Consider the following 922,746-nt stretch of genomic DNA (forward strand, 5'->3'; position numbering starts at 1 on the left):
CTTAAAAGCGGAAGGACTGATCGACTAGAAAGCGAGGAATTTGGATGATTCGATTTGAAAACGTCACGAAACAGTATGAGGACGGCTTTGTCGCCTTAAAAAATATCAATCTTGAAATTCGCAAAGGCGAGCTTGTCGCCCTCATCGGGCCGAGCGGCTGCGGGAAAACGACGACAATGCGGATGATCAACCGCTTGATCGAGCCGACATCAGGCAAAGTGTACATCGATGGGCAAGACATTTCCCAGCTTGACCCGGTTGAGCTGCGGCGCAACATCGGCTACGTCATCCAGCAAATCGGGCTGTTTCCGCATATGACGATCGCAGAAAACATCGCACTTGTGCCGAAACTAAAAAAGTGGGAAAAACACGCCTATGAAAAACGGGTTGACGAATTGCTTGAGCTCGTCGGATTGGATCCAGCGACATTCAAGCATCGCTATCCGTCGGAGCTCAGCGGCGGGCAACAGCAGCGCGTCGGCGTCGTTCGCGCGTTGGCCGCAGAACCGGATATCATTTTGATGGATGAGCCGTTCAGCGCTCTTGACCCGATCAGCCGCGAACAGCTGCAAGATGACATCGTCCGCTTGCAAGAGGAGATTCACAAAACGATCGTCTTTGTCACCCATGATATGGATGAAGCCATTAAAATCGCCGATCGGATTGCGCTCATGAAAGACGGGGAAATCGTCCAGTTTGCGACGCCGGACCAAATGCTTCGGCGGCCGGCGAACTCCTTTGTCCGCGAGTTTATTGGTGAAGACCGGCTGCGGATCCGCCATACGGCCGTGCCGACGGCGGAGGATTTAATGTCGGCTGACGTCGCGACGATCTCGCCGCGGCGCGGCTTGGCCGAAGCGTTCCGATTGATGAAAGCGAAAAAGGTCGACAGTTTGGTCGTCGTCGATAAAAAGCAGGTCTTTCTCGGCATCGTCACCTTAAAACAAATCGAACAGCGCTACCAAGAAGAACATTTATTAGTCGCCGACATCGCCGACTACGATGTGACGACGTTGTCGAAAGAAGCGGACGTCACCAACGTCGCCGCCCTGTTCCAAGACCCGGATGTGCGCATCATTCCGGTGTTGGACGGCGACCGGCTCGTCGGCGGGATCACGCGCTCGAGCATGATGCGCGCACTCGCGGAGTGGACGTTCCAGCAACATGCCTAATGCCAACGAAGACGGGCGAATGGGGGCTTGAAAAAACGATGCCGCCCCGTTTCTTGTCATCTAGCCAGAAACGTTGCCGCGGCCGTCGCCCCGCCTGAATCACACGTCTCATTTTGAAAAGACAAGGCCGCTCCAAGCGGGCTTGCCGATGGGATTCGTTCCGCTAGTGAACCAAAACCTTTTCAAGTTTTCGGTCTCAGCCCATGACCAAGCGGCAGCCACCCGCTGCCGCTTTTCCGCCAAGGAGGGATACGATGGAATTATTGCAGACGTTTATCGAACGAAAGAATGATATTTGGATCGCCTTTCAAGAACATGTGCTCTTATCCGCCATCGCTATGAGCATTGCGATCGTCATAGCCGTGCCGCTCGGTGTGGTGTTGACGCGGTATCGCAAACTCGCCGAGCCGATTATCGGCATTGCCGCCATCATCCAAACGATTCCGAGCTTGGCGTTGCTTGGGTTTATGCTGCCGATTTTCGGCATCGGCAAACTGCCGGCGATTATCGCCTTGACGCTTTATGCCCTATTGCCGATTTTGCGTAACACGTACACGGGCATTCTCGGCGTTGACCCGACGCTCGTTGACGCCGGACGAGGGATGGGGATGACATCGCGGCAAATTTTATGGATGGTCGAGCTTCCCCTCTCGCTTCCCGTCATTATGGCCGGCGTGCGCACCGCGACGGTGCTGACGATCGGCGTCGCCGCCTTAGCGACGTTTATCGGCGCCGGCGGGCTTGGCGACTTGATCGACCGCGGTCTGCGCATCGCCGACAAAAACTTAATTTTAGCCGGCGCCATCCCAGCCGCCATGTTGGCGATTGTGTTTGACTGGCTGCTGCGCAAAGTGGAAAAGAAAGTGACGCCCAAGGGGCTGTAATCAGCCCTTTGGCGCCACCCCAACAAGAATTTGAACACCACTCTCCCCTGCTTACTCGCCCCGGAGCGGGCGAGAATATTTATATAGATATAACCCCTGACGTTCGTATTAATCAAAATGAATGCTTGTCAATGATTATTTGAGTAAGGATACAAAACGGAGGAAGTTCAGTCCAGTTTTTGCTGCCATAAATAAGATTTGAAAATCATTGTGGGTTGGGTGATTCCCACCCCACAAATGATATGTTTTGTTCATTAGTCAACCGCCTCCCACTCCCTATGTACGAACTACAACATCCCCCTTGACCATTCTGTTTCCTCACCACATGTGACATCAGCTTAACCGCTCAAATCCATCGATATTTCCAATCATTTTCATTCACTGATCAATGAAGAACGCTGATCACGGCAACAGCAAACGATAAACCAAGGTACGAAGCCCAATCTGTAAAAAACATCATCCATGTGCTCATTTTCTTATAAAAACATTACATTGAGCCATTAATATGAAACACAGCACGGATATCGCCATCGCTCCTTTCGCTAATGCCAGCTAAAAGCAACATCACCACCCAATTTTCTATATATAGGAGGAGAATGAACATGGGAGAGTATATGTTAGAGACCCATCATGTAACTCACATTTCGCACCCTCTCGACGAAAATCGGGAGGATTTTTTCGTTCCGATGTCGAATGAATCCTTGACACACAAGGAACGTAAAGGAGTTTTTCTCTTATGAACGTTCAAGTCAAAAAGGTCTATCGCAATCATTATTTGAATATAATAAGTGCCCTATTCAAGAAACTGGGCCTGCCCCAATTGATTGACCATCTCGTTCCCGTTGATCCACAGTGCCAGACTCGAGTCAGCGATGCCGTTCAGGCCATCATCTACAATATGTTTGACGGCCGGCAAGCCCTCGTTCACGTGGAACGATGGGCTCAGGAGATCGATCTAGAGAAACTCATCCGTCCCGGTCTCCATCCTTCCTGGTTGAACGACGATGCCTTGGCTCGTCATCTCGACCGCTTGTATGAGGCCGATATTCACAAGGTGATCAGCACTTGCTTGATTCACATTTATCGCAAAGAAGGCCTTTCCCTCCGAGCCTTTCACGCCGATACGACGGACAAGACGGTTTACGGCGCGTATGAATCGGCCTCATTAGAGGCTTTGCAGATCACACATGGCTACAACCGCCATCATCGTTGGCAAAAACAGATCGGTTTCGGACTGGTCGGCAACGAGGACGGCATCCCGTTTTACGGCGATGTGCACGATGGCAACCTGCCCGATAAAACATGGAATCCCGAGGTGCTGTCTCGTGTCCATGAACAGCTGAAGCAGGCCAAAATCGAAGACGAATGGATTTACGTGGCCGATTCCGCCGCGATGACGAAAGAGACCCTGGCGCAAACCAAAGCGGCCAACGCCTTTTTGATCACCAGAGGCCCTTCGTCGCTCCGGATCGTGAAAACCGCGCTGGCCGAAGCGGATGCTGAGGACACGACGTGGAGCGATCCCTTTACGTTGGCGGAGAGAAACGGCGCCACGTACCGGGTATGGGAAACGGCCTCGACGTATGAAGGCCACCCCGTTCGGCTGATCGTTGTTGAATCGAGCGCGCTCGACCAGCGAAAAGGAAAGACGCTTGAAAAAGAACGAACCAAAGAAGCGGAGCTTCTTCGCGAGGAACAAGCCCGTTGGGAGCGTCACCCCTTCTCCTGCCGGGAAGATGCCGAACAAGCCTTGGCGTCCCTCAAGGCGTCCCTTCGCCCCCGGTTTCATCGGGTTGAGGCCGCGGTCGAAGAGATCGTACGCCTGAAAAAACGGCGCGGACGGCCGAAAAAAGGGGCGGAACCCGAGGTGGAGACGCTGTATTTCTTGCACCTTGACGTCGAATTCGACCAAGACGCGTGGGAACAGGCGAGACGGAAAGCGTCCCGGTTTGTCCTCGTCACGACCGTTCCGAAGGAATGGAAGGGCCAACCCATGGATGCCCAAGAGATCTTGAAGCTGTATAAAGGGCAGATCTCGGTGGAAATGAACTTCGCTTTTTTGAAAGATCCGTTTTTCACGGATGAGATTTACGTCAAAAAACCAGAACGGGTCGCAGTATTAGGCTATTTGTTTCTGTTGGCCTTGGCGATTTACCGCGTTTTTCAGCGCCGAGTGCGTCAGTTTATTACTCCAGAACACCCGTTGAAGGGTCCTGGAGGCCGCAAGCTGACCCGGCCGACGGGACAGGCGATTTTTCAGCTGTTTCAATATGTGAACGTCGTCCTGTTCAAGCTGCCGGATGGGCGCATCCAACGCTCACTGGATCGCTCCCTTACCCCTGATCAGCGAAGGATTCTGCAGGGATTGGGCATGGATGAGAGCATCTACGTGTAACGTGATACGGAACGACCAGCGATGGTAAAAAAAGGATTGCCATCGCTCGTTGTGTTGGTCAAAAAGTTATTCTGAAAAACTAAATAAAAAATCCTTTGTTTTGACCTTGTTAGGGTGCGAAATGTGAGATGTAAGCAAAGCGTTTGGGAAACAACTCGTCGTAGATGATGTATCCATTAAAGTCAAGAAACAGACGGTTTATGGATTGCTCGGACCAAATGGAGCCGGAAAGTCAACCCTTTTAAAAATGCTGACAGGGCTTTTGCGTCCTACGAAAGGGGAAATCATGATCAACGGCCATCCTTGGAGCAGAAAAGACTTAAAAGATATCGGTGTGCTGATCGAATCCCCTGCTCTTTACGGCAATCTAACGGCTCATGAAAACTTGCTTGTTCACGCTAAATTGCTTCATTTGCCTGAGTCGCGGATCCAAGAAGTTTTGAACATCGTCGGCTTAGAAAATACAGGGAAAAAGAAAGCATCTCAATTTTCCCTCGGAATGAAACAGCGATTAGGAATTGCCAAAGCGCTTTTAAACCATCCAAAGCTGCTCATTCTCGACGAACCAACAAACGGCTTGGACCCATTAGGCATACAGGACTTGCGAAAACTCATTCAATCGTTTACCGAAAACGGGATCACCGTCATTCTATCGAGCCATATTTTGTCCGAAGTTAAGCAATTAGCCGATTATATTGGCATTATCCAAAACGGAAAACTCAGGTACGAAGGGAAAATAGACGAAAGCCAAGATCTCGAAAAACTCTTTGTCGATGTAGTGAACGAGTAATGAAGGAGGATGGAAATCATGCTCAATATGTTCGAGTCAGAACGTTTAAAATATAAGCGGACGTTTGCGAAAAAACTTGTATTCATCGCTCCGCTTTTCTTTGTCCTGTACGCCATCATCACCATGCCAACTATAAATTCCACACACAATTATTTTGAATATGCCGTATTTAATTGGTGGCCATTGATTTTTGTTCCGATTGGAACAGCCTTGATCGCTTCCTTGTCAACGGTAAGGGAGAAAAAGTCAGGAAACGATAAAGTGTTGCGTTGTCACGACATTAGCATCGTGCGTCTATGGTGGAGCAAAATCACCGTCATCGCCTATTACATGTTGCTCTCAACAATAGAGCTGATCATCTTACTTGTTTTATTGAAATGGCTTTTTCCCAACAGCCTCTCATCAGCTACGGTCGCCGTATTCGCCAGCTTGGTCATTTGGTTGACCTCTTTAGCCTATATCCCGATCGGATTATTTGTGGCCGAGCGGTTCGGGATGGTAGTCTCGATCATTGTCAGTGTCATTGGCCTCGCCTTAGGGGTAGTCATGGCCGCACAACCGTATTGGCTGTTCATCCCATGGAGCTGGGGAATGAGGATGATGTGCCCGATCGTCGGGGTTCATCCGAACGGTGTTCCTTTGGAAAAAGGGAGTCCGCTATTGGATCCTTCTGTCATTCCAATAGGCCTGGCGATCGCCCTTGTCATGTTTCTATTGTTATCTTTTTTAACCGCCGTTTGGTTTGCGCGAAAGGAAGTGTATTGACATGTCGTTTCTTCGCCTTCTGTCATCCGAATGGATAAAAACAAAACGCACAGCGATTCGGATGATGGTCATCATCACGCCAATCATTTATTCTCTCTTTATGGTATGGTATTTTTCGCACTACCGTACCTCTACGTTTTGGCAGATGAAAATCTATCAAGGATTTTTTGAAGTAATGGCCGTTTCCTTACCGATCATTATCTCCCTACTGACTGGGCTGATGTCCTATCAAGAAGAAAAAGCAGGAAGTTTCATGAACATCTTGACCGGTCCTGTATCCAAAGTTCAATGGTATGTTGGCAAACTCACGCTGCTCATCTTTATTGCATGCGCGGACATCTTGCTAGCGACGATTCTCATGCTCTTTGGAATGAAATACGTACTCAAAGTGGCGCACATTCATTATCAGTTATTTTTGCAAGGAGCCATGCTCTCCATCGTGGGCTCACTCATCCTTTTTTCTTTGCATCTGTTCATCAGCTTTGCCTTTGGAATGGGAGCCTCGATCGCAGTAGGAAGCGGCGGATTTCTCATTTCTGCCCTGATTGGCGCAACTTCCTTAGGTGATCACGTATGGAGCTATATTCCTTGGGCTTGGGCTGTTCGTCTCTCACAATTTCCGATTCTTATGATGCCCGAAGTAAAGCAAACCTTGGGGGCGCAGTTATTAAGTTCCTTTTCGCTATCATTATGGGAAGGAATAGCCTATGCCCTTCTAAGCTTCATCATCGTCACCATCATCGGTTCGATCTGGTTTCATCGTTGGGAAGGAAATCAACCACATGAATGAAAGTTCACTGCTCCCTCTCAATGGGATGGTAAAAAAGGAGGTTTCAGAGTAACGATGAAAAACTCTATCTTACTCCTCATGTTGATTGGAATCCTCTTTATAGCAGGTTGTTCACTTGTCAGTAACTTAAAAAAGACAGCCACACAAAATATGGAGATCGATCGGAAATTACCAAAATACGAGTTGAACAAAGAAAATTTGCAAGAAATTCACTATCAAGGCCGAACGTACATGATTCAAGCAGCAAAAGTCGATCGGAATCAATTGAACAAACCGATCGGGAAAGTAGCGGAGACGATTACCATCAATGAGCATCATCAAATCTTGAGTAAAAAAGAGCTGCGAAAGATCGAAGTCATTCCCGATCAAACGGATGAAAAACGAACTCACTTGAACTTTGGCTGGGTATACAGCATCAAAGGCGTAAACCCAGATGAAGAAGTAGCTGTTACGGTGAACCACCAATTTTTGATTGCTAAAAGAAAATAAAGGCTTAGAGACTGTCAGCTAGGGAAAGAGAAATTCCTCCCTAGCTGCATTCTCCACTCTCGATAACGGCGGAAAGCCCATAAGATTGGATGATTAATCAGATAGCTCCTTAATATAAAATTCAACCGTCGCTCCACCTTTTTCATTGTTGTAGGCCCAAATTTCACCGCCATGATGATTCACAATTCTTTTAGCAATATACAGTCCTAATCCAACATGATTTTTATACTGCTTATCCTGGTAAAAAGGCTGGAACAACAAAGACGTATCGTTTTCTTTAAATCCCGTTCCTGTATCTGAACAGCGAAAATAGATTTTACACTCATTCCCCTCTTTTTCATCATGTACTTCCAACTTAATTTCTCCGCTTTTTGTAAACCTCAGGCTGTTGTATAAAATATTGTCCAACACTCTCATTAACATCGCTTCATCAAGTATGTAAGATGATTTTTGCAAATTCACATCAAAGCAAATGTTTATCGATTTTTGATGGTAAACCATTGTTGAGATCTCTAGTTTTTTCTCCTCAAGGATTTGCCTTACATCCACTTCTTTTCCATTCAATGAGAAGTGGTCATTCTCCACTTTATAGAGCAACGACAAATTATCTGTCAACATGGTCATCTTCCCACAGTTTTTGCGAATAATCTCTAAATGGGGAGTGACATCAAAGTGGTCCAACTTTCTCAAATCTTGAATCAAATCAATTTGTCCTTGGATGACCGTTAACGGGGTTCTGATATCATGTGCGATCGATGATACCATCATTTTTCGTTCGTCATCGGTCTTTGCTAAACGTTCCACCATTTCTTTCAGTGCACTGATCATGGTATTAAAGGAATCCTGGATCTTGATAAACTCTTTTCTTTTCAACCCCGAGACTTGAAAATCAAAATTCCCGCTTGCAATGTGATCAGAAGCCTGGAGCAACAATTTGACATTATGAAACAATGATTTGTACAGCCTAGATGTAAAGAAAATCAAATAGACAATAAAAAAGATCAACGGAGAAATAAACATCACAGCATAAATCAACACGGCTTCCAAGCGATTTTGATTGTTAATGATGAACCCAAAAGGCGCTTTCAACACATATACCGCCTGAATGGCGTTATCATGCTTCAGGGGAATGAACCGATACACATAGCTTCCTTTTACAATCTCACGGTTGATCGATTGACTAATATCTACTTGATCGTCTATAATTTCTCGATCACCATACAGATGCTTACCGCTGATGTCTACAACTTCTCCCTGTATCTTTTCACTGTAACGATGAATGGGAATTAATCTCCCCTTGAAAATCGCCTCTTCGTTTTCTTTCACCTTTTTTTCAATCAAATCCAAATCCTTCACGAAATAATTGGTCGGTTTCACCACATCGTTCGTGGTTAATGTCATAATCAAATAGATTACGCATAAATAGGTAACGGCCGAAGAGATCACTGTTGCCAACACTACCTTCACAACCAACAAGTAAAAATCTCGTTTGATTGTTTTATCGTTTTTCATTGCTCACATCCCATTTATAGCCGAGCCCATATAATGTTTGAATATAAGAGGTTTCTGGATCGACGTCCTTGATTTTTTTTCGAATATTTTTGATGCTTTCTGTAACCGTGTCTAACTGGCTGTCGGAGTCAATCCCCCATACTCGTTCAAAGATTCTTTCTTTGGAGAAAACGACCTTTTTATTGAGCATCAACAACTTCACAATCTCATATTCTTTTTTTGTTAACGGTAATTTCTTTCCTTTACAAAAGACTTCATTAGCCAAAAGATCAATCGTAATATTTTTAGAACTCAAAAGATATCTCTCGTTTGAACGAATCCGTTCTTCCCTTCTTAAATGAGAATCAATTCTCGCCTTTAACTCCTTTAAGCTGAACGGCTTGGTGATGTAGTCATCCCCACCGATCGCCAGAGCTTGAACCTTATCTTCCTCCAGCGTTTTAGCACTAACAAATACAATAGGGTAATCAACCCGATCACGAATGATTGTACACAGCTCCATTCCGTCAATTCCTTCCATCATGATATCCAACACAATCAAATCAAAATCGTCGTTTATCATCTTCAACGCTTCTACACCGCTGTGGACCGTTTCTACCTGATAATGATGAAGCTCCAAATATTGTTTAATGGTGCAGCAAATATCTTCATCATCATCAACGACCAAAATTTTCTTGTTATTCATCTTTTGATCCCCCATACAGTTGAATCGCATTTTAACCTATTCCATCCCCATATCATGGGGTAATCTCATAACACCGTTGCGTTGTTCATAGGTGCAATGTGAAGCTTTACTCTTTGTTGCTTTTTACTAAAAAATGCGCACGTCTTGAGTGACGCCCGGGTGAAAGACACCTCTTGTCTATGAACCTTTTCCAACATATTTGATCGATGACCGGTTGATCGAACAACACCCTTTTTAGGGAGTTGTTCGACCGATCGGTACGCCAAGGTATGATGGAGCCCCCTCTGCGGCTTGCCTCTAACCATCGATCAGTCGGCTTTTCCATTGTATATAAACAACATTTAAACTTCAGATAATAAAAATGCACAATCCCAAGGCGTTTTTTTCGAGTTTTGTATAGCTAATATCGTCAATAAAATTCCCGCTGTTCCATCGATTAGTCCCACATAATCATAATATTTCGTGCTTCCTTCGCTCTCCTCAATATTTTTAAAGCCAAAAGGGAATTCCTCATTATAAAATTTTATTATATCATCGACTAATTTGCAGGCGGCTTCCTTAAAATCGCTGATATTCGTTTCTTCATAAAATCTGTTGCATATATACGCAACTCCCGATAAACCATGACAGAAGGAAGGAGAAAAAATGTTGTAAAGCCGTTTGCTTGCCAGTTTCATTCCGCTGACAGCACAATCAATGTATGATTGATTATTTAGAGTTTTACCTGCTATAAGTAACGAATAAGCAACACCAGGCGTGCCATAACACCAGGCATCCCTTGTATCTTTGTTTAGGACAGAGCCATTTTTGTATTCCTCTAGAGAAACATGAGTCCCCCAATAAGAGCCATTTTCATCTTTAATTTGAAACTTCATAAGAAAATCAGCTATTCTTTGAATGCATTCATCTTGCCCATCTACGTAAATATTCAGTTTTTTAGCATTGCACAAGACAATGAGTAAAGCAGGTATACCGTGAGACAACCCAATGTTAAAGAAACCCGATGGCCATTTTCTCCTTTCAGTGTCTGAAAAAGCATTCTTTGGGGGAATATACCAGCCAGGAACGTTGATATCCTCCATTTGTTTATCTTGAGATAAATCTATAATGTATTTTAAGATTAACGTAATACTTTTTTTCATCTCTTGCGGAAATAATAGGCAGTAGCTCGCTATACCCGCTACTCCCGAAATAGCATCGTAATCGTCCATATTCGGATACGGTTTCTGTTTCAAATACTCGATCATTTCTCCGATTCTTTCTTCGATGGCTTGATTAATCGTTGAGATAAAGTTTTGATACCTTTTTCCTCCCTTGGATAAACATACTGCAGCAAGGCCGATCCCTGCCAATCCGGTAAACATGGATAAAGAAGGGAAGCCGTGTTGATTCATTTGTTCACCGATTTTTTTGATGTATTGATGCCCTAATAAATCCCAACCTTCATCCGGATATTGTTCGCCCAATTCGCCGTACAGCGCACATAAGGCTGGTAACCCATGGCTTAAACTTAACTCATTAAACGGATTTATCGTCTTGTTTCCAATTTTAATATAATTACTTGGGTGATTGACGATTCGCTTCATATTCTCATAATCCGACAATTTTTTCGCAAGATTACAAACCAGCGCTTTCATTGAGATGCTCATACTCCTCCTCGTTTTTCAAAGCTTCCAATTCATACATTCTTCTGTATAACTCATTCGTAGCTAACAATTCCCAATGCGTACCTATACCGACAATTTCACCATCATTCATTACTACGATTTTATCGGCAAGCTTAGCTGTTGATAGACGATGTGAGATAAAGATACCAATTTTATCTTTTGTCATATTGATAAACATATCAATGACTTCTTTCTCGGAAATGGGATCCAGTGCCGAGCTAGGTTCATCCAATATATATACGGATGCATCCCGAAATAACGCCCTAGCAATCGCTACTTTTTGCCACTGTCCTCCCGAAAGCTGAACACCGTCGACAAACCATAAACCAAGCTGAGTATCTAAATCCTCGATAAAATTTACTCTCGCCCTCTCCATGGCTTGTTTTAATTCTCCGTCACGATCAATGCGCGTAATATCGCCAAACCCCACGTTTTCCCTTAATTTCAATTCATACTTCACAAAATCTTGGAACAACACGGCAATGTTTTTTCTCAATTGTTCCGTATCCAAATCATTGATGGACACACCATTATAAAAAATGCTATCCTCATCGTGTTCATACAATTTCAATAAAAGTTTTATAAGGGTGCTTTTTCCTGATCCATTTGCACCGACGATGGCTATTCTTTCCCCTTTGTTGATGTCGAGGTTAATATTTTTCAATACTACTTTTGGTTTCGTTGGATAACGAAACGTTAAATTTCTTATCTTAATATTTTCGATTTTGTCTATCCCTGATACGAATCGATCTCCTTTGTCCAATACTTCTTCGTCTAACCCCAAAAATTCAAACAGTTGGTTGATATATAAATTGTTTTTATACAGGGAATGGATGATATTCAATATTTTCTTAGAGTTGCTAGAAATTAAGTTCAAGGCCTGAATAAGCCCTACGACGTGACCTATAAGGATTTCACCTGCCAACGCCGAAATGATGATGATAACAAGTACGGTATTGATACATATTTGTTCAACGAGCTCAAAAATAAATGTAAAAACCGTTCTTCTTTTAAAAAGATGGATATCCTGCTCGACGAACGTTTTGTTGATTTCTTTAAATTTGTTCAAAATATAGCCTGCCAAGTTATATATTTTGACTTCTTTGAACGTGTTGTCTCTTGTCATTAGGTAAGACAAATACCATGATTTCCTTTTTTCCGGTGCACGCAACCAACTAACATTAAACTCTCTTTGGCCAATCTTGAAAAAATAAAAAGAAAAAACGAGTGGTATGAAGATTAATATAATCAACACCCACGGTTTCCAATGGATCAGAATCATCATCGATGAAAAAAAGGTTACAATCGCCGATATTGCACCTAATATGGATAAAAACACTTCAAATGGTTTATACGGCGTTTCATTCTGTACTCTTTGCAACATATCATAAACTTCGGCATCCTCAAAATGCTGTAAAGACAATCTTGTACACTTGTCCATGATTTGCAAATTAAGTTTGTAGTTGATGAGAGTTTGAAACTTATTTTGGTAATATTCCATGAAACTGCTGATGATCTCGCTGAGTAAAACAGCAGAAATATAAAAGATCAATGCCGATATAATAATATGAATATTTTGGGACCCGATTGCATTCAACAAGTTTTGCGAACCGAGCAATGTAACAATCGGTGCGCCTCCCATTAATAAGCTTAAGAAAATAATGATAAAAAAACTTTGTTTGTCGACGTTCTTTATAAGAACAAGCGTCTTGGGAACTATCCTTATTGATTTCACAATATCTTTGATAGTAACGTGATCATCATACTCTTTTATATTCATAACATTTTCAATCCCCGCATGCTAAAATGAGATCTTCTTCCCGTCATAAAAGTTTTTTCACCTGAATACACAAAAGAGAGCTTGTCGAGCTTTTGTTGAAAAAAGTCCAAGTCGTGGGTCCATTATATATCGTCTCCCCAATGCTTGGACAAATGGATAACATCTTTAATTTTTTAACACTAATCCATGAGCTTTAATATACTTTAATGCATATAACGTATGGGCAACTAATGTACGGATTTTCTTTTCAAATTCTCGATCAATGCCGAATAGCCTGTTACAGTGTAAATGAATCACACTGTCTAAAATAGATAATTCAGAAGAAGCTTCGAGACCGTCCTGGATCTTGCTTGCATACTCTTTTATGCTTCTGTTTCTTTGGTTCAAAACGTTTAATAATAACATCCCCTCATCAGTGTCTCTTAACCCTTGCCAATCATTATCCGTATTACAAACTTTCATGTAAACAGATCGATTCTTTTGAAAATCTTCACGATAGTCTTGTTTGTTGACTTGCTGTTGCAAGAAATCCAATTGACTTTCATAATTTAGGCCGAACTGTTCCATATAATGAATGATGGAAACCATTCCGATCACTTCATCGCTAAATTGAATATGTTTCAAACGTTTTAACTTTAATATGTCCTCTACTACTATGCTATCGAAGAAAAATAAGTTTTCTGCAAGATCGATCAATTCTGTTCCACCATAACGCTCAATTTCTCTTTCATAGCAGTCGATGGAAAAACGACTCACCACTCTTTTGTCGATTAACGTTCGCAGCCATTGTTTCATATCCGGATAAATCTGCAGAAGTTTCTCTTCACTGGCATTCAGCCTTAATCTTATATGTTGCTCCGGGTCGGCATACCGTATAAAGAAATACTTTTCAATTTCTCCTTTAGCCAATTTTTCGCGACAATATTCTGAAAGATAAAAGGCGATGAAATCATCCGCTCTAGAATGGACCCCGTACAATTTTAAATAAAGCCAATTTTCAAAAGGCAACTTGACTCTTATATCTGAAAAACTTGGGATATGATTTGATTTTTTCGCTTTGGCATACCATTGACGATTTTCTTGTTTTACTTTCACTAGCGGAATGACCAATTCACAAACATACTCTTTTTCGGCATCATCTTTAACTAAATGAAGATCAGCCTCTTCATAAGAACTTAGAATAATGTTTCCGTATCTATTGTTAAATTCGTGATGAAGAATTCTTAAACAATTTTCATCCTCTGTATTCAACAAAATCCGATTATCTGCAAAAGTCAAATAAACATATTTCGGCACATCGTAATCAGAACAAAATTTTTTAAAGCGTTTTTCAAATTCCGTAAAACTAATTTTGTCGTTTGTTTTAATAATCTTATTGATCACCCATTTTCGCGGTGCTATGACGAAATTTTTGTATTCAATTGCCGGTATGTAAGCATAGTCTTGAAAGATTGTATCCCAAGGGAAATTACACCAAATTTTTTTGCCATCTAAGCTTATATCATACAAAAAACGAATCGCATTCGGGGCATTTTGGGTATTCAACATATTATTCATAGTAATAATCAACTTTTTATTTAGTGTTTTGCTTTTGGCATAAAACATATCGTTCTCTATGCCGATCAAAATATCATTTAAGCTCAATCGATGATATTCATCTTTGCTGTTGTTAGTAAACAACGCAAGTTCGTATTCGCTGTTATGAATATTTCTTGTCACATTGGCATGTCTCGTTTCATTTGGCAAATAAACAAGCTCACAAGTTACATACTCGCCACTATCATTATTCAAGTTCAACATTTCTTTATTTAACGTTTCGAAGAGTTTCTCTTCCCCTTCCATCATATAAGAAAACCTTCCAAAACTTTTCCCCGCATGGGTCGATCCTAAATTAGGACCAATATAGTATTTGAAATGATTGTGCTCAAGATCTTGTTCCGAGTCACATTTTATAATGACGTTAATGTCTAATGAATCCGGGATGCTTTGGTAATCATAATCATCTAGACCCAATTCTTTTATCTCGTCTTCTGTTATTGTTATACTTTTTTTGTCTTTAACCGCCTCGATATATTTATGAAGAAAATATTCTCTTAACTGCTCATCAATCAATTGATGGGGTACACCTACAGCGAGTCTTGCGTTTTTCGGGTTTGTATAATCCATAGGTGCTCCTATACCAAGATCATTATCAAGCATTTCTAGTAAAGGAACTTCTCTGTCCACCCCATATTTTTCGATAAATTCTTGCTTGTACCTCGAAAGTGGAGAATCTGTTTGTTGATAGGTCATCGAAAAAGGTAGAAGTATGTGCATTAGTTCATTTACATCTTTTATCACTTGCTTGTTCAGTTTCTTTTCTTGTAAGTTTAACTTCATATCAACTTGTAACACATTTTTGGTATCGGCTAACTTTTTCATTTTTTTATGTAACTCTTTATATATTTGCTCCCCTTCTCCTAACGGAGTCATGGTATATGTGCGAATCTTTTGTTGAATATCAATTAATTCGTTACTCCACTCTTCTATATGGCTTTCTTTCAATCGCTTTATCAGATAATCAAGCTGATCCATTACTGTTAATGGTGGGCGGAGATTGGAAATTAAAAATTCGTTTTCTATTAGTTGCTTGAGAAAACGTTCAATTTTTTCCTCACTCGTATTTGGAAATTGTTTTATTAATTCTTTTTTTAATGTTTGGTAATGGATCAAGTGACGAGCTAATTCACACGTGATTTTAAAAGGAAGGGTGACTCTGACGCTGATTTCATTGACTCGCTTGTCATCGTCTTTTCGTGTCGAATGTAGTAAATATGCCCGTTCTCCTTTTAAAAATATACTGTCATTCACCGTGAACCATAATTGCTCATATTGTTCTTGTTCCAATTTCTTTACAATCTTCATCAGCCATTCTAAATCTGGCCTAGCAAATTTCTTATATTTATTCGTTCCATATCTTATTGATGTATTTTCATCCGTGTATTCACCAAAGTCTACTCCTGCAAAAAGACCAAATGGCGTTGGTCTCGTGCTAATTCTTATCAAATACTTATAAATGGCTTTGATAAAATAATCGTATTTTTTTATTTCCTTGCCGTTGCAAAAATCAATCATTTTATTATATAAACTTTTACTCGCTACTAAGATACTCTCTCTAAATACAGGGTTATGACAAATTTCCAACAGACGCTCTTTCATTTCTCCCTCAGTCAATTTTTGATCAAAAAATCTTAAATAGTTGTCTACTGATAAAACCGGTGTTCGAATCATAAACGTATCGATGTTTTTAAAGATAAGATCTTTCATAAATCAAGCCTCCAACTCAATGATTCTCAATCTTCCGTAAATTGCGTGACTCTTTTTACAAGATCTGCACCCAATTACAGTGCTGAATTTGTCCTGAACCACGTTGCAAAGTAGGTATGGAGGGACCTGTATTCATGATTTGAGTGATTTCTTCCGAATGTTAACTGTCCTACAGCCGGATAAAATGTTTCTCGATTTTTTGACATTGACTGAATTCGTATTCTTTAGTTGATGATGTTGCGCTCACCTCAACACTTATTAGGTTGCTAGTAGTAATTATGATATTTATTACAATTTCTTCATTTATATAGTGGGTTCTTAAGCACAAGCTTCACTTGATATTCTAGAGAGCCGGTGTTTTAACTGAAAATACCGCTTTCCAGCGATATTTTTTAAATTGAGAAACATGCAAAAACGGCTTGGGCGATATCGTTTCGATCTTTGTGAAACACATTGGCAATGACAGTATCTTTCAGCCATTTCCACAAGCGTTCGATCGGGTTCCGTTGCGGTGAATACGGAGGAAAGTAAATGAAGTGAAAACACTATCCTTCTTCCCGCAAAAATTCTCTCACCATTTTGGTGTGATGAATTCGAGCGTTATCCAGCACCAAGACGACGAGTCGGTCCGAGTAACGCTCTTTGAGAACTCGCAGGAAATCTAAAAACGTTGTGGCATTGGCTGCCCCTGCTTGATGAAGAACCGTTTCGCCATCGTGGACGTTGACCGCGCCAAACAGCGATATGTGAGCATGATGGCCGAACGTAGGCACTTGCTTTTGACGGCCAACCTCTGACAATGTCGTACGCAACACATGATACGACCGGATATGCGTTTCATTCGATGTACAACAGGATGAAATCCGAATCCATTAAGTTTTTTTATCAGGTCCATTTGTTTCTCGAAGTTTTTTTGCCGGTCCGGATCTCCTTTCGCCAACGTGTAGGTCGTCCGGGTCCAAGAAAGCCCTTTTCGATGCAAGAGCTTTCGTAATGCTTCGCGGGAAATGGATATGCTGTAATGGTGGTACACATAGAAGGCCGGTGAATTAATGAAAAAGGCAACTCATCCCAACTCTTTTTCAATTAGAGAAACTTTGTCAGATCTGTTCTCCTTGCTGATCAAATACCGCTGGTTTGAGCAAAAAACTTGTTTTTCACCAGCCTTATAGGATTGAAGGATGTTCGTATTCCACGCCGAAGCGATGTCCCAGCCCAGCTCCACAGGTGTCGTGGTCAACACGAGGTGTGTTTGATCTCTTCCTGCTGTTCTTCGGTGAGAAACGGCTACCAGGGGCAAAATCCCGATGAAGCAGGAGTTCAAGGCCGCCTTCGTTAAAAAGCGACACATAATGGGAAACGGTTGGGCGGCACACATTGACCATGGAAGCAACCTCTCTGCCCAAATAGCCTTCCATGACAAGGCGGACTGCCATCACACGTTGGCGGAGATGAGCGTTTTTGATCTTCCGTTCCTGCTTGCGGAGTTTCCGAGGCGTCCATCCGTGATCATGGGTGATTTTCAGCCGTTTCATGTCTGATTCCGCTCCTTTTCCATGCTTTTCCTTAGGAGCAGTATAACCGGAGTGGGCACCACTTATGCGAAGGTTAACTTTTCAATGAGCATGTATATAGCATTTTCAGCTTGTGGTGTATTTCAACTTCCTGCACATGCACAGCGCACTCAAGGGCTGGGTTCCGGCGTCATCCTAAAACTCGCCGATCTTCCGCATATGATGGTCCGACGGACAAATCCCCGTCCCTTTGACGCAAGAGTTTCTCCAACAAGAAGCGGCTTAGCTTTTTTGTCCTCCCAAGCTCGCTGAGCTAAAGACCTGCCAAATTCGGCGAAGCGAATAATGGACAAGGGCTTCTTCCCGCCCTTGCCCTTATACTGACTCCTTTTCTCCCTTGACGAGTGTCGATCAAGGGTGAATCCAAGCGTTAAATCCCCTTTATTTTCTTTGGAAAGTTGTCTTGTGATCAATTCTCTTGGAATTTTCCAACTCTTCCATGGTTCAATATGGATGTTGAGAATTATAAGTTATTAGCATCGAATGCAAGAGTTACAAGATACACAAGAATTTTGCGTTAAGCACATTAAGATGCCTGTGATGCAACCCGGGGTACAAAAGAGATTTACTTGTAATATTAGGTTGTACAATGTTGTCCTGTTTTTTGACAACAATGTCCAAATCGAAATCATCCAACTTCGCCATTCTTCATTCCCTCCTTTCCATATGTTGATATTTATCATTAACTACTTGATGAAAGATGTATAAAGACATCATAGATTCCATCTTTTTTCACCAAGCAGTTAATGTAAAGCTAAAAAGCTCCTTTTTCACATTTAGAATAGATCGAAATTCTAAGATTTTTCTAATGTATTGGTATATATTTTTTATAATTTTCTTTAATTTATTGTGATTATAATATGGGATTGCCTCCATAGCCATCAAGTTAAGAAAACAGGAATAAATATATGCCTCATTGGACCATCCTTTTGAAGACCTCATAATGTCTTAGAAAGGGTGGTTTTTTTGAAGACGTCCTTATCTCTCCAAGAAGAATGGCATTGTTTTTTAGACGGATTAAGAAGCGTGTTATCGTGCGAAGAACTTGAACATATGGCCCGAGATCATCAATTTATTCAACGAAAGGGGAAGTTACGCGCCCATGATTTCGTGGCACTTTGCACATTTCTCCAGGAAGGAGGCGGTCAAAAATCATTGGTGCAGCTTTGCAGTGCTCTAGCTCTCAAGCAAAACACCTCTCTGAGTGCGGAAGGGCTCAATCAACGGTTTCATGAAAAAGCGGTGAGTTTCCTCAAAGCGGTGTTTGAAAAACTGCTCATTCATCAGACTCAGGAGGCCCGTCGCTTATGTCCAAGACATTCGCTGTTTCTCCGGATTCGCATTCTCGATTCCACGTCGTTTCAACTGCCTCCTGAAATCCAGGGGATTTACGAGGGATGTACGGGGCCTGGGGTGAAAATTCAGCTAGAATATGAATGGCTAGAAGGGAAGGTTCTCCATGTGGACGTCGAAGATGCCCGTCATCACGACGCCGCCTACGGAGCGTCCCTTCTATCGACCATCCAAGAGGGAGACCTTTGTTTGAAAGACTTAGGCTATTTTTCGCTTGAGGGATTGCAAGCCATTCATGACGCCGGGGCCTTTTATATTTCACGGCTCAAACACAATGTAGGGATTTACCAAAAAGAAGGGGACCGATTTCGAAAATGGGAACCAGAGGATTTCCTTGCGGTGCTGCAACCGGGAGAAACCATGGAACTGGAACATGCGTATGTCAGTGGAAAGAAAGTTCATCAACCGCGGCTCATTGTGTATCGGCTGACAGAAGAACAGGAGCGACAGAAGGAAGGACAATGGAAACAGAAGGCGAAACAAAAAGGGGCCGCGTACGTGACGCGACGCCCCCACCCAATATATGTATATATCACCAATATTCCAGCGATTTATACCTCTTTGCACGAAATTCATACGCTGTATTCTCTTCGCTGGCAGATTGAGGTGGTATTTAAGACATGGAAATCCCTGTTTCACATTCATCGATTCAAACCGATGAAAGGGGCTCGCTTTCAGTGCCACCTGTATGGAACATTGATTGCCTTATTGATCAGCTCCACTGTCATGTTTAAAATGCGGGAATGGCTCTATCGAAAACAGAAAAAGGAATTGAGCGAATATAAGGCGATGAGTATGATCAAGGAGTTCGGTATGGATTTATTTCAAGCCTTATGGTGTTCGGAGGCGTTAGCTGTCCAACTTCTTTTAAAACTGTGTGACATCATCGCTCAACACGGAAAAAAATCAAGGCGTTATACAAAAAAGAGCGCTTTAGACATTATCGAGAGTTTGGTCATCATGCCGGTGTCGTAAGAAATTCCCGCCTCATACCATGAAAAAAACCTTCTATCGGGAAGGTGTATTTGGCATGCCTATCTTTATATATTCTCACGGTCACAGCCTCCAAAGATGAAGAGTGAAGCCTTGGAGCTACTCGCTCCAAGGCTTCACTTGATGGCTATGGGGATTGCCTCAAAGAGTTGTTGACCCAAGCAAAACACACAACATCTTGGCATTTCCATGGCGGCTCTCCTGTTCAAGAGTAGGATGGGGGAGTGGCGCAACGAAGAAGAGCTGCTGCACTGAAGCTCCCAGCATCCTCCTCAGATGCAGGAAGCTATTGGTTCACTTTTGATTGTCCCATGAACACGGAAGCGGCACCTTCGCACAGTTGGTTGTTCAAGATGGCCACCCCCTCGCGAATTTCGACATTACACACATGACAGTCATTCTGCCGTAATATGGGTCATACCCGTAATCACCCCTTCATTCATCGAATATACTTCATGGCATAATGACTGAATGTCCACCTTGTTGTGAGACGTCAACAAAATGGTGCAGCCTCTTTTGTTTTCCTCCCGAATAATTTGGTACACTTGGTCCACCGATTTTTCATCCAAAGCATTCATCGGTTCATCGAGCAACATCAGCTGCGGTTTCTCCATGATGCATTGTGCGATGGCCAGTCTTTGTCTCATTCCAAGAGAGTACGCTTTCACCGGCCTTTTATCATGCGGATTCAACCCCACTCGCTCGATCGCCTCTTTTACCTCACGTTCGCCGATTTTGTTCTGAATCATGGCTAAAAAATGCAAATTATCGAATCCTGAGTATTGTTCAAGGAAACCTGGTTTTTCCAACAAAACAGAAATATCGCTCGGAAATGATACATCTTGGTGCAACGTCTGGCCAAATACCGCCACCGTGCCGCTGGACGGCTTCACAAGTCCGCTGATGACTCGGAATAACATCGTTTTTCCCGACCCGTTCGGCCCGACAAATCCATAAATCTTTCCTCTTTCCAACTCTAAGTTGATATTGCGCAAAACTTCCCTTGCTTTTATCGTTTTGGAAACATTGGATAAGACGATCGCCTTCATAATTGAAAACCTCCTACATATAATCCGCGTTCTTCACTCTCTTGATCGTCCAATACCCGAACGCAACGATCGACAAGAGCTCCACCATCAACGCCGACCAGAACATCGAGCTGCTCCGCACGAGATCCGCCATGCTGTAGTACAAAGGAATAAAAGGCGTTGGCATCTTGACACCCACAAAAAACAAAGCGAGAATGACAACATTCGCCAAGTGATGGGTTGCATACACGTTCAACAACATCCACACGCTGGCGTGCCAATACAAATTCACGGCGATGCCCACGAACATGAGCACGAGCGAACGGTCAAACGAAAACGCCATATGCGACACAAAGAGACCGAAGCCGCCAGCGATCAAAAACACCGACAAGACATACACCAATGTAAATAGAACACCTGCCAGCAGCCTAGCCATCGTGTACGACGTCGTATCCCTCAACAAAATGAACAGTTTATGTTCAAAATATTTATCCCGCTTTTTCCAAACGATTTGGAGCAACACCACATAGCCGAAGCAAATCATCAGCCAATACATCCAATTCGAGATCGTCACCGCTCCGAATAAGCGGGAGAACAACTCCGATAGGCATTGGGAAGAAAACGCCTCTGACCAGCTGGACATCAAAGTGCCCAACAGTGGGAACAGGAGGCAGGTGATGACAATTCTTTTGACATCCATTTTGATCAGGGTAAACTCCAAATGCATCGGTTTCATAAAAGATCATCCTGAACATAGTAGTTTTTTTGGCTTGACGAAAGGCAAATGGTATAGACCAGCACCAGCATCATCGCAATGAGAACTAAGATTGTCCAAACGGGAGCCGTCTGTTCACTTATGTAAAACAAATAAGGGAGCATGTGCACAGTGAACATATCCAATACAGCCAGTATGATGACGGCAGCGAAGGCGAAAAAGCGGTTCCCCCCAAAATCAATGAATGCGACAAACAACAATCCGTATATCGCGGTGACGAAAAAGTACATGACAAGAAAATAGAGAAACGAGCTTTTATCCCCACTATGCGGCACGTACAAAAAAGCCGCATGGGCGTTTGGCATATTAGGATAGATGACGTATTTCACAAACATTGTACATAATCCGCCTACTGCGGCAACCCAAAGAGACACGCCCCCCGCCAGAACGACGACCAGCAACGCTTTATGAAGACCGATTTGCCTCCGCGTGCGGTATCTTCTTAGCACCACCCACGCATTGGTTTGAAGCGCGGAACCTAAAAGAAACAAAAAAGCAGGGAGATGAAAAAATTCATACCGATAAAGCAAGATAAAATCTTTGAGGCTGTGCCACTTCCCCACCACCACCATTCCTAGCGGCAAGATGCCCGCCACCATCAACAAAGCCATGACGCCCAAAATCATTTTGATGACGGTTCGATGCAACAGCAAATCTTGCCAAACAAAAAAAACGTTCTGTCTAGAGAACATCTTCACTTTTCTTCACTCCATATGAAAATACCGCTACCGCAATCAACAATTGGAGGACAAACACGATGACGATTTTCCAATAGGACAATCCTTCCACTGGTTGTGAAGGGATTAAGAAATTAAACGGATCCCAAGCCAATTGGTTGGTGATAGTCAGCGCCGCCCAACAAACCATATAAATGATTTGTGGCATCAAAGTAATCAAATACCGATTTTTCAACAACAAGGAAAATCCTAACCCAAGGCAGACGTAGCCGCTGGCAAACAATCCGCCAATGATATAATACGCGAGAACATACCAATAAGGGGAGATCTCCAATAAAGGAGAAAAAAGGCTTTTCTTTTCCCCTTCAAACGAATTGTCCGGCAACGGCAACGTGCCATTGACCAATTGCCGATATGCCTGGGAAAAGCTCGAATAATCCCAATGGTTGGTCAAAAGGTTGACGAGCACGACGCCAAAAAGAAGAGGAAGGAGAAACAAGAAAAACGCGCTGATATAAGAAAACAAAAATTTCCCCCAGTAATAAGCGCTTCTTCCCATCCGTGTCAATTGATAATGAACATTTCCGCTCTTTCGCTCACGATCAATCGAATCCACCAATGGAATCGACAACAATAATGGAAAAAGGAAGTAATATAGAGATGAAAATACGTTAAAGCGGAAGCCTCCTAGACCAACCCATTCAAGGTGAGGCGATGCCAAGGCGAAAACATTTGGATTGTCGTGGTAAATTCGTTCAAGCAACTGCACATTTTCACGATAATCTTTCACCCCCAACACGACGGCGCCGATGACAAGCAGCAACAGGCAGGCTGCGCTGATGTAAAAGTTCCTATTTTTCAAAAGTTTGATCAATTCTATATACATACTATCATCTCCTAATTCTTCTGTTAAGGACGGTCTTCTTTGTGATATTGAAGAAGACCGCCCCGACCAAGAAAACCTCTTTCTTGTCCAAGTTGACTGAACATACCTATAAATCGATCAATTGTCGGGATAAAATTTGCCTGCGATGTCAACTGTAACGTAAGTGAAGGATGCATTTTCCGCCATTAATGAAACTTTTTTGCCAACAGCACTTTGGTCGACAGTGAAATAACGCGTGTCATTATCGGTTACATTCAGCGCGGTTGGCGACACTTTCGTGGAACCTTGCTGAATCCACATGTTTGCTTTATAATCGGCGCCCACAACCGAATTTTCCACTTTACTTTTACTGTTTGTCGCTTTATTGGCGCTTGCTAATTCCGTATCGCCTTGAAAACGAGGGAGAACCCCAGCATACGTAACATAAGATGCGGCGCTGACTCCCCCTACCACAATGAATGAGATAAAAGCAAGCAAAGTAGTAACCATTTTAAGTTTTTCCTTCATGATTCGATCCCCTCTCCCCTAATAAATTTTGAAAACGCAGGATCGTCCTCCCTCTAGAAATGTTGATTTATCAAGGCTTTTCGGCCTCTCAGGGGTGTCCAAAAAATATTTTTCGACAAAATCCCTTACATCCTTTTTCAGTTTTGTGGATATCTTACAGACCTAGGGTGCGCTTCGCGGCCACGGCTGGTTATATTTTCCTGCCGCGGGGGGGAAGCATATTCGATGCACCCTTTGGATCTCCGCGTCGCTGATGAGGACGAACCCTCCCATGTCTCCGGGCGTCTTCGCGCCAACATTCCCTCGTTCGGTCTCGTCATCAGGCGGAGGCCGGCCAAGCTCCTTTAGGGACTCAAGGTCGAATGGATGAAATCACGCCAGCTTCTCCGGTGTCATCTCGTTGTCCAACGATTCTTCCGTTCGCAGGGGGAGGCCTTAGGCCGCCCGTTGCACCTGGGACAAGACGTCCTGTTTCATTCGCTCCGCGTCAAACGCTTGTTTCTTCGTACAAATCGCAAACAGCACATTCAACAGCTTCCGGCACAAGGCGACGATGGACTGCTTTCCGGTCAGCGGATTGACGGATCGGGTCGTATAATACTCATGCAGCTCGCGAAACGCCTCGTTGTGCCGGATCAGCGGAATCATCGCCCGAAACAGCACCGAGCGCAGCCGTTTCCGTCCCCGTTTGGAGATGTGCTTTTGCCCTTTGCGCTGGCCGGAGGAGTTCTCCTTGAGCGTCAGGCCCGCCAACTTCACCAATTGGCGCGGGTCCCGATAATGGGCGAAGCTGCCGATCTCCGCCAGAAGATCGATGATCATGGCGTCTCCCAACCCGTCGACCGTTTTCAACCATTGGTACTCCATCGTCGTTTGAACCAATGCCTTCAACTCGGCGTCCAGTGCAGCGATCTCCGCCTCCAATTGGCGGTATCGGCGGACGAGCGCGGCGATCTCAAACCGGGCCATCGCTGTCCCTTCCGTCACCCCAATCGAGTCCTTCGCGGTGTTGATCAACGCCTGAATTTTGGCCTTCTGCGGGCATTTCATCCCTTCGCTTTGCCGGTACACCTCAAGAAGCTCCTCCACCGTCCGGCCGGCCATATCAGCCGGAAGCGGCGTCCACTCCAACACCGAAAGCGCCGTTTTCCCCAAGTCACGAAACACGGTCCAAAACTCTGGAAAATACCGATCCGTCCAGCGGACGATCGCGTTTTTCACCGCCGTCTGTTCCTTGCGGAGCTTCTCTTTGAGCGTGCTCCCCACGCGCAAATCGGCTTCAATCTCGTGCAGCAGCCGGGGGACGAGGAATCGTCCGTCTTTCGCCAGTCTGGCAATGACCAGGGCGTCTTTGGCGTCGTGTTTCGTCGGCAGGTTGTCATCGAGTTCTTTCGACCGGCACACATGCGCCGGGTTGACCATGACCAACGGGATCCCGTGCTCCTCGAGGAAGTAGGCCAGGTTCAACCAGTAGTGCCCGGTCGGCTCCACCGCGACGATCACCTCTGACTTCCCAAACGCTTGCATCGCCTCCTGAATCGCTTTATACAGCTGCTGAAACCCCTCTTTCGACTGGAAGATCGGGAACGACTTGCGAAGCACGCGCCCCCGGTCATCCACGAAGCAGGCGTAGTGGGCTCGTTTCGCGATATCGATGCCCACGACAAGCGTTTGTTCCGTAACTTGATCAATTTTATAGTTTTGTGTACAATTCATCTGAAGTCCTCCTTGGTATGGTGAGAGATGTGGTTGACACCCCTGCATCATACCAAGAGGGCTTTTTTTGATCAAGTCCCCGGAAAAGCTCCTAACGGGAATGCTCCTTTCCATATGTTGATATCTATCATTAACTACTTGATGAAAGATGTATAAAGACATCATAGATTCCATCTTTTTTCACCAAGCAGTTAATGAGCAAGCTGAAAAACTCCTTTTTCACATTTAGAATAGATTGAAATTCTAAGGTTTTTCTAATGTGCCGGTATATATTTGGTTCATCACCAAAAGATGTACTTGCACCTGTCATGAAAGTATGTTAGCTGTTTCTAGCCGAACCCGCAGTGCAAAACGCTGGATATTTCGGTATCCGTATCCCCGACGTTTCATCAGCTTGATCTTGTTATTCGTTCCCTCCATCTTCCCATTCGAATAAGGAGACAATATGCATGAAATGATTTCATCTGTTCGTTTGACAAGTGCTTTTGCGATGGCACGAACAGCGGAACAAGGACAAAACAAGTATCGATGAATCCAAGCGTTCTGCCACTTCTGCACCGTTTGGCGTTCCTCCTCGGTGAGTTTCTCGGGGCACTGGGTCAAGAAGCGGCAAACATACCGAACATGCCCATGTTTCTTGCCCTCTTTTCCTAAGGATTTGCGGCATCGATCCAACGCTTCTGTAAACAACTGAATCACATGAAAATCATCGACCACATGCTTCGCTTCCGGACACATCCCTTGAATGGCTTTTTTCATCGCTGGAGCCAAATCGCTCACGACATACTGAACAGAATCAGACACATGAGCCAACGCACGTCCAATGGCTTCCTCGTTCTTTCCTGCTTCAATGGCATACACTTCTCCCGTTTCGGCATCCATGACCGCCACTCCGTAGTCATGTCCTTTTCGAAACGCAAACTCATCGACACAAACTGCCTTTGGTTGGATGTCATTCGATAGGAAGGAAGGGGCATGGGTATAAAACCAACGTTCAACGGTCGTGTAAGGAAGCTGGAGCATTCGAGCCACCGCCTGAATGGAGGTTCCGATGCAACATTGCGCTGCCCATTGCTGAAACGCATCCGTCGCTACACTTCGAGGGGAAATTCCGGGATAAGAAGTGCTGAATGTCATGCCACACGTGCCACAACGTCTACGCTCCACAGGGAGTTCCACCCAAAAGATGCCGATCCGTTGAGCATACCCATGCATCCATTGCTTCTTTTTGCCTGTCATTTTGATCGTACGCTTCAAGCAGACAGGACATAACGGGCATTGTTCGGTGGGAGAAAGTTCGAAAATCCAACGTTCTTCTTCTTTTCGCACCTTTTGAATCAAAACATCTGGTAAATCGATGAGTTCTTTGATAAACTGAGCGTACATGCGAATTTTCCTCCAATGGGTTGGCTTGGTCACCTTTACCATACAGGAAAATTCGCATTTTTTGTACCCTCTATTTTCTCTATGCATACCTATCTTAAAATCTCAAGTACAACTTGTGGTGAAGAGCCAAAAATTTCGAACAGAAGATTTTATCCATGCTTATACAAAATCATTGACCCGTGATGCTAGTGGAACGCTGCGTTCAACTAGCATCACTATATGCAACTTAAATGCTATCATACGCGTAAGAAAGATCTCGGGCCAAGGCGATGCGGTTTCTATCAAGGAAGCGGGGGTGATGCCCGCTGCCCGTCGTGTATTCGCTGGCCTCCGCACGATCGTTGCCAGCCAGCTCTCAGGATGCTGCTTTGCGTGCCGGAATTGCGCAAAAGTGAAAGCCGTGAACAATGGGAAGGAGAAGAACGGTTTGCTCCGCAAATCAAAAAAGAGCGCCCTGTTTTTTCGCTTAGGACACTCTTTATATTTTCTAAATGTTTCCTATATCCGCTTCGCTACTTCTACTTCACCCCCACCGTCTGGCTTTGGCGAATGGCTTGGCGCAAGTCGTCCAAAATATCGTCGATCGCTTCGGTGCCGACAGACAGACGCACAAGGCCTGGGGTGACGCCGGCGGACAGCTGTTCTTCCGGGGTCAGCTGCTCATGCGTCGTGCTGGCTGGGTGGATGATGAGCGATTTCGAATCGCCGATGTTGGCCAAATGCGAGAACAGCTTCACCGAGTCGATCAATTTTTTCCCGGCTTCGACGCCGCCTTTGATTTCAAACGTGACGATCGCGCCCTGCCCATTCGGCAAATACTTTTTCGCCAGTTCATGCGACGGATGGCTCGGAAGCCCTGGGTAGTTGACCGATTCGACGGCTTCTTCCTCTTCTAAAAACTTAGCAACAGCGAGCGCATTTTCGCTATGACGCTGCATCCGCAAGTGAAGCGTCTCTAATCCTTGCAAAAGCAAAAACGCATTAAACGGCGACAGTGCCGCTCCTAAGTCGCGCAAGAGCTGAATGCGTGCTTTCGTGATGTACGCCGCTTCGCCGACGGCGTCCACATACACCAACCCGTGGTAGCTTGGGTCTGGCTCGGTGAACTCCGGAAACTTGCCGCTCCCTTTCCAGTCGAACTTGCCGCTGTCCACAATCACACCGCCGATCGAATTGCCGTGCCCGCCGATGAACTTCGTCGCTGAGTGGACGACGATATCGGCGCCGAATTCAATCGGCCGCAATAAGTATGGACTGGCCACCGTGTTGTCGACGATGAGCGGAATGGCATGGCGATGGGCGATGTCGGCCACCGCTTCGATGTCGAGCACATCGTTTTTCGGGTTGCCGATCGTTTCCGCAAACAACGCTTTCGTTTTGTCGGTGATCGCCCGCTCAAAGTTTTCCGGATCGGACGGATCGACAAACTTCACCGTAATGCCGAACTTGCGCAGCGTATGGGCGAACAAGTTGTACGTTCCGCCGTAAATGGACGACGACGAGACGATTTCATCGCCCGCCGAGGCGATGTTGATGATCGAATAAAACACCGCCGCCTGCCCCGATGACAGCGCAAGCGCTCCAATGCCGCCTTCAAGCGCCGCGATCCGTTTTTCCAAGACATCGTTTGTCGGGTTCATAATGCGCGTGTAAATAAACCCTTCCTCTTTCAAGCCAAACAAATTGGCCGCATGCTCGCTGTCGCGGAATACATACGAGCTTGTTTGGTAAATCGGCACCGCCCGCGCGCCCGTTTCCGCATCCGGTTTTTGCCCGGCGTGGATGGCGAGCGTCTCCGGGCGGAAAGTTTGTTCATTGCTCATCGTTTCCTCTCCCCTCTTTGACCCTTCGAGATTTCATATCCTACTAAATCAATTGGTTTTTTCTTATAAAAAATCTATCATTCGATCACAACGTTTGTCAATTGTATTTTTTTAATAGTGCAAAAATTTTTATTGAAAACAGAGCCTGCCGGTGGGCAGGCCTCCTATTGTTTCATTATCGTTTTCCAATTTCCTCTACTAACAGCTTATTGACAAGCGGCGGATTCGCTTGTCCTTTCGTCGCTTTCATCACTTGGCCGACAAGGAAGCCGAGCGCGCGGTCTTTGCCGTTTTTATAGTCTTCGACCGACTGCGGGTTGGCGTCGAGCACTTCGAGCACAATTTTGCGCAACGCTCCTTCGTCGGAAATTTGCACGAGCCCTTTTTCTTTGACGATTTTCTCTGGGTCGCCGCCGTGTTCGACGAGTTCTTTGAACACTTTTTTCGCGATTTTCGACGAAATCGTGCCGTTTTGGATGAGTTTGATCATCCCAGCCAAACTTTCCGGCGTCAACGCGATGTCATGGAGCTCTTTTTGCTCGGCGTTTAAGTACCCGGATACTTCGACCATGAGCCAGTTCGACGCCAGTTTCGGATCGGCGCCGTTTGCGACCGTTGCTTCGAAGAAATCCGCCATTTCTTTGGTCAGCGTCAGCACTTTGGCGTCGTATTCCGGCAAGCCCCACTCCTCGATATACCGCTTCCGGCGGGCGTCAGGCAGCTCCGGAATCGAGGCGCGGACACGCTCTTTCCATTCGTCGTCAATATAGAGCATGACCAAGTCCGGCTCCGGGAAGTAGCGGTAGTCTTCCGATCCTTCTTTGACGCGCATGAGGACGGTCGTTTTCGTCGCTTCGTCAAAGCGCCGCGTTTCTTGGCGGATGACGCCGCCTGAAAGCAAAATTTTCTCCTGCCGCTTCGCTTCGTATTCCAACCCCATGCGGACGAAGTTGAACGAGTTGAGGTTTTTCAATTCCGTTTTTGTGCCGAACTTGTCCGAACCGAGCGGGCGAAGCGAAATATTGGCGTCGCAGCGAAGCGACCCTTCTTCCATTTTGCAGTCGGAAACGCCGGTATATTGGATGATCGCTTTTAATTTTTCCAAGTAGGCGTACGCTTCTTCCGGCGAGCGGATGTCTGGCTCGGAGACGATCTCAATGAGCGGCGTCCCTTGACGGTTAAAATCCACGAGCGAATAGCCGTCGCCCGTATGCGTCAGCTTGCCGGCGTCTTCTTCGAGATGGATGCGGGTGATGCCGATTTTTTTCTTTTTTCCGTTTACTTCAATTTCAATCCAGCCATTTCGGCCAAGCGGCTGATCGTATTGCGAAATTTGGTACGCTTTCGGGTTGTCCGGATAAAAGTAGTTTTTGCGGTCGAATTTCGTCTCGGTCGCGATTTCGCAGTTTAACGCCATCGCCGCTTTCATCGCAAACTCGACCGCCTGTCGGTTCAACACCGGCAGCACGCCTGGATACCCTAAGTCAATGACGTTCGTTTGCGTGTTCGGGGGCGCGCCGAACGCGTTCGGGCTGCTGGAGAAAATTTTCGATTTCGTTTTCAGCTCGACGTGCACCTCAAGTCCGATGACCGTTTCAAAGTTCATCACCTAACCTCCCTTACAACACCGGTTTTTGCTTATGGTAGTCGGTCGCTTGTTCAAAAGCGTGGGCGACGCGGTAGACGGTGCTTTCATCAAAGTGCTTGCCGATAATTTGCAAGCCGACCGGCAAGCCATCAACAAAGCCGCACGGCACAGAAATCGCCGGTACACCCGCAAGGTTGACTGGAATCGTTAAAATGTCGTTCATGTACATCGTCAGCGGATCACTCGTTTTCTCGCCGATTTTAAACGCCGGCGTCGGCGTTGTCGGGCCGATGATGACGTCATATCGTTCAAATACGTTTTCGAAGTCGCGCTTGATCAACGTCCGAACTTTTTGCGCTTTTTTGTAATACGCATCGTAATAGCCCGAGCTTAACGCGAACGTCCCGAGCATAATGCGGCGCTTGACCTCCGCCCCAAACCCTTCGCTTCGCGTCAGTTTATACATATCGATCAAGTTTTTCGCGTTGTCCGTCCGATAGCCGTAGCGGACGCCGTCAAAGCGAGCCAAGTTCGCTGATGCCTCGGACGAAGCGAGCAAATAGTACGTCGCCAAGGCGTATTTTGAATGCGGCAGCGACACTTCTTCCCACGCCGCGCCAAGCTTCTCAAGCACGGCAAGCGCCGCAAGCACTGACTGGCGCACGCCTTCATCGACGCCTTCACCTAAATATTCTTTCGGCACAGCGATTTTCAACCCTTTGATATCGCCCGTTAACGCCTCCACATAGTTCGGCACTGGAATGTTCGCTGAAGTCGAATCCATCGGGTCGACGCCCGCGATCGCTTGCAATACATACGCGTTGTCTTCGACCGTGCGCGTAATCGGGCCGATTTGGTCAAGCGACGAGGCAAACGCGACGAGGCCAAAGCGCGAGACGCGTCCGTACGTCGGCTTCAAGCCAACAACCCCGCAAAACGCTGCCGGCTGGCGGATCGAACCGCCCGTATCAGAACCTAAAGCAAACGGCACTTCGCCGGCCGCCACCGCCGCCGCCGAACCGCCGCTCGAGCCGCCCGGAACGCGCTCTAAGTCCCACGGGTTGCGCGTCAGCTGAAACCCGGAGTTTTCCGTCGACGAGCCCATGGCGAACTCGTCCATGTTCAACTTCCCGATCGTGATCGTCCCTGCGGCATTCAACCGCTCCATGACAGTGGCGTCGTAAATCGGGTCAAAGTTGTACAAAATTTTGCTGGCGCATGTCGTACGCAGCCCTTTTGTGACGATGTTGTCTTTAATGCCGATCGGCAAGCCGAACAGCGGGTTCGTTTCTTCGCCTTTGGCGAGCTGGTTATCCAACTCTTTCGCTTTCGCCCGCGCCTGTTCTTCATTTAATGTTAAAAACGCTTGCACTTTCTCTTCCACTTCATCGATGCGGCGGTACGATTCGTCGACTAAATCGGAAATCGACACTTCTTTTTTCTTCAGCAACGTATGTAATTCTGACACGGAATGGTCAAAAAGCGACATAAATCCCCCTCCTTACTCTAAAATGGCCGGCACACGGAACTGGCCGTCTTGCTGATCTGGCGCGTTTTTCAACACTTCTTCGCGCGGCAGCCCCGGTTCTGGAATATCCTCGCGCATCACGTTTCTCATATCAAGCACGTGCGAAGTCGGCGGAACGTTCTCCGTATCCAATTCATTCAGCTGCTCAGCAAACGTAATAATCGCATCGAGCTGTTTCGTAAACATCTCGGCCTCTTCATCCGTAATCGCCAACCGCGCCAAATCGGCGACATGTTTCACTTGGTCAATGGAAATTCGCGACATAGTTTCACCTCCAACGAGTTCGACCTATCACAATACCATGATGATACCAAACTTTTATCCAATGAAGCAACCGTTGCCACGTGTTCTGGGCGAGAATCAATCTATATATTCACGATGCAAATGAATACAACGTTCCATAACATCTCCCAATAGCGAAGGCAGGCGTGAAACCGGGGGGATTTGATGTTTGATGTAGGAATATTTCGTTTTCCTGAACAGCGCACGATGGGATGGCACACGCATGAGTAAACGGTTGATGGGAGGAAAAGGACGAGCTCCTATTTTAGACACAGGAAGGAATCGCTCGTGACGCCTTTTTTTATTCAAAGAAATACGATAAAATGAAAGCACAAGGAGGGAAATTGCATGTCGCTGCCAAATCAAAATCATCCATGGACATATGCAGATTACGTAATCTTCATCGCATTGCCAAAAGTATTCGCTTCCATGGGAGAACCCTCCTGACAAAAATCGGGAGGATTTTTTTGCACCGATATGGAATAAATCCTTGACAAACAAGGAATGTGAAGGAGTTTGTCCGCCATGGATGTTCAAATTTTCTTGATTGACAATCCCGAACATATGTACTATAATGGCTGTAACGGACGAAAAAGGGGGAATCATGACGATGAGTGACGCTTTGCTCGCCCAAGTGCTCGACCGCTTGAACGCGATGGACGGCACGCTCCGCCTGCTTGTCGAAGGGCAAGAGCGGCTCGAGCGTGAACAAATCGCCATTCGCCAGGAACAAGAAGAAATCCGAAAAGAACAACAAGAAATTCGGAGAGAACAACAAGAAATCCGAAAAGAACAACAAGAGATTCGAAAAGAGCAGCAGGAAATCCGCCTGGAACAACAGCGTCTGCGTCAAGAACAAGATTCGCTTCGCGCTGGGCAAACGGAATTGAACGGCATCGTAGCTGCTCTCCTCCACCGCCAAGACGAAACAGACGCCAAACTGGAAGCTCTCGCCGCCGACGTCCACCAGCTTCACCAGGAATTTGCCTCATTGAAACAAACGGTGGACCGCCTCGAACAAAAAATAGACTCCCGTTACGAACAATTGACTGCCCAAATCGAAGACATCAAGCTGGACTTGAATTTTATCGCCCACCGCACCGTCGACAACGAACGAATCATTTACAAGCTGAAAGAAATGTTGTTCCGCTGATCGATTCCATCTAGGAGGAGGTCGCCGCCATGAATGTCGCGTTTGACCATCTCGTCCACTTAACCGAACGACCGGAGCAAGCGAAAACGGCGTTTGAACAATGGGGGTTTACAGCCATCCACGGCGGCCGCCATCCGTCATGGGGAACGTACAACGCCTTATGTTACTTTGAGCATTTGCGCTACATTGAATGGATCGGCATTGCTGATAGACAGACGGCGAGAACGTGCGGAAATCCGCTCATCGCCCAGCTTGTCGCCGACCGCCAAGAAGGAAACGGCTTCTCCCAATTTGCCTTCCGCACGAACAACATCGAAGCGGTGGCGGCACATCTCAAACGAAACGGGTTTACCCCAATCGGTCCGCTCCCCGGCAGCCGCGAGCGCGATGACGGCAAGCGGCTGACATGGTCGATGCTGTTTATCGAAGACGACACAGACGGTGCATTTCGCTATCCGTTTTTCATCCAATGGGGCGACGGCGATGACGTGCGGATGAACGAGCTGGCGCCGCTCATGAGACACCCGATTGGCTCTGTTTCGCTGTCGTCAATTAGCATCTACACCCTCGGTCTCCAGCGGGCAGTCAACGGCTACCGCCGGCTGTTTGACTTGCCCAAACCCGATGTCGGGCGCGATGAGGCGGGAGCGTATGCGAAGCTCGCTGTCGGCGGCATTGCGATTCGGTTCTATGAGGCTGACCGACGTCATCCATCAACGCGCCCGTTTTCGTGCCGGATTGTGGGGGTGCAGGAACAGCGCTCCATCGAAATCGATGGCGCGACGTATATCGTTTCCAGGCCGTGACGGGCATTCCTATTCTCACATACTCCCCTTTGCCGCGGAATAAGATGGAATAACCGCACCTTCATCCTCGCGCGGTGAAAACGGCAAAGGGGGAGTCCAACCGTGTCCCACCCGTATGTTTCTCCAAAACTCTCAATGGAAACGATGATCTCGATTATTCGCCACGGCTTAAAGAAAACGACGGCGCCTCAACATATCGTCATCATCGGCGCCGGAATGGCCGGACTTGTCGCAGCGTCATTGCTGAAGCAGGCGGGTCATCGCGTCACCATCTTAGAAGCATCCGAGCGGGTCGGCGGCCGCATCTACACGCTCCGCTCCCACTTTCGCGACGACCAGTATCTCGAAGCCGGCGCGATGCGCATTCCTCACACCCATGCTTTGACGCTGGAATACATCCAAAAATTCAACTTGCCGCTTCACCCGTCCACGGTCAAGAGTGGCGGCGACGGCAAAATGTGTTCATCTGTCCATACAGCGTCGGAACGTCTTCGGCGCTGACAATCAGCTCAAGGTCTTCCGGCGCGGCGAATCCGCTGTCAACTGTATGCCGAAGCAAATGAAGAAGAGGATCGAAAAACCCTTCCACGTTAAGCAGGCCAATCGGTTTTTGGTGGAGGCCGACGCGCGACCACGAGAGCACTTCAAACAGCTCCTCGTACGTTCCATAACCCCCTGGCATGGCGATAAATCCGTCGGCCGCCTCGTACATTTTCGCTTTGCGGGTGTGCATTGTATCGACGACCAACAGTTCGCTCAACCGATTATGCGCCACTTCCCGGTCCTTCAAAAATTGCGGAATGATCCCAACCACGCGCCCTTGATGACGGAGCGCCGCCTCAGCAACCTCTCCCATCAAGCCCCGTGTCCCTCCGCCGTAAATGAGCGTAATGCCGCTTCGGGCTAAAAACGTTCCGAGCGCTTTCGCCGCTTCCTTGTATTTTACGCTTTGTCCATAACTTGATCCGCAAAACACACAGATGGCTTTCATGATCGCGACACACCTTTACTCGCATCTAGGTCTTCATTATTTTATCTTAATTAGGCGAGAAGACTCCCACTTCAACAAAGCGAAGCGGAGTAAGTGGGAGATGAATCGCCTTAACTATATTTTGCTGAAAATAGGATAGATTCAGTAAAATATAGTATAATATAGTTAGATGGGAGGTGAAAACATGTATTTTTGTATCAAACAACAGCTAAATGGTTTGACCAAAGAAGAATACTTGACTCTTCGAGAACTGTGCCATATTGCCAAGAACATGTACAACGTCGGATTGTACAATGTCAGACAATACTATTTTGAACACAAGGAATTTCTTAATTATGAGAAAAACGATCATCTTGCAAAAACTAACGAAAACTATAAGCTGTTAAACAGCAACATGGCACAGCAAATTTTAAAAAAGGTCAATGAAGCCTTTAAATCTTTCTTTGGTTTGATCAGTCTTGCCAAACAAGGAAAATATGACCACAAGGCTATCAGTATTCCAAAATATCTTAAAAAAGATGGCTTTCATTCACTGATCATTGGCCAGATTCGTATAGACGGCAACAAATTCACGATACCGTATTCTCGCCTATTTAAAAAGACTCACAAGCCTATCACGATAACGATTCCGCCTGTGTTACTGGACAAAAAGATTAAGCAGATTGAAATCATTCCTAAGCATCATGCCAGGTTCTTTGAGATTCAGTACAAATATGAAATGCCTGAAGATCAAAGAGAATTAAATGACCAAAAAGCACTGGCAATTGATTTAGGATTAAACAATTTTGCCACTTGTGTCACATCAGACGGCAGATCATTCATCATTGATGGGCGGAGATTAAAAAGTATAAATCAATGGTTTAACAAAGAAAATGCCAGACTTCAAAGCATGAAAGATAAGCAAAAAATCAAAGGCACCACTCGTAAACAGGATGTCAATGGCGCATTAAACATCTTAAAGAAAAGTAAAGCTGTAGACCTGAGTGTCTTATGCTCTAGCGGCGAAGTGGACACGCCTCAAAGAATAAGGATTGCTTGAAGCAGTCAAACTTCTTTGGAAGCCCCCACTTCAAATTTTCGCTAGAAAATTAAGTGGGGGTAGTTCACCAGTCTGTCCCCCATCCGGCAAATCACACCGACAGGGGCTGCCACCGAATCCGTTTACACCAGCCTTTTCGAACCGCAACGTCGCAAAAAACACATCCCCTCTGGCTCGTCCAGAGAGGATGCGGCACGTTGTCATTGATAAATATGCACAAACGGCTCGTCTGCTTTCGCCTGGCGCACGATGAGGCTTTCCGGCTGGCCGGCCGAGGCGATGTAGACATTAACGGTGATGTAGTCCGGGAATTTTTCCATCACCAAGCCGGTCACGTATTGGGTAAAGCCGATCACTTCCGCTTTGCCGTAAAACGGCATCGTAATGTTGATCGTTAACTTCTGAAGCTGGTCGTTGACGTACAACCCTCTGCCGACGATGCCCGTGTAGTTCGGGAAAAAGTCTTCAACATCTGATTTAAAATTGTTGAATTTGAGCCAGTCATCACGATGGTTCTCTTCCGCCTCATCGGACGGGAATAAATAATATTCCTCGTTTACCGCCTCCCAATCATCGATGGTGCTGCTTCCTTCATCGACATGGGCGACGGCGAAAAAGTGGCCTGGAACAACAGATGAACGGGGCGCTTGTTTGTACAGGGCGATCGTAATCGGCACGTTCCCAAGCCCTTTCATGCTCCGCAGCCGCTTCAGCACCTCGGCGGCGATCCGCTTTCCTTCCCGTTCGATGACATCGTCTTTGATTTTGACCTCCCGCGGATAGCCTTGCTCGGTCGAATAATAGTGGACGGAGTTTAACGCCAGGCCGATAGCGATGCCGCCGAGCTTCACTTTGTCGTTGTCGATCTTCACCAAATAATCATGTTCCAAAATGCTTGCCAAATAAATCGGGCTTTGTTTGTTTTTTTGTTCGTTTGTTCCCGTGTCGCTGATCGGTGGGTTTAAGCCGATGTTGTCTTCCGGCTTCATTTTCTCTTCCTTCAGCTGGCGAGTCGTCTTCTTGCGAGCGAGCCATTTTCCAACCGTCTCGCTGTCTAAATATTGCCCCTCTTGGAACAAGTACTCATCCGACGGAAACTGCTCAGTGGCCAAGCGCATGAGCCCCGTCTCAAATTCGTCGACATCAAGGCGCGTATTTAAATCATTGACGACCTCCCCACGGGCCCCGGACGGTTTGAACGGAAGGATGACGCGGTAATACGAGTCGGCAATGTTGTATTTCGGGATGACGGCTTCTTGCTGTTTGCTGCCTTTGTCTTGCACGACTTCCTCACCTTTGTCAAACTTCGGCGCACACGCAGACAACAAACAAATCGAAGCGAGGCCGACAGCGGCCAACCGCTTTCGGGCCCGATTCGTCCAACGGCAGGCAACCAAACTGTGAAGTGGTGAGATTCGTTTCATCGTTTCCCCCTGCTGATCTCTTGCAAAAATCGTGATTCGTCCCAAATCTCAATGCCAAGCTGCTGGGCTTTCTCCAGCTTCGATCCGGCGTCCTCACCGGCGATGACGATGTCGGTGCTGCGGCTGACGCTGCCGGTGACGCGCCCGCCGAGCCGTTCAATCTCTTCTTTTGCCTCATTGCGCGACATCGACGCGAGTTTGCCGGTCAAGACGACCGTTTTGCCGGCGAAGGCGGAGTCAGCAGGCGCTTCAGCCGCCCGCTTCAGCCCTTTGTATGCCATGTTGACGCCGTAAAGCCGCAGCTCATGGAGCAGCTCGGCCGCTTCTGGCTGGGAAAAGAAGGCGATGATCGAGTCCGCCATTTTCTCGCCAATTTCCGGCACGGCCATCAATTCCTCTTTCGTCGCTTTTTCCAGCCGCTCCATCGTTTCAAAATGCTCAGCCAAAAGTTGGGCGGCTTTCGCTCCGACGTAGCGGATGCCAAGACCGAACAGCAACCGCTCGAGCGAGTTTTGCTTCGATGCCTCAATCGCTGCAAGCAAGTTGGTTGCTGACTTTTCGCCCATCCGTTCCAAACCGATGAGCTGTTCTTTCGTCAGCCGGTACAAATCGGCGACATCGTGGACGAGGCCAGCGTTAAACAGTTGGGTGACGACTTTTTCGCCCAACCCTTCAATGTTCATCGCTGCTCTTGAGGCAAAATGGATGAGCCGTTCGCGCAGCTGGGCCGGGCATTTCGGGTTTAAGCAACGGAGCGCCACTTCTCCATCTAGGCGGACGAGCTCGCTTTCGCATTCCGGACAATGCGTCGGCATCACAAACGGCGTTTCATCCCCGTCGCGCCGGTCGACGACGACGCCGACCACTTCCGGGATGATGTCGCCCGCTTTTTTAATGATGACCGCATCGCCGATGCGAATGTCTTTTTCCCGTATAAAATCTTCATTATGAAGAGTGGCGCGCTGCACGGTCGTGCCGGCGACGCGGACCGGCTCTAAGATCGCTGTCGGAGTGACGACGCCCGTGCGGCCGACGTTCACCTCAATGCCGATGAGCGTCGTCACCACTTCCTCGGCTGGGAATTTGTAGGCGATCGCCCAGCGCGGGCTTTTTGCCGTCGCACCAAGCTCCCGCTGTTGGGCGAACGAGTCGACTTTAATGACGATGCCGTCGATCTCGTACGGCAGCTGCGGCCGTTTTTCGTGCCACTCGTTGACGAAGGCGATCACCTCATCGATGTTGGCGCAGCGCCGCCGCTCGGGATTCACTTTAAACCCAAGCGCCTGTAAGTAGTCGAGCGCCTCGCTGTGCGACTCAATGCCAAGCTCTTCAGCATTGGCCAAACCATAAACGAACAAATCGAGCTGGCGCGACGCCGCCACTTTCGGATCGAGCTGGCGGAGCGAGCCAGCCGCAGCGTTGCGCGGGTTGGCAAACAGCTCCTCGCCTCGGGCTTTTCGCTCCTCATTCAAGCGCAAAAACGACGCTTTCGGCATGAACGCCTCGCCGCGCGCCTCCAGCGACACCGGCTCCTTCAGCCGAAGCGGCAGTGAACGGATCGTTCTCAAATTTTCCGTAATGTCCTCGCCGGTCGTTCCGTCGCCGCGCGTCGCCCCTTGGACGAAATAACCATCTTCATAGCGGACGGAGACAGCGAGACCATCGATTTTCAACTCGCACACGTACGCTGCTTCGCCGACCTCTTGGCGGACGCGGCGGTCAAAATCGCGCAAATCCCCTTCGTCAAACGCGTTCGCGAGACTCATCATGGGAACAACATGCGTCACTTTGCGAAACGCCTCAAGCGGAGGGCCGCCGATGCGCTGGGTCGGCGAGTCGCTCGTTTTCAATTCCGGATACTGTTCCTCGATGGCCATCAACTCTTGCATGAGCCGGTCATACTCGGCGTCCGGGACGGACGGCCGGTCGAGCACATAATATTCGTAGCCATAGCGGTGCAGCAGTTCGCGCAGCTCGGCCGCGCGCCGTTCGGCTTGTTGGCGGTCCATACGTTCACCCGTTCTCCTTTCTATACTTTCTCAATCGGCGCAAATTTAGCGAGCAGACGTTTAATGCCGATCGGGCTCGGGAAGGCGATATCGAGTTCTTGGTCGTCACCTTCGCCACGGACACTGACAACCGTACCGATTCCCCATTTCCGATGGTTCGCCCGGTCTCCGACTTTCCACACCCTGATGGCGCCGCCTGCCTGCAAGCGAGCGGACGCTGAACGGGAAACAGACGGTTTCCCACGCGAGACCGTCTCCAGCAAATGCGCGGGAATCTCATCTAAAAAGCGCGACGGCCGGTTCATTTGGATGTTGCCAAACAGCGTCCGCATTTGCGCGTTCGTCAATACGAGCTCTTCCTCGGCCCGAGTGATGCCGACATACGCCAGCCGCCGCTCTTCTTCCATTTCATCCTCATTCTCCAGTGAACGAAGATGCGGAAAAATGCCTTCTTCCATGCCAATCAAAAACACGACCGGAAACTCAAGCCCTTTGGCGGCGTGCAGCGTCATGAAGACGACGGCATCGCCCTCGGCCGCCTGATCTGTCCCATTCAGCTCGTCCAAATCAGAAATGAGCGCCAAGTCGGTTAAAAAGGCGACGAGCGATTTATCGTCGCTTACATTTTCGAAATGCTTCGTCACCGACAAAAACTCGTCCAAGTTCTCAAGCCGGCTTTGCGCTTCAATCGCCCGTTCCGCCTTGAGCATCTCGCGGTAGCCCGATTGGTCGAGCACTTCCTCCACAAGTTCCGTCACCGGAACGTATTCTTGCAGCTGCGTCCATTGCTCAAGCTGTCCGCGAAACGCGGCGAGCGCCCCGGCCGTCTTCGCGCTGAAGCCGATCATCTCCAGCTCGCCGAGCGCTTCAAACAAGGACAGCTCATGCTCGGCCGCATAGCGGACAAGTTTGTCGATCGTAGAGGCGCCGATGCCACGCTTTGGCACGTTGATGATGCGAAGCAAGCTCAAATCGTCATCGGGGTTGGCGATGACGCGCAAGTAAGCGAGAATGTCTTTAATTTCTTTCCGGTCATAGAACTTTAAGCCGCCGACGATTTGGTACGGAATGTTCGCTTTTAAAAACATTTCCTCGATGACGCGTGACTGGGCGTTCGTCCGATAAAGCACGGCAAAATCGCGGTAGCGGCGCTCCCCGCTCTCAACCGCCTCTTGAATGCGGCGGGCGACAAATTGCGCTTCGTCCACTTCGTTCATCGCTTCATAATAGACGATTGGCTTCCCTTCCGGGTTTTCCGTCCACAACCGCTTTGGTTTTCGATTGACGTTATGCGCAATGACTTCATTTGCCGCCTGCAAAATGCGTTTCGTCGAGCGGTAGTTTTGTTCAAGCAAAATGACTTTCGCGTTCGGGTAGTCGCGCTCAAACGATAAAATATTGCGAATGTCCGCCCCGCGCCACCGGTAAATCGACTGGTCGGCATCGCCGACGGCGCAAATATTTTGAAACCGGTCTGCGAGCTTTTTCACCAGCGTATATTGAGCGCGGTTCGTATCCTGGTACTCATCGATATGGATGTACTGGAACTTATACTGGTAATATTGAAGCACATCCGGCACGCGGTCAAACAAGTGGATCGTCGTCATGATCAAATCGTCGAAATCGAGTGAATGATTGCGGAGAAGGCGCTGTTGATACTCTTGATACACGTCGCCGACGATCTTTTCGTAGTACGTCGATGCCCGCTTTGCGAATTGCTCGGGCGTGAGCAAATCGTTTTTCGCCCCGCTGATCGTCGCTAAAATCGTCCGCGGCTCAAATTTTTTCGGATCGATATTTTTGTCTTTCAAAATCGCTTTGATGACCGAAAGCTGATCCGTCGGGTCAAGGATGGAAAAATTGCGATTGATGCCGATGCGGTCAATGTCGCGGCGCAACATGCGGACGCACATCGAATGGAACGTCGAAATCCACACGTCTTCCGCCGCCCCGCCTAAGAGCGCCTGCACCCGCTCCTTCATTTCACGCGCCGCTTTGTTCGTAAACGTAATGGCTAAAATATTCCACGGCGCCACCTGTTTTTCCGCCATCAAATAGGCGATCCGGTGCGTCAGCACGCGCGTTTTTCCGCTGCCCGCTCCCGCCATGATGAGCAATGGGCCTTCTGTCGTTTTAACGGCTTCTTGCTGTTCTTTGTTTAAATGCGCAAGCAGCTTTTCCGATAAAAAATTCATCATGTCCACCACCAACAAAACATATGTTCTATTTTCCATCATCGCCGCTGCGTTGACCAGCCATCTGCTTCACCGCCGCCACCGTCGCCAACGCCTGTTCGAACGCGTCGTAAATCGCGTTGCCGACGACCACCGTATCGGCATAGCGCGCCATATGCTCCGCCTGCTCAGGAGTTGTGATGCCGCCGCCGTAAAACAGCTGCGTCTGATCAAGCGCTTGTTTCACTTTTTCCACGACAGACGGATCTCCATAAACTCCGCTATACTCAAGGTAAAAAATCGGCAGCTTGTACAAATGCTCAGCCAAACGGGCATAGGCCACAATATCGTCGACGTCAAGCTCCGTATCGGCTCTCGTCAGCTTGGCGGCCTTGCATTCCGGATTTAAAATGCAATAGCCCTCTGCGGCAATCTCATCCCAGTTCATCATATCACCGTATTGTTTCACCGCCTCGTGATGACGGCCGATGATCCACTCCGCCTGCCGGCTGTTTAACACGATCGGAACCAAATATACGTCAAATCCCGGCGTCAGCGCTTCGACGTCGGTGACTTCGAGCGCGCATGGCACCGAAAAACGGCGGATGCGAGCCAATAAATCAAGCACGTTGTCGATGGTCACCCCGTCGGTTCCGCCGACGATGACGGCATCCGTTCCCGACTCGCAAAGGCGCTCAAGGCGCTCGTCATCAATCGGTTTATTCGGGTCGAGTTTAAACACATGGCGCCAAGCGCGAATCTCCTCCATAGCGGCAACCCTCCACTCCGTCTCCATTGTTCCATTATAACAAATCCGCAAAAAGAAAAGGAGTTCCTTTGCAAATGGAAGGAATCTCCTTGCCGCGTCAGTCTGTGACCGCTTCGTCGGCTTCTTTCTCTTCTTGCTGTTGCTCCTCTTTAATGCGATCGAGCGCCATGGCGTAAGCATCATTGCCGTAGTTGAGGCAGCGCTTGACGCGCGAAATCGTCGCCGTGCTCGCTCCGGTTTCCGTTTCGATTTTGTGATACGTATATCCTTCGCGCAGCATGCGGGCGACCTCGAGCCGCTGGGCGAGCGCCTGGATTTCATTCACGGTGCATAAATCATCAAAAAAACGGTAACACTCTTCTAAATCGCGCAGCGATAAAATCGCTTTAAACAGTTGATCCAACTCTCTGCCGCGCAGTTTGTCAATTTGCATAGTTGCTTCCTCCTTGCGTTTTGGCGGGAAAAATGTTGTAGCCAACCAATCTGCGAATCCACCGCCCCTTTGCCTTGCAACAGACAAGGCGGTTATGATTTCCACTGGACGATCGCCAGTTCCGGCACGATATTGATCCACGTTTTTCCCGGCACGAATCCGATCGGAGCCCCGTTATGGTACGGCAGCAGCCGGCCGTCGACGTTTTTCCATTCGATCAGCTGCATGACGCCGCCCTGCAGCAAGTACCCCTTGCCACCAGAGGCGAGGTCGATGTCGCGCCGTCCGTGGCTATCGATGACTCGATGCCGGGCAGCGATAATCATGACGTTTTGCACGACAACCGGCTTATGCGTATCATAATCGATCGTTTGCTCGCCGCCGCTGTACCGGTAATACCCCTTTTGTTCCGAAACATATTGGTATTCAACCTGGGCATAGGCGCGATGCGAATAGGCGATGTGAACCGTCTCGACCTTTTGGCCGCTCGGCTCATCGGTGCGAAACGATAGCGGGGCAACGTGGTCCGTCCAAGCATACCCGTTTTGTTTCGCTCCTTTTTCGATGTTGGCGAATGAAATGTATGAGTTGTGCGGCGCCTTGCGGAACGGGACGCGCTGAAACAATGTGCCGTCGTAAAACAATCCGTTCAAATAGTCGATTCCGCCTCCCTCAAGACGCGCTTTCGCCTCCGGACTCCAGCCGTGACATACATACAGTGCATGGTAGCCTTCACTCAAGTCAATATAGTAATCACGCGCGCTTCGCACCGGTCCGACCCGCTCCGGCAATTCGCTTTGGTACAACGCCAATAAACGGGTGATATCGCCCTCGGCAAGCACCTCATACACGATGTCCGCCGCACGAAGCCCCGATTGCGGCCGCGCCTTCGGGTGGTTGTTGATCATCACGCCGACGACCCGCTGATGGATGTTCCCTTTCGCCGGCAGCCCCGTCAGCGGGAACGTTTGTTGTTCCTCCGCCCGAGGCTTGGACGGCTGCTCCTGCCGAGGAGCCGGTTTGGCTGGTTCAGCCTGCTTCGGCTCGCTTTTGGTCGTGCAGCCCCCTAACAACAATGCCGCGCAGCTGATGACGAACAGCCAATGTTTCAATGGACACACAACCTTTTCTTTTTTATTTTACCGCATTATCGAAGGAAAGAGTACCGTTTTGTGCATCACATCATAAATGCCGCGTTGGGTGACGCGCACATACGGCAGGTGGGTCGATTGCAAAAAGAGCAACGAATACACCGGGTCTTCGAACGGATATCCACGCTCGCGCAACAAACGGACGAACGTTTTTTCTTCGTTGATCAATTCATCCACCTCCAAGGAGGACATCATGCCGCCTAAAGGAAGCGAGAGCTCAAACAAAATCTCTCCGTCCTCAGCGAGCACAATGCCGCCGCCGATCTCCTTCATCCGCCGGAAGGCGAGCATCATATCTTCCTTATGCTTGCCGATCAAAATCAAATCCCCGGTGTTCGAGTAAGAACTCGCCAGCCCGCCAAGCACCGATGAAAAACCTTTTAACATCGTATTGACGCGCCAGCGGCCGTTTCGGTCAAACAAGGCCAGAAAACACTCATCATGGTCATGCCCTAAACGATCGCGCGACGTATCGATCGACACGGAATACGGTTTTAAAATGACGGCGTTTTCCATGCGCAGCCCCATCGGCATGGAAAATTGCAAATCATCCCATTCAAGCTCCCATGACAACGAAAGCGGCCGAATGCCAAACCGAGACCATTCCGGCGCCGGCCAGAGAGGCGGCGCTTCTCCATCGCGCTTCACCCATTCGCCTTTGGCGAGCACTTGCGCCGGCGTCGGATCGTGAGCCGAGCGCAAAAAGTTGATATGAGCGATGCGGCCGGTGGCAATGCTGCCGTGAAGATGCTCGATGCCGTAGTGGCGGGCGGCGTTGATCGTCGCCATCGCATAGGCATCGATCACCGGCACGCCATGCTCGATCGCGATGCGGATCAGCCAATCGATCACCCCATTCTCATAAAACGCCGGCGGCGAGCCATCCGTCGTCAACAAGCATTTATCATAATGCCGGATGCCAAGCGCTTTCATCTCTTCAAGCAGCACCGGCAAATCGGGGCGAATCGAGGAATGCCGAAGCGCGACGGTATAGCCGTGCCAAAGGCGCATGCGCACTTCCTTTCCCGTCATTGCCTCATGATCGCCATCTGCGCCAAAGAGCGCCATTTTGACAAGCGTCTTTTCCGACGCCCCCGGAAAATGCCCTTCAATTTTGCGGCGTCGCCGATGCGCTTCTTGCATCCAGTACAAGATGATGTCATCGCCGCTCGCCACTTTTGGCCATGAGGTCAACTCACCGCCTTGAAGCACCGCCTCTTGGTCAAGCCAGCGCTTGATCCGAGCATTGGACACTTGTTCCTCTTCGCGCTCGAGCTCCGTTTGCCCATCAAACCGGCACCACCAATACATCGACGTTGGAAGCGCATTCATTTCTTGTAAAAAGAAAAGCGCTTCTTCATCATCGAGCTGCAAAAGCAAAAACAAGTTATCGTTGAGGAGTGTTGTTGTTCCGTGCGCCGCTGCATAACGGGCAAACGAATGGGGATTATATAATTGAAATGGATGAACATGCGGCTCAATGTAGCCGGGAACGAGCACGTACCCACGGCAGTCGACGATCTCACACGCCTCGTCGACACGATCGGGAAGACGCTCTCCGGCATACACGATGCGGTCGCCATGGATCCATATGTTTCCTTTTACCCATTCACGAAAATACGAATGCAAATATGTGGCGTTCACCAATACTTTCGTCGGCGATTGTTTGCCATCAATCACCGCTGCTTGTGCACGCAGTTCGCTGCCTTTCCATCGGTAACGTTGTTCGCCCATTGACACCCCGTCCCTTGTTTCCTAATCGTTCCATACAACCATTTTAACGCACAAAAGCGACTTTCACAATAAAAATATAAGGAGGGGACAGACCGATGGCGAATATCGGCATTGTGAACGCATTCATTCGCATCACGGTTGGCCTGACTGTCATCGCCTGGGCCACCGCCCGCCTCGCCCGGCGGCCATGGTGCACATCCTATTTGTGGGCCGCTTTGCTTGGGGCGATGAAAGTCGGAGAAGGGATCACCCGTTTTTGTCCGATGACCGCCCTGTTTGACAATATGCAGCGCCGGCAGCTGTTTGAAGAGGAAAAGGAAGCGGTCGTCAATCCGACATGAGGGAGGACATCCGTCCGACGTTGCGCACCGCTTTTGCCGATGTCTTCCATTCCACCGTCATTCGGCAACATTTTTCGCATCGTGAGCGATACGTGCTGCTATGTATCGAAACGGCCAATGAAGAGTGCCAACTGTCAACGAAAGAGAAGAAAGCAACATGATTCGCGGCTTGGCATTGTGGACTAGCCAAACATCATCAAAAAAGGTGTCCCATACTTGGGACACCTTCGACTACAAAGGAGTGAACCACCATGCTGCTCGAGTATATGACCGATATGTCGTTCGTATTGGCCGCGTTAATCGGCGGCATTATCGCCCTTTCATACGTGTATATGCGGCGGAGGCGCGTTCGATAGCGCGCCGGCCGATGTCGCGCCGGTAAAATAAGCCGTCGCAGTCGATCGCCGCCAACTGCTCGTACGCTTTTTCCTTCGCTTTTGCGAGCGTCTCCCCCTTTGGCCGCTAACAGGAGAACGCGTCCGCCATTGGTGTACCATGCGCCGCCTTCTCGTTTGGTGCCAGCATGGAACAACAACGCATCAGGGGAAATTCGGTCCAACCCGCAGATTTCGGCCCCGCGCTCGTAAGCCCCGGGGTAACCTTTAGCTGCCAGCACGACGCCAAGCACCGCCTCATCCGTCCATTCAAGCTCCAACTCTTTTCCATCCATCACCGCTAGTACCGCTTCCACCAAATCGGTCTTCAGACGCGGCAGCACGACTTGCGCTTCCGGATCGCCGAAGCGGGCGTTGAATTCGATCACTTTCGGCCCATTTGCCGTGGCCATCAATCCAGCGTACAGCACGCCAAGAAACGGCCGTCCTTCCGCCGCCAACGCTTTCGCCGCCGGCCGCAAAATGGCCTCTAGCGCGGCATCCATCATCTCATCCGAAATTTGCGGCACCGGCGAGTAGGCTCCCATGCCGCCGGTGTTCGGTCCTTCGTCTCCGTCATACGCCCGCTTATGGTCTTGGGCGATGGCGAGCGGATACACCTTCTCGCCGTTAACGAACGCCATAAACGAAAATTCTTCCCCTTCTAAATACTCCTCAATGACAACTTGACTGCCGGCTGTGCCGAATTGTCCGTCGACAAGCGCTGCCTTCGCCGCGGCAAGCGCTTCTTCCACCGTTTGGGCGACGGTGACGCCTTTTCCGGCGGCCAATCCGTCCGCTTTAATGACGATCGGCGCGCCTTTTTGTTCAATATAAGCTTTCGCCTCTTCGTACGACGTAAAGGCCGCATGGTCCGCCGTTGGGATGCCGTATTTCTTCATCAGCTCTTTGGCAAACGCCTTGCTTCCTTCGATGAGCGCCGCCCTCTGGCTTGGGCCGAAAATGCGAAGCCCCTCGGCCATAAAACGGTCAACAATGCCGGAAGCAAGCGGCGCTTCCGGCCCGACGATCGTCAAATCGATCGCCTGTTGTTTCGCAAACTGCACCAATGCCTCAATATCGAGCTCATCAATATGGACCAGTTCCGCCACGTCCGCGATGCCCGGGTTTCCCGGCGCTACATACAGCTTGCCAACAAGCGGGCTTTGCGCCGCTTTCCAGGCGATGGCGTGCTCGCGCCCGCCTCGTCCGATGACCAGTACATTCATCGTCTCCCTCTCCTTTGCCACGCTTAATGTTTAAAGTGGCGCACGCCGGTGAAGACCATGGCGATGCCGTATTCATCCGCTTTGCGGATCGAATCCGCGTCGCGAATCGAGCCGCCCGGCTGAATGATCGCGGTAATGCCGGCTTTTGCTGCTGCTTCAACCGTATCGTCCATCGGGAAGAACGCATCGGACGCCAACACGGCGCCAACCGCCTGTTCCCCGGCTTGTTCGATCGCAATTTTGGCCGCGCCGACCCGGTTCATTTGCCCGGCGCCAACGCCGACTGTCATCCCGTTTTTGGCCAGTACAATCGCATTCGATTTCACATGTTTGACAACCTTCCAAGCAAACCGAAGCTGTTCGCGCTCCGCCTCGGTCGGCTCGCGCTTCGTAACGACGTTCCATTCAGCGTCTTCGAGCGTGAACGTATCGGCCTCTTGGACGAGCAAGCCGCCATTGACGGAAACGAGCATTTTTTCCTTGACGTCCGGCGCGGCAAAATCAAGCGTCAACAAGCGGATGTTTTTCTTTTTCGTCAAAATGGCGAGCGCCTCGTCGCTGAACGATGGGGCGATGACGATTTCCAAAAAGATGTCGTGCATCCGTTCGGCTGTTTCTTTGTCCACTTCCCGGTTGACGGCGACAATGCCGCCGAAAATCGAGACCGGATCGGCCTCGTACGCTTTCGTAAATGCCTCAAGAAGCGTGGCACCGACCCCGACGCCGCACGGGTTCATATGTTTGATGGCGGCCACAGCCGGCTCTTGAAATTCGCGAATGAGGTTGATCGCCGCATTGGCGTCGTTAATGTTGTTGTACGACAACTCTTTGCCGTGCAGCTGTGCCGCTTTGGCAATCGAGAACGCCGCGCCGAGCGGTTTGGCGTAAAACGCCGCCGATTGATGCGGATTTTCGCCATAGCGCAACGACTGTTTTTTCGTGTAGGTGACGGTGAGCGTTTCCGGATACTCTTCGCCGGTGAGACCGGTCAAATATTCGGCGATCATCGCGTCATACGCCGCCGTATGGCGGAACGCTTTCGCCGCCAGTTGTTGCCGCGTTTTTGCTTGGATCGAACCGGTCGTTTTCAGTTCTTCAATCACCATCGGATAGTCGGCTGGATCGACGACAATCGCGACATCAGCATAGTTTTTCGCCGCCGCACGCACCATCGTCGGGCCGCCGATATCGATGTTTTCAATCGCCTCCGCGAGCGTCACATCCGGTTTGGCGATCGTTTGTTGGAACGGATACAAGTTGACGACGACCAAATCGATCGGGCGAATGCCATGCTCTGCGAGCGCTGCTTGGTGGCGCTCATCGCTGCGCACCGCCAAAATGCCGCCGTGAATGGCCGGATGCAATGTTTTGACGCGCCCGTCCAAAATTTCCGGAAAGCCGGTGACATCGGAAATCGAAATGACGGGAACGCCGGCGTCTTCAAGCGCTCGTTTCGTCCCACCGGTCGAAATGATATCAATGCCAAGTTCAGCCAGCTGCTTCGCAAACGGAATGACGCCTTCCTTATTGGACACGCTGATCAATGCTCGTTTCACTGCCATCGTTCTCGATCCTTTCTTCCTGTTGTTCCTTTTCCCCTAGCAGCATGCGCAACACCGTCGGGTACAGCTCGTGTTCGACTTGATGGATGCGCTCCTCAAGCGCCTCGATCGGCTCGCCCGGCACGATCGGAACAACGCGCTGGGCGATGACCGGCCCGGTATCCATTCCCTCATCGACGTAATGAACGGTAACGCCCGTTTCCGATACACCAGCCCGATACGCTTGGCCGATCGCATCTTTGCCCGGAAACGCGGGCAACAGCGACGGATGGATGTTGACGATCTTCCCCTCATAAGCCGAAAGCAGCGTCGGCCCGATCAAGCGCATATAGCCGGCCAACGCAATCCAGTCGATTTGGCGCCCCTTTAGCTCACGCAAAATCTCGCTCTCAAACGCCGCTTTGGACGGGTAGTCTTTTGGGGAAAACACAAACGCCGGCACGTTTTCGCGCGCCGCTCGTTCAATGACTTTCGCACCAGGGCGGTCGCAGACCAAAAGCGCCACACGAGCCGGCAAATCGCCGCGTTTGGCCGCGTCCACGATCGCTTGAAAGTTCGTGCCGCTTCCTGAAGCGAACACCGCCAGCCGCTTCATGCCCAGCCCCCTCCAGCAAACGACACGCCCGCTCCTTCGGCCACTTCGCCGATGATGTACGCCGGTTCGCCTCGTTCCGAAAGCCACTCAACAAGAGGAGCCGCCGTTTCCGGACTGACAGCGAGCACAAGGCCGATGCCCATATTAAAGACGGAAAACATTTCTTCTTCCTCAAGGCTGCCCTTTTCACGCAAAAAGTCAAAAATCGGCAAAATCGGCCATGAACCGAGCTGAATGCGCGCGCCGATTCCCGGCGGCAGCATGCGCGGAATGTTTTCGATCAACCCGCCGCCGGTAATATGCGCCATCCCTTTGATCGTAAACCGCTCGCGCACGGAGCGCAACAGTTTCGCATAAATGCGCGTCGGCTTCAATAACTCCTCGCCGAGTGGAACATCAAGCGGCTCGTAAATCTCATCAAGCGACAATTTCGCTTGTTCAAACACGATGCGGCGCACAAGCGAATAGCCGTTGCTGTGAAGGCCGCTTGATGGCAGGCCGACAAGCGCATCGCCCGCTTGGATCGTCTCTCCGGTTATGAGTCGCTCTTTTTCCGCAACGCCGACCGCAAACCCAGCCAAATCATACTCATCTTCATCATACATTCCTGGCATTTCCGCGGTCTCCCCGCCGATCAAGGCGCAGCCGGCTTCGACGCAGCCGTCGGCCACCCCTTTGACGATGGCGGCGATTTTCTCCGGCACCGCCTTGCCGCAAGCGATATAGTCGAGGAAAAAGAGCGGCTCCGCCCCTTGGACAAGAATATCGTTGACACACATAGCGACACAGTCGATGCCGATCGTATCATGCCGGTCAAGCAAAAACGCTAGTTTCAACTTCGTTCCGACACCGTCCGTGCCGGAGATGAGCACCGGCTGGCGGTAACCAAGCGCGGATAGATCAAACAAGCCGCCAAACCCGCCGATCCCGCCCAGCACTTCGGGACGCATCGTTTTTTGCACGTGCTCTTTCATGAGGGCGACGGCCTGATAACCAGCCTCGATGTCGACCCCTGCTTGTTTGTATGCCTTTGCCACGTCAACTCCTCCTTTTCGCCGCCCATCACGCTCAGGACGCCAGGCGACGCTCTTGTTGCGCAGCGTTTCTCTCGCGGAAACGCGCCACCACATTCGTCAGCTGCACCGGTTATACTTCCTCCATCATTTCATCGTCAGACATGGCCGCGCCGCTTGACCGAGGCGGGTCGGATATTGGCCAGTGAAACACGCCAAACATTGCCCACGCTGCGGCGAGACGTCCGGACGCCCGATGGCCTCAAGCATCCCTTCCTGGCTGATAAAGGCGAGGGAATCAGCGCCAATCAAGCGCCGAATCTCTTCAACAGTGCGATTCGCCGCGATCAATTCTTCCTTTGACGACGTATCAATGCCGTAAAAGCAAGGATGGGTGATCGGCGGCGCGCTGATGCGCACGTGCACTTCAACCGCCCCGGCTTCACGGAGCATCGCGACGATGCGCCGGCTCGTCGTCCCGCGCACGATCGAATCATCCACCATCACAACCCGTTTGCCGGCCACAACCCCGCGCACCGGCGACAGCTTCATTTTCACTCCTTGCTCGCGCAACGCCTGCGACGGCTGGATGAACGTCCGCCCGACATATCGGTTTTTAATCAACCCCAATTCGTATGGAATGCCGCTCGCCTCAGCGTAGCCGATGGCAACAGAGATGCTTGAGTCCGGCACGCCGGTGACGATGTCGGCCTCTGCCGGCGCTTCCAAGGCCAGCCGCTTTCCTAAGTTTTTTCGGGCCTTATGGACATTGATGCCGTCGACATGGCTGTCCGGACGAGCGAAATAAATGTACTCCATGCTGCAAATCGACCGCGGCTGCCTAGGAGCGAACCGTTCTGAACGCACCCCTTCGCGGCTGATGATGAGCAATTCCCCAGGCGCCACTTCCCGCTCGTATGTGGCGCCGATGACGTCAAACGCGCACGTTTCCGACGCCACGACATACGCCGAACCGAGCCGGCCGAGCGACAGCGGCCGAAACCCGTGCGGATCAAGCGCCGCATAGAGCGCCTTTTCCGTCAGCAGCAAAAACGCAAACGCCCCTTCGATCTGACTGAGCGCCTCTTTCATTTGCTCGACAAACGTCGGCGCTTGGCTGCGGCGGATGAGATGGGCGAACACTTCCGTATCCGATGTCGTCTGAAAAATGCTTCCTTGCCCTTCAAGCGCGAGCTTCAACTCGATGGCGTTTGTCAAGTTGCCGTTATGGGCGAGCGCCATCGCGCCGGTTTGCGAGCGGAACAAGAGCGGCTGAACGTTTTCATAGCCGCCCCCGCCCGCCGTCGAATAGCGGACATGACCGATGGCCGCCGCCCCTTTGAGCGCATCGAGCGTACCGCTTTGAAACACATCGGTCACCAGCCCCAGCCCTTTATGACTGGATAAGCTCCCGTTATGCGCGACAACGATGCCGGCCCCTTCCTGCCCACGGTGCTGCAGGCTGTGAAGCCCGTAGTATGTGAGCCGGGCGGCGTCTTCATGCCCCCAAATGCCGAAAATGCCGCACTCCTCGTTCAATCCTTTGATTTCAGCAAGCATGGAATAGCCCCTTTCCAGACGTTTCGCATCTTGGCAACGGAAAGGTGAATGAGCGTCTCACCGTGCTCCCCGTTCACCACGAATGCGCCGTCGTCTGTCACTTCGCCGATTTGTTTCGCTTCAACCAGTTGCTCAAACGCCTCTTTTTGCTCTTTTTTCACCGAGACAACAAAGCGTGATTGCGTTTCGCTGAACAGTTCACTGACGAGGTCACCGCCGATCGTCACCTTGGCGCCAAGCCCCGAGGCACCCATGACACACTCAGCAAGCGCAACGGCTAATCCTCCTTCGGCAATATCATGCGCTGACGCCACCACCCCCGCGCGGATCGCCGCAAGCAGCTGGCGCTGGCGGCTTGCTTCCACCTCTAAGTCAATCTCCGGTGCTTTTCCAAAAATGCGGCCTTCCAGCCATTTTTGCAACTCGCTGCCGCCAAACTCCGGCTTCGCCTCGCCGATCACGTAAATGAGGTCGCCCGCTTGTTTAAACGACTGAGTCGTAATATGGGAAAGATCGTCAATGAGACCGACCATGCCAACGACCGGGGTTGGGTACACGGCCTCGCCGTTCGTTTCATTGTACAGCGAGACGTTGCCGCTCACCACCGGCGTCCCGAGCGCCCGGCACGCTTCGCTCATCCCGTCGACCGCTTTTTCGAGCTGCCAGAAAATCTCCGGCTTTTCCGGGCTGCCAAAGTTGAGGCAGTCCGTAATGGCGAGCGGCTTTGCTCCGGAGCAGATGACATTGCGCGCCGCCTCGGCGACCGCGATTTTCCCGCCCGTTTCCGGATCCAAATACAAGTAGCGCGAGTTGCAATCCGTCGTCAGCGCGAGCGCCTTGTTCATGCCGCGGATGCGCACGACCGCCGCGTCCGATCCCGGGGCGACGACCGTATTCGTCCGCACCATATAGTCGTACTGGTCGTACACCCATTCTTTGCTCGCAATCGTCGGCTGGGCGAGCAGCCCGAGCAATGTTTGATTGTAGTCTTCGATGTGCGGAGTATACGGCGGCATCGCTTGAAACTCGCGGTAATAAGCCGGCTCGGCAGACGGTTTATGATACACCGGCGCGTCTTTCGCCAAGGCGTCCACCGGAATTTCCGCCGCCACCTCGCCTCGGAACAAGAGGCGGAGCATTTTGTCATCGGTCACTTTGCCGATTGCTTTGGCCTCGAGGCCGTATTTGGCAAAAATCGCGGCGATTTCGTCTTCACAACCTTGCTTGACAACAAGCAGCATCCGTTCCTGCGATTCGGACAGCATCATTTCGTACGGCGTCATGCCTGCCTCACGCTGCGGGACGAGATCCAAATTCATTTCAATGCCAAATCCGCCTTTGCTTGCCATCTCGGCGGATGAACTCGTGAGTCCTGCCGCCCCCATATCTTGAATGCCGACTAACGCATCGGACTTGACTGCTTCAAGACACGCCTCAAGCAGCAGTTTTTCCATAAACGGGTCGCCGACTTGCACGGCGGGACGCTTTGCTTCCGACTGTTCGCTCAACTCTTCCGAAGCAAACGTCGCCCCGTGGATGCCGTCGCGGCCCGTTTTCGCCCCGACGTACATGACCGTGTTGCCGACCCCGGTCGCCACGCCGCGCTGAATGTCCTCATGGCGGATGATCCCGACGCACATGGCGTTGACCAATGGGTTGCCTTCATACGCCGGGTCGAACTGCACCTCGCCGCCGACGGTCGGGATGCCGACGCAGTTGCCGTACCCGGCAATGCCGGCGACGACCTGCTCGAACAAATATTTGACGCGCGGCGACGTCAATTCGCCAAATCGAAGCGAGTTCAGCAGCGCAATCGGCCGCGCTCCCATTGAAAAGACGTCGCGGATGATGCCGCCGACCCCGGTCGCCGCTCCTTGGTACGGCTCGATCGCTGACGGGTGATTATGGCTTTCGATTTTAAACGCCACCGCCAGCCCGTCGCCAATATCGACAATGCCCGCACCCTCACCCGGCCCTTGCAGCACGTGCGGACCATCAGTCGGGAATTTTTTCAGCACCGGCTTCGAGTTTTTGTAGCTGCAATGCTCCGACCACATGACGGCAAAAATGCCGGTTTCCGTGTAGTTCGGCAGTCTCCCCAAAATCGCTTCAATGCGCGCAAACTCTTCATCTGTTAACCCCATCTCACGGTACAACTTTTGTTCTTTGATCATCGCCGCGCTCGGCTCAAGCAGTAACGACATGCGTCTCCCTCCAATAGTTGACGATCGATCGGAATAGTTTCAATCCGTCCGCGCTGCCGAGCAAGGCGTCGACCGCCCGCTCCGGATGCGGCATCATGCCGAGCACATTGCCCTGTTCATTGACGATGCCGGCAATATCCGCCAAGCTGCCGTTCGGATTTTCTCCATGGTAACGGAACACGATTTGCCGGTTCTCGACAAGGCGCTCGAGCGTCTGTTCATCGCAATAATAATTCCCTTCACCATGGGCGATTGGAATTGTAATGACTTCGCCTTTTTCGTAGGCAGACGTAAACATCGTTTCATGATTTTCCACCGTCAGCTGGACCGGCCGGCAGATGAATTTCAACCCTTGATTGCGGCGCATCGCCCCAGGAAGCAAGCCGGCTTCGAGCAAAATTTGAAACCCGTTGCACACCCCAAGCACCGGTTTTCCCGCTTCGGCGGCTTTTTTTACGGCAGCCATCACCTTGGAGAAACGGGCAATGGCTCCGGAACGCAAGTAATCGCCGTACGAAAACCCGCCTGGAAGCAAAATGGCGTCAAAACGGTCTAGATCGTCCTCGTCATGCCAAACGTATTCGACCTCTTCGCCAAGTTCATCGGCGATCGCATGATACATATCGACATCGCAATTCGATCCCGGAAACACAACGACGGCAAACTTCATCGGGCGACGGCCTCCTCGATTTCATAGCGGTAGTCTTCAATCACCGGGTTGGCAAGCAGTTTTTCACACATCTCGCGAACGAGCTCGTTGATGTCGCGGTCGCTCTCTTCAATCACGAGCTCCATAAACTTCCCGATTCGTACATCTTTCACTTCCGTATACGATAAGCTGTGCAGCGCCCCTTTTACAGCGGTCCCTTGCGGATCCAACACACTCTCTCGCAACGTGACATACACTTTTACTTTGTACATGCCGATTCTCCCCCTAACCGTTGTAAAATGACTTCGTATGCGTCCGTCAAACTGCCCAAGTCGCGGCGGAACACGTCTTTGTCGAGCTTTTCGTTCGTCTTTGCGTCCCATAACCGGCACGTGTCCGGTGAAATCTCATCCGCCAAGAGGATGGCTCCGTCTGCTGTACGGCCGAACTCAAGCTTAAAATCAATCAACCGCACGTTCCGCTCGGCAAAATGGAGGCGCAGCACGTCATTCACCGCAAGCGCGGCCTGCTTCAGCGCGGCGACTTCCTCGCGGCTGGCGAGTTTTAAAATGAAGATATGATCTTCCAACAACAACGGGTCGCCAAGGTCGTCGTTTTTGTAATAAAACTCAACAAGCGGCGCCTCAAGCGGCGTCCCTTCCTCTAGACCGATCCGCTTGGCTAAACTTCCCGCTACCACATTGCGGACAACGACTTCAAGCGGGATGATCGTCACGCGCCGGACCAATTGTTCCGTTGGCGACAGCTTTTCAATAAAATGATTGGCAATGCCTGCTTCGCGCAGCTTCAAAAACAACAAGCTGGAAATCTCGTTATTGAGCCGCCCTTTGCCGGCGATCGTCGCCTTTTTTTCGCCGTTAAACGCCGTTGCGCTGTCTTTGTACTCGACCCAAAGCACATCTGGCTCGTCAGTCGCGTAAATTTTTTTCGCTTTCCCTTCATATAACAGCTGTTGTTTCGTCGGCACGATCAACGCCTCCATTTGTCCAGAAGATTGAAAATCTTTTGTATAGCCGGCCGGCTTCGACCAGCCGGCGGCCGCTCACTCCAACCCTAAGCGGGCAAAAATCGTATCGACATGTTTCAAGTGATGGCGATAATCAAAACAATCATCGAGCTCCTCTTTCGTCAGCCGGCTCATGATCCGCTCATCCGCTTCAAGAAGCGAGCGGAACGGCACTTGTCTCTCCCACGCTTCCATCGCTTTCGGCTGCACCAAATCGTACGCCTCCTCGCGCGTCATCCCCTTGTCGATCAAAGCAAGCAAGACTCGCTGTGAATAAATGAGCCCGAACGTGCGCTCCATATTTTTTTTCATGTTTTCCGGGTACACAAGCAAATGTTTCACGATATTCGCGAATCGGTTCAACATATAATTCAACGCAATCGTCGCATCCGGCAAAATGATGCGCTCGGCCGACGAATGGGAAATGTCGCGTTCATGCCAAAGCGGCACGTTTTCGTACGCTGTCACCATATAGCCGCGAATGACGCGCGCCATGCCGGTCATGTTTTCCGAACCGATCGGATTGCGCTTATGCGGCATCGCTGATGAGCCTTTTTGTCCTTTGGCAAAAAACTCTTCGACTTCGCGGACTTCGCTTTTTTGCAAGCCGCGAATCTCGACGGCAAATTTTTCAATCGATGTCGCAATTAAGGCCAATGTCGCCATATAGTAAGCGTGGCGGTCGCGCTGCAGCGTCTGCGTCGAAATCGGCGCCGGCGTCAAGCCGAGTTTTTCACACACATACTGCTCCACAAACGGATCCACGTTGGCGTACGTGCCGACTGCGCCGGAAATTTTCCCTACTTCCACCATCTTGGCAGCTTGTTCAAACCGCTCCAAATTTCGCACCATCTCGGCATACCAAAGCGCCAGCTTCAGCCCGAACGTCGTCGGTTCGGCATGAACGCCGTGCGTGCGCCCCATCATGACCGTGTATTTATGTTCGCGCGCTTTCTCTTTCAGCACTTGAATGAAGTTTTCCAAATCACGCCGCAAAATCGCGTTCGCCTGCTTTAACAAGTAGCCGAGCGCCGTATCGACGACATCGGTCGACGTGAGACCATAATGCACCCATTTTCGTTCTTCCCCAAGCGTCTCAGAAACGGCGCGGGTGAAGGCGACGACATCGTGGCGCGTTTCTTCTTCGATTTCCTTAATGCGGTTGACGTCAAACGACGCGTTTTCACGCAGGCGGCGGACATCTTCTTTTGGGATGACGCCAAGCTCGGCCCACGCCTCGCACGCGAGCAGTTCCACCTCAAGCCATGCTTTAAAGCGGTTTTCCTCGGTCCAAATCGCTCCCATTTCCGGTCTTGTGTAACGTTCAATCATCCTCGTTCCAGCCTCCGATCATGCCAAATTTGCCACGATTCGATTCTCGCCAACGCCGCCTCGACATCGTCTGCCAGCACCGTCACATGCCCCATTTTCCGCTTCGGCTTCGCTTCGTGTTTGCCGTACAGATGGACGTAGGTCCCCCCGTCGAACGCACCGATATGCCGAATGACCGGCTCGACGTGCTCGCCTAAAATATTGACCATCACCGCCGGCTTCAACAATTCGGTCGATCCGAGCGGCCAGTTGCAGACGGCGCGGATGTGCTGGGCAAACTGCGACGTCGCGCATGCATTGATTGTATAATGTCCGGAGTTGTGCGGTCTAGGGGCCAGCTCATTAATATAAATATCCCCGTCCGCAGTCAAAAACATTTCCACCGCCAGCGTCCCAACGAGCGAAAACGATGCGGCCAACACTTCCGCGTAGCGAATGGCCCGCTCTTGCACGCTTTCCGGAATTCGAGCCGGAACGATCGTTTGATGCAAAATGTTCTCGATATGAATATTTTCCGCCACTGGAAAAACAGCCGTCTCACCATCGAGGTTGCGGGCGACAATGACCGACATTTCCTTCACAAACGGCACCCAGCCTTCCAAAATGCATGGGCCAAGCCCAAGCAAATCAGCCGCTTTGGCTAGATCGCCTTCGCCGCGCAGCACATATTGTCCTTTGCCGTCGTAGCCGCCGCGCCGCGTTTTCAAGACGCACGGGAAACCGATCGTCTGAACGGCCTGTTCAAGTTCCTCCGCTCCATTCACTTCGACATAGGGCGCCACCGGCAAGCTGGCATCAACGATCGCCGCTTTCTCCAGCGCCCGGTCTTGCGTCACCGCAAGCAGTCGGCTTCCTTGCGGGACATAGGCGTTTGCCTCCAGCCACTCAAGCGCTCGCGCATCGATATTTTCAAATTCGTACGTAATGACATCGCTCACGCGGGCCAGTTCAGCGATGGCGTCCAAATCATGATAAGGCGCCGTAATCTCCACATCGGCCACTTGCCCGCACGGGGAGTCAGGCGTTGGGTCGAGCACGGCGATGCGAAAACCCATCTCGCGCGCCGCCAAAGCCATCATCCGCCCGAGCTGCCCCCCGCCGATGATGCCGATCGTCTGCCCAGGAACGATCCGTTGCTTAGTCAAATTGATCACTGCTTTCTACGATTTGTTTGCGAATCGCTTCCCGCCGCGCTTTGAGCGCCTCCATATAGCGTGGCTCAAGCAGTCCAAGAATCGATGCGGCGAGCAGTCCGGCGTTGGTCGCCCCCGCCTTGCCGATCGCCACCGTCGCCACCGGCACCCCGCCTGGCATTTGCACAATCGACAATAACGAATCAAGTCCATTCAATGCTTTTGACTGCACGGGCACCCCAATCACCGGCAGCGTCGTTTTCGCCGCGATCATCCCCGGCAAGTGAGCCGCTCCGCCAGCGCCGGCAATGATCACGCGGATGCCGCGCTCCTCGGCTGTCTCCGCATACCGAAACATCTCATCCGGCGTCCGGTGCGCCGATACGACTTTTTTCTCAAACGGAACACCCAATTCCGCCAAAATGGCGCAAGCATGTTTCATCGTTTCCCAATCCGAATGGCTTCCCATGATCACCCCAACGAGCGGGCTCATACCGTTTCACTCCTTTTGCTAGCACAACAAAACCCAGAACATGCGTTCCCGTTCATAAACGAGGGAAAGCATCGTTCTGGGCTTTGACAGTTGCTGATCGAAAAAAAGCCAAAACCGATCCTTTCCCTCATAGTCCAATCATTTACGGTGATTGGGTAGAAACTTTTGGGCCATATTCCCAAAATTATATGAGGGATCTTCTCATACACTATGAAGTTACCTTTATAGTAGCAGGTTTTTTTTCGGCGTGTCAAGGAAAAAATCGAACATTTAGTATTTCACCAAAGCAAATGTTCGTGTTTTTTGAATCACCAAACGAAGAAGACGGCATATGATGAAGGAGCGGAGGAGGGAGACGTTATGACCAACGAAAATCCATTTATGCCGTTTTCCGATTGGACAAAACATTGGCAGCAATTTTTCCAAAATGATTTTTGGGGAAGCATCCAGCCGTTGCTGCCGTCATCAAACTCAAACAAACCATCATCCGGCATGAACATTTACAAAAAAGACAACGAGCTACTCGTTGTCATCAGCCTCCCGGGGCTCGAAAAAATCGAAGATGCAGAAGTGTATGTATCATACAAAACGTTGGAAGTGAAGGCAACCATTAATCTAAACTTCAAAGGGTTTGAGCTAGTAGAAGAAGGCCTTTTCCAAGGCCAATTCCAAAAAACAATCCCACTGCCGTTCGCCGTCAAAGAGGACCGCATCGAAGCAACATACCATAACGGCCTGTTGTTCATCCACCTGCATCGACTTATCCCTGACGAGCCGAAAAAGAAAATTGTCATCAAAAAAAGCGAATAATCTCCCCACGAGTGCAAAAAAAGAAGATACCTGCCTTTCCAAAAAAAGTAAAAAAAGAGGGTGTCCATGCCGTACAGGACACCCTTACGCGAGTTTCCGTTTCCTATCGCTTTTATGAAAAAGGGGGTCTAGGAAACGATGATCACGCTTTACATTTTGGGGGAGAGGATTGAAAATGGCGTCATTCAAAATGACTCATTTCCCATTAGGCAAAAATAATGAGAGAACCATTCAGCTCCCTCATTTTTTTGCCTGCCTAGCAGCGACCTACTCTTGCAGGGGCGCTGGCCCCAACTACCATCGGCGCTGGAGGGCTTAACTTCCGTGTTCGGGATGGGAACGGGTGTTTCCCCTCCGCCATAGCCACTAGGCAAGCATTTGGATTTTGACATCATTTATTATACTTGAAAAACAAACAATGTCAAGAAGGAAGTTCATTCCCTCAAAACTAGATAACCGTGCTCAGGAAGAAGCCGCTCGCCTGCGCTTTTCGCTGTCTAGTTCCGGCCGCCATCGGCTCGCGACGCTTCGGTCCTGCTGCGGCGGCGACACATTGCATACGCTCCTGTGGCACCACCCACGCAGAACCAAGCTTCGCTTGGTTCGAGCCTCCTCGCAGGCCCTCCAGCGCACCTCGCCGATAAGCGGGCGGCCTCCACTTTTCTTGCTAGGTTAAGCCCTCGATCGATTAGTATCCGTCAGCTCCACGTGTCGCCACGCTTCCACCTCGGACCTATCGACCTCGTCATCTTCGAGGGATCTTACCCGCTTTGCGCGGTGGGAAATCTCATCTTGAGGGGGGCTTCACGCTTAGATGCTTTCAGCGCTTATCCCGTCCGCACATAGCTACCCAGCGGTGCCCCTGGCGGGACAACTGGTACACCAGCGGTGCGTCCATCCCGGTCCTCTCGTACTAAGGACAGCTCCTCTCAAATTTCCTCCGCCCGCGACGGATAGGGACCGAACTGTCTCACGACGTTCTGAACCCAGCTCGCGTACCGCTTTAATGGGCGAACAGCCCAACCCTTGGGACCGACTACAGCCCCAGGATGCGATGAGCCGACATCGAGGTGCCAAACCTCCCCGTCGATGTGGACTCTTGGGGGAGATCAGCCTGTTATCCCCGGGGTAGCTTTTATCCGTTGAGCGATGGCCCTTCCATGCGGAACCACCGGATCACTAAGCCCGACTTTCGTCCCTGCTCGACCTGTCCGTCTCGCAGTCAAGCTCCCTTGTGCCTTTGCACTCTCCGAATGATTTCCAACCATTCTGAGGGAACCTTTGGGCGCCTCCGTTACCTTTTGGGAGGCGACCGCCCCAGTCAAACTGCCCACCTGACACTGTCTCCCACCCCGCTAAGGGGTGCGGGTTAGAATTTCAATACCGCCAGGGTGGTATCCCACCGTCGCCTCCACCGAAGCTGGCGCTCCGGCTTCCCAGGCTCCCACCTATCCTGTACAAGCGATACCAAAATTCCATATCAGGCTGCAGTAAAGCTCCACGGGGTCTTTCCGTCCTGTCGCGGGTAACCTGCATCTTCACAGGTAGTATAATTTCACCGGGTCTCTCGTTGAGACAGCGCCCAAGTCGTTACACCTTTCGTGCGGGTCGGAACTTACCCGACAAGGAATTTCGCTACCTTAGGACCGTTATAGTTACGGCCGCCGTTTACTGGGGCTTCGGTTCGCACCTTCGCTTCCGCTAAGCGCTCCCCTTAACCTTCCAGCACCGGGCAGGTGTCAGCCCCTATACGTCGCCTTTCGGCTTCGCAGAGACCTGTGTTTTTGATAAACAGTCGCTTGGGCCTTTTCACTGCGGCTCTTCAGGGCTCTTCACCCCAAAGAGCACCCCTTCTCCCGAAGTTACGGGGTCATTTTGCCGAGTTCCTTAACGAGAGTTCTCCCGCGCGCCTTAGGATTCTCTCCTCGCCTACCTGTGTCGGTTTGCGGTACGGGCACCTCTTCCCTCGCTAGAGGCTTTTCTTGGCAGTGTGAAATCGGGGACTTCCGGATTACTCCGTCGCCGTCACCGCTTGGCCTTATGATCCGCGGATTTGCCTGCGGATCAGCCTCACGGCTTGGACAGGCTCTTCCAGCCGCCTGCTCGCCCTATCCTCCTGCGTCCCCCCATCGCTCAAACGGGAAGAAGGTGGTACAGGAATCTCAACCTGTTGTCCATCACCTACGCCTTTCGGCCTCGGCTTAGGTCCCGACTAACCCTGAGCGGACGAACCTTCCTCAGGAACCCTTAGGCTTTCGGCGCAGAGGATTCTCACCTCTGTTTTCGCTACTCATACCGGCATTCTCACTTCTAAGCGCTCCACCAGTCCTTCCGGTCTGGCTTCTCTGCCCTTAGAACGCTCCCCTACCGATGACCAACGGTCATCCCGCAGCTTCGGCGGCACGTTTAGCCCCGGTACATTTTCGGCGCAGAGTCACTCGACCAGTGAGCTATTACGCACTCTTTAAATGGTGGCTGCTTCTAAGCCAACATCCTGGTTGTCTCGGCAACTCCACATCCTTTTCCACTGAACGTGCACTTCGGGGCCTTAGCTGGCGGTCTGGGCTGTTCCCCTCTCGACCACGGATCTTATCACTCGCAGTCTGACTCCCGGGCATAAGTCGTTGGCATTCGGAGTTTGACTGGGTTCGGTAACCCGTTTGGGGCCCCTAGCCCAATCAGTGCTCTACCTCCAAGACTCTCAAACCCGAGGCTAGCCCTAAAGCTATTTCGGGGAGAACCAGCTATCTCCAAGTTCGATTGGCATTTCACCCCTACCCACACCTCATCCCCGCACTTTTCAACGTGCGTGGGTTCGGGCCTCCAGCCGGTGTTACCCGGCCTTCACCCTGGACATGGGTAGATCACCTGGTTTCGGGTCGACGACGACGTACTCACACGCCCTGTTCAGACTCGCTTTCGCTGCGGCTCCGCCTCTTCGGCTTAACCTCGCACGCCATCGTCACTCGCCGGTTCATTCTACAAAAGGCACGCCATCACCCATCAACGGGCTCTGACTACTTGTAGGCACACGGTTTCAGGTTCTCTTTCACTCCCCTCCCGGGGTGCTTTTCACCTTTCCCTCACGGTACTGGTGCACTATCGGTCACTAGGGAGTATTTAGCCTTGGGAGATGGTCCTCCCTGCTTCCGACGGGATTCCTCGTGTCCCGCCGTACTCAGGATCCGCTCGGGAGGGAACGAAGTTTCGACTACAGGGCTCTCACCTTCTCTGGCCGGCCGTTCCAGACCGGTTCGTCTACCCCGTCCCTTTCTCACTCCCATCGTGAGCGGTCCTACAACCCCAAGAGGACATGCCTCTTGGTTTGGGCTGTTCCCGTTTCGCTCGCCGCTACTCAGGGAATCGCGGTTGCTTTCTTCTCCTCCGGGTACTAAGATGTTTCAGTTCCCCGGGTGTGCCCTCCATGCCCTATGGATTCAGGCATGGATACTGCCCCATTACGGACAGTGGGTTCCCCCATTCGGACATCTCCGGATCAACGCTTGCTTACAGCTCCCCGAAGCGTTTCGGCGTTTGCCCCGTCCTTCATCGGCTCCTAGTGCCAAGGCATCCACCGTGCGCCCTTTCCAGCTTAACCTATTGCGCTCTCGGCTTCTTCCTTTGCTTTTCCGGTTATCTAGTTTTCAAGGAACGAGACTGCTTCTTGAATTTGCTTCTCTGCAGTCTTGCATCGAGGAATCCCACTTCCTCGAATCTGCTAGAAGACGCAGATGCAAAGTTGCTGCCTTGAACCTGCTTCTTCGCTGGTTTGCGTCGAGGAATTCGGCTTCTCCGAATCCGCTTGTAGACGCAGACGCAAACGAGACTATTTCTTGAATTCACTTCTCTGCAGTCTTGTGCCGAGGAATCTTGCTTCCCCGAACCTGCTAGCAGACGCAGGCACAGACGCAAAGCAACTACGTTGAAACAGCTTCCTTGCAGCTTTGCGCCGAGGAATCCAGCTTCTCTGAATTCACTTGTAGACGCAGACGCAAAGCAACTGAAGGAATTTCTCATTCCTTCAAAACTGAACGAAACAGAAGCGCGTTTTGCTTTGAATAACGACTGATGTCTAGCTCCAGCGCCTGGCTCTCTTCTGCCAAATAACCTTCCCCCTCGGGGTGCAAGCACCCCTGCGGGTGAAGAACATTTGGCTTCGAGATCGCCAGGATGGCGATATTTCGCCGTTGCCCGCAGGACGCGGGCTGCCTTTAGGCGAAATTACGGCGCTTCCGCTTTTCTTCGTCCTTAGAAAGGAGGTGATCCAGCCGCACCTTCCGGTACGGCTACCTTGTTACGACTTCACCCCAATCACTTGCCCCACCTTCGGCGGCTGGCTCCCTTGCGGGTTACCTCACCGACTTCGGGTGTTGCAAGCTCTCGTGGTGTGACGGGCGGTGTGTACAAGGCCCGGGAACGTATTCACCGCGGCATGCTGATCCGCGATTACTAGCGATTCCGGCTTCATGCAGGCGAGTTGCAGCCTGCAATCCGAACTGAGAGCGGCTTTTTGGGATTCGCTCCCCCTCGCGGGTTCGCAGCCCTTTGTACCGCCCATTGTAGCACGTGTGTAGCCCAGGTCATAAGGGGCATGATGATTTGACGTCATCCCCACCTTCCTCCGACTTGTCGCCGGCAGTCCCTCTAGAGTGCCCAACTGAATGCTGGCAACTAGAGGCGAGGGTTGCGCTCGTTGCGGGACTTAACCCAACATCTCACGACACGAGCTGACGACAACCATGCACCACCTGTCACCCTGTCCCCCCGAAGGGGGAACGCCCAATCTCTTGGGTTGTCAGGGGATGTCAAGACCTGGTAAGGTTCTTCGCGTTGCTTCGAATTAAACCACATGCTCCACCGCTTGTGCGGGCCCCCGTCAATTCCTTTGAGTTTCAGCCTTGCGGCCGTACTCCCCAGGCGGAGTGCTTATCGCGTTAGCTGCAGCACTAAAGGGTGTGACCCCTCTAACACTTAGCACTCATCGTTTACGGCGTGGACTACCAGGGTATCTAATCCTGTTTGCTCCCCACGCTTTCGCGCCTCAGCGTCAGTTGCAGGCCAGAGAGCCGCCTTCGCCACTGGTGTTCCTCCACATCTCTACGCATTTCACCGCTACACGTGGAATTCCGCTCTCCTCTCCTGCACTCAAGTCCCCCAGTTTCCAATGACCCTCCACGGTTGAGCCGTGGGCTTTCACATCAGACTTAAGGAACCGCCTGCGCGCGCTTTACGCCCAATAATTCCGGACAACGCTCGCCCCCTACGTATTACCGCGGCTGCTGGCACGTAGTTAGCCGGGGCTTCCTCGTGAGGTACCGTCACCGCGCCGCCCTCTTCGAACGGCGCTCCTTCGTCCCTCACAACAGAGCTTTACGACCCGAAGGCCTTCTTCGCTCACGCGGCGTCGCTCCGTCAGGCTTTCGCCCATTGCGGAAGATTCCCTACTGCTGCCTCCCGTAGGAGTCTGGGCCGTGTCTCAGTCCCAGTGTGGCCGGTCACCCTCTCAGGCCGGCTACGCATCGTCGCCTTGGTGAGCCGTTACCTCACCAACTAGCTAATGCGCCGCGGGCCCATCCGCAAGTGACAGCCAAAGGCCGCCTTTCAACCAAAGACCATGCGGTCTTCGGTGTTATCCGGTATTAGCTCCGGTTTCCCGGAGTTATCCCGGTCTTGCGGGCAGGTTGCCCACGTGTTACTCACCCGTCCGCCGCTGACCAAATCAGAGCAAGCTCCGATCCGGTCCGCTCGACTTGCATGTATTAGGCACGCCGCCAGCGTTCGTCCTGAGCCAGGATCAAACTCTCCAAAAGAAAGTTGATTGGCTTTTGCTTTGGCCAATGCGGCCTCAGCTTTTCGTTGCGCTTTGTTTCGTTCAGTTTTCAAGGAACGAGCTATTCTTTCTTTGTTCGAGGAATTCGCCTCCTCGAAAGCGACTCTTATAATATATCACCTTTTTTTGTTTTTGTCAACACATTTTTTGCTTTTTTTCGCCGCACCGAAACGGCTTTATTAATATAGCACCTCTGTTTTGATGTGTCAACTGTTCATTCAAGATTTTTTCTTTCAAATCAAAACCGCTTTGTTCTTATCTCTTCCACTCTCTTGCTAACATCCCGTACACAACATGGTCAACAAAATGATCGTAAAGCCACTCCGCATCTCGAATCGTCCCTTCATTCGTAAATCCCAGCCGTTCAGGAATCGCTCTGCTCCGTTGATTTTCTACCGCACAGCGGATTTCGACACGATTCATCCCCTGCTCAACCAACAAATAGTCAATGCACGCCTTGCATGCTTTCGTCATCAATCCCATTCCTTGAAACGATTCGCCAAGCCAGTAGCCAATGCTCGTTTTTCGATTCACTCGATCAATATAATGAATTCCAATGACACCGGCCAATTGGCCACGATGCCAAATCCCTGCCTCAAAACCATTGCCAGCAGCAAATTTCTGCAATCCTTGACCGACCTTTTAAGACATACAAAAAAGACTGCTCCGAAAGGCTATCCAAACTGCCTTTTGGAACAGTCTTGCGTCTCCGTTACTATTCCCGCAAAAAGACGAAGTAGCAGATAAAGACGACAAATAGCACATACAACAGCGGATGAACATCTTTGCCGCGGCCTTTTAAAATCATCGTGATCGGGTAGAAGATGAATCCAACGGCAATCCCAGTGGCGATGCTGTAGGAAAGTGGCATCGTGATGAGCGTGAAGAACGCCGGCACGGCGACTTCGAACTTTTTCCAGTCAATTTCGCCGATCGACGAAGCCATCAACACCCCGACGATGATGAGCGCTGGTGCGGTGACCGGTGCGGTAATGACGCTCAGGAGCGGGGAGAAGAACAGCGCCAGCAAGAACAAAATCCCCGTCACAACGGCCGAAAACCCAGAGCGTCCTCCGGCGGCGACGCCGGCTGACGATTCGATGTACGATGTCGTCGTCGATGTGCCAAACACCGCCCCCACCATCACTGCTGTCGCATCGACAAGCAGCGCTTTGCCGGCGCGCGGCAGTTTGTTGTTTTTCAGCAGTCCGGCTTGGTTGGCCACTGCCAAAAGGGTGCCGGTCGCATCGAAAAAGTCGACAATAAAGAATGTCAAGACGACGCCAAGCATTTTCAGCGAAAGAATATCTGGCAAGTGTTCAATCGCGACGCCGAACGTCGGGGAAATGTCCGGGATCGCGCCGACAATTTGTTTCGGCACTTCAATCAGTCCGAAAATCATGCCAACGACAGCCGTAATGACCATGCCGTAAAAGACGCCGCCGTTTACCTTTTTCACCATTAAAACAACGGTGATGAACAATCCGAAAATGGCGAGCAGCGTATTGCCATCCTTCAAATCGCTCAATCCGACCAGGGTGGCGTCGTTATTCACAATAATGCCGGCGTTTTGCAGGCCGATGAACGTGATGAACAGCCCAATTCCGGCGCTGACTGCATATTTCAGTTCAACGGGAATGGCATCGATGATTTTTTCTCGAATGCCGGTGAGCGATAAAATCGTAAAAATGATGCCGGAAACAAACACTCCCGCCAAGGCCGTTTGCCACGGAATGCCCATATGCAAGACAACCGTGAAGGCGAAGAAAGCGTTCAGCCCCATCCCAGGCGCCAAGGCGATTGGATAGCGGGCCAGCACTCCCATTAAAATCGACCCGTATGCCGCCGCCAAAGCCGTGGCGACAAAGACGGCTCCTTGGTCAATGCGCAGTTCGTCAGGAAAATCTTTCACAGCCCCTAACGACAAGGTAAATGGGTTGACGAACAAAATGTACGCCATCGACAAAAACGTCGTCAGCCCGGCGATAATCTCCGTTCGATAGTTCGTGCCGAGCTCATCAAACTGGAAGTACTTTCTCACGTCTGCCCCCTCCTATACATAAAATAAAAAACGCTTCTAGCAGCTACCAGAAGCGTTGACTAGGAAGGAATGACGAACAGAGAGAGGACAAACAAGCACTCTCCGATCCCGCATCCCTCGTAGTCAAGCTATTTACGGTAGCTTGGTAGAAACTCCCGAGCCATATTCCCGGGATTATACGACGGAATTCAACAATATTCATGATTCCACGGCTATTGTATCAGCCTGAAGATGACCTGTCAAGAAAAAAAGACGAACATTTCTTTGGAAATGTTCGTCTTTTGTTCGTTTTTATTCCCACTCGATCGTTGCCGGAGGCTTGCTTGTAATGTCGTAGACGACGCGGTTGACATGCGGCACCTCATTGACGATGCGCGTTGAAATCCGCTCGAGCACATCCCACGGGATGCGCGCCCAATCGGCGGTCATCCCGTCAATCGAGGTCACCGCGCGGATGGCCACCGTATAATCGTACGTGCGGGCATCCCCCATCACCCCAACGCTGCGAATGTCGGGAAGGACGGTAAAGTATTGCCAAATTTCGCGGTCCAACCCCGCTTTTTTCACTTCTTCGCGCAAAATGGCGTCTGATTCGCGAACGATTTCCAATTTTTCTTCCGTCACTTCTCCAAGAACACGGATGCCAAGCCCTGGCCCCGGGAACGGCTGCCGCCAGACGATTTCGTCTGGGATTCCTAGTTGCGTGCCGAGTGCACGCACTTCGTCTTTAAACAGCGTATTGAGCGGTTCGATCAGTTCGAATTTCATATCTTCCGGCAAACCGCCGACATTATGATGCGATTTGATCGTTTGCGCCGTCGCCGTGCCGCTTTCGATAATGTCGGTATAGAGCGTCCCTTGCACCAAAAATTCAATGCCTTCAAGCTTGGCCGCCTCGTCGTCAAATACGTAAATAAACTCGTTGCCGATGATTTTCCGCTTTTGTTCCGGGTCCGTAACCCCTTTGAGTTTCGCCAAAAAGCGGTCTTTCGCATCGACTTTGATGACGTTCATCTGGAATTGCTCACGGAACGTCTTCATGACGCTTTCGGCTTCACCTTTGCGCAAAAGGCCATGGTCGACGAAAATACAAGTAAGTTGATCGCCAATGGCGCGGTGCACCAAAACGGCAGCAACCGACGAATCGACTCCGCCGCTTAAGGCGCACAGCACTTTTTTTCCGCCCACTTGTTCACGGATGCGGCGCACCTGCTCATCAATAAAGTTTTCCATCGTCCAGTCGCCCCGGCAGCCGCACACCTCAAAGACAAATTTCTTCAATAGATCATTGCCGTAGACCGAGTGGCGCACTTCGGGATGAAACTGCACTCCATACCACTTCCGCCGTTCATCGCTCATCGCAGCAATCGGGCACGAAGGGCTCGTCGCATCGACAGCGAAACCAGCCGGCGGAGCGGTCACCAAATCGCCGTGGCTCATCCAAACGACTTGCTCGTCCGGCAAACCATGAAAAAGCAAAGAATCGTTTTTCACTTGGATGAGCGCTTTGCCGTATTCACGGTGCGTCGCTTTTTCCACCTTACCTCCTAAATGGTGCGCCATCAGCTGCATCCCGTAGCAAATCCCTAAAATCGGCAGCCCCAGCTCAAAAATCGCTGGGTCGCATGTAAACGCTCGTTCATCATACACGCTGTTTGGACCGCCCGAGAAAATGATTCCTTTGGCGTTCAGCGCACGAATTTCCTCAGCACGGATCGTGTGCGGATGCAGTTCGCTGTAGACACCAAACTCTCGGATGCGGCGGGTAATCAGCTGGTTATATTGACTGCCAAAGTCCAAGACGACGATCATTTCTTGGTTCATGTTTTCCACCCCGTCAAAAAAATAACGCTGCCATTGCCCAAAACATGGATGAAGGCAGAATAGCAGCGTCTTCTGCCTTCATAGTCGGGCCGTTTACGGCGGCCCGGTAGAGACGCGCAAGCCATATTCTTGCGCTTATATGAAGGGCTTTCGTCTATCCGTATGCAAATTTGAGTTCATTCTATCAACTTGCCAGCATACGGTCAAGAGATCGTCCTTTTTATTAAATTTTCCCACAATTCCACCGCTTCACGGACATTGGCTTCCTTGATTCCCGTTCCGTATACGGCGCGTTCATATAGTTTCGTCAACCGATTCATTTCATCTGTTTCAAACAGGCGATCCACTTCGGCGGCGTATTGACGCAGCGTTTCATGCGGCCGACGCTTAAGTCCATAATCTTGCAAATGGCGAAGAAGCGCCCCGTACGCAGAAATGAGCCAGGCGGCCCCATCGAGTTTCCGGCGGCGGAACCGAAACAGCGTAAAGCGCGGCCACCATTTCCGCCTTGTCGCATAGGCCGCTCCGCCCAACACGGCCAACACGACCAGCGTGGTCAACCCCATTTTCCACGACCAAACATCCGCCAGCTTCTCCCACCAATGCTCCCCCTGTGCCGTCGAAGGTTGCTCAAGTAATTGATCGAGCGGCACACGCGGCGTTTCCCGTTCTTCCGGCTGCAGCTGTGGTTCTGGCTCCTCTGGATTCGAAGCGGCAAGCGAGAACGCATATGGATTGACAAACCCTTGCGTCGGTTCAAATGGCACCCAGCCGATGCCTTCAAAATACACTTCGACCCATGAATGGGCGTCGTTGTTGCGCACTTCATAAACCGATTGCCCGTCTTGTTCCCCAACCAACCGTCCGGATGTGTACCCTTTCACCCAGCGCGCTGGAATGCCCAGTGTGCGGACGAGCACCGCCATCGAGGTGGAAAAATTGTCGCAATACCCTTGCTTCGTCTCAAATAAAAACTGGTCGACGTAATCTTGATCAGGCCCGGGAACAGCGACGTCCGTCGTTTCGTACGTGTATCCGTTCAGATGGAAGTATTGCTCGATCGCTTTTACCTTGTCGTACACGGTTTCTTTTCCATCAGTAATTTGCTTCGCCAACTCGCGAACCCGCTGCGGAAGCGTCTCTGGCAATTGCGTATAACGTTTCAAAAAGGGCGGGTCTTGGACAGGAGGCGCGGCGCGCAATGCCTCAATCGGAAAATCTGGCTCCATATACGTCAGCATATACTGACGGATCGGAAGCGCGTTGGCGTTTTGATCGCTCGTATAAATTTTTTCCGTCGCCATATGCATGCGGTAGACGATATGGTCAGACGTTTGCACCTGTTGCAAGCCGAGCGGATAGACGAGATGAAACGCCTGGTCTTGGCGGGTGATTTCCGCCGTCTGCTCGACCGTCTTGACTTTGTCGCTCCACCATTCATACCTAATCAGCTCACCGTTTCCAAACGACTGGACTTGTTCGCTTTGAAACGCTTCCCACCCTTTTCCCGTGTAAATGTCTTTCGTTTCGACGCGCCAATAATGACGGCCTTGGTCTTTGGCAATGAAAACGACGGCATCATCAGCAATAAACGGCCCGCCGAGGCGGGAATCATTTTGCCCATATCCCACTTTTGCCACACCAGGAGAAGGTGAGTCATCGTTCGTTTCTTCCGGCTGGGCGTGATAGCTGCGGATAAACGCCACCGGATCCGGCCATTGCGGCGGCAGCTTCGGACCCGCATACCCAACCGCAAGAGCGACGGCAGGAATGAATAGAGCGGCCGCCCGCCACTTTCCGATGCGAAAAGACGGCGCTTTTGCCTGCAGCTCTTCGCCCTGGAGCCAAACGAAGGCAAAAAAGCCGAGCGCAACAAGACGAAGGATCGCCCCGTTGCCGCTATATGGCAGAAACGTATCAAGCACAGCGATATACCCAACTGTCAACGCGTATGGGACAAACCACCGATTCCGCCGTACAATAAGCCAATGCAACAGGAACGAAACGGCCCATAACAGCAGAAAAAAGACAAAGGTGCGCAGCGCATCACCCGGCATAGAAGACCGGTCGCCCAACAACCAGACGGTGCTATCCCGCCAAAGTGCATGAGGCAAAGCGGCGATCGAAGCAAAAGAAAATAGACGAGAAAGCGCCCACCATATATAAACCATTTTCCCGAGCGCGGAAAGCCATATGGGAACACGGAGCAAATGAAGTCCGAAACAAAGGGCGACAAATGATACAAACACGCCTATATGCGCTGTATCGGTGACGGCCTCTAACGGCCAAAGCCATTCCGTGAGCAGCCAAGCGGCTAGGGCGTTAGACAGCACGGTAGATAACATGTTTGCCCCTAACGGTCTCATCCGTCTCCTCCTCCTTGCCGGACGGTTTGCAACGCCTGCGGGTCAATGCGCGATACGTACACTCCGCTGCGGCGAAGCCTGTCCGCCCAATTCCGCTCATCCTCTCCCCATTCACGGTTGACAACATACAGAACAATATGGCGTTTTGGCGCCATTGCTCGCAGCTGCCCGGCCAACTGGGCGGACAACGCGGACGTCACAATGATGCAACCAGCAGCCGTCCTCCAGTTCGCCTCCTCAGCTAAAACATGCGCGAGCGGCTCTTGGCCGCCGACGTCCACTTCCGCCAACCGGAGAAGAATCGACTGCCACTGTCCGTCATGGCGGCGCGGCGCTAAGAAAGAACGCTCTTTTCCAGCAACGAGCATCCCGACCGGCACCCCTTCATCTATCAACGCCTTCGATACGGAAGCCGCTAACGTGACAAGCTCCTCAAACCATGGAGACGCGGCGCCGTCGAGCACAACGATCCAATCGTCATTGCGCTGTTCATCAAACTCTTTGGTCATCAGTTCCTGTCTGCGCGCTGACGCCTTCCAATGCACCCACGACATTTTGTCCCCAGGCACGTATTCACGGGCGCCGGCCGCCACGGCCATATCGCGGCGATAGGCAAGCGTGCGCGCAGCTTTTCCTTGGGCAAACCATTCGCGCACCATCTCAGGCGGCCATTCGATATAACGTGGATAGACGATGACCGTGCACGGGGCATAAAACGATGCCGTTTTGTTCACCCAGCCAAAGACATCGCGCGCTTCCAAGCGAACAGCTTCCAATTGATGACGGCCGCGCGGCAAGGAAAGCGGCCATGTACAAGAAAGATGGCGGCGAAACGGCCAAGCAATCGCAATCATCTCTCCTCCGTGCTTCCACCCTTCCTCAGCAACAGCAAGCGCCGCCAGCGGAACCGCCCACGGCAACTCGATACGAACCATCACCGGAATCGATTCACCCGCATGGTAGCGCCGCGCCGGCACCGTCCGGCTTACCGCGGCGCGTCGAAGCGGATACATCGCGACCAAGAACGCATACAAACCGAACGGCAAAAAGCTGTAAAACAAAAACCAGCTGACAAATCCACCTTGAAACATGGCGTAGGAAAACAAGATTGCGGTCAACAGCAACAATCCAATAAGCGGGAGCCAACGCCTCCCCTTCTTCATTCGCTTCGCGTTCATCGCTTTTATCTCCGCCCTTGCACCGGCACCGGCGTACGGGAAACAAGCTGACTGACGACCATTTCAGCATCAAGCTTGTCCCATTTCGCTTCCGGGCGAATAAGCAGGCGATGAGCCAGCACATAGGGAGCAAGGTGCTGCACATCATCGGGGATGACAAAATCGCGGCCATGGATGAACGCGTACGCTTGCGCCGCCTTCATCAAAGCGACGGACCCGCGCGGGCTGACGCCTAAATAGACCGCTTCATGCTGACGGCTTTGCTGGATAAGATCGACGATATATCGTTTCACGGTATCGCTCACATGCACGTCGGCTACCTTTCGTTGCAACGCAAGCAATTCATCAAGCGACATCACCGGGCCGATCTCCGCCAGCGGTGCCGTCTTTTCTAGACGGTTTAACATTTCGATTTCCTCGTCAGGGGACGGATAGCCCATGTGCAATTTCAACAAAAACCGGTCAAGCTGGGCCTCGGGGAGCGGGTACGTTCCTTCATACTCAATCGGATTTTGCGTCGCCATCACCAAAAACGGCTGCGGCAACACCCGGGTGACACCATCCACCGTCACACTTCCTTCTTCCATCGCCTCAAGCAGCGCCGACTGCGTTTTCGGCGACGTCCGGTTAATCTCATCAGCCAACACAATATGAGCGACAATCGGGCCGGGCTTGTACTCAAACTGCCGTTCTTTTGGATTATAGACGGAAACGCCGATCACATCGCTCGGCAGCAAATCCGGCGTAAACTGAATGCGCTTGAGCTCCACGTTGAATGATTTCGCCAGCGCGCGCACAAGCATCGTCTTGCCGACGCCCGGCACATCTTCAAGCAACACATGGCCCTTGGCCAACAGCGCCGTTAAACTGAGCACAATGACATTGCGTTTTCCGACAATGACTTGTTCAATATTGCGGACAACTTGCTCAAGCGGGGAAAGCAACGGTTCGTTGATCGTCATGACATCAAACTCCTTTTATGGTGATCAATGGGACTTTTAGGAGTAGGCACTATCTAGTTTCTACTATTAATATAATATCGAATATACACAACTTTTGGAATGGATTTGCAACAAAGGGGAGAAGGAGAAAAAAAGGGAGAAGTCAAAAATGAAAACGCCCATCCCACGGAAGCGGGATGAGCGCTTTTCCCTTAAATCATTTTCTCCGGCCTCACCCATTCTTCGTACTGCTCAGCTGTCACATACCCGGTTTTCAATGCCGCTTCCTTGAGCGTCAACCCTTCGCGATGGGCGAGCTTCGCGATTTCCGCCGCCCGGTCGTAGCCGATACGCGGGCTCAACGCCGTCACGAGCATGAGTGAGCGGTCCACGTATTCTTTCATTTTCGCTTCGTTCGCCTCCAGCCCTTGGGCGCACCGTTCATCAAACGAGCGGATCACATCGCCGAGTAGCTGCACGGACTGAATGGCGTTATAGGCGATGACCGGCTTGAACACATTTAATTGGAAGTTGCCTTGGCTCGCCGCAAAGCCGATCGTGGCGTCATTGCCGAACACTTGCACAGCGACCATCGTCATCGCTTCGCTTTGCGTTGGATTCACTTTCCCCGGCATGATCGAGCTTCCGGGTTCATTGGCTGGAATCGTGATCTCCCCGAGCCCGGAGCGCGGCCCGCTCGCCAGCCAGCGGATATCGTTGGCGATTTTCATCAAATCGGCGGCGAGCGCTTTCAACGCTCCGTGGACATACACGATCTCATCATGGCTTGTCAGCGCATGGAATTTATTGGTTGACGAACGGAACGGATAGCCCGTCTGCGTTTTTAGCTGCTCGGCCACTTGCTCGCCAAATCCCGGCGGCGCATTGATTCCGGTGCCAACCGCCGTGCCGCCGATCGCCAAATCAAGCAGCTTCTCACTCGCCTCCATGATCATCGCCTTGCTTTTCTCAAGCATCGCCCGCCAACCGGAAATCTCCTGCCCAAATGTGAGCGGCGTCGCGTCTTGCAAGTGGGTGCGCCCGATTTTGATCGTCTTCCCATATTGGCGTTCTTTGGTCGCGAATGTCCCGATCAAGCCATCAAGCGCTGGCAGGAGGTGCGTTTGGATCTTCGTGAAGATCGCGATATGCATCACAGTTGGGAATGTGTCGTTCGAGCTTTGCGACATGTTCACATCATCGTTCGGGTGAATGCGCCCTTCCCCCTCATCCAGCAGCTCGCTCGCCCGTCTCGCCACGACTTCATTGACGTTCATGTTCGTCTGCGTCCCGCTTCCCGTCTGCCAGACGACGAGCGGGAAATGCTCATCCCATTGGCCCGCCAAAATTTCCTCGCACGCGGCGACAATTGCCCGCTGCTTCGCTTCGCTCAACTTCCCGGCTCGGTGGTTGACGATGGCCGCCGCTTTTTTCAGCTCGGCATACGCATAGATCAATTCCAACGGCATTGTTTCCGTGCCGATGTGAAAGTTTTGCCGGCTTCGCTCCGTCTGCGCCCCCCAGTACTTATCAGCCGGCACCTGCACCTCACCGAGCGAATCGCGTTCAATCCGCACGTTCATTCCATTCTCCTCCTTTGGATATCGCCTTTCCATTTCTAATTTTACCCAAAATCACAATCGACAATGAAACAAATGAGCAGGCAAAACGTCTAACTGAGAAAGGGGGAAACGACATGAAAAATAGATGGCTATGGCTCCTCATCGCTGTATGGCTGTCCGGTTGCCAATCGGGCGACATCCAACCGCCTGACTTACGATTGGCCGTCGACGGAGAGACAATCGACCACCGCCTCGGAACATATACATGGTCAACAGGCGGCCGCGGAGTCGTGGCCGACGCTGCCGCCCCGCCGCTGCTCGTGAAAAACATGAATCCCTATCCGGTTGCCCCTGGGGCAAAATTACACCTCCAATTTGACGACCGCCCGTTGACGATCGAAGCGGGTGTATGGAACGGCGGAGATGCCGACTGGCGCCCGGTGCAAAACGGAATCATTACTCTTCCGGAAAAGAAAGGGGCATACATTTATGCCATTCACGCCTCTTGGAAAAAAGGGGATGCGATTTATGCGTTTTTCATTGAGGTGCGATAACTAGCACAGCGGAGGAAAAGGTGCAATAGAATAGCGATATGAGGGAGAAACAACAGCTGCCCTTCACCCGATCAGCGGCTGTAAGAACACCTGGCTGAGGCATATATAGTCAAAAAGAAAAAGAACACCGGGGAAACCCCCAGTGTTCCAAGGCTTTTGCGGCGAGATTACATCATGCCGCCCATATCCGGCATGTTGTTGTTGCCTTTGTTTTCTTCCGGTTTGTCGGCAACGACCGCTTCTGTCGTCAAGACCATGGCGGCGACAGAGGCAGCGTTTTGCAGCGCCGAACGAGTGACTTTCGTCGGGTCCACGATGCCAGCTTCGATCATGTCGACCCATTCACCTGTTGCCGCGTTGAAGCCGATGCCCGGTTTTTCGTTTTTCAGGCGCTCAACGATGATCGAGCCTTCCAGACCAGCGTTTTGCGCGATTTGACGAACCGGTTCTTCGATTGCGCGCAAGACGATTTTCACGCCGGTTGCTTCATCGCCTTCCGCTTCGATGGCCGCGACTTTGCTGTAGACATTCATCAATGCCGTACCGCCGCCAGCGACAATGCCTTCTTCAACAGCCGCACGAGTCGAGTTGAGCGCGTCTTCGATGCGCAGTTTGCGTTCTTTCAATTCCGTTTCTGTCGCTGCGCCCACTTTGATGACCGCTACGCCGCCAGCGAGTTTCGCCAAGCGTTCTTGCAGTTTTTCGCGGTCGAATTCCGAAGTCGTTTCTTCAAGCTGCGCACGGATTTGGTTGATGCGCGCTTTGATGCGCTCCGAATCGCCAGCGCCTTCGACGATCGTCGTCGTTTCTTTCGTAACAACAACTTTCGACGCACGGCCGAGCGAAGCGATCGTTGTCGATTTCAGTTCGCGGCCGAGCTCTTCGGAGATGACTTCACCGCCCGTTAAAATCGCGATGTCTTCGAGCATCGCTTTGCGGCGGTCACCGAAGCCAGGCGCTTTGACAGCTACCGCATTGAACGTGCCGCGCAGTTTGTTGACAACAAGCGTCGCCAATGCTTCGCCTTCAACATCTTCCGCAATGATCAAGAGCGGACGGCCTTGTTGCACGACTTGCTCAAGAACAGGCAACAGTTCTTGAATGCTCGATACTTTTTTGTCCGTGATGAGGATGTACGGATTTTCAAGGACAGCTTCCATTTTTTCCGTATCCGTAATCATGTACGGTGAAACGTAACCGCGGTCGAATTGCATCCCTTCGACAACGTCGAGTTCCGTCGTGAAGCCTTTCGACTCTTCAAGCGTGATAACGCCATCATTGCCAACGCGTTCCATCGCTTCAGCGATCAATTGGCCGACTTCTTCGTCAGCAGCCGAGATCGCAGCAACTTGGGCGATCGACTCTTTTCCTTTAATCGGTTTGGAGATGGCTTTCAATTCTTCAACCGCAACAGCAACCGCTTTTTCGATACCGCGACGGATGCCCATCGGGTTGGCACCAGCTGCTACGTTTTTCAAGCCTTCGCGGATCATCGCTTGAGCCAATACCGTAGCGGTTGTTGTACCGTCCCCAGCGATGTCGTTCGTTTTGCTGGCGACTTCAGCGACCAATTTCGCGCCCATGTTTTCAAACGGATCTTCGAGCTCGATTTCTTTCGCGATCGTTACCCCGTCATTCGTGATGAGCGGCGAACCGAATTTTTTCTCCAATACGACGTTGCGGCCTTTCGGACCTAATGTGACTTTCACTGCGTCTGCAAGTTTGTCCACCCCGCGCAACATCGCACGGCGCGCTTCTTCACTGAACTTGATTTGTTTTGCCATACCCCGTTACCTCCTTATGAAATTGTTGGACTGCGTGCCACAAGTTAAGTATCCGATTAAGTACCCAGTATGTTTTCGGAATGTTTATGTGATGAACGCATATATTAGCGGATGACAGCCAAAATATCGCTTTCGCGCAAAATTAAGTATTCTTTGCCGTCGTATTTCACTTCTGTGCCCGCATATTTCGAGAAGATAATGCGGTCGCCAACTTCGACTTCCGGCGCGATGCGTTGGCCGTTATCGAGCACGCGGCCTGCACCGACAGCAACAACGCGGCCTTCTTGCGGTTTTTCTTTCGCCGTATCCGGCAGAACGATACCGCTAGCCGTTTTTTCTTCTGTTTCCACGACTTCAATGACAATACGATCGCCTAATGGCTTCAACACGGGGAACAACCTCCTTAACGATAGTTTTCGCCGTTCTTATTAGCACTCATCACTATTGAGTGCTAACACACTTATAATATTAATGAACTTCTTTCAGTTTTGCAAGTAGGAAATGCAAAAAAATAACTGTTTTTCTCTCCTAAAGAAGAAAGAGCAAAAGGAGCCGGTTGTTTTGCCTCTACTCCCCATCCGCGCGGAGCCCGTTTTCATTATTTCACATTCCTCGGACTGATAAACGGCTCCGGTTAATTTTTTTTACGGCGGTGAGGTGGGATGCGAGGATGCAGTTTTCTTACTATTTTCGCCATACATGTGCTACAATACGGATATAATTTGAAATAAAAGGGGTAGAGGGTTTGAAACGCAACCACTGGTACGTCATCATCACGTATATCGTCATGCAGCTGTCCGCCTTTGTCGGCGTGCCGCTTCTTCGCGCCCTCGGCGTCGGCCAAGGAACGGAAAGCCGCCTCGAAGCCGCCAAACTGGCTTCCGGGTATTGGGCGATCATTAGTTTCCTGCTCGCTTTTGTCATTATCCTATGGCTGCTCCGCGGTGACCGCAACGAACGAATGATGCGGCGGCTGCCGCTTGCTTCCTCGTGGATGTGGGCGGTCTTGGGCGTCTTTTTGGCGCTCGCGGCCCAAAGCATCGCCGCCAACATCGAATGGCGGCTGCTCGGCATCAAACCAGGGTCGGAAAATACAAGGCAAATCATCGATATCATCCGCCTGACGCCGCTGCTTATCGTCGTCACCTCCGTCATCGGCCCGATTTTGGAAGAGCTCATCTTCCGCAAAATCATTTTCGGCTCGCTTTATGAAAAATACAACTTTTGGCTTGCTGCGCTTGTCAGTTCGCTTTTGTTTGCCATTGTCCATATGGAGCCGGAACATTTGCTTCTGTACACATCCATGGGGATGGTATTCGCGTTTTTATACGCAAAAACCGGACGCATTTTCGTACCGATTTTCGCCCATGTCGCCATGAATACGTTCGTCGTCGTCATGCAGACGCTATTGGCCGACGAGATTGAGAAAATGATGCGCCAGTCCGAGCTGCCGCTCGCCGTTTGGAGGGTTTGGCTATGATGCGAAACCCTCGGCTGTTTTCGCTTCTGTATTTCGTCTTAGGCTCAATGTTTACGTATTTGGCCATCGAAAGTGCTCATGAAACGGTTTGGAACGTCTCCACCATCGCTTTAGCGGCGCTCGCTGCCTTTGATTTCGGCACCGCCCTTCGCCTTCTTTTCGCCTCAAAACGCTGACCCCCTTCCCGTGATTCGCGCGGGAAGGGACCAGAACATCAATCCCATGACGGCGATCATATCGTGAAAATGGAAACAAAAAAACAAGAGGCCGGCCTCAAAACCCTGTTTTGCGGCTTTTGAGACAGCCCCTTCGTTTGGCCCGGCCTTGCTCGCTTTCCTCTCAATGTTTTTCGTCCCGCCTCACTCATTGCCTTCCTGCTCGACTGCTCGCTGCGCTTTCCGATAGCCGATGCGCGCCACCCAAATGCTTCCTTCATACAAAATGGTGAGCGGAATCATGACGATCACTTGCGACAACACATCCGGCGGCGTAATGACCGCCGCTAAAATAAGCAGCGCTAAATACGCATACTTGCGGATGCGAACAAGAAGCTGCGGCGTAATAAGCCCTAAGCGGGTAAAAAACAGCACAACAATCGGAAGCTGAAATACGATGCCAAACGGCAGCACGAGCTGAAGCAAAAACTGAAAATATTCATTAATGCCGATCATTTGTTGAACCCCTAGTTGGTCAGCCAGCTGGCTCATAAATCGAACGACAAACGGAAACAAGACGAAATAAGCGAAGCTGACGCCTGCTAAAAAAAGAACGATCGACGCCGGGATATAGCTTAACGTCACTTTCCGCTCTTTTTCATACAGACCGGGGCTGACAAACGCCCAAATTTGATACAACAGCACCGGAGCCGACAGCACAGCTGCGATGACAAAGGCAAACTGAAAATACACTTTAATCGGATCGGTGAGGCGGAAGGCGTTCATGGTCAAATGCTTCGCCTCGGCCGTTCGCTGCAAATACAAAATGACATCATCGACAAAAAAGAAACTAACGACAAGCGCCGCAGCAAAAAAGATGAGCACGATGATGAGCCGTTTTCGCAGTTCACCCAGATGCTCATACACCGACATTTCTTTGTCATTCATTGTTTCTCCATCCTGCCTTGTCATCGGTCGGTTTTCGTTTCTTCGTCATCAGCGAGCCCTTTTGTGGCGTCTTTAAACTCGCGAAGCGACTGGCCGAACGACCGCCCTAATTCTGGCAGCTTTTTCGTGCCAAACAGCAACAAAATCACAGCAACGAGCAACAAATATTTCATGTGTTGTTCTCTCCTTTTACGATGGCGATGGATAGTTTTTCAAAAAATAGACGAGCGACTGCAGCTCAATGGCTAAATCGATATGATGGACGCGAATATGGTTCGGCACGTTCAACCGCGCCGGAGTAAAGTTTAAAATGCCTTTAATTCCTTGGGCGACAAGGCGGTCGGTCAGCGCTTGAGCCGCGGCGGCCGGCACGGTTAAAATGGCGACCGGGATGTTTTCGTGAAGCCGCTCCTCCAACTCATCGAGATGATAGACCGGCACCCCGCCGACTGTCGTTCCTACTTTCCGCTCATCGACATCAAACGCCATCACGATTTTCGTATTGTTGTTTTTCGAAAAATTATAGTTTAAAAAGGCGGTGCCTAAATTGCCGACGCCAAACAAGGCGACTTCGGTCACCTCATCCTCTTCAAGCGTCCGGCGGAAAAACGACAACAAATAATTGACATTATACCCGTATCCCTTTTTACCAAGCGCGCCAAAATAGGAGAAATCGCGGCGGATCGTCGCCGGATCGACTTTCACCGCCTCGCTCAACTCGGCAGAGGAGACGCGTTGCTTGCCGGAAGCGTGCAAGTTTTTCAAAAACCGATAGTAAAGCGGCAGCCGTTTGGCGGTTGCCTGCGGAATTTTCGGTTGTTCGTTGCTCATGATCTCATCCCCTAGCTAATCGGTTTTCCGTCGGTAATGGCCAGACTTCCCGCCCGTTTTTTCGACCAAATACGTCGGACCGATGACCATTCCTTTATCAAGCGCCTTGCACATATCGTACACTGTCAACGCACAGACCGAAGCGGCCGTCAGCGCTTCCATTTCCACTCCTGTGCTCCCTTTCGTTTTCACCGTTGCCGTGATGACGAGCTTATGCGCTTCTCCATCGTTTTCCCAAGCAAAAGCAATGTCCACACCCTTTAACATAAGCGGGTGACACATTGGAATAAGGTCAGCTGTCTTCTTCGCCGCCATCACCCCCGCCACTTGAGCGACGGCGAGCACATCCCCTTTCTCGATCGCATTGCTCGTCATTTTTTCGTAAATTTCCCGGCTGACAGTCACGCTCGTTTGCGCCACAGCCACTCGCACAGTATCTTCTTTGTGCGTAATATCAACCATTTTCGCGCGCCCTTGTTCATTGAAATGAGTGAACGATGACAATACAATCTCCTCCATTTATACACTATACACGATTTTTCATCATTCGTCTTTGACCGTTTTCGCGACTTGCGTTAAACTATTCGCGAGGTGACGGACATGATCATTTTGCAAGTGCACGGGCTCACGAAATATTTCGGCGCTGACCTTATTTTATCGAATATAAAACTAGAAATACAGTCCCGCGACCGAATCGCCCTTGTCGGCCGCAACGGAGCGGGAAAATCGACATTGTTGAAAATCATCGCCGGTGAACTCTCTTTCGACAGCGGCAAAATCATCAAACCAAACCATATCAAAATCGGCTATTTGGCGCAAAACAGCGGGCTCGACTCGCCGCGTTCCATTTGGGACGAAATGCTTGAGGTATTCACCCCGCTTCTAGGACTCGAAAAACAGCTCGCCGAACTCAGCATGCAACTCGGCGACCCGGACGTACTCGCCGATCCCGCTCGCTATGAAAAAACGCTGAAAATGTATGACGAGCTGCAAGAACAATACAAAGAACAAGGCGGCTACCAATACGAAGCCGACATCCGCTCCGTTTTGCACGGGCTGCAGTTTTCCTCATATGATTATAAAACTACGCCGGTCTCGTCGTTAAGCGGCGGACAGCGGACGCGGCTTGCCCTTGGGAAATTGCTGTTGTCCAAGCCGGATTTATTGATTTTGGACGAGCCGACGAACCATTTGGATCTTGAGACGCTTGCCTGGCTGGAGCAGTACTTGCAAGCCTATCCCGGTGCCGTCCTGGTTGTTTCCCACGACCGCTACTTTTTAGACAAAATCGTCACCGACGTATACGAACTGTCGAATGCCACGCTCAAACACTATGCCGGCAACTACAGCCGCTATTTGGAGTTGCGGGCCGAGCAATACGAACAAGAGTTAAGACGGTACGAGAAACAGCAAGAAGAAATCGCCCGACTCCAAGACTTCATCCAGCGCAACATCGCACGTGCCTCGACGGCCAAACGGGCGCAAAGCCGGCGAAAGCAACTGGAAAAAATAGAACGGCTCGAACGGCCTGTCGGCGATGAAAAATCAGCCTCCTTTTCGTTCTCGATCGATCGACCGAGCGGCTATGAAGTGCTCACCGCTGAAGACATAGCCGTTGGCTATGACGACGGTGCACCCATCATCCGCCAAATCAGCTTCCGCATCACGCGCGGCGAAAGCGTCGCCCTAGTCGGGCCGAACGGCATCGGCAAGTCGACATTGCTGAAGGCGATCGCCCGAAAACTCCCTATCCAAACAGGAGAGCTCCGCTACGGCGCAAACGTCCAAATCGGCTATTACGATCAAGACCAAGCTGATTTGTCATCGAACAAACGGGTGCTTGACGAGCTGTGGGACGCCTACCCCGAAAAGACGGAAAAAGAAATTCGCACCGTGCTCGGCAACTTCCTGTTTTCCGGCGATGACGTTTTAAAACCGGTCTCCGCTTTAAGCGGCGGGGAGAAAGCACGCCTTTCGCTCGCCAAGCTGATGCTGCAAAAAGCAAATGTCCTTCTTTTGGACGAACCGACAAACCATCTCGACCTTGACAGCAAAGAAGTGCTCGAGCAAGCGCTCATCGACTACCCGGGAACGATTTTGTTCGTTTCCCACGACCGCTATTTCATCAACCGAATCGCAACAAAGGTGTTTGAACTTTCCAGCGGAGGCCTAACGGAATACTTAGGCGACTATGATTACTACATCGCCAAAAAAGAAGAAATGCGCGAATTGGCGCTCCTGAACGTCCGCCCGACAGAAACGGCAAGTGATTCTGCCAAAACGACATACGAGCAAGAAAAAGAGGAAAAAAAACGACGGCGCCAGCGCCAACGCCGCTTGGATGAAATCGAAGCCGAGATTGCAGCGCTTGAAGCACAAATCGCTGAGATCGAGCAAAAACTTTGTGATCCATCCGTTTACGGCGACTATGAGACGATGCAACGATTGACGCAAGAAAACGACGAGCGGAAGCAGCGAGTCGAAACGTTATTGGCCGAATGGGAACAGCTTTATACTTCACTATAACCGACAACCCGCCTCTAGTTTCGGCGGGTTGTTCTTTAGTTAGTCACATTATCCACAAAAGAATCCACAATTTCCACCATGGAATATAAGTTATTCACCAACTTTTCCACATTATCCACAAAAAACATCTTCCTTTTGCACAAAAATCGCTGTGTATTGTTTTTCTTATGTTGATCATGTTTTACCGCTTTTTCCACATTGTCCACAGATTTGTGGATAAAAATATACACAAACTTTTTTCACATGAAAACAAAAAGGACGATCCGTTTGCCTGCCGCAAACGGATCGCCCTTCGGTGTCTTTCGCGTTTCAGCCAACTGCCTAGACAAGCGGCAAGCTTGGATTGGCGTTGAGCGCCAAATCAGCCCGCTTTCCTTGTTGATATAACACTGTTCCCGCAACGGCAATCATCGCAGCATTATCGGTGCATAGCGATAACGGCGGGATGACAAGCTCCACATCGGGGAGCTCTTTCATTTTATCCTGCAGTGCAGCCCGCAGCCCGCGGTTGGCCGCCACCCCCCCGGCGAGCAGCACTTGCCGTACGCGGTATTCTTTGGCGGCCTGCACCGTTTTCGTCACCAGCACATCGACGACGCTGGCCTGAAAGCTCGCGGCCATCTGTCTCGGATCGATCTCCTCGCCGCGCTGCTTCGCGTTGTGGAGCGCATTGAGAACCGCCGATTTTAAGCCGCTGAAGCTGAAATCATACGAACCTTCCTCAAGCCACGCTCGCGGCAAATCAATCACTGGCTCTCCCTCATGAGCCAGCCGGTCGATGTGCGGTCCTCCTGGGTACGGAAGGCCTAAAGCCCGCGCCACCTTGTCATACGCCTCACCGGCAGCGTCATCGCGCGTTTCACCGATCACCGCAAAATTCCCATGCTCCTTCATGAACACGAGTTCCGTATGACCACCGGAAACGACGAGCGCCAACAGCGGAAACTTCATTTCAGCCACTAATTGATTGGCGTAAATATGACCGGCGATATGATGCACCCCAATAAGCGGCAATCCATGGGCAAACGCTAACGCTTTCGCCGCGTTGACCCCGACAAGAAGCGCTCCGACAAGCCCCGGTCCGGCCGTCACCGCCACCGCATCAAGGCCCGCAAACGATACGCCGGCCTGCTGCATCGCTTCTTCAATAACGAGCGTAATTTGCTCCACATGATGGCGGGAAGCAATTTCCGGCACGACGCCGCCAAACCGCCGATGGCTTTCCATTTGCGACGCCACTACATTCGATAAAACCTCTCTTCCGTTTTTCACGACTGCTGCCGCCGTTTCATCGCAGCTCGTTTCAATGCCTAATACATATACGTCCTCATTCATCTCAGCTTCACCCACATGACTAACGCGTCTTCAAAGTTATCCGGATAATACCGTTTGCGAATGCCTCCGTTGCGAAACCCTAGCTTTCGGTACAGCGACTGGGCAACATGATTGGACACGCGCACCTCAAGCGTCATCGTCGCCGCCCCGTGCTGCCTGGCCATGTCCATCAAGCGCCGCATGAGCGCTTCACCAAGCTTTTGCCCACGAAACTGCGGCAACACGGCTACATTCGTCACATGCGCCTCATCGATGACAAGCCACATCCCACCATACCCGATGATCCGCCCGTTGTACACCATGACGATATATTTGGCGTAGCGGTTGTACATGAGCTCGTTGTAAAACGATTCACGGCTCCAAGGCGAAGTAAACGATGCCCGCTCGACTTGCACGACTTCATCAATGTCATGAATGGTCATTGGCCGAAATTGAACATTGATCCCCATCGTTCTGTTCCCCTTTTTGTTTCGCGAGCCATTTCGCCTCCGCCTCGGCAAGGCGGAGGTAGTTCGGCACAAACACATGGGCGTTCTCGCGCTCTTTTTGTTTGCCTAGCATCACCAACTCGCTCGGACGCGGCAACGCCAAAGACGGCGGGGCCACGTGAACCCGTTCGCCTAAATGACTTCGAAACAAATCACGATATAGCGGTGCATCCGCACCAATGAACAATACATCCTCTTCCCGCTCGCTCAACCGACGCGCCCACTCATCCGCCGCCACAATCCGGTCCTCCTCAAGACAGCGGAGCGCACCGCCTTCGTAGCGATAAAGCCCGGTGTAAATTTGTCCGCGCCGTGCGTCAAACAGCGGAACGATCACCCCAGGAAAATAACGGCCATTGGCGGCGAGCACCTCAAGGCTCGACACTCCGGCGATCGGAATACCGAGCGACCAGGCAAGCGTTTTCGCAATCGTCACGCCGATCCGCACCCCGGTATACGACCCCGGCCCTTTCGCTACAACGATTAAATCGAGATCTTTTGGAGCAACGTCACATCGTCGAAGCAACAACTCAATGGCTGGCATCGCCCGGGATGAATGGTCTTTTTTCACATTGGTGATGAATTCCCCTTTCACGACATCACCATCTACCAACGCAATGCCAAGCGGCATATTCGATGTATCAATTCCCAATACTTTCATGACGGAAAAATCTCCTTGCACAACTGTTCATAACGCTCCCCCGACGGCTCAAAGTGAAGCAACCGCTCATCGCCGCCACGATGAAACAAGAAAACGGTCAGCCGTTCCTCAGGCAACTGGCCGGCGATCAAATGCGCCCATTCAACAACCGTGACGCCATCGCCAGCAAAATATTCGTCAAATCCAAGATCTTCCCATTCATCTTCAAGTCGGTATACATCCATATGATAAAGCGGAAGCCGACCATCATATTGCTTAATAATGGTAAACGTCGGGCTATTGACCGTTTGCGTAATGCCCAGCCCTTCAGCAAGACCTTTCGTAAACGTCGTCTTTCCCGCCCCGAGATCACCTTCTAATGCGATGACCATTCCCGGCTCAAGATGTTCCGCCAGCCGGCGGGCCACCGACTTCGTTTCTTCCGGAGAATGCACCAAAATTTCAATTTTTTTCATTTTGTTCTACCTTATCCCCTTTTATCATCTTCACTCTTGCTTTTGAAATTGTATCATATCCGAACATCTTGCCGCCACTTCCAAAACGAAAAATAGGCATAGGAGAAAAGGAAAAACAAAAAGGACGATCCCGCGCAGCCTTTTGGCTCGCTGACAGATCGCCCTGTTGCGCAATCGCCCCTAAAAAGAAAAAGGGAATGAGGCGTGTCGAAACTCCCTGGTGAATGAAGCTGCCTAGCAGCGACCTACTCTTGCAGGGGCGCTGGCCCCAACTACCATCGGCGCTGGAGGGCTTAACTTCCGTGTTCGGGATGGGAACGGGTGTTTCCCCTCCGCCATAGCCACTAGGCAAGCGGTTGGATTTTGACATCATTTATTATACTTGAAAAACAAACAATGTCAAGAAGGAAATTCATTCCTTCAAAACTAGATAACCGTCGGAAGAAGCCGCTCGCCTGCGCTTTTCGCATTGTCCAGCTCCGGCTCGCCGCCGCTCGCCTGCGCTTTTCGCTGTCTAGTTCCGGCCGCCATCGGCTCGCGACGCTTCGGTCCTGCTGCGGCGGCGACAGCCTCCTCGCAGGCCCTCCAGCGCACCTCGCCGATAAGCGGGCGGCCTCCACTTTTCTTGCTGTCCAGTTCCAGCGCCTAGCTCTCTTCTGCCAAATAACCTTCCCCCCCTCGGGGTGCAAGCACCCCTGCGGGTGAAGAACATTTGGCTTCGAGAGCTAATCGCGGCGCTTCCACTTTTCTAGGTTAAGCCCTCGATCGATTAGTATCCGTCAGCTCCACGTGTCGCCACGCTTCCACCTCGGACCTATCGACCTCGTCATCTTCGAGGGATCTTACCCGCCTGACGCGGTGGGAAATCTCATCTTGAGGGGGGCTTCACGCTTAGATGCTTTCAGCGCTTATCCCGTCCGCACATAGCTACCCAGCGGTGCCCCTGGCGGGACAACTGGTACACCAGCGGTGCGTCCATCCCGGTCCTCTCGTACTAAGGACAGCTCCTCTCAAATTTCCTCCGCCCGCGACGGATAGGGACCGAACTGTCTCACGACGTTCTGAACCCAGCTCGCGTACCGCTTTAATGGGCGAACAGCCCAACCCTTGGGACCGACTACAGCCCCAGGATGCGATGAGCCGACATCGAGGTGCCAAACCTCCCCGTCGATGTGGACTCTTGGGGGAGATCAGCCTGTTATCCCCGGGGTAGCTTTTATCCGTTGAGCGATGGCCCTTCCATGCGGAACCACCGGATCACTAAGCCCGACTTTCGTCCCTGCTCGACCTGTCCGTCTCGCAGTCAAGCTCCCTTGTGCCTTTGCACTCTCCGAATGATTTCCAACCATTCTGAGGGAACCTTTGGGCGCCTCCGTTACCTTTTGGGAGGCGACCGCCCCAGTCAAACTGCCCACCTGACACTGTCTCCCACCCCGTTAAGGGGTGCGGGTTAGAATTTCAATACCGCCAGGGTGGTATCCCACCGCCGCCTCCACCGAAGCTGGCGCTCCGGCTTCCCAGGCTCCCACCTATCCTGTACAAGCGATACCAAAATTCCATATCAGGCTGCAGTAAAGCTCCACGGGGTCTTTCCGTCCTGTCGCGGGTAACCTGCATCTTCACAGGTAGTATAATTTCACCGGGTCTCTCGTTGAGACAGCGCCCAAGTCGTTACACCTTTCGTGCGGGTCGGAACTTACCCGACAAGGAATTTCGCTACCTTAGGACCGTTATAGTTACGGCCGCCGTTTACTGGGGCTTCGGTTCGCACCTTCGCTTCCGCTAAGCGCTCCCCTTAACCTTCCAGCACCGGGCAGGTGTCAGCCCCTATACGTCGCCTTTCGGCTTCGCAGAGACCTGTGTTTTTGATAAACAGTCGCTTGGGCCTTTTCACTGCGGCTCTTCAGGGCTCTTCACCCCAAAGAGCACCCCTTCTCCCGAAGTTACGGGGTCATTTTGCCGAGTTCCTTAACGAGAGTTCTCCCGCGCGCCTTAGGATTCTCTCCTCGCCTACCTGTGTCGGTTTGCGGTACGGGCACCTCTTCCCTCGCTAGAGGCTTTTCTTGGCAGTGTGAAATCGGGGACTTCCGGATCACTCCGTCGCCGTCACCGCTTGGCCTTATGATCCGCGGATTTGCCTGCGGATCAGCCTTGCGGCTTGGACAGGCTCTTCCAGCCGCCTGCTCGCCCTATCCTCCTGCGTCCCCCCCATCGCTCAAACGGGAAGAAGGTGGTACAGGAATCTCAACCTGTTGTCCATCACCTACGCCTTTCGGCCTCGGCTTAGGTCCCGACTAACCCTGAGCGGACGAACCTTCCTCAGGAACCCTTAGGCTTTCGGCGCAGAGGATTCTCACCTCTGTTTTCGCTACTCATACCGGCATTCTCACTTCTAAGCGCTCCACCAGTCCTTCCGGTCTGGCTTCTCTGCCCTTAGAACGCTCCCCTACCGATGACCAACGGTCATCCCGCAGCTTCGGCGGCACGTTTAGCCCCGGTACATTTTCGGCGCAGAGTCACTCGACCAGTGAGCTATTACGCACTCTTTAAATGGTGGCTGCTTCTAAGCCAACATCCTGGTTGTCTTTGCAACTCCACATCCTTTTCCACTGAACGTGCACTTCGGGGCCTTAGCTGGCGGTCTGGGCTGTTCCCCTCTCGACCACGGATCTTATCACTCGCAGTCTGACTCCCGGGCATAAGTCATTGGCATTCGGAGTTTGACTGGGTTCGGTAACCCGGTTTGGGCCCCTAGCCCAATCAGTGCTCTACCTCCAAGACTCCTAAACCCGAGGCTAGCCCTAAAGCTATTTCGGGGAGAACCAGCTATCTCCAAGTTCGATTGGCATTTCACCCCTACCCACACCTCATCCCCGCACTTTTCAACGTGCGTGGGTTCGGGCCTCCAGCCGGTGTTACCCGGCCTTCACCCTGGACATGGGTAGATCACCTGGTTTCGGGTCGACGACGACGTACTCACACGCCCTGTTCAGACTCGCTTTCGCTGCGGCTCCGCCTCTTCGGCTTAACCTCGCACGCCATCGTCACTCGCCGGTTCATTCTACAAAAGGCACGCCATCACCCATCAACGGGCTCTGACTACTTGTAGGCACACGGTTTCAGGTTCTCTTTCACTCCCCTCCCGGGGTGCTTTTCACCTTTCCCTCACGGTACTGGTGCACTATCGGTCACTAGGGAGTATTTAGCCTTGGGAGATGGTCCTCCCTGCTTCCGACGGGATTCCTCGTGTCCCGCCGTACTCAGGATCCGCTCGGGAGGGAACGAAGTTTCGACTACAGGGCTCTCACCTTCTCTGGCCGGCCGTTCCAGACCGGTTCGTCTACCCCGTTCCTTTCTCACTCCCATCGTGAGCGGTCCTACAACCCCAAGAGGACATGCCTCTTGGTTTGGGCTGTTCCCGTTTCGCTCGCCGCTACTTAGGGAATCGCGGTTGCTTTCTTCTCCTCCGGGTACTAAGATGTTTCAGTTCCCCGGGTGTGCCCTCCATGCCCTATGGATTCAGGCATGGATACTGCCCCATTACGGACAGTGGGTTCCCCCATTCGGACATCTCCGGATCAACGCTTGCTTACAGCTCCCCGAAGCGTTTCGGCGTTTGCCCCGTCCTTCATCGGCTCCTAGTGCCAAGGCATCCACCGTGCGCCCTTTCTAGCTTAACCTACAGCGCTCTCGGCTTCTTCCTTATGTTAATCGGTTATCTAGTTTTCAAGGAACGAGACTGCTTCTTGAATTTGCTTCTCTGCAGTCTTGCATCGAGGAATCCCACTTCCTCGAATCTGCTAGAAGACGCAGATGCAAAGTAGCTCCTTTGAATTCGCTTCTTTGCAGCTTTGCGCCGAGGAATCCATCTTCCTTGAACCTGCTGGAAGACGAAGGCGCAAAGTAGCTCCTTTGAATTCGCTTCTTCGCTGGTTTGCGTCGAGGAATTCGGCTTCTCCGAATCCGCTTGTAGACGCAAAGCGACTTCTTTGAACAAACTTCCTTGCGGCTTTGTGCCGAGGAATCTTGCTTCCCTGAACCTGCTAGCAGACGCAGGCACAGGCGCTTTTGAAGGAATTTCTCATTCCCTCAAAACCGAACGAAACGAAAGCGCTGTGTATCGACAGTTGGCCATTGCGGCCTCCGCTTTTCGGATTGTCTAGCTCCGGCCGCCATCGGCTCGCGACGCTTCGGTCCTGCTGCGGCGGGCTAAGCCCGCTCGCAGGCCCTCCAGCGCACCTCGCCGATAGGCGGGCGACCTCCGCTTTTCTCCTTAGAAAGGAGGTGATCCAGCCGCACCTTCCGGTACGGCTACCTTGTTACGACTTCACCCCAATCACTTGCCCCACCTTCGGCGGCTGGCTCCCTTGCGGGTTGCCTCACCGACTTCGGGTGTTGCAAGCTCTCGTGGTGTGACGGGCGGTGTGTACAAGGCCCGGGAACGTATTCACCGCGGCATGCTGATCCGCGATTACTAGCGATTCCGGCTTCATGCAGGCGAGTTGCAGCCTGCAATCCGAACTGAGAGCGGCTTTTTGGGATTCGCTCCCCCTCGCGGGTTCGCAGCCCTTTGTACCGCCCATTGTAGCACGTGTGTAGCCCAGGTCATAAGGGGCATGATGATTTGACGTCATCCCCACCTTCCTCCGACTTGTCGCCGGCAGTCCCTCTAGAGTGCCCAACTGAATGCTGGCAACTAGAGGCGAGGGTTGCGCTCGTTGCGGGACTTAACCCAACATCTCACGACACGAGCTGACGACAACCATGCACCACCTGTCACCCTGTCCCCCCGAAGGGGGAACGCCCAATCTCTTGGGTTGTCAGGGGATGTCAAGACCTGGTAAGGTTCTTCGCGTTGCTTCGAATTAAACCACATGCTCCACCGCTTGTGCGGGCCCCCGTCAATTCCTTTGAGTTTCAGCCTTGCGGCCGTACTCCCCAGGCGGAGTGCTTATCGCGTTAGCTGCAGCACTAAAGGGTGTGACCCCTCTAACACTTAGCACTCATCGTTTACGGCGTGGACTACCAGGGTATCTAATCCTGTTTGCTCCCCACGCTTTCGCGCCTCAGCGTCAGTTGCAGGCCAGAGAGCCGCCTTCGCCACTGGTGTTCCTCCACATCTCTACGCATTTCACCGCTACACGTGGAATTCCGCTCTCCTCTCCTGCCCTCAAGTCCCCCAGTTTCCAATGACCCTCCACGGTTGAGCCGTGGGCTTTCACATCAGACTTAAGGGACCGCCTGCGCGCGCTTTACGCCCAATAATTCCGGACAACGCTCGCCCCCTACGTATTACCGCGGCTGCTGGCACGTAGTTAGCCGGGGCTTTCTCGTGAGGTACCGTCACCGCGCCGCCCTCTTCGAACGGCGCCCCTTCGTCCCTCACAACAGAGCTTTACGACCCGAAGGCCTTCTTCGCTCACGCGGCGTCGCTCCGTCAGGCTTTCGCCCATTGCGGAAGATTCCCTACTGCTGCCTCCCGTAGGAGTCTGGGCCGTGTCTCAGTCCCAGTGTGGCCGGTCACCCTCTCAGGCCGGCTACGCATCGTCGCCTTGGTGAGCCGTTACCTCACCAACTAGCTAATGCGCCGCGGGCCCATCCGCAAGTGACAGCCAAAAGGCCGCCTTTCAACCAAAGACCATGCGGTCTTCGGTGTTATCCGGTATTAGCTCCGGTTTCCCGGAGTTATCCCGGTCTTGCGGGCAGGTTGCCCACGTGTTACTCACCCGTCCGCCGCTGACCAAACCAGAGCAAGCTCCGATTTGGTCCGCTCGACTTGCATGTATTAGGCACGCCGCCAGCGTTCGTCCTGAGCCAGGATCAAACTCTCCAAAAGAAAGTTGATTGGCTTTTTGCTTCAGCCGCAGCACCAAAGGCGCTAAGCGGCCTCCGCTTTTCGAATTGTCTAGCTTCGGTCCGCCGCCGCTCGGGGTCAAATAACCTTCCCCCTAGGGGTGCAAGCACCCCTACGGGTGAAGAACATTTGCCCGTCGCGGCGACCCGCGGACCTCCGCTTTTCGTTGCGCTTCGTTTCGTTCAGTTTTCAAGGAACAAAATAATCCTATGGACTCTTCATGGAGCGGGTGATGGGAATCGAACCCACGACATCAGCTTGGAAGGCTGAGGTTTTACCACTAAACTACACCCGCATATTTTTTGATGAAACACCCATCACAATTTTTCATGCCCCTTCCTCTGCCAGCTGATTCAAAGAAGCTGGATGCGTCGGGGCAACTCGAAGCGTATTCGGCGAAGTGAAGGCTCGTGGCTGAGGTTTTACCACTAAACTACACCCGCATAATATTTAGTTTAACAAAATCGGGAAGACAGGATTTGAACCTGCGACCCCATGGTCCCAAACCATGTGCTCTACCAAGCTGAGCTACTTCCCGATGATGGCGCGCTCGAGAGGATTCGAACCCCTAACCTTCTGATCCGTAGTCAGATGCTCTATCCAATTGAGCTACGAGCGCAATAGATTATTGCACCAAAGAGACGGATTACATTTTAGCAACTCACTGTGTTGCTGTCAATAGTTTATCTAAAAAATGCGGTCGAGAGGACTTGAACCTCCACGGGGTCGCCCCCACTAGGCCCTCAACCTAGCGCGTCTGCCATTCCGCCACGACCGCATATTGACTAATCAGTGCGGGTGGAGGGACTTGAACCCCCACGCCGTGAGGCGCCAGATCCTAAGTCTGGTGCGTCTGCCAATTCCGCCACACCCGCTAATATGGTGAGCCATGGAGGACTCGAACCTCCGACCCTCTGATTAAAAGTCAGATGCTCTACCTACTGAGCTAATGGCTCATGGTTAGGTATACACTCACAGTGAACGATGTCCCTTCCTCTACTAGCATATTCAAAGATGCAGGATGCGTCGGGACAACTCGAAGCAAACTCGATGATGCATCGCTCGTTGCTCTACCTACTGAGCTAATGGCTCATGGTTGGGTATACACTCCAGGTACTACCTAGCTTACCTGCCTCTTCCTCTGCCAGCCTATTCAAAGAAGCTAGGCGCGTCGAGGCAACTCGAAGCAAACTCGAAGATGCAGCGCTCGTTACTGAGCGAATGGCTCATGTATTTAACACATAAAAATGGCTGGGCCAGCTGGATTCGAACCAGCGCATCACGGAGTCAAAGTCCGTTGCCTTACCGCTTGGCTATGGCCCAGCGATTTAGTGCAATGGCGGTCCCGACGGGACTCGAACCCGCGATCTCCTGCGTGACAGGCAGGCATGTTAACCACTACACTACGGGACCACAAATCGCGGGGATCACCCCGCGCTATTCAGTGACCCGTACGGGATTCGAACCCGTGTTACCGCCGTGAAAGGGCGGTGTCTTAACCACTTGACCAACGGGCCACGCATATACGTATTGGAGTGGCGGAGAAGGCGGGATTTGAACCCGCGCGCCGTAAAGCCACGACCTAACGGTTTAGCAAACCGTCCCCTTCAGCCACTTGGGTACTTCTCCAAAGAAATGGCTCCGCAAGTAGGATTCGAACCTACGACCTACCGGTTAACAGCCGGTTGCTCTACCGCTGAGCTATTGCGGAATGATGAAAAAATTATATGTCATGCATATCTTTACGATGTGCTCGTTGCCTCTTCCTCTGCCAGCTAATTCAAGGAAGCGAGATGCGTCGAGGCAACTCGCAGCCAATTCGAAGATGTGAGGCTCGTCGCTGAGCTATTGCGGAATGATGTTTGACAATCGACATTGTTTATTATATTGAGCAACTTGTCGTTTGTCAATACGTTTTCCCGCAACTTCCTCTGCTGTTTTCCGCCGTTTAGCGACGGCTTTTATAATTTAGCACACGATCATCCTGATTGTCAACCTTTTTTCGCAAAATGTTTTGTTTGATTATGGGCGTTGACTGGACATTATAGTTTAACAATTCTTGACGAAAAGGTAGCTTGTCTATTTTCTCGACTGACGAACACCAAGGCGTGACGGAAGACCGAACAACCACCCGCTTCACAGACCCATGCATGGGTCTGAAAGCGGCGTTGTTCAGTCGCCCGACAGTCGATCGGGCTATGTAAAAGCTACAAATGTTAAAGTTTCAAATTGCATCTACTCTGAAAATACCTGAGCTTCAAAATGTGTAAAACTGTAATATTCGACATAGAGATATTTTCATCCTTCCGATGGCAACCAAATTTTTCTGTCATGGGAGTCTAGGATCGTTTGAGCTTGCTTCGGCAGCGGCCGCAAACATAACGGTCTATGTTGATCCGTCTTTTGCGGCGGTAGGTGAGGCCGCATGACGTGCAAATGTATGTGTAGATCGTTTTCGGCGCTTTTGTATTTCGAGCAAGCGGACGACAATAGCGAGGCGCCCCCACTTTTTGCAGCAGTTCGCGGAAGTCGCGGTCGCGGTGGCGGTAGCCTTTTCCCTCAAGGTGCAAGTGGTAATGGCAAAGCTCGTGTTTGATGATGGCGATCAATTCTTCCTCGCCGAACTGCTCGTAATGTTTTTTATTGAGCTCAATGTTGTGCGTTTGCAACATGTAGCGCCCGCCGGTGGTGCGCAAACGAGGGTTGAAGAAAGCGGTATGGCGGAACGGCTTGCCGAACACGCGAATGGAAATTTGTTCGACAAGGGCTTGCAGCTGCTTTTGGTCCATGGCGGGTCTCTCCTTCATCTTTTGGCACAGGACAATTCACCATTACATACACATATATTACCTTTCCACTGTCAGGGAGGTGACTGATTTTGCCTACATGGCTGAAAAATCAGATGAGACGAGCCTACTATGAGAAAAACCGTGAGCAAATTAAACTGTTGAACCAATGCTGGTTTTTTTATCGGAGAAAACACTGCTCCTAAGGCAGTGCTTTCTCCATTTCACTCTTTCGGCGGCACCATCGACAGCGATATTCTTCCCTTCGCCACATCGACATGCTCGACCCATACTTTGACGACGTCGCCGACCGAAACGACATCGAGCGGATGGCGCACGTATTGTTTGCTTAGTTTGGAAATGTGCACGAGCCCGTCCTGTTTGACCCCAATGTCGACAAAGGCGCCGAAGTCAACGACGTTGCGCACGGTTCCTTCCAGCTCCATGCCTGGCTTCAAATCTTCCATCTTCAACACATCTTTGCGTAATAGCGGCTTGGGCAGCTCGTCGCGCGGGTCGCGCTCTGGGCGGCGCAAGGCATCGATGATGTCGCGGAGCGTCAGTTCCCCGATGCCGAGTTCAGCTGCTGTCGCTTCGATATCAATGGCTTGCAGCGCCTGGCGCAGTTCATCACTGCCAATGGCGGCGGTCGTAAATCCTAACTTACGCAACAGTTGCTTCACTTCCGCGTACCGCTCAGGGTGAATCGGCGTGCGGTCAAGCGGTTCGTCGCCATCAACGATGCGCAAAAAACCGATGCACTGCTCGTACGTTTTCGCTCCGAGCCGAGGAATCGTTTTCAGCTCTTCACGGTTGCGGAATTTCCCTTGCTCTTCGCGACGCTTGACGATGTTTTCTGCAACGGTTTTCGTGAGCCCGGACACGTACTGAAGCAGGGAGACGGAGGCGGTGTTGACGTTGACACCGACTTGATTGACGACCGTCTCGACGACGAAACGAAGCGACTCGGCAAGCTTTTTTTGCGACACATCGTGCTGGTATTGGCCGACGCCGACCGATTTTGGATCGATTTTGACAAGCTCGGCGAGCGGGTCTTGGACGCGGCGGGCGATCGAGACGGCGCTCCGCTCTTCGACTTGCAGGTCGGGAAACTCAGCGCGTGCAAGGTCGGAAGCAGAGTAGACGCTCGCTCCTGCTTCATTGACAATCAAATAAAAAATATCGCGTTGCACATGCTTCAGCGTGTCGGCGACAAACTGTTCGGTTTCCCGAGATGCTGTTCCGTTGCCAATCGCAATCATATCAACGTGATCGTCATCAAGCAGGCGAAGAAGTTTCGCGCGCGCCTCTTCTTTTCGCTCTTGCGGCGGATGCGGATAGATCACATCAATGCGAAGCAGTTTCCCCGTTTCGTCGACAACGGCGAGCTTGCACCCAGTCCGATAGGCTGGGTCGATGCCGAGCACCGTTTTTCCTTTGAGCGGCGGCTGGAGAAGCAGTTTGCGCAAGTTTTCAGCGAAAATATGGATGGCCCGCTCCTCCGCTTTCTCCGTCAACTCGTTGCGGATGTCGCGTTCAATGGCAGGCTCCATCAGCCGCTTGTATCCGTCCTCGATCGCTTCTGCCACGATGGGAGCGGCCGGGGACGATTCATCAGCGACTGTTTTTCGCCGCAAATAGCGAATGATGTCCTCAACAGGCGCCTTGATCGAGACGCGCAGCACCTCTTCCTTTTCACCACGGTTTAACGCCAACACGCGGTGCGGAACGATTTTAGCCAGGGGCTCCTCGTAGTCGTAGTACATTTCGTACACACTCTTTTCGTCCTTTTCCGGCGCTTTGGCAACCGAAGCAATCGTTCCTTTCCGCCGCGTCTCGTCGCGCACCCATTGACGAAGAGCAGCGTCATCTGCCACTTTCTCGGCGATGATGTCTTTCGCACCTTGAAGCGCCTCTTCAACGGTTGCGACTCCTTTATCTTCGTTGACGAACATTTCGGCCTGTTGTTCCGGAGTTGGGGCCGGTGGACACGAAAGGAGCCATTCGGCAAGAGGTTCAAGCCCTCTCTCTTTTGCGATGGTTGCTTTCGTGCGCCGCTTTTGCCGATACGGGCGGTATAAATCTTCGACTTGTTGCAACTTCGTGGCCTCAAGAATGTCGCGCTTTAACTCTTCCGTCAACTTCCCTTGCTCGTCAATGAGGCGGAGCACTTCCTCTTTCCGTTGTTCTAAATGCTGCAAATACTCCCATCTCTCCAGTACTTCACGAATTTGCACTTCATCGAGCGCCCCAGTCATTTCTTTCCGGTAGCGGGCGATAAACGGGATCGTGTTTCCTTCTCGATGGAGCGCAATGACGTTTTCGACTTGCTTCGCTGCCAGCTGCTGCTCGACGGCAATGACTTCAATGAGCCGCTGTTCGTTAGCCAAGCGATTCCCTCCTTAATGACATGGAAAATAAAAAAGCGCTACCTGTACGCAGCTGCTTTGTGAAACAGTATACATAGATGAAAATGGAAGGACAGACCGTTCCGGGAAGACCGATCTGCCCGTCTCACCAACGTGAACACTCGATAATCAAGACCGATGCCGCACGTCAACGCCGCTTTCCCCATCCGCTCGGCCGCCCGTTGGCAACCGAAAACGCCGTTTCTCCTGTTCGCTGTTATGCCAAAAGCAAAGGTTTTTCGCTCTATCAAAAGTCGATCAGTCCTAAGCTAATTTGCAGCGCCTCATCGACTTTATCCATCATTTCATCGTCCAAATGAGTGATTTTATCGGTCAGCCGTTGCTTGTCGATCGTGCGAATTTGCTCAAGCAAAATGACCGAATCGCGTTCAAACCCGTAGCGTTTCGCGTCAATCTCGACATGCGTCGGCAGCTTCGCTTTTTGGATTTGCGCCGTAATCGCCGCGACAATCACCGTCGGGCTAAAACGATTGCCGATATCGTTTTGGATCACCAACACGGGGCGCACGCCGCCCTGCTCCGAGCCAACAACCGGGGAAAGGTCCGCAAAATACACGTCGCCACGTTTGACAATCAAAGCATTACCCCCCGCTAACTAAGCGTTCAACGGTGTGGTCGGCCTCGTATTCAGCATGAAACGCTTCAGAAGCGATAGATAAATTGATTTTCGCCATTTCCATGTAGCCTCGTCTCATCGCCTCGCGAATTTGCCGTTTCTTCCGCTCGCGAATGTACATTTTCGTCGCTTGATAAATGAGTTCATTGCGGTTGCCGTTTTCCTGCTTTACGAGCACGTCCAGTTCTGTCAGCAGCGACTGCGGCAAACGAACGACGATTTCCGCTGTTGCGCCAGATTCCGACACAAATATACACCTCCACGAACTGCAGCCATTGATTGCTTCCACTTCATGATACCATTAAACAACGGCGCTGCAAAGTCATTTCTCCATTTTCTATCCTTTGTCTTCCGAAGCAGATTATGCATCGCTTCATCCGCGACCAACGGCGTTTCTCACTTCCATTATACGCTTATTTCGGAAAAAAATACGGGGCACCCGGTAGCCGATCGTGCACGGCACTTCATAATTGATTGTGTCCAAATGGCGGGCGACATCATCGATGGAAATGACTTCGTCCCCTTGGCGGCCAATTAATGTCACCTTCGTCCCGACAGGCAGCGGCTCCGGCAGGCGGATCATGCATTGATCCATGCAGATACGGCCGACGATCGGCGCCCGCCGCCCGCCAACAAGCACATGAAAGTGCTGCAACCTTCGCAGCCAGCCGTCCGCATAACCGATTGGAATCGTGCCGATCCACTCTTCCGTCTGCGCGGTGTACGTCGCACCGTAGCTCACCTTTTCGCCTGGTTGCAGTTTTTTGACGTGTACAAGGCGGCTATGGAGCGAAAACGCCTCTTTCAATTCGTATGGGAGGAGCGGCTTGATGTCCGGCGATGGGGCGAGCCCGTACATCGAAATGCCAAAGCGAACCATGTTGAACGCTCGATCGGAAAAACGAAGGGCCGCCGCGCTGTTGGCGCAATGAACGAGCGACGGCCGCGACGGCAGCCAGTCAAGCATATGCAAAAAGCGGGCGTATTGATAAGAAAAGTAATCCGTATTCACTTCATCAGCGGTCGCAAAATGCGTATACACCCCTTCAAGCACAAAGGGCGGATGGCGATCGATCAAGGCCGCTATTCGCTTTGTCTCCTCTTCGTCTTTCACCCCAAGCCGTCCCATTCCCGTGTCCATCTTTAAATGGAAATGAATCGGGGTCGAACCGTTATACAGCGATGACGCCTTCTCGAGCCAATCAGAGCGAAACACGGTTAAGGCGATGCGGTGTTCGGCGGCCAACGCCACATCCTCGGGACGAGACGCCCCAAGCACTAAAATCGGGGCATCGATGCCTTTTTTTCGTAAGGCAAGCGCCTCGTCCAAAAAGGCGACGGCCAAGCGGGAAGCGCCCGCTTCGAGCGCCGTTGCCGCCACTTGGGCATCGCCGTGCCCGTAGGCGTTCGCCTTGACAACGGCCATAATTTGCGTACCCTCCGGCAAAAAGCGGCGCAAATTCGCGACGTTGTCGTAAATGGCGTCCAAATCAATTTCCACCCACGTATCGCGGTGAAACTCGTCCATCCTCTCTCGCTGCCTTTCTAGTCATAGCCAGTTTGAAAGCGCTTGAATCGATTGGATTCCTTTTTTAGTTTACCATGTTCCTAGGGAAGAAGGAATAGGATGAGCGGCGGAAAAATGAGAAAAACGGCGGAAAACATTGGAGATCGCAACGATTCGTCCACTGGCCTGCCTTCACTGCTTCTGCACAAAAACAAAAAGCAGCTTCTCCGCTTCAACGCGGAGAGCCGCCTGTTTGCAAATCCGCACTGTCATTTTGCCGCTTTTTCTTGCACGGAGCTGGCGACCATCACCATTTCTTCCGGCGTCAAATCGTCCGAGGCGAGCGTAAACTCCGCCCCGTTGTACCACCATGTCAACGTTCGGTCGGTGAGGGCGCCAATGGTGAATCCTAAATCAACCGGGTCGCCGTTGACAAGAACTGGCATGCTTGTCGCCGGAAGCACATCCGCTTTTTCTTGCACGAGCGTAAACGATTTTTTGCCGCCGAATGTCATAATGACGCGCGTGCCGTTTTCACCTTTCACTTCTTTTTCCTCAAGCGCTTGAACCCCTTTCGGAAGCTGACTCGGGTACATGACGGCCATCACTTGCTCTTTTCCTTCGGCCATCGTTGGCACCTCAAGACGGGCGCCAGTCATGTTTTTCTTTGTATCAAACGCGTCATCATCAAACTTTTTGTTAAACTCGACGTTGGAAAATTCGACCGTCAACAGCGCTTTCCGGTCCGTATCCATCACTTTGACCGAGACGGGCGCCAAATCTTTTTTGCGCAGTGTAATCTCTTGGGTTGGAACGACTTGGCTGTTCGGGTAGTTCGTTTTCGTCTCAAACACATAGTAATCGTCCGTCGCCTTAAACTTCGCCTTCGAATCGCTCAAAATGTCTTTGACGAGCGATTCGTACAAATACGCTTGGCTGCTGTTTTTCGGCCAATCGCTCACAAACTTGAAGGTTTTGTTGAGCGCCGGCGTGAAGACGAACACCCCTTCGTCATTGCGCAAAATCATTTGGCTTTGTCCTTTGTCGGCGTTTTTCAAGCTGACGCGGTAGTAGGACGGCTGCTTGTGCCACACTTCGACATGATACACTTGCGGCTTTTCCCCGGTGCGGAACGTCATTTTCGCCTCAGCCTGATAACCCGTCATCTCATCGACCTTTTCATCAAGCGCCTTCAGCACCTCTTCCTGCGATTTCGACCCGCAGCCAGCCAAAGCAAACAGAAAAATGATGCCGACCAACGCCATCAGCACGTTTCTGCCCATCGCTTCAACCCCTTTGCCTCATATATCGATTTCTACCCATGCACTACAATATATGAGACAACTTTCGGGAATATGCAGACTAGCCATGGCAAGCATCAGCCGGCGTCATCGGTCAAGACGCTCAATGACGACTTGGGCGACGGCGTAATCGCGGCTATGGGAAATGGACAGATGAACCGTCTCGCCATCGCGGCGGGCAGCAATGCTCGGCTTTCCGTGCTCATCGGAAACGATCTCGATGTCTTGAAACGATAGATGCCGCCCGATCCCCGTTCCGAGCGCTTTGGCGTACGCTTCTTTAGCCGCAAATCGCCCGGCGAGAAACTCTGCCTGTCTTGCGGGCGGCAACTCGCCAAACTGCGCTTTTTCACGCGGCGTCAAAATTCGCTCTGGAAATTTGCGGCTCCGCTCAAGAAGGGAGCGGATCCGTTCCAACTCTACAATATCAATGCCAATGCCGACGATCACTGCTTCCTCACCTATCCTATCCGCCCTGATGGTCGGACAAATTTTTTATGAGAGACCCGCATAAGATGGCTTATAAAAAACGCCCCATTTCCGCGAAGAAGGGAGACCAACCCGTGTTTCAACATGCAAGCGATGTCCGCTCATTTGTCCGCCTTTATCCCGTCGTTGCCGCCTTATTATTGGTCCATATCGCCGCATGGCTGTTGTTTTCTCTTCCCTTGACAGCGCTTGAACCCATTTGGCAATACGCCGTCGGGACGAACGGCGCGATCCGCCATGGAGAGTGCTGGCGGCTTGTCAGCCCAATCGTGCTGCATCGCGATTTCCACCATATGGCCGCCAACAGTTTGTCCTTATGGCTGTTTGGCCCCTGGCTGGAGCGCGCACTTGGGAAAAGAAAGTTTTTGTTTCTGTATATCGGAGGCGGAATCGGCGCCAATGTCGCCACTTTATTCCTTCTGCCGCCGCTGTACACCCATGTCGGGGCGTCGGGCGCCATTTTCGCCTTGTTTGGCATGTACAGCTACCTCGCCCTATTCCGCCGCGACTTAGTCGCCCCCCGCCACGCCCAGCTGCTGCTTTCGGTCATGGCGGTTCATTTGCTGCTTGGCATCATGACACCACATGGGAATTTATTGGCCCATCTATTTGGCTTCGCCGTCGGCGGCCTGCTTGCCCCCTTTTTGTCCATCCGCCCCAAGCGGCCGTCGTTTTACATGCCTCGGCTATGAAAAAACGGCGCTTAATGCGCCGTAATCCGCCGTTTCTTCGTCCGGCTGCGGGCTGAGCCGTCCGGGCGGCCGCCCCGTTTTTTCTCCCGCTTGACCGCTAAAGGCGGCTCTTCCGTCAATTGCACCGGCGTCGTATCCGGCTCGCGCGTCAACATTTTCAAGCAGGCAGCGACAATCGTTACCGAATCGTGCTCTTCAAGCAATTCTTCCGCTGCCCGTTTGTAAAATGACAGGTTTTCGGTCTCCACGACGTTGAGAAGCTTTTCGATCGCGATACGCTGTTGGCCTTCGAGCGCCTCATCAAGTGTCGGCGGCTTCATCCGCTCCATTTTCCGCTTCGTCGTCCGCTCAATATGGTGAAGCTGGCCGATCTCCCTTGGAGTGACAAACGTCATCGCCACCCCTGTCTTGCCGGCGCGCCCGGTGCGCCCAATCCGGTGGACATAGCTTTCCGGGTCTTGCGGAATATCAAAGTTGTACACGTGCGTTACGCCGGAAATATCCAAGCCGCGCGCCGCAACATCCGTCGCCACTAAAATTTCAATCGCACCTTCCTTAAACTTGCGCAGCACCGACAGCCGTTTCGCTTGGCTTAAATCGCCATGAATGCCTTCCGCTGCATAGCCTCGCAAGTTGAGCGCCTCTGCCAGCTCATCGACACGACGCTTCGTGCGGCCGAACACGATCGCGAGCTCCGGCGCCTGAATATCAAGAAGCCGCGTCAAAATGTCAAATTTCTTTTTCTCGTGCACTTCTAAGTAGTACTGTTGAATGTTCGGCACGGTCATTTCCTTTGCCTTCACTTTGACAAGTTCCGGCTCGTTCATGAAGCGCTCGGCAATGCGGCGAATCGGATCCGGCATCGTCGCCGAGAACAGCAACGTCTGCCGCTCGGCCGGCACATGGCTTAAAATCGCCTCAATATCTTCGATAAAGCCCATATTGAGCATTTCATCCGCCTCATCGAGAACGACCGTATGCACATGCTCAAGGCGGAGCGTCCCGCGGTTGATATGGTCGATAATACGGCCCGGCGTCCCGACGATCACGTGCGGATGTTTTTTCAAAGCGCGGATTTGCCGGTCGATATCTTGACCGCCGTAAATCGGCAAGACGCGCACGCGCTTGACGGCGCCGATTTTGTACAGCTCTTCTGATACTTGGATGGCGAGCTCACGCGTCGGCGCGACAACGAGCGCTTGAACAGCGCTGTTTTTCACATTCACTTTCTCAACGATCGGAATGCCAAACGCCGCCGTTTTCCCCGTTCCGGTTTGCGCTTGACCGATTACGTCTTTATTTTGCAGACTGAGCGGAATCGTCTTCGCTTGAATCGGAGTCGTCTCTTCAAACCCCATCCGCTCGATCGCTTTCATCACTTCTTGGCTTAATCCTAATTCTTGAAATGTCGTCAATGTTATCCAAACTCCTTATAAAAAATCGTCCCTTTATCCGAGAGAAAGGTTTGACAGTTATCATACCATGTTATGCGGTGATTTGCAATGATGGGCATGGGCAGCGCGCAAAAATGTTTCCACCTCAGCAAACAGAACGTGCCGATCGATGCTATGACAAACATGATGGAACGAATTGGGCAAAAGCAACAGCTTTTTTTCTGAAGACCCCATGCGTTCATATAAATAGCAGGCGCTTTTTAACGGCACGATCCCATCTTTTTCTCCTTGCACAATGAGCGCGGGTGCCGCGACGCGCGGAAGTCGGGGACGCACATCGCGAACGAGTTTGCGAAACTCCCTGACAGCTGAAAACGGCGTCGCCATCATTTTGTTTCGATAGCGGAGAAACAGTGGGTGCTCCCGCGCTCCTTTCCATCCATTGGCAAACATCTCGCGGATGTCGCGCCATAATTGGCGCGGGTTGACATAGTAAAACGCAGCGCTTAGCAGCACGAGTTTGGCGACCGGGTATTTTTCCGCCAAGTAGACGGCGATCACTCCACCCATTGAAAACCCAATGACATACACCACACTGCAACGGTGATGGAGCGCTAAAAACGCTTGTTCCGCCGCCGCGATCCATTGGTCGTATGTAATTCCTTTCAACCGCAGTTCGCTTCCGTGGCCCGGCAAGGTCGGCGTTTCGATCATCCAATCGGTCCGCTCCCGCAAATAATCGGCCAGCGGCGCCACTTCTTCTGGACTTCCCGTAAACCCGTGAATACATAAACAGCCGATCATCATTTCCACCCCCGCCCGAATGAGAAGCGGCGCCTGTGACGCCGCTTTTAGTTTCTCTCGGGTTGCTTGATGTTACACCCAATATCGAAGCAACTCTTCCAATTTCATGCCGCGCGATGCTTTCAATAAAACAATGTCATCCGAAGTCGCGACGGAACGCACAGCCTCGGCCAACGCTGCTTTATCGTCAAACTCCCTCACCCGTCCATCATCAAAAAATGGGGCGGCCGCCGCGGCGATATGGTGCGAAAGCGGCCCGTAAGTGAACACATAGTCCACCATTCCCGGCCGCAGCACCTCCCCGATCTCTCGATGAAACGCCACTTCTTCGTCACCAAGCTCCAACATATCGCCCAATACGGCGATTTTTTGCCGATAACCGCTCAATTCTTGAAGAAGCATCAAGGCGGCGCGCATCGATGTCGGGCTGGCATTGTAGGCGTCATTAATGACGGTAAAGCCATATTTCGTCTTGACGACTTCCGTACGCATGCGCGTCACTTGCAGGCGGGAGAGAGACGCATCAATACCTTCCCAATCGATGCCGAAAAAGCGGGCGACCGCAATGGCGGCGAGCGCGTTGTATACATGATGTTTGCCTAATACCGGCATAAACAGCGTCCGGCCGGGGAGCGCATTGATGACAAACGATGTTCCTCCCGCTTCAATGCGCACATCGGTCGGATAATAATCGTTCTGTTCGCCCGCCCCGAACGTCACGACATGGCGGGGAAGCGGCAGCTTCGGCACGCGCTCCGTCAAGAGCGGCTCATCGCCATGGTAGACGAATAAACCATCATGGTGCAAACCCGCCAAAATTTCCAACTTCGCCTTGGCGATGCCTTCCCGCGACCCGAGCTCTTGCAGGTGCGACTCCCCAATATTCGTAATCACAGCCGCGTCCGGCTTAGCGATCATCGTCAGCCGCTCGATTTCGCCAAACCCGCTCATCCCCATTTCGACAACGGCCATCTCCGTCCCTTCGTCAAGCGAAAGAAGCGTCAGCGGCACGCCGATGTGATTGTTCAAGTTCCCTTCGGTCTTTTGCACTCGATAGTGGGTTGAAAGCAGCGCGGCAATCATATCTTTCGTCGTCGTTTTGCCGTTGCTGCCAGTGACGCCGATCACCTTCATTCCAAGCTGCTCGCGGTAGCGGGCGGCGAGCCGCTGCAATGCCAAAAGCGTATCATCCACAACGACCACTGGCACACCTTCCGGCGGCGTTCCTTCCCTTTCCGCCCACAGTACGGCGGCGGCTCCTTTTTGCGCCGCTTCTTGCACGAAATCGTGGCCGTTAAAGGTCGCACCGCGCAACGGAACGTACAAGCTGCCGGCTTGGATCGTCCTTGTGTCGGTTGACACACCGCTTACGACCATATTCTCCCATTCCGGCTTTAAACACTGTCCGTCAGCCATTTCGGCGATTTGCCGCACTGTCCGTTTGATCATCGGCTCTCACCTCTTTTCTTTTTTGAACGTGTACGTAATCGTCTGCTTTTCTTGATGTCGTTCCAATGCGAGCGCGATAAGCCGTTCAATCAGCTCCGGGTACGGCACACCGCTGTGCTGCCAAAGAAGCGGGAACATGCTGTATGGCGTAAAGCCTGGCATCGTGTTCACTTCGTTGATATAAACAGCGCCATCTTCGGCGAGGAAAAAATCGACGCGCGCAAGTCCAGACAAATCCAGCGCCTGAAACGCCGTAATGGCCATTTGTTTGATCGTCTCATACTGTTCTTTCGTTACGTCCGCTGGGATGATCAATTCGGTTTGCCCGTCTTCGTATTTCGCCTCATAGTCGTAAAATTCCTTTTTGGGGACAATTTCGCCAACGACCGAACAAATCGGCTCATCATTTCCGATCACGCCGATTTCAATTTCGCGGCCGACAATCGCCTCTTCAATAATAATTTTTCGGTCATACTGAAATGCCTCGATAAATGCGGCTTTTAAATCGCCGCGCTGCTTGCATTTGGAAATGCCGACGCTCGAACCGGCGTTGGCTGGCTTGACAAAGCACGGGTAGCCAAGCTCTCGTTCGATCCGGTCATACACCGTCTCGCCGCTTTTTTGCCAATCGTACTTCGTCACGGCGATATATTTTGCTTGGCGCAACCCGGCCTGCGCAAACAAGTTTTTCATCATCACCTTATCCATGCCGACCGCGGAAGCAAGCACCCCGTTGCCGACATACGGAATGTTCAATATCTCAAGCAGCCCTTGCACCGTTCCGTCTTCACCGTTCGGCCCATGCAAAAGCGGGAAAATGACATCGATCGTTTCCTCGTTTCCTCCCGCAGCCGAATCGGCAGCCGGAACTTGGTTCAAGGAAACCGGAATCAAGGCGGTCGCCGCCGAAGTGAATTGCAGCTGCTTGATTTCCTCGATCGGTCCGGTCAGTTGTTTGCCCTTGATCCATTGACCTTCCGGTGTAATATAAATCGGAATGACATCGAATTTATGAGGATCAATGGCGTTCATCACCGCCATCGCCGTCGACAACGATACTTGGTGCTCCGGTGATTTGCCGCCGTATAACACGCCAACTCTCGTTTTCATCATCGTTCCTCCTCTTTCCTTGGCCATCGTTCCTATTGTAACACGTTTCGCGCCCAACGGTCTGATATTTTATATGTACGATGCAGGTTGTTTCGCCACCCCCCATAAGCGATAAGGAACAAAAAAGTGAGGGTGTCTAAAAAAGTGGTTCTTCTTTCAGCAAAGCACAACATATCGTTTTCCAGCATTTGTTTTACACGTATATACAGGAATAAGAAAAGGTGCCCCGACCGTTTTGGGACACCTTCTGTCGCTACGGATGCAACGCGCGCCAAGCCATGCGTTGCGGCATGGCCGCTACCACTTCGGCGAGCGCTTCTTGCCCCGTTTTTTCCACGCCAGCAAAATAATCGGACACACGGCGGAAAAACCGGTTTTTCTCCACATCATCCATCAACAAGCGAAGCATGTGCTGCTCGCCGCTTTCTGGCCCGACCAAATGATAAATGAGACCATTTTGCTGTAAATATTGCAAATTGATGCGCTCCTGGCCAGGCAAGCAATCAATCGTAAAAATCGGAATGCGCTTATGAAGCAACTCGCTGACCGTCACCCCGCCTGGTTTCGTAATGACGGCATCCGCCTCTTCATACAGCCGATTCATCTCTTCCGGGTCAGCGATGTATGGAAGCGGCCGGATATGAGGCAGCTGCCAGCTGGCGATTTCCTCGTACAGCTGGCGATTGGCGCCGCACAGCACCGAATAGCGGAACAACGTTGACGTGCGGGCCGCCCGCAAAAACGCCAGCATATTGCCAAGCCCTTGGTTTCCACCGGCGACAAGCACATGAGCGAGGTCCCGCTTGCGTCTCGCTTCCGACCGATTCATAAACACATCGTGCACTGGGATGCCAGTGACGATGATGCGTCCTTTGTCAACCCCGTACTTCGTGATCAGCTCCCATTTCGCCTCTTGATGGGGAACAAAATGATAGTCAATAAACCGTTTCCCCCAGATGCTGTTCATAAAAAAGTCGGTGTAGACATTGACAACTGGAACCGTCAGCACCCGTTTTCGCTTCAGCCGCTGCAAAATGCGCGACGGAAACGAATGGGTGCAGACGATTAAATCCGGCTGTTCTTCTTCCACCATCTTTTTCATTTTGCTTTCAAAATAAGGCAGCCATGGCTCAAACGAAATGAACTCAAACCGGGGCGGCTCTTGGTACATCAGCGTTTTGTACACACGGTGGTACGAAGCAGGATGCGAGCGAATCCAGCGCAAGTAGGCCTCTGACACCATTTTTTCCATCAGTTCATTGCAATAGCTCAAAAAATCGATCTTTTTGCTTTCGACCGCCGGAAACTGGCGGCGCAAAAAATCCATCAACGTATCGGCTACTTTATGGTGTCCCGTATTCATTTGAAACAGCGGCAAAAACAATACTTTCATCATCGATCGCACCCTTTAGCTTTCGAAAGATTTTTTGCGCCTCCGCTGCCCAACCCATGCCGCAAGCAAAAAAAGCAAAAACAACGCCAAACCGGCAAGCGGAAAAGAAATCAGGGGGATATGGATGCGCTGGCCGAGCCAAAGCCCCGCCGCGGTCAACGGAACGGCCCAACCTGCCGTTCCAAGCGCCGACAGCAACAAAAACGGCCCGAACGGAAACCGGCTCACTCCCGCCATATACGGGCAAATTTGCCGCACCCCGGGAGCATAGCAGCCGAACAAAATCCCCCATTTGCCATAGCGGCCAAACCAGCGGCGAGCCCGCTCCCAACGTTCAGCCGTAATTCCGACGCACTTGCCGTACTTTTGCACAAACGGCGCCCCCCACCACCGGCCGGCGCCGTATGCCGTCACCATGCCGGCCATCGCCCCGCCCCAGCATGAAGCGAGCGACGGTCCAAGCAGCAACTGCTCCTTGGCCACCATCACGCCGACCAAAAAGAGCAAGCTTTCCTCCGGCGCCGGAATGCCGACAATGCCGCAAAACAAAAAGAAAAACAGCATCACATATCCATATGACTGGACATACGGCAACCATACGCTTGTATCCATAGCTCCCCCGCTACATCGCCGAGATTTGTGTATTAGTTTGCACATTTCGCAGTTCCGTAATCGTCACCCAACGCATCTTTTTCGCTGCTTCATCCTTAAACAGCAGCTCGAGCGCTGACAACATTTGCTCTGGCGCGCGTTTGTCAGCACCCAGCGCATCCCCATTGTCATGAAGCACAATCACCGCCCCGCCGCGGATGGACGAACGCAAGCGGTGGAACAATTCCATTGTACCAATTTTTTCGTTCCAATCGCCAAGAATATGCGACCATAGCACCGTTGTATACCGCTTTTGCACGATCGGCGTCCAAGCGTTAAAATGCCCCCACGGCGGGCGGTAATACACCGGGCGTTGGCCCGTCGCCCGCTCAATCGCCTTAGCGGCGCGGCGCACCCCCCAATCCAACCAAAGCGGCGGCAACAGCCAATTGCTGATGTGGCGGTAATTATGAATCCCAATTTCATGGCCTTCTTCGGCCATCCGCCGCACAATATCCGGATAGCGCTCGACTTTGCGGCCGACAACGAAAAACGTCGCCTTCACGCCATATTTCTTTAATAAATCAAGCAACTTTGGCGTATAATACGGGTCGGGGCCATCATCAAACGTCAGCGCCAGACAATCGGATGCCGTTCCCTCCCGAAACAAACGCACCCGCTTTTTGCGAATGATGATCGTCGGTACAATCCCATAAATGGCAATTCCCACAATGAAACAAACGAACAACCAAGCCCACATGGCATTCACCTCTTGATTGTACTTTACCAATATTTCTTCTCTCTGAAAATAGAAAAATGAATTTTCTATATTCGAGATCATCACGATGTAGGTGTTTTATCATATAACAAACAAATGAGAAATCGAAAAGAAAATCATGAAAATTTCATGCAGACCGTCCAGTCTTCTTATTTCCTATACGAAAACCGCCATCGCTTGGTTTCCTCCCGAAGCTCGGTGGAATTTGCTATAATACATAACGATACACGAGCGATTAAAAAAAGACAGGTGATCCGCATTGCGAAAAAAAATCATTTTAACCGGCGGCGGCACAGCCGGCCACGTGATGGTCAACGTCGCCCTCATCCCGAAATTGAAAGAGCTTGGATGGGATATCGTTTACATCGGATCTCATCAAGGGATTGAACGGGAGATTATCGGCCGCATCGACGGCGTCCCGTACTATTCGGTTTCGACTGGAAAACTGCGCCGCTATTTTGACTGGAAAAACTTTAAAGATCCATTCAACGTGCTGAAAGGCGTTTGGCAGGCGTACCTCCTGATCCAAAAAGAAAAACCGGACGTCGTCTTCTCAAAAGGCGGATTCGTCTCCGTTCCCGTCATTCTCGGCGCTTGGCTGAACGGTGTGCCGTCGGTGATCCATGAATCTGACTTAACCCCGGGGCTTGCGAATAAAATTGCCATGCCGTTTGCGACAAAAATCTGCCTCACCTTCCCGGAAACGAAGCAATATGTCAATGCCGATAAAGCTGTCTACGTGGGCGCCGTCGTCCGCGAAGAGTTGAAGGATGGCAGAGCCGAACAAGGGAGGAAGATGTGCCAGTTCGACGGAAAAAAACCGGTCTTGCTGGCGATGGGCGGCAGCTTAGGCTCGAAAAAATTAACGACGCCTTGCGCGCCAACCTATCGACGCTTCTTGCCGAATTTGACATCATCCACATTTGCGGCAAAGGGAACATCGACCGAAGCCTCGCAGGCCAAAAAGGATACAAACAGTTCGAATACGTCAACGAAGAGCTGCCCCACTTACTCGCCTTAGCCGACATCGTCGTCTCCCGCGCCGGGGCGAACGCCATTTTCGAACTGCTCTCCTTGCGCAAGCCGATGCTGCTCATCCCGCTCTCGAAAGCGGCAAGCCGCGGCGACCAAATCCTTAACGCCCGTTCGTTTGAAAAAGCCGGCTATGCGGAAGTGCTGATGGAAGAGGACTTGACGAACGAATCGCTGCAAGCCGCCATTCACCGCCTATACGAAAACAAAGACCGCTACCGAAAAAACATGGAGAAAGCCGGCGCAAGCGATCCGCTGCAAACGTTGCTTGCAATCATTCAAGACACCGCCCGCCGGTAAAAACAGGCGATGCCCGATGCGGCCAACCACGGCCGTTTTTCGGCATCGCCTTGTTTTGCATGGAAATGACTAATAAACGTGAACTACTTATCTGTATTATAACTCATAGTACAGATAAGCAACAACCATTTTTTCTACTCTTCTCAACAACCTTCCCAATCTAAGCATATTTTTACTTGCAATCCATCCGTTATCTTTTATCCTCTTAGGCGGAATGTACACCATCCAAGTGAAGATAAGCAACCCGCCCGGCGGAACACCCCGCCAGGCGGCACGACTAGAAGTATAAGAAATAAATGACAATGGCCAGCACGATCCGATACACGGCAAACGGCACGAGGCGGATGCGGTTGATGAGCTCAAGGAAAAAGCGAATCGCGAGCAAGGCGAAGACAAAGGCGCTCAAAAAGCCGGCGATGAAAAACGGAATATCGGCGGTGGTGACGTATTGCCAGTTTTTCAACAGCGACAGCCCGCTCGCCCCAGCCATGATCGGAACAGCCATAATGAACGTGAAATCGGCGGCGGCGCGATGGCTCATGCCGACAAGCACCCCGCCAGAAATCGTCGAGCCGGAGCGGGAAAAGCCGGGCCACAAGGATAAACATTGCATCAAACCAACAAAAAACGCCTGCTTGTACGTAATTTGGTCGACCGTCTGCGTCCGCGCGGCTTTTTTGGCGAATTGGTCGGCGGCAATCATGAGCAACGCGCCGAGCACAAGGCCGATCAGCACCGTTTTGGTCGAAAACAAATGTTCATCGATGTAATCTTCAAACAAGACGCCGAGCACCCCAGCCGGCAGCAGACCAATGATGACGTGAATGAGGTTAAGGCGCGGATGTCCGCCCGGATGACGGCCGCGAACGCCAAGCAAGTCGAGAAATCGGTCTTTAAACACGACCACAGCGGCTAGAATCGAGCCGAGCTGGATGACGACTTTAAACGTATTCGCCGCGTACTTGCCTAAAAACTCTGTGGATTTCAGCCAAAGATCGTCGACCATAATCATATGGCCGGTCGAGGAAACCGGGGCAAACTCGGTCAGCCCTTCGACCATTCCTAAAATGATCGCCTTCCATAATTCCATCCAGTGCATGTCCTTCCATCCTTTCTGCGCGGGGTCGTCCTTTCTATACATATGGGCCAAGCGGGTGGAATAACACTCCGCTTTTGGCCGCGCCTGCTCTATTGTACTACAAATCTTTGTCTTGTACTACCCGCGCTTTTTCTAGTCAGCGACCTTGTTTTCAAGACAGAACAGTCGACTTCCTGTTGCTGCCTAATGGGACGGGCCGGACGCTTCCCCTAATTCCCCGCGCCGCTCTAAGTAATGATACAAAGCGCCGAGCAAGTTCGCATCGTTTTTGAATTGGCACGTCTCCACCACTGGCTGGACTTTGGCAATGGGAACGAGCGACAATAACACCGAAAGCCGCTTGTTGATTTCGTCGACGAAATCGGGGCGGCTGCTAATGGCCCCGCCCAAAATGATTTTTTCCGGGTCATATGCGTACTGCAAGTTAAAAATCCCTTGGGCCAATGAAAAATAAAACCGGTCAATGGCCTTTTGCGCGGCTTCATCGCCGCTCTCGGCCAACGCAAATACTTTTTCTCCGTCCAGCTCCCTCTCCGGCATCCCCTTTTCCTCAGCCGCCATCCGGATCAACGCGCTTGTCGCCGCCAGTTCGCTCCATGTTTTGCATTCGATCCTTCCGTTCTCATAGCGGACATCCATCAACATATAGCCAAATTCCCCGCCGTGCAAATGCGCCCCTTTATGGATGCGTCCGTCTTTCACGATCGCCCCGCCAATGCCGGTGCCGACAATGACAAAGGCGATGTCGCGGCAGTGCCGCCCCGCTCCTTTCCATAATTCACCGAGCGCTGCGCAGTTCGCGTCATTTTCCAGTTCCACCGGCAGGCCCGTCGCCCCGCCGAATACTTCTTTAAAGTTTGGGCCGTGAATACAAGGCAAGGCGCTGCTTCCGCCGATGACGCCGATGTCGCTATCCACGCTTCCTGCGGAACTGATCGCAATGCCGGAAAGTGGATAGTTGGCCTGCGCCTGGCGGACGACGTTAAGCAAGTCATCGCGAAATTGATGAAAGTCATGCCGCTCCGAACGGTAACGCCCCTTTTCGAAAAAGTCGCCATGCTCGTTCATGACGGCATGTTTGACATATGTGCCGCCAATATCAAAAACGATATAGTAACGCACCGATGACGCCTCCTTCGTTTTTTATCTTTCCTCTCTTCTAGCTCCATTCGGCTTAGCTGTTTCTCCGCTTTTATGTATTCGCCGTCGGTCCATCCGCTCCTCCCTGCCGCAATGAAAGAGGCCGCTCCACTTGGGGGAGCGGCTCGTTTCTGTTATCGTTCATATCCTAATCGACAACGCTTTTTGCGCGTTGCGGACGTCGTTGTGAAGGAGCTGGACGAGATCGTACGCTGGATAATCACTTCGTTCATACATATAGTTGAACGCTTTTTCGTGCGTGTCAATGGCTTTAAGCAGATGTTTGACAAACGTTTTGCGCAGCACCGGCGTCGCCGCCTCGGTAATGGCAGCAGCATAATTACGCACTGCCGTTTTTGAAAAGCCAAGCAAGTCGCCAGCGTGCAAGGCGCGGTCGCCATCATCATGGTCACGGCTTTCTTCCATCATCGGTGCGGCCGGGATGAAGGCAAGCAACTCGCGCAAATTCGTTTCCAGCCCTTGAATCGTCTCAAGGTACAATCTTTTTAATTCAGGACAGTCGATTTTGCCGACCGCCTTTTTCATTTTTATGAGACCGTTTGCTTGAAAAGCGATCAGTTCATGCAACTCCAACGTTTCATGCCAAGCCAAATGGCGATGACCGTACGTATCATTCATTTTGTTTCCTCCTTGTTTTATTTTTCCATTTATTGTATATGCCCACTAAGGAGAAACGGTCACCGTTGTACAAGACATCCGCATCAGCAAAAAAGCGCTTCGCGAAATGCGAAGCACCTTCCATATCATCATTACAGCCAATCCCCGCCATCAAATCCATCGCCGCCATCAAACCAATCATCCACGTCCAACCCGTCAGCGACATCATCGATCACATCGTCAAGCAACTCTTCCGCCACCATTCCCGCCAACATCCCGGCCGCAAATCCTCCAATGGCGCCAGCCCACCCATGTCCGCCATGATGCGAATGATGGACGGGTGGATAATGGCCAACTGGATGGCTATAAATAGGCGAATGCGGCGTTGCCAACGGATGCCCGCTCAGCTGGCCGAACGCCCCGGCCGCCCACACCGCCTCTTCGATGGCTTCCCGAAGCAGACGGGCTGCCGTCGCCGAATCGCGAAGCTGTTCGTGAGTGATCAACAGCTCCCGTTTCATTTCGCGTTCCCCGCCAAAGCCGTGGCGGACGTCGATCTCCATATACAAACGCACCCCTTCTCCCTCGACAAGGGCAAAAAACTCGACTTCTTGGACGATCCCTTGAAATTCGCTCGTCGGGAAGAACGAAAATTCCTGGCCATGCGGCGTAATGCTTCCGGATGTCGCTTTCTCCCGGAATCCCAGGGCGGCCAAAGCGGAAAACACTTGCTCCAAGGCCGTCGGCGGCAAAATGTGAATGGCGTCTTGGTCATATGCATCCGCCCCATCGGCAATATCGAGCCGGGTGACGAACGTATAACGGACCGTGGGGCGGCTGATCGGCAAATGGAGCGGCAATGCGTACGAAAACGGGAGCACTTTCCGCTCACCGGGCTGAATCGTAAACGAGGAAGCGACCGGGATCACCGCTGCGGTTCGGCGATATGCCTTTCCTTCCGCGTGCACCTCCAATTGCAATACGACATCTAGGTTCCGAATGTGTTGGGCGACCGAACCACCTTCCAGCAAAAATTCCCCTTCCAACGTTTCACCAAGGCGCACATGAGGGCGATGCAGCACGAGATCCACTTTGGCAGCGCCAATGCCGAATTTCGATAAAAACTTTTTCCACATCGGACCTCTCTCCTTTTTCATCAACCTATTTTCACATTTGAATTACGAACGAGCCGCCAAAATGGTGTCACCGAAATAATTTGATCAACCCTAGGACAATCAACACAACCCCAGGCAGCATTGTCGCCTTTTTCATGATTCCCGTTTTCGACACCATGTACCCCAACGATAAGCCGACTCGGATGAACATGAGAGTAAATACGCCAACCAACAGGGAAAACGAAAGCGGCGGGAAATGCAAAAGCGACGAACTGATCCCGGCGCCAAATGAATCCATCGACAAAGCGATCCCGATCAACAACGCTTCTTTTTGGCTGATCGTGCCTGAACGATCAAGATCCCCAAGTTCAGGCCGTTTCAATACTTGAACAGCGCCGCTGAATCGGTTAGCCTCCCCTGTTCCATCACATTCCATAGAGGAATCGCTTCCGTCTCCCTTTGGCTTATAGACGTTATAAATCGCCCAACCGCCAAGCGCCATGAGAATGACTGAAGCAAGCCCTCTCTCGACTTGCAACGGCAAAACAAGCGCCAACAGACGGCCGATGTTCATGGACACAAACACCATCATTCCAGACATGCATGCAATAAGCGCCAACGAAAAGCAGGAAAAACGGACACCACCCATTCCATACGTAATGCCTACGCTCAAGCTGTCCATGCTCACGCTGAAAGCGAGCAAAATCATGGACACCCATAACCACATATGAATCCCCCCTGCCGTACAATATGCAATTCCGTACGGAGAGGGGACTTTCTTGCCATTCGACACGCATCGATTTCCGGGGAAATGTTTCCCCTTTTCTCGACATTATTCCCGCAAATGATACGGCAGCGTCGCAATGACAACATCTTTTTTCATGATCAAGAAAAAGCGCAAGATGATGGCTGTTTGGTTATGCAAAAATGTATGCCACCATTTTTTCACGATAAATTGCGGCAAGAGCACCGTCACCGGCGCGCGGTCTGCTTCTTTTTCCGCTTTCGTGATGTATTCTAATAATGGCGACAAAATGGTTCGGTACGGTGAATAGATGACTTCCAACGGAATGTCCGGATAAAACTTCTCCCACTTTTGCCGCAGCTTTTGTTCGTCTTTTTCGTCGAAAATAATCGACAGTGCCGTAATGTCGTCGGAAATGCTGCGAGCGTACTGAACGGATTGGGCGACCACTTTGCTGACGCCGGAAATGGGAATAATGACTTTTGGTTTCAACAGTTTCTCGCGCTGTTGCCACTCCCGTTCGTCAAGCCGCAATTGCTCGCCAAGTTTTTTGTAATGCTCGTGAATTCGGATGAACATCCAGACAAACAACGGAATCGCCACGATAACGATCCACGCTCCTTGCGTAAATTTAGCGACCATCGTGACGAGCGTGACGATCCCGGTGACCACCGCTCCCGTTCCGACGGTGAGCAGCACGCCGAACTTCCGTCCTTCTTCCCGTTTCCATAATTTTTTAATCAACCCGCTCTGACCGATGGTAAAGGAAAGAAAGACGCCAACCGCATAAAGCGGGATGAGCGAATGAGTTTTGGCATGAAACGCGATGATCAATACGATCGCCAGCACGCTCAACAACATGATGCCATTGGAAAACACGAGGCGATCGCCCCGGGCCGCCAAGCTTCTCGGCAAAAAACCGTCCTTCGCCATAATCGACGTCAGCTGCGGAAATCCGGCAAAACTCGTATTCGCCGCGAGCACTAAAATGACCATCGTGGCCAGCTGAAACAAGTAAAACACAAGACCATTCCCAAATACATGACGCCCGATTTGCGAAATGACCGTTTGATGCTCGGTCGGAGTAACGCCGAATCCCGCCGCCAACACGGTGATGCCTAAAAACATCACGCCAAGCAATGCGGACATCCATCCCATCGTAATGGCAGCGTTTTTTGAACTGTCCGGCCGGAACGCCGGCACGCCGTTGCTGATGGCTTCGACCCCGGTCATCGCCGAACATCCCGACGAAAAGGCGCGCAGCAAAATAAACAAACTGTAACCGGACGCAAACATGTGAGCTGAGGAAGCATGCTCATGCATCGTAAACCCATGCCATCCTTCATGCCACAACTGCCACCCGCCGACAGCGATCATCACGAGAACGAAGCCAATGAACACATACGTCGGGTAGGCGAAAACTGTTGCGGATTCGGTAATGCCACGCAAATTGAGCACCATCAAAAACAAGACAAGGGCGACAGCGAGCTCCACTTTCCACGGCAGCAACCCCGGAAACGCCGATGTCAGCGCGGCGACGCCGGAACTGATGCTGACAGCGACCGTCAAAATATAATCGATCATGAGCGCCGCCCCGGCCACTAAACTAATTTTCGTCCCCAAGTGGTCGCGGGCAACGACATACGCTCCGCCGCCAGATGGAAACGCATAAATGATTTGCCGATACGACAACGTTACTAACAACAGCAGTACTAAAATCGCCACCGCGATCGGCAGCGAATAGAAAAAGACGCTTGTCCCTAATAAAGCAAGCACAAGCAGAATTTCTTCCGTCGCGTAAGCCACCGATGACAGGGCATCGGAAGAAAAAACGGCCAATGCCTTCCATTTGGGTAATTTTTCATGCTTCAACCGTTTCGTTTCCATCGGTTTCCCAATCAACAAACGTTTTAACGAAGCCATGCTTCCGTTCCTCCCAAAAGCATAAGAGTTGACTCATCGATTCAAAAGAAAAAACCGCTGAGGACGCACTCAACGGCTACAAATGTTCTAAAGCCATACTCGTCCCTCCCCAAAGCGCTTGCGAGGTTAGCTGTCGGGTTCGGGCTTGGAGAGATGCCCGTCCTTTCGGATTCACCCCTAGCAACGAGCGTTGCAACGATTGGGTCCCCCGCTCCATGCCGGATTCAGCGCATCGAATCAAGTGATTGTTGCTTCCATATGTTACCCCTTTTCTTGTCCCTCCGCCAACCTTGAAAAAGGAGGAAAACAGCGAGTTTTTAGGCTTTTGGGCTTATTTTTTCTTTATTATTTCCCCTTCGCTCACGCTCCCGACATTTTTCTGTTTTTCACTCATCCAATCATCATTTTCCCTTTCGGATAGCGGAACGGATCGGGCTGACGGCGCAGCGTGACCGCGTACGCGATCGTCAACGGGCCGACGCGGCCGGCAAACATCGTCAAGGCAATGATCACCTTTCCGAGCGGAGACAACTCCGGAGTCAGTCCCATCGACAGCCCGACGGTTCCAAACGCCGACGTCGCTTCGAATAAAATCATGAGAAAGTCTTTTCCGCGCTCGGTGATCGTCAGCACCATCGTCACAAACATGACGATAAACAGCCCGCTCATTGTCACGGTCAGCGACTTGTACACCGTATCGTACACGATCCGTTTCCGAAATAAAATGACATCCTCTTTCCCGCGGATTTGCGACCAAACCGCGCCGAGCAACGTCGTAAAGGTCGTTGTTTTGATTCCTCCGCCCGTCGAACCCGGGGAAGCGCCGACAAACATGAGAAACACGATCAAAAACAGCGTCGGTTGCGTCAAATCCGGGATGTTAAGCGTATTCGAGCCCGCCGTTCTCGGAGTGACCGCTTGGTAAAACGCGGACAAAAACTTGCCTGAGAGCGACAGCGGCCCCATCGTCTTCGGATTGTTCCACTCCAGCAGCAATATCAGCGCCATGCTGGCCAACACCAGCCATGCCGTCGTGATCACCACCACCTTCGTATGAAGAGACAGCCGCCGTGTTTGCCGGTACTCATACACTTCATTCATGACAATAAATCCGATGCCGCCCAGTATAATTAAAATCGGCACGACAAGGCTCACGACCGGATCTTCCACATAGCCGGTCAAACTGCGAAACTCGCCCATCAAGTCAAAGCCGGCGTTGTTAAAGTTGGAAATCGCATGAAAGAACCCAAAGTACACGGCTTTCCAAAACGGCATATCGAACGAGAAACGAATCGCCAACAGCAATCCGCCGATGCCCTCAATGACGACGGTAAAAACGAGAATGCGTTTCACGAGCCGAACAATCCCTTCGATGCTCAGCTGATTGAGCGCCTCTTGCAGCAACAACCGCTCTTTCAAGGAAATCCGCTTGCCGAGCAAAAAGGCAAACAACGTAGCAAATGTCATAAATCCAAGCCCGCCCACTTGGATCAGCGCTAAAATGACCAGCTGGCCGAACAACGTGAACGTCGTCCCCGTATCAACCACAACAAGTCCGGTCACGCACGTAGCAGATGTCGCCGTAAACAAGGCGTCTAAAAACGGAAGTCCTTTTCCGTCAACGGTCGCCGTCGGCAGCATCAACAAGAAAGCTCCAACCAAAATAATCAAGGCAAAGCCGGACACTAATACTTTCGGCGGATCGAAAAATTTACGGTTCGTATTCAAAGCCCCATCCCTTCCCCCTCGCTCACATAATCGCCTCTTTATAGTTGTGGATGATGCATAGAAAAAATATACCAAAAACAAGCTTGTTCGGGTACTCTAAACCATTTTCATCATAACATTCTTTCTGCATAATAAAATGGATAAAGGGCATGGCCACCGACTTCAAGAATGTGGATGCATTGAAACCTTTTCCGTCTCCGTTCGTCTATATGAATGGCAAATGGCAGTCCGACTGGGACCACACAGGCATTGAAGCGCGGAAGGGGGCTTGCACCAGTCCCATAAAAACATTCCATTGACTTTTGGCAACAGACGTATTATGCTACTTGACATGGAGACGTTCCGATGTAAAATCATGTAAGAATAAAACGTTTGTTGCTGTGGGCAACGGCTGTTGATATAAACATAGAAGCATCGTTAAGAATACGAGGCAAAGGAGGAGAAGAGGACGTGAAGGCAATTTGGGAAAAATGGTTGAAAAAATGTCGTTCTCTCCCTAACCAATACATTGGCTTTTTTATTTTTGCCGTGCTCTTATTTTGGTTGAAGACGTACGCCGCCTATTTAGCGGAATTTAACCTTGGCATCAGCAACTCCATGCAGGAGTTTTTATTGTTCATCAACCCGATCAGCTCGGCGGTATTCTTCCTTGGGTTGGCGCTGTTGGCCAAGGAAACGCGTGTGTACAAATGGCTCATTATTATTAATTTCGTTTTATCGTTCATTCTATACGCCAATATCGTTTATTATCGTTTTTTCAGCGATTTTATTACATTCCCGACGTTGACGCAAACGAAAAACTTCGGCGATCTCGGCAGAAGCATTTGGGAGTTGCTCCGCTGGTATGACGTGTTCTATTTCTTGGATACGATCATTTTGGCGGTGATCGTTTTCTCGAAGCGATTCTCGCTCCCGGAAGTGCAGGCCGGCCGATTCAAAAAAGGCGCCATTTTCGCTTCGGCCATTCTGATGTTCAGCATCAACTTGGCGCTCGCTGAGACCGACCGCCCGCAGCTCTTGACAAGAACGTTCGACCGTAACTATATCGTCAAATATTTAGGCGTGTACAACTATTTGATTTACGATGCATTCCAAAGCATGAAATCATCGACGCAGCGGGCGTTCGCAAACAAAAGCGACATCACGACTGTGCTGAACTATGTGCAGGCGACGTATGCCAAACCGAACCCGAAATATTTCGGCGTGGCGAAAGGGAAAAACGTCATTTACATTCATTTAGAGTCGCTGCAAAACTTTGTGATTAACTATAAGTTGAACGGTGAAGAAGTCACCCCGTTCTTAAACTCGCTCACCCGCGATCCGAACACATTCTATTTCGATAACTTCTTCCATCAAACGGGTCAAGGGAAAACATCGGACGCAGAGTTTATGCTCGAAAACTCGCTCTATGGCCTGCCGCAAGGGGCTGTCTTCACGACGAAAGGGCAAAATACGTACCATGCGGCTCCTGCCATTTTGCGCCAATACGGTTACACAAGCGCGGTTTTCCACGGCAACTACAAATCGTTCTGGAACCGCGATGAAATTTACAAATCGTTCGGGTTCGATCATTTCTTTGACGCCAGCTACTATGATATGAACGACGAGGACGTCTTGAACTACGGGTTGAAAGACAAACCGTTCTTCCGGGAGTCGATCCCGCTGTTGGAAACGTTGAAAGAGCCGTTCTATGTGAAATTTATTACACTGTCGAACCACTTCCCGTACCCGATCAGCGAGGAAGATGCCACAATCCCGCCGGCAACGACGGGAGACGACTCGGTCGACCGTTACTTCCAAACGGCCCGCTACTTGGATGAGGCCGTCAAAGAGTTCTTTGATTACTTGAAAAAATCCGGTCTGTACGACCGCTCGGTCATCATTTTGTACGGCGACCATTACGGCATTTCGGAAAATCATAACAAAGCCATGGCGCAAATTTTAGGAAAAGAAATTACGCCGTATGAACATGCGCAATTGCAGCGGGTGCCGCTGTTCATCCACGTGCCGGGCATAAAAGGCGGCGTCATTCACGAGTTTGGCGGCCAAATCGATTTGTTGCCGACTTTGCTGCATTTGCTTGGCATCGACACGAAAAATTACGTCCACTTCGGAACGGACTTGTTGTCGCCGGACCATCAAGAAATCATCCCGTTCCGCAACGGTGACTTCGTAACGCCAACCGTGACAGCGGTCAACGGCAAGTACTATGATACGAAAACGGGCGAGCCGCTTGAAGAAACGCCGGAGATTCAACGTCTCGAACAAATCATCCGCACGAAGCTCGACCTGTCGGATAAGGTTGTTTACGGCGATTTGCTCCGGTTCTATACACCGAAAGGCTTCAAGCCGGTCGATCCGTCAAAATATGATTACAATAACCGTGAAGAGGGAAGCGATCAATGATCGCCTCCCTCTTTTTTCTAGCGCTGCAGCAGTTGCTCAATGGCCCGCTTCGCATTCACGTAACCCGCCCCATATACGTTCGGGTCGCGCCCTTTCCACAAATCGGCGCCGTCTTTTAACGCCTGCTTGATTTCATCCGGCGTTGCATTTGGTTTGGCCTGAAGCATCAACGCGACAATGCCGGCGCAAATCGGCGTCGCCATCGATGTACCGGACATCGATATATAATGGTCACCGACCCGGCTTTGCTTATTCATCTTGTCAAGAAATGAACGCGGGGCGCGAAGCGATATAATGTTGACCCCGGGAACGACGAGATCCGGTTTTGTCACCCCATACTCGGTCGGCCCTCGGCTCGAAAACGACGCCACCTCATCGTCGGCGCGCGTTGCCGCCGTATCATGATCGTCAAGAGCACCGACGGTAATGATGCGGTCGCTAATGCCCGGGCTTGAAATCGTCCCATAATTCGGCCCTTCATTCCCTGCCGCCGCACAGACGACAATGCCCTGCTCCCACGCCCGCTCCGCGACTTGCACGAGCGGATCATCATTTTCTATCGGAAACGGCTGCGGCTCCCCTCCAAGCGATAAGGAAATAATATGGATTCGCTTGGTCGAGTTTTTCTTATTGTAATCCATGCACCATTCAATGCCGCGCATAATCGTTTCCAACGTCCCGCTCCCTGAACGATTAAGCACTTTAACGCCGATGAGGTTTGCCTCATACGCCGGGCCGGCATACAGTCCAGCGGACATGCGCCCATTTCCCGCCGCATCGCCGGCGCAATGCGTACCGTGGCCGTTGTCATCATACGGGGTTGTGCGCCCATTGACAAAATCGACAAAGGCGGCAATCCTCCCCTCCAAGTCCGGGTGCGGGTAAATGCCTGTGTCGACAATGGCGATCGTCACTCCTTTTCCGCTTAACTCCGTTCCGTTGACAGCCACATGTTTAGCATTGGCCGATGGGACTGCATTGTTTAACAGCGCCTTGACCTGCCGATTGAGGTACACTTTTTTCACTTTCGGATGCTCGAGCAGCTGCTCAATCGCTGCCGGAGTCACCCGCGCGCTCCATAGCGGGACATGGCGGAAATGGTGATGCAGTTTCATGCGGAAATGATCCCGCTCCGCTTTGGCCAGCGCCTCAATGCCCTCTGTGCCTTCAACCTCGATCAAAACAGAAACGGTCCTCCATTTTCGCAACCACTGCTCCATCCAGCGGTGAAAAATGCACGGCATTCGTGTCATCGGCTTATACATATTCACAAGCGCATGACGAAGCGGACGGTCAAGCCGTCCCGCATGGCGGCGGACGAGCTGCACGATCGAATAGGTGAACACATTCTTTCCCCCCTTGCGTGTTTCGCTATACTCATATGAAGGAAAGACGGCGAAAGAAGCGGCGAACTCACTAAGACAAACAGACAAAAAGCTTGCCCAGCGAAAACTAGGCAAGCCTTTCTTATTTACATTCCAATCCGCTCCAACACAATGTATTTTGCTTTTCCTAAATAACGCTCCACTTGGCGCAGCACATTTTCCTTCTCCGCAAATGCCCCGACTTGCGTTCCATCCACGATGACGCGCGTCAAATCACTCCCACTTGGCGCCTGTCCCCCTCCTTCGTCCGGCCTGCTTGGCGGAGGATCGTTCGGAGCATTCGGTTTCTTCCGCAGCCCAAGCGCCCGCTCCAACCCGTTCACATGCCCGCGGGCGACCATGCGCAAAAAACGGGTGTCATTCAGTTTTTCTGCATCCTCTTCCCGGTCAATAAACCCGTTCTCCGTGAGCACGGCTGGCATCGCGGTCTCCCGCAGCACATGAAAATTCGCTTTCTTTTTCCCGCGGTCGCGAAATCCTGTAGCTTTGACGACTTCTTCGTGAATGGCATCACGGATGCGGGCTGTTGCCAAATCGTCATCGAGCCGATCATAAATATAATCTTCATACCCCGTGCCGCCACCGGCATTCACGTGAATCGCGACGTATACATCCGCCCCCCCATTGATTGGCCCGGTCCGTCCGCTCATCAAGTGACACCGTTTCATCTTTTGTTCGGCTTAGCTGCACGGAAACTCCTTCATACTCATTTTGCAGCAGACGATTGATTTCGAGAGCGATAAACAACGTAATGTCTTTTTCCAACAACCCGTTGCCGACCGCGCCGGCATCGTTCCCACCGTGACCTGGATCGAGAAAAATTTTAACCATTTTTCTTCTCCTTTCACATCCTTCGTCGTTTCGGAATATGGCACTGTTAGCATAAGCGTGGCACTCCAAAATGCCATAGATACTTCCCCAAGGCCAACAAATAAGGCGCAGTCAAAAAAACGACTGCACCTGACATTCCCGCTGATCGACTTGTTCGATATGATGAAAGCCCCCCACACAGCCATACAAGAAAACATAGACCGCTAGGCATTATACAAACTGTCCACTCTGTTGGCTTCGACTGAACTTGTAAACAGCCAGAAGGAAAAAGGTCAGCGCAAAGGCGAGAAGAATCAACAGATGCCAATACAAACTTCCGAAAGAGCGCCCCTCCTGCAGCTTTACCAAACAATCGAGCGCCCACCGCTGCGGTATAAAATACGCCGCTTTTTGCAAAAATTCCGGCATCAGCTCGACCGGCCAAAAACAGCCGGCCAGCATACATGTCGGCACGGTAATCAATGGCTGCAGCGCCCCGGCGGAAGCAGAGCTGTTCGCAAACATCACTGTAATCAAAGACAAGCCGATCGCGGATAAAGAGAAAAGCAGGAGCACCAGGGCCATTTGCCACATCGGAATATGAGGATCAATATGAAAGATGTTCTTCATGGCCACGAGTGTCACGATGATTTGTGCCGTCATCATCAACAAATTCACCACGATATTCGATAACACATACGTTCTCGCTTGAATCGGCGTCGTCAATAAGCGGGAATAGGTGCGCTCTTCTTTTTCTTTGATGATGATCTCCGTCAAATTTCCCGCTGACATCAACATAATCATGACCAAATAACCGATCGTTTGATACGTGACCCCTTTTTGTTTGGCTGTGTCGGACAGCGAGTGAACGGACAGGCGGAACGGCGCTTGTTGATACCGTTCATACATCTTCCAAAAGAGATCGCGATCCCCATTGGCCAATCGCCCCAATGTCGCCAAATGATCGATGTATTCATGCAAGTACGACTTGATGAACATCGTGATTTCCGCTCCCTTGAGCGAGACAAGTTCTATCGGCCGGGGCTGGCCGTGCTGAACGCTTTCGGAAAACCCTTGGGGGAAAATCAGCACGCCATCCACCTTTTGCGAGGTGATTTGGTCGTCCACCGCTGATAACTTCACGCTTTTCACGGAGAGATGATCAAGGCTTTTCAGAAAACGGATCGTATCATCGGAAATCCGCCCATGATCCTCATTGACCACCCCGATGCGCACATCCTTGGCCGGGGAGCTTCCGTAAGCAAACAAGGACAACAGAATCGCGGCCAAAGGGGTGCCGAAATAGAGCAAAAAATTGATTTTCCAACGAAACGTTCGCTTTAACGTATATCTCACCAACCAGATGACGTCATTCACCTTATAATCCCTCCCGTCTCGCCATCGACACGACAGCGATCATCAAAAACAACGCCGCTATACCGATATTCAGCAGCATAGTAGGAACGACGCTTGACAAATCGTTCGCATACACGATTTTGAAAATCGTGTCATTCATCCAAGAAAGCGGAGACAAATGGGCATACCATGCTGTTTCATCGATCGGAAAATAAGCGCCGCCGAAAAAGGAAGACAGCTGAATGATGACCATCGCAATCGTTCGCGCCGCTCCTTCCGTCCTTGCCATATAGCTCATCCCTAGACCAAAGCTGATGGCTAAGACCACCTCGGTCAACAGAAGCAGCCATACGAGGCTGACGTGATGCCCCCAATCGGCATGAAACACCCATTGGCTGAACAACATGACGACCGCAACACAAAGAAAATTCGCCGCCACGTTCCCGGTCAGCTTTCCAATAAAAATCTCGCTTTTGCGAACAGGAGCAGCCAAAAGGCGATCAGCCGTCTTCCGCGTCCGCTCCCCCCGCAGCAACGAACTGCCCGGCAATGCGCTGTATAAAGCAATCATCGTTGTCATCGCCACCGCATAATAATCCATCGCTCCCGGTTTGCGCTTGGAATGCAGCGACCGTTCTTGAATATACTCATCATGCACATGTTTATTGGATGGAACAAAACCAGGCTTCACCTCTGAAACGGCCATCGCCAGCTGGCATCGGCCGACAAACGCGGCCATCACCCCCTCTACAATGCTTCCTTTGATCTTGTTGCGCTCATTGGTGTACAACTCCACTCCATGCGGGCGGATCTCAATGTATCCATCCGCTTTTCCTTCCTGCACCGCTTTCGTTCCTTTTATCCGGTCGGATGCCTTTTGAAAATCGATGTGGGCTTTCTTCCCTGCTTGGATCATCGTTTGAATATACGGCGACAACGGCCCTGCTTTTTGATCGTTGTACAAGACGTGTACATCACCGACGGAAATCGTCCAGTGAAACGTGTTGGAAAGGGCTGTTCCTAAGATGAACATCAGTACGATCGGAAACAGCAGCATAAAAAATAGCGTCCGGACATCACGAAAATCGCTTTTGATTTCCTTGGCTGCAATGCGAAAAATATTCAAAAGAAGCACCTCCCTCGCATGATGGCACTCCAAACAGCTAATCCCGCAAATTTCTCCCCGTCAGCGCCAGAAAGACCGTTTCCAAGTTCGGTGATTTGTCTTCAAGCGAACGGATTTCGACACCGTCATTGATCAGGCATTGCACAATTTCGTTTAAATTATTGACACTGATATCCGAACTGATTTTGATCATATTTTCTTCACATTGCACCGCCTTGACCCCGGGAATGTCTTGAAGATGCTGCTTGTTGAGCCGATCCATCCCCCTGATTTCCAGCCAAATATCTTTTGTATCGGTGATAATCGCTTCCAGCTGCTCCTTTGTCCCCTCTGCGATGATCTTTCCATGATCAATGATGGCGATCCGTGTGCAAATCTCCTCCACTTCCTCCATATAGTGGCTTGTATAAATGATCGTGCATCCCATCTCATTGAGCTTTTTCACCGAAGCCAAAATATAATTTCGCGACTGCGGATCGATGCCGACTGTTGGTTCGTCCATAATGATGAGCTTCGGCCGATGGGCAAGAGCGCAGGCGATATTGAGCCTCCGTTTCATTCCCCCTGAGAAATGTTTCGGATAAATTTTGCGCTTATCGCTTAAACCGACAAACTCGAGCGCCTCTTCAACCCGCTGGCGCAACTCCGCGCCGCGCAGTCCATACAACCCGGCAAAAAATTCAACATTCTCATACGCCGTCAAATGTTCATAGATGGCGATTTCTTGAGGCACGATGCCGATCTGTCGTTTGGCAAACTGGCGATGCTTGGCGATGTCCTTGCCGAGAATCTTGATTTCTCCTGCATTCGGGCGCAGCAACCCAGCAATCATATTGATGGTTGTGCTTTTTCCCGCGCCATTGGCTCCGAGGAAGCCAAAAATTTCTCCTTCGGCAACCGTAAGAGACATATGATCGACAGCGATGAAGTCACCAAATTTTTTGGTCACTTGTTTGATCTCTAAAATGTTCATCGTTCCACCTTCTTTCCATGCTTGGTGTTATTGATTATAGAAAAAAAGATGAACTCCTGTAAGTGCAGGAATTCATCTCGTTGACATGAGAAAATTCACGATTTACTCATGAATCGGAAGCAACGTCGTGACAGAGAAACCGTTCGTTCCATCGACAATGACCGTGCCATGAACAGAGGCCGCCCGTTCCTCCATGCCGATGATCCCGAGTCCTTTCTTGATCTTGGCCGCACCTTTCCCGTTATCTTTCACTTCCACCTTGATGACTCGATTCAACACGTGAATTTCAACGGCAATGGCCGTGGCCTCAGCGTATTTGCTCGCATTCGTCAACGCTTCGGCAATGTTCTCATAAATCACTTTCCATTGGATTGGTGTAATCACATCCAAATCCCCTTTGCATACGAGCGGAACCGGGAGATGATGTTGGGCGGAAAATTCCTCAATGAATAATTTCACCCGATTCAGCCCGATTTGCTCGAGCGGTGGCTTGATCTGTTTTAATGTCATCCGGATTTGTTCCATGCCTTCTTTGGAAATATGGATGGCGTTTTCCAACAGTTGTTTCGCCTTGTCGCGGTCCCCATCCATCAACCGTTTGGCCGCCTCCATCTGAATGAGCGCTCCAGCGAGCGAGTGGCCGATTTGGTCATGGATGCGCTGCGACAGACGGTTCCGTTCTTCCAACTGCAACGTATATTCCGACTGCTTGATGTATTGATGATATTCGCTGATCCTTCTTGTCAGCCGATGCAAATCGTTGCGCATTTGATCCAAACGATCTTCTTGTTGTTCCATCCGCTCGATGTGCCGCTTGACTGCCGTCACGCTGACAAAACTGAACAATGCCACAAAGCCGTATAATTTCCCCGCCGATGGATCAAGCCAAATCATCGGCGTCAACAACACCGCCCCGATCCCCCAAACTCGGTGGATATACACGGAGGCCAGCTCATACCCATTGAGAGGCAGCAACAACGCCCATAACGGCTCCACAAAGGCGGCGGCTAGAACGAGAAGAGCAACGGAACCAAACGCCGCTCCCCTTTTCCAACTCATATGGCGAACGATCAGGGCAAACAGCTGAAGACAAAAATAGATCAGAGAGACTAGAACAAAGCCCGCTCCCGTTCTCTGTTTCGATGAAATGTAATCGAATGCCGCATAGCCCCATACAATCAGCTTGTAAATGATCAGCAGCGATTCCATAACATCCCCTCAGCCGACTTTTCCCGTCAGATAATAAACGGCAATTTGCGTTCGATGTTGCAGTCCGGTTTTGTCCAAAATCGATGTGATGTAATTGGCCACCGTTCCCTCGGAGAGAAATAGCTGTTTGGCAATCTCTTTATTCGAAAGCCCCTTCGCAATGAGCGCCATAATGTCCAACTCTCGTTCCGTAAACAGGCTTTTATCGATTTTCGGGGCTGCTTCTGTTTCTTCTTTTAAGTTGGACTTAATTTTGTCCATCACAATCTCCTGCATCACCACTTGGCCGTGATAAACCGCTTTGATCGCTTCGCGGATTCGTTCCGGGTCCGTATTTTTTAAAAAATATCCTTTTGCACCGTATTGAATGGCGTCTAGAATGTATTCATCATCATCAAACGTCGTCAAGATGAGCGGCTTTGTCTTCGTCTGCTCGCATAGAAGCTTTGTCGCTTCCACTCCATTCATGTTCGGCATGCGCACATCCAATAACGCGACATCAACTTCATGATGTCGACAATATTCCACTGCCTCTTTCCCATCGCCTACAGTCGCGGCGACATCAAACTCGTCATACGTGCTTAAGATGATCCGCAGCCCTTCGCGGACAAAGGGATTGTCATCGGCGATGAGCACTTTTATGCGCGGAACATGGGACGAAGAGTGATGTTCCATCTTTACCCACCCCTTTTCATCATGACGCCTGTCCACTACCTCGCGTGCATGATTTTCATGGTTTACTTTCATCTTTCCAAAACCGGAGGAACTATTCTTTCAACGTGGACCATTCGTGCACACAAACATATGCCTTCAAGGCGGCCTTCTGTCCAGCGAGTGAGAAAATGATTGTACACAAATCGGCAACATCCTATGATGCTCCGGATATACGGTTCCTGTTCTTTTGTCGGATAGAGACGGACGGAACAGGCTTGGCGCATTCCAATCGTCAAGAAAATTATACCATATTGCGCTTCCTCCCACTCCTTTAAGGGGGAGAGGAGCACAAGATTTCTGTAATGAATAAGGGCGATTTTTTCCGTTGCCACAGAGGAAATGAACCAAAGCAAGAGCAGGCCGAACCGAGTCGACGCTGGGATGCGTCCGGTGTTGCCAAGAGTAGCTGTCGGATCAAGACATGGGAACAGAGCCAAGCTCGATCGAATAGGCAAAACGGAAGGCAGGTCGAGGTGCCCATTCACCAACGGAGCGATCATCCTGTACCGAAACAGTGCGATGTCGTGTCTCATCGACTTATCCATCTGGATCTCCTCCTCGTCTTTCCCACCATCCATATACATTTGAATGTCAATGACAAAGTCGTGAAACTTGATCAAATTTCCTCCCCATCTTTGAAACAAATGGAAATTTCCGCCCGAAACGGCTCCTCACCACAACATGTACTTGACAAGCAATACAGCTTCCTGCACAAAGATTTGAAAAAATCACTGATTTGTTGATTTTCCCTTACAAGCGTAAATGGGGTATGTTCAGAAAAAATCATGTACAACTTTTGGTGAAGAGCCTCCGAAACAATTCACAAAAAATTTAGCACACTCTTCAGAAAAGAGGGAAAAGGCTTTCTGAAAGAATGTACAAGAAACGGTGTTTTGTTTTCGCAGAAAAATTCCATGGGCAGCGCACTTTGCCCTCCACCCGGGGATGAAAATCACACGTCAGTCCTGCATTTTCACAAAAAACATATTTTTACATAAAATACTAATATTAACTCAAAAAATATCCCTGCTTACTATGCCGTTATGCCTCTTAAAACCCCTTCACAAAAACATTTCGGTTGAAAAAAACAAAAAATTCTTTTATTCTAAATTTTATACAACCAAATAATCAGTTCACGCAACAGGTGGTTCACACATGTGGTGAACCTTAAAAGGGAAGTTTGGTGAAAATCCAACACGGTCGCGCCACTGTGATGCAGAGCTGTTTATCACAATCCACTGTTTCATTTGAAATGGGAAGGAGATAAACAGCGATGAAGCTAAGTCAGGAGACCTGCCTGTTGTATGCACTTTCGACCTACGCGTCATAGGGAGGAGTGAGGACATATGATATTGAGGCACTTCACGTATCTCAATACAAGCTAGTTATACCCTCCTTCCGTTGGAAGAGGGTTTTTTGCTTGATTGGGATCAAATAACTGGAGGTGCTTCCACATGTTCATCCGCAGTTCAAATGTAGGGTATCCACGCATTGGGGAGAAAAGAGAATGGAAAAAGACGTTAGAATCGTTTTGGAATGGGCAGATCACCAAAGAACAATGCACCAAAATGATGGAAGCGATTCGACTTGATTCGATTCGTAAACAGATGGAGAAAGGAATCGATCTCATTCCAATTGGAGATTTTTCTTTATACGATCACGTATTAGATACAGCATTCATGTTTGGATATATTCCAGAGCAATTTCAACAAATAGACGATACACTTGAGCAATATTTTGCGATGGCACGCGGGACAAATGGGCAACATGCGCTTGAAATGACGAAATGGTTTAATACAAATTACCATTACATCGTGCCTGAAATTGGACAAACAAAGCCAAGATTAGTGGAGAATCGCCTATTGAAAGAATACAACCTTGTAAAAGAAACATTCGATTTAGAAACAAAACCTGTGTTGCTTGGACCGATTACGTTTCTTTTGCTTTCTAAGCAATACGATCGACACGAGTGGCGCAAACATCTCGCACGATTAGTTCCTGTTTATGTAGAATTATTCAAACAACTAAGCGAAGCGGGCGTGTCATTCGTCCAAATCGATGAACCGATTCTCGTCCAAGATATAGACGATGACATCGTCGATGCATTTCGTGATGTATATGAAGTTTTTCATCGCGGTGTACCAAATATAAACCTTATTTTACAAACATATTTTGATAGCGTGTCGCATTATCGTGAAATCGTTGCTTTACCTGTCGCAGGCATTGGGCTTGACTTTGTACATGATAATGGCGAAAACATGAAAAACATAAACACCTATGGATTTCCGAAAGATAAAATATTAGTTGCTGGGATTGTAGATGGCCGCAATGTATGGAAAAGTTCGCTTGCCCAAAAAGCGACGCTCCTTCACCATCTAGCAAACGTTGCTGAACAACTGATCATTCAACCGTCTTGCAGCTTACTGCACGTCCCTGTCACGACAAAACACGAACATTCACTGCCGCCGGAGCTCGCTGGGGCTTTATCATTTGCCGATGAAAAATTAGATGAAATACGTATGCTGACAGAATATATGAAAGGAAACACAACAATCGACAAGCTAATCCAATACGACGAACAAACAAACAGTAATTTAGCCAAGTTCCGCAAACAACAAGAACAAATAAACGAGATCACAGCCGTTCCGGTAAGCCGAACACCTTACAGCAAACGACGAAAGATACAACAATCACATTTGCAACTCCCGCTGTTGCCGACAACGACAATCGGCAGCTTCCCGCAGACGAGCGACGTGCGTCAAGCTCGGATGAAGTGGAAAAAAGGGGAATGGAACGATCATCAATATAAGTCCTTTATAAAGAAAGAAATCGCAAAATGGATCGACATTCAAGAGCAACTGCAGCTCGACGTGCTTGTCCATGGGGAATTTGAGCGCACAGATATGGTAGAATTTTTCGGTGAAAAGCTGCAAGGCATGGCATGCACGACAAACGGCTGGGTACAATCGTATGGATCACGTTGTGTTCGCCCGCCCATTATTTTTAGCCATGTGTCCTACCAACAACCGATGACCGTAGAAGAAACGGTATATGCCCAGTCGCTGACCCATAAACCTGTCAAAGGCATGCTGACAGGCCCTGTAACCATGTTAAACTGGTCGTTCGTTCGCGACGACATTCCACGAAAACATGTGCTGACACAGCTCGCCTTGGCCATTCGTGAAGAAGTGTTGCGCTTGGAAGCGAAAGGCATACGCATCATTCAAGTCGATGAACCAGCATTGCGGGAAGGATTGCCATTGAAAAAGGAAAAACACGCATCCTATTGGGAAGATGCCGTTATGGCGTTTCGTCTTGCTACCTCATCAGTGAAAGAGGAAACGCAAATTCATACCCATATGTGCTATTCACAGTTTGAACAGATGATGCATGTCATCGATAAACTTGATGCCGACGTCATTTCCATTGAATCATCGCGAAGCCATGGTGAGCTTATTGCTGCATTTGAAACATATGAGTACAAAAAAGAAATCGGCTTAGGGGTTTATGACATTCACAGCCCACGCATTCCGACAAAAAAAGAAATAAGCGAACAAATCGAGCGAGCGCTTCGCGTCCTTCGTCCAGAACAATTTTGGGTCAATCCCGATTGCGGATTAAAAACGCGAAAAGAAAAGGAAGCAATTGCCGCACTCAAAGCGATGGTGGAAGCCGCGCGCGAATACCGGGAGCGACTTTTGGCTTGCGGAGGGAAACCGTCATGGAAGTAAACGTCGAGCAATCAAAAACGATTCAAATGCGGCTCGTTTTGCCTTCTGATACGAACCATCTTGGCACGATTTTTGGCGGCACCGTTTTAGCGTATATTGATGAAATTGCAGCAATATCCGCCATGCGCCATGCACGAAAAGCGGTCGTCACCGTTTCGATCGACAAAGTTGATTTCATTTCGTCCGCGAAAGTAGGCGATATTTTAAAACTTGAAGCATTCGTCTACTCGACTGGACGCACATCCATGAAGGTATTCGTCAAAGTCGAAACAGAAGATTTATTTACAGGCGAACATCACTTGACCACTACATGCTTTTTGACGATGGTCGCCATCGATCAAAACAAAAAACCGACGCCTGTTCCAAAAGTCATCATTAGCGAACAGGAGGAACAAATCGTACAACTGTATCAGCAAAACAATAAGGTATAAATATTTATACCCCAGACTGTTGAAAAACGATTTTGTCAAGGACAAAATCGTTTTTTTTTTTGGCTCTTCACCACAACATGTACTTGACAAGCAATACGGTTTCCTGCACAAAGATGTGCAAAAATCACGGATTTGTTGATTTTCCCTCACAAGCGTAAATAGGGTATGTTCAGAAAAAATCAAGTACAACTTTTGGTGAAGAGCCTTTATGGTAAAATAGAAAATAGAAGTCCATAACCAAAGGGAGGAATGGCCATGTCCCGCGCACAACAATGGGTGCAATATTTCCTTTCGCACCGCCGTGTCACGCTGGAACTGATCCACAAAATCGACGAAGCGCATTATGATTACAAACCGACGCCGACCTCGATGACAGCGAAGCAGCTGGCGACGCATATGCTGTTCAGCTTCTACAATTTCGCTAATACGGCAAAACACGGCGATCCATCGCTGTTCCGGCAAAAAATCGAGGAGCCGGAGACGAATTTGGCCAAGCTGGCGGAAACATATACGGAAAAAACGAGGCAGCTCATCGAATCGATGAGCGATGACGACTTCGACCGGACGCTCGATTTAACATCGATTTTCGGCATTCAAATTCCAGCCAAGCAGTTGTTGCAAATGGCAATGGATCACGAAATTCATCATAAAGGCCAGCTGTTCGTCTACGTCCGCGGCATGGGGCATACGGACTTACCGCTGTTTGTGAAACGCGGTTAATCTTCCCCATTTTTGTTTCATCTAACTAAACGAGAAGCTTCTCCGTGAAAATAACAAAAAAGCCGGCTAAGAAACCCCTAGCCGGCTTTTCCTTTTTGGTTGAGGCGATTTAGTCAATCGAGCAGCTTCCGTCTGCGCACATTCCGCCTTCACCCGCCAACGACCGCAACGGGGAAGCTTGTTGTTCTTCCTCCCATACTTTCTCTAGCGCCCGCCGGAACACGTCAACCGGCTGGGCCCCCGAAATCGCATACTTCCCATTCAGCACGAAAAACGGCACGCCGCGGACGCCCAACGCCGCTGCTTCTTCCTCATCGCGGCGCACCTCTTTCGTATAACGACCACTTGCCAACACCTCCTCAGCTTCCGCCCGGTCAAGCCCGGTTGCTTCGGCGATCGCAAGCAGCACATCGCGGTCGCTGATTCGCTTTGACTCCGTGAAATATGCATAAAACAGCCGTTCCACCATTTCATTCAGCTTCCCTTTTTCCTTGGCATAATGAGCCAAACGGTGGGCGTCAAACGTATTCGTCGGCTTCATCGTCTCAAAGCGGAATGTCAATCCGACCGCTTCCGCCTGCCTGCCGATATCGGCATTGGCCCGCTTCGCTTCCTCGATTGAAATGCCGTATTTGTTAGCAATGATTTCGTGAATCGTCAATGGCGTTTCTTTTTTCGCATTCGGATCCAATTCAAAGCTGCGAAATACAACCTCAACATCTTCTCGGTGCGGAAACTGTTCAAGCGCCTGTTCCAAGCGACGTTTGCCGATATAGCAAAACGGGCAGACAAAATCGGACCATACTTCAATTTTCACGGCCATATCCTCCTCTACTTTTGACGCGCTTCCCCTCCATTGTAGCCCATTGCCGGTCGAATGGCTAACGAAAGGCATGGGGACGGACCCGCCCGCATACATTGTACTACCATGCTGTTGGGACAAGGAGGACAAAAACCGATGCATTCTCACGAACTAGGCGCCTTTCTATTGCGGATTGTCACCGGATTCATCTTTTTCGCCCATGGGTGGGTGAAATGGCAACGGGGGCTTGAGGCGGCAGCGGATTCGTTTGTTGCTATGGGCCTTCCCGGCTGGCTCGCCTACATCGTGACGATCATAGAGCTTGCTGGCGGCTGGGCGATGATGCTTGGCCTTGGCACACGCCCGATCGCCGCGGCATTTGCCGTCATCATGGTCGGGGCCATCGCCACGGCGAAAGTCGACGCCGGTTTGCTCGGCAACGGCCGGGAAACGGGCTATGAATTCAATCTCGCCTTGCTCGCTATGTCCGTATATTTGTGGCTGAACGGCAGCCGGCTTTGGTCGTTAGACACGGTTATCGGGCGGCCGCGGGGCTAAGTAGGCACAAAAACGGGTGTCCCTCACAGCGGGACACCTTTTTCTTGCTTAATAAGGCTGAATAAGACTGGACAAATCTTGTCCTTGCTTGTCGGTACGCTGCTTCATCCTTTTTCCACTGTCAGCTTGACGACGCGCTCGCCGATGGCCCGAATCAACTCCGGCGGCATCGGGAAACTGATCGCAGCCGGGTCAGATGCCACCGCTGGAATCGTCGCCGCGAATTGTTCTTCCGTCATCGGATAGTCGGCAAAATCAGCCGGCAGCCCGATGTCATCGCGCAATTGGCGAATTCGCTCAATGGACTTTACCAACAGCGCTTCATTGCCTTGACCGTGATCATAAATGCCAAGCGCTTGAGCCAACAGCTTCGCTTTCGGCAAATACAATTCCGGAATCGCTTCCATCACGACTGGCAAAAAGACGGCGTTCGCCAAGCCATGTGGAATGCGAAACATCGCTCCGTACGCATGGGCGAAATTGTGCACCGGAATGGCGTTTAACGCAAAGCTGAACGCGGTGATGCCAAGCAAGCTCGCATGCAGCATCTCCAAGCGGGCGCGGATGTCCCCGCCGTCACGAACCGCCTCCGGCAAGTAGTCACGAATCAAACGGATCGCCTGCAAGGCGCATGCATCGGTGAGCGCGGTCGCCATCGGCGAGGCGAGCGCTTCAATGGCATGGGTGAGCGCGTCCATGCCGGTAAACGCCGTCACCTTCGGGGGAAGCCCTACCGTTAAATCAGGATCCAAAACGGCCACATCAGCATTGATAAACGGATTGATGATGTTCGTTTTCAAGCGCAGCTCTTCATTATAAATGACTGCGATCGGCGATACTTCCGACCCCGTGCCGGCCGTCGTCGGGATGGCGATGTGCGGAATCGGCATGAATTGCGCCTGCGGGAACGACTCGTACCGCAGCCCGCCTGGAATCGCCTCTTTAATGTCACGCAACCCTTTAAACAGGGCGTATTTCACCCCTTTGGCCGTATCGAGCACGCTGCCGCCGCCGACCGCCAACAAGGCGTCAGCTCCGATCTCGCGCGCATAGCGCACCGCTTCATTGACGCATTCGCTCTCCGCATCTTGGCGAATATCTAAAAAGATGCCGGCCAGCTCCGGTCCAACGCCGCGCGTTGTCAGCCGAAACAGATCGGCCACTTTCTCCACGACCCCAGCCTGCTCGAGTCCTCGGTCGGAAAGCAATAGCACCCGCTTAGCACCCAGCCCGCGGAACAAGTCCGGCACGAGCGCGCGGGCGTTCGATCCGGTGTAAATGGCGGTGCGCAGCCAAAAGTTCGCTAACGTCGTCATGTTCCTTCGTCCCCCTTTACTTTTTCATCATAGCGTGCAGGCGGGAAAACAGCACTTGATACCATTTCCGCTTTTCAAGCTCCGGCACCATTGATGTGTGCACATGCTTCAGCTGCGTGTAAGCATCAAGCGAATATTTGCCCATCTCGCGCCCGATGCCGCTTTGCTTGTAGCCGCCAAACGGCGCGTCATTGCGCAGCATATGCCAGTCATTGATCCAGACGACCCCAGCCTGCAGACGCCCGGCGATGGCGTACGCCTTGTTGACGTCGCGCGTCCAGACGCCGGCCGCCAGCCCGTAGATCGTATCGTTGGCCATCGCCACTGCCTCTTCCACGTCATGATAGCGGATGATCGACAACACTGGACCGAAAATCTCTTCTTGGGCGATTTTCATGTCATTCGTGACATTCGAAAAAATCGTCGGCGCGACAAAATGGCCGCCTTCACAGCCGGGCACTTCGACTTCATGACCTCCGCATACAATGGTCGCACCTTCTTGCTTGCCGGCTTCAATATAGGAGAGCACTGTCTCTTTTTGCCGCTTGGAGATAACCGGCCCGACGTCGGTCGCCGGATCGAGCGGATGGCCGATTTGCAGCGTCTTCGTCAGGGCGACAAGCCGCTCGACCACTTCATCATGGAGCCGTTCAGGCACAAACAGCCTTGTTCCCGATTCGCACAACTGACCAGAGTGCAAAAAGACGCCAAACAAACTGCCGGGAACGGCAAGGTCCAAATCCGCATCTTCGAGCAAAATGTTCGGCGACTTGCCGCCAAGCTCAAGCGTAACGTTTTTCACCGTTTCCGCCGCAACGCCATAATGCGGCGGCCGACTTCCGTCGAACCGGTGAACGCCACCTTGTCAACTTGCGGATGGCGGACAAGCGCCTCCCCGACATCGGCGCCGGGACCAGCCACCACGTTGATGACCCCCGGCGGCACGAAGGACGAAATGATTTCCGCCAGCTTCAGTGTCGACAGCGGTGTGTAGCTCGCCGGTTTCACGACGATCGTATTGCCCGCTGCCAGCGCCGGGGCGATTTTCCACGACGCGATCATGAGCGGCAAGTTCCATGGTGTGATCGCCGCGCAAACCCCGATCGGCTCGCGCCAAACAAAGTTATGCGCCGGTCCGGGAAACGGCGGAATCGGCAGTGTTTCCGAAAACGGGTACTCTTGGACGATGTTTGCCATCGTTTGGAATAGATCGACCGTCTGCAAAATATCGATCGAGCTGATGCGCCGGATCGTCCCTCCGCTTGAGATTGCTTCCAAATAGGCGAGCTCTTGAGCGTTGGCGGCAATGGCTTGGGCGATCGCATTCAGCACGCGCGCCCGTTCTTTCGGTTTCATCGCCTTCCATCGGTCTCGTCAAACGCCTTGCGCGCCGCCTTCACCGCCCGGTCAACATCATCCGCTGTCGCCTTCGCGACAGTCGCCACCACCTCTCCGGTCGCCGGATTGTATACGTGAAACGTTTCCCCGCTCGTTGCCGGCTGCCATTGGCCGTCAATGAAGAGTGGAAAATGATGCACTTGCACATGAGTGGTCATGACGATTTCTCCCTTCCTTGTTTTCGACTCTCAACCTCTAGCCAACGTTTTCGCTTTCCTCAAGACCGAACAGCTCGTCAAACGGTTTCTCCTGCGCTTTTTTCAACACTTCCATCCTCGCTGCCAGTTGGCGGGCGGTGAAATTCATGATGTCGGCATGGTGATCGGGGCCGAACATCGAATCGTGGGCCGCCGCTTCCAACCGCTTGGCCTTTTGGTAAAGCCGAAATGGGAACGAATCTTCCTGCAGCCCGCGGCTGCCTGTTGTAACCAACGGCTCGGCCCGCCGCACGGTCACCACTCCTTTTCCATTTTTCTTGAAATGTCGGCTGGTGTTGTACTTCTGGATAGATGAACGCGGGGACAACCAATCAATGTAAAGGCTTACAAATAGGCTGTTGCGACAATAGGCGGGTTGCTGGCAAAAAGGCAGGTTGTAAAAATGACCAAAATGTTATGAATAGTCAATCATTTCCCCTCATTCTAGCAACCTTCCCTTTCTTTCGTCAACAAAAAGCGAATGACATTTTCCGACAATAACGGTGAAAAAACACCGCCTGCTGTCAGCAGACGGCGTTTCGGTCAGACCCGCACTTTTCCGTATTCTCTCCGCAGTTCGCTCGCAATGATGTTGCGCTGGATTTCCGAGGTGCCTTCGTAAATTTTCGTAATGCGGGCATCGCGGAAGTAACGTTCGATCGGGTAATCTTTCATGTAGCCGAGGCCGCCGTGGATTTGCACGGCCATGTCAGCGATTTTGTTGTACACTTCCGAGCCGAACAGTTTGGCGATGGCCGCTTCTTTGACGACGCGCATCTTTTGGTCGACCATCCAGGCGACGCGGTAGACGGTCGAACGCAGCACTTCGATCAACATGCTCATTTCCGCCAGCATATGCTGGATCGCTTGCTGCTCGATAATCGGCTTGCCGAACTGTTCACGCTGTTCGGCGTATTCCATGCAGTATTCCAAGAGGCGGATGCACGAGCCGAGGTTGCGCGCGGCAAGACCAGCACGGCCGTTCGCTAAAATCTTCAAGGCGTTGACATACCCTTCGCCTTCTCTCCCGAGCACGTTTTCGGCCGGCACTTCCAAGTTGTCAAAAAACAGCTCAGCCGAATGCGATCCGCGCAGCCCCATTTTCCGCTCGACTTTTCCGACGATAAAGCCGGGAAAATCTTTTTCTACGATAAAGGACGTGATGCCTTTCGGGCCTTTCGACGGATGGGTGACGGCCATCACCGTAAACACGTGGGCGTCAATGGCGTTTGTAATGTAATGCTTCGAACCGTTGATGATGTAGCGGTCGCCTTTGCGGACGGCGGTCGTTTTGATCGCAGCGGCGTTTGATCCGGCGCTGGGCTCAGTGAGAGCAAAAGCGCCGATCCATTCGCCCGTCGCCATCTTTGGCAAATAGCGCTGCTTTTGTTCTTCCGTGCCGAGCTCAACGATGCCGACGGTGCCGATGCCGGTATGGGCGCCGATTAACGTCGTATAGCCGTTATGCGTTTTGCCGAGCTCTTCGTAAATGGCGCATTTGCCGACCATTGACAAACCGAGGCCTCCGTACTCTTCCGGAATGCTTAATCCAAACAGCCCCATTTCTTTCGACTTTTCAATGATATCTTGCGGAATCTGGTCATTTTCCTCAATATCCATCGCCACCGGTTCGACAACTTCTCTCACAAATTTGCGGACGTTTTCTTTTAAAAATTCAATCTCGGCTGGCAGCGTGAAATCCATCTTCTTCCCCTCCCCATGATTGAATTCCATATTTTTGCGCCTTGCGCACGAGTGTCGACGCATCGACACCAAGCAGTTTCGCAGCCCGCCGATACGTCTTCGCCTTGTGAAGCGCCTTGATGATCAGCTGGCGCTCGACCTCAGCCGTTGCCTGTTTGAGCGGGATGATCTCTCCGACCGCCACCGGGCTCGCAGCTGGCTCCGGTTCAAGGTGGAGCCATTTCGCCACTTGGTGTTCGTCAATGACTGGGGAAACGGCGGTCACAAACATACGTTCTACAGCATTAACGAGCTCTCGAACGTTGCCGGGCCAGTGATAGTCCATCATCGCCGCCAGCGCCCCATCGGTAAACACGAGCGGCTTTTGATACTTTTCCGCAAACCGCTTTCGGTAATGGTCAACCAAGAGCGGGATGTCTTCTTTCCGGTCGCGCAGCGGCGGAATGGCAATCGGCATCACGTTCAGCCGGTAAAACAAATCAGCGCGAAACCGCCCAGCGGCAACAAGCTCCTCAAGCGGCTTGTTCGTCGCGGCGATGACACGCACATCGATCCGCTTCGGCGCCTCCGCCCCCAACCTCATGATTTCCATCGACTGCAACACGCGAAGGAGCTTCACTTGCAAGTGAAGCGGAATTTCACTGATTTCATCCAGAAAAATCGTCCCGCCATCCGCCTGCTCGAAATAGCCTTTTTTCCCTTTCTTCGCCGCTCCGGTGAACGCCCCCGGCTCGTAGCCGAACAGTTCAGACTCCATCAACGTCTCGGGGATCGCCCCGCAATTCACTTTCACAAACGGTCGGGCGCGGCGGGCGCTTTGTTTCCAAATGTAGTTCGCCAATTCCTCTTTCCCGGTGCCCGACTCTCCGGTCAACAACAACGTCACATCGACAGCCGCCGCTTGGCGGGCGATATTGACAACATGCGCCATCGCTGGAGCGCGATAAATGAGATGATCTTCTTCCTGACGGTCCAACATATGAAGGAGCCGTTTCGTCTCCTCCAGTTCCGAGCGCAGCTGTTCCATCTCGGTCATATCTTTGACGTAGAGAACAACCCGCTCTGCCCGCCCATCTTCCTCGATGATCGGCACCGCGGAAACGATCCAAATATTTCCTGTTTCCGTCCCCTGATGAAGCATCGAACAGGGCTGACGTCCATCAAGCGCCTGTCGAACGACCCGGTCAAGCGAGGCAGTCACCCGCTCTTGCTCCGTTCCTAGAAACAGCGCATCCCATTTTTTGTTTCGCCGCGTGATCATTCCACTGCGGTCCGTGATAGCGATGCCGTCGCTGGATGCCTCCATCACCGTTTGCAATTCATTGACGATGCGCTTGACGGTCTCAAGTTCGTTGGAGATAAATTCAATCTCGGAAATGTCTTGAAACACCCCGACCGCCCCAACGACCTTCCCCTCGTCGATAATTGGCGAGCGGTTTGTAATATAGACACGCTTGCCGACGCGGTATTTTTCCGTATGCCCTTTGCCGGTGCGCACGACCTCGAGCAAGCCAGACGGGATCACGACATCGGTCAAAAACTTGCCGATGGCTTCTTCTTTCGTCGTCCGCGCCATTTTCTCAGCCGGTGGATTGATCGATGTAATCCGCCCTTTTGCGTCGATCGATAAAATGCCGTTATGGGCGGCGTTGAAAATGGCATCCAAATGTTTTAAGCGGAGTTGTGCCACCTTCGCATATGCCGTCAAATGCTGCTCTTTCGTCAACACACCGACAAGGCGTCCGCTCTCATCGACAACGGGCCGGAGCGGACCGCCGCCAAACTCGATCGCTTCCACACGGTCGTGAATGGAAAGCGGCGGCAGCGACGGGCGCATCACCTCACGCACAGTTGTTTTCCCTTGGGCAAGACCGAACAACACGTCTTTGACCGCCACCACGCCGACGATTTCCTCACTGCAACGGCATACGACCATCCCATCAAGTCCATATTCAACGAATGTCCGAGCCGCTTCATCAAGGGAATCGCTTTCAAAAATTACTGCCTTTGTCTTCACCATGATGTCTCCGACCATCATTGCCATTTCCTCTCCCACCGTTCCGCCTTATTTTCTACTCAAGCAATTTTTGTGCCAAAAAAGTTCCCGCTATTCAGAAAAAACAAACCCCTAGAAGGCTGGTGAAAAACAACGGATTCGCTCGGTTTGTGAGAAATCGTAAGGAAGGAGGTTATGGTGTTGCAAGGTTTTTCAATTTGAGAAACACTGTTGGAGAGCAGCATTTCCCCTTAAATCACCAACCTTCTAAAATTCATCTTACTTGATCGCTTGTTGCCAAACAACAACATATTGTTGTAAGTTTGCAACAAACAGAACGAATTTGTTGCAGTTCTACCGTTATTCAGCTAAAAATGTTGTTATTTCGCAACACTCATTAGTCACTTCTTTGCAACTAAAATTGATTCCCATTTTCAAAAAATCATTGTTTTTTTCATTGGATGCGCTATAATAATATTGATATTGATTCTCATTTTCTTGATCCGGAAGGAGGTGGCCTCATGGTCCGCCTATACGCCGAGGAGTTGACCGTCCGCTACGATGACCGGACGATTTTCGAACGCTTATCCGTCCGCATTCCCGACCGACAAATCACAGCCATTATTGGACCAAACGGATGCGGAAAATCGACGCTGCTCAAGACGTTGACGCGCATCATTTCCCCGCAGTCCGGCGCCGTCATTTTGGACGGCCGGGCCATTTCGCAACAGCCAACGAAAGAACTGGCGAAAAAAATAGCTATTTTGCCGCAGACGCCGGAAGCGACAAGCGGATTGACCGTCGCTGAGCTCGTCTCGTACGGCCGCTTCCCTTATCAAAGAGGATGGGGCCGCCTAACGAAACAAGATTACGAAGCAATCGACTGGGCGCTTGCCGTAACGAAAACAGCCGATTTGAAACACCGGCCGGTTGACGCCCTCTCCGGCGGACAGCGGCAGCGCGTCTGGATCGCCATGGCGCTCGCTCAAGAGACGGACATCATCTTTTTGGACGAACCGACGACGTATTTGGACATCGCCCACCAGCTCGAGGTGCTCGAGCTGCTTGAACGGCTGAACAAAGAAGAAGGGCGGACAATTGTGATGGTGCTCCATGACATTAACCAAGCGGCGCGGTTTTCCGACTATGTGATCGCCATGAAGGCGGGCACGATCGTCAAAGCCGGGCCGAGCGAAGACGTCATTTGCCGCGATGTGCTTCGCGACGTGTTTGGCATTGACGCTGACATCGGCCGCGACCCGCGGACGAACAAACCGATTTGCTTCACTTATCAACTGCTTAGGGAGGCTTGATTCGTCATGAGGAAAACATGGCTTTCCTTGTTGCTTCTTTTTATTCTTGTGTTAAGCGCGTGCGGCAACACAGCGGACGACAACAAGAACAACAGCGCTTCACCAAAAGAAAAAAAGCCGGAAATGATTACATACCAATCGGAAAACGGACCGGTGGAAGTACCGGCTGATCCGAAACGCGTCGTCGTCTTATCGACGTTTGCCGGCCATGTGCTTGCCTTAGGCGTTCCCGTCGTCGGTGTGGATTCGTGGTCAAAAATGAGCCCGCTCTTTCAGGACAAACTGAAAGACGCACAAGTGGTGACAGACGAAGACATTGAAAAAATTATGGCGTTAAAACCGGACTTAATTATCGGATTATCCAATACGAAAAACGTCGATAAATTAAGCAAAATCGCCCCGACCGTCACGTTTACATACGGAAAGGTCGATTATTTAACACAGTTTCTAGAGATTGGTAAACTATTAAATAAAGAAAAAGAAGCGAAAGCATGGATTGACGACTTCAAACAACGGGCGCAACAAGCCGGGGAAGAAATCCGGGCGAAAATTGGCGAAAACGCAACGGTCACCGTAGCCGAAAACTTTGATAAGCAGCTGTATGTGTTCGGCAACAATTGGGCGCGCGGCACAGAAATTTTGTATCAAGAAATGAAGCTGAAAATGCCAAAAGCGGTCGAAGAGCAGGCGCTCAAACCGGGCTACTATGCCGTTTCCCTTGAAGCGCTGCCGCAGTTTGTCGGCGATTACCTCATCTTAAGCAAAAACGGCGACGGCGATACATCGTTTATGGAAACGAACACGTTTAAAAACATCCCTGCTGTCAAAAACGGCCGTATGTTCGTCGCTGATGCCAAGGCGTTTTATTTCAATGACCCGATTACGTTAGACTACCAGCTCGATTTCTTTAAAAAGCATTTTTTAGGCCAATAATGACGAGACGGGGCGTTCACGGACAGTGAATGTCCCGTCCTTTCTTGTGAAAAGGAGGAAACCGCCGATGGAAGCAAACCGCCGGCTATGGCCATTTCGTTATACGTTTCTCTTCTCTCTTATCCTGCTGATGGCCATCTGGTTCGGATCCATGGCCATCGGCGTCGCTGATACGACATGGAGTGACGTATGGCGCGCGCTCTTTTCCGATGAACAAGGTAAACAACTGGACTTGATTCGCGAGCTCCGTTTGCCTCGGGAAACCGCGGCGGCCTTTGTCGGCGCCGGACTCGCCGTCGCTGGGGCGATCATGCAAGGAATGACACGCAACCCGCTTGCTGACCCAGGACTGCTCGGCTTAACCGCTGGAGCGAACGCAGCGTTGGCCATAACGATGGCCTTTTTTCCTTCCGCCCATTATCTCGCAATCACCATCGCCTGTTTGCTTGGGGCGGCGGCCGGAGCAGGGATGGTCTTTGGCATCGGCGCCGCCCGCAAAGGCGGCTTTTCGCCATTGCGCATCGTCCTAGCCGGCTCGGCGGTCTCAGCGCTTTTGTTTGCCGTCGCTGAAGGAGTTGGCCTTTATTTTCATATTTCCAAAGACGTTTCGATGTGGACATCGGGCGGGGTATCCGGAACGTCGTGGAAACAGCTGTCAGTCATCATTCCGCTCATCGTGATCGGGCTCGCCATTGCCGTATGGTATTCGCGGCAGCTGACGATTCTTAGCTTGAGCGAAGACGTCGCCGTTGGCGTCGGACAAAAAACAACAGCCGTCAAAACGTGGCTGTTTTCCGCTGTGTTTTTATTAACAGGAGCATCGGTCGCCATCGCCGGCAACATCACCTTCATCGGCTTGATGATCCCTCATCTTGTGCGCGCAATCGCCGGCGCCGATTACCGATTCATCATCCCGCTGTCGGCCACGGTCGGCGCGACCGGCATGATCGTCGCTGATACGGCGGCCCGCACGGTCAATGCCCCATTTGAAACGCCAGTGGCAGCCATCGTTGCGGTGATCGGCTTGCCGTTTTTCCTGTTTGTCGTGCGGAAAAAAGGGAGGGGCTTTGAATGAGAATGCGCATCACAGCAGTGTTAGGCATGCTTTTGTTGCTTATTGCCGCAACAGCCGCCATCGCGTTGGGCACCGGCGAAGCGCCGCTCTCGTACGGACGCATCGCGCCGACACTGTTCGGCTACGGTTCGATGCAAGAAGCGTTTATTTTGTTTTCTCTCCGCCTGCCGCGCATCGTGATTACGTTGCTCGCCGGGATGGCGCTCGCCTTGTCGGGAGCGATGCTGCAAGGCACCACCCGAAATGAGCTCGCCGATCCGGGCATATTGGGCATCAACGCCGGTGCCGGCGCAGGCGTCGCTATATTCTTTTTATTTTTCCCTATTGAAGCCGGGACGTTCCTTTATGCTCTGCCGCTCGTCGCCTTAGTGGGAGCACTGTTGACGGCGGCGGCCATGTACGCCGTTTCCTACCATCAAACAACCGGGCTGCAGCCGGTATCGTTCGTCCTGACCGGGGTCGGGTTTTCGATGGCGCTCTCCGGGCTCATGATCATCCTCATTTCCGCCGCGGACCGAACGAAAGTCGACTTTATCGCCAGATGGCTTTCCGGAAACATTTGGGGCGATGATTGGCCGTTTATTTGGGCGATGCTGCCGTGGCTTGTCATCGGTGCATTGATCGGTCTATATCGGGCGAAACGGCTAAACCTTTTGTATTTAGGCGATCCGGTCGCCATCGGCGTCGGCGTTCATGTTCGCCGCGAGCGGCTCGTACTGATGGCCACAGCGGTCGCCGTCGCTGCAGCGGCCGTCGCTGTAACCGGGGGCATCTCTTTTATCGGCTTAATGGCGCCGCACATCGCCAAAATGATCGTCGGCCCGCGCCATGAGCGAGCCATTCCGGCAGCGATGCTCATCGGCGGCTGGCTGCTGCTTGCCGCTGACACGATCGGGCGCAACGTTCTCGCCGAACCGCTTCCGGCCGGAGTTGTTGTGTCATTCATCGGTGCACCATACTTCATTTATTTGTTATTGAAGCGTTGAACCTTTTGATGGCCATGAGACGGATCAAGGATGGCGGATAAGCTCATTCAACTGCCTTCATCTTCATCTCTACTCCCGTTTCACTTTGAAACGGGAATTTTTCCGTTTGCGATGTGAAAAGGGCTGGCTCCAAGACCGAAAAACAGCCTTGGGCGCGCAGCCCTTTTTGGCAAAACCATTCCTTAAAATGCCGGAATTAAGAAGCCCGGCACCGCTTCCAAAAGCGGACAGCTCCAATCAAAATGATGGCAGCAATAATGACATACACCACTTCGGCGTACATCCCAATCACCTCGGACACTTTCCCCCACGACTCACCGAGCGCCGCCCCGATCGAGATTAAAATCGTATTCCAAATGAGCGTGCCCAGCACCGACAGCCAGACAAACAGCCCTATATTCATCTTCGCCATGCCCGCCGGGATGGAAATCAAGCTGCGCACCAACGGAATCATGCGGCCAAGAAAGACGGCCCATACCCCATAACGGTGAAACGTCCGGTTCGCCTTGGCGATGTCTTCCGGCTTCACCCGCAGCCATCTCCCCCAACGGTCGACGATCCGCTCGAGCCGTTCAATCGACAACAGCCGGCCAATTCCGTACAGCACCAATGCCCCGGCAACCGAACCGGCGGTCGCCGCCGCAATGACGCCGGGCACCGTCAAAGACGTGTACGTCGTCATAAACCCGCCAAACGGCAAAATGACTTCCGACGGAATCGGTGGAAAAATGTTTTCCAGCGCGATGATCAGAAAAATGCCGATATAGCCGAATTGTTCCATTACATTCGTGATCCACGCCTGCATGGCGCCATTCTCTCCCTTCCGCCCGGCTCATTGTATGTATGCATGTCTCTTTCCTCATTAATGTATGTATATGATATGGTAGTACAAAAAAAGATCCTTTGCAAAAAAGAAAAGCAGCTTGCTTTCGCTCTCCCTTCGATATCACCGGCTTCATCGGCGTCTCGCAAACGAAAGGCCGCCCACCCCCAAGCAGATGAGGATGGACGGCACGTCCCCCTAGCAACAACCTTTCCATGATTATACCCAACCGCGGTAGCGAGCTGCTTCTGCTGTTTGGCGCAGCCCGATCATGTACGCCGCCATGCGCATATCCACACGGCGCGATTCCGCCAATTCATAGACGCGATGAAACGCGCTCGTCAATTTCTCTTTCAACTTCTCGACGACTTCCTCTTCCGTCCAATAATAGCCTTGGTTGTTTTGCACCCATTCAAAATAGGAAACCGTCACCCCGCCAGCGCTCGCCAGCACATCAGGCACCAATAGCACGCCCCGCTCCGTCAAGATTTTGGTCGCTTCCAGCGTCGTCGGGCCGTTGGCCGCCTCGACCACAATTTTAGCGCGAATATTCGCGGCATTGTCACGCGTAATTTGATTCGCTACCGCGGCCGGAACTAAAATATCACACTCTTTTTCCAGCAGCTCTTGATTGGTGATGACATTCTCAAACAGCGTTGTCACCGTGCCAAAACTGTCGCGGCGATCCAACAAATACGGAATATCCAGTCCGTTCGGGTCATACAACGCGCCATACGCATCGGAAATGCCAATGACGCGAGCTCCAGCTTCATGCAAAAACTTGGCCAAAAAGCTGCCTGCATTGCCGAATCCTTGAATAATGACCCGCGCCCCCTGCAACTCAATTCCCGCTTTTTTCGCTGCTTCTTCGATGCAAATCGTGACACCGAGCGCCGTCGCTTTTTCCCGACCTTGGGAGCCGCCGAGCACAAGCGGCTTGCCAGTGATAAAGCCAGGCGAATCAAATTCGCGGATGCGGCTATACTCATCCATCATCCACGCCATAATTTGCGAGTTGGTAAACACGTCCGGCGCCGGGATATCTTTGGATGGCCCCACGATCTGGCTGATCGCCCGCACATAGCCGCGGCTGAGCCGCTCCAGCTCACCCATCGACATGTTCCGCGGGTCGCAGACGATGCCACCTTTGCCGCCGCCATACGGCAAACCGACAATTCCGGCTTTGATCGTCATCCACATCGACAGCGCCTTCACTTCTTCCTCGGTGACATCCGGATGAAAACGAATGCCTCCCTTGGTCGGCCCTACGGCATCGCTATGCTGGGCGCGGTAGCCGGTAAACACTTTCACCGTTCCGTCATCCATACGGACGGGAATGCGTACGGTAAGGACGCGCAATGGTTCTTTGAGCAGCTCATACATCTCCTCACCGTAGCCGAGTTTGGCCAGCGCCGCTTTGATCACACGCTGGGTGGAGAGAAACATATTTTCTTCCATCGTCTCATTCGCCTCTTTGACTCGATTTATGGACGGGACAAGACATTCGCAATCCGTTCAAACGCCCAATCCAATTCCTCTTTCGTAATGATGAGCGGCGGTGCGAAACGAATGACCGTCTCATGCGTTTCCTTGCAAAGCAATCCTTGCTCTTTCAGCGCCTCACAGTACGGACGCGCCGGCACATGCAGCTCGACGCCGATAAATAAGCCGCGGCCGCGGATTTCTTTCATATCGGCGTTTCGGATTTGTTTTAGTTTCGAAAGGAAGTATTCGCCAAGCTCAAGCGACCGCTCCGCCAGCCGCTCTTCTTCGATCACCTCAAGCGCCGCGATCGACACCGCGCAGGCGAGCGGATTGCCGCCAAACGTCGATCCGTGCGAGCCGGGTTCAAACACCGACAAAATGTCGCGGTTGGCGACGACGCACGAAATCGGGAACACCCCGCCGCCCAATGCTTTCCCTAAAATATACATGTCAGGCACAACATCTTCCCAGTCGCAAGCAAATAACTTTCCAGTGCGCCCCAAACCTGTTTGAATTTCATCCGCAATGAACAACACGTTGTTTTCTTTGCACACGTCATAAGCCGCTTTTAAAAAGCCTTGCGGTGGGATGCGGATGCCGGCTTCTCCTTGGATCGGTTCGACAAGAAACGCCGCCGTATTCGGTGTAATCGCCGCTTTCAACGCTTCGATGTCGCCGTACGGGATGATTTTCACCCCGGGCAACAGCGGACCAAAACCCCGTTTATAGGCCGGTTCGGACGACAACGACACCGCGGCGAGCGTCCGGCCGTGGAAATTGCCTTCACAAACGATGATTTCCGCTTTGTTGTCCGGAACGCCTTTTACATCATACGCCCAGCGGCGCGCCGCCTTGAGCGCCGTTTCCACCGCCTCGGCGCCGGTGTTCATCGGCAGCACCATGTCCTTTTTCGTCAGCTGGCACACTTTTTCATACCACGGGCCAAGCTGGTCGTTATGGAAGGCGCGCGATGTGAGCGTGACGCGATCAGCTTGCCGCTTTAACGCCTCCACAATTTTCGGATGCCGATGTCCTTGGTTGACGGCCGAATAAGCGCTTAACATGTCCATATAACGGTTGCCCTCTGGATCTTTCACCCATACCCCTTCCGCTTCCGAAATGACAATCGGCAATGGATGATAATTTCGCGCTCCATATCGTTCCGTTTGTTCGATCAGCTGTTCGGACTTCGTAGCCATCATCAACCGCTCCTTTCCTTATCTGCGTTTCTTCGCTATAAAAGGGCGGACGCCGCCGCCCTTTTTTGGTTTAAAACATTTCCGACACCGTTTTCGCTTGCATATGGAGGATCAAATAGTCCGGGCCGCCCGCTTTCGAGTCAGTACCTGACATGTTGAAGCCGCCAAACGGCTGATACCCGACGATCGCCCCTGTGCAGCCGCGGTTGAAGTACAAATTGCCAACATGGAACTCGTGCCGCGCTTTTTCAAGATTCGCCCGATTGCGCGAGATGACGGCGCCCGTCAAGCCGTATTCCGTGTTGTTCGCGATCTCAAGCGCATGATCGAAATCGCGCGCTTTCGCAAACGCCACGACCGGTCCGAAAATTTCCTCCTGCATGATGCGCGCGTTCGGGTCGACATCCGCAAACACGGTCGGCTGGATGAAGAACCCTTTCGAGTCGTCTCCTTCCCCGCCGGTCATGAGACGGCCTTCCTGCTTGCCGATTTCGATATACTCCATAATTTTGTTGTACGCCCCTTGGTCGATGACAGGCCCCATAAACGTCGCTTGCTCCGCCGGATCGCCGACGTTGAGCTGCTTCGTCAGCTCGACAACGCGATTCAACACTTGGTCATACACATCTTCGACGATAATGGCGCGCGAGCACGCCGAACATTTTTGCCCAGAGTAGCCAAACGCCGACGCCACGATCGATTGCGCCGCCAGTTCGAGGTCCGCTTCTTTATCGACAATGATGCCGTCTTTGCCGCCCATTTCCGCGATGACGCGTTTCAGCCAAATTTGCCCCGGATGCACTTTCGCTGCCCGCTCATAAATGCGGATGCCGACATCGCGCGATCCGGTGAAGCTGATAAATCGTGTGCGCGGATGGTCGACGAGATAATCCCCGACTTCGGCTCCGCTGCCCGGAATATAGTTCAACACACCAGCCGGAAGCCCCGCTTCTTCCAACACTTCCACAAATTTATACGCCACGACCGGCGTTGCGCTTGCCGGTTTCAACAGCACCGTATTGCCGGTCACAAGCGAAGCGACGGTTGTTCCCGCCATAATGGCAAACGGGAAGTTCCACGGCGAAATGACAACCCCGACGCCAAGCGGAATGTAGAAGAACCGGTTCGTTTCCCCCGGACGGCTCTCAACCGGAATGCCGTCTTTCAACTTCAACATTTGCCGGCCGTAATATTCCATAAAGTCGATCGCTTCCGCGGTATCGGCGTCCGCTTCGCGCCACGGTTTGCCTGCTTCTTTCACCAGCCAAGCGGAAAACTCGTGCTTGCGCCGGCGCACGATCGCCGCCGCCCGGAACAAAATATCGGCCCGCGCTTCCGGGCTCGTCCGGCTCCAAGTGCGAAACGCCTCATCAGCGGATTTCATCGCCCGCTCCGCCAGCTCTTTGGTCGCTTTCGCCACCCGGCCGACCACTTCCGTTTTGTTCGCCGGATTGATCGAAATGATTTTGTCTTCCGTCATCACCCGTTCGCCGCCGATCACAAGCGGATAATCGCGCCCAAGCTCCGATTCCACTTTTTTGAGCGCTGCTAAAAACGCCTCACGGTTTGCTTCTACGGTAAAGTCGGTGAGCGGTTCGTGTCTGTACGGCTGCACCATTTCGTCATCCTCCTTTTTAAAGGCAAAAAAATTTTTCGTTATAAAACGGTTTCATAGTTATATTATGCAAATGATTATGGCTTTTTTCAATGATTTTTACTTGGCGGCCTTGAGCTCCCCTTTTTCTGCGGCTAGGAGCTGAACCCGTTTTTTCGCCACAAGGTGGTAGTACCCATAACACGCAAGGAGAAACGGAATGCCGCAGTAAAGAGCGATCCGTTGATCTGGAATAAACGCCAGTCCGATGATCGTCGCCATATTCAGCGCAAACGCCGCGAGCGGCACGAACGGATACAACGGCGTCCGGTATTTCAGATCGCGCACATCGCCGCCTTCGCGCAAAAACGCTTTCCGGCCGAAATAGCTTGACAGCGCGATGGAAGCCCACACCGTGACGGCGCCAAAACCGGCGATCGCCGTCAGCCAGACGTACACCGTATCTTCCGCATACACGCTGCACAACAGAGACAAGCAGCCGATGGCAATGCTGGCAATAAGCGCATTGATGGGCACGCCGCGTTTCGATAGCTTGCTGAAAAACGGACTGACCATGCCTTGGCGCGACATCGACCAGAGGACGCGCGATGTCGCATATAAGCCCGAGTTGGCCACCGACAGCACCGCCGTAATGATGACAAAATTCATGATATCGGCCGCATACGGAATGCCAATGTTGTCAAACACCTCAACAAACGGGCTTTCCACAACGCCGGCTTTCTCCCACGGAAACAAGCCAGCCAGCACAAAAATGGCCAAAATAAAGAAGATCAAAATGCGCCATATGGTGTTGCGCAACGCAACCGGCACTGTTTTTTCCGGCTCGCGGCTTTCCCCTGCCGCCACGCCGACCAATTCCGTCCCTTGGAACGAAAAGTTCACGAGGATCATCGTCGTAAAGATGGCCCAAAACCCGTTTGGAAACAATCCGCCATGATCAGTAAAATTCGAGAAAAACGGAGCGGGCTGTCCATTTTTCATCTGAATGACGCCAAACATGGCCGCCAGACCGAGAACAATAAAGGCGATGACCGTCAACACCTTAATGCTCGAAAACCAAAACTCCACCTCGCCAAATCCTTTGACAGACAACGCATTGATCAAAAACAAGAGCAAAGCGAAGACCGCACAAAACACCCATGTCGGCACATCAGGAAACCATCGCTTCATCAAAATGCTGACCGTGAGCAGCTCGATGCCGACCGTCACCGACCAGTTCAGCCATGACAGCCAACCGATGCAATACCCCACTGCCGGCGAGATGAATTTCGTCGCATACGTCTGATACGACCCGGCATCAGGAATTCTCACGGCCAATTCTCCTAACGAAAGCATGGTCAAATACATAACCAATCCGCCAAAAAGATAAGCAACGACGGCCCCTCCTGGCCCCGCCTCATGAATCGTATAACCCGATCCTAAAAACAAACCGGTGCCGATCACTCCGCCTAGCGCGATCATAAATAAATGCCTGCTTTTTAGCTCTCGTTTCAGTTCTTGCACTGGTTGCATCCGAAAACTCTCCCCTCTCTATGATAGATTCCGCAATCGCTTACATTTTTATCAAACGAATAGCAACCTCCTTTTATGCAAAATTATTTTTCAATTTATAATGTATTACAACTTTATTATGAAATTATTTTTTTCTATTTTCAATATATTTAGCAAAAAATTTTTTCACATCTTTCTTTCCCTTCCTGTCTCCCGTCCACCTTATGCTATAATACAAAAAAGAGAGGTGCTGATCGTGAACCGGGATATGGAAACGCTTTTATCAATGTATGAGCAAATTCTCGAAATGATCGACCTTGGCGTCCATGCCGTCGATCAACATGGGAAAACCGTCATTTACAACCGGAAAATGCGGGACATCGAGGGTATGAACATCGAGGACGTGCTCGATAAAAACATTTTGGACGTCTTCCGCTTCAACCCGGAGCAGCCGAGCACGCTGCTAGAAGCGCTGCGCACCGGCAAGAGCATTCTGAATCAACAGCAAACGTATTTCAATAACAAAGGGCAAGCCGTGACAACGGTCAATCAAACGCACCCGCTGCAAAAAGACGGGCGCATCATCGGCGCCGTGGAAATCGCCAAAGACATCACGAAGTTCCGCAAACTGATCCAAGAACACCACCAACGCAAGGAAGCCAGTCGCACGTTTGCCGATATCATCAGCCAAAGCGAAGCCATGCAAAAGGCCATCCGCCTTGCTCGTCATGCCGCCCGCTCCGAGGCGTCTGTGCTGCTCATTGGGGAGAAAGGGACAGGAAAAGACTTGCTCGCTTCCTGCATTCACCACGAAAGCGAACGGCGAGCTAAGCCGTTTTTTGCGCAAACGTGTTTGTCGCTTCCGGACGATTGGATGGAAACGATGCTGTTTGGCAGCGAAGAAGACGGCGAGATCCAGCCCGGCTTGTTTGAACAAGCGGACGGCGGCACCGTCCTGCTTGACGATATTGACTCGTTAAGCCTGCCGCTTCAACAAAAACTTGCCCGTTTCCTGCAAGAAAAACAGTTTGTCCGCGCCCATGGCCAAGAACCGGTTCGTGCGGACGTTCGCCTCATCGCCTCGACAAGCGGCGACCCGATTGACGCGGTCCAAAACGGAGAATTGATCAAATCGCTTTACTACCAAATTGCCGTCCACTGCATCGTCCTGCCGCCGTTGCGCGAACGGAAAGAGGACATTTTGCCGCTCGCCATCCATTTCATCCGTCAAGGCAACGAGCGCTATGGCCTACATGTCGAAGGACTCAGCGATGACGTGCAAGAGGCGTTTCTTGCTTACAGCTGGCCCGGCAACGTGCGCGAACTGGAGGCCGTCATGTTGGAAACGATGGCGACGATGGAACAAGAACAAACCATCACCCTCGCCCATCTGCCTGCCCCTTTTCGAGCCAAGCTTGCGCCCGACGAAACGAAAACGGACTTTTTATTTGATACGGAAGACATTTTGCCTCTTGACAAATACATGGAAGAAGTCGAAATTTACTACATCCGCAAGGCGCTGCAGCATCACGGCTTCAACATCACAAAAACGGCCAAAGCGCTCGGCTTAAGCCGACAAAACTTGCAATACCGCATCCGCAAGTACCAGATTGATAAGGAATGGGGATAAGCTGCAGTTGGCGATCGTACGGCCAAAAGGACAGGGGAGGTCGCTGTGGATGATCGACGCTCATATTCATCTCGATCAGTACACGGACATCGAGGAACAAATCAACCGTTGGCAAGAAGCGGGCATCATCGGCGTCGTCGCCGTATCCACCGATTTGCGCTCAAGCCACCGAACGCTCGAGTTGAAACAGCGATTCCCTTCCTTCGTCTACGCCGCCATCGGTTTTCATCCCGAGCAACCGCTGCCAAGCGCAGCCGATTGGAACGAATGGACAGAGCTTGTCAAACAAGAGCGGCCGCTGCTCGCCGCCATCGGCGAAGTCGGGCTGCCATACTATTCAGCGGAAGCATGCGCCAAGCTGCCCGCGTATCAAGAACGATTAACCGAAATCGCGGCCATCGCCGCGGATGCCTCCTTGCCGCTCGTTCTTCACGCCGTCTACGACCGCGCTGAAACCGCCTTGGCCATCTTGCAGCAAGCTGGCGTCCGACAAGCCCATTTCCACTGGCTGAAGGCCGAGCCTGCCGTGGTCAAACAAATCATCGAGTACGGCTGCTACATTTCCGTCACTCCAGAAGTGTGCTACCGCGAGCGCGACAAGCAGCTGTTATCCCTCGTTCCCATCGAGCAGCTGCTCCTTGAAACCGATGGCCCATGGCCGTTTGCAGGCCCGTTTGCCGGAAAACTGACAACGCCGTTATGGCTATTGGACTCCGCGCGAGCCGTGGCGGCACACTATGGCCGAGATATCGAACAAGTCAAAACCATGATCACGGCGAACACAAAACGGCTTTACGGTTGATCTTCCTTATCGTACGATGAAACCAAATCTACATCGAAATGAGGGAAACATGATGGATCATAATGAGCGAGTGCGCCAACAGCTGATCAAAAGCGTTTCCGGGCTGTCGGACGAACAGCTGAACACCCGGGCGGCGAAAGGGAGTTGGACCATCGCCCAAGTGCTCGAACACCTGTACTTAATTGAAACATCGATCGCAGCTATGATCGCCCATACATTAAAGCATGGCGAGAGCCAGCCGGTTGAGGAAAAACCGATCCACTTGACCGTTGACCGTTCTAAAAAAGTGGAGGCGCCTGATTTCGCCCGCCCGGGCAACCGCTTTTTCACTCGACACGAACTGGAAGAAAAATTGCATCAATCGCGGCAGCGGTTGCGCCAAATCACGGAGCAAGCCAATCCGGCTGACTTGGAAGCCAAATCGTTCCCGCATCCCATTTTTGGGCCACTGAATTTGAAGCAATGGGTGGAATTTGTCGGCTACCATGAACAGCGCCACCTCGCGCAAATTGAAGAAATCAAGGCACAGCTTCCGTGAGGAGCGGGCGGCTCATCAAGGAAAAAGCCGAGCAACGACCAGCCAAATCCCGCCCTGCTCGGCTTACAACGATTTTCCATCTTCATGTGAACGCTCCACTGCCCCTGTCACAGCCATTGTTTTCACTTGCTTTAACGTCGCCACGATGAGAAAACTGACAATAACGAGCAAACACCACGAACTCACCTTCCCAAGATGAACAAGGCTCCACGCCTTCGCCTGGTTTGGATATTGCCAAGCGCCAAAAAAGGTGGCGATGTTTTCCGCGATCCAGATGAAAAACCCGATCAGCAAAAACGACAAAACAAGCGGCATCCGGTAGCGGATTCCCCCGACCTCATACGTCACCCATGACCGCCAAAAGACAAGCATGACGAGGCTTGAGAGCCACCAACGAACGTCCACCCAATAATGGTGGGTGAAAAAATTCAAGTAAATCGCCGAAGCGAGAGGAACGACCATCCAAAACGGCGGCCATTGCACCAACTCCACCTTCAGCCTTCGCCACGCCTGGCAAAGATAGCTGGCGACGCTCGCATACATAAAGCCGCTGTACAAGGGCACGCCAAAGATTTTCGTATACCCCTCTTCCGGATACGACCACGAACCCATGCGCACTTTAAACAGCTCGAGCGCAAGTCCAATGACGTGGAACAAGGTGATCACTTTGAGTTCATCCCGCGTTTCCATCCCTGACCGCACCATCCACCATTGCATGAGCAGGCAAATAACAAGCAGCCAATCATACCGCGGCAATAGCGGAAGCGGCGCGATCTTCGTCAGCGCCAATGAGGCAAAAATGACAACCGGAAACACGCAAGATTGCGCCCGCACCCAACCGAAGCGAACAAGCTGCACAAACGCTTTGATGAGCCGCGACGTTCTGCCAAACGAACCCCTAAATGTTGCAGGCGGCACCCCTCGTTTGAAAGCAAAAACCGCAGAACACCCCTGACGAAGGGCTCTGCGGCTACTTTTTCCCATAATCAATTGAAAACCTGACATAACTCTGGTTTCCAACGAAACTGCCAAATCAGTCACCGATAAGCGGCCATGGCCTCGGCTTTCGTCCTGTGAACCGTGCCAAACGGATGCTCGGGCGGAGCATAAATGGAATATAGCTTCAAGGGAACATGCCCTATATTGGTCACATTATGCCACGTCCCAGCTGGAATCATGATCGCGTCACCTTCGGACACTCTTCTTTCAAAATCCAGACGGTCTTTTCGTTCCCCCATCTGCACAAGACCCTGTCCTTGTTCAATACGAATAAACTGGTCCACATTCGGATGAACTTCCAGTCCAATATCTCCTCCTACCTCAATGCTCATCAACGTCACTTGCAAATGTTTTCCTGTCCATAATGCGGTTCGGAAATTTTGATTTTGCTCGGCGGCTCTCTCAATATTGACAACGAACGGTTTTCCGCCGTAATCTCTCAATTTGATGGGAGGAAACCTGTCGTTCCTTGCATGTTGTAGCATACCATAAGCATACGGTGACCAGCTCCACCAGTCATAATGAGGGGGGCAGTAACTGGACATCGGGTAAGGCCACTGAGTGCTAATATACGGATGGGCGTAATTCGGATTCAATTGCCTGTTCACTCTCCTCACACTTGGAATCTGCTACTATCTTATGCAATGGCCCAGTCTGGCGTGACAAGAGCACACGGGCGAAGCATCGCGAGGAAAAGAAACCCTCAAAAAGCGGTGGCCATTCGCCGCCATGAAACCCGAACAGGTTAGACTCTTCCCGCCTGTCTAACCAACTCAGCCAAATGATCTCCATTTTTCAAGTGTCAATTCGTGACAGGAAAGCTAAAGAGGGTGCTAGGTATGACAGACCAATCTTTAGGTTTTATCATAGGCACTCGCTGACATTGCCTTGTTCATCGATAAATAATGCCGTGATTCCTGTTCTCTTCTTCGCTAACAGAGGTAGCCTGTCCCAAAGATTTCGAAACTGTTTCACATCTGGTAATGCGATGCTGTATTTGGCATTGGGATCCTCCATTCTTTGCAAAGTTTCCGCCAATACCCCTAAGAAATAATTCACGTTCATTGGATTTGATGTTCCTAGACCCTTCACCTCAATAATCCAACGCTCATTACCTCGGATTGCGTTTATATCAATTCCAGGTGTTTTTCCCCACGCAATTTGTGTTTCCCATCCTTCTGAATGCAGGTATGCCTGCAAGACCTCTTTAATATAGTCTTCTTTCAACTTCGAATCTGTATTCTCTGTTATCTTGGAATCGTTTCCTTGAGCCGAATTCACTACTAATCCGTCATCGGTTAAAAAATTACCTATTAAACCATCCTTACGGACAACCCGCCTAAGCAAACCTCTATTCGCCAAATTTCTACAGGCTTGATTCACTGATTGTTGCGGATTATTTTTACCCAATAAGATATCAGTAATTTCCCGATCTGTTAACCCATCCTTCTCTGTTAATAAAGTTATAATCCTATCTGTTAGGGTCATTTTTCCCATCCTTTCATGAACACTGTTCGCATCTATGTAAAATCATTGATTTGCAAATAAATCAGGAAACTCGCTTCGAATTAAATTATAACATTCGTCGCATACCACATAATTCCTATCCCCTGTCCCTACGAACTTCACCCTTATCTGGTAGTTCACATTCGGTTTTAACTCCGCAGGCAAAAAACTGGTACTGCAAGAGCCGCAACAACCACGAAATTTCAAGTAGCATTCCATACAAAGGCTTCAAGAAATGCTCGTACCTCTCCTGGTGCTCTGGAATCAAAAACATAGAAGTTCCCTCCTGTTTTTTTGAAGAACTTCTATGTCATATGCGGATGGGCAGGTGCTGATAATTGTGCAGGTCGATGATTGGTTAAAAGATGGTTGGATAAGCGTGCAACCGATCCATGTTCAACAGGTCAGTTCCCGTTCACCTGTCGAATATAAATTCCGCCACGTTCCCCATGCAACAAGCCCCCTGGGGGTTGTTCACTTCACAACCGCATCGCCCTGCCTGGACATGGGCTTTGATTTCCTGAAGCGGCTCTCCGCCGTTCCGCACAGCTCGCTCAATGCGTTCCCGCGTCCAGTCAAAACAGTAACAAACAGGAACATCCATGTCCGAATCCTTTTGAAACACGGGCACTTTCAAGTCTCCTACGGCAAAAGTCAGCGAACCGTCCCACGCAAAATAGACCGTTTCGCAGGACGGGTTCGGGCAAAAGGCGTAATCACGGTCAGGTTCAAGCGTCGCCAAAGCCGCAGGTTTCAACAACGACTTGAGCGTGATCAGCGGCACCCGTCGTCCGTTTTGCCCGCAGTTCGGGCAATTCGTTTTCATCGTTCCCACACGGTTTGTCGGAGCACAACAGTCCATATTTCCATCCCTTTCATGCAGTGTTATTGCAAGTATCCAAGGTTATACCGACTTTCTATCTTTTCAATATTGTATCACATGCCAGGTGTGGCAATATTAAAAAACGACCTTCCCCTTGCCTACTTTGGCAAACCAACCGCAGGATCCTGATCAACCCATTTTAAATTCCCTACTATGTCAAGAGAAAATAATTCATGTCCATCCCACTCAAGCCCCACCAAAGCCTCCAATCCCTTGCCGCACAAAGGGTTTCAGGTTTTGAGGAGCTAGTTGGTACAAAATACCAAGAAAATAAAAAGTGGGCTCTTCACCAAAAGTTGTACTTGATTTTTTCTGAACATACCCTATTTACGCTTGTGAGGGAAAATGTAAACTAGCACATTATTTCAGAATCCCTTTTTCAAATTATTTCAGGCGGATTCGGAAATAATGTGCAAAATTTTTGCGGATTGTTCCGGATTTTGCACATTCTTTCGGAACGTTTGCACGCTCTTTCAGATGAAGATTTCCAGCGCGCCTGATGGACCTATGGAAAAGAGAAAGCACAAAAGAGGCCGATTCGGCCCCTTTCGTGCTAATACCCCATTTCCTCTGCGGCCATGCGCACCATTTCTTCGTCAATGGCGTCCTTTTTCAGCTGATACCCGTATAACAGGCACGTCGTGGCCAACGTGTTGATCACCCGAGGCCATCCCCGCGACTGCAGGGCAATCGCCTCTAACGCCGATGGGGTGAAGATCGGATGCTTCGCCCCGGCCTGTTTCATCCGATGTTCGATGTAGCCCGCCACCTCTTCCTTCTCCAGCGGCCCCATCCGGTATCGCATGATGATCCGCTGGTCGAGAGGGCGGTGCTGATTGAGCCGCAGCTTCCCCTGTAAATGGGGCAGCCCGGCCAAAATCAAGACAAATGGGTTGGTCGAATCCATCTCAAAGTTGAATAAGATCGCGATGTCCTGTAAAAATGCATCCTTCGCTAAATGCATCTCATCCAAAATGAACACCGGCGTGATCCGCCGTTCATGATACAATCGCTCGATCGCCTGCTGGATTTGGCTGAAGAGGTCTACCTTGCGGTACTTCGGTTCCTCTCCTAATCCCAAGGCCAGTCCACGGTAAAAATCCATCACGCCTCCGGTGGATAACGGAAAGTAGACGACATGATACAATGATGGATTCAATGACTCTTTCAGCGCCCGAAGGGCGAACGTCTTGCCCGCCCCCGGCTCTCCGATCAACAGCCCGATCCCCCGGGTTCGTTTCACGTACTCCAGCGCCCGCAACGCTTCCTGAAATGACGCCCCTTGATACGCCTCGGACGGGTCTGTTTCTTTCGCAAACGGCTCCCGCGAAAGGGAGTAAAACGATTTATACACCGTATTCTCCCTCCTTCGCCGGAATCGCCGCAAACGGGGACCGATGGCGTTTTACATAGGCATTGTCCTCCAAACGCACCCGAATGGCTTCCGCCACCCGTTTGCCATCTTCGTACACATAGACGCCTCGTTCGTCATAGCGGAGCTCAATCGATTGCCCAATGAACCGAGGCGGCACTTCGTATAGCTGTTTATTCAGGGTGATCGTGCCATCGGCTTTCACCTTGCGGTGCTCCCGTTTCAGAAAAATCGCATCCAGCCAATCGCCATCTTCGATGAACGACACGAGATGCACTTGCGATTGAAACACCTCATGCGGCGTTTTTCCGTCCAGTGAGGCGTGCGGTTTTCGATGATACTCCTCTTCAAGCCACTTCCAAAAACGCTCGTTCAACTCGTCAAGCGACTTCGGCGGATTCAGCTCCAACAGTGGATAAAACCGTGTCTGTACGGTGCGGAAGAACCGTTCGATTTTTCCCTTGCTTTGCGGGTCATACGGCTGGGTGTGGATGAGTGTAATCCCCATCTCGGCGCACGCATACTGCAGCACCTCGGACCGATAAATTTTCCCGTTGTCCGAGTAAATGCGTTTCGGCTTCCCGCAACGAAGCACCGCTTCCTTCGTGACGATCCGCAGCCCGTCAAACTTCTCCGAAGGGAAAAATTGGGCATATGGCACTAACCGCGAGCAGTCATCGATATACGCGATCAAAAACGTTTTCTGGGCTTTCCCATGGACGCGAATCGTGGGTCCATGGGATAAGTCCCCTTGCCATAGCTCATTGATCTGGTCATACGCAAAACGCTTTCGCTCCGGCATCGGCAAGATTTCTTTTCCCACCAGGTTGTGTTTTTTCAACAATCGGTATATAGTAAAGTAAGAGGTATGATTTTCTGGGATTTCCCCCTGCTCGATCAGGTGTTCGTAGAACACCGTCACGGGCATGGTGGGATGTTCTTTTCTTAGGGCTAAAATATGATCCTCATCATCGGGCGACAGACGCCTTGAGTGGCCGCGGTCCGAACGGCGCTTCGGCTTTAAGGCGTCAAAGCCCCCTTTTTTGTATCGGGTGCACCAATCGAGGATCGTCTTGGCTGCGATTCGTTTGTCGCCCTGGTGGGGAACATGGTGCACTCGCTCGCTCACCTCTTTCAGATACGTCTTCGGTTCCACCTGCCCATTCACCAACGGAGCGATTAGCCCGTACCGAAACAGGGCAATGTCGTGTCTCATCGACTCATCCATTCGAATCTCCTCCTTGTCTCACTTGGAATCAGGACCGTTCCGGTCCGTCTGCCCTTATCGTACCGAATTGCTTTTTCTCCGTCGATAGGAAAGGTTTGTGGGAACCTCAACTATTTCCAATTTAGGGCATGTATGTAAAATCAGGATCCCATTTGATTCGCAAAAGGGTGTCGGAATCCGTCCTCCCACATGTCTCTGATGACCGAATCAAGACCGTGTTTCTCCAACGTCCGGATCCACCAGGAAGCCCGTTCCTTTTCTTTTTTCACGATAGGGCCTATGATCCTCCACCGCCTCGCAAAAAAGCTATGAAGGCTTGATAGGTTTCGATAGAACCGTCGGACATAAAAGATGATGCCGTCCTTTGTCAGGAGGAACGGAGCCCGGTTCGTCCCCTCGATCAATCCCAACTGCTCTTTCACGACTTGCCATATGGCGGACAACGTATACTGAAAATACGGGAGGAGAAAGGAAGGCAGCACACTCACCGTCTTCAAGCATTCCCGACAGCGATACCGGACAATCCAAATGCGATAATCACCATGTGGGGTCAATGCGTTTCGCTCATAGTAACCGTGGCGGTGCAACGGGCGCTTGGCCCGGCAATGCGGACACTTTTTCAGAAGAGGGAAGTCGTTTTCTTTTCCACGCTCTGCATACGTTTGGACGTCAATGCCAAAGTCATGAAATTGAATCACGTCCTCCTCCCCCTCCTATGAACCGATGGATTTTCTCTTCCGAAATAATTCACAAAAAATTTAGCACATTCTTTCAGAAAAGGGGAGAGGGCTTTCTGAAGGAATGTGCAAAAAAATGTCTCTTTTGTTCCGAAATAAAGTGATAATTTACAGTACGGGATTTGGCGATTTTCCATCAACCGGTGTACTTGTTCGTAAAGGTAAAGCGCTATCGATGCTGGAATTGTTCCCAAGTGTTTTCCGCCACTTTGGAGTCGATTCAACCAAACCGGCATGACACCAATCGATTTTATGAGTACTTGTATGAACTGTGTGAAGGCTCCACCATTCAAGAGGTCAGTCGAAAGCACCGCATCCCATATACGACATTGGAGCGCATTTATTACTCCATCGCGTCAAAAAAAGCAAAAGAACGCCAAACAGCAACGGAGGCATCTTTTCAGGAAGGGATGGCGCTTAGCTTAGATGAAATCGCTGTAAAAAAGGGACATCAGTACGAAACCGTGTTGATGGATGCCAAAGCCGGATCAGTCATGGGAATGCACGCCGATCGCCAATATGACTCTGCCATAAACTTGTTGAGCCGAAACGTCCTGTCAAAAGAAATGGTCCAAACGGTGATTCTTGACATGTGGGAACCCTATCACAAGGAGGTTCGCGCTCTGTTTCCATCTGCTTCGATTGTTATCGATAAGTACCATGTGGTTCAAAAGGTGACACAAGCCTTGGATCAGGCGCGAAAAGAGTTCCCGCGATTGAAAAAGGCTAGATTCCTTCTGTTAAAAGGGTATGAAAAACTTCGTAAGAATCAGCAGTTTCGATTGAACGATATCTTGGAGGAATATCCCGCACTTTCGATTGCTTATTATCTCAAGGAGCTATTTCGAGATTTCTACCGAACCGATCATTATGACCAAGCAAAAGAATGCTTGGAATAATGGATTTGGTTAGCAAAGAAAAGCCCTTTTGTCTCTTTTCAACAAGCAGCTAACACTTTTGAAAGGTGGAAGGAGCCTATTCTTCAATACTTTTTGTACCCGTATACGAATGCACGAATGGAAGGCAGCAATCACAAGATCAAAAATATCAAACGCCGGGCATATGGCTATCGAAATCTAGAACGGTTTCGTTTACGTGTATTTCTGGAGTGTACAGGGAACACTACAGGTAGTCAGGCTGCCTAAGCACTCCCTTCTTCCGCTATCGGTATGATAGTTGGTAGAATGGAACCCGTCAAGGAAAGCACTTGACTGTTTCCATTCTACCAACTTCGTGGTCTGTATGCGGAAGAAGGATCCTGACTGATGAACCTATTTCATCCAGCTAACATGTATCTAGGATTGAGTAGAAATCACAGAAAATGGTGAAGACCCAAAAAATGATTAAATTATGAATTGACATTAAAAACCAATAATGGTTTAATATACTTGAAAACAGAATCTAAAAGATTAGAGGGGGAATGCTATGATTCTGTCAAGAAGAACGAAAAATTTAGGTGTATTATTTGTAGGTGTATTATTGTTTTTTTCTCTTATTGCAATATCTGTTAAATCATTTACTTATGCTAAGGAAAAAGACTTAACTCTTAATGGACAAGTTACATTTGGAATTTCTTTGGATGATGCACCAAAAGACTTAATCGACAATATGAAACAAGATGGAGTACATTTTATTGGTAAAGATAAAAAAGAAGGAATAGTCTTAAACCCACAAGGACTAACGATAAATATAAATGATTCCAATGGAAATACAGTATCAACATTACATCCTGATGTAAATGGTTTATTCGAATCACCACAACTGGATCCAGGTAAATACGAAATTAATGTTTTATATGGAGAGAAAACCATTTATACAGATAAAGTAAAAGTCGGCAATAAAAAAACATATCAATTTAAGGCTCTCATTCCTCTTAAAGATTTTTTGGATGAAATGCATCCTGCTATAGATGAAAACGACAATCATAACGATAATAGCATGGATAACACGGGGACGATAACTATTCAGAGCCATAAATCCCCTCATATTCCTTGTAATGATTATAATGGCGTAGATTCAGATGGCAGACATGTGCATGACTGGACCCACTTCAAAGGAAGCGATTGCTATTGGGTATTTGCGGTTTGGATGCGTACACCTCAATGCGCTTTAGATAAATGGGACAGCACAGAATATTGTGATGGTACGAGAAATTGCTCACCAGCTATGGGACATCCTACAAAATTCCACTGGCACGATAATTTCGAAGGAACTAAATGGCATTACTAATATAAAAAAATAAAGGGGCTTGCCGAAAAGCATTCAGCCCCTTTATTTTTTGCTTGGTATGTGATCTGCATAAGGATCATATATTCCTGTTACAAGTAAAAATACAATAATAATTAAAATACCAATAAAAGTTAGCCCCATTTTGAATAAATTAGGTTTAATTTTTTTTAAAGGAATTAAAAACATTGATAAGAGAATAATAATTATAATTAATAAAATGGCTAATCCGATATTCATTGTTTCACCTTCTTGTTTTTGATTTATAATCAAAAAACACACTTAAAAATGTTTGTGTTGTAAATCGTATATGAGTAGATTGCAATTATAAAAAACTTAGTACCATAAGAACAAATCAAGGAAATATAACCAATAATTACAAAAACAATTTCGAATTTATTCTAACATTAAAAATAATTTTGATCAACAAAAATATTAAATTGGGGACAGAGAGGTTTATCAAAAAACAAAAGCTCAAATTTACCCGACTAAAATTCCAGCATAATACCAAATTATTTCCATTAATGAAAGCTCTTTACCTGTTCTCACACAACGGCTTATTTAAAAAAGCAATAAGTAAAATTGGCATGGAAATTAAGTAATATCTCACATTTCGCACCCTAACAAGGTCAAAACAAAGGATTTTTTATTTAGTTTTTCAGAATAACTTTTTGACCAACACAACGAGCGATGGCAATCCTTTTTTTACCATCGCTGGTCGTTCCGTATCACGTTACACGTAGATGCTCTCATCCATGCCCAATCCCTGCAGAATCCTTCGCTGATCAGGGGTAAGGGAGCGATCCAGTGAGCGTTGGATGCGCCCATCCGGCAGCTTGAACAGGACGACGTTCACATATTGAAACAGCTGAAAAATCGCCTGTCCCGTCGGCCGGGTCAGCTTGCGGCCTCCAGGACCCTTCAACGGGTGTTCTGGAGTAATAAACTGACGCACTCGGCGCTGAAAAACGCGGTAAATCGCCAAGGCCAACAGAAACAAATAGCCTAATACTGCGACCCGTTCTGGTTTTTTGACGTAAATCTCATCCGTGAAAAACGGATCTTTCAAAAAAGCGAAGTTCATTTCCACCGAGATCTGCCCTTTATACAGCTTCAAGATCTCTTGGGCATCCATGGGTTGGCCCTTCCATTCCTTCGGAACGGTCGTGACGAGGACAAACCGGGACGCTTTCCGTCTCGCCTGTTCCCACGCGTCTTGGTCGAATTCGACGTCAAGGTGCAAGAAATACAGCGTCTCCACCTCGGGTTCCGCCCCTTTTTTCGGCCGTCCGCGCCGTTTTTTCAGGCGTACGATCTCTTCGACCGCGGCCTCAACCCGATGAAACCGGGGGCGAAGGGACGCCTTGAGGGACGCCAAGGCTTGTTCGGCATCTTCCCGGCAGGAGAAGGGGTGACGCTCCCAACGGGCTTGTTCCTCGCGAAGAAGCTCCGCTTCTTTGGTTCGTTCTTTTTCAAGCGTCTTTCCTTTTCGCTGGTCGAGCGCGCTCGATTCAACAACGATCAGCCGAACGGGGTGGCCTTCATACGTCGAGGCCGTTTCCCATACCCGGTACGTGGCGCCGTTTCTCTCCGCCAACGTAAAGGGATCGCTCCACGTCGTGTCCTCAGCATCCGCTTCGGCCAGCGCGGTTTTCACGATCCGGAGCGACGAAGGGCCTCTGGTGATCAAAAAGGCGTTGGCCGCTTTGGTTTGCGCCAGGGTCTCTTTCGTCATCGCGGCGGAATCGGCCACGTAAATCCATTCGTCTTCGATTTTGGCCTGCTTCAGCTGTTCATGGACACGAGACAGCACCTCGGGATTCCATGTTTTATCGGGCAGGTTGCCATCGTGCACATCGCCGTAAAACGGGATGCCGTCCTCGTTGCCGACCAGTCCGAAACCGATCTGTTTTTGCCAACGATGATGGCGGTTGTAGCCATGTGTGATCTGCAAAGCCTCTAATGAGGCCGATTCATACGCGCCGTAAACCGTCTTGTCCGTCGTATCGGCGTGAAAGGCTCGGAGGGAAAGGCCTTCTTTGCGATAAATGTGAATCAAGCAAGTGCTGATCACCTTGTGAATATCGGCCTCATACAAGCGGTCGAGATGACGAGCCAAGGCATCGTCGTTCAACCAGGAAGGATGGAGACCGGGACGGATGAGTTTCTCTAGATCGATCTCCTGAGCCCATCGTTCCACGTGAACGAGGGCTTGCCGGCCGTCAAACATATTGTAGATGATGGCCTGAACGGCATCGCTGACTCGAGTCTGGCACTGTGGATCAACGGGAACGAGATGGTCAATCAATTGGGGCAGGCCCAGTTTCTTGAATAGGGCACTTATTATATTCAAATAATGATTGCGATAGACCTTTTTGACTTGAACGTTCATAAGAGAAAAACTCCTTTACGTTCCTTGTGTGTCAAGGATTCATTCGACATCGGAACGAAAAAATCCTCCCGATTTTCGTCGAGAGGGTGCGAAATGTGAGTAATATCTTCAAAAAAGAAAAAGTAAGTGAAAAACAAATCATTCACTTACTTTTTCCCCATTACTATGGATGTCGTTATTCTCTTTTCTATTATAGAAGAAAGCAACAATGAACGAAATGACAATAGGAGTAAAATCAAAATAATCAGATGTCGTTCCAACGCTTGTTTGATGTTTGTAAAATTTAAAGAAATCAACCCCAAAGCCATATCCGATAATTGCATAGACGGTATATACAATAATAGAGAGAATAATTGCATGAACCATCAACTTAAAAAATTCCTTTTTTGTCATAATACCCAATCACCTCCCTGTATAGGTTGATATACACTATAATTTAGTGTATAATTCCTTCTTCTTATAACTCACATTTCGCACCCTCTCGACGAAAATCGGGAGGATTTTTTCGTTCCGATGTCGAATGAATCCTTGACACACAAGGAACGTAAAGGAGTTTTTCTCTTATGAACGTTCAAGTCAAAAAGGTCTATCGCAATTCTTATTTGAATATAATAAGTGCCCTATTCAAGAAACTGGGTCTGCCTCAATTGATTGACCATCTCGTGCCCGTCGATCCGCAGTGCCAAACGCGAGTCAGCGATGCCGTTCAGGCCATCCTCTACAATGTGTTTGACGGCCGGCAAGCCCTTGTTCACTTGGAACATTGGGCTCAGGAGGTCGATTGTGAGAAACTCATCCGTCCCGATCTCCATCCTTCCTGGTTGAACGACGATGCGTTGGCCCGTCATCTCGATCGCCTGTATGAGGCTGGCATTCACAACGTCATCAGCACTTGCTTGATTCATATTTATCGAAAAGAAGGCCTTTCCCTCCGAGCCTTCCACGCCGATACGACGGACAAGACCGTTTACGGCGCGTATGAATCGGCCTCGTTAGAGGCCTTACAAATCACACATGGCTACAACCGCCATCATCGTTGGCAAAAACAGATCGGTTTCGGACTGGTCGGCAACGAGGACGGCATCCCGTTTTACGGCGATGTGCACGATGGCAATCGATCGGATAAGGCGTGGAATCCTGAGGTGCTGTCGCGGATCCACGAACAGTTCAAACAAGCCAAGATCGACGATGAATGGATTTACGTGGCCGATTCCGCCGCGATGACGAAAGAGACCCTGGCGCAAACCAAAGCGGCCAACGCCTTTTTGATCACCAGAGGCCCTTCGTCGCTCCGGATCGTGAAAACCGCGCTGGCCGAAGCGGATGCTGAGGACACGACGTGGAGCGATCCCTTTACGTTGGCGGAGAGAAACGGCGCCACGTACCGGGTATGGGAAACGGCCTCGACGTATGAAGGCCACCCCGTTCGGCTGATCGTTGTTGAATCGAGCGCGCTCGACCAGCGAAAAGGAAAGACGCTTGAAAAAGAACGAACCAAAGAAGCGGAGCTTCTTCGCGAGGAACAAGCCCGTTGGGAGCGTCACCCCTTCTCCTGCCGGGAAGATGCCGAACAAGCCTTGGCGTCCCTCAAGGCGTCCCTTCGCCCCCGGTTTCATCGGGTTGAGGCCGCGGTCGAAGAGATCGTACGCCTGAAAAAACGGCGCGGACGGCCGAAAAAAGGGGCGGAACCCGAGGTGGAGACGCTGTATTTCTTGCACCTTGACGTCGAATTCGACCAAGACGCGTGGGAACAGGCGAGACGGAAAGCGTCCCGGTTTGTCCTTGTCACGACCGTTCCGAAGGAATGGAAAGGCCAACCCATGGATGCCCAAGAGATCTTGAAGCTGTATAAAGGGCAGATCTCGGTGGAAATGAACTTCGCTTTTTTGAAAGATCCGTTTTTCACGGATGAGATTTACGTCAAAAAACCAGAACGGGTCGCAGTATTAGGCTATTTGTTTCTGTTGGCCTTGGCTATTTACCGCGTTTTTCAGCGCCGAGTGCGTCAGTTTATTACTCCAGAACACCCGTTGAAGGGTCCTGGAGGCCGCAAGCTGACCCGGCCGACGGGACGGGCGATTTTTCAGCTGTTTCAATATGTGAACGTCGTCCTGTTCAAGCTGCCGGATGGGCGCATCCAACGCTCACTGGATCGCTCCCTTACCCCTGATCAGCGAAGGATTCTGCAGGGATTGGGCATGGATGAGAGCATCTACGTGTAACGTGATACGGAACGACCAGCGATGGTAAAAAAAGGATTGCCATCGCTCGTTGTGTTGGTCAAAAAGTTATTCTGAAAAACGAAATAAAAAATCCTTTGTTTTGACCTTGTTAGGGTGCGAAATGTGAGTTATAAAGTACAAATTCAAAATCGCCCTGCTGCGGCGGAAAAGAAGCGGTTTTTCCCCATGAACTCCGCTGTTTTTTCCGCTGCTTCCGTTTTCCTTTTCCAGCGATCACTTGCTCTAACCCTTTTCCCATTAATTTGAAGGCAAAAATGGCAACGATAAAGGCAACACACGGCCCGACAACAATCCATTGGTCAAGCATCATTTCCCGATAGGAAAGACCGATCAAGCCGGACCATTCATTCGAAAGGGAGAACGCCACCTTCTCGGGAGGGCCCAACCCATCGGAATCGTATATAACTTTTACGCCTCCTAGCAATATTTGAAACGCCCCGAGATGCACAAGCAGCAAGAGCGACTGCACAGTCTGCTGGGTAAACAGCAAAAACAGCCGCGGCCGCATATACGGGAGAACGTGCTTGCGGATGAGCCAAACGTTATCAGCTCCCATCAGCCGGGAAGAAACGACAAATTCATTTTGCAAAAAGACAGCGATATCATTGCCGATGACCAGCATTAACGGCGGAAGCGCAACAGCCGCAAGCACCAATAGTTGTTTTATCAACACTCCCATTCCAGCTCCTTGCTCCTCCAATGGAATGAAAGCAAAAAAGAGCATCGTTAAAAATATCGCCGGCACAAACCGAAAGGCGCGGACGATGGACTCGGCAATAAAACGAAATTTCTGTAAATAAAAAGCATACATGATTCCGCCGACCGTCCCGAACGCCAGCCGCAGCAAACTGACCGCCAATGCGGTGAAAATCGTATATTTCGCCCCATCGATGACCTTCCAAAACACATCTTCGCCTTGGCGATCGACGCCAAACGGATGGGCCCAGCTCGGCGGGTACGGAGGAACGTCAACGAGCCGACCAGCCTCATTGTAGATCTGCTTCGGCGGCTGTGGAATGATGTCTTTCAGCCAATAAGAATATAAAAAACTGGCCAGCAATAGACCGGCCGCGATGATAAACCCTATCGTAAAATAAACGTTGCGGAATGCGCGCATCACGCTACCCCCCTCTCGATTCCCGTCAAATAAGCAATCACTCGTTTCCCGGCCACATCAATGATGTAAAACGGCAAAAACAGCATGGCAAGACCGATAGCCACTACTTCCGGCGTATGGAGCTGCTCATACAAAAACCGGAACAATCCGTGCATATTAAACAAATATTCCGCCACTAACAAGTTCGACAGCATAAACCAAAACAAATATTGGACGTTAGAAAACACGGTGATCAGCGCGTTGCGGAACATATGGCGCCATAGCACTGCCGTTTTTGACAATCCTTTCGCTAGCGCATATTCGACGTATGGCTTGTCTTTTTCCTCCGTAAACGCAAGAAATGTCATTTGGAACAGCAGAATGGAAGGCAAAATGGAAATCATGACAATCGGCAGCACGTATACATTGTCAAAACCGGCAACAGGATTGACAATAAGCAAATCTGTCTTTTTAAACACCCAGATGACAAACAGTTGCGTAGAAAAAATAAAAATAACATCGGGGATCGACTCAAGAAAAAACGCGATTCCTTTAACCATTTTTTGCAGCCGACGCGGAAGCAAAAAGCAGATGTAGGCTCCCGTAACGGCTATAAGGAAGGAAACAGCCAGCGCCCCCCATAAAATAATAAGGGAATAGGCATACGGCTCCATCATCGTTGAGAGCAGGGGAGCATTGTGCCATTGCGAGAGCGAAACCGTTATATCACGAATAGAAAAAAAGCTCCAAAACAGCTGCTGAAATTGCTGCCAAAATACCGTGACCATTTGCGGGCTCGGAAACAAGGAATAGCTTTGCGCAAACGCGATAATCGCCATAATCGTGAAAATGGTAAGCAACAAATCCGCCAGCACCGTCAAGGCGAGTTTCCATTTCTTCATAAGGCTGATCCCCCTCCTTCGGAGCATGGGCAACCGATTGCTTGATGTTCCTTTCGGCTGTAAGCTGCCAGTGCTTGCATTTTAATAAGATGGTGCCGGGGGAGGCAATGTTTCTGCTAACATGGATTGCTGTCCTCCCATTCCATCGCCTATTTTCAAGATGCGGTCATACATTTTAATTCCTACATAGGTTTGTCCGTCTGTTTGATATTCTACTCTGCCCGACGAGTCTTTTTTGATAAGCTCTCCCTTTTCACCATACTTCTCTTTTACGTGCTTCGGCTGCAATTCTGGCAAAAACATCACATCCAGCTCATATTCCTTAGCTCGCTCCGGTCTTTTCGCGCTCCATGAATAACTTCCGTCTTCCCCAACGTTTACTTTTTCCTCGAGTACCTGTTTGCCCCCCTCGATTTCTTTCATCACAATTTGCACGACGGCGCCTTTTGGCAGATTGCTGTTTCCGCTTAGCACCACTAGGTCACCGATTGTTTTGACCGCACCACCTAATTTTACCGTTTGCTCCACTTTCGGTTTGGCACAGCCAACTAGCACCAATAGCAACAACAACGTAAGGACCACCGTCATTCGGATATCCTTCATAAAAACCCTCCTTATATTGTATGTATAAGCATCTTTCAATAAAGAGGTTCATCACCGAAAGATGTACTTGACTTTTAGGAAGAAGCATGGTAGTGTCCCTTCCAACTGAACAAAAATAACCAAAAATGGAAACCCATCTTTTTTACATCTTCATCATGAAAAACTTTTTTGTCAAGTACATTTTGTGGTGGAGATCCATTTTCTATAAATCATACCATATTTTTATCTTGATAAACTCCTTATATTATGAAATTTTTGTTACTATTCCAATTTATCCCTTTGCGAAGCCTTGCTTTATCAACTGTATAGGGTTCCTAATTTTTTCTGGTAAATGATGACCTATCATGAACTGCACTCCAATTGTTAGACACCACTAACCAATGGAGGCGCAGTTTTTATATGACTAAATAAGTTTAGAAACTCAATTAGCTGCAGTAGGGCTTATCTTGAAGGTGGAATTTTATTCCCGCTATATTTGGATTTTATCCGGCTTTAGCAGATTCCTTCTTCTATGACTAGTTTGGCGACATGAAGGTCTCCTCTTTTAGTTCCAAATAAAAAATCGAGAAAAGCACCTTTAGGTGCCTTTCTCGATTCCCTTCAATCCTATTTCCTTCTCCCTAATTGGAATCCCATCCTCGTTGCCAATCAAACTGAATTGAATTTATTTCGCTTCGATACGATCGCGAGTATAAGGCTTTTTTTGTCACTTAACAACAGCCTTTCCGACCAACGAACCGCTCACTCCACCGTCACGCTCTTCGCCAAGTTGCGCGGTTTGTCGACGTCGCAGCCGCGGTGCAAGGCGGCATAGTAGGCGATCAGCTGCAACGGCACGACGGACACAAGCGGCGTAAGATCCGGATGGACGGATGGGATGATAAAGCGGTCGCCGTCGCCTTCCAGGCCGCGCATCGAGATGACGCACGGGTTCGCGCCGCGGGCGACGACTTCTTTTACGTTGCCGCGAATGCTCAAATTCACGTGCTCCTGAGTGGCAAGCGCAATCACTGGCGTGCCGTCCTCAATCAAGGCGATCGTGCCGTGTTTCAGCTCGCCGCCGGCGAACCCTTCCGCTTGAATGTACGAGATCTCCTTCAGCTTCAGCGCGCCTTCTAGGCAGACATAGTAGTCAACGGCGCGGCCGATGAAAAAGCAGTTGCGCGTCAGGGTCAAGTAGTCGCTCGCGATGTTCTCCATTTCCTCTTTCGCATCGCACAGCATTTCCATCACATTGGCGACGATGGCGAGCTCTTTCGTCAAGTCAAAGTCCAGCTCAAAGCCTTTCGCTTTTGCCGCGGCCGCCGCCAAAATTGCCAACACGGCAATTTGCGCCGTATAGGCTTTTGTCGAGGCAACGGCGATTTCCGGACCGGCGTGCAAAAGCAACGTATAGTTCGCTTCCCGCGACAGCGTCGAACCTGGGACGTTCGTGATCGTAATCGCTTTATGGCCGAGTTTGTTCGTTTGCACGAGCACGGCGCGGCTGTCGGCCGTTTCGCCGCTTTGCGAGATAAAGATGAAGAGCGGCTTTTCCGACAACAGCGGCATGTTGTACGAAAATTCGCTGGCGATATGCACTTCCACCGGAATTTTCGCCCACGATTCGATCAACTGCTTGCCGACGAGACCTGCGTGGTAGCTCGTTCCGCACGCGACAATGTACAGGCGGTCGGCGTTCAGCACTTCGTTGATGATCGCTTGGTCAATCGTCAATCCGCCGTTTTCGTCTTGGTATTTTTGAATGATGCGGCGGATGACGAACGGCTGCTCGTCAATTTCTTTCAACATGTAATGCGGATACGTTCCTTTTTCAATGTCGCTTGCATCGAGCTCGGCCGTAAACGGCTTCCGTTCGACTGTCTCGCCGTTGAGCGTTTGAATCGTGACGTTCTCGCTCGTGACGATAACGAGCTCCCCATCCATCAGTTCGACGAATTGATTCGTCACTTGAAGCATCGCCATCGCGTCGCTCGCCACGACGTTAAACCCATCGCCCAAGCCGACGAGAAGCGGGCTTTTGTTTTTCGCCGCATAGATGGTGTTTTCGTCTTGCGCATCGATCATGGCGATGGCGTACGATCCTTTTAGCAGCGAGAGCGTTTTTCGGAACGCCTCTTCCGTTGCCAGTCCGTCGTTGACGAACTTCTCCACGAGCTGAACGATCACTTCCGTGTCCGTGTCGCTTTGGAATGTGACATCGGCCAAGTAGTCGCGCTTGACCATTTCATAGTTCTCAATGACGCCGTTATGCACGAGCGTAAAACGGCCTGAAGCGCTTTGATGCGGGTGGGCGTTCACTCGGCTTGGCGCCCCGTGTGTCGCCCAGCGTGTATGGCCAATGCCGACCGTCGCGTTGACGTTCGGGTCGACGATGCGGCGCAAATCAGCAATCCGTCCTTTTTCCTTAAACACATGCACGCCGCTTTCGTTCAACACAGCGATCCCCGCCGAATCGTAGCCGCGATACTCGAGTTTTTCCAATCCGCGCAATAAAATTTCCTTCACATCTTGATAACCGATATAGCCAACAATGCCGCACATGGCAAATGTTCCTCCTTTTCATCTTGGAGGCTGCCGCTAACGAGAACCGTCTTTCCTGTTCAGTTGTCAAAGAACATGTTCGGGGTCTCGCCGATCCACGGGCGGCAGACTCCCTTCTTCGTTTCGCGCGATGACATCCTCCCCTTTGTGCAAAGGGTCGCCCCTTTGTTTTAAGAGAGGACTTGCGGCTGTCATCGCCCCAGCCGGGAGGCATCCGCCGAAAACCTCGATAAACCTCCTCCTCGTCAACTAAGCGTTCTTCCGTCCAACGCTTAGTCCAGGCGCTTTTGTCGTCAAAACGATTGCAACAACCAACCGGTTTTTCTTTTTGAAACGTTCCATCCGCTGGAACAACTGCTGTTCCTGATCTCCTTGTTCCGCCCTGCCATCGCCTCCTTTCAAAAAAAGGCAACAACGTTAATATTACAGGACATTCCCAGCGGCGTCAACTATTTATATAAATACCCTATGCATAAACGAAAGGGAACGTTCCGTTTATGCATAGGGTGGTTGTCCAGACGGTCGATTATTCCGTCCCCATTTCACGGCGGACGACATCGGCGATCCGCTCCACGTAGGCGCGGCACGCTTCTTCGGTCGGGGCCTCCGCCATAATGCGCACAAGCGGCTCAGTCCCCGATGGGCGGACAAGAACGCGGCCGTTGCCGTTCATCTCTGCCTCCACTTCCTGGATCACTTTTTTCACTTGTTCGTTTTCCATTGCTTTTTCCTTATCGGCCACCCGGACGTTCACAAGCAGCTGCGGGTATTTTTTCATTTCCCCCGCCAATTCGGAAAGCGGCTTGCCTTTGATTTTCATGATGTTGACAAGCTGGAGCGCCGTCAACATTCCGTCCCCCGTCGTGTTGTAGTCAAGGAAGATGATATGTCCGGACTGCTCGCCGCCGAGATTATAGCCGTTCTTCTTCATTTCCTCGACGACATAGCGGTCGCCGACCGCCGTTTGTACACTTTTGATTCCCTGCGCCTCAAGCGCCTTGTAAAACCCAAGGTTGCTCATGACGGTTGAGACGACGGTTTGGTGCTTGAGGCGGCCGGTTTCTTTTAAATATTTGGCGCAAATGTACATAATTTGGTCGCCATCGACGATGTTGCCGTTCTCATCGACGGCAATGAGACGGTCGCCGTCGCCGTCAAAGGCGAGCCCGACATCCGCTCCTTTTTCTTTGACAAATGCGGCGAGCGCTTCCGGATGGGTGGACCCGACCCCTTCGTTAATGTTGAGCCCATTGGGCGACGCCCCCATCGTCACGACATCCGCATCCAAATCGGCAAATAAGTACGTCGCCAGCGATGACGTCGCCCCGTGCGCGCAGTCGAGGGCGATTTTCATCCCGGAAAAATCTTCTTCATCAATCGTTTGTTTTAAATACTGCAAGTACTTTTGCCCGCCTTCGAAATAGTCGTTGACTTGCCCAAGCCCAGCCCCGATCGGCCGCGGCAGCATATCCTCCGCGCTGTCGATCAGCGCCTCAATTTCCGCTTCCTGCTCATCCGACAGCTTGAACCCGTCCGGACCGAAAAATTTAATGCCGTTATCTTGCACCGGGTTGTGGGAGGCGGAAATCATAATGCCGGCCTGTGCTCCAAGCGCCTTCGTCAAATAGGCGACGCCTGGCGTGGAAATAACGCCAAGGCGCATCACTTCCGCCCCGATCGACAAAAGCCCGGCGACAAGGGCGCCTTCAAGCATATGGCCGGAAATGCGGGTGTCGCGCCCAATCAGCACTTTCGGGCGCTCAGCGCTTTTGGTCAGCACGTATCCGCCGCAGCGGCCGATTTGAAACGCCAACTCTGGCGTCAATTCACGATTTGCGACTCCTCGTACACCATCAGTGCCAAAATATTTGCCCATTCGTTCACTCTCTCCTTACTATGCAGTTTATTGTGCAGCCGCTTTTTCGCTAATCTGGACCATCGCCGTTTCCACCGACGGCTGCCATTGGACTTGTTCAGGGTGGTTCCATTGAATGGGAACTTGATGTTCGCCGGTGTCAAGTCCACCGACATCGACATACAAACGAATATCGTCTTTTGTCAACCCGCGGACGACATCGGGCGGACCGACAAGGCGGACCGTAATTTTGCCTTCAAGCGGTTTGACAAATTCGGCTTTGTATGAATCCGGCAAGCCGATGACAGCGATCGGCACGTCTTTCCACGTTTGCGTGACGTCTTTTTCCACATCAATATGGACCTTGATTTTGTCTGGGTTGACGCTTTTTGCTCCATCAGGGAGCGGAGCGTCAAGTTCTACCGTCGCATCGTCGGTAATGTCGTCCAAATCAACTGTCAATCCTTCCAGCTTGTCAATATGGTTCAACACTTCCTTCGGTCCATAAATCGTGACCCGATCCGGCTCCGGCGTGACGCTGACAAGATGCACACCATCCGGCAGCTCTCCGGTTGTCTGCACTTGAACCGGCACCGTCTTGCTCGGGCTTTTCACCGGCACGGTTACTTCCACCGACGATGGCTCTGGCTCAATATCCAACTCATTTCCCCGTCGATCGTACACTCGAACGCGCGCTTCTCTCGTCAGCGTTTCCGTCGCCCCATCTAAGTCGACGATGGCTTTGACAAAGGCAATCTCGTCGATTCGTTCCTTCGCCCCGGTAATCGTCACGGCATCTGGTTTCACCGTCGGTTCTCCAACGGAATAGCCATCCGGCATTTTGTTTCGATTGAAAAATTCAACACCGACCGGAAACTGTTTCGACACTTTTTCACGAATCGTCACTTTGGCCGAGGAAGGCTGAATCGTCACTTTCAACTTGTCGGAGATGTCCCTGTATTTGATCGGCACCGTGTATGTCCCTAATGGCAATTCCGTTAAATCGACATACACCTCGAAATTTCGTTGTAGAGCCGTCGGCTTGACAATGCTGGCGGGTCCTTGGAGCGTAACGTTCACGTATTTCGGGACACCCGATACGACCAAGTTGTTTTCATCATAGTAAGCGACCACCGGAATATCGACCAACGTTTCCGTATCTTCCTGGCCAAACGTGTTGCGCGTCTCACCAGTTTTCGCCCCGACATTGGCCGACATATACAGCATAATCGCCAGCAATAAGGAGACAACGCGAATAAACCAAGGATGGTCCATCAACTTATCCATGTTTCTTCCCCCTCCACTGCCAACGGGAAGAAGCAGGCGCCTTCGTCGCTGGAGCAAGTTCGCCGGTCAACAGCTCCCGAAACTCATCGATCGTTAAATCGCGGTACAGCTCGCCGTTTTTCGTCAACGATACTGCTCCCGTCTCTTCCGACACGACGACGGTGACGCTGTCCGTCACTTCGCTGATGCCGAGCGCCGCCCGATGGCGTGTTCCGAGCTCTTTCGAAATAAACGGACTTTCCGATAATGGCAAATAACAGGCCGCCGCAGCGATTTGGTTTTTTTGAATAATGACCGCCCCATCATGAAGCGGCGTGTTCGGAATGAAAATATTAATGAGCAGTTCCGGCGATACATGAGCGTTTAACATAATGCCGGTTTCGACATAATCGTTCATTCCGGTTTCCCGCTCAATGGAAATCAGCGCGCCGATGCGTCGCTTCGCCATATACTCGGTCGCTTTGACAATGGCTTCCACCATTCGCATCCGCTCTTCCTCTTCATTGACCGTATTGCGGGTGAACAGCCGTCCGCGGCCGAGCTGCTCAAGGGCGCGCCGCAATTCTGGTTGAAAAATGATGATGATCGCGAGAAATCCCCAAATGATCGCCTGATCCATCAGCCATTGCAACGTCGTCAATCCGAGGTAATTGCTCACGAAACGAACCAAAATAATTAAAAAAATGCCTTTTAACAACTGAATGGCCTTCGTCCCGCGAATCATCATGATCAACTTGTAAATCACATACCAAACGACAAGGATATCAACCACTTTTAACAAATATGACACGATGGGGAGCTCTCCGAAGGACATCTTCACACTTCCTTTATCTCTAATTCCAATCTGTTGATGGCCACGGAAAAAGCCATCGAACGATGGCTGCCATCATTCAATCGATTGGAGCGCACGATTGAACCTTTCTTTAATATTATACCAAATCCATTCAAACACTTGATTAATTTCCTCCACTTCCCCTGTCACTTGCCCGGCGGACGCCATATATTTCTTTCCATGGATCACAGTCACGTCCCCATCAACCGTTCCTTCAATCCGAATCGAGCCATTGCGGACGACAATATCTCCTTTGACCGTTTCTCCTTTCGGCACGATGACAGTATGATCGCGGATGATGACATGTTCATCAGCTGAGACGGAAAACGCGCCTCTTTCCCCCCATGAAGAGGCTAAGCTGCCGAAAGTAAGCGCGAAAAACAACGAGGCAGCCGTAAGCAGCGGATGACGATGCAGAAAACGGCGCAGCCGCGCGGTCTTTCTCTCTTTCGGCATCGCCTCCATAACCTTGGCTGCAAACGACGGCGGCGCCGCAACGTGGGCGGCATATTGGAGGAAAGCAACCGTCTTTTTCAGCTCGTGAAAATGGGCAGCGCACGCAGCGCACGAACGCAAATGTTCTTTCAGCTGCTGCTCTCCTTCTGGCTGGAGATCTCCATCAAAATAGCTGTGCATGAGCAACACGATTTCTTTCGGACATTCCATAGTCTCCCACCCTCTTATAAATGACCCAATTGCCTGCGCAACGCTTCACGGCCGCGATGCAGCCGCGTTTTCACCGTGCCGACCGGCAACCCTAAAATCTCGCTGATTTCTTGCAAGGACAAATCTTCCATATATTTCAACACGATCACGCTTCGATACTTTTCTGGCAACTGCTCAATCGCTCGCTGCACCGTCTCTTGCAGCTCCAGGCTTTCCACTGCCTCCTCCGGGGATGCTTCGCGGGAAGGAAGCTGAGCCTGCATCGTCAACCCGTCCGTGCCTCCGACCTCTTCATCTAAATACACGTCCGGCTTCCGTTTCCGCAATTTATCGATCGTCAAGTTCGTCGCGATCCGGTACAGCCAAGTGGAAAACTTCATTTCTGGATTGTACGTATCAATATGGATGTAGGCGCGGATGAACGCCTCCTGCGCCGCATCTTCCGCCTCATGCCGATTGCCAAGCATTCGATAGCAAAGACGGTAAATCTTGTCCTTATACAAATCGACAAGATCCGCGTATGCGTTTTGATCCCCTTTTTGGATCGCCTTAATTCTCTTTTTAATAAATAGATCCATAAAATACAATACCCCCGCCTCACGGCTTACCGTATATTACGGCGCTCGATCAAGAAAAGTTTCATGCAACATATTTATTGTATCATACAACGGAAAAAGAGGGGACGCCAAACAAATGGCAGCCCCTCTTTCACAAACAGCGGGAACAAATCATCATCATATCCGTGAATCCCGCAACCAACCCTCTTTGCCCACATGCATTAAATGAGTTTTTCACCAAACAACGACCCCATCAGCGCTACAGCCACTGATGCTGTTTTGTTCCGCTCATCCAAGATCGGGTTCACTTCGACAAATTCCGCTGAAGTGATGATTTGTGCCTCGGCCAGCATCTCCATCGCCAAATGGCTTTCGCGGTATGTCAATCCTCCAATGACAGGCGTTCCGACTCCCGGTGCGTCGCTTGGGTCAAGGCCATCCAAGTCAAGCGACAAATGAACGCCATCCGTTCGTTCTTTTAAATAGGCGATCGTTTCTTCCATCACCCTTGTCATTCCGAGCCGATCAACCTCATGCATCGTGTAAATTTTGATTCCTTTTTCGCGAATAAACTTCTTCTCCCCTTCATCAAGGGAACGGACGCCGATCAACACGACATGTTCCGGCTTGATTTTGGGGCTGTATCCGCCGATTTGCGTCAGCGCCGGATGGCCAAACCCGAGGCTCGCCGCCAGCGGCATGCCATGAATGTTTCCAGACGGCGACGTTTCCGCGGTGTTGACGTCGCCATGCGCGTCATACCAGATCACTCCAAGCCGCTCATAATGTTTCGCCACCCCGGCGAGCGTGCCAATGGCGATGCTATGGTCGCCGCCCAGCACAAGTGGGAAGCGCCCCCGCTGAACGACTTGGTCAACCGCCGCCGCGAGTTTCTCATTCGCCTCCGCAACCGCTTTCAAATTGCGCAACCGTGAATCTCCTTGCTCGTGCAACCGCTCTGCTTTTCCAATCGGAATATCTCCCAAATCTTCAATATCGTAATGAAGACGTTCCAGACGTTCGATGACGCCTGCATAACGCATTGCGCTCGGCCCCATATCAACGCCGCGGCGTGTCTGCCCTAAATCCATCGGAACCCCGATAATTGAAATTGGCTTCATGCTGTCTCCCACTCCTTTCCGGTTCCTGTTACGTCTTTATTGTAGAGGAAAGAAAGGGGATGACTCAACTTGACAAAATTTTGAATATTTATACCGATATAACAAAAAAGAGCAGGCTGCTTTTGGTTGTCAAGCAGTCTGCTCTTGATGGAGCCTATCGGGATCGAACCGATGACCTCCTGCGTGCAAAGCAGGCGCTCTCCCAGCTGAGCTAAGGCCCCGCCCCAAGCGGAAGACGGGACTCGAACCCGCGACCCCCACCTTGGCAAGGTGGTGTTCTACCACTGAACTACTTCCGCGCTATGGTGAGCCATGGAGGACTCGAACCTCCGACCCTCTGATTAAAAGTCAGATGCTCTACCTACTGAGCTAATGGCTCATGGTTGAGTATACACTCACAGTGAACGATGTCCCTTCCTCTACAAGCATATTCAAGGAAGCAAGATGCGTCGGGACAACTCGAAGCAAATCCGAAGATGCTTTGCTCGTTGCTCTACCTACTGAGCTAATGGCTCATGGTTGGGTATACACTCTAGGTACTACCTAGCTCTACCTGCCTCTTCCTCTCCCAGCCGATTCAAAGATGCCAAGTGCGTCGAGGCAACTCGAAGCAAACTCGAAGATGTAGCGCTCGTTACTGAGCTAATGGCTCATGACCATTTTTATGTACAAAAAAATAATGGCTGGGCTAGCTGGATTCGAACCAGCGCATCACGGAGTCAAAGTCCGTTGCCTTACCGCTTGGCTATAGCCCAACGCGATGAGAAAGAAACGCTGTATTCAATTGCTATTATATCTCAGCAATCAGGGAAGTATACACTTTTCATTTCGGCCAATCATCCTTGAAAGGACGACTGGCCGAAATGGAGTGACCCGTACGGGATTCGAACCCGTGTTACCGCCGTGAAAGGGCGGTGTCTTAACCACTTGACCAACGGGCCGGAAAATAAATGGAGCTTCCAACCGGGCTCGAACCGGTGACCTCTTCCTTACCATGGAAGTGCTCTACCTACTGAGCTATGGAAGCGTAAAAATGGCTCCGCAAGTAGGATTCGAACCTACGACCTACCGGTTAACAGCCGGTTGCTCTACCGCTGAGCTATTGCGGAATGATGAATAACTATATGTCATGCACATTTTCCCAATGTGCTCGTTGCCTCTTCCTCTGCCAGCTAATTCAAGGGAGCGAGATGCGTCGAGGCAACTCGTAGCGAATTCGAAGATGTGAAGCTCGTCGCTGAACTATTGCAGAATAATGAAACATTGCCTAGCAGCGACCTACTCTTGCAGGGGCGCTGGCCCCAACTACCATCGGCGCTGGAGGGCTTAACTTCCGTGTTCGGGATGGGAACGGGTGTTTCCCCTCCGCCATAGCCACTAGGCAACAATGGACAAGTCTTATTATAAGGAAAGTTGACCTGTTGTCAAGACTTTTTCATTCCCTCAAAACTAGATAACCGTGCTCAGGAAGAAGCCGCTCATAGGTCAAGCCCTCGATCGATTAGTATCCGTCAGCTCCACGTGTCGCCACGCTTCCACCTCGGACCTATCGACCTCGTCATCTTCGAGGGATCTTACCCGCTTTGCGCGGTGGGAAATCTCATCTTGAGGGGGGCTTCACGCTTAGATGCTTTCAGCGCTTATCCCGTCCGCACATAGCTACCCAGCGGTGCCCCTGGCGGGACAACTGGTACACCAGCGGTGCGTCCATCCCGGTCCTCTCGTACTAAGGACAGCTCCTCTCAAATTTCCTCCGCCCGCGACGGATAGGGACCGAACTGTCTCACGACGTTCTGAACCCAGCTCGCGTACCGCTTTAATGGGCGAACAGCCCAACCCTTGGGACCGACTACAGCCCCAGGATGCGATGAGCCGACATCGAGGTGCCAAACCTCCCCGTCGATGTGGACTCTTGGGGGAGATCAGCCTGTTATCCCCGGGGTAGCTTTTATCCGTTGAGCGATGGCCCTTCCATGCGGAACCACCGGATCACTAAGCCCGACTTTCGTCCCTGCTCGACCTGTCCGTCTCGCAGTCAAGCTCCCTTGTGCCTTTGCACTCTCCGAATGATTTCCAACCATTCTGAGGGAACCTTTGGGCGCCTCCGTTACCTTTTGGGAGGCGACCGCCCCAGTCAAACTGCCCACCTGACACTGTCTCCCACCCCGCTAAGGGGTGCGGGTTAGAATTTCAATACCGCCAGGGTGGTATCCCACCGCCGCCTCCACCGAAGCTGGCGCTCCGGCTTCCCAGGCTCCCACCTATCCTGTACAAGCGATACCAAAATTCCATATCAGGCTGCAGTAAAGCTCCACGGGGTCTTTCCGTCCTGTCGCGGGTAACCTGCATCTTCACAGGTAGTATAATTTCACCGGGTCTCTCGTTGAGACAGCGCCCAAGTCGTTACACCTTTCGTGCGGGTCGGAACTTACCCGACAAGGAATTTCGCTACCTTAGGACCGTTATAGTTACGGCCGCCGTTTACTGGGGCTTCGGTTCGCACCTTCGCTTCCGCTAAGCGCTCCCCTTAACCTTCCAGCACCGGGCAGGTGTCAGCCCCTATACGTCGCCTTTCGGCTTCGCAGAGACCTGTGTTTTTGATAAACAGTCGCTTGGGCCTTTTCACTGCGGCTCTTCAGGGCTCTTCACCCCAAAGAGCACCCCTTCTCCCGAAGTTACGGGGTCATTTTGCCGAGTTCCTTAACGAGAGTTCTCCCGCGCGCCTTAGGATTCTCTCCTCGCCTACCTGTGTCGGTTTGCGGTACGGGCACCTCTTCCCTCGCTAGAGGCTTTTCTTGGCAGTGTGAAATCGGGGACTTCCGGATTACTCCGTCGCCGTCACCGCTTGGCCTTATGATCCGCGGATTTGCCTGCGGATCAGCCTCACGGCTTGGACAGGCTCTTCCAGCCGCCTGCTCGCCCTATCCTCCTGCGTCCCCCCATCGCTCAAACGGGAAGAAGGTGGTACAGGAATCTCAACCTGTTGTCCATCACCTACGCCTTTCGGCCTCGGCTTAGGTCCCGACTAACCCTGAGCGGACGAACCTTCCTCAGGAACCCTTAGGCTTTCGGCGCAGAGGATTCTCACCTCTGTTTTCGCTACTCATACCGGCATTCTCACTTCTAAGCGCTCCACCAGTCCTTCCGGTCTGGCTTCTCTGCCCTTAGAACGCTCCCCTACCGATGACCAACGGTCATCCCGCAGCTTCGGCGGCACGTTTAGCCCCGGTACATTTTCGGCGCAGAGTCACTCGACCAGTGAGCTATTACGCACTCTTTAAATGGTGGCTGCTTCTAAGCCAACATCCTGGTTGTCTTTGCAACTCCACATCCTTTTCCACTGAACGTGCACTTCGGGGCCTTAGCTGGCGGTCTGGGCTGTTCCCCTCTCGACCACGGATCTTATCACTCGCAGTCTGACTCCCGGGCATAAGTCGTTGGCATTCGGAGTTTGACTGGGTTCGGTAACCCGTTTGGGGCCCCTAGCCCAATCAGTGCTCTACCTCCAAGACTCTCAAACCCGAGGCTAGCCCTAAAGCTATTTCGGGGAGAACCAGCTATCTCCAAGTTCGATTGGCATTTCACCCCTACCCACACCTCATCCCCGCACTTTTCAACGTGCGTGGGTTCGGGCCTCCAGCCGGTGTTACCCGGCCTTCACCCTGGACATGGGTAGATCACCTGGTTTCGGGTCGACGACGACGTACTCACACGCCCTGTTCAGACTCGCTTTCGCTGCGGCTCCGCCTCTTCGGCTTAACCTCGCACGCCATCGTCACTCGCCGGTTCATTCTACAAAAGGCACGCCATCACCCATCAACGGGCTCTGACTACTTGTAGGCACACGGTTTCAGGTTCTCTTTCACTCCCCTCCCGGGGTGCTTTTCACCTTTCCCTCACGGTACTGGTGCACTATCGGTCACTAGGGAGTATTTAGCCTTGGGAGATGGTCCTCCCTGCTTCCGACGGGATTCCTCGTGTCCCGCCGTACTCAGGATCCGCTCGGGAGGGAACGAAGTTTCGACTACAGGGCTCTCACCTTCTCTGGCCGGCCGTTCCAGACCGGTTCGTCTACCCCGTCCCTTTCTCACTCCCATCGTGAGCGGTCCTACAACCCCAAGAGGACTCGCCTCTTGGTTTGGGCTGTTCCCGTTTCGCTCGCCGCTACTCAGGGAATCGCGGTTGCTTTCTTCTCCTCCGGGTACTAAGATGTTTCAGTTCCCCGGGTGTGCCCTCCATGCCCTATGGATTCAGGCATGGATACTGCCCCATTACGGACAGTGGGTTCCCCCATTCGGACATCTCCGGATCAACGCTTGCTTACAGCTCCCCGAAGCGTTTCGGCGTTTGCCCCGTCCTTCATCGGCTCCTAGTGCCAAGGCATCCACCGTGCGCCCTTTCCAGCTTAACCTATTGCGCTCTCGGCTTCTTCCTTATGTTAATCGGTTATCTAGTTTTCAAGGAACGAGACTGCTTCTTGAATTTGCTTCTCTGCAGTCTTGCGCCGAGGAATCTTGCTTCCCTGAACCTGCTAGCACACGCAGGCACAGGCGCTTTTGAAGGAACTTTTCATTCCTTCAAAACTGAACGAAGCGACTGCCTTGAGTCTGCTTCCTTGCAGCTTTGCGCCGAGGAATCCATCTTCCTTGAATCTGCTAGAAGACGCAGGCGCAAAACAAGTGAAGGAATTTCTCATTCCTTCAAAACTGAACGAAACAGAAGCGCGATGGATTGGTAGGTTGGCCATTGCGGCCTCCGCTTTTCTCCTTAGAAAGGAGGTGATCCAGCCGCACCTTCCGGTACGGCTACCTTGTTACGACTTCACCCCAATCACTTGCCCCACCTTCGGCGGCTGGCTCCCTTGCGGGTTACCTCACCGACTTCGGGTGTTGCAAGCTCTCGTGGTGTGACGGGCGGTGTGTACAAGGCCCGGGAACGTATTCACCGCGGCATGCTGATCCGCGATTACTAGCGATTCCGGCTTCATGCAGGCGAGTTGCAGCCTGCAATCCGAACTGAGAGCGGCTTTTTGGGATTCGCTCCCCCTCGCGGGTTCGCAGCCCTTTGTACCGCCCATTGTAGCACGTGTGTAGCCCAGGTCATAAGGGGCATGATGATTTGACGTCATCCCCACCTTCCTCCGACTTGTCGCCGGCAGTCCCTCTAGAGTGCCCACCTTCGTGCTGGCAACTAGAGGCGAGGGTTGCGCTCGTTGCGGGACTTAACCCAACATCTCACGACACGAGCTGACGACAACCATGCACCACCTGTCACCCTGTCCCCCCCGAAGGGGGAACGCCCAATCTCTTGGGTTGTCAGGGGATGTCAAGACCTGGTAAGGTTCTTCGCGTTGCTTCGAATTAAACCACATGCTCCACCGCTTGTGCGGGCCCCCGTCAATTCCTTTGAGTTTCAGCCTTGCGGCCGTACTCCCCAGGCGGAGTGCTTATCGCGTTAGCTGCAGCACTAAAGGGTGTGACCCCTCTAACACTTAGCACTCATCGTTTACGGCGTGGACTACCAGGGTATCTAATCCTGTTTGCTCCCCACGCTTTCGCGCCTCAGCGTCAGTTGCAGGCCAGAGAGCCGCCTTCGCCACTGGTGTTCCTCCACATCTCTACGCATTTCACCGCTACACGTGGAATTCCGCTCTCCTCTCCTGCACTCAAGTCCCCCAGTTTCCAATGACCCTCCACGGTTGAGCCGTGGGCTTTCACATCAGACTTAAGGGACCGCCTGCGCGCGCTTTACGCCCAATAATTCCGGACAACGCTCGCCCCCTACGTATTACCGCGGCTGCTGGCACGTAGTTAGCCGGGGCTTTCTCGTGAGGTACCGTCACCGCGCCGCCCTCTTCGAACGGCGCCCCTTCGTCCCTCACAACAGAGCTTTACGACCCGAAGGCCTTCTTCGCTCACGCGGCGTCGCTCCGTCAGGCTTTCGCCCATTGCGGAAGATTCCCTACTGCTGCCTCCCGTAGGAGTCTGGGCCGTGTCTCAGTCCCAGTGTGGCCGGTCACCCTCTCAGGCCGGCTACGCATCGTCGCCTTGGTGAGCCGTTACCTCACCAACTAGCTAATGCGCCGCGGGCCCATCCGCAAGTGACAGCCAAAAGGCCGCCTTTCAACCAAAGACCATGCGGTCTTCGGTGTTATCCGGTATTAGCTCCGGTTTCCCGGAGTTATCCCGGTCTTGCGGGCAGGTTGCCCACGTGTTACTCACCCGTCCGCCGCTGACCAAATCAGAGCAAGCTCCGATCCGGTCCGCTCGACTTGCATGTATTAGGCACGCCGCCAGCGTTCGTCCTGAGCCAGGATCAAACTCTCCAAAAGAAAGTTGATTGGCTTTTCGCATTGTCCAACTTCGGCCAAAGCGGCCTCCGCTTTTCGTATTGTCCAGCTTCGGCCCGCCGCCGCTCGGGGTCAAATCACCTTCGCCTTCGGGATTGTAAATCCCTGCAGGCGAAGAACATTTGCCCATCGCGGCGACCCGCGGGCCTCAGCTTTTCTTTCGCGCTTCGTTTCGTTCAGTTTTCAAGGAACGAGACCTCTTCTTGAACTTGCTTCGTTGCAGTCTTGCGTCGAGGAACCCAATTCCCCCGAATTCACTAGAAGACACAGACGCAAAGTTGCTGCATTGAAACAACTTCTCTGCTGATTTGCAGTCTTGAACTGAAGAATAGTTGAAGCTTCCTATTGCAAACAGCTCTTTTATACTAACATGCCTCTTTTTTCTTGTCAAGATCTTTTCCGTTGCTTTTCGTCACTCACCGCTATCGAACACTCTGTCGGATTAGCGACGATTTTTAATATACCACTTACCAATCAAAAATGCAATATCTTTTTTAAGGGAATTTCAAGAACCGACGCCAGACCGTTCCTTTAGGCTTCCTCCATCTCTTCGACGGTAAGAGGACTGGCAAATAAGTTTCATAACCGCCATGGCTGTCCGCATAAGATGTTATTAGGACAACGATTTTACAATGCAAAAAAGGGGGCCGATGTCATGTTTTACGCGTTGAACGGACGGACGCTGAAAAAAGCTCTCATTATTATCTGCTCCGCCTTTTTCACCGCCGTTGTCTTGTACGCTTATGAAATGAACCGTCCCGTTTTTTCGCTTCCTTCTGGGCCGAAGGCGGTATATAAAGTGGACAACGCCCGCAATGAGGTGGCGTTGACGTTCGATATCAGCTGGGGAGATGAGAATGCAGACAAAATTTTGGATGTCTTGAAGCAGCATGGGATTCAAAACGCGACCTTTTTCTTATCCGCCTCATGGGCCGAACGCCATCCAGCCGTGGTGAAGCGGATCAAAGAGGAGGGGCATGAGATTGGCAGTATGGGATATAACTTTGTCAACTATACGGAACTTGAGAACGCCAAAATCCGTCAAGATTTAATCATGGCGAAAAAAGTGTTTGACATGTTGGGAATTAAACAGGTTGAGCTGCTGCGCCCCCTGGGGGGAACTTCAACAAAAATGTGTTAAAAGTTGCTCAGTCCCTCGGCTACACTGTCGTCCATTGGAGCATTGACTCGAAAGACTGGCTCAACCCTGGGACAGACCAAATTGTTGAGAACGTCACGAGGGACCTGGAACCGGGCGATATCGTGCTCCTTCACGCATCTGATTCGGCAAAACAGACAGCCAAAGCGCTGCCGAAAATTATCGCTTCCATGAAAGAAAACGGCTACAAAAACGTCAACCTCTCCGAGCTGTTGGCGAATGGCGAAGCCGAAAGCCGCGGGATCGAGTGACACGTTCCGACAGCGGCCTGCGCCGGTGCGGCTGGATTGCGGCGGCAGACAAGCCGCCAATTGGAATGATTGGCTTTTGGCGAACAGCCGTTTTTTCGCGGCTGCCATAAGAAAACAGGCGGCGCCTTGCTTTCTTTATTGTTTCGCGCTGCCTGTCAATTTATGCAGTATAAGAAGCTGGTATGCATTGCATACTAATAAAGGAATCAACATCAAATACAGCCAATCACGGTCGTTGATGCGCAACACGGGAAACCATTCAATGACCGTAACGACGACCATAAAGAACAAAGCCGGAACGAACGCCCCTTTGTTCGTCTGTGCGCTCTTGACGTAGGCAACAACGAGACCAACCACCAAAATGAACAATGCGGTCAATAGATACGGAATGATTGAATCGCCCTTGTCCGCAAACGCCATGTAGCGGAAATACACTAAATCGAACAGCACGAACATGATCAAAACAACCTGCACAGCGTTCCATAGCGAACGGAAGATGCCAAGCCCGAACCGGTGGACGGTTAAATAAGCAAAAAACCCCGCCTGACTGATGACGCTGAAAATAAAGCCAACACCGATATGCCATAACAAAACAGCCATAAATTCGACCATTTCCAGGCGCAACAGCAAGCGCCCGAATTCTTCCCAGTTGAACACAATGCCGACGGCCGCCGTGGCGATGCCGCCGATCAGCAGCGTCGATAAAAATAAACGCACCCATTTGCGGCTGTTCACAGCTTCATCCTCCATCATTTCAGCATAACCCGCTTACCATTTTACCAGCGCCCTTGTGAAAAAGCCAGCTCCGATCTCCCCCATGTATATTTTTTTCGCCAACATTCATATTAAGGGTGAGGGATTTTTGCAGAAAGGAGCTCACTTTCATGAACAAATGCCTACCGCTCCTCTTGCTCAGTTTTCTCGTTCTTGGTTCCTGTGCCCCTCAAGAAATCAGCCCCCCTCCCCCGGATTATGACGAAACGAAAAAGATGGTTGTTGACATTTTAAAAACCGACGAGGGGAAAAAGGCGATTCAAGATATTATGTCGGAAGATCAGATGAAGCAGCAACTAGTCATAGATCAAAAAGCTGTAAAAGAAACGCTGCAACAAATGCTGACATCCGATCAAGGAAAAAAGTTCTGGGAAAGTGCGTTAAAAGACCCGAAATTCGCTGAAAGTTTTGCCAAAGGGCTGCAAGCAGAACATGAAAAAATGATGAAGGCGCTCATGAAAGATCCCGATTACCAGGCGCTGATGATCGATATTTTAAAAGATCCAGAAATGGAAAAAGCCATGGTCGATGTCTTAAAAAGCAAAGAGTTCCGCCAGCATTTGCAAAAGGTGATCACGGAAACGTTGAACAGCCCGCTGTATCAGGCGAAAATTCAAGATATGTTGATGAAAGCAGCTGAAAAGGTTCAGCAAGGCGGAGAAAAACAAGAAGAAGGCGGAGGGGAAGGGGGAGAGGGAGAAGAAAGCACCGGCAACCAACAAGGCGGAGGAGGTTAATCAAGCAAAAAAAGCGTCCGTGCGCTGAAAACCGCCAACGCTCTAATCGGCGGTTTCTCGCCATCGGACGCTTTTTGTGAAACCGATTAATATTTTGCAACGATTTTGCGGGCGATATCCATATAAATTTTCCCGATCGGATGATCTTCTGCGTAAACGGACGGAGCGAAGTCGTCGTCGTTCCAATCCGGCTGCTGAAGCGGCAGCTGCCCTAACAGCTCGGTTTGCAGCTCTTTGGCCAGCTTTTCTCCGCCACCCTTGCCGAAGACATACTCCCGCTCCCCTGTTTTCCGGCTCTCGTAGTACGACATATTTTCGATCACGCCGATAATTTCATGTTCGGTGCGCAACGCCATTGCCCCAGCGCGGGCAGCGACAAACGCAGCGGTCGGATGCGGAGTCGTGACGATAATTTCTTTGCACGACGGCAAGAGCGTATGGACGTCCAAGGCGACGTCGCCCGTACCAGGCGGCAAGTCAAGCAGCAAGTAATCCAAGTCTCCCCATTCGACCTCTTTGAAAAAGTTGTTCAACATTTTCCCAAGCATCGGGCCGCGCCAAATGACCGGGGCGTTGTCCTCGACGAAAAAGGCCATCGAAATGACTTTTACGCCAAACCGTTCGACCGGGATGATTTTGTCGCCCCTCACCGTCGGGCGCTCGGTGATTCCCATCATGTCCGGAACACTGAACCCGTAAATGTCCGCGTCAATCAACCCGACTTTTTTGCCGAGCCGGGCGAGCGCCACCGCCAAATTGACGGAAACGGTCGACTTGCCGACACCACCTTTGCCGCTGGCAATGGCGATATACGTCGTTTTTTGCTTGTTTTCGCTATATTTCTCCACCACATCGCGCGGCAGTTCGGCGAACCGCAGCCCGACCGTCGCAGCGCCCGCGTCTTTCAGCTGCTCGACGATCGCCGTTTGCACGCGAAGCTGCTCGGGCGTTCCGGTTTTGGCGAGCGCGATTTTCACGCTGACATGGTTTTTCTCTTCCTTAATTTTGATTTCTTGGATGGCATTCGTCTCTTTAAACGTTTTGTTTAAAAAGGGATCTTTCATCTTTTCAAGAATGGCGCGCACTTCAGTTTCCGTCAACATCGTATTCACCAACCCTTTTGCAAATCAATGGTCATTTCTACGTGTTATCATACCATAAATCGGCAGACGGCCGCCATGTTTGACTTGCTCCCGCACGTCCCCGCGGTTGAAAAAGGGGAATTTCGAATTCCTTTTGGCGAAACAAGGCCGGTCGGCTATCTGTCTCCTCTGTTCCGACCTTAAAAAATCCCCGCTACTCGCGAGGCGTATGTTCATTGGAAAAGTAGCGGAGCACTCCTTTATAAATCGAGGCGGCCAGCTTCGTTTGGTAGCCATCAGACACAAGCAGCTCTCGCTCATCGGGATTCGACAAAAACCCAACCTCGACAAGCGCGCCGGGGATTTTTGCATGCTTGAGCAAATAGACGGTATCAATCATTTTTGCCAGTCGATGGGTGTTCTCCAAATTGCGCCGCAATTCCGCTTGGATAAATCTCGCCAGCCGCTCGTTTTCGATGAAAGACCCGTAATAAAACGTCTGCGCCCCTCGCCAACGCGGCGACGGGATGGCGTTGAGATGGATGCTGATGAAAAGATCGGCATTCGATCGATTGACGAAAGCCGTTCGTTCGAGCAAATCCTCCGTTTTCCGTCGGCTGTAGCCGCGTGTGGACGGGCTGGCCAAGTCCCGATCCGTCTCGCGCGTCATCAGGACGAGCGCCCCTTGCTGCTGCAGATAATCGCGCAGCTTTTTCGCCACGTTGAGCGCGATGTCCTTTTCCACCGCCTCACCACCGACGGCGCCGCCGTCCGGCCCACCATGGCCGGGGTCCAATACGATGATTCTCCCCGATAATGGGAGATTCCATGGTTTTGTTGATGTCAAATCGGAAAATAAAGACGGAAATAGCAAAGTGCTCATAAGGGCGACGGCAGCAAAAGCGACCAGCCACTTCCATTTTTCTTTCATTGTTTCTCCTCCCGCACGTTTCCCTTCTCTATCTTATATGGGACAAGGCGCGGGAATAGAACTCATTCAGCGAAGTTTTAGACGATGCCGTTTTTTGCCCCGCTCAAATCCTTCCGTCCACCAGTTGCCGATATATTGTTCACACGCGTCATACAGCGACTGGCTGAGGAAATCGTTGTCGATATTGCCCCAAAAGCAAAGAAAATCAAACAGCGTATCGATCAAATATTTTTCTTCTTGAGCACATCGACAGCGTACGCTGGCCGCAGGCTCCCCATAATAGCCGAATCGGCTGTAGCGAGCGCCGAGCAAATACGCTTCAATGGCCAGATCAATGCAGCCTTCCTCCACAACGGATGGGAACATCCGATACGCCGTATAAAACGGAACAAAGTGCTCAAGCGCTTTGGTCCGTAATTTCTCAAGCGACAGTTCGCGCAACATGTTCCGTTCATAGCGAAGCTGCTTTTCCTGCCTTTTTTCCGCCAATGAAGTGATGACTGTCATCGTCTTTCACGCTCCTTTACGATGTAGTGTCTAACGATCGCTCACAATCATACGCGCGGGCGAAAAGCAGAAATAAGCAAAAAACCCAGCCAAATCGGCTGGGTTGGAACATCGCGCGATTAACGTTTCGAGAATTGCGGAGCACGGCGGGCGCCTTTGAGCCCGTATTTTTTGCGTTCTTTAACGCGAGCATCGCGCGTCAGCAAACCGGCCCGTTTCAGCACCGTGCGGAACTCCGGATCGACTTCAAGCAACGCACGGGCGATGCCATGGCGAATCGCACCGGCTTGGCCGGCAAATCCGCCGCCTTGGACGTTCACCAAAACGTCGTAGCTGCCAAGCGTTTCGGTCAGTACGAGCGGCTGTTTGACCATTTCGATGAGCGCTTCCGACGGAATGTACTCGCGAATGTCACGTTTATTCACAATGATGCGGCCATCGCCCGGGACAAGGCGGACACGGGCGACCGAGCTTTTGCGACGACCTGTGCCGTAATATTGTACTTGTGCCAAAATCATACCCTCCCTTATGATTATCCGCGAAGTTCATACACTTCTGGTTTTTGTGCTTGATGCGGATGTTCGCTTCCACGGTAAACGTGCAACTTTTTGAACATTTGCCGGCCGAGGCTGCCTTTTGGAAGCATGCCGCGCACCGCACGTTCGATCATTTGTTCCGGGTAGTTCGTACGCATTTCCAGCGCTGTTCTTACTTTTAAGCCACCCGGATATAAGCTGTGGCGATAGTACAGTTTTTTCGTCAACTTTTTCCCAGTCAGTTCAACTTTGTCCGCATTGATGACGATGACGTGATCTCCGCAGTCAACATGCGGAGTGAACGTCGGTTTATGTTTGCCGCGCAACAGCGCCGCTACTTCGCTGGCTAAGCGGCCTAACGTTTTGCCAGCTGCGTCGACAACGTACCATTTACGCTCTACTTCATTCGGTTTCGCCATATAAGTCGTACGCAATGCAGTTCCCTCCTAAAATAAAAAAATGAACAAACAAAATGGTCGTTTATTTCAACACGATTATGGTCCGGGGCTAATCGTGGAAAATACATGCCATATGATATAATAGCTTGCCGGCGCGCCAATGTCAAGAAGATGTTACACAAGGAGTCAGTCAAGACTTTGTGGAGAACATTTTTTCGGTTCACTACGGGCGTTGTCAATCACTAGTTAGCGAACCATTTTCAGGAATTAATATCGTAAGCGCTTTCGGACTCTCATCCCTCATCTTGAGGCGATGATACGATATTCCATTTTTTTATACCCAACCACCATCCCGGAGCGCCGACAACGCTTGATGGATCGGTGTCCCGGATGACCGCTGCAGACACGGTAGATTCTGACGCACCACATCTGCCCATAACCGTCCGGCCTTCCGTTTGGCCTGTTCGATCCGCTTGGACTTTGTTGAGGCCGAGGCCGCCGTTCGGGTCTCTTCTTCCTCCACCAACTGCCCATTTCTCCGCCAAATCCCGTCGATTCGGGCCGCCATCGCCCTCAGAAACGCCCGAAGCCCTTGGTCTTTCCAGCTGCGGCGGGATTTCACCCGATGCGCGAACCGGCTCATCACGCTCTCGGCGTGGCCCATCGGACGCATGCCGGTCGTCTCCACCCCTTGCTCCGACAGCCACTCCCGGTAGTCCCGGATGCATCCCGGCATCGACTCGATCCGGCGAATCAAGGCGGCCAGCTGTTGTTCTTTGCCTTCGTCCCCCAACGTGCCGACCGCGCTGTTCAGCTCCACGAGAAGCCCCTCTTCGTCTTGTTTCGCCAGCTTCTTCCGCACCTCCCGCCAACGCGGATGGCCGGACAGACACTGACGCAGCTCCCGCGCCACATGAAATCGATCCAGCTGAAAGCACGCCCGCTTCCCAAAATACTCCCGGCAGGCCGTGATCCACGACGCCGCGTCGCCGTTGATGATCAACAGGTCCCGGCACGGATCATAGGCATATTCGTTCATCAGCCACTCTTCGAACCGTTCCCACACGTCTCCCTCCCCTTCATGGAGGTAGTGGCGCCGGTTCACGAGCTCGAGCTGCGAACCGTTTCGTTTCCATCCCTCGTAAACCGCCAGGATTTTCTCTTCTTTCGCCCGTTTCCCTTTCCCCTGGCGGGAAATAAACAGTCCATCCGCCTCCACAAACAGCACCCGGCCGTGCCGTTGGGAAACAGGGCGGTGCAGCGAGACAGGGGCCTCCAGCACCAGTTGGCGAATCGCCTCGTGGCTCATGACCGCATACCCCACGATCGACTCCAACGTACGGGCCGCTTTGCGGTAGGAAGAGCACTCTACGGCCAACTCGACCGCCGTTTCCTCGAGGCAAGGACTGATCGATCGGGCCCCATCAAAGCCTAATTCGGCATCCAGCAAGAAGGTATAGTTCCCCGTTTGCCGGTCATAGTAGTAGTTCCGTCGAAACGTCACTTCTCCAAACAGCGTTTGGATCGTAGTCGGCCGTTTGTCTTTCAGCTGATACCGGCGCTTGTCCCGCGCTTCCGCCAGTTGTTGATCAATCTCCTCCAAAAGGGCCGCCAACAAGACAGCGAACACCTTTTGAAGAGTTCTGACTAATTGTTCCTCCAGCTCTTTTAATAAAGGCCATTCTGTGGTAAGATGTTTCATGGACTCTCTCCCTCCTGTTTTCGGTTGATGTTGACAATCACCATCATAGCAGGGAGAGAGTCCTTTTTGCATGACATTTGCTTTTTTCTACCGCGCTTCGCTTGGTGGCCCCGACGAGCGTCGCGAACAAAAGTTCGCAACCCTCGTCGGGGATCATTTCGGAATGTCACCCACAAATATTTTACTCACACCTATACCTAACCGAAATTCATCTCCCACTTTCACTTCGTTTCGAAGTGAGGGACTTCTTTCGGAAAGATGTTAAAAAGCCGGGGAAAACCATCAGCCATCCGCCAATGAGTGGTCCAAACATTCATCCTCATAGTATACGCGCCATAAATACAGCCCTTCGGCCGGCGCGGTTGGACCAGCGAGGCGCCGATCTTTCGCCGCAAGCAGCATCGAAATGTCGGCGGGAGAACGCTTCCCTTGGCCGATCTCCAACACCGTGCCAACGATAATGCGCACCATGTTGTACAAAAAGCCGCTGCCGACAAACCGAAACTCGAGCATCGGGCCGTCGGCCTTCACTTCAGCCCGATACATGGTGCGCACCCGGTCTTCGATCGACGTTTTGGCGGAACAAAAGCTTGTAAAATCGTGCGTTCCATGAAGCAAACCAAGCGCCTCGTTCATCGCGCTGATATGAAGCGAATATGGATGCCATGCGCAATAATGGCGGCGAAACACGTCGCGCTCGGCAGCCGTCCATACTTTATAGCGGTATTCTTTCGCTTTCGCCGAAAAACGGGCGTGGAAGTCTGCATCGGCCTCCTGTACAAAGCGAACGACGATATCATCCGGCAGCTGGGCGTTCAACGCCTTTTTCCACTGCTCCGAGGAAAGGGAAAGCGGCGTATCAAAGTGGATCACTTGGCCATAGGCATGAACGCCGGCATCCGTCCTTCCGGAAGCCGCCACACGCACTTTTGTCCCTTTATGCATCCGCCGAAGCACTTCCTCAAACTCGCCTTGCACCGTCCGCTTTCCCGGCTGGATTTGGTAGCCGGAAAAGTGGGTGCCATCATAGGCAATGATGCATTTGATCCGTGTTGTCATGGCCTTCCTCCGCTATGATCGTAATAGACAAAGCAATGCAAAAAGCAACGCCACGGCCGCTAAAAACACGGTGTCCACCGGCTTCCAAGCGAGCTGGCGGAATTTCGTCCGCCCTTCCCCGCCGCGGTAGCCGCGCGCCTCCATGGCTGTCGCCAGCTCATCGGCTCGTTTGAACGAGCTGATAAACAGAGGCACAAGCAGTGAGACAATGGCTTTCATCCGTTCGGAAAAACGGCCGCCAGAAAAATCAACGCCGCGGGCCGCCTGTGCTTTCATAATTTTTTCCGTCTCTTCCATCAACGTTGGAATGAATCGAAGCGAAATGGCCATCATCAAGGCGAGCTCATGGACAGGAACGCGCATCTTTTTGAGCGGCCCAAGCAAACTTTCGACGCCATCGGTCACTTCAATCGGCGTCGTCGTCAACGTCAACATCGTCGTCATCCATACAAGGAGCAAAAACCTTAGGGAAATAAAGGCCCCTTGCTTGATGCCGCCTTCATATACAGAGAGCGGACCGATTTGGCAGATGACGTCTCCTTCCTTCGTCATGAAGAGATGCAACAGCAATGTAAACAACACAACCCATAAAATCGGTTTCAAGCCGCGGGCAATGAACGAAAACGGGATGCGAGACAGCGCGGCAAAGGCAAACGCAAACAGCGACAGCAGTGCATAGGTCACCGCATTGTTTGCCAAAAAGACGATCAGGACGTAAGCAAACACGATCAATAGTTTGGCGCGCGGGTCTAAGCGATGAATGACGGAATGACCAGGCACATATTGGCCGATAATCAAATGATTCGTCATGGACGCTCACCTTTGGCGAACAATTGCTCGATGGCTTCCGCTGTCTGTTCCAACGTCAAGCATGGCGACGGAATGACAACGCCGAACCGCTTTTCGAGCTGCTGTTTCAATTTGACCGTTTCCGGCACACTCAAACCGATGGCAGCCAGTTTGTCAGCGTTTCGAAAGATCTCTTCCGGCGTTCCGTGGCCCCATACCGTTCCTTCATGCATGACGATGATTTCATCGGCGTACCGGGCGGCGTCCTCCATGCTGTGGGTGACGAGGACCGTCGTCAACTGCTTTTCCCGATGGAGGCGATAAAACATCTCCATCATCTCTTTGCGCCCGCGCGGATCAAGGCCTGCGGTCGGTTCATCGAGCACGAGCACTTCCGGCTCGAGCGCGAGCACGCCGGCGATGGCGACGCGCCGCATTTGCCCTCCGCTCAAATCAAACGGCGATCTCACCAATACGTCTTCACTCAATCCGACGAGCTTAATGAGCTCCCGCGCCTTCCGCTTCGCCTCGTCTTCCGGCACGCCAAAATTGAGCGGGCCAAAACAAATATCTTTCTCCACCGTTTCTTCAAACAACTGGTGCTCCGGGAACTGGAAGACGACCCCGACCTTTTTGCGCAGCGGTTTCAGCTGGTTTGGCCGCTTATGGCTCGTGATCGTCTCTTCGCCGATCTTCACCGCTCCGCTTGTCGGCTGCAGCAGCCCGTTTAAATGCTGAAGGAGGGTCGATTTTCCTGAGCCCGTATGCCCAACCACGGCGACGTACGCCCCGCTTCGGATGGCGACATTGACATCATAGAGCGCCCGACGGGCAAGCGGTGAACGGGCGTTGTACACATGCTCTACTTTTTCGAATACAATGTCCATAGCTCCTCGACCAACTCCTCTGTCGTAAAATACCCAATCCGAAGCGGAATGCCTCGTTCCCGCAAGCGGCTGCCCATTTTCACGGCAAACGGCAAATCAAGACCGATGCGCTCGAGCTTGCTTCCGAGCCGAAAGATTTGCTCCGGCGTCCCTTCTGCCATCACTTCGCCTTTGTTCATCACAATGAGGCGGTCCGCCTTCGCTGCCTCTTCCAAATCATGGGTAATTGACAAGACGGTAATGCGCTGCTGGCGGTTCAGGCGGCGCACCGTCTCAAGCACTTCTTCCCTTCCACGCGGGTCAAGCATCGATGTCGCTTCATCCAAAATGATCATATCGGGGCGGAGCGCCAAAATGCCAGCGATGGCGACGCGCTGTTTTTGCCCCCCAGACAACCGGTGCGGCTCATAATGGAGAAACGGCTCCATATGGACTTGGCGAATGGCCTCGCGAATGCGCTCGACCATTTCCAAGCGCGGAATGCCGTTGTTTTCAAGGGCAAAAGCGATGTCGTCTTCCACGGTCGCACCGACAAACTGGTTGTCCGGGTTCTGGAACACAAGGCCGACGCGGCGGCGCACCTCCCAAACGGTTGCGTCGTTCAAAAGGCGTCCAAACAAGCGAATGGCGCCCCGCTCCGGCCGAAGCAAGCCGATCAGCATCCGAGCGATGGTCGATTTGCCGGATCCGTTATGGCCGACGATCGCTAACCACTCCCCGCGCTCGGCCGTGAAGCTGACGTTTTGCACCGCATAGTCGGATTGATTTGGATAGCGAAAGGACACTCCCTCGATCGACAAGATTGGTTCGGCCATGATCGTTTCCCCTTGCTTCGCCGCGTTGCAAACGCAGCCTGCTAAATGATGGTAAACAAAAAAAGGGCATAGATCCAGTTCAAACGAAACTGTCTCGCCCTTGTTGAAATGAAACCGTTACACGAGTTCAATAATGACCATCGGCGCCCCGTCACCGCGGCGAGGACCAAGTTTCATAATGCGCGTATAGCCGCCTTGGCGATCTTGGTAGCGCGGCGCAATGTCGCTGAACAGCTTTTGCAACGCATCCTGGCCGGTTTCGCTGTTGGCGACCTCCTTGCGGATGAATGCCGCTGCTTGGCGGCGGGCATGCAAATCGCCGCGTTTGCCGAGCGTAATCATTTTTTCCATGACCGAGCGCAGTTCTTTCGCCCGCGCTTCCGTCGTTTCAATGCGTTCGTTGATGATTAAGTCTGTTGCCAAGTCGCGAAGCAGTGCTTTTCGTTGCGAAGTCGTGCGTCCTAATTTTCTGTACGACATCAAATGTCCCTCCCTTTTAAAGTGATGTGTTCCTCATGGTGGCCATCATCAAAGCAATATGGTGAAAGTGTGTTTCCGGCTTGCCGGCGGAGGCCGGCACTTAGTCGTCTTTGCGCAGGCTGAGGCCAAGCTCAGCCAGTTTCGCTTTTACTTCCTCAAGCGACTTGCGGCCGAGGTTGCGCACTTTCATCATATCTTCTTCCGTTTTTTGCGTCAGTTCTTGAACAGTGTTGATGCCGGCCCGCTTCAAGCAATTGTAGGAACGAACCGAAAGATCGAGTTCCTCGATCGTCATTTCGAGCACTTTTTCTTTTTGATCGTCCTCTTTCTCCACCATGATCTCCGCATTTTGCGCCTCATCCGTCAAGCCGACAAAAATGTTCAGATGCTCCGTTAAAATTTTCGCTCCAAGGGAAATGGCCTCTTTCGGCCCGATGCTTCCATCCGTCCACACATCAATGGTCAGCTTGTCATAGTCCGTCACTTGGCCGACCCTTGTATTCTCGACTTGATAGGAAACTCGGGAGACCGGCGTATAAATGGAATCGATCGGAATGACGCCGATGGGCTGGTCTTCGCGCTTATTCGCCTCAGCAGGAACATATCCGCGCCCCCGCTTGGCGGTCATGCGCATGCGCAGGCGGCCGCCTTCCGCCAGCGTCGCGATATGAAGGTCCGGGTTTAAAATTTCTACATCGCTGTCGTGAGTGATATCGGCAGCCGTGACAACTCCTTCACCCTGCACATCAATCTCCAACGTTTTCTCTTCGTCTGAATAAATTTTCAACGCTAGTTTTTTGATATTCAAAATGATAGCTGTCACATCTTCAACAACGCCGTCAATCGTTGAAAACTCATGCAAGACGCCGTCGATTTGCACCGATGTTACAGCTGCACCAGGGAGTGAAGACAATAGGATACGACGCAAGGAGTTCCCTAAGGTTGTACCATATCCACGCTCAAGCGGTTCGACGACGAATTTGCCATATTTGGCATCTTCGCTCAGTTCGACCGTTTCAATTTTCGGCTTTTCAATTTCAATCATCGATTATTATACCCTCCTTCAAAACGTCGAGACCCCGATCAAACGGTACACGCCTAACAACATTCCCCCATGAATCTCTCTTTACGCTTGCCTGCCATGGTCTTTATCATATCCCATTATTGACAATGGTGCAAATTCTATACAGGGGCGTTACACGCGGCGACGTTTTGGCGGACGGCATCCATTGTGCGGGATTGGAGTGACGTCTTTGATCGCCGTAATTTCCAACCCGGCTGCTTGCAATGCACGGATCGCTGCCTCGCGGCCAGCCCCCGGACCTTTGACGTTCACTTCGACCGTTTTCATGCCATGCTCCATCGACGCTTTCGCTGCTGCTTCAGCCGCCATTTGCGCCGCAAACGGCGTTGATTTGCGCGAACCTTTGAACCCCAGCGAACCAGCGCTCGCCCAAGCAATGGCGTTGCCATGAACATCCGTAATCGTCACGATCGTGTTGTTGAACGTTGAACGGATATGGGCGATGCCTGTATCAATATTTTTTCTTACCCGGCGTTTACGAGTGTTTGTTCTGCGTGCCATTCGTCAAATGACCTCCTTTGCGTAATTATTTTTTCTTGTTCGCTACCGTGCGGCGCGGACCTTTGCGCGTGCGGGCATTGTTTTTCGTGTTTTGGCCGCGAACCGGCAATCCGCGGCGATGGCGAAGACCACGATAGCAGCCGATCTCCATCAACCGTTTAATATTTAACGATACTTCACGCCGCAAATCGCCTTCCACTTTTAAGCGGCCGACGATTTCACGAATGCGGCCAAGCTCTTCTTCCGTTAAGTCGCGAACGCGTGTGTCTTCCGATACGCCGGCTTCTTTTAAGATTTTTTGTGCTGTCGGTTTGCCGATCCCATAAATGTATGTTAACGAAATGACTACCCGTTTATCACGCGGAATATCGACACCTGCAATGCGTGCCATATGATACACCTCCTTGAAAATTACCCTTGGCGTTGTTTATGCTTCGGATTTTCACAAATGATCATAACTTTGCCGCGTCTGCGAATAACTTTGCACTTTTCGCAAATCGGTTTGACAGATGGTCTTACTTTCATGTTGTTTACCTCCCTAATTGAACGGAGTGCATTCCTTTATTTATATCGATACGTGATCCGTCCACGCGTCAAATCATACGGCGACAGCTCCACCGTCACCCGGTCGCCAGGCAAAATGCGAATGAAATGCATGCGGATCTTGCCGGATACATGAGCCAACACCGTGTGCCCATTTTCTAATTCTACACGAAACATCGCATTTGGCAATGTTTCGATGACGGTGCCTTCCACTTCAATTACATCATCTTTCGCCATCGAGCGGCTCTCCCTCCTTCGAATGAGTAACATTGTGTTACGCAAAACCGAACGTGATATCCATGATGATCGAGAAGACGTTTACCCCTTCCCACTTATGAAGTGGGAGACTCATTTCCACAATGTGTTAAAATTTCGCAGCCATCTTCTGTAATGACAATCGTATGTTCGAAATGGGCGCACCGTTTTCCATCGGCCGTGACGACGGTCCAATCGTCGGCCAACGTTTTCACGTAACGGCTGCCGGCATTGACCATCGGTTCGATGCACAGCGCCATCCCTGGCCGCAAAATCGGGCCTTTGTTCGGCGGCCCATAATGTGGGATTTGTGGGTCTTCATGTAAGTGTTGACCAATTCCATGCCCGACATACTCGCGAACAACGGAAAAGTGATGCGCTTCGACATACGTTTGAATCGCATGGGAGATGTTCGTTAAACGAGCGCCCGGTTTTGCCTCGGCGAGCCCGACGTACAGCGATTGCTCTGTCACGTCAAGCAACCGTTTCGTCTCGGCGTCGATCTCCCCGACCGGATACGTCCAGGCCGAGTCGGCGTGATAGCCTTCATACTGCGCGCCGACATCGATCGTAATAATATCGCCTTCCCGCAATGCGCGGCTGCTGGGAATCCCGTGCACAAGCTCTTCATTCACCGAGGCGCAAATGCTCCCTGGAAACCCTTGATACCCTTTAAACGACGGAATGGCGCCATGGGAACGAATCACTTCCTCCGCGATGGCGTCCAGTTCCTTTGTTGTGATCCCGGGACGAATGTGCTTTTGCAATTCTTTCAATGTAAGGGAAACGATTTTTCCCGCCTCGCGCATCAAAGCAATTTCCTGCGCGGTTTTGCAACGAATCATCGAGCAAGTCCCCCGAGCACTTCACAAATATCAGCAAACACCTTTTCCATTTCCTGTTCGCCGTTAATGTGGCGCAAATAGCCTTTTTGCTCGTAAAAATCGAGGAGCGGCTTCATTTGTTTCATATTCACCTCAAGCCGATTGGCCACCGTTGCTTCATTATCATCGGGGCGCTGGTACAGATCGCCACCGCATTTATCGCATACGCCCGGTTTCGCCGGCGGATGAAAAACGAGATGGTACGTTGCTCCGCAGTTGCGGCAAATACGTCTGCCGGTCAGGCGCTCCATTAAGACCTCTTGGCGAACGTCGATATGGATGACATAGTCAAGCTTGCGCCCGATTTCCGAAAGCAACCTCTCAAGCGCTTCTGCTTGGGCGACCGTGCGCGGGAATCCATCGAGCAAAAAACCATTTTGGCAATCCTCTTTGCTCAGCCGTTCGCGGACGATGCCGATCGTCACCTCATCCGGCACAAGATCACCGCGGTCCATATACTGCTTTGCCTGCAACCCTAACGGCGTCCCTTCTTTGATCGCCGCTCGAAACATATCTCCCGTTGAAATATGCGGAATTCCGTAAGCCTCGACAATTTTCCCGGCCTGCGTGCCTTTGCCGGCACCCGGCAGCCCCATCAGCACTAAATTCATCCTAACTCCCCCTATCGGCAAGGGACGTCCGTTCTTGCCTTCTTTATTTGATGAATCCACGGTAATGGCGTTTCACCAGCTGGCTCTCAAGCTGCTTCATCGTCTCAAGCGCCACGCCGACGACAATAAGCAAGCTCGTACCGCCGATTCGTGCGGAAGACGGCAAGTTGGCAAAGTTCACAAAGAACACCGGCAGCACAGCGACAACCGCCAAAAAGATTGATCCGACCAGCGTCAGCCGGTATAAAATTCTCGTCACGTACTCTTGTGTGTTTTTCCCAGGGCGAATACCTGGGATGTAGCCGCCTTGTTTTTTCAAGTTGTCCGCCATCTGCTCCGGATTGACTTGAACAAACGCATAAAAGTACGTAAACGCGATGATGAGCACGACGTAAATGATCATCCCAACCGGGTGCGTATAATCAAACGTTCGGCGAATCCACAATGTTACATCATTCGTGCCAAAAAACGATGCAATGGTCGGTGGTGCAATCAAAAACGATACAGCGAAAATGACCGGAATGACTCCCGCTGGGTTCACTTTGAGCGGCAAATGAGTCGAGTGGCCGCCCACCGGGCTTCGGCCCTCAAGCCGCTTTGCGTATTGAATCGGAATTTTCCGGAACGCCTGCTGGATGTAAATGACACCAACGATGACGGCAACGACCGCCAACGCCACAAGCAGGAGCCGGACGATGCGCAAAAACACATCTTCCCCGACATTTTCAAACTGTTGGGCGTAAATTTGGTTCAAGACCGTCGGAATGCCTGAGACAATCCCGGCGAAAATAATGATCGAAATGCCATTGCCCACGCCTTTCGCGGTGATCTGTTCGCCGAGCCACATTAAAAATGCGGTGCCGGCGGTCAAGACAACCGCGATCAACAAATACGTGCCGATGCCCGGATTTCGAATGAGCATCCCGCCAGCCAAGTTGTTAAAGCCGTACGACATGCCGATGGCTTGGATAAACCCGAGCACGACCGTGAAATAGCGGGTAAACTGAGCTAATTTACGCCGGCCTACCTCGCCTTGCTTCGACCACTCCGTAAATTTGGGAACAACGTCCATTTGCAGCAGCTGGACGATAATCGATGCCGTAATATAGGGCATAACCCCCATGGCAAAAATCGAAAAGTTTTGCAGCGCCCCGCCGCCGAAAATGTTCAGGACGCCGAATGCATTCAATTCATCTTGCAGTTTTAACACATCCGCGTTCACGCCCGGAACAGGGATGAACGTTCCAATGCGGAACACGATCAACATAAGAAGAGTGAAAATAATTTTGTTTCGAATATCACTGACGCGCATAAAATTGGAGATTGTCCGAAACATTAAATCACCTCAGTTTTACCGCCAGCCGCCTCAATGGCCTCTTTCGCCGATGCCGAGAACTTATGCGCTTTGACCGTCAGCTTTTTCTCGATTTGGCCTTTGCCCAAAATTTTCACACCCGATTTCAACTTGCTGATGACGCCCGTCTCAAGAAGCAATTCCGGCGTCACTTCCGTTCCGTCTTCAAAACGATTCAGTTTTTCCAGATTCACAACCGCATACTCTTTCCGATTGATGTTCGTAAATCCTCGTTTCGGCAAACGGCGGAACAGCGGAGTTTGACCGCCTTCAAACCCAAGACGAACTCCTCCACCTGAGCGGGCATTTTGACCTTTTTGACCGCGGCCGGACGTTTTGCCGTTGCCCGAACCGATCCCGCGGCCGACGCGCACAGCTTTCTTTCGGGATCCCGGCGCTGGTTTTAGTTCATGAAGTTTCATGGCAAAGCACCTCCTTATGATTCATTATTCTTCAATTTCTTTGACTTTGACAAGGTGGGCCACTTTGTTGATCATCCCGCGGATTGCAGGATTGTCATTGTGGACGACCGTTTGGTGCATTTTTCGCAGGCCGAGCGTTCTGACGGTAACGCGTTGGTCTTCCGGACGGCCAATCACGCTGCGCGTGAGGGTAATCGCCAGTTTTTTTGCCATGATCGTTCCCTCCTTATCCTAACAGTTCCTCGACTGTTTTGCCGCGCAATCTCGCTACGTCTTCGGCGCGTTTTAATTGTTTCAGCCCATCAAACGTTGCGCGCACCATGTTGATTGGCGTGTTTGAACCGATCGATTTCGACAAGATGTCGCTGATGCCCGCCAGCTCTAATACAGCACGCGCCGGACCCCCAGCGATGACCCCGGTACCTTCGGAAGCGGGTTTCAAAATGATTTCCCCGGCACCGAAATGGCCGATGACTTCATGCGGAATCGTTGTGCCGACGATCGGCACTTCAATTAAGTTTTTCTTCGCATCTTCAATCGCTTTGCGGATCGCTTCTGGAACCTCTTGTGCTTTTCCGGTGCCAAATCCGACATGGCCGTTTTTATCGCCGACGACGACGAGAGCTGAAAAGCGCAGGCGACGTCCGCCTTTTACGACTTTTGCTACACGGTTGACCGCGACTACACGCTCTTCCAATTCAAGTTTGTTTGGATCGATACGACGCATCGTTGTCCCTCCTTTGTAATTAGAATTCCAAGCCGGCTTCGCGGGCGGCGTCTGCCAATGCTTTTACCCGTCCGTGATATAAATACCCGCCACGGTCGAACACGACTTTTTTAATGCCTTTTTCCAATGCACGTTTGGCGACAAGTTCGCCGACTTTTTTCGCTGCCTCAATGTTGTTCGTCGAATCTAAGCCAAACTCTTTGTCCAACGTCGAGGCGCTGACGATCGTTGACGATTTTGTATCATCGATAATTTGCGCGTAAATATGTTTATTGGAACGGAACACGCTCAACCGCGGACGTTCAGCCGTGCCGAAGATTTTTTTGCGGATGCGCGCGTGTCTTTTTCTTCCGAACCGCGTTTCGGTCCACTTTCGTGATCATCGAATGTCACTCCTTTCGCTTCGCTATGCCGCGTTATTTACCAGTTTTGCCTTCTTTCAGGCGCACAAGCTCACCTTCGTAGCGGATGCCTTTGCCTTTATACGGCTCTGGCGGACGAACCGCGCGAATGTTGGCGGCCAGTTCGCCGACGCGCTGTTTGTCTGCCCCTTTGACGATGATTTTCGTTTGGGATGGCACTTCAATTTCAAGCCCTTCTTCCGGCTCAATTTCTACCGGATGAGAATAACCGACGCTCAATACAAGCTTTTTCCCTTGTTTCGACGCCCGGTACCCGACACCAACGAGTTCGAGCGCTTTTTCATAACCTTTCGAAACGCCTTCGACCATGTTGGCAAGCAAGCTGCGCGTTGTGCCATGGAGCGCGCGATGATGTTTTTCATCGCTTGGACGCGTAACCGTGATGACATTGCCCTCAACCGTGATCGTCATATCTGGATGGAACGTGCGGGTCAGCTCCCCTTTCGGCCCTTTGACCGTAACCGTGTTGCCGTTGACCGTAACGGTGACACCGGCAGGAATTTCAATTGGTTTTTTGCCGACACGTGACATGTCAAAAACACCTCCATTCTTGAGCAGATAGATTACCAAACGTAGGCGATTACTTCGCCGCCCGTGCCTTTTTGCCGTGCTTCTTTGTCTGTTAAGATGCCCTGCGATGTCGAAAGAATCGCGATCCCTAAGCCGTTCAGGACGCGCGGCACTTCATGGGCTTTGACGTAAACGCGCAACCCCGGTTTGCTGATGCGTTTCAGCCCGGTAATGACACGTTCGTTGTTCGGACCGTATTTCAAGAAGATGCGGAGAATGCCTTGTTTGTTGTCTTCGATATATTCATAATCACGAATAAACCCTTCGCGCTTTAAAATTTCCGCGATTTCCCGCTTGATTTTCGAAGCCGGGACTTCGAGCTTTTCGTGACGCACCATATTCGCATTGCGGATGCGAGTCAGCATATCAGCAATTGGATCTGTCATCACCATTATGTTTTACCTCCTTCCCAATCAATGGGTTGATTACCAGCTGGCTTTTTTGATGCCTGGAAGTTGACCTTTGTATGCGAGCTCACGGAAACAAATACGGCACAATTTGAATTTTCGATAGACCGAGTGCGGGCGGCCGCAGCGCTCGCAACGGGTGTACGCTCTCACTTTAAACTTCGGTGTCCGTTTTTGTTTCGCGATCATCGATTTTTTAGCCACGATTTCGCCTCCCTTGCGTTATGGGATCATTATTTTTGGAATGGCATGCCGAGCAACGTCAGCAGTTCACGAGCTTCTTCATCCGTGTTGGCCGTTGTGACGATCACGATGTCCATGCCGCGCACTTTGTTCACTTTATCGTAGTCAATCTCAGGGAAAATGAGCTGTTCTTTAATGCCGAGCGTATAGTTGCCGCGGCCGTCAAACGACTTTTTCGATACGCCGCGGAAGTCGCGCACGCGCGGAAGCGAGACCGAAATCAACTTATCGAGAAACTCATACATCCGTTCGCCGCGCAGCGTCACTTTCGCACCAATCGGCATCCCTTGGCGAAGACGGAAGCCGGCGATCGATTTTTTCGCACGCGTTACCACCGGACGCTGACCGGCGATCAGCGTCAGCTCTTCAACGGCGCTGTCTAATGCTTTCGGGTTTTGCACCGCATCGCCGACACCCATGTTGATGACGATTTTTTCGATTTTTGGCACTTGCATGATCGATTTATAGTTGAACTTGCTCATGAGAGCAGGTACGACTTCGTTTACATACTTCTCTTTCAGGCGGTTCATAAAAGTACCTCCCTTCCTGCGTCACGGTTATTTATCCAAAATCTCGCCGGATTTTTTCGCATAGCGCACTTTTTTGCCATCGACAATTTTATAGCCGATGCGCGTCGGTTCACCCGTTTTCGGGTCGAGCGGCATGACTTTCGAAACGTGGATCGGCGCTTCCTTCTCAATGATGCCGCCTTGCGGGTTCGCTTGCGACGGTTTCGCATGCTTTTTCACAATATTGACGCCCTCGACGATGACGCGGTTTTTCTTCGGAAACGCCGCTAGAATGACGCCTTGCTTGCCTTTGTCTTTGCCGGAGATTACTTGCACTTTATCGCCTTTTTTTACATGCATCGCATTCGCACCTCCTTGAAACGCTGTTCCGTTCCATTAAATAACTTCCGGAGCTAAAGAAATGATTTTCATGAAGTCTTTATCGCGCAATTCACGGGCAACCGGTCCGAAAATCCGCGTGCCGCGCGGGCTTTTGTCATCACGGATGATGACGCAGGCGTTTTCGTCAAAGCGGATGTACGAGCCGTCCGGACGGCGCACCCCGCGTTTCGTACGAACAACAACTGCTTTCACGACTTGACCTTTTTTAACAACGCCACCTGGTGTCGCATCTTTGACCGTCGCCACAACGACGTCGCCGATGTTCGCATAGCGGCGACCCGAGCCTCCGAGCACTTTAATGACAAGCACTTCGCGTGCACCAGAGTTATCAGCTACTTTCAAGCGAGATTCTTGTTGAATCATCGACGAAACCTCCTTTCGGAATTATCTCTCCGAACTAAGTGAAGAACGATTACAGAACAACCGCTTTTTCAATGACTTCCACTAAGCGGAAGCGTTTTGTGGCCGACAGCGGGCGAGTTTCCATAATTTTCACGATATCGCCGACTTTCGCGATGTTATGTTCATCATGCGCCTTATATTTTTTCGAATATTTCACGCGTTTGCCGTACAGCGGATGTTTTTTGTACGTTTCGACCAACACGGTGATCGTTTTGTCCATTTTGTCCGATACAACCCGCCCGACGTACACTTTGCGTTGATTGCGTTGGCTCATTCCACAAACCTCCTCTCAAACACATTATTTATTGGCAGCGAGCTCACGTTCGCGAATAATCGTTTTCATGCGGGCGATGTCTTTGCGCACTTGGCGGATGCGCGCCGTGTTTTCCAATTGACCTGTGGCCAGTTGGAAGCGAAGGTTGAACAATTCTTCCTTCAACGCTTTAATTTTTTGTTCGATCTCGGCAGTGGTCAACTCACGGATTTCTTTCGCTTTCATTACGCTTCACCACCAGTTTCTTCACGTTTTACAAATTTGCATTTGATCGGAAGTTTGTGAGAAGCGAGACGCAATGCTTCACGTGCCACTTCCTCAGAAACACCGCCCACTTCAAACATCACTTTGCCTGGTTTGACAACGGCGACCCAGCCTTCCGGCGCCCCTTTACCAGAACCCATCCGCACTTCAAGCGGTTTTGCCGTATACGGTTTGGATGGGAAAATGCGGATCCATACCTTCCCGCCCCGTCTCATGTAACGGGTCATCGCCCGACGGGCTGCTTCGATTTGCCGGTTCGTAATCCAAGCTGATTCTAATGCTTGCAACCCAAATTCACCGAAATGAACTTCCGTGCCGCCTTTCGCCCGGCCTTTCATCCGTCCGCGATGTTCACGGCGATATTTGACGCGTTTTGGCATTAACATGATTATTTTCCTCCTTCCTCAGCTTTTTTCTTGGTCGGAAGGACTTCTCCACGATAAATCCATACTTTCACGCCGATTTTTCCGTACGTCGTATCGGCTTCTGCTGTTCCATAGTCAATGTCAGCGCGCAGCGTATGGAGTGGAACCGTCCCTTCGCTGTAATGCTCCGAACGAGCGATGTCAGCCCCGCCCAAACGGCCGGATACCATCGTTTTGATCCCTTTCGCCCCAGCGCGCATCGCACGTTGGATCGCTTGTTTTTGCGCCCGGCGGAACGATACGCGGTTTTCAAGCTGACGAGCGATATTTTCAGCAACAAGACGTGCATCCAAGTCCGGTTTTTTGATTTCTACAATGTTGATATGGACGCGTTTACCGGTCAATTGCGCGAGCGCTTTACGGAGCGCTTCCACTTCCGAACCGCCTTTCCCGATGACCATGCCCGGTTTGGCGGTATGGATCGTTACGTTGACCCGGTTGGCTGCCCGTTCAATCTCCACGCGGGAGACGGCCGCGTCTTGCAGGCGTTTGCTAATGTATTCACGGATTTTCAAGTCTTCGTGCAACAGATCTGCATAGTCTTTTTCCGCATACCATCTCGATTCCCAGTCACGAATGATGCCGATGCGCAGACCGATCGGGTTGACCTTTTGACCCACGGATTATCCCTCCTTCTTTTCTGAAACGACGATCGTAATATGGCTTGTGCGTTTGTTAATGGCGCTTGCCCGTCCCATGGCGCGCGGACGGAACCGTTTCAGCGTCGGGCCTTCGTCGACATACGCTTGAGTAATGACCAAGTTGTTGACGTCCATGTCATAGTTGTGTTCAGCGTTGGCGACTGCTGATTTCAACACTTTCTCAATGATCGGGGAAGCTGCTTTTGGTGTATGGCGCAAAATAGCGAACGCTTCGCCCACTTCTTTCCCGCGAATCAAGTCAATGACTAAGCGCGCTTTACGAGGAGCGATGCGAACGGTTCTTGCAACAGCTTTGGCTTGCATATCTAGAACCTCCTCTCATTACCGTTTCGTTTTCTTGTCATCGCCAGCATGGCCGCGGAACGTGCGCGTCGGCGCAAATTCGCCGAGTTTGTGCCCGACCATGTCTTCCGTGATGTAGACCGGAACATGTTTGCGGCCATCGTACACCGCGATCGTATGCCCAACAAACTGCGGGAAGATCGTCGAACGGCGAGACCACGTTTTGATCACTTGTTTTTGCCCTGTTGCATTCAGTTTTTCGATTTTTTTCATCAAATGCTCATCGCAAAACGGACCTTTTTTCAAGCTGCGACCCATAAGTGAACCTCCCTTCTGAATTGCGCTCGTTCATTATTTCTTGCGGCGACGGATGATGAATTTATCCGATTTGTTTTTCTTTTTGCGTGTTTTGTATCCAAGCGTCGGTTTGCCCCATGGCGTCATCGGCGATTTGCGTCCGATTGGCGCTTTCCCTTCACCACCGCCGTGCGGATGGTCAACCGGGTTCATAACCGAACCGCGAACTGTCGGGCGAATTCCCAACCAGCGGGCGCGTCCTGCTTTCCCGATGTTGACAAGTTCGTGTTGCTCGTTGCCGACTTCACCAACCGTTGCACGGCATTTGCCTAAAATCATGCGCACTTCGCCGGAAGCCAAACGAACGATGACGTATTTTCCTTCTTTCCCGAGCACTTGCGCCGACGTACCAGCTGCACGCACCAATTGTCCGCCGCGGCCCGGTTTCAGCTCAATATTGTGGACGAGCGTACCGACTGGGATGTTCTCAAGCGGAAGCGCATTGCCGATTTTAATGTCCGCATCCGGACCGGACATGATTTCCATGCCGACTTTCAAGTTTTTCGGCGCGATAATGTAGCGTTTTTCACCGTCTGCATAGTTGATGAGCGCGATATTGGCAGAACGGTTCGGATCGTATTCAATCGTAGCAACGCGTCCTGGAATTCCGTCTTTGTCGCGTTTAAAGTCGATAATCCGATATTGGCGTTTATGGCCGCCGCCTTGATGGCGCACCGTAATTTTCCCTTGATTGTTGCGGCCCGCCTTTTTCTTTAACGGAGCAAGCAGCGATTTTTCCGGCTGATCTGTCGTAATTTCCGAGAAATCAAGCACCGTCATGCCGCGACGGCCGTTCGATGTCGGTTTGTACTTCTTGATCGCCATCGGAATGTCCCTCCTTCATCGTTTATGTTACACTTCAAACAGTTCGATCTCTTTGCTGTCCGGCGTCAGCGTGACGATCGCTTTGCGGCGGCGGTTCGTATAGCCGCTGTAGCGGCCGACGCGTTTAAATTTCCCTTTATAGTTCATGATGTTCACTTTGGCTACTTTAACGCCAAAAATTTTCTCGACGGCGTCTTTCACTTCCGTCTTGTTCGCTTTGACGTCGACCTCAAACGTATATTTTTTTTGCCCGATCAAATTCATTGTATTTTCCGTGATGATGGGGCGCTTAATAATGTCGCGGGGGTCTTTCATTATGCAAGCACCTCCTCTACTTTCTCCACGGCCGCCTTCGTAATGACGAGTTTGTCATGGTTGAGCACATCGAGCACATTGATGCCGTTGGCTGCCACCACTTTGACGCCTGGAATGTTGCGCGCCGACAGATATACATTCTCATTCAGCTCGTCGGTCACAATGAGTGCTTTCCGATCCACTGAGAGATTGTTTAAAATTTTGACCATTTCCTTCGTCTTCGGTGCTTCAAGCGACAATTGATCCAATACAACGATGTCGTTTTCGAGCACTTTCGAAGACAATGCCGATTTGATGGCTAAACGGCGAACTTTTTTCGGAAGTTTGTAGCTGTAGCTGCGCGGAACTGGACCAAAGACCGTACCGCCGCCGCGCCATTGCGGAGCGCGAATCGAACCTTGACGGGCGCGTCCTGTCCCTTTTTGGCGCCATGGCTTGCGGCCGCCGCCGCTCACTTCAGCGCGGTTTTTCGTTTTATGCGTTCCTTGACGCATCGAGGCGCGTTGCATAATCACTGCTTCAAACAACACATGCTTATTCGGTTCAATCCCAAAAACGGCGTCGTTCAACTCGATTTCGCCGACCGTCTGACCGTTTTGGTTGTATAATGCTACTTTTGGCATTACGTAGTTCCTCCTTTCTTGGCCGGATGTTATTTCGCCTTCTTCGCCGCTTTCACGGCGCTTTTGACGATGACTAAGCCTTTTCTCGGACCCGGCACATTGCCTTTAATGAGCAGCAAGTTGCGCTCCGGATCCACTTTCACGATTTTCAAGTTTTGGATCGTCACGCGCTCACCGCCCATGCGGCCCGGCAAGTTTTTCGTTTTGAAAACGCGGTTTGGCGCGATGGACCCCATCGAACCCGGACGGCGATGATAACGGGAACCGTGAGCCATTGGTCCACGTGATTGACCGTGGCGTTTGATCGCCCCTTGGAAACCTTTCCCTTTCGAAATGCCCGTGACATCGACAATTTCGCCTTCGCTGAAAATGTCAACTTTCACTTCTTGGCCAACTTCATATTCATCGATGTTGGCGCCGCGGATTTCACGAATGAAGCGCTTAGGTGCCGTGTTAGCTTTGGCAGCATGGCCAATTTGCGGTTTATTGGCGCGTTTTTCGCTAATATCTTCAAAACCTAATTGGATCGCTTCGTAACCGTCGTTTTCGATCGTTTTCTTTTGCAGGACGACATTCGGCGTCGCATGGATGACGGTTACCGGAATCAAATCGCCATTTTCCGCAAATATTTGCGTCATACCGATCTTTCTTCCTAAGATTCCTTTCGTCATGTGTCACACCTCCCAGTCGATCAAAGTTTAATTTCAATATCAACGCCCGACGGCAAATCGAGACGCATTAACGAATCAACCGTTTGCGGAGTCGGGTTGATGATGTCGATCAAACGTTTATGCGTCCGCATTTCGAATTGTTCACGGGAGTCTTTGTACTTATGAACGGCGCGCAAGATCGTATACACCGTTCTTTCCGTCGGCAGCGGGATCGGCCCCGACACTTTTGCCCCGGAACGTTTTGCGGTTTCCACAATTTTCTCCGCCGATTGGTCTAAAATTCGATGATCGTAAGCTTTTAAACGAATGCGAATTTTTTCTTTTGCCATTTGGTTTCCCTCCTTCTTCGCCTATTTTGAAAATAGACTTCTCCACGGAAATTTCCTGCACACCGCCGTGGCAAAGCGGCCGGGTGTGTCAGCAACCTTCCGCTTCATCGCAGTCAAAGACCAACATTTGATATTATACTGGTATGTAAGCAAGATTGCAAGTGATTTCTTTGCTTTTCCCACACTTCTTCTATTATACATAGCCGCCATCCCGTTTTCAACACAGCCGCCAATCTGACGGTCAAGATGGCATCAAAAAAAGGATGTCCATTGCTGGACACCCTTTTTTGCCGTGATTACTCGATGATTTCCGATACAGAGCCAGCGCCGACCGTACGGCCGCCTTCGCGGATTGAGAATTTCGTACCTTCTTCGATCGCGATCGGGGCGATCAGTTCCACCGTCATTTCAACGTTGTCGCCAGGCATAACCATTTCGACGCCTTCCGGAAGCGTGATAATGCCCGTTACGTCCGTCGTACGGAAGTAGAATTGCGGACGGTAGTTCGAGAAGAACGGAGTATGGCGTCCGCCTTCTTCTTTCGTCAGGACGTATACTTGCGCTTTGAATTTCGTGTGCGGCGTGATCGAACCAGGTTTCGCCAATACTTGGCCGCGCTCGACTTCATCACGAGATACGCCGCGGAGAAGCGCACCGATGTTGTCGCCAGCTTCCGCTTGATCGAGAAGTTTGCGGAACATTTCTACACCCGTAACGGTCGTCGTTTTCGGCTCATCCGACAAACCGATGATTTCAACCGGGTCGCCAACTTTCAACGTACCGCGTTCAACACGGCCTGTTGCAACCGTACCGCGGCCCGTGATCGAGAAGACGTCCTCGATTGGCATCATGAACGGTTTGTCCACTTCACGTTGCGGCGTCGGGATGTATTCGTCAACCGCATTCATCAGTTCAATGATTTTTTCTTCCCATTGCGGGTCGCCTTCAAGCGCTTTTAATGCCGAACCTTTGATGACCGGCACTTCATCGCCTGGGAAGTCGTATTCAGAGAGAAGATCGCGAACTTCCATTTCAACAAGTTCAAGCAATTCTTCGTCGTCCACCATGTCGCATTTGTTCAAGAATACAACGATGTACGGAACACCGACTTGGCGGGAGAGAAGAATGTGTTCGCGCGTTTGCGGCATCGGACCGTCAGCCGCCGAGACAACAAGGATCGCGCCGTCCATTTGCGCCGCGCCCGTGATCATGTTTTTGACGTAGTCAGCGTGGCCCGGGCAGTCAACGTGCGCATAGTGGCGAGCATCTGTTTCATACTCGACGTGCGCCGTCGAAATCGTAATCCCGCGTTCACGCTCTTCCGGAGCAGCGTCGATTTGGTCGTACGCTTTTGCTTCGGCTTTCCCTTGTTTCGCCAAAACCGTCGTGATCGCAGCTGTCAACGTCGTTTTCCCGTGGTCAACGTGGCCGATCGTGCCAATGTTGACGTGCGGTTTCGTGCGCTCAAATTTCGCTTTAGCCATGAGAGATATCCTCCTTAAAAGTAAGATATGAATTTATATGGTTGGGTAAGTATAGGATGCTTGGGAACAAAACGTTCCCAAGTCTTACTTACATAAGTATTTATAGCGAAACTAGCAAGAGAAATCAATTATTCGCCTTTATTTTTTTTGATAATTTCATCGGCGATGTTTTTCGGAACTTCTTCATAGTGGTCAAACACCATCGAGAACGTTCCGCGTCCTTGCGTGTTCGAACGGAGCGATGTCGCATAACCGAACATTTCAGCCAACGGCACCATCGCCCGGACGACTTGGGCGTTGCCGCGCGCTTCCATCCCCTCGATGCGGCCGCGACGGGACGTGATGTCGCCCATGATGTCACCGAGGTACTCTTCAGGGATGACGACTTCGACTTTCATGATCGGTTCCAAAAGAACCGGATCGCACTTCGTCGCGGCGTTTTTCAATGCCAAGGAAGCAGCGATTTTGAATGCCATTTCGCTCGAGTCGACATCGTGGTACGATCCGTCAAACAGTTTCGCTTTAATGTCGACAACCGGATAGCCGGCTAAGACGCCGTTTTGCATCGCTTCTTCCAATCCAGCTTGGACGGCCGGCACATACTCTTTCGGAACAACCCCACCGACGATGGCGTTCTCGAATTCGAAGCCTTTGCCGCGCTCGTTCGGCGAGAATTCGATCCAAACGTGGCCGTATTGACCGCGGCCGCCGGATTGACGGATGAATTTGCCTTCGACTTGCGCCGATTTGCGGAACGTTTCGCGGTAGGCAACTTGCGGCGCCCCGACGTTCGCTTCGACTTTGAACTCGCGGCGCATCCGGTCGACGATGATGTCAAGATGCAACTCGCCCATTCCGGAGATGATCGTTTGTCCCGTTTCCGGGTCGGTGTGAGCGCGGAAAGTCGGGTCTTCTTCTTGCAATTTTTGCAGCGCTTGGCTCATTTTGTCTTGATCGGCTTTCGACTTCGGCTCGATTGCCACCGAAATGACCGGTTCTGGGAATTGCATCGACTCTAAAATGACAGGATGCTTCTCATCACATAGAGTATCACCGGTCGTCGTATCTTTTAAACCTACCGCTGCGGCAATATCACCGGCATAGACTTTCGAAATTTCTTGACGGTGGTTCGCGTGCATTTGCAACAAGCGGCCGATCCGTTCGCGCTTCCCTTTCGTCGTGTTCATCACATATGAACCGGAATCAAGCGTTCCAGAGTAGACGCGAATAAACGTCAATTTCCCGACATACGGGTCAGTCATGATTTTAAATGCCAAAGCGGCAAACGGAGCGTCATCGCTTGCTTCACGTGTCACTTCTTCTTCGGTATCCGGAACGACGCCGCGAATCGCCGGGATGTCAACCGGAGACGGCAAGTAGTCGACAACGCCGTCAAGAAGCAGCTGAACACCTTTGTTTTTGAATGCCGAACCGCAGAAGACCGGGAAGAATTCAACGCTGATCGTCGCTTTGCGGATCGCGGCCTTCAGCTCTTCCGTCGTGATTTCTTCCCCTTCCAAATATTTCATCATTAATTCTTCGTCCAGCTCAGCGACCGCCTCAATCAGCTTGTTATGGTACTCTTCTGCCATATCGCGGTATTCTTCCGGAATGTCAATGCGCTCAATGTTTTTGCCAAGCTCATCATGGTAATGGTACGCGCACATTTCAACCAAGTCGATAATGCCGGAGAATTGATCTTCAGCGCCGATCGGCAGTTGCACCGGATGGGCGTTCGCTTGCAGGCGGTCATGGAGCGTTTTCACCGAATACAAGAAATCGGCGCCGATTTTATCCATTTTGTTGACGAACACGATCCGTGGGACGCCATATGTCGTCGCTTGGCGCCAAACGGTTTCCGTTTGCGGTTCAACACCCGATTGCGCGTCTAAGACTGTGATGGCCCCGTCCAATACGCGCAACGAACGCTCAACCTCGACCGTAAAGTCGACGTGCCCCGGCGTGTCGATGATGTTGATGCGATGGCCTTTCCATTGCGCCGTTGTCGCCGCCGACGTGATCGTAATTCCGCGCTCTTGTTCTTGTTCCATCCAGTCCATCGTTGCCGCACCTTCATGCACTTCCCCGATTTTATGAACGCGGCCGGTATAGAACAAGATCCGTTCAGTCGTCGTCGTTTTCCCGGCGTCAATGTGCGCCATAATCCCTATGTTGCGAGTCTTTTCCAAGGAGAACTCTCTTGCCATAGTGGTTATTTTCTCCTTCCTTCAAATATGAAATATAAGTAGATGGCGCCGCCATCGATGGCGCAATCCCCTTGTCTTTGAAGTTGTCCCACGCGCGACCGGAAAGGCCGCAATATATAGGAAGATAGGTGAATAGGCAACCGCAGTGCCTCCTCACCTATTTCCTTTAGGCGACGCTCCTTACCAGCGGTAATGGGCAAACGCGCGGTTCGCTTCAGCCATTTTATGTGTATCTTCGCGTTTTTTCACCGCTGCACCCGTGTTGTTGGCAGCGTCCATAATTTCATTTGCCAAGCGCTCTTCCATCGTTTTTTCGTTGCGAAGACGTGCATATTGCACGAGCCAGCGCAAACCGAGAGAAACGCGGCGGTCCGGACGAACCTCGACCGGAACTTGGTAGTTCGCCCCACCAACGCGGCGAGCGCGCACTTCCAACACCGGCATAACGTTTTTCAACGCTTGCTCAAACACTTCCATTGGATCTTTACCCGTGCGCTCACGGATAATATCAAACGCGGTGTAAAGAATTTTTTGCGCTTTTGATTTTTTGCCGTCGATCATAATTTTATTGATCAAACGGGTAACAAGCTTCGAATTGTAAATTGGATCTGGCAGTACGTCACGTTTAGCAACAGGGCCTCTACGTGGCATAGTGTTTCCTCCCTTCAGGAAAACATTCTCTTCATTTCATTATTTTTTCGCTGCTTTTGGTTTTTTCGCGCCGTATTTCGAACGACCTTGCATCCGGTTCGCTACGCCTGCAGCATCCAGCGCCCCACGGATGATATGGTAGCGTACCCCCGGCAAGTCTTTGACACGTCCGCCGCGGATGAGCACAACGCTGTGTTCTTGCAAGTTATGGCCGATCCCCGGAATGTACGCCGTAACTTCAATCCCATTTGTCAAGCGGACACGGGCGTATTTCCGCAACGCCGAGTTCGGTTTTTTCGGCGTCATCGTGCCGACACGCGTGCAAACGCCGCGTTTTTGCGGAGACGACACATTCGTTTGCTCTTTTTTGAAGCTGTTATACCCTTTGTTCAACGCAGGGGATTTCGATTTAACGACTTTTTTCTCGCGTCCTTTGCGGACCAATTGGTTGATTGTAGGCATGAAAAGATCCTCCTTTCGCATGCATCGTTTAAGCCCACATATCCAGGTGGTTCATCGTTTATGCAAATAAAGGTTTTAGGGGAGAAAGGCAAAACGTTACCGAAGGATCGCCACCGCGGCCGCACCGACTTGGATTTTGCACGCCTTGCCAAGCTTTTTCATCGAATCGACTTTTGTGACCGGCACGTTTGCCTCATTGGCGGCGGCGGTCACTTTTTCGATGATCGGCAAGTCGGCATCCTCCGCCACGATCACTTCCGCTGCTTTCCCTTCCTTTAAAGCCCTTATCGTTTGTTTGGTTCCAATGACAATTTTTCCAGCCTGTAATACTTTTTCATAAGACATGTAACATATCCTCCAAAGTACCAGGTTGTTGGAACACCTTTATTAGACTACCATTTTCTTTGTCGATTGTCAACTGGATTTTTCATTAGATGATGGCCGGCCAAGGAGCGCCTTAGCCGGCCACTTGGTTCGCGTTATTTGGAAGACACCGTGTCGCTAGCCGTTTCCTTTTTGACGGCCGGCTTCACTTTCCGGTAGCGGGCCATACCGGTTCCAGCCGGGACGAGTTTGCCGATAATGACGTTTTCCTTCAAGCCAAGCAGTTCATCACGTTTTCCTTTGATGGCCGCATCCGTCAAGACGCGCGTCGTTTCTTGGAACGAAGCAGCCGACAAGAACGAATCCGTCTCAAGCGACGCTTTCGTGATGCCGAGCAACACCTGGCGGGCCGTCGCCGGCCGTTTCCCTTCGCGAAGAGCTTTGGCGTTGACATCCGTAAACTGGTGGACATCCAACAGCGTGCCCGGCAGCACATCGGTGTCGCCGGCATCGATGACGCGCACTTTGCGCAGCATTTGCCGCACCATGACCTCGATATGCTTATCGCTGATTTCCACCCCTTGCATCCGGTACACTTTTTGCACTTCACGAAGCAAGTACTCTTGAACGGATGTAATATCGCGCACGCGCAACAACTGTTTCGGGTCGACCGAGCCTTCTGTCAGCTCTTGGCCGCGTTCGACGCGCTGACCTTCTTCGACTTTCAGCCGCGCGTTGTACGGCGCTACATATGTCCGCGTTTCAACCTCACCTTGCACGACAACTTCATATTGGTTGTCACGCGTTTTGTTAATCGAGATGACCGTGCCGTCAATTTCCGAAATGACCGCTTGCCCTTTCGGGTTGCGCGCTTCAAACAGCTCTTGCACCCGCGGCAAACCTTGAGTGATATCGTCGCCGGCGACGCCGCCTGTATGGAACGTCCGCATTGTCAGCTGCGTGCCCGGCTCGCCGATCGACTGAGCGGCGATAATGCCGACGGCTTCGCCAACTTCGACGTCCATGCCGGTCGCCATGTTGCGGCCGTAACATTTTTTGCAGACGCCATGGCGCGTGTTGCAGGCGAATACGGAGCGAATCCATACTTCCGTAATGCCGGCTTTCATGATCTCATTGGCGATATCTTCGGTGATCATCTCGTCTTTGCGGACGATCACTTCGCCCGTTTCCGGATGGCGCACCGTTTTGTGCGCATAGCGGCCGACAAGCCGCTCTTCAAGCTTGACGACAACTTCCGTGCCATCCGTCAGCGCCCGCGCCAAAATGCCGCGGTCGGTGCCGCAATCTTCTTCGCGGACGATGACGTCTTGGGCCACGTCGACAAGGCGGCGCGTGAGATAGCCTGAGTCGGCCGTTTTGAGCGCCGTATCCGCCAATCCTTTTCGCGCGCCGTGCGTCGAGATAAAGTATTCCAACACCGTCAAGCCTTCGCGGAACGACGACTTGATCGGCAGCTCAATGATCCGGCCGGCCGGGTTGGCCATCAAACCGCGCATCCCCGCAAGCTGCGTAAAGTTCGACGCGTTCCCGCGCGCTCCGGAATCGCTCATCATAAAGATCGGGTTGCGTTTATCAAGCGACTTCATCAACCGGTCTTGAATTTTGTCTTTCGCCGCGCTCCAGATGGAGATGACGCGCTCGTACCGCTCTTCGTCGGTAATCAACCCGCGGCGGAACTGCTTCAAAACCGTATCGACTTTCGCTTGCGCTTCATCCAAAATTTCTTGTTTTTCCGGCAGGACGACGATATCGGCCACGCCGATCGTGATGCCGGCCTTCGTCGAATATTGGAAGCCAAGGTCTTTCATGCGGTCGAGCATCTTCGATGTTTCGGTGATTTTGAACCGTTTGAACACTTCAGCGATAATTTGCCCGAGCACTTTTTTCTTAAACGGCGGCACGAGTTCGCGCTTGCGAATTTCTTCGCGCACGTTGACCCCTTTGTCAAGGAAGTACTTGTCCGGCGTCCGCCCTTCAATGTTTTCCGTCGTCGGCTCGTTGATGTACGGGAACGAATTCGGCAAAATTTCGTTGAAAATGAGCTTGCCGACGGTCGTTAAGAGCAACTTGTTGTTTTGCTCTTCGGTAAACGTTTCGTTTTTCAGCGAACCGGCATGAATGGCAATGCGCGAATGGAGATGGACGTAGCCGTTATGGTAAGCAAGCAGCGCCTCGTCCGTGTCTTTGAACACCATGCCTTCGCCGATGGCTCCCTCGCGCTCCATCGTCAAGTAGTAGTTGCCCAACACCATGTCTTGTGATGGTGTCACGACCGGCTTCCCATCTTTCGGGTTCAAAATGTTTTGCGCCGCCAACATCAACAAGCGCGCTTCGGCTTGCGCCTCAGCTGACAGCGGCACGTGCACCGCCATTTGGTCGCCGTCAAAGTCAGCGTTGTACGCCGTGCAAACAAGCGGATGAAGACGGATCGCCCGCCCTTCCACAAGCGTTGGTTCAAACGCCTGAATGCCGAGACGGTGCAGCGTCGGGGCGCGGTTTAACAGCACCGGATGTTCTTTAATGACATCTTCCAGCACATCCCATACTTCCGGATGGACGCGCTCGATTTTCCGTTTCGCGCTTTTAATGTTGTGCGCCAAGCCCCGCTCGACAAGCTCCTTCATAACAAACGGCTTGAACAACTCTAGCGCCATTTCTTTCGGCAAGCCGCATTGATACATTTTCAAGTTCGGGCCGACGACGATGACGGAACGGCCGGAATAGTCCACGCGCTTGCCGAGCAAGTTTTGCCGAAAGCGGCCTTGCTTCCCTTTCAGCATATGAGAAAGCGATTTTAACGGACGGTTCCCCGGACCGGTCACCGGACGGCCGCGGCGGCCGTTATCGATCAAAGCATCAACCGCCTCTTGCAGCATCCGCTTCTCATTTTGGACGATAATGTTCGGCGCACCGAGATCAAGCAGCCGTTTCAGCCGGTTGTTGCGGTTGATGACGCGGCGGTACAAATCGTTCAAATCCGATGTTGCAAACCGCCCGCCGTCAAGCTGAACCATCGGGCGCAACTCCGGCGGAATGACCGGCAGTACATCAAGCACCATCCATGCCGGATCGTTCCCTGAACTGCGGAACGCTTCAAGCACTTCAAGCCGCTTAATGATGCGGGCGCGCCGTTGCCCTTGCGCCGTTTTCAGCTCTTCTTTCAGCGCGGCCACCTCTTTATCCAAATCAATGTCTTGGAGCAGCTTTTTGATCGCCTCCGCCCCCATCGACGCTTGGAACGATTGACCGTACTTCTCGCGATAGGCGCGGTATTCCTTTTCCGACAACAGCTGCTTTTTCTCAAGCGGCGTATCACCCGGGTCGGTGACGACATAGGATGCAAAATAAATGACCTCTTCGAGCGCCCGCGGCGACATGTCAAGAACCAATCCCATCCGGCTCGGGATGCCTTTGAAATACCAGATGTGCGAAACCGGGGCGGCGAGCTCAATATGGCCCATCCGTTCGCGGCGGACTTTCGAGCGCGTCACTTCGACGCCGCAGCGGTCGCAGACGACGCCTTTGTAGCGAACGCGTTTATATTTGCCGCAATGGCATTCCCAGTCTTTCGTCGGACCGAAAATGCGCTCGCAAAACAAGCCGTCTTTTTCCGGCTTTAACGTCCGATAGTTGATTGTCTCCGGCTTTTTGACTTCGCCATACGACCAAGAACGAATTTTCTCCGGGGAAGCGAGCCCAATTTTCATGTACTCAAACTTATTGACATCTAGCAAGGGGTATACCTCCCTTTTTGATCCGTCGGTTTTCCGTTCGCTCAAGCGGCCAATGGCGGGGAACAGCTCCCCGCCTGGCCGTTATGGCCGGTTTATTCTTTCGTCACCGCATCTTTCTCTTCGCCGGCTTCTTCCCGTTCGGCCGGTTTGACGTCCACCATGATGGCATCCGGTGCATGGTCATCATCATCATCAAAGTTTTCCATGTTCACTTCTTGTTCATCGCTCGTCAAAATCGTGACGTCCATGCCCAAGCTTTGCAGCTCTTTGATCAACACTTTAAACGACTCCGGCACACCCGGCTCCGGAATGTTTTCTCCTTTGACGATCGCCTCGTACGTTTTGACACGGCCGACGACATCGTCGGACTTGACGGTCAAAATTTCTTGCAGCGTGTATGCCGCCCCATACGCCTCAAGCGCCCATACTTCCATCTCACCAAAGCGCTGGCCGCCGAACTGCGCCTTGCCGCCGAGCGGCTGTTGAGTGACGAGTGAGTACGGGCCGGTGGAACGGGCATGAAGCTTGTCGTCGACCATGTGGGCGAGCTTGATCATGTACATGATCCCAACCGACACGCGGTTATCAAACGGTTCACCCGTCCGTCCGTCATACAGCACCGTTTTTGCATCGCGCGCTAGACCTGCCTCTTCGAGGATGTTCCAAACGTCTTCCTCCGTCGCCCCGTCAAAGACCGGGGAGGCGATGTGCAGGCCGAGTTTTTTCGCCGCCATGCCAAGGTGCAGCTCAAATACTTGCCCGATGTTCATCCGCGACGGAACGCCGAGTGGGTTTAACATGATGTCAATCGGCGTGCCATCCGGCAAGAAGGGCATATCTTCCTCCGGCAAAATGCGGGAAATAACCCCTTTGTTTCCGTGGCGGCCTGCCATTTTGTCGCCCTCGGAAATTTTCCGCTTTTGCACAATATAGACGCGCACTAGTTGATTGACACCCGGCGGAAGCTCGTCGCCGTCTTCGCGGTTGAACACTTTCACGTCAAGGACGATGCCGCCGCCGCCGTGCGGGACGCGCAACGACGTATCACGCACCTCGCGCGCTTTTTCGCCGAAGATCGCGTGCAAAAGCCGCTCTTCCGCCGTCAACTCGGTCATTCCTTTTGGCGTCACTTTGCCGACGAGCAAGTCGCCGTCTTTGACTTCTGCGCCGATGCGGACGATGCCGCGTTCATCCAAGTTTTTCAGCGCATCCTCGCCGACGTTTGGAATGTCGCGCGTAATTTCTTCCGGACCGAGTTTCGTATCGCGCGATTCGGCTTCATACTCTTCAATATGAATTGATGTATACACGTCTTCTTTGACGAGCCGTTCGCTCATGATGATCGCGTCTTCGTAGTTGTAACCGTCCCATGTCATAAAAGCGACAAGCACATTGCGGCCAAGCGCCAATTCGCCCTTATCCATCGACGGGCCATCGGCCAAAATTTCGCCCTTCTCAACGATATCGCCTTTTTTCACGATCGGCCGCTGGTTGTAGCACGTGCCTTGGTTCGAACGAACGAATTTCAGCAACCGATATTTATCTAGATCACCCTTGACTTCTTTGCCGTCCACTTCAATCAGCCGACGCACCCAAATTTCCTTTGCTTCGACGCGCTCGACGATGCCGCGGTGCTTGCAAATGACCGCTGCGCCCGAGTCTTTCGCCGAAACATACTCCATCCCCGTGCCAACGATCGGCGCTTCGGGTTCCAACAGCGGCACGGCTTGCCGCTGCATGTTCGCTCCCATCAGCGCGCGGTTCGAGTCGTCGTTTTCCAAAAATGGGATGCACGCCGTCGCTGCCGAGACGACTTGCTTCGGCGAAACGTCCATGTAGTCGACGCGATCGCGCTTGACGACGATGTTCTCGCCGCGGAAACGGGCGACAACGTTTTCTTCAAGGAACGTGCCGTCCTCCGCAAGCGGTACGTTCGCCTGCGCTACAACGTAATTGTCCTCTTCATCGGCTGTCAAATAATCGATTTGGTCCGTCACCCGCCCTGTTTCCGGATCGACGCGCCGGTATGGCGTTTCAATAAAGCCGAACTTGTTCACTTTCGCGTAAGTGGACAGCGAGTTGATGAGTCCGATGTTCGGACCTTCCGGCGTTTCAATCGGACACATCCGCCCGTAGTGCGAATAGTGAACGTCGCGCACCTCAAACCCAGCGCGCTCACGTGTCAATCCGCCAGGGCCAAGCGCGGACAGACGCCGCTTGTGCGTCAGTTCGGCCAATGGGTTCGTTTGATCCATGAACTGTGACAGCTGCGAGCTGCCGAAAAACTCTTTGATCGCCGCGATCACTGGGCGGATGTTGATCAGCTGCTGCGGCGTAATCGTGTTCGTATCTTGGATCGACATGCGCTCGCGCACGACGCGCTCCATGCGCGACAGGCCGATGCGGAATTGGTTTTGCAATAGTTCGCCGACCGAACGGAGGCGGCGGTTGCCTAAATGGTCGATGTCATCCGTATCGCCGACGCCGTGGAGCAAGTTGAAGAAATAGCTGATCGACGCAATGATGTCAGCCGGTGTAATATGTTTGACATCCTCGGCGATGAAGCCGTTGCCGATGACGTTGATCACTTTTTCGCCATCCGGGTCATTCGGGGCATAAATTTTGATCGTTTGCACCGAAATGTCCCCGTCCACCACCCCTTCGGCCGGGCGGTATGTCTGTAAGCCGACCCCTTTTTCCAAATACGGGAGCAGGCGATTCAGCGTTCGGCGGTCGATCATCGCTCCAGCTTCGGCGATGACTTCCTTGGTTTCGGGATCAATGATCGTTTCCGCGAGCCGCTGATTGAACAGGCGGTTTTTAATATGAAGTTTTTTATTGATTTTATAACGGCCTACGCTCGCCAAGTCATAGCGCTTCGGATCAAAAAAGCGCGACGCCAGCAAATTTTTCGCATTCTCAAGCGTCGGCGGCTCTCCCGGACGAAGACGCTCGTAAATTTCAATCAACGCTTTTTCCGTGCTGTCGGTATTATCTTTTTCAAGCGTATTGCGCAAGTATTCGTTGTCGCCGAGCAGATCGATGATTTCTTGGTCGGAGCTGAACCCAAGCGCACGGAGAAGCACCGTAACGGGCAGTTTACGGGTGCGGTCGATGCGAACGTAAACGACGTCTTTCGCATCGGTTTCATATTCAAGCCATGCGCCGCGGTTCGGAATCACTGTCGCCGAGTAGCCGCGTTTGCCGTTTTTATCAACTTTGTCGCTGTAATAGACGCTTGGCGAACGGACGAGCTGGGAAACAATGACGCGTTCCGCCCCATTGATAATAAACGTTCCGGTTTCCGTCATGAGCGGAAAATCGCCCATAAACACGTCTTGTTCTTTCACTTCGCCCGTTTCTTTATTAATCAAGCGAACTTTGACGCGAAGCGGCGCCGCATATGTAACGTCGCGTTCTTTCGCCTCTTCGACCGTATATTTCGGTTCTCCTAAACTATAGTCGATAAATTCAAGCGAGAGATTGCCGGAAAAGTCTTCAATCGGGGAAATTTCCCTAAACATTTCCCGCAGCCCTTCATCGAGAAACCATTGGTAGGAGGACGTTTGAATTTCGATCAAGTTCGGCAATTCCAGCACTTCGCTGATGCGTGCATAGCTTCTGCGTTGGCGGTGTCGCCCGTATTGAACTAGTCGGCCTGTCAAGAGTGATTCACCCCTCAAATGTAGACATTAGTGAAAACCGGAACCGGAACAGCTCCATCATCCGCTCTGCTCAGCAATCAATGCCTTCAAGGCGGACTGGCCGCTCCGTCATTCCGGGGCAAAGCACTAGGCATGCATGCGGCCGGCCCCCGCCATCCGGGCGGAAACGGCTTCGTTGCGTGCACCGCCGTTTCATTTAGGGGATTTAACACGCTCCCGGCGCGAGGAAACCAGGCGTTGAGTTGAATGGAGAAAAAAAGAAAATGGTTTCTATTCCAATAGAAAACCATATGGTTCGTTGTTTATTGATTTTATCATTGTTTCCATTACGTCCAAAATTATACGTCATCCCCTCTGCACGGGAAATGTGCATATTTAGCATTTTATAATGCTACCACAATAAAAAAACGGTGTCAACATTTTTTCGCCTTTATGATATAATATCCTTTTTTCTTCGCGACGACTTCTACAGCAGGAAAGCATTCGTTCAGCTTTTGCAAGGCCGATGGGGCGCCTTGCTTTTTTTGAATGACGACCCATAGCTCGCCATGATCGAGCAGATAATCGCGGCTTTGTTCAAAAATCGCGTAAACGACCCGTTTGCCAGCCCGGATCGGCGGATTGGTGACGACCGCTGCAAATCGCTGTTCTCCGACTTCCGAAAAAAGATCGCTTTTGTAAATCACCGCATTGTCAATCCCGTTTGCCTGCTTGTTTTCCTGCGCCAGTTCGAGCGCCCGCTCGTTGACATCAATCATGTGAACGCGCCGGTTTGGAAACGATTTGGCCAAGGCAAGCCCGATCGGCCCATATCCGCAGCCGACATCCAACAAATCCCCAGCCACTCCCGGCTCCTCGAACGTTTCAATTAACAGGCGTGTGCCAAAGTCGACTTCGCGCTTTGAAAACACTCCGCTGTCGGTCGTAAAGCGGAATTCATGCCCCCGCAACACGTACGTCCACGTTTGCGGGTTTCGCTCCGACGTCGGATTGACTGAGTAATAATGCTCGCTCATCATCATCCCCTCCTCCTTGTCGACAGGCTGCACTGCCTTCCGTATATATAGTGTAACAAAAAAGAGGCCGTCCCTTGCTTCGGGCAAGCCTCTTTTTTCAATGGCGCAGCCATTACTTGATTTCGACTTTCGCGCCAGCTTCTTCGAGTTTTGCTTTGATTTCTTCTGCTTCTTCTTTCGCAATGCCTTCTTTGATCGGCTTCGGGGTGTTGTCGACCAAGTCTTTCGCTTCTTTCAGGCCGAGGCCAGTGATTTCGCGAACGACTTTGATGACTTTGATTTTTTGCGCGCCGGCGTCGGCAAGAATGACGTCGAATTCCGTTTTTTCTGCCGCTGCTTCAGCGCCAGCTGCTGCGCCGCCCGCGACAACAACCGGAGCCGCAGCTGTTACGCCGAATTCTTCCTCGATCGCTTTCACCAATTCGTTTAATTCCAATACGGTCATATTTTTCACTGCTTCAATGATTTGTTCTTTCGTCATCACAACTTCCTCCTTTGTTTTCTGAATGATTGTTAAGCACATATCGATGCGCCATTACGCGCCTTGTTCCTCTTGCTTGTCAGCCACCGCTTTAATCGCAAGCGCAAAGTTGCGGATCGGGGCTTGAAGAACGCTAAGCAACATCGAAAGCAACCCTTCGCGGGACGGGAGTTTCGCCAACGCATCGATTTCTTCTTTGCTGGCGATGTTCCCTTCGATGACGCCGCCTTTGATTTCCAATGCTTCATGCGTTTTCGCAAACTCGCTTAAAATTTTTGCCGGCGCCACGACATCTTCATTGCTGAAGGCGATGGCATTTGGACCGGTGAACACTTCATCCAGTCCTTCCAAGCCGACTTCCGCGAGCGCCCGGCGGGTCAAGGTGTTTTTGTACACTTTAAACTCGACGCCTGCCTCGCGCAGCTGTTTGCGCAACTCGGTCATTTCCGCCACGTTCAAGCCGCGGTAATCAACGATGACGGTTGCCTTGCTGGCCCGGAATTTGTCTGCGATTTCCGCGACCACTTGTTTTTTCAGTTCAATCGCGCTCGACACGTCCTGCACCTCCTGTAAGGAAAATGAGAGAATACCACTTATACCGTCTGCTCAATAAAAAACCTCCATGCCGCGTAGACATGGAGGTGTCGTTCAACGCACCGCCGCTCGTCCCCGACGCAGGGCGCGCTGTTCTATCGTCCACATACCTCGGTAGGAAATTAAGCCTCAAACAGGCACCTACTGTCTACGGTACAAATGATATTCATTTGTTCAGCCAAATGGCATTTTAACAGACGGACAAACAAAAGTCAACGGTTATTGTGCAACAGCAACCGTGGACGGGTCAACCTTGATGCCAGGGCCCATTGTCGATGTAATCGTGACGTTTTTCACGTACGTCCCTTTTGCCGCCGCCGGTTTGGCTTTCAAAATTGCTTCATAGACGGCCGCGAAGTTTTCAGCCAATTTCTCGTTGTCAAACGACACTTTGCCGATCGGAACGTGGATGTTGCCCGCTTTGTCGACGCGGTATTCCACTTTACCAGCCTTGATTTCCTGCACCGCTTTTGCTACGTCAAACGTGACTGTTCCGGTTTTCGGGTTTGGCATCAACCCTTTCGGCCCTAAAATGCGGCCGAGTTTCCCGACTTCACCCATCATGTCCGGCGTAGCAACAACGACATCAAAGTCAAACCAACCTTGCTGGATTTTGTTGATATATTCTGTATCGCCGACATAGTCAGCGCCAGCCGCTTCTGCTTCTTTCGCTTTTTCCCCTTTCGCGAACACCAACACGCGCGCCACTTTCCCTGTGCCGTGCGGCAGGACGACGGCGCCGCGAATTTGTTGGTCCGCTTTTTTCGGGTCGACGCCCAAACGGAACGCCACTTCCACCGTGGCATCGAATTTCGCGATGTTCGTTTTTTTCACGAGCTCGATTGCTTCAGCAATCGGGTATGCTTTGGAGCGGTCGACGAGCTTCAATGCTTCTAAGTATTTCTTTCCTCTTTTCGGCATGTGAAAAATCCTCCTCGATTGTGGTTTTAGCGGAAAAACCTCCCACATTGAACGTTCTTCGCTTCTTTCGAAAACGAAGAAGCGGACGGATGCCCATTCATCGGGCCCGTCTTGCTGTTTTTGTTCATGGAGAGAGAGGTTGCCCAATGACGCAACCTCCCCTACAAACGACGCACCGGCTTTAGTCTTCAATCACAATGCCCATGCTGCGGGCCGTGCCTTCGATCATGCGCATGGCCGCCTCAATGCTCGCCGCATTCAAATCCGGCATTTTCAGCTCAGCGATCTCACGTACTTTGTCGCGTTTAATTGTCGCCACTTTGTTGCGGTTCGGTTCGCCGGAGCCCGATTCAATGCCCGCCGCTTTTTTCAGCAATACAGCGGCTGGCGGCGTTTTCGTGATGAATGTAAATGAACGGTCTTCAAAAACCGTAATTTCAACCGGAATGATCAACCCTGCTTGGTCCGCCGTGCGGGCATTAAACTCTTTGCAAAACGCCATAATATTGACACCGGCTTGACCCAACGCAGGACCTACTGGCGGCGCCGGATTCGCTTTCCCTGCAGGAATTTGCAGTTTGACGACCTTGATTACTTTTTTCGCCACGAGACACACCTCCTTAAGTCCGTGATGTGGTATTAGGGATTGCCCCTCCCACTCATCCGGCTCCGGTCTACTGAGCCGTTTTCCTATCTCCCGTTCAGTTGAGAGGATCAGCGTAAAAACAAAACGGCTCCCTTATACAAGTGTATAAGTTCACCGCCATATGTCTCCGTTTAAGAGACATACTGACTTTAAAATAGTATCACTTTTCCCTATCAATTGCAAGTTCTTTATCCATTAGATTTTTTCTATTTGCGAAAACTCAAGCTCCACCCGTGTTTCACGCCCAAACATATCGACAAGCAGCTTCACTTTATGTTTATCCGGGTCAATCGCTTCAATTTTCCCTGTAAAGTTCGCAAACGGACCTTCTTTGATCCGCACCGTTTCATTTACCTCATAGTCTACGTCAACCTCGGCAAGCGGCATGCCCATCCGCTTCAAGATCATTTTTACTTCTTCCTCCATAAGCGGCGTCGGTTTCGAACCAGCTCCGCTTGAGCCGACAAATCCAGTGACGCCCGGCGTGTTGCGCACGACATACCATGAGTCATCCGTCATGACCATCTCAACGAGCACATAGCCAGGGAACACTTTCTTTTTCGTCGTTTTCCGTTTTCCGTTTTTGACGTCCGTCTCCGTCTCTTCCGGAACGACGACGCGAAAAATTTTATCTTGCATTCCCATCGATTCGACGCGTTTTTCCAAATTGGCTTTCACTTTGTTTTCATATCCCGAATATGTATGGACAACATACCAGTTTTTCTCCATCAACAAGCCTCCCCAAGGCGGTTTTCGTTTTGTTTTTTGCGCAAAACAAAAACCCGTTGCCGGGTTCCATACGCGCACGATTATCTTTCATTATAACATATCCTTCGTCCGCTTATTCAAACACGAGGCGAATCAACTCAGAAATGCCGAGGTCCACAACGGCAAAAAAGACGGTGAAAAACGCCACCGTGGCCAACACGACCGCCGTGTAGTTCACTAACTCCTTCCGGTTTGGCCAACTCACTTTTTTCAGCTCGCGTACGACTTCTTTTAAAAAGTTGATTACTCGCTGCATCACTCGTACCTCCATCATCGTTCAAAACTATCTCCACCGTCTATTTCGTTTCACGATGGATTGTATGTTTGTTGCATGTTGAGCAAAACTTGTTGGCCATAAGGCGCTCACCAAGGCGACGTATCTGTTTTGCTGCCGTATAGTTTCGGCTTCCGCACTGCACGCAAGCCAGCGTCACTTTTTGGCGCATCAGCATTCCACCGTTCCTGCGAGATGTCCATAAAAATTTATCATATTGGCTGTTTCGCTGTCAATGACATCTTTTGATGCGGCGTTGCGATGCTATAAACTGATCTCGCGGTATTCCAAATATTTCTCGAGCTTCCGCTTGACGCGTTGCAACGCGTTGTCGATCGACTTGACATGGCGGTTCAGCTCTTCGGAAATTTCCTGGTATGAGCGTCCATCCAAATACAAAGCGAGCACTTTCCGCTCGAGGTCGCTGAGCAGTTCCGCCATCTTTAGTTCAATATCATCGACTTCCTCGCGGTTGACAATCAATTGTTCCGGGTCCGTCACCTGCGTGCCGGACAACACATCCATCAGCGTCCGGTCAGATTCATCGTCATAAATCGGCTTATCCAAGGAAACGTAAGAGTTGAGCGGAATATGCTTTTGGCGGGTCGCCGTTTTAATCGCGGTAATCATTTGCCTTGTGATGCAAAGTTCTGCAAACGCTTTAAATGAGGAAAGCTTGTCCCCCTTAAAATCACGGACGGCCTTATACAGACCGATCATTCCTTCCTGCACGATATCTTCCCGATCAGCTCCGACTAAAAAATAGGAGCGAGCTTTGGCGCGCACAAAGTTTTGATATTTATGGATTAAAAAATCAAGTGCTTCCCCATCCCCTTCGTGAACGAGCGCAACAAGCTGCTCATCGTCCAGCTGATGATAACCTTTCCCTTTCATTGCTTTCAAGCATTCCCCCACGCTGATCCCCCCGACCGCATCAATCGCTAACATGTATTATACAGGACAAATTTTTACAGCGTCAACCGCTCATTTTTCTCCTCTTCGCCATTTTTCAAAAATTTCAGCAATTCTATCATTTAGCGGAACTTTGGAGATCGGAGTGCGCTGCCGCATCGCTTTTACTTTTTGGGAAATGTCCCGCTCAACCGTCTCGACTTCATCCAATAGCTCGCGCGCCGACTTGCGCAGGGCGCCTTGGCCGAACACCGTCCATTGTTCGGTGTAGTCGGAGGTAGCGACATACACTTTTGTGCGCGCATTCATCAATGTTTTCGCCAACCGTTCAATTCGCTCATCGGCCGTCTCATGTTCCTTTGTAAAAATGACATCGACGTCGTAATGTTTATACTTTTTCTCGTTTCCTTGCACGAGGTGGGCATCGAATACGATCACGACATGGTCCCCGGTGAATCCTTTGTAGTCAGCCATTTTTTCAATCAATAAATCCCTTGCCGCTGCCAGATCGCCCTCTTCTTTCAGCCGGCGCAGCTCCGGCCAAGCACCGATGATGTTATAGCCGTCGACAATCAAAATGTTCATTCGCTATTCTCCCAACGGATACCGCTTCCGGTACACCTCGTACATGAGCAGGCTGGCGGCGACAGAGGCATTGAGTGAGGTGACATGGCCGCGCATCGGCAACCGGAACAAGAAATCGCACTTTTCAAGCACTAGGCGGCTGATCCCTTTTCCTTCGCTCCCGATGACGAGCGCCAACGGCATCGTGCCATCGAGCGAGCGGTAGTCGTCTTGAGCCGATGCATCCGTTCCGGCTACCCACACTCCGCGCTCTTTCAGCTCGTCAATCGTCCGCGCCAAGTTTGTCACACGCGCGACCGGAACGTGCTCAATCGCCCCGGTCGACGCCTTCGCCACCGTTTGGGTCAGCCCGACCGAACGCCGCTTCGGAATAATGAGGCCGTGCGCCCCGACCGCATCAGCGGTGCGCATGATGGCCCCTAAATTATGCGGATCCTCAAGCTCGTCCAAGATGAGAAAAAACGGCGCCTCGCCCCGCTCGGCGGCGCGAGCGAACAAGTCATCGATTTCATAGTAGCGGTAAGCCGCCGCCTGAGCGATCACCCCTTGATGAGCTCCTTCAGCCATCTGATCAAGCTTGCGCTTCGGGACATATTGGACGAGCACGCCCCGCCGCTTTGCCCATTCAAGCACAGGTTCGACGGTATGGCGCTGCGCCCCTTCCGCGATCCAAATTTTATTGATGTCGCGCCCGGCTTTGAGCGCTTCAATGACCGGATTTTTGCCGATAATGTAGTCCATCATTCCAACGCCCTTTCTTCCCTTTCAATAATGGCAAACGAACGGCCGATCAGCTCATCAACCCGCTTTTCATTATTAACCAAAAAATGATAACCGATGAGCGCCTCAAAGGCCGTGCTATGCCGGTATGTTTGTACATCCGTATTTTTCGGGATTGTGCCTGATTTGGCATTGCGGCCGCGGCGGACGATGTCCTTTTCCTCCTCGGTCAGGACGCCCTCGTCAAGCAACGCCAAAATCACTTGCGCTTGCGCCCGCGCCGACACATAGCGGACCGCCCGCCGATGCAGCTCATGCGGCCGCACGCTGCCGCCAGCAAGCAAATGGCGTCGCACATACACCTCGTACACGGCGTCGCCAATATAGGCAAGCGCCAGTCCATTTAACTGCTTCACATCGTTGACCGTTTCAAACTCCGCCATCATCGCGTGCTATCCCCGTTTCCATCTCGTTCCTTGCGGCGTGTCTTCCAAAATAATGTTTTTCGCTCTCAACTCGTCGCGAATGCGGTCGGCCAGCGCAAAATCGCGGTTTTTCCGCGCTTCATTGCGCTTTTGGATCAACGCCTCGATTTCCTCATCAAGCAGCTCATCCTGCTTCAAGGTGAGTCCAAGTACGTCCGCCAGCTGTTCGAACTCGCGCAAAAACGCGTGAATGACCTTCTCGGATGTCGTTTTTTCCTGCAAGTACAAGTTGGCCTGCTTCGCCAGTTCAAACAATACGGCAATGCCGTTCGCCGTGTTGAAATCGTCGTCCATTTCACGGATGAACGAGGCGCGGATGTCGGCAATGCGCGAAACCCATTCCTCGTCATTGTCCGTTAAGTTCGTGCTTGCCTGCAGGCGATGCTGCAAATTGCCATACGCCGTCTTCAGGCGCTCGAGTCCGCGCCGCGCACTCTCAAGCAGTTCCTCGCTGTAGTTGATCGGATGGCGGTAATGCACCGACAGCATGAAAAAACGCAGCACTTGCGGGTCGATCTCCCGGATGATATCGTGAACGAGCACGAAATTGCCAAGCGACTTCGACATTTTTTCGTTGTTAATATTTAAATACCCATTGTGCAGCCAATATTTCGCGAACGGTTTGCCGGTCAGCGCCTCCGACTGGGCGATTTCGTTTTCATGGTGCGGGAATGTCAAGTCCTGGCCGCCGGCGTGGATATCGATCGTATCGCCCAAATATTTGCGCGCCATCGCCGAGCATTCGATATGCCAACCAGGCCGCCCTTTCCCCCATGGACTGTCCCAACAAATTTCTCCTTCCTTCGCTGCTTTCCAAAGGGCGAAATCAAGTGGATCGTCTTTTTTCTCCCCAATTTCGATGCGCGCCCCAGCTTGCAGCTCATCGATCGATTGATGAGACAGCTTGCCGTATTCACGGAACTTGCGCGTCCGGTAATACACGTCGCCGTCGACTTCGTAGGCATATCCTTTGTCAATGAGCGCCTGAATGAATTCGATAATCGTATCAATGTTTTCGGTCACCCGCGGATGGATGTCCGCTTTTTTGCAGCCAAGCGCCTGAATGTCTTCAAAATACGCCTCAATAAACCGCTCAGCGATCGCCGGCACGCTCTCGCCGAGCTCGCGGGCCGCTTTGATCAGCTTGTCATCGACGTCGGTAAAGTTCGATACATACGTCACATCATAGCCGCGGAACTCCAAATAGCGGCGGATCGTGTCAAAAACGATGGCGGCCCGAGCATTGCCGATGTGAATATAATTATAGACGGTCGGGCCGCACACATACATTTTCACTTTATTCGGTTCCAGCGGCTCAAACGGTTCTTTTTTTCGCGTCAGCGTATTATAAAGCCGGATGCTGCTCATACTCGTTCTTCCTTTCTTGTTGTTTCAATGCCTCAAGCTCGCTTTTCAGCCGGGCGATTTCCTCTTCAAGCTCCCGAAACCGGTCGGCGATCGGGTCAGGAAGGTCGGTATGGTTTAAATCTTTCTTCACTTTCACCCCGTCGCGCACAACGACGCGGCCCGGAATGCCAACGACGGTCGAATTGGGCGGTACGTCTTTTAACACGACCGACCCAGCGCCGATTTTCGAGTTTTCCCCGATCGTAATCGAACCGAGCACTTTTGCGCCGGCAGCGATCAAACAGTTGTCTTTGATCGTCGGGTGCCGCTTCCCTTTTTCTTTCCCTGTCCCGCCTAATGTGACCCCTTGATAGACGGTGACATTGTCGCCGATTTCGCACGTTTCGCCGATCACCACGCCCATGCCGTGGTCGATGAAAAAGCGGCGGCCGATTTTCGCGCCCGGATGGATTTCAATGCCAGTGAAAAAGCGGCTGATTTGCGAAATCAAGCGGGCAAGAAAGTAAAATTTCCGCTTGTAAAGCGCATGGGCGATCCGATGCGCCCAGATGGCATGCAGGCCGGAATATGTTAAAATGACTTCCAAATAGCTTCTCGCCGCCGGGTCTTGCTCAAAAATGACCTCAATATCCTCTTTTAACGTTTTAAACATAATGTCCTCCCTCCACCCTCTAAGTTGTCTTGAATAAAAAAGCGTCCCTGTGCCGAAGACACAGAGACGCTTTTGGCGCGGTTCCACTCTGTTTAGCGAAACGGGGCGCCGTTTCGCTCACTCGATTCCGATAACGGAGATGCTCCGCTCCCCTCTACTGCAGAACGTCTCTGTTCCGGTTCGAAAGGAGACTCCGAGGCGCACTTCAGACAGCACCGAACATAAGCCGCTTCCAGCCAAGGCGGCTCTCTCTGGGATGCCGATGCTTCCTACTTCTCCTCGTCAACGCTTTTTCTTTATGCACTTGTTCCATCGAAACTTTATATTATTATACCACATCCATCATGCAAACGTGCATAGAGGCCGATTAAAATTTTTCTTGCAACGCCCGCTCCAGCCGCTCGATCACTTTTTCTTTGCCGAGCAACTGAATGGCAAACGGCAGCTCCGGTCCGTGCGTTTGTCCCGTCACCGCCGCGCGGATCGGCATAAACAACTTTTTCCCTTTTTGCCCGGTCGCCTTTTGCACCGCTTTAATGGCCGCTTTAATCTCGTCTGCCGTAAACGGCTCAAGCTCACGCACGCTCTCAAGGAAGGTGGAAAGCACAGCCGGCACTTGCTCTTCAGCAAGCACTTGACGCGCCTCGTCCTCGTAGTCGATTTCTTCTTTAAAGAACAGCTCAGACAGCGGGACGATCTCCGCCCCGTAGCTCATTTGCTCTTGATACAAAGCAATTAAATCGCGCGCCCATTGCCGCTGTTCGTCCGTCATATCCGCCGGCAGGCGCCCGGCTTTCACTAAATGCGGCAAGGCCAGCTCGACAAGCCGGTCAAGATCAAGCTTTTTGATATATTGGTTGTTCATCCATGTCAGCTTTTTCGTATCAAACATGGACGGCGATTTTGACAGCCGGGAGACATCGAACATGCGGATCAGTTCGTCTTTCGTAAAAATTTCTTCCTCTCCTTCCGGCGACCAGCCAAGCAAAGCGAAAAAGTTGAACATCGCTTCCGGCAAATAGCCAAGTTCTTTGTATTGCGAGACGAACTGAATGATGGATTCATCGCGCTTCGACAGCTTTTTCCGCTGCTCGTTGACGATCAACGTCAAGTGCGCGAACTGCGGCGGCTCCCAGCCGAAATACTCGTATACCATGAGCTGCTTCGGCGTATTGGACAAATGTTCCTCACCGCGAAACACATGGCTGATTTCCATTAAATGGTCGTCGATGACAACAGCGAAATTGTATGTCGGAATGCCATTCGCCTTGACAATCACCCAATCGCCGCCGACATCTTTCGATTCAAACACCACTTTGCCGCGCACTAAATCGTAAAATTCGTACGTTTTCCCTTCCGGCACCTTCAGGCGGATCGTATACGGCTTCCCTTGCGCCTCGAGCTCCGCGACCTGCTCCGGCGTCAAATGGCGGCATTTGCCGCTGTACTGCGGAGCGGCGATGCCGGCCGCCCGCTGCGCCTCCCGCTCGCGCTCGAGCTCTTCCGGCGTGCAAAAACATTTGTACGCATGCCCTTGCTCAAGCAATTCATTCACATATTTTCGGTAAATATCGAGCCGCTCCGTTTGCCGGTACGGCCCGTAGCCGCCATCTTGATCAATCGATTCATCATAATCAATGCCGAGCCATTTTAAGTTTTCGAGCTGCGACTTTTCGCCGCCTTCGACGTTCCGTTCAATATCCGTATCCTCGATGCGGACGATCATTTTTCCACCGTGATGGCGGGCAAACAAATAGTTAAACAGCGCTGTCCGCGCCCCGCCGATATGCAAATGGCCGGTTGGGCTCGGCGCATAGCGCACGCGCACCTCTTTTGCCATCATCCAAACCCTCCACTTCCATCAAAGCTTGTGCTATTATTGTACCGTTTATCGCGGCAAAGTTCAAAACAGACAGCTCTCGCCTAAGCCGCACCACGCCGCCGACGCCCCCCCTTTACACCTCCTAGCCAGGACGGCGAACAAAGCGCTTATGTATTAAAGAACGAGGCCTTCCCAAATGATGCTGCCAAAGGCCGCTCCATTAGCTTTTTTGCAGCAAGACGACCGCCTGGGCGGCAATGCCTTCCCCCCGCCCAGTGAATCCAAGCTTCTCCGTCGTCGTTGCCTTCACATTGACTTGCGAGCGCTCGGCTTCCAGCAACCGAGCGATCACCGCCCTCATTTCTTCAATATATGGCGCCAGCTTCGGCTTTTGTGCGATGATCGTGCAGTCGGCGTTCACGAGCCTATACCCTTCCTGCCGAGCGAGCGCCCATACGTGCGCCAACAGCTCAGCCGAGTCGGCATCTTTAAAGCGCGGATCTGTGTCTGGAAAATGCCGGCCGATATCGCCGGCGCCGATCGCCCCAAGGCATGCGTCCGCCACCGCATGAAGCAGCACGTCGGCATCTGAGTGGCCGAGCAGCCCCTTTTCATACGGAATAGTAACGCCGCCAATGATCAGCGGACGCCCTTCAACAAGCTGATGGACGTCAAACCCTTGTCCAATGCGAAACATCTCTCCACCCCCATCTATTCGGCCATCCGGCTTGCCAAAATCGCTTCAGCAAACAAAAGGTCCTCCGGCGTCGTCAGCTTAATATTGCGATAATCCCCCTCAATGATCTTCACCGGCTTGCCGATTCGCTCCACAAGGCTGGCGTCATCCGTGCCGAGATAGCCAGCCTGTTTCGCCGCTTCGTGCGCTTCCATGATCAAAGACAGACGAAAAGCTTGTGGCGTCTGCACCGCCCACAAGCTGGAACGATCAATCGTCTGTTCGACAAACAAACCGTTCGCTTTTTTGATCGTATCTTTCACCCGCACTGCCGGGATCGCCGCCCCGTACTGAACAGCGGCGTTCACTAGCTCGTGCAAATGATGGACGCGGACAAACGGGCGGGCGCCGTCATGGATGAGAACAATCTCCTCCCCCGCGAGCGCCTGCAATCCGTTATAGACGCTATGCTGCCGCTCCTCGCCGCCGTCGGTAAGCGCGGCGACTTTTTGAATGCGAAAGCGGGCGAGCAGCTGCTCAAATCGGCTTCGCTCGGCTGGGTTGACGACGAGCACGATGCGGGTGCACCGCTCATCGCGCTCAAACACGTTCAGCGTCCGAACGATGAGCGGCTCACCGCCAAGCTCAAGGAATTGCTTGTTCATGCCGGCGTTCATCCGCTTTCCTCGCCCGGCCGCCAAGACAATCGCTTCGTAATTCATTGGCCGTTTCCCCTATTCGTTTTACAACGCTTTTTGCAGCAGTTTCAATTTGGCAAAAATCATTCTCCCTGCAGATGTTTGTAACACGCTGGTGACTAAAACGTCAACCCGTTTGCCGATATATTCTTTGCCATCTTCAACGACGATCATCGTCCCGTCGTCCAAATAGGCCACGCCTTGGTTATGCTCCTTCCCATCTTTAATGACGTGTACGTTCAGCTCCTCGCCTGGCAACACGACCGGTTTGACGGCATTCGCTAAATCGTTGATATTCAAAACACGCACGTTTTGCAGCTCACATACTTTGTTTAAATTGAAATCGTTCGTCACGACAACGCCTTGAAGCTGCTTCGCCAGCTTGACGAGTTTGCTGTCGACTTCCTGGACGTCGCTGAAATCCGCTTCATGGATTTCCACTTTCATCGCCATTTCTTTTTGGATGCGGTTCAAAATATCCAAGCCGCGGCGGCCGCGGTTCCGCTTCAGCACATCGGACGAATCGGCGATATGCTGCAATTCTTCGAGCACAAACCGCGGAATGACAAGCGGCCCTTCCAAAAACCCGGTTTGGCAAATGTCTGCGATCCGCCCGTCGATGATGACGCTCGTATCCAAAATTTTCACAGCACCGCCCTTTGACGGTTCGTTTTCCGCTTCTCCACCTTTTTTCTTCGCCATGCGATTGGACAAGGAAAATAAGTTCATCAACTCATTCCGTTTCTTTAAACCGACGCGAAACCCTAAGTAGCCAAGCAACACCGTCAAAAAAATCGGCAACACCGTATTCAACACTTGAATGTGAAACGACTGCAACGGCATGACAACGAAAAACGCGATAATAAGACCGAAAATCAGCCCGAGACTGCCAAACAGCACGTCGGCGGCCGGCGCCTTCACGAGCGTTTCCTCCACCCAGCGAATCATGTCGACCACATAATCGACAAGCCAAAACGTCAACAAAAAGAAAACGACTGCCCCCAGCACCGCCAGCGTATAAGAATTATTGAGAAGCGGCATGCCGCTCACATTCATCACCTTAAGCAAGTCAGGAAAAAACATGGCGCCTAACGTTCCGCCCACGGCGAGGAAAAATAATTGCACAATGCGTTTGACCATCAGCCCATCTTCACCTCCCTATTTAACATTATAAACAGTTTCCAATGTTTGAAACCAATTGGAAGGCAATTTTTAATCGTTTTTGAACATTCGACATCTGCTTGTAACAATAGCGGAAAACGCCGGCCAAACGCCGTAGTTGTTTCGGATCTCCCTACTATATTTTTACGTACATCAGAGCGAAAAGGTTCAATCCTTTTAGGCTGTTTATGCCTCTGCTTGAGCACTTAAGAATGAAGAGGCGATGAATTTTTGATCGCTCATATCCCCTTGGACACGAAGAAGCGGGCCGCGCAGGCGAAAGAGCGATTAACACATTGTATGCTCAAGCGCCTCGGCCACATGCGAAACACCGATCACTTGCACACCTTTTGGCGGCTGCCAGCCGGCTAAATTGTTTTTTGGCACAATGATGCGGGAAAAGCCTAATTTTACCGCCTCCTGCACGCGCTGTTCGATGCGCGAGACGCGGCGCACCTCTCCAGTTAAGCCGACTTCGCCGATAATGACATCCGCCGGATTCGTCGGCCGATCGCGAAAGCTCGAGGCGATGCTGACAGCGACCGCCAAGTCAATTGCCGGCTCATCAAGCTTCACGCCGCCCGCCACTTTCAAATAAGCATCTTGGTTTTGCAACAGCAGCCCAACCCGCTTTTCGAGCACGGCCATCAAAAGCGACACACGGTTATGGTCAAGGCCGGTCGCCATCCGTCTCGGGTTGCCGAAGCTCGTCGGCGAGACGAGCGCCTGGATTTCCACGAGCACCGGCCGCGTCCCTTCCATCGCCGCCACGACCGTCGAGCCAGCCGCTCCGCGCGACCGTTCTTCTAAAAACACTTCTGATGGGTTTTCCACTTCCTTCAGCCCAATGTCGCGCATCTCAAAAATGCCGATTTCGTTCGTTGAGCCAAAACGGTTTTTCACCGCTCGCAAAATGCGATACGTATGGTGTCGCTCCCCTTCAAAATAGAGAACGGTGTCCACCATATGTTCGAGCAGGCGCGGCCCGGCGATCGCCCCTTCCTTCGTCACATGACCGACGATAAAAATGGCAATGCCTTTTGTTTTCGCCAGCTTCATCAGCTCGGCCGTGCATTCGCGCACTTGGGCGACGCTGCCCGGTGCAGAGGAAATATCGGTGCGATACACCGTCTGAATCGAATCAATGATGACACAAGCAGGTTGAACCGTTTCAACCGCTGCCACAATGTATTCCAAATCTGCTTCCGCCAACACGTACAGCTGATCGCACTCCGCACGAAGGCGTCCAGCGCGCAGCTTTACTTGTTTGACCGATTCCTCACCGGAGACATACAGCACTTGATGCCCAGCGGCGGCCAGCTGCGCCGATGTTTGCAAAAGCAACGTTGATTTGCCAATGCCAGGGTCGCCGCCGATCAAAACGAGCGAACCTTTGACGATTCCACCGCCCAGCACGCGATCGAGCTCCGCGCTGTTCGTTTTCATGCGCGGCTCTTGCACCGCCTCCACGGCTGTAATCGGGACCGGTTTGGCCGAACCCGCCCGCTCCGAATGAAGAAATGCGCCGCGCACAGTCGGTTTCTCCTGCTCAATTTCCTCAACAAACGAATTCCATGTTTGGCATCCCGGACAGCGTCCAAGCCATTTGGCCGACTCATATCCACACTCTTGGCAAACGAACTTCGTTTTCTTCTTCGCCATCGATCTTAACCCTTTCTGTAACGTTTTCCAACGAAAAAAAGGCATGGGCAGGAAGCTGCCGCATGCCTTTTCTTCCCTCACACGACCGCTTGTTTCGACAATACGACAAACTCCCCGTCTTTGACATCCACGACGACTTTTTGCCCTTTGGCGATCGTGCCTTTTAACAATTCTTCGGACAAACGGTCTTCAACATGCTTTTGCAAGGCGCGGCGCAGCGGGCGGGCACCGTATTCTGGATCGAACCCTTCGGCGGCGATTTTCTCAATGGCGGCCTCCGTCAGCTCAAGATCAATGTCTTGCTCTTTCAGCCGCTTCACGAGCGTATCGGCCATCAATCGGACGATTTGTTTCAGATGGTCTTTTTCGAGCGAATGGAAGACGATGATTTCGTCGATCCGGTTTAAAAACTCTGGACGGAATGCTTTTTTCAGCTCATCCATCACTTTGCTTTTCATATCTTTGTATTGCTGGTTCCCGTCTTGAATGTTGAAGCCAACGTACTTATTCCGTTTCAGCGCATCGGCGCCGACGTTGGACGTCATGATGATGATCGTGTTGCGGAAGTCGACCGTCCGCCCTTTCGAGTCAGTCAGCCGCCCATCTTCCAACACTTGCAGCAAAATATTGAACACGTCCGGATGCGCTTTTTCCATCTCATCTAACAGGACAACCGAATACGGCTTGCGGCGCACTTTTTCCGTCAGCTGGCCGCCTTCTTCATAACCGACATACCCCGGCGGCGACCCGATGAGCCGCGATGTCGAGTGTTTTTCCATATACTCGGACATATCGATGCGAATGAGGGCGTCTTCATCGCCAAACATCGCTTCTGCCAAGGCTCGAGCCAACTCCGTTTTCCCAACCCCGGTCGGACCAAGGAAAATGAACGAACCGATCGGGCGTTTCGGGTCTTTCAGGCCAGCACGGGCGCGGCGCACCGCTTTGGCGACCGCTTTGACCGCCTCGTCTTGGCCGACGACACGCGAATGCAAAATTTCTTCCAGCTTGAGCAGCCGCTCCGTTTCCGTCTCAGCGAGCTTCGATACCGGAATGCCGGTCCAACTCGAGACGACCGCGGCGATGTCTTCGACCGTCACTTCCAAATTTTCTTGGCCTTGTTTTTCTTTCCACGCACGTTTCGTTTCCTCCAGTTCTTCGCGCAGCCGCTGTTCCATATCGCGCAGCGACGCCGCTTTCTCAAACTCTTGGCTTTGCACGGCCGCGTCTTTTTCTTTCCGCACTTCCTCGAGCTTTTGTTCAAGTTCTTTCAATTTCGGCGGTGCGGTGAACGAACGAAGGCGCACTTTCGAGCAAGCCTCGTCGATCAAATCGATCGCCTTATCCGGCAAGAAACGGTCGGTAATGTAGCGGTCGGACAACTTGACGGCTTGCACGATCGCCTCGTCGGAAATCGAAACGCGGTGATGCGCTTCATACCGATCGCGCAACCCTTTTAAAATTTGGATCGATTCTTCCACTGTCGGTTCATCAACGTAAATCGGCTGAAAGCGGCGTTCAAGCGCGGCGTCTTTTTCAATATATTTCCGGTATTCATCGAGCGTTGTCGCGCCGATGCATTGAAGCTCCCCGCGCGCCAACGCCGGTTTCAAAATGTTCGACGCGTCGATCGCTCCTTCCGCCCCACCGGCGCCAATTAATGTATGCAGCTCATCGATAAACAAGATGATGTTGCCCGCTTGACGAATTTCATCCATCACTTTTTTCAGTCGGTCTTCAAATTCTCCACGGTATTTCGTTCCGGCGACGACTGTCCCCATATCGAGCGTCATGACCCGCTTGTCGCGCAGCGTTTCCGGCACTTCGTTATTGACGATTTGTTGGGCTAACCCTTCAGCAATGGCCGTTTTCCCAACGCCCGGCTCGCCGATCAACACAGGATTATTTTTCGTCCGCCGGCTTAATACTTCAATGACGCGCTGAATTTCTTTACTGCGGCCGATGACCGGGTCCAGCCGCCCTTCGCGGGCAATCGCTGTCAAATCGCGGGCGAGGCTGTCAAGCGTCGGAGTGCTCACGTGCGAAGCACCGCCGCCATGGCCTGACATCGACTCATTGCTGCCAAGCAGCTGCAACACTTGCTGGCGCGCTTTGTTCAAGCTTACTCCCAAGTTGTTCAGCACGCGGGCGGCCACCCCTTCGCCTTCGCGGATCAACCCAAGCAAAATATGTTCTGTGCCGACGTATGAATGGCCGAGCTTCCGCGCTTCATCCATCGACAGCTCAATTACTTTTTTCGCCCGCGGCGTATAGTGGATCGTATGCGACACTTCACTGCCACGGCCGATGAGCGATTCGACTTCTTTTTGAATTTTATCTGGGCCGAGCCCAAGCGCCATGAGCGCCTTAGCCGCGATCCCCTCGCCCTCGCGGATGAGGCCGAGCAAAATATGTTCTGTGCCGATATTGTTATGGCCGAGGCGAATGGCTTCTTCCTGCGCCAGCGCCAGCACTTTTTGCGCCCGTTCCGTAAATCTGCCAAACATCATCGTTCATCACCCTCCATCTTTCTTCGTTCCTCCATCTTTAAACGCTCCCGGATCAGCGCCGCGCGGCGGACGTCCCGTTCTTCAGGGCGAAGCGCCCCGCCGGCATATTGCTGCAAAAATCCCGGCTGCGTCAAAATCATCAGCTCATTTAAAATGTTGCGCGAGATGTTCTTGATATATCCTAGATCAATCCCTAAGCGAACATCGGACAGACATTGCGCCGCTTCTTTCGATTCGATGACGCGGCAGTTGGCCAGTATGCCGTATGAACGGAACACCTTGTCTTCTAATTGTATGCCCAAAGTTTTCACTAATGCCTGACGAGCCGCTCTTTCTTGGGCGATCAGCTGCTGAACGATCGTATGCAAATCAGCAACAATGTCTTCCTCCGATTTCCCAAGCGTGATCTGGTTGGAAATTTGGAATATATTCCCCAACGCTTCACTCCCTTCACCGTATGTTCCACGGACAACAAGCCCAAGCTGGTTGATGGCAGGAATAATACGGTTAATTTGCTGCGTCAGCACAAGCGCCGGAAGATGCATCATCACCGAAGCCCGCAATCCCGTCCCGACATTGGTCGGGCAGCTCGTTAAATAACCAAGCCGCTCGTCAAAGGCATAGTTGACATACCCTTCAATCCAATCGTCCAATTCGCTCGCCGCCTCGAGAGCCTCAGCAAGCTGCAACCCCGGGAATAGGCATTGGATGCGGATATGATCCTCCTCGTTGATCATGATGCTGATTTCTTCATTTTCCGAAAGCAGACAAGCGCCAAACGGCGAATCCTCAGCCAGATGCGGACTAATTAAGTGTTTTTCTACCAATACCCGTTTTTCAATCGGCTGAAGCTCCGACATTTTCAACAACTCGAAGCGGCCTGCCCCTCCGTAAGAACGATGGGCGAACGTCCGTTCAAACAACGCGACGATTTGCATCGCTTCTTCACTGCTAAACAGCGTTGGAAAACGAAAGTCAACGATGTTGCGCGCCAGTCGGATGCGACTGCTTAAGACGATGTCCGAATCCGGCCCCTCTTGGCTCATCCACGCGCTGACCGCCGTATTGAAAAACTTCTCGAACGACATACCGCTTACATATCCCCCTCTCCGCGTCGACGCAGTTCATCCTCCAACGAGCGGATTTGGTCGCGCACCTCGGCCGCCCGCTCGAATTCCTCACGAGCAACGAGCTCCTGAAGCTTTTGTTTCAACATAGCAAGTTGCTTGCGCAAATGGAGAACGCCGCCTTTTCGCTTCGGAATTTTTCCTGAATGAGCGGTATTGCCGCTATGGAGCCGTTTCAAAATCGGCGGCAAGTAGCGTGCAAACGTCCGGTAGCAGTTAGCGCAGCCGAACCGCCCGATTTGTGTGAATTGATGGTATGTCATTTGGCACGTCTCACATTGAAGTACATCCGGGTTCGGAAACGCGTTCGCCGTCATCTCTTTCATCGGCGCTTGAAAGTTAAGAAGCCCCGCCAACAAGTTGTTGAGTGAAAAATCATCATTGCCGTAGAACGTAAACATATGGCCATGCTCTCTGGCACATTGCTCGCAAAGATGGAACTCCGTTTTCTCTCCGTTTACAATTTTTGTAAAGTGCATCGTGGCCGGCCGCTGCTTGCATTCTTGGCAAATCAATGCCTCCCCCTCCCCCTATTTGTATTTCAGCGACGTCAGCATCGCTTTTAACATGCGGGCCCGCAGTTCGTCCCGCTCGGGCAAATCGATATATAAAACAGAACGATCCATAGCGCTTAACATAATTTTCGCTTCCCGCTCCGAAATTACCTTTTCTTCAACGAGACGTTTTACCACATCTTCGGCATTCGATTGGCTGATGCGGTGGCCGACAAGCTCGAGCAGCTGGTCAATAAGCTGTGCTTCACTCTTTGTCTTCACTTTCATAATGCGGATATACCCACCGCCACCGCGCTTGCTTTCGACGATGTACCCTCTTTCAAGGGTAAACCTCGTATTGATGACATAGTTGATCTGCGACGGAACACATTGGAATTTATTAGCGATTTCGCTTCGTTTAATTTCAACGATATCTTGGTCGCTCATATTGAGCACTTGCTTTAAATATTGCTCAATGATGTCGGAAATGTTCGGCACTCTACCTACCACCTTCCTTACAACCAAGCTGCCTGGCGATGGGCCGTCCGCTGACCAGGACACCCCACTGCCTATTTGTTGACTTTGACTATATTTGACCTTACTCTTACTATACAATGTATTACGGAAAATTTCAAGAGTGACCAAAGAAGGAAAACTAACTATAGAATATCCGTTTTTTTGGACAATAAAACGTCAAGCAGCCGAATAAATGAAAAAGCACGCCTTTTCTTCCAAGGAAAGAAAAGACGTGCTTTCCATTTTGCCTAGCAGCGACCTACTCTTGCAGGGGCGCTGGCCCCAACTACCATCGGCGCTGGAGGGCTTAACTTCCGTGTTCGGGATGGGAACGGGTGTTTCCCCTCCGCCATAGCCACTAGGCAATGATGATCATCTTGGACAGTAATTATTATATCCATCCTGTTGGATTTGTCAACAGGATGTTCATTCCCTCAAAACTAGATAACCGTTGGAAGAAGCCGCTCGCCTGCGCTTTTCGCATTGTCCAGCTCCGGCTCGCCGCCGCTCGGGGTCAAATAACCTTCGCCTTCGGGATCGGAAATCCCTGCAGGCGAAGAACATTTGCCCGTCGCGGCGACCCGCTCGCCTGCGCTTTTCTTGGTTAAGCCCTCGATCGATTAGTATCCGTCAGCTCCACGTGTCGCCACGCTTCCACCTCGGACCTATCGACCTCGTCATCTTCGAGGGATCTTACCCGCTTTGCGCGGTGGGAAATCTCATCTTGAGGGGGGCTTCACGCTTAGATGCTTTCAGCGCTTATCCCGTCCGCACATAGCTACCCAGCGGTGCCCCTGGCGGGACAACTGGTACACCAGCGGTGCGTCCATCCCGGTCCTCTCGTACTAAGGACAGCTCCTCTCAAATTTCCTCCGCCCGCGACGGATAGGGACCGAACTGTCTCACGACGTTCTGAACCCAGCTCGCGTACCGCTTTAATGGGCGAACAGCCCAACCCTTGGGACCGACTACAGCCCCAGGATGCGATGAGCCGACATCGAGGTGCCAAACCTCCCCGTCGATGTGGACTCTTGGGGGAGATCAGCCTGTTATCCCCGGGGTAGCTTTTATCCGTTGAGCGATGGCCCTTCCATGCGGAACCACCGGATCACTAAGCCCGACTTTCGTCCCTGCTCGACCTGTCCGTCTCGCAGTCAAGCTCCCTTGTGCCTTTGCACTCTCCGAATGATTTCCAACCATTCTGAGGGAACCTTTGGGCGCCTCCGTTACCTTTTGGGAGGCGACCGCCCCAGTCAAACTGCCCACCTGACACTGTCTCCCACCCCGCTAAGGGGTGCGGGTTAGAATTTCAATACCGCCAGGGTGGTATCCCACCGTCGCCTCCACCGAAGCTGGCGCTCCGGCTTCCCAGGCTCCCACCTATCCTGTACAAGCGATACCAAAATTCCATATCAGGCTGCAGTAAAGCTCCACGGGGTCTTTCCGTCCTGTCGCGGGTAACCTGCATCTTCACAGGTAGTATAATTTCACCGGGTCTCTCGTTGAGACAGCGCCCAAGTCGTTACACCTTTCGTGCGGGTCGGAACTTACCCGACAAGGAATTTCGCTACCTTAGGACCGTTATAGTTACGGCCGCCGTTTACTGGGGCTTCGGTTCGCACCTTCGCTTCCGCTAAGCGCTCCCCTTAACCTTCCAGCACCGGGCAGGTGTCAGCCCCTATACGTCGCCTTTCGGCTTCGCAGAGACCTGTGTTTTTGATAAACAGTCGCTTGGGCCTTTTCACTGCGGCTCTTCAGGGCTCTTCACCCCAAAGAGCACCCCTTCTCCCGAAGTTACGGGGTCATTTTGCCGAGTTCCTTAACGAGAGTTCTCCCGCGCGCCTTAGGATTCTCTCCTCGCCTACCTGTGTCGGTTTGCGGTACGGGCACCTCTTCCCTCGCTAGAGGCTTTTCTTGGCAGTGTGAAATCGGGGACTTCCGGATTACTCCGTCGCCGTCACCGCTTAGCCTTATGATCCGCGGATTTGCCTGCGGATCAGCCTCACGGCTTGGACAGGCTCTTCCAGCCGCCTGCTCGCCCTATCCTCCTGCGTCCCCCCATCGCTCAAACGGGAAGAAGGTGGTACAGGAATCTCAACCTGTTGTCCATCACCTACGCCTTTCGGCCTCGGCTTAGGTCCCGACTAACCCTGAGCGGACGAACCTTCCTCAGGAACCCTTAGGCTTTCGGCGCAGAGGATTCTCACCTCTGTTTTCGCTACTCATACCGGCATTCTCACTTCTAAGCGCTCCACCAGTCCTTCCGGTCTGGCTTCTCTGCCCTTAGAACGCTCCCCTACCGATGACCAACGGTCATCCCGCAGCTTCGGCGGCACGTTTAGCCCCGGTACATTTTCGGCGCAGAGTCACTCGACCAGTGAGCTATTACGCACTCTTTAAATGGTGGCTGCTTCTAAGCCAACATCCTGGTTGTCTCGGCAACTCCACATCCTTTTCCACTGAACGTGCACTTCGGGGCCTTAGCTGGCGGTCTGGGCTGTTCCCCTCTCGACCACGGATCTTATCACTCGCAGTCTGACTCCCGGGCATAAGTCATTGGCATTCGGAGTTTGACTGGGTTCGGTAACCCGTTTGGGGCCCCTAGCCCAATCAGTGCTCTACCTCCAACACTCTCAAACCCGAGGCTAGCCCTAAAGCTATTTCGGGGAGAACCAGCTATCTCCAAGTTCGATTGGCATTTCACCCCTACCCACACCTCATCCCCGCACTTTTCAACGTGCGTGGGTTCGGGCCTCCAGCCGGTGTTACCCGGCCTTCACCCTGGACATGGGTAGATCACCTGGTTTCGGGTCGACGACGACGTACTCACACGCCCTGTTCAGACTCGCTTTCGCTGCGGCTCCGCCTCTTCGGCTTAACCTCGCACGCCATCGTCACTCGCCGGTTCATTCTACAAAAGGCACGCCATCACCCATCAACGGGCTCTGACTACTTGTAGGCACACGGTTTCAGGTTCTCTTTCACTCCCCTCCCGGGGTGCTTTTCACCTTTCCCTCACGGTACTGGTGCACTATCGGTCACTAGGGAGTATTTAGCCTTGGGAGATGGTCCTCCCTGCTTCCGACGGGATTCCTCGTGTCCCGCCGTACTCAGGATCCGCTCGGGAGGGAACGAAGTTTCGACTACAGGGCTCTCACCTTCTCTGGCCGGCCGTTCCAGACCGGTTCGTCTACCCCGTCCCTTTCTCACTCCCATCGTGAGCGGTCCTACAACCCCAAGAGGACATGCCTCTTGGTTTGGGCTGTTCCCGTTTCGCTCGCCGCTACTTGGGGAATCGCGGTTGCTTTCTTCTCCTCCGGGTACTAAGATGTTTCAGTTCCCCGGGTGTGCCCTCCATGCCCTATGGATTCAGGCATGGATACTGCCCCATTACGGACAGTGGGTTCCCCCATTCGGACATCTCCGGATCAACGCTTGCTTACAGCTCCCCGAAGCGTTTCGGCGTTTGCCCCGTCCTTCATCGGCTCCTAGTGCCAAGGCATCCACCGTGCGCCCTTTCTAGCTTAACCTATCGCGCTCTCGGCTTCTTCCTTTGCTTTTCCGGTTATCTAGTTTTCAAGGAACAAAATTGATTCTTGAGAGAACATGACTCGTTCCCTCAAAACTGAACGAAGCGACTGCCTTGAGTCTGCTTCTTTGCAGCTTTGCGCCGAGGAATCCATCTTCCTTGAACCTGCAAGAAGACGAAGGCGCAAAACACTTGAAGGAATCCTCATTCCTTCAAAACTGAACGAAACAGAAGCGCGTTTTGCTTTGAATAACGACTGATGTCTAGCTCCAGCGCCTGGCTCTCTTCTGCCAAATAACCTTCCCCCTCGGGGTGCAAGCACCCCTGCGGGTGAAGAACATTTGGCTTCGAGAGCCAAACGCGGCGCTTCTGCTTTTCTTCGTCCTTAGAAAGGAGGTGATCCAGCCGCACCTTCCGGTACGGCTACCTTGTTACGACTTCACCCCAATCACTTGCCCCACCTTCGGCGGCTGGCTCCCGTAAGGGTTACCGCACCGACTTCGGGTGTTGCAAGCTCTCGTGGTGTGACGGGCGGTGTGTACAAGGCCCGGGAACGTATTCACCGCGGCATGCTGATCCGCGATTACTAGCGATTCCGGCTTCATGCAGGCGAGTTGCAGCCTGCAATCCGAACTGAGAGCGGCTTTTTGGGATTCGCTCCCCCTCGCGGGTTCGCAGCCCTTTGTACCGCCCATTGTAGCACGTGTGTAGCCCAGGTCATAAGGGGCATGATGATTTGACGTCATCCCCACCTTCCTCCGACTTGTCGCCGGCAGTCCCTCTAGAGTGCCCACCTTCGTGCTGGCAACTAGAGGCGAGGGTTGCGCTCGTTGCGGGACTTAACCCAACATCTCACGACACGAGCTGACGACAACCATGCACCACCTGTCACCCTGTCCCCCCGAAGGGGGAACGCCCAATCTCTTGGGTTGTCAGGGGATGTCAAGACCTGGTAAGGTTCTTCGCGTTGCTTCGAATTAAACCACATGCTCCACCGCTTGTGCGGGCCCCCGTCAATTCCTTTGAGTTTCAGCCTTGCGGCCGTACTCCCCAGGCGGAGTGCTTATCGCGTTAGCTGCAGCACTAAAGGGTGTGACCCCTCTAACACTTAGCACTCATCGTTTACGGCGTGGACTACCAGGGTATCTAATCCTGTTTGCTCCCCACGCTTTCGCGCCTCAGCGTCAGTTGCAGGCCAGAGAGCCGCCTTCGCCACTGGTGTTCCTCCACATCTCTACGCATTTCACCGCTACACGTGGAATTCCGCTCTCCTCTCCTGCACTCAAGTCCCCCAGTTTCCAATGACCCTCCACGGTTGAGCCGTGGGCTTTCACATCAGACTTAAGGAACCGCCTGCGCGCGCTTTACGCCCAATAATTCCGGACAACGCTCGCCCCCTACGTATTACCGCGGCTGCTGGCACGTAGTTAGCCGGGGCTTCCTCGTGAGGTACCGTCACCGCGCCGCCCTCTTCGAACGGCGCTCCTTCGTCCCTCACAACAGAGCTTTACGACCCGAAGGCCTTCTTCGCTCACGCGGCGTCGCTCCGTCAGGCTTTCGCCCATTGCGGAAGATTCCCTACTGCTGCCTCCCGTAGGAGTCTGGGCCGTGTCTCAGTCCCAGTGTGGCCGGTCACCCTCTCAGGCCGGCTACGCATCGTCGCCTTGGTGAGCCGTTACCTCACCAACTAGCTAATGCGCCGCGGGCCCATCCGCAAGTGACAGCCAAAGGCCGCCTTTCAACCAAAGACCATGCGGTCTTCGGTGTTATCCGGTATTAGCTCCGGTTTCCCGGAGTTATCCCGGTCTTGCGGGCAGGTTGCCCACGTGTTACTCACCCGTCCGCCGCTGACCAAATCAGAGCAAGCTCCGATCCGGTCCGCTCGACTTGCATGTATTAGGCACGCCGCCAGCGTTCGTCCTGAGCCAGGATCAAACTCTCCAAAAGAAAGTTGATTGGCTTTTTGCTTCAGCCGCAGCACCAAAGGCGCTAAACGACCTCCGCTTTTCGTCGCGCTTCGTTTCGTTCAGTTTTCAAGGAACGAGACCTCTTCTTGAACTTGCTTCGTTACAGTCTTGCGCCGAGGAACCCAATTCCCCCGAATTCACTAGAAGACACAGGCGCAAAGTTGCTGCATTGAAACAACTTCTCTGCTGGTTTTCGTCGAAGAATCCCGCTTCTCTCCATTCACTTGCAGGACACAAGGTTGCTACTTTAGTTTGCTTCTCTGTAATCCTACCGAGGAACCTCACGTCTTCAAATTCCCTTGCAAGCGGCAGGCACAGACATAAAGCAACAGTGGAGCCTATCGGGATCGAACCGATGACCTCCTGCGTGCAAAGCAGGCGCTCTCCCAGCTGAGCTAAGGCCCCATATATCCGCTATCGGGAAGACAGGATTTGAACCTGCGACCCCATGGTCCCAAACCATGTGCTCTGCCAAACTGAGCTACTTCCCGCCAACGCGCTCGAGAGGATTCGAACCCCTAACCTTCTGATCCGTAGTCAGATGCTCTATCCAATTGAGCTACGAGCGCAAGTGCCGAGGGCCGGACTCGAACCGGCACGGTAGTGACCTACCCCAGGATTTTAAGTCCTGTGCGTCTGCCAATTCCGCCACCCCGGCTAAATGGGCAAATAAATGGAGCGGAAGACGGGACTCGAACCCGCGACCCCCACCTTGGCAAGGTGGTGTTCTACCGCTGAACTACTTCCGCTCGAATCAACATGCGGGTGAAGGGACTCGAACCCCCACGCCCGTAAAGGGCACTAGACCCTGAATCTAGCGCGTCTGCCAATTCCGCCACACCCGCAAATCAATTGTGGTGAGCCATGGAGGACTCGAACCTCCGACCCTCTGATTAAAAGTCAGATGCTCTACCTACTGAGCTAATGGCTCATAGTCAAGTATACACTCACAATGAACGATGTCCCTTCCTCTGCTAGCATATTCGAAGATGTCGGATGCGTCGGGACAACTCGAAGCAAATCCGAAGATGCTTCGCTCGTTGCTCTACCTACTGAGCTAATGGCTCATGGTTAGGATAACACTCTACAGCTTCGTTTCACTTTACCTGCCTCTTCCTCTCCCAGCCGATTCAAAGATGCCAAGTGCGTCGAGGCAACTCGAAGCAAACTCGAAGATGCAGCGCTCGTTACTGAGCTAATGGCTCATAGTCAAGTATACACTCACAATGAACGATGCCCCTTCCTCTGCTAGCATATTCGAAGATGTTGGATGCGTCGGGACAACTCGAAGCAAATCCGAAGATGCTTCGCTCGTTGCTCTACCTACTGAGCTAATGGCTCATGGTTAGGATAACACTCTACAGCTTCGTTTCACTCTACCTGCCTCTTCCTCTCCCAGCTGTTTCACAGATGCCTAGTGCGTCGAGGCAACTCGAAGCAAACTCGAAGATGCAGCGCTCGTTACTGAGCTAATGGCTCATAGTCAAGTATACACTCACAATGAACGATGTCCCTTCCTCTGCTAGCATATTCGAAGATGTTGGATGCGTCGGGACAACTCGAAGTAGATTCAAAGATGTAATACTCGTCACTGAACTAATGGCTCATAATAGGTGATGGTGGAGGATGACGGGATCGAACCGCCGACCCCTTGCTTGTAAGGCAAGTGCTCTCCCAGCTGAGCTAATCCTCCACAGGATTGCCTAGCGACGACCTACTCTTGCAGGGGCGCTGGCCCCAACTACCATCGGCGCTGGAGGGCTTAACTTCCGTGTTCGGGATGGGAACGGGTGTTTCCCCTCCGCTATCATCACTAGACAATCAACAGACAAGTTATATTATAATTAAATTTATTTATTTGTCAACTAGATCCTTGTTTTTGATTAGTGCTGTCATTTCAACGTGCTATCATAATATAACACGTTGGGAGTGGTTTGTCAACTCGACTTCCTGTGTTTGTTTTTCAACAAAACAACGACAACTATTTTTACATAAATGAAAAGCCCCCTGCTGCTTGTCTTTGCAGGGAGCGATCAAATTTATTTATGACGCATTTGCGGGAAAAGCAACACGTCGCGGATCGACGGTGAGTTCGTCAGCAGCATGACCAGACGGTCGACCCCGATGCCAAGCCCGCCTGTTGGCGGCATGCCGTACTCGAGCGCTTCAAGGAAGTCTTCGTCCATTTCATGTGCTTCATCGTTTCCTTGTTCACGCTCTTTCAGCTGCGCCTCAAAGCGTTGGCGCTGATCGATCGGATCATTCAATTCGGTAAAGGCGTTGGCATGTTCGCGCCCGACGATAAACAGCTCAAATCGGTCGGTAAAACGCGGGTCGTCCGGATTTTTCTTGGCCAACGGTGAAATTTCAACCGGATGGCCATAAATGAACGTCGGCTGAATGAGGTGAGACTCGACTTTTTGTTCAAAAAATTCGTTGACAATATGGCCAAACGTCATATGTGGAGCAACTTCCACTCCGTGTTCTTTCGCCAGCTCCCGCGCCTCTTCGTCGCTCATCTGCCGCCAGAAGTCGACGCCGACATATTCCTTGATCGCATCGACCATATGGAGGCGCCGCCACTCGGGCGTTAAGTCGACGACATGCTCGCCGTATTGAATTTTCGTCGTTCCAAGCACTTCAGTGGCAATGTGGGCGATCAAGTTTTCCGTTAGTTCCATAATGTCGCGGAAATCGGCGTACGCCTCGTACAATTCGAGCATCGTAAACTCCGGGTTATGGCGGGTGGAAATGCCCTCGTTCCGGAAAACGCGGCCGATCTCGTACACTTTTTCCAAACCGCCGACGATAAGCCGTTTTAAATGGAGCTCGATAGCGATTCGCATATAAAGCGTCATATCCAATGCGTTATGATGCGTAATGAACGGGCGCGCCGCAGCGCCTCCAGCCACAGCGTGCATCATCGGCGTTTCAACTTCCAAATAGCCACGGCTGTCAAGATACCGCCGCATCGATTGAATGATCAAACTGCGGGTGATGAACGTCTTTTTGCTCTCCGGATTCATAATTAAATCGAGATAACGCTGGCGATAGCGTTGCTCTATGTCTTTCAAACCATGGTATTTTTCCGGCAGCGGACGCAGCGCTTTCGTCAAAAATTCGTACGACGACACCTTGATGGAAAGTTCACCAACTTTTGTTTTAAACATTGTGCCGCGCACGCCGACGATATCGCCAAGGTCAGAGATTTTAAACAGTTCGTACTGCTGTTCGCCAACATCGTCTTGACGGACGTAAATTTGAATCTGCCCGGTGACATCCTGGATATGGGCGAACCCGGCTTTTCCTTTGCCGCGCTTTGTCATGATGCGGCCGGCGACGGCGACTTCAATTTGCTTTTCTTCAAGTTCCTCTTTCGACAAATCACCGTACAGTTCGAACAGTTCTTGCGCTTTATGAGTGCGCTCGAACCGTTTGCCAAACGGGTCGACACCCAATTCCTCAATTTTTTTCAGCTTTTCCCTGCGGACGCGCAGTTGGTCGTTCAATTCTTCATGACTCATACCTCATTCACTCCATTTAGCGATTTTTTACGAAAAATACTGCCAGCGCTCGCTGGCAGTCCTCCGCTGCATGAACGTCATCTCCGTTGTTTAAACGGCTTCGGCGTTCGCCGCTGCTTGGACTTCCGCTTCCTCCGCCACGCGAAGCAACAGTGCGGCCAGTTCGTCCCGCGTTTCACATTCATTGATGGCGTTGCGGATTTTCGCTGCGCCGCGAATGCCTTTTAAATACCAAGCAGCGTGTTTACGCATTTCTTTGACGGCGATATATTCGCCTTTTAAGGCAATTAATCGGTCTAAATGCAGCAGGCAGACATCGATTTTTTCCCTCGGCGTCGGTTCCGGGATGAGCTCTCCAGTTTCTAAATAACGGACAGTGCGATAGATCATCCAAGGGTTTCCAAGCGCCGCCCGTCCGATCATGACGCCGTCGACCCCTGTTTCTTCAAGCATCCGCTTTGCATCTTGAGGCGTTTTGACATCTCCGTTGCCGATAACCGGGATGTTGACGGCTTCTTTCACTTGCTTGATGATGTTCCAGTCCGCTTTTCCTTCATACATTTGCACCCTTGTCCGTCCGTGGACGGCGACGGCCTTCCCGCCGGCGCGCTCAACGGCTTGAGCGTTTTCGACGGCGTAAATGTGCTTTTCATCCCAACCGATCCGCATTTTCACCGTGACCGGTTTTTCAACGGCATCGACGATCGCGGCAACGACATCATAAATTTTATTCGGGTCAAGCAGCCATTTCGCTCCAGCGTCGCAATTCGTAATTTTCGGCACTGGGCAACCCATGTTGATGTCGATGATATCTGCATTCGTATTTTTATCGACAAATTTCGCCGCTTTGACGAGCGTTTCTTTCTCGCCGCCGAAAATTTGCAAGCTGATCGGCTTTTCCCGTTCATCAATATATAACATGTTTAACGTCTTTTCGTTGTTGTATACGATTCCTTTGTCGCTTACCATCTCGGCGCATACAAGCCCGGCGCCGAATTCTTTGACGGTCAGGCGGAACGCGGAGTTGCATACGCCTGCCATCGGAGCGAGCACGACGCGGTTTTTAATTTCGACATCGCCAATGCGAAACATCGCAGATGCCTCCTTTCTACTTGTTCGATTCGAGTTTCGGCGGCGCCAGTTCTTCCACCGATATATTCAGCCGTTCGGCGATTTGTCCAACGAGCGAATCGGACGGCATCCGGTTCCCCCGTTCAATTTCACCAAGGATCGATACGGAAATGCCTAGTTCTTTCGCCAGTCTTTCTTGCGTATATCCTTTCAACTTTCGAAAAGCGCGAATACGTCTTCCCCATCTTTCCGCTTCCATACATGAACTCCTTTTTTGTCAGGTAGTCGGCCAATGATGTCGATTAACGGCTCGGAAAGGTTCGGTATTGCCACGTGGGAGTTGACTTCAAACAACGGGATGAGCACGAACGCCCGCTCCGCCATGCGCGGATGCGGGATCGTCAGCTGCTCTGTTTCAATATTTTCATGATTATACAGCAAAATGTCAAGGTCTAACGTCCGTGGTCCCCAGCGAATTTCCCTTTTTCTTCCAAGTTGTCGTTCGATTTGCTGGGTCACGTCAAGCAAGGCAAACGGCGACAACGTGGTCGCCACCTCGATCACCATGTTTAAAAACTTGCCTTGGTTGACATAGCCGACCGGATCGGTTTCATAAATCGATGAGCTCGATGTGATAAAAATTTCCTGATGATGATGGAGCGCTTCAATGGCAGAACGCAAATAGGAAACACGATCTCCGAGGTTGGAGCCTAAAGCGAGATATGCGATGTTTTCCATTTAACGACCCCTATCAATTTCGACTGCGACATGTTGATAATGGCCGCGAATCGGCGGATTCGGCTTCGTCACTTTGACAATGCAGCGCTCGACAACAGGAAAGGCAGCGAGCAAGTCGGCGGCGATCGCTTCAGCGACCGCCTCGATCAAGGCGAACGTCCGCTCCTCAACGATCGCCCGGCAGCGCTCGTACACATCGGCGTAGTTGACGGTATACTCAAGACAATCGCTCCGCCCGGCAGGCTGCAAGTCGAGCTCCAACGTCACATCGACCAAAAATCGCTGGCCGAGGATGTTTTCTTCGCGAAACACCCCGTGGTAGCCGTAAAACTCCATGCCTTGCACATAAATTTTATCGATGACCGCTCTCTCCCTTCCCAAGCATAGCATCCATCATTTTGGCCATGCGGGCAATCGGCAATACATCATGGACTCGGACGATGTGCACCCCTTTCATGATGCCGAGACAAACGGTCGCTCCTGTTCCTTCGACCCGCTCCTCGACAGGCACGCCGAGCACATGGCCGATAAATCGTTTGCGCGACGTGCCAAGCAAAAGCGGATAGCCGAGAGCGGCAAATTCATCAAGGCGCCGCATCACCTCCAAGTTATGCTCGACCGTCTTGGCGAAGCCGATCCCCGGATCTAAAATAATGTTCTCATCTTTCACACCCGCCTCTTTGACAATGCGAATGCTTTCTTTCAAATCGGCGATCATGTCGGAAATCAAATCGCGATAGGCCATATCGCGGCGGTTGTGCATTAAAATGATCGGCGCGCCGTACGTGGCGGCGACGCGGGCCATATCAGGGTCCGCCTTGGCTCCCCAAACGTCGTTGATGATGTGCGCCCCGGCTTCCATGGCTTGCCGCGCCACTTCCGCTTTGTACGTGTCAATTGAGATCGGTACACTCACCGCCTTAGCAATCGCTTTTACCGCCGGAATGACGCGGCGCAATTCTTCATCAAGCGGCACTGGATCCGCCCCCGGACGAGTTGATTCACCGCCGATGTCAATGATGTCTGCTCCTTCCGCCACGAGCCGCTTCGCGTGCTTGACCGCGTTTTCCACGTCGTAAAACCGGCCGCCGTCGGAAAACGAATCGGGCGTGACGTTGACAATGCCCATGATCAACGTTTTTTTGTTTAAGTCAAGCTCATGCCCGCGGCATTGAAGCCGAAGAGGGCGCATCGATGTTGTCATCAGTCGTTCATCCTTTCCGCCAATTCGTTCCTCGTCCATAACCGATGGGTCAAGCGTCGGTAATGGTGCTGCAAGGCCCGGACCACCGGACCATTTTTTCCTTGGTAAACGCAATGGCCAATGCGGCAAAGGGGTACAATTTCCTGCACAGAGTTGGTGATAAATGCTTCATCAGCCTGCAACAAATGGGACAGCGGATATACCCCTTCTTCAACTGGGATGCGCAACTGCTTGAGCAAAGCAATGATGAATTGTCTTGTGATGCCGTTTAATATGCCGACAGCCGGCGCTGGCGTGTAGACGATGCCGTCTTTCACCCAAAAAATATTGGAAACGATCCCCTCCGCTACCGCACCATCTGAATTCAAAAAAATTCCTTCCGCATGAGGTCGATGTCCGAGCTCCCATTTCCCAATCATATTGTTTAAATAATGGTGCGACTTTAGTCGCTCATTGCCTTCCGGGCTGTTTCGCCTTGCCGCGAGCACCACCCCTTCTTTTCCTTCCGGAGGGACGGGCGGCGGAAGCGGCTTCATATAGACGATGACGGTCGGGTTTCGGTAACGTTCGATCGGCAAGCCGAGATCGCCGACCCCGGCCGATACATTGAAGCGCACATAAGCGTCGCGCAAGCCATTGGCCTCGAGCAACTGCTCGATGATCGCCACCGCTTCGGCGCGGCCGAACTGCCTTTCGATGTGAAGCTCAGACAGCCCTTTGTTCAATCGGGCCAAATGATCGTCAAGCAAAAAAGGGTGGCCGCTATACGTGCGGAATGTTTCAAATAAGCCAAGCCCATATAAAAAGCCGTGATCAAACGCTGATAACTGCGCTTCTTCGCGCGGAACGACCGCGCCGTTGATATACACGTACATGACTGTCACGCCTTTTTATACGTGTTGATAAAGTTTTTCAACAGTTGCATCCCATGGCTTGTCATAATCGATTCCGGGTGAAACTGCACGCCTTCCACCGGCAGCGTTTTATGGCGAATCGCCATCACTTCATCCTCTTTCGTCCAAGCCGACACGACGAAACAGTCCGGAAGCGTCTCTTTCTCGACGATAAGGGAATGGTAGCGCGTTGCCGTAAACGGGTTCGGCACGCCGCGGAAAATCGTTTCCCCGTCATGGTAAACGGACGACGTTTTCCCGTGCATCAGCCTTGGAGCGCGGACAACGCGGCCGCCAAACGCCTGGGCGATCGCCTGATGGCCGAGGCAGACGCCAAAAATCGGGATGCGGCCGGCGAAGCGATCGATGACTTCCAGGCTGACCCCTGCCTCATTCGGTGTGCATGGACCGGGGGAAATCATAATAAAATCAGGGCGGAGTCGTTCGATTTCAGCCACCGTAATTTCATCATTCCGTTTGACAATCAGCTCTTCTCCCAACACGCCCAAATATTGCACCAAATTGTACGTAAATGAATCGTAGTTATCAATCATGACGATCATCATTCTCACCTCATGCTCGGAAATAATGCCTCTGCTTCGCTCAGCTCTTTCGCTTTCCAAAGGGCAGCCGCTTTCTTTACACATTCCTTGTACTCATGCTCTGGGTTGGAATCGATGACGATGCCCGCTCCTGCTTGTACATGCGCCAATCCGTCTTTGACGACCATCGTTCGAATGGCGATGTTTAGCTCCATATTCCCTTGAAAATCGATCCAGCCGATCGAACCGGTGTACAAACCGCGGCGAACCGGCTCCAATTCTTCGATGATTTCCATCGTCCGCACTTTCGGAGCGCCGGTGATCGTTCCGCCGGGAAACATCGCACGAATAACAGAAAACGCATCATGTTCCGGAGCCATGATGCCGGATACGTGGGAAACAATATGCATCACATGCGAATACTTTTCCACCGTCATCCACTCATCGACACGCACCGTCCCATAGACACAGACACGCCCAAGGTCATTCCGCTCAAGATCAACGAGCATGGCGTGCTCGGCCCGCTCTTTTTCGCTGGCTAGCAGTTTGCGGGCGATTTGCCCGTCTTCCGCTTCCGTGCGTCCGCGCGAGCGGGTTCCGGCTATCGGGCGTGTTTCCAGCCGTTCTCCCTGCTTGCGGACGAGCAGCTCCGGCGAGCCGCTGACGACTTGAAATTCCGGGGTATGCAAATACGCCATGTAAGGGGACGGATTCAGCATCCGCAACTGCTTGTAGACGGCAAATGGATGCGTCACCAGCGGCTGCGACTGACGCACCGATAAGTTGACTTGAAACACATCGCCCGCCGCAATATAGCGTTGTACGCGGCGAACCGCATCCATAAACCTCTCTTTTGTCATTGAAACAGACGGCGCAGCTGTCGAGGCAGCAAGCGGCCAGACCAGCGCTTCATTCCGATCCTCGAGCCACATCCGTGCATGCCGCGCAAGCCGCCGGTTTGCTTCGCTTTCCTCCCCTTCATTCGCGTAGGCAAGCAAATGAAGCTGTTCAGTTTGGTGATCATAAATCGCTACGTCGTCAAAGAGGAAAAAATACATGAGCGGCAGCCGCAAATCATCTTGCGCGAGCACCGGGAGCCGTTCCATATAGCGAACCGCATCATAGCTAATGAAACCGATCAGCCCGCCTTGGCAAGGCAACGACTCCCCCTCATCCGGCACGGCGAAACACCGAAGCCATTGCCGGAGCCCTTCGAGCGGCGAGCCATCCAGCACCGTTTCAACCCCGCGCTGCTTGATGATGAGCCGCCGCTCGTCAGCGCGGATCACTCCGATCGGGTCAAGGCCGATAATGCTGTACCTTCCCCCTTGGCCGCTCTCAAGCAACACATGATGAGGCCGGCTATAGGCCAGCTGTTCGTACTGGCGGAACCAATCCCGTCCGCGATAATCGATAGTTCGTTTCAGTCGCCTGCGCCGCTGTTCCATCCTCGTCAGCTCCTTACGATGTCCATAGTTACTTTATATTGTACAATGATTGTCCGTCTGGGTCACCATCCTCGTAAAAAAATTCGACAGGGTTGCCCCTGCCGAAAAAGTCTGCTTAGTCTTCAAATTGGTAAAGAGGCGTGCTCAAATAACGTTCGCCGTTGCTCGGGATGATGGCGAGCACTTTTTTCCCTTTGCCGAGCTCTTTCGCCACTTTCAATGCCGCATGAATCGCAGCACCGGACGAAATGCCGCCGAGAATGCCTTCCTCGCGAGCCGCGCGGCGGGCCGCCGCAAACGCTTCTTCCGTCGTTACCGTAATAACCCCATCGTAAATGCTCGTATCCAAAATATCTGGAACAAAGCCAGCGCCGATCCCTTGGATTTTGTGCGGGCCCGGTTTTCCTCCCGACAAGACTGGGGAATCGGCCGGTTCAACGGCGTAAATTTTAATGTTTGGGTAAGCTTCGCGCAACACTTTGCCTGCTCCGGTGATCGTTCCGCCCGTGCCAACGCCGGCAACAAACGCATCAAGCTGGTCGCCCATTTGCTCCACGATCTCTTTCCCGGTCGTCAAGCGATGGATTTCCGGGTTCGCCTCGTTTTTAAATTGCTGTGGCATAAAGTAGCCGTGCTCGCGGACGAGCTCTTCCGCCTTTGCGATTGCTCCGCGCATCCCTTGTGCACCCGGTGTGAGCACAAGCTCGGCTCCATACGCCCGCAGCAGGTTGCGGCGCTCCAAGCTCATCGTATCCGGCATGACTAATACCGCCTTATATCCTTTCGCCGCCGCGACCATCGCCAATCCGATCCCAGTGTTGCCGCTTGTCGGCTCAACGATCGTGTCGCCCGGCTTCAGCTTGCCCGCTTTTTCCGCCGCTTCAATCATCGCCAACGCAATCCGGTCTTTGACGCTGCTGCCCGGGTTCATAAATTCCAGTTTCAAATACACATCCGCGCTGTCTTCATCAACGATGCGGTTCAGTTTCACGGCCGGCGTATCGCCGATCAATTCGGTTATCGAGTTGACTGTGCGTGCCATTGTTCCACCTCTAATCCCCATTAATTTTATCGACTTTGTCTCCAATGTATCAACTATTGGCGTAATTGTCAATCATTTTACTGTTTTCATTCTTTTTTTGCGAGTTGTTTCAACTGTTCCAGCTCCGCTTTGTCGAAATGGTACGTTTCATTGCAAAAATGGCACGAAGCTTCCGCCTGCCCTTCTTTGTCGATGATGTCTTGGATTTCCTCGGGCCCTAGGCTGATAAGGGCATCAGCGATCCGCTCGCGCGAACAACGGCAGACGAATGACACCGGCATCGTCTCGAGCACACGGACGCCTCCATCTCCCAACAGTTGTTCGAGCAGCTGTTCCGGGCTGAGCCCTCTTTCGATCATGCGCGACACGGGCGGAATTTGTTTCAGCCGCTCTTCAATGCGAGTGATCGTGTTCTCCTCCGTCCCGGGCATCAACTGGATAATAAATCCTCCGGCGGCTCGGATGGTATGGTCGGGATTGACGAGCACCCCGACGCCAACCGATGACGGAATTTGTTCGGACGAAGCAAAATAATACGTAAAATCATCGCCAAGCTCCCCGGAGATAAGCGGCACTTGTCCGGTGAAAAAGTCGCGCAGCCCAAGATCCTTCACAACCGTCAACATCCCATTTTTGCCGACCGCCCGTGCCACATCAAGTTTCCCATGCTCGTTCAGCTCAAAATGTACATGTGGATTCGTTACATAGCCACGCACTTCCCCTCTGGCGTTGCTGTCAACTAAAATGACGCCGATCGGGCCGCCGCCGTCAATTTTAATCGTCAACGTTTCCTCGCCTTTCAGCATCGCTCCCATCATAACACCGGCGGTCAACGCCCGGCCGAGAGCCGCTGAGGCGGTCGGCCATGTTTGGTGGCGGCGTTGCGCCTCGGCGACAGTTTCCGTCGTTCTTGCGGCATACGCTCTCACTTGTCCATTGTAAGCGAGTGCTTTGACTAAGTAGTCTCCCATCTTCATCAAGCCTTTCATCCTTTTTTCTCGGTGTTTTTCTCGTACAACAATTTTAAGCCAGTCAGCGTCAAAAACGGATCAACGACATCGATGATGTCCGATTCGCTGGCAATGAGCGGAGCCAAACCGCCAGTAGCAATCACCTTCGGCGGGATTTTGCTTTTCGCCTTCATTCGCGACACGATGCCTTCCACTTGTCCGACATAACCGTATAAAATGCCGGCTTGCATGGCGCTGACCGTATTTTTGCCGATGATATCATCCGGGCGGGCGATTTCAATGCGCGGCAATTTCGCCGCCCGCGCGAACAGAGCCTCTGTCGAGATCATAATTCCCGGGGCAATGGCCCCTCCCATATATTGTTTATGTTCATTAATATAACAATACGTCGTCGCCGTGCCAAAATCGACGATAATCAGCGGACTGCCGTACAAATGGATGCCGGCGACCGCGTTGACAATCCGGTCGGCGCCCACCTCACGCGGATTGTCATATTTGATGTCGAGCCCGGTTTTAATGCCCGGACCGACGATGAGCGGTTTGATATGGAAATATTTTAGACACATGCGTTCAAGAGCAAACATAATCGGCGGCACGACCGAGGAAATGATGATGCCTCGAATGTCGGAAAACTGCAAGCCGACATGGTTCAAGAGCGCTTTGATCATCATGCCGTATTCGTCTTCCGTTTTCGAGCGGCTTGTTTCAATGCGCCAATGATGTTTCAGTTCGTCCCCGTCATACACCCCTAACACCGTGTTTGTATTGCCGACGTCCAATACAAAAATCATCGCTTCATTCCTCGCTTTTCCTCGATAAATTCCCATTCTTTATCATATCATACTTACGGGAAAAAAACTGTCCTTCTTTCCCTGGGCCGCCGGCAAAAAAAAAAGATGCCTCCGAACAGAGACATCGATTACTCCTCTTTCTTTTGGATGTTGATTTTCACATCGCCGTCGCTTTTGCCGGACTCCTCGCGCCCGTTCCGGTCTTTGGGCAGCGTGCCATGTTCGAACAAATGTTTAATTTGCTCCGCATCGAGCGTCTCGACTTCCAACAGCGTGTTGGCGATCAAATCCAATTTGTCCCGATGTTGGGTCAAAATTTGTTTCGCTTTTTCATAGCACTCTTTAATGATGCGCTGAATCTCTAAGTCAATTTCATAGGCGATTTTGTCGCTGTAGTTTTGCTCGTTGTGTAAGTCACGTCCTAAAAACACTTGCCCGCTCGGTTGGCCGAATTGAAGCGGACCAAGCTTTTCGCTCATACCAAACTCCGTCACCATCCGGCGCGCGATGTTTGTCGCCCGTTGAAAATCGTTGTGGGCCCCTGTACTCACTTCATTGAACACGATTTCCTCGGCAACGCGCCCGCCGAGCAGTCCGGTGATTTTATCCATCAGTTCGGCTTTCGTCATAAAGTAGCGGTCTTCTTTCGGCAGCATGACCGCATAGCCTCCGGCTTGGCCGCGCGGCACAATCGTCACTTTATGCACCATTTCCGCATCGGCGAGCACCATGCCGATGACCGTATGCCCAGCTTCGTGAAACGCGACGATGCGCCGTTCTTTTTCCGAAATGACGCGGCTTTTTTTCGCCGGTCCGGCAATCACCCGGTCCGTCGCCTCGTCGATGTCGCTCATATCAATTTTCTTTTTGTTGCGGCGCGCTGCAACGAGCGCCGCCTCATTCAGCAAGTTTTCCAAGTCGGCGCCGGAAAATCCAGGCGTCCGCATCGCGATCGTCTTCAAGTCAACGGATTCATCGAGCGGCTTGTTGCGGGCATGCACGCGCAGCACCGCTTCGCGCCCTTTGACGTCCGGGCGGTCGACGGTAATCTGCCGGTCGAAGCGACCCGGGCGCAACAGCGCCGGGTCTAAAATGTCCGGCCGGTTGGTGGCCGCGATAATAATGATCCCTTCGTTGCCGTTAAAGCCGTCCATTTCGACAAGCAGTTGGTTGAGCGTCTGCTCACGCTCGTCATGGCCGCCGCCAAGGCCGGCGCCGCGCTGGCGGCCGACGGCGTCGATCTCATCAATGAAGATGATGCACGGGGCATTTTTTTTCGCCGTCTCAAACAAGTCGCGCACCCGCGATGCCCCGACCCCGACGAACATTTCCACGAAATCCGACCCGCTGATCGAGAAAAACGGCACGCCCGCTTCTCCGGCAACCGCGCGCGCCAACAGCGTTTTCCCGGTTCCGGGCGGCCCAACGAGCAATACCCCTTTCGGAATGCGGGCGCCAAGTTCCGCAAACTTGCGCGGATCTTTTAAAAACTCGACGATTTCCACCAACTCTTCCTTTTCCTCATCTGCCCCAGCCACATCGCGGAAGCGGACTTTCCGCTTGTCATCCGTATACAGCCGCGCCCGGCTTTTGCCGAAATTCATCACCCGGCTGCCGCCGCCCTGTGCCTGGTTCAAAAGGAAGAAGAACAAAATAAAAATAATAACAAATGGGATGATGGAAGTGAAAAACGTCACCCATCCGCTCGTTTCGTCCGCTGGCACGACTTCCACCCGCGTCCGCGCCGCCGCCGCATCGATGCGGTCAAGCACTTTGTCACTGTTCATGACGTAGGTGGAAAAGTACTGCCCTTCGCTATATGTTTTCAACTGGCCTTTGATTTCATATACGCCGCGCTCCGGCTTAATGGAAAACGACTTGACATCCCCGTTTTCCAGATGAGTGATGAACGCATCGTACGTCATCGGCTCCGTTCGCTGGTTCGTGCCGTTAAAAAAGCTGACGACGCCGATCACGACGAGGAAAATCAGCAAATAAAAGATGGTATTGCGGAAAATCCGGTTCATTTCTTGCCTCCTCCCATATGAAACACACTATACTCAATACTATCATAGAAATTTGTTTCAATACAAACAATTCGGCCGTCGCCCAGCAACCGTTCTACTTTTGGTACACTTCCGGCTTTAAGACGCCGATAAACGGGAGGTTGCGGTATTTTTCCGCGTAATCGAGCCCATAGCCGACGACGAATTCATCCGGGACGGTAAATCCGGTGTAATCGGCTTGAATGTCCGCCTTCCGTCCAGACGGCTTGTCAAGAAGCGTGACGATTTTGATCGAATTCGCCTTCCGGTAGCGAAACAAGTCGACCAAATAGCTGAGCGTCAGCCCACTGTCAATAATATCCTCAATGATCAAAATATCCCGTCCTTCGACGGAGGTGTTCAAGTCTTTGACGATTTTCACTTCGCCGGATGAAACGGTCGCATTGCCATAGCTTGATACGTCCATAAAATCCATTTCTAAATATGTATCAATATGTTTGAGCAAATCGGCCATAAACGGCATCGCCCCTTTGAGAACGCCGACAGCGAGCGGAAAACGGCCTTCATATTCTTTCGTTAACAAACCGCCGAGTTCTTTGACTTTTGCCTGAATTTCCTCTTCAGTGATCAACACTTTTTGAATATCGTCTTTCATCCCCATCTTATTTTTCCTCCTAGCTGTTCATCGCCTGATATTGCAGCAAAATATAGCGAGCTTGCCCACGGTTTTGCGCTTCGAAAGCCGATTTTTTCAAGCCAGGCACCCAAAGGATGCGACCGTCGGCATCTTCGACAATCGGCCAGCGATCCCTTTCCATCCGCGGAATTTTTGCTTCAATGAAAATTTCTTTCAATTTTTTCGTGCCTCCCGTCCCCTTGAGCACCATCCGGTCGCCGCGCCGACGCGTCCGCACGCGGAGCGGCAAGGAGACGGAAGCAGGATCCACGACGAACCAATCATTCCCGGCCTGCTTTCTTGGATAGTGTTCCCCAAATTCACTGATGATTGCATAGCCGTTTGGGAGGGGCAATAGCGCCGGAACCGGCAGTTCAAACCAATAGCCTTTCTCGCCGCTTTCTGCGTCAAAAGTAAACAAACAGCGGTCGTACGAGCGAATCACTTTGAGCCCTTTTGGCAAATCGATCATTCCGGAAGGGCGGCCGCGCTCACAAAGCATCAGTATATGGCCGATATGTACGGAAGTCAATGTCGGCGGAACGCCGCCATAAAGACGGAGAAGCAACAGCTGCAGCACCCGGCGCTGCAGCGGTCGCGGCAGCTCCAAAAATGGTCCGATGGAAAGCGCCGCATCGCGATGTTGTTTTTCCATTACTTTATTCAGCGCGTCCGCGGCTAATTCCTCCAAAAATTGCTCATCTTCCGCCATCATTTCGCTGTATTGCTGAAACCGCTCGTGCAGGCGCGGATTTTCCTGCCGCAGCAACGGGACAATATGATGGCGGAACCGGTTGCGCGTATAATCGTCTTTTTCATTGCTCGGATCGCAGCGTGGAGACAGCCCCATCTGCCGGCAATACGCTTCAATCTCCGCCCGGCTGACAGCCAAAAACGGACGGATGAGATAGCCGCCGTGAAACGGCCGTTTGACGGGGATACCAGCGTATCCTTTGCTTGTGCTGCCGCGCACAAGCCGCATTAAAATCGTCTCGACTTGATCGTCGCCATGATGGCCTACGGCGACGTACCCCGCTTGATGCTTTTCCATCAGTTCGGCAAAAAAGCGGTAGCGGCAGATCCGCGCCGCCTCTTGGGCGCCGAGACCTGCGCTGCGCTGAAAGGCCGGGACGTCGATTTGCGCAGTCTCACATAAAATACGGCGCTCCACGCAAAAACGTTTCACAAACTCCATCTCTTCTTCTGACTCCCGCCCACGAAACATATGGTCAACATGGGCCGCTATGACCTGAAGCTTCCATTCGTCGCGCAGCGACAAAAAAACGTGCAGCAACGCAAGCGAATCCGGGCCTCCGGAGACGCCAACGATGACGGCCGCTCCTTCTGAAAGCAGTTGATGCCTGTGGATAAAGGCGCGCACTTTGTCGATCATCCGAGCCAACCTCTTTGCGTTTCTTTCAGCTTCATCGTAACACGTCCGCCCTGTTTTCTCAAAAAAAATTACATCGCCAGCTGCCAATATATATAAAAGGCATAGGCGCCCAGCAATGCGGCGGCGATGACCACCGTTTCGACAATCCCTCTCGCTTGGCGGCGCCGTTTCACCTGCCGCCCCGACCGACGGCTTGGCACTGCCTTTCTTTCGTTTTCCGCCGATGTATGGCGGGAAGAGGCGGCCAATAAGTCGCGACGCATATCGGCCGCCTTTCGATATCGGCCGTCAAGCGCCTTTTGCAGCACCTCCTTGTATCGGGTTAAAAAGCGGTCCGTTTCGATGATGGACAACAGCTGCGCCCGACCGTCACCCTTTTTCTCAATCGGCCCCGGGCAGCAAGAAGAAATCATCACCATCGCCGCCGCAAACAAGTCGTAAGATGGCTCCGCTTTGCGCGATCCAAGCCCCCAATAGCCGCGGTCATACAGCTCAGTAAACTCTTTTACCGCCCTTCCTTGCAGCGTCGTCCCGCCCACATCAAGCAACCGAACCGACGGCGGCGACCCGGTAACGATCAAATTATCCGGCTTTAAATCCCCAAATACCCATCCTTCTTGATGAAGCCGATCAAGCACCGACAACAGCTGCATCACGAGCACGGGCGCCCATTCTTTTCCACGGCGGCGGATGAAAGCAGCGAAATTCTCCCCTTCAATATACTCCATCACATAAAACGGGATCGTCTCCCGCGCAAACGGGCTTTGCCAGTCATCGGCTTCCAGCAAAGAAGGCCCGAGGGCGGCTCCCTGGACCTTAGCAAAACGGCGCAATATATTCATTTCCGATGCCAATGACGCATAGTCATCGCTCAACTTGACGGCGACGCGAGTCCGGCCGTTCTCCGCCAAATAGACGACGCCGTTCGCCCCGCTGCCAAGCCGCCGCAGCAGCCGGTAGGAACGGCCGTGCCATTTCCCAGTGATGACCGTACCAGGCGGCAAATTACAAAGACGATTCTTCGATGTATGGCTCATCGCCATCGCCGATCCAGCTCCTTAACGACCGTTTACGCTCAAAATAGGCGATTGCCTCACGCAGCGCCGGTCCGGTCGGCGTCAGCCCGCCCGACGCCAATTTCGGAAAGATAGTGGACAACTCTTCAATCCTTGGCGTCCAGTCGATCATTTTTTCGGCGTGCGCCCGTTTTCCCGGGAAGATGAACACCGAAAAGCGGTTTTCGCCCATGCGCGCATTTAAGCTGAGCGATAAATCGATGAGCGCCTCTTTGACGGTCGGCAGTTTTGTTTTCATGCTCCCGCTCGTATCGATCAAAATGAGCACATCAAGGGCAACCGTTTCCCCGAGTTCATCGACGACTTCCATCACTTGGCCGCGCTTGTCCGGCGGCAAGTCCTCAAGCGAAACGTCAGAACCAAAGATTTGTTTCAACTCGCGATTGACGAGCCCTTGCAACGTCTGAGTCATCGCTTGGCGCGTCACCATTTGCACGGTTTGCGACAGCTGTTTCGCGTACACGACTTGGCTCATCCCGCCGCCAGCCGCGGCGATCGCTTCAATTTCCCGCCGTCCGTTTTCATCCATCGCACCTTGGTCCAAGATGCCGATCACGTTCACCGTAATGCCTTGCTCACGGGCTAGCGCCGCCATGGCGGCTGGGTCCTCACCATGGTTGGAGCAGCCATCGGTAATGAGCAAAATTTGCCGCAACGTTCCCTTTCGCACGTTCGTTCCCCTCCTTGGCGAATGTATTACCATCATCGCCGCAGGGGAACGTTTTTATACGCTAGCTATTGCGCCTTTTTCATATACATGTATGCCGGAATCGTCGCCCATTTCGGCGTATTGTGCCGAACTTTGGCGACAACGACGGTCATATCGTCTTCAATCTCGCCGCCGCATTGGCGGATCACTTCTTCCATGATCAAATCGGCGACTTCCTGCGGGTCGTTCGTCTTTAATTCTTGAATTTTCCGCTTCATCCAAACATCATGGTTTTCGACGTTCATCGGCCCTTCAAACACACCATCGCTCATCATAATGAGCAAGTCGCCCGATTTCAGCTGCTCGGTGACAACGTCAAATTCCACTTCTTTAATGATGCCCATCGGCAAGTTGCTCGCTTCCACTTTCATCACCTTGTCACCGCGCTTAATAAAGCTTGGCGTCGATCCGATTTTCAAAAACTTCGTCGCCGCGTTTTGCAAGTCGATGATGGCCAAATCCAGCGTCGCATACATGTCTTCTGTCGTCCGCAATGCCAAAATCGAATTGATCGATTTGATGGCAATCGACTCGTCCATTCCCGTCTGCAAAATCTTTTGCAACAGGCGCAGCGTCTCGCGGCTTTCGTCATGCGCCCGCTCCCCATTGCCCATGCCATCGCTGATGGCAACGGCGTACTTGCCGGTAGCAAGTTCAATCGTTGCATAACTGTCGCCAGAAATGAACCCCCCTCCTTTGGCGGCAAACGCGACGCCCGTTTCGACGACGAACGCTTTCGTCGAGCCGAAGGCGACGCGGCAGTAGCCGTTCGGGTAGGCGGCGCACTCTTCGCGCTTGACGACGATCGTCTCTCCCAAAATATCTGACAGCATCGGCGCAATCAGTTTTTCGCACTCACCCCGCCCTTCGCAGTAAGGAATGCTCATTTCAATATCGATATTTCCTTTTTCCAAACTGTAAATGTCGACATGGCCCACTTCGATGCCAAACTCTTGCAGCGCATGGTAAATTTGTTCTTCCTGCAAATAATGGTTTTCCTGTTCTTTCTGCATTTCTTTGGCGAAATCGTCCATCACTTGCGAAACGCCCAACAGCTGTTCAGCGACAAGCTTCCGGCTTTCGTGGATTTGCCGTTTGAGCTTGCGGTTTGCTTGATAAGCAACCATCTCTTTTTCAATCGCGTCGACGACTTTGCCGGCCTTGACGCAATACCGCTCCCACTCGCGCAGCAACTGATGGTTTTGCGACAATGTTTTTTCGTCCGCCTCGCCCATCATTTGCTTCATGTACGCATAGGTTGTACGAAAGTTGTCCGCCCAGCATTGCGTCTTCTTAAAGCACGTTTGGCACGTTTTTTCCGTGATGTCGCTCAAAAAATAGTCGACTTCACGGTCGCTGTATTCATTAGCATCCGGAAGCGGTTCGGGCGAAAAGCTTTCCGCCAGCGCCTGAAAGACGTTGGAAAACTGCGAGACGCGTTGCACCGTCATATCGCGGATTTTCCGGACGTATTGTTGTTGCTCATTTATATATTCTGCCGTGCCGGGAATGTATTTGGCGATTTTCTCCGTCAGTGAACGGGATGTACCAAAAAACAGCATAATTGCGATGCCGGATTCAAACAGCGTCGGCACAAGCTCACTCTTCCCTTCGCCGTATAAACCAAGCAACAGCGTCGCGACGAGGAGGCCGAACGCCACCCCAAGTTTTTTCCCTTCCCTCAGCAACCCGCCAAGCAGCCCGGCGAAAGCAAGCAAACTCATTTCCGACAAGTTGCCGACATTTGCCAAGCTCAGTACAAGCCCGGTGACAACGCCGACGGTGGAGCCGGTCGCCGCTCCGGCGACAAACGCGAACAACAAAACGAGGTAGCGCGACATCACATGCTCAAGCGACAAACCGTACACAGCCCAACCGATCATCCCGGTCAACATCGAGGCGAGCAAAATGATCAACGAAATGATCTCTTCCGCTCGCAACGCATGTTTATGCTTCTGCACTGTCAACAACGGGATGCTTTGCATAAAAATCAAGGTCAATACAAGCGACAGCCCGGCTTCGACGACCGCCATGGCGGCGCCGTAGACCGATCGCTCTCCGAGCCAATAATAGGAGATCAGCCATTTGGCGGAAAGAGACAGCACAAACACAACAAATGGAACGATTTTCAGTGACTCACTGATCACCCTCCGCACCCATCCGTAAATAAAGAGAAAGCCAAAAATGGAAACGCCGACAAACAGCGCCACATCAAGCGACAGCGTCAAAGCACCGGCCAACAGCGAGATCAACGCAAAAGCGGCCTTGTCGCGGCGCAGCATATAGACCGAAACGAAAAATGGCAAAGCGAACGGGGTCAGCTTCGATAAAATCAATGCTCGTCCAAGCAAAAAGCCGACAAGAAGAAGCAAAAAGCCTTGATGGATGAACAGATGACCGAGGCGCAGCTTCACATGGCGCATCCAGCGCGACACCGTTGCTTGCGTGTCATGAATCGGCACTTCCGAAATGCTGCGGCGCACCGTCCCTCTTTCTACTCTTTCCATTCCCGATCCTCTCCTTTACCTTTCTATTACCCCCTATTATATCGCTTGAATTGTCAGAAATTTGTCAAAACCACAGAGAAAAATAAAAAATCGTTCGACGTTTTCCACGGCAAAACGCGGTCAACAGGCTTGTTCCGACAGAAAGAGGCAAAAAAGAAAAACGAGCATGTCGCTTGATGGCGCATGCTCGTTTGCGATGACCCGTACGGGATTCGAACCCGTGTTACCGCCGTGAAAGGGCGGTGTCTTAACCACTTGACCAACGGGCCATTTTGGATTGTTGGTGGCGGTGGAGGGGATCGAACCCCCGACCTCACGGGTATGAACCGTACGCTCTAGCCAGCTGAGCTACACCGCCGTGTGACAACAGTTTATATCATAACGGAGGAGATGACGATTGTCAATACATATAGGCGGAAAATGCAGAGGGGAAATATATCCTCTTATTCCATACAGAAACAAAAAAGCATCCATAGCGACGGATGCTTGTTTCCGAATTTGTCATCCTTCAAACAATCTTTCAGCAGCAAGTTACCCTCGTCTCGCTCCACGACCTCCCCGCTTCGACTCCGTATGACGGCGCAGCGATGCCAATCGGTCTTCACTCTCTTTTAAGAATCGGCTGATTTTTTGTTCTAAGCTGTCCGCCGCGGAGCGGTCGTTTGTCCGATGGCGCGGCCGCTGCGAAGAAGGCGTGTCTTTTGCTTTGCGAATGGACAGGCCGATTTTTCCATCTTGACCGACGTTGATGACTTTGACATACACCATATCGCCGACTTTCAGATGATCGTTGATGTCTTTGACATAGTTATCGGCTACCTCGCTAATGTGAACGAGTCCTGTGACCCCCTCCGGCAGCTCCACAAACGCCCCAAATTTCGTAATGCCCGTGACCTTGCCTTGTAACTTGCTGCCTACTTCAATCGACATAAAAAAAGTGCTCCTCCTTAAAACGCTTTAAAGATGGTGTTTTTTTTATTATAGCGAATGAAAAAAATGCGTGTCAATATGACGAATGCCCATAGAAAACGGGCATTCGCAGGCAAAATTATTTTTCCGGCAAGACGAAAATAATTTCTCCATCTTTCGATAAGTAATATTTTTTCCGCGCCAGCTCGGCGATATAGTCATCATCATGCAACTTTTTCATTTCCTCTTTCAGTTGCTTTTCCTTCCGTTCAAGCTCCGCAAGCTGCTCTTTCAGCTTTTGCTGTTCCGCCGTTTTTGCATCGATCGCCTTCGCTTGCGAGTGCAAGGTGTAGACAAGAGCGGAGGCGAATATCGCAAACAACAACGACCAGACAACCAAACGGACAGCGACAACCCGCCGTCTTCTCGCCGCCTTCTGCTTTTTCTCCTCATGCTCAGCTATGTACGTCGACGACAGCTTCGTCACATTCGTTCTCCGGGGCACGTTCATCGCGTTTACACCTCTTTTACTCGCGCCATTTCGCAAACCACATGCTTATTTTCTCTTTTGTATTCTTGATTTGTCCAGCAAATCCTTTTAAACGTCGAAAAAATTTTTCCACCCCGGCTCGTCTTTGCGGCGGCACCCGCCGCCAAATCATGATGCCCGTCCAACGCAGCGGAGCAAGCAAAAGGCGGATCATCTTCCAAACAGCCAGCAGCACAAACCGAACGATCCACAACAAAAGCCGCCAAGCGAACAATAGAAGTGCCAGCGCCATTTGCCCAAGGAGGATGAGCGGGCGCATGACCATGAGGCGGAACAGCTGAACGAGCGTCTGTCCGAGTCTTACCGCCAGCCCAATGAACCACTCGAGCACCCGAACATAAAAGGAGCGGAGCAAGCTTTGATAAGCGGCATATCCGCATAAAAGCGCGAGAAACAAATAAAAGCGAAGCTCGCCTTCATTGACGAAAAGAAGCACATAAAACACGATGAGCGCCTGCACCGCCCAAAACAGCACGTCATTCACAAAGACGAGCCAGTGCGCCCGCTCATGCCGTTTCAACATCCGGCTGTACGTATCCCACGCCAGGCCAAGCCAGCCGCCCATGCCAATCATCGCCAGCATGGTGTACAGCTGTATGCTGACATTCATTTGAACAACTTGCTAAAGAATCCTTTAGCCTTCTCCTGATGGTCATCTAAATAAACGAGGTCGAAAATGCGCCCTTTAATCGAAACAACGCCTTTGTCGACATCTAAGTTTTTCATCTGCAAGTTTTGCCCGCGGATGGCCAAAAAGCCCATGACCGTCTCAAGCAAAAACTCCTCGTTGTCAAAGCTCTCGACTTGTTTCACCCCGGTGATGTCAAGAAGGCGCCGGCCGCGCATGATCACATCATGTTCCTGGACCGGACCTTTGTTCGTGCTTCCGCCAAATTCATCGTGTCGACTCATGTTCATCCCCCGCATTTCCATTTAGTATAGAAAGCCGGCAAGGCCAACCGCCTTTTCTCATCCGTTGTTTGTACCATATGTATGTCAGCGGGGGATGGTTTAGAACAAGCCTGCAGGACAAATTAGACGTCGTCTTGTTCCGGCGCCGGGGTGGTCCGTTCTTCGCGGATCAATTCGTACAGCCCGGTTGCCTCCTCTTTTTTCGTTGTTTCTTTTAGATCCGTCACTTTTACCGTTACCCGCTTTTGCCCAAATTGAATCGTCAATTCATCGCCGACTTTCACATCGGAGCTCGCTTTGGCGACATGGCCGTTGATCCATACTCTCCCTTGATCGGCGATTTCCTTCGCCAACGTGCGGCGTTTGATGAGGCGGGACACTTTTAAAAATTTATCAAGGCGCATTGCATGATCCCCCTTACCGTTCGTTTTCTTTGGCTTCTTCCCAAAAACGATCGAGTTCGGCAAGCGAAAACGAGGTGATCGACCGGCCGCTTTTTCGCACTTGTTCCTCGATATAAGCGAAACGGCGGGCAAATTTGTCGTTGGCCATTTGCAACGCTTCTTCCGGTTGAATCCCGTAATAACGGGCAAGGTTGATGAGCGCGAACAATAGATCGCCAAACTCGCCGACAAGCCGATCGCGACGGCCGCCGGACGTTTCGGCTCGAAACTCGGCCATTTCTTCTTCGACTTTTTGCCATATCGGCGCGGCATCATCCCAGTCAAACCCGACTTTCGCCGCTCGTTTCTGCAGCTCGTACGCCCGCATCGTCCCCGGCAGACTTTTCGGAATGTCGGCAAGAATCGATTCCGAAAGCCCGCCTCCTTTTTCTTTCTCCTTGATCTTCTCCCAGTTGGCAACGACTTGTTCGGCCGTCTCGGCCGTGACATCGCCAAACACATGCGGGTGGCGTCGGATCATTTTCGCCGTCAGCGTGCGGATGACGTCGTCGATCGAAAACAACCCTCGGTCGGCGCCGATTTGCGCATGGAGCATTACTTGCAGCAATACGTCGCCGAGCTCCTCGACCATATGATCATCGTCACCCTCGTCAATCGCCTCGAGCAGCTCATACGCCTCCTCAAGCAAATAGCGCTTCAGCGACGCATGCGTCTGCTTCCGATCCCATGGACAGCCGTTCGGCCCTCTCAGCGTGGCGATGACGCGGCGCAGCGTCTCAAACCGGTGGTAAAGCAACGGCTCGTCCTTCACCGGCGGCACGTAGACGCTTGTCAAGTTGTCAAGCCCCGTCTCGCGGTCCAACTCATAAAGCGGCACGCGCTTTACTTGCTCGTCCTTCGTGCCTGCCGCGGTGACAATGTAGATCGGGTAATCGTCGGGAAGCTGCTCCATCAAAGAAAGCTTCACGTTCGAGGCCACAAACGAATCGTACACTTGACAAAAAACAGCATGCAGTGAGGGCGACCATTCTTCTCCTCGAAAAGTCGTCGCATCAAGCAACTGAAACCCTTCAATTGGATCGATGCGCACCGCCGTAAACAGCGCATCCAAAAAGCTTTGACCACCTTCGATCACGATTCGGCAGACGCCGCGCCGCTCAGCTTCGAAAAGAAGCTGCACCGTCCGCTCGGCAACAAGCGGATGGCCGGGAACAGCGTAAAACACATCGCCGCGCTTCGCCTGTTCCGTCAATCGATCGACGATGTCAGCGTACACATCCGCAAACTGCTCGTGTTTTTCATACACTTCATCAAATGACGTAAACGCAATCCCTTCCTCCGTAAGCCATTTGACCACCGGGTGTTCTTTCGTCCGCAAAAAGAGCGGATGCGCCCGCTTTAGCTTTCGGTACACACCGATCGGCAGCTGTTTTACATCTCCGGCGCCGAGGCCGAACACATAAATCGTATTCATCGCCGATCACCTGCCTCCTAATCGTAGACGGAATTTATTAGCCAATGGGAAAGCTGCCAACTCCTGTTCAGAAAAAACATGTCCTTTCACAATACACGCAAGGTAAACGACAGCACCGATGGCAACGCCGCCAAGCGCCTCGGCAGCCGCCCATAGCCGCCCCTCGCTCGAGCTGTCCATCAGCCACCTATACCCATGCAAGACGACGGCCATCATAGCGGCCGCTTTCACGGTTGGGTACATGTATTTCCGGCCCGCCGTCCGATATTCACGCGGCAAAAAGGCGCATAAAAAGCCTGCCATGAGCGCATAAGCACCCGTCGTCGCCGCGGCGGCGCCAAGCGCTCCAAACCGCGGAGCAAGCCAATGCATAAGCGCGGCCTTCCCCGCCACTGCCAACGCCACGCCGGCAGCGGCCGTCCATTCCCTCCCCATTCCTTGCAATAATGCAGAGGCGGTCAACGCGATCGTAGTAAAAAAGACAGAGGAGGACAAGACGGCGAGAACCGACGAACCGTAGTCATTCTCGAACAACATCGCATTGATCGGTCGAATGAGGCAAATGAGCCCTAACGAAGCACCAAGCCCAATGACAACGGCAAGCCGGATGGACAGCGCTCCATAGGCGAAAACGGCACCTTGGCGGCGCGCTCCGGAAAGAAGTGGAACAAGCGCCAATGAAAACGACGTGCCGACGACCGTGCCGAGCTGAATGAGCGGCTGACCGCGGTCGTACACTCCTTTTAGCCGCTGCACCTCATCGAGCCTTGCCCCCGCTTCCTGTAGAAGCGGAACGAATAAAAATGAATCGACGAGTGGAATCAGCGTCAACGCCATATTCGTCAAGCAAATGACCGTCCCCGCCGTCAATAAACGCCGGCCCACCTGTCGATCCCAAGCTGGCGGCGTGCGGCCCGACGTTTTTAGCCGCCGACGCCGGGACAGGAAGAAAAGCAAAATGAAAAGCGCCGCCGCCATGCCTACTAGCGTCCCTGCGACCGCTGCCATGCCGCAAGCATAGACGTCGGCGCCGCGCTGCACCGCTCCATACGACAGCCCTAAAATCGCCGTCACCCGGACGAATTGCTCGCCAACTTGGGACGCCGCTGTCGGCGTCATATCATGCCGCCCTTGGAAATAGCCACGCAACAATGCGATGGGCGGAAACAGCAAAAACGAAAATGAAAGCAAGCGCACGAGCGGCGTAAGCCGTCCATCGCCCATCGCCGAGGCAATCACCCCCGCCCCTAGATACAGCGAAGCAAACAGGATGACGCCAAGGACGCTTAACACCAACAAGGCGACGCGCACACTAGCGGCAGCGCCCGCTTCATCCTGTCCCGCCAACCGCTCGGCGACAAGCTTCGAGACGGCAACCGGGTAGCCGGTCAGCGAGAGTGCGACGACGATGCCATAAATCGGGTACACTTGTTGGTAAATATAAAAACCAATGTCCCCGACCATATTTTGATACGGAACACGGTACAAAGCGCTTAATAGTTTCGCGGCCAAAGCGGCGGCCGTTAAGATCGCCGCCCCTTTCCATACGTTTCCCATCCAGTTTCTCCCCTCGCATAGACAACCCACTCAACCTAGACGCCGGAGGGCGATAGAAGCCGCCAAGCGCCATTATGGCTACGCTCGATATTATAGCGCAACTTCCGCCTGTTGGACAAAGGTGATGGTCAACTCGCACGGCTTCATGCGCTGTTCCGCAAGCCAAGCGGACGAAAAAGCAGGATGTGGAAGCGATTCCGGGATTCAAGGCATCTCGCCCCCATTTGCCGGGCGGAAAAAAAGGCAGCCTGTGAAGCTGCCTTGTTGTTTCGCCTATTGTTCCATTTGTCGAGCCAAAAAGCTGGCGGCTGTTTCTACTGCTTTATGCTCCACTTCACCAAGCGTTTTCTCGCGCGATAAAATGATGACTGCTCCGATCGGATCGCCGTTGGCGACAATCGGGCCGATCGTATACGACTTCAACGTTTCCGTCATCCCGTCAACGAGCTCGACTTCCCCTTCCTCCGTATGGAGGATGGAATTGCGGTCTTCCATGGCTTTTTCCACCAACGGGCTGACGCTTTTGTTCATATACTCTTTTTTCGAAACGCCGGCGACAGCGATGTATACATCGCGGTCGCAAATGAGCACAGGCTGGCCGAGGCTGTCAAACAGCGCTTCGGCGTACTCTTTGGCAAAGTCGCCTAATTCACTGATCGGCGAATATTTTTTCAAAATGACTTCTCCATCGCGGTCAACAAATATTTCGAGCGGATCTCCTTCGCGAATGCGCAACGTTCTGCGAATTTCCTTCGGAATGACAACTCTCCCTAAATCATCAATGCGACGAACAATACCGGTTGCTTTCATGCCTTGTATACCCTCACTTTCATCTAGGATTTGAAGGATACTCCGATGAACCCTTTCAATGGGGAATTCACCATTGTTGTCATTAGTATCCTTCACAATCCACGTTCTATACGTGATGAAAGTGATTTTGGCCATTTTAGATAAAATTGCCCATCCTTCATTATCGCCACATGCAGGAAACGATAAACATCATAAAACTTTTTCTTGATTATGCCGTCACCGACTTCTCATTTTCCACCCCAGACAGCCGCCGCAGCGTCTCCTCTAAAATCATCAGCCACTCGTGCGGCTTCATTTCCTTGATATAGAGCACAATTTTCAGCTTCGCTCCGTCCATGCCAAACCCGAATAAGCGGCCATGCCGGCGTCCGATGTCAGATAGACGCTGGATTTCCACCGTTTTCGATGCCTGTTCAGTAAACAAGATGTCAATTTGCTGCTTATGTTGCTTCATCGATTCGACGCCAAGCTGCTTGGCCAACACCTTCAACTCAGCAATTTGGAACAAATACGCAACTTCATCTGGATAATCGCCGAAGCGGTCGACCATTTCCTCACGCAGCGCCTCAACGTCTTCGAGCGTCTCCACTGCCTTAAATCGCTTGTACATCTCGATCTTTTGCAACTCGTCTGCAATGTATGTGCTCGGAATATAGGCGTCGACTTCGACATCGATGACGACATCCGGCCGCTCGTCTTCTCGCTTGATGCCGCGCCGTTTCTCGATCGCTTCTTTCAACATTTGCGAATACAAATCGAATCCGACCGAGTCGATAAAGCCGTGCTGTTCGGCGCCGAGAATGTTGCCCGCGCCGCGGATCGACAAATCGCGCATGGCAATTTTAAAACCAGAGCCGAGCTCGGTAAACTCTTTAATGGCTTGCAGCCGCTTTTCTGCCGCTTCATTGAGCACTTTATCTTTCCGATAGGTGAAATACGCATAAGCGACGCGGTTGGAGCGGCCGACGCGCCCGCGCAGCTGATACAGCTGCGACAATCCCATCCGGTCGGCGTCATAGACGATAAGCGTGTTGACATTCGGAATATCGATGCCCGTTTCAATGATCGTCGTCGTCACCAGCACATCGTATTGCCCTTCCAAAAACGCCAAAATCGTCGATTCGAGCTCCGTTTCCGACATGCGGCCATGCACGTAAGTGACGCGCGCTTCCGGGACAAGCTGTGCGATTTCTTCCGCTTTCAAGTCGATATCTTCAATATGGTTGTAAAGGAAAAACACCTGCCCGTCGCGGGCGAGCTCACGTTCAATCGCCTCTTTGACGAGTTCGGGCGTATATTCCATGACATACGTTTGCACCGGGAATCGGTTTTCAGGCGGCGTCTCGATGATCGACAAATCGCGCACGCCGATCATCGACATATGCAACGTACGCGGAATCGGCGTCGCCGTTAAGGTGAGCACGTCGATGTTCGCCTTCAGCTGCTTAATTTTTTCTTTATGCGCCACGCCAAACCGTTGCTCCTCGTCGATAATGAGCAAGCCTAAATCTTTAAACTTCACGTCTTTCGACAGCAGCCGATGCGTTCCAATGACCATATCGATCGTCCCATCTTTTAGCCCTTTGATGATCTCGGCTTGTTGCTTTTTCGTCCGGAAGCGGTTCAACAGTCCGACGTTGATTGGGAACCCTTGAAACCGTTCGCGCACCGTTTCGTAATGCTGTTGGGCCAAAATCGTGGTCGGCACAAGAAAGGCCACTTGTTTGCCGTCCATAATGGCTTTAAACGCCGCCCGCAACGCCACTTCCGTCTTCCCGTAGCCGACGTCGCCGCAAAGGAGGCGGTCCATCGGTTTGTCGCTCTCCATATCACGCTTAATTTCCTCAATCGACCGAAGCTGATCTTCCGTCTCTTGATACGGAAACGCCGCTTCAAATTCGCGCTGCATCTCGGTGTCCGGCGAAAACGCATATCCTTTGCTTGCCTCACGCTCGGCGTACAGCTTGATTAAATCTTCAGCAATATCCTGGACGGATGATTCCACTTTCTTTTTGACCTTTTTCCATTCCGAACCGCCTAGTTTGTAAATTTTTGGTTCTTTTCCTTCCGAGCCGACGTATTTTTGCACTTGATCCATTTGGTCGACCGGAACATACAGCGTATCGCCGCCTTGGTACTGGATATGAATATAGTCTTTATGCACCCCGTTGATTTCTAACGTCTCGATGCCTAAATATTTCCCGATGCCATGGTTGACATGGACGACGTAGTCGCCGACTTGCAATTCGGCGTAGCTTTTGATCCGCTCGGCGTTGGACAGCTTTTGCCGGCGCACCGGGCGTTTGACCCGTTTTTTGAACAACTCTTCTTCTGTGATGACGGCAATTTTTTGCAACGGCAATTCAAACCCGGTATTTAAATCTCCTTCAAGGAGCTGGCATTTGCCATGCAGCAAAGCCGCATCGCGCGCGAGCGGCAGCGCGTCAATCTCATAATCTTGAAGCAATGATTGCAGCTTTTTCACCCGCTCTGCATTCGGCGCCAAAAAGACGACCGCATAGTTTGCCTTTTTCCACCGCTCGACTTCGGATTGAAGAAGCGCCATTTGCCCATGGAAGTTTTGCATTTGTTTGCACGTAATATTGACGACGTTTTGTGGGTGGGCATACGGAACATGGCGCAAAAACAACGATAAGTATACCCGCTGGAATCGATGTTTTTGCAATAATTCAGAAAACGAATGCGAAAGCGGCACGCCATGAATCATTTTCCCACTGTCAAGCAAACTCGTATACCATTCCGCCTCTTCGCGGTCCAACCGTTCCGCCGCCTCTTGCAGCCGGCTCATTTCATCCATGAGCAGCACGCCGTCTTCTGGCAGGTAATCTAGCAAACTCGCAACCTTTTCATAAAAAAGGGACATATATTTATATTGTTGCTCGATTTCCTGCCCCTCGCGCAATTGCTCAAGCTCAGCGTGAATATGTTCATACATCCGCTGTTTGGCGGCCTCATCTTTCATCGTCTCCAAACTCGACGCAAGTCCCGCTTCAATCCGCTCGATTCCTCGGCGCCGCGTCTCATCATCGAGAATGATTTCATCGGCCGGCCCGATCATGATGCGCTCGATTTGCCCTTGCGAACGTTGGTCGTCAGGGGTGAACGTCCGAATCGATTCGATTTCCGTATCAAACAGCTCGATGCGGTACGGAAGCTCAGCGGTCAATGGATAAATGTCGATGATGCCGCCGCGGACGCTGAACTCTCCGGGGGCGGAAACGGTGCCGACCCGTTTGTACCCCATTTGCACAAACTTCTGTTTACAACGTTCTACATCGAACTCTTGTCCAACGGAGAAGGTGAACAAATACTGCTTCCAAAGCGACGGCGGCGGCAACAAACGCCGCAAGCCGGCGACCGGGCAGACGACGACTCCTTTTCCGCCTTGCGCCCAATGGTTCATAATCTCTAGGCGCTGTGCCTTCAGCTCCGGGCTGGCGACCGCCATCTCAGCGGCGATCACTTCGTTCACTGAATAAAGGAACACGTCTTCCGGCCCGAGCAACGAAACGAGATCGTCATACATTTTTTGCGCCTGAAACAAATTGTGAGAGACGACTAACAGCGGCCGGCCTGTCTCCTTGTAAAGCGTGGAAATAAAAACAGACCGGGCCGATCCGGACAGCCCGGCGACAAGCTGTTCCTTCAAACGGACATGGAGCCCTTCAATGATCGTACGGACATCTTGGTTTTCAGCTAAATAGCGATGCAACGAAAGCACCCCTATTCTCCCTCCTCTCAACGCCAGTTTCTTTCCGTCTCACTATTCTTTCGCAAACGCAAAAACGCTTTGGTCACCCAAAGCCGCCCTTAATGGATGAATTTTTCGTATTGATGCCATTCCGGGTTTCGCGCCAACGCCTCTTGACAGTCTTCGCAAATCGTTTTCACATGAATGTCACCGTTCGGTTCATACGAAATCATCTCGAGCCGTTCCTCTTCCGTTAAGTGGTGGAATCCCAGTTTCTCGCTGTATATCGGCATTTGCTCAATCGTTCCGACTTTTGCACCGCAATGGCGGCAATAGTAATGTAGCGCCATTCAAGCCAACCTCCTCACTGGGCACCTGCTGTTCCGTCCACAAGGCAGGAAAAGCCGACGCTTCGGCCGCCTCCCGTACTCACATTGTGCACCAGTTCAGAGGAAAATATTCACTCGTTAAAATCATTCATCACTTGAATAAATGGCGCCTTCACCGCCTGTTCACACGCATCGGCCGCCCGCAGCACCGCTTTGTCCACCGCCGGTTTCTCCTCTTCTGTAAATCGGCCTAGCACGTAGTCCGTGACCGGCTGACCGCCGGCCGGCCGGCCGATGCCGATGCGGATGCGCTTAAACTGCTCGGTGCCAAGGTGGTGAATGAGCGATTTGACGCCGTTATGGCCGCCGGAACTCCCTTTTAAGCGAAGGCGGATTTTCCCTGGCGGGAGATCGAGGTCATCGTAAATGACGATGACATCATCGATGGCAATGTCGTAGTAATCCATAAGTGGGCGAACACATTCTCCTGATAAATTCATATATGTCAACGGCTTGCATAATGCTACTTTTTCGCCAGAAACGGACGCCGTTCCAAACAAGCCGCGAAATTTAGCGGTTTTTAACGATACATTCCAGCGCTTCGCCAGTTCGTCGATGACGAAAAAGCCGACATTGTGCCTTGTTTGCTCATACTCCTTGCCCGGATTGCCGAGCCCGACAAACAGCTTCAATCCTCGCGCTCCTCTCTTTGCATGATACTACAAAAGACGTAACCGAAACGGTTACGTCTGTCACTCTTCTGGCGTCGTTTCTCTTCCTTCCGCAGCGTCAGGCTGTCCTGCCTCTTGCTGTTCGCCGCTATCGATTTCTTCCTCTTGTTGCGGCGGCAAGATCGTGGCGATCACCTCGGAAGGTTCATGATTGATTTCAAATTTGCCGTCCGTTTTCACATCGCCCACGGTGACGGTATCGCCCACTTGCAGGCCGGAAATGTCCACTTCAATCACTGGCGGGATGTTCGCCGGCAAGACGCGGATCGACAGCTCATGCAAGTTTTGCTGCAGCACACCGCCGTCTTTCACGCCAGGCGCTTCACCCACCAAGCGGACTTCCACATCAATATCGACCTCCGTTGACATGTCAACCGCTTGAAAATCAGCGTGAAGAAGATGACCGCGCAACGGGTCGCGCTGCAGTTCGCGCAACAACACGGAATGTTCCTCACCGCCGACTTTCAGCGTCAGCAAGCTTGTGCGCCCGCCTTCACGAAGCGCTTTCTCCAGCTCTGCAGTGCTGACGAAAATCATTTTGTTTTCGACTTTTTTGCCGTACAAAATCGCTGGAATGCCGCCTTGTGAACGAATGCGGTGCAATGTTGAACGTTTTTTGTCTGCGCGTTCCTTCGCTTCCAACACAATCGCCATGTTTCCTCACCTTCCTGAATTAGAATCTATTGTCTACTTTATCCTAAAACAAGAAGGGCTAAACATGTTTTCCTGCGTTAGTCGAACAGGACGCTGACAGACTTCATTTCATACACGCGGCTAATGGCCTCGGCAATGAGCGGCGCCACCGACAGCTCTACAATTTTATCAATTTTTTTCTCTTCTGGCAAGGCAATTGAATTGGTGACGACAAGCTCCTTGATTCTGGAATTTTGGATGCGCTCAATCGCCGGACCGGACAGCACCGGATGGGTGCAACATGCATACACTTCTTTCGCCCCATTCTCGGCGAGGGCGTTGGCTGCAAGGGTAATCGTGCCGGCCGTATCGATAATGTCATCAATCAAAATAGCCGTTTTCCCCGCCACTTGCCCGACAATGTTCATCACTTCCGCCACGTTCGGCTTCGGCCGGCGCTTATCAATAATGGCGATCGGTGCTTTCAAACGGTCAGCGAGCTTGCGCGCCCTTGTGACACCGCCATGGTCCGGAGAGACGACGACAATATCCTCCAATTGTTTGCTTTTGAAATAATCCGCCAAAATGGGCACACCCATCAAATGATCGATTGGAATATCGAAAAATCCTTGAATTTGAGGGGCATGCAAATCAAGCGTGATGACGCGCGACGCCCCGGCCGTCTCGAGCAAGTTGGCGACCAGCTTCGCTGTAATCGGTTCGCGCGAACGCGCTTTCCGGTCTTGACGGGCATAGCCGTAATACGGCATCACGATATTGATCGTGCGGGCCGAGGCGCGCTTTAACGCGTCGATCATGATAAGCAGCTCCATCAAATGCTCATTGACCGGCACGCTCGTCGATTGAATGACGAACACATCGTCGCCGCGGATGCTTTCTTCAATGTTGATTTGAATTTCCCCGTCGCTGAAACGGGAAACGGAACATTTGCCGAGCTCGATTCCCATGACTTCTGCAATTTCCTTCGCCAACTTCATGTTCGAGTTCAGAGCGAACAATTTTAATTGATGCTGACAGTCAGACATGATAGACCTCCGCTAAGATTTTTTCTTGCCTGGCAGGCGATCAACATAATGTTCTTTATTGACTTGCCGGGCGCGGGCAATGGCAAGTGCGCGGCCGGGAACGTCGTCTGTAATCGTCGATCCCGCGGCGACGTAAGCGCCTTGACCGACCGTAACAGGGGCGATCAAATTGACGTTGCAACCGATAAACGCCCCATTTTCGATTTTGGTCATATGCTTATTCACGCCGTCGTAGTTGACCGTAATCGACCCGCAGCCAAGATTGACATCGGCGCCGACTTCAGCATCGCCGATATAACTCAAATGCGGCGCCTTGCTTCCTTTGCCGAACGTCGATTTTTTCACCTCGACGAAATTGCCGATCCGCACCTCATCGTCGATTTTTGACAGCGGTCGAATATGGGCGAACGGGCCGATCGTCACATCCGAACCAATCTCGCTGTCATGGGCGACCGAATGGCGAATCGATGTGCGATGGCCGATATAGCAATTTTTAATTTCCGAATTTGGTCCAATGACGCAGTCTTCACCGATCACCGTCTCGCCTTCAATCACCGTGCCGGGGTAAATGACCGTGTCGCGTCCGATCATCGCCTCGGCGGAAATATAAGTGGAAGCCGGATCGATGATCGTGACCCCGTTTTTCATATGCTGACGGCAAATTCGAGCACGCATGATCCGCTCCGCTTCGGCGAGGGCGATGCGGTCGTTTACGCCGATCGTTTCCTCAAACGACGGCGCCTGATAGGCGGATACAACGCCGCCGTCGGCTTTGATAATTTCAATCACATCCGTTAAATAATATTCACCTTGAGCGTTGTCGTTGGTCACTTTTGTAAGCGCTTGAAACAATGTCTGGTTGTCAAAGCAATAGATTCCCGTGTTAATCTCGCGAATGTTCCGCTCTTGCTCGCTCGCATCCTTATGTTCGACAATTTTCTCGACATGGCCAGCCTGGTTGCGGACAATGCGGCCATATCCGGACGGATCATCAGCGATGGCCGTCAATACGGTCGCCTTCGCCTTGGCGGCCATATGATGCTCGACGAGCGTCTCCATCGTCTCAGCGGTGATGAGCGGCGTATCCCCACAGACGACAATCGTCACTCCTTCAAGGCCGCGCAAATGCGGAGCCGCCTGCATTACTGCATGCGCCGTCCCGAGTTGCTCCTCCTGCAGGGCATATTCACACTGAGAGCCGAGCTGTTCTTTCACTTGTTCCGCCCCAAATCCCACTACCGCAATCGTTTTTTCCACCCCAAGCTTCGACACTTGGTCGATGACGTGCTGAACCATTGGCTTGCCGCAAACGGGATGAAGCACTTTATACCACTTTGATTTCATCCTCGTCCCTTGTCCGGCCGCCAAAATGACCGCATATCGCTTCATGTGAAAGGCCTCCAATTACCCTTTTATCCATAATTGAATATATATGAATCAGTGGCACTTTTCAAGGAAACAATGCGGTTGCCAAAAAAATAGAGAGCTTGGTGAATTTCACCTAAGCTCCCTTTCATATGTTTACGAAGCGCCAGCTTCTTCAAGTTCTTCTTCCAACTTCCCGAGGCGGTGATATTCAGCGAGGATCGCCTCCTGGATTTTCCCGCGCGTGGCGGAATTGATCGGATGAGCGATATCACGGAACTCCCCATCTGGTGTGCGCTTGCTCGGCATCGCGACGAACAGCCCATTGTTTCCGTCGATGACGCGGATGTCATGGACGACGAACTCGTTGTCCAACGTAATGGAGGCGATCGCTTTCATCCGTCCTTCGGTATTGACGCGGCGTAATCTTACGTCTGTCACTTCCATTTTGCTCACCACCTTTTCCCCTATATGAGACTCGATGTAATTAATTCCACGTGCTCGAGTCATTTCCTTCTTTTTTCGAAAAATTTTTTATAAATTTTTATGTAGGGAAAAAGTGGGGCTAATCATTACGGAACGAGGGCAACGACTTCAATTTCGACAAGGACATCTTTCGGCAGCCGGGCTACTTCCACGCACGAGCGCGCCGGCTTATGGTTCGGGAAGTATTGGCTGTACACTTCATTCATGGCCGCGAAATCATCCATATTTTTCAGAAATACGGTCGTTTTCACCACCGTATCGAGCGAAGCGCCGGCCGCTTCCAATACGGCCTTCAAGTTTTGGAACACTTGATGCGTCTGCGCTTGAATGTCGCCTTTCACCAATTCCCCTTCTGGAGTGAGCGGGATTTGCCCCGAGCTGTAAAACATGTTGTTGACGATGATCCCTTGCGAATATGGGCCGATCGCTTGCGGCGCCTTCGTTGTCTCTACCTTTCTCATGAGCCAGTCTCCTTTCTTGATTTTTATGTCAAGCAGCGAGTGCTATAAAAACGCTTTGTAATTGCCTTCTTTGACAGCGATCCGCTTTTCTTTTACGTCGACCTCGGACAGTTTGACGAGTGAAATGTATTCGTCGACCAACCGTTCTTTCGCCTCCTCCGACTCGACGAGCACGCCAATGCCGGAGACATTGCCGTTAAACTCCTGCAGCAAACTGATCATGCCGTTGATTGTACCCCCCGCCTTCATAAAATCGTCGACGATGAGCACATTGGCTCCTTCCGCTAAGCTGCGCTTCGATAGGACCATCGTTTGGATGCGTTTGGACGAGCCGGATACGTAATTGATGCTCACCATCGGTCCTTCTGTCACTTTATTGTCATGGCGGACGATGACAACGGGCACATACAAAAAGTTGGCGATGGCATACGCGAACGGAATCCCATTGGTGGCGATCGTCATGACGACATCCACCGGACGGTCGGCAAACATCGACGCATAAAGGCGGCCGATTTTGTTCATAATACGGGGATCGCCAAGAATGTCGGTCATATACAAATATCCGCCGGGAAGAAGCCGATCCGGACGCGACAGTTGTTCACACAAATACGCAACCACTTCTTCCGCTTCCTCAGCAGCCATTTTTGGAATGTATTGCACGCCACCGGCAGCGCCGGGCAGCGTCCGAACGGTTCCGATTCCTTGCTGCTCGAACGTCTGCTTAATGATGGCCAAATCTTCGCTGATCGACGATTTGGCCGATTCGTACCGCTCGGCAAAAAATGTAAGCGGAATGAGCTGATGTGGCCGTTCAAGAAGATAATGCGTCATATCAACTAAACGGCCGCTTCGCCTTAGCTTCATAGCCGACCTCCTGAAACCGAATATTATAAATATATTTTAACAAAAATGTACGTGTTTAATCAAGAGAATGTCGTTCTCCTAACATTCTCACCGCAAACACTTGGTCACAAAAGCCGCGCAACCCATTGTATACCCGCTGCATTCTCGAATCGTGCTCGATCAGTCCAAACACGGTCGGCCCGCTGCCGCTCATCAGCACCGCATCAGCGCCAAACCGCTTCATTTGTTCTTTAATATGCGCGACTTCCGGATATTTTTTCAACGTCACTTCCTCAAGAACATTGCCGACCAACCGGCAGATCGCCGCATAATCTTGCCGCTCGATCGCTCTCACCATCGCATCGACGTCTGGATGGCTGACACGCTCAAGTTCCAAGTTTCGGTACACTTCCGCCGTCGATACACCGATCGGGGGCTTGGCCAGCACAACCCAGCACGGCGGCGGCGAAGCGATCGGAGTGATGATTTCCCCGCGCCCCGTCGCCAAGGCGGTTCCGCCGTAGACGCAAAAAGCGACATCTGATCCGATTTTCGCCCCGAGCTCTGCCAGTTCATCCATCGTTAATCCAAGTTGCCAAAGCTTGTTCAACCCACGCAGCGTCGCCGCCGCATCGCTGCTTCCTCCCGCCAATCCGGCGGCCACCGGAATATGCTTCGTAATCGAAATGGCCACCCCTTGGCGGATCGAAAACGTCTCTTTAAGAAGCTTAGCCGCCTGATACGCCAAGTTGCGGCAATCATCCGGCACAAAGCGGTTTTGCGAAACGATGCGGATCGCATCTTCCTCCGGCAACGCGACAAGCTCAATGCGATCGGCCAAATCGATCGTCGTCATCACCATTTTCACTTCATGGTAACCATCCGGGCGCTTATAAAGAACGTCGAGTGACAAATTGATTTTCGCCGGCGCTTTTATCGACAACCTCACTCATCCTCACCTGCTTCCACGCGCAATCATGAATAAGCGGATTGGCATCCATCGGCTGCTTTCCGTCTCCGCCGTCTTTGCCCCGTCTCATCCGCCTTTCTTTCGTCAACCCATTTTATCATATTACCATGTTCTGGCGACGACGCCAAACAATATATGTATGCAAAAAAGGGCGCCCCGTTCCGGGACACCCTCGCCGCAACACGCCCCGCTGCCGGCGCTATTCCGTTGTTCCGGCCAGCTGCCGCTCCGCCCGTTCAATCGCCAATCTGACCATGTTTCCTGCGTCTTTCGCGCGGATGGCGCCCCACCCCTCACGTTGCACGACATCGTAAAAGCCCAACTCTTTCGCCAGCTCTTCTTTCAAGCGTTGCGACATAATCCCGCGGCGTCGACCCAATGTCAGCAACCCCTTTCCATGTTCATTGGCGCTTATGGCATGAAACGTTTGGCAACCCGCCGGCGCATCAACAAGCCGGCTTTGCATTTGGCCGGGCAAAAGGCGGCTGCGGCAGTTTTAGTATGAAATAAAGAGGGCGGTTTTATCATAGTTCCGAAAGAAAACTCCCGCTTCAAACAAAACGAAGTGGGAGTAGTTCACGTCACCTATTTATGACAAAACAAAAAACAAAAAGCAGCAAACAAATCTGTCTACTGCCCCCCTGCTTGCTCATCATCCCAAAACGTCAACTTTACTGTCTCTGTCAATACGTCGGCGTAGCTGAACGATACGCGTTCAAACGAATTCTCTTTTTGATCCAGCTCAATGACAAATACGGATGGATATGTTTCCGCCAAAATACCACAACGCTCAATCATTTTTCTGCGTCCGCCGTTGGCCCGCAGCGTCAACCGTTTCCCGATATTGGAATCCAGCGTTTTTTTAATATCGGATAAAGTCTTTGGCATTCATCATCCACCTCACTATTTGTAATTATAACAAAGATGGTGTCTAAAGTCAAAAAATAAAGATTATATCAAGGCATTTTTATTTCTGTCAATGTATATTTTTCTACAATATCCTTCTTTTTATGTGTGATGTGGAACTTTTTTGTAAAAAAATGCGACGGACGTATAGAAAAAACCGCCCATCAACTGCGGCGGTTTTCCTCTCGATTCTCAATGAGGCGAAACGGCATCCCGGTGCGGAGCACGCCTTTCGTTTCCACCCCACCAAGCCCCTTTTCCCCAGTTAACGTGTTGCGCAACACATCCCATACGTCGACCGTTTCGGTGAACGGGGTGAAGCTGAGGCGCGAAACGATATAGACGGGGTCCAGAGCATGAATGTTCACCCGCGCTGGTGAACTGGCAAAATTCGCCCCAGCGCGGATGAGAGACTCAAAGTGCGACTGGCAGGCGCCGGCGAAAATGATCAGTTGGTCCAAATGGGGCACTTTTTTGCGCGCCTCTTTCACCGTTTGCACAAAATGGCGCGAATGGCGGTACGCTTTTAACTCATGCACCTTTCCTTTTGACTTCGAATACGAATCATGCCCGGTGATGACTAAAATATCAGGGCGAAACTGCTCGATCCAGTAGCCAACTTTTTCCGGCATTTCGCTTTCCTCGCAGTAAATGCCGTGCACCGGCACGCCGATCCGCTCATACAAATCCATACATTTGCGCAAATATAACGGGTCGCCATCCAAATGAAGAACGCGCCCCGGAATTTGAAAAAAATCTTTCTCCACCCGGTATCCGCCGGTCGCCCGATATTCGACTTTTTGCTTGATCGCCTGATAATCTTGGCGAAAAAGCCGATACGATTGTTCGATCAGCTCGATTTCCCGCTTTTTCCGTTCCTGTTGCTCCTGCTCATCGATGACGACTAAATCGCTGCACGGAGCGTCCGCGACGAGGCGCACGTCTTCACCATACAAAATCGCTTCCCACTCGCCGTTTTTTTCTTTAATATCAATCACTCGGAACAATAAATCACATTGGTAAGACTTGCGGGCGACAATATCGCCGATTTTAATGACGTCCATCACCGCTCACTCCATTGCATAATCGTTGTCATCCATACGATATGCACGTGCGGACAATAGGTGATAGACGCCTGTTTGGACGGCTTTGGTTGACGAAAAGACCGCTGCCCCCTAGAGGAGCGCTTTCTTTACGACTCCTTCATTTGCCGAAAAGCGGTGCCAACGCGTTGCTTAATGAAGCAAACTCAGCGATGTCAAGCGTCTCTCCGCGGCGGCGCGGGTCAATGCCCAAAGCAACGAGCACTCGTTCAATTTTCTCTTTGTTCTCTTTTCCTCCCGGCAAATTGTTTGTTAAGTTGTTGAACAGCGTTTTGCGGCGCTGGGCGAAGCTTGCCCGCACTACTTGGAAAAACACGCCCTCATCGTCGACAACAACAGGCGGATGCTGCCGCTTTACGAGCCGGATGACAGCAGAATCAACGTTCGGCTGCGGCATAAAGACGGTGCGCGGCACCGTCATGACGACTTCCGCTTCGGTATAATACTGCACAGCGATCGTCAGCGAGCCGTAATCTTTTGTCCCTGGCTTAGCGGCAAGACGGTCGGCGACTTCTTTTTGCAGCATGACGACCATGCCTCGGATCGGCAACCGCTCGGTAAGCAGCTTCATAATGATCGGTGTCGTCACATAATAAGGTAAGTTGGCGACGACCATCCGGTCGCTTACATCAGCCAGTTCCTCGGCGATGACGGCATGCAAGTCGGCCTTTAATACATCTTGGTGAAAGATGCGCACATTGTCATAAGCAGACAGCGTGTCGGCCAAAATGGGCAACAGTCGGCCGTCGATTTCGAAAGCGACGACTTTTTTCGCCCGTCGCGCCAATTGTTCCGTCAACGCTCCGATGCCCGGTCCGATTTCAATCGCTCCTGTATCAGGGGAGATGTCGGCAACATCCACGATTTTCCGCAAAATGTTCGCATCGATCAAAAAGTTTTGCCCAAGGCTCTTTTTAAACGAAAAGCCATATCGCTCCAAAATTTCTTTCGTCCGCCGCGGTGTTGCAATATCTTTATACATCGTCTGCCTCCTCCTGCATCACGTGCGCTAACGCGGCATAAAAAGCATCACGGGAAATGCGGAACACTTGCAGCCGCTTATGAAACTGCCGACCGTTCGCATAGCCGATTTTCAGCTCCTCGCCGAGACGCTGCCGCCGCCGGCGCGCCATCGCACCGCCGATCAACCCAGCCTCGATCAGTTCAGCAAACGTAATTTCTTCCTTCCAATCCGACGCCTCTTCATACACGTTGGCGAGCGCCCGACGGATTTCGTCAGGGGACGCGTGCTCAACCCCGATGCCCTTGCCGTTTTTCGCTTTGGCTGCCTCGCGCGGCAAAAAGGCATGCTTGCACCCCGGCACCTGTTCGGCAATCGTGCGGCGAATTTTTTCGCCGGGAAAATCGGGATCGGTAAAAATGATCACGCCGCGGCGCTCTTTCGCCAGCTTGATCCGCTCAATGACATCCGCGCCCACTGCTGCTCCGTTTGTCTCGATTGTATCGGCATCGACGGCGCGCCGGATCGCCGCCGTATCATCTTTTCCTTCCACAACGATCACTTCTTTGATCTTCATCCTCCCATTGCAGAAACAACGGAATCGTCTCTTTTTCCTATTTCTGCAATGCCTCCTTTCCGGTAAAATCAAAAGTAAGGCGAATCATCGCCGAAAGCCGCTTCATTCCCTTATTATTTTTTGAATTTCGCTGAAACTTTTTTTCCGTTTGCATCGTCTAATTTAGCAGAAACGGCGCGCATTGTCGCGGCACAATGCCATTATAGCGAAAAAAAGCAGAGGGAAAAAACCCTCCGCTTCGTTCTCCCATCGCATCTCTATGGCAATACCCGTATTTTCACGCGCTTTCTGCCCCAACGAAACGCATCCGACCGTTCCGGGAAAAACACATCAATTTTATATCCGCGGATGCCTGAGCCGGTGTCAGCGGCAATGGCATATCCGTATCCTTCCACATACACTTTCGACCCAAGGGGGATGATGGACGGGTCGACCGCAATCACTTTAGCGGAAGGATTTTTGCGCAAGTTGATGCCCGTGCTTGTTATGCCTGAACAGCCTGCACAATAGGCAGTGTAGGCGGTGGCGGTGACGTAAAATTCCTTCGCGGCATGGTCCGAGCCGCGCGAGGACGGGCGGTCGGGCGCGGCAGCTGAGCGCACAGTTTTCGTGCCGATGGCGACAATGCGCGCCTTGCTTTCTTTTAGCGTTTTCGCAGCGATTAGTTTGCGCGCCGTTTCTTTGCCGTTTTCCAATGTCACCTCATACGTTTTTTGAACCATCCCTTTTTCTCCAGGCTGAATGACGCGCCGCTCTCCTTTCGGCAATGAGTCGTCCCGTTTTGTCACCACGGCAAAGTCGACGGGTTCTTCCACTACATCGGTGACTTTTTTTACTCGGACCACACAAATGGTCATCTGTTCTTTGACCATTTCGTGCAAGGAGGGCTCTATCCGATCGAGTTGACCTAGCTGAATCCCTTGCTGCTTCAAAAAGTCAGCGACCGTAGTCGAAGTTGTCCATACCTGCTGTTGTTTACCGCCGACATTGACGTGGACTGGAAACGCCTTTTCAACGCCGATGTCCATGCCTTTTTGAATTTTCGCCGAAAGCGCCGGCGCCACTTTGTCATACGGCCCGACTGCCACGTGCTGCGAACGGAGCAGCTCCGCGACTGTATCGGCTGTCGTCCATATCTTTTTCTTTTTTCCATTGACCGTCAGCGTCACTTCTTTGCTTGCTTCCCAAACGATATGGAGATCGTCGGTGATCGGTGAGTGGAGAGACGGATAAACATAATCTTCTTTGCGCGGTTGAATGTTTTGCTCCGCAAGCAGCTCTTTCACCGTTTTCGCATGAGTGCGAATTTCTTGTTTGTTTCCGTTTTTGATCAGCGTCACATCGTCTTTGGCCATCTCATATCCAGCAACCCCTGTCGTCGCGGAGATGGCGAGAAACCCGCCCGCTGTGACGGTCACGTTTTTCCTCCATAAGTCCAGCCATTTCCTCCCATTCGGCAACATCAGATGAACGCCTCCTTTTTCTACGGAATTCCCCTCTCCCTTTAACATGTACGCACGAGCATACTCTATTATGCAGAAAATTCAGTGAAAAAGGAAGGAAGACTTGTCGACACGCGGTTGGCTCATATCGGCTGAATTTGTAGAATTTTATCGTCTTCGCCGCACCTTCGACAAGCTTCCCCGCTGTTCGACGCCTAATTTTAGCGGTCGATGGCGAACAATTTTTTGGCATTTTCCGCCGTTGTTTCCGCTACTTCGGCAAAAGAAATGTTTTTGATCTGTGCGATCGCTTCGGCAACGTATTTGACATAGCTCGGCTCGTTTCGTTTGCCGCGGAAAGGGTGAGGCGTTAAATATGGACAATCGGTTTCGATCAATAAATGGCTCAGTGGAATCTCCTTCGCCACTTCCTTCGGTTTTTTCGCATTTTTAAACGTGACCGGTCCGCCAAGGGAAATGAGAAAATTCATGTCCATGCACTGTTTGGCCACCTCGACGCTGCCGCTGAAACAATGCATAATCCCGCCGACTTCGGCGGCGTTTTCCTCTTGCAAAATTTTTAAAATATCTGCCGTCGCCTCACGGTTATGAATAATGATCGGCAACTTCACCTTTTTAGCCAGCCGGATTTGCTGCCGGAACACCTCTTGTTGCACGTCTTTCGGCGATTTATCCCAATGGTAGTCAAGCCCCATCTCGCCGAGCGCCACGACTTTCGGGTGAGCGGCGAGCTGTTCAATCATCTGCAAATCATCGTCCGTCATCTCGATCGCATCAACCGGATGCCAGCCAACCGCCGCATAAATAAACGGATACCGCTCGGCCAGCTCGATCGCCCGATCGATCGTCGGACGGTCAAACCCGACGACGACAATGTGTGAAACCCCTTCATCGCGGGCGCGTTCAATGACTTGTTCCAAATCTTCTTCGTATTGGACTGCATTCAAATGTGCGTGCGTATCAAACAGCATACTAATGCCCTCTTTTCCACCTTGATGTTAAGTGTAGCATAGAAATTGGTTACATACGTCACATTTCGTTAACATTTCCATTACAAAATAGCGACAAGGAGGTGTCAAGCGCAACACCCCCCTGCCAAGCAAACCGTTATTTGATTTTCGTTCCATTCGGCACGTGTTGATCAACCGTCGCCAGCGAAAATTCCCCGCCGCTGCCTCCGGCTAGAATCATGCCTTCCGACCATTCGCCGCGAAGCTTGGCTGGTTTTAAATTGGCGACGCAAATGACTTTTTTGCCGACTAGTTCTTCTGGTTTGTAAAACTCAGCAATGCCGGAGATCACTTGCCGCTTCTCGCCGCCAAGGTCAAGCTGAAGCTTCAACAGCTTATCGGCGTTTTTTATCCGTTCGGCATGGATGACTTCAGCGACGCGCAAATCGATTTTGGCGAACTCGTCAATCGAAATTTCCGCCGCCTCCGCTGCTTTTTTTCCTCTTTTACCGGTTCAGCGGCCGGTTTGCCCCCTTGCATATGCGCCTTAATGTACTCCACTTCCGCTTCGATGTCGAGGCGCGGGAAGAGCGGTTCTCCCTTTTGCACTTTTGTCCCTTCCGGAATGAGGCCGAAATCGTACAAGCTGTCCCATTCTTTTAATGAATGATCAGTGATGCCGAGCTGAGCGAACATGCGCTCCGGCGTGCGCGTCAAAAACGGCTGGAGCAGCACCGCCGTATGGCGAAGCGATTCAGCCAAGTGGGTCATGACGGCGGCAAGCTCATCCCGTTTCTGTTCGTCTTTCGCCAATACCCATGGCTGCGTTTCATCGATGTATTTGTTCGTCCGGCTAATCAACTGCCAAACAGCGGCGAGCGCAACGGAAAACTCCATTCCCTCCATCGCTTCTTCATATTGACGCACCACTTCGCGCGCCGTTTGCGCCAACTCTTGGTCAAACGGTGTTTTCGGCCCGCGGTATGGCGGAATAACGCCGTCGAAATATTTCTCGATCATCGCCACAGTACGGTGCAACAAGTTGCCTAAGTCGTTGGCCAAGTCATAGTTGATGCGCTCAATAAATCCTTCCGGCGTAAACACGCCATCAGCGCCGAACGGCACTTCCCGCAGCAAATAATAGCGGAGCGCATCAAGCCCATACCGGTCGATGAGCGTCACCGGGTCGACGACATTTCCTTTCGATTTGGACATTTTTCCATCCTTCATCAGCAACCAGCCATGGCCGAATACTTTTTTCGGCAACGGCAAGCCGAGCGCCATCAACATAATCGGCCAATAAATCGTATGGAAACGGACGATTTCTTTGCCGACCAAATGGACGTCCGCCGGCCAATATTTGCGGAACTTTTCATCGTTGTCCGTGCCGTAGCCGAGCGCTGTGATATAGTTGGCAAGCGCGTCGATCCAGACATAGATGACATGCTTCGGATTGCCTGGCACTTTAATGCCCCAATCGAACGTCGTCCGGGACACAGCCAAATCCTCAAGCCCCGGCTTAATGAAGTTGTTGATCATCTCATTTTTCCGCGATTCCGGTTGGATAAAATCGGGATTTTCTTCGTAATATTGCAACAAGCGGTCGACATATTTGCTCATCCGGAAGAAATAGGACTCTTCTTTCACTTTCTCAACAGGCCGGCCGCAGTCCGGACAGTTGCCGTCCACAAGCTGCCGCTCAGTGTAAAACGATTCGCACGGCGTACAATACCAGCCTTCATATTCGCCCAAATAAATATCGCCTTGTTCGACAAGACGGGTGAAAATTTGTTCGACGACTTTTTTATGCCGCTCCTGCGTTGTGCGAATAAAATCGTCGTAGGAAATGTCGAGCTTCTTCCATAGCTCCTGAATGCCAGCGACGATCTCATCGACGTATTGCTGCGGCGTTACTCCTTTTTCTTCCGCCTTGCGCTGAATTTTTTGCCCATGCTCATCGGTGCCGGTCAAATACATGACATCGTAGCCGCGCATCCGTTTATAGCGAGCCATGGCGTCCCCCGCCACCGTTGTGTAAGCATGACCGATATGCAGGCGGTCGCTCGGGTAATAAATCGGCGTCGTCAAATAAAACGTTTTTTTCTCCATCGGTTAGGCCCTCCCTCGTACTGTTGAGCACAAAAGCCCCCGTCCGGCGACGAGAGCGGCGTTACTTCTATTTTACATAATTTTTTCATTCTACAAAAACATCTATTTCTCGTGGGCTGAAAAAATATACCCAAACCGGCAAAAATACGGCCGCGTTTTCAGCCATCGCTGCGAATTTGTTATACAAGGATAGAGTTTAGATGGGCAAATTCATTCGTTTTCTCCTTTCTTTCTAAACAAACTTTTTTTGAAATAACAATATACATTTTTTTTAAATTTTACATATTAAAGGATTGACGCTTAATGGAAACACTGATATGATTAGGTTGTAGGAAATTTGTCGAATATTGACGAATAAACGACAAAAAACTTTTTTGCGGAGAGGAGAATCGACGATGAAATCGACAGGGATCGTGCGTAAAGTCGATGAGTTAGGCCGCGTCGTCATTCCAATTGAGCTGCGACGTACGTTGGATATTAACGAAAAAGATGCGTTGGAAATTTATGTTGACGATGACCGCATCATTTTGAAAAAGTATAAGCCGAACATGACGTGTGTTGTCACCGGCGAAGTGTCGGACGACAACTTCAAACTGGCCGGCGGCAAAATCATTTTAAGCCGCGAAGGCGCAGAAATTTTGCTGCAGGAGATCCAACAGCATCTAGAAGCAGCAACAGACAAAGAAAAAGAATAAAAAAGTTTCTCTGGCTTCAGAGAAACTCTTTTTTTTCTTCTTCTTGCTGTTGATGATACTGCCGATAAACGTCGCGTTTCGACATATTTCGATCACTGGCCGCCTGTTTCACCGCCTCCTTGACGGAAAGGCTGTGCTCGCGAATATAATAATCGACATGTTCGACAAGCGAAAGCGGCTGCCACCATTCCTCTCCCTCTTGCTCTTGTTTATTCCCGTCTCGCGCCCCTTCGACAATGAGGCAAAATTCACCGCGGGTGTCATGTTCTTCCGCCCAGGCGACCGCATCGCTTAAATCGCCGCGGATGAACTCCTCAAACCGTTTCGTCAACTCGCGGCCAAGAGCGATGCGCCGATTGCCGAATATATCATACATAAGAGCGAGCGTTTCTTTCAAGCGGTGGGGCGCCTCATAAAAAATTAACGTCTCCGCCGCTGTTTTTAATGACAGCAGCTGCTCTTTTTTCTCTTTTTTCGCCCGTTCCAAAAAGCCGACAAACAAAAAGCGGTCCGTGGGCAGCCCGGAGGCGACAAGCGCTGTCAATGCCGCGTTCGCTCCAGGAAGAGGGACGACGCGGCAGCGCTCGGCAAGCGCCGCAACAATAAGCTCATAACCCGGATCGGAAATGCCGGGCATCCCGGCGTCGCTCACCAATGCCACCGTTTTTCCTTCCTTCAGCCATTCGACAAGCTGCCGGCCGCTCGCGTATTTATTATGCTCATGGTAGCTGACGAGCGGCGTATGAATGCCGAAATGGGCGAGCAGCTTTTTCGTCTGCCTTGTGTCCTCGGCGGCGATGACGTCAGCTTCCTGAAGCGTCCTAACCGCACGAAACGTCATATCCTCCAAATTGCCGATCGGCGTCGGCACGATGTACAGTGTCCCTTGCTCCGTTTGTTCGGTAAAACTTTTTTGCTGCCAAAGCATCCTTGTTCCGCCCCTTTAAGATGAAATAATGCCATATAAGATCCGCTTCGTCTCCTCAGTATATTCGTTATTCTCATTATACACGACAAGCGGAGGCAACACTTTTAAGTCCGGGCTTGCGTCTTTTGTCCCTTCAATTAAAATCATGTTCGCCTCTTTGCCCTCTTTCGGGTACACAAAGCGGAGCCGTTTCGGCTCAAGACGGTATTGGCGCATGAGCGTCACAAGATCAAGCAGCCGCCCGGGCCGGTGGACGAACGCCGCCTTCCCTCCTTGCTTCAACAGCTGGCTGCTGACTCGAATCACATCCTCTAGGGTGCAATAAATTTCATGGCGGGCGATGGCGATATGTTCATTTTTGCTCAGTTCGTCTTTGCCGACTGCCGGAAAATACGGGGGGTTGCACGTGACGACATCGTACCGGCTGTAACCGATCCGTTGCGGCGCTTCTTTAATGTCGCCGTGTATGATCTCGATTTGTCCTTCAAGCCCGTTGTATTGCACGCTTCGCCTCGCCATGTCGCAAAGCCGTTCTTGAATTTCGATGCCGATGATCGTCCCTTTTGTTCGCCGGCTCAACAAGAGGGGAATCACCCCGTTGCCCGTGCACAAATCAACAATCTGCCCCTTTTGAATCGGCATATAGGCAAAATGAGCAAGGAGCACGGCATCAAGGGAAAACGAAAATACAGATGGACTTTGAATGATGCGGAGCTCTTCGTTAAACAAATAATCGAGCCGTTCATCCTCGTACAATTCCACCATGACGCACGATCCTCCATTGAAAAAAATAACCTTTCCGAAACGGAAAGGGTGGCGCTGCCTTTAGTTTTTGTTCAAAAACGACAAGCAAAACAAACAATCGCCCTCGGTGCGAATGCTTCCGTAATGGATGTGACAAATATGAAACCCTTCTTGGTAAAGGCGGGCTAAATTGTCATACCCTTCGCCAATGTCGATGAGTTTTTTGCCATGTTTGTCCCCTTTTCGTTTGCCTTCTTCCCATGCTTCTGACAATTGTTCAAGCCGACGGCGCAAATGAGCATTTTCGATTTGCAGCTGGTGATTCTCTTCTAACAGCTCCGTTACGCGCTGTTTCAGCTGCACCAGCTCGCGGTAAAAATAACTAAGTTGCTCTTCCATATTGGCCACTGATCGAAACACTTCTTTTTTATCTACTTTTTCCACTGGCCCCACCCCAAATTAATCCGCGACGCGAATGGACAACGTCCCGTTTTTCATCAGCTCATCGAGTGTATATTCGACGACCCGTCCGAATTCTGGAAGCTCGATTTGCAGCACCCGCTCTAAAATGTTCAAGCCGACGACTTTGCCGAAGCCGTGCGGTGTTTCGACATATTCCCCTAAATCCGGGAGTTGTTCTTTCGCCGTCTCATACTCTTCGTTTTCATATTTCAGGCAACACATCAGCCGGCCGCACAGCCCGGAAATTTTCGTTGGATTGAGCGACAAGTTTTGATCTTTCGCCATTTTGATCGACACCGGTTCAAAATCGCCTAAAAACGTCGAACAGCAAAGCATGCGGCCGCACGGCCCGATGCCGCCAAGCATTTTCGCCTCATCGCGCACCCCGATTTGCCGCAGCTCGATGCGCGTGCGGAAAATCGACGCTAAGTCTTTCACAAGCTCGCGGAAATCGACGCGCCCATCGGCAGTGAAATAAAAGATCACTTTATTGCGGTCAAACGTATATTCCACATCGACGAGCTTCATTTCCAGCCCGTGCTCCTCCACTTTGCGCAAGCAAATGTCATACGCCTCGCGCGCCGCCTTTTTGTTTTCTTCTACAATCCATTTATCTTTCTCATTCGCCACGCGGATCACTTTTTTGAGCGGCAACACGATGTCGTTTTCGTCGACTTGTTTATTGGCGATGACGACTTTTCCGTACTCAATGCCTCGGACCGTCTCGACAATGACGAATTCGCCGACGGGAATAACGGCATCGCCAGGGTCAAAATAATAAATTTTCCCTGCTTTTTTAAAACGGACGCCGACTACCGTATACAACGGCTCTCCCTCCTTTACCGCTTTAATTGAAGAACGAGCTGCTCAACAAGCAACGCTGTGCTCATATTTGTTGTATTTAAACGCGTTTTCGCTTGTAAAATCGCTTCCATGCCAGCCAAAATCCGCCGCTGCGGGCAAGCAAGCGCCCATCGTTGCAGGCGGCCCAGCTGATCGCGGTATAACACGCCGTCCATCTGCCCGGCTTGAATATGCAATAAATCGCGGTATAAATATAAAAGCAAATCAAGTCCAAGGTCAAGCTGATGGTTTTCCAAAAAATGCGGAAACAAGCGGTCGTGGATGAAAAACAAAAGCTGCAGCTCCGGCTTGCCCAGCATCTCATACCATTGTAGCACTAATGTTCGCGCCTCGGCAAACCAACTATCTTGGGCAAGCGCCAGTGCTTCCTCGAAGCTGTTTGTCAAATGGGCAGCCAACAGCGCCAACGGCAACGGCACGTGCTCCTCGACAAGTCCCTGAGCGAGCTCTGCCGGCGGCAACGGCCGGAACGAAAGCACTTGACAGCGGGAAACGATCGTCCCTAGCAGGCGGTGGTATTGCTCAGTCAGCAATACCGCCACCGTCCCCGGATGCGGCTCTTCCAAAAATTTCAGAAGGCTGTTGGCAGCGCTTGTCGTCATTTGATCGGCGTGCTCAACGATGTACATTTTTTTATCCGACTCGACCGCTGTTTTCGAGAACTCTTGCTGCAGCCATTCGATTTGTTCCTTTTTGATTGATCCTCCGTCTGGGCTGATCACCCGGACGTCAGGGTGGTTGCCGGAGTCGATGCGCCGGCAGTTGCGGCACTCCAGACACGGGGAAACTCCGATTGGGGACAGACAAAACAAACGTTTCGCCAACAACAAACTGGCCGCTTTTTTGCCCGTCCCCCGCTGCCCCTCAAACAAGTACGCATGAGAAATCCGCCCTTTTTCCAAGCCGCTTTGCAGCATTTTCGCCACCACCGGCTGGCGTTTCGCTAGCTGTTCCCATCGCATCGCCATCACTCTTCCTTGATTTCTTATTTCTATTCTATCATGTCCACTAGGAATCATCACGGTCGGATTCATGGAAATGGCGCTGTCATCTTCCTTTCAAACGGGAAAGCACCGCGGCCGTTGTTTCAGCGAATACATCATCAAGCGGGCGGTTCGCGTCGATGACGACAATGCGGTCGGCAAACCGTCTGGCGAGTTCCCGATACCCTTCTCGCACCTTCTCATGAAAAGACAACGTTTCAAGGTCAAGCCGATTCACTTCCCGGCTGCGGTTTCGTCGGATTCGTTCAAGCCCAATTTGCGGATCGATATCAAAATAAATCGTCAGCGACGGCATATACCCATCAATAGCGAACTCATTAATTTTCCATACTTCCTCAATGCCAAGCCCGCGGGCAAATCCCTGGTAGGCGAGGGAACTGTCAACAAACCGGTCGCAAAGGACGACGCACCCAGCCTCAAGCGCCGGCACGATTTTCTCAAGCAAATGCTGCCGGCGCGCCGCCGCATACAAAAGCGCCTCCGTCCGCCCGTCCATTTCCGTATAATCACGGTTTAAAATGATTGAGCGAATCGCCTCGGCAATGCGCACCCCGCCCGGTTCCCTCGTCGCCACGACGTCAATCCCCCGCTCACGCAACAACGACTCCAATTTGCTGATCATCGTCGTTTTGCCGGCTCCTTCCGGTCCTTCAAACGAAAAAAAGCATCCGTTCATCACTCGCGGCATCCTTTCCATCCTTCCTATTCGTATACAACCAGCTGACCATCTTTCAGCCGGCTTCCGCCTTGTATGTGCGCCCGCTGACAAAGAAGCTGGCGGATCTGTTCAATATGGCCGCGGCCGATCCGTTCTCCGACCCACACGAGCGGCACCCCAGGCGGATATGGAATGACCGTTTCCGCCGCTATATGTCCTTCAGCTTCCTCGAGCGCCACAGCTTTTGTCCGCAAATGGCGCAGTTCATTATACGGGACTAAAACCGATAGAAGCGGTCCGAGAAAAGGCGAAGCGTCACACACCGGCGCCTCGCCATCTGGCAAATCGCGCCACGCTCGTTTGATTTTCTCCGCTGCTTCCTGAAGCCGCCCGGTTACCGCCAGCGGGCAAACGAAAAGCACGTTCATTCGATCAGCAAGCTCGACAAACACCCCTTCGCGCTCAAGCCAACGTTGCAGTTCATACCCGGTCAAGGAACAGCGCGTCTGCACCGTTACTTTCAGCGGGTCGGTCTGTACGCCAAAATGGCGGGAACAAACGACTGCCACCCCGTCAATATCGGCCAAGGCTGCTTTAAACTTCTCAATTTCTGCCACGATCGCCGCCGCATCGCTTTTTGAAAGCTGGGCGACATAACTCCGCGCCAAATCGAGCGACGCCATAATCGGGTAAGACGGGCTGCTTGACTGAAACAACTGCAAAAAATATTTCAACCGCTCAAGATCAACCCGCTCGCTGTTTACATGCAAAAACGCTCCCATCGTCATCGCCGGCAACGTTTTATGCGCCGACTGCACGACAACATCGGCGCCATAGCGAAGCGCCGATGTCGGAAAAGGGGGGCCGACAACGAAATGGGCGCCATGCGCCTCATCAACCAGCACCGGAATGCCATGTTCATGAACTAGACGGACGATTTCTGTCAAATCGGCGGCCATTCCATAATAATTTGGGTTCGTCAATACAACCGCAGCAACATCATCATGAAGCGCCAACGCCTCTTTGACCGCTTTAGGACGAATGTGCGAAGCGACACACACATCACGATCAAACTCGGGAGCAAGTAGAACAGGAGTGGCTTCCATGAGTTGCAATGCATGCATCACCGATTTATGGCAATTGCGTTGTACAATCACTTTCTTCCTCTTTCCATCACACACGGCGGCGATCATTGCCAAATTCCCTGCCGTCGAACCGTTCACAAGGAAAAACGTCTCCCTAACGCCATACAGCTCCGCCGCCAGCGCCTGCGCCTCGGCAATCACCGACTCAGGATGATGCAAGTCATCCAAGCCGGAAATTTCCGTCGCATCCAACGCCAACAGCGGCGCAAACATATCTCTCCCTCGTTTCGAAAACAAAGCGCCGTATTTATGTCCCGGCACGTGAAACGAAACCGGGCGGCGCGCCCAATGGTGCACGAGAGCGTCATATAAAGGAGTTTTCGTTTGATCCATCATCATCCTCTTTCCTTGCTGTCTGTCCCAGAACGGCCATCATCCGGGCAGACTGCCGAAATGCATGGGATATGCAGGAGAAACATCAAACATATAGTATCACAAACGCCCGAAAAAACGCACGAGTCGCGTCAATCGCAAATAAAAACAGGCCCAAATGCAGGACCTGATTACGAGTGAATTTTCGATGTAAACATTTTGCGCAGCTGCCGCACATAAAACGAGTAGTTCGGGTCGTCCGTATTCGTTTGCACAATCGCCCGGTTGCAGTCCAAACAAAGAAAATGGCCAAAAAGGAAAATCCCTTCCTTTTTTTTCCTGTTCACAAACGATGCATACATGTTCGCGTTGATTCCGGTCTGCTATTGATGTCCTCACGCTCTCCACCTCCCATCCTCTATGTTTCCCACATTGCTAACATTCTATACTAGTAGATGAAAGGAAGAGAGACATTGAGCGGGTCCTTATCGTTTTTTCCTCAAAAAACGAAAACAGCCAATTGCACCAATGCAACTGGCTGCTCGTTTATTGCCTAGCAGCGACCTACTCTTGCAGGGGCGCTGGCCCCAACTACCATCGGCGCTGGAGGGCTTAACTTCCGTGTTCGGGATGGGAACGGGTGTTTCCCCTCCGCCATAGCCACTAGGCAATGATGATCATCTTGGACAGTAATTATTATATCCATCCTGTTGGATTTGTCAACAGGATGTTCATTCCCTCAAAACTAGATAACCGTTGGAAGAAGCCGCTCGCCTGCGCTTTTCGCATTGTCCAGCTCCGGCTCGCCGCCGCTCGGGGTCAAATAACCTTCGCCTTCGGGATCGGAAATCCCTGCAGGCGAAGAACATTTGCCCGTCGCGGCGACCCGCTCGCCTGCGCTTTTCTTGGTTAAGCCCTCGATCGATTAGTATCCGTCAGCTCCACGTGTCGCCACGCTTCCACCTCGGACCTATCGACCTCGTCATCTTCGAGGGATCTTACCCGCTTTGCGCGGTGGGAAATCTCATCTTGAGGGGGGCTTCACGCTTAGATGCTTTCAGCGCTTATCCCGTCCGCACATAGCTACCCAGCGGTGCCCCTGGCGGGACAACTGGTACACCAGCGGTGCGTCCATCCCGGTCCTCTCGTACTAAGGACAGCTCCTCTCAAATTTCCTCCGCCCGCGACGGATAGGGACCGAACTGTCTCACGACGTTCTGAACCCAGCTCGCGTACCGCTTTAATGGGCGAACAGCCCAACCCTTGGGACCGACTACAGCCCCAGGATGCGATGAGCCGACATCGAGGTGCCAAACCTCCCCGTCGATGTGGACTCTTGGGGGAGATCAGCCTGTTATCCCCGGGGTAGCTTTTATCCGTTGAGCGATGGCCCTTCCATGCGGAACCACCGGATCACTAAGCCCGACTTTCGTCCCTGCTCGACCTGTCCGTCTCGCAGTCAAGCTCCCTTGTGCCTTTGCACTCTCCGAATGATTTCCAACCATTCTGAGGGAACCTTTGGGCGCCTCCGTTACCTTTTGGGAGGCGACCGCCCCAGTCAAACTGCCCACCTGACACTGTCTCCCACCCCGCTAAGGGGTGCGGGTTAGAATTTCAATACCGCCAGGGTGGTATCCCACCGTCGCCTCCACCGAAGCTGGCGCTCCGGCTTCCCAGGCTCCCACCTATCCTGTACAAGCGATACCAAAATTCCATATCAGGCTGCAGTAAAGCTCCACGGGGTCTTTCCGTCCTGTCGCGGGTAACCTGCATCTTCACAGGTAGTATAATTTCACCGGGTCTCTCGTTGAGACAGCGCCCAAGTCGTTACACCTTTCGTGCGGGTCGGAACTTACCCGACAAGGAATTTCGCTACCTTAGGACCGTTATAGTTACGGCCGCCGTTTACTGGGGCTTCGGTTCGCACCTTCGCTTCCGCTAAGCGCTCCCCTTAACCTTCCAGCACCGGGCAGGTGTCAGCCCCTATACGTCGCCTTTCGGCTTCGCAGAGACCTGTGTTTTTGATAAACAGTCGCTTGGGCCTTTTCACTGCGGCTCTTCAGGGCTCTTCACCCCAAAGAGCACCCCTTCTCCCGAAGTTACGGGGTCATTTTGCCGAGTTCCTTAACGAGAGTTCTCCCGCGCGCCTTAGGATTCTCTCCTCGCCTACCTGTGTCGGTTTGCGGTACGGGCACCTCTTCCCTCGCTAGAGGCTTTTCTTGGCAGTGTGAAATCGGGGACTTCCGGATCAATCCGTCGCCGTCACCGCTTGGCCTTATGATCCGCGGATTTGCCTGCGGATCAGCCTCACGGCTTGGACAGGCTCTTCCAGCCGCCTGCTCGCCCTATCCTCCTGCGTCCCCCCATCGCTCAAACGGGAAGAAGGTGGTACAGGAATCTCAACCTGTTGTCCATCACCTACGCCTTTCGGCCTCGGCTTAGGTCCCGACTAACCCTGAGCGGACGAACCTTCCTCAGGAACCCTTAGGCTTTCGGCGCAGAGGATTCTCACCTCTGTTTTCGCTACTCATACCGGCATTCTCACTTCTAAGCGCTCCACCAGTCCTTCCGGTCTGGCTTCTCTGCCCTTAGAACGCTCCCCTACCGATGACCAACGGTCATCCCGCAGCTTCGGCGGCACGTTTAGCCCCGGTACATTTTCGGCGCAGAGTCACTCGACCAGTGAGCTATTACGCACTCTTTAAATGGTGGCTGCTTCTAAGCCAACATCCTGGTTGTCTCGGCAACTCCACATCCTTTTCCACTGAACGTGCACTTCGGGGCCTTAGCTGGCGGTCTGGGCTGTTCCCCTCTCGACCACGGATCTTATCACTCGCGGTCTGACTCCCGGGCATAAGTCGTTGGCATTCGGAGTTTGACTGGGTTCGGTAACCCGTTTTGGGCCCCTAGCCCAATCAGTGCTCTACCTCCAAGACTCTCAAACCCGAGGCTAGCCCTAAAGCTATTTCGGGGAGAACCAGCTATCTCCAAGTTCGATTGGCATTTCACCCCTACCCACACCTCATCCCCGCACTTTTCAACGTGCGTGGGTTCGGGCCTCCAGCCGGTGTTACCCGGCCTTCACCCTGGACATGGGTAGATCACCTGGTTTCGGGTCGACGACGACGTACTCACACGCCCTGTTCAGACTCGCTTTCGCTGCGGCTCCGCCTCTTCGGCTTAACCTCGCACGCCATCGTCACTCGCCGGTTCATTCTACAAAAGGCACGCCATCACCCATCAACGGGCTCTGACTACTTGTAGGCACACGGTTTCAGGTTCTCTTTCACTCCCCTCCCGGGGTGCTTTTCACCTTTCCCTCACGGTACTGGTGCACTATCGGTCACTAGGGAGTATTTAGCCTTGGGAGATGGTCCTCCCTGCTTCCGACGGGATTCCTCGTGTCCCGCCGTACTCAGGATCCGCTCGGGAGGGAACGAAGTTTCGACTACAGGGCTCTCACCTTCTCTGGCCGGCCGTTCCAGACCGGTTCGTCTACCCCGTCCCTTTCTCACTCCCATCGTGAGCGGTCCTACAACCCCAAGAGGACATGCCTCTTGGTTTGGGCTGTTCCCGTTTCGCTCGCCGCTACTCAGGGAATCGCGGTTGCTTTCTTCTCCTCCGGGTACTAAGATGTTTCAGTTCCCCGGGTGTGCCCTCCATGCCCTATGGATTCAGGCATGGATACTGCCCCATTACGGACAGTGGGTTCCCCCATTCGGACATCTCCGGATCAACGCTTGCTTACAGCTCCCCGAAGCGTTTCGGCGTTTGCCCCGTCCTTCATCGGCTCCTAGTGCCAAGGCATCCACCGTGCGCCCTTTCCAGCTTAACCTATTGCGCTCTCGGCTTCTTCCTTACTGTCTAGCTTCGGCTCGCCGCCGCTCGGGGTCAAATAACCTTCGCCTTCGGGATTGTAAATCCCTCCAGGCGAAGAACATTTGCCCATCGCGATCGCCACGATGGCGATATTTCGCCGTTGCCCGCAGGACGCGGGCTGCCTTTAGGCGAAATTACGAGCCTCCGCTTTTCCGGTTATCTAGTTTTCAAGGAACGAGACTGCTTCTTGAATTTGCTTCTCTGCAGTCTTGCATCGAGGAATCCCACTTCCTCGAATCTGCTAGAAGACGCAGGCACAGACGCAAAGCAACTCCTTTGAATTCGCTTCTTCGCTGGTTTGCGTCGAGGAATTCAGCTTCTCCGAATCCGCTTGTAGACGCAGACGCAAAGCAACTACGTTGAAACCTCTTACCTTGATATGGTGGAGCCTATCGGGATCGAACCGATGACCTCCTGCTTGCAAAGCAGGCGCTCTCCCAGCTGAGCTAAGGCCCCATCCAATGGGCCTAAGTGGACTTGAACCACCGACCTCACGCTTATCAGGCGTGCGCTCTGACCAGCTGAGCTATAGGCCCATATACACATTGCAAGGAACGATCAGTTCCCTCAAAACGAAACAAGGCTGCTGCCTTGAGTCAGCTTCTTTGCGGCCTTGCGCCGAGGAATCCAGCTCCGCTGAATCACTCGCAGACGCAGGCGCAAAACAACCGAGAGAATAACCAATTCCCTCAAAACCAAACAAAACAGCAAGCGTCATTATAATCAAACCATTCGATTTTGTCAATAACATCCTTAGAAAGGAGGTGATCCAGCCGCACCTTCCGGTACGGCTACCTTGTTACGACTTCACCCCAATCACTTGCCCCACCTTCGGCGGCTGGCTCCCGTAAGGGTTACCGCACCGACTTCGGGTGTTGCAAGCTCTCGTGGTGTGACGGGCGGTGTGTACAAGGCCCGGGAACGTATTCACCGCGGCATGCTGATCCGCGATTACTAGCGATTCCGGCTTCATGCAGGCGAGTTGCAGCCTGCAATCCGAACTGAGAGCGGCTTTTTGGGATTCGCTCCCCCTCGCGGGTTCGCAGCCCTTTGTACCGCCCATTGTAGCACGTGTGTAGCCCAGGTCATAAGGGGCATGATGATTTGACGTCATCCCCACCTTCCTCCGACTTGTCGCCGGCAGTCCCTCTAGAGTGCCCACCTTCGTGCTGGCAACTAGAGGCGAGGGTTGCGCTCGTTGCGGGACTTAACCCAACATCTCACGACACGAGCTGACGACAACCATGCACCACCTGTCACCCTGTCCCCCCGAAGGGGGAACGCCCAATCTCTTGGGTTGTCAGGGGATGTCAAGACCTGGTAAGGTTCTTCGCGTTGCTTCGAATTAAACCACATGCTCCACCGCTTGTGCGGGCCCCCGTCAATTCCTTTGAGTTTCAGCCTTGCGGCCGTACTCCCCAGGCGGAGTGCTTATCGCGTTAGCTGCAGCACTAAAGGGTGTGACCCCTCTAACACTTAGCACTCATCGTTTACGGCGTGGACTACCAGGGTATCTAATCCTGTTTGCTCCCCACGCTTTCGCGCCTCAGCGTCAGTTGCAGGCCAGAGAGCCGCCTTCGCCACTGGTGTTCCTCCACATCTCTACGCATTTCACCGCTACACGTGGAATTCCGCTCTCCTCTCCTGCACTCAAGTCCCCCAGTTTCCAATGACCCTCCACGGTTGAGCCGTGGGCTTTCACATCAGACTTAAGGAACCGCCTGCGCGCGCTTTACGCCCAATAATTCCGGACAACGCTCGCCCCCTACGTATTACCGCGGCTGCTGGCACGTAGTTAGCCGGGGCTTCCTCGTGAGGTACCGTCACCGCGCCGCCCTCTTCGAACGGCGCTCCTTCGTCCCTCACAACAGAGCTTTACGACCCGAAGGCCTTCTTCGCTCACGCGGCGTCGCTCCGTCAGGCTTTCGCCCATTGCGGAAGATTCCCTACTGCTGCCTCCCGTAGGAGTCTGGGCCGTGTCTCAGTCCCAGTGTGGCCGGTCACCCTCTCAGGCCGGCTACGCATCGTCGCCTTGGTGAGCCGTTACCTCACCAACTAGCTAATGCGCCGCGGGCCCATCCGCAAGTGACAGCCAAAGGCCGCCTTTCAACCAAAGACCATGCGGTCTTCGGTGTTATCCGGTATTAGCTCCGGTTTCCCGGAGTTATCCCGGTCTTGCGGGCAGGTTGCCCACGTGTTACTCACCCGTCCGCCGCTGACCAAACCAGAGCAAGCTCCGATTTGGCCCGCTCGACTTGCATGTATTAGGCACGCCGCCAGCGTTCGTCCTGAGCCAGGATCAAACTCTCCAAAGAAAGTTGATTGGCTTTTCGGATTGTCCAGCTTCGGCCAAAGCGGCCTCCGCTTTTCTTATGACGCTTGCGTTTTGTTTAGTTTTCAAGGAACTTGTTTATCTTGCACACTTTTATCATTATACATATCATTTAATTTGCTGTCAACATATCTTTCATGAACAGCGACATTAGTTAATATAATGCATTATCATATAAAAGTCAATAACTTTTAAACAAAAAAATAAAAGGCATCTTGAATAATGATGCCTACAAAATATATCGGTCAATCACGATTAACGCTGCCGCTCCAGGGAGGCCAAGAAATCCGCAAACGATTGAGGTGACGAGGTTAATCGGAATATGGATGTTAAAATGCCCGCCGATGGCGTTGATGACAAACAGCGCGAGCGCCCCAACGATCAGGCGGATAGCAGCGTAGCCGATCAGGCGAAGCGCTTTGAGACGGGCGCCGACGATAAGCAAAACGGCGATAAGCGCTAGCAACACGGTAATGACGACTTTCGGCTCCAACGTTTGAACCCCCTTTTTGCACGCTTGTACTACCAACGTATGAGAAACAGGGGAAAAAAGAACAAAAAAATAAGGAAGTTAACGCACTTCCTTAAGTGTGATGCGGCGGTGCTTCGCTTCGCGGAGGAGGAAAAAATATTTGGCCTCAGCGAGTTGCAATGCGCTCAGCACCTCCGGAGACGGATCGACGCTTTTTTCGATGAGTTGTTTCTGCTCAAGCCATTCAGTTCTAGCCTTTTGTAGTTCAGCCATTAACTTCTCATCAAATTGTCTCTTTAGTTTCCCCTTTCGCCGCCATAACAAACCGATCCCCACCTTCTTTCTCTCTATAGCTCACGGCGCCCTTCCAACGCCTTTGATAACGTCACTTCGTCCGCATACTCCAAGTCGCCGCCGACCGGCAAGCCATGGGCGATGCGGGTGACTTTGATTCCTGTCGGCTTCAACAGGCGGGAGATGTACATCGCCGTTGCCTCTCCCTCGATGTTCGGGTCGGTCGCTAAAATCACCTCTTGGACCGTCTCATCCTGCAATCGCGTGAGCAGCTCGGCGATTTTAATATCTTCCGGTCCGATGCCTTCCATCGGCGAGATGGCCCCGTGCAACACGTGGTACAGGCCATTGTATTCTTTCATCCTCTCCATGGCGATGACATCTTTCGGATCCTGAACAACGCAAATCGTCGTCCGGTCGCGCCGCTCGTCTTTGCAGATATAGCAAGGGTCTGTATCTGTAATATGTCCGCAAATCGTGCAATAATGAATATGCCGCTTGACATCAACGAGCGCTTTGGCAAACTCAAGCACGGTGTCTTCTTTCATCGCCAGCACATGAAATGCAAGGCGGGCAGCCGTTTTCGGGCCGATGCCGGGCAGTTTCATAAAACTGTCAATCAACTTCGATAGCGGTTCTGGATAATGCATACGCCCCCCTAGAACAACCCTGGAATGTTAAGTCCTTTCGTAAACTGCCCCATCATTTCATTAGCCAACTCATCCGCTTTTTTCAACGCATCGTTTGTCGCTGCCAAAATCAAATCTTGCAGCATTTCAATATCGTCTGGGTCGACGACTTCCTCTTTAATTTTTACTTCCAAAATTTGTTTATGACCGTTAGCGACAACGGTCACCATGCCTCCGCCCGCCGTGCCTTCCACCGTTTTTTCCGCCAACTCTTCCTGCGCTTTTTGCATTTCTTTTTGCATTTTTTGCATTTGTTTTAACATTTTTTGCATATTGCCCATTCCGCCACGCATCATCTTGGCATCCTCCTTTAAACGGTTTATTCTTTAATTTCGATCAGCTCTTCGCCAAACAGCCGCTTCGCTTCGGCGATTAACGGATCTTCTTCGCTTTTTTCCACCATGGCGTCCTTATTGCGGATGAACTCTTCTCTTATTTTTCCCCATTCTCCCTCCGGAATGGCTACCATTTCAAAGCGGCGGTTTGTCAGCTCAAACAAAATCGCTTCGACGTTTTCTTTGACCGAACTTGTGGGATCGGTCGCCATTTTGCAGTGGATTTCGTATTTGAATTTTAATACAAACGCTGAGGCGCTCGCTGCAACCGGCTCGCTCTCTTGCAGCAAGGCAGCGTGCGACACTTTATGCTGCCGTTTCAACGTGTCGAGCACATCCGCCCAGCATCCTTTCACCAAAGCTAAATCTTCATGCGTCGCCTGTTTCAACAGCTCGTAAATGCGGCCAACCGGGGCTTTATATCCCCCCGTTTTCATCGGTTTGGACAGTTTTTTCACCGGCGCGGCGGTCGACGGAGGGGCAGCAGGCGGTTGTTCCTTCAGGCGCCGCAATTCCGCCTCCAGCGTTTCAATCCGCTTTATCAACGGTTCCAACTCGGAAGCCGACAGCGACGGGGCGGCGGCTGATGGATGGCAAAGTTTCACAAGCGCCACTTCCAACAGAAGGCGCGGGTGGTTTGTCCACTTCATCTCTTGCTGGCTTTTGTTCAGCAACTCGATGGCCTCGTATAAATTGGAAACCGGAATCATTTCCGACAGTGAAGTGAACGCTTCGTCAACGACAGCAATTTGAATCGCTCCCTCCACATAGGGAGCGGTTTTGTACAGCAATAAATCGCGATAGTACAAAATCAAGTCTTCAACCAAACGATGCGGATCTTTCCCTTGCGCCATCATCGTTTCCAACTGCTGAAGAACCGCCGCTGTATCTTTGCGGTGGATGGCTTCGATGAAGCTCGATAAGGCGGCAAATGATGCAGCCCCGGTCATCGCCAGCACGTCGTCGAGCCGAAGTTTCCCGTCGCTGAACGAAATGGCTTGATCAAGCAAGCTGAGCGCATCGCGCATCCCCCCGTCTGCAGCACGGGCGATGGCGGACAATGCCTCATCGGACGCCTCGACACCTTGGGCGCTTGCGACATACTTTAGCCGTGAAACGATCGCCGGAAGCGGGATGCGGCGAAAATCGAACCGTTGGCAGCGGGAAATGATCGTCGTCGGAATTTTGTGCGGCTCGGTCGTGGCCAAAATGAAAATGACGTGTTTCGGCGGCTCCTCCAACGTTTTCAACAGCGCGTTAAACGCACCGATCGACAGCATATGCACCTCGTCGATGATATACACTTTGTAGCGGGCCGACGTCGGCGCAAATTTCACCTTCTCACGGATATCACGAATTTCATCGACGCGGTTGTTGGAAGCAGCGTCAATTTCCAGCACATCGGGAACCGTTCCATTCGTAATGCCGAGGCAAGCTGGACACTCATTGCATGGCTCCGCCGCTGGCGCCTGTTCACAGTTGACCGCCTTGGCGAAAATTTTCGCTGCGCTCGTTTTTCCTGTACCGCGCGGGCCGGAAAATAAGTAAGCGTGCGATATTTTATGTTGAAGCAGGGCGCTTTGCAACGTCTTGGTCACGTGTTCTTGGCCGACCATGTCCGCAAAGCGCTGCGGCCGAAACACGCGATATAACGCTTGGTATGCCACGGAAAACGGCCCTCCTCTTTCTCTCGTCCTATCTATTATATAACTTCCTATTGCAATTTGAAATAACAAAAAACCCACTCGCCATGAGTGGGTTTTGTTCCCTATCGCTATGTAAGGCCGTGCACCTTCTGTCGATTAGCTGCCCCGAGCGTTGCTCAAGCAGTTAGCTCAGCCCAGGCGTCCCCGCGGCACATGGGAGCATCCGCTTACTGCTGCTTCCTTCCGGACCTGACAGGGTTCACGGAATCCCATTGCGCGGGACCCAGACGTCAACACCACTTGCTTGAGACAGGCCTCGCAACAGACTAACCTCGAGAAGGAATTCAGCCTCGCTAGAGCGGATTGCGAGTACAGGGCACCGCTACCTCCCCGCTTAGCACGGCACTATCAGTATAGCTCGTTAGCGGAAAAAATGCAATGTCAATCGACGGAATTTTCGTTGGCACTCCCGCCAACATTTCTCTTTTGTTCGCGCAATCGTCGAAAAAATTGGCTCAACAGCGAACCGCACTCGTCAGCAAGCACCCCGCTTACCACCTTAACCTGATGGTTAAATCGGCTTTCCTGCAATAAGTTCATCAATGTCCCAGCGCACCCTCCCTTTGGGTCAAACGCGCCAAATACAACCCGTTCGATGCGGGAAAGAACAATGGCGCCTGCGCACATGGCGCACGGCTCAAGCGTTACGTACAACGTCGCCCGCTCAAGCCGCCATGAACCGGTTGCCCGGCATGCTTCATCGATTGCCAAAATTTCTGCATGAGCGATGGCGCGTTGTTCGGTTTCCCGCAAATTATGAGCGCGGGCGATGACGCGGCCGTCTTGAACGATGACAGCGCCGATCGGCACTTCGCCGATCTGCTCCGCTTTTTTTGCTTCTTCCATTGCCAATCGCATGTAGTACTCGTCGGTGTTCATCGTATACCCCTTCACACAAACGGTCATTTCTCCTTTCTTTTCATCATAGAATATGGAGAATAAAGACGCAACTAGGAGGTCAAGTATGCAAATCCACGTAGTGCAGAGTGGACAAACGTTAAGTGGAATTGCTGAGGCATACGGGACCACGGCGGAAGACATTGTCCGGGCCAACAAGCTTCCAAACCCTGATAAACTCGTTGTCGGCCAGGCGCTCGTGATCCCGATCGTCGGTCGTTTTTACTGGGTGCAGCGCGGCGACACGTTATGGTCGATTGCACGCCGATTTTCGATTCCGATGCAGCGGCTTGCCGAAGTGAATCGCCTCTCCTTAAACGCTCCGCTTAAGGTCGGGCAGCGGCTTTATATACCGCCCGGCGCCAAGCGAAGAGCGGAGTTTAACGCCTATATTGAACCGCGCGGCGCGACTGTCAGCCCAGCGCTGGAGGCGAGCGCTCGCGAAGCCGCTCCGTATTTGACTTATTTGAGTCCTTTTTATTTTGCGATCCGACGCGACGCGACATTGCAAGAGCCGCCGCTTGACGACTTTCCGGATATTGCCCGCGCCAACCGCGTCACGCTCGTTATGGTTGTCGCCAACATTGAAAACGGGCAGTTCAGCGACGAGCTCGGCGCGCTTATGTTAACAAACGAAACGCTGCAAAATCGTCTGCTCGACAACATTGTCGCGACCGCTAGACGGTATGGCTTCCGCGACATCCATTTTGATTTTGAATATTTGCGCCCGGAAGACCGTGAGGCGTATAATGCGTTTTTGCGCAAAGCGAAACGGCGGTTTGCACGAGAAGGGTGGATGATGTCGACCGCCTTGGCGCCGAAAACGAGCGCGACCCAGCGCGGACGTTGGTACGAAGCACACGACTACCGCGCCCATGGACAAATTGTCGACTTTGTCGTGATCATGACGTATGAATGGGGCTACAGCGGCGGGCCGCCGATGCCGGTGTCCCCGATCGGTCCGGTCCGCCGCGTTCTCGAGTACGCCATCTCTGAAATGCCAGCCGGAAAAATTTTGATGGGGCAAAACTTGTATGGCTACGACTGGACGCTGCCATATGTACCCGGCGGCCCGTACGCCCAGGCCATCAGCCCGCAGCAAGCCATCGCCCTCGCCGCAAAGTATAACGTTGCCATCGAATACGATACGGAGGCGCAGGCACCGCATTTTCGCTATCGCGACGAAAACGGACGCGAGCATGAAGTATGGTTTGAGGACGCCCGCTCCATTCAAGCAAAATTTAATCTCGTGAAGGAACTTGGTTTGCGCGGGGTCAGCTATTGGAAACTTGGCATTGATTTTCCACAAAACTGGCTGCTGATCGCTGATCAATTTACTGTTGTAAAAAAATAAAGGCATAAAAAACCCGCCGGTCAACGGCGGGTTTTTTTATGATGGGAAACGGCTTTCGGCGGTCAGCCGTTTCAGATGACAATCTCCTCTTATGCGCGTCAGTCCTCTTCATCATCGTCTTGGCCAAGAACAAGACTTCTTGTTCCTCATTGCCAACGTCATTCACTATAACACGGCAGTCGGGAAAAGTCAACCAACGATTTGCCTCAAGCACCTTTTTTTCAGCGAATGACGTCCCGATTCCCCATGTAAGGACGAAGCGCTTCCGGAACGATGACCGAGCCGTCTTCTTGCTGGTAGTTTTCCAAAATGGCGGCGACCGTCCGCCCAATGGCTAGCCCCGAACCGTTTAATGTATGCACGTACTCCGGTTTCGCTTTTGGATCCCGACGGAAGCGGATGTTGGCACGGCGCGCTTGAAACGCCTCAAAGTTGCTGCACGACGAAATTTCCCGGTACGTTCCGTAACTTGGCAGCCAAACTTCAATATCGTACGTTTTCGCCGCCGAGAATCCAAGGTCTCCGGTGCACAAGGCGACAACGCGGTACGGAAGCCCGAGCCGTTGCAAAATCGTCTCTGCCTGGCGCGTCAGCTTTTCCAATTCATCGTACGAGTCCTCCGGCTTTACGAACTTTACCAGCTCGACTTTATTGAACTGATGCTGACGGATCAGCCCTCTCGTGTCACGGCCGGCCGACCCGGCTTCCGCGCGGAAGCAGGCGCTGTAGGCCGCATAGTAAATCGGCAAATCATCTGCGGCCAAAATTTCGTCGCGGTGCAGGTTCGTCACCGGCACCTCAGCGGTCGGAATGAGGAAATAATCTTCGCTGTCCAAATGGAACGCATCCTCGGCAAATTTCGGCAACTGTCCGGTTCCGATCATGCTCGCCCGGTTCACTAAATATGGCGGCAACACTTCTTCGTAACCGAATTCGTCGAGATGGATGTCAAGCATAAAGTTGATGAGCGCCCGCTCAAGCCGCGCTCCTAACCCTTTATAAAAGACAAATCGGCTTCCCGCCACTTTGGCGGCTCGCTCAAAGTCGAGCAAACCGAGCCGATCGGCGATTTCCCAATGCGGCTTCGGCTCAAAGGAAAACGAACGCGGCTCTCCCCATCTCCGCACTTCCACATTGTCCTCTTCTGATTGGCCGATCGGCACTGATTCGTGCGGCACGTTTGGAATTGACAACAACAAGTCGTCGAGTTCCGCCTCAAGCTGGCGAATTTGTTCATCCATCCGTTTAATGCGGTCACCGACTTCGCGCATTTGGGCAATCAGCGGCTCGGCGTCCTTTTTCTCGCGCTTTAGGACAGCGATTTGCTGCGACACATCGTTGCGCTTGCTTTTCAGCTCTTCGACTTCCGCGATCAAGCGGCGGCGGTCTTTGTCCAATTGTTCAAAGCGGTCGATGTTCGTCAAATCCCCGCCGCGCTGCATTAGTTTTTCTTTCACTTCTTCAAACTGGGTGCGCAATATTTTCACATCCAGCATGGCTTTTACCTCCTTTTCCATTCAATATTATACATAAAAAAGCCCCCGTCCCAAAAAAGGGACGGGAGCCATCCCGCGGTGCCACCCTTATTGAAGGCTTGCTATGCCTTCCCCTTTTGCCGTTAACGGCGGCGGCCGAAAACGCCTACTGGCCCTTTGGGCGTTCAACGTTTTGCTCGAGGATGGATTCACAGGAGCTCCCTGCCGGTTCGCACCGCCCACCGGCTCTCTGATAAGGAAGGCATCCCGCTACTCGTTCCTCTCATCGCTTTCGCTTGATCACTTTACTTGAGGCTTGACGCCATTTTCGCTTCTTTGACCATGTTGAGGAAGTATTGCATCAATCGATGATCGTCGGTCAGCTCTGGGTGGAACGAGCAGCCAAGAAACTGTCCTTGTCGAGCGGCGACAATGCGGTCATTGTATGTCGCCAAGACATCGACCCCGTCCCCGGCCTCCACGATATGCGGAGCGCGGATGAAGACGCCGACAAAGCCATCGCCGACGCCTTTAATCGACAGCTCCGCCTCAAAGCTTTCCCGCTGCCGACCGAACGAGTTCCGCTCCACCGTAATGTCCATCAAACCTAAGTGCGGCTCGTCGTAACCGACGATTCGTTTCGCCAGCAAAATGAGTCCGGCGCACGTGCCGAACATCGGCTTGCCGGCAGCGGCAAATTGCTTGAGCGGCTCCATCAGCCCATAGCGGTCGATGAGCCGCCGCATCGTCGTGCTTTCGCCGCCCGGCAGCACAAGACCGTCCAACCCTTCAAGCTGCTCCGGCTTTTTCACGATGACCGCCTCGGCGCCGCACGCCTCAATGGCGCGAACATGCTCCCGCACAGCTCCTTGCAGTCCAAGTACACCTATTTTCATCGTTGCTTTGCTCCTTTATTTAGCTTACCAGCCGCGTTCTTGCATCCGGTGCTCCGGCAACAATGTCGCGATATCGATGCCGCGCATCGCGCCGCCCAATCCTTTCGACAAGTGTGCGATCAATTCATAGTCTTCGTAATGAGTCGTCGCCTCTACGATCGCGCGCGCGTATTTTTCCGGATTTTCCGATTTGAAAATGCCAGACCCAACAAAGACACCGTCCGCACCCAAGTGCATCATCAAGGCAGCGTCAGCCGGTGTCGCGACACCGCCGGCGGCAAAGTTGACGACCGGCAGGCGGCCAAGCCGCTTGATCTCGCGCAGCACCTCAACCGGAGCCCCGAGCTGTTTCGCCTCAGCGACAAGCTCATCTTCGCTCATGTTGACGACTTTGCGAATTTGCGCGTTCACTTTGCGCATATGGCGCACGGCCTCAACGATGTTGCCTGTCCCCGGCTCTCCTTTCGTCCGCAACATCGATGCCCCTTCTGCAATGCGGCGCGCCGCTTCCCCTAAATCGCGGCAACCGCACACAAATGGAACGGTAAACTGCCGTTTGTCAATATGGAACTCCTCATCAGCCGGCGTTAATACTTCGCTTTCGTCAATGTAGTCGACACCAAGCGCCTCTAAGACACGCGCCTCAACATAGTGACCGATCCGCACTTTCGCCATGACTGGGATCGAAACGGCGTTCATCACTTCTTCGATCACCGTCGGGTCGGCCATGCGCGCGACACCGCCAGCGGCGCGAATGTCCGCCGGGACGCGCTCGAGCGCCATAACCGCGACAGCCCCTGCCGCTTCAGCGATTTTCGCCTGTTCTGCGTTCACGACGTCCATGATGACGCCGCCTTTTTGCATTTCCGCCATGCCGCGTTTGACGCGGTCCGTACCTGTCAATGCCAACGTTGATTCCCCCTATTCCTAATCCTTATGCTTTGCGAGGCATGCAAAAGGACGATTCCACTGTTTTATTTTACCTCAATTTTTACAAAAATCACAATGGAAAAAAGCTCCCCATCAAGGGGAGTCGATTTTACAGCCAGCCTTTCACTGTTTTGGCGACGCTTGTCCATAAATCAACAAACAGTCCGCCGACCGCGCGCATCGAAAGAACAAACCAATTGGCTTTTTCGACTTCAGCTGTTGTGACAAGCGGCACACGGATGTTTTTTTGCATGTCTGGGCTTAAGAAGGCAAGGGAGTCGTCCCCTTTATATTCGAGCGTCATATATCCAACCGTTTCCCCTTTTTTCAAAGGGGCGACTAGCTTTCCTTCTTTTGTCATTTTTTTCTTGTCCAACACATATACAGGTTTGTATTGTTTTTCCTCGCCGTTTTTCACAAGCAGATCCAGATTCTTTCCTGTCGCGACACGAACCTCTTTTTCTTTCCCTTTCACGACCGGAAGTGTTTCTTTTCCTTTCAGCTGGTACCCTTTTGGATAAAGCGTCTCGAGGGAGTATTGGTTGAATCCGTAGTTAAATAGTTTTTCTGTCTCTTTAAAGCGCGCCTCTTTTGTTGTTTTCCCACTCGCATCTTTCGCGTTCATGACAACCGAAATCAAGCGGACGCCGTTTCGTTTCGCCGTCCCGGTGAAACAGTTGCCGGCAAATTCCGTATAGCCGGTTTTCAACCCGTCTACACCTTCGTATCCGTACACAAGCCCAGGCAGCATCCAATTCCAGTTGTCCATTTTGATTTCATCTTTTGTTCCTTCCCGGAATACTTTATGAGGAATGCTCGCTGTTTTCAGCACTTCGGGATGATCTTTCAGCAACCGGTAGGCAAGCATCGCCATCGCACGTGCGGACATGACGTTTTCCTCATTTGTGCTTGTCCCTTCCGGATGGAATCCTTTTAAATCCTTATTGCTCAACCCTGTGGCATTGACAAACTTATAATCTTTCAGCCCAAGCTCTTTCGCTTTGTCGTTCATCATTTTCACAAAATTTTTCTCCGATCCAGCGATGATCTCAGCAATCGCGACCGTTGCCCCGTTCGCCGAATAAATGGCCATTGCCTCGTACAGCTCACGCACCGTATACTTGCCATCTTTTCGCAACGGGACATTGGACAGCGCCCGGTCTTGCGACAGCCGGTACACGTAATCGCTTGGCGTGTACATTTGATCCCATTTGACGCGCTTCGCCTTAATGGCGTCAAGAAGCAAATACTCGGTCATCATTTTCGTCATGCTGGCAATCCCAAGCACCGTATCGATATTTTTTTCATACAAAATTCTTCCCGTTTGTGCATCCACTAAAATCGCAGCGTCCGCCCGGATGTCAAGCGGGGCGCTTTCCGCCTTCACCGTCTGTTGAAACGGACCAAACGTTAAACAAAGGCAAATCGACAGCAACCAAAACAACCAGTTTTGTTTTCTCCTCCTCACAATGACACCCTCCTCACACAACCGTTATTGTAACATACCGTCGGCCAAAAAAATAGACGGAGGACATGTCTCCGTCAAAGTTGAGCCGATCGGCGCAACTCCGATCAAAAAGCAGAGTAGTTCGGCGCTTCTTTCGTAATTTGCACGTCATGCGGATGGCTTTCACGAAGCCCCGCGCTCGTCATGCGGATAAACTGCGTTTTTTCGCGCAGCTCTTCCAAATTGCGGGTTCCACAATAGCCCATGCCGGCGCGCAACCCACCGACAAGCTGATAAATCGTGTCGGCAAGCGGCCCTTTGTATGGAACGCGTCCCTCGATGCCTTCCGGGACAAACTTTTTCGCATCTTCTTGAAAATAGCGGTCTTTGCTGCCGCGCTCCATGGCTGCGACCGATCCCATGCCCCGGTACACCTTAAAGCGGCGGCCTTGGTAAATTTCCGTCTCACCCGGGCTTTCGGAAACACCAGCAAGCAAGCTGCCGAGCATAACCGCATGCGCCCCAGCCGCGATCGCCTTCACAATGTCGCCGGAATATTTGATCCCGCCGTCAGCGATGATCGGGACGCCATGTTTGCGCGCCTCAGTCGCACAGTCGTAGATCGCCGTAATTTGCGGCACACCAACCCCGGCGACAACCCGGGTCGTGCAGATTGACCCCGGACCGATTCCGACTTTAATAATGTTCGCCCCAGCCTCAATCAAGTCGCGCGTCCCTTCAGCTGTCGCGACATTGCCGGCGATGATGTTCAAGTCCGGGTATTGGCGTCGGATGTTGGCCACCGTCTCTAGGACGCCTTTCGAATGGCCGTGCGCCGTGTCAACGACAATGACATCAACCCCTGCCTCAACAAGCTTTTTGACGCGAATCATCGTGTCCGCCGTCACCCCGACGGCCGCCCCGACAATCAGCCTCCCTTTCGCATCTTTCGCCGAATTCGGGAACTCAATGACCTTTTCAATATCCTTGATCGTAATTAATCCCTTCAGCACACCGTTTTCATCAACAAGAGGCAGTTTTTCGACCTTGTGTCGCTGCAAAATTTTCTCTGCTTCCTCCAACGTTGTCCCCACCGGAGCAGTGATCAAGTTTTCCTTCGTCATTACCTCGGAAATTTTAATCGAATAGTCTTGAATGAAACGCAAGTCACGGTTCGTAATAATGCCGACCAATTTTTGCTCCTCGGGGTTGTTGACGATCGGCACCCCCGAGATCCGATATTTACTCATTAAGTGTTCTGCATCATACACTTGATGATCCGGCGTTAGGAAAAACGGGTCCGTAATGACGCCTCGTTCCGACCGTTTCACCTTGTCGACCTGCTCGGCCTGCTGTTCGATCGACATATTTTTGTGAATGATGCCAAGGCCTCCCTGACGCGCCATCGCAATTGCCATCTCCGCTTCGGTGACCGTATCCATCCCAGCGCTGAGAATCGGGATGTTCAACTGCAGCGTATCGCTCAACTTCGTGGTTACATCAACATCGCGCGGCAATACGTCCGACTTCGCTGGGATGAGAAGAACGTCATCAAACGTCAATCCTTCCTTGGCGAATTTCGCTTCCCACATGTTTTCTCCCCCTTGTCCGGAAATATTATTAGTAGCTTAACAACTGGTTAAACTACTGTCAAGGAATCAAGAAAATGTCCAACTTTTCAGTTATTTCAAGACAATTCTATGTAAGGGGGTAAAAATGTTCGGAAATCACGGTCAACTGTTTCGCCTTTCTGTTTTCCGCTCGGCCGATACTGCGCAGCAATTTTTGCGGCAATGCTATCAACAGCTGCAGCGGGATGACGCCGTCCAACGCAGTTATGCAAACTGTTACCCATTTTTATATTATCTGGAACACGGGCAAAACTTTTACGCCGCTGCCCAGCAGGCGCCGCTGTCCATCAAGCCAGTTCTCTTGTTTTACGGCATGGTGCAGCTCTTAAAAGCATGCCTGCTCACTGTCGACCCCGACTACCCGGAATCAACATCGGTCTTGGCCCATGGTGTATCAGCAAGAAAACGAAAAAAACAGGGCTACGAATTTTTAGATGATGAAGTGAAAATACAAAAAAACGGTTTATTCGCACATTTTTCTGAAAAAATGTTTCATGTGAAACAAGAAGCTGGGGAAAAATTTCGCATGGGCACGCTGTTGCAACGAATTAGCGAGTTGCATGAAACGTTTTTTCTTCTAAGCGGGCGAAAAAAACCGTTATCCTTGCCTGTTGTACATACTGCTTCGCCGCCGATGCTCGCCATCCCAAAAGTGATTTTGGACCACTACCATATGTCGTTGTCCCGCTTTGTCCAATATCTCTGTGAAGAAGGACAAGGAAAGCGGCTTTCGTTCGCCAAAGAAGAAGGAGAATTTCTGTATTTTCATATAGAATCGCCGCTGTCGCCGGCCGGAGAAGGTCCGTTTTTATTCCATCTTGACGGTACACTCCGAATTCCAGTCAAGAAAGAGAAAACATTCTCGCTTCCAGAAATACACGCCCATTACTTGTTGCTGTATAACTTGAGCATGATTTCGCGCTATGAGACGGAATGGTGGAGCGAGCTTCTCCATTCTTACCCAAGCAAGGCATACACTTTTATTCTTGAGTTTCTCTCCGTGTCGGCGGAAAAAGTGCCGTTGCTGCTTCATGAATACTTAATGCGGAAATTTTTGGGTTGAATCAAATCAAAAATCCCCTGCTGTATATACAGCAGGGGATTTTCGCCTAGCAACGACCTACTCTTGCAGGGGCGCTGGCCCCAACTACCATCGGCGCTGGAGGGCTTAACTTCCGTGTTCGGGATGGGAACGGGTGTTTCCCCTCCGCCATAGCCACTAGGCAATGATGATCATCTTGGACAGTAATTATTATATCCATCCTGTTGGATTTGTCAACAGGATGTTCATTCCCTCAAAACTAGATAACCGTTGGAAGAAGCCGCTCGCCTGCGCTTTTCGCATTGTCCAGCTCCGGCTCGCCGCCGCTCGGGGTCAAATAACCTTCGCCTTCGGGATCGGAAATCCCTGCAGGCGAAGAACATTTGCCCGTCGCGGCGACCCGCTCGCCTGCGCTTTTCTTGGTTAAGCCCTCGATCGATTAGTATCCGTCAGCTCCACGTGTCGCCACGCTTCCACCTCGGACCTATCGACCTCGTCATCTTCGAGGGATCTTACCCGCTTTGCGCGGTGGGAAATCTCATCTTGAGGGGGGCTTCACGCTTAGATGCTTTCAGCGCTTATCCCGTCCGCACATAGCTACCCAGCGGTGCCCCTGGCGGGACAACTGGTACACCAGCGGTGCGTCCATCCCGGTCCTCTCGTACTAAGGACAGCTCCTCTCAAATTTCCTCCGCCCGCGACGGATAGGGACCGAACTGTCTCACGACGTTCTGAACCCAGCTCGCGTACCGCTTTAATGGGCGAACAGCCCAACCCTTGGGACCGACTACAGCCCCAGGATGCGATGAGCCGACATCGAGGTGCCAAACCTCCCCGTCGATGTGGACTCTTGGGGGAGATCAGCCTGTTATCCCCGGGGTAGCTTTTATCCGTTGAGCGATGGCCCTTCCATGCGGAACCACCGGATCACTAAGCCCGACTTTCGTCCCTGCTCGACCTGTCCGTCTCGCAGTCAAGCTCCCTTGTGCCTTTGCACTCTCCGAATGATTTCCAACCATTCTGAGGGAACCTTTGGGCGCCTCCGTTACCTTTTGGGAGGCGACCGCCCCAGTCAAACTGCCCACCTGACACTGTCTCCCACCCCGCTAAGGGGTGCGGGTTAGAATTTCAATACCGCCAGGGTGGTATCCCACCGTCGCCTCCACCGAAGCTGGCGCTCCGGCTTCCCAGGCTCCCACCTATCCTGTACAAGCGATACCAAAATTCCATATCAGGCTGCAGTAAAGCTCCACGGGGTCTTTCCGTCCTGTCGCGGGTAACCTGCATCTTCACAGGTAGTATAATTTCACCGGGTCTCTCGTTGAGACAGCGCCCAAGTCGTTACACCTTTCGTGCGGGTCGGAACTTACCCGACAAGGAATTTCGCTACCTTAGGACCGTTATAGTTACGGCCGCCGTTTACTGGGGCTTCGGTTCGCACCTTCGCTTCCGCTAAGCGCTCCCCTTAACCTTCCAGCACCGGGCAGGTGTCAGCCCCTATACGTCGCCTTTCGGCTTCGCAGAGACCTGTGTTTTTGATAAACAGTCGCTTGGGCCTTTTCACTGCGGCTCTTCAGGGCTCTTCACCCCAAAGAGCACCCCTTCTCCCGAAGTTACGGGGTCATTTTGCCGAGTTCCTTAACGAGAGTTCTCCCGCGCGCCTTAGGATTCTCTCCTCGCCTACCTGTGTCGGTTTGCGGTACGGGCACCTCTTCCCTCGCTAGAGGCTTTTCTTGGCAGTGTGAAATCGGGGACTTCCGGATTACTCCGTCGCCGTCACCGCTTAGCCTTATGATCCGCGGATTTGCCTGCGGATCAGCCTCACGGCTTGGACAGGCTCTTCCAGCCGCCTGCTCGCCCTATCCTCCTGCGTCCCCCCATCGCTCAAACGGGAAGAAGGTGGTACAGGAATCTCAACCTGTTGTCCATCACCTACGCCTTTCGGCCTCGGCTTAGGTCCCGACTAACCCTGAGCGGACGAACCTTCCTCAGGAACCCTTAGGCTTTCGGCGCAGAGGATTCTCACCTCTGTTTTCGCTACTCATACCGGCATTCTCACTTCTAAGCGCTCCACCAGTCCTTCCGGTCTGGCTTCTCTGCCCTTAGAACGCTCCCCTACCGATGACCAACGGTCATCCCGCAGCTTCGGCGGCACGTTTAGCCCCGGTACATTTTCGGCGCAGAGTCACTCGACCAGTGAGCTATTACGCACTCTTTAAATGGTGGCTGCTTCTAAGCCAACATCCTGGTTGTCTCGGCAACTCCACATCCTTTTCCACTGAACGTGCACTTCGGGGCCTTAGCTGGCGGTCTGGGCTGTTCCCCTCTCGACCACGGATCTTATCACTCGCAGTCTGACTCCCGGGCATAAGTCATTGGCATTCGGAGTTTGACTGGGTTCGGTAACCCGTTTGGGGCCCCTAGCCCAATCAGTGCTCTACCTCCAAGACTCTCAAACCCGAGGCTAGCCCTAAAGCTATTTCGGGGAGAACCAGCTATCTCCAAGTTCGATTGGCATTTCACCCCTACCCACACCTCATCCCCGCACTTTTCAACGTGCGTGGGTTCGGGCCTCCAGCCGGTGTTACCCGGCCTTCACCCTGGACATGGGTAGATCACCTGGTTTCGGGTCGACGACGACGTACTCACACGCCCTGTTCAGACTCGCTTTCGCTGCGGCTCCGCCTCTTCGGCTTAACCTCGCACGCCATCGTCACTCGCCGGTTCATTCTACAAAAGGCACGCCATCACCCATCAACGGGCTCTGACTACTTGTAGGCACACGGTTTCAGGTTCTCTTTCACTCCCCTCCCGGGGTGCTTTTCACCTTTCCCTCACGGTACTGGTGCACTATCGGTCACTAGGGAGTATTTAGCCTTGGGAGATGGTCCTCCCTGCTTCCGACGGGATTCCTCGTGTCCCGCCGTACTCAGGATCCGCTCGGGAGGGAACGAAGTTTCGACTACAGGGCTCTCACCTTCTCTGGCCGGCCGTTCCAGACCGGTTCGTCTACCCCGTCCCTTTCTCACTCCCATCGTGAGCGGTCCTACAACCCCAAGAGGACACGCCTCTTGGTTTGGGCTGTTCCCGTTTCGCTCGCCGCTACTCAGGGAATCGCGGTTGCTTTCTTCTCCTCCGGGTACTAAGATGTTTCAGTTCCCCGGGTGTGCCCTCCATGCCCTATGGATTCAGGCATGGATACTGCCCCATTACGGACAGTGGGTTCCCCCATTCGGACATCTCCGGATCAACGCTTGCTTACAGCTCCCCGAAGCGTTTCGGCGTTTGCCCCGTCCTTCATCGGCTCCTAGTGCCAAGGCATCCACCGTGCGCCCTTTCCAGCTTAACCTATTGCGCTCTGGCTTCTTCCTTTGCTTTATCGGTTATCTAGTTTTCAAGGAACGAGACTGCTTCTTGAATTTGCTTCTCTGCAGTCTTGTGCCGAGGAATCCATCTTCCTTGAACCTGCTAGAAGACGAAGGCGCAAAGTAGCTCCTTTGAATTCGCTTCTTCGCTGGTTTGCGTCGAGGAATTCAGCTTCTCCGAATCCGCTTGTAGACGCAAAGCGACTTCTTTGAACAAACTTCCTTGCGGCTTTGTGCCGAGGAATCTTGCTTCCCTGAACCTGCTAGCAGACGCAGGCACAGACGCAAAGCAGCTCCTTTGAATTCGCTTCTTCGCTGGTTTGCGTCGAGGAATTCGGCTTCTCCGAATCCGCTTGTAGACGCAGACGCAAAGCAACTACGTTGAAACCTCTTACCTTGATATGGTGGAGCCTATCGGGATCGAACCGATGACCTCCTGCTTGCAAAGCAGGCGCTCTCCCAGCTGAGCTAAGGCCCCATCCAATGGGCCTAAGTGGACTTGAACCACCGACCTCACGCTTATCAGGCGTGCGCTCTGACCAGCTGAGCTATAGGCCCATATACACATTGCAAGGAACAATAAGTTCCCTCAAAACTAAACAAAACAGCAAGCGTCATTATAATCAAACCATTCGATTTTGTCAATAACATCCTTAGAAAGGAGGTGATCCAGCCGCACCTTCCGGTACGGCTACCTTGTTACGACTTCACCCCAATCACTTGCCCCACCTTCGGCGGCTGGCTCCCTTGCGGGTTGCCTCACCGACTTCGGGTGTTGCAAGCTCTCGTGGTGTGACGGGCGGTGTGTACAAGGCCCGGGAACGTATTCACCGCGGCATGCTGATCCGCGATTACTAGCGATTCCGGCTTCATGCAGGCGAGTTGCAGCCTGCAATCCGAACTGAGAGCGGCTTTTTGGGATTCGCTCCCCCTCGCGGGTTCGCAGCCCTTTGTACCGCCCATTGTAGCACGTGTGTAGCCCAGGTCATAAGGGGCATGATGATTTGACGTCATCCCCACCTTCCTCCGACTTGTCGCCGGCAGTCCCTCTAGAGTGCCCACCTTCGTGCTGGCAACTAGAGGCGAGGGTTGCGCTCGTTGCGGGACTTAACCCAACATCTCACGACACGAGCTGACGACAACCATGCACCACCTGTCACCCTGTCCCCCCGAAGGGGGAACGCCCAATCTCTTGGGTTGTCAGGGGATGTCAAGACCTGGTAAGGTTCTTCGCGTTGCTTCGAATTAAACCACATGCTCCACCGCTTGTGCGGGCCCCCGTCAATTCCTTTGAGTTTCAGCCTTGCGGCCGTACTCCCCAGGCGGAGTGCTTATCGCGTTAGCTGCAGCACTAAAGGGTGTGACCCCTCTAACACTTAGCACTCATCGTTTACGGCGTGGACTACCAGGGTATCTAATCCTGTTTGCTCCCCACGCTTTCGCGCCTCAGCGTCAGTTGCAGGCCAGAGAGCCGCCTTCGCCACTGGTGTTCCTCCACATCTCTACGCATTTCACCGCTACACGTGGAATTCCGCTCTCCTCTCCTGCACTCAAGTCCCCCAGTTTCCAATGACCCTCCACGGTTGAGCCGTGGGCTTTCACATCAGACTTAAGGAACCGCCTGCGCGCGCTTTACGCCCAATAATTCCGGACAACGCTCGCCCCCTACGTATTACCGCGGCTGCTGGCACGTAGTTAGCCGGGGCTTCCTCGTGAGGTACCGTCACCGCGCCGCCCTCTTCGAACGGCGCTCCTTCGTCCCTCACAACAGAGCTTTACGACCCGAAGGCCTTCTTCGCTCACGCGGCGTCGCTCCGTCAGGCTTTCGCCCATTGCGGAAGATTCCCTACTGCTGCCTCCCGTAGGAGTCTGGGCCGTGTCTCAGTCCCAGTGTGGCCGGTCACCCTCTCAGGCCGGCTACGCATCGTCGCCTTGGTGAGCCGTTACCTCACCAACTAGCTAATGCGCCGCGGGCCCATCCGCAAGTGACAGCCAAAGGCCGCCTTTCAACCAAAGACCATGCGGTCTTCGGTGTTATCCGGTATTAGCTCCGGTTTCCCGGAGTTATCCCGGTCTTGCGGGCAGGTTGCCCACGTGTTACTCACCCGTCCGCCGCTGACCAAATCAGAGCAAGCTCCGATTTGGTCCGCTCGACTTGCATGTATTAGGCACGCCGCCAGCGTTCGTCCTGAGCCAGGATCAAACTCTCCAAAGAAAGTTGATTGGCTTTTCGCATTGTCCAGCTTCGGCCCGCCGCCTCTCGGGGTCAAATAACCTTCGCCTTCGGGATTGTAAATCCCTGCAGGCGAAGAACATTTGCCCATCGCGGCGACCCGCGAGCCTCAGCTTTTCTTATGACGCTTGCGTTTTGTTTAGTTTTCAAGGAGCTTTTTCGCTGTCCCTTAATGATGACAGCTATTAAATAATAACCCATGGACAACGAAAAGTCAACAACTTTTTTATTTCTTTACCGTCACAAGCAATGTTGATTGTATCATGTGGATGTTGTTTAGGCAATAGTATTTTTTGGAACTGACACTGATCAACCTTGCACCATTTCCTCGATATATATGTCCCGCTGAACGCTTAGTGACAGCAACTGTCCGGTTTCGATGATCTTGACGATTGGCCGGGCTGGCTCGTCCGAAGGAATAAACATAACTTCAGCCATTTCGCCGTTGGAGAGTTTGACGACGGCTCCTGTTTGTAGGCCGATGAGATTGTTCACCAGCGCGGCGACAGCTTCTGTACTCAGTTTGCCGAACTGCTCCCTTTGCATCGTTTCAATGGCCCGAAACGGCGACTGTTTGCGACGGTATAACCGTTCTGAAGTCATGGCATGGTAGACATCAGCGACGGCAACGATCTGGCTGTAAGGGTGAATTCTTTCTGCTTTTACTCCGAGCGGGTAGCCGCTGCCGTCATTTCGTTCATGATGTTGCAACACAGCAAGTTTTGCCCCATGGTTTAGCGCAGGGATTTTTTGCACCATGCGGTAGCTGAAGACAGGGTGCTGCTTTACTTCATTGAACTCGGCTTCAGTGAGCGCTGACGGATTTGTCAAAATTCTCTTACTTACTTTCGCCATGCCACAGTCTGCTAGCACACCGGCAAGGGCGATTTGGTGGCATTCCCCTTCGCTGTATCCAAGCTGCATGGCCAAAAAGCCCGCGAGCAGCCCGACGCTGACGGCATGATGGTGCAAATATTCGTCCTTTGTTGCGTAATGATGCAACATAAGCAACTCCCGTTTTTGGCCCGCCATTCGTTCAAAAAGCGAAATGATGACCCCTCTGATTTCGCCGATATCAACCGGCAAACCGGCTTGCCACGATTGAAACCATGTTTTGTATCGTTGGACCGCCTCTAAGTAGAAGGCCATCGGCTGTTTGGCAACCGCCGTTGATGCGGAATCGACGTTGGGAAATGGTTCACCGTTAGCAAGCAATGGTTCAACGTCCACTTCCTCAACGAGGAATTTTTCAAGTACGAGTAGCAACGGTTTCGTGATCACGGTGTTTTTCGGTATAATTGGACGTTTCGTCTTGCCGAGCACATCTTCAGCGAGCACGCATCCTTCGCGAAGCTGGGAGCGTTTCACACGGACCATCGATTAGTGCCCCCTTTGTCTTTTTTTCTCTGTATTTCTATCGTAACATGATTTTGGCCGCGATGGCAGGCTTTTGAAACAGAAAAACGACGCCCCGCGCCTATAGGCGAAGCGCCGTTTCCGTTAGGCTGAATGATCTTCTTCTTTATTCCTCGTCCCTTTCTTCCTCAGGCACTTTCGCCACCGTAGCGACGCACTCATGCCCATCTTCGCCAGAGAGGCGAATGAGCTTAACGCCTTGGGCGATTCTTCCCGTCCGAGAAATATCGCTGACGGCAATGCGAATGAGCACGCCGCCGGTCGTGATCACCATGACGTCTTCATTGCCGACGACGGTTGTCACCGCAACGACAGGACCGTTTTTATCCGTGACGTTGCACGTTTTCAATCCTTTGCCCCCGCGGCTTTGCACGCGGTATTCCGAGGCCGGAGTGCGCTTGCCGAACCCTTTTTTCGTGACGACAAGCACATCATGATGGTCTTCTAAAATTTCCATGCCAACTACTTCATCCCCGTCATCAAGCGTGATCGCTTTGACTCCAGTCGCGCTGCGGCCCATCGCCCGCACGTCGGTTTCCGGAAAACGGATGAGCATGCCGTTTTTCGTACCGATGATCAAATGCTTTTTGCCATCCGTCAGCCGGACAGAAATCAGTTCATCCCCTTCGCGCAAATGGATGGCGATAAGCCCGTTGTTGCGAATATGGGCGAACGCTGAAAGCGGGGAACGTTTGGCAATTCCTTGCTTTGTCGCAAACACGAGGTAGCGTTCATCGCTAAACTCGCTTTCAATCGGAATCATGGCGTTGATCCACTCATCTTTATCGAGCTCAAGCAAGTTGATGATCGGCAGCCCTTTGGCTGTGCGGCCGAATTCCGGAATCTCGTAGCCTTTTGCCTGATATACTTTCCCTTTATTCGTGAAAAACAGCACGGTGTCATGAGTCGACGTAATGAGCAAATGTTCGACAAAATCGTCTTCCGCCGTATGCATGCCTTGCACGCCCCGTCCGCCGCGTTTTTGGCTCCGGTACGTCGATAAAGGCAAGCGCTTGATGTAGCCTTTATGAGTAAGCGTGATGACGACATGCTCTTGCGGAATTAAATCCTCGTCATCGAACTGCTCAACGGCTCCTGAAACGATTTCCGTGCGCCGCTCATCGTTGAACCGCTCCTTAATTTCGCTCAGTTCATCGCGAATGATTTGCAATACTTTCTCTTCGTCGGCCAATACGCCTCTCAGTTCTGCGATCAGACGGACAAGGTCTTGGTATTCTTGTTCGATTTTTTCCCGCTCAAGGCCGGTTAACCGTTGCAGGCGCATATCCAAAATCGCCTGCGCTTGCCGTTCACTGAGTGAGAACCGCGCCATCAGCCCTTCGCGCGCCGCCTCCGTTGTCTGTGAGCGGCGGATGAGGTCGATCACTTCATCCAAATGGTCAAGGGCGATGCGCAACCCTTCCAGAATGTGAGCACGCGCCTCGGCTTTTTTCAGCTCAAACGCCGTCCGCCGGCGGATGACGGTTTTTTGATGGTTTAAATAATGCTCCAAACACTCTTTTAAGTTCAGCACTTTCGGCTCGCCGTTTACCAAAGCAAGCATGTTGATGCCAAAACTCGTTTGCAATGCCGTATGTTTGTACAAATTGTTCAACACAACCTTCGCGTTGGCATCGCGCCGCACTTCGATAACGATGCGCATGCCGCTCCGATCCGACTCGTCGCGCAAGTCGGTGATGCCGTCAATTTTTTTGTCGCGCACAAGTTCGGCGATCCGCTCGATCAGTTTCGCCTTGTTTACTTGGTAAGGTAGCTCGGTCACAATGATCGTTTCCTTGCCGTTTGGCTGCTGCTCGATTTCGGCCTTGGCGCGCAATGTAATGGAGCCGCGACCCGTTTCGTACGCCTTGCGGATGCCGCTGCGGCCGATAATTTGTCCAGCGGTTGGAAAGTCAGGTCCTGGGATGTATTCCATCAAATCGGCAACCGTCATCTCCGGATTTTGGCTTAATGCCAACAAGGCATCAATCACTTCGCCAAGCTGGTGCGGCGGAATGTTCGTCGCCATTCCGACAGCGATGCCGGATGAACCGTTGACAAGCAAATTAGGAAACCGGGACGGCAGCACGACCGGTTCTTTTTCCGAACCGTCATAGTTGTCTTGATAGTCAATCGTGTCTTTGTTGATATCACGCAAAAGCTCCATGGCGATTTTCGACATGCGCGCTTCCGTGTAGCGCATCGCTGCTGCCGCGTCGCCGTCAATCGATCCGAAGTTGCCATGTCCGTCGACAAGCATGTAGCGGTAGTTGAAATCTTGCGCCATGCGCACCATCGTGTCATACACGGCGGCATCCCCGTGCGGATGATATTTCCCGATCACTTCGCCGACGATGCGAGCCGACTTTTTATACGGTTTATCGGCAGTCATGCCGAGGTCGTGCATGGCATATAAAATGCGGCGATGCACCGGCTTCAGCCCGTCGCGCACGTCCGGCAGGGCGCGCGAAACGATGACGCTCATCGCATAGTCAAGAAACGAAGAACGCATTTCCTGGCTGATGTTCACTTCGCGGATGCGCGGTTGTTCGTGTTCTGCCATTCGTTCAAACCTCCCTTTGAAACCTCCTCCAGTCCGGACCGCCTGGCCAGGCGGACGCGGACGGACGGCGGGCGCCGCTTCGCTCGCGCGCCGGGTGTCCCCGTCGGCAAGGTGAAGCGAGGAGGGCGGCTGATTCCCTCTTTTTTTATCCTAAATGTCCAAGTTTTTCACATAACGGGCATTTTCTTCGATGAACTGGCGGCGCGGCTCAACTTTATCGCCCATTAAAATTTCAAACGTTTCATCTGCGTCAATGGCGTCTTGCAAGCTCACTTGCAGCAACGTTCTCGTTTCCGGATTCATCGTCGTTTCCCAAAGTTGCTCCGGATTCATTTCGCCCAGTCCTTTATAGCGTTGAATCGTCGGTTTTGGCTGGTCCGGCAGCTCAGCAAGGATTTTCTCAAGCTGGCGGTCGTTGTAAGCATAACGCACCTGTTTTCCCTGCTCGATTTTATACAGCGGCGGCTGAGCGATATAAATGTAGCCGTGTTCAATCAATTCCCGCATATAACGGTAAAAAAATGTTAAAAGAAGCGTGCGAATATGGGCCCCGTCAACATCGGCGTCGGTCATAATGATGACCTTATGGTAACGCGCCTTTGAGATGTCAAACTCTTCGCCAATGCCCGTGCCAAGGGCGGTAATAATCGCCCGCACCTCATTGTTCGACAAAATTTTGTCCAAGCGCGCTTTTTCCACGTTAAGGATTTTCCCGCGCAGCGGCAAAATCGCTTGGAAATGGCGGTCGCGCCCTTGTTTCGCGGAGCCGCCGGCCGAATCGCCCTCGACGACATACAGCTCGCTGATCGACGGGTCTCTTGACGAACAGTCAGCCAGTTTGCCCGGCAAATTGGAAATTTCAAGCGCACTTTTGCGCCGCGTCAGTTCGCGCGCTTTTTTCGCCGCCAGCCGCGCCCGCGCCGCCATCATGCCTTTTTCGACGATTTTTCGGGCAATCGTCGGATTTTCAAGCAAAAACGTTTCAAATTGTTCGGAAAAGACAGCGTCGGTCACCGTGCGCGCATCGCTGTTGCCGAGCTTCGTTTTCGTTTGCCCTTCAAACTGCGGCGATGGATGCTTGATCGACACGATGGCCGTCAGCCCTTCGCGCACATCTTCGCCAGTCAAATTCGTGTCGTTTTCTTTAAAAATTTGCTGCTTGCGAGCGTAATCATTGATAATGCGCGTCAGCGCCATTTTAAAGCCAGATTCATGTGTGCCGCCTTCATGCGTATGAATGTTGTTGACAAACGAATAAATATTGCTCGTATAGCCGTCGTTGTACTGCAAGGCGATTTCTACGGCAATGCCGTCACGCTCGCCAGCGATATAAATTGGCTCTTCGTGCAGCACTTCTCGTGTTCGGTTCAAATGACGGACGTATGAACGAATGCCGCCTTCGTAAACATATTCGTTTTTTCGGCTGTCAACCCGTTCGTCCGTCAGCGTGATTTTTAAGCCGCGATTTAGAAAGGCGAGCTCACGCAACCGAGTGGCCAGCGTTTCATAGTCAAATTCGGTCGTCTCAGTGAAAATTTCCGGGTCCGGCTTAAAACGGGTCGTCGTTCCGGTCCGGTCTGTCTCGCCGATGACTTGCAAGTCGGTGCACGGTTCTCCGCGCTCGTACCGCTGGTAATGGATTTTTCCATCCCGATAGACGTAAACTTCGAGCCATTCCGATAAGGCGTTGACGACCGAAGCGCCAACGCCGTGCAAGCCGCCGGACACTTTATAGCCCCCTCCGCCAAATTTCCCACCGGCATGAAGGACGGTCATAATGACTTCGACGGCGGGACGCCCGGTCGCCTCGTGAATGTCAACCGGAATGCCACGCCCGTTGTCGGCGACGGTGATGCTGTTGTCTTTGCCGATCGTCACATCGATGTTTGTGCAATAGCCCGCCAACGCCTCGTCGATGCTGTTGTCGACGATTTCCCAAACGAGATGGTGCAGTCCTTTCGGCCCCGTCGAGCCGATGTACATCCCCGGGCGCTTGCGGACCGCTTCAAGGCCTTCAAGCACTTGGATTTGGCTTGCATCGTACGTCTGCTCAACCCGTTGTTCCATTGTCATGCCTGATCACCTACGCTTTCTTTGCAAACGTTCAACGGTCTCGCGGTCAAGAAGGAGCGGTTACCGAACCAGAATGGACTCGATAAATAGCCGCTTCTTGAATGATATCGTGCTTAATGCCGTCAATGCTTGTTGTTGTGACAAAAGTTTGCACTTTTTTCCGGATGGCATCAAGGAGGTGGGTTTGCCGAAAGTCATCAAGTTCTGACAACACATCATCCAGCAATAAAATGGGGTAATCGCCTAACTCGGAAAAGATGAGCTCAAGTTCTGCCAGCTTGACCGCTAGCGCGGTTGTACGTTGTTGCCCCTGGGAACCGAAAGTTTGCACGTTTTTTCCATTCACGAAAAACGCGATGTCATCACGATGCGGGCCGACCAGCGTTGTTCCCCGCTGAACTTCCCGTTCCCTCATGGCGGCGAACGTTTCACTGTATGCTTCTACTATTCTCGACAATTCCGCCTTTTCTGATACGTCGACCGACGGTTCGTATCGGATGCAAAGCTGTTCGGCGCCGCGGCTGATTTCATAGTGGATTGGCATCGCCCATTGCTCAAGCAGCGACAAAAACTGGCGGCGCCGCAGCGTAATTTTGGCCGCCAGCAATACAAGCTGCTCAGTTAACACATCAAGAACCGCCTCATCGCTCCGCTCGCGCGCCTGCATCATTTTTAAGTAATGATTGCGTTGTTGCAGCAGCTTTTGGTATTGGCTCAAATCATGTATATACACAGGCGACACTTGCCCGATTTCCATATCGACAAATCGGCGCCGCACTTGCGGACTTCCCTTGACTAAATTCAAGTCTTCGGGAGCAAACATGACGACATTCAAATGGCCGACGTATTGGCTGAGCCGCTGCTGTTCAATATGGTTGCATCTTGCTTTTTTTCCTTTTTTTGAAATAAGCAACTCAAGCGTTAACGACCCGCTTCGTTTTTCCGCTCTTCCTTCTATTTTAGCATACTCTTCATTCCAACGGATAAGGTCTTTATCGTTGGACGTGCGGTGCGACTTCGCCATAGCCAAAACATAAATGGCCTCCATCATGTTCGTCTTTCCTTGGGCATTTTCTCCTAAGATGACGTTCACGCCCTCACCAAAATTCAGCGTTTCATACTCATAATTCCGGTAATTCGTCAACGTTAAGTTGGTCAAAAACACCGAACCTTCACCTACTCCGCTTTTACGACGACGAACGTGCCAAACGGTTCAATGTCGATCCGGTCGCCGTCTCTCAGCTTTCGCCCGCGCCGGTTTTCCCGTTCTCCATTGACAAGCACGTGATGTTCCTGCAAAAACCATTTGGCCGCACCGCCAGTATCGATCAATCGCACAAGTTTCAAAAGCTGCCCCAGCGTAATCGTTTCCGTTGTAATCGTCACCCGTTGTTCCATCCGTGTCATCGCTCGCTTTCCTTCAAACTGCCTATTCTTTTATTTTACCGAAAAATCCGCCCACTCGCAAAGAAAGCCGATGGGAAGGATGGGCATAGATGTTGCCCGCCTTCTCATCGGACTTGAGAAAAAGCAGCGTTGTCGGGCGGCTTTTGCCCTTGAAGCTGAATGGTTTTCGCCAATAGGAGGGCGGTGGGTCAATATGTTCTCACCGGCAAAATGAGCTGAAGCATCGAATCGGTATGAAGCGGGCGCAACAGGAACGGCCGCATGGCCCCAGTGAAGCTGATTTGAATGTCTGTTCCATCAAGCGCCCGCAACGCGTCCATCATATATTTCGCGCTGAACGAAATGTTCAACTCTTCCCCTTCAAGAGACTCCGTTTGCAGCTGCTCCGTCACTTTCCCGATCTCCGGAGAAATCGAAGAAATTTCGAGCATTCCTCCAGGAAGCGTCGTTAGTTTCACAACGTTGTTCCTTCCTTCTCGAGCAAGCAAGGACGCTCGGTCGATTGCCTGCAGAAACTCTTTTGTATTGACGATCATGGTCGTTTTGCTTTCTGTTGGAATCAAGCGGGCCGTCTCCGGATAGTTGCCGTCAAGCAGCCGGGAAAAGAAGAGAAGGTGCTCGGCCTTAAATAGCACTTGATTGGCTGTCATGACGATGTCCACCGGGTGGTTGCCGTCATCCAAAATTTTGCTGAGCTCATTAAGACTTTTTCCAGGGATGACGACGTTGTATGATACTTCATTTTCCGACTCAATTTTCACTTTGCGCATGGCTAAGCGATGACTGTCGGTCGCTGTGCAGACAAGCTCGCCATGTTCAACTTTCCAGTTGACACCTGTCAAGATTGGGCGCGTTTCCGATGTAGAAACGGCGAACACCGTTTGCCGAATCACGGTTTTCAATAAATCAGCCGGGATTTGAAACACGTTTTCTTCTTCAATTTGCGGCAGGCGCGGATATTCGTCGGCGTTTAGCCCATTGAGGCGGAATTCTGAGTGCCCCGAGCGGATGATCGTCAAAAAGTTGTCTTCCGTTTCGATTTCCACCGTTTGTTGCGGCAGTTTTTTCACGATTTCAGAGAAAAAGCGCGCCTGCAGTACGATGCTCCCCGGTCTTTTCACGTCAACGAGCAACTTGCCTTCTTTTTCAAGCGGAATAAACGATTCAATTGAAATGTCGGAATCGCTTCCGGTCAGCGTTACTCCCGAGGCGGTTGCTGTTAGTTTGATTCCGGTCAAAATCGGAATCGTCGTTCTTGTCGATACGGCTTTCATCACGTCTTGGACGCTCTTGGCCAACGCTTCGCGGTCAATGGAAATGTTCACGTTGCTGTTCCTCCCCGTTTCTTTAGATCGTCGGAAATAAATTATAAAAATATAAAAACAAAAACCGTAGTACTAGTCGTATGGCTTGTTAGTATGTGGATAAACAAAAAAAGCGAAGCAAGCACAGCCTGTCCACATGTGGATAAGCTGTGCATAAAACCGAGACAGTTGTTCACAGTTGCTTCAGCTTTTCTTGAATCTCTTGTATATGCCTTTGCAGCTGCGTATCGGTTTGCAAAAGCTTTGATATTTTTTCATGGGCGTGGATGACGGTTGTATGATCGCGTCCCCCAAATTCATCGCCGATTTTCGGCAACGAACAGTCGGTCAGTTCGCGGGAGAGATACATGGCAATTTGCCGAGGGAACGCGACCGATTTTGTTCGCTTTTTCGCTTTAAAATCTTCCATCTTGATGTTGAAATGCTGTCCAACAACGCGCTGAATGTCTTGAATCGTGATTACCTTCGGCTTTGCGCTCGGGATGATGTCTTTCAATGCCTCTGCTGCCAAGTCAGCGGTGATCTCTTTGTTGATGAGCGACGAATAAGCGACGACGCGAATGAGAGCGCCCTCAAGCTCGCGGATGTTCGAGTCAATTTGATTGGCGATATAAAGCATTACCTCGTTTGGAATGTCAAACCCCTCCGCCTTCGCCTTTTTGCGGAGGATAGCGATCCGCGTCTCCAAATCAGGCGGCGTAATGTCGGTGATGAGCCCCCACTCAAAGCGCGAACGCAAGCGGTCTTCGAGTGTTGGGATTTCTTTCGGCGGTCGATCGCTTGAGATGACGATTTGCTTGCTCTCCTCGTGCAGCGTATTAAACGTATGGAAAAATTCTTCTTGCGTTTGTTCTTTTCCGGCCAAAAACTGAATATCATCGATCAGTAGGACGTCAACGTTCCGATACTTGTTGCGAAAGTCGTCAGGGCGGTTGTCTCGGATGGCGTTAATAAACTCATTCGTAAATTTCTCTGAAGATAAATAGACCACTTTCGCCGATGGGTTATGTTCAATCACGTAATGGCCGATCGCGTGCATTAAGTGTGTTTTTCCAAGTCCGACGCCGCCATAGATAAACAAGGGGTTGTATGCTTTGGCCGGAGCCTCAGCGACCGCCAGTGAAGCGGCATGGGCGAACCGGTTGCCGGAGCCGATGACAAACGTATCGAACGTGTATTTCGGATTTAACATGCTTTGTGGGAAATCGTTTGTCTCTTCATACGGTTTCCGTTGCTTTTTCTTAGATGACTGGAACTCTAGTTCTTCATCATCCTGATTTGGCGGAATGATAAACTTGACGGCCAATTCTTCGCCCGTGATGGTGTAGATCGTTTCCGCAATCAAATGAGAGTAGCGAGAATCAAGCCAATCTCTAGCAAACTCGTTCGGGGCTACGATGACGAGCGTGTCACCTCGTAAAGAGTGGGCTTTTGTTGACTTGAGCCAAGTTTCAAAGCTCGGCTTGCTGATTTTTTGTTCAATCTCCGCGAGCACGCGATCCCATAAGTCATGGATATTTTCCACCCGTTGCCCCTCCCTTAAGTCAGAGGATGATCGTTTGTTTAAAAAAATAAGTTTGTGGAAAAAGCATATTAAGGAAATAAAGAAGCTTTTCGACAAAATCCACCATCTGTGGGTAACATTATTAACGCGTTGTGAAAAAACTATCCACAATCTATCCACAAAATGTGGATAGACTCCTCTTATCCACATAATTATCCATAGTGAAAACACAATAATAATAGCAAATAAAGCGGCTTGTTGCAACGGGATTTTTTTGATTATCCACAAAATGGACGGGATGTGAAAAAATCATTATCCACACCATTGAACATGTGAAAAAAATGTCGATAAATGTTGTGGATTGTTGATAGGGAGAAAAAATTTATCCACAGCGCTGATCAGAGTTGGAAAAACGAAGAGGCGGTTGACATTTGCTAAGATTGTTCAATATAATGAGAAAGACTGCCCGTAACTGTTATTCCCTAGGGAGGTGTCATAGATGAAACGGACGTATCAACCGAATAGACGGAAACGAAGCAAAGTGCACGGATTCCGCGCGCGCATGAGCACGAGAAACGGCAGAAAAGTGTTGGCGCGCCGCCGCCGCAAAGGAAGAAAAGTTTTGTCTGCATAATAGGCCACTGAAGTTTCAGTGGTCTTTTTTCTCAATATTTTGCCGCCGGGAAATTAGGCAAATGGAGTGTTTGGGGAGAATGAAAAAAAAGTATCGGATCAAGAAAAACGAAGAGTTCCAGGAAGTGTTTCAGAGGGGCGCTTCAACGGCCAACCGCCAGTTTGTCATCTACACGCTTGACCGCCCGGAGCAGCCTTATTTTCGCATCGGGCTGTCTGTCAGCAAAAAACTTGGCAAGGCTGTCGTCCGAAATCGAATCAAGCGCTACATCCGCCAATGCTTCCTCGAATTGAAAGAGGAGATTGCCCCTGGCAAAGACTATGTCGTTATCGCTAGGCAGCCGGTGGCGGAGATGAATTATGCGGAAGTAAAAAAAAGTTTAATCCATGTGCTCCGGAAATCCGGAGGGCTGAAAAAAGGAGGCCAACCGTCGCATTCGGCTTGAAAAAATGCTCCACGCGGCAAAAAAAATGGTAAAATACATACGTGAACTTGTATATGTGGGAGGAAAAAGAAGGTGAAAAGGCGAATCAGATTCATCATTTTGTTCGGTGCGTTAGCGGCTGTGCTGGCCGGATGCACGGAAATTCACAAACCGATCACCCCGGAAAGCAAGGGGTTTTGGAACGAGTATATCGTTTATCCGCTTTCTTGGCTGATCAAATATGTCGCCGGGCTGCTCGGCGGAAGCTTTGGGTTGTCCATCATTGTCGTCACCATTTTGATCCGCTTATTGATTTTGCCGCTGATGATTCAACAGACGCGCAACGCGAAGGCGATGCAAGCGCTTCAGCCGGAAATTGAAGCGCTCCGCAAAAAATACAGCTCAAAAGACGCGCAAACTCAACAAAAGCTCCAGCAAGAGATGATGCTCTTATTCCAAAAGCACGGCGTCAACCCAATGGCCGGCTGCTTCCCGATTTTGATCCAGATGCCGATTTTAATTGGATTTTACCATGCCATCATGCGGACGAGAGAAATTGCCCAACATAATTTTTTATGGTTTGACCTTGGCGAAAAAGACCCGTACTACATTTTGCCGGTCATTGCCGGCGTGACGACGTTCATCCAGCAGAAAATCATGATGGCCGGCTCCGCTCAGCAAAATCCACAAATGGCGATGATGCTTTGGATGATGCCGATTATGATCGTCATTTTCGCGATCAACTTCCCAGCTGCTTTGTCGCTTTACTGGGTCGTCGGAAATATTTTCTCCATTGTGCAAACGTATCTCATTAAAGGGCCGGAGATTGCCGCCCATTCAGGAGGAGCGAAAAAGTGAAAGAAGTGACCGCGACTGCCCGGACAGTCGAAGAGGCGGTGCAGTTGGCGCTCGCGCAGCTTGGCGTGCCTCGAGAGCGTGCGGTTATTGTTGTGCTCGATGAAGGGAAAAGAGGTTGGTTTGGCTTGTTTGGCGGCCGGCCGGCGGTTGTGAAAGCCGTGCTGAAAATCGACCCGGTTGAGGAGACGGTTCGCTTTTTGCAGCAAGTCATCGCGCAAATGGGGGCGGAAGGGGCAAGCATCGAAGCCGTCCGCCGCGGCAAGCAGGTGACGCTTCATGTGCACGGGGGGCCGGTCGGTCTATTGATCGGCAAGCACGGGCAAACGTTAAACGCTCTTCAGTTTTTGGCGCAGCTCGTCGCCAACCGCCATGCTGACGAATACGTGTCGATTGCCGTCGATGTCGAAAATTACCGCGAACGAAGGGAAAAGGCGCTGATCGAACTGGCGCACAAGCTGGCCGCCCGGGCGGTGAAGACGGGAAAAGAAGTAAGGTTGGAGCCGTTGCCGGCGCATGAACGGAAGATCATCCATGCAGCGCTGGCTGACAACAAGCACGTCTTGACCTATTCCGTTGGCGTTGATCCGCACCGTTCGATTGTCGTCGCTCCGAAAACAGGCAAAATGTCGCCGAAAAAAGAGGCGCCTCGCTAAACTGTAGAGAGGCGGCCTCTTTTTTTACGGTATTGGCGCCGCCTGGAAGATTGGCGATGGAAATGGGGGAACGCTCCAGCAAGAGCTTCTTCAAATGGGGAAACAGCGCAGCAACGGTCTTTTTTGCCTATCCGTCCAGATGATTGTGAAGCAATCACTAGTTTCCACCAACTTTTTTTTTGACGGCCGCCGCTTATATTTTTCAACAACCGCGTTGAGCGCGCCGTATTGTTATTCACATGTGGATAAGTTAAAATTGAACTAAGTGAATATGCACAAGGAAAAAAAGCGGCCAAAACGGGCTGTGGATATAGAGAAAGCGGAGCAAAGAGAGGTGAACAGCTTTGACGGAATTTGATACGATCGCCGCCATTTCGACGCCGATGGGCGAAGGGGCGATTGCCATCGTTCGGTTGAGCGGAGATCAAGCGGTTGAGATCGCTGACCGGCTTTTCCGCAGCCCGAGCGGAAAGCGGCTCAAAGACGTTCCATCACACACGATCCACTACGGGCATATCATCGATCCGAAAAGCGGACGGGTCGTTGAAGAAGTAATGGTATCAGTTATGCGCGCACCGAAGACGTTTACGCGCGAGGACGTGGTCGAGATCAACTGCCATGGCGGGTTTGTTTCCGTCAATCGGGTGCTGCAGCTCGTGCTGGCAAACGGGGCGCGGCTCGCCGAGCCGGGGGAGTTTACGAAGCGGGCGTTTTTAAATGGGCGCATCGATTTATCTCAAGCTGAGGCAGTCATCGACCTGATCCGCGCCAAAACCGACCGAGCGATGAACGTCGCCCTACAGCAAATGGAAGGGCGCCTGTCAAAATTGATTCGCGAGTTGCGGCAGACGATTTTGGAGACGCTGGCACATGTTGAAGTCAATATCGATTATCCGGAATACGATGATGTCGAAGAAATGACGCCGCGCCTTTTGCGGGAAAAGGCGGAATATGTGCGCGGGCAAATTGAAAAGCTGCTGTCGACCGCCGCGCAAGGAAAAATATTGCGCGAAGGGCTGGCAACGGTCATCATCGGGCGGCCGAACGTCGGCAAATCGTCGCTTTTGAATGCGCTCGCCCATGAAAATCGGGCGATCGTCACCGATATTCCGGGGACGACGCGCGACGTCATCGAGGAATATGTCAACGTCCGGGGCGTACCGCTTCGCTTGATCGATACGGCTGGCATCCGCGAAACCGAAGATGTCGTCGAACGGATCGGCGTCGAGCGCTCGCAGCAAATGTTGAAGCGGGCCGACTTAATTTTGCTCGTTTTGAATTATCATGAACCGCTGACGGAAGAGGACGAGCGGCTGTTTGCCATGATCGAGGGAATGGACGCCATCGTCATTGTGAATAAAACCGATTTGCCCCGGCGGATCGATATGGAGCGGGTCAAGGAGCTGGCGGCCGGCCGGCCGGTCGTGGGGACATCCCTGTTGCATGAACAAGGAATTGATGAACTGGAGAAGGCGATTGCTGACCTGTTTTTTGGGGGTGAGCTGGAAGCCGGCGATTTGACGTACGTTTCAAACTCTCGCCATATCGCCTTGCTCGAGCAGGCGAAAACAGCGATCGAGGATGCCTTGGCCGGCATTGACGCCGGCATGCCGATTGATCTCGTCCAAATCGATTTGCGCCGGGCATGGGAGTTGCTTGGCGAAATCATTGGTGATACGGTCCATGAAAGCTTGATTGATCAGCTGTTTGCTCAGTTTTGTTTAGGAAAATAAGCGAGGAGGAAATGCCATATGGATTACCATGGAGGAACGTATGACGTCATTGTCGTTGGCGCTGGCCATGCCGGCTGCGAAGCGGCATTAGCTTCGGCGCGCATCGGGGCGAAGACGCTTGTCATTACGCTCAACCTCGATATGATCGCGTTCATGCCGTGCAACCCGTCGATCGGCGGCCCGGCGAAAGGAATCGTCGTGCGCGAAATCGACGCTCTCGGCGGGGAAATGGCAAAAAACATTGACAAAACATACATTCAAATGCGGATGCTAAACACCGGCAAAGGGCCAGCCGTCCGCGCGCTTCGGGCGCAAGCCGATAAAGTGCTGTACCAGCGGGAAATGAAAAAAACACTCGAAAATCAAGAAAATTTGACGCTTCTGCAAGGAAAAGTCGAGCGGCTGATCGTCGAAGACGGCGTTTGCAAAGGTGTCATCACTCACACGGGGGCGCATTATTACGCCAAGGCGGTCGTCATTACGACCGGGACGTTTTTGCGCGGGGAAATCATCATCGGAGACATTAAATATTCGAGCGGCCCGAACAACCAGCAACCGTCGATTAAGCTGTCCGAGCATTTAGAAGAGCTTGGGTTTGAGCTTGTTCGCTTCAAAACGGGCACGCCGCCGCGCGTCAACAGCCGGACGATCGACTACAGCAAAACGGAAATTCAGCCGGGAGACAAGGAGCCGCGCGCGTTTTCGTACGAGACGACAAAATACATCACTGATCAGCTGCCGTGCTGGCTGACGTACACGACGGAGGAAACACACCGCATCATCGATGAAAACTTGCACTTGTCGCCGATGTACTCCGGCATGATCAAAGGAACCGGGCCGCGCTATTGCCCATCGATCGAGGATAAAGTCGTCCGGTTCCACGATAAGCCGCGCCATCAAATTTTCCTCGAGCCGGAAGGGCGGGAAACAGAAGAAGTGTACGTGCAAGGGTTGTCAACAAGTTTGCCGGAACATATCCAGCGCAAGCTGCTCGAGACGATCCCGGGACTTGAGAAGGCGCAGCTCATGCGGGCTGGCTATGCGATCGAGTATGATGCCATCGTGCCGACGCAGCTATGGCCGACGCTCGAGACGAAGCTTGTGAAAAACTTGTATACCGCAGGGCAAATCAACGGCACGTCCGGCTATGAAGAAGCGGCGGGCCAAGGCATTATGGCCGGCATTAACGCCGCCCACCGTGCGCTCGGCCGCGAAGAAATCATTTTAAGCCGTTCGGATGCCTATATCGGCGTTTTAATCGACGACTTGGTGACGAAAGGGACGAATGAGCCGTACCGCCTGCTGACGTCGCGTGCCGAGTACCGGCTTTTGCTTCGCCATGACAACGCCGATTTGCGCCTGACCGAGCTCGGCTATCGGATCGGTCTCATTTCCGAAGAGCGGTATCAAAAATTTTTGGCGAAAAAAGAGGCGATCGAACGAGAGAAAAAGCGGCTGCAAACGGTGATCATCAAACCGACGCCAAAAGTGCAGGAAGTCATCCGTGAAGCGGGTGGAAGCGAGCTGAAAGACGGCATTCGCGCCGCCGATTTGCTCCGACGCCCGGAGATGACGTACGAGCACATCCGAAAACTGGCGCCGGCTGACGAGGAGATCGCTCCGGAAGTGGCTGAGCAAGTCGAAATTCAAATCAAGTACGAGGGCTACATCCAAAAATCGTTGCAAGAAGTCGAACGGCTCAAAAAAATGGAAAACAAAAAAATCCCGGAAGATATCGATTACGACGCCATCCAAGGGCTTGCAACCGAGGCGCGGCAAAAGCTCAAACAAGTGCGCCCGCTTTCGATCGCCCAGGCGTCGCGCATTTCCGGCGTCAATCCGGCCGATATTTCGATATTATTAGTGTATTTGGAACAAGGAAGAATCGCGCGCGTGTCGAATGAATAAACAATGAGGGAAAGGATTGGCTTATGGAGGCGACACAATTTCAAACCATGCTCGAAGAGAGGGGAATTCTCCTCTCTTCCCGGGCGCTTGCGCAGTTTGAGCGCTATTACGAACTGCTCGTTGAGTGGAACGAGAAAATGAATTTGACCGCTATTACGGACAAGCCCGGCGTCTATGTGAAGCACTTTTTCGACTCGGTGTCCCCGGCTTTTTACTACGACTTTTCAGCGCCGCTTGCGCTTTGCGACGTCGGATCCGGGGCGGGATTTCCGAGCCTTCCGCTCAAAATTTGTTTTCCGCATTTGCGCGTTTCCATCGTTGATTCGCTGCAAAAACGCATCCGTTTTTTAGAGCATCTGATCACCGAGCTCGGGCTTGCGGACGTGGCGCTTTACCACGAACGCGCTGAGACGTTCGCCCGTCAAAAGGGGATGCGCGAATCATTTGACGTCGTCACGGCCAGAGCGGTGGCGCGCATGCCAGTGCTTGTCGAACTTTGCCTTCCGCTCGTGAAAATGGGCGGGACATTCATTGCGATGAAAGCTGCTTCGGCGCTCGAGGAGCTGAAAGAGGGAAACAAGGCGATTTCTGTGCTTGGCGGAGAAGTGACGGCGACGGAAACGTTCACGTTGCCGTTTGACGAAGGCGAACGAACGATCATTTTCATCCAAAAAATGAGAAAAACGCCGAACCAATACCCGCGCAAACCGGGAACGCCGAACAAACAACCGATTCAGTAGCGTCTTTGCGGGCGGGGGAGGGCTTTGCCGGCTGAAAGAGAGAAACAAGCTGTTTCGCTCCCCGCCTTCGTCCCGCGCCAAAAAACCGACCGTAAGGCGGCGTATGCCGGGCGAGACAGAGACATTTTGGCCAAGTATGTCCAAAGGTGGTGTAGGGGGATGAAGCATCCATTTTCGCGCTTGTTCAGCTTTGGAGAAAAAGAACAGGAAGAAATGGAGGAAAAGCAAGAGCGGGAGGAAGTTCGCCACATTCCGGTCAAAAGCATTATTCCGAACCGCTTTCAGCCGCGCACGATGTTTGATGAAGAGAAGATCGACGAGTTGGCGCTGACGATCCGCACGCACGGCATCATCCAGCCGATCGTCGTCCGCGAATGCGGGAACGGCCGGTTTGAAATCATCGCGGGCGAGCGGAGATGGAGAGCGGTGCAAAAGCTTGGCTGGACGGAAATCCCCGCGATCATCAAAAACTTAAATGACAAAGAAACCGCCTCCGTCGCCCTCATTGAAAACTTACAGCGCGAAGAGTTGACGCCGATTGAAGAGGCGATGGCGTACGCCAAATTGATCGAGCTCCATGATTTGACGCAAGAAGCGCTCGCTCAGCGGCTCGGCAAAGGACAGTCGACGATCGCCAATAAGCTGCGTCTGCTGAAACTCCCGCAAGAGGTGCAAGAGGCGCTCTTGCAACGGGCGATTACGGAACGTCATGCGCGCGCGTTGATTGCCTTGAAAGATAAAGAAAAACAGCTGAAACTGCTGCAAGAAATCATCGACAAACAGTTGAATGTCAAGCAGACGGAAGATCGGGTGTTAAAGCTGCTCGAGGCGGGGGAACGGAAGCCAAAACCGAAGCGAAAGGCGTTCAGCCGCGATATGCGCATCGCCGTCAACACGATCCGCCAGTCGCTTTCCATGGTCGAAAGCAGCGGGGTGTCCGTTCAATCGGAAGAAGAAGAATTCGATGACTACTATCAAATTACGATTCGAATCGCGAAAAAATAACGAAAGTCACCTTTTGCCTCATCAAGCACTGCTGATGGGGTTTTTTCTTTCAGAAAACAAAGTCATTTTCCTGTTTTCGTGCTAAAATAAAATGGATTGAGGAAGAGATAGAGGTAGGTGGCATCGTGGGAAAAGTCATTGCTATTGCAAACCAAAAAGGCGGAGTTGGAAAAACGACGACGGCGGTCAATTTATCGGCATGTTTGGCGCATCTTGGAAAAAAAGTGCTGCTTGTTGACGCCGATCCGCAAGGAAATGCGACGAGCGGCATCGGCATTGAGCGAGGCGATGTGGACGAATGCATTTACAATGTCATCATTGGCGACATGAAAGCAAAAGATGTCATTCGACCGACGGACATCGAAAATTTATACGTCATTCCAGCGACGATCCAGCTCGCCGGCGCAGAAATTGAGCTCGTCTCGGTCGTTTCCCGCGAAATCCGGCTGAGAAACGCGATCGAGCCGCTGAAAGACAAATACGACTTCATTATTATCGATTGTCCTCCTTCGCTCGGCTTGCTGACGCTCAACGCGTTGACAGCGGCCAATTCTGTGCTCATCCCTGTCCAATGCGAATATTATGCGTTAGAAGGGCTCAGCCAGCTGCTTAACACGATCCGGCTTGTGCAGCGGCACTTAAACTATGATTTGCGCCTCGAAGGCGTTCTGTTGACGATGCTTGATGCAAGGACGAATCTAGGCTTGCAGGTCATTCAAGAAGTCAAAAAGTATTTCCGCGAAAAGGTGTACCAGACGATCATCCCGCGAAACGTGCGGCTGAGTGAGGCGCCAAGCCATGGCAAGCCGATCATTTTGTACGATGTGAAATCGCGGGGGGCGGAAGTGTATTTGGAACTGGCGAAGGAGGTGCTTGAACGTGGCTAAAGGTCTCGGCAAAGGCATCAGTGCGCTGTTTGACAACCTTTCTCTCAATGAACTTAATGGGAAAGAGGAAACGGTGCGGGAAGTAAGCATTCACGACCTTCATCCAAACCCGTACCAGCCGCGGAAAACGTTTCAGCCTGAGGCGATTGAGGAGTTGAAGCAATCGATTTTGCAGCACGGCATTTTGCAGCCGCTCATCGTCCGCCGTGTACCGAACGGATTTGAAATCGTCGTTGGTGAACGGCGCTATCGGGCGGCCAAAGAGGCGAATTTGCCGTCAGTGCCGGTCGTGGTGCGCGAGTTGACTGATGAGCAAATGATGGAGTTCGCCCTTCTTGAAAACTTGCAGCGCGAGGATTTGAACCCGATCGAGGAAGCGATGGCGTACAAAATGTTGATGGACAAGCTGCACTTAACCCAGGAGGAAGTCGCGAGCCGTGTTGGGAAGAGCCGTCCGCACATCGCTAATCATTTGCGTTTGTTGTCCCTCCCTTCAGATGTGCAAAAGCTGCTCATTGATGGCACACTTTCGATGGGACATGGCCGCGCGCTTTTAGGGCTGAAACAAAAAAGCAAAATGAAATCGATCGTGGAACGGACGATTCGCGAAGGGTTGAACGTCCGCCAGCTTGAAAAACTGATCCAACAAGCGAACGAAAATGTTTCACGTGAAACATCGAAGCGGAAACCGCCGGAAAAAAGCGTGTTTATTCGGGAAAGCGAATCGTTGCTGCGCGAAAAATTCGGGACGAACGTCACGATTAAACAAACGAGGAAAAGAGGAAAAATTGAAATTGAGTTTTTTTTCTCCGGAAGATTTAGAGAGAATATTAGAACTGCTCGATGTGCGGTTCGACGAGTAAGTCGGCCCTTTGATCAAGGCCGGTTTATTTTTTTGCAAGAGAGGGTTGGACATCATGGTGTTGTTAGGAACGATTGTCAACGGAGTGAGCATTATCGCCGGGGCGTTGATTGGAAAATGGCTTCATCGCATCCCCGAGCGAGTGAAGGAAACGGTGATGGGGGGGATTGGGCTTGCGGTGGCGCTGCTTGGCATACAAATGGGAATGAAAAGCGAACAGTTTCTCGTTGTTATTTTCAGCCTTGTTTTCGGCGGCATTCTCGGGGAGTGGTGGAACTGGGAGGAAAAGCTGAACCGGCTCGGTCAATGGCTCGAGGTGAAAGTGAGCGGAAACGGGCAAGGAAGCATCGCTAAAGGGTTTGTCAGCGCAACGTTGTTGTTTGTCATCGGGGCGATGGCCATCGTCGGAGCGCTTGACAGCGGGCTGCGCGGCGACCATAGCGTCTTGTATACGAAATCGATTTTAGACGGCTTTGCCAGTGTCATTTTGACGACGACGCTCGGCATCGGCGTCATCTTCTCCGCCTTGCCGGTCGTTGTTTATGAGGGGAGCATCGCGCTGTTGGCGACGCAAATCGAACGGTTTGTGCCGAAGGAAGTGCTCGATTCGTTCATCGCCGAATCAACGGCGACCGGAGGCATTTTAATTATGGCCATTGGACTCAATATGCTCGGTTTGACGAACATTCGCGTGGCCAATTTGCTGCCGAGCATTCTCATTACGGCAGCCGCCGTTTTCATTCTTTCACTCGTTTAACGACCGGTTGTTTTGGCCGGACAGAAAAGAAATCCCCTCCTTGAACAGCTGACCAAGAGGGGGATTTGCTGCCTACCATAATGAATGCCGGTCTGTTGAGAGCGGAGGGGCAGCGAGCCGCTCTTTTCGGAGGATGAACCGCTCCGCTTCGTAAATGCCATTGGCGATCGTTTTCGCCATATTCATGACAAGATGGAGGCGCGTATTTTGCAGGACGAAAAACTCCATAAACCCGCTGACATTGACAACCCCAGTAATATGGGCGTCGCCGACGGGAAGGAGCTGTTTGTTGACCCCAGCCCCAGGGCGGACGGGTCCTTTGGCAATCGTGATGGCGCCGACGCTTTTCAGCCGCCCGAGGCAGGCATCGACCGCGATCATGAACGGATCGTTATGAATGAGTCGAATGGCTTCTACCTTTTCTTCCAAATTAACGGCATGGATTGGTTCTTCGAGTGTTCCGTACACGTGGAAGCGAGCCAACGGCTTCTCTTTGAGCATCGTGCCGACGAGCGGTCCAAGCGAATCGCCGGTCGAGCGGTCTGTGCCGATGCAAACGATAGCGACCGGCTGAGCGAGCGGGTCGGGAAGCAGTGAGGCGACCCGCCAAGCGATCGACGACACCGCCCCTTGCTCATCGTAAAACACGCGGTCCCTTTCCTCCTTGGATGAGTAAAATATCGATGGTATGCTCATTCGCTTCACTCCTACTTTCGTTTCAAAAGTATTAACAGTATACGGAAAATAAAAGAATGATATACATTTCATTGTTCGTTTTCTTGCCTTTTCTTCGCGATAACGGGATATCGGGCTACAAATCAGCGGCCGGTCTTGTTAAAATAAAAGCGCAGAACAAGAAAAAAGATTGAGGTGTCGCCAACGTTGAACACGATGGAAAAAACGATGAGCCGATTGTTCGCATTTTTGATAGATGAGAAATTGTGGCTCCAGATCGGAAAAGGGACGCTGAAGATTGTTCTTATCCTACTCATATGCGCCATTGCGGTGAAAGTGTTGAAAATTGCCGTTCATAACATGTTCAAAGTGCGACAGAAGGCGCCGATCCGCATTTCCGAACGGCGGGAGGCGACGCTCGTTCGGCTGCTCGACAACGTCATTACGTACGTACTATATTTTATTGCGCTCTTGATGATTTTAGATACGTTTGGCGTTCCCGTCAAAGCGCTGCTCGCCGGGGCTGGGGTCGTCGGGCTGGCCGTGGGTTTTGGCGCACAAAGCTTAGTGAAAGACATCATCACTGGATTTTTCATCATTTTTGAAGACCAGTTTGCGGTCGGCGATTATGTGCGCATTGGCAATTTTGAAGGGTATGTTGAAACGATTGGGCTTCGGGTGACGAAAATTAAAAGTTGGACCGGGGAAGTGCACATTTTGCCAAACGGCAGCATCACTCAAGTGACGAACTATTCACTGCACAACAGCCTCGCTGTCGTTGACGTCAGCATCGCCTATGAAGAAGACATTGAAGAGGCGGAGGAAGCCATCCGCGAGCTTCTTCCGCAGCTGCCGGCGAAGTATGAAGACATGGTCGCCCCGCCGGAATTGCTTGGCGTGCAAAATTTAGCCAGCTCGGAAGTCATATTGCGCATCACGTGCGAAACGAAGCCGATGCGCCATCTGGCGGTCGCTCGGGCGATCCGCAAGGAAGTAAAGCTGCTGTTGGACGAACGGGGAATCGAAATCCCATACCCACGGCTTGTGCTGCATCGCCGCGACGAACAAGAGCAGCCCGAGGCAAAGCCGCAACGGGAGCAATCGTTGTCATAGGGAGGTGGATCGATGGAAGAGAAACAGTTCGGCCTATACGATATCGTCGAAATGAAAAAGCCGCACCCATGTGGAACGAATCGTTGGAAAGTGATTCGCTTGGGCGCTGACATCCGCATTAAATGCGAAGGGTGCGCCCATAGCGTTTTGTTGCCGCGCAAAGAGTTTATCCGCAAAATGAAAAAAGTGCTCGTCAAGCATGAAGAATAAGCAAATGAATCATGGTGGCGAGGCCATGCTCTTTTGTTGCGAAGGGGAGGGAGAAAATGACGGAAACGACGCATGTAACATCATGTCCGCTCAACTGCTGGGACGTATGCGGGCTGAAGGTGACGGTGAACGAGGGAAAAGTCGTACGGGTTGACGGCGACGAACACCATCCCATCACGAAAGGGAACATTTGCGGACGCGGGCGGATGTTGAAAGAGCGGGTAAACGCCAAAGAACGCCTTCTCTATCCGTTGAAAAAAGTAAACGGGCAGTTCGTTCGCATTTCTTGGGAAGAGGCGCTTGATGACATCGCTGGGAAAATGCGGAAGTTGAAAGAACAATTTGGGCCGACAGCCGTGCTTCACAGCCATGATTACGCCAACAACGGGCTGCTGAAAAACCTGGACCGCCGTTTTTTTAATTGTTATGGTGGGGCAACAGAGCTTATCGGCAGCCTTTGCTGGGGCGCGGGCATTGAGGCGCAGACATGGGATTTTGGCAACGCCTACAGCCATGCGCCAGAAGATATCGACAACAGCCGCCACATCGTCATTTGGGGGCGAAACGTCGCCCGCACGAACATGCATTTATTCGAGCGGTTGCTTGCCGCGAAAAAACGCGGGGCGACAATTGTGGTCATTGATCCGCTGTTTGGCCCGACGGCGCGCATCGCCGATCAGTACGTATGCATCAAGCCGGGAATGGACGCTTTTTTGGCGATGGGCATTATGAAAGAGCTGCTTCGACTCGGGTTGGAGGACCGGGCCTTTATCAAGCAACACACAATTGGGTTTGATGATGTCAAACAACTATTGCAGACAATTTCGTTGGCGGAGATTGAGCGGCATACCGGTGTTAGCCGCGATCAAATGACGAAGCTGGCCCGGCTTTACGGGGACCGGCCGACCGCAACGTATCTTGGCCTTGGCATGCAACGCTATGCGAACGGCGGCAATACAATCCGATGGATCGATGCCCTTGTCGCCGCAAGCGGCAACGTTGGCATTCCGGGTGGAGGGGCGAATTTTGGCAACTTGCAGGTGGGCGAGTGTTTTGATAAAGCCGCATTGACGCTCCCAGAGCGGAAAACGGCATCGCGCACATGGACGATGATGAAGCAGGGAGAAGAGATATTGCGGGCGGATGATCCACCGATCGGCATGGTGATCGTCACGTGCGGCAACCCGCTCGCTCAAGTGCCGAACACGAACTTGATGAAAAAAGCGTTCGCTTCCATTGAAACGGTGGTTGTGTTTGAGCAGTTCATGACCGATACGGCTGCAATGGCTGATTATGTTTTGCCAGTAGCGGCTTCGTTTGAAGAGGAAGACGTCTATTGTTCATCGATGTACCATGCGTATTTGAACTACGGGCCGAAGCTTGTCGACCCGCCGGGTGAGGCGAAGCCGGACTTGTGGATTTGGACGGAGCTGGCAAAAAGGCTCGGGTTTGGGGATGATTTTGCCTATACGCGTGAGCAGTTTCTTGCAATGGCGCTCCGGCCGTTGGAGCATCACGGCATTACGCTGAAGCGATTGAAAACAGAACACCGCGTCCTTTTGCCTGTCGAACCGGTGCCATGGCGCGACCGCCGGTTTCAAACGCCAAGCGGAAAATACGAATTTACGTCAACCATCGCCAAGAAAAAAGGGATGGATGGCCGGCTGCAAATCATGTATCCGGCCGAATCGGAGGAGTCCAATCCGGCACTAGCCGCCAAATATCCGTATCGGCTGTTGACGATCCATCCGCTCCGTTCGAATCATTCGCAACATTATCCGCTCATCCCAGCGCTTCAGACAGTCCGCATTGAGGTAGCGGCTGATGTTGCTGCGGCAAAGGGTCTTGCCGATGGCGACCGGGCGCGTGTTTACAACGACCGTGGATCGCTCGTGGGAACGGTCAAGGTGCTTGATGGCGCCTATCCAGGCACGATCAACATTGACGAAGGACAATGGGGAGTGTTCGGCGGGCCGGTCAACGTCCTCACGTCCGATTTGGAGTCGGATAACGGCTGCGGCAGCACGCTGTATGACTGTTTGGTCAATATTGAAAAAGTCACGTCGGAAGCAAAGTAAGCGGTTCACAGTTGCTTCGGATCAGTAGAAAAAAGATATTGTCGATGACAAAATGCGGTTTGAGGCTGTTGATCCGAAAAGATGATTTTGTCATCCAAGTGTTGGGAAAAGGGCGCAAACTTCCGCCTTTTTTGAAGCGGGTGGGAGAGGAAACATTCCCCGCTTGCGGCGCGCTTGTCATTTTCTGCGCCAGCCCATATAATGAGGAAAGATGTGAACGGGAAAGAGGAGTGGAACGAATGGGATTGACAGCAGGAATCGTCGGATTGCCGAACGTCGGCAAATCGACGCTGTTTAACGCCATTACAAAAGCAGGTGCTGAGTCAGCCAACTATCCGTTTTGCACAATTGAGCCGAACGTCGGTGTCGTCGAAGTGCCCGATGAGCGGCTCGATGTATTGACGGAAATGTTTCGGCCGAAGCGGACGGTGCCGACTGTTTTTGAATTTACCGATATCGCGGGCATCGTCAAAGGGGCGAGCAAAGGAGAGGGGCTTGGCAACAAGTTTTTGTCTCACATCCGGCAAGTCGATGCAATTTGCCAAGTCGTCCGCTGCTTCAGTGATGAAAACATCACCCACGTGGCGGGCAAAGTCGACCCGCTCGCCGATATCGAAACGATCAATTTGGAGCTCGTGTTGGCTGATTTAGAAACGATTGACAAACGAATCGAGCGGGTCGGCAAAATCGCCAAGCAAAAGGATAAAGAGGCGGCGTTTGAATACGACATTTTGCGGCGGTTGAAGGAGACGCTCGAAGACGGCAAGCCGGCGCGCACACTCGAGTTCACTGATGAAGAGATGAAAGTCGTCAAGCAGCTGCATTTGTTGACGATAAAGCCGATGCTTTACGTCGCCAATGTCGGCGAGGAAGATATCGCTGACCCTAGCGGCAATCCGTTTGTCAAGGACGTGCGCGAGTTTGCGAAGCGCGACAACGCTGAAGTCATTGTTGTCTGCGCCAAAATCGAAGAGGAAATCGCTGAGTTCAGCGATGAGGAAAAACGGCAATTTTTACAGGAGCTCGGCATCGAGCAGTCTGGCCTTGACCAGCTTATCCGCGCCGCTTACAGCTTGCTCGGATTGGCGACGTTTTTCACCGCCGGCGAGCAGGAGGTGCGGGCGTGGACGTTCCGCAAAGGGATGAAAGCGCCGCAATGCGCCGGCATCATCCATTCCGACTTTGAGCGAGGGTTTATTCGCGCGGAAACGGTGTCGTACGATGACCTTGTCGCGGCTGGATCGATGGCGGCGGCGCGCGAAGCCGGAAAAGTGCGCTTGGAGGGAAAAGACTACGAAGTGCAAGACGGCGACATTATGCATTTCCGGTTCAACGTGTAACCATCGGTTCGAGGGCAGGGCGGATGCAGCAGGTCACGGCATGGGGCCGTTTTTGGCTTGGTCATACGGATGGAAGATGTTTGCGCCGACGGAATGCGGCAAACTGCCTTGCTTATCGTTGTCGGTCATGGTATAATCAACAAATGTGAGTAATGGTGATTGCTCCTTGCTCTTCGAATGGAAGGGCCGCTTAGACCAAAAGGAGGTGACGAGCGTGAGAAAGTACGAAATCATGTACATCATCCGCCCGAACATGGACGATGAAGCGAGACAAGCTCTCGTGGAACGGTTCAACAACGTGTTGAAAGAAAACGGCGCGGAGATTACGAACGTGACGGATTGGGGCAAGCGCCGCTTAGCCTATGAAATTCAAAAATACCGCGACGGCTATTACATGATCGTCAATGTCGTATCGGAGCCGAAAGCGGTGCAAGAATTCGACCGCTTAGCGCGCATCAGTGAAGACATCATCCGTCATATCGTCGTCAAAGAAGAAGAATAATCTTTTCGACATGATTAAGAGGTGGTTCTGATGATTAACCGCGTCATTTTGGTCGGCAGGTTAACGAGAGATCCGGAGTTGCGTTACACTCCAAGCGGAGTGGCTGTTGCCACGTTTACGCTCGCGGTCAACCGTCCGTTTACAAATCAGCAGGGCGAGCGGGAAACGGATTTTATTCAATGTGTCGTTTGGCGCCGCCAGGCGGAAAACGTCGCCAACTTTTTGAAAAAGGGGAGCTTGGCTGGTGTCGATGGCCGACTGCAAACCCGCAGCTATGAAAATCAAGAAGGTCGGCGCGTGTACGTGACGGAAGTGGTGGCTGATAGCGTCCAATTTCTTGAGCCGAAAGGAACGAGCGAGCAGCGAGGGGCAACAGCAGGCGGCTACTATGGGGATCCATTCCCATTCGGGCAAGATCAGAACCACCAATATCCGAACGAAAAAGGGTTTGGCCGCATCGATGACGATCCTTTCGCCAATGACGGCCAGCCGATCGATATTTCTGATGATGATTTGCCGTTTTAATAAACAAGTCGCTTGAAGCCCCTGTCTCTAAACAACGCGCAGGCAGCGGGCCATTCCACCGATGAGGAAACGATGGCAACGGAAAGGAGGAAATAGCATGGCAGGACGGAAAGGCGGCCGCGGCAAACGCCGCAAAGTATGTTACTTCACGGCGAACAACATTACGCATATCGACTACAAAGATGTCGATTTGCTGAAAAAGTTCATTTCTGAACGCGGTAAAATTTTGCCGCGCCGTGTAACGGGAACGAGCGCGAAATATCAGCGCAAATTGACGGTCGCGATCAAACGCGCGCGCCAAATGGCGCTTCTGCCGTACGTTGCGGACGAGTGAGCCGAAAGCAAGCAGTAAGGGGGGATCCTTACTGCTTTTTTTATCTCCTCTGACTGAGCGGACTCCCACTCCCAAGCAGAGTGAAAGTGGGGAAGGAGGTCAAATCACCAAAAAACAAAGAAAGGGGAACGTCCATTGCGAAAAACGCACGCCCTCACCGAAGCGGCGATTGAGCTCGCACTGTTTGCTGTTTTGTTTTTGCTTGCGCTGTACGCGCCGGTCATTGGGATTGTCGCCGCTTTGTTTTTAGCGCTTCCGTTTATGGTGTTTACGATGCGCCATGGGTGGATTCCAGCTATGTTGCTGCTGGCGGCGGCCCTTGTCATCTCCGGTTTGATCGGCTCGCTTTTGTCGCTGCCGATGGCGCTTATGTTCGGCACCGTCGGCATGGCAGTCGGCGCGATGCTTTCGAAACAGAAAAACCGTTATCTTGTTCTTCTTGTCGGCGCGCTTGTATTTTTGGCGAATATCGTGCTTGATTACATCATCTCGATTCAATTTTTGCACGTCGATATGATCCAAGATACGCTTGCGCTCGTGCGAGAATCGTTTGACACGGCAATGAATCTAATGAAGGGAATGGGACAAGCGCCGCCTTTGGAGATGCAAAGGCAGTTCGAACAAGGGCTGAAGCTGATCGGCTATATGGTTCCGACGCTGTTTGTCATCGCTTCGTTTGCGCTGGCGTACGCGACGATCATCGTCTCGCTGCCGGTGATGAAGAGGCTGAAGCTGCCGGTCGGTTCATGGCCGCCGTTTCGCGAGCTTATGTGGCCGAAAACTGTATTGTGGTTGTATGTCTTTGTGCTCCTTCTCTCCTTGTTCCCGTTCAAAGAAGGATCGTTTGCCTATATCGCCGTGTTGAACTTATCGTATGTGTTGCAGCTGGCGATGATTGTGCAAGGATTTTCGTTTCTTTACTACGCCGCTTACAAAAAAGGGGTTGGCAAAGGTGTGGTGGCGGCAGGGACGGTCGTTTGCTTATTCCTGCCTTTTCTACTTTATCTTGTGGCGATATTCGGTATAATTGATTTAGGATTTGATTTGCGCCGCCGCATATGATAATTGGATAAGGCGAGTCATTTCTTCAGTGTAGGAGCTGACTTGAATGTCCCATTTTTATGAAAGGAAAGCGTATCGCTATCCGTTATATGCGTTAGCCGCCCTGGCGGTGCTTATGGCGATTGGCTTGTTTTACTTCCAATGGCTGCTTGGCCTCGTCGCCCTTCTTGGCGTCGGGTTTGTGCTTTATTATGTCATTGGGGCGCAACGCTCCTTGCATAAAGAGTTGGAGCACTATATTTCCAATTTGTCGCACCGGGTGAAAAAAGTAGGCGAGGAAGCGTTGATGCAAATGCCGATCGGCATTATGCTCATCGATGAAGGGGGAGAAATCGAGTGGTCGAACCGTTTTTTGGCCGCCTGCTTTAAGGAACAGACGCTTGTCGGCCGCTCTCTCGCCGAGCTTTCCGAATCGTTGGCCGCTTTTGTGAAAAGGGGAAAAACGGACGAAGAGATCGTCGAATTGAACGGAAAGCAGCTGAAAGTGGTCATTCGCCGCCCTGAACGGCTTCTTTACTTTTTTGATGTTACTGAGCATTTGGAATTGAAGCGGCAGTACGAAGCGGAACGGCTGGTGCTCGCCATTATTTTTCTTGACAATTATGATGAAATTACGCAAGGGATGGACGATCAGGCAAAAAGCCAACTAAACAGCCTCGTCACTTCCGTGTTGAACCGGTGGGCGAACGACTATGGCATTTTTTTGAAGCGGACGTCATCCGACCGATTTATTGCCGTATTGAACGAACATATTCTTGGGCGGCTCGAGAAAAGCAAATTTTCCATTCTCGACGAAGTGCGAGAGCAGACGGCAAAACATCATGCCCAGCTGACGCTGAGCATCGGCATCGGCGCCGGCGTGTCCCAGCTCCCGGAGCTCGGGGCGCTCGCTCAATCAAGCTTGGACTTAGCGTTGGGGCGCGGGGGCGATCAAGTCGCGATTAAGCAAGGAAATGGAAAAGTGAAGTTTTACGGCGGCAAAACGAACCCGATGGAAAAGCGGACGCGCGTCCGCGCCCGCGTTATTTCCCATGCGCTTCGCGAACTGATTGCAGGAAGCGACAAAGTGCTCATCATGGGCCATAAATATCCCGATATGGACGCCATGGGAGCGGCGATCGGCGTTTTAAAAGTCGTCCAATCGAACCAAAAGGAAGGGTTTATCGTCGTCGATCCGGCCAAAACGGATGCCGGGGCGCAACGGTTGCTTGAGGAAATGAAAAAACATGCTGAATTATGGTCAAGATGCCTAAAGCCGGAGCAGGCGCTTGAGCTCGTCACCGAGGATACGCTTTTGATCGTCGTCGATACGCATCGTCCGTCGCTCGTCATTGAAGAGCGGCTATTGTATCGCACCGACCATATCGTCGTCATTGATCACCATCGCCGCGGCGAAGAGTTCATTGAGGCGCCGATTCTCGTCTATATGGAGCCTTATGCTTCTTCGACATCGGAACTCGTCACCGAGCTGTTAGAGTACCAACCGAAACGGATGAAGCTGACGATGCTCGAAGCGACCGCCCTGCTTGCCGGCATCGTCGTCGACACGAAAAGCTTTACGCTCCGCACCGGCTCGCGGACGTTCGACGCCGCGTCATACTTGCGCGCCCAAGGAGCGGATACGGTGCTTGTGCAAAAATTGCTGCGGGAAAGCATCGCCAACTACATCAAACGGGCGAAATTGATCGAACGGGCGGTGATCGATGAGCATGGCATCGCCATCGCCAAAGGGGGCGAGAACGAGGTGCACGACCAAGTGTTGATTGCGCAAACGGCCGATACGCTTCTCACTTTAAGCAGCGTCGTTGCTTCGTTCGTCATTTCCAAGCGGTCCGACGGGACGGTCGGCATCAGCGCCCGCTCGCTCGGCGATGTCAACGTGCAAGTCATTATGGAACGGCTTGGTGGAGGCGGACATTTGACAAACGCCGCTGCCCAATTGTCCGAAGTGACGGTGGAAGAGGCGGAGCGGCAGCTGCGTGAAGCCATTCATGACTATTTCGAGGGGGGGAAGCCATCATGAAAGTCATTTTTTTAAAAGATGTGAAAGGAAAAGGGAAAAAAGGGGAAATCAAAGACGTCGCCGACGGTTACGCAAACAACTTTTTGTTCAAACAAGGGCTCGCCATTGAAGCGACGCCGGCGAACATCAAAGCGCTCGAGGCGCAAAAACAAAAAGAGCAGCGCCAAGCGGCGGAAGAACTGGCCAATGCGAAAAAACTGAAAGAAGAGCTCGAGAAGCTGACGGTGGAAATTCCGGCGAAAGCGGGCGAGGGAGGCCGTTTGTTTGGTTCAATCACGAGCAAGCAAATCGCTGAGGCGCTTCAGGCCCAGCACGGCTTGAAGCTTGACAAACGGAAAATCGAGCTTGCTGATGCCATTCGCTCCCTCGGATATACGAATGTGCCGGTGAAGCTCCATCCGGAAGTGACAGCGACCTTAAAAGTGCACGTCAAGGAACAAAAATAACGGCAGCAATGATGCCCCCGCCCGCTATGGCGGGGGCATTATCGACGGAGATGAAACGGGGGAAAGGCGGTGAGACGATGAGCGAACTTTTTTCAGAACGAATTCCTCCGCAAAGCATTGAAGCCGAGCAGGCCGTGCTTGGCGCTGTGTTTTTGGATCCCACTGCGCTGACGCTCGCCTCGGAACGATTAATTCCCGAAGACTTCTACCGCGCGGCCCATCAAAAAATTTTCCACGCCATGCTTCGCGTCGCTGATAAAGGCGAGCCGGTCGATTTAGTGACGGTGACGGCGGAACTGGCCGCTTTGGAGCAGCTGGAGGAAGTGGGCGGTGTCTCCTACTTAAGCGAGCTTGCCGATTCTGTGCCGACAGCGGCCAACGTCGAATACTACGCCCGCATTGTTGAAGAAAAATCATTGCTTCGCCGCCTCATTCGCACGGCGACATCGATTGCCCAAGATGGCTATACAAGGGAAGATGAAATTGACGTTTTGCTCGATGAAGCGGAACGGAAAATTATGGAGGTTTCCCAACGGAAACATTCAGGCGCCTTTAAAAATATTAAAGATGTTCTCGTACAGACGTATGACAACATTGAAATGCTCCATAACCGGAACGGGGACATCACCGGCATCCCGACCGGATTCACTGAACTCGACCGGATGACGTCCGGATTTCAGCGCAGCGACTTGATTATCGTCGCCGCCCGGCCATCGGTCGGGAAGACGGCATTCGCATTAAACATCGCCCAAAATGTGGCGACGAAGACGAACGAAAATGTCGCGATTTTCAGCTTGGAAATGAGCGCCCAGCAGCTTGTGATGCGGATGCTTTGCGCCGAAGGCAACATCAACGCCCAAAACTTGCGCACTGGCAAGCTGACGCCGGAAGATTGGGGCAAGCTGACGATGGCGATGGGCAGTTTGTCAAACGCCGGCATTTATATTGACGATACGCCGAGCATCCGCGTCAGCGACATTCGCGCCAAATGCCGCCGCTTGAAACAGGAAAGCGGCCTCGGCATGGTGGTGATCGATTATTTGCAGCTCATTCAAGGAAGTGGGCGCAACCGGGAAAACCGCCAGCAGGAAGTGTCGGAAATCTCCCGTTCGTTAAAGGCGCTCGCCCGCGAGCTCGAAGTGCCGGTCATCGCTTTGTCACAGCTGTCGCGCAGCGTTGAGCAGCGCCAGGACAAGCGGCCGATGATGTCCGATCTTCGCGAATCGGGGAGCATTGAGCAAGACGCTGATATCGTTGCCTTTTTGTATCGCGACGACTACTACAACAAAGATTCCGAGAACAAAAACATCATCGAAATCATTATCGCCAAACAGCGGAACGGCCCGGTCGGGACGGTGCAGCTCGCCTTTATTAAAGAGTACAATAAATTCGTCAACTTAGAGCGCCGTTTCGATGAGGCGCAAATTCCACCGGGGGCGTAAGACGGACCGCGCTGCCGGCGGCGGGCGCCTTTTTGTTCTTTTGGCCTTTGACTATTTCCTCGTTTACACCCGCGGCGTTAAAGAGGGAGCCTTCCTGATCATTGATAAACGAATAAAAAAGACGATATTTTCTTTTAATGTTCGTGTTTCATTGACTTTATGGCTGAAAACTGGTACACTGACAATGTTTAGACCGAGGAAACTGGAGGTGCTCGCCATGTCGTCAGTCGTTGTTGTCGGCACGCAATGGGGCGATGAAGGGAAAGGGAAAATTACGGACTTTTTATCGGAAAATGCGGAAGTGATTGCCCGGTATCAAGGGGGAAACAATGCCGGACACACGATCGTGTTCAACGGGGAAAAGTATAAGCTGCACTTGATCCCGTCGGGCATTTTTTATAAAGATAAAATTTGCGTCATCGGCAATGGGATGGTCGTCGATCCGAAGGCGCTCGTTGCGGAGCTTTCGTATTTGCACGAGCGCGGCATTTCGACTGATAATTTGCGCATCAGCAACCGCGCTCATGTCATTTTGCCGTATCATTTGAAATTGGACGAGCTTGAGGAAGAGCGGAAAGGGGCAAACAAAATCGGCACGACAAAAAAAGGAATTGGGCCGGCGTACATGGACAAGGCGGCGCGCATCGGCATCCGCATTGTTGATTTGCTTGACCGCGACGTGTTTGCCGAAAAGCTGGAGCGCAACTTGAGGGAGAAAAATACGCTGCTTGAAAAAGTGTACGGGGTCGAAGGCTTCCGGTTGGAGGACATTTTTGAGGAGTATTACGAGTACGGCCAGCACATCGCCAAATACGTCTGCGACACATCGGTCGTATTGAACAATGCGCTCGATGAAGGGCGCCGCGTCTTGTTCGAAGGAGCGCAAGGCGTCATGCTTGACATTGACCAAGGAACGTATCCGTTTGTCACGTCGTCGAATCCAGTCGCTGGCGGGGTAACGATCGGCGCCGGTGTCGGGCCGACGAAAATCAAGCATGTCGTCGGGGTGGCGAAAGCCTATACGACGCGCGTCGGCGACGGGCCGTTCCCGACAGAGCTGCACGATGAAATCGGCGACCGCATTCGCGAAGTCGGCCGCGAGTATGGGACGACGACCGGCCGTCCGCGCCGCGTCGGTTGGTTTGACAGTGTTGTTGTCCGTCATGCCCGCCGGGTGAGCGGCATTACGGACTTGTCGCTTAACTCGATCGATGTGTTGACCGGCATTGAAACGTTGAAAATTTGCGTCGCCTATCGCTACCGCGGCCAAGTGCTCGAAGAATTTCCAGCCAGCTTAAAAGTGTTGGCCGAATGCGAGCCGATTTATGAAGAACTTCCTGGCTGGACGGAAGATATCACCGGGGTGAAAAGTCTAGACGAGCTGCCGGCGAACGCCCGCCATTACGTCGAGCGCATTTCCCAGCTCACCGGCATCCCTCTTTCGATTTTCTCCGTCGGACCGGACCGTTCGCAAACGAACGTCGTCCGCAGCGTCTACGCGTAAGCGGCAACAGTGGACGGTGGCAGGCAGCGTATAAACAAGGCAAACGACAGGCATAGATGCGCGCGCGTCTATGCTTTTTTCTTTGATAGGCTCCTCAAAATGGCAATCGGCAAAGGATGATTTCATGTTCATAACATGGTAAATTAGTAATGATAGGATTCCATCGCAAAAGGAAGGATGTGAGCGAGATGGAAAAACGCATTTTAGTCGTTGATGATGAAAAACCGATTGCCGATATTTTGCAATTTAATTTGCAAAAAGAAGGATATGAAGTCATTTGCGCCTACGACGGCGAAGAAGCGCTGCAAAAAGTTGAAGAAACGATGCCGGACTTGATTTTATTGGATATTATGTTGCCGTTAAAAGATGGCATGGAAGTATGCCGTGAAGTGCGGAAAAAGTATGATATGCCGATCATTATGCTGACAGCGAAAGATTCCGAGATTGATAAAGTGCTTGGGTTGGAGCTTGGTGCGGACGATTATGTGACAAAGCCGTTCAGCACGCGCGAGCTCCTGGCGCGGGTGAAGGCAAACTTGCGCCGCCATGCGCAAACGGCCAACCAAGAAGAAGGAGAAAACGAAACAAATGAAATCGTCATTGGCCCGCTCGTCATCCGTCCGGACGCGTATGTCGTGCAAAAGCGGGGGGAAACAATTGAACTGACCCACCGCGAATTTGAACTGCTTCATTACTTAGCGAAGCATATCGGCCAAGTGATGACGCGCGAGCATTTGCTGCAAACCGTCTGGGGCTACGATTACTATGGCGATGTGCGCACCGTGGACGTGACGGTAAGACGTCTGCGTGAAAAAATTGAGGACAACCCTTCCCACCCGAATTGGATCGTCACAAGACGGGGAGTCGGCTATTACTTGCGCAATCCGGAACAGGAGTCATGAGCCAGCATGAAAAAAGTAGGTCCATTCCGTTCGATTCATTTTAAGTTTGTCATCATTTATGTATTACTGATTCTCGTCGCCATGCAAATCATCGGCGTGTACTTCGTTCGCAAGCTGGAAACGGAGCTTGTGCAGAACTTTAAAAACTCATTAAACGAACGGGTGACCTTGCTCGCCTATAACGTCGAGCAGGCGATGAATCGGGAGCGCGATGAAAAAAGCCCGACATTGGAAGAAGACATCCGTTCGCTTCTTCATGATTTCGTTTCCCAAGACATTTCCGAAGTGCGCGTCATCGATGAGAAAGGGAAAGTGCTTGCGACATCCAATCCGTATATGCAAAACATCGTCGGAAAGCGGACGACCGAGATTTATGTAAAACGTTCCCTCGTCACCGGCGAAATCGTCGACCGGATGCTGCTCGATTCGAAAACAGGTCATCGCATGTACATTTCGTCGACTCCGATCAAAACGAGCGGCGAAATCAAAGGTGTCATTTACGTCATCGCCTCGATGGAAAACGTCTTTTCGCAAATGCGGCAAATCAATATGATTTTGGCGACCGGGACGGGGATCGCTCTCGCCATTACCGCCGTGCTCGGCATTTTTTTGTCCCGCACGATCACCCGGCCGATTTCCGATATGCGCCGGCAAGCGCTGGCGATGACGAGGGGAGATTTCTCCCGCAAGGTTAAAGTGTACGGCTATGATGAAATCGGCCAATTGGCGATGACGTTCAATAATCTGACCAAAAAACTGCAGGAAGCGCAGGCGACGACGGAAGGGGAACGGCGCAAGCTCGAGTCCGTCTTGACGCATATGACTGATGGCGTCATTGCGACCGACCGTCGCGGGCGCGTCATTCTCATTAACGATGCAGCGTTAAACATTTTGAATGTTTCACGTGAAACAGTGCTGTCGAGTTCGATCGTCGACGTGCTTGGCATTGCCGACCAGTATACGTTTGAAACGCTGCTTGAGGAGCGCGATTCGCTCATTTTAGATTTCAGCACGGATGAGGAACTGTATATTTTGCGCGCGTCGTTGTCGGTGATTCAAAAAGAGGGAGGATTTGTCAACGGGTTGATCGTCGTTTTGCACGACATTACCGAACAGGAAAAAATCGACCGCGAGCGGCGGCAGTTTGTCGCCAATGTGTCGCATGAATTGCGCACGCCGCTCACCACGATGAAAAGCTACTTAGAAGCGCTCGCTGACGGCGCTTGGCAAGATAAAGACATCGCGCCGAGGTTCATTCAAGTCGTGCAAAATGAAACGGAACGGATGATTCGGCTTGTCAACGACTTGCTCCATCTGTCCAAGCTCGACAGCAAAGACTACAAGCTGAAGAAAACGTGGATCAATTTTTCAGCCTATTTCCATAAAGTCATTGACCGATTTGAGTTGACGAAAAGCGACAACATCCGGTTCGTTCGCAAAATTCCGCGCGAGGCGATTTTTATTGAAGTTGATGAAGATAAAATTACGCAAGTGTTAGACAACATTATTTCGAACGCTTTGAAGTACTCTCCGCAAGGAGGGACGATTACATTTCGCGTCCGCAAACTTGCTGATGAAATTATTGTCAGCGTCAGCGACGAAGGAGTCGGCATTCCGAAAGCCGACTTGGCAAAAATTTTCGAACGGTTTTACCGGGTCGACAAGGCCAGGTCGCGCAAATTGGGCGGTACGGGGCTTGGGCTGGCCATTGCCAAAGAAGTCGTTCTTGCCCATGGCGGGACGATTTGGGCAGAAAGCAAGGAGCATAAAGGAACGACGATTTATTTTACGCTGCCGCTAGAACGCGAGCAAAAGGATGACTGGTGCGATGTATGAAACGATCAAAACCATCGTGTTGACGTTGCTTGTGCTCATCAGCATTACCTTAACGTTTGCCTTATGGACATATCATCCGAAATACGACGTGCTGCAAAACGACGAATACATTCAACACGTCTCCGTGAGCAATACGCAAGTGGATACAGCGATGGTCGTGCAGCCAAAGCAGATTCTCATTCATAAAAACGGCGTCCCCTATGCTGTGACGAAAGACGAAGAGAAAAATGAAGTGCTGAAAGAAATGAGAAGATGGACGCTTGATGATTTCGAAGATGTTTCGTCTTCTGTTCCGCAAGGGAAGTTTTTATCGTTTTTAAACGGCAAAGAGCGGCTTGAGATCATTTACCCCGATGAGGTGCCGATCGACATATACCGATTGATTTTCACGATCGATGACAGGGGGCTCGACGGCTTGGCGTTTGACCGCCTGCTCGTCCCGCTCGGCGGGAAGGACGAGTTCCCCATCTACTTCATCGCGACCGACAAGCGCAAAATTTACAAGGCGATTGCCAGCGATGCCTCCTTATCGGCGATCGGCCGGCTGGCGAAAGAAGCGAGCCATTTTCCGCGTTATTTCGCTTATCCGGTCAGCGAAACGAAGCAGTTGTATTTGCCGGAAAAAGAAGTGGTGCTCAGCAGTCTGCAATATTATACCGACGAGCTGGACGCAGACAAGTTTAAAGAAGCGCTCTTTAGCGATCCAAGCTTTGTCAAAAAAGATTTGATTCCGTTTGGCGAAGAATATACAGACGGTTCGCGGCTGATGGACGTCGATTTTCTTCAACGGATGCTGCTGTATGTGAATCCAGCGGCGCGCGTCTCGAATATGGGACAAACGGAGCAAGAAACCCATATCATCCAAAAAAGCATTGATTTCGTCAATGAGCATGGCGGTTGGACGGATCTGTATCATTTCGCCCGCTGGAGCGAGGAGGATCGAAAAGTCACGTTCCGGCTTGTCGTCAACGGCTATCCAGTCTTTAATGAATACGGCATGTCAGAAATCGTGGAGACGTGGGGAGCGTCCGATTTGATGAAATACCAGCGTCCGCTCTTCCGCCTTGAAATCGCGGATCGCAACCGCACACCAAAAACGCTGCCGTCCGGCCATGAGGTCGTCAACTGGTTCGAACAGACGAAAGGCGTTCGCAAATCGCTCATCAAAGATATCGCCATCGGCTATGAGCTCATCAAAGATCCGGAGCGGGAAAAAGTCATCCGCCTTGAACCGGCATGGTTCTACTTGTACGGACAAACGTGGAAAAAGGTAAACATGGGCGATGAGGCGGGAGGAGGGGGAACAAATGGACTGGAGTAAAACGAAGACGATTTTTATTATCGTGTTCCTCATCCTCGACTGCTTTTTAGGCTATCAGTTTATGGAAAAACGAAACAGCAGCCAGCTCGATGTCATTTTGGAAACGACGATTGAAGAGCAGCTTGAGGCGAACGGCATTACGTATGTGGATCTGCCTAAAGAAGTGACGAAAGCGGCGTATGTCAGCGGCAAAAGCCGCTCATTCACCATGGCGGATGTAAAAAAGCTGCCCGGGCAAAAAGTGAAAATCGAAGGAGAAACGAAAGTCAAAGGGACGTTCATCGATCCGGTTGCGCTGCCGATTGACGATCCATACCAGCTGCGTGAGTTTTTGCAGCGCTACATCATCGGCGGCGGGCAATATGCCTTTTGGTCGTTTGATGAAAAACAAGGAATCTTGACCTGCTACCAAATGTATGACGGCAAGATGATTTACGGCAATGAAAACAGCAAGCTCGTCATCCATGTCAACGGGAGACGGGAAGCGCTGTCGTATGAACAGACGATGCTCAGCGACTTGGAAAAGTACGAGCGGAAGCAAGATATCGTCCCGGCGATTAAAGCCATTGAGACGTTGTACCGAAAAGGGCATTTGCAGCCGGGCGACCGCGTCACGAAAGTGGAGCTTGGCTATTACGGGCTTGTTCAATTTACTGCATCCCAAGTGTTGACTCCAACTTGGCATATTGTTGTCAATCGGAAGGAAGACTATTTCGTCAATGCGTTTGAAGGGCAAGTGATCAATGATCAAGGAAATGTGCTGGAGTGAAAGAACATGACGATGCGATTTAGTGTGCTGGCCAGCGGCAGCACCGGCAACGCCTTTTACATTGAGACAGACCGCCAGCGCCTGCTTGTTGACGCCGGTTTGAGCGGCAAGCAGCTTGAGGAGTTGTTTGCTGAGATCGGCCGCCATCCAAAGCAGCTTGATGCGCTGCTTGTCACCCATGAACATAGCGACCATATTAAAGGGCTCGGGGTGCTTGCCCGCAAGTATCGGCTGCCGGTGTATGCCAATGAAAAAACGTGGCGGGCGATGGAACAAACGGTCGGCGACATTCCGCCCGAGCAAAAATTTGTCTTTCCGCTCGGCGCGGTAAGGACGTTCGGCGATGTTGACGTCGAATCGTTCGGCGTCTCTCACGACGCCGCCGAGCCGATGTTTTACGTTTTCCACTATGAAGGGAAAAAGCTTGCGTTGCTCACCGATACCGGCTATGTGAGCGAGCGGATCAAAAAGACGATTGAAAACGCGGATGTGTTCGTGTTTGAAAGCAATCATGACGTCGGCATGCTGCGGATGGGGAGATATCCATGGAGCGTCAAGCGCCGCATTTTAAGCGATGTCGGCCATATTTCGAATGAGGAAGCGGGTTTGGCGCTTGCTGACGTGATCGGCGACCGGACAAAGCAAATTTATTTGGCCCATTTGAGCCAAGATAACAATATGAAAGAGCTGGCGCGCATGACCGTGACGCAAGTGTTGGAACAGAAAGGCTTAGCGGTCGGCGCCCGCTTTCGTTTGTATGATACCGATCCGCGTCGGGCGACGGCACTAGCGTATGTATAAAGCCCGTTTTGCCGAAACTGAGGGAGACACATTTGTTGGATTTTTTCTCCTGTTCATGATTATAATGAGGGATGGAGACGAATGTGGAAAGGAGGGTGAGCATGGGATACTACGACGACCATTATGAGCCGTACGAACAAACGAGGAGGAAGCGGCGCAGCGGATCGTTTGTTTCCGCGCTTGTCGGCGCCGTGTTAGGAGGGCTGCTCGTCCTCATGTCCATTCCGGCGCTTTCCCGTTGGGATATCCTCCCGTATGATGTTGTGCCGAATCAAAGAGCAGAGGAAGAGCCAAAAACAGAGGAAAATGGAACTCCACCGATTCGGCAGAGTGTTTCCGTAGATGTGACGACGGCGGTGACAAAGGCGATCGACCAAGTGTCGGATGCGGTTGTCGGCGTTGTCAACATTCAAGAAGCCAGCTTCTGGTCGCAAGGAGGCGAGGCTGGCGTCGGATCGGGCGTCATTTACAAGAAAGCGGGAGGCCGGGCGTTTATCGTCACGAACCATCATGTTGTTGAAAACGCCAGTCAGCTCGAAGTGAGCCTCAAAGATGGGACGAGAGTGCCGGCGAAGCTGCTCGGCAGTGATGTGCTTATGGATTTAGCCGTCTTGGAAATTGACGCGAAGCATGTGAAAAAAGTCGCCCAGTTCGGCAACTCCGATACGGTGAAGCCAGGCGAGCCAGTCATTGCCATCGGCAACCCGCTCGGTTTGCAGTTTGCCGGCTCGGTGACACAAGGCATTATTTCCGGAACGAACCGGACGGTCGAAGTCGATTTGGACCAAGACGGCGCTCCAGACTGGAACGCAGAAGTATTGCAGACAGATGCGGCGATCAACCCGGGCAACAGCGGCGGCGCTCTTGTCAATATCAAAGGGCAAGTCATCGGCATCAACTCGATGAAAATCGCCCAAGAGGCGGTTGAAGGCATCGGGTTCGCGATCCCGATCAACACGGCCATTCCGATCATTTCGGACTTGGAAAAATACGGACAAGTGCGCCGTCCGTACATGGGCGTTGAACTTCGCTCGCTGAGCGACATCCCATCGTACCATTTGCAGGCGACGCTCCATTTGCCGCCGAACGTAACGGAAGGAGCGGCGGTCATTCAAGTCGTGCCGATGTCGCCGGCCGCACAGGCGGGCTTAAAACAGTTTGATGTCATCGTGGCGCTTGACGGCGAAAAAATCCGCAACGTGCTTGATTTGCGCAAATATTTGTATACGAAAAAATCGATCGGCGACCGGATGGAAGTCACGTTTTATCGTGATGGGAAAAAACGCACGGTCACGATGAAGCTGGCGCGTGAGTCGTATTAAACGAATGGAGGGAGCGAAAACGCTCCTTCTTTTTTCCACAAGGAGAGGGGCGAGAATGATGATATTCACATGTGAAGAACATGTCGACATCGCCATTGATCAATATGTAGATGAAACGGAACAGGCGCCGGATCTCCTGCCTGTGGACAACAGCGAAAAACAGTGCTATTTTTGCTCGAAACAAGCTGTATATGTCGTAGGAGGATAACAGTTTTTTCACAACATGTGGATATGTGTTGTGTATATGTGGATAAATCTTGTTGATAAGCTGTTTATAAGGCAGGGGTTGTTTGTGCATATTTCCATTGTCGCTGTGGGTAAATTGAAGGAAAAATATTTAATCGCTGGAATTAATGAATATACAAAGCGTCTGTCCGCATACGCCAAAATCGACATCATCGAAGTCGCTGATGAAAAAACGCCGGAGCGGGCGAGCGAACTTGAGGAGGAACAAATCAAAGAGCGCGAGGGAGGACGGCTGCTGGCGAAAATTCCGCATGACGCTCACGTCATCGCGCTCGCGATTGAAGGGAAGATGCAATCGTCCGAGCAATTCGCCGCCCGTCTCGATGAGCTCGCCACCTACGGCAAAAGCAAAGTGGTGTTCGTCATCGGCGGCTCGCTTGGCTTAAGCAAACAAGTGATGGCGCGCGCCGATGAGACCCTGTCGTTTTCGAAAATGACGTTTCCACACCAGCTGATGCGCCTCATTTTGCTCGAGCAAATTTACCGCGCATTTCGCATTAACCGCGGGGAACCGTATCATAAGTAAATGGGGTTTTTCCATTTCTTAGTTTCATGATGGGATGAAGACGTTCTATCGCAGATTTATCCATTACGGTTGAATATGGGGGATAAAGTATGAGACATTTGATTCAAATAGCCGTTGCCGCCAATGCAGCACAACGGCTATCCTTCATCAATCACCGTTTGTGTAATGATGAAGCGGTCTCATTATTTTATGGAAATCTTTTTCAATTAAGGAATTTTTAGGTTATTCACTCAAGGGGCGCCGCATTGGTTTGACAGATCGCGAATCTTGATTAAGGTGTTATGCCAAATGACGTTTAGGGAAATATAGCAGGAAAAGAGGGTTGCGCTAAGGAAAAGTCAGGGGAGAGCCGCCTAATTTATGCAACTCCCCCGCATTGGGCTGATACTTTATTTTTGCCGCTTTCTTTCGAACGGAGCAATAAATGGTCGGCATAAATGTACGCTTTTTCAATTGACATCGTTCCTTCTGCTTGACAAAAGTAAAGACCGAACGACGACGTATAGGCAATGGGACGTTTTGCCGCCATATAATCGACCAACACAGTGCTATGGCGCACTGCTTCTCGAATCTCCTCGACAAGCCGGACGCTCTCTTCAAATGTGCGATTACGCAAAAACATCGTAAATTCTTCACCGCCGCTGCGGAACAAAAAATCGCCCTCTTTGAGAAACTGTTTCAAGGTTGAGGCGAAATGGCGGATCACCTCGTCGCCGACGGCATGGTTATACGTGTCGTTGATCGTTTTAAAATTGTCGATATCGGCGACGACGACGCCAATCCATTCACCGGATCCGTTTAGCTTGGCGATCGTTTGATCCATGTAGGCGCGGTTATGGATGCCGGTCAAAAAGTCGGTGTAGGCCATTTTTTCGAAGTGGTCGCGTTCTAGTTTATGCTGGATGCTTTGCGATTTGGAAAAGAACGAGCGGCTGACGAAGTAATTCAGCAAAAATAAGCTCAAAAGCATATCCCACCGCTGTTCTTGCAAAAAGAGAAATAACAGACCGTTTGTCAGCGCCGTTTTTCCCATGTCCATCCAGCTTCTCGTCTTAATAAAATCCAACGCCTCGCGCTGTGTCTGAATGTCGCCGGTTATATAAAAAATGATGATCAGGCAACAGTCAGTCAAAAAGGAAACGACGATGACGAGCAGGAATAAAAGCAGCCAGAAGCCAATGAACGGAATAGACTGAAACAGCGGACCAAGGAGATTGTATAAGGCAAACGCGAGCGAATTGAACGTCACAAACGAGCCGATGTTGTACAATGTGTGCAGCCATTCATCGGGTTCCGCTGTTTTCAAATATTTTTTTGCTATATGTTCAGTCAAGCGAAACAACGCTTCAAAGATAAACAGCCCGAACGGGCCGGCAAATAAGGAGAAGGATAAACTGTAGTTAATGCCGTAATCAACGGGAATATTGTTTTTCGTTTTGTCTATGACGCGCAAGTGTGAATACAAGCTGGAAAACAGCCAATAAAACAGCAAAGCGATGACATAGGTGCGATCGAAGGAAGGCGGTTCTGACACAAAAACAACAACAATGGATGCGGAAAAAACAGCAAAAATCATCGGTCGTGCTCGGAGTAACATCACAGCTCTCTCTCCTATAAATCTGACCTCTGACAACTTCGGCGTTGATGAAGTGATTCCAAAAAGAGGAAGGCCGCTCACATGCCAGTGGCTTTCAGCAAAAATACGGATTATAGCCGGCGATGGCGAACGGTGAATTTGGAAACCGTCTTTTTTATAGAATCAAGATGTTCCCAATTGGAACAAACGAACATATGGTTACATCTATTATAGTACTATATACACAATTGTGAAAATAGACGAAATGGCATTGTTTTTCGCCTTTTTTCCACAAAATTTGACACATATTGAGTGAAAGTTGGTTCCAATCGATGCCGATTCTTTCGTGAACCATACAGCTGGATCGTGCTTGTTTCGCTGAATGAAAAGGGAAGCAGATAAAGCATAGGTGGTTCTTCCAGTACAGCTAGCGCGATTGCGGCGTTGTCGGCGACGGAAAGGACGGAAATATCATATCGCCGAATCCGAATACGATTGCGGCGGCCGAGGTGTTTGGCGCTTCTCTTTTCCCGCTTATGGCGGCTACGAGCAGCCATGACTTGTTCGTGGCGTAAGTATGTTGGCGATTTGTTTGCGCTCAAAGGAAGCAGCGCTTCGGTTGGCGAACAACTTATAGTGGAGGCTATTGTCATCGTTTGTGCCAAGACAGCCGTTTCCGATGACTTTTCGTTTCCAAGGTTTGGATGGAGACAAAAGAGGAGGGAAAAAGAATGAAAATCGTTATTGCCCCTGATTCATTTAAAGAAAGTCTTTCTGCGCTCAAAGTCGCCGAGGCGGTCGAGCGTGGGTTTCGCACGGTGTTTCCGGAGGCGGAATACGTTAAGGTGCCGATGGCCGACGGCGGGGAAGGGACGGTGCAGTCGCTCGTTGATGCGACCGGCGGCCGCATCGTCGAAACGGAAGTGACCGGGCCGCTCGGCGAGCCGGTGCGGGCGTTTTTTGGTTTGCTTGGCGATGGGAAGACGGCGGTGATTGAGATGGCCGCCGCCTCAGGGCTGCACCTTGTCCCGCGCGACCGGCGCAACCCATTGGTGACGACGACGCGAGGGACAGGGGAGTTGATCCTTGCAGCGCTGGATGCCGGCGCCACCCACCTCATCATCGGCATTGGCGGCAGCGCGACGAACGACGGTGGGGCCGGCATGGTGCAGGCGCTCGGGGGAAGGCTTTTGGACGAAGACGGCTGCGACATCGGTCCGGGCGGCGGCGCGCTGGCCGATTTGCATGCGATTGACCTTTCCGGTCTCGACCCGCGTCTTGGGGGAGTCCGCATTGACGTGGCGTGCGACGTCGACAACCCGCTTACCGGTCCGAACGGAGCGTCGGCCATTTTCGGTCCGCAAAAGGGGGCGACACCGGACATGGTCGCCGTTCTCGACCGGAATTTGGCGCATTACGCAGATGTCATCCGACGCGATCTCGGCAAACAAGTCGGCGACATCCCGGGAGCGGGTGCGGCCGGCGGGTTGGGGGCGGGACTGCTCGCGTTTCTCCCGGCCGAGCTAAAGCGCGGCGTAGAGATTGTGATCGAGACGGTTCAGCTCGCGGAGCGCGTCAAAGACGCTGACTTGGTCATCACCGGCGAAGGGCGGATTGACGGACAGACGGTGTTCGGCAAAACGCCGATCGGCGTCGCCAAGACAGCGAAACAGTTCGGCGTCCCCGTCATCGGCATCGCCGGGTCGTTGGGCGACGACAGCGCCGTCGTGTTGGATCATGGCATCGACGCGCTGTTTACGATCGTGCCCGGCGTCGTGCCGCTTGAAAAAGCGTTGGAGCAGGCAGAACATTATGTGACACAAACGGCGCGGCATATTGCCTCTGTGTATCGTCTCGGTCAAATGAAAGGGACATCTTTCTCCTAAGCGGGGAAGATGATGGGATTTCTTCATGGGTGAAATCCTATTGTTGAACGGCATGTTCTGTTCAGCCGTCCCCTTCTCGGGTGGACAATAGAAAAAGGTGTCCCAAAGGCAAGAGGACACCTTTTTTGTATGTTGCAACCCATTGGTTGAGGAAGTCAGTCGTTTATTTGCCTGCCCGCGGCCATGAGGCGATCGCCTCAAGCATCCCACGGATCGTGAACCGGCCAAATTGGTGCGGCAAAATAAAGTGGCCGCCTTGGCGGATCGCGTATATCCGCTCATTATGAACGAGCTCACCTTCACCTTTTAGGATGCTGACGATGAGAAACGGTTTCGTCTGTTCTGACGCGAACGCGTCATGGACGTCCCATTTTTGGACGCCGAAGTAGTCTCCTTCCACGAAGGTCGTCACCGTCGCGCCGGGAAATTCGGCGACATGGGGGCGGATGTCGATGTCGCGGTGCGGGACAGTCGTGACATCTATTGCTTTGTCAAGATGAAGCTCCCGCCTGCGCCCTTGGCTGTCGACACGGTCGTAGTCGTAGACGCGGTAGGTTGTATCTGAGCTTTGCTGCGTCTCAAGGACGAGCGTCCCTTCGCAAAGGGCGTGGATCGTGCCGCTTGGGACATAGAAGAAGTCGCCGGGGCGGATCGGCACTTTCCGAAGTAAACGATCCCATTCCCCCGCTTCCATCATCGCGCGCAGCTGCTCCTTCGTCTCGGCGTAATGGCCGTAAATGAGCTCAGCGCCCGGCTTGCAGTCGATGATGTACCAACACTCCGTTTTGCCGAGTTCTCCGCCTTCATGCGTTTTGGCGTATTCATCGTCCGGGTGGACTTGGACTGACAAGTCGGCGTTGGCGTCCAAAATTTTCGTCAACAGCGGGAAGCGGTCAGACGGGAAGTGGCCGAACAAATCGCGGCGTTCCTCCCATAATTGTCCGAGCGTCATCCCGGCAAACGGTCCGCGGGCGACGACCGTCTGCCCGTGCGGATGGGCGGACACCGCCCAGCATTCCCCTGTTTGCGAAGACGGAATGTCGTAGCCGAATCGTTCGGCGAGCTTCGTGCCGCCCCAAATCCGTTCTTGGAAGACAGGGGTGAGAAAAATCGGTTCAAGGTCCATGCGTCATCCCTCCCGAAAACATCATACAACATGCAGTCCACTCTAATTTTCATCTTATCATGAAATGCGCTATCGGCAAATGAAAACGATAAGGGGGTTAGGAACATACGCTCCCAACCCCCATTGGAACTCAAGGTCGACATGCCGATTGCGACGATGTTCTGCACGCGCCGCCGTCCTGCGTCAGCGCGTCACTTCGCGTCATCAAGTTCAATGCGCGCGAGCGGCTGTTTCGCCGGTCCTTCGATCACATCGCCATCGATCGAGAAGCGCGAGCCATGACATGGGCAGTCCCATGTCCGGTCGCCGCTGTTCCACTCCAGCTCGCAACCCATATGGGTGCACGTCGTGTCGACGACATGGAGCACCCCGGCTTCGTCCTTATAGGCGCCAGCCCGCTTTCCGTTGACCGAGACAACCGCCCCTTCTCCGCGCGCCAAATCTTGCGGCCGGCGGACAACCGGTTCGATCTTTCCCTCCAGCAAATGTTTGGCGACGTCAAGGTTTGTCGTGAAAAACTGCTTCATGCTTGGATCAGCGTAAAAGCGCGACGGGGAGTACAAGTCGCGGTATCGGTTGTCGCGGTCGAGGATGAGGTCAGACAAAAGCATCCCGGCGACCGTCCCGTTCGTCATCCCCCACTTCCGGTACCCTGTCGCGACATAAATGTTTGGCGTCCCTGCCGTCATCGGGCCGATATATGGCAATTTATCAAGCGTCGTCAAGTCTTGGGCGGACCAACGGTAACGGATGTCGTTCACCGTAAACAGCTGCGAAGCGAACGAGGACAGCGCCTCGTAATGACGCATCGTCGGCACGCCTTGGCCGGTTTTATGGTTTTCGCCGCCAATTAGGATAAGCGTCTCGCTGCCTGCCGCTGCGGAGCGGATCGAGCGTTTCGGTTCATCGGCGCTTAAATACATGCCGCCCGGGTACGGTTCAGTGATCGTCACTCCCAATACGTACGACCGTTCAGCGTACATGCGCGAAAAGTAAAACCCGCCGTCGTAAAACGGAAAGTGAGAACAGACGGCGACATGGTCGCACTCAACCCGTTTTTTGTCTCGCGTAATGACTGTCATCCTTTTTCCTTGTTCAATATCCGCCGCTGGTGTGTGTTCGTAAATGGCGCTGCCAGCCTGTGTGATCGAATCGACGAGTTTGGCCAAATATTTGAGCGGATGAAATTGCGCCTGCCTCTTCATCACGACCGCTGCCGCCACCGGCAGCGGGAGCGGGATCGACTCAACGAAGGCGCCGTCAATGCCGAGCCGTTCGTACGCTTCCCATTCTTTCACTAGTTTTTGGAAAGAAGAGGAAGACATCGTATAAATATAGGCATCTTGCTCGCAAAAGTCGCAGTCTATTTGTTGTTCTTCGATCGTGCGGCGGATAAACTGGAGTGCGTCCATGCAGGCGTCATAATAGAGTCGCGCCTTTTCTGCACCGAAATGGTTGAGAAATTCATCATAGACGAGATCGTGCTGGGCGGTGATTTTCGCTGTCGTATGGCCGGTCGTGCCGTTCAGGAGCCGGTCGGCTTCCAGAAGGGCGACGCGCGCCCCTTGCGCCGACAACAAATACGCTGTTGTAATCCCGGAAATGCCGCCGCCGATGACTGCGACGTCGGCGGAAATGTCCGCATCGAGCTTCGGAAACGACGGAAGCGAAACGGAGTCGCGCCAGTAAGGCTCTACGGTGGAAGGAAGGGACGACATGATTACCTCCTCCTTGCATGTCAATGTTGTCTTCTGTAGTTTTCCTTTTATCGGGCGAACTATTCCACATATCCACAACCGTTTTCTTTTTTTGGCAACTATCCGCAAGGAGAAGGAAAGATGGTACAATAGAAAAAGAGAATCAAACTGTTTTGCAAAAATAACGTCAAAGGAAGATCGGGAGTGAATAAATATACAAATTCGTTTCATGAACGCCCCCATGCGCTGGCAGACAGCCTGATTTTAGAGCATTACAGCTTAAGTGAGCTCAATTTCGAGACCGTCAGCCATTACCGCGAGCGGTTTGCTCGGGTGAAACCGGGCCATCCGTGGAACGGGCTCGAGACAAAAGAATTTTTATACAAAATCGGCGCGTGGGGCAAGCTGCGCGACAGCAGCAAAGAAGGGCTGACGCTCGCGGGATTGTTGATGTTCAGTGAGGAGCGGATCATCACCGAGGTGCTGCCGCAATACTTTTTGGAATATCGAGAGCACACTGACGGTGAAGCGGCAGGATGGACGAAGCGGTTCACATCACAAGACGGCACATGGTCGGGCAACATTTACGATTTTTATTTTCGCGTGTTGGCTGAGCTGGAGCGTCACGTTTGGTCGGATGAAGGGCGCGCTCTGCTTGGCGAGGCGCTCGTCAATGCGCTCGTTCATGCCGATTATGGGGAGGAAGGCGGCATCACCGTCGAAAAAGAGGATCGTTCATTTCGCTTTGCCAACCCGGGACGGTTTCGCATCCCGATTGAAGCGGCAATGGCGGGGCATACGAGCAATTTGCGCAACCCGAATATTTTTAAAATGTTTTTGCTGATCGACGTATGCAAACGCGCGGGATCGGGCCTCAAGCGAATGTGCGATATGCAGGAACAGGCGCTTGCTTGCCCGATCGATATCTCGCAGCAAACGAATCCAGACCGTACAATCGTTGTGTTGTGTCCGCTGCAATTTCCAGCTGAAATTAGCGCAACAATGGAAACAGAACCGGCTGGACAGCTGGAACAGCCGGAACCCGAATGGCTGGATGCGGGCAGCGGACAGGAAACCGAGAGCTTTATAACTAACGAACTAAACTTCGTAAGTATAGACACAAACTCCGTTAACAATGAAGAAAACTCCGTAAATATAACCAAAAACTCCGTAAACAGCGGGTCGAACTCCATAAAAAACGAGTCTGACTCCGTAAATATAACGTTGAACTCTATAAATAATGGACTGGAGTTCGTAAATAGCTTGCTTAGCTCCGTAAACAACGACATCAGTATGCATGACAGCAACGAAAAAGGGGAAACGATCGACGAACGGCTATGGAAGATGGCAGAATTGGCACGGCGAAAAAAACGGTTGGCTCCAGCGGTCATGGAACAATTGATCGTTCGGTTATGCCGCGAGCGGCCGCTGCGTCTGAAAGAGCTGGCAGAGCTGCTCGAACGGACGCCGGATGGATTGCGCAACAATTATTTAGGAAAGCTGTTGGAGGAAGGGAAAATCCGCTTAAAATACCCGGATCAGCCGAATCATCCGCGCCAAGCCTACATAGCGGTTGATGAATGAAAGGATTGGAGGGTGAAAGCGAGTCATGATCCAAACGGAAATAGACCGATCGGAAGGATGGGGTCTGCGATTGCACATTTCCTGCTTTTTGTTTTAGAAAGAGGGTGTCCCGCAAGGATGGGGACACCCTCTCTTTTGATCGGACTTGTCATCCAGCTTGCTTTTCTTCGGCTTGGCCATGCTGGCGACGATGCATTCCTTTGGCGAAGTATACTGCCGTCAAAAGCAGCAGCCAGGCTGGGCCGATGATCAAAGCGATGCGCGTATCCGGGAAATACGCCATTAGGGCGGCAACGCCGATCAAAAAGGCAAGCGACACGTATGAGCTGTACGGATAAAGCGGAAGTTTGAACGTGAGACGTTGTGCTTGTTCCGCGCTCAACTGTTTGCGGAATTTCAGCTGGGACAGCAAAATTACCGCCCACGTCCAAATGGCGCCGAATGTGGCGATGCTTGTCACCCATTGGAACACTTTTTCCGATACGTAGTTCAAATATACGCCGACAAGCATGACAAGCGCAGTGGCGATCAAGGCCGCGCCCGGAATGCCGCGCTTTGTCAGCCGGCCGAATGCGCTCGGCGCTTCTTGCTGTTCAGCAAGGTTAAACAGCTTGATAATAAATAATATTTTTTGAAAAAGTATTTTTGAAGCGCTTACATTATAATACTAACCGATAGATAAAGAGGTTGTAAATGAGCAATGTTTTCAAGTTATTATATATTTAATAATCTGAATAGTATTTAAAAATACATGAATTGCCTTGGCATCCTGTCATTTTGTACAATGGGAAACACAGAATACGCTAGGCTTGGAAAGGGGGATGCGTTGTGGAAGAACGGGAAGCGACATCATTTTTGGAACAGCTGCGGCAAGAAGGGCTGATCACCGAATCGACGCGTCCGGTTTGGGAAATGATTTTGCCAAGGCGGCTTCGGCGGATGTATGAGGTTTTGAATGAGCGCACCCGCTATATTACTGTCTTGATCGAAGCGGTCGATGACCCGCATAACCAAGCGGCGGTGCTGCGGACGGCTGAAGCGTTTGGCGTTCAAGACGTTCATATCGTGACGGGAAAGGCGCCGTTTTCGCCGAACCGGCTTGTGACGCGCTATGCCGATCAGTGGCTGACGCTCCACCATAAGCCAGATATCAAAACGGCCATTGCCGATTTGAAAAGTCAAGGGTATCAAGTGTATGCAAGCTATCTTGGTGAGGAGACGATTCCGGTTTCCGACATCGATCTGTCCCAACCGACAGCGCTGTTGTTTGGCAACGAGCATAGCGGCGTGTCGGAAGAGGCGCTCCGCTTGGCGGACGGAACGTTTGTCATTCCGATGTACGGCTTTGTGCAAAGCTTTAACATTTCCGTCGCCGCTGCGTTAGCGCTCTATGATGTCACCGAGCGGGCGCGCCGCCAGGCCGGCCGACACTACTATTTATTGCCTGAAGAGAAAAAGGCGTTGTATGAACAATGGATGTGGCAAACGTTAAACCCACGCATTCGCAAACAGTTGCAGCAACAAGGATATGCCATTCAAACGAACGAAGGACAGCTGGGTTCTTTTTCATAAAGAATTCAGCTGTCTTGTTTTATGGCGGGCTTTTCCGCAACTCTCCTTTCTCATCAATATTTCCCTAAACGAGGAAAACAAGTGGCGATTTGTTGAACAATGATTGAACAGTTTGTGACAAATGTTTTGCTGATTTATGAACTTTTTCGCTCATTCGTTTCAAACATTTTCAATTTTGATATGGTAGAGACAAAAGAAAATGCATGGAAGGCCCCGAAATGGTTGGGGCAGAAGAGGGAGGACCGATAGCGATGAAACGGGCGAGATGGCGCGCGGTGCTGGTTTTGCCGTTTTTGTTTTTGCTTGGGGGCTGCGTGGAGCGCACGGCCGTGCTCAATCCGCAAGGGCCGGTGGCGCGCATGCAGTATGATTTGATCATGTGGTCTGTCGGCTTTATGTTGTTCATTATTGTTGTTGTATTTACGTTATTTGCCGTTTTTCTCATTCGTTATCGCGAGAAGCCGGAAAATGCCGGCTATGAGCCGCCGGATGAGGAAGGGAACACGTTGCTTGAAGTCGTCTGGACGGCCATTCCAATTTTGATTGTCGCTGCGCTCGCTGTTCCAACAGTGAAGGCGACGTTTGCGTTGGAAAAGCCGCCGACCGAGAAAGTGAAACCGATCACGATCCATGTGACGGCGGCGAACTGGAAATGGATTTTCAGCTATCCGGAAGAAAACATTGAAACGGTCAACTACGTCCATATTCCAGCCGGTGTGCCGGTCAAGTTTAAGCTGACTTCGGTCGGGCCGATGAACTCGTTTTGGGTGCCGGAATTAGGTGGGCAAAAATATGCGATGGACGGCATGGAGACAGAGCTGATTTTGCAAGCCGATAAGCCCGGTTCCTACATGGGGCGGAGCGCCAACTTTTCCGGGGAAAAGTTCGCCCATATGGAGTTTGAGGTCGTCGCACAAACGGGAACGGACTTCCGCAAATGGGTAAATGAAGTGAAACAAACCGCCCCGAAGCTCGATGAGAAAAAATATACACAAATTTTAAAACCGGGGCTTGTTGGGCGAATGACGTTTTCGAACACCCACTTACAATGGATTGACCATGCGAAACAAAACAGCCATCATGCAGATGGAAAGCCAATGAAAAACGACGATCAAAGCGATGAAGCGATGACAAACAGTCACCATCATGGGGAGTAGGAAAGGAGGAGCGAAAGATGAAATGGAGCGAGTTTTTTGTCACGGGTGAGCCGCTCATTTATGCCGCCGATGTCGCCATCGTCTTGACGATGGTCGGCATTGTGTTTGTGTTGACATATTTTAAAAAATGGAAATGGCTGTGGAACGAATGGCTCACGACGGTGGATCATAAAAAGATTGGCGTCATGTACATTATTTGCGCAGTTTTGATGCTCTTCCGCGGCGGCGTCGATGCGCTTTTGATGAGGGCGCAGCTGACCGCGCCGAACATGAAGTTTCTTGACGCGCAACATTACAATGAAATATTTACGACGCACGGGACGATTATGATCTTGTTTATGGCGATGCCGTTCATCATCGGTTTGATGAACATTGTCGTTCCGCTGCAAATCGGGGCGCGCGACGTCGCGTTTCCATATTTGAATGCGTTAAGCTTTTGGCTCTTTTTCTTCGGTGCGTTGCTGTTTAACATTTCGTTCGTCATCGGCGGATCGCCGGATGCCGGTTGGACGGCGTACTTCCCGCTTGCCGGCAACGAATTCAGCCATGGCGTCGGCAACAACTATTACGCTGTCGCTTTACAAATTTCCGGGATCGGAACATTGATGACCGGGATCAACTTCCTTGTCACGATTTTAAAAATGCGCGCGCCGGGCATGACATTGATGCGCATGCCGATGTTTACGTGGACGATTCTCATTACGTGCGTGCTCATTATTTTCGCCTTCCCGGTATTGACCGTCGCCTTGGCATTAATGACGTTCGACCGCGTATTTGGCACGCAATTTTTCACGATGGCCAATGGCGGCATGTCAATGTTGTGGGCGAACTTGTTCTGGATTTGGGGTCACCCGGAAGTGTATATCGTCATTTTGCCTTCGTTCGGCATTTTCTCGGAGGTCGTTAGCACGTTTGCCCAAAAACGTTTGTTCGGTTATAAGGCCATGGTCGGTTCGATCGTCGGCATTGCGTTCCTGAGCTTTATCGTTTGGGTGCACCACTTCTTTACGATGGGCGCAGGGCCGGCAGTGAACTCTGCCTTCTCGATCACGACGATGGCGATCGCGATCCCGACCGGGGTGAAAATTTTCAACTGGCTGTTTACGATCCGAAAAGGGAAAATTCGTTTTACAACCGCGATGCTTTGGTCGCTGGCGTTTATTCCGAACTTTGTCATCGGTGGCGTGACAGGCGTGATGCTGGCAATGGCCGCGGCCGATTATCAATACCATAACAGCTATTTTCTCATCGCCCACTTCCATTACGTGTTGATCGCGGGTACGGTGTTCGCCTGCTTTGCCGGCTTGCATTACTGGTATCCGAAAATGTTTGGCCATATTTTAAACGAGCGGCTCGGCAAATGGACGTTTTGGCTGTTTATGATCGGGTTTAACGTCTGCTTCTTCCCGATGTATTTCCTCGGGTTGATGGGGATGACGCGCCGCATGTACACGTACTCGGCTGGTCTCGGCTGGACGCCGCTCAACGTCGTCGCGACGGTAGGGGCGGCTTTGATGGGCATCGGGTTCATTGTGCTTTGCTATAACATTTATTACAGCGCGCGCTACGGCGAGCGCGACATGACCGGCGACCCGTGGAACGGGCGGACGCTCGAGTGGGCGACCGCGTCGCCGCCGGTGCATTACAACTTCCCGGTGACGCCGGTTGTCGAAGATGTGGATGCATATTGGGTGATGAAGAAAAAATATGGCGGCTTCCAAGTGAAAGAAGAAGACTTGAAGCCGATCCATATGCCAAGCAACTCAGGACGCCCGTTTTGGATGTCGGTAGCGTTTTTCGTCGCCGGGTTCGGCCTCGTGTTCAAATGGTTTGCGTTGGCCATTGTTGGCGCGTTGTTCATTGTGCTTGGATTGATTCTCCGCTCATTTGAAGACGATGATGGCTACTATATTCCGGTTGATGAGATTAAACGAATGGAGCAGGCGGCGCGAAAGGGGGCGTAACGAATGGGAGAAGCTGCACATCGCTATGATGAAACGCTGCCGTTGGAGTATCGGACACAAGAGAGTCGGTTGAACATATTGGGCTTTTGGATTTTCCTCGGGGCGGAAGTCGCGTTGTTTGCGACGCTGTTTGCGACGTATCTCGTCTTGTTCCAACGGACCGGCTCGGGGCCGACGGCAGGGGAGCTGTTTGAGGTAAAAGACGTTCTGATTGAAACGCTGTTGCTTTTAACGAGCAGCTTTACGTGCGGGTTGGCCATTTTTGAAATGCGCCGCGGCCGCATAAGCGGGCTCATCGCTTGGCTGCTAGTCACGTTGCTGCTTGGTGTAGGGTTCATCACATTTGAAATTCGCGAGTTCATTCATTATGTCCATGAAGGAGCGACGATGCAGACGAGCGCATTTTTATCAAGCTTTTTCGTGCTCGTCGGCACGCACGGCGCCCACGTCAGTTTAGGAATTGGCTGGATGATTTTGATCATCATCCAGCTCCTCCAGCGCGGCTTTACGCCGAAAACAGCGCGGAAAGTGTTTATTGTCAGCTTGTACTGGCACTTTTTGGACGTCGTTTGGATTTTCATCTTCACGCTCGTCTATTTGTTAGGGATGGTGATCTAACCATGGGCACGAACGGCCATCACGAATCATTTCCGTGGAAACATATCATTGGGTTTTTGTTGTCGCTCGTCTTGACGTTTGCCGCCCTTTGGGTGGCGCTCTCATCCGGACTGCCGCTCAAAGCGGTCATTGTCATCATTGTTGTGTTTGCGGTGATTCAAGCAAGTTTGCAGCTGTTTATGTTCATGCATGTCAACGAAAGCGACAGCGGCCGCATTCAAACATTCAACATGGCGTACAGCTTCTTTATCGCCATTGTCGTTGTCGCCGGTTCGATTTGGGTGATGCAGTTTGTGTTGTAAAGCGGGCTGGCCGGGGATTCGGCCGGCTTTTTTCCGTCTCTGAAGGCCAGCGGCATTTCCGCCATCAAAAAGGCTTCTGAAAGCCCGCGGTTTCAATCGTGGGATGAAAGACGGCGTTGCTCAGTAATCCTTTAATGGGATTGCTTAGAGCAACCATTTTTATCTTTAGATGTTGCAGTATAACCATTAAACTGATACAATTAATAATATGGAACAAGAATATCGAAGAACGAAAACAACTGTATCTTTAATTAACTATCATTTTGTTTTCTGTCCGCGTTATCGAAGAAAAGTGTTAGTAGGCAGAGTGGAAGAGCGATTCAAGCAGTTAGTAGAAGAAATTTGCCAAGAGAATGATTGGGTCATCCTTGCTATGGAAGTGATGCCTGATCATTGCCATTTGTTCTTGAATTGTCTCCCTTCTGATTCTCCATCAAATATTATGGCAAGAGTGAAAGGAGTGACTTCCAGACGATTAAGACAAGAATTTCAACACTTGTCTCATTTGCCTAGTCTTTGGACACGCTCTTTCTTCGTTAGTACAGCAGGGAATGTATCAAGTGAAACAATAAAACGCTATGTGGAATCTCAAAAGAAAAGGGGGTGAAGCCATGCCCACGATCACACTCAGGCTGGAACTGCACAACCCAACGAAAGTCAAACAAGACATGTATGAACGGATGACAGAAGTGAATACCGCGTTTGCGAATTGGCTGTTGAATCATCCCGAGCTGAATCAAGCGACGAGCAAAATTTTTAAGGAGTTTTCGCTGCAGCGGTTTCCTTCCGCCGTCGTGAATCAAACGATTCGAGAAGTGAAGTCTCAAAAGAAAAACCAGAAAACAAAGAAGTTCCGAACATTATGGTGTTGCTTTAACAACCAAAACGTAAAGGTGGAAAAGAAAGGAGAGTTCTACACGGTTTCATTCCCCACACTGGAGAAACGAATTGGCGTACCGGTCGTCGCGCGTTCCTATCAGGAAACGTGGCTGAATCGGCTTATCAATGGAACCGCCAAACAAGGGGCCGCCAAGCTCTACAAAAAGAGAAAGAAATGGTATTTGGCGATCGCCATCACCTTTGAAGTGGAGCCGCGACACGAAACAAAGGTGATGGGCGTTGATTTGGGACTTCGCTATATCGCCGTTGCCAGCGTAGGCACGAAATCGTTGTTTTTCAAAGGGAACCAATGCGCCTTTATTCGCCGGCGGTATGCCGCCCTTCGGCGCACATTGCAAAGAAATAAGAAACTCCATGCAGTGCGAAAAATCGGAAACAAAGAGTCCCGCTGGATGAAGGAGATGAACCATAAAATCAGTCGTGAAATTGCCAATTTTGCCTTCGCCAACGGTGTTGGCGTGATTCGCATGGAAGAGTTGACGGGGATTCGGAAACGAGCCGCTTCGGTAAAAGAAGCAGGACGAAGCCTTCATTCTTGGGCCTTTCACCAACTGCAAACGATGATTGCCTACAAAGCCGAAAAGGCAGGCATTCGGGTGGAGTGGGTGAATCCGACCTATACGAGCCAAACGTGCAAGTGTGGTCATCGAGAGAAAGCGAACCGAAACGGCACCCGCTTCCGATGTCAAAAATGCGGATACACCCTCCACGCCGACTTGAATGGCGCGATCAACATCGCCAAAGCGATTTCGGGCCTTGCCCCCTAACCTAGCGCATTGGTCAAAGGTGCGTCGCCCATCGGGGTACATCTTAACCCGATGGGACGGGGTGATGGCACACCCCTGAACTTGGGCGTTGTCCGAACCAGAAATGGATGAGGACGCCAACGACCCAAGAATCCCACGGTTTTAGCCGTGTGGAGTGTCAAAATACTTTTGACAAAAACGCTTTCGTCCGCTCGTGCTGCGGGCGGTCGAATAAATCTCCCGGCTTGCCTTCTTCGATAATGTAGCCGCCGTCCATAAACAGGACGCGGTCGCCAACTTCGCGGGCAAAGCCCATTTCATGGGTGACGACAACCATCGTCATCCCTTCATTGGCCAGCTGCTTCATGACCGAGAGCACTTCCCCGACCATTTCCGGGTCGAGCGCTGATGTCGGCTCGTCAAACAGCATGATTTTTGGTTCCATGGCGAGCGCCCGGGCGATGGCAACGCGTTGCGCCTGTCCGCCGGAGAGGGAGTCCGGGTAGGCATGCGCTTTGTCTTTCAGCCCGACTTTGGCGAGCAGCTCCATCGCCTTCGCTTCCGCTTTTTCACGCGGCCATTTGCGCACTTTCATCGGTGCCAGCATGATATTGTTCAGCACCGTCATATGCGGAAACAAGTTAAAGCGCTGGAACACCATGCCCACTTCTTCACGCACTTTGTTTAAGTTCGTGTCTTTCGCTTTTAAGTTGATGCCGTCAATGATAATTTCTCCTTCATCGAAATCTTCAAGCAAGTTTAAGCAGCGCAAAAACGTCGATTTCCCCGAGCCGGACGGCCCGATGACAACGACCACTTCCCCTTCGCGAATATGGACATTGATCCCTTTCAGCACTTCAAGCGATCCAAACGATTTTTTCAACTGGCGTACGTCGATCATTGGGTCGAATACTTCCTTTCAAGATAGTGTGACAGTTTGCTTAACGAAAGCGTTAAGAGCAAATAGATGAACGCCACTGTTAAATACGGCTCCCAAACGCGGTAATACTCACCCGCGGCCGCTTTCCCCCAATACATGATTTCCGGGGCGGCGATGACCATCCCAAGCGACGAATCTTTAATTAAGACGATAAACTCGTTCGCAAACGGCGGAATCATTCGCTTTAACGCCTGCGGCAAAATAATGTAGCGCATCGCCTGCGCATGCGTCATCCCAAGCGAGCGGGCCGCTTCCATTTGCCCTTTGTCGATCGACTGGATGCCGGCGCGGAAAATCTCGGCCACATACGCGGCCGAGTTGAGCGACAGCGAGACGGCCAGGGAAGCGACGGCATTTGGCTGGGCGAAAAAGAGCGGCATGGCGCCGAAATGGACGAGCAAAATTTGCACGACAAGCGGCGTACCGCGGAAAAAGTTAATGTACCACGAAAACGGCAAACGAATAATCGGGTTGGACGACATTTTGCCAAGGCCGATGAACAGGCCGAGAATGAGGCCGAACACGATGCCGGCTAATGATACGCCGATCGTTACGAGCAGCCCTTGCCAAAAGTAAGGGGCGTATTCAACAATAATATCAAAACGAAAATCCATCGATCTCACCTTTCTCTAAGAAAAATGCGTAACTTGCTAGTAGTTACGCATTTTTCTATGTTCGTGCGCTTATTGTTGTTGTTTTAAGCCTTCCATATTCGGTTCTTTGCCAAACCATTTTTTGTAAATCTCTGCATATTTGCCGCTGTCGATCACTTTTTGCAATGCTTCGTCCACTTTGGCTTTCAATTCGCTGTCTTTCGGGAAGATCATGCCGTAGTATTCCGAAGCGAAGTTTTGTGGATCTTCAATGACTTGCAATTTTTTGTCCGGATTGTTTTTCACGTATTCGTTTGCCACCGCGTTGTCCGTGATGACAGCATCAACACCGCCGTTTAGCAGTTCCATAATGGCAACAACACTCGTTTCGAATTTTTTAATATGATCGCCTTTGCCAAATAGCTTCTCCGCAGCTTCTTGACCGGTTGTCGCGTTTTGAACGCCGATCGTTTTCCCTTTTAAGTCAAGGGCGTTTTTCACCGGGCTGCCTTGTTTGACTAAGATGACTTGTGTTGCTTCAAAGTACGGAGCTGAGAAATCATAAGATTGTTTCCGCTCGTCCGTAATCGTAATGCCGGAAATGCCCATGTCGATTTCTTTGCTTTGCAGCGAAGCGAACAGCGGATCCCAGCCGATGTTTTTTAATTCATAATCCAAGCCGGCTTCTTTCATCACCGCATCCAAAAGGTCGGCGTCAAACCCAACAATTTTTCCTTTTTGCATATATTCAAATGGCGCAAACGCCGCGTCCGTCCCGACGGTGATTTTTTGCTTCCCTTCTTTTTCAGCGCCTGACGGAGAGCTTGTTTCTGTCGACTTGCCACAAGCGGCGAGCGCCATAAACAACGCAGCAACGACCGCTACGATCAAACCTTTCTTCATTTTTAACATCCTATAAAATCCCCCTTTGGAATCATTGTCGATGAACGATTATCATACTATCAATATTTTTGTTATTATGCAATAGGTTTTATAAAAATAATTGTTTGAACATTTTGGTGCTGCCGTATAAATGGGGAAAAGGCGCATTTTTCAATGTTTTTCGCCACATTAACTGAAGGGCATATGGCTAATATCATTTCGTGTGCATTTTTATAAAATAATTTTTTATGTATAAAAAGACATAAACGATTGATTTTGAATTTACAGAATATTATACCAGAAAGAGGGTAGAGTTGGCAAAGGTTTTGTCAATTTGTTTATTATAGCGGTATGGAAAAATAAATACTATTGTGTAAATACTATCAATTTCGTTATGATGAAAGTGGTGACAAGACAGTAGAGGAAGGAGAGTCCATATGGTTTTATTTTCCGTCATTGTGTATTTAGTCGGCATGCTTTGGATTGGCTATTGGGCGTATAAACGGACGTCGAATTTGTCCGATTATATGCTTGGCGGCCGGACGCTCGGGCCGGCGGTGACCGCGCTTAGCGCCGGGGCTTCCGACATGAGCGGTTGGTTGCTCATGGGGCTGCCGGGGGCGATGTATATCGATGGAGTGAGCGCCGCCTGGATCGTCATCGGCTTGACGCTTGGCGCTTATGCAAACTGGCTGTTCGTTGCGCCGCGCTTGCGCGTCTATACAGAAGTGGCGAACGATTCGATTACGATTCCAGAGTTTTTAGAAAACCGATTCGGGGATGCCACGAAATTGTTGCGCATGGTGTCTGGCATTGTCATTATGGTCTTTTTTACGTTTTATGTATCGTCCGGTCTTGTTTCGGGCGGCGTGTTGTTTGAAAACTCGTTTGGTGTCAGCTACCATACGGGCTTGTGGATCGTTGGCGGCGTTGTCGTCGCTTACACGCTGTTTGGCGGCTTTTTGGCCGTCAGCTGGACGGACTTTGTGCAAGGGACGATTATGTTCATTGCGTTGATTCTGGTGCCGGTGGTGACGCTGTTCCATACAGGCGGGCCAGTAGATACGATTGAGACGATCCGCGACATCGATCCCAACTTGTTGAACTTATGGAAAGGAACGAGTGTTCTTGGCATCATTTCGTTATTCGCCTGGGGGCTCGGCTATTTTGGCCAGCCGCACATTATCGTCCGCTTTATGGCGATCAAGTCGGTCAAAGAAATGAAAAGCGCCCGGCGCATCGGCATGGGTTGGATGATTTTCTCGGTTGTCGGAGCGATGTTGACGGGTCTTTTTGGAATCGCTTACTTTTCGCAGCGCGGCATGAAGCTCGACGACCCGGAAACCGTGTTTATTCAGCTCGGTCAAATTTTGTTCCATCCGATTATTACCGGGTTTTTGCTGGCGGCGATTTTAGCCGCGATTATGAGCACCATTTCATCCCAGCTGCTCGTCACCTCGAGCTCGCTGACCGAAGACTTGTATAAAGTCGTGTTCCGCCGCGCGGCTTCGGATAAGGAGCTTGTCTTCGTCGGGCGTTTGTCGGTGCTCCTTGTCGCCATTGTCGCAACGGCGCTGGCGTACACGAAAAACGACACGATTTTAAACTTGGTCGGCTATGCGTGGGCTGGATTTGGCGCATCGTTTGGCCCAGTTATTCTGTTGAGCTTATGCTGGCGGCGGATGACGAAATGGGGGGCGCTCGCCGGCATGGTCGCCGGGGCGGCAACGGTCATTTTGTGGACGCAGTCGGAGTATTTGAAAGGGCTGTTGTATGAGATGATTCCGGGCTTCGCCGCGAGCCTCGCCGCTATTGTCGTCGTGAGCCTGTTGACAAAAGCGCCGGAAGGGAAAGTGGCGGAACAGTTTGATCAGTTTAAGAAGTCGCTGTCATAAGCGAAATGAACAGGGTGTTCCTCGGTGGGGACACCCTGTTGTCATGATCGGCATTTTGTCCTTCATCATATAGGCGTTGTTGCGGCCTCGCAATTCGCCCGACCGCCTTACCGTGTCGCCGCGTCGCTATGCTGTTTCGGCTGGGCGATGGCAGTGTTGAGGCGGTGTCGCCATGATCAGCTTTAAGACGAGGCAAAGGGGTGCCGCACCCTGCTTTGGTTCGGATGCCAACACATGTCGCGGCGCCGCACCCTTTTAGTCCGGCCGCAGCCCCCCCTTGGCACCTCCGCCCGGAGGCGGGGCGAAGGGCCGCCGCTGTTACGCCATCGTGTTCCAGTCTGGATACAGATCAGTGCGCCGGTCGCGCCATGTCGCGACCGATCCTTTTTCCCGCACTTTGCGAAGGAGCGACAAGTCAAGGTCAGCGGTAATGACCATGTCGCTGTTGATCTCGCCCGCCGCAAGGACGCCGCTCTGCGGGAACGGGATGTCGTTTGGCGTGATGACGGCCGCTTGGCCGAAATTGGCGCGCATAAAGTCGACCGTCGGAAGCGACCCGACCGTGCCGGTCGTGACGACATACACTTCGTTTTCGATGGCCCGCGCGTGGCAGCAATACCGTACACGGTAAAACCCGTGCCGGTCATCGGTGCACGACGGACAGAAGATGACATCTGCCCCTTTGGCGCGCGCCATACGAACGATTTCCGGAAACTCGATGTCATAGCACGTCAAAATGGCGATCGTCGCTTTGTCCGTTTCAAACACATGCACGCCGTCGCCTGGAGCGATATTCCACTCGTTCACTTCCGTCGGGGTGATGTGCAATTTCGCCTGCTGATGGATGTGCCCATCCGGCGTGAATAAATGAGCGACATTGTACAGCTTGCCGTTTTGGCGGATGACATGCGTGCCGCCGATCAAATACATGCCGGTGTCTTTGGCGAGCGACACAAACAGTTCAGTGTATTTTTCGGTATAATTCGGCAAGTCATCAATCGTCGCTTGCCGTCCGTCATCAAGTGGAATGGAAAGCAATTGGGTCGTGAAAAATTCTGGGAACAAGACGAACTCGGCGTCAAACTCTTGCGCCGTTTTGACGTAATGCGTCACTTGCGCGGCAAACTCGTCAAACGAACGGATGGTGTGAAGATGATATTGGACAGCCGAGACGCGCAATGGCGGCACCTTCCTTTCTATTTCCATATGGCATCTATCTTAGCACCATGCAAACCGTTTCGAGGCATTTGATTTTTCAATATGCGCAGGCCCCGCTCCCTTCCTATTTCAAGGAGGGGAGTTGCGGAAAAAGACAAGGACGAGGTCTTGTCTATTATTGTTCGCCGTAGCGGCGGTACGCACCGTGATGTGTGGGCCCGACGTATTCGTTGAGCGGGAACGAGTGGCGGATGGCGGCGGTGATGAACGCTTTTGCCGTCGCAATGGCGTCTTTCACCGGCCGGCCTTTCGCCAGTTCGGCGGCGATGGCCGCCGAGAACGTGCAGCCTGCTCCGTGCGTATACGTCGTGTCAATCCGCTCCGATTCGAGGAGTTCAAACGTTTTGCCGTCGTAAAGGACGTCAACCGCATAGTCATGCGGAATTTTCCGACCGCCTTTGACGATGACATATTGGGCCCCGAGTTCATGAATGCGCCCGGCCGCTTCCTTCATGTCCTGGATCGTTTCAATGCGCGGCAAGCCGGAAAGCTGCGCTGCTTCGAACAAGTTTGGCGTCACGACCATCGCTTTTGGCACGAGCGTTTCCCGGTAGCACACCGTATTTTCCGGGTGGAGCGGCTCATCCGCCCCTTTGCACACCATAACTGGATCGACGACCGCATTTTTCAAACCATGCTTTTCAATCGTCCGCGCCGCTAATTCAATGATATCAGTTGTCGGAAGCATGCCTGTTTTTAAGGCATCAATCCCGACGCCGACGATGATCGTCTCAAGCTGGGCTTCGATCGTTGCTAGGTCAACGGGGAACACTTGGTGCGCCCACCGGTTGTGCGGGTCCATGGCGACGATGGTCGTGATCGCCGTCATGCCGTAAACGCCAAGCTCTTGGAACGTTTTTAAGTCCGCCTGCAGCCCGGCGCCGCCGCTGCTGTCCGACCCGGCGATCGTTAATGCTTTTGGCATTGTCATCGTCATCACTCCTTTGTTCTACAAGATTATACCATGAAGCCGCCCTCAAGGACGAAATAGTTGTTCTACATCAACAGAAAAACCGTCAAGCGCGCGCGAACATGCCATGCCGGTTTCTTTCCAGACGCCGGCTTGTTCATATTGTCCGTCGTCATTGAGCGAGTAGATTTGCACAACAGAGTGCATAGGGTTCACGATCCAGTATTCATAGACTCCGTATTGCATATACAAATTCAATTTGAACACGAGATCGTACGCCTGGTTGGAAGGGCTTAAAATCTCGATGATCAGCGTTGGGACGCCGACAAATTTTGTATCCGTTAATCCACTTCGATCACAGATCACGGTTAAATCAGGGACGACAATTTTCTTGCCTTCGATTCGTTCGTTCTTTAGTTCGATATCAAACGGGGCATGAAACACTTCATACGGCTTTCCTTCTAAAAAATGGAACAGTTGGACGTGCAGCCGTCCCGATATGCGTTGGTGCTGGGTCGAAGGGGAGGGAGACATCAACACAGCGCCATCAATGTATTCTAAAACGCGGTCGGTTGTTTCCCGCATGCGATAAAATTCTTCAAGCGATACCGCCTGTTTTCCCGGAACGTTCACGAAATCACCTTCTTTCCAGCTTTCTATTTTCATTATACACTGGCCGCTTTGCTGAACGAAAATGATTTGGCATAACGCAACAGGGGGCATACTCCCACCGCCTGCGCTCACTTGCCGAAATGGCGGCCTTGTCGGGTTAGGACGATAAAAAAAGCCGCCCGCTATGAGTGGGCGGTCATGGGAATGGACAATGATGAACAGGCGGCCGGCAGCGCGCGTTGTCGGCCGCGTCCATCATGGTTAGTTGGCGGCCAACGTTTTCCCGAGCGCTTCGCGGGCCGGGACGTAGCGATAGCCGAGGTCGCGGGCGACGGCTTCGTACGTGATTTCGCCGTTGGCGACGTTGACGCCAAGCTCGAGCGCCGGGTTGTCCGTAATGGCTTGCATGACGCCTTTATTGGCGATTTGCAAGGCGTATGGGATCGTGACGTTCGTCAAGGCGATCGTCGAGGTGCGCGGGACAGCACCCGGCATGTTGGCGACCGCATAATGGACGACGCCGTGTTTGACGTACGTCGGGTCGTCGTGCGTCGTGACGTGGTCGCTTGTCTCAACGATGCCACCTTGGTCGATGGCGACATCGACGATGACCGACCCCGGTTTCATCGCTTTCACCATGTCCTCGGTGACGAGCTTCGGCGCCCGCGCTCCCGGGATGAGGACGGCGCCGATGACAAGGTCGGCCTCTGCGACCGCTTCGGCGATGTTCATCGGGTTGGACATGAGCGTCGTAATTTGGTTGCCGAAAATGTCGTCAAGCTCGCGCAGGCGATCCGCGTTCAAGTCGATGATCGTGACATCTGCCCCGAGGCCGACCGCGACTTTTGCCGCATTCGTGCCGACGACCCCGCCGCCGATGATGACTACTTTGCCGCGGGCGACGCCAGGGACGCCGCCAAGCAAAATGCCTTTGCCGCCGTACGGCTTTTCCAAAAATTGCGCCCCGATTTGCGCCGCCATCCGCCCGGCGACTTCGCTCATCGGCGTCAACAGCGGCAGCGTGCGGCCGACTTGCACAGTTTCATAGGCGATGGCGATAACGCCGCTTTCTTTTAACGCGCGCGTCAACTCTGGGTCGGCGGCCAAATGCAAGTAGGTGAACAGCACAAGCCCCGGACGGAAGAAGCGGTATTCGCTTGGCAGCGGCTCTTTCACTTTCATCACCATATCTGCTTGCGCCCACACATCTTCCGCTCGCTCGATGATTTGTGCTCCGGCACGGGCGTAATCATTGTCGCTGAAACCGCTTCCAACCCCTGCCTCTTTCTCAATGAGCACCGTATGTCCTGCCTGAACGAACGACAATACGCCAGCCGGCGTAATGGCGACACGGTTTTCGTTATTTTTAATTTCCTTTGGCACTCCAATAATCATGAATATGGTTCCTCCTCATCAAAAGTGGCCTTACTTATAGTATAAAAGAGACGGAACGGGCCGGGCATTGTTCAAAAAAGAGAAAGAAGCGCGTGGGTTTTGTGGATTTCCACAAATTCAACCGCGCGCTTCGTATTTCGCTAATTTAATATCGATGTATAATTTGATTTTTTGATTCATGTCATTGAGATCAAGCTCGGCGATGTCGGCAATCCGCTTGAGCCGATAAGCAAGCGTGTTCGGGTGAACGTTGAGGACGTCGGCGGTTTCTTGCACATTTTCGTTATGGTCAAAAAATGTTTCAAACGTTTTCACCAAGTCGCTGTGATGTTTGCGGTCATAGACTTGCAATTTCTCAAGCGCCGGGTTGGTCCAGCCTCCTTGCCGTTTTTTTTCAAGCAAAAAGTCAAAAAATTGGTAAATACCGAGTTGGGCGTAGCCGTAGACGCCGTTGATGTCATCCCCAAGCTTCTCCTTCAGCGCTAGCACGGCGAGCGCTTCGCGGTAGCTTTTTTCAATGAGGCGATAGACGCTGTACACGCCGCCAAATCCGCACTGCACATCGTGGATGTGAAATCGTTCTTTCATTTTGGCGGCGAACGATTCGATGAATGCACTCAGCTCTTTCAGCGGCTGGTCAGTTTTGGGCGCCCCAAGCAAAATCACATCGCGGCCGTCGGTCGTATAAAGAAGGAGCGGGAGTTGCTGGGTTGTTTGCAATAAGTAGGAAATTTGCCGCTCCATTTCGGCGGTCAAATCGGCGGCAAAGCGGAAAACGACAATGGCAAACTGCGGTGCGGTCGGGATTTGCATCGCGGCGAGATGAGCGCGGATGTCATCTTCACGCGCAATGTGGCCGGTGAGCAGCTTCCAAAACAGCTCTTGCACCCGCTCTTCTTTTTTGTTTTTGCGCATATACAGCTGCAGCACTTTGTTTTTCGCCGCTTTTGCCGCCAGCTTCAGCCATTCCATCTCCTCGGGCGAAAGCGTCCGGTTTGTTTCGAGCACCCAGATGAAGCCGATCACCTCATCGTTTTTCCAGATCGAGACAGCGACGCGGCTGCCGAGGCCCACGTCTGGAATCGGCGGCACGCGCACCGGTTCGCGGCTTTTGAGCAGCGCCGGGATGGCGCCTTGTTTCCATAAGCTGTTGATCACTTTTTCCGGAACGCGCCGGCTGATGATCGTCGCCGTCCGCGCCGGGTCGGTGTAATCATCATGGGCGCTGTAGGCGATGAGCCGATGGCTCGCGTCTTCGATCGTCACCGGGCATTTCAGCACGTCGCTGACGCGGTCGGCAAACTCTTCAAGGCTGTCAAATTCGCCGCGGAACGGGTCGGTATCATAAGACATATTGACTCCCTCGCATCGTCCATATGATTTGTAGTTTCATTTTATCATAAATGTGAATCCACCACCGTTATTGTATGATGAAAGAAAGGAATGGCTGCGCTTTCTGTCCAAGGAAGGAAAGAAGGAATTCTCCCAAGAATGAAAAAATGGGACATTGCCGTCATTCCCAGCGACGGAATTGGCAAGAAAGCCGTTCCCGTGGCGAACACGAACGTCAACGGCAAATATCCGTCGATGTTTGAACCGGTGCACGGTTCGGCGCCGGATATTTACGGCAAAGGTATCGCCGATCCGATCGGGTAAATTTAGACGGCGAAGTTGATGTCTGACCATTTCGTTGAAGAAGAGCTCGGCGCCCTCTTGTTGCAAGAGATCGAGGATGTCACCTCTGACGGCATCAAAACGCCGGATCTTGGCGGCACGGCGACGACGAAGGAAGTGGTGGAAGAAATTTGCCGGCGTCTGCGTGAGCAAGCCTGACCTGTTCAAAAGGGCAAGCGGCACCGTTTGCAGTTTCCTTCTGTTCAGGTATACTTGTTGTCAGACGAACTGAACAGAAAGGATGACGCCCATTGTTCAAAAAATGGTTTGGCAAGCAACAGCCGAAGGAAGAGACGATCACCGCGCCGCTTGACGGGACGATCATGCGGCTTGAAGACGTGCCGGATCCGGTGTTTGCGCAAAACATGATGGGCGATGGTGAAATCATCCAGCTCTTTCCGACGAAACACGCCATCGGCTTGCGTTCGGAAGCGGGTGTGGAGCTGCTCATCCATGTCGGCATCGACACCGTGTCAATGAACGGGGAAGGATTCACTGCCTATGTCAGAGCCGGCGACCGAGTGAAACGGGGCGATCGGCTTCTTTCTGTCGACTTGCCGCTTGTGCGCGAGAAAGCGAAAAGCGCGGTGACGCCGATCATCATCACGAACGGCGACGCCCTCGAAAGCCTCGAGAGAGAGGCCGAGGCATCAGCCAAAAAAGGCGAGACGGTCTTATTTCATGTCAACATGAAATAAGGGCGGTGAGGGGGATGTATGTTTACAAAACGACAAAAAGAGATCTTATCATTTTTAGCTCACAGCAAGGATCTCATTCCAGATGAGTGGATGGCAAAGCAATTAGGAATAAGCGATCGGACAGTTCGTCATGATGGTGGTGAAAAAAATCTCTCTGTTAAAAAATACGGATGTTTTAAATCATAACATATTACCTATATATTTAAGGAGATCATTAATGAAGAGGGTGTCCCAAAAGGATCGAGACACCCCCTTTCGTTTCTATATATGCACGATGACTATTTCTTCCACACTATATTTTGTGTCTATCCTGAAAACACCATTTAAGACAAAAAACGGAGCCCACCTAGCCTTCGGAATCGGATTCCAAAGGAAGGTATTTCAGTATATATATGGTTAATAAGTGCTATGCACTCGTTTTTTCTAGTTTCACTTCGTACCCTAACCCCTCTAATCGTTTCACCGTTTGACGCACGATGCGCGCTTCTTGCTGCCGATCCCAGTAGTCGGCTCCCAACTCTCTATACGGTTCCTTTCGAGTTAAGATATAATAGATCATTTCTAAAATCGTTCTCCCGACCGCGACACTCGCTCGATTCGCTCCTCTTCGTTTGGCGATCCGATGATACTTGGCCGATAGGTACGTGTTCTTCGTTCGGGCGGCGGCACGGGCGCATTCCACGAGGCACGACCTCAGCTTCTTGTTCCCTTTCCTCGTTCGACCTGACAACCGTTTCCCTGCACTCTCATGATTCCCGGGAGCCATTCCGGCCCATGAGGCCAAGTGCGCGGCGGTAGGGAACCGGCTCATATCCGTCCCGATTTCCGCTGCAATTTGTTCCGCGCTTTGCCGCCCCACTCCCGGGATCGTATCGATGAGCTCCAGCGCTTCATGAAAAGGGCTCGTTCGTTCCTCGATTTCCCGATCCAACCGGGCAATCGCTTCATCTAAATACTCCACATGACGCCATTGCTCGGCCAGCATCATGCGTTGATGCGGCCCCATCACTCCTTTCAATGCGCGCCGGAGCTCTTCCGTTTTTTGTTTCAGCCGCCCTTTGGCGAGTTGGGCGAGGGCCGCCGGATCGTCCTTTCCTTCGATAAGGGCGCGAATGATGAGCCGGGCCGACATCCCGTTGATGTCGGATACGACCGAAGAAAGCTTGATATTGGCTCCTTCCAGCACTTTTTGGATGCGGTTGAGCTCCCGTGCCCGTTCCTCGATCAAACTGCGCCGATAACGGACCAGTTCCCGGAGCTCCCGCTGAGCCCGATGAGGGATGTAACTCCCTTTTAGCAATCCATGGCGAAGCAAGTCCGCGATCCATTCAGCATCTTTGACATCGGTCTTTCGCCCGGGAACCGCTTTGATGTGTTGGGCATTGACGACAAGCACTTCGATCGGCTCTGCTTCGAGGAGATTATACACCGGCTTCCAATATACGCCCGTCGACTCCATGGCAACGTGCGTCACCTTTTTTTCTTTCAGCCAATCCACCAACTCCTCGAGATCGTCGGTCAGCGTACCAAACGTGCGAATCTCTTTTCCTTCAGGGGTAAGGGCGCAAGCCGTAATCGATTGCTTATGCACGTCCAATCCGCAACAGCGTTCATACAAGACGCGCATCGGTCTTCCTCCCTGCTTCGTTCTCAAAAACAGCTGGTGCAGCAGCCTTTGTTCAAGCATTCTATCCTGCGTGCTTCCCTCAAGGGAGCGACATTCCGTGGTGCACCAGACTACTGGGGTCTGTCTATCCTTCGGACTTTTACGTACCATAGATACAACGACCTCATGACCCCAGCTGCAAGGAGACCATTCGACAGAAGGTTGTTTTCATCCTTCCGATGGTGACGAAATTTTTTTGTCATGGGAGTCTATCCTCAAAATACCCGAACTCCAAAATGCGTAAAGTGGCAGCGTTCAACATAGGGATATTTTCATCCCTCCGATGGTGACGAAATTTTGGGTCAAGGGAGTCTATCCTGAAGACAGACGGCCTTTTGGGTCAGCCCCTTCATTATCGCTTTTTCCGCTGGCTAAGCCATAGCGGAAAACGAATGATAAAGCTAAGGAACAGCACTAGCAACACAAGGAGGGCGGATGTTTTTTGGGCAATTTGCTGCGCATCGGCCACAAGCGCTTCAGATTGAATGTACCACAAATGGACCGGAAGAGTCGCGCCTTCGGAAAGGAGATGGAAATCCCACATCTCGCCAGATGACGATGTCCCACCGACTAGCAAAATGATGGCGGATTCGCCAAATGCTCGGCATGCGACAAGGCTGATGCCGGTCAAGATGCCTTTCATGGCGGCAGGGAGCACCGTTTTGACAATGGTCTGTGCTTTGGTTGCGCCTAAAGCGAAGGAGGCTTCCCTCCAAGCGGAGGGAACCGCCGTGATCGCTTCTTCGGAGACGCGGGCTAAAACTGGTAGATTGAGCAATGCTAATGTGATGGATGCTCCTAAAATGGTCACGCCGATTTGAAAGTATTCCACAAACAAGGCGTAACCGAATAGACCAAACACAATCGACGGGACAGATGCCAAGCTTTCAATGGCCGCCCTCACCCATTCCATGATTCGGTTGTTTGGGGCGTATTCCGCTAAAAAAATACCGGCTCCAATTCCGATGGGCAACGACAAAAGCAATGATAACACGAGAATGTAAATCGAGTTCCATAAGAACGGTCCAACTCCTCCTCCAGCGTCGATTTCTTCGGGCAGTCCAATGAGGAAATGGATGTCAATGTCCGACAACCCTTTTCGCACGATTATATAAAGAAGGGATAAGATGATAAAAAAGACGGTTGCGGAAATGATGCTGATCATACCCAGTACGAGTCGATTCATGAGACGACGGATACGGAGCCGACTCATTTTTCCATGAAGGCCAAGGGCTTGATTGTTCATGATGACGGTCCTCCTTTCAGCCGCAAGCGGCGAATAATCATAATTAAAGAAATTGAGATGAAAAGCAGCAAAAGCGCCATCATATAAAGGGCATGGTTGGTTGTTGATTGAAAATCGACGTTTAAAATTTGCATCACGATATGGCTGGTCAATACACTTGATGGAGTGACCAAATCAAATCCCCATTGCGCCACGTTGCCGATGACCATCACCACGGCCATTGTTTCGCCAATGGCGCGTGCCATACCGAGGATGACAGCAGCCGCAATCCCAGATTTGGCGGCAGGAAGCAACACTTTTGCAATCATTTCTATTTTGGTTCCTCCAAGGGCATAGTTGGCCTCCCGCCATTCGTTGGGAACCGCGCAAAGCGCATCGTCGGTGATGCGGGTGATGGTAGGCAAGATCATCATCGATAGCACGATCGCTGCCGCAAGAATTCCATCTCCCACTGGAGCACCCGTAAGCTTACGAATCCATGGAACGAGCAGGGTGGCTCCCAAATACCCGTAAACAATGGATGGAATGCCGACCAATAAATCAAGCAACGTCCGAAGCCATTGTTGAAGCCGGGGAGGGGCCATCTCCGCAATAAATATGGCTGTCAAAATGGAAATCGGTGTGGCCATCAACAGCGTCACGAACATTAAATATAGCGTTCCGGTGATAAAGACGGCAGCGCCGTATCGATGATGTTCCGGATCCCATCGGGAGGAAAAGAAAAATTCCGACGGAGATATATCTCGAAACACGAGAAGGCCTGTTTTGCTGACGAATAGAACGATGGCGCCCAATACGACAATCAGAAATACGATGCTCGTTAAGCAAAAAAAACGAAACAGGCGGTCGGACCTATATTTTGTGATCCAGCGTTGACGTTGAGCAGTCAACAAGTGGGTGGCCTCAGTCCAATCAGGAGACAGCTTTTCCATTTTCCTTTCCCCTTTCTTTCATCGAACGGAAAATCAGCCTCTCCGCCAATATAAGGAGAGGCTGAAAAGAGGTCGTTATTTCACGGGAATGAATTTTAATTTTTTCAAAGAGCCATTTTGGAACTTTTTGCTTAAAATATAATCGATAAAAGCTTTGTCCGCGCCTTTGGCTTCCCCTTTGGTCAGTAAGTATCCATAGCCGTAAAAGATGTATTTGCCGCTGGCGGCATTAGCTGTGGTTGCTTTGACACCGTTGATGCTGACGGCTTTAATTCCGCCTTTCACATACGCCAAATCAACAAATCCAATGGCGTTTGGATTCGACGCAACGGCATTCACCATATCCCCTGATTTTTGCACTTCTTTATAGTTATCTCCTGTCGTTTTGATAGTATGGCCGTCCATGATTTTGTCTTCAAAATTGACGCGTGTTCCAGATCCTTTGGCTCGGTTGATGACGACGATTTCTTCATCTTTTCCGCCTAATTGTTTCCAATTTTTGATTTTTCCTTCATAAATGTCTTGGATTTGTTCGACGGACAGGTTGCTGATGGGATTGTCTTTGTTGACAATGACAGCGAACGGAATTTTGGCAATTTTGTATGCTTTTAATCCTTTATAAGCGGGGAACCCTCCGACCGCTTTGGTGGCATCCCAGTCGCATGCTCCGATGGTGGCGACTCCTTTTGTGACAGACTGCGGACCGGCGATGGAAGAAGAGCCGGAAACCACAATTTTGACTTTTGGATGGCTCTTTTTAAATTCTTTTGCCGCTTGTTGAGTTAACGGCAACAAAGCTGTGGAGCCGGCGATCACAATTTTTCCAGATACTTCAGCGGCATCGGCGCGATGCTCGGTGGCGAAGGCTGCTCCGAGCAACAACGTGGATGAAAGAACAGCAGAAATGACTCTTTTCCATAATGTGCTGCGTTTCATAAATCTCCCTCCATCATCATGTTTAATTGTCATTTTGTAAGATTAATCCATGCACCATGGCGAAGAAGCGATACTTTTTCTCCACCGTCGGTCGCCATCGTTACCGCAATTTGATCGTCATATGGTGATGGCGCAATCGAGGTGATTTCATTTTTCGTACTTCCCATTGTTGTCCACGATTTGGTAGATGGATCGAAGCAGCGGATTGTGTAAAGGTCATTTGCTTCAACAACAACGTAAATGCGGCTTTTGACAACCGCCATGTCAATGATGTTCTGCTTATCAAGCAATGTTTGTTCTACTCCGTTTCGAATCACTTTCAATGATGGCGGACTCATTTCATCATCCGTTGCGCTTACATATACGATGTCATGGTTTGATAGAAACGCGCTGTCAACCTTATTGTCTGGCGACGAAGTTAATGGTGTCGGCTGTTTTGTTGGTGAAGACAGGTCGACAAGAATCAGCTGCGGATCGGTTCCGCTTGTATCAATGGAATCGACATCGGTTTTTTGATCGTCCGTGTAATTCGTTTTCCCTTCATTCGCTACTGTGTATAATAACTTTGTTCCATCGGAAGAAAGACGAAGATCTGTTTTGTACTTCACTTTGTCATCAATGAGCTTGGTGACGGTTCCATTGTCTAAGGCAACGACCGCGACCGCCTCATTGTTGCTGCCGTAAATGCAATAGAGTGAGCGGCCATCGCTGGACCAAACGAGATCGGTTTTGACCTCATCGTCTTCTCCGATTTGTTGGACCGTGTTGGAAACGAAGTCTATGACAAACAAATGACCGTTTTCATCGACGTAAGCAGCTTTTTTTCCATCATGTGATAACGTAAGATCCATTTCATTGATGGAACGGATGGCCGTTCGCGAGCGAATGTCCAAAAGCAGTGAAGAGGCTTCATCCGGCCGGCTGATGAGCAATGTATTTTGATCGATCCATTGTGGATTGATGCTCGTTCCTTTGATGAAACCAGACGTGGCGATAAATCGATCTTCCTCCTCGATATCTCCCCCTAGTGCATAGACGATGGCGGACAGATTGATGTACGGCACCCCGTTTTGAATGAATGGCGCGGTTGGCAAGGAGGTTTTTTTGCCGCCGGCGTTCAATACATAACTAAACGGGTGGAAGAGAATTGTCCGGTTGCCTTTTTCCACCTTAACCATGCTCGTTTTTTTGTCAACGTGCACAGTAGCGCCAAAAGCAGCGGCAACATCATTGACGGAATAAAAAGATGTTTGTCCTAACACGAGACCGTGAATCGTGGCTGTGGAGCCGTTCACTTGCCATGTCTCGCGAAATGGGCGCAAGCTGCCGGATGTCGACACGATGGAGACGCCAGCTTCTGCTTTCCATTGTCCACCTAAGAGAGCGGCGATTTGCTTGGCATCGACATACAGTTCTTGACCAAAACGCTGTGGGGCGACAGACAATGAAACGGATTTGCCGTTCACCAATGCCGCTTTTTTCCCTATCTGAAGCACGATCCGTACGTTGGGAGATGTGCGTCGAATTTCATAATATTGGTGTTTTTGATCATACCGATAATCGGCTGAAAACAGCTTGGCCATATCGCTCCCCGCCAATAAAACAGTTCCCGAACGATGGAGCGAACGGACCGTCATCAATTTGCCGTTGACATTGACAATATAGTGAGATGCGGATGTATTCTTCTCCACTGCGGCATAGGCATGTCCATCGAGCGTTGTCCATGATGAGGTGGAAGCCGCTAGCAAAGCTGTTGCCATGACAGTTCCGGCAATGATTTTTTTCACGAGAGCCTCTCCTTTCTATTTTTCCTTTTGCATGAGAAGTTGGTTTCATTGTTCGATGGAAGGCGATCCTCCTTTCCATTCAAAGGATTTAAGAAATTTTTCCTAAGCATAAACGATTATATGAGAAAAGTGTAAAATGAATATTTTGTTTTATTTAAAGTGTATTAATATTTTGTGCCTTTTGTGTTAATTTCGCTATGCAACGCATTTCTAGTTCCAATATGATGAGGAATGAATGGAAGCTCCAGCCCTTTTAAGCAAAGCGATTGTTATAGGCTAAAATGAACAACATCACGGAAAAGTTCCATGGGCAACACGATCTGCCCTCCACCCGGGGATGAAAATCACCGCTGGCTGACGGGATTTTCACGGAAAAGGAAAGAAGAACAGATTTGAGGTTGGCCAAAAGATGCACTAGCGCCTGTCAAACAAAGTGCGGCTGTTGTGTGTTTGGTTGTACTCGTCATGCTGCTACTGGAGCCGGATCAACCGGAAAAAATGTAGTCATTTTTTCATCTCGACAATTTTTTCAGCCTCGCGCACAACTTATGCTGCCACCCAACGTCGCCGGTCATGCCGGCCAGCAGCGACAGTTTTTTGAGTTTCGCGATCTCCCCATACTCTCTTGACATTGACAGAATCGTTTGGTGAAGATTTGGATGTTTTGAAGAAAAATAAACCCGCCTTCGTGATATTATCCCTCTAGTGTAGACAGTTGGGAAAAAGCCCATACTGTAAACAAAAACACTGGAGGGATTATTTTTATGTTCGAAATGAAAAAAACACGAAAAGGAAAAACCACGTATTCACCGGAATTTAAGCTAAAGGCTGTCAAGATGTACATAGAAGAGGGATACGGATATAAGCGTGTATGCAAAGAATTAGGAATTCCTAGCACCAAAACTATCAGGCTTTGGGTGAAAAATTACGATGAGACAGGTCTTGACGGACTGGAAGAACGGCGCGGAAAATCCAAGTCCCCGCTAAAGGGAGGACCAAGAAAAAAGAAGTTACGTCTGGAAGAAGAAAATCGGAGACTGAAAGCAGAGAATGAATATTTAAAAAAGTTGCGATCCCTCGCAAGGAGGTGAAACCGGAAGAACGATTTCAGATCATCCAAGAGTTATCCGTGACATACCCCATTTCCTTACTATGTGAAATGGCAGGAGTCACAAGGGGTGGTTACTATAAATGGTTAAACCGACGGGGAATGATGACGGAGAAGCAAAAAGAAGATGAGATGGTAAAGCGAATGATCTTGGAATGCCATCAAGAGGTCAACGGGATCTACGGGTATTATCGTGTGAAAGCGTGGCTTCAACGGAAATATGGGAAGGTAGTGAATCATAAAAGAGTCTACCGACTAATGAAAGAATTGGGGATTAGAGCAAAAATCCGGCAAAAAAAGAGAAAGTATAAAAAAGCACGGAGAATATCGTTGTTTCGAACGTGTTGAACCGCGATTTTACAGTGACCGAGGCCAATCAAAAATGGGTGACGGATATTACGTATTTGCCGTTTCAAGGAAAATATTTATATCTTTCGGCCATTAAAGATTTGTACAACAATGAAATCATTGCGTATCGCATCAGTCATTCTAATAATTTGGAATTAGTGATTGATACCGTAAAAGAGGCCATAAAAAAACGAGATGTGCGAGGAGTCATTCTCCACAGTGACCAAGGCTCGCCATACACATCTCGTCAATACCATAAACTGCTTAAGGATCATCCACATTATCCCTAGTATGTCCAGAAAAGGGAATTGTTTAGACAATGCTGCATGGAAAACTTTTTTGGACATTTGAAATCTGAAGTGATGGACCTTCGCACCTTTCGAACGGACGAGGAAGTGATTCTGGCCATAGACCGGTATATGCATTTTTATAATCATGAGCGTTTTCAAAAAAATTAGGCTACCTCAGTCCTGTCGAATATCGAACCACCAAGGTAGCTTAGCAGACGAACGGATGATATGGACTCCTTCTTCAGCTTACCAACCGTTAAAGTTGAATGAAGGGGAAGTTGTCAAGTGCTTTCCTTGACAGCTTCCCCTCATTCAACTATCCTGCAAGCAGCTGAAGAAGGTGGGCGTTTTTCATACTGTCTACTTGACAGGGATATGTTCATCGACATGGGCGGGTTTTTTCTGTCAATCCAAATACTTCTCGCATAACGATACGAACTTTCCATCTGACTTTAGCCCTTCCAAAATGCTTCTCAACATTGCACTTCTTTTGGGAAGCTGCTTCTCGAACTCTGCGACAAATGTGTCCTTGTCCCACTGTGATTTGCCAGCGTGATAAAACAGCTTTTCCAGGCGTTCCAACTCGTCGGCAGTAAAGCCAGTGGCTAAGGCCAGAATCGCAAAGCTTTTGTGCTCCTTGTTCACCATATCTAAGAGTAACGTAATTGCGTCGGTGGCTATATAGGTGCAATTTGAATCTTTAACATTTGTAGTTTTTACAGAGCGATTGGATCGACTGTCGGGCGAGCGAACAATGCCGCTTCCGGAACCATGCATGGGGCTGCGAAGCGGGTGATTGTTCGGTCACCGCCAGTCGAAAAGTGGATAAGCGACTTTTCCGTCAATGATATGTTAAACTTTTTCGTTGCATGTATATAGACTCAATTTTGCTTCAAGATCCTTGATTCTTTCCTCGTTCATAGCACCCTCCTTGTACTATAGTAATACCCAGTCTACGAATTTTGAAATGACCCAACCAACCTGTCTCGCTGTACTCAGTGGTACTCCCAGATCATATAACGCCCGCTAACTTGATCTTGAATGATTTGGATAGAAAGGTCTTTCCAAGAAGCTATAGTCCGCAAGGTATCAGTAATATTATCGGTATATTCCCTGATAGTATCTGCTACCTTTTTACTGCCGTAGTCCTCAACAAAGTCGAGCAATTTTTTAATGGCTTGCGATTCCAGCATGTCTGCTAACGTCAATACCGCTTTCTTGAGAGCTGCAGTTTTGATACCCTGTGTTTCTACCTTTGGCGACACTGTGTTGACCTTCGCCACAGAAGGGGTGAGTTGTGACACCGTGTTTGTCTCTGCGGCAAAAACAGAAGGTAGGTACTGCTACCGCCAAAACAGACAGAGCTAAAACAGGAGATAAAATTCTTTTGAACAACTTCATAGACAGCTTCATAAATTCCCCCTCCCTTTTATCGGCGAATCCGGCCCTCCGCATGCCCCACGATGCTCAATGGGATGATCTGTGTGGAGTTTTCATAGAACTTTTGACGCTACCTTTATCGGTTTATTTATTTCAATGAATACTATAAAAGGTTAAAAAAGTAAAAGTATGTCGCAATTTGTCGTTCACAAAAAGTTCATATAACCTATATTAGTACTCACATTTCGTACCCTAACAGGGTTGAAAGAAAGGATTTTTTGTTTCGTTTTTTAGAACAACTTTCCGACCAACACAACGAGTGATGAAAATCTTTTTTTACAATCTATGGTCATTTCGTATCACGTTATACGTAAATGCTCTCATCCATGCTCAATCCCTGCAGAATACTTCCTTGTGTGTCAAGGATTTATTCGACATTTGAACGAAAAAATCCTCCCGATTTTTGTCGGAAGGGTGCGAAATGTGAGGTCGAAATCAACATCATGAATAAGGGAACGAAGAAAGGATTTGATGCTTTATCAAAAGGTTGTACTGGCGTCTATCATGAAAAGCATGGCAGCTGATTTTAGCCGAACTTTTTGTTCCAGCCATGGAACGATGGCTGGATCGCGATGTTGGTGTTTGATCCTGTTATTCAAGGCTTCGAGCTGATTTTTCGCAAAAATTATCAACCGTATAGTGCACAGGCCAACGGTTTTCTTTTATAATGAATATGTCTTGACATTAATAATGACAGGAGGATACACATGAACGAACCGACGATTTCCCAGCGCAAGCTGTTAAGCATTGCCGGTCTCGGTTGGCTGTTTGACGCGATGGATGTCGGCATGTTGTCGTTTTTGATGGCCGCCTTGCAAAAAGATTGGAACTTGACGGCCGGGCAAGTCGGCTGGATCGGCAGCGTCAACTCGATCGGCATGGCGGTCGGGGCGCTCGTGTTCGGGCTGCTCGCCGACCGGATCGGCCGGAAAAACGTTTTTATTTTCACATTGTTGCTGTTCTCGCTTGGCAGCGGGCTGTCGGCGCTCACGACGACGTTGGCGGCGTTTTTGGCGTTCCGCTTTTTGATCGGCATGGGGCTTGGCGGTGAGCTGCCGGTCGCGTCGACGCTCGTTTCGGAGGCGGTGCCGGCTAAAGACCGCGGACGGGTTGTCGTGCTGCTCGAGAGCTTTTGGGCGGGCGGCTGGCTGTTGGCGGCGCTCATCTCGTATTTCGTCATACCGGCTTACGGCTGGCGGACGGCGTTATGGCTGGCGGCGATCCCGGCGCTGTATGCGATCTATTTGCGCCTCCGTCTGCCTGATTCGCCGCGGTTTGCGGCCGCGCAAAAAGAGGAGACGGTGTGGAGCAATATCGTCAAAGTATGGTCCGCTCCCCATCGGAAAGAGACGGTTATGCTTTGGTTGCTTTGGTTTTGCGTCGTCTTTTCGTATTACGGCATGTTTTTATGGCTGCCGAGCGTTATGGTGATGAAAGGGTTTAGTTTAATTAAAAGCTTTGAATATGTGCTCATCATGACGCTGGCGCAATTGCCCGGCTATTTCAGCGCCGCATGGCTGATCGAGCGGGCGGGGCGGAAATTTGTCTTGGTGACGTACTTGCTTGGCACAGCATTGAGCGCTTACTTTTTCGGCACGGCCGAGTCGCTCGTCGGGCTGATGGCATCCGGCATTTTCTTGTCGTTTTTCAACCTCGGCGCTTGGGGAGCGCTGTATGCGTATACGCCGGAGCAGTATCCGACGTCGATTCGTGCGACCGGCGCCGGCATGGCGGCGGCGTTTGGCCGCATCGGCGGCATTTTTGGCCCACTGTTGGTCGGCTCGCTTGTCGCCCAAGGGGTGTCGGTGACGGCCATTTTCACGCTGTTTTGTCTATCGGTCCTTGTCGCCGTTTTGGCGGTCGCGGTGTTGGGCAGCGAGACGAAGCAGCAGGAGCTTGCATGAGGAAAATCGTTGTAAGGGACATTCTCTAAGACAGATCTCTCATGAGAGTTGCGGGCTTTGGTTCGTGGCGCTCGTTAGGGGAGGCACGCCGAAATTGACAAACAAACGGCAGGGGCGGTACCTTAAGGGTAAGCCCCTTTTTTGATTGGCCAAGCTTTTGGTGGGTGTGCGCATCGACGCCCGCGGACGCCAAGGGGGAAAGCCAGTGCGAGAGGCGGTGAATCAATCTTGCGTCCGTCCGTGTCTGTCGTTATTCCGACGTACAATCGCCCGTATCCGCTTGCCGAGCTGCTCGAGTCGTTAAGCCGGCAGACGTACAAGCCGTTTGAGGTCATCATTGTCAATGACGGCGGCGTTCCGGTTCATGATGTCGTCGTCTTGTACCCGGAGCTTGACATCCGTCTCATCGACCGCCGCGACAACGAAGGACATGTCGCGGCCCGCAACGCAGGCGTCCAAGCGGCGCGCGGCGAATTCATCATGCTTTGCGACGACGATGACTTAGTGTTGCCGTGCCATCTCGAGCGGATGGTCGCAGCGCTCGAGCATGCGGACTTCGCCTATGCCGATGCGGAAATTGTCCAGTATCGGGTGGAAAACGATCAGCGCGTCCCATCCGCCCGTTTTTTATTTGCCTATGAGTATGATTTGGAAGCGATGCGGACGTTTTCGACGTACGTCCCGTCTGGAAGCGTGTATCGAAAATCGCTCCATGACGAGATCGGCTGCTTTGACCCGTCTGTCCACCATTATTGGGATTGGGACTTCTTTTTGCGCGCGGCGGTCGTCTGTCGCGTCGCCCGTGTCGCGGCGGCGACGGTCTTGTATGCATTCAGCCCGGACGGCGACAACGTGTCGCGACAGGTAGGCGGCAAGCGGCGCCAATATTTGCGGCGGCTTTGCGAGAAGCATGGGCTCGGCGACTTGCCGGTGAAAAACTTTTGGCTCTTGCTTGACGAGCCGGAAGTCGCGAAGCGCCGGGCGGACACCGAAGTCATTTGGAACGGTCAGCCGATCGTGTCGCGGTTTTGGATGCAAAAAAAGGCAGGATGGCGTTGACAAAAGGTTTTGGGGTTTGTTATGATAGTGGACAAAATCATATATGGATCGCGATGACGGATCAATAGTAGTTAACCCTCTCTTCCCAAGCGAGCCGGGGACGGTGGAAGCCCGGCGAAGATGGTTAATGAAACGGCAGTCCGGAGCGGAAATGGCAAAAAGGGGATGCGTGATTTGCGCATCAACTAGGGTGGAACCGCGGGAGCTACGCTCTCGTCCCTAGGCGTCAGGCCTAGGGGCGAGGGCGTTTTTGATTGGTGGACATCACATTGAAGGAGGATGAACACGATGGCTGTCACAATGGAAGAAATCGTCGCACATGCCAAGCATCGCGGCTTCGTTTTTCCGGGGTCGGAAATTTACGGAGGGCTGGCGAACACATGGGATTACGGCCCGCTTGGCGTTGAGCTGAAAAACAACATTAAACGGGCGTGGTGGAAAAAATTCGTTCAAGAGTCGCCGTACAACGTCGGGCTCGACGCCGCCATTTTAATGAACCCGAGAACGTGGGAAGCGTCCGGCCACTTAGGCAACTTCAACGATCCGATGGTCGACTGCAAACAGTGCAAAGCGCGTCATCGCGCCGATAAGTTGATTGAGAAGGCGCTCGAGGAAAAAGGGATCGAGATGATCGTCGACGGTTTGCCGCTTGCCAAGATGGATGAACTCATCAAGGAATACGACATCGCCTGTCCGGAATGCGGCAGCCGCGATTTCACGAACGTTCGCCAGTTCAACTTAATGTTCAAAACGTACCAAGGCGTCACCGAGTCGAGCGCCAACGAAATTTATTTGCGCCCAGAGACAGCGCAAGGCATTTTCGTCAACTTCAAAAACGTCCAGCGCACGATGCGCAAAAAATTGCCGTTTGGCATCGCGCAAATCGGCAAAAGTTTTCGCAATGAAATTACGCCGGGCAACTTTACGTTCCGCACGCGCGAATTTGAACAGATGGAGCTCGAGTTTTTCTGCAAACCGGGCGAAGAGCTGCAATGGCTTGAGTATTGGAAGCAGTTTTGCAAGGAGTGGCTGCTGTCGCTTGGCATGAAGGAGGACAACATCCGCCTGCGCGACCATGCGAAGGAAGAATTGTCCCACTACAGCAACGCCACGACTGACATCGAGTACCATTTCCCGTTCGGCTGGGGCGAGCTGTGGGGCATCGCGTCGCGCACGGATTACGACTTAAAGCGGCATATGGAATACTCGGGCGAGGACTTCCATTATCTCGACCAAGAAACGAATGAACGCTACATCCCGTACTGCATTGAGCCGTCGCTTGGCGCTGACCGCGTCACGTTGGCGTTTATGATCGACGCCTATGACGAAGAAGAGCTGGAAGACGGCACGACCCGGACGGTGATGCATTTGCATCCGGCGCTTGCACCGTACAAAGCGGCTGTCTTGCCGTTGTCGAAAAAGCTCGCTGATGGGGCGCGCCGCATTTACGAAGAGCTGGCGAAACATTTCATGGTCGACTATGATGAAACCGGCTCGATCGGCAAGCGGTATCGCCGCCAAGATGAAATCGGCACGCCGTTTTGCATCACATACGATTTCGAGTCTGAACAAGACGGCCAAGTGACCGTGCGCGACCGCGACACGATGGAACAAGTGCGGTTGCCGATTGGGGAGCTCAAAGCCTTTTTGGATGAAAAAATCGCTTTTTGATGACGGGAACGCCGGGGCATTCGTGAGGCCCCGGTTTTTTATCGGCTTTTTTGCCAAACAAGGAAGCAGGCGATTGAAAAAAGTCTGGAAACGGAACCGCTTTTATAGTTAAAATTTCAAAAAACCATCGAATTTCCGCCGCATAAATGGTAAAATAGAAGCATAGACTAGTTCCTGCATCCTGCACGAATCAAGGGGGTTAGCCATCATGGAAGGAAAACCGATCTATTACGATGGCAGTGGCCATCAGCCTAGTGACGCCGGCGAAAACGCCGCGAAAAACGAACCGTTTACGTTGACGGATGAAATAAGAAAACAAATTAGCGGCAATCCGTTTGCTGTTGAACAAAGCGAATAACCGATCCGCACGCCAATTGCCTCAAGGGCAATTTTTTTTTGGGCAAATGATTTGCCAAATTCGCATCATCTTTCTATAATTATCTCTTGTTCGAGATATTTGAAGTAGAGGTAAAATGCATGTCATGTTTAAAAATGGCAAACACTAAAATGCTCAGATCATCAAGAAAGGGAGTATGCATCATGACGAAAGTATTGTACATCACCGCCCATCCTCACGACGACACGCAATCGTACAGCATGGCGGTTGGAAAGGCGTTCATTGAGACGTACAAACAAGTGCATCCGGACCATGAGGTGATCCATCTCGATTTATATAAAGAATACATTCCGGAAATCGATGTTGACGTATTCAGCGGTTGGGGCAAACTTCGCTCCGGGAAATCGTTTGAAGAGCTGTCTGATGAAGAAAAAGCGAAAGTCGGGCGGATGAACGAACTGTGCGAACAGTTTATTTCCGCCGATAAATATGTCTTTGTGACGCCAATGTGGAACTTTTCTTTCCCGCCCGTATTGAAAGCGTACATTGACGCCGTGGCGGTGGCCGGAAAAACGTTCAAGTATACAGAACAAGGGCCGATCGGGCTGCTCACCGATAAAAAAGCGCTCCATATTCAGGCGCGCGGCGGATTTTATTCGGAAGGCCCGGCGGCACAAATGGAGATGGGACATCGGTATTTAAGTGTCATTATGCAGTTTTTCGGCGTGCCGTCGTTTGAAGGACTGTTTGTCGAAGGGCATGCGGCGATGCCGGAAAAGGCGGAAGAAATAAAAGCGAACGCCATCGCCCGAGCGAAAGACTTGGCTCACACGTTCTAATGAGACGCTTTGAATAGGTTGGCGATTTCGAAATGTCATGAGAAATGACGCTTCACCGTCTCCGCCGGCGCGGCCGGCCTCATGATGTCGATTTCAAAATTGCATGGGAAATGACCGCGGTTGAGGACGCTCTCTGTTTAGAGAGCGTTCTTTTTGTTGTTCCGGCGGCGGAAGCGAAAATGAGGAGGCGGCGACGTTCGTATGCGATTGATGTCCAACGTATGGTATAATAAGCCATATAGCCGTGAGGAGTGGAGGTTCACCATTTGTGAACAAGGATCAACGATATCAGCCAGCGCGTTGGCACGGCATGGCGGCAACGCTGGCGGCCGGGCTGTTTGGCGTGCTTCTGTTCGCTGGCGGTCAGCTGCTGCTTTTACCCGAATTCTATCATCCTATTCATCTTTCTTTAGGGTTTGCCGCTGTCGTCGTCTGTTGGCTTGTCGCCTTGCAAGGATGGGCTGTATTTCCGCATACGCTGTCAACCGAGCGGCTCATGATGGGGGCGTTGTTTTTTTCTGCGGGGGCGCTCTTTTCTGTTCATTTTGTCCTTTCCTTCACAGAGGATGACGTTTTGGCGGCGCTATTTTCGCTCGCTGCCCGCTTTACGCTTGCTTGGGGGCTGCTCTTTCTCTTTTCACGGCCCGATGAGGTGATGGAACGGCAAAGCGGGCAACGCTGGCAGGCGTTTTTGGCCGCGTTTTTGTATACGGCGGCTGTTAGTTTGTTCATCCATATCACGTCCCTGTTTTGGCCGGCGCATGGGACGAGCCGCTGGCCGTTTTGGTGGCGCGCAGGGGAAGGAGCGGTCGGTTTGCTTGATGCAGCGGCGGCCGTGTTCGCATGGCGGCGTTTTCGGCAAGGGAGGGCTCCCGCTTCCCTATACTGGTCTATGGCGCTTCTATTATTTGCCCTCGGTCAATGGTTGCTCATGCTTGGCAGCGGGTACGGGCTATGGGGGCAGCTTTATGAAATGGCTGGATTTTTGTATGTCGTGCGTGCCATGTATATGGAAACGGTGGAAAAGCCGTACGTGGAGCTGAAGCACCGTGAACAACAGCTCGAGATGATGGCGAATGCCCTTGGAGAAGGATTGCTGATGGTGAATCGCGACGGGCAAATCGTTTGGATGAATCCGGAGGCGAGCCGGTTGATCGGCGCCACTTTGGAAGAGGCGAAAGGCAAGCCACTGTTTTCGTTTGTCTCGCTCGCGGGGCCAGACGGCGACAAGTGGGATTGGAAGCAGCTGCGCCGCGTCGTCAAACGGCTGAAAAGCGGCGAGGTGATTCGCGTCGAGGAGGAGCCGTTTCGCCGCCGCGACGGCGTCTGCCTGCCAGTCGGTTATACGCTGGCGCCGGTGTTGGAAAACGGTGCGCTGGCGGGGCTTGTCGCCGTCTTGCGCGACATGACGGAGAAAAAAGAGAAAGAGCGGCTTGAGCGTGAACGCGAACAACTCGACTTTGAACTGTCGCTTGCCGCAAATATGCAGCGGTCGCTTTTGCAGACATCTTCGAAAGTGAACTTGCCTTCGTACATCGACATCGGTGTCCTCAGCGTCCCTGCCCGAGTGTTGAGCGGCGATTTTTATCACTTTGCTGTCCATCAAACATCGGTGTCCGTCGGCATTGCCGATGTATCGGGAAAAGGCATTCCAGCGGCGATGCTCATGACGCTGATGAAATTTATTCTGGACCGGACCGTCCATTACGGAACACAGCCGCACGTATATCTTGACCTGCTGAACCGATTCGCCTACGACTACACGGAGCCGTCGATGTTTGTCACGATGTTTGTCGGCAATTACAACGAAAAAACACATACGTTCTCGTACGCGTGCGCTGGACACGAACCGGCGCTTTGGTATCGGGCGAAAACGAAGCAATGCGTGCCGCTAGGCGCCAAAGGCTGCGCGCTCGGCTTGTTTCCGCAATTTTCATTTGAGACCAAATCGGTTGTGCTCGAACCAGGCGATTTTGTGCTGCTGTACACCGACGGGGTGACGGAAAAGCGTACCGAAGAGGCGGACGATGACTTTTCCGTTCTCGCCGCGATGGTCGCCCGCGTCAACCTTGATCAGCCGGCGCCGGAGATCGTGCGCGAGTTGTACGAGCATATTCAAGCGTATCATCAATACGAACAAAAAGATGACCAGACGTTGTTGCTGCTGCGCCGCCGCTAGCATGGGCAGTTCGACTGCTTGATGCGTAAGGCGGCGCGATGTTTGACCGTTATGGCGAATAGGCGGCGAGCTGCCGCTTCAATTTCGCGATGGCCCGCTTTTGAATGCGGCTGATTGTCATTTGCGAGACGCCGAGCCTCTCGGCTAACGAGCGCTGCGTTTCCCCGCGCCGGAAGATGGCGTCGATGACGATTTGTTCTTGCTCGCTCAGTTTGCCGATCGCCTGCTCTAAATCCATTCGCTCGATCAGTGACTCGATTTCGTTCGCTTCATCAGCGACGAATTCACCGATCGTCGTCGCATCCTTTTCCCCATCTTGCACCGGGGCATCGAGCGAAACGGCTTGGTAATGGTCCCGTCCGGCCAAAATTTCGATCGTTTCTTCGACCGATAAGCCTAAGTGGCCGGCGATCTCATCGAGCGTCGGCGAACGCTCGAGCTTGACGGTCAGCTCATCGATCGCCTGCTGCACTTTGCTTCCTTTTTCTTTCACCTTGCGCGGTACTTGGATGTACCATGCTTTGTCGCGCAAATAGTTTTTCATATAGCCGATCAAGCTTTTCATGGCGTATGACTCAAAGCTTGCACCTTGGCTCGGGTCATAATGATCGAGGAGGCGCAAAAACGACAGCCGTCCGATCTGAAACAAGTCTTCGTAAAAGTCAGGGCGGCTGCGCGCCATTTTTTTCGCTGCGGCCGCAATGAGCGGCTCGAAGCGCACGAGCAAGGCGGTCGCCGCTTCTTCCGTTTTTGTTTGTTGATAGGCGGAAATGAGGGCGTCAAGCTTGCTCTTGGACAGAGGAGGGGGATATACAGTCATGGGCATGCTCTCCTTCGCCGCGATGGCGGAATTTCGTCAGGCGGACTTCCGTTCCGCCCTTTGTGGTGACGGTGACATCGTCCATGAGCGCTTCCATCAAAAACAGGCCGAGGCCGCCAGCTTTGACGTCTTCAAGCGGCTTCGCGGACAGGGGCGCTGCTTGCTTGGCCACCCGTTTGTAATCAAACCCTTTGCCCTCGTCTTTAATGATGATTGAAAGTGCATCGGCGCGCATCTCAAAGCGAAGATGAATGACGCCGCCCCTTCCGTTGTACGCATGCAAAACAGCGTTGTTGCACGCTTCTGAGATGGCCACTTTCATATCTTCAATCTCTTCATAGGAAAATCCCATCTTGGCGGCCAGCCCGTATAGCGTCAAACGAGCGACATCGATAAACTGCGCATCAGCAGGAATCGACAGCTGTACGACGGTTTCATGCTCTTTCATGATTGCCCCTCGATCCTTTCTGTCGTGTCATTCATTGTCGAAAACAAGTAGGATACGCCGGTTAAATCAAACAAGCGTTGGACTTTCGGCGGCACGTTCTCAATCATAAACGGCGCTTCTTGTTTTTTGCGTGTTTTCAGCAGTGCGACAAACATCCCGATGCCGGTGCTGTCGATATACGACAACTCTTCAAGGCGGATGACGAGCGGCTTCGACGCATCGCCAGCGAGCGGCTCGACGGCGCGTTGAAACTGTTCGGCCGTCGCTAGATCAAGCTCCCCTTTTATGTATACAACATGCCGATCCGGCTGTTCATCATGCACGATATGAAATCGTTTCCTGTCCATAGCCGTTCACCTCACATAATCAATGAGTTAGCTGGATGATGGTGCGGGAAGGTTGTCCACCTTGCAATGTTTACACTCCTATACCCATATTTTATACTATATGAAACAGGAAAGGGCAGGGGAACGCGATGTTCACAAAGTGGAAAGAATGGGCAAGGGCGCTGAAACGGGAAATTTTTGTCTTGTATTCGGCCAGCCGCGATCGGCGCATCTCTGTCTGGCTGCGGCTCTTTATGCTTGGCGTTGCGGCGTATGCGTTCAGCCCGATCGATTTGATTCCCGATTTCGTTCCGGTTCTTGGGTATATCGATGATTTGTTGCTTGTGCCGCTAGGCATTTACTTGGCGCTGAAATGGCTGCCGAAAGACATCGTCGCCGAACACCGGGCGCGGGCGGAAGAGCTCGCCAAGCAAGGCAAACCGACGAATTGGGCCGCTGGGGCGCTGATCATTTTTTTATACGTGTTGCTTGGCGTCTGGCTGCTCCGCTGGTTGATTTCGTGGATATTTTGATCTTTCCCTCAATTTTTGATGGCTGAGGCAGGGGATTGGCGCATTTCCTGTTGGGGAAACAGGTTTCGCTGTGGTTGCCTCAATCTGAACATTCACTTCGCTTTGACGCTGGGGTCTTTTTGGTTACAATGATAAAAGGAAAAAGCCGATGGCAAAGGAGTTGCTCGCAATGCCGATTCTCAAAAACGACTGGGCTCCGCTGCTTGAAGAGGAGTTTCAAAAACCATACTACTTGAAGCTGCGCGAATTTTTAAAAGTGGAGTACCGAACGCGGACGATTTATCCGGATATGCACGATATTTTCAACGCCCTTCATTATACACCGTATGCAAACGTCAAAGTCGTGCTGCTCGGGCAAGATCCGTACCACGGCCCGGGGCAGGCGCACGGGTTGAGTTTTTCCGTCAAGCCCGGCGTACCGGTGCCGCCGTCATTAGTCAACATCTTCAAAGAGCTGCATGATGACCTTGGCTGCTACATACCAGATAACGGCTATCTCGTGAAATGGGCCGAGCAAGGGGTGTTATTGTTAAACACGGTGCTGACCGTCCGCCGCGGCCAGGCGAACTCCCACCGCGGCAAAGGGTGGGAACAATTCACCGACCGCGTCATTGAACTCGTCAATGAAAAAGACGATCCGGTCGTCTTTTTGCTTTGGGGCCGGAACGCTCAGGAGAAAAAAGAACGGATTACGAATCCGCGCCATCTGATTATTGAAGCGCCGCACCCGAGCCCGTTTTCCGCCGCGCGCGGCTTTTTCGGCCATCGCCCGTTTTCGCGGACGAACGCGTTTTTGATGAAATGCGGACGCGAACCGATCGACTGGCAAATCGAAAACATCGGCGTCCGTGCTGAATAAGGAGGAGAGAATGATGTCCATCTCGTTTGCGGCCGTTATCGCCAAGATGGAAGATGAGCTGCGGAAAGCGAGGTCCACGAACGACCTGCAGCGGGTGCGTGAACACGTCGCCGCCATTCGCGTTTTATGCGATTTGATGTTGGAGGCAACAAGCCATCCGCAGCCGTCCGCTTCGTCTGCCGCAGCCGGGCCGCTTGTCGTCGGCGGGCCGATTTCGGTTGCTGGCGGGCTTTCGCTTGGAGCCGTTTCTGTCGGGGGACGCTCCCCTGACATTGACGATGAGGCGAACGGAGAGTCGTTGCTGGATTTCTGAGAGTGGGACAGCGAATCCCCGTGGAACGGCCTTCTCCACAGGGATTCTTGATCAACAGAACTCCTTTAAACCGCTTGTCCTTGTTTGCGCCAAAGAACAAGAAGCGGTTCTCCGGCTTGGATGCGGGTCTTGTCGGTAGCGCTCCCCATTGACCGGTTCTGTCGAGTGAAGTGGCTGACATACATTAGTAATTTGTTGTCGGGGAACATTCCCATTATTATTAATGAATGAGGGAAAACAATCTTTCATTAGAAAGGCGGAACAGCTATGAAAACATTCATCCTTCTCGGCGCGCTCAATGCGTTTTTAGCCGTCGCATTGGGAGCGTTTGGCGCGCACGGGCTGGAAGGGAAGATTCCGGATCGTTATTTGGAGATTTGGAAAACGGCGGTCCAATACCAGATGTTCCACGCATTAGGGCTGCTTGTTGTCGGATTGCTCGCTGGCAAGGCGCCGAATGTCGGGCTGATCGGTGCGGCGGGCTGGGTGATGCTGGCGGGGATTGTGCTGTTTTCCGGCAGTTTGTACGTATTAAGTGTTACGCAAATCAAGCCGCTTGGCGCCATCACCCCGTTTGGCGGCGTCGCCTTTTTAATCGCTTGGGTGATGATCGGATATGCGGCATTAAAATGGTTGTAAACGGAGCGCAGGAGCGGAGCGCTCCGTTTTTTTGCCGCCGTCCCTCTCCGCTCTATAGCGAAAGCCATAGACTCAACGTCAACAACAGTCCAACGGCCCAATGATGGCGGGCGGCCCATTTCATGCCGCTTCTTTCCTCGGTTCGACTAGCGCCGGGGCGGAAACAGAGACGAAGCCGGATGGCAAGCGGCATCGCGAGCCCTGTGACCGCGGCAAGCAAAGGAACGATATGCCAAACGATCAAAGCAGCAATGGACAAGTAGGCGGAGACGAGAAGAAGCCCGAGAAGGCGCACGGCGTTGTTCCGTCCGAGCCGGATGGCTAATGTGCGGCGAAACGGCCGGTCTTTTTCGATGTCGCGGATGTTGTTTGTCAAAATCATCGAGGCGATCAGCAAGGCGAACGGGATGGACAAGGCAAACAGAGCGGTGTCTGGAACATGCCCTTGTACGGCATAAGCGAGTGCGGTCACGACCGGCCCCATGCAAACGGCGGCGGTCAACTCACCTAAACCGAGCGAGGCGAGCGGACGCGGCCCGGCTGAGTAGGCGATCCCGCAGATGATCGCTGCGGCGCCGATCCACGCGATGGCTGGATCGCTTTGCCACGCCAAGTACGCGCCTAACGCAACCGCGACGGCCAGCATGGCGCCAGCAACGGCAGGGATCGAGCGATGGGCAGGTCCATGGCCATGCCCGTTCGTCCATTTGTCATCGTCTTGGCCGCGCAACCGATCAAAATAGTCATTCAGCTCACATTTCGCACCCTCCCAACGAAAATCGGGAGGATTTTTTGTGTCCATCGTCGAATGAATCCTTGACATACAAGGAAAGTGAAGGAGTTTTTCTCTCATGAACGTTCAAGTCAAAAAGGTCTATCGCAATTATTATTTGAATATAATAAGTGCCCTATTCAAGAAACTGGGCCTGCCCCAATTGATTGACCATCTCGTTCCCGTTGATCCACAGTGCCAGACTCGAGTCAGCGATGCCGTTCAGGCCATCATCTACAATATGTTTGACGGCCGGCAAGCCCTCGTTCACGTGGAACGATGGGCTCAGGAGATCGATCTAGAGAAACTCATCCGTCCCGGTCTCCATCCTTCCTGGTTGAACGACGATGCCTTGGCTCGTCATCTCGACCGCTTGTATGAGGCCGATATTCACAAGGTGATCAGCACTTGCTTGATTCACATTTATCGCAAAGAAGGCCTTTCCCTCCGAGCCTTTCACGCCGATACGACGGACAAGACGGTTTACGGCGCGTATGAATCGGCCTCATTAGAGGCTTTGCAGATCACACATGGCTATAACCGCCATCATCGTTGGCAAAAACAGATCGGCTTCGGACTGGTCGGCAACGAGGACGGCATCCCGTTTTACGGCGATGTGCACGACGGCAACCTGCCTGACAAAACGTGGAATCCGGAGGTGCTGTCCCGTGTCCACGAACAGCTCAAACAAGCCAAGATTGAAGACGAATGGATTTATGTGGCCGATTCCGCCGCGATGACAAAAGACACTCTGGCGCAAACCAAAGCGGTCAACGCCTTTTTGATCACCCGAGGCCCTTCGTCGCTCCGCATCGTCAAACGGGCATTCGCGGAGGCCGATTCGGCCCACATCCCGTGGAGCGACCCCTTTACGCTGGCGGAGAGAAACGGCGCCACGTACCGGGTATGGGAAACATCCTCCACCTATGAAGGCCACCCCGTTCGGCTGATCGTCGTCGAATCGAGTGCGCTCGACCAGCGAAAAGGAAAGACGCTCGAAAAAGAACGAACCAAAGAAGCGGAGCTTCTTCGCGAGGAACAAGCCCATTGGGAGCGCCACCCTTTCTCGTGCCGGGAAGACGCTGAACAAGCCTTGGCGTCCCTCAAGACGTCCCTTCGCCCACGGTTTCATCAGGTCAAGGCCGCGGTCGAAGAGATCGTACGCCCGAAAAAACGGCGCGGACGGCCGAAAAAAGGGGCGGAACCCGAGATGGAGACGCGGTATCTCTTGCGCCTTGACGTCGAATTCGACCCAAACGCGTGGGAACAGGCAAGACGGAAAGCGTCCCGGTTTGTCCTCGTCACGACCGTTCCGGAGGAATGGAAGGGCCAACAAATGGATGCCCAAGAGATCTTGAAGCTATATAAAGGGCAGATCTCGGTGGAAATGAACTTCGCTTTTTTGAAAGACCCTTTTTTCACGGATGAGATCTATGTCAAAAAGCCAGAACGAGTTGCGGTATTGGGCTATTTGTTTCTCTTGGCCTTGGCCATTTACCGCGTCTTTCAGCGCCGGGTGCGCCAGTTCATCACACCCGAACACCCATTAAAGGGCGCCGGAGGCCGCAAGCTGACCCGACCGACGGGGCAGGCGATTTTCCAGCTGTTTCAATATGTGAACGTCGTCCTCCTGGAGCTGCCGGATGGACGCATCCAACGCTCACTGGATCGCTCCCTCACCCCTGAACAACGAAGGATTCTGCAGGGGTTGGGGCTGGATGAGAGCATTTACGTGTAACGTCATACGGAACGACCAGCGATGGTAAAAAAAGGATAGCCATCGCTCGTCGTGTTGGTCAAAAAGTTATTCTGAAAAACTAAATAAAAAATCCTTTGTTTTGACCTTGTTAGGGTGCGAAATGTGAGATTCAGCATGTTGACGGCTGACTGAATCAGCACAGAGGCGGCTAACATCGCCAGCAGCACCTCGATCCGAACGGCGCCCTTTTTCGCCGCCAGCGCGGTGGCGGCCAGCACAGGGCTGATCGTTCCGCTCCATGTCGGCGGGCGCATTAAGTGAAGCCATGAAAAACGGTAAACCCAATGCCGATCTTCTTCACGATGTTCATATCGCAATGCGAACCCCTCGTTTCCGTTAGGAGAGTAAAAGCATGCATACGATGAGCACGACAAATCCGGCCGCTTCGACCGACTGAACGGCAATGATCGAGGTCATCGCTTTTTTTAACGGCGCATCGTCACCGCCATTGGCTTGGCGCCAAAGGTCTTCATTGGAAAACACCGTCATCGCCTTGCGGTAGCCGACGAACATCCCCCAAGCGAGCGTTGCGATGCCTGTGAGAAGGGCGGTCAGCCATACACGGCCATAGGCGGTCTGCCATACATCTGCCCAACGGTTGATCGGTCCGGCGGCTGTGCCAAGCCATATGCCAGTGGCGATGACGACGGCACTTGCCGCGGCGAGCGGCCGATGCGACCACTGCATGAGCGAGCGGAAAAATTGCCGGCGCTCAAGAGGCGGCATGAATTGGGAGGCTGGATACACTGCCCAGCCGATGAATGCCACGCCCCCCACCCACATGATCGCCGCGATAAGATGTACCCCCAGCAGGAAATCACGCGACGTCCAAACCATCAGTAGACACCTCTTTTGTGTCATTTACCACCATTATATAAGGCCGTGTAGTAGCAGCTTGTGATGGCCATCACGTCAACCAAAAAAAGAAGGTTGCCATCGGCAACCTTCTTGTCAAAAGACAGTTTTTCCGTTTAGCGTGGAGAATACGTAGCAAGCGGTGTTGCGGCTGTAGCGCCGGCAAACGGATATTCGTAGGCGATTTCTCCTTCAAACGTGACATAATCGAGGTAAATCATCGGGATCAAATAGCGTGTGCCTGTTTGTGGGTCGCTTAAAATGACATGGTCACGTCCAGCCGCTTCAATGACGCCGCGAAACACCTTGGCATTCCACTCACGGTTGTTTTCAAACGTCGCATAGATGGTAGCGACTTTCCCTTTGTTTAACCGCAAAATGTTTTCAATGTACGACTCTTCGAGCGGCAGCATCCCCGGGATCGCCGCTCCTGCCGCCGCAGGCGCAGCGGCGGTGGTCGGCGTCGGTGTCGGGGCCGTGAACGTCGGCGCCTGCAAACCGAACGTCGGAGCGGCGGCTGTCGCCGGCGTCACGGTTGGAGCGGCAGCCGCTTGCGGATAGTAATAATACGGGTACGCCGCCGGATAGTACGGCTGCGGATACGGATAGCCGTATGGATAGGATGCATACGGTTGTTGCCGTTCTTGACCGAACGGCGAATAATAAAATGATTGTTGCTCCTCATCAGGTGGATAAAATTGATTTTCTGGATTGTTCGGCATAAAGAACCCTCCTCAATATTAAGAATAGACGCGTGGGCAGTCGGATGGAGTCGGTGCAAAAAAGCAATGCGATTTGTAGCGGCCGACGTTCCACTGGCCAAACCATTGCGGTGGGCACGGTTGGCCTTCAGGTGGTTTAAAAAACCAAAGGGCGTTTGTCGCTGGGTGGTAGCGCCAACCGCGGAGCACTTGGCGGGCTAGGCCGATGTCCACTTCGCGCGCCCGTTGGTAAAAGTACCCTTTTTGCACCGCCTCAAAACCGCCCGGGCTTTGAAACACCATTTGCCGGATAGAGCGGATGCCGCGGAAGTCAAGGCAGTCGGCGATGACGCGGTTGACGCCGACGTTGCCGACCATGAGCATCCCAAGCCGCCCGTCTCCTTCCGCTTCAGCTCGCATGAGCCGAGCCAACAACTTTACTTCCTCTTCTGTGTGGGCTACAATGGAGGGAGCGATCTGACCCATATCGTCACCTCAGTCGTTGTGAATTTCGACAGTAATAGGCTATTGGTGGAACAAGAAAATGGTGACACACGAATAGAATGTTTCTGAAGAGATTTTCTGTTTTTATGTGTATGGAGCGGTCAGGCCGCATATGACAGAAAAGCGGGATGATTGTCCAAAAAGCAGCGAAAACGAAGCAAAGCCCCGTATCGTTCGGGGCTTTGCTTCATACATGGAGGAAAGAAGGCACCTTTTCCACCGGCAGCCGGGTGCCGACGAAAAATGAGCCAAATTCGCCAAAGCGGGCGCTCACTTCGTCAAAGCGCATTTCATATACGAGCTTTTTGAACTGGAGTGCATCATCCGAAAACAAGGTGACGCCCCATTCAAAATCATCCAAGCCGACGGAGCCGGTGATGATTTGCGTCACTTTGCCGGCGTACTTTCGGCCGGTCATGCCGTGGGCGCGCATGAGTTCGCGCCGCTGTTCCATCGATAACATGTACCAGTTGTCGTTGCCTTGGCGCCGCTTGTCCATCGGGTAGAAGCAAATGTAGTTCGTTTTCGGCAAAATCGGATACAAACGGCGGCGCACCTCTGGAATTTGGTACGGATCTTCGCTGCCGGACGCCAAGTAGTTGCTCAACTCCACGACCGAAACGTACGAATACGCAGGTAATAAATAGTCGGCGAGTTTCGTTTTGTTAAGCGCTGTTTCGATTTCATGCAGCTCATCCAGCGTCGGCCGCAAAATCATGAACAAAATATCGGCTTTTTGCCCGACGATCGTGTAGACGGCATGGCTTCCTTGCTTCTCGCTTTCAGTCGTCTCCCATTGGTCGACAAGCGCTAAAAACTCACTGATCGCTGCCTCGCGCTCTTCGTTCGGCAGTGTTTTCCACGCGCTCCAGTCGATCGTGCGGAAATCGTGCAAACAATACCAACCGTCCAACGTTTGGGCCGCTTCGCTCATCATCGTCACTCCTTATCAACAAATTGTACAGTATCACTATATCACAGTTTGCCCAAAAAAGCGGCTATCAGCGTATCAAAGTGGAAGTAGACTGAATTGTGGCAAAAGGTGAATTATTTGTTGTAAAGGCTTACCTGCGTTGCGTTTCTGGCGAGAAGCGGTATGCTTAATAGTGGAAATGGCTTGTGGATGCCGAAATGAGCCGGGTGCGCTTTAACCGGGGCAGGCTGGCCTAGCATAAGGAGGATTGGATCGTGACAACCGATTTATTTACGGCATTAAAAGCGAAAGTAACCGGTACGGGTCGAAAAATCGTGTTTCCCGAGGGAACCGATGACCGCATCTTAACGGCGGCGAGCCGTTTGGCGACGGAGCAAGTGCTGCAGCCGATCGTCCTTGGCGATGAGCAAGCTGTGCGGGTGAAAGCCGCGGCGCTTGGCTTGCCGCTTGAAGGGGTGGAGATTGTCACCCCGCGCCGCTATGGCGGGTTTGATGAGCTGGTTTCGGCGTTTGTGGAGCGGCGCAAAGGGAAAGTGACAGAAGAAACGGCGCGCGAGTTGCTTTTCGATGAAAACTATTTCGGTACGATGCTCGTTTATACGGGAGCGGCCGACGGCCTCGTCAGCGGGGCGGCACATTCGACGGCGGATACGGTCCGACCAGCCTTGCAAATCATTAAAACGAAGCCAGGCGTTCGCAAAACGTCCGGCGTGTTCATCATGGTGCGCGGCGACGAAAAATATGTGTTTGCCGATTGCGCCATCAACATTGCTCCTAACAGCCAAGATTTGGCTGAAATTGCGGTCGAGAGCGCGCAGACGGCGAAAATGTTCGGCCTTAAGCCGCGCGTGGCGCTGTTAAGCTTTTCCACGAAAGGGTCGGCCTCGTCGCCGGAGACGGAAAAAGTCGTTGAGGCGGTGCGGTTGGCGAAGGAAATGGCGCCGGATCTGATCCTAGACGGTGAGTTTCAATTTGACGCCGCGTTTGTGCCAGAGGTGGCGAAAAAGAAAGCGCCGGACTCGGTCATTCAAGGGGACGCAAATGTCTTTATTTTCCCGAGCCTTGAGGCAGGCAACATCGGCTACAAAATCGCCCAGCGCCTCGGCGGTTTTGAAGCGGTCGGCCCGATTTTGCAAGGGCTGAACAAACCGGTGAACGACCTATCGCGCGGCTGCAGCGCCGAAGACGCCTACAAGCTCGCGCTCATCACCGCTGCCCAGTCGCTTGGGGAGTGACGGGGCTGCCGCTCGATAAAAACGAGGGAGGCATGCGCCCCTTGTCCTTTTTGCGCCATTTGCTAATGGCGATTATGTTATAATGAATAGAGTTGGAATGATCTATGCAAGGGGTTGCTCGCGATGGGCCATGAATTGCTGCGGCAGCCGAAATGGCGGGTCATCGACCAGTCGCATTTCGGTCCGCTGTTTGATGCGAAACAATCGTTTGCCATCGATGATGCATTATGCACCGCGGTTGGTGCGGGACAGTCGGATGCGGTCGTCCGCACGTGGATGCATGAGAATACCGTCGTCTTAGGCGCCGCTGATACGAAGCTTCCGTACATCGATGAGGCCATTTCGTTTTTGCGCCAGGAAGGGTATCGCGTCGTCGTCCGCAATTCCGGCGGGTTGGCCGTTGTCCTTGACAGCGGGGTGTTGAATATTTCGCTCATTTTTCCGGAAACGAAAAACACGATTGCCATCGAGCAAGGGTATGAGGCGATGTACGCGCTCATGGCCGCCATGCTTGCCTCATACGGCGCCCGCGTTGAGGCGGGGGAAATCGTCGGTTCGTATTGCCCGGGGAGCTATGACTTGAGCATTGGCGGCAAAAAATTTGCCGGCATTTCGCAACGTCGGGTGCGCGGCGGCGTTGCCGTGCAAATCTACCTTTGCGTCAACGGGAGCGGAGCCGCGCGGGCTGAGCTGATTCGCCGCTTTTATGAGCTCGGCCGCCAAGGAGAGAAAACGAAATTCGCCTACCCCGATGTTGTCCCAGCTGTCATGGCGTCGCTGTCTGAGCTTCTCGGCTGCGAGTTGTCGATCGATGAGCTGCTTGTCGCCCTTTGGCGCACGCTGCAGTCGTTTGGCGGCGAGCTATATTCGTCTGCCCTCGAGAACGGCGAATGGAATTGGTATGAGCAGTATTGGGCGCGCATCGTCGAACGAAATGCCAACGTATCTTCAGGAGAGCCGATGAGAGAAGTCGAGCCGTAAAGCCCTTTTCGCTTCGATAAGGCGCTTCGTCGCTGCTGACCGCGACCCATGCCCTGCCCAACCTTGGCGCGAATGATGGACGTTCGCCAACAAAAAAGGGGCTGATCCCAAAACGCGAGTGCGTTTTGGGATCAGCCCGGCTTTTCACCCGGCATCCTTTTTCGTTACTCGGCGATTTTCTCTAAGTTTCCGTTCGGGTCCATACGGAAGGTCAGCCCCCGCTCTTCTTCCTCTTTTAACACCATTTTGCGCGCTCGGTTGATGATTTTCACGAGCGTCTCAAAATCTTCTTGGACGGTCGACGAATTTTCTTCTAATTTAGCAACCTTTTCTTCAAGTTCTTTATTTTTTTGCTTTAGTTCGTCAATTTCGCGGCGCAGCCGCTCGTTTTCTTTGATCAGCGCCTCCCGTTTCCGCTCATGGGATTGGAACGTTTTTAAAAAAGCGATCACTTGATCAAGCGTCACTTGTTGCGGCGGAGAGGATGGGACGACAGCTGGCAGCTGCATCACATCGCCCAACTCCTCCAATGACGGCATCGGTGGTTCATACAGGCGCCGCTTTTTCGCGCCGCCTTGTTTGGCCAGCAGCCGCAGCCGCTCTTTTCGCTGCTTTTTCGCCAGCTGCAGCGCTTCTTCGTACTGATGGCGGACGACGGCATTCCAGCGAAAGCCACAGGCGGCCGATGTCCGATTTAGCTTGTCGCCGACTTCTTCAAACGCGTTCAGCTGGGTGCTCCCTTCACGCACATGGCGCAATACGGTCTCTGCCAACAATAAATCGTCTTCTTCCGTCCAAGCGTCTTGCCGTTGTTTCATTGTTCTCCACTCCTTTTTCCCATGCTAGTAAAAGGGTGGACCAAAAGGAAAAAAATTATACGTTGCAAGTTTATGGGATTGGCAAATTACAAGGGTGAAAGCATGCCAACTTGCAATTTTCTCACGAAAGCGGTAGAATACACAAAGCAAACGCTGCGGAAAGGGATGACGAGTGATGGCGAATGAGTTTCGCGTTTGCGACGACTGCAAGGCGCCGAATTTAAAAACATTGATTCCGCGCCTCAAAAAGCTGGATCCGGATGCGGTCATCAAAATCGGCTGCCAGTCGTATTGCGGCCCAGGGCGGAAAAAGACGTTTGCTTTCGTCAACAACCGTCCGGTGGCGGCGCTGACGGAAGACGAACTGATTGATAAAATTGCTGAAAGGTTGAAAAAGCGATAACCGATCACCTTCTTTGCCGAAAGAAGGTGATTTTTTGTTTTTTCCGTCAATAATGGAGAAAGACGGAGAAAAAAGTCAACTATTTCTTTGCCAAAAGAAACGGCGTATAATAGATGTATGTTGGAGACGGAAGAGGAGGATGCGATGTATTCCGGCGGGCAGCTTGACGAAGAAAAAGTGTTTAAAGATCCGGTGCACCGATACATACATGTTCGCGACAAAGTGATTTGGGATTTGATCGGCACAAAAGAATTTCAGCGCCTGCGCCGCATCAAGCAGCTCGGCACGACATATTTGACGTTTCACGGCGCCGAGCACAGCCGGTTTAACCATTCGCTCGGCGTTTACGAAATCATCCGCCGCATCATTGACGACGTGTTTGTCGGCCGCGATCATTGGGATCATAGCGAGCGCCTTCTTTGCCTATGCGCGGCGCTCTTGCACGATTTAGGGCACGGCCCGTTTTCCCATTCATTTGAAAAAGTGTTTCGCCTTGACCACGAAGATTTTACACAGGCCATCATTTTAGGCGATACAGAAGTGAACGCCGCACTTCGCCAAGTGGATGACGATTTTCCGCGAAGGGTCGCTGAAGTGATCGCCAAAACGTACCCGAACAAGCTTGTTGTGAGCCTCATTTCGAGCCAAATTGACGCCGACCGGATGGATTATTTGTTGCGCGATGCCTACTACACCGGCGTCAGCTACGGCTATTTTGACATGGAGCGCATTTTGCGCGTCATGCGCCCGCGCGAAGACCAAGTCGTCATCAAACGAAGCGGCATGCATGCGGTCGAGGATTACATCATGAGCCGCTACCAAATGTATTGGCAAGTGTACTTTCATCCCGTGACGCGCAGTGCGGAAGTCATTTTGACGAAAATTTTGCATCGGGCGAAAAAGCTGTATGAAGAGGGGTATCGTTTTCAGACGAAGCCGGTTCACTTTTTGTCGTTTTTTGCGGGAAACGCGCCGCTTGGCGATTACTTGGCGCTGGATGAGGCAGTCATCTTGTTTTACTTCCAGCAATGGCAATACGAACGGGATCCGATTTTAAGCGATCTGTGCCAGCGGTTTGTCCGCCGCCGCCTGTTCAAATATACGGAGTTCCATCCGACGAACGAGCAAATGGCGAAGCTCATTGAGCTGACCGGTTTGTTTCAAAAAGCAGGGATTGACCCGGACTACTACTTGGTCGTCGATTCGTCGTCCGATTTGCCGTATGACTTTTACCGGCCGGGCGAGGAAGGAGAGCGCCTGCCGATTTATTTGTTGATGCCAAACGGGGAGCTTCGCGAGCTGTCGCGCGAATCGGTGCTCGTTGACGCCATTTCCGGGAAACGGCGCACCGACCATAAGCTGTATTTCCCAGCTGATTTCCTGGAAGACTTGTCGACGAAGCGGACAGTGAAGAAAAAGATTATGGAAATTTTAAAGGGTTAGGAGATGACGGAGAGTGCTCACAGAGCATGCGAAAGTAATGAAGGCGTTGGCGGCCGCCGGGGAAATTGCCGGCCGCAAAAAGCTGCAAAAAATGATCTACATCGCGAAAAAGCTCGACTTTCCGTTTTACGAGAAATTCGATTTCCACTTTTACGGCCCGTATTCGGAAGAGCTGACATGCCGCATCGAAGAGCTGTGCGCGCTCGGCTTTTTGCATGAAGTGAAAGAGAAAAAGAGCGGTTATATGCAATATCGCTATACATTGACCGAAGCGGGCGAACAGTTTTTGCGCCATTATGACTGGGACATGCCGGGTCTTGCCGAATGCATGCAAGCGATGAACGAACAAAATGCCCGTTTTTTGGAACTTGTGTCCACCGTACTTTATTTTGAACATTTGCCGAAAGACGAAGTGAAAGAGAAAATTGCGGTGTTAAAAAGCAAGCAGCGCTATACGGAAGAAGAAATCGAGGAGGCGTACGCGTACATTGAGGCGCTGCGCAGCCGATGCCACAACAAAACTCGCGTGTAGGCGGGCGGAAAAAGCTGCTTCAACGTATCATCAGTTGGCCATAGACGAAAAGGGGCTGACCCAAAAAGCCGTCTGTCTTCAGGATAGACACAAAATATAGTGCGAAAGAAGCGGTTAGTGCGTATATATAGAGACGAAAGAGGGTGTCCCGATCCTTTTGGGACACCTCCTTCTTCTTTTTGGTTAATGCGGCAAAAACGCCAGCTGCAAAAAGAACAGCACCGCCAGCACGTACAGCAGCAACGGCACATCGCGCCAGCGGCCGCGGGCGATTTTTAAGAGCGGGTACGAGATGAAGCCGAGCGCGATGCCGGTCGCGATGCTGGAGGTGAGCGGCATGCTTAAGATGATGAGAAAGGCCGGGAACGCCTCGTCGAGCTGATGCCACGAAATATGGGCGATATTGCTGATCATCAAGCTCCCGACGATGATGAGCGCCGGGGCGGTGATGGCCGATAACCCGGCGACCGCGCCGACCAGCGGGCTGAAAAAGGCCGCGATGACAAACAGGACAGCGACGGCGAGCGCCGTCCAGCCGGTGCGTCCGCCAGCGGCGACGCCGGTTGATGACTCGATGTACGCTGATGTCGGGCTTGTGCCAAACATGGCGCCGATGGTCGTCGCGACCGAGTCTGCCAACAGCGCCTCGCGGGCGCGCGGCAGCGTGTTCCCTTTCATCAGTCCGGCTTGCTGGGCGACGCCGATCATTGTGCCGGTCGTATCAAAGAGTGTGACGAGCAAAAAGGAGAAGACGACCGCGTACAAACTATGGCCGATGACGTCCCCGATGGCCGCGAATGGATTGGTAATGATCAGCCCTTCTGGCAGCGACGGCAGCGAGACGATGCCTTTGTCAAAGTGAAGTTGCCCGGTCGCATAGGCGATGATGCCGGTGACGACCATGCCGTAAAACAGGGCGCCGTTGACGCCGCGCATCATCAGAATGAGCGTCACCGCCAGGCCGATGAGCGTCAACACGGCCGACGGGGCATGCAAGTCGCCAAGCGCGACCAAATTTTGCGGATGGGCTTGGATGATTCCGGTCAGCCGCAGGCCGATAAAGGCGATAAACAGCCCGATGCCAGCGGTGATGCCGTGTTTTAAGCTGTCGGGGATCACTTCGATCAGCTTGCTGCGGAGCGGGGTGAGCGACAGCAGCAAAAACAACATTCCTGCCACAAACACGGCGGAAAACGCGGTTTCGTACGAAATGCCGCCGTGCGAGCCGACGACGGAATAGGCGAAATAGGCGTTCAGCCCCATGCCGGGCGCGATGGCGATCGGATAGTTGGCAAAGATGGCCATCCATAGCGTGCCGACGACGGTCGCGATGACGGTGGCGGTGAACGCCTGTTCAAACGGGACGCCGGCATCTGATAAGATGACCGGATTGACGACGATGATGTACACCATGGTGAAAAAAGTCGTCAGGCCAGCGAGAAATTCCGTTTTGCGGTCAGTCTGTTTCTCTGCGAAACGAATCATGGGCCACCTCCTAAAAAACGAACAATGTCAGAAACCATTATAAATAATATTCGTTTTTTCCTAAAAATGCAACGGGAGCGCTTCATGCGCCCCCGCTCTTGTGTCACTCTGTGTCGCTCAGCCGTTTTCCGGCGATCGCATAATGGTCTTTCGTCATTTCTTCAATGAATACGACAACGCTCTCCCGTTTCGCCCCTGTCGTCTCGACGACGGCGTCCGTCACTTTTTCAACAAGCGCTTTCTTCTGTTCATCCGTGCGGCCGGCGAGCATTTTGATCGTTACGTACGGCACGGTTGTCCCCCCATTTCATTGTCGAGTGCTGTCGCGCTTATTATACCACGGGATGAGGAAGTTCAGTCCACTTTTTTCTGCTAATCATGTATACTAAAGATAGTGAATATAGGGAAAAGGAGTTTATGAAGTGGATCGAATTTTGCCGTATTCGTTAAGTGAAATTCCGTACGTGCTCTTGACGCTGGCGTTAGCATTTTCCGTGCATGAGTTCGCCCATGCCTACGTTGCTTACAAGTTCGGCGATCCGACGGCGAAAAATCAAGGGCGGCTGACGTTATCACCGTTTGCCCATTTGGATTTGCTTGGCACCCTGCTTATCTTTCTCGCAGGGTTTGGCTGGGCGCGCCCGGTGCCAGTCAATCGCTTTTATTTCAAAAATCCGCGCCTTGCCGGCATTCTCGTGTCGGTTGCCGGACCGCTGAGCAACCTCGTGCTTGCCGCGCTTGGATTTGTCATTTGGTACGCGATGATCGATTTCGGCCTCATGCGGGCGCTGCCAGATTGGTTTGCGGCCGGGTTTGATCTGTTTTTCCAAATTTTTATCAGCTTGAACGCTGTCTTGTTTTTGTTTAATTTATTGCCGTTTCCGCCGCTTGATGGGTATCGTATTATTGAAGACTTGGCCCCGGATGGGCTGCGGGCGAAAATGACGCAATGGGAAAGCTACGGGGCGCTCATTTTTCTCATCCTTGTGCTCACGCCGCTTGACCGCTATACGATTGAGCCGGTGTTTCAAGTGGCGCTGCCGTTTGTATTGGAAAACTTGCAGTCGTTGGTCGCCAATTTGTTTATGTAAGGAAGGAGGAACAAGCGGAATGGAGCAAAAAAAGAAAAAAAACATCGGCTTTAATATCATCAAAGACGATCCGACCGACGGGCACCGCGGCTTTGGCGCCGGGGCGTTGAGCTTAGAAAACGTTTCGCCGGTCATCATTGACGTCGAAGCGGGCGAAGCGTTCGTCGATATGGGGGCGATGCATGCGCGCAGCGCCGTCGAGCGCGGCATCAAGTTTTTGCCCGACCGTTCCGCCGTGCCAAACGGCAAGCCGTATTGGATCGTCTGGGTGACGATTGAACGACGCGAGGACGGCCCGTATTACGCCGGGGTGACGGCGTGCGAAATGACGATCGACCGTGAGGCGCGCCGCGGCTATAAGTTATTGCCGGAACATGTGAATCGGCTTGATAAATCGCTAAAGCGGCACATTATTGTCGATCATATGGACGCGAAATCAAAACGGGTGCTCGCCGACTTTTTGAAAGGGCATGACATCGGGATGTGGAACCGTTCGAGCGACAAGCTGAAACAAGATTTGGAAGTGGAAATGTGACGGTTTTGTGAAAAGATATGGGCAAGGGCTTGTTCTTGTTTGAAAAAAAGGATAAACTAAATCTACATGTATAACACAGGAAAACTAGGACAAGAAAATCCCCTGCGTATGCACGCAGGGGATTTTCTTGTTTAAAACCATGGGAACCATTTCTCGAACCAGCTTTGATTGTCTTCTTTTTTCTTCTTTTTCTTTTCCAAATGGTCGGTGCAATAGTCGGTCGGTTCTGTACCGATGAGATAGTACGTTTTTCGTTTCACCGGACAGGAGTCGGTGGCCAGCTTGCCGTTTTGCGGGTCGATGTAGACGCCGATGACGCCTTTGGTCGGTTTGAACGATTTTTTCGGTTCGCCAGCGAGGCTTTGTTCCATAAAGTGAACCCATATTTGTTTGGCATATTGCCTTTCCGCAGGACGATCCATCGTTTCTCCGCGATCGTAGCCGGTCCAGACGCCGGCGACTAGTTGCGGGGCGAACCCGATCATCCAACTGTCCGTTTTCGTCGTTCCCGACTTGCCGGCGTACGGACGCGTGATGTCATCGATGATTGACTGCCCGGTGACGGTTGTATAGCCGTTTAACTTCGGGTCGAACATCCCGGTCATTAAATGGGTCGTCACAAACGCCGCGTCGCGGTCGAGCACTTGCCGGCTCTCCGGCTTATGTTCATATAGCACGTTTCCGTTTGCATCCACGACTTTTTGAATAAACACCGGTTCGGTTTGTTTGCCGTAGTTGGCCAGCGTGCTGTACGCGGCCACCATGTCGATCACTTTCACGGGCGAGGTGCCGAGCGCCAACGACGGCACTGCTTTCAATCTGCTTGTGATGCCGAGCGCTTTCGCTGTGTCGACGAGTTTGTCGGCGCCGATGAACTGGAGCGTTTTCACCGCAAAGACGTTGTCGGATACGGCGAGCGCCTCGGCGAGCGTGATCGGGCCGTTGGCATAGTAGTCATTGTAATTATGGGGGGTGTACGACGATCGGCCGCCGTTAAACGTAAATGTCGTCAGCTCGCTGCGCAGTTGGGTCGATGGGGTGAATCCTTGCTCGATCGCCGCGTAATACAAAAACGGCTTAAATGTCGACCCTGGCTGGCGTTCCGCCTGCACGGCCCGGTTGAATGGGCTCTCTTCGTAGTTGCGTCCGCCGACGAGCGCCTTTACTTCCCCGGTGCGTGGATCCATCGACACAAGCGCCGCTTGAATGGCGGAGTGCGGGTCGATGATGCGACGGATTTGCTCTTCGGCAATCCGTTGCAGACGCGGATCCAGCGTCGTATAGACGCGCAGCCCCCCAAGCTCGATCGTCCGCTCATCCAGGCCGAGTTTCGTGCGCAACTGCTGTTTGACGACATCTTGAAAATACGGAGCGATCGGCTGCTCTTGTTTGTGGTGCCGGGCGTAGACGAGTTTGTCGCGGTACGCCTGCTCCGCTTCTTGGCGGCTGATGTAGCCGGCTTCCACCATGGAGGTGAGCACGATTTTTTGCCGCGCTTTCGCCCGCTGTTCATTGACAAACGGCGAGTAGTAATACGGCCCTTTCGGAATGCCGGCGAGCATGGCTGCCTCGCTGAGCGTCAGCTCGCTCGCGTGCTTGCCGAAATAGTAGCGGGCTGCCGCCTCAATCCCGTAGGCGCCATGGCCGTAGTAAATCGTATTCAAATAGCCTTCCAAAATTTGATCTTTGCTGTAGTTGGCTTCAAGCCGGATGGTGTACAACGCTTCCTGGATTTTTCGCGACCACGTTTTTTCATGCGTCAAAAACAAGTTGCGCGCATACTGCTGGGTGATCGTGCTCGCCCCTTCGACTTTTGCCATCGCCTCGACATTCGCAATGATGGCGGCGGCGATTCGCTTCAAATCAAACCCGTGATGTTCGTAAAACTTCCGGTCTTCAACGGCGATCGTCGCTTCGATGATGTGCGGGGACATGTCTTTGAGCCGAACCCAATAGCGTTTTTGACCATGGTCGCTTTCCCCGATTTTGCTGCCGTCAGCGGCATAAAAAATCGTCGTCTGCGGCACGGCGACCGGCGGGGCGCCTTCGATTTTCGCGAACAACACAAAGCTCCCGAGAGCGGCGAAGGCAAAGATGACGAGAAAAAAGCCGATAAAGACGGCGGCGCGCACATATTTCCACGTGCCGCGAAAACGGCTGCCCGGGATCGGTTCCATTGCGCATCACCTCAACGGTTTTGGCGTTGTTTTAGACATGCGGGCGGACGCCCGGCTGAATGCGCCGCCTTGCTTTTGTCAAGGCTTCGCCAGCGAGGTTTTCCGCTTTTTCTTACCAGTATGAAAAAAAATTTTTTATTTTAAACTTGTTCCTCTTGCATTTTTGCTAGATTGCTCTATACTTTTTCATGTTTAGTTTTTCGTTGGCTAAGGAAAACTTGTATAGTAAGCAACGCTCGGAGAAAGGATGTTACCGATGGAACTTTGGTTTACCGAAAAGCAAACGGAGCATTTTGGCATCACCGCACGCATCATCCGCACTTTACATACAGAACAGACGCCGTTCCAAAAGCTCGATATGGTCGAAACGGCGGAGTTTGGCAACATGCTCATTCTAGACGGCATGGTCATGACAACACAAAAAGACGAGTTCGTCTATCATGAAATGGTCGCCCATGTGCCGCTGTTCACCCACCCCAATCCGGAAAACGTGCTTGTCGTCGGCGGCGGCGACGGCGGCGTCATTCGTGAAGTGCTGAAGCACCCAAGCGTCAAAAAAGCGACGCTTGTCGAAATTGACGGCAAAGTGATCGAGTGCTCGAAAACCTACTTGCCGGAGATTGCCGGCAAACTCGATGATCCGCGCGTCGAAGTGAAAGTCGATGACGGGTTTATGCATATCGCCAAAAGCGAAAACGAGTATGACGTCATTATGGTTGACTCAACCGAACCGGTCGGCCCAGCGGTCAACTTGTTCACAAAAGGGTTTTACGCCGGCATCGCCAACGCGTTGAAGGAAGACGGCATTTTCGTCGCCCAAACGGACAATCCGTGGTTTAAGGCCGATTTGATTCGCAACGTATACCGCGATGTGAAAGAAATTTTCCCGATCACCCGTTTGTATACGGCGAACATTCCGACGTATCCGAGCGGGCTCTGGACGTTTACGCTCGGCTCGAAAAAATACGACCCGCTCGCTGTGAGCGACGACCGATTCCATGACATTGAGACGAAATATTACACGAAAGAGCTGCATAAAGCGTGTTTTGTCTTGCCGAAATTTGTCGCGGATTTAACGAAGTAAGGGGGCGCAGGCAATGCGATTTGATGAAGCCTATTCGGGCAACGTGTTTATCGGCAGCCATCCGAATTTTGAAGAAAGCGAAGCCGTCATTTACGGGATGCCGATGGACTGGACGGTCAGCTACCGGCCTGGCTCACGGTTTGGCCCGGCCCGCATCCGCGAAGTGTCGATCGGGCTTGAGGAGTACAGCCCATATTTGGACCGCGAACTCAAAGACATCCGCTACTTTGACGCTGGGGACATTCCGCTGCCATTTGGCAATGCGGCCCGCAGTTTGGAGCTGATTGAACAGTTCGTGAAAAAGGTGCTTGACGCCGGCAAATTTCCGCTCGGCCTTGGCGGCGAGCATCTTGTCTCCTGGCCGGTCATGAAAGCGGTGTATGAATACTACCCGGATTTGGCCGTCATTCATATGGATGCGCACACGGACTTGCGCGAACATTACGAAGGCGAGCCGCTGTCGCATGCGACGCCGATCCGCAAGGTCGCTGACCTGATCGGCCCGACGAATGTCTTTTCGTTCGGCATCCGCTCCGGCATGAAGGAAGAGTTCGAATGGGCGAAAGAAAACGGCATGTACATCGCCAAGTTTGAGGTGCTTGAACCGCTCCGCTCCGTGTTGCCGAAGCTCGCTGGCCGTCCGGTGTATGTGACGATTGACATCGATGTGCTTGATCCCGCTCATGCCCCAGGCACTGGGACGGTCGATGCCGGCGGCATTACGTCAAAAGAGCTGCTTTCGGCCATTCACGAGATCGCCCGCTCCGACGTGCGAGTCGTTGGCGCCGATTTGGTGGAAGTCGCACCGATTTACGACCATTCCGAACAAACGGCCAATACGGCGAGCAAGCTTGTGAGAGAAATGCTGCTTGGCTGGGTGGCGAAGTGAAAAATGAGAAAAAGCGCCTAAATCGCAAGTTTGCGAGGGCGCTTTTTTCTTTGGTGGGACAAAAGATGCAGGAATATGAGCGTACGGAGCGTAATAATATGTAATGTATTTACAGAAAAAGGAGAGGGGGAATGAAGATGGGCGTGAAGCTGATCAAAATTTCCGTTGTGTACTTTGTCATTGGCGTCTGTATGGGGCTTGGCATGTCGATGACCCATTCGTTTGCGCTGACCCCGGTCCATGTCCATATCAACTTGCTTGGCTGGACGGCCTTGACGCTTGCTGGCATCATCTATCATTTATTTCCACAAGCGGCGGCGACGAAATGGGCGAAAGTGCATTTCTGGCTGCACAATATCGGCCTGCCGGTCATGATGATCGGTCTCATTTTCGTCGTTTACGGCAACGAAGCGTTCGTGCCGGTGACAGCGATTGGCGGGGTGCTCGTCGTGATAGGTGTCATTCTTTTTGCTATTAACGTGTTAAAAAATGTTCGGGCGTCATCATAAAATACCGATGGAACAAAGAGGGTGTCCCAAAAGGATCGGGACACCTTTTCTTATTACCGTATGTAGGTATAAAACAATCATTAAGAAACGATATGTTGTGTTTTGTTTAAGGAAAAACAACCTTTTGGGTCAGCCCCTTTTTTTGCCCACTGGAGCGGAAATCTGCCATCGGGTTTGTCCCCTCTTGAATGGAGCGAAACAGTTCATTATACTATAAATTATGACTGTTTGTTCGCAAAGGTGTGTTCATCGATATGAAGGAAACAAACGGCATCCCGGCGCGCCTCCGCCAAGTGGCTGTCATTCGCGACGGTCCGCGCCAAGAGACGGTTGTGCTTGAGGCGGATGGCACGTATTACATAAAAGGGGAAACCGTTTATTTGCAGTTTGCCGAAGAAAACGAACTCGGGCGGGTGAACAACATTGTGAAAATCGCGCCTGACGAGGTGACCATCCTTCGCTCCGGAGCGGTCGAGATGCGGCAAACGTTCCGCCGCCGGCAAGAAACGCCGGGCCATTATGGGACAGCGTTTGGACGATGGGCGCTGGCGGCCAAAACGAGCTCCATGGAGTTTCACTATGATGAGCAGCGGAAAAAGGGGCGGCTTTTTCTTTCCTATGAACTGATGCTAGGCGATGAGCGAAGCGGGCGCCATACGTTGACGTTGACATTTAAGGGGGTATAAGCGGTGAACATTGTCGGACAAATCAAGGAAAAGATGAAAGAAGAAATCCGCCAGGCGGCGGTAAGAGCAGGGCTGGCTTCGGCCGACGAGCTGCCGGATGTGCTGCTTGAGGTGCCGCGCGACAAGGCGCATGGCGACTACTCGACGAACATCGCCATGCAGCTCGCCCGCATCGCGAAAAAACCGCCGCGGGCGATCGCCGAAGCCATCGTCGGGCAGCTTGACCGCGAACGCATGTCGGTCGCCCGCATCGAGATCGCCGGGCCGGGGTTTATTAACTTTTACATGGACAACCGCTATTTGACGGCGGTCGTGCCGGCGATTTTGCAGGCGGGACAAGCGTATGGCGAATCGAACGTCGGCAACGGGGAAAAAGTGCAAGTCGAGTTCGTCTCGGCCAATCCAACCGGAGACCTGCATTTAGGTCATGCCCGCGGCGCGGCGGTCGGCGATTCGCTTTGCAACATTTTGGCGAAAGCCGGGTTTGACGTGACGCGTGAATACTATATTAATGACGCCGGCAAGCAAATTTACAATTTAGCGAAATCGGTCGAAGCCCGTTATTTTCAGGCGCTCGGTGTCGATATGCCGTTGCCGGAGGACGGCTATTACGGCGACGATATCGTCGAAATCGGCAAAAAGCTTGCCGAAGAGTACGGCGACCGGTTTGTCGAAATGGAGGAAGAAGAAAGGCTTGCCTTTTTCCGCGACTATGGGCTCCGCTATGAGCTTGAAAAAATCAAAAAAGACTTGGCCGACTTCCGTGTGCCGTTTGACGTCTGGTATTCGGAAACATCGCTCTATGAAAGCGGAAAAATCGACGAAGCGCTTTCCACTTTGCGCGAGCGCGGCTATATTTACGAGCAGGACGGGGCGACATGGTTCCGTTCGACGGCGTTTGGGGACGACAAAGACCGCGTCTTAATTAAGCAGGACGGCACATATACGTACTTGCTTCCGGACATCGCCTACCATCAAGACAAGCTGCGGCGCGGGTTCAAAAAGCTCATCAACATTTGGGGGGCGGACCACCACGGCTACATTCCGCGCATGAAGGCGGCGATCGCTGCGCTCGGTTATGATCCGGAGGCGCTTGAAGTGGAAATCATTCAAATGGTGAACCTATACCAAAACGGTGAGCGCGTCAAAATGAGCAAGCGCACCGGCAAGGCGGTGACGATGCGCGAGCTCATGGAAGAAGTCGGCGTCGATGCCGTCCGCTATTTCTTTGCGATGCGCTCGGGCGATACGCATTTGGATTTTGACATGGACTTGGCCGTGTCGCAGTCGAATGAAAACCCGGTTTACTACGTCCAATACGCGCACGCCCGCGTTTCGAGCATTCTTCGCCAAGCGGAGGAACAACACATTTCCTATGACGGCGACTTAGCGCTTCACCATCTTGTGGAAACGGAAAAGGAAATCGAGCTGCTCAAAGTGCTCGGCGATTTCCCCGATGTCGTCGCCGAGGCGGCGCTCAAGCGGATGCCGCATCGCGTCACCGCCTATGCATTCGATTTGGCTTCCGCGCTCCATAGCTTTTATAACGCGGAAAAAGTGCTTGATCTGGACAACATCGAAAAAACAAAAGCCCGCCTCGCGCTTGTCAAGGCGGTGCAAATTACGCTGCAAAATGCGTTAGCGCTCATTGGCGTTTCAGCGCCGGAACAAATGTAAACGAACGAGGGGGAGCGACTGCTCCCTCTTTTGTTTGGGCATTCTAAAGAAAAACAGTGGTGGAGGATCAACAAATGAAAGAAGTTGTACTATCGCTCATCACCGGCATCGTTGTCGGCTTTTTGTTCACCTTGCTTCGGTTGCCGATTCCCGCTCCCCCGGCGTTGGCCGGCATCGCCGGCATCGTCGGGGTGTATCTCGGCATGCGGTTGTTTCAATGGTTCACGGTGTTTTGGAAGTAAGCACTTGCATGATCAAACGGGGAACAAAACCCGGTTGGCGCAATTTTGGCAGCATCAAGCCGCCGGAAGCGCCGGCCGGGTTTTTTTGCTTCTTCTGTTGCTTGGGAGGGAAATGGAACTTCAGACCGGTCAAAGCCAGGCGGAGATGAGCTGGGAAATCGACTGTTTGCCGCGGTCAAGAAGCGAACGTTTTTGCCAAAAGTCGACCGTCAGCGGCTCGGCGCGCAACAAATCGCGCTCGATCGCCCGTTTGACGAGGCGGGTAAACGCGCGGTCAAACACATAGCAGTTGATTTCGCTGTTTAAAAACAAGCTGCGCCGATCGAAATTTGCTGTGCCGACGTCGCACCACTCCTCATCGATGACGAGCGTTTTTGCATGGTAAAATCCTTGGTAAAAGCGGTAAATGCGCGCGCCGGCTTTCAAGAGTCGATAAAAGTACGGATAGGCAGCCTCTTTGACAAATAAATGGTCCGCCTTCAGCGGCACAAGGACGGTCACACGCACCCCGCGCCGAAGCGCTTGCATGAGCTCGTTAAACAGCGGCCGGCTTGGGATGAAGTATGGGCTGCCGATCATAATTTCTTTTTTCGCCTGGCGGATGACCTCGATAAACTGTTCTTCAAGGGCAGCGCCGTTGGTGGCGACGAGCTGATGGCGAATGGCGCCGGCCGAAAGCGGCGGGAAGTAGCGATGTTTGTCAGGCACCGTCCGGCCCGTTGCTTCTTCCCAGTCGTGCAAAAACTGTTCTTGCAAGTCGTGAACCCCTTCGCCGTTCACTTTTAAGTGGTAATCGCGCCATTCGCCGAAGTTGGCGTCTTTTCCGTTGTATTCACGGCCGATGTTAAAGCCGCCGATGTAGCCGACCCGACCGTCGATGACCGTAATTTTCCGATGGTTGCGGCGGTTGAGGCGGTAAATGAAAAACGGAAAGCGCGGCTTTCGGGCATAGGCGAACTCCACCCCGCTTTCCTCGAGCGAACGGATGAGCGCTTTCGGCAGTCCAAAGCTGCCGATCCAATCGGTCAACACTCGCACTTTCACGCCGGCAGCTGCTTTTTCCTTTAAAATCTGGAAAAATGGCGCGCTCGTTTCGTCATTTTTTATAATGTAAAACAAGACGTGAATATGATCGCGGGCGCGGCCTAGTTCAGCGAAGTAATCAGAAAATAAATGCCTGCCGTTGATATAGAGGGAAATATCGCTTCTCCGCTCCGGGTAGACGACTTTTTTGCGCCCATTGCGGAAGATGAACTGTCCAAGCTTGTCATCAAGATAAACGAGCAGCAATACGATGGCAATGACGGAAATGACGACCATATCTTCTCCTCCTATGTCGATTCGGTATTTATTAATGTGCCCGAGAACGCGCAAAACGTTTCAAATTGCATCTACCGTGAACATACCCAAACTCCAAATGAATAAAATTTCCATATTGATGAATTTTTTTCGTCATGGGAGTCTATAGAGGGCTGAACAAATCGATGATTCCCCCGCGACCGCTCCGTTGCAAAGGGAAAGTTTTCGCGGCTGGGATGAAAAAAAGGCTATTGACTGAATGCTCATTCATTTGTACAATAGACATAAAGCGAATTCTGAAAATTTCTTTTGTTATGGCAACACATTCGCTCGAAAAACGGGGGAAGGGGAGAGAAGATGAATGCCTTGTTGGTGGTGAACTGGCTCGCGTTTTTGCTTGTAACCGCTTACGCAATTTACTTGTTTGCATATGTCGTAAAAACGCGGGCGATGTACATCAAACTCGGCAAAAAATTCGAGTTTGACCACAAAGTAAAAGAGCGGCTGCGAAACATCTGGGTCAACGTGTTCGGCCAGAAAAAGCTGCTCAAGGACAAAAAAAGCGGACTGATCCACGTCGTCTTTTTCTATGGCTTTATTCTCGTCCAATTTGGCGCGATTGATTTCATCATCAAAGGGCTTGCGCCGGGGGCGCATTTGCCGCTTGGGCCGCTGTATGCGGGATTTACGTTTTTCCAAGAAATCGTCACCTTGCTTATTTTGATCGCGGTGCTCGCCGCCTTTTACCGCCGTTACATTGAAAAGCTCGTCCGTTTAAAGCGCGACTTGAAAGCTGGGCTTGTCCTCATCTTCATCGCCGGGCTCATGCTGTCGGTGTTGTTCGGCAACGGGATGAGCATCATTTGGCACGGCGAAGAAGCGACATGGAGCGAGCCGGTCGCCTCGCTTATTGCTGCCGCGTTTTCCTGGGTCGGCGAAACGGGGGCTGCGGTGCTCTTCTTTATCGCCTGGTGGGTGCATCTGTTGATTTTGCTCACGTTCCTCGTGTACGTGCCGCAATCAAAGCACGCCCATTTGATCGCTGCGCCGATCAACGTCTTTTTCAGCCGGCTGACGCGGCCGAAGCTTGCGCCGATCCATTTTGAAGACGAAAGCCAAGAATCGTTTGGCGTCGGCAAAATTGAGGATTTCACGCAAAAGCAATTGATCGACTTGTATGCCTGTGTCGAATGCGGCCGCTGCACAAGCATGTGTCCGGCGACCGGCACGGGGAAAATGTTGTCGCCAATGGATTTGATTTTAAAATTGCGCGACCATTTGACGGAGAAAGGGGCGGTCGTCACGTCACGCACGCCGTGGGTGCCCGCGTTCGCTTTCAAACATACAAGGGGCAATCAGCTCGCGTTCGCCGCGGCGTCGGAGCAGGCGGCGACGATCGAAATGCCAAGCTTAATCGGCGATGTCATCACCGAAGAAGAGATTTGGGCCTGTACGACGTGCCGCAACTGTGAGGACCAATGCCCGGTCATGAATGAGCATGTCGATAAAATCATCGACTTGCGCCGCTATCTTGTCCTGACGGAAGGACGGATGAACCCGGACGCGCAGCGGGCGATGACGAACATCGAACGCCAAGGCAATCCGTGGGGCTTGAACCGAAAAGAGCGGGAGAACTGGCGCGAGCTGCGCGATGATGTGCATGTGCCGACCGTCAAAGAGGCAGCGAAAGCGGGAGAGGAAATCGAGTACTTGTTCTGGGTCGGCTCGATGGGGTCGTATGACAGCCGGAGCCAAAAAATCGCCCTTGCGTTTGCCAAACTGCTGAACGAAGCGGGCGTCAAGTTTGCGATTTTAGGCAACAAGGAGAAAAACTCGGGCGATACGCCGCGCCGGTTAGGAAATGAGTTTTTGTTCCAAGAATTAGCGACGAACAACATCGCGGAATTTGAAAAAGCGGGCGTCAAGAAAATCGTGACGATCGACCCGCACGCTTACAATACGTTCAAAAATGAATACCCGGATTTTGGGTTCGAGGCCGAAGTGTATCATCATACCGAGCTGCTCGCCAAGCTCATCGAAGAAGGGCGGCTCGTGCCGAAACATCCAGTGAATGAACGCATTACGTTCCATGACTCGTGCTATTTAGGACGCTACAATGACGTCTATGACGCGCCGCGGAAAATTTTGCGCGCTATCCCGGGCGTCGAGCTTGTCGAAATGGAGCGCAACCGCGAACGCGCCATGTGTTGCGGCGCCGGCGGCGGCCTCATGTGGATGGAGGAGACGACCGGCAACCGGATCAACGTCGCCCGCACTGAGCAAGCGCTCGCTGTCAATCCGACGGTCATCAGCTCCGGCTGTCCGTACTGTCTGACCATGTTGTCAGACGGCACGAAGGCCAAGGAAGTGGAAGACCGCGTCTTTACGTACGATGTCGCCGAGATTTTGGCAAAATCAGTATTTGGTGAAGAAAAAGAAGAAGCGGCGTCGTAAAAATAGTTGCGAAGACAATTTCTATTTTTTAAAATAATAAGTATAATGAAAGAGAAGGTGTATGATCGTACACCTTCTCTTTCGCACCACGACCGAGCGAGCGTTCAGTCTGTGTTTTGTAATCGCTTTCTTATCCGATGAAAAGGGGAGAGGAATATGGGAAAAACAGTGATTGTCAGCGGGGCGCGCACCCCGTTCGGAAAACTCGGCGGTTCTTTGCAAGCGCTGTCAGCGTCAGAACTCGGCGGCATTGCCGTGAAAGAAGCGCTTGCCCGCGCGGATGTGAGCGTGGAACAAGTCGATCATGTCATTTTAGGCACCGTCTTGCAAGGCGGACAAGGACAGCTCCCATCACGGCAGGCGATGCGCCATGCCGGCATTCCGTGGCATGTTCGCACCGAGACGGTCAATAAAGTATGCGCATCGGGCATGCGCGCCGTGACGCTCGCGGATCAGCTCATCCGCTTAGGCGACGCCGATGTCGTTGTCGCGGGCGGGATGGAATCGATGAGCAACGCCCCGTACGTGCTGCCGAAAGCGCGCTGGGGGTTGCGAATGGGCGACAGCACGGTGAAGGATTTAATGGTGTATGATGGCTTGACATGCAGTTTTACCGGCGTCCATATGGGCGTTTATGGCGGGAATACAGCGCGTGAACTTGGCATTACACGCGAGGCGCAGGATGAGTGGGCGTACCGCAGCCATATGCGAGCCATTGCCGCCATCGAAGCCGGTCGGCTCGCGGAAGAGATCGTTCCGGTGACGATTCCGCAGCGCAAAGGAGAGCCGCTTGTCGTCGAACACGACGAGGCGCCGCGCAAAGACACGTCGCTTGAAGCGTTGGCGAAACTGCCGCCGGTGTTTGACCCGGAAGGAACGATCACTGCCGGCAACGCCCCGGGCGTCAACGACGGCGCCGCGGCGCTCGTCTTGATGAGCGAGGAGCGCGCCGCCCGCGAGGGGCTTGAGCCGCTCGCGACTGTTGTCGCCCACACCGCCATCGCCGTTGAGGCGAAAGATTTCCCAAAAACGCCGGGACTTGTCATCAACGAGCTGCTCCGCAAAACGGGAAAAACGGTCGACGACATTGCCTTGTTCGAAATAAACGAAGCGTTTGCCGCTGTTGCTCTTGCTGCGATCCAAATCGCCGGCCTTGACCCGGAAAAAGTGAACGTCAACGGCGGCGCTGTCGCCCTCGGCCACCCGATCGGCGCGAGCGGCGCACGCATCATCCTCACGCTCATTTATGAGCTGAAACGCCGCGGCGGCGGCCTCGGCATCGCCGCCATCTGCAGCGGCGGCGGCCAAGGCGACGCCATCTTGGTCGAGGTATAACGAGCGGGGCGCGGCGGGCAAGCGGCATGCCGCCGTCGCCTTCCAGTGTTGCGCCAAGGCATAGGATGCGGCGTGTGACCGTCTGCCCCAAGCGTTGCGTCATGAGGCATCGCGCCATATGGTGCGGCATGCCGCCGCTGTCTCTGCCGCAACGTGCGGCACGTTGCTCATTGCCGCAACAGCCGCGGTATCAACGGTTGACAGCAGGGGTTGTTGTGATGACGATGCAAAGACCGGTTGCCGTTGGCTGCTGGCGGCAGTGAGGCATATGAGTTTGAGCGCGGAACAGGAAACGCAAAGCGGACGATAGGGGGAACAGAAGATGGATGTGAAAACAATCATGGTCGTCGGCGCCGGACAGATGGGGTCAGGAATCGCTCAAGTGTGCGCCGTCGCCGGCTATCAAGTGTTTTTGTACGACATTAGCGAAGCGCAGTTGGACAAAGGAATCGCCAACATCGAAAAAGGGCTCGCCCGCCAAGTGGAAAAAGGGAAAATGACAGCGGTGGACAAAGACGCAGCGCTCGCGCGGCTTGCCCGCTCGACCGACTTGCATGCCGCCGCTGAAGCGGATCTTGTCATTGAAGCGGTCGTCGAAAACATGGACGTGAAAACAAAGCTGTTCGCCGAGCTCGATGCGCTCGCCCGCCCGGAGACGATTTTAGCGTCGAACACGTCGTCGCTGCCGATTACGGAAATTGCCGCCGCGACGAAACGGCCAGAGAAAGTGATCGGCATGCACTTTATGAACCCGGTGCCGGTGATGAAGCTCGTCGAAATTATCCGCGGATTGGCGACGGCTGATGACGTGTATGAAACGATCGAAGCCGTTGCCCGCAAGCTCGGCAAAGTGCCGGTCGAAGTGAACGACTTTCCGGGCTTTATTTCGAACCGCGTCCTCATGCCGATGATCAACGAAGCGATTTACGCCTTATACGAAGGGGTGGCGACCAAAGAAGCCATCGATGAAGTGATGAAGCTCGGCATGAACCATCCGATGGGTCCGCTGACGCTCGCTGATTTTATCGGGCTCGATACGTGCTTATACATTATGGAAACGCTTCATGAGGGGTTCGGCGATGACAAATACCGCCCATGCCCGCTCTTGCGCAAATATGTGAAAGCCGGCTGGCTCGGCCGCAAGACGGGCCGCGGATTTTACACGTATGAATAAACCGCTTGGCGTCGCTCCAGGACAACGCCGAAGCGTGCCGCAATGTGCGTGGGGCGGCGCCCGCTATGCTGTCTGCCGACCGTAACGCCGCACGTTAGGTGCATGCGGGAACGCTGTTTTACAGCCTATAAGGCAAATCTATAGAATCGTTCAGCTGCCTGCTGGCTACCCCATGGAGCGGAGGAGTGCCTGAAAACACCATTGTGTCAGCGACATCGGAAGGAGGCCATTTCATGGAATTTCGCTTCACCGAAGAGCAGGAAATGATGCGGCAAATGGTGCGCGAGTTCGCCGCGGCGGAGATCGCCCCATTTGTCGAGCGCATGGAACAAGGGGAGTTTCCGCGCCCGATTTTAGCGAAAATGGCCGAACTCGGCCTAATGGGCATCACTGTCCCGGAGCAATATGGCGGCGCGGGTATGGACTTTGTGTCGTACATCATCGCCATTCATGAAATTTCGAAAGTGAGCCCGACCGTCGGTGTCATCTTATCCGTGCACACGTCGGTCGGCACGAATCCGATCTTGTATTTCGGCACCGAAGAGCAGAAACAAAAATACGTGACAAAGCTCGCCCGAGGTGAGTACTTGGGGGCGTTTTGCCTTACTGAACCGAGCGCCGGCTCGGATGCGAAAAGCTTGAAGACGAAAGCGGTGCGCCGTGGAGATCGTTATGTGCTAAACGGCTCAAAAATATTCATCACCAACGGCGGGGAGGCAGATACGTACATCGTCTTCGCCCGCACGAATCCGGAAGAAGCCGGAAGCCGCGGCATTTCCGCGTTCATTGTGGAAAAAGGGACGCCAGGGATGTCGATTGGCAAAGATGAGAAGAAGATGGGGCTGCACGGGTCGCGGACGGTGACCATTACGTTTGAAGACGCCGAAGTGCCGGCGGAAAACTTGCTCGGTCAGGAAGGGGAAGGATTTAAAATCGCGATGGCCAACCTTGACGTCGGTCGGATCGGCATCGCCGCCCAAGCGCTCGGCATCGCGGAGGCGGCAGTCGAACATGCCGTCGCCTACGCGAAAGAGCGGGTGCAGTTTGGCAAACCGATCATCGAGCAGCAAGGCGTCGCTTTCAAGCTTGCCGATATGGCGACGGCGGCGGAAGCGGCGAAATGGCTCGTCTATCGCGCCGCTTGGCTGCGCGCGCAAGGGCTGCCGTGCGGAAAAGAGGCGTCGATGGCGAAGCTCTTCGCTTCACAAACAGCGATGGACAATGCCATCGAGGCGGTGCAAATTTTCGGCGGCAACGGCTACACGAAAGACTACCCGGTCGAGCGGCTGTTCCGTGACGCGAAAATTACGCAAATTTACGAAGGAACGAGCGAAATTCAGCGCATCGTCATCAGCAAACATTTGTGCCAGGCATGCTGATGAACCAATCCGAACCAGATGAGAAGGCTCTGTTCCTAGCTTTTCTGCCGTAGTCGGCAAGCCGTTCGCTTGCCGACTGGGCATGCGACAGCATGCCCTCCTCGAACAATGAACGTTTTGCGGGCAAATGGCATTTGCCCGTCGGCGTTCTTGTTCGAGGGAAGAGGCAGAAAAGCTTGTGTTCAGTCAGCTCATGATTGGCAACCGAATGAAATGGTGGAATGAGCCGCAAACCGTCGGGTCTTCGGAAGGCTGAACAACGCCGCTTTCAGGGATGGAGGCATAAACACGGGGCTCTGTCATTTGCTGCGTTTTGTTGTGCAGCCGGAGCGATCCTATTCTCTTTTCCCAACAACGATTCGTTGTCTGTCTTTGGAAAACCCGGAATGGGCGGCGAACTGGATGGCAACGTCGCGGCACAACGATTCGTTGTCTGTTTTTGGAAAACGGTGATCACGCTGGCACGGGGGACGAGGATTTCGGATATATAGGAAAACGGGGGAATGAAACGATGAACTTTCGATTGAGCGAAGAACATGAAATGCTGCGAAAAATGGTGCGCGAATTTGCCGAAAATGAGGTAGCGCCGACTGCCGCTGAGCGCGACGAAGAAGAGCGGTTTGACCGCGGCATTTTCAACAAAATGGCTGAACTCGGTTTAACAGGCATTCCGTGGCCGGAAGAATACGGCGGCATTGGCAGCGATTATTTGGCCTATGTCATTGCCGTTGAGGAGCTGTCGCGTGTCTGCGCCTCGACCGGGGTGACGCTTTCCGCGCATATATCGCTCGCCAGCTGGCCGATTTACAAGTTCGGCAACGAAGAACAAAAGCAAAAGTATTTGCGCGCCTTAGCGACTGGGGAAAAACTGGGGGCATACGCTCTGTCCGAGCCGGGGGCGGGGTCGGATGTCGCCTCGATGAAAACGCGTGCGGTAAAAGACGGGGACCACTACATTTTAAACGGCTCGAAAGTATGGATCACCAACGGCGGCGAAGCGGAAATTTACGTCGTATTTGCCGTCACCGATCCGGAAAAGCGGCATAAAGGGATCAGCGCCTTTATCGTGGAAAAAGGAACGCCGGGCTTTTCGTTCGGCAAAAAGGAAAAGAAACTCGGCATTCGTTCGTCGCCGACGACGGAGCTCATTTTTGAAGACTGCCGCATTCCGAAAGAAAACTTGCTCGGTCAAGAAGGAGAAGGGTTTAAAATCGCCATGATGACGCTCGATGGCGGCCGCAACGGCATCGCCGCCCAAGCGGTCGGCATTGCCCAGGGCGCGCTGGATGCGGCGGTGGACTATGCGAAACAGCGCGTCCAGTTCGGCAAACCGATCATCGAGCAGCAAGGGGTCGCTTTCAAGCTCGCTGACATGGCGACTGCCATTGAAGCGGCGCGGCTCTTGACCTATCAAGCGGCATGGTTGGAGTCGAATGGCTTGCCGTACGGCAAAGCATCCGCCATGGCGAAACTGTTTGCCGGCGACACGGCGATGAAAGTGACGGTCGAGGCGGTGCAAATTTTCGGCGGCAACGGCTACACGAAGGACTACCCGGTCGAGCGGTTTATGCGCGACGCGAAGATTACGCAAATTTACGAAGGAACGCAAGAAATCCAACGCCTTGTCATTTCGCGCATGTTGACACGCAATTAAACATTGCGTGTCCACTCATTCGTGTTGACACACAATTAAACACTGCGCGTCCACTCATTCGTGTTGGCGCGCGATTGAAACATTGTGCGTCATTTCAATGGTTTTGGATCTGAACGGCGGCTTGGCGCTTTGGGGAAGGGCGCACGGATAGGCATGGGGCGGGGCGGCGCCCCGCCGTCAAATGGGAATGGGGGAGAGACAACGAACATGAAAAAACGGGAAGTGATTGCATCGGTCAAAGACGAAAAGCTCGTGAAAAAACGGCGCAATGAGATGATCAAAGGCGCGATTTCCTTGTTTAAACAAAAAGGTTTCCACCAAACGACGACAAGGGAGATCGCCAAAGCGTCCGGCTTCAGCATCGGCACGTTGTACGAGTACATCCGCAAGAAAGAAGACGTCCTCTATCTCGTGTGCGACCGCATTTACGACGAAGTGCGGGAGCGGACGGAACAAGACCTCGGTGCCCACCATGGCACGATCGAAGGGTTAAGGCGCGCCATTGCCCACTATTTCCGCGTTGTTGATGAACTCGATGATGAAGTGCTCGTCATGTATCAAGAAGTGAAAGCGCTAAGCAAAGAATCGCTGCCGTATGTGTTGAATAAAGAACTCGATATGGCGGCGATTTTCGAACATATTTTGCGCGCATGCGTTGAGAGCGGGGCGCTGCAGCTTTCTGAAAGCGAGATCCGCCTGTTCGCCCACAACATCGTCGTTCTTGGGCAAATGTGGGCGTTCCGCCGTTGGGTGCTGCGGAAAATGTATACACTCGATGAATATATCGAACTGCAAACCGAGTTTTTATTAAAGGGGATTATGGAGAAACAGCGAGTCTAAAAGGGGGAGAAGAAACGATGGCGCACATTTACCGTCCGAAGCATCACGTCCGCTTTGTGACTGCATCGAGCTTGTTTGACGGCCATGACGCCTCAATCAACATTATGCGCCGCATTTTGCAGGCGAGCGGCGCCGAGGTCATCCATTTAGGCCATAACCGATCGGTGGAGGAAATCGTCAATGCCGCCATTCAGGAAGATGTGCAAGGCATTGCCGTCTCCTCGTATCAAGGCGGGCATATGGAATTTTTTAAATATATGTACGACCTGCTCCAAGAGCGGGGGGCGTCCCATATCCGCATTTACGGCGGCGGGGGCGGCGTCATCATCCCGCGGGAAATCAAAGAGCTGCACGAATATGGCATCGCCCGCATTTTCTCGCCGGAAGACGGCCGACGCCTCGGCTTGCAAGGGATGATCAACGTCATGCTTGAAGAGTGCGATTTTCCGACCGTGACGACGGTGACCGATGAACTGGAGCGGCTTCCGTCCGGCGATGTGCAGGCGATCGCCCGGCTCATCACGCTGTGCGAATATCGCGCCGAGGGGGAAAACAGAGAGGCGGCCGCGGCGGCGGAAGCCGCCATTGAACAAGTGAAGGCGCTCGAGAAGCGCGTGCCGGTGCTCGGCATCACCGGCACAGGCGGAGCTGGGAAAAGCTCGCTCACCGATGAGCTCGTCCGCCGCTTTTTAAACGAAATTCCTGATATCAAAATCGCGATCTTGTCAGTCGACCCGACGAAGCAAAAAACGGGCGGGGCGCTGTTGGGCGACCGCATCCGGATGAACTCGATCAACTCGCCGCGCGTTTACATGAGAAGCTTGGCGACGCGCCATTCCCGCACGGAACTGTCGCCGGCAATTCGCGACGCCATTTCGGTTGTCAAAGCGGCCGGATTTGATCTTGTCATCATTGAAACGAGCGGGATCGGCCAAGGCGACGCCGCCATTACCGAAGTGTGCGACGTGTCGATGTACGTCATGACAAGCGAGTTCGGCGCGCCGACGCAGCTTGAGAAAATCGACATGATCGATTATGCCGATTTGATTGTCATTAATAAATTCGAGCGCAAAGGGTCAGAAGACGCAAAACGGCAAGTGCAAAAACAATATCAGCGCAGCCACCAGCTGTTTGACCGCGATGTTTCGGAAATGCCGGTGTACGGCACGATCGCCAGCCAGTTTAACGACCCAGGCACGAATACGCTCTTTGTCGCGCTTGTGGATACGATCAATAAAAAAGCAGGAACGAATTGGAAAACAAGCTTAAAAACGGTCGCCAATGTCGAAAAGCATAATGTCATCATCCCGAACGAGCGCCGCTACTATTTGCGTGAAATCGCGGAAACGGTCCGCTCGTACCACCGCCGCGCCGAGCAGCAAGTCGAGGTGGCCCGACGCCTCTTCCAAATCGAAGGGGCCATCGAAGCGGCGAAGGAACGGGGCGAAGCGGAAGACGTGATCCGCGCGCTCGAGACGCTCAAAGCGGATTATGAGGCGAAATTGACGCCGGAATCGAAGCGCATTTTGGCGACATGGGAAGAAACGAAAGCGAAATATGCGGCAAAACAATTTGTCACGAAAGTGCGCGATAAAGAAATCGTTACCGAACTGACGACGAAAACGTTGTCCGGTTTGGACATTCCGAAAGTCGTCTTGCCGAAATTCAAAGACTACGGAGAGATTTTGCGCTGGGTGTATAAAGAAAACGTCCCTGGCTCGTTCCCGTATACGGCCGGCGTCTTCCCGTTCAAGCGCCAAGGCGAAGACCCGAAACGGCAGTTTGCCGGCGAAGGGACGCCGGAGCGCACGAACCGCCGCTTCCATTACTTGTGCAAAGAAGACAAGGCGAAGCGGCTCAGCACCGCGTTCGACTCCGTGACGCTCTATGGCGAAGACCCGGACTACCGGCCGGACATTTTCGGCAAAGTCGGGGAAAGCGGTGTCAGCGTCTGTACACTTGATGATATGAAAAAGCTGTACAAAGGGTTTGACTTGTGCGACCCGCTCACATCCGTGTCGATGACGATCAACGGTCCGGCTCCGATTTTGCTGGCGATGTTTATGAATACGGCGATTGACCAGCAAGTCGAGAAAAAGGAAGCCGAGCTTGGCCGCCCGCTCACGCCGGAAGAGTACGAACAAGTGAAGGAATGGACGCTGCAAACGGTGCGCGGCACGGTTCAAGCCGATATTTTGAAGGAAGACCAAGGGCAAAACACGTGCATTTTCTCGACCGATTTCGCCTTAAAAATGATGGGCGACATTCAAGAGTATTTCATCAAGCACCGCGTCCGCAACTACTACTCGGTGTCGATCTCCGGCTACCATATCGCCGAGGCGGGGGCGAACCCGATCACGCAGCTGGCGTTTACGCTTGCGAACGGCTTTACGTATGTCGAGTATTACTTGAGCCGCGGCATGCACATTGACGATTTTGCGCCGAACTTGTCGTTTTTCTTCAGCAACGGCCTCGATCCGGAGTATTCGGTCATCGGCCGCGTCGCCCGCCGCATTTGGGCGATCGTCATGCGCGAAAAATACGGCGCCAACGAACGGAGCCAGAAACTGAAATACCATATCCAAACGTCCGGCCGTTCATTGCACGCGCAGGAGATCGATTTCAACGACATCCGCACGACGCTGCAGGCGCTTCTGGCGATTTATGACAACTGCAACTCGCTGCATACGAATGCCTATGACGAAGCGATCACGACACCGACCGAAGAGTCGGTCCGTCGGGCGATGGCGATCCAACTCATTATCACGAAAGAGTTTGGCCTGACCAAAAACGAAAACCCGCTCCAAGGGTCGTTCATCATTGAAGAGCTGACCGATTTGGTTGAAGAAGCGGTGTTGCAAGAGTTTGAACGGCTCAACGACCGCGGCGGCGTGCTCGGGGCGATGGAGATGCAATACCAGCGCGGCAAAATTCAAGACGAATCACTTTACTATGAAACGAAAAAACATACCGGCGAACTGCCGATCATCGGCGTCAACACGTTCTTGAACCCGAATCCGCCGTCAGAGGACGAACTGAACAACATCCAGCTCGCCCGGGCGACGTATGAAGAAAAAGAGACGCAAATCCGCAACTTGCGCGAATTCCAAGAGCGGAACAAAGACAAAGCCGGCCCGGCGCTCGAACGGCTGAAGCAAGTGGCGACAAGCGGCGGCAACATTTTCGAAGAATTGATGGAAACGGTGAAAGTCGCCAGCCTTGGACAAATCACCCGCGCCTTGTACGAAGTCGGCGGACAATACCGGCGGAATATGTAATTCGAGGGAGTTTCGTTGTTTTCTGCTTTCGATGGGCGCCCTTGATCACAATGGACAACGGCCCGTTGAACTTTAGCAGATCGGTAGAATGATGGGCAGCGGCTGTTGGCGTACTGGCCCGCCGGAGGCGAAACGAACGGAACGCGGATTGGGCCAAAAGATCAAGACGAATGGGCTTCGTAAGGAAAAAGTGGAGCGGTGTGAACAAAGGTGATTGTGACAACGGATATGTCGGAATCGGAAGGAGGGCCGCCCTCGCCGCAGGGCTGCCCTCCTTTGCTTTTTTCGGCAAATGGGTAGCATAAACCCCGACAATTTGTTTATAATGAATGGTATGTATTCCACTTGCATTCATTTGTTTCATTAATATAGAAGGGGAGTGCTGAACTTGAGCCTGCAGCAACAATACTCGCCGGAGGAATTGCAGGAGATGTCGTTCGTCGAGCTGGCGAACCTCATTTTGCTTGACAAGCGGGAGGCGCTGCCGTTTGATCAACTCGTTCGTGAAGCAGCAGCGCTGGCCGGCATATCGGAAGAAGAGATGGAGGCGCGGCTGGCCCAATATTACACCGATTTAAACATCGACGGCCGGTTTATTTGCGTTGGGGAAAACGTCTGGGGATTGCGCGCATGGTATCCGTTTGACCAGACAGAAGACGAAACGGTGACGATCGTCAAGCCGAAGAAGAAGAAAAAAGCGCTTGACGATGAATACGATGAATACGATGAGTTGCTTGAAGATGAAGATCTCGATTACGACGATTTGGATGAATATGATGGGGAAGAGCTCGAGCTTGATGAAGACGAGCTCTTGGAAGATGAAGAATTCGATCTGGACGAAGACGTCGCGTTTGACGATGACATTCTCGGCGATGAAGAGTTTGAGCTGGACGATGCGCCGCTTGATGAAGAGCTTGATCTCGAAGAGCCGGACGAAGACGAATAACCGCTTGACTTTGCCAGGGGAACCCGGTACAATGTGTGTTGGGCTCTTGAAAACGAACAAATCGATCGCTCCCTTACGTACGGTAAGCGGAGCGTTTTTTATTTGCGCCTTTCGCAAACACTGAAACTGTTACCGCAATTTCGGCAAGGGGGAAGACAAAATGACGAAATACATTTTTGTGACGGGCGGCGTTGTTTCCTCACTCGGGAAAGGGATTACGGCGGCTTCGCTTGGACGTTTGTTGAAAAACCGCGGGTTGAACGTGACGATCCAAAAGTTTGACCCGTACATTAACGTCGACCCAGGGACGATGAGCCCGTATCAGCACGGCGAGGTGTTCGTCACGGACGACGGTGCAGAGACGGATTTGGATTTAGGGCATTATGAACGGTTCATCGATATTAATTTAAACAAATACAGCAACGTGACGACAGGAAAAATTTATTCCGCCGTCATCCGCAAAGAGCGCCGCGGCGATTACCTAGGCGGCACGGTGCAAGTCATTCCGCACATTACCAACGAAATTAAAGAGCGCGTCTTCCGGGCCGGAAGAGAGACGAACGCCGATGTCGTCATTACGGAGATCGGCGGCACGGTCGGCGATATTGAATCGCTTCCGTTTTTAGAAGCGATCCGCCAAATCAAAAGCGATGTTGGACGCGAAAACGTCATGTACATCCACTGCACGCTCGTACCGTACATCAAGGCGGCTGGGGAAATGAAAACGAAGCCGACGCAGCACAGCGTGAAAGAATTGCGCAGCCTCGGCATTCAGCCAAACGTCATCGTCGTGCGCACGGAAATGCCGATGCCGCAGGAAATGAAAGAGAAAATCGCCCTCTTTTGCGACATCGATCCGAAAGCGGTCATCGAGGCGCGCGATGCCGACACGCTGTATGCGGTCCCGCTTATGCTTCAAGAACAAAAACTGGACCAAATCGTGTGCGAACATTTGCGCCTCAACTGCCGCGAAGCGGATATGACCGAATGGAAGGCGCTCGTCGAGAAAGTGCGCAACTTATCGAAAACGACGAAAATCGCTTTGGTTGGCAAATACGTCGAGCTTCCGGACGCCTATATTTCTGTTGTTGAGGCGCTCCGTCATGCGGGGTATGCGTTTGACACCGACATTGATATTCAGTGGATCAATGCTGAGCATGTGACGCGTGACAATGTAGCCGACCTGTTGAAAGATGCGGACGGCATTTTGGTTCCGGGCGGGTTCGGCGACCGCGGGGTCGAAGGGAAGATTGAGGCGATCCGCTACGCCCGCGAGCAGCGCGTGCCGTTTTTGGGCATTTGCTTAGGAATGCAGCTCGCCTCGATTGAATTTGCTCGCCATGTTGTCGGGTTGTCCGGCGCCCATTCGTCCGAGTTTGACCCGAACACGCCGCATCCGATCATCGACTTGCTTCCGGAGCAGAAGGATGTCGAAGATTTAGGCGGCACGCTCCGCCTCGGCTTGTATCCGTGCAAGCTGCAGGAAGGGACGCTTGCCTACGCCGCCTACGGCGATGAAGTCATTTACGAGCGCCATCGCCATCGGTACGAATTCAACAACCAATACCGGCCGATCATGGAAGAGCACGGCTTCGTCTTTTCCGGCACGAGTCCGGACGGACGGTTGGTTGAAGTGATCGAACTCAAGGATCATCCGTGGTTCGTCGCCGCGCAATTCCATCCGGAATTCACCTCGCGCCCGACGCGGCCGCAGCCGCTGTTCCGCGAGTTTGTCAGAGCGTCGCTGAAAGAGTGACGAAAAAGGGGCTGTCCCAAAAAAGCCGTAGAACGGCCTTTTGGGTTCAGCCCCCTTTCTTTTTTGGATATTTTTCATCTTGTCAAGCACGATGCCCATTGATCAGGCGCCGTTTTTTGGGCGGTTTCTATACCTCTTTGCCTTTGGCCGGTCGGAGAGCGCTCGCTTTCATGGCGGCTGTTATTCATATTCCGCCAAAATTTCATCGAGCAAAACGCGCAGTCCGTAGTAGATGAATGAAGCGGTGATGATCGTCGGCATGCCGATGCGGCGGCCGTCTTCGGTCGGCACGAGCGGGCGGGAAAGTTTGCTGTCGATAAAGACGGTGGCCATATCGGCCAGTCCGGGTTCATCCTTGACGAGCGCCGCGACGGCCACTGCATCAACGCCGTGCGCCTGCAGCTGTTCGACGAGGCGAATGGCCTCAGGATCGGCGGAAAAGCGGGCAAATAGAAGCGCTCGGTCCGTTTCCTGCCAGTCATCGGTTGCTGTCGGCTCAAGCCGTTTGGCTTTCGGCAGCGGATCGGGGCCAAGAAGCGCGGCGGTGACGACCGCATCGAGTTCACCTATGCCATACAGCCAAATGCGCCCATCACCGATGGCGGCCTGAGCGAGCAGACGCGCCCCGTCTTCGAGCGCCAGCTCTTCATCCGCGGCGATTTTTTGCAACAATCCGATCGTTTGCGTCGTTAAAATTTTCACGGTTCGGCCTCCCTTCGCCGCTATTATACAAAATCGGCAAACAACAAGAAAAGCAAGCAGGAAATGGGTTTGCCAAATGCGAAACATTAATAGGGAGAAAACAGGGAATAGAGGTGCATAACTGTGGGAAACAAAATTTTGATTGTCGACGACCAGTATGGCATCCGCATTTTGCTCAACGAAGTGTTTCAGCGGGAGGGGTATGTAACGTATCAGGCCGCCAACGGCATGCAGGCGCTCGAAATCGCCCGCAAACATCACCCCGATCTTGTGCTTCTTGATATGAAAATTCCTGGCATGGACGGCATTGAAATTTTAAAACGGTTGAAAGAGATTGATCCGGATATTAAGGTGATCATCATGACCGCCTACGGGGAGCTCGATATGATTCAAGAAACGAAAGAGCTCGGGGCGCTGATGCATTTTGCCAAGCCGTTTGATATTGACGATTTGCGCGTTGCCGTCAAAAAATACATTACCGCCTAGACAGCGCCATCGACGAGCGGCTTTCCTTTGGCAAAGAAAGCGCATCGATGGACATTGATGACGCTGTCGTCTTTAGGAGAATAAAGGGTGGAAATGTTGCCGTTTTGCCGGCAAGTTGGTATGCTTATAACGTAGATGGATTTTGCGCCTGTGGACCCAGTCACCGCCAGGGCGACAAAGACGACGATCAGCTAAGGAGGATGGAACCATGCCGTTAGTATCGATGAAAGAGATGCTCAACGAGGCGCTGCGCGGCAAATACGCGGTCGGTCAATTTAACATTAACAACTTGGAATGGACACAAGCCATTTTAGCGGCGGCCGAAGAGGAAAAATCGCCGGTCATTCTCGGCGTCTCCGAAGGGGCGGCCCGCTATATGAGCGGATTCAAAACGGTCGTCAATATGGTCAAAGGGTTAATGGAAGACATGAACATCACCGTTCCGGTCGCCATCCATCTCGACCATGGATCGAGCTTTGAAAAATGCAAAGCGGCGATTGACGCCGGGTTCACCTCGGTTATGATTGACGCCTCCCACCATCCATTTGAAGAAAACGTCCGCATCACCTCGCAAGTCGTTGAATATGCTCATGCGCGCGGCGTTTCGGTCGAAGCGGAGCTCGGCATCGTCGGCGGGCAGGAAGACGACGTCGTCGGAGAAGGGATCATTTACGCCGACCCGAAAGAGTGCGAAGAGCTTGTCAAACGGACAGGCGTCGACTGTCTCGCCCCGGCGCTCGGTTCTGTGCACGGCCCGTACAAAGGAGAGCCGAAGCTCGGATTTGCCGAAATGGAGCAAATCCGCGATTTAACCGGCGTTCCGCTTGTGCTCCACGGCGGCACCGGCATTCCGACCGAACAAATTCAACGCGCGATCTCCCTTGGCACATCGAAAATCAACGTCAATACCGAAAACCAAATGGCGTTTACCAAAGTCGTCCGCGAACTGCTCGCGAAAGACCCGAACGTCTATGATCCGCGCAAAATCATCGGCCCGGGCCGCGACGCCATCAAAGCGACGGTCATCGGCAAAATGCGCGAGTTTGGCTCGTCCGGAAAAGCGGCGCGATGAATCGGCTTCGCGGGCGGCGTTTGGCCGCCGCGCGGCTGCCTTTGCATGTGCAACGAATAACAAGGAGGGTTCAGCATGAAATTTTTTATCGACACTGCCAACTTGGAAGAAATCAAACACGCCCATGAACTCGGCATTTTGGCCGGCGTCACGACCAACCCAAGCCTCGTGGCGAAGGAGAACGTATCGTTCCATGATCGGTTGCGCGAAATTACATCGATCGTTTCTGGTTCGGTGAGCGCTGAAGTCATTTCGACCGACGCCGCTGGCATGATCGCGGAAGGCGAAGAGCTGGCGAAAATCGCCCCGAACATTACGATCAAAGTGCCGATGACGCCGGAAGGCTTAAAAGCAGTCAAGGCGTTCAGCGAAAAAGGGATTCAAACGAATGTGACGCTTGTGTTCACCGCCAACCAGGCGCTCTTGGCCGCACGCGCCGGCGCGACGTACGTCTCTCCGTTCCTCGGCCGCCTCGATGACATCGGCCATAACGGTTTAGAGCTCATTTCCACCATCGCTGAGATTTTCAACATTCATGGCATTGAAACGGAAATCATCGCCGCTTCGATCCGCCATCCGCACCATGTGACAGAAGCGGCGTTGCGCGGGGCGCATATTGCCACGGTTCCGTACAAGGTGCTTATGCAATTGTTCAACCATCCGCTGACTGATCAAGGAATTGAGAAGTTTCTCGCCGACTGGAATCGGCAAAAATGAAAGTAAGCCGTTTGCCTCTTGGGTGAAGCGGGCTCGCTCTGCCGCGTTCAGGCCGGACGTGATGAGCCCGCCCGGCTTTGCTTTTTCGTCCCAGGGGTGAAGCCAACTTCCGAGCAAAGAAGGGAGACGACGATGGATAAAATGAAAATTATCGGCGGAGATCGGCTGCGGGGAACGATCAAAGTGAGCGGTGCGAAAAACAGCGCGGTCGCTTTGATTCCTGCAGCGATTTTGGCCGATTCGCCGGTGACGATCGAGGGGTTGCCGGACATTTCCGACGTGCACATTTTAGGAAGCTTGATCGAAGAAATCGGCGGCTCGTTTTCGTTTGACGGCAAAGAGGCGGTCATCGACCCAACGAATATGGTGTCCATGCCGCTTCCAAATGGGAAGGTGAAAAAGCTGCGCGCCTCCTACTATTTGATGGGGGCGATGCTTGGCCGCTTCAAAAGAGCGGTTGTCGGCTTGCCGGGCGGATGTCATCTCGGTCCGCGCCCGATTGACCAGCATATCAAAGGGTTTGAGGCGCTAGGAGCCACCGTAACGAACGAGCAGGGCGCCATTTACTTGCGCGCGGAGGAACTGCGCGGAGCCCGCATTTTTTTGGACGTCGTCAGCGTCGGCGCGACGATCAACATCATGCTGGCGGCGGTGCGCGCCAAAGGGCGGACGATTATCGAAAATGCGGCGAAAGAGCCGGAAATCATCGATGTAGCGACATTGCTTTCGAATATGGGCGCGAAAATCAAAGGAGCCGGCACCGATGTGATCCGCATTGACGGCGTCGAAAAATTATCGGGCTGCCGCCATGCCATCATCCCGGATCGGATCGAAGCCGGGACGTACATGATCGCCGCCGCGGCCACCAATGGCGAAGTCGTCGTCGACAACGTCATCCCGCAGCACGTTGAATCGCTGACGGCCAAATTGCGCGAAATGGGGGTGCGCGTGGAGACGGGGGAAGATCAAATTCTCGTCTGCGGCACCGACGTTTTGAAAGCGGTTGACGTCAAGACGCTCGTCTATCCGGGCTTCCCAACTGATCTGCAGCAGCCGTTTACCGCGCTGCTGACAAAAGCCAACGGCACAAGCGTCGTCACCGACACGATTTACAGCGCCCGCTTCAAGCATGTCGATGAATTGCGGCGCATGAACGCCAATGTAAAAGTCGAAGGCCGCTCAGCCATCGTCACCGGCCCCGTCAAACTGCAAGGGGCGAAAGTGAAGGCGAGCGATTTGCGCGCCGGGGCGGCGCTTGTCATTGCCGGGCTGATGGCTGAAGGAGTGACGGAGATCACCGGCGTCGAGCATATCGACCGCGGCTACAGCAACCTCGTCGAAAAACTGTCTGACATCGGCGCCACCATTTGGCGCGAAAAAATGACCGATGAAGAAATCGAGCAAGTGAAAAACGCGTAACGTCCAGTCGACAAAGGGGAAGGGGAGAACGACGATGGAACGAAGCTTATCGATGGAACTCGTGCGCGTCACCGAAGCGGCGGCGCTTGCCGCCGCCCGCTGGATGGGGCGCGGGAAAAAGAATGAGGCTGATGACGCCGCGACGTCGGCGATGCGCGACGTGTTTGACACCGTGCCGATGAAAGGCACTGTCGTCATTGGAGAAGGAGAAATGGACGAAGCGCCGATGCTGTATATCGGGGAAAAGCTCGGCAACGGCTATGGCCCGCGCGTCGATGTCGCTGTCGACCCGCTTGAAGGGACGAACATCGTCGCTTCCGGGGGATGGAACGCCTTGGCTGTCGTCGCTGTCGCTGACCACGGCCATCTGCTTCACGCGCCGGACATGTACATGGAGAAAATCGCCGTCGGGCCGGAAGCGGTCGGGATGATTGACATTGAGGCGCCGATCATCGACAATTTAAAGGCGGTGGCGAAGGCGAAAAACAAAGATATTGAAGACGTCGTCGCGGTTGTTCTCAACCGTCCGCGCCATGAGCGTCTCATTCATGAGCTGCGTGAAGCCGGCGCCCGCATTAAGCTCATCAATGACGGCGATGTCGCCGCCGCCATTAACACGGCGTTTGACCATACCGGCGTTGACATTTTGTTCGGCTCGGGCGGCGCGCCGGAAGGAGTGCTCGCGGCGGTCGCGTTGAAATGCCTTGGCGGCGAACTGCAAGGGAAGCTGCTGCCGCAAAACGACGATGAAGTCGAGCGGTGCAAACAAATGGGCATTGACGTCAACAAAGTGCTGCGCATGGACGATTTGGTGAAAGGAGACGACGCGATTTTTGCCGCCACCGGCGTCACCGACGGCGAACTGTTGCGCGGCGTGCGGCTGAAAGGGGCGTACGGCCTCACCCACTCCGTCGTCATGCGGGCCAAGTCCGGCACGGTCCGCTTCATCGAAGGGCGGCACAGTTTGAAGAAAAAACCGAACTTAGTCATCAAATGATATCCTACCATCCGGCCGGGCGCCGGAGCCGCGCCTGGCTCGGAAAAACAAAAAAATATTGATTAAAAAGAAGAAAAAAGGGTAAAATAGTCGTGTTGCTTATGCAAAAATAAGCTCTGCCATTCTACTTCTTTATTTCATTTCAGCCTTCATCATCTTCGAAATGAATCCCTTCGCCTGTCGAATTGATGACCAATACGTCCGAACACGAACGATGGGAGAATAGGAAAATTTGCAAAGTGTGGTGTCAAGATGGAATTAACGTTAGCAGCACTAGAAAACATGAAATTGAAGGAGCTGTATGAGCTCGCCAAGCAATACAAAATTTCATACTACAGCAAGTTGACGAAAAAGGAGCTTATTTTTGCGATTTTGAAAGCGCGTGCCGAACAAGACGGCCTCTTTTTCATGGAAGGCATCCTCGAAATCATTCCGTCGGAAGGATTCGGCTTTTTGCGCCCGATCAACTATTCCCCGAGCTCGGAAGACATTTACATTTCCGCTTCCCAAATCCGCCGTTTTGATTTGCGCAACGGGGATAAAGTATCCGGCAAAGTGCGGCCGCCGAAAGAAAATGAACGCTACTTCGGCTTGCTTCATGTCGAAGCGGTCAACGGCGAAGACCCGGAAGTCGCCAAGGAGCGCGTTCACTTTCCAGCGTTGACGCCGCTTTACCCGAATCGGCAAATGAAGCTGGAGACAACGCCGGACAAGCTGTCGACCCGCATCATCGACTTGATCGCTCCCGTCGGCTTTGGCCAGCGCGGGTTGATCGTCGCGCCGCCGAAAGCTGGCAAGACGATGCTGCTGAAGGAAATTGCCAACAGCATCACCACAAACCACCCGGATGTCGAGTTGATCGTCTTGCTCATTGACGAACGGCCGGAAGAAGTGACCGACATCGAGCGGTCGGTGCAAGGCGATGTCGTCAGCTCGACGTTTGATGAGGTGCCGGAAAACCATATTAAAGTGGCCGAGCTTGTCTTAGAACGGGCGATGCGATTAGTTGAGCATAAGCGTGACGTCGTCATTTTAATGGACAGCATCACCCGCCTCGCCCGGGCGTACAACTTGGTCATTCCGCCGAGCGGACGCACGCTCTCGGGCGGGATCGACCCAGCGGCGTTTCATCGCCCGAAGCGGTTTTTCGGCGCGGCGCGCAACATCGAAGAAGGCGGCAGCTTGACGATTTTGGCGACCGCCCTCATTGACACCGGGTCGCGCATGGATGACGTCATTTACGAGGAATTTAAAGGCACCGGCAACATGGAGCTCCATCTTGACCGCTCGCTCGCCGAGCGCCGCATTTTTCCGGCGATTGACATTCGCCGCTCGGGAACGCGCAAAGAGGAGCTGCTCATCCCGAAAGAACATTTGGAAAAGCTGTGGGCGATCCGCAAAACGATGGCCGATTCGCCCGACTTTATCGAGCGGTTTTTGAACAAATTGCGCCGGACGAAGTCAAACGAAGAGTTTTTCGCCTTGCTCGATCAGGAGTGGAAACAGGGCGGCCCGCCCCGTCTGTAGGCAGTTGGCGGAATTTGCCGCGAATCGCCCGTTGCAAACTGACAGAAAAGCTGTTATAATCTTAACATGTGTGTTTTGGCTATCGCCTTTTGGTTTGTGCGATCCGTGATTTGCACCGGCTGGGTTCGCTTCGGTGGAGTCCCAGCTGTTCCATGCGCTGCGCCTTGCCAAACGGGCGGGCGCGCATAAGCATGAAGCGTTCCATGCTACGAATCACTCTGTTTCGATAAGATACAGGGCGGAAGGAGATGAAAACGATGAAACAAGGCATCCATCCAGAGTACAAAAAAGTCATCGTCCGTTGCGCATGCGGCAACGAATTCGAAAGCGGTTCGGTCAAAGACGAGCTGCGCGTGGAGATTTGCTCGGAATGCCATCCGTTCTTCACGGGCAAACAAAAATTTGTTACGGCAGCGGGCCGCGTGGATAAATTCAATAAAAAATACGGCCTTAAGTAACAAGGACGTGACGAAAGCAGGCAAGCGAAACTTGCCTGCTTTTTCGTGAGAGCAGATGGAAGGCCGGTTGCTTATCAAGCTGATCCCGCTGATCGTTGCGATGGCAGACGGCAAGGAGCGGCCGATGGTTTGAGGACAGTGTTGTGTGAAAGGAGAGGCCCCGATGTACGTGATGACGCAGTCCGGCTGGCTTGAGCTCATTTGTGGATGCATGTTTTCCGGCAAATCAGAAGAATTGATTCGCCGCGTCCGCCGCGCTCAGTTTGCCAAGCAGGAAGTGAAAGTGTTCAAACCGACGATCGACAATCGTTATAGCGAAGACGCAGTCGTGTCGCACAACGGCAATTCGGTGATCGCCATTCCGGTCGCGACGCCGGCGGAAATGTTCCGTTACATTTCCGCCGCCACCGACGTCGTCGCCATCGATGAAATACAGTTTTTTTCCGACGACATCATCGATGTGGTGCAAACGCTCGCTGATTGCGGCTACCGCGTCATCGCCGCGGGGCTCGACCAAGATTTTCGCGGCGAACCGTTTGGCCCCGTGCCGGCGCTGATGGCGATCGCTGAGTCGGTGACGAAGCTGCAGGCGGTTTGCACGGTATGCGGTTCCCCGGCCAGCCGGACGCAGCGGCTCATTAACGGTGCGCCCGCCTCTTATGACGATCCGGTGATTCTCGTCGGCGCCAGCGAGGCGTACGAGCCTCGCTGCCGCCATCACCATGAAGTGCCTGGCAAACCGAAAAAGCGATACAACCGCCCGCTTGCTGGACATACGGGTGAGTGATGGTGAGGCGGTCACTGATGTTGTTTGGCCGCTTTCATCGACCAAGTGGCGAAGCGCAGCCATCGTTGATGGAAACGGTGCATATTCGTATGTTTCGCCGACCGAGAAGGGCGGAAGCGGCGCCATCATTCTCGCCCGTCTCGTGCGTCCATTCGCTATGGGAGGAAAAAGCGTTTGGCATGCGGCTCGTTCATCATTGATCGTTCGCTTGACTAGGCTGCCCCTTTTGTTCGTTCGCCGCAAAATAGACGAATGATGGCAGAAAGATTTATGGCTTGCCGTGTATCATTGACGGGCGATCATGGACATCCTAACAGCTAAGGAGGCGAAAAAGGATGAGACGCATCTGGCTGTTAGGAATGATCTTCCTGCTTTCGGCCTGTTCGCTCGCTCCGGATCATCCGTCCTACCGCCAGCAAAGCGAGGACAAAAACGGCGCGCGGCTGATGACGGACGGGCGGCCGAAGATCGACGCTGACAGAGACTTGTACAACAACTTCGACGATCCGGAAAACGTGCGGCAAAACCCGAATTTTATCAGCTTGACCGAAGGAAGCGAAAACCAGCGCGCCGATACGCGCAAGGCAGCACAACTCATCGAGCGGTACACCGATTACCACGCCGACTCCATCTGGTTTCACGGCGGCAATATGTATGTGACCGTTGATGCACCGGAAGAGCTGTCTGACGAGGAGCGGCAGCGCGAGGCGCAACGCATTGACAAGCTGCTGACAAAAGCGATCCCGACATACGAGATCATCGTGCGCGTCAACTGAGAGCTCCCGCTTGCCAAAAGCGGGGGTTTTTGTTTGGCTTCATTTCATGCTATAATCTAAAATTAGACTGTGTGGGAAAAACAGAGGTGAATGATGTGTTTGATCGGTTGGAAGCTGTGGAGCAACGGTATGAAAAGCTCAATGAACTGTTGATGGATCCCGACGTCATCAACGATCCGAAAAAGCTGCGCGATTATTCGAAAGAGCAGGCGGATTTGGAAGAAACGGTGCAAACGTACCGCGAATACAAATCGGTTCGCGAGCAGCTGGCCGAAGCGAAAGCGATGCTCGAAGAAAAGCTGGAGCCGGAGCTGCGCGAGATGGTGAAAGAGGAAATCGGCGAGCTGGAAGAACGGGAAGAGGCGCTCGTTGAAAAGCTGAAAGTGTTGCTTTTGCCGAAAGATCCGAACGATGAGAAAAACGTCATTATGGAAATCCGCGCGGCCGCCGGCGGCGAAGAGGCGGCGCTGTTTGCCGGCGACTTGTACCGGATGTATACGCGCTATGCGGAATCGCAAGGGTGGAAGACGGAAGTGATCGAAGCGAGCCCGACCGGCCTCGGCGGCTATAAAGAAATCATTTTTATGATCAACGGCAAAGGGGCGTATTCAAAGCTGAAGTTTGAAAACGGCGCGCACCGCGTCCAGCGCGTCCCGGAAACGGAGTCAGGCGGGCGCATCCATACGTCGACGGCGACGGTCGCCTGCCTGCCGGAGATGGAAGAAATCGAAGTCGAAATCAATGAAAAAGACATTCGCGTCGACACGTTCGCCTCAAGCGGACCGGGTGGGCAAAGCGTCAACACGACGATGTCGGCCGTGCGCCTCACCCATATTCCGACCGGCATTGTCGTCACGTGCCAAGACGAAAAATCGCAAATCAAAAACAAAGAAAAAGCGATGAAAGTATTGCGCGCCCGCATTTACGACAAATACCAGCAAGAAGCGCGCGCTGAATACGACCAAACGCGCAAGCAAGCTGTCGGCACCGGCGATCGTTCTGAACGCATTCGCACGTACAACTTCCCGCAAAACCGCGTCACCGACCACCGCATCGGACTGACGATCCAAAAGCTCGATCAAGTGCTCGATGGGCATTTGGATGAAATCATCGAGGCGCTCATTTTGGACGACCAAGCGAAAAAATTGGAGCAAGCGAACGATGCGTCGTAACGTACATGAAGTCCTCGCCTGGGCTTCTTCTTTTTTTGCGCGCCCACGGAAAAGAGGAGCGGGCGGCGGAGTGGCTATTGTGCCACCATTTGCGCACCGATCGGGCCGGGCTGTTCGCCCGTTGGCGCGAGCCGGTCGACGAAGCGGTATATGAACGATTTGCGGCCGATGTGCGCCGCCATGCGGTGGACCATGTGCCGATTCAATATTTGATCGGCTATGAATCGTTTTACGGCCGGTTGTTTCTTGTCAATCGCCATGTGTTAATCCCGCGCCCGGAAACGGAAGAACTGGTGCTTGGCGTCCTAAAGCGGGTGCCGCGTCTATTTGCTGGTCGGAAGCGGATCGATGTCGTTGACGTCGGCACTGGCAGCGGGGCGATCGCCGTGACATTGGCGCTGGAGAACAAAGCGTTGTCGGTGACCGCAACCGATATTTCCGAAGCGGCGCTCGCGGTCGCCCGTGAAAACGCCCGGCGGCTCGGGGCGAACGTTTCATTTTTGTGCGGCGATTTGCTGCAGCCGATCATGGCCATGGGGTGGACGGTCGATGTCGTCGTTTCCAATCCGCCGTACATTCCAGAGACGGACGCCGCTATGCTTTCCCCGGTCGTCAAAAACTATGAGCCGCACACGGCGCTCTTTGGCGGCCGCGATGGGCTCGATTTTTACCGCCGCTTCGCCCGCGAGCTGCCGCTTGTGCTCGGCGCGCCGGCGCTTGCCGCTTTTGAAGTCGGCGCCGGGCAAGGGGGAAGCAGTGGCGGCGCTCTTGGCCGCAGCGTTTCCAGAAGCCGCAGTGGAAGTCGATTTTGACCTCAACGGCAAAGACCGAATGGTGTACATGACGAGGCCGAAAAACGGGAAAACGTGTTAGATTGATAGGTTTAAAAACGAGCGGCGCCGTCCACAATGAAAGGTGAAAGGACGGTGCCGATGATGACCATCAAAGGAAATGCCATTGCCATATGTTTATATATCATTCTATTAACGATAGGCGTACTCGTCGAGCTGTACGGCCACAAGACGGACGCCGGGGCGAACGCGGCGGTCGCCATCCCTGATGAGGCAATCCGCTTGCGCATTTTAGCCAACAGCGACGCCGATGAAGACCAACAATTGAAGCGAAAAGTGCGTGATGCGGTCAATGCGCAAATCAACGGCTGGGTGGCCGAACTCACTTCGTTTGAGGAAGCAAAGCGCGTCATCCGCTCTCACCTGCCGGACATCGAGCGGACGGTCGCCCGCGTGTTGCGCGATGAACAAAGCAATCAAACGTACAAAGTGGAGTTTGGCCCGGTTCATTTTCCGACGAAAGTGTACGGCAACTACGTATATCCGGCTGGCATCTATGATGCCGTGCTGATCACACTTGGGGAAGGAAAAGGAGCAAACTGGTGGTGCGTTCTGTTCCCGCCGCTTTGTTTTCTCGATTTTTCCAACAGCGATGCCGTCATGATGGAGGCGAACCGATCGCCTGCAGGAACGAATGAACCGGTGTCGGCTGAGAGCGTCCGGTCAATGGAAGCCGGGTCGAAGCAAAACAGCGAGTCGGCCGAAGCGGAAGCTGAGGCGATGCGAAGCGGCGAGCAGGCCATCGAGCGGGACGAACCGAAAGAGGAGAGGGGTGCGATGGCGGAAACCGAAGATCGCGCCGCTTCGTCCATCCATGCGGATGGCGAGAAAGACAAAGGGCACACTGATGATCAAGACTCGTCCTTCGTCGTCATGGCCGAGCCGGAACAGCCGGTGGAAGTAAAATTTTTCTTCAAAGAGTGGCTCAGCCATCTCATTCCATAAGCATCTATCCACAAAGTTATCCACAAAAATAACAAGTTTATTCACAATTTGTGTATAACTGTGGAAAGGCATCGGGCGGCGATCTGACGCTTGTAAAAAAAGCCGCCATTTTCAAGGCGAATCACGGCGATGGAGAAGGTGAAACGATTGAAAACGCGTGTTTGGGTTGTGGATAATATTGTGGATAAACAGCAAGTTTATCCACAAATACGAGAGGCGGTTGAATGGCTGCGGGCCGGGGAAGTCATCGCATTCCCGACGGAAACGGTGTACGGGTTGGGGGCCGATGCGGCCAATACAGCCGCGGTGGAAAAAATTTTCGCCGCCAAAGGGCGGCCGAGCGACAATCCGCTCATCGTTCATGTCGCCAGCATGGCCCAAGCGGAGGCGGTAGCCGCCTCGATCCCGCCGATGGCGAAAACGTTGATGGAGCGGTTTTGGCCGGGGCCGCTCACGTTAGTATTGCCAAAACGGGCCAAAGCGGTGTCTGAACGGGTGACGGCTGGGCTGCCGACGGTGGCGGTGCGCATGCCGGATCACCCGCTGGCGCTGGCGTTGATCGAGGCGAGCGGCTTGGCGTTGGCCGCCCCGAGCGCGAATCGGTCAGGAAGGCCGAGTCCGACGACGGCGGCGCACGTGCTTGCCGATTTAGACGGGCGGATCGCCGGGGTGATCGACGGCGGGCCGACCGGCGTGGGCGTTGAATCGACGGTGCTCGATTGCAGTGGGGGCGTGCCGACGATTTTGCGCCCGGGAGGAGTGACGAAAGAGGCGCTTATTGAAGCGATCGGCCGCGTTGAAGAGGCCGCTGCTGTGGATGACGAGGCGGCGCCGAAAGCGCCGGGGATGAAATATACGCATTATGCGCCGAAAGCGCCGCTTTGGATCGTCGCCGGCCCGCCCGCGTTTTTGCAGCGGCTTGTCGATGAAAGCCGGGCGGAAGGGAAAACGGTCGGCGTGTTGACGACCGAGGAGAACCGGGATCAGTATGCGGCCGATGTCGTGCTGCCGTGCGGAACGCGCCAGGCGCTTGAGACGGTCGCGAGCCGGCTGTACGACACGCTGCGCCGATTTGATGAAACGAACGTCGATCTCATTTACAGCGAGGCGTTTCCGGAAGAAGGAATCGGCGCGGCGATCATGAACCGGCTCCGCAAAGCAGCCGGCGGACGCGCCATCAGCGAACAGCGGAAATGAAAGGACGGCCGTCTGTATAGATGCAGTGAACAAGTTTCACGTATCCTGGTCGAAAAAGCAGCTTGTCTATTTTTTGACGGTCGGAGGCAAGCCGCAGGCTTCTTCGTCGCGCCTTGGCGTGACGGAAGACCGAACGGAAACGCGCTTCACAGATCCATGTATGGGTTTGGAAGCGGCGTTGTTCGGTCGTGCGATAGTCGAGAAAACGGCTCTGCAAACGGTAAGGTTCAAATGGCAACTAGAGGATTTGGGGGATGCCGTTTCCAAGCGCGAAACCGGTCTGTTGTGGACCGGTTTTTTCTTTTCCGTCCGCCCGTCAATCAGGCGGCGCCCATTGGCTGCCCGCTCTGCTTCTAAACTGCCCTGGACGTGCATATGTTTAGCAATAAGGCCGGTCCGGGAGGGAAGAAACATGGGCGCATTCATCGGCGAAATCATCGCGCTGTCAATGATGGCGCTGGCGCTGGGCATGGACGCGTTTTCAGTCGCTTTAGGAATGGGGCTGTTGCGCCTCCGGCTGCGGCAAATGTTTTATATCGGGTTGACGATCGGCTTGTTTCATATTCTCATGCCGCTTGCTGGCATGGCGGTCGGCCGCCTGCTGTCGCGCGAGTTCGGAAGTGTCGCGACATACGCGGGCGGGGCGCTGCTGTTATGGCTTGGCGGGCAAATGATCATCGCCTCGTTCCGGAGGGACGATGGCTCACCGCTGTTTCCTCGTGGGGTGGGGTTGCTTTTTTTTGCGTTCAGCGTCAGCCTAGACAGCTTTTCCGTCGGGCTGAGCCTCGGCATTTTCGGAGCGCGGACGATGGTGACGATTTTGCTGTTTGGTCTGTTCAGCATGGTGCTGACATGGGTTGGGCTTTTTGTCGGCCGCCATTTTCAGCAATGGCTCGGTTCTTACAGCGAAGCGCTCGGCGGCAGCATTTTGCTGGCGTTCGGGCTCAAGCTGCTTTTTCTATAAACGGCGGCAGGCGGTTTTCCTTCAGTGGAAAAAAGCGGACTGCCTGCTTTTTTTGCGGCTCTTCACCAAAAGTTGTACTTGATTTTTTCTGAACATACCCTATTTACGCTTGTGAGGGAAAATCAGCACTTTTTGCCTATCCTTACGCAGGAAACCGCATTGCTTGTCAAGTACATGTTGTGGTGAAGAGCCTTTTTTTGCTCTTTTCCCTATGGTATATTGATGGTAAGTCATTGATGTGAAGAGGTGGTTGTATGCCATACCGCATTTTGTTCGTCTGCACGGGCAATACGTGCCGAAGCCCGATGGCCGCTGCATTGTTGGAGAATAAGCAGCTGCCAGGCGTCGAGGTGAAATCGGCCGGCGTGTTTGCGGCGGAAGGGAGCGAGGCGTCGGTTCACGCCAAGACGGTGTTGAAGGAAAAAGGAATCGAAGCGGCCCACCGCTCCTCGCAGCTGAAAAAAGAGCATATCGACTGGGCGACGCACGTGCTGGCGATGACATCCGGCCATAAAGAAATGATCGTCGAGCGTTTCCCAGAAGCGAAGGACAAAACGTTTACGTTGAAGCAGTTCGTCTCGGGAACAGACGGCGACATCGCCGATCCGTTCGGCGGGCCGATTGAAGTGTACCGGGCGGCGCGCGATGAGCTGGAGACGCTCATTGACCGCTTGGCGGAAAAGTTGCAAACAGAACAATGAGGTAAAGAAGTGAGGGGGAACACAAATGGGGGGGACAAGTCATCGGTTCGGTTTGCGCCTGAAGCTCGTCGTCTTTACGACAGCGTTGGCGCTGATCACGTATTCAACGAGCGCCTTTTTCTTGTACGTTTTGTATGATCAGTGGTTCGCCTCATGGAACAAAAGCGTGTTCACGATGATCGTGTTGCTCCTTGGCATCTTTTGGTCCGGAGTGCTTGCCTATTTGGCCGCTGGCTGGATTACAAGGCCGCTGCAACGGCTCGAGGAAGCGGCGGCAAAGGCGACGGAAGGGCATATCGATGAGGATGTTCCGCTGCCCTCTTCCCATGACGAAATTCGCTCGCTGGCTGTCGCGTTCAACCGGATGCTCGGCCATTTGCGCGCAGTCGTCGCCAATGTGGAAGAGAGCGCAGCGCGCACGACTGAAAAGACGGCGGAAATGAGGCAGGCGTCCGAAACAGCGTCAAACCGTGCACGCGATATTGCAGCGACCATTGACGACATTTCCAAAGGGGCGGCGTCTTCGGCCGAGGCGATTCAAGAGGCGGCTGCGGCGGCCGAGGATGTGCTCGCCATCGCAGTACAAGTAAAAGAAACAGCCGAGCGTGCGGAACAGTCGGTATATGGGATGGCCGAAACGCTGAAGGCAAGCCGCGATATCATCCATTCGCTTGTCAGCGGCATCGATCAGCTGGCTGACGATCAAGAACTGTCGCGGGCGGCTGTCAAGCAGCTCGAAGCACACGCCAATCAAATCGGCAACATTACGTTGCTTGTCGCGGACATCGCTGAACAGACGAACTTGCTTGCGCTCAATGCTTCCATTGAGGCAGCCCGCGCCGGCGAGCACGGCCGGGGGTTTGCCGTCGTCGCTGAGGAAGTGCGCAAGCTGGCTGATGAGAGCGCCAAGGCGGTCAAGAAAATCGCGGAACTGGTCGGCAACATTCAAAATGAAGTCGCCCGTGTGGTGGCGCAAATGGACAAGCAGGTGGCTGCTGCCAACGCTGAGGCGGCGAAAGGGGAGCGCACGAATGAGGCCATTGCGGCCATGGCGGCCTCAGCTGATGAAGTGATCCGCGCCGTCCATGACATCGCTGAGCTGGCGAAGCGTCAAATGGGGCATATGGAGCGGGCCGCGGCGCAGACGCAAGAAGTGGCGGCGATTGCTGAGCAGACGTCCGCCGGCGCGCTCGAAGTTGCGGCGGCGACCGAGGAGCAGGCCGCATCGATCAACGATGTGCATAAACTGGCTGGCGAGTTGGTTGAACAGGCCGAACAATTGCAGGCGGCTGTCGCCCGGTTCCGCACCCGTTGATGCACATGCAAATATGATTCATCGAAAGGAGGAAGGGCGATTCCTCCCTGGCTTTCGCTATCACTGCGAAGCCTAGGGCTCCCCGCCCGAACGTGATGAAAGTCGCTATTGCTTCTGACCATGGTGGAATTCGCATTCGTGAGGAAATTAAAGCACTGTTGGATGAAATGGGAATCGAGTACACCGATTTTGGCTGCGATTGTGAAACATCGGTCGATTACCCGGATTACGCGCTTCCCGTCGCTGAAAAAGTGGCGCGCGGCGAATTTGATCGCGGCATTTTGATCTGCGGCACCGGCATCGGCATGACGATCGCCGCCAACAAAGTGAAAGGGGTGCGCTGCGCCCTTTGCCACGACGTCTACAGCGCCAAGCTGACGCGCATGCATAACGACAGCAACATTCTCGCGATGGGGGAGCGCGTCATCGGCCCCGGCCTGGCGCGCGAAATCGCCAAGGCATGGCTTGAGACCGAATTTGAAGGCGGACGCCATGCGCGGCGAATCGGCAAAATCGCCGAGTATGAAAATAAGCATTTGTAGGAGGAACCAGGGCCGCATCGGAGCGGATGCGGCCTGTGGGCCATAAGCGGGAGACGCCGTGCAGCCCCATGCCGGCCGTGGGCGTCTTGCTTCATGAGAATGGCGGCAGCAAGGGAGTGTATAGAGATGCAACGAAATCGTTTAACATATTCTTGACGGAAAAGTGGCTCATCCATTTTTGACTGTCGAAGGCAAGCCATAGGCTTGCCTCTGTCACGCTAAGGCGTGACGAAAGACCGAACAACGACTCGCTTCACAGACCCATTCATGGGTCTTTAAGCGGTGTTGTTCGGTCACTCGACAGTCGGATGAAATGATCGGTAAAAACGAAGAATGTAAAAGCTTTCAATTGCATTTATATAATTTTGCTGTTTTGGTAAGACAGCTGAACCGTGGGACGCACGGGGATGGCTTGGTGAACAGCCTGCCGCAGGGCGGGTGTTCCCAAGAATCTCCCACCTCTAAGCGTGAGCGTAGGTGGGAGAGCGTTCAAAAAGTCAGGCGTGTTGATTAATCAATAAAAACCTGTTGAGAAGGCTCTGTTCCCAGCTTTTCTGCTGTAGTCGGCAAGCGTTTCGTTCTCTTCACTTGAGAACTGTCGATTCAGGGGAAACGGTTGTTTTTTCATCAGCCTTCTAGGAAAACTCCATATTCGTGAGTATCGCAGGCATCCCCGGAGCCGGACCCGGTTTTGACGAATCACCGTCGAAAGTGCCAGTGTTCGTCAACGGCAGCGTGGATAAAAACGAACGAAGGAGGGGAAGAGGACATGGACGCACGATTGACCGAATGGCGGCAGCAATGGCAAGCCATCTTGCATGAGTTTCGCAAACAGGCTCCGCTTGGCCGCGGCGATGTCGTTGTGATCGGCTGCAGTACGAGCGAGGTGCTTGGCGAGCGGATCGGCACGGCTGGATCGATGGACGTTGCCGCCATGCTGTTTGCCGAGCTTGACGCGTGGCGGCGCGAAACCGGCATTGCGCTCGCGTTTCAATGTTGTGAACATTTAAATCGGGCGCTTGTTGTCGAACGGGAAACCGCCAAAACTCACGGGCTGGAGATCGTTTCGGTCGTTCCGGTGCCGAAAGCGGGTGGGGCGATGGCCGCCTACGCCTATCGAAAGTTCGCTGACCCGGTCGTTGTCGAGGCGATTCGCGCCGATGCCGGCATTGACATCGGCCATACGCTCATCGGTATGCATTTGAAGCCGGTTGCCGTTCCCGTGCGCGTTTCGGTGAAGCACATTGGATCGGCGTGCGTGACGCTGGCGAAAACGCGGCCGAAGCTGATCGGCGGCGCCCGAGCGGTCTACTCGTTGGAAAATCCGAATGATTCCTGTTCTTTCTAGCGGTTTCATTCATTTTTTCTTTGAATTTGCCTAGCTGAAGCTGATAAAATAAAAACGAATATTCACTGATTTCGCATAAGGGGGAGCTATTGATGAATTACTTGCCACAACAAGATCCGCAAGTGTTCGCCGCTATTGAGCAAGAGCGGAAGCGGCAACATGCGAAAATTGAACTGATCGCCTCGGAAAACTTTGTCAGCCGCGCGGTCATGGAAGCGCAAGGGTCGGTGCTGACGAACAAATATGCGGAAGGCTATCCGGGACGCCGCTACTACGGCGGTTGTGAATATGTCGACATCGTCGAAGAGTTGGCGCGCGAGCGAGCGAAGCAGTTGTTTGGAGCGGAGCATGTGAACGTCCAGCCGCACTCCGGGGCGCAGGCGAACATGGCCGTTTATTTCACCGTTCTTGAGCACGGCGACACGGTGCTTGGCATGAACTTGTCGCACGGCGGCCATTTGACGCACGGCAGCCCGGTCAATTTCAGCGGCATTCAGTACAATTTTGTCGAATACGGCGTCGATCCGGAAACGCATGTCATTGACTATGACGACGTGCGCGAAAAAGCGCGCCTTCACCGGCCGAAGTTGATCGTCGCCGGCGCGAGCGCCTATCCGCGCATCATCGACTTCGCCAAGTTCCGCGAGATTGCCGATGAAGTCGGCGCCTATTTAATGGTTGACATGGCCCATATTGCCGGTCTTGTTGCGGCAGGTGTTCATCCGAATCCAGTGCCGTACGCCCATTTCGTTACGACGACGACGCACAAAACGCTGCGCGGTCCGCGCGGCGGGATGATTTTATGCCAGGAGCAGTTCGCCAAACAGATCGACAAAGCCATTTTCCCTGGCATTCAAGGCGGCCCGCTCATGCATGTCATTGCCGCCAAAGCCGTCGCGCTCGGCGAAGCGTTGCAAGACGACTTTAAAGTCTACGCGAAGCGCGTCGTGGAGAATGCCAAACGGCTCGCAGCCGCCTTGCAAAACGAAGGATTCACCCTCATTTCCGGCGGCACGGACAACCATTTGCTGCTTGTCGATTTGCGCCCGCAGCAGCTGACCGGGAAAACGGCGGAGAAAGTGCTCGATGAGGTCGGGATTACGGTCAACAAAAACACGATTCCGTACGATCCGGAAAGCCCGTTTGTCACAAGCGGCATCCGCATCGGCACGGCCGCGGTCACGACGCGCGGCTTCGGATTGGAAGAGATGGACGAAATCGCCGCCATCATCGGCCTTGTGCTGAAAAACGTCGGCAGCGAACAAGCGCTTGAGGAAGCGCGCCAACGCGTCGCCGCTTTGACGGAAAAGTTTCCGCTCTATCAAGACTAAGCGCCGCCGCTTCGTCCGAAACCGTACGGTGCACCGCCTCCGGATTTGGCGGTGCGCCTTTTTTCCGTTCGTTCGGCAGTTGAATAGGCGCTCGTTTTCCAGTAGAATGTATAGAAGTGCAGCGCATACATACGGAAGAGGAGAGTTGACCCATGGGAAAAGTGTACGTCTTTGATCATCCGCTCATCCAGCATAAATTGACCTACATTCGCGACAAGAATACGGGCACGAAAGAATTTCGCGAGCTTGTCGACGAAGTGGCGACGTTGATGGCGTTTGAAATTACACGCGATCTGCCGCTTGAGGAAGTCGAGATCGAAACCCCCGTCAGTAAAGCTAGAGCGAAAGTGATCGCCGGCAAAAAACTGGGCGTCATTCCGATTTTGCGCGCCGGCATCGGCATGGTTGACGGCATCCTGAAGCTCATCCCGGCGGCGAAAGTCGGCCATATCGGCTTGTACCGCGATCCCCAAACATTAAAGCCGGTCGAATATTACGTCAAGCTGCCGAGCGATGTCGAAGAGCGCGATTTTATCATCGTCGACCCGATGCTCGCAACCGGCGGATCAGCGGTGGCGGCGATCGATGCGCTGAAAAAGCGGGGAGCGAAAAGCATTAAATTTATGTGCCTGATCGCGGCGCCGGAAGGAGTCAAAGCGGTGGAAACGGCCCACCCGGATGTGGACATTTACATCGCTGCCCTTGATGAGCGGTTGAACGACCACGGCTATATTGTCCCTGGTCTCGGCGACGCCGGCGACCGGCTGTTTGGCACAAAATAACAGTTGCAAGGCGCTCCGCGCCGCGCGGGGTTCGCATTCCATCGAGCGGCGGAGAGGGTGCCTTGCCCATGCGTCAGTTAAGCGCTTGCATCGAATAGGCCGCGGCAGAAAGATGGCGCTGAGAAACCGCTCCGTTTGCAAAGCCAAGTATATATATAGATGCAACGAAGAAGTTTAACATATCCTTGACGGAAAAGCGGTTTGCCCCTTTTCGACTGTCGGAGGAAAGCCACAGGCTTCTCCGTCACGCCTTGGCGTGACGGAGGACCGAACAACCGCCTGCTTCACAGACCCATATATGGGTCTGGAAGCGGCGTTGTTCGGTCGCCCGACAGTCGATCAAATACTCGGTAAAAACTGCAAATGGTAAAGCTTCAAATTGCATCTATATAGAATCATGAAAAGGAAAATAGGCTAAAAATAAAATATATCATTATACATCATCATTGTGAGAAGAAAATGAGAAATTGTCACAAATTATTAATATTTGCCCTATGTGAATGAGGTTTTACGTGGAAACACATTGACATTGACCAGGCCGTATTGTATCCTTTACAAGGGGTAGATTGAGAAGGTTTTCATTATGTTAAAGGGTGTGTTGGCATGTCCCCAAAACAGCGCCACCCGTTTCAAGCCATGGCGTTGATGTCCGCCATCGTCTCCCAACTTGTCGGTTCGATTTTGGTCGGCGTTTTCGGCGGGAGATGGATCGATGATCGATTTGGCACCGAGCCGATCTTTTTGATCGTCGGCCTTTTGCTCGGACTGGCGGCCGGCGTGTATGCCATGTTGCGCTTGATCCGCCAATATTTCTCTGAGGAGTAATAAAATGGGAAGTCTTCAAACGGTGTTTTTGCGGCAAGTTAGGTACATATTGTATTTGCTCGCCATCTATACGCTCGGCTTTGGATTTACGCCGTATAAAACCGTTTTTCTCAGCTTGATTCTCGGCACATCGATCAGCCTCCTCATGGTTTGGAACTTAACCTGGAAAATCGAAAAATTCGGACAAGCGGTGGCGGCGCGCAAAAAAGTGCGCACATTAGGCACCTTATCGCGTTTGGCGCTTGCCGCGTTGGCTGCTGTCATTGTTCTGACGTATCCGCAATATTTCCATATCGCGCCAACCGTTTTGGGATTAATGACATCCTACATTGTCATTATAATAGATTTCTTCTTTCACAAATGGAAAAACGACAAGCTGCAGGTATGAAAGCGAGGTGAGAGAGGATGGAGCATAAAGCGCCGCTTGTCGAATTTTTAGGCCTTACGTTTAATTTATCTGATATGTTGATGATTACGATCACGAGCTTGATCGTTTTCATCATTGCTGTTGCGGCTACTCGCTCGCTTCAGCTGCGCCCGACGGGGATGCAAAACTTTATGGAGTGGGTCTTTGACTTTGTCAGAGGCATCATTAACAGCACGATGGATTGGCAAACGGGCGGCCGCTTTTTGACGCTGGGCGTCACGCTCATCATGTATGTGTTTGTGGCCAATATGCTTGGACTGCCGTTTTCCGTCCACGTAAACGGTGAACTTTGGTGGAAATCGCCGACCGCGGATGCGACCGTTACGTTGACGCTGGCGGTGATGGTCGTCGGCCTCACCCACTACTATGGCGTCAAAATGAAAGGGGCGTCCGACTATTTGCGCGATTACACCCGTCCAGTCGCCTGGTTGTTCCCGCTTAAAATCATCGAAGAGTTTGCCAACACGCTGACGCTCGGTTTGCGTCTTTTCGGGAACATTTACGCTGGGGAAATTTTGCTTGGCTTGCTCGCCAGCCTTGGCACGCATTACGGTGTGCTTGGCGCTGTTGGCGCAGCCATCCCGATGATGGTGTGGCAAGCGTTCAGTATTTTTGTCGGAACGATTCAGGCGTTCATTTTTACGATGTTAACAATGGTTTATATGGCTCATAAGGTCAGTCATGACCATTGAGCATTCCTTTTCATTAGAGCAAGACTTGAATGAAACATTACTTTAAACATTGCGAAGGAGGATCTATCAACATGAGTTTGGGTGTACTTGCAGCTGCGATTGCGGTAGGTTTGGGGGCGTTAGGCGCCGGCATCGGCAACGGGTTGATCGTCAGCCGTACCATCGAAGGGATTGCTCGTCAACCAGAATTGCGTCCGGTTTTGCAAACGACGATGTTCATCGGGGTCGCGTTGGTTGAGGCGCTTCCGATCATCGGTGTCGTCTTCTCGTTCATTTACTTAGGTCGATAAGAAATCGATATGGAAAGTGATGGCGAAGTTCGTGTCAACGACCACCTTCGCCATTCCTTTATGTGCGGTTTTGCGAGATCGCGTCGGTGCGATAGCTGTCGAAAGGAGTGAAACGCGGTGTTGTGGAAGGCAAACGTATGGGTGCTCGGCGAAGCGGCGCATGGCATCAGCGGCGGCACGATTATTTACCAATTGCTGATGTTCATCATTTTGCTGGCCTTGTTGCGCAAATTCGCTTGGCAGCCGTTAATGAATATCATGAAACAACGTGAAGAACATATCGCGAACGAAATCGACCAGGCGGAAAAACGCCGTCAAGAAGCAGAAAAACTTCTTGAAGAACAGCGCGAACTGATGAAGCAGTCGCGCCAAGAAGCGCAAGCGCTCATTGAAAACGCGCGCAAGCTGGCTGAAGAGCAGAAAGAACAAATTGTCGCCTCGGCCCGTGCGGAAGCGGAACGGGTGAAAGAAGTAGCGAAAAAAGAAATCGAGCGTGAAAAAGAACAGGCGATGGCCGCGCTCCGCGAACAAGTGGCCTCGTTGTCTGTCTTGATCGCCTCAAAAGTGATTGAAAAAGAGCTGACCGAGCAAGATCAACGCAAGCTGATCGAAGCGTACATCAAAGACGTTCAAGAGGCAGGAGGAGCGCGATGAACCAAGAAGTGATCGCCAAACGGTACGCGTCCGCTTTGTTCCAAATCGCGCTCGAACAAGGACAGCTTGATCGAATCGAAGAAGATGTTCGCGCCGTGCGCCAGGCGTTGGCGGAAAACGGCGAGTTTTTATCGCTTCTTTCGTATCCGAAACTTTCCTTGGATCAGAAAAAAGCGCTCATCCGCGAAGCGTTCGCCGGTGTGTCCACCCCGGTGCAAAACACGCTTCTCCTTCTTCTGGAGCGCCATCGCTTCGGCCTTGTGCCCGAGCTGGCGGAACAGTTTCTCGCCCTAGTCGACGATGCGCGTGGCATCGCCAAGGCGGTCGCCTATTCGGCGCGGCCGTTGACGGACGAAGAACTGCGGGCGCTTTCCGACGTCTTTGCCCAAAAAGTCGGCAAACAGACGCTTGAGATTGAAAATATCATTGATCCGGAACTCATCGGCGGCGTGAAGCTGCGCATCGGCAACCGCATTTACGACGGCAGCGTCAGCGGGCAGCTTGAACGGATTCGGCGGCAGCTGATCGGCTAACATTTGAAGACAGGGGTGAAAGGCATGAGCATTCGAGCGGAAGAAATCAGCGCGCTCATTAAGCAGCAGATTGAAAACTATGAATCGCAAATCCAAGTGAGCGACGTCGGCACCGTCATCCAAGTCGGCGACGGGATCGCGCGCGCTCATGGGCTCGATAACGTCATGTCCGGCGAGCTCGTCGAGTTTGCCAACGGCGTGATGGGCATGGCGTTGAACTTGGAAGAAAACAACGTCGGTATCGTTATTTTAGGACCGTACACCGGCATTAAAGAAGGGGACGAAGTGCGCCGTACGGGCCGGATCATGGAAGTGCCCGTTGGGGAAGCGCTCATCGGCCGCGTCGTCAACCCACTCGGTCAGCCTGTTGACGGATTAGGGCCGGTGGAAACGACGGAAACGCGCCCGATCGAGAGCCCGGCGCCGGGCGTTATGGACCGGAGATCGGTGCATGAGCCGCTGCAAACCGGGATTAAAGCGATCGACGCGCTCGTGCCGATCGGCCGCGGCCAGCGCGAACTCATCATCGGCGACCGGCAAACGGGGAAAACGTCCGTCGCCATTGACACGATCATCAACCAAAAAGACCAAAACATGATTTGTATTTATGTCGCCATCGGGCAAAAAGAATCGACGGTCCGCACCGTTGTCGAAACGCTCCGCAAACACGGCGCGCTCGACTATACGATCGTCGTCACCGCTTCGGCGTCGCAGCCGGCTCCGCTTTTGTTCTTGGCGCCGTATGCCGGTGTGGCGATGGGCGAGTATTTCATGTATAAAGGCCAACACGTGTTAGTGGTCTATGACGATTTATCGAAACAAGCCGCGGCATACCGTGAATTGTCGCTCTTGCTTCGCCGTCCGCCGGGCCGTGAAGCGTATCCGGGGGATATTTTCTACTTGCACTCCCGCCTGCTTGAGCGCGCAGCGAAATTGAGCGATGCCAAAGGCGGCGGTTCGTTGACTGCGCTTCCGTTCGTCGAAACGCAAGCGGGCGACATTTCCGCGTACATTCCGACGAACGTCATCTCGATTACGGACGGGCAAATTTTCTTGCAATCGGACTTGTTCTTCTCCGGCGTCCGCCCAGCGATCAACGCAGGGTTGTCCGTTTCGCGCGTCGGTGGGGCAGCGCAAATCAAAGCGATGAAAAAAGTAGCCGGGACGCTTCGTTTGGACTTGGCCGCTTACCGTGAGCTCGAAGCGTTCGCCCAATTCGGCTCCGACCTCGATAAAGCGACGCAGGCGAAGCTCGCCCGCGGGGCGCGCACGGTCGAAGTGCTGAAGCAAGATTTGCATCAGCCGATTCCGGTCGAAAAACAAGTGTTGATCATCTATGCATTGACGCGCGGCTTTTTGGACGACATTCCGGTTGAAGATGTGCGCCGTTTCGAGAAAGAGTTTTACTTGTGGCTCGACCAAAACGGCCAACACTTGCTTGAGCACATCCGCACGACGAAAGATCTTCCGAACGAAGACGATCTCAATAAAGCGATCGAAGCGTTCAAGAAAACGTTTGTCGTTTCACAATAAGACCGGCGGGGGCATATCGCCCCCTCACGCCTGTTAGAACCCGTGCAGCAAAAAGGTGGTGAAACCTTTGGCATCGTTACGCGATATTAAAACGCGCATCAATGCGACGAAGAAGACAAGCCAAATTACAAAAGCGATGGAAATGGTCTCGACGTCGAAGCTGAACCGAGCGGAGCAAAACGCGAAATCGTTCGTTCCATATATGGAGAAAATTCAAGAAGTCGTGGCTAATGTGGCGCTTGGCGCCGGGGGGCTTCGCATCCGATGCTCGTTTCGCGCCCGGTGAAAAAGACCGGGTATCTCGTGATCACGTCGGATCGCGGTCTGGCTGGCGCGTACAACAGCAACGTGCTGCGCCTCGTGTACCAAACGATCCAAAAACGCCATGCTTCTCCGGACGAATATGCGATCATCGTCATCGGCCGCGTCGGGTTGAGCTTTTTCCGCAAGCGGAACATGCCGGTCATTCTCGACATCACCCGCTTGCCGGACCAGCCGTCGTTTGCCGATATTAAAGAAATCGCCCGCAAAACGGTTGGGTTATTCGCCGACGGTACGTTTGACGAGCTGTATATGTATTACAACCATTACGTGAGCGCGATCCAGCAAGAGGTGACGGAACGGAAGCTTCTGCCGCTCACTGACTTGGCGGAGAATAAGCAGCGCACGGTGTACGAATTTGAACCGTCGCAAGAAGAAATTTTGGACGTCTTATTGCCGCAGTATGCGGAAAGCCTCATTTACGGCGCATTGCTCGATGCAAAAGCAAGCGAACACGCCGCCCGCATGACGGCGATGAAGAACGCAACGGACAATGCGAACGAGCTCATTCGCACATTGACGCTTTCCTACAACCGCGCTCGCCAAGCGGCGATTACGCAAGAAATTACGGAAATTGTCGCCGGAGCAAACGCCTTGCAATAGCGGACTAGCAAGTTAGGAGGGAAAACGATGACAAGAGGACGCGTTATCCAAGTCATGGGTCCGGTTGTAGACGTCAAGTTTGAGAACGGCCACTTGCCGGCGATCTACAACGCCCTGAAAATTCAACATAAAGCGCGCAACGAAAACGAAGTCGACATCGACTTGACATTGGAAGTCGCCTTGCACCTTGGCGATGATACAGTACGGACGATCGCGATGGCGTCCACAGACGGCCTCATCCGCGGCATGGAAGTCATCGATACCGGTGCACCGATTTCGGTGCCGGTCGGCGAAGTCACGCTTGGCCGCGTGTTCAACGTCTTGGGCGAGCCGATCGACTTGGAAGGCGACATTCCGGCTGACGCCCGCCGCGACCCGATTCACCGTCCGGCGCCAAAATTCGAGGAATTGGCGACGGAAGTCGAAATTTTGGAAACGGGGATTAAAGTCGTTGACTTGCTTGCCCCGTATATTAAAGGCGGAAAAATCGGTTTGTTCGGCGGCGCTGGCGTAGGAAAAACGGTCTTGATTCAAGAGCTGATCCACAACATCGCCCAAGAGCACGGCGGGATTTCCGTCTTTGCTGGCGTCGGCGAACGGACGCGCGAAGGAAACGACTTGTACCATGAGATGAAAGATTCCGGCGTCATCAGCAAAACGGCCATGGTGTTCGGACAAATGAATGAGCCGCCGGGGGCGCGGATGCGCGTCGCCTTGACCGGCTTGACGATGGCCGAATACTTCCGTGATGAACAAGGCCAAGACGTGTTGCTCTTTATCGATAACATCTTCCGTTTCACGCAGGCCGGTTCGGAAGTGTCGGCGCTGTTAGGCCGCATGCCGTCGGCCGTTGGTTACCAACCGACATTGGCGACGGAGATGGGTCAATTGCAAGAGCGGATCACGTCGACGGCGAAAGGATCGATCACCTCGATTCAAGCGATTTACGTCCCGGCCGACGACTATACGGACCCGGCTCCGGCCACGACGTTCTCGCACTTGGATGCGACGACGAACCTGGAGCGGAAGCTCGCGGAGATGGGGATTTATCCGGCCGTTGACCCGCTCGCTTCGACATCGCGTGCGTTGGCGCCGGAAATCGTCGGCGAGGAGCACTACCAAGTCGCCCGCAAAGTGCAGCAAACGCTGCAACGTTATAAAGAATTGCAAGACATCATCGCCATCTTGGGGATGGATGAACTGTCGGATGAAGACAAACTCGTCGTTCATCGCGCCCGCCGCATCCAGTTCTTCTTGTCGCAAAACTTCCACGTGGCGGAGCAGTTCACGGGCCAACCGGGCTCCTACGTGCCGGTGAAAGAAACAGTGCGCGGCTTTAAAGAAATTTTGGAAGGCAAATACGACCATCTTCCGGAAGATGCGTTCCGCTTAGTCGGCCGCATTGAAGAAGTCGTTGAAAAAGCGAAAGCGATGGGTGTCGAAGTGTGACCCGGGATAGGGGGATTGGACAATGAAAACGATCCACGTGAGCGTCGTTACTCCTGATGGCCCGGTGTACGAAGACGATGTTGAGATGGTCAGCGTCAAAGCGAAAAGCGGCGAGCTCGGCATTTTGCCGGGGCACATTCCGCTTGTCGCCCCGCTCGAGATCAGCGCGGCCCGGCTGAAAAAAGGCGGCAAAACGCAATACATTGCCGTCAGCGGCGGCTTTTTGGAAGTCCGCCCGGACAAAGTGACGATTTTGGCTCAAGCTGCTGAACGGGCGGAGGACATTGACGTCCTCCGCGCCAAAGCGGCGAAAGAGCGGGCGGAGCGCCGCCTGCAAAGCCAGCAGGATGACATCGACTTCAAGCGGGCTGAACTGGCGTTAAAACGCGCCATGAACCGTTTGAGTGTTGCGGAAATGAAGTAAAAAGCAGGGGAAAACTCCCCTGCTTTTTTTGATGAAAACAGAAGAATCGTCCGTCAAGGAGAGAGGCAAACGCTCTCTCTTTTTTCGTTCCTCGCATTCCGTCGTTTCAACAAAGATGAAGCGCTTACATGAATGGATACAGTGTTGACAGTGTTAACTTGAAGTTTTGCTGACACGGCTGGATATAAATGTTATAATGAAATCGAAGGAATTATTGAAAAATTTCATCATTAACACCATACGTATGTAGTAAACCGGAAGGGGGCGAGCTGGTTGAGCAACATCTATGCAAACAGTTATTTGATCATCTTCGTCTTCCTTTGCCTCGGTGTGTTGCTGCCGATCGGGGCGCTCACGGCCGGGCGGTGGCTGCGGCCGCACGTGCCGAGTGATGCAAAGGCGACAACGTATGAAAGCGGTAACAATCCCTTTCACGACTCGCGCGTTCAGTTCCAAGTTCGGTACTACCTATTTGCCTTGCTGTTTGTCATTTTCGATATCGAGACGGTGTTTTTGTACCCGTGGGCTGTTGTCTATGACCAACTCGGTTTGTTCGCGTTGGTGGAAATGATCATTTTCATCGTTTTGCTTGCCATTGGCCTTATCTATGCTTGGAAAAAGAAGGTGTTACGATGGATGTGAAATGGGAGGGTTTTTCTGGCGTCGAAATGGAAGAAGTGAAGCGAAACGTCTTTTTGACGACGTTGGAACAGTTGAAAGGATGGGCCCGAAGCAGTTCGCTTTGGCCGTTGACGTTCGGCCTTGCCTGTTGCGCTATCGAGATGATGGCGGTCGGCGGCGCCCATTACGACCTCGACCGGTTCGGTTCGTTTTTCCGCGCCTCGCCGCGGCAGGCGGACGTCATGATTGTCTCGGGCACGGTGACGAAAAAAATGGCGCCGCTCTTGCGCCGGTTGTATGACCAAATGCCCGAACCGAAATGGGTCATCGCCATGGGTTCGTGTGCGACAGCCGGCGGCCCGTACGTCAAATCGTACAGCGTCGTCAAAGGCGTCGACCAAATTGTCCCGGTGGACGTGTACATACCAGGCTGTCCGCCGAACCCGGCAGCGCTCATCTACGGTATTCATAAATTAAAAGAAAAAATCCGACTGGAAGCCAAAACGGGGAAGAAGGTGCTGTAACCGATGGATGAAGAAAAAGATTTGGCCCAGCGAAAAAAAGAAGCCGCTGAGCGGGCAAAACAGCTGGCGCGCGAACGGCTCGCGGCTAGGCAGGCAGATGAACAGGCCAAGTCAGCCGCCGAAACGGGCAGTTTGAAAACGCCCCCGAATTCGAATGGCAGCCAGCTCGAAACAACGAAGGGAGAGGCAACGGAACCGGCATCGGCCGACGATCTTGCATTGGCGAAAAAACGAGCAGCCGAGGAAGCGCGGGCGAGGGCCACCGAACTGCGAAGACAGCGCGAGGCCGCTGCGTCTGGTGCGGCGACCGAAGGCGACCTCGAGGCGGCGAAGAGAAAGGCGGCGGAGGAAGCGCGGGCGAGGGCGGCGGAACTGCGGAGACAGCGGGAAGCAGCCGCGACAGGCGGCGCGACCGAAGGCGACCTCGAGGCGGCGAAGAGAAAGGCGGCGGAGGAAGCGCGGGCGAGGGCGGCGGAGCTGCGAAGACAGCGCGAGGCCGCTGCGTCTGGTGCGGCGACCGAAGGCGACCTCGAGGCGGCGAAGAGAAAGGCGGCAGAGGAAGCGCGGGCGAGGGCGGCGGAGCTGCGGAGACAGCGCGAGGCCGCTGCGTCTGGTGCGGCGACCGAAGGCGACCTCGAGGCGGCGAAGAGAAAGGCGGCAGAGGAAGCGCGGGCGAGGGCGGCGGAACTGCGGAGACAGCGCGAGGCGGCGGAAAGCGGTGCGGAGGATGATCTTGAGTTGGCGAAGAAAAAGGCAGCTGCGGCCGCGAAGGCGAGAGCTGCTGCATTAGCCAAACAAAAAGCCGCTGAAGCGTCGGGCGACGATGACGAGCTAGCCAAGCAAAAAGCGGCCGCCGCGGCGAAAGCGAAAGCTGCGGCCGCGGCAAAAGCGCGGGCGGCGGCCTTGGCGAAGCAACAAGGCAGCGCTGGCGATGAGGGGGCGAAACAAAAAGCGGCAGCGGCCGCCCGGACAAAGGCCGAAGAAACTGACGGAGGAACCGGACGGTATGCCGCTCCGTCGCCGAACGATCCGCTGCTTGAGAAATATGTCCGCATCATTCATGAGCATCTCGGTTCGGACGTGCTCGAGGATGCATACATCAACCGGCTGGCGAAAGATGTGCCGACGCTTGTCGTGAAAAAAGAGGCGTACTACAAAGTCGCCGAGTTGTTGAAAGGCCATGAACAGCTTCGGTTTGATTATTTATCCGAGCTGCACGGCACCGATTTTCAAACGCATATGGAAGTGTACGTCCATTTGTATTCCTATCCAAACCGGCAGCCGGTGGCGCTGAAAGTCAAAATCGAGCGCGACAACCCGGAAGTCGATTCGCTCGTTCCGCTTTGGCCGGGGGCGAACTGGCCGGAGTGCGAAGCGTACGATTTGCTTGGCATCCGTTTCCGCGGCCACCCGAACTTAATCCGCATCTTCCTAGGGGAGCAATGGGTCGGGCATCCGTTGCGCAAAGATTACGAGCCGTATGATGCGGAGGTGTAGATGATGCTGCGCACAGAAGAAATGATTTTAAACGTCGGCCCTCAACACCCGAGCACGCACGGGGTGTTCCGCCTCATTTTAAAAATTGACGGCGAGATCATTCAAGAAGCGACACCGGTCATCGGCTATTTGCATCGCGGAACGGAGAAAATTGCCGAAGGGCTGCAATATACGCAAATCATCCCGTACACCGACCGGATGGACTATTTATCAGCGATGACGAACAACTATGTGCTTTGCCATGCGGTCGAAACGATGATGGGCATTGAAGTGCCGGAGCGGGCCGAATATTTGCGCGTTCTCGCCATGGAGCTTGGGCGGATCGCCAGCCACCTTGTCTGGTGGGGGACGTACTTGCTTGACCTTGGCGCGACGAGCCCGTTTTTGTACGCGTTCCGCGAACGCGAAATGATTATTAATCTATTAAATGAGCTGTCTGGAGCGCGGTTGACGTTCAACTATATGCGCATCGGCGGGGTCAAATGGGATGCGCCGGACGGTTGGATTGACAAAGTGAAGCAGTTCGTTCCGTACATGCGGGAGAAACTTCACGGCTATCATGAGCTTGTCACCGGCAATGAAATTTTCCGCCAGCGCGTCACCGGCGTCGGGCGGTATACGAAAGAAGAGGCGATCAGCTATTCGCTGAGCGGCGTCAACTTGCGGTCGACCGGCGTCAAATGGGATTTGCGCAAAGATGAACCGTATTCGATCTATGACCGCTTTGATTTTGACGTGCCGGTGCGCGAGGGCGGCGATTGCCTCGCCCGCTATGAATGCCGGATGGCGGAAATCGAACAGTCGCTCCGCATCATCGAGCAGGCGTGCGAGCAATTTCCGCCTGAGGGGCCGATCATGGGAAAAGTGCCCCGCATCATTAAAGCGCCGCCGGGTGAGACATTTGTCCGCATCGAAGCGCCGCGCGGCGAGATCGGCTGCTATATTGCGAGCGACGGCAAAAAAGAGCCGTACCGCCTCAAATTCCGGCGCCCATCGTTTTACAACTTGCAAATACTCCCGAAGCTGCTCAAAGGGGAAAACTTGGCCAATGTCATCGCCATTCTTGGGTCGATTGACATTGTGCTTGGGGAGGTCGACGGATGATGGAACAATGGCTTGAATCCACGCCTGGCTGGTCGAACATCGCCCTGTTTTTCGGGCTTGGGGCGCTGCTTTTGGCGGTTGTGCTCGCCTTTGTCACATACGGCATTTTGGCCGAACGGAAAGTGATGGGGTTTATGCAAGGGCGCATCGGCCCGAACCAAGTCGGCGGCCGCTTCGGACTGCTGCAAACCGTTGCCGATGTGTTGAAGCTGCTTTTGAAAGAGGATACGATCCCGAAAGCGGCCGACCGTCCGCTCTACGTGCTGGCGCCGATCATCGCCTTTGTGCCGTCGTTTATGGTGTTGGCGGTATTGCCGTTTACCGATGCGTTCCGGTTCGCCGATATTGGCGTCGGCCTTCTGTATTATATCGCTGTCTCCGGCTTGACGACCGTCGGCGTTGTCGCCGGCGGCTGGGCGTCAAACAACAAATACGCTCTGCTTGGCGGCATGCGGGCAGCCGCGCAAATGATTTCCTATGAGATTCCGCTCGTCATGTCAGCGCTTGGCGTCGTGCTTTTGGCTGGAAGCATGAATTTAGTCGACATCGTTGCGGCGCAAAAAGACGTCTGGTTCATTTTCGCCCAGCCGTTGGCGTTTTTGATTTTCCTCATTGCCGCGGTGGCCGAGTTGAACCGGACGCCGTTTGACTTGCCGGAGGCGGAGTCCGAGTTGGTCGCCGGCTTTCATGTCGAATATTCCGGATTCCGTTGGGCGTTCTTTATGCTCGCCGAGTATGTGTATTTGTTCGCCATGGCGGCGCTTGTGACGATTTTGTTTCTCGGCGGCTGGCATCCGGTCGCCTTTCTCGGCTGGATTCCTGGCGCGGTCTGGTTTGCGCTGAAGTTTTGTGCGGTTGTTTTCGTCCTCATTTGGTTTCGCGCCACATTTCCGCGCGTGCGCGCCGACCAGCTGATGGAGTTCGCCTGGAAAGTGCTGCTTCCGCTTTCGCTCGTCAACATTGTGCTGACGGCGGTCGTTAAAGCGTGGTTTTTCTAAAAAAGCCGGTGATTTAGTGAAAAGTCGCGAAAAACGGACTTTTCTCAAATTGAGAAGTCCTGTAAAATCAACGTCTCTCTTTCAACCAAAAGCAACGGATTCGGCGAAATCGGTCGTTTTTCGCCAGTCCTCTAAAGAAACAAAGCAACTTGTCTTGCCAGGAAGGGGGCAGCCGCCCATGAGCATGGCCTCCTTCTTCGGGCAGAGGTCGTGTCGGAACGCCACTTTTCCCATGAGAGGGGTAGACGGATGATAGGGTTGATGAAAGGATTGGCGTATACGTTAAAAGAGTTGACGCGCGAAAAAGTGACGTACGATTACCCGCACGAACCGCTCCCGCTCCCGGATCGGTTTCGGGGCATCCAGAAATTTTATCCCGAAAAATGCATCGTGTGCAACCAGTGTGTCAACATTTGCCCGACCGAATGCATCCAGCTGACCGGGAAAAAACATCCCGATCCGACGAAAAAAGGGAAAGTGATTGAGACGTACAACATCAACTTTGAAATTTGCATTTTATGTGATTTGTGCACGGAAGTATGCCCAACGGAAGCGATTGTCATGACGAACAACTTTGAGCTCGCGGAATACAGCCGCGACGCTCTGTATAAAGATTTGGCCTGGCTTGATGAAAACGATACGAACATAAGAAGGGAGAATAAGCCGTGAGCGGAACGGACATCGCCTTTTTCTTGCTCGCCCTCGCGGCGATTGCCGGGGGAGTGACGATGCTCCAGCTGACGAACGTCGTCCATATGGTCATCGCCCTCGTCATGACATTTTTGGGCATTGCCGGGCTGTACGTGCTGTTGTCCGCCGAATTTGTCGCTGTTGTGCAAGTGCTCATCTATTCCGGAGCCATCACGATCATCATGCTGTTTGCGATCATGCTGACGCGCCATCACACAGACGAAAGGGAGCGCCAAACCACCGGCGGCGTCTGGCATAAAGCGGTTGCCGCCCTCTCCGTCATCGCCTTCGGCCTTGCCGTCTACTTCGGCATCCGCCAGCTCGACTTCGGCGCTGACGGCAGCGCGCTGGCGGGCGACAACGCTAAGGCGATCGGCAAGTTGCTTTACTCGTATTATACGATTCCGTTTGAAATCGTGTCTGTCATTTTGCTTGTCGCCTTAATTGGCGCGATCGTGTTGGCGAAAAAAGACGGCAAGGGGGCGGAAGACGAATGACATTATCGGCCTATTTAGCGTTGGCGCTGATCTTGTTTTGCATCGGGCTGTACGGGGCGCTCACGAAGAGGAATACGGTCATTGTGCTCATCTGCATTGAGCTGATGTTAAATGCGGTTAACATCAATTTCGTCGCGTTTGCCAAATACGGCGCCCATCCCAGCGTTCACGGGCATGTGTTCGCGCTGTTTGCGATCGCCGTGGCGGCGGCGGAAGCAGCCGTCGGCTTAGCTGCGCTCATCGCTTTTTACCGCAGCCGGAAGACGGTTCAAGTCGATGAAGCCAATTCGTTGAAACATTAGAGAAGGGGATGGGAACGATGATGAACCTAGCTTGGGTCGTGCCGCTGTTCCCGCTTGGTTCGTTCATTCTGTTGCTGCTGTTCGGACGGAGATGGAAACAAGCAAGCGCCTATGTCGGCATCGCCGCGGCGTTCTTGTCGCTGCTTTTGGCGCTCGCGGTGCTTGTGGACCGCCTCGGCGGGTCGACGTATGAGGCAAACTGGACATGGATGACGATAGGCGGCGTGACGTTGACGGTCGGGATTTCCGCCACCGCCCTAAACGCTTGGATGCTCGTCGTCGTCGCACTCGTCAGCTGGCTCGTCCATGTGTATTCGCAAGGGTACATGGCTGGCGATGAACGGTTTTCCACCTTTTACGCGTATTTGGGCCTGTTTACGTTTGCGATGCTCGGTCTTGTGCTGTCGCCGAATTTGCTGCAGGCGTACATCTTTTGGGAGCTCGTCGGGCTTGGATCGTTTTTGCTGATCGGTTTTTACTTCTATAAGGAAGAAGCAAAAGCGGCGGCGAAAAAAGCGTTCATCATGACGCGCATCGGCGACGTTGGCTTTTTCATCGGCATGATGTTGCTCTTTTGGCAAACGCACAGCTTTGATTACGACGACATTTTCCGCGCCGTCGGCGACGGGACGCTGTCGCCGGGGATGACGACGCTCGCGGCGATCTTGATTTTCATCGGCGCCATCGGCAAATCGGGGCAATTTCCGCTCCATACATGGCTTCCAGACGCGATGGAAGGCCCGACGCCGGTGTCGGCGCTCATCCACGCTGCGACGATGGTGGCGGCCGGTGTGTACCTTGTGGCGGCATTGTTTCCGCTGTATGAGGCAAGCCATGCAGCCATGATGACTGTGGCGACGATCGGCGGGGTGACGGCGATTTTCGCCGCGACGATCGGCTTGGTGCAGACGGACATTAAGCGCGTCCTCGCGTATTCGACGATCAGCCAGCTCGGTTATATGATGTTGGCGCTTGGCGCCGGCAGCTATGTCGCGGCCATCTTCCATTTGACGACGCATGCGTTCTTTAAAGCGCTCCTCTTTTTGGCCGCCGGGAGCGTCATTCATGCCGTCCGTACGCAAAACATCGAGGAAATGGGCGGGCTTTGGCGGCGGCTGCCATGGACCGCGCCGCTATTCCTCATTGGGGCGCTGTCGATCAGCGGGGTTCCGCTATTCGCCGGCTTTTTCAGCAAGGACGAAATTTTGGCCGCCGCCTGGACGAACGGGCCGCGCCTCCTCTTTTGGCTCGCGGTCGCTGCCGCGCTGTTGACGTCGTTTTATATGTTCCGGCTCTTTTTCCTCGTCTTTGCCGGCAAAGCGCGGCATCATGAGGATGCTCATGATGCGCCAGCCTCGATGGTGGCGCCAATGCTTGTGCTCGGCGTGCTGTCGATTGCATCCGGATACATGCAAACGCCATGGTTTGGCTCGTTCCTTGGCGAATGGTTGACGGATGGAGCGTATCGTCATGAAGCGGCGCCGGGATGGATCGCTGTTTTGGCGACGATCGTGTCGTTTGCAGGGATTTTTCTCGCTTGGCTGATGTACGGGGCGCAGAAAATGCCGCGCGATTGGCTGTCCGCGCGTGTTCCGTATGTTGATGAGCTGCTGCGCCGTCATTACTACATCGATGACATTTACCGTTTGACGGTCGTGTCGCTTGTGTCATGGATCAGCCGCCTGTTGACGTATGTCGACCGCTTCCTTGTTGAAGGGCTCGCCCGGCTTGCCGCCGGCATTGTCGGCGCGGCCGCCTCGGCTGGGTCGCGCGGGCAAAACGGGCAGGCGCAGACGTATGGGGCGGTGACGGTGGCCGGATTGGCGATTTTGGTCGTCATTTTCGCCTTAACAGGGGGGTACTGGCTATGATGTTTTTATCGCTGCTCGTCTTTTCGCCGCTGTTAGGCATCGTGTTGCTGATGTTTGTCCGCAAAACGGATGAACGAATGATTCAATGGCTCGGAACGGCTGCCACCGTACCGCCGCTCATTTTGGCGTTGTTTGCTTTCATTCAGTCCGGGCGCGGGTTTCGCCTCGAGCGGCTCGACGAAGCGCGGGACTGGGTGCGGCTTGCTGACCTGCCATTTTTGACGGACGCGGCGTATGTGATCCGCTATGAGCTCGGCATCGATGGGCTGTCGCTTGTCTTTATCGTTCTGACCGCGGTGTTGGCGACGTTGGCCGCTTTGGCGTCGATGCTTGTCAAAACGGAGAAAAAAGGGTATTTTCTCTGGCTGCTGGCGCTTGAGATTGGCATGCTCGGCGTATTTTCCGCCGCCAATTTCGTTTGGTTTTTCCTCTTCTTAGAAGTGACGTTGGTCGCTATGTTTTTGCTTGTCGGCAAGTGGGGCGGGTTTGAGCGCGAGCGGGCGGCGTACAGCTACTTGTTGTACAACGGGCTCGGCTCGGCTTTGTTGCTTGTTGTGATCGCGGTGCTGCTTGCCCGAACTGGAACAGCGAACTTTGCCTTGCTTCATGAAATGTTACATAATCCAGCGGCGGAAGGGCAACTGATTGCGCCGTTGACGGAGGAAGGGCGTCGCTGGCTGCTCGGCGGGCTGTTGTTGGCATTTGCCGTCAAGCTGCCGGCTGTTCCGTTCCACTGCTGGCTCATCCGCGTCCACGTCGAAGCGCCGCCGCCGGTGGTGATGCTTCATGCCGGGGTGTTGCTGAAAATCGCAGCGTATGGGATGATTCGCTTCGGGGTCGGCTTGTTTCCGGATGAGTTCCGCTCGTTTGCCGGCGTTCTCGCTCTATTTGGCGTCATCAACGTGCTGTACGGCGCGCTGTTGGCGCTTCGCCAGCGCGAATTGAAGCGCGTGCTCGCCTACTCAAGCGTGTCGCATATGGGGGTCGTGCTCATCGGACTCGGTGCGTTGAATGAGGCCGGCATTCAAGGAGCGGTCTTTCAATCGGTGGCTCACGGACTCATCTCGGCCTTGTCGTTTTTGCTTGTCGGCGTGCTCGCTCATCGAATGGGAACAACGGACATCAACCGGCTTGGTGGACTGACGAAAGCGATGCCGCTCTTTTCCGGGTATTTGCTCACAGCGGCGCTCGCCTTGCTCGGTCTGCCGGGGCTGGCGGGATTTGTCGGTGAATTCACGTCGTTTCTCGGGCTGTTTCAAACGAAGCCGGCCCTTGCCGCCGTGGGTGCGCTTGGATTGATCTTCGCCGCTGTCTATTCGCTGAAAGCCGTCCTTGATATCACGTTCGGCCGCCCCCGCGACCGGCGGGAAGCGGTCATGGGCTGGCGTGAGCCGCAAGCATCTGCGGCAAGCCTAGGTGAACCGCAAGGGGGCGTCGTTGACTTGCAAGGAAAAGAAGCTGTGCCGGCGTTCATCCTCGTCGCGTTGATCGTGGCCGTCGGCGTCTATCCACAGCTATTGGCCGCGCCGCTTACGGCCGTCGTCAAGACGATGATGAACGGGCTAGGGGGTTGATCACATGAACGATGTATGGCAATCCGATTGGAGCATGATGGCGCCCGAATGGATCGTCCTCGCGGCCGCCATAGCGCTGTTGGTGATTGACTTGGCGCTGCCGAGTGATCGAAGCCGCCGGCCGCTTGCTTGGGGCGCCGCGGCGGCGGCGGCGCTCGCCATGATCGCGACAGCGGCGATGATCCCGGCCGGGTCGGCATCGATTTTGCATGATACGTTCCGGCTCGATGCGTTCGCCAAAGCGTTCAAGTTCATTTTGCTGGCTGGCGGAGCGCTCGCTCTGCTTTTAGTGGCCGAATGGGCGCCGAAAGAAGGCAGTCCGCACCGCGGCGAATTTGTCTATATGATGTTGTTTGCGCTGCTTGGGGCGATGATGATGGCGTCTAGCGGCGATTTGCTTACATTATTTGTCAGCCTTGAGCTGCTTTCGGTGTCGTCCTACATTTTGGCCGGTTTGCGCAAAACGGCGCCGGCATCGAACGAGGCGGCGCTCAAATACGTCATCAATGGCGGCATCGCCACCGCCATCATGCTGTTTGGCATGAGTTATGTGTTCGGCTTGACCGGAACGACGAATCTCGGCGGCATCGCGCGCCGCTTGCAGGAGACGAACGAGCCGTACATGCTTGCTTTGGCGTTTCTGCTTTTGCTCATCGGCGTTTCGTTTAAGCTGGCGACTGTTCCGTTTCATATGTGGGCGCCGGACGTGTACGAAGGAGCGCCCGTTCCAGCGACCGCGTTTTTTGCCGTCGTGTCGAAAACGGCCGGCTTTGCCCTTCTTCTCCGTTTGCTGGTGACGATCTTTGCCGCGGCGCCGTCTGAAGGGCGTGACCCATCATCGCTTCTTTTGTCGATGCAGCCGATCATCACCGTGTTAGCTGGATTGACGATGATCATCGGCAGCGTCGTGGCGCTTCGGCAGCGGAGTTTAAAGCGGCTGCTCGCCTACTCAGGCATCGCCCACGCCGGCTACTTGCTCGCGGGGTTTGCCGCGATGTCATGGGCGATGATCGATTCGCTCTGGATGTATTTGCTCGTCTATACGTTGATGAACATCGGGGCGTTTGCCATTATTGCCCATATTGTCAATGAAACCGGATCCGATGATTTGGATGGGCTCGCCGGCTTATATCGGCACCGCCCATTTCTGGCTGCGGCGTTCGGGCTGTTTTTGCTCTCGCTCGCCGGCATCCCAGGAACAGCTGGCTTTATCGCCAAGCTGCATATTTTCATCGGCCTTGTCGTCACAGAGCCGGGCCATTATGTGCTCGCCGCCGTGATGGCGATCACGACCGTCATCTCGTACGTGTATTATTTCAATTTGATCGTCCAGCTCTTTTTCCGCCCGACGTTCACCGCGCCGCTTGGCCGGCTGCCGGCCGGGCTGTCGACCGCCGTCGTTCTTTGCGCGCTTGGAACGTTGGCGATCGGCTGGGCGCCGGGGCTTGCTTACGATATGCTTGCCCAGTTTGGGCATTTTGGCGATTTTTTGCCGTAACGGTAGAATAAAGGGAGAGGGAGAATGCCTCTCCTCTTTTTTTGCGCCGCCGGCTTCGTTTGGAAAGGAGGGGATGCGCTGCGTGCTTTGCGCAGGAAAGCTCCATCGAGCAATGTTTGCTTTCCACCTAGCATGAAAGTTTCAAGGCCTGCGCATTTTCATAGAAAGAGGGGAATGCTCATCCCGCTGGCTTTGTTTCGGGTCGAGGAGCACCTTGGATGTGCGGCCGGTGCTGTTTCGGGGGAGAAGAGCTTGTCATGCGACGCTTAATCTGTTTTCGAAACGCATGAAGTGCTTTGGCTGCACGCCGCGTTCCGAAAAAGAGGAAATGCTTCGTATGCGCCGTTTCACATATGCTTGAGAAAGAGGTGAAACTTGATGATGCTGGTCATCGGCCAACAAGCGTTGATTTCGATTATCGTTCATTTGGCGTTTCTAGCGGTGACGTGGTGGACGCTGCAGGCGGTGCGGCTCGAGGTGCTGCTTCGGCCGAACCGCGTCGTCCAAGGGCGGCTGCTGTACATTTTATTGACGATTGCCATCGGCTCGACGGTGGCGAACTTTTTCCTTGACTATTGGGCTTGGTCAACCGATTTGCCGTATTTGTTCCGCGAATAGGGAGGCCCGGGGCGCCGTGGTGCTTCGGCTCCCCCTCCAACTGTCCGCTTGCCCCGCCCTCTGTCCGGCCGATCCGTTCTTGCCGCCGCCTCTTTGCTCCCCGTCCCGTCCCCTTCTTCCATGGATTCTCGGCTGTTTGCCCTCCGCTTTGATGTTTATTTATGAAAGCGATTTCAAAAATCGCCGGTTGTCGATTTTTTTGACGTATGTTCCCTTGCCCGGTGGCAACAATAACAAGTAAGGAGAGGAAGGGAACGAAGATGAGAAAAAATCCAATCTGTTGGCTGATGGCGCTGGCCGCCGCGGTCTTGTTGTTGGCCGCAGGGCAATACCGGACGGAAGGCGCGCGGGGGAACGAATGGTCCGAACCGTTGGAAATGATGGCGCACACATTGGCGCAACACGGTGCCTCGCTCGGCCGCTGGGTCGTGTACACAAGAGAGTATGCCCACGATATTCAAAATGATGCGGACTTTTTCAAAAAAATGGCGGAGTTCAAACAAACATACCGCTCCTTCCGCTGGACGTTCCACCAAACTAGCCATTGGCAAAAAGTGATCGGCACGAATGAACATTCCTTTTTTCGTGAACAAATCCAGCTCGTGATGACCGTCACAAATGGAACGCCGCAAACGTATATCCTCTATGAAGCGACCGGCCCAACGTGGAGCCAAGCTGGGTGGAAAGAAGCAGCACAGCACATTCAAAAAACGACGAACGGACTATTTGTGAATCACTCTACATTTTTCGCTTGTATTGAAGGCGAGTTCAGTGGTAATATGGAAGGTGGTTTGTTCGATCAAGCTTCTCAATTGCTTCGCGATTTTCAAGCGACGCCTGTCGAGTGGCTGCGGGAAGAGTCACTCGTTTCCCTGTCTGCATATACTGGGCAGTGGAAGAACGTTCTCCCGGCCGCCAATCATCAGCCGATCAACCTGCAACTCGCCTTGAGAGAAAAATTGGGCGGCAAGACGCGCGTCGTTGCTGGAACCCCAATCATTACCATTGAATACTAATATAGAGAAATTGGACGCGGAGGGGAATACCTTGGAAAAGATCATCGTCCGTGGCGGAAACCGGTTGAGCGGCACCGTCAAAGTGGAAGGCGCAAAAAATGCCGTTTTGCCTGTCATCGCTGCCACTTTATTGGCTACGAAAGGAACAAGTACGATTCATGATGTGCCTGCTCTTTCCGATGTATATACAATCAGTGAAGTGCTCCGCTATTTAGGCGCCGATGTGCACATTGCCGACGAGACGGTCACCGTCGATGCCACCGGTCCGTTGACGGTGGAAGCGCCGTTTGAATATGTGCGAAAAATGCGCGCGTCGGTGCTTGTCATGGGGCCGCTGTTGGCGCGCAACGGCCGAGCCCGCGTGGCGCTGCCGGGCGGCTGTGCCATTGGCTCGCGCCCGATCGATCAACATTTAAAAGGATTTGAAGCGATGGGCGCGTCTGTGAAAGTCGGCAATGGCTTTATCGATGCGGAAGTGAACGGACGGCTCCGCGGCGCCAAAATTTATTTGGACTTTCCAAGCGTCGGGGCGACGGAAAACATTATGATGGCCGCCGTGCTCGCGGAAGGCACGACTGTGATCGAAAACTGTGCGAAAGAGCCGGAAATCGTCGATTTGGCGAACTTTTTGAACGCGATGGGCGCCAAAGTGCGCGGCGCCGGCACCGGAACGATTCGAATCGAGGGAGTTGACGAGCTCGTCGGCACAACGCATACGGTCATTCCGGACCGCATCGAAGCCGGCACGTTTATGGTGGCGGCGGCAATCACCGGCGGCAATGTCCTCGTGCAAGGAGCCGTTCCGGAACATTTAGGCTCGCTGATCGCTAAACTCGAAGAAATGGGCGTGACCGTCATTGAAGAGGAAAGCGGCTTGCGTGTCATCGGTCCGGAAAAGCTGAAAGCCGTCGACATTAAAACGATGCCATATCCGGGCTTTCCGACCGACATGCAGTCGCAAATGATGGCTCTCTTGTTGAAAGCGGAAGGCACGAGCATGATCACCGAGACGGTGTTTGAAAATCGCTTTATGCATGTGGAGGAATTCCGGCGCATGAACGCCGATATTAAAATTGAAGGGCGTTCCGTCATTATCAATGGCCCGTGCCAGCTGCAAGGCGCCGAAGTGGCGGCCACCGATTTGCGCGCAGCGGCGGCGTTGATTTTGGCTGGACTCGCGGCGGACGGCTACACGCGCGTGACCGAGCTTCGTCATCTCGACCGCGGGTATGTCCGCTTCCACGAAAAGTTGGCTGCGCTTGGGGCCGACATTGAACGCGTCCGCGAAGAAACAGAACAATTCGACCAAATTCAAACGATCCAATGGAACGGATAAAGAGCGAAAAACGACCGTGAACTGCCTTCGAGCAGGGAATGGTCGTTTTTTCTTGGAACACGGGCGACCGTCGAAGGACGGTAAAAAACAACCGTTCGTTCCTAACGGTCTGTTTTGAAGCTCAGAGAAAGACCGTCTGTATGAAATTTCACCATAAGCTTGATCGCATCGCGCGAAGCAAGTCGCGACGGTGGTGAAACATGTGCTTTCGAGAACCCCCTTGTTCCATCGCCCCCTATTCAGTCACCGACTTTTTTCAACGGCTTCATGTTTAGCAGGATGGCGATTTAAGGGGAAATGCTGTTCTCCAACAGTGTTTCTCAAATGGAAAAACCTTGCAACACCATAGCGTCATTCCTTGCGATTTCTCACAAACTGAGCGAATCCGTTGTTTTTCACCAGCCTTTTAGGCGGAGTGCGAAACGCGCTCATGGAGGTTTTGGCTGGAAAGAAAACTGTCATATATACTTGTCCGAGCCCATAACTATAGTAACGAACCGAAGCCAACGCAGGCATTCATTCGCGATGTCCGCTTGTGCTTGGAAAATGCATATTGGGGGCTCGGCTATGGTGAAACGACTGAAACCGGTGATGGCGCTCGCTCTCTCGCTGTTTGTCGCCATCCTCGTCATTCCGACGGCGCTCGTTCTTCCATTTTATGACGGGAAGGTGGCCAAATTGGCCGAACAACTGCACAAGCAAGAACAAGTCCAACGGTCGCAGGCAGCCGAAGGACCGTCCATCGACGTGGCGGTCTATCGAAGCAAAGAACAACGCGTCGAACATATTCCCCTCGAGCAATACGTCATCGGCGTCGTTGCGGCGGAAATGCCGGCCGAATTTGAACTCGAGGCATTAAAGGCGCAAGCGTTGACGGCAAGAACGTACATCGTGAAGCAATTGCTCGCCAACCAGCCGTTTCGCCTGCCAAAAGGAGCGAATGTGACCGACACGGTGGCTCATCAAGTCTATTACAGCGATGACGAACTGCGAAAACTATGGGGCAGCGACTACGATTGGAAAATGAAAAAAGTGACAAAAGCGGTGATGGACACGCAAGGGCAAATTTTGACATACAACAATGAGCCGATCGAGGCGCTGTTTTTTTCGACAAGCAACGGCTATACGGAAAATTCGGAAGCCTATTGGCAAAGCGATTTTCCGTATTTAAAAAGCGTCGCCAGCCCATGGGACAAACAATCCCCGAAGTTTTACCAGCGAAAAACGATGCCAGTGGCGGAATTCGAGCGAAGACTGGGGGTCGAACTGCCCGCTGACGGCTCAGTCGGCGTCATTGTATCGCGCACTCCCGGCCGCCGCGTCGGCGAAGTGAAGATTGGCGGCAAGACGTTTACGGGCCGCGATGTGCGCGAACGGCTCGGATTGCCGTCGAGTGATTTCACCTGGGTGCGCAACGGAGATGACATCATCATTACGACAAAAGGCTACGGCCATGGCGTCGGCATGAGCCAATACGGAGCCAACTTTATGGCCAAAGAAGGGAAAACGTACGCTGACATCGTCAAATATTATTACCGCGGCGTTCATATTTCGTCGGCGACGGCGTTTTTAAACAAATTGACCGCGAAAAATGGATGAACCGGGGTTCTGCCGCCCCGGTTTTCTGTCAAATGTTCGGGGCAAACGGCAGGGAGACGCCCCTCGCCATGCGCCCCTCATTTTTTTGCATAAAATCTAGTCGAATGTCAAAAAATAAGTGAAAAAATTATTTTCTATGTGTATATCTTTTCCTCTTTCTGTTCAAAATGGTTGCTGAGGTGATGAACATGAGAGAGGAACAAAAACAATCGTCGCTGAAGCGTCTGTTCCGCAAACGTTGGGTATTTCCGGCGATCTATTTATCGTCTGCCGCATTGATCGTCGCTGGTGCGCTTTGGTTCCAATTGGGCAAAGAGGAGAATACGGGCAGAGACAACGTGGCGAAAAACGGCACCGCCCAGCAAGAAAATCCGGCTGTTCCGGTCAATGAAACGGTCGAAACGATTGCGATGCCGGTGCTTGATCCAAATGCGGTGCAAGTGAAAACGCCATTCTACGATGACAAAGCATCGGAAGCAGAACAGGAAGCAGCCCTCGTCTTTTATGATCATACGTACCACCCGAACCAAGGCATCGATCTTGTGCGCCAAGACGGCAAAACGTTTGATGTCACCGCTTCCTTAAGCGGCACGGTGACGAAAGCGGAAAAAGACCCGATTTTGGGCTATGTTGTCGAAATCAATCATGAACAAGGGGTCACGACCGTCTATCAATCGCTCGCTGATGTGAAAGTCGAAGCCGGCGACACGGTGAAACAAGGTGAAGTGATCGGCAAGGCAGGGCAAAGCGAATTCAACAAAGAAGCCGGCATCCACGTCCATTTTGAAATTCGCAAAGACGGCCGGGCGGTCAACCCGATCGACTATGTCGACAAACCGTTGACGGCTTTGACCGACAAAGCGGCAGACAAAACGGGAACCGATCGCGCCGCCACGAGCAAAGAAAAAGAATTGATGCCAAGTGACGAAACAGCGCCGACAGACGAAAACCCAGCGAATGAACAACCATCGGCTGACGACCATTCGACGACGCCAAGCGACAACAATCAAGACGAAAACAACGACGCTTCATCCTACAAAACGCCAGACGCCTCGATCGGCATGGCAAGAGCGTAATCGACAAGGCGTCGAGCAAGAGGAAACGAAAAACGCGACGAAAAGGCCTGTCCGTTTGCCAAGACAAGCGGGCGGGTCTTTTTGCTTTGCCGCTTCTAAAGTCAGACGTGGGAAAAACGGCGGCCAAAAAAGCTCTTCACCATAAGATAAAAAACGTTTTTCATGATAGGTGCCCAAAAAGTCATGGCTATTTTTTGTTCGATCGGGAGGGACGATGTTATGTTTGTGTCTAAAAGTCAAGTACATCTTTCGGTGATGAACCGCCAAAAATTATGATTTGAATATTCTTTCATTTTTTGGGAACAAGGATGGAAATAACCCCCTCTTTCCTTTAAAATAAATGAAAACGGAAACAGTTTCGTTTGTGAAATGTTTTATTCTTCACTTAACGAAAGAAAGGGGATCGTGGCCATGGACTACCTATACCACCCATACCCATCGCAGCGGATGACGGTGTTCGCCAAAAACGGCGTTGTGGCGACATCGCAGCCGCTCGCGGCGCAGGCGGGGCTTGATGTGTTGAAAAAAGGCGGCAATGCCATCGATGCGGCGATCGCTGCGGCTGCTTGCTTAACGGTTGTCGAACCGACGTCGAACGGCATCGGCGGCGATGCGTTCGCCCTTGTTTGGACGGACGGGAAGCTGTACGGATTAAACGCGAGCGGCTATGCGCCAAAAGCGATCTCGATTGAAGCGCTGAAAGAGCGCGGCTATACGGAGATGCCGAAATACGGCTTTGCTCCGGTGACCGTTCCGGGGGCGCCGGCGGCGTGGGCGGCGCTGTCAAAGCGCTTCGGCCGCCTGCCGCTTGCCGAAACGCTCGCACCAGCGATCGCCTATGCGGAAAACGGCTATCCGGTTTCGCCAGTGCTCGGAAAGTATTGGGCTGCGGCGTTTCGTACATACAAAGAAGCGCTTCGCGGGCCGGAGTTCGCCTCGTGGTTTGCGACGTTTGCGCCGGGCGGCCGCGCGCCGAAGATCGGGGAAGTGTGGGCGTCTCCGGACCATGCGGCGACGCTCCGCTCCATTGCCGAAACGGAAGCGGAAAGCTTTTACCGCGGCGAGCTGGCGGAAAAAATCGCCGCCTTCTCGAAGCAATACGGCGGCTTTTTGGCGGCGGACGACCTCGCCGAGTATGAACCGGAATGGGTCGAGCCGATCTCCGTCTCCTACCGCGGCTATGAGGTGTGGGAAATTCCGCCGAACGGCCAAGGGATTGTCGCGTTGATGGCCATCAACATCATGAGCGGGTTTGACGTGCCGAGCGTGCCGGATGTCGAGACGCACCACCGGCAAATCGAGGCGATGAAGCTGGCCTTTGCCGATGGGAAAGCGTACATCGCCGACTGCCGCTATATGAACTGCAGCCCAGACGAGCTGTTGTCGGAATCGTTTGCCGCGATGCGCCGGGCGCAAATCGGCGAGGAGGCGCTGACGCCGGAGCCGGGGACGCCGCCAAAAGGCGGAACGGTCTATTTGGCCGCCGCGGACGGCGAAGGGAATATGGTGTCCTATATTCAAAGCAACTACATGGGCTTCGGCTCGGGCCTCGTCGTCCCAGGAACGGGCATTGCCTTGCACAATCGCGGCCATAACTTCGCCTTTGATGAAGGCCATCCGAACGGGTTGGCGCCGCGGAAAAAGCCGTACCATACGATCATCCCCGGCTTTTTGACCAAAGGCGGCGCGCCGGTCGGCCCGTTCGGCGTCATGGGTGGATTTATGCAGCCGCAAGGGCATTTGCAAGTGATCATGAACACGATCGATTTTGACTTGAACCCGCAAGCGGCGCTCGATGCTCCCCGCTGGCAGTGGATGGAAGGAAAAACGGTGCTCGTCGAGCCGCACTTCCCGCGCCATATCGCTGAAGCGCTCGCCCGCAAAGGGCATGACATCCGCTTGGCGTTGGACAGCGGACTGTTCGGCCGCGGGCAAATCATTTGGCGCGATCCTGACACCGGTGTGCTTGCCGCCGGGACGGAGCCGCGCACGGACGGTGCGGTGGCCGCTTGGTGAGACTCACGATAAAGGGATGATTTCGATGAACCAGTGGCATTTGTTTCTCGCTTTTTTCCGCGTCGGCATGCTTGGATATGGGGGCGGCCCGTCTTCGATCCCGCTTGTGCGCGCTGAAGTGGTGGCGAAATACCGCTGGATGGCGGATGAAGAATTCGCTGAAATTCTGGCCATCGCCAATGCTTTGCCCGGCCCGATCGCCACGAAGCTTGCCGGCTATATCGGCTACCGTGTCGGCGGCGCGCTCGGTTTAGTGAACGCCGTGTTGGCGACGACCGCCCCGACGGTCGTGTTGATGATCGTGCTGTTGGCCGCCTTATCCTCGTTTAAAGACACACCATGGGTCGCTGGGATGACCAAAGCGGTCGTGCCGGTCGTGGCCGTCATGCTTGCCGAGATGACGTGGCAGTTCGCCAAACAGGCGCGCGCCGCCCTCGGCTGGCGGCCGGCCGCCCTGCTCCTTCTTGCCTGCTTTTTGGCCTTGCAGTGGCTCGGCCTTCATCCGGCGCTTGTGGTCGCAGTGTTGCTTGCGGCCGCGTTTGTCGGCCGAAGCAAGCCCAAGGCGGCGGATAGAGACAAAGGCGGAGAAAGGAGGGCGTCGTCATGATCTACTGGCAGCTGTTTCTCGCCTTTTTTTGGCCCGGCATTCTCGGCTACGGCGGCGGCCCGGCTTCCATCCCACTCATCGAGCACGAGGTCGTTGACCGCTACGGCTGGATGACGGTCAACGAATTCAGCGAGGTGCTGGCGCTTGGCAACTCTCTTCCCGGCCCCATTGCGACGAAAATGGCAGGTTATATCGGATACGAACAAGCCGGCGTCCTTGGCGCTGCCATCGGAGTGTTTGCCAGCGTCGCTCCGTCGCTCGTTTTGCTGTTGGCGCTGCTTGGGCTCTTGTACAAATGGAAAGACGCGCCGCAAGTGAAGCGGCTCACCGCCTACATCCGCCCAGCGATCGCCGTGATGCTCGGGATTATGGCGATCGACCTTTTCCGCGAATCGTACGAAGGGGCCGGGCTCGGCCAAACGGCGTTTCTCACCGCCGCGAGCGCTTTTTTGCTGCTGGGCAAATGGCGCATCCACCCAGCGTACGTCATCGTCTTGGCGCTTGTGTATGGGGCTTTCTTTTTGTCGTAATGCAGGGAAAATCTTTTCAGCGCTGCAACGGGATGCTTCATCCATGGGTGAGCATCCCTCTTTTTGTGGCAGCGCGGGCAAAAAAGAACATCGATGCAGAAATTCCTGTTGGAAAAGGCCGCAAAAAGCGCTCGGGACAGGAGCGTTTTCCTAATTTAGACGCCGGATGGCGAGCGCGGCAACAGCCGCGAAGGCAAACCGGCAGCGCCTTCACTCGACCGTAAATGTCGCCTTCGCCCGCGCGTTCGGCCAGTTTGGATCAGCGAGCCACCACTCAAGCGTATACGTCCCCGGCTCTAGGCCGCGGAACGTTTCCTGAAACGACAGCTCTTCCCCCTGTTTTAACGGCCGTTCCTCATAAATTTGCGCAAACATCTTCCCTTCGCTGAACTGCTTCATCTTTTGTCCATCGCGGTATAAAACGTAGTCATACTTTTTCGAGCTCGTAAACGTCACCGTTTGCACGCGTTCGGTTTGGTTTTTCACCGTGAAGGTAAACACGTATGCCCCGTTTTGTTTTTCATATGTCAGCGATGGCTCAAGCGTCCCGGCGATGATGCCTTTTCCGCCCGCGGGCGCCGGTTTGCCTGATGGAGCGGGGCCAAGCAAATCATCTTTCGCCTGCGGGCGCTCGTTGCCGCTATTATACATAAACAGCGCACTCGCCGCCGCCACCCCGGCCAACACGGCTGCGACGCCGATCATTTTTCCTTTGCCCATGCCAGCTCCTCCTTTTTTCCTCTCTATACATATAGTCGTTTCCCATTTCGCTTCCGTTACAAACCGCAAAAAAATTGTGAAAAAACCGTTGTCCGCCTTGATATTTCTGGTATATATGCCCGATTTGTCTAATAAAATGTTACAAATTGAACAGCAATGAGAGTGGTTGAGGTGGGGATCGTTCACAACCGGCAAGCGACGCGGCGAAGACGCTTCTAAGACATCCAACGAAAGCGGCGCCCATCATTGGCAAGACGAGTCTCATTTCACACTTCTCACTTCTCACATCCAACCTAGGGAGGGCGAGTGGTGTGCACGATTACATCAAAGAGCGTACGATCAAGATTGGCAAGTATATCGTGGAGACAAGGAAAACCGTTCGCGTCATTGCGAAAGAATTTGGCGTATCCAAAAGCACCGTGCATAAAGACTTGACCGAGCGGCTGCCGGAAATCAACCCGGAACTGGCCCAAGAAGTGAAGCAAATCCTCGATTACCATAAATCGATCCGCCATTTGCGCGGCGGGGAAGCAACGAAGAAAAAGTATAAAAAGCAAGCAGTGAAAAACAACTGACTTTTTCCTTGCCATCTGCCGTTTGCAGTATCATTCCGGGAGGCAAATATGGTAGAATGAACAATTAGGAATGATTTTAGGGCAGAGGCAAGGAGGAGCAAGTCATATGTTTTCACGAGACATCGGCATCGACCTAGGCACGGCGAACGTCCTCATTTTCGTCAAAGGCAAAGGCATCGTGCTCAATGAGCCGTCCGTCGTGGCGATTGATAAACACACGAACAAAGTGCTCGCAGTCGGCGAAGAAGCACGACGAATGGTCGGACGTACTCCTGGGAATATTGTTGCCATTCGGCCGCTCAAAGACGGCGTCATCGCGGATTTTGACATTACCGAAGCCATGCTGAAGCATTTCTTAAGCAAGCTCGACCTAAAAGGCTTTTTCGCCAAACCGCGCATTTTGATTTGTTGCCCGACGAACACAACATCCGTGGAACGGAAAGCGATCAAAGAGGCAGCAGAAAAAAGCGGCGGCAAAAAAGTGTACTTGGAGGAAGAGCCGAAAGTCGCAGCCATTGGCGCCGGAATGGACATTTTTCAGCCGTGCGGAAACATGGTCGTTGATATTGGCGGTGGCACGACTGACGTCGCGGTTCTCTCGATGGGAGACATCGTCACCGCCTCTTCCATTAAAATGGCCGGGGACAAGTTCGATATGGAGATTTTAAACTACATCAAGCGCGAATATAAGCTGCTCATCGGGGAACGAACGGCCGAGGAAATCAAGATTAAGGTCGCAACGGTATTCCCAGGCGCACGGTCCGAAGAAATCGACGTCCGCGGCCGCGATCTCGTCACCGGACTGCCGCGCACGATCACCGTTCGATCGGAGGAGATCGAACAGGCGCTTCGCGAGCCGGTGTCCTTGATTGTACAAGCCGCCAAAAGCGTGCTCGAGCGCACCCCGCCGGAACTGTCGGCGGATATTATCGACCGCGGCGTCATTTTAACGGGTGGCGGTGCATTGCTTCATGGCATCGATTTATTGCTGTCAGAAGAGCTGAAGCTTCCGGTGTTCGTCGCGGAGAATCCGATGGACTGCGTCGCCCTTGGCACCGGGATTATGCTGGAAAACATCGATCGGGCGCCAAAATCGCAATTGATTTAAAAAGCCGTCATGCCCTTTGGCCAAGAGATGGTTCATCTGGATCAACCTTATAGAGTCAACCTTTTGCGTCATTCAGGCGCAGACCGCTTTGGAAGGACGTTTTTCTCATGGCTTGATCAAAATGGATACAACCGCCGCCGGGACAAGCGAGGCGGGCAAAAAAGGAATGGCGGGGGATGCCGCGGCTGCCCTTGCCCGCTTATAATGAAAGATGGAATGGAAAGGAGCGGAGCGGCAGGGCAACGCGCCGCCCGCTTGACCATAGGGAACACCCCATCCGCCGCTGCCCAAAGAGCGGCCGCGGCTTTTTCTGATCGATCGGACAAGCGAGGTGCTGGTCATGTTGAGAGGGTTGTACACCGCCGCGAGCGGCATGCTCGCCCAGGAGCGGCGCGTTGAGATGCTGACCAACAACTTGGCGAACGCCGAAACGCCGGGATACAAAGCTGATGCAGGAGCGATGAGAGCGTTTCCGGAACTGTTGATGAGCCGCCTCGAGGACGAGCCGATCCCGACCGCCTCAAGGCGCGCCATCCCGACGCAAACCGTCATTGGGCCGCTCGTTACGGGCGTCTATATGCAAGAACTCATCCCGAACTTCCGCCAAGGGGATGTGAAAGAAACCGGCTTGGCGACCGATATCGCCCTTGTGGACGGACAAGTCCCCGTCGACCGGGCGAGCGGCCAGCGAGGCGCGCTGTTTTTTGCCGTCGCCAACGGTCAAGGGGAGGTCCGCTACACAAGAAACGGTCATTTCACCTTGAGCCCGGACGGCTACTTGACGACGCAAGAGGGCTGGTATGTGCTTGATGCCAATGGCGAGCGCATTCCGCTCTCAAGCGAGCGGTTTGCCGTCCGCGACGATGGAACGATCATCGATGAGAATGGGACGGCCACCCGTCTCGGCGTTGCATTCGCCGCCAATCCGCAAACGTTGATCAAGGAAGGAAACGGCTTATTCCGCAGCACGACAGGGCCGTTGCCGCAGGCGCCCGGCAATGTGACGTATACGGTGAAACAGCGTTTTCTCGAGCGGTCGAACGTCGACATTGAGCGGACGATGACCGATTTGCTCGCTGCCTACCGCGCATTTGAAGCAAACCAAAAAATCATCCAAGCGTACGACCGCAGCTTGGACAAGGCCGTCAACGAAGTCGGCCGCCTGAAATGATGAAAGGGGGACAAGCCCGTGCTCCGTTCGATGCTCACCGCCGCCAACACGATGAACGCCTTGCAAGAGCGGCTCGATACGATCAGCCACAACATCGCCAACAGCAACACCGTCGGCTTTAAACGGCGCGAAGCGAGCTTTGCCGAGCTCTTGACCCAACAAATCGACCGCCTGCCGAACGACGAAGCGCCCCGGCAAACGCCAGAGGGCGTGCGCTACGGCAACGGGGCGCGTCTCGCTTCGACGATGCTCATCACCAAGCAAGGTGCGCTGGTGGAAACCGGCCGCCGCCTGGATTTTGCCTTGACGGACGAAAACCAATGGTTCCGCGTCCGTCTGGCCGATCAAAACGGTGCGGAAACGATCGGCTACACCCGCGCCGGCAACTTTTCGCTTGCGCCCATGAACGGCCAGCTTGCTTTGACGACAAGCGACGGCCTGTTTGTGCTTGATGAAAGGAACGCGCCGATTGTGCTTCCCGCCGATGCGCATGACGTACAGATGTCCCCGACTGGGACGTTGACGGCAACCAATACCGACGGCCGCGTTGTCGCCCGCGTCAATTTGGGCGTCACCATGATCCGCCGTCCGCAGCTTCTGGAAGCCCGCGGCGGCAATGTCTATGCGCTTCCCAACGTCCCAGGCGCGGCCGAAGAACTGAACGGCAGCTTGCGCGGCCAAATCAGCGTCAAGCAAGGCGCGCTCGAACAAGCGAACGTCGACCTTGGCGAGGAAATGGTCGGCCTGATGGCGACAAGCCGAGCGTATCAGCTCAACGCCCGCGCCGTTTCCATCTCCGAACAAATGCTCGGGCTGATTAACGGCATGCGCTCCTCATAAGGAGGATCGCGATGAGTGACGAGAGGCATCAAGAACCTATGCGCTCGCCGTCTTCCCGGATGGCGAGGCGGAAAGGCCGAGTAAGAAAGAGCCCGCCGACTCCCGCCGAACCGGAAGCCAAAGCCCTTCCGCCGGAAGGGGAGGCGGCCGCGCCGCGCCGGTTCGTCCGCACCCGGCTCATCCCGATCTGGCTTCGGCTGATCATCGTGATCGTCTTGATGGCCGCAAGCCTCGCCGCCGGCGCGGTCGTCGGCTACAGCGCCATCGGCGATGGGAAGCCGCTCGATGTATTCCGCCCGTCCACGTGGAAGCACATCATCGATATCGTCGAGAAAGGAACGGATCGCGGCTGATGAAGCCGCCAAACGAGAGAAAGGAGTTTGTCCATGCTTGACATCCAGCAAATCCAGTCCATCATCCCGCACCGCTATCCGTTTTTGCTTGTCGACCGCATTCTGGAAATCGAAGAAGGCAAGCGCGCCGTCGGCATCAAAAACGTCAGCGCCAACGAATCATTTTTCGCCGGCCATTTCCCGGAATACCCGGTCATGCCCGGCGTGTTGATCGTCGAGGCGCTCGCCCAAGTCGGCGCCGTCGTCCTCCTGCAAAGCGAGGAAAACCGCGGCCGCCTCGCCTTCTTCGCCGGCATCGACAACTGCCGTTTTAAAAAGCAAGTCAAGCCGGGCGACCAGCTCCGCTTGGAAGTCGAAATCCTCCGCGCCCGCGGCGCCATCGGCAAAGGCAAAGGCATCGCCACCGTCGACGGCGAGCTTGTCTGCGAAACGGAGTTGATGTTCGCTCTTGGCGACAAACGAGCTGACTGAACAAAACGCGTTCCTTCGGGGAGCGCGTTTTTTTGTCGGCTGCGCTATATAGCGTGCGAATGAAAAGTTTCTTTCTGGGAAAGATAAACAAGGACCGGCCTTACATAAGGTCACCACAACCAATAGAAAGGAGCAGATAGGATGAAGAAAAAAGCGTTGCTGATCCGGCTGTTCAGCGCCCTTGTCGCCCTCTTTTTAGCGGCTGGATGCAATATGAACCGCGACAACAACAATCCTCCGCCGCCAAACAACCAAAACGATGTCAACGACCAAGACGTAAACCCGGCTGATGACATCAACCAAAACGATAACGTCGACAACGACAAAGACAATGACGGCATCCCGGACAACCGCGATACCGATTTGAACGACAACCAAAACAATCAACTCCCGCCGGGAGACGACACGAACAACGGACCGGGCGACGATGAGCGCGATACGGTTCCGGACCGCGAAGACCCGATTGAAGATCCGCGGGATGCGAATGACAAAGACAATAAAGACGAATAGCGCAAACAAAGGCTGCCTGTCGGGCGGCCTTTTCATTTGGCCAAAATTAGTACCGATTTCGGCTAGATATGTCTGTTGATATCCGCTATAATGGGGATGTCCATCGATTGTCGAAAAATGCGGACAGGAGAATCATAGGGGGGGACACAATGGAAGAAACAATCAGCCTGCGCGAGCTGTTCGATACATTGCGCAAACGGCTTTGGCTCATCGTCCTGATCACCGCGCTTGCTACCGTTGTAAGCGGTGTGGTCAGCTACTTTATATTGACGCCGATTTACGAGGCGTCGACGCAAATTCTCGTCAACCAGGCGAAATCCGAGCAGCAGCTCTACAACTTCAACGAAATCCAAACGAACGTGCAGCTCATTAACACGTACAGCGTCATCATTAAAAGCCCGACGATTTTGGAAAAAGTGAAAGACGAGCTCCACCTTGACCGGACGCTTGACGAACTGAACGAACAAATTCAAGTCTCAAGCGAAAAAGACTCACAAGTGTTCTCTGTCACCGTCCAAGACCCAGATCCAGCTATGGCGGCCAAGATCGCCAACAAAACGGCGGAAGTGTTCAAAAACGAAATCGTCAAAATCATGAACATCGACAACGTCACCATTCTCTCGAAAGCGGAAGTGAAAGAACATCAAGCCCCGGTCAAGCCGAAGCCGCTTCTCAATATGGCCATCGCCTTCGTCGTCGGCCTCATGACTGGCGTCGGACTTGCCTTCCTGCTTGAGTATTTGGACAACACGATCAAAACGGAAGAAGACGTCGAAAAACATCTCGGCCTGCCGGTGCTCGGCGCGGTCAGTTTAATCACGGCGGAAGGCGGCCAAAAAGCGAGACGCGAATCCGCCATTCCACAAACAAGAGGTGAAACCATTGGCTCGTAAACCAGCAACATCGATCCGCAAAGCGGAGCGGAGACTGATCACGGTCGACAACCCAAAATCCCCCATCGCGGAGCAATACCGAACGATCCGAACGAATATCCAATTTTCATTCATTGATGCGCCGCTCCGCTCCCTAATTGTCACGTCAACCGGCCCTGGCGAGGGAAAATCGACCACCGCGGCGAACTTGGCTGTCGTCTTCGCTCAACAAGGGAAAAAGACATTGCTCATTGATGCCGACTTGCGCAAGCCGACCGTCCATTACACGTTCCGCTTAAACAACTACAAGGGATTGACCAACGTCTTGACGGGCTCGGCGCCGCTTTTGCCGACGTGTCAAGCGACCGAAATCGACCACTTATCAATCTTAACGTCTGGCCCGATTCCGCCGAACCCTGCCGAGCTCCTCAGCTCGAACGCGATGGCGCAATGCCTCGAACAGTTGTATGAGACGTTTGATCTTGTCATCTTCGATACCCCGCCCGTCCTCGCCGTGACGGATGCACAAATTTTAGCCAACCAATGCGACGGCACGGTGCTGGTCATCGAAAGCGGCGGCACCGAAATCGAAGCGGCGGTCAAGGCGAAAGAACTGCTCGAAGCGGCCAACGCCAAACTGCTCGGCGTTGTCTTGAACAAGCGGAAGCACCGTGACGGCGGGTACTATTACTACTATCAATACAAGTAACCACAAACGGCTTCCCGACCGCGGGAAGCCGTTCTGATAGAGAAAAGGGGAGAGAACCGTTGAGAAACTTCGTCTTCATCCTTTTGCTCACCGCCGCTTGCCTTGCCTTTCTGATCACCGGTCACTTGTACTGGGAGCGAAAAATCGAAGCCACGGTGCAAGCGGCGCGGGCGAAAGTCGAAACATCCGCCAAGCAAGAAACGGAGACGAGCCAAACGGAAGTGATCCTCGCCCGCGCCAAGCAGCTGCCAGCGGCCGCGCAAGCTGCCATCAAGCGGGCGGTGGAGGAACACCGTCCGATCCGCCTCGTCATCGCCGGCTCCGAATCAACGCCAGAGAACGGCGGCTGGCCTGAGCGGTTGAAACAAGCGCTCGATGACGCCTACGGGAAAGGCGTGTTTCACATCACCGTCCACGAATACGACGGCTTGACCACCGCCGACGCCGACCGACAGCGCATCGCCGCCGACTGGGCCAAGGACAAGCCGGATCTTGTCCTGCTTGAACCGTTTTTGTTAAACGACAACGGTGTCGTGACGATCGACGACACTCTTGCCCATATCAAATCGATCATCGACGAGCTCAAATCGGCGGCCCCGAATGCGGTCGTGATCTTGCAGCCGCCGAACCCGATTTACAACGCGACCTACTACCCGCGCCAAGTCCAACAGCTCGAAGCGTTTGCCAAAGAGAACGGCTATCCTTACCTCAACCATTGGCCCGCCTGGCCTGACGATCAAAGCGAAGAGCTGAACCGCTACGTCGACCCGCAAACCGACTTGCCGACCGAGGAAGGAGCCGCGCTTTGGGCCGATGCGCTCGCCAAGCGCTTCATCGCCCAATGAAAACGCGCACCTCTTAAGGTGCGCGTCTCATTTACTTCGCCGCCGTCGCTTTCAGCTCCAGATGCTCTTTCAACTCATTCGAAATCGCCAGCCGTTCGCTCTCTGGCACGATCAAGTAATAAATGCCATTGATTTTCGTCCCTTGTCCCGTAATATGCAGCTGCTTAATTTGCTTGCGGGCGTCTTTGTAATTCGCTTGAATTTCTTTCATTTCCTCAAACGTCAAGTTCGTTTTCACGTTTTTCCCGATCGCTGCGAGCACATCGCTGTAATTCGTGAGCGACGAGAAGCTGGCGCCTTTCTCAATAATCGCTTGAATGATCTGCTTTTGCCGGTCCTGGCGCCCGAAATCGCCGCGCGGGTCCTCTTTCCGCATGCGGGAGTATTTCAGCGCTTCGTCCCCGTTTAACGTAATCTCGCCTTTCGGGAAGTGCGTTCCTTCATACGTAAAAGCGAACGGGTTGTTCACCGTCACTCCGCCGACCGCATCGACGATGTCGCGGAAGCTTTCCATGTTGACCTTAATGTAGTAGTCAATGGGAATATCTAAAAAGTGTTCCACCGTCGCCATCGTCATCTCCACTCCGCCAAAGGCGTACGAGTGGTTGATTTTATCTTTCGTCCCTTTTCCGATAATCTCCGTTCTCGTATCGCGCGGCACGCTCACCATGTCAATCGACTGCTTGTTCGGATTCACCGTCATCACAATCAGCGTATCCGCGCGCCCGCGATCCCCTTTGCGTTCATCAACGCCGATCAACAAAATGGAAATCGGCGTCTTCCGTTCAAACGAAACGTTTTCTTTCCGCTTCTCCGACTTCCAGTTGACGTTCTCGTGCATTTGGTTCGCCGTCTGTTTCACATGATGATAAATGGAATAGGCGAATATTCCTGCTCCAGCGAATAACACGACGAGCAATCCCGTCACCCAGCGGAGCCATGTTTTCTTCTTTTTTCGACGTTCTGCTCTCATGGGCACTCTTCCTTTTCTATTCAGAAATTTTCGTGCATACCATTTCGATTATAGACCGTTTTCGAAAAGAAGACAACTGACAGCCGCATTGGCGGGCGTTCCAGCTTGCCCCCTAATCAGTGGAATTTGCCTTCCATTTCGACAATGTTCGACAAACCTCACCCATTGATAGCCTGTTTTTCCTATGTTACCATAATAGGGGTTTAGTAGAGCGAAAAAAGGAGGAGTGGACGATGATCGACATTCATAGCCATATTTTGCCTGGCGTTGACGACGGAGCGGCGGCGATGGAGAACGCCATCGCCATGGCGCAAGCCGCAGCCAAGGAGGGGATTACAACGATCATTGCCACTCCCCATCATCAAAATGGAACGTATGACAACCCAAGACCAGCCGTCCTTTCCTTGGCGGCGGAACTAAATGACGAATTGAAACGGCGCGGCATCGCCTTGAACGTGTTTCCAGGCCAAGAAGTGCGCATCCACGGCGACTTGCTTGACGGCCTTGCCCGAGGCGAGGTGATGACGCTTGCCGATACATCATACATGTTGATCGAATTTCCGCCCGATCATGTGCCGAAATATGCGGAGCAACTCCTCTTTGATGCCCAAGTGAAAGGGTTTATCCCGATCATCGCCCATCCGGAGCGAAACGCCGAGATCATCGAAACCCCCGAGCGGCTCTACCAGCTCGTCAAACGCGGCGCCTTGTCCCAGCTGACGACATCAAGCATTACGGGCCATTTCGGCAAGAAAATCAAAACGTTCTCGTTTCAGCTGATCGAAGCGAACTTGGCCCATTTCATCGCCTCGGACGCCCACAACACGAAAACGCGGCCGTTTCGCCTCCGCGAGGCGTACGAGGTGATCCGGAAAGAATACGGGACAGACATGGTGTACTACTTCCAAGAGAACGCCGAGCTGCTCGTTCGCGGCCAAGCCGTGTTCCGCGACGAACCACAGCGGGTGAAAAAGAAAAAGTTCCTTGGCCTCTTTTAGAAATAGTTGGCAGTATGATATAAAATAATTTAGAAATACTTCTTTTCTTTTGCCCGTTCGTTGTCGAAACATGGCTTGTTTCTTGTAGAACGATTCAGAATGATGTCGACCGACATCCAATAGCGGCGGCTCTTTCTTTAAGACAGTTTGGCTCGCGCAGCAAGAGATTCATAGCGGCGGCTTCTTTGTCTTAAAGACAGGCCGTTTTCTTCGTTGATGCCGTTTCGTTCGGTGATGTCTCCTTACCGTTATCAATGGAGGCACTCGGCCATGCCGTGGGTGGGGACGATGACGGTCCTGGCACCTTAGACGCCCGTCGTCGAGGGTGTGGCGTGAGGGCGGGTTAGATGCCCGATCTAACTTAACCCGTGGTGCTAGTTGAGCGTCAGCGCTCAACCAGCCCTAGTGTGACCAAGGAATAAGCCAACAAGATGCCATCGAGTGCCACTTCAAACCCGGCAATGGAATTCGCTCGAATGTCGGTGATCCGGTATTGGTCTACGAGAATCGAAAACACCGTCTCGATGACTTTGCGTTTTTTTTGGATCCATTCTTCCCATGCCTTGGATGGGCCGTGCTTTTGATGGTGTCGAGACGGTGTCCAGAACGCGGCTTGGTGTTCTTCGTACAGCTTTTCTCGAAGAGCGTGGCTGATGTACCCTTTGTCCCCAAAGTTGTAGGGATGAGGGATTTGAGTCATCACCGTTTCAGCGGCTTTGACGTCGTGGCAGGACGCTTCCGTCACGACATAGCCCATGGCCAGCCCTTGATTGGTCACTTGAAGATGCAGCTTGAAACCGTAGTACCATTGCTTTTTGGAAGCACAATACCCCATATCCGCGATCCCTCGAAATCGCTTGACGCGCTGCATTCTTGCGGGATGGCACAACGGAAGAGGCAAGCTGTCGACGACCGCATAAGCATGGTGTTGGCCACGTTTCGCCAGCTCATGACGGATCCATTTGATGGCGAAACCAAGCGCCCGGCAGCGGCGGTTGTATCGGGAGCGTTCAAGAAACGAGCCGTTTGTGAACAAATTTCCCGTGACAAAACGATGCCAGGCTCGTTCGGAAGAAAAGCCCAGCAGCTTCCCCAAAAGGTGAACCGCCATGACCACTTCGTCTTCTTGCTTGACCAAGTGACGGTTGCGGCGATGAAGATACATTTGAATCAACGACAGTTGGGCAGAAACAAAACAGAAAATAGCGGCATATTGTTTTTGAAGTTTGGCTGGATCTGTAGTAAAATGAAAGTGCTCTTGCATGGGGGATCTCTCCTTTCGAATGTTGGGTGACACTTTCATTCTACTGGAGATCCGCCAGCAAGGGCTATTTTTATGCTTGTCTGAGTTTTATCTAGCACCACGGGTTAACTTATTTTGTTTCTATGTGCTTCACTGGCCATGCTATAATCAGAGCAAGGAGGTGAAGCCATGAGCCAAGAGCTGAAAGAATTGCTTCGTTCCGTCTTGCAAGAAGAACTGAAACCAGTCCACGACAGGCTTGAGCGGTTGGAAGGCACAGTCGGACACATTCGCCAAGACGTATCCCAGCTTCAGAAGGAAGTCACCCAACTGCAAGAAGGTCAACGGACATTAGAAACCACGGTTTCCCAAATTCAAAAGGATGTTGCCCAGCTCCAAGAAGGGCAGAAGGCGTTGCAGCGTGATGTCGCCCAACTGCAAGAAGGTCAACGAACATTGGAAACGACGGTTTCCCAAATCCAAAAAGACATCACTCAGCTGCAACAAGGCCAACAAAAATTAGAAAACGAGATGGCCGGCATGAAGCAGACGCAAGAACGAATCCTCGAAGAGCTGCGCGTTTCCAAACACAATCAAGCACTCATTTTAAACGATGTCACCAGCATAAGAAAATCCGTCGATGTCACCGTCTCGTACTTGCAGCGCCGATCCGATGTGATGTTCGACAAACTGATCGATCATGAAAAAGAGATTTTAAATCTGAAATCAAAAATGCCAAACTAAGTCCCAAAAAGGGGCTGTTTTTTATGCCCATATGCATCGGCGCATCGGCGCAGCCAGCGTTGCACCGATGCGCGGGGGCATATGGGCCAAAATACATAGGGGGTTCCATCAATTGAAAAAAGTGCGCAAAGCGATGGTCTCGGCGGCGAAATCCAGCTCACCGACGCGATTCAAAAATTAAACGAAATCCAGCGAGTCTTTGCTTACGAATTCGAAGGCAAGCGCTACGACGTCGGAGAAAAGATCGGATTTATCCAAACGACGATTGAGTTTGCGTTGCAGAATGAGGAGTTAAGAGACGATTTACTCGCATTTATGGAGAAAATCGTTGCGGAAACAAAACAAAATACGAATGCATCATAACGAGCCATCGCGAACATGGCTCGTTATCTATTATACGAAGGGAGACGCAGTGCGTTGGCATATCGAAAACGATTGACGTTTTTAATAATATTGGATTCATTAATCGTGCTAATGGCGATTTACGTCAGCTTGTTTACGCTTCATCCAGGAATACAAATATGGAAGTATGAATCCGTTCTTTTATCGGCGCTGACGCTGCTTGTCAGCCATCATTTCTTTGCGTTTATATACCGTTTGTATCAAAAAGCGTGGGAGTACGCGAGCATTGGCGAATTAACGGCGATTATCAAGGCGGTTACCTTTTCGATTATTACAACGGCTATCGTGCAGTTTGCTGTCTTTCAAGATATTTACGTTCGCGCGTTGATGATTACATGGATGATCCATATTATTCTCATCGGCGGATCGCGGTTTGTCTGGAGAGTGTTCCGCGACCGTTACATAAAACCAAACGCGAATAAACGGCGGACGCTGATTATCGGAGCGGGATCCGCAGGAATGATGGTAGCGCGGCAGTTAGTGAACAATCCGGATGCGGAGCTGAGACCGATTGCCTTTATTGACGATGATCTGAACAAGCAAAAACTGCAGTTTTTCAACATTCCGGTTGTCGGAACGACAAAAGACATTGAAGATGTTGTGCGCGCGTTACGCATTGAGCACATTATTATCGCGATTCCATCGTTAACGAAAAAACAGCTGAACCGGATTTTTGAACAGTGCGCGAAAACAAACGCGAAAACACAAATCGTCCCAAAACTTGAAGATATCGTGACAGGGAAAGTGTCTGTCAGCCAATTCCGTGATGTGCAAGTGGAAGACTTGCTCGGCCGCGAACCGGTCGAACTCGATATCGAAAGCATTTCCAGCTACATCGAAAACAAAGTCATTTTAGTCACCGGAGCCGGCGGTTCGATCGGCTCGGAAATCTGCCGGCAAGTATGCCGATTTAACCCGAAAAAAATCGTCCTGCTCGGCCACGGCGAAAACAGCATTTATCAAATCGACATGGAACTGCGCAATCAATATAAAGACCAAATCGACATTGTCCCAGTCATTGGCGACATTCAAGACCGCGAGCGCATGTTTGAAGTGATGGAAGAACATAAGCCGGATGTCGTCTATCACGCAGCGGCGCACAAACACGTTCCGTTAATGGAATACAACCCGAAAGAAGCGGTCAAAAACAACATTTTCGGCACGAAAAACGTCGCCGAAGCAGCCGATACGTTTGGTGTCCAAACCTTTGTATTAATTTCTACTGACAAAGCAGTTAATCCTACAAATGTGATGGGAGCGACAAAACGCTTCGCGGAAATGATTATTCAACAATTGGACAAGCAGAGTAAAACAAAATTTGTCGCCGTCCGTTTCGGAAACGTCTTGGGAAGCCGCGGCAGTGTGATTCCGCTATTTAAAAAGCAAATCCAAGCCGGCGGTCCTGTCACCGTCACCCATCCGGATATGACGCGCTATTTTATGACGATTCCGGAAGCATCCCGCCTCGTCATCCAAGCCGGTGCACTTGCCAAAGGCGGCGAAATCTTTGTTTTGGACATGGGCGAACCTGTGAAAATCGTCGATCTCGCGAAAAACTTGATTAAACTATCCGGATACACCGTCGAAGAAATCGGCATCGAATTTACCGGAATCCGTCCGGGTGAGAAGATGTTCGAGGAATTGCTGAATGAAAATGAGGTTCATCCGGAACAGGTGTTTCCGAAAATTCATATTGGGAAGGCAACGGCGGTGGATGAAGCGATCCTCCGCGATTTTATGGAGCGGTTTGAAGGGATGAGCGAGGACGAAGTGCGGGCGACGGTGGTGGGGATTGCGAATGGGCGGGTTGTGCCTGAAAAAGTGAATTGAAAAGGAAAGAAGAATAGATGTTTATCAAACACGTTTTCAGTTATTTTGTCTCCAGGGGACTAACAGGCTTTATTAACTTCCTTGCTCTTGCTTGGTATACTCGAATGTTGAGTGCGGAAGATTATGGAGAATATGCACTAATTGTTGCCACAGCAGGGTTGGCAAATGCTATATTTTTTCAATGGATTAGGCTAGTCCTGCTCCGCTTTTTGTCAAAATATAGGGATGAAAAGAATGAATATGTATTGTTGAGCACTCTTTTTATCGGTTATCTCCTCACATTAGCAGCACTTATTTTTGTTACTTTTCTATCTTTATTTTTAGGTTTTGAAACTTTTTCTATCACGATAGGCGTCTTATTACTCGCTATTTCCCAATCCATTTTTGATATTATTTCAGAGTTGTTGCGAGCGTCTTTGCAAACGAAAGCCTACGGGTTGCTTTCTGTTTTAAAAGCAGCCATATCTTTAGGGCTGAGTCTACTGCTTATTCAATGGGGGCTAGGGTCAAACGGTGTTGTTTTTGGATTGATCCTCGGCCCGTTGCTATCCTTATGGATTCTATATGCTTTTCAAGAAAAGAAGCAAGACATCCGATTTCTCTTGCGAAAAGAAAATTTTCGTTTTGCTTTACTGAAAGAGTGCCTGAGTTACGGTCTTCCTTTAACCGCTACACTTTCATTATCATTTGTTATGAATCAGTCGGATCGATTATTATTGGGGTGGATGGCGGGGAAAAGTGAAGCTGGAATTTATTCTGCAGCCTACGATTTAACCCAGCAAACAATTATTATGTTAATGATGATTGTGAATTTAGCTTCGTACCCTTTGTGTGTAAGGGCTTTGGAAACCGAAGGATATGAAGCTGCACAAAAACAAATAAGAAGCAGCGCTGTTGGCTTATTTTTAATTGCCGCTCCGGCAACAATAGGCATGGTGACATTGAACAACAGCATTTCTTCAAGTATATTGGGTGAGGAATTTAGAGAAAAGGCCGCGATGATCATCCCCGTCGTAGCAATTAGTGTGCTATTGCAAGGAATGAAATCTTATTATCTTGATTTATCATTCCAACTGGGCAAAAAAACCACTTTGCAAATATGGCCTGTCCTTGTGGGTGGGGTGATCAATATCGTCCTAAATTTCGCTTTCATCCCTGTCTATGGAATTCAGGGAGCGGTATATGCTACTTTCATTGCTTATATCGCGGCTTTTGTTTTAAGCGGAATGATAGGTAGAGCAGTCTTTCCATTGACAATTCCATTAAGGGATTTTGCAAAAATCGTTGTCTGTGCCATGGTTATGTCCATTCCTCTTTATGTTTTGGATAGTGCGGATGATAATTTATATCGTCTAATAGCAAAGATTGGTTTAGGATTTTTTGTGTATTTTGCGATGGTGTATATTTTAAACGTCTGGCAGATACGTGAACATGTAAGTGGCTGGGCGGCTAAATTAAAAATGGAGAGGAAGTAAAAAACAACGATGAACAAACATATTGCGCTTTTCCTCCCCTCCCTCCGCGGCGGGGGAGCCGAGAGGGTGATGGTGAACTTAGCGAAAGCATTCGCTAAGAATAACTTTCAAGTTGATCTTGTCTTAGCTAAAGCAGAAGGGCCTTATTTGTCTCAAATTTCTAGTGATATTCGTATTGTCGACTTAAATGCATCCCGTGTTGCCCTAAGTTTGTTCCCATTAGCCAAATATTTGCGCAAGAACAAGCCGTTTGCTTTAATATCTGCATTAAATCACGCCAACATTATCGCGATTTTGGCAGCTGAAATCTCTTTGACAAAAACAAAAATTATAGTAACAGAACATAATACATTAAGTCGAACCTTGTTGCATCCCGCAAATGTTCGCACGAAACTCATGCCTTTTTTGATGAAGCTTTTCTATCCAATGGCTGACCATGTCATTGCGGTGTCTAACGGTGTAGCGGATGATTTATCGAAAACATTAAATCTTCCCCGATCAAAAATTAAAGTCATTTATAATCCGGTCGTCACCGATGATCTATTTGAAAAAGCGGATGAGGAAGTGGATCATCGTTGGTTTCAAGATAAGCAACATCCCGTCATTTTAGCCGTGGGGCGCCTGACAGAGCAAAAAGATTATCCTACACTGATTAAAGCTTTTTATCATGTGCGGCAACAAAGGAAAGCGAAATTAGTGATTTTGGGCGATGGCGAAAAGCGGGAAGAGTTGTTAAATTTAATAAAGGATATGGGATTAGAGCAGGATGTGGACATCATAGGGTTTGTGCAGAATCCGTATGCATATATGAAACGTTGTTCCGTATTTGTTCTTTCTTCTAAATGGGAAGGGTTGCCTACTGTTTTAGTAGAAGCCTTAGCCTGCGGTGCAAATATAGTGGCTACAGATTGTCCGAGCGGACCAAGGGAAATATTAGAGGATGGGACGTATGGGATGCTAGTGCCGGTTGGGGATGTAGAGGGGGTAGCGGGAGCGGTATTGAAATGTTTATTGAAAAATGATCTAGATAAAGATAAGTTGATAGCAAGATCAAATGATTTTCATGTGGAAAAGATAGCTAGGGAGTATATCGATTTGTTTCACTTGCTGTAAATGTATAAAATTTGCAACCAAACTAAAGAGGAGTCATGATCTGAACTCTTAGGATGGAATAGATGTACTTATAAAATGCATCTTGAAAAGCTACCGTTTTGATTACGCAGCACATCCCAAGCACCGCAACACGTCTTCGGGCGTTCTTGAATGTAATAAACAAATCGCTGAACCGCTTGCAGGATCTCATAGCGGTCTTTGTGAGAGGCGTTCGCGATCACCGTATCCTTCAGCTTTTATAGACTCCCATGACAAAAACTTTCGTCACCATCGGAAGGATGAAAACAACCTTCTGCCGAATGGTCTCCTTGCAGCTGGGGTCATGAGGTCGTTGTATCTATGGTACGGAAAAGTCCGAAGGATAGACGGACCCCAGCAGCCTGGTGCACCACGGAATGTCGCTCTCTTTTGGGAAGCACGCAGGATAGTTACAACTAGTTCATAATTTCGAGAGGTAATTTCCATGGGGATTTTTGTCTTAGGGGCAAAGACAGAGCCCTTATTTAAAAGAAAAAACATGTACATCTTAATAACCTTGTTCTCATCGGTGTTTTTGGCATTACGACCTATTCCATGGGCAAAGGATGACCTGAACTATCTAGACTATGCCATGTACGGAGGAGAGCTCCTTCAATACACACTTGAAAGGTCTGTCACTAATCCTTTGTTCTTTTTTGTTAATGAACCATTATGGCTACTTATTAATAGTTTTGCGGGGGAATTTTTGCAACCCGAAATGGTTGTTAGGTTGGTTATTTTCTTTTCAACTTTTATGGTCTTATTGTCCATGGGCAGAATTACCAATTACTCTTTTTTTACTATTCTATTCTTTTTCGTCATTGTGCAGCTACTAAAAAATCATGTAACTCATTTGAGGCAGGGACTAGCTTTGGGGGTGTATTTGACCGGAATAGCTTTGAATGGGAGAAAAGGGTTACTTGTACGTCTTTTATCTCCTTTTGTGCATACATCCCTCTGGTTTACTGTGCTGGTGGAGTTTTATGAACATGTAACTAGTAAGTTACGATTATCTTTCTTTATTAAGGCTGCATTGTTCGCTGCACTAATATTGGCAGGAATCTTTTTTTTACCTACTATCATTCAAATGACTGGAGATAGGCGTTTCACTGAGTATCAGTTTGATATGGCACAATCAAGTTCGTTTTTGGGGTTTATGTGGTGGTTTATTTTAGGGACGCTGTTCTTTATAGGAAGAAAAAGAAACAATATTTCTGATTTAGGAACCTATGGAATATTATTCTATCTAGCGTCATACTTTTTTTTAGATTTTGGAGCGAGAGTATTTGAAAATTTTGTCCCTTTGATACTAGTATCCATGTTAAATTCAACAAAAGATTTTAAAGTTTTATTTGGTTGTTTGATGTTTTTTTATGGTTTGGTAGCATGGTATTTCAGAGGTGGATTAGTATTTTAGGGAAAACTTTGATGGAGATGAAAAAAATGAAGTGCAAATACAAACTCATTCACCTCATCACCGGCCTCAACACGGGCGGAGCAGAGATGATGCTGTACCGGTTGTTGTCCAAAATCGATCGTAACAAGTTCGAGGTTTCCGTGATTTCGTTGACTGATGTCGGTCCGGTGGGGGAAAAGATTAAAGAATTAGATATTCCAGTCATTGGGTTGGGGATGAAACGAGGAGTCCCGAACCCGATTTTTTTGTTGAAATTGGCCAGCATCTTAAAAAAAGAAAAGCCCGATGTATTGCAAACATGGATGTATCATGCCAACTTGTTGGGCCTTTTGGCTGGGAGATTGGCAGGCGTTAAGAATATTATCTGGGGCATTCACCACAGCAACTTGGATCCCAAAATCGAGAAAAGACAAACGATTGCCGTGGCGAAATGGTGCGGTGTATTGTCTCGTTTCTCTAGCAAAATCATCTGTTGTTCCCATGCCTCACTCCAATGTCACGAACAATTAGGGTATAGCAGGGACAAAATGATGGTCATCCCCAACGGCTTCGATATAGGATTGTTTCAACCGAACCGTCATTCCAAATCCTTATTGAAGGAGCTTTTCTTGGCGGATGATTGTTTGTTGGTCGGCCATGCGGCGCGTTGGCATGGTCAAAAAGACCATCCTACTTTAATCAAAGCAGCGAGAATGGTAGTGGACAAGTTGCCGAATGTCCATTTTGTGTTATGTGGAGATGGGGTCACGCACGAAAATGAAACATTGTCAGCTCTTATCAGACAGGAAGGAATCGAAAAACATGTCCATTTGCTGGGGAGAAGAAATGACATTCATACGTTAATGCCCCAGTTTGACGTGTATGTTTCTTCTTCAAAAGCAGGAGAGGCGTTTCCAATCGTATTGGGCGAAGCTATGGCTTGCGAAGTTCCTTGCGTCACGACAGACGTTGGGGATTCAGCTTATATTGTCGGTGATACGGGTTTTGTTGTGCCTCCTGAACATCCGCAAGTGCTGGCGGATGCGATTGTACGATGCCTCAGCCTTCCAACTGAAGAGCGCAAACAGTTGGGCAAGAAGGCAAGGCAACGGGTGGAGGAGCATTTTGCGTTGGATTTAGTAGTAGAGAAGTATGAGAATGTTTATCAATCCTTGTTGTAAAATTCAGTGAAAAGGTGCGTCAGCGATGATCAAAGTCGCCCATGTTTGTACGTCGAGTTACAGTCATAAAATATTGGTTGACAAATTAGCGTTATTAAAGCAAAAAGGGTATGAGATTCACCTTGTTTCTTCCGAGGAAGGGTACAACGAAGCATTGATGCAGAACTACGATTTCAAACTGCATTTTATTCCGATGAATCGCCAAATTCATGTGTTCGATGATATGGTGTCTATTTTTCGAATGACCCAATTGTTCCGTAAAGAGAAGTATCAAATTGTTCACACTCATACAGCGAAGGCGGGGATCATCGGGCGTATGGCAGGGAGGTTGGCTGGCGTCCCTGTCGTGGTTCATACAAGCCATGGGTTGCCTTTTTATGAGGGGCAGAGCAAGCTTAAGTATTATACGTATCGCTTTCTTGAGAAAATCGGCGCTTGGTTTTGTGACGCGATCGCCTCGCAAAATCGGGAAGATATGAAAAAAATTGAGCAATATGCTCCGCGCCAACGTGTGTATTATGAGGGGAACGGGGTGGATTTATCTAAGCTGGATGACCGAAATAACCATATAAGCTGTGAGCAGCTTACGGCCTTGAAAAATCGGTTAGGCATCCCAAATGATCAAAAAGTCATTTTGGTCGGGGCACGATTTGAACCTGTAAAGGATCACTTTTTTTTACTAGAAGGGATCAAGAGGGTCAAAGAACAGCACAGATCCGATTTTGTTTGCCTTTTGGCAGGAGACGGACCGTTGAGAGAGCAAATTCAGCAGCAAATCAAAGACGATCACCTTTCAGATGTAGTCAAAATCATAGGATTTCAAACCGATATTTATCCTTATATCAAGATGGCGGATCTCATTGTGTTAACTTCTGAAAAGGAGGGCGTTCCCCGAATCATCATGGAAGCGATGGCTTTTTCCAAACCCGTTGTGGCTACGGATGTATTGGGTACTAGAGAATTGGTTGTGGATGGAGAAACAGGTGTGTTAGTGGAATACAAGAATGTGGAACAATTGGCTTCAAGCATCCATGTGATGTTAAGTGATGAAAGAAAGAGAAAAGAGTTTGGAAATAACGGCCGGAGAAGGATTGAAGAAAGTTTTACGGAGGAAATCGTTGTGGAACGGATCGTGAACATGTATCAACAGTTATGGCAAGTAAAGAAAACGGAGGCATCGATATGACCATTCTTGTCACGGGTGCAGCGGGGTTCATTGGAATGCATTTTTCGAAACGGCTTTTAGAAGAAGGATATGAAGTGGTCGGGATCGATAATTTGAACGATTATTACGATCCTAAGTTGAAAGAGGATCGTTTATTGGAATTAAAGAAGTATAGCCGTTTTACGTTTGTTCAGCTTGATTTGGCGGATCGGGAGGGGCTTTTTGCGCTCTTTAACAACTATGCGTTTACGCATGTCGTCAACCTTGCCGCGCAGGCAGGGGTACGGTACAGCTTGCAAAATCCTTACGCTTATGTCGACTCGAATCTCGTCGGGTTTGTCAACATCTTAGAGGCATGCCGCCATAATCCCGTCAAACATTTGATCTATGCTTCTTCAAGTTCGGTGTACGGAGCGAATGCGAAAATGCCGTTTTCGACAAGCGACAATGTTGATCATCCCGTGAGTTTATATGCGGCGACGAAAAAGGCGAATGAGCTCATGGCGCATACATACAGCCATTTGTACGGCATCCCGACTACCGGACTTCGTTTCTTTACGGTGTACGGACCATGGGGGCGCCCGGATATGGCGTATTTTTCGTTTACCAAAAGCATTCTAGAAGGAAAGCCCATCAAAGTATTCAACTATGGAAATATGAAGCGCGATTTTACGTATATCGATGATATTGTTGAGGGAATGGTGCGTTTGCTTGATCGGCCCCCGCTTCCGAATAAACAATGGGATCGTTTTCATCCCGACCCGAGCTCGAGTTATGCCCCGTATAAGATTTATAATATCGGCCATAACCAACCTGTTAAACTGCTTGATTTTATTCAAACATTAGAATCGCTGCTTGGCATGGAGGCGAAAAAAGAGTTTTTGCCAATGCAGCTAGGCGACGTGGAAGCAACGTATGCGGATATTGATGACTTGCATCAGGCCGTCGGCTTCCAGCCTTCCACGTCGATTCGGGATGGGCTCAAGAAGTTTGTCGATTGGTATAAAGCGTACTATCAATAAACGCCAGTGCTTTTTCGAGGTGCTGGTTCTTTTGATTTGGAAGGGGAGCAAAAGTGAAAAAAATCGCTGTCGTGGGAACTGGGTATGTAGGACTCGTCACTGGCGTTTGCCTTTCCGATATCGGCCATCATGTGACATGCGTCGATATTGACGAACGAAAAGTGGAAAAGATGAAACAAGGGATTTCCCCGATTTACGAGCCTGGGTTGGACGAGTTGATGAAGAGGAACATTGAACGAGGCCGCCTGCATTTTACGACCAGCCATGAAGAAGCGTTCCGTGATGCCGAGGTGATTTACATTGCCGTCGGTACGCCGCAAAAGGAAGACGGTTCGGCGGATTTGCGGTTTGTCGAGCAGGCGGCTAGAGATATTGGGGCGCATATCGAACGGGATGGCGTGGTGATCGCTACGAAAAGCACCGTTCCTGTCGGGACGAATGAAAAAATCCGAGCGTGGATTCAGCAGCATCTCCAACGCCCCGTTCGTTTTGATATCGTATCCAATCCCGAGTTTTTGCGGGAAGGCTCAGCGATTTACGATATGTTCCACGGAGATCGCATCGTGATCGGGGCGGGCAATGAGCGGGCGGCGGCGGTGATAGAGGAAGTGAACAAGCCGTTTGGCATTCCAATTTTTAAAACGGATATTTATAGCGCGGAAATGATCAAGTACGCTTCAAACGCCTTTTTGGCGACGAGGATCAGCTTTATCAATGAGATTGCGAACATTTGCGAAAAGGTCGGCGCCAATGTCGAGGATGTCGCATACGGCATGGGGCTTGATACGCGGATCGGGCCGCAGTTTTTGCGGGCGGGAATCGGCTATGGCGGCTCGTGTTTTCCAAAAGATACAAAAGCGTTGGTGCAAATTGCGGGGGATGTCGATCATCAATTTGAATTGTTAGAAGCGGTCATTAAGGTGAACAACAAGCAGCAGCTCAAGCTGGTGGAAAAGGCGCGCAGCCGCTTCGGAAGTTTGCGAGGGAAGAGAGTGGCGTTGCTCGGGTTGGCATTTAAGCCGAATACCGATGATATGCGCCAGGCGGCTTCGATTGTCATTGCGCGGGAACTGCTGCAAGACGGCGCCTCAGTTGCGGCGTATGACCCCGTGGCGACAGAAAATGCCAAACGGATCATCGGCGATGAGGTGGTGTATGCTTCATCGGTGGAAGAAGCGTTAACAGATGCAGACCTAGCCATGATTGTGACGGAGTGGGAGGAGATTAAACAGCTGCCGCTTGATTTGTATGCAAAATACATGAAAACGCCAATTGTGTTTGATGGGCGGAATTGTTATCCGTTGGAAGAAGTGAAAAAGCATGCGATTGAGTACCACTCGATTGGCCGCCAAAGTGTGTTAACCAACGTTGTCAGCATTTAACATCCCAGCGAAACGTATTGAGGAATTCATCGTGTAACACGCAGAACAGGGTGAAAGCAATTGACGTTGCATAAAAGAAAAGTTTTATTTTCTGCGACTGTGTATGCTCACTTGGCCGCCTTCCACAAACCGTTCATCAAACTACTGCAAGACAAAGGCTGTGAAGTCTATGCAGCTGCGAATCCAGATCACGGGCGCAAAGAGGAAATCGAGGAATTAGGGGTCATTTGTTGGGACATTCCGTTTTCCCGCTCGCCGTATGATCGGGCAAATATTCAGGCTGTAAAGGAACTGAAGCGGTTATTTCAAACGCATCGTTTCGATCTCATTCATGTCCATACGCCAGTGGCGTCGTTTTTGGTGCGGTACATGGCAAAGAAATGCGGCCAAGGACCTGTGCTGTATACCGCTCATGGCTTTCATTTCTATCAAGGGGCTTCGATCCAAAATTGGCTCGTATATTATACAGCCGAAAAACTAGCGGCGAGATGGACGGATGGGTTGGTGGTGATGAATCGGGAAGATTATCAAAATGGGAAAAGGTTGGGATTCAAGGAGGATGAATCCCTCTTTTTTGTTCACGGAGTTGGCGTCTCGATTGATCAGTACGGCGTGCGTGGAGATGCAAATATTCGCGGCCAGCTGGGCATTAAAAATAGTGATGTAGTGATAACTTATATTGCAGAATTAAATCGCAATAAAAACCATTTATTCCTGCTAAGAAATTGGAAGGGAATTTTGCAACATGCCTCTAATGTGCATTGTTTGATTGTAGGCAAAGGAGAAAACGAGGAAGAGCTGAAACAGTATGTAGAACAAAACGAGTTAAACCATATTCATTTTTTAGGATTTCGCCATGATATCCCGATGATTTTATCGCACTCGGATATCGTGACGTTGCTATCGTTTCGGGAAGGGTTGCCGCGATGTGTCATGGAAGCCATGGCTTCGCAAAAGCCTTTAGTTGTGACGAATATCAGAGGTTCAAGGGATTTGGTTCAGCATGGGATCAATGGATTTGTCGTCGATTTAGAGGATGATCACGCTTTAACCGAGTCCTTCATCAAGTTAATCCGTGATCCAAAACTGCGGGAAGAAATGGGACAGGCTTCGTTTGAACGCATTCAACCTTATCGTTTGGAAAATGTCCTCTTGGAAATGGAAGATGTGTACATGCGATATTTGTCCTCGGCAAGGGACTAATTTTCATATAACGGGGGAACCGATATGGCGATTTTGATCACCGGCGGCGCGGGTTATATCGGCAGTCATACTTGCGTGGAATTGTTGAACGCAGGGTATGATATTGTCGTTATTGATTCATTCGCCAACAGCAAGCCCGAAGCGCTGCGGCGGGTTCAGGAGATTGCGCAAAGGGATTTTCCGTATTACCAGGCTGATTTGTTGGAACGGGATGCGCTGGAAGCCGTCTTCGCCAAGCATTCGATTGAGGCGGTCATCCATTTCGCCGGGTTGAAAGCGGTGGGGGAATCGGTGGCGGTGCCCCTTCTTTATTATCACAATAATATTACGGGAACATTGGTGTTGCTTGATGTCATGCGCCAATACGGGGTGAAGAACATCGTGTTCAGCTCGTCCGCGACGGTGTACGGCATGCCCGATCGGGTGCCGATTACGGAGGATTTCCCGTTGCGTCCGATGAATCCGTATGGGCGGACGAAGTGGATGATTGAAGAAATATTGCGTGATCTCTATGTATCCGATCCCTCTTGGAGCATCGCCCTTCTTCGCTATTTCAATCCAATCGGCGCCCATCCGAGCGGGCGGATCGGGGAAGACCCGAACGGCATTCCGAACAACTTGATGCCGTACATCACCCAAGTGGCGGTTGGAAAGTTGAAGGAGCTGCGCGTGTTTGGCAACGATTACCCGACCATTGACGGCACAGGGGTGCGCGATTACATTCATGTCGTCGATTTGGCGATCGGGCATGTGAAGGCGTTGGAGAAGGTGCTGGCGGCAACGGGGGTGGAGGCGTACAATCTCGGCACGGGGCGGGGATACAGCGTCCTTGAGGTCGTGTCAGCGTTTGAACGAGCGACAGGGGTGAACATCCCGTACAAAATTGTGGATCGCCGCCCAGGGGATGTGGCAGTGTGCTACGCCGATCCGACGAAGGCAAAGAGGGAGCTTGGCTGGATCGCGGCACGGGGAATCGAAGACATGTGCCGCGATGCTTGGCGGTGGCAGTCGCAAAATCCGAATGGATATGAACGTGTCACGGAATAGACCTTGCCATTGCAATGACAGAGGGGGGGGATCGTCTATTCTAAAGCGAGGGTTTGACTTTATCGTTGCGCTGATGGCGCTCATTGTGCTGTCGCCGATTATGGCGGCAACAGCCGTCCTTGTGCGTTGGAAGCTTGGCTCTCCAGTGTTGTTCAAACAACAGCGCCCTGGTTTGCACGGGAAGCCGTTTTACTTGTACAAGTTCCGCACGATGACCGATGAGAGGGATGAGAAGGGGGAGCTGCTTCCGGATCATATGCGATTGACTCCGTTTGGGCGGTTTTTGCGGAAGTATAGTTTGGATGAGTTGCCGCAGCTGTTGAATGTGTTGAAAGGGGATCTCAGCCTCGTTGGCCCGCGGCCGTTGCTGATGGAATATTTGGAGTTGTACACGCCCGAACAAGCCCGCCGCCATGAAGTAAAACCTGGGATCACGGGCTGGGCGCAGGTGAACGGGCGCAATGCGATTTCGTGGGAAGAGAAGTTTCAGTTGGATGTTTGGTATGTGGATCATCAGTCGTTTTGGCTGGATGTGAAAATTCTTTTTTTGACCGTATGGAAAGTGCTGAAGTCTGAAGGGATTAACCATCAAGGACATGTGACGATGGAAAAGTTCACGGGTGTGAAAGAACAAAAGAGTGGATGATGACGATGAATCCAATTGTTGTGATTGGCGAAGGCGGCCATAGCAAAGTCGTTCAAGATATGATTGCCGCTGATGGACGATATCAAATTGTTGCGATTTTAGATGACAAATATCAAGCAATGCATGAGCGGGACGGGATGGTGTACGGCCCCGTTTCCGTCGTTTCGGATCTAATTAGCGAAAATCCGGATATGAAGCTAATCATCGCGATTGGTAACAACCGGGTGCGGGCTGATATCGTTGAGCGTATTCAAGCCGATCATGAACGATTTGCGACGGTCATTCATCCTTCTGCTGTCATAAGCCCATCCGCCCGAATCGGAGCGGGTACAGTTGTGATGCCGAATTGTGTAATCAATGCCCATGCGGAAATCGGGAAGCATGTCATTATCAATACAGGAGCGATTGTAGAGCATGACAACCGCATCGGGGATTACGCCCATATTTCCCCTAATGCAACGTTGACTGGGAATGTGGTGATTGGAGAAGGCGCTCATGTCGGAGCGGCCGCCACGGTGATACCAGGAATCAGGATAGGGAGTTGGAGCGTGGTTGGCGCGGGTTCGGTGGTGATCCGGGATATCCCTGATGGGAAGAAAGCAGTCGGATGCCCCGCGCGGTTGCTGGAATAGTTCATCGAAAGATTGATTTTGGATAAAAGGATGAGAGAGAATGTCAAACAAACCACGAATCTACCTTTCCCCTCCCCACATGAGCGGGAATGAACAAACGTATATCCAAGAAGCGTTTGAAACGAACTGGATCGCCCCGCTTGGGCCAAATGTTGATGCGTTTGAGAAAGAGCTGGCGGCGTATGTCGGGGCGAAAGGGGCGGCAGCGGTCAGTTCGGGGACAGCGGCGATTCATTTGGCGCTGCGGCTGCTTGGCGTTGGGCGGGAAGATGTGGTGTTTTGTTCCTCGCTGACGTTTGTGGCCAGCGCGAATCCGATTTTGTATCAAGGTGCCGAGCCTGTTTTCATTGATTCCGAACCAGAGACGTGGAATATGTCCCCACAGGCGCTAGAGCGGGCAATGGAAGAGGCGAAGCGGGAAGGGAAGCTTCCGAAGGCTGTGATTGTCGTAAATTTATACGGCCAAAGTGCGAAGATGGATGAGATTTTGGCGATTTGCGATCGCTACGGCGTGCCTGTTGTGGAAGATGCGGCGGAGTCGCTTGGTTCTACATATAAAGGGAAGAAAAGTGGTACGTTTGGGAAGTTCGGCATTTATTCGTTTAACGGAAACAAGATTATTACGACCTCTGGCGGGGGGATGTTGGTTTCTGATGATGTCGATGCACTGCAACGAGCCCGCTTCTTGGCGACGCAGGCGCGCGATCCGGCTCCGCATTATCAGCACAGCGAGATGGGGTACAATTATCGCATGAGCAACATCGTCGCGGGGATCGGTCGAGCGCAGCTTCAGGTGCTGGACGAGCGGGTGAAAGCGAGACGAGCGATTTTTGACCGTTACGTACAAGCGTTAGGGGATATCGAAGGCGTTCAGTTTATGCCTGAACTGGAAGGCACGATGTCCAACCGCTGGCTGACGACGTTGACGATCGATCAGCAAGCGCTTGGCGTGACGCCAATGGATATTATCAACGCGCTTGCGGAGGAAAATATTGAAGCGCGTCCTGTATGGAAGCCGCTTCATCTGCAGCCTGTGTTTAACGGGGTAACGTATTACCCGCATCGGGAAGGTTGGAGCGTTTCCGATGAATTGTTTGCCAACGGCATTTGTTTGCCGTCTGGGTCCAGCATGACCATCGACGAACAAAACCGGGTCATTGACGTCATTGTCAAAACAATTAAACGATAAATAACCGCTTGCAAGCCTCCTGCTGAAGCCTTTCAGCGGGAGGTTTATTTAATTTTTACGATTTGAGGGTGACTGTTGTGACTGGGAAAAAGCCTCTGCAACCAGAAACCGAGCGTTTCAAACATATATTGATCCAAGCGTATCAACGAGGGGAATTGTCCGACAATATGACCGCGAAAGACATGGTTCAAGAACTTGCTAATCAGTTAAAACAAATGTTGAAAAGAAATCATAAGTAGTATTGGGAGGTATGTATGTCATCGTTTCAACAGCTGCCAAAGTCGATAAAAAACGATCCGCTACATTCTTCAAGATGTCCAGTCGCTGGAGGAGTTGGAGTGGATGGAAAAATGATTTATATTCAAAAACGGAAGAAGGAACTGAATCGTTTCAACCGGGGAGGATGGCGCTTTTGGCGAATGTGGTTATTGACGCATGTGGGGGATTGCTTTATTCGTTTGTGCGAATTTATTTACGACGGATATGTTCTGAAATGTAAAATTACGAATTCCCTCTATGTTTTGCATCATGGTTATAGAGATCCTCTGCTTCCTCTTCTAGCTATACCCGCAGCATCCATTTCATTGGTGAACTTCTCCATAACTACCCCATAGATGCTTCAAGATTGCTTTTTGTTATCTTCGCTTACGAGGAATCCTTTTTTACATAAAATTTCTTCCTCAATCATTACAAAACTATGATATGGATTGGTTTTTGAGAAGAAATCATTAATACGGTTGGGGTCAACATGTGTGAATAAGGGGAGAGTTGTAAAAACGTAAAATCTGTATTATAGATGTATGTGTAAAAGTAAATCTGGCCACTGGGGGAGATGATGCTAAATGGAGGCAAGTGAAAAAAAGATCAACGAGATACTGACGGAAAACAAAATTTATGAAATTCCTCCTTATCAACGGCCGTATTCTTGGGAGAAAAGCCATGCGCGCGAGTTGATAGAAGATATTTGCCAAGCTTATCAGCGTAATGACCCTGAATACTTTATCGGATCGATTATTACGATTGAAAAAGAACGCAACCGCCGTTATGAAGTCGTAGACGGCCAGCAGCGGTTAACGACTTTAAATATTATTTTTGCGGTTATGAAGCAGTTGATCACGCATCCTTCTAGTGTAGAGGATATTCAAAAACGAATTATGCCGGTAAACCCTTATACGGATGAACCGGAGCAGCCTCGCCTGATAGTCAGAAAGCAAGATCAAGCATTTTTTCAGAAGTATATCCTCATGGGAGAAGATATAAGCTCTGCACAAGAAATGAGTGAAACTCAAGCGAAGTTTTATGACAATATGCTTGAAATCAAACAAGTAGTTTCAGAATTAAGCGAAGTCGAGTTGCGGCGGTTGGTCAATTATATTTTAGAACATGTATATGTTGTCTTTGTGGTCACCGATAACTTTACCTCCGCCTATCGGCTTTTTAATGTCTTAAATGCGAGAGGAATGTCTCTTTCCAACGGGGATTTATTAAAAAACCGGCTGTTTGAATATTGTGAAAGCAAGCCTCTTGAGAGAAGCCGAGTGGAAGAATGTTGGAATGAACTGGAGAATATCGTTGGCATTCGGCAGCTGGATAATTTCTTAAGCCATTTGCGGACTTCGATCAAAGGGAACAAGCAGCAGGAAATTCTTTATCAAGAGTTTGATGAGATCCTTGAAGAATATAAAGAAGCTCCCGCTCGTTTCGCTGAATTTCTCCTGCGCTCGGCTCATCATTATGAAAAAATTATGGAAAACGATTTCGATAATCATCTTAAGACGCAAAAACTCATCTCTTCCCTCCATCGGGTTGCTCATGATGAGTGGATACCTCCTGTGCTTGCGTTTCTAAATAAACCGGTGCCGGATATGGAATTCGCTGATTTTGTTGAATTAATGGAAAAAATCACGTACCAAAACTGGGTTCGCCGGCTTGGCAAAACAAAGCGAAATACGGTTTATTATCAAGTGATTAATTTGATCAATAAAGGATGTTCAGCGGATGAACTGATTGAAACGGTTAAAAAATATGCGGATAATAAAGAATTTGAACAATTGATACGTGCGGATATTTACCATTCTCCTGCTGTAAAAGCAATACTCCTTCGCTTGGAACAAGAAAGCCAAGATCAGAGCGTGGTAAAACAATTCCATGGACGAATTACGGTGGAGCACATCCTTCCGCAAAAGCTAAAAGATGAATATTGGATCCAACGTTTCACGCCTGATGTTCATCAAGAATTGGTTCATAAGCTTGGGAATTTGACTTTATTAAGCGGTACGAAAAATTCAGCTGCGCAATACTATTCGTTTGATCGTAAAAAGGAAATTTATGAGGTTCATCACCAAATTTTGTGATTTAGTGACAAAAAAGAGAAAGCACTGACGAGATCCTGGCAATAATGTTAGCGGTGAAATCAACATTAAGGAGGTCTCGTAAGTGCTTTCGATACCACTAGGATTGCCAGAATTTAAAGTGATTAAACAAGAACTTCTTTCCTATGGTTATGCGATTCATGTAGAGAAAACAGAGACACAGGAACGCTGCCCTCATTGTGGGTTTGCCACTTCCTCTGTCCACGACAGACGGACAAGAAAAGTACGGGATTTGGCGATTTTCCATCAACCGGTGTACTTGTTCGTAAAGGTAAAGCGCTATCGGTGCTGGAATTGTTCCCAAGTGTTTTCCGCCTCTTTGGAATCGATTCAACCCAATCAACACTACACCAATCGATTTTGTGAGTACTTGTATGAACTTTGTGAAGGCTCCACCATTCAAGAGGTTAGCCGAAAGCACCGCATCCCATATACGACATTGGAGCGCATCTATTACTTCATTGCATCGAAAAAAGCAAAAGAGCGTCAAACAGCGATAGAAGCATCTTCTCAAGAAGAGATGGTGCTTAGCTTAGATGAAATCGCGGTAAAAAAGGGACATCAGTATGAAACCGTATTGATGGATGCCAAAGCCGGATCGGTCATGGGAATGCATGCCGATCGCCAATGTGACTCCGCCCTCCACTTGTTGAGCCAAAATGTCCTGTCGAAAGAAAGGGTCCAAACGGTGATTCTTGACATGTGGGAACCTTATCATAAGGCGGTTCGCGCCCTGTTTCCATCTGCTTCGATTGTCATCGATAAGTACCATGTGATTCAAAAAGTGACACAAGCCTTGGATCAAGCAAGAAAGGAATTTCCTCCATTGAAAAAGGCTCGATATCTTCTCTTAAAAGGCTGTGAAAAGCTTCGTAAGGACCAACGGCTTCGATTGGACGATATCTTGGAGGAGTATCCGGTACTTTCCATTGCTTATTATCTGAAAGAGTTGTTTCGGGATTTTTACCGAACCGATGGATATAACGAAGCAAAGGAACGCTTGGAAGAATGGATTCAGTTAGCCAAACAGAGCCCTTTTGCTTCTTTTCAGGAAGCAGCCAACACGCTTGAAAGGTGGAAGGAGCCGATTCTTTCCTACTTTTTGTGCCCATATACCAATGCCCGAATCGAGGGGACGAATCACAAGATCAAAAACATCAAACGCCGGGCATATGGCTATCGAAATCGAGAACGGTTTCGTTTGCGTGTATTTCTGGAGTGTACAGGGAACACTACAGGTAGTCAGGCTGCTTAAGCGCTCTCTTCTTCCGCTATCGGTATGATAGTTGGTAGAATGGAACCCGTCAAGGAAAGCACTTGACTGTTTCCATTCTACCAACTTCGTGGTCTGTATGCGGAAGAAGGATCCTGACTGATGAACCGATTTCATCCAGCTAACATATTTCTGGGGTTGAGTGGAAATCACAGAAAATGGTGAAGACCCATTTATGAAAAGCGAAACAAAAAAGTGTCGTTTGATCTTACGAAAGAAATATTAGAGGAAAAGGAATGGACAAAGAATCAGATTCTCTCAAGACAAGAAAAACTGGTGAAAAAGGCGATGGAAATTTGGGGAATTCAATAGGGATTATGCCTGTTGTTTCTTGAATGTAGCTACTGTTGTCTATGAAGTTCCGACTGTTAATTGGTTGTCGTAAATACAAATTTTTATAATCGATTCTGAATATAAAGTGATGGTGTTGGGTTACAGTTCCAATTTGTAGATTGTTCGTAATCATATCTCTATTGCCATACAAAAATCAAATTCAGATGTTGATACGATAGGGTGATCAACAATGGTTTATAAAGCTTTGCTTATAGCAGTAGACCAATATTTAAATACTTCCCCTCTTCCTAATACAGTTAATGATGTTAGTGAAATAAAAAGATTGTTGTTAGAACCTCCGTCGTTTTTTAAAAAAGAAAATGTAGAGGTGTTTCAAGGGAACATTGCAAAGCGGGATATATTACACTCCGCTTTAACGTCCTTTTTTGAAGATGCTTCTCCAAATGATATATTATTTCTTTTTTGGGCAGGTCATGGCTTTTTGCATAATAATGAAGGTTATTTTGTTCCTTTCGATGGCGATGCTTATAATCCAGAAGATTCCATGATTAAAATGACAGATGTAAGAGATTTGATTGATCATACTATTGCTAGTACTGTACTGGCGTTTTTTGATACTTGTCATAGTGGTGCCATTGCAAGAAATATACAACATGAAATGGTAAGAGGCCTAGAGGTAAAAGGGTCGGGGAAAGTATTGATCGCTGCATGTACGTCAAATCAATGGGCGTGGGACAGAAATGGCCACGGTGCTTTTACGGATTATCTCATTAGAGGGTTGGAAGGCGAAGCTGCTGATGCAAACGGTGAGATTGATGTATATAATTTGTACTCCTATGTAAGCAAAAAAGTTGCTGAAGAGTTTAAGGATCAAACACCTGTAATGAAAAGCACCCTCACAGGGAAACCGTTATTATTAAAAAGAGTAGTGAAAAGAGAAGGTCAAAGTTTCGGAACGAGTCCAGCTATTGAAACGAAAATCGTAAATTCTTCAGGAGCGTATTTTTGGTTAGGTGATTTAACTTGCGAATATGACGAATACCGTGAACCAAAAGCAGGCACATATGAATTGGTATTGAAGAATCCTGATAGCAAAACGGAAAGAACGTTAAAATTGATGCAACAAAATAGCGGTCAATATGCTCTTTCAGTCCGAAATTTTGCTGATATGGTTACGATTGAAAATATTCGTGTTGAATCCCAAAAGGAGGATACAACAGTTACTATAACCCTAGTAAGTTTGGGGGACTATAGTTCATTTACCTTTCCTGAAATGTCTATCAATTTGATGGGAAAAAGATTATCAGCGGATGATATTGCTATGTTGCGAGTAAGGAGAATATTATTTGGTGAAGAATTACCTCGGTATGATCATTCTTCCGTATTGTTAGAAAGTATGATTATAAACCCCTCTAATGCAAAGATACAAGTGATTTCAAACCTTTTGCGTATCTTGAAAGAAAAAGGTTACACTATGGAACAGATCCGAGGAAAAGTGGTAGAACAACTCATTTTAACTGGGACACTACAGGAAATTGAGGATTTAACATTTGTTGTTGAGAATGGGGTAATCAAAAAAGTGTGCCTCCAAGGTTATCGTCCAAAATATTACGCAAATGTGGAACCAACAAAAATAGAAATCAATGAATCAGTAAATATTTAAAAAATAGTTTCCAATCATATTGTCCTTTTTTGGTTTTTGATGACCGAAATTTTAAATCGTTACGCCGTAATTTTATGATGAATGATAAATTTGCATCATTTAGTGTTAAAATACATAGTAAGATTGTACGAAAAAGGAACGATTAGCATTGTTGAGAGATGTCAGTAAGTGGGAACGAGTCGGGTATGGTAGAAAAAGTACACTGGAGAAAGAGGAATTGATATCTCCAGAGAAAATACATTATCTTATAAAATACCCGCGGCAGTTTAAAGAAGGAGTTTCTTGGGAGGATATTACAGAACTAATTGCCGCTGAAATTGGAGCTATATTTGGTTTAGAAATGATGAGTGTTGAGATTGTAACCAGAAACGGTAGAAGAGGATGTCTTCTACGAAATTTTGTAAAGGAATATGATGCAAAAATGACTGAAGAAGGTGGAGTTTTATTATCAGCGCTAGTCGACGATTATAAGGAGCTCCAAGAATCCTCGTTGAAGGACATGGAACTCATTGATGCTGGATTCAAAATAATGAAGAAATTTGTGTATTGGGAGACCATAAAATCAGAGTTTATAGATATGCAATTGTTTGATATTCTTATTGGCAATCAAGATAGGCACCCATTTAATTGGCAATTGCTATTTCTTGAAACAGGAGCAAAATTCTCTCCCATTTATGATAACGGTGCTTCTTTAGGGTTTCGATTTGAAGATGAAAAGCTGATACAAATGGTCTCGAATCCCCAAGAAATGAACAAATATACGGAAAAAACAAGGGTTAAGGCGGGTATATTTGAAAAGAAAAAGGTCAAAGCTAAAGACTTGTTAACATATATTAGTAAAAACTTTACAGATGAGTTTAATCAAAGTATCCAAAAGTTAGTTGAATTTGATTTAATAAGGTATTCTGATTTTATTCAATCATTAGATATTTTAAGCGAGGCACAAAAAGACTGGTTATTGAATATAGTGCCTTTTCGAAGAAAGAAAATATTGGAGTGGATTGGAAGGGATGATCAATAACATGAAAAAAGTTCATACACTTTTAGTGGTTTGGCAAAATCCTAAAACCCGTTCTTTTTATCATATAGGAACTCTTTCTCATTATGATGGCTATTATGAGTTCACTTACACCTATAATGCCTCTGGTCACGGAAAACTGAAAGATGCATTGAATAACGGGTATATGTTGCATCCGGCTTTCCCAGACCCAACTAAAATATATCGATCAAAGGAGCTGTTTCCGGCGTTTGAACGCCGATTGCCGTCACCAGATCGTGCGGATTTTAAAGCCATTTTGTCCGATTTAGGTCTGGATGAGAATTCCACTAAGATGGACTTGCTTCAACAAACACGTGGGCGGTTAGCCAGCGACACTTATTCTTTTGAGCAACCGCTGCGTCTTGAAGACGATGGAAAGCTGTGTGTCAGCTTTTTTGTTCATGGCATGCGCTATCAAAATCTTCCTCAAAATTGGGCAACATGGCTAGCCATTAACGAAACGTTGAAATTAGTACAAGAACCAACAAACACTTATGATCCCCATGCTGTTGCTATCTATACTCACGGAGGGAAGAAGCTTGGATATGTTCCAGCCTTTTATAGTAAGGCCGTCTTTTCCTTGTTAGAAAATGGAGCGAACCCTTCTGTTCGTGTTGTGTATATGAATGAAAAATCAACTCCTCATTGGTGGCTGAAAGTAGCCTTTGAGTGCGAGATTCCTTCTTTCCAAGGTGCAACATTGGATGAATTAGCCCCTGTTATGGGATAATACCTGCCGTGCTTCGAAGTTTGTCAAAGATTTAACATTAGCAGGGATGGCTTGATCCATTGCCATGGCTATTTATAACCCTCGGCAACGGCTTAGGCTATTCCGCCAACGAAGTCGTTGAAACAGATGAAAAAGGGACCAGTCGCAAAGCCGTCATGGAATCCAACGACTGACTGAGCGCTCCGACGTGCTTTGTCGCCTCATCGGAGAAGATGGATAAGGAAACTGGACTGAGAAGCGGAATATTCGCTTGAAGAAATTATTGCAAGCGCATAGAAATGGCATAGTGGAAAGGTGAAGGAAATACAAAGGCCTCCTGCTGAATGAGTGTTGTCAGCGGGAGGCTGAATTGCCCGTCTTCATCAATCAATCATTGTTAAAATCTAATCTTTTAGATCAATAATGCGCAAATGTTTTGGGGACGAATCGGTGCCAGTTATAATCATCGGCACTAGCGAATCTTGTTTATGAAGCCCCCCGTGGCTTGCTCCTCCAACATGAGTTGGAGAGCCTTCACCGATAAATTCAAATCCCGGTTTAGCACTTGCAACAAGATAATTTCCTCCATGAGAAGTCAGCGAGCTGTACAATCGGGCCAGTGCATCCGGATATTCATCATAAAAAATCTTATTGTTCTTTACCGTAAGATTCAAAACGCCTGCATCTCCTGCTAGATCCCACGATTGTTCATACTCATCCACCAATGGCCCATTCGGTTTAAAAATGAGTCTTCCCGGCCGAACTCCAGATATGACGTGCACGGATTCTTTTTCCATCCAGGCAATGACATCCACTCTGTCGTCTTTTTGCAGCGTTTTCGCGATATCCGGAAGTGGCGCTCACCACCCGAAATTTGTCGAAATATTGGTAATTGAAAGATAAAGGGGAGGGTATTACAATGATGGGTGAGAACTAATGTTCTGTGATTGGGAGGGATGGATGAGTGACGGTGAAGATTTTAAGCATTGGGTTGAGGGGGTTAGAAGGGTATCGGGTGCAGGTGGAGGTGCAGGAGGTGCCTGGGATTGCGGCGATGGTGATTGTTGGGTTGCCGGATGCGTCGGTGAAAGAGGCAAAGGAACGTGTTCTTGCTTCGCTTTATGCTTTCGGATGCGACTTTTTTGATAAAAGGCTTGTTGTTCATTTGTCTCCGCCGGAGCGGAAAAAGCATAGCCCGATGTTTGATTTGGCGATGGCGATTGGGATTTTGAAGGCAATGGGCAAGCTGACAGCGCCGGTTTCCCCGGATGCAGCGTTTTTAGGTTCGTTATCGTTGGATGGAGCGATTCAGCCGGTGGATGGCATGCTTCCAGCGATATTGGCAGCAAAGAAGCTCGGTTTTCAAAAAGTATACCTTCCGTATGATCCCGCACTTCCGCTTCATCATTTGAAAGATCTCGATTGTATCTTTGTTCAGACATTGGAAGAAGCGGTGCAATATCTGCAAGGACAACGTGTTCTTTCGTTACCCCCAGCTTTTCGCACTCCTGAAATCATAGACTCCCCGCGAAAGCATCATCGGGATTTTCAATCGATTATTGGCCATCATCAAGCAAAGCGAGCATTGGAGATCGCAGCGGCAGGCGGACATCACGTGTTAATGGTTGGACCGCCTGGGTGCGGGAAAAGTTTGTTGGCGGAAACGTTTCCGACGATTTTGCCGAGCCTTACTCATGATGCACAGTTAGAGGTGATCAGTTTGTACCAGCTGGCAGGGGAAAAAATCGAGAGTGGCCATCCGCCTTTTCGTCATCCGCATCATTCCGCTTCATCGGTTTCTTTAATTGGCGGGGGAACGCACCCAAAGCCTGGCGAGGTGTCGCTGGCACATCGCGGTGTTTTGTTTCTCGATGAAATGGCGGAATTTGCGAAAAAGACGCTGGATATGCTTCGCCAGCCGTTAGAGACGGGGAAAGTGACGATTAGCCGTATTTCGTCGACGGTGACATATCCCGCGGACTTTATTTTGCTTGGAGCGATGAATCCGTGTCCGTGTGGATATTTAGGCTCAAGAACGCACTATTGCACATGTAGTCCGAAACAAATTCAAGCGTATCGAAATCGTGTTTCCGGGCCGATTTATGACCGGATGGATGTTTTATTGTCATTGGAAGTCATTGATTTCACCAAAGAAACGAGGGTTTCGGAATCTTCGGAAACCATAAGGAAAAGAGTAGAAGAAGCAAGAAGAAAGCAATATGAACGTTACGGAAAAGAAATAACGAATGGGCGTGTTCCTTTTGAGTTATTAATGGAAAAAAGCCCGCTTGCCAAAAGGCAGCAACTTCTGTTGCAGCAATGGGCATCCCAACATCAATGGAGCAATCGTGTACAAACGAAAATCATTCGGTTGGCAAGGACCATTTCCGATTTAAAGGGAACCGAAAAGATAGCGGATGAATCGCTTTGGGAAGCGATGACGCTGAGATGGATGAAAACATATACGAAGCAACAGGCAACAGCGAGGTAAAAAGAATGGGACGGCAAAAGCGGATCTGGGTGCCCCATCGGTTTTATCATATCGTTTGCCGCGGCAATCGGCGTGATCCCCTATTCAAGGAAACAAATGATTTTCTCGCTTTTCTTCATATCCTCCACCAGCTTCACGAAAAAATCCCATTTGAAGTAGCCGCATATTGCCTTATGACGAATCACTTTCACCTGCAGCTGCGCTCAAAACAGGAGCCGATTTCGAAAGTCATGGCGCTCATGAACAAACGGTATGCGAATTATTATAATACTCGCTATCGTTTGACGGGACATGTATTTGAAAAACGTTATTATGGTAAATGGATTGACAATGACAGTGGAATGTTGGAAGTGAGTCGATATATTCATCTCAATCCTGTAGAAGCTCATATTGTAAATTAGCACATTATTTCAGAATCCCTTTTTCAAATTATTTCAGATGGATTCTGAAATAATGTGCAAAATTTTTGCGGATTGTTCCGGATTTTGCACATTCTTTCGGAACGTTTGCACGCTCTTTCAGATGAAGATTTCCAGCGCGCCTGATGGACCGATGGAAAAGAGAAAGCACAAAAGAGGCCGATTCGGCCCCTTTCGTGCTAATACCCCATTTCCTCTGCGGCCATGCGCACCACTTCTTCGTCAATGGCGTCCTTTTTCAGCTGATACCCGTATAACAGGCACGTCGTGGCCAACGTGTTGATGACACGAGGCCAACCACGTGATTGCAGGGCAATCGCCTCTAACGCCGATGGGGTGAAGATCGGATGCTTCGCCCCGGCCTGTTTCATCCGATGCTCGATGTAGCCCGCCACCTCCTCCTTCTCGAGCGGCCCCATCCGGCATCGCATGATGATCCGTTGGTCAAGCGGGCGGTGCTGATTGAGCCGCAGCTTCCCCTGTAAATGGGGCAGCCCGGCCAAAATCAAGACAAATGGGTTGGTCGAATCCATCTCAAAGTTGAACAAGATGGCGATGTCCTGTAAAAATGCATCCTTTGCTAAATGCATCTCGTCCAAAATGAACACCGGCGTGATCCGTCGTTCATGATGCAATCGCTCGATCGCCTGCTGGATTTGGCGGAAGAGGTCTACCTTGCGGTACTTCGGTTCCTCTCCTAATCCCAAGGCCAGTCCACGGTAAAAATCCATCACGCCTCCGGTCGATAACGGGAAGTAGACCACATGATACAACGAAGGGGACAACGATTCCTTCCACGCCCGAAGGGCGAACGTCTTGCCCGCCCCCGGCTCCCCAATCAACAGCCCGATTCCCCGCGTTCGTTTCACGTACTCCAGCGCCCGCAGCGCTTCTTGAAACGCCGCCCCTTGATACGCCTCGGACGGATCTGTTTCTTTCGCAAACGGCTCCCGCGAGAGGGAATAAAACGTTTTATACATCCTGTTCGCCCTCCTTCGCCGAAACCGCCGCAAACGGCGACCGGTGACGCTTCACATAGGCATTGTCCTCCAAACGCACCCGAATGGCTTCCGCCACCCGTTTGCCATCTTCGTACACATAGACGCCTCGTTCGTCATAGCGGAGCTCAATCGATTGCCCAATGAACCGAGGCGGCACTTCGTATAGCTGTTTATTCAAGGTGATCGTGCCATCGGCTTTCACCTTGCGGTGCTCCCGTTTCAGAAAAATCGCATCCAGCCAATCGATGTCTTCGATCCACACCACTCGTTCCACTTGGGACTGAAACACCTCATGCGGTGTTTTCCCTTCCAGCGAGGCGTGAGGCTTTCGATGATACTCTTCTTCAAGCCACTTCCAAAAACGCTCGTTCAACTCATCAAGCGATTTCGGTGGATTCAGCTCCAACAGTGGATAAAACCGTGTCTGTACGGTGCGGAAGAACCGTTCGATTTTTCCCTTGCTTTGCGGGTCATACGGCTGAGTGTGGATGAGTGTAATCCCCATCTCGGCGCACGCATACTGCAGCACCTCGGACCGATAAATTTTCCCGTTGTCCGAGTAAATGCGTTTTGGCTTCCCACAACGAAGCACCGCTTCCTTTGTGACGATCCGCAGCCCGTCAAATTTCTCCGAAGGGAAAAACTGCGCGTACGGCACAAACCGCGAGCAGTCATCGATATAGGCGATCAAAAACGTTTTCTGGGCTTTCCCATTGACTCGAATCGTTGGTCCATGGGATAAGTCCCCTTGCCAAAGCTCATTGATCTGGTCATACGCAAAGCGCTTTCGCTCCGGCATGGGCAAGATTTCTTTCCCGACAAGGTTGTGTTTTTTCAACAATCGGTATATAGTAAAGTAAGAGGTATGATTTTCTGGGATTTCCCCCTGCTCGATCAGGTGTTCGTAGAACACCGTCACGGGCATGGTGGGATGTTCTTTTCTTAGGGCTAAAATATGATCCTCATCATCGGGCGACAGACGCCTTGAGTGGCCGCGGTCCGAACGGCGCTTCGGCTTTAAGGCGTCAAAGCCCCCTTTTTTGTATCGGGTGCACCAATCGAGGATCGTCTTGGCTGCGATTCGTTTGTCGCCCTGGTGGGGAACATGGTGCACTCGCTCGCTCACCTCTTTCAGATACGTCTTCGGTTCCACCTGCCCATTCACCAACGGAGCGATTAGCCCGTACCGAAACAGGGCAATGTCGTGTCTCATCGACTCATCCATTCGAATCTCCTCCTTGTCTCACTTGGAATCAGGACCGTTCCGGTCCGTCTGCCCTTATCGTACCGGATCGCTTTTTCTCCGTCGATAGGAAAGGTTTGTGGGAACCTCAACTATTTCCAATTTAGGGCATGTATGTAAAATCAGGATCCCATTTGATTCGCAAAAGGGTGTCGGAATCCGTCCTCCCACATGTCTCTGATGACCGAATAGAGACCGTGTTTCTCCAACGTCCGGATCCACCAGGAAGCCCGTTCCTTTTCTTTTTTCACGATAGGGCCTATGATCCTCCACCGCCTCGCAAAAAAGCTATGAAGGCTTGATAGGTTTCGATAGAACCGTCGGACATAAAAGATGATGCCGTCCTTTGTCAGGAGGAACGGAGCCCGGTTCGTCCCCTCGATCAATCCCAACTGCTCTTTCACGACTTGCCATATGGCGGACAACGTATACTGAAAATACGGGAGGAGAAAGGAAGGCAGCACACTCACCGTCTTCAAGCATTCCCGACAGCGATACCGGACAATCCAAATGCGATAATCACCATGTGGGGTCAATGCGTTTCGCTCATAGTAACCGTGGCGGTGCAACGGGCGCTTGGCCCGGCAATGCGGACACTTTTTCAGAAGAGGGAAGTCGTTTTCTTTTCCACGCTCTGCATACGTTTGGACGTCAATGCCAAAGTCATGAAATTGAATCACGTCCTCCTCCCCCTCCTATGAACCGATGGATTTTCTCTTCCGAAATAATTCACAAAAAATTTAGCACATTCTTTCAGAAAAGGGGAGAGGGCTTTCTGAAGGAATGTGCAAAAAAATGGCTCTTTTGTTCCGAAATAAAGTGATAATTTACACTCATATGGTGCATGCGCCGGAACATTACCGATGGAGAGTTTATTTGTATATGCATCCAAAATCGCTGCCCCCGAAATTTATGAATATGGATGCATGATTAGATTACTTTTCAGGCACAAAAACAGAGCGGAAGAAAAAATATGCTGAATTTGTGAGGGGGTGAGGGTGCCTGTCACTTGTCAGCCATCGAAAGCGCGTGGAAATGGCATCAGCGGAAAGGACGATGATTAGGCCGCCCCTTGGTGGGGCGGTTTATTTATAGGCATTTTCTATATACAGCGGTTTCCCTAATGAAATGAGTGCAAGAAAATTCTTTAAGGTATAAAATATAATTACAATACCGTTTTAAAAGGGAGAGGAAAGGTATATGGAAGGGAATATGGAAAAGAGGCCCTTCAATGTTTATTGTAATTCCATTAGTTTAAGTATGAGTCTTCATGATATCATCCTTAATCTTCAACAGCAATCGCCCGATGAGAATATATACCTCGGAAAGGTTACTATGAGCCCACAACACGCCAAACAATTTGCCTATTTGTTATTGAATTACATTAAGCAGTATGAAGAGATATTCGGCGAAATCCCTTCCCCGCCAAGCGAGGAAAAGATTCAGGAACTTTCGCAATTAGGTATTATTGGTGTGAAGAGTGAGCAATAATGGAAGGTAACAAGATCAATACAGACTACATATTTATAACTGAGGACCCTCTAGGCAGAGAGGTGCGGCTTAAAAGCACAACGTGGAATTATCATATTGTTGGTGGGGATCATACAAGGGAAGAGTTTATAGGCCAAGAAGATATGGTCAAGAGCGTCATTCAAGATCCTTGTGTTATATTACCAAATAATCCGGACGATCAGCATGATACAAGACAAAAATATATAGATCTTGTGCAATTGCCTAAGTTTAAGTCGCTAAAGGCATTGGTCGTTATTGTCGACCATAAAGACGAAGCGTATGGTGACGTTGTTACCGTCATCGCCAAAAGCAGGTTAAACCAAGAGACAGGAGGTGCGATTTATGTTCGTCCAAAATTTACAGGAAAACGTTAAATACTCCTATGACTATGATCACGATGTTCTTTATATTTATTTGGGCGAACCAAAAGTGTCGTACGATGACGAAGCAGCTCCTGGTGTGTTTATCCGGTTTTCTGAAGAGGATGAGGTCATTACTGGCATTGTGATTATGGACTACAAGAAGCGGGATATTGAGAGTATAAAGAAGTTTATACCGGTGAATATTAATTTTCATATGATTAACGAACAAATCCATTAGTTTTGGCCGATTTTGCCTCTGGCATGGACTCAACTATATCATCCTTCGCTACTTTAATGCGGATGGGGCGCACGAGTCGGGGGCAAAGCGGTTTTATTTTCTAGAGGGCTGGTGAAAAACGACCGATTTCGCCGAACCCGTTGCTTTCGGCTGAAAGAGAAGCGTTGATTTTACAGGACTTCTCAATTTGAGAAGAGATTCCGTTTTCCGCGATTTTTCACGAAATCACCAGCCTTCCAGTTTCGAACATACTCGTTTTTAGTTAAGGGTATAGAGAGCGAAACAGCGGAGGAAAAAAGGTTTTTCCAAGGGCTCTCCCTCCTTTCCCGCCATGCGGGTGGGAGGAGGATCAAATGTATTTCATCATGGCCGTTTCATCGCAACAGTCCAGTTTCGGGCAGTTGACACAGTCAATCCACACTTTTTCCGGCAGCGTTGATTTGTCTACGATCTCAAACCCGCATTTTCGAAAAAACTCGACTTGGTAAGTAAAGGATATTAACCGCTTCACCCCGAGTCTGGCCGCCTCGTCGGCAATATGGTGGACGAGCAGGCGGCCGATTCCTTTCCCCATATGGTCAGGAGATACGACGAGCGAACGCACTTCCCCGAGATCGTGCCCCAGGATATGCAACCCAGCGGTGCCGACGATTTGGCCGTTCTCCCTGGCGACATACATGCATTGCAAGTGCTGATAGATGGATAGCAGCGAGCGGGGCAACACGAGTCCTTTTTTTGCATAGTGTTGGATGAGCGCGTGCATGTCTTTGACATCGCTCGTGACGGCATGGTCGATTTGCATTGGGATCCCTCGCGATCAATCGTCATTGTATATTTATAAATATACAATATTTTGTTTTTATATTCAACTACGGATTTTCGTTGGCTGGGGGATGTTTCTGCCAAACGCTTCGCGGCAGGAAGAGGAAAAAGAATGCCATTGTCGAAAGAATAAAGTGTTTTTTGGAAAGCAACAGGAATATGCATTGGATGATGGAATATTGGTCGATTGAATCGTATGGAAGTGTAGGGTTTTTCATGAAACGAGGGGGAAGGATATGAGCACGATTACCACGTTTGACAGTACGGTCGAAAGTTTGCTTGATTTGCTTGAAAGCATTCAGGAATGTCGAACACAGCTTCCTGATTTTCAGAGAGGCTGGGTTTGGGATGACGAGCGGATTCGGAATTTGTTGATCAGTGTTTCTCTCTCTTATCCGATCGGTGCGGTGATGATGCTCCAGACGGGAAATCCGAATGTTCGTTTTGCCTCAAGGCCGATCGAAGGGGTCGATAACGTGAACCAAGTGGAACCGGAACGGCTGATTCTTGACGGTCAACAGCGGCTGACGGCGTTGTTTCAATCATTGAAATTGAAAGCGCCTGTAGCGACAAGAGACAAGAGAGACAAGGCAATCAAACGGTTCTACTATATTGACATTGACAAAATGTTAGATCCGAACGTCGACCGAGAAGAGACGATCGTCAGTGTTCCGGAAGACCGGATCATTCGCGGACCGGGAGGGAGGGTTGTTCTTGATTGTTCTGACTTGGAGAAAGAATGCGAAGCGGGAATGCTTCCGGTGAATTTGCTTTTCGATCCTGCGGGGTTGTTGGCGTGGCAGACGCGCTATTTTTCGGATTCAACGAAAATTGCGGAACGGTCATTGAAGTGGCAAAAGTTGATGACGGACGTATTTCCCCGTTTTCAGCAATATCAAGTGCCTGTTATTATGCTTCGGAAGCCGACTCCGAAAGAGGCGGTTTGCCAAGTTTTTGAGAATGTAAACACGGGGGGCGTCTCTCTGACCGTCTTCGAGCTTCTTACCGCCACATTTGCGGCGGAAGATTTCAAGCTGAGGGATGATTGGGAAGAGAAGGAAGCAAAATTAAAGAGATCTGGAGAAATTTACAACAAAGTGTTGGCCGATATCAGCAGCACCGACTTCCTGCAGGCAGTTGCGTTGTTGGCCACGTACAATCGACGAAAAGCGGGGGACGGCGTGGCGGTCAGCTGCAAGCGGCGCGACATCTTGCAGTTGACGTTGGCGGATTACCAAAGATGGGCGGATCGGGTGACGGAAGGGTTTATTCAGGCGGCTCAATTTTTGCATGAGCAACATGTGTTTTCCGCGCGCGACTTGCCGTACGGCACCCAGTTGATCCCGCTGGCGGCCATTTTTGTCGAGCTGGGAAAAGAGGCGCACAATGTTTGTGTCCGTGACCGAATCGCCCGTTGGTATTGGTGCGGTGTATTGGGTGAATTGTATGGAGGAGCGACGGAGACGCGGATTGCCCGTGACGTGGTGGAAGTCGTCGAATGGATTCGCGGCGGTGCGGAGCCGACGACGGTGTGGGATGCCCATTTCGCCGCTGATCGCCTCTTCACGCTGCGCACGCGAAACAGCGCCGCTTATAAAGGGTTGCACGCATTGCTCATGAGGGAAGGGGCGCGGGATTTCTTATCTGGGGTGCCGATCGATATTCAGACGTATTACGGCGAATCGATTGATATTCACCATATTTTCCCTCGTGACTATTGCGAAAAACGGGGGATTGAGAAAGCGAAGTACGATTGCATTATGAATAAAACCCCATTGTCCTATAAAACGAATCGGATGATTGGCCGTGATGCTCCAAGTGTATATTTGAAGAAACTAGAGGAGAGGAAAGGCGTTTCGGCAGCGGTGTTGGATGACATCCTGCAAACGCATGTCATTGATGTGGCATCGATAAGAGCGGATGATTTTGACCAGTTTTTTGAAAAAAGAAGGCTGGCTCTGCTTGCGATGATCGAGCGGGTGATGGGTAAGAAAGTGGAGTGAGCGGGACGGGAGGATGTTGTAGGGGAGAGGTTTTGGTTTATATTTCAAGTTTCAAGGAAAAGGAACAAATGCCTTGGAACGACGTATTCGCAGGGAGATCAAAGGGGGAAAACTTGGTGGAAAAACCGGAACAGATACATTGGCTGCTGGACAGCAGACAAATGGAAATAGAATATTTATGAATTGGAAAAACTGGCGGTGCAACTGGCCGATATGCGAAGTTCGTTTGGATCGGAAGCTGTGCAGGGGTAGGGGGACGGAAAAAGGCACTTGTTATCGTTGGGGAGAGGGCATGAACCAACAGCTATTTGCGGAGGAAATGTGGAAGTCGTTGCTGGATAAGCTTTACGAAGGAAAAATGGTATCGACGTTCAAAGGGAAGGAAGCGTTTCGCGTTGTTTCGTTTTCCGATGAGGGGGTTATTGTGCGATTGAGTTCGAAGGAGAAGGAGGTGTTTCTAAGCAAGAGGGCGATGCTTAACGTGATTGAGAAGCTCATCGCCCATGAAGATGGCGTGCGGAAAAAAATGGTGGACCCGGAATTCCGTCTAAAGTTAGGGCTGTTTTTGCTTCACCCGTGGACGGAGAAAGTGGTGCGCCAGGAGGAGGGGAAACGCCGTCCGTATTTGTTGTTAACGGATGAAGCCCGTCAGCGATTGGCAAGCGGCGAGTAGAGGGATTGACACACTGGGAAGTGCGCTCGCTTTGGCGGCCAAAGGCCAAGGGAAAAGTCCGACTGTTGCTTGTTCCACACGCCAAGAGCCATAGGGAAAAGACCAGTGATAAGAGCCGCGCGGTTGCGGCTCTTTTGTGCTGCCTATTTGTCCATTTCCTTTGCAAGGTCGGCGACTTCGGCGACGGTCAGGCCGGTTCGTTTGGCGATCTCGTGAATGGGAAGAACATCAAGCAAATTTTTGGCGATTTCGATGGCCTTCCGTTTTTCCGTTTGCTTGATCGCCTGCTCCTTTTCTTGCATGACTCTTTGCACTGCTTGTTCTTTTTCTTGTATCACTCTTTGCACTGCTTGTTCTTTTTCTTGTATCGCTCTTTGCACTGCTTGTTCTTTTTCCTGCATCACTTTCTTCAACATTTCTTCTTTTTCTTGTTCAAGTTCTTCGACTAACAGGCGAAACACTTTGTTCATTTTGATCCACTCCTTTACTTTTTCGGCGTATGACCGGTCGATGAATTTGTCTGTGGCGGTCAGAACGCCAGCGATGATGTGCAGCTGTTTCGGTTCGTCGCCGATCGCTTTCGCCAGCTCGATCGTTTTTTCGATCATCGTTTGCCGGTCGAAGCGGGTGTGCATGAGCGGCACGAGGATGAGTTTCATCGTTTCTTCCGGAGTGAGCGGTTCGCCGTTGTGGACTTTTTCTTCAATGGCATGGAAAATCGCATCGCCGTTGAATTCGCCAAGCAACACCGCTTTGGATGAAAGAAACACATCGCCGGCGTCAAGCCGTTCGCGGGCGGTCGTGACATCGCTTGTGTAGATCACAACGATGCGAATCGGGCGTATTCGTTTTTCCTGTTGATAGTATGTGTGAAGGATGCGGCAGGCATAATCAAGATACTTTAAATGGTTGTCGAGAAATCGTTCATTGCTTTCGTACTCCAGAAGCAAAATGGAATCGTCTTCGAGAAGAAACACGGTGTCGGCGCGCCGTTCATCCGCCCGTACAGACGGAAATTCGTTTGGAAGCAGTGCTTTGATCCGTGGGAGTCCGTGAAGTCCGTATACATCGAGGGCTTGGTTTTGGTACAATGCGCTCAGCGACTTGAACAAAATGTCTTTGGCGTGATGCGAGATCCCGCCTGGCATCGTCTTCACTCCATTCGCTTTTGACCTAATTATACTACTTGCCCGATCGATTGTCAGCTGCCATCGTGAGCGGAAACACGGTGTTCGTTCGGTGGGAGTGAATGACATCTTCTTGAAAAATAAAACGGGTTGCGACCCGGAACAGACGGATGAATGACGCTGTTTTGCCCTCACGGCCGGATAAACACTTCCGTTCCGTTCGGAACGATGGAGGCGAGTTCGAGCACGTCTTTGTTGTGCATGCGGATGCAGCCTTTGGATACGTATTTGCCGATCGAGGACGGGTCGTTCGTGCCGTGGATGCCGTAATGGACTTTGGATAAGCTGAGCCACATGGCGCCGAACGGACCGCCCGGGTTCGGCTGGCGGTTGACGATGACAAAATCGCCGACAGGCGTGGCGGTGACCATTTTGCCGACGCCGATCGGATACGTGCGGATCGTTCGTCCCCGGTGTTTTAACGTCAGCTGGCGGCGGCTGATCGAGATGTGGATCGTGTAGGGAATCGATCCTTTCGGCGGAAGGTGGGGGATGACGATCTCCTGCCCGGGAAAGATGACGGACGCGGCGGTCAAACCATTGGCGCGAAGGAGCGCCTCAACAGATGTGCGGTAGTCGCGGGCGATGGAGGCGATCGTTTCCCCGTGTTTGACGATATGTTTGTACATGGCATTTCGCTCCTTTTTTTCGCTGGATGGAGAAAATAGCTCCGATTGATGATACATTAGTGTATGAGAAGATTCGAATAAGGTTGCTCAAATGGGAAGAGAGTCTCATGCGCATGGCATGCGGCCGCCAATGCCGTATGAACGCGCTGTGCGTTAGTCTATACTTGATAGGGAGCGTTGCCTAACGGGTGTTTCTTGTCAAAACGTGTAGGTGAAAAAGGAGGATGGCGCGAATGAGAACGTTTGTCCTAAAACCGGAAGGACAGAAGGTTGATTATGAGCTGTATGCCGAGCTCTCCCCTGTCCCGCTTGAGATCATTGACGGCGATCTCTTTTTTACGAAAGAGGAGCGGGAAAACTTGCTTAAGCTGTTGATATACAATGTCGGCATTAATCGGACGCTTGAGATCATCGAGGAATGGAAGGAGCGGTGAAAGCGGCGCCCGGTCGATATCGGGGCCGCATCGATGTTGGGGGTTACGGGCGGTAAGGGAACAAAATGTTCTTTTCCCCTTTTTCTTTGGCGACGAAGACGTCTTGATGGATTTCGAACACGCCAAAAGCGCTATGGAACGTCTGAATGACGCGGACGCGATACACGTCGTGAAGCGGTTTGTTCTCATCAGACATCGACCATGACGACAGTTTTTCCACCTCATCGATGCGGTAGTCGAACGTCTCGACGCCGAAGTCTTGCATAAAGACGTGGGCGCGGCGCTGGATGTAGACGTCTTTTGGGAATTTCTTTTTCATAAGCGGGTGAAACAGCTCCCAAGAGCTGCCAAAATCCCCTGCCTGCTCGTAGCGGTAAAACGTGTCAACGATTTCCTTTGCCTCGTTCCGTTCGTTCGAAAGAAACAGAGACAAGATCGCCACCAACACGGCGACGGCAGTGAGAACCGCCACCCCAGTCCTGGCTCGGATCGTCTTTTGGCGGTAGCGTGGGAACATGGGGTCTCCTCTCCTCTCTGTTATACCATATGCACGATGGGCGGCGGATATGGGCAGGGAAAGGGCGGAAGCGCCGTGGCATGTGTCACAGGATAGACATACGGCCGCATTTTTTAGTCAAAAAATTCATCAGAGTGTAGTAAAATGGATGGCAGAAGTTGTTGGAAATGATGCACTAGCGTGAGAAACGGTGGTTTGTCCTATTTGGAGGCGGGTGAAAAGGCGGAGCGTTTAGGGCTCCGTTTTTCCTTTGCCGTTCCGCTGAAAACAGAGATGCAGGAGAGGTAGAGAGCGATGCGGAAATCATTTATTTATTTGGTTTGATCAGTCTTGCCAAACAAGGAAAATATGACCACAAGGCTATCAGTATTCCAAAATATCTTAAAAAAGATGGCTTTCATTCACTGATCATTGGCCAGATTCGTATAGACGGCAACAAATTCACGATACCGTATTCTCGCCTATTTAAAAAGACTCACAAGCCTATCACGATAACGATTCCGCCTGTGTTACTGGACAAAAAGATTAAGCAGATTGAATCATTCCTAAGCATCATGCCAGGTTCTTTGAGATTCAGTACAAATATGAAATGCCTGAACTAATTAATGCTGATGTCAATGGCGCATTAAACATCTTAAAGAAAAGTAAAGCTGTAGACCTGAGTGTCTTATGCTCTAGCGGCGAAGTGGACACGCCTCAAAGAATAAGGATTGCTTGAAGCAGTCAAACTTCTTTGGAAGCCCCCACTTCAAATTTTCGCTAGAAAATTAAGTGGGGGTAGTTCACAACCAGGCTGTTCAACATCTTGGCCCCGCTGAGTCGGCGGTGTTCATCAATCTCAATCCGTTTTTTTCGCTTCTTGGGGCGCATTGGCTGCTGGGCGAGCCGATTTCGCCGATGCAGCTGGCTGGTTTTCTTTTCATCGTCGTGGGCGTGATGTTCGGCAGCGGGGGGATGGATGACGTGATCGCCCGTTTCCGCCGGGCGAAGGCGGTGGAGGGCGGAAGGAAGGCGGGGATGTAGCCGCCTTGGCATCCCCTGCTTTTCGGCCTTGCGTGCAAGTGGCGGAACATTTATAGTTCCAGGAATAAGGGATTCACATTGCGGTTGGCGTCTTGGCTGTCTCTTCTCGAAAAGGGACAGCCATTTTTGTGCCATCGGCAGGATTTTGCTTGATGATGTCGAAAAAGAGAATACGAAACGTATTCGTGTGAGGTGAATGTATGGCGATCGATCACGACCGGTTGTTCAAGGAGTTGTTGCAGACGTTTTTTGAGGAATTTGTGCTTCTCTTCTTTCCGGATATGCACGAGCATATTGATTTCAACCATTTGTCGTTTTTGTCCGAAGAGCTGTTTACGGACGTAACGGCTGGGGAGAAGTACCGCGTTGACCTGCTCGTCGAGACGAAGTTCAAAGGAAAAGACGGATTGATCATTGTTCACGTAGAAAACCAAGCGTACGTTCAATCGTCATTTCCAGAAAGAATGTTTCTTTACTTCAGCCGCTTGTTTGAAAAATACCGCACTCCGATCATTCCGATTGCCATCTTCAGCTATGATGCCATCCGAGATGAACCCTCTTCGTTCACGCTCTCCTTTCCGTTTGGCGATGTGCTTGACTTTCGCTTTTTCCATGTGGAGTTGCGCAAGCAAAACTGGCGCCAATTCATCCGCACCGACAACCCGGTGGCGGCTGCGCTGCTTAGCAAAATGGGTTATACTGAAAGTGAACGAGTGGAACTGAAAAAGCAATTTTTGCGCATGTTGGTGCGTCTCGAGCTAGATGAGGCAAGACAGCGTTTGTTGATGGGCTTTTTTGAAACGTATGTGAAGCTGTCCGATGAAGAAGAACAACAGCTTCGAAGCGAGGTGGAACAAATGGAGACGAAAGAAAAAGAACGCGTGCTGGAATTGATCATTTCGTACGAGCAAAAGGGAAAAATTCAAGGCCGAAAGGAAGGACGGGAGGAAGGGCGCAAAGAGGGAGCGGAACAAGAAAAACGGCACATTGCGAAACGGATGTTGATGAAAGGGTTTGATGCGCAGACGATTCACGAACTGACCGGATTGCCTGTGACGGAGATTGAGGAAATGAAACAAAGCGGCTTCAAGTGAATGGAAATCAAACAGGCGGGGCAAAAGGCCAGCCCCGCCCTAGCGCGTTGGTTTTGCTGCTGTGGATTCCCGTTTGATCAGTTTCGTAGACAATAGCACTTCCTGAAAAGGTTCGTTCGGGTTGTCCCACCGCCATCGCAACAATTCCACCGCTCGTTTGCCGTAGCGCTTCAGGTCGATGTCGACGGTCGTGATTTTCGGCGTCGCGATTTGCGACAGCTGCCCGTTGTCAAAGCTGCAGACGGAAACGTCATCGGGCACTTTTAGCCCGTACTGCTGCAGGCTGGTGCTGACGAAAAAGCCAAGCCCGTCATTGACGCAAAACCAGGCGGTCGGCTGCCGCTTCAGCTCGCGGATGTAGCCTGCGATGACCGTTTCGTCCTCTTGCGCCTGGCAGAACATCCACTCCTCGTTCGGTTTCACTCCATAGTCTTTCAGCGCCAATAAGTACCCTTCATACCGCTCTTGATAGCTCGGCGAATAGTTGACGTCGCCGACAAACGCGATGTCAGTATGGTTGAGCTCCAACAAATGCTGGACGGCCACATACGCCCCGAACCGATTGTTTGTCAGCACCGCATCGGCTGGAATGTTCGGATGGTGATGGTCGACCAGGACGGTCGGGATGCCGGTGGCGACGATTTGTTGGATGTACTCGGTGCTGATGTGGGAAAGGACGATCACGCCGTCGACTTGTTTTTCCTCGATGAACGAAGGCAAAAGAAGCCGTTCTTTTTGTTCTTTGTTCACCGATTGGATGTGCAGCTTCATGCCGTGTGACAGCGCTTCCTGTTCAATGCTTAAGTAGATTTCGCCAAAAAATTTCAGCGAAAACGTGCGGTCGGAGGCGATGAGGGCGAATTGCCTCGGCGGTTTGCCGCGCGACTTCGCGCGGGAGGCGGGATATTCATACCCCATTTCTTTGGCTACACGCTTCACAAGCTCCCTCGTTTCTTCGCTGACCCCTTCTTTGCCGCGCAGCGCTTGAGAGACCGAGTTTTTGGAAATGTTCAGTCGATCGGCGATGTCTTGCATGGTGATGCGTTTTTTCATGTAGTCTACACCTACTATTCGATTTGCTTATCATTATTGTCATAAAAAGTTTAATTGGATTGAAAGTGCTCTTCGATTTCCATAAATAGATGACTTGTGATATACATAACAGCAAAGCAAAAAGGTCCAACAACAAGATACCAAGGTATTTTAGGAAAATGGTACAATAATAAATATAATAATGCAATAAGAGCTGATAAAATGATTGTCGTTTTCCACTTTGTCGTGAAGCACCAAATGGCTAATTTTATGGCAGCCCAACTTTTCATTTGAAAATAAGAAAGTAAAGGATATAAGTATATTCCTACACATACGTTTAACAATAATAAGATATATAAAAATGGTATGACATATAAACCGAGCGCATGTTGTTTCATAAATAAGATATCGACTGCCAAAATGATAGTAAGGATTGCTTGGAAGAGCCCCAGCATAGAACATTGGATAAAGTTGGTTTTGACTCCGTAAAAAAATGATTTTGTGAGTTCTACCTGCTTTTCCCTGATGATTTTTCCCATTACATGATACGAGGCTGTTAAAGCAGGTGGAATCGGAATAAAGGAAACCAATGTGAGTAACAACGTGATAGTGTTCGGGTGATTCCAAAACCAAAATAAAGATAATAAAAATGGGATGCAAAATAAAAAGAAATAACAATTACAGACAGTGAGCCAATAAATATGTAAAATCAGCCGATAAAACAAATTGTTTTGCATATCCATTGTTGACATGACCCTCTATTCCTCCTAATTAGTCGAGGCAGGGGAATTCTGCTTTTCTTCCCCCATTTATCCTTTAATGCCGGTAATGGAAATGCCTTCGACAAAGTATTTCTGCAAGGAAAAGAATAAAACTAATGTTGGAAGCAACACAAGCAAGGAAGCTGCCATCAGAGGGCCCCACTCGACTTTTGTCATTCCATTAAACATGGCAAGTCCGAGTTGGAGAGTAAATTTATTCGAGTCGTTCAGGTACATTAAGGGTCCGAGCAAGTCATTCCATGAACCCTGGAACGAGAACAGAGCGATTGTTACTAAGGCAGGTTTTGATAAAGGTAAGAAAATCTTATAAAATATTTGCCATCGTGACGCGCCATCCATAAGTGCCGCTTCTTCTAACTCGCGCGGAATGGTGAGAAAAAACTGGCGCAACAAAAATACGAATACAGCTTGTCCCCCGAAGAAGGCAGGAACAATCAGCGGTTTGAAGGTGTTGATCCATCCTAATTTGCTGAACATGATGAATACAGGAATCATTGTGATTTCTCCCGGCAACATAATCGTTGATAATAAAATCATAAACCAAATATTTTTTCCGGGGAAGTCAAAACGGGCAAATCCATAAGCTACTAAAGCAGAAACAAACACCTCAGCAATCATACGAAAAAATGTAATAATGACAGTGTTCTTTAAGTATAAGAAAAATGGAATATCCGTAATGGCGCGTTGATAATTTTCCCAATGAAGAGAATCAGGAAACCACTGAGGAGGGATTTGGAAAATAACACTTCCAGATTTTAATGATGTTGAAATCATCCATAGTAAAGGCAACACTGTAGCTGTTGAAGAGACGATCAAGAACAGATAGACAAAAATGGTTTGGATGCGTTTCCGTTGAGTGATCGTCAATGATGGCATGGTTAACTCACCTACTTTTATTTTTTGTTTTTTTCTTTTTGCCATTCTCTAATTCCCCTGAATAGAAGACCCAGAGGGGAGAGGTTTTGAACACGAGTAAAGTCAACAATAAAATAATGATAAATAAAATCCAAGCCATCGCTGTGGCATATCCCATTTTGTAAAAATTAAAGGCGTTCTCATATAGATAAACCATGTAAAATTGTGCTTGATTACCTGCGCCTCCAATGATGTAGGCATCATTGAATTTACGAAATGCTCCGATGATGCCCATGACAAGATTATAAAAAATCACGGGGCTAAGCATCGGAAGGGTAATGTGACGAAATTTAGTCCACCAACCGGCTCCGTCAATTTCAGCCGATTCGTATAAACTTCGAGGAATATCTTGTAAGCCGGCAAGGTAAGTCAACATTCCACCCCCCGCTCCCCAAATGGCCATCATCACGTACGAAGGCAATACCCAAGCCGGGTCACCGAGCCAATTAGGCCCTGAAATCCCTATATAAGAAAGAAGAAAATTGATCAAACCGTAGTCGGGGTCTAAAATCCATCTCCACAGTAGGGCAATCGATACGCCCGAAACGACAGCTGGGAGATAAAGGGCAGTACGAAAAAGGTAGATTCCTTTCACTTTTACATTAACAATTACAGCAATTAAGAGAGAAGATACGATACCTAAAGGGATAGCGAATGCAGCATAGATAACGGTAACTTTTAAAGAATTTAAGAAATTTGGGTCTTTGAAAAGGGAAATATAGTTATCTAGACCAATAAATTTAGGTTCAGTAAACGAATTCCAATCAGTAAAACCGATATAGAAGGCGAATCCAATGGGGAAAATAGTAAAAATAAAAAATCCTAAGATCCATGGTAGGATAAATATATACCCTTCATATTTCTTAATGTTCTTTTTCACGAGTCCCACCTTCATATTGTTTAGGATAAAAACCATTCAATGAATCATCAAAAAATACAGAAATGAAGAGGCCGTCTTGAAATCGCGAGGTAGACAGCCTCTTCTTTAATTTTCATTGACCTAAAATTTTGCGAAGAGCATTCCCAGCATCTTTTGCAGCCTGTTCAGGCGATTTTTTGCCTAAAAGGATTGGTTCATACAACTGTTGCCAAATCGCTGTATCCAATTCATTTTGTTTATCTTGGTTATTGAAGCCACGCGAAATGGTCGAGCTTTCTTTGATTACATCAATAGCATATGCTTTGTCAGGGCGAATTTTCGCTACATTTGTTAAATCTGATTTTGTTGGGGGAAGTATTTTCCACTCGTGAATCGCGTTCGTTAGATCGATCAGCGCTTCTGCTGCTACTTCTTTGTTTTTCGTTGTACTTGACATAACGGTGGCAGCGATCCAACTGAATGTCGCTTCTTTCGTTGCATGAGGTACTTTTGTCATACCGACTTTGAATGCGTCCCCGATTTGTTTTTCCAAATCGTCACCAGCCCCACCGAAGAACATAGCTACTTTTCCAGTTTTGAACATTTCAGGTCCACCGGTATTTTGGGCCTGTGTTTTAGACGGGGTTACTTTATCTTTGTTGATTAGTTGATCAAACATTTTAATGCCTTCGATTGCTTCAGGCTCATCGATGCGCACTTTCCCATCTTTGTCGACAATTTCTCCACCATATGTCCAAATCCAGAGTGCGATTGGCGGCCATCCATCAACAACAGTTCCAAACTGGTCAACTTTCCCATCGTTATTTGTATCCTTTGTCAGCTTGATGGCTGCTTTTCTAAAATCCTCCCATGTCCAGTTCGGTTTCGGAAGTTCCACTCCATACTTTTCAAAGAGTGTTTGGTTATAATAGAGCATTACTGGTTGGTTAATCCAAGGAAGGCCATACAATTTTCCATCTACTTCCCCAATTTTCAATGGCCCTTCAAAGTAATCATCAAGGTTTACTTCTGGGTGATCCTTTACATATTCATCAATTGGTGAGATTACTCCTAACTTCGCGTACATAGGTATGTACTCCTGGGATAGCCAAAATAAATCAGGGGCTTGCTTAGCAGCAGCCATCGTTTGAATTTTCTTGTAATAATCAGCTGGAATGCTTTGGATTGTTAGATGATAGTCCTTTGCTTGTTGATTTAATTTGTCGACGATTGCTTGGAATTCTTTTAATTCCTGAGCACCTGCCCAGGTTCCAACCTTTAATTCTACTTTTTTGTTGCTAGACGAAGAGGAGCCCTCTTTCGCTGTGTTTGAACTGTCAGAGCATCCAATCATTCCAGTTAACATGAAAGCAACGGCGACTCCAGATATGACTTTTCGCCAAAAGTTTCTTTTCACATTGTTCTCCCCCTTTTTGTTAACTGTTTTGGTAGCGCTAACAATAGCAGTTAAAAAATAAAGTATTTTGTAACCTGATTATTACATTATTTTTCGATTTTGTCAATTAACAAAACTTAAATTACATAGTTTGGAGGGGTCGTTTTCATTTTTGCTTACAAGACATCGTTTTGCGTTATTTATTTGATACTGTAGGTATGAACCTAACATGGTGCGTGTAATATTGAGTAAAAATATCGAAAAGATATTGACTTGATAGTTTATCGTTTTGTAATGTGAAAATGCATATTGTTAATTACTATATTGTAACTTGATTATTCGTGTGATAAATGAGAGAGTTAGGGGGATATGGATGCTATTGAGGACGCCGACGATGAAAACATGCCAGACACTGCTTGAGGAATTTCAGCGTGCTCCTCAGCCGCTTCGGGTGGAGAAGCTCGTGTTTGCCGGTGTCGGTGAGCGGGATGTGTACAACATTTCCGCGCCGTTTGAAGACGATGGCGAGTGGGTCATTGCCGGAAGGGTGGAGGCAAGAGACAGCGAGCAATCAGAAGTATACTTTTTCGTCGAGCGTGAAGGGACATGGGTGCCGCGGGAAGGGGCGCCGGTGTTTGCCTTGCAGGATCCGTTTGTTTCGCGGGTGCACGGGCATCTCGTGTTTGGCGGCGTGGAGACGTTTCCGCATCCCGTGCTTCACGGGAAGTTGTATTGGCGGACGGTGTTTTACCGCGGAAAAACGATCAATGAATTGGCGCATTTTTTCACCGGTCCCGACGGGATGAAAGACATTCGTCTTGTCGAGCTGCGGGATGGGTCGGTTGGGGTCTTCACCCGTCCGCAAGGGGAAAAAGGCGGACGCGGAAAAATCGGCTTCACCCGCATCGGTACGCTCGATGAGTTGACGGTGGAGGCGATTGAGAATGCCCCATTGATTGACGGCCAATTTGCCGATGAAGAATGGGGAGGCGCCAACGAAGTGCATTTGCTTGGCAATGGGCTCGTCGGCGTCTTGGGCCATATCGCTTGTTTCGATCAGGAGCGGAACCGTCATTATTATCCGATGGTGTTTGCGTTCAATCCAGATACGGGGGAAGCGTCGGACATGGAGTTGATCGCCACAAGAGCCCATTTCCTCGATGGCCCGGCGAAGCGTCCGGATTTGGCGGATGTCGTGTTTAGCGGCGGATTGATTCGCAACGGGGACGGCACGGCCGATTTTTACGCTGGAACAAGTGACGCAGAAGCGCAAAAACTAACAATCGTTGATCCATTTACGAAATACGAAAGGCAGGGGTGACGATGCACCTTTACCGCTACGAAGAAAACCCGCTGATTACACCGAACGATGTGCCGCCGCACCACGACGGGTTTGAAGTGATCGGGGCGTTTAACGCTGGGGTGGCGAAATTTCAAGGGGAAGTGTTGCTGCTTCTTCGGGTGGCGGAGCGGCCGATGTCGGATGACCCGAACATCGTGAAAGCACCGGTATGGAACCCAGAGACGGGGAAGGTCGATGTTTACGAATTTCGCAAAGACGATCCGCGCTATGATTTTTCCGATCCTCGGGTGATCAAAGAGGCGGGGGCGGAGCGGTTTTTGTATTTGACGTCGCTCTCCTATTTGCGCCTCGCCCGGAGTCAAGACGGGCGGCGGTTTACGATCGACGACCGCCCGTTCGTCTATCCATCGAATGAACTCGAGACATTTGGTATTGAAGATCCGCGCATTACGTACATTGACGGCACGTATTACATTTATTTCAGCGCCGTCTCACCAAAAGGAGTCGGCGAGGCGATGGTGTCCACAACGGATTTCCGGACGGTGACGCACCACGGCATGATTTTCGCTCCGGAAAATAAAGATGTGCTCATTTTTCCGGAGAAGATCAACGGCAAATATTACGCTCTTCATCGCCCAGTGCCGCGAAGCAACGGCCGCCCCGAGGTGTGGATCGCGGAGTCGGAGAATCTGCTTCATTGGGGGAATCACCGCTTTTTGTTCGGTCTGCGCGAAGGAAAGTGGGACAGCGCCCGCATCGGCGGCGGGGCGGTGCCGATCAAAACGGAGCACGGCTGGCTCGAGTTGTACCATGGGGCGTCGGATGACCACCGCTATTGCATGGGGGCGGTGCTGCTCGATTTGAACGACCCGGCAAAAGTTATCGCCCGCTCGGAGCGGCCGCTTGTTGAGCCGGAAGCGGATTATGAGGTGAACGGCTTTTTCGGCCGCGTCGTGTTCTCATGCGGGGCGCTTGTTGACGGCGATGTTGTGAAAATGTATTACGGCGCCGCCGATACGTCGATGGCGTGCGTCGAGCTGAAGCTGGACGAGATTTTGGATTCGCTTGTGAAAGTATGAAAGCGAAGTTGCCCGCACGTTGCGGTGTAAGAACGGAAACGCCTGGATGGCCGGGCGTTTCTTTTTTGGTTTGCCGCGAACATACCGTGAGCGCAGGTGGGAGAGCGTTCAACGCTCATTGCGTCGTTTCGTTTCTTTTCCGTTCAACAGGATTTGGTATAATAAAAACAACGCCGATTCATCGGTCAGGTCGGCAGAGCGGTTTGCGGCTGGGCAATGAAAGACACTGGCCATGACTCGAAAGAACAGATGATCATCGGATAGAGGAGGAACCATCGGAGATGAAAAAAGTACGCAAAGCGATCATTCCGGCGGCCGGGCTTGGGACGCGGTTTCTGCCGGCGACGAAGGCAATGCCGAAGGAGATGCTTCCGATCGTTGATAAGCCGACGATTCAATATATTGTCGAAGAAGCCATCGCCTCAGGCATTGAGGACATTATTATCGTCACCGGGAAAGGGAAGCGGGCGATTGAGGATCATTTTGACTACGCGTTTGAGCTGGAACAGATGCTCAAGCAAAAAGGGAAGCTGGATCTGCTTGAGAAAGTGAAAGAGCCGTCGAAGGTGGACATCCACTACATTCGCCAAAAAGAGCCGAAAGGGCTCGGGCATGCGGTTTGGTGCGCGCGCAATTTCATTGGAGACGAGCCGTTTGCGGTGTTGTTGGGCGATGATATCGTCCAGGCGGAAAAGCCTTGTTTAAAACAGCTCATTGAGCAGTATGAACAAACGTTCAGCTCGGTGATTGGTGTCAAGCGCGTGCCGGAGGAAGAAACGCATCGCTACGGGATCATCGACCCGCTCGAGCAGCAAGGCCGGCGCTACCAAGTGCGCCGCTTCGTGGAAAAACCAGCTCCGGGCACAGCGCCGTCGAACTTGGCGATCGTCGGCCGCTACGTGTTGACGCCGGAAATTTTCTTGTTTTTAGAGAAACAGGAAGCCGGCGCAGGCGGGGAGATTCAGCTCACCGATGCGATCGGGCGGTTGAATGAAATTCAGCGCGTGTTTGCCTATGAATTTGAAGGAAAGCGGTACGATGTCGGCGAAAAGCTCGGCTTTATCGAAACGACGATTGAGTTTGCCTTGCAAAACGAGGAGCTGCGGGATGACTTGCTTTCGTTTTTGGAGCGGGTGGTGGCAGAGGCGAAGGGATCGAAGAACAACTAATCAAATTTTTCAGAAGATGAAGACAAAAAAGGAGGGTAGGATGTGGCGCGCATACGGATTGAACATTTTGGTCCTGTGAAGCTGTTTGATGAGGAGATCACGGATGTTACCGTTTTGATTGGCCCCCAAGCGAGCGGAAAAAGTACGATCAGCAAATTGATTTTTTTCTTTCAATCGATTCCTGATGAATGGGTAAACTATTTGCTTTCAGTACGTCAAACGGAAGAAAACAACCCATTTTTTGAGTTCAATAAACGTCTTCGGAGAAAATTTGTTGGGTACTTTGGCACAACCAAACATATGAAACCGTTTCATATTCGTTATGAGTATGATGTTGAAAAGTTTGTCCGTCTTGATTTAAAGGACGGTTATGTACAAATCCATTTCAGCGATCCGCTAAAACGGGAGATTCAGGAAAATTTTAAACATGTTGTGCAGATGAAAAAGGAAATGCAATATGAAGAACAACAGTTGGATGATTTTTGGAATGTCTCCTCGTGGAAAGTGCGTCAACAAAATGTGTTAGAAAAGGTCAAAGCAGCGATCACTGAGGTATTCGGCGATTCCAAAACACCCATTTTTATCCCTGCAGGGAGGAGTTTAGTTGCCACATTGTCGGATCAGCTTCAGGATATTAACCCGCAGCAACTCGATGTGTTGACAGAACAGTTTATCGAGCGAATTAATCTACTAAAGAAGATGTTTTCGCATTCGTTTGAGGAAATCATCGAAGATCGAAAAAAATTCTCGACAGAAAAAATTGACTTTGAGGCAATCCGACTGGCCATCAAGATGATCGAAGGCGTGATGAAAGGGAAATACATGTTCTCTGATTATGGGGAAAGGATTTTTTTTAATGAAAGAGAGTATACAAAACTGAAATTTTCATCTTCTGGACAACAGGAAGTCGTTTGGATTTTGCTGCTGATATTTACAATCATTCTGGAACGGCAGCGAGTGTTTATGGTGATTGAAGAACCCGAGGCACACTTATATCCGAACGCACAAAAAGAAATGGTTGCCTTATTTGCGTTGTTGCTGAATGTGACGAATAGTACGCTCGTGATTACGACTCATAGCCCGTACATTTTGTCTGCTTTTAATATTTATTTGTACGCTGCCAAAATCGGAAACAAACTGGATCAACGTGTGCATCCAATTGTGGACCGAAAGCTGCGCCTTTCTCCAGAGCGGTTAAAGGCCTACATGCTAGAGAGTGAAGGAGGGAAATTCCATTATCGAAGCATTATTGATAATGAATTACAGTTCATACAGGCCGAAGCGATCGATGAAGCATCATCTGCGATCAACCGCGTACTTGATGAACTCATGGAGGCAGAGGAAGCGGGGGAGTAAACATGGCGGTTGTAGGTTGGGAAAGTTGTTTACACTATTGCGACCGTCGAAAACTAGCAGTTGTTGAGGAAAACGGGAGAGGGGTTCGTTTTGTCAATGAGAGGGAAAAGAGGGTGGCCCTGTACCGTGTAGACGGTTGTTTGATTAAAGAGGGGGTAAAATGCGACTTTTTATTTTTAGTGATCGAAGGAGATCGGGCATTTTTCATCGAACTAAAAGGGTCTGACCTTAAGCAAGCTGTACACCAGATCGCCCGAACAATCGAACAGTTAGGGAAATGGCTGCCTGGATATCGATTCGAAGGGAGAATCGTGACTACCCGTGTGAGAACGCCTGCTTTGAAATCGACTTATTTGATGAAGCTGGAAAAAATGTTGAGGAGAACGGGTGGGACATTAGTGGTAAAAGCCAAGTGGGACGAGGTAAACGTATAGGGCAGGAAAGAGGCGACCGGTATGGGTTATTACAGGCTAAAACGGAGTCATATCCCAATCGGACAGGATGACGGCATCCGCATTCTCGTCGACCGCCTTTGGCCGCGCGGGGTGTCAAAGGCCGAGTCGCGCATCGACCGCTGGATGAAAGAGATTGCCCCGAGTCCAGCGCTGCGGCAATGGTTTGGCCATCGGCCAGAGCGGTTTGCCGAGTTTGCGCGGGCATATGAGCGGGAGTTGGAAACAGAGGAAACGAAGCAGGAGCTTGTGGATGAGCTGTTGTCGCTTTCCGGAGTGGTGACGCTGTTGTATGCAGCAAAAAATGAACGACATAACCATGCCGTTGTCCTTTGTGATTTTTTGCGCAAAATAGCCGAGAGGCGAAGCCAGGAGGGATGAACGGTGATTTCTGCGATGGTCGGCGATTTGACGAAGGTTGAAGGGGTCGAGTACATTTGCAATGCCGCCAACGGCATCGGACCGATGGGCGGCGGGGTGGCAGCGGCGATCTGTCGGGCAGGCGGGCGCGTGATTGAAGAGGAAGCGATCCGCGTCTGTCAAGCGCAAGATCCACAGCCGGGCGATTTGTACGTGACAGGGGCAGGCTCGTTGCCGTTTCGGGGTGTGATTCATCTTGTGACGATGAAGCAGCCGGCTGGGGCAACGTCGTATGAGATCGTCCGGTCGTGTCTTGAGCGGCTTGTCGCGCACTGTCGGGAGCACGGGATCAAGAAGGTGGCGCTGCCGGCCTTGGGAACCGGAGTCGGCCGGCTTGACAAAGCGAGAGTGGCTAGGTTATTTCGCGAGGTGCTCGCGCCGGTTGAGGATGTGGAATTTGTGGTCGTTGATATCGACGAGTCATTTATCCAAATGGTTGATTCATATTAAATAAAAATTAAGAAAAAAAGGGCCTTGACAGACGCTTGGCCCTTCTTTTTTTGGCAAAGAATAACGTGTTTCACAATCCTTCATATCATATTATAATATAACACACAAACCAGTTTCATTGACTTCCTTGCCTAGCCTAGGAGGTGGCGCAGCCATCCATGTCCGATTGATTGGACTGGCATGAAAGGAAGTTGGAGAGCGTTTCCTGTTCGAACCTGTTCAGGGAAAATGGCCAAAAGCGATGCATACGGCGTTTTTGGCAACGCCTGGGGGGATGATCATGTTATTCCAATCGCCAACATTGAAGACATGTCAAGTATTAGTCGATGAATTCCGCCTGGCCCCACAGCCGTTTGAGCCGGAAAAACTCCGCTTTGCGGGTGTTGGGGACCGAGACGTTTATAATATTTCCGCACCGTTTGTGGATGAAGGAGAATGGGTGATCGCTGGGCGCGTCGAGGCGCGCGACAGCGAGCAGTCGGAAGTGTACTTTTTCGTCGAGCGTGACGGCGTTTGGGTCCCTCGTGAAGGGGCGCCGGTGTTCGCCTTGCAAGACCCGTTCGTGTCGCGCATTCACGGTCAGCTTGTGTTTGGCGGCGTGGAGACGTTTCCGCATCCGGTGTTTGTTGGCGAGCATAGCTGGCGGACGGTCTTTTACCGTGGACCGAACATTCGCCGCTTAGAAAAGTTCGCCGAAGGGCCGGATGGGATGAAAGACATTCGCCTCGTCGAGTTGAAAGATGGCTCGATCGGCGTGTTTACCCGACCGCAAGGGGAAAAAGGCGGCCGCGGGAAAATCGGTTTCACCCGCATTTTCTCGCTCGATGAGTTGACGCCGGACGTGATCGAGGCTGCGCCGATTCTTGATGCCCAATTTACGGATGAAGAATGGGGCGGCGTGAACGAGGCGCATTTGCTTGCAAACGGGCTTGTTGGGGCGCTCGGCCATATCGCTTGCTTTGACGAGCAAGGCAACCGCCATTACTACCCGATGGTGTTCGTGTTGAACCCCGAGACGATGGAGCGTTCGGAGCTGGAATTGCTTGCGCTTCGCTCCCACTTTTTAGACGGGCCGGCGAAACGGCCGGATTTGGCGAACGTTGTCTTCAGCGGCGGGCTCATCCGCAAAGGCGACGGCACCGCCGAGCTGTACGCCGGCGTCGGCGATGCGGAAGCGCAAAAAATTTCGCTCATCGACCCGTTTGCGAAATACGAAGCGCAAGAGCTCGATCGGATGTATGCTTCCGTTTAGCGAAAGGATCGGTGCGACAGACCTTCTCTTGATGAGGAAGGTTGGCGGCCGGTCCTTTTTTGCATTTGGCCGGTTTCTTGCCTTGTGCGAAGGACTTCGGTTTGACATAAACGTGACTTGTTCGGTGACGGTGTATGTGCTCAATGAGGAACGGCTATATGAGCAGGCGGATGTTCAACCTTGTTTGTTTGCATTATCGTGATGAAAGAGGAAATGTTGCTTCCTCACAGCGTTTCTTCAGTTCAAAACTTTGCAACACCGTCGCGTGACCCCTTTCGGCTTCTCCCAAATCGAACAAATCCGTCGTTTTTCAACGGTCTTCGAAAGGACTGCTTAAAAGCGAACAGCGTGGGATTCTTCCCACGCTGTTTCCGTGAAAATGCACGCGTCTTGATGGGGCATTTTCATGCCCAGGTGAAGGGCAAAGGTTGCTCATGGATCTTTTCTGTGTCCAACGGGATCGGGGCGACGTTCATCGCCCGCGTGATGCTCCTTTACGGTTGTTTTTGCCGCTTTTCCCGCTCCTTCATTTTCTCTTCCATCCGCTTCAGCAGCTTTTCCCACGGGTTTTCCGCCGTTTTTTTCTTGCGCTTTCGTTTTTCTTCCGCCATGCTCAAGCGCCTCCTTTCGCTGCGGCCGATAAGGCGAGCAAGTCGCGCAGTTCGTCATCGGACAGTTCGGTGATCCATGCCTCGCCTTCGGTGATGATGTCGGCGAGCGCTTGTTTTTGTTCGAGCATCTCGTCGATTTTTTCTTCGATTGTCCCGACGGTGATCAATTTATGGACGTGGACGAATTTCGTCTGTCCGATGCGGTAGGCGCGGTCGGTCGCCTGGTTTTCCACCGCCGGGTTCCACCAACGGTCGAAATGGATGACGTGGTTGGCAGCTGTTAAGTTGAGCCCGGTGCCGCCTGCTTTGAGCGACAAAAGGAAAATCGGCGCTTTTTTCGCTTGGAACTCATCCACCATCCGGTCGCGCGTTTGTTTTGGGACGCCTCCGTGCAAAAACAACACCGGCTCATCAAACAAGTCGGAAAGCAGCTGTTGGATCATCTCGCCCATTCGCACGTATTGCGTGAAGATGAGGCACGATTCGTCGTTGGCGCGGATTTGCTCGATCAGTTCGATGAGCTTTTCGAGCTTGTGCGACCGTTCAACGAGCTGGCGGGGGCGGCGTTCTTTCAAATACAGCGCCGGATGGTCGCAAATTTGCTTCACACCGTTTAGCATTTGCAAAATCAAGCCGCGCCGCGCAAACGGACTGGCTTCCTTTGCCCGTTCGAGTGTGTCGTTGACGAGCTGCTCGTACAAGGCAGCCTGTTCGGCCGTGAGCGGGCAATATTCTTTTTGTTCAAGCTTATCCGGCAAGTTGAGCGCAACCGCTTCATCCGTTTTCGTCCGCCGCAAGAGAAATGGGCGGATGAGCGCCTGCAGCGCCGCTTTTTTGCGGGCATCTCCTTCTTTTTCAATCGGCCCGGCAAAGCGCCGCTCAAACTCCGCACGGCTGCCGAGATAGCCGGGGTTGAGGAAATGGAAGATGCTCCAAAGTTCGCCGAGACGGTTTTCAACCGGCGTGCCGGATAAGGCGATTTTATGTTTTCCGCTCAAGCGGCGGATGGCGCGCGCTTGTTTTGTTTGCGCGTTTTTAATGTTTTGCGCTTCATCAAGGCAAATCGCATGCCAATGAATCTGTTTTAAATCGTCTTGGTCCAAATGAGCAAGGTTGTAAGACGTAATGACGAGATCGGCCTCGCCTGCCGTTTGCACGAACGCATCGTTTTTCGCCCGGTTCGGTCCATGGTGCACGTAGACGCGCAAGTCTGGGGTGAAGCGGGCGCATTCCTTTTGCCAGTTGCCGATCACGCTTGTCGGGCAGATGAGCAACGCCGGCGTGTCCGGGCGTTCGATTTCTTTGACGTGCGCCAAATAAGCAAGCAGCTGCACCGTTTTGCCTAGCCCCATGTCATCGGCCAAGCAGGCGCCAAAGCCGAATCGGCGCAAAAAGACGAGCCAGTCGACGCCGCGCTGCTGGTACGGGCGGAGCGTGCCGCGAAACGACGGCGGCACATTCGCTTTCGGCAATCCATCCAGCTGCTGGAGCTGGCGGATGAACGCGCGGAACTGATCATGGACGTCAATGTGGATCGGGATCGATTCGTCCGTTGCCTCTTCGCGCTCCTCTGCTTCTGAAAGCAGCGTTTGCGCCACGATATCGTGGATCGGCACGCCTTCTTTTTTCGCCTTTTCCATGAGCGCCTGGGCGCGGCGGACAAGGGCGGGGTCAAGGATGAGCCATTGGCCGCGCAGGCGAATGAGGCGCCGCTTTTGTTCCGCCAAAGCGGCAAACTCCTCTTCCGTCAGCTCAATCCCGTTGGTCGCGACGCGCCAATCGAAATCAGCGAGCCGCTCAAGGCCGAACAGTGATTCGGCGTTGACGGAAGGCGACAGTTTCGCTTTGATCGACAGCTGCGCCTGGCGGATGTCGTGCCACCAGTCGGGAAGCAAGAGGCGTACGCCCGCTTCGGTGAGCTTTAAGCTGTCTTCGGACAAAAAACGCCACGCTTCTTCATTAGACAGTTCCGTCCGCAGACCCTCCCCGGCGTCAAGCCACGGCACGATCGCGCAAATGCGGCGAATGGCGCGCTGGATCGATGATTCATATGGGCGCCAGGCGCGCGGAATATCACGGGCAGAGGCGATGACGCTGTCGTCGATGGCGATGAACACCGCTTCCAGCGTCCATGCGTCGCCGTCCTCAGGCGGCTCGACGAGGCGAAGCCCGACCGTAAACGGCGGCCGGTCGCCGAGCCAGCCGATTTGTTCCAGCCAATCGTCTTCCGTTCCGGTCCATTGGCCGCTGGGGGAGGCGATCAATGGATAAGTGCGAACGATTTCGCCCCAAATGCCGCGAAGTTCCGGGTCGCGTGAGAGCCAGTCGGCGACCGCAAGCGACCGCCATGTGGCGACGAACGGATCGGGATCGTCATCCGCGCCGCGCCAGCGGGTGCGTCCTGCTTCGCTCCATGCGCCGCCTGTGCTTTTCCACAAGGAAGCATCTGGAAGGAAGCGGCGTTCCCCCAACCCATTCCAAATGTGTCTCGCCCACTCTTCCAATCGGGCGGTGAATTCATCCGCCCATTCGATGACGGAAAAGCGCGAGTGCGGACGCAACGCGAACAGAGTGAGCGCTTGCCACGGCGACAGCCGCACGATGTCGTCTTCGATATCAATCATGGTCCCGTAAAAGGTTTCTTCGTGCCAAGCCAATAAAGGCGAAACCCATGATGAGGGATGGGTGGAACCAGAGAGCTCGAAACATCGAATCTCTTCATTCCATCTGCAGGAAATCTGAATCGTCTCCAATGCCTTCATGGAAGCAGTTTTCCTTTCTTTAATTCTTCATGAAACGCGCGCAGGCGCGCCGTTTTGGCGAGCAGCTGTTCAAGATACGCTTCCCATTGATCGAATCGCTTCATCGAGCGGTAATGAGCCCGCATCGTTTTCAAGTGGCGGACCGCCCTTTGGTAGCTTGACCGGTTTTTCTCGTTGAGCAGCTTGATCACGGTCCGATGATATAACGGCATGACAAGATCCGTCCCGCGCGCTTGCAATGTTTTGAGCAGCTGCGGATGCAGCTCATCAGCGGTGATGTTCGCCCATAAGAATAGGTCCACGACTTCCCGGTAGCGTCCTTGCCGATACAAAAAGTTGGTGTACTCGTTGACGCTGTACGGAAGGCTTCGCTGCAAAAAATCTTCCCATGCGTCCGAGCGGTTTCGTTGCCGGGCGTACATTTCAAACCAGTGCGCCGCTTCGTCCAAAAAACGGCTTCGGATGGGAGCGGGTATATGCGAAAGATAAAGCGGCCAATCGTCCTTCGCTTTTTCCCAAACGGATTCAAACCGCTTGACGAGGCCGTTGGTGATGAATCGCCCGATCCATTCAATCAAAAACAAGCCTGCCTGATCGGGGAACGCGCGGTAAAGCGCCATCGCTTCGTCGTCTTCGCCAAGCAAAAAGGAAAGATGAGCCGCCGCCATAGCGGCGCGGATGTCGTCTCGGTCTTTGGCGAGCCGAAGGAGTTCGGCTCGTTCCTCTTGCCGCCATGTGGGCTTGGTGAACAGCGATTCCCACGCGGTTGTGTAAAAGTCATAGCCGAATGATGACAGCCCTCCGTCCAAAAACAGTACATCACGAACATACGGAATCGTCTGTTCAATCAACGCGTTGAGCGACCGCGGCAGCGATTGAGTAGACAATTTTTCCAAGGCGTCAAAGGCGCGGTCGGCGACATAGTTGACGTCCTGCTGCCAGGAAAACTGTCCGTAAGAGGCGAATACGACGTCGTTCCACCCTTGCGCCTCCCCGTACTGCCGAAGCTTTTCCAACAAAAAGAGGGCGGCATGAAGCTCCCGCAACGGACGGGCGCCAGCTTGCTTCCCTTCGTTTTTGCCAAGTTTCGGGAGCAGCTGGAAGGCTAAACGGTACGGCCAGTTTTGGCCGTTTTGATGGCGGGAGAAAAAGTCTTCATACTGTTTCTCGAACTGGCCCCGCCAATCTTCAACCGTTTCATTGGCTGTGATCGAAAGGCCTGCCGTTTTCCCCGCGCGTTTTGGAGCAGGCGTTTTTGGTTCATGGACAGCGGATTCTTTCCACAACGCGCCGATTTGCCCTTTTTTCCAAAGGCGGAACAGCTCGCCAACGTCGAACACGTTGCCGTATATATAAAAGAACAGCGCCAAAACGTGTGGACACAGCCCTTCCGTCCCGCACGGGCAGCGATGGCGGCGGGTGACGTTGGACAAATCAAGCATGACATCATGGGGGGTGATGTCGGAAACGACCCCTTCCACTTCGTGGCTGTTGATCACCATGACGTTATAGACCAACCCGTTTCTTGATAAGTCGCGCCCTTTTTGAATGAGATTGTGGAAAATAGGAAACGGCAATTCTTTCACCAATTCTTCTGCCGCTTGCCGCAAAAGCGGTTTGGAGATCGTGGTCTGCAACATGTCGGTCCGTCCTTTCCGATCCATTCCTTATCATCCTATTATAGCATGTGACAGCGTGTCGAAAAAAGAGGGGCAATGTGACAAAACGCGTCTGTTCTCGAGCCGGCATGAAAGGACATTGCGAGCTTTTGAACGTGTACGCGTTTTGATAGAAAGAAAGCTGGTGATGGTTGAACGTCTATCGATGATGGTATAATAGGAATAGAAAAAGTCCAAATGGAAAAGAAAGCAGGTGCATCGAATATGGCGGAAACGCCGCGGAACGCGTTATGCCCGTGCGGAAGCGGGAAAAAGTACAAGCATTGTTGCGGAAAAAAAGAGGCGGTTTCGATTTCGTCATTGATTGACCGCGAGTTGATCGAATGCATGAATGATATGCGTCAGTTTGTTTTGCAGCGGTATGAGAGGGAGGCGGAAGAGCTTTTAGACCAGTTCCCGCTTGATGAGATGCCGGAGGAACTCGAGCTTGGCGTGCAGATCATGGCGGTGAACTGGATGTTGTTTTGTTGGCCGCTTGATGAAACAGGACAAACGATCTTTTCTGCTTACCGGAAAAGCCGTCATTGGGAGCGGTGGCGCCCGTCCGTTCAGGCTCACATCGAGAGGTGGGAAGGAGCCGTTCCGTCGCTTGGCGAGTTCATCGGCTATGAGGACGACAATCGCCCCGTTGTCCGGGATTTGTTGACGGGAGGGGAAAAGATCGTTCATTTATTGGCTTCCCATCAATGGCCGAGCGTGATCGAAACAGGAGATGTGGTGTTCGGCTTCCTTGTGCCGTACCAAGACGTGTTCACGTGTTTCACAGCGGTGTTTCCGCTCCCGGCGTCAGGGAAAGATCGATTGCTTCGGGCGATTCAACAAGAAGGGGAGTGGAGCGGTCAGCCATCGGCTTTATGGATGCGCGATCGGTTCGTCGCTGTGCTTTCCGATGTGCTCTTGGAGTGGCTTTGGCAGTTCGCCAAACAGTTCAAATGGGATGATCCGAAACAAGCGGCCGTCATTCGCGAGCTCGATGAAAACGAGCTGGAGGCGCCAGCGGCGCTGCTCAATCAAGCGTTCGCCATATGGGCGATCTATTGCGGAAAAACATCCCGCCTCCCTTATTCGGTCCCCGTCTACGCGGCGGCGCTCCGCTATGTGGCTGGGCATTTGATGAAGGCGGAAGGATCGGAGGTGGAAGACATCGCCGATCGGTATGACGTGATGCCAGAAGATGTGCGATCGGCGGCGTTGGATTTTTTCCTGATGGCTGTTGATGATGAAGACGACGAGGAATGGCTCGATGACTGGGAGGAAGACTGGTTCGAAGAGGAAGGGGATGAGCTTGATGCGCGCATCAATGAATGGATCGATGACATCGATCTGATGTTGATGCGTGAAGGATGGGACGAGAAGCGAGTCAACCGTCATATTGACCGCGCCATCCGTTCGTGGCGGAATGAGGGCCTGCTCGAGGAAGTGAATGAAAAAGAATTGCGTAAAGAACTCCGCGATGTAGCGTGGGAGATCTTCACCGATCGGGGATTCATCTAGAAGCTGGCAGAAAAACGGGCGCTGCGCGCAAGTCAGCGGCATTTCGTCAGAAAGGAAAGCCGGTTCCATAAGGGCTCTCTCATTCAAACATCATTGGGCTCAACCCAAGCCCTCTATAAGTAGAAACAGGGAATGGAATGCGTTCCATTCGTGAAACTCCAAAAAAAGCGGCGGGGAACGATCGGTTTTGACCGAATCCATAATGGATTGGGAAAAATGGCTTTGTGCGCGATTCCGACCGTTTTTAATATCTTGGTCGCCGTTTTGGAAAGGAATGATTAGAAGGGAGGATTTTGCATGGCAATCGGCCGAAATGACCCGTGCCCGTGCGGAAGCGGGAAAAAGTATAAGAAGTGCTGCATGAACAAACAGCAGGAGCGTGAAATCAAGCGGGTGCGGCAGCGCCGCTTTTTTGACCAAAAATATGAGCTGTCGCAAATGGTGCAGCGGTTTTTGGATGAATCGCTGTCTTATGATGAACGCGAAGCGGTCAACCGTACATTTCGCCGAATGATCGAACAAAAGGATCATCGTGAAGAGTTGAAGGTGTTTGAGACGCTTTGGCGTTTTTTCCTCCATCGTTATCCGAATGGATTGCGCGGCGTTGAATGGTTTCAACAGGAAAAAGGGCGTCGTCTGTCTCCGGAGCTCAAGGAAATGTTGGACCGCTGGGTTCGGCTTGTGCCGCGCCTTGTGCAATTTGTCGATTTGGATGATGAAGGAGGAGTGGCGGTTGACCGGTTGACGGGCGAGAAACTTCTCATGCCGTATTGCGAGACATTGGAGGTTGTGCGCCCTTGGGGCGGCATGTTTGCCTTTTTGGAGCCATTTGACGGCGGCTATTACGTTTGCGGTGTATCATCGATTGTGGATCCGAAGGGCGTGGAACGGGCGGAAGAGAACATTCGCGTCTTGTTGACGCAAACCGATTGGCCGTATGACAAGGTAGCCGTTGAACATTTTCTCGATATCGTCGATGCAGGCTATCCTCCGAGGGCGGACGATGTGCAAGAGGAGCGCACGCGATGGACGTATGAATACGAATGCCAGGAAGCCGCTGAGGCGATGAGGAAGCTTGCTTCGATCGGACGCGCTCACATTGATCATGACGATGGGGAGAAAGTGGAAGGTTCATGGTGCACCAATGTGTACCATTATGTCGGAGTGATTTCCCCCAAGCCGATTCATGTGTTTGAATTAGGCGGGTCATTATCCGCTCATCGGTCGCGTCTCGTGTTGTCTACCGAGGAGGAAGGGACGGCCGAACAGCTCGTGTCGCTGCTGCAGGCGTTTGGGTATTCCCCAAAAGAACGAAAACGGGGGACAGAAGCCGTTTTGCGCCGAAAAGGGATCGAAAACGTTTCGCTTCATATTGATTCAGACCCAGACTCTCCCCCTTGGGTGGCAACGATGGCCGGATTGGATGTTCAAATGGAAAAAGCCCTTCACACCCCGCTTGAGAAATGGAATGGAAAAACCCCTCACGAAATGGCGCGCGAGGGGCGTGTGCAGGAAGTGGATGAGTGGCTGAAAGAGTATGAATTCCATTTGTTTAACATGCAAGAACGAGCCAATTTGCCGGTGCTCATCGGAGTGAATCCCATTCGCTCCCGTTATGGATTGCCCCCATCTCCGTTTAGCTCATCACATCGTCTTTCGGACTTATGGAAAATGAAATGGATGGGGCCGGAAAGAACCGAGACATTGTTGATCCGCGCGGAATGGGAAGGGATGTATTTTACCGATGACGCATTGGCGTTTTATAACGAAGTCATCGTGAGCGGAGAAAAAGAGGCCAAAGAGGCGTGTTGGGCCGTGGTTTTGCTCGTGTGTGAATATATGACCGGGCGGACGTTTTCATCGTGGGAGGACGTAGGAGAAGAAGACTGGAAACAATGCATCGTCGATCAAATCCCGTCAAGATGGAGTTCGTTTTCATGGGAAGTGGTGAGCCGAGCGCTCGATATGTTGCTTGAGTGGGCCGATTGGCTGGACCGCCGTTATGGAACGAATCATCGAACTGTTATTGGTGCCGTGCTGGAAGAGGTCAGAAGCGAATTGGAACATTGCTTTGCTTTGCTGGATGAATGGAGGGGCGAGAACGGAAAGGGGGATGAGGAACTGATGGCTTGGCAGCTTGCTCGTTTGTTTGGTTTGCCTATTTCCCTTTCCGTCGGTTTCTCGTTTTTCCGCGTCAAGCGTGTGGAACAGGGGAAGGCGGTGCTGGATTGGCTTGCCCATAACCGAACGGTGACATGGGACATTCCGAAGCGGGCAGAGCCGCATCTGTTGCCGGGCATGTATATCGTCGCCGCGACCGATCGCAACGGCAAGCTGGACGATCTTGCCCGCGTATATCCGCCGTCTTTCTCACCGTACGTAGAGCCGTGGCTTCAGGCGCTGCAAGAGTGGCCAGACAAGGTGGAGAAAGAACGGGCTGCGTTTCAAGAGCGCCTGCTTGCCTCGTTGTCCCGTTTGCTTCGCCGGCCGTAGGCGTCCCGATGAATGACGGGGCGCTTGTTTCTCTCGGCTCGGCCTCTATGATTCTCCATTATGCAGGCAAGCCCAATGGTAAGAGTCATTCATATTCTTAGGATTTTGGTCCATCACCATAACGTGTGCTTGAGAAGCAGGGTTTTTCTCGTTTTACCGAGAAACGGATGAGGACGCGAATGATCCAAGAATCCTACACCTTTAGGAGTGCGGAGTGTCAACCGGCATGAAAATCATGGATTGGCTGATTTCTCCTTGGAGAAGGAAATATGGCATGTTTTGAAAAAGCCAAGGGCACCTTTTGATAAAAATGGAATGCGAATCGATGTTCTCGACATGAGCGGCGGAAGTCCCAAAGTGCTTGCGATATGTGTTGCTGAAAGCAGTTCCATCACACGTTGATCGTGAATGTCTCCCCAAAGTGTTTAGCTGGCCCGAGCGTTAGCGTAGAGGGGGAGAACGTTCAATGACTATGATACAAAGAAAGTAGGTAGCTATATGGTGAAGGCATCGCGAAACAATCTTTGTCCATGCGGCAGTGGGAAAACGTACAAGCATTGTTGTGGGAAGAAAGAAGCAGTATCGATAGAATCTCTAATTGACCGTGAAGTGGCCAAATGTATGCAAGATGTGTTTTCGTTTGCGTTAGAGCGATATGAGGAAGAGCTTGCTTTCATGATGTCTGGTTCTCCATTTCAAGGGCTTCCTAACGAGCTGGAGACCAGCGCCAATTTATTGCTGACGAACTGGGCGATTTTTCACAGACACGTTGATGACAAAGGGATGACAATTTTTTCAGCCTATATGAGAAGCCGGCGCCGCACGCGGTGGCGTCCAGCAGTGCAAACTCATTTGAAGCGATGGGACGAGGCGGTTCCGTCGTTTGACGAGATCATTCATATCGAGGATGAGCGGCGTTTCCTTGTACGCGATCTGTTGACCAGAAAAGAAAAGTACGTCCGTTTTTTGACGCCGGAGGAGCTTCCGTCTGCTAGGGAGGGGGACGTGTTAGTAGGATGCCTCGTTCCACATGGGGACGAGTGGGCGTACTTCATGAAGGTGCTGCCGATTCCAAAGAGCGGGAAGGATCGGCTTGCGCGGGCGCTTCAAGCGGAATGGAATCCGGATACGAAAACGTGTGAAGTGTTTTTGCGCGAGTCGTTTCCGGAATTGCTTGAAATAGCGGTCCATGAGCTGTTGTGGCAGCTGCTGAGCGAAAAGGACTGGGGGGATCGAGATCAAGATGATGTTTTTCGCGAATTAAAGAAAAAGGAAGAAACAACCTCCTCCTTAGTGCTCAGCGAGGCTGCGTTCCTTTGGCGCGCATATTGCGAAATGGATGAACCGGTCATCAAGAATCCTGCTGTGTATGCGGCTGCACTCCGTTATTTGGCGAGTGAAATGGCTGGAAGAGAATTTGTCAATATGGAAAAGGTTGCGGAACACTACGGCGTTCCTGTAGAGGAAGTGGAAGCCGCTGTGATGGAATTGTTTTTATTTCGCACAGAGTTGCTCGATGATGGAGATGATGAGGGCGAGAATGATGATGAGTGGCTCTTTGACGATGGGGATGACGGTGATGAGATCTGGTTCGACGACGGTGGGATGGAGGATGGCGATGAGCTGGACCGTGCGATTGAGGAATGGCTTGACCAAGTTGAGGAGTTGTTTGATTGCGAGGGCTGGGACGTTGATCAAGTCCATCGCTTGATCGACAAAGCGATCCGAACATGGAAAAAGGACGGGTTGCTTGAAGGAGTCGATGCAGCTGAGTTGCGCAAGGAGCTCGAGGAGCTCGTCTGGGAGACGTTTGCCGAACGGGGATTTTTGTAAGGCGATGGACAAAGCAGGCAACAAAGGACAGATGGGTGCGAAAGAAGGTGCCCTTGAGAGATGACGGATACCTTCTTTCGCATGCGTTACAATCGGATATAGGCCAGCCGCTCGTTCGCTTCCTCGACGTCAAAGGCATCAGGGTCAAAATCTTCGCCTTTCATGTCGTACATCCAGTCTACCAGCTCGCGCAATTCGGGATCGGCAAGAGAGTCTTTTTGCGCCGCCGCTTCCAGCAGCTCCAGGTAGCCATAGACGCCGCCGCAATCCTCGGGAGGGCACGCCCGTTTTCCTTTCAGGCAAGCGGCGCGTTCCAACGGTTTTGGGAGTGTTTCAATCTTTTCAACAGTGACGGTATGGCGCCAGTAGTCGCCAAAATCGTAAATATATAGAAACTTTTGTTTTTCTTCCGTCAGCCATTGCTGTAATGGGATGCGGCGGGCGTCCATCAGTTCTTTTTCCAGCTGAAACGAATCCCAGCCGTCAGGGATGCCGATGAGAACGCTTCCGAAATCGAATTCGTATAAATGGGCTTGTTCCCATCCCATCGCTTCTTGGATGATGAGATGAAGCTCGTGAAATGTCGCATGTCCGGGAACAAGGACGCGCCGCCAAATCGGCGGGCGGATGCCGTTTAATGTGATTTTCAGCTGGTAGGCTGTTTTGGACCGCCGCCGTTTGGAGGGGGGTGCGCTCTTTGGCGCCTCAACCCATCTGCCGTGTGGACGGTCCCGCTCTGTCGGATGGAACATGGCAGACAATTCGTCGATCAGTTTAGCAAGATTGTCGGGGTTCATAGCCCTCGTCTCCTTTCGGATAAACGTTTTGTATAATAGTAGTTTATCCTGTCCATAGTAGAATTTAAACATTATTGATGGAAATATTGAAATAAAGAAAGATGGGAGAGGAGGATGACGCATGTCGATCGGCTGGAATGACCCATGCCCGTGTGGAAGTAGGAAAAAGTATAAGAAGTGCTGCATGAACAAACAGCAGAATCATGAAATCAAACGGGTGCGCCAGCGCCGCTTTTTTGGCCAAAAATATGAGCTGTCGCAAATGGTGCAGCGATTTTTGGATGAATCGCTGTCTTACAACGAACAAGCAGTGGCGAGACGGACGTTTTACCAAAAAATAGAGGGTATGAAGTATTTGTAATATTTTGGATTTTTTGAAACACTTTGGTGCTTGTTCATTCACCGTTTTCCCAATGGAATGCGCGTCATTGAATGGTTCCAGCGCGACAAAGGACACCGTCTCCCGTTGGAGCACGGAGCGCTTTTGGCGCTTCTGCGTGTTTCTTCATGGGGACGGCTTATCCATTCGGACATCGGTTAGAGAAGCGATGGTGGTATGTCGGCCGTAGCTGGATGGTTCGACTGGGTTGCGCGTTGTGGCTGCTGTCGTGTGAAGAGGCATCATGCAGAAAAAGGAGAGCTATTGTCGGTTGATGGATGCCGCCCCGCTAGTTTTGTCGAGCGGTTTTCCCAAGTGACAGACAGGAAATTCCCCGTTGTGCGCGAACGATATAGTAGACAAATTGGAGACAACGGGGGAGGGAATGCGCATGAGGCGAGGAATATGGCTCGCCCTGTTGTTTTGTTTGCTATGGCTGGCTGCGGCTGCTTGGCCGGTGGGGGCGAAAGGGGAGAGTGGGAAAACCGCTCAGTTGGCGGTGGTGACGGCGGATCAGGTGAACGTCCGCCAAGGGCCGGGGGTGCCATACCGTCCATTGGCGAACGTTCACCGCGGCGAGGCGTATCGGCTGATCGAGGTCAAGGATGGATGGGTGAACATCGAGTGGAAACCGAATCGAACCGGGTGGATCGCCGCGCGGTACGTCGCGTTGGCAAAAGAGACGGCCGTCGTGCAAGAAAACCGACTCCGCCTTCGACAAGAGCCGAGCCGAGATGGGCGAATTATCGGGCATTTGGCGCGGGGAGAAACGGTATGGGTCATCAAGGAAGATGGGGAATGGACGGAAGTGATCGCAGACGGTGCGATCGGCTGGGTGTCTTCAGCATACCTCACTGCGGCTCGGGAGTCATCGATTTCGCATCAAACCGGAATCGTCAACGCCAGTTCGCTCAACGTTCGGGCTGAGCCGTTATTGAAGGCAGCGCGCGTCGGACGCCTTGTCCGTGGTGAAGAGGTCGAGATTGTGGAAAAGAAACCGGGATGGTACAAAATTGCCTCCCAAACAGGGCTTGATGGGTGGGTGTCATCCGCATATGTGCAGGTAAAGGGTGGACAAGCTAATGAAAAGGAAGCGGAAGCGCCCCAGTCGGCTGACCGCTCGCTGCTTTCAGCCATCGCGCCTAGCGACTCCCGCCTTTATGTAGACAGCTGGACGCGCGGTCCTGTTCAGGCGCTGGCCGGAAAAACGATCGTTCTTGACGCTGGCCACGGAGGCAAAGACGGCGGGGCCCAAAGTGTCGATGGCATCAAGGAAAAGGAGTTGACGTTGGAAACCGCCAAGCTTCTGAAAAACAAGTTGCAATCTTACGGCGCCCGCGTCGTGCTGACGCGCTCTAGCGATGAGTATGTGCCGCTGTCCGCGCGCGTGGCGATGGCGCGCCTGTATCAAGCGGATGCGTTTATCAGCCTGCATTATGACAGCGCAGATGACCAACAGGCGAGCGGCATCACCGTTTATTATTACGACCGTTTTGCCGATTACGGCTTAGCGCAATCATTCGAAGACCCGCTTTCCCGATTGGCCGCACTGCCTTTCCGCGGCGTTGCGTTTGGCGACTATTACGTGCTGCGGGAAAACGACAGACCGTCTGTATTGCTTGAGCTCGGCTATGTAAGCAACCGCACAGATGCGGCGACGGTGGCGACAGACGACTATCAGGAAGCAGTGACGGCCGCGATCGCGGATGCGGTTCGGCATTATTTTGAATAAGAAATGATCGTGGAGAAATCGTTGATCGGCGGTCTGTTCGTTTTTGTGATCAATCGGCCGTCATCAAGCAAACGGAAACACGCCGTGCAACCGGGGGGGTGGCTCCTCCCGGTTTTCTTTTGGCCGCAGAGCACAACCGGTGAACTCAGCGGCTAGGCGAAAACAATGAAAATCCCCAGGCGATTCGATATAATGAGAACAAGCGACAATAGCCGCAATGGATCAAAAAGGTGTGAGGAACGATGAAAATCACGATCGCCGGGGCGGGGTATGTTGGGCTTGTGACCGCCGCCTGCCTGGCTGATAAAGGTCATGATGTCATATGCGTGGATGTCAATGAGGAAAAAATTCGGCGGTTGAATGAAGGAATCGTCCCCATTTATGAACCGGGGCTCGAACCGCTCATCCAACGGAACAGCGCCCGCCTTCGCTTTACCACAGACGATGCGGAAGCGTATCGATGGGCGGAAGTGATCATGGTCGCGGTCGGCACCCCGCCGCTGCCGGACGGATCGGTCAAGCTCGATGACGTATGGGAAACGCTGCGCCGCATCGCCGCGTCGGCCGAACGCGACTGCCTTGTGGCCATCAAATCGACCGTGCCAGTCGGTACGGGAGACGAAGCGGCTCGCTTTTTGGCGGAACACGGACGCGGGGGGTGCGTATCGATGTCGTTTCCAATCCGGAGTTTTTGTCACAAGGAACGGCGGTGCGCGATACGTTGCAGGCGCCGCGCATTGTGTTAGGCGTCGAATCGGAGAGAGCTGAGCGGATAATGAAGGACCTCTACGCCCCGTTTGCGCTCCCGTACGTTGTCACCGACCGCAAAAGCGCAGAGATGATCAAGTACGCTGCCAATGTGTTTTTGGCGCTGAAAATTTCGTACATCAACGAGATCGCCAACGTATGCGAGTTGGTAGGGGCCGACATTCAGGCGGTGGCGGAAGGAATCGGCATGGATCCGCGCATTGGCCGCCGCTTTTTGCGCGCCGGCGTCGGCTACGGCGGCTCTTGCCTGCCGAAAGATACGAAGGCGCTTTATGCGTTGGCTGCCTCCCATGGCTATTCGCTCAAAACCGTGTGGGCGGCGATGGACGTCAATGAGAAACAAAAATGGAAGCTTCTTGACAAAGCGCGTCCGCACATCGGAGATTTTCGCAACCGGACTGTTGCTGTGCTTGGCGCCGCATTCAAGCCCGGCACTGACGATGTGCGCGAATCGCCGGCATTGGCGAACATCGAACGGCTCATTGCCGAAGGAGCCGACGTGCGCGTCTGGGACCCGGCCGCCCTCGGTCATGTCTCGCGCCGTTTTGGCGATGCGGTTGTTTGTTGCGAGACAATGGAGGAAGCCATTCGCGGCGCGGATGTTTGTTTCATTTTCACCGAATGGCCGGCTGTGCTGCAATTTGACCTTCACCGTTACAAGACGCTGATGAATCGGCCAATTGTGCTTGACGGGCGCAACTGCTACGACCCGAAACAAGCCGACGCCGCCGGCCTCATCTACGAGTCGATCGGTCGGCCGGTGGGGCATAGGCAGCTGAAAGTGGATCGGGCTGTTGACGTTCTCCAGTGCGCCTCAGCTGCCTTTTTCCACAAACAAAGTGAATAGGGATGCCGCTTAATTGTCCCGTTCGCATCGCCACGACGGCTTTTTTGTAAAAAAGGGAATAAGGCGGTCTGTCCGTTCGATGGAAGTGGGATAGTAGACATGCCGGCGGGCGCGGGGCATCAATCGCCGTTTCAAAGAAAGAGAAGGTTATGTTTCCAGTGGTTTTATGGGAAAACGTGGGGTCGTGGCCCGCCACTTTGAAAGCGGAGACAGGCGGGGAAGAGAGCGGCTGAAGAAGCCGTCTTTTCCCACCGCTATGGGCAGGCGGCAAAAGGAGGGATGTATCATCCGCATTCGCTTAGGTCTGTTTGGTGCGGACGATTCGCTGTCAATTATTCAGGCGGTGGCGCAAGAGTACAAAGAGCTTGTTTGCGTTCCCGTTGTGTATTGGGATGAAAGTGAAGTGATCGATTTGATCCGCCCGCTCGCGTCAGAAGTTGATATGTGGCTGTTTTCCGGACAAGTGCCGTATTCGATCGTCAAGCAGTCCAGTGAGGTCGATGCGCCGCTGTTTTATGTGCCACATATTGGTGCCAGCTTGTACCGCACACTGCTGCAGGCGCACTATACGGAGCAGATTCCGGTCAGCCGGCTTAGTTTTGACACGTACGAGCGCCGCGAAATCGAACGGCTGCTCGAAGAGGCGGGCATCGAGGAGCCGATTCCATACGTCAAGCATTACGAGGGAGGCATTTCGGCCCAGGAACTGTCCGACTATCATTACACCCTTTGGAAACAAGGGAAAACGGAAGCAGCGGTCACCTGTTTGCGGACAGCCCATCTCGAACTGGAGAAACTCGGAATGCCGGTGTATCGGGTATTGCCTGCCCGCTCGGCGGTGGAAGCGGTCATCCAAACCATCATTCGCACCGGACAGATGCTGCAGGTGCAAGATGCGCAAATCGCCGTGCAAATGATTGAAGTCGATGCGATGCAGGCGGCCTCCCCAGAGACATTTTCGACCGATGACATATATCGTCTGGAGATGAAGACAACGGAAAAATTGCTACGGTATGCAAAAAAAGTCCAAGGGTCGCTGAAAAGCGCCGGGCCGGGCCGCTATGTCATTTTTACGACAAGGGGCGCATTAAAAGAGATCACCGATGGCTATAAAACGGTCCCCTCGGCGGAGGAGACGGAGCTCTTGTACAGCGAGGTCATCGCGTGCGGAATCGGCATCGGCCGAACGGCGTATGAGGCCGAAATTCAGGCTGGGAAGGCGTTTTTGCATGCGAAACAAAGCGGACGGGGTGCGTGGATGGTGGTGTTTGATGACGGAACGATCTCGGGTCCGTTAGGAAAAAGTGTGCACCTCCGCTATTCGCTCGGCGGCGGAGAACTGCGGCAGCTGGCGGAGCGGACGGGATTAAGCGCCGCGACGCTCTGCAAATTGAAAGCAATATTGCAAAAACGAGGAACCAACGAGATCGAAGCGCATGAGTTGGCCTCTTACATGGGGATTGTGCCGCGCAGCGCCCGCCGGATTTTAAACCAATTGGAGACCGTGGGCCTTGCCGAAGTGGCCGGGGAAACAAACCCGTATCCGCGCGGGCGTCCGCGCAAAGTATACCGCATTTTCTTATAATTGCTCGATCAGCTTCTGCCTTTAGCGACAGGCAGAAGTTTTTTGTTGTCTTGAAGGCGTTTGTATTATTTGTATTATTTGAAAATTTCATCTGTTTCCATTATAATTAAGGACATATCCGAAAATTATCCGTAATTGGCGTGAGGGGAGGATAGCTTGATTCAAGGGGAACGTCTTTGGCAACGGCTCATGGAACTAGGGGAGGTCGGCAAGCAACCAAGCGGCGGCGTCACGCGCCTCTCGTTCACTGCTGAAGAGCGGCGGGCCAAAGATCTCGTCGCTTCCTACATGCGCGAAGCCGGGCTTTTCGTATATGAAGACGCGGCTGGCAACTTGATCGGACGGAAAGAAGGGACGAATCCGGATGCCACGGTCGTCCTTGTTGGATCTCATCTCGATTCGGTTTACAACGGCGGCTGCTTTGATGGACCGCTCGGGGTGTTGGCCGGCGTGGAAGTCGTTCAGACGATGAACGAGCACGGTGTTGTGACGCACCACCCAATTGAAGTAGTGGCGTTCACTGACGAAGAGGGAGCGCGCTTTCGTTTCGGCATGATCGGCAGCCGCGCCATGGCCGGAACACTGCCGCCGGAAGCGCTCGAGTGCCGCGACGCGGAAGGGATTTCCCTCGCTGAAGCGATGAAACAGGCGGGGCTTGACCCGGACCGCTTGCCGCAGGCAGCGCGAAAACCAGGAACGGTGAAAGCCTATGTCGAATTGCATATCGAACAAGGACGGGTGCTTGAGGAGACAGGACTTCCAGTTGGCATCGTCACTGGCATCGCCGGTCTGATTTGGGTGAAATTTACCATCGAAGGAAAGGCGGAACATGCCGGCGCCACGCCGATGTCATTGCGGCGCGACCCGATGGCGGCGGCCGCCCAGATCATCATAGTGATCGAAGAGGAAGCAAGACGAACAGGGACAACGGTCGGTACTGTAGGACAGTTGCATGTATATCCGGGCGGTATTAATGTCATTCCGGAACGGGTCGAATTTGTGCTCGATTTGCGCGACTTGAAGGCTGAGGTGCGCGATCAAGTATGGAAAGCCATAGCCGTGCGGGCAGAGACGATCGCCAAGGAGCGGAACGTCCGCGTCACGACCGAGCGGCTGCAAGAAATGCCGCCGGTGCTATGTTCCGATGAGGTGAAGCGCGCGGCGGAGGCGGCGTGCCAAAAGCTTGGCTACCCGTCGTTTTGGCTGCCGAGCGGCGCAGCCCATGACAGCGTACAGTTGGCTCCGATTTGCCCAATCGGGATGATTTTTGTCCGCTCCCAAGACGGAGTGAGTCATAGTCCGGCGGAATGGAGTACTAAAGAAGACTGCGCCGCTGGAGCAGAGGTGCTTTATCATACAGTGTGGCAACTGGCCCAAGGGGAATAACGAAAAAGACAAACGAACAGGGGGAGACCATGGATGACAAGTGAAGAAATCAAACGACTCGTCGATGAAGTGAAAACGGACGTCATCGCCTGGCGCCGTCATTTGCATGCCCATCCGGAATTGTCGTTCCAAGAAGAGAAAACAGCGCAGTTTGTCTATGAGACGCTGCAATCATTCGGTCATCTTGAACTTTCGCGGCCGACGAAAACGAGCGTCATGGCGCGGCTCATTGGCCAACAGCCAGGCCGGGTCGTCGCCATTCGCGCTGATATGGACGCATTGCCGATTCAAGAGGAAAACACGTTTGAGTTTGCCTCAAAAAACCCAGGCGTGATGCATGCGTGCGGACATGACGGCCATACGGCGATGCTTCTCGGGACGGCGAAAATTTTCTCCCAGCTGCGCGATGACATTCGCGGTGAAATCCGCTTTTTGTTCCAACACGCGGAAGAATTGTTCCCCGGCGGGGCGGAGGAGATGGTGCAAGCTGGTGTCATGGACGGGGTGGACGTCGTCATCGGCACTCACCTTTGGTCGCCGCTCGAGCGCGGAAAAATCGGCATTGTGTATGGGCCGATGATGGCCGCACCCGACCGCTTTTTCATCCGCATCATCGGCAAAGGCGGCCACGGGGCGATGCCGCACCAAACGATCGATGCGATCGCCATCGGAGCGCAAGTCGTGACGAACTTGCAGCACATTGTCTCGCGCTATGTCGACCCGCTCGAGCCGCTTGTTCTGTCCGTGACGCAATTTGTGGCGGGTACGGCGCATAATGTCCTGCCTGGGGAGGTCGAAATCCAAGGGACAGTGCGCACGTTCGATGAGACGCTGCGGCGCACGGTGCCGCAATGGATGGAGCGCATTGTCAAAGGGATCACCGAAGCGCACGGCGCCTCGTATGAGTTTCGATTTGACTACGGCTACCGCCCGGTCATCAACTACGATGAAGTGACCCGCGTCATGGAGGAAACGGCGTGCGAGCTGTTCGGCGAAGAGGCAGTGGCCCGCTTGAAACCGAACATGGGCGGCGAAGATTTCTCCGCCTTTTTGCAAAAAGCGCCCGGCAGCTTTTTCTACGTCGGCGCGGGCAATGTAGAAAAAGGCATCGTTTACCCGCACCACCACCCGCGCTTTACGATTGACGAAGACGCGCTTGAGATTGGCGTGCAAATGTTTGTCGCGGCGACGTTGAAACTGTTGGCGGGGGCGGAATAGCTGTTTTCGCTTGACATATCCAAGATTGTCAGTTCAAACGTTTGATCCTTGGGTGGCGGGATTGATTGGCGCCGCTGGGTTGCTCACTGCCATGGTGCCAGGGTCGATGATTTTAGTGACAGCATCAACGTTGTGGTGAGTTGGATTCCGTTTGGCCCAGTTACGGTGAAAGAAGGAAAGCGGGCGATGTAGGAGGAAAAGTTGGCGATTGGACATCGTGCTTATCAATGGACGGGGAAAGCAAAGAAGGCATGGAATGCATCCGTGCCTTCTTACATGCTTTATGGTTGTCTAACGTGCATTGAATCGCAACTTTTCATTTAATGTAACATGAGCTTCATCCAAAGTTCGCTTGTTTGGTGAATAAATGATAAATAGCATTTCATCATGATGAATCGGACAGTCGCCGCTGGCTTGACAAAATTTTATCAAGCTGAAGGCAGCCTGCATACGAATGTCCTCTTGAAAATCCGTGTGAATCCCTTCCTCCAGTCCGAATGGATCTTGAAAGTTCGTCATGTTGTTCGACCCCTTTTTCCAATTAGTAGATGGATCACGCTACGTTTACGATGATCGGTCAGCATTGGCCGCTGTTGTGTTTGACTGCGCGGAATAGTTTGCTGCAAGGTGCATTGCATGAACCTTTTTAAATGGCATATGCAATCGATAAGAAAATTAACCAAGGCACCCCAAATTGTTTTACACGATGTAACCCATGTCGTCCAACGCCTGAAACAGCGGATTCGACAACTGACGAATCCCAACTAGATCCTCTCCATGCAGGAGCACATCCAGCGAGTAAATCAATACATCATGGGATGGATCGGATATTTTCAACTCATAAACACCCAATGCTCCGTCTCTTATTGCATCGAGGGTCGAGAGGCATTTTGTTTGCCTAGTCACTGTCGAACTCGGGTGCTTGAAAATAGATGAAAAATAAAGAATAAATTAGTTAGCTTATGAAAAAATAAATGTAAAACGCTTTCTTGATGATTTTTCCGTTTATTTTCAAAAAAATAGCTAATTTTAGCTGTTTGACGGTATGGTGGACCAAGAGTATAATGAGCCTCAAATTAAATAACCATTCATTCCCTAAAGATCGCTGAATCCGAATAGGAGCGGGGGAACCAACCGTGGCTTTGTGCGCCACATGGGGTGAATCCTGTTCAGGACGCCTGTTCTGAACGGGTAGGGTGACTCTCATCACCCGAATCCGTCAGCTAACCTCGTAAGCGTGTTGAGAGAAGGGGGGTATTTCCTATGGCTTGACATAGGCAGCCAGATACCCTCTGGCTGTCTTTTTTTGTTCTTTTTTATAAAAAATATGTAATTTATGTAAAAAATAATAAATTTGGTTTGTTGAGAAATCTTCGTGTATGTATAAGTCAATGTTTCCGAACTTTAAGCGGAAAGATGACAAAAGGCGGAGGGATCACTGATGTGGGATGTGATGATGGTTGTTTTGCTTGTCGTGAGCTTTATTCTCTTTTATGAATTTTCTGTTTGGTGTGATTCCGTGGTGAATGGAGGAGAAGAACAATGATCTGGATAGTAGGGATGGTGATATTGGGGGTATTTTGCTATCTCGTATACGCACTTATTTACCCGGAAAAATTTTGAACTGACGGTCAGATAAATTCAGTTATGAATTGGAATATGAGTGATCACGCGTGAGGGGGAAGAAACATGTGGCATGTCTTTTCGCAATATACACTTATTTTCTTGTTGTTGATCGTTATCGCGGTGCCATTGGGAAAATATTTATATGTGGCTTTCTTTGAAAAAGGAAAGATCGATCGTTTCTTTTCGCCCATTGAAGCGGTGATTTATCGATTATCAGGTATTCGCTCACTAGAAGAGATGACTTGGAAGTCGTATTGTACAGCATTGTTGATCGTGAATGCGGCATTGTTAGGTATATCCTATGGGCTTTTGCGTATTCAACATTATTTGCCGCTTAATGGGGCCAAAGTGGAAAATATGGAGCCGACTCTTACGTTTAACACTGTGGTTAGTTTTATGACAAATACAAACCTGCAGCATTATAGCGGAGAATCTGGATTATCCATTTTATCACAGATGTTATTTGTGACGATGATGATGTTCACGTCAGCCGCCACGGGACTGACTGTTGCTACTGCTTTAATTCGCGCGTTGTCTAAAAAAGGAAAAACGATAGGGAATTTTTATCAAGATTTTGTGCGCGCGAATGTGCGTGTATTGCTCCCGCTATCTGTCATCGTAACGATCTTGTTAGTGGCCTTTGGGGTTCCGCAAACCTTCTTGGCCCGCATGGCTGTATCAACATTAGAGGGAGGCACACAAACGTTAGCGCTGGGACCTGTCGCTTCGCTTGAGTCCATCAAACACCTCGGGACAAACGGAGGGGGATTTTTCGGAGCGAACTCGTCTCATCCGTTTGAAAATCCTCATCCGTTTACGAACGTAATCGAGATGTTATCGATGTGGTGCATTCCAGCGGCTCTGCCTTTTACGTATGGTCATGCTGTAAAAAATCGCAAACAGGGGTGGGTATTGTTTGCGACAATGTTCGTTTTGTTCGTCATGATGCTTGGGGTTGTGTACAATGCGGAACAATCTGGGAATCCCCTTGTGGGCAAATCAGGATTTGCAGCTGACCAAGGAAATATGGAAGGCAAGGAAGTACGTTTCGGCATTCCGCTGTCCAGTTTATTTACGGCGATCACGACAGCGGCCACAACCGGGTCAGTCAACAATATGCACGATAGTTTGACTCCGATTGGGGGGCTCGTTCCGCTGGCATTAATGATGTTAAATAACGTGTTTGGCGGCGATGGGGTAGGGTTTGTGAACATCATGATGTATGCGATGATTGCCGTTTTTTTATCAGGCTTGATGGTCGGGCGTACACCTGAATTTTTAGGGCGCAAGATCGAGCCAAAGGAAATGAAGCTGATCGTCATCGCGTTGTTGCTTCATCCTCTCATTATTTTGGCGCCGTCAGCCATAGCGTTAATGACGCACATGGGGACCGAGGCAATCAGCAATCCTGGCTTCCACGGCATTTCGCAAGTGGTGTATGAATATACATCTTCGGCGGCGAACAATGGGTCAGGATTTGAGGGATTGAAGGATAATACGGCATTTTGGAACATTTCGACTGGTGTTGTCATGCTTTTGGGGAGATATGTTTCCATTATTGCGATGCTTGCGGTCGCTGGGTCTTTGGTCGGAAAACAGCCAGTGCCCGAAACCATTGGAACATTCCGTACCGATACAGCCACATTCGGCGTCATTTTATTTGGGACAGTGTTCATTATCGGAGCACTTACCTTTTTCCCTGTTCTGATCCTGGGTCCGGTGGCGGAATATTTAACCATTCGCTAAGGAGGAAACGTCGAGATGAGAGGGAATGACAATCGCCAATCACTGTTTCAGCCAGAGCTTGTGCGGCAAGCGGCAATAGAGAGCGTCAAAAAGTTAAATCCTCTTGTGATGATGCGCAACCCAGTAATGTTTGTCGTCGAGATTGGAACATTGATCGTGTTGCTTATGCTTTTGTTTCCTCGCTTTTTTAGAATAGAGGATTGGAAATATGAATTAGCGGTATTCGTCATTCTTTTGCTCACGATTTTATTCGCTAATTTTGCTGAGGCTTTGGCGGAAGGACGAGGAAAGGCACAAGCGGAATCGCTCAAGAAAACGAAAGCGGATACGATCGCCAAGCGGATCAGCGCAAAAGGGGAAATAGAACTGGTTGCGTCCACACAGTTGCGAAAAGGGGATATTGTTCTCGTCGAAGCCGGTGATCTCATTCCAGGTGACGGCGAAATCATAGAAGGGTTGGCGTCCATTGATGAATCGGCCATTACTGGGGAATCCGCCCCTGTTATTAAGGAGGCAGGGGGAGATTTCAGTTCGGTGACAGGCGGCACAAAAGTCGTCAGCGATTGGATTAAAGTAAAAATCACAGCCGACCCCGGCGAGTCTTTTTTGGATAAAATGATCTCTCTTGTTGAAGGAGCAACGAGGCAAAAAACGCCGAACGAGTTGGCGCTGAACATTTTGCTTGTGACTCTCACGCTCATCTTTTTGATTGTCGTTGTCACATTAGTTCCGATTGCCCGTTATGTCGGCATCCATTTGTCGATAACAACCTTGATCATCTTGCTTGTTTGTTTGATTCCGACGACCATTGGCGGCTTATTATCGGCCATTGGAATCGCCGGGATGAACCGCTTGACACAATTCAACGTGTTGGCGATGTCCGGAAAAGCGGTGGAAGCGGCAGGGGACGTTACAACTATCGTGCTTGATAAGACGGGAACGATTACGTTTGGAAATCGAATGGCCGCCCAGTTTATTCCTGTTGGCGGGACTACAGAGGAGCAAGTACGGGAAGCAGCCGTTTTGTCTTCGATTAAGGATGAGACACCTGAGGGGCGTTCTGTTCTTGAATTGGCGAAACAGCAAGGATGGAAAGCAGATGTTGCTGAGTATGAACACGAGGAGTTTGTCCCGTTTACTGCCGAGACAAGAATGAGCGGCATGAACGTTCAAGGCATTCCGTATCGCAAGGGAGCGGTGGATGCCATTTCCCGTCATGTCAAACAGCTGGGCGGCCGCATTCCAAGCGATTTGAAAGAAAAAAGCGAACAAATCGCTAAACAGGGGGGCACGCCGTTGGCTGTCTCCGTTGGAGCAGACATCGTGGGCATCATCTATTTGAAAGATACCGTAAAACCGGGAATGCGCCAACGATTTGATGAATTGAGAAAAATGGGGATCAAAACGATCATGTGCACAGGAGACAACCCACTGACCGCTGCAACGATTGCCAACGAGGCAGGAGTGGATGAGTTTATTGCGGAAAGCAAGCCGGAAGACAAGATTCGTGTTATTCGGGAAGAACAAGCGAAAGGGAATTTGGTTGCTATGACGGGGGATGGTACGAATGACGCGCCGGCTTTGGCGCAGGCGGATGTCGGATTGGCCATGAATAGCGGTACGATGGCGGCAAAAGAAGCGGCGAATATGATTGATTTAGACTCCGATCCGACGAAAATTATTGAAGTGATATCCATCGGGAAGCAACTGCTGATGACCCGGGGGGCATTGACCACATTTAGCATTGCCAATGATATTGCCAAATATTTTGCTATTTTGCCGGCTGTGTTTGTGGCCAGCATTCCGCAGATGAAATCGATCGATATTTTGCATCTGCATTCGCCAGCGAGCGCCATTTTATCCGCGTTAATTTTCAATGCGGTGATCATCCCTCTGTTGATTCCGTTGGCGATGAGAGGGGTGCGCTATCAACCGATGTCATCGGAAAAACTTTTGCGTAGAAATATGTTGATTTATGGAGGCGGAGGAGTCATTGCTCCATTCATTGGCATAAAGGTCATTGATCTTGCCCTAGGCCTGTTTATGTAAAAGAGAGGAGGATTTGGCATGAGAAATATTCGCCTTGCTTTGCTCATGATCGTTTTGCTTGGGCTCGGGTATCCGGCAGCGATGACGGGCCTTGCCCAGTTGTTATTTCCTCATCAAGCGAAAGGAAGCATTATTTATGAGAAGGGAAGAGCCATCGGTTCGGAATTGATTGGACAATCATTTCAGGGGGACTCCTATTTTCACGGCCGCCCTTCGTCGATTCAATATGATGCAAGTGCATCAGGTTCACCAAATTATGGGCCTTCCAGCAAAGAAATGATGGAACGGATGGAGAAAGATGCAGAGCAATGGTTGAAAAAAGTTCCTGGAAAGACGAAAAAAGATATCCCTATCGATTTAATCACCAATTCAGGATCTGGACTCGACCCTCATATTAGCCCGGCTGCCGCATTGTTCCAAGTGCCGATGGTAGCAAAGGCAACGGGATTATCGGAGCAACAATTGACCCGTTTGGTCAAGCAGCACATTGAAGGAAGAGCGATGGGCGTTTTTGGTGAACCGCGGGTCAACGTTGTGCGCTTAAATATGGCTGTTCAAAAATTAGTGGAGGAGCGTTCCAAACGGAATGAATCATAAATATAGACGAATGACTCCGGAAGAGATATTGAAGAAAATCGAAAATATGAAGAAAGGCCGCCTCAAAATTTATATTGGGGCGGCCCCTGGTGTCGGGAAAACATTTCATATGTTGAGGGATGCTCACGATGTGAGAGAAAAAGGGATCGATATCGTCATCGGAATTGTTGAAACACACGGACGGGCTGAGACAGAGGCAGAAATCAAAGACTTGGAAATCATTCCTCGCAAGAAAATCCATTATAAAGGAAAAGAATTTGCGGAATTGGATGTCGACGCGGTGATTCGACGCAACCCGGATGTGGTGATTGTGGACGAATTGGCCCATACCAACGCCCCGGGCAGTAAAAACAAAAAGCGCTATCAGGATGTACAAGAAATTTTGCAGGCGGGAATTCATGTTTGGACGGCAATGAATATTCAACATCTAGAAAGTGTTCATGATATCGTTGAGCAAGTAACAGGGGTCCAAGTGAATGAACGCGTGCCAGATTTTATGCTTAGGGAAGCCGATGAAATCGAAGTGATTGATATCACGCCGGAAGCGTTGCGCGAGCGCATTAAAGAAGGGAAAGTATATGGGAAAGAAAAAATTGATCAGGCGCTCAATCATTTTTTTCGCAAGGGCAATCTCGTTGCCTTGCGGGAGTTGACGTTAAGAGAAGTGGCCGATGATATTGAGATGCGTTTGGAGAAAGAGAGAGAAGAACAGGGAATTGAAGAACCGACCGGCATTCATGAAAAAATTCTAGTGTGTGTCAACTATCGGCCAAACGCTGAAAAATTGATTCGACGTGGATGGCGGATCGCTCAACGATTAAACGCCGAGTTATACATTTTGCACATTAAGCAGAAAAGACAATCGCCAGAAAGGACGATAGCAGAATGGGAGAAAATGGCTAAGCAATTTGGCGCCACTTTTCTCGTTCGAGAGGCTGCCTCGCGCCGTGTTGCCCATCAAATCGTGGATGTATGTCGAGAATATAAAATCACCCAGATTGTGATGGGGATGTCTGCTCGGACGAGATGGGAGGAAATATGGAAAGGATCGCTCATTAATGTAATTATGCAGCAACTTAAACATGTTGATGTGCTTGTTGTATCTGACAGATAGAGAAGAGGGGCATCTTTGATCATAGTTCCAAAAGAAGACTCCCGTTCGCAATTCAAGCAATAAGCGGAAGATGAATGTCGGCTGGCGCCAGCCAAAACGTATGATAAAATCAATGTGCATTGCGTACAGGCTGTTGACGGACTTAAGCGGCTAAGCAGCGCACGAGACGAGAGGAAATTCAAAGTGCACGCTGTGCATAGCATTGTCGTCGACCTCCAATCGTGCAAAAACCCCGGGGGATCGACGACAATCTTTTTACACACTTCAAGCCTACAGCCATCGTACATGAACACGATTGACAGAATTTTTGGATTATGGTATTCTGAAAATAACTTTGGAGCAAAAAGATTGATATATCAAGTGCTTTCTGGGGTTTTTATCGTACCTATGAGGGATTGAAACAAGGCTTCCGGGGCGATTTCTTCAAAAGCGCCCGGGTTTTTATCGTACCTATGAGGGATTGAAACTCCGGGTACTTGTGCATGAGCTTCCGAACCTTCGCGTTTTTATCGTACCTATGAGGGATTGAAACATGTCCGCGAATTTGTGGAGACGCTGACGCCGGACGAGTTTTTATCGTACCTATGAGGGATTGAAACGCCAAGAAACACAATTGGCAATCGCAGCTCGGGCAGCGTTTTTATCGTACCTATGAGGGATTGAAACGTAGGTGGAGGATGAGAGGATGCAGACTCCGGCTGTCCAGTTTTTATCGTACCTATGAGGGATTGAAACTCAACCCCACAGTCTGTCTAAAAAGTCATCGGTCGGTTTTTATCGTACCTATGAGGGATTGAAACTATTCTCTCGCTGTCTTGGCGATTGGCTGGCTTCCGTTTTTATCGTACCTATGAGGGATTGAAACGCTACATTTGAAAGCTCTTGAGTAATTTTCAACTTGTTTGTTTTTATCGTACCTATGAGGGATTGAAACTATCCGCTCATTGATGACCCACATTCCGGACATTTGAGTTTTTATCGTACCTGTGAGAGATTGAAACCTTCGTGTTTTGTGCGAACGATCGTCGCAATAAACGCTTTTCATCACACCGTAAGCAACTCCATGGAGCGCACATAGGTTTAAATCTGTGCGGTGGAGAGAGGTTAAGAGTTGGCGAAGATGACTGAAAGAGATGAATCAGCATTCGCGGGCTATGTCTGTGCGATACCGGCGATCCGCTTCTGCCGTTTGTTTTAGGCAGGAGTTTTTTATTGTTATACAGCCGCTTTATGTCCATCCCGAATTGTCGTTCCAGGAAGAGAAAACGGCGCAATTTGTGTACGAGACGCTGCAATCATTCGGCCATCTTGAGTTGTCGCGGCCGACGAAAACGAGCGTCATGGCGCGGCTCATTGGCCAACAGCCAGGCCGGGTCGTCGCCATTCGCGCTGATATGGACGCATTGCCGATTCAAGAGGAAAACACGTTTGAGTTTGCCTCAAAAAACCCAGGCGTGATGCATGCGTGCGGACATGACGGCCATACGGCGATGCTTCTCGGGACGGCGAAAATTTTCTCCCAGCTGCGCGATGACATTCGCGGTGAAATCCGCTTTTTGTTCCAACACGCGGAAGAATTGTTCCCCGGCGGGGCGGAGGAGATGGTGCAAGCCGGCGTCATGGACGGGGTGGACGTCGTCATCGGCACTCACCTTTGGTCGCCGCTTGAGCGCGGAAAAATCGGCATTGTGTATGGGCCGATGATGGCCGCACCCGACCGCTTTTTCATCCGCATCATCGGCAAAGGCGGCCATGGAGCGATGCCGCACCAAACGATCGATGCGATCGCCATCGGAGCGCAAGTCGTGACGAACTTGCAGCACATCGTCTCGCGCTATGTCGACCCGCTCGAGCCGCTTGTTCTGTCCGTGACGCAATTTGTGGCGGGTACGGCGCATAATGTCCTGCCTGGGGAGGTCGAAATCCAAGGGACAGTGCGCACGTTTGATGAGACGCTGCGGCGCACGGTGCCGCAATGGATGGAGCGCATTGTCAAAGGAATCACCGAAGCGCACGGCGCCTCGTATGAGTTTCAATTTGACTACGGCTACCGCCCGGTCATCAACTACGATGAAGTGACCCACGTCATTGAGGAAACAGCGCGTGAACTATTGGGCGAAGAAGCCGTCGCCCGCTTGAAACCGAACATGGGCGGCGAAGATTTCTCCGCCTTTTTGCAAAAAGCGCCGGGCAGCTTCTTTTACGTCGGCGCCCGAAACGAAGAAAAGGGGATCGTGTACCCGCATCACCATCCGCGCTTTACGATCGACGAAGACGCGCTTGAGATTGGCGTGCAAATGTTTGTCGCCGCGACGTTGAAACTGTTGGCGGGGGCGGAATAGCTGTTTTCGCTTGACATATCCAAGGAGGGAGAGAAGATGAAAAGCATCCGTTGGTTAATGATTGTCCCATTTATCGGCATGCTCGGCGGCGTTCCTTTTGTGAATCAAGTGACTCCGTACGTGTTTGGCATGCCGTTGCTTCTCTTTTGGCTGGTCGCTTGGGTGATCGCCACTTCGGTTATCATGGCCATCGTGTATCGTTTTGACCCTGCGGTGAAGGAGGATGAGCAGACATGAACTCGGCCTTAGTGATGATTTTTGCTTTCTTGTTGCTGTCTCTTTATCTAGGGGTGCAGGCGCGAAAAGGAAAAGACATGAATTTGGAGCAATGGACCGTCGGTGGCCGCGGGTTCGGAACGATTTTTGTGTTTCTCTTGATGGCCGGCGAGATTTATACAACGTTTACCTTCCTTGGTGGGAGCGGTTGGGCCTATGGAAAAGGGGGGCCGACGTTTTACATCATTGCCTACGGCTGCCTGGCCTATGTGTTATCGTATTGGATGCTTCCCCCGAGTTCGACAGTTTTGAGGTCATTTTAGGCAAATGGAAATGACCAAAATGCTGTTATATCAAGGGTTTCGTGATGCGGATCCTAGGAAAAAATACCGAATTTCATAGGCACACGATTTATTAATTTTTTCTTTTAAAAATAAATTTTATACGTTATAACTCACATTTCGCACCCTAACAAGGTCAAAACAAAGGATTTTTTATTTAGTTTTTCAGAATAACTTTTTGACCAACACAACGAGCGATGGCAATCCTTTTTTTACCATCGCTGGTCGTTCCGTATCACGTTACACGTAGATGCTCTCATCCATGCCCAATCCCTGCAGAATCCTTCGCTGATCAGGGGTAAGGGAGCGATCCAGTGAGCGTTGGATGCGCCCATCCGGCAGCTTGAACAGGACGACGTTCACATATTGAAACAGCTGAAAAATCGCCTGTCCCGTCGGCCGGGTCAGCTTGCGGCCTCCAGGACCCTTCAACGGGTGTTCTGGAGTAATAAACTGACGCACTCGGCGCTGAAAAACGCGGTAAATAGCCAAGGCCAACAGAAACAAATAGCCTAATACTGCGACCCGTTCTGGTTTTTTGACGTAAATCTCATCCGTGAAAAACGGATCTTTCAAAAAAGCGAAGTTCATTTCCACCGAGATCTGCCCTTTATACAGCTTCAAGATCTCTTGGGCATCCATGGGTTGGCCCTTCCATTCCTTCGGAACGGTCGTGACAAGGACAAACCGGGACGCTTTCCGTCTCGCCTGTTCCCACGCGTCTTGGTCGAATTCGACGTCAAGGTGCAAGAAATACAGCGTCTCCACCTCGGGTTCCGCCCCTTTTTTCGGCCGTCCGCGCCGTTTTTTCGGGCGTACGATCTCTTCGACCGCGGCCTCAACCCGATGAAACCGGGGGCGAAGGGACGCCTTGAGGGACGCCAAGGCTTGTTCGGCATCTTCCCGGCAGGAGAAGGGGTGACGCTCCCAACGGGCTTGTTCCTCGCGAAGAAGCTCCGCTTCTTTGGTTCGTTCTTTTTCAAGCGTCTTTCCTTTTCGCTGGTCGAGCGCGCTCGATTCAACAACGATCAGCCGAACGGGGTGGCCTTCATACGTCGAGGCCGTTTCCCATACCCGGTACGTGGCGCCGTTTCTCTCCGCCAACGTAAAGGGATCGCTCCACGTCGTGTCCTCAGCATCCGCTTCGGCCAGCGCGGTTTTCACGATCCGGAGCGACGAAGGGCCTCTGGTGATCAAAAAGGCGTTGGCCGCTTTGGTTTGCGCCAGGGTCTCTTTCGTCATCGCGGCGGAATCGGCCACGTAAATCCATTCGTCTTCGATTTTGGCCTGCTTCAGCTGTTCATGGACACGAGACAGCACCTCGGGATTCCATGTTTTATCGGGCAGGTTGCCATCGTGCACATCGCCGTAAAACGGGATGCCGTCCTCGTTGCCGACCAGTCCGAAACCGATCTGTTTTTGCCAACGATGATGGCGGTTGTAGCCATGTGTGATTTGTAAGGCCTCTAACGAGGCCGATTCATACGCGCCGTAAACGGTCTTGTCCGTCGTATCGGCGTGGAAGGCTCGGAGGGAAAGGCCTTCTTTGAGATAAATATGAATCAAGCAAGTGCTGATGACGTTGTGAATGCCAGCCTCATACAGGCGATCGAGATGACGGGCCAACGCATCGTCGTTCAACCAGGAAGGATGGAGATCGGGACGGATGAGTTTCTCACAATCGACCTCCTGAGCCCAATGTTCCAAGTGAACAAGGGCTTGCCGGCCGTCAAACACATTGTAGAGGATGGCCTGAACGGCATCGCTGACTCGCGTTTGGCACTGCGGATCGACGGGCACGAGATGGTGTTTATTGCAAAATTAAAGTGCAGAGATGTGCAAAATTTCTATGCAAATGGTTATGCAGAGGGGCTTTACATGGAGGGGTAGCCATGATAACCTGTTTGGGTTTGCCAAATCTGTTACAGCTGGCCGCTTGGCAAAAGAATCATGGCTGCAGAGGCTCCATGTCAAGCCCTTAATAGCGAGAATTCAGATTGAATTTTTATGCGGTATAAACGAATTTATATACTGCAATACTCTGCACTTTTTTCTTGCAAAAAACAGATGGTCAATCAATTGAGGCAGACCCAGTTTCTTGAATAGGGCACTTATTATATTCAAATAAGAATTGCGATAGACCTTTTTGACTTGAACGTTCATAAGAGAAAAACTCCTTTACGTTCCTTGTGTGTCAAGGATTCATTCGACATCGGAACGAAAAAATCCTCCCGATTTTCGTCGAGAGGGTGCGAAATGTGAGTTAGCATCTAGTTTTTCTCTAAAAACTCGTAAATACATAGGTAGTTCAACAACTCCTGAAGAACCTGTAACGCCAACTAATATATTCAAGCTTAACACCTCCTTTACATTACAGTTTCTCTTGGCGTACCTTTTCTCACATTAATTAATAACGAAGATAAACTAGTAACTATACCCAAAGCACCTGCAATGAAGAAAAGATATTTTATATTGAAATAATCAACACTGACCCCAAAAATAAACTGGGCTACTGGCGTTGAAAGCATTGAAATCGCCATCATAATACTATTAACTCTTCCTAATAAATGAATAGGCACAGAACGTTGAACAAAAGTAGGTATAAGGACTCCTATAAAACCAGTAATTAAGCCAATTACAAAAACGAAAATTAGAATAATCAAAAAATTTTGGGTGAAACATAGTGCGGCAATACCAGTAGCTTGTAAAAGAAAAGATAAATAAATAATCTTCAATTCAACCTTGTGAATGCTTTTAACTGAAAAGATTAAACCAGTTAACAAACTTCCCATTGACATCGATGAATATATATATCCTAAATACTTAGCATCATCACTAACATTTTTAGCTAAAAAAGGGAACAATACATTAACCCCGTTTGCTCCAATATTTACAAAAAACATAGTTATAACCAAATAAAAAATCATTTTTTGTCTATTCAAAAAACTAAAACCAAGTCTTAAATCCGAAAAGTAAGAAGTTTTATCATTATTATCGTTTATATTTTCAAGATGACTATTTTTAGAGTCAATAAACAAAATTAAAAAAGTTGAAAATGCATATAAGATAGAAATGGCTATCAAGGAATGTTCTATTGAGATTGATTCAACCATCCAAGCGGCTATTAAAGGGCCCAAAATGATCGTTGTTCTTACAACAGTGAAGTATTGACTATTGAGACGACTCAAATATTCAGTAGCGACTAATCTTGGCTTTATTGATTCTGAGGCTGACCAATAAAAAGCATCAATCGCTCCAAACAAAACGGAGACCATTATGAGAATTACAAAAGAGATAGTATGATCCCATAACAGAATAGCCAAAACTAACACAATGATTGTCCTTATCATGTCTGACAACCACAGAAACAACTTTGCCCCTATTCGATCAATAACCGGTCCGCAAAGAAGCCCAGCAATAAATCTCGACAAACCTAGGGAAAATAAAACTGCTCCCATCAAAAAACCTGATTGTAAAACGTCAGCAATATACCAAGCTATAACAACACTGTATATGACGTCCCCCAAGTTTGAAAGAAACGTTGCTATACAAAATTTTGTAGCGTTCAAAATGATCACCCTTAGAAAGATTGAGACTAGGCATGTAACGCACTTGTGAAACAGAACAAAATCAAAACATAGGATAAGGGGTGGTTTTAATATAACTAAATATTCATTATATTACAGTTATTACAATAATTATTTTATCGGGAAAATACGGTAATGTAAAGAGTTTTTTGTAATACCTCGTCTCGTTTTGTCGGATATCGTTGAATGCAACATATCTTATGTTATGTTGAATAAAAAACACCACCCATAGAAGGTGGTATTTAGCTGATAGTTTCATTAAAATGTTTAGACAACTGTAGATAACCGGTCAAACTTACTTCCGGTAATTCCTTGGATTGATCCCATTCAAAATATCTTATATTTTGTATTAAAGAACTGTAGATGAGCAAATTTGCTAACATAAATTGACAATCAAACAAAAAAGGAGACATGAACGGGACTCCTTGAGTAAAATAGATGTGCTCACAACTACCCACAAGGAGGTTCATGTCTCATGAATAGATTAGCACATCACCAAGGAATCCACAAGTTTTTCCTAGTGTTAGAGTCAGTCAAGACTTTGTGGAGAACATTTTTTCGGTTCACTACGGGCGTTGTCAATCACTAGTTAGTGAACCATTTTCAGGAATTGATATCGTAAGTGCTTTCGGACCCTCATCCCTCATCTTGAGGTGATCATATTGTATTCCATTTTTTACATCCAACCACCATCCCGGAGCGCCGACAACGCTTGATGGATCGGCGTCCCGGATGATCGTTGCAGACACGGTATATTCTGACGCACCACATCCACCCACAACCGTCCTGCCTTCCGTTTGGCCTGTTCGATCCGCTTGGACTTCGTCGAGGCCGAGGCTGCCCTCCGGGGCTCTTCCTCCTCCAACTGCCCCTTTCTCCACCCGATCCCGTCGATTCGGGCCACCATCGCTTTTAGAAACGCCCGAAGCCCTTGGTCTTTCCAGCTGCGGCGGGATTTCACCCGATGCGCAAACCGGCTCATCACGCTCTCGGCGTGGCCCATCGGACGCATGCCGGTCGTCTCCACCCCTTGCTCGGACAGCCACTCCCGATCGTCCTGGATGCATCCCGGCATCGACTCGATCCGGCGGATCATGGCAGCCAGCTGTTGTTCTTTCGCTTCGTCCTCCAACGTGCCGACCGTGCTGTTCAGCTCCACGAGAATCCCTTCTTCGTCTTGTTTTGCCAGCTTCTTTCGCACGTGTAAATTAGCACATTCTTTCAGAATCCCTTTTTCAAATTATTTCAGATGGATTCCGAAATAATGTGCAAAATTTTTGCCGATTATTCCGGACTTTGCACATTCTTTCGGAACGTTTGCACGCTCTTTCAAATGAAGATTTCCAGCGCGCCTGATGGAATGATGGAAAAGAGAAAGCACAAAAGAGGCCGATTCGGCTCCTTTCGTGCTAATACCCCCATTTCCTCTAAGGCCATGCGCACCACTTCCTCGTCAATGACGGTATTGTCAAAAGTTTATCCTCCACACTCACGGTTTTCCCTTGAGTTTCAACGGTTGGAAGAAAAAAAGCTTGCCACCCCCGTTGTTTTCGGCCATCATTGAGGTAACCACACACTCAACAGCCAAAACAAAGGAGTGACAAGCTTTGTTACCTCAATGATTAGCCTATTTGCTTCAAATCATCAAGACCCAATATCAAATCATTGTGTATCTCATGGGTGTGATCGTGGGAAAATCCCTGAATCGTAAGGACTTGGACGAACCCGTCCAAAAACCGTACCGAAAACTTCAGATCGATGACCTTCCGATCATCGATGTACCGGAAACCCTTGATTACCGGAAGTTGTTGGCGGACTACGAAGCCCAGCACGGACGTCCTTTGCGGCCCATCCAGCGCCGCGCGAAGGCGAAACACCGTGTTCCGGATTCGTTGACCTGCCCTCGCTGCCAGGCTCCCTCTTCTTACCTGTACGCCAATAACGGCGGAAAAGGGCAATACCAATGCAAAGTGTGCCAGTGCCGGTTCAACCACCGAAATCGGTTCACCAAGCAAGCGGTCTTTCGCTGCCCGCACTGCAAAAAGACGCTGGAAAAAATCAAGGAACGCAAAGAATACAACATCTATAAGTGCAAGAACAACGCTTGCCCGTTTTACCAGGCCAACCTTCGCCGGATGACGAAGAAGGAGCGCCAACAGTTTCAACAGGATCCTCAAGCCTTCAAGGTGCGGTATTTGTTTCGAGAGTTCTTGTTTGACTTTCTCCCGTTGGCTTCCTCGTCGCTCATCAAGCCGAAGGTCGATTTGTCCCGGCTGGCTGCGTCGCCGCACGTGTTGGGGCTCGTGTTGACGTACTACGTCAACTTTGGGATGTCCTCGAGGGAGACCGCCGCCGCCATGAAGGACATCCATGGCGTCTCGATCTCCCATCAGACGGTGCTCAACTACGCCAACAGCGTCGCGCTTTGGATCAAGCCCTTTGTCGACCGGTTCCCGTATGAGCTGTCCGGTTCGTTTTGCGGGGACGAGACGTATATTCGCGTCAAAGGGCGCTGGCATTACCTGTTCTTTATGTTTGACGCCGTCAAAAAGATCGTGCTGTCGTATCGCGTCTCGCCCAACCGGGACACGCTCTCGGCCATCAAGGCCATCGATGATGTCCTCAGGAAGCTAGCGTCCCTCCCAGACGACTTGTCGTTCGTCGTGGATGGCAACCCGATTTACCTGCTGGCGCAACACTTCTTCGCCCAACACGGGATTTCATTTGACGTCCGCCAAGTGATCGGGCTGACCAATGAGGATCCGGTCTCGGAAGAGTTTCGCCCTCTCAAGCAGATCATCGAGCGATTCAACCGGACCTTTAAAGGCAACTACCGCCCGACCCATGGGTTTGGTGCGGAAGAAGGCTCGGTGTCCTTTGTGACGCTGTTTGTGGCGTATTTCAACTTTCTGCGCCCACACAGCGCGCTCGAAGGCCGGGTGCCGGTCGTCATCCCGGAACTGGCGGATCTTCCGCATATGCCGGCCCGGTGGACGAAGCTGATCGCCATGGCACAAGCGTTTCTCCAACAAGAGGCGGCCTGACTTTTTTGTCCGCCGGAGCCCGTTGAACAGAACTCCTGCCGGATTCGGCGAAGCGAACCCTTGACCAACCGAACACCGCCAAAGGTAAAATTCGGTCATGGCAAGGGCGGCTTTCTTATTGCCTTCTTTTTTGTCCCCGTCGCCCTTGACGACTCTTCCGCACCTTTGGCGGGTGTTGGTCAAGGGCGAATCCGGCCCTCCGCATGCCCCACGATGCTCAATGGGATGATCTGTGTGGAGTTTTCATAGAACTTTTGACGCTACCTCAATGACGTCCTTTTTCAGCTGATGCCCGTACAACAGGCACATCGTGGCCAATGCGTTGATCACACGGGGACAGCCTCGCGATTGCAGAACGATCGCCTCCAACGACGATGGGGTGAAGATCGGATGCTTTTTCTACGTCGGCGCGGGCAATGTAGAAAAAGGCATCGTTTACCCGCACCACCACCCGCGCTTTACGATTGACGAAGACGCGCTTGAGATCGGCGTGCAAATGTTTGTCGCGGCGACGTTGAAACTGTTGGCGGAAGTAGAGTAGGATGCTTCCGCTTTTTTGTACATCATAAAGGCGGATCGATATATTGCATCTCATATTTCGCAACCTTTGCATAATATACAAAAAATAACCAGAATATTCGCATAAAAATAATTTTTTATAAAAAATGTAAAATAATTAATTTTTATTCGGTCAAATCGGGCTTATTTCGAATTTTTATTCAGGGTGCGAAATGTGAGTTGCATGCTCTTTCTCTGTCGCTAATTCACATGGTTGAACTTGGTGTAGCTCACATGAGTGGATAAAGGAAATAAAGAGAGCATGGGGACTCTTTGCCTTCCTTAATGTTTGTTTTGGACTTCGATTCGATCAAGACGACAAGGCTAGGCGATTTTGACAATTTTTGTGATCGGTGCTAGGTCGAGGTCTTGGTTGTAAAGAGCGTGGACAAAATCGCCGTCAAGCGTAGCGAAGTAGTCATAATGATGATATGTTGCAATGGCGTAGTGCAAGGCATCATAGGCTTCGAGCTGAAGGAGCCGCATTTGAGCCAAGGCTAAATCTTGAATGTTGGCATCTGTTGTTAGGAATTCGATGCGGAAATGTTGCCTTATGGCAGATAAAAATTCATTATATCGATCAATGGAACTGTTGTAGAAGATTTGCAACTTGTTTCTTTGTGAGGGATAATTCATTTTCACGAATTTGATTAATTCTGAAATATTAATAGAAACGTTCTTCTTGTAGAATTTTGGAATATGTTTTTTCCAAACGTTATATAGGAAGGGTACGCTTTCTTCTAATTCTCCAAGGGGATGATTTTGGCGAGACTTTGAATGTAAATTGGATTGATTTTTATGGTAGATTTCTAATGGTAATAGAATTTCTTGAATGAATAAGTTATGTACCACTTCCCCAAATACATGTGTACTTATCCCTAATTTCGTTACACCTTCGTTATGCCATTTTTGAAGGATTTCACATACCTTATCTCCCCTTGGATCATCGGAGTCCATATAGGCCAAAATAAAACAAGCATCGATGTATATAGACGCTTGTCCAAAATGTTCATCTATGGCATCTTCATATGTCATCACAAACGACATAATCGGCTACCGTCCTTGTTTGTAGATGTCTACTAATTTTTTGCCAAAGGGAGAAGGTTTGGCTATTTTTTTTCGTAATTCGGCAAATGAAAGATCCTTATTCGGTTTGTTGGCCTGTTCCGTGCAAGATAGTGTCACCCTCATTTTCGTTTCCAAAGCGGAGGGCATATTGATCACCTCATTGATTCTCCTTTCTAAAAATTATAATGCTGGCCAGAAAAAATGTACAGATTTTTCTTTTACTACTATACCCTTGTTCATGAAAACATAAACACGGAGAGAATCTCCCTTAAAAGGGGAATGGGTGAAAGAAAAGGGGAACGGAAAAGAAGTCTTCTTTCCAGCCTGTGAGCGAACGATTTTAAAACAACGGTGAAGAAGCTTTCAAAAAAGAAAATGGAAAAATATCACCATCCCTGTTATGATGGTAAAGGGTTTAGCGAACAAGGTGTCTACTTTCGTTTGTTGTTTAGGTACCTTGTTTTGTTGGTAAAAAGGTGTTGGCAGGTGAAACGATGAGAGATTTCCTTTCCCGCTGGCTTCCTGTCATTCTCTGGTGTGTCGTCATTTACACGTTCAGCGAGTCTTCCTGGTTCACTGGGGCGAATACGGCGCATGTGCTGCAGATGATTTTATCGTACTTGCCGTTTGGCGGCGGGGATGAAGAGGGGCCGCCATTTTTGAACTTTTTGATTCGCAAAGCGGCGCATTTGACGGAGTTTGGCATTTTGGCCGCGCTTGTGTGGCGGGCGCTGTTGCCCAAGCGGTTTGCGTATGCAGGCGCTTGGCTGTTTGCGACCGCCTACGCGGCGACCGATGAGTGGCACCAATCGTTTGAACCAGGGCGGACGGCGACGCCAAAAGACGTGGCGATTGATTCGTGCGGGGCGCTGATTGCGCTTTTGATCGTCTTTGTTTGCCGCCATTGGTTAAGGACAAAGCATTGTGCGGTCAAACGCGGCGTATAATAGAATGAGCTCTCCCGATGTATCGGCTTAGATGTAAAAGGAAAGAATGGCAAATAACAAGTTTGCGAGAAAAGGGAGAGAGAGCCATGGTCGCGTTTATCGCGGGAATGTTTGTCGGCTCGTTCGTGATGCTCGTCATCATGAGCATGATGGTGGCCGCGAAACGGGCGGATGAAGCGAGCGAACGGTGGAGGGAAAAGTGAGAAGTCCCTTGCGGCAGGCAAGGGATTTTTTTTGAAAATGCTGTGCGATCATGTTTACGTCAGCTTGCAAAAAAGGCCGCACATTGTTTGAGAACCGCCGTGAAAGACCGACGAAGTACAACGGATTCGAAAAGTTGAAGGGGATAAAATTATGTTTTTTTGTAAGGTTTTTTAGTTTGAGAAACGTTGCTGGGGAGCAACATTTCCCCTTAAATCACTAGTATTTAAAAAAAGCTTGATGGCGCACAAAAAATAGGATATACTATGTGTAACCGGTTACACATAGACAGAAAAGAAGGAAGCGAACATGGCAACGATTCGTGATGTGGCAAAGCGTGCAGGTGTCTCCGTCGCCACCGTTTCGCGGGTGTTAAATCAAAATGGATATGTTAATGAGGAAACGGAAAGACGGGTTAGACAGGCGATGAAAGAGCTCAATTATAAACCGAATGAAGTGGCGAGAGCTCTGTTTAAAAAGACATCGAAAACAGTCGGACTCATTGTCCCTGATATTACCAATCCGTTCTTTCCCGAACTCGTTCGCGCGGTGGAAGATGTGATGAATATTTATGACTATACGGTCATTCTATGCAATTCCGATGAGAAAGTAGAAAAAGAACGAGAATACATCGAAGTGTTAAAGCAAAAATATGTGGACGGCGTCATTTTGACCACGAATCAGTTCGCGCCGGAAGAAGTCGAGGAATGGGATGTTCCGATTGTCGTGCTCGACCGTCCGTTGCATGAGCGTTATCCGTCGGTGGTCGCGGATAATTACGAGGGAGCTCGTTTAGCGACGCGGCATTTGTATGAAGTGGGCTGCCGGCGGATTGCCCATATTCAAGGGCCCAACCACGTGGTGAACGCCATGGAGCGTTTCCGCGGCTATCAAGATGAAATGAGGGCGTTAGGGTTGGGAGATCGTCAGCTCGTCATTCAAGGGAATTACCAGTTGAAGCAGGCGAAAGAAGCGGTGATGGCCGCGTTGGCTGAACATGATATGGACGGGATCTTTGCCGGCAACGACGCGATGGCGGTCGGTGCTTTGAAAGCGGTTCAGCAATGCGGGCTGCGGGTTCCGGATGATATTGCCATTATTGGCTACGACGGCATCCCGCTGACGGAAATGACAACACCCGAACTATCGACCGTGTCTCAGCCTATTTACGAAATGGGGGCCATGGCGGCAAGAATTTTAATTAAACAAATTGAGGGAAAGCCCCTTGAAAAGCTCCATTATCAACTTCCGGTTCAACTTGTGGTGCGGCAGTCGACGTCAAGGAGGGGATTGACTTGAACAAACCAACCATTACGGTGATCGGCAGCCTCAACATGGACTTAGTCACTGTGGCGGCGCGATTTCCAAACCAAGGAGAGACGATTTTAGGCGAACAGTTTCTCACCACTCCCGGCGGCAAAGGGGCGAATCAGGCGGTGGCAGCCGCCCGCCTCGGCGCCAACATTCGGATGATTGGCGCAGTGGGGGATGATGCGTTTGGTCAAGAGCTCATCCGTTCGTTACAAAATGAGGGCATTTCCGTCGATTATGTGAAACCGGTTACACATGGGAGTACAGGCATTGCTTCCATTACGATTTCTGAGCGGGACAATCGGATCATCGTCGTTCCTGGGGCGAATCATGCGCTTACGCCGGAAGATCTCGATTCATGTGAATCCGTGATCGCCGAAAGCGATGTTTGCTTATTGCAGCTCGAGATTCCGCTTCCCGTTGTGGAACGGGCGGTTTCGATCGCTCATCGCCATGGCGTGCGCGTCATCGTCAACCCCGCTCCGGCCCAGCCGCTGCCGCCGTCGGTGCTTGAGCAGGCGAGTTTCTTGACGCCCAATGAACATGAACGGACGATTTTGTTCGACAAGATGGACGAAGAAGCGTTTGCCGATAAGCTGATTGTCACCGAAGGGGCAAAAGGGGTGCGCATTTGGCAAGATGGACAAGAACGGCTCATTCCAAGTTTCCAAGTTCCCGTCGTGGATACGACGGGCGCGGGCGATACGTTTAACGGTGCGCTTGCCGTGGCGTTGGCAGAAGGGAAGCCGCTTGATGAAGCGTGTCGGTTTGCCAATGCGGCGGCGGCCTTGTCGGTGACGAAACTTGGGGCGCAAGCTGGGATGCCGAGACGGCAAGAGGTCGAATCATTTTTGTCCAGACAGAAGGAGAGTCACTGATGAAAAAAAGCGGGATTTTGAATAAAGAATTGAACACGCTGCTTGCCTCGCTCGGGCACACCGATACGATCGTGATTGCCGATTGCGGGTTGCCGATTCCGAACGAACAGGCGCGCATCGACTTGTCTCTCGTCAAAGGGTTTCCGCCCTTTTTATCCGTGTTGGATGCGGTTGTTGATGAATTGGAAATTGAAGCAATCGTACTAGCCGAGGAGATCAAAGACCAGAATCCGGATTTATACGAAAGCATCAGGGCAAGAATGGGTGGTGTGCCTGTGCAGTTTGTTCCCCACGAACAATTCAAAGCGATGACGAAGCAGGCGAAAGCGGTGATTCGCACAGGAGAGGCAACCCCCTATGCCAATATCATTCTGCGTTCCGGTGTAAGTTTTTCATCGAAAGATTTCTGAAGGAAAAGGAGGGCAGAAACGATGAGGCCCTTGATTGACATGCGGTCGATTCAAAAATCGTTTGGCGCCAATATCGTTCTGAATGGCGTTGATTTTGAAGTGCTTCCTGGAGAAGTGCATGCGTTGATGGGAGAGAACGGAGCGGGGAAATCGACGCTCATCAAGGTGTTGACCGGCATTTATGAGCGGGATGGGGGAACGATTGTTGTCAACGGGCGCGAAGTGCATTACCGTCATCCGAAAGAGGCGGAACGCGACGGGATTGTCGTGATTCATCAAGAGTTGAATGTCATTCCAACATTGACGGTGGCCGAAAACATTTTTCTTGGCCGCGAGCCGAAAATCGGGAGAACGGGTGTCATTCGTTATAAAGAAATGGAGCAACAGGCCGCTTCCTATTTGCGGAGATTAGGGATGGACCTTGACCCACGAGAACTCGCCGGTCGGTTGTCTGTCGGAAAACAGCAAATGATCGAAATTGCCAGGGCCATTTCGACGAATGCGAAGTGCCTTATTATGGATGAACCGACAGCGGCGCTGACGGAACGGGAAATTCAGGCTTTATTTTCTGTTATTCGCACCTTGAAACAGCAAGGCGTCGCGGTTGTTTACATTTCACATCGGATGGAAGAGATTTTTACCATTTGCGACCGGATTTCGGTTCTCCGCGATGGCCAGTTCATCGGAACGAAACGAGTAAAGGAAACGAACTTCGATGAAATTGTTCAAATGATGGTCGGCAGGCAAATTGGGGAACGCTTTCCAAAACGGCGCGTCACCATTGGAGAAGAACGGCTGCGCGTAGAGCGGCTCACGAAAAAAGGGTTGTTTGAGAATGTATCGTTTTCTGTGCGAGCCGGTGAAGTGCTTGGTGTGGCGGGACTGATGGGATCGGGGCGAACCGAGATCATGGAAGCGATTTTCGGAGCCAGACCATTCGATGAAGGAGACATCTATATCGACGGGCGTCCTGTGCGCATCCGTTCTCCGCGCCAAGCCGTCGAACATGGCATCGCCATGATTACCGAAGACCGAAAGCAAAAAGGGCTCATTCTCGAGATGAGCGTCCATGAGAATTTGACCTTGCCGAAGTTGGAACAATTAGCAACAGCGGGATTCATCCAGTCATCGAAAGAACGGGACGTGGTGTTGACATACATTCATCTGTTGAATATTAAAGCCTCTTCCCCAGATTTACCCGTGAAAGCATTGAGCGGCGGGAATCAACAAAAAGTCGTATTCGGCAAATGGCTGGCGATGAACCCGCGCATCCTCATTTTGGATGAACCGACTCGCGGCGTGGATGTTGGGGCAAAGAAAGAGATTTATGAAGTGATCAATGAATTGGCTGCCCAAGGCGCCGCGATCATTATGATCTCTTCTGAACTGCCGGAAGTATTGGGCATGAGCGACCGCGTCATGGTCGTCCATGAAGGGAAAGTGCAAGCGATCTTGGAAAACGACGGGTTGGATCAAGAAACCATCATGCGGGCGGCGACAGGGGGGAATCGATGATGGGAGCAAAGCGAAAATGGGATGTGAAAAAACTAGGGCCTTTGATCGGGCTGTTTCTGCTATGCATCGTGCTTTCCATATTGAGCGATGACTTTTTGACGATGGACAACTGGCTCAATCTCCTGCGGCAAGTATCGATTAACGCGCTCATCGCCTTTGGCATGACGTTTGTCATTTTAACGGGAGGCATTGATTTATCGGTCGGTTCGGTGTTGGCGTTATCAAGCGCGATCACAGCAGGAATGATGGCGCAAGGGGTCAATGGATTTGTTGCGATATTCGTCGGCTTATTAGCAGGCGCGGCCATGGGCGTCTTGAACGGAGTCTTGGTCACCAAAGGAAAAGTGGCTCCTTTTATTGCCACGCTGGCGACCATGACGGCGTTTCGCGGCTTGACTCTCGTTTACACGGACGGTCGCCCGATTACAGGGTTTGCGTCTGATGACATCCTGTTTCAGATGATGGGGCGCGGTTATTTCTTCGGCATTCCCGTACCTATTATATTGATGCTCACGGTCTATATCGCTTTGTATGTAGTATTGAAAAAGACTACATTTGGCCGCCATACGTACGCGATTGGCGGGAACGAAGAAGCGAGCCGTCTATCGGGACTTCGCGTTGATCGACTCAAAATATATGTGTATGCCCTAACAGGGGCGTTATCTGCTTTGGCGGGGCTCATTTTAACTTCCCGTTTGAATTCCGCGCAGCCGACAGCGGGAACGGCGTACGAGTTGGATGCCATTGCGGCCGTTGTTTTAGGCGGCACCAGTTTGTCAGGAGGAAGAGGCTGGATTTTCGGCACGTTAGTCGGCGCCTTGATTATCGGTGTATTGAACAATGGATTGAACTTGCTCAATGTGTCGTCGTTTTACCAGCAAGTCATCAAAGGAGCGGTCATTCTTCTTGCGGTGCTGTTAGACCGCCGCAAAGAAGTATGATAGATGTTATCAAAAAATAAGGGGGAGTATGAAAATGCGAAAAGCAGTTGGTTTGTTAGCCACATTGTTGCTTGCAGGCGGCGTGTTGGGTGGATGTTCGCTCGACCAGAACAACGCATCGAGCGACAAAGGGAAAACGAAACAGGATGGGGAAGTGAAAATCGGTTTGTCCATTTCCACCTTGAACAACCCGTTCTTTGTCACATTAAAAGAAGGGGCTGAAAAAGCCGCCAAGGATGAAGGGGCAGAGCTGATTGTGGTTGATGCCCAAAATGATTCGGCGAAACAAATTAACGATATTGAAGACTTGATCCAGCAGAAGGTCGATGTGCTTTTGGTCAACCCGACGGACTCGAGCGCCGTGGCTTCTGCGATTGAATCCGCCAACAGCGCCAACATCCCGGTCATTACGGTCGACCGCAGCGCGGACGGCGGGAAAGTGGTCACCCATATCGCTTCTGACAATGTGGCTGGTGGGAAAATGGCGGCCCAATTTCTTGTCGATCACTTGAAAAACGGTGGAAACATTGTGGAATTGGAAGGGATTCCTGGTTCCTCGGCCGCTCGTGAACGTGGAGAAGGATTTCACCAAGTCATTGACAAAGCAGCCAATATGAAAGTTGTGGCCAAACAAGCGGCAGATTTTGACCGGGCGAAAGGACTGGCGGTCATGGAAAACATTTTGCAAAGCCATAAAGACATTCAAGCGGTTTTTGCGCATAATGATGAAATGGCCTTAGGAGCTTTAGAGGCGTTGCAAGCACATGGAATGAACAACGTCCTTGTGGTCGGATTCGATGCGACAGATGACGCAGTCAAAGCCGTGAAAGAAGGCAAAATGGCAGCCACGGTCGCACAAAAACCGGCATTAATTGGCGAAAAGGCGGTAGAAGCCGCCATTCGCGTTCACAAAGGGGAGAAAGTGGAAAAATTTATTCCGGTTCCGCTCGAATTGGTTCAAGGGCAATAACGCGTAATATTCTTTCGCGTGAACGAGATGTGCGCCGCAGAGGGAGCTCCCGTTGAGGCGACTGTTTGCACATCTCGTTTTTTTGTGGTTGTTTCAACGTTTGGAATCGTCAAGTGACATTTTAAGTTCGACAGGTTAAAGGACATTGCAGGCACATGAAAAAGGTCAAAATGCTGTTTGCCGAGTCACGCCAAACTTGGGGTGAAGAAGATAAGTTATACCAGAAAATGATTGTGCCCAAGAAGAAAAACAAAGAGGAGGGTTTCATGCGGACGTTTTGTGGCTGCGCAAAAAGGTGGACAGCTGGCTTTGTTCCTCCTGGTATTGTGGCGGTCATGTGATAATGAAACGACTTTTGGTCCATAATACAAGGGACGAAATGTAAAAAGAAAGGGACTCGCCATGCTTCGCGAACTCGACTGGATGACGTACATCATGATCATTTTGGCCAGCTATCGGTTTACCCATTTGATTGTGTTCGACAAAATTACCGAGTTTCTGCGCAATCCGTTTATGAAGAAAGAAAAAGTCAAAAGTGAGGACGGGCATACGGAAATCAAGAAAGTGCCGACCTCCAAATTTGGCTACTTGTTGAATTGTTATTGGTGCGCGGGGGTGTGGAGCGCGATGTTGATCGCGCTTGGCTATTTTTTCATTCCGACTATCGCTATGCCGCTGATTTTCATTTTTTCGATTGCAGGGGCGCAAGCGATTTTGGAAACATTCGTCGGGGTGGGGACGAAGGCAATCGATCTTCTGTCAGCGGTGAAAAAGCGGATGGACTAAGGTGTGTCGGCGGCAGAGGGCGGGAAACATTTGCGGGCGTACGGCGGAAACATGCGGCACGCCCGCTTTTCTTGCTTTTGTCGATACATCATGGTTGACTTATATAAGTACTTAATTATATAATGATTGGCGGAAACCATTTCATTGGTTGGCGTGGCCGTTTCATGATGGTTGTTCGTTTTTATATAAGCAAATCATGATATGATGATGAACGGAGGGGTGATATGCCGCAACTCGCGATGGAGATGGAAGCGACAGCCCGGGTATTAAAGCTGCTTGGTGATCCGACGCGGCTGACGATTTTGGCGATTTTGAATAAGCGGGAATGCTGTGTGTGCGAGCTGCTGGAGGTGTTTTCGACCAGCCAGCCGGCGATCAGCCAGCATTTGCGTAAGTTAAAAGATGCCGGGCTGATCAAAGAAGAGCGGAGAGGGCAATGGGTGTATTATTCGCTCCGGCCGCAAAGTGAATACTACTCGCTGTTGCAAGCGGTGTTGTCGTACGTTCCGGACCAAGGCGAAAACATTCGCAAAATCGAGACAGCGAATCCGACGGCCCGCTGCGGGTGCTGATGTTGAATGACGAGGTGAATGATGGTGGATTGTTGCGAACCGAAGCGGTTGTCGTTTTTAGACCGCTTTTTGACGGTATGGATTTTTCTTGCGATGGCGGTCGGGATCGCAGTCGGAATTTGGGCTCCTGGGTTGGTGGATGGATTGAACCGCCTGCAAGTGGGGACAACGTCGATTCCGATTGCGATCGGCTTGATTTTGATGATGTATCCGCCGCTCGCGAAAGTGCGCTACGAAGAGATGGGGCGCGTGTTCAAAGATGTGAAGGTACTCGTCTTATCCCTCGTGCAAAACTGGGTGATCGGTCCCATTCTCATGTTTTTGTTGGCGGTCGTCTTTTTGCCTGACAAGCCGGAGTATATGATTGGTTTGATTTTAATCGGGCTCGCCCGCTGTATCGCCATGGTCATCGTCTGGAATGACTTGGCGCGCGGTGACACAGAGTACGCAGCGGGACTTGTCGCCTTCAATTCACTGTTTCAAGTATTGTTTTTCTCGCTATATGCGTACGTGTTTGTGACAGTCATTCCGGAATGGCTCGGGCTTAAGGGGGCGATTGTTGAGATCACGATGGCGGAAGTGGCGAAATCGGTGTTTATTTATTTGGGAATTCCGTTTTTCGCCGGCATGGCGACAAGGTTTACGCTTGTGAAAGTGAAAGGCCGGTCATGGTATGACACGGTATTCGTTCCGAAAATCAGCCCGCTGACGCTCGTTGCGCTTTTGTTCACGATCATCGTAATGTTTTCGCTCAAAGGCGATATGATCGTCAACTTGCCGTTTGATGTCGTCCGGATTGCCATTCCGTTGCTTCTTTATTTTGTTATCATGTTTTTTGTGTCGTTCTTTTTGGCGAGAAAATGGGGGGCTGGTTATCCGGTGTCGACGACGCTCGCGTTTACGGCGGGAAGCAACAACTTTGAGCTGGCCATTGCCGTCGCCATTGGGGTGTTTGGCATTCATTCGGGCGCGGCGTTTGCGGCGGTCATCGGTCCGCTTATTGAAGTGCCGGTGATGCTCGCGCTTGTCAACGTCGCTTTAGCGTTTCAGCGAAAGTATTTTTCCTCTGCTGCTCCAGAATCAAAATAAAGGTGGGAATCAACGATGAAGAAAAAAATCATTTATTTCTTATGCACAGGCAACTCATGCCGCAGCCAAATGGCGGAAGGCTGGGCCAAACAACTGTTAGGCGATGAATGGGATGTGTACAGCGCCGGGATTGAAGCGCACGGGCTCAATCCGAATGCGGTCAAGGTGATGAAAGAAGTCGGCATCGATATTTCGAAGCAAACGTCTGATGTCATCGACCCGGACTTGCTGAACCGTGCTGATTTGGTCGTGACGCTGTGCGGCCATGCGGCCGACCATTGTCCGGTCACTCCGCCGCACGTGAAGCGCGTCCATTGGGGCTTTGACGATCCAGCGAAAGCGGAAGGGACAGAAGAGGAGAAGCTGGCGGTGTTCCGCCGCGTCCGCGATGAAATTGGCGCGCGCATCCGCCGGTTTGCCGAGACGGGTGAATAGGGACGGGGCGGCAAGGCGCAAAGAGCGGGGAAACTGTCTTGCATAGGGTGCGCAGCAGCTGCTCGTCGAAGTGCGGCCGGAAACGGGGAAGTGGCTGGGCGGACGAAAACCGCTCGGCGTGACAAAGATGGTGAGAAGCCATCTTGTCGATCCATCGAACGTTTTGACAGACGAAATGAGCACATCGATGAAGGCGGTGCCACGTCAGGTCACTGGGGGAGAAACGAAATGGAGTTATTTCATCAGTTAGCTCGCCGAAACATCAAAATCCGCAAACAGTCCGGTTTCGGAGCGCAATGGCGACAACAGTGGGAAAAGGTGTTTGCCGGCCATTTGACTGTGGAAGAAAAACAACACATCCACCTTCATAATCGGAATGGAGTCAACGGCTACTTATGGCATGTGTTCAGCTATGGGATGAGAGGCTGTTTCACAGGAGAAGAAGCGGAAATGGCGTTTGATCAAGAAGAGAAAACGTGCTGCTATCTTTTCTTTCAACATGGCGACGATGCGTTCACCGTGGAGGATGCGTCCGGATTGAAAGCCGCCGATCTGGCAGCGGAAAACGACAAAATCGATCTATATGTGGTGGACAGCGAGTTCAACTGGACGTTTGTCATGACGCATGAAAGCGGATGGCTTGGCCCGTATTTTAGCAGAAGGTAACAGCCATGGCTTATCGGCGGCCAAGGAAATCCAATGAGACAGAAAGAAAAAGAGTTCCAACCGAGCCCCAGGAAGACTAGGTTGGAACCTTTTTATTATCGCTCGTCGGCCGGGAACACGATGCCGGTTTGTTTTCGCGCTTCGTCCATGATTTCCATCGTCCAAAGCGAATGGCGGTGTGAGTTGATGGACGACTCCCGTTCCCCGCTTTCGATGAGACGGATAAACTCTTCCGCCTCGTAATACATCGGCGGTTTGTCTTGCGGGACGGTGATGTCCTCGACGCGCCCGTCGCGGTAGCGGATTTCCGCTTTGGTCGGCGTATGGATGGCGTCAATGATCATACTTCCTTCTTCTCCTTGGATTTCCGCCGGCAAGTAGGAATTGGCGATTTTCGAATAAAAGACGATCCCATCCATCCCCCCGTAGTCGAAGACGATTGTTCCTTCGCCGTCTACCCCCGATTCAAGCTTGAGGCTTTGTGCTTTGAGGCTCTTCGGCTTGCCAAACAGCACCACCATCGGGTACAGGCAGTAGACGCCGATATCCATCAATGCTCCGTTCGAAAAAGCCGGATTGAAGGCGTTGAGCACCGTTCCTTGCTTATAGGCGTCATAGCGCGATGAATATTGGCAGTAGCTCGCCACATAACGGCGGATGCGGCCGAGTTTCGGCAAGTGCTCGCGGATGGACCGGAATGTGGGGAGCAGTGTCGCTTTCATCGCTTCCATCAACACGACGCCGTTTCGCTCGGCCGCTTCGATCATCGCCTTTACTTCTTTGGCGTTCGAGGCGAGCGGTTTTTCGCATAAGACGTGTTTGCCGTGGTTCATGAGCAAGATCGCCTGCTCGGCATGAAGTGCGTTCGGGCTCGCGATGTAGACCGCATCAATGTCAGGGCTGCTCGCCAGTTCGTGTAAATCAGTGAACGTGCGCGGCGCTCCGACTTTCTCGGCAAAACGCTTCGCTGTTTCCTCCGTCCGCGAGTAGACGGCGGCGAGTTCAATGGAATCGACGAGCTGCGCGGCGCCAATAAACGCTTCGGTGATCCAGTTTGTGCCGATTGTCGCGAATCGCACCATATTGTTTCCCTCCTTGATCGTATCGACCCTCATTGTACCATAAATTAACGGAGGGGCTTCGTTTTGTCATCGTCATTGAGCAAGTGCGCTTTTCTCTCTAGTTTTCATACAGCTCGATCGGCAGCGCGTCCGGGTCTTGGAAGAAGGTGAACCGTTTTCCGGTCGCTTCATCAACGCGGACGGGTTCGGCATCGATGCCATGTTGGCGCAAGTAGGCAATGGCTTCATCGAGGTTGTCCACCGCCAAAGCAAGATGGCGCAGTCCGCACGCTTCTGGGCAACTTGGGCGCTTTGGCGGGTGTTCGAAGGAGAATAACTCAATCTGAATGCCGCCGTCCGCTTCTAAATCGAGTTTGTACGAGCGGCGCTCGGCGCGGTATTGCTCACGGATGGGGCGAAATCCGAGAATTTCAGTGTAAAATCGTTTCGACCGCTCATAGTCCGAGCAAATAATGGCGATATGGTGAATCGTGGCAAGACGCATGTCGACTCCTCCTATATAAGACGGGTGATGTATTGCAAAATACCGTTGAACTTATCCGTTTTTCAATTAGAGAAACCTTGTAGAACCAACTTTTTTTAAAAAATGCCGCTGATTTGCGCGTGACAGCCATTTTTCATTGGCCTTCTAGAAGGCTGGTGATTTAGTGAAAAGTCGCGGAAAACGGAATCTCTTCTCAAATTGAGAAATCCTGTAAAATCAACGCTTCTCTTTCAGCCGAAAGCAACGGGTTCGGCGAAATCGGTCGTTTTTCACCAGCCCTCTAGGATGTCGTTAAAAAGTGGCCTCCCACCGATGAAACCTGCATCGTTTTTACCAGCTTTCGATGCTTGGGGCGAATCGAACCGACAGTTATTATTTTGCGATAATGGAAACGCCTGTCGATGATTGTCGAAGCAGGCGAAAAATGTCCGCTCTCCTTATATTGACAGCCTGACAATCTATATACTATCATAAATCTTGTAGGTTAGAAAATTTGAAATATTCATTTGATATTTTGGCAGAAAAAGCGAATGTTCACCACGTTTTTTGTAAGCGCTTAACCGTTGTACTGCCTCATGATCGCCACACCATCGATGCTGCACCATTGTTTTTGTTTCCAATCACAACATGAGAACAAGGGGAAGGGGATATCACATGATCTATGAATTTAAATTGCCCGACATCGGTGAAGGGCTGCATGAAGCGGAAATCATTCGCTGGCTTGTCCGGGAAGGGGATGTGGTCAAGGCGGATCAGCCGATTGCCGAAATTCAAACCGATAAGGCGATGGTCGAAATGACGACGCCGGTCGCTGGCAAAGTCGTGGCGCTTGCCGGACCGGAAGGGGCGACGGTGAAGGTTGGAGAGCCGTTGATTGTCGTGGAAACCGAGGCGTCGGTCGCGGGGGAAGCCGCGCCCATCGAAGATTCGGTTCGGGAGCCCGTGCCTGTTCTGCATGGAGAAACGCCTCGTCCTGCGCGCAAACGGGCGATTGCCGCGCCGTCTGTGCGCAAGCGGGCGCGGGAGATGGGTGTTCCGATCGATGAAGTGGAAGGAACGGGCGAAGGCGGTCGGGTGACGCTCGCCGATTTGGAGCGGTATGTCAGGGAGCGCGAGGCGGCCGCTTCGGTGGCGGAGGCGGCAAGAAGGGAAGCGAACGAAGCCGGCGTTCTGCCGACCGGCAGCGCGAGTGCGGCCGGAGGACGGCAGGAGAGTATAGCCTCATGGACATCCATCGCGAGTTTGGATGCGGTGTTTGAAGAAGAAGAGCGAATCCCGCTTCGAGGCTTGCGCAAAAAAATCGCCGAAAAAATGGTGAAATCGATGTACACGGCGCCGCATGTGACCGGCATGGACGAGGTGGACGTCACGAAGTTGGTGGAAATCCGCAAGCACCTTGCCAATCAATTGGCGGAAGAACGTATCAAACTGACGTATTTGCCGTTTATTATTAAAGCGGTGACAAGGGCGCTGAAGCAATATCCGATGTTTAACGCTTCGCTCGATGAAGAGACGAATGAAATCGTCTTGAAAAAGCGCTATCACATCGGCATCGCGACGGCGACGAAAGCCGGTCTCGTCGTCCCCGTCATCCGTGACGCCGATCAAAAATCGATCCGCGAGCTCGCCATCGAAATCGCGGAACTGTCAGAAAAAGCGCACCGCCAGGCGCTTCGCCTTGAGGAGCTGCAAGGAAGCACGTTTACGATCACGAGCACCGGGGCGGGCGGGGGCTGGTTTGCGACGCCGATCATCAACTATCCGGAAGTGGCGATTTTCGGGGCTCATGCGATCAAACGGCGCCCGGTTGTCGTCGGCGATGAAATCGTCATCCGCGATATGATGGGGATGTCGCTCACCTTTGACCACCGCGTCATTGACGGCGAGCCGGCCGGGCGGTTTATGCGGACGGTGGCGCACTATTTGGAAAATCCGGAAGTGTTGCTCTTGGACGTGCGGTAGGCGGCGCTCGGTTAGGAGGACATGTCTTCGTGCTGGAAGAGAGCGAGCGCCAAAGAGAAGCAGCTGGGCCGTGATGAAAAAATGATGAGGAGGGAAGCCCATGTTTGACCCGGACAAATTGCCGGTCGAGATCGTGCGAATTCTCGATGAAAACGGAAATGGCGATGAGGAGAAGTTAGCGGCGTTTTCCGATGAGTGGCTGCTTCGTGCCTACCGGGAAATGCGGCGGGCGCGCGTCATTGATGAGCGGCTTTTGCGCATGCAGCGGCAAGGGCGGATCGGGACGTATGCCCCGTTTAGCGGTCAAGAGGCGGCGCAAATCGGCAGCGCCCTTGCGCTTCGAAAAGACGACTGGATTTTCCCGAGCTACCGCGAAGTGGCGGTCTGCTTGATGCACGGCATGCCGCTTGAGCAGTTTTTCCATTATGTGCAGGGCCGCCTGTCGGGAAAGCGGATGCCGGAAGGATTGAACATTTTCCCAACGCAAATCATTATCGCGGCGCAGACGTTGCATGCGGTCGGCTGCGCGTGGGCGTCGAAATTGAAAGGCGAATCGCAAGTATCGGTTGCGTATTTTGGCGATGGCGCGACGTCAGAGGGCGATTTTCATGAAGCGATGAATTTTGCCGCGGTGTACAACGTGCCGGTCATCTTTTTCTGCCAAAACAACCAGTACGCCATTAGCGTCCCGTACCGGAAACAGACGGCAAGCCGGACGATCGCGCAAAAAGCGCTCGCTTACGGAATGAAAGGGGTGCTCGTTGACGGCAACGATGTGCTGGCGGTTTATGAAACGATGAAACAGGCGGTCGAAGCCGCCCGCCGCGGCGAGGGTCCTATGTTGATCGAGGCGCTCACCTATCGGCTTGGGCCGCACACGACGGCGGACGACCCGACGAAATACCGCCGGCCGGAAGAGGTGGAAGCATGGCGGACGAAAGATCCGCTTTACCGTCTGCGCGTGCTGCTTAAACGGCGCGGATTATGGACGGAAGCGCAAGAAGAAGCACTTGTCGCCCAAGTGAATGACGAAGTGACGGCGGCGTACGAGGCGGCCATCGCCAGCAAGTCCGGTTCGATTGTCGATGTATTCGATTACGTGTACAGCGAAGCGCCAACATTGCTTGCCGAGCAAAAAGAAGAAGTGATGCGGCGCAAACAACGGAGCGGGGTGAGATAAATGGCCGAGCTGACGATGATTGAAGCGATCAATGAAGCGATGCGCCAGGAGATGGAGCGCGATTCGCGCATCATCGTGCTTGGCGAGGATGTCGGCGAAAACGGCGGCGTTTTCCGGGCGACGGACGGGCTGCTTGAGCAATTTGGCGAGGGGCGTGTGTTTGATACGCCGCTTGCGGAATCGGGCATTATCGGCACGTCAATCGGTTTGGCGATCAATGGCATGCGGCCGATTGCCGAAATTCAGTTTCTCGGGTTTGTGTACCAGGCGATGGACCAGCTGGCGGCCCAGGCGGCGCGCATCCGCTTCCGCTCCGCCGGGAGGTTTTCGTGCCCCATCGTTGTGCGCAGCCCGTACGGCGGCGGGGTGCGGACGCCCGAATTGCATTCGGATGCGCTCGAGGCGCTGTTTGCCCATTCCCCAGGCTTAAAAGTGGTCATGCCGTCCAATCCTTACGATGCGAAAGGGCTATTGATTTCCGCCATTCGCGATGAAGACCCGGTTTTGTTTTTGGAGCCGATGAAGCTGTACCGGGCGTTTCGGATGGAGGTGCCGGAAGAACCGTACACGATTCCGCTCGGCCAAGCGCGGGTCGTCAAAGAAGGAGAAGATGTGACGATCCTCACGTGGGGGCCGACCGTACCGCTTGTCGCCAAACTGGCCGATGAGATGCGGACGAAAGGGATTGACGCGGAAGTGATCGATCTGCGCTGCCTGCAGCCGCTTGATATCGACACCATCATCACTTCGGTGGAAAAAACAGGACGGGTGATGATCGTCCATGAAGCGGTGAAAACAGGCGGGTTTGGCGCGGAAGTGGCGGCCTTGATCAGCGAACGGGCGCTGTTTTCTCTATCAGCTCCAATCGTGCGTATCGCCGGCTACGACACGCCGTATCCGGTGCCGTCGGTGGAGGATGATTGGCTGCCGAACGCCGAGCGGATTGCGGAAGGAATTGAAACGTTGCTCCGTTACTAAACGAACCATGCCATCCGGGTCGATCGATCCACCATCAGAGTGCGTCAAGAGAAAAGGCGGCGCATCGATGGGTGGCGCCGCTTGATCCGATCGGGTGAGGAGGAGAACGATGAACGTATACGAATCACTGCTTGAATTGATCGGCGACCGCGAGCGGGTGAGCATCAATGAAACGGTGCTCGAACACCACAGCAAAGGCATCGCCTACCATGCGCCGCATGCGCCAGATGTCGTCGTGTTTCCGAAAACGGCGGAGGAAGTGAGCCGGGTGATGGCGTTTGCCAACGAGCACCGCATCCCTGTGACGCCGTTTGGCGCCGGCACGAGCTTGGAAGGGCATGTCATTCCAGTTGCGGGCGGCATCAGTTTGGATTTGACGTTGATGAACAACATCATCGACATTCGCCCGGACGATTTTCTCGCCATCGTCGAGCCGGGAGTGACGCGGTTGCAACTGAATGAGGCGCTGAAGCGATATGGGTTGTTTTTCCCGGTCGATCCGGGTGCGGACGCGACGATCGGCGGCATGGCGGCGACGAACGCGAGCGGCACGAACTGCGTGAAATACGGCGTCATGCGCGATCAAGTGCTCGGATTAGAGGTGGTGCTCGCTGACGGTTCGGTCATGCAAACGGGCAGCTTGGCGGTGAAATCGTCGGCCGGCTATGACTTGACCGGCTTGTTCGTTGGATCGGAAGGGACGCTTGGCGTGTTCACCCGTCTTATTGTCCGCCTGCATGGCATTCCGGAGGCGACAACGGCCATCAAAGTGTGCTTTCCGTCGCTTGAGGCGGCAGCGCAAGCGGCGTTTGCCGTGCTGAAAGCGGGCGTCGGTCCGGGGAAAATCGAGCTCGTTGACGAGGCGACGATCGCGGCGGTCAATGCGTACAAAAAAACCGATTATCCAGTGAAACCGACGCTGTTTATTGAACTGAGCGGCAGCCCGTCAAGCGTCGAGGACGGAACAAAGCTTGTCAACGAATTGTGCGAAGGGGAGGGCGCCGTTTCGTTTGTGGTCGAGACCGACTCGCTCGCCCGCGCGAAGCTTTGGGAAGCGCGCCACCATGCGGCGTTCGCCATTCAAGCCGCCTATCCAGGCAAGGCGATGCTCTCAACTGATGTGTGCGTGCCGCTGTCCGAGCTGCCGGGGGCGATCGCCGATACGCGCCGGCTTGTCAACGAGCAGAACATGACCGCCGCGATTTTCGGCCATGTCGGCGACGGCAATTACCATACGGTGCTTGCCTTTGACCCGAACGATGCGGATGAGATGGCGCGGATCGAACGCGTGCACGCCCATATCGTCCGCTATGCCTTATCGCGCGGCGGCACGTGCACGGGAGAGCACGGCATCGGCATTGGCAAACGGGCGTTTTTGCGTGAAGAAAAAGGAGACGCCGTGCTTTGGATGAAACGGTTGAAACAGCTGTTTGACCCGAACGGCATTCTCAATCCGGGAAAAATCTTTTTGCCGTAACGCTTCATCTGTATGGCGGCTCGATGGATTAGGTTGAATATTTCTCCCAAACATAAATGGGCTGAAGACGGGCCTTTATGGGGAAAAGGGTGCTCTCAATGGAACGGAGCACCTTTTTCTTCTTGTGTTTCTCTACAAGGATGGAGAGTGCCGTTGCTCGCATTTCATGAAACGTCCTCACGGTTGCTTTTTGCATACTGCGCGCTTGCTTTTCTTATCCTTTTTGTAACAGTTTGTTACTCCGAAGAAACAATTGTTTTTCACGTTCGTCTCGTTACAAAAAGCCGCCGCGCCCTTTACTTTTTTCGCCAAACACGGTTTATTGGTGATAGAATGATTCATCGACGTTGTTGCGAGAAAGGAGACGATCTGAATGGAGCATCGCCATCTGAAACCGTTTCCGCCCGGGTTTTTATGGGGCGCAGCATCAGCTGCGTATCAAGTCGAAGGGGCGTGGAACGAAGATGGAAAAGGATTATCGGTATGGGATGTGTTTGCCAAACAGCCGGGCCGAACGTTTAAGGGAACAAATGGTATCAGCGTGTGATTGAGACGAACGGTGCCGAGCTGTAGCCTTGTCACCGCCCGCTCGGCCCGCGGTCAGTTTGCGCCGGCAGCAGCCGATACATTTCCTTCGCCAGCCGCTCAAGCAAGTAGACGACCGGAAGCTGAGTGGTGACATCCGTCTGTCCGATCCGCTCCGGCGTGGTATAGTATGTCAAGTTGTAGTCCGAGATGTTCGCGAGTGTGCAATGTTTCCGGTTGGTGATGCTGATGATCGTGCTGCCGTTTTCCTTGAAGCGGTGCACTTGGGCGAGCGTATAGGACGTCTCTCCCGACACCGACAAGGCGATCACGGCGCAGTTGTGGAAATAATGGCCGTAAATCGGAAAAAACGGATCCTTGATGTAGACGGAAAACTTTTGAAACGCGGAAAAATAACGCGAGCCGTATTCGGCCAAAATGCCCGAGCTGCCCGATCCGACGAAAATGACGTGATCCGCCCGGGCGATCACAGCTGCCGCATCCAGAATGGTCCGCTCGTAATCGGTCGTCAGCGTCCGTTCGAAAAATTCCTTAAGCACCTCTTGACTGCTGATGATCGCGGTTCGCTTTGTCTCGCGTAAATACAGCTTCCATTTCGTTTTAAATTCACTGAACCCTTCGCAGCCGACCTTTTTGCAAAAGCGGAGCACAGTCGGCGGCGAGACATGGACGGCTTCGGCGAGCTCGCGGATGCGCATGTACGCGACTTCATGCGGATGTTTCATCACATAGTCGTAAATGGCGTAGTCGAGTTCGGAGAACTGAGCGATTTGTTCGGGAGTGAACATCGGGATACCTCGCTTTCATGGGACAGAACATGCGATAGCCGGAAAAGGATGGCGCTTTCAAGCCCACTGGTTGATTCCTACATTGATTATACCATGCCCAACTGGGCGAAAGGGGAAGAGGAGTATGGGGAAACGATTGAAAATGGCGACGATCGGCGGCGGGTCAAGCTACACGCCGGAATTGGTCGAAGGGTTGATCAAGCGTTATCATGAATTGCCGGTCGGGGAACTGTGGCTTGTCGATATTCCGGAAGGCAAAGAAAAACTCGAAATCGTCGGCGCCCTTGCCAAACGGATGGTCGAAAAAGCCGGTGTGCCGATCGAGATTCATTTGACTTTGGATCGCCGTCGGGCGCTAGAAGGAGCTGATTTTGTCACGACGCAGTTTCGCGTCGGCGGTCTTGAGGCGCGGGCGAAAGACGAGCGCATCCCGCTCCAATACGGGGTGATCGGCCAAGAGACAAACGGTCCGGGTGGATTGTTTAAAGGGCTGCGCACCATTCCGGTCATTTTGGACATCATTCGCGATATGGAAGAGCTTTGCCCCGATGCATGGCTGATCAACTTCACAAACCCGGCTGGAATGGTGACGGAAGCCGTCTTGCGCTACACGAAGCAGGAAAAAGTCGTCGGTTTGTGCAACGTGCCGATCGGCATGCGCATGGGCGTCGCCAAGCTGCTTGGCGTTGATGCCGACCGCGTGCACATTGATTTTGCCGGCTTGAACCATATGGTGTTTGGCTTGCACGTCTATCTGGACGGCGTCCGGGTGACGGAAAAGGTGATCGACCTCCTTGCCCATCCGGATCGTTCCGGTGTGACGATGAAAAATATCGTCGACCTTGGCTGGGAGCCGGATTTCCTAAAAGGGCTGAAAGTGCTGCCATGCCCGTACCACCGGTATTACTACCAAACAGACAAAATGCTCGCCGAGGAACTGGAAGCGGCGAAAACGAAAGGAACCCGCGCCGAAGTCGTCCAACAGCTCGAAAAAGAGCTGTTTGAGCTGTACAAAGACCCGAACTTGGCCATCAAGCCGCCGCAGCTCGAACAGCGCGGCGGGGCGTACTACAGCGACGCCGCCTGCAGCTTGATCAGCTCCATCTACAACGACAAGCGCGACATTCAGCCGGTCAACACGAGAAACAACGGCGCCATTGCCAGCATTCCACCAGAATCAGCCGTTGAGGTCAACTGCGTCATCACAAAAGATGGGCCGAAACCGATCGCCGTCGGCGACTTGCCGGTCGCGGTGCGCGGGCTCGTCCAGCAAATCAAGTCGTTCGAGCGCGTCGCTGCCGAGGCCGCGGTCACCGGCGACTACCAAACCGCGCTCGTCGCCATGACGATCAACCCGCTTGTCCCGTCTGACACCATCGCCAAACAAATGTTGGACGAAATGCTTGAAGCGCATAAAGAACATTTGCCGCAGTTTTTTAAACAGGCCAAAACAGTAGCTGGAAACTAAATCGTTTGGAAAAGCGATTGACAAAGCCGCCTGTCGCCGGGGCGGCTTTGTCATTTCATCGTGAAAAGCCGCACAACACAAGGGCTTTCTTCCCATTCACATTCCCCTTATTTTAGACAAAATCAATGCTTTTCACCAGCCTTTTCGGCAGGATTTTGCCCAAGGCGCGGCGAAGAAAATAAAGAAAGTTCAAATATCACAAGGAGGGAGACCGTGTCCGAAACGCGAATCGATCACGACCGGTTGTTTAAGGAGTTGCTGTCGACGTTTTTTGAAGAGTTTTTGCTTCTGTTTTTTCCGCACGTGTATGAACAAGTCGACTTCCGCCACGTCTCCTTTTTGTCCGAAGAGGTGTTTACGGATGTGGCGGCCGGCGAAAAGCACCGTGTGGATCTATTGGTGGAAACAAAATTGAAAGGGGAAGATGGGCTGATCATCGTCCATATCGAACACCAAAGTTACACGCAGCCGACGTTTCCCGAGCGCATGTTCATTTATGTCAGCCGTTTGTTTCAAAAATACCGCCGTCGCATTCTTCCCATTGCCATCTTCAGCTATGACGAACACCGCGATGAACCGTCCTCGTTCACCATCAAGTTTCCGTTCCTAACCGTTGTCGATTTCCGCTTTCTTACTGTTGAACTGCGCAAACAGCCATGGCGTGAGTACATTCGCCGCGACAACCCGGTCGCGGCCGCCTTGTTAAGCAAAATGGGGTATAATGAAAGTGAGAGAGTGGCAGTGAAAAGAGAATTTTTGCGCATGCTCGTCCGCTTGGAGCTTGACGAAGCGAAACAGCGGCTGTTGTTTGGATTTTTCGAGACGTATTTGACGCTGTCCGAACAAGAGGAAATCCAATTGCGAAACGAGGTGAACCAAATGGGAGCGAAGGAAGCGAAAAAAGTGACGGATCTCATCGTGTCGTATGAGCAACGGGGGATGGAAAAGGGAATCGAAAAAGGAATCGAAAAAGGAATCGAAAAAGGCAAGATGGACATCGCGAAACGGATGCTAGGGAAAGGATATGATGTGCCAACGATTTGTGAATTGACTGGACTGTCGGTTGAGGCAGTGGAAAAGTTGAAAGGATAAACGAGTGGAGAGACCCCGTTCCGATGCAGCGAGCTTGTTTCGGAACGGGGTTTTTTTGCTCGCTCTGCACTTGATGATGGGCATGGCCATCGCCGTATGGCGAATGATGCCGGCCGGACTGACCCCTATTTGGATTTCATATAGATGCAATTCATCCATTTTCTTTTGTCTAGGCTAGCGCCCCGACGTTCGTGTACAATGGCGGTAGGAGGGATCAAGATGCGCGATTGGTGGAAACGGCTGTTTTACGGGGGCGGCATCGCCGCGCTGATTGGAAGCGCTTCCTTCACCGCCTATTGCGCTTGGAACGTGTATGCGTATCCGAAATCAGAAAAGGAACGGGTTCCGGAAACAACAAAAGAGGCCTATCATTTCGTGCTTGTGCCGGAGGAACTCGATAATGATTACTGGCGGCTCGTGGAAAAAGGAGCGAAAGCGGCGGCGAAAGAACTGGGGGTTGACCTCGAGTATATCGGCCCGCGGCAGGCGAATATTGATGAGCATTTGCGCATTTTGAAAAAAGCCGCGGCAGCGAAAGTCGATGGGATCATCACCCAAGGGTTGACGGAAGCGGAATTTGTCCCAGTGATTAACGAAATCACGGACAAGAATATTCCTGTGGTGACGATCGATACGGATGCTCCAACGAGCCGACGCGTCGCCTATGTGGGAACGGATAATTATTATGCCGGTTTTCTCGCGGGACGGGCGTTGGCTGAGGATACAAAGGGCAAGGCGACGGTCGCGATTATTACCGGCAGTTTGACGGCGGCGCACCAACAGCTGCGAGTGCGCGGATTTGAGGATGCAGTGAGACAGGAAAAAGGAATCCGCATCGTTGCCATCGAAGAGTCGCACATTACGCGTGTGCAAGCCGCGGAAAAGGCGTATACGATTTTGAAAAAGCACCCGGATGTGAATGCGTTTTACGGCACGAGCGCGCTTGATGCGATTGGCGTTGCCAAGGTGGTCGAGCAGTTTCATCGGGAGCAAAAGACGTATATTATTGGCTTTGACACGCTGCCGGAGACGATCCGCTATTTGCAAAAAGGAACGATTGCGGCGACGGTGGTGCAGGAGCCGTATGAAATGGGATACAAGGCTGTCAAAATGATGGCCGAGATCGTCGCCGGGAAAGACGTGCCGGTGGTGACGAATACGGAGACGAAAGTCATTCGGAAAAAAGACTTGCCGCTGCGCCCGGCGCGCAATTATGAGGTCAACACGCCATGAAGGGGCCTGCCAGGCCTCCGTAGGGAGGGGGCTGAAAGCGGAGAAGGGTTGGCGAGCGCTAAAGCATGAGAGATGGCCGCCTTGACGTTCGAACACGTTCGACTTGAAGCGGCAGGACGATGCAGGCAACAAAGCGCCGGTGACAGCGGGGTGGAATTCAGATGAACATTCGGACGAAGATGCTGCTTTGCTTTACCGTTTTTTTGCTTTTGCTGAACGGAGCGGTGTTTCTTTTGTATCAGACGAGCGAAGAGATGATGAGCGATTATGATCAACGGATGCGCCGATTGTTGTTGCTCAATGAGGTGTCGCAGCGGGCAAACCGAATGATGGAACAGCTCAATGCGTACGTCTCGGAAAAAGAAGGACGGTATGCACGCGCTTATGAGCGGGAGTTCCGCTGGCTGCAGCAACGCCGCCGGCAGCTCGGCGCCATCTTGCCAGTGCTGTCCGACCGGCTGGCGGCGGAAAACTATGAACATATGATTGAAAGTTTGCTGGAGGAGGCGGCGCTGACGGTCTATCATTTTCAAGCTGGAAATATTGGCTTGTACTCATCCCACTTGCATGAAACGATGAACATTGCGTCCTTTTTGCAAGAGGAAACGTTAAACTTGATTGACGATGAGCTGACGGCCTACCAACGGCGGTACGATGAAGTGGAGCGGCGCAACCGCTATTTCCGCTATATGGGAATGGGATTGTTTGTCACGACGTTGTTGCTTGGCGCCTTGCTGGCGGTGTTCTTTTCCGGCCACTTAACGAAGCCGATCATTCTTCTCTCGCGCGCTGCCCGATCCATCGCTGACGGGCGGCTGGACGGGCCGGATATTGAGCCGATGACCAACGATGAGCTGCGGCTGTTGACGATCACGTTTAATGACATGCGCCGCAATTTAAAGCAGCTGATTGCGGAGATGAAACAAAAGGCTGAGCTCGACCGGCTGGTGAAGGAGCTGGAACTCAAAAGCTTGCAAAGCCAAATCAATCCGCATTTTTTATTCAATACGCTGAACACGGTTGCGAAGATGGCGTACTTGGAGGACGCCCAGCAAACGTCGCGGCTGATTGAAGCGGTGGCGGCCATTTTGCGCTACAACTTGGGTGATTTGCAGCGGACGGTGACGCTTGCCGATGAGGTGCGCATCGCCCGTGAATATTTCTTCATCCAGCAGACGCGGTTTTTTGATCGGATCAAGTTTTCGTTAGAGGCGGAACCATCTTGCCTCGATCAACCGATTCCGCCGCTCACGTTGCAGCCGCTGATTGAAAATGCGTTCATCCATGGCATTGAGACGTACGAGCAGGGAGCCGAGCTGTCCGTGTCCGTTTTCGCCGAAAACGGGCGGGTCGTTGTGGAAGTGCGCGACAATGGCGTTGGCATGGATGAGCAGGTGAAAGCGGAGCTTGAAGCGTTGATCCGCGGCGAAGAACCGCGGACGCGCCGTGAGCAAGGGCGCGGCCATTCAACCGGCATCGGCTTGCACAATGTCATTCGCCGACTGCAGCTGTTTTACGGAGTGATGGATGTGGCCGAAATCGAGTCTGCACTAGGAAAAGGAACGACGGTGCGGTTATGGCTGCCAAGATGGCAAGGGGGGATGAACGGTGAAAGTGGCGATCGTCGATGATGAGGCGTTGGAGCGAAGAGCGCTTTGCAAAATGATTAGCGACCACCTTCCGGATATCGAGGTGGTCGCCGAGGGCGCCAACGGGCGCGAGGCGGTCGAGATCGCCAAGCGTTATCGTCCGGATATCATGCTGATTGACATCAAAATGCCCGGCCTTGACGGGCTGCAAGCGATCGAAGCGATTCGCCAAGACGGCCTCGATCTGGAGTTCATTATTGTGTCGGCGTTTGATTTGTTCGACTATGCGAAACAAGCGATGCGGTTTGGCGTCAAGGAATATTTATTGAAACCGAGCCGGAAGGAGGAGGTCATTTCGGCTTTGGAACGGGTCAGCCAAGAAGTGGCGGCCAAGCGGCGACACGAGGAGAGCAGCCGCCAGCTCGAGGAGCAGATTCGCCGGTTGCAGACGCTTGTGGAAAGCGAATGGCTGTCCGTCCTCATGACAGAAGACGTATCGGCTGATGAGTGGGAGCGATGGAAGGAACTGCTGCCGTTTTCGATTGCGTCGGGGATGTTCCTCGTCATTCAGTTCCCGGATGCAGGGGTGGCTGACGAATGGAAATCATGGCTGGACAAGCAGCTTAGCGGGAAGGCGCCAACGCGCTATTGGATCGGGCGGATGGCGAACCGGCGCCTGCCGGTCTTGTTTTTCCGCAGCCCAAACGATGGCGAGCCAGCCTGGAAGCCCGTCATCCAGGCATTGGCGCTCGATTTGGCGCGGCAGTTTTCGGCCCGGTACGGCGCCGCGCTGTATATCGGGCTCGGCTCCCCGTTTTCCCGCCTTGACCAACTTCGTTCCTCGTACTATGAGGCGCTGTCGGCCGCTCATTATTACGCCGACCGGCAAAAAGCACAAGTGGGGTTTCTGCCGGCGGAAGCGACGCGCGCCGGCGGGGAAGCGGAACGGGATAAACAGCTGTTTGAAGCGCTGCGCCTTGGCGACATCGAGCAAGCCCGGATGATTTGTCTGACGTATATAGAGGAACTGGCCTCTTCTCATTCACTGCCGGCCGCCGGCCGCAAAGCGGAAGAGACCTTTGTGTGGCTCGGGCGTCTTCTATCGGAGCTGGGCATTCGTTATGAGCGGCTCGCTTCCTTTGCTTCCTGCCGGTCGGCGGCAGAATTGAAGCGAGCGGCGCTTGATGAACTGGACCGCATCGCCGCTGATCTCGAGGTTTGGCGCCAGCAGCAAGCTCACGGCAAAATCGGCAAGGCGAAAGAGTACATTGACCGCCATTATGCCGAGCCGCTGACGCTTGAGGAGGTGGCGGAACAAGCCGGGATGAGCCCATACTACTTCAGCAAACTGTTCAAAGAGCAGTTTGGCATCACCTTTATCGACTACGTGACGAACGTGCGCATCGAACGGGCGAAAGAAGCGCTGGCTGAGACGGATCAAAGCTTAAAAGAAATTTGTTTTTCAGTCGGCTACAACGACCCCAACTATTTTAGCCGCGTCTTTAAAAAGCAAACCGGCCTGTCGCCGAGCGAATACCGGAAAAAAGTACAGGCGCGCTGACAAGGGGAGTGCTGTCTCCAACAAGGAAGGTGCATGGCAAGTCAAAAGGTAAGTCCCGCGGACAAAGCAGGCTCCGCCCTTCTTCCGGCGTCCGAAGCGAAGCCCGCCCCCCTGATGGGGAGACGGGCTTTTTTCGCGCCATGGAAGCGAACCGGCCGTTAGCTGTACCAGCGAGCCTTCCGTTTGCCCAACAGGAGAAAGGAAAACAAAAAAGTGAAGAAAAACGCAAAAAAGTGAAGAAATCAAGCCGCCGATTGATAAGCGGCCCATGGTACACTCAACATTGAAAGGGGTTTCAAAAACAAACGGAAAAGGGGGAGGAACATGAGAAAGAAAGCATCCGCATGGCTGGCGTTGGCGCTTGGCGTCGGTATGGCGCTGTCGGGCTGCAGCAGCTCGAACTCTTCTTCGTCCGATGACGCCAAACAAGGCAGCCAAAAAGCGGGAGAGAAGCTCGAGATTTTCAGCTGGTGGACCGGAGCCGGTGAGGAAGACGGCTTAAAAGCGCTCATCAAACTGTTCCAAGAAAAATATCCGGATATTGAAGTCGAAAACGCGGCGGTGGCCGGCGGGGCGGGAACGAACGCCAAGGCGGTGTTGGCGAGCCGCATGCAAGGAAACGATCCGCCATCGACGTTCCAAGTACACGGCGGAGCGGAGCTGAATGAAGGCTGGGTGGCCGCCGGCAAAATGGAGCCGCTCAACGATTTATATGAAAAAGAAGGCTGGATGGACAAATTCCCGAAAGCGTTGATTGACATGGTGAGCAAAGACGGCAACATTTACTCCGTGCCTGTCAACATTCACCGCGGCAACGTGCTTTGGTACAACAAAAAAGTATTTGCCGACAACGGGCTTCAGCCGCCGAAAACATTCGACGAGTTTTTCCAAGTGGCCGACAAGCTGAAAGCAAAGGGCATTACGCCGCTCGCCTTAGGCGACAAAGAGCCGTGGGCAGCGACGCACCTGTTTGAAAACGTGCTGCTTGGCACGCTCGGAACGGAAAACTACAAGAAACTTTGGACGGGAGAATTATCGTTTAACGACCCACAAGTGAAACAAGCCGTTGAGACGTTTAAGAAAATGCTTGGCTATATTAACGAAGACCATAGCTCGCGCAACTGGCAAGACGCCGCCCAGCTCGTCGCCGAAGGAAAGGCGGCCATGTACGTGATGGGCGACTGGGTGAAGGGCTATTTTGTCAACGATTTGAAATTGAAGGTGAACCAAGACTTCGGTTATGTGCCGGTGCCGAATACGGAAGGCAAGTTTATGGTCATTACCGATACGTTCGGCCTGCCGAAAGGCGTGAAAAACCCGGACGATGTGAAGAAGTTCTTATCGGTGCTTGGTTCGGTGGAAGGGCAAGATGCGTTTAACCCGCTGAAAGGCTCCATCCCGGCCCGCATCGACGCGGATCCGTCCAAGTACGATGAATACGGCAAACAAACGATGCAAGACTTCAAGACGGCGGAGCTGGCGCCGAGCTTAGCGCACGGTTCAGCAGCGCCGGAAGGGTTTGTCACGAAGGTCAATCAGGCCGTCAACATTTTCGTGACGCAAAAAGATGTGAAGACGTTCATCGACACGTTGGCATCGGCCGCCGCAGAACTGAAGAAGTAATCGGGAAAAGGGGACGGGAGCCATTCTCTTCCCCTTTTCGTCATCATGAGGAGGGATCTTAGTGGAAACGGTCAACATCACGCCAGCCGAGAAGACAGCGGCTGTCCCCGCGGTGCGGAAAAAGCGGAAATGGACGGCCGATCATTGGCTGGCAGCGGCGTTTTTGGCACCGTCGGTCGTACTGATTTTCTTATTTGTGTACGGGTTTATCGGCTGGACGGGGTATGTGTCCTTGAGCAACTGGAATTCGCTCGTGCCGGATTGGTCGTTTGCCGGGTTGAAAAACTATCTGTATTTGTTTCATGATTTCCGCTTCCAGGCCGACTTGCGCAATACACTTGTGTTTACGGTGTTGTTTATCGCCGCCGTCATTGTGCTCGGCCAACTGCTTGCCATTTTGCTTGACCAAAAACTGCGCGGCGAGTCGCTGTTCCGCAACATTTTCTTCTTCCCGATGGCCTTGTCATTTGTCGTCACCGGAGTCGTGTGGCAATGGCTGTTCAACCCGTCAACGGGCGTCAACTTGTTTTTAAAACCGCTTGGCTTGGATGGAAAATGGTATACGGATACGAACATTCTGTTCGGATTTCATTGGGGCAAGATTGAGTTTGGCATCCCGGTCGCCATCATTGCGGTGGTCGTGGCGGCTGTTTGGCAAATGACTGGCTTTGCCGTCGCGATGTATCTCGCCGGCCTGCGCGCCATTCCAGATGAAGTGCGGGAAGCGGCGCGGATGGACGGAGCGACCGAGTTTCAATTGTATTGGAAAATCATTTTGCCGCTGTTGCGGCCGATCACTGTCAGCGTCATCATCATCATGGCTCATATTTCGCTCAAAATTTTCGATTTGATTTACGCCATGACCGGGCCGGGGGCGAACTTTGTCACCGATGTGCCGGGCGTGTACATGTTTGAAACGACGTTCCGCGGCAACTATTACGCCAACGGCGCGGCGATTGCGATCGTGATGCTGCTGTCGGTCGCCATCTTTATTGTTCCGTACCTCATTTCGAGCCGCAAGGGGGGATCGTGATGGCGAGATCCGTATGGGCCCGACCGTTTTTGTATGCGCTGGCCGTTGCCATGAGCGTGTTTTTTCTCATGCCGGTGTATGTCATGGTCATCACGAGCTTGAAGCCGCTTCATGAAGTGACATTGGCCGATATGTGGAAGCTCCCATCGACCATCGATTGGAGCAGCTACGCCACAGCGTTTGACAAACTCGCCCCAAACTTTTGGAATTCGCTGCTGCTCGTCGTGCCGGCGACGTTGTTATCCGCGCTGCTGGGGGCGCTCAACGGCTACGTGCTTTCGAAATGGAAATTCAAGGGGGCAGATACGCTTTTTACGCTTATTTTGTTCGGAATGTTCATTCCGTATCAAAGCATTCTCATTCCGCTGATCCAATTTTTGCGCGAAATCGGGCTGTACAACACGATTCCAGGACTTGTGTTCGTTCATGTCGTCTACGGCATTCCGATCACCACGCTGATGTTTCGGAATTTCTACGCGGCGATTCCCGATGAAATGATTGAGTCGGCGAAAATCGACGGTGCTGGGTTTGTCCGCATTTTTCGTTATATTATGCTCCCTTTGTCCATCACTGGATTTGTCGTCGTGGCGATCTGGCAGTTTACAAACATTTGGAACGAGTTTTTGTTCGCGGTGACGATCACGACATCCGACAAACAGCCGATCATGGTCGCCTTGCAAAATCTATCCGGCAGCCAAATCGTCCAATGGAACGTGCAAATGGCGGGAGCCCTGTTGGCGGCGCTGCCGACCTTGCTTGTGTACATCTTCCTTGGCAAATATTTTGTCCGTGGGTTGTTGGCTGGTTCGGTGAAGGGGTGAACGGGCGAAAAACGGAAAACGTCTCCGTCAAGCCGCCATCATGGCGGCTTTTCTATTTTGTCTTGTAGAATAGTTGAGCCTTGAGGGAGGCGATCGCTTCGCAGCGCTACACGCAGCCGGCGTTTCCCGAGCGCATGTTCCTTTATGTCAGCCGGTCATCTTCAGCTATGACGCCATCCGCGATGAACCGTCCTCGTTCACCATCCAGTTTTCGTTCCTAACCGTTGTTGATTTCCGCTTTCTGACCGTTGAATTGCGCAAGTTGCCATGGCGTGAGTACATTCGCCGCGACAACCCGGTCGCGGCCGCTCTGGTAAGCAAAATGGGGGATGATGAAAGTGAAAGAGTGGCCGCGGTGTCTTTGTTCCGGCCCTTGCGCGTATTGCATTGAGAATGCTTGGTATTGCAGTCGGGGGTGTGATCTTTTCTCTTCCATGCATCCTGCTTGCCAGCTGATTGATGGGTTAGGGCAGCGATGGGGAACGTTGACGGTCATGCAAAAGCGTGGTAAGATAACATAAAAACATACTATTCATATTTATCTACTATGAATTAAAGGATGGCTGAAAGGGGAGAGAGCAGTTGATTCGATTCCAGTATATTGAGAGCGGAGGGGAACGTTTGGCGGTTTCGATTCATGATCCAGCTGTGTCGGTTGATCGTGATGATGTGCCTGTTGTTGTCATTTGTCATGGGTTTATCGGTACGAGGATTGGTGTGGATCGGTTGTTTGTCCAAGCAGCGGAAAGATTTGCTTCGGCCGGAGTCGGAGTCGTCCGTTTTGATTATGCTGGTTGTGGGGAGAGCAGTGGAGAATATGGAAAAAACCGATTTGATGATTTCATTCGACAAACGAGAGATGTCATTCGTACAGTGGAACAATTTCCGTCGTTTCAGCGTCGGCCGCTTGTGCTTCTCGGCCATAGTTTGGGAGGGGCGGTGGCGACGGTCACAGCTGCATTGGATCGGCGAGTCGAACGATTGGTGCTTTGGGCGCCTGTTGCGTATCCACATGCAGATATTGTCCGCATTGCCACAGATGGGTATGGCCGCTCGGATGGTGAAACGATTGAGTACCGCGGATATCGATTGTCCCCTTCCTTTTTCACTTCGCTCGTTGATATCGACCCGTTGCAGGCGGCGAAACAGTTTCCGGGTGATGTCCTCCTTGTCCATGGAATAGCCGATCAAGAAATTCCTGTCATGTATGCAGATGTCTATGGGGAAGCATTCGGGCAACGAGCCGATTCACGATTTGCCAAACATGTCATCTCTAAAGCGGATCACACGTTTTCTTCCGTCTCCGCGCGAGAACAGTTGCTGCAGATCACGACGGCTTGGCTTTTCCAACGTGCGGTGGTCGTCTAGCAAGGGAAGGTGCCCACGAAGGAGCGGGCACCTTATCATTTCGAATGTCTTTGGTGTCGTTATTCTGATGTTCTCGTTGAAGCGGCGGACTTGTTCGGTGATCGCGAAAGAAGACGGCTGTCCTAGGGCTAGCCATCTGTTCGTGAGCCGATCGGGCGGAACGCGGCAGCGGGATGATCATGCGACAGGCGCGGGCCGTTCCCGAATAGCTTCTCCCGCATGGTTCCAGGGGTGTAGGCGGTTTTGTATAGACCGCGTCGTTGCAGGATGGGAACGACATATTCAATGAAATCGTCCAAATCTTTGGGCGTGATCAGATGGGTTAAATTGAATCCATCCACCCCCGAGCGCCGAGCTCGCTCTTCGATGGCGTCGGCGACCTGTATCGGGTTGCCGATTATGACGGATTCCCGTGTGAGCGTTCCGGCTTTTTGAAGCGCCTCACCGATCGTTAGCGGTTTTGTGGCGTCTTTTGTTAATGAAGCGGCTTTGTAGTGTCCATGATCCGTGGCGCGGAACAAGAACGGTTCATCGGCTGGCTTTGCTTCATATTCAGCCAAGTCATAGCCGCTCGCCCCGCTGAATTGGGCTTTGGCGGCGTCCATGCTCCATAGGCGGCGCAATTGTTCATATTTTGCTTCCGCTTGCTCCGTCGTTTTGGCGACAATGACCGTCAAAAAGGTGAAAAATTTCAGTTGTTGCGGATCTCTTCCGTATCGCTCGGCTCGTTGGCGAATGTCTTGAATGTAGAATGACAGCCGTTCGGGGGACGGAGCGCCGACGAAAACACATTCCGCATGTTTGGCCGCGAACGCCCTCCCGCGTTCGGATGAACCAGCTTGGTACAACACTGGTGTGCGTTGCGGGGAAGGCTCGCATAAATGCGGACCTTCGACAGAGAAAAAGGCGCCGTGATGGTTGATCGGATGAATTTTGGCAGGATCAATCAACACGCCTGTCTCTCGATCTTCGAGGAAGGCACCTTCTTCCCAGCTTCCCTCCCACAACTTATAAGTCACTTCCAAACACTCATCCGCGATCTCATATCTCTGATCATGGGTGATCATTCTCTCCAATCCAAAGTTTTTGGCCGCATTAGGCAAATAAGAGGTGACAATATTCCACGCGATGCGGCCGTTTGTCAGATGGTCAAGCGTGGAAAATCGTCTTGCGATATGGAACGGGTGCTCATAAGTGGTGCTTGCCGTTAACACGAATGAAAGATGGGTCGTGACGCTCGCCATGACTGGAATGATTAAGGAAGCGTCGTTTAGTGGAAACTGCATCCCGTCGCGAATCGATGGATCTTTGCTTTGTCGATACGTGTCGTACACCCCGAGCACATCAGCAAAGAAAACAGCGTCAAACAGCCCTGCTTCGAGGCGCTTAGCCATTTCGATCCAGTAATGGAGCTCTTTGTAGCGGCGGTGGCGCTCGCTGTCGGGATGCTTCCATAAACCGTGGGCATTATGCATCGCGCTTGCCATCTCAAAGGCATTGAATAATAGGGGTTGATCCATGAATTTGCCCTCCCTTCAAGACTGGCGGCTCTCATGATGACGAGCCGCCGGCTGTTATGGGTCATTGTTTTTGGAACCAATCGGGCCATACGTATCCTTTGTACTTCGGATCTTCTTTGATCAATTTAGCGAATTCTTTCGATTTATAAGCGGCGATCAAATCTTTGACAAAAGGTTTGTCTTTGTCCTCCGGACGGATGGTGACGACAATCAAATAGTAATCAGGCGTTTTTTCTAAGGCGACGGCTTCGGTTAATTTTAACCCAGACGATAAGGCGAAGTTGCCGTTGATCAAGGCGTAGTCCACATCGCCCAACGCCCGCGGCAGTTGAGCGGGATCCAATGGTTTGAGAATGATGTTTTTGTGAAATTTGGCAATATCTTTTTCCGATGCTTTTGTCGGTTCGACATCTTTCTTTAGTTCTAAGAGGCCGAGCTGCTGCAGCATTGTCAGCGCCCGCGCTTGATTGACCGGTTCGTTCGGCAAGGCGATGGTCGTTCCGTCCCGAATGTCATCGAGGGACGTATGTTTTTTTGAATATAAACCGATTGGAACAGTCGGAATCGAGATCAGCGGATGCAATTTCATTTGATGTGTTTTGGCGAAGTTTTCAAGATACATTTGGTTTTGAAACACGTTGGCGTCAATTTCTTTCTGATCTAGTGCGATATTGGGCTGCACGTAATCATTGAATTCAATTAATTTCACTTTGTATCCTTTCTTTTCTAGATAAGGCTGAATGGCTTCGCGGATTTGATCGCTGTATGGACCGGCGGTGGCGCCGATCGTGATCGTTTTCTTTTCCTCTTGTGCCGAGGAAGAGGATGATGAGCAGCCTGTTGCTCCGAAGATCAATACAATAAGGGCGAATAGAAAAGAAAAACGCTTCATGAACGATTCCTCCTCATAAAAAAGGTTGGTCAATGCCTCAAAAAGGCAGCCCATTATCGGTTGAAAGCGAGGCTAGTGTTGCTTGACGGAACAGGCGCTTCGCTCATGCGAAACGTTTATCGCTTATCGATCCAGCGGGCGATCGAGTCGCCGACAAACTGGACGACCTGCACTAAGCAGAGAAGAATGATAATCGTTGTGATCATCACCGTGTTGTCGTATCGATAATAACCAAAACGAATGGCTAGATCCCCCACACCGCCGCCTCCGACAATGCCGGCCATCGCTGAGTAGCCGATCAAGCTGATCGCCGTAATGGTGAGTCCATGGATGATGCCGGGAAGAGCATCGGACAGCAGAACATCTTTGATAATCATCCACGGAGTGGCTCCTACGGCGGTAGCAGCTTCAATCACGCCTTTATCGACTTCCCGCAAAGCGGTTTCCACAATGCGGGCGAAAAATGGCGTGGCGGCCACGGACAGCGAGACGGCCGCTGCTGTTGGACCAATGGTGGTGCCAACGAGCAGTTTCGTCAACGGCAGCAAGGCGACTAGCAAAATGATAAATGGGATCGAGCGGACGATGTTGATTAGAAAACCGAGAATGGTTTGCAGTGGTTTGTTTTCCCAAAACAAACCGCGATCTGTCACAAATAAGAGCACACCAAGCGGAAGCCCGGCGATGACGGCGGCTAACAGAGAAATGCCCACCATGTACAACGTATCCCAGAACGCTTTTAATAGTTCTGGAGCCAGCGCTTCAAGCGGCACGATCGATCACCTCGACTCCTTTTGTCCGTTCGGCCATGTAGCGAATGGCGCGCTCGACTTCCTCTTCATCTCCGCTCAATTCTAACAGTAGCACCCCAAGCGGTGTGTCGTTGATGTACTCAATTTTTCCGTGCAAAATGTTCCCGCGCACACGGAATGTTTGCAGCGTGTCGGATAGGATGGCTTGTTCAGCGGCAGGCCCTTGGAACAAAATTCGCACTAACGTTCCGGTTCGCGCTTGAAGCAGACGTTCTGGAACATCTAGGCGCAGCACATGCTCAACGAACGAGCGGGTCAACGGCTGCTGCGGTTGGGTAAACAGATCGTATACGTGGCCGATTTCGACAATGCGGCCGTTTTGCATCACAGCGACACGGTCGCAAATTTCTTTAATGACTTCCATTTCATGCGTAATGACGACAATGGTAATGCCGAGTTCGCGATTAATTTGCTTGAGCAACTGCAAAATAGAAGACGTTGTCGCTGGATCGAGGGCGGATGTCGCCTCGTCGCACAACAGGACGGTCGGATTGTTGGCTAAGGCGCGGGCGATGCCGACGCGCTGTTTTTGCCCTCCGCTTAATTGAGACGGATAAGCGTCACGTTTATCCAAAAGTCCAACCATTTCTAGCAGCTCGTGGACGCGAGTTTCGATTTCGGTTTTTGTCTTGCCTGCCGCCCGCAAGGCAAAGGCGATGTTTTCAAACACCGTTTTGGAACGAATTAAGCAAAATTGTTGAAAAATCATACCGATCTTCAATCGCGCTTCGCGCAATGCGGCTCCAGACAAGGCGGTGATGTCGGTGTCATCGACGATGATGCGGCCGGATGTCGGTCGTTCTAATAAATTGATGCATCGGAGCAAGGTGCTTTTTCCAGCGCCGCTATGTCCAATGATGCCAAAGATTTCTCCGCTTTGGATGGAAAGGGAAACATGGTCGACGCCGACCACTTCTTTCCGATGGACGTTGTAGATTTTCGTCAACTGTTCAATGTCAATCATGTCGTTCCTCCTTTCAAATGGTCGGAGAAGGATGTGGATTTGTGTTTGCTTTTTTGGCGGTTGTCGTTCCATTGGAAATGGCTTGGGACGCAAACAATTCCAAGACAGCGTCTTCCATCGGCGGATTATGCAATCCCGCCCGAACGTCGCGGTAATATTGTTGCAACGGGTTGGAAAGCTGCAAGCTTTTGGCGCCGACGATGCGCATGGCCAAATCGACGACTCGGTTGGCGCTGTTTAAGGCGATATATTTGGCGGCTGCCAATTCCCGATCCATGAATGGGCGTTTTTCTGGAAGCGTATCCCATCGTTCGGCCACAAAATAAAGAAAATGTCGAGCTTGAAACAATTCCATGTCCATTTGCGCGATTTTTTGCCGAACGTGCGATAGATGGATGATCGGTTCGGATACGCTGTTCGGTTGATAGTGTAAGGCAAACGAAATGGCGTAATTTCTTGCCGCGATGGCCGTCCCTAAATAGCAGGCTGGAATATGCAAAAGCCACGCTCGGCTTCCTCCTCCTTTGACGAATTCCAATTGATCGAGTTCGACTAAAGCATCTTGAGGCAGTTCGACATGGTCGAAAATGACGTCATCGCTTCTTGTCCCGCGCATGGCGATCATGTTCCACGTTTGTTCAATGCGAATGCCGTCGAGTCGATGATCGACGAGGAAAAATCCGACTTTTCCCGTATCGGCGATCGTTGCGGTCACCAATGAGTAGTCCAAGGCTTCTGCCATTGAAGCAAATGATTTTCTTCCGGTGAGAATCCATTTTCCATCGCGTTTCACTGCCGTCGTGACCGGCTTTCCTCCGCGCGTCGGGCTTCCGGTTGCTTCTTCGGTGGCGAGCCGGTTGATGACCGCTTTTCGTTCGACAATTTCGCGGCAAAGCCATTCAAAGGTGCGCCGATTCCATGTGTTGCGTTCGCGAATGTCGTAGACAAGTCCCAAATGCCAACCGGCGCACAACCCGGTGGAAGCATCCCCTTGGCTAAGCCGTTCTTGAATGAGAATCAATTCATATAAGGACAACTCTTGCCCGCCGAATTGGTTGGGCACGGTCAACGACAAATAGTTCGTTTCTTTCAAACGGTTGAAATGCTCAAACGGAAACATCGCTTCTTCATCGATTTGCCGCATGTTCTGGCGAAATTGTTCTGCAAGCAGGGCCGCCTGGTGCAACAGTTGTTCGTGACGTTCCGTTTTCACAAACAGTTGTGATAAATCATTGGCTAATTGTGGGATGACATCGGGAAACGACAATGGAATCTCTCCTTTTCGATCGATGTTCGACGATTGGTCTTGATTTTTCGATTCCTCACACGCGGATCGACTTTGGCACCGGCAATCCTAAGTGGTCTCTCAATGTTGTTCCTTCATAGTTGCGACGGAATAACCCGCGTTTTTGCAAAATTGGGATCACATGCTCAACGAATGACTGCAGTCCATTTGGATAATATGGGAACATGAGATTAAACCCGTCCGCTGCCCCTTGGAGAAACCAGTATTCGAGTTGGTCCGCGACTTGTTCGGGAGTGCCAATGATCGTAAAGTGCCCTCGCGCCCCGGCGATTCGTTGGTACAATTGGCGAATCGTCAATCGTTCGCGGCGCGCTAGATCAATGATGAGTTGACGCCGGCTTTGGTTTCCATTTGTTTCTGGAATGTCGTCGGGAAGCGGATCATCCAGTGAGTAACCCGAAAAGTCGATGCCGCCTAAGTAGTCGGATAAAAACGCCAGCCCGACCTCTGGCACGATCAGCTCCTGCAATTGTTCATATTGCTCCCTTGCTTCCTGTTCGGTTCGGCCAATGTAAGGTGCTACGCCAGGCATGATCAAAATATGGTCAGGGTTGCGTCCGGCGCGTGCGGCTTCCTGTTTCACAGTTTGGTAAAACCGCTGGGCGTCAGTCAACGTCGATTGGGCGGTAAACACCACTTCTGCAACATGGGCGGCGAAACGGATGCCGTCTTGTGATGAGCCGGCTTGAATCAAGACGGGTTTTCCTTGCGGCGGACGCGAAGAGTTCAGCGGTCCGCGCACAGAAAAATGTGTTCCATGATGGTTCAATGGCCGCCACTTTTCTGCATGAAAGTAGATTCCGGATGATTGATCGCGAATAAGTGCCTCTTCGTCCCAACTTTCCCACAGACCGTTGACGACATCGACAAATTCACGCGCACGCTCGTAGCGCAGCCGATGTTCCAAATGAGCCGTTTGGCTGAAGTTGTACGCTTCTTCCTCATAGTAAGACGTTACGATGTTCCAAGCTGCTCGCCCGCGGCTAATATGATCGAGCGAGGAAAATTTTCGCGCGATGTGAAATGGTTCATTGTATGTGGTTGAAGCAGTGCCAGCCAACCCGATGCGATTGGTCACAGCTGCTAAAGCGGCGAGCAGTGTGAACGGCTCGAGCCGGACGATCTCGGCAGGGTGAGACAACGGCTCAATAGCGAGCCCGTCGCTGACAAACAGCATGTCCAGCTTCCCTTGTTCCGCTATTTCAGCAATGCGGCGAAAAAATGTGAAATCTTCGCACCATTCCGGCCGCACATCGGGGTGTCGCCATGCGGCGATATGATGGCCGACGCCCATGAGAAACAGCCCGAATTTCATTTGCCGCACACTCATGCCATTGACTCTCCTTTCGTAGATGACGGTGTCCAGACGTGGTTTGCAATAGGAACCTCTTTGTTGATCAAGCCGATAGCGCGCAAATCACCGGCTTGTTGTTGCAAATCACGATTAGATCCATACTTCCGTTTGTCGAAGGCGCTCGCGAACAAGAGGGATCACGGAAGTTCCTACTTGCTCGATCGTCTCTAAGTGAGGAAAGCCGCGCAACAATACGTAATCAAAGCCGAGGCTGATGAATTCAATCAGCCGATCAGCCACCTGCTCGGGAGTACCGACGAGTGCAATCGAGTTGCCCGACAGCACTTGAGTGAGCCCGGCCCATAAGTTCGGACCGATTTGGAAACGCCGCTCGGCGCTCGTTTTCATCAATTCGTGCAATCGTTTCGCACCAACCGAATCTCCCTTTTGAATCAGCTCGTCCTTTTTTCGTTTCGCTGACTCCGACAGATGGCTGACCAACGCATCGGCCTGCTCCCATGCTTCTTTTTCCGTTTCTCCCAACACGACTTGAAACGAGATGCTGTAACGCAGCGTCCGGCCATAATGCGCTGCTTTTTGCTTCATTTCCTGGATTCGTTCTTTCATCCGTTCGAACGTCTCGCCCCACATCATGTACACGTCCGCTTCTTTCGCCGCCACTTCTTTGGCAATGTCCGAGGCGCCTCCGAAATAAATGGGTGGGCGCTGTGCAGGTTTGGGGAACAGCGAGGCGTTTTCGAGACGGTAAAACCGTCCTTCATACGTGACGGAAGGGAGAGTAAACAGTTGCTTCAACAGATGGATGTATTCCCTCGTCCGTTCATATCGCGTATCATGGTCAAGAAAGTCCCCCTCAGCCGCTAATTCTTCTGGTGAACCGCCTGTCACGATATTGGGCAATGCCCGCCCATTTGTCCAACAATTGATCGTCGCCAATTGTTTGGCAAAAATAGCAGGTGAAGTGGCGCCAGGACGGGCGGCGAACAGAAGGTGCAATTTAGTCGTCCGCGCTGCCAGATAAGCAGCGACGGCCAACGAATCGAGGCAACCTGCGCCTGTCGGCAACAGCAGCGTGGAAAAGCCATGGGCTTCCGCTGCTTTCGCAATCGCCTCAATGTACTCGACTGTCGGTGGACGCTCTGGATTCTCGTCCGTTCCGGTCCAACTGTTCAAGTTCGTCGAATTGCTGCCAAGACCGACGAATGTGCTGTCTCCAGATGTCGGGGCCATCGTAATAAATTCAACCATGTTTCCTCCTCCTTGTGGTCGGGATGGATCATCATCACGGGATCGTCTTCAAAAAGAGAAAAGAGAACAGAGCGCTTTTCGCTTTGACCGTTGTTCGTGAACGGTCCTTGTCAGCTGGCGACAATCATTTCCGCCGGCAGCCGATCACTTGATGAAAGCAGACCATTCCGCCACCGCTTTTCGAATTCTCGGAACGGAATCGGCTGTTCCAACAAATAAAATTTGACTTGTTGCTCGACTGCTTGAGCGTAGGAGCGTTCACAAAACATATTTGGCGGGGAAGCGAAGGCGTCGGCTCCTTTTTCTTTGGCGAAACGGAGAACCGCGCTTCGGCGTCCCCCTTGCAACTGCTTGGCGATATTCGGATAGTCTTCGTACGTTTGCGAACTCGTGTGATAAAGGCGAATGGTCGCTCCTTCAATGATGGGGACAACGTTTTCCTGCTCATCGAGAACAAGGGCAATGATCATCAATGTTCCCTCCATATCATTTCCGAGTAATTTTATATGTTTAATAAAAATATAAAGGAGCTGCTTCCATTTGTAAAATTGAAAAAATAGAAGTGATCGTTCAAAAAATGTGAAGATCAGTAGAGCATCTGCCAGCACATTGATCAAGCAAAAAGCGAATCCATTTTTCCGTTGCGGGGTGGCTCGCTTCACTCGTAAACATCCGTAAGATGCCAACAGTCAGTCCATCGCGAAAATCGGCGATCGGTTGTGCCACCGTTCCTGCTGGAGGAGGAGTGACAGCAATCTTCGGCACGACAGCGATGCCAAGCGAAGCATGGACATAATATTTCAGCGCCAACATGTTGCTAATCTCGGTTTTGTATAAAGGTTGAATGCCTAACTCCACCAGGCGTTTTTCCAAATTGCGTCGAAATGGGCAGGCGGCGCTCGTTACAAGCAGCGGCTCATCGGCCAAATCGCGAAGATAAACGACAGATCGTTTCGCTAATGGGTGAGAGGCGGGAGAAAGCAGCACCACTTCTTCGGAAAACAACGGTTCAAAGCTCGCTCCTGCCATGGTTTCCGGTGTTGCACAAATGGCTGCATCGATGTCTCCCCGCTCTACCATGTCCACAAGCATTTGGTTGCTATGAATTTGGATTGTAAACAGAATGTTCGGATGCTTGTCCCGAAAGGCGCTGAGCCATGCAGGAAGACGGTGACTGGCTGTCGGCTCCATCACCCCGATGCGGACGAGTCCTCTTTCGCCATCAATGCATTCTTTCAATGTTTTTTGTAAATGGTCGAAGCTTTTGAGCAAAAATTCCCCTTTCTCGCTTAACAATTTGCCTGCCTCGGTCAATTGGAACGGTTTTCCTCGCTTAATGAGCGTGATGCCAAGCTCTGCTTCTAAGTTTTTGATATGAGTCGTCACAGTCGATTGCGCGTAGTTCAACTCTTCAGCAGCTCGCTGGAAGCTTTTGTGTTTGACAACCGTTTGGAACGTTTTAATGGTGCGTAAATCCATAGGGTTTCCTTCCCTTCTTGTTCCATCTTGATGAACAGTCTTTTTCTTGTCCGATCACAAAAAAGGCAGATTGTCCTTCAGCTGAAGTCAATCTGCTTTCATCATGACAGGAAGAGTAGGTGGGATGGGGTTAGTTTGTGAAACTTGGAATAGCAAGGCGCCGAATGGCAGAACCCAACTCTGATATGCTTTCATCGAGCCGACGCGTCAGTTCTTCGGGCAACGAGTATCCGCCTTCATGGAGGCGTTTCACCCATTGATCGACAGCGTACACGCCGCTCAAAATATAGCGTGCACCCAAGGCGGACAGAACAGGTTTCAATCCGTAGTCTATCGCGAGCAAATGGGCAAGGGAGCCGCCGATGAACAACGGAAGGACGACTTTGTGCTGCAATCCCTTTTGCGGCAGCAAATCCAAGTACGCTTTCAATATTCCTGTGTAGGAGGCTTTGAAAACGGGACTGGCAATGATGATGCCATGAGACTTCTCTACTTTTTGGTTGGCGGCTGCAATGGCGGGGCTGTCAAAGCGAGCCCGCACCAAATCATCGGCCGGCAAGTCGGCTACGCGAATTTGTTCGATGGCGAATCCCTTCTGCCGCAAAGCCTGTTCGGCATACTCAATGAGTCCATTGAGGCGGGACGTGGACGATGGGTTTCCGTTGAGAATAACGATATCAGGCATGGCAACACACTCCTCTATAATTCATATAGGAATACTTGGTTTTTCGATATCGTATCACGCAACAGATGATGTGTCAATCGCCTTTTTGCAAATTTCTCCATCTTGTGTGCAAAACGGTGATGGACATCTGTTCGCTAGAATGCGGCACCCGTTTTTCCCCTTCCGTTTGGCGTGCGGCGACTTTGCTGTGAAAGGGATTCCAAATAGTCATGCTTCAAGGTAAACTAAAAAAGGAATGATCAAAAAGGAAGGGGACGCATAGGATGCTTGGAGCCATTGAAGCCGGAGGCACAAAATTTGTCTGCGCCATCGGCGATGAACAAGGGAACATTCATGAGCGGGCGGTGTTTCCGACGACGGCGCCGGAAGAGACGATGGCGCACGTTATCGATTTTTTCCGCCCCCACAACGTGGAGGCGATCGGGATCGGGTCATTCGGCCCGGTTGATTTGCGCCCGGACAGCCCGACGTATGGGTACATTACGAGCACGCCGAAACAGGCGTGGCGAAACTTCGATTTTGTCGGCGCGATAAAGCAACATTTTCCCGTGCCGATCGGCTTTGACACGGATGTCAACGCGGCGGCGCTCGGCGAGCAGCGCTGGGGGGCGGCGCGAGGGCTTGACAGCTGCCTGTACATGACGGTCGGAACGGGTATCGGCGTTGGGGCAATCGTCGAGGGCCGCCTGTTGCATGGGCTGCTTCACCCGGAGATGGGCCACATGTTGGTCCGCCGCCATCCAGATGACACGTTTGCCGGCGTCTGCCCGTACCATGGCGACTGCTTGGAAGGGATGGCGTCCGGCCCGGCGATTGAGCGGCGTTGGGGGAAAAAGGGGGCGGAATTGGCGGACCGCCATGAAGTATGGGAGTTGGAAGCCTTTTATCTTGCCCAGGCGATCACCAACTACATCCTCATTTTATCGCCGAAAAAGGTGATCACGGGCGGAGGCGTCATGAAGCAGACGCACGTGCTGCCGCTTGTGCGCCGTCATGTGCAGGAATTGCTTGGCGGCTATATTCAGCACGAAGCGATTCTCGAGAAGATCGATGAGTACATCGTCCTCCCAGGGCTTGGCGACAACGCCGGCGTGGCGGGCGCGTTGGCGCTTGCGGCGAGGGCGATCGAATAGCAAGAACGGCCGTCCACCGTCTTCAATCAGGCGGTGGGGCCGTTTTTTTTTGTTTGAAGGCAGGGATGTTGACTGATTGTTCAACAAATTTAGTCTGAAAAAATGACTATTTGGTCAAAAAATATCGTTTTTGAGTTGCATACCTTTATAACAGTAGTTTATAATCGTTTTGACCAAATGGTCATATGGGATATGGAGGCGAGGACAATGACCGATGTTCGACGGTTGGTGGAATGGCTGCAACAACAAGGTGTGCGCGCCGATTTAGTGAAACCGCGCGCGGTGTTGCCGTCGTATCGGCAATGGATGACAGCGAATGGGAAAGGAATGAGTGGCTGCCATGGATGAACGGCGCGTCCAATTTATTGAGGCGGCAATGAAATTGTTTGCCGAAAAAGGGTATCATGAGACGTCGATTCAAGATTTGGTCGAGGCATGGGGGATTTCCAAAGGAGCGTTTTATCACCATTTCGCCTCGAAGGAAGATTTGTTGCTGGCGGTGCTCCGCTACTACAGCGAAAAAATGGTCGCTGATTTCATGGCGGGCGGCGGGGAAGGGACGGAAAAAGAACGGTTTACTCGCCAGCTGGCCGCCCATTTTTCTCACATTCGCGAGTACAAAGACTTTTTGCGTATGATGATGTCGGAGCAATTGCCGAAAGTCAATCCGGAAGTGGAACGGTATATGTTCCGCCAGCATGGGCGCCTTTTTTTATGGTATTGCACCCGTCTGGCGGAGGTGTACGGAGAGGAAGTCGGTCCGTATGTGTATGATGTCGCCATGATGACCAACGGCATCATCCGACAATATTTGTTTTACTTCTTTTTTCGCGAGGAGGCGTTTGATGCGGACGCAGCGGCTCGTTTTCTCGTGCGCCGCATTGATGCCATTGTTGCTAGCTTTGCGGCCGGCGAGCGCCCGTTGTTGACCGAGGAGGCGCTCGTGCCATGGATAGAACTCGAAGAGCGCGAGCGCAAGCGCCAGCGGGAGCGGCTGGTTTCGGCGTTCGCCGCCGTCCGGGAGGCCGCCAACGGGCTCGATCCGAAGCAGGCGAACGATGTGCTTGAAGCCGTAGCGGCGCTGGAGGAGGAAGTGCTTGGGCGCAATGAGCCGCCGCGCGCCTATATCGTTGAAGCGCTGCTTTTGTATTTGCGCCATCAACAGGCGCCTCGACTTGCGTCGGCTTTGGACGCACTGAGCCAAGAAATGGAAGCGTATCAACGACTCAATGGATGGGAGAGAGAACCATGGAAAAAGCGTTAACAGTGCCAGCGAGCACCATTCGTCATCGTCCGTTGCTCATTACCGGGTTGATCATTGCCATGCTGTTTGCGGCATTAGACGGGACGATCGTCGGCACGGCGATGCCGCGCATCGTCGGGGAGCTTCACGGATTGGGGATTATGACGTGGCTGACGACAGCGTATATGTTGACGTCGACGACGGTCGTGCCGATCGCCGGCAAGCTCGCCGACTTATTGGGCCGTCGGATTGTCTATGTGAGCGGGTTGGTCATTTTTATGGCTGGTTCAGCGCTTTGCGGCATGGCGAACGATATGACCGAGCTCATCATTTACCGCGGCATTCAAGGACTGGGCGGCGGGATTATGATGCCGATGGCGATGATTGTCATCGGTGACGTGTTCACCGGCAAGGAGCGGGCGAAATGGCAAGGGGTGTTCGGCGGTTTGTACGGTCTCGCTTCAGTGCTGGGCCCGCAAATCGGCGGCTTTATCGTCGACCATTTGAACTGGCGCTGGGTGTTTTACATCAACTTGCCGGTCGGCATTCTCGCCACGGTGCTGATTGCGATGGGGTTAAGCAAATATAAAGCCGAAGGGCCGGTGAAATTTGACATCGCCGGGATGGCGACGTTGACGGCGGGCGTCGTCAGCTTGTTGTTGGGGTTGACGTTTGGCGGCGACCGATATCCGTGGGGGTCGTGGCAAATCGTTTCGTTGTTTGCGGCCGCGGTTGTCTTTTTCGCTTTGTTTGTTTGGGCGGAAAAACGGGCGGAGGAGCCGATCATTCCGCTTCGGTTGTTCCGCAATCGGACGTTTACGCTGCTCAATGGCATCGGCTTTTTCATGAGCGTCGGCATGTTTGGCGCGATTATGTTTGTGCCGTTTTTTATGCAAGGCATTGTCGGTGTGAGCGCCACCCAATCCGGGACGATTATGACGCCGATGATGATCACGATGATCATCGGCAGCGTCCTTGGCGGTCGACTGGTATACCGGATCGGGGTGAAGCCGCAGCTGATCATCGGCATGGCCGTTATGGCGTCCGCATTCGGGCTGCTTGGCACGATGGATGTCGAGACGTCGAAATGGACGGCGACGATGTATATGATCATTCTCGGTCTTGGCACAGGGCTCGTGATGCCGATTTTGACGCTCGCCCTGCAAGAAAGCTTTCCAAAATCGGAGCTTGGCGTCGTGACGTCTTCAAGCCAATTTTTCCGCTCGATCGGCGGGACGTTTGGGATGACGGTGCTTGGCGCCATCATGAACCACCGGTCGAGCGCCTTGCTTGACGAGCGGCTCATGCCAAAGCTCGAAGCGCTGCCGGCGCAGGCGAAAGGGCTTGTCGACCGCTTTGCCGGCATGATCCATGATGATCCGCAAGGGCTGTATTCCGTTCTGCTCAGTCCGGAAGCGATGGCCAAGATTCCAGCGCTGCTGCGCGACATGTTCGTGCCGGTGCTGAAGCAGTCGCTTGTCGACTCGCTGCAATCCGTCTTTTTGTTCGGGCTCGTGTTTATCGCTGTGGGCTTGTTGTTGGTGTTCGGTTTGAAAAGGATCACCTTGTCTGATCGGACCGAGGCGATGAAGCAGTTGAAGCAGGCAGAGGAGAAGGCCTAGCGGCATGCGAATGAAGAAAAGAAAACGGCGGACCGCGCCTCATTCGCTCAGGCGGCGGGCCGCCTTTCTTTTTGGCGGCGACGAACAAAACTCCCCCGGAGCGATGAGGCATCCGGGGGTGAGGTGCCAATGGAAGCCGGCGGCTCGCTCCGTGCGGCCCATTTCGCCAGGCGGTTTCGCATCGACGTGATGCCCGGCGCATGGCGGTTTCACGGTGACGATTCGCGATGGCTGGTTACGTTGCGCCCGCATCCGCGCTTTGGCCGAAGACGCGCGAGCGGGTGAGAAAGCGGACGCCTTCCGGGCCTTCGAGCGAAAACATGCCGCCGCGCCCGGGGACGACGTCAATGATGAGCTGCGTATGCTTCCAATATTCGTATTGCGCCTTAGAGATGTAAAACGGGCAGCCGCCGATTTCGCCAAGCAAAACATCGGAATCGCCGACGATCAACTCGCCGAGCGGGTAGCACATCGGCGAGCTGCCGTCGCAGCAGCCGCCGGATTGGTGGAACATGAGCGGACCGTATTTCGCCTTTAATTTTTCAATCAATTCTAACGCTGCTTCGGTGGCGATGACTTTCGGTTCATCAGGCATCGGATGCACCTCCTTTCGCATCATGGCCAAAGACAGGCTCCTAGAGCAGCTTTGCTGGATTCGTCGAATGGAACGGTTGTTGCGTCGTTTTCCATTCCATCATCAAAAGGAGTTTGCGTGGTTTTGGCGGTGACGGATGCAACAGTGGGCAAAAGGCAGCGCGTCGGCGCTGCCTTTTGCCGTGGAAGAGCAGGTGGGCCAATGTTAGAACAAGCCAAGTTTTTTCGGCGAATAGCTGACGAGCAAGTTTTTCGTTTGTTGGTAATGGTCGAGCATCATTTTGTGCGTTTCGCGGCCGATGCCGGACATTTTGTAGCCGCCAAACGCCGCGTGGGCCGGATAGACGTGATAGCAGTTCGTCCAGACGCGGCCGGCTTGGATGCCGCGGCCGAAGCGGTACGCGGTGTTGATGTCGCGCGTCCAGACGCCGGCGCCAAGGCCGTACAGCGTTTCATTGGCGATTGAAAGCGCTTCGTCGTGATCTTTAAACGTTGTGACCGCGAGCACTGGGCCGAAAATTTCTTCTTGGAAAATGCGCATTTTGTTATGCCCTTTGAAAACGGTCGGCTTGACGTAATAGCCGCCGGCGAGTTCTCCTTCGAGCATGTTCCGCTCGCCGCCGATCAAGAGCTCAGCGCCTTCCTGTTTGCCGATGTCGATGTATGACAAAATTTTCTCGAGCTGTTCGGAGGAGGCTTGGGCGCCGATCATCGTTTCCGTATCGAGCGGATTGCCTTGCTTGATTTGCTTGACGCGCTCAAGCGCCCGTTCCATAAAGGCGTCGTAAATCGACTCATGGATGAGGGCGCGCGACGGGCATGTGCACACTTCGCCTTGGTTTAAGGCGAACATCGTAAAGCCTTCGAGCGCTTTATCGAGAAACTCGTCGTCTTTGTCCATCACATCAGCGAAGAAAATGTTCGGGGACTTGCCGCCAAGCTCAAGCGTAACCGGCACGATGTTTTGCGAGGCGTACTGCATGATGAGCCGTCCGGTCGTCGTTTCACCGGTGAACGCCACTTTCGCCACGCGCGGGTTCGAGGCGAGCGGCTTGCCGGCTTCTAAGCCAAAGCCGTTGACGATGTTGACGACGCCAGGTGGAAGCAAATCCTCGATGAGTTCGATGAGAACGAGGATCGACGTCGGCGTTTGCTCCGCCGGTTTCAAGACGACGCAGTTGCCGGCCGCGAGCGCTGGAGCGAGTTTCCAGGCCGCCATTAAAATCGGGAAGTTCCACGGGATGATTTGCCCGACGACGCCGAGCGGTTCTTTGAAATGATAGGCGACCGTGTCGTGATCGATTTCCGAAATCGTGCCTTCTTGCGCGCGAATGCAGCTGGCGAAGTAGCGGAAATGGTCGATGGCAAGCGGGATGTCAGCCGCCAACGTTTCGCGGATCGGCTTGCCGTTTTCCCATGTTTCCGCAACGGCGAGCATTTCCAAGTTTTCTTCCATCCGGTCGGCGATTTTGTTCAACAAACGGGCGCGCTCCGCTGGAGACGTGCGTCCCCATGCGTCTTTTGCCGCATGGGCGGCGTCAAGCGCCAGTTCGATGTCCGCCGCTTTTGAGCGCGGCACTTCGCAATACGGCTGTCCGGTGATTGGCGTGATATTTTCGAAATACTCGCCGTCGACCGGCGGCACCCATTTGCCGCCAATGAAGTTTTCGTAGCGCTTTTTAAATGTGACAAGCGCGCCTGGCTGGCCTGGTTGTGCGTAGATCATCCCCGATTCCTCCTTCATTTGAGTTTTTTTGTATTCGCTTACAAACGAAAGAATATTATAAAAATTCTTTCCAATGAATACAATATCATGGCTGGACAATACTGTCAAATCGAAAATGCCAATGCGGCAGTATAGATGGTGATGAGAAAAGGCGCCCCGCCGCTTTTGGGGCACCTTTGGTTGGCTTCAAGGACTTGAATCGACGGTTTGTCCATCAATCGACTTCCAGGCCTTCCAGCCAGCGGCTCGCGTAGACGCTGCAAAGATGATGGAACACTTCGATCGCCTCGTTCGGGTCGGCGGCGAAAAAGACGCTCGCTGCCGTTTCGTTTTCTTCGCGGACGAACTCAAGCAAAAAGTCGGTGGCGATCCGGTTGAACAAAAGAAGCGCACCGTAGGAGCGCTCAAGCTGGCGTTTCCGCTCGAGCGGGTCGTCGATGGACAAAAACGGACGCTCATAGCGGGCCGTCATCTCTGACAGCCGGCGCTGGATCTTGCGCTGGGCGTCAGTGAGCATCGCCTCGATCGTCTGTGGCGATAGAAAGGTTTGCTCGCGCAGCATATAGCCCCAAATTTGCTTGAGCGCATGAGCCGATTCGCTCGCAAACGCGATGTTGCCGAGCAGATCGGCAACGTATTGGTCGTCGTCATCGGTTTGAATGCGCAGTTTCATAATGATTTCGAGCACATCGGAATGAATTTTTTCTTTCCGCCATGATTTCGTCAGCTCATGAAGCAAGACGGAAAGCGAGCGTGCCAATTCTTCTTTCGTCATGATCAGCCAGTCCTTTCCCAGCAACATCGTTCCCTTTCTCATTGTATCATGACGGCTGTCTATTTGAACGCTCTCCCACTTACGCAAACGCTGAGAGGTGAGAGATTCTTGGGAACACCTGTCCCACGGCAGGTTGTTGACCAAGCCATCCCCATGCGTCCCACGGTTCTGCTGTTCTCACTTGCGCTGATCGCGTGGAAGTGGGGGTCTTCTCGGTTAGAGATGATAAATACAAGCAGGAACGTTTTGCATAGCGTTGGTCCAAAAGTGTGTCATCTATTTTTTTCTCTTCGGAGGTAAGCCAAGGCGTGAAACCAATCGCTTTACAGACGTGCATGGGCCTAAAAGCGGTGTTGTTCGCTCTCTCGATGGTCGAAAAAATGTGGCAGTTTATGTTTCGATTGCTGAATGACAGGAGTTGACGTATGATGGAGGCAAAGACGATCGAAACGATGGAGGCGGGGCGGCATATGCTTGAAGAGAAAAAAGAAAGGGGAGAGAAGATGAAACCGGTTCGTTTGCGCGGCCATCATTTGCTTTGTGTGCACGGATTTCGCGGCATGGGCTACAGCCCGTCGTTCGTGGAAAAAATGTGGGAGATCGTAGCCCGCATTCGCGATGAACACGACGATTTCCCGATTGAAGTCGTCGCGGCGCTCGATGAGGCGTGCCTCGCCTGCCCGCATCATGGGGAGACAACGTGTGAAGCCGGCCCGAATTCCGATGCCCACGTCCGTTCGCTTGACGGAAACGTCATTCGCCATTTAGGCTTGGAGCCGGGCAATGTGTATTGGAAGTCTGAACTGATCCGGCGGACGGCGGAACGGGTCAAGCCGGATGATTTGGACGAGTTATGCCGCAACTGCTCGTGGCTGCCGTACGGCGTCTGCAAAGAAGGGATCGCCAACGTCCGCCGCGGCAATGTGGCGCAAACGTGAGGCAGAGCGGCCGTTTTCGGAAAAAATCGAGGAGGAACGATGGAAAAACGGCGCTGTGCTGAACCATCATCCGTTTGTCAAGGCGGGGAGCCTGTTGCAGCGGCATCTGTATATATAGATGCAACGAAGAAGTTTAACATATCCTTGACGGAAAAGCGGTTTGTCCATTTTCGACTGTCGAGGCAAGCCTGTAGCTTGGAAGACCGAACAACCATCCGCTTCACAGACCCATACTGGGGCTGAAAGCGGCGTTGTTCGGTCGCTCGACAGTCGACCCAATGCTCGGTAAAAGCGGCAAATGGTAAAGCTTCAAATGGCATCTATATGTTTTGAAAAGAGTCATGGCCGGCGATGGCGGCAGTTTTGGACGTTGGCGGAAATTTCTAAAAAATGAATAGTTCCATGGGCGGAAAAATGTGATATGATAAACAATTATAGAGACTTTCGACAGAAAGGGTCATGAACGATGAAAGTAGCCAAATTCGGTGGAAGTTCGGTGGCGAGCGCCGCGCAATTCCGCAAAGTGGCTGATATCATCAGCTCGGATATCGAGCGCCGCATCGTCGTCGTGTCGGCGCCGGGGAAACGGTACAAAGACGATGTGAAAGTGACCGATATGCTCATCCAGCTGGCCGAACAAATTGTGGCTGGCGAGCCGCATGAGGAAACAATGGAAGCGATCGTGAAGCGGTATGCTGACATTGCCAATGAGCTGGGGCTGGAAGCCGACGGCTTTTTGGCCGAGCTTGTCGATGACTTGCAGTCGAAAATCAGCGCCTATCGAAGCGAGCCGCCTCGGTTGTTTGACGCCATTAAAGCGAGCGGCGAAGACCATAACGCAAGGCTCATGGCGCTCTATCTGCAAGATTGCGGGCTTGAGGCGAGCTACGTCAGCCCACTTGAAGCCGGCATTATCGTCACCGATGAGCCGGGCAACGCCCAAGTGCTGCCGGAGTCGTACGACAAACTGAAGCAGCTGCGCGAACGTCGCGGCGTTTTGGTCATCCCGGGATTTTTCGGCTATTCTCGGTCGGGCCATATCGTCACGTTCCCGCGCGGCGGGTCGGATATCACGGGCTCGATCGTCGCCGCGGGCGTCAAAGCGGACGTGTATGAAAACTTTACCGACGTCGACTCGATTTATTGCGTCAATCCGTCGATCGTCGCTGATGCCCGCAAGTTGAAAGAAATCACGTACCGCGAGATGCGTGAGCTGTCGTATTCCGGATTTTCCGTCTTTCATGACGAGGCGCTTGAGCCGGTCTATCGCGCCGGCATCCCCGTTTGCGTAAAAAACACAAACAACCCGGCCGCTCCAGGCACGTGGATCGTCGCCAAGCGCAATCATATCGACGAACCAGTCGCCGGCATTGCGAGCGACACTGGCTTTTGCAGCATCAACATCAGCAAATACTTAATGAACCGTGAGATAGGCTTTGGCCGGCGTGTGCTGCAAATTTTAGAAGACGAAGGCATCTCCTACGAACATACGCCGTCCGGCATCGACAACATGTCGATCATTTTGCGGGCAGATCAGCTCGTGGATGGAAAAGATGAGCGCATCCTCGCCCGCATCCGCGAGGAGCTTGCCGTCGATGAGGTGACGATTGAGTACGGCTTGGCGCTCATTATGGTCGTCGGCGAAGGGATGGAAAAAACGATCGGGATGGCGGCGAAAGCCACGACTGCGCTCGCCAACGCCAACATCAACTTGGAGATGATCAACCAAGGTTCGTCCGAAGTGAGCATGATGTTCGGCGTCAAAGAAGAAGTCGTCAACGAGGCGGTTCGCGCCTTGTACAACGCCTACTTCCAACAGGCAACCGTAAGCCCCCTTTCCTAACGCGAAACAGGCGTCCGAAACTCGGGCGCCTGTTCTTATGTACCGAGAAGCCCCCGCTTTCACGCGATCAGCCGAAGGGGGGAATGAATCAGCGTCTTCCATCATGGATGTCCCCCAACGCCGCTCAAAATATCTTGAAAGAAGGACTTCGTTGGAACAGCCAAGTCACAGGGACAGACGGGAATGGTCTGGCTGGCAGTCTGCCTTATGGCAGGTGTCCCCGAGAATCTCCCATCTCTAAGCGTTTGCGTAGGTGGGAGAACGTTCAAGCGCTCTAAGCCGAGCTTTCTTCTTTTTTCGCTGGTTGGCGTACATAAGAGCGGCATGTTCGGAAAATACTACCAATGTACGTCAAAGAAAGCGGAAGGGAGGAAGAACGAATGCGGCAATGGCTAGGAATGGCTGTGCTTGTCGCCGTTTTCGCTTCGTTTCCGGCTGGGGCGGCGGCCATCAGCCGAAGCGAGCTTGAGCAGTACGCTGAGAGCGTCGGCTGGACAGTGAGCGACCTGTTGGCTTATTTGGATCAATACGGCTTGACAGCCGCCGATTTTCGCACCATGGATGAGATGAAACAATGGCTCGGCACACCCATCACTGACGAGCGGCTTCATGCCGTTCTGCGCCGGCACGGGCTGACGGTTGAGGAGCTCGAGGCGCTGCTTGGCCAGTTTGGCGAAACGGTGCAAGACTACACATTTGTCGAAGACTTGGACCGGGCCATCCGTTTTTACTCGCAGCACAACGCCGCCATGCAGCAAATCAACGACTTGCTTGGGGCGCTCGGGATGACGGAACAAGAAGTGCGCGCCCTCACCCGCCATATTGCCTCGCTTGACGACCCGCAGTTAGCTGGGCGGCTGGCGGCGCTTCGTGAACGGCTGCGTCCGTTTGCGGAGATGGAAGGGCCGTGGACGGAAACAGAGCGCCGCAAACTGCGGGCGATGTGGGAAGAGGGGCTTCGCTTGCTTAAACTTGAGGCGGACGAGCCGGACATAAAGGCGGCCGGAGCGGAGCCGATCCGCATTCGATTGTACAACCGCCAAGGCGAGGAGGTCGCCGATATCGCCATAACGCGGGAGATGTTGACATCGGGCTACATCGTCCGCGCGGGGGAGAAAGGCATTGACGCGGGGCTGCTCGCTGTAGAGATGAAAGGAAAGATGTATGGGGAAAAACTGCCGGAGACGGCGTCACCGTATTTGACCTATACGTTGGCCGGACTGATGCTCGCTTCCGCCGGGTTCCTTCTTTACCGGCGGGTCAGGCGGCTGAAAGGGTGAAGGAACGTGAACGGCAAGCCCGCGCGGGTTTCGTGGGGGCGCCGGGCCGCCCAATGGGCGGCGCTGGCGGCGATCGTCATCGGAGCGGCGATGGCCGGTTGGAACGGCTATTGGTACACCGTCGGCTGGATGGCGGTCAAGCGGGATGCTCCTGCGCCTTCCTCACCGCCGGCCGCAAGCCTTCCAGCGGAACGTTCGGCGCAAAAAGACGCACCGCTTGGCGTCTACCTTGGTGAACTCGCCATCCCAAAGCTCGGGGCGGCGATTCCCGTGTATGAAGGCGTCCGCGAACAAGAATTGCGCCGAGGTGTCGGCCATTATCCAGCGAGCGATTGGCCGGGGGGACGAGGGCATGTCGTGCTATCCGGGCACCGCGATACTGTGTTCCGCCGCTTTGGCGAGCTTGAGATCGGCGATGCGCTTATCATTCGGACGGATCGCGCCGCCATCCATTACCGCATCGTCAACATCCGCATCGTCGATGACGACGACCGGACCGTTTTGGTCGAGAAAGCGCGCCCAACGCTGACGGTGACAACGTGCTACCCGTTTCGCCTCATCGGCCGCGCTCCGAAGCGCTGCATCGTCACCGCCCGCCCGGTTCGGGTTGATGCCCTGGCGTTTCCAAGAGGATGATCCACTTGCCCGCAGGAAGGCAAACAAAAAGGCTGGAAAGTGCGCTCTCCAGCCTTTTACCTTTTCCGTTCCTGCGGCGCCTTGGCATCGATTCGCTCATGCATTTGCTGGCGAAACTCTTGAAGCAGCGCCTCGCCTTGCAGCCCTTTCTTGACAAGGCCGGCCAGCACGACTTCCGCCAAATGGGTGCGCCGCGGGATCATCAGCCCTTCCATCAAGACGCTAATGTGGCCGTTCATTTTCGTGATCGAACGGACGGCGACGAGCATGTTGGCCGGGTCGTTGCTCGTGTGGGTGATCGTCACTTGCAGTTGAAACTCTGGACGCCGCTGCAAGTTCACAAACATTGGCTCATAGTCGTCATCCAAATACGCCTCCACGAGCCAGCGGTTTTGCCCGTCTTCTTTGTTGATGATCAACCCGTCAATAAACGGGATGTCTTGGCGGTGCATGTCGTCGTCGATGACCGAGAGCCCGACAAGCTTGAACGTTTTCATCTCGTCCACCTCGTTACCGTTGTCTTATCCAAGATTATAGCACAGGCGGACGAGGGAAGAAAAACGGGATGCCGCCCCTCCTGCTGAAAAACGATCTGCATATTTTCCGTCGGATGGCAAAAACGCCATTTTGCCCCGCCATTGTCGACGAAGATTTCGCCTTTTTCGCTGAATTGTATCCATAGAGTGCGCAAAAAAATGCAAAAATCGCGATTTTACGACCCAAAACGAGATTCGTTATCATAAAGGTGCGGTGGAGGAAAGGGGGGATGCGCCAACACATGATCAACCAAGTCGTGTTGGTCGGCCGGTTGACGAAAGATCCCGAGCTTCGCTACACGGCCGAAGGGGCTGCCGTCGCGACTGTCACGCTGGCGGTGGCGAGAAATTTCCGCAACGCGGAAGGGGGGATTGACGCCGATTTCGTTCCATGCGTTTTATGGCGGAAAACAGCGGAACATACCGCCAATTATTGCCGAAAAGGATCGATGGTGGCGGTGACGGGGAGAATCCAAACGCGCCGCTACGATAAAAAAGACGGTCAACGCGTCTATGTCACCGAAGTCGTCGCGGAGTCCGTCCAATTTCTCCACTCCGGAAAGAAACCAGAATGGCCGGAGCACGTATAGTCGTTTCCCCATACATGCCTTTCAAAGCGAATCCCCAAGAGAAAGAACGTGTCCCCAAACACTCCCCAACGGATGGCGCTAGCACGTCGTTGTTAGCGCTTTTTTTCAGCATGAGGGGAGCTACATGAGCTCGGAGCACTCTTTTACGATCGTCACGATCATCGTTTCGACATGTTTTCGCTTTTTATCCGGCAGCTTCGCGAGCGTGTACACCGCTTCGCTCATCTCTTGGTTATGAAGCAAGTAGTCCAACGCCGCGAGCACCGTTTCGTGCACGTCCGCCGTTCCGTATATGTCTGTCACTTCGCGCAACAGCTCGCGTTGGCGCGTTTCGCCGCCAAGCAAAAAATCGGCGCTGACATCAAACAGCTGGCATAGCTTCTCAAGCGACTGCACATCTGGAAGCAAGCTGCCGTTTTCCCATTTGCTGATTTGCGAACGCGACACGTTCAGCTGCTCGGCCAGCTCTTCCTGTGTCCAGCGCCGTTGTTTTCGCAGTTGTTTGAGCGTCTCCCCCAAGTTTGTCATCGTTCGTCACCACGCTTTTCATCATTACTCTTTAAAGATAGAAAAGCATGGAGCCAATGGTTGTTCCTTTTTCGCTCATTTCTATCTTTGTTTCTAAATCAGAACAGATTTGTCCGTGATTTCGTCGTTCGGCATCTTTTTTGTCCAGGAAGGACATAGTACAATTAGTTAAAAATGGGAAATTACGAACCAAAAAGAGGGGGTCAAGGTGAACATCTATCTTGCCGATTTTGTCATTTGTGAACGAAACGGGGAGAAACACGCCCAAAAAATGTACCACATCTATATTAAGGAAATGAAAAATCCGTTTTCCGTGCGGCTGAAAACGATCGCCCCGGCCAGTTTCACCGATTCGCTGCGCTCGCTGAAAAACGAAGGTGGACGGATGCGTTTTGCATCGGAAGGCGAGGCGCTGTTCCGCACGATCACCTGCTCAAAGGAAGCCCAGCTCTATTTTGTATTTAAATGCACGAGCCAGCTTTACATGTTTATCGTCAAGCTCGATCTTCGCCAAAAAAAGTTTACCGTCGCCCTTTATGAGTGGAACGAACCGAGGCAAAAATACATCCCGATCCGCGCAGATGAATGGCTGGCGATGGAAAAACAGCTCATTTATGAAGTGCTGCAGTCGATTTACCTTGTCGACGATCGACGCGTGTCGTATTTGTTCACGTATCCGTCGCCTCCGAAGCGAAGCATGCCCCGTTCCGGCGCATAAACTTCTTCCTTCTTCCAATAAAAAAAATCGTTTCCTTTCATGGCTTTCGTCCGTTATACTGAAAATATAGAACATTACTATTTTTGGCTGCGGGATGTCAAGCCGGCCTGAGGAACTATCCCGCATGAGGCCTCGATGAAAGATGAAAAACGAAACAGACGGCGAAGGGAGAGGGCGCATCCGTGAAACCGAATCACGTTGTTTTCGCCGCTGCCATGGCTTCTGCCTTTTTTCTCGCGCCGGACGAGAGCCAAGCGGCGGAATGGAAGAAAGGCATGAGTTCTCCTGAAATCAAACAGCTCCAGCAGCGCTTGAAAGAAAAAGGCTTTTTCACGTATCCGCAAGCGACCGGCTACTTTGGCGCCATTACCGAAGAAGCGGTCAAAGCGTTCCAACGGGCGATGAACTTGCCAGCCACCGGCATCGTCGATGACCCCACCTACGCGAAGCTCAAAAGCGCGCCTGCGTCAAACGACACGCTCGCCATCGGTTCCCGCGGCGCGGCCGTCAGTGATTTGCAACGCCGGCTGAAACAGCTCGGCTATTTTCGCTATCCGCAAATCACCGGCTACTATGGCGCGGTGACGGCCGATGCCGTGAAGCAGTTTCAACGGGCGAACGGGCTTCCCGCCACCGGGCGGGCGGACCGGGCGACGCTTGAGCGGCTGAAGCAAAAAGAAGAAGGTTCCTCGCCCTCACCGTCTGCGGCGCTGACCGTTGGGGCGCGCGGCGACGAAGTCCGCGAGCTGCAGCAACAGCTCAAACAACTCGGCTACTTTACGTATTCGGACATCACCGGCTACTATGGGGTGCTGACCGCCGACGCGGTCTGCCGCTTTCAACGCGACAACGGCCTGCCAGTGACCGGCGCGGTCGACAACCAAACCGCTGCCCTCCTTGCGAGCGCAGTAAAAGCGAAAACACCCCCGCCTGCACCGATCGAGCGCGAGCGCCTGGCGGTTCGCCTCTCAATCGGCGCGCTCGGCGAAGACGTCAAGCGCATTCAGACAAAGCTGAAAGAGCTCGGCTACTTCTACACGGCCATCACCGGCTACTACGGCACTGCCACCGCCGATGCCGTCCGCCGTTTCCAACAAGCGGCCAAACTCCCAGCGACCGGCATTGTTGACGGCGAAACATACGAGCGCCTGATCGGACAAGCCCCTGCGGCGAAGCTGGACGTCATCGAACTCGTCGCCGATGCGGCTGAGTTGCTCGGAACCCCATACGTTTGGGGCGGCGATGCGCCGGAAGAGGGATTTGACTGCAGCGGCTTCATTTTCTACCTGTTCCAGCAACAAGGCGTCCCCATCCCGCGCACCGTCGCCTTGATGTGGAATGCAGGCGTATCGGTTTCCGCCCCGGAAGTCGGCGACATCGTCTTTTTCGCCACGACCACCAACGGCCCATCGCATGCCGGCATCTATATCGGCAACGGCCAGTTCATCCATAGCGGCGCTTCGACCGGCGTGACGACGAGCCGCCTCGACCAATCGTATTGGAAACAGCGGTACTTGGGGGCGAAGCGGTTCTTTTAGCATGCTGGAACGACAACGATGACCAAAATGAGGAGGAAAACGAAGATGAAACATGCATCCCAAATGGCAGCCGCCATCTGCCTCGCCGCCGCCATCGCCCTCGGAGGAAATGGACAAACAGTTGACGCCGCCGTCCAATGGGGGCAAGTCCAATGGAAACAAGGCATGATCGGCAAAGTCGTCATTTTGCGCGACACGCCTCTATACCGCCTGAACGGAGCGGCATGGCAGACCGCCATGACGGTGAAACAAGGGCGCGAGTATCGCGTCTACAGCCAAAAACGGGCAGGCGGCGCCGTCTATTACAGCCTCGGCGGTGGACTGTATGCCAAACAAGGGGACGCCATCCAATACGTGCCGTTCACAAAAGACGAACTTCTCGCCCTTGTCGCCCGCTCATTGAAAGGGCAATACATTCTTCAGGCAGGAAATGAATCCGTTCCGTTCGTCATTGAGCGGCAAAAAGGAAATCGTCTGTTCGGCTGGTACTTATACGGCCAAAATATGTCATTGCCGCTTGAAGGCCGCATCGACGGCGCAACGGTGACGCTCTCCATTTTCTTCAACGACAACGCCGAAGCGATCGCCGACTCGATCTCTTACTTAAAAGCGTACAACGTGCCGAAGGAAGAGATCGAAAAAATCGCCGAACAGCTCGCCAACAGCGGCGATTACGCCATGCAGCTGCAATTTTCCATCACGAACAGCCCGGAACAATTCGCAGGACAGTTCCGCTTTCTCGATTTGTACTTGAATGACCGCTATGACGTCGTCAAAATGACGCTTGGCCAACCGATGGACGTCACGGTGAAGAAAAACGATTGATGTTTTTGCACAAAATGTTTGCCAACCAAAACCATCAAACTGCCAAAATATCGTTCTAAATTTCTGTTACAGGCATATTCATATCAATGTCGCCATCGATGGCAATAATTTCAAAGGCATATTCTCTAAAAAATTTGTATTTAGGACTAGAATTTAGAAGAAAAATGTATTATTATAGGAGACGTGGAGCATTGAGGAATTATGCTCAAGTGCTAGCAACAGATGCTAGGCTTTCTAATCAGCCCAGCATCTAGCCGTCAAGGATGATATTGGTTGATGTTAGCACCTTTTAGGCAATGAATCTACTAAACGGAAACGTTTAGTACCCATTGCTCTAAAGTTTCATAAAAACGAAGGGGGATTTTGGGCTTTATGGACAAAAAGAAAGCAGTCAAACTCGCCACAGCCAGCGCTGTAGCAGCGAGCGCTTTCGTCGCAGCCAACCCGCATGCTTCCCAAGCAGCCACGGACGTTGCGACGGTCGTCAGCCAAGCGAAAGCGCAAATGAAGCAAGCGTACTATACGTACAGCCACACGGTAACGGAAACGGGCCAATTCCCGGACATTAACGATGTATACGCAGCCTACAACAAAGCAAAACAAGCGTATGCGAACGCTGTCGCTGTTGTGAACAAAGCCGGCGGCGCGAAAAAAGACGCGTATTTGGCTGACTTGCAAGCTACATACGAAACGTATGTATTCAAAGCCAACCCGAAATCGGGCGAAGCGCGCGTGGCTACGTACATCGACGCTTACAACTATGCGACAAAATTAGACGCGATGCGTCAAGAACTCAAAGCAGCCGTCGATGCGAAAGATCTGAAAAAAGCAGAAGAGCTCTACCACAAAATTTCGTACGAGCTCAAAACGCGCACGGTCATCCTTGATCGCGTATACGGCCAAACGACGCGCGAACTCCTCCGTTCGACGTTCAAAGCCGATGCTCAAGCATTGCGCGACAGCTTGATCTACGACATCACCGTTGCCATGAAAGCTCGTGAAGCGCAAGACGCCGTCAAAGCCGGCAACTTGGACAAAGCGAAAGCTGCGCTTGACCAAGTCAACCAATACGTATCGAAAGTAACCGATGCGTTCAAAGCTGAACTGCAAAAAGCAGCACAAGACGCCAATGCGGCGTATGAAGCGGCGTTGCCTCCAAAAGTGGAAAGCGTAACAGCTGTTAACGCAAAAACATTGGAAATCAAGTTTAACAAAGCGGTTGATGCCGCAACAGTAATCGACAACAAAGGCACAAGCGACACGTCCGATGACGTCGTGAAAACAACCGCCATCACGCTCACGGCGATTGATGGCCAAGGAACGGTTTCCACCGTGAAGGCATCGTTGAGCGATGATAAGAAAACGTTAAAATTAGTGGCTGATGGCGCTCAATTTTTCACGAAACGCTATGTTGTCGACATTAAAAACGTCAAGACATTGGACGGCAAAGATGTGCCTGCCTACACGACGACGATTGACACGACTGATTCGGTAAGACCGAGCGTTCTGTCGTCTTCTTACGCGGATAACGGCTTGACGCTGAAAGTGAAATTCTCTGAACCGCTTGCCAGCGTAGGAACAGTTAAACTGTACGACGGAACAACCGAAATCTCGGTTTCTCCGAAATTCACGGCTGGCGACGATGAAATGACAATCAATCTCGCTTCCTCGTCTGTGCCGGTGAATAAAGACTTGACGCTGAAAATCTTTGGCGCCGTTGACTACAACGGAAATGTCATCAATCCGAACCCGGCTGAACTGACTGTCAAGAAGACAACGGTGGATACAACGAAGCCGACCGTTCAAAGCATCGAAGCGGTCAACACGAAAACCGTCAAAGTGACGTTTAGCGAAAAACTGTTGAGCAACCCGACCATCAAAATTGGCGGCCAAACTGCATCTGTTTCGGTTGACTCAACAGGCTTAGTCTATACAGCAACATTGAGCAGCGCTCTGTCGAAAGGTGTGTACGCAGTTGAAGTAAGCGATTATAAGGACTTGGCGGGCAATAGCGGGGATGCGTACACGAAAGTCGTTCAATTGAAAGCTGATACTACAGCACCGAAATTCGTCAGTAGCCAAGTCGTGAAAATTGACGGTGTTGAGCACCTTGTGTTGACATTTGACGAAGAGGTCACGACTGGCAGCAACATTACAGTCGTTCAATCGAGCGATAAGTATATTGACGAAAACAATGTACTTAAGGCTGTCGGCGCAGATTTGAAAACAACTAGCGACAATTTCAAATTATATCTGCCGACAGACGGAAAATCGAAATCGGTTGCTTTGAACATTTCTTCCTTGCCAAAAGGCACATACACCGTGACATTGCCGAACGGTTTAGTAAGCGACTTGGCTGACAATGCATATGCAGAGCGTAAACAGATTACATTCGTTCGCGGCTCTGACAGCTTAACGACGAAGCCAGCTCTTGATAAAGCCTACGATGGTAATGGTGTGAAAGCGGACAACAACAACGAATTAGTATTTGCGTTCACACAAAACTTGGACGCTTCTGCATTGAACCTGTCCAACTTCAACATCAACGGTTTGACCGTCACGAAAGCAGTCTTTGATGGAGATACGAAACATATCCGCGTGACGCTCGCACCCGGGGCAAATACGTGGACAGGCACGCACGTCATTACGATCAGCAACATTAAGAATACGTCTGGGCTCGTTATGGATACCGTGACCGTAAATGAATACATGAAAGAAAACGTGGCTCCGACGTTCACAGCGACCTTAACCAGCGCAGACGTCATCCGTGTCGACTTCAGCGAACCGGTGGCAAATGCGACGATCAGCAATCCGCTTTCTGTTAACAACTTTACCGTAAAAGTTGATGGACAATCAGCTACTGTATTAGGGGTCTATGAAGATAGTGGCGCTCAAAATGCGGTTGGTCCATCAAAAGGATATAAAACTATTTATCTCAAACTGCAAAACCCAGTAACAGATCTGTCTAAGCCAATCACCTTGTCGGCGACAGGCATTGTAGATGTAGATCAAACGGGTGGTATTAGTTCGAATAATGTAGTTGGCAACCCAGTTTCTGATGCTGTTGTAAACGTGGCAAAATAAGGCTGGAGATATAGCAAGGCGATCACCCTCCCATGAAGCGGCGCCCTCCCTTTCATGGGAGGGTCCTTTTATGAGTGCTTTTGCAACTGATTCATCATTAGAAAAACACCCTTTTCCAGTGTCTCACCCATTGTATTTCGCTGGACTATTGCTTTATGAGGCGAAATGCACTAAAATTTACAAGTAGAAGGTTGTCGATTTTTGTGAAACGAGGAGAATTTACTCATGGTTGGGCGATGGAACCGATACGTGTTTCTTAGTCTGCTCGTCTTGGTGTTATCAGGGATCGGTTATGTTCATTGGAAGGGACAACAGCAAGACGAAATGTTTCGAAACGACTACATCGAATACCAAAAAGCGATTCAAGCTATGCAACAAGGACGAGTAGAAGAAGCTTTGCCGCAGTTGCAATCATTGTTGGACAAGTATCCTGATCGTTACAACATCATGCGCACACTGGGACTAGCGTACGCGATGAAAAATGATTTTCAAAAAGCCGCTTTCTATTATGATCGAGCCATTCAAAAAAGACCGTTTCTGCAGCAGGATCCGATCTTTACCTTGCAATTTGGCGAGATTCTGTATTACAACGGTGAGTATGCGAAAGCAAAAGCATACTTGGAACAAAGCAGGCGGCTTCCTGGATCAGAAGCCTACCATACGACCATCGATCACTTGTTATCAGAAATTCAATATCAAACATCTTCATAAGGTGAGAAACGAACATGTCGGATTGGTACAAGTACTTACAAATTGAACGCGATGCCCAAGAAGATCGATATGAGTATCGTTGGTCCGCGGCCTGAACGTCCTTTTTTTGTCGAAAAGTTTAAGAAAGAAATTCCAAAATATATGATTAAACATCATGTCCGCCCAGGAATCACCGGATGGGCTCAAGTGTGTGGATTACGGGGGGATACCTCGATTCAAGAAAGGATTGAACATGATCTTTTTTACATAGAGAACTGGAGCTTGTGGCTAGACATAAAAATCATTTTGCTTACAATTACCAATGGTTTGGTAAATAAAAATGCATATTAGGTTCTTCTGTCATTTGATATTTGATTGGGTAAGTGGGAATTTTTGTAGTGTCACCATTTTATAAAAGAGTGTATGGTATATAAGTTGCAATAAAGATTTTCCGATTGTTCGATTCTGTTTTCCTTCATAACAAGTCATTTTGACAGAATGCAGCGGGCGTTCTACTGGATGTAAAACAAAGTTTCAACTTATATAGATAACATTTTGATAATACTTTTGTTGATGAGGAGGAGAATTTATGCTGATTTGCACTTTATATAACCATAAAGGAGGAGTTTCAAAAACCACAAGTACTTTTAATCTTGGTTATGCATTGGCAGAATCAGGTTATAGAGTGTTGCTAATTGATGCTGATCCACAATGTAATCTTACAGAACTTTTTATGGGTCCTTTATTAAAGAGATTGGATAATGATAACACAGAAGAAATGATAGATCTGCCCGGTACCTCAATTTTACAAGCTCTGCGACCAAGAATTGAAGGAAGTAGATCAAATGTAGATGTTGACTCAATTGAGTTGATAGACTCCCCCTTTAACGAGAATATTATGCTATTAAAAGGGGATGTGGGGCTCAGTACTGCTGAAGATGATTTGTCTCAGGCTCATACTTTCAGAACGTCTTCACAGATTCATTTTAAGTTTCTGTATGTTGCCCTGCATGATATGATAAAGAGGTTAGGAAAAAAGATTAAAGCGGACTTTGTATTCATTGACGTTGGTCCAAGCGCAGGCTCTCTTACTAGAACGTGTTTTTTGGCTTGTGACGCATTTTTTGTTCCTGTTTCTCCAGATCGATTTAATGTGCAAGCAATTAGTTCTCTTTCTCAAATAATAAAAAAATGGATTCAAGAACATAGACTCATTATTGATGATTTTAAAGCCATTGGGTTGCCTATATCAGAAGGTAGACCACTATTTTTAGGAACAATTGTACAGAATTACAAAACAGCAAGGGGAAGTAAAGCAAGAACGGGTTTTGAAATGTGGATGAGAAGATTGCCTGGTAGAATAGAAAAGGAACTTTTGCCTGTACTAAAACAGTTTGGTGATAGTGAAATCAATTTACTACAAATTTGCGAAGAGTTTGGAAGTACAGAGGCAGTTAAAATTCCGGATTTCAGTAGTCTCGTTACTCTAATGCAAGAATGTTCAAAGCCTATTTTTTCATTAAGTAAAGAGGATACTGCACTTATTAGTTCAAATGGTTATCCATATGCAGGCGCATTATGGCAAGATACAGAAAAACGAATGCAAGAATGGAGGAAGCTGTTTGCAGAACTAGAGAAGAGGGTTATTCGTGCTAAAGAAATTATAGAGGAGAAAGAGAAAGTATGATTATACATCAAGGGATTGTTTGTTTTTTAGATCTTCTTGGATATAAAGAGATGGTGAAAAGAGATTCTGGGCCGTTTGAACCCATATACTTACCAAAAATTGAAGATTTATTGACATCTTTAAAACCTTCTTTTGATAAAACAGGCCTAGAAATAAGACAATTTTCAGATTCGATTGTGCTTTCAAGTAAATACTCCATTGATAATGCGGTAAAAATAATAGAGGCTGCAGCACAAGTTCAATATTCTATGATCATTAACGGCATTTTGGTGAGAGGTGGTATAGCCATTGGAAGGCACTACACCAATGGAGATATAGTATATAGCCAAGCTTTAGTTGAAGCCTACTACATAGAATCAAAATATGCCCGTTTTCCGAGAATTGTTATAGACCAAAATCTAATTGAATTAATGTTAGGAACGTCGGAAGACCCTAAGCAACTTGAACTCAAGCTCTCCCATATACTATTAAAAGATAGCGATTCTTTATCGTTTATTAACTATCTATACAATCAAGATGATGATTTACATGGACGGGTTATTATGGATTTATTGAAACAGACGAATCTAAATCACCCGAGTTTATATGAAAAGTATAGATGGCTAACCGAATATCATAATTATATAGTCTCAAAAAAAGGAAAAAAAACATTGCAATTTCCACTACCTAGTTTCTCATCCTGGAATTATACTTGACTGTAGGTGAGTATTTTTTATTACAATAACAGGCGTGTTGATTATCCAATAAAATCCAAAGGGTATAGAAAAAAGAGCACCTTTCCTGTAGAATGTGAGTAGCGACACAAACAAACCCAGGAGGTGCTCTCTATGAACAAGCATACCACACTCCCGAATTTGATGCAAAAACTTGTTTCGGATGGAGTCAGTCAAGACTTTGTGGAGAACATTTTTTCGGTTCACTACGGGCGTTGTCAATCACTAGTTAGCGAACCATTTTCAGGAATTAATATCGTAAGCGCTTTCGGACTCTCATCCCTCATCTTGAGGCGATGATACGATATTCCATTTTTTTACACCCAACCACCATCCCGGAGCGCCGACAACGCTTGATGGATCGGTGTCCCGGATGACCGCTGCAGACACGGTAGATTCTGACGCACCACATCTGCCCATAACCGTCCGGCCTTCCGTTTGGCCTGTTCGATCCGCTTGGACTTTGTTGAGGCCGAGGCCGCCGTTCGGGTCTCTTCTTCCTCCACCAACTGCCCATTTCTCCGCCAAATCCCGTCGATTCGGGCCGCCATCGCCCTCAGAAACGCCCGAAGCCCTTGGTCTTTCCAGCTGCGGCGGGATTTCACCCGATGCGCAAACCGGCTCATCACGCTCTCGGCGTGGCCCATCGGACGCATGCCGGTCGTCTCCACCCCTTGCTCCGACAGCCACTCCCGGTAGTCCCGGATGCATCCCGGCATCGACTCGATCCGGCGAATCAAGGCGGCCAGCTGTTGTTCTTTGCCTTCGTCCCCCAACGTGCCGACCGCGCTGTTCAGCTCGACCAAAAGTCCTTCTTCGTCTTGTTTCGCCAGCTTCCTCCGCACCTCCCGCCAACGCGGATGGCCGGACAGACACTGACGCAGCTCCCGCGCCACATGAAATCGATCCAGCTGAAAGCACGCCCGCTTCCCAAAATACTCCCGGCAGGCCGTGATCCACGACGCCGCGTCGCCGTTGATGATCAAAAGGTCCCGGCACGGATCATAGGCATATTCGTTCATCAGCCACTCTTCAAACCGTTCCCACACGTCTCCCGCCCCTTCATGGAGGTAGTGGCGCCGGTTCACGAGCTCGAGCTGCGAACCGTTTCGTTTCCATCCCTCGTGAATCGCCAGGATTTTCTCTTCTTTCGCCCGTTTCCCTTTCTGTAAATTATCACTTTATTTCGGAACAAAAGAGCCATTTTTTTGCACATTCCTTCAGAAAGCCCTCTCCCCTTTTCTGAAAGAATGTGCTAAATTTTTTGTGAATTATTTCGGAAGAGAAAATCCATCGATTCAGAGGAGGGGGAGGAGGACGTGATTCAATTTCATGACTTTGGCATTGACGTCCAAACGTATGCAGAGCGTGGAAAAGAAAACGACTTCCCTCTTCTGAAAAAGTGTCCGCATTGCCGGGCCAAGCGCCCGTTGCACCGCCACGGTTACGATGAGCGAAACGCATTGACCCCACATGGTGATGATCGCATTTGGATTGTCCGGTATCGCTGTCGGGAATGCTTGAAGACGGTGAGTGTGCTGCCTTCCTTTCTCCTCCCGTATTTTCAGTATACGTTGTCCGCCATATGGCAAGTCGTGAAAGAGCAGTTGGGATTGACCGAGGGGACGAACCGGGCTCCGTTCCTCCTGACAAAGGACGGCATCATCTTTTATGTCCGACGGTTCTATCGAAACCTATCAAGCCTTCATAGCTTTTTTGCGAGGCGGTGGAGGATCATAGGCCCTATCGTGAAAAAAGAAAAGGAACGGGCTTCCTGGTGGATCCGGACGTTGGAGAAACACGGTCTCTATTCGGTCATCAGAGACATGTGGGAGGACGGATTCCGACACCCTTTTGCGAATCAAATGGGATCCTGATTTTACATACATATCCTAAATTGGAAATAGTTGAGGTTCCCACAAACCTTTCCTATCGACGGAGAAAAAGCGATCCGGTACGATAAGGGCAGACGGACCGGAACGGTCCTGATTCCAAGTGAGACAAGGAGGAGATTCGAATGGATGAGTCGATGAGACACGACATTGCCCTGTTTCGGTACGGGCTAATCGCTCCGTTGGTGAATGGGCAGGTGGAACCGAAGACGTATCTGAAAGAGGTGAGCGAGCGAGTGCACCATGTTCCCCACCAGGGCGACAAACGAATCGCAGCCAAGACGATCCTCGATTGGTGCACCCGATACAAAAAAGGGGGCTTTGACGCCTTAAAGCCGAAGCGCCGTTCGGACCGCGGCCACTCAAGGCGTCTGTCGCCCGATGATGAGGATCATATTTGTAACTATTCACTCCGATAGTAGTATGTAAAGAAGCGCAACACAAATAGGGCATCCCCGTAATAGAAAATGCCCTAAGTGGTAGAAAGAACGCGATCAAGCGTGTCACCCGTCAACAGAAGACATAACGAATCCCACACGTTTTTTTCGTGTTTCGTCAGTGTGGAAACGATGCTTCTTGTGATACAAAAAGACTGGGCGAATGTTTCTTCGCGAAACGTACCCGAAATGTTCTCTTTGACTTTAACCATGCGAAGATCGCGTTCGGCTTGGTTGTTGTCAAAGGGAACATGTACTTCACGTAAGAAACGCAGCGCTTCTTCCTTTCGTTTTTGAAGGCGTCGAACAAAAGCGAGTGCTTTTTTCGGAAGAGGCGTCATCGTTTCTAATCGGTGTTGTGCTCTTTCTAGGATGCGATCATACACTCGTTCCCACCGTCTCGCTTCTTCTTCGGAAAGTGCACCGTGATGGGCTTCGACGGCTTGCTTGGCGGCTAACAGAAACGTGGTCATGCGCATCGCCCACGTATGCCCCTGTTCGATGAATCCTTTTAACTCACGCAAATGGTGGGCATGACAAAGGGCATGGGTGGCATGTGTGTATTTCGGATACGTACCGTGTTTATTGCAAAATAAAAATACAGAGTTCTGCAACGAAAAGTGCAGAGCTGAAGGCAAAGAAAAAAAGGTTTGCCAGCCTCTAACATTTCCTCTACTGTGGAAGTTGTGAACACATAACCAAACAGTGGAGGAGCGAAAGGATGCTGGCAATGCCCGAAATTAATCGTATCAGAAAACTGCGTGAAAAGAAAGGGTTATCGATTGCGGAAATTTCCCGTGAAACGGGATATAACTGGAGAACGGTCAAGAAATACGCAGATGAAGACATTTCTGTCCAACCAACCATCAAACGCAAAAAGGGGATGATGGAGGAAGAAGGGTACGGGCAAATCATTGATGACTGGTTGGAGGAGGATGCCAAGCTGCCGAGAAAACAACGGCGAACGAACAAGACGATGTTTGAAGCGCTTTGTCGTGACCATGGATTTCAAGGCTCGTATCGCACCGTTTGCGCGTACGTGCAAAAACGAAGACCGCAGCTCAAGCTCGAGAAAGAACAGCGCTATGAACGACTGGAGCACCCGCCAGGCGAGGCGCAGGTGGATTTCGGGAAGATGACGGTGGTGACGAAGGAGGGGAAGGAAGAAGAGCGATCGGTTTTGATCATGAGCTTTCCCTATAGCAACGCTGCGTTTGCTTATCCGCTGCCGGCGGAAAACAGTGAATGCTTCCTCCACGGGTTGACGCAGCTGTTTCGTCAGGCTGGGGGAGTGCCAAAGGCATTGCGCATTGACAATTTGTCCGCGGCCATTGTGTCGATTCGAAAAGGGGGAGAACGCCGATTTACCGAGGCTTTTGAGAAATTCCAACTCTACTATCGGTTTGATGTACAAGTGTGCAATCCATACAGCGGACATGAGAAAGGAAATGCGGAGCGAAAAGTCTATTACACTCGCAACCTTTGTTTCATCCCCGCTCCATTGATGGAGTCGGATCCGGAGCTGGTGGAGTGGCTGCATCGCAAGATGGTCGAGGACCGAAACCGTCCTCATTATGAAAAGGGGCGGTGGATCGAGGAACTATGGCAGGAAGAGCAACCAGAGCTGTTGGCGTTGCCGGAACAAGATCTTCCGATCTTCTCCCTCGATCACGCTTACGTGAATAAATACGGAGAAGTAATGGTGGATGGGAAGGCGTTCGTCGTCCATGGCCTGTCCGTCCCCAACCGGGTGTTGGTGAAGAAAGAATGGAATCGTTTCGTTGTGTTCTCTTCCGATGGAGACGTCCATCTTGAAGCGCCAAGGCCGTATACGAACGTGAAACGCGAAATCCCTTGGAAAGAGATTTTCGCTGAGTGGGAGACCAAACCCCGGGTTGTCGGACATTCCCGCTACCGGACGTACTTGCCGGAGGCGATCCGAATGTATCTGGCTGGCCCCCCGCCCCAGGTGGTGGCCCGTTTAAAAGGACTGCGAGCGCTGTTGGATCGGCACACGCTTTACGAAATCGCCCAGTGGCTCGAGGAGAGTCAGCGATGGGACTTGACTCCTCATGAAATCGGCGTGTTGATGGAAGCGAAGCACTCCTATTACCCGGACAAGTGGGAAGAATCATACACCCCTTCCGTTTTAGTCGACTATGAAACCGATTTACATGTGTATGATCAACGTCTTTGTCCGTCAAGGGAAGGGGGAAGCCGGGCATGAAGATGGATTTAAAAGAGATTTGTAAAGCCCTGCATTTGGCGTACATCGCGGATCGATTCGAGGAGGTGGCCTACGAGACCAAGGAACAGTTTTTGCGTGATGTGTTGGCGTTGGAGCTGTCGTTCCGTCAGAAAGCAAAACAGGCTCGATTGATCAAGAAGGCGAAGTTCCGGGAGTTGAAATGGCTCAAAGATTACGAATGGTCGGATCAGATTCATTGGCCGACCACGACCTCGAAGGAAGAACTTTGCGACCTTCGCTTTTTGGAGCAAAAACAGAACGTCCTGCTTTTCGGTTCGCCGGGAACAGGAAAAACCCATCTCGCCACCGCATTAGGATTAAAAGCGTGTGAACGGGGCCATGAAGTTCGGTTTTTCCGTGTCGCCGATCTTGTCGCCCAGCTCGAAGAAGCGTTAAAAGACGGCACCCTCGGACGGCTCAAACGGCAAATCGACACATGCGAGCTGTTGATTTTGGACGAACTCGGCTATGTACCTTTTCAAAAGCAGGGATCGGAACTGCTGTTTCACATCATTGCCGATTGTTATGAACGAAAAAGTGTCATCGTGACATCGAATTTAGAGTTTGGACAGTGGAATCGAGTGTTTGGGGACAACCGCCTGACGGCAGCGCTGGTGGATCGTTTGGTCCATCACGCCCACATTCTCGCGTTTACGGGAGAGAGCTACCGCTTGCGGCACGCGCTTTCTGCCGTTCAGTCGCTCCCTTCTCGCTCGGTTGAAAGGTAAATTCATTGAGCCGGCAAGCCTATGTATTTTTTCTTGCAATTCTCTGCACTTTTTGCTTGCAAAAAACACCCGGCCGACGGGGCAGGCGATTTTCCAGCTGTTTCAATATGTGAACGTCGTCCTCCTGGAGCTGCCGGATGGACGCATCCAACGCTCACTGGATCGCTCCCTTACCCCTGATCAGCGAAGGATTCTGCAGGGGTTGGGGCTGGATGAGAGCATTTACGTGTAACGTCATACGGAACGACCAGTGATGGTAAAAAAAGGATAGCCATCGCTCGTCGTGTTGGTCAAAAAGTTATTCTGAAAAACTAAATAAAAAATCCTTTGTTTTGACCTTGTTAGGGTGCGAAATGTGAGATACAATATGAAGGATCCAACGATTACACAGCGAAAGAGCCCCACATCGTCAGTTGGAGGTTCGAGCGAGCGCTGCTTCCGGATGGCCTCAAACGAGACTTGGAGGCGATCACAGCGTTTCGCAGAGATCGAAACGCAGGCCCGTCCATCAATCCAAACGCTCAGTCGATTGCCTTTAAATTTGAAGCGTTGACGGATGCCGCCAAAGAAACGATTGAGGCGATTACCGCCGTTCTTAAGAAGCATGCAAGAAGTTGAAGTGGTTACGCGCCTGTCGCTTTTTGATGGATGGGACGGTGTGGCTAAGGCGGAGGTTGAAAGGGAAACGGGGGATTGGAAATGGCGCATGTATTTCAAATGAAAACGAAACCGCATGGGTTTCAGCGGTACGACGAATTCATTCGCGATCAAGTCATAGGGATTGGCTGGCCGCTGATCGGCAATTTAGACGGCATAAGCAAAGATGAACTGAGAGAGCGATTGCGCAACGTGTACCATTATTCGGGGGCGAAGCTTGGCAACGCTCTTGGCGCAATCTGGGCGTTTGTCCATACGATGGAACAAGGGGATATCGTGTTGGTTCGCAATGGAGCGTGGCTCAGCATCGGGATCATTGGCCCCTATCGCTATGTGAAACATCTCGACAATGATATCGATGGGTTTTGCCATCAACGGTCGGTTGAGTGGAAGGTCATGAATGAAAACGTTCGCTTGTATAATGAGAAAGTGCATGAAACATTGCGGCACCGGGGAGTTGTGACAAAAAGCAAATATACTGTACACGAACTTCAACTAGGGATTTAACGGTGAAGCAGGAATGTTTGAGATATATATGAAATGGTTCAAAGGTCGAAAATAGTCATTTCGTCTCACTTCCTCGCGAAGAAAATCATGGTACAATGATGATGAAAGGTACAGCTAAGGAAACTTAGCGTCACAAAGCTACAGGGGCTAAGGGGAAACCTATGCCAGCCAGCTGCCATTACCAAAAAATAAAGGAGGAATTGGTAATGTTGAAGAAAGGATGGCCGATTTTGGTGGCGTCGATGCTCGTCGCCTCTCCGGCGTGGGCGGCCGCCAAGCCTGCGGGCAAAGCGCATGAGCGCGAAACGATGGTGAAGAAAGTGGAAGTCGTCGTCAAGAAGAAGACGGAACAAAAGGAAACAGAGGCGAAGAAAAAACAGGAATCGTCCAAGCAACAAAAATGGCTTGCGCAAAAGTTGGCGCAGTTACATAAAAAAGTAGGCCAAATTGAAGAGCGGCTAGACAAAGTGACCGCTCGCATTCAAGCATTGAGCGAAGCGGAATCGGCAACGGACACGCAAACGACGCCTGCTGATTCGTTGCCAACGGGCGAGCCGTCTGCTTCTCAACCGACAGAAGTCACAGCGGCAACTGACGCTCCGAGTGGACAAGCCATAGCGGCCAATGACGCTGCCGCTCCAGCTTCCAGCGGGCAAACGGTAACGGAGGCGCCGTCTCCGACTTCTCCACAACCTGTTGGTGAAGACCAAGAGGAACTCGATGAAGAAAAACAAGAGCAAATTGATGGCCTCATCGGCCAGCTCATCGCGCTGTCCAACCAGCTGCGGGCGGTGACGAATGAAATTCGCGCCCTTGAAAAGAAAGTCGGCGCCAACAACGCAGACATTCAGAAGTTAAAAGAAAAAGTCAAGGCGTTGAACGACCAAGTGCAAGCGAACAAAAAGGCGTTGCTCAATTTGCTATAGAAATGAGGAAGGGCGCCAGTGGAGGGCGCTCTTCGTTGTGTTGCAATGGTGACCTTCTATTTTTGCTTGGGTTGCTTCTTTTCCTGCTCTTTTAGAAAAGACATTCCTTCAAGGCATATTCTCTCTGCGAATAATGGATTATTTGAACAGCTTTTCTGCTTCCTTATCTACTCCTCTTTTTGTATATTCAAAGACGAGTGACCAGTATAGAGCAACTTTTGCTGTGGACCACATTTTTTCATTTTTGATAGTATATAATACGTCCCTAATTTTAAACGGAATGAAGAGTATTTGTTCCATTTCCCATTTCCCTGGGATTCCTCTGCTGCGTTGTTTCATAATTTCTTCGGCTTTTTCTTTACAGTGCGCAATGCCGATGATATTCCATTGATAGTATTGTTCATCTACACCGAACCCAAGAAATTTTATATTTTCCCTAGGGATGACAACGCCTAGCTCCTCTTCTGCGCCACGTACAGCAGTATTAAATAGGTCCGGCCCTTGTCCTACCGCTTTACGGTCGTGGGAAGGATGGATTGCTTCGACAACGCTAATATCCAACTCGTTTGGCCGCACCCCGCTTTCAGGCGATCGTTTGGTTAAAATGACGTAATTGTCTGAAGTAATGACAGTGATGGCTACGCCAACGCCGTTTGCTAGCGCTGGGATTGGTTGCCTAACTGTGTTTCCGGCCAAGTATTTCTCTCGGATTGTATAACCGGAAGGAAGTTGTTTATCTAGATTCATATTTAACGCTTTAAATGTATAATAATCTGAAGGAACGAACGAAAAAATGACTTTCATATCCTCATTCACTTTTGTTCGTAGAATTGAATATTTTTCGAGAGAGAGCAAAGGTCCATTCCAACTGTAGCTTTCCCCCCGTTGTTTCTTTGCATCTTCCGCTTTTTCTATTTCTCTCCTCAAAATTTTTAAATCACTGGGAAGCTCAACTGCATGGTTGTTTACTCTTGTTTCAATATTTTCAGGAGAGTAGGTCATAACGCCATCTCCGTCACAAACAATAAACGAAGTAGTTTCATTCCCAATGGTAAAATATGAGGGATCTTTAATAGTTTTTGGCTTTGCAAGGAGGCGCTTCATGTATTTGACAAATTTCCCCCAAGCCTCCTTTAGAGGGTCTCCTAAAATGACCCCGATGATCACACCGAGAACAGCATTGATGATGTCCCGCAACATTGCATACTCCCCTTGCAAATAAAAGCTCCAAGTTTTTATTTAATCATAACATTGATGAACGATGCGTGTCACTCCTTTAATGTCGGCTGTCATTCCTTCTTTTTCTATCTTCCAACGGTTTTTTGATGTGTTCTGCTAATGTTGAGCTGTCAATCGCTCGTCGGACGGCGGTTTCAATGATAATATACAGCATGAATGTAAAAAAGAAGATTGAAAAGATCAACCATCCCCAAGAATAGGACATTGTGCTTTCCTCTATCTCTTTCGATATTGTCTGTTTATTTCCTCTATTCTCTTTCGATATTGTCTGTTTATTTCCTCTATTTTTCTGTGAAAATAATGAATCCATGAGCGGTTATTTTCATGCTTGGGTGGCGAGTAAAAGCTTACTCATGGATGTTTTTTGTTTGTTTTTTCTATCAAAATTTTGTTGCTTTTATGGTAATATGTATAGAGATGACAATGATTTGATCTGAGTGAGGGGGATGGACATTGAAAAAACGGAAGAAATACGCGGCGGCGAGCGTGGTGTTGGCGTTGGGGCTGCTTGCTCCGGCTGTGTTGCCGACCGCAGCGGGCGCGGAAGACCGAGATGTCGTCAAGCTGCGCATTTTAGAGACGACGGACGTACATATGAATCTCGTCAACTACGATTATTTCAAAGATAGTCCGACGAATGAGTTTGGGTTGTCGAAGACGGCGCGTTTGATCGAGCAGGCGCGCGCTGAGCAGCCGAATACGCTTCTGTTTGACAACGGGGATTTGATTCAAGGAACGCCGCTTGGCGACTATGTGGCGAAAGTGAAGCCGCTGCAAGACGGCGAAGTGCATCCAGCGGTGAAACTGTTGCATTTGTTGAAGTACGATGCGGCGACGGTTGGGAACCATGAGTTCAACTATGGCTTGGATTTCCTCAATGAAGTGTATGACGATGCCAAGCTGCCGATCGTGAATGCGAACGTGTACCGTGACGATCATGACCAAAATCCGGATAACGATGTCAACTATTTCACGCCGTATCAAATTTTAGCGAAAGAAGTCGTTGATGAAGACGGGGAGAAGCATACGCTGAAGATCGGCGTCATCGGCTTTGTGCCGCCGCAAATTATGGATTGGGACAAAGCGAATTTGCAAGGGAAAGTGATTGCGAAAGACATTGTGCAGTCGGCGCAAAAGTATATTCCAAAAATGAAAGCGGAAGGGGCCGATTTGATCGTTGTGCTATCGCACTCGGGCATTGAGACCGGCGGAAACAGCCCGAATATGGAAAACGCATCGTATTATTTGACGCAAATTCCGGGGGTCGACGCCGTGTTGGCCGGCCACCAGCATAAAAAATTCCCGGCCCTTCCAGGCACGACACCAGATTTTCCAGACGGAAACGGAATCAACAATGAAACCGGCACGATCAACGGTGTTCCGGTGACGATGCCGGGTTCATGGGGCGATACGCTCGGCGTGATCGACTTGACGGTCGAGCAAATCGACGGAAAATGGAAAGTGACGCAAGCGAAAGCCCAACTCCGTCCAGTGTATGACAAGGCGACGAAAACGCCGCTTGTCGACAGCGACCTGGACGTGGAGCAGGCGATCCAAGCGGAACATGAAGCGACGATTCAGTACGTCCGCAGCCCGGTTGGAAAAACAACGAGCCCGATCAACAGCTATTTTGCGCTTATCAAAGACGATCCGTCCGTGCAAATCGTCACGAATGCGCAAAAATGGTATGTCGAAAAGATGTTGAAAGGGACGAAATATGAAGGCCTTCCGGTGCTGTCGGCCGGCGCTCCGTTCAAAGCCGGCGGACGCGGCGGGGCGAGCTATTATACCGACATCCCGGCAGGGGAAATCGCCATTAAAAACGTCGCCGATTTGTACTTGTATCCGAACACGGTGTATGCGTTGAAAATTACGGGAGCCGAGTTGAAAGAATGGCTTGAGTGGTCGGCGGGGCAATTCAACCAAATCGACCCGAACAAGACAGACGTTCAGCCGCTTGTGAACAACGACTTCCCGACGTACAACTTCGACATTATTGATGGAGTGACGTACGAGATCGATGTGACCGAGCCGGCGAAATACGACAAAAACCAAAATGTGATCAATCCGAACGCGAATCGGATTAAAAACTTGAAATTCGAAGGCAAGCCAGTGACGCCGAACATGGAATTTATCGTCGCAACGAACAACTATCGGGCGACGACAAACCGGATCATCAATCCGGGCGGGAAAAACACGATTTTGGCTGCGCCGGATGAAAACCGGCAAGTGATCATCGACTATATTCGGGAAAACGGAACGATCAACCCGTCAGCGGATGGCAACTGGCGGTTTGCGCCAGTGAAAGGGAAAGCGCCGGTGACCGTCACGTTTGAATCGTCGCCGGAAGCGCAAAAATACTTGCCGCAAGACGGCAGCATCCGCTATGTCACCGCCTTGCCGAGCGGATTTGCCCAATATGAATTTGCCTTGCCGCTTTGGAAGGAAGAAAAGCCCAACCCGCCAAAGCAGCCGGAGAAGCCAACCACTCCTCCAGGCCAAGTGAAAAAAGTGTACTGGGATGGCGTGGAGCTGAAAAAAGGGCAAATCGGCCGCTTGACGGTGCAAAAGCCGATCAATCTATGGAAACGGACGAAGGATGGGCGCCTTGTGTTCGTCCGCATCTTACAGCCTGGGGAAGTGTACCGCGTCTACGGGTATGATGCGCGCTTCGGCGGGCAGTACGCGGTCGGCGGCGGGTATTACGTAACAGACATTGACACGCACATCCGCTACGAAACGCCGTCAAAGGAGAAGTTGAAGCAAGCAAATGGATGGTAACATCAAACACGGCCTTGTGCCGCCATTCATGGCGGGCAAGGCCGTGTTTTTTGTCTCAATGATAGAGCGGAATATCTTTACAACGCGATCGCAGGCATCAAGGCCATGCCACCAACCGTGGTTCGGTCCAACGGACGAATTCACCAGTCCACGGTCGGGTTGTGATCGGCCGAGCGATGGTAGAAACGGTCGTTTTTCTAGGAACCCAAACCGAAACCGAACCGCCATTGACTTTGAATTCCCCCCATCCATCACTGTTGATGGTGACGGTGTCACTCCGGTTGCCGGTAAGGTCATAGAACACTTTTCCAGCGTGTTGTTTGCCAACGTACATCCATTTGCTTCCTCCCGGCCCATCGGTGATCAGTGCGGCCAGCCCGGATCCTGGTTTTTCAGTGCCCCCTTCCCTTGTCCACCCGATGATGTCGGAGTGATCAAGATAATCATGTTGCGTTCCGTAAGCATAATCCCTGCGCGCGATGAGGAGCGGATCGATTTTGCTTTTCAGCGAAGGAATGTTATATTGTGGAATGCCATAATAGTCACCATAAAAGACGCACGGGTATCCTTCCTGCCGAGTTAGAATAAAGGCGTAAGCCAACGGTTTGAACCATGGGTCGACCCATGACTGCAGCGCTTGGCCGGGTTCGGTGTCATGATTATCAACGAAGGTGACGGCCAATGTCGGTTGATCTTTCATGAGAGTATTGGTCATTAACGTGCGCATATCAAATGCGCCCCCTGATTTGGAAGCGGTATAAAATTTGTTGTGTAACGGGGCATCAAACAAAGACATCGTTCCGTCTGTTTTCGTAATGTAATTGTGCAACTTGTTGATGTCATAGCTCCAATATTCCCCGACGGTAAATAGCGGCTTGCCAGTCTGAGAACGCACATACGACAACCAATCAGGAAAAAAACTGAACTTAATATGCTTGACGGCATCAAGCCGGAACCCATCAATGTTCGTTGTGTTGACATACCATTTCCCCCAGTTTTTCAGCTCGGTCACGACTTCGGGATGATCCATATCAAGGTCGGCATACATTAAGTAGTCATAGTTTCCGTTTTCCGTGTCTACTTCCCAATCCCACGCTTTGCCGATGCCGCGGAATTTGTAAATGCGGCTCAATTTTCGGCTTTCGTCCCAATCAACGCCGTCAAAATGGTACCAGCGCCACTTAAAGCTGGAGTAGGTGTTGCCCCGCCCGGGAAAATCAAATTTCGTCCATGCTTGGATTTGATAGGTGCCCGAGATTTCTTGGTTGCGGTCGGACGGATTGACTTCGACGGCGTCCACCCATTCCGTGCCGTCAGCGCCGCCTTTATGGTCGAACACGACATCGGCGTACACTTGCATTCCAGCGGCGTGGGCGGCTTGAATGGCTTGAAGATATTGAGCTTTTGTTCCGTATTTTGTGCGGACGGTCCCTTTTTGATTGAATTCGCCGAGGTCATACAAGTCGTATACTCCGTACCCTACGTCGCTGCGGCTTGTTCCTTTGTAAGCGGGCGGCAGCCAAAGAGCGGTGATGCCAAGGCTGGATAAGTTGTTGGCTTCATTGGCCACTTTGGTCCATAACGTGCCATCATCCGGCAAGTACCATTCAAAATACTGCATCATGGTGCCGTTAAACGGTGCGGCAGCCTTGGCGGGCTGTCCTGTTGGGCAGAACAGCGAGACAGTGAGCAAAAACGCGAGCAGGAACATCCATCCTTTTCGAATGATGCGGTGAAACGTTAGCACAATGCCCTTCCCCCTTAATCAAATGTTACATTCGACGGTTTGGCTTCCAAAAAATTAAGGGAAACGATTGCATAAAAAGAGTAAAAAGGGAGCAAACCCTCGAACGTTTACGTCTATTATAATTTTTATTTGTAATCGTTTTCAATATCGAATTTAAACAATTTTGAGTTTGACATGAATCGAAAATAGAACAACGGAACGATTCGTTTTTCAACATGGGGAAAATATAGTTGAAATATTCTGTTTATTCGTATAAGATAAAGATTGATGAAATCGTTTGCATCAACCATTTTGTGCAAACGATTGCACAAAGAATATAAAAAGGAAAGGAGAGAAGGAAGTTGGCCAAACAAAGGAGAAGGGAGCGGGGGATGATCAAGAGGGCAAGGAGAATGCTATCATTGGTTTTGGCATCGGTGTTGTTGCTGGCATTGACTCCTTTCCAGGCGGTTGCCGCTGCGAACGAGGCAGGAAGTTCTAGCGCTCTAGGGAATGGAGCGCATCGGTGGACGGCCGAATCCACGGCCTCGCAACCACGGACGATCACGCTAGTCGGCAATTTGCAAGATGAGTTGGGCCATACGGCGGAATGGGATCCGGGGGCATTGGCGACGAGGATGCATGATGAAGGGAATGGGCTTTATACATTCACCGGGACGCTGCCAGCCGGGACCTATGAGTACAAAATTGCGGTCAACGGCAGCTGGGATGAAAATTACGGCGCCGGCGGCCGCAATGGCGCAAATCTGGTGTTGAAGCTGGATCGGCAAACCGAGGTGACGTTTTATTACAATGACCGGACGCATGCGATCGCGGATTCGACATGGTATACGGCGATTGCGAAGGAGAAACAGCCGCGTCTTGTCGGGACGGTGCTGCCGGCCATCGGCTATGAGGGGGAGAGCAACGGATGGACTCCGGGGACATCGACGGCGCTGTTGACCGATGATGATTTTGACTCGGTGTACACGTTTACGGCGCAGGTGCCGAAAGGATCGTATGAATATAAAATTGTCCTCGGAAACAATTGGAATGAGAGCTACCCACAAGAGAATGCACGCTTAAATGTTTTGGAAACGACGATCATTACATTCTTCTTCAATGCGAAAACAAAAGAGGTGTACACCGACTACAACCCCAATGGCTCTGACGGTGTTGTTCAGAAAGACCGATTAAAACACAATACATGGGATACGCTGTACCGCCAGCCGTTTGGTGCGGTGAAAGCGGGAACGAAGGTGACGCTTCGTCTGGCGGCGAAAAAAGGCGATTTGACGAAGGCGGATGTGTATGTGAAAAATGCGACGACCGGAACCGCCAAAGTCTACACGATGGAAAAAGTCGGCGTGCTCGGGGATGATGAATATTGGGAGGCTGCGTTTACCCCTTCTGCGCCGGGGGTATACGGTTATAAATTTATCGCTGTCGATGCCGGGATGAAGGCGGAATATGGTGAAGATACGAAAGAAGGACAATGGGGGAGGGCGGTCGACAAAAATGCGGGGCTGTTTCAGCTGACCGTCTATGATCCGAATTACAAAACACCAGATTGGATGAAAGAAGCGGTTGTGTATCAAATTTTCCCGGATCGGTTCTTTAATGGCAACCCTTCAAATGATAACAGCAAGCAGCAGGCACGCGGGGCGCAACCGATTGAGCATCGCGATTGGTCGGATTTGCCCGATAATCCGCGCCTGAAAGGGACGAGCGGCTACGATGGCGACGGTGAATGGTCGAATGACTTTTTCGGCGGAGACATCGCCGGAATTGAACAAAAGTTGGATTATTTGCAGTCGCTTGGAGTGAACACGATTTACTTAAATCCGATCGCCAATGCGCCATCGAACCATAAATATGATGCGAGCAATTACAAAGAATTGGATCCGATGTTCGGTTCCCCGGAAGAATTCCAATCGTTTGTGCAGGCGCTTGCGAACCGGGGGATGCATCTCATCTTAGACGGGGTGTTCAACCACGTATCCGACGATTCGATTTACTTTGACCGCTACCACCGCTATCCGACCGTCGGTGCGTATGAATATTGGGAAGCGGTTTACGATTTGATGAATGAAAAAGGATTGAGCGAGGAAGAAGCGCGGAAACAAGTGGAAGAGAAGTTCAAACAAGAGGGACAGACGTTCAGCCCGTATGGGTTTCACCTTTGGTTCAATATTGAAAACAAAAAAGTCGATGGCCATTATCAATACCAATCATGGTGGGGCTATGACAGTCTGCCGGAGTTTAAGTCGGTGACGGGGGAAAAAGTGCCGAATCCGAGTGAATTGAACAACGATGCGCTCGCGAATTACATTTTCCGTGAATCGGATTCGGTGGCGAAAAGCTGGATTGCCCTCGGCGCCTCCGGCTGGCGGTTGGATGTGGCCAATGAGGTGGATCCGGCGTTTTGGCGCGAGTTTCGCCAAGAATTGCTTCAAGGGTCGTACGGTCGTGGTCCGACGTTAAAAGAGGGGGAGCAGCCGCTCATTTTAGGGGAAATTTGGGATGACGCATCGAAATATTTTCTAGGCGACCAGTACGATTCCGTGATGAACTACCGGTTCCGCGGGGCGGTGCTTGACTTTTTGAAAAACGGAAATGCAGAAGAGGCGGACAAGCGACTGACGGCCATAAGGGAAGACTACCCAAGTGAAGCGTTTTATGCGCTGATGAACTTAATCGGTTCGCATGACACGGCGCGGGCGGTCTTTCTGCTTGGGAACGGAACGGATTCATCCGAGCGGGCGGAGCTTGATCCGAATTATAATGAGGAACTTGGGAAAAAGCGGCTCAAGCTGGCGGTGATTTTGCAGATGGGATACCCGGGAGCGCCGACGATTTATTACGGCGATGAAGCGGGAGTAACAGGCTCAAGAGACCCAGACAACCGCCGCACGTATCCGTGGGGCAAAGAAGATCAAAATCTGTTGTCCCATTATCAGAAAGTGGGGCACATTCGCCAGCACCATCAATCGTTGTTGGCCCATGGCGACATCAAGACGGTGTATGCGCAAGGGGATGTATACGTATTTGCCCGCCAATACGGGCGTGAAGTGGCGCTCATTGCCGTCAACCGCGGCAATGAGGACAAGACGGTGGCGCTTGACGTCGCTTCGTTGCTTCCGAACGGCACCGTGCTTACGGATGAGTTGCATGATGGCGGGGAAGCTACGGTCGCTGGCGGAACGTTGACGGTCACGATTCCGGCCCTGGATGGACGGATGATGTTTGGGACGGTGACGGCGGAAATGCCGGCAGCAGTCAGCAATTTGCAGGCGAGCGCTTCGGATGGCTGCGTGACGTTAACGTGGGAAGGAAATGCGTCGAGATACCGAATTTACGAGTCCACGTTAAAAGGTGCCAGTTATACGATGGTGCAAGAGACGGAAACAACTTCGGCCACGATCGGTTCGTTGACGAACGGAACAGCCTATTACTTTGCCGTTGCGGCGGTCGATGAAAACGGGAATGAATCACCGAAGGTCGAAACGAATCGCGTCGTTCCTCATTACCCGCTGACGAGCGACAATGTCCAGTTCGTGACAACGTTAAGCGATGCCACACTGGATTTGTCAAAGCCGCAGCAAGTGGATGTCCATGTCAACATCGACAATGTGACAAGCAAAGGAGCAGCTGATGGGTTGCAAGCGGTGTTGCAAGTGAAAGGCCCGCATGACGAAACATGGAAAGAATACAGAGCGGCTTACCAAGGACAAGACGGCGACGCCAACGTGTTCCGAGCTGCCTTCACTCCGCTCGCCGCAGGGACGTATACGTATCGTTATGCGCTGACGACCAACCTCGGCGAGGAGTGGGTGTATACAGAAGAGAAGCAAGTGACGTTTGCGGCAGACAACAGCGACCAAATAGCGCCAGCAGACGCCATCGAGCTGCGGCAGCCTGCGGTTGAATCGGGACAAGTGAATTTATCATGGACGTTTGTTGGGAAAAAAGATGGGGATGCTTATTTGTTAGCCATCGAGCGCAACGGTGATATCGTGCATACAACCACTTCGATCGGCGATTCATTTACAGACTACGATGTCGAAAACGGCACCGAGTACACGTATGTTGTCAAGTTGTATGACCGCGCCGGCAATGTTGTGGCGTCAAACACGGTCAAGGTGACGCCGGACATTGTGATGGTGAAAGTGATTTTTAAAGTGAGGGCGCCGGATTACACACCGTTGGATGCCCGAATTACGATTCCGAACAGCTTGAACGGCTGGAACACAGGGGCCTGGGAGATGTCGCGCAACGGTGCGGTGACGCCCGATTGGCAATTTACCGTCGAGGTGCAGGAAGGGGAAACGATCACCTATAAGTATGTGAAAGGCGGATCGTGGGATCAAGAGGGGTTGGCCGACCATACGCGTGAGGACGACAACGATGATGACGTGAGCTACTACGGCTATGGGACGATTGGCACCGACTTGAAAGTGACGGTCCACAATGAAGGAAACAATACGATGATTGTGCAAGACCGCATTTTGCGCTGGATCGATATGCCGGTCGTCATCGAAGAGGTGCAAAAACAAGGAAGTCAAGTGACGATCAAGGGCAATGCCATTAAAAACGGTGTTTTGACGATCAATGGCGAGCGGGTGCCGATTGATGGCCGGATGGCATTCTCGTACACGTTTGCGCCGGCCAGCCATCAAAAAGAAGTGTTGATCCATATCGAACCATCGGCCGAAAGCAAAACAGCCATTTTCAACAACGACGGCGGAGCGATTGCGAAAAACACAAAAGATTACGTGCTGAATTTAGAAACGAAGCAATTGCGCGAAGGGAAGTTGACAACGCCGCCAAGCAACGGCGATTCTCCAGGAAGCGGTTGGCCGGGCAGCGAAACGCCGTCCCATGACGGAGGGACAACACCAGGCAACGGCACCTCTCCGGGCAACGGTGGTCCATCGGATGGCACATCCCCTGGGGGGAGCGTTCCGCCGGGCGGCACAGCTCCGCCGGGAAACGGAGAACCTCCATCAGCACCGCCGCAAAAACCGTCTCCATCGAAACCAAAAGAGAAACCGAGAAAGCCAACCACTCCTCCAGGCCAAGTGAAAAAAGTGTACTGGGATGGCGTGGAGCTGAAAAAAGGGCAAATCGGCCGCTTGACGGTGCAAAAGCCGATCAATCTATGGAAACGGACGAAGGATGGGCGCCTTGTGTTCGTCCGCATCTTACAGCCTGGGGAAGTGTACCGCGTCTACGGGTATGATGCGCGCTTCGGCGGGCAGTACGCGGTCGGCGGCGGGTATTACGTAACAGACATTGACACGCACATCCGCTATGAAACGCCGTCAAAGGAGAAGTTGAAGTTGGTGAATGGGGAGTAAGCAAGAAAGCAAGGCTGTCCGAATGAATGGGGCAGCCTCGCTTTTTGCACGTTATTGTTCACTCGTGACCGTAACCGCCAACCCGTCCGCATCATAGGAAAGGGCAATCACAAGGCCGTCTTTGTGAAATGCGAGTGCAGGCGGGTAGCCTTGGCCAGAATCGGACTGTTCATACTGGTTTCCAAATAGCGTGATGAGCTGTTGTTTCAAATTGTTATAAATCGCTGTGAGCTGATCGTTTGTATACTCCTGGCCGGCATCGAACGAGTAGCCGTAGAAGGCAAGCTTTCCGTTCTCAAATCCATAGACGAGCAGCGTATGATATCCGAAAAGAGAAGTCGAATAGACCCAGGCTTGGCCGCCGTCTATATTTTCTTGTAGGATAAATTTTGCGGTTTCCAACTTCTTGACTTGAGAAGTGGACATGCCGAGTTTTACTCCACGGAACAGCTGTTCCATTTTAACTTGATTGAGTTTTGCTTTGGAAGGAGTTTCGTATTTTACCCGGGCATCGCGATCGACATAATATCCGCCGCCTAAACCTAACATGCCAGGTTTAAACGTGTAAATGCGATAGACTCCGCCGGCTTTTAACGTTTTTATGTAAACTTTCTTCTCTCCTTGTAACTTATAAAGCTCGGTATCTTTCAAAACAGTTAATTTGCCGATCTGTCCCTGCACCAATTCCATGCCATTCCACCAAACTTTTGCTTGCGCATCGTGGGCGTGAAATGGCGACAGAAGGATTCCGGCGCTTAGCGCTGAGACTGCTAGAAATTTTTTCATGATCTTCATAAAGTATGCTCCTCTCTCACGAAAATGGAAGAATAATATGATCCATTTTAACCTATATTTCGCCCCTTAGCCAAGTGGGTGCGAAGCTTGTTTGACGAAATTTCGACATTTGCACAGCCAAAGCGGCCTCTTTTTCGTTGAAATCATTCTTTTTTCTCTTTTCTTTTGATGGAAAGACCTCTATGATGAAAGAAAAAGAGAAAGGAAGGAGCGGGCGGAAGTGAGGAAATGGGTGCAGGCGGTGGCAATCGGAATGCTGTTGGCTGCGGCCGGATGGCTTTGGATGCCGAGTTCATCAATGGTCAAGGCGGAGGATTGCGAGGAGCTTGTCGGAACGGAAAAAGTGTGGTGGGACGGCGCTGAACTGAAGCCCGGACAAATCGGCCGGTTGACGGTGATGGCGCCGACAGAGCTATGGTTGTCGAACAAAGCAGTGAAGACGCTGCCAAGCGGTGCGGTGTATCGCGTGTACGCGCTAGGCGGCGGCTATTTTGATGTCGGCCGAGGATATGGGATCAAGAACGATGCCCGCGTCCGCTATGAAACGCCGTCAAGAGAGAAGTTGGCCGCTGCTTTATGCGTGCAGCAGGCGAAGGCAAACATGGCGGATGTCACGATGAACGGGGTGGCGATCGGCGACTCGCGCGCCAAGGTCGAAGCGATGTACGGCACGGCGAAGCGCAAGACGAAAAACGCCTACGGCCTATATTGGGAGGCGTATGATCAAGGCGGTTACAAAAACTTTTTGATGGTGAGCTATGACCGTGATCGGGTGGCGGCGATGTACACGAACCAACCGATCGTCCAAACGAAAAAAGGAACGGGCATCGGAACGGCGAAAACGGTGGTGGAAGCGCGCTACGGCCGGCCGCTCGCCTTCATCCAAAAAAAGGATGCCGTCTACGACATTCAAAATGACGAATACGGGACCTATCTTGTCAACGGCCGCTACGTCACCTTCTTTTATGACCGGTACAACAACAACCGGGTGGATGGCGTGCTTGTCGTCAATCGGGCGCTCGAGGATGAAAAGCCCGGGTTTTACGGAACGACGACGGAGGAGCTGCGCACAGCGTATGAATATCAAATTTTTGATTTAGCAAACGCGGCGCGCCGCTTGCACGGGCTTCCGGCGCTCGCGTGGGATGCGAAGGCGGCGGCGGCCGCCCGTGAACATAGCGAAGATATGGCGGTCCATCACTACTTCTCTCATACGAACTTGCAAGGATTGTCGCCGTTTGACCGTCTGAAGCGCCATGGCATCGCTTATCGCGTGGCGGGCGAGAACATCGCCTACGGACAATACGATGCGATTTTTGTCCATGAAGCGTGGATGCACTCGCTCGGGCATCGGCAAAATCTTTTATACCCGGACTTTACCCGCCTCGGCGTTGGGGTGGCGTTCAATTCATTCCATCAACCCTACTACTCTCAAGAGTTTTATACTCCGTGACCGCGGATGATCCTTTCGCTTCTCAAGAGTGTCCCAGCAGTGCTGGGACATTTTTTTGACCAGATAAATGGGAAAAGATCCCCCTTTTTGTAGAAGTTTGTCGTATAATAGAATCGATTGCAACAAAATATAGAAAGAGAGGAAAAGGGGACCAGTGAGAAAAGCGAAGAACATCATCCGCATTGGGGTCGGGGCGGTGTTGGCCGCATGGACGGCGCTGCAAGCGACAGAAGCGGATGCCGGGGCGAATGTCGTCTACTGGGAAGGCATGCGCCTTGTGCAGGGGCAAATTGGGAAATTGGAGATTGTGAAACCTATTAATCTATGGAAACGGGAAAACGGGGCGCTGACGTTTGTCCGCGTGTTGCAGCCTGGAGAACAGTACCGGGTGTATTCGTATGACGAGGCGTTTGGCGGCCAATACGGGGTTGGCGGTGGATATTACGTCACCAATATCAAAGGGCATGTTGTGTATAAAACGCCGTCGAGGGAGAAGCTGAAGCTTGTCAATCCGGGGAAGTATGGGGCAAGGCAGCTGGCGGTCGGCACAGTGGTAAAGGAAGTGTCGACGCGCATTGCCTCTGGGGTGGAAAAAGAGGAAATGGAAATCGTCGGCGCGCGCGGCAAGCAGCATGTGTACAAGCTTGACATCGATACGTCGAATGAGAGGCTGGTCATTGAGACGGCGCTGTCCAATGATCAAGTGCTTGGCATTGAACCGGTGCTTGAGCAGGCAAAACGGTACGATGGCCGCGACGGAACCGTGCTGGCGGCGGTGAACGGCGATTATTTCAAACAGGATGGTTCGCCGACCGATTTGATGGTGCACCGTGGGGAAATTGTGATGACAAATACGACGCCGGCGGCGGAACGGACGATTTTTGGCATCAGCGCTGATGGGAAGCCGATGATTGGAAACCCAGATGTTCAAATTCGTGTTCGAATTGGACAAGGAGGCCCATACCCCGTCGATGGCATCAACAAGCCGCGGCGCGCTCATCAATTGATTTTATACACCCCGTATTTCGCTGCCTCCACGAAAACGAACGCTCTTGGGACGGAAGTCGTGCTGACGAATGTACAAGGGGTGTTGAACGGGAATGGAACGATCACCGGAACGGTGAAGAAAGTTGTAGTCGGTCAAGGCAATGAACCGCTCCAGCCTGGAGAGCTCGTGTTGTCGGGCCATGGCCGGGCGAGTGACTATTTGCGGCAGGCGAAAGAAGGGGATGCTGTGGAAATTTCCCTTCAGTATGACCAGCCCGAATGGAGTGGGGTGAAAGAAGCGCTCGGCGGCCGATACCGGTTGGTGGCGGATGAAAAAGCGCAGTCGTTTTCGATTGAAGGAGTCCATCCGCGTACAGCCGTCGGCATTGACAAGAACGGAAATGTCATGCTCGTCGTTGTCGATGGCCGCCAGCCTGCCTATAGCCAAGGAATGACATTGAATGAGCTGGCCAAACTGATGCATGAGCTTGGCGCGGTCGATGCGATGACGCTCGATGGCGGTGGTTCTTCGACATTTGTCGTCCGCCAGCCAAACGGGCAGCTCAAAGTCGAAAACAAACCGTCTGATGGATTCGCACGGCCAGTGGCGAATGCGCTTCTTGTTGTGTACAAAGAGACGCAAGAGAACGGGGAAAGCGAAGAAGTGCTTGATGACTTTGAAACGGAGTCGAAGTGGAATGCATCGGGCGTCAACTATGTGGGGGCGGCGGTCGAACGGACGACAGAAAAGGTGAGAGAAGGAAAGCAGGCGCTGAAAATTTCATACGATTTCCGCGGGATGCCAGGGACATCCGGCGTCTATGCTAGTCGGGAGGAAGCGATTTGGATTTCGAAACGGCCGCAAGCGATTGGCATGTGGGTGTATGGAGACGGAAGCGGCCATTGGCTGCGCGCCCAGCTGCGGGATGGAAGCGGGCGCCGCATCTGGATCGATTTTGCCCGCCATGTCGATTGGATCGGTTGGAAATATGTGCAGGCCGCTGTGCCTAGCGATGTCGCGCTTCCGCTCATGCTGGAGATGCCGGTGCGTTATATGGAAACGGAAGCGGGACGGAAAAACGCCGGAGCGATTTATATCGACGGCCTTCGCGCCATCTTCCGCTGATGCGCTCGCCTCCCCTGCTTGCCTAGAAGGATGGTGAATGAACAAGGGATGTTGCTCATCGATAGGGGTTCCGAAATCGAGAAAGTCCTTGCATGCTGCTCTTCTAGGCATTTGCATTTCTCTGAAAAGTATTGTATATATTATAAAATGGGCGGATAGGCAAACCACAAGGGAGGCAAAAGTTTGACGATGGACGAGCAAACGTTGTTGGAGCAGTTGCGGAAAAATCCGCCGAAGCTGGTCGGAGGATATAAAAAACAAGGATGGGCGATCAAAGTGTTGGAGCGAATCGCCAATCCGGATGTGGAAGACGAAGGGGACGGCCGGGTGACGGCCAAAGCGGTGCTGCGGGCGCAAGACGGCACGTATTACCCGGCTTTTTTGACAATTGACCTCAATCAACAAGGAAGAGTCGTCGGCGTCTATTTTATCGCTGAAAACAAGGAGCAGTTCGATTTGATTCCGTTCGAATGGGCGAAAGAGTTTCTTGGCAAGCCAGAGCAGGAAATCGTTCCGTTTCGCTACCGGACGCTGAGCAAAATCGACGGCGACAAGCAGCAAACCCATTGGCCGGACTTTAGTTGATCAAGGCTGGCTCTGACAGTCAAAAAGGTGGCTGAAGAGTCGGCCTTATTTTATGCTTTGAAGGGCTTAAGTTCGATTTTTTTCAGAACATATTTTCATTTTGTGTCTTTTCCAGTAAAATTGAAATACATGTTTACTATTTTCATAGATAGCAGGTGAAAGTGTGAGGAGAAAACGGAGAAAAGCATTTTCCATCATCGGATGGCTGGCGGTGTTTTGGTTGTCGTTTTCGCTGTTGACTGTTCAGGCGGAAGCGGCCTCGTTCCCGAATGTGGAGAGGCTTGAACAGCATGCCGTCCAGCTTGAGCGGGCGATGAAAGCGGATCAATGGTCCAAGCCGTACCGTCTCTTGAACCAAGTCAAACGCGATTATGAGGCGGCGAAAAAAGAAGTGGCGCGCGTGCGTCCGCAAACGGCAAGGGCGCAGTTGGAAAAACGGATCGCGGCCGGAGAACAGACGATGAAAAAGGCTTCCGCCTACATCAGCGCTGTCGAAAGCGGGGAGCGATTGCGCGCCTTGACGGCCAACGTCGACCGGGCGCTGCGGATGGGGGATGTGGATGTCGTGTATGATTCCTATGCCCCGTTGCAATACCAAATTCGCAAAACGGCGATTCTCATTGGCCGCGTTCCGGGAGTGTCGCTTCGCGAAAAGATGGAAGGATGGTTTCAACGCCCGGCTTTGGCTGTCAAGCAGCGCGCGTATTATGCCATCAATATTATGCAAGCCATGGACAAGCTGCTTGATGCGTATGATGAAGGGGATATCGCGCGGGCGGAGCGGTTGCTGTCGCTTTGCGACCGGTGGCTGCCAAACGTGGTGGATGCGGCGACGCGCAAGCAGCTGGCGGTGTATATCGATGATTTTAAAGCGCCGGTTGTCTTAGATGTCGATATCGAATAAATCGGCGCATGTCGGGAGAGGAGAGACGGATATGAATGTGATTCAGCGATGGGCGGCGGCTCTTATGTTGCTTGCGGCTTCATTTTCGGTTTGGAGTCCGCCGGCGGAGGCGGCGGCGGCTTCGGCGTCAACGAAGGTGCTCGAAGAAGTGCGGGAAATTGTCCGCCAGTATTATGTGGAACCGGTGAGCGATCAAGTGCTGAAGGCGAGCACCCCGCAAGATATTGTCAAACAGCTTGACCCGTATTCTGCCTATATGACAAAGGAAGAATACGAGGAATTTTTGAAGTGGATTGATATGGAGTCTGTCGGCATCGGCGTGATGGTTGAGGAAGATGAGGACGGCGTCCACATCATGTCTGTCTTGGACAATGGGCCAGCCGCCCGCGCCGGACTGCAGCCGGGCGATGTGATTCAGGCTGTTGACGGGCAGCCGGTAACGAATGAGACAATGGAAAAAGTATTGAGCTTGATCGCAGGAGAAGAAGGAACGACGGTGGCCGTAACCGTTTGGCGGCCGTCGACCGAGGAAACCGTCAGCGTCACCATCAAGCGGGAAAAAATCGACTGGCCGAACGTTGAGTTCAAACGGCTGGCAGGGAATATCGGCTATATTCAGCTATATAGTTTTGATGAGACAGCGCCCGGTGAGATCGAACGCGCCATCCGCTCGTTAAGCGGGGTGAAAGGGTGGATTTTTGACCTCCGCGACAATCCGGGGGGATATGTGGAAACGGCGCAGAAAATCGCTGGCTTTTTCCCGAATGTGAAACAGGCGTTTCAGTTGCGCGACCGTTCGAATCACCCAGAAGTGTATGCCGCTGTCAAACAGCCGGTGCAAATGACGGGACCGATCCGGCTGCTTGTCAACGCGTCGAGCGCGAGTGCGTCGGAAATGTTGGCGGCGGCGGTGAAGGAGCAAAAGGCGGCCGTTTTGTATGGGCAACGGACGTTTGGCAAAGGATCGATGCAGGAAATGTTTGAGCTGTCGGACGGCAGCATGTTGAAGTTGACCGTCGCCCACTTTTTCTCGCCAAAAGGGACGCCGATTCATAACGTTGGGGTGAAGCCGGATGTGCCGACGGTCGTTGGGAAAGAGCTGTATGCCGCTCACCGCGATTTGCTGATTGGGCAGCTGAAAGGGTATCAGTCGCTCGGCAAGCTGCGCAATGCGCCGGTCGATAAGACGTTTGTCGTCCGTTTCTCTCGTCCGCTCGCCAATACCGCGGTAAGCGGAGTAAAATTGTATCAATTAGGTGGACAGGAAGTAGCGGTGACGGCGCAAATCCGCCGGGGGACGGAGCTTTTGATCAAACCGGCAGCGAAGCTGGCCAAAGGGCAGAGCTATTTGTTGGTCATTCCGCCGGTGTTAAAAAGCAAAGACGGCGTAGCGATGAAAAAAGGCGCTTACATGGAGATTCAAACCGCTGCTTCTACGAAATAAGGCTCTCCCATCGAGATGCGTTGGATAGCCGTCTGCTCTTGATGGTGCAAAGTTCGGCTGCTTCGACTAAGGCGCGGCCGACAGCGGGAGCGCGGTCGTTTTGAACGGAACGATGCAAAGAAAGCTGGCCTCCATCGGTCGTTTGGCGACCATGGGGGCCAGCTTTTTGCAGGTTACTCGTCGCTTGACGGCGTTTCTTGCTTTTCGCTCTGTGCCGGGGAGGATGGGATTGTCACCTTCCAGGACGTCCAATCCGGTTCTGCTTTGTGCAGCAATTCCGGTGGGAAGAGGAACGTCCATGGTTTGCTGGTGTGGGCTTTCACTTCCAGATGGCAGGGAAATAATCCGCGGGCGACGATGTCGCCAGCATGATCCCGCACTTCAAGCGGGATTTGTTCAAAATGGATATGTTTGTCGCTGCCGTTGCGAATGAGCAACGTGACGCCTAGTTCACCGGAAGGCAGCTGTTTCGCTTCAATGCCCATGAAGTTCACCTCTCCGGGAGCGGGAGGCGGAACCGAGTCAACGAGGGCTTGCAGATGTTGGCGCTGCTTGGCCGACAGCGCCTGCTCCCAGCTTTCCTCTAGGTCGAGCCGATGCCGCGGTGTCAGTTCAAAGGCGATCTTCCATCCATCTGCGGGCAACTGATCGACGAGCTTGTCCTCGGCGGCGAACAAAAACCGCCACGGGCGGGCCGTCATCGGCGGCAGTTCGCCGAAAGGGCTCATATCAAACTCTTTGCGGGCGATCGCCGTGCCATCCTCGTCAAGCAGCAACAGGCGGATTCGTTCAAAGCGAACCGGCTTCGGCAGCGTGTTGCGCAAAATGGCGACAGCGACAAACCCATCGTTGTATTCGACCAGCTTGACGCCGGAAATGGAAATTTGGTTTGGCTGAAGCGGCGGCAGCTGTTCGTGGTAAAAGCGATAGACGTACGTTTCTTCCGGAGACAGCTGCCAGTCCGGATGAAACGACAGCGTCGTTTTCGTTCCGACCTCCGGCTGTTTGACATGTTGCGCCGGCAGCTCGGCTTCCGGTTGCGTGCGTTGTTTTCGTCGGAAAATCATAGGGAACCTCCTTTACGAGGCGGCGTGCTGCGCCGCGGTTATGGTTTGTTCGCGGCGGCGGCCGCTTCGTCATCGATGACAAACTGGCTTTTCAAATAGTTCATGGCTGTCGTGCAAATGCCGGCGTCGATCGCTTGCTGCAGCGCGACGAATTCGCGGTAGGCGTCCATTTCAAAGGCGCGGTACGGATCCTCTTGGCCGTAGCTGCGCAAATGAATCCCCTCTTTTAATAAATTCAGTTGATTTAAGTGGCGAATCCAGTGGGCGTCGATTGTTTCAACCATCAAATGCTTAAGCCGCGTGGTTTGTTCTTCGTCGCACGGAAGATCGGCGAGCGCCGCTTCAAGCGATTTGTATTCGTCCCAAACAAGCTGGGCGATTTCTTCTTTTTGCTTATGGCGAAGATCATCAATCGGATAGGCAAACCGGAAAAAGGCACGGCGCAGCTCGTTGTGCAGTCCTTCGATGTTCCACTCTTCAAAAAAGACGTTTTCCGGACAATAACGGTCGATTGTTTGCGTGATATGGCGATGGATGTGCCGAAGGAGCTCGGACAGCACCTCTGCTTGCTTCAGCGCCAAGACGCGATCGCGCATATGGTAGATGACTTTGCTTTGTTGGTCGATCACGGTGTCCAATTTCAATAAATGCAATCGCGCCGAATAATGGGCGTTTTCGATCGTTGTTTGCACTTTTTGGACGAACTTGATCGGGTCGGGCGACACGATGCGCCCGGTTTCATCCGTCTCGACTTTGCTTTTCCATTTTTTCAATTCATCTTGATCATACAAGCGGAATAAATCGTCGTCGAGCGAAATGATAAACTGGGAAGACCCCGGATCCCCTTGGCGTCCTGCCCGGCCGCGCAGCTGCATATCAATGCGATGGCTTTCATGGCGCTCTGTGCCAATGATGTGCAGCCCGCCCAGTTCCTTGACGCCTTCCCCAAGCAAAATATCGGTCCCGCGCCCGGCCATATTGGTGGCGATCATCACTTGCCCTTTTTGCCCGGCGGTCGCGATGATGCGCGCCTCTTCTTCCTCCGTTTTGGCATTGAGCAGGTGGTGAGGGATGCCTGCTTTCGAAAACGCTGCTGACAACCGTTCCGACTGAGCGACCGATGTCGTGCCGATGAGAACAGGGCGGCCGATGGCATTCATTTTTTTCACTTCGTCAATAATTTTCCGTACTTTCGCCTCGTACGTCTGGTAGACGAGGTCGTCCCAGTCGGTGCGTCGGGATGGCCGGTTTGTCGGAATCGTAATAACGCGCAGCCGGTACGTTTGCCAAAATTCTTCTTTCGACGGCGTAGCGCTGCCGGTCATCCCGGCCAGCTTCTCATACATGCGAAAATAGTTTTGGATCGTAATCGTTGCTTGGATGTCGTTTTCTTCGGTGATTTCCACACCTTCTTTCGCTTCAATCGCTTGATGCAGGCCGTCGCTGAACGAGCGTCCTTCCATCACCCGGCCGGTGAACGGGTCAACGATCATCACTTTGCCGTTTTTGACGATGTAATCGACATCCCGCCGCATGATAAACCAAGCGCGCAGCGACTGCATCGCATGATGGAGCAGCACGTGATGCTCCCAGTCGTATAGGTTATCGATGCCAAACGCCCGCTCGATTTTTTGCGCCCCTTCTTCGGTGAGGAAAATTTGTTTCGTCTCCGGAGACCGTTCATACTCTTTTCCTTCTTCGAAGGTGCGGACGATGCGTGCCATAATCGGGAACAATTCGGCTCCGATTCCCGATTTATTGGCGATGATGAGCGGGGTGCGCGCTTCGTCGATTAAAATGCTGTCGATTTCATCGATGATGGCGTAATACAGCGGGCGCTGCACTTTATCTTCGAGGCGGTACACCATGTTGTCGCGCAAATAATCAAAGCCGAACTCGGTGCCGGTGCCGTACGTGATGTCGGCCGCGTACGCTTCTTTTTTCTCGCTGGCCGTCATTTGCGACACATTCAGGCCGACGGTTAAGCCGAGAAAGCGGAACACACGGCCCATTTGTTCGCAGTCCCGGCGCGCCAAATATTCGTTGGCCGTAATAATGTGGACGCCTTTTCCAAGGAGGGCGTGCAAGTAGCTTGGCAAAGTGGCCGCCAACGTCTTTCCTTCCCCGGTCTGCATTTCAGCGATGTTTCCTTCATGCATCGCCAATCCGCCCATCAGTTGCACGTCGTAATGGCGCAGACCGAGCACGCGCCGCGCTGCCTCCCGGACGACGGCAAACGCCTCGGTTTTTATGTCATCGAGCGTCTCACCGCGTTCGAGCCGTTCTTTGAAGGCAACCGTTTTTTGGCGCAGTTGTTCATCGCTCAGCGAAGAAATGGTTGGTTCCCATTCATTGATTTGCGCCGCCAGCTTGGCAAGACGCTGCACTTCTCGCGCGCTTTCGTCAAATAGTTGCTTTACTTTTGCAAACATATGTCCATTCCTCTCCTAGACAGGCGTGATTCACATCAAGTGCTCTAAAACCTAATTATAGCACAAGATGTTTCCTGTGGAGGGAGGATGTAAAATGTGGAATCGTTCGCCGGATTGGCGCTCGAGCTTCTCGCGGCAAGGGAAAAAGAAATTTTCCATCCTTGGGGACAAAAAAGGGGTGTAAAAAAAGATTGATTTACTCATCGTATATGGTAACATAAAGATGATGTGTGTTTCCGCGATTTTATAAGGCCAAGGTGATTGCACATGAATATGGAAGCATTTGCCGCATGTTTGGCTTCGTTTATTACAGTATTGGTCATCACCCCGTTCGTGATCAAGCTCGCCATCAAAATTGGGGCGGTCGATCGGCCGAACGGGAGAAAAGTGCATACAAAAGTCATGCCAAGGCTTGGCGGATTGGCCATTTTTATCGGTGTCGCCGTCGGCTATTTTGTCGGCGGGGTGTATAAAGAGCAAGTGACGGGGATGACGGTCGGCGCCATCATCATCGTGCTCGTCGGGATGCTCGACGATTTGTACGAGCTGTCGCCAAAAGTGAAGCTGGCCGGCCAGCTGCTGGCGGCGTTCGTCGTTGTCGCTTCCGGGCTGAAGGTCGATCTTTTGACTGTCCCGTTTGTCGGCACGTTTGAGTTGGGGCTGTGGAGCTACCCGATCACCATATTTTGGATTATCGCGATTACGAACGCCATCAACTTGATCGACGGGTTGGACGGATTGTCCGCAGGCATTTCCGCCATTGGAATTGCGGCCATTGCCGTCATGGCGGGCATGGCGGGCAAAATGCTCATTTTCACGCTCTGCTTGATCATCTTGGGCAGCGTCATCGCTTTCTTGTTTTACAACTTCCACCCGGCGAAAATTTTCATGGGGGATACCGGCGCGTTGTTTTTAGGTTATGCCATTTCCGTCCTGTCGGTGCTAGGGCTTTACAAAAGCGTGACGCTCTTCAGCTTCGTCGTTCCGGTGATCATTTTGGGCGTGCCGATTTTCGATACGACATTTGCCATTATTCGCCGCATTGTGAATAAAAGGCCGATCTCGGCGCCGGATAAGTCGCATCTTCATCATCGACTGCTGGCTCTCGGCTTTTCGCATCGCAACACGGTCTTGCTCATTTATGCGTTTGGCCTGATGTTTGCCATCAGCGCGATTTTGTTCTCCGCCTCGACGTTATGGCAGTCCATTCTCATCGTCTTTGCCTTGATCGTCTTCGGGGAACTGCTTGCTGAACTGATCGGCTTGGTCAATGATCAGTACAAGCCGTTTATGACCTTTATTCGCAAGCTGCTTCGGGGAAGCCGAAAAGTATACGGAAATGACCGATAAATAGCAAATGGGCCGTTTGTGTCATGAAAGGGACAAACGGCTTTTTTCAGGAATTGCCCTTCTTTGGAAAATTATACCCTTCTTTTTCGTTGTTTATGCAGCTTCTGCCGTTCCTTCGCTGATTTTTTTTGCGGCAAGGCCAAGATTGCCACAAAACTGTCATTATATATTGACGCAAATGTGATAAACTAAACATGTTTATTCTACATATTTTTTGGATTTGGAGGAACTTGCGATGAACGTGCCAATGTTGGATTTAAGCGAACAGTATGAACAATTGAAGCCGGAGATCATGCGCGTATTGGATGAAGTGATGCGCTCCTCTCGCTTTATTTTAGGAGATTATGTCAAAAAGCTAGAAGCAGATATTGCCGCCTACAGCCGGGCTAGACATGGGATCGGCTGCGGCAACGGAAGCGATGCGATACATATTGCTTTGCAAGCGGCCGGCGTCGGGCCGGGCGATGAAGTCATCACGACGGCGTTCACCTTTTTCGCGACGGCAGGATCGATTGCGCGGGCCGGCGCCAAACCGGTGTTTGTCGATATCGATCCGGTGACGTTCAACATCGATCCAGCGAAAATTGAAGCGGCGGTGACGGAGAAGACGAAAGCCATCATCCCGGTGCATTTGTACGGGCAAATGGCGGATATGGAGGCGATTGCCGCGATTGCCAAGCGGCATGGATTGGTTGTCATCGAGGACGCCGCCCAGGCGATCGGCGCGAAATACAACGGGAAATGCGTTGGCGAGCTGGGGACGGCGGCGACGTACAGCTTCTTCCCGACGAAAAACTTGGGCGCCTACGGGGATGGCGGCATGATCATTACGAATGATGACGAACTGGCCGAAAAATGCCGGGTCATCCGCGTTCATGGCAGCAAGCCGAAATATTACCATCATGTACTTGGCTACAACAGCCGCCTCGATGAGATGCAAGCGGCGATTTTAAGCGTCAAATTCCCGCATCTGGATCGGTGGACGGAACAGCGGCGCAAGCATGCGGCGACGTATACGCGCCTGCTCGAGGAGGCGGTCGGCGACCTTGTTGTGACGCCGAAAGAAGTCGACGGGCGCTATCATGTGTTCCATCAATACACGATTCGAGCGCCGAAGCGCGACGAGCTGCAAGCGTTTTTGAAAGAACAGGGGATCGCGACGATGGTGTACTATCCGCTGCCGCTGCATTTGCAGCCGGTGTTTGCTTCGCTCGGATACAAGGAAGGGCAGCTGCCGGAGGCGGAAAAAGCGGCGAAAGAAGCGCTGTCGCTGCCGATGTTCCCAGAGCTGAAAGAGGAGCAGCAACAGTACGTCGTCGAGAAAATCGCAGAGTTTTACCGTCATTTCGCTTGATCGTCCAACCGGCCAAAGGAAACGTCACTTGCGCACAGCAATGGCGTTTTCTTTGGCGTTGGATCATTTGTTTTGTTCACAACACTTTGTTATTTTATGATAAGGGATGGTGGCCGGATTGACGGCGGAAAAACGACCGTTTGTGCTATACGAATATTTGCGCTTTTTTTGGCAGCGAAAATGGTGGTTTCTTGTCGTTCCGCTTGCGACGATCGTGTTGACCGTCATCGCAGGGCGGCTTTTGCTGCAGGGGGAGAAGTATACGGGGAAAGCTGTCATATTTACGGGATCAATTGACGTAAAAGAGTTGACGGATCCGAAAAATATAGAAGCGAAGTTTCCAGATGTGAAAAACTTGGATGTCGTCGTTCCTGAAGAACAGTACGTGCAAATCACGGTCAAAGGCGACGATGAACAAGACGTGAGTCGAGAATTGAAGCTTGTTGTGTCGGAATACAGCCAGGGGCTCAAGCGCCATTCGCAAGAGCGGATTGATGTCACCACGAAATACTTGCATGCGCTGGAAGAACGGGAGCGCGCCTTGCAGCAAAAAGTCGATTATTATAGCGAACAAATACAGTCGGGCCGCTTGAATCCGGAACAGCTCCATGACATCAGCGACTTGTTGGTTGAGTCGGAAAACAACTTGACTGAAGTGATGGAGCGTGTCAATCGCATCCGCGGCAATCTTGTCTTTTACGAAAAACCGGCCGTATTGTCGGAAACGGTGGCGAAATCGAAAACGTATACGGGGCAGCTGATGGCCGTCGGCCTTGTCCTCGGCCTGTTTTTGACGGTCGTTTGGCTCGTGCTTTGGAAGTATATATTGGACGCGAGGAGGTACTATTCTTCATGATCCGTTTTGCCATTGTCGGCATGGGGCATATCGCCAAAAAACATATCGATGCCATTGAAAAGGCGGACGGCGCCGAGCTGGCGGCAGTGTGCGACACGAACCCGGAACGGTTGCGCGACGTGTCGGACGTTCCTGTTTACACTGATATGGAGACGATGTTGAAGGAGAACGAACAGATCGATGTCGTCAACATTTGTGTTCCGTCTGGATTGCACGCGCGGCTGGCCAAGCTGGCGGCCCGCTATCGCCGTCATATCATTGTGGAAAAACCGATGGCGCTCCGTGTGAGCGACGCCGAAGAGATGATCCGCGCGGCGAAAGAAAGCGGCGTGAAGCTCGCGGTCGTTCATCCGAACCGCTTCCGTCCAGCGATTCGGAAGCTGAAAGAGGCGATGGAGCGCGGGATGTTCGGAAAACTGAGCCATGCGAACGCCACGGTGCGCTGGAATCGAAATCAAGCCTATTATGACCAGGCGGCGTGGCGGGGGACGAAAGAGTTTGACGGCGGCGTCTTGATGAATCAAGCCATTCACAATTTGGATTTGCTGCTTTGGCTGATGGGGCCGGTCAAGGCGGTGCAAGCGATGGCGGCGACAAGGCTGCGCAAGATTGAGACGGAAGACGTCGCGGCGGCGGTCGTCGAGTTTGAAAGCGGGGCGCTTGGCGTCATTGAGGCAGCGACGACGATTTATCCGCAAAACTTGGAGGAATCGATCGCCATTTTCGGTGAAACGGCATCGGTGAAAATCGGCGGCCGGACGGCCAACTTTATCGAAACGTGGGAAGCGGAAGGCGTCAGCGAGGAAGAACGGGCAAAGCTCATCGATGAGATCAACGCCGACCCGTTTGGCAAGCCGGGGCACCAATGGATCATTGAAGATATGGTGCAAGCGATTCGCGAAGACCGCGAGCCGATCGTCACGGGTTTGGACGGATTGGCTCCTGTTCGGCTGATCGAAGCGATTTTGCGTTCGGCGGAAACGGGGACAAGAGTGCAACTATCTGAGTAGAAAGGAATGAGAGGAATGAACTACGCGGAACGGCTGTTGCAAAAATTTGAGAAACGCGACGCGGTCATCGGCGTGGTCGGGCTTGGCTACGTCGGGTTGCCGCTGGCAGTCGAAAAAGCAAAAGCAGGGTTTCATGTCATTGGCTTTGACATCCAACAAAGCCGCGTCGATCAAGTGAACAATGGGATCAACTACATCGGCGATGTCGTCGATGAAGATTTGCATGAGATGGTCAAACAAGGGCGGCTTGTGGCGACGACCGATTACGCCCGGATCGCGGAAGTCGATGCCGTGGCGATCGCGGTGCCGACCCCGCTCGATGAGCATCATCAGCCGGATACGTCCTACGTCGAAAACTCGGCGAAGGAAATCGCTAAATACGCCCATGAAGGGATGCTTGTCGTTTTGGAATCGACCACCTATCCAGGCACGACGGAAGAAATCGTGAAACCGGCGCTGGAGAAAAAGGGGCTCGTCGTCGGGGAAACGGTGTTCGTTGCCTATTCGCCGGAGCGGGTTGACCCGGGCAACAAGCAGTTTAAGACGAAAAATACGCCGAAAGTCGTCGGCGGCGTGACAAAGACGTGCACGAAAGTGGCAGCGGCCATGTATCGAGCTGTGCTTGAAGGCGATGTGCACGAAGTGTCGAGTCCGGCGGTGGCGGAAATGGAGAAAATTTTTGAAAACACGTTTCGCCATATCAACATTGCGTTAGCGAACGAAATGGCCATTTTGTGCGAACGGATGGGCATTGATGTCTGGGAAGTCATCGATGCAGCGAAAACGAAGCCGTACGGATTTATGGCGTTTTATCCGGGGCCGGGGCTTGGCGGCCATTGCATTCCAATCGACCCGTTTTATTTGACATGGAAGGCGCGCGAATACAACTACCATACGCGCTTGATCGAGCTGGCCGGAGAAATCAACAACGCCATGCCGGAATATGTCGTCAACCGCGCGATGCTCATTTTGAACGAAGAAGGGAAGGCGCTGCGCGGTTCGAAAGTGACGGTACTCGGCGTCGCCTACAAAAAAGACATTGATGATGTGCGCGAATCGCCAGTGTTGAAAATCGTCGAGCTGCTCGAGCAATACGGAGCGGAATTTGCGGTCGTCGACCCGTATGTTCCGTCGTTCCGGGCGTGCAACCGGGTGATTGAGACGGTCGAGCTGACGCCGGAACTGCTTGCACAGTCAGATCTTGTCTTGATTACGACGGATCATTCCAACATCGACTATGAAATGGTCGCTCGTCACAGCCGGGTCGTGTTTGACACACGCAATGCTATGAAAGATGTGTCGAAACCGGCAAAATACGTCAAATTGTAAGCGAAGGAGACGAAACCATGAACGTTGTCGATCCCTCTGTTGTTTGCGGTGAACGTGTCGAAATGGGCCATTTCACTGTCATCGAGGCGAATGTAAAAATCGGAAACGACGTTAAAATCGGACATCGCGTCACGATTCACGAAGGAACCGTCATCGGCGACGGCGTGACGATCGCCGACGGAGCGGTGCTCGGCAAACCGCCGAAGCCGGCGAAAACGAGCACCGTCAAGCTGTCGGGCGAGCTGCCGCCGCTTGTCATCGGCGACCATTGCACGATCGGCGCCAACGCCGTCATCTATCGAGGCGCGACGATCGGCGCCTACACATTGATCGCTGATTTGGCGAGCGTGCGCGAAAACGTGCACATCGGCCAATATGTGATCGTCGGGCGCGGGGTGTGCGTCGAAAACCACGTCCAAATCGGCGATCGGACGAAAATCCAGTCGAACTCCTACATCACGGCCTACACGACGCTCGAAGACCATGTGTTCATCGCCCCGTGCGTCACGACGACCAATGACAACTACATGGGGCGGACGGAAGAACGGTTCGCCAAAATCAAAGGGGCGACCGTCAAGCGCGGGGCGCGCGTCGGAGGCGGAGCGATTTTGCTGCCGGGCGTGACGGTGGCGGAAGAGACGTTTGTCGCCGCTGGGGCGCTCGTCACAAAAGATACGGAACCGAGGACGGTCGTGAAAGGATTCCCGGCGCGCTTCAGCAAAATGGTCGACGAGCGGGAGTTGTTATAAATTGTTCTCGGCATTCAAGCGTTTAGGAGCGGATTCGCTCCTTTACGCGTTTATGAACGTCGGCACGAAGCTGATTGCCTTTTTGATGCTGCCGATTTATACAAGCTATTTGTCAAAGGCGCAGTACGGGGCGGTCTACTTGATCGACCAATGGACGTCGATGCTGACATTTCTCGTCATTTTCGGTACGGATTCGGCGCTCTCTTTTTACTATTACGACACGGACGACAAAGAGAAGCGCCTTTTGTATGTGCGCAACGTCATGTACTTCCGGCTGTTTGTCGTCGCCATCTTATTTTTGGCTGTCGTTTTGGCCGGTCCGTGGATCGCAGGCGCGCTGTTTCAAGAACCTCGCTATGTCGATTTGCTGTACATCAGTATCGCGACGTTGCTGCTCGATACGATTTTCGTCATGGCGACGACGGTGCTGCGGTTTGAATTTCAGACGAAAAAAGTCGTGATTTGGACGCTCGTGAAAATGCTGCTTGTCTCTGTGCTGTCGTATGCGGCGCTCCGGTGGTTCGCGGCGACGCCGGAAGGGCTGCTCATCGGCCGGCTCGTGAGCAGCGCGCTCGTGTTTTTGTTGATGCTGCATTTGACCGTCAAGTATATGGTGTGGCGCGTGCGCTTTGACGTGTTAAAGGAGCTGCTTGCCTACGCCGCCCCGCTCGTGCCGACTTCGCTCGCCTTTTGGGTGATCGCCAACGTCAGCACGTTTTTCATCCAACGGTTTGCGTCGTTGGAGGAAGTCGGGGTGTTTGGGGTTGCCTTGCGTCTCGCGACCGTGATCACGCTCATCACGAGCGGCGTGCAGATGGCGTGGCGTCCGTATTCGATGTCGATGAAAGACCGGCCGGAAAGCCGTGCGCTGTTTGCGAAAGTGTATATGGCGCTTTTGCTCATTGGAGCGTTTGGGCTGCTTTTGATCGCCACGGCGAGCCCGTGGCTTGTGGAAACCTTTTTCAAACAGGAATATCGCGATGCAGCGTCCTATATCCCGTTTTTATCGGCCGTCACGTTTTTGAACTTTTATTATCTAATTGTTTCCACCGGCTTGTTTTTGACAAAGGAAACCGGCTATATTTCACGGGTGTTCACGCTAGCGGCGCTTCTTCATCTTGCGTTGAACGCCGTTTTGGTGCCGCTTTGGCTCAGCTGGGGGGCGGTCGCGGCCAGCCTCATGACGTATATGGTCGCTGTGGCTTTCATTTTTCGCAAAAGCCAGCAAGTGTATCCTGTGCCAGTGTCATGGAAAAAGATGGCTTTGGTTTTGGTCGGCACATTGCTCGCCCTCATCGTCATCGTCTACGTTCAGCAGGCGCCGCTTGCTGACGGCTGGGTGCTCGCTGGTTGGGGCTTGTTTGCCGCCACGCTCTTTGCCAGCCGGGTTGATCGTGATTTGCGCCGTCCGGTGCGCACGATCGAGGATGAAAATGCGCAAAATACTTGATAACCGCTCATCTGATCTAGGAGGTGTTTCGGATGAAAATCGCCACCGTGTTAGGCGCCAGACCGCAGTTTATCAAGGCTGCCCCCGTCTCGCGCGTCTTGCGAAAACAATATACCGAAGTGCTGATCCATACCGGGCAGCACTATGACCCGAATATGTCGGCCATTTTTTTTGAGGAGTTGAATATTCCGACGCCTGACTACTATCTTGGGGTGGGTTCAGGCAGCCATGGAAAGCAAACGGGCGAAATGCTGATGAAAATTGAAGAAATTGTCATGCAAGAAAAACCGGATTATGTGCTCGTCTATGGCGATACGAACTCGACGCTCGCGGGCGCTCTTGTCGCAGCGAAGCTCCATATTCCCGTCATCCACGTCGAAGCCGGACTGCGCAGCTTCAACAAGCAGATGCCGGAAGAAATCAACCGCATCATGACCGATCATGTCTCCGAGCTCTTATTTTGTCCAACGGAGACGGCCGTGGAAAATTTACGAAAAGAAAATATTACGCGAAACGTCTGGAATGTCGGCGACGTCATGTATGACGCCATTTTGTACAACAAGGAGCTCGCACAGCGCCAATCGACGATTTTGGCTGATTTGTCGCTGGCGGAACAATCCTACTACTTGATTACCATTCACCGAGCGGAAAATACCGATGACCCCGACAAATTGAAAGCCATTTTGGCTGCTTTTGCGGACATCGACGGGACGAAAGTGTGGCCGATTCATCCGCGGACGCGGCATAAGCTTGAAGAGTACGGCTTGGACGCTTCGGCGATTCCAGGGCTTCGGCTGATCGATCCGGTCGGTTATTTGGACATGCTTCGGCTAGAGAGCGGCGCGAAAAAAATCATCACCGATTCAGGCGGCGTGCAAAAGGAGGCGTATTTCTTGCGCGTGCCTTGCGTGACGGTGCGCGAACAAACCGAATGGGTGGAAACGCTCAAAGGCGGGGCGAACATCTTAACCGGCACGGACCGCGAGAAGATCGTCGCGGCGGTCCACAAGGAAGTCGCCCCTGTTTATGCGGACGTCTTTGGCGATGGGCATGCGGCGGAGAAAATCGTGGCGGCGATCGGACAGCGATAAGGGTGCGTCGGCATGTTGGACGTGTTGATCTGGTTGATTGTTCTTGTCGCCTCCACCTTGATGTTTCGCTATGCAGCGGGGACGCTTTCATGGACGGCGCCGAATCTCGTGTCGATTGTGTACTATTACTCGTTCCTTCTGTCGAGCTTCATCGGCGCGCTGCTGATCGCCTTGGGGATGGACGATTACTACATGATTCGCAAGCTGTTTCGGCCTGAGGAATACCGGCAGATTGGATTTGCTGTCGTATGCTTTGTCATGATCGTGTTCCCGCTGTCGATGGTGGTCGTTTCAAGGCTGTGCGGATTTGAAGCGAGGCAGGAGTTTCGCGCCTATTTGCAAAAGCCGCTTTCTCCGTTGGCTGGAGCGACGGGCAGCCAAGTGTTTTATGCGTTTTTGGCGCTGTCGCTGCTCAGTTTTGTCGCCATTGCGTATATGATTTGGAAAACGCCGACGATTCCGGTGTTTGCGCTCTTGACAGGGACGGATGAGAGCTTGGCTGCGTTGCGTGTTGAGGCGTCGCGCCATTTTGCCGGAAACGTGCTCGTTCGCAATATTTTTGCCATTACGCTCACGCCGCTTTTGTCGTTTATCGCTTATTTGTTTGCCGAGCTGACGCACGAGTGGCGGTGGAAGCTGCTGTTTATCTGTCTGTTTGTCGGGGCGGTGTTCGTCAATGTGTATGATTTGGCCAAATCGCCGATTTTCTTTTACGTGATGATGTTTTTGCTGATTCGCATCTACATTGGAAAAACAAGGCTGTCGGCGGCGAAATTGGCGCTGTATGGGGGAGTGGGGGCGGCGGTGCTCGTCGGCATGTACATCGTCATTCAAGGGGTGCAAGATGCCACGACCTTTTTGTCTTACAACAAGGGCCCGATCGGCCGCATGATTTTGGCGCAAATCGCGCCGACGTTTCTTCATTTGAATTTGTTCGGCGAAGCGCTGCCATTTCTTTATGGAAAAAGCTTGCCCTCGATTTTAACAGGGTTGTTTGACGTCGAGAACGTCCGCTCCGCCCGCCTCGTGATGGCGCACGTGTTCCCAGAGCGGATTGAAGACGGGACAGGGGGAGTGTTGAACACCCTTTTTGTCGCTGAGGCGTATGCCAATTTCGGTTATGTGGGGATCGTCATCGGCACGCTGTATGTCGGTGTCGTGACGCAGCTGTTGTACATTGGGTTTCTACGGTTGCCAAAAAATCCTTTGTTTTTAAGTTTGTTCGTTTATTTTTCCATTAACATCCCCCGCACGCTCGTCGGTGGGTTCACCGATTTTTTGTTCAATCCGACCTGGGTGCTGCTCGTGGCGTTGTTTGGCGGAATGGCGTTATGGCTGCGGGTGCAGGGGGATTTACGGGCATGGTTTGCAACGAAAAGGCGAATCACTGATGAGGGATGAATGATGAAAACCGTATTGATTTATTACCCGTTTTCACTCGCCGCGGAACGAAACAGCGGGTCAAAGCTGCGGCCGTATGAAATGCATCAGGCGTTTTTGCGCTGGGGAGCGAAAGAGGGAGTGGACGTTCTTCTGATCGCCGGCACGTCAGCCGAGCGGGAGAAGCAATTTCAAGAGCTCCGCAGCCAAGGCAAGCTCGATGATGTCTGGTTTTGCTATATGGAAAACCAGACGATTCCGCTTTGGCTCACGGACCCAGGACACCGGCCGCAACGTCCGTTCGTCGACCGGGACGTTCTCCGCTACTTGAAAGCCCGCAACGTTCCGATCGGCGTCTTTTACCGCGACGTCTATTGGAAGTTTCCTGATTTGTATCCGCTCCGCGGTTGGAAAAAAGCGGCCATGCAAATGATGTACCGTTGGGAAGAACGGTTTTACGAGCGGTACTGCGATGTCATCTTTTTGCCGAGCCTCGAAATGGGAACATATGTCGCGATCCGCCGCCCGATGGTCGATTTGCCGCCGGGTGGGAAGCAAAAGCCGTTTCAGCGGTTCGGGACGGCGAAACAGCCGCTGAATGCCATTTATGTTGGCGGCATCAACAATGCCGACTATGGGCTTTTGCTCCTGCTTGAGGCGATTCGCTTGGCAAACCGCCGCAAGCCGCTTGTTTCGCTCACCGTCGTCTGCCGAAAAGACGAGTACGAGCGGCAGCCGCTTGCGGTGAAAGAAGAGCTTGCCGCCTTGCAAGTGCGCGTCGAGCACGTCAGCGGCGAAGCGCTCGACCGTTTGTATGCGGAGATGGATTTCGCCTTCATCCCGCGGCGGCGGAGCGAGTACAATGATTTTTCCGTTCCCGTCAAACTGGTCGACTATCTGTCGAGCGGCCTGCCGATTGTCGCCACCGCTTGCTCAGCGCAAAAGCGATTGATTGAAGCGGATGGGTATGGCGTCATTTGCGACGACAACCCGTCGTCGATGGCAGAAGCGATCGCCAAGATGGCGGACATGCTCGAGGAGTGCCGCTTGCGCATTGCGCGGACGTTTATGGCGAAACATTCATGGGAAGCGAGAGTGGAAAAGGTGAAAGAAACGTTGGTGGGGGGCCTCCGATGAAAGTCGCCTTATTGGCTCCAAGCAAATCGATCCATACGCATAAGTGGGCCCGCTTTTACCAAACGCAAGGCATCGATGTGAAAGTCGTGACGTTTAAAGACCATTACGGGCCGGAGCAAGCGAAAGAAGTCGAGACAGTCGTGCTGCCGAAATGGCTGCCGGGGAAGTTGTCGTATTTTTCCACTGTCTTTTCATTAAAGCGGCTGCTCGCTTCGTTTCGACCAGATATTTTGCACGCCCATTATGCCTCCAGCTACGGGTTGATCGGGGCGCTTGCGGGGTATCATCCGTTTTACGTCTCCGTCTGGGGACGCGACGTGTATCAGTTTCCGAATGCCAATCGCTGGAACCGACGGATGCTTGAATATACATTGCAGCGAGCGGATGTCATTTGTTCGACAAGTCATGTGATGGCGAAAGAAACCGGAAAGTATACGGACAAACCGATCGAGGTGACGCCGTTTGGGGTGGATGTCGCCCGCTTCAAACCATTGCCGAAACAGCCGAAACGGACCGTGACGATCGGCACAGTGAAAGCTCTTTCGGACAAGTACGGGATCGCTGATTTGATTCGAGCGTTTGCCGTTGTGCACGAGCGGCATCCACAAACGGAGCTGTTGATCGTCGGCGATGGGCCGCAGCGAAGTGAATACGAGGAGCTGTGCGCCCGCCTCGGCATCCAATCCGTGACGACGTTTGTCGGCAAAGTTCCGAACGAACAAGTGCCACTGTACATCAATCAAATGGATATTTTCGCCGTGCCTTCGACTGAAGACAGCGAAAGTTTTGGCGTTGCCGCCGTCGAGGCGATGGCGTGCGGCGTTCCCGTTGTCGTCTCCAACGTCGGCGGGCTGCCGGAAGTCGTCCGTGAGGGAACAACGGGGTTGATTGTGCCGAAAAACAGTCCGGAAAAGCTAGCGGAGGCGTTCGAACGGCTGTTGCTTGATGAGAGGCTGCGGCAACGAATGGGGGAAAACGGCGTCAACCATGTTCATGAACATTACGATTGGACGGAAAATGCGATGCGCATGATCCGATTGTATGAACAAACGTTGAAAGGCGGTGGAGGGAGTCGATGAGGAACAAAGCCGTCATATCAGCCGCCGCGGTTGGTGCTCGTTTGTTGCCGAAAGCGGAGGCTAAGTCGCGAAGCCGGCGGCTTTCCGTTGGCAAGCTCATGATGACCGTCGGTTCGCGGCAACGATTATACATCCAAGGACAGCGGAACGATGCCAGGGGGGCGTTGCCCTTTTTCCACGCCTCGTTTGCGCTCACCTCTTGGCGCTCGAAATGGAACGTTTGTTTGCGATTTTGGGGGAAAGTGGTGTGGAGCGGACGATGAGGATCATTTACCTATGCCAACACTTCCCGCCGGAAACGGGCGCACCGCAAATTCGTGTGTATGAGGTGAGCAAAGAGCTGATCAAACGGGGGCATCAAGTGGAAGTGCTCACGGCATTCCCGCATCATCCGCACGGCGTCATCCCGGAGCCATACCGCGGCCTGTTTTATTTGTTTGAACAATGGGACGGCATTCCCGTTCATCGGACATGGATTTATCCGTCGCCAAAGGGGAGCTTTTGGAAGCGACTCGCTTCGTATTTTTCATTTACGTTCAGCTCGTTTTATTCATTGCTTGTGAAAGCGAAGCCGACGGATGTGATCATTTGCAATTCCCCGCCGTTGTTTTTAGGGATCACCGGGTACGTGGGCGCGAAGTTGAAACGGGCGAAGTTTGTTTTCAACGTCGCTGACATTTGGCCGGAATCGGCCGTTGAGCTCGGCATTTTGAAAAATCGGCTGTTCATCCGAATGGCGAGATGGCTCGAGCTGTTTTTATACCGGAAGGCTTGGAAAATCGCTGCCGCGACAGAAGGCATTCGCGATTATATGATTGAACAAGGAAAGGCGCCCGAGGATGTCTTTTTATTGCCGAACGGCGTCAACACGGATGTGTTTCGCCCGCTGCCGAAAAACAAAGAGTTGCTTGCGGAATTAGGGCTCGAAGGAAAAGTGGTGTTTACGTACGCCGGAACGATGGGATACGCCCAAGGGCTCGATTCGGTATTGCGGGCGGCGGCCATCGTCAAAGCAAAAGATGAACGGGCGCATTTCCTGTTTGTCGGCGACGGCCAAGAGCGAGAAAAGTTGATGGCGTTAAAAGAAGAGCTTGGCCTTGACAACGTGACGTTTTACGGATCCGTTCCGGTTGAGAAGATGCCAGCGATTTTCTCCATCACCGATTACAGCATCGTTTCGTTGCGCAATATCGATTTGTTTAAAGGAGCAAGGCCGTCGAAAATTTTCCCGGCGATCGCCACCGGAACCCCGGTGCTGTATTGCGGCGAAGGGGAGAGCGCAGAGATTTTAGAAACATACCATTGCGGAAAAATCGCTCCTCCAGAAAATCCTGAACAGATCGCTGCCGCGGTTCTCGAGTTGCTTTGTCTTCCGAGCGAGGAATACGAAAAGATGGCGGAAAATGGGCGCAAGTTGGCGGTGGAGCAATATTCTTGGAAGCGAATTGTTGATGATTTGCTTCACGCCCTTAGCGATGAAACAAATCGCGAATCCGTTTGGCCGGCAGAACAATAAAAAAGGAAAGGGCGTCAGCTTATAAGCAGGATGCCCTTTCTTTTCTTTTAGGGGAAAAGTGGCTATGTTTCCATTTGGATAGATGCAACGAAGACGTGGAACAGATTCTTGACGGAAAAGCGGTTGGTCCATGTTCGACTGTCGAAAGCAAGCCAAGGCGTGACGGAAGACCGAACAACCGCCTGCTTCACAGACTCCTCGATGGGCCTGGAAGCGGCGTGGTTCGGTCGCTCGACAGTCGATCCCATCCTCGGTAAAAGCTGCAAATGGGAAAGCTTCAAACATGGCCTCTATATGGAATGATCGTTTTCTTTATACAATGGCCATGCGATCACTCGAACGAGACTTCCGCCCCACGGAAGTAATGCTCTAAAATTTGCTCCGCCGTCCATCCGCGCTCGGCGAATGCTTTTGCTCCGTATTGGCTCATGCCGACCCGGTGCCCCCATCCTTTTCCAGTGACAGTGATCGAGCTGACCCCTGACGGCGAGGCGGAAAGCGGCATGATGCCATCCGTTGTTTGTACTTTGATTCCTTCGACGCCGGCGAGCGAAACCGTTCCGTTCTCTGTTTGGACAGAATAAGATGACAAGGAAGAGGCGGCGATGCTGCCGTTCGTCGTTTGAATCGACACGGATGGACCGCTTTTTTGCACTTGAATGTCAAACCAGTTGGACGGCAAGATGCCGTAAAATTGATTGCCGTCTAGCGGGAACAGTTTGCGGATGGTCGTTTCATTGCCTTTTACCGTTTTTTCGCCTGCCGAGGTTTCAATCGTGACGGCCCCCACTTCCCCGTTCGCGCCGGTTTTGGCGATCGAGACGTCGTATAAAACAACCGATGGATCGGTGAGCCCGAACGAACGCAGCAGCACAGACGGGGAGAAGGTGAACGACCAACGGCTGTACGGCGATGATTCATACGGGTCATCGACGCTCGCCAAATATGGGTAGGCGGTTTGCGACGAGTTCCAGACGTCGCTTACGTTGGCGGTTCTGCCGCCGCTTGTCGAGTGGTAATACGTTTCAATGACACTGCCATTATATTTCAGATACAATCCTCTTGTCGCATCCACTGCCTCGTTCGATCGGGGAGATTCTCCATCATATCCTTTATACGTCTGTGTGTTTGGATTGGTCGTCAAACTTGTTTTATGTTTATAGGCATAGTTTCGGGCTGCAATGGCTTGCGCCTTCAGCGCCTCAAGCGGCCAAGAGGCAGGCATCTCGCTCGGCACGACTCCTTTTAAATAATCTTCCATATCTAAAATATTGACAGCATACAAGACGTTGCTTTGCCGGCGAATGTCGACGCTGCCGCGATAACGGGTTTGATTCACTTTCACAAGCGACAACGGCGCAGCGCCGATCGTTTCTTGAATGGTAAATCCGGTGCTTGAAAAATCCGTCTTTCCATTGTACGTGACAAACACGGTCGAAGAGGAAGACTGAAATGTCAGATTTGTCCCGCTTGGCAACGGGGTGATCGTCAACGTCTCTTTATTGACGATTTGATAGTTTCCTTCGACGGCGGCTGTCACCGATGCCCCTTTATATAAAAGGACTTGCACGGGATTGTTGTACGTTTTCACCCCAGCGGCGTTCGAGGCGGAAGGAGAGGTGATGAGCCAAAACAGGACGACAGCCAACCACGCTAGTTTTTTCATCGTCTACTTCACCTCACCAAATTCAGCGGCCATCCAACCCCGCCGCCCGTCAGACAGCTGCACGTTGTACCATTTCTCTCCTTTGCTGTTGGTAAACGGCTGGATATAGACCATCTCTGTCCCTTTTGGAACGGTCGCAATAATCGGATAAGAAGTCGTCGCTCCTTTTCGAATATTGACCGCGGCCGTGGCGATGACGTGCTTGGTGCTGTCGCTGCTGACAGCGGATGTCGAGACATCGCCTGAATGGATCCATCCTTTCAGCGATGAAGATAGGACGACGTTGTACCAAAGTCCTTGGGAAGTAAGGTGCGCCCCGACGACTTGCAGTGAAGCCCCTGCCTGTTTATAAGTGATGACGCGGTAGCTCGTTGACGCTCCGCTGCGGACGGCCGCATTGTTTTTCGCTACATAGACGACAGAAGGCAAAGAAGGCGAAGCGGGTTTGCTGGCAAGTTGTTGTTGAAGCTGTTGAATTTGTTGTTGCTGGGCGGCCAGTTGTGCTTTCAGGTTGGCAATGTCGTTTTTCATCGGGTTGAGCTGGGACGTCACCCAGTCGACGCTCGCTAACACGACTTCTTCCGATGCTTTCATCGCCGATGGCGTAAACAAGAGGGCGCCTGCCGTCATTCCGACCGCCAGGCTGGCAGCAACGGCCCATTTGGCTTTTCGTTTCATCATGTTCATCTCCCCCGTTTTTGGATATGGAAAGAAAGGAGAATAATAGCTTTCCTAAAAGGCCGGTGAAACACAACGGATTCGCTTGGTTCATGAGGAATCGCAAGGAATGAAAACGCGATGTTGCCATGTTTCTCCAGCTTGAGAAACACCGTTGCCAAAGCTTTATATCCGTTGCATCATCGGCCTTCTCATGCTATTATTCTCCGAATACGAACAAACTAGAATTGACTGAAATACTCTTCCAATCCTTCGCGAATGCCGACGGCCGCTTTTTGGCGGAACGCTTTCGTTTTGAGCAGCGCCTCTTCATTTGGATTGGAGATGAAGGCGAGCTCAACGAGAATGCTCGGCAGCTCGTTTTTTCGGTTGACGTAAAAGTCTTGCGTTTTATGGCCGCGGTCATATGTTCCGAGCTGTTGGACAAGATGTTTTTGCACGATGGCGGCCAACTGCTCGCTTTTTGGCCCATTGAAGTTGCTCGATACGTTGTAGTACGTTGTCGTTCCGCGAGATGTCCGCGAGTACGAGTCGGCGTGAATGCTGATAAAGGCGTCGTAGTCGGAACTGTTGGCGATCCATGTCCGTTCAGACAGCTCCAAAAAGATGTCGGTGCTTCGCGTCAATTTCACGATCGCTCCGGCCCGCTCCAATTCTTCTTTTAGCAATAAGGCGGTGTCGAGAGTAATATCTTTTTCCCGCGTGCCGCCAGGGCCGATCGCCCCGGTGTCGTGCGCCCCATGCCCTGCGTCAATAATGATTTTTTTGCCCTTGAGTCCGGTCTCGAGAATTTTCAGCGCCAATCGGTCGCTGTAATGGCGAAGGGTGAACGTGTACCCCGGTTCAAAGGTGATGAGCAGGCTGCTGCCCGTCCACTCCACCGTTTGGATGCCTGGAATGTCGGTCGACGGGACTTCAGCGTAGGAAAACGAGCCGGTGATTTTCAGACGATTGCCCGGCAACAACGAATAGGAGACGCGGAAATTAGACGTTTTTTTCCACGTCAAATAGGCATTGTCGTTGATGGTCGAAAACGTCGGTTCAACGAGACTATTTAAGGCGACGGTAGAGGTGCTTGATTCCTCCACCCATCCGCGGACGCCATTGGATGTTTCGACATTCAGCCATCTATGATATTCGTAAAGGACAGCAAGCCGCTCATTCGCTGCCAACGCCTTCAACGATTGATAGTTCGAAGATGCACCTCGGCGCAGCGGAGTGCCCGCCTGTTTGACGTATACGTAGGATGGGGCTTTTACTTCAAACACCGGCATCCATCCCGTTTTCCCCGATGCAGAGGTGACTTGCACCCAGTCGAACGGAGATGCTTCTGTCGTCTTCAAAACCGTGACCGTTCGGTTTTTCGCAATCCGCTCGATGACGGCGGCGCTCAACGAAGGTTCGGCAAACAGCGCCGCATTAGCGGTTGTCACCTGCTTTTGCATCCCCTGGCTGGCTGGTGGGGAAAGGTAGGATTTGGTTACGACCGTCTCGTGCACCCAGCCGAGCGTTTTTCCATTGAGGGACACTTTGTACCAAAGCGCTCCCGACGCATCTTTGGCGCTTGACAGGCTGTTCAGTTTGGTTCCTTTTTTCAGTTGGGTGACGACTTTTGCTTTTAAAGATGGAGCTTGCCGCACATTGGCGACCGACACGCTGACCGTCAGCGGCTGGCCTGAGATGCTGGACGTATCCGAGACACCGCTTGGAACCGAAATGGTTGATGACATCGTCAACACTTTTTCCGACACCCATCCCCGGACATGTCCGAGATCAACGCGGTACCAAAGTTCCTGACCATTTGTGACGAACAAATCGATCACTTTGACAGATTGACCGCGTGACACTGTGGCGACGGCGCGGTAATGGACGCTCGCCCCGCGGCGAACCGGGGAGGACTGCACAACGTTCATGAATGTCGGCAAAAGTGTCGGAAGCTGTTTGGGTATGTAGATCTGTTCCGTTTTCACCCATCCTTTGACTCCCGCCCACTCCACACGCACATACTGTTCCCCGAGCGAATTGGTGAACTCGGCAATGATGGAGACGACATCGCCGTTAGACAGTGTTTTGACGACCGGATAGTAAGGGGATGCCCCCTTGCGCATCGCGATGTCGTTGGCGGCGATCACCGCACGCTTTCCGACGAGCATGGAAGGCGGTTGGTTAGAAAAGCTGTCCGCACGCGTCCAGCCGGTGACGCCTCCGTACTCGATGCGGTACCACGTTTCACCATAGGCATTTTGAAACTCGTCTATGACTTTCACTTGTTGGCCAGCGGGAATCGAACCAACGGACCGATATGAATCGGTTGCCCCTCTTCTCAGCAACGAGTCTTGCTTGGCGAACATCACGTTAGGGAAGGCGGAAGAGACATGCGCTTCAGAAAAGTCGTCTGCCCGCGCCCAGCCCGTGATGCCCTTATATTCGATGCGATACCACGTTTCGCCAGCAGCGTTTTGGAACTTGTCGATGACCTTTACTTGTTGGCCAGCGGAAATGGATTCGACGATTTGATAGGAATCCGTCGCTCCTCTCCTCAGCAAAGCGTTATGCTCAGCGACCATGAGTGTCGGTGAGGATGAGGACGGACTTCCATCGGCGGCCAAGGCGGCCGACGGCCACAGCGGGCAAGTCGCCAACAAGACGGAAAGAAGCGTTTTTTTCAAGGATTCGATCCCCCCTTTTTTCTCAAGTTTGCGTTTTCTATACTATCATAGCGAATTTTGCCGTTTTATCCAACCCGAATTCAGTCCTATTATGAGAAAAAATGAAAAGTTTTGTTGAAAAAGAGAGAAAAAAAGCAGAGGACATGAAAAGTTGTGCTCTTTCATCATCATTGCGGCATGATATACGCTGTAAATGGAAAAAGGCGCCCCATTGCTTTTGGGAGCACCTTCTTTGTGATCGTTAATTTTGGTTTTGTGTGGATGGTGAATCGCTGCGCGTGAGGGAGGCGTTGGACGTCTCGAGCGCTTGCCGCAGCGTTTCATTGATTGAGCTGACCGATTGCTCGTCGGGGATGTAGTAGTACACGCCGTTGATCGTTTCGTCGTATCCTTTCAAATGCAAATTTTCTACATCCGCGTTTTTCATTTTTTGATAGACATAGATGAACGACAACAAATCGGCCGGAGGGATGTTCGTCCGCACGTGATCCCCTAAATCGGCGATGATGTCATCCAGCTTCGGCAGCGAGGTGATGGATGTGCTTTTGTCAATAATGGCACGAATGACTTGTTTTTGCCGCTCGTTTCGGCCAAAATCGCCGCGGGGGTCCGATTTTCTCATGCGCACATAGGCGAGCGCTTCATTGCCGTTCAACTCTTGTTTGCCTTTATGGAACGTATGCCATTTGAGCGAACCTGTCAGTTGGGCTTTGAATGTAAACGGAACATCTACCGTGACGCCGCCGAGGGAATCGACAATTTTTTCGAACCCTTCAAAATCAGTCGTCACGTAATAGTCGATCGGAACATCGATCAGCTCATTGACGGCTGCAATCGTCGATTGAATGCCTCCATGACTGTAGGAGTGGGTGATTTTGTCTTTCCGCCCTTCGCTCGGGATGTAAACGCGCGTGTCGCGCGGAATGCTCAACAAATACACTTTGTTCGTCTTCGGATTGACGGTCAAAAGCATGACGACATCAGACCGCCCCTCCTCGTCGTGGTACTGGTTTTCCACTCCAACCAACAGCACGGTAAACGGATCTTTGCGCATTTCAATATTTCTTGCAGGCTTGCTTGATGGATCAAGCGCTTGATAAATTTTGCTTGACGCCTGTTTCGTCTCGGAGTAAATATTGTAGCCAAAGGCGCCGACACCCCCGAGCAAAAGAAGAAACACGAGCAAAAATAATCGGCGGAGCCGCTTTTTTTTCTTTCGCTTTTTCACCGTTTTTCTTGTATGATTCATCGTTTAACCCTTCTTTCCTTTACGGTGTCGTTTTAGGAAGACGGAAGCAACCGTTCGGCATACTCCATCGCTCCCGCCTGAATGTCCGCCCTTCCGTTTGTCAGTTCGGTCATCCACTCGCCGAACGAAGACTGGCCGTCCTCGGGAACGAGAACATCAAACGTGACGCGGTCGGCATATTGGATATTTTTAATAGTATATACGGAAGAGCGCAGCTCATTTTCCACCTTCCCAAGCCACGGGTAGTCGATCGTAACATGCATGACGCGCATGAGCCGACGCTCGACGATGCCGGCGGCGTTCAGCCCCTCGGAGACGGCGCGGCTGTAAGCGCGCACCAACCCGCCCGCGCCGAGCTTGATGCCGCCAAAGTAGCGGGTGACAACGGCGACGGTGTCTTTCACCCCTTTTTTCTTCAGCACCTCAAGCATGGGCACCCCTGCGGTGCCGCTCGGCTCGCCGTCATCGTTCGCTTTTTGGATTTGGTCATGCTCGCCGATCAAATAGGCGGAGCAGTTGTGGGTGGCATCCCAATGCTTCTTCTTGATTTGTTGAATAAAGGCGACGGCCTCTTCCTCGGTTTCAGCGCGATTGATATAGCAGATGAACCGTGATTTTTCGATCACGATCTCGCGTTCGCCGTATCCTTTGACCGTGTAATATGTTTGCAACAAAGCAAAACACCTCAACATACAAAAAACGCGAAAACGGTTTAATTTTGTTCATTTTTTTGCATGAATGGCTAGCGCTCTACTCTAATTATGGTAAACTGAAAATAAAAGAGCAATAGATAGGGCATGCTTTTATTATTATAAATCGACAACTTTTTTCCTTCAAACAAATTTTGCTGGCGCCCATGCGCACCGCTTGGCAGCGCTGTTGGAGGTTGGCAAATTGGCTGAGGCAAAACAGTGGGACGTGAAGCAATTAGATCGGATTGTCGAAAAAATGATCGACACCGTTCAACACAGCAAAGACGAAATTTTCCGCATCGGGGAGCAGTCGCGTCAAGAGCACGACCATTTGCTTCGCGAACTCGAGGAGGTGAAGCAGCTGACCGTGCAGGCGATCGAAGAAGCGGATCAGCTGGAAATGAAGGCGCGTCAGGCGCGCCGCCGCCTGTCGGAAGTGAGTCAAAACTTTTCCACCCACTCGGAGCAAGATATTCGCGAGGCGTATGAAGCGGCGCATGAGTTGCATATGAAGCTGACGATGGTGCGCGAGCGGGAGAAACAGCTGCGGCTGCGCCGCGACGAGCTCGAGCGGAGATTGGCGAGCCTTGCGCAAATTATCGAACGCGCCGATTATTTAGTTGGACAAATTACGGTCGTGCTCCACTACTTAAACAGCGATTTCCGCCAGGTCGGCGAGCTTATTGAAGGAGCGAAGCAAAAGCAGGAATTTGGGCTGAAAATCATCGAAGCCCAGGAAGAAGAGCGGCGGCGGCTGTCGCGGGAAATCCATGACGGCCCGGCGCAGCTGCTCGCTCACGTCCTTCTTCGGTCTGATTTGGTCGAAAAGGTGATCAAAGAGCGAGGGACAGAGGCGGCGATCGCCGAGATTCGTGATTTTCGCAAAATGGTGCGTTCGGCTTTGTCCGAAGTGCGCCGCATCATTTACGATTTGCGGCCGATGGCGCTTGATGATTTAGGATTGGTTCCGACGCTAAAAAAATACTTGCAAACGACCGAAGAATATAACAAGGGAGTCCACATTTCCTTTGTACATATCGGCGAAGAAATTCGGCTGCCGTCGCGGATGGAGGCGGCCGTGTTTCGGCTTGTCCAAGAATCGGTGCAAAACGCCTTGAAGCATGCCGAAGCGCGCCATATCGACGTCAAAATGGAAGTGACGTGCCACCATCTGCTTGTCAGTGTCAAAGACGATGGCAAAGGATTTGATCCATTGGTCAAAAAAGAAAATGCGTTCGGCTTGATTGGAATGCGGGAGCGGGTGGAGCTGCTCGGCGGCACGCTCGACATCCGCTCAAAGATTGGCAGCGGAACGACCGTGTTCATTCGCGTTCCGCTCGACCGTTCGACTGACAAAACGAACAAGGAGGAAAGGAAACGATGAAAACACGCATCGCGATTATCGACGATCACCAGCTGTTTCGCGAGGGCATCAAGCGCATTTTGGAATTTGAGGGCGATTTTGAAGTCGTGGCGGAAGGAAGCGACGGAAGCGAAGCGCTTTCAATCGTCGAAACATACCGACCCGATTTGGTGCTGATGGACATTAACATGCCGGACATCAACGGCGTTGAGGCGACGAAACAGCTGATTGAAGCTTACCCTGATACGAAAGTCGTCGTGCTGTCGATTCATGACGATGAAAACTATGTCATGCGCGCCTTGCAGACGGGAGCGACCGGGTATTTGTTGAAGGAGATGGACGCCGATACACTCATTGAGGCGGTGAGAATCGTCGCGGAAGGCGGTTCGTACTTGCATCCGAAAGTGACGCACAACTTGATTCGCGAATACCGCCGATTGACGACGGAAAAAGGCGGCGCAGTGGTTAAGCAGGAGGTGCGCCGCCCGCTTCATTTGCTGACGCGGCGCGAGTGCGAAGTGCTGCAGCTGTTGGCTGACGGCAAAAGCAACCGCGCCATCGGCGAGGCGCTTTACATTAGCGAAAAAACGGTGAAAAACCATGTCAGCAGCATCCTGCAAAAGTTAAACGTCAACGACCGGACGCAAGCCGTTGTGGTCGCGATCAAAAACGGCTGGGTCGAGGTGCGCTGAACGGAATGGGGGCTCTGGCCAGTCTTTGCAGCGGTGCATTGACGATCGAAGTGGCTTCCTGTGGCATCGATGCGCCGTTTGGCGGCGAAGGAGCGGCTTGGGCAAAGCGTTGCATGAGGATCAACGATTTTCCGCTTCACGGCTTGCCCGCGTTCTTTGCCTCCTCATGCATTGAGCGGTGGTGGACAGCCAGTCTTTTTGGTATAATGGCAGAAAAGGCTGAATCAGGAAGGAATGGCGCCCGTGAAAATTGCGATTGTCACCGATAGCACGGCTTATTTGCCAAAAGACGTGCGCGAGCGGCTCGGCATCCGGATGATTCCGCTCAGCGTCATTTTTGGGGACGAAACATATCGCGAAGAGATCGATATGACGGCCGATGAATTTTTCGCCAAAATCAAGCAGCACCCGAAGCTGCCGACGACATCGCAGCCCTCAGTCGGCGAATTTGTCGACTTGTTCACTGCCATTCGTGAGGAAGGGTACGACGCTGCCATCAGCATCCACCTCTCAAGCGGCATCAGCGGCACGTACCAAGGGGCGGTCACGGCAGGGACGATGGTGGATGGCCTGCGCGTTTACGCCTACGATTCGGAAATCAGCTGCATGGCGCAAGGGTTTTACGCCATCGAAGCCGCCGAGATGGCGCAAGCGGGGAAAGCGCCGGACGAGATTCTCGCCCGCCTCGATGAGATGAAGCGAACGCTGCGCGCCTACTTTATGGTCGACGACTTGGCCCATCTGCAGCGGGGCGGACGGCTGACCGGGGCGCAGGCGTTCATCGGCGGCCTCTTGCAAATCAAGCCGCTTCTTCGCTTTGAAAACAAAGTGATCGTGCCGTTTGAAAAAATTCGCACGCGCAAAAAAGCGATCCACCGCATCGAAGAGCTGTTCGCCGAAGATGCGGAAAAGGGTGTGCCGCTCAAAGCCGCCATCATCCACGCCAACCAGCCGGATGAAGCGGGCCGCTGGCGCGATGAGCTGTCCGCCCGCTATCCGCACGTCGAATTTTCGATCAGCTATTTTGGTCCCGTCATCGCCACGCATGTCGGCGAAGGCGCGCTCGGGTTGACGTGGTATCAGCCTTAAGCCGGGGCTGCAAAGCGCCGTCTCGAGGCGCTGCAGCCAAGCGCAAGGCGGAACGGTGCGCTCCGCCTTGCGCGGCGGCGAATTTGTTGTACAGTAGGTTTCTCTCTGCTTTATGAAACGGACCGAAGATGCGGGGCTGGCCGAACTTGTCGAACCGTTTTCCTTTCCTGAAAAACTTGTCGCTATTTCCCTGGGAATGTTGTCGAAACACGTTATCGATCGGCTCCATGACTCTCCTGTGAATCTTCGCTGGCATCAGGTTTCGCCACATCCATTTCTTTCGAAGGCCGATATGTCGTGAAAAAGACGGTCAAACCACATCCTGATTCCATTTGGAAAGGCCTTTTCATCTCCACTTTCTTTTCTGATCGAATGTTGTTGTTTTGTGCATGACACCCGTCTTTTATTACCAGCCTTCTAAAGAATGCCGTGAGATCGCTCTTCCTGTACCTTTATGCGCTTCAAGTCTCTCAACTTGGGGAGAGGGTGGTTTTCCATGGCGTTTTTGCCGCGTCATCCGCTCTTTTTGGCTCCCGACTAGGAGACATGCTTTTCCTAAATGACAAAAGGAGTGATGCTCATTGTACATTCCCCCATCAGCCGCTGCTTCCCCGCTCGTCGCTTGGCTCAATGGCCAGCGCCTACCCCGAGAGCAGCTGCCGTTTCCTGATGGAGAAGTCGCTGCCGCCATCCAGACCGGTTCGCTATGCGAACAGCCCGGGCTCATCAAAACAGCGCGCGGCTGGCGCTGCGGCCGTTGCGGAAATGATGATCGCCATCTGTTCGCCTCGTTTCCATGCGCCCGCTGTGGATCGGATTGCGCGTATTGCCGCAAGTGTCTCGTGATGGGGCGCATCAGCTCCTGCACTCACCTTGTGCACGTGACGATGCCGCTTCCGTCCGAGCGGCACGAGGCGCCGCTTGTTTGGGATGGGACGCTGTCCGCCGCTCAGGAGGATGCCGCTATGGCTGTCAAACAGGCCGTGCTCGATCGAAGCGAACTGCTCGTTTGGGCCGTATGCGGGGCAGGGAAAACCGAGATTTTGTTTCCCGCCATCGCCGCCGCGCTCGAGAAGGGCTGGCGCGTTGGCCTCGCCACGCCACGGACCGATGTTGTCCGCGAGCTTGCTCCCCGCTTTCGCCAAGCGTTCCCGCGCGTTTCGCTCGCCGTATGGCACGGCGGAAGCGATGAGCGCGGGCGGATCGCTTCTTTGGTCCTCTCCACCACCCACCAGTTGCTGCGGGCTTACCGCGTCTTTGACGTTATGATCGTGGATGAAGTCGATGCCTTCCCATATTCTGTTGAGCCGATGCTCCAATACGCCGTCAGTCAAGCGCGGAAAGAACAGTCGAGCCTCATTTATTTAACCGCCACCCCATCCCGCGATTGGCAGCTTGACATCACAAGAGGCAAACGGAACGCCGCCGTCATCCCCGCCCGCTACCACGGCCGTCCGCTTCCCGTCCCCGTGTTCGAATGGTGCGGCAATTGGCGCAAACGGTTAGAGCGCGGCCGCTTGCCCGAAAACGTCCTTGCGTGGGTTCTCCATCGTTTGGCGCAGGGAAAACAAGCGTTTTTGTTCGTTCCCCATATCGATGAGCTTGAAGCGGTCACCCGCCTCTTGCAGCGCGTCGATCCCCGCATCGTCGGCGTTCATGCCGAAGCCCCAGACAGAGCTGAGCACGTTCAGGCGTTTCGCGATGGGCGCGTGCCGCTGCTCGTCACAACAACGATCCTTGAGCGCGGCGTGACCGTGCCGAACATCGATGTCGCCGTCCTTGGCGCCGAAGACCGCATTTTCACGGAAAGCGCCCTCGTGCAAATCGCCGGCCGCGTCGGCCGCCACGCCGCGTTCCCTGACGGCGATGTCCGCTTTTTCCATCACGGGAAAACGAACGAGATGGTGCGGGCGCGCCGCCACATTGTCCGCATGAATGAGACAGCAAAGAAAAGGGGGTTGCTGCATCGATGAACTGCCTTCTTTGCCATTCTCCATATAACCCGATTAACAGCTGGCGCCAGCTTCTTTTCCTCGAAGACCTTGACGTCCTTTGCCCGCGCTGCCGCGGGTCGTTCGCCGTCATTCGCGGCCGCCTTTGCGAGATGTGCGGCCGTCCGCTTGAGGAAGCCAAGCCATCGCTGTGCGCCGACTGTCTAAGGTGGCAGGAAGATGAACAATGGGGGAGGGTGCTCGTGAAAAACCGATCTGTCTATCTATACAACGACTGGATGAAAGACGTCGTCGCCTTATGGAAATTCCGCGGCGACTATGTCATCGTCGAGGCGTTCCGCCGACCGTTTTCCCAAGCGTTTCGCCGCCATTTCGGCCGCGGCTGGCACGTCGTCCCGATCCCGTTAAGCCGCGAGCGCCTCGATGAGCGCGGCTTCAACCAAGCGGAAGCGCTCGCCCGCTTGCTTCCATCCCCGTATTTCCCTTGGCTGGCCCGCCGGCATTCCGAGAAGCAGTCGAAAAAATCGCGCCGCGAACGGCTGAAGACCGACAACCCATTTTTCCTTGCCGATCATCCCCCGCTTGACGGAAAACGAATCGTGCTGATCGACGACATTTACACAACGGGCATCACCATCCGCCACGCGGCCCGCGTGCTGCTTGAGGCGGGGGCGGCGGAGGTGTGGGCGTTGACGTTGGTGCGGGCGTGAGCAGGCTAAACATTTGCCTGCAGGATGCCGATATAAACAGTAGCAACCGAATGGAGCGGAAGGTGAACGGGGATGGAAATTCGCAACGTTTTTACCAGACAACCGATAACGTCGCCAAATCAAACGCTGGTGGTGCAAAAAGGGGAAACATACGATGCCGTCATCAAAGAAAGCCAAGGCGGCGCCGCCGTTGTCGTGATCAAAGGGATCGAAGTGCAGGTGCGAACGGAAGGGGAATGGCCGCAGGAAGGGCGTGTGGCCATCAAGATCGTCGGGGAACAAGACGGAGTTCCAGTGGCGCGAATCGTTCCCCGTCCCCCCCAAGAGACGGACAAACAAGCGGTTCATTTTTCTGCTTCTGAACCGTTATCGCCTGAGCTGAGACAGGTCGGGGCTTGGCTGCAAAAACATGGACAATCGCTCACAAAAGAGATCGTTTCCACCTTGCGTACCTTTTTCACCGAAGCCCCAGGCACCGCAGAGCAAAAACTCGATACCGTCCGCGCGGTCATCAATAAGCATTTAGAACTGACGGGCGTTCATCTTGCGACCGTCCATGAGGCGCTGCATGGGAAGCCGCTCGGAGAGAGGCTCGTAGATATGGTAGAGGAGCTTAAGGTGAATGAACAAAAGAAGTTCCGCGTTTCCATGGAAGGAAAATTGGACGACAGTGCGTCAACTTCTATGTCCCGTGTTGGTTCTCCACAAGAATTCGTTCAACAATTGCTGCAACGATTAACAGCTCTTTTGTCCGAACCGCATCAAAAGGCAAATGGCACAGAGATGATGCAAGCGATCAATTTATTGCGCGACAAGGTTCTTCATGCCATCGAGCAACTGAAAAAAGAGCCGCATCTTGAACAAGCGCTTGACTTGATTCAAAAGGAGATTGGAGAAGGAGTTCAGATTCATCCTGCCTGGAGGCAGGCGTTCAACGAAGCATTGACAGAAGCGCGCCAGTCGATGGAAAGCGGAAGAGAGCTTGCTGCCCGGAAAGCGTTGTTCGATATGTTGAGTGACATGGAACAAACCCTTTCTTCGGGATCATTGGACCATGTTCCGCTTAATGGAACATGGATGCAAGTGAGTGTGCCGATGCAAACGAAAGACTTTCTCGTGCAAACGGTCACAGCCAAAATGGCACAGGCGTCCCGTGACTTTCAGATTGTGAAGCGCAATGTGATGCGCCATTTGGAGACGGTGCTGCACTGGGCGGAACAAAGAGGACAAGCCGCCCGCTTGCAGGCAAAACAGTACTTGGAAAGCGCAATTAAGCAGTTGGACAACGTCATTTTAAAAAGTGATTTGATGCTGTTTACGGACATGGCGACGGAAAAGCAGCTGATGAAGGCGAGCTCCCAGCTGGCTGAAGCGAAAAAGCGGCTTCGTCAAGGGGATGAGCAAGGCGCTCGAAAATTGGTCAATGGGGTAAAAGAGACCCTTGCGAATATGGAACTGAAACTTTCCGAAGCAAAAGTGAAGCATTTTGTGGTTGGGTTGGGCGAACCGCAGGAAGATGCGTCCAAAGCATTTCTCCGGCACATAAACGAAGCGACGCAGCCGTTCGTTGACGGCCCATCAGCACGGCAACTGTTTGAAGCATTCCGACGGTTTGGTTTTACCCACGAGTATGAGGCGGCTGAATCGTTCGTGCAAAAAGGTGCGGACGAGGAAGGAACACTGCAAAATATGAAGGCGGCGCTCTTGCAGCTTGTGCAAAGCGAAAATGAACCCATCGCGCGCCAGTCGGTGCAAGCGCTGGCCAATTTGACTGGCCAACAGCTGTTGAACCGCTGGGACGCAGGAGTGGGCATGCAAAGCCTGTTCTTCTCCTTGCCGTTGCGATGGCAAAATGAAGTGCGGAACGTCAACGTCTATGTCAACGCCCGCCAAGATGGCGAGCGAATCGATTGGGAAAACTGTCAGCTGTATTTCTTGCTGGAGACGAAAAAACTGGGAGACCTCGGCATTTTGCTTCAAGCCAATGAGCGAAGCTTGTCCGTCACCCTTCGCAACGACCGCGATGACTTTGCCCAAAAAGCCGCGCCGTTCATCGATATGGCGAAAAAGCGATTGGAGGAGATCGGCTACCACGTCAAAATGGTCAACATCACAAAGCTGACGAATGAAACGAAGCGGCAGGAAGAAGAAAAACGGGTGCCATCCGTTCGCCTGTACGGACCGTTTACGGAAAGAGGGTACGATTTCACGATATGATGGCGCAATATTTCAATCAAAAAAAACGAAAGCAAATGACTGGTCCGACGGCGGCCGTCATCCGGTATGACGAATCGTCGGGCCAGTCGCCGACTGTCGTCGCCCAAGGAAGCGGACATGTGGCGCAGAAAATCATTGAACTGGCGAAACAGCATCACATCCCGATTCAAGAGGATCCATTGCTCGTGCAAAACTTGCTTCAGCTTGATCTTGGCGACCGCATCCCGCCGCAATTGTATGCGGTCATCGCTGAAATACTCATTTTAATTCAGGAATTTGAAAAAAATCACTAAACATGCCTGAAATAACGACCGATATAAAAATGGGGGTAATACATAGTGGATTTTTTTACAGAAGAATGGATTTACCAAAAAAACTCGCAACAGCTGACGGCATTGTTATATGAAGGATTGATGGAATGTTTGGAAGAGGCCATCACGGCCCTTGAACAAAAAGACTATTGGAAAGCGAACAAACAGCTGCAAAAAGGAAACGACATCCTTCGCCGCCTCGGCGTTGGATTGCGCTATGACGCGGGCATCATCGCCCATCAGTTGGATGCGCTCTACAACTATATGGCTGAGCGCCTCATCGAGGCGAATATGAAAAAAGACGTGAAGATTGTTCAGGAAGTGTGGCAATTAACGACTACGATCGCCACCGCGTGGAACGAGGCGCTGAAGAGCGGCGCCTCCCCCGCGCAAACGGTGCGAAAGCCCAAAACAGCAGAGTATGAGCAGTTCATCGCCTATGAGCAATCTTAAGCAAAGGAGTCGGTTTCGATGCGAATCAACCATAACATTCAGGCGCTCAACGCCTACCGCAATTTGGCGGCCAATCAATCGAGCATTTCGAAAAACTTGGAGCGCCTCTCCTCCGGCTTGCGCATTAACCGTGCGGCTGACGACGCGGCGGGGCTTGCCATTTCGGAAAAAATGCGCTCGCAAATTCGCGGCCTGCAGATGGCGGAACGGAACGCGCTCGATGCGATTTCGCTCATTCAAACGGCGGAAGGGGCGTTAAACGAAGTCCACAGCATCCTGCAACGGATGCGCGAGCTGGCTGTGCAGGCGGCGAATGGGACGAACCAAGATACGGATCGCGAAGCGCTTGACAGCGAGTTTCAGCAGTTGATTGAAGAAATTGACCGTATTGGGCAAGATACGCAATTTAACAAAATGAATATTCTTGCTACTGATCAAAATATCGATATCCAACTTGGAGCCAACAATGGGCAAACGTTGACATTATCTTGGAAACAGCAATTGAAAAACTCTCTTGGCGAGGATGCTACAGACATTAGCAATTTAAATATTAAAACGATTACTGATGCCCAGAATGCGATCACAACATTGGATAATGCCATCATCTCCGTATCCAAATCCCGTTCTAAGATGGGGGCTTACCAAAACCGCCTCGAGCATACCATTAACAACTTGACAACCGCGAACGAAAACTTGACCGCCGCCGAATCCCGCATCCGCGATACGGATATGGCGATGGAGATGGCCGAGTTTACGAAAAACAACATTTTGACGCAGGCGGCGCAGGCGATGCTCGCGCAGTCGAATCAGCTGCCGCAAGGGATTTTGCAGCTGTTGAAAAGTTAATTGAATCCGCGTTGGGCGGGGCATAAACGCCTCGCCCTTTTGCTATGATTGTGCGATAATGGGGGTAGCGAGAGGTGATGACGATGGAAGTGCAAAAAGTAACGCGCGCTGGGCTGGCGAACGTGAGCCGCAAGGATGACGTCCCGATGGAATCGGTGTCCTTCACCGAAGTCATGGCGAAAACGCGCCACAACGTCGTATGGGAGCGGATCAACGAACAAGTCCGGCAAATCGAGGAGCAAGGGAAAAAGCTTGCCGAGTCGCGGACGGTTGAGGATTTGCGCAAATATAAGCAGCTCGTCAAGTCGTTTTTGGACGATGCGGTGAAAAACGGCCTGCAGCTGGAAGAACAGCGCGGCTTCAGCCGCGGCGGGCGGGCGCGCATTTATAAGCTCGTGAAGGAAGTCGATCAAAAGCTCGTTGAACTGACGAATGAAGTGCTGCAAAAAGAACAGCGTGGACTCGAGATTTTGCGGCTTGTCGGCGAGATTCAAGGGCTGATCATTAATATTTACACATGACGGAATCGTTTAAGAGTACAAGATCGATTCCGCAATGTTGCGTTGGTCATCAATATTGACAGATTATCGATCTGCTTGCGGCTGTGGAATATGTTCAACGGCGCCGCATGCAGGGACGCGTCACTGACAGGAGGGGCGGTGTTGGCGACGAGTTGGTGACCACCAGGCGGGCGCCATTATTCAACCTAATAAGTTTTTATACAGCGGCTTCATAGGCAATGATCGGGAGGGATCCACGATGGCGGAACTATCCAATTGCTCGAAGTGCGGGCGGTTGTTTGTCAAATTATCGACGCGTGATGTATGCGAATCGTGCCACCAAGAGGAAGAGCGGCAGTTTGAGCGTGTCTACGCGTTTTTGCGCAAACGGGAAAACCGCACGGCGACGATGGCGCAAGTTGTTGAGGCGACAGGGGTGGAGGAGAAGCTGATCATCAAATGGATTCGCGCGGGGCGGCTGCAGCTCGTCCATTTTCCAAATCTCGGCTACCCTTGCGACTCGTGCGGAGCGATGATCCGTGAAGGGCGGCTGTGCGCCAAGTGCCTTGGCCAGCTGCAAGCCGACTTGCGACGGGCGGAGGGGGAAAAGGAAAAAGAAGCTCGTTCCCGCCGCGCCACTTATTACACCCAAGACTATCAAGAACGCTAAACATTTCCGTCAACGTTCCGATATAAACAATAGCCAAATGCAAACAAGCGCCGGTCAAGCGAGGTGAATGTGATGAAAATCCACCATATTGGACCGATGGGCGTCAACCCGTACCAGCGTCAGCTCGCCAAAACGGAGCGGCTGGCGACGGAGAAGGCGTCTAGAGATCAAGTGGAAATTTCGAAAGAAGCAAAAGAGCTGCAAGAAGCGGCGAGCTGGGAACAGGCGCGGCAGGCGAAATTGGATGAGCTGCGCCAACAAATTGAAAACGGCACATACCAAGTCGACCCGCGGGCGGTCGCCAAGCGGATGATCGAGTATTATCGAAACCATCGATAAAGGAAGCGGATCGTGATGACGTTTGCGGCACTCATCCATCTTTTGCGGGCGCATATCGAGCTGCATGAAAGCTTGCTGGCGCTTTCGCGGCGGAAAACGGAAGCGTTGAAAAAAAACGATATCGAGGCGCTGTCGGCTTTGCTTACGGATGAACAAAAGCATATTTTGGCCATCCGTCAACTCGAAGAACGGCGGCGGCGCTGGCTGAAAGAGGTGCTCGGCGATGAAACGGTGACAATCGCCCAATGCGAGGCGATGGCGAAAGGCAAGGAGCGCGAGGAATTGCGTGAATGCCGTGAGCGGCTGAAACAGGCGGTGAACGCGGTGGCGGAAGCGAATGAGTTGAACCGCCAGCTCATTGAGCAGTCGCTCCAGTTTGTCACCGCCATGATCGAGACGTTCACCCCAACGCCGTCCACTTACAGCCGCACGCAAGGGTACGCGCCATCGCCAGACCGCCCGCTGTTTGAATCGAAAGCGTAAGGGGGAGAACGATGCTCTCGACATTCCACGGATTAGAAGCCGCTCGGCGCGCCATGATGGCCCAGCAAGCGGCGTTGTATACGACAGGACATAACATCGCCAACGCCAATACGGAAGGGTATACACGGCAACGCGTCCAACTCAAGGCGACGCCGCCGTTTCCGACGCCCGGGCTCAACCGCCCGAACATCCCAGGGCAAATGGGGACAGGGGTGGAAGCGTCGTCGGTCGAACGGGTGCGTGAATATTTCCTCGACATCCAATACCGCGGCGAAAACAGCAAACTCGGCTATTGGGAAGCGCGCGCGGATGCGGTGTCGAAGATGGAAGACATTATGAATGAGCCGTCCGACAGCGGACTGGCGAAAACGATGGACCAGTTTTGGCAGGCGCTTCAAGATTTGAGCACCCACCCGGAGAACGAAGGAGCGCGCTCCGTCGTCCGCCAGCGCGGGTTAGCGGTCGTCGAGACGTTCCATTACTTGTCAAATTCCTTGGCGCAAATCCGCACGGATCTTGGCACGCAAATCGGTACGACGGTGACGGAAATCAATTCCCTTCTCAACCAAATCAGCGCATTGAATGAACGGATCGCCGAAATCGAGCCGAACGGCTATTTGCCCAACGACTTGTACGATGAGCGCGATCGGTTGATCGACCAGCTGTCGCAATATATGGAGATCGGTGTGGAAAAGCATCCAACTGGCGGAAACGCCTTGCCCATGGCGGAAGGAACGTACGATGTTTACGTGATGAACGGGAGCGCGAAAGTGTATCTCGTTCAAGGCCGAACGGCGTCTGTCGTGTCGTTTTCCGATGGCAGCGATGTCGACGGCGACGGGGTGAAGGAGATGCCTCCCGATCTAGGCATCAATACGCTCGATGTCAGCGGGACGACCGTTTCCTTTTCCTCTCTTCCGAACGGCAAATTGCGCGGGCTGATCGAAGGATACGGCTATCAAACAGGAACCGACGCCAGCGGCCAGCCGATCGTCAAAGGGCTGTACCCAGACATGCTGGCGAATTTGGACAAGCTCACCTACACGTTCGGCAAGGTGTTCAACGACGTTCATCAACAAGGCTACGGGCTAAACGGGAGCACGAATCACCCGTTTTTTGACGGGATCGGCGCAGTGAGCGGCGCGGCGAAAACGATCAAACTCGCCGCCGACATCGACGATTTGGCGAACATCGCGGCGTCAACGAAAAGCGGGGAAACAGGGAATGGCAACAACGCCATCAACCTCGCCAACGTCCGCAGCCTGCTTCTGTCCAATGCGACCGTTTCGCTGCAAGACGGCATCTCCGTCAACTTGGCGTCCCTTAATTTGCCGCTTTCCTCAGGCACGGTCGAAACGAACTACCAAGGCTGGATCGGACAGCTTGGCGTCGACGGTGAGCAGGCGAACCGGATGAAAAGCAATAGTGAAATTCTGCGCCAGTCGGTGGAGGAAAAACGGCAGTCGGTCAGCTCCGTGTCGCTGGATGAAGAGATGATGAACATGATCAAATTCCAGCACGCCTACAACGCCGCGGCGCGTCAAATTACGGTGATTGACGAGATGCTCGATAAACTCATCAACGGCATGGGCGTCGTTGGAAGGTAGGTGAACGGTGATGCGTATTACGCAAAGCATGTTGGCGAATAATATGTTGAAACAAATCACCCGCAGCTACGAAAAGTTAGATCAATATCAAACCCAGCTTTCGACGGGGAAAAAAATCACCCGCCCGTCCGACGATCCTGTTGTGGCGATGAAAGGAATCGCCTACCGTTCGAATTTAGCCGAAGTCGAGCAGTTCAAACGCAATTTCTCGGAAGCGTACAACTGGGTCGAAAACTCTGATTCGGCGCTTGACAAGGCGACGCAGGCGCTGCAGCGCATCCGCGAGCTCGTCGTGCAGGCGAGCAACGACACATACGAAGAAACCCAGCGCCAGTCGATCGCCAAAGAAGTGCGCCAGCTCACCGAACATTTGGTCACGATCGCCAATACGAAAGTCGGCGACAAATACATCTTTAACGGCGCGAAAACGACGGAGCCACCTGTTACTGTGAACCCGGACGGCACGATTTCCGTGTCGACGAACAGCCAACAGCTGAACATTGAGCTCGCCAAAGGCATTTACATTCCGGTCAACATTCCGCCGAGCACAGCGTTCGGGGCGGGCAGCGGATTGTTTTCCGACTTGCAAAACTTGGCCGCTTCCCTCGAAAATCCGAGTACGACCGGTAATGATTTAACGGGCTATTTAGACAAACTCGACAGCCATTTGACAAATTTGCTCGGCGTCCGCGCCGAACTCGGCGCGCGCATGAACCGGATCGAGCTGATGGAAGACCGCATCGACAGCCAGCAGGTGATCGCGGAAAAAATGTTGTCGGACAACGAAGACGTTGATCTTGAAAAAGTCATCACCGACTTGAAAACGCAAGAAAGCGTCCACCGAGCCGCTTTGGCCGTCGGCGCGCGCGTCATTCAGCCGACGCTGGTTGACTTTTTGCGCTAAGCCAGCTTCCTGCTGGCTTTTTTCACCGAACAGTCCCGCGCTGTTTTGGTATCCATCCCAACCATTGAAAGGGGGAAGGGCATGCGCATTCCGCAGCTTAGGATGGAAGCGACGTACGCCAAGCTGGCGATCTCAAGCGAACCCGCGCGGCTCGAGATTGCCCAGCCCCATGCCGACATGGCGATCGAGCAGCCGTCCGCCGACATGCGCATCGCTTCCATCCCCGCCCGCCTGACGATCGACCAGACCGAGGCGTGGGCGGCGGTGAACAACAAGCACGTGTTTCGGCTCATTCGGGATGCGGCCGCTGACGGGCGGCAAGCGGTGCTCGATTTCATCGAGCGCGCTGCGGTCCAAGGCGATGAACTGATGCGCATCGAGGACGGCGGCAACCCGCTCGCCGACCAAGCCGTTGTAAACAGTGAAGACCCGCCGCTCGAGTTCAACATCGCCCTCGTCCCGCCGCCGTTTAGCGTCAAGGTCGACTATGAACCAGGACGGCTGGCGATCGACTGGAACACCCACGCGCCGCGCATTGATGTGAAGGCGCATGCGCCGATCATCCGCTACCAGCAAGGAACGGTCAAGATCGCCCTCGCCCAGCGCCCGTCGCTTCACATTGACGTCGTCATTTGAGAAAACAGGAGGAACGATTCATGAATATCGACACGAAATACCACGGAACCGTGGCGGTGAAGGAAGAAGACATTATCCATTTCCCACATGGCTTGCCCGGATTCGCCGACGAAAAGCGGTTCGTCCTTCTTCCGCTCGCCGACACGCCGTTTGTCATCTTGCAGTCGGTCGAGACCCCTGCGCTCGGGTTTGTCTTGATCGAACCGTTTTCGTACTTTCCAACATACGAATTTGAACTGGATGAAGCGACGGTCGAACAACTTAACATTGAAAGCGAACGCGACGTCGCGGTGTACGTGATCCTCACCGTCGCCGACCCGTTTCACGAGACGACGGCGAACTTGCAGGCGCCCGTGGTCATCAACGCCCGCAAGCGGCTTGGCAAGCAAGTGATCTTAACGAACCCCCCGTACCAAACGAAACATCGCCTTTTCCCGGACAAAGTGGCGACGTAAAGGAGGCGGCCTGATGCTTGTTCTAACGCGCAAAATCAAAGAAGCGATCCAAATCGGCGACGACATCGAAATCACCGTCCTCGCCATCCAAGGCGATCAAGTGAAACTCGGCATCAACGCGCCCAAACACGTCGACATTCATCGCAAAGAAGTGTACCTCGCCATCCAAGCGGAAAACAGCGCCGCCTCTCACGCCTCCAAATCATCGCTCGAACAGTTGAACGAGCAGTTGAAGCACTGGAAAGGGGGGAAACAAGCATGAGCGTCAGCATCGGCGGAGTGCCAGTCCAAGGCGTCGTCGCACGCATTGTGCAAGATAATAAGGCCATTGCCGAACAAGCCTTAAACGAAATGATTAACAAACATAAAGACGATCCAGCTCATAACATTAAAGAAATCCAACAGCCTTCGCCATTTTCCCAATTTCTCGACATCAAAATCTAAAAAATTTTTCTCCAATCTATTAAACTTCTAAAAAACAAACCGATATAAAAAGTGAACGCGGCATAGCGAAGAAAGGCGGCCGACTTTCTTCCTATCCGCGAATCTATCATTCCACAAGGACGTGGAACAAAAAATTTCAAGGAGGAAAGAACGATGAGAATTAACCACAACATTGCGGCGTTAAACACGTATCGTCAATTAACGATCGGTCAAGGCGCCGCAGCGAAAAACATGGAAAAACTGTCTTCCGGTCTGCGCATCAACCGCGCGGGCGATGACGCTGCTGGTCTTTCCATCTCTGAAAAAATGCGTGGACAAATTCGTGGGCTAGAGCAAGCAGCTCGCAATGCACAGGATGGTATCTCTCTCATCCAAACAGCCGAAGGAGGTTTAAATGAGGCGCATGCAATTTTGCAACGCATGAGAGAGTTAGCAGTTCAAGCAGCTAATGATACCAATACTACGGAAGACCGACAAGCTATCCAAGATGAGGCAAACCAATTGGCTAAAGACTTAAACCGAATCGCTAATAATACAGAGTTTAACACTCAAAAACTGCTAAACGGGACTGGTGGTCCAAATAGCGATGGTTCTTTCGTGTTTCAAGTGGGTGCAAACCAAGACCAAACAATCACTTTGACGATTGGTAATATGACAGCTGGAACAGGGCTATCCGTAGCAACAGGCGATGACGAAACTGCTAATGCAATTGATATTAGTAGTGACTCTGCAACAGCAACGGCGGCTATCACTACTATTGATCAAGCTATAAAAAAGGTTTCAGCTGAGCGTTCTAAATTAGGGGCTTATCAAAACCGTCTCGAATACTCGATTAACAATTTAAATACTTCTGCGGAAAACTTAACTGCCGCAGAATCCCGCATCCGTGACGTTGATTATGCCTTAGCCGCTTAGCGGCAACAGGCACAGTCGTCCTGGCTGGAAACGGCTAGGATCATCACCGGGTGAATTGCTGGGAAGCCCTGAGAGCCTTTAGCGCCACAACGGAGCCGGAAACGGCAGACGTGACGGCAGAAAAAGCTGAAGGATTGGGCAATCAGCAGCCAAGCTCCTGTCCCGAAAGGGTGGAGAAGGTTCAACGACTAGGGCATACCGCCTACGGCTTGTGCTATGGCGATGAAGCCCGTAGGGTGAAGAGGATTTCCATCGTCCTCGCTCATCCGAAGCGCCCGGCCCCTAACAGGTGAAGCTGAGGGTGAAGATGTAGTCTTGTCCCGCACCGAAAGGGCGGGTGGCACGATGGCCAAAGAAATGATGGAATTCACGAAAAACAACATCTTGGCGCAAGCGGCGCAAGCGATGTTGGCTCAATCAAACCAACTGCCGCAGGCGGTGTTGCAGCTGCTTCGGTAGGCTGGTTTGGCGGGCGTCTTAGCTGGAAACGGCTAAGAGGATGACTGGGTGAATTGCTGGGAAGCCCTAAAGCTTTCCTTGCCACAACGTAGCTGGAAACGGCCGGCGTGACGGCTTGAAAAAAGGAAAGATGCAACAATGGGCAATCAGCAGCCAAGCTCCTGTCCCGAAAGGGTGGAGAAGGTTCAACGACTAGGGCATACCACCTACGGCATGTGCTATGGTGATGAAGCCCGTAGGGAAGGCGGACGCCGACCCGAAGCGCCCAGCCCCTAACAGGTGAAGCTGAGGGTGAAGAGGTAGTCTACACAACGGTCGAAAGACGTTGAGGCATGGCAAGCCAACCAACAACCGCAAGGAGTTTTACAGCTTCTGCGTTAATTTTGAATGGTTTAGGAGGAACCCTAGCTTTGCTTTGCTAGGGTTCCTCGGTATTTTGTGGAATGTAAATATTTTATTTTGGTTTCACATTCGGGAGTGAGGATGAGCATTGAGCAAATGATTCAGAAAAGTTGTTTGTACCATATCACTCATTATCGCAATCTTCCGTCTATCTTTGCCCAAGGCGGGCTCGTAGCAAATAATCTTGCCAAATCGAAAAAAATTTCTTATGTCGATATTGCACACGCCAGCATACAAGATCGGCGGTTGACCACATGGGTTCCATTGCCCCCATTTGGCACTTTGCATGATTACGTCCCCTTTTATTTTGCACCCCGTTCCCCGATGTTATATGCTATAAACAAAGGACGTGTAGAAGGGTACAAAGGCGGACAAGATGAAATCGTCTATCTTTTGACCCGAACGGATCTCATTCATTCAAGCGGTTTGTCATATGTGTTTACGGATGGTCATCCGGTGATGAAAGTCACGGATTTTTACCAAGACCTTTATGAGTTGAGTCAAATTGATTGGGATATTATGCGCTCAACGTATTGGCATGATACCGAAGAGGACCCTGACCGCAAACGAAGAAGGCAAGCTGAGTTTCTGGTTTATCAGTTTGTCCCCATTCATCTTCTTGCCGCCATTGCTGTAAAAAGCAGAGAATGGGAGCTGATCGTCAGGAAAATCGCGGCCCAGCACCGTTACCGAGGTTCCATTATCGTCCGCCCAGAGTGGTATTTTTAAAGGGGTGAAGGTGATGATCATCCAAAAAAAGGGAAATCTTTTGGAAGATGAGTCCGAGGCGTTAGTTAATACAGTCAATTGCGTCGGCGTTATGGGCAAGGGAATCGCTTTGCAGTTTAAACAGGCGTATCCGGAAATGTTTTCGGAATATGAAAAAGCGTGTCGGCGCGGGGAAGTGCAAATTGGAAAGATGCATGTCTTTTCGACAGGAACATTGCTTCCTCCGAAGTATATTATTAACTTTCCAACTAAACGTCATTGGAGACATCGTTCACGCCTCGAAGATATTGAGCAGGGGCTTGCGGATTTGGTGAATGTTGTTAAGGAATTAAACATTCATTCGATTGCTCTTCCTCCCCTTGGCTGCGGTAATGGCGGTCTTCGCTGGGAAGTGGTGCGTCCGAAAATTGAAGCCGCGTTTGCTTCGTTGCAAGATGTGACTGTTCATTTATATGAACCAGCTGGCAGCCCACAACCGGACCGAATGAACATCCGGACGAGCCGACCGAGGATGACAAGGGCGCGCGCCTTGTTGCTTTTGCTGATGAATGATTATTTGCTTCCAGGGTATCACTTGTCGTTATTGGAAGTGCAAAAACTCGCTTATTTTCTCCAAGAGGTAGGGGAGCCATTAAAGCTGCGGTTTGTGAAGGGGGAATATGGTCCGTATGCAGACAATTTGAATCATGTGTTGCTGCGGATCAACGGCCATTTTCTCTCGGGGGTTGGTGATCGCAGCGGCAGGGCGGAAATTCGCGTGTTGCCTCATGCGGTTCAGGAAGCGGAAGAGCAGCTGCACGAAGATGTTGAGGCGAAGAATCATTTGAAACGTGTGCGTATGATCATCCGTGGATTTGAAACGCCATACGGCTTGGAGCTGTTGGCTACGGTGCACTGGGTGGTCAAAGAACACCCTCACATAAAAAACGACCTTGATGCGGTCGCCGATGCCGTGGGCAGTTGGAATGAGCGGAAAAGAAAACTGTTTCCTAAGCGGCATATTGCTAAGGCGTTGACCCATTTGTGCCAAGTTTGTGCGTTTGATTAAGTTACTTTGGCTGTTTTGGAAATACCTTCAAAGAAAAAATGGCAGATAAGGTTTTCCTTTATGAACAAGCTGGAGAGAAGGTGATGATGCCGCCAAGCCCAGGAAGGCGGTTTGTTTGCCTTAGCCTTTCTCAAACGGATTGCCGCCCATTGGCTTTCCCGTTATGCGTCAGTCAGCGGGTGTCATCGTTTTTCACCGGTCTTTTCAAGGGGCTGGTGAAAAACGATCTCTTCCCGCTCTGACAGCAGGTTTCACGAACAGTACAGGCCGCTATTCGTTGAGAAGTTTTCTTTTGCAAGGGTTCTCCGTTAAACCGACGCTTAAAAGAGGCGGTCATCCGTCCAAAACATCTTCGCCCTCGTTCGTTTTGAGGTTGTCTCTATTCCGTTCTTTGTTTTCAGCCACCTTTCCCCCAAATGAAATTCCCCTTCCCCCTTTACATCTCCCGCTTCCTATCCGATATAAATCATAGAAAGCGTCCAAACCAAAGGAGCGGATCCGGATGACGATTGAACGGTTGTCTTCTTCGTTTCCTTCTTATGAACCGATGCGAAATGACCAGGCGAAGACGAATGCTGGGCTGTCGGCGGTGCGGCCGCCGGAAGGGGAGGAGTCTGTTTCTTCTCCTGCGCGGCTGTTTTCGCACGATGAGCTCGAGAATGTAGTCAATGGGTTGAATGAGTTGCTGCAGCCAAGCCATACATCAATTCGGTTTGAGCTGCATAAGGAGCTGAATGAGTATTACGTGCAAGTAATCGATGAAAAGACGCATGAGGTGATCCGCGAAATTCCGCCGAAAAAGCTGTTGGATATGTACGCGGCGATGATGGAGTTTGTCGGGCTTTTGGTGGATAAAAAAATTTAACGGTGGTGAGTCGAAATGGCGAATACGTTGCGCATCAGCGGCCTCGCGAGCGGGATGGACATTGACAAAATCGTGAGCGATTTGATGAAAGCGGAGCGGATGCCGCTTGATAAATTGAAGCAGAAAAAGCAGCTGCTCGAGTGGCAGCGTGATGATTATCGAGAGATGAATAAGCTGCTCAGCGAGTTAGATACATCGATCTTTGATGGAATCTATCGGCAGGCGACGTTTACGAAGCAGACGGTTATCAGTTCGAATGAAGCGGCTGTTTCTGTTCGAAACATTAGCTCTACTTCCCAATTGACATCAACTATCAAAGTGACACAACTGGCAGAGAATGCTTATATGTATGGAGCTGTTGCCGTAGGCAATGCCAATTTCGATCCATCCCAAACGTTGCTTAGTCAAGATAGCAACATCACGAAAAATAACGGCTACACGTTGAGCAGCGGGACAAAGGAGATTCGCATTAAGGCGATTAAGAGCGATGGCACGATGCCGACCGAGTGGACAACGATTCAATTTGATCCGAGTGTTGATTCATTAAACTCGTTGATTAATAAAATAAATAGCTCTCAGGCCGGGGTAGTGGCTTTTTACGATAGCCGAACGGGCAGAGTGTCATTGACGGCGAAAAATACAGGCGATGCGTCAGAAGGTGCTGAAATTGTAATTGATGGTACAGCTGACAGGTTTTTGATTGACGTGTTAAAGCTACCTCAAGACAGTGATATTGCTGCTGCGACACAGGATCCGAGCAATAATACGATCATGTTGGGGAGAAAAGGAAAGAACGCTCAGTTTACAATTAACGGTTTACCAACGGAACGTCCAACGAATGTGTTTCAGATTAACGGGTATGAGTACACATTAAAGCAAACAACCGCAAGCGAAGTAACCGTGACTGCCTCGACGGACGTTGATGCCATTTTCAATTCGATCAAGTCATTCGTCGACAAATACAACGACACAATCGCCAAAATCAACGCCGAGCTGAAAGAAGAGCGCTATCGCGACTATCCGCCGCTGACGGATGAACAGAAGGAAGCGATGACGGAAAAGCAAATTGAGCTGTGGGAAGAAAAAGGCAAAAAGCGGCATGCTTCGCGGCGATTCGATTTTGTCAAGCGCCCTCAGCAAAATGCGGATGAATGTGTACACGAAAGTCGAAGGAGCGAACATTCCAAGCGGGTTCTCGCAGCTCGCGCAAATCGGGATTACGACGTCGTCGAATTACCTTGACGGTGGGAAGCTGATCATTGACGAGACGAAGCTGCGGGAGAAAATCAAGGAAAACCCGGATGCCGTCTATCAGTTGTTTAACCAAGACGGGGCGACGGATGCGGAAAAAGGGATCGCCCGCCGCCTGCGTGATACGATCAAGGAAACGATCGGGAAAATCGAGCAAAAGGCGGGGAAAACCGTTTGGACAAACCAACAGTTTGCGATCGGGCGCGATTTAATCCAGATCAATGACCAAATTGACCGGTTTCAAGATCGGCTGAAACAGATTGAAGACCGCTACTACCGCCAATTCACAGCGATGGAAGAGGCGATTCAGCGCGCCAACCAACAAAGCATGTATTTGATGAATGCCTTTGGCGGCATGCAAAGATAACGATCAGCGGCTGTGGCATGCAGGCGTCCGTTGGCGCTTGGCCATCATCGGAAAGCGATCCGCTTCCTGATGATGGAGGTTTTAGGCTGAGACAACTGAAAAGGCGCGACGCCTCTTGAAAGGGGCGGTTTGGCTGAAAAAAACGTTCTTGCTTCAATCTTGAAACGTGTGCAGCACTTGACGTGGAAGAGGAGTGATCGGGATGGCAACGAACAATCCGTATCAACACTACCAAGCGAACGCTGTGCAGACGGCGTCGCCTGGGGAGTTGACATTGATGCTGTATAACGGCTGCTTGAAGTTTATCAAGCTCGCGCGCCAGGCGATGGAGACGGGCGATATCGCGGCGCGTAATGAAAACTTGTTGAAGGCGCAAAAGATCATTTTGGAATTGATGGCGACGCTGAAAATGGAATATGACGTCGCGAAATCGATGATGACCATGTATGACTACATCTACCGCCGCCTAGTCGAGGCGAATGTGAAAAACGATGCGGCGATTTTGGACGAGGTGGAAGGGTATGTCATCGAGTTTCGCGATACGTGGAAGCAAGTGATTCAGCTGAACCGGCAGCGCCAATACGCGGAAGGCGGGCAGGCGTAATGGGCGTGGTGCATGATGTATGGCGGGTGACGAAGGAGCTGCTGGAGGCGACGGCGCTGCCGTGGCCGTCCGAGGAGCGGGAAGAGCGGCTTCGGACGGTTGATCGATTGCTTCGGGAGCGCGAGGAGCTGCTTCGGAAGCTGCGGCCGCCATACAGCGAGGAAGAACAAGAGCTTGGCCGTGAGATCATCGTTTGGAATCAAGAGATTGAGGCACGGCTGCTTCGGGTGTGCGAAGAAATTCGCCGCGACTTGCGGATGACAGGGGCGAAGCGGCAGGCGAACGTCCGCTACGTTCACCCGTATGAGCAGCCGCTTTCGTTTGATGGGATGTTTTACGACAAACGGCGATAAAGAAAAGGACAGCACGCGCTGTCCTTTTCGCTTCAGACGGCTTTCACGATCGTGATGTTCATCTCTTTCCGCAAGTCAATCTCATACGGGCTTTTCAGCTCCTCGCCCGCGGGATTTTTGATGACGCGGACGATGGGGCGGAGCGGGAAGCCCGGAAACACTTGCGAGACGATGCCGACTTCTCCGGTGTTGAGTTTGACGGTCGTGGCGACCGGGTAGACGGCGATGTAGGAAAGAAAGAGCTTAATGAGTTCGTAGTCCAGCATGCCGCCCGCCGCGGATAGGTATTCGGCTGCCTCGTGCGGGGAGTATTGTCTTCGGTGGTAGCGCGCCGACGTCAAGGCGTCAAAGACGTCGGCGATGGCGACGATGCGGGCGTATTCGTGAATTTCCTTGCCCGATAAGGCGCGCGGGTAGCCGCTGCCGTCGCACCGCTCGTGGTGCTGCAAGGCGCAGTGGGCGGAAAAGAGCGAGATGTTGCGCTGGCGACGCAGCAGTTCGAAGCCGAGATATGTATGGCGGCGGACGATTTCCTTTTCCTCTTCCGTCAAGGCTCCTTTTTTCCGCCAAAGACCGTCAGGCAGCTGGGTCATGCCGATGTCAAACAGCAGCGCGCCGATGCCGAGGTCAAGCAGCTGCTGGGGGCGATACCCTTTGGCGATGCCGATGACGCCGGCGATCGTGGCGACGTTGACCGAATGGTGGAAAAAGTAGCCGTTTGAGATGACCAAATCCGACAAGTTGATGAGCAAATCTTCTTGTTTGAGCAAATAGTCCAAAATGTCTTTGAACACTTTTTCGTACTCTTTTCCTAAATCGAGGGAAGACACGCGGCTGAGCAGCTTTTTTTGCTCGATCAAGGCCGTCATCGTCTCGTACACTTTTTTCACCGCCTGCTGGCGCACGGTCGGGCTGATGAGCGGGCGCGGGCGGATGTCATAGGTTTGTTTGTCGTTAATATAAATGTATTGAACCCCTTTTTGCGCCAACGAGCGGATGTAGCCGCTTGTCAGCCGTACGCCGCGCGACAAAAGGACGCTGCCGTTGGCGGCGAACAAGTCGACAGCGAGCACGTCGCCGCTTTTTGCATGAGAAATATGGATCTTTCGCATTGTTCACACACTCCGTACTTTCCACACCGATTAAGAAAAAACGCCCATGCCTATTTTACCATATTTTCCTATGATTTTCACAAAATCTTCGAAAATATTTTTGATTGAAGCAGGGGTTTGATGGGTAATGAAAAAATGTAGGGATCTATAGTTTGAAAATAAGGAGTGGTCAGCCATGATGTATCACATTCGCGGGGAAAACATCGAAGTCACGCCTGCGCTGCGCGAGTACGTGGAGAAAAAAATCGGCAAGTTGGAGCGCTATTTCGACCGCACCGATGACGTGAATGTCCATGTCAATTTAAAAGTCTACAACGATGGACAAGGGAAAATCGAAGTGACCATTCCGATGCCGCATTTGTTGCTTCGGGCGGAAGAGCGCCATAACGATATGTATGCGGCGATCGATTTAGTGACGGATAAACTGGAGCGGCAAATCCGCAAACATAAAACGAAAGTCAATCGGAAGCTGCGCGACCGCGAGAAAGAAGCGAAGCTGGCCGCCCCTGTGCCAAGCGGCGCTTCTGCGGCAGAGAGCGAAGACGAGTTTGAAATCGTGCGCACGAAACACTTCAGCTTGAAGCCGATGGACAGCGAAGAAGCGATTTTGCAAATGAATTTGTTGGGGCACAACTTCTTCATTTTTACGAATGCCGAGACGAACCGGACGAACATCGTCTACCGCCGCAAAGACGGAAAATACGGATTGATCGAGGCGAATTAAACGGTTGCCTCTTGTGCGCATCCCCTGCTTTTTTGGGCAGGGGATGTTATAATATGCATGAGAAAAATCAAAATGGGGGAGAGCGATGGAGGAATTGTTGCGTCAAATTTTGTCCAAGTTGGACAACATGGAAAAAGGGTTTTTGGTGTTCCAAGAAGAAACTCGCCAACGGTTTGAGCAGATGGATGGCCGTTTGACGGAGATGAACGGACGCCTCGTCGGCCTCGAACAGGAAATGGGCGCAGTGAAAGAGCGGTTAGACCGTGTGGAAACGCGGTTGGGCGGCGTAGAGACCCGGTTGGACGGCGTGGAAACGCGGTTGAATGGTGTAGAGACCCGGTTGGACGGCGTGGAAACGCGGTTGAATGGCGTAGAGACCCGGTTGGACGGCGTGGAAACGCGGTTGGACGGCGTAGAGACCCGATTGGACGGCGTGGAAACGCGGTTGAATGGTGTGGAAACTGAATTGGAGGAAGTGAAAGAGACGCTTCATCGGGTCGAAACGCAGCTTGTGGATGATGTGCAAATATTGCTTCGCAAAATTCATGAAAAAGTTGAGGAGAAAAGTTTTGAAATTTATGCGCTGAACCGGCGGCTTCACCATGCGGAAGCGGCGATTGAGCAGCTTCCGTCCAAGGCGTGATCCCCTCTCTTGGACATGCCCCTCTCCCAGCCTGTACAACAGTTGTCACTGATCCCTGTATAATGATATGATGAATAAGTGAGTCCATGAAAAATAAGGAGCGTTTCCTATGCTTGGAGTCTTAAAAAAAGTATTTGACCCGAACAAGCGTCAGTTGGCAAGACTGGAGAAAATTGCGGATCAAGTGGATGCGCTCGGTCCGGAGATGGCCCGACTGTCCGATGAACAGCTGCGGCAAAAAACCGAGGAGTTTAAAGCCCGCTATCAGCAAGGCGAATCGCTCGATGACTTGCTTGTTGAGGCGTTTGCTGTTGTGCGCGAAGGAGCGAAGCGCGTCCTCGGTTTGTACCCATATAAAGTGCAAATTATGGGCGGCGTCGTCTTGCATGAAGGCGACATCGCCGAGATGAAAACCGGGGAAGGGAAAACGTTGACGGCGACGATGCCTGTCTATTTGAATGCCTTGACGGGGCGCGGCGTGCATGTCGTGACAGTCAACGAATACTTGGCGACGCGCGATGCGACGGAAATGGGCAAATTGTATGAGTTTTTAGGCATGACCGTCGGCTTGAACTTAAGCGGCATGTCGCGCGAGGAGAAGCAGGCGGCGTACAACGCCGACATTACGTACGGGACGAACAACGAGTTTGGCTTTGACTATTTGCGCGACAACATGGTGCTCTATAAAGAGCACATTGTGCAGCGGCCGCTCTATTATGCGATCATCGACGAGGTTGACTCGATTTTGATCGATGAAGCGCGGACGCCGCTCATCATTTCCGGCACGGCGCAGAAGTCGACCAAGCTGTATGTGCAGGCGAATGCGTTTGTCCGCACGTTGCGCAAAGATGTCGATTACACATACGATGAAAAGACGAAAAGCGTCCAGCTGACGGAAGAAGGGATCAACAAAGCGGAGCGCGCGTTTGGCATCGACAACTTGTTCGATTTGAAACACGTCACGCTCAACCACCATATTCAGCTGGCGCTGCGGGCGCACGTGACGATGCAGCGCGATGTCGACTACGTCGTGCAAGACGGAAAAGTGATCATCGTCGACCCGTTCACCGGGCGCTTGATGCACGGCCGCCGCTACAGCGATGGGCTTCATCAAGCCATTGAGGCGAAAGAGGGGCTCGAGATTCAAAACGAGTCGATGACCTTAGCCACGATTACGTTCCAAAACTACTTCCGCATGTATGAAAAGTTGGCGGGGATGACGGGGACGGCGAAGACGGAAGAGGAAGAGTTCCGCAACATTTACAATATGCGCGTCGTCGTCATTCCGACGAATCGGCCGGTCATTCGTGAAGACCGTCCGGATTTGATTTATCGGACGATGGAAGGGAAGTTCCGCGCCGTGGTTGAGGACATCGCCGCCCGCCATGCGAAAGGGCAGCCGGTGCTCGTCGGCACGGTGGCGATCGAAACGTCCGAGATGTTGTCGGAGATGCTCAAAAAACGGGGCATCCCACACAACGTCTTAAACGCGAAAAACCATGCGAAAGAGGCGGAGATCATTGCCCAAGCGGGGCAAAAAGGCGCGGTGACGATTGCGACGAACATGGCCGGGCGCGGGACGGACATTAAGCTCGGCGAAGGGGTCAAAGAGCTCGGCGGATTGGCCGTCATTGGCACGGAGCGTCACGAAAGCCGGAGGATCGATAACCAGCTGCGCGGCCGCTCGGGACGCCAAGGCGATCCGGGGGTGTCGCAGTTTTACTTGTCGCTTGAGGATGAGTTGATGCGCCGCTTTGGTTCCGAGAGCCTCATGGCCATGATGGACCGCCTTGGGATGGACGACTCGCAGCCGATTCAAAGCAAAATGGTGACGAAAGCGGTCGAGTCGGCGCAAAAACGGGTGGAAGGCAACAACTTCGACGCCCGCAAACAGCTGCTTCAATATGACGATGTCCTGCGCGAACAGCGGGAAATCATTTACCGCCAGCGCTATGAAGTGCTCGATTCCGACAACTTGCGCGGCATTATCGAAAAGATGATCCAATCGGTGATCGAGCGCGTCGTCAACGCTCATACGCCGAAAGAAGAGGTTCCCGAAGAATGGAATTTGAAAGGGCTCGTTGAGTATCTCAACGCCCATCTGCTTCCGGAAGGGGATGTAACGGAAGCTGACTTGCGTGGCAAAGAGCCCGAAGAGATGATCGAGCTCATTTGGGCGAAAGTGAAGGCGCGCTATGATGAGAAAGAAGCGCAAATCCCGCCTGAACAGATGCGCGAGTTTGAACGCGTCGTCGTCTTGCGCGCTGTCGATATGAAATGGATGAACCATATCGACGCGATGGAGCAGCTTCGCCAAGGCATCCATTTGCGCGCCTACGGGCAAGTCGACCCGCTGCGCGAATATCAGATGGAAGGCTACGCCATGTTTGAGGAGATGATTGCGGCGATTGAAGAGGAAGTCGCCACCTATATTATGAAGGCGGAAATTCACCATAACCTTGAGCGCCAAGAGGTGGCCAAAGGCGAAGCGGTTCACCCGAAAGAAGACGGCGAAGAACCGAAGAGAAAACCGGTCCGCAAGGCGGTGCGCGTCGGCCGAAACGACCCGTGCCCGTGCGGGAGCGGGAAAAAATATAAACATTGTTGCGGAAGAGTGGTATAACCGTTTATAAATAATAAAGGGAGGCTCGGCCTCCCTTTTGAATGGCAGACATTCATCGTTGGCATACTATATTGATGATGAGGTGAGGACAACATGATCGATTTGGTGGAAATCAAGCAAGAGCTTGAGAAAATGGCTAAGCGATTAGCGGAAATCAGGGGGTCTCTTTGACCTCGAAGCGAAGCAGGCGCGCATTCGCGAATTAGAAGAGCAAATGGCGGCGCCCAACTTTTGGGATGATCAAAAGGCGGCGCAGGCGGTCATTTCCGAAGTGAATGCGCTCAAAGATCTCGTCGAGGAATTTTCCTCGCTTGAAGAACGGTTTGACAACTTGGAAGTGACGTACGAACTGCTCAAGGAAGAGCCGGATGACGAGCTCCAAGCTGAGCTCGTCGAGGAAGCGAAAAAGCTGATGAAAGACTTCAGCGAGTTTGAGTTGCAGTTGCTGCTCAATGAGCCGTACGATCAAAACAACGCTATTTTGGAGCTCCACCCGGGTGCGGGCGGCACGGAGTCGCAAGACTGGGCGTCGATGCTGTTGCGCATGTACACGCGCTGGGCGGAGAAAAAAGGGTTTAAAGTCGAGACGCTCGATTACCTCCCGGGCGAGGAAGCCGGGATTAAAAGCGTCACGCTGCTCATTAAAGGGCACAACGCCTACGGCTACTTAAAAGCGGAAAAAGGGGTGCATCGGCTGGTTCGCATCTCGCCGTTTGACGCCTCAGGCCGCCGCCATACGTCGTTCGTGTCGTGCGAGGTTGTGCCGGAGATGGATGATAACATTGAAATTGAGATCCGGCCGGAAGAGCTGAAAATCGACACGTACCGCTCAAGCGGCGCGGGCGGGCAGCACGTCAACACGACCGACTCGGCCGTGCGCATCACCCACTTGCCGACCGGGATTGTCGTCACGTGCCAATCGGAGCGGTCGCAAATCAAAAACCGCGAAAAAGCGATGAATATGTTGAAGGCGAAATTGTACCAAAAGAAACTCGAGGAGCAACAAGCCGAACTCGCTGAGCTGCGCGGCGAGCAAAAAGAAATCGGCTGGGGCAACCAAATTCGTTCGTACGTCTTCCATCCGTATTCGCTTGTCAAAGACCATCGGACGAACGTCGAGGTCGGCAATGTGCAAGCGGTGATGGATGGGGAAATTGATGTGTTCATCGACGCGTATTTGCGTGCGAAGTTGAAGTAAAGGGCGATCATCGGATCGTCCTTTTTTGTTTCAAAAATCATTTTTCTGATTTTGACGCATCTGCATCCCGGTGGTATGCTGAAGGTAACGAAAGGCAAAAGGAGGGCGATGGCTTTGGCTGTGCGCAAACAATTGCTTTACGAACTGATTGACCGGTTGGATGAAACGGATCATCAAACAGTGTACGATTTTTTGATGTACTTGCTTGATCGGTCCAGAAAGGAACGAATGGTATGGGAGCGGATTGACGAAACAGATGAAGAAGAAGCGTTGACGGAAGAAGAGCGCCAGCAGCTGCAAAGCGATGAAGGATATATCACCGGGGGAGAAGCCAAGCGTGAATTCGGGCTACAAGTTGATTTACCGTAAGGCTGCAGTCAAATTCATCGCTCGTCAAGACAAAGATGTTCAAGAACGATTCGCTTTCGGGCTGCAAGGTCTGCTTGCGATCCCGCCGCAGGGGGATATTAAAAAGTTGAAGGGGCAGGATGGATTATATCGGCTGCGGGTCGGAACATATCGTGTTTTGTTTCGCATCGATCATGAAGAACGAATCATCTATATTGAGGCGATCGGCAACCGCGGGGATGTGTATTGAGGCTTGTATTTTTTGGCTAGGGCGATCATCGGATCGTCCTTTTTTCCTTTAGCATAGCAGACCATTATCGCGTTAATCGGCTGTCATTTACTTGCCAAAACGGGCATGCTATACTCACAGAGGAAGGTGGGGAAGCATGCGGAAGCGAAGAGAGAAGACCATGCCTCCGGCGGTGGAGGCGGCTTTGGAGTATGCGTATGTTCTGATCGGCGCGGCGATCGTCGCTGTGGCGTTTAACGTGTTTTTGCTGCCGAACCGGATCGCTTCGGGCGGAGTTAGCGGCATCAGCACGATTATGCACTCGTTGTTTGGCATTGAGCCTGCCTACGTCCAATGGGCGCTCAACATTCCGCTCTTTATCGCTGGCGTTGTGCTTTTGGGCCGGCAGTTTGGCGTGAAAACGTTTGTCGGGACGGTGTTTTTGCCGCTTGTCGTCTATTTGACGAAAGAGATGGAGCCGGCGACGACGAATCCGCTTCTTGGCGCGATCTTTGGCGGCATCGGCGTGGGGCTTGGCCTCGGCGTCGTCTTCCGCGGACGGGCGTCGACCGGCGGCACCGATTTGGCCGCGCAAATCATCCATAAATATACCGGGCTGTCGCTTGGCATGTGCGTCATTTTGATCGATGGCTTGATCGTGTTGACCGCGGCGTTTGTGTTTGATATTGAACGGGCGCTCTATGCGTTGATCGCGTTGTATGTGACGAGCAAAACGATCGACCTCGTCCAAGTCGGGCTTGGGTATTCGAAAATCGCTCTTATTATTACGAATGAAGAAGAAAAAGTGCGCCGCGCCATTTTGCACGAAATCGACCGCGGAGTGACACGCTTGCCCGCGTATGGCGGTTACACGGAACATGAGCGGCCGGTGTTGATGTGCGTCGTCGCGCAATCGGAGTTCACGAAATTGAAACAATTGGTCCGAACCATTGATCCGACAGCGTTTGTCATCGTTGCGAACGCCGCTGAGGTGCTCGGCGAAGGATTTCAACGTACGTAAAGCGGAAGAAATCGGTTATAATAAAGGAGAATGAAATTTTTGTTTTCTGGGGGGAGTTCGCCATGAAATGGAAATTGGCTGCGATGTTCCTTGGCGTTTCGCTCGCGCTTGCCGCGTGCGGCGGTGGCGGGGACAATGCCGGGGAGAAAAACGGCGGCAGCAACGGCGGAGGGGATACAGCAGCGGCTGCCGAGCAAATTTTTAAACAAAACTGTGCGTCCTGTCATGGACAAGACCTGTCGGGCGGGGTCGGCCCGAACTTGCAAAAGGTTGGAAGCAAGTATTCCAAAGATGAAATTAAAAACATTATCGCCAACGGCCGCGGCGCGATGCCGGCAGGAATCATTAAAGGGGAAGACGCCGACAAAGTGGCGGAATGGCTGGCTGCGAAAAAATAATGGACGGATGTTTCTGACTCTTTGAAAGGAAAAGATCGCTTCATTCAAGGAAGGTGCACCGCCTTGTTCGCTTAAGAACGGGGCGGTGTTTTCTGTTTTTGCATCTTTTGTCCTAGTTTCTCCATTGTTCCCCATTTGAAATATAAATGTAAAATTCGACAATAGAAAATCGTGTTATAATAATCCTTGCGGAATTTTGCAAGATTCATTCGAAACAGCTCGAGAAATGGCAACAGGGAAGTCGAAAATAGGTGATGATGATGATTGAAATGCAAGATGTATACAAAACGTATCCAAACGGCGTTGTGGCGTTAAACGGCATCAACGTCCGCATCAAGCAAGGAGAATTCGTCTATGTCGTTGGACCCAGCGGAGCTGGGAAGTCGACGTTTATTAAGATGATGTACCGCGAGGAAAAGCCGACGAGCGGGACCATTATGGTCAACGGCGTCAACCTTGCCAAACTCAAAGACAGCAAAGTCCCTCTTTTGCGCCGCCATATCGGTGTTGTGTTCCAAGATTTCAAGTTGCTTCCGAAGCTCAACGTTTACGAAAACGTTGCCTTTGCCTTGGAAGTCATTGAAGAATCGCCGAAAGTGATCCGCAAAAAAGTGATGGAAGTACTCGACTTAGTCGGCCTCAAGCATAAAATCCGCTCTTATCCGAACGAACTGTCCGGGGGCGAACAGCAGCGCGTCTCCATTGCCCGCTCAATCGTCAACTCCCCGAAGATCGTGATTGCCGACGAACCAACAGGAAACTTGGACCCGGAAACCTCATGGGGCATTGTGGAGCTGTTTGAAAAAATCAACGACCGGGGAACGACGATTGTGATGGCGACCCACAACAAAGAGATCGTCAACGCGACCCGGCGGCGCGTCATCGCCATCGAAAACGGGAAAATCGTCCGCGACGAGGCGAAGGGGGAATACGGCTATGACGCTTCATACGTTTAAGCGCCACGTCCGGGAAAGCATCAAAAGCCTTGGCCGCAACGGTTGGATGACGTTTGCCTCCGCGAGCGCCGTCACGGTGACGCTGTTGCTTGTCGGCGTCTTTTTTGTCGTCATGTTCAACATCAACCATTTTGCCCAAAAAGTCGAAAACGATGTCGAAATTCGCGTCCATATCGAGCTGACGGCCGACAACCAGCAAAAAAACGCTTTGCGCCGGCAAATTGAAGCTATTCCAAACGTCAAGGAAGTGCGCTATTCATCAAAGGACGAAGAGCTGAAGCGGCTGATCAAAAGCATGGGGGAGGAAGGCTCGTCGTTCCGCTTATTTGAACAGGACAACCCACTAAGCGATGTATACGTCGTGAAAGCGGCCCATCCGCAAGATACAGTGAAAATCGCCAAACAAATCGAAACATTGCCGTTCGTCCATAAAGTCAATTATGGCCAAGGGACGGTCGAGAAGCTGTTTGACGCACTGAAAGTGGCGCGCAACGTCGGGCTCGTGCTCATTCTCGGATTGTTGTTTACGGCAATGTTTCTCATCTCCAACACGATCAAAATTACGATTTTCGCCCGCCGTCGCGAAATCGAAATTATGCGGCTCGTGGGTGCGACGAACGGATTTATCCGCTGGCCGTTCTTTTTGGAAGGGTTATGGCTTGGAATGCTCGGCGCTCTCTTCCCGATCGCGGCGCTTTCGATCGTGTACTACAACGTGTATCAAGTGTATGAACAGCGGGTTTCCTTGCCGTTTTTTGAACTTCTTCCGTTTTCGCCGTTTATGTGGCAGTTGAGCGCACTGCTGCTGGCGATTGGCGCGGGCATCGGCATTTGGGGAAGCGTCATGTCCGTGCGCAAGTTTTTGAAAGTGTAAAAAAGAATCATACATAGGGAGAGGGGAAAGCGATGAAGAAGAAAAATATGATGGCGCTCGCCGTCGCCGCGGCGCTCGGTCTTGGCGTTCTGCCGCCGGCGGCGGATGCCGTCAGCACTCGTGATATCGAACAAAAGCGAGGGGAGATCGACGCGCTTCGTTCGAAGCGGTCAGAGGTGCAGGAACAAATCAGCGAGGCGCAAAAAAACATCGAAGCCCTTCAATCGCAGCAAAAACAAGTCGCCAACGATATTGAAAAGCTGAACATGGCCATTGAGGAAACGAGCGGCAAAATCCGCAACGTCAGCGTCGACATTGACCAAACGGAGCAAGCCATTGACGAATTAAAACAAGAAATTGCCGAAATTCAAGAACGCATTGAAAAGCGAAATGAAATTTTGAAAGAGCGGCTCCGTTCCTTGCAGGAAAGCGGCGGGACGATCAGCTACTTGCAAGTATTGCTTGGCGCGCAAAGCTTCAGCGACTTCATTGACCGGATGAGCGCCGTGACGACGATCATGGAAGCGGACCAACAAATCATCCGCGAGCAGGAAGCCGATAAAGCGTTAAAAGAGAAAAAGGAAGCCGAATTGACGGAGAAGCGGAACAAGTTGCAAGCGGATTTGCAAGAATTGAAGCAGCTGCAATCGAAACTCGCGGGCCAGCTGGAGCAAAAAAATCGCCTGATGGCCGATTTGAAGCAAAGAGAGGAAGAAGAGCATGATCATAAGATGGCGCTCGAAGAGGAAAAAGAGCTGATCGCCAAACAAGAAGCGGCAGTGAAACAACAGCTTGCCGAACTTGAGCGGCAAAAACGGGCGGAAGAAGCAGCGAAACAACGGGCGCGTACGTACACTTGGTCTGACAGTGGTGAAGCATCGTCAGGGGAAACGCCATCCGGCGGCAGCACGCCGCCTGTATCGAGCGGAGCGTTTACCCGGCCGGCCAACGGGCCGATCACCTCGGGCTTTGGCTACCGGTTTGGCGGCACGGACTTCCATCCGGGAGTCGACATCGGCAAGCGGGCTGCTGTCGTTCCCGTTGTGGCGGCCGCAGATGGCATCGTGTTCCGGTCCTATTATTCTAGCAGCTATGGCAACGTCATTTTCATCAGTCATGTGATTAATGGGCAAACCTATACGACCGTGTACGCCCATTTGGAAGCGCGTCTTGTTGGCGAAGGGCAGCACGTCCGCAAAGGGCAAGTGATTGGCTACATGGGCAATACCGGTCATTCGACCGGTCCGCATCTTCATTTTGAACTGCACCGCGGCGGCTGGAACGAGGCGAAAACGAATGCGGTCAATCCGCTTGACTATATTCCTTTCTAATTTCGAACGGTAGGTGGCATTGCGCAACTTGTCTGTCTTTTGGCAGGACAAGTTGCGTATTTTTTTGATTGATTTGACATCATCGGCAGGCAAATTCCCTGCCATTCCGCTTTGATGCTATTTTGGTTTTGGCGGTGATGAATGTGGGACATCCTCCTCAACCCGCTGGGAATGAAAAAAGATTGTGGCCATCGCTTGCCTGTGATACGATTAATGTAAACTTTTATTTATTATTGGTTTACAAATAGCAGTGAAAGGGGGACAGATGCGATTTACGGGATGAGAAGATCAAGGTGAAGGACCGAAGCTTGGGGGAAACCAACTAGCGCCCCAAGTGGATTTTGTACATGACGGCGCAAAGTGAGGGGGGATCCGATGAATATCGTCTGCATTCCGGGATGGGGAATGAAAGCGGGGATTTTTGCCCCGCTGCTCGATTCGTTATCACTAAGCGGAAACGTGACAGCCGTCGAATGGAAGGGAATTGAAACGATCCATTGCTTTCGAAAACGAGCGGAACAGGCGCTTCAGGAACGCGCAGCAGTCATCGGCTGGTCGCTCGGTTCGCTTGTGGCGCTGGAGTTGGCCCATGCTTACCCCGAGCGGGTCTCCCGCCTTATTTTGATCGGCGGCACGAGCCGTTTTGTTGCCGAAGACGGTTATGAAGCCGGATGGCATCCGCGGATCGTCAAGAGGATGAAAACACAGCTGCAAGCACGGCCGGCTGACACGATCGCGGCGTTTCTTGCTTCATTATGGTCCAAAAGCGAAGAGGGCGATATTTCCGCATTTTTTTACTGCGATCGGGTTGATGAACTGCTGATCGGGCTTGATTATTTGGTCGAGGCCGATGCACGTCCGTTTTTGCCGGATATCTCCGCCCCAATGCTGGTCGTCCACGGCGAGCAAGATGTGATTTGTCCACCCGCTGCTGCGCGCTATATCGTTGAACGCGCTCCCAACGCCACCATGGCGTTGTTGCCCGATACAGGGCACGTTCCATTTTGGACCCAAACCGAGACATGTGTTCATCTTATTCAAACATGGGTTGGTGAGACCGATGATTGACAAGCAGCTCATGCGAAAGCGGTTTAGCGAGCGTGCGAAAACGTATGACCAGTTTGCTAATGTCCAAAAAACAATGGCCGATCTCTTGGCTGACTGCATTGGCATACGCCCCCACAACATTTTAGAAGTTGGCTGCGGCACAGGCTATCTCACTGAAAAACTGTGCCGTATGTTCCCGCACGCGCGCATGACCGCAGTCGACATTGCGCCAGGCATGATCACCGTTGCGCAGGAACGGGTTTGCGGCGAAGATGTGACATGGATATGCGCGGATATCGAGGATATGACATGGAATGAGCCGTATGATTTAATCATTTCCAATGCAACGTTTCAATGGCTGAATGACCCCGTCAACACGATCGCCCGCCTCTACCGAGCGTTAAGTGAGGGAGGGTGTCTTGTGTTTTCCACTTTCGGCGCCCGTACGTTCCACGAATTGCATACTTCCTTTTCGTTGGCGCTGAAAGCGGAGAACATCCATGAACCGTTTCGCATCGGCCCGGCTTTTCCAACCCTGGCGGAATGGATCGACCGCTGCCAGCAAGCTGCCCCTGCTGCCCACATTGATGGGTTTGAATGGATGGAAACGGAGCGATTTCCATCTGTCCGTGACTTTTTTCTATCGCTGCGCCATATCGGTGCCACAAATAGCATGGTTGGCCGCTATTGCCAACGTCCGTCTGTCTTCAAAGCCATGATGCGCGAATACGAACAGCGCTTTTTGGTGCACGGGGAGATCACGGCTACTTACCATTGCCTATTGATTCGCATGACCCGCTGTTAGACATTTGTTGATAAGGAGTGTTTTTTACCATGAAAACATATCGAATGACCGTCCAAGGCATGACATGCACCGGTTGTGAACAACATGTCGCCAGAGCGCTGAGCGCGGTTGGGGCTAAGCTGATGGATGTCAGCTTCCGGCGCGGTGAAGCAGTATTCGCGCTGCCCGAGGACGCCGACGTTGACATGGCGAGACAAGCGGTCAAAAACGCTCATTACGAGCCGGGGGATATCGAGGAGGTCGCCGCACCAGCCAGCCCTGCCACTGCTGGCGAAAGAGAGTATGACTACATCATCATTGGTTCCGGCGCGGCCGCGTTTTCTTCAGCGATTGAAGCCGTGAAATATGGAGCGAAAGTCGCCATGGTCGAACGCGGCACAGTCGGGGGGACATGCGTCAATATCGGCTGCGTACCATCCAAGACATTGCTTCGGGCCGGTGAAATCCAGGCGTTGGCACAGAATCATCCATTTCTTGGACTCCATACATCGGCCGGTCCGGTGGACTTGGCGCTGTTAGTGAAGCAAAAAAATGAACTGGTCGAGCAGCTTCGCCAAGCGAAATATGCAGACTTGATCAGAGAGTACGGGTTCGATTTCATCCGAGGGGAAGCACGATTTGTCGATGGTCAAACGATTGAAGTCAACGGCCAAACGCTGTCGGCGAAACGGTTTTTGATCGCGACAGGCGCTTCCCCGGCCGTGCCGGATATTCCGGGACTTCATGATGTCGACTACTTGACCAGCACGACCTTGCTTGAACTGGAAAAAGTGCCGAAGCGGCTCGCCGTCATCGGCGCCGGCTACATCGGGATGGAGTTGGGACAGCTGTTCCACCATCTCGGCTCGGAGGTGACGTTGATGCAGCGAAGCTCGCGCCTGCTGAAAGAGTATGACCCGGAAATTTCCGAAGCGATGACGCGGGCGCTCACAGAACAAGGCATCCGCGTCATCACCGGTGCTTCATTTGAACGGGTCGAACAAGATGGGAATACGAAAAAAGTGTATGTGAACGTGGACGGACGCACCCGGGTCATCGAAGCGGACGAATTGCTCGTGGCTGCCGGGAGAACGCCGAATACGGCGGCGTTGAACTTGCCGGCAGCCGGTGTGGAAGTCGGGGCGCGCGGGGAAATTTTGATCGACGAATACACACGGACGACGAACCCGTCGATTTATGCGGCAGGCGATGTCACGCTCGGCCCGCAGTTCGTCTATGTCGCGGCCTATCAGGGAGCCGTTGCCGCGGCCAATGCCGTCGGCGGGCTGAACAAGCGCTGGGATACGGCCGTCGTTCCGGCGGTGACGTTCACCCATCCGGCCATCGCCACTGTCGGTTTGACCGAACAGCGGGCGAAAGAAAACGGGTATGACGTGAAAACGTCCGTCCTGCCGCTTGAGGCGGTGCCGCGCGCCATCGTCAACCGGGAAACGACGGGGGTGTTTAAACTTGTCGCTGAGGCCCGTACGGGCAAGCTGCTGGGCGCCCACATCGTCGCTGACCATGCCGGCGAGGTCATTTACGCCGCAGCGTTGGCGATTCAATTCGGATTAACGATCGACGACCTTCGCCGAACGTTGGCCCCGTATTTAACGATGGCGGAAGGGCTGAAGCTGGCGGCGCTGACGTTTGACCAAGATGTCTCGAAACTGTCGTGCTGTGCGGGGTAAAGCCTTCGAACGGGGGCTGTCGTTTCGATGATTGACCTGTTGCTGAAAGGGACAGATGACCGATGAAAAGCATTCGACGATGGGGAAGGATCGAGGCCTGTTTGTTCCAGTCATTGACAGGTCTCTTCTTCTTTTTGTATAATTATCTCGAATTCGAGATTTTTAAAAAAACGACCATCTATTTAAGGAGTGAAGAAGGAATGATCCGCATCGACCGGGCGTCGTCCCGATATCATGCCGATTACGGCTGGCTGAAAACATACCATAGCTTCTCATTTGGCGAGTATTATGATCCGAACAACATCCAGTTTGGCCCGCTAAGGGTGTTAAACGACGATTTCGTTGCGCCGCTTGCTGGTTTTGGCGCTCACCCACACCGGGAGATGGAAATTGTGTCAATCGTGTTAAAGGGGTACTTGCAACATGAAGACAGCACGGGGCATAAAGCGGTGACGACGTTTGGCGGCGTGCAGCGGATGTCGGCCGGCACCGGCATCGTCCATTCGGAAGTGAATCCGTCGGCGACAGAAGAAGTGAATTTTTTGCAACTTTGGTTTTTGCCGGAGCAATACGGATTGCCGCCGTCATACGAGCGAACCGAGTTTCCGGTCGACAAGATGAAAAACGCCTTGTTGCCGATTGTCACGAAACACCCGTCTTCCCCGGGGATTGCTCACATTCATCAAGATTTGACGATTTATCTTTCCGATTTGGAAGCCGGGCATGAGCTGACGTTTACTCAGCCAGAAGGGCGGAACATCTTTGTCTTTGTCATTGAGGGAGATTTGACGTTAAACGGCGAGGCCCATCTCGAACGGCGCGATGCGGCCCGCATCACGGAAACGCCGGTTCTTGGCCTCGCAACGAACAAAGGATCGCGGTTGATGCTCATCGACTTGCCAAAAGAGGGGTGAAAGCGTTTCGTTTTTGTGCGGTTCATTGGTTTGGCTTCCATTCTAGGAGGCTGGTGATTTAATCGTGAATACGGCTTTACCATGTCATTTCTCAATTAGAAAAACCTTGTTGCATCGATCCTGCTTTTCGCCCATTCCCCCCATTGAGTAAGGGAATCAGCCGTTTTTCACCGCCCTCCTAGATCGTGCCAAGAAGACGAATCAAGAAGAGGCATCGTTCGCCGCCAAGGGCGAGGGGTGCCTCTTTTTTCCGTTCTGTATGAGTTGAGAAATCAACAAGGAGCGTGTAAACTAGTAAAGGATAGACAACGAATGAGCATACTCGGTACAAGCCTAACATATGATGGAGATAAAGGCATGGCACGGCGTGAGGCGGTGCTTTTCCTTTTCTCATTGGCGGAAGCCGCCGCCGTCTAGGCGGCAGAGGCGTCCGCTTGCTTCACCGAAGGAGAACGAGAAGAGACCCCCTTTCCCTTCTGTTGCAGGCAATGGAAAGGGCAGGTTTAGGGTGAGGAGGAAGCAACGTGAAAAAATCGACGACGGCCGCATTGATGGCCATATCGATGCTCATTGGGGCGGGAGGGACGTACGCTGGCCTTCAGTTGGCGGACCGCCCGATGGAAGGCTCGCTTTCGACGATTGTTTCGAATGAGCCGTCCAAGTCGACGAACGACAGCGAAGAGATGAAAAAAATCCGGCAAGCTTATGAGCTCATTAAGAATCGGTACGTGGAGAAAGTGGATGAAGAAAAACTGACGGAAGGCGCCATTCAAGGGATGATCAACACGCTCCATGACCCGTATTCCGTCTACATGGATGCGGAAACGACGGAGCAGTTCAACGAGTCGCTCGACTCGTCGTTTGAGGGGATCGGCGCCGAAGTGAGCATGATCGACGGCAAGGTGACGATCGTTGCTCCGATCAAAAACTCGCCGGCGGAAAAAGCGGGTCTGAAGCCGAACGATCAAATTTTGCGCGTCAACGGAGAAAGCCTGGAAGGGCTTGATTTATATGAAGCGGTATTGAAAATCCGCGGCAAGAAAGGAACAACGGTGGAGCTTGACATTTTGCGCCCCGGCGTCAAAAACGTGATGAAAGTCAAAGTCGTCCGCGACGAAATTCCGATTCAGACGGTGTATGACTCGATCAAAACATACAACGGCAAAAAGGCGGGCTATTTGCAAATTACGTCGTTTTCGGAAAACACAGCCGCCGATTTTAAAAAGAAATTGGCGAAGCTTGAGGCCGAACATATTGATGGCTTGATCATCGATGTGCGCGGCAATCCGGGCGGCTATTTGCAAAGCGTTGAGGAAATTTTGAAACAGCTCATCCCGAAAGGCAAACCATATGTGCAAATTGAAGAACGCGATGGCGATCGGCAAAAGTTTTATTCCGATTTAACGGCGAAAAAGCCATACCCGATCGTTGTGCTCATCGACAAAGGAAGCGCATCCGCGTCGGAAATTTTGGCGGGAGCGATGAAGGAAGCGGGCGGCTACAAGCTGGTCGGCGAGGCAACGTTCGGCAAAGGGACGGTGCAGCAGGCGATTCCGATGGGCGACGGCAGCAACATCAAATTGACGCTGTACAAATGGCTGACGCCGGACGGGCATTGGATCCATAAAAAAGGGATCAAGCCGGATGTCGCGGTGGCGCAGCCGGATTATTTCCACGTCGCTCCGCTTCATGTGGAAAAACCGCTTCGGTATGACATGAACGACGAGCAAATCGCCAATGCGCAAAAAATGCTCAAAGGGCTTGGGTTCGACCCGGGCCGCACGGACGGCTACTTCAGCAAAGAAACCGAACAAGCCGTTCAAGCGTTCCAAAAAGCGAATCAGCTGCCGGTTACGGGACGAATCGATGAGACGACGGCGGATGTGCTGCAAACGAAAATCATGGAAGCCGTCCGCGATCCGAAGCATGATGTGCAGCTGAAAAAAGCGCTTGGCGTGTTGTTTCCGTCGTAAGCGAGCCGAGGACGATTGATGCTATATACGGTAATAAGAAAGGGTGTCCCGATCCTTTTGGGACACCCTTTCTTTTTATCATCTCTATAGATGCAATTTAAAGCTTTAACATTTTTCGTTTTTACCAGTGATTGCATCCGACTGTCGAGTGACCGAACAACGCCGCTTCCAGACCCATGAATGGGTCTGTGAAGCGAGTCGTTGTTCGGTCTTCCATCACGCTTTAGCGTGACCGACGAAAATGGACAAACCACTTTTCCGTCAAGGATATGTTAAACTTCTTTGTTGCATCTATATCGAATCGAAGGAGGATGCTGCTGCCAGGCCGCAAGTGAAAGCAGGAGATGTTCAAGCGGATCCGATGGATCCGTCCGACCTTTTCGATTTTGGATCACCTATGCCTTCCTACAGGCGGGCTGGTGTTTTCTCCCTTTCTGATGGAAGCGGCAGCTGCACGGTTTTTTCGATCGCAAACCGCGGCCGCCGTTTCACCTCTTGATAAATTTTGCCGATGTATTCCCCGATGAGGCCGAGGCTCATGAGCACCAGCCCGCCGATGAACCAAACGGAAATCATGAGCGACGTCCAGCCCGATTCGGCGTGTCCAAGCCATTTGACGATCAGGGCGTACAGCCCGGCCGCACCGCTCGTGAGAAAGGCCAAAAACCCGATGAGCGTAATGGCGCGAATCGGTGCGACGCTCAAGGACGTGATGCCGTCAAAGGCGAAGGCGAGCATCTTTTTGAGCGGGTATTTCGACTGTCCAGCCCACCGCTCATGCCGGTCGTAAAAGACGCACGTCGAGCGGAAGCCGACGAGCGGAACCAACCCGCGCAAAAAGAGATTGACTTCCGTGTAACGGCTCAGTTCATCGAGCGCCCGCTTGCTCATCAGACGGAAATCGGCGTGGTTGTAAATCAGCTCGATTCCGATGGCCCTCATGAACCGATAAAAGGCTTGGGCGGTCGTACGCTTGAACCACGTGTCTGTCTTTCGGCTCCGCCGCACGCCATACACGATGTCATACCCTTCGCGGTATTTTTGCACAAATTCGCGGATCGCCTCCACATCGTCTTGCAAATCGGCGTCAATGGACACGGCACAATCGGCGTACGCGCGAACGGTTTCGAGCCCAGCGAGCAGCGCCCGCTGATGGCCGACGTTGCGAGCGAGTTTCACACCGGAGACAAACGGGTTGCGCTCGCTTTCTTCTTCAATGAGCGCCCATGTCCGGTCGCGGCTGCCGTCGTCGACAAAAACGATATGGCTGTCGATGGCGACCGCTCCTTCTTCGAGCAGCTGCTCAAGCAAAGCGGTCAGCCGCCGGGCCGTTTCCGGCAACACTTCTTCTTCGTTGTAGCATGGGACGACGATGGCTAACAATGGTTTGTCCACCATGTTTCTTGCCTCCCTTTCACTCCACTTCGTATACATAAATTTTCCAGACTGACTGTCGATCGGTGAACGCCCGCAAGAAGCGGAGATGGATGTCGCGGGCGTTCATGATCGGGACGGAGGAAAAAATGTACTTGCCGCCAAGCTGTTTGAACGCCTTTGTGTCGATCTCGAAATGACGAATCACTTTATGCGAGCGTTTCGTGAACATGTAATGTTTCCCGAGCTCTGCCGAAAACAAATAGACGCGGTTGCCCCAATGGTCGAAATAGTCTTTCAGCACTGGGCTTTTGTCCAATTCTTTGGCAATGATGCGGCGAAACTTCCGCTTATACGACAACGGGTAAAAATTGTTGTACGTATCGAGCGTATAAAACCCGTTGTATTGAGCGATGGCCGGGTGAAGCCCAACGCTGGCAACGCGGTAGGACGATACCGGCTTGCCGATGTATTGCTTGATTTTGGTAAATAAATGTTCGGAATAAAACTGCTCGAACGACGGCGTGCCAGCGAGGCGATAGCGGATTTCCTCGTTAAACCCGCCAAGCAAAAGCAGCTGCAGCGCCAAGGCGATCGGCACGAGGCGCCGCCATGCGGTCCGTTCCTTGGCTAAGATTTGCAAGGCCAAGGCAAAATCGACGTAAATGACCATCGGCCGCAAAAAATGGAAGCGGGCGAAATTGAACGTATTCAAAAGTGAAATCCGTTCTTTCAGCGGCTGCCACCCTTTGTAAAACCAAAACGCATACCAAGCCGATAAGGCGATGTTCAACCAAAACAGCAAAAGGAAGCGCCGCTCCAATGACCCGCGCTGACGGCGGCGCAAAACGAGAAGAAACGCCGCCCAAAGCACCGGCAAGATGATCGGCCCATGGACGGTCATCACATGCGTATGGCCGAGCACATAGTTTTTCAACGTTAAACGAAGGCAGTGGACGAAGCTGAGCCGCGAGGAGAGGAACTCGTTCCGGCTCGTCGGTTCGCCGCTGAAGACAAGCGAGTACACGAGGCGGTACTCGATGGCCAAAAACAAGCTTGTCATCAGGGCGATCGCGGCGAAAAACCGCTTGTTCCACTGCTTGCGGACAACGCCGTCAAACAGCCACACCGCCGCCATCGCGGCGAGGAAAAAGAAAAATCCGAGCACAAAGCTGGCGTAAAACGGAAGCAAGATGATCGCAAGCCATTCTTTCCATGTCGCTTCTCCGTTGCGGATCGACAGAAACGCCCAAAGCGCCAGCGGCATGCCGAGCGTGCTTAACATGCCGGACGGCCAAAACGGTGTCAGCGCAAAAGCAAGCGCCGCCCCGACGCGAATGAGCCATGATTCCGGTGAAGGCAAAAAGTGGCGCCTGAGCAGCCAATACATACCCAAAAAGGCGAATACCCTCGTGATCGTCTGGCTGAGCGCGTACGCCGCCATGGAGGGAAACAAAGCATGCAGCCACACGATGCCGCTGAATTCTGTGCCGAAGGCGTTGCGCGGCAACCCGTTGATCACTTGCGGGATGACGGCATCGATTGGGCCAAATAGTTGGCCGCTGCGAACGAGCACGCGATACCAGGCGATGTTCGAATCCATATTGTCGTGCACGCGAATATGGGCGTGTTCGCCTAACATGTACAGCGGAGAAAGGTAGAGAGCCAATACGATGAACGCGATGGCGACCGCTTTTCGTTCTCTTTGTTCCATCTCGCGCGCCCTCCTTTCCCATACGGGAAGATTGCACAACATGGTCCATTATAAACCGCTGCGATTAAAAAAGCATAAAAAAATTGTAAAGAAGTAGTGAAGGGGGAGAAAAAGGGGAAAGAAGCAACCAAAAAAACACCCTGCGTCAAGCAGGGAGGATGGAACCATTAGGCAAACAACCCCATCACCCGCCCAAGGCCGCGCCGTTTCTGCTTTGGTTCGTCCGATGTTTCATGGGAGGAAGGCGGCCGATTGTTCAGCTGCTGTTCAAGGCGGGCGACAAGCTGCTCCAACGCAGTGAGGCGGGCGACGATTTCTTCCATTTCTTGGCGGTGATGCAACAGTTGAATGGAGACGACGTCATCTGCTTTTTGCTCCAGTTGCCGTTCAAGCTGGTCCAAGCGCGAGGAGACGCGGGCGATTTCGGGTTCGATCGATTCATGTAAGGCGTCAATAGGAATGTTGTTCCGCAGCGGCGTCGGAGGGCGTTTCGGGGTCGGCGGCGCTTCCATGGCGGCGCCTTGTTCAAATTTGACCCGTTCGAGCAAGGCGACTGTTTTTTCATCAAACAAGTAGTGGCCGGCCTCGTTTCTCCGCAACGGAATGTTGTATTTGCGCACCCAGCGCTGGATCGTTTTCGGCGATACACCAAGGCGAATAGCGACGTCGGACGTTTTCAATTCCATCGTTTCACTCCTCCTTGTTTCGTCTTGTTTATCCTTTTTCCTCTGCATCTTTGAAAATCCTTCCCAGCCGACAAAACTAGTGTTGATTCGGCAAAGAAAGTGGAAAACAGCGAAGATTCGCCATTGGCGAAAAAAGATGGCTGTGGGCATGGGAATTGGCCATGCCATTTGGTAGAATAGAAGATAAAGAATGATGAACGACGCAAGGGGTGAAGCGGATGGCAACATGGTGGCTGGAATGGCTTGAGGGCGTCGCGTCGGTTTGGCGGCAGCCGCTTCTTTATTATGGCGCCGCGCTCGCTTTGGCCGTCGGTTGGCGGCGGGTGAAGCGGGAGCGCCGCGATTTTCATGTGCGCGTCTACAGCCTATGGCAAGAGTGGCGCGGGCTTTGGACGAAGGGATGGATGGCTGGAGCGATGTTGTCGGCGGCGGCCGTCGGCATCGGGATCGCGGTGCCGCAGGAAGCGGTTTGGACGGTGACGGTGCTGACGGTGCTCTTTAGTTTGACGATGGAAGCGCGGTTGCTGTCGCCTGCTTATACGGTTGGCGGCGCGCTTCTCGTGCTCGGTTTGGCGGAGCGAAGCAGCGCGTTGTCCCGATGGCTTCCCGATGGCATGGCGGCCGCGCCCGCTTTGGCGGTGTGGCTTGCGTTGCTTTTGCTTTCGGAAGGATGGCTCATCATTCGCACGCGAAACGAGGCGGCCTCGCCGCAGCTTGCGAAAAGCAAGCGAGGGATGACGGTCGGCCTGCAATGGACGCAGCGTCTTTGGTTTGTGCCGGTTGTGCTGCCCGTATCAGGCGGCGCGCTGCCTCCGGCTTCCTGGTGGCCGCTCGTTTCGACGGGAGACAGCTATTCATTTTGGCTCGTGCCGTTTCTTCTCGGCTTTTCCCAGCGCCGCCAGCACATGCTGCCGGCGGAAGCGGCGCGCGCGGAGGGGCGGCTTGTTGTTCGGCTGGCGTTCGTTGTCGCCCTGTTGGCCGCTTCGGGTATATGGTATCCACCGCTCACGGTGGCGGCGGGGGCTATGGCCATCATCGGCCGCGAATGGATTGCGTTTTCCGGGCATCGCGCCGACCGCGCCCGCCCGCCCCGCTTTGCCCGCCATCCGCACGGCTTGGTGATTGTCGGCGTGCTTCCCGGCTCGAAAGCGGAAAAAATGGGGCTTTCGATCGGAGAAGTCATCATCAAAACAAACGGCGCCCCGGTGCGGAGTGAAACCGAGTTTTACGAGGCGCTCCAACGCAACCGCGCGTTCTGCAAGTTGGATGTCGTCGGACATAACGGCGAAGTCCGTTTCGTCCAAGGGGCGCTCTATGAGGATGAGCATCATGAACTCGGGCTGCTGTTCGTCCGTGATCGGAACGCATCAGCGTCTGAAGCTGTTTCGTAAAGGAGAATGGATCATGTGGTTTTTGGCGGCACTCATCATTCCGTGCTTATTGGTGCTGTTGTTTGCGCGGGTGACGTACAATCGGTACATTGCTGTGCTGTTGACGACGGCGCTGCTTGTCGCTTCCTACTTGAAAGGCTATACGGATGAGCTGCATGAAATCGTCGCTGACATTGCATCGACGATCGCCGGCTTTCTTTGGGCCGGCCGCATGCTCGACTATCTGAAGCAAAAATGAAGCGGCGTTGTCGGTTCAACCGTCTGTTTTTGGAAAAAGGCATCGTCGGCTGAACCTCGGATTGTCGAAACGGAACGGAGCGAAGACGCGGACCTTGGGCATGAATGGGTCCGCTTTTTCGCGTTTTTCGGTGCGAAGCGATGGAAAACGCTGAGTGGATTGGTACGAATATGAGTTCGCATTTTTGATGCATGGATCATCACGATGTGATACAATGGGGAAAGATGGTACGAAGGAGGAGGCGAAACGGTGGAGGGCCGTTTTCAATTAGTGGCGCCATACGAACCGCAAGGCGATCAGCCGCAGGCGATCGCCAAGCTCGTTGACGGCCTGCGCCGCGGGGTGAAGCATCAAACGCTGCTTGGGGCGACGGGGACGGGCAAAACGTTTACGATCTCGAACGTGATCGCCCAAGTCAACAAACCGACGCTTGTCATCGCCCACAACAAAACGCTCGCTGGCCAATTGTACAGCGAGCTGAAAGAGTTTTTCCCGCACAACGCCGTCGAATATTTTGTCAGCTATTACGATTACTATCAGCCGGAAGCGTATGTGCCGCAGACGGATACGTACATTGAAAAAGACGCGAAAATCAACGATGAAATCGACAAATTGCGGCACTCGGCGACATCAGCCTTGTTTGAGCGCCGGGACGTGATTATCGTTGCGAGCGTGTCGTGCATTTACGGTTTAGGGTCGCCGGAAGAGTACCGCGAACTGGTCGTATCGCTGCGCGTTGGGATGGAGATCGAGCGCAACGCGTTGCTTCGGCGGCTTGTCGACATCCAATACGACCGCAATGACATCGATTTTCGCCGCGGCACGTTCCGCGTCCGCGGCGATGTTGTCGAAATTTTCCCCGCGTCGCGCGATGAACATTGCATCCGCGTCGAATTTTTCGGCGATGAAATCGAGCGCATCCGCGAGGTGGACGCCTTAACCGGCGAGGTGCTCGGCGAGCGCGAGCATGTCGCCATTTTCCCGGCGTCGCACTTCGTGACGCGCGAGGAGAAAATGCGGCTCGCCATTCAAAACATCGAACAAGAGCTTGAGGAGCGGCTTGCCGAACTGCGCGCGCAAGGGAAGCTCTTAGAGGCGCAGCGGCTTGAGCAGCGGACGCGCTATGACCTTGAAATGATGCGCGAGATGGGCTTTTGTTCCGGCATCGAAAACTACTCGCGCCATTTGGCGCTGCGGCCGCCGGGCTCAACGCCGTATACATTGCTTGACTATTTTCCGGACGATTTTTTGATCATCGTTGATGAGTCGCACGTCACCTTGCCGCAGCTGCGCGGCATGTACAACGGCGACCGGGCGCGCAAGCAAGTGCTTGTCGACCACGGCTTCCGTCTGCCGTCGGCGCTTGACAACCGGCCGCTCACGTTTGAAGAGTTCGAGCAAAAAATCAATCAAATTATTTACGTCTCAGCGACGCCGGGGCCGTATGAGCTTGAACACAGCCCGGGCGTTGTCGAACAAATCATCCGCCCGACCGGGCTTCTCGACCCAACGATCGACGTCCGCCCGACGAAAGGGCAAATCGACGATTTGATCGGCGAAATTCGCGAGCGCGTCGAGCGGAACGAGCGGACGTTGGTGACGACGCTGACGAAAAAGATGGCGGAAGATTTGACCGATTATTTGAAAGAAGCGGGGATCAAGGTGGCGTATTTGCATTCGGAAATTAAGACGCTCGAGCGCATTGAAATCATCCGCGATTTGCGGCTCGGCAAATACGATGTATTGGTCGGCATCAACTTGCTTCGCGAAGGGCTCGACATCCCAGAAGTGTCGCTTGTCGCCATTTTGGACGCCGACAAAGAAGGGTTTTTGCGCTCGGAGCGCTCGCTCATCCAGACGATCGGCCGGGCGGCGCGCAACGCGAACGGCCATGTGATCATGTACGCCGATACGATCACGAAATCGATGGAAGTCGCCATTCAAGAGACGAAGCGGCGCCGCGCGATTCAAGAAGAGTACAACCGAAAGCACGGCATCGTGCCGCGCACGGTGAAAAAGGAGATTCGCGACGTCATCCGCGCGACGTATGCGGCGGAAGAGACGGAGATGTACGAGGCAAAGCCGGCGGCAGCGATGACGAAACAAGAGCGGGAAGAGCTGATTCGAACGCTCGAAGCGGAAATGAAAGAGGCGGCCAAAGCGCTCGACTTCGAGCGGGCCGCCCAGCTGCGCGATATCATTTTCGAATTGAAAGCGGAAGGGTGATGGCCGGATGAACGGAATGGATAAAATTGTCGTCAAAGGGGCGCGCGCCCACAACTTGAAAAACATTGACGTCGAAATCCCGCGCGGCAAGCTCGTCGTCTTGACCGGGCTGTCCGGGTCGGGGAAGTCGTCGCTGGCGTTTGATACGATTTACGCGGAAGGCCAGCGCCGCTACGTCGAATCGCTGTCGGCGTATGCCCGCCAGTTTTTAGGGCAGATGGAAAAACCGGACGTCGATGCGATTGAAGGGTTGTCGCCGGCCATTTCGATCGATCAAAAAACGACGAGCCGCAACCCGCGCTCAACCGTCGGCACGGTGACGGAAATTTACGATTATTTACGGCTGCTGTTCGCCCGCATCGGCCGCCCCATTTGCCCGACGCACGGCATTGAAATCCAATCGCAGACGATCGAGCAAATGGTCGACCGGCTGCTCGCTTACCCGGAGCGGACGAAAATGCAAATTTTGGCGCCGATCGTCTCGGGAAAAAAAGGGACGCACGCCAAGACATTGGAGGATATTCGCAAACAAGGGTATGTGCGCGTCCGCATTGACGGCGAGATGCGCGAGTTGACGGAGGACATTGAGCTGGAAAAAAACAAAAAACATTCGATTGATGTCGTCGTCGACCGCATCATCATCAAAGACGGCATCGCCGCCAGGCTTGCCGATTCGCTTGAGACGGCGCTGAAGCTCGCCGACGGCAAAGTGGTCGTTGACGTGATCGGCGAGGGGGAGCTCTTGTTCAGCGAAAAGCACGCTTGTCCGTACTGCGGCTTTTCGATCGGGGAGCTTGAACCGCGTCTGTTTTCGTTCAACAGTCCATTCGGCGCCTGCCCGGACTGCGACGGGCTCGGGGCGAAGCTCGAAGTGGATCTCGATTTGGTCATCCCGAACGATGAGCTGACGTTAAAAGAACACGCCATCGCTCCGTGGGAGCCGCAAAGCTCGCAATATTACCCGCAGCTGCTCGAAGCCGTGTGCCGCCATTACGGCATCCCGATGGACGTGCCGGTCAGAGATTTGCCAAAAGAGCAGCTCGATAAAATTTTGTACGGCAGCGGCGGGGAGCCGATTTACTTCCGCTATACGAATGATTTCGGGCAAGTGCGCGAACAATACATCGCATTTGAAGGCGTCATTCCGAACGTCGAACGCCGCTATCGCGAGACGAGCTCGGACTACATCCGCGAGCAGATGGAAAAGTATATGGCGGAACAACCATGTCCGACATGCCAAGGCTACCGGCTGAAAAAAGAAAGCCTGGCCGTCCTTGTCGGCGGCAAGCATATCGGCGAGGTCACCGCCATGTCGGTGACCGAGGCGCTCGCCTTTTTTGACGGTCTCGAGCTGACGGAAAAAGAAGCGCAAATCGCCCGCCTCATTTTGCGTGAAATTCGCGACCGGCTCGGCTTTTTGCAAAACGTCGGCCTCGACTATTTGACGCTCAGCCGCTCGGCAGGAACGCTCTCCGGCGGCGAGGCGCAGCGCATCCGCTTGGCGACGCAGATCGGCTCGCGGCTGACGGGGGTGCTGTACGTGCTCGACGAGCCGTCGATCGGGCTTCATCAGCGCGACAACGACCGGCTGATCGCGACGTTGAAAAGCATGCGCGACCTCGGCAATACGCTCATTGTGGTGGAGCACGACGAGGATACCATGCTGGCCGCGGACTATTTGATTGACATTGGTCCGGGGGCGGGCATCCACGGCGGCGAGGTCGTCGCCGCCGGCACGCCGGAAGAAGTGATGAACGACCCGAACTCGCTCACCGGCCAGTATTTATCGGGGAAAAAATTCATCCCGATTCCGACCGAGCGTCGCCGTCCGGACGGACGTTGGCTTGAGGTCGTCGGCGCGCGCGAGCATAACTTGAAAAACGTATCGGTGAAAATCCCGCTCGGCACGTTTGTCGCTGTCACCGGGGTGTCGGGCTCGGGCAAAAGCACGCTCGTGAACGAAGTGTTGTATAAGGCGCTGGCGCAAAAGCTGCACCGGGCGAAGGCGAAACCGGGCGAGCATCGCGGCATCCGCGGGCTGGAGCATCTCGATAAAGTCATTGACATCGACCAGTCGCCGATCGGCCGCACGCCACGCTCGAACCCGGCGACGTACACCGGGGTGTTTGACGACATCCGCGACGTGTTTGCCTCGACGAACGAAGCGAAAGTGCGCGGCTACAAAAAAGGGCGGTTCAGCTTCAATGTCAAAGGCGGGCGCTGCGAGGCGTGCCATGGCGATGGCATCATCAAAATTGAGATGCACTTTTTGCCGGACGTGTACGTCCCGTGCGAAGTGTGCCACGGCAAACGGTACAACCGCGAGACGCTCGAGGTGACGTATAAAGGAAAAAACATCGCCGAGGTGCTCGACATGACGGTCGAAGATGCGCTCGACTTTTTCGCCTCGATCCCGAAAATCAAACGCAAGCTCGAGACGCTCTATGACGTCGGGCTCGGTTATATGAAGCTCGGCCAGCCGGCGACGACGCTCTCGGGCGGCGAGGCGCAGCGCGTCAAGCTCGCCGCTGAGCTTCACCGCCGCTCCAACGGCCGGACGCTCTACATTTTGGACGAGCCGACGACCGGGCTTCATGTCGATGACATCGCCCGGCTGCTTGATGTGCTCCACCGGCTCGTCGACAACGGCGATACCGTGCTTGTCATTGAACATAACTTGGACGTCATCAAAACCGCGGACTATATCATTGACTTAGGTCCGGAAGGCGGCGACCGAGGCGGACAAATCGTCGCTGTCGGCACGCCGGAAGAGGTGGCCGAGGTGGAGGAGTCGCACACCGGCCGCTACTTAAAACCGATTCTCGAGCGCGACCGGGCGCGCATGCAGGCGCAATATGAAGCGGTGAAGGCGTAAAGGCCTTTGCGGCTTTGTCCGCCGCTTGGGACACCGGCGGCCGCCGCCTTTTTTGCCGTCGGCAGGAAACTTTTCCTAGCGGCCGTCGTATATACAGGTAAAGGAAACTTGGAAAGGGGATTGCCGATTGTCGACGAACAAAGTGTTATCCGCGCTTTGTTATTTCAGCGTCTTTTTTGCGCCGTTCATTTTGCCGATTGTCGTCTATTTTGTTGTCGAAGATCTTGAAGTCAAACGCCATGCGAAGCGGTCGCTCGTGTCGCATTTGATTCCGGCCGTTACGATCCTCTTGTTCATTGCGTTGGCCGCGTCGCCGGTGCTGTTCGGCCATTGGGGCGAGGAATCGCTTCTTTTTGGCGGCGGGCTCGTCTGGCTTGGGTTCCTCGTTGCTGGGGCGGTGAATCTTGTTGTCATCGTTTGGAATGTCATAAAAGGGATTCAAGTGTTAAAATAAGAGAAAGCGCCCGTTTGCCGGCGAATGCCGTGGCCCCGTTTCTTTGGGACTGTAACAAGGTGTGGCCGGCGGGCGCGAGACTCGAATAAAGATGGTGATGGGATGCTCAATTGGCTGATCGGTGTGTTTATCAATACGGTGCTGCTGATGGCGATTGACGGCTATTTTGACGATATTCACTTCAGCGGCATCGGCGCGGCGTTTTTGGCGAGCGTGATTTTGGCGGTGCTCAACGCCGTCGTTCGCCCTGTGCTCATCTTGTTGACGCTGCCGGTGACCGTGTTGACGCTCGGTTTGTTTTTGTTTGTCATTAACGCCATCACGCTCATGATGACTGCAGGGCTGATGGGCGATGCGTTTCAAATCGGCGGCTTTGGCACGGCGCTGCTCGCCTCGATCGTCTTGTCGTTTTTCCACCTGCTCGTGCAAAAAGCGATTATCGAGCCGCTGCGCAACCGGTCGTAACGGGGGCGTGATCCATTGGAAGGCCGGTGGCGCCATGGTTTTCCGTGATCGTGTGAAAAGATGGCAAATGCGGCAAGGGGTTGCAATGGGAGAAACGATGCGGTGAAGATCGTTTCGGTTTGATGTGTTTGGCTTGATCGGGACGGGGGGAGCCGTCCCTGTTTTGTTTTCCCCGATGTTTTCCATTCAATGGCGGAACGAAACGTGTTACAATGGAAAAAGATGAAGAAAGGGGAGAAAGGCGACGTATGCCAAAAGTGCGGACGAAAGACATCATTGAACAGTTCCAGCTCGAGCTCGTCAGCGGCGCGGAGGGCATTTACCGCCCGATTACGACAAGCGATTTGTCGCGGCCGGGGATTGAAATGGCCGGCTATTTCGCCTATTACCCGGCGGAGCGTCTGCAGCTGCTCGGACGGACGGAGCTGTCGTTTTATGAAACGTTGACGCCGGAAGAAAAAAAGTCGCGGATGGAACGGCTTTGCACCGACATTACGCCAGGGATCATCGTCTCGCGTGGATTGGAAGTGCCGCCGGAGCTGATCGAAGCGTCTGAGCGCCAGTCGGTGCCGGTCATGCGCTCGACGATGAAAACGACCCGCCTGTCAAGCCGATTGACAAACTATTTGGAAAGCAAGCTCGCCCCCACCACCGCGGTGCACGGGGTGCTTGTCGATGTGTACGGCGTCGGGGTGTTGATCACGGGCAAAAGCGGCGTCGGCAAAAGCGAAACGGCGCTGGAGCTCGTCAAACGCGGCCATCGGTTGGTCGCCGACGACTGTGTGGAAATCCGCCAAGAAGATGAAGATACGCTCGTCGGCAGCGCGCCGGAGCTGATCGAGCATCTGCTTGAAATTCGCGGCCTCGGCATTATTAATATGATGACGCTGTTCGGCGCAGGGGCGGTGCGGACGCATAAGCGCATTTCGCTCGTCGTCGACTTGGAGCTTTGGGATCCGGAGAAGCAGTACGATCGGCTCGGGTTGGAAGAAGAGAAAGTGAAAATTTTGGATACCGAATTGCCGAAATTAACGATTCCGGTCCGCCCAGGGCGCAACTTGGCGGTCATCGTCGAAGTGGCGGCGATGAACTTCCGGCTGAAGCGGCTCGGGGTCAACGCGGCTGAGGAGTTTTCGGCGCGATTGAGCGACGCCATCGAAGACGGCGCGCACGATTACGACTGATGTTTCTTGCGTCAAAGGAATGGATCTCGTTTGGGCATGAAGCATAGGAGGTGGAAACGATGGAATCGACGATTCAGCCGCTCGACCGCGTGTTTTTGCACCTTGGCCCTATTACGATTTATTGGTATGGGGTCATTATCGGCACCGGTGTGTTGATTGGGCTATGGCTCGCGACGCGCGAAGCAGTGCGGCGCGGCTTGCCGAAAGAGACGTTTGTCGATTTGGTGTTATTTGCCGTGCCGATCGCCATTGTCTGCGCGCGGGCGTACTACGTGCTGTTTGAATGGCACTATTATTCAAAGCATTTGTCCGAGATTCCAAAAGTTTGGCAAGGCGGCCTCGCCATTCACGGCGGTTTGATCGGGGCGGTGGCGACGGGCGCGGTGTTCGCCCGCGCGCGCGGGCTGTCGTTTTGGAAGCTCGCCGATATTGCCGCACCAAGCATCATTTTAGGCCAGGCGATCGGGCGCTGGGGCAATTTTATGAACCAAGAGGCGCACGGCGGCCCTGTGTCGCGCCAGTTTCTTGAAAATTTGCATTTGCCGGATTGGATCATCAATCAAATGTACATTGACGGCCGTTATTGGCATCCGACTTTTTTATATGAGTCCCTTTGGAACCTCGTCGGCTTTTTCTTGCTTCTTTGGCTGCGGCGCGTCAATTTGCGGCGCGGCGAGCTGTTTTTGTCCTATTTGATTTGGTATTCCGTCGGCCGCTTTTGGATTGAAGGGATGCGCACCGACAGCTTGATGCTGGCCGGCAGTCTGCGCGCGGCCCAAGTCGTATCCGTGACGCTGATCGTGTTGTCGATCGCACTGTGGATCGTGCGCCGGGCGAAAGGATGGGCAAAAGCAAGGTATCAAGACGAATAGCCGTCCTTATCCGTTGACGGATGACTAGGGAAAAAGAGAGGCGGCGTGTGGTGAAAAGGTCACACGGCGGCATGAAGACAAGCGAAGGAGAGAGGAGATATGGTAGGAACATTGCAGCGCGGCGTCATCGCCGGACTGAAGACGTCATGGGCGCTCGGCAAAATCATTTTTCCAGTGACGCTCATTTTAGCGCTGTTGCAGCCGACCCCTTTATTTTCATGGTTGATCGACCTTGTCACTCCCCTGATGAAGTGGTTCGGCTTATCCGGCGACGCGGCCGTGCCGCTGGTGCTCGGCAATTTGCTCGGGCTGTACGCCGCGATCGGGGCGATGCTGACGATCGAGTTTACAGTGAAAGAAGTGCTCATTCTCGCTGTCATGCTTTCCTTTTCTCACAACTTGATCGTCGAGTCTTCCGTCGCTTCGCGGACGGGTATGAGCGTTTGGCTCATGCTCGCCGTGCGCATTGGCTTGGCCGTTGTCTCCGGTTTGTTGATCGCCCATCTATGGGATGGGGGGCAGGAACTCGCTCAATATGGGTTTGTCTCGCCTGAAGCCGCCTCGCCGTCCGGCTGGGGAGAGATCATCTTGGCGGCGCTGAAAAAAGCGGCGACCGGCATCGTCCAGCTGGTTGCGATTGTCATTCCATTGATGACGATCATTCAAGTGTTGAAAGAACGCCACTGGATTGAGACGTTTTCGCGCTGGATGGCGCCAGCGACCAAGATGCTCGGCATGAGCGCGAACACATCGCTCACCCTTGCCGCCGGTTTTGTGTTCGGCCTCGCTTATGGGGCGGGGGTGATGATTCAGGCGGCGAAAGAAGACGGCGTCTCGAAGCGCGATTTGACGTTGGCGTTTATTTTTCTCGTTTCTTGCCATGCGGTTGTCGAAGACACGCTCATTTTCGTTCCGCTCGGCATCCCGGTCTGGCCGTTGTTGGTCATTCGCCTCGTTACGGCTGTGCTGTTGACGATGGCGGTGGCGTTCCTTTGGCGCCGTTTTGAACACCCGATGAGAAAGGAAGCCGCATCATGACGATTCGCACGATTTTATTTGACCTTGACGGAACGTTGATTGATACGAATGAGCTGATCATCCAGTCGTTTTTGCATACGCTGGAGAAGTATTATCCGGGCCGCTACGGGCGTGAGGACGTCTTGCCGTTCATCGGCCCGTCGCTGTATGAGACGTTCAGCTCGCTCGATCCGGAACGGGCCGAGGAGATGGTGAAGACGTATCGCACCTTCAACCATGCCCGCCATGACGAACTGATCCGCGAGTTTGACACCGTGTATGAGACGATCGAAACGCTGCACCGCCATGGCTTCCGCCTCGGCGTCGTGACGACGAAAATGCACGACACCGCCCTGATGGGGTTAAGAAAAACGCGGTTGGAACCGTTTTTCTCGTGCGTCATCGGCCTTGATGACGTCAGCCGCCCCAAACCGGATCCCGAACCGATTCATAAGGCGCTTGAGGCGCTTCAGTCGAAATCGGACGAAGCGCTGATGGTCGGCGACAACTACCACGACATTTTGGCCGGCAAAAACGCCGGCGTCAAAACGGCCGGCGTCGCTTGGGCGATTAAAGGCCGCGGCTATTTGGAACAATATGAACCGGACTATATGCTGGAAAAAATGAGCGATTTGCTGGCCATTGTCGGCATCAACGAACGGAAGGAGGAAACGTCCTCCCAGTGAGACGAACGACAAAATACCCTGTCCACGGGGCGAACTCGCTCTGGCAATTGTACCGCACCGTATCGTTTTGGAAAGTGCTGAAAAACGTCATCATCATTCAAATCGGGCGCTACACGCCGTTTTTGCCGCTGAAAAACTGGCTGTACCGCACGTTTCTCGGCATGAAAATCGGCGAACAAACGGCGCTCGCCTTTATGGTCATGCCAGATATTCTCTTCCCTGAAAAAATCCGCATCGGCCGCAACTGCGTCATCGGCTACAACACGACGATTCTCGCTCACGAATATTTGGTTGACGAATACCGCCTCGGCGATGTCGTGATCGGCGATGAGGTGATGATCGGCGCGAACTCGACCATTTTGCCTGGTGTGGTGATCGGCGACCGCGCCGTGGTCGCCGCCGGCACCGTCGTCCATCAAGACGTCCCGCCCGGGGCGATGGCCGCGGGTTGCCCGATGCGCATCGTCCGCCGGAATGAACCGCCTTCCAATTGAATGGGGGCGAGGTTTTGTTTGGAAAAATGAAGATTTCCAGAAAAAGTGATAAAAAGATTGGAACACAAAAAACATTTATAATGCGACTGATGAAGATCGTCTGACGGGCGTAGGTTTTCTATATAGGTGCAATTTGAATCTTTAACATTTGTAGTTTTTACAGAGCGATTGGATCGACTGTCGGGCGAGCGAACAATGCCGCTTCCGGAACCATGTATGGGGCTGCGAAGCGGGTGATTGTTCGGTCACCGCCAGTCGAAAAGTGGATAAGCGACTTTTCCGTCAATGATATGTTAAACTTTTTTTCGTTGCATGTATATAAATAAGTACTCTACTTTTTTAGGTATTTATTCCATTATTGTGGATAATCGCCTATGCGACATGGAACGAAATGGACAAGCGCTTCCTTTTTTGAAGCGATCTTGTCCGTTTTGTTATTTATAAAGCATTCCCCCCTTGACGCTGTGGCCGCAAAGGAGTAAACTACTAATAACTTCACTTCTCTACCATATTAGCAAACTAAAGCATCTCGATAAAGGGCGTGGGGACATGGCAAAAAAGCTGTTCATGTTTGAAAAACCGTTAGGCATGCGCGATACGCTGCCGTTTTTATATGAGTTGAAAAAACAAGTGCGTTCGGTGATGGCGGAAGAAATTGAGCGCTGGGGGTACGAGTTTATCGAAACGCCGACGCTTGAGTATTATGAAACGGTCGGGGCGGCGTCGGCGATTGCCGATCATCGGCTGTTTAAGCTCCTCGATCAGCAAGGGCATACGCTCGTATTGCGGCCCGATATGACGGCGCCGATCGCCCGGGTGGCGGCGTCGCGGTTGTATGACGACGGCAATCCGCTCCGGCTGGCGTACAACGCCAATGTGTTCCGCGCCCAGCAGCGCGAAGGCGGGCGGCCGGCGGAGTTTGAACAGATCGGTGTGGAGTTGATCGGCGACGGCACGGTGACGGCCGACGCCGAGGTGATCAGTTTAATGGTCGCCCTGCTGAAGCGGACGGGACTCGGGCGGTTTTCGGTGGCGGTCGGCCATATCGGTTATGTCAATGCTCTGTTTTTGGAGATTTTAGGGAATGAGGAGCGGGCGAGTGTATTGCGCCGTTTTTTATATGAGAAAAATTACGTCGGCTACCGTGAACATGTGAAGTCGTGGCCGCTTTCGTCGATCGATCAAAAGCGGCTGTTGGATCTTCTTTCCTTGCGCGGTGGAACGGACGTGATTGAACAGGCGAAAACGCTCGTCACAAGCGAGAAGGGGCGGCGGGCGGCCGATGAGCTGGCGGTGCTCATGGCGGTGCTTCGGACGTACGGAGTGGCCGAGGCGGTGAAGCTCGATATGGCGCTTGTCAGCCATATGAGCTATTACACTGGCATTTTGTTTGAAGTGTACGCCGAGCAAGTGGGATTCCCGATCGGCAACGGCGGGCGGTATGATGATTTATTGGCGAAGTTCTCGCGCCCGGCGCCGGCGACGGGGTTTGGGTTGCGCGTCGATCGGTTGATTGAGGCGATTGGGGAAACGGATGTGCGCGATGACATCGAGTGCATCGTGTTCAGCCAAGAGCGGCTGGCGGAAGCGGTGGAATTGGCCGAAGCGAAACGGGCGGAAGGCAAGCGCGTCGTCTTGCAGCACATTGCCGGCATTCGTGATATTGACGCCTACAGCCAGCGCTACCGGTCGATCGTGTATTTGCTTGGCCGCAGCGGGCGCGATGGGCAGTGAACATAACAGAGAAGGCGCCGCCGGTTGGTCATCGACGCTGTTGAAAACGGCAGCGATTGGCGGGACAGAGCGGATGCGAAGAACGGACGGGAAAGGCTGCCCATGGCGGTGGAGAGCATGCGGTGTACTCAAGGCCCAGCGCCGCATTTGACATGATGAGGAGCAAGGAGGAAGAATGATGCTGACGATTGCCATGCCAAAAGGGCGCATTTTTGAAGAGGCGGTCGAGTTGCTGCGGCGGGCGGATTATGCGCTGCCGCCGGAATTTACCGAGTCGCGCAAGCTCGTCATTGATGTGCCAGAGGAAAACATGCGCTTTATTTTGGCGAAACCGATGGATGTCGTCACCTATGTCGAGCATGGGGTCGCGGATTTGGGCATTGCCGGCAAGGACGTGCTGATGGAAGAAGAACGGGATGTGTACGAACTGCTCGATTTGCACATCAGCCGCTGCCATTTGGCGGTCGCCGGGCTGCCCGGCGCCAAGATGAACGAAATCGCACCAAGGGTGGCGACGAAATACCCGAACATCGCGTCAACGTATTTTCGCGAGCAAGGCGAGCAAGTCGAAATCATCCGCCTGAACGGATCCATTGAACTCGCCCCGCTGATCGGCCTTGCCGACCGGATCGTGGACATCGTTTCCACGGGGCGGACGCTCAGAGAAAACGGGCTTGTCGAACTTGAACGGATCGCCGAGGTGACGTCGCGCCTGATTGTCAACCCGGCGAGCTACCGGCTAAACGGCGGGGACATTGAACGGTTGGTCGACCGATTGGCGGCGGTCATTCCCCAGCCGTAGGAAAAAAGGTGTGACAGAGCGGAAATGGGCGGTTTCCGAAGAATGGGTTGGTGGAGATTCGGGAATGGCGGAGCGGCGTTGACAACGCCGTTGGAAAATAGCATATAGATGCAACGAAGAACTTTAACATATCCTTGACGGAAAAGCGGTTTGTCCATTTTCGACTGACGGAGGATCGAACAACCGCCTGCTTCACAGACCCATATATGGGTCTTTAAGCGGCGTTGTTCGGTCGCCCGACAGTCGATCAAATACTCGGTAAAAGCTGCAAATGGTAAAGCTTCAAATTGCATCGATACAGATTGCCAATGGACGAAAACCGATGGACGTCACAGAAAGGGGAGCGAACGATGAAAATCGAACGGATCCGAGGCGGCGTCTCGCTGCGGCGCACGATTGAAAGCGGAACGGAGGAGCAGCGGCGCGCGGTGCTTGATATCATCGCCAATGTGCGCGACCGCGGCGATGCGGCGCTGAAAGAATATACGGAACGGTTTGACGGCGTCAAGCTGGATTCGCTCAAGGTGACGGAAGAGGAAATGAAGCGCGCGCATGCGGCGATGGACGCGGAGATGCTGGAGATCATTCGCCAAGCGGCGGCCAACATTCGCGACTACCACAAACGGCAAAAGCGCGAATCATGGTGGATGACGAAAGAAGACGGCACGATTCTCGGACAAAAGGTGACGCCGCTCGATGCGGTCGGGTTGTACGTGCCAGGCGGGACGGCCGCTTATCCGTCGTCTGTGCTGATGAACGTTATTCCCGCACAAGTGGCGGGGGTGAAACGGATTGTCATCACCTCGCCGCCAAACAAAGACGGCACGCTCCCGGCTGGGGTGCTGGCCGCCGCCTATGAACTCGGCGTGACGGAAATTTACAAAGTCGGCGGCGCGCAGGCGATCGCCGCGCTTGCTTATGGGACGGAAACGATCCGGCCGGTTGACAAAATTTTCGGGCCGGGCAATATTTATGTGGCATTGGCGAAGCGGGAAGTGTTCGGGCATGTGGCGATCGACATGATCGCGGGGCCGAGCGAAATTGTCGTGCTGGCGGATGAAACGGCCCGACCGGATGAGATTGCGGCGGATTTGTTGTCGCAAGCCGAGCATGACGTGCGGGCGTCGGCCATTTTGGTGACGCCGTCGATGAAATTGGCGCTGGCGGTGGCGAGCGAAGTCGAACGGCAGCTGGAAACGCTGCCGCGCCGCGACATTGCCCAAGCGGCGCTCGAGAACTACGGCGCCATTTACGTCACCGAGACGCTTGAGGAAGCGGTGGATGTCGTGAACGAACTGGCGCCGGAGCATTTGGAAGTGATGACGGCAGAACCGCTCTCGCTTTTCGGCCGGCTCCGCCATGCGGGAGCGATGTTTTTCGGCCGCTTCAGCTCCGAGCCGGTCGGCGACTATTTCGCCGGGCCGAACCACGTGCTGCCAACCAACGGCACGGCCAGATTCTCAAGCGGCTTGAGCGTTGACGAGTTTGTGAAAAAATCAAGCGTGATTGTTTACAGTGAAACCGCATTGAAACAACATGGCGACAAAATCGCCGCCTTTGCCCGCCTCGAGGGGCTGGAGGCGCACGCGCGCGCCATTGAGGTGCGGCTCGAGAAAGGGGAATGAATGATGGCAAGGGAAGCGATGATCGCAAGAACGACGAACGAGACGAGCATTCAGTTATCGCTTTCGTTGGATGGCGAAGGGAAGGCGGAACTGGAAACGGGCGTGCCGTTTTTAACCCATATGCTCGATTTGTTCGCCAAGCACGGCCAGTTCGATTTGCACATTGAGGCCAAAGGCGACACGCATATTGACGACCACCATACGACGGAAGACATCGGCATTTGCCTCGGGCAGGCGATCAAGGAAGCGCTTGGCGACAAAAAAGGAATCAAGCGGTACGGCAACGCGTTTGTGCCGATGGATGACGCCTTGGCGCAAGTTGTGATCGACTTGAGCAATCGCCCGCATTTTGAGTTTCGCGGCGAGTTTCCGGCAGCGAAAGTCGGCGCGTTTGATGTCGAACTCGTGCATGAGTTTTTATGGAAACTGGCGCTTGAAGCGCGGATGAACTTGCATGTCATCGTCCATTACGGGCGCAATACGCACCATATGGTCGAAGCGGTGTTTAAGGCGCTCGGGCGGGCGCTCGATGAAGCAACGATGATCGACCCGCGCGTCAAAGGCGTTCCGTCGACAAAAGGGATGCTGTAGCCGATGGAGTGGGGCGCCCCCCGTGGGGAAAGAGTTCCGCAGGCGCAGGAAAGGCGGTCGGATCGAGGCAGCGCTTCCTGCGGGAAAAGCTCCATGGATGCAGGAAAGGCGACCGGATGCCAAGGAGAGGTTTGCACATGGAAGGAGCGCCGTAAAAAAGCATGCCGCCATACCGTTGTTCATTGAACAAGGGGATGGGCATGGATCAGGGAAGAAAGGAATGGGATGACGATGATCGGGATCATCGACTATGGCATGGGCAACTTATACAGCGTCAGCAAAGCGCTCGAGCGGCTCGGCTGTCCGTATGTCCTAAGCGGCGACAAAGAGGAGCTCGAGCAGGCGCGCGGGCTGATTTTGCCCGGTGTCGGCTCGTTTCGCGATGCGATGCACATTTTAAATGAGACAGGCCTAGCTGCTTTCATCCGTTCGGCGGTTGAAAACGGCACGCCGCTGCTCGGCATTTGTTTAGGGATGCAGCTGTTGTTTGACGAAAGCGAAGAAAACGGGCCGACAAAAGGGCTTGGCTTGCTTCGCGGCCGCGTCGTCCGCTTTCCGGGCGTCACGAAAACCGGCGAGCCATACAAAGTGCCGCACATGGGCTGGAACCGGCTCCGCTTTCATCGTCCGTCGCCGCTCCTTCGTGGCGTCGAGGAAGGGCATGTCTATTTTGTCCATTCGTATTATGTCATTCCAGGGGATGAGGACGTCGTGCTCGCGAGCAGTGAATATGACGTTGATGTTCCGGCGGTCGTCGGGCGCGGCTGTGTGTTTGGCACACAGTTTCATCCGGAAAAAAGCGGTGCGGTCGGCATGAGCATCTTGAACAATTATGTCGGCATCGCCACGGGAAGGGGGAACGGCTGATGGCGGCGTTTACGATTTATCCGGCGATCGATATGCGCGGCGGCAAGTGCGTCCGCCTGCTGCAAGGCGATTACAACAAAGAAACGGTGTACGGCGATTCGCCGGTCGCGATGGCCGAGCAATTCGCCGCTCAAGGGGCGGAGTGGATTCATATGGTCGATTTGGACGGAGCGAAAGAAGGGCGCCGCGTCAACGACCGGTTTGTCATTGAAGCGGCCCGTCGTCTTTCCGTCCATGTGCAAGTGGGCGGCGGCATCCGGACGGAAGAGGATATCGTGCATTATTTAGAAAATGGGGTCGCCCGCGTCATTTTAGGAAGTGCGGCCATTTCCGACCCGCCGTTTGTGAAAAAGATGCTCCAAAAATACGGCCGCCGCATCGTGATTGGCATTGACGCCCGCGACGGCTTCGTGGCGACGGAAGGGTGGCTTGCGACGTCGAACGTCAAGGCGGAAGAGCTCGGGCGGATGCTCGCTGAGGCGGGGGCGGAGACGTTTATTTTCACCGATATTGCGACCGATGGCACGCTGTCGGGCCCGAACATCGCCGCCGCGGTCCGGTTGGCCGAGGCGACGGGAAAAGAAGTGATCGCTTCTGGCGGCGTCAGCTCGCTTGACGATTTGCGCGCGCTCTGCCAATATGCTGGACAAGGCATCGGCGGCGCGATCGTCGGCAAGGCGCTTTATACGAATCAGTTTACGCTCGCGGAAGCGCTCAAGGCGGTGAACGAGCGATGATCACGAAGCGCATCATCCCGTGCCTCGATGTGAAAGACGGGCGCGTCGTCAAAGGAGTACAATTTGTCCAGCTGCGCGATGCCGGCGATCCGGTGGAGCTCGCGAAGGCGTACGATGAGCAAGGGGCGGACGAGCTCGTGTTTTTGGACATTTCCGCTTCCCATGAAGGGCGGAAAACGATGGTCGATGTCGTCGAGCGCGTCGCCGCCCAGCTAGCGATTCCGTTTACGGTCGGCGGCGGCATCCACTCGCTTGAGGATATGAAGCGGATGCTTCGCGCCGGGGCCGACAAAGTGTCGCTCAACACCGCCGCGGTGCTCCATCCGACCTTGATCACCGAAGGGGCGGACTTTTTCGGCTCGCAATGCATCGTCGTCGCCATTGACGCGAAATACGATGAAACGCTTGGTTCATGGCGCGTCTATACGCACGGCGGCCGCAACGCCACGAACTGGGAAGTCGTCGCTTGGGCGCAGGAAGCGGTCCGTCTTGGCGCCGGGGAGATTTTGCTGACGAGCATGGACGCGGACGGCGGCAAAAACGGTTTTGATATTGAGTTGACGCGGCGGGTGAGCGAAGCGGTCCCGATTCCGGTCATCGCCTCGGGCGGCGCCGGCAAGGCGGAGCATTTCCTCGAAGCGTTCGAAAAAGGGAAAGCAGACGCGGCGCTCGCGGCATCGATTTTCCATTACAAAGAAACGTCAGTCGGACAAGTGAAAGCGTACTTGAAAGAAAAAGGGGTGAACGTGCGATGACGGCGGACATTCGCTTTGATGAAAAAGGGCTTGTACCTGCCATCGTCCAAGATGCGCAAAGCAAGGAAGTGCTCACGCTTGCCTATATGAACAAAGAGTCGCTTAAAAAAACGCTGGAGACCGGAGAAACATGGTTTTACAGCCGCTCGCGCCAAGAACTATGGCATAAAGGGGCGACATCTGGAAACGTGCAGCGCGTTGTCGACATCCGCTACGACTGCGACGCCGACGCCCTGCTCGTTCTCGTCGAGCCGGCCGGCCCGGCTTGCCATACCGGGTCGTATTCCTGTTTTTCCCGCTCGCTGGACGGCGCGGCGCGCACGCCGGCGGCCGACCGGTTTGCCATTTTGAACGAGTTGGAACAGATCATCGCCCAGCGCGACGCCGAACGGCCGGAAGGGTCGTACACGACGTACTTGTTTGAAAAAGGCGTCGATAAAATTTTGAAGAAAGTCGGCGAAGAAGCGGCGGAAGTCATCATCGCGGCGAAAAACCGGAGCCATGACGAATTGAAATGGGAAGCGGCCGACTTGTTGTACCATTTGCTTGTGCTGTTGCGCGAACAAAAGCTGCCGCTTGACGCGGTGCTTGCGACGCTTGCCGAGCGGCACGCGCAAAAGGTGGAAGCGAGCGACAAAAAATAACAAGATGGTTAGGTGAGAAAAAGGAACGTCTGCCATCGCGCCGGCGTTCCTTTTTTGCACGGAAAAACCGCATTCCTAAAGTTTCTTGCTTGTTTTCGCCGCCGATATGGTATACTGTTGTTCGACGAATTTTACGGACGACGGAGGACAGAATGGGAAAACAACTGAAGCGATCATCACGAAAAGCGACGATTGTACCGTTCATCCAAAGCGGAGATTACTTTTTTAAAAAAGGAATGAAAGCATACGACCGAGGCGATTTGGAAAAGGCGAGGAAATATTTTGAGCGCGCCGTCCGTTTGGATGAGCGCGACGCCTCATTCGCCTTGCAGCTTGCCCTTGTGCTGTCGGAGCTTGGTGAATATCAATTTTCCAATCAATGGCTGTTCAAAATTATCCATGATTTGGACGAAACGATGTACGACTGTTTGTATTTTTTGGCGAACAATTTCGCCTGCCTCGGCTTGTTTCGTGAAGCAAGGCAATACGCGGAACGTTATTTGGCGCATGAGCCGGCCGGAGAGTTTGCCGACGATGCTGCTGACTTGCTTGAGCTGCTTCGGCTCGATGGCTCGGAATGGACGGAAGAAGAGGAGCAGCTGATGGTGCTGGAGGATCGGGCCCGCCGTTTGCTTGAGGAGGAGCGGTTTGCGGAAGCGATTGAAGCGCTTGAAGCGCTCGTCGTGCGCTATCCGGACGTTTGGTCGGCGCATAACAATTTGGCGCTTGCTTATTTTTACAGCGGCGATGTCGACAAAGCGAAACAGAAAGTGCGTGAAGTGCTCAAACGCGATCCCGGCAATTTGCATGCGCTTTGCAACGCGCTTGTCTTCGCCTATTACTTGCGTGAGGAAGAACAGGCGGCCGCGCTTTGCGAGACGCTGGCCGGTTTGTATCCGTTTTTTCGCGAGCATCAATACAAGCTCGGGGCGACATTCGCGCTTGTTGGGCGGTTCGATTTGGCGTTCCGTTGGCTGCACCGTTTGTATAAACAAGGCTTTGGCGGTGATGGGCCATTTTATTATTGGCTCGCTTGCGCTGCCTACTATACTGGCCATGAGCCGCTCGCTCGGCAAATGTGGGAGGTGCTTGCCACCCTCCATCCCGAAAAACGGGGTGAGGAGCCGTGGGCCGTTTCAGCGCCGGTGGATGAGGCGCTTATCCGCTTGATGGCTTGGCTGGAGGGCGACGAGCTGGCCGACCGTCTGTACGGATTGTACTTGTTCAGCCGCTCGCCGCAGGCGAAAGAGCCATCGATGTCGCTTGCGGTATGCCGCCTCTTGCCGTCCGATCCCCGTCTGCGCCCGTTTATCGACTGCTTTTTGTTCGGCTTAACCGACGGCCCGTCCGCTTGGGCGGCGAACATCGGCCGCATGGTCGATGCGCTTTCGGCGCATAATGAGGAAAAGGAAGCGCTCTGCCGCTTCGCCTTCGCGATGGCCGTCCATCCGTCGGCTGATCGCGAGCCATTTGCGAACGGAGCCGCGTGGGCGGCGGCGATCGAATACATGTGGCGCCGACAGCAAGGAGAGCGTGTGACGCAAAGAGAGATGGCGGCCAAATACGGCGTGTCGGCGTCGACGGTGCAAAAATACGTGCAAAAAGCGCGCCGGCTCTATACATGAGCAAATCAATAGACAGGGCGAATCGACTTCTATACGATGAAAATGGAATGATTCTCAAGCGAGGGAGTGGACGGTGTGGCAGACGAAAAAATTTACGATGTCATTATTGCCGGAGCCGGGCCGGCTGGGCTGACGGCGGCTGTCTATACATCGCGCGCCAATTTGTCGACGCTGATGATCGAGCGCGGCGTTCCGGGCGGGCAGATGGTCAACACTGAGGAAGTCGAGAACTATCCCGGCTTTGAAACGATTTTAGGCCCGGAATTGGCGGCGAAAATGTTTGAGCATGCGAAAAAATTCGGCGCGGAGTACGCATACGGCGATGTGAAAGAAATCATCGACGGCGAGGCGTACAAAACGGTCATCGTCGGCGATAAAGAGTACAAGGCCCGCGCGGTCATCATCGCCACCGGAGCGGAATATAAAAAACTCGGTGTACCGGGTGAAGCGGAGCTCGGCGGCCGCGGCGTTTCGTACTGTGCGGTGTGCGACGGGGCGTTTTTCAAAGGAAAAGATTTGGTCGTCGTGGGTGGGGGCGACTCGGCGGTCGAAGAGGGCGTTTATTTGACGCGGTTTGCCAATAAAGTGACGATCGTTCACCGCCGCGACAAGCTGCGGGCGCAAAAAATTTTGCAAGACCGGGCGTTCGCCAATGAAAAAATTGATTTCATCTGGAACCATACGGTGAAACAAATCAACGAAAAGGACGGAAAAGTCGGCAGCGTGACGCTTGTGCATACGCAAACAGGCGAGGAACGCGAATTTCCGTGCGACGGCGTTTTCATTTACATCGGGATGGTGCCGCTCTCGAAGCCGTTTGCCAATCTTGGCATCACGAATGAAAACGGCTATATCGTCACGAACGAAAAGATGGAGACGAAAGTGCCGGGCATTTTCGCCGCCGGTGATGTGCGGGAAAAAACGCTCCGGCAAATCGTGACGGCTACCGGCGACGGCAGCATCGCCGCGCAAAGCGCCCAGCATTACGTTGAGGAACTGAAAGAAAAGCTCAATAAGCAAGGGGTCAGCTGATCCGGTAACCAAATCGCAATCAAATCGTAATGGTTATTTAACCCAGATGTAACACGGGCGCAACACATTTGTCGTATGCTATAAGTAAGTAATTGACCCCCTTTTATATAGATCCTTTTTGGCGCGGGCGTTTGTCCGCGTCTCTTTTTTCTTTGCCTGCGCGCTTGCATCCTGCCGCCCCGCTCGAAACGGCGGGGGATGGCGTCTTTCGGCTGGAAGCGGAATGTTGGGCCCCCGAGGTTTTTGCAGACGGGAAGCGGACGGTTTCCAGCGGTTTGAAGGTGGAGCGGCCTAACTATTTATGGTAAAATAAAGATGATTATGTGCGTGTTTGCGGATGGTTGGGGTGAACGAATTGCAACGGGTGACAAACTGCGTATTATATAAAGACGGCCAAGTGCTGCTTTTGCAAAAGCCGAGGCGCGGCTGGTGGGTCGCTCCGGGCGGGAAAATGGAGCCCGGCGAGACGGTGCGTGAAGCATGCATTCGTGAATACCGGGAAGAGACGGGCATTTATTTGAAAAATCCAGAGCTGAAAGGCGTCTTTACGATCGTGATGAAAAATGGGAATGAAACGGTGTCGGAGTGGATGATGTTTACGTTTTTCGCCGACGACTTCATTGGTGAAAACGTGCCGTCTTCCGAAGAAGGGACGCTTGCTTGGCATCAGGTGGAGACGCTTTCGACGCTGCCGATGGCCCCTGGAGACTATCATATTTTGGATTACGCCTTGAAAGGCAAAGGGGTCATGTACGGGGTGTTTGTCTATACAGAGGAATTCGAGCTGCTTTCATATCGGCTCGATCCGAGCTGATGGAGAGGAGGGGCGGAGATGGGACAAAACGGGGCGCTGCAGCCGATTCAGCTCGTCATCATCACCGGTATGTCCGGCGCGGGAAAGACGGTGGCGATTCAAAGCTTCGAAGACCTCGGCTTTTTTTGTATTGACAACTTGCCGCCGACGCTACTGCCGAAATTTTTGGAGCTCGTCAAAGAATCCGGGAATAAAATGAACAAAGTCGCCCTTGTCATGGATTTGCGCAGCCGCGACTTTTTCGATCATTTGTTCGCCGCGCTCGATGAGCTGGCTGAGCAAGCGTGGGTCATCCCACAGGTGTTGTTCTTGGACGCCCAAGATTCGACGTTGGTGGCCCGCTACAAAGAAACGCGGCGGACGCATCCGCTTGCGCCGAACGAGCCCCCGCTTGAAGGAATCCGTTTGGAGCGGAAGCTGCTCGAAGAACTGAAAGGGCGGGCGCAGATCATTTACGATACGACGGGGCTCAAGCCGCGCGAGCTGCGGGAGAAAATCATCCGCCAGTTCTCATCGCACGCTCAATCCGGGTTTACCATCAACGTCATGTCGTTTGGGTTTAAGTACGGCATTCCAATTGATGCAGATTTGGTGTTTGACGTCCGCTTTTTGCCGAACCCGCATTACATTGAACATATGCGTCCGAAAACCGGGTTGGATGACGACGTATCGTCCTACGTGCTCAAGTGGGGGGAAACGCAAAAGTTTTTGGAAAAGCTCATTGACTTGTTGTCGTTTATGCTGCCGTATTACCAGCGCGAAGGAAAAAGCCAGCTGGTGATCGCCATCGGCTGCACGGGCGGGCAGCACCGTTCGGTGGCGCTCGCAGAATATATCGCCCGCCATTTTTCAGATGATTATAAAACGGTTGTCTCGCACCGGGACATGGAGAGGAGAAAGGACATACACCGATGAGAAACGAACGAGCAGCGAAACTGGTCGTCATCGGCGGCGGCACCGGGCTTCCCGTCCTGCTGAGGGGGCTGAAGCAGCATGAATTGGATTTGACCGCCATTGTCACGGTCGCCGATGATGGAGGGAGTTCCGGGCGGCTGCGCGATGAGCTGCACATTCCGCCGCCCGGGGATGTCCGCAACGTATTGGCCGCGCTGTCTGACGTCGAACCGCTCATTGTCGAGCTGTTCCAGCACCGTTTTCAAAACGGCAACGGCTTATCCGGCCATTCGCTCGGCAATTTGATTTTGGCGGCGCTCACATCGATCACCGGCGACTTTGTGAAAGCGATCCGTGAGATGAGCAAAGTGTTGAACGTGCGCGGCCAGGTGCTGCCGGCAGCGAACAAGAGCGTCGTTTTGCACGCGGAGATGGAAGACGGTTCCATCATCTCTGGCGAGTCAAAAATCCCGAGTGCGGGAAAAAAAATTAAGAGGGTGTTTTTAACGCCGGAAGACATTGAGCCGCTGCCGGAGACGGTTGATGCCATCCGCCGCGCCGATTTGATTGTCATCGGGCCGGGCAGCCTATACACAAGCATCTTGCCGAATTTGCTCGTGCCGAAAATCGGGCAGGAAGTATGCAAGGCGAAGGCGAAAAAAGTATATATATGCAACATTATGACTCAGGCCGGCGAGACGCCGCACTATACGGTGAGCGACCATGTGGAGGCGCTTCATGCTCATCTTGGCGGCCCGTTTTTGGACGCGGTGATCATCAACAGCGGAGCGATCCCGGAAGCGATCCGCCGCCGCTACGAGGCGGAGCGGGCCGAGCCGGTGCGTGACGACAGCAGCGGGCTTTCGTTGCAAGTCATCCGCGACGATATTGTCACGTACGAGGATGGGGTCATTCGCCATAATACGGCGAAAGTCGCCGCCCTTCTTCTCGGGCTTCTCCCTCACCGTTAAAGGCGGGACCCGAGTAGGCCGCAAAGCGCCATTATGGGCGGTGATGCTCCCGATGGCCGCGCCGAAAGTCAGGCACCTCCAACCGGCCGGATGCGGGGAACGAATGGAGGTGGAGCGATCGTGTCTTTTGCATCGGAAACGAAAAAGGAATTGACCCATTTAGAGGTGAAGCCTTGCTGCTTGCGCGCGGAGCTGTCGGCGCTTTTGCGCATGAACGGTTCACTGTCGTTTTCCGGCGGGCGAATGGCCATCGATGTCCAGACGGAAAATGCGGCGATCGCTCGGCGCATTTATACGTTATTGAAAAAGGGCTACGATGTCGCCGTCGAGCTGTTTGTCCGCAAGAAAATGCGCTTGAAAAAAAACAACGTCTACATCGTCCGCGTGACCGACGGTGCGGCTTCTTTGCTTCGTGAACTTCACATTGTCAACGGCGATTTTTCGCTCATCCATGACATTTCCCCGGAGCTCGTCAAGAAAAAATGCTGCAAGCGCTCGTATTTGCGCGGCGCGTTTTTGGCCGGCGGTTCGGTCAACAACCCGGAGACGTCGTCCTACCATTTGGAGATTTTTTCGCTGTATGAGGAGCATAACCGGGCGTTATGCGAATTGATGAACAGCCACTTTTTTTTAAATGCGAAAACGTTGGAACGGAAAAAGGGGTTTATTACGTATTTAAAAGAGGCGGAAAAAATCGCCGAGTTTTTGAACATCATCGGCGCCCATCAAGCGCTGCTCCGCTTTGAGGACATTCGCATCGTCCGCGATATGCGCAACTCGGTCAACCGGCTTGTCAATTGCGAAACCGCCAATTTGAACAAAACGATCGGCGCTGCGCTTCGCCAGGTGGAGAACATCCGCTACATCGACGAGACGATCGGCCTTGATTCACTGCCGGCCAAGCTGCGGGAAATCGCGAAACTTCGCATCGAGCATCAAGACGTGACGCTGAAAGAGCTCGGGGAGATGGTTGCCGGTGGAAAAATCAGCAAATCCGGCATCAACCACCGGCTGCGCAAAATTGATGAGATCGCGGAGCGGCTGCGGGCTGGAAAGCCGGTCGATTTCCATAAATCGCTGTAAAGGGGAGATGGAGAATGGTGGAAAAACAAGTGGAAGTGAAATTAAAAACCGGGCTGCAGGCGCGCCCGGCGGCGTTGTTTGTCCAAGAAGCGAACCGTTTTTCCGCTGATGTGTTTTTGGAAAAAGACGGAAAACGGGTCAACGCGAAAAGCATTATGGGCTTGATGAGCCTCGCCATCGGCCATGGAGCGGTGATCACGCTCATTGCCGACGGTCCGGATGAGCAAGAAGCGATCGAAAAGCTCGCCGCCTATGTGCAAAAGGAAAAGTAAAGCAGCGTGTGGGGCTGGCGGGGAAAGGAATGGAAAAGGCTGCTCCGTTTTTGTCGGAAGCAGCCTTTTTTCGTCAATGTCGGTGCAGGCGCAGCTCTATAGCGGTTCTGCCAACGTGTGCATGCCTTATTTTTCATCAGCGCGCGTCAGCACGCGGTCAATGATGCCGTATTCCATTGCTTTTTGCGCGGTCATAAAGTTGTCGCGGTCCGTATCGCGCTCGATCACTTCGATCGGCTGGCCGGTGTTTTCCGATAAAATGCGGTTCAATTTGTCGCGCAAGAACAAAATGCGCTTCGCTGCGATTTCGATTTCCGTCGCTTGCCCTTGGGCGCCGCCGAGCGGTTGGTGGATCATGATTTCACTGTTTGGCAAGGCGAACCGTTTCCCTTTCGCACCGGCGGCAAGCAAAAACGCCCCCATGGAAGCGGCCATGCCGATGCAAATTGTCGATACGTCCGGTTTGATGAACTGCATCGTGTCGTAAATCGCCAGGCCAGCTGTGATCGAGCCGCCCGGGCTGTTGATGTACAAGGAAATATCTTTGTCCGGGTCTTCCGCCGCCAAAAACAACAGCTGCGACACGATCGAGTTGGCCACTTGGTCGTCGATCGGGCTGCCAAGGAACACGATTCGGTCTTTCAATAAGCGCGAATAAATGTCGTACGCCCGCTCCCCGCGGTTCGTCTGTTCGATGACAGTCGGAATCAAATACATCAAAAACGCCTCCTTTTCCATCCTAATGGATCAATATGTACGCCTTAATCATACACGAATGGTCAATGAAGGTCAAACAAAACGACCTTCCCCATTCTTTATAACATATTCGCGGCTAGCGGGAACATCCCTCTTTTCATCATAACCGCTTTTTTATTTTTTTAACCAGTTGCCTGTGGCGGTGGCATTGATGTGGAAGGAACAAAGGCCTAATTTTTCCTGTTTTTTTATTGCATTTTCCCCTTGCATTTTTGCACGATCCTGCTATAATAGAACATGCGACGGAACGAAATAGAGAAATCATGAACTTCCATGCCCTCGTAGTGTAGTGGATAGCACGAGAGATTCCGGTTCTCTTAGCGTGGGTTCGAATCCTGCCGAGGGCGTTCCAACGATCCGACAAGTTCGGATTGAGATTCCCAAATCCCTTGATACGACCGCGTTTGCGGTCGTTTTTCATTTTTTGGGAATCCCGAAAAAAACGATAGAATCCGAAAAAATTTTGTACGAATTTTGCACGGCTATTTGGTACGATCCAGTTCCGCCATCGCGAGATCGACCTGCCGGGATTCTTTTTGTTCCATCTCATCTAAAATATGCGAGTACGTTTGCAGAGTAGTGACAATATGGCGGAACAGGAAACGAGTTTGGAGCAGCTGGCTTCGATTCGGTTTCGCCAACCGTCGATCACAATTCGGACTTTGTCCGCAGACAAAGCGTATGGCGCCACGGAGTATCTGGAAGCGCTCTTTCTTCATCCAGACTACAGTTTTTTGTTTTTTGTCGTGTAAATGCCACTAATAAGTGAAAGGTGCAAACCGAATCCTCCTTCCGTTGCGTCACCCGATTGGGCAGCGCTTTTTATGTAGGTGAGGTGATACACGTGTAGAAGTTGCACGAGGTATTGAACGATAACAAAAGCTAAACCACATGAAGAAAAAGGACGGAATGACCTGGGGCGACTGGATGGAGATCATGGGGTCCGGCGCGATACGTATAAACGAGTGCGCGGGGCGGTGAGGAGGAAATGGGAAGGAATAAAGACCCTTAGGTTAAAAAACATATACTTGGTATATGGTTGTAATCCTGCCGAGGCAAAACAGCCGCCTAGGCGGCTGTTTTTCTTTTAGATCAGCAGCGGACGCGCCGCTTTCCTCGAGAGGGTTCCCAAATCAAGGGCTCGGGCGGGGCATTGGGTTTTTTTCGTCTGAACAGGCGCCGGTTCGGGCGGTCGCCAAGGCCGCTTTCCGCCGTCAAAAATTTCTCCTACCCCCTCCCGCTCCCGTTGTGTACAATAAAAGAAAGGGAGGCGTGACGATGAGGGCGGAGTTATGGCAAGAGCAGCGGCTGCAGTTGTCGCTGACAAAGGAACTTGTGCAGGCGATTGAACTGTTGCAATATTCCGCAGTGGATTTGGAAGCGTTTTTATATGAACAGTCGCTGGAAAACCCGTTTTTGGAAATTCGCCGCACCCGGGTGCGGCAACGGCCAAGCCGGACAGAAAGAGACCAAAAGCAATGGCTCGAGAACATTGGCGCCCGCGCAGAGACACTTGTTGGCCATTTGCTTTCTCAGCTGCCTGCGTTGAAGCTGGCCGATCGGGAAGAGCGCATCGTCCGTTATCTCATTGCCTCGCTCGATGAGGATGGCTATTTGCGCGTGCCGCTTGCCGAGCTGGCGGCGCGGTTTTCCGCATCGGAACAAGAGATGGAACGGGGGCTGCGCCTTGTGCAGTCGCTCGACCCGCCGGGAGTCGGCGCCCGCGATTTGGCGGAATGCCTCTTGCTGCAGCTTGAACGTCTTCCTGAGCGCGACGAGCTGGCGGAGATGATCGTCCGCTACCATTTTGTCCCCTTTGCGGAAAAGTCGTGGAAAACGCTGGCCAAGCAGCTTGGCGTCAGCCTTGGCGAACTGCAACGCGTCTTCGAGCTCATTCGCACACTCGAGCCGCGGCCAGGCATTCACTATTCGAGCGAAACACCGCCTTTGGTGGTGCCGGATGTCATCGTCGTCCGCGGGGCGGAAGGGGACTGGATGGCCGCCTATAATGATGACATCCATCCGGAGCTCGAATGGAATCGGGAGTACGAGCGGCGCATCGCTGCATCCGGCGACCGGCATGCCGAACAGTTTATCAAAGAAAAATATCGGCAGTTTACATGGCTCGCGAAAAGTTTGGAGCAACGGAAACAGACGCTTCTCCATTTGACGGCCGTCATCATCGACCGCCAGCGCTCGTGTTTGGAGTTTGGGCTTTCGGCGCTCAAGCCGATGACGATGCGCGAGGTGGCCGAGGAGCTCGGCGTTCATGAATCGACGGTGAGCCGCGCGGTCCGGCATAAATATGTGCAAACGCCGTTTGGCACCGTGGAGTTGCGCCGTTTCTTTTCAAACGCCGCGACGGCCGCAGGGGATGAAGCGGCATCGTCCGCCCGCGTGAAAGCGATCATTGAGGCCCTTATTTCCGAGGAAGATCGGCGGGCGCCGCTGTCTGACCAACAGCTTGCTGATTTGCTTCGCGATCGGCACGGCATCGCCATTTCGCGCCGCACAGTCGCCAAATACCGCGAGCAGCTGCGCATCCCGTCTTCGGCAAAGCGGAGGCAATATATCGGCCTGCCGTAACGGGCGGCCAATCGAAACGGCAACTGCTGTAGAAAGAGAGGAAGAAATGAATGCATATCCGATTGTATACGAAAACCAATTGCCCGCTCTGCGACAAAGCGAAAGCCGTTTTGACGGAGCTGCGGGCGGACTATTCGTTTACGCTGGAAGAAATTGATATTTACAAAGATGATGAACTGCTGGAAAAATATCAGCTGATGATCCCGGTTGTGGAATTGGATGGCGAAGAAATCGGCTGGGGAGCGATTGAAAAAGAAGCGGTGAGAAAACGGTTGCGGCGGGCGCAAAACAGTTGAACGGCTATCGTCCTCCTGCTATAATGAAAATGGCGCGGGAGGAATTTTTTATGGCACTGCGGGACATAATATGTCATACCGGGACATAAGATGTCCCTATATTCAATCGAGGAGAAAGGATCCATGCAGCCGTTATTGGAGGCACAAAAAAAATTATTGCCTGACTTGCTTGACGTTATGCAAAAACGATATCAAATTTTGCACTCCATTTCGCTTATGGCGCCGATCGGGCGGCGGGCGCTGGCGGCGAGCCTCGGCATGAGTGAGCGGGTGCTCCGGTCGGAAACAGAATTTTTGAAAGGACAAAACTTGCTTTCCGCCGATGTGTCGGGCATGCGGTTGACGGAGGAAGGCCAGGCGCTCCTTCATACGCTCAATGATTTGATGCGGGAAGCGCTCGGACTCAAAGAGCTGGAAGCCGCGCTGCAGGAACAGCTCGGCATTCCGCGGGTGATTGTCGTTGCCGGGGATAGCGACCGTTCCCCTTGGGTAAAAAAAGAAATGGGTAGAGCGTGTGTCGCCTGCATGAAGGAGCTGCTTGAGCCCGGGGACATCGTCGCCGTGGCCGGCGGAACGACGATGGCGGCGGTCGCGGAGATGATGACGCCGGATTCGAAGCTTCGCGATGTGTTGTTCGTGCCGGCGCGCGGCGGCCTTGGCGAAGATGTCGAGAATCAGGCGAACACGATTTGTGCGAAAATGGCGGAAAAAGCGATGGGCCGCTATCGGTTGCTGCACGTGCCTGACCAGCTGAGCGATGAAGCGTACGCGTCGCTTGTCGAAGAGCCGGCGGTGAAAGAAGTGCTTGAGCTCATCCAATCATGCCGCATGGTCGTCCATGGCATCGGTGAAGCGGTGACGATGGCCAAGCGGCGGAAGACGCCGCCTGTAGAGATGGAGAACATCATCGCCCGCCATGCGGTCGCCGAGGCGTTCGGCTACTATTTCAACGAGTACGGCGACGTCGTCCATAAAGTGAAAACAGTCGGCATTCAACTTGAACACCTCCCGCATGTCGAGCATGTCATCGCCGTCGCCGGAGGGGCGTCGAAGGCGAAAGCCATTCGCGCGTACATGAAACGGGCGCCGCACTCGCTATTGGTGACGGACGAAGGAGCCGCAAAAGCGTTCGTAGGGGAGTAATCTCCCTTGCTGATACAATCCAATCGCAAGGAGGAAAATAAGATGGCAGTCAAAGTGGGAATCAACGGATTTGGCCGCATCGGACGCAACGTCTTCCGCGCGGCATTGAAAAACCCGGACATTGAAGTGGTGGCGGTGAACGATTTAACCGATGCGAATACGCTTGCTCATTTGTTGAAGTACGACTCCGTCCATGGCCGTCTGGATGCCGAAGTGTCGGTGAACGGCAACAACTTGGTCGTCAACGGCAAAGAAATCATCGTCAAGGCGGAACGCGATCCGGCGAACTTGGCGTGGGGCGAGATCGGCGTTGACATCGTCGTTGAGTCGACCGGCCGCTTCACGAAACGCGAAGACGCCGCCAAACATTTGGAAGCGGGTGCGAAAAAAGTGATCATTTCCGCACCGGCGAAAGACGAGGATATTACGATCGTCATGGGCGTCAACCAAGACAAATACGATCCGAAAGCCCATCATGTCATCTCGAACGCTTCGTGCACGACGAACTGCTTGGCGCCGTTTGCCAAAGTGCTGCATGAAAAATTCGGCATCGTCCGCGGCATGATGACGACCGTTCACTCGTACACAAACGACCAACAAATTTTGGACTTGCCGCATAAAGATTTGCGCCGGGCTCGCGCGGCCGCGGAATCGATCATTCCGACGACGACCGGGGCGGCGAAAGCTGTTGCGCTTGTCTTGCCGGAACTGAAAGGCAAATTGAACGGCATGGCAATGCGTGTGCCGACGCCGAACGTATCCGTTGTTGACTTGGTGGCGGAATTGGAAAAAGAAGTGACGGTCGAAGAAGTGAATGCCGCGTTGAAAGCAGCAGCGGAAGGCGAGCTGAAAGGCATTTTGGCCTACAGCGAAGAACCGCTCGTGTCGCGCGACTACAACGGCAGCACCGCTTCGTCGACGATCGACGCGTTGTCGACAATGGTCATTGAAGGCAAAATGGTGAAAGTCGTTTCGTGGTATGACAACGAAACGGGCTATTCGCACCGCGTCGTCGACTTGGCCGCCTACATCGCCTCGAAAGGGCTGTAAAACCAGCTTGGCGTTGAGTTTTCCATCCGTTCAAGTCTATAATAGGGAAATGGAGGGGAGCGGGGAAATGATCCCCACTCCTTTTCCTTTGTCCAAACTGCAGCCAAAAGGGGGCACGAACGATGAACAAGAAGACGATCCGCGACGTTGAGGTGAGGGGAAAGCGCGTCTTTTGCCGCGTCGATTTCAACGTTCCGATGGAGCAAGGCGCCATCACCGATGACACGCGCATTCGCGCCGCACTCCCGACGATCCGCTATTTGATCGAGCACGGGGCGAAAGTCATTTTGGCGAGCCACCTCGGCCGCCCGAAAGGAAAAGTGGTCGAAGAATTGCGTTTGGATGCCGTTGCGAAGCGGCTCGGCGAGCTGCTTGAACGGCCGGTCGCCAAAACGAATGAAGCGGTCGGCGATGAGGTGAAAGCGGCGGTCGACCGTTTGAACGAAGGCGACGTGCTCTTGCTTGAGAACGTCCGTTTTTACCCTGGCGAAGAGAAAAACGATCCAGAGCTGGCCAAAGCGTTTGCGGAGCTCGCGGATCTGTATGTCAACGATGCGTTCGGCGCCGCCCACCGCGCTCATGCGTCGACGGAAGGCATCGCCCATTACTTGCCTGCGGTGGCCGGGTTTTTGATGGAAAAAGAACTCGAAGTGCTCGGCAAAGCGCTCTCGAATCCGGACCGCCCGTTTACGGCGATCATCGGCGGCGCGAAAGTGAAAGACAAAATCGGCGTCATCGACAATTTGCTTGAAAAAGTTGACAACTTGATCATCGGCGGCGGACTGGCGTATACGTTCGTCAAAGCGCTCGGCCATGACGTCGGCAAGTCGCTGCTTGAGGAGGACAAAATCGAACTCGCCAAATCGTTTATGGAAAAGGCGAAAGAAAAAGGCGTCCGTTTTTATATGCCGGTGGACGTGGTCGTGGCCGACCGGTTTGCGAACGACGCCAACACGAAAGTCGTCGCCATCGACGCCATTCCGAGCGATTGGGAGGCGCTTGACATCGGCCCGAAAACGCGCGAATTGTACCGCGATGTCATTCGTCAATCGAAGCTCGTTGTCTGGAACGGCCCGATGGGCGTCTTTGAAATGGAAGCGTTCGCCCACGGGACAAAAGCGATCGCCGAAGCACTGGCGGAAGCGCTCGACACCTATTCGGTCATCGGCGGCGGGGATTCGGCGGCGGCGGTTGAGAAATTCGGCTTGGCCGACAAAATGGATCATATCTCCACCGGCGGCGGCGCTTCGCTCGAGTTTATGGAAGGAAAACAGCTGCCGGGTGTCGTCGCGCTCGAAGACAAATGACCCACGGCGCCGGATTTGGCGCATGGCGGCTGACGCCGCCCATTGAAAGGAAGGGTGAACGATGAGAAAACGCATCATTGCAGGCAACTGGAAAATGCATAAAACATTGGCGGAAGCTGTTCAATTTGTCGAGGACGTAAAAGGGCACGTGCCGCCGGCCGACGAAGTCGATTCCGTCGTTTGCGCGCCGTTTCTCTTTTTGGATCGGTTGGTGCAAGCGGCAGACGGCACGGATTTAAAAATCGGGGCGCAAACGATGCACTTTGCCGATCAAGGGGCGTACACAGGCGAAGTGAGCCCGGTCATGCTGAAAGACCTCGGCGTCACGTACGTCATCCTCGGCCATTCGGAGCGCCGGCAAATGTTCGCCGAAACAGATGAGACCGTGAACAAAAAAGTGTTGGCCGCCTTCACCCGCGGGCTTATACCGATTATTTGCTGCGGCGAATCGCTTGAGGAGCGGGAAGCGGGGCAGACGAACGCCGTTGTCGCCTCGCAAGTGGAAAAAGCGCTCGCCGGCTTGACGCCGGAACAAGTGAAGCAAGCGGTCATCGCTTACGAGCCGATTTGGGCGATCGGGACGGGCAAATCATCAACACCGGAAGACGCCAACAGCGTCTGCGGCCATATCCGTTCGGTTGTTTCGCGCCTGTTTGGCCCGGAGGCGGCGGAAGCGATCCGCATTCAATACGGCGGCAGCGTCAAACCAGACAACATCCGCGACTTCTTGGCGCAAGAACAGATCGACGGCGCCTTAGTCGGCGGGGCGAGCCTCGAGCCGGCTTCATTCTTGCAATTGGTGGAGGCGGGGCGCCATGAGTAAAAAACCGGTTGCGCTCATCATTTTAGACGGATTTGCGCTGCGCGACGAAACGTACGGCAATGCGGTCGCTCAGGCGAACAAACCGAACTTTGACCGCTATTGGAACGAATACCCGCACACAACGCTCAAGGCGTGCGGCGAGGCGGTCGGGCTTCCGGAAGGGCAGATGGGCAACTCGGAAGTCGGCCATCTCAACATCGGCGCCGGGCGCATTGTGTACCAAAGCTTAACGCGAGTCAACATTGCCATTCGCGAAGGCGAGTTTGACCGAAATGAAACGTTTTTGGCGGCGATGAACCATGTGAAACAACATGGGACAAGCTTGCATTTGTTCGGCTTGCTTTCCGACGGCGGGGTGCACAGCCATATTCACCATTTGTACGCCCTCTTGCGCTTGGCGGCGAAAGAAGGCGTAAAACGCGTGTACATCCACGGCTTTTTGGACGGCCGCGACGTCGGCCCACAAACAGCGCCGCAATACATCAAAGAACTGCAGGAAAAAATCAAGGAATATGGCGTCGGCGAAATCGCGACGTTATCGGGCCGCTACTACTCGATGGACCGCGACAAGCGGTGGGACCGCGTCGAAAAGGCGTATCGGGCGATGGTGTACGGGGAAGGGCCGACGTACCGCGATCCGCTCGAATGCATCGAGGACTCGTACAAACACGGCATTTACGACGAATTCGTCCTGCCGTCGGTCATCGTCCGCGAAGACGGCCGGCCGGTGGCGACGATTCAAGACAATGACGCGATTATCTTCTATAATTTCCGCCCTGACCGGGCGATCCAAATTTCAAACACGTTTACGAACGAAGATTTCCGCGAGTTTGACCGCGGCCCGAAACATCCGAAGCATTTGTTCTTTGTCTGCTTGACCCATTTCAGCGAAACGGTGAAAGGGTACGTGGCGTTCAAGCCGACGAACCTTGACAACACGCTTGGGGAAGTGCTGTCGCAGCACGGACTGCGCCAACTGCGCATCGCCGAGACCGAAAAATATCCGCACGTGACGTTTTTTATGAGCGGCGGCCGCGAAGAGAAATTTCCAGGCGAAGACCGGATTTTGATCAACTCGCCGAAAGTGCCGACGTATGACTTGAAGCCGGAAATGAGCGCCTATGAAGTGACCGATGCGCTGCTCAAGGAAATTGAAGCCGATAAGTACGATGCGATCATTTTGAACTACGCCAACCCGGATATGGTCGGCCATTCGGGCAAGCTCGAACCGACGATCAAGGCGGTGGAGGCAGTGGACGAATGCCTCGGCAAAGTCGTCGATGCCATTTTGGCCAAAGGCGGCATCGCCATCATCACCGCCGACCACGGCAACGCCGATGAAGTATTGACGCCGGACGGCAAGCCGCAAACGGCTCATACGACGAATCCGGTGCCGGTCATCGTGACGAAAAAAGGCATCAAGCTTAGAGACGGCGGCATCTTAGGCGATTTGGCGCCGACGATGCTCGATTTGCTCGGCTTGCCGCAGCCGAAAGAAATGACGGGGAAATCGTTGATTGTCAAATAATGATGATCTTGAGAAAACGATACGAAAAGGAGTGTGTTCCCATGTCTGCCATTATCGATGTCTACGCTCGCGAAGTGCTCGATTCGCGCGGCAACCCGACGGTGGAAGTGGAAGTGTACACAGAAGACGGCGGCTTCGGCCGCGCCTTGGTGCCGAGCGGCGCCTCGACCGGGGAATATGAAGCGGTCGAACTGCGCGACGGCGATAAAAACCGCTACCTCGGCAAAGGGGTGTTAAAAGCGGTCGAAAACGTCAACGAAATCATCGCGCCGGAAATCATCGGCCTGGAGGTCGCCGACCAAGTGGCGATCGACCGGAAGCTGATTGAATTAGACGGCACGGAAAACAAAAGCAAGCTTGGCGCCAACGCCATTTTGGGCGTCTCGCTCGCCGTGGCCCGCGCGGCAGCGGACGAGCTTGGCCTGCCGCTGTACCAATACTTAGGCGGCTTTAACGCCAAAACGCTGCCGGTGCCGATGATGAACATTTTAAACGGCGGCGCGCATGCGGACAACAACGTCGACATTCAAGAATTTATGATCATGCCGGTCGGCGCGGAAAGCTTCCGCGAAGCGCTGCGCATGGGGGCGGAAATTTTCCACAGCTTAAAAGCGGTGCTGAAAGCGAAAGGCTACAACACCGCCGTCGGCGATGAAGGAGGCTTCGCCCCGAACTTGAAATCGAACGAAGAAGCGCTGCAAACGATCATCGAAGCGATCGAAAAAGCCGGCTACAAACCGGGCGAACAAGTGATGCTCGCCATGGACGTTGCCTCGTCCGAGCTGTACAACAAAGAAGACGGCAAATATCATCTTGAAGGCGAAGGCGTTGTGAAAACGTCGGAAGAAATGGTCGCTTGGTATGAAGAGCTTGTATCGAAATATCCGATCATCTCGATCGAAGACGGGCTCGATGAAAACGACTGGGAAGGCCATAAACTGCTGACCGAGCGGCTCGGCAAAAAAGTCCAGCTTGTCGGCGACGACTTGTTTGTCACAAACACGAAAAAACTGGCCGAAGGCATTGAAAAAGGCGTCGGCAACTCGATTTTGATCAAAGTGAACCAAATCGGCACGCTCACCGAAACGTTTGACGCCATCGAAATGGCGAAACGCGCCGGCTACACCGCCGTCGTCTCGCACCGTTCCGGCGAAACGGAAGACAGCACGATCGCGGACATCGCCGTCGCCACCAACGCCGGCCAAATCAAAACGGGCGCGCCGTCGCGCACCGACCGCGTCGCGAAATACAACCAGCTGCTCCGCATTGAAGATGAACTCGGCCACACGGCCATTTACCAAGGCATCCGCTCGTTTTACAATTTGAAAAAATAACGGGAACAGGCGTCCCCAACGGAGGGGGCGCCTGTCGTTTTGACGGAGGCGAAAAGAGAATCGAATGGCTGGCGGTGATCAAGACGTCTTGACGCATTTAGGAAAGCTACGCCTCTTCATCAGATGGGATCGTAAATAGTCGTTTTATGATGACGCGCTTGATACATCTCGGCAATCTTTTCCGCCGATGCCTTCAAGAGGTTCGTGACCACACGGATGTCATGCTCGTTCGCATCCTGAAAGATCACGACGCGATGGCGCTTTTTGGAACGACATTGTTTTGTTCCGAATTGACAAGTAAAATCCGATCCTCATCAGAAACAATTTTTTGCATCAAATTTGGGAGTGTGGTATGCTTGTGCACAGAGAGCGCCTCCTAGGTTTGTTTGCGTCGTTACTTACATTCTACAGGAAAGGTGCTCTTTTTTCTATGCTTTTTATGGATATTATTGGTTAATCAACACGCCTGTAAAATTATGATTTTCATTTATTGCATCTGTTTGTTTTTAATGGTTGGGTGTGAGAAATGGAAAGAAACTGTCTCCCGAAACGATACAAAACTGAAGGTGAACCCGGCCTTTGTTGCACTTGCTGATGGAGATCGCAAATTAATTTTTCTTGACTGTAGATGAGCAATTTTCATTACAATATTTTCCGTTAACAAAGAGACCAACCTACAGTTTATTAGTGAATTTGCTCAACTATATAGATGCAATTTGAAGCTTTACCATTTGCAGCTTTTCCCGAGTATTTGATCGACTGTCGGGCGACCGAACAACGCCGCTTAAGGTGATCGCGCCTAGAATCATCTTTTTCATGGCGCTGACTGTTTCGGCCGCGTCTATCTTTACTTTTGTGCATGGGCGGGGCACCTCTCTTTTGGACGCGGTATGAGAACCTCGCGTGCGGTCGCAAAACGATGGACGCAGACTGGCTGTTGGTTTATAATATTTTTGAATCGTCCAAATATTCAGAGGAGTGGGAAGAGGATGGAACGAACCGTTGTTGAAACACGGTATGGGCGGCTGCGCGGTGTGGTGAATGGAAGCGTTTTCGTTTGGAAAGGAATTCCGTATGCGAAAGCGCCGGTCGGTGAACGCCGTTTTTTGCCGCCGGAGCCGCCTGAGGCATGGGATGGGGTGCGGGAGGCGACTGCCTTCGGTCCTGTCGTGATGCAGCCGTCGGATCCGATTTTCAGCGGATTGCTCGGGCGGATGAGCGAGCCGCCGAGCGAAGACGGGCTGTACCTGAACGTTTGGTCGCCGGCGGCGGATGGGAAGAAGCGGCCGGTGCTCGTCTGGATTCACGGCGGCGCCTTTTTGTTCGGCTCGGGTTCTTCGCCGTGGTATGACGGGACGGCGTTGGCGAAACACGGCGATGTCGTCGTCGTAACGATCAACTACCGAATGAACGTGTTTGGCTTTTTGCATCTCGGTGATTCGTTCGGCGAAGCGTACGCGCAAGCCGGGAATCTCGGCATTTTGGACCAAGTGGCGGCGCTGCGCTGGGTGAAGGAGAACATTGCGGCGTTTGGCGGTGATCCGGACAATGTGACGATTTTCGGTGAATCGGCGGGAGCGGCGAGCGTCGGCGTGCTGTTGTCGCTTCCGGAGGCCAGCGGGCTGTTTCGGCGCGCCATTTTGCAAAGCGGTTCGGGAGCGCTTCTCCTCCGTTCGCCCAAGACCGCCATGGCGATGACCGAGCGCATTCTCGAGCGCGCCGGCATCCGCCCGGGTGACCGCGGCCGGCTCTTGTCGATTCCCGCCGAGGAGCTGCTGCGGGCGGCGCTGTCGCTCGGTCCGGGAATCATGTACGGTCCGGTGGTGGATGGCCGCGTATTGCGGCGCCATCCGATCGAGGCGCTCCACGACGGGGCGGCCAGCGGCATTCCGATTCTCATCGGCGTGACGAAAGACGAGTACAACCTGTTTACCTTGACGGATCCATCGTGGACAAAGCTTGGCGAAAAAGAACTGCTTGACCGGATCAACCGTGAAGTCGGGCCCGTGCCGGAGGCGGCGATTCGCTATTATGCAGAGACGGCGGAGCCGTCGGCGCCCGACTGGCAAACGTGGCTGCGCATCATGACGTACCGTGTTTTTGTCGAGGGGATGCTGCGGACAGCGGACGCCCAAGCGGCCCACGGAGCGGATGTGTACATGTACCGGTTTGATTATGAGACGCCGGTGTTCGGCGGACAGCTGAAAGCATGCCACGCGCTCGAGCTGCCGTTTGTGTTTCACAATCTCCATCAGCCGGGCGTCGCGAATTTCGTCGGCAACCGGCCGGAGCGCGAGGCGATCGCTGACCAAATGCATTACGCCTGGCTGGCGTTTGCCCGCACCGGCAACCCGAACGGCGATCACTTGCCGGAAGCGTGGCCGGCGTATACGAGCGAGCGCAAGGCGGCCTTTGTCTTTTCAGCCGCCAGCCATGTCGAAGATGATCCGTTTGGCCGCGAGCGAGCGGCATGGCAAGGACGCTAGAAGATTTGATTCGTGAGGGAGCACCGCCATCTGTGAAAAAATGGAGCTTCGGCCTCTCTCCGCTAAACCAACAAAGGAACGGCCAACCGCCGTTCCTTTGTTATTCGTGTGCGCCCGGCATGGGTGCAGTCTATAGGGTGAAAGTCCCGAACTGCGAAGGCAGAAGTAGCAGTTAGCTTAACGCAAGGGTGTCTGCGGCGACGCAGAATCTGAAGGAAGCGGGCGGCAAACTTCCGGTCTGAGGAACACGAACTTCATAGGAGGCTGGGTATCATTGGGTGAGTTTGCACGACAAAACGAAGCCCTTTCTGCCGAAGGTGATACCGAGTAAATGAAGCAGATGGATGGAAGGAAAGACTGCACTCTTACCCGGGGAGGTCTGTCCGGGAAGCCAAGTGCGCTTGGCAACCGTTGGAGCGATCCAACGCTGAACGGACAGAAGTCAGCAGAGGTCATAGTACCCGTCTAGCTTAGATAGAAGGGGAAGGACCGAACCATGAAGGAGAACGGCCACTAGGCGTTCATCTTCTTTGATGAAGCAGATAACCCGAAAGGGCCTGCTTGAGGGGGGAAATGGTGAAGTCCATGGGGAACCTCAAGAGGGTGGAGAAGAAGATGGCACAAATAGAACGGACCGTTCACGTAGAGAGGAAGAATCGGAATGTGGATGAAACAGGTAATGTCACGAGAGAATCTCCTGCGAGCACTCAAACAAGTGGAAAAGAATAAAGGGTCCCATGGAACCGATGGAATGTCCGTCAAAGACCTGCGAAGACACCTCGTGGAACATTGGGACGCGATACGGCACGCTTTAGAAGAAGGGACCTACGAACCTTGCCCGGTCCGACGGGTCGAAATCCCGAAACCGAACGGAGGAGTCAGGTTACTAGGAATCCCGACCGTGACAGACCGGTTCATCCAACAGGCCATCGCCCAAGTGCTCACGCCGATCTTTGACCCATCCTTTTCGGAACACAGCTACGGGTTTCGTCCCGGTCGAAGAGGACACGACGCGGTGAAAAAGGCGAAGCAGTATATTCAGGAAGGATATACATGGGTGGTAGATATCGACTTGGAAAAGTTCTTTGATCGAGTCAACCATGACAAACTGATGGGGATATTAGCGAAACGAATTCCAGACAAAATCCTCCTAAAGTTGATACGGAAGTATCTACAGGCAGGGGTCATGATCAACGGGGTGGTCATGGAAACACAAGAGGGGACTCCACAAGGAGGGCCGCTCAGTCCACTCCTGTCCAACATTCTCCTGGATGAGCTGGACAAAGAATTGGAAAAACGAGGGCACAAGTTTGTACGGTATGCGGATGACTGCAATATCTACGTAAGGACGAAGAAGGCCGGGGAACGGGTGATGAAATCGATCACGGCATTCATCGAAAAGAAACTCCGGCTGAAAGTCAACGAAACCAAATCGGCAGTGGATCGTCCGTGGAGGAGAAAATTCCTCGGTTTTAGCTTCACCCCAAGTAAGGAGCCAAAAATCCGAATTGCAAAGGAAAGCATTCGGCGCATGAAGCAAAGGATACGCACCATGACGAGCCGATCGAAACCGATTCCCATGCCCGAACGAATCGAACAGCTCAATCAATACATTCTGGGATGGTGTGGATACTTTTCGCTAGCAGAGACCCCAAGTGTGTTCAAAGAACTAGATGGATGGATTCGACGAAGGCTGCGCATGTGCCAATGGAAAGAGTGGAAACTTCCGAGAACCAGAGTCCGAAAACTGCAAAGTTTAGGAGTGCCCAAGCAGAAAGCATATGAATGGGGAAACACTCGGAAGAAATATTGGAGAGTGGCCGCCAGTCCCATCCTGCATAAAGCCCTTGGCAACTCCTATTGGGAGAGCCAAGGGCTGAAGAGTCTTTATCAACGATATGAATCTCTGCGTCAGACTTAATGGAACCGCCGTATACCGAACGGTACGTACGGTGGTGTGAGAGGACGAGGGTTAGTCACCCTCTCCTACTCGATTTGCCCCCTGAGAAGGAAGCCCGAACTGTTCCGCCAGCGCTGGGTCGCGGTCGATGGCCTCGATGAGCTTGCGCATGACGTTGACGTCAAACGTAAAGTTCGCCCCAATCGGCGAGGTGACGAAAATTTTCCCTTTCTTCGCCTCCCGCGCCCGTTTGAATTGATAGCCGTCAATCGCGATGACGACTCGTTCGTCCGGTCTTGCCATTGAAGTCCCTCCAGTCGTTGCCGATTTGCTTTCTATTGTAACGTATTTCGGCGGCGGACGACAATGATCATACCGCACCCGATTCATGGAGCGTCAAGCGGATGGAGGATGAAACGCTCCCCCATCTATGCCAAAGGGGAGGAGCAGGGAATTTTTTGGCCCCATCCCTTCGATTTAGCCCTCTATATAAGTTGAAACTTTGTTTTACATCCAGTAGAACGCCCGCTGCATTCTATCAAAATGACTTGTTATGAAGGAAAACAGAATCGAACAATCGGAAAATCTTTATTGCAACTTATATAGAAAAGACAGGAAATGTAGTCTTTCCTTCAACATCGTTCCATTCTTTCGCTGCCTCCAGGCCGATCAGATCAGGTCAGATACGTTGCGATTTTTGCCAGGCATTCGTCAATGATTTCATCGATTTCCTCCATTTGAGCATCTTCTGGCTTGTATTTTTTTAAAATTTTTAGATGACGGGCTTTCCAATCTAATGTTTCACAAAAAAGAGAATCTGTTCCTTTCGTCGTGTTGAGACAGGCCCGCCAGTTGCCGCCAACGGCGATCTATGGTATAGTGAAATTATTGCAACGTCGGTCGTTGGAGGTGTCAGGCATGCATGCCTTGCTTGTGACGCTGCTTGTCATTGTGTCGATCGCGCTGATCGCAGTTGTCTTGCTGCAGTCGGGCCGCAGCGCCGGGCTGTCGGGGGCGATCACCGGCGGCGCCGAGCAATTGTTCGGGAAGCAGAAAGCCCGTGGGCTCGATGCGGTGTTTCAGCGCGTCACGGTCGTGTTGGCCGTCTTGTTTTTCGTATTGACGATCTTGGTTACGTACGTACAGCCATCATAAGTCAAACATGGGGCGGTCCATAGAATGAAGGGCTGCCCTTTCTATTTCACACCAGAGAGGAAGGAGAACCTATGATGAAAATTGTTCCGCCGAAGCCGTTTTTCTTTGAAGCCGGGGAGCGGGCGGTGCTGCTTTTGCATGGGTTTACCGGCAATTCCGCCGACGTTCGGATGCTTGGGCGATTCTTGGAATCGAAAGGGTATACGTGCCACGCTCCGATTTACAAAGGGCATGGCGTGCCGCCGGAAGAGCTCGTCCACACCGGACCGGATGATTGGTGGCAAGACGTCATGAACGGCTATCAGTTTTTGAAAAACAAAGGCTACGAAAAAATTGCCGTGGCTGGATTGTCGCTTGGAGGCGTATTTTCTCTCAAATTAGGCTACACTGTACCTATAGAAGGCATTGTGACGATGTGCGCGCCGATGTACATCAAAAGCGAAGAAACGATGTACGAAGGTGTGCTCGAGTATGCGCGCGAGTATAAAAAGCGGGAAGGGAAATCAGAGGAACAAATCGAACAGGAAATGGAACGGTTCAAACAAACGCCGATGAAGACGTTGAAAGCCTTGCAAGAACTCATTGCCGATGTGCGCGCCCACCTTGATTTGGTTTATGCGCCGACGTTCGTCGTCCAAGCGCGCCATGATGAGATGATCAATCCAGACAGCGCGAACATCATTTATAACGAAATTGAATCGCCGGTCAAACAAATCAAATGGTATGAGCAATCAGGCCATGTGATTACGCTTGATCAAGAAAAAGATCAGCTGCATGAAGATATTTATGCATTTCTTGAATCGTTAGATTGGTAATGGAGAAAGGAGGGGATGGCCAATGGATCATGTGTTGGCCGAACGAATTTTAACGTTTATGCGCGATGAGGCGTACAAACCGCTGACCGTTGAGGAACTGGAGGAAGCGTTTGGGATTGCGGATGCTGAGGAGTTTAAAACGTTTGTCAAAACGCTTGTCGCCATGGAAGAGGAAGGTCTTGTCGTCCGGACGCGCAGCAACCGCTACGGCGTGCCCGAGCGGATGAATCTCGTGCGCGGCAAGGTGATTGGCCACCCGAAAGGATTCGCGTTTGTCACACCGGAGGAGCCGGGACTGGATGATATTTTTATCCCGCCGTCCGAACTGAAAAACGCCATGCATGGCGACACGGTGCTTGTGCGCGTCCAAGCCGATTCATCCGGGGCGCGCCGCGAAGGAACGATCGTCCGCATTTTGGAGCGCGGGGTGAAAGAAGTCGTCGGCACGTACACGGAAAGCAAATATTTCGGCTTTGTCATCCCCGATGACAAACGGATCGTCAACGACATTTTCATTCCGAAAAACGCGGCGAACGGCGCGGTCGAAGGGCATAAAGTCGTCGCCCGGCTCACCTCGTACCCGGAAGGACGAATGAGCGCTGAAGGGGAAGTCGTCCAAATTCTCGGCCATAAAAACGACCCGGGCGTCGACATTTTGGCGATCATCTATAAATACGGCCTTCCGCTTCAATTTCCAGAAGACGTGATCGAGCACGCCAACCGGGTGCCGGATGTCATTACGGAGAAAGACTTGGAAGGGCGCCGCGATTTGCGCGGCGAGATGATCGTCACGATCGACGGGGAAGATGCGAAGGATTTGGACGATGCCGTCACCGTGACAAAGCTTGAAAACGGCAACTATAAGCTCGGCGTTCATATCGCCGATGTCAGCTACTATGTTGAGGAAGGCTCGCCTATTGACCGCGAGGCGTATGAACGCGGCACGAGCGTTTATTTGGTTGACCGCGTCATCCCGATGATCCCGCATCGGCTGTCGAACGGCATTTGCTCGCTCAACCCGAAAGTCGATCGGCTGACGCTCTCGTGCGAAATGGAAATCACCCCGCAAGGAGAAGTCGTCCGCCATGAAATTTTCCCAAGCGTCATCCGCACGGCGGAACGGATGACGTATTCCGATGTCAATAAAATTCTCGTTGACAAAGACGAAGCCTTGCGGGAAAAATATGCGCCGCTTGTGCCGATGTTTGAGCTGATGGCTGAGCTTGCCGACATTTTGCGGGCAAAGCGGATAAAGCGCGGGGCGATTGATTTCGATTTTAAGGAGGCGAAGGTGCTTGTCGATGAAAACGGCAAGCCGTACGATGTCGTCTTGCGCGAGCGGTCGGTCGCTGAGCGGTTGATTGAAGAGTTTATGCTGGCGGCGAACGAAACGGTGGCTGAGCATTTCCATTGGTTGAACGTGCCATTTATTTACCGTGTTCACGAGGATCCGAAGCCGGAAAAACTGCAGCGCTTTTTAGAGTTCATCACGAACTTCGGCTATGTCGTGAAAGGAACGGGCAACCAAATCCATCCGCGCGCCCTCCAGCAAATTCTCGAAGCGGTGCGCGGCGAGCCGGAAGAAATGGTGATCTCGACCGTCATGCTTCGGTCGATGAAACAGGCGCGCTATGACGCCGAGAGCCTCGGCCATTACGGCCTGTCGACCGAGTTTTACACCCATTTTACGTCACCGATCCGCCGCTACCCGGATTTGATCGTCCATCGGTTGATCTGGACGTATCTCATTAACGGCCAGATGGATCTTGACACCCAGCAAAAATGGGCGGAAAAGCTGCCTGAAATTGCGGAACACGCTTCCGATATGGAGCGGCGCGCCGTTGAGGCGGAGCGGGAGACGGACGATCTGAAGAAAACCGAGTTTATGGAAGACAAAATCGGGATGGAGTTTGACGGCATTATCAGCTCGGTGACGAACTTCGGCTTGTTCGTTGAGCTGCCGAACACGATCGAAGGCTTGGTGCACGTCAGCTACTTAACGGACGACTATTACCGCTACGACGAACGCCACTACGCGTTGATCGGCGAACGGACCGGGAAAATGTACCGCATCGGCGATGAAATCACCGTCCGCGTCATCAACGTGAACAAAGACGAACGGATCGTCGATTTTGAAGTCGTCGGCATGAAGGGACGCCGTCCGCCGAAAGCGAAAGCCGCTCCGGTCGTCATTGAAGGGAAAAAGCAAAAGAAAGGAAAAGCGAAGGCGGAGCCGAAAGCGCAAAGCGGCTCAAACCGCAGCGCGAAGGCGAAAAAGAAGAAAAAGAAAAAACGGTGAGGAAAAGCCGAACGGGCGGCTTTTCCTTCTTTTTCGTTTTTGGTAAAATAAGAAACGCTACAATGAGGAGGGGGAAAACGGATGCCGAAAGGCGAAGGAAAAGTGATCGCCCAAAACAAAAAAGCGCACCACGACTATTTCATCGAAGAAACGTATGAAGCCGGCCTTGTGCTGCAAGGGACGGAAATCAAATCGATCCGCAACGGCCGGGTGAACTTGAAAGATTCGTTCGCCAAAGTGGAAAAAGGGGAAGTGTTTCTTCATAACATGCATATCAGCCCGTATGAACAAGGCAACCGCTACAACCATGATCCGCTGCGGACGAGAAAGCTCCTTTTGCACCGCCGCGAAATCAACAAGCTGATCGGCTATACGAAAGAGCAAGGGTATACGCTCGTGCCGCTGAAATTGTATATTAAAAATGGCTTTGCCAAAGTGGAGCTTGGAGTGGCCAAAGGGAAGAAAAAATACGACAAACGGGAAGACATGAAGCGGAAAGAAGCGCAGCGCGAAATCGAGCGGGCGTTCCGCGAGCGGCAAAAACTATAGAGGGTTGGTGATTCAAAGAAAAAACGGGAGATCCCAATTCTTTTTCTATTTAGAGAAACTTTGTCAGATCGACATGCCTTTCTCGTCCAGCGCCGCCGATCTGGGCGCAAAACCCGTTTTTCACCAGCCTTATAGGGAGTCGGTGGTGTATGGGAAAAACAGTTCTCAATCGAATCTTCTCCAGTGGAGAAGCATTGAAACATCGGCTCTTCTTTCCTGGCGAACTCCATCGCTTTGGCAAAAATGACCGTTTTTCACCGGGGTTGAAAACATTCCCATTGAAAATGCGCATCGCCATGGTATAATAAATAATGCAACAGCCAGTTATCCATCGCTTACGCTATTCCGATCTTTCTTCGCCACCGCGGGGACGATCCGGATTCGACAGGGGTAGGTCGAGCTTAAGCGGCGAGCCGAGGGGGACGTCCTCGTAAAAACGTCACCTAAAGATAACTGGCAAACAAAACTACGCTTTAGCTGCCTAATTGCTGCAGCTAGCTCCTCCCGCCATCGCCCGCGTGGCGTTCGAGGGGCTCATATGAAGCGGGCTACGCCCAAATCCGCCGCCTGAGGATGAGGGAAGAGACGAACCAGGCTAGCCGCCGGGAGGCCTGTCGGTAGGCGGAACGGACGGCGAAGCGAAATATACCGACTACGCTCGTAGATGCTTAAGTGGCGATGCCTCTGGACGTGGGTTCGACTCCCACCGTCTCCATTTCCAACATGTTGCTGTTTCGGATTAAAAATGGTGAACCTCTTGATACGACCGTGTTTGCGGTCGTTTTTCATTTTTGGGGAATCCTAAAGAAATCGATAGAATCCGAAAAAATTTTGCACGGATTTTGCACCGCGTTTTTACCTTGCATTGTATACCGAGTTCGACAGTGACTAAGTAAACAAAATGCCTCTCATCCCTTGATGCCAAAGGGACAAGAGGCATTTGGGCATCCTTCCAGCGTGTATCTAGGCGCGAGGATGGATGCCTAGAATCTTCGGAGGCGGCCTCAGCTCTAGCGCCGCCAAGAGTTGCACTTGTCTATTCTAACCAAGGAATCGAGTCCATGTCGCCTTTTTTTGTTTGGATGTAAATTTATGTTAGTGAATTTGCTCATCTACAGATGATTAAAGGATTCGTTGTTTTTGAAGATGTAACATATTTTGAAACAGATTGCGTTAAAGACTTTGATGCTGATGAAATATTGGAAGTAGTGCTTATTTCCGCCACTCAATCGCTTGAAAAAGTTAAAATAGTAACCGACGGGGTGAACATCATCATGATTGAGGCGGGGAATGTAGAGTGGCACTCACTTTGAGCGCAATGCTTAAGGGTAATTCTTACAATGCGCGCATACCGTTGGCCCGATATTTTTATACAGTTTTGAGAAACAGAAAGAGATTTGTCGGCTGCCCAAAAACGCGGCGATGCATAGCCCCATCACCGAAGTGGTTGTCAGCGGTACAAATACGGGGTGCCGTAGTATTCCGTCCGGTTGAGCTCCGGGTATTCCAAAGTGAAATGAATGAAAATCGGGCACCAATCACAAAACGGGTACGTGTGAAAAAAAGCGCGGTCGCCATAGCGAATGGCTTCGAGCGCCAACGGCAATTCTTTCTTGAATACGTTCGCCCGGCGCGCATTTTCTTGCCGGCCCATTTGCCGGTTGCCAATGAATACATAGAGAAACAATACTAGCTGTTGCCCGGCTTGTTTCCATTCACCGAGCACTTCATCGCGTTGAGAAGTGAGCTGATCAGTGACAAATGCGCGGGAGACGGTGAGGAATAAGGCGCCAGTCGTGTCCGAGTGGGTTAAGGTGTACAGACGGCCGTTCACTGGTGACAGCTGGGTGATTCCAGCGGTCTGGGTGACGTGCAGTCGCTCGGGAGAAAGGTGTTTCATGGCGGTCCCTCCTTCTTTCATCTTGTTCTGCAGCGATGATGGGCCCATAATATGAATATGCGCCTCGTTTGTTCATGATGAATGGATTCGTGATCGGGAAAAAGAGATAAAAAAGAAGGCCGAACGAGCGAATCTTTCGCTTCGTTCGGCCGAGCGATCGGCGCCTGTTAGTCGGTTGCGGCGGATGGCTCTTTGTCTGCCGCTGCTTCACGATGAGCGGCAGGAGTGTCGGCTTCGGCCCATTGCGGGCGCCAGGCGATGCAAAGCGCCCCGCCGATGATGCCGAGAATCGTGCCGACTAAGAAGCCGCCCAAGGCGCCCATGATCGACAGAATGGCACTGAACATACCGATGATGCCGAGCAAGGTGGATAGCCGCGGCATGGCGTAGGAAAGAATCCCCATCAACATGACCATGCCGCCAAGGAAAAAGCCGACGAACACCATGCTTCCGGGAACGAGAGAAATTTCGTATAGCTGCATCGGAACCCATAAAATCACAAGGCTTGATAACAAGAGAAACGTTGCCCCCCAAAACGGGCGGCGTTTCCGCCAGCGACCGAACGCCTGCCAGCTAGAACGAATGATGCCCAATGTTTCTCATCCTTACTGAAATTAGTTGAGTTTTTCAAAGTACACTTTCATGCCCGGCAGCGACACTTTTTGCTGGAATAAGTAGACGGTTTTGATATCGCCGTTTTCGATCGTAATGCTGTCGGCTCCTTGTGTGAATTCTTTGGCCGCTTTCTCGACTGGGTTGCTCGTATCGCCGACATAGCTTTCTTTCATCGTCAAGCTGCCGAAGGAGATGTTGCCGTTGATTTGCGTCGCTTTTTGCACGAGGCCGTCAATGGAGACAGGCTCGCTCGCGACAATGACGACGCGAATGCCCAAGGCCGGGAAGTCTTTCGAAATCCGAAGACCTTGAATCGTCGCTTTATCCATTTCATTGACGAAGACCGGCGTCTGCGGCGCATTGCCTGCTTCCGCCACGCCGCCGTACATTTTAAACCCGCTGCCGTTTAGCTTGTCAAACTGAACAGTGAATTCGCCGACCCCGCTGATTGGTACGGCATAGGCGACGCCTGTCAGCCCGAAGGCGGACAACATAAGAGTGAGGGCAAAAAATCCTCCGAGCAAGGCGAGAAGCAACGGTTTTTTCGCCGTGTGCCCTCCTACAATCAGTGATTGGCTGGCCATATTCATGAACATTCTCCTCCCCTTCACATAAATTGAAAGCGCTTTAAATATAGATTTAATTAAATATTAAAATAATTCAAATAAAATAAAATCCCTACATTTGTAGGGTTTTTTCCCGTCTTCGTCGCAGAGGGGAGAAGGAATCAACGCACGCGTTGCGAAAATACAATAGTGAGGGAACACGGTCGACCAAAAAAGGGGGGCGTTGCCTTGTCAACAGAATTGCACAATCATTTGTTTCGACTGCTGAGAGAGGCTTCGGATATTTTGCGGCAGTATGAAAGGGAAGTGAACCGGGAATGGAAGCGGATCGGCGAAGCGCTTGGCAAGCGGAATGCGCGGGTTCAAGAGGTGTTTTCCACGCTGTGCGCATTCGTTCAGGCAAGATTGCTCCCGTACGGGGGCGAACACCCAGCGAATAGGCATCTCGAACGCATTGCGGCGTTTCATCCGGAGATGGTCATATTTTCCCTAAATTTAATGGAAAATACGGTTCATCAAGTGTTGAAGGCGCATGCGTCAGCGGCTGCTACGCTGCACCCAGCCGTGCGGTATTTGTTTTTCAAATGGAATGAATGGTTGTTGTATGAAATGAATGAGCAATCATTCAAAATCGGCCGCGATTCCTCGTGGAAAAAAGAATCCTTGTGGAAAGACGCCGTCATTTTGTTCAACGAATGGATTTTGCGGGCGCAGACGTTTGAGGAATCGGCGGCGCATATTTGTTTTGGTTTTTCCTATTTTCTTCCTTTCAGCCGCTGCGCTCTGTTTCAATTTGTCAATCAGGAGAGCACAGCCATCGGTCTGCACGGGCATGGCGTGGACAATGGGCAAATTCAGCGCTTGCGCGTGGAATTGGACAGCATTCCGATGTTGAAAGAAAGTGTGGGGAAATTGAAAGCGGAAGTGCATGAATTTCGACATTTTCGTCCGATTTATGTGCCGAGGGCGAGCGAACAGTTTCCGCGCCTGTATGTGGATTTGTTCGGTTTGGCCTCACTGGTGATCGTTCCGGTGTATGTGCCGACGGAAGGGCGGATGATTGGAGGCGTCGTTCTCGACCGCGGACCGGGCCGCTTCTTTGCCGTTGACCGCCGCCTGTTTCCCGCGCTGATGAAATTTGGCCAAAGCGCGGGGGAGTTGCTGTTGAAATGGATCAAGGCGCCAAAAAAAGAATGGGAAGGGATGGCGGAATCCTTGTCGCCAAGAGAAATCGAGATTTTGAAGCTGCTCGCCGACGGAGCCTCGACATTGGAAGCGGCCTGTCAGCTTTATTTGAGCGAATTTACGGTGCGCGACTACATTTCCAGCGCCTTAAGGAAACTCAACGCGAAAAATCGGACGGAAGCGGTGGCAAAAGCGCTGCGTCTTGGGTTGATCGGATGATGAGGCGGACCGGTCTGTCCGGCCGTTTCATTTCACACCATTTTCGCCGATTGCTCACCGTTTGGACACAGTTTTGTTCTATACTGCCTACTGAAAAACATGAAAACATGGCAGGGGGGAAAACTGTGGAACAAACGGTGAAGGCGGCGGACAAACAGCGGCCGATGTATGCGGCGGTCTGGAGGTGGCATTTCTATGCCGGGATCATCTTTGCGCCGTTTCTGATCATTTTGGCGTTGAGCGGGGCCGTCTATTTGTTTAAGCCGCAGATCGAATCGGCTCTGTACGGCCATTTGTACGAGGTGGACAAGGTAGGGGAAAAAAGGCTGTCTCTCGTTGAGCTGACGGAACGGGTCAAGGAGAAATATCCGCATGATTCCGTTGTCTCTGTGACGCTTGAGAAAGAAGCGAATCGGACCGTGAAAATCGGGATGATGGACAAAGGAGAAATGGTGTTTGCTTTTGTCAATCCGTATACCGGGGAGATTCAAGGGGCATTGCGCGCGGATGAGAATTGGACGGAAATCGCGAAAAAAATCCACAGCGAGCTATTGATTGGCGGAACGGCAGCCAACCGTTTTGTAGAGCTGGCGGCTTGTTGGGGCTTTATTTTGTTGGCCACGGGCCTCTATCTTTGGTGGCCGCGGCAATCATTCTCTGTTCTCGGGACGTTTTGGCCGCGCTGGCGGGCGAAAAAACGGTTGGCTTGGCGCGATTGGCATGCAGTGACAGGCATATGGTTGAGCATCGGCATTTTGCTGCTCATTGTGACAGGGATGCCGTGGACAGGGGTCATGGGGGAGGTCATCAACCGCGTGGCGACGGCGACAAACACCGGGTATCCGCCGTTTGCGTTCAGCTTCGGACCGAAGCCGGAATCGAAAGTGGTCACCAAAGACGTGGCGCAAGACGTGCCATGGGCGGCCGAGCAACTGCCGGTGCCTTCTGTTCATACACACAACACGACTTCGTTGTCGCTCGATGACGTGTATGCGATCGCGGAGGCGAAAAAGGTGAAAAAGCCGTTCACCATTTCGCTGCCGCAAGGGCCGAAAGGGGTGTTTACCGTTGCGACATCGAAGACGAAGCCGTGGGATAACGCCACCTTGCATATTGACCAATATTCGGGACGGGTGCTGAGCGATGTCCGCTTTTCCGACTACGGCGCATTGGCCAAAGCGATTACGATTGGCATCGCGTTCCATGAAGGGCGGTTGTTTGGGCTGGCCAATCAGCTCGTCAATCTCGTTTTTTGCCTCGGGCTTGTGTTTTTGTGCGTCAGCGGCTTTGTCATGTGGCGCAAGCGCAAGCCGAAAGACGGTTTCGGCGCTCCGGCGCGGGTGAAAGACCCTCAAGCGGCGAAAACGGTGTGGGGCGGCATGATCGCTGCAGGAATTGTGATGCCGTTATTTGCTTTGTCGCTCGCCGCAATTTGGCTGTTTGATCGTTTTGTTGTGCAAAAGATTCCGAGCATTCGCCGCTTTCTAGCGGCGTAAACATCTTTGGAAGCGGCTTGAATGTCCTTGAGCATCAGGCCGCTTTCTTTTCTCGACGTTGGGTTTTTTTGTCATGTTCTGCATGGGGCGGCATATGGATAAAAAGGGAATCTTCTTCAGCGCATCAAAAGGGAGGAAATGAGAATGAACCAGCCCTACGCGTCCCATGCTTCGTCACCGCAGCTCATTGCCCTGGTTGACCCGTATGTGTACCACGCTTTCCAAGCTTTGAACGGCAAAGAAGTGGTAGTGGAAACAGTCCGCGGTTCGATCCAAGGAACTGTGAGGGATGTGAAGCCGGACCATATCGTCATCTCGGCGCATCAGGCGGTTTATTACATCCGCTTGGCGCAAGTGGTGTCTGTTCGCCTCAGCAATTAATGGAGAGGAGGAAAAGAGTCGTGGTATTTCAGCGGATCGACCGGCTGGCGATCGAATTGCCGAAGCCGAAGTACGCGGACCCCAATGCGGCTGCCGCTGTCCAGGAGCTGCTTGGCGGCCGTTTCGGAGAAATGTCGACGTTAAACAATTATTTGTTTCAGTCATTCAATTTTCGGCAAAAAAAGAAGCTGCGCCCGTTTTACGAGTTGGTGGCGAGCATCACCGCCGAAGAGTTTGGCCATGTGGAGCTCGTGTCCAATGCGATCAACCTTTGCTTGACCGGCTCCACCCATCCGGGTGATCCGGATGCAGCGCCGATGAAGGATGCGAAAGACAAGCGCAATACGTATCATTTTATCGCGACGGCGCAGACGGCGTTTCCCGGCGATTCGATGGGGAAGGCATGGACGGGGGAGTACGTGTTCAACAGCGGCAACTTGATTTTGGATTTGCTTCACAACTTTTTCCTTGAATGCGGAGCGCGCACGCATAAAATGCGCGTCTATGAAATGACGGACCATCCTACCGCCCGCGAGATGATCGGCTACTTGCTTGTGCGCGGGGGCGTTCATATTTTGGCGTACGCCAAAGCGATCGAAGTGGCTACGGGGGTCGATGTGACGAAACTGCTGCCGATCCCGAAGTTGGATAACCGTGTGTTCGACGAGGCGAGAAAGTATGAGGATCAAGGCGTCCACCGCCGGCTTTATACGTTCAGCGATCGCTATTACAAAGAAATCGTCCGCATTTGGCAAGGAACCCATCCAAGCGATGGACAGCCGCTCGAGGTGGTCGAAGGAGCGCCCCAAGGGGGGGCGATCCCCGATTTGGACGAAGTGCCGGAAGAATTCGCCCCCGGGATTTCGGCTGAAGATTTTTTCGAAATCGCCAAGCGGCTGCAGCGGTCGGCAGGGTTGTGATGAGGCGCCCAACGGCGCCTGATTTTTTTGGAAAGCCGGTCGTTGAACAAAAAGGGCGGCGCAACGAAGAGATGACGCCAATGTTGTTTTTTCCCTTCACTTGAGCGTCCACGATTGGAGGAATCGCTATCTTTCTTCATGTTGTCCGCCGGCGGCGCGGGCCGCAGCGGTTTGGAGCACGTCGAGGAATGTTCGGGCGCTTTTCGGCAAATACCGTTGTCGGTCGAGGATGGCGGCGGCTTCCGCTGTCATGGAAGAGTCGATGATCTCAAGCACCTTGATGCCGGGGAGGCGAAACAAGGCTACAGTGGATTGCGGCACAATGGTGGCCCCGAGGCCTTGGGCGACAAGGGAGAGCAATATGGTCGCGTCCGGGCATTCGCATAGAACGTTCGGTTCAAAACCATGGCGGCGGCATTCCTCGATGACCCGCTCGTACTGTCCGGCGCCGTGCACCCGGTGGAGAAGGAGAAGCGGCCAATCAGCAAAATCGCGCATGCATAACGCGGTTTGGCCGGTTTTCCATTGCGCCGGCAGCACGCCGACATAACGTTCGCCGGGCAGACGGATGACGTCGTAATCAGCCGAGTCGATCGGCAGGCGGACGATGCCGATGTCAATGTGCCGCTCGTAAAGCAGCTGGCAAATGGAAAATGTATCTCCTTCACGGAGATGAAAGGTCACGTTCGGGGCTTGTTCATGGAAGTGACGGATGGCTTGGGCCAAATAGTAAAAGCACGATTTGACGCAGCCGATCGACAGCGTTCCCGCCGTTCCCTCTTCGATTTCTTTTACTTCCGCTACGGCGTCATCCAGCTGGGCGAGCAGCCGTTTCGCCTTTTCGTAAAACGCTTTGCCCGGTGCGGTGAGCTCCATTTTTTTCGCCTTCCGGTCAAATAAAGGAACGCCGAGCTCTTCTTCGAGCTGCTTCAGCTGCTGGCTGAGCGGCGGCTGGGCGATATGAAGCTTTTGCGCCGCTTTGGTGATTTGCCCCTCTTCGGCAATCGTGACGAAGTATTTCAGCTGCTTCACATCGATCATGGCCGTGACTCCTCTCTTGCTTCCATATCTTTTTCGTATAGGATGGTTGATCATTTTTGTATTTTTCATATATGAAATCATATGTTATATTAATTTTGAACATTCTGAATGATAGCGCTTCCTTATCTATTATACGTGAAAACGGGGGGAATGAAAATGCCGGCCAAAACAGGTCAGGAGTATATGGAGCGGCTCAAGCGGGCGAAAAGCAGCGTGTACATCCACGGGGAAAAAGTTGAGGATGTCACTGTTCATCCGGCGTTCCGCAACGTCGTCCGTTCGATGGCGGCGCTTTACGACCGGCAATATGAAAAGCCGGAGAAAATGTTGTACCGGTCGCCGACAACCGGGCAGTTCGTCGGCATGACGTTCATTCAGCCGACAACCATTGACGAGCTCATCGCCCGCCGCGAGGCGACGCAAGAATGGGCGCGTATGTCGGCGGGGATGATGGGCCGTTCTCCCGATTATTTAAACGCGGAAGTCATGGCCATGGGCGTCGCCAATGATCTATTTGCCGAAGATGATCCGATGTTTGCCGAAAACGCGAAAAACTACTATGAGTACGCGCGTGAAAACGACATCAGCTTGACGCACACGCTCATCCATCCGCAAATGAATCGCGCCAAGGCGCTTCATGAACAAAACGATGCCGATGTGCCGCTCCATTTGGTGGAACGGCGAAAAGACGGGATCATCGTCAGCGGCATCCGTCTGTTGGCGACGCAAGGCGGGATTACGGACGAAATTTTAGTGTTTCCATCAACCGTGAAAAAATCGACAGCTGGTGAAGACCCGTACGCGCTCGCCTTTGCCATTCCGAACAATACGCCGGGCGTCAAGTTCATTTGCCGCGAGGCGTTTGACTACGGGCGGAGTGCGTGGGACCATCCGCTGGCGTCCCGCTTTGAAGAGGGCGATGCCATCGTTTCGTTTGAAAACGTGTTTGTGCCGTGGGAGCGCGTGTTTGTTTGCGGCAATTCATCGATTTGCAACCGGACGTTCCGTGAGACGAACGCGGTCATTCATATGTCCCATCAAGTGGTGGCGAAAAACATCGTCAAAACGGAGTTTTTGCTCGGTGTCACGCTTTGTCTGATCGAAGCAATCGGCATCGGCGAATTCCAGCATGTGAAAGATAAAGGGGCGGAAATCATGCTCGTCCTCGAGACGATGAAGAGCCACCTGTACCGGGCTGAGCACAATGCGAAGCGAGACCGCTGGGGAACGATGACGCCGGATTTTGCCGCGCTCGATGCCGCACGCAACTGGTATCCGCGCATTTATCCACGGCTTTCGGAGATCATCCGCATTTTAGGAGCATCGGGGTTGATGGCGATTCCGACTGAAGCCGATTTCCATCATGAAGAAATTGGAGATATCGTCCGCCGCGCGATGCAAGGGGCGACGGTGGACGGCTATGAACGCGTCCAGCTGTTCCGTCTCGCCTGGGATCTCACGATGAGCGCGTTCGGAGCCCGACAGACGCATTACGAATATTACTTTTTCGGAGATCCCGTTCGGATGGGGATGGCGTATTTTGACGGCTACGAAAAAGAGCCGTATAAACAGTTTGTACGCGAATTTCTGCGCGGCGCCAAAAGCGTGTTCATTCCTTCCGACAGCCAGCGGTGACAGTGCAAATTGAGTTGGATTTTTCGAAAGGGGAGAAGGATGATGACATTTTCCATTATTCGCTGCGCCCGCGCGGTGCTGCATGTGACCGATTTGGCCGCCGCCCGCGATTTTTACGAACGGGTGCTTGGGTTTGTCGTGACGGAAGCGGATGAGAGCCATTTGTATTTGCGTGGACTTGAAGAATATCATCATCATAGCCTTCTATTGAAAAAGGCGCCCCGCCCCGCGGTCGAGGCGCTTGGCTACAAAGTCGGTTCCGAGCAGGAATTGGAAGCGCTTTATGAATGGTTTGCGGCGCAAACGCTGCAGCCGAAATGGCTGGAAGACGGGAGCCAGCGCGCCGTCGGTCGGGCATTTCGCGTTCAAGATCCGTCCGGGCTGCCGCTTGAGTTTTTTGCCCAGATGGAGAAAACAGAGCGGCTTTTGCAGCGGTATGACTTGCACCGCGGCGCCCGCGTGCAGCGCATCGATCATTTCAACTGCGCGGTTAGAGATGTAAAGAACGCGTACGACTTTTATGTCCATGGTTTGGGCTTTGCCTGCTCGGAGTATACGGAAACAGAGGATGGGAAACTTTGGGCTGCATGGCTGCACCGGAAGCAAAACGTCCACGATTTGGCGCTGATGAACGGAAAAGGGCCGCGCCTTCACCATATCGGGTTTTGGCTGCCGGACCCGCTCAGCCTGATCCATGCGTGCGATGTGCTGGCGGCGGCCGGATATGCGCCGAACATTGAACGCGGGCCGGGCCGCCACGGATTGTCGAACGCCTTCTTTGTCTATTTGCGCGACCCGGATGGCCACCGAATTGAGCTGTATAACGGCGATTATTTGACGAGCGACCCCGATTTTCCGCCGATCCGCTGGGATTTGGATGATCCGCGCCGTCAAACGTTCTGGGGCCATGCGGCGCCGGACAGCTGGTTTGAAGAGGCGTCTGTCGTTCTTGACGTTCACAGCGGCCAACCGGTCGAGCCGAACGAACCAACATTGGCGAAGCGGAAACCGACCTTCCTGATTTAGAAAAAGACCGCAGCCCTTCTGCTCGGTTTTCGGGATCATGATTATATATGATTTTATCGTTGATTTCATATATGATAGTGTGTACAATATAAATAAGATTCAGAAAAATAAAGCCAATAGGGGGCAAGGGGATGGCATACCACGAGGCGAAAGAACGGCTGCGCGGCTCGATCGCGCCGGTCGTCACGCCGTTTGATGAGGAAGGAAACGTTGATTTTGCGGCGCTCGCCGCGCTCATCGATTGGCATATTGAAAGCGGCACGCACGGCATTTCCGTCACGGGAACGTCGGGAGAGCCGAGCTCGCTGACGCTTGAAGAGCGAAAACAGGTGATGGAAACGGCGAAAAAAGCGGTGGCGGGTCGGGTGCCGTTCGTGCCGGGGACGGGCTCGACCAACCATGCGGAAACGATCGAGCTGACCAAATTTGCGCAAGAGATTGGGGCCGATGCCGCGATGGTCATCGTCCCGTATTACAACCGTCCGTCCCAGCAGGCGCTGTATAAACATTTTAAGGCGGTGGCCGAGGCGGTCGACATTCCGATCATCGTCTACAACATTCCGGGGCGGACGGCGGTCAATTTGGAAGTCAAAACGTTGGCGCGGCTGGCCGAAGATTGTCCGAACATTATCGGCGTGAAAGAGTCGAACAAAGACTTCGAGCATGTCAACCGGGTGTTGTGGCATTGCGGGCGCGATTTCCTTCTCTTTTCCGGCATCGAGCTTTTGTGCTATCCGATGCTGGCGATCGGCGGCGCCGGATCGATCAGCGCGACGGCGAACGTCGTGCCGCATAAAGTGGCCGAGCTGCACGACGCTTGGTTTGAAGGCGACATCAAGCGGGCGCAAGATCTTCATTTTGAACTGATGGAGCTCAATGATGTGCTGTTCATTGAAACGAATCCAGGTCCGGTGAAAGCGGCGCTCGGGATGATGGGGAAAATCACCCCGAAGCTCCGGCTGCCGCTCGATTTGCCAAGCGAAGAGCATCAGCAGCAAATCCGCCGCACGCTCGTCAAATACGGCTTGCTGGCTGAAGAGACGCAGGACGAAGAAATGCAAAAAGCGACATAAAACAAGCGCGTGCAACCGATCACGAGTGTTGATGATCCGTTGCTTCCCGAAAACAGAGCGCCATGCAGCTGCACGCTCCGTCGGCAAGCGAACCGCTTGCCGACGGCGGCAGAAAAGCCGGGAACAGTGCTTTCTCAACTGGTTTTGATTGGTTCATCAACACGCCTGGCAACAGGCATATTAGATGCAACGAAATCGTTTAACATATCCTTGACGGAAAAGTGGCTCATCCATTTTTGACTGTCGAAGGCAAGCCGCAGGCTTGCCTCCGTCACGCCAAAGCGCGATCAAATGCTCGGTAAAAGCTGCAAATGGTAAAGCTTCAAATGGCATCGATACAGATGAGGAGGATACATGATGGCGAATGTGCGCTTGCGTCTGGCCGGCATGAGGCGGACGATTGAGGCAAAGGCGGATCCGCACGGCGGGACGGTGTCGTTTGGCGGGCAGACGCACCGCATTGATGAATTGGAATGGGACGCGCCTGTTGACGGGGCGATGTACGGGGTGGCGCTGAATGATGGAAAGGAGTGGGCGGCGCTGTCAAAAGAGATGAACGCCCCGCCGTATGAAAAGCCGCCGGAAGGCCCGGTGCTGTATATGAAGCCGGCAAACACCATCAACGCCCATCGGCGTCCGGTGCTTCTGCCTCGTTGGGTGAAGCATCTTCAGGCTGCTCCGGCGCTCGGGCTGGTGATCGGGCGGACGGCGGCGCGCGTGCGGCGCGAGCAGGCGCTCGATTTTGTATTCGGCTATACGATCGTGAATGATCTGTCGATTCCACACGAGCAGCGGCACCGCCCGGCGGTGAAGGAGCAGGCGCGCGACGGGTTCGCCCCAGTCGGCCCGTGGATTGTGCCGAAAGAGGAAGCGTCGCCGCTGTCATCCTTGACCGCACGCGTATACGTCAACGGGCGCCTCGTCCAGCGTGCAGACCCGAGCCGCTTTCGCCTTCCAGTCGAACAATGGCTTGCTGAGGTGACCGAATTTATGACCCTTTACCCAGGCGATGTGCTGTTTTTCAGCTGGCCGGCCGATGCGCCGCTTGTTACAGCAGGAGATGTGGTGCGCATCGAAATCGAAAGGATCGGTGTGTTGGAAAATGAAATCGCCCTGGAACAAGGAGGCGATGAATGATGAGGCGGGCGCGTGTGGCCTGGAACGGAATCGTGACCGAAGCCGAGCCGCTCGACGATGGCCGCCTCCGCCTGCCGGACGGAACGATCGTCGGGGAGCTTGAAGTGATGTGGCTTCCCCCGGTGGAGCCGGGAGTGATCGTGGCGCTTGGATTGAATTATGCCGAGCATGCCGGCGAATTGTCTTTTGTTGCGCCGAAAGAGCCGCTTTTATTTTTCAAAGGGAAAAATACGCTCATCGGCCATCGCGGCCGAACCGTTCGCCCGGAGGGGGTCAACATGATGCATTATGAATGCGAGCTCGCGGTCGTCATCGGCCGCCCGGCCAGCCGGGTGAAAGCGGAACGGGCGTACGATTACATTTTCGGTTACACGATTGCCAACGATTACGCTGTTCGCGACTACTTGGAAAATTACTACCGGCCGAATTTCCGCGTCAAAAACCGCGACCGGACGACGCCGCTAGGCCCGTGGATCGTCAGCCATGAGGAAGTCGGCGATCCGATGGCGCTTCGTTTGCGGACGTATGTCAATGGGGCGGTTGTGCAGGAAGGATATACGGGCGATATGATTTTTTCGATCCCGTATTTGCTTGAGTACATCACCGAATTCATGACGCTCGCGCCTGGCGACGTGATTTTGACCGGCACGCCGAAAGGGGCGGTGAACGTCCAGCCCGGCGATGAAGTCGTGGCCGAAATCGAACGCATCGGCCGGCTGATCAATTACATCGTCTAGCCAAAGGAGGAGGAATGATGCCGCACTTTATTTTGGAATACACGGCCAATATCGGCGAAGAGGCCGATATTCGCGGCTTGCTTGAAAAAATTCACCGCGTGCTGATCAAGCGGAGCGATTGGTTTCCCGTCGGCGGCATCCGCTCGCGCGCCATTCGGCTTGACGAGTATTATGTGGCTGATGGGGCCGAAGACGATGCGTTTGTGCACGGGACGCTGAAAATCGGCGCCGGGCGTCCGGAACAGGTGAAAAAAGAAGTCGGCGACGAGCTGTTTGCCGTGATGAAAGACCATTTCGCCCCGCTGTTCGCCAAACGCTATTTGGCGCTGTCGCTTGAGCTGTATGAATTCAGCGAGGCGGGGACGTATAAACACAACAACATTCATGCGCGTTATCGGACATAGCGGGAGGGGAAACGAATGGCAGTGCAACCAAAAGTGCTTCATTATATCAATGGGCAGTTTGTGGAAGGGGCAGCCGGTGCGTATTTCGACAACATCAATCCGTTTACGAACGGGACGATCAACCAGATAGCCGAGGGGCGGAAAGAAGACATCGACGCAGCGGTCCGGGCGGCGAAGGAGGCGTTTGATCACGGGCCGTGGCGGACAATGCCGGTCGAACGGCGCCTTCGTTACCTTTTCCGCATTGCTGACTTGATTGAGCAGTATGCGGACGACATCGCCTATTTAGAGGCGCTTGACACCGGCATTCCGATCAGCCAGGCGAAAAAGCAAGCCGCCCGCGCGGCGGAAAACTTCCGCTTTTACGCGGAAATGGTGAAGACGCGCCTTGTCGGCGAGGCGTACCATGTGAATGGTCAGTTTTTAAACTATACCGTTTATAAACCAGTCGGCGTCGCCGGGCTCATTACGCCGTGGAATACGCCGTTTATGCTGGAAACGTGGAAGGTGGCTCCCGCGCTGGCGACCGGCAACACCGTTGTCTTGAAGCCGGCCGAATGGTCGCCGTTGACGGCGAATAAACTGGCGGAAATCATCGATGAAGCCGGGCTGCCTCGCGGGGTGTTCAACGTCGTGCACGGGTTTGGCGAAACGGCGGGCGCCGCATTGGTTGCCCACCCGGATGTGCGCCTCATCTCGTTTACCGGCGAGACGACGACCGGCATGGAAATTATCCGCAACAGCGCCGCAACGTTGAAAAAAACATCGATGGAGCTCGGCGGCAAGTCGCCGCTCATTGTGTTCGCCGATGCGGATCTCGAACGGGCGCTCGATGCGGCGGTTTGGGGCGTGTTTTCGCTCAATGGCGAACGGTGCACGGCCAACTCGCGGCTGCTGCTCGAGCAGTCGATTTACGACGAATTTGTCGCTCGGCTCAAAGAGCGCGTCGACCGCATCGTCATCGGCGATCCCATGGCTCCAGCGACCGAGCTTGGCCCGCTCATTCACCGTGCTCACTGGGAGCGGGTGAACCGCTATATTGACATCGCCAAGCAAGAAGGGGCGGACGTCTATGCCCCCAGCGTTCCAACAGGGTTGGAAAAAGGCAATTTTGTGCCGCCAACGTTGCTGCTTGGTTGCCATAACGGCATGAGGGTGGCGCAGGAAGAGATTTTCGGACCGGTCATGGCGGTCATGTCCTTTGCGGATGAAGAAGAGGCGATCCGGCTGGCGAACGATGTGAAATACGGGCTGGCGGCATACGTCTGGACGAACGATATGAAGCGCGGCCACCGCGTCGCCCAAGCGATCGAAAGCGGGATGGCGTGGGTCAACTCGCCGAACGTCCGCGATTTGCGCATCCCGTTTGGCGGGACGAAATACAGCGGCATCGGCCGCGAAGGTGGGCATTACAGCTTTGATTTCTATACGGAAGTGCAAGTCGTCCACGTCGCGGTCGGCGACCCGCCGATCCCTTCGTTCGGCAAGGCGAAGCCGCCTTCCGCTTTGTCTGCAGAACAGAAATAACAGCTGGTCAACATATATTATGTGATATATGATAGATGTATGGAAACGAAAGCGAAAAACAAAACCCAATTGGCTTACGAGTATATTCTTTCCCGCATTGAAAACGGCGTCTATGGCCCGGGATACCGCGTCGTCATCGACCAAATCGCCCGCGAGCTTGGACTCAGCAGCATCCCGGTGCGCGAGGCGATCCGCCAGCTCGAGGCGGAAGGGCTTGTCGAATTTAAGCCGTATACAGGCGCCGTTGTGAGCAACATCAACGAGAAAGAATATATCGAGACGCTGTCGGTGTTGGCTGTGCTGGAAGGCTATGCGACCGCGCTCGGCTCCCCCCATTTGACAAAGGAGGCGATCGATCGGCTTGAGCAAGTAAACGAGCGGATGGAGCGGGCGCTTGAAGAGCTGGAGCTGGAACGGTTCAGCGAGCTGAACTATGAATTTCACTCTCTGATTTACGCCCATTGCGGCAACGCCTATCTTGAAGAGCAAATCAAGCAAATTTGGCAGCGGATGAAGCGCATCCGCGCCTACGGCTTCACCTTTGTGCCGCAGCGGGCGAAAGCATCGATCGAAGAACATCGAGAGATCATCCGTCTGTTGCGTGAACAGGCGCCGCCGCATGAAATCGAACAATACGTTCGTCAACACAAAATCAACACCGCCGAAGCGTTTAAGCGGCGGCGCTGATCTTCTTCCGCCGGGTGGAGGCCTGGCGGGAGAACGATGATTTGAAAGCGTTGTCAATATAAAAGGGGGCAAAAAAGATGAAAAAAGGAATGTCTCTATTGATGGCGGCATTGTTGCTCATTTTCCTTGCCTCCTGTGGGAAGACGGCGACATCGGGAGGAGAGGATGAAATCAAAATTGGCGCCATTTTTTTCGGCTTCCGGCGGGGCGGCCCCGCTTGGCAAACCGGAGATGGAGACGGTCAAAATGCTCGTTGAGCAATGGAACAAGCAAGGCGGCATTGATGGAAAGAAAATTAAGCTGATTGCCTATGATGACAAGTCCAACCAAAACGAGGCCGTATTATCCACGAAAAAACTCATCGAACAAGACAAAGTGACGGCCATCATCGGCGGCACGATCAGCGGCAACTCCTTAGCCATGATTCCACTCATTGAAAAAGCAGGCATTCCGTACATTTCCCTCGCCGCAAGCAAACAAATCGTCAACCCAAGCGATGGATCCTCGCGTCATTGGACATTTAAAACCGCTCAAGGGGACAATATCGTCATTCAGAAGCTGCTTGGTTTTTTAAAGGAAAAAGGATGGACGAACGTCGCTTGGCTGAACGTCGCCAATGCATACGGAACAAGCGGGCATGAAGAGTTTGTGCATTATGCCCCGGAATATGGGGTGAAAGCCGTCATCGAAGAGGAATTTGAGGCGACGGTCGATGACGCGAAAGCGATGTTGACAAAGGTGAAAAAAGCGAATCCGCAAGCCATTATCGTATGGGGAACGGCGCAGGAATCGGCGGTCGTCACGAAAAACATCCGCCAGTTGGGCATTGAGGCGCCGATTGTGGAAAGCCACGGCATCGGCACGAAAAGCTTTATCGACTTGGCCGGGGAGGCGGCCAACGGCGTATGGTTCCCTGCCGGGCGCATTTTAGTGGCCGATCAGCTTCCGGACAGCGACCCGCAAAAAGAAACGCTGCTAAAATACAAAGAACAGTTTGAGAAAGCGTACGGCTATGCCCCGACAACGTTTGGCGGACATGCGTGGGATGCGTTCCATTTATTGGTCAATGCGATCAAGGAGGGCGGCGCGGATCAAGAGAAAATACGGTCGGTTCTGGAGAATACAAGAAAATTTATCGGCATTTCGGGCGTCTTCCATATGTCGAAAGACGACCATACAGGGCTTGACGCCGACAGTTTGGTGATGGTGCAAATTCAAGACGGCAAGTTTGTCCTTGCCGAGCAGTAAACAGGGAATGAGGTCGCTAATTCCCTTTTGTTCCACCTAACCGTTGAAGGAGGGACGGGGCATGGAAGCGTGGAGCCAGTTTGTGCAGCTGTTGTTTTCCGGGCTGACGGTCGGCAGCATTTACGCGTTGGTGGCGATCGGGTTTGTCATTACGTACAGCGTGACCGGCATTTTAAATTTGGCTCAAGGCGATTTCGCTATGTTGGGGGCGTTGTTTTGCATTACGTTGGTCAATAACGGAGTGCCGTTTGCCGCGGCCATCGGTTTGAGCATGCTTGCGGTGATGGTCGTCGGTGGGCTGTTTGAGCGGCTGGCGATTCAGCCGGCGCGCCGTTCGCCTGTCGCGGTGCTCATTATCATTACGATCGGGGCGTCGTTTGTATTCCGCGGGATCGCCTTGCTTGTTTGGGGGACGGATCCGTACGCGCTGCGCCTCTTTACGGGCCATGGGGCGCTTGAGGTGTTTGGAGCGGTCATCCAATGGCAAAGCGTCTGGGCGATCGTCATTTCGCTCGCAAGTTTTGCCGCCTTGCATCTGTTTTTTCACCGAACGTACATCGGCAAGGCGGTGGCGGCCTGTGTCATCAATCCGTTTGCCGCTCGGTTGATGGGGATTGACATCCGCAAAATGTCGCTTGGCGCGATTGCCGTCAGCGCCGGTCTTGGAGCGCTGGCGGGAATCGTCATCGCCCCGATTTCGGGCGCGTCTTATGATATGGGAATGATGATCGGGCTGAAGGCGTTTATTGCCGCTGTTGTCGGGGGATTGACGAACGCCCCGGCGGCGATCGCCGGTGCGTTTCTCGTCGGGCTGCTTGAATCATTTGCGGAAGGATACTTGTCCTCGGGGTACAAAGAAGCGATCAGCTTCGGGCTGCTATTGCTTGTTCTGTTTTTCATGCCAAACGGGTTGTTTGCCAAGATGACAGGAAAACGAGTGTAAGGGGGGCGGATGGATGGAGCACGGTCAACGAATGACGGATGGACGGAAACGATGGCTCTTGCTTGTTGGCGCAGCCGTCTGGCTCGGTCTCCCTTGGCTCGTCTTCGGCAATAACTACGTGCTAAGCACTCTGATTCTCATCGGGCTGTACGCGCTCGTGAGCACAGGGATGACGCTGTTGATGGGGTATGCGGGCCAAATTTCGCTCGGCCAGGCGGCGTTTTACGGCATCGGGGCTTATGCGTCCGCCTATTTGACCGCGCATGCGGGATGGCCGTCCTGGCTGGCGCTGGCTGCCGGCGCGGTTTTGGCTGCATTGGTGGCGCTTGTGGTCGGCATCCCAGTTTTTCGGCTGCGTGAGCATTATTTGGCGTTGGCGACGTTAGGCTTTGGCGTCATTATGTTTACATTTTTCAAGGAATGGAAAGAGATCACGGGAGGGCTGAATGGTTTTTTTGGCATTCCGCCGATCCGTATAGCCGGGGTTCCGTTGCAAAGCGATCTCCAGTTTTACTACCTCGTTTCGTTGTTTGTTCTGGCCGGGTTATGGTTTGCCCATAATATTGTCCGCTCCCGGGTCGGAAGGGCGCTGCGGGCGATTCATGGAAGCGAGGTGGCAGCAAGCTCCCTTGGGGTGAACATTATGAAATACAAGCTGCAAATGTTTATGCTCAGCGCGGTCTACGCTTCGATTGCCGGGAGCTTATACGCCCATTACGTCACGTTTATCAATCCGGATTTATTCGGCATCGTCCCTTCGATTTACTTTTTAATCATGGTGGTCATTGGCGGGACAGCCAGCGTATGGGGAGGACTCATCGGCGCTGCCGTCTATGTCTGCTTAGGAGAATGGCTCAAAGCCGTTGTCCCGCTGTTGCTTCCGAATGCCGGCGGAGAGTTTGAAATTGTCTTTTTTGGCTTGTTGTTGGTGGTCATGTTGATTTATATGCCGAACGGGTTGACGGGTGTGATGCAAAAGAGGATGCGGCGCTTTTTGGAAATGGGCGGACGTCAAGAGAAGCAGATAGCCGCAGTTGAGGGGCATAAGGCGCGTTCGATCGGAGGGGAGCGGGGATGAGCGCAGTGTTGCTCGAAGTGGAGCAATTGTCCAAGTCATTTGGCGGCGTTCAGGCGGTGCAGAACGTGTCCTTTCACGTGAAAAAAGAAGAAATCGTCGCGGTGATCGGGCCGAACGGGGCAGGCAAAACGACCTTGTTCAATATGATCAGCGGCATTATTCCGCCGACGAGTGGTCTCGTTCGTTTTCAAGGAGCCATGGTCAGCGGCAAACAACCGCACGAGTTGGCGATGCTGGGAATGACAAGGACGTTTCAAAACTTGCAGCTGTTTTCTGATATGACGGTGTTGGAAAATGTGATGGTCGGATTTCATTCACGGTTGAAGAGCGGAATCCTCAGCGCCGGCTTTCGGCTGCCGCGTACGGTGAAAGAAGAAAGGCAAGCGCAGAAACAGGCGTTTTCCTGCCTCGAGCAGGTCGGTTTGGCCCATCTCGCCTGTGAGCGGGCAGGCACGCTGCCATATGGGATGCAGCGGCTCGTGGAAATCGCTCGGGCGGCTGTGTCTCGTCCTTCGCTCATTTTGCTTGACGAGCCGATGGCCGGGCTGAACCCGCAAGAATCAAAGCAGCTCGTTGATGTGTTGCTGGCGATGAGGGAACAAGGCTTTACCTTTTTGTTCGTGGAACATGATATGGAAACGGTGATGGCGATCGCCGACCGGATCGTCGTCCTCGATTATGGGAAAAAAATCGCCGAAGGGGCGCCGGAAGAGATTGCGCGGCATCCTGATGTCATCAAGGCGTATTTGGGAGAGGAGGCGGTCTGATGCTCGTGCTTCGCAACGTTCATGTCTACCACGGCCATTTGCACGTGTTAAAAGGGGTCAGTTTGCAAGTGGACGAAGGAAAAATCGTCACTGTTGTCGGCGCCAACGGGGCGGGCAAAAGCACGCTGCTCGGCACGATTGCCGGCGTCTACGCTCCAACCGAAGGGGAGATTCTTTTTGAACATAAACCGCTTCCATACGGAAAGGTGGAGCAAATTGTTGAAAAAGGCATTTGCCTTGTGCCGGAGAGGCGGCAAATTTTTGACAGCCTGTCCGTGAGGGATAACTTGCTGCTGGGGGCGTACCGCCGCCACCGCCGCGACGGACAGGAAGTGAAGCGCGACTATGAGCGGGTGCTTGAACTGTTCCCGAAACTGCAAACGATGCTCGACCGTCCGGGAGGACTATTAAGCGGCGGCGAACAGCAAATGCTGGCGATCGCCCGCGGGCTGATGGCGAGACCGAAGCTGCTCTTGCTTGACGAACCATCGTTAGGGCTGGCGCCGCTTGTGGTCAAGGAAGTGATGGGGATGCTGACACAGCTCTGCGATCAATTTCAGACGGCCATGATTCTTGTCGAGCAAAACGTGCGTGCCGCCCTGCAGACAGCGGATGAGGCGTATGTGTTGGAACGGGGAAGCATCGTGGTGCACGGGAAGGCCGCCGAGCTGCTTGCCGATGAGCGGGTGGCAGAGGCGTACCTTGGAGCGGCGGGCCGCCGATGACAGCCGTATATCGTCGTTGTTTCTTTCCTCTATTTCTGCTATGATGGGGGTAGATTTGACCCTCATTTCGGCATGAATGGGTCTCAGCCATAGAGGCAAGATGTCGGACGAAGCGCCCGTCGTGTGGAAACATCAAGAAGGGAAGCCGTCCAACCGCCAGCTGAAGGCGTAGGGCTGCTGGATGACGAAAAGGGAAGGATGGGAGAACCGTATGGATGATCGTACATTTCGCAGAGCCATGGGAAAATTTGCGACCGGCGTGACGGTCGTGACGACCGAATTTCAAGGGGAAGCGAAAGGAATGACGGCGAACGCGTTTATGTCCGTTTCGCTCGACCCGAAACTTGTCGTCGTCTCCATTGGTCACAAAGCGCGAATGCATGACATTGTCAAGCAAACGGGGAAATTTGCCGTCAACATTTTGCGGCGCGATCAAGAGGAGTTGTCGCGCTTGTTTGCCGGCCAGTTGAAAGAAGAACGCCATGTTTCGTTTGATTGGGTGAACGGCCATCCGATTTTGCCGGAGGCGTTGGCGAATATTTTATGCAACGTCCACAGCACGTACGTGGCCGGCGATCATACGCTTTACTTTGGGGAAGTGACCGATATTTTGATGAAAGACGAACCGGGCGACCCGCTCTTGTTTTTTGAAGGGAAGTACCGGAGCATTGGACAATAAGCGCCCTTGGATGGATCGGGGCCGCTATGTCGATGCGGGGACGACGCAACAGGCGGTTCAGCCCGTCATCTTGCGTCCCGGCCGTTTCCATGGCGCTATTAGAAAAGGTGTCCCGCTGTTTGGGACACCTTCGTTGTTATTTTTTCAATACATCGTGATCAACGTACCGTTCGCCGTTCAGTTCGCTGATGACGTTGATGGCGACTTTCGCCCCGTCACCCGCTGTGATGATCGTATGAACGCTGACGCCGGCCACCGTCCCCGCCGCCCAAATGCCGTCGATGTTCGTTTTGCCATTGGCGTCGACGTCAATCACCGTTTTAATGCGCGGCTCCGTGCCCGGTTTGGTGCGCAGGCCGATTTTTTCCGCCAGATCCGTGGCGACGCCGGTGGCGAAAATGACGTGTTTCGCCTCAAAGGAGCCGTTTTCCGTTTCGAGGCGGAAGCCGCCGTCCGTTTTTTGCACGTCTGTCACTTGCGTTTCCACCAATTCCGCGCCGAATTTCGCGGCTTGCCGTTTTCCTGTTTCGACCAATTCCGGGCCGCTGATTTCCGGAACACCGTAATGGTTTTCCACCCAAGCGCGCTTGGTCATGCCTTTGTCGCTGTCAAACAACACTGTTTTCTTTCCCGCTTTGGCGGCGAAGATCGCAGCGCTCGCTCCCGCCGGTCCAGCGCCGATGATGGCGATGTCGTACATCGTGACCGCCTCCTTGTTTTGAATATTGGCACTATCATTCATTACTTTATCACAAATGGAAAAAGGGTCCAAATGATCTGCTTTTTATTTATAATTGCTATCATTTTATATTTACTTTAAATAATTATGGGCGTATAATAGATACCAAACACGCAGCAAAGGGGAGGAAACGCGTGAATAAACCGGCCGTTTGTGAACAGTGCGGCCAGCCGTTGCGGCGGCTGAAACACTCACTGCTTTGCCAATGCGGGACGAAAATTGTGGTTCAAAAATCATATCGCTAAAAACGATTTCCTGTTTCTGTCGTATTCAACCGGCGAATGGCGCCGGTTTTTTTCTGTCCTCATTTGGGGTGGCGGCGAATATATAAAAGTAAAACCGCATTTTTCACAAGGGTTGGTGCCGCTGATGCACGACAAACGAGATTTGGGCGCCCGCTTGGCCGCTTTTTACCGAGGGATGGCGGAGTGGGTGGGACAAAAGCAGAAGTATTTTCCTCTTCCATCCCATGAAGAGAGCCGGGATCAGTTGCTTGCTTACTTATATATGAGGGAGCATATGCCGTCGGATTTGCATGAAGCGATGGAAGACGCCGGATGGCGGCTCGAGGGGCAAGAGGCTCATCTCATCGACGCGATCGAACAAGTTTTGGCCTATTTGCGCACGCGGGTTGATGGCGGATGGGAGCTTCGAAAGATGACAAGAAAGGAAGCGAAACAGTTGCTTCATAAACGGGCGGAGGCAGTGTTCGGAAGCCCAAGTTCTGTTCGGCCGACACGCATTATGGTGACGATGGACGAGGCATGGGTGGATGAGCCGGGGCTGATCGAGCGGCTGCTTCTTTATGGCATGGACATTGCCCGCATCAACTGCGCCTACGGTTCTCCAGAAACGTGGGAGGCGCTCGTGGCCATCATTCGTCAAGCCGAGAAGCAGTTGGAGCAACAGCTGCAGGGGAGGCGATGCCGCATTTACATGGATCTGCCGGGGCCAAAAATCCGGGTCGACCGCTTGGTGGTCAACGCGGGGCCGATGAAGCTCTCTGTGAAGAAAAATCTATATGGAGAGCCAATGGAGCCGCTCTTCGGCCTCATTTCCTTCTCTTCTTCCCCGCCGCCGTCTCCGCTCCCCCGCGATGTTTCATTCTTGTGGCAGTTGACGGCTGAGGACGGAGCGACCGTCGAAGAAGGGGATGAACTGCTGTTTACCGATGTGCGCGGAAAAAAACGAAAACTTCGGGTCACGGAACAAATCGCGCCGTCTTGTTTTAAAGTTCTTCTTTCGCGGACGGCCTATGTGCAAAAAGGGATGAAACTGCGGCGCGGGTCGGCTTCCTTCACTCTATGTTCTGTTTTGTTCATTCCAATGAAAGCGTTTGTCACGGTCGGTACACCGCTGTATATTTATTTCGATGACGCTGCGTTTGCACAGGCGCAGAATGGATGCGGTGTGAAAATGACGACGACGTTGGCGAAAGCGTGGCGCAATGTGCGGGCGGGAGACCGCCTTTATTTGAACGACGGCCAAATTGCAGCGCGGGTCGTGAAAGTGCACGAGCGGCATGTAGAGGCCAAAGTCGTTGCCGATGGCGGAAAGCGAAAAGCGATTAAGCAAGGAACGGGCATCCATCTTCCCGATTCGTTTCTCCATTTGACGGTTCCGCCGCTCACCGACCGCGACCTTGAATGGATTCCGTTCATCGCGAGATGGGCGGATATCGTCGGGCTGTCGTTTGTTCAGGCCCCTCATGACCTGCGAAAGCTTTATCATTTGCTTGCCGAACAAGGGGCTGGTTCTCTCCCGGTGATCGCGAAAATCGAAACGCGGGCGGCGCTTCATAACTTCGTTCGCATCTTGCTTGAGGGATTGAAGTTTCCGGCGTTTGGTGTGATGATTGCGCGCGGCGATTTGGCCCTGGAGATTGGATTTGAACATCTTGCGGCCGCACAGAACGACGTTTTGGCGCTATGCCGGGCGGCTCACATCCCGGTCATTTGGGCGACGCAAGTGCTTGAACAAATGGCGAAAAAGGGAATTCCGTCGCGCGCGGAAATCTCGGATGTTTTTGTTGGAAAACAGGCGCAATGCATCATGTTGAACAAAGGAAGGCATATTGCGGAGGCGGTGCGCTTATTGTCGTCGTTGTTGGAAAAGGAGGAGAGGCAGAGTGGATCGCTGGCGATGCCGAAAACGGACGGCGAACGGATGAACCTGCTTAACTTGTGGGAGGATGAAGGGTGAGCGTTGGCCACTGCTTCCGCCGTCTGTTTGAGAAATGAGCCGCGCCAAAAAAGGAGTCCTGCTGTGTTAGGGGGCTCCATATTTTTTGTCTAAATGTAAACCTATATAAAAATAAAGTTGACAAATAAAAAACACATCAGGCACAATAGAAACAAATATTTGGAGAGGAGGGAAGATGTGCGAATCCATTCCTTTGTTTGGGCGGCATTTTTTGCCGCGTTGACGGCTGTTGGTGGGTGGATCAAAATTCCGGTGCCGTATGTGCCGTTTACGCTGCAAATCGCGGCGGTGTACTTGGCCGGCTGTCTGCTTGGCCCAAAAATCGGAGCGCTTAGCCAACTTCTATATGTCTTGATTGGGCTGGCGGGCGCGCCCGTGTTTGCGGAAGGAGGCGGGCTCGGTTATATTTGGAAGCCGACGTTTGGCTATTTGCTCGGTTTCATCGCCGGGGCGTATACGTGCGGCTTGCTTGTCCGCCGCTTTCAATGGACAAGAGCGAGAGACATATTGATGGCGAATGCAGCGGCATTGTTGGTCGTGTATGTGTTTGGCTGCGCGTGGCTGTACATAGCGATGAAATGGATCGCGGGGGCTCCGCTTTCCATCGGCCAAACGCTATGGTTCGGCTTTCTTCTCCCGGTGCCGGGAGATCTCGTGCTTTGCGCCGTTTGTTCGGTCATCGCGGCGCGCGTATGGCCGCGCGTCCGACCGATCATGATGACTCGAGGGATGGGGGGATAAGAGAATGGGGCAAGCCATTTTCATGACGGGAACAGGAACAGAAATCGGCAAAACGGTCGTCACTTCCATCGTGGCGTTGGCGCTGGAGCGGCTTGGGATGAAGGTCGGCGTGTTTAAACCGGTTCAGACTGGACTGGCCGAAGACGGGGTGTCGTTTGCCGAACAATATTGGTACGAACGAGTGGCGAAGCTTTCCGCATCAGAAGGCATGTACTATATGGAACCGGCGATGTCGCCGCATTTAGCGGCGAAGTTGACCGGCACGTCCATCGAACCAGAGAGGGTGGCCGAACGGTTGGGATGGCTTACGCAGCGCTATGATGTGGTGCTCGTCGAAGGAGCGGGAGGGTTGGCCGTTCCGTGGTGTGAGCGCGACGGACGATTCTATATGACGAGTGATTTCCTTCGTGATTATCAGCTGCCGGCGATTCTCGTGTCGCTCTCAAGCCTTGGTGCGATTCATCACGCGGTGACGACGGCGGCGTATGCCGACGCGCAAGGCATTCGTCTGCTTGGCCTGATGTTTAATCAGTTTCAGGAACAAGAGATCATCCACCAAAACAATGTCGAAACGATCGCCGCCTTGCTTCGGCTGCCGGTGCTGGCGGTCGTGCCGCTCCTTCCTGCAGTCTCAAGGAGGGAACTGGAAACCCTAGCTCAGCATTGGATCGAACAAGGAAAGGCGAAACAACTGCTGGAGGTGCTTGGCGTTGGCGTATAGCTGCGAGCAATTGGAACAGTGGGACAAGCAGTACGTCTGGCATCCATTTACGCAAATGAAGCAGTATGCCAAAGAACGCCCCTTGATCATTGAACGCGGGCAAGAAAGCTATTTGTACGATGTCGACGGCAACCGGTACTTGGACGGCTATGCGTCGCTATGGGTCAATGTCCACGGCCATAACGATCCGGAGCTGAATGCGGCGCTTCGCGAGCAATTGGAGAAAATTGCCCATTCGACATTGCTTGGTTCGGCGAATGTGCCGTCGATTTTGTTGGCCAAACGGTTGCTTGAATATTGGCCGCACATGTCAAAAGTGTTTTATTCCGATACCGGGGCGGCGGCGGTGGAAATCGCGCTCAAGATCGCCTATCAGTATTGGAAAAACATCGACCCGGTCCAATATGCGAAGAAGAACAAGTTTGTCTCGTTGAAGGAAGCGTACCACGGCGATACGGTCGGGGCGGTGAGCGTTGGCGGCATGGAAACGTTCCACCGCATTTTTGCGCCGCTTTTGTTTGAGCGGATCGAAGTGCCGTCGCCGTACGTGTACCGTATGGACGAATACGGAAGCGAGCAGGAGATCGTCGGCTATTGTTTGCGTGAGCTGGAACGGGTGCTTGAGGAGCAGCACGATCAAATCGCCGCGGTTGTCATCGAGCCGCTTGTGCAAGGAGCGGCGGGGATCATCGTCCATCCGCGCGGGTTTTTAAAAGGAGTGGAAAGGCTTTGCCGCCGGTATGGGGTGCTCTTCATTTGTGACGAGGTCGCCGTCGGCTTTGGACGCACCGGCACGATGTTCGCTTGTGAGCAGGAAGAGGTGAAGCCTGATCTTGTCTGCCTTGGGAAAGGGATTACTGGAGGATATTTGCCGCTCGCGGCCACACTGGTCACGGAAGAGATTTATGCGGCATTTCTCGGCGATGTGGACGAAGACAAAACGTTTTACCACGGCCATACGTATACGGGGAATCAGCTCACTTGTTCCGTTGCGCTGAAAAACATTGAGCTCATCGAAAAACGCAGCTTGATTGACAGCGTAAAGCGGAAGGCGCGCCGGCTGGCCGAATGGCTTGAGCGGTTGTATGAAATTCCAATTGTTGGCGACATCCGGCAAAAAGGCTTGATGTGCGGCATTGAAATCGTGAAAGACCGAAGAACGAAAGAAGTGTTTCCGCGCGCGGCCATGGTGGAGCACCGGATCATCCTTGAGGCGCGCCGGAGGGGGCTTGTCATCCGTCCGCTCGGCCCGGTGTTGACGTTCATACCAGTTCTTTCGATGAGCGAAGACGAAATGGCTGAGGCGGTGCGCATTTTGTTCGATTCGCTTGCCTGTTTGTACGAACAGGCGCGCGCAGAGCTTCTATAAGCGGGGGCGGCGGACAGCCGCCTGCTTTTGTTTTTCGAATATACTGGGAATAAAAGAAAATAATTTCCTTTAATGAGAATATCTTGTAGAAAGAGGCCTTCCTTTGCATTCACGGATCGATGATTTGGGAGAAATCGCCGTTTTTCACCAGCCTTCTAGGTACTGGCCTAAGCAGCGGGCGTTTTTCCTGCATACAGTGGGACTAAAGCAAGCGGAAGGGGGGAAGCAAGATGAGCCATCTCCAAGTGGCGGATGAGCGCATTTGGCGGCCATGGGGCTGGTGGTTTTGGCGGCCGCGCCCGTTTTTCTTCGGCGCTCCGTTTTTTGGCGCTCCATTTTTCGGCGGCTTTTTAGGCGGTTTGCTCGGGAGCGCATTGGTTCCGCCGTTTTTCTATCCGTGGTGGTATGGCCCCATTTGGTGGTGAGAAACCGGCAAGGGTTGGGCGGACGGCCCACCCTCTTTTCTTGTTGTTGCATATGAATAAAGTGTAGCATTCTAGCTTTGGGGAAAGGAGAAGGAACGATGCTATTTCCAGGATTGTTGTTTGGAGCCCCATTTGTCGGCGGCTTCTTGGGTGGACTGCTCGGCGGCGCGTTGGCTCCGCGTCCGTTTTACCCGTACCCGCCGTATCCGCCGTATCCAGGCTGGTGGTATTGATCGTCTATTCATGAAAGAATAAGCATCCCTGTGGAACAAGAAGGGGTGCTTATTCAATGATCCCGGTGTCGCGGATGCGGACGTCCGCTGTTTGCAGCATGCTCCATACCGATTCGGATGGCGCTGCCATCCCTTTCTCCCCTTTCTGCGCCCTGTCTTCTTAACGGATTGAGAAAGAGGATGTCCTTCTGCCGTTCGGACATCCCCTCGTTTTGTTATTGCATGGCATTTCGTTGATAAGGGAGCTGATTCGTATACCCTTGGAACTGCTGGTACGTTTGCTGAAGCTTTTGCGGATCGGCGGCTTCAAGCTTGTACCATCCTTTTTTGAACATCAAATTGTACAAGTCGCGCTGACAGTTTTGCGTTTCGGTGAAAATATTCATCATATCTTGATATAACGGTTGGTTGCTCGCTTCATGCAAAAAGACGCTGTACGACAAGGTCATGTATTTTTCCGTCGTCAACATGTCGTTTAGAAAATCGCGCTCGTTCATTTGCGGCGTTTTCGGCACTTGCATCTCCGGATTTTGCACTTGTTTTGTGTTCATGCGGCGTTCCTCCTTTCACATCACCGGCGGCTGCGGCGGGTTTTGCAAATGGCGCAAAATCATGTCGTAATGGCGCTGATGCATCTGTCCAGCGCGCTCGATCGCCTGCACCACTTCAGGGTCTCGGCATTGTGAGGCGAAAAAGTGCGCTTTTTTCGCCGCGAGCAAGTTCCACGACATCATGTCGGAAAAATACATGGCGTCTTTTGTGGACACCATTTGCGGCGGCTCGGGCATCGCCGCCTGCGGGTTCATTTGTGGTTGCTGTTGCATCGTTGTTCGCTCCTTTCGTCGGTTGTTCGCTTGTAGATTGTGCAGAGAGTGGAAAATTATGCGCATATAAAAAATAAACCGTGGGGAAAAAACATATTCAATTGAATTGAAACATGGTACAATAAGAATGGTGAATGCGTTTCCATACAAGGAGGCTTGCAACAGTGGAGCAGTTGATGCGCGATTTTTTCCTGTTCTTATCGAAAAATAAAACATTGACGAAATGGGCGAAACGATACGGCCTCCGCTTCGGCGCGTCAAGGTTTGTCGCCGGCGAAACGATCGAGGAAGCGGTGCGCGTCATCCGCCAGCTGAACGAAAAAGGATTGGCGGTCACGGTCGACTATTTGGGTGAGTTTGTCGACAATGAGCAGGAAGCGAATGAGATGGCGCGCCATTGCTTGGAGGCGATTGAGGCGATCAGCCGGGAGAAATTGAACTCGCAGCTGTCGCTGAAAATGACATCGATGGGGCTTGATATTTCCGATGAGCTTGTCATGCGCAACATGCGCCGTATTTTGGATGCGGCAAAACAGCGCGGTGTGTTTGTGACGATCGATATGGAAGACTATTCGCGCTGCCAAAAGACGCTGGACATTTTTAAAACGTTGAAAAAAGAATACGACAACGTCGGCACGGTGCTGCAGGCGTATTTGTACCGGACGGAACAAGACATTGAAGACTTAAAGCCGTACCGCCCGAACTTGCGTCTCGTCAAAGGAGCGTACAAAGAACCGCCCGAAGTGGCGTTTCCGGATAAAAAAGATGTCGATGAGAACTTTAAGAAGATCATCAAAATGCATTTGCTAAACGGCAACTATACGGCGGTGGCGACGCATGACGACGCCATCATCGAATATACGAAGCAGCTCGTCAAAGAATACAACATTCCCAACAGCCAGTTTGAATTCCAAATGCTGTACGGCATCCGCCCGGAGCGCCAAGTGCAGCTGGCGCGCGAAGGATATACGATGCGCGTGTACGTTCCGTACGGCACGGACTGGTATGGCTATTTTATGCGCCGGCTCGCCGAACGGCCGGCCAACGTGGCGTTTGTTTTAAAAGGCATCCTCCGCAAGTAGGGGCGCAAAACAGAGGAAAACGCCGGCGGACGCCGAGCGTTCGGGCGCAGAAGGGGACAGGCATCCAGCGGCAACGGCCATCAAGCCTTTTTGGATTTCAGACAAACGCCGTTGCATGTCACGGGGCGTCGGGCGGTCATTTGAGGTAAACGCCGTTCAGATCGTGCGGCCTCTCTTTATTTGCAGCTATGACAGGCGGGAGCTGACGCCATGGGCGTCAGTCCCCTTGCATGTTGTGTTTTTTGTACTGCTGGTTTTGGCTTGTCCGCTTGCCGCCGCCGTCGGCTTCGACCGTCGGGCCGGCGTTTCCTTTGACGCTTGCGGCGCTGACGCCGCGTTCAGATGGATTTTTTTTCAACCGGGCCATCGGTGGTTCACCTCCTGATCGTTAGTATGAGCAACATTTCGGAGTGCGATGTCGGGAAAAATATGCACAAATATATTGCGAAAATTATCAACATACTATATATTTAGTTATAGAGAGCGGTTTCAACGATATTTTTTTCATCAAAAAATGAATGACCATTCATTCAATGGTGTGAGGGGGAACCGAAATGGTAAAACGCATTCGGCGCGCCGCGGTGCTCGGGTCCGGCGTCATGGGTTCGGGCATTGCCGCCCATTTGGCGAACGTCGGCATTCCGACGCTGCTGTTGGATATCGTGCCGCGGGAATTGACGAAAGAGGAAGAAGCAAAAGGTTGGACGCTCGAGCATAAACAAGTGCGCAACCGCCTCGCCAATCAGGCGCTCGAGCGGCTGCTCAAGCAAAAACCGGCGCCGCTCATGTCCAAAGACAACATCGCTTTGATTGAAACGGGCAACTTCGAGGATGACTTCCACCGGCTCGCGGAAGTCGATTGGATCATTGAAGCGGTCGTTGAAAAGCTGGAAGTGAAAAAAGAAGTCTTCGCTCGCGTCGACGAGGTGCGGACGCCGGGGACGATCGTCAGCTCGAACACATCCGGCATCTCGATCGCCGCAATGGCGGAGGGGCGTTCCGACGATTTCAAAAAACACTTTTTAGGCACGCATTTCTTCAACCCGCCGCGCTATTTGAAGCTGCTTGAGATCATCCCGACGGAGCATACGGATCCGGATGTGGTCGCCTATATGAAATCGTTCGGCGAAGACGTGCTCGGCAAAGGCGTCGTCATGGCGAAAGATACGCCGAACTTCATCGCCAACCGGATCGGCACGTATGGCTTGCTCGTCACCGTCCGCGAGATGATGCAAGGCGGCTACAGCGTCGGCGAGGTCGATTCGGTGACGGGGCCGCTCATCGGCCGGCCGAAAAGCGCGACGTTCCGCACGCTTGACGTCGTCGGGCTCGATACGTTCGTGCATGTCGCCAACAACGTGTATGAAAACGTCGAAGGGGAAGAAAAAGAGGCGTTCCGCGTGCCGGAGTTTATGAAAACGATGCTTGAAAACGGCTGGCTCGGCAGCAAATCCGGACAAGGCTTTTTTGTCAAGCAAGGAAAAGACATTCTCGAGCTGAACTACGTCACGATGCAATACGAGCCGCGCAAAAAGCTTGTCACCCCGGCGGTGGAGATGGCGAAGCAGGCGAAAGGAGCGGCTGCCAAGCTGCAAACGCTCGTGTATGCCGATGGCGACCGCGCGGGAACGCTCCTTTGGAACATCATCGCACCGACATTGCTGTACACTGCCCGCCTTGTCGGGGAGATCGCCGACGACATCGCAGCGATCGATCAGGCGATGAAGTGGGGGTTCGGCTGGGAGCAAGGTCCGTTTGAACTGTGGGATGCGATCGGCCTCGAGAAGTCGGTGCGTAAAATGCAGTCAGAAGGGCGCGACATCCCGTCGTGGATCACGGACATGCTCGACGACGGAGCCACATCGTTCTATAAAACGGAAAACGGCCGGCTGTTCTATTATGCGCCGGGCGGGTATAAAACAGTAGAAGAAAACGAAAAAGTCATCCACATCCGCCGGCTGAAAGAGGCGCGCGGCGTCATCAAGAAAAATGCCGGCGCCAGCCTCATTGACCTCGGCGACGACGTGGCGCTTCTGGAGTTCCATTCGCCGAACAACGCGATTGGCGCCGATATTGTCCAAATGATCAACGAGGCGCTTGAGGAAGTCAACCGCAACTACAAAGGGCTCGTCATCGGCAACCAAGGGAAAAACTTCTGCGTCGGCGCGAACTTGGCGATGATGCTCATGGAGGCGCAAGACGAAAACTTTTTTGAATTGGAACTTGCCGTTCGCCAGTTCCAGCAAGCGCTTCTCAAAATGAAATACAACCCGAAGCCGGTCGTCGTCGCGCCGTTTGCCATGACGTTAGGCGGCGGGGCGGAAGTGAGCTTGGCGGCTTCACGCATCCAAGCGGCGGCCGAGACGTACATCGGGCTCGTCGAAGTCGGCGTCGGCTTGATTCCGGGCGGCGGCGGCAACAAGGAGCTGTACATCAAACGGTTGAACAGCCTGCCGCGCGGCGTGGACGTCGACTACGTCAAAATCGCGGCCAGCGTATTTGAAACGATCGCCATGGCGAAAGTGTCGACGTCAGCGGCGGAAGCGCGCGAGCTTGGCTTCTTGAATCACCGCGACGGCATCACGATGAACGGCGACCATCTGCTGTATGAAGCGAAACAGGCGGTGCTCTCGATGTATGAGGAAGGGTACCGGCCTCCTGTAAGGAAGAAAGTGCCGGTGGCCGGCGAAAGCGGCTATGCCGCCATGCTGCTTGGGGCGCAGTCGATGTTCCATTCCGGCTACATCAGCGAGCACGATTTGAAAATCGCGAAAAAATTGGCGTATGTTCTAGCCGGCGGCAAAGTGCCGTACGGAACGGAAGTCGACGAGCAATATTTGCTCGATCTCGAGCGCGAGGCGTTTTTGAGCCTCATCGGCGAGCCGAAGACGCAAGCGCGCATGCAGCATATGCTTGTGAAAGGAAAACCGCTCCGCAACTAAAGCGGAGGAGATCAAGGGGGGATTGGCGTGAGAGAAGCGGTCATTGTCGCAGGTGCGCGCACACCGGTCGGCAAAGCGAAAAAAGGAACGCTCGCCCACGTGCGGCCGGATGATTTAGGGGCGCTCGTCGTCAAAGAAACGATCAAGCGCGCGGGGAACTATGAAGGAAACATTGACGACTTGATTATCGGGTGCGCCATGCCGGAGGCGGAGCAAGGATTGAACATCGCCCGCAACATCGGCGCGCTCGCCGGGCTGCCATATACCGTGCCGGCGATCACGATCAACCGGTATTGCTCGTCCGGTTTGCAGGCGATCGCCTATGCGGCGGAACGGGTGATGCTCGGCCATTCCGACACGGTCATCGCCGGCGGGGTCGAATCGATGAGCATGGTGCCGATGATGGGGCATGTCGTCCGCCCGAACGCCCGCTTGGCGGAAGAAGCGCCGGAATACTACATGTCGATGGGGCACACTGCCGAGCAAGTGGCGAAAAAATACGGCGTCAGCCGCGAGGACCAAGACGCGTTCGCGGTGCGCAGCCACCAGCGCGCCGCCAAGGCGATTGCCGAAGGAAAATTCAATGAAGAAATCGTGCCGGTCGAGGTGACGGTGCGCAAAGTAGAAGGCAACAAACTCGTTGAGGAGAAAGTCGTCTTTACACAAGATGAAGGCGTGCGCCCGGACACGAATATGGAAACGCTCGCGAAACTCCGGCCGGCGTTTGCGGTAAACGGCACCGTCACCGCCGGCAACGCGTCGCAAATGAGCGACGGGGCGGCGGCGGTCATGGTGATGGACCGCGAAAAAGCGGAGTCGCTCGGCTTGAAGCCGCTCGGCAAGTTTCGTTCGTTCGCGGTTGCCGGCGTGCCGCCGGAAGTGATGGGGATCGGCCCGGTCGCTGCGGTGCCGAAAGCGTTGAAGCTGGCCGGCCTTGAGCTGTCCGACATCGGTTTGATCGAGCTGAACGAAGCGTTCGCCTCGCAATCGATCCAAGTCATCCGCGAACTTGGGTTGGATGAAGACATTGTCAACGTCAACGGCGGGGCGATTGCTCTAGGCCACCCGCTCGGCTGCACGGGCGCGAAGCTGACCTTGTCTTTGCTTTACGAAATGCGGCGCCGCAACGTGCAGTTCGGCATCGTCACGATGTGCATCGGCGGCGGCATGGGAGCGGCCGGCGTGTTTGAGCTGCTGTAGCGGCAGCTGACAGCGAGCGGGCTTCATCAGCTCGCGCGAGGCATGCATCCGCATTTGCCCGTCTGCATGGAACGTCTATTTCCCGGGCGGCGTTGCCGCCCGGATCATCAATCATCTTTCGGGGGAGGAAATCAACGATGGCCAAAACGATGGAAGAAGCGATCAAAGGCGGCAGCTTTTTGATTGAAGACATTCCGGCGGAGCGCGTGTTTACGCCGGAAGATTTCACCGACGAACATCATATGATTGCCAAAACGACGGAAGAGTATGTCAACAATGAAGTGCTCCCGCAGCTCGAGCATTTGGAAAACCACGAGTTTGACCGTTCCGTGAAATTGCTTCGCAAAGCGGGCGAGCTCGGCTTGTTAAGCGCTGACATTCCGGAAGAATACGGCGGTTTGGGCCTAGATAAAGTCAGTTCGGCCATCATTGCGGAAAAAATGGCGCCGGCCGGCGGTTTTGCCATTTCGCACGGGGCGCACGTCGGAATTGGCTCGCTGCCGATTGTGTTGTTTGGCACGGAAGAACAAAAACAAAAATATTTGCCGTATTTAGCGACCGGCGAAAAAATCGCCGCCTACGCCTTGACGGAGCCTGGCTCGGGTTCGGACGCCCTCGGCGCGAAAACGACGGCGAGATTAAACGCGGAAGGCACGCATTACATTTTAAACGGCGAAAAACAATGGATCACCAACTCCGGTTTTGCTGATGTGTTTGTCGTCTATGCAAAAGTCGACGGCGAACATTTCACCGCGTTCATCGTGGAACGCGACTTCCCGGGCGTTTCAACTGGTCCGGAAGAAAAGAAAATGGGGATTAAAAGCTCGTCGACAAGAACGCTCATTTTGCAAGATGTGCCGGTGCCGAAAGAAAACGTGCTCGGTGAAATCGGAAAAGGCCATGTCATCGCCTTCAACATTTTGAACATCGGCCGCTACAAGCTTGGGTTAGGGGCGGTCGGCGGCGCGAAGCGGGCGCTTGAAATCACGCTCAAATACGCCAATCAGCGCCAGCAATTCAAACGGCCGATTTCGCAGTTTACGTTGACGCAGGAAAAATTCGCGACGATGGCGTCGCGCCTGTATGCCGCCGAAAGCTCGGTTTACCGCACGGTCGGCTTGTTCGATGAACGGATGGGCCTGCTTGATGCGGAAAAGGCGAAAGATGGCAAAGAAGTGGCGAAATCGATCGCCGAATATGCGATCGAATGCTCATTGAACAAGTTTTTTGCCACGGAAGTGCTCGATTACATCGTGGATGAAGGCGTGCAAATCCACGGCGGGTACGGCTTTATGCAGGAATACGAAATTGAGCGCGCCTACCGCGATTCGCGCATCAACCGCATTTTCGAGGGGACGAACGAAATCAACCGCCTTCTCGTGCCGGGCATGTATTTGAAAAAGGCGTTAAAAGGCGAGCTGCCGCTCTTCCAAAAAGCGCAGCAGCTTCAGGAAGAACTGATGATGATGGCCGCCGAAGAGCCGGGGACGGGCGCGCTGGAACAAGAGAAATACTTGGTGCGCAACGCGAAAAAAATCGCCTTGATGGTCGCCGGTTTAGCGGCGCAAAAATACGGCCAGCGCATTGAAGAAGAGCAAGAAGTGCTCGTCAACATCGCCGACATCGTCTCGAACATTTATGCGATGGAATCAGCGCTTTTGCGCACGGAAAAAGCGATTCAGGCGAGCGGTGAGGAGAAAAACAAACAAAAATTGCTGTACACGCAAATTTTCTGCCAAGAGGCGTTCAATGAAATTGAAGCCCATGCGAAAGAAACGCTCGTCGCCGTCGAACAAGGAGACACGCTGCGGATGATGCTCGCCGCTCTCCGACGGCTGACGCGCCATACGCCGATCAACGTGATCGCGAAAAAACGCGAAGCGGCCGCCGCGCTCATTGAAGCCGAACGGTATATTGTGTGATAATGGGAAGTGCCAGGCGTTTGCCTGGTGCTTCTTATTTGTTTGCCACACAGCGGAAATGAAAGGGAGGAGTGAAGATGGCGCTCACGCTCTATTGGTATCCAAAATGCGGAACGTGCCGGAAGGCGAAAAAATGGTTGGATGAACACGGCATTGAGGTGCAAACGGTGCATTTGGTCGACGAGCCGCTGACGAAAGAGCAGCTCGCCCGTTTGCACCGTCAAAGCGGGCTGCCGCTCAAAAAATTTTTCAACACGAGCGGGATGAAATACCGCGAGCTTGGCTTGAAGGACAAGCTCGACCGCGCATCGGAAGACGAGATGCTCGATTGGCTCGCCTCGGACGGGATGTTGGTCAAACGGCCGATTTTGACGGACGGCGAGCGGGTCGTCGTGGGCTTTCGCGAACAAGAATACGAGGCGTTTTTCGCGGCGGGGACATAAAAAATTTTTTGCAAAATCGGGTGAATTCAGTGAGTTTTTGCGGAAAATCGGTTATGATGAAAAGGAATATACATTTTGTCGCAATGGAGGGATACGATGAACACGCCGAAAGAACTTCGCTATACAAAGGAGCATGAGTGGGTGCGCGTGGAAGGAGAGAACGTGCGCATCGGCATTACGGATTACGCCCAATCAGAGCTTGGCGACATCGTCTTTGTCGAGCTGCCGGAAGTCGGCGCAGAGGTTACGGCGAACGAGCCGTTCGGCAGCGTTGAATCGGTGAAAACGGTCTCGGAATTGTATGCGCCGATCAGCGGCACGGTCGTTGAAGTGAATGAGGCGTTAAATGACCATCCGGAGTACGTGAACGAATCGCCGTATGACAAAGCGTGGATGATCGTCGTCAAACCGAATGATTTGAGCGAAATCGACAATTTGTTGACGGCGGAACAATACGAGGCGATGATCAACGAAGGATAAACGTTCCTGCAATCTTCGCTTCGATTCGGGCACTCTATACATACCGGAATTTGATTGAAAAAAGGGGTGCTCGCGATGGCGCTGCAAACGACGCGCATAGATGTCACGGACCGGATCATCGGCAAACTGAACGGCCGCTCGCTGGAGTTGTACGAGGAAGGAGAGCTCATCGGGCGCCTTCCGCTTCCGGCGGCCGTCCCGTTGAAAAAGGGGTATACCGAACAAAACGGAAGAATTTACAAACAGGTGACCGCTACCGTTGAGCCGGACCAAAAATATGTCGATTGCGACGGGGAAGCGGGCTGGTGTTGAAAGGCAACGGTGGATGGCCGTTGCTTTTCATTTTCAACATTTGGCCGGCGCAAGACATACAATAATAGTATCCTCATTTGAAGTTAGGTGGGTCGGACATGCGACGCGTGGAAAAAGTGATCATCGTCGAAGGGCGATCAGACAAGCAAAAAGTGGCGGCGGTGCTGAACGAACCAGTCGTCATCGTCTGCACAAACGGCACGATCAGTGATGCGCGCCTTGAGGAGCTGGCCGATGAGCTGGAAGGATGCGATGTATACGTCTTGGCCGATGCCGATGAGGCGGGAGAAAAATTGCGCCGGCAGTTTCGCCGCATGTTTCCAGAGGCGGAGCATCTTTACATTGACCGGGCGTATCGCGAAGTGGCGGCCGCTCCGCCTTGGCACTTGGCGCAAGTGCTGTTGCGCGCTCGTTTCGACGTCCGCATCGAATCGCTCATGAGGGGAAGAGGCGAGTGAAAGCGATCGACCGAAACGATGTCATGCGAGTGGTGGAAGTCGAGCCGCTTCTGGCCCTTTACTTGTATACCCCGCTGTGCGGCACGTGCCAGCTGGCGCGGCGGATGCTCACGGTGGTGGAGCAGTTGTTTCCGGCGCTGCCGTTTTACGAAACGGACATCAACTATATCCCTGAGCAGGCCGTTGCGTGGAAAATTGAAAGCGTTCCTTGCCTGCTTCTTTTTAGGGACGGAACGGTCGCAGGCAAGTGGTATGCCTTTCATTCCGTTCCGTATTTGTACGAAGTGATTCAAGCCTGCTTGCCGTCCCGATGATTCGCCTTTTTTTGACGCTGTTTGACACATTTCTTGGGAAATGACAAAAACGGCGCTCGTTCGTCAACGGGTTGTCGAGATTTTTGTAAAGGATTTCTCCTCTTCAGGTGGAAGTGAAAAAAATAAAAATGGGGAGGGGATATCCATGGAAATGCGTGAATTAGTTGGGCAGTTCGTGGAACGGATGCAAGTGTTGCGCCATTTGGTGCCGATTTTGCCGGATGAGCAGCTGTATGTTCGGTTTGAAAGTGATGACGAAACCGCCTTGCTGTTGATCGGCAAGGAATCAGCCGCTAGAGGGATGGAAAACGATGAACGGAAAACATTGACGGTGCGCGGTTCCAAAGAGGCGCTCGCGTCCCTGCTGAACGGCGAACTGAAGCTGCAGCAGCTCGTCCGGCTGCGCGAAGTGCATGTATCGGGAAGCTTTCGTCATCTGTTGCTGCTTGAGTCGCTCCTCCATTTGGCTAAGCCTTATCGGGACGTCGGATAAAAAAGATGTTGACACGCTTCGACAGACAATGATACAATCACATTCGTAGTCAATTGAATAGGCGATTGTTGCGCTCTTATCAAGAGAGGTGGAGGGATGTGCCCAATGAAGCCCGGCAACCGTCAGCGCATGTGCTGAAATGGTGCCAATTCACACAAAGCGGCCTGCTTTGAGAGATAAGAGACGGAATGGTGCACAATACCTTTCTGTTCTCTGCGGGCAGAAAGGTTTTCTTTTTGCGCTCTGCCGCTTGGGGAGGAAGGTGAAACGATGATTACACTCGAACAAGTGACGAAAATCTATCAAGCGGCCAACGGTTCGGTCACGGCAGTCGACAATGTGTCGCTTGAGATTCGCGAAGGAGAAATTTTCGGCATTATCGGCTACAGCGGCGCTGGGAAAAGTACGCTCATCCGCTTGCTCAATGGGCTCGAGAAGCCGACGAGCGGCCGGGTGGTCGTCGCCGGGCGCGATATGACGCGCGTGAAAGGGCGGGAGCTGCGCAAGGCGCGCCAAGAAATCGGGATGATTTTCCAGCATTTCAACTTGCTTTGGTCTCGCACAGTCAGGGAAAACATTGCCTTTCCGCTTGAAATTGCCGGCGTCCCGAAAGAGGAGCGGAACAAGCGGGTGGATGAATTGATCGAGCTTGTCGGCCTTTCCGGGCGCGAGGATGCCTACCCGTCGCAGCTGAGCGGCGGGCAAAAGCAGCGGGTCGGCATCGCCCGGGCGCTCGCCAACAACCCGAAAGTCTTGCTGTGCGACGAGGCGACATCGGCGTTGGACCCGCAGACGACCGATGCGATTTTGGACTTGCTCGTTGACATCAACAAGCGTCTCGGGCTGACGATTGTGCTGATCACCCATGAAATGCACGTCATCCGCAAAATTTGCGACCGCGTTGCGGTGATGGAAAGCGGCCGAATCGTCGAGCAAGGCGAAGTGCTGCATGTGTTCCGCAACCCGCAGCAGCCGATTACGAAACGGTTCGTCAAGCAGCTGATCGAGCCCGAGGAGACGGAAGAGGCGATTTCCCATTTGTTTGGCCAATACCCGAGCGGGCTGATCGCGCAGCTGACGTTCGTCGGCGCGGCAGCCGGAAAGCCGCTCATCACCGAAGTGGTGCGTCAGTTTGCCGTCGATGTCAACATTTTGCAAGGGAAAATTTCGCAAACCCATCAAGGCGCCTATGGGGTGCTGTTTGTGCACCTCGACGGGGCGAGGGATGAAATCGACCGGGCGCTTGACTATATTCAACGCCAGCAAGTAGCGGTGGAGGTGATTCACGATGCTCGCTAACCTCCTGCCGAACGTGCAATGGGAGACGATGTGGGCGGCGACGGTCGAGACGCTGTATATGACGGGAGTGGCGGTGGCGGCCACTTTCGTCCTCGGAATCGTTCTTGGCTTGCTTCTATTTTTGACAGCGAAGGGCAACCTATGGGAAAACCGGTTTGTCAATACAGTGATTGCTGCGTTTGTGAACATTTTCCGCTCTATTCCGTTTATTATTTTGATCATTTTGCTCATTCCGTTTACAACATGGCTCGTCGGGACGATGCTTGGCGCCAATGCGGCGCTGCCGGCTTTGGTCATTGGGGCCGCGCCGTTTTACGCCCGCATGGTCGAAATCGCTCTTCGCGAAATTGATAAAGGCGTCATCGAAGCAGCCCAAGCGATGGGCGCCTCAACGTGGACGATCATTTGGAAAGTGCTGCTGCCGGAGTCATTGCCGGCGCTTGTCTCCGGCATTACGGTGACGGCGGTGTCGCTCGTCAGCTATACAGCGATGGCTGGAGCCATCGGCGCCGGCGGGCTTGGGAACTTGGCGTATTTGGAAGGGTTCCAGCGCAACCATAACGATGTGACATTTGTCGCAACCGTATTGGTGTTGGTCATTGTATTTATCATTCAGCTGATCGGTGACTTTGTCACTTCGAAAATCGATAAACGATAAAGGGGGAAACAACTGATGAAGAAATGGTTGGGTGTGTTGCTCGCCGCCATTCTCGTGCTCGCTTTGGCGGCATGCGGCGGCAACAATAACGACAGCGCGGAAGGCGGCAAAGACGGCAAATTGGTGAAGTTGAAAGTCGGTGCGTCGAACGTGCCGCATGCGGAAATTTTGGAAAAAGCGAAACCGATTTTGAAGAAAAAAGGCATCGACTTGGAGATCATTACGTTCCAAGATTACATCTTGCCGAACAAAGCGCTGGCTGAGAAGCAAATCGACGCAAACTATTTCCAACACATTCCGTATTTGGAATCGCAAAAGAAAGAGTACGGCTATGATTTCGTCAACGCCGGCGGCATTCATATCGAGCCGATCGGCTTATACTCGAAAAAATACAAAAGCATTGAAGAACTGCCGGACGGCGCGACGATCATCATGAGCAACTCGGTCGCCGACCATGGCCGCATTTTATCGATGCTGCAAGAAAAAGGGCTCATTAAATTGAAACCGGGCGTCGATAAAACGAAAGCGACGGTCAATGACATCATCGAAAATCCAAAGCATTTAAAATTTAAGGCCGATGTCGACGCCGGGCTTCTGCCGCAAATTTACAAAAACGGCGAAGGCGATGCGGTGCTGATCAACGCCAACTATGCGCTTGACGCCGGTTTGGACCCGGCGAAAGACCCGATCGCCGTTGAGTCGCCGAAAAACAATCCGTATGTGAACATTATTGCGGTGCGCAAAGGCGATGAAAACCGGAAAGAAATCAAAACGCTTGTCGAAGTGCTGCAATCGAAAGAAATCCAAGATTTCATTAAAGAAAAATACCACGGCGCCGTCATTCCAGCGGCGGAAAACAATCAATAACGGGAGCGTTTCGCTTCCGTTTCTTTTTTGTCCCCAAAAAGCCGCTCCCCTTAAACGAAAAGAAAGCAGCAAAGGTTAAAACGATTCTGAATCCGAGGGCGCCGCGGCCGACCTGTTTCTCCGCTCTTCATCGGCCGTTCAAACGCGCCAGTACGGCGGCGAGCATAACGATGATGACGCAGTTTTGCAGGACGATCACAGCCGTTAAGCTGAAGGCGCCGTCTCCCTGTTCACCGAGGGTGTTGCCGATGATGATCCACGTCAAAAACGAAGCGAAAGCGGCTGTTAAGGCAAAGACAACCCAACGAATCAATCGCATTTCCCCCTTTTGTATTGATGATGGAAGTTGAACAGAACAGGCGGTTTTCATCATGACGTTCCATCTATGATCGCGAAACGGTGGTGTTTCCACACCCTTTCAATACCATTCGTTGTTTAATTTCGTTTTCCTTCATCCTATTTCGCGCAGGAGACTCCCACTTCAACGACCAAAGGGAGTAAGTGGGAGAGGAATGCTCGTTCCCCCTTTCTTTTGTGTATGATAGAATAAAGACGTGGAGAAAACTGTTAAATAAAGGCACTCCAATAACGGTTGCTCGATGTATGGAGTTGGTTGCAGGAAACGCTGCAACCGTAAAACATCGAGCGTAGGTCCGTCTGTTGTGTGTGGAAGCCAAGTACTGCCAACAGACACACCGAGAGAATCGGTAACGATGCAGGCATGACCTGCGTCGTTGGGTAGTCGTCAACCTGCCCCCTGATGCAACCCCAAGTCAAGGAAGGAGGACGAAGTCCGTTTGCACTTCTGGGGAGTTGCAAGCCCCCACTTCAAGCGTTAGCGAAGTGGGGGTAGTTGACGCATACTAACAGCAGAAACGAACAAAGGGAGGAAAATGATGATGAACAACGGAACACATGCATCGGTCGAATCCGCGCTTCATCGCTACAAAGAGGGAATTGGGGCGTTCACCAAAAAACTTCCGAATGTGGCCGAGCGGTTTAACGCGTTTACGGAAGCGTGCTTTGCCGAGGGAGCGCTGTCAAAAAAAGAAAAACAATTGATTGCCCTCGGCATCAGCTTGGCGGCGCAAGACGAGTATTGCACGATTTACCATACGAAAGGATGCCTTGACGAAGGAGCGTCGGAACGGGAAATTTTGGAAGTATGCGCGGTGGCGGCCGCGTTTGGCGGCGGGGCGGCGATGAGCCAGGCGGTGACGCTCGTGCAGGAATGCCTCCGCGAGCTGCGGACAGCCCATTAGACTCCGGCAACGGGGTCTTTTTTTTTGCAAAAGCTCGTACAAACAGCCCGTTTTCGTGTAAAATATAAAAAGCGCTGTCCCTTTTTCCTGTTTTTCTCCGTTTAGTTGCGTCTACATAGTGAAAAAGGGGGCGGAATAGTTGCGCATATTTTTCATTTGTTATAAGATTGTAATGAGAATAAAATGAGAATGAGCGTCCGCTGGGTCAACAGCGAGCGATGACTATTTTCAAGCAGAAATTGGAGGTATGCTGCATGGCAGTGTTGACGATTCAAAATCTCCACGTTGCGGTGGAAGGGAAAGAGATTTTAAAAGGGGTTGACTTGGAAATCAAAGGCGGGGAAATCCACGCCATCATGGGTCCGAACGGAACGGGGAAGTCGACGCTGGCATCGGCCATTATGGGCCATCCAAAATATGAAGTGACAGAAGGATCGGTGACGCTCGACGGCCAGGATGTCCTTGAGATGGAAGTCGACGAACGGGCGCGCGCCGGCCTGTTTTTGGCGATGCAATACCCAAGCGAAATCAGTGGAGTGACGAACGCCGACTTTTTGCGCGCTGCGATCAATGCCCGGCTTGGCGAGGGCAACGAAATTTCGCTCATGAAATTCATCCGCAAGCTCGATGAAAAAATGGCGTTTCTCGAAATGAACCCGGATATGGCGCACCGTTACTTGAACGAAGGATTCTCGGGCGGGGAGAAAAAGCGAAATGAAATTTTGCAGCTGATGATGCTTGAACCGAAAATCGCCATTTTGGACGAGATCGACTCCGGATTGGACATTGACGCGCTGAAAATTGTCGCCAAAGGCGTCAACGAAATGCGCAGCAGCGAATTCGGCTGTTTGATCATCACTCACTACCAACGGTTATTGAACTACATCACGCCGGATTACGTGCACGTCATGATGCAAGGGCGCATCGTCAAATCCGGCGGTCCGGAACTGGCGCAGCGGCTTGAGGCGGAAGGGTACGACTGGATCAAAAAAGAGCTTGGCATTGAAGACGAAACGGTCGGACAAGAAGCGTAAGCGTTAGGAGGAGGATTATGGCGACAGAAACGAAAATCCCATTCGATGAAACATACATCCGCACGTTCTCAAGCGGGCGCGGCGAGCCGGACTGGCTGACGGCGCGGCGCCTTGAGGCGCTTCGGCTGGCGGAGCGGCTGCCGCTTCCGAAACCGGAGAAGACGAAAATCGACAAATGGAATTTCACCGAGTTCGCCCGCCACACGGTCGACAGCGCGCCGTATGATGGTCTTGACGATTTGCCGGAAGCGGTCAAGGCGCTCATCGAGGCGGGCGAAGGAACGAAAAACTTGTACGTGCAGCGCAACCATACGCCGGCGTACGTGTCGCTGTCCGATGAATTAAAAGAAAAAGGCGTCATTTTCACCGACATCTTCACAGCAGCGCGCGAGCATGGCGATTTGCTGAAAAACTATTTGATGACGGCGGTCAAGCCGGATGAGCACCGCCTTGCCGCGCTCCATGCGGCGCTGCTCAACGGCGGTGTGTTTGTCTATGTGCCGAAAAACGTGGAGATTGAAACGCCGCTTCAGGCGGTCTATATTCAAGACGAAGACGATATCGCCTTGTTCAACCATGTCATCGTCGTGGCGGAAGACAACAGCCGCGTCGTGTTTGTCGAAAATTATATATCGGCAAGCCGCGAAGGAAACGCGGTCGTCAATGTGGTTGCCGAGGTGTTTGCCCAAGCGAACGCAAGCGTCTTTTTCGCCGCTGTCGACCATTTGGCCAAAGGCACAACGACGTATGTCAATCGGCGCGGCATCGCCGGGCGCGACGGACGGATCGAATGGGCGCTCGGGCTGATGAATGACGGCAACACGGTCTCCGAGAACATCACCCGCCTTGTCGGCGACGGCTCGTTCGGCGATACGAAAACGGTCGCGGTCAGCCGCGGCGAGCAAGTGCAAAACTTTACGACGAGCGTCATTCATTACGGAAAGCATACAGAAGGCCACATTTTAAAACACGGCGTCGTCCGCGACAGCGCGACCTCGATTTTCAACGGCATCGGGAAAATTGAGCACGGCGCGTCAAAATCAAACGCCGAGCAGGAGTCGCGCGTCTTGATGTTGAGCGAAAAAGCGCGCGGCGATGCGAACCCGATTTTGCTCATTGATGAAGACGACGTCATGGCGGGCCACGCGGCATCGGTGGGACGCGTCGATCCGATCCAATTGTATTACTTAATGAGCCGCGGCATTCCGAGACGCGACGCGGAACGGCTCATCATCCACGGCTTTTTGGCGCCGGTCGTCGAGGCGATTCCAATTGAAGGCGTGAAAAACCAATTAATTGAAGTGATTGAAAGGAAAGTTCAATCATGAATGTAAACGACATTCGCGCGTTGTTTCCAATTTTGCATCAGCAAGTGAACGGCCATCCGCTCGTTTATTTCGACAGCGCGGCGACATCGCAAAAGCCGCTGCCGGTGATTGAGGCGCTTGACCGCTATTACCGCGAGTACAACTCGAACGTCCACCGCGGCGTCCATACGCTCGGGACGAAGGCGACGGACGCGTACGAAGGCGCGCGCGAAAAAGTGCGGCGGTTTTTAAACGCCCAATCGGCGCAGGAAATCATCTTTACGCGCGGCACAACCGCTGCGCTCAACTTGGTCGCTGCAAGCTACGGGCGCGCCAACGTCAAAGAAGGCGATGAGATCGTCATCACGTACATGGAGCATCACAGCAACTTGATTCCGTGGCAGCAGCTGGCGAAGCAAACGGGGGCGACGTTAAAATACATTCCAATGCAGGAAGACGGCACGATCGATCTGCGCGATGTCGAGGCGACCGTCACCGAAGCAGCGAAGATTGTCGCCATTGCTCATGTATCGAACGTGCTTGGGACGATCAACCCGGTGCGGGAGATCGCCCGCCTCGCCCATGAGCGCGGGGCGGTCGTCGTCGTCGATGCGGCGCAAAGCGCTCCGCATATGAAGGTCGATGTTCAGGAACTTGATTGCGATTTTCTCGCCCTTTCCGGCCATAAAATGTGCGGGCCGACGGGAATCGGCGTATTATATGGCAAAAAGAAATGGCTTGAGCAGATGGAGCCGGTCGAGTTCGGCGGCGAAATGATCGATTTTGTCGAGCTGTACGACTCAACGTGGAAAGAGCTGCCGTGGAAGTTTGAAGGCGGCACGCCGATTATCGCCGGGGCGATTGGCCTTGGGGCGGCGATCGATTTCCTTGAACAAGTCGGCTTGGACGCCATCGCCGCCCATGAGCACGAGCTGGCGCAATATGCGCTTGAACGAATGGCGGACATCGACGGCGTCACCGTCTATGGCCCGAAAGAACGGGCGGGGCTTGTGACGTTTAACATCGAAGGGGTGCATCCGCACGATGTGGCGACCGTTTTGGACGCAGAAGGGGTCGCCATCCGCGCCGGCCACCATTGCGCCCAGCCGCTCATGAAATGGCTCGGCGTGACGGCGACCGCCCGGGCGAGCTTTTACCTTTACAATACGAAAGAGGAAATCGACCGGTTCATCGCCGCATTACAGAAAGCGAAGGAGTACTTCAGCCATGTCTTCTAACCATCCGTTGGACCAGCTTTACCGCCAAGTCATTATGGATCATTATAAAAACCCGCGCAACCGCGGGGTGCTTGAGGGCACGAACGTCGATGTCAACATGAACAACCCGACGTGCGGCGACCGCATCCACTTGACGATGAAAGTTGAAGACGGAAAAGTCGCCGACGTCAAATTTGAAGGGGAAGGCTGTTCGATTTCGATGTCGTCGGCGTCGATGATGACGCAGGCGATCAAAGGGAAAACGGTGGAAGAAGCGCTTCGGCTCGCCCACATTTTTTCCGACATGATCCAAGGGAAAGAGTACGACGATTCCGTCGACCTTGGCGACATCGAAGCGCTCCAAGGCGTTTCCAAGTTTCCGGCCCGCATCAAATGCGCGACGCTCGCGTGGAAAGCGCTCGAAAAAGGGCTGCACAATCATGAACATGAAGGAAGGTGAACCGAGATGGCGAAAAAAGCACCGGAAATCGGTGAATACAAGTACGGCTTCGTCGACAAGGACGTCTCCGTCTTCCGCGCCCAGCGCGGCCTGACGCGTGAAGTCGTCGAAGAAATTTCGCGGATGAAAAACGAGCCGCAATGGATGCTCGAGTTCCGCTTAAAAGCGCTCGACATCTTCTACAGCAAACCGATGCCGCAATGGGGCGGCGACTTGTCAAGCCTCGATTTCGATGAAATTACGTACTACGTCAAACCGACGGAAAAATCGGGCCGCTCATGGGATGAAGTGCCGGCGGAAATTAAAGCGACGTTCGATAAATTAGGGATTCCAGAGGCGGAACAAAAATATTTGGCCGGCGTCTCGGCGCAATATGAATCCGAGGTCGTCTACCACAACATGAAAGAAGACCTCGAAAAACTCGGTGTCATCTTTAAAGACACCGACTCGGCGCTGAAGGAAAACGAAGACTTGTTCCGCGAGTATTTCGCCAAAGTCGTGCCGCCGACGGACAACAAATTTGCGGCCTTGAACTCGGCCGTCTGGTCGGGCGGTTCGTTCATCTACGTCCCGAAAGGCGTCAAAGTCGATACGCCGCTTCAGGCGTACTTCCGCATCAACTCGGAAAACATGGGGCAGTTTGAACGGACGCTCATCATCGTGGACGAAGGGGCGCACGTCCATTACGTCGAGGGCTGCACGGCGCCGATTTACACGACGAACTCGCTCCATAGCGCGGTTGTTGAGATCATCGTCAAAAAAGGCGCGTACTGCCGCTACACGACGATCCAAAACTGGGCGAACAACGTCTTCAACTTGGTGACGAAGCGCGCCGTCTGCGAAGAAAACGCGACGATGGAATGGATTGACGGCAACATCGGCTCGAAGCTGACGATGAAATACCCGGCCGTCATCTTAAAAGGCGAAGGGGCGCGCGGCTTGACACTGTCGATTGCCATCGCCGGCAAAGGGCAGCACCAAGACGCCGGGGCGAAAATGATTCATCTGGCGCCGAATACGTCGTCGACGATCGTCTCGAAGTCGATCTCGAAACAAGGCGGCAAGGTGACGTATCGCGGCATGGTCCATTTCGGCCGCAAAGCGTCCGGCTCGCGCTCGAACATCGAATGCGATACGCTCATTCTCGACAACCAGTCGACATCGGATACGATTCCGTACAACGAAATTTTAAACGACAACGTGTCGCTTGAACACGAAGCGAAAGTGTCGAAAGTGTCGGAAGAGCAGCTGTTCTACTTGATGAGCCGCGGCATTTCCGAGCAGGAAGCGACGGAAATGATCGTCATGGGCTTCATCGAGCCGTTCACGCGGGAGCTGCCGATGGAATACGCGGTCGAGATGAACCGCTTGATCAAATTCGAGATGGAAGGAAGCATTGGGTAAGCTTGATGAATCAAGGGTGGAGCGTTCGCTTGGGGGTGCTTCCCCCACAAAACGCCCACATGATCGACGCAGGGCAAAACAAGGGAGCGGCCGGCGCTTATTCTCTCCGGTGGTCTCTGGAAGCGTCAAGGCCGCCCTGCAGGCCATTTCCTCCCTCATGGGAGCATGTTTTTAGGGGAGCGCTCTTTTTTGGGCGCTCCCCTGTCATTGATTTCAAATGCCAGGCGGCTCTGTTCAGCCGTGTACGATCTCTCGGCTTAGTAGCCTTTTTAGGCGTGAAGTTAGCAGCCATGTATTAAAAACATGGATTTTATTCATTTTTCCCGATAGGGACTACGAAAGAGATGTTTAAGTTAAGTGCAACTTTTTATTGACAAATAATTTTTTTCTACAATTAAACTGTAGATGAGCATTTTTCACTACAATAATTTCTATGGTTAAAAGAGACAAACAGAGACCCTCTTACACGATGCGGAACTGTTTTTTGACTACATCAATGGTCATATCCTCCTATTCGCCACAGCTGAACCCGATCGAGCACTTGTGGAAATGGCTGAAAGACACCGTCATTGCCAATGTGTTTCATCAAGATCGAAACGATATCGCCCAAGCCATTGCTCGGTTTATGGATGACATCCATGAACGCCCGGAGGAAGTGCTGCAACGCTTGGGGTGTGCAGGATGACTGAGAAACTCACTCTTCATGTTGTATGTATATACTTACATTCTACAGGAAAGGTGCTCTTTTTTCTATGATGTGGATGGGGATTATCGGTTAATCAACACGCCTGAAAAAAGAGGTGTTCAACAGCAACAAGAAAAAGGCATGACTAATCTAAATCATTATAAGGTAGGTGGCATTTTATTTTTATGAAACTTATATTTTCTGGAAAAAGTGGAATATTCATAAAGGTTCTCTTGTTAGTTATTTCATGGTTTATTATTTTATTCAGCTTGATGATTCAAAATTCTGATGCGTTCATTTATTGGTTTAATCCAAGCGTAGTATCCATTAGCGATGAAAGGTATTTTTATACTTTAGTGCCTACCTTTTTTAATATTCTACTTTTATTTTTCCAAATTAAGTTTTTGGGGGTTAGAGAGAGAAAAACAACTATCTACAAAATCTTGTTTGTTACGCTTGTCATTAATACTATATTGTTTTTATATTATGCTATTTATCAATTTTTTGGATAAATCCAAAAACAATTATTGGCGTGTTAACACAACATGTACATGGCAAGCGAGGTGTTTTCTTAATCCGCCAGTGATGTGTGATTTACTTATTTTTCCTATGGGTGCAAGTAAGATATGATCTAAAATCGTCAAGTACAACTTTTGTTAAATAGCCAAATTATTTATTGAATAACAGTATGAGTAACATCATTGCTTGATTTTGCAATATTTCGCCAACGCTCTGAACGAAATCTTTCAATGTTTGATGGATCGCATTGAAACCTTATACGAATGCTTGGATACAAGTAGAGGCATTTCATGATTATCTTGTTGACAAAAAAGGTTTCAACAGTTATGAAACTTGTCCGACTCGTCTTCGAAGATGAGTGGCTTTGGCTCTCCCTTGTTTAGCTTCCCAGCCAAGAAACGTTTCAGTTCAAAAAACGAAAGACCGCTTGCTCGGTGAACCGGTTCCGGTGGTTGAACCGGCACTGGCATGATTTCGAGCAAATAGGCTAATAATGGAGGTAACAAGCTTGTCACTCCTTCTTTGTTTTGGCTGTTGAGTGTGTGGTTACCTCAATGATGGCCGAAAACAATGGGGGTGGCAAGCTTTTTTTCTTCCGACCGTTGAAACTCAAGGAAAAACCGTGAGTGTGGAGGATAAACTTTTGACAATACCTTACGGTGAAGAGGGTGGCTTATCATTGAAACGGATCCTCCGTTATGTTTTGTTGTGTACAATGCTAGCTGGCTGCGATCATCAGGAGATGAATTTACAGGCTCATCATTTGGATGCAAAAAGACAAGGTTTTGATCAAGAAGAGATAGAAAATCTCATTAGAGAGCCGGAAAACGCCAATAAAGTCAACCGACAGCTCAAAAACAAGGAGGCTGCGGCTTTCTTTCGGCTGGGGATGACGAAAGAAGAGATTCGTCACTTGGATCGGGAGGAGATGGATTTTTTTCGCGCGAGAAGTGCGGCGAATCAATGGCATGAGCTCGATGAACAAACGGTGAAGGAGATTTTCAAGAAACAGGCGGATCATCCAATGATCCGATGCCATATCGAGAAACAGAAATTATGCACCGCGTCCACGATTTACACCGATCAAAAAAAGAGCATCATGGAATTGACCATATCCGTTTCCTTGTTAAGTCGAGAAGAGCATCGATATGCCGTCGTCTTGTCGTATGAATGGCTTATCGATCCGAAAGAAAAGGAGACGGATTTTTACGGGATTTTGACGACTGAAAATGCGGTTGTCGATTATCATCAGCTTTATAGCTCCTACAAGACGTATCGGGATGCGTCTCACGTCAGCATACAACATAGTAGGAAACCTTACCAATCTTCTGTTGTAGGGTATATGATCAAAAATTCTCTGCACAAGGAAAACAACCGCCACTTTGGATATGTGTATTCTGAAATTGTCCCTTCGGATCACGCGCAAACGTATATGGATGTTGAGGGATTTTATGTTCATGCTAATCGGACATGGAGAGAAAAGGATTTGTTTTCTTTCCAAGATGTTTATAACTGGAATGAAAAGGCTGACGCGGTGATGTTCAAGTCTCCGGTGATCCGAATCTCCATCCGGCCGTGATGAAGCGGGATGGAATGTTTTGTTTCGAGGGAGCGCTCTTTTTTGGGCGCTCCCCTGTCATTGATTTCAAATGCCAGGCGGATCTGTTCAGCCGCGCTCAGTCTTCCTGTTTAGCGCTGCACTTTTTCAAGCGCCAATTTGATGCCGAACCCGATCATCACCGCGCCCGTGATGCCTTCAATCCATTTCTTCGTTTTCGGCCGCTTCATGAAGTCGCTGATATAATGGATGAAGGAAATGTAAAACAAAAACCATATCGCGGTCATCGCCGTATAAGCCGCCCCCATTAGGAGAAACGGAGCGAAGGAGTGCGCGCCGGGCGCCACGAACTGCGGCAAAAACGTTAAGAAAAAGGCCGCCACTTTCGGATTTAAGAAATCGGTCAGAAACCCTTGCTTGAAGCAGGCGGTATGTTCTCCTCCTCCTCTGATGTCCGTTTCCACACTGGGGGCTTCGCCTTTTTTCATGACCCCATATAATGCCTTAGCGCCTAAATACGTTAAGTACACAGCACCCACATACTTCAGGATCGAAAACAGCAAGGCCGATTGCATAATGACGGCGGAAAGCCCGAGCGACGCCGCGGCGGTGTGGAGAAACAAGGCGCAGCAAACCCCTATATAGATGCAATTTAAAGCTTTAACATTTTTCGTTTTGACCGGTCATTTCATCCAACTGTCGAGTGACCGAACAACACCGCTTAAAGACCCATGAATGGGTCTTTAAGCGAGTCGTTGTTCGGTCTTCCGTCACGCCTTAGCGTGACGGAGGCAAGCCTACGGCTTGCCTTCGACAGTCAAAAATGGATGAGCCACTTTTCCGTCAAGGATATGTTAAACGATTTCGTTGCATCTATATAGTGCGGTTTTCAAGCCGCCGATCTTCCCTGCGGAAATGGTGTTTTTGGTCACCACCGCTGTGTCGGGGCCGGGCAGCACAATCAAAAATATCGATAAGAGAAGAAACGGGTACAGATGGATCATTGGACAGCCCTCCCATTGTCAGAATGTTTCGATGGGTATCATTGTATCGCAATCGTTCCTCGATTGTAAATTATGGATGTTATGAATCTATGAACTGCCATTGCCCTTGATGGTGCGGCGGTCATTTTTATTTCGCGCCGCCCGCGCTTATGGTATAGTGAAGATAGCTGGAAATCGAACGAATTGGTGATCGTGATGATTTACATCGGACTGACTGGTTGGGGGGATCATGACAGCCTCTATCCGCCAGGTCTTGCGGCGAAAGACAAGTTGCTGGAATACGCGGCCCATTTTCCGACGGTCGAGGTCGATTCGTACTTTTACGCCATTCAGCCGCGTTCGAACGTGGAAAAGTGGATTCGCGAGACGCCGCCGTCGTTTCAGTTTATCGTGAAGGCATACCAAGGAATGACCGGGCATGAGCGCGGCCCGATTCCGTATGAAAGCAAGGAAGCGATGTTTGCCGCGTTTTTGGACTCGATCGCGCCGTTTCAGGAAGCGGGGAAGCTGGCGATGGTGCTGTTTCAGTTTCCGCCGTGGTTTGACTGTCGGCGCGAGCATGTGGAGTACTTGCGCTGGACAAAAGCGCGGATGGGGGAGGTGCCGGCGGCGCTCGAATTTCGGCACCAATCGTGGTTTTCGCCGCGCTTTTATGACAAAACGCTTCGCTTTATGGAAGAGGAAGGGTGGATTCACGCGATTTGCGACGAGCCGCAGGCGGGGGAAGGGTCGGTGCCGACCGTTTTGCATCCGACCGACCGGGAAAAGACGCTCATCCGCCTGCACGGACGGAATGTCCACGGCTGGAACAAGGCGACGGCCGGCGAGAACTGGCGGGCGGTCCGCTACTTGTATCGATACAACGAGCGCGAGCTGCGCGAGTGGGCGCGCCATATCGAGGCATTAAAGCAAAAAACGAAACAAATTTACGTGCTGTTTAACAACAACTCCGGCGGCGATGCCGCTGACAACGCCAAACAATTGATCGATTTGCTTGGCATTGAGTACACGGGCCTGGCGCCGCGGCAGCTTGGTTTGTTTTGAAGCGGGGGGGAGAGACAAAATGGCGTATATGTTGCTTTTTTTGATCGGCTTTATCGCGGGGACGGTGGGCAGCTTGGCCGGCCTTGGCGGCGGGGTGATCATCGTGCCGGCGCTTCTGTTTTTCGGCGCGCTCGGCTGGCTGTCGGCGGTGACGCCGCAGGTCGCGGTCGGCACGTCGCTTGTCGTCATTATTTTCAATGGCTTATCGTCCACATTGTCGTATATGAAAGACAAAATGGTCGACTATCAAAGCGGCTTGCTCTTTTGCCTTGGCAGCGTTCCCGGGGCGGTCATCGGCGCTTGGGTGAACAATACGCTGAGCGCCGCTCATTTTTCATTGTATTTTGGGCTGTTTTTAATCGCCATGTCGCTCTTTTTGTCGCTGAGTCAAAAGAAAACGAAGCGTTCGGCTGACGAGACGGCGGCGGCGAAAGAAAACGGGGTCGAACGAACGGCGGCGGAGCAGGCGCGGCCGGCGCCGTGGTGGAAACGGCGTGTTGTGCGAACGTACACGGACCGAAACGGTGAGGTGTTCACATACGGCTATCAGCCGCTCATGGCGGTCGCCATCGCGTTTGTCGTCGGCTTTTTCGGCGGGTTGTTTGGCATTGGCGGCGGCTCGCTCATGGTGCCGGCGATGATCGTGCTGTTTCGCTTTCCGCCCCATGTGGCGGTCGCCACGTCGATGTTGATGATTTTTTTGTCCTCGCTCGTCGGCTCTCTCACCCATGTCGCGATGGGAAACGTGCAATGGTCGTTTGCCCTGGCCCTCATTCCTGGGGTGTGGATCGGGGCGAAAACCGGAGCGTGGATCAATAAGCGGATGCCAAGCCGGACGCTTGTCGTCGTGCTTCGGATGGTGCTCGTTTTGCTTGGCCTTCGGCTTGTGATCGAAAGTTTTTCGTAACCAAGGAGGCTTGCGCATTGAAGCAAACCGTCTATATTTATCATACGAACGACGTGCACAGCCATTTTGAACATTGGCCGCAAATCGCCCGCTTTTTGTCAGAACGGAGAAGGGAGCATCGCGCGCGCAACGAGGCGATGCTTTTGTTTGATGTGGGCGATTTTCTCGACCGCGTGCACCCGATTACCGAGGCGACGCGTGGAAAAGCGAATGTGGACTTATTGAACGATCTTCACTATGATGCGGTGACGATCGGCAACAACGAAGGGATCACCCTTGATCATGATGAACTGGATACGTTGTACGAACAGGCTCGGTTTCCGGTCGTTGTCGCCAATTTGTTTCGCCGCGATGGCGTGCGGCCGCATTGGGCGTTGCCGTATGTCGTCATCCCGGCGACGGAGACGTTTCGCATTGGGGTGGTTGGCGCCACCGCTCCGTTTTCTCACTTTTACGAGCTGCTCGGCTGGAAGATCGTTCCGCCGTTTGACATGTTGGCAGCGGCGGTGGAGGAAGTGAGGCAAAAGGCCGATTGCGTCGTTGTGCTGTCTCATCTTGGGGTGAATGAGGATGAAAAAATCGCTGCGACGATCCCAGGCGTGGACATTATTTTAGGCGCTCACACCCACCATGTGTTTCCAGAAGGAAAAACATTGAATCAAACACTGCTTTGCGCGGCGGGGAAATACGGAAAATATGTTGGGGTGGTCAAGCTGGAGATTGACCAAAACCGGCTGTCCAGGGCATCCGCGACGGTCGTGGATGTCGAACCATTGCCCCGCTCCGAGGCGGTCGAGCGCCATCTTGTTTGTCTTGAGCAGGAAAGTTTGGCGCGGCTTGAAGCGGAACAAGTCGCCGTGCTCCATGATGACTTGCCGCTTGACTGGTTCGCCCCGTCGCCGCTTGGAAATTTGCTTGCTTCCGCTTTGCGTGAGTGGTGCCAAGCGGACATCGGCATGGTCAACGCCGGCGTGCTGCTTGCGCCGCTTGCGAGAGGACCGGTGACGAAAAAAGATTTGCATCGCATTTGCCCGCATCCGCTCAACCCGTGCAAGGTGAAGCTGCGCGGCGCGGAGCTCAAAGAGATTATCCTTGAGGCCAACACGGAACGGATGAAGCATTGGCAGTTTAAAGGGTTTGGCTTCCGCGGCGAAGTGATGGGGGAAATGGTGTACGACGGCGTGGACATCGAGGCCGGGCTCGAGGAGGACGGTCAATGGCATATCCGCCGCATTATGATCAACGGCGAGCCGCTCGATCCCGAGCGCACGTATGAGGTGGCGACGACCGATATGTTTGCGATCGGCCACTTTTATCCGCAAATTCAGCGGGCGGCGGAAAAAACGTATTACATGCCGGAGTTTTTGCGCGATCTTCTCGCTTGGAAATTGGCCCAATAGGCAGGCACTTCTTTTTCCATGCTTCATACATTGGAGTATGGAAAGGAGAGTGACTGCGGCGATGGTCGAAGTGAAGCCGATCATCATTGACGGACATCCGTTTATTGCTGTGTCCGTCCAGCTGCCGAAAACGAATTTGTTGGCGGTGGCGGGTGAAAAAGGGTACATTATGTGCGGAGCGCTCGATGTGGCGCTGTTGAATGAGAAATTGCGTGATCGCGGCATTATCGCCGGGCGGGCGGTCGGGGTGCGTACGATTGAACAGCTGCTCGAGGCGCCGCTCGAATCGGTGACAGTCGCCGCTTTGGAGCTCGGCATTGAAGAGGGAATGAAAGGAAGAGAGGCGCTGTTGAAAATGCGGTGAAAAAATCCCTCCTTGCAAGCATACATATAGCTTGTAAAGGAGGGATTTTCATTTTGTTGCGCCCCCGATTCGTGCGGAAGGGGCCGCTCCCGTTCCGCTATGTGTTTTTATTGACGTTCGTTTTTTTTATGTTCTCGACGGCGGTAAGCCTTTGGATTGTCAATAAAGGCATTAAGCCGGTGCTCATGGAGATTGCGGAAACGGAAACGAAGCGGATTGCCAACTTGGTGATCAATAACGCCATTGAGCAGCAGTTTCAAAAAGACAACCCTGAATTTCGGCAGCTGGTCACGGTTCAAAAGGACGAAAGCGGCAAAATTGTGTCGGTCGATTTTGACACCGCGGTGATCAATCGCATCTTATCGGAGACGGATGATCATGTGATGGAAAGCTTAAAGGCGGCGACAGAAGGACGGCTTGAACGGATGGTCCTTCCCGAAGTCGAGTCCGGAACTGGAAACAGCCGCGGCATCATTTATTACATTCCGCTTGGAAAAATCACGGATAATGCCCTCTTGGCCAACCTCGGCCCGCGCATTCCGGTGCAGTTTCAGATCGTTGGCAATGTCGACTCGGAAGTGACGAAAGAAATTCGAGCGTATGATATTAACAGTTTTTTTATTGAAATTGATATTCATGTATCGGTCGACATCCAAGTCGTCATTCCTTTTGCATCGAAAATTTCCAATGTGACAACAGATATTCCAGTTGTGATGCGCTTTATTCCGGGAGAAGTGCCGCAATTTTACAACAAAAACGGCGGTCAAGTCGGCCCGTCCATCCAGCTTCCGAAGCGGTAGTGGGAAAGGCTGTCAATGCGCGCCTCTAAAAGGCCGGCGACTGTCATCTTCCTAAATCGATCGTTCTCGTTCGACTGTCGAAGGCAAGCCAAGGCGTGACGGAGGATCGAACAACCGCCTGCTTCACAGACCCATATATGGGTCTTTAAGCGGCGTTGTTCGGTCGCCCGACAGTCGATCAAATACTCGGGTAAAAGCTGCAAATGGCAAAGCTTCAAATTGCATCTATATAGTTCCGTTAGGTTGACGGGTGCCCGCGTCAGCCGTTGGGAATGGTTTTGACAGAAACATGGAAATGTTATGCAAAAAAAGTGTTCTTCCCGGCGAAGGGGCTTTGGCTGTTTCTCTGGCGTTTGTCAAGAGGAAACAGCTTTTTTGTTTTTCAAATAGAAAACAACTAGACGAGTTGGTTCGAATTTTGTAATATTATATTAAATTGAAAATAGTTTTATTATTTACATAGCAGTTTGAGAGGGGGAATGAACGGCCGGCATCGGAAGGCATGCATCAGTTTGCGGCGCCATCCGGCGCGGCGCACGAGCGCACAAGGCAGACGGACTCTATCGATATAGTATGCAGAAAAAGGTGTGCGCTCTGGTGACAGAACATTTTGAACAATGGGGGGAACAAGAAATGAAGAAAAAAAGAGCAGCAGGTGTCTTTTTCTCATTGATGCTGACGGCGGGTCTTTTGGCCGGCTGCGGCGGCAACCAGCAAGGAGGCAGTTCTTCAGGCGGAAACAGCGGCGGAGGCGGGGGCGGCGATGTGATTAAAATCGGCGCCAACCTTGAGCTGTCCGGCGGGGTCGCGTCATACGGCCAGTCGATTGCGGAAGGGCTCGACTTGGCGCTTGAGGAAATCAACAAAGAAGGAATCAACGGCAAAAAGCTGGAGTTGGTGAAAGTCGACAACAAATCGGAAGCGGCCGAAGCGACGAACGGCGCGATCAAGTTGATCAGCCAGGATAAAGTCGTCGCCATCATCGGCTCGGCGACGAGCACGAACACGCTCGCTCAAGTGCAAGTCGCCAACGACAATAAAGTGCCGCTCATTACGCCGACAGGCACGAACCCGACGATCACGAACAAAGACGGCAAAGTGAACGAGTTCGTCTTCCGGACGTGCTTTATCGACCCGTTCCAAGGGACGGTGGCGGCCAAATTCGCCTTGAACGAACTGAAAGTGAAAAACGCGGCGGTGTTGATCGACAGCTCGAGCGACTATTCGAAAGGGCTGGCCGCTTCGTTTAAAGACGCGTTCACGCAAGGCGGCGGCAAAATTGTCGCTGAAGAGGCGTATGTCGCGAAAGACACCGATTTCCGTGCGACGCTGACGCGCATAAAATCAAAGAATCCAGAGTTCATTTTCCTGCCGGGCTATTATGAAGAAGTCGGCCTCATCGTCAAGCAGGCGCGCGAGCTTGGCTTGAACGTGCCGATCATGGGCGGCGACGGCTGGGATTCGCCGAAGCTGGTCGAGATCGCGGGCAAAGACGCGTTGAACAACACGTACATCACGAACCATTATTCGTCGGGCGACCCGGATCCGAAAATTCAAGAGTTTGTGAAAGCCTTTAAAGCGAAATACAACAAAGCGCCGGATGCGTTCAACGCGCTTGGCTATGATACAGCCTACTTCCTGGCCGACGCCATTAAGCGGGCCGGCAGCGCCGATCCGGTGAAAATTAAAGACGCGCTGGCGCAAACGAAAGATTTGCAGCTCGTCTCCGGCACGCTGACGCTCAATGAAAACCATGACCCGGTCAAATCGGCGGCCATTTTGGAATACAAAGACGGGCAGCAGCAATTCAAAACGAAAGTGAATCCGTAATGAAAGGCTGGATGGATGCATGGACGGGGGAGGCCCCTAAGGGGCGCCCTCCCATCCGGCATTTCTTTTGGTCAACGACGAGTTTTCGTTAAGGAGCGTGCGATCATGGAACTCATTCAACAGCTGGTCAACGGCATTTCGCTAGGCAGCATTTATGCGCTCATCGCTCTTGGCTATACGATGGTGTACGGCATTGTTCGGCTCATTAACTTCGCCCATGGCGACGTCTTTATGGTCGGTTCATTCGTCGGTTTTTATGCCGTAACGATGCTTGGTGTCGGCTTTTTCCCGGCGCTTTTGCTGGCGATGGCCTCTTGCGCCGTGCTTGGGATGATCATCGAGCGGATTGCCTACAAGCCGCTGCGCAATGCGGCGCGCATCGCAGTGCTCATTACGGCGATCGGCGTATCGCTCTTGATTGAGTACGTCACGATTTATTTGCGCGGGGCCCAGCCGGAAGCGTATCCGAGCACGCTGCTGCCGGATCGGAACTTGAAGCTGTTTGGGGTTGTCATCAGCAGCCAGTCGCTGTTCATCCTCGGCACGTCCCTCGTTTTGATGATCCTTCTTCAGTTCATCGTTCACCGGACAAAAATCGGGAAAGCGATGCGCGCTGTTTCCCATGATGCGGAAGCGGCCCGGTTGATGGGAATCAACGTCGACAACACGATTTCGGCCACGTTCGCCATCGGTTCGGCGCTCGCGGGGGCGGCAGGCGTTATTTTCGGCATTTATTATACAAAAATCGAGCCATTGATGGGCATTCTTCCCGGATTGAAAGCGTTTGTCGCCGCCGTGTTGGGCGGAATCGGCATCATTCCGGGAGCGATGGTCGGGGGGCTTTTGCTTGGCGTCATCGAATCGCTCGTCAGCGGGCTCGGCTACTCGCTTTGGCGCGACGGAGTGGCGTTTGTCATTTTAATTCTCATTCTCATTTTCCGGCCGGCCGGATTGTTTGGCAAGAACGTACGAGAAAAAGTGTAAAGGATGGTAGGGGACAATGGCAACTTGGAAGCGGACTCGTGGATTTTGGGTTTCCGTCATACTGGCCTTCGCCTTTTTCGCTGTTGTCGAGTGGCTGATTGCAAGCGGGACGCTCAATGTGTTTTACGTCAACACGCTCTTTTTCATGGCGATCAACGTCATGCTGGCGGCGAGCCTTCACTTGATCATCGGCATCACCGGACAGTTTTCGATTGGACATGCCGGCTTTTTCGCCGTCGGCGCTTACGCTTCAGCCGTCATGACGATGAAGCTAGAGCTGCCGTTTGCGGTCGGCGTCTTGACCGCTGGGGTGGCGGCGGCGCTCGCCGGCCTCGTCATCGGCGTGCCGAGCCTGCGTTTAAAAGGCGATTACTTGGCGATCGCCACGCTTGGGTTTGGCGAAATTGTCCGCATCGCGCTCTTGAACATCGATTACGTCGGCGGGGCGAGCGGCATGACGGTGACGCATATGACGACATGGCCGTGGGTGTTCGCCTGCCTGTTTGTCACGATTTTGGTGATCGCCAACTTCACGAACTCGACGCACGGACGGGCGTGCATTTCGATTCGCGAGGATGAAATCGCCGCTGATGCCATGGGGATCAATACGACGTATTACAAAGTGGCGGCGTTTGCGATCGGTTCGTTTTTCGCCGGCATCGCCGGGGCGCTGTACGCCCATCACTTTTACATCATTCAGCCGTCGAACTTCGGCTTTTTAAAATCGTTTGACATTTTGATTTTCGTCGTCCTCGGTGGGCTCGGCAGCCTATCCGGCGCGGTGGTGGCGGCGGTGCTGCTGACGATCGTTTCGACGTTCTTGCAAAACTATCCGGAAACGCGGATGATCATTTACAGCATCGTCTTGATTTTGGTGATGCTGTACCGTCCAACCGGGCTGATGGGGACGAAAGAACTATCTTCGCTCTTCAAATGGCGGAAGGCAGCGCAGGGAGGAATGAATCATGGCGGCAAAAACACCGTTGCTTAAGGCAGAAAATGTCGGCATCCAGTTTGGCGGGCTGAAGGCGCTCTCCGGTGTGACGATGGAGCTGTATCAAGGGGAGCTTGTCGGGCTCATCGGCCCGAACGGCGCGGGGAAAACGACGCTGTTTAACTTATTGACGGGCGTGTATGTGCCGACTGACGGGCGGATTATGCTTGACGGCGAGACGTTGAACGGCCTGCCGCCGTATAAAATTACGCGCAAAGGGATCAGCCGGACGTTTCAAAACATTCGCCTGTTCGGCGAGCTGTCGGTGCTCGACAACGTGAAAGTCGCCTACCATGCGCACGCCCGCCATTCGATCGCGAGCTCCATTCTCCGCCTCCCGTCCCATTTCCGCGGTGAAAAGGAAATGGAAGAAAAGGCGATCGAGTTTTTGAACATTTTTCAGCTTGATGGCGTCATGCACGAGAAGGCGAAAAACTTGCCGTACGGCCAGCAGCGCCGGCTTGAGATCGCTCGGGCGCTGGCGGCGCAGCCAAAAGTGCTTTTGCTTGACGAGCCGGCCGCCGGCATGAACCCGCAAGAAACGAAAGAATTGATGAAGTTGATTGCGTTCATTCGCGAACGGTTTGCGTTGACGATTTTGTTGATTGAGCATGACATGTCGCTTGTGATGGGCATATGCGAGCGCATTTACGTGTTGGATCACGGCCAGCTGATCGCCGAAGGCACGCCGGAACAAGTGCGCAGCAACCCGAAAGTGATCGAGGCTTACCTTGGCGAGGAGGTGTCGTGACCATGTTGAAAGTGGATGGAATCGATGTGTTTTACGGCAACATTCATGCCTTAAAAGGCGTATCGCTTGAGGTGAACAAAGGCGAGATCGTCACGCTGATCGGGGCGAACGGCGCGGGGAAAACGACGCTTCTGAAAACCATTTCCGGGCTGCTTAGGCCGAAAAACGGCGACATCGTGTATGAGGGAGCCTCGATCGCCGGCAAGGCGGCGCAGACGATCGTCAAGCAAGGCATTTCCCACGTGCCGGAAGGGAGGCGCGTTTTCGCCAATATGACGGTCGAGGAAAACTTGGAGCTCGGCGCGTTTTTGCGCAAAGACAAAGAAGGCATTCAACAAGACTTTGCCAAAGTCTTTCAGCTGTTCCCGCGCCTTGAGGAGCGGCGCAAGCAGCTGGCCGGCACGCTTTCGGGCGGCGAGCAGCAAATGCTCGCCATCGGCCGCGCGCTCATGGCGCGCCCGAAGCTGCTCTTGCTTGACGAACCGTCAATGGGGCTCGCGCCGCTTTTGGTCAAGACGATTTTCCGCATCATTCAGGAAATCAACGAGTCGGGGACGACGATTTTGCTTGTCGAACAAAACGCCCATATGGCGCTCTCCATCGCCCATCGCGCCTATGTCCTTGAATCGGGGCGCGTCGTCTTGTCGGGAACGGCGAGCGAGCTGCAGGCGAGCGAGCAGGTGAAGCAGGCGTATTTGGGCGGGCATTGAGAAGCGATAGGCGGAAGAACGTCAGCGGAAAGCCGTTTCGGACGGTTGTGCCGCCGTGGAAAAAAGGCTGATTCCAACTTGGAGATCAGCCTTTTTCCGTCATTGCCGTTTCGGCCGGCGAACGCCGGCTGGGATGGACGGACGGGAAACATCGGCGTCCGGGACGTCTCTGCTCTTGAAAAAACATGCCGCTGATTTGGGCGGCTGGCGTTGGCGGAGAGAACCCCGTCGCGCCGGCCCCCGCGCGGCTAGCGGCGCCGTTGTTGCCGCTCGGCCCGCTCCCATGCTTTTAAGTGCGGGTACGGGTCAAACGCCCATTCGGTATAGCCGTTGTCTTTGTACATGCCGTAGTGAAGATGGGGCGGAAATTTCCCCGCCGTGCCGGGCGGACCGTAGCCAGAGCTGCCGACCGAACCGATGATCGTCCCCGGCTCGACGATTTGCCCCTCGCGAAGATCGGCGGCGAAGCCGTTCAAATGGGCAAAGTAGTGGTACGTGTTGTTGATGTCGCGGATGCCGATGCGCCAGCCGCCGTATTTGTTCCACCCTTTCAGCTCGACGATGCCGTAGCACGTCGAGCGCACCAGAACGCCGTAGCCGGCGAAAATGTCGGTTCCTTCATGAATGCGCCGCCCGCCCCAGCCGCGCGCATCCCCCCATGTATCGCGGTAGCTGTAATTGGCCCCTAGCGGAAGCGGAAACACGTGGTTGTCCAATTTCAACGTCTGATACTTTTTATAAATTCTCGCCTTTCCTAAAATCAAGTCGACGGTTTTGGCGCGTTGGTAATAGTTCCAAAGCGCGATTTTGATATGGCGGTGATCGATGCCGTACGTCTGCAAATAGCGGGCCATGGCCATGATCACATCGTCATCGTCATCCGCCCGCGCATAGCCGTCGCCGTCTCCGTCCACGCCAAGGCCGCCAAACTGGGAGATGGTGAACGGGTCTGTATCATGCGGGTTTTTGTTCAGCGGCCCGGCCCATATTTCCGGCTTCATATAAATGCCGAGAACGCCGGCTGGCTTGGGCAGGTCGCGGCGCACTTGCCGGACGTTTCGCTCATACTGGTCAATGGCCGCAAAGTAATACCACGGGATCAAGGAAACGGCTTCGGCCTTTTTGTACAGCTCCATTCGCTTTTCATACATCGCTTCTTCCTGTTCCGCCGCCGAAGCCGCGCCGGCGGCGATCCACAGCATCGCTGCCGCCGATATGGCGGCAAGCCATCGATGCACGCGTATTCCCCCTTTCCGCCCGTTTCATATGTTTAGTTTGGGGAGAAACGGGAATTTCATAAATGTTAAAAGGAGGAAAATCGTCTGATGGACGATTTTTTTGTGTTTTCCTGCGCTTTTCATTATAATGAGAAATGAACAATCATCGACAAGTGGAGTGAGAACGATGGCGACGAAAGAAGAACACGTCCGCAAGCCGGACTGGTTGAAAATCAAGTTGAACACGAACGAGAATTATATCGGTTTAAAGAAGCTGATGCGGGAAAACCGTTTACATACCGTTTGCGAGGAAGCGAAGTGCCCAAACATTCACGAATGCTGGGCCGTACGGCGGACGGCGACGTTTATGATTTTAGGCAGCGTCTGCACGCGCGCCTGCCGCTTCTGCGCCGTCAAAACCGGGCTGCCGACCGAGCTCGATTGGCAGGAGCCGGAACGCGTCGCGGAATCGGTGCGCATCATGAACTTGAAACACGTCGTCGTCACCGCCGTCGCCCGCGATGACCTAAAAGACGGCGGGGCGGCGGTATTCGCCGAAACGGTGCGCGCCATCCGCCGGAAAAACCCGTTTACGACGATCGAGGTGCTGCCGTCGGATATGGGCGGGGTGTATGAAAACTTGAAAATTTTGATGGATGCCCGCCCTGACATTTTAAACCATAACATCGAAACGGTGCGCCGCTTGACTCCAAGGGTGCGCGCCCGCGCGACGTACGAACGTTCGCTTGAGTTTTTGCGGCGCGCGAAAGAATTGCAGCCGGACATTCCGACGAAATCGAGCATCATGGTCGGCCTTGGGGAAACGAAAGAGGAAATCATTGAAGCGATGGATGACTTGCGCGCCAACCATGTCGACATTTTGACGATCGGCCAGTATTTGCAGCCGACGAAAAAACATTTGAAGGTCGTGAAATATTACCATCCGGACGAGTTTCAAGAGCTGAAAGAAATCGCGTTGAGCAAAGGGTTCAGCCATTGTGAAGCGGGGCCGCTCGTCCGCTCGTCGTACCATGCCGATGAGCAGGTGAGCGAGGCGGCGAAAGCGCGGCAGTTGAAAGCGTAACATCCAACGAACGGCACGAAAGCAAGCAAGCGTTGTTTCAGCGGCTGAAAGCATCATCCCGGCCGGATGAACGCGAAGAAACGGTCATGCCTTTCATAAAGAAGGCAGACCGTTTCTTTTCCCTAGCGCCCCGCTTTCGTCGCCCGCGGCGTGCCGTCGCGGAAATCGCGGTCTAATTCATCGTTTGTTTCGTTGATCATTTCGCCGTTTTCATTTTCCCCGTCGCTCAGTTTTTTCCCTTGCGGATATTTCAACATCCGCTGAATCGTCGCATCGAGAATTTGGTCGATGTTGCGCGTGTTCGAATCAAGGCGCCCGAAGCGCTCAATGTCCTTCATCAGCTGCGGATTGTCGGCGACATACACATGGTAGTAGCGTGGAACGACGGAAAGCGCTGTTTTTTTCACTTGATCGGCCGTTTGCTGCCGGTTGTTCGTGTCCGCGTCATACACGACGAGCACTTCCTCATCCGTGACGAGCGTGGCGACGTCTTTGACGCCCGGCAGCTGGGTGCACAATTTGCTGATTAAATCAGCCGCTTTCTCGCGGTTGAAGGACGGCATGTCGTTATAGCCGTTTGCATCGCCGAGGATCGGGCTTTTTTGATGGCGGACGTAGCCGAAGTTGTTCATCGGCGTGTCATCGCCGTTGGGCACCCCGTTTTCATTGTACAGCTCGTTGCGGTCGGTGACATTGATCGTGTTGCCGCTCCGCTTGTAAATATCGGTGTTTTCGTCCTGAGCCGTCTGCGCGCAGCCGGCTAGGGCGACGGCCGCTCCGAACGCAACGGCCAACCATGGTTGTCTCATCGTCAGCACCCCCTTCGCTTTTAGGGTGGCACACGGATGATGGTTTGATGACAGTAATTGATTGGGGGCGATGCATCGTTTATGATGGAAGTGGAAAGGCGAGGTGAGAACAGTGATTTGCATTAACAATCATTGTTACGAACTGGTGGAAAATGTGAAAAACGCCTTTAATGAAGAAGCCTTTCGCGCCCGATATGCGGACATTTTGGCGAAGTACGACTACATTGTCGGGGATTGGGGATACAACCAGCTCCGGTTGCGCGGGTTTTTTGACGACCATAACCAAAAAGCGACGTACGATACGAAAATCAGCACGTTGTCCGAATATTTGTATGAATATTGCAACTTCGGCTGCGCGTATTTTGTGCTGCGCAAGGTGAAACGGTAAGCACGGCAGCCGCCCGCTTGCCGCGAGCGGCTGCCTCGTCATTCGCCTTCGTTGTACGGAAACTGTTCGCTTTGATGCGGATCGTCGTGCGGCGGGTGGGCGGCTGGGTCGCGCCTTGGAATGTTTTGGTGGAACGATTTAAACTCGTAGTTGAAGGCGCTGTAATGCCGCTGGCCTTCCTTCCAAGGCGTGCTTTTGTTTTCGACCGGCGCGTCGTCGCGGCGCGGCGAGCCGTACGGCCCTTCTGGGAACTCTTCAGCGGTCAAGAAATTGCGCTGTTTCTCGACGACGGAAAAATCGGCGTATGTTTCCCGTTCCGCCATTCGTCTCACCTTCCTTCGTTCGTGGGCTGTTTCATAAGATGCCCGAAACCGAGGAAGGTTATGAGAGATACTCCTCCAAAAAGGCGCGCAAATCGTTGGCATCTTGTTCATGAAGCTGGTAAGCGTGCTCGATATAGCCTGGCTCCTCCAAATCGTCGCGCCCGAGAATGGCAAAGCGGTTGCTTTGCAAGTCGAGCACGAGCCACTTCCCGTAAAAACGATCCGTTTCGATGAGCGCCAAATCAAACCGCTGCCGCTCGCCGACAAAGCTGACGAAGCGGACGGCCGCTTCGACGGTGTCGTCGTATAAATAAAACCGTTCACCCATCATTTGAGCCCCTCCTGTTTTTTCGTCTATGTCCATCATAGCAGACAGGCGGCGAAAACGGGAGACAGCAAATCGCACAAAGGAACGAGGAGGGATGACGGATGTATTTTGTCGATCGCAAAAAACTGGAAGAAACGCTCAGCTACATGGAACAAATGCTGGACCGTTACAAGGCCGAGGAGCGATGGGACGAGCCGCTTCGGCAATTGGCGCTCGAACGGATCGCTCATATCGTCATCGAGGCGGTGTTGGACGTCGGCAACGCCATGATCGACGGGTTTATTATGCGCGACCCGGGCAGCTATAACGACATCATCGATATTTTGGCTGACGAACAGGTGATCTCGCCGGCGGATGCTGACCGATTGAAAGCGTTCATTGCCCATCGGAAAATGCTTGTGCACGAATATGCGCGCGTCGATCACGCGAAATTGCTCGCCGATCTGAACGAACATTTGCCGGCGCTGGAGGCGTATCCGAAGGCGGTGCGCGCTTACCTTGAAAACGAGCTCGGCCCGGTGTCGGCGTTTCGCAATTGATGGCGGGAAAGGAGAGCAAATGCATTGAAACGATACAACGGCTACCTCATCGATTTGGACGGGACGATGTACCGCGGCACCGAATGCATCGCTGAGGCGCGTACGTTTGTCAACGAGCTGCACCGCCGTGGCATTCCGTATTTGTTTGTCACGAACAATTCGTCGCGCACACCGGCGCAAGTGGCGGAAAAATTGCGTTCGTTCGGCGTGCCGGCCGAGGAGAAGCATGTGTTTACGACAAGCCAGGCGACGGCGAATTACATTTTTGAAAAAAAACCGGATGCTTCCGTGTATGTGATCGGTGAAGAAGGGCTCCAAACCGCCTTGGCGGACAAAGGATTCCGTTTGGCCGGCGAAGATGCGGATGTCGTCGTCATCGGGATTGACCGGCAAATTACATACGAAAAGTTCGCTGTCGCTTGTCTCGCTGTCCGAAATGGAGCGATGTTCATCTCAACCAACGGCGACATCGCCTTGCCGACGGAGCGGGGGCTGCTTCCGGGCAACGGGGCGCTGACGTCGGTCGTCGCTGTATCGACGCAGGTGAAGCCGACATTTATCGGCAAGCCGGAAAAAATCATTATGGAGCAGGCGCTCAAAGTGCTTGGCGTCCCGAAGGAGGACGTGCTGATGATCGGCGACTATTATGAAACCGACATTTTAGCCGGCATGAACGCTGGCATTGATACGCTTTTAGTCCATACGGGCGTTACGACAAAAGAAATGCTCGCCCGCTACGAACGGATGCCGACGTATACGGCTGATTCACTTTTGGAATGGCTTGACCGCTTGTAAACAACGCCGCTTTGCCAAAAAAGGCAAGGCGGCGTTTCATGTTGCTCGGCGCGGATGGAGGGCGCGCATGGGCGGAGCCGGCGTTACTCCGCATTGGCGGCCCGATGCGCCAGGCGGCTTGACGCCGCTGCGGCGATGGCGCCGACAATGTCGTCCAAAAACGTGTTGCATTTGCCGGTCGATTTATCATTTAAATATTGCAAAATGCCCGGTTTTTGCTTATCGATATATCCGTAGTTCGTAAACCCGATCGATCCGTACACATTGACGATTGACAGCGCCAAAATTTCGTCGACGCCATACAGCCCTTCATCGCGGCGGATGATCGACTGCAGCGGTTCATCGAGCCGACCGTCTTCGGCGAGTTTATCCAATTGGATGCCGGTTAGAATCGCATTTTGCACTTCGCGTTTCGAAATGACGCGGTTGACGTTTTCGATGCACTCCTCCATCGTTAAATCGGGATGATATTTTGATTGCAAGTAATAAACGAGCTCCGCAATTTTTTCCACGGTCACCCCCCGTTCCTCAAGCCAGCGCCGAGCCGTTTGTTCCAGATTGTTCATAATGAATTCGCTCATGAACTTCACCTGTTTCTTTTAGAAAGTCGTTTTCTATATATATGTATCATGTCATAAATAAGTCCGTCATATAAAGAAAAATGCTCATCGGCTTTTTTGGCGCCCGCTGTCATATATAAAAAGTAGCCCTCTTTTTCCGCGGCCATGCGTTGGCTGATCAACATAGGCGCGTGAATGGGGCCGTTTCATGCTGGAGCGGAGGCGGAATCGGCTCATTGATGGGGCGGCGATGAGATGAAGGTGTGGAACGAGCGGAATTGACTGGTTTCGGCAAAAAGGAGGCGCGGCGATGGAAGAATGGGTGCGTGAACAGTATGGCATGCGCGTCGAGAGGTTGGAGCGAAGCGGACGGCATGCGGCCTTTTGGCATCGGCAGGAGCGTTTTTTGCTCGTTCCCGCCGATGGGCAAAGCGAAGCGGAAATGGAAGAGCGCCAGCGAATGAGCCGCTATTTGCGGGCAAAAGGAGTGGACGGCGTCGGAGAACTGGTCAAAACGACGTCCGGAACGTATATCGCTTCCTATAATGGACAGCCGTTGGCGCTCGTTCGCGCTCCGCTTCCGGCGGCTCGCTTTCGTTCGCTCGGAAGGGAATTGGCGGTGATGCATGAATGCGGGAGAACATGTCCATGGCCGATCGTCGCCTGCCGGCGCATCGGCCAATGGCGGGAGCTGTGGGCGAAGCGGATCGATCAAATGGAGGCGTTTTGGTCGAGCAAGCTCGCTTCCGGGCCGTCGTCGCTGTTTGATCGTCTGTTTATCGAATCGTTCCCGTATTATTTAGGCTTGGCGGAAAACGCGGTGCAATACGTGGCGGACACGGAGATTGACGAAGAACCAGGGCGCATCGATTACGCGGCATTTTGCCATGAGCGTCTCCCCGAGGCGAAGTGGGTTGGGGGGATCGAAGCGAAGCTGCCGACCGACTGGGTGTATGACCATTGCGCCCGCGATTTGGCGGAATGGGTGCGCCATTTGTACGAAAAGAGCGGACTTGGCTGTCAGCGGGCGGTGCGGCAGTTTTTTCAAGAGTATGAACATGCGGCGCCGCTGTCGCCGTTTGCTTGGAGACTCGTTTACGCCAGGTTGTTGTTTCCGCTTTCCTATTTTGAATGTGTCGAGGCATATTATATCGCTGTGGATGAGAGCGAACGGACAAGGCGGGAGGGGGAGTTGCGGCGCTTGCTCGATCGATCGCATGAATATGAACGATTTTTGGCCGCGTTTGCCAAGATCGCCGGCATCTCGAACCGCATCCGCCTGCCGGCGGTCGAGTGGCTGCCGCCGGCGTAACGCAGGGAAGACAGCTTCCCGCTTTTTTTTGGCCTAAACGAAAAAACGACCGCTTCCCTGCCGTTAAACCCTAAGGACAACTTCCCGTTTTTTTTCGGCCAAAGTTGTGATAAGATTTAGAAAAAACGATGCGGGAGGCTGCACCATGACGAAGCCGTATGTATTCATTACGCGAAAATTGCCCGAGGACGTGGTCGCGCCGCTTTTGGCCATCGCTGAAGTAGAGATGTGGCCCCATGAAGATATGGCCGTGCCACACGATGTGCTCGTGGAAAAGGCGAAACGGGCGACGGCCATCTTGCCGATGGTGTCTGATCCGATCGATGAAGACGTCTTGTCCGCCGGTTCGGCGCTCCGAGTCGTCGCCAATATGGGCGTCGGCTACGATAACATTGATGTAGCGGCGGCGGCCCATCGAGGCATTCTCGTTTGCAATACACCCGATGTATTGACCGATACGACGGCCGATTTGACGTTTGCGCTTTTATTGGCCACCGCCCGCCGCCTTGTCGAAGCGGCTATGTTTTTGAAAGAAGGGAAATGGAAAAGCTGGAGTCCGTTTTTGCTTGCGGGCGCCGATGTCCATCATAAAACGATCGGCATCGTCGGCATGGGGAACATCGGCCAGGCAGTGGCGAAACGGGCGAAGGGGTTTGACATGAACATTCTGTATTACAACCGCTCCCGCCGTCCGGAGGCGGAAGAGAAGCTTGGCGCCGTCTATCGTCCGTTCGCCGACTTGCTTTCAGAGAGCGATTTTGTCGTCTGCTTGACGCCGCTCACCTCCGAGACGCGCCATTTGTTCAACCGCGAGGCGTTCCGGCAAATGAAGAAGTCCGCGATTTTCATTAACGCGGCGCGCGGAGCGGTCGTCGATGAACAGGCGTTGTATGAGGCGCTGGTCGGCGGGGAGATCGCCGCGGCGGGATTGGATGTATTTGAACACGAGCCGGTCGCGGCCGATCATCCGCTCGTTTCGCTTCCGAACGTCGTCGCCTTGCCGCATATCGGCAGCGCCACGTACGAAACGCGGCGCGCCATGATGACATTGGCGCGCGACAATATCATCGCCGTGCTCGAAGGACGGCCGCCGCTGACGCCTGTGAACCGGATCTCATAAAAATTTTCATTGCCAAATGGCCGATCGTCTTTTATAATGTCTACTATAAAAATACAAATGTCTACTGTACGTAAACAGAAGGGGCGGGAATCATGGAAAAACCAATTTTGGTCGGATTGTTAGGATTAGGAACGGTCGGGAGCGGCGTGGTCAAAATTATTGAAAACCATCAGGAAAAGTTGATGCATCAAGTCGGGTGCCCGGTGAAGGTGAAAAAAATCCTTGTCCGGGATGTACAGAAACCGCGTGATGTCGCCGTTGACCCGTCGCTCCTTACGACGAGTGCGGCTGAGGTGATTGACGATCCAGACATTGATGTCATCATCGAAGTGATGGGCGGCATTGAGGAGACAAAAGAGCTGCTATTGCGGGCGCTGCGCCAAGGGAAGCATGTCGTGACCGCCAATAAAGACTTAATGGCCGTCTACGGGTCGGAGCTGCTTCGGGTGGCGGCGGAATACCGCTGCGATTTGTTTTATGAAGCGAGCGTCGCCGGCGGCATTCCGATTTTGCGCAGCTTGGTTGACGGCTTGGCGTCGGACCGGATTACGAAGCTCATGGGCATTGTGAACGGGACGACGAACTACATTTTGACGAAAATGTCGCAAAACGGCGCTTCCTATGAGGACGTGCTCGCTGAAGCGCAGGCGCTCGGGTTTGCGGAAGCCGATCCGACGTCAGACGTCGAAGGGCTGGATGCGGCGCGGAAAATGGCGATTTTGGCCCGCCTTGGCTTTTCCATGGACATCGACTTGGACGATGTGCAAGTGAAAGGCATCACTCAAGTGACGGAGGAAGACTTGAACTACGGGAAGCGGCTCGGCTACACGATGAAATTGATCGGCATCGCCCAGCGCGACGGGCAGAAGGTCGAGGTGAGCGTCCAGCCGACGTTTTTGCCGGATTCGCATCCGTTGGCGTCCGTGCACAACGAATACAATGCGGTGTACGTATACGGCGAAGCGGTCGGAGAGACGATGTTTTACGGGCCGGGGGCCGGGAGCTTGCCGACGGCGACGGCGGTTGTCTCCGACTTGGTCGCGGTGATGAAAAATATGCGCCTTGGCGTCAACGGCCGCTATGCCGTCGCGCCGCAATATGAAAAGCAGTTGAAGACGCCGGCGGACATTTTCTCGAAATACTTTTTGCGCATTCATGTCAAAGACCAGGTCGGCGCGTTTGCCAAAATTACGACGCTGTTTTCCGAGCGCGGGGTGAGCTTTGAGAAAATTTTGCAATTGCCGCTGAAAGAGGATGGCCTAGCGGAAATCGTCATCGTTACGCATGACGCCTCACAGCAAGACTACGAAGACATTTTGCAGCAGCTCGGCGATTTGGAAATCGTCGAACGGGTGCAAAGCTCGTATCGAGTGGAAGGAGAGAAACGGTAATGGCATGGAAAGGGCTGCTTGACGCCTACGGCGATTTTTTGCCGCTCTCTGCGGCGACGCCGAGGCTGTCGCTTTGCGAAGGGAATACGCCGCTCATCCCGCTGCCGCGCTTGTCGGAGGAGCTCGGCATTGCGCTCTATGTCAAGGTCGAAGGGGCGAACCCGACCGGTTCGTTTAAAGACCGCGGCATGGTGATGGCGGTGGCCAAGGCGAAAGAGGAAGGAAGCCATACGATCATCTGCGCCTCAACCGGCAATACATCGGCTTCAGCGGCCGCCTACGCGGCGCGCGCCGGCATGCGCTGCCTCGTCGTCGTTCCGAACGGCAAGATCGCCCTCGGCAAGTTGGCGCAAGCCGCCATGTACGGCGCGGAAATTTTTGCGATTGACGGCAACTTTGACGAGGCGCTGAAGATGGTGCGCCGGTTGAGCGAAACGGCGCCGATTACGCTCGTCAACTCGGTCAATCCGTACCGGATCGAAGGGCAAAAAACGGCGGCGTTTGAAGTGTGCGACCAGCTTGGGCGCGCCCCGGACGTGCTCGCCATTCCAGTCGGCAACGCCGGCAACATCACCGCCTATTGGAAAGGGTTTAAGGAGTACCATGAAGCGAAAGGAACGGGCTTGCCGCAAATGCGCGGCTTTGAAGCGGAAGGAGCGGCGGCGATCGTCCGCAACCGGGTGATTGAACAGCCGGAGACGGTGGCGACCGCGATCCGCATCGGCAATCCGGCGAGCTGGGACAAAGCGGTCGAGGCGGCGAGCGAGTCGCGCGGGAAAATTGATGAGGTGAGCGACGCAGAAATTTTGGCCGCCTACAAGCGGCTCGCCCGGACGGAAGGCATTTTTGCCGAACCGGCGTCATGCGCGGCGATCGCCGGGGTGATCAAGCAGCGCGAACGGAACGAAATCGAACGCGGCAGCCTCGTCGTCGCGGTTCTCACTGGCAACGGATTGAAAGACCCGGCCATCGCCTTGGAGACCGCGGCGATCGAACCGATCGTGCTGCCGAACGATGAACAAGTTGTCTTGGAGCATTTGCAAGGGGTTGTCCGGGCATGAAAGAAGACGAGATGTTGAAGATCGTCGTGCCGGGAAGCACGGCGAACCTAGGGCCCGGGTTTGACTCGATCGGGCTCGCGGTCAATCGCTATTTGACGCTTGACGTCCGCTTGGCGGATGCGTGGTCGTTTGCGCCGAAAACGGCGGAAGTGAGCGGCATTCCGCGCGGGACGGACAATTTGGTGTATCAAGTGGCGGCGGAGACGGCGCACGTTTACGGCCGCCGGCTGCCGAGCTGTGCAGTCGATGTGTACAGCGACATTCCGTTTACGCGCGGGCTCGGGAGCAGCGCGGCGGCGGTCGTCGCCGGCATTGAGCTCGCCGACGCGCTGATTGGGCTTCAGTTGCCGCGCGAGCAAAAGATGGAATTGGCGACCCGATACGAAGGACATCCGGACAATGTCGGCGCCTCGTTGTACGGGGGGCTTGTCATCGGCTGCTGCCGCGAGGCGGGCGTGGATGTCGTCCATATTCCACAATTGGATGTGGAGCTTGTCGCTATTATTCCGGAGTATGAACTGGAAACGAAAAAAGCGCGCGGGCAGCTGCCGGAACAATGGCCGAGAGAGCGGGCGGTCGAGGCGAGCGCCGTCAGCAACGTTCTCGTCGCCGCGTTGCTCACGAAAAACTGGGAGCTTGCCGGCCGGATGATGGCCGCCGATCTGTTCCATCAGCCGTATCGGAGACAGCTCGTTCCGGAACTCGAGCGGGCGGAGGCGCTCGCTCTTGAATACGGAGCGATCGGTGCGGCGCTGAGCGGAGCGGGGCCGACGGTGCTCGTCTTTGCCGAACCGGGCCAAGGAGAGCGGCTCGCGCGCCGGCTGCGCCCGCATTTTCCGACGTGCGAAATCGCGCGTCTTTCCGTCGAGCCGCGCGGCAGCCGCGTCTACAAGCTGGCGCTTGAAGCTTGAACCTTCTTGGGCGCCGGCGCGAACAGAAGTCCGTTCAGCGGCCTGGCCGTTTCGCCGCCGCGCTTGGGAGCGGGCGAAAGATATGACGGTTTTCCTTGCACAATTGGAAGGAAACGAAAACGGAGAAGCGCCCGATCAGGCGGGTTGTGGCTGCCCATCACCAGCCTTCCCGTCGGCTCGCCGCCCCGCTGGCGATAAAAAAATCCGAACAGCGGCCGCTGTTCGGATTTTTCATATTAAAACACTTGTTCCACTTCGACGACGCCCGGCACTTCTTCAAACAAGGCGCGCTCAATTCCGGCTTTGAGCGTAATCGTCGAGCTCGGGCAGCTGCCGCACGCGCCGAGGAGGCGAAGTTTCACGACGCCGTCTTCGACATCGACGAGTTCGCAGTCGCCGCCGTCGCGAAGCAGGAACGGACGCAGTTTATCTAAAACTTCTTGCACTTGTTCTTTGATTTCTTGATCCGTCATTTCCATCGACTCCTTTCCTTAGTTTTTATTATAATCATAGTGACAAAAAAAATCTAATGATAAATTTTGCTTTTGCAAAGGGTGACAACGATGACATTCAAGCCGGTTGAAATTTGTGTGTACGGGGCCGACGTCATTTGCCCGGCATGCGTGCAGCTGCCGTCGTCGAAAGAAACGTACGAGTGGCTCGAGGCCGCGCTGCGCCGCAAGTATCCGGATCAGCCGTTTGTGATGACGTACGTCGACATTTTTGCGCCGCCGGCCGATGACGAGGAGAAGCGGGAGCTCGCTCAGACGATCGTCGAAGAAGATTGGGTGTATCCGGTCGTGGTGATCGAAGGAAACGTCGTCGCCGAAGGCAACCCGCGGCTCAAAGCGATTTGTGCAGAAATGGAAAAAATCGGGTATCAACCGTCGACGCCGGAAGGGAAAAAGGCGGAATGAACTCCGCCTTTTTCGCCGAATAAGGGCCAGTTGTGCTGTCAGTACCCATGGTGATGCTTGTACATCCACAAAATGCCTGATTTCAACAAACGCGGCACCCGGCCGGTGAGCGGGCGGTCGGCGAGCAAGCCGAAGCCGTGCTTTTTGCCGAGCGAGCCGAGAATGCCTTTTAATTTGATCGGCGGGAATTCGCTCGGTGGTTCTTCGCCGTTCCACCGCTTTTGCAGCACTTGGACGATTTGCTCGGCTTGCGCTTCAGCGAGCTGGGCGCTCGGGGAATGCGGCAGGCTCGCACAGTCGCCGACGACGTAGGCGTTTTCATAGCCGGGGATGTGATGGCGCTTCGTCAGCACCACGCGGCCTTGCTTGTCCTTTTCGACATTCAGTTCGCGGACGACGCGGTTGGGCTGAATGCCGGCCGTCCAGACGATGACGTCGCACTTGACCGGCTCGTCGTGGTTGTACAAGACGCCAGGTTCGACTTTCGTGACGTTGGAGTTGCGGACGATTTCCACCTTGTGTTCAACGAACCATCCTTCCACATAATCGCTCAACCGTTTCGGAAACATCGGCAAAATGCGCTCACCGCGGTCAAACAGCTTGATGTGCAAGTCCGGACGGCTCTCCGCCAGTTCGCTGGCCAGCTCGACGCCGCTCAATCCCGCGCCGACGATGCCGACCGTCGCTTTCGGCGGCAAATTGTTCAGCGCTTCATAGGCGGCGCGCGCCTTATCGATCGACTGGATGCTGTACGTATGCGCCTCGGCGCCCGGCACCCCGTGGTATTTGTCTTCGCAGCCCAATCCGATCACGACATCATCGTAGCGGACGCTGCTCCCATCCTTTAAATGGACGAGCTGCTGGTCGAGATCAATCGAGACGACTTCGCCGAATTGGTACACAAGCTGCGGATGTTCCGGAAACGGGACGCGGATGTGATGGTCGCTGACCGTTCCCGCGGCCAAGGCGTAATATTCCGTTTTTAAACAATGGTACGGAACGCGGTCGATGAGGATAATATGAATGTCGTTTGGCAATTCGTCCGGGAGGAGGCGCTGCAAAATGCGCATATTGCCGTATCCTCCGCCAAGCAATACAAGTTGTCTCATCGTGAAAAATCCCCTTTTGTCGAGTTTCTAAAGCCGACAATGCCATAGAAAAGTATAACGAAATTGTGACAAAAGAACAATCATTTTTCCGCTTCCTCGATCGAACGAGCATGTTCATTGACGCCGCGCCGGAAAACCGCTACGATGGGAAGCAGGAAGGTGAACATGCGCATGATGTTGCCAATCATCGAATTTTGCATCAGCAACTTAGCCAGCGGGTCGTACAAAGCAATGGAAATGTTGGAAAAGGATCCGAACTTGGACATCATTGAATACAGTTGCTTAAGCTATTGCACACGCTGCGCGGAAACGCTGTTTGCGCTCGTCAACGGCGAGTTTGTCAGCGGCGAAACGCCTGAGCAGCTCGTGGAAAATATTTATCGGCATCTCGAGGAAAACCCAATGTTTTAACGAAAAAAGGAGGATGTCCGCGATGCGGCATCCTCTTCAATGTATAATGAAAAAACGGGGGATATTCCCATTGTGCCCAGGAGATGCCGCCATTATACATGCGAAGCGCAAAAAATGTTCAGGAGGGAGTCATGTGCGTTCTTTTTCGTTTACGAAAATGCATGGATTGGGTAATAGCTACATATACGTTGATCTGTTCCGGGAAACATTGCCCGAGGAGGAGCTGCCGGCGATCGCCCGCAGCGTCGCCGATGTCCACACAGGCATCGGCTCCGATGGCTTGATTCTCATTTGTCCATCGGAGAAAGCGCCAGTCAAAATGCGCATTTTTAACAGCGATGGCTCGGAAGGGAAAAACTGCGGCAACGGCTTGCGCTGCGTGGCGAAATACGCGTACGAGCACGGCATCGTCAGCGACCGCACCTTTTTGATTGAAACGCTCTCCGGGCTTGTCGAAGCCCGTGTTGCAGTAGCAGATGGCGAAGTGACAAGCGTGACGGTCGATATGGGCGAGCCGCGCCTTGAGCGGAGCGCCATTCCGATGCTTGGTCCGGAAGCGGAGCGGGTCGTCGCCGAGCCGTTTGCCATCGCTGGGGGCGAATATGAAATTACGGCGGTGTCCATGGGCAACCCGCATGTGATCTTTTACGTTGATGACATCCAAAAAGCGCCGGTGACGACGCTTGGCCCGCTCGTGGAAAAGGACCCGCGCTTTCCGGAAGGGGTGAACGTCGAGTTTGTCGAAGTGGTGAACGAGCGCGAGCTTCATTTCCGCGTCTGGGAGCGCGGCTCCGGCGTGACGCAGGCGTGCGGGACCGGAGCGTGCGCGGCGGTCGTCGCTTCCGTGTTAAACGGCAAAACGGCGCGCGGGGAGGAAACGGTCGTCCATTTGGCCGGCGGCGATTTAACGATCGTATGGGGGCACGACGGGCGCGTGCACATGACCGGTCCGGCGGAGACCGTGTGCACCGGCGTTTATTACTACCGAGGCGGGCGGAACGGTTGAGCATCGAAAGGCAAAGACGGTATACTATGAAGTAAGATCGGAATCATTCAAGGGATTCGCCCCATCTGAGCCGTCGGGTGAAAGCGGGCGAACCTGTCGAAAAACGGCCAAGCTGTTTGGCCAGTGTCAACCGTTAAAGGAGGGATCATGGATGGCAGAGGCAGTTATTACGCTGACAGAAGCGGCAGCGTTTCAAATCAAAGATATGATGAAAGAGCAGGAAGAAAAGGGCGCGTACTTGCGCGTCGGCGTCCATGGCGGCGGCTGCAGCGGGTTGTCGTACGGCATGGGCTTTGACCATGAGCGGCGTGAGGATGACATCGAATTTGAGCAGCACGGCATCAAAATTTTGGTGGACCGCGACAGCGCGCCGATTTTGCGCGGAACGGTCATCGACTATAAACAGTCGCTGCTTGGCGGCGGGTTTACGATCAACAATCCGAACGCCATTGCGACATGCGGCTGCGGCTCCTCGTTCCGCACAGCGACCAATGCCGGCACGCCGGAGCAATGCTAAGCAGGCGGGATGACGTCCATCTGCCTGGCAGAGGAAAACGGCCTGCCTTGCCGTGACGTCGGGCTCTTGAGAAGGCCGGTTTTCGCCGCACGGCCGGTTGAAAACGCGGGCGTGTACCGACTGGCGAAATGTTGGAAGGGTGGTCTTTCCCTCACGAAATTGGGGAAAACGGCCGCGCTCCAACATCGGCCTTTTCGGGAGCGCCAAAGGAGGAGAAACGATGAAAGGACAAATCAATGTCATCTTGGCGCTTGTCTTGGCGCTCATTGTGGCGCTGCTGGCGGTGGCGAATGTCGAGCAGGTGACGATCCATTATTTAGTCGGCGAAACCCGCTTGCCGCTCATTATCGTCATTTTAGGTTCGGCCGTCCTTGGCGGCCTTGTCGTCGGCATGCTCGGATGGGTGCGTTTGTTCAGCCTGCGCCGGCAGGTGAAGCTGCTCGAGAGAGAGCGGGAGGAATGGACGAAAAACAAGGCTGGGAATACTGATGGCGAGTCGGTTTCGCTGGAGCGAGAGGGATGAGGCATGAGTATGGCGCCCCCAACAAAGAGGGGCGCCTTTTGCTTGAAAAACGGGTGTGGACGGGGCGGGCTATATGAATGGCTCCAATCAGTCGGGATGCGGCGTTAAGGCGAAATGCCGAGCGCCCCTTCGCTTCCGCTTGTTTTCCCGACGGAGCGCCATTAAAACAGCGATGTCGAGTGCGCCGGCTGCATCCGCGCCGTCGGGTCGATGTACGTTTTGGCGCTGCTGATGGCGATCGGCGCTTCGCCAAAGCCGCAGGCGATCAGCTTGATTTTCCCGTCGTACGTGCAAATGTCGCCCGCCGCATACACGCCGGGGATGTTCGTTTCCATCCGCGAGTTGACTTTGATCGCATTTTTTTCGATGTCAAGCCCCCAGTTTTTGATGGGGCCAAGCGAAGAAATAAAGCCGTAGTTGACAATGACGGCGTCGACATCGATCGTTTCTTTCGTTCCTTCTTTCACATGCTCGAGGATGACTTGGCGGATGGCGTGTTCATCGCCGACGAGTTCAACGGGCACAAACGGCGTTTTCACTTGCACGCTGGACTTCTTGAGCTGCTCGACGCTATGTTCATGGGCGCGGAATTTGTCGCGGCGATGCACAATCGTGACGCTTTGGGCGATCGGTTCGAGCATGAGCGACCAGTCAACAGCCGAGTCGCCGCCGCCGCAGACGACCACGCGCTTTCCGGAAAACTGCCCCAAGTCGTTGATGAAGTAATGTAAGTTTTTTCCTTCATAGCGGGAAGCGCTTTCGATTTCGAGCCGACGCGGCTGAAAGGCGCCGTTTCCGGCGGTGATGATGACCGTTTTCGAATAATGGATTTGTTGATTGGTGACGAGTTTAAACGTTCCGTCCTCCTGCTTTTCGAGCGTGTCGACCGACTCGTTTAGGCAGACGGTCGGCGAAAATAGGTCCATCTGCTCTTTCAGCTGGTTGACAAGCTCTTGGGCGCGCACTTTCGGAAATCCGGCGACATCATATATGTATTTTTCCGGATATAACGCGGCCAGCTGCCCTCCAAGCTGCGGAAGGCTTTCGATAATTTTGACTTTCATTTGCCGCAAGCCGCCGTAAAACGCGGCAAACATCCCGGTCGGCCCGCCGCCGATAATGGTGACATCGTAGACGTTGCGATCTTCTTTCACCGACATCCCTCCCTGCGCGAAGTCATGGCATTACAAGTTTATCTTACCATAAATGGGCGTGGTTATAACGATCCTTTTTGTTGGACGAACAGAAAAAAAAACTTGAAAAGGGAAAGAAAAAGGACTAATATGTTTTGTGGAGAGATTGTTAATTTTTTGTGACAGTCCCTCGACATTTTTTTGGCGGTTAACGTGAATTATTTCACAAACTTCGCTCAATAAAAACGGGGGCGGCCGCAAAAGCTATAACAAATGAATGAGAAAAAATGAAAAAGGGTGGAAGTGATCCAGGTGAGAAAACCAAACGTTGTCATTTTAGGCGCTGGCTATGGCGGGTTGATGACGACCGTTCGCCTGCAAAAGCTCATCGGCGTGAACGAAGCGAACATTACGCTCGTCAACAAGCACGATTACCATTATGAGACGACATGGCTTCATGAGGCGTCGGCCGGGACGCTGCATCATGACCGTGTCCGCTATCTGATCCGCGATGTCATCGACCGGAACAAAGTGAAATTCATCCAAGATACGGTGACGAAAATCATTCCAAACGAAAAGAAAGTGCTGCTTGAAAACGGCGAGCTGACGTACGATTATCTCGTCATTGCCCTTGGGTTTGAATCAGAAACGTTCGGCATCAAAGGGTTGAAGGAATACGCATTTTCGATCGCCAATGTCGACGCCGCGCGGCAAATCCGCGAACATATCGAGTACCAGTTTGCGACGTACAACGCAGAAGAGGAAAAGAAAGAGGAGCGATTGACGATCGTCGTCGGCGGGGCGGGATTTACCGGCATTGAATTTTTAGGCGAGCTCGCCAACCGGATGCCGGAGCTGTGCCGCGAGTATGACATCGACCCGCACAAAGTGCGCATTATTTGCGTGGAGGCGGCGCCAACGGCGTTGCCGGGCTTCGATCCGGAGCTCGTCGAGTACGCGGTCAGCCAGCTTGAGCGCAAAGGAGTCGAGTTTCGAATCGGCACGGCGATTAAGGAATGCACGCCGGATGGCATCATTGTCGCTAAAGGTGATGATGTCGAGGAAATTAAAGCCGGCACGGTCATTTGGGCGGCCGGCGTGCGCGGCAGCCGCGTCATCGAGGAATCTGGGTTTGAAGCGGCGCGGGCGCGCATTAAAGTGGACCCGTACTTGCGTGTCCCGGGGCATGAAGACATTTTCGTCGTCGGCGACTGTTCGCTCGTGATTGATGAAGAAACGAACCGCCCGTATCCGCCGACGGCGCAAATCGCCATGCAAGAAGGCCAGCTGTGCGCGAAAAACTTGGCGGTGCTCATCCGTGGACAAGGGGAGCTGGAGCCGTTTAAGCCGGATATTAAAGGGACGGTTTGCTCGCTCGGCCATGATGATGCCATCGGCGTCGTGTTCGGCAAAAAGCTGTGGGGCGCCAAAGCGAGCTTCATGAAAAAAGTGATTGACAACCGCGCCCTTTATTTGATCGGCGGTTCGTCGCTTGTGATGAAAAAAGGCAAATTTAAATTTTTCTAATCGATTCAAAAAGCTCCCGTGATGGCGGGAGCTTTTTTGTATGGCAACGAAACAGGGATCCGCCGCTCGATTGTCGAAATACAAACGGTGCATAACGATAGGGAGAAAAGGATGAGGACGATGGACAACAAACGAGGAAACGTTTGGATTGCGGCGGCCGGACTGGTCATAAACGAGAATGGGGAATGGCTCGTTGTCAAGAAAAAATACAGCGGGCTAAAAGGCAAATGGTCGCTGCCGGCCGGGTTCGTCCAGCCGGGGGAAATGCTCGATGAGGCGGCGGTTCGGGAAGTGAAGGAAGAAACGGGGATCGACGCCGAACCGGTCGCGCTTCTTGGCTTGCGCACCGGCGTCATCGCTGGGGAGATCAGCGACAATATGGCGATTTTTCTGTTGCGCCCGCTCTCGCGCGACATCGTCGTGCAGACGGATGAGCTGTATGCCGCCGCGTTTTTAAGCAAAACGGCGCTTCAGAATGATCCGAACACATCAGGCTTGCTTCGCTATTTGTTGGCGCTCGAGCCGCTTGATTCCCTTTCGCTGCATGATGGACTCAATCCCGGCGATCCGTTCGGCTACACGAAATACCGCCTTTACTTCGAATCATCGAAATTGAAAGAATAGTCAAGAAAATAAAAGCGATCGAAAGATGTATCCGCTTACACGGACGAAAATGGGGGAGAATCGCCGTTTGTTTTTACAGAAAATTTTGATATATTAACAAAAAAGAAACGGAGGGGAACATCGATGACAAAAACATGGACCATAAACGACTGCCCGTACTGCGAGGGGCATGGATACGTTCAGCTGCTTTTGGGCGGATCGGAAACGTGCTACAGTTGCCAAGGAACCGGAAGCGATCACGAAGAGGATGACGATCATTGACGTTCGTCTGAAGACATGAAACATCGTTTGGAACCAATCAGGCGATCATGAAGAAGAGAACGAACATTGACGGTCATCCGCCCGATCCAGTACACTGAAAACGGGTGTACGGGAGGTGAAGGGCGGATGCAAATGAGTTTGCCGGTTGTTTTGATTTCGATGGTTTTATTTTTTGTGTTGTTTTTTGGCATTGGGTTTTTGGTGAATATGTTGCTGCGCATGACATGGATTACAGCGGTCTGCTTTCCGTTGATTGCGGTTTTCATTATTGATGATGTGCCGTTGACGCGCTATTTCACCGCACCGTCCGAGGCGTTCGCCGCGCTCGGCCGGAAAATCACTTCGCTGGCGGCGGCGGATCTGTTGATTTTGTCAAGCGGATTTGCCGGCGCTCTTTGCGCCGGATGGGCGATCCGCACGCTGCGGGCGAAAGGGTATCAAATGTTTTAGAGCGTCTCTGCCTTGGGCAGGGGCGTTTTTTTTGTGAACAGCGCTGATGAGCGCCCGAGCGGATCACAACGTCGGTTCGTGTATGTTTTTGGCAAAACGCACAAGCTTTGCGCTCGGGTTTCACAATGAGGTTGTTCATGGACGGTTTTTTCGTTTTTTGTCTCATTCGCAATGAATATTTCGATTTTGGATGGAGATAAATAGAGGTGTGAGAGGAGTTGAGAGCATTGAATGGGTTTAGGCAGTTCGTGCGCCGAACCGCGATGACGCTGCTGTTTTTGGCGGCGCTCTTTGCGACATTCGAGTCCGTTTCCGGGGTTGACGCGAAGACGGTTCTCCATCCCTTTCCGAGCGCTTTATCGATGGATCATCAGCCCGTCTGGGGAATGAAAGAGCTCGCGAAAAACGGGGGCCGCTCCGTTTTGCGGCTTGAGGATCATTTTGACTGGTCAAAATATCCTTCCGTTGAAGTGGTCGCCACCGGCTATACAGCCGGCATTGAATCGACCGGGAAAACGCCTGATCACCCTGAGTATGGCATCACGTACTCCGGCGTCCGCGTTAAGCGCGACCTTTATTCGACGATTGCTGCCGATTTATCGATCTTTCCGATCGGCACGATTTTGTTCATCCCTGGATACGGATTCGGCGTCGTCGCCGACAAAGGCGGGGCGATCAAAGGCCATCGTCTTGATTTATATTACGAAACCGTGGAAGATGTCTATAAATATTGGGGAAAAAGGAAAGTGCAAGTTTACATTATCCAAAAAGGGGACGGCACGCTGTCGGAGGAAGAATTGACGCGGTTGAACGAGGATGAAACGATGCAAGTGTTCCGGCAGCAATATTTGGAATCGAAAAGCTGAAAAAGGGCTCCCGCCCGTCAGCGGCCAAGAAGCGGATCGCTGTCGTCAGCGGGAGGAAACAGCGCCGGATGCAAAAGCGGCGCCAATTTTTTTAATCCGACCAAGAGGCGCGGAGACGGACGGCAATAGAGCGATTCTTCCAAAATATGGATGTTCCCAGTGCGGACCGCCTCGGCCTGTTGGGCATTCGGGCGCGCCGTGACGGCTTTCGGGCTCATTTTTTTTGTCTGCACGCCGACCCAAACGAGCAAGATGTGCGACGGATTGCGGGCGAGAACGTCGTCCCATTCCGTTTGAACGCTCGCTTGCGGGATGTCGGAGAAAATGTTGCGCCCGCCGGCGAGCTCACTTAGTTCGCTCAGCCAGTTGGCGCCGCCCGGTGTGAAGATCGGCCGCGGCCACCATTCCCAATAAAGGCGGGACGGTTCAGCCGATGCGGCCCGCTCGCGATGCCAATCAAGCACGTCATGATAGCGGCGGACGAGTTCGGCCGCTTTTTTCGTTTCGCCAAGCGCCTCGCCAAGCCGAAGAAGGTCGTTGGCAATGTCATCGAGCGAATTCGGCGCCAGCACGAGATGCGGGAGCCCGCGCCGTTTGAGCTCCTCGACGTTGCGCTCCATGCCGGGCACGCTTAGGGATGCGACGACGAGATCCGGTTTGAGTGCCTCGACTTGATCCATATCAATGCGCAGATCCGGCCCGACTTTCGGCAGCTGCTTCACTTCCGGCGGCCAGTCGGACGAATCGTCGACGGCGGCGACATCGTCAAGGCGGCCGAGATAGGCGAGCAGTTCGGTGTTGCTTGGACAAAGGGAAACGATTCTCATCAGCGTCGGTCCTTTCTAAATCATCGTGATGATTACGGATTCGCCTTGCCCTGCGTGATTTCCTGTCCGTTTCAGCTGATTTTTTTGCATGAACGCAAGGAGAGAAAAGTTAGATAGTCGAAAGAATCGCTTTGCTTCGCTATAATGAAGGTGGGAATGAATCAACATGGAAAGGGATGAGACGATGTTTACGGTAAAACCTTTGCCGTCGGTGGAGGAACGGGATGAAGCGCTTGTCATCGGTTTGTTTGAAGGGGCGAATTCATGGAGCGGCCTTGCCGGCGAATACGATGCCCGTCTTGGCGGACGGCTGTCGGAACTGCAGAAAGAAGGCGATATTTCCGCGAAGCGGGGGCGCATCGCCACCGTTCATCCATTTTTGCCGATGGGGGCGAAGCGGCTGTATTTCGTCGGTCTCGGCAAAAAAGAAGAGTTGACGTTTGAGCGGCTGCGCGAGGTGTTCGGCAAGCTGTTTCGCGCGTTGAAGCAGGCGAAGCGGACGAAAGCGGCGGTCGCGCTGGACACGTTTACGACCGAGGCCGTCGATGGAAACGAAGCGGCGCACGCCTTGGCGGAAGCCTATCACTTGGCGACGTATGAATTCCCTGGGTATAAGCAGAAAAAGTCACAACCGGACTACCAGCTCGAATCGCTCATCGTCTACACGGCGGCCGAAGCGGCAGAAATTGAAGCGAGCTTGTTTGTCGGTTCGGTATACGGGAAGGCGACGAATTCGGCGCGCACGCTTGTCAATACGCCGGGGAATTTGCTGACGGCGTCGGATTTGGCTGATTATGCCGTGAAGCTCGCGAACCGATACGATTTTGACTATGAAGTTTTGGAGAAAGAAGACATGGAGCGGCTCGGCATGGGAGCGCTTTTGGCCGTCAATCAAGGCTCGAAACAGCCGCCCAAACTGATCGTCTTAAAATACCAAGGAAAAGACGAGTGGGAAGACGTGATCGCCCTCGTCGGCAAAGGGGTGACGTTCGATACGGGCGGCTATTGTTTGAAGCCGCGCGACAGCATGGTCGACATGAAAACCGATATGGCCGGCGCGGCGGCGGTGCTCGGGGCGATGGAAGCCATCGGCGAACTGCGGCCGGAACAAAACGTGCTCGCCGTCATTCCGGCGACCGACAATATGATCAGCGGCGAGGCGTTCAAGCCGGACGATGTCATTACGTCGCTGTCCGGAAAAACGATTGAAGTGAAAAACACGGATGCGGAAGGACGGCTCATTTTGGCCGATGCGGTGACCTATGCGAAACAGCACGGCGCCAGCTATATCATCGATGTCGCCACGTTGACGGGCGGAGTGATCGTCGCCTTGGGCACGGACAAAACGGGCGCGATGACGAACAATGAGGAGCTGTTTGAGCAATTGCTTGAAGCGTCGATGGAAACCGGGGAGTTCATTTGGCGGCTGCCCATTACAGAAAACGACCGCGAGCGGGTGCGAAGCAGCAAAATCGCCGACTTGAACAATTCTCCGGGGCGGGAAGGACACGCCATTATGGGCGGGGCGTTCATCGGCGAATTTGTGGAAGATACGCCGTGGGTGCATTTGGATATCGCCGGCACGGCCGCCACAAAGAAAGACGGCGACCTCGGTCCGGCTGGGGCGACAGGCGTGATGGTGCGCACGCTCACCGCGTTTGTCGAGCGGTTTGAATAAAACGAACGCCGGCAGGCTGATCGACAGGCGCTGCCTTGGCGCAGAGGCGCCCAGTGTGAGGGCGGGGTATGCCGGCAGCGAACGAGCCGAAGCGGACGTGCATAGCTTCGGCTTTTGTTTGGCACGCTACTATAGTACATAGCAGGAAAAGCGAACAGAATGTAAATGTAGTGTAAATTTCGTGTAAAGTTTTTTGTTGTCTTATTGTAAATGCTGTGTAAATTGTTACAATAAGTAGCGGTGATTTTGATTTCGCAAATGGAGGGTGTCCGATATGATTTTTTCACCGAAAAAAGACGTTTTCTTCGACATGTTGTTTACGATTTCGGAAAATGTGAAGGAAGCGGCGCAATATTTTGTCGAGTATAAAATTCAAAGCGTAAGCGACTTGAAAGAATTTGCCCGCGTCATGAAAGAGTACGAACGAAAGGGCGATTCATTCATCCATGAACTGGTCGTCCAATTGAACAAAACGTTCATTACGCCGATCGAGCGGGAAGACATCCACCAGTTGGCGATGAAAATGGATGATGTGCTTGATGGGTTTGAGCAATGTTCGGCGCGGTTTGAAATGTTTTCGTTCACGGACATCGATGAACATATGGTGAAGTTTTTTGACTATATTTATCAAAGCACGATTGAAATTGTTCACGCCCTCGAACTGCTTGCGAACAAAAAATTGCTCGATATGCGCCAACATGCCATTAAAATCAAGGACTATGAAACGAAGTGCGACGAAATTTTGCGCGCGTCGATCAAAAACTTGTTTGTGACGCAAAAAGACCCGATTAAAATCATTCAATACAAAGAGCTTTACGAAATGTTGGAAGAGATTGCCGACAGTTGTGAAGATGTCGCCAATACGTTAGAGACGATTATCATGCGCAACGCATAAAAAGGGGACGCTGTGTTTATGGATACGATCCTGATTTTAACGATCTGCATCGTCATTTTCGCATTGGCGTTTGACTTTATCAACGGCTTCCATGATACGGCCAACGCCATTGCCACATCGGTGTCAACAAGGGCGCTCACGCCGCGTCAAGCCATTATTTTGGCTGCGACGATGAACTTTATCGGCGCGCTCACCTTTACCGGCGTCGCGAAAACGATTACGAAAGACATTGTCGATCCATTCACCCTTGAGAACGGTTCTCTCGTCATTTTGGCAGCGCTGGTTGCTGCCATTGCCTGGAACTTAATTACGTGGTATTATGGCATTCCGAGCAGCTCGTCGCATGCACTCATCGGTTCGGTCGCTGGGGCAGCCATTTCCGCCGCTGGCTGGGATGTAATCCACTACCAAGGTTTTCTTAAAATTTTGGAATCATTGATTATTTCTCCATTTTTGGCGATGGGTGTTGGGTTTGTCATTATGAGTTTGTTTCGTTTCTTATTTAAAGACGCCAATTTAACAAGAACAACCAAAGGGTTTCGTCTATTTCAAGTTGTAACGGCTGCATTGCAGGCGTATACGCATGGAACGAATGACGCCCAAAAAACGATGGGCATCATTACGATGGCGCTGATCGCTGCCGAAATGCACCACTCAGATGTCGTGCCGGAATGGGTGCGCATTTCTGCCGCCTTAGCCATGGGATTGGGGACGGCTGTCGGCGGATGGAAGATCATCAAAACGGTCGGTGGAAAAATTATGAAAATCCGCCCTGTCAATGGGGCGGCAGCGGACTTATCCTCGGCGCTCGTCATTTTTTCCGCCACGTTGTTGCATTTGCCAGTCAGTACGACGCACGTCATTTCCTCGGCCATCATGGGGGTCGGCGCCGCCCAACGGGTGAAAGGCGTCAAATGGGGCGTCGCCCGCCGCATTGTCATGACGTGGATCATCACGTTGCCAATCTCCGCGCTCATTGCCGGATTTGTGTACCAAATTCTCCGGTTGTTTTTCTAACTTGAAAAAAGGGTGTCCCGATTTGTTGGGACACCCTTTTCTTATGGTTGTTAAGGGAAATTTCCCTTTTGAGTCAGGCTCTTTTCAGATTTAGGCCGCCGAACGGTCCGCGGCGGAGGAGCGTCCGATCGCCCGGCAAATCCTTGGGGCGATCAAGCCGGCTGCGATCGACAACAAAATGTCTTTCGGCAGCGGGGCAAGCATCCAGCCCCACACCATGCCGTACGAAAGCCCTTCCGGCGCCTCTGCCCATAGTTTGTACGCCATGTACATCCAGTTCGTGCCGATGACATAGTTGATGACCATGCCGACCAAGGCGGCGGTGACGAAACGGGCCTTGGACGCCGGCTGCGGGCCGCGGTTGATGACCCATCCGGTCGCATAAGCGGCAACGATAAAGGAAAGAATGAAGCCAAATGTCGGTTGGAAAATCATCGACAGTCCGCCGTTGAATTTGGCAAACACCGGCACGCCGGCGAGGCCGACGAGCATATACACAATCATGGCCACCGCACCGAGCCGCCGCCCTAACACCGCGCCGGCAAGGACGCAGAAAAACGTTTGCAGCGTAATGGGAACACCGCCGACGACAAGAAACGGCGCCCACGACGTAATGTTCGCCCCGATGGCCATGAGGGCGACAAACATAGCGACAAAGGTGATGTCGAGGGCCCGAAAAGCAGGACGTTGGCGATTCATATGTAAACCCCCTTTTCTCTTGTTGTTAACAAAATCGTACTGAATGATCATTTGACTGTCAATACTTTTTTATGAGAAGGCGGGAGGCGGGGACGGAAATCATATAATTGACGGATGGAGGAGCAAACTAGACAAAACGGCGGCTGTCATCGCGGCCGCATGGACGAGGAGGATCGCTGCTCTATGGAACATGTCATGCCGGAAAAGGAAGTAAAGCAGGCCAGCAAGATGGGAGCCCATGAGGATCTGATTCACACGAGCCAAAACGACGAAGGGTATGACTTGCGCACCCCGGCGGAAATCGGGGCTCGGCAGCCGATGGATGAAAACGGCAATTCGTGAAGGCAGCGAAGGATTGGGCGCAGATGGACGGGAAAGAAAAAAGTCTTGGATAGCTTCGCGCCGCGAGAAGGCCGGTGATGGATGGAAACAGATCGCAGGCCTTAATTACTTTGCCATTAGAGGGATCTTGTCATGCCGATGACATGCTGCCGGCTCGGATGCCGTGCTCGTTTTTCAATGGTTTTTTCGGCATGAAAAGAATAGAAGAAAATGAATTTATTGATTTTTATGAATAAATACCTATTTTTGATATGGTAATAAAGTTCTTTTTTTTTTTTTTTATTTCCAGTAAGATTTTAATTGTAAATATATAGTTTGTTTACCATAACGTGTACTTGGTAAGGGACTGAGGTAGCGTCAAAAGTTCTATGAAAAACCCACACAGACCATCCCATCGAGCATCGTGAGGCATGTGGGGAGCCGGATTCGTCCTTGGCCAACACCCGCCACAAAGGTGCGAAAGGGTTGTCAAGGGCGACGGGGACAAAAAAAGTTAGGCCGCCTCTTGTTGGAGAAACGCTTGTGCCATGGCGATGAACTTCGTCCACCGGGCCGGCATATGCGGCAGCTCGGCGAGCTCCGGAATGACGACCGGGACCCGGCCTTCGAGCGCGCTATGCGGGCGCAGAAAGTTGAAATACGCCACAAACAGCGTCACAAAGGACACCGAGCCCTCTTCCGCGCCGAACCCATGGGTCGGGCGGCAGTTGCCTTTAAAGGTCCGGTTGAATCGCTCGATGATTGGCTTGAGTGGACGGAACTCTTCGGACACCGGGTCCTCATGGGCCAGCCCGATCACCTGGCGGATGTCAAACGAAATCCCGTGATGGGCGAAGAAGTGCTGCGCCAGCAGGTAAATGGGATTGCCGTCGACGACGAACGACAAGTCGTCCGGGATGGATGGCCGCTTCCGCAAGACATCATTGATGGCCTTGATGGCCGAGAGCGTGTCCCGATTGGGCGAGACGCGATACGACAGCACGATCTTTTTGACGGCATCGAATAGAAAGAACATGTAATGCCAGCGCCCTTTGACGCGAATATACGTCTCGTCTCCGCAGAACGATCCGGACAGCTCGTACGGGAATCGGTCGACAAAGGGCTTGATCCAAAGCGCGGCGCTGTTGGCGTAGTTGAGCACCGTCTGATGGGAGATCGACACGCCGTGGATATCCTTCATGGCGGCTGCCGTCATGCGGGAAGACATTCCAAAGTTGACATGGTACGTCAACACCAGCCCCAGAATGTGCGGCGACACAGCCAGCCGGGACAAATCGACCTTCGGCTTGATGGGTGACGAGGAAGCCAACGGTAGAAAGTCAAACAAGAACTCTCGAAACCAATACCGCACCTTGAAGGCTTGAGGATCCTGTTTGAAACGTTGGCGCTCCTTCTTCGTCATCCGTCGAAGGTTGGCCCGGTAAAACGGGCAATCGTTGTTCTTGCACTTATAGATGTTGTATTCTTTGCGTTCCTTGATTTTTTCCAGCGTCTTTTTGCAGTGCGGGCAGCGAAAGACCGCTTGCTTGGTGAACCGATTTCGGTGGTTGAACCGGCACTGGCACACTTTGCATTGGTATTGCCCTTTTCCGCCGTTATTGGCGTACAGGTAAGAAGAGGGAGCCTGGCAGCGAGGGCAGGTCAACGAATCCGGAACACGGTGTTTCGCCTTCGCGCGGCGCTGGATGGGCCGCAAAGGACGTCTGTGCTGGGCTTCGTAGTCCGCCAACAGCTTCCGGTAATCAAGGGTTTCCGGCACATCGATGATCGGAAGGTCATCGACTTGAAGTTTCCGGTACGGTTTTTGGATGGGTTCGTCCAAGTCCTCGAGATTCAACGATTTTCCCAATATCACACCCATCTAATACACGATAATTTGATATTGGGTCTTGATTATTTCAAGCAAATAGGCTAATCATTGAGGTAACAAAGCTTGTCACTCCTTTGTTTTGGCTGTTGGGTGTCGTTACCTCAATGATGGCGGAAAACAACGGGGGTGGTAAGCTTTTTTTGTTCAACCGTTGAAACCCAAGGAAAAACCGTGAGTGTGGAGGATAAACTTTTGACAATACCTGTATCCGATGGGGAGGGCTGAAAGCGTGATGAGCCAGTTGGCGTATCGGGTGAAATACCGCCGCAGTTGGACCGACAAGGGACTCAGGGCGTTTTTCAAGGCAATGATTGCCCGGATGGATGGGATTCGTCTTTTCGGACGTCGTTTCGGAGAAGGATCGTCGCATCCGGCGGAGGAAACGACATCCACTAAACAGACGGTCGTGAACAAGGCGAAACAACGCGTCCGCCGTCTTTGGCCTGAGATCACGCGGAATAACGTGCCATATTTAAAGCAATCGTCCGGGACACCGATCTATCATGCCCTGTCTGAACTCAAGGCATGGTAAAAAAAAGGTATACATATCGATCTGCCATGGCAAGGGATGAGAATTCAAAAGCGCTTACGGACTAAATTCAAAAAATGGTTTGCCAACCTATGATTTACACCTGTTTTCAGCGAATCAAAAAAGTTTCCACAAAGTCTTGACTGACTCTTAGTAATGATCCTGCTTGACATTTTTGAAAATATAATTACTAAAATTCAAAAACATCAAAAATCATAGAGCAGATGTATTTTCATGAGTGGAAAAATCATAGTTCGACAAATGGGATAGCTGTAATAATGGTTTGACCTGTTTAATATGTTTGGACCACTGATCAAGGGATGTTCACTTACAGAAAGCTGATCTGAAATCAGAACAAACAATGATCCCTACAACAGATGAGAAAAATGCTACGACATTTATCTCCCACTGATACACATGTAACGTAAAGAGATGCTTATGATTGTCGATGAACTCATTCAGCAAAAGTGAGGATCAACTTATATCCTTTGTGGAACAAGCGAAATCTTGCATGGGTTAAATCTGTGCATGGAATCGGAAAGAATGTTCAAGCCTTTATTCGAAGAATCAACCAGAACCCAGAACGAACGATCGATCATTTGTGAATTCAATTTTGTCTTCATGGGCAGTCATGGCGCCGGGAAATCACGAAAGTTTCGGGAAATGGAAATATAGACGGGTGAGGCAAGGAAACAAGAAGTTGAGGTTACACCTGGTGTGGGGTGCTCGTGCCATGGCCCGAACGAAAAACACCCATTTATCCGTGAAGTATCATCGGATCGCTAAACGAAGAGGAGTAAATCGGGCGAGTATCGCTGTGGGAAGAACGATGTTACAAATCCTCTACGTCATTTTAACCAGAAAGGAACAGTATAGAGGTATAGAGAGTTTGGAAACCTACTACTGGGATTGGTAGCGAGAAACGAACCTAGTGTGTCAAACGATGAAGCAATTTAGGGGGATAGGGTATCAAGTGAAACTGGAAAAAACGAGTGCGCATTATCGGTAAACCATATATACTGAAATTCTTTCTTTTAAAACCTACTTCTAATGGTTAGGTAGAGATCGTTCTTGTCTTTTTCGAGTTTTCAGGGTAGGAGGAGAGCAATTATTGGATATTAAAAATGATTTGAATCATTTTTTTGAGTATACTTCTTACCAAAATGCTTATGGACTTTTATACAGCCAAAAAACAGGAAAACAGGTTGCATTTTTAAAGTCCATGCTTGATACTCTTCCAAAAGAGAGTAAAATACTTGATTTATGTTGTGGTAACGGAAGACATCTTTTTTCTATTAGAAGACTAGGCTTTGATGTTATTGGCATAGATTCACATTACGAAACAGTAGCCAAAGTCAAGGAAACCGATCCCGCTGCTAATATTATGTTCTGCGATGCACGTTTTATGAATTTTATTGAAGTCTTTGATTTAGTCTACTGTTTAGAAACATCTATTGGTTACTTTAACGATGAAGAAACCATTAAAATTTTCGGTAAAGTTTATAATTCTCTAAAATATCAAGGGATATTTATTGTGCATGTTTTTAACAGGGAGTTGTTATTGAAATATTTTGAGGACAGTTCATATTTTTATGATATTTTCCACCAGCCAATTTTTGAAAGCAGGGAAATCGATTTATTAAATGGACTATTAAAAATTAGACAAAAAAGAAATAATAGCAATATAAAAGAATACCACCTTGATTTACGAATTTATACTGCTGTTGAATTAAAAAATATGTTAAGTACTGTTGGTTTTAAAATAAGCAATGTTTATGGTGATTTTGATAAATCACCGTTTTCAATTAATAGCCCTGAGTTAATTATTATTCTAAAAAAAGGAAGGATAGAAATGTATAAAAAATATCGCAAATCACGTTACACAATTAAACATGAGACTCAAGAAGGTACTTTAATCTTATTTAACACTTTTTCTGGAGCTATAGCAACAATTGAAGATGTAAAAACAAAAGAAAAGGTTAAAACTATTTTACGGGAGGGGTTATTATGTGAACCTGCAAATGAATTAGAAACAGAGTTAATTAATCAACATTTTTTGGTACATCATTCAACCGATGAAAATCGATTAGTAGATTTAATGAGAGATATGGAAAAAAATCGAAAGGATCACTATGAATTAATTTTATATTCTACAGAAGAATGTAATTTTAGGTGTGTTTATTGCTTCGAGAAATTTTTAAGGGGGGAAATGCCGAAAGAAATTCAACAGGCTATTATTAAGCATATTTTACGAAAAGCACCTCATATTAATAGTCTAAATATTGCTTGGTTCGGCGGGGAGCCATTAGAAGGTGTAAATGTAATTAGGAATATTAATAAAGAAGTTAAAGAAATATCTAAAAAATTCGGATTTACATTCAACTCTGGAATTACAACAAATGGATACGAACTCGATGAAAATCTATTTCGTGAATTGGTAGATTTGAATATTATCCAATATCAAATCACTTTAGACGGGCCGAAAGATACCCATGATACACATAGAATACTTAAAGATGGTGGTCCTACTTTTGATCGTATTATAAACAATTTAAAAAGTATTCAAAAGACTGATTTAGAGTTTAAAGTTTTAATCCGCTCAAATTTCGATAAAACCAATAAGGATAGAATGCAAGAATTAATAGAACTGCTTTCAGAGTTTTTGAATGGAGATGAACGTTTCCAATTATATTTTAAACCTGTGCAGAATTATGGTGGAACATCTGCTAAAGATCTACCACTATATGATCCAAAAGAAAGTTTTAAAGTTATGAGTGAGGTTCAAAAACGAGCACATTGTTATTTTCCGACCTCCACTGAATTGCTAAGTTCCCTTGACCCAATGGGAAGTGTTTGTTACGCTGGTCTTCCGAATAGTTTTGCGATTGGGGCAGATGGAACTATTTATAAATGTACTTTAGAATTAGATGAGCCTCTGAATCAATTAGGGAAAATTAGAGGAGACGGAACTTTTGATATTGATGAAGATAAACTTACCTTATGGATAACGGCAGATGCGAAAGATGATAGGCAATGTAACTCTTGCATTTTAAAGCCAACTTGTCAGGGAATGCATTGTCCACTAATTAGAATTAAAGAACAAAGGAGTCCTTGTCCACCTTTAAAGAAGGGAATTCGAACAGCCCTTGAATTAGTTACTGTTTACGCTGGAATAGACATAAAAAACGATTAGTTGTACTGATATACCTTATTTACCAAGCTTCATACCATGTAATCTTCAAATGCATGATTAATTTAGCTTTTCCGTGAAAATGCACGTGCTTGGATTGGTCATTTTCATGCCCGGGTGGAGGGCAAAACGTTGCCCATGGATCTTTTCCGTGAAAATACGCACACCTTGATTAGTCATCTTTATGCCTGAAAGGAGGTGAGATAAATGAAATTGATCAAGAGGAAAAAAGTGGCTGATTTGACAGAAAAGAATATAATTATAAACCTGAGATGTAGTTGCTCGTAGTCAAACAATTTGATCTTTGTAGTCAGAATAATGATAATGCTTATTTTGTTCTCAAAAAGTCTGGAAAAGTCTTTTTGAGAACTCACATTTCGCACCCTCTCGGCAAAAATCGAGAGGATTTTTTTGTTCCGCCTCACATTTCGCACCCTCCCGACGAAAATCGGGAGGATTTTTTCATTCCGATGTCGAATGAATCCTTGACACACAAGGAACGTAAAGGAGTTTTTCTCTCATGAATGTGAAAGTCAAAGGGGTCTATCGTAATGATTATTTGAATATAATAAGTGTTCTAGTCAAAAAACTGGACCTCCCCCACTTGATTGACCATCCTGTGCCCGTCGATCCACAGTGCCAAACGCGAGTCAGCGATGCCGTTCAGGCCATCCTTTACAATCTATTTGACGGCCGGCAAGCCCTTGTTCACTTAGAACGATGGGCTCAGGAGATCGATCTAGAGAAACTCATTCGTCCCGGTCTCCATCCTTCCTGGTTGAACGACGATGCCTTGGCCCGTCATCTCGACCGCTTGTATGAGGCCGATATTCACAAGGTCATCAGCACTTGCTTGATTCACATTTATCACAAAGAAGGCCTTTCCCTCCGAGCCTTTCACGCCGATACGACAGACAAGACGGTTTACAGAGCCTATGAATCGGCCTCGTTAGAGGCTCTGCAGATCACACATGGCTACAACCGCCATCAGCATTGGCAAAAACAGATCGGCTTCGGACTGGTCGGCAACGAGGATGGCATCCCGTTTTACGGCGATGTGCACGACGGCAACCTGTCTGATAAAACATGGAATCCCGAGGTGCTGTCCCGTGTCCATGAACAGCTGAAGCAAGCCCACCTCGACGACGAATGGATTTACGTGGCCGATTCCGCCGCGATGACAAAAGACACCTTGGCGCAGACGAAAGCCGCCAACGCCTTTTTGATCACCAGAGGCCCTTCATCGCTCCGGATCGTGAAACAGGCGCTCGCGGAGGCCGATTCGCCTCACATCACGTGGAGTAAACCCTTTACCCTAGCGGAGAGAAACGGCGCCACGCATCGGGTATGGGAAACGGCCTCGACCTATGAAGGCCACTCGGTTCGGCTGATCGTCGTCGAATCGAGCGCGCTCGACCAGCGCAAAGGAAAAACGCTCGAAAAAGAGCGGGCGAAAGAAGCGGAGCTTCTTCGCGAGGAACAAGAGCGTTGGGAGCGCCATCCCTTCTCCTGCCGGGAAGACGCCGAACAAGCCTTGACATCCCTCAAGGCGTCCCTTCGCCCCCGGTTTCATCGGGTCAACGCCGCGGTCAAAGAGATCGTGCGTCCGAAAAAACGGCGCGGACGGCCAAAAAAGGGGCGGAGCCCGAGACGGAGACGCTGTACACCCTTCACCTAAACGTCGAATTCAACCAACCGACATGGGAACAGGCAAGACGGAAAGCGTCCCGGTTTGTTCTCGTCACGACCGTTCCGAAGGAATGGAAGGGCCAACCCATGGATGCCCAAGAAATCTTGAAGCTGTATAAAGGGCAAATCTCGGTGGAAATGAACTTCGCGTTTTTGAAAGATCCGTTTTTCACAGATGAGATTTACGTCAAAAAACCGGAACGGGTCGCCGCATTGGGCTATTTGTTTCTGTTGGCCCTAGCGATTTACCGCGTTTTTCAGCGCCGGGTGCGCCAGTTCATCACACCCGAACACCCGTTAAAGGGCGCGGGAGGCCGCAAGTTGACACGGCCAACGGGACAGGCGATTTTTCAGCTGTTTCAATATGTGAACGTCATCCTGCTGGAGCTGCCAGACGGGCGCATCCAACGCGCACTCGATCGCCCCCTCAACCCGGACCAGCGAAGGATTCTGCAGGGATTGGGCATGGATGAGAGCATCTACGTGTAACGTGATACGGAACGACTAGCGATGGTAAAAAAAGGATTGCCATCGCTCGTCGTGTTGGTCAAAAAGTTATTCTGAAAAACTAAATAAAAAATCCTTTGTTTGGACTCTGTTAAGGTGCGAAATGTGAGTTAGATGAACTAGGATTTATTCCGTTTCATAAAGATGGGGCAGAATTGTTGTTCAGTTTAATTGCCGAGTGTTACGAACAGACGAGCATTATTGTCACATCGAACTTGGAATTTGGACAATGGAACACCATATTTGGGGATAAGCGTTTAACGGCCGCCATCATTGACCGATTGGTGCACCATGCCCATATTCTCACCTTTACGGGGGAAAGTTATCGATTGCGGCACGCTCTATCTAAAAAGAACCGATAAAATACGGGAACTGGCAAGGTTGTGCACAAATTCACCGCCATATTGTGTATTTTTTACTTGCCAAACACAGTCATTCCATGAGTCGGTTATTCCTCGTCCTCAATTTTGTAACTTAACAACACAAACACATACTTTCCTCGTTTGAAACGATCTTCTTCTTTTAAGGCTTCTTTCACTTTAGAGGGTAATTCCCGATTGTTCCCTCCCAACTGATGAAAGAGATGATGATGGGTGTGCAGCCATTCCTCTCCGGTCATATGATGGTAAGAGATGCTTAGTTCCACATGATGTTGATATTGGTTTAATTGCTTGTTTTCCTCCAATTCTTTTTCCAATAACGAGAGCCCTGTATAAACAGTATTTTTTAATTCTTTCATGAGCTCTGATTTGCTTTCTGACATCATTTTTTCATTCAGCATCACATTTGTATCGATGTCGTTATTTCTACGATAGGATTTTTCAATTAAATTTCCGACCTGCTTTTCGCCTGCAACCTCTAATAAGCCGTATTCCTCTAACTTTTTGACATGATAGTATAGCCTCGATGGTTTTTCATTTAATTTTTTCGCTAGTTCCTTCACCGTTAAGGCTTCGTTTTTCGTTAAGTCCAAAATTTTGTTTCGTTTTGGGTTAATCAAGATTTTGGCCAATTCCAAATCACTTAATTCTTTCATCCTTCTATGCTACTCCTTTCTGTGTTGAATGCAACTTGGCTCAATTGTCGATATCCTTGGAAGAGTGGATAAGTACAAGTTGTCAGTACGAGCAAGATGCCGCTCGTTGCGGTTGCGTAAACACTTCCGATCACATCGGCATACCAACCGCCTATCATGATTCCTAGCATTATGGGAAAATTGGAGAACGTCGTCATTAAAGCAGAACCGCTACCTCTTAATTCTTGCGGCACAATAGAGATAAACAAACTATTAATCGGCACATTCACCAACGCATTCAATACTCCTACCATAGTACACCAAGTATAGAGAGGAAAATCCCCCCAATTATGGACGAACACGTTCAAAGGCACAATACCCGCCATCCATACGCCAATAAGCATCATTCCTATCCATAATAATCGATTAGCTGGGATGGTTTGAAGCAACTTTGGTCCAAGTAAAGAACCTAAAATCGCTCCCACCCCTATGCTTGCCTCCAGAAAACCGAAGTGAGAAGGAGAGACATGAAAATGATGCAATAAAGCGCTGACAAGATTTGTATTCAAAATACCGATCACGAAGGATAATGGAATCATCATGAATAAGAAAAAACGCAAGATAGGTAACAGAAAAATGTCTCGGTATCCAGTCAAAGCATCCAGCCAATAACCGCTCTTTTTCTGCTTATGATGAAGGTATTCTTTAAACTTGATGCTCCAAATCAAAATGGCCGAAAGGAGAAATGTAGCGGCGTTAACCATAAAATTGATATCGTATCGTTCACTTAAAAGAAAAAGTCCCCCAATGGCCGGTGCAATTATTTGCATAGCCGATGCTGTTCCATTTGATAGCGCAATCGCCTCTGGAATTCGTTCCTTTGGGATAATGGACGGAACGATGGAAGATTGGGCAGGTACAAATAGCGCTGTCCCGATCCCATGCAATCCCAACAAAACGAGCAAGATGATGGGGGAGTGTGCAAAGGCAGCCATGCAAAGAACGATGATCATTCGATACAGGTCAGAGAACACCATCAGCCGCCGCTTAGAAAATCGATCAACAAGAGGACCGAATACTAAGCTCAAGACAGCAGTTGGGAACAATTGGACGAATATAACCATTCCGATGAGCAAAGAATGGCTGGATGACTTTCCGATGAGGTAAATGAGCGCTACCCTTGTTATGCCGTCGCCCAAATAGGATATGACTTGAGACAGCCACATGCGTAAATATAGACGATGATCAGATAATATAGAGAACATGGATCCACCACCTTTTTGTTCATCAAAATAAATTTTAATGGTAAAAAAATATTTTGTCAATAACCTTCAGTCTACTGGAGTGATTGAAGACTTTAGTCGGTTCATGAAAAAGCGGTTTTATACTTTTAAACCATTCATTGTTTTCATGAAACATTCAGTGTTCGAATCAATACAGGCAGGGGAGACCCAATGATTCTACTCATCAACTGTAGATGAGCATTTTTCATTACAATAATTTCCATGGTTAGAGAGACAAACAGGGTACCCCTTACGCGATACGGAGCTGTTTTTTGATCACATCAATGGGAATATCTTGCTTTGCGGCGTCATAAATGAACTCTATGACGCTATGGCCTTTCCGCGATCGAAGAAGCTCCAATCCGGTGGAGAGGTCTTGCTGGGATTTCGCTATGCTGTACACGCAGGCCAAGAGCACCACCGCCCAATACCGTTTCACCGCCCGAATGTGGCGGACGCGGTATTCATCCAGCTTCAGTTGATCTTTCGCCTGTCGGAAAAAGCATTCGATTGTCCAACGCTGGGCATAGTAACGCAAGATGTCTTCATCGCCTAGCTCCCGGTCGGTGCTCAAGACGCAATGGAGATGTTCCGGTGTCATCGGCTGATCCGCCTTCCAAGCCAGCAGCACCACCGCGTCATCGAGGCCATGGATCGCCCCCTCATAGCGATACACGCGGTAACGCTCCTTCCCCACCGTGACGAGGCGGGTGTCTTGGGGCTCGATATAGCGAGCCAACTGCTTGGCTTGGACGGCGACGCCATTCGGATAAAGAATCCGGTTCGTCTTGAGCATCGCGATGATGTAAATTATCATTTTATTTCAGCACAAAACACCCATTTTTTTGCACATTCTTTCAGAAAGCCCTCTCCCCTTTTCTGAAGGAATGTGCTAAATTTTTTGTGAATTGTTTCGGACAAAGATTTCCATTCGTTTCAAGGAGAGGGGGGAGGAAGTGTGATCCAGTTTCACGACTTTGGCATTGACATTCAAACGTATACGGATCGTGGGAAAGGGAACGATTTTCCCGACGTGAACCAATGCCCGCACTGTCCATCCCGCCGCCCCTTGCACCGTCACGGATACTACCAACGCTATGCGTTGACGGCAGAGGGGGAGTATCTGTTTTTTGCAAGCAAAAAATGCAGAGAAGTGCAAGAAAAAATACATAGGCTTGCCAGCTCAAGACTTAAGGTTCCAGACCGGGGGAAGAGGACGGCTGGATCGCGGAGAGAGCGTTCCGCAGTCGATAGCTCTCTCCCGTAAAGGCCAGGATGTGGGCATGGTGAACCAAGCGATCCACCAGCGCAGCTGTCAAGCGGTTGTCCCCAAACACCCGATTCCACTGTCCAAATTCCAGATTCGACGTCACGATGACGCTTTTTCGCTCATAACAGTCGGCGATAATATGAAACAACAGCTCCGATCCTTGCTTTTGAAACGGCACATAGCCGAGTTCATCCAATATCAACAGTTCGCACGCATCGATGCTTCGTTTCAGCCGCCCGAGCGTGCCATTTTTCAATGCCTCTTCCAGCTGGGCGACGAGATCCGCGACGCGGAAAAACCGAACCTCATGGCCTTGTTGGCACGCCTGGATGCCGAGCGCTGTGGCGAGATGGGTTTTTCCTGTCCCGGGCGAGCCTAAAAGCAGAACGTTTTGCTTTCGCTCCAAAAAGCGAAGGTCACACAATTCCTTCTTCGATGTCGTGGTCGGCCAGTGGATGTGATCCGACCATTCGTAATCCTTCAGCCATTTCAACTCCCGAAACTTGGCTTTCTTGATCAGCCGGGCCTGTTTCGCCTGCTGGCGGCACGACAGCTCCAGCGCCAATACATCCCGCAAAAACTGTTCTTTCGTTTCGAACATCACCTCCTCGAATCGATCCGCGATATAGGCCAAATGCAGTGCTTTACAAATCTCTTTCACCTCTGCTCTCATCCCTGGACACCCCCTTCCCGAACAGGATGAAGACGTTGATCATACACCGTTAAGTCCGTTTCATAGTCGATCAGGACGGAAGGGGTGTACGATTCTTTCCACTTGGCCGGGTAATGGGATTGCTCGGCTTCCATCAACACCCCGATTTCATGAGGAGCCAAGTCCCATCGCTGGTTCTCATCGAGCCACTGGGCGATTTCATAAAGCGTGCAACGATCCAACAGCGCTCGCAGCCCTTTCAAACGGGCCGCCACCTGGGGCGGGGTGCCAGCCAGATACGTTCGGATCGCTTCCGGCAAGTACGCCCGGTATCGGGAATGCCCGACAACCCGGGGTTTGGTCTCCCACTCAGCGAAAATCTCTTTCCAAGGGATCTCGCGTTTCACGTTCGTATACGGCCTTGGCGCTTCAAGATGGACGTCTCCATCGGAAGAGAACACAACGAAACGATTCCATTCTTTCTTCACCAACACCCGGTTGGGGACGGACAGGCCATGGACGACGAACGCCTTCCCATCCACCATCACTTCTCCGTACTTATTCACGTAAGCGTGATCGAGGGAGAAGATCGGAAGATCTTGTTCCGGCAACGCCAACAGCTCCGGTTGCTCTTCTTGCCATAGTTCCTCGATCCACCGCCCCTTTTCATAATGAGGACGGTTTCGGTCCTCGACCATCTTGCGATGCAGCCACTCCACCAGCTCCGGATCCGACTCCATCAATGGAGCGGGGATGAAACAAAGGTTGCGAGTGTAATAGACTTTTCGCTCCGCATTTCCTTTCTCATGTCCACTGTATGGATTGCACACTTGTACATCAAACCGATAGTAGAGTTGAAATTTCTCAAAAGCCTCGGTGAATCGGCGTTCTCCCCCTTTTCGAATCGACACAATGGCCGCGGACAAATTGTCAATGCGCAATGCCTTTGGCACTCCCCCAGCCTGACGAAACAGCTGCGTCAACCCATGGAGGAAGCATTCACTGTTTTCCACCGGCAGCGGATAAGCAAACGCAGCGTTGCTATAGGGAAAGCTCATGATCAAAACCGATCGCTCTTCTTCCTTCCCCTCCTTCGTCACAACCGTCATCTTCCCGAAATCCACCTGCGCCTCGCCTGGCGGGTGCTCCAGTCGTTCATAGCGCTGTTCTTTCTCGAGCTTGAGCTGCGGTCTTCGTTTTTGCACGTACGCGCAAACGGTGCGATACGAGCCTTGAAATCCATGGTCACGACAAAGCGCTTCAAACATCGTCTTGTTCGTTCGCCGTTGTTTTCTCGGCAGCTTGGCATCCTCCTCCAACCAGTCATCAATGATTTGCCCGTACCCTTCTTCCTCAATCATCCCCTTTTTGCGTTTGATGGTTGGTTGGACAGAAATGTCTCCATCTGCGTATTTCTTGACCGTTCTCCAGTTATATCCCGTTTCACGGGAAATTTCCGCAATCGATAACCCTTTCTTTTCACGCAGTTTTCTGATACGATTAATTTCGGGCATTGCCAGCATCCTTTCGCTCCTCCACTGTTTGGTTATGTGTTCACAACTTCCACAGTAGAGGAAATGTTAGAGGCTGGCAAGCCTTTTTTCTTTGCCTTCAGCTCTGCACTTTTCGTTGCAGAACTCTGTATTTTTATTTTGCACTAAACAAGTATCGCCTTTGGATCGCGCGGTACGCTTCTGAGAATGCCGCAAAACCGTGAGTGTGCTGCCTTCTTTCCTCCTCCCGTATGTTCAATTCAATATACCCAATCCGTCATCTGGCAAGCGGTCAAAGCATGGCTCGAAACGCCAAGACGAGGAGCGAAGACCAAACAGGTTGGTTTTCCCACCAAGGAGGTCATCTTATTTTATGTCCGACGATTTTTACGGAATCTCTCCCGCTTGCATCACGCGGCGGTGAGAAGGTGGGGGATCATCGGCCCTGTGGGGAACGCAAGAACAGAACGGGCGGTTTGGTGGATGCAGACCTTGGAGGGACGGGGGGTGGGCTCGATCATCCAAGACCTGTGGACAAACGAGAGGTGGCATCCGTTTGCGGATCAAATTGCTTCCTGATTTTCTACTTAACACCAAAAACGGAGATGGTTGATGTTCCCACAAACCCTTCCTCTCGACGAATCTCGAGCCGTTTCGTAAGATAGGAGGCAGAGGGACCGGAACGGTCCAACATCACAGGGAGACAGGGAGGAGATCCGGATGGATGAATCGATGAGACACGACATCGCGCTGTTTCGGTACGGGCTGATCGCTCCGTTGGTGAATGGCCAGGTGGAGCCCAAAGCGTATTTGAATGAGGTGGGCGGGCGAGTGCATTCGATTCCTCATCAAGGGGACAAGCCCATTGCGGCGAAGACGATTCTGGATTGGTGCGCCCGATACAAAAAAGGGGGCTTCGACGCCTTGAAGCCGAAGCGCCGTTCGGACCGCGGCCGCTCCAGACGTCTGTCCCCCGATGATGAGGATCATATTCTAGCATTGAGGAAGGAACATCCCACCATGCCCGTGACCCTATTCTACGAACAACTCACCAAGCAGGGGGACATTCCCACCACCCTCTCATACTTTACTATATACCGATTGTTGAAAAAACACAACCTGGTGGGAAAAGAAATCTTGCCGATGCCGGAGCGAAAGCGTTTTGCGTATGAAGAGATCAATGAGCTATGGCAAGGGGACTTATCCCATGGACCCACGATTCGCGTCCATGGGAAAGCCCAGAAAACGTTTTTGATCGCCTATATCGATGACTGCTCGCGGTTGGTGCCGTATGCCCAATTTTTCCCTTCGGAGAAGTTTGACGGGTTGCGGATCGTCACAAAGGAAGCGGTGCTTCGTTGCGGGAAGCCGAAACGCATTTACTCGGACAACGGGAAAATTGATCGATCCGAGGTGCTGCAGTATGCGTGCGCCGAGATGGGGATTACACTCATCCACACTCAGCCGTATGACCCGCAAAGCAAGGGAAAAATCGAACGGTTCTTCCGCACCGTACAGACACGGTTTTATCCACTGTTGGAGCTGAATCCGCCGAAATCGCTTGACGAGTTGAACGAGCGTTTTTGGAAGTGGCTTGAAGAAGAGTATCATCGAAAACCGCACGCCTCACTGGACGGAAAAACGCCGCATGAGGTGTTTCAGTCCCAAGTGGAACGAGTGGTGTGGATCGAAGACATCGATTGGCTGGACGCGATTTTTCTGAAACGGGAGCACCGCAAGGTGAAAGCCGATGGCACGATCACCCTGAATAAACAGCTATACGAAGTGCCGCCTCGGTTCATTGGGCAATCGATTGAGCTCCGCTATGACGAACGAGGCGTCTATGTGTACGAAGATGGCAAACGGGTGGCGGAAGCCATTCGGGTGCGTTTGGAGGATAACGCCTATGTGAAGCGCCACCGGTCGCCGTTTGCGGCGGTTTCGGCGAAGGAGGGCGAACAGGATGTATAAAACGTTTTATTCCCTCTCGCGGGAGCCGTTTGCGAAAGAAACCGACCCGTCCGAGGCGTATCAAGGGGCGGCGTTTCAAGAAGCGCTGCGGGCGCTGGAGTACGTGAAGCGAACGCGGGGAATCGGGCTGTTGATCGGAGAGCCGGGGGCGGGCAAGACGTTCGCCCTTCGGGCGCTGAAAGAGTCATTGAATCCATCATTGTATCATGTCGTCTACTTTCCGTTATCGACCGGAGGCGTGATGGATTTTTACCGTGGACTGGCCTTGGGATTAGGAGAGGAACCGAAGTACCGCAAGGTAGATCTCTTCCGCCAAATCCAGCAGGCGATCGAGCGATTGCATCATGAACGACGGATCACGCCGGTGTTCATTTTGGACGAGATGCATTTAGCAAAGGATGCATTTTTACAGGACATCGCCATCTTGTTCAACTTTGAGATGGATTCGACCAACCCATTTGTCTTGATTTTGGCCGGGTTGCCCCATTTACAGGGGAAGCTGCGGCTCAATCAGCACCGCCCTCTCGACCAGCGGATCATCATGCGATGCCGGATGGGGCCGCTGGAGAAGGAAGAGGTGGCGGGCTGCATCGAGCATCGGATGAAACAGGCCGGGGCGAAGCATCCGATCTTCACCCCATCGGCGTTAGAGGCGATTGCCCTGCAATCACGTGGTTGGCCCCGTGTCATCAACACGTTGGCCACGACGTGCCTGCTGTACGGGCATCAGCTGAAAAAGGACGTCATTGACGAAGAAGTGGTGCGCATGGCTGCAGAGGAAATGGGGTATTAGCACGAAAGGGGCCAAATCGGCCTCTTTTGTGCTTCCTCTTTTTCATCGGTCCATCAGGCGCGCTGGAAATCTTCATCTGAAAGAGCGTGCAAATGTTCCGAAAGAATGTGCAAAATCCGCAATAATTCGCAAAAATTTTGCACATTATTTCCGAATCCGCCTGAAATAATTTGAAAAAGGGATTCTGAAATAATGTGCTAATTTACAGCGATGACATGGAATCCCTTTTTCAGACAGGCTTCGATGAGCGTTTGGGACGGATACCACGAATCCATGAGCACATACACCGGCCGATCCGGTTCCACCTTGAGTGAGGAAAGCATCTCGATCGCCAGGTCGATTTTGCTCCTTCCCGCCTTCTTGTCATACAGGCGGAACGCGAACGGAAACGCCTGCGTGAAGGTGTGCACCATCAGCCAAACGAGCGAATGCCCCCAGACCGATTGATGATCTTTGTGAGAGAAATGCCAACCACACCCTTGAATGGCGTGCGTTGCCCGTGACGAAGGCTTCGTTTTTTGGCAAATCGTATCATCAATCGAGACAAAGAGAGGCTGATTCTTTCGCTCGACCAGGCGCTCGATTCGGCGGAGGATCCACTCTTGAAGCTTCCCAAGCAGCCTTTCCTCGTTCCAAGGGCTTTTCGTGAAAAAGTGACTGAGCGTCGTTCGATGATTCGGATGAAAGCTCCAGTGATGAATATCGGTCAATGTTCCCGAGAATCCCTTGGTGGTCAAGGCATCGACGATATGAATGAGATGCTTGATGACCGGTTTGGAAAGCTGCAGCGTCAACCCCAAAGTGAAGAAAAACTTGTGGATTCCTTGGTGATGTGCTAATCTATTCATGAGACATGAACCTCCTTGTGTGAATGGGTTTTGTGCACATCTATTTTACCCAAGGAGTCCGGTTCATGTCTCCTTTTTTGTTTGGTTGTCAATTTATGTTAGTGAATTTGCTCATCTACAGTCATCAAGTTTCTTTGGGCTTTAAGGGGGCCGCAGAAGGCTTCGGTTTCTTCTCGTATCTTTTGGGAAGAGAGGGGCGAGAGTACGTGAGTTGAGGATGGTGGAAGGAAAGAGAAAAGCGGTCATGGAAATGGATCATTCCTGAAACGAGCATTCCTGTTAGGAGCTTTTCCGGGGACTTGATCAAAAAAAGTCCTCTTGGTATGATGCAGGGGTGTCAAACAATACCTACCATCATGCCAAGGAGGACTTCAGATGAATTGTACACAAAATTGTAAATTAGCACATTATTTCAGAATTCACCGAAAGTTGTACTTGACTATTTCAGAACATGCATTCTTTGTACTTATAAGGAAAAATCAGTAAATCAAATTTTACGTACACGGTGGCTCAAGAAAATCCCCTTTTAACCGAAGGCGAATAGATGGATGTGGCGGATTCGGCCGACGGAACACCAAGGAGAATCTTTATGATCAAGAGAATAAAGTTTATACTGTCCACTTTGAAGAACAAGTGCTGCGCTTTTTAGACTACAAGGCGGTCAAGCTGACGATGTTGATTTCTTTGATTACGATCATTGTCGGGGATATCATCTATCGACGCACGTAATCGGATGCGCAATGTGAACGAAAGGGGACGCCGGGCGTTGGTGCCCGGCAAGTTTGTTTAGGCGCCAGACGGCGATGAGACGATCGCTGTCTTTTTTTGGTTCACGAAGGTCGGCGGCGAGAACCGTTTTGGTGTGAAAGGAGCTTCTGGCCCAGCAAGGCGCAAACGACAACACCGCTTCCAGCGCCGTGCATCGTCTGGAAGCGGCGCTATCGCATCGGGCGCGGCCGTTGTGAACGGATGTTGGCAGCCGTCAAAGCGGCGAATGCGAAGAGTGAAGGCTGCTTGCCGCCGTTTTTCCCCTTTCGCCCGCCGCCGCGATGGCGAAGGCTATCCGTGAAAAGGCGGAAACACGTTCCAACGCAAGCCGATGACGAGCTGGCAGCACGGAAACGCGCCGGGGGGCGGCGACAACGTCAGGCGGATGCCGTCGGGATTGAAATACACATCGGTTTTCGAGCGGATGCCAAGCGAGCGGATCAGGCGCTTCACTTCATCCGTTTTTCCTTCTTGGGCGGCCGACATGACCGAGGCCGCGAACGAGCGCGATTCAGCGAGTTTTTTCAACACGGCGGCGGCGTCGTTCATGAGCGTTTGGGCGGTGGCGGCGGATTGGGAAAAGATGGCCGGGTCGATCGGGGGATATGGGCCGGCCGGCATCCGCGGGAACGGGGTGAACATGGCTGCTTGCGCCTCCTTTCCGAAAATGGAATCCGATATTACGATATGTGCAAACAGCCAAAAAGGAGCGAAGCCAAACGGCGATTTCGCTCCTTCTTTATGCATTGCGCAGGCGGGACGCTACAAATAGCGCAGCCATAAATAGGCATGCGACAGGAGCAAGGCAATGAGCGTGAGCGGCGCGCCGATTTTCAAAAAATCAACGTACGTAAAGCCATGCCCTTCGCGCGAGGCCATGCCGGCGACAATCACATTCGCCGAGGCGCCGATGAGCGTTCCGTTTCCGCCGAGGCAGGCGCCAAGAGACAAGGCCCACCAAAGCACGTCAATCTGCGGGGCGTCTGGAGACAGCCCCATGCCGACTGCCATATCTTGAATGAGCGGGATCATCGTGGCGACGAACGGGATGTTGTCGATCGTCGCTGAGGCGACGCCGGACAGCCAAAGGATGAAATAGGCGGCTGTGGAAATATCGCCTCCGGTGATCTCAAGCGTTTTTTCCGCCAATGATTTGATCAGGCCGATGTCAACAAGCCCGCCGACCAAGACGAACAGTCCAGCGAAAAAGAAAATCGTGCCCCATTCGATCGAATGGAAGACATCCTCGATTTCGTGCTCCGGCACGGCGATGAGCATGAGTGCGACCGCCCCGGTCATGGCGATGACGGCCGCATCGACATGAATGACGGAATGAAGAATAAAGCCAAGGATGGTCAGCCCGAGCACGGCGACCGATTTGCGCATCAGCTTCGCGTCTTGAATGTAGTCGGCGTCGCGAAGCGCCATCAGCTTTTGAATCAACGTTGGATCGGTTTTCAGCTGCTTGCGGTACACAAACGCGAGCATCGCGACCGTGACGACGGCGATCACGACGACGACCGGCGTCAAGTTGAACAAGAAAGCGTTGAAGTCGAGATGCTTGTTCGCCGAGCCGATCATAATGTTTGGCGGGTCGCCGATCAATGTTGTCGTGCCGCCGATGTTCGACAACAGCACTTCGGAGATTAAGTACGGCACCGGGTTCACTTGAAGCATGCGCGTAATGGAGAACGTCACCGGCACGACAAGCAGCACGGTGGTCACGTTGTCCAAAAACGCTGACAGCAGCCCGGCCAACAGTGAAAGCATGATTAAAATGCGGACCGGTCGGCCTTTCGCAAGCTTCGCTGCTTTAATGGCCATATATTGAAAAAAACCGGATTTGCTTGTGATGCCGACTAAAATCATCATTCCGATCAGCAGTGTGATCGTTCCCCACTCAATATGGTGGGTGAACGCTTTTTCGATGTCAACGATGCCGAAGATGACCATGAGCGCCGCCCCGAGCAAGGCGATGACCGCGCGGTGGATTTTTTCAGAAATGATGATCGCGTATACAACCAAGAAAACGGCAATGGCAAAATAATATTGAAGATTTGACACGTGTGCGGCAGAATGATCCATTCGTACTCCTCCCTTTCCAGTTATGTCGTCATGTCGTGAAAACCGCTCCCGCACGCTGGGCATGTCCAGTCGCGGCGCTCGCTGGTAGCTTCACGAACATAAAACGTAAAGGAACAATGTGGACAAAGGATTTCGCGCACCCGATCCATCAACATCCGCCTCCTCGGTTCAGCTGGGGCGTCGGTGTCAATGATTTCGACATGGATGTTATCGCGCGATTCGTCTTCGGCGATCACCCTTCCTTTGGCTTCCTCTTTTGTGCGCCAGCGGCCGCCGAGCAAGTGCTGCTCGAGCTGGCTGTGTGAGGAATGTTCAAGCATTTCTTCAGCCAGTTTCATGTACTGCCGGTCCGTCAGCCCGCTGAACGGAAGGTTCTTCTTCTGTTTTTTCCAATACGCCCGCATTTGATCTTCGGTGAAAATCCATGTGACAATCTGATGAATCACGACATTTTTCATCCCATCCATCCTCCTTTTTCTTGATCATATCATAGAAGGCTGGTGATTTAACAGGAAATGCGGCTCAACAATAGCATTTCTTCAATGGATCAACCTTATAAATGCTGCTCTTCTCTTCACTCAAGAACCATCGGTTTAGGGGAAATGGTTGTTTTTCGCGGATCTTATAAAGGGTGGGGGAGAAAAAACGATTGGCTTGAATGGGAAGCGTCCATCCGCCCTTCTTCTTTTTCGCCAAGGCTTTCGTTGATTCCTACGGCATCCGCCTCTTTTTCGCCATTTTCTGAAAAAAGAAATAAACAATCGCTTCTGCGTGATATAATAATAGTAAGACGGACGGCAACAGCGTGCCGGAAAGGGGGGAAGCGACGATGGACAGCCCGCAATATTTGTTTCTCGATTTTGAATTTACGATGCCGGAGACGAAAACAAACCCGAACGGGTTTTGCCCGGAAATTATTGAAGTCGGCCTTGTCGCGGTTGTTGACGATCAGATCATCGGCCAATTTTCTTCCTATGTGAAGCCGCTCCGCTTTCCGCAGCTCACGGAACGGTGCAAGTCGTTTCTCAACATCACCCAAGAACAAATCGACCGCGGAATGAGTTTTTATGAGCTGGTTTCCTTGCTTCGGCAATATGACCGCGAACGCCCGACGACAGTGATGACGTGGGGGAGCATGGATATGAAAGTGCTCCGGGAAAACTGCCAATCGGCGCAAGTGGAATTCCCATTCACGGGCGAGCATCGTGATTTAGCCATGGAGTATAAGCGGTTTTTCGGCAACAAAAACCAAACCGCGCTGCGCAAGGCGGTGCAAGAGTACGGCAATGAGGCAGTTGGAAAAGCCCATTGCGCGCTCGATGATGCGTTCACCGCGTATACGATTTTCCGGCTGGTGGAAAACGACAAAAAATATTTGGCGAAGACAAAGCCGCCGACGATTGGAGAACGGATTGATTTGACCCAGCTGCGAAAAAAATTCGCTTTATAGCCGGCTGCGTTGGCGGCGGCTTTTTTATGTTATAATAGAAAGTGGACGATTTTTTAGGCAGAAAGGTTGTTTCCTTATGTGGCCATCGGTGCTGAATTTATTTTTGTACTTTCCAGAAGACAAACGTGAATACATTCCCGCAGCCATTTCGTTTGCTGTCTTCTTCTTGATGGCGGTGTTCACGATGCGGCTCATCATCATCATCTCCCGGCGGCAGGAGAAGGAAGCGAAGCGGCTCGAAGAACAGCTGCTTGGAAAACGAGAGGAACGGAAGGAGCCGCCCGGAGTATAAACGAGCCCCCCTCCGGCAATACTGGCGGATAACAAGTGATGCTGGAGGGTGGTTCGTCTTGCGAAAAACGTACGGTGTGGTGCTGGCGGCAGCGCTCGTGTTGTCCGGCTGCGGCCAAGAGAATGGAACGAGCCGGACGGTGGAGATGATCAATGCGGATGGCGATTCGATCGGTACGATCGAGTTGACTGAACAGGCGGAAGGGGTGCGGCTGAAGCTTGACTTGGAAGGCCTCCCGCCGGGAGAGCACGCCATTCACATCCATGAAAACGGAAGCTGCAAACCGCCCGATTTCCAATCGGCCGGCGGTCATTACAATCCGGACGGGAAAAAGCACGGCCTTCTCCACCCGGAGGGGGCGCATGCCGGCGATTTGCCGAACATTATTGTGAAGGATGACGGCACGGTCAACGTCGAGTTGAAGGCGCCCAATGTGACGCTGAAAGAAGGAGAGAAAGGCTCGCTGCTTACGAAAGACGGAACATCGATCGTCATTCACGCCAAGAAAGACGACGGCATGACCCAGCCGGCGGGAGACGCCGGCGGACGGATCGCCTGCGGGGAAATCAAGTCGTCGTGAAACAGGGGCTCGCGCGCGGGCCCCTGTTTCACGTTGCCGGGGCAACGCTTCGCATGGCAAATGCGAGAAAGTGACGGTTGCACAGCTTCTGCTGCACATGGATGGCGGAACGGAGCAACGGGTCCGGCGCTGCTTCTTTTCCCTTTCGCCATCCGCTTGGCCGCTCTTCTTTGGTGCAAAGCTATATAGGATGCAACGAAATCGTTTAACATATCCTTGACGGAAAAGTGGCTCATCCATTTTTGACTGTCGAAGGCAAGCCGTAGGCTTGCCTCCGTCACGCTAAGGCGTGACGGAAGACCGAACAACGACTCGCTTAAAGACCCATTCATGGGTCTTTAAGCGGTGTTGTTCGGTCACTCGACAGTTGGATGAAATGACCGGTAAAA

The 922,746-nt window shown here is 52.1% G+C and carries 838 protein-coding genes, 33 tRNA genes, 19 rRNA genes, 2 other RNA genes, 48 pseudogenes, 1 CRISPR repeat array, 8 riboswitches and 3 other annotated features (1 of these 952 running past the window's edge); of the genes and pseudogenes, 498 read left to right on the plus strand and 442 right to left on the minus strand.

What is annotated here, in order from left to right:
* The 8 genes and pseudogenes from ACVX3G_RS01000 to ACVX3G_RS01035 form a co-directional block, all read left to right on the plus strand.
* Positions 1–28: the 3' end of a glycine betaine ABC transporter substrate-binding protein gene (locus tag ACVX3G_RS01000; protein ID WP_014194799.1), read on the plus strand. Its footprint begins 875 nt before the window's first position; only the last 28 of its 903 coding nucleotides appear in the window; the start codon falls outside the window, past its left edge; it ends in the stop codon at positions 26–28.
* Between the two features lie 16 nt (positions 29–44).
* Positions 45–1,172, plus strand: coding sequence for a betaine/proline/choline family ABC transporter ATP-binding protein (locus ACVX3G_RS01005; protein WP_011229819.1), 1,128 nt, complete (start codon positions 45–47; stop codon positions 1,170–1,172).
* A 254-nt stretch (positions 1,173–1,426) separates the two neighbouring features.
* Complete coding sequence (locus ACVX3G_RS01010) at positions 1,427–2,056, plus strand: ABC transporter permease (RefSeq protein ID WP_011229818.1); 630 nt, start codon at positions 1,427–1,429, stop codon at positions 2,054–2,056.
* A 736-nt stretch (positions 2,057–2,792) separates the two neighbouring features.
* Positions 2,793–4,451: an IS1634 family transposase gene (locus tag ACVX3G_RS01015; RefSeq protein WP_014194949.1), complete on the plus strand. Its 1,659-nt coding sequence runs from the start codon at positions 2,793–2,795 to the stop codon at positions 4,449–4,451.
* Positions 4,452–4,581: 130 nt separating this feature from the next.
* A pseudogene (locus ACVX3G_RS01020) lies at positions 4,582–5,241 on the plus strand (lantibiotic protection ABC transporter ATP-binding protein); the annotation flags it as partial.
* Between the two features lie 18 nt (positions 5,242–5,259).
* Positions 5,260–6,006, plus strand: a complete 747-nt coding sequence (locus ACVX3G_RS01025) for a lantibiotic immunity ABC transporter MutE/EpiE family permease subunit (protein ID WP_008881432.1) — start codon at positions 5,260–5,262, stop codon at positions 6,004–6,006.
* 1 nt (position 6,007) lies between these two features.
* Positions 6,008–6,796 carry a lantibiotic immunity ABC transporter MutG family permease subunit gene (locus ACVX3G_RS01030; protein ID WP_004888811.1) on the plus strand — a complete coding sequence of 263 codons (789 nt, stop codon included), beginning with the start codon at positions 6,008–6,010 and terminating at the stop codon, positions 6,794–6,796.
* Between the two features lie 54 nt (positions 6,797–6,850).
* A complete protein-coding gene (locus ACVX3G_RS01035; RefSeq protein WP_025039376.1) occupies positions 6,851–7,285 on the plus strand; it encodes a NisI/SpaI family lantibiotic immunity lipoprotein in 435 nt (144 codons plus the stop codon).
* Between the two features lie 93 nt (positions 7,286–7,378).
* On the opposite strand, the gene ACVX3G_RS01040 is transcribed toward ACVX3G_RS01035, so the two are convergent.
* From ACVX3G_RS01040 to ACVX3G_RS01080, 9 genes and pseudogenes are all read right to left on the minus strand, one after another.
* Positions 7,379–8,797, minus strand: a complete 1,419-nt coding sequence (locus ACVX3G_RS01040) for a HAMP domain-containing sensor histidine kinase (RefSeq protein ID WP_014194795.1) — start codon at positions 8,795–8,797, stop codon at positions 7,379–7,381.
* Positions 8,784–9,482: a response regulator transcription factor gene (locus ACVX3G_RS01045; RefSeq protein WP_004888808.1), complete on the minus strand. Its 699-nt coding sequence runs from the start codon at positions 9,480–9,482 to the stop codon at positions 8,784–8,786. Before ACVX3G_RS01045 ends, ACVX3G_RS01040 begins: the two co-directional genes overlap by 14 nt.
* Before the next feature lie 341 nt (positions 9,483–9,823).
* Positions 9,824–11,119, minus strand: a complete 1,296-nt coding sequence (locus ACVX3G_RS01050; protein WP_014194793.1) for a lanthionine synthetase C family protein — start codon at positions 11,117–11,119, stop codon at positions 9,824–9,826.
* A complete protein-coding gene (locus ACVX3G_RS01055; RefSeq protein WP_025038888.1) occupies positions 11,100–12,929 on the minus strand; it encodes an ABC transporter ATP-binding protein in 1,830 nt (609 codons plus the stop codon). Before ACVX3G_RS01055 ends, ACVX3G_RS01050 begins: the two co-directional genes overlap by 20 nt.
* Before the next feature lie 165 nt (positions 12,930–13,094).
* Positions 13,095–16,235, minus strand: a complete 3,141-nt coding sequence (locus ACVX3G_RS01060; protein WP_014194788.1) for a lantibiotic dehydratase — start codon at positions 16,233–16,235, stop codon at positions 13,095–13,097.
* A gap of 392 nt (positions 16,236–16,627) precedes the next feature.
* Positions 16,628–17,014, minus strand: a pseudogene (locus tag ACVX3G_RS01065) (IS630 family transposase); the annotation flags it as partial.
* A complete protein-coding gene (locus tag ACVX3G_RS01070; protein ID WP_223812567.1) occupies positions 16,897–17,268 on the minus strand; it encodes a winged helix-turn-helix domain-containing protein in 372 nt (123 codons plus the stop codon). The pseudogene ACVX3G_RS01065 and the gene ACVX3G_RS01070, both read right to left, overlap by 118 nt.
* A gap of 133 nt (positions 17,269–17,401) precedes the next feature.
* Entirely contained in the window at positions 17,402–17,770 is a 369-nt protein-coding gene (locus ACVX3G_RS01075; RefSeq protein WP_011229806.1) for a helix-turn-helix domain-containing protein, read from the minus strand.
* A 531-nt stretch (positions 17,771–18,301) separates the two neighbouring features.
* A complete protein-coding gene (locus tag ACVX3G_RS01080; RefSeq protein WP_011229803.1) occupies positions 18,302–18,454 on the minus strand; it encodes a gallidermin/nisin family lantibiotic in 153 nt (50 codons plus the stop codon).
* A 321-nt stretch (positions 18,455–18,775) separates the two neighbouring features.
* Here ACVX3G_RS01080 and ACVX3G_RS01085 point away from each other — a divergent pair, with 321 nt between their 5' ends.
* Positions 18,776–20,137, plus strand: a complete 1,362-nt coding sequence (locus ACVX3G_RS01085; protein WP_011229802.1) for an IS4-like element ISGka3 family transposase — start codon at positions 18,776–18,778, stop codon at positions 20,135–20,137.
* A gap of 413 nt (positions 20,138–20,550) precedes the next feature.
* Here ACVX3G_RS01085 and ccmA read toward each other — a convergent pair whose 3' ends face one another.
* The 11 genes from ccmA to gatC all read right to left on the minus strand — a co-directional run bounded on the left by ccmA (position 20,551) and on the right by gatC (position 32,333).
* Complete coding sequence (gene ccmA / locus ACVX3G_RS01090) at positions 20,551–21,204, minus strand: heme ABC exporter ATP-binding protein CcmA (protein WP_011229800.1); 654 nt, start codon at positions 21,202–21,204, stop codon at positions 20,551–20,553.
* Between the two features lie 13 nt (positions 21,205–21,217).
* Positions 21,218–21,919, minus strand: coding sequence for a hypothetical protein (locus ACVX3G_RS01095; protein WP_011229799.1), 702 nt, complete (start codon positions 21,917–21,919; stop codon positions 21,218–21,220).
* Positions 21,916–22,656 (minus strand): hypothetical protein, encoded by a 741-nt coding sequence (locus ACVX3G_RS01100; protein WP_014194784.1) that lies wholly within the window; start codon positions 22,654–22,656, stop codon positions 21,916–21,918. The genes ACVX3G_RS01095 and ACVX3G_RS01100 overlap by 4 nt, the downstream gene beginning before the upstream one ends.
* A complete protein-coding gene (locus tag ACVX3G_RS01105; protein ID WP_011229797.1) occupies positions 22,640–23,521 on the minus strand; it encodes an NADH dehydrogenase in 882 nt (293 codons plus the stop codon). The genes ACVX3G_RS01100 and ACVX3G_RS01105 overlap by 17 nt, the downstream gene beginning before the upstream one ends.
* Positions 23,522–23,638: 117 nt before the next feature.
* The gene (locus tag ACVX3G_RS01110) at positions 23,639–24,028 is read right to left on the minus strand and encodes a hypothetical protein (protein WP_011229796.1); all 390 of its coding nucleotides are present in this window, start codon (positions 24,026–24,028) and stop codon (positions 23,639–23,641) included.
* Between the two features lie 435 nt (positions 24,029–24,463).
* Positions 24,464–25,744: an IS110 family RNA-guided transposase gene (locus ACVX3G_RS01115; RefSeq protein ID WP_041470245.1), complete on the minus strand. Its 1,281-nt coding sequence runs from the start codon at positions 25,742–25,744 to the stop codon at positions 24,464–24,466.
* 306 nt (positions 25,745–26,050) lie between these two features.
* On the minus strand, positions 26,051–27,130 hold the full coding sequence (locus ACVX3G_RS01120) for an ISL3 family transposase (RefSeq protein ID WP_011229794.1): 1,080 nt from the start codon (positions 27,128–27,130) through the stop codon (positions 26,051–26,053).
* A gap of 518 nt (positions 27,131–27,648) precedes the next feature.
* Entirely contained in the window at positions 27,649–28,953 is a 1,305-nt protein-coding gene (locus ACVX3G_RS01125; protein ID WP_011229793.1) for a homocysteine synthase, read from the minus strand.
* A 175-nt stretch (positions 28,954–29,128) separates the two neighbouring features.
* Positions 29,129–30,559, minus strand: coding sequence for an Asp-tRNA(Asn)/Glu-tRNA(Gln) amidotransferase subunit GatB (gene gatB / locus ACVX3G_RS01130; RefSeq protein WP_011229792.1), 1,431 nt, complete (start codon positions 30,557–30,559; stop codon positions 29,129–29,131).
* A 13-nt stretch (positions 30,560–30,572) separates the two neighbouring features.
* Positions 30,573–32,030, minus strand: coding sequence for an Asp-tRNA(Asn)/Glu-tRNA(Gln) amidotransferase subunit GatA (gene gatA, locus ACVX3G_RS01135; RefSeq protein WP_011229791.1), 1,458 nt, complete (start codon positions 32,028–32,030; stop codon positions 30,573–30,575).
* 12 nt (positions 32,031–32,042) lie between these two features.
* Positions 32,043–32,333, minus strand: a complete 291-nt coding sequence (gene gatC, locus ACVX3G_RS01140) for an Asp-tRNA(Asn)/Glu-tRNA(Gln) amidotransferase subunit GatC (protein ID WP_014194780.1) — start codon at positions 32,331–32,333, stop codon at positions 32,043–32,045.
* 622 nt (positions 32,334–32,955) lie between these two features.
* Between gatC and ACVX3G_RS01145 the strand changes: the two genes are divergently transcribed.
* From ACVX3G_RS01145 to ACVX3G_RS01155, 3 genes and pseudogenes are all read left to right on the plus strand, one after another.
* Entirely contained in the window at positions 32,956–33,504 is a 549-nt protein-coding gene (locus ACVX3G_RS01145; protein ID WP_014194779.1) for a hypothetical protein, read from the plus strand.
* A gap of 29 nt (positions 33,505–33,533) precedes the next feature.
* Positions 33,534–34,310 carry a VOC family protein gene (locus ACVX3G_RS01150; RefSeq protein WP_014194778.1) on the plus strand — a complete coding sequence of 259 codons (777 nt, stop codon included), beginning with the start codon at positions 33,534–33,536 and terminating at the stop codon, positions 34,308–34,310.
* Between the two features lie 135 nt (positions 34,311–34,445).
* A pseudogene (locus ACVX3G_RS01155) lies at positions 34,446–34,736 on the plus strand (flavin monoamine oxidase family protein); the annotation flags it as partial.
* Between the two features lie 7 nt (positions 34,737–34,743).
* On the opposite strand, the gene ACVX3G_RS01160 reads toward ACVX3G_RS01155, so the two are convergent.
* Entirely contained in the window at positions 34,744–35,301 is a 558-nt protein-coding gene (locus ACVX3G_RS01160) for an LOG family protein (protein WP_011229787.1), read from the minus strand.
* A 184-nt stretch (positions 35,302–35,485) separates the two neighbouring features.
* On the opposite strand from ACVX3G_RS01160, the pseudogene ACVX3G_RS01165 reads away from it, so the two are divergent.
* Positions 35,486–36,232 (plus strand): annotated as a pseudogene (locus ACVX3G_RS01165) (RNA-guided endonuclease InsQ/TnpB family protein); the annotation flags it as partial.
* Between the two features lie 308 nt (positions 36,233–36,540).
* Here the strand turns inward: ACVX3G_RS01165 and ACVX3G_RS01170 are convergent.
* The 7 genes from ACVX3G_RS01170 to ACVX3G_RS01200 all read right to left on the minus strand — a co-directional run bounded on the left by ACVX3G_RS01170 (position 36,541) and on the right by ACVX3G_RS01200 (position 46,034).
* Positions 36,541–37,764 carry a CamS family sex pheromone protein gene (locus ACVX3G_RS01170; protein WP_014194776.1) on the minus strand — a complete coding sequence of 408 codons (1,224 nt, stop codon included), beginning with the start codon at positions 37,762–37,764 and terminating at the stop codon, positions 36,541–36,543.
* Positions 37,761–39,773 carry an NAD-dependent DNA ligase LigA gene (ligA, locus tag ACVX3G_RS01175; RefSeq protein ID WP_014194775.1) on the minus strand — a complete coding sequence of 671 codons (2,013 nt, stop codon included), beginning with the start codon at positions 39,771–39,773 and terminating at the stop codon, positions 37,761–37,763. The genes ACVX3G_RS01170 and ligA overlap by 4 nt, the downstream gene beginning before the upstream one ends.
* A gap of 20 nt (positions 39,774–39,793) precedes the next feature.
* Positions 39,794–41,968 carry a DNA helicase PcrA gene (pcrA, locus tag ACVX3G_RS01180; protein ID WP_025039099.1) on the minus strand — a complete coding sequence of 725 codons (2,175 nt, stop codon included), beginning with the start codon at positions 41,966–41,968 and terminating at the stop codon, positions 39,794–39,796.
* Positions 41,969–41,996: 28 nt separating this feature from the next.
* On the minus strand, positions 41,997–42,716 hold the full coding sequence (gene pcrB / locus ACVX3G_RS01185) for a heptaprenylglyceryl phosphate synthase (protein ID WP_014194773.1): 720 nt from the start codon (positions 42,714–42,716) through the stop codon (positions 41,997–41,999).
* 97 nt (positions 42,717–42,813) lie between these two features.
* Positions 42,814–43,149, minus strand: a complete 336-nt coding sequence (locus ACVX3G_RS01190) for a YerC/YecD family TrpR-related protein (RefSeq protein ID WP_014194772.1) — start codon at positions 43,147–43,149, stop codon at positions 42,814–42,816.
* A gap of 92 nt (positions 43,150–43,241) precedes the next feature.
* Positions 43,242–44,261, minus strand: coding sequence for a DUF3048 domain-containing protein (locus ACVX3G_RS01195; protein ID WP_014194771.1), 1,020 nt, complete (start codon positions 44,259–44,261; stop codon positions 43,242–43,244).
* Between the two features lie 27 nt (positions 44,262–44,288).
* Positions 44,289–46,034: an adenine deaminase C-terminal domain-containing protein gene (locus tag ACVX3G_RS01200; protein ID WP_014194770.1), complete on the minus strand. Its 1,746-nt coding sequence runs from the start codon at positions 46,032–46,034 to the stop codon at positions 44,289–44,291.
* Positions 46,035–46,129: 95 nt separating this feature from the next.
* On the opposite strand from ACVX3G_RS01200, the gene ACVX3G_RS01205 reads away from it, so the two are divergent.
* Both ACVX3G_RS01205 and ACVX3G_RS01210 read left to right on the plus strand, forming a co-directional pair.
* Entirely contained in the window at positions 46,130–46,375 is a 246-nt protein-coding gene (locus tag ACVX3G_RS01205; RefSeq protein ID WP_011229779.1) for a YgaP family membrane protein, read from the plus strand.
* Positions 46,372–46,536, plus strand: a complete 165-nt coding sequence (locus ACVX3G_RS01210) for a hypothetical protein (protein WP_014194769.1) — start codon at positions 46,372–46,374, stop codon at positions 46,534–46,536. Before ACVX3G_RS01205 ends, ACVX3G_RS01210 begins: the two co-directional genes overlap by 4 nt.
* 148 nt (positions 46,537–46,684) lie before the next feature.
* Here ACVX3G_RS01210 and purD read toward each other — a convergent pair.
* From purD to purE, 12 genes and pseudogenes are all read right to left on the minus strand, one after another.
* Positions 46,685–47,978, minus strand: a pseudogene (gene purD, locus ACVX3G_RS01215) (phosphoribosylamine--glycine ligase).
* Positions 47,979–48,001: 23 nt separating this feature from the next.
* Positions 48,002–49,540, minus strand: coding sequence for a bifunctional phosphoribosylaminoimidazolecarboxamide formyltransferase/IMP cyclohydrolase (gene purH / locus ACVX3G_RS01220; protein WP_014194767.1), 1,539 nt, complete (start codon positions 49,538–49,540; stop codon positions 48,002–48,004).
* Positions 49,503–50,135: a phosphoribosylglycinamide formyltransferase gene (gene purN / locus ACVX3G_RS01225; protein WP_011229775.1), complete on the minus strand. Its 633-nt coding sequence runs from the start codon at positions 50,133–50,135 to the stop codon at positions 49,503–49,505. The genes purH and purN overlap by 38 nt, the downstream gene beginning before the upstream one ends.
* Complete coding sequence (gene purM / locus ACVX3G_RS01230; protein WP_014194766.1) at positions 50,132–51,172, minus strand: phosphoribosylformylglycinamidine cyclo-ligase; 1,041 nt, start codon at positions 51,170–51,172, stop codon at positions 50,132–50,134. Before purM ends, purN begins: the two co-directional genes overlap by 4 nt.
* 123 nt (positions 51,173–51,295) lie before the next feature.
* Complete coding sequence (gene purF, locus ACVX3G_RS01235) at positions 51,296–52,708, minus strand: amidophosphoribosyltransferase (RefSeq protein WP_011229773.1); 1,413 nt, start codon at positions 52,706–52,708, stop codon at positions 51,296–51,298.
* Positions 52,684–54,912 (minus strand): phosphoribosylformylglycinamidine synthase subunit PurL, encoded by a 2,229-nt coding sequence (gene purL / locus ACVX3G_RS01240; protein WP_014194765.1) that lies wholly within the window; start codon positions 54,910–54,912, stop codon positions 52,684–52,686. The genes purF and purL overlap by 25 nt, the downstream gene beginning before the upstream one ends.
* Complete coding sequence (gene purQ / locus ACVX3G_RS01245; protein WP_014194764.1) at positions 54,896–55,582, minus strand: phosphoribosylformylglycinamidine synthase subunit PurQ; 687 nt, start codon at positions 55,580–55,582, stop codon at positions 54,896–54,898. Before purQ ends, purL begins: the two co-directional genes overlap by 17 nt.
* Entirely contained in the window at positions 55,579–55,833 is a 255-nt protein-coding gene (purS, locus tag ACVX3G_RS01250; protein WP_014194763.1) for a phosphoribosylformylglycinamidine synthase subunit PurS, read from the minus strand. Before purS ends, purQ begins: the two co-directional genes overlap by 4 nt.
* Positions 55,821–56,564, minus strand: coding sequence for a phosphoribosylaminoimidazolesuccinocarboxamide synthase (purC, locus tag ACVX3G_RS01255; RefSeq protein ID WP_014194762.1), 744 nt, complete (start codon positions 56,562–56,564; stop codon positions 55,821–55,823). Before purC ends, purS begins: the two co-directional genes overlap by 13 nt.
* Before the next feature lie 60 nt (positions 56,565–56,624).
* Positions 56,625–57,920 carry an adenylosuccinate lyase gene (purB, locus tag ACVX3G_RS01260; protein WP_013144127.1) on the minus strand — a complete coding sequence of 432 codons (1,296 nt, stop codon included), beginning with the start codon at positions 57,918–57,920 and terminating at the stop codon, positions 56,625–56,627.
* Positions 57,917–59,065 carry a 5-(carboxyamino)imidazole ribonucleotide synthase gene (gene purK, locus ACVX3G_RS01265; RefSeq protein WP_011229767.1) on the minus strand — a complete coding sequence of 383 codons (1,149 nt, stop codon included), beginning with the start codon at positions 59,063–59,065 and terminating at the stop codon, positions 57,917–57,919. The genes purB and purK overlap by 4 nt, the downstream gene beginning before the upstream one ends.
* Positions 59,058–59,546, minus strand: coding sequence for a 5-(carboxyamino)imidazole ribonucleotide mutase (gene purE / locus ACVX3G_RS01270; protein WP_011229766.1), 489 nt, complete (start codon positions 59,544–59,546; stop codon positions 59,058–59,060). The genes purK and purE overlap by 8 nt, the downstream gene beginning before the upstream one ends.
* 110 nt (positions 59,547–59,656) lie before the next feature.
* Positions 59,657–59,758, minus strand: a riboswitch (purine riboswitch).
* A gap of 148 nt (positions 59,759–59,906) precedes the next feature.
* On the opposite strand from purE, the gene ACVX3G_RS01275 reads away from it, so the two are divergent.
* Entirely contained in the window at positions 59,907–60,356 is a 450-nt protein-coding gene (locus tag ACVX3G_RS01275) for an Hsp20/alpha crystallin family protein (RefSeq protein WP_011229765.1), read from the plus strand.
* Between the two features lie 254 nt (positions 60,357–60,610).
* On the opposite strand, the gene rrf (ACVX3G_RS01280) is transcribed toward ACVX3G_RS01275, so the two are convergent.
* From rrf (ACVX3G_RS01280) to fumC, 10 genes and pseudogenes are all read right to left on the minus strand, one after another.
* Positions 60,611–60,727: ribosomal RNA gene (gene rrf, locus ACVX3G_RS01280) — 5S ribosomal RNA — on the minus strand.
* Positions 60,728–61,024: 297 nt separating this feature from the next.
* A 23S ribosomal RNA gene (locus tag ACVX3G_RS01285) occupies positions 61,025–63,954 on the minus strand.
* 654 nt (positions 63,955–64,608) lie between these two features.
* Positions 64,609–66,166: ribosomal RNA gene (locus tag ACVX3G_RS01290) — 16S ribosomal RNA — on the minus strand.
* The 16S, 23S and 5S rRNA genes sit together here, the layout of an rRNA operon.
* Before the next feature lie 275 nt (positions 66,167–66,441).
* Positions 66,442–66,825 (minus strand): annotated as a pseudogene (locus tag ACVX3G_RS01295) (GNAT family N-acetyltransferase); the annotation flags it as partial.
* A gap of 76 nt (positions 66,826–66,901) precedes the next feature.
* Entirely contained in the window at positions 66,902–68,227 is a 1,326-nt protein-coding gene (locus ACVX3G_RS01300; RefSeq protein ID WP_015373806.1) for an NCS2 family permease, read from the minus strand.
* A 100-nt stretch (positions 68,228–68,327) separates the two neighbouring features.
* Positions 68,328–68,429, minus strand: a riboswitch (purine riboswitch).
* An 89-nt stretch (positions 68,430–68,518) separates the two neighbouring features.
* Positions 68,519–70,051 (minus strand): glutamine-hydrolyzing GMP synthase, encoded by a 1,533-nt coding sequence (guaA, locus tag ACVX3G_RS01305; RefSeq protein WP_015373805.1) that lies wholly within the window; start codon positions 70,049–70,051, stop codon positions 68,519–68,521.
* Positions 70,052–70,112: 61 nt separating this feature from the next.
* Positions 70,113–70,214, minus strand: a riboswitch (purine riboswitch).
* A 40-nt stretch (positions 70,215–70,254) separates the two neighbouring features.
* Positions 70,255–72,417 (minus strand): transglutaminase TgpA family protein, encoded by a 2,163-nt coding sequence (locus tag ACVX3G_RS01310; protein ID WP_033024545.1) that lies wholly within the window; start codon positions 72,415–72,417, stop codon positions 70,255–70,257.
* Positions 72,414–73,595, minus strand: coding sequence for a DUF58 domain-containing protein (locus tag ACVX3G_RS01315; RefSeq protein ID WP_479454562.1), 1,182 nt, complete (start codon positions 73,593–73,595; stop codon positions 72,414–72,416). The genes ACVX3G_RS01310 and ACVX3G_RS01315 overlap by 4 nt, the downstream gene beginning before the upstream one ends.
* Before the next feature lie 5 nt (positions 73,596–73,600).
* The gene (locus ACVX3G_RS01320; protein WP_129447574.1) at positions 73,601–74,557 is read right to left on the minus strand and encodes an AAA family ATPase; all 957 of its coding nucleotides are present in this window, start codon (positions 74,555–74,557) and stop codon (positions 73,601–73,603) included.
* 191 nt (positions 74,558–74,748) lie between these two features.
* Positions 74,749–76,119, minus strand: a complete 1,371-nt coding sequence (fumC, locus tag ACVX3G_RS01325) for a class II fumarate hydratase (protein WP_015373800.1) — start codon at positions 76,117–76,119, stop codon at positions 74,749–74,751.
* Between the two features lie 113 nt (positions 76,120–76,232).
* On the opposite strand from fumC, the gene ACVX3G_RS01330 reads away from it, so the two are divergent.
* Positions 76,233–76,652 carry a hypothetical protein gene (locus ACVX3G_RS01330; protein WP_238981061.1) on the plus strand — a complete coding sequence of 140 codons (420 nt, stop codon included), beginning with the start codon at positions 76,233–76,235 and terminating at the stop codon, positions 76,650–76,652.
* Between the two features lie 167 nt (positions 76,653–76,819).
* Here ACVX3G_RS01330 and groL read toward each other — a convergent pair whose 3' ends face one another.
* Together groL and groES are read right to left on the minus strand one after the other, a co-directional pair.
* The gene (gene groL / locus ACVX3G_RS01335; protein WP_479454563.1) at positions 76,820–78,436 is read right to left on the minus strand and encodes a chaperonin GroEL; all 1,617 of its coding nucleotides are present in this window, start codon (positions 78,434–78,436) and stop codon (positions 76,820–76,822) included.
* A gap of 104 nt (positions 78,437–78,540) precedes the next feature.
* Positions 78,541–78,825, minus strand: coding sequence for a co-chaperone GroES (gene groES / locus ACVX3G_RS01340; RefSeq protein WP_013144057.1), 285 nt, complete (start codon positions 78,823–78,825; stop codon positions 78,541–78,543).
* 356 nt (positions 78,826–79,181) lie between these two features.
* Here groES and ACVX3G_RS01345 point away from each other — a divergent pair, with 356 nt between their 5' ends.
* Both ACVX3G_RS01345 and ACVX3G_RS01350 read left to right on the plus strand, forming a co-directional pair.
* Positions 79,182–79,916 (plus strand): lysostaphin resistance A-like protein, encoded by a 735-nt coding sequence (locus ACVX3G_RS01345; protein WP_479454564.1) that lies wholly within the window; start codon positions 79,182–79,184, stop codon positions 79,914–79,916.
* The gene (locus tag ACVX3G_RS01350; protein WP_013522803.1) at positions 79,913–80,092 is read left to right on the plus strand and encodes a YdiK family protein; all 180 of its coding nucleotides are present in this window, start codon (positions 79,913–79,915) and stop codon (positions 80,090–80,092) included. The genes ACVX3G_RS01345 and ACVX3G_RS01350 overlap by 4 nt, the downstream gene beginning before the upstream one ends.
* A gap of 183 nt (positions 80,093–80,275) precedes the next feature.
* On the opposite strand, the gene tatC is transcribed toward ACVX3G_RS01350, so the two are convergent.
* The 4 genes from tatC to moaC are packed head-to-tail and all read right to left on the minus strand — an operon-like array spanning position 80,276 to position 82,354.
* Complete coding sequence (tatC, locus tag ACVX3G_RS01355; protein ID WP_011229753.1) at positions 80,276–81,019, minus strand: twin-arginine translocase subunit TatC; 744 nt, start codon at positions 81,017–81,019, stop codon at positions 80,276–80,278.
* Positions 81,020–81,039: 20 nt separating this feature from the next.
* Positions 81,040–81,192 (minus strand): twin-arginine translocase TatA/TatE family subunit, encoded by a 153-nt coding sequence (tatA, locus tag ACVX3G_RS01360; RefSeq protein WP_013144052.1) that lies wholly within the window; start codon positions 81,190–81,192, stop codon positions 81,040–81,042.
* A gap of 16 nt (positions 81,193–81,208) precedes the next feature.
* Complete coding sequence (locus tag ACVX3G_RS01365) at positions 81,209–81,850, minus strand: redox-sensing transcriptional repressor Rex (RefSeq protein WP_013144051.1); 642 nt, start codon at positions 81,848–81,850, stop codon at positions 81,209–81,211.
* 15 nt (positions 81,851–81,865) lie between these two features.
* A complete protein-coding gene (gene moaC, locus ACVX3G_RS01370) occupies positions 81,866–82,354 on the minus strand; it encodes a cyclic pyranopterin monophosphate synthase MoaC (protein WP_011229750.1) in 489 nt (162 codons plus the stop codon).
* Positions 82,355–82,450: 96 nt separating this feature from the next.
* Between moaC and ACVX3G_RS01375 the strand changes: the two genes are divergently transcribed.
* The gene (locus ACVX3G_RS01375; RefSeq protein ID WP_015373796.1) at positions 82,451–84,376 is read left to right on the plus strand and encodes an ABC-F family ATP-binding cassette domain-containing protein; all 1,926 of its coding nucleotides are present in this window, start codon (positions 82,451–82,453) and stop codon (positions 84,374–84,376) included.
* Between the two features lie 321 nt (positions 84,377–84,697).
* Here the strand turns inward: ACVX3G_RS01375 and tsaD are convergent, their stop codons facing one another.
* The 19 genes from tsaD to ACVX3G_RS01470 all read right to left on the minus strand — a co-directional run bounded on the left by tsaD (position 84,698) and on the right by ACVX3G_RS01470 (position 95,958).
* Complete coding sequence (gene tsaD / locus ACVX3G_RS01380; protein WP_013144049.1) at positions 84,698–85,711, minus strand: tRNA (adenosine(37)-N6)-threonylcarbamoyltransferase complex transferase subunit TsaD; 1,014 nt, start codon at positions 85,709–85,711, stop codon at positions 84,698–84,700.
* Positions 85,708–86,160, minus strand: coding sequence for a ribosomal protein S18-alanine N-acetyltransferase (gene rimI, locus ACVX3G_RS01385; RefSeq protein ID WP_011229747.1), 453 nt, complete (start codon positions 86,158–86,160; stop codon positions 85,708–85,710). Before rimI ends, tsaD begins: the two co-directional genes overlap by 4 nt.
* The gene (gene tsaB / locus ACVX3G_RS01390) at positions 86,120–86,860 is read right to left on the minus strand and encodes a tRNA (adenosine(37)-N6)-threonylcarbamoyltransferase complex dimerization subunit type 1 TsaB (RefSeq protein WP_011229746.1); all 741 of its coding nucleotides are present in this window, start codon (positions 86,858–86,860) and stop codon (positions 86,120–86,122) included. The genes rimI and tsaB overlap by 41 nt, the downstream gene beginning before the upstream one ends.
* On the minus strand, positions 86,857–87,315 hold the full coding sequence (gene tsaE / locus ACVX3G_RS01395; RefSeq protein WP_015373794.1) for a tRNA (adenosine(37)-N6)-threonylcarbamoyltransferase complex ATPase subunit type 1 TsaE: 459 nt from the start codon (positions 87,313–87,315) through the stop codon (positions 86,857–86,859). The genes tsaB and tsaE overlap by 4 nt, the downstream gene beginning before the upstream one ends.
* 232 nt (positions 87,316–87,547) lie before the next feature.
* Positions 87,548–87,664: ribosomal RNA gene (gene rrf / locus ACVX3G_RS01400) — 5S ribosomal RNA — on the minus strand.
* Positions 87,665–88,064: 400 nt separating this feature from the next.
* Positions 88,065–90,995: ribosomal RNA gene (locus ACVX3G_RS01405) — 23S ribosomal RNA — on the minus strand.
* 597 nt (positions 90,996–91,592) lie between these two features.
* Positions 91,593–93,151 (minus strand): 16S ribosomal RNA (locus ACVX3G_RS01410).
* Positions 93,152–93,390: 239 nt separating this feature from the next.
* A tRNA-Gly gene (locus ACVX3G_RS01415) sits at positions 93,391–93,464 on the minus strand.
* Positions 93,465–93,633: 169 nt separating this feature from the next.
* Positions 93,634–93,707, minus strand: a tRNA-Pro gene (locus tag ACVX3G_RS01420).
* 4 nt (positions 93,708–93,711) lie between these two features.
* Positions 93,712–93,788 (minus strand) — tRNA-Arg (locus ACVX3G_RS01425).
* Between the two features lie 76 nt (positions 93,789–93,864).
* Positions 93,865–93,947, minus strand: a tRNA-Leu gene (locus ACVX3G_RS01430).
* A gap of 15 nt (positions 93,948–93,962) precedes the next feature.
* Positions 93,963–94,044 (minus strand) — tRNA-Leu (locus tag ACVX3G_RS01435).
* Positions 94,045–94,049: 5 nt separating this feature from the next.
* A tRNA-Lys gene (locus tag ACVX3G_RS01440) sits at positions 94,050–94,125 on the minus strand.
* Positions 94,126–94,417: 292 nt separating this feature from the next.
* Positions 94,418–94,492, minus strand: a tRNA-Gln gene (locus tag ACVX3G_RS01445).
* Positions 94,493–94,506: 14 nt separating this feature from the next.
* Positions 94,507–94,582, minus strand: a tRNA-Asp gene (locus ACVX3G_RS01450).
* 32 nt (positions 94,583–94,614) lie between these two features.
* Positions 94,615–94,686: transfer RNA gene (locus ACVX3G_RS01455), tRNA-Glu, on the minus strand.
* A gap of 19 nt (positions 94,687–94,705) precedes the next feature.
* Positions 94,706–94,798: transfer RNA gene (locus tag ACVX3G_RS01460), tRNA-Ser, on the minus strand.
* A 7-nt stretch (positions 94,799–94,805) separates the two neighbouring features.
* A tRNA-Asn gene (locus ACVX3G_RS01465) sits at positions 94,806–94,880 on the minus strand.
* Positions 94,881–95,508: 628 nt separating this feature from the next.
* Positions 95,509–95,958, minus strand: coding sequence for a SprT family protein (locus ACVX3G_RS01470; protein WP_013144047.1), 450 nt, complete (start codon positions 95,956–95,958; stop codon positions 95,509–95,511).
* Between the two features lie 89 nt (positions 95,959–96,047).
* On the opposite strand from ACVX3G_RS01470, the gene cmpA reads away from it, so the two are divergent.
* Complete coding sequence (gene cmpA / locus ACVX3G_RS01475) at positions 96,048–96,161, plus strand: cortex morphogenetic protein CmpA (protein WP_013144046.1); 114 nt, start codon at positions 96,048–96,050, stop codon at positions 96,159–96,161.
* 18 nt (positions 96,162–96,179) lie between these two features.
* On the opposite strand, the gene ACVX3G_RS01480 is transcribed toward cmpA, so the two are convergent.
* From ACVX3G_RS01480 to acpS, 6 genes are all read right to left on the minus strand, one after another.
* Positions 96,180–98,345: a Tex family protein gene (locus ACVX3G_RS01480; RefSeq protein ID WP_042382235.1), complete on the minus strand. Its 2,166-nt coding sequence runs from the start codon at positions 98,343–98,345 to the stop codon at positions 96,180–96,182.
* Positions 98,346–98,610: 265 nt separating this feature from the next.
* Positions 98,611–98,961: a type II toxin-antitoxin system endoribonuclease NdoA gene (ndoA, locus tag ACVX3G_RS01485; protein ID WP_003253417.1), complete on the minus strand. Its 351-nt coding sequence runs from the start codon at positions 98,959–98,961 to the stop codon at positions 98,611–98,613.
* Between the two features lie 4 nt (positions 98,962–98,965).
* Positions 98,966–99,247: a CopG family ribbon-helix-helix protein gene (locus ACVX3G_RS01490; RefSeq protein WP_011229742.1), complete on the minus strand. Its 282-nt coding sequence runs from the start codon at positions 99,245–99,247 to the stop codon at positions 98,966–98,968.
* 126 nt (positions 99,248–99,373) lie between these two features.
* Positions 99,374–100,528 (minus strand): alanine racemase, encoded by a 1,155-nt coding sequence (gene alr / locus ACVX3G_RS01495; protein WP_020278946.1) that lies wholly within the window; start codon positions 100,526–100,528, stop codon positions 99,374–99,376.
* Between the two features lie 248 nt (positions 100,529–100,776).
* Positions 100,777–101,790 carry a LolA family protein gene (locus ACVX3G_RS01500; RefSeq protein ID WP_020278945.1) on the minus strand — a complete coding sequence of 338 codons (1,014 nt, stop codon included), beginning with the start codon at positions 101,788–101,790 and terminating at the stop codon, positions 100,777–100,779.
* A gap of 105 nt (positions 101,791–101,895) precedes the next feature.
* A complete protein-coding gene (gene acpS / locus ACVX3G_RS01505) occupies positions 101,896–102,258 on the minus strand; it encodes a holo-ACP synthase (protein WP_015373790.1) in 363 nt (120 codons plus the stop codon).
* Between the two features lie 113 nt (positions 102,259–102,371).
* Between acpS and ACVX3G_RS01510 the strand changes: the two genes are divergently transcribed.
* Complete coding sequence (locus ACVX3G_RS01510) at positions 102,372–102,989, plus strand: rhomboid family intramembrane serine protease (protein ID WP_020278944.1); 618 nt, start codon at positions 102,372–102,374, stop codon at positions 102,987–102,989.
* Between the two features lie 11 nt (positions 102,990–103,000).
* Here the strand turns inward: ACVX3G_RS01510 and cshA are convergent, their stop codons facing one another.
* From cshA to ACVX3G_RS01545, 7 genes are all read right to left on the minus strand, one after another.
* On the minus strand, positions 103,001–104,404 hold the full coding sequence (gene cshA, locus ACVX3G_RS01515; protein WP_014194681.1) for a degradosome RNA helicase CshA: 1,404 nt from the start codon (positions 104,402–104,404) through the stop codon (positions 103,001–103,003).
* A gap of 60 nt (positions 104,405–104,464) precedes the next feature.
* Positions 104,465–105,187: an alpha/beta hydrolase gene (locus ACVX3G_RS01520; protein WP_021322022.1), complete on the minus strand. Its 723-nt coding sequence runs from the start codon at positions 105,185–105,187 to the stop codon at positions 104,465–104,467.
* Positions 105,188–105,259: 72 nt separating this feature from the next.
* Positions 105,260–106,636, minus strand: a complete 1,377-nt coding sequence (locus tag ACVX3G_RS01525) for a UDP-N-acetylmuramoyl-tripeptide--D-alanyl-D-alanine ligase (RefSeq protein ID WP_060788826.1) — start codon at positions 106,634–106,636, stop codon at positions 105,260–105,262.
* 6 nt (positions 106,637–106,642) lie between these two features.
* The gene (locus tag ACVX3G_RS01530; RefSeq protein WP_060788825.1) at positions 106,643–107,746 is read right to left on the minus strand and encodes a D-alanine--D-alanine ligase; all 1,104 of its coding nucleotides are present in this window, start codon (positions 107,744–107,746) and stop codon (positions 106,643–106,645) included.
* Positions 107,747–107,999: 253 nt separating this feature from the next.
* The gene (locus ACVX3G_RS01535) at positions 108,000–109,142 is read right to left on the minus strand and encodes an MGDG synthase family glycosyltransferase (RefSeq protein ID WP_063193586.1); all 1,143 of its coding nucleotides are present in this window, start codon (positions 109,140–109,142) and stop codon (positions 108,000–108,002) included.
* Positions 109,143–109,154: 12 nt separating this feature from the next.
* Positions 109,155–109,751 (minus strand): DedA family protein, encoded by a 597-nt coding sequence (locus ACVX3G_RS01540; protein ID WP_011229731.1) that lies wholly within the window; start codon positions 109,749–109,751, stop codon positions 109,155–109,157.
* A gap of 10 nt (positions 109,752–109,761) precedes the next feature.
* Positions 109,762–110,490 carry a polysaccharide deacetylase family protein gene (locus ACVX3G_RS01545; protein WP_033005337.1) on the minus strand — a complete coding sequence of 243 codons (729 nt, stop codon included), beginning with the start codon at positions 110,488–110,490 and terminating at the stop codon, positions 109,762–109,764.
* A 277-nt stretch (positions 110,491–110,767) separates the two neighbouring features.
* Between ACVX3G_RS01545 and ACVX3G_RS01550 the strand changes: the two are divergent.
* Positions 110,768–111,840, plus strand: a pseudogene (locus tag ACVX3G_RS01550) (undecaprenyldiphospho-muramoylpentapeptide beta-N-acetylglucosaminyltransferase).
* A 277-nt stretch (positions 111,841–112,117) separates the two neighbouring features.
* On the opposite strand, the gene ACVX3G_RS01555 reads toward ACVX3G_RS01550, so the two are convergent.
* From ACVX3G_RS01555 to ACVX3G_RS01590, 8 genes are all read right to left on the minus strand, one after another.
* Positions 112,118–112,939, minus strand: a complete 822-nt coding sequence (locus ACVX3G_RS01555; RefSeq protein ID WP_015373784.1) for an undecaprenyl-diphosphate phosphatase — start codon at positions 112,937–112,939, stop codon at positions 112,118–112,120.
* 183 nt (positions 112,940–113,122) lie between these two features.
* The gene (locus tag ACVX3G_RS01560) at positions 113,123–114,061 is read right to left on the minus strand and encodes an ROK family protein (RefSeq protein ID WP_479454565.1); all 939 of its coding nucleotides are present in this window, start codon (positions 114,059–114,061) and stop codon (positions 113,123–113,125) included.
* 159 nt (positions 114,062–114,220) lie between these two features.
* Positions 114,221–114,718 carry a spore coat protein gene (locus ACVX3G_RS01565; RefSeq protein ID WP_479454566.1) on the minus strand — a complete coding sequence of 166 codons (498 nt, stop codon included), beginning with the start codon at positions 114,716–114,718 and terminating at the stop codon, positions 114,221–114,223.
* The gene (locus tag ACVX3G_RS01570; protein ID WP_155824518.1) at positions 114,711–114,887 is read right to left on the minus strand and encodes a hypothetical protein; all 177 of its coding nucleotides are present in this window, start codon (positions 114,885–114,887) and stop codon (positions 114,711–114,713) included. The genes ACVX3G_RS01565 and ACVX3G_RS01570 overlap by 8 nt, the downstream gene beginning before the upstream one ends.
* Positions 114,850–115,833, minus strand: a complete 984-nt coding sequence (locus ACVX3G_RS01575) for a sporulation protein (RefSeq protein WP_014194671.1) — start codon at positions 115,831–115,833, stop codon at positions 114,850–114,852. Before ACVX3G_RS01575 ends, ACVX3G_RS01570 begins: the two co-directional genes overlap by 38 nt.
* Before the next feature lie 67 nt (positions 115,834–115,900).
* Complete coding sequence (ytaF, locus tag ACVX3G_RS01580; RefSeq protein ID WP_011229724.1) at positions 115,901–116,539, minus strand: sporulation membrane protein YtaF; 639 nt, start codon at positions 116,537–116,539, stop codon at positions 115,901–115,903.
* A gap of 105 nt (positions 116,540–116,644) precedes the next feature.
* A complete protein-coding gene (locus ACVX3G_RS01585; protein WP_014194670.1) occupies positions 116,645–118,480 on the minus strand; it encodes an APC family permease in 1,836 nt (611 codons plus the stop codon).
* Positions 118,481–118,580: 100 nt separating this feature from the next.
* Positions 118,581–118,720, minus strand: a riboswitch (cyclic di-AMP (ydaO/yuaA leader).
* 150 nt (positions 118,721–118,870) lie between these two features.
* Positions 118,871–120,208, minus strand: coding sequence for a TrkH family potassium uptake protein (locus ACVX3G_RS01590; protein WP_014194669.1), 1,338 nt, complete (start codon positions 120,206–120,208; stop codon positions 118,871–118,873).
* 450 nt (positions 120,209–120,658) lie between these two features.
* Here ACVX3G_RS01590 and ltaS point away from each other — a divergent pair, with 450 nt between their 5' ends.
* Positions 120,659–122,614, plus strand: coding sequence for a lipoteichoic acid synthase (gene ltaS, locus ACVX3G_RS01595; protein ID WP_014194666.1), 1,956 nt, complete (start codon positions 120,659–120,661; stop codon positions 122,612–122,614).
* Positions 122,615–122,631: 17 nt separating this feature from the next.
* Here the strand turns inward: ltaS and ACVX3G_RS01600 are convergent, their stop codons facing one another.
* From ACVX3G_RS01600 to ACVX3G_RS01640, 9 genes and pseudogenes are all read right to left on the minus strand, one after another.
* Positions 122,632–123,960, minus strand: a complete 1,329-nt coding sequence (locus ACVX3G_RS01600) for a S8 family peptidase (protein ID WP_014194665.1) — start codon at positions 123,958–123,960, stop codon at positions 122,632–122,634.
* Between the two features lie 125 nt (positions 123,961–124,085).
* Positions 124,086–124,830, minus strand: a pseudogene (locus ACVX3G_RS01605) (N-acetylmuramoyl-L-alanine amidase family protein).
* 210 nt (positions 124,831–125,040) lie between these two features.
* Positions 125,041–126,186, minus strand: a complete 1,146-nt coding sequence (locus ACVX3G_RS01610; RefSeq protein ID WP_014194663.1) for an ABC transporter permease — start codon at positions 126,184–126,186, stop codon at positions 125,041–125,043.
* Between the two features lies 1 nt (position 126,187).
* On the minus strand, positions 126,188–127,291 hold the full coding sequence (locus ACVX3G_RS01615) for an ABC transporter permease (protein WP_014194662.1): 1,104 nt from the start codon (positions 127,289–127,291) through the stop codon (positions 126,188–126,190).
* 37 nt (positions 127,292–127,328) lie between these two features.
* Positions 127,329–128,264, minus strand: coding sequence for an ABC transporter ATP-binding protein (locus ACVX3G_RS01620; protein ID WP_014194661.1), 936 nt, complete (start codon positions 128,262–128,264; stop codon positions 127,329–127,331).
* Between the two features lie 102 nt (positions 128,265–128,366).
* Positions 128,367–129,473, minus strand: coding sequence for a sensor histidine kinase (locus ACVX3G_RS01625; RefSeq protein ID WP_014194660.1), 1,107 nt, complete (start codon positions 129,471–129,473; stop codon positions 128,367–128,369).
* 9 nt (positions 129,474–129,482) lie between these two features.
* Positions 129,483–130,148 carry a response regulator gene (locus tag ACVX3G_RS01630; protein WP_011229715.1) on the minus strand — a complete coding sequence of 222 codons (666 nt, stop codon included), beginning with the start codon at positions 130,146–130,148 and terminating at the stop codon, positions 129,483–129,485.
* A gap of 68 nt (positions 130,149–130,216) precedes the next feature.
* Positions 130,217–130,672, minus strand: coding sequence for a helix-turn-helix domain-containing protein (locus ACVX3G_RS01635; protein WP_369770202.1), 456 nt, complete (start codon positions 130,670–130,672; stop codon positions 130,217–130,219).
* A pseudogene (locus tag ACVX3G_RS01640) lies at positions 130,655–130,732 on the minus strand (helix-turn-helix domain-containing protein); the annotation flags it as partial. The gene ACVX3G_RS01635 and the pseudogene ACVX3G_RS01640, both read right to left, overlap by 18 nt.
* Before the next feature lie 580 nt (positions 130,733–131,312).
* A riboswitch (cobalamin riboswitch) is annotated at positions 131,313–131,502 on the plus strand.
* A gap of 139 nt (positions 131,503–131,641) precedes the next feature.
* Between ACVX3G_RS01640 and metE the strand changes: the two are divergent.
* The 3 genes from metE (at position 131,642) to ACVX3G_RS01655 (ending at position 135,069) form a co-directional block, all read left to right on the plus strand.
* Positions 131,642–133,918 (plus strand): 5-methyltetrahydropteroyltriglutamate--homocysteine S-methyltransferase, encoded by a 2,277-nt coding sequence (gene metE, locus ACVX3G_RS01645; protein WP_014194657.1) that lies wholly within the window; start codon positions 131,642–131,644, stop codon positions 133,916–133,918.
* The gene (locus ACVX3G_RS01650; protein WP_014194656.1) at positions 133,909–134,349 is read left to right on the plus strand and encodes an acyl-CoA thioesterase; all 441 of its coding nucleotides are present in this window, start codon (positions 133,909–133,911) and stop codon (positions 134,347–134,349) included. Before metE ends, ACVX3G_RS01650 begins: the two co-directional genes overlap by 10 nt.
* 255 nt (positions 134,350–134,604) lie before the next feature.
* Positions 134,605–135,069 carry a DinB family protein gene (locus ACVX3G_RS01655; protein WP_014194655.1) on the plus strand — a complete coding sequence of 155 codons (465 nt, stop codon included), beginning with the start codon at positions 134,605–134,607 and terminating at the stop codon, positions 135,067–135,069.
* A gap of 109 nt (positions 135,070–135,178) precedes the next feature.
* Here ACVX3G_RS01655 and ACVX3G_RS01660 read toward each other — a convergent pair whose 3' ends face one another.
* The gene (locus ACVX3G_RS01660; RefSeq protein WP_033012510.1) at positions 135,179–135,886 is read right to left on the minus strand and encodes a DsbA family oxidoreductase; all 708 of its coding nucleotides are present in this window, start codon (positions 135,884–135,886) and stop codon (positions 135,179–135,181) included.
* A gap of 141 nt (positions 135,887–136,027) precedes the next feature.
* Between ACVX3G_RS01660 and ACVX3G_RS01665 the strand changes: the two genes are divergently transcribed.
* Positions 136,028–136,429, plus strand: a complete 402-nt coding sequence (locus tag ACVX3G_RS01665; protein ID WP_011229711.1) for a DoxX family protein — start codon at positions 136,028–136,030, stop codon at positions 136,427–136,429.
* A 104-nt stretch (positions 136,430–136,533) separates the two neighbouring features.
* On the opposite strand, the gene ACVX3G_RS01670 is transcribed toward ACVX3G_RS01665, so the two are convergent.
* From ACVX3G_RS01670 to ACVX3G_RS01690, 5 genes and pseudogenes are all read right to left on the minus strand, one after another.
* On the minus strand, positions 136,534–137,745 hold the full coding sequence (locus tag ACVX3G_RS01670) for an iron-containing alcohol dehydrogenase (protein ID WP_014194653.1): 1,212 nt from the start codon (positions 137,743–137,745) through the stop codon (positions 136,534–136,536).
* 16 nt (positions 137,746–137,761) lie between these two features.
* Positions 137,762–139,301, minus strand: a pseudogene (locus tag ACVX3G_RS01675) (aldehyde dehydrogenase family protein).
* Positions 139,302–139,338: 37 nt separating this feature from the next.
* Positions 139,339–139,593: a hypothetical protein gene (locus tag ACVX3G_RS01680; protein WP_014194651.1), complete on the minus strand. Its 255-nt coding sequence runs from the start codon at positions 139,591–139,593 to the stop codon at positions 139,339–139,341.
* A 290-nt stretch (positions 139,594–139,883) separates the two neighbouring features.
* On the minus strand, positions 139,884–141,044 hold the full coding sequence (locus tag ACVX3G_RS01685) for an acyl-CoA dehydrogenase family protein (protein WP_014194650.1): 1,161 nt from the start codon (positions 141,042–141,044) through the stop codon (positions 139,884–139,886).
* Positions 141,016–143,088 carry a sigma-54-dependent Fis family transcriptional regulator gene (locus ACVX3G_RS01690; protein WP_041470242.1) on the minus strand — a complete coding sequence of 691 codons (2,073 nt, stop codon included), beginning with the start codon at positions 143,086–143,088 and terminating at the stop codon, positions 141,016–141,018. Before ACVX3G_RS01690 ends, ACVX3G_RS01685 begins: the two co-directional genes overlap by 29 nt.
* Before the next feature lie 473 nt (positions 143,089–143,561).
* Between ACVX3G_RS01690 and ACVX3G_RS01695 the strand changes: the two genes are divergently transcribed.
* The 4 genes from ACVX3G_RS01695 to ACVX3G_RS01710 all read left to right on the plus strand — a co-directional run bounded on the left by ACVX3G_RS01695 (position 143,562) and on the right by ACVX3G_RS01710 (position 147,347).
* Positions 143,562–144,353, plus strand: a complete 792-nt coding sequence (locus ACVX3G_RS01695) for an ABC transporter ATP-binding protein (RefSeq protein WP_011229704.1) — start codon at positions 143,562–143,564, stop codon at positions 144,351–144,353.
* Between the two features lie 6 nt (positions 144,354–144,359).
* Positions 144,360–145,286, plus strand: coding sequence for an iron-hydroxamate ABC transporter substrate-binding protein (locus ACVX3G_RS01700; RefSeq protein ID WP_014194647.1), 927 nt, complete (start codon positions 144,360–144,362; stop codon positions 145,284–145,286).
* A 67-nt stretch (positions 145,287–145,353) separates the two neighbouring features.
* Positions 145,354–146,361: a FecCD family ABC transporter permease gene (locus tag ACVX3G_RS01705; protein ID WP_014194646.1), complete on the plus strand. Its 1,008-nt coding sequence runs from the start codon at positions 145,354–145,356 to the stop codon at positions 146,359–146,361.
* Positions 146,358–147,347, plus strand: a complete 990-nt coding sequence (locus ACVX3G_RS01710) for a FecCD family ABC transporter permease (protein ID WP_014194645.1) — start codon at positions 146,358–146,360, stop codon at positions 147,345–147,347. Before ACVX3G_RS01705 ends, ACVX3G_RS01710 begins: the two co-directional genes overlap by 4 nt.
* A 196-nt stretch (positions 147,348–147,543) precedes the next feature.
* On the opposite strand, the gene ACVX3G_RS01715 is transcribed toward ACVX3G_RS01710, so the two are convergent.
* The 5 genes from ACVX3G_RS01715 to ACVX3G_RS01735 form a co-directional block, all read right to left on the minus strand.
* A complete protein-coding gene (locus tag ACVX3G_RS01715) occupies positions 147,544–148,152 on the minus strand; it encodes a DedA family protein (protein ID WP_025038891.1) in 609 nt (202 codons plus the stop codon).
* Between the two features lie 237 nt (positions 148,153–148,389).
* Entirely contained in the window at positions 148,390–149,628 is a 1,239-nt protein-coding gene (locus ACVX3G_RS01720; protein WP_013144008.1) for a Glu/Leu/Phe/Val family dehydrogenase, read from the minus strand.
* Between the two features lie 26 nt (positions 149,629–149,654).
* Positions 149,655–150,854: an ornithine--oxo-acid transaminase gene (locus ACVX3G_RS01725; RefSeq protein ID WP_479454567.1), complete on the minus strand. Its 1,200-nt coding sequence runs from the start codon at positions 150,852–150,854 to the stop codon at positions 149,655–149,657.
* 70 nt (positions 150,855–150,924) lie between these two features.
* Positions 150,925–152,472: an L-glutamate gamma-semialdehyde dehydrogenase gene (gene pruA / locus ACVX3G_RS01730; protein WP_479454568.1), complete on the minus strand. Its 1,548-nt coding sequence runs from the start codon at positions 152,470–152,472 to the stop codon at positions 150,925–150,927.
* A gap of 96 nt (positions 152,473–152,568) precedes the next feature.
* Positions 152,569–153,981: an amino acid permease gene (locus ACVX3G_RS01735; protein WP_129447500.1), complete on the minus strand. Its 1,413-nt coding sequence runs from the start codon at positions 153,979–153,981 to the stop codon at positions 152,569–152,571.
* A gap of 235 nt (positions 153,982–154,216) precedes the next feature.
* Here ACVX3G_RS01735 and ACVX3G_RS01740 point away from each other — a divergent pair, with 235 nt between their 5' ends.
* From ACVX3G_RS01740 to ACVX3G_RS01750, 3 genes are read left to right on the plus strand one after another with little or no spacing between them, the layout of a single operon-like run.
* The gene (locus ACVX3G_RS01740; RefSeq protein ID WP_479454569.1) at positions 154,217–155,590 is read left to right on the plus strand and encodes a sigma-54 interaction domain-containing protein; all 1,374 of its coding nucleotides are present in this window, start codon (positions 154,217–154,219) and stop codon (positions 155,588–155,590) included.
* 49 nt (positions 155,591–155,639) lie between these two features.
* On the plus strand, positions 155,640–156,392 hold the full coding sequence (locus tag ACVX3G_RS01745) for a TatD family hydrolase (protein ID WP_479454570.1): 753 nt from the start codon (positions 155,640–155,642) through the stop codon (positions 156,390–156,392).
* Positions 156,393–156,441: 49 nt separating this feature from the next.
* Positions 156,442–156,930 carry a DinB family protein gene (locus tag ACVX3G_RS01750; RefSeq protein ID WP_479454571.1) on the plus strand — a complete coding sequence of 163 codons (489 nt, stop codon included), beginning with the start codon at positions 156,442–156,444 and terminating at the stop codon, positions 156,928–156,930.
* Positions 156,931–156,993: 63 nt separating this feature from the next.
* Here the strand turns inward: ACVX3G_RS01750 and ACVX3G_RS01755 are convergent, their stop codons facing one another.
* The 7 genes from ACVX3G_RS01755 to ACVX3G_RS01785 all read right to left on the minus strand — a co-directional run bounded on the left by ACVX3G_RS01755 (position 156,994) and on the right by ACVX3G_RS01785 (position 163,616).
* Positions 156,994–157,848 carry a DUF817 domain-containing protein gene (locus tag ACVX3G_RS01755; RefSeq protein ID WP_479454572.1) on the minus strand — a complete coding sequence of 285 codons (855 nt, stop codon included), beginning with the start codon at positions 157,846–157,848 and terminating at the stop codon, positions 156,994–156,996.
* 119 nt (positions 157,849–157,967) lie between these two features.
* A complete protein-coding gene (locus tag ACVX3G_RS01760; protein ID WP_025039108.1) occupies positions 157,968–158,525 on the minus strand; it encodes a cupin domain-containing protein in 558 nt (185 codons plus the stop codon).
* Positions 158,526–158,793: 268 nt separating this feature from the next.
* A complete protein-coding gene (locus tag ACVX3G_RS01765; RefSeq protein WP_015373749.1) occupies positions 158,794–159,417 on the minus strand; it encodes a hypothetical protein in 624 nt (207 codons plus the stop codon).
* 433 nt (positions 159,418–159,850) lie between these two features.
* Positions 159,851–160,297 carry a putative iron-sulfur cluster-binding metallochaperone gene (locus ACVX3G_RS01770; protein ID WP_014194633.1) on the minus strand — a complete coding sequence of 149 codons (447 nt, stop codon included), beginning with the start codon at positions 160,295–160,297 and terminating at the stop codon, positions 159,851–159,853.
* Positions 160,298–160,871: 574 nt separating this feature from the next.
* Positions 160,872–161,672 carry an ExeA family protein gene (locus ACVX3G_RS01775; RefSeq protein WP_014194632.1) on the minus strand — a complete coding sequence of 267 codons (801 nt, stop codon included), beginning with the start codon at positions 161,670–161,672 and terminating at the stop codon, positions 160,872–160,874.
* Positions 161,665–162,918 (minus strand): IS481 family transposase, encoded by a 1,254-nt coding sequence (locus ACVX3G_RS01780; protein WP_014194631.1) that lies wholly within the window; start codon positions 162,916–162,918, stop codon positions 161,665–161,667. The genes ACVX3G_RS01775 and ACVX3G_RS01780 overlap by 8 nt, the downstream gene beginning before the upstream one ends.
* Positions 162,919–163,058: 140 nt before the next feature.
* The gene (locus ACVX3G_RS01785; RefSeq protein WP_014194630.1) at positions 163,059–163,616 is read right to left on the minus strand and encodes a DUF6431 domain-containing protein; all 558 of its coding nucleotides are present in this window, start codon (positions 163,614–163,616) and stop codon (positions 163,059–163,061) included.
* 152 nt (positions 163,617–163,768) lie between these two features.
* Between ACVX3G_RS01785 and ACVX3G_RS01790 the strand changes: the two are divergent.
* Positions 163,769–164,800, plus strand: a pseudogene (locus tag ACVX3G_RS01790) (ISL3 family transposase); the annotation flags it as partial.
* Positions 164,801–165,080: 280 nt separating this feature from the next.
* Positions 165,081–165,884: a hypothetical protein gene (locus tag ACVX3G_RS01795; RefSeq protein ID WP_014194627.1), complete on the plus strand. Its 804-nt coding sequence runs from the start codon at positions 165,081–165,083 to the stop codon at positions 165,882–165,884.
* Between the two features lie 42 nt (positions 165,885–165,926).
* On the opposite strand, the gene ACVX3G_RS01800 is transcribed toward ACVX3G_RS01795, so the two are convergent.
* From ACVX3G_RS01800 to ACVX3G_RS01810, 3 genes are all read right to left on the minus strand, one after another.
* Positions 165,927–166,121 carry a hypothetical protein gene (locus ACVX3G_RS01800; protein WP_014194626.1) on the minus strand — a complete coding sequence of 65 codons (195 nt, stop codon included), beginning with the start codon at positions 166,119–166,121 and terminating at the stop codon, positions 165,927–165,929.
* Positions 166,122–166,614: 493 nt separating this feature from the next.
* A complete protein-coding gene (locus ACVX3G_RS01805; RefSeq protein ID WP_014194949.1) occupies positions 166,615–168,273 on the minus strand; it encodes an IS1634 family transposase in 1,659 nt (552 codons plus the stop codon).
* 138 nt (positions 168,274–168,411) lie between these two features.
* Entirely contained in the window at positions 168,412–168,666 is a 255-nt protein-coding gene (locus ACVX3G_RS01810; RefSeq protein ID WP_025039385.1) for a hypothetical protein, read from the minus strand.
* Positions 168,667–168,836: 170 nt separating this feature from the next.
* Here ACVX3G_RS01810 and ACVX3G_RS01815 point away from each other — a divergent pair, with 170 nt between their 5' ends.
* Entirely contained in the window at positions 168,837–170,495 is a 1,659-nt protein-coding gene (locus tag ACVX3G_RS01815) for an IS1634 family transposase (protein WP_014194623.1), read from the plus strand.
* A 109-nt stretch (positions 170,496–170,604) separates the two neighbouring features.
* Here the strand turns inward: ACVX3G_RS01815 and ACVX3G_RS01820 are convergent, their stop codons facing one another.
* From ACVX3G_RS01820 to ACVX3G_RS01915, 20 genes are all read right to left on the minus strand, one after another.
* Complete coding sequence (locus tag ACVX3G_RS01820; RefSeq protein ID WP_014194622.1) at positions 170,605–171,633, minus strand: ABC transporter permease; 1,029 nt, start codon at positions 171,631–171,633, stop codon at positions 170,605–170,607.
* On the minus strand, positions 171,633–172,514 hold the full coding sequence (locus ACVX3G_RS01825) for an ABC transporter permease subunit (RefSeq protein ID WP_014194621.1): 882 nt from the start codon (positions 172,512–172,514) through the stop codon (positions 171,633–171,635). Before ACVX3G_RS01825 ends, ACVX3G_RS01820 begins: the two co-directional genes overlap by 1 nt.
* 81 nt (positions 172,515–172,595) lie before the next feature.
* On the minus strand, positions 172,596–173,117 hold the full coding sequence (locus tag ACVX3G_RS01830) for a hypothetical protein (RefSeq protein ID WP_008881522.1): 522 nt from the start codon (positions 173,115–173,117) through the stop codon (positions 172,596–172,598).
* A gap of 741 nt (positions 173,118–173,858) precedes the next feature.
* On the minus strand, positions 173,859–175,661 hold the full coding sequence (glmS, locus tag ACVX3G_RS01835) for a glutamine--fructose-6-phosphate transaminase (isomerizing) (protein ID WP_020279763.1): 1,803 nt from the start codon (positions 175,659–175,661) through the stop codon (positions 173,859–173,861).
* A 526-nt stretch (positions 175,662–176,187) separates the two neighbouring features.
* On the minus strand, positions 176,188–177,537 hold the full coding sequence (glmM, locus tag ACVX3G_RS01840; protein ID WP_033012856.1) for a phosphoglucosamine mutase: 1,350 nt from the start codon (positions 177,535–177,537) through the stop codon (positions 176,188–176,190).
* A gap of 27 nt (positions 177,538–177,564) precedes the next feature.
* Positions 177,565–178,803, minus strand: a complete 1,239-nt coding sequence (locus tag ACVX3G_RS01845; RefSeq protein ID WP_479454573.1) for a CdaR family protein — start codon at positions 178,801–178,803, stop codon at positions 177,565–177,567.
* Positions 178,796–179,617, minus strand: coding sequence for a diadenylate cyclase CdaA (gene cdaA / locus ACVX3G_RS01850; RefSeq protein WP_014194616.1), 822 nt, complete (start codon positions 179,615–179,617; stop codon positions 178,796–178,798). Before cdaA ends, ACVX3G_RS01845 begins: the two co-directional genes overlap by 8 nt.
* Before the next feature lie 72 nt (positions 179,618–179,689).
* A complete protein-coding gene (rsiW, locus tag ACVX3G_RS01855) occupies positions 179,690–180,301 on the minus strand; it encodes an anti-sigma-W factor RsiW (RefSeq protein ID WP_015373735.1) in 612 nt (203 codons plus the stop codon).
* Positions 180,302–180,315: 14 nt separating this feature from the next.
* Positions 180,316–180,879: an RNA polymerase sigma factor SigW gene (sigW, locus tag ACVX3G_RS01860; RefSeq protein ID WP_011229662.1), complete on the minus strand. Its 564-nt coding sequence runs from the start codon at positions 180,877–180,879 to the stop codon at positions 180,316–180,318.
* Positions 180,880–181,079: 200 nt separating this feature from the next.
* Complete coding sequence (gene rocF, locus ACVX3G_RS01865) at positions 181,080–181,979, minus strand: arginase (protein WP_033005491.1); 900 nt, start codon at positions 181,977–181,979, stop codon at positions 181,080–181,082.
* 148 nt (positions 181,980–182,127) lie between these two features.
* Positions 182,128–182,200: transfer RNA gene (locus ACVX3G_RS01870), tRNA-Ala, on the minus strand.
* A gap of 6 nt (positions 182,201–182,206) precedes the next feature.
* A tRNA-Gly gene (locus ACVX3G_RS01875) sits at positions 182,207–182,278 on the minus strand.
* A gap of 4 nt (positions 182,279–182,282) precedes the next feature.
* A tRNA-Lys gene (locus tag ACVX3G_RS01880) sits at positions 182,283–182,358 on the minus strand.
* A 301-nt stretch (positions 182,359–182,659) separates the two neighbouring features.
* Positions 182,660–182,734, minus strand: a tRNA-Gln gene (locus ACVX3G_RS01885).
* A 114-nt stretch (positions 182,735–182,848) separates the two neighbouring features.
* Positions 182,849–182,920 (minus strand) — tRNA-Glu (locus tag ACVX3G_RS01890).
* 10 nt (positions 182,921–182,930) lie between these two features.
* A tRNA-Thr gene (locus ACVX3G_RS01895) sits at positions 182,931–183,006 on the minus strand.
* 7 nt (positions 183,007–183,013) lie between these two features.
* Positions 183,014–183,088 (minus strand) — tRNA-Asn (locus ACVX3G_RS01900).
* A gap of 156 nt (positions 183,089–183,244) precedes the next feature.
* Positions 183,245–183,361 (minus strand): 5S ribosomal RNA (gene rrf / locus ACVX3G_RS01905).
* A 99-nt stretch (positions 183,362–183,460) separates the two neighbouring features.
* Positions 183,461–186,390 (minus strand): 23S ribosomal RNA (locus ACVX3G_RS01910).
* Between the two features lie 360 nt (positions 186,391–186,750).
* Positions 186,751–188,310: ribosomal RNA gene (locus ACVX3G_RS01915) — 16S ribosomal RNA — on the minus strand.
* Positions 188,311–188,983: 673 nt separating this feature from the next.
* On the opposite strand from ACVX3G_RS01915, the pseudogene pdaB reads away from it, so the two are divergent.
* Positions 188,984–189,738 (plus strand): annotated as a pseudogene (pdaB, locus tag ACVX3G_RS01920) (polysaccharide deacetylase family sporulation protein PdaB).
* Positions 189,739–189,873: 135 nt separating this feature from the next.
* Here the strand turns inward: pdaB and ACVX3G_RS01925 are convergent.
* Entirely contained in the window at positions 189,874–190,473 is a 600-nt protein-coding gene (locus ACVX3G_RS01925; RefSeq protein ID WP_011229659.1) for a KinB-signaling pathway activation protein, read from the minus strand.
* A gap of 149 nt (positions 190,474–190,622) precedes the next feature.
* Here ACVX3G_RS01925 and gerD point away from each other — a divergent pair, with 149 nt between their 5' ends.
* A complete protein-coding gene (gene gerD, locus ACVX3G_RS01930; RefSeq protein ID WP_014194611.1) occupies positions 190,623–191,249 on the plus strand; it encodes a spore germination lipoprotein GerD in 627 nt (208 codons plus the stop codon).
* Between the two features lie 86 nt (positions 191,250–191,335).
* On the opposite strand, the gene ACVX3G_RS01935 is transcribed toward gerD, so the two are convergent.
* From ACVX3G_RS01935 to metG, 128 genes and pseudogenes are all read right to left on the minus strand, one after another.
* Positions 191,336–192,352, minus strand: coding sequence for an Mrp/NBP35 family ATP-binding protein (locus ACVX3G_RS01935; protein ID WP_011229655.1), 1,017 nt, complete (start codon positions 192,350–192,352; stop codon positions 191,336–191,338).
* Between the two features lie 193 nt (positions 192,353–192,545).
* A complete protein-coding gene (gene cwlD / locus ACVX3G_RS01940; protein ID WP_012820500.1) occupies positions 192,546–193,262 on the minus strand; it encodes an N-acetylmuramoyl-L-alanine amidase CwlD in 717 nt (238 codons plus the stop codon).
* Positions 193,263–193,328: 66 nt separating this feature from the next.
* Positions 193,329–193,769, minus strand: a complete 441-nt coding sequence (locus ACVX3G_RS01945) for a YbaK family protein (RefSeq protein WP_015373733.1) — start codon at positions 193,767–193,769, stop codon at positions 193,329–193,331.
* Positions 193,770–193,888: 119 nt separating this feature from the next.
* Positions 193,889–194,281, minus strand: a complete 393-nt coding sequence (rpsI, locus tag ACVX3G_RS01950) for a 30S ribosomal protein S9 (RefSeq protein WP_025950570.1) — start codon at positions 194,279–194,281, stop codon at positions 193,889–193,891.
* Between the two features lie 20 nt (positions 194,282–194,301).
* On the minus strand, positions 194,302–194,739 hold the full coding sequence (gene rplM / locus ACVX3G_RS01955) for a 50S ribosomal protein L13 (RefSeq protein WP_011229651.1): 438 nt from the start codon (positions 194,737–194,739) through the stop codon (positions 194,302–194,304).
* 298 nt (positions 194,740–195,037) lie between these two features.
* Positions 195,038–196,405, minus strand: coding sequence for an ISLre2 family transposase (locus ACVX3G_RS01960; RefSeq protein WP_479454574.1), 1,368 nt, complete (start codon positions 196,403–196,405; stop codon positions 195,038–195,040).
* 282 nt (positions 196,406–196,687) lie between these two features.
* A complete protein-coding gene (gene truA, locus ACVX3G_RS01965; RefSeq protein WP_014194607.1) occupies positions 196,688–197,464 on the minus strand; it encodes a tRNA pseudouridine(38-40) synthase TruA in 777 nt (258 codons plus the stop codon).
* 12 nt (positions 197,465–197,476) lie between these two features.
* On the minus strand, positions 197,477–198,274 hold the full coding sequence (locus ACVX3G_RS01970; protein ID WP_014194606.1) for an energy-coupling factor transporter transmembrane component T family protein: 798 nt from the start codon (positions 198,272–198,274) through the stop codon (positions 197,477–197,479).
* Positions 198,271–199,140, minus strand: coding sequence for an energy-coupling factor ABC transporter ATP-binding protein (locus ACVX3G_RS01975; RefSeq protein WP_014194605.1), 870 nt, complete (start codon positions 199,138–199,140; stop codon positions 198,271–198,273). The genes ACVX3G_RS01970 and ACVX3G_RS01975 overlap by 4 nt, the downstream gene beginning before the upstream one ends.
* The gene (locus tag ACVX3G_RS01980; RefSeq protein ID WP_014194604.1) at positions 199,116–199,955 is read right to left on the minus strand and encodes an energy-coupling factor ABC transporter ATP-binding protein; all 840 of its coding nucleotides are present in this window, start codon (positions 199,953–199,955) and stop codon (positions 199,116–199,118) included. The genes ACVX3G_RS01975 and ACVX3G_RS01980 overlap by 25 nt, the downstream gene beginning before the upstream one ends.
* Positions 199,956–200,072: 117 nt before the next feature.
* On the minus strand, positions 200,073–200,435 hold the full coding sequence (rplQ, locus tag ACVX3G_RS01985) for a 50S ribosomal protein L17 (RefSeq protein WP_011229646.1): 363 nt from the start codon (positions 200,433–200,435) through the stop codon (positions 200,073–200,075).
* Positions 200,436–200,535: 100 nt separating this feature from the next.
* Complete coding sequence (locus ACVX3G_RS01990) at positions 200,536–201,480, minus strand: DNA-directed RNA polymerase subunit alpha (RefSeq protein WP_011229645.1); 945 nt, start codon at positions 201,478–201,480, stop codon at positions 200,536–200,538.
* A gap of 150 nt (positions 201,481–201,630) precedes the next feature.
* Positions 201,631–202,020: a 30S ribosomal protein S11 gene (gene rpsK / locus ACVX3G_RS01995; protein WP_011229644.1), complete on the minus strand. Its 390-nt coding sequence runs from the start codon at positions 202,018–202,020 to the stop codon at positions 201,631–201,633.
* Positions 202,021–202,045: 25 nt separating this feature from the next.
* A complete protein-coding gene (gene rpsM, locus ACVX3G_RS02000; RefSeq protein WP_008881920.1) occupies positions 202,046–202,411 on the minus strand; it encodes a 30S ribosomal protein S13 in 366 nt (121 codons plus the stop codon).
* Between the two features lie 20 nt (positions 202,412–202,431).
* Positions 202,432–202,545 carry a 50S ribosomal protein L36 gene (gene rpmJ, locus ACVX3G_RS02005; RefSeq protein WP_011229643.1) on the minus strand — a complete coding sequence of 38 codons (114 nt, stop codon included), beginning with the start codon at positions 202,543–202,545 and terminating at the stop codon, positions 202,432–202,434.
* A 36-nt stretch (positions 202,546–202,581) separates the two neighbouring features.
* Positions 202,582–202,800: a translation initiation factor IF-1 gene (infA, locus tag ACVX3G_RS02010; protein WP_011229642.1), complete on the minus strand. Its 219-nt coding sequence runs from the start codon at positions 202,798–202,800 to the stop codon at positions 202,582–202,584.
* A gap of 95 nt (positions 202,801–202,895) precedes the next feature.
* Entirely contained in the window at positions 202,896–203,663 is a 768-nt protein-coding gene (map, locus tag ACVX3G_RS02015) for a type I methionyl aminopeptidase (RefSeq protein WP_011229641.1), read from the minus strand.
* Entirely contained in the window at positions 203,660–204,313 is a 654-nt protein-coding gene (locus tag ACVX3G_RS02020; protein ID WP_014194603.1) for an adenylate kinase, read from the minus strand. The genes map and ACVX3G_RS02020 overlap by 4 nt, the downstream gene beginning before the upstream one ends.
* Before the next feature lie 43 nt (positions 204,314–204,356).
* Positions 204,357–205,649: a preprotein translocase subunit SecY gene (gene secY, locus ACVX3G_RS02025; RefSeq protein WP_011229639.1), complete on the minus strand. Its 1,293-nt coding sequence runs from the start codon at positions 205,647–205,649 to the stop codon at positions 204,357–204,359.
* Entirely contained in the window at positions 205,649–206,089 is a 441-nt protein-coding gene (gene rplO / locus ACVX3G_RS02030; protein WP_013143982.1) for a 50S ribosomal protein L15, read from the minus strand. Before rplO ends, secY begins: the two co-directional genes overlap by 1 nt.
* Positions 206,090–206,113: 24 nt before the next feature.
* A complete protein-coding gene (gene rpmD / locus ACVX3G_RS02035; protein ID WP_014194602.1) occupies positions 206,114–206,302 on the minus strand; it encodes a 50S ribosomal protein L30 in 189 nt (62 codons plus the stop codon).
* 13 nt (positions 206,303–206,315) lie between these two features.
* Positions 206,316–206,816 carry a 30S ribosomal protein S5 gene (rpsE, locus tag ACVX3G_RS02040; protein ID WP_011229636.1) on the minus strand — a complete coding sequence of 167 codons (501 nt, stop codon included), beginning with the start codon at positions 206,814–206,816 and terminating at the stop codon, positions 206,316–206,318.
* Between the two features lie 19 nt (positions 206,817–206,835).
* Positions 206,836–207,199: pseudogene (gene rplR, locus ACVX3G_RS02045) on the minus strand (50S ribosomal protein L18).
* Between the two features lie 33 nt (positions 207,200–207,232).
* Complete coding sequence (rplF, locus tag ACVX3G_RS02050; protein ID WP_011229634.1) at positions 207,233–207,769, minus strand: 50S ribosomal protein L6; 537 nt, start codon at positions 207,767–207,769, stop codon at positions 207,233–207,235.
* Between the two features lie 32 nt (positions 207,770–207,801).
* Positions 207,802–208,200 carry a 30S ribosomal protein S8 gene (gene rpsH, locus ACVX3G_RS02055; RefSeq protein WP_012820490.1) on the minus strand — a complete coding sequence of 133 codons (399 nt, stop codon included), beginning with the start codon at positions 208,198–208,200 and terminating at the stop codon, positions 207,802–207,804.
* A gap of 33 nt (positions 208,201–208,233) precedes the next feature.
* Complete coding sequence (locus ACVX3G_RS02060; RefSeq protein ID WP_003247599.1) at positions 208,234–208,419, minus strand: type Z 30S ribosomal protein S14; 186 nt, start codon at positions 208,417–208,419, stop codon at positions 208,234–208,236.
* A 29-nt stretch (positions 208,420–208,448) separates the two neighbouring features.
* On the minus strand, positions 208,449–208,988 hold the full coding sequence (rplE, locus tag ACVX3G_RS02065) for a 50S ribosomal protein L5 (protein WP_014194601.1): 540 nt from the start codon (positions 208,986–208,988) through the stop codon (positions 208,449–208,451).
* Positions 208,989–209,015: 27 nt separating this feature from the next.
* Entirely contained in the window at positions 209,016–209,327 is a 312-nt protein-coding gene (rplX, locus tag ACVX3G_RS02070; RefSeq protein ID WP_011229631.1) for a 50S ribosomal protein L24, read from the minus strand.
* A 36-nt stretch (positions 209,328–209,363) separates the two neighbouring features.
* Entirely contained in the window at positions 209,364–209,732 is a 369-nt protein-coding gene (gene rplN, locus ACVX3G_RS02075) for a 50S ribosomal protein L14 (RefSeq protein WP_011229630.1), read from the minus strand.
* Positions 209,733–209,781: 49 nt separating this feature from the next.
* The gene (gene rpsQ, locus ACVX3G_RS02080; protein WP_011229629.1) at positions 209,782–210,045 is read right to left on the minus strand and encodes a 30S ribosomal protein S17; all 264 of its coding nucleotides are present in this window, start codon (positions 210,043–210,045) and stop codon (positions 209,782–209,784) included.
* Between the two features lie 24 nt (positions 210,046–210,069).
* Complete coding sequence (rpmC, locus tag ACVX3G_RS02085) at positions 210,070–210,270, minus strand: 50S ribosomal protein L29 (RefSeq protein ID WP_011229628.1); 201 nt, start codon at positions 210,268–210,270, stop codon at positions 210,070–210,072.
* Complete coding sequence (gene rplP, locus ACVX3G_RS02090; RefSeq protein WP_011229627.1) at positions 210,270–210,695, minus strand: 50S ribosomal protein L16; 426 nt, start codon at positions 210,693–210,695, stop codon at positions 210,270–210,272. Before rplP ends, rpmC begins: the two co-directional genes overlap by 1 nt.
* Positions 210,696–210,697: 2 nt before the next feature.
* Positions 210,698–211,354 (minus strand): 30S ribosomal protein S3, encoded by a 657-nt coding sequence (gene rpsC, locus ACVX3G_RS02095; RefSeq protein ID WP_011229626.1) that lies wholly within the window; start codon positions 211,352–211,354, stop codon positions 210,698–210,700.
* A gap of 3 nt (positions 211,355–211,357) precedes the next feature.
* A complete protein-coding gene (gene rplV / locus ACVX3G_RS02100; protein ID WP_011229625.1) occupies positions 211,358–211,699 on the minus strand; it encodes a 50S ribosomal protein L22 in 342 nt (113 codons plus the stop codon).
* 18 nt (positions 211,700–211,717) lie between these two features.
* Positions 211,718–211,996 carry a 30S ribosomal protein S19 gene (gene rpsS / locus ACVX3G_RS02105; protein WP_011229624.1) on the minus strand — a complete coding sequence of 93 codons (279 nt, stop codon included), beginning with the start codon at positions 211,994–211,996 and terminating at the stop codon, positions 211,718–211,720.
* Positions 211,997–212,029: 33 nt separating this feature from the next.
* Entirely contained in the window at positions 212,030–212,860 is an 831-nt protein-coding gene (gene rplB / locus ACVX3G_RS02110) for a 50S ribosomal protein L2 (protein ID WP_011229623.1), read from the minus strand.
* 27 nt (positions 212,861–212,887) lie between these two features.
* On the minus strand, positions 212,888–213,175 hold the full coding sequence (gene rplW / locus ACVX3G_RS02115; protein ID WP_011229622.1) for a 50S ribosomal protein L23: 288 nt from the start codon (positions 213,173–213,175) through the stop codon (positions 212,888–212,890).
* Entirely contained in the window at positions 213,175–213,798 is a 624-nt protein-coding gene (gene rplD, locus ACVX3G_RS02120) for a 50S ribosomal protein L4 (protein ID WP_011229621.1), read from the minus strand. Before rplD ends, rplW begins: the two co-directional genes overlap by 1 nt.
* A gap of 29 nt (positions 213,799–213,827) precedes the next feature.
* The gene (gene rplC, locus ACVX3G_RS02125) at positions 213,828–214,469 is read right to left on the minus strand and encodes a 50S ribosomal protein L3 (RefSeq protein WP_011229620.1); all 642 of its coding nucleotides are present in this window, start codon (positions 214,467–214,469) and stop codon (positions 213,828–213,830) included.
* 20 nt (positions 214,470–214,489) lie between these two features.
* Positions 214,490–214,798 carry a 30S ribosomal protein S10 gene (gene rpsJ / locus ACVX3G_RS02130; RefSeq protein ID WP_008881945.1) on the minus strand — a complete coding sequence of 103 codons (309 nt, stop codon included), beginning with the start codon at positions 214,796–214,798 and terminating at the stop codon, positions 214,490–214,492.
* 296 nt (positions 214,799–215,094) lie between these two features.
* Entirely contained in the window at positions 215,095–216,282 is a 1,188-nt protein-coding gene (gene tuf / locus ACVX3G_RS02135; RefSeq protein ID WP_011229619.1) for an elongation factor Tu, read from the minus strand.
* 128 nt (positions 216,283–216,410) lie between these two features.
* Entirely contained in the window at positions 216,411–218,489 is a 2,079-nt protein-coding gene (fusA, locus tag ACVX3G_RS02140) for an elongation factor G (protein ID WP_014194600.1), read from the minus strand.
* A gap of 180 nt (positions 218,490–218,669) precedes the next feature.
* Positions 218,670–219,140 (minus strand): 30S ribosomal protein S7, encoded by a 471-nt coding sequence (gene rpsG, locus ACVX3G_RS02145; RefSeq protein ID WP_011229617.1) that lies wholly within the window; start codon positions 219,138–219,140, stop codon positions 218,670–218,672.
* A gap of 39 nt (positions 219,141–219,179) precedes the next feature.
* Entirely contained in the window at positions 219,180–219,602 is a 423-nt protein-coding gene (gene rpsL / locus ACVX3G_RS02150; protein ID WP_011229616.1) for a 30S ribosomal protein S12, read from the minus strand.
* 96 nt (positions 219,603–219,698) lie between these two features.
* Complete coding sequence (locus ACVX3G_RS02155; RefSeq protein ID WP_011229615.1) at positions 219,699–219,947, minus strand: 50S ribosomal protein L7ae-like protein; 249 nt, start codon at positions 219,945–219,947, stop codon at positions 219,699–219,701.
* A 134-nt stretch (positions 219,948–220,081) separates the two neighbouring features.
* Entirely contained in the window at positions 220,082–223,681 is a 3,600-nt protein-coding gene (gene rpoC / locus ACVX3G_RS02160) for a DNA-directed RNA polymerase subunit beta' (RefSeq protein ID WP_011229614.1), read from the minus strand.
* Positions 223,682–223,773: 92 nt separating this feature from the next.
* Complete coding sequence (gene rpoB / locus ACVX3G_RS02165) at positions 223,774–227,346, minus strand: DNA-directed RNA polymerase subunit beta (protein ID WP_011229613.1); 3,573 nt, start codon at positions 227,344–227,346, stop codon at positions 223,774–223,776.
* 413 nt (positions 227,347–227,759) lie between these two features.
* A complete protein-coding gene (locus tag ACVX3G_RS02170) occupies positions 227,760–228,362 on the minus strand; it encodes a class I SAM-dependent methyltransferase (RefSeq protein ID WP_015373723.1) in 603 nt (200 codons plus the stop codon).
* Between the two features lie 112 nt (positions 228,363–228,474).
* On the minus strand, positions 228,475–228,843 hold the full coding sequence (gene rplL, locus ACVX3G_RS02175) for a 50S ribosomal protein L7/L12 (RefSeq protein ID WP_012820484.1): 369 nt from the start codon (positions 228,841–228,843) through the stop codon (positions 228,475–228,477).
* A 54-nt stretch (positions 228,844–228,897) separates the two neighbouring features.
* A complete protein-coding gene (rplJ, locus tag ACVX3G_RS02180) occupies positions 228,898–229,398 on the minus strand; it encodes a 50S ribosomal protein L10 (protein ID WP_011229610.1) in 501 nt (166 codons plus the stop codon).
* Positions 229,399–229,445: 47 nt separating this feature from the next.
* Positions 229,446–229,609: a sequence feature (ribosomal protein L10 leader region), on the minus strand.
* A 47-nt stretch (positions 229,610–229,656) separates the two neighbouring features.
* The gene (rplA, locus tag ACVX3G_RS02185) at positions 229,657–230,358 is read right to left on the minus strand and encodes a 50S ribosomal protein L1 (protein ID WP_012820483.1); all 702 of its coding nucleotides are present in this window, start codon (positions 230,356–230,358) and stop codon (positions 229,657–229,659) included.
* A gap of 181 nt (positions 230,359–230,539) precedes the next feature.
* Positions 230,540–230,965, minus strand: coding sequence for a 50S ribosomal protein L11 (gene rplK, locus ACVX3G_RS02190; protein WP_011229608.1), 426 nt, complete (start codon positions 230,963–230,965; stop codon positions 230,540–230,542).
* Positions 230,966–231,199: 234 nt separating this feature from the next.
* Positions 231,200–231,733, minus strand: coding sequence for a transcription termination/antitermination protein NusG (nusG, locus tag ACVX3G_RS02195; protein ID WP_012820482.1), 534 nt, complete (start codon positions 231,731–231,733; stop codon positions 231,200–231,202).
* Positions 231,734–231,845: 112 nt separating this feature from the next.
* On the minus strand, positions 231,846–232,028 hold the full coding sequence (gene secE, locus ACVX3G_RS02200) for a preprotein translocase subunit SecE (protein ID WP_012820481.1): 183 nt from the start codon (positions 232,026–232,028) through the stop codon (positions 231,846–231,848).
* 40 nt (positions 232,029–232,068) lie between these two features.
* Positions 232,069–232,218 carry a 50S ribosomal protein L33 gene (rpmG, locus tag ACVX3G_RS02205; protein WP_075261442.1) on the minus strand — a complete coding sequence of 50 codons (150 nt, stop codon included), beginning with the start codon at positions 232,216–232,218 and terminating at the stop codon, positions 232,069–232,071.
* 92 nt (positions 232,219–232,310) lie between these two features.
* Positions 232,311–232,940, minus strand: a complete 630-nt coding sequence (gene sigH, locus ACVX3G_RS02210) for an RNA polymerase sporulation sigma factor SigH (RefSeq protein ID WP_020278980.1) — start codon at positions 232,938–232,940, stop codon at positions 232,311–232,313.
* A 90-nt stretch (positions 232,941–233,030) separates the two neighbouring features.
* The gene (locus ACVX3G_RS02215; protein WP_012820478.1) at positions 233,031–233,543 is read right to left on the minus strand and encodes an NYN domain-containing protein; all 513 of its coding nucleotides are present in this window, start codon (positions 233,541–233,543) and stop codon (positions 233,031–233,033) included.
* A gap of 3 nt (positions 233,544–233,546) precedes the next feature.
* On the minus strand, positions 233,547–234,284 hold the full coding sequence (gene rlmB / locus ACVX3G_RS02220) for a 23S rRNA (guanosine(2251)-2'-O)-methyltransferase RlmB (protein WP_011229602.1): 738 nt from the start codon (positions 234,282–234,284) through the stop codon (positions 233,547–233,549).
* Entirely contained in the window at positions 234,284–234,709 is a 426-nt protein-coding gene (locus ACVX3G_RS02225; RefSeq protein ID WP_014194591.1) for a Mini-ribonuclease 3, read from the minus strand. Before ACVX3G_RS02225 ends, rlmB begins: the two co-directional genes overlap by 1 nt.
* Before the next feature lie 6 nt (positions 234,710–234,715).
* Entirely contained in the window at positions 234,716–236,116 is a 1,401-nt protein-coding gene (gene cysS, locus ACVX3G_RS02230) for a cysteine--tRNA ligase (RefSeq protein WP_014194590.1), read from the minus strand.
* Positions 236,094–236,768: a serine O-acetyltransferase gene (gene cysE / locus ACVX3G_RS02235; RefSeq protein WP_012820475.1), complete on the minus strand. Its 675-nt coding sequence runs from the start codon at positions 236,766–236,768 to the stop codon at positions 236,094–236,096. The genes cysS and cysE overlap by 23 nt, the downstream gene beginning before the upstream one ends.
* A gap of 59 nt (positions 236,769–236,827) precedes the next feature.
* Positions 236,828–237,063 (minus strand) — a binding site (T-box leader).
* A gap of 72 nt (positions 237,064–237,135) precedes the next feature.
* Positions 237,136–238,608, minus strand: a complete 1,473-nt coding sequence (gene gltX, locus ACVX3G_RS02240; RefSeq protein WP_011229598.1) for a glutamate--tRNA ligase — start codon at positions 238,606–238,608, stop codon at positions 237,136–237,138.
* A gap of 202 nt (positions 238,609–238,810) precedes the next feature.
* Complete coding sequence (gene ispF / locus ACVX3G_RS02245; protein ID WP_011229597.1) at positions 238,811–239,287, minus strand: 2-C-methyl-D-erythritol 2,4-cyclodiphosphate synthase; 477 nt, start codon at positions 239,285–239,287, stop codon at positions 238,811–238,813.
* 14 nt (positions 239,288–239,301) lie between these two features.
* Entirely contained in the window at positions 239,302–239,988 is a 687-nt protein-coding gene (ispD, locus tag ACVX3G_RS02250; protein WP_011229596.1) for a 2-C-methyl-D-erythritol 4-phosphate cytidylyltransferase, read from the minus strand.
* A 21-nt stretch (positions 239,989–240,009) separates the two neighbouring features.
* Positions 240,010–241,104 carry a PIN/TRAM domain-containing protein gene (locus ACVX3G_RS02255; protein ID WP_011229595.1) on the minus strand — a complete coding sequence of 365 codons (1,095 nt, stop codon included), beginning with the start codon at positions 241,102–241,104 and terminating at the stop codon, positions 240,010–240,012.
* Between the two features lie 309 nt (positions 241,105–241,413).
* Positions 241,414–242,787, minus strand: coding sequence for a DNA repair protein RadA (gene radA, locus ACVX3G_RS02260; protein ID WP_011229594.1), 1,374 nt, complete (start codon positions 242,785–242,787; stop codon positions 241,414–241,416).
* Positions 242,788–242,864: 77 nt separating this feature from the next.
* Positions 242,865–245,297 carry an ATP-dependent protease ATP-binding subunit ClpC gene (gene clpC / locus ACVX3G_RS02265; RefSeq protein ID WP_011229593.1) on the minus strand — a complete coding sequence of 811 codons (2,433 nt, stop codon included), beginning with the start codon at positions 245,295–245,297 and terminating at the stop codon, positions 242,865–242,867.
* Positions 245,294–246,385, minus strand: coding sequence for a protein-arginine kinase McsB (locus tag ACVX3G_RS02270; RefSeq protein WP_011229592.1), 1,092 nt, complete (start codon positions 246,383–246,385; stop codon positions 245,294–245,296). Before ACVX3G_RS02270 ends, clpC begins: the two co-directional genes overlap by 4 nt.
* A gap of 5 nt (positions 246,386–246,390) precedes the next feature.
* Complete coding sequence (locus tag ACVX3G_RS02275; protein ID WP_011229591.1) at positions 246,391–246,939, minus strand: protein-arginine kinase activator protein McsA; 549 nt, start codon at positions 246,937–246,939, stop codon at positions 246,391–246,393.
* Positions 246,940–246,954: 15 nt separating this feature from the next.
* Positions 246,955–247,416 carry a transcriptional regulator CtsR gene (gene ctsR / locus ACVX3G_RS02280; RefSeq protein WP_011229590.1) on the minus strand — a complete coding sequence of 154 codons (462 nt, stop codon included), beginning with the start codon at positions 247,414–247,416 and terminating at the stop codon, positions 246,955–246,957.
* A gap of 264 nt (positions 247,417–247,680) precedes the next feature.
* Positions 247,681–247,797, minus strand: a 5S ribosomal RNA gene (gene rrf / locus ACVX3G_RS02285).
* A 237-nt stretch (positions 247,798–248,034) separates the two neighbouring features.
* A 23S ribosomal RNA gene (locus ACVX3G_RS02290) occupies positions 248,035–250,964 on the minus strand.
* 388 nt (positions 250,965–251,352) lie between these two features.
* A 16S ribosomal RNA gene (locus ACVX3G_RS02295) occupies positions 251,353–252,910 on the minus strand.
* A gap of 352 nt (positions 252,911–253,262) precedes the next feature.
* Positions 253,263–253,335 (minus strand) — tRNA-Ala (locus ACVX3G_RS02300).
* Positions 253,336–253,347: 12 nt separating this feature from the next.
* Positions 253,348–253,421: transfer RNA gene (locus ACVX3G_RS02305), tRNA-Pro, on the minus strand.
* A 4-nt stretch (positions 253,422–253,425) separates the two neighbouring features.
* Positions 253,426–253,499: transfer RNA gene (locus ACVX3G_RS02310), tRNA-Arg, on the minus strand.
* A 3-nt stretch (positions 253,500–253,502) separates the two neighbouring features.
* A tRNA-Leu gene (locus tag ACVX3G_RS02315) sits at positions 253,503–253,588 on the minus strand.
* A 16-nt stretch (positions 253,589–253,604) separates the two neighbouring features.
* Positions 253,605–253,679 (minus strand) — tRNA-Gly (locus ACVX3G_RS02320).
* Positions 253,680–253,690: 11 nt separating this feature from the next.
* Positions 253,691–253,775: transfer RNA gene (locus ACVX3G_RS02325), tRNA-Leu, on the minus strand.
* Between the two features lie 10 nt (positions 253,776–253,785).
* A tRNA-Lys gene (locus ACVX3G_RS02330) sits at positions 253,786–253,861 on the minus strand.
* A gap of 686 nt (positions 253,862–254,547) precedes the next feature.
* Positions 254,548–254,623, minus strand: a tRNA-Val gene (locus ACVX3G_RS02335).
* Between the two features lie 8 nt (positions 254,624–254,631).
* A 5S ribosomal RNA gene (gene rrf, locus ACVX3G_RS02340) occupies positions 254,632–254,748 on the minus strand.
* 221 nt (positions 254,749–254,969) lie between these two features.
* Entirely contained in the window at positions 254,970–256,454 is a 1,485-nt protein-coding gene (lysS, locus tag ACVX3G_RS02345; RefSeq protein ID WP_011229589.1) for a lysine--tRNA ligase, read from the minus strand.
* A 90-nt stretch (positions 256,455–256,544) separates the two neighbouring features.
* Positions 256,545–257,546 (minus strand): tRNA dihydrouridine synthase DusB, encoded by a 1,002-nt coding sequence (dusB, locus tag ACVX3G_RS02350; protein ID WP_011229588.1) that lies wholly within the window; start codon positions 257,544–257,546, stop codon positions 256,545–256,547.
* Positions 257,547–257,562: 16 nt separating this feature from the next.
* The gene (locus ACVX3G_RS02355) at positions 257,563–257,784 is read right to left on the minus strand and encodes a helix-turn-helix domain-containing protein (protein WP_011229587.1); all 222 of its coding nucleotides are present in this window, start codon (positions 257,782–257,784) and stop codon (positions 257,563–257,565) included.
* Positions 257,736–258,263 carry a 2-amino-4-hydroxy-6-hydroxymethyldihydropteridine diphosphokinase gene (gene folK, locus ACVX3G_RS02360; RefSeq protein ID WP_011229586.1) on the minus strand — a complete coding sequence of 176 codons (528 nt, stop codon included), beginning with the start codon at positions 258,261–258,263 and terminating at the stop codon, positions 257,736–257,738. Before folK ends, ACVX3G_RS02355 begins: the two co-directional genes overlap by 49 nt.
* The gene (gene folB, locus ACVX3G_RS02365) at positions 258,264–258,644 is read right to left on the minus strand and encodes a dihydroneopterin aldolase (RefSeq protein WP_013143971.1); all 381 of its coding nucleotides are present in this window, start codon (positions 258,642–258,644) and stop codon (positions 258,264–258,266) included.
* Positions 258,616–259,467: a dihydropteroate synthase gene (gene folP, locus ACVX3G_RS02370; RefSeq protein ID WP_011229584.1), complete on the minus strand. Its 852-nt coding sequence runs from the start codon at positions 259,465–259,467 to the stop codon at positions 258,616–258,618. The genes folB and folP overlap by 29 nt, the downstream gene beginning before the upstream one ends.
* Positions 259,467–260,342 carry an aminodeoxychorismate lyase gene (pabC, locus tag ACVX3G_RS02375; protein WP_011229583.1) on the minus strand — a complete coding sequence of 292 codons (876 nt, stop codon included), beginning with the start codon at positions 260,340–260,342 and terminating at the stop codon, positions 259,467–259,469. Before pabC ends, folP begins: the two co-directional genes overlap by 1 nt.
* Positions 260,343–260,347: 5 nt before the next feature.
* Positions 260,348–260,923, minus strand: a complete 576-nt coding sequence (gene pabA, locus ACVX3G_RS02380) for an aminodeoxychorismate/anthranilate synthase component II (protein WP_014194585.1) — start codon at positions 260,921–260,923, stop codon at positions 260,348–260,350.
* Positions 260,924–260,928: 5 nt separating this feature from the next.
* A complete protein-coding gene (gene pabB / locus ACVX3G_RS02385) occupies positions 260,929–262,350 on the minus strand; it encodes an aminodeoxychorismate synthase component I (RefSeq protein ID WP_014194584.1) in 1,422 nt (473 codons plus the stop codon).
* Positions 262,351–262,465: 115 nt separating this feature from the next.
* On the minus strand, positions 262,466–263,392 hold the full coding sequence (cysK, locus tag ACVX3G_RS02390; protein ID WP_011229580.1) for a cysteine synthase A: 927 nt from the start codon (positions 263,390–263,392) through the stop codon (positions 262,466–262,468).
* A gap of 86 nt (positions 263,393–263,478) precedes the next feature.
* Positions 263,479–264,363 carry an Hsp33 family molecular chaperone HslO gene (gene hslO / locus ACVX3G_RS02395; RefSeq protein WP_025039044.1) on the minus strand — a complete coding sequence of 295 codons (885 nt, stop codon included), beginning with the start codon at positions 264,361–264,363 and terminating at the stop codon, positions 263,479–263,481.
* A gap of 14 nt (positions 264,364–264,377) precedes the next feature.
* Positions 264,378–265,154, minus strand: a complete 777-nt coding sequence (locus tag ACVX3G_RS02400; RefSeq protein ID WP_011229578.1) for a type III pantothenate kinase — start codon at positions 265,152–265,154, stop codon at positions 264,378–264,380.
* Positions 265,155–265,282: 128 nt separating this feature from the next.
* Entirely contained in the window at positions 265,283–267,181 is a 1,899-nt protein-coding gene (ftsH, locus tag ACVX3G_RS02405) for an ATP-dependent zinc metalloprotease FtsH (RefSeq protein WP_011229577.1), read from the minus strand.
* Between the two features lie 94 nt (positions 267,182–267,275).
* Positions 267,276–267,821: a hypoxanthine phosphoribosyltransferase gene (hpt, locus tag ACVX3G_RS02410; protein WP_012820458.1), complete on the minus strand. Its 546-nt coding sequence runs from the start codon at positions 267,819–267,821 to the stop codon at positions 267,276–267,278.
* Positions 267,822–267,834: 13 nt separating this feature from the next.
* On the minus strand, positions 267,835–269,229 hold the full coding sequence (tilS, locus tag ACVX3G_RS02415; RefSeq protein ID WP_011229575.1) for a tRNA lysidine(34) synthetase TilS: 1,395 nt from the start codon (positions 269,227–269,229) through the stop codon (positions 267,835–267,837).
* A gap of 68 nt (positions 269,230–269,297) precedes the next feature.
* The gene (locus tag ACVX3G_RS02420) at positions 269,298–270,272 is read right to left on the minus strand and encodes a serine/threonine protein kinase (protein ID WP_011229574.1); all 975 of its coding nucleotides are present in this window, start codon (positions 270,270–270,272) and stop codon (positions 269,298–269,300) included.
* Positions 270,235–271,011: a vWA domain-containing protein gene (locus ACVX3G_RS02425; RefSeq protein ID WP_020754013.1), complete on the minus strand. Its 777-nt coding sequence runs from the start codon at positions 271,009–271,011 to the stop codon at positions 270,235–270,237. The genes ACVX3G_RS02420 and ACVX3G_RS02425 overlap by 38 nt, the downstream gene beginning before the upstream one ends.
* A 29-nt stretch (positions 271,012–271,040) precedes the next feature.
* Positions 271,041–273,521 (minus strand): stage II sporulation protein E, encoded by a 2,481-nt coding sequence (spoIIE, locus tag ACVX3G_RS02430; RefSeq protein ID WP_011229572.1) that lies wholly within the window; start codon positions 273,519–273,521, stop codon positions 271,041–271,043.
* Between the two features lie 197 nt (positions 273,522–273,718).
* Positions 273,719–273,790: transfer RNA gene (locus ACVX3G_RS02435), tRNA-Glu, on the minus strand.
* A gap of 12 nt (positions 273,791–273,802) precedes the next feature.
* A tRNA-Met gene (locus ACVX3G_RS02440) sits at positions 273,803–273,879 on the minus strand.
* 173 nt (positions 273,880–274,052) lie between these two features.
* Positions 274,053–274,451, minus strand: coding sequence for a S1 domain-containing RNA-binding protein (locus tag ACVX3G_RS02445; protein ID WP_011229571.1), 399 nt, complete (start codon positions 274,449–274,451; stop codon positions 274,053–274,055).
* Positions 274,452–274,569: 118 nt separating this feature from the next.
* Positions 274,570–274,941 carry an FtsB family cell division protein gene (locus ACVX3G_RS02450; protein ID WP_014194581.1) on the minus strand — a complete coding sequence of 124 codons (372 nt, stop codon included), beginning with the start codon at positions 274,939–274,941 and terminating at the stop codon, positions 274,570–274,572.
* 16 nt (positions 274,942–274,957) lie between these two features.
* Entirely contained in the window at positions 274,958–275,590 is a 633-nt protein-coding gene (yabQ, locus tag ACVX3G_RS02455; protein WP_012820453.1) for a spore cortex biosynthesis protein YabQ, read from the minus strand.
* Positions 275,587–275,892 (minus strand): sporulation protein YabP, encoded by a 306-nt coding sequence (yabP, locus tag ACVX3G_RS02460; protein ID WP_012820452.1) that lies wholly within the window; start codon positions 275,890–275,892, stop codon positions 275,587–275,589. Before yabP ends, yabQ begins: the two co-directional genes overlap by 4 nt.
* A 122-nt stretch (positions 275,893–276,014) precedes the next feature.
* Entirely contained in the window at positions 276,015–276,296 is a 282-nt protein-coding gene (locus ACVX3G_RS02465; protein ID WP_012820451.1) for an RNA-binding S4 domain-containing protein, read from the minus strand.
* 13 nt (positions 276,297–276,309) lie between these two features.
* Positions 276,310–277,770 (minus strand): bifunctional methyltransferase/pyrophosphohydrolase YabN, encoded by a 1,461-nt coding sequence (yabN, locus tag ACVX3G_RS02470; protein WP_014194579.1) that lies wholly within the window; start codon positions 277,768–277,770, stop codon positions 276,310–276,312.
* Between the two features lie 6 nt (positions 277,771–277,776).
* On the minus strand, positions 277,777–279,327 hold the full coding sequence (locus tag ACVX3G_RS02475) for a putative polysaccharide biosynthesis protein (protein ID WP_014194578.1): 1,551 nt from the start codon (positions 279,325–279,327) through the stop codon (positions 277,777–277,779).
* Positions 279,328–279,600: 273 nt separating this feature from the next.
* Positions 279,601–280,137, minus strand: a complete 537-nt coding sequence (spoVT, locus tag ACVX3G_RS02480) for a stage V sporulation protein T (protein WP_011229564.1) — start codon at positions 280,135–280,137, stop codon at positions 279,601–279,603.
* 208 nt (positions 280,138–280,345) lie between these two features.
* The gene (gene mfd / locus ACVX3G_RS02485) at positions 280,346–283,879 is read right to left on the minus strand and encodes a transcription-repair coupling factor (RefSeq protein WP_014194576.1); all 3,534 of its coding nucleotides are present in this window, start codon (positions 283,877–283,879) and stop codon (positions 280,346–280,348) included.
* Between the two features lie 89 nt (positions 283,880–283,968).
* Positions 283,969–284,199: an anti-sigma-F factor Fin gene (locus tag ACVX3G_RS02490; RefSeq protein WP_011229562.1), complete on the minus strand. Its 231-nt coding sequence runs from the start codon at positions 284,197–284,199 to the stop codon at positions 283,969–283,971.
* Between the two features lie 110 nt (positions 284,200–284,309).
* Positions 284,310–284,870, minus strand: a complete 561-nt coding sequence (gene pth / locus ACVX3G_RS02495; RefSeq protein ID WP_011229561.1) for an aminoacyl-tRNA hydrolase — start codon at positions 284,868–284,870, stop codon at positions 284,310–284,312.
* Between the two features lie 60 nt (positions 284,871–284,930).
* On the minus strand, positions 284,931–285,563 hold the full coding sequence (locus ACVX3G_RS02500) for a 50S ribosomal protein L25/general stress protein Ctc (protein WP_011229560.1): 633 nt from the start codon (positions 285,561–285,563) through the stop codon (positions 284,931–284,933).
* Between the two features lie 77 nt (positions 285,564–285,640).
* Positions 285,641–286,588: a ribose-phosphate diphosphokinase gene (locus tag ACVX3G_RS02505; protein WP_011229559.1), complete on the minus strand. Its 948-nt coding sequence runs from the start codon at positions 286,586–286,588 to the stop codon at positions 285,641–285,643.
* 12 nt (positions 286,589–286,600) lie between these two features.
* On the minus strand, positions 286,601–287,977 hold the full coding sequence (gene glmU, locus ACVX3G_RS02510) for a bifunctional UDP-N-acetylglucosamine diphosphorylase/glucosamine-1-phosphate N-acetyltransferase GlmU (protein WP_014194575.1): 1,377 nt from the start codon (positions 287,975–287,977) through the stop codon (positions 286,601–286,603).
* A 132-nt stretch (positions 287,978–288,109) separates the two neighbouring features.
* Positions 288,110–288,400, minus strand: coding sequence for a septation regulator SpoVG (gene spoVG / locus ACVX3G_RS02515; protein ID WP_003247437.1), 291 nt, complete (start codon positions 288,398–288,400; stop codon positions 288,110–288,112).
* Positions 288,401–288,525: 125 nt separating this feature from the next.
* Positions 288,526–288,900: a RidA family protein gene (locus ACVX3G_RS02520; protein WP_011229557.1), complete on the minus strand. Its 375-nt coding sequence runs from the start codon at positions 288,898–288,900 to the stop codon at positions 288,526–288,528.
* Positions 288,901–288,942: 42 nt separating this feature from the next.
* Complete coding sequence (gene purR / locus ACVX3G_RS02525; RefSeq protein WP_014194574.1) at positions 288,943–289,764, minus strand: pur operon repressor; 822 nt, start codon at positions 289,762–289,764, stop codon at positions 288,943–288,945.
* 55 nt (positions 289,765–289,819) lie between these two features.
* Positions 289,820–290,692 carry a 4-(cytidine 5'-diphospho)-2-C-methyl-D-erythritol kinase gene (gene ispE, locus ACVX3G_RS02530; RefSeq protein WP_013143962.1) on the minus strand — a complete coding sequence of 291 codons (873 nt, stop codon included), beginning with the start codon at positions 290,690–290,692 and terminating at the stop codon, positions 289,820–289,822.
* Positions 290,693–290,912: 220 nt separating this feature from the next.
* Positions 290,913–291,092: a small, acid-soluble spore protein, alpha/beta type gene (locus ACVX3G_RS02535; protein ID WP_013143961.1), complete on the minus strand. Its 180-nt coding sequence runs from the start codon at positions 291,090–291,092 to the stop codon at positions 290,913–290,915.
* Positions 291,093–291,343: 251 nt separating this feature from the next.
* Complete coding sequence (gene veg / locus ACVX3G_RS02540) at positions 291,344–291,601, minus strand: biofilm formation stimulator Veg (RefSeq protein WP_011229553.1); 258 nt, start codon at positions 291,599–291,601, stop codon at positions 291,344–291,346.
* Between the two features lie 182 nt (positions 291,602–291,783).
* Positions 291,784–292,683 carry a sporulation peptidase YabG gene (gene yabG / locus ACVX3G_RS02545; RefSeq protein WP_014194570.1) on the minus strand — a complete coding sequence of 300 codons (900 nt, stop codon included), beginning with the start codon at positions 292,681–292,683 and terminating at the stop codon, positions 291,784–291,786.
* A 139-nt stretch (positions 292,684–292,822) separates the two neighbouring features.
* Positions 292,823–293,704 (minus strand): 16S rRNA (adenine(1518)-N(6)/adenine(1519)-N(6))-dimethyltransferase RsmA, encoded by an 882-nt coding sequence (rsmA, locus tag ACVX3G_RS02550; protein WP_014194569.1) that lies wholly within the window; start codon positions 293,702–293,704, stop codon positions 292,823–292,825.
* Positions 293,697–294,260, minus strand: a complete 564-nt coding sequence (gene rnmV, locus ACVX3G_RS02555; protein ID WP_014194568.1) for a ribonuclease M5 — start codon at positions 294,258–294,260, stop codon at positions 293,697–293,699. The genes rsmA and rnmV overlap by 8 nt, the downstream gene beginning before the upstream one ends.
* Positions 294,261–294,517: 257 nt before the next feature.
* Complete coding sequence (locus ACVX3G_RS02560) at positions 294,518–295,723, minus strand: G5 and 3D domain-containing protein (RefSeq protein WP_014194566.1); 1,206 nt, start codon at positions 295,721–295,723, stop codon at positions 294,518–294,520.
* Positions 295,724–295,923: 200 nt separating this feature from the next.
* On the minus strand, positions 295,924–296,694 hold the full coding sequence (locus ACVX3G_RS02565) for a TatD family hydrolase (protein WP_013143959.1): 771 nt from the start codon (positions 296,692–296,694) through the stop codon (positions 295,924–295,926).
* Positions 296,695–296,830: 136 nt separating this feature from the next.
* Positions 296,831–298,782 (minus strand): annotated as a pseudogene (gene metG / locus ACVX3G_RS02570) (methionine--tRNA ligase).
* A gap of 395 nt (positions 298,783–299,177) precedes the next feature.
* Between metG and ACVX3G_RS02575 the strand changes: the two are divergent.
* On the plus strand, positions 299,178–299,477 hold the full coding sequence (locus ACVX3G_RS02575) for an AbrB/MazE/SpoVT family DNA-binding domain-containing protein (protein ID WP_011229546.1): 300 nt from the start codon (positions 299,178–299,180) through the stop codon (positions 299,475–299,477).
* A 16-nt stretch (positions 299,478–299,493) separates the two neighbouring features.
* Here ACVX3G_RS02575 and rsmI read toward each other — a convergent pair whose 3' ends face one another.
* From rsmI to tadA, 20 genes and pseudogenes are all read right to left on the minus strand, one after another.
* Positions 299,494–300,405: a 16S rRNA (cytidine(1402)-2'-O)-methyltransferase gene (rsmI, locus tag ACVX3G_RS02580; protein WP_014194563.1), complete on the minus strand. Its 912-nt coding sequence runs from the start codon at positions 300,403–300,405 to the stop codon at positions 299,494–299,496.
* Between the two features lie 15 nt (positions 300,406–300,420).
* Positions 300,421–301,170 (minus strand): tRNA1(Val) (adenine(37)-N6)-methyltransferase, encoded by a 750-nt coding sequence (locus tag ACVX3G_RS02585; RefSeq protein ID WP_014194562.1) that lies wholly within the window; start codon positions 301,168–301,170, stop codon positions 300,421–300,423.
* A gap of 60 nt (positions 301,171–301,230) precedes the next feature.
* The gene (gene yabA, locus ACVX3G_RS02590) at positions 301,231–301,593 is read right to left on the minus strand and encodes a DNA replication initiation control protein YabA (RefSeq protein WP_011229543.1); all 363 of its coding nucleotides are present in this window, start codon (positions 301,591–301,593) and stop codon (positions 301,231–301,233) included.
* 15 nt (positions 301,594–301,608) lie between these two features.
* Positions 301,609–302,436, minus strand: a complete 828-nt coding sequence (locus ACVX3G_RS02595) for a PSP1 domain-containing protein (protein ID WP_012820432.1) — start codon at positions 302,434–302,436, stop codon at positions 301,609–301,611.
* A gap of 14 nt (positions 302,437–302,450) precedes the next feature.
* Entirely contained in the window at positions 302,451–303,443 is a 993-nt protein-coding gene (gene holB, locus ACVX3G_RS02600; protein ID WP_014194561.1) for a DNA polymerase III subunit delta', read from the minus strand.
* Between the two features lie 79 nt (positions 303,444–303,522).
* The gene (gene tmk / locus ACVX3G_RS02605; protein WP_014194560.1) at positions 303,523–304,155 is read right to left on the minus strand and encodes a dTMP kinase; all 633 of its coding nucleotides are present in this window, start codon (positions 304,153–304,155) and stop codon (positions 303,523–303,525) included.
* Positions 304,156–304,181: 26 nt separating this feature from the next.
* Positions 304,182–305,615: an aminotransferase class I/II-fold pyridoxal phosphate-dependent enzyme gene (locus tag ACVX3G_RS02610; protein ID WP_025039043.1), complete on the minus strand. Its 1,434-nt coding sequence runs from the start codon at positions 305,613–305,615 to the stop codon at positions 304,182–304,184.
* A 170-nt stretch (positions 305,616–305,785) separates the two neighbouring features.
* Positions 305,786–305,993, minus strand: a pseudogene (locus tag ACVX3G_RS02615) (sigma factor G inhibitor Gin).
* Between the two features lie 152 nt (positions 305,994–306,145).
* Positions 306,146–306,262: ribosomal RNA gene (rrf, locus tag ACVX3G_RS02620) — 5S ribosomal RNA — on the minus strand.
* A 237-nt stretch (positions 306,263–306,499) separates the two neighbouring features.
* Positions 306,500–309,429: ribosomal RNA gene (locus ACVX3G_RS02625) — 23S ribosomal RNA — on the minus strand.
* A 424-nt stretch (positions 309,430–309,853) separates the two neighbouring features.
* A tRNA-Ala gene (locus ACVX3G_RS02630) sits at positions 309,854–309,929 on the minus strand.
* Between the two features lie 6 nt (positions 309,930–309,935).
* Positions 309,936–310,009 (minus strand) — tRNA-Ile (locus ACVX3G_RS02635).
* Between the two features lie 221 nt (positions 310,010–310,230).
* Positions 310,231–311,788 (minus strand): 16S ribosomal RNA (locus ACVX3G_RS02640).
* Positions 311,789–312,034: 246 nt separating this feature from the next.
* Entirely contained in the window at positions 312,035–312,298 is a 264-nt protein-coding gene (locus ACVX3G_RS02645; protein WP_011229537.1) for a pro-sigmaK processing inhibitor BofA family protein, read from the minus strand.
* 78 nt (positions 312,299–312,376) lie between these two features.
* Positions 312,377–312,601 (minus strand): YaaL family protein, encoded by a 225-nt coding sequence (locus tag ACVX3G_RS02650; RefSeq protein WP_012820427.1) that lies wholly within the window; start codon positions 312,599–312,601, stop codon positions 312,377–312,379.
* Positions 312,602–312,624: 23 nt separating this feature from the next.
* The gene (gene recR / locus ACVX3G_RS02655; protein ID WP_011229535.1) at positions 312,625–313,221 is read right to left on the minus strand and encodes a recombination mediator RecR; all 597 of its coding nucleotides are present in this window, start codon (positions 313,219–313,221) and stop codon (positions 312,625–312,627) included.
* 8 nt (positions 313,222–313,229) lie between these two features.
* Positions 313,230–313,553, minus strand: coding sequence for a YbaB/EbfC family nucleoid-associated protein (locus ACVX3G_RS02660; RefSeq protein ID WP_020279743.1), 324 nt, complete (start codon positions 313,551–313,553; stop codon positions 313,230–313,232).
* 26 nt (positions 313,554–313,579) lie between these two features.
* Positions 313,580–315,262, minus strand: coding sequence for a DNA polymerase III subunit gamma/tau (gene dnaX / locus ACVX3G_RS02665; protein ID WP_014194558.1), 1,683 nt, complete (start codon positions 315,260–315,262; stop codon positions 313,580–313,582).
* A gap of 117 nt (positions 315,263–315,379) precedes the next feature.
* An RNA gene (gene ffs, locus ACVX3G_RS02670) (signal recognition particle sRNA large type) lies at positions 315,380–315,644 on the minus strand.
* A gap of 38 nt (positions 315,645–315,682) precedes the next feature.
* A complete protein-coding gene (gene tadA / locus ACVX3G_RS02675; protein WP_011229532.1) occupies positions 315,683–316,180 on the minus strand; it encodes a tRNA adenosine(34) deaminase TadA in 498 nt (165 codons plus the stop codon).
* Positions 316,181–316,265: 85 nt separating this feature from the next.
* On the opposite strand from tadA, the gene ACVX3G_RS02680 reads away from it, so the two are divergent.
* Entirely contained in the window at positions 316,266–317,552 is a 1,287-nt protein-coding gene (locus ACVX3G_RS02680; protein WP_014194557.1) for a glycoside hydrolase family 18 protein, read from the plus strand.
* 221 nt (positions 317,553–317,773) lie between these two features.
* On the opposite strand, the gene serS is transcribed toward ACVX3G_RS02680, so the two are convergent.
* The 5 genes from serS to guaB form a co-directional block, all read right to left on the minus strand.
* Positions 317,774–319,048, minus strand: a complete 1,275-nt coding sequence (gene serS / locus ACVX3G_RS02685) for a serine--tRNA ligase (RefSeq protein WP_011229529.1) — start codon at positions 319,046–319,048, stop codon at positions 317,774–317,776.
* Between the two features lie 54 nt (positions 319,049–319,102).
* Positions 319,103–319,323 (minus strand) — a binding site (T-box leader).
* A 9-nt stretch (positions 319,324–319,332) separates the two neighbouring features.
* Positions 319,333–319,923, minus strand: coding sequence for a pyridoxal 5'-phosphate synthase glutaminase subunit PdxT (gene pdxT, locus ACVX3G_RS02690; protein ID WP_011229528.1), 591 nt, complete (start codon positions 319,921–319,923; stop codon positions 319,333–319,335).
* Positions 319,924–319,947: 24 nt separating this feature from the next.
* A complete protein-coding gene (gene pdxS / locus ACVX3G_RS02695) occupies positions 319,948–320,832 on the minus strand; it encodes a pyridoxal 5'-phosphate synthase lyase subunit PdxS (protein WP_011229527.1) in 885 nt (294 codons plus the stop codon).
* 130 nt (positions 320,833–320,962) lie between these two features.
* Positions 320,963–322,321, minus strand: coding sequence for a serine hydrolase (locus ACVX3G_RS02700; RefSeq protein ID WP_011229526.1), 1,359 nt, complete (start codon positions 322,319–322,321; stop codon positions 320,963–320,965).
* A gap of 104 nt (positions 322,322–322,425) precedes the next feature.
* Positions 322,426–323,892: an IMP dehydrogenase gene (gene guaB / locus ACVX3G_RS02705; RefSeq protein ID WP_011229525.1), complete on the minus strand. Its 1,467-nt coding sequence runs from the start codon at positions 323,890–323,892 to the stop codon at positions 322,426–322,428.
* Positions 323,893–324,016: 124 nt separating this feature from the next.
* On the opposite strand from guaB, the gene ACVX3G_RS02710 reads away from it, so the two are divergent.
* Positions 324,017–324,994 carry a YaaC family protein gene (locus ACVX3G_RS02710; protein ID WP_011229524.1) on the plus strand — a complete coding sequence of 326 codons (978 nt, stop codon included), beginning with the start codon at positions 324,017–324,019 and terminating at the stop codon, positions 324,992–324,994.
* A gap of 44 nt (positions 324,995–325,038) precedes the next feature.
* On the opposite strand, the gene rrf (ACVX3G_RS02715) is transcribed toward ACVX3G_RS02710, so the two are convergent.
* From rrf (ACVX3G_RS02715) to dnaA, 12 genes are all read right to left on the minus strand, one after another.
* Positions 325,039–325,155: ribosomal RNA gene (rrf, locus tag ACVX3G_RS02715) — 5S ribosomal RNA — on the minus strand.
* A gap of 237 nt (positions 325,156–325,392) precedes the next feature.
* Positions 325,393–328,322: ribosomal RNA gene (locus ACVX3G_RS02720) — 23S ribosomal RNA — on the minus strand.
* 418 nt (positions 328,323–328,740) lie between these two features.
* A tRNA-Ala gene (locus ACVX3G_RS02725) sits at positions 328,741–328,816 on the minus strand.
* A 6-nt stretch (positions 328,817–328,822) separates the two neighbouring features.
* Positions 328,823–328,896, minus strand: a tRNA-Ile gene (locus ACVX3G_RS02730).
* Between the two features lie 99 nt (positions 328,897–328,995).
* A 16S ribosomal RNA gene (locus tag ACVX3G_RS02735) occupies positions 328,996–330,553 on the minus strand.
* Between the two features lie 327 nt (positions 330,554–330,880).
* A complete protein-coding gene (locus ACVX3G_RS02740) occupies positions 330,881–331,948 on the minus strand; it encodes an HD-GYP domain-containing protein (protein ID WP_014194554.1) in 1,068 nt (355 codons plus the stop codon).
* A 145-nt stretch (positions 331,949–332,093) separates the two neighbouring features.
* Positions 332,094–334,550 carry a DNA gyrase subunit A gene (gyrA, locus tag ACVX3G_RS02745; RefSeq protein WP_011229522.1) on the minus strand — a complete coding sequence of 819 codons (2,457 nt, stop codon included), beginning with the start codon at positions 334,548–334,550 and terminating at the stop codon, positions 332,094–332,096.
* Between the two features lie 150 nt (positions 334,551–334,700).
* A complete protein-coding gene (gene gyrB / locus ACVX3G_RS02750) occupies positions 334,701–336,623 on the minus strand; it encodes a DNA topoisomerase (ATP-hydrolyzing) subunit B (protein ID WP_014194553.1) in 1,923 nt (640 codons plus the stop codon).
* Positions 336,624–336,669: 46 nt separating this feature from the next.
* Positions 336,670–337,788 carry a DNA replication/repair protein RecF gene (gene recF / locus ACVX3G_RS02755; RefSeq protein WP_011229520.1) on the minus strand — a complete coding sequence of 373 codons (1,119 nt, stop codon included), beginning with the start codon at positions 337,786–337,788 and terminating at the stop codon, positions 336,670–336,672.
* An 11-nt stretch (positions 337,789–337,799) separates the two neighbouring features.
* On the minus strand, positions 337,800–338,030 hold the full coding sequence (gene yaaA, locus ACVX3G_RS02760; protein ID WP_012820418.1) for a S4 domain-containing protein YaaA: 231 nt from the start codon (positions 338,028–338,030) through the stop codon (positions 337,800–337,802).
* Positions 338,031–338,218: 188 nt separating this feature from the next.
* Positions 338,219–339,355, minus strand: a complete 1,137-nt coding sequence (dnaN, locus tag ACVX3G_RS02765) for a DNA polymerase III subunit beta (protein WP_011229518.1) — start codon at positions 339,353–339,355, stop codon at positions 338,219–338,221.
* Between the two features lie 172 nt (positions 339,356–339,527).
* A complete protein-coding gene (gene dnaA / locus ACVX3G_RS02770; RefSeq protein WP_011229517.1) occupies positions 339,528–340,880 on the minus strand; it encodes a chromosomal replication initiator protein DnaA in 1,353 nt (450 codons plus the stop codon).
* Between the two features lie 478 nt (positions 340,881–341,358).
* Here dnaA and rpmH point away from each other — a divergent pair, with 478 nt between their 5' ends.
* The 11 genes and pseudogenes from rpmH (at position 341,359) to ACVX3G_RS02825 (ending at position 351,320) form a co-directional block, all read left to right on the plus strand.
* Positions 341,359–341,493, plus strand: coding sequence for a 50S ribosomal protein L34 (rpmH, locus tag ACVX3G_RS02775; RefSeq protein ID WP_003253900.1), 135 nt, complete (start codon positions 341,359–341,361; stop codon positions 341,491–341,493).
* A 79-nt stretch (positions 341,494–341,572) separates the two neighbouring features.
* On the plus strand, positions 341,573–341,938 hold the full coding sequence (gene rnpA, locus ACVX3G_RS02780) for a ribonuclease P protein component (RefSeq protein ID WP_011232960.1): 366 nt from the start codon (positions 341,573–341,575) through the stop codon (positions 341,936–341,938).
* Between the two features lie 72 nt (positions 341,939–342,010).
* Complete coding sequence (gene spoIIIJ / locus ACVX3G_RS02785) at positions 342,011–342,775, plus strand: YidC family membrane integrase SpoIIIJ (RefSeq protein WP_011232959.1); 765 nt, start codon at positions 342,011–342,013, stop codon at positions 342,773–342,775.
* The gene (gene jag, locus ACVX3G_RS02790) at positions 342,772–343,428 is read left to right on the plus strand and encodes an RNA-binding cell elongation regulator Jag/EloR (RefSeq protein ID WP_011232958.1); all 657 of its coding nucleotides are present in this window, start codon (positions 342,772–342,774) and stop codon (positions 343,426–343,428) included. Before spoIIIJ ends, jag begins: the two co-directional genes overlap by 4 nt.
* A gap of 344 nt (positions 343,429–343,772) precedes the next feature.
* On the plus strand, positions 343,773–345,161 hold the full coding sequence (gene mnmE / locus ACVX3G_RS02795) for a tRNA uridine-5-carboxymethylaminomethyl(34) synthesis GTPase MnmE (protein ID WP_014197035.1): 1,389 nt from the start codon (positions 343,773–343,775) through the stop codon (positions 345,159–345,161).
* An 18-nt stretch (positions 345,162–345,179) separates the two neighbouring features.
* Positions 345,180–347,069, plus strand: a complete 1,890-nt coding sequence (mnmG, locus tag ACVX3G_RS02800) for a tRNA uridine-5-carboxymethylaminomethyl(34) synthesis enzyme MnmG (protein ID WP_011232956.1) — start codon at positions 345,180–345,182, stop codon at positions 347,067–347,069.
* Between the two features lie 23 nt (positions 347,070–347,092).
* Positions 347,093–347,809, plus strand: coding sequence for a 16S rRNA (guanine(527)-N(7))-methyltransferase RsmG (rsmG, locus tag ACVX3G_RS02805; protein WP_011232955.1), 717 nt, complete (start codon positions 347,093–347,095; stop codon positions 347,807–347,809).
* 159 nt (positions 347,810–347,968) lie between these two features.
* Positions 347,969–348,814, plus strand: coding sequence for a nucleoid occlusion protein (noc, locus tag ACVX3G_RS02810; RefSeq protein ID WP_011232954.1), 846 nt, complete (start codon positions 347,969–347,971; stop codon positions 348,812–348,814).
* Positions 348,815–348,939: 125 nt separating this feature from the next.
* Positions 348,940–349,701: a ParA family protein gene (locus ACVX3G_RS02815; protein ID WP_014197033.1), complete on the plus strand. Its 762-nt coding sequence runs from the start codon at positions 348,940–348,942 to the stop codon at positions 349,699–349,701.
* Positions 349,694–350,564: pseudogene (locus tag ACVX3G_RS02820) on the plus strand (ParB/RepB/Spo0J family partition protein). Before ACVX3G_RS02815 ends, ACVX3G_RS02820 begins: the two are co-directional and overlap by 8 nt.
* A 54-nt stretch (positions 350,565–350,618) precedes the next feature.
* Positions 350,619–351,320: a DUF554 domain-containing protein gene (locus ACVX3G_RS02825; RefSeq protein WP_011232951.1), complete on the plus strand. Its 702-nt coding sequence runs from the start codon at positions 350,619–350,621 to the stop codon at positions 351,318–351,320.
* 72 nt (positions 351,321–351,392) lie between these two features.
* Here the strand turns inward: ACVX3G_RS02825 and yyaC are convergent, their stop codons facing one another.
* Positions 351,393–352,016 carry a spore protease YyaC gene (gene yyaC, locus ACVX3G_RS02830; RefSeq protein WP_011232950.1) on the minus strand — a complete coding sequence of 208 codons (624 nt, stop codon included), beginning with the start codon at positions 352,014–352,016 and terminating at the stop codon, positions 351,393–351,395.
* Between the two features lie 186 nt (positions 352,017–352,202).
* On the opposite strand from yyaC, the gene ACVX3G_RS02835 reads away from it, so the two are divergent.
* The 20 genes from ACVX3G_RS02835 (at position 352,203) to rlmH (ending at position 372,297) form a co-directional block, all read left to right on the plus strand.
* On the plus strand, positions 352,203–353,108 hold the full coding sequence (locus ACVX3G_RS02835) for a mechanosensitive ion channel family protein (protein ID WP_011232949.1): 906 nt from the start codon (positions 352,203–352,205) through the stop codon (positions 353,106–353,108).
* Between the two features lie 12 nt (positions 353,109–353,120).
* Positions 353,121–353,318: a DUF951 domain-containing protein gene (locus tag ACVX3G_RS02840; RefSeq protein ID WP_011232948.1), complete on the plus strand. Its 198-nt coding sequence runs from the start codon at positions 353,121–353,123 to the stop codon at positions 353,316–353,318.
* A gap of 56 nt (positions 353,319–353,374) precedes the next feature.
* Positions 353,375–355,396 carry a molybdopterin-dependent oxidoreductase gene (locus ACVX3G_RS02845; protein ID WP_014197030.1) on the plus strand — a complete coding sequence of 674 codons (2,022 nt, stop codon included), beginning with the start codon at positions 353,375–353,377 and terminating at the stop codon, positions 355,394–355,396.
* Positions 355,397–355,635: 239 nt separating this feature from the next.
* Entirely contained in the window at positions 355,636–356,736 is a 1,101-nt protein-coding gene (gene ychF / locus ACVX3G_RS02850) for a redox-regulated ATPase YchF (protein ID WP_011232946.1), read from the plus strand.
* Between the two features lie 214 nt (positions 356,737–356,950).
* Positions 356,951–357,238, plus strand: a complete 288-nt coding sequence (gene rpsF / locus ACVX3G_RS02855; protein WP_011232945.1) for a 30S ribosomal protein S6 — start codon at positions 356,951–356,953, stop codon at positions 357,236–357,238.
* A gap of 30 nt (positions 357,239–357,268) precedes the next feature.
* Positions 357,269–357,763, plus strand: a complete 495-nt coding sequence (ssb, locus tag ACVX3G_RS02860; protein WP_011232944.1) for a single-stranded DNA-binding protein — start codon at positions 357,269–357,271, stop codon at positions 357,761–357,763.
* A gap of 97 nt (positions 357,764–357,860) precedes the next feature.
* Positions 357,861–358,097, plus strand: coding sequence for a 30S ribosomal protein S18 (gene rpsR, locus ACVX3G_RS02865; protein WP_008880812.1), 237 nt, complete (start codon positions 357,861–357,863; stop codon positions 358,095–358,097).
* A gap of 135 nt (positions 358,098–358,232) precedes the next feature.
* Positions 358,233–359,159: a YybS family protein gene (locus tag ACVX3G_RS02870; protein WP_011232943.1), complete on the plus strand. Its 927-nt coding sequence runs from the start codon at positions 358,233–358,235 to the stop codon at positions 359,157–359,159.
* Positions 359,160–359,205: 46 nt separating this feature from the next.
* Positions 359,206–361,182: a DHH family phosphoesterase gene (locus ACVX3G_RS02875; RefSeq protein WP_011232942.1), complete on the plus strand. Its 1,977-nt coding sequence runs from the start codon at positions 359,206–359,208 to the stop codon at positions 361,180–361,182.
* The gene (gene rplI / locus ACVX3G_RS02880) at positions 361,179–361,628 is read left to right on the plus strand and encodes a 50S ribosomal protein L9 (protein WP_011232941.1); all 450 of its coding nucleotides are present in this window, start codon (positions 361,179–361,181) and stop codon (positions 361,626–361,628) included. The genes ACVX3G_RS02875 and rplI overlap by 4 nt, the downstream gene beginning before the upstream one ends.
* Positions 361,629–361,705: 77 nt before the next feature.
* Complete coding sequence (gene dnaB / locus ACVX3G_RS02885) at positions 361,706–363,070, plus strand: replicative DNA helicase (protein ID WP_011232940.1); 1,365 nt, start codon at positions 361,706–361,708, stop codon at positions 363,068–363,070.
* Between the two features lie 217 nt (positions 363,071–363,287).
* A complete protein-coding gene (locus ACVX3G_RS02890) occupies positions 363,288–364,574 on the plus strand; it encodes an adenylosuccinate synthase (RefSeq protein WP_011232939.1) in 1,287 nt (428 codons plus the stop codon).
* Between the two features lie 188 nt (positions 364,575–364,762).
* Complete coding sequence (gene yycF / locus ACVX3G_RS02895; protein WP_011232938.1) at positions 364,763–365,476, plus strand: response regulator YycF; 714 nt, start codon at positions 364,763–364,765, stop codon at positions 365,474–365,476.
* Between the two features lie 6 nt (positions 365,477–365,482).
* The gene (gene walK / locus ACVX3G_RS02900; RefSeq protein WP_011232937.1) at positions 365,483–367,312 is read left to right on the plus strand and encodes a cell wall metabolism sensor histidine kinase WalK; all 1,830 of its coding nucleotides are present in this window, start codon (positions 365,483–365,485) and stop codon (positions 367,310–367,312) included.
* Positions 367,305–368,633 (plus strand): YycH family regulatory protein, encoded by a 1,329-nt coding sequence (locus ACVX3G_RS02905; RefSeq protein ID WP_011232936.1) that lies wholly within the window; start codon positions 367,305–367,307, stop codon positions 368,631–368,633. Before walK ends, ACVX3G_RS02905 begins: the two co-directional genes overlap by 8 nt.
* On the plus strand, positions 368,620–369,402 hold the full coding sequence (locus ACVX3G_RS02910) for a two-component system regulatory protein YycI (RefSeq protein ID WP_011232935.1): 783 nt from the start codon (positions 368,620–368,622) through the stop codon (positions 369,400–369,402). Before ACVX3G_RS02905 ends, ACVX3G_RS02910 begins: the two co-directional genes overlap by 14 nt.
* Positions 369,403–369,408: 6 nt before the next feature.
* Positions 369,409–370,203, plus strand: coding sequence for an MBL fold metallo-hydrolase (locus ACVX3G_RS02915; RefSeq protein ID WP_011232934.1), 795 nt, complete (start codon positions 369,409–369,411; stop codon positions 370,201–370,203).
* Between the two features lie 101 nt (positions 370,204–370,304).
* Complete coding sequence (locus ACVX3G_RS02920; RefSeq protein WP_011232933.1) at positions 370,305–371,525, plus strand: S1C family serine protease; 1,221 nt, start codon at positions 370,305–370,307, stop codon at positions 371,523–371,525.
* 55 nt (positions 371,526–371,580) lie between these two features.
* The gene (locus ACVX3G_RS02925) at positions 371,581–371,733 is read left to right on the plus strand and encodes a CxxH/CxxC protein (RefSeq protein ID WP_011232932.1); all 153 of its coding nucleotides are present in this window, start codon (positions 371,581–371,583) and stop codon (positions 371,731–371,733) included.
* An 84-nt stretch (positions 371,734–371,817) separates the two neighbouring features.
* On the plus strand, positions 371,818–372,297 hold the full coding sequence (rlmH, locus tag ACVX3G_RS02930) for a 23S rRNA (pseudouridine(1915)-N(3))-methyltransferase RlmH (RefSeq protein WP_011232931.1): 480 nt from the start codon (positions 371,818–371,820) through the stop codon (positions 372,295–372,297).
* Between the two features lie 358 nt (positions 372,298–372,655).
* On the opposite strand, the gene ACVX3G_RS02935 is transcribed toward rlmH, so the two are convergent.
* On the minus strand, positions 372,656–373,894 hold the full coding sequence (locus tag ACVX3G_RS02935) for a GGDEF domain-containing protein (protein ID WP_023634558.1): 1,239 nt from the start codon (positions 373,892–373,894) through the stop codon (positions 372,656–372,658).
* A 710-nt stretch (positions 373,895–374,604) separates the two neighbouring features.
* Between ACVX3G_RS02935 and ACVX3G_RS02940 the strand changes: the two genes are divergently transcribed.
* Entirely contained in the window at positions 374,605–375,759 is a 1,155-nt protein-coding gene (locus ACVX3G_RS02940; protein WP_014197022.1) for a glycerate kinase, read from the plus strand.
* A 163-nt stretch (positions 375,760–375,922) separates the two neighbouring features.
* Here the strand turns inward: ACVX3G_RS02940 and manA are convergent, their stop codons facing one another.
* Complete coding sequence (manA, locus tag ACVX3G_RS02945) at positions 375,923–376,885, minus strand: mannose-6-phosphate isomerase, class I (protein WP_014197021.1); 963 nt, start codon at positions 376,883–376,885, stop codon at positions 375,923–375,925.
* Positions 376,886–377,076: 191 nt separating this feature from the next.
* Positions 377,077–378,603 carry an FAD-dependent oxidoreductase gene (locus ACVX3G_RS02950; protein WP_014197020.1) on the minus strand — a complete coding sequence of 509 codons (1,527 nt, stop codon included), beginning with the start codon at positions 378,601–378,603 and terminating at the stop codon, positions 377,077–377,079.
* A 183-nt stretch (positions 378,604–378,786) separates the two neighbouring features.
* Here ACVX3G_RS02950 and ACVX3G_RS02955 point away from each other — a divergent pair, with 183 nt between their 5' ends.
* On the plus strand, positions 378,787–380,166 hold the full coding sequence (locus ACVX3G_RS02955; protein WP_014197019.1) for an ATP-binding protein: 1,380 nt from the start codon (positions 378,787–378,789) through the stop codon (positions 380,164–380,166).
* 148 nt (positions 380,167–380,314) lie between these two features.
* Here ACVX3G_RS02955 and ACVX3G_RS02960 read toward each other — a convergent pair.
* Positions 380,315–380,776: pseudogene (locus tag ACVX3G_RS02960) on the minus strand (amino acid permease); the annotation flags it as partial.
* Between the two features lie 218 nt (positions 380,777–380,994).
* On the opposite strand from ACVX3G_RS02960, the gene ACVX3G_RS02965 reads away from it, so the two are divergent.
* From ACVX3G_RS02965 to ACVX3G_RS02995, 7 genes are all read left to right on the plus strand, one after another.
* Positions 380,995–381,738: a TrmH family RNA methyltransferase gene (locus ACVX3G_RS02965; protein WP_011232924.1), complete on the plus strand. Its 744-nt coding sequence runs from the start codon at positions 380,995–380,997 to the stop codon at positions 381,736–381,738.
* Between the two features lie 251 nt (positions 381,739–381,989).
* On the plus strand, positions 381,990–382,895 hold the full coding sequence (gene qoxA / locus ACVX3G_RS02970) for a cytochrome aa3 quinol oxidase subunit II (protein ID WP_013146685.1): 906 nt from the start codon (positions 381,990–381,992) through the stop codon (positions 382,893–382,895).
* Positions 382,896–382,912: 17 nt separating this feature from the next.
* Positions 382,913–384,859, plus strand: a complete 1,947-nt coding sequence (qoxB, locus tag ACVX3G_RS02975; protein ID WP_014197016.1) for a cytochrome aa3 quinol oxidase subunit I — start codon at positions 382,913–382,915, stop codon at positions 384,857–384,859.
* Positions 384,860–384,862: 3 nt separating this feature from the next.
* Positions 384,863–385,477 carry a cytochrome aa3 quinol oxidase subunit III gene (gene qoxC / locus ACVX3G_RS02980; RefSeq protein WP_014197015.1) on the plus strand — a complete coding sequence of 205 codons (615 nt, stop codon included), beginning with the start codon at positions 384,863–384,865 and terminating at the stop codon, positions 385,475–385,477.
* 2 nt (positions 385,478–385,479) lie between these two features.
* Positions 385,480–385,779, plus strand: a complete 300-nt coding sequence (qoxD, locus tag ACVX3G_RS02985; RefSeq protein ID WP_013146682.1) for a cytochrome aa3 quinol oxidase subunit IV — start codon at positions 385,480–385,482, stop codon at positions 385,777–385,779.
* A gap of 208 nt (positions 385,780–385,987) precedes the next feature.
* A complete protein-coding gene (gene tnpA / locus ACVX3G_RS02990) occupies positions 385,988–386,386 on the plus strand; it encodes an IS200/IS605 family transposase (RefSeq protein ID WP_013146681.1) in 399 nt (132 codons plus the stop codon).
* Between the two features lie 4 nt (positions 386,387–386,390).
* Positions 386,391–387,446 (plus strand): RNA-guided endonuclease TnpB family protein, encoded by a 1,056-nt coding sequence (locus tag ACVX3G_RS02995; protein ID WP_025038937.1) that lies wholly within the window; start codon positions 386,391–386,393, stop codon positions 387,444–387,446.
* Between the two features lie 157 nt (positions 387,447–387,603).
* Here ACVX3G_RS02995 and ACVX3G_RS03000 read toward each other — a convergent pair whose 3' ends face one another.
* From ACVX3G_RS03000 to ACVX3G_RS03010, 3 genes are all read right to left on the minus strand, one after another.
* Positions 387,604–388,326 carry an amino acid ABC transporter ATP-binding protein gene (locus ACVX3G_RS03000; RefSeq protein WP_014197013.1) on the minus strand — a complete coding sequence of 241 codons (723 nt, stop codon included), beginning with the start codon at positions 388,324–388,326 and terminating at the stop codon, positions 387,604–387,606.
* The gene (locus ACVX3G_RS03005; RefSeq protein ID WP_011232918.1) at positions 388,323–388,979 is read right to left on the minus strand and encodes an amino acid ABC transporter permease; all 657 of its coding nucleotides are present in this window, start codon (positions 388,977–388,979) and stop codon (positions 388,323–388,325) included. Before ACVX3G_RS03005 ends, ACVX3G_RS03000 begins: the two co-directional genes overlap by 4 nt.
* Positions 388,980–389,048: 69 nt before the next feature.
* The gene (locus tag ACVX3G_RS03010) at positions 389,049–389,870 is read right to left on the minus strand and encodes a basic amino acid ABC transporter substrate-binding protein (protein ID WP_011232917.1); all 822 of its coding nucleotides are present in this window, start codon (positions 389,868–389,870) and stop codon (positions 389,049–389,051) included.
* 407 nt (positions 389,871–390,277) lie between these two features.
* On the opposite strand from ACVX3G_RS03010, the gene putP reads away from it, so the two are divergent.
* Complete coding sequence (putP, locus tag ACVX3G_RS03015) at positions 390,278–391,735, plus strand: sodium/proline symporter PutP (protein ID WP_020278680.1); 1,458 nt, start codon at positions 390,278–390,280, stop codon at positions 391,733–391,735.
* A 318-nt stretch (positions 391,736–392,053) separates the two neighbouring features.
* On the opposite strand, the gene ACVX3G_RS03020 is transcribed toward putP, so the two are convergent.
* The 5 genes from ACVX3G_RS03020 to ACVX3G_RS03040 all read right to left on the minus strand — a co-directional run bounded on the left by ACVX3G_RS03020 (position 392,054) and on the right by ACVX3G_RS03040 (position 397,223).
* A complete protein-coding gene (locus tag ACVX3G_RS03020; RefSeq protein WP_031205544.1) occupies positions 392,054–392,941 on the minus strand; it encodes a carbon-nitrogen hydrolase family protein in 888 nt (295 codons plus the stop codon).
* A gap of 127 nt (positions 392,942–393,068) precedes the next feature.
* Positions 393,069–393,884, minus strand: coding sequence for a pyridoxine/pyridoxal/pyridoxamine kinase (gene pdxK, locus ACVX3G_RS03025; protein WP_021321306.1), 816 nt, complete (start codon positions 393,882–393,884; stop codon positions 393,069–393,071).
* Between the two features lie 45 nt (positions 393,885–393,929).
* Positions 393,930–394,529, minus strand: coding sequence for a Uma2 family endonuclease (locus tag ACVX3G_RS03030; RefSeq protein WP_020278677.1), 600 nt, complete (start codon positions 394,527–394,529; stop codon positions 393,930–393,932).
* Positions 394,530–394,736: 207 nt separating this feature from the next.
* Positions 394,737–395,870, minus strand: a complete 1,134-nt coding sequence (gene ald, locus ACVX3G_RS03035; protein WP_020278676.1) for an alanine dehydrogenase — start codon at positions 395,868–395,870, stop codon at positions 394,737–394,739.
* A gap of 117 nt (positions 395,871–395,987) precedes the next feature.
* Positions 395,988–397,223 carry a PucR family transcriptional regulator gene (locus ACVX3G_RS03040; protein WP_020278675.1) on the minus strand — a complete coding sequence of 412 codons (1,236 nt, stop codon included), beginning with the start codon at positions 397,221–397,223 and terminating at the stop codon, positions 395,988–395,990.
* 195 nt (positions 397,224–397,418) lie between these two features.
* On the opposite strand from ACVX3G_RS03040, the pseudogene ACVX3G_RS03045 reads away from it, so the two are divergent.
* The 3 genes and pseudogenes from ACVX3G_RS03045 to ACVX3G_RS03055 all read left to right on the plus strand — a co-directional run.
* Positions 397,419–397,703: pseudogene (locus ACVX3G_RS03045) on the plus strand (isocitrate/isopropylmalate family dehydrogenase); the annotation flags it as partial.
* A 92-nt stretch (positions 397,704–397,795) separates the two neighbouring features.
* Positions 397,796–398,242, plus strand: a complete 447-nt coding sequence (locus tag ACVX3G_RS03050) for a PTS sugar transporter subunit IIA (RefSeq protein ID WP_020278672.1) — start codon at positions 397,796–397,798, stop codon at positions 398,240–398,242.
* 18 nt (positions 398,243–398,260) lie between these two features.
* Positions 398,261–398,428, plus strand: a complete 168-nt coding sequence (locus tag ACVX3G_RS03055) for a helix-turn-helix transcriptional regulator (protein ID WP_110107477.1) — start codon at positions 398,261–398,263, stop codon at positions 398,426–398,428.
* Positions 398,429–398,648: 220 nt separating this feature from the next.
* On the opposite strand, the gene ACVX3G_RS03060 is transcribed toward ACVX3G_RS03055, so the two are convergent.
* The 6 genes from ACVX3G_RS03060 to ACVX3G_RS03085 form a co-directional block, all read right to left on the minus strand.
* Positions 398,649–399,869, minus strand: coding sequence for an IS110 family RNA-guided transposase (locus ACVX3G_RS03060; RefSeq protein WP_021321311.1), 1,221 nt, complete (start codon positions 399,867–399,869; stop codon positions 398,649–398,651).
* Between the two features lie 391 nt (positions 399,870–400,260).
* Complete coding sequence (gene pstA / locus ACVX3G_RS03065; protein WP_021321312.1) at positions 400,261–401,154, minus strand: phosphate ABC transporter permease PstA; 894 nt, start codon at positions 401,152–401,154, stop codon at positions 400,261–400,263.
* The gene (gene pstC / locus ACVX3G_RS03070) at positions 401,151–402,086 is read right to left on the minus strand and encodes a phosphate ABC transporter permease subunit PstC (RefSeq protein ID WP_020278669.1); all 936 of its coding nucleotides are present in this window, start codon (positions 402,084–402,086) and stop codon (positions 401,151–401,153) included. Before pstC ends, pstA begins: the two co-directional genes overlap by 4 nt.
* A 75-nt stretch (positions 402,087–402,161) precedes the next feature.
* On the minus strand, positions 402,162–403,022 hold the full coding sequence (locus tag ACVX3G_RS03075; RefSeq protein WP_021321313.1) for a phosphate ABC transporter substrate-binding protein: 861 nt from the start codon (positions 403,020–403,022) through the stop codon (positions 402,162–402,164).
* A 29-nt stretch (positions 403,023–403,051) separates the two neighbouring features.
* Positions 403,052–404,809, minus strand: a complete 1,758-nt coding sequence (locus ACVX3G_RS03080) for a stalk domain-containing protein (RefSeq protein WP_021321314.1) — start codon at positions 404,807–404,809, stop codon at positions 403,052–403,054.
* A gap of 512 nt (positions 404,810–405,321) precedes the next feature.
* Positions 405,322–405,540 carry a DUF7667 family protein gene (locus ACVX3G_RS03085; RefSeq protein WP_437435444.1) on the minus strand — a complete coding sequence of 73 codons (219 nt, stop codon included), beginning with the start codon at positions 405,538–405,540 and terminating at the stop codon, positions 405,322–405,324.
* A 33-nt stretch (positions 405,541–405,573) separates the two neighbouring features.
* Between ACVX3G_RS03085 and ACVX3G_RS03090 the strand changes: the two genes are divergently transcribed.
* From ACVX3G_RS03090 to ACVX3G_RS03105, 4 genes are all read left to right on the plus strand, one after another.
* Positions 405,574–405,900 carry a transposase gene (locus ACVX3G_RS03090; protein WP_021321315.1) on the plus strand — a complete coding sequence of 109 codons (327 nt, stop codon included), beginning with the start codon at positions 405,574–405,576 and terminating at the stop codon, positions 405,898–405,900.
* A gap of 149 nt (positions 405,901–406,049) precedes the next feature.
* A complete protein-coding gene (locus ACVX3G_RS03095) occupies positions 406,050–406,265 on the plus strand; it encodes a helix-turn-helix domain-containing protein (RefSeq protein ID WP_223812676.1) in 216 nt (71 codons plus the stop codon).
* A 14-nt stretch (positions 406,266–406,279) separates the two neighbouring features.
* Entirely contained in the window at positions 406,280–406,555 is a 276-nt protein-coding gene (locus tag ACVX3G_RS03100) for a DDE-type integrase/transposase/recombinase (RefSeq protein ID WP_223812677.1), read from the plus strand.
* Between the two features lie 36 nt (positions 406,556–406,591).
* On the plus strand, positions 406,592–406,723 hold the full coding sequence (locus ACVX3G_RS03105) for an IS3 family transposase (RefSeq protein WP_020278481.1): 132 nt from the start codon (positions 406,592–406,594) through the stop codon (positions 406,721–406,723).
* An 827-nt stretch (positions 406,724–407,550) separates the two neighbouring features.
* Here the strand turns inward: ACVX3G_RS03105 and ACVX3G_RS03110 are convergent.
* Positions 407,551–407,859 (minus strand): hypothetical protein, encoded by a 309-nt coding sequence (locus ACVX3G_RS03110; protein ID WP_123961348.1) that lies wholly within the window; start codon positions 407,857–407,859, stop codon positions 407,551–407,553.
* Between the two features lie 843 nt (positions 407,860–408,702).
* On the opposite strand from ACVX3G_RS03110, the gene ACVX3G_RS03115 reads away from it, so the two are divergent.
* The 6 genes from ACVX3G_RS03115 (at position 408,703) to ACVX3G_RS03140 (ending at position 415,984) form a co-directional block, all read left to right on the plus strand.
* Positions 408,703–409,899 carry an MFS transporter gene (locus ACVX3G_RS03115; protein WP_014197005.1) on the plus strand — a complete coding sequence of 399 codons (1,197 nt, stop codon included), beginning with the start codon at positions 408,703–408,705 and terminating at the stop codon, positions 409,897–409,899.
* A 228-nt stretch (positions 409,900–410,127) separates the two neighbouring features.
* The gene (locus tag ACVX3G_RS03120; protein ID WP_014197004.1) at positions 410,128–410,958 is read left to right on the plus strand and encodes a glycosyltransferase family 2 protein; all 831 of its coding nucleotides are present in this window, start codon (positions 410,128–410,130) and stop codon (positions 410,956–410,958) included.
* 288 nt (positions 410,959–411,246) lie between these two features.
* Positions 411,247–412,629, plus strand: a complete 1,383-nt coding sequence (locus ACVX3G_RS03125; protein ID WP_014197003.1) for a glycine--tRNA ligase — start codon at positions 411,247–411,249, stop codon at positions 412,627–412,629.
* A gap of 208 nt (positions 412,630–412,837) precedes the next feature.
* On the plus strand, positions 412,838–412,987 hold the full coding sequence (locus tag ACVX3G_RS03130) for a hypothetical protein (RefSeq protein WP_014197001.1): 150 nt from the start codon (positions 412,838–412,840) through the stop codon (positions 412,985–412,987).
* 182 nt (positions 412,988–413,169) lie between these two features.
* Entirely contained in the window at positions 413,170–413,805 is a 636-nt protein-coding gene (locus ACVX3G_RS03135; protein ID WP_021321322.1) for an FMN-dependent NADH-azoreductase, read from the plus strand.
* A gap of 310 nt (positions 413,806–414,115) precedes the next feature.
* On the plus strand, positions 414,116–415,984 hold the full coding sequence (locus ACVX3G_RS03140; RefSeq protein WP_110107803.1) for a SpoIIE family protein phosphatase: 1,869 nt from the start codon (positions 414,116–414,118) through the stop codon (positions 415,982–415,984).
* 49 nt (positions 415,985–416,033) lie between these two features.
* Here the strand turns inward: ACVX3G_RS03140 and ACVX3G_RS03145 are convergent, their stop codons facing one another.
* Genes ACVX3G_RS03145 through ACVX3G_RS03155 form a run of 3 tightly spaced genes read right to left on the minus strand, consistent with a single transcriptional unit; the run spans position 416,034 to position 417,599 of the window.
* Complete coding sequence (locus tag ACVX3G_RS03145; RefSeq protein ID WP_014196998.1) at positions 416,034–416,804, minus strand: sigma-70 family RNA polymerase sigma factor; 771 nt, start codon at positions 416,802–416,804, stop codon at positions 416,034–416,036.
* Positions 416,764–417,252 carry an anti-sigma B factor RsbW gene (gene rsbW / locus ACVX3G_RS03150; RefSeq protein WP_014196997.1) on the minus strand — a complete coding sequence of 163 codons (489 nt, stop codon included), beginning with the start codon at positions 417,250–417,252 and terminating at the stop codon, positions 416,764–416,766. Before rsbW ends, ACVX3G_RS03145 begins: the two co-directional genes overlap by 41 nt.
* Positions 417,249–417,599, minus strand: a complete 351-nt coding sequence (locus ACVX3G_RS03155; RefSeq protein WP_014196996.1) for an STAS domain-containing protein — start codon at positions 417,597–417,599, stop codon at positions 417,249–417,251. The genes rsbW and ACVX3G_RS03155 overlap by 4 nt, the downstream gene beginning before the upstream one ends.
* Positions 417,600–417,727: 128 nt before the next feature.
* Between ACVX3G_RS03155 and ACVX3G_RS03160 the strand changes: the two genes are divergently transcribed.
* The 4 genes from ACVX3G_RS03160 (at position 417,728) to ACVX3G_RS03175 (ending at position 419,922) form a co-directional block, all read left to right on the plus strand.
* Positions 417,728–418,111 (plus strand): YkvA family protein, encoded by a 384-nt coding sequence (locus tag ACVX3G_RS03160; protein WP_014196995.1) that lies wholly within the window; start codon positions 417,728–417,730, stop codon positions 418,109–418,111.
* Between the two features lie 169 nt (positions 418,112–418,280).
* Entirely contained in the window at positions 418,281–418,970 is a 690-nt protein-coding gene (locus ACVX3G_RS03165) for a uracil-DNA glycosylase (protein ID WP_013524842.1), read from the plus strand.
* Positions 418,971–418,983: 13 nt separating this feature from the next.
* Complete coding sequence (locus ACVX3G_RS03170; RefSeq protein WP_025039370.1) at positions 418,984–419,283, plus strand: YwdI family protein; 300 nt, start codon at positions 418,984–418,986, stop codon at positions 419,281–419,283.
* Positions 419,284–419,550: 267 nt separating this feature from the next.
* Positions 419,551–419,922 (plus strand): DUF423 domain-containing protein, encoded by a 372-nt coding sequence (locus ACVX3G_RS03175; RefSeq protein WP_014196993.1) that lies wholly within the window; start codon positions 419,551–419,553, stop codon positions 419,920–419,922.
* A gap of 52 nt (positions 419,923–419,974) precedes the next feature.
* Here the strand turns inward: ACVX3G_RS03175 and ACVX3G_RS03180 are convergent, their stop codons facing one another.
* Positions 419,975–420,724, minus strand: coding sequence for a prenyltransferase (locus ACVX3G_RS03180; protein WP_025039371.1), 750 nt, complete (start codon positions 420,722–420,724; stop codon positions 419,975–419,977).
* Between the two features lie 49 nt (positions 420,725–420,773).
* Here ACVX3G_RS03180 and ACVX3G_RS03185 point away from each other — a divergent pair, with 49 nt between their 5' ends.
* Positions 420,774–422,432 carry an IS1634 family transposase gene (locus ACVX3G_RS03185; RefSeq protein ID WP_014194800.1) on the plus strand — a complete coding sequence of 553 codons (1,659 nt, stop codon included), beginning with the start codon at positions 420,774–420,776 and terminating at the stop codon, positions 422,430–422,432.
* Between the two features lie 2 nt (positions 422,433–422,434).
* Here ACVX3G_RS03185 and ACVX3G_RS03190 read toward each other — a convergent pair whose 3' ends face one another.
* From ACVX3G_RS03190 to hemQ, 5 genes are all read right to left on the minus strand, one after another.
* The gene (locus tag ACVX3G_RS03190; RefSeq protein WP_025039038.1) at positions 422,435–422,770 is read right to left on the minus strand and encodes a hypothetical protein; all 336 of its coding nucleotides are present in this window, start codon (positions 422,768–422,770) and stop codon (positions 422,435–422,437) included.
* A 19-nt stretch (positions 422,771–422,789) separates the two neighbouring features.
* Positions 422,790–423,290, minus strand: a complete 501-nt coding sequence (locus ACVX3G_RS03195) for a hypothetical protein (RefSeq protein ID WP_014196991.1) — start codon at positions 423,288–423,290, stop codon at positions 422,790–422,792.
* Positions 423,291–423,424: 134 nt separating this feature from the next.
* On the minus strand, positions 423,425–424,030 hold the full coding sequence (gene gerQ, locus ACVX3G_RS03200) for a spore coat protein GerQ (protein ID WP_014196990.1): 606 nt from the start codon (positions 424,028–424,030) through the stop codon (positions 423,425–423,427).
* A gap of 18 nt (positions 424,031–424,048) precedes the next feature.
* A complete protein-coding gene (locus tag ACVX3G_RS03205) occupies positions 424,049–424,495 on the minus strand; it encodes a cell wall hydrolase (protein WP_011232884.1) in 447 nt (148 codons plus the stop codon).
* Positions 424,496–424,700: 205 nt separating this feature from the next.
* Positions 424,701–425,447 (minus strand): hydrogen peroxide-dependent heme synthase, encoded by a 747-nt coding sequence (hemQ, locus tag ACVX3G_RS03210; RefSeq protein ID WP_021321327.1) that lies wholly within the window; start codon positions 425,445–425,447, stop codon positions 424,701–424,703.
* 254 nt (positions 425,448–425,701) lie between these two features.
* Here hemQ and pta point away from each other — a divergent pair, with 254 nt between their 5' ends.
* Together pta and lipL are read left to right on the plus strand one after the other, a co-directional pair.
* Positions 425,702–426,682 carry a phosphate acetyltransferase gene (pta, locus tag ACVX3G_RS03215; RefSeq protein WP_021321328.1) on the plus strand — a complete coding sequence of 327 codons (981 nt, stop codon included), beginning with the start codon at positions 425,702–425,704 and terminating at the stop codon, positions 426,680–426,682.
* A gap of 123 nt (positions 426,683–426,805) precedes the next feature.
* The gene (gene lipL, locus ACVX3G_RS03220) at positions 426,806–427,663 is read left to right on the plus strand and encodes an octanoyl-[GcvH]:protein N-octanoyltransferase (RefSeq protein WP_014196986.1); all 858 of its coding nucleotides are present in this window, start codon (positions 426,806–426,808) and stop codon (positions 427,661–427,663) included.
* A 164-nt stretch (positions 427,664–427,827) separates the two neighbouring features.
* On the opposite strand, the gene ACVX3G_RS03225 is transcribed toward lipL, so the two are convergent.
* The gene (locus tag ACVX3G_RS03225) at positions 427,828–428,481 is read right to left on the minus strand and encodes an RsfA family transcriptional regulator (RefSeq protein WP_014196985.1); all 654 of its coding nucleotides are present in this window, start codon (positions 428,479–428,481) and stop codon (positions 427,828–427,830) included.
* A 175-nt stretch (positions 428,482–428,656) separates the two neighbouring features.
* Here ACVX3G_RS03225 and ACVX3G_RS03230 point away from each other — a divergent pair, with 175 nt between their 5' ends.
* The 3 genes from ACVX3G_RS03230 to ACVX3G_RS03240 all read left to right on the plus strand — a co-directional run bounded on the left by ACVX3G_RS03230 (position 428,657) and on the right by ACVX3G_RS03240 (position 430,859).
* Entirely contained in the window at positions 428,657–428,884 is a 228-nt protein-coding gene (locus ACVX3G_RS03230) for a YuzB family protein (RefSeq protein ID WP_011232879.1), read from the plus strand.
* 144 nt (positions 428,885–429,028) lie between these two features.
* Complete coding sequence (locus ACVX3G_RS03235) at positions 429,029–430,327, plus strand: HD domain-containing protein (RefSeq protein ID WP_021321330.1); 1,299 nt, start codon at positions 429,029–429,031, stop codon at positions 430,325–430,327.
* A 13-nt stretch (positions 430,328–430,340) separates the two neighbouring features.
* Complete coding sequence (locus ACVX3G_RS03240) at positions 430,341–430,859, plus strand: YwgA family protein (protein ID WP_014196983.1); 519 nt, start codon at positions 430,341–430,343, stop codon at positions 430,857–430,859.
* Between the two features lie 183 nt (positions 430,860–431,042).
* Here the strand turns inward: ACVX3G_RS03240 and ACVX3G_RS03245 are convergent, their stop codons facing one another.
* Entirely contained in the window at positions 431,043–432,344 is a 1,302-nt protein-coding gene (locus ACVX3G_RS03245; RefSeq protein WP_021321333.1) for an NCS2 family permease, read from the minus strand.
* A gap of 103 nt (positions 432,345–432,447) precedes the next feature.
* Positions 432,448–432,636: a 2-hydroxymuconate tautomerase gene (locus tag ACVX3G_RS03250; protein ID WP_014196981.1), complete on the minus strand. Its 189-nt coding sequence runs from the start codon at positions 432,634–432,636 to the stop codon at positions 432,448–432,450.
* 130 nt (positions 432,637–432,766) lie between these two features.
* Here ACVX3G_RS03250 and ACVX3G_RS03255 point away from each other — a divergent pair, with 130 nt between their 5' ends.
* Complete coding sequence (locus ACVX3G_RS03255; RefSeq protein WP_014196980.1) at positions 432,767–433,435, plus strand: site-2 protease family protein; 669 nt, start codon at positions 432,767–432,769, stop codon at positions 433,433–433,435.
* A 19-nt stretch (positions 433,436–433,454) separates the two neighbouring features.
* Positions 433,455–433,970 (plus strand): YwhD family protein, encoded by a 516-nt coding sequence (locus ACVX3G_RS03260; RefSeq protein WP_014196979.1) that lies wholly within the window; start codon positions 433,455–433,457, stop codon positions 433,968–433,970.
* Between the two features lie 131 nt (positions 433,971–434,101).
* Here the strand turns inward: ACVX3G_RS03260 and ACVX3G_RS03265 are convergent, their stop codons facing one another.
* The gene (locus ACVX3G_RS03265) at positions 434,102–436,147 is read right to left on the minus strand and encodes a transglycosylase domain-containing protein (RefSeq protein ID WP_014196978.1); all 2,046 of its coding nucleotides are present in this window, start codon (positions 436,145–436,147) and stop codon (positions 434,102–434,104) included.
* 256 nt (positions 436,148–436,403) lie between these two features.
* Here ACVX3G_RS03265 and speE point away from each other — a divergent pair, with 256 nt between their 5' ends.
* The 6 genes from speE to ACVX3G_RS03295 all read left to right on the plus strand — a co-directional run bounded on the left by speE (position 436,404) and on the right by ACVX3G_RS03295 (position 441,234).
* Complete coding sequence (speE, locus tag ACVX3G_RS03270; RefSeq protein WP_014196977.1) at positions 436,404–437,231, plus strand: polyamine aminopropyltransferase; 828 nt, start codon at positions 436,404–436,406, stop codon at positions 437,229–437,231.
* Positions 437,232–437,244: 13 nt separating this feature from the next.
* A complete protein-coding gene (gene speB, locus ACVX3G_RS03275; protein ID WP_014196976.1) occupies positions 437,245–438,120 on the plus strand; it encodes an agmatinase in 876 nt (291 codons plus the stop codon).
* A gap of 131 nt (positions 438,121–438,251) precedes the next feature.
* On the plus strand, positions 438,252–438,629 hold the full coding sequence (locus ACVX3G_RS03280) for a hypothetical protein (RefSeq protein WP_011232870.1): 378 nt from the start codon (positions 438,252–438,254) through the stop codon (positions 438,627–438,629).
* A gap of 254 nt (positions 438,630–438,883) precedes the next feature.
* Positions 438,884–439,315: a YwiB family protein gene (locus tag ACVX3G_RS03285; RefSeq protein WP_014196975.1), complete on the plus strand. Its 432-nt coding sequence runs from the start codon at positions 438,884–438,886 to the stop codon at positions 439,313–439,315.
* A gap of 3 nt (positions 439,316–439,318) precedes the next feature.
* Positions 439,319–440,992 carry an arginine--tRNA ligase gene (argS, locus tag ACVX3G_RS03290; protein ID WP_011232868.1) on the plus strand — a complete coding sequence of 558 codons (1,674 nt, stop codon included), beginning with the start codon at positions 439,319–439,321 and terminating at the stop codon, positions 440,990–440,992.
* A 74-nt stretch (positions 440,993–441,066) separates the two neighbouring features.
* Positions 441,067–441,234, plus strand: a complete 168-nt coding sequence (locus tag ACVX3G_RS03295; RefSeq protein ID WP_013146634.1) for a XapX domain-containing protein — start codon at positions 441,067–441,069, stop codon at positions 441,232–441,234.
* 129 nt (positions 441,235–441,363) lie between these two features.
* On the opposite strand, the gene cls is transcribed toward ACVX3G_RS03295, so the two are convergent.
* Positions 441,364–442,554, minus strand: a complete 1,191-nt coding sequence (gene cls, locus ACVX3G_RS03300) for a cardiolipin synthase (protein WP_011232866.1) — start codon at positions 442,552–442,554, stop codon at positions 441,364–441,366.
* A 336-nt stretch (positions 442,555–442,890) separates the two neighbouring features.
* Here cls and ACVX3G_RS03305 point away from each other — a divergent pair, with 336 nt between their 5' ends.
* From ACVX3G_RS03305 to ACVX3G_RS03350, 10 genes are all read left to right on the plus strand, one after another.
* The gene (locus tag ACVX3G_RS03305) at positions 442,891–444,987 is read left to right on the plus strand and encodes a heterodisulfide reductase-related iron-sulfur binding cluster (protein ID WP_014196973.1); all 2,097 of its coding nucleotides are present in this window, start codon (positions 442,891–442,893) and stop codon (positions 444,985–444,987) included.
* Positions 444,988–445,143: 156 nt separating this feature from the next.
* Positions 445,144–446,322 carry an acetyl-CoA C-acetyltransferase gene (locus ACVX3G_RS03310; RefSeq protein WP_011232864.1) on the plus strand — a complete coding sequence of 393 codons (1,179 nt, stop codon included), beginning with the start codon at positions 445,144–445,146 and terminating at the stop codon, positions 446,320–446,322.
* A 118-nt stretch (positions 446,323–446,440) separates the two neighbouring features.
* Complete coding sequence (locus ACVX3G_RS03315) at positions 446,441–446,632, plus strand: hypothetical protein (protein WP_011232863.1); 192 nt, start codon at positions 446,441–446,443, stop codon at positions 446,630–446,632.
* A gap of 12 nt (positions 446,633–446,644) precedes the next feature.
* Positions 446,645–447,496 carry a 3-hydroxybutyryl-CoA dehydrogenase gene (locus tag ACVX3G_RS03320; protein ID WP_011232862.1) on the plus strand — a complete coding sequence of 284 codons (852 nt, stop codon included), beginning with the start codon at positions 446,645–446,647 and terminating at the stop codon, positions 447,494–447,496.
* 233 nt (positions 447,497–447,729) lie between these two features.
* Positions 447,730–448,875: an acyl-CoA dehydrogenase gene (locus ACVX3G_RS03325; RefSeq protein ID WP_014196972.1), complete on the plus strand. Its 1,146-nt coding sequence runs from the start codon at positions 447,730–447,732 to the stop codon at positions 448,873–448,875.
* A 511-nt stretch (positions 448,876–449,386) separates the two neighbouring features.
* Complete coding sequence (locus tag ACVX3G_RS03330) at positions 449,387–450,529, plus strand: acyl-CoA dehydrogenase (RefSeq protein ID WP_011232860.1); 1,143 nt, start codon at positions 449,387–449,389, stop codon at positions 450,527–450,529.
* 207 nt (positions 450,530–450,736) lie between these two features.
* Positions 450,737–451,369 (plus strand): TetR/AcrR family transcriptional regulator, encoded by a 633-nt coding sequence (locus tag ACVX3G_RS03335; protein WP_011232859.1) that lies wholly within the window; start codon positions 450,737–450,739, stop codon positions 451,367–451,369.
* A gap of 17 nt (positions 451,370–451,386) precedes the next feature.
* On the plus strand, positions 451,387–454,647 hold the full coding sequence (gene icmF / locus ACVX3G_RS03340; RefSeq protein ID WP_014196968.1) for a fused isobutyryl-CoA mutase/GTPase IcmF: 3,261 nt from the start codon (positions 451,387–451,389) through the stop codon (positions 454,645–454,647).
* Positions 454,648–455,035: 388 nt separating this feature from the next.
* Positions 455,036–455,593, plus strand: a complete 558-nt coding sequence (rpoE, locus tag ACVX3G_RS03345) for a DNA-directed RNA polymerase subunit delta (protein ID WP_011232857.1) — start codon at positions 455,036–455,038, stop codon at positions 455,591–455,593.
* Positions 455,594–455,753: 160 nt separating this feature from the next.
* Positions 455,754–457,349 carry a CTP synthase gene (locus ACVX3G_RS03350; RefSeq protein WP_011232856.1) on the plus strand — a complete coding sequence of 532 codons (1,596 nt, stop codon included), beginning with the start codon at positions 455,754–455,756 and terminating at the stop codon, positions 457,347–457,349.
* Between the two features lie 180 nt (positions 457,350–457,529).
* On the opposite strand, the gene ACVX3G_RS03355 is transcribed toward ACVX3G_RS03350, so the two are convergent.
* Positions 457,530–458,051 (minus strand): DUF2529 domain-containing protein, encoded by a 522-nt coding sequence (locus ACVX3G_RS03355; RefSeq protein ID WP_011232855.1) that lies wholly within the window; start codon positions 458,049–458,051, stop codon positions 457,530–457,532.
* A 123-nt stretch (positions 458,052–458,174) separates the two neighbouring features.
* On the opposite strand from ACVX3G_RS03355, the gene ACVX3G_RS03360 reads away from it, so the two are divergent.
* From ACVX3G_RS03360 to ACVX3G_RS03605, 50 genes and pseudogenes are all read left to right on the plus strand, one after another.
* Positions 458,175–458,537 (plus strand): response regulator, encoded by a 363-nt coding sequence (locus ACVX3G_RS03360; protein WP_013146624.1) that lies wholly within the window; start codon positions 458,175–458,177, stop codon positions 458,535–458,537.
* Positions 458,538–458,745: 208 nt separating this feature from the next.
* Positions 458,746–459,609, plus strand: a complete 864-nt coding sequence (locus tag ACVX3G_RS03365; RefSeq protein ID WP_011232853.1) for a class II fructose-bisphosphate aldolase — start codon at positions 458,746–458,748, stop codon at positions 459,607–459,609.
* A 75-nt stretch (positions 459,610–459,684) separates the two neighbouring features.
* A complete protein-coding gene (fsa, locus tag ACVX3G_RS03370) occupies positions 459,685–460,326 on the plus strand; it encodes a fructose-6-phosphate aldolase (RefSeq protein ID WP_011232852.1) in 642 nt (213 codons plus the stop codon).
* A 132-nt stretch (positions 460,327–460,458) separates the two neighbouring features.
* Positions 460,459–461,745, plus strand: coding sequence for a UDP-N-acetylglucosamine 1-carboxyvinyltransferase (locus ACVX3G_RS03375; RefSeq protein ID WP_011232851.1), 1,287 nt, complete (start codon positions 460,459–460,461; stop codon positions 461,743–461,745).
* Between the two features lie 34 nt (positions 461,746–461,779).
* A complete protein-coding gene (gene glpX / locus ACVX3G_RS03380; protein ID WP_011232850.1) occupies positions 461,780–462,742 on the plus strand; it encodes a class II fructose-bisphosphatase in 963 nt (320 codons plus the stop codon).
* 252 nt (positions 462,743–462,994) lie between these two features.
* Positions 462,995–464,269 (plus strand): transcription termination factor Rho, encoded by a 1,275-nt coding sequence (rho, locus tag ACVX3G_RS03385; protein WP_011232849.1) that lies wholly within the window; start codon positions 462,995–462,997, stop codon positions 464,267–464,269.
* A gap of 257 nt (positions 464,270–464,526) precedes the next feature.
* Entirely contained in the window at positions 464,527–464,727 is a 201-nt protein-coding gene (rpmE, locus tag ACVX3G_RS03390) for a 50S ribosomal protein L31 (protein WP_011232848.1), read from the plus strand.
* A gap of 163 nt (positions 464,728–464,890) precedes the next feature.
* Positions 464,891–465,514, plus strand: a complete 624-nt coding sequence (locus ACVX3G_RS03395) for a thymidine kinase (protein ID WP_014196962.1) — start codon at positions 464,891–464,893, stop codon at positions 465,512–465,514.
* A 17-nt stretch (positions 465,515–465,531) separates the two neighbouring features.
* Entirely contained in the window at positions 465,532–465,714 is a 183-nt protein-coding gene (locus ACVX3G_RS03400) for a hypothetical protein (RefSeq protein WP_014196961.1), read from the plus strand.
* A gap of 135 nt (positions 465,715–465,849) precedes the next feature.
* Positions 465,850–466,290 (plus strand): hypothetical protein, encoded by a 441-nt coding sequence (locus tag ACVX3G_RS03405; RefSeq protein ID WP_011232846.1) that lies wholly within the window; start codon positions 465,850–465,852, stop codon positions 466,288–466,290.
* A 95-nt stretch (positions 466,291–466,385) separates the two neighbouring features.
* Entirely contained in the window at positions 466,386–467,462 is a 1,077-nt protein-coding gene (gene prfA, locus ACVX3G_RS03410; RefSeq protein ID WP_011232845.1) for a peptide chain release factor 1, read from the plus strand.
* Positions 467,452–468,335: pseudogene (gene prmC / locus ACVX3G_RS03415) on the plus strand (peptide chain release factor N(5)-glutamine methyltransferase). Before prfA ends, prmC begins: the two are co-directional and overlap by 11 nt.
* Before the next feature lie 59 nt (positions 468,336–468,394).
* A complete protein-coding gene (gene spoIIR / locus ACVX3G_RS03420) occupies positions 468,395–469,258 on the plus strand; it encodes a stage II sporulation protein R (RefSeq protein ID WP_025039041.1) in 864 nt (287 codons plus the stop codon).
* 129 nt (positions 469,259–469,387) lie between these two features.
* Entirely contained in the window at positions 469,388–470,455 is a 1,068-nt protein-coding gene (locus tag ACVX3G_RS03425) for an L-threonylcarbamoyladenylate synthase (protein WP_013146615.1), read from the plus strand.
* Positions 470,456–470,867: 412 nt separating this feature from the next.
* The gene (locus tag ACVX3G_RS03430) at positions 470,868–471,419 is read left to right on the plus strand and encodes a manganese efflux pump MntP (RefSeq protein WP_011232841.1); all 552 of its coding nucleotides are present in this window, start codon (positions 470,868–470,870) and stop codon (positions 471,417–471,419) included.
* Between the two features lie 254 nt (positions 471,420–471,673).
* Positions 471,674–472,120 (plus strand): low molecular weight protein arginine phosphatase, encoded by a 447-nt coding sequence (locus ACVX3G_RS03435; RefSeq protein ID WP_011232840.1) that lies wholly within the window; start codon positions 471,674–471,676, stop codon positions 472,118–472,120.
* A gap of 25 nt (positions 472,121–472,145) precedes the next feature.
* Entirely contained in the window at positions 472,146–473,435 is a 1,290-nt protein-coding gene (locus ACVX3G_RS03440) for a methyl-accepting chemotaxis protein (protein WP_014196955.1), read from the plus strand.
* Positions 473,436–473,530: 95 nt separating this feature from the next.
* Positions 473,531–473,977 carry a ribose 5-phosphate isomerase B gene (gene rpiB / locus ACVX3G_RS03445; RefSeq protein ID WP_011232838.1) on the plus strand — a complete coding sequence of 149 codons (447 nt, stop codon included), beginning with the start codon at positions 473,531–473,533 and terminating at the stop codon, positions 473,975–473,977.
* A gap of 769 nt (positions 473,978–474,746) precedes the next feature.
* Positions 474,747–475,325 (plus strand): TIGR01440 family protein, encoded by a 579-nt coding sequence (locus ACVX3G_RS03450; protein WP_013524809.1) that lies wholly within the window; start codon positions 474,747–474,749, stop codon positions 475,323–475,325.
* A gap of 92 nt (positions 475,326–475,417) precedes the next feature.
* Positions 475,418–476,656, plus strand: a complete 1,239-nt coding sequence (gene glyA / locus ACVX3G_RS03455; RefSeq protein ID WP_014196952.1) for a serine hydroxymethyltransferase — start codon at positions 475,418–475,420, stop codon at positions 476,654–476,656.
* Between the two features lie 152 nt (positions 476,657–476,808).
* Complete coding sequence (gene upp, locus ACVX3G_RS03460) at positions 476,809–477,438, plus strand: uracil phosphoribosyltransferase (protein ID WP_011232835.1); 630 nt, start codon at positions 476,809–476,811, stop codon at positions 477,436–477,438.
* A 603-nt stretch (positions 477,439–478,041) separates the two neighbouring features.
* Positions 478,042–478,263, plus strand: coding sequence for an AtpZ/AtpI family protein (locus tag ACVX3G_RS03465; protein ID WP_011232833.1), 222 nt, complete (start codon positions 478,042–478,044; stop codon positions 478,261–478,263).
* 4 nt (positions 478,264–478,267) lie between these two features.
* Positions 478,268–478,651, plus strand: a complete 384-nt coding sequence (locus ACVX3G_RS03470) for an ATP synthase subunit I (protein ID WP_014196951.1) — start codon at positions 478,268–478,270, stop codon at positions 478,649–478,651.
* A 17-nt stretch (positions 478,652–478,668) separates the two neighbouring features.
* The gene (gene atpB, locus ACVX3G_RS03475; RefSeq protein WP_011232831.1) at positions 478,669–479,382 is read left to right on the plus strand and encodes a F0F1 ATP synthase subunit A; all 714 of its coding nucleotides are present in this window, start codon (positions 478,669–478,671) and stop codon (positions 479,380–479,382) included.
* Between the two features lie 71 nt (positions 479,383–479,453).
* Positions 479,454–479,672 (plus strand): F0F1 ATP synthase subunit C, encoded by a 219-nt coding sequence (gene atpE / locus ACVX3G_RS03480; RefSeq protein ID WP_011232830.1) that lies wholly within the window; start codon positions 479,454–479,456, stop codon positions 479,670–479,672.
* A 120-nt stretch (positions 479,673–479,792) separates the two neighbouring features.
* Positions 479,793–480,326, plus strand: coding sequence for a F0F1 ATP synthase subunit B (locus ACVX3G_RS03485; RefSeq protein WP_011232829.1), 534 nt, complete (start codon positions 479,793–479,795; stop codon positions 480,324–480,326).
* Entirely contained in the window at positions 480,323–480,859 is a 537-nt protein-coding gene (locus ACVX3G_RS03490) for a F0F1 ATP synthase subunit delta (RefSeq protein ID WP_011232828.1), read from the plus strand. Before ACVX3G_RS03485 ends, ACVX3G_RS03490 begins: the two co-directional genes overlap by 4 nt.
* 24 nt (positions 480,860–480,883) lie before the next feature.
* A complete protein-coding gene (gene atpA / locus ACVX3G_RS03495) occupies positions 480,884–482,392 on the plus strand; it encodes a F0F1 ATP synthase subunit alpha (protein ID WP_011232827.1) in 1,509 nt (502 codons plus the stop codon).
* Between the two features lie 67 nt (positions 482,393–482,459).
* Positions 482,460–483,316, plus strand: a pseudogene (gene atpG / locus ACVX3G_RS03500) (ATP synthase F1 subunit gamma).
* Positions 483,317–483,343: 27 nt separating this feature from the next.
* The gene (gene atpD / locus ACVX3G_RS03505) at positions 483,344–484,765 is read left to right on the plus strand and encodes a F0F1 ATP synthase subunit beta (protein WP_011232825.1); all 1,422 of its coding nucleotides are present in this window, start codon (positions 483,344–483,346) and stop codon (positions 484,763–484,765) included.
* A 22-nt stretch (positions 484,766–484,787) separates the two neighbouring features.
* Entirely contained in the window at positions 484,788–485,189 is a 402-nt protein-coding gene (locus tag ACVX3G_RS03510) for a F0F1 ATP synthase subunit epsilon (protein WP_011232824.1), read from the plus strand.
* Positions 485,190–485,462: 273 nt separating this feature from the next.
* Positions 485,463–485,831, plus strand: a complete 369-nt coding sequence (locus tag ACVX3G_RS03515) for an NADH-quinone oxidoreductase subunit A (RefSeq protein ID WP_011232823.1) — start codon at positions 485,463–485,465, stop codon at positions 485,829–485,831.
* The gene (locus ACVX3G_RS03520) at positions 485,822–486,334 is read left to right on the plus strand and encodes a NuoB/complex I 20 kDa subunit family protein (RefSeq protein ID WP_011232822.1); all 513 of its coding nucleotides are present in this window, start codon (positions 485,822–485,824) and stop codon (positions 486,332–486,334) included. Before ACVX3G_RS03515 ends, ACVX3G_RS03520 begins: the two co-directional genes overlap by 10 nt.
* A 3-nt stretch (positions 486,335–486,337) precedes the next feature.
* A complete protein-coding gene (locus ACVX3G_RS03525; RefSeq protein WP_464314333.1) occupies positions 486,338–487,831 on the plus strand; it encodes an NADH-quinone oxidoreductase subunit C in 1,494 nt (497 codons plus the stop codon).
* A 3-nt stretch (positions 487,832–487,834) separates the two neighbouring features.
* Positions 487,835–488,935: an NADH-quinone oxidoreductase subunit D gene (locus tag ACVX3G_RS03530; RefSeq protein WP_014196947.1), complete on the plus strand. Its 1,101-nt coding sequence runs from the start codon at positions 487,835–487,837 to the stop codon at positions 488,933–488,935.
* Positions 488,932–489,933, plus strand: coding sequence for an NADH-quinone oxidoreductase subunit NuoH (nuoH, locus tag ACVX3G_RS03535; protein ID WP_011232819.1), 1,002 nt, complete (start codon positions 488,932–488,934; stop codon positions 489,931–489,933). The genes ACVX3G_RS03530 and nuoH overlap by 4 nt, the downstream gene beginning before the upstream one ends.
* A gap of 249 nt (positions 489,934–490,182) precedes the next feature.
* Entirely contained in the window at positions 490,183–490,602 is a 420-nt protein-coding gene (gene nuoI, locus ACVX3G_RS03540; RefSeq protein WP_013146600.1) for an NADH-quinone oxidoreductase subunit NuoI, read from the plus strand.
* The gene (locus tag ACVX3G_RS03545) at positions 490,599–491,120 is read left to right on the plus strand and encodes an NADH-quinone oxidoreductase subunit J (RefSeq protein ID WP_011232816.1); all 522 of its coding nucleotides are present in this window, start codon (positions 490,599–490,601) and stop codon (positions 491,118–491,120) included. The genes nuoI and ACVX3G_RS03545 overlap by 4 nt, the downstream gene beginning before the upstream one ends.
* Complete coding sequence (gene nuoK / locus ACVX3G_RS03550) at positions 491,117–491,422, plus strand: NADH-quinone oxidoreductase subunit NuoK (RefSeq protein WP_011232815.1); 306 nt, start codon at positions 491,117–491,119, stop codon at positions 491,420–491,422. The genes ACVX3G_RS03545 and nuoK overlap by 4 nt, the downstream gene beginning before the upstream one ends.
* A 17-nt stretch (positions 491,423–491,439) precedes the next feature.
* The gene (nuoL, locus tag ACVX3G_RS03555; protein ID WP_014196944.1) at positions 491,440–493,293 is read left to right on the plus strand and encodes an NADH-quinone oxidoreductase subunit L; all 1,854 of its coding nucleotides are present in this window, start codon (positions 491,440–491,442) and stop codon (positions 493,291–493,293) included.
* Entirely contained in the window at positions 493,290–494,867 is a 1,578-nt protein-coding gene (locus ACVX3G_RS03560; protein WP_011232813.1) for an NADH-quinone oxidoreductase subunit M, read from the plus strand. Before nuoL ends, ACVX3G_RS03560 begins: the two co-directional genes overlap by 4 nt.
* A gap of 4 nt (positions 494,868–494,871) precedes the next feature.
* A complete protein-coding gene (gene nuoN / locus ACVX3G_RS03565; RefSeq protein WP_014196943.1) occupies positions 494,872–496,365 on the plus strand; it encodes an NADH-quinone oxidoreductase subunit NuoN in 1,494 nt (497 codons plus the stop codon).
* A gap of 378 nt (positions 496,366–496,743) precedes the next feature.
* On the plus strand, positions 496,744–496,983 hold the full coding sequence (locus ACVX3G_RS03570) for a DUF1146 family protein (protein WP_014196942.1): 240 nt from the start codon (positions 496,744–496,746) through the stop codon (positions 496,981–496,983).
* 260 nt (positions 496,984–497,243) lie between these two features.
* On the plus strand, positions 497,244–497,999 hold the full coding sequence (locus tag ACVX3G_RS03575) for a YwmB family TATA-box binding protein (protein WP_011232809.1): 756 nt from the start codon (positions 497,244–497,246) through the stop codon (positions 497,997–497,999).
* A 31-nt stretch (positions 498,000–498,030) separates the two neighbouring features.
* The gene (gene murA, locus ACVX3G_RS03580; protein ID WP_014196941.1) at positions 498,031–499,335 is read left to right on the plus strand and encodes a UDP-N-acetylglucosamine 1-carboxyvinyltransferase; all 1,305 of its coding nucleotides are present in this window, start codon (positions 498,031–498,033) and stop codon (positions 499,333–499,335) included.
* 567 nt (positions 499,336–499,902) lie between these two features.
* Entirely contained in the window at positions 499,903–500,934 is a 1,032-nt protein-coding gene (gene spoIID / locus ACVX3G_RS03585; protein ID WP_011232807.1) for a stage II sporulation protein D, read from the plus strand.
* Positions 500,935–501,122: 188 nt separating this feature from the next.
* Positions 501,123–502,010: a stage II sporulation protein SpoIIQ gene (locus ACVX3G_RS03590; RefSeq protein WP_041470273.1), complete on the plus strand. Its 888-nt coding sequence runs from the start codon at positions 501,123–501,125 to the stop codon at positions 502,008–502,010.
* A 411-nt stretch (positions 502,011–502,421) separates the two neighbouring features.
* Entirely contained in the window at positions 502,422–504,026 is a 1,605-nt protein-coding gene (locus ACVX3G_RS03595) for a gamma-glutamyltransferase family protein (RefSeq protein WP_047758380.1), read from the plus strand.
* A gap of 25 nt (positions 504,027–504,051) precedes the next feature.
* The gene (locus ACVX3G_RS03600; RefSeq protein ID WP_047758379.1) at positions 504,052–504,633 is read left to right on the plus strand and encodes a chromate transporter; all 582 of its coding nucleotides are present in this window, start codon (positions 504,052–504,054) and stop codon (positions 504,631–504,633) included.
* Positions 504,630–505,163 (plus strand): chromate transporter, encoded by a 534-nt coding sequence (locus tag ACVX3G_RS03605; protein WP_011232803.1) that lies wholly within the window; start codon positions 504,630–504,632, stop codon positions 505,161–505,163. Before ACVX3G_RS03600 ends, ACVX3G_RS03605 begins: the two co-directional genes overlap by 4 nt.
* A 210-nt stretch (positions 505,164–505,373) precedes the next feature.
* Here ACVX3G_RS03605 and ACVX3G_RS03610 read toward each other — a convergent pair whose 3' ends face one another.
* Positions 505,374–505,883 (minus strand): BsuPI-related putative proteinase inhibitor, encoded by a 510-nt coding sequence (locus ACVX3G_RS03610; RefSeq protein WP_047758377.1) that lies wholly within the window; start codon positions 505,881–505,883, stop codon positions 505,374–505,376.
* Positions 505,884–506,194: 311 nt separating this feature from the next.
* Here ACVX3G_RS03610 and spoIIID point away from each other — a divergent pair, with 311 nt between their 5' ends.
* The 10 genes from spoIIID to ACVX3G_RS03660 all read left to right on the plus strand — a co-directional run bounded on the left by spoIIID (position 506,195) and on the right by ACVX3G_RS03660 (position 513,337).
* Positions 506,195–506,458: a sporulation transcriptional regulator SpoIIID gene (gene spoIIID / locus ACVX3G_RS03615; RefSeq protein WP_008880665.1), complete on the plus strand. Its 264-nt coding sequence runs from the start codon at positions 506,195–506,197 to the stop codon at positions 506,456–506,458.
* Positions 506,459–506,564: 106 nt separating this feature from the next.
* Positions 506,565–507,566 (plus strand): rod shape-determining protein, encoded by a 1,002-nt coding sequence (gene mreB, locus ACVX3G_RS03620; protein WP_047758376.1) that lies wholly within the window; start codon positions 506,565–506,567, stop codon positions 507,564–507,566.
* Between the two features lie 340 nt (positions 507,567–507,906).
* Positions 507,907–508,737 carry a flagellar hook-basal body protein gene (locus ACVX3G_RS03625; protein WP_047758374.1) on the plus strand — a complete coding sequence of 277 codons (831 nt, stop codon included), beginning with the start codon at positions 507,907–507,909 and terminating at the stop codon, positions 508,735–508,737.
* Positions 508,738–508,755: 18 nt separating this feature from the next.
* Complete coding sequence (locus tag ACVX3G_RS03630; protein ID WP_047758373.1) at positions 508,756–509,577, plus strand: flagellar hook-basal body protein; 822 nt, start codon at positions 508,756–508,758, stop codon at positions 509,575–509,577.
* Between the two features lie 11 nt (positions 509,578–509,588).
* Entirely contained in the window at positions 509,589–509,930 is a 342-nt protein-coding gene (locus ACVX3G_RS03635; RefSeq protein WP_011232797.1) for a DNA-directed RNA polymerase subunit beta, read from the plus strand.
* Between the two features lie 33 nt (positions 509,931–509,963).
* Positions 509,964–510,401, plus strand: a complete 438-nt coding sequence (gene fabZ, locus ACVX3G_RS03640) for a 3-hydroxyacyl-ACP dehydratase FabZ (protein ID WP_011232796.1) — start codon at positions 509,964–509,966, stop codon at positions 510,399–510,401.
* A 141-nt stretch (positions 510,402–510,542) separates the two neighbouring features.
* Positions 510,543–510,911, plus strand: coding sequence for a hypothetical protein (locus ACVX3G_RS03645; RefSeq protein ID WP_011232795.1), 369 nt, complete (start codon positions 510,543–510,545; stop codon positions 510,909–510,911).
* 149 nt (positions 510,912–511,060) lie between these two features.
* Positions 511,061–511,804 (plus strand): YveK family protein, encoded by a 744-nt coding sequence (locus ACVX3G_RS03650; RefSeq protein ID WP_013146583.1) that lies wholly within the window; start codon positions 511,061–511,063, stop codon positions 511,802–511,804.
* Positions 511,794–512,492: a CpsD/CapB family tyrosine-protein kinase gene (locus ACVX3G_RS03655; protein WP_014196934.1), complete on the plus strand. Its 699-nt coding sequence runs from the start codon at positions 511,794–511,796 to the stop codon at positions 512,490–512,492. The genes ACVX3G_RS03650 and ACVX3G_RS03655 overlap by 11 nt, the downstream gene beginning before the upstream one ends.
* A gap of 59 nt (positions 512,493–512,551) precedes the next feature.
* A complete protein-coding gene (locus ACVX3G_RS03660; RefSeq protein WP_021321931.1) occupies positions 512,552–513,337 on the plus strand; it encodes an SGNH/GDSL hydrolase family protein in 786 nt (261 codons plus the stop codon).
* A 31-nt stretch (positions 513,338–513,368) separates the two neighbouring features.
* On the opposite strand, the gene tagU is transcribed toward ACVX3G_RS03660, so the two are convergent.
* A complete protein-coding gene (gene tagU, locus ACVX3G_RS03665) occupies positions 513,369–514,310 on the minus strand; it encodes a polyisoprenyl-teichoic acid--peptidoglycan teichoic acid transferase TagU (protein ID WP_014196932.1) in 942 nt (313 codons plus the stop codon).
* Between the two features lie 233 nt (positions 514,311–514,543).
* Here tagU and ACVX3G_RS03670 point away from each other — a divergent pair, with 233 nt between their 5' ends.
* On the plus strand, positions 514,544–515,308 hold the full coding sequence (locus tag ACVX3G_RS03670; RefSeq protein ID WP_021321932.1) for a tyrosine-protein phosphatase: 765 nt from the start codon (positions 514,544–514,546) through the stop codon (positions 515,306–515,308).
* Positions 515,309–515,693: 385 nt separating this feature from the next.
* Here the strand turns inward: ACVX3G_RS03670 and ACVX3G_RS03675 are convergent, their stop codons facing one another.
* Positions 515,694–516,572: an IS982-like element ISGsp1 family transposase gene (locus ACVX3G_RS03675; protein ID WP_110107483.1), complete on the minus strand. Its 879-nt coding sequence runs from the start codon at positions 516,570–516,572 to the stop codon at positions 515,694–515,696.
* A gap of 168 nt (positions 516,573–516,740) precedes the next feature.
* Between ACVX3G_RS03675 and ACVX3G_RS03680 the strand changes: the two genes are divergently transcribed.
* The 22 genes and pseudogenes from ACVX3G_RS03680 (at position 516,741) to ACVX3G_RS03785 (ending at position 540,367) form a co-directional block, all read left to right on the plus strand.
* Positions 516,741–517,295 (plus strand): hypothetical protein, encoded by a 555-nt coding sequence (locus ACVX3G_RS03680; RefSeq protein ID WP_014196929.1) that lies wholly within the window; start codon positions 516,741–516,743, stop codon positions 517,293–517,295.
* Between the two features lie 126 nt (positions 517,296–517,421).
* Positions 517,422–517,658 (plus strand): annotated as a pseudogene (locus ACVX3G_RS03685) (UTP--glucose-1-phosphate uridylyltransferase); the annotation flags it as partial.
* Between the two features lie 54 nt (positions 517,659–517,712).
* Positions 517,713–519,527 carry a polysaccharide biosynthesis protein gene (locus ACVX3G_RS03690; protein ID WP_068896087.1) on the plus strand — a complete coding sequence of 605 codons (1,815 nt, stop codon included), beginning with the start codon at positions 517,713–517,715 and terminating at the stop codon, positions 519,525–519,527.
* A 17-nt stretch (positions 519,528–519,544) separates the two neighbouring features.
* Positions 519,545–521,002, plus strand: a complete 1,458-nt coding sequence (locus ACVX3G_RS03695) for a lipopolysaccharide biosynthesis protein (RefSeq protein WP_068896084.1) — start codon at positions 519,545–519,547, stop codon at positions 521,000–521,002.
* Between the two features lie 9 nt (positions 521,003–521,011).
* Positions 521,012–522,115, plus strand: a complete 1,104-nt coding sequence (locus ACVX3G_RS03700) for a glycosyltransferase (protein ID WP_047758550.1) — start codon at positions 521,012–521,014, stop codon at positions 522,113–522,115.
* A 463-nt stretch (positions 522,116–522,578) separates the two neighbouring features.
* Entirely contained in the window at positions 522,579–523,550 is a 972-nt protein-coding gene (locus ACVX3G_RS03705; RefSeq protein ID WP_068896082.1) for an EpsG family protein, read from the plus strand.
* Between the two features lie 11 nt (positions 523,551–523,561).
* The gene (locus ACVX3G_RS03710) at positions 523,562–524,710 is read left to right on the plus strand and encodes a glycosyltransferase family 4 protein (RefSeq protein WP_233499934.1); all 1,149 of its coding nucleotides are present in this window, start codon (positions 523,562–523,564) and stop codon (positions 524,708–524,710) included.
* Positions 524,711–524,735: 25 nt separating this feature from the next.
* A complete protein-coding gene (locus tag ACVX3G_RS03715) occupies positions 524,736–525,896 on the plus strand; it encodes a glycosyltransferase family 4 protein (RefSeq protein WP_014196921.1) in 1,161 nt (386 codons plus the stop codon).
* The gene (locus tag ACVX3G_RS03720; protein WP_014196920.1) at positions 525,893–526,897 is read left to right on the plus strand and encodes an NAD-dependent epimerase; all 1,005 of its coding nucleotides are present in this window, start codon (positions 525,893–525,895) and stop codon (positions 526,895–526,897) included. The genes ACVX3G_RS03715 and ACVX3G_RS03720 overlap by 4 nt, the downstream gene beginning before the upstream one ends.
* A gap of 53 nt (positions 526,898–526,950) precedes the next feature.
* Positions 526,951–528,279, plus strand: a complete 1,329-nt coding sequence (locus ACVX3G_RS03725; RefSeq protein ID WP_014196919.1) for a UDP-glucose dehydrogenase family protein — start codon at positions 526,951–526,953, stop codon at positions 528,277–528,279.
* Positions 528,280–528,339: 60 nt separating this feature from the next.
* Positions 528,340–529,482 carry a glycosyltransferase family 4 protein gene (locus ACVX3G_RS03730; protein ID WP_014196918.1) on the plus strand — a complete coding sequence of 381 codons (1,143 nt, stop codon included), beginning with the start codon at positions 528,340–528,342 and terminating at the stop codon, positions 529,480–529,482.
* 24 nt (positions 529,483–529,506) lie between these two features.
* Complete coding sequence (gene galE, locus ACVX3G_RS03735; protein ID WP_014196917.1) at positions 529,507–530,529, plus strand: UDP-glucose 4-epimerase GalE; 1,023 nt, start codon at positions 529,507–529,509, stop codon at positions 530,527–530,529.
* Positions 530,510–531,175 carry a sugar transferase gene (locus ACVX3G_RS03740; RefSeq protein WP_081704423.1) on the plus strand — a complete coding sequence of 222 codons (666 nt, stop codon included), beginning with the start codon at positions 530,510–530,512 and terminating at the stop codon, positions 531,173–531,175. The genes galE and ACVX3G_RS03740 overlap by 20 nt, the downstream gene beginning before the upstream one ends.
* Complete coding sequence (locus ACVX3G_RS03745; protein ID WP_014196915.1) at positions 531,175–531,807, plus strand: acetyltransferase; 633 nt, start codon at positions 531,175–531,177, stop codon at positions 531,805–531,807. Before ACVX3G_RS03740 ends, ACVX3G_RS03745 begins: the two co-directional genes overlap by 1 nt.
* A 40-nt stretch (positions 531,808–531,847) precedes the next feature.
* Entirely contained in the window at positions 531,848–532,996 is a 1,149-nt protein-coding gene (locus ACVX3G_RS03750) for a DegT/DnrJ/EryC1/StrS family aminotransferase (protein ID WP_014196914.1), read from the plus strand.
* A gap of 77 nt (positions 532,997–533,073) precedes the next feature.
* Positions 533,074–533,235 carry a YwzD family small protein gene (locus ACVX3G_RS03755; RefSeq protein ID WP_014196913.1) on the plus strand — a complete coding sequence of 54 codons (162 nt, stop codon included), beginning with the start codon at positions 533,074–533,076 and terminating at the stop codon, positions 533,233–533,235.
* 603 nt (positions 533,236–533,838) lie between these two features.
* Positions 533,839–535,350 carry a DUF262 domain-containing protein gene (locus tag ACVX3G_RS03760; protein WP_014196912.1) on the plus strand — a complete coding sequence of 504 codons (1,512 nt, stop codon included), beginning with the start codon at positions 533,839–533,841 and terminating at the stop codon, positions 535,348–535,350.
* Positions 535,351–535,432: 82 nt separating this feature from the next.
* Positions 535,433–536,623 carry an ISL3 family transposase gene (locus ACVX3G_RS03765; protein WP_011229816.1) on the plus strand — a complete coding sequence of 397 codons (1,191 nt, stop codon included), beginning with the start codon at positions 535,433–535,435 and terminating at the stop codon, positions 536,621–536,623.
* 189 nt (positions 536,624–536,812) lie between these two features.
* Complete coding sequence (locus ACVX3G_RS03770) at positions 536,813–536,953, plus strand: hypothetical protein (protein WP_414531163.1); 141 nt, start codon at positions 536,813–536,815, stop codon at positions 536,951–536,953.
* 211 nt (positions 536,954–537,164) lie between these two features.
* Positions 537,165–538,598 carry a caspase family protein gene (locus ACVX3G_RS03775; RefSeq protein ID WP_014196910.1) on the plus strand — a complete coding sequence of 478 codons (1,434 nt, stop codon included), beginning with the start codon at positions 537,165–537,167 and terminating at the stop codon, positions 538,596–538,598.
* A gap of 148 nt (positions 538,599–538,746) precedes the next feature.
* Positions 538,747–539,619, plus strand: coding sequence for a HipA domain-containing protein (locus ACVX3G_RS03780; protein WP_014196909.1), 873 nt, complete (start codon positions 538,747–538,749; stop codon positions 539,617–539,619).
* A gap of 1 nt (position 539,620) precedes the next feature.
* Positions 539,621–540,367: an HIRAN domain-containing protein gene (locus tag ACVX3G_RS03785; RefSeq protein ID WP_011232761.1), complete on the plus strand. Its 747-nt coding sequence runs from the start codon at positions 539,621–539,623 to the stop codon at positions 540,365–540,367.
* Positions 540,368–540,750: 383 nt separating this feature from the next.
* Here ACVX3G_RS03785 and ACVX3G_RS03790 read toward each other — a convergent pair.
* Positions 540,751–541,206, minus strand: a pseudogene (locus ACVX3G_RS03790) (alkaline phosphatase family protein); the annotation flags it as partial.
* A gap of 104 nt (positions 541,207–541,310) precedes the next feature.
* Between ACVX3G_RS03790 and ACVX3G_RS03795 the strand changes: the two are divergent.
* Positions 541,311–542,837 (plus strand): YifB family Mg chelatase-like AAA ATPase, encoded by a 1,527-nt coding sequence (locus ACVX3G_RS03795; RefSeq protein WP_014196906.1) that lies wholly within the window; start codon positions 541,311–541,313, stop codon positions 542,835–542,837.
* A gap of 5 nt (positions 542,838–542,842) precedes the next feature.
* Positions 542,843–543,235 (plus strand): annotated as a pseudogene (locus tag ACVX3G_RS03800) (transposase); the annotation flags it as partial.
* 200 nt (positions 543,236–543,435) lie between these two features.
* Here ACVX3G_RS03800 and ACVX3G_RS03805 read toward each other — a convergent pair.
* The 3 genes from ACVX3G_RS03805 to ACVX3G_RS03815 form a co-directional block, all read right to left on the minus strand.
* Positions 543,436–544,236 carry an ExeA family protein gene (locus ACVX3G_RS03805; protein WP_014196904.1) on the minus strand — a complete coding sequence of 267 codons (801 nt, stop codon included), beginning with the start codon at positions 544,234–544,236 and terminating at the stop codon, positions 543,436–543,438.
* Positions 544,229–545,482, minus strand: coding sequence for an IS481 family transposase (locus ACVX3G_RS03810; protein WP_014196903.1), 1,254 nt, complete (start codon positions 545,480–545,482; stop codon positions 544,229–544,231). The genes ACVX3G_RS03805 and ACVX3G_RS03810 overlap by 8 nt, the downstream gene beginning before the upstream one ends.
* 140 nt (positions 545,483–545,622) lie before the next feature.
* A complete protein-coding gene (locus ACVX3G_RS03815) occupies positions 545,623–546,180 on the minus strand; it encodes a DUF6431 domain-containing protein (protein ID WP_479454575.1) in 558 nt (185 codons plus the stop codon).
* Positions 546,181–546,700: 520 nt separating this feature from the next.
* Here ACVX3G_RS03815 and ACVX3G_RS03820 point away from each other — a divergent pair.
* Genes ACVX3G_RS03820 through ACVX3G_RS03830 form a run of 3 tightly spaced genes read left to right on the plus strand, consistent with a single transcriptional unit; the run spans position 546,701 to position 547,612 of the window.
* Positions 546,701–546,991 carry a DUF3467 domain-containing protein gene (locus ACVX3G_RS03820; protein WP_021321464.1) on the plus strand — a complete coding sequence of 97 codons (291 nt, stop codon included), beginning with the start codon at positions 546,701–546,703 and terminating at the stop codon, positions 546,989–546,991.
* Entirely contained in the window at positions 546,991–547,386 is a 396-nt protein-coding gene (locus ACVX3G_RS03825; RefSeq protein WP_011232756.1) for a hypothetical protein, read from the plus strand. The genes ACVX3G_RS03820 and ACVX3G_RS03825 overlap by 1 nt, the downstream gene beginning before the upstream one ends.
* On the plus strand, positions 547,355–547,612 hold the full coding sequence (locus ACVX3G_RS03830) for a DUF2283 domain-containing protein (RefSeq protein WP_011232755.1): 258 nt from the start codon (positions 547,355–547,357) through the stop codon (positions 547,610–547,612). The genes ACVX3G_RS03825 and ACVX3G_RS03830 overlap by 32 nt, the downstream gene beginning before the upstream one ends.
* Positions 547,613–547,961: 349 nt before the next feature.
* Here ACVX3G_RS03830 and ACVX3G_RS03835 read toward each other — a convergent pair whose 3' ends face one another.
* Positions 547,962–548,414 carry an N-acetyltransferase gene (locus tag ACVX3G_RS03835; RefSeq protein WP_011232754.1) on the minus strand — a complete coding sequence of 151 codons (453 nt, stop codon included), beginning with the start codon at positions 548,412–548,414 and terminating at the stop codon, positions 547,962–547,964.
* Positions 548,415–548,670: 256 nt separating this feature from the next.
* Here ACVX3G_RS03835 and ACVX3G_RS03840 point away from each other — a divergent pair, with 256 nt between their 5' ends.
* Entirely contained in the window at positions 548,671–550,437 is a 1,767-nt protein-coding gene (locus ACVX3G_RS03840; protein ID WP_011232753.1) for a GmrSD restriction endonuclease domain-containing protein, read from the plus strand.
* 292 nt (positions 550,438–550,729) lie between these two features.
* Positions 550,730–551,110, plus strand: coding sequence for a hypothetical protein (locus ACVX3G_RS03845; RefSeq protein WP_021321462.1), 381 nt, complete (start codon positions 550,730–550,732; stop codon positions 551,108–551,110).
* Between the two features lie 143 nt (positions 551,111–551,253).
* Here ACVX3G_RS03845 and ACVX3G_RS03850 read toward each other — a convergent pair whose 3' ends face one another.
* Together ACVX3G_RS03850 and ACVX3G_RS03855 are read right to left on the minus strand one after the other, a co-directional pair.
* The gene (locus tag ACVX3G_RS03850) at positions 551,254–552,258 is read right to left on the minus strand and encodes an RpnC/YadD family protein (RefSeq protein ID WP_014195121.1); all 1,005 of its coding nucleotides are present in this window, start codon (positions 552,256–552,258) and stop codon (positions 551,254–551,256) included.
* A 170-nt stretch (positions 552,259–552,428) separates the two neighbouring features.
* Positions 552,429–552,926 (minus strand): L,D-transpeptidase family protein, encoded by a 498-nt coding sequence (locus tag ACVX3G_RS03855; protein ID WP_011232750.1) that lies wholly within the window; start codon positions 552,924–552,926, stop codon positions 552,429–552,431.
* A gap of 233 nt (positions 552,927–553,159) precedes the next feature.
* On the opposite strand from ACVX3G_RS03855, the gene ACVX3G_RS03860 reads away from it, so the two are divergent.
* Positions 553,160–553,360 carry a hypothetical protein gene (locus tag ACVX3G_RS03860; protein WP_011232749.1) on the plus strand — a complete coding sequence of 67 codons (201 nt, stop codon included), beginning with the start codon at positions 553,160–553,162 and terminating at the stop codon, positions 553,358–553,360.
* Between the two features lie 43 nt (positions 553,361–553,403).
* Here ACVX3G_RS03860 and ACVX3G_RS03865 read toward each other — a convergent pair whose 3' ends face one another.
* Positions 553,404–553,877, minus strand: coding sequence for a hypothetical protein (locus tag ACVX3G_RS03865; RefSeq protein WP_011232748.1), 474 nt, complete (start codon positions 553,875–553,877; stop codon positions 553,404–553,406).
* A gap of 314 nt (positions 553,878–554,191) precedes the next feature.
* Between ACVX3G_RS03865 and ACVX3G_RS03870 the strand changes: the two are divergent.
* From ACVX3G_RS03870 to ACVX3G_RS03880, 3 genes and pseudogenes are all read left to right on the plus strand, one after another.
* Positions 554,192–554,544 (plus strand): annotated as a pseudogene (locus ACVX3G_RS03870) (RNA-guided endonuclease TnpB family protein); the annotation flags it as partial.
* A gap of 104 nt (positions 554,545–554,648) precedes the next feature.
* Positions 554,649–554,900 (plus strand): EamA family transporter, encoded by a 252-nt coding sequence (locus tag ACVX3G_RS03875; protein ID WP_479454576.1) that lies wholly within the window; start codon positions 554,649–554,651, stop codon positions 554,898–554,900.
* Between the two features lie 200 nt (positions 554,901–555,100).
* Positions 555,101–555,994, plus strand: a complete 894-nt coding sequence (locus tag ACVX3G_RS03880) for an Rpn family recombination-promoting nuclease/putative transposase (RefSeq protein WP_307895242.1) — start codon at positions 555,101–555,103, stop codon at positions 555,992–555,994.
* Positions 555,995–556,033: 39 nt separating this feature from the next.
* Here ACVX3G_RS03880 and ACVX3G_RS03885 read toward each other — a convergent pair whose 3' ends face one another.
* The 5 genes from ACVX3G_RS03885 to ACVX3G_RS03905 all read right to left on the minus strand — a co-directional run bounded on the left by ACVX3G_RS03885 (position 556,034) and on the right by ACVX3G_RS03905 (position 560,999).
* On the minus strand, positions 556,034–557,047 hold the full coding sequence (locus ACVX3G_RS03885; RefSeq protein ID WP_479454577.1) for a LacI family DNA-binding transcriptional regulator: 1,014 nt from the start codon (positions 557,045–557,047) through the stop codon (positions 556,034–556,036).
* A gap of 50 nt (positions 557,048–557,097) precedes the next feature.
* Entirely contained in the window at positions 557,098–557,778 is a 681-nt protein-coding gene (locus ACVX3G_RS03890; protein WP_479454578.1) for a DUF624 domain-containing protein, read from the minus strand.
* 57 nt (positions 557,779–557,835) lie between these two features.
* Complete coding sequence (locus ACVX3G_RS03895; protein ID WP_083509306.1) at positions 557,836–558,729, minus strand: carbohydrate ABC transporter permease; 894 nt, start codon at positions 558,727–558,729, stop codon at positions 557,836–557,838.
* The gene (locus ACVX3G_RS03900; protein ID WP_232722120.1) at positions 558,692–559,603 is read right to left on the minus strand and encodes a carbohydrate ABC transporter permease; all 912 of its coding nucleotides are present in this window, start codon (positions 559,601–559,603) and stop codon (positions 558,692–558,694) included. The genes ACVX3G_RS03895 and ACVX3G_RS03900 overlap by 38 nt, the downstream gene beginning before the upstream one ends.
* Positions 559,604–559,715: 112 nt before the next feature.
* Positions 559,716–560,999, minus strand: a complete 1,284-nt coding sequence (locus ACVX3G_RS03905; RefSeq protein WP_060788615.1) for an ABC transporter substrate-binding protein — start codon at positions 560,997–560,999, stop codon at positions 559,716–559,718.
* 352 nt (positions 561,000–561,351) lie between these two features.
* On the opposite strand from ACVX3G_RS03905, the gene ACVX3G_RS03910 reads away from it, so the two are divergent.
* From ACVX3G_RS03910 to ACVX3G_RS03945, 8 genes are all read left to right on the plus strand, one after another.
* Positions 561,352–562,299: an MTP-1 family protein gene (locus ACVX3G_RS03910; protein ID WP_479454579.1), complete on the plus strand. Its 948-nt coding sequence runs from the start codon at positions 561,352–561,354 to the stop codon at positions 562,297–562,299.
* A gap of 2 nt (positions 562,300–562,301) precedes the next feature.
* Positions 562,302–563,360, plus strand: a complete 1,059-nt coding sequence (locus tag ACVX3G_RS03915; RefSeq protein WP_011232740.1) for a BtaManbiosPhlase — start codon at positions 562,302–562,304, stop codon at positions 563,358–563,360.
* A 281-nt stretch (positions 563,361–563,641) separates the two neighbouring features.
* On the plus strand, positions 563,642–564,529 hold the full coding sequence (gene galU / locus ACVX3G_RS03920) for a UTP--glucose-1-phosphate uridylyltransferase GalU (RefSeq protein WP_011232739.1): 888 nt from the start codon (positions 563,642–563,644) through the stop codon (positions 564,527–564,529).
* 42 nt (positions 564,530–564,571) lie between these two features.
* The gene (locus ACVX3G_RS03925; protein ID WP_011232738.1) at positions 564,572–565,885 is read left to right on the plus strand and encodes an AAA family ATPase; all 1,314 of its coding nucleotides are present in this window, start codon (positions 564,572–564,574) and stop codon (positions 565,883–565,885) included.
* Positions 565,886–565,887: 2 nt separating this feature from the next.
* Entirely contained in the window at positions 565,888–566,319 is a 432-nt protein-coding gene (locus ACVX3G_RS03930) for a hypothetical protein (RefSeq protein ID WP_011232737.1), read from the plus strand.
* A 21-nt stretch (positions 566,320–566,340) separates the two neighbouring features.
* Complete coding sequence (locus ACVX3G_RS03935; protein WP_014195130.1) at positions 566,341–566,718, plus strand: DUF488 domain-containing protein; 378 nt, start codon at positions 566,341–566,343, stop codon at positions 566,716–566,718.
* 3 nt (positions 566,719–566,721) lie between these two features.
* A complete protein-coding gene (locus ACVX3G_RS03940; RefSeq protein WP_025038980.1) occupies positions 566,722–567,207 on the plus strand; it encodes a macro domain-containing protein in 486 nt (161 codons plus the stop codon).
* A 280-nt stretch (positions 567,208–567,487) separates the two neighbouring features.
* Positions 567,488–568,459, plus strand: a complete 972-nt coding sequence (locus tag ACVX3G_RS03945) for an MTP-1 family protein (RefSeq protein ID WP_011232734.1) — start codon at positions 567,488–567,490, stop codon at positions 568,457–568,459.
* A 613-nt stretch (positions 568,460–569,072) separates the two neighbouring features.
* On the opposite strand, the gene ACVX3G_RS03950 is transcribed toward ACVX3G_RS03945, so the two are convergent.
* On the minus strand, positions 569,073–571,832 hold the full coding sequence (locus ACVX3G_RS03950) for a DEAD/DEAH box helicase (RefSeq protein ID WP_033012648.1): 2,760 nt from the start codon (positions 571,830–571,832) through the stop codon (positions 569,073–569,075).
* Positions 571,829–573,472 (minus strand): SWIM zinc finger family protein, encoded by a 1,644-nt coding sequence (locus tag ACVX3G_RS03955; RefSeq protein ID WP_033012657.1) that lies wholly within the window; start codon positions 573,470–573,472, stop codon positions 571,829–571,831. The genes ACVX3G_RS03950 and ACVX3G_RS03955 overlap by 4 nt, the downstream gene beginning before the upstream one ends.
* 216 nt (positions 573,473–573,688) lie before the next feature.
* Between ACVX3G_RS03955 and ACVX3G_RS03960 the strand changes: the two genes are divergently transcribed.
* From ACVX3G_RS03960 to ACVX3G_RS03970, 3 genes are all read left to right on the plus strand, one after another.
* Complete coding sequence (locus tag ACVX3G_RS03960; RefSeq protein ID WP_020279252.1) at positions 573,689–575,005, plus strand: SEC-C domain-containing protein; 1,317 nt, start codon at positions 573,689–573,691, stop codon at positions 575,003–575,005.
* Positions 575,006–575,302: 297 nt separating this feature from the next.
* On the plus strand, positions 575,303–577,498 hold the full coding sequence (locus ACVX3G_RS03965; RefSeq protein ID WP_479454580.1) for a YecA family protein: 2,196 nt from the start codon (positions 575,303–575,305) through the stop codon (positions 577,496–577,498).
* A gap of 498 nt (positions 577,499–577,996) precedes the next feature.
* Complete coding sequence (locus tag ACVX3G_RS03970) at positions 577,997–579,331, plus strand: SEC-C domain-containing protein (protein WP_014195141.1); 1,335 nt, start codon at positions 577,997–577,999, stop codon at positions 579,329–579,331.
* 86 nt (positions 579,332–579,417) lie between these two features.
* On the opposite strand, the gene ACVX3G_RS03975 is transcribed toward ACVX3G_RS03970, so the two are convergent.
* On the minus strand, positions 579,418–580,128 hold the full coding sequence (locus ACVX3G_RS03975; protein WP_011232727.1) for a plasmid pRiA4b ORF-3 family protein: 711 nt from the start codon (positions 580,126–580,128) through the stop codon (positions 579,418–579,420).
* A 121-nt stretch (positions 580,129–580,249) separates the two neighbouring features.
* On the opposite strand from ACVX3G_RS03975, the pseudogene ACVX3G_RS03980 reads away from it, so the two are divergent.
* From ACVX3G_RS03980 to ACVX3G_RS04010, 7 genes and pseudogenes are all read left to right on the plus strand, one after another.
* A pseudogene (locus ACVX3G_RS03980) lies at positions 580,250–580,294 on the plus strand (SEC-C metal-binding domain-containing protein); the annotation flags it as partial.
* 18 nt (positions 580,295–580,312) lie between these two features.
* Positions 580,313–580,489 carry a hypothetical protein gene (locus tag ACVX3G_RS03985; RefSeq protein ID WP_014195142.1) on the plus strand — a complete coding sequence of 59 codons (177 nt, stop codon included), beginning with the start codon at positions 580,313–580,315 and terminating at the stop codon, positions 580,487–580,489.
* A gap of 409 nt (positions 580,490–580,898) precedes the next feature.
* Complete coding sequence (locus tag ACVX3G_RS03990; protein WP_025039105.1) at positions 580,899–582,239, plus strand: N-acetylmuramoyl-L-alanine amidase family protein; 1,341 nt, start codon at positions 580,899–580,901, stop codon at positions 582,237–582,239.
* A gap of 242 nt (positions 582,240–582,481) precedes the next feature.
* Positions 582,482–583,854 (plus strand): annotated as a pseudogene (locus ACVX3G_RS03995) (UDP-glucose dehydrogenase family protein).
* A gap of 256 nt (positions 583,855–584,110) precedes the next feature.
* Positions 584,111–585,439: a helix-turn-helix domain-containing protein gene (locus ACVX3G_RS04000; RefSeq protein WP_014196895.1), complete on the plus strand. Its 1,329-nt coding sequence runs from the start codon at positions 584,111–584,113 to the stop codon at positions 585,437–585,439.
* A gap of 156 nt (positions 585,440–585,595) precedes the next feature.
* Positions 585,596–586,825 (plus strand): hydantoinase/carbamoylase family amidase, encoded by a 1,230-nt coding sequence (locus ACVX3G_RS04005; protein WP_033026504.1) that lies wholly within the window; start codon positions 585,596–585,598, stop codon positions 586,823–586,825.
* Between the two features lie 33 nt (positions 586,826–586,858).
* On the plus strand, positions 586,859–588,043 hold the full coding sequence (locus tag ACVX3G_RS04010; protein WP_033026498.1) for a M20 family metallopeptidase: 1,185 nt from the start codon (positions 586,859–586,861) through the stop codon (positions 588,041–588,043).
* Between the two features lie 323 nt (positions 588,044–588,366).
* Here the strand turns inward: ACVX3G_RS04010 and ACVX3G_RS04015 are convergent.
* A pseudogene (locus tag ACVX3G_RS04015) lies at positions 588,367–588,562 on the minus strand (tryptophan 2,3-dioxygenase family protein); the annotation flags it as partial.
* Between the two features lie 180 nt (positions 588,563–588,742).
* Positions 588,743–588,895, minus strand: coding sequence for a hypothetical protein (locus ACVX3G_RS04020; RefSeq protein ID WP_223812699.1), 153 nt, complete (start codon positions 588,893–588,895; stop codon positions 588,743–588,745).
* Between ACVX3G_RS04020 and ACVX3G_RS04025 the strand changes: the two genes are divergently transcribed.
* The 9 genes and pseudogenes from ACVX3G_RS04025 to ACVX3G_RS04065 form a co-directional block, all read left to right on the plus strand.
* Positions 588,854–588,979 carry a hypothetical protein gene (locus ACVX3G_RS04025; RefSeq protein WP_241771934.1) on the plus strand — a complete coding sequence of 42 codons (126 nt, stop codon included), beginning with the start codon at positions 588,854–588,856 and terminating at the stop codon, positions 588,977–588,979. The two genes, ACVX3G_RS04020 and ACVX3G_RS04025, sit on opposite strands and share 42 nt — an antisense overlap.
* A gap of 157 nt (positions 588,980–589,136) precedes the next feature.
* Positions 589,137–589,295: riboswitch (cyclic di-AMP (ydaO/yuaA leader) on the plus strand.
* Between the two features lie 308 nt (positions 589,296–589,603).
* Complete coding sequence (gene kdpF / locus ACVX3G_RS04030) at positions 589,604–589,666, plus strand: K(+)-transporting ATPase subunit F (RefSeq protein WP_367779365.1); 63 nt, start codon at positions 589,604–589,606, stop codon at positions 589,664–589,666.
* A 66-nt stretch (positions 589,667–589,732) separates the two neighbouring features.
* Positions 589,733–591,415 carry a potassium-transporting ATPase subunit KdpA gene (gene kdpA / locus ACVX3G_RS04035; RefSeq protein WP_011232718.1) on the plus strand — a complete coding sequence of 561 codons (1,683 nt, stop codon included), beginning with the start codon at positions 589,733–589,735 and terminating at the stop codon, positions 591,413–591,415.
* Positions 591,416–591,430: 15 nt separating this feature from the next.
* Positions 591,431–593,464 (plus strand): potassium-transporting ATPase subunit KdpB, encoded by a 2,034-nt coding sequence (gene kdpB / locus ACVX3G_RS04040; protein ID WP_011232717.1) that lies wholly within the window; start codon positions 591,431–591,433, stop codon positions 593,462–593,464.
* Positions 593,465–593,482: 18 nt separating this feature from the next.
* A complete protein-coding gene (kdpC, locus tag ACVX3G_RS04045) occupies positions 593,483–594,061 on the plus strand; it encodes a potassium-transporting ATPase subunit KdpC (protein WP_011232716.1) in 579 nt (192 codons plus the stop codon).
* Positions 594,051–595,175: a KdpD-like non-kinase potassium sensor gene (kdpDN, locus tag ACVX3G_RS04050; protein ID WP_011232715.1), complete on the plus strand. Its 1,125-nt coding sequence runs from the start codon at positions 594,051–594,053 to the stop codon at positions 595,173–595,175. Before kdpC ends, kdpDN begins: the two co-directional genes overlap by 11 nt.
* Before the next feature lie 372 nt (positions 595,176–595,547).
* Positions 595,548–596,176: a CRISPR direct-repeat array (repeat unit 30 nt; unit sequence GTTTTTATCGTACCTATGAGGGATTGAAAC).
* A 153-nt stretch (positions 596,177–596,329) separates the two neighbouring features.
* Positions 596,330–597,517 carry a M20 family metallopeptidase gene (locus ACVX3G_RS04055; protein WP_223812554.1) on the plus strand — a complete coding sequence of 396 codons (1,188 nt, stop codon included), beginning with the start codon at positions 596,330–596,332 and terminating at the stop codon, positions 597,515–597,517.
* A 36-nt stretch (positions 597,518–597,553) separates the two neighbouring features.
* Positions 597,554–597,754: a DUF3311 domain-containing protein gene (locus tag ACVX3G_RS04060; protein WP_011232711.1), complete on the plus strand. Its 201-nt coding sequence runs from the start codon at positions 597,554–597,556 to the stop codon at positions 597,752–597,754.
* Positions 597,751–598,026 (plus strand): annotated as a pseudogene (locus tag ACVX3G_RS04065) (sodium:solute symporter family protein); the annotation flags it as partial. The gene ACVX3G_RS04060 and the pseudogene ACVX3G_RS04065, both read left to right, overlap by 4 nt.
* 288 nt (positions 598,027–598,314) lie before the next feature.
* Here the strand turns inward: ACVX3G_RS04065 and ACVX3G_RS04070 are convergent.
* The 3 genes and pseudogenes from ACVX3G_RS04070 to ACVX3G_RS04080 form a co-directional block, all read right to left on the minus strand.
* A pseudogene (locus tag ACVX3G_RS04070) lies at positions 598,315–599,877 on the minus strand (IS1634 family transposase); the annotation flags it as partial.
* A 563-nt stretch (positions 599,878–600,440) separates the two neighbouring features.
* Positions 600,441–601,652, minus strand: a complete 1,212-nt coding sequence (locus tag ACVX3G_RS04075) for an MFS transporter (protein ID WP_020278768.1) — start codon at positions 601,650–601,652, stop codon at positions 600,441–600,443.
* A 685-nt stretch (positions 601,653–602,337) separates the two neighbouring features.
* Positions 602,338–602,862, minus strand: a pseudogene (locus ACVX3G_RS04080) (UPF0236 family transposase-like protein); the annotation flags it as partial.
* A gap of 430 nt (positions 602,863–603,292) precedes the next feature.
* Between ACVX3G_RS04080 and ACVX3G_RS04085 the strand changes: the two are divergent.
* A complete protein-coding gene (locus tag ACVX3G_RS04085) occupies positions 603,293–604,705 on the plus strand; it encodes a DDE-type integrase/transposase/recombinase (protein ID WP_033012449.1) in 1,413 nt (470 codons plus the stop codon).
* A gap of 388 nt (positions 604,706–605,093) precedes the next feature.
* Positions 605,094–605,246 (plus strand): annotated as a pseudogene (locus ACVX3G_RS04090) (amidohydrolase); the annotation flags it as partial.
* Between the two features lie 341 nt (positions 605,247–605,587).
* Here ACVX3G_RS04090 and ACVX3G_RS04095 read toward each other — a convergent pair.
* The gene (locus ACVX3G_RS04095; protein ID WP_011232705.1) at positions 605,588–606,310 is read right to left on the minus strand and encodes a PIN domain-containing protein; all 723 of its coding nucleotides are present in this window, start codon (positions 606,308–606,310) and stop codon (positions 605,588–605,590) included.
* 515 nt (positions 606,311–606,825) lie between these two features.
* Between ACVX3G_RS04095 and ACVX3G_RS04100 the strand changes: the two genes are divergently transcribed.
* The 14 genes from ACVX3G_RS04100 (at position 606,826) to ACVX3G_RS04165 (ending at position 617,052) form a co-directional block, all read left to right on the plus strand.
* Positions 606,826–607,278, plus strand: a complete 453-nt coding sequence (locus ACVX3G_RS04100) for a VanZ family protein (protein WP_011232703.1) — start codon at positions 606,826–606,828, stop codon at positions 607,276–607,278.
* A gap of 86 nt (positions 607,279–607,364) precedes the next feature.
* Positions 607,365–607,481, plus strand: a complete 117-nt coding sequence (locus ACVX3G_RS04105; protein WP_013146530.1) for a DUF3789 domain-containing protein — start codon at positions 607,365–607,367, stop codon at positions 607,479–607,481.
* Positions 607,482–607,788: 307 nt separating this feature from the next.
* On the plus strand, positions 607,789–608,778 hold the full coding sequence (locus tag ACVX3G_RS04110; protein ID WP_011232701.1) for a LacI family DNA-binding transcriptional regulator: 990 nt from the start codon (positions 607,789–607,791) through the stop codon (positions 608,776–608,778).
* Entirely contained in the window at positions 608,775–609,668 is an 894-nt protein-coding gene (rbsK, locus tag ACVX3G_RS04115) for a ribokinase (protein WP_011232700.1), read from the plus strand. The genes ACVX3G_RS04110 and rbsK overlap by 4 nt, the downstream gene beginning before the upstream one ends.
* Positions 609,668–610,078: a D-ribose pyranase gene (rbsD, locus tag ACVX3G_RS04120; protein WP_011232699.1), complete on the plus strand. Its 411-nt coding sequence runs from the start codon at positions 609,668–609,670 to the stop codon at positions 610,076–610,078. Before rbsK ends, rbsD begins: the two co-directional genes overlap by 1 nt.
* A gap of 21 nt (positions 610,079–610,099) precedes the next feature.
* A complete protein-coding gene (locus tag ACVX3G_RS04125; protein WP_014196887.1) occupies positions 610,100–611,593 on the plus strand; it encodes a sugar ABC transporter ATP-binding protein in 1,494 nt (497 codons plus the stop codon).
* Positions 611,590–612,534, plus strand: coding sequence for a ribose ABC transporter permease (rbsC, locus tag ACVX3G_RS04130; protein ID WP_025038926.1), 945 nt, complete (start codon positions 611,590–611,592; stop codon positions 612,532–612,534). The genes ACVX3G_RS04125 and rbsC overlap by 4 nt, the downstream gene beginning before the upstream one ends.
* Positions 612,535–612,568: 34 nt before the next feature.
* Positions 612,569–613,504, plus strand: coding sequence for a ribose ABC transporter substrate-binding protein RbsB (gene rbsB, locus ACVX3G_RS04135; RefSeq protein ID WP_011232696.1), 936 nt, complete (start codon positions 612,569–612,571; stop codon positions 613,502–613,504).
* Between the two features lie 155 nt (positions 613,505–613,659).
* The gene (locus ACVX3G_RS04140) at positions 613,660–613,845 is read left to right on the plus strand and encodes a hypothetical protein (RefSeq protein WP_014196885.1); all 186 of its coding nucleotides are present in this window, start codon (positions 613,660–613,662) and stop codon (positions 613,843–613,845) included.
* A gap of 61 nt (positions 613,846–613,906) precedes the next feature.
* Complete coding sequence (locus tag ACVX3G_RS04145) at positions 613,907–614,290, plus strand: DUF1360 domain-containing protein (protein ID WP_014196884.1); 384 nt, start codon at positions 613,907–613,909, stop codon at positions 614,288–614,290.
* A gap of 224 nt (positions 614,291–614,514) precedes the next feature.
* Positions 614,515–614,862 carry an ArsR/SmtB family transcription factor gene (locus ACVX3G_RS04150; RefSeq protein ID WP_014196883.1) on the plus strand — a complete coding sequence of 116 codons (348 nt, stop codon included), beginning with the start codon at positions 614,515–614,517 and terminating at the stop codon, positions 614,860–614,862.
* Positions 614,863–614,883: 21 nt separating this feature from the next.
* A complete protein-coding gene (gene arsB / locus ACVX3G_RS04155) occupies positions 614,884–615,951 on the plus strand; it encodes an ACR3 family arsenite efflux transporter (RefSeq protein WP_014196882.1) in 1,068 nt (355 codons plus the stop codon).
* Positions 615,952–615,966: 15 nt separating this feature from the next.
* On the plus strand, positions 615,967–616,386 hold the full coding sequence (gene arsC, locus ACVX3G_RS04160) for an arsenate reductase (thioredoxin) (protein ID WP_014196881.1): 420 nt from the start codon (positions 615,967–615,969) through the stop codon (positions 616,384–616,386).
* Between the two features lie 228 nt (positions 616,387–616,614).
* Complete coding sequence (locus tag ACVX3G_RS04165) at positions 616,615–617,052, plus strand: DUF4275 family protein (protein ID WP_014196879.1); 438 nt, start codon at positions 616,615–616,617, stop codon at positions 617,050–617,052.
* Between the two features lie 95 nt (positions 617,053–617,147).
* On the opposite strand, the gene ACVX3G_RS04170 is transcribed toward ACVX3G_RS04165, so the two are convergent.
* Together ACVX3G_RS04170 and gloA2 are read right to left on the minus strand one after the other, a co-directional pair.
* Positions 617,148–618,134 (minus strand): Gfo/Idh/MocA family protein, encoded by a 987-nt coding sequence (locus ACVX3G_RS04170; protein ID WP_033845277.1) that lies wholly within the window; start codon positions 618,132–618,134, stop codon positions 617,148–617,150.
* A 97-nt stretch (positions 618,135–618,231) separates the two neighbouring features.
* Entirely contained in the window at positions 618,232–618,618 is a 387-nt protein-coding gene (gene gloA2, locus ACVX3G_RS04175) for an SMU1112c/YaeR family gloxylase I-like metalloprotein (protein ID WP_025038921.1), read from the minus strand.
* Positions 618,619–619,272: 654 nt separating this feature from the next.
* Here gloA2 and ACVX3G_RS04180 point away from each other — a divergent pair.
* The 5 genes and pseudogenes from ACVX3G_RS04180 to ACVX3G_RS04200 form a co-directional block, all read left to right on the plus strand.
* Positions 619,273–620,580 carry a dihydrolipoamide acetyltransferase family protein gene (locus ACVX3G_RS04180; RefSeq protein ID WP_021322688.1) on the plus strand — a complete coding sequence of 436 codons (1,308 nt, stop codon included), beginning with the start codon at positions 619,273–619,275 and terminating at the stop codon, positions 620,578–620,580.
* Between the two features lie 100 nt (positions 620,581–620,680).
* Positions 620,681–621,760 (plus strand): pyruvate dehydrogenase (acetyl-transferring) E1 component subunit alpha, encoded by a 1,080-nt coding sequence (gene pdhA, locus ACVX3G_RS04185; RefSeq protein ID WP_021322689.1) that lies wholly within the window; start codon positions 620,681–620,683, stop codon positions 621,758–621,760.
* Positions 621,761–622,738: an alpha-ketoacid dehydrogenase subunit beta gene (locus tag ACVX3G_RS04190; protein WP_021322690.1), complete on the plus strand. Its 978-nt coding sequence runs from the start codon at positions 621,761–621,763 to the stop codon at positions 622,736–622,738.
* Between the two features lie 109 nt (positions 622,739–622,847).
* Positions 622,848–624,215, plus strand: coding sequence for an FAD-binding oxidoreductase (locus tag ACVX3G_RS04195; RefSeq protein WP_011232685.1), 1,368 nt, complete (start codon positions 622,848–622,850; stop codon positions 624,213–624,215).
* 373 nt (positions 624,216–624,588) lie between these two features.
* Positions 624,589–624,750, plus strand: a pseudogene (locus ACVX3G_RS04200) (family 1 glycosylhydrolase); the annotation flags it as partial.
* A gap of 43 nt (positions 624,751–624,793) precedes the next feature.
* Here ACVX3G_RS04200 and ACVX3G_RS04205 read toward each other — a convergent pair.
* Positions 624,794–625,549: a MurR/RpiR family transcriptional regulator gene (locus ACVX3G_RS04205; protein ID WP_025039029.1), complete on the minus strand. Its 756-nt coding sequence runs from the start codon at positions 625,547–625,549 to the stop codon at positions 624,794–624,796.
* A 124-nt stretch (positions 625,550–625,673) separates the two neighbouring features.
* Here ACVX3G_RS04205 and ACVX3G_RS04210 point away from each other — a divergent pair, with 124 nt between their 5' ends.
* The 10 genes and pseudogenes from ACVX3G_RS04210 to ACVX3G_RS04255 all read left to right on the plus strand — a co-directional run bounded on the left by ACVX3G_RS04210 (position 625,674) and on the right by ACVX3G_RS04255 (position 637,337).
* Positions 625,674–627,017, plus strand: a complete 1,344-nt coding sequence (locus ACVX3G_RS04210) for a 6-phospho-beta-glucosidase (protein WP_025039030.1) — start codon at positions 625,674–625,676, stop codon at positions 627,015–627,017.
* Positions 627,018–627,230: 213 nt separating this feature from the next.
* On the plus strand, positions 627,231–628,109 hold the full coding sequence (locus tag ACVX3G_RS04215) for an Rpn family recombination-promoting nuclease/putative transposase (RefSeq protein WP_011232681.1): 879 nt from the start codon (positions 627,231–627,233) through the stop codon (positions 628,107–628,109).
* A 219-nt stretch (positions 628,110–628,328) separates the two neighbouring features.
* On the plus strand, positions 628,329–629,342 hold the full coding sequence (locus ACVX3G_RS04220; protein ID WP_014196867.1) for a sugar-binding protein: 1,014 nt from the start codon (positions 628,329–628,331) through the stop codon (positions 629,340–629,342).
* A gap of 161 nt (positions 629,343–629,503) precedes the next feature.
* Positions 629,504–630,973 carry a sensor histidine kinase gene (locus tag ACVX3G_RS04225; protein ID WP_011232679.1) on the plus strand — a complete coding sequence of 490 codons (1,470 nt, stop codon included), beginning with the start codon at positions 629,504–629,506 and terminating at the stop codon, positions 630,971–630,973.
* Positions 630,951–632,492, plus strand: coding sequence for a response regulator transcription factor (locus tag ACVX3G_RS04230; RefSeq protein WP_020278789.1), 1,542 nt, complete (start codon positions 630,951–630,953; stop codon positions 632,490–632,492). The genes ACVX3G_RS04225 and ACVX3G_RS04230 overlap by 23 nt, the downstream gene beginning before the upstream one ends.
* A gap of 324 nt (positions 632,493–632,816) precedes the next feature.
* Positions 632,817–634,115 carry an ABC transporter substrate-binding protein gene (locus ACVX3G_RS04235; RefSeq protein WP_014196864.1) on the plus strand — a complete coding sequence of 433 codons (1,299 nt, stop codon included), beginning with the start codon at positions 632,817–632,819 and terminating at the stop codon, positions 634,113–634,115.
* A 61-nt stretch (positions 634,116–634,176) separates the two neighbouring features.
* Entirely contained in the window at positions 634,177–635,148 is a 972-nt protein-coding gene (locus tag ACVX3G_RS04240) for a carbohydrate ABC transporter permease (protein ID WP_011232676.1), read from the plus strand.
* On the plus strand, positions 635,148–635,969 hold the full coding sequence (locus ACVX3G_RS04245; protein WP_021322694.1) for a carbohydrate ABC transporter permease: 822 nt from the start codon (positions 635,148–635,150) through the stop codon (positions 635,967–635,969). Before ACVX3G_RS04240 ends, ACVX3G_RS04245 begins: the two co-directional genes overlap by 1 nt.
* Positions 635,970–636,061: 92 nt before the next feature.
* Positions 636,062–636,354, plus strand: a pseudogene (locus tag ACVX3G_RS04250) (DUF4351 domain-containing protein); the annotation flags it as partial.
* 197 nt (positions 636,355–636,551) lie between these two features.
* Positions 636,552–637,337, plus strand: a complete 786-nt coding sequence (locus tag ACVX3G_RS04255) for an alpha/beta hydrolase (RefSeq protein ID WP_014196862.1) — start codon at positions 636,552–636,554, stop codon at positions 637,335–637,337.
* Positions 637,338–637,465: 128 nt separating this feature from the next.
* On the opposite strand, the gene ACVX3G_RS04260 is transcribed toward ACVX3G_RS04255, so the two are convergent.
* The 10 genes from ACVX3G_RS04260 to ssuE all read right to left on the minus strand — a co-directional run bounded on the left by ACVX3G_RS04260 (position 637,466) and on the right by ssuE (position 647,558).
* A complete protein-coding gene (locus ACVX3G_RS04260; protein WP_014196861.1) occupies positions 637,466–638,857 on the minus strand; it encodes an LLM class flavin-dependent oxidoreductase in 1,392 nt (463 codons plus the stop codon).
* 61 nt (positions 638,858–638,918) lie between these two features.
* Entirely contained in the window at positions 638,919–639,749 is an 831-nt protein-coding gene (locus tag ACVX3G_RS04265) for a MetQ/NlpA family ABC transporter substrate-binding protein (protein ID WP_014196860.1), read from the minus strand.
* 116 nt (positions 639,750–639,865) lie between these two features.
* Entirely contained in the window at positions 639,866–640,522 is a 657-nt protein-coding gene (locus ACVX3G_RS04270; RefSeq protein ID WP_014196859.1) for a methionine ABC transporter permease, read from the minus strand.
* Entirely contained in the window at positions 640,512–641,525 is a 1,014-nt protein-coding gene (locus ACVX3G_RS04275; RefSeq protein ID WP_014196858.1) for a methionine ABC transporter ATP-binding protein, read from the minus strand. The genes ACVX3G_RS04270 and ACVX3G_RS04275 overlap by 11 nt, the downstream gene beginning before the upstream one ends.
* A gap of 13 nt (positions 641,526–641,538) precedes the next feature.
* On the minus strand, positions 641,539–642,792 hold the full coding sequence (locus ACVX3G_RS04280) for an acyl-CoA dehydrogenase family protein (RefSeq protein WP_014196857.1): 1,254 nt from the start codon (positions 642,790–642,792) through the stop codon (positions 641,539–641,541).
* A gap of 55 nt (positions 642,793–642,847) precedes the next feature.
* Positions 642,848–644,161, minus strand: coding sequence for an LLM class flavin-dependent oxidoreductase (locus ACVX3G_RS04285; protein ID WP_014196856.1), 1,314 nt, complete (start codon positions 644,159–644,161; stop codon positions 642,848–642,850).
* Positions 644,162–644,275: 114 nt separating this feature from the next.
* The gene (locus ACVX3G_RS04290) at positions 644,276–645,394 is read right to left on the minus strand and encodes an LLM class flavin-dependent oxidoreductase (protein ID WP_014196855.1); all 1,119 of its coding nucleotides are present in this window, start codon (positions 645,392–645,394) and stop codon (positions 644,276–644,278) included.
* A gap of 110 nt (positions 645,395–645,504) precedes the next feature.
* Positions 645,505–645,864, minus strand: a complete 360-nt coding sequence (locus ACVX3G_RS04295; protein ID WP_021322695.1) for a NifB/NifX family molybdenum-iron cluster-binding protein — start codon at positions 645,862–645,864, stop codon at positions 645,505–645,507.
* Between the two features lie 100 nt (positions 645,865–645,964).
* The gene (locus tag ACVX3G_RS04300; protein ID WP_014196853.1) at positions 645,965–646,873 is read right to left on the minus strand and encodes a LysR family transcriptional regulator; all 909 of its coding nucleotides are present in this window, start codon (positions 646,871–646,873) and stop codon (positions 645,965–645,967) included.
* 130 nt (positions 646,874–647,003) lie between these two features.
* On the minus strand, positions 647,004–647,558 hold the full coding sequence (gene ssuE, locus ACVX3G_RS04305; RefSeq protein ID WP_014196852.1) for an NADPH-dependent FMN reductase: 555 nt from the start codon (positions 647,556–647,558) through the stop codon (positions 647,004–647,006).
* 263 nt (positions 647,559–647,821) lie between these two features.
* On the opposite strand from ssuE, the gene ACVX3G_RS04310 reads away from it, so the two are divergent.
* The 4 genes from ACVX3G_RS04310 (at position 647,822) to ACVX3G_RS04325 (ending at position 651,556) form a co-directional block, all read left to right on the plus strand.
* Positions 647,822–648,691, plus strand: a complete 870-nt coding sequence (locus ACVX3G_RS04310; RefSeq protein ID WP_014196850.1) for an ROK family protein — start codon at positions 647,822–647,824, stop codon at positions 648,689–648,691.
* A 207-nt stretch (positions 648,692–648,898) separates the two neighbouring features.
* Positions 648,899–649,039 carry a hypothetical protein gene (locus tag ACVX3G_RS04315; RefSeq protein ID WP_014196849.1) on the plus strand — a complete coding sequence of 47 codons (141 nt, stop codon included), beginning with the start codon at positions 648,899–648,901 and terminating at the stop codon, positions 649,037–649,039.
* The gene (locus ACVX3G_RS04320) at positions 649,032–649,955 is read left to right on the plus strand and encodes a TetR/AcrR family transcriptional regulator (protein ID WP_014196848.1); all 924 of its coding nucleotides are present in this window, start codon (positions 649,032–649,034) and stop codon (positions 649,953–649,955) included. Before ACVX3G_RS04315 ends, ACVX3G_RS04320 begins: the two co-directional genes overlap by 8 nt.
* Positions 649,940–651,556 carry an MDR family MFS transporter gene (locus ACVX3G_RS04325; RefSeq protein ID WP_011232671.1) on the plus strand — a complete coding sequence of 539 codons (1,617 nt, stop codon included), beginning with the start codon at positions 649,940–649,942 and terminating at the stop codon, positions 651,554–651,556. The genes ACVX3G_RS04320 and ACVX3G_RS04325 overlap by 16 nt, the downstream gene beginning before the upstream one ends.
* Positions 651,557–651,791: 235 nt before the next feature.
* Here the strand turns inward: ACVX3G_RS04325 and ACVX3G_RS04330 are convergent, their stop codons facing one another.
* From ACVX3G_RS04330 to ACVX3G_RS04340, 3 genes are all read right to left on the minus strand, one after another.
* The gene (locus tag ACVX3G_RS04330) at positions 651,792–652,151 is read right to left on the minus strand and encodes a DUF779 domain-containing protein (RefSeq protein WP_011232669.1); all 360 of its coding nucleotides are present in this window, start codon (positions 652,149–652,151) and stop codon (positions 651,792–651,794) included.
* Positions 652,152–652,355: 204 nt separating this feature from the next.
* On the minus strand, positions 652,356–653,876 hold the full coding sequence (gene adh / locus ACVX3G_RS04335) for an aldehyde dehydrogenase (RefSeq protein WP_021322697.1): 1,521 nt from the start codon (positions 653,874–653,876) through the stop codon (positions 652,356–652,358).
* A gap of 214 nt (positions 653,877–654,090) precedes the next feature.
* A complete protein-coding gene (locus tag ACVX3G_RS04340) occupies positions 654,091–654,678 on the minus strand; it encodes a hypothetical protein (protein ID WP_014196843.1) in 588 nt (195 codons plus the stop codon).
* 476 nt (positions 654,679–655,154) lie between these two features.
* On the opposite strand from ACVX3G_RS04340, the gene ACVX3G_RS04345 reads away from it, so the two are divergent.
* From ACVX3G_RS04345 to ACVX3G_RS04360, 4 genes are all read left to right on the plus strand, one after another.
* Entirely contained in the window at positions 655,155–655,589 is a 435-nt protein-coding gene (locus ACVX3G_RS04345) for a DUF1284 domain-containing protein (protein WP_025039145.1), read from the plus strand.
* 466 nt (positions 655,590–656,055) lie between these two features.
* Complete coding sequence (locus tag ACVX3G_RS04350) at positions 656,056–657,432, plus strand: aspartate kinase (protein WP_014196839.1); 1,377 nt, start codon at positions 656,056–656,058, stop codon at positions 657,430–657,432.
* A gap of 380 nt (positions 657,433–657,812) precedes the next feature.
* On the plus strand, positions 657,813–658,712 hold the full coding sequence (locus ACVX3G_RS04355; RefSeq protein WP_021322698.1) for a processed acidic surface protein: 900 nt from the start codon (positions 657,813–657,815) through the stop codon (positions 658,710–658,712).
* Between the two features lie 6 nt (positions 658,713–658,718).
* Positions 658,719–659,348 (plus strand): class D sortase, encoded by a 630-nt coding sequence (locus ACVX3G_RS04360; RefSeq protein ID WP_014196837.1) that lies wholly within the window; start codon positions 658,719–658,721, stop codon positions 659,346–659,348.
* Positions 659,349–659,404: 56 nt separating this feature from the next.
* On the opposite strand, the gene ACVX3G_RS04365 is transcribed toward ACVX3G_RS04360, so the two are convergent.
* Positions 659,405–659,845, minus strand: a complete 441-nt coding sequence (locus ACVX3G_RS04365) for a YwpF-like family protein (RefSeq protein ID WP_021322699.1) — start codon at positions 659,843–659,845, stop codon at positions 659,405–659,407.
* 269 nt (positions 659,846–660,114) lie between these two features.
* Here ACVX3G_RS04365 and ssb (ACVX3G_RS04370) point away from each other — a divergent pair, with 269 nt between their 5' ends.
* Positions 660,115–660,474: a single-stranded DNA-binding protein gene (gene ssb / locus ACVX3G_RS04370; RefSeq protein WP_011232661.1), complete on the plus strand. Its 360-nt coding sequence runs from the start codon at positions 660,115–660,117 to the stop codon at positions 660,472–660,474.
* Positions 660,475–660,594: 120 nt separating this feature from the next.
* Here ssb (ACVX3G_RS04370) and ACVX3G_RS04375 read toward each other — a convergent pair whose 3' ends face one another.
* Positions 660,595–661,002: a helix-turn-helix domain-containing protein gene (locus tag ACVX3G_RS04375; RefSeq protein ID WP_014196835.1), complete on the minus strand. Its 408-nt coding sequence runs from the start codon at positions 661,000–661,002 to the stop codon at positions 660,595–660,597.
* Positions 661,003–661,210: 208 nt separating this feature from the next.
* Between ACVX3G_RS04375 and ACVX3G_RS04380 the strand changes: the two genes are divergently transcribed.
* The 8 genes and pseudogenes from ACVX3G_RS04380 (at position 661,211) to ACVX3G_RS04415 (ending at position 670,239) form a co-directional block, all read left to right on the plus strand.
* Complete coding sequence (locus tag ACVX3G_RS04380; protein WP_020278804.1) at positions 661,211–661,720, plus strand: hypothetical protein; 510 nt, start codon at positions 661,211–661,213, stop codon at positions 661,718–661,720.
* A 182-nt stretch (positions 661,721–661,902) separates the two neighbouring features.
* Entirely contained in the window at positions 661,903–663,258 is a 1,356-nt protein-coding gene (locus ACVX3G_RS04385; protein WP_021322700.1) for a C40 family peptidase, read from the plus strand.
* Positions 663,259–663,303: 45 nt separating this feature from the next.
* Positions 663,304–664,083 carry a hypothetical protein gene (locus tag ACVX3G_RS04390; protein WP_011232657.1) on the plus strand — a complete coding sequence of 260 codons (780 nt, stop codon included), beginning with the start codon at positions 663,304–663,306 and terminating at the stop codon, positions 664,081–664,083.
* Between the two features lie 372 nt (positions 664,084–664,455).
* Positions 664,456–667,167: a hypothetical protein gene (locus ACVX3G_RS04395; RefSeq protein WP_021322745.1), complete on the plus strand. Its 2,712-nt coding sequence runs from the start codon at positions 664,456–664,458 to the stop codon at positions 667,165–667,167.
* A 225-nt stretch (positions 667,168–667,392) separates the two neighbouring features.
* Positions 667,393–667,878, plus strand: a complete 486-nt coding sequence (locus tag ACVX3G_RS04400; protein WP_021322744.1) for a tetratricopeptide repeat protein — start codon at positions 667,393–667,395, stop codon at positions 667,876–667,878.
* A gap of 60 nt (positions 667,879–667,938) precedes the next feature.
* Positions 667,939–668,208, plus strand: a pseudogene (locus ACVX3G_RS04405) (sugar transferase); the annotation flags it as partial.
* A gap of 238 nt (positions 668,209–668,446) precedes the next feature.
* Positions 668,447–669,544 (plus strand): ParA family protein, encoded by a 1,098-nt coding sequence (locus ACVX3G_RS04410; protein ID WP_020279815.1) that lies wholly within the window; start codon positions 668,447–668,449, stop codon positions 669,542–669,544.
* Entirely contained in the window at positions 669,541–670,239 is a 699-nt protein-coding gene (locus ACVX3G_RS04415; RefSeq protein ID WP_033012892.1) for a hypothetical protein, read from the plus strand. Before ACVX3G_RS04410 ends, ACVX3G_RS04415 begins: the two co-directional genes overlap by 4 nt.
* Before the next feature lie 335 nt (positions 670,240–670,574).
* On the opposite strand, the pseudogene ACVX3G_RS04420 reads toward ACVX3G_RS04415, so the two are convergent.
* Positions 670,575–671,423: pseudogene (locus ACVX3G_RS04420) on the minus strand (ISLre2 family transposase); the annotation flags it as partial.
* 153 nt (positions 671,424–671,576) lie between these two features.
* On the opposite strand from ACVX3G_RS04420, the gene ACVX3G_RS04425 reads away from it, so the two are divergent.
* Positions 671,577–672,134: a DUF6431 domain-containing protein gene (locus ACVX3G_RS04425; protein WP_479454581.1), complete on the plus strand. Its 558-nt coding sequence runs from the start codon at positions 671,577–671,579 to the stop codon at positions 672,132–672,134.
* Between the two features lie 140 nt (positions 672,135–672,274).
* Positions 672,275–672,547 (plus strand): annotated as a pseudogene (locus ACVX3G_RS04430) (helix-turn-helix domain-containing protein); the annotation flags it as partial.
* 74 nt (positions 672,548–672,621) lie between these two features.
* Here the strand turns inward: ACVX3G_RS04430 and ACVX3G_RS04435 are convergent.
* Positions 672,622–673,164, minus strand: a pseudogene (locus ACVX3G_RS04435) (IS66 family transposase); the annotation flags it as partial.
* 143 nt (positions 673,165–673,307) lie between these two features.
* Between ACVX3G_RS04435 and istA (ACVX3G_RS04440) the strand changes: the two are divergent.
* From istA (ACVX3G_RS04440) to ACVX3G_RS04460, 5 genes and pseudogenes are all read left to right on the plus strand, one after another.
* Positions 673,308–674,813: an IS21 family transposase gene (gene istA, locus ACVX3G_RS04440; protein WP_479454582.1), complete on the plus strand. Its 1,506-nt coding sequence runs from the start codon at positions 673,308–673,310 to the stop codon at positions 674,811–674,813.
* Positions 674,810–675,562, plus strand: a complete 753-nt coding sequence (gene istB, locus ACVX3G_RS04445; RefSeq protein WP_021321943.1) for an IS21-like element helper ATPase IstB — start codon at positions 674,810–674,812, stop codon at positions 675,560–675,562. Before istA (ACVX3G_RS04440) ends, istB (ACVX3G_RS04445) begins: the two co-directional genes overlap by 4 nt.
* Before the next feature lie 61 nt (positions 675,563–675,623).
* Positions 675,624–675,794 (plus strand): annotated as a pseudogene (locus ACVX3G_RS04450) (IS1634 family transposase); the annotation flags it as partial.
* A 467-nt stretch (positions 675,795–676,261) separates the two neighbouring features.
* On the plus strand, positions 676,262–676,726 hold the full coding sequence (locus ACVX3G_RS04455) for a hypothetical protein (RefSeq protein WP_031206176.1): 465 nt from the start codon (positions 676,262–676,264) through the stop codon (positions 676,724–676,726).
* 97 nt (positions 676,727–676,823) lie between these two features.
* Positions 676,824–676,906: riboswitch (cyclic di-GMP riboswitch) on the plus strand.
* Between the two features lie 26 nt (positions 676,907–676,932).
* Positions 676,933–677,652 (plus strand): hypothetical protein, encoded by a 720-nt coding sequence (locus ACVX3G_RS04460; RefSeq protein ID WP_021321946.1) that lies wholly within the window; start codon positions 676,933–676,935, stop codon positions 677,650–677,652.
* Positions 677,653–677,790: 138 nt separating this feature from the next.
* On the opposite strand, the gene ACVX3G_RS04465 is transcribed toward ACVX3G_RS04460, so the two are convergent.
* On the minus strand, positions 677,791–678,852 hold the full coding sequence (locus ACVX3G_RS04465) for an NUDIX hydrolase (protein WP_021321947.1): 1,062 nt from the start codon (positions 678,850–678,852) through the stop codon (positions 677,791–677,793).
* A 492-nt stretch (positions 678,853–679,344) separates the two neighbouring features.
* Here ACVX3G_RS04465 and ACVX3G_RS04470 point away from each other — a divergent pair, with 492 nt between their 5' ends.
* Positions 679,345–681,672: a bifunctional 2',3'-cyclic-nucleotide 2'-phosphodiesterase/3'-nucleotidase gene (locus ACVX3G_RS04470; protein WP_021321948.1), complete on the plus strand. Its 2,328-nt coding sequence runs from the start codon at positions 679,345–679,347 to the stop codon at positions 681,670–681,672.
* Between the two features lie 97 nt (positions 681,673–681,769).
* Here ACVX3G_RS04470 and amyS read toward each other — a convergent pair whose 3' ends face one another.
* A complete protein-coding gene (amyS, locus tag ACVX3G_RS04475) occupies positions 681,770–683,383 on the minus strand; it encodes an alpha-amylase (protein ID WP_050582898.1) in 1,614 nt (537 codons plus the stop codon).
* Positions 683,384–683,760: 377 nt separating this feature from the next.
* Between amyS and ACVX3G_RS04480 the strand changes: the two genes are divergently transcribed.
* Positions 683,761–688,758 carry a pullulanase X25 domain-containing protein gene (locus ACVX3G_RS04480; RefSeq protein ID WP_031206179.1) on the plus strand — a complete coding sequence of 1,666 codons (4,998 nt, stop codon included), beginning with the start codon at positions 683,761–683,763 and terminating at the stop codon, positions 688,756–688,758.
* A gap of 51 nt (positions 688,759–688,809) precedes the next feature.
* Here ACVX3G_RS04480 and ACVX3G_RS04485 read toward each other — a convergent pair whose 3' ends face one another.
* Entirely contained in the window at positions 688,810–689,553 is a 744-nt protein-coding gene (locus ACVX3G_RS04485) for a hypothetical protein (protein WP_021321951.1), read from the minus strand.
* A gap of 220 nt (positions 689,554–689,773) precedes the next feature.
* On the opposite strand from ACVX3G_RS04485, the gene ACVX3G_RS04490 reads away from it, so the two are divergent.
* From ACVX3G_RS04490 to ACVX3G_RS04510, 5 genes are all read left to right on the plus strand, one after another.
* Complete coding sequence (locus tag ACVX3G_RS04490; protein WP_021321952.1) at positions 689,774–691,006, plus strand: CAP domain-containing protein; 1,233 nt, start codon at positions 689,774–689,776, stop codon at positions 691,004–691,006.
* A gap of 154 nt (positions 691,007–691,160) precedes the next feature.
* The gene (locus ACVX3G_RS04495) at positions 691,161–693,119 is read left to right on the plus strand and encodes a phosphodiester glycosidase family protein (RefSeq protein ID WP_021321953.1); all 1,959 of its coding nucleotides are present in this window, start codon (positions 691,161–691,163) and stop codon (positions 693,117–693,119) included.
* A gap of 183 nt (positions 693,120–693,302) precedes the next feature.
* A complete protein-coding gene (locus ACVX3G_RS04500; protein WP_021321954.1) occupies positions 693,303–693,704 on the plus strand; it encodes a hypothetical protein in 402 nt (133 codons plus the stop codon).
* Positions 693,705–693,867: 163 nt separating this feature from the next.
* Positions 693,868–694,608 (plus strand): hypothetical protein, encoded by a 741-nt coding sequence (locus ACVX3G_RS04505; RefSeq protein WP_479454583.1) that lies wholly within the window; start codon positions 693,868–693,870, stop codon positions 694,606–694,608.
* Between the two features lie 31 nt (positions 694,609–694,639).
* On the plus strand, positions 694,640–696,052 hold the full coding sequence (locus ACVX3G_RS04510) for a S41 family peptidase (RefSeq protein WP_021321956.1): 1,413 nt from the start codon (positions 694,640–694,642) through the stop codon (positions 696,050–696,052).
* A gap of 173 nt (positions 696,053–696,225) precedes the next feature.
* On the opposite strand, the gene ACVX3G_RS04515 is transcribed toward ACVX3G_RS04510, so the two are convergent.
* Together ACVX3G_RS04515 and secA2 are read right to left on the minus strand one after the other, a co-directional pair.
* Positions 696,226–697,119 (minus strand): accessory Sec system S-layer assembly protein, encoded by an 894-nt coding sequence (locus ACVX3G_RS04515; protein WP_062898970.1) that lies wholly within the window; start codon positions 697,117–697,119, stop codon positions 696,226–696,228.
* 38 nt (positions 697,120–697,157) lie between these two features.
* Positions 697,158–699,551: an accessory Sec system translocase SecA2 gene (gene secA2 / locus ACVX3G_RS04520; protein WP_081130759.1), complete on the minus strand. Its 2,394-nt coding sequence runs from the start codon at positions 699,549–699,551 to the stop codon at positions 697,158–697,160.
* A gap of 267 nt (positions 699,552–699,818) precedes the next feature.
* Here secA2 and ACVX3G_RS04525 point away from each other — a divergent pair, with 267 nt between their 5' ends.
* The 13 genes from ACVX3G_RS04525 to ACVX3G_RS04585 all read left to right on the plus strand — a co-directional run bounded on the left by ACVX3G_RS04525 (position 699,819) and on the right by ACVX3G_RS04585 (position 713,852).
* A complete protein-coding gene (locus ACVX3G_RS04525; protein ID WP_020278877.1) occupies positions 699,819–700,901 on the plus strand; it encodes a glycosyltransferase family 4 protein in 1,083 nt (360 codons plus the stop codon).
* Positions 700,902–701,136: 235 nt separating this feature from the next.
* Complete coding sequence (locus tag ACVX3G_RS04530; protein ID WP_033026352.1) at positions 701,137–702,255, plus strand: DegT/DnrJ/EryC1/StrS family aminotransferase; 1,119 nt, start codon at positions 701,137–701,139, stop codon at positions 702,253–702,255.
* Positions 702,256–702,373: 118 nt separating this feature from the next.
* Positions 702,374–703,111 (plus strand): GumC domain-containing protein, encoded by a 738-nt coding sequence (locus tag ACVX3G_RS04535; protein ID WP_033026371.1) that lies wholly within the window; start codon positions 702,374–702,376, stop codon positions 703,109–703,111.
* On the plus strand, positions 703,108–704,121 hold the full coding sequence (locus ACVX3G_RS04540; protein WP_015375874.1) for a Gfo/Idh/MocA family protein: 1,014 nt from the start codon (positions 703,108–703,110) through the stop codon (positions 704,119–704,121). The genes ACVX3G_RS04535 and ACVX3G_RS04540 overlap by 4 nt, the downstream gene beginning before the upstream one ends.
* Before the next feature lie 15 nt (positions 704,122–704,136).
* A complete protein-coding gene (locus ACVX3G_RS04545; RefSeq protein WP_015375873.1) occupies positions 704,137–705,450 on the plus strand; it encodes a nucleotide sugar dehydrogenase in 1,314 nt (437 codons plus the stop codon).
* A gap of 17 nt (positions 705,451–705,467) precedes the next feature.
* The gene (locus tag ACVX3G_RS04550; RefSeq protein ID WP_011232634.1) at positions 705,468–706,199 is read left to right on the plus strand and encodes an N-acetyltransferase; all 732 of its coding nucleotides are present in this window, start codon (positions 705,468–705,470) and stop codon (positions 706,197–706,199) included.
* Position 706,200: 1 nt separating this feature from the next.
* On the plus strand, positions 706,201–707,649 hold the full coding sequence (locus ACVX3G_RS04555) for a lipopolysaccharide biosynthesis protein (protein WP_081130760.1): 1,449 nt from the start codon (positions 706,201–706,203) through the stop codon (positions 707,647–707,649).
* 32 nt (positions 707,650–707,681) lie between these two features.
* Positions 707,682–708,740, plus strand: a complete 1,059-nt coding sequence (wecB, locus tag ACVX3G_RS04560) for a non-hydrolyzing UDP-N-acetylglucosamine 2-epimerase (protein ID WP_033026344.1) — start codon at positions 707,682–707,684, stop codon at positions 708,738–708,740.
* Between the two features lie 12 nt (positions 708,741–708,752).
* Positions 708,753–710,141 carry an O-antigen polymerase gene (locus tag ACVX3G_RS04565; RefSeq protein WP_033026343.1) on the plus strand — a complete coding sequence of 463 codons (1,389 nt, stop codon included), beginning with the start codon at positions 708,753–708,755 and terminating at the stop codon, positions 710,139–710,141.
* Positions 710,142–711,257, plus strand: a complete 1,116-nt coding sequence (locus ACVX3G_RS04570; protein ID WP_033026341.1) for a glycosyltransferase — start codon at positions 710,142–710,144, stop codon at positions 711,255–711,257.
* A complete protein-coding gene (locus tag ACVX3G_RS04575) occupies positions 711,254–712,336 on the plus strand; it encodes a glycosyltransferase (RefSeq protein ID WP_081130761.1) in 1,083 nt (360 codons plus the stop codon). Before ACVX3G_RS04570 ends, ACVX3G_RS04575 begins: the two co-directional genes overlap by 4 nt.
* Positions 712,333–712,599 (plus strand): hypothetical protein, encoded by a 267-nt coding sequence (locus tag ACVX3G_RS04580; protein WP_081130762.1) that lies wholly within the window; start codon positions 712,333–712,335, stop codon positions 712,597–712,599. Before ACVX3G_RS04575 ends, ACVX3G_RS04580 begins: the two co-directional genes overlap by 4 nt.
* Positions 712,596–713,852 (plus strand): glycosyltransferase family 4 protein, encoded by a 1,257-nt coding sequence (locus ACVX3G_RS04585; protein WP_031406975.1) that lies wholly within the window; start codon positions 712,596–712,598, stop codon positions 713,850–713,852. The genes ACVX3G_RS04580 and ACVX3G_RS04585 overlap by 4 nt, the downstream gene beginning before the upstream one ends.
* A gap of 331 nt (positions 713,853–714,183) precedes the next feature.
* Here the strand turns inward: ACVX3G_RS04585 and ACVX3G_RS04590 are convergent, their stop codons facing one another.
* From ACVX3G_RS04590 to ACVX3G_RS04610, 5 genes are all read right to left on the minus strand, one after another.
* Positions 714,184–715,518 (minus strand): SpoIID/LytB domain-containing protein, encoded by a 1,335-nt coding sequence (locus tag ACVX3G_RS04590; protein ID WP_021321966.1) that lies wholly within the window; start codon positions 715,516–715,518, stop codon positions 714,184–714,186.
* A gap of 3 nt (positions 715,519–715,521) precedes the next feature.
* The gene (locus ACVX3G_RS04595) at positions 715,522–716,199 is read right to left on the minus strand and encodes an SH3 domain-containing protein (protein ID WP_013146448.1); all 678 of its coding nucleotides are present in this window, start codon (positions 716,197–716,199) and stop codon (positions 715,522–715,524) included.
* A 218-nt stretch (positions 716,200–716,417) separates the two neighbouring features.
* Positions 716,418–718,865: an SH3 domain-containing protein gene (locus ACVX3G_RS04600; RefSeq protein WP_021321967.1), complete on the minus strand. Its 2,448-nt coding sequence runs from the start codon at positions 718,863–718,865 to the stop codon at positions 716,418–716,420.
* A 241-nt stretch (positions 718,866–719,106) separates the two neighbouring features.
* Positions 719,107–720,114, minus strand: coding sequence for an LCP family protein (locus tag ACVX3G_RS04605; RefSeq protein WP_081130511.1), 1,008 nt, complete (start codon positions 720,112–720,114; stop codon positions 719,107–719,109).
* Between the two features lie 32 nt (positions 720,115–720,146).
* Positions 720,147–720,788, minus strand: coding sequence for a YigZ family protein (locus tag ACVX3G_RS04610; RefSeq protein ID WP_014196788.1), 642 nt, complete (start codon positions 720,786–720,788; stop codon positions 720,147–720,149).
* 220 nt (positions 720,789–721,008) lie between these two features.
* Here ACVX3G_RS04610 and ACVX3G_RS04615 point away from each other — a divergent pair, with 220 nt between their 5' ends.
* From ACVX3G_RS04615 to fliT, 28 genes and pseudogenes are all read left to right on the plus strand, one after another.
* Entirely contained in the window at positions 721,009–722,190 is a 1,182-nt protein-coding gene (locus ACVX3G_RS04615; RefSeq protein ID WP_014196786.1) for a sensor histidine kinase, read from the plus strand.
* Positions 722,187–722,861, plus strand: a complete 675-nt coding sequence (locus ACVX3G_RS04620) for a response regulator (protein ID WP_020278885.1) — start codon at positions 722,187–722,189, stop codon at positions 722,859–722,861. The genes ACVX3G_RS04615 and ACVX3G_RS04620 overlap by 4 nt, the downstream gene beginning before the upstream one ends.
* Positions 722,862–723,104: 243 nt before the next feature.
* The gene (locus ACVX3G_RS04625) at positions 723,105–723,950 is read left to right on the plus strand and encodes a DegV family protein (RefSeq protein WP_015375861.1); all 846 of its coding nucleotides are present in this window, start codon (positions 723,105–723,107) and stop codon (positions 723,948–723,950) included.
* A gap of 581 nt (positions 723,951–724,531) precedes the next feature.
* Positions 724,532–725,923, plus strand: a complete 1,392-nt coding sequence (locus tag ACVX3G_RS04630; RefSeq protein WP_328091304.1) for an ATP-dependent helicase ComFA — start codon at positions 724,532–724,534, stop codon at positions 725,921–725,923.
* Positions 725,920–726,612 (plus strand): ComF family protein, encoded by a 693-nt coding sequence (locus ACVX3G_RS04635; protein ID WP_011232616.1) that lies wholly within the window; start codon positions 725,920–725,922, stop codon positions 726,610–726,612. Before ACVX3G_RS04630 ends, ACVX3G_RS04635 begins: the two co-directional genes overlap by 4 nt.
* A 72-nt stretch (positions 726,613–726,684) precedes the next feature.
* Positions 726,685–728,829 (plus strand): hypothetical protein, encoded by a 2,145-nt coding sequence (locus tag ACVX3G_RS04640; RefSeq protein WP_479454584.1) that lies wholly within the window; start codon positions 726,685–726,687, stop codon positions 728,827–728,829.
* A complete protein-coding gene (locus ACVX3G_RS04645) occupies positions 728,826–729,122 on the plus strand; it encodes an EscU/YscU/HrcU family type III secretion system export apparatus switch protein (RefSeq protein ID WP_014196778.1) in 297 nt (98 codons plus the stop codon). Before ACVX3G_RS04640 ends, ACVX3G_RS04645 begins: the two co-directional genes overlap by 4 nt.
* Before the next feature lie 45 nt (positions 729,123–729,167).
* A complete protein-coding gene (fliS, locus tag ACVX3G_RS04650) occupies positions 729,168–729,593 on the plus strand; it encodes a flagellar export chaperone FliS (protein WP_014196777.1) in 426 nt (141 codons plus the stop codon).
* Positions 729,594–729,611: 18 nt separating this feature from the next.
* Positions 729,612–730,439, plus strand: coding sequence for a flagellin N-terminal helical domain-containing protein (locus ACVX3G_RS04655; RefSeq protein WP_014196776.1), 828 nt, complete (start codon positions 729,612–729,614; stop codon positions 730,437–730,439).
* 83 nt (positions 730,440–730,522) lie between these two features.
* Positions 730,523–730,960, plus strand: coding sequence for a YaaR family protein (locus ACVX3G_RS04660; RefSeq protein ID WP_011232611.1), 438 nt, complete (start codon positions 730,523–730,525; stop codon positions 730,958–730,960).
* A 238-nt stretch (positions 730,961–731,198) separates the two neighbouring features.
* Complete coding sequence (locus ACVX3G_RS04665; RefSeq protein WP_014196774.1) at positions 731,199–731,609, plus strand: TIGR03826 family flagellar region protein; 411 nt, start codon at positions 731,199–731,201, stop codon at positions 731,607–731,609.
* Between the two features lie 72 nt (positions 731,610–731,681).
* A complete protein-coding gene (flgM, locus tag ACVX3G_RS04670; protein ID WP_011232609.1) occupies positions 731,682–731,948 on the plus strand; it encodes a flagellar biosynthesis anti-sigma factor FlgM in 267 nt (88 codons plus the stop codon).
* 15 nt (positions 731,949–731,963) lie between these two features.
* Positions 731,964–732,431, plus strand: coding sequence for a flagellar protein FlgN (locus ACVX3G_RS04675; protein WP_014196773.1), 468 nt, complete (start codon positions 731,964–731,966; stop codon positions 732,429–732,431).
* 11 nt (positions 732,432–732,442) lie between these two features.
* Positions 732,443–734,038: a flagellar hook-associated protein FlgK gene (gene flgK, locus ACVX3G_RS04680; protein ID WP_014196772.1), complete on the plus strand. Its 1,596-nt coding sequence runs from the start codon at positions 732,443–732,445 to the stop codon at positions 734,036–734,038.
* A 10-nt stretch (positions 734,039–734,048) separates the two neighbouring features.
* Complete coding sequence (gene flgL / locus ACVX3G_RS04685; RefSeq protein ID WP_011232606.1) at positions 734,049–734,942, plus strand: flagellar hook-associated protein FlgL; 894 nt, start codon at positions 734,049–734,051, stop codon at positions 734,940–734,942.
* Between the two features lie 81 nt (positions 734,943–735,023).
* Positions 735,024–735,578 carry a DUF6470 family protein gene (locus ACVX3G_RS04690; RefSeq protein ID WP_014196771.1) on the plus strand — a complete coding sequence of 185 codons (555 nt, stop codon included), beginning with the start codon at positions 735,024–735,026 and terminating at the stop codon, positions 735,576–735,578.
* Positions 735,579–735,598: 20 nt separating this feature from the next.
* Positions 735,599–736,033: a flagellar assembly protein FliW gene (gene fliW / locus ACVX3G_RS04695; protein ID WP_014196770.1), complete on the plus strand. Its 435-nt coding sequence runs from the start codon at positions 735,599–735,601 to the stop codon at positions 736,031–736,033.
* Between the two features lie 13 nt (positions 736,034–736,046).
* A complete protein-coding gene (csrA, locus tag ACVX3G_RS04700) occupies positions 736,047–736,295 on the plus strand; it encodes a carbon storage regulator CsrA (RefSeq protein WP_014196769.1) in 249 nt (82 codons plus the stop codon).
* Positions 736,292–736,477, plus strand: coding sequence for a hypothetical protein (locus ACVX3G_RS04705; protein WP_014196768.1), 186 nt, complete (start codon positions 736,292–736,294; stop codon positions 736,475–736,477). Before csrA ends, ACVX3G_RS04705 begins: the two co-directional genes overlap by 4 nt.
* Positions 736,478–736,630: 153 nt before the next feature.
* Positions 736,631–737,392: a flagellin N-terminal helical domain-containing protein gene (locus ACVX3G_RS04710; RefSeq protein ID WP_014196767.1), complete on the plus strand. Its 762-nt coding sequence runs from the start codon at positions 736,631–736,633 to the stop codon at positions 737,390–737,392.
* 345 nt (positions 737,393–737,737) lie between these two features.
* Positions 737,738–737,851 carry a flagellin gene (locus tag ACVX3G_RS04715; protein ID WP_014196766.1) on the plus strand — a complete coding sequence of 38 codons (114 nt, stop codon included), beginning with the start codon at positions 737,738–737,740 and terminating at the stop codon, positions 737,849–737,851.
* Between the two features lie 483 nt (positions 737,852–738,334).
* The gene (gene darT, locus ACVX3G_RS04720) at positions 738,335–738,982 is read left to right on the plus strand and encodes a type II toxin-antitoxin system toxin DNA ADP-ribosyl transferase DarT (RefSeq protein WP_083227533.1); all 648 of its coding nucleotides are present in this window, start codon (positions 738,335–738,337) and stop codon (positions 738,980–738,982) included.
* A 13-nt stretch (positions 738,983–738,995) separates the two neighbouring features.
* Positions 738,996–740,030 (plus strand): type II toxin-antitoxin system antitoxin DNA ADP-ribosyl glycohydrolase DarG, encoded by a 1,035-nt coding sequence (darG, locus tag ACVX3G_RS04725; protein ID WP_014196764.1) that lies wholly within the window; start codon positions 738,996–738,998, stop codon positions 740,028–740,030.
* A gap of 502 nt (positions 740,031–740,532) precedes the next feature.
* Positions 740,533–740,895 carry a flagellar protein FlaG gene (gene flaG, locus ACVX3G_RS04730; RefSeq protein WP_069304512.1) on the plus strand — a complete coding sequence of 121 codons (363 nt, stop codon included), beginning with the start codon at positions 740,533–740,535 and terminating at the stop codon, positions 740,893–740,895.
* Between the two features lie 15 nt (positions 740,896–740,910).
* A complete protein-coding gene (gene fliD / locus ACVX3G_RS04735; protein WP_479454585.1) occupies positions 740,911–742,137 on the plus strand; it encodes a flagellar filament capping protein FliD in 1,227 nt (408 codons plus the stop codon).
* Positions 742,034–742,513 (plus strand): annotated as a pseudogene (gene fliD, locus ACVX3G_RS04740) (flagellar filament capping protein FliD); the annotation flags it as partial. The gene fliD (ACVX3G_RS04735) and the pseudogene fliD (ACVX3G_RS04740), both read left to right, overlap by 104 nt.
* Before the next feature lie 202 nt (positions 742,514–742,715).
* On the plus strand, positions 742,716–743,117 hold the full coding sequence (fliS, locus tag ACVX3G_RS04745) for a flagellar export chaperone FliS (protein WP_033026276.1): 402 nt from the start codon (positions 742,716–742,718) through the stop codon (positions 743,115–743,117).
* Positions 743,117–743,470, plus strand: a complete 354-nt coding sequence (gene fliT / locus ACVX3G_RS04750) for a flagellar protein FliT (RefSeq protein WP_014196758.1) — start codon at positions 743,117–743,119, stop codon at positions 743,468–743,470. Before fliS (ACVX3G_RS04745) ends, fliT begins: the two co-directional genes overlap by 1 nt.
* A gap of 32 nt (positions 743,471–743,502) precedes the next feature.
* On the opposite strand, the gene ACVX3G_RS04755 is transcribed toward fliT, so the two are convergent.
* On the minus strand, positions 743,503–744,582 hold the full coding sequence (locus tag ACVX3G_RS04755) for an HD-GYP domain-containing protein (RefSeq protein ID WP_021321656.1): 1,080 nt from the start codon (positions 744,580–744,582) through the stop codon (positions 743,503–743,505).
* A gap of 175 nt (positions 744,583–744,757) precedes the next feature.
* On the opposite strand from ACVX3G_RS04755, the gene hpf reads away from it, so the two are divergent.
* From hpf to ACVX3G_RS04835, 16 genes are all read left to right on the plus strand, one after another.
* Positions 744,758–745,306: a ribosome hibernation-promoting factor, HPF/YfiA family gene (hpf, locus tag ACVX3G_RS04760; RefSeq protein WP_021321655.1), complete on the plus strand. Its 549-nt coding sequence runs from the start codon at positions 744,758–744,760 to the stop codon at positions 745,304–745,306.
* An 85-nt stretch (positions 745,307–745,391) separates the two neighbouring features.
* On the plus strand, positions 745,392–745,949 hold the full coding sequence (locus ACVX3G_RS04765; protein ID WP_479454586.1) for an LA_3659 family protein: 558 nt from the start codon (positions 745,392–745,394) through the stop codon (positions 745,947–745,949).
* Positions 745,950–746,058: 109 nt separating this feature from the next.
* Positions 746,059–748,572, plus strand: coding sequence for a preprotein translocase subunit SecA (gene secA, locus ACVX3G_RS04770; protein ID WP_013146417.1), 2,514 nt, complete (start codon positions 746,059–746,061; stop codon positions 748,570–748,572).
* Between the two features lie 93 nt (positions 748,573–748,665).
* Positions 748,666–749,770, plus strand: a protein-coding gene (prfB, locus tag ACVX3G_RS04775; protein WP_122983794.1) for a peptide chain release factor 2 whose coding sequence is annotated in 2 segments (ribosomal slippage) — positions 748,666–748,740 and positions 748,742–749,770 — 1,104 coding nt in all. Because the reading frame shifts where the segments join, the coding sequence is not laid out codon by codon here.
* Between the two features lie 108 nt (positions 749,771–749,878).
* Complete coding sequence (locus tag ACVX3G_RS04780; RefSeq protein WP_014196753.1) at positions 749,879–750,139, plus strand: hypothetical protein; 261 nt, start codon at positions 749,879–749,881, stop codon at positions 750,137–750,139.
* On the plus strand, positions 750,108–750,368 hold the full coding sequence (locus tag ACVX3G_RS04785) for a type II toxin-antitoxin system RelE family toxin (protein WP_014196752.1): 261 nt from the start codon (positions 750,108–750,110) through the stop codon (positions 750,366–750,368). The genes ACVX3G_RS04780 and ACVX3G_RS04785 overlap by 32 nt, the downstream gene beginning before the upstream one ends.
* A gap of 136 nt (positions 750,369–750,504) precedes the next feature.
* Positions 750,505–751,368: a YitT family protein gene (locus ACVX3G_RS04790; protein WP_014196751.1), complete on the plus strand. Its 864-nt coding sequence runs from the start codon at positions 750,505–750,507 to the stop codon at positions 751,366–751,368.
* A 62-nt stretch (positions 751,369–751,430) separates the two neighbouring features.
* On the plus strand, positions 751,431–751,766 hold the full coding sequence (gene cccB / locus ACVX3G_RS04795; RefSeq protein WP_013146412.1) for a cytochrome c551: 336 nt from the start codon (positions 751,431–751,433) through the stop codon (positions 751,764–751,766).
* A 260-nt stretch (positions 751,767–752,026) separates the two neighbouring features.
* A complete protein-coding gene (ftsE, locus tag ACVX3G_RS04800) occupies positions 752,027–752,722 on the plus strand; it encodes a cell division ATP-binding protein FtsE (RefSeq protein ID WP_011232571.1) in 696 nt (231 codons plus the stop codon).
* Positions 752,703–753,596, plus strand: coding sequence for a permease-like cell division protein FtsX (ftsX, locus tag ACVX3G_RS04805; protein ID WP_014196748.1), 894 nt, complete (start codon positions 752,703–752,705; stop codon positions 753,594–753,596). The genes ftsE and ftsX overlap by 20 nt, the downstream gene beginning before the upstream one ends.
* Positions 753,597–753,628: 32 nt before the next feature.
* The gene (locus tag ACVX3G_RS04810; protein ID WP_014196747.1) at positions 753,629–754,927 is read left to right on the plus strand and encodes a murein hydrolase activator EnvC family protein; all 1,299 of its coding nucleotides are present in this window, start codon (positions 753,629–753,631) and stop codon (positions 754,925–754,927) included.
* A 375-nt stretch (positions 754,928–755,302) separates the two neighbouring features.
* On the plus strand, positions 755,303–755,995 hold the full coding sequence (locus tag ACVX3G_RS04815) for an alpha/beta fold hydrolase (RefSeq protein WP_014196746.1): 693 nt from the start codon (positions 755,303–755,305) through the stop codon (positions 755,993–755,995).
* Positions 755,988–756,779, plus strand: coding sequence for a malonyl-ACP O-methyltransferase BioC (gene bioC, locus ACVX3G_RS04820; protein WP_021321653.1), 792 nt, complete (start codon positions 755,988–755,990; stop codon positions 756,777–756,779). Before ACVX3G_RS04815 ends, bioC begins: the two co-directional genes overlap by 8 nt.
* Before the next feature lie 29 nt (positions 756,780–756,808).
* Complete coding sequence (gene merA / locus ACVX3G_RS04825) at positions 756,809–758,449, plus strand: mercury(II) reductase (RefSeq protein ID WP_014196743.1); 1,641 nt, start codon at positions 756,809–756,811, stop codon at positions 758,447–758,449.
* 200 nt (positions 758,450–758,649) lie between these two features.
* Positions 758,650–759,363 (plus strand): pirin family protein, encoded by a 714-nt coding sequence (locus tag ACVX3G_RS04830; RefSeq protein ID WP_021321652.1) that lies wholly within the window; start codon positions 758,650–758,652, stop codon positions 759,361–759,363.
* Between the two features lie 524 nt (positions 759,364–759,887).
* Positions 759,888–761,336 carry a S41 family peptidase gene (locus ACVX3G_RS04835; protein ID WP_021321650.1) on the plus strand — a complete coding sequence of 483 codons (1,449 nt, stop codon included), beginning with the start codon at positions 759,888–759,890 and terminating at the stop codon, positions 761,334–761,336.
* Positions 761,337–761,741: 405 nt separating this feature from the next.
* On the opposite strand, the gene ACVX3G_RS04840 is transcribed toward ACVX3G_RS04835, so the two are convergent.
* The 3 genes from ACVX3G_RS04840 to ACVX3G_RS04850 form a co-directional block, all read right to left on the minus strand.
* Positions 761,742–762,734, minus strand: a complete 993-nt coding sequence (locus ACVX3G_RS04840) for a glycosyltransferase family 2 protein (RefSeq protein ID WP_479454587.1) — start codon at positions 762,732–762,734, stop codon at positions 761,742–761,744.
* Between the two features lie 16 nt (positions 762,735–762,750).
* On the minus strand, positions 762,751–764,424 hold the full coding sequence (locus ACVX3G_RS04845) for a DUF6044 family protein (RefSeq protein ID WP_011232560.1): 1,674 nt from the start codon (positions 764,422–764,424) through the stop codon (positions 762,751–762,753).
* A 167-nt stretch (positions 764,425–764,591) separates the two neighbouring features.
* Positions 764,592–765,110 (minus strand): MerR family transcriptional regulator, encoded by a 519-nt coding sequence (locus ACVX3G_RS04850; RefSeq protein WP_011232559.1) that lies wholly within the window; start codon positions 765,108–765,110, stop codon positions 764,592–764,594.
* A gap of 218 nt (positions 765,111–765,328) precedes the next feature.
* On the opposite strand from ACVX3G_RS04850, the gene ACVX3G_RS04855 reads away from it, so the two are divergent.
* The 26 genes from ACVX3G_RS04855 (at position 765,329) to ACVX3G_RS04980 (ending at position 791,458) form a co-directional block, all read left to right on the plus strand.
* The gene (locus ACVX3G_RS04855; protein WP_081130519.1) at positions 765,329–766,501 is read left to right on the plus strand and encodes a PDZ domain-containing protein; all 1,173 of its coding nucleotides are present in this window, start codon (positions 765,329–765,331) and stop codon (positions 766,499–766,501) included.
* Between the two features lie 13 nt (positions 766,502–766,514).
* A complete protein-coding gene (locus tag ACVX3G_RS04860; RefSeq protein WP_011232557.1) occupies positions 766,515–766,739 on the plus strand; it encodes a CsbA family protein in 225 nt (74 codons plus the stop codon).
* Positions 766,740–766,988: 249 nt separating this feature from the next.
* Positions 766,989–768,965, plus strand: coding sequence for an excinuclease ABC subunit UvrB (uvrB, locus tag ACVX3G_RS04865; RefSeq protein ID WP_011232556.1), 1,977 nt, complete (start codon positions 766,989–766,991; stop codon positions 768,963–768,965).
* 7 nt (positions 768,966–768,972) lie between these two features.
* Complete coding sequence (uvrA, locus tag ACVX3G_RS04870) at positions 768,973–771,840, plus strand: excinuclease ABC subunit UvrA (protein ID WP_014196737.1); 2,868 nt, start codon at positions 768,973–768,975, stop codon at positions 771,838–771,840.
* Positions 771,841–771,967: 127 nt separating this feature from the next.
* Positions 771,968–772,294 carry a magnetosome magnetite crystal formation protein family gene (locus ACVX3G_RS04875; RefSeq protein ID WP_011232554.1) on the plus strand — a complete coding sequence of 109 codons (327 nt, stop codon included), beginning with the start codon at positions 771,968–771,970 and terminating at the stop codon, positions 772,292–772,294.
* Positions 772,295–772,396: 102 nt separating this feature from the next.
* On the plus strand, positions 772,397–772,759 hold the full coding sequence (locus tag ACVX3G_RS04880) for a phage holin family protein (protein ID WP_011232553.1): 363 nt from the start codon (positions 772,397–772,399) through the stop codon (positions 772,757–772,759).
* A gap of 248 nt (positions 772,760–773,007) precedes the next feature.
* The gene (hprK, locus tag ACVX3G_RS04885) at positions 773,008–773,943 is read left to right on the plus strand and encodes an HPr(Ser) kinase/phosphatase (RefSeq protein WP_011232552.1); all 936 of its coding nucleotides are present in this window, start codon (positions 773,008–773,010) and stop codon (positions 773,941–773,943) included.
* Positions 773,944–774,002: 59 nt separating this feature from the next.
* Complete coding sequence (gene lgt, locus ACVX3G_RS04890; protein ID WP_011232551.1) at positions 774,003–774,815, plus strand: prolipoprotein diacylglyceryl transferase; 813 nt, start codon at positions 774,003–774,005, stop codon at positions 774,813–774,815.
* A gap of 99 nt (positions 774,816–774,914) precedes the next feature.
* Entirely contained in the window at positions 774,915–775,853 is a 939-nt protein-coding gene (locus ACVX3G_RS04895; RefSeq protein WP_011232550.1) for a nucleoside recognition domain-containing protein, read from the plus strand.
* Positions 775,850–776,518, plus strand: a complete 669-nt coding sequence (gene ppaX, locus ACVX3G_RS04900) for a pyrophosphatase PpaX (RefSeq protein ID WP_011232549.1) — start codon at positions 775,850–775,852, stop codon at positions 776,516–776,518. Before ACVX3G_RS04895 ends, ppaX begins: the two co-directional genes overlap by 4 nt.
* Positions 776,515–777,012, plus strand: coding sequence for an acyltransferase (locus ACVX3G_RS04905; protein ID WP_021321645.1), 498 nt, complete (start codon positions 776,515–776,517; stop codon positions 777,010–777,012). Before ppaX ends, ACVX3G_RS04905 begins: the two co-directional genes overlap by 4 nt.
* Before the next feature lie 549 nt (positions 777,013–777,561).
* On the plus strand, positions 777,562–778,746 hold the full coding sequence (locus ACVX3G_RS04910; RefSeq protein WP_011232547.1) for an ATP phosphoribosyltransferase regulatory subunit: 1,185 nt from the start codon (positions 777,562–777,564) through the stop codon (positions 778,744–778,746).
* A gap of 178 nt (positions 778,747–778,924) precedes the next feature.
* A complete protein-coding gene (hisG, locus tag ACVX3G_RS04915; RefSeq protein ID WP_015375795.1) occupies positions 778,925–779,548 on the plus strand; it encodes an ATP phosphoribosyltransferase in 624 nt (207 codons plus the stop codon).
* A 350-nt stretch (positions 779,549–779,898) separates the two neighbouring features.
* Positions 779,899–781,173 carry a histidinol dehydrogenase gene (hisD, locus tag ACVX3G_RS04920; RefSeq protein WP_014196732.1) on the plus strand — a complete coding sequence of 425 codons (1,275 nt, stop codon included), beginning with the start codon at positions 779,899–779,901 and terminating at the stop codon, positions 781,171–781,173.
* Between the two features lie 3 nt (positions 781,174–781,176).
* Positions 781,177–781,764, plus strand: a complete 588-nt coding sequence (gene hisB, locus ACVX3G_RS04925) for an imidazoleglycerol-phosphate dehydratase HisB (RefSeq protein ID WP_011232544.1) — start codon at positions 781,177–781,179, stop codon at positions 781,762–781,764.
* A gap of 225 nt (positions 781,765–781,989) precedes the next feature.
* Positions 781,990–782,631 carry an imidazole glycerol phosphate synthase subunit HisH gene (gene hisH, locus ACVX3G_RS04930; RefSeq protein WP_014196729.1) on the plus strand — a complete coding sequence of 214 codons (642 nt, stop codon included), beginning with the start codon at positions 781,990–781,992 and terminating at the stop codon, positions 782,629–782,631.
* Positions 782,631–783,368, plus strand: a complete 738-nt coding sequence (gene hisA, locus ACVX3G_RS04935; RefSeq protein WP_014196728.1) for a 1-(5-phosphoribosyl)-5-[(5-phosphoribosylamino)methylideneamino]imidazole-4-carboxamide isomerase — start codon at positions 782,631–782,633, stop codon at positions 783,366–783,368. Before hisH ends, hisA begins: the two co-directional genes overlap by 1 nt.
* Positions 783,365–784,123 carry an imidazole glycerol phosphate synthase subunit HisF gene (hisF, locus tag ACVX3G_RS04940; RefSeq protein ID WP_014196727.1) on the plus strand — a complete coding sequence of 253 codons (759 nt, stop codon included), beginning with the start codon at positions 783,365–783,367 and terminating at the stop codon, positions 784,121–784,123. Before hisA ends, hisF begins: the two co-directional genes overlap by 4 nt.
* Positions 784,120–784,767 carry a bifunctional phosphoribosyl-AMP cyclohydrolase/phosphoribosyl-ATP diphosphatase HisIE gene (gene hisIE / locus ACVX3G_RS04945; protein ID WP_014196726.1) on the plus strand — a complete coding sequence of 216 codons (648 nt, stop codon included), beginning with the start codon at positions 784,120–784,122 and terminating at the stop codon, positions 784,765–784,767. The genes hisF and hisIE overlap by 4 nt, the downstream gene beginning before the upstream one ends.
* Positions 784,768–784,919: 152 nt before the next feature.
* On the plus strand, positions 784,920–786,392 hold the full coding sequence (locus ACVX3G_RS04950; protein ID WP_020279524.1) for a tetratricopeptide repeat protein: 1,473 nt from the start codon (positions 784,920–784,922) through the stop codon (positions 786,390–786,392).
* A gap of 75 nt (positions 786,393–786,467) precedes the next feature.
* Entirely contained in the window at positions 786,468–787,424 is a 957-nt protein-coding gene (gene trxB / locus ACVX3G_RS04955) for a thioredoxin-disulfide reductase (RefSeq protein ID WP_011232538.1), read from the plus strand.
* A 337-nt stretch (positions 787,425–787,761) separates the two neighbouring features.
* Positions 787,762–788,238, plus strand: coding sequence for an NUDIX hydrolase (locus ACVX3G_RS04960; RefSeq protein WP_014196721.1), 477 nt, complete (start codon positions 787,762–787,764; stop codon positions 788,236–788,238).
* Between the two features lie 18 nt (positions 788,239–788,256).
* Entirely contained in the window at positions 788,257–789,153 is an 897-nt protein-coding gene (rapZ, locus tag ACVX3G_RS04965) for an RNase adapter RapZ (RefSeq protein ID WP_011232536.1), read from the plus strand.
* On the plus strand, positions 789,150–790,103 hold the full coding sequence (locus ACVX3G_RS04970; RefSeq protein WP_011232535.1) for a gluconeogenesis factor YvcK family protein: 954 nt from the start codon (positions 789,150–789,152) through the stop codon (positions 790,101–790,103). Before rapZ ends, ACVX3G_RS04970 begins: the two co-directional genes overlap by 4 nt.
* Positions 790,104–790,223: 120 nt before the next feature.
* Positions 790,224–791,186: a DNA-binding protein WhiA gene (gene whiA, locus ACVX3G_RS04975; RefSeq protein ID WP_011232534.1), complete on the plus strand. Its 963-nt coding sequence runs from the start codon at positions 790,224–790,226 to the stop codon at positions 791,184–791,186.
* Positions 791,187–791,200: 14 nt separating this feature from the next.
* Positions 791,201–791,458 carry an HPr family phosphocarrier protein gene (locus tag ACVX3G_RS04980; protein WP_011232533.1) on the plus strand — a complete coding sequence of 86 codons (258 nt, stop codon included), beginning with the start codon at positions 791,201–791,203 and terminating at the stop codon, positions 791,456–791,458.
* A 126-nt stretch (positions 791,459–791,584) separates the two neighbouring features.
* On the opposite strand, the gene clpP is transcribed toward ACVX3G_RS04980, so the two are convergent.
* The gene (gene clpP / locus ACVX3G_RS04985; protein ID WP_011232532.1) at positions 791,585–792,175 is read right to left on the minus strand and encodes an ATP-dependent Clp endopeptidase proteolytic subunit ClpP; all 591 of its coding nucleotides are present in this window, start codon (positions 792,173–792,175) and stop codon (positions 791,585–791,587) included.
* Positions 792,176–792,489: 314 nt separating this feature from the next.
* Between clpP and ACVX3G_RS04990 the strand changes: the two genes are divergently transcribed.
* The 10 genes from ACVX3G_RS04990 (at position 792,490) to eno (ending at position 802,281) form a co-directional block, all read left to right on the plus strand.
* Positions 792,490–792,561: transfer RNA gene (locus tag ACVX3G_RS04990), tRNA-Arg, on the plus strand.
* A 240-nt stretch (positions 792,562–792,801) separates the two neighbouring features.
* Positions 792,802–792,966 carry a hypothetical protein gene (locus tag ACVX3G_RS04995; protein ID WP_014196720.1) on the plus strand — a complete coding sequence of 55 codons (165 nt, stop codon included), beginning with the start codon at positions 792,802–792,804 and terminating at the stop codon, positions 792,964–792,966.
* A gap of 526 nt (positions 792,967–793,492) precedes the next feature.
* Complete coding sequence (gene rpoN / locus ACVX3G_RS05000; protein WP_021321636.1) at positions 793,493–794,800, plus strand: RNA polymerase factor sigma-54; 1,308 nt, start codon at positions 793,493–793,495, stop codon at positions 794,798–794,800.
* A gap of 50 nt (positions 794,801–794,850) precedes the next feature.
* Positions 794,851–795,096 (plus strand): glutaredoxin family protein, encoded by a 246-nt coding sequence (locus ACVX3G_RS05005; protein WP_014196719.1) that lies wholly within the window; start codon positions 794,851–794,853, stop codon positions 795,094–795,096.
* Between the two features lie 123 nt (positions 795,097–795,219).
* On the plus strand, positions 795,220–796,239 hold the full coding sequence (locus tag ACVX3G_RS05010) for a sugar-binding transcriptional regulator (protein WP_011232529.1): 1,020 nt from the start codon (positions 795,220–795,222) through the stop codon (positions 796,237–796,239).
* A 42-nt stretch (positions 796,240–796,281) separates the two neighbouring features.
* Positions 796,282–797,289, plus strand: a complete 1,008-nt coding sequence (gene gap / locus ACVX3G_RS05015; RefSeq protein ID WP_011232528.1) for a type I glyceraldehyde-3-phosphate dehydrogenase — start codon at positions 796,282–796,284, stop codon at positions 797,287–797,289.
* Between the two features lie 122 nt (positions 797,290–797,411).
* On the plus strand, positions 797,412–798,596 hold the full coding sequence (locus ACVX3G_RS05020; protein ID WP_033026232.1) for a phosphoglycerate kinase: 1,185 nt from the start codon (positions 797,412–797,414) through the stop codon (positions 798,594–798,596).
* A 61-nt stretch (positions 798,597–798,657) separates the two neighbouring features.
* Positions 798,658–799,419 (plus strand): triose-phosphate isomerase, encoded by a 762-nt coding sequence (gene tpiA / locus ACVX3G_RS05025; protein WP_033026230.1) that lies wholly within the window; start codon positions 798,658–798,660, stop codon positions 799,417–799,419.
* Positions 799,412–800,947 carry a 2,3-bisphosphoglycerate-independent phosphoglycerate mutase gene (gpmI, locus tag ACVX3G_RS05030; protein ID WP_013524585.1) on the plus strand — a complete coding sequence of 512 codons (1,536 nt, stop codon included), beginning with the start codon at positions 799,412–799,414 and terminating at the stop codon, positions 800,945–800,947. The genes tpiA and gpmI overlap by 8 nt, the downstream gene beginning before the upstream one ends.
* A 41-nt stretch (positions 800,948–800,988) precedes the next feature.
* Positions 800,989–802,281, plus strand: coding sequence for a phosphopyruvate hydratase (eno, locus tag ACVX3G_RS05035; protein WP_011232524.1), 1,293 nt, complete (start codon positions 800,989–800,991; stop codon positions 802,279–802,281).
* A gap of 152 nt (positions 802,282–802,433) precedes the next feature.
* Here eno and ACVX3G_RS05040 read toward each other — a convergent pair.
* Positions 802,434–802,589: pseudogene (locus tag ACVX3G_RS05040) on the minus strand (IS4 family transposase); the annotation flags it as partial.
* A gap of 681 nt (positions 802,590–803,270) precedes the next feature.
* Between ACVX3G_RS05040 and ACVX3G_RS05045 the strand changes: the two are divergent.
* A complete protein-coding gene (locus ACVX3G_RS05045) occupies positions 803,271–804,767 on the plus strand; it encodes a carboxylesterase/lipase family protein (RefSeq protein WP_033026229.1) in 1,497 nt (498 codons plus the stop codon).
* A 661-nt stretch (positions 804,768–805,428) separates the two neighbouring features.
* On the plus strand, positions 805,429–806,688 hold the full coding sequence (gene ltrA, locus ACVX3G_RS05050) for a group II intron reverse transcriptase/maturase (protein WP_011230853.1): 1,260 nt from the start codon (positions 805,429–805,431) through the stop codon (positions 806,686–806,688).
* Positions 806,689–806,739: 51 nt separating this feature from the next.
* Here ltrA and ACVX3G_RS05055 read toward each other — a convergent pair whose 3' ends face one another.
* Positions 806,740–806,970, minus strand: coding sequence for a hypothetical protein (locus ACVX3G_RS05055; protein ID WP_479454588.1), 231 nt, complete (start codon positions 806,968–806,970; stop codon positions 806,740–806,742).
* Between the two features lie 615 nt (positions 806,971–807,585).
* Here ACVX3G_RS05055 and secG point away from each other — a divergent pair.
* From secG to ssrA, 6 genes are all read left to right on the plus strand, one after another.
* Positions 807,586–807,822: a preprotein translocase subunit SecG gene (gene secG / locus ACVX3G_RS05060; protein ID WP_013144265.1), complete on the plus strand. Its 237-nt coding sequence runs from the start codon at positions 807,586–807,588 to the stop codon at positions 807,820–807,822.
* A gap of 74 nt (positions 807,823–807,896) precedes the next feature.
* On the plus strand, positions 807,897–808,637 hold the full coding sequence (gene estA, locus ACVX3G_RS05065; protein WP_033004594.1) for a carboxylesterase: 741 nt from the start codon (positions 807,897–807,899) through the stop codon (positions 808,635–808,637).
* A gap of 22 nt (positions 808,638–808,659) precedes the next feature.
* Positions 808,660–810,936, plus strand: a complete 2,277-nt coding sequence (gene rnr / locus ACVX3G_RS05070; RefSeq protein ID WP_033026225.1) for a ribonuclease R — start codon at positions 808,660–808,662, stop codon at positions 810,934–810,936.
* Positions 810,937–811,017: 81 nt separating this feature from the next.
* Positions 811,018–811,485, plus strand: a complete 468-nt coding sequence (smpB, locus tag ACVX3G_RS05075; protein ID WP_013144268.1) for an SsrA-binding protein SmpB — start codon at positions 811,018–811,020, stop codon at positions 811,483–811,485.
* A gap of 149 nt (positions 811,486–811,634) precedes the next feature.
* Positions 811,635–811,790, plus strand: a complete 156-nt coding sequence (locus ACVX3G_RS05080) for a hypothetical protein (RefSeq protein ID WP_014196709.1) — start codon at positions 811,635–811,637, stop codon at positions 811,788–811,790.
* A 61-nt stretch (positions 811,791–811,851) separates the two neighbouring features.
* Positions 811,852–812,203: a transfer-messenger RNA gene (ssrA, locus tag ACVX3G_RS05085) on the plus strand.
* A gap of 732 nt (positions 812,204–812,935) precedes the next feature.
* Here ssrA and ACVX3G_RS05090 read toward each other — a convergent pair.
* The 3 genes from ACVX3G_RS05090 to ACVX3G_RS05100 form a co-directional block, all read right to left on the minus strand.
* On the minus strand, positions 812,936–813,385 hold the full coding sequence (locus ACVX3G_RS05090; RefSeq protein WP_033026222.1) for a staygreen family protein: 450 nt from the start codon (positions 813,383–813,385) through the stop codon (positions 812,936–812,938).
* Positions 813,386–813,552: 167 nt separating this feature from the next.
* A complete protein-coding gene (locus ACVX3G_RS05095) occupies positions 813,553–813,978 on the minus strand; it encodes a DUF6114 domain-containing protein (RefSeq protein ID WP_033026220.1) in 426 nt (141 codons plus the stop codon).
* Between the two features lie 21 nt (positions 813,979–813,999).
* Positions 814,000–814,590 (minus strand): DUF6230 family protein, encoded by a 591-nt coding sequence (locus ACVX3G_RS05100; RefSeq protein WP_015375775.1) that lies wholly within the window; start codon positions 814,588–814,590, stop codon positions 814,000–814,002.
* 204 nt (positions 814,591–814,794) lie between these two features.
* On the opposite strand from ACVX3G_RS05100, the gene ACVX3G_RS05105 reads away from it, so the two are divergent.
* From ACVX3G_RS05105 to ACVX3G_RS05120, 4 genes are all read left to right on the plus strand, one after another.
* Positions 814,795–815,970 carry a helix-turn-helix domain-containing protein gene (locus ACVX3G_RS05105; protein ID WP_033026218.1) on the plus strand — a complete coding sequence of 392 codons (1,176 nt, stop codon included), beginning with the start codon at positions 814,795–814,797 and terminating at the stop codon, positions 815,968–815,970.
* A gap of 125 nt (positions 815,971–816,095) precedes the next feature.
* A complete protein-coding gene (locus ACVX3G_RS05110) occupies positions 816,096–817,466 on the plus strand; it encodes a PepSY-associated TM helix domain-containing protein (RefSeq protein ID WP_014196699.1) in 1,371 nt (456 codons plus the stop codon).
* A 144-nt stretch (positions 817,467–817,610) separates the two neighbouring features.
* A complete protein-coding gene (locus tag ACVX3G_RS05115; RefSeq protein WP_013144273.1) occupies positions 817,611–817,847 on the plus strand; it encodes a YuzF family protein in 237 nt (78 codons plus the stop codon).
* 20 nt (positions 817,848–817,867) lie between these two features.
* Entirely contained in the window at positions 817,868–818,767 is a 900-nt protein-coding gene (locus tag ACVX3G_RS05120) for a manganese catalase family protein (RefSeq protein WP_023633694.1), read from the plus strand.
* Positions 818,768–818,893: 126 nt separating this feature from the next.
* Here the strand turns inward: ACVX3G_RS05120 and ACVX3G_RS05125 are convergent, their stop codons facing one another.
* Positions 818,894–819,808, minus strand: a complete 915-nt coding sequence (locus ACVX3G_RS05125) for a LysR family transcriptional regulator (protein WP_011232505.1) — start codon at positions 819,806–819,808, stop codon at positions 818,894–818,896.
* A 156-nt stretch (positions 819,809–819,964) separates the two neighbouring features.
* Here ACVX3G_RS05125 and hpaB point away from each other — a divergent pair, with 156 nt between their 5' ends.
* From hpaB to ACVX3G_RS05165, 8 genes are all read left to right on the plus strand, one after another.
* Positions 819,965–821,443, plus strand: a complete 1,479-nt coding sequence (gene hpaB / locus ACVX3G_RS05130; RefSeq protein WP_021321751.1) for a 4-hydroxyphenylacetate 3-monooxygenase, oxygenase component — start codon at positions 819,965–819,967, stop codon at positions 821,441–821,443.
* Positions 821,444–821,485: 42 nt separating this feature from the next.
* On the plus strand, positions 821,486–822,469 hold the full coding sequence (gene hpaD, locus ACVX3G_RS05135) for a 3,4-dihydroxyphenylacetate 2,3-dioxygenase (RefSeq protein ID WP_011232503.1): 984 nt from the start codon (positions 821,486–821,488) through the stop codon (positions 822,467–822,469).
* Positions 822,470–822,600: 131 nt separating this feature from the next.
* Complete coding sequence (gene hpaI, locus ACVX3G_RS05140; RefSeq protein ID WP_011232502.1) at positions 822,601–823,542, plus strand: 2,4-dihydroxyhept-2-ene-1,7-dioic acid aldolase; 942 nt, start codon at positions 822,601–822,603, stop codon at positions 823,540–823,542.
* 357 nt (positions 823,543–823,899) lie between these two features.
* Positions 823,900–824,679 (plus strand): fumarylacetoacetate hydrolase family protein, encoded by a 780-nt coding sequence (locus tag ACVX3G_RS05145; RefSeq protein ID WP_479454589.1) that lies wholly within the window; start codon positions 823,900–823,902, stop codon positions 824,677–824,679.
* Positions 824,676–825,416 carry a fumarylacetoacetate hydrolase family protein gene (locus ACVX3G_RS05150; protein WP_011232500.1) on the plus strand — a complete coding sequence of 247 codons (741 nt, stop codon included), beginning with the start codon at positions 824,676–824,678 and terminating at the stop codon, positions 825,414–825,416. The genes ACVX3G_RS05145 and ACVX3G_RS05150 overlap by 4 nt, the downstream gene beginning before the upstream one ends.
* Before the next feature lie 17 nt (positions 825,417–825,433).
* On the plus strand, positions 825,434–825,820 hold the full coding sequence (locus ACVX3G_RS05155; RefSeq protein WP_021321754.1) for a 5-carboxymethyl-2-hydroxymuconate Delta-isomerase: 387 nt from the start codon (positions 825,434–825,436) through the stop codon (positions 825,818–825,820).
* A 15-nt stretch (positions 825,821–825,835) separates the two neighbouring features.
* Positions 825,836–827,347 (plus strand): 5-carboxymethyl-2-hydroxymuconate semialdehyde dehydrogenase, encoded by a 1,512-nt coding sequence (gene hpaE, locus ACVX3G_RS05160; protein WP_011232498.1) that lies wholly within the window; start codon positions 825,836–825,838, stop codon positions 827,345–827,347.
* A 39-nt stretch (positions 827,348–827,386) separates the two neighbouring features.
* Positions 827,387–828,034 (plus strand): GntR family transcriptional regulator, encoded by a 648-nt coding sequence (locus ACVX3G_RS05165; RefSeq protein WP_021321755.1) that lies wholly within the window; start codon positions 827,387–827,389, stop codon positions 828,032–828,034.
* Here ACVX3G_RS05165 and ACVX3G_RS05170 read toward each other — a convergent pair.
* Complete coding sequence (locus ACVX3G_RS05170; protein ID WP_479454607.1) at positions 828,018–828,155, minus strand: hypothetical protein; 138 nt, start codon at positions 828,153–828,155, stop codon at positions 828,018–828,020. The two genes, ACVX3G_RS05165 and ACVX3G_RS05170, sit on opposite strands and share 17 nt — an antisense overlap.
* Between ACVX3G_RS05170 and ACVX3G_RS05175 the strand changes: the two are divergent.
* From ACVX3G_RS05175 to ACVX3G_RS05200, 6 genes and pseudogenes are all read left to right on the plus strand, one after another.
* A pseudogene (locus tag ACVX3G_RS05175) lies at positions 828,112–829,282 on the plus strand (ABC transporter substrate-binding protein). The gene ACVX3G_RS05170 and the pseudogene ACVX3G_RS05175 sit on opposite strands and share 44 nt — an antisense overlap.
* Positions 829,283–829,343: 61 nt before the next feature.
* A complete protein-coding gene (locus ACVX3G_RS05180; protein ID WP_021321756.1) occupies positions 829,344–830,225 on the plus strand; it encodes a branched-chain amino acid ABC transporter permease in 882 nt (293 codons plus the stop codon).
* Positions 830,226–830,238: 13 nt separating this feature from the next.
* Positions 830,239–831,303: a branched-chain amino acid ABC transporter permease gene (locus ACVX3G_RS05185; RefSeq protein WP_479454590.1), complete on the plus strand. Its 1,065-nt coding sequence runs from the start codon at positions 830,239–830,241 to the stop codon at positions 831,301–831,303.
* Complete coding sequence (locus tag ACVX3G_RS05190; protein WP_479454591.1) at positions 831,300–832,070, plus strand: ABC transporter ATP-binding protein; 771 nt, start codon at positions 831,300–831,302, stop codon at positions 832,068–832,070. Before ACVX3G_RS05185 ends, ACVX3G_RS05190 begins: the two co-directional genes overlap by 4 nt.
* Complete coding sequence (locus ACVX3G_RS05195) at positions 832,070–832,795, plus strand: ABC transporter ATP-binding protein (protein ID WP_011232492.1); 726 nt, start codon at positions 832,070–832,072, stop codon at positions 832,793–832,795. The genes ACVX3G_RS05190 and ACVX3G_RS05195 overlap by 1 nt, the downstream gene beginning before the upstream one ends.
* Before the next feature lie 211 nt (positions 832,796–833,006).
* Entirely contained in the window at positions 833,007–833,474 is a 468-nt protein-coding gene (locus ACVX3G_RS05200) for a flavin reductase family protein (RefSeq protein WP_011232491.1), read from the plus strand.
* Positions 833,475–833,610: 136 nt separating this feature from the next.
* Here ACVX3G_RS05200 and ACVX3G_RS05205 read toward each other — a convergent pair whose 3' ends face one another.
* Positions 833,611–834,174, minus strand: a complete 564-nt coding sequence (locus tag ACVX3G_RS05205; RefSeq protein WP_011232490.1) for an FAD-dependent oxidoreductase — start codon at positions 834,172–834,174, stop codon at positions 833,611–833,613.
* A 408-nt stretch (positions 834,175–834,582) separates the two neighbouring features.
* Here ACVX3G_RS05205 and ACVX3G_RS05210 point away from each other — a divergent pair, with 408 nt between their 5' ends.
* The 6 genes from ACVX3G_RS05210 to ACVX3G_RS05235 all read left to right on the plus strand — a co-directional run bounded on the left by ACVX3G_RS05210 (position 834,583) and on the right by ACVX3G_RS05235 (position 839,904).
* Complete coding sequence (locus ACVX3G_RS05210; protein WP_479454592.1) at positions 834,583–836,415, plus strand: pyruvate kinase; 1,833 nt, start codon at positions 834,583–834,585, stop codon at positions 836,413–836,415.
* Positions 836,416–836,592: 177 nt separating this feature from the next.
* Positions 836,593–837,156, plus strand: a complete 564-nt coding sequence (locus ACVX3G_RS05215; RefSeq protein WP_011232488.1) for a biotin transporter BioY — start codon at positions 836,593–836,595, stop codon at positions 837,154–837,156.
* 4 nt (positions 837,157–837,160) lie between these two features.
* Positions 837,161–837,877 carry a dethiobiotin synthase gene (gene bioD / locus ACVX3G_RS05220; protein ID WP_033845294.1) on the plus strand — a complete coding sequence of 239 codons (717 nt, stop codon included), beginning with the start codon at positions 837,161–837,163 and terminating at the stop codon, positions 837,875–837,877.
* Positions 837,867–839,246 (plus strand): adenosylmethionine--8-amino-7-oxononanoate transaminase, encoded by a 1,380-nt coding sequence (gene bioA, locus ACVX3G_RS05225; protein WP_033845295.1) that lies wholly within the window; start codon positions 837,867–837,869, stop codon positions 839,244–839,246. Before bioD ends, bioA begins: the two co-directional genes overlap by 11 nt.
* A 230-nt stretch (positions 839,247–839,476) precedes the next feature.
* On the plus strand, positions 839,477–839,671 hold the full coding sequence (locus ACVX3G_RS05230; protein WP_011232484.1) for a hypothetical protein: 195 nt from the start codon (positions 839,477–839,479) through the stop codon (positions 839,669–839,671).
* A 98-nt stretch (positions 839,672–839,769) separates the two neighbouring features.
* Positions 839,770–839,904, plus strand: coding sequence for a hypothetical protein (locus ACVX3G_RS05235; protein WP_011232483.1), 135 nt, complete (start codon positions 839,770–839,772; stop codon positions 839,902–839,904).
* A gap of 215 nt (positions 839,905–840,119) precedes the next feature.
* Here the strand turns inward: ACVX3G_RS05235 and ACVX3G_RS05240 are convergent, their stop codons facing one another.
* Positions 840,120–840,455 carry a spore coat protein gene (locus ACVX3G_RS05240; protein WP_011232482.1) on the minus strand — a complete coding sequence of 112 codons (336 nt, stop codon included), beginning with the start codon at positions 840,453–840,455 and terminating at the stop codon, positions 840,120–840,122.
* Between the two features lie 15 nt (positions 840,456–840,470).
* A complete protein-coding gene (locus ACVX3G_RS05245) occupies positions 840,471–840,728 on the minus strand; it encodes a hypothetical protein (protein WP_011232481.1) in 258 nt (85 codons plus the stop codon).
* A 164-nt stretch (positions 840,729–840,892) separates the two neighbouring features.
* Here ACVX3G_RS05245 and ACVX3G_RS05250 point away from each other — a divergent pair, with 164 nt between their 5' ends.
* Entirely contained in the window at positions 840,893–841,810 is a 918-nt protein-coding gene (locus ACVX3G_RS05250) for a proline dehydrogenase family protein (protein ID WP_011232480.1), read from the plus strand.
* Between the two features lie 217 nt (positions 841,811–842,027).
* Here the strand turns inward: ACVX3G_RS05250 and ACVX3G_RS05255 are convergent, their stop codons facing one another.
* Positions 842,028–842,177, minus strand: coding sequence for a YuzL family protein (locus tag ACVX3G_RS05255; protein ID WP_011232479.1), 150 nt, complete (start codon positions 842,175–842,177; stop codon positions 842,028–842,030).
* Positions 842,178–842,364: 187 nt separating this feature from the next.
* Between ACVX3G_RS05255 and ACVX3G_RS05260 the strand changes: the two genes are divergently transcribed.
* From ACVX3G_RS05260 to ACVX3G_RS05315, 12 genes are all read left to right on the plus strand, one after another.
* Positions 842,365–844,752 carry a 3-hydroxyacyl-CoA dehydrogenase/enoyl-CoA hydratase family protein gene (locus tag ACVX3G_RS05260; protein WP_014196686.1) on the plus strand — a complete coding sequence of 796 codons (2,388 nt, stop codon included), beginning with the start codon at positions 842,365–842,367 and terminating at the stop codon, positions 844,750–844,752.
* Positions 844,753–844,779: 27 nt separating this feature from the next.
* Positions 844,780–845,952 carry an acetyl-CoA C-acetyltransferase gene (locus ACVX3G_RS05265; RefSeq protein ID WP_011232477.1) on the plus strand — a complete coding sequence of 391 codons (1,173 nt, stop codon included), beginning with the start codon at positions 844,780–844,782 and terminating at the stop codon, positions 845,950–845,952.
* 137 nt (positions 845,953–846,089) lie between these two features.
* A complete protein-coding gene (locus ACVX3G_RS05270) occupies positions 846,090–847,874 on the plus strand; it encodes an acyl-CoA dehydrogenase family protein (protein WP_011232476.1) in 1,785 nt (594 codons plus the stop codon).
* Between the two features lie 77 nt (positions 847,875–847,951).
* Entirely contained in the window at positions 847,952–848,317 is a 366-nt protein-coding gene (locus ACVX3G_RS05275) for an arsenate reductase family protein (protein WP_011232475.1), read from the plus strand.
* A gap of 96 nt (positions 848,318–848,413) precedes the next feature.
* Entirely contained in the window at positions 848,414–848,797 is a 384-nt protein-coding gene (gene gcvH, locus ACVX3G_RS05280) for a glycine cleavage system protein GcvH (RefSeq protein ID WP_011232474.1), read from the plus strand.
* 75 nt (positions 848,798–848,872) lie between these two features.
* The gene (locus ACVX3G_RS05285) at positions 848,873–849,109 is read left to right on the plus strand and encodes a YusG family protein (protein WP_011232473.1); all 237 of its coding nucleotides are present in this window, start codon (positions 848,873–848,875) and stop codon (positions 849,107–849,109) included.
* A gap of 98 nt (positions 849,110–849,207) precedes the next feature.
* Positions 849,208–849,567, plus strand: a complete 360-nt coding sequence (locus ACVX3G_RS05290) for a toprim domain-containing protein (protein WP_011232472.1) — start codon at positions 849,208–849,210, stop codon at positions 849,565–849,567.
* Positions 849,564–849,881, plus strand: coding sequence for a thioredoxin family protein (locus ACVX3G_RS05295; RefSeq protein ID WP_011232471.1), 318 nt, complete (start codon positions 849,564–849,566; stop codon positions 849,879–849,881). The genes ACVX3G_RS05290 and ACVX3G_RS05295 overlap by 4 nt, the downstream gene beginning before the upstream one ends.
* Positions 849,882–850,026: 145 nt before the next feature.
* A complete protein-coding gene (locus ACVX3G_RS05300) occupies positions 850,027–850,374 on the plus strand; it encodes a hypothetical protein (protein ID WP_014196685.1) in 348 nt (115 codons plus the stop codon).
* 73 nt (positions 850,375–850,447) lie between these two features.
* Positions 850,448–850,557, plus strand: a riboswitch (SAM riboswitch).
* 87 nt (positions 850,558–850,644) lie between these two features.
* The gene (locus tag ACVX3G_RS05305) at positions 850,645–851,673 is read left to right on the plus strand and encodes a methionine ABC transporter ATP-binding protein (RefSeq protein WP_011232469.1); all 1,029 of its coding nucleotides are present in this window, start codon (positions 850,645–850,647) and stop codon (positions 851,671–851,673) included.
* Positions 851,663–852,331, plus strand: a complete 669-nt coding sequence (locus tag ACVX3G_RS05310; RefSeq protein WP_011232468.1) for a methionine ABC transporter permease — start codon at positions 851,663–851,665, stop codon at positions 852,329–852,331. The genes ACVX3G_RS05305 and ACVX3G_RS05310 overlap by 11 nt, the downstream gene beginning before the upstream one ends.
* Before the next feature lie 15 nt (positions 852,332–852,346).
* Positions 852,347–853,198, plus strand: a complete 852-nt coding sequence (locus ACVX3G_RS05315) for a MetQ/NlpA family ABC transporter substrate-binding protein (RefSeq protein ID WP_014196684.1) — start codon at positions 852,347–852,349, stop codon at positions 853,196–853,198.
* 127 nt (positions 853,199–853,325) lie between these two features.
* Here ACVX3G_RS05315 and ACVX3G_RS05320 read toward each other — a convergent pair whose 3' ends face one another.
* Positions 853,326–853,517: a hypothetical protein gene (locus ACVX3G_RS05320; RefSeq protein ID WP_014196683.1), complete on the minus strand. Its 192-nt coding sequence runs from the start codon at positions 853,515–853,517 to the stop codon at positions 853,326–853,328.
* A 580-nt stretch (positions 853,518–854,097) separates the two neighbouring features.
* Here ACVX3G_RS05320 and ACVX3G_RS05325 point away from each other — a divergent pair.
* From ACVX3G_RS05325 to ACVX3G_RS05355, 7 genes are all read left to right on the plus strand, one after another.
* The gene (locus ACVX3G_RS05325; protein WP_031205993.1) at positions 854,098–854,460 is read left to right on the plus strand and encodes a carboxymuconolactone decarboxylase family protein; all 363 of its coding nucleotides are present in this window, start codon (positions 854,098–854,100) and stop codon (positions 854,458–854,460) included.
* Between the two features lie 254 nt (positions 854,461–854,714).
* Positions 854,715–855,494 (plus strand): Fe-S cluster assembly ATPase SufC, encoded by a 780-nt coding sequence (sufC, locus tag ACVX3G_RS05330; protein ID WP_014196681.1) that lies wholly within the window; start codon positions 854,715–854,717, stop codon positions 855,492–855,494.
* Between the two features lie 17 nt (positions 855,495–855,511).
* The gene (sufD, locus tag ACVX3G_RS05335; protein ID WP_014196680.1) at positions 855,512–856,822 is read left to right on the plus strand and encodes a Fe-S cluster assembly protein SufD; all 1,311 of its coding nucleotides are present in this window, start codon (positions 855,512–855,514) and stop codon (positions 856,820–856,822) included.
* Complete coding sequence (locus ACVX3G_RS05340; RefSeq protein ID WP_014196679.1) at positions 856,819–858,039, plus strand: cysteine desulfurase; 1,221 nt, start codon at positions 856,819–856,821, stop codon at positions 858,037–858,039. The genes sufD and ACVX3G_RS05340 overlap by 4 nt, the downstream gene beginning before the upstream one ends.
* A complete protein-coding gene (gene sufU, locus ACVX3G_RS05345) occupies positions 858,029–858,478 on the plus strand; it encodes a Fe-S cluster assembly sulfur transfer protein SufU (RefSeq protein WP_013144310.1) in 450 nt (149 codons plus the stop codon). Before ACVX3G_RS05340 ends, sufU begins: the two co-directional genes overlap by 11 nt.
* 6 nt (positions 858,479–858,484) lie before the next feature.
* Positions 858,485–859,882, plus strand: a complete 1,398-nt coding sequence (gene sufB / locus ACVX3G_RS05350; protein ID WP_011232461.1) for a Fe-S cluster assembly protein SufB — start codon at positions 858,485–858,487, stop codon at positions 859,880–859,882.
* Between the two features lie 484 nt (positions 859,883–860,366).
* Positions 860,367–860,567: a transposase gene (locus ACVX3G_RS05355; protein ID WP_223810853.1), complete on the plus strand. Its 201-nt coding sequence runs from the start codon at positions 860,367–860,369 to the stop codon at positions 860,565–860,567.
* Positions 860,568–861,403: 836 nt separating this feature from the next.
* On the opposite strand, the gene ACVX3G_RS05360 is transcribed toward ACVX3G_RS05355, so the two are convergent.
* Complete coding sequence (locus ACVX3G_RS05360) at positions 861,404–861,556, minus strand: distal tail protein Dit (protein ID WP_110107825.1); 153 nt, start codon at positions 861,554–861,556, stop codon at positions 861,404–861,406.
* Positions 861,557–861,729: 173 nt separating this feature from the next.
* Here ACVX3G_RS05360 and ACVX3G_RS05365 point away from each other — a divergent pair, with 173 nt between their 5' ends.
* On the plus strand, positions 861,730–862,665 hold the full coding sequence (locus ACVX3G_RS05365; RefSeq protein ID WP_479454593.1) for a hypothetical protein: 936 nt from the start codon (positions 861,730–861,732) through the stop codon (positions 862,663–862,665).
* Positions 862,666–862,775: 110 nt separating this feature from the next.
* Here ACVX3G_RS05365 and ACVX3G_RS05370 read toward each other — a convergent pair whose 3' ends face one another.
* Both ACVX3G_RS05370 and ACVX3G_RS05375 read right to left on the minus strand, forming a co-directional pair.
* Positions 862,776–863,291, minus strand: coding sequence for a LysE family translocator (locus ACVX3G_RS05370; protein ID WP_050436455.1), 516 nt, complete (start codon positions 863,289–863,291; stop codon positions 862,776–862,778).
* 207 nt (positions 863,292–863,498) lie between these two features.
* Positions 863,499–863,648, minus strand: a complete 150-nt coding sequence (locus ACVX3G_RS05375) for a homoserine/threonine efflux protein (RefSeq protein WP_014196672.1) — start codon at positions 863,646–863,648, stop codon at positions 863,499–863,501.
* Between the two features lie 195 nt (positions 863,649–863,843).
* Between ACVX3G_RS05375 and ACVX3G_RS05380 the strand changes: the two genes are divergently transcribed.
* From ACVX3G_RS05380 to ACVX3G_RS05425, 10 genes are all read left to right on the plus strand, one after another.
* Entirely contained in the window at positions 863,844–864,692 is an 849-nt protein-coding gene (locus ACVX3G_RS05380; RefSeq protein WP_025039319.1) for a DUF72 domain-containing protein, read from the plus strand.
* 19 nt (positions 864,693–864,711) lie between these two features.
* Complete coding sequence (locus ACVX3G_RS05385) at positions 864,712–865,599, plus strand: sulfite exporter TauE/SafE family protein (protein ID WP_021321775.1); 888 nt, start codon at positions 864,712–864,714, stop codon at positions 865,597–865,599.
* Between the two features lie 17 nt (positions 865,600–865,616).
* Entirely contained in the window at positions 865,617–866,999 is a 1,383-nt protein-coding gene (locus tag ACVX3G_RS05390; RefSeq protein WP_020278436.1) for a bifunctional metallophosphatase/5'-nucleotidase, read from the plus strand.
* A gap of 61 nt (positions 867,000–867,060) precedes the next feature.
* Entirely contained in the window at positions 867,061–867,363 is a 303-nt protein-coding gene (locus ACVX3G_RS05395) for a YunC family protein (protein WP_011232452.1), read from the plus strand.
* Between the two features lie 53 nt (positions 867,364–867,416).
* Positions 867,417–868,163 carry a sporulation protein YunB gene (gene yunB, locus ACVX3G_RS05400; RefSeq protein ID WP_011232451.1) on the plus strand — a complete coding sequence of 249 codons (747 nt, stop codon included), beginning with the start codon at positions 867,417–867,419 and terminating at the stop codon, positions 868,161–868,163.
* 633 nt (positions 868,164–868,796) lie between these two features.
* Positions 868,797–869,993 (plus strand): ABC transporter substrate-binding protein, encoded by a 1,197-nt coding sequence (locus tag ACVX3G_RS05405; protein WP_025039318.1) that lies wholly within the window; start codon positions 868,797–868,799, stop codon positions 869,991–869,993.
* Between the two features lie 105 nt (positions 869,994–870,098).
* The gene (locus tag ACVX3G_RS05410; protein WP_011232449.1) at positions 870,099–870,977 is read left to right on the plus strand and encodes a branched-chain amino acid ABC transporter permease; all 879 of its coding nucleotides are present in this window, start codon (positions 870,099–870,101) and stop codon (positions 870,975–870,977) included.
* Between the two features lie 16 nt (positions 870,978–870,993).
* Positions 870,994–871,968 (plus strand): branched-chain amino acid ABC transporter permease, encoded by a 975-nt coding sequence (locus ACVX3G_RS05415; RefSeq protein WP_025039317.1) that lies wholly within the window; start codon positions 870,994–870,996, stop codon positions 871,966–871,968.
* Positions 871,943–872,722 carry an ABC transporter ATP-binding protein gene (locus tag ACVX3G_RS05420; RefSeq protein ID WP_011232447.1) on the plus strand — a complete coding sequence of 260 codons (780 nt, stop codon included), beginning with the start codon at positions 871,943–871,945 and terminating at the stop codon, positions 872,720–872,722. Before ACVX3G_RS05415 ends, ACVX3G_RS05420 begins: the two co-directional genes overlap by 26 nt.
* A gap of 2 nt (positions 872,723–872,724) precedes the next feature.
* Positions 872,725–873,432: an ABC transporter ATP-binding protein gene (locus ACVX3G_RS05425; protein WP_011232446.1), complete on the plus strand. Its 708-nt coding sequence runs from the start codon at positions 872,725–872,727 to the stop codon at positions 873,430–873,432.
* A 248-nt stretch (positions 873,433–873,680) separates the two neighbouring features.
* On the opposite strand, the gene ACVX3G_RS05430 is transcribed toward ACVX3G_RS05425, so the two are convergent.
* A complete protein-coding gene (locus ACVX3G_RS05430; protein WP_479454594.1) occupies positions 873,681–874,670 on the minus strand; it encodes a M23 family metallopeptidase in 990 nt (329 codons plus the stop codon).
* Between the two features lie 166 nt (positions 874,671–874,836).
* Here ACVX3G_RS05430 and lipA point away from each other — a divergent pair, with 166 nt between their 5' ends.
* Entirely contained in the window at positions 874,837–875,733 is an 897-nt protein-coding gene (gene lipA, locus ACVX3G_RS05435) for a lipoyl synthase (RefSeq protein ID WP_013144325.1), read from the plus strand.
* Between the two features lie 122 nt (positions 875,734–875,855).
* On the opposite strand, the gene ACVX3G_RS05440 is transcribed toward lipA, so the two are convergent.
* Positions 875,856–876,542, minus strand: a complete 687-nt coding sequence (locus tag ACVX3G_RS05440; RefSeq protein WP_033012358.1) for a YhcN/YlaJ family sporulation lipoprotein — start codon at positions 876,540–876,542, stop codon at positions 875,856–875,858.
* 112 nt (positions 876,543–876,654) lie between these two features.
* On the opposite strand from ACVX3G_RS05440, the gene ACVX3G_RS05445 reads away from it, so the two are divergent.
* Positions 876,655–876,930: a YutD family protein gene (locus tag ACVX3G_RS05445; RefSeq protein WP_013144326.1), complete on the plus strand. Its 276-nt coding sequence runs from the start codon at positions 876,655–876,657 to the stop codon at positions 876,928–876,930.
* 38 nt (positions 876,931–876,968) lie between these two features.
* On the opposite strand, the gene ACVX3G_RS05450 is transcribed toward ACVX3G_RS05445, so the two are convergent.
* Both ACVX3G_RS05450 and ACVX3G_RS05455 read right to left on the minus strand, forming a co-directional pair.
* On the minus strand, positions 876,969–877,253 hold the full coding sequence (locus ACVX3G_RS05450; protein WP_013144327.1) for a hypothetical protein: 285 nt from the start codon (positions 877,251–877,253) through the stop codon (positions 876,969–876,971).
* A 58-nt stretch (positions 877,254–877,311) separates the two neighbouring features.
* A complete protein-coding gene (locus ACVX3G_RS05455) occupies positions 877,312–877,584 on the minus strand; it encodes a DUF3055 domain-containing protein (protein ID WP_011232440.1) in 273 nt (90 codons plus the stop codon).
* Between the two features lie 98 nt (positions 877,585–877,682).
* Between ACVX3G_RS05455 and hepT the strand changes: the two genes are divergently transcribed.
* Positions 877,683–878,120: a type VII toxin-antitoxin system HepT family RNase toxin gene (hepT, locus tag ACVX3G_RS05460; RefSeq protein ID WP_011232439.1), complete on the plus strand. Its 438-nt coding sequence runs from the start codon at positions 877,683–877,685 to the stop codon at positions 878,118–878,120.
* A gap of 24 nt (positions 878,121–878,144) precedes the next feature.
* Positions 878,145–878,915, plus strand: coding sequence for a TIGR01457 family HAD-type hydrolase (locus ACVX3G_RS05465; RefSeq protein WP_011232438.1), 771 nt, complete (start codon positions 878,145–878,147; stop codon positions 878,913–878,915).
* Between the two features lie 83 nt (positions 878,916–878,998).
* On the opposite strand, the gene ACVX3G_RS05470 is transcribed toward ACVX3G_RS05465, so the two are convergent.
* Positions 878,999–879,496 (minus strand): phosphatidylglycerophosphatase A family protein, encoded by a 498-nt coding sequence (locus ACVX3G_RS05470; protein WP_011232437.1) that lies wholly within the window; start codon positions 879,494–879,496, stop codon positions 878,999–879,001.
* Between the two features lie 289 nt (positions 879,497–879,785).
* Between ACVX3G_RS05470 and yutH the strand changes: the two genes are divergently transcribed.
* The 5 genes from yutH to thrB all read left to right on the plus strand — a co-directional run bounded on the left by yutH (position 879,786) and on the right by thrB (position 885,270).
* Positions 879,786–880,787, plus strand: coding sequence for a spore coat putative kinase YutH (yutH, locus tag ACVX3G_RS05475; protein WP_014196663.1), 1,002 nt, complete (start codon positions 879,786–879,788; stop codon positions 880,785–880,787).
* A 145-nt stretch (positions 880,788–880,932) separates the two neighbouring features.
* The gene (locus ACVX3G_RS05480) at positions 880,933–881,907 is read left to right on the plus strand and encodes a 2-hydroxyacid dehydrogenase (protein WP_011232435.1); all 975 of its coding nucleotides are present in this window, start codon (positions 880,933–880,935) and stop codon (positions 881,905–881,907) included.
* Positions 881,908–881,999: 92 nt separating this feature from the next.
* A complete protein-coding gene (locus ACVX3G_RS05485) occupies positions 882,000–883,298 on the plus strand; it encodes a homoserine dehydrogenase (RefSeq protein WP_020278448.1) in 1,299 nt (432 codons plus the stop codon).
* A complete protein-coding gene (gene thrC / locus ACVX3G_RS05490; protein ID WP_011232433.1) occupies positions 883,298–884,359 on the plus strand; it encodes a threonine synthase in 1,062 nt (353 codons plus the stop codon). The genes ACVX3G_RS05485 and thrC overlap by 1 nt, the downstream gene beginning before the upstream one ends.
* On the plus strand, positions 884,356–885,270 hold the full coding sequence (thrB, locus tag ACVX3G_RS05495; protein ID WP_020278449.1) for a homoserine kinase: 915 nt from the start codon (positions 884,356–884,358) through the stop codon (positions 885,268–885,270). Before thrC ends, thrB begins: the two co-directional genes overlap by 4 nt.
* A 236-nt stretch (positions 885,271–885,506) precedes the next feature.
* Here the strand turns inward: thrB and ACVX3G_RS05500 are convergent, their stop codons facing one another.
* Positions 885,507–885,749: a NifU family protein gene (locus ACVX3G_RS05500; protein WP_011232431.1), complete on the minus strand. Its 243-nt coding sequence runs from the start codon at positions 885,747–885,749 to the stop codon at positions 885,507–885,509.
* A gap of 84 nt (positions 885,750–885,833) precedes the next feature.
* On the opposite strand from ACVX3G_RS05500, the gene ACVX3G_RS05505 reads away from it, so the two are divergent.
* Positions 885,834–886,187 (plus strand): YuzD family protein, encoded by a 354-nt coding sequence (locus ACVX3G_RS05505; protein WP_021321786.1) that lies wholly within the window; start codon positions 885,834–885,836, stop codon positions 886,185–886,187.
* Positions 886,188–886,225: 38 nt separating this feature from the next.
* On the opposite strand, the gene ACVX3G_RS05510 is transcribed toward ACVX3G_RS05505, so the two are convergent.
* Positions 886,226–887,296: an NAD(P)/FAD-dependent oxidoreductase gene (locus ACVX3G_RS05510; RefSeq protein WP_011232429.1), complete on the minus strand. Its 1,071-nt coding sequence runs from the start codon at positions 887,294–887,296 to the stop codon at positions 886,226–886,228.
* Positions 887,297–887,467: 171 nt separating this feature from the next.
* Here ACVX3G_RS05510 and ACVX3G_RS05515 point away from each other — a divergent pair, with 171 nt between their 5' ends.
* From ACVX3G_RS05515 to ACVX3G_RS05530, 4 genes are all read left to right on the plus strand, one after another.
* Positions 887,468–887,707, plus strand: coding sequence for a YuzB family protein (locus ACVX3G_RS05515; protein WP_011232428.1), 240 nt, complete (start codon positions 887,468–887,470; stop codon positions 887,705–887,707).
* A gap of 133 nt (positions 887,708–887,840) precedes the next feature.
* On the plus strand, positions 887,841–888,713 hold the full coding sequence (gene dapF / locus ACVX3G_RS05520) for a diaminopimelate epimerase (RefSeq protein ID WP_025039316.1): 873 nt from the start codon (positions 887,841–887,843) through the stop codon (positions 888,711–888,713).
* 151 nt (positions 888,714–888,864) lie between these two features.
* Positions 888,865–889,230, plus strand: a complete 366-nt coding sequence (locus tag ACVX3G_RS05525) for a HesB/IscA family protein (protein WP_020756751.1) — start codon at positions 888,865–888,867, stop codon at positions 889,228–889,230.
* A 220-nt stretch (positions 889,231–889,450) separates the two neighbouring features.
* Positions 889,451–889,753, plus strand: a complete 303-nt coding sequence (locus ACVX3G_RS05530) for a LapA family protein (RefSeq protein ID WP_011232425.1) — start codon at positions 889,451–889,453, stop codon at positions 889,751–889,753.
* Between the two features lie 161 nt (positions 889,754–889,914).
* Here ACVX3G_RS05530 and ACVX3G_RS05535 read toward each other — a convergent pair whose 3' ends face one another.
* Entirely contained in the window at positions 889,915–890,913 is a 999-nt protein-coding gene (locus tag ACVX3G_RS05535) for an NAD(P)/FAD-dependent oxidoreductase (protein WP_479454595.1), read from the minus strand.
* Between the two features lie 276 nt (positions 890,914–891,189).
* Between ACVX3G_RS05535 and ACVX3G_RS05540 the strand changes: the two genes are divergently transcribed.
* From ACVX3G_RS05540 to ACVX3G_RS05560, 5 genes are all read left to right on the plus strand, one after another.
* Complete coding sequence (locus ACVX3G_RS05540) at positions 891,190–892,413, plus strand: NAD(P)/FAD-dependent oxidoreductase (protein WP_015375722.1); 1,224 nt, start codon at positions 891,190–891,192, stop codon at positions 892,411–892,413.
* 120 nt (positions 892,414–892,533) lie between these two features.
* Positions 892,534–893,037 carry an NUDIX domain-containing protein gene (locus ACVX3G_RS05545; protein WP_011232422.1) on the plus strand — a complete coding sequence of 168 codons (504 nt, stop codon included), beginning with the start codon at positions 892,534–892,536 and terminating at the stop codon, positions 893,035–893,037.
* Positions 893,038–893,160: 123 nt separating this feature from the next.
* Positions 893,161–893,298, plus strand: coding sequence for a YuiA family protein (locus tag ACVX3G_RS05550; RefSeq protein WP_013524523.1), 138 nt, complete (start codon positions 893,161–893,163; stop codon positions 893,296–893,298).
* Positions 893,299–893,424: 126 nt separating this feature from the next.
* On the plus strand, positions 893,425–893,748 hold the full coding sequence (locus ACVX3G_RS05555) for a YuiB family protein (protein ID WP_014196657.1): 324 nt from the start codon (positions 893,425–893,427) through the stop codon (positions 893,746–893,748).
* A 227-nt stretch (positions 893,749–893,975) separates the two neighbouring features.
* A complete protein-coding gene (locus ACVX3G_RS05560) occupies positions 893,976–894,614 on the plus strand; it encodes a 3D domain-containing protein (protein WP_025038982.1) in 639 nt (212 codons plus the stop codon).
* Positions 894,615–894,631: 17 nt separating this feature from the next.
* Here ACVX3G_RS05560 and ACVX3G_RS05565 read toward each other — a convergent pair whose 3' ends face one another.
* A complete protein-coding gene (locus ACVX3G_RS05565; RefSeq protein WP_020278460.1) occupies positions 894,632–895,441 on the minus strand; it encodes a cobalamin-binding protein in 810 nt (269 codons plus the stop codon).
* Between the two features lie 184 nt (positions 895,442–895,625).
* Here ACVX3G_RS05565 and ACVX3G_RS05570 point away from each other — a divergent pair, with 184 nt between their 5' ends.
* The 3 genes from ACVX3G_RS05570 (at position 895,626) to ACVX3G_RS05580 (ending at position 899,031) form a co-directional block, all read left to right on the plus strand.
* Positions 895,626–897,119, plus strand: a complete 1,494-nt coding sequence (locus tag ACVX3G_RS05570; protein WP_020278461.1) for a leucyl aminopeptidase — start codon at positions 895,626–895,628, stop codon at positions 897,117–897,119.
* Positions 897,120–897,393: 274 nt separating this feature from the next.
* Positions 897,394–898,014, plus strand: a complete 621-nt coding sequence (locus ACVX3G_RS05575; RefSeq protein WP_011232416.1) for a DUF47 domain-containing protein — start codon at positions 897,394–897,396, stop codon at positions 898,012–898,014.
* 18 nt (positions 898,015–898,032) lie between these two features.
* Entirely contained in the window at positions 898,033–899,031 is a 999-nt protein-coding gene (locus tag ACVX3G_RS05580; RefSeq protein WP_013524519.1) for an inorganic phosphate transporter, read from the plus strand.
* Positions 899,032–899,121: 90 nt separating this feature from the next.
* Here ACVX3G_RS05580 and ACVX3G_RS05585 read toward each other — a convergent pair whose 3' ends face one another.
* A complete protein-coding gene (locus ACVX3G_RS05585; protein ID WP_025038983.1) occupies positions 899,122–899,730 on the minus strand; it encodes a biotin transporter BioY in 609 nt (202 codons plus the stop codon).
* 183 nt (positions 899,731–899,913) lie between these two features.
* On the opposite strand from ACVX3G_RS05585, the gene ACVX3G_RS05590 reads away from it, so the two are divergent.
* The gene (locus ACVX3G_RS05590) at positions 899,914–900,072 is read left to right on the plus strand and encodes a hypothetical protein (protein WP_021321792.1); all 159 of its coding nucleotides are present in this window, start codon (positions 899,914–899,916) and stop codon (positions 900,070–900,072) included.
* Between the two features lie 77 nt (positions 900,073–900,149).
* The gene (locus ACVX3G_RS05595) at positions 900,150–900,308 is read left to right on the plus strand and encodes a hypothetical protein (protein WP_227412624.1); all 159 of its coding nucleotides are present in this window, start codon (positions 900,150–900,152) and stop codon (positions 900,306–900,308) included.
* Between the two features lie 257 nt (positions 900,309–900,565).
* On the opposite strand, the pseudogene ACVX3G_RS05600 reads toward ACVX3G_RS05595, so the two are convergent.
* Positions 900,566–901,978: pseudogene (locus tag ACVX3G_RS05600) on the minus strand (DDE-type integrase/transposase/recombinase).
* A 166-nt stretch (positions 901,979–902,144) separates the two neighbouring features.
* Between ACVX3G_RS05600 and ACVX3G_RS05605 the strand changes: the two are divergent.
* From ACVX3G_RS05605 to ACVX3G_RS05620, 4 genes and pseudogenes are all read left to right on the plus strand, one after another.
* Positions 902,145–902,474 (plus strand): annotated as a pseudogene (locus ACVX3G_RS05605) (UPF0236 family transposase-like protein); the annotation flags it as partial.
* Positions 902,475–903,582: 1,108 nt separating this feature from the next.
* Positions 903,583–905,664 (plus strand): radical SAM protein, encoded by a 2,082-nt coding sequence (locus tag ACVX3G_RS05610; protein ID WP_479454596.1) that lies wholly within the window; start codon positions 903,583–903,585, stop codon positions 905,662–905,664.
* Between the two features lie 517 nt (positions 905,665–906,181).
* Positions 906,182–907,839, plus strand: a pseudogene (locus ACVX3G_RS05615) (IS1634 family transposase).
* A 128-nt stretch (positions 907,840–907,967) separates the two neighbouring features.
* Positions 907,968–908,219, plus strand: a pseudogene (locus ACVX3G_RS05620) (ATP-binding protein); the annotation flags it as partial.
* Positions 908,220–908,305: 86 nt separating this feature from the next.
* On the opposite strand, the gene ACVX3G_RS05625 reads toward ACVX3G_RS05620, so the two are convergent.
* The 3 genes and pseudogenes from ACVX3G_RS05625 to ACVX3G_RS05635 form a co-directional block, all read right to left on the minus strand.
* Complete coding sequence (locus ACVX3G_RS05625) at positions 908,306–908,893, minus strand: winged helix-turn-helix domain-containing protein (RefSeq protein ID WP_021322671.1); 588 nt, start codon at positions 908,891–908,893, stop codon at positions 908,306–908,308.
* Positions 908,890–910,197 (minus strand): MFS transporter, encoded by a 1,308-nt coding sequence (locus ACVX3G_RS05630; RefSeq protein WP_128721765.1) that lies wholly within the window; start codon positions 910,195–910,197, stop codon positions 908,890–908,892. Before ACVX3G_RS05630 ends, ACVX3G_RS05625 begins: the two co-directional genes overlap by 4 nt.
* A 208-nt stretch (positions 910,198–910,405) precedes the next feature.
* Positions 910,406–910,963 (minus strand): annotated as a pseudogene (locus ACVX3G_RS05635) (transposase); the annotation flags it as partial.
* 150 nt (positions 910,964–911,113) lie between these two features.
* Here ACVX3G_RS05635 and ACVX3G_RS05640 point away from each other — a divergent pair.
* Positions 911,114–911,273, plus strand: a pseudogene (locus tag ACVX3G_RS05640) (DUF6431 domain-containing protein); the annotation flags it as partial.
* A gap of 72 nt (positions 911,274–911,345) precedes the next feature.
* Here ACVX3G_RS05640 and istB (ACVX3G_RS05645) read toward each other — a convergent pair.
* Positions 911,346–912,098 (minus strand): IS21-like element helper ATPase IstB, encoded by a 753-nt coding sequence (gene istB / locus ACVX3G_RS05645; RefSeq protein ID WP_021322668.1) that lies wholly within the window; start codon positions 912,096–912,098, stop codon positions 911,346–911,348.
* Positions 912,095–913,600 carry an IS21 family transposase gene (gene istA / locus ACVX3G_RS05650; protein WP_025038985.1) on the minus strand — a complete coding sequence of 502 codons (1,506 nt, stop codon included), beginning with the start codon at positions 913,598–913,600 and terminating at the stop codon, positions 912,095–912,097. The genes istB (ACVX3G_RS05645) and istA (ACVX3G_RS05650) overlap by 4 nt, the downstream gene beginning before the upstream one ends.
* Positions 913,601–914,290: 690 nt before the next feature.
* On the opposite strand from istA (ACVX3G_RS05650), the gene ACVX3G_RS05655 reads away from it, so the two are divergent.
* Together ACVX3G_RS05655 and ACVX3G_RS05660 are read left to right on the plus strand one after the other, a co-directional pair.
* Positions 914,291–915,541, plus strand: coding sequence for an IS481 family transposase (locus ACVX3G_RS05655; protein WP_033845209.1), 1,251 nt, complete (start codon positions 914,291–914,293; stop codon positions 915,539–915,541).
* A complete protein-coding gene (locus ACVX3G_RS05660; RefSeq protein WP_025039422.1) occupies positions 915,534–916,334 on the plus strand; it encodes an ExeA family protein in 801 nt (266 codons plus the stop codon). The genes ACVX3G_RS05655 and ACVX3G_RS05660 overlap by 8 nt, the downstream gene beginning before the upstream one ends.
* Positions 916,335–916,537: 203 nt before the next feature.
* Here ACVX3G_RS05660 and ACVX3G_RS05665 read toward each other — a convergent pair.
* From ACVX3G_RS05665 to ACVX3G_RS05680, 4 genes and pseudogenes are all read right to left on the minus strand, one after another.
* Positions 916,538–917,182, minus strand: a pseudogene (locus ACVX3G_RS05665) (transposase); the annotation flags it as partial.
* Between the two features lie 1,059 nt (positions 917,183–918,241).
* A complete protein-coding gene (locus ACVX3G_RS05670) occupies positions 918,242–918,592 on the minus strand; it encodes a YuzC family spore coat inner layer protein (RefSeq protein WP_021321909.1) in 351 nt (116 codons plus the stop codon).
* Positions 918,593–918,712: 120 nt separating this feature from the next.
* Positions 918,713–920,035 carry an ArsB/NhaD family transporter gene (locus tag ACVX3G_RS05675; protein ID WP_021321910.1) on the minus strand — a complete coding sequence of 441 codons (1,323 nt, stop codon included), beginning with the start codon at positions 920,033–920,035 and terminating at the stop codon, positions 918,713–918,715.
* Between the two features lie 20 nt (positions 920,036–920,055).
* On the minus strand, positions 920,056–920,493 hold the full coding sequence (locus ACVX3G_RS05680) for a hypothetical protein (RefSeq protein WP_021321911.1): 438 nt from the start codon (positions 920,491–920,493) through the stop codon (positions 920,056–920,058).
* 371 nt (positions 920,494–920,864) lie between these two features.
* Between ACVX3G_RS05680 and kapD the strand changes: the two genes are divergently transcribed.
* The 3 genes from kapD to ACVX3G_RS05695 all read left to right on the plus strand — a co-directional run bounded on the left by kapD (position 920,865) and on the right by ACVX3G_RS05695 (position 922,357).
* Positions 920,865–921,485, plus strand: a complete 621-nt coding sequence (kapD, locus tag ACVX3G_RS05685; RefSeq protein ID WP_011232405.1) for a 3'-5' exonuclease KapD — start codon at positions 920,865–920,867, stop codon at positions 921,483–921,485.
* A 76-nt stretch (positions 921,486–921,561) separates the two neighbouring features.
* Positions 921,562–921,777 (plus strand): hypothetical protein, encoded by a 216-nt coding sequence (locus ACVX3G_RS05690; protein ID WP_011232404.1) that lies wholly within the window; start codon positions 921,562–921,564, stop codon positions 921,775–921,777.
* A 58-nt stretch (positions 921,778–921,835) separates the two neighbouring features.
* Positions 921,836–922,357, plus strand: a complete 522-nt coding sequence (locus ACVX3G_RS05695; protein WP_011232403.1) for a superoxide dismutase family protein — start codon at positions 921,836–921,838, stop codon at positions 922,355–922,357.
* The last annotated feature ends 389 nt before the right edge of the window (positions 922,358–922,746 follow it).

The organism is Geobacillus sp. PLS 41, from assembly GCF_056494105.1.

What these genes read in the sequence shown, in the direction of transcription:
- ACVX3G_RS03205 (WP_011232884.1), bottom strand. Translation starts at nt 424,495, where the DNA reads ATGGGTCAGATCGCTCCCTCCATTGTAGCCCACACAGAAGAGGAAGTA.
- rimI (WP_011229747.1), bottom strand. Translation starts at nt 86,160, where the DNA reads ATGGGGATCAATGTTCAATTTCGGCCAATGACCATTCATGACATTGAT.
- qoxC (WP_014197015.1), top strand. Translation starts at nt 384,863, where the DNA reads ATGGGAGAAGCTGCACATCGCTATGATGAAACGCTGCCGTTGGAGTAT.
- ACVX3G_RS01190 (WP_014194772.1), bottom strand. Translation starts at nt 43,149, where the DNA reads ATGCAAATTGACAAACTGCGCGGCAGAGAGTTGGATCAACTGTTTAAA.
- ACVX3G_RS03825 (WP_011232756.1), top strand. Translation starts at nt 546,991, where the DNA reads ATGGAAGGTAACAAGATCAATACAGACTACATATTTATAACTGAGGAC.
- rpmC (WP_011229628.1), bottom strand. Translation starts at nt 210,270, where the DNA reads ATGAAAGCGAAAGAAATCCGTGAGTTGACCACTGCCGAGATCGAACAA.
- ACVX3G_RS04330 (WP_011232669.1), bottom strand. Translation starts at nt 652,151, where the DNA reads ATGCCTGATGAACCGAAAGTCATCGCCACCGAAGCAGCGTTAGAATTG.
- ACVX3G_RS03130 (WP_014197001.1), top strand. Translation starts at nt 412,838, where the DNA reads ATGGAAGGAAAACCGATCTATTACGATGGCAGTGGCCATCAGCCTAGT.
- purH (WP_014194767.1), bottom strand. Translation starts at nt 49,540, where the DNA reads ATGGCAGTGAAACGAGCATTGATCAGCGTGTCCAATAAGGAAGGCGTC.
- ACVX3G_RS05480 (WP_011232435.1), top strand. Translation starts at nt 880,933, where the DNA reads ATGACGAAGCCGTATGTATTCATTACGCGAAAATTGCCCGAGGACGTG.
- rsmI (WP_014194563.1), bottom strand. Translation starts at nt 300,405, where the DNA reads ATGCTTTGGCAGCAAAAAAGTTTTACCGAACAAACGGAGCAAGGGACA.
- ACVX3G_RS01080 (WP_011229803.1), bottom strand. Translation starts at nt 18,454, where the DNA reads ATGGCGAAGTTGGATGATTTCGATTTGGACATTGTTGTCAAAAAACAG.
- ACVX3G_RS01055 (WP_025038888.1), bottom strand. Translation starts at nt 12,929, where the DNA reads ATGAATATAAAAGAGTATGATGATCACGTTACTATCAAAGATATTGTG.
- cls (WP_011232866.1), bottom strand. Translation starts at nt 442,554, where the DNA reads ATGGTCGTCATTTCCGTCATTGCCATCGTATTGCTGCTCGTTTATCTT.
- gltX (WP_011229598.1), bottom strand. Translation starts at nt 238,608, where the DNA reads ATGGCAAAAGAGGTGCGCGTGCGCTATGCGCCGAGCCCAACCGGCCAT.
- ACVX3G_RS03675 (WP_110107483.1), bottom strand. Translation starts at nt 516,572, where the DNA reads ATGCAAGAGCACTTTCATTTTACTACAGATCCAGCCAAACTTCAAAAA.
- recR (WP_011229535.1), bottom strand. Translation starts at nt 313,221, where the DNA reads ATGCATTATCCAGAACCGCTATCGAAGTTGATTGACAGTTTTATGAAA.
- ACVX3G_RS02400 (WP_011229578.1), bottom strand. Translation starts at nt 265,154, where the DNA reads ATGATTTTTGTATTGGACGTCGGCAATACAAACACGGTGTTAGGGGTG.
- ACVX3G_RS01375 (WP_015373796.1), top strand. Translation starts at nt 82,451, where the DNA reads ATGATCATTTTGCAAGTGCACGGGCTCACGAAATATTTCGGCGCTGAC.
- ACVX3G_RS04550 (WP_011232634.1), top strand. Translation starts at nt 705,468, where the DNA reads ATGAACGTTGTCGATCCCTCTGTTGTTTGCGGTGAACGTGTCGAAATG.
- ACVX3G_RS01120 (WP_011229794.1), bottom strand. Translation starts at nt 27,130, where the DNA reads ATGTACGCTCAGTTTATCAAAGAACTCATCGATTTACCAGATGTTTTG.
- ACVX3G_RS01825 (WP_014194621.1), bottom strand. Translation starts at nt 172,514, where the DNA reads ATGAAGAAATGGAAACTCGCCTTGACGGTGCTGGCGGATTTGTTGCTT.
- ACVX3G_RS03605 (WP_011232803.1), top strand. Translation starts at nt 504,630, where the DNA reads ATGATCTACTGGCAGCTGTTTCTCGCCTTTTTTTGGCCCGGCATTCTC.
- ACVX3G_RS05170 (WP_479454607.1), bottom strand. Translation starts at nt 828,155, where the DNA reads ATGAGCAACAATGCCGCCATCAATAGAGACATTCCTTTTTTCATCTTT.
- hisB (WP_011232544.1), top strand. Translation starts at nt 781,177, where the DNA reads ATGGCAAGGGAAGCGATGATCGCAAGAACGACGAACGAGACGAGCATT.
- speB (WP_014196976.1), top strand. Translation starts at nt 437,245, where the DNA reads ATGCGATTTGATGAAGCCTATTCGGGCAACGTGTTTATCGGCAGCCAT.
- purN (WP_011229775.1), bottom strand. Translation starts at nt 50,135, where the DNA reads ATGAAGCGGCTGGCGGTGTTCGCTTCAGGAAGCGGCACGAACTTTCAA.
- ACVX3G_RS05100 (WP_015375775.1), bottom strand. Translation starts at nt 814,590, where the DNA reads ATGAATATGGCCAGCCAATCACTGATTGTAGGAGGGCACACGGCGAAA.
- ACVX3G_RS03805 (WP_014196904.1), bottom strand. Translation starts at nt 544,236, where the DNA reads ATGTATAAAACGTTTTATTCCCTCTCGCGGGAGCCGTTTGCGAAAGAA.
- ACVX3G_RS03745 (WP_014196915.1), top strand. Translation starts at nt 531,175, where the DNA reads ATGACGATGAATCCAATTGTTGTGATTGGCGAAGGCGGCCATAGCAAA.
- ACVX3G_RS04140 (WP_014196885.1), top strand. Translation starts at nt 613,660, where the DNA reads ATGAAAAAGGTCAAAATGCTGTTTGCCGAGTCACGCCAAACTTGGGGT.
- ychF (WP_011232946.1), top strand. Translation starts at nt 355,636, where the DNA reads ATGGGATTGACAGCAGGAATCGTCGGATTGCCGAACGTCGGCAAATCG.
- rpsK (WP_011229644.1), bottom strand. Translation starts at nt 202,020, where the DNA reads ATGGCACGCAGAACAAACACTCGTAAACGCCGGGTAAGAAAAAATATT.
- ACVX3G_RS04315 (WP_014196849.1), top strand. Translation starts at nt 648,899, where the DNA reads ATGACCGATGTTCGACGGTTGGTGGAATGGCTGCAACAACAAGGTGTG.
- ACVX3G_RS03530 (WP_014196947.1), top strand. Translation starts at nt 487,835, where the DNA reads ATGCTGCGCACAGAAGAAATGATTTTAAACGTCGGCCCTCAACACCCG.
- ACVX3G_RS05180 (WP_021321756.1), top strand. Translation starts at nt 829,344, where the DNA reads ATGGAAGCGTGGAGCCAGTTTGTGCAGCTGTTGTTTTCCGGGCTGACG.
- ACVX3G_RS05500 (WP_011232431.1), bottom strand. Translation starts at nt 885,749, where the DNA reads ATGGAAATGACGGATCAAGAAATCAAAGAACAAGTGCAAGAAGTTTTA.
- ACVX3G_RS05270 (WP_011232476.1), top strand. Translation starts at nt 846,090, where the DNA reads ATGGCCAAAACGATGGAAGAAGCGATCAAAGGCGGCAGCTTTTTGATT.
- alr (WP_020278946.1), bottom strand. Translation starts at nt 100,528, where the DNA reads ATGGACGAGTTTCACCGCGATACGTGGGTGGAAATTGATTTGGACGCC.
- ACVX3G_RS02215 (WP_012820478.1), bottom strand. Translation starts at nt 233,543, where the DNA reads ATGAACATTTTGATTGTCGACGGCTATAACATCATCGGTGCTTGGCCG.
- gatB (WP_011229792.1), bottom strand. Translation starts at nt 30,559, where the DNA reads ATGAACTTTGAAACGGTCATCGGACTTGAGGTGCACGTCGAGCTGAAA.
- ACVX3G_RS01830 (WP_008881522.1), bottom strand. Translation starts at nt 173,117, where the DNA reads ATGAAGGATATCCGAATGACGGTGGTCCTTACGTTGTTGTTGCTATTG.
- ACVX3G_RS02905 (WP_011232936.1), top strand. Translation starts at nt 367,305, where the DNA reads ATGTATGAAACGATCAAAACCATCGTGTTGACGTTGCTTGTGCTCATC.
- rsbW (WP_014196997.1), bottom strand. Translation starts at nt 417,252, where the DNA reads ATGAAAGAGCATGAAACCGTCGTACAGCTGTCGATTCCTGCTGATGCG.
- ACVX3G_RS03885 (WP_479454577.1), bottom strand. Translation starts at nt 557,047, where the DNA reads ATGAAAAAACGCATCACCATGCAAGACATCGCCGATCGACTGAACATT.
- ftsX (WP_014196748.1), top strand. Translation starts at nt 752,703, where the DNA reads ATGACGCTTCATACGTTTAAGCGCCACGTCCGGGAAAGCATCAAAAGC.
- rbsD (WP_011232699.1), top strand. Translation starts at nt 609,668, where the DNA reads ATGAAAAAAAGCGGGATTTTGAATAAAGAATTGAACACGCTGCTTGCC.
- ACVX3G_RS03135 (WP_021321322.1), top strand. Translation starts at nt 413,170, where the DNA reads ATGACGAAAGTATTGTACATCACCGCCCATCCTCACGACGACACGCAA.
- ACVX3G_RS05515 (WP_011232428.1), top strand. Translation starts at nt 887,468, where the DNA reads ATGATGTTGCCAATCATCGAATTTTGCATCAGCAACTTAGCCAGCGGG.
- rsmA (WP_014194569.1), bottom strand. Translation starts at nt 293,704, where the DNA reads ATGTATAAAGATATTGCAACACCGCGGCGGACGAAAGAAATTTTGGAG.
- ACVX3G_RS03710 (WP_233499934.1), top strand. Translation starts at nt 523,562, where the DNA reads ATGGAGATGAAAAAAATGAAGTGCAAATACAAACTCATTCACCTCATC.
- tmk (WP_014194560.1), bottom strand. Translation starts at nt 304,155, where the DNA reads ATGAACGGATGCTTTTTTTCGTTTGAAGGACCGGAAGGAGCCGGCAAA.
- truA (WP_014194607.1), bottom strand. Translation starts at nt 197,464, where the DNA reads ATGACAACACGGATCAAATGCATCATTGCCTATGATGGCACCCACTTT.
- amyS (WP_050582898.1), bottom strand. Translation starts at nt 683,383, where the DNA reads ATGTTCCTGCTCGCGTTTTTGCTCACTGTCTCGCTGTTCTGCCCAACA.
- ACVX3G_RS05290 (WP_011232472.1), top strand. Translation starts at nt 849,208, where the DNA reads ATGCGACGCGTGGAAAAAGTGATCATCGTCGAAGGGCGATCAGACAAG.
- ACVX3G_RS03860 (WP_011232749.1), top strand. Translation starts at nt 553,160, where the DNA reads ATGAGAACGTTTGTCCTAAAACCGGAAGGACAGAAGGTTGATTATGAG.
- rpiB (WP_011232838.1), top strand. Translation starts at nt 473,531, where the DNA reads ATGAAAGTCGCTATTGCTTCTGACCATGGTGGAATTCGCATTCGTGAG.
- hpf (WP_021321655.1), top strand. Translation starts at nt 744,758, where the DNA reads ATGATGTATCACATTCGCGGGGAAAACATCGAAGTCACGCCTGCGCTG.
- ACVX3G_RS05420 (WP_011232447.1), top strand. Translation starts at nt 871,943, where the DNA reads ATGGCGGCAAAAACACCGTTGCTTAAGGCAGAAAATGTCGGCATCCAG.
- ACVX3G_RS02660 (WP_020279743.1), bottom strand. Translation starts at nt 313,553, where the DNA reads ATGCGTGGCGGAATGGGCAATATGCAAAAAATGTTAAAACAAATGCAA.
- ACVX3G_RS02565 (WP_013143959.1), bottom strand. Translation starts at nt 296,694, where the DNA reads ATGCTGTTTGATACGCACGCACATTTGAATGCAGTCCAATACGAAGAA.
- ACVX3G_RS05415 (WP_025039317.1), top strand. Translation starts at nt 870,994, where the DNA reads ATGGCAACTTGGAAGCGGACTCGTGGATTTTGGGTTTCCGTCATACTG.
- ACVX3G_RS01630 (WP_011229715.1), bottom strand. Translation starts at nt 130,148, where the DNA reads ATGGAACATCACTCTTCGTCCCATGTTCCGCGCATAAAAGTGCTCATC.
- ACVX3G_RS05315 (WP_014196684.1), top strand. Translation starts at nt 852,347, where the DNA reads ATGAAGAAATGGTTGGGTGTGTTGCTCGCCGCCATTCTCGTGCTCGCT.
- ACVX3G_RS01705 (WP_014194646.1), top strand. Translation starts at nt 145,354, where the DNA reads ATGGAAGCAAACCGCCGGCTATGGCCATTTCGTTATACGTTTCTCTTC.
- yabG (WP_014194570.1), bottom strand. Translation starts at nt 292,683, where the DNA reads ATGGACGTCATTAAAATCGGCGATATTGTCGCCCGCAAGTCTTACCAA.
- ACVX3G_RS05275 (WP_011232475.1), top strand. Translation starts at nt 847,952, where the DNA reads ATGGCGCTCACGCTCTATTGGTATCCAAAATGCGGAACGTGCCGGAAG.
- ACVX3G_RS04355 (WP_021322698.1), top strand. Translation starts at nt 657,813, where the DNA reads ATGCGGCAATGGCTAGGAATGGCTGTGCTTGTCGCCGTTTTCGCTTCG.
- ACVX3G_RS01650 (WP_014194656.1), top strand. Translation starts at nt 133,909, where the DNA reads ATGGAAGTAAACGTCGAGCAATCAAAAACGATTCAAATGCGGCTCGTT.
- ACVX3G_RS05485 (WP_020278448.1), top strand. Translation starts at nt 882,000, where the DNA reads ATGGAAAAACCAATTTTGGTCGGATTGTTAGGATTAGGAACGGTCGGG.
- ACVX3G_RS05310 (WP_011232468.1), top strand. Translation starts at nt 851,663, where the DNA reads ATGCTCGCTAACCTCCTGCCGAACGTGCAATGGGAGACGATGTGGGCG.
- tnpA (WP_013146681.1), top strand. Translation starts at nt 385,988, where the DNA reads ATGGAACAAGAATATCGAAGAACGAAAACAACTGTATCTTTAATTAAC.
- ACVX3G_RS04540 (WP_015375874.1), top strand. Translation starts at nt 703,108, where the DNA reads ATGATCCGTTTTGCCATTGTCGGCATGGGGCATATCGCCAAAAAACAT.
- ACVX3G_RS05010 (WP_011232529.1), top strand. Translation starts at nt 795,220, where the DNA reads ATGCAGCCGTTATTGGAGGCACAAAAAAAATTATTGCCTGACTTGCTT.
- ACVX3G_RS03845 (WP_021321462.1), top strand. Translation starts at nt 550,730, where the DNA reads ATGAACCAACAGCTATTTGCGGAGGAAATGTGGAAGTCGTTGCTGGAT.
- ACVX3G_RS03910 (WP_479454579.1), top strand. Translation starts at nt 561,352, where the DNA reads ATGCTATTGAGGACGCCGACGATGAAAACATGCCAGACACTGCTTGAG.
- rocF (WP_033005491.1), bottom strand. Translation starts at nt 181,979, where the DNA reads ATGAAGCCAATTTCAATTATCGGGGTTCCGATGGATTTAGGGCAGACA.
- ACVX3G_RS03855 (WP_011232750.1), bottom strand. Translation starts at nt 552,926, where the DNA reads ATGTACAAACATATCGTCAAACACGGGGAAACGATCGCCTCCATCGCC.
- gloA2 (WP_025038921.1), bottom strand. Translation starts at nt 618,618, where the DNA reads ATGCGTCTTGCCACGATTCACCATATCGCCATTATTTGCTCGGACTAT.
- ACVX3G_RS03520 (WP_011232822.1), top strand. Translation starts at nt 485,822, where the DNA reads ATGGATGTGAAATGGGAGGGTTTTTCTGGCGTCGAAATGGAAGAAGTG.
- ACVX3G_RS03165 (WP_013524842.1), top strand. Translation starts at nt 418,281, where the DNA reads ATGCCGATTCTCAAAAACGACTGGGCTCCGCTGCTTGAAGAGGAGTTT.
- ACVX3G_RS02680 (WP_014194557.1), top strand. Translation starts at nt 316,266, where the DNA reads ATGCAAATCCACGTAGTGCAGAGTGGACAAACGTTAAGTGGAATTGCT.
- ACVX3G_RS03510 (WP_011232824.1), top strand. Translation starts at nt 484,788, where the DNA reads ATGAAAACGATCCACGTGAGCGTCGTTACTCCTGATGGCCCGGTGTAC.
- ACVX3G_RS04235 (WP_014196864.1), top strand. Translation starts at nt 632,817, where the DNA reads ATGAGAAAGAAAGCATCCGCATGGCTGGCGTTGGCGCTTGGCGTCGGT.
- ACVX3G_RS05240 (WP_011232482.1), bottom strand. Translation starts at nt 840,455, where the DNA reads ATGAACACAAAACAAGTGCAAAATCCGGAGATGCAAGTGCCGAAAACG.
- rsiW (WP_015373735.1), bottom strand. Translation starts at nt 180,301, where the DNA reads ATGGAATGTCCGAAAGAAATCGTGTTGCTCATGCACAGCTATTTTGAT.
- purS (WP_014194763.1), bottom strand. Translation starts at nt 55,833, where the DNA reads ATGTACAAAGTAAAAGTGTATGTCACGTTGCGAGAGAGTGTGTTGGAT.
- ACVX3G_RS04510 (WP_021321956.1), top strand. Translation starts at nt 694,640, where the DNA reads ATGAATGTGATTCAGCGATGGGCGGCGGCTCTTATGTTGCTTGCGGCT.
- ACVX3G_RS01170 (WP_014194776.1), bottom strand. Translation starts at nt 37,764, where the DNA reads ATGAAACGAATCTCACCACTTCACAGTTTGGTTGCCTGCCGTTGGACG.
- ACVX3G_RS02710 (WP_011229524.1), top strand. Translation starts at nt 324,017, where the DNA reads ATGTTCGGAAATCACGGTCAACTGTTTCGCCTTTCTGTTTTCCGCTCG.
- adh (WP_021322697.1), bottom strand. Translation starts at nt 653,876, where the DNA reads ATGATCTACGCACAACCAGGCCAGCCAGGCGCGCTTGTCACATTTAAA.
- ACVX3G_RS01625 (WP_014194660.1), bottom strand. Translation starts at nt 129,473, where the DNA reads ATGGAATCGCTGCTGATCATTTACAAGCTGATTGTATGGGGCTATGCG.
- qoxD (WP_013146682.1), top strand. Translation starts at nt 385,480, where the DNA reads ATGGGCACGAACGGCCATCACGAATCATTTCCGTGGAAACATATCATT.
- fumC (WP_015373800.1), bottom strand. Translation starts at nt 76,119, where the DNA reads ATGAACGTGCGGATTGAACGCGATTCGCTCGGTGAGGTGCAGGTGCCG.
- veg (WP_011229553.1), bottom strand. Translation starts at nt 291,601, where the DNA reads ATGCCAAAGACTTTATCCGATATTAAAAAAACGCTGGATTCCAATATC.
- ACVX3G_RS01210 (WP_014194769.1), top strand. Translation starts at nt 46,372, where the DNA reads ATGAGGGAGGACATCCGTCCGACGTTGCGCACCGCTTTTGCCGATGTC.
- ACVX3G_RS01105 (WP_011229797.1), bottom strand. Translation starts at nt 23,521, where the DNA reads ATGTATATAGAATTGATCAAACTTTTGAAAAATAGGAACTTTTACATC.
- ACVX3G_RS01585 (WP_014194670.1), bottom strand. Translation starts at nt 118,480, where the DNA reads ATGGCTTCGTTAAAACGTTTGTTGATTGGGAAACCGATGGAAACGAAA.
- ACVX3G_RS05595 (WP_227412624.1), top strand. Translation starts at nt 900,150, where the DNA reads ATGGATGGAAACAGATCGCAGGCCTTAATTACTTTGCCATTAGAGGGA.
- ppaX (WP_011232549.1), top strand. Translation starts at nt 775,850, where the DNA reads ATGACGATTCGCACGATTTTATTTGACCTTGACGGAACGTTGATTGAT.
- ACVX3G_RS01470 (WP_013144047.1), bottom strand. Translation starts at nt 95,958, where the DNA reads ATGGACCAAAAGCAGCTGCAAGCCCTTGTCGAACAAATTTCCATTCGC.
- ACVX3G_RS03095 (WP_223812676.1), top strand. Translation starts at nt 406,050, where the DNA reads ATGGTAAAGCGAATGATCTTGGAATGCCATCAAGAGGTCAACGGGATC.
- rplD (WP_011229621.1), bottom strand. Translation starts at nt 213,798, where the DNA reads ATGCCAAAAGTAGCATTATACAACCAAAACGGTCAGACGGTCGGCGAA.
- ACVX3G_RS05425 (WP_011232446.1), top strand. Translation starts at nt 872,725, where the DNA reads ATGTTGAAAGTGGATGGAATCGATGTGTTTTACGGCAACATTCATGCC.
- ACVX3G_RS02475 (WP_014194578.1), bottom strand. Translation starts at nt 279,327, where the DNA reads ATGGGAAACGTATGGAAAGGGGCGGCGATCTTAACGGCCGCCGCTTTG.
- ACVX3G_RS05210 (WP_479454592.1), top strand. Translation starts at nt 834,583, where the DNA reads ATGCACGACAAACGAGATTTGGGCGCCCGCTTGGCCGCTTTTTACCGA.
- darG (WP_014196764.1), top strand. Translation starts at nt 738,996, where the DNA reads ATGATCATCCAAAAAAAGGGAAATCTTTTGGAAGATGAGTCCGAGGCG.
- ACVX3G_RS04855 (WP_081130519.1), top strand. Translation starts at nt 765,329, where the DNA reads ATGGCAACATGGTGGCTGGAATGGCTTGAGGGCGTCGCGTCGGTTTGG.
- hpt (WP_012820458.1), bottom strand. Translation starts at nt 267,821, where the DNA reads ATGGGGATGAAAGACGATATTCAAAAAGTGTTGATCACTGAAGAGGAA.
- sufB (WP_011232461.1), top strand. Translation starts at nt 858,485, where the DNA reads ATGGCGAAAAAAGCACCGGAAATCGGTGAATACAAGTACGGCTTCGTC.
- ACVX3G_RS04595 (WP_013146448.1), bottom strand. Translation starts at nt 716,199, where the DNA reads ATGATGAAACGAAAAGCCAAATGGGCCGTTGCTGCCAGCCTGGCGGTC.
- ACVX3G_RS05115 (WP_013144273.1), top strand. Translation starts at nt 817,611, where the DNA reads ATGAACCAGCCCTACGCGTCCCATGCTTCGTCACCGCAGCTCATTGCC.
- ACVX3G_RS04000 (WP_014196895.1), top strand. Translation starts at nt 584,111, where the DNA reads ATGGGCAGGCGGCAAAAGGAGGGATGTATCATCCGCATTCGCTTAGGT.
- pabB (WP_014194584.1), bottom strand. Translation starts at nt 262,350, where the DNA reads ATGGAACAGCGGCGCAGGCGACTGAAACGAACTATCGATTATCGCGGA.
- ACVX3G_RS02935 (WP_023634558.1), bottom strand. Translation starts at nt 373,894, where the DNA reads ATGTTACTCCGAGCACGACCGATGATTTTTGCTGTTTTTTCCGCATCC.
- ACVX3G_RS01820 (WP_014194622.1), bottom strand. Translation starts at nt 171,633, where the DNA reads ATGCGCGCATTCCGCAACGTTTATTTTACGATAGGGTTTATCATCGCG.
- ACVX3G_RS01040 (WP_014194795.1), bottom strand. Translation starts at nt 8,797, where the DNA reads ATGAAAAACGATAAAACAATCAAACGAGATTTTTACTTGTTGGTTGTG.
- galE (WP_014196917.1), top strand. Translation starts at nt 529,507, where the DNA reads ATGGCGATTTTGATCACCGGCGGCGCGGGTTATATCGGCAGTCATACT.
- ACVX3G_RS04460 (WP_021321946.1), top strand. Translation starts at nt 676,933, where the DNA reads ATGTTGAAGAAAGGATGGCCGATTTTGGTGGCGTCGATGCTCGTCGCC.
- ACVX3G_RS03915 (WP_011232740.1), top strand. Translation starts at nt 562,302, where the DNA reads ATGCACCTTTACCGCTACGAAGAAAACCCGCTGATTACACCGAACGAT.
- glmS (WP_020279763.1), bottom strand. Translation starts at nt 175,661, where the DNA reads ATGTGCGGCATTGTTGGCTATATCGGTTATCAAGATGTGAAGGAAATT.
- ACVX3G_RS04645 (WP_014196778.1), top strand. Translation starts at nt 728,826, where the DNA reads ATGATGGCGCAATATTTCAATCAAAAAAAACGAAAGCAAATGACTGGT.
- ACVX3G_RS02355 (WP_011229587.1), bottom strand. Translation starts at nt 257,784, where the DNA reads ATGGAAGCGGAAAGATGGGGAAGACGTATTCGCGCTTTTCGAAAGTTG.
- holB (WP_014194561.1), bottom strand. Translation starts at nt 303,443, where the DNA reads ATGGCGATGCGATGGGAACAGCTAGCGAAACGCCAGCCGGTGGTGGCG.
- ACVX3G_RS05320 (WP_014196683.1), bottom strand. Translation starts at nt 853,517, where the DNA reads ATGCGATTGATTCGTTGGGTTGTCTTTGCCTTAACAGCCGCTTTCGCT.
- yabN (WP_014194579.1), bottom strand. Translation starts at nt 277,770, where the DNA reads ATGAATACGATTTATGTGTTCGGCCTCGGCGCCGGAGATGTAAAACAG.
- rpsQ (WP_011229629.1), bottom strand. Translation starts at nt 210,045, where the DNA reads ATGAGCCAACGCAATCAACGCAAAGTGTACGTCGGGCGGGTTGTATCG.
- tpiA (WP_033026230.1), top strand. Translation starts at nt 798,658, where the DNA reads ATGAGAAAACGCATCATTGCAGGCAACTGGAAAATGCATAAAACATTG.
- ACVX3G_RS01350 (WP_013522803.1), top strand. Translation starts at nt 79,913, where the DNA reads ATGATGCGAAACCCTCGGCTGTTTTCGCTTCTGTATTTCGTCTTAGGC.
- bioC (WP_021321653.1), top strand. Translation starts at nt 755,988, where the DNA reads ATGATTGACAAGCAGCTCATGCGAAAGCGGTTTAGCGAGCGTGCGAAA.
- ACVX3G_RS04365 (WP_021322699.1), bottom strand. Translation starts at nt 659,845, where the DNA reads ATGAAAACGTTCAAGCTTGTCGGGCTCTCGGTCATCGACGACGACATG.
- ACVX3G_RS02225 (WP_014194591.1), bottom strand. Translation starts at nt 234,709, where the DNA reads ATGATGGCGGAGTTTGAAACGGTCAACGATGTGAAGCAGTTAAATGGA.
- ACVX3G_RS04205 (WP_025039029.1), bottom strand. Translation starts at nt 625,549, where the DNA reads ATGTTCACTCCCGAACAAATCGCTCAGTTCTCCGAACTCGACTACGCC.
- ACVX3G_RS03575 (WP_011232809.1), top strand. Translation starts at nt 497,244, where the DNA reads ATGAGAAAAAATCCAATCTGTTGGCTGATGGCGCTGGCCGCCGCGGTC.
- glmU (WP_014194575.1), bottom strand. Translation starts at nt 287,977, where the DNA reads ATGAAGCGATATGCGGTCATTTTGGCGGCCGGACAAGGGACGAGGATG.
- ACVX3G_RS01035 (WP_025039376.1), top strand. Translation starts at nt 6,851, where the DNA reads ATGAAAAACTCTATCTTACTCCTCATGTTGATTGGAATCCTCTTTATA.
- ACVX3G_RS04690 (WP_014196771.1), top strand. Translation starts at nt 735,024, where the DNA reads ATGCGCATTCCGCAGCTTAGGATGGAAGCGACGTACGCCAAGCTGGCG.
- ACVX3G_RS05055 (WP_479454588.1), bottom strand. Translation starts at nt 806,970, where the DNA reads ATGGCAAGACCGGACGAACGAGTCGTCATCGCGATTGACGGCTATCAA.
- ACVX3G_RS05230 (WP_011232484.1), top strand. Translation starts at nt 839,477, where the DNA reads ATGAGCCATCTCCAAGTGGCGGATGAGCGCATTTGGCGGCCATGGGGC.
- ACVX3G_RS03955 (WP_033012657.1), bottom strand. Translation starts at nt 573,472, where the DNA reads ATGTTGCAGACCACGATCTCCAAACCGCTTTTGCGGCAAGCGGCAGAA.
- fsa (WP_011232852.1), top strand. Translation starts at nt 459,685, where the DNA reads ATGAAATTTTTTATCGACACTGCCAACTTGGAAGAAATCAAACACGCC.
- ACVX3G_RS05585 (WP_025038983.1), bottom strand. Translation starts at nt 899,730, where the DNA reads ATGAATCGCCAACGTCCTGCTTTTCGGGCCCTCGACATCACCTTTGTC.
- infA (WP_011229642.1), bottom strand. Translation starts at nt 202,800, where the DNA reads ATGGCGAAAGATGATGTAATTGAAGTGGAAGGCACCGTCATCGAAACA.
- ACVX3G_RS03930 (WP_011232737.1), top strand. Translation starts at nt 565,888, where the DNA reads ATGGCGGTTGTAGGTTGGGAAAGTTGTTTACACTATTGCGACCGTCGA.
- ACVX3G_RS03560 (WP_011232813.1), top strand. Translation starts at nt 493,290, where the DNA reads ATGATGTTTTTATCGCTGCTCGTCTTTTCGCCGCTGTTAGGCATCGTG.
- ACVX3G_RS04195 (WP_011232685.1), top strand. Translation starts at nt 622,848, where the DNA reads ATGAACGTATACGAATCACTGCTTGAATTGATCGGCGACCGCGAGCGG.
- rplB (WP_011229623.1), bottom strand. Translation starts at nt 212,860, where the DNA reads ATGGCGATCAAGAAGTACAAACCGACATCGAACGGCCGTCGCGGCATG.
- glmM (WP_033012856.1), bottom strand. Translation starts at nt 177,537, where the DNA reads ATGGGCAAATATTTTGGCACTGATGGTGTACGAGGAGTCGCAAATCGT.
- ACVX3G_RS04375 (WP_014196835.1), bottom strand. Translation starts at nt 661,002, where the DNA reads ATGACAAACTTGGGGGAGACGCTCAAACAACTGCGAAAACAACGGCGC.
- rlmB (WP_011229602.1), bottom strand. Translation starts at nt 234,284, where the DNA reads ATGGACTACATTATCGGCAAAAATCCGGTCATTGAAGCGCTCAAAGCC.
- rplW (WP_011229622.1), bottom strand. Translation starts at nt 213,175, where the DNA reads ATGAAAGACCCCCGCGACATTATTAAGCGCCCCATCATCACGGAAAAT.
- rpsH (WP_012820490.1), bottom strand. Translation starts at nt 208,200, where the DNA reads ATGGTGATGACAGATCCAATTGCTGATATGCTGACTCGCATCCGCAAT.
- ACVX3G_RS03125 (WP_014197003.1), top strand. Translation starts at nt 411,247, where the DNA reads ATGGCTGTCACAATGGAAGAAATCGTCGCACATGCCAAGCATCGCGGC.
- yabQ (WP_012820453.1), bottom strand. Translation starts at nt 275,590, where the DNA reads ATGAATGTCAGCATACAGCTGTACACCATGCTGGCGATGATTGGCATG.
- pcrA (WP_025039099.1), bottom strand. Translation starts at nt 41,968, where the DNA reads ATGAATTTTTTATCGGAAAAGCTGCTTGCGCATTTAAACAAAGAACAG.
- ACVX3G_RS01060 (WP_014194788.1), bottom strand. Translation starts at nt 16,235, where the DNA reads ATGAAAGATCTTATCTTTAAAAACATCGATACGTTTATGATTCGAACA.
- pdxK (WP_021321306.1), bottom strand. Translation starts at nt 393,884, where the DNA reads ATGACAATGCCAAAAGCATTAACGATCGCCGGGTCGGACAGCAGCGGC.
- ssb (WP_011232944.1), top strand. Translation starts at nt 357,269, where the DNA reads ATGATTAACCGCGTCATTTTGGTCGGCAGGTTAACGAGAGATCCGGAG.
- rplL (WP_012820484.1), bottom strand. Translation starts at nt 228,843, where the DNA reads ATGACGAAAGAACAAATCATTGAAGCAGTGAAAAATATGACCGTATTG.
- ACVX3G_RS03235 (WP_021321330.1), top strand. Translation starts at nt 429,029, where the DNA reads ATGTATTCCGGCGGGCAGCTTGACGAAGAAAAAGTGTTTAAAGATCCG.
- ACVX3G_RS01970 (WP_014194606.1), bottom strand. Translation starts at nt 198,274, where the DNA reads ATGACGAATCATTTGATTATCGGCCAATATGTGCCTGGTCATTCCGTC.
- ACVX3G_RS03325 (WP_014196972.1), top strand. Translation starts at nt 447,730, where the DNA reads ATGGAATTTCGCTTCACCGAAGAGCAGGAAATGATGCGGCAAATGGTG.
- ACVX3G_RS02020 (WP_014194603.1), bottom strand. Translation starts at nt 204,313, where the DNA reads ATGAATTTAGTGCTGATGGGGCTGCCGGGTGCCGGCAAAGGCACGCAG.
- ACVX3G_RS01795 (WP_014194627.1), top strand. Translation starts at nt 165,081, where the DNA reads ATGATTCTGTCAAGAAGAACGAAAAATTTAGGTGTATTATTTGTAGGT.
- ACVX3G_RS05690 (WP_011232404.1), top strand. Translation starts at nt 921,562, where the DNA reads ATGTGGCCATCGGTGCTGAATTTATTTTTGTACTTTCCAGAAGACAAA.
- ACVX3G_RS01015 (WP_014194949.1), top strand. Translation starts at nt 2,793, where the DNA reads ATGAACGTTCAAGTCAAAAAGGTCTATCGCAATCATTATTTGAATATA.
- mnmG (WP_011232956.1), top strand. Translation starts at nt 345,180, where the DNA reads ATGGATTACCATGGAGGAACGTATGACGTCATTGTCGTTGGCGCTGGC.
- istB (WP_021321943.1), top strand. Translation starts at nt 674,810, where the DNA reads ATGAAGATGGATTTAAAAGAGATTTGTAAAGCCCTGCATTTGGCGTAC.
- ACVX3G_RS05145 (WP_479454589.1), top strand. Translation starts at nt 823,900, where the DNA reads ATGGCGAATGTGCGCTTGCGTCTGGCCGGCATGAGGCGGACGATTGAG.
- ACVX3G_RS01725 (WP_479454567.1), bottom strand. Translation starts at nt 150,854, where the DNA reads ATGGCTACGAAGTCCGAACAGCTGATCGAACAAACGGAACGATATGGA.
- ACVX3G_RS03645 (WP_011232795.1), top strand. Translation starts at nt 510,543, where the DNA reads ATGAAGAAAAAAGCGTTGCTGATCCGGCTGTTCAGCGCCCTTGTCGCC.
- ACVX3G_RS05195 (WP_011232492.1), top strand. Translation starts at nt 832,070, where the DNA reads ATGCTCGTGCTTCGCAACGTTCATGTCTACCACGGCCATTTGCACGTG.
- ACVX3G_RS04950 (WP_020279524.1), top strand. Translation starts at nt 784,920, where the DNA reads ATGGGAAAACAACTGAAGCGATCATCACGAAAAGCGACGATTGTACCG.
- guaA (WP_015373805.1), bottom strand. Translation starts at nt 70,051, where the DNA reads ATGAACCAAGAAATGATCGTCGTCTTGGACTTTGGCAGTCAATATAAC.
- kapD (WP_011232405.1), top strand. Translation starts at nt 920,865, where the DNA reads ATGGACAGCCCGCAATATTTGTTTCTCGATTTTGAATTTACGATGCCG.
- ACVX3G_RS05625 (WP_021322671.1), bottom strand. Translation starts at nt 908,893, where the DNA reads ATGAAAGAATTAAGTGATTTGGAATTGGCCAAAATCTTGATTAACCCA.
- ACVX3G_RS05245 (WP_011232481.1), bottom strand. Translation starts at nt 840,728, where the DNA reads ATGCAACAGCAACCACAAATGAACCCGCAGGCGGCGATGCCCGAGCCG.
- ACVX3G_RS03365 (WP_011232853.1), top strand. Translation starts at nt 458,746, where the DNA reads ATGCCGTTAGTATCGATGAAAGAGATGCTCAACGAGGCGCTGCGCGGC.
- ACVX3G_RS04515 (WP_062898970.1), bottom strand. Translation starts at nt 697,119, where the DNA reads ATGATTTTCCGACGAAAACAACGCACGCAACCGGAAGCCGAGCTGCCG.
- ACVX3G_RS02155 (WP_011229615.1), bottom strand. Translation starts at nt 219,947, where the DNA reads ATGTCTTATGAAAAAGTATTACAGGCTGGAAAAATTGTCATTGGAACC.
- tagU (WP_014196932.1), bottom strand. Translation starts at nt 514,310, where the DNA reads ATGAGAGCAGAACGTCGAAAAAAGAAGAAAACATGGCTCCGCTGGGTG.
- ACVX3G_RS01720 (WP_013144008.1), bottom strand. Translation starts at nt 149,628, where the DNA reads ATGGAAGAAAATATGTTTCTCTCCACCCAGCGTGTGATCAAAGCGGCG.
- fabZ (WP_011232796.1), top strand. Translation starts at nt 509,964, where the DNA reads ATGCTTGACATCCAGCAAATCCAGTCCATCATCCCGCACCGCTATCCG.
- upp (WP_011232835.1), top strand. Translation starts at nt 476,809, where the DNA reads ATGGGAAAAGTGTACGTCTTTGATCATCCGCTCATCCAGCATAAATTG.
- secE (WP_012820481.1), bottom strand. Translation starts at nt 232,028, where the DNA reads ATGCAGCGAGTAATCAACTTTTTAAAAGAAGTCGTACGCGAGCTGAAA.
- rsmG (WP_011232955.1), top strand. Translation starts at nt 347,093, where the DNA reads ATGGAGGCGACACAATTTCAAACCATGCTCGAAGAGAGGGGAATTCTC.
- ACVX3G_RS03700 (WP_047758550.1), top strand. Translation starts at nt 521,012, where the DNA reads ATGAACAAACATATTGCGCTTTTCCTCCCCTCCCTCCGCGGCGGGGGA.
- hisG (WP_015375795.1), top strand. Translation starts at nt 778,925, where the DNA reads ATGCTGACGATTGCCATGCCAAAAGGGCGCATTTTTGAAGAGGCGGTC.
- ACVX3G_RS05300 (WP_014196685.1), top strand. Translation starts at nt 850,027, where the DNA reads ATGGAAATGCGTGAATTAGTTGGGCAGTTCGTGGAACGGATGCAAGTG.
- ACVX3G_RS01845 (WP_479454573.1), bottom strand. Translation starts at nt 178,803, where the DNA reads ATGGATAAGTTGATGGACCATCCTTGGTTTATTCGCGTTGTCTCCTTA.
- ACVX3G_RS05550 (WP_013524523.1), top strand. Translation starts at nt 893,161, where the DNA reads ATGACAAAAACATGGACCATAAACGACTGCCCGTACTGCGAGGGGCAT.
- ACVX3G_RS04165 (WP_014196879.1), top strand. Translation starts at nt 616,615, where the DNA reads ATGGAGTTATTTCATCAGTTAGCTCGCCGAAACATCAAAATCCGCAAA.
- cwlD (WP_012820500.1), bottom strand. Translation starts at nt 193,262, where the DNA reads ATGAAAGAAAAATGGAAGTGGCTGGTCGCTTTTGCTGCCGTCGCCCTT.
- clpC (WP_011229593.1), bottom strand. Translation starts at nt 245,297, where the DNA reads ATGATGTTTGGCAGATTTACGGAACGGGCGCAAAAAGTGCTGGCGCTG.
- ACVX3G_RS02995 (WP_025038937.1), top strand. Translation starts at nt 386,391, where the DNA reads ATGCCCACGATCACACTCAGGCTGGAACTGCACAACCCAACGAAAGTC.
- ACVX3G_RS03060 (WP_021321311.1), bottom strand. Translation starts at nt 399,869, where the DNA reads ATGCGCGTCTTGTATGAACGCTGTTGCGGATTGGACGTGCATAAGCAA.
- ACVX3G_RS03835 (WP_011232754.1), bottom strand. Translation starts at nt 548,414, where the DNA reads ATGCAAATCGACCATGCCGTCACGAGCGATGTCAAAGACATGCACGCG.
- ACVX3G_RS03030 (WP_020278677.1), bottom strand. Translation starts at nt 394,529, where the DNA reads ATGAAAATAGAAAGCTGGAAAGAAGGTGATTTCGTGAACGTTCCGGGA.
- sigH (WP_020278980.1), bottom strand. Translation starts at nt 232,940, where the DNA reads ATGAAAGGGAAAGGTTATCATCAGCTGGACGATGAGCAGCTTGTTGCG.
- ACVX3G_RS04880 (WP_011232553.1), top strand. Translation starts at nt 772,397, where the DNA reads ATGCTCAATTGGCTGATCGGTGTGTTTATCAATACGGTGCTGCTGATG.
- ACVX3G_RS05165 (WP_021321755.1), top strand. Translation starts at nt 827,387, where the DNA reads ATGGAAACGAAAGCGAAAAACAAAACCCAATTGGCTTACGAGTATATT.
- ACVX3G_RS05470 (WP_011232437.1), bottom strand. Translation starts at nt 879,496, where the DNA reads ATGAGCGAATTCATTATGAACAATCTGGAACAAACGGCTCGGCGCTGG.
- ACVX3G_RS05255 (WP_011232479.1), bottom strand. Translation starts at nt 842,177, where the DNA reads ATGGCCCGGTTGAAAAAAAATCCATCTGAACGCGGCGTCAGCGCCGCA.
- ssuE (WP_014196852.1), bottom strand. Translation starts at nt 647,558, where the DNA reads ATGCCTGATATCGTTATTCTCAACGGAAACCCATCGTCCACGTCCCGC.
- ACVX3G_RS03260 (WP_014196979.1), top strand. Translation starts at nt 433,455, where the DNA reads ATGGAGCAAAAAAAGAAAAAAAACATCGGCTTTAATATCATCAAAGAC.
- ACVX3G_RS02575 (WP_011229546.1), top strand. Translation starts at nt 299,178, where the DNA reads ATGAAATCGACAGGGATCGTGCGTAAAGTCGATGAGTTAGGCCGCGTC.
- gap (WP_011232528.1), top strand. Translation starts at nt 796,282, where the DNA reads ATGGCAGTCAAAGTGGGAATCAACGGATTTGGCCGCATCGGACGCAAC.
- smpB (WP_013144268.1), top strand. Translation starts at nt 811,018, where the DNA reads ATGCCGAAAGGCGAAGGAAAAGTGATCGCCCAAAACAAAAAAGCGCAC.
- ACVX3G_RS04125 (WP_014196887.1), top strand. Translation starts at nt 610,100, where the DNA reads ATGAGGCCCTTGATTGACATGCGGTCGATTCAAAAATCGTTTGGCGCC.
- ACVX3G_RS05660 (WP_025039422.1), top strand. Translation starts at nt 915,534, where the DNA reads ATGTATAAAACGTTTTATTCCCTCTCGCGGGAGCCGTTTGCGAAAGAA.
- guaB (WP_011229525.1), bottom strand. Translation starts at nt 323,892, where the DNA reads ATGTGGGAAGCGAAATTCGCCAAGGAAGGATTGACGTTTGATGACGTT.
- ACVX3G_RS01710 (WP_014194645.1), top strand. Translation starts at nt 146,358, where the DNA reads ATGAGAATGCGCATCACAGCAGTGTTAGGCATGCTTTTGTTGCTTATT.
- secA2 (WP_081130759.1), bottom strand. Translation starts at nt 699,551, where the DNA reads ATGTTTGCAAAAGTAAAGCAACTATTTGACGAAAGCGCGCGAGAAGTG.
- ACVX3G_RS03115 (WP_014197005.1), top strand. Translation starts at nt 408,703, where the DNA reads ATGAACGAACCGACGATTTCCCAGCGCAAGCTGTTAAGCATTGCCGGT.
- pstC (WP_020278669.1), bottom strand. Translation starts at nt 402,086, where the DNA reads ATGGAAAAGCTGTCTCCTGATTGGACTGAGGCCACCCACTTGTTGACT.
- lipL (WP_014196986.1), top strand. Translation starts at nt 426,806, where the DNA reads ATGGGCCATGAATTGCTGCGGCAGCCGAAATGGCGGGTCATCGACCAG.
- ACVX3G_RS05505 (WP_021321786.1), top strand. Translation starts at nt 885,834, where the DNA reads ATGACATTCAAGCCGGTTGAAATTTGTGTGTACGGGGCCGACGTCATT.
- ACVX3G_RS03840 (WP_011232753.1), top strand. Translation starts at nt 548,671, where the DNA reads ATGAGCACGATTACCACGTTTGACAGTACGGTCGAAAGTTTGCTTGAT.
- ACVX3G_RS02450 (WP_014194581.1), bottom strand. Translation starts at nt 274,941, where the DNA reads ATGAACGTGCCCCGGAGAACGAATGTGACGAAGCTGTCGTCGACGTAC.
- ACVX3G_RS01200 (WP_014194770.1), bottom strand. Translation starts at nt 46,034, where the DNA reads ATGGGCGAACAACGTTACCGATGGAAAGGCAGCGAACTGCGTGCACAA.
- ACVX3G_RS04780 (WP_014196753.1), top strand. Translation starts at nt 749,879, where the DNA reads ATGGCTTTGGCTGTGCGCAAACAATTGCTTTACGAACTGATTGACCGG.
- ACVX3G_RS04585 (WP_031406975.1), top strand. Translation starts at nt 712,596, where the DNA reads ATGAGGATCATTTACCTATGCCAACACTTCCCGCCGGAAACGGGCGCA.
- ACVX3G_RS05020 (WP_033026232.1), top strand. Translation starts at nt 797,412, where the DNA reads ATGAACAAGAAGACGATCCGCGACGTTGAGGTGAGGGGAAAGCGCGTC.
- ACVX3G_RS04765 (WP_479454586.1), top strand. Translation starts at nt 745,392, where the DNA reads ATGGAGGAATTGTTGCGTCAAATTTTGTCCAAGTTGGACAACATGGAA.
- sufD (WP_014196680.1), top strand. Translation starts at nt 855,512, where the DNA reads ATGGCGACAGAAACGAAAATCCCATTCGATGAAACATACATCCGCACG.
- ACVX3G_RS01980 (WP_014194604.1), bottom strand. Translation starts at nt 199,955, where the DNA reads ATGGCCGAACCAATCTTGTCGATCGAGGGAGTGTCCTTTCGCTATCCA.
- ACVX3G_RS01570 (WP_155824518.1), bottom strand. Translation starts at nt 114,887, where the DNA reads ATGGCGGCGATGGATTTGATGGCGGGGATTGGCTGTAATGATGATATG.
- ACVX3G_RS03265 (WP_014196978.1), bottom strand. Translation starts at nt 436,147, where the DNA reads ATGGAACCGATCCCGGGCAGCCGTTTTCGCGGCACGTGGAAATATGTG.
- ACVX3G_RS05200 (WP_011232491.1), top strand. Translation starts at nt 833,007, where the DNA reads ATGGATGATCGTACATTTCGCAGAGCCATGGGAAAATTTGCGACCGGC.
- gerQ (WP_014196990.1), bottom strand. Translation starts at nt 424,030, where the DNA reads ATGCCGAACAATCCAGAAAATCAATTTTATCCACCTGATGAGGAGCAA.
- kdpB (WP_011232717.1), top strand. Translation starts at nt 591,431, where the DNA reads ATGAGAGGGAATGACAATCGCCAATCACTGTTTCAGCCAGAGCTTGTG.
- ACVX3G_RS02425 (WP_020754013.1), bottom strand. Translation starts at nt 271,011, where the DNA reads ATGATGGTAATACATTCGCCAAGGAGGGGAACGAACGTGCGAAAGGGA.
- hpaE (WP_011232498.1), top strand. Translation starts at nt 825,836, where the DNA reads ATGGCAGTGCAACCAAAAGTGCTTCATTATATCAATGGGCAGTTTGTG.
- arsB (WP_014196882.1), top strand. Translation starts at nt 614,884, where the DNA reads ATGGTGGATTGTTGCGAACCGAAGCGGTTGTCGTTTTTAGACCGCTTT.
- hisIE (WP_014196726.1), top strand. Translation starts at nt 784,120, where the DNA reads ATGACGGCGGACATTCGCTTTGATGAAAAAGGGCTTGTACCTGCCATC.
- dusB (WP_011229588.1), bottom strand. Translation starts at nt 257,546, where the DNA reads ATGTTTCGCATTGGCGATGTCGAAATTAAAAACCGCGTCGTGCTCGCT.
- ACVX3G_RS02920 (WP_011232933.1), top strand. Translation starts at nt 370,305, where the DNA reads ATGGGATACTACGACGACCATTATGAGCCGTACGAACAAACGAGGAGG.
- rpsS (WP_011229624.1), bottom strand. Translation starts at nt 211,996, where the DNA reads ATGGGTCGCAGCTTGAAAAAAGGTCCGTTTTGCGATGAGCATTTGATG.
- ACVX3G_RS04675 (WP_014196773.1), top strand. Translation starts at nt 731,964, where the DNA reads ATGACGTTTGCGGCACTCATCCATCTTTTGCGGGCGCATATCGAGCTG.
- ACVX3G_RS03450 (WP_013524809.1), top strand. Translation starts at nt 474,747, where the DNA reads ATGGACGCACGATTGACCGAATGGCGGCAGCAATGGCAAGCCATCTTG.
- csrA (WP_014196769.1), top strand. Translation starts at nt 736,047, where the DNA reads ATGCTTGTTCTAACGCGCAAAATCAAAGAAGCGATCCAAATCGGCGAC.
- ACVX3G_RS02585 (WP_014194562.1), bottom strand. Translation starts at nt 301,170, where the DNA reads ATGGTGGAATTGTACGAGGATGAACGGCTCGATTATTTGTTTAACGAA.
- manA (WP_014197021.1), bottom strand. Translation starts at nt 376,885, where the DNA reads ATGGACCTTGAACCGATTTTTCTCACCCCTGTCTTCCAAGAACGGATT.
- qoxB (WP_014197016.1), top strand. Translation starts at nt 382,913, where the DNA reads ATGAAATGGAGCGAGTTTTTTGTCACGGGTGAGCCGCTCATTTATGCC.
- ACVX3G_RS04620 (WP_020278885.1), top strand. Translation starts at nt 722,187, where the DNA reads ATGAAAACACGCATCGCGATTATCGACGATCACCAGCTGTTTCGCGAG.
- rpsM (WP_008881920.1), bottom strand. Translation starts at nt 202,411, where the DNA reads ATGGCACGCATTGCAGGTGTCGATATTCCGCGTGATAAACGGGTAGTC.
- fliS (WP_033026276.1), top strand. Translation starts at nt 742,716, where the DNA reads ATGGCAACGAACAATCCGTATCAACACTACCAAGCGAACGCTGTGCAG.
- ACVX3G_RS01520 (WP_021322022.1), bottom strand. Translation starts at nt 105,187, where the DNA reads ATGATCGGCTGTTTATGTATTCACGGGTTTACGGGAAGTCCAGAAGAA.
- ACVX3G_RS03985 (WP_014195142.1), top strand. Translation starts at nt 580,313, where the DNA reads ATGAACAAACAGCAGAATCATGAAATCAAACGGGTGCGCCAGCGCCGC.
- ACVX3G_RS02465 (WP_012820451.1), bottom strand. Translation starts at nt 276,296, where the DNA reads ATGCGCCTTGATAAATTTTTAAAAGTGTCCCGCCTCATCAAACGCCGC.
- ACVX3G_RS05125 (WP_011232505.1), bottom strand. Translation starts at nt 819,808, where the DNA reads ATGATCGATGTGAAGCAGCTGAAATACTTCGTCACGATTGCCGAAGAG.
- ACVX3G_RS03195 (WP_014196991.1), bottom strand. Translation starts at nt 423,290, where the DNA reads ATGGTTTGGACGTCGCGTGATTTCCTGCTGGGGGTACATCTTATCGCG.
- ACVX3G_RS05570 (WP_020278461.1), top strand. Translation starts at nt 895,626, where the DNA reads ATGTTTACGGTAAAACCTTTGCCGTCGGTGGAGGAACGGGATGAAGCG.
- hemQ (WP_021321327.1), bottom strand. Translation starts at nt 425,447, where the DNA reads ATGAGCGAAGCGGCCCAAACGTTGGACGGTTGGTATTGTTTGCACGAT.
- ACVX3G_RS03810 (WP_014196903.1), bottom strand. Translation starts at nt 545,482, where the DNA reads ATGGATGAGTCGATGAGACACGACATTGCCCTGTTTCGGTACGGGCTA.
- ACVX3G_RS04970 (WP_011232535.1), top strand. Translation starts at nt 789,150, where the DNA reads ATGAGAAACGAACGAGCAGCGAAACTGGTCGTCATCGGCGGCGGCACC.
- ACVX3G_RS01500 (WP_020278945.1), bottom strand. Translation starts at nt 101,790, where the DNA reads ATGGGCAGAAACGTGCTGATGGCGTTGGTCGGCATCATTTTTCTGTTT.
- ACVX3G_RS04290 (WP_014196855.1), bottom strand. Translation starts at nt 645,394, where the DNA reads ATGGTTGAATTTATTACGATGGCCCCGACATCTGGAGACAGCACATTC.
- ACVX3G_RS04705 (WP_014196768.1), top strand. Translation starts at nt 736,292, where the DNA reads ATGAGCGTCAGCATCGGCGGAGTGCCAGTCCAAGGCGTCGTCGCACGC.
- ACVX3G_RS04300 (WP_014196853.1), bottom strand. Translation starts at nt 646,873, where the DNA reads ATGGATTTACGCACCATTAAAACGTTCCAAACGGTTGTCAAACACAAA.
- ACVX3G_RS05340 (WP_014196679.1), top strand. Translation starts at nt 856,819, where the DNA reads ATGAATGTAAACGACATTCGCGCGTTGTTTCCAATTTTGCATCAGCAA.
- ACVX3G_RS04840 (WP_479454587.1), bottom strand. Translation starts at nt 762,734, where the DNA reads ATGGTGGACAAACCATTGTTAGCCATCGTCGTCCCATGCTACAACGAA.
- ACVX3G_RS04815 (WP_014196746.1), top strand. Translation starts at nt 755,303, where the DNA reads ATGAATATCGTCTGCATTCCGGGATGGGGAATGAAAGCGGGGATTTTT.
- ACVX3G_RS04655 (WP_014196776.1), top strand. Translation starts at nt 729,612, where the DNA reads ATGCGAATCAACCATAACATTCAGGCGCTCAACGCCTACCGCAATTTG.
- rpsR (WP_008880812.1), top strand. Translation starts at nt 357,861, where the DNA reads ATGGCAGGACGGAAAGGCGGCCGCGGCAAACGCCGCAAAGTATGTTAC.
- hpaI (WP_011232502.1), top strand. Translation starts at nt 822,601, where the DNA reads ATGGCATACCACGAGGCGAAAGAACGGCTGCGCGGCTCGATCGCGCCG.
- ACVX3G_RS03820 (WP_021321464.1), top strand. Translation starts at nt 546,701, where the DNA reads ATGGAAGGGAATATGGAAAAGAGGCCCTTCAATGTTTATTGTAATTCC.
- ACVX3G_RS03670 (WP_021321932.1), top strand. Translation starts at nt 514,544, where the DNA reads ATGATCGACATTCATAGCCATATTTTGCCTGGCGTTGACGACGGAGCG.
- ACVX3G_RS02560 (WP_014194566.1), bottom strand. Translation starts at nt 295,723, where the DNA reads ATGTTGCCGAATGGGAGGAAATGGCTGGACTTATGGAGGAAAAACGTG.
- eno (WP_011232524.1), top strand. Translation starts at nt 800,989, where the DNA reads ATGTCTGCCATTATCGATGTCTACGCTCGCGAAGTGCTCGATTCGCGC.
- ACVX3G_RS04265 (WP_014196860.1), bottom strand. Translation starts at nt 639,749, where the DNA reads ATGAAGCGTTTTTCTTTTCTATTCGCCCTTATTGTATTGATCTTCGGA.
- rplA (WP_012820483.1), bottom strand. Translation starts at nt 230,358, where the DNA reads ATGCCGAAAAGAGGAAAGAAATACTTAGAAGCATTGAAGCTCGTCGAC.
- ACVX3G_RS04220 (WP_014196867.1), top strand. Translation starts at nt 628,329, where the DNA reads ATGCGCGATTGGTGGAAACGGCTGTTTTACGGGGGCGGCATCGCCGCG.
- ACVX3G_RS03705 (WP_068896082.1), top strand. Translation starts at nt 522,579, where the DNA reads ATGGGGATTTTTGTCTTAGGGGCAAAGACAGAGCCCTTATTTAAAAGA.
- ACVX3G_RS05235 (WP_011232483.1), top strand. Translation starts at nt 839,770, where the DNA reads ATGCTATTTCCAGGATTGTTGTTTGGAGCCCCATTTGTCGGCGGCTTC.
- sigW (WP_011229662.1), bottom strand. Translation starts at nt 180,879, where the DNA reads ATGGATCTATTTATTAAAAAGAGAATTAAGGCGATCCAAAAAGGGGAT.
- ACVX3G_RS04845 (WP_011232560.1), bottom strand. Translation starts at nt 764,424, where the DNA reads ATGGAACAAAGAGAACGAAAAGCGGTCGCCATCGCGTTCATCGTATTG.
- ACVX3G_RS04055 (WP_223812554.1), top strand. Translation starts at nt 596,330, where the DNA reads ATGTCTGTGCGATACCGGCGATCCGCTTCTGCCGTTTGTTTTAGGCAG.
- pabC (WP_011229583.1), bottom strand. Translation starts at nt 260,342, where the DNA reads ATGTACGTGTATATCAACGGCGCGGTCGTTCCGCGCGAAGAAGCGCAG.
- ACVX3G_RS01125 (WP_011229793.1), bottom strand. Translation starts at nt 28,953, where the DNA reads ATGAGCAATGAACAAACTTTCCGCCCGGAGACGCTCGCCATCCACGCC.
- ACVX3G_RS03350 (WP_011232856.1), top strand. Translation starts at nt 455,754, where the DNA reads ATGACGAAATACATTTTTGTGACGGGCGGCGTTGTTTCCTCACTCGGG.
- ACVX3G_RS05045 (WP_033026229.1), top strand. Translation starts at nt 803,271, where the DNA reads ATGGAACGAACCGTTGTTGAAACACGGTATGGGCGGCTGCGCGGTGTG.
- ACVX3G_RS03075 (WP_021321313.1), bottom strand. Translation starts at nt 403,022, where the DNA reads ATGAAACGCAGCACATTATGGAAAAGAGTCATTTCTGCTGTTCTTTCA.
- mreB (WP_047758376.1), top strand. Translation starts at nt 506,565, where the DNA reads ATGTTTTCACGAGACATCGGCATCGACCTAGGCACGGCGAACGTCCTC.
- ACVX3G_RS01565 (WP_479454566.1), bottom strand. Translation starts at nt 114,718, where the DNA reads ATGAATGATACGTACGGTCATCGCCATTTGGCTTGGCATGAAACGTTG.
- fliT (WP_014196758.1), top strand. Translation starts at nt 743,117, where the DNA reads ATGGGCGTGGTGCATGATGTATGGCGGGTGACGAAGGAGCTGCTGGAG.
- ACVX3G_RS01815 (WP_014194623.1), top strand. Translation starts at nt 168,837, where the DNA reads ATGAACGTTCAAGTCAAAAAGGTCTATCGCAATTCTTATTTGAATATA.
- ftsH (WP_011229577.1), bottom strand. Translation starts at nt 267,181, where the DNA reads ATGAACCGGATTTTCCGCAATACCATCTTTTATTTGCTGATTTTCCTC.
- istA (WP_479454582.1), top strand. Translation starts at nt 673,308, where the DNA reads ATGCTGGCAATGCCCGAAATTAATCGTATCAGAAAACTGCGTGAAAAG.
- clpP (WP_011232532.1), bottom strand. Translation starts at nt 792,175, where the DNA reads ATGTATTTGATTCCGACTGTCATCGAACAGACGAACCGCGGGGAGCGG.
- ACVX3G_RS03695 (WP_068896084.1), top strand. Translation starts at nt 519,545, where the DNA reads ATGTTTATCAAACACGTTTTCAGTTATTTTGTCTCCAGGGGACTAACA.
- ACVX3G_RS03225 (WP_014196985.1), bottom strand. Translation starts at nt 428,481, where the DNA reads ATGAAACAACGGCAAGACGCTTGGACGGAAGAAGACGATTTATTGTTG.
- groL (WP_479454563.1), bottom strand. Translation starts at nt 78,436, where the DNA reads ATGGCAAAACAAATCAAGTTCAGTGAAGAAGCGCGCCGTGCGATGTTG.
- walK (WP_011232937.1), top strand. Translation starts at nt 365,483, where the DNA reads ATGAAAAAAGTAGGTCCATTCCGTTCGATTCATTTTAAGTTTGTCATC.
- ACVX3G_RS01975 (WP_014194605.1), bottom strand. Translation starts at nt 199,140, where the DNA reads ATGGACATTGTATTCGAAAAAGTAGAGCATGTGTACAACGCCCGTTCA.
- ACVX3G_RS03525 (WP_464314333.1), top strand. Translation starts at nt 486,338, where the DNA reads ATGGATGAAGAAAAAGATTTGGCCCAGCGAAAAAAAGAAGCCGCTGAG.
- cccB (WP_013146412.1), top strand. Translation starts at nt 751,431, where the DNA reads ATGAAATGGAAATTGGCTGCGATGTTCCTTGGCGTTTCGCTCGCGCTT.
- rplI (WP_011232941.1), top strand. Translation starts at nt 361,179, where the DNA reads ATGAAAGTCATTTTTTTAAAAGATGTGAAAGGAAAAGGGAAAAAAGGG.
- ACVX3G_RS01320 (WP_129447574.1), bottom strand. Translation starts at nt 74,557, where the DNA reads ATGACGATCAACGAACCGTTGCTTTCCCCGCTTGAGCAAGTTGTCCGC.
- ACVX3G_RS04410 (WP_020279815.1), top strand. Translation starts at nt 668,447, where the DNA reads ATGCTGATTTGCACTTTATATAACCATAAAGGAGGAGTTTCAAAAACC.
- ACVX3G_RS03020 (WP_031205544.1), bottom strand. Translation starts at nt 392,941, where the DNA reads ATGGAAATAGAAAGGAAGGTGCCGCCATTGCGCGTCTCGGCTGTCCAA.
- ACVX3G_RS03775 (WP_014196910.1), top strand. Translation starts at nt 537,165, where the DNA reads ATGGTTTATAAAGCTTTGCTTATAGCAGTAGACCAATATTTAAATACT.
- ACVX3G_RS05410 (WP_011232449.1), top strand. Translation starts at nt 870,099, where the DNA reads ATGGAACTCATTCAACAGCTGGTCAACGGCATTTCGCTAGGCAGCATT.
- ACVX3G_RS03830 (WP_011232755.1), top strand. Translation starts at nt 547,355, where the DNA reads ATGTTCGTCCAAAATTTACAGGAAAACGTTAAATACTCCTATGACTAT.
- ACVX3G_RS05375 (WP_014196672.1), bottom strand. Translation starts at nt 863,648, where the DNA reads ATGATCCATCTGTACCCGTTTCTTCTCTTATCGATATTTTTGATTGTG.
- ltrA (WP_011230853.1), top strand. Translation starts at nt 805,429, where the DNA reads ATGTGGATGAAACAGGTAATGTCACGAGAGAATCTCCTGCGAGCACTC.
- rho (WP_011232849.1), top strand. Translation starts at nt 462,995, where the DNA reads ATGGAATTAACGTTAGCAGCACTAGAAAACATGAAATTGAAGGAGCTG.
- ACVX3G_RS04345 (WP_025039145.1), top strand. Translation starts at nt 655,155, where the DNA reads ATGAAACCGGTTCGTTTGCGCGGCCATCATTTGCTTTGTGTGCACGGA.
- nuoH (WP_011232819.1), top strand. Translation starts at nt 488,932, where the DNA reads ATGATGGAACAATGGCTTGAATCCACGCCTGGCTGGTCGAACATCGCC.
- ACVX3G_RS03435 (WP_011232840.1), top strand. Translation starts at nt 471,674, where the DNA reads ATGCCATACCGCATTTTGTTCGTCTGCACGGGCAATACGTGCCGAAGC.
- yabP (WP_012820452.1), bottom strand. Translation starts at nt 275,892, where the DNA reads ATGAGTCGACACGATGAATTTGGCGGAAGCACGAACAAAGGTCCGGTC.
- rapZ (WP_011232536.1), top strand. Translation starts at nt 788,257, where the DNA reads ATGGGACAAAACGGGGCGCTGCAGCCGATTCAGCTCGTCATCATCACC.
- cysE (WP_012820475.1), bottom strand. Translation starts at nt 236,768, where the DNA reads ATGTTTAAAACGTTAAAAGAGGATATTGAGGTCATTTTTGAGCAAGAC.
- pabA (WP_014194585.1), bottom strand. Translation starts at nt 260,923, where the DNA reads ATGATCGTCATGATTGATAACTACGATTCATTTACGTACAATTTGGTG.
- ACVX3G_RS02925 (WP_011232932.1), top strand. Translation starts at nt 371,581, where the DNA reads ATGATGATATTCACATGTGAAGAACATGTCGACATCGCCATTGATCAA.
- ACVX3G_RS03280 (WP_011232870.1), top strand. Translation starts at nt 438,252, where the DNA reads ATGAAGATGGGCGTGAAGCTGATCAAAATTTCCGTTGTGTACTTTGTC.
- ACVX3G_RS02420 (WP_011229574.1), bottom strand. Translation starts at nt 270,272, where the DNA reads ATGGCGATGAGCCATACATCGAAGAATCGTCTTTGTAATTTGCCGCCT.
- atpD (WP_011232825.1), top strand. Translation starts at nt 483,344, where the DNA reads ATGACAAGAGGACGCGTTATCCAAGTCATGGGTCCGGTTGTAGACGTC.
- spoVT (WP_011229564.1), bottom strand. Translation starts at nt 280,137, where the DNA reads ATGAAAGCAACCGGTATTGTTCGTCGCATTGATGATTTAGGGAGAGTT.
- ACVX3G_RS01075 (WP_011229806.1), bottom strand. Translation starts at nt 17,770, where the DNA reads ATGAAACGGCTGAAAATCACCCATGATCACGGATGGACGCCTCGGAAA.
- nuoI (WP_013146600.1), top strand. Translation starts at nt 490,183, where the DNA reads ATGATAGGGTTGATGAAAGGATTGGCGTATACGTTAAAAGAGTTGACG.
- ACVX3G_RS05525 (WP_020756751.1), top strand. Translation starts at nt 888,865, where the DNA reads ATGGCAGAGGCAGTTATTACGCTGACAGAAGCGGCAGCGTTTCAAATC.
- ACVX3G_RS01005 (WP_011229819.1), top strand. Translation starts at nt 45, where the DNA reads ATGATTCGATTTGAAAACGTCACGAAACAGTATGAGGACGGCTTTGTC.
- ACVX3G_RS03375 (WP_011232851.1), top strand. Translation starts at nt 460,459, where the DNA reads ATGGATAAAATGAAAATTATCGGCGGAGATCGGCTGCGGGGAACGATC.
- yycF (WP_011232938.1), top strand. Translation starts at nt 364,763, where the DNA reads ATGGAAAAACGCATTTTAGTCGTTGATGATGAAAAACCGATTGCCGAT.
- hisA (WP_014196728.1), top strand. Translation starts at nt 782,631, where the DNA reads ATGGCGGCGTTTACGATTTATCCGGCGATCGATATGCGCGGCGGCAAG.
- ACVX3G_RS03315 (WP_011232863.1), top strand. Translation starts at nt 446,441, where the DNA reads ATGGTGCGGCATGCCGCCGCTGTCTCTGCCGCAACGTGCGGCACGTTG.
- pdhA (WP_021322689.1), top strand. Translation starts at nt 620,681, where the DNA reads ATGTTTGACCCGGACAAATTGCCGGTCGAGATCGTGCGAATTCTCGAT.
- gcvH (WP_011232474.1), top strand. Translation starts at nt 848,414, where the DNA reads ATGAACACGCCGAAAGAACTTCGCTATACAAAGGAGCATGAGTGGGTG.
- ACVX3G_RS02740 (WP_014194554.1), bottom strand. Translation starts at nt 331,948, where the DNA reads ATGGTCCGTGTGAAACGCTCCCAGCTTCGCGAAGGATGCGTGCTCGCT.
- ACVX3G_RS04245 (WP_021322694.1), top strand. Translation starts at nt 635,148, where the DNA reads ATGGCGAGATCCGTATGGGCCCGACCGTTTTTGTATGCGCTGGCCGTT.
- ACVX3G_RS01695 (WP_011229704.1), top strand. Translation starts at nt 143,562, where the DNA reads ATGGTCCGCCTATACGCCGAGGAGTTGACCGTCCGCTACGATGACCGG.
- pstA (WP_021321312.1), bottom strand. Translation starts at nt 401,154, where the DNA reads ATGAACAATCAAGCCCTTGGCCTTCATGGAAAAATGAGTCGGCTCCGT.
- ACVX3G_RS03590 (WP_041470273.1), top strand. Translation starts at nt 501,123, where the DNA reads ATGAGAGAGGAACAAAAACAATCGTCGCTGAAGCGTCTGTTCCGCAAA.
- metE (WP_014194657.1), top strand. Translation starts at nt 131,642, where the DNA reads ATGTTCATCCGCAGTTCAAATGTAGGGTATCCACGCATTGGGGAGAAA.
- ACVX3G_RS01800 (WP_014194626.1), bottom strand. Translation starts at nt 166,121, where the DNA reads ATGAATATCGGATTAGCCATTTTATTAATTATAATTATTATTCTCTTA.
- ACVX3G_RS04895 (WP_011232550.1), top strand. Translation starts at nt 774,915, where the DNA reads ATGGTAGGAACATTGCAGCGCGGCGTCATCGCCGGACTGAAGACGTCA.
- ACVX3G_RS01275 (WP_011229765.1), top strand. Translation starts at nt 59,907, where the DNA reads ATGACCAACGAAAATCCATTTATGCCGTTTTCCGATTGGACAAAACAT.
- ACVX3G_RS04225 (WP_011232679.1), top strand. Translation starts at nt 629,504, where the DNA reads ATGAACATTCGGACGAAGATGCTGCTTTGCTTTACCGTTTTTTTGCTT.
- ACVX3G_RS04605 (WP_081130511.1), bottom strand. Translation starts at nt 720,114, where the DNA reads ATGAATCATACAAGAAAAACGGTGAAAAAGCGAAAGAAAAAAAAGCGG.
- ACVX3G_RS04860 (WP_011232557.1), top strand. Translation starts at nt 766,515, where the DNA reads ATGTGGTTTTTGGCGGCACTCATCATTCCGTGCTTATTGGTGCTGTTG.
- ACVX3G_RS03470 (WP_014196951.1), top strand. Translation starts at nt 478,268, where the DNA reads ATGGGAAGTCTTCAAACGGTGTTTTTGCGGCAAGTTAGGTACATATTG.
- kdpC (WP_011232716.1), top strand. Translation starts at nt 593,483, where the DNA reads ATGAGAAATATTCGCCTTGCTTTGCTCATGATCGTTTTGCTTGGGCTC.
- ACVX3G_RS01715 (WP_025038891.1), bottom strand. Translation starts at nt 148,152, where the DNA reads ATGCAGGCGTGGATCACGAATGTAATGGAACAATTCGGCTATATCGGC.
- ACVX3G_RS03305 (WP_014196973.1), top strand. Translation starts at nt 442,891, where the DNA reads ATGAATGCCTTGTTGGTGGTGAACTGGCTCGCGTTTTTGCTTGTAACC.
- ACVX3G_RS04210 (WP_025039030.1), top strand. Translation starts at nt 625,674, where the DNA reads ATGGGGAAACGATTGAAAATGGCGACGATCGGCGGCGGGTCAAGCTAC.
- ACVX3G_RS03570 (WP_014196942.1), top strand. Translation starts at nt 496,744, where the DNA reads ATGATGCTGGTCATCGGCCAACAAGCGTTGATTTCGATTATCGTTCAT.
- ACVX3G_RS05285 (WP_011232473.1), top strand. Translation starts at nt 848,873, where the DNA reads ATGGCGCTGCAAACGACGCGCATAGATGTCACGGACCGGATCATCGGC.
- ACVX3G_RS03850 (WP_014195121.1), bottom strand. Translation starts at nt 552,258, where the DNA reads ATGCCAGGCGGGATCTCGCATCACGCCAAAGACATTTTGTTCAAGTCG.
- ACVX3G_RS03320 (WP_011232862.1), top strand. Translation starts at nt 446,645, where the DNA reads ATGGATGTGAAAACAATCATGGTCGTCGGCGCCGGACAGATGGGGTCA.
- ACVX3G_RS02890 (WP_011232939.1), top strand. Translation starts at nt 363,288, where the DNA reads ATGTCGTCAGTCGTTGTTGTCGGCACGCAATGGGGCGATGAAGGGAAA.
- lysS (WP_011229589.1), bottom strand. Translation starts at nt 256,454, where the DNA reads ATGAGTCATGAAGAATTGAACGACCAACTGCGCGTCCGCAGGGAAAAG.
- ACVX3G_RS05670 (WP_021321909.1), bottom strand. Translation starts at nt 918,592, where the DNA reads ATGTTCACCCCGTTCCCGCGGATGCCGGCCGGCCCATATCCCCCGATC.
- ACVX3G_RS04105 (WP_013146530.1), top strand. Translation starts at nt 607,365, where the DNA reads ATGGTCGCGTTTATCGCGGGAATGTTTGTCGGCTCGTTCGTGATGCTC.
- icmF (WP_014196968.1), top strand. Translation starts at nt 451,387, where the DNA reads ATGGCGCACATTTACCGTCCGAAGCATCACGTCCGCTTTGTGACTGCA.
- ACVX3G_RS03185 (WP_014194800.1), top strand. Translation starts at nt 420,774, where the DNA reads ATGAACGTTCAAGTCAAAAAGGTCTATCGCAATTATTATTTGAATATA.
- ACVX3G_RS03880 (WP_307895242.1), top strand. Translation starts at nt 555,101, where the DNA reads ATGGCGATCGATCACGACCGGTTGTTCAAGGAGTTGTTGCAGACGTTT.
- ACVX3G_RS03600 (WP_047758379.1), top strand. Translation starts at nt 504,052, where the DNA reads ATGAACCAGTGGCATTTGTTTCTCGCTTTTTTCCGCGTCGGCATGCTT.
- cysK (WP_011229580.1), bottom strand. Translation starts at nt 263,392, where the DNA reads ATGGCACGCACAGTCAACTCGATAACCGAATTGATCGGCGATACGCCG.
- rpmH (WP_003253900.1), top strand. Translation starts at nt 341,359, where the DNA reads ATGAAACGGACGTATCAACCGAATAGACGGAAACGAAGCAAAGTGCAC.
- ACVX3G_RS01030 (WP_004888811.1), top strand. Translation starts at nt 6,008, where the DNA reads ATGTCGTTTCTTCGCCTTCTGTCATCCGAATGGATAAAAACAAAACGC.
- hisF (WP_014196727.1), top strand. Translation starts at nt 783,365, where the DNA reads ATGATCACGAAGCGCATCATCCCGTGCCTCGATGTGAAAGACGGGCGC.
- ald (WP_020278676.1), bottom strand. Translation starts at nt 395,870, where the DNA reads ATGATTATTGGAGTGCCAAAGGAAATTAAAAATAACGAAAACCGTGTC.
- ACVX3G_RS04260 (WP_014196861.1), bottom strand. Translation starts at nt 638,857, where the DNA reads ATGGATCAACCCCTATTATTCAATGCCTTTGAGATGGCAAGCGCGATG.
- ACVX3G_RS01535 (WP_063193586.1), bottom strand. Translation starts at nt 109,142, where the DNA reads ATGATGAAAGTATTGTTTTTGCCGCTGTTTCAAATGAATACGGGACAC.
- noc (WP_011232954.1), top strand. Translation starts at nt 347,969, where the DNA reads ATGAAGCATCCATTTTCGCGCTTGTTCAGCTTTGGAGAAAAAGAACAG.
- atpE (WP_011232830.1), top strand. Translation starts at nt 479,454, where the DNA reads ATGAGTTTGGGTGTACTTGCAGCTGCGATTGCGGTAGGTTTGGGGGCG.
- ACVX3G_RS03440 (WP_014196955.1), top strand. Translation starts at nt 472,146, where the DNA reads ATGGGGGGGACAAGTCATCGGTTCGGTTTGCGCCTGAAGCTCGTCGTC.
- ACVX3G_RS04665 (WP_014196774.1), top strand. Translation starts at nt 731,199, where the DNA reads ATGGCGGAACTATCCAATTGCTCGAAGTGCGGGCGGTTGTTTGTCAAA.
- ACVX3G_RS03715 (WP_014196921.1), top strand. Translation starts at nt 524,736, where the DNA reads ATGATCAAAGTCGCCCATGTTTGTACGTCGAGTTACAGTCATAAAATA.
- ACVX3G_RS03650 (WP_013146583.1), top strand. Translation starts at nt 511,061, where the DNA reads ATGGAAGAAACAATCAGCCTGCGCGAGCTGTTCGATACATTGCGCAAA.
- ACVX3G_RS05080 (WP_014196709.1), top strand. Translation starts at nt 811,635, where the DNA reads ATGGGAAAAACAGTTCTCAATCGAATCTTCTCCAGTGGAGAAGCATTG.
- istA (WP_025038985.1), bottom strand. Translation starts at nt 913,600, where the DNA reads ATGCTGGCAATGCCCGAAATTAATCGTATCAGAAAACTGCGTGAAAAG.
- ACVX3G_RS04545 (WP_015375873.1), top strand. Translation starts at nt 704,137, where the DNA reads ATGAACTACGCGGAACGGCTGTTGCAAAAATTTGAGAAACGCGACGCG.
- rplV (WP_011229625.1), bottom strand. Translation starts at nt 211,699, where the DNA reads ATGCAAGCCAAAGCTGTTGCAAGAACCGTTCGCATCGCTCCTCGTAAA.
- tsaE (WP_015373794.1), bottom strand. Translation starts at nt 87,315, where the DNA reads ATGAAAAAAATTGAAATTTTGGTGCATTCTCCGGAAGAAACGAAGTCG.
- ACVX3G_RS03180 (WP_025039371.1), bottom strand. Translation starts at nt 420,724, where the DNA reads ATGGACACAAAAAATCCTCCCGATTTTCGTTGGGAGGGTGCGAAATGT.
- ACVX3G_RS04635 (WP_011232616.1), top strand. Translation starts at nt 725,920, where the DNA reads ATGAACTGCCTTCTTTGCCATTCTCCATATAACCCGATTAACAGCTGG.
- ssb (WP_011232661.1), top strand. Translation starts at nt 660,115, where the DNA reads ATGCGCCAACACATGATCAACCAAGTCGTGTTGGTCGGCCGGTTGACG.
- rplC (WP_011229620.1), bottom strand. Translation starts at nt 214,469, where the DNA reads ATGACGAAAGGAATCTTAGGAAGAAAGATCGGTATGACGCAAATATTT.
- ACVX3G_RS02490 (WP_011229562.1), bottom strand. Translation starts at nt 284,199, where the DNA reads ATGGCGCTACATTACTATTGCCGCCATTGCGGTGCAAAAGTCGGAACG.
- yutH (WP_014196663.1), top strand. Translation starts at nt 879,786, where the DNA reads ATGGAAGAATGGGTGCGTGAACAGTATGGCATGCGCGTCGAGAGGTTG.
- ACVX3G_RS04525 (WP_020278877.1), top strand. Translation starts at nt 699,819, where the DNA reads ATGAATATGGAAGCATTTGCCGCATGTTTGGCTTCGTTTATTACAGTA.
- rnpA (WP_011232960.1), top strand. Translation starts at nt 341,573, where the DNA reads ATGAAAAAAAAGTATCGGATCAAGAAAAACGAAGAGTTCCAGGAAGTG.
- ACVX3G_RS01685 (WP_014194650.1), bottom strand. Translation starts at nt 141,044, where the DNA reads ATGGATTTCACGCTGCCAGCCGAGATTGAATTTTTAAAAGAAAACGTC.
- ACVX3G_RS05385 (WP_021321775.1), top strand. Translation starts at nt 864,712, where the DNA reads ATGGCGTATATGTTGCTTTTTTTGATCGGCTTTATCGCGGGGACGGTG.
- serS (WP_011229529.1), bottom strand. Translation starts at nt 319,048, where the DNA reads ATGCTGGATGTGAAAATATTGCGCACCCAGTTTGAAGAAGTGAAAGAA.
- arsC (WP_014196881.1), top strand. Translation starts at nt 615,967, where the DNA reads ATGAAGAAAAAAATCATTTATTTCTTATGCACAGGCAACTCATGCCGC.
- cysS (WP_014194590.1), bottom strand. Translation starts at nt 236,116, where the DNA reads ATGAGCAGCATCCGGCTTTATAATACGCTGACGCGAAAAAAAGAACCG.
- ACVX3G_RS01010 (WP_011229818.1), top strand. Translation starts at nt 1,427, where the DNA reads ATGGAATTATTGCAGACGTTTATCGAACGAAAGAATGATATTTGGATC.
- ACVX3G_RS04575 (WP_081130761.1), top strand. Translation starts at nt 711,254, where the DNA reads ATGAAAGTCGCCTTATTGGCTCCAAGCAAATCGATCCATACGCATAAG.
- ACVX3G_RS04590 (WP_021321966.1), bottom strand. Translation starts at nt 715,518, where the DNA reads ATGAAAAAACTAGCGTGGTTGGCTGTCGTCCTGTTTTGGCTCATCACC.
- ACVX3G_RS03055 (WP_110107477.1), top strand. Translation starts at nt 398,261, where the DNA reads ATGTTTACAAAACGACAAAAAGAGATCTTATCATTTTTAGCTCACAGC.
- ACVX3G_RS04995 (WP_014196720.1), top strand. Translation starts at nt 792,802, where the DNA reads ATGGCGGAACAGGAAACGAGTTTGGAGCAGCTGGCTTCGATTCGGTTT.
- ACVX3G_RS03465 (WP_011232833.1), top strand. Translation starts at nt 478,042, where the DNA reads ATGTCCCCAAAACAGCGCCACCCGTTTCAAGCCATGGCGTTGATGTCC.
- uvrA (WP_014196737.1), top strand. Translation starts at nt 768,973, where the DNA reads ATGAACGGAATGGATAAAATTGTCGTCAAAGGGGCGCGCGCCCACAAC.
- ACVX3G_RS05590 (WP_021321792.1), top strand. Translation starts at nt 899,914, where the DNA reads ATGGAACATGTCATGCCGGAAAAGGAAGTAAAGCAGGCCAGCAAGATG.
- kdpDN (WP_011232715.1), top strand. Translation starts at nt 594,051, where the DNA reads ATGAATCATAAATATAGACGAATGACTCCGGAAGAGATATTGAAGAAA.
- ACVX3G_RS01330 (WP_238981061.1), top strand. Translation starts at nt 76,233, where the DNA reads ATGAAAAATAGATGGCTATGGCTCCTCATCGCTGTATGGCTGTCCGGT.
- ACVX3G_RS03295 (WP_013146634.1), top strand. Translation starts at nt 441,067, where the DNA reads ATGAAAGAAGTTGTACTATCGCTCATCACCGGCATCGTTGTCGGCTTT.
- spoVG (WP_003247437.1), bottom strand. Translation starts at nt 288,400, where the DNA reads ATGGAAGTGACAGACGTAAGATTACGCCGCGTCAATACCGAAGGACGG.
- ACVX3G_RS01670 (WP_014194653.1), bottom strand. Translation starts at nt 137,745, where the DNA reads ATGACGACGTTAGCGAACTTTTGGCTGCGCACCGCCATTTACACCGGA.
- ACVX3G_RS05675 (WP_021321910.1), bottom strand. Translation starts at nt 920,035, where the DNA reads ATGGATCATTCTGCCGCACACGTGTCAAATCTTCAATATTATTTTGCC.
- ACVX3G_RS05455 (WP_011232440.1), bottom strand. Translation starts at nt 877,584, where the DNA reads ATGATGGGTGAACGGTTTTATTTATACGACGACACCGTCGAAGCGGCC.
- ACVX3G_RS03105 (WP_020278481.1), top strand. Translation starts at nt 406,592, where the DNA reads ATGGAAAACTTTTTTGGACATTTGAAATCTGAAGTGATGGACCTTCGC.
- gerD (WP_014194611.1), top strand. Translation starts at nt 190,623, where the DNA reads ATGAACAAATGCCTACCGCTCCTCTTGCTCAGTTTTCTCGTTCTTGGT.
- ACVX3G_RS03085 (WP_437435444.1), bottom strand. Translation starts at nt 405,540, where the DNA reads ATGGGCTTTTTCCCAACTGTCTACACTAGAGGGATAATATCACGAAGG.
- ACVX3G_RS04310 (WP_014196850.1), top strand. Translation starts at nt 647,822, where the DNA reads ATGCTTGGAGCCATTGAAGCCGGAGGCACAAAATTTGTCTGCGCCATC.
- ccmA (WP_011229800.1), bottom strand. Translation starts at nt 21,204, where the DNA reads ATGAAGGCGATCGTCTTATCCAATGTTTCCAAAACGATAAAAGCAAGG.
- ACVX3G_RS04660 (WP_011232611.1), top strand. Translation starts at nt 730,523, where the DNA reads ATGGAAGTGCAAAAAGTAACGCGCGCTGGGCTGGCGAACGTGAGCCGC.
- ACVX3G_RS01050 (WP_014194793.1), bottom strand. Translation starts at nt 11,119, where the DNA reads ATGAAAGCGCTGGTTTGTAATCTTGCGAAAAAATTGTCGGATTATGAG.
- ACVX3G_RS04415 (WP_033012892.1), top strand. Translation starts at nt 669,541, where the DNA reads ATGATTATACATCAAGGGATTGTTTGTTTTTTAGATCTTCTTGGATAT.
- nuoN (WP_014196943.1), top strand. Translation starts at nt 494,872, where the DNA reads ATGAACGATGTATGGCAATCCGATTGGAGCATGATGGCGCCCGAATGG.
- radA (WP_011229594.1), bottom strand. Translation starts at nt 242,787, where the DNA reads ATGGCGAAGAAGAAAACGAAGTTCGTTTGCCAAGAGTGTGGATATGAG.
- rplQ (WP_011229646.1), bottom strand. Translation starts at nt 200,435, where the DNA reads ATGTCGTACAGAAAATTAGGACGCACGACTTCGCAACGAAAAGCACTG.
- wecB (WP_033026344.1), top strand. Translation starts at nt 707,682, where the DNA reads ATGAAAATCGCCACCGTGTTAGGCGCCAGACCGCAGTTTATCAAGGCT.
- ACVX3G_RS04530 (WP_033026352.1), top strand. Translation starts at nt 701,137, where the DNA reads ATGAACGTGCCAATGTTGGATTTAAGCGAACAGTATGAACAATTGAAG.
- ACVX3G_RS05260 (WP_014196686.1), top strand. Translation starts at nt 842,365, where the DNA reads ATGGTAAAACGCATTCGGCGCGCCGCGGTGCTCGGGTCCGGCGTCATG.
- ACVX3G_RS03990 (WP_025039105.1), top strand. Translation starts at nt 580,899, where the DNA reads ATGAGGCGAGGAATATGGCTCGCCCTGTTGTTTTGTTTGCTATGGCTG.
- hprK (WP_011232552.1), top strand. Translation starts at nt 773,008, where the DNA reads ATGCCAAAAGTGCGGACGAAAGACATCATTGAACAGTTCCAGCTCGAG.
- flgK (WP_014196772.1), top strand. Translation starts at nt 732,443, where the DNA reads ATGCTCTCGACATTCCACGGATTAGAAGCCGCTCGGCGCGCCATGATG.
- rpsJ (WP_008881945.1), bottom strand. Translation starts at nt 214,798, where the DNA reads ATGGCAAAAGAAAAAATTCGCATTCGTTTAAAAGCTTACGATCATCGA.
- ACVX3G_RS05565 (WP_020278460.1), bottom strand. Translation starts at nt 895,441, where the DNA reads ATGAGAATCGTTTCCCTTTGTCCAAGCAACACCGAACTGCTCGCCTAT.
- ACVX3G_RS04755 (WP_021321656.1), bottom strand. Translation starts at nt 744,582, where the DNA reads ATGCGAAAGATCCATATTTCTCATGCAAAAAGCGGCGACGTGCTCGCT.
- ACVX3G_RS04340 (WP_014196843.1), bottom strand. Translation starts at nt 654,678, where the DNA reads ATGTTGCTGGGAAAGGACTGGCTGATCATGACGAAAGAAGAATTGGCA.
- fusA (WP_014194600.1), bottom strand. Translation starts at nt 218,489, where the DNA reads ATGGCAAGAGAGTTCTCCTTGGAAAAGACTCGCAACATAGGGATTATG.
- ACVX3G_RS05090 (WP_033026222.1), bottom strand. Translation starts at nt 813,385, where the DNA reads ATGAAACACCTTTCTCCCGAGCGACTGCACGTCACCCAGACCGCTGGA.
- rpmG (WP_075261442.1), bottom strand. Translation starts at nt 232,218, where the DNA reads ATGCGCCAAAAAGTGACGCTGGCTTGCGTGCAGTGCGGAAGCCGAAAC.
- ACVX3G_RS04850 (WP_011232559.1), bottom strand. Translation starts at nt 765,110, where the DNA reads ATGGAATTGAAAACGTCCGACGTCGCTATTCGCCTTGGTGTATCGCCG.
- lipA (WP_013144325.1), top strand. Translation starts at nt 874,837, where the DNA reads ATGGCGACGAAAGAAGAACACGTCCGCAAGCCGGACTGGTTGAAAATC.
- speE (WP_014196977.1), top strand. Translation starts at nt 436,404, where the DNA reads ATGGAACTTTGGTTTACCGAAAAGCAAACGGAGCATTTTGGCATCACC.
- ACVX3G_RS03760 (WP_014196912.1), top strand. Translation starts at nt 533,839, where the DNA reads ATGGAGGCAAGTGAAAAAAAGATCAACGAGATACTGACGGAAAACAAA.
- ACVX3G_RS03310 (WP_011232864.1), top strand. Translation starts at nt 445,144, where the DNA reads ATGGGAAAAACAGTGATTGTCAGCGGGGCGCGCACCCCGTTCGGAAAA.
- ACVX3G_RS03330 (WP_011232860.1), top strand. Translation starts at nt 449,387, where the DNA reads ATGAACTTTCGATTGAGCGAAGAACATGAAATGCTGCGAAAAATGGTG.
- ACVX3G_RS02445 (WP_011229571.1), bottom strand. Translation starts at nt 274,451, where the DNA reads ATGTCGATTGAAGTAGGCAGCAAGTTACAAGGCAAGGTCACGGGCATT.
- hpaB (WP_021321751.1), top strand. Translation starts at nt 819,965, where the DNA reads ATGCCGGCCAAAACAGGTCAGGAGTATATGGAGCGGCTCAAGCGGGCG.
- ACVX3G_RS04485 (WP_021321951.1), bottom strand. Translation starts at nt 689,553, where the DNA reads ATGAAGATCATGAAAAAATTTCTAGCAGTCTCAGCGCTAAGCGCCGGA.
- ACVX3G_RS04960 (WP_014196721.1), top strand. Translation starts at nt 787,762, where the DNA reads ATGGTTGGGGTGAACGAATTGCAACGGGTGACAAACTGCGTATTATAT.
- ACVX3G_RS01655 (WP_014194655.1), top strand. Translation starts at nt 134,605, where the DNA reads ATGTCCCGCGCACAACAATGGGTGCAATATTTCCTTTCGCACCGCCGT.
- ACVX3G_RS01525 (WP_060788826.1), bottom strand. Translation starts at nt 106,636, where the DNA reads ATGATCAAACGGACAGTGCGGCAAATCGCCGAAATGGCTGACGGACAG.
- ACVX3G_RS04640 (WP_479454584.1), top strand. Translation starts at nt 726,685, where the DNA reads ATGGAAATTCGCAACGTTTTTACCAGACAACCGATAACGTCGCCAAAT.
- ACVX3G_RS04320 (WP_014196848.1), top strand. Translation starts at nt 649,032, where the DNA reads ATGGATGAACGGCGCGTCCAATTTATTGAGGCGGCAATGAAATTGTTT.
- hepT (WP_011232439.1), top strand. Translation starts at nt 877,683, where the DNA reads ATGTATTTTGTCGATCGCAAAAAACTGGAAGAAACGCTCAGCTACATG.
- ACVX3G_RS02610 (WP_025039043.1), bottom strand. Translation starts at nt 305,615, where the DNA reads ATGGATCAAACGAAAACTCCTTTATATGACGCTCTCGTGCACCATTGG.
- ACVX3G_RS05575 (WP_011232416.1), top strand. Translation starts at nt 897,394, where the DNA reads ATGATTTTTTCACCGAAAAAAGACGTTTTCTTCGACATGTTGTTTACG.
- cdaA (WP_014194616.1), bottom strand. Translation starts at nt 179,617, where the DNA reads ATGTCCTTCGGAGAGCTCCCCATCGTGTCATATTTGTTAAAAGTGGTT.
- ACVX3G_RS01160 (WP_011229787.1), bottom strand. Translation starts at nt 35,301, where the DNA reads ATGAAAGCCATCTGTGTGTTTTGCGGATCAAGTTATGGACAAAGCGTA.
- dnaB (WP_011232940.1), top strand. Translation starts at nt 361,706, where the DNA reads ATGAGCGAACTTTTTTCAGAACGAATTCCTCCGCAAAGCATTGAAGCC.
- thrB (WP_020278449.1), top strand. Translation starts at nt 884,356, where the DNA reads ATGAAAGAAGACGAGATGTTGAAGATCGTCGTGCCGGGAAGCACGGCG.
- ACVX3G_RS01545 (WP_033005337.1), bottom strand. Translation starts at nt 110,490, where the DNA reads ATGTGGGCTTGGTTGTTCGTTTGTTTCATTGTGGGAATTGCCATTTAT.
- ACVX3G_RS03425 (WP_013146615.1), top strand. Translation starts at nt 469,388, where the DNA reads ATGGAGAAGGTGAAACGATTGAAAACGCGTGTTTGGGTTGTGGATAAT.
- tsaD (WP_013144049.1), bottom strand. Translation starts at nt 85,711, where the DNA reads ATGAATGAGGACGTATATGTATTAGGCATTGAAACGAGCTGCGATGAA.
- ACVX3G_RS03945 (WP_011232734.1), top strand. Translation starts at nt 567,488, where the DNA reads ATGTTATTCCAATCGCCAACATTGAAGACATGTCAAGTATTAGTCGAT.
- ACVX3G_RS05305 (WP_011232469.1), top strand. Translation starts at nt 850,645, where the DNA reads ATGATTACACTCGAACAAGTGACGAAAATCTATCAAGCGGCCAACGGT.
- ACVX3G_RS05150 (WP_011232500.1), top strand. Translation starts at nt 824,676, where the DNA reads ATGATGAGGCGGGCGCGTGTGGCCTGGAACGGAATCGTGACCGAAGCC.
- istB (WP_021322668.1), bottom strand. Translation starts at nt 912,098, where the DNA reads ATGAGAGCAGAGGTGAAAGAGATTTGTAAAGCACTGCATTTGGCCTAT.
- ACVX3G_RS04790 (WP_014196751.1), top strand. Translation starts at nt 750,505, where the DNA reads ATGCGGAAGCGAAGAGAGAAGACCATGCCTCCGGCGGTGGAGGCGGCT.
- rpmJ (WP_011229643.1), bottom strand. Translation starts at nt 202,545, where the DNA reads ATGAAAGTAAGACCATCTGTCAAACCGATTTGCGAAAAGTGCAAAGTT.
- ACVX3G_RS04465 (WP_021321947.1), bottom strand. Translation starts at nt 678,852, where the DNA reads ATGTTGCGGGACATCATCAATGCTGTTCTCGGTGTGATCATCGGGGTC.
- tuf (WP_011229619.1), bottom strand. Translation starts at nt 216,282, where the DNA reads ATGGCTAAAGCGAAATTTGAGCGCACGAAACCGCACGTCAACATTGGC.
- ACVX3G_RS01555 (WP_015373784.1), bottom strand. Translation starts at nt 112,939, where the DNA reads ATGCACTGGATGGAATTATGGAAGGCGATCATTTTAGGAATGGTCGAA.
- ACVX3G_RS04910 (WP_011232547.1), top strand. Translation starts at nt 777,562, where the DNA reads ATGGCAAAAAAGCTGTTCATGTTTGAAAAACCGTTAGGCATGCGCGAT.
- spoIIE (WP_011229572.1), bottom strand. Translation starts at nt 273,521, where the DNA reads ATGGAAAGAGTAGAAAGAGGGACGGTGCGCCGCAGCATTTCGGAAGTG.
- yaaA (WP_012820418.1), bottom strand. Translation starts at nt 338,030, where the DNA reads ATGACACGGATGGAACAACGGGTGACGATTACAACGGAAACGATTACG.
- rplO (WP_013143982.1), bottom strand. Translation starts at nt 206,089, where the DNA reads ATGAAACTTCATGAACTAAAACCAGCGCCGGGATCCCGAAAGAAAGCT.
- ACVX3G_RS05360 (WP_110107825.1), bottom strand. Translation starts at nt 861,556, where the DNA reads ATGCCAGTGCCGGTTCAACCACCGGAACCGGTTCACCGAGCAAGCGGT.
- ACVX3G_RS01315 (WP_479454562.1), bottom strand. Translation starts at nt 73,595, where the DNA reads ATGAACGCGAAGCGAATGAAGAAGGGGAGGCGTTGGCTCCCGCTTATT.
- ACVX3G_RS03405 (WP_011232846.1), top strand. Translation starts at nt 465,850, where the DNA reads ATGAGACGCATCTGGCTGTTAGGAATGATCTTCCTGCTTTCGGCCTGT.
- ACVX3G_RS01045 (WP_004888808.1), bottom strand. Translation starts at nt 9,482, where the DNA reads ATGAATAACAAGAAAATTTTGGTCGTTGATGATGATGAAGATATTTGC.
- ACVX3G_RS01700 (WP_014194647.1), top strand. Translation starts at nt 144,360, where the DNA reads ATGAGGAAAACATGGCTTTCCTTGTTGCTTCTTTTTATTCTTGTGTTA.
- ACVX3G_RS03890 (WP_479454578.1), bottom strand. Translation starts at nt 557,778, where the DNA reads ATGTCAACAATGGATATGCAAAACAATTTGTTTTATCGGCTGATTTTA.
- ACVX3G_RS03625 (WP_047758374.1), top strand. Translation starts at nt 507,907, where the DNA reads ATGTTGAGAGGGTTGTACACCGCCGCGAGCGGCATGCTCGCCCAGGAG.
- ACVX3G_RS04145 (WP_014196884.1), top strand. Translation starts at nt 613,907, where the DNA reads ATGCTTCGCGAACTCGACTGGATGACGTACATCATGATCATTTTGGCC.
- ACVX3G_RS05440 (WP_033012358.1), bottom strand. Translation starts at nt 876,542, where the DNA reads ATGAGACAACCATGGTTGGCCGTTGCGTTCGGAGCGGCCGTCGCCCTA.
- gpmI (WP_013524585.1), top strand. Translation starts at nt 799,412, where the DNA reads ATGAGTAAAAAACCGGTTGCGCTCATCATTTTAGACGGATTTGCGCTG.
- gyrB (WP_014194553.1), bottom strand. Translation starts at nt 336,623, where the DNA reads ATGACAATGGAACAACGGGTTGAGCAGACGTACGATGCAAGCCAAATC.
- tadA (WP_011229532.1), bottom strand. Translation starts at nt 316,180, where the DNA reads ATGAACACCGACGAGTACTACATGCGATTGGCAATGGAAGAAGCAAAA.
- ACVX3G_RS03680 (WP_014196929.1), top strand. Translation starts at nt 516,741, where the DNA reads ATGAGCCAAGAGCTGAAAGAATTGCTTCGTTCCGTCTTGCAAGAAGAA.
- ACVX3G_RS03395 (WP_014196962.1), top strand. Translation starts at nt 464,891, where the DNA reads ATGTACGTGATGACGCAGTCCGGCTGGCTTGAGCTCATTTGTGGATGC.
- ACVX3G_RS01540 (WP_011229731.1), bottom strand. Translation starts at nt 109,751, where the DNA reads ATGGATACAAGCGTATGGTTGCCGTATGTCCAGTCATATGGATATGTG.
- purR (WP_014194574.1), bottom strand. Translation starts at nt 289,764, where the DNA reads ATGAAGCTAAGGCGAAGCGGCCGTTTAGTTGATATGACGCATTATCTT.
- ACVX3G_RS01690 (WP_041470242.1), bottom strand. Translation starts at nt 143,088, where the DNA reads ATGGCAATGATGGTCGGAGACATCATGGTGAAGACAAAGGCAGTAATT.
- ACVX3G_RS03245 (WP_021321333.1), bottom strand. Translation starts at nt 432,344, where the DNA reads ATGATTCGTTTCGCAGAGAAACAGACTGACCGCAAAACGGAATTTCTC.
- atpA (WP_011232827.1), top strand. Translation starts at nt 480,884, where the DNA reads ATGAGCATTCGAGCGGAAGAAATCAGCGCGCTCATTAAGCAGCAGATT.
- ACVX3G_RS02520 (WP_011229557.1), bottom strand. Translation starts at nt 288,900, where the DNA reads ATGAGAAAGGTAGAGACAACGAAGGCGCCGCAAGCGATCGGCCCATAT.
- rnr (WP_033026225.1), top strand. Translation starts at nt 808,660, where the DNA reads ATGGATCATGTGTTGGCCGAACGAATTTTAACGTTTATGCGCGATGAG.
- ACVX3G_RS04325 (WP_011232671.1), top strand. Translation starts at nt 649,940, where the DNA reads ATGGAAAAAGCGTTAACAGTGCCAGCGAGCACCATTCGTCATCGTCCG.
- gyrA (WP_011229522.1), bottom strand. Translation starts at nt 334,550, where the DNA reads ATGGCAGAACACGAACAACCGCGCATCCGCGAAGTGAACATCAGCCAG.
- ACVX3G_RS04010 (WP_033026498.1), top strand. Translation starts at nt 586,859, where the DNA reads ATGACAAGTGAAGAAATCAAACGACTCGTCGATGAAGTGAAAACGGAC.
- rbsB (WP_011232696.1), top strand. Translation starts at nt 612,569, where the DNA reads ATGCGAAAAGCAGTTGGTTTGTTAGCCACATTGTTGCTTGCAGGCGGC.
- tsaB (WP_011229746.1), bottom strand. Translation starts at nt 86,860, where the DNA reads ATGAAAGTATTGGGAATTGATACATCGAATATGCCGCTTGGCATTGCG.
- galU (WP_011232739.1), top strand. Translation starts at nt 563,642, where the DNA reads ATGAAAAAAGTACGCAAAGCGATCATTCCGGCGGCCGGGCTTGGGACG.
- ACVX3G_RS01205 (WP_011229779.1), top strand. Translation starts at nt 46,130, where the DNA reads ATGGCGAATATCGGCATTGTGAACGCATTCATTCGCATCACGGTTGGC.
- rpmE (WP_011232848.1), top strand. Translation starts at nt 464,527, where the DNA reads ATGAAACAAGGCATCCATCCAGAGTACAAAAAAGTCATCGTCCGTTGC.
- nuoL (WP_014196944.1), top strand. Translation starts at nt 491,440, where the DNA reads ATGATGAACCTAGCTTGGGTCGTGCCGCTGTTCCCGCTTGGTTCGTTC.
- kdpA (WP_011232718.1), top strand. Translation starts at nt 589,733, where the DNA reads ATGTGGCATGTCTTTTCGCAATATACACTTATTTTCTTGTTGTTGATC.
- hslO (WP_025039044.1), bottom strand. Translation starts at nt 264,363, where the DNA reads ATGGGAGACTACTTAGTCAAAGCACTCGCTTACAATGGACAAGTGAGA.
- ACVX3G_RS04295 (WP_021322695.1), bottom strand. Translation starts at nt 645,864, where the DNA reads ATGATCATTGCCCTTGTTCTCGATGAGCAGGAAAACGTTGTCCCCATC.
- secA (WP_013146417.1), top strand. Translation starts at nt 746,059, where the DNA reads ATGCTTGGAGTCTTAAAAAAAGTATTTGACCCGAACAAGCGTCAGTTG.
- ACVX3G_RS05005 (WP_014196719.1), top strand. Translation starts at nt 794,851, where the DNA reads ATGCATATCCGATTGTATACGAAAACCAATTGCCCGCTCTGCGACAAA.
- ACVX3G_RS03430 (WP_011232841.1), top strand. Translation starts at nt 470,868, where the DNA reads ATGGGCGCATTCATCGGCGAAATCATCGCGCTGTCAATGATGGCGCTG.
- ACVX3G_RS01735 (WP_129447500.1), bottom strand. Translation starts at nt 153,981, where the DNA reads ATGCAACCAGTGCAAGAACTGAAACGAGAGCTAAAAAGCAGGCATTTA.
- purQ (WP_014194764.1), bottom strand. Translation starts at nt 55,582, where the DNA reads ATGAAGTTTGCCGTCGTTGTGTTTCCGGGATCGAATTGCGATGTCGAT.
- ACVX3G_RS03740 (WP_081704423.1), top strand. Translation starts at nt 530,510, where the DNA reads ATGAACGTGTCACGGAATAGACCTTGCCATTGCAATGACAGAGGGGGG.
- ACVX3G_RS01805 (WP_014194949.1), bottom strand. Translation starts at nt 168,273, where the DNA reads ATGAACGTTCAAGTCAAAAAGGTCTATCGCAATCATTATTTGAATATA.
- ACVX3G_RS04275 (WP_014196858.1), bottom strand. Translation starts at nt 641,525, where the DNA reads ATGATTGACATTGAACAGTTGACGAAAATCTACAACGTCCATCGGAAA.
- ACVX3G_RS04180 (WP_021322688.1), top strand. Translation starts at nt 619,273, where the DNA reads ATGATCTATGAATTTAAATTGCCCGACATCGGTGAAGGGCTGCATGAA.
- ACVX3G_RS04285 (WP_014196856.1), bottom strand. Translation starts at nt 644,161, where the DNA reads ATGAGTGTGCGGCAAATGAAATTCGGGCTGTTTCTCATGGGCGTCGGC.
- ACVX3G_RS03935 (WP_014195130.1), top strand. Translation starts at nt 566,341, where the DNA reads ATGGGTTATTACAGGCTAAAACGGAGTCATATCCCAATCGGACAGGAT.
- folP (WP_011229584.1), bottom strand. Translation starts at nt 259,467, where the DNA reads ATGACAACATCGATGCGCCCTCTTCGGCTTCAATGCCGCGGGCATGAG.
- hisH (WP_014196729.1), top strand. Translation starts at nt 781,990, where the DNA reads ATGACGATGATCGGGATCATCGACTATGGCATGGGCAACTTATACAGC.
- ACVX3G_RS01810 (WP_025039385.1), bottom strand. Translation starts at nt 168,666, where the DNA reads ATGACAAAAAAGGAATTTTTTAAGTTGATGGTTCATGCAATTATTCTC.
- ACVX3G_RS03040 (WP_020278675.1), bottom strand. Translation starts at nt 397,223, where the DNA reads ATGTCTTATGATACCGACCCGTTCCGCGGCGAATTTGACAGCCTTGAA.
- ACVX3G_RS03950 (WP_033012648.1), bottom strand. Translation starts at nt 571,832, where the DNA reads ATGAAGGCATTGGAGACGATTCAGATTTCCTGCAGATGGAATGAAGAG.
- ACVX3G_RS01095 (WP_011229799.1), bottom strand. Translation starts at nt 21,919, where the DNA reads ATGAAACCGATGCATTTGGAGTTTACCCTGATCAAAATGGATGTCAAA.
- rnmV (WP_014194568.1), bottom strand. Translation starts at nt 294,260, where the DNA reads ATGAAGATCAAAGAAGTGATCGTTGTGGAAGGAAAAGATGATACGGCG.
- ACVX3G_RS01365 (WP_013144051.1), bottom strand. Translation starts at nt 81,850, where the DNA reads ATGAGCAACGAACAACCGAAAATTCCGCAGGCAACCGCCAAACGGCTG.
- tatA (WP_013144052.1), bottom strand. Translation starts at nt 81,192, where the DNA reads ATGAAATATTTGTTGCTCGTTGCTGTGATTTTGTTGCTGTTTGGCACG.
- ACVX3G_RS04390 (WP_011232657.1), top strand. Translation starts at nt 663,304, where the DNA reads ATGAAACATGCATCCCAAATGGCAGCCGCCATCTGCCTCGCCGCCGCC.
- ACVX3G_RS02950 (WP_014197020.1), bottom strand. Translation starts at nt 378,603, where the DNA reads ATGTCGTCCCTTCCTTCCACCGTAGAGCCTTACTGGCGCGACTCCGTT.
- ACVX3G_RS01990 (WP_011229645.1), bottom strand. Translation starts at nt 201,480, where the DNA reads ATGATTGAAATTGAAAAGCCGAAAATTGAAACGGTCGAACTGAGCGAA.
- pdxT (WP_011229528.1), bottom strand. Translation starts at nt 319,923, where the DNA reads ATGAAAATAGGTGTACTTGGACTGCAAGGAGCTGTGCGGGAGCATGTT.
- ACVX3G_RS05555 (WP_014196657.1), top strand. Translation starts at nt 893,425, where the DNA reads ATGCAAATGAGTTTGCCGGTTGTTTTGATTTCGATGGTTTTATTTTTT.
- ACVX3G_RS03170 (WP_025039370.1), top strand. Translation starts at nt 418,984, where the DNA reads ATGTCCATCTCGTTTGCGGCCGTTATCGCCAAGATGGAAGATGAGCTG.
- purC (WP_014194762.1), bottom strand. Translation starts at nt 56,564, where the DNA reads ATGGAGGCGTTGATCGTGCCGACGAAACAACAGCTGTTATATGAAGGG.
- ACVX3G_RS03145 (WP_014196998.1), bottom strand. Translation starts at nt 416,804, where the DNA reads ATGACTGTATATCCCCCTCCTCTGTCCAAGAGCAAGCTTGACGCCCTC.
- ACVX3G_RS04455 (WP_031206176.1), top strand. Translation starts at nt 676,262, where the DNA reads ATGGCGCATGTATTTCAAATGAAAACGAAACCGCATGGGTTTCAGCGG.
- ACVX3G_RS01945 (WP_015373733.1), bottom strand. Translation starts at nt 193,769, where the DNA reads ATGACAGTCATCACTTCATTGGCGGAAAAAAGGCAGGAAAAGCAGCTT.
- nuoK (WP_011232815.1), top strand. Translation starts at nt 491,117, where the DNA reads ATGACATTATCGGCCTATTTAGCGTTGGCGCTGATCTTGTTTTGCATC.
- bioD (WP_033845294.1), top strand. Translation starts at nt 837,161, where the DNA reads ATGGGGCAAGCCATTTTCATGACGGGAACAGGAACAGAAATCGGCAAA.
- ACVX3G_RS04100 (WP_011232703.1), top strand. Translation starts at nt 606,826, where the DNA reads ATGAGAGATTTCCTTTCCCGCTGGCTTCCTGTCATTCTCTGGTGTGTC.
- ACVX3G_RS03865 (WP_011232748.1), bottom strand. Translation starts at nt 553,877, where the DNA reads ATGTTCCCACGCTACCGCCAAAAGACGATCCGAGCCAGGACTGGGGTG.
- ACVX3G_RS03335 (WP_011232859.1), top strand. Translation starts at nt 450,737, where the DNA reads ATGAAAAAACGGGAAGTGATTGCATCGGTCAAAGACGAAAAGCTCGTG.
- ACVX3G_RS03970 (WP_014195141.1), top strand. Translation starts at nt 577,997, where the DNA reads ATGGTGAAGGCATCGCGAAACAATCTTTGTCCATGCGGCAGTGGGAAA.
- secG (WP_013144265.1), top strand. Translation starts at nt 807,586, where the DNA reads ATGCATGCCTTGCTTGTGACGCTGCTTGTCATTGTGTCGATCGCGCTG.
- ACVX3G_RS05405 (WP_025039318.1), top strand. Translation starts at nt 868,797, where the DNA reads ATGAAGAAAAAAAGAGCAGCAGGTGTCTTTTTCTCATTGATGCTGACG.
- ACVX3G_RS03000 (WP_014197013.1), bottom strand. Translation starts at nt 388,326, where the DNA reads ATGATCGACGTACGCCAGTTGAAAAAATCGTTTGGATCGCTTGAAGTG.
- flaG (WP_069304512.1), top strand. Translation starts at nt 740,533, where the DNA reads ATGACGATTGAACGGTTGTCTTCTTCGTTTCCTTCTTATGAACCGATG.
- spoIID (WP_011232807.1), top strand. Translation starts at nt 499,903, where the DNA reads ATGGTGAAACGACTGAAACCGGTGATGGCGCTCGCTCTCTCGCTGTTT.
- ACVX3G_RS03230 (WP_011232879.1), top strand. Translation starts at nt 428,657, where the DNA reads ATGGCGAATGAGTTTCGCGTTTGCGACGACTGCAAGGCGCCGAATTTA.
- flgM (WP_011232609.1), top strand. Translation starts at nt 731,682, where the DNA reads ATGAAAATCCACCATATTGGACCGATGGGCGTCAACCCGTACCAGCGT.
- rplX (WP_011229631.1), bottom strand. Translation starts at nt 209,327, where the DNA reads ATGCATGTAAAAAAAGGCGATAAAGTGCAAGTAATCTCCGGCAAAGAC.
- ACVX3G_RS03140 (WP_110107803.1), top strand. Translation starts at nt 414,116, where the DNA reads ATGGCGGCAACGCTGGCGGCCGGGCTGTTTGGCGTGCTTCTGTTCGCT.
- ACVX3G_RS04710 (WP_014196767.1), top strand. Translation starts at nt 736,631, where the DNA reads ATGAGAATTAACCACAACATTGCGGCGTTAAACACGTATCGTCAATTA.
- ACVX3G_RS03090 (WP_021321315.1), top strand. Translation starts at nt 405,574, where the DNA reads ATGTTCGAAATGAAAAAAACACGAAAAGGAAAAACCACGTATTCACCG.
- ACVX3G_RS03155 (WP_014196996.1), bottom strand. Translation starts at nt 417,599, where the DNA reads ATGGACAGGAAACGATTTCATATCGTGCATGATGAACAGCCGGATCGG.
- ACVX3G_RS03005 (WP_011232918.1), bottom strand. Translation starts at nt 388,979, where the DNA reads ATGGATTTTCGTTTTGATATTATTGTTGAATACGCCCCTTACTTTTGG.
- sufC (WP_014196681.1), top strand. Translation starts at nt 854,715, where the DNA reads ATGGCAGTGTTGACGATTCAAAATCTCCACGTTGCGGTGGAAGGGAAA.
- ACVX3G_RS03285 (WP_014196975.1), top strand. Translation starts at nt 438,884, where the DNA reads ATGAAGGAAACAAACGGCATCCCGGCGCGCCTCCGCCAAGTGGCTGTC.
- ACVX3G_RS05380 (WP_025039319.1), top strand. Translation starts at nt 863,844, where the DNA reads ATGATTTACATCGGACTGACTGGTTGGGGGGATCATGACAGCCTCTAT.
- ACVX3G_RS03975 (WP_011232727.1), bottom strand. Translation starts at nt 580,128, where the DNA reads ATGAACCCCGACAATCTTGCTAAACTGATCGACGAATTGTCTGCCATG.
- rpmD (WP_014194602.1), bottom strand. Translation starts at nt 206,302, where the DNA reads ATGGCAAAAAAACTGGCGATTACCCTCACGCGCAGCGTGATTGGCCGT.
- secY (WP_011229639.1), bottom strand. Translation starts at nt 205,649, where the DNA reads ATGTTTCGGACAATCTCCAATTTTATGCGCGTCAGTGATATTCGAAAC.
- ACVX3G_RS01765 (WP_015373749.1), bottom strand. Translation starts at nt 159,417, where the DNA reads ATGACCCTAACAGATAGGATTATAACTTTATTAACAGAGAAGGATGGG.
- ligA (WP_014194775.1), bottom strand. Translation starts at nt 39,773, where the DNA reads ATGGACCGCCAACAAGCCGAACGGCGCGCGGCCGAGCTGCGCGAACTG.
- yyaC (WP_011232950.1), bottom strand. Translation starts at nt 352,016, where the DNA reads ATGAGCATACCATCGATATTTTACTCATCCAAGGAGGAAAGGGACCGC.
- tatC (WP_011229753.1), bottom strand. Translation starts at nt 81,019, where the DNA reads ATGAATGACAAAGAAATGTCGGTGTATGAGCATCTGGGTGAACTGCGA.
- ACVX3G_RS02875 (WP_011232942.1), top strand. Translation starts at nt 359,206, where the DNA reads ATGTCCCATTTTTATGAAAGGAAAGCGTATCGCTATCCGTTATATGCG.
- fliW (WP_014196770.1), top strand. Translation starts at nt 735,599, where the DNA reads ATGAATATCGACACGAAATACCACGGAACCGTGGCGGTGAAGGAAGAA.
- gatA (WP_011229791.1), bottom strand. Translation starts at nt 32,030, where the DNA reads ATGTCGCTTTTTGACCATTCCGTGTCAGAATTACATACGTTGCTGAAG.
- ACVX3G_RS01145 (WP_014194779.1), top strand. Translation starts at nt 32,956, where the DNA reads ATGACGATGAGTGACGCTTTGCTCGCCCAAGTGCTCGACCGCTTGAAC.
- ACVX3G_RS03895 (WP_083509306.1), bottom strand. Translation starts at nt 558,729, where the DNA reads ATGGCAAAAAGAAAAAAACAAAAAATAAAAGTAGGTGAGTTAACCATG.
- ACVX3G_RS05580 (WP_013524519.1), top strand. Translation starts at nt 898,033, where the DNA reads ATGGATACGATCCTGATTTTAACGATCTGCATCGTCATTTTCGCATTG.
- ACVX3G_RS05510 (WP_011232429.1), bottom strand. Translation starts at nt 887,296, where the DNA reads ATGAGACAACTTGTATTGCTTGGCGGAGGATACGGCAATATGCGCATT.
- ACVX3G_RS04565 (WP_033026343.1), top strand. Translation starts at nt 708,753, where the DNA reads ATGTTGGACGTGTTGATCTGGTTGATTGTTCTTGTCGCCTCCACCTTG.
- ACVX3G_RS03720 (WP_014196920.1), top strand. Translation starts at nt 525,893, where the DNA reads ATGACCATTCTTGTCACGGGTGCAGCGGGGTTCATTGGAATGCATTTT.
- merA (WP_014196743.1), top strand. Translation starts at nt 756,809, where the DNA reads ATGAAAACATATCGAATGACCGTCCAAGGCATGACATGCACCGGTTGT.
- ftsE (WP_011232571.1), top strand. Translation starts at nt 752,027, where the DNA reads ATGATTGAAATGCAAGATGTATACAAAACGTATCCAAACGGCGTTGTG.
- ACVX3G_RS01310 (WP_033024545.1), bottom strand. Translation starts at nt 72,417, where the DNA reads ATGAGACCGTTAGGGGCAAACATGTTATCTACCGTGCTGTCTAACGCC.
- ACVX3G_RS02840 (WP_011232948.1), top strand. Translation starts at nt 353,121, where the DNA reads ATGGAAGAGAAACAGTTCGGCCTATACGATATCGTCGAAATGAAAAAG.
- ACVX3G_RS02915 (WP_011232934.1), top strand. Translation starts at nt 369,409, where the DNA reads ATGACGATGCGATTTAGTGTGCTGGCCAGCGGCAGCACCGGCAACGCC.
- rplE (WP_014194601.1), bottom strand. Translation starts at nt 208,988, where the DNA reads ATGAACCGCCTGAAAGAGAAGTATGTAAACGAAGTCGTACCTGCTCTC.
- hpaD (WP_011232503.1), top strand. Translation starts at nt 821,486, where the DNA reads ATGACATTTTCCATTATTCGCTGCGCCCGCGCGGTGCTGCATGTGACC.
- purB (WP_013144127.1), bottom strand. Translation starts at nt 57,920, where the DNA reads ATGATTGAACGTTACACAAGACCGGAAATGGGAGCGATTTGGACCGAG.
- ACVX3G_RS04715 (WP_014196766.1), top strand. Translation starts at nt 737,738, where the DNA reads ATGGCCAAAGAAATGATGGAATTCACGAAAAACAACATCTTGGCGCAA.
- ACVX3G_RS05395 (WP_011232452.1), top strand. Translation starts at nt 867,061, where the DNA reads ATGGTCGAAGTGAAGCCGATCATCATTGACGGACATCCGTTTATTGCT.
- ACVX3G_RS04190 (WP_021322690.1), top strand. Translation starts at nt 621,761, where the DNA reads ATGGCCGAGCTGACGATGATTGAAGCGATCAATGAAGCGATGCGCCAG.
- ACVX3G_RS01110 (WP_011229796.1), bottom strand. Translation starts at nt 24,028, where the DNA reads ATGAAGGAAAAACTTAAAATGGTTACTACTTTGCTTGCTTTTATCTCA.
- ACVX3G_RS01665 (WP_011229711.1), top strand. Translation starts at nt 136,028, where the DNA reads ATGCATTCTCACGAACTAGGCGCCTTTCTATTGCGGATTGTCACCGGA.
- ACVX3G_RS04580 (WP_081130762.1), top strand. Translation starts at nt 712,333, where the DNA reads ATGAGGAACAAAGCCGTCATATCAGCCGCCGCGGTTGGTGCTCGTTTG.
- ACVX3G_RS04110 (WP_011232701.1), top strand. Translation starts at nt 607,789, where the DNA reads ATGGCAACGATTCGTGATGTGGCAAAGCGTGCAGGTGTCTCCGTCGCC.
- ACVX3G_RS02505 (WP_011229559.1), bottom strand. Translation starts at nt 286,588, where the DNA reads ATGTCTGACTGTCAGCATCAATTAAAATTGTTCGCTCTGAACTCGAAC.
- ACVX3G_RS05190 (WP_479454591.1), top strand. Translation starts at nt 831,300, where the DNA reads ATGAGCGCAGTGTTGCTCGAAGTGGAGCAATTGTCCAAGTCATTTGGC.
- ACVX3G_RS02500 (WP_011229560.1), bottom strand. Translation starts at nt 285,563, where the DNA reads ATGGCGATTGTGTTGGAAGCGAAGGAACGCGCAGACAAAAAACGTTCA.
- map (WP_011229641.1), bottom strand. Translation starts at nt 203,663, where the DNA reads ATGATTCGTTGCAAAACCGCGCAGGAAATTGCTTTGATGCGCGAGGCG.
- qoxA (WP_013146685.1), top strand. Translation starts at nt 381,990, where the DNA reads ATGAAACGGGCGAGATGGCGCGCGGTGCTGGTTTTGCCGTTTTTGTTT.
- ACVX3G_RS02845 (WP_014197030.1), top strand. Translation starts at nt 353,375, where the DNA reads ATGACGGAAACGACGCATGTAACATCATGTCCGCTCAACTGCTGGGAC.
- ACVX3G_RS04395 (WP_021322745.1), top strand. Translation starts at nt 664,456, where the DNA reads ATGGACAAAAAGAAAGCAGTCAAACTCGCCACAGCCAGCGCTGTAGCA.
- nusG (WP_012820482.1), bottom strand. Translation starts at nt 231,733, where the DNA reads ATGGAGAAAAACTGGTATGTTGTCCATACATATTCGGGATATGAAAAC.
- rplN (WP_011229630.1), bottom strand. Translation starts at nt 209,732, where the DNA reads ATGATTCAACAAGAATCTCGCTTGAAAGTAGCTGATAACTCTGGTGCA.
- ytaF (WP_011229724.1), bottom strand. Translation starts at nt 116,539, where the DNA reads ATGTGGTTATGGGTGTCCATGATTTTGCTCGCTTTCAGCGTGAGCATG.
- glpX (WP_011232850.1), top strand. Translation starts at nt 461,780, where the DNA reads ATGGAACGAAGCTTATCGATGGAACTCGTGCGCGTCACCGAAGCGGCG.
- flgL (WP_011232606.1), top strand. Translation starts at nt 734,049, where the DNA reads ATGCGTATTACGCAAAGCATGTTGGCGAATAATATGTTGAAACAAATC.
- ACVX3G_RS05680 (WP_021321911.1), bottom strand. Translation starts at nt 920,493, where the DNA reads ATGAAAAATGTCGTGATTCATCAGATTGTCACATGGATTTTCACCGAA.
- gatC (WP_014194780.1), bottom strand. Translation starts at nt 32,333, where the DNA reads ATGTCGCGAATTTCCATTGACCAAGTGAAACATGTCGCCGATTTGGCG.
- pcrB (WP_014194773.1), bottom strand. Translation starts at nt 42,716, where the DNA reads ATGGAGGAGATTCGCGCTTGGCGCCATGTGTTTAAACTCGACCCGAAT.
- rpsL (WP_011229616.1), bottom strand. Translation starts at nt 219,602, where the DNA reads ATGCCTACAATCAACCAATTGGTCCGCAAAGGACGCGAGAAAAAAGTC.
- glyA (WP_014196952.1), top strand. Translation starts at nt 475,418, where the DNA reads ATGAATTACTTGCCACAACAAGATCCGCAAGTGTTCGCCGCTATTGAG.
- purL (WP_014194765.1), bottom strand. Translation starts at nt 54,912, where the DNA reads ATGTCGTTACTGCTTGAGCCGAGCGCGGCGATGATCAAAGAACAAAAG.
- purE (WP_011229766.1), bottom strand. Translation starts at nt 59,546, where the DNA reads ATGAGCCCGCTCGTTGGGGTGATCATGGGAAGCCATTCGGATTGGGAA.
- ACVX3G_RS03490 (WP_011232828.1), top strand. Translation starts at nt 480,323, where the DNA reads ATGAACCAAGAAGTGATCGCCAAACGGTACGCGTCCGCTTTGTTCCAA.
- ACVX3G_RS03785 (WP_011232761.1), top strand. Translation starts at nt 539,621, where the DNA reads ATGAAAAAAGTTCATACACTTTTAGTGGTTTGGCAAAATCCTAAAACC.
- ACVX3G_RS01770 (WP_014194633.1), bottom strand. Translation starts at nt 160,297, where the DNA reads ATGGACTGTTGTGCTCCGACAAACCGTGTGGGAACGATGAAAACGAAT.
- ACVX3G_RS04570 (WP_033026341.1), top strand. Translation starts at nt 710,142, where the DNA reads ATGATGAAAACCGTATTGATTTATTACCCGTTTTCACTCGCCGCGGAA.
- ACVX3G_RS04150 (WP_014196883.1), top strand. Translation starts at nt 614,515, where the DNA reads ATGCCGCAACTCGCGATGGAGATGGAAGCGACAGCCCGGGTATTAAAG.
- ACVX3G_RS01150 (WP_014194778.1), top strand. Translation starts at nt 33,534, where the DNA reads ATGAATGTCGCGTTTGACCATCTCGTCCACTTAACCGAACGACCGGAG.
- ACVX3G_RS03750 (WP_014196914.1), top strand. Translation starts at nt 531,848, where the DNA reads ATGTCAAACAAACCACGAATCTACCTTTCCCCTCCCCACATGAGCGGG.
- ACVX3G_RS04810 (WP_014196747.1), top strand. Translation starts at nt 753,629, where the DNA reads ATGAAGAAGAAAAATATGATGGCGCTCGCCGTCGCCGCGGCGCTCGGT.
- ACVX3G_RS03635 (WP_011232797.1), top strand. Translation starts at nt 509,589, where the DNA reads ATGAGTGACGAGAGGCATCAAGAACCTATGCGCTCGCCGTCTTCCCGG.
- ACVX3G_RS01025 (WP_008881432.1), top strand. Translation starts at nt 5,260, where the DNA reads ATGCTCAATATGTTCGAGTCAGAACGTTTAAAATATAAGCGGACGTTT.
- ACVX3G_RS03400 (WP_014196961.1), top strand. Translation starts at nt 465,532, where the DNA reads ATGTTGTTTGGCCGCTTTCATCGACCAAGTGGCGAAGCGCAGCCATCG.
- ACVX3G_RS03595 (WP_047758380.1), top strand. Translation starts at nt 502,422, where the DNA reads ATGGACTACCTATACCACCCATACCCATCGCAGCGGATGACGGTGTTC.
- ACVX3G_RS03010 (WP_011232917.1), bottom strand. Translation starts at nt 389,870, where the DNA reads ATGTTAAAAATGAAGAAAGGTTTGATCGTAGCGGTCGTTGCTGCGTTG.
- ACVX3G_RS04170 (WP_033845277.1), bottom strand. Translation starts at nt 618,134, where the DNA reads ATGGTGCGATTCGCGACAATCGGCACAAACTGGATCACCGAAGCGTTT.
- ACVX3G_RS01960 (WP_479454574.1), bottom strand. Translation starts at nt 196,405, where the DNA reads ATGAAACATCTTACCACAGAATGGCCTTTATTAAAAGAGCTGGAGGAA.
- ACVX3G_RS04095 (WP_011232705.1), bottom strand. Translation starts at nt 606,310, where the DNA reads ATGTCGTTTGTGATGACATATGAAGATGCCATAGATGAACATTTTGGA.
- estA (WP_033004594.1), top strand. Translation starts at nt 807,897, where the DNA reads ATGAAAATTGTTCCGCCGAAGCCGTTTTTCTTTGAAGCCGGGGAGCGG.
- ACVX3G_RS05530 (WP_011232425.1), top strand. Translation starts at nt 889,451, where the DNA reads ATGAAAGGACAAATCAATGTCATCTTGGCGCTTGTCTTGGCGCTCATT.
- lgt (WP_011232551.1), top strand. Translation starts at nt 774,003, where the DNA reads ATGGAATCGACGATTCAGCCGCTCGACCGCGTGTTTTTGCACCTTGGC.
- spoIIR (WP_025039041.1), top strand. Translation starts at nt 468,395, where the DNA reads ATGATGACCATCAAAGGAAATGCCATTGCCATATGTTTATATATCATT.
- ACVX3G_RS01780 (WP_014194631.1), bottom strand. Translation starts at nt 162,918, where the DNA reads ATGGATGAGTCGATGAGACACGACATTGCCCTGTTTCGGTACGGGCTA.
- rplP (WP_011229627.1), bottom strand. Translation starts at nt 210,695, where the DNA reads ATGTTAATGCCAAAACGCGTCAAATATCGCCGTGAACATCGCGGACGG.
- purF (WP_011229773.1), bottom strand. Translation starts at nt 52,708, where the DNA reads ATGCTTGCTGAAATCAAAGGATTGAACGAGGAGTGCGGCATTTTCGGC.
- ACVX3G_RS04060 (WP_011232711.1), top strand. Translation starts at nt 597,554, where the DNA reads ATGAAAAGCATCCGTTGGTTAATGATTGTCCCATTTATCGGCATGCTC.
- rbsC (WP_025038926.1), top strand. Translation starts at nt 611,590, where the DNA reads ATGATGGGAGCAAAGCGAAAATGGGATGTGAAAAAACTAGGGCCTTTG.
- ACVX3G_RS01935 (WP_011229655.1), bottom strand. Translation starts at nt 192,352, where the DNA reads ATGTTGACGGAAACTGAAGTGCGCGCCATTCTTGAAAAGATGAAAGAT.
- ACVX3G_RS04830 (WP_021321652.1), top strand. Translation starts at nt 758,650, where the DNA reads ATGATCCGCATCGACCGGGCGTCGTCCCGATATCATGCCGATTACGGC.
- ACVX3G_RS03175 (WP_014196993.1), top strand. Translation starts at nt 419,551, where the DNA reads ATGAAAACATTCATCCTTCTCGGCGCGCTCAATGCGTTTTTAGCCGTC.
- ACVX3G_RS01115 (WP_041470245.1), bottom strand. Translation starts at nt 25,744, where the DNA reads ATGAATTGTACACAAAACTATAAAATTGATCAAGTTACGGAACAAACG.
- atpB (WP_011232831.1), top strand. Translation starts at nt 478,669, where the DNA reads ATGGAGCATAAAGCGCCGCTTGTCGAATTTTTAGGCCTTACGTTTAAT.
- ispD (WP_011229596.1), bottom strand. Translation starts at nt 239,988, where the DNA reads ATGAATTACGAAGCGATTGTCTTGGCGGCCGGGCGAGGAAAGCGGATG.
- tilS (WP_011229575.1), bottom strand. Translation starts at nt 269,229, where the DNA reads ATGATCGACAAAGTGCGCGCCTTTATCCACAGGCATCAACTGCTTTCA.
- ACVX3G_RS05655 (WP_033845209.1), top strand. Translation starts at nt 914,291, where the DNA reads ATGGATGAATCGATGAGACACGACATCGCGCTGTTTCGGTACGGGCTG.
- ACVX3G_RS02910 (WP_011232935.1), top strand. Translation starts at nt 368,620, where the DNA reads ATGGACTGGAGTAAAACGAAGACGATTTTTATTATCGTGTTCCTCATC.
- ACVX3G_RS01575 (WP_014194671.1), bottom strand. Translation starts at nt 115,833, where the DNA reads ATGTGGAAAAAGTTTTTATCGAAATTCGGCATTGGCGCTGCCAAAGTG.
- ACVX3G_RS05205 (WP_011232490.1), bottom strand. Translation starts at nt 834,174, where the DNA reads ATGTACGACATCGCCATCATCGGCGCTGGACCGGCGGGAGCGAGCGCT.
- ACVX3G_RS02255 (WP_011229595.1), bottom strand. Translation starts at nt 241,104, where the DNA reads ATGGTCAAACGCATTGTGCAATTATTTTTCCTCGCCGTGGGCGGAACG.
- ACVX3G_RS01620 (WP_014194661.1), bottom strand. Translation starts at nt 128,264, where the DNA reads ATGAACATTTTAGAGATCAAACAAGTGACCAAAAAATTTGGTGACTTC.
- rpsE (WP_011229636.1), bottom strand. Translation starts at nt 206,816, where the DNA reads ATGCGTCGTATCGATCCAAACAAACTTGAATTGGAAGAGCGTGTAGTC.
- darT (WP_083227533.1), top strand. Translation starts at nt 738,335, where the DNA reads ATGAGCATTGAGCAAATGATTCAGAAAAGTTGTTTGTACCATATCACT.
- ACVX3G_RS02825 (WP_011232951.1), top strand. Translation starts at nt 350,619, where the DNA reads ATGGTGTTGTTAGGAACGATTGTCAACGGAGTGAGCATTATCGCCGGG.
- ACVX3G_RS01750 (WP_479454571.1), top strand. Translation starts at nt 156,442, where the DNA reads ATGATGGATCATAATGAGCGAGTGCGCCAACAGCTGATCAAAAGCGTT.
- rpsG (WP_011229617.1), bottom strand. Translation starts at nt 219,140, where the DNA reads ATGCCACGTAGAGGCCCTGTTGCTAAACGTGACGTACTGCCAGATCCA.
- ACVX3G_RS01745 (WP_479454570.1), top strand. Translation starts at nt 155,640, where the DNA reads ATGATCGACGCTCATATTCATCTCGATCAGTACACGGACATCGAGGAA.
- ACVX3G_RS02170 (WP_015373723.1), bottom strand. Translation starts at nt 228,362, where the DNA reads ATGAGCGAGCATTATTACTCAGTCAATCCGACGTCGGAGCGAAACCCG.
- ACVX3G_RS05325 (WP_031205993.1), top strand. Translation starts at nt 854,098, where the DNA reads ATGAACAACGGAACACATGCATCGGTCGAATCCGCGCTTCATCGCTAC.
- pruA (WP_479454568.1), bottom strand. Translation starts at nt 152,472, where the DNA reads ATGGTGCAGCCGTACAGACACGAACCGCTCACCGACTTTACCGTAGAA.
- ACVX3G_RS03610 (WP_047758377.1), bottom strand. Translation starts at nt 505,883, where the DNA reads ATGGGCAAAGGAAAAATGATCGGCGTCGCAGCCGTGTTGGCCGGGGTG.
- ACVX3G_RS05155 (WP_021321754.1), top strand. Translation starts at nt 825,434, where the DNA reads ATGCCGCACTTTATTTTGGAATACACGGCCAATATCGGCGAAGAGGCC.
- ACVX3G_RS05535 (WP_479454595.1), bottom strand. Translation starts at nt 890,913, where the DNA reads ATGTCGGTGAAAGAAGATCGCAACGTCTACGATGTCACCATTATCGGC.
- ACVX3G_RS03160 (WP_014196995.1), top strand. Translation starts at nt 417,728, where the DNA reads ATGTTCACAAAGTGGAAAGAATGGGCAAGGGCGCTGAAACGGGAAATT.
- ACVX3G_RS03960 (WP_020279252.1), top strand. Translation starts at nt 573,689, where the DNA reads ATGGAAAAGAAAGCAGGTGCATCGAATATGGCGGAAACGCCGCGGAAC.
- ACVX3G_RS02270 (WP_011229592.1), bottom strand. Translation starts at nt 246,385, where the DNA reads ATGTCGTTCGAGAAGTTTTTCAATACGGCGGTCAGCGCGTGGATGAGC.
- hisD (WP_014196732.1), top strand. Translation starts at nt 779,899, where the DNA reads ATGAAAATCGAACGGATCCGAGGCGGCGTCTCGCTGCGGCGCACGATT.
- ACVX3G_RS05450 (WP_013144327.1), bottom strand. Translation starts at nt 877,253, where the DNA reads ATGGCGGAACGGGAAACATACGCCGATTTTTCCGTCGTCGAGAAACAG.
- ACVX3G_RS05545 (WP_011232422.1), top strand. Translation starts at nt 892,534, where the DNA reads ATGGACAACAAACGAGGAAACGTTTGGATTGCGGCGGCCGGACTGGTC.
- ACVX3G_RS04400 (WP_021322744.1), top strand. Translation starts at nt 667,393, where the DNA reads ATGGTTGGGCGATGGAACCGATACGTGTTTCTTAGTCTGCTCGTCTTG.
- ACVX3G_RS03965 (WP_479454580.1), top strand. Translation starts at nt 575,303, where the DNA reads ATGGCAATCGGCCGAAATGACCCGTGCCCGTGCGGAAGCGGGAAAAAG.
- thrC (WP_011232433.1), top strand. Translation starts at nt 883,298, where the DNA reads ATGGCATGGAAAGGGCTGCTTGACGCCTACGGCGATTTTTTGCCGCTC.
- rpoN (WP_021321636.1), top strand. Translation starts at nt 793,493, where the DNA reads ATGAGGGCGGAGTTATGGCAAGAGCAGCGGCTGCAGTTGTCGCTGACA.
- ACVX3G_RS01530 (WP_060788825.1), bottom strand. Translation starts at nt 107,746, where the DNA reads ATGAAAACGAGAGTTGGCGTGTTATACGGCGGCAAATCACCGGAGCAC.
- sufU (WP_013144310.1), top strand. Translation starts at nt 858,029, where the DNA reads ATGTCTTCTAACCATCCGTTGGACCAGCTTTACCGCCAAGTCATTATG.
- ACVX3G_RS04980 (WP_011232533.1), top strand. Translation starts at nt 791,201, where the DNA reads ATGGTGGAAAAACAAGTGGAAGTGAAATTAAAAACCGGGCTGCAGGCG.
- ispF (WP_011229597.1), bottom strand. Translation starts at nt 239,287, where the DNA reads ATGTTTCGCATTGGACAAGGGTTTGACGTCCATCAGCTTGTTGAAGGG.
- putP (WP_020278680.1), top strand. Translation starts at nt 390,278, where the DNA reads ATGGTTTTATTTTCCGTCATTGTGTATTTAGTCGGCATGCTTTGGATT.
- rplF (WP_011229634.1), bottom strand. Translation starts at nt 207,769, where the DNA reads ATGTCACGTGTCGGCAAAAAACCAATTGAAATTCCTGCCGGTGTCACC.
- fliD (WP_479454585.1), top strand. Translation starts at nt 740,911, where the DNA reads ATGGCGAATACGTTGCGCATCAGCGGCCTCGCGAGCGGGATGGACATT.
- ACVX3G_RS05185 (WP_479454590.1), top strand. Translation starts at nt 830,239, where the DNA reads ATGGAGCACGGTCAACGAATGACGGATGGACGGAAACGATGGCTCTTG.
- ACVX3G_RS02940 (WP_014197022.1), top strand. Translation starts at nt 374,605, where the DNA reads ATGAAAATCGTTATTGCCCCTGATTCATTTAAAGAAAGTCTTTCTGCG.
- ACVX3G_RS04350 (WP_014196839.1), top strand. Translation starts at nt 656,056, where the DNA reads ATGAAAGTAGCCAAATTCGGTGGAAGTTCGGTGGCGAGCGCCGCGCAA.
- folK (WP_011229586.1), bottom strand. Translation starts at nt 258,263, where the DNA reads ATGGAAAACATCGCATATCTCGCTTTAGGCTCCAACCTCGGAGATCGT.